The organism is Streptomyces sp. KPB2 (assembly GCF_003950055.1).
Lineage (GTDB): Bacteria > Actinomycetota > Actinomycetes > Streptomycetales > Streptomycetaceae > Streptomyces > Streptomyces salinarius.
This window is the reverse complement of the sequence record NZ_CP034353.1, coordinates 1081953-2004698: the sequence shown is the minus strand read 5'-3', so window position 1 is coordinate 2004698 and position 922746 is coordinate 1081953. Positions and strand designations below refer to the sequence as shown.

Genomic DNA, 922746 nt, shown 5'->3' with positions numbered 1-922746 from the left:
CCGAGTGGCTGCGCCCGGACTTCCAGATCTGGAACCTCAACCACGAGTACACCCACTACCTCGACGGCCGCTTCGACATGTACGGCGACTTCAACGCCAACATCACCACCCCGACCATCTGGTGGGTCGAAGGCTTCGCGGAGTACGTCTCCTACTCCTACCGCGGTGTCCCCTACGCGGAGGCGACGACCGAGGCGGGGCGACGCACGTACGCGCTGAGCACCCTGTTCGACACCACGTACAGCCACGACACCACCCGCATATACCGCTGGGGCTACCTCGCTGTGCGGTACATGCTCGAGAACCACCGCGCCGACATGGACACCGTCCTCGGCTACTACCGGGCGGGGAACTGGAACGCGGCACGTTCCTACCTGACGAGCACCATCGGCACCCGCTACGACAGCGACTGGTACACCTGGCTGGCGGCCTGCGCGGCCGGCAACTGCGGTGGCGGGGGCACCAACCCGCCCGGCAACCAGGCGCCCACCGCCGCGTTCACCACCGCCGTCCAGGGCCTGGACGTCACCTTCACCGACCAGTCCACGGACGCCGACGGCACCATCGCCTCCCGGTCCTGGAGCTTCGGCGACGGCACCACCTCCACGGCCACCAACCCCGTCAAGACGTACGGGTCGGCCGGGTCCTACACGGTGAAGCTGACCGTCACCGACGACAAGGGAGCCACCGCCACCGCCACGAGGACGGTCACCGTCGGCAGCGGCGGAGGCGGCGGCACCGAGTGCACCGGGACCGACACCCGGGAACTGGGCCAGAACTGCCAACGCGGCAACCAGTCGGCCACCACCGGCAACTACGCCTACCTGTACCTGTACGTCCCGGCCGGCACTACCCAGCTGAAGATCACCACCTCCGGCGGGACGGGCGACGCGGACCTGTACTACAGCGCCGGCGGCTGGCCCGGCACCTCCAGCTACACGCAGCGGGCGACGGGAGCCGGCAACAGCCACACCCTGACCATCACCAACCCGCCGGCCGGCGCCAACTACATCAGCCTGCACGCCGTCAGCAGCTTCAGCGGCGTCACCGTGAGTTCCGCCTACTGACGCACGGCACCGCACCAAGGCACGACCCTCACGACGGCCCGGGGCGGCTCTCCCCGCTCCGGGCGGCGTCCGGGGCGGCGGCAGGAGGGGAGACCTCCGTCGCCCCGGACCGAGAACACATCGCCCGCCCGCACACGGGCATCCCTACCTCCCAGGAGGCAGAACGTGAAGGCATTACCCGCACGCAGGCCAGGCCGCGCCATGTGGTCCCTCATCGCGTCCGTCGGTCTCACCTGCGCACTCGCCACACCCGCCGCCGGCAGCGGCGACCAGGACACCCCACGGCTCAGCGCCTCGCAACAGGCCGCGGCCGGCCAACTCGCCGCGGACCAGCACATCTCCACTCAGGAGGCACAGCGACGCGTACTGCGGCAGGAGCGACTCACCGACGTCGCGACGGCGCTGCGCGAGCGCCTGGGTTCCCGCTTCGCAGGAGCCTGGATCGACCAGAAGCACGGCGGCAGGCTGACCGTCGCCGTCACCCGGTCGACGGCCACGGCGCTCGTCGAGGCCCGGTCCGCGCAGGCTCAGGCGCCCGACACGGCCACCGTCGTCGTCGACCGCAGCCTGCGGCAACTCAACCGCATGTCAGCGGAGTTGGCCCACCGTATCGCCGCAGCGAACAAGGACACCGCCCACGGTCTGCAGTCCGCGGTGGTGGTGCAGGACAACAAGGTTCGTCTGGACCTGCCACGGGGCAAGACCCTCACCCCCGCCCAGCGCGCAGTGGTGGAGTGGGCGAAGCGGACCCTCGGCGAGGGCCTCGAGGTCAGCACCTACGCGCACGCTTCCGAACCCTTCTACTGCGGCGGCCAGTACTCGTGCGACCCTCCGCTGCGCTCGGGCCTCGCCATCTACGGCACGAACGTGCGCTGCTCCAGCGCCTTCATGGCGTACAGCGGCAGCAGCTACTACATGATGACCGCCGGTCACTGTGCGGAAGACAGCTCGTACTGGGAGGTCCCCACCTACAGCTACGGCTACCGGGGGGTCGGTCACGTCGCCGACTACACCTTCGGCTACTACGGCGACTCCGCGATCGTCAGGGTCGACGACCCCGGCTTCTGGCAGCCGCGAGGCTGGGTCTACCCCTCGACCCGCATCACCAACTGGGACTACGACTACGTCGGCCAGTACGTGTGCAAGCAGGGCTCCACGACCGGCTACACCTGCGGGCAGATCACCGAGACCAACGCGACGGTGTCCTACCCGGGCCGCACCCTCACCGGCATGACCTGGTCCACCGCATGCGACGCTCCCGGTGACAGCGGCAGCGGCGTCTACGACGGCTCGACGGCCCACGGGATCCTCAGCGGGGGGCCGAACAGCGGATGTGGCATGATCCACGAACCGATCAGCCGAGCGCTGGCGGACCGCGGGGTCACGCTGCTGGCAGGCTAGGCAACCCCGGGCGGACCGCGAGCGTACCGCCCCGGTGCACATCAGGAGGGCGTCGACCGCCGCAGCCGCGGTCGGCGTCCTCCCTCGTACTCCGCTCCGTCCGCCACCCAGCGGACTGGGGGCGGGGGCGTGGCACACCGTGCATGCCGCAGCGCGGTGGAACGCGTCGGCCGGTCAGACCGTACCGGGGAGCGCCTTTCCGGCTCCGTTCGCGGGACGGGCGGGTGCGTATGCGCGCGTCACCCACTTCTGGAAGTGCGGAGCCTGTGACAGCAGTTGCCAGTGGGTGCGTACGGCGTGGTGGTGTACCACCTCGACGGTCGACGCCTCGACCGAGTCCCGCCGCCAGACGAGCAGATGCCGCTGCCACAGCGGATCCCCCGCGAGGGGTTTGACCAGTACTCCGCCCACCGGGCGCATGGTGGGCTGGACGGCGGCCACCCCCAGACCCTTGGCGATCATCGACTGCAGTTGGTCGAGCATGTGGAACTCGTGAGTGACGGCGGGCCTGAATCCCGCGGCCCCACACGCGTCGTAGAAGGCGCCGGGCCAGCCCACCCCGTCGTCCGCGGAGACGAACCACGCGTCCTCCGCCAGGTCGGCCAAGGACACCTCCAGCCGGTGTGCCAGTGGGTGGTCGGCGGGGGTGGCCACGAAGACAGGGACGGTTCTGATCGCTCGGTGGTCCAGTTTCGGAGAGTGGTGAAGCGGAAGCCCGGGGTAGTCGCATCCCAGGGCGATGTCGAGTTCGCCGGCCTCCAGGAGACCGACGAGTTCTCCGGTGGCGTACACACTGCTGACCGAGACGGTTATGTCGGGGCAGGCTTCGCGGAGGACGTCGAGCAAGGTGGGCACCACCGGTGTGTTGATGGCGCCGAGGCGAAGCCGACGTGTCGTCCCGGAGGAGCGGGGAGGCCGCAGACGCGTGAGATCGTCGGAGAGCGCCAGGATCTCCCGGGCCCGGCCGACGACCTGGGCGCCGTAGGCGGTCAGTTCCACACCCGCGCTGCTGCGCAGGAAGACGCCCTCGCCGAGCAGCCCCTCGATGCGGCGCAGTTGGGTGCTCATCGCCGGCTGGGTGTACCCGAGTGCCGCGGCGGCCCGGCCGACGCCCCCTGCGTCGGCTATCGCACACAGCACGCGCAAGTGGCGCAGCTCAAGTTCCACGGGGGCACCTCGCCCCGGGCGAACAGGGTTCCATTATGCGCCAGGAGGAAGGCGGTGGGGAATCCGAGACGGCCCGACGCCTTCGGTCGTCCAGTAGCCCGAGGGTTATGGGTGAGCCGGAGCCTCTGGTATGGCCTGGCTGGTTGTTCCCGGGTGACCGCCGTGGAAATCTCGGACCTGCGTGTTGGTCCGCAGAGGCGACTGCGGAAGCCTGAAGCGCACCGCCATCGAGGAGCGACATCATGCCTCACACCTGCATCAGTTTCACCGTCGAAGCGACCGGGGCCGCGGTTCACCGCGCCCGCCACCGCGTCTCCACCGCGCTGAGCTGGTGGGGAGGGCCAGTCGAGGAAGAGCTCCGTTTCAGCGTGGAACTCGTGACCTCCGAGCTCCTCACCAACGGGCTGCGGCACGCGGGCGGGCCCATGACCGTCGAGTTGACGCTGGTGCACGGCATGGTCGTCGTCGCGGTCCTCGACGACAGCCGGGAGCTCCCGCGGCCTCGGCAGACGGAGGCGGACGAGGAGTGCGGGAGGGGACTCACCCTGATCGAGGACCTCAGTCTGATACGGGGAGCCGAGACCACTTCCCGCGGCAAGCGCTGCTGGGCGGTGCTCCCGCTGCGGACGCCCCAGGAGCGGGTCGTCGAGTCGGCGTCCGCCGAGGAGGCGGACCGTGACTTCGCGGCGGGCCGGGAGCGCTGGTCACTGACTCCCCGAGGAAGCGGACTACTGGCGAGTCTGTTTCCGGCGATGTGAGCTCGGATGATGTCGCATGTGGCGTCCGTCGCGATCCTCGAACCGGTCGGCAAGGGGTCCTGACCTGCGCTGACACTGTTGGGGCGGATTGCTCGACCGACCGGACCCGAGCGACGGGGATACCTTCATCGTCGCCGCATGACTCCTTCGTGATCTGCCGCAGACCGGGATCGCACAACCCGGCCTCGGCCTGCGCCGACGTGCGTACCGGCATGCCGAACAGGCGACTGGTCGCCGCCAGGGCCGAGGTGATCGTGCCGACGCTCCAGGCCGTCGGCCGCAAGTGGGAGACCTCGGGGGACAAGTGTGTCGAGGTCGAGCACTTCCTGTTGTGGCACGTCTTCGGTGCCCTGTGGCGAGCAACGCCCCATTCGGTCGCGGACGGTCCGGGCGCCGTCACGGTGCTCGCCTGTGTGCCGGGGAGAATCACACGCTCCCGTTGGAGGTGCTGTCCGCGGCGCTGACGGAGCGAGGGGTTCCGGTGCGGATGTTCGGCGGTGCCCTGCCCGTCGAGTCGCTCGTCGCTGCGGTACGCAGGACCGGGCCGGCCGCGGTGGGGCTGTGGGCGCAGTCCCGCACCACCGCCAGTCGGACGCTGGCCCAGCACGTGACCGCGATGGAGTGGGGAGTGGCGGAGCCCGTCGCAGGCCGGTCGTCCTGACCCTGGGACCCGGCTGGGCGGGGCAGGCGGTGGCCGGTCTCGCGCGTCCGTCGGGACTCGCCGAGGCGGTCGCCGCCCTGGAGTCGTCGGCGTCGTCGTCCTCGTGACGTGTTGTCGTCCGCCGGTACTCGGTCGTGGCGTCCGTGGAGCTCTCGCTCCATGCTCGGCACCGGCCTGTGTCCGCCGGTCACGGGTACTGGACGACACGGAGAGGTTGAGCGGACGGGCTCGGCTTCCGGGTGCCACGGGTACGGCGTCGATCGAGGGGACGTATGAGCGACGGACGTGTGAGCGACGAACACCGCCGGGCACCGGACGCGGTCGTCGTCGGTGCGGGCCTGGCCGGCCTGGCGTGCGCCTTGGACCTGTGCGCTGCCGGATGGCGGGTGGCCCTGCTGGAGGCGTCCGACGGCGTGGGCGGCCGGATGCGCACGGACCGGCGGGACGGCTTCCTGCTGGACCGGGGCTTCCAGGTGTTCAACACCTCGTACCCACAGGTGAAGCGACGCCTGGACCTGCGGAGCCTGCGACTGCGGCCGTTCACAGCGGGCTTTGTCGCCCACACACCGCACGGGCCTGTCCGTCTCGCCGATCCGACCAGGGAGCCCGGCGCGGCGGGGACGCTGCTGCCGGGGCGCGTCCTGTCGGCCCGCGACCTCGCCGCGCTGGCGGCACTCACCGCACGGAACGCCGTGCTGCCCGTGTCCACCATCCGACGGCGCCGCGACCGCACCACCTCGGCAGCCCTGTCCGGGGCGGGCCTGTCGGACGCCGTGATCGCCGAAATCCTGCGGCCGTTCCTGGCGGGTGTGTTCCTGGAGGACCGGCTGGAGACCTCCGCGCGCTTCTTCGACCTGGTCTGGCGGAGCATGGTCCGTGGCTCCCTGTGCCTGCCGGCGGAGGGCATCGGCGCCGTGCCGGCCCAGCTCGCCGACGGCCTGCCCGACGGCGTCCTGCGCCTCGGCACGCCCGTCGCGGAGGTCACCGACGCCGGAGTGCTGCTCGGGGACGGGAGCGAGGTACCGGCCCGGGCCGTCGTGGTCGCGACGGACCCGGCGACCGCCGCCGGCCTGCTGCCGGACCTGACCGTGCCGGACACCCGCACCGTCACCACCTACCACCACGCCACCGACAGCCCGCCGACGGCCGCACCGACCCTGATGGCGGACAGCACCGGCACCGTCCTGAACACCTGCGTGATCAGCGCGGTCGCTCCCACCTACGCTTCCCCCGGCACCGCGCTCATCTCCACCTCCGTCCTGGGAACGGATCCTCCCGGCAGGGGACGGACGGTGCTCCGGCGTCTGGCCGAGCTGTACGGCACGGACACGGGCGGCTGGCATCAGGTCGCCGTCTGCACCGTCGAGGGCGCGCTGCCCGCGATGGTGCCGCCCTGGCCGCTGAGCCGCACCACCCGCCTCGGCCCGGGCAGGTACGTGTGCGGCGACCACCGGGCGACCGGCTCGGTGCAGGGCGCCCTGTCCTCGGGCACGCGCGCCGCACGAGAGGTGTCCGCCGACCTCGGGCCGCAGATGTGACGCCGGCGGTGAGAGGTCGCCAACACCATCCGCTACCTACGTGAGCACCGGTGGCGCGTGCCCTCTGAGGCTGGTCCGGTGTGCGCTGCCGAATCAGCCATCGACGCGATGCTTCCGGACTGGAGACACCACCTCGATCAACAGGCCGAGGAAAACCCGCTGTTTTGGGCTGCCTTCAAGATCACCGGAGTTGTCTGACGCCCACAGTCCGTGCGCGGCAGTGCCCACCTGAACGTCCACGGGACTACTGACGCTGCTCGGTCAGGGTGACGCGGGCTAACCTGATGCTGTTCCCACGCCATGACCGCTTCTGCCCACCAGTTGCCCTCAGATGTTAGGAGCCCTCGGCTGTGCCACCCACTCTGTATCGCGACACTGGCTACACACTCCGGCACCTGATCGAGAACATCGAAGGCGGTCGTATCGGGTTACCAGACATTCAACGCCCCTTCGTCTGGTCCGCGGCAAAGACCCGCGATCTCTTCGACTCGATGTACCGGGGCTACCCGATCGGCACCTTGATGTTCTGGGAGACCGGCGCTGAGGTGGGGACGCGTCAGATCGGGACGGAAGTCGGTGCTCGGGCACCGCAGTTGTTGGTCGTTGACGGGCAGCAGCGGCTCACGGCCCTGTTCGCTGTCCTCACCGGACACAAGATCGTCACCAAGTCCTTCGACGAGATCAACGTCCGTATCGCGTTCCACCCGGAGGACCAGACGTTCGAGGTCACGGATGTGGCGATCGAACGTAACGCCCACTTTATTCCGGACATCACCGCGCTCTGGGCCCAAGGTGGTTACAAGCCCACCGTCCGGCAGTTCTTCCAACGGCTCGAACAGGCCAGCGGCCAACCCCTGTCGGACGCTGCCAAGGATGAGCTCGAAGAACGCGTAGACAGGGTCCGGGACCTACACGAGTTCCGCTTTCAGGTTGTGGAGCTGGGTGCCTCGGCCAGCGAGGAGCAGGTCGCCGACATCTTCGTGCGTATCAACTCCGAAGGAGTGAAGCTCAACCAGTCCGACTTCATCCTCACCCTGATGTCAGTGCATTGGGAGAAGGGCCGCCGCCAGCTCGAAGACTTCTGTCGTGGTGCGGTGGTCGCAGGACCCCCCGGTCCAAGCCCTCGAAACGCCTTCCTGGACCCCAGCCCGGACCAGCTGCTGCGCGTAGCAGTTGCTGTCGCCTTCCGGCGCGCCCGGCTGCAGCACGTCTATAGCGTCCTGCGAGGAAAGGACCTCGAAACCGGCAAGGTCACCGCCGCTCGACGGCAGGAGCAGTTCGACCGGCTCGCCCAAGCACACACAAAGGCCCTGGACCTGGCCAGCTGGCACGAGTTCTTCCAGTGCGTCACGTCGGCCGGCTTCCGCAGTCGCAAAATGATCACCTCCGACAACGCCCTGCTGTACAGCTACGCGATCTGGCTGATCGGGCGCCACGACTTCGGACTGACGGTCGATGAACTCCGTCCCGTGATCGGACGGTGGTTCTTCATGGCGCACACCACCGGTCGGTACTCCAACTCGCCAGAGTCTCAGATGGAGTTCGACCTGGGACGGATCGGTAATCTGCCGCCAGGTGACGGCCGAGCCTTCACCGCGGAACTCGACCGGATCATCGCAGCGAACTTCACCGGCGACTATTGGGACATCTCCCTGCCGAACCGGCTGGACACATCCTCGTCACGTTCACCGGTGCTGTTCGCCTACCAGGCGGCGCTCAACATCCTTGACGCCGAGATGCTCTTCGGCAGCCAGCGAATCCGTGACCTGCTGGACCCTTCAGTCCAACCTGCCAAGGCTGTCGACCGAGACAACCTGTTCCACCGCAAGGTGCTCGCCGGAATGGGCGTCACCGACCGACGCCAAGTCAATGCCATCGGCAACATGGCCTATGTGACGTGGCCGGCAGACAAGCCGTCCAACACCGACGCACCACATGACTACTGGCCGAGAATCACGGACGCTATGGACCCGGTGGTGCTCGAGCGGCAGGTGCGGTGGCACGCACTCCCGGTCGGCTGGCAGCAGCTCGACTATTTCACCTTCCTGGAACGGCGACGCCAGCTCATCGCCAAGGTCGTGCGGGAAGCGTTTGAAACCCTCACAGGGGAACGCCCCGCATACGTCCCAACCGCCCCGGCCGACATGATCGCCGCCGGCGAGTCCCAGGGCACCGAGTTCAAGGCCAGCGCTCGCTGGAACGTGCACACCCAGCAGGCCGACAAGTCCCTTCGGCACAACATCGTCAAGGCCGTCTGCGGCTTTCTCAACGGTGAGGGCGGAAACCTGTTCATCGGTGTCGCCGACGATGGAACCGTCCTCGGTATCGAGAACGACCTCACCACTCTGGAGTCCCAGGCCAGCGTCGACGGGTATGAGCTTTTCGTACGCCAACTGCTCGACAACAGTCTGTCGACCCCGACAGCGACCACCGTCCGCGTACGCTTCCCCGAGATTTCCGGCAATGTCGTCTGCCAGATCAGCGTTGCTGCGGCAGGTAAGCCTGTGTTCGCCAAGCCCGCCAAGGGCGGCAACGGAGCCACCGACTTCTGGGTCCGGGTCGGCAATGCCACCAAGCAACTCCACGGCGATGACCTCCTGCGTTACCAGGAGGAGCACTGGGGATGAGCGTCCCTATGGCCGACCCTCCGACCATAGGGGAATAGCCCGGGCCAATCCCTGATTTGGACCACGGTCCGATCGCTGCCGGGAGCCTTGGGAGTCGCCGCCCGTCCAGCCCTGTCCGATCCGGCCGAGCAGTTCGTATCCGCCCGGCTTGCAAGAGTCGTCGGGGCTGACGGAGCGCGATGTGCACGAAGGGCCTCACAATCGGGCGGTCCGAGTGCTCGGGTAGCTCCGTGGGGATGCGGGGAGCCGGTCGACGAGGCCGGTGACGGTCTTGCGCTTGATCGCGAAGTGTTCGAGGTGTGTCTCGGCCTCACCCGGCCAGACCGGCGTCGCTCTTTGCAACATCAGCAGGTGTGGGAAGGAGAGGCCGGCGCATGCACTGGTCATGACGCTCGTTTGACGCTCTGAGGATCTACCAGCCTCTCGAAGGGCCGAGAGACACCTTCTGACCTGGCTGTCTCCGAATCTCTCTCGTGCAACCTGTTCCCGATGACGCATCACGTGGAGTGCGTGGCGATTCTGGAGCCTGCGGGCAAGGACTCCTGACCTGCGGGTTCGACTCGACCGCGCCAGCGTGATACCGGTCAGGTATCATGCCTGCATGGCGATGACACTGCGACTCCCCGACGACCTCGACGCGAAGCTCACCGAGCGGGCTCGTCGGGAGGGCCGCAGCAAGCAGGAACTTGCCATCGAGGCCATCCGTGACGCGCAGGACCGGGCCGAGCTGAAGGTCGATGACGTCCTGGCCGAGCTGATGGACAGCGATGCGGAGATCCTGGACTACCTGAAGTGACCGGCGTCCGCTACGTCCAGATCGACGAGATCCTGGCCATCGCCCGTACGGTCAATGGCACCGAGCACAGCGTGCGTGACATGGGCCTTCTGGTGTCGGCGATCGAACGGCCCCGGACGAACGTGTTCGGGGCCGAGCTGTACCCCGCGCTGCACGAAAAGGCCGCGGCGCTGCTGCACTCCGTCGCCCGCAATCACGCGCTGATCGACGGCAACAAGCGCACCGCCTGGCTCGCCATGCGTGTCTTCCTGCGGTTCAACGGCCTCAGCGCCGGCACCGCCCCGCCGCCCGTCTCCGTTGCCGGCCCGTTCGTCGAGGACGTCGCGCAGGACAACATCGATGTACCGGCCATCGCCAAGCGCCTCTCGACATGGTTCCCCGTTTCCTGACGTTCGGCGGCGCACGAGGGAAGCGAAACCTGGAGGGCGCCGGTCTCCGCTCGGCGGTCAGCCCTGCTCGTTTCCGCCCCGCAGGGCCTGATCCGTCATGTCGGTCACCTGCTCGGCCGGCGGTGCCTTGGCGTCGACCTCGGTGCCGAAGTCGGAGAACCGCATCACCGTGCTCATCTTGAGCTGCTTGGAGGATGCTGTGCTGTCCGGCTTCGCCGATGCGGAAGCGGGAGCCTTGACGGTCATGTCGATCCGTTGCTGCCGGAGCCGGCCCTCGTCGTCGAGCCAGACCTGCATGGGCAGTGTCGGGCCGAGCTGCCGGCTCATCCGGTCGCCGCCCGGCAGTTCGGAGACGTCCACCGTGACCTTGTAGCGGGTGGTGTCGACTCCGTCGACCTTCTCGGGGCCGACCTTCTCGACGTCCTGGTCGGTGATCGCCTTGGAGTAGGCGGCGGTCTGCGCCGGGTCGCCGATCTGCTGGTTGCTCAGACCCTGCTGCGCGGCCACCTTCTCCATGTCGATCTTGATCCAGGACTTGCCGCCCGGGGCCTTCTGGTCGGGGGACTTCTGGTAGAGCACCTGGTCGACGACACGCTGTTCAACGCTCTTGCCCTGCGCGGTGATCTTCATGACGCTGTCGCCCTCGGCCAGGTCGATGGCACCCTTGCCGTCGGAGGTGATCGTCCTGCCCTCCGCCGAGAGCTTCATTTGGATCGTCATCCGTGCCGACTCGGCCTCTGCCGTCTTGTCGTAGGCCGCCCGCACCTTCGTCGTGCCCTGTTCGCGGGCCCCGTCGCTGCCGCTCGCGCCCTGTGACGCGTCGCTCCCCCTCGCCTCGGACTCGCCGTCTCCTCCGCACCCCGACAGGATGACGGTCCCCATGACGGCGGACACCACGATGGCACCCGTCCTGGTCCCCTTGACACGCATGTGAATCCCCATCTTCCCAGCCCCTCCTCAACGAGTAGCGGCCGTCGTCACGTCATGTCTGCGTGACGTACCGAATGCCCCGGGCGATTCACAACACACTCACAGCGAAGGGACTTTGGGGATGATTCGGGGAAAGTGCGTTCACGACGGGGTACGGCGCCGGTTCAGATGCGGCGGCGCGAGCAGCGGGAGTGCCCCCGTCCGACGGCCGGTCCCGGGCCGCCGCCACGATGGCGGCGACCCGGGACGGTCGGGGCTGTCCCGTCAGGTGAGGGTCCAGCGTTGGTTGCTTCCGTTGGAGCAGGTGTAGAGCTGGATCTGGGTGCCGTTGGCCGTGCCGTTGCCGACGGCGTCGAGGCAGAGGCCGGACTGCACGCCGACGATGGACCCGTCGGAGTTGAGGCGCCACTTCTGGTTGTCGCCGCCCCAGCAGCTGTAGATCTGCACCTTGGAGCCGTTGCCGGTGCCGGCGGCGTCCAGGCACTTGTCGCCGTAGACCCTCAGCTCGCCCCCGTCGGTGGCGGCCCACTGCTGGTTGCTGCCGCTGTGGCAGTCCCACAGCTGGAGCTGGGTGCCGTCGGCGGTGCTCGCGTTGGGCACGTCCAGGCAGCGGCCCGAACCGACGCCCTTGATCTGTCCGCCCTCGGCGGGCGGCGTGGTGGAGTCGCCGCCGTTGAGCGCGTCGAGGACGGCGGTGTACGCGGGCTTCTTGCTGCCGTCGTTGTTGAACAGCAGCGGCGTCTGCTCAGATCGCCACGAGTCGCTGTCGCGCACACCCCAGACGGTGATGCCGAGGCAGCGCTCGACGGCCAGGCAGTCCTTGGTCACGTTGGCGTACGTCGAGGCCGGGGCGCCCTGGATGTCGAGTTCGGTGATGGCCACGTCGACGCCGAGGGCGGCGAAGTTCTGGAGCGTGGTGCGGAAATTGCTGTCGTAGGGGCTGCCGCTGTTGAAGTGCGACTGGAAGCCGACGCAGTCGATCGGCACGCCGCGCTGCTTGAAGTCGCGCACCATGGAGTACATGGCCTGGGTCTTGGCCCAGTTCCAGTTCTCCACGTTGTAGTCGTTGTAGCAGAGCTTGGCGTTCGGGTCCGCGGCGCGGGCGGTGCGGAAGGCGACCTCGATCCAGTCGTTGCCGGTGCGCTGCAGGTTGGAGTCCCGCCGGGCGCCCGAACTGCCGTCGGCGAAGGCCTCGTTCACCACGTCCCACTGCGCGATCTTGCCCTTGTAGTGGGCCATCACGCCGTTGATGTGGTCGATCATCGCCTGGCGCAGGGCGCTGCCGCTGAGGCTCTGCATCCAGCCGGGCTGCTGGGAGTGCCAGGCCAGGGTGTGGCCGCGCACCTGCTTGCCGTTCTGCACGGCCCAGTTGTAGACGCGGTCGGCGGCGGAGAAGTTGAACTGCCCCCGCTGCGGTTCGGTGGCGTCGATCTTCATCTCGTTCTCGGCCGTCACCATGTTGAACTCACGGTTCGCGATCGACGTGTACGTCGAGTCGCCGAGCTTGCCCGAGGCGATGGCGGTGCCGAAGTAGCGGCCGCTCTGCGCTGCCGCGGCACCGAGCGTGCTCTCGGCGGCGTGTGCGGCCGGCGGCGAGACCAGTGCGGTGGCCGTGCCGAGGGCGCCGACGACCAGCGCCAGCAGCAGGCCGCGCGCCTTCCGGCGGATGTCGGGTCTGGGGAGGGCGTATGAGCCCATGGCGGTGCCTCCAAGGTAGTGGTCACGGGAGGGCTGGAGCGCGGGGACGTGCGGTGGCGGCCTGTTCGGGATATCGATCTGCGGCCGGTTTCCCAGACAGGGATGATTGGGGTTTTGACGATGCCCGGTCAATACCTCGGGCGAAGAAAGTTTCCGTTTTTGTGCGAAAGTTTCGCCGGTCGTCGATGGTGGCGCGGCTCGCCCTGTACGTACCTTCGAGTGGCGCCGCGTTCCGGCATTGTGCGGTATCGCGCGTCAAGGCGGCCGGAAATGTTTCGCGGCGCAGGGCGATACATGCGAGAGGTATTGACGGCGCACGACGGCTCTCTAGGATGCGGACCGCTCGACACTCCGACCGCTGTTCGATATCGCGAACATACTGTGTCGCTCCATGGCAAGGGAGATCCCATGCGCAGAGGTAGAAGATCCAGTCGCGGACGTACGTCCGCGGTGCTCGCCGCCGTGGTCGCGGCTCTGGCCGCGTTGGCGGCGACGCTCGTTGCCGCCCCCGCCCAGGCGGCCTCCAGCGGTGCCCTGCGCGGCGTCGGCTCCAACCGGTGTCTCGACGTGGTGGGCGGCAGCCAGACCGACGGCGCGCTCCTGCAGATGTACGACTGCTGGGGCGGGACCAACCAGCAGTGGACCTCGACGGACGCCAACCAGCTGACCGTGTACGGCAACAAGTGCCTGGACGTTCCGGGCCACGCCACCGTGCCCGGTACGCGGGTGCAGATCTGGTCCTGCTCCGGCGGTGCGAACCAGCAGTGGCGGGTGAACTCCGACGGCACGGTCGTCGGGACGGAGTCCGGGCTGTGCCTGGAGGCCGCGGGCGCCGGCACGGCCAACGGCACGGCGGTGCAGATCGGGACGTGCAACGGCGGCAGCAACCAGAAGTGGACCGGACTGACCGGGACGCCGCCGACGGACGGCTCGTGCGCCCTGCCGTCGTCGTACCAGTGGTCGTCGACGGGTGTGCTCGCCCAGCCGGCGAACGGGTGGGCCGCGGTGAAGGACTTCACCACCGTCACGCACAACGGCAAGCACCTGGTCTACGCCTCGAACGTGTCGGGGTCCTCCTACGGTTCGATGATGTTCAGCCCCTTCACGAACTGGTCGGACATGGCATCGGCCGGCCAGACCGGGATGAACCAGGCCGCGGTGGCGCCCACGCTGTTCTACTTCGCGCCCAAGAACATCTGGGTGCTGGCGTACCAGTGGGGTGCGTGGCCCTTCATCTACCGCACGTCCAGCGACCCCACCAACCCCAACGGCTGGTCCGCGCCGCAACCGCTGTTCACCGGGAGCATCTCCGGCTCGGACACCGGACCGATCGACCAGACGCTGATCGCCGACGGCCAGAACATGTACCTGTTCTTCGCCGGTGACAACGGCAAGATCTACCGGGCGAGCATGCCGATCGGGAACTTCCCGGGCAACTTCGGCTCGTCGTACACGACCGTCATGAGCGACACGAAGGCCAATCTCTTCGAGGCCGTACAGGTCTACAAGGTCAAGGGCCAGAACCAGTACCTCATGATCGTCGAGGCGATGGGCGCGAACGGGCGCTACTTCCGCTCCTTCACGGCCTCCAGCCTGAACGGCTCGTGGACCCCGCAGGCCGCGAGCGAGAGCAACCCCTTCGCGGGTAAGGCCAACAGCGGCGCCACCTGGACCAACGACATCAGCCACGGCGACCTGGTCCGCGAAAACCCCGACCAGACCATGACCATCGACCCCTGCAACCTGCAGTTCCTCTACCAGGGCAAGTCCCCGAACGCGGGCGGACCCTACAACCAACTGCCGTGGCGGCCGGGGGTCCTCACCCTGCGGCGCTGACCCTTCCGATGCGCGGCGGGGCCGGTTCCACCGGCTGACCGGCACCGCCGCCTCAGGGGCACGTGGCCGAGCTCCTTCGGGCCGCGTGTTCGACGTGTGTTGAATAAACGACACGTGTTGCATAACTTGGGGGCATGAGGCACATCGAAGTGTGGGCCGACGTGGTCTGCGCCTGGGCGTACATCGGCAAGCGGCGCCTGGCGCGGGCGCTCGAAGGATGGGAGGGCGAGCCCGTCGAGGTGGTGTGGCGGCCGTTCCGGATCGACCCGATGGCACCGGCGCGGGCGCAGTCGCTGGAGGAGGTGTTGCGGGACCCCGTGGTGGACGCGGCGTTGCAGGGGTGCGCGCCCGGGACGAGCGCGGCCGAGAACCGGGTCAGGGTCTCGGAGATCGCGGCCGCCGAGGGACTGGGCCCGCGGTGGGGAGCGGCATGGCGGGCTTCGAGCCATGACGCGCACCGGCTGCTCGCCCTGGCGTACGAGCAGGGCGGGGCGGCCCTTCAGGACGCCGTGCTGGAGGGGGTGTTGCGCGCCCACTTCGTGGAGCGCCGGGACATCAGCCGGACGGAGACACTCCACGAGGTCGCCTCCGCCGCCGGGTTCCGTGAGGGTGCCCGGCTGCTGGACGAGGGCGGGGGCGAGGGGTACGTACGGGAGACCCTGCTGCGCGGCAAGGCGATCGGGGTGACGACGTCGCCGACCCTGGTGATCGGTGGGGAGGCGCTGGCCGGGGCGCACGCGCCCGAGGTGATCGCGGGGTTCGTGGCACGCGCCGTGGCCGAGCCGCGGCGCGAGGTGCCGGCCGAGGTCGAACGGCTGCGGATGGCCGAGGCGCTGCTCGACAAGGGCGATCCGCTGGGCTGTCTGACGCTGCTGGGTCCCTGATGGCGGAGTACCCCGAGGAGCGGGGCGTACGGATGCTCGCCGCACGTGCCCACTACCACTCGGCGCAGCTGTCCCGGGCACAGGGCGGGCTGGAGAAGCTGGTGGCGGAGAACCCGGACGACGCGTACGCCCGGTTGCTGCTGGGCCGCACCCTGGAGCGACGGGGAGAGGTCGAGTCGGCGGCGCGGCATCTGCGGATCGCCGCCGCGATGAACCCCGAGTACGGGAAGGCCGGGTGAACGGCATTCCAGGTGGTGCCGGTGTCCCGGACCGGCCGCTCAGGACCGCTTGGTACGCGCGGCCCGGCGCGGTTCGGGTTCTCGCCGGATGCGCGACGCATGTCGTTTAACAGACAGGTGTTGTACACCTGTCGTGTGTTGTGGAACCGTGGCCCCATGCCCAACACCTCGAACACCCGGGGCGCGTCGCGCGACCCCCGCGCCCGGCGGACCAGGGCGCTGCTGCGCTCCGCGGTCCTGGACCTCTCGATGGAGAAGGACCTGGACGGCATCACCATGGGCGACATCGCCGAGCGCGCGGAGGTGAACCGGGCCACGGTCTACCTGCACTACAAGGACCGTGAGGATCTGCTCCTCGACGCCACCGAGTCGACGATGGACGGCGTGGTCGAGGCGGCGCGCGCCTGCCGGCTGATCTCGGACACGCACACGCTGCCCGACACCGCACCGGTGCACCTGGTGGGTCTCTTCGCCCAGGTCGACAAGCACCGCGCCGTCTACCGCCGGATGCTCGGCGAGGACGGCAGCCCGCGTTTCGCCGCCCGCCTCGAACAGCGCCTGGCGCAGGCGTGGTTCGAGCAGCTGCTGGCCGAGGCATCCCCGGACGCGTGCGACGAGACGGCGCTCCTGGTGCGCGCGCACTTCCTGAGCGGGGCCCTGCTGGCCGTCGTCGGCCGGTGGGTGCGCGGCGAGTTCGAGGGCGAGAACGGCATGAGCATGGCCGAGCTCACTGAGGTGACCTGGGCGCTGATCCGAGGCCGGGGATGAGGCGGGGGACGACCGTGACACCTTCCCCCTCCTCGACGCCGTCCCGCGCGACGCCTCAGGGGGTGCGGAAGCCCCGGAAGGTCACCGGCCGCCGGGTTCGGAAGCCGAGCCGTTCGTAGAGCATGATCGCGCCGGTGTTGGCCTCGGCGACGTGGAGGAAGGGGCGCTCGCCGCGCGCCAGGATGCGGGCGGCGAGTGCGCTGATCAGGCGGGCGGCGTGGCCCTGCCCGCGGGCTTCGGGAGCCGTACAGACGGCGCTGATCTCGGTCCAACCCGGGGGGCGCAGGCGTTCCCCGGCCATCGCCACCAGGGTGCCGTTCACCCGGACGCCCAGGTAGGTGCCCAGTTCGTGGGTGCGTGGCCAGAAGGGCCCCGGTTCGGTCCGCGCGACGAGGTCGAGCATCTCGGGCACGCTGTCCGCGCCCAGCTCGGTCACGCCCCCGCCGGGCTCCGGGCCCGGTCGGCAGCCGGGGCGGGTGGTGCCGGGCCAGATCATCTGGCGGCCTTCGAGGCTGAAGACGGGCTCCCACTCCGGCGGGGGAAGGGCCGGGCAGCCGAACATGTCGGCGAAGGCGCCGGGGCCGAGCAACTTGGCCAGGTCGGCCCAGTCCTCCGCGCCGGGGTCGGTGGACACGCTGGAGAAGGTCGCCACGTCCGGGAGGTAGGTGGCGGCCCGGCCGAGACGGCGTGCGAGAGGCGCGTGCCGGGCGCCGAGCGACTGACCCACCGGGTCGTCGAGCACCGGGGCGCCGTCGTTCGTCATCGGGCTCTCCTATCCCGTCCGCTGGGCCGCTCAGGGCGGGTCGTGGCGACCTTCAGTCCGCATCCGATCAGTACGACGCCGGTGACCCGCCGAGCCGCACCGAGGTCAGCAGGGCGCGGACGAGGCACACCGGACACCGGCCGCGGTCAGGAACCGTACGACCACCCGCCCAGTGTCACATCCGCACCCTCGTTGCGTGGTCGGCGGTCTCATCGGGACCGCGCGGTCGGCGTGTGAAGTCGGCACGCACCCCCTCTGCCGGATCAGTGCTGGAAGGCGAGGACCTTCGCGATGCCGTTGCGCTGGATCTCGGACGTTCCGGTGAGCACGCGGAACATACGGATCTTGCGGAACAGGTACTCGATCTCGTTGCCCTGCGTGAGCCCCTCCTTGCCGTGGATCTGCACGGCCTGGTCGAGGATCCGGAAGGCGGACTCGGCGACGAACAGCTTGCACATGAAGGCCTCGGCGGGGACCTCGCGGCCCTGGTCGAGGGCGGCGAGCGCGGCGTAGGTCATGGAGCGCGCGGCGTACAGCTCGGTGGCCATGTCGGCGACCTTGTGCTGGATCGCCTGGAGCATGAGCAGGGGCTGCCCGGCGACCTGACGGGTGCGGGTCCGGTCCAGGGTGAGCCGGAGGGCACGGCGGGTGGCGCCCAGCACGGTGGGGCAGTGCAGCAGGCGGTTGGTGGTGACGCGGCCGAGGGCGATGCGCATGCCGGCGCCCTCCTCGCCGAGGAGGTTCGCGGCGGGGACGTAGCAGTCCTGAAGGACGACGTCGCTCTCGATGTGCTCGCCGGACATCGGCGTCGCGCCGTCCTCGACGCGGCAGCCGGGGCTGTCGAGGTCCACGAGGAAGGCGGAGAACCGGGGCTTGTCGCCCTCCCGTTCCCCGGTCCCGGCCATCCGGGCCACGACGATCGCGAAGTCCGCGAAGGGGCCCGCGGAGGAGAAGACCTTGTGACCGGTCAGCCGGTAGCCGTCGCGACCGTCGCCGGTGTCGCGTACGGCGACGGTGCGCATGGAACGGACGTCGGATCCCGCGTCGGTCTCGGTGAGGGAGAAGCAGCAGGCCCGCTCGCCGCGGATCAGCGGCAGCAGATAGGTGTTCAACTGCCGCTCCGTGGCGTGCTTGAGGATGTCGCCGGCGCGCAGCGGCCCGCCCATGTCGCCGAGGACGCAGTGCGACAGGACGCGTCCGGAGGCTCCCACCTCCTCCTTGAGGGCGGCCAGTTGGGTGTACGTGAGGTCCTGGCCGCCGTACTCCTCGGGCAGGTGGATGCCGTAGAAGCCCAGTTCGCGGCTGCGCCGCCAGACCGGTTCGAGGTCGGCGCGGGTGAGGCGGGTGGCGTGGGTGATGCCGCGTTCGCGCTCGTAGTCGGCCAGCTCGCCGTCCAGGTAGTCGCGCAGGCGCTCGACCAGTTCGGCGGTGCGCGGGTCGTCGTAGGCGGGGTGGAGGGAGAAGGTCACTGCGTAACTCCTGTGAGAGGTGGATCAGTTGACGCGGCGGGTGGCGTCGGCCCAGTACGGTTCGCGGACGGCCCTGCGGTCGAGCTTGCCGTTGCGGTTGTGGGGGAGTCCGGTCGTGAAGTCGACCGAGCGCGGTTTCTTGAAGCGGTCCAGACGGTCGGCGCAGAAGGCGATCAGCTCCGCCGCGGCGACCTCGCTCCCGGCCCGGCGGACGACGACGGCCTTGACGGCCTCGCCCCACTGCTCGTCCGGGACGCCCACGACGCAGGCCTCCTGGACGGCGGGGTGCTCGTAGAGCGCGGCCTCGACCTCGGTGCAGTAGATGTTGAAGCCGCCCGAGATGATCATGTCCTTCTTGCGGTCGACGAGGAAGAGATAGCCGTCCTCCCGCATCCACGCCAGGTCCCCGGTGTGCACCCAGCCGTCGCGGAACGTCTCGGCCGACAGCTCCGGCTCCCGCCAGTACTCCCGTACGCAGTCGGGTCCGCGCACGATGACCTCGCCGACCTCGCGCGGTGCCAGTTCGCGGCCCGCCTCGTCGACGACGCGCACCTCGGTGTCGTACGTGGCCCGGCCGCAGGACTGGAGCAGCTCCGCGTCCTCCTGCACCGCGCGGGCGATCTCCGCGCCGCTCAGGCCCGCGACCACGCTGGTCGTCTCGCCGAGGCCGTAGCCCTGGGCGACCACGGGCCCGAAGAACTCGACCGCGTCGCGCAGGCGCTGGGGCGAGATGGGCGCGCCGCCGACGCGCACGCTGGTGAGCGAGGAGAGGTCGTGGTCGGCGGCCCCCGGGTGGGCGAGCACCGTGTTCACCATGGCCGGCACGAGGAAGGTGGCCGTGATGCGCTCCCGCTCGACCGTCTCCAGGAAGCTCTTCGGGCTCCAGGCCGGCAGGACGTACGTCGTCGAGCCGCCGAACACGCCGGCCAGCAGGCCCATTCCGGTGGCGTGGGTGATGGGGCCGCAGGCGAGATAGCGGGTGCCGGGGCGGGGGCGGGACTCGTCGGACATCAGCAGTTTGCGCATGTTGGCGAGCCGGTTGCCGACGGTCTGCACCGCGGCCTTCAGCGACCCCGTGGAGCCGGAGGTGAAGTTCAGGACACACGGCTGGTCCTCGCCCACCTCCACCAAGTCCGGTTCCTCGTCGCCCTCTTGGACGAGCGTCGGGTACGGGACCTCGGCGGGGCCCGGTTCCGAGGGGGCGTCCAGCGGGACGGGCAGGCAGCCGGTGTCGGCCGCGGCGATGGCGGCCAGGGCGTCCTCGCGGTGGGCGGCGTCGAAGACCAGGGCGCGGACCGGGGCGTAGCGCAGGATGTGCTCGATCTCGCCGCGGCCGAGGCGTGCGTTGATCGGTGCGCGCGTCAACCCGGCCTTGTACAGAGCGAACTCCACCTCCACCAGCTCGCCGCGGTTCCAGGCGAGCGAGGCCACCGCGTCGCCGGGGCGCAGGCCACGGGCGCGGAGGGCGGAGGCCAGGCGGCCGGTCGAACCGTCCAGTTCCGCGAAGGTCCAGGAGCGGTCGCCGCACACGAGGGCCGGGGCCTTGGGCCAGTAGCGGGCGCTGCGCGTCAGGTAGGTGCCGAGGTTCATGGGGCTGCTTCCGTAGGCGGGGTACAGGGCGGTGGGAGTCGGCAGAAGTCGACAGTCAGATCAATTACAGACAGGTTGTTCATTAACTGGTCGAGTGTCAAGAGTCTCCTACACTGGGCACCGCACCGGGCGGGACGATCGAGGAGGGCCCATGGCCGAGGACAGACGGACGAGGCGGTCGCGCCGTGCCCTGGGGACCGCTCTGGTCGAACTGGTCCTGGAACGCGGTTTCACGGCGCTGACCGTGGAGGACATCACCGAGCGGGCGGACGTGGCCCGCGCGACCTTCTACGCCCACTTCCGGGACAAGGAGGACCTGTTCGCCCGCGTGACGGACGACCTGCTGGCCGGGCTCGCCGAGCGGCTGGCCCCGGCCATGGCCGACAGCGCGGTCGGCTTCACGGGCAAGCCGGTCCTGGAGATGCTGCGGCACGCGCGCGAGGAGCGCGACCTGTACCGGATCGTGCTGCGCGGCGAGGGCGACGGAAAGCCGCTCCAGATGTTCGCCGACGCCTGCGCGCGCGTCACCGCCGAGGAGTTCCGCGCCCGCGCGGAGCGCAACGCCGTGGAGCCGCGCATCGACCCCGAGCTGCTCGCCCGGGTCTGGGTGGGCGAACAGCTCGGCGTACTGCGCTGGTGGGTGGAGCAGGAGACGCCGTCCCTGCCCGCGGAGGAGGTCGTGCGGATGCTGCTCGACCTGGCGATGCGCGGACGCTACTGGGCCAGCGGCTTCGAGCCGTCCGCCTGAGGGGCGTTTGCCCGGGGGCCCTCTGCCGGGACGGCCGGGCCCAGCCGTCGCGCGTCCCGTTCCGGTCGGATGGCGGCCAGCGCGAGAAGCCCGCAGACCAGCATGACGGCGGCGGACAGCAGGAAGGCGTGGGTGTAACCGGTGCCGGCGGAGTCCGCCGAGTCCAGCAGGCGCCCGGTCAGATAGGGGGCGACGAGGCCCGGCAGGGTGCCGGTCGCGGCGACGACGCCGAAGACCGCCCCGCGCTGCAGCGGCGGGACCACGGCGGAAGCGGTCATGTAGTGCAGCGGGAAGACGATGGCGTGGCCGCCGAACGCCAGGGCGAGCAGGACGAGATGGGGCGCCGTCCCGTCGACGAAGGGAAAGGTCGCCATGGCCACGGCCGCCAGGATCACCGCGATCCCCTGCGGGGCGCCGGTCGACCACCGGGCGGAACGGCCGCGGCGGCGGAGCCGGTCCACCAGCGGCGGCACCGACAGCAGCAGCACCAGGCTGAACCCGGAGATCGCGCTGATCAGCCCGGCGGCGGCGCCCGGCGTCAGATCGAGCTGCGTGCGCAGGTAGACGGGCAGCCAGGCGTGGCTCAACGCCAGCGCCCAGGAGGCGCCGAACGCCCCGGCGATGCTGCCGAGGACCGTGCCGTTCAGCAACAGGCGCCGGTACGGCAGCCGCTCCCGCGGCGCGGGGGCGAGGGCGCGGGCGCGCTCGCGGCCCCGGTCGCCGTCGCGGTCCGGGTTGCCGCCGCCGTCCCCGTCGCCACCGCCGTTCCGATCCCGATTCCGATCCCGGTCGCGGTCCCGGTCCCGGTCCCGGTCCCGGTCGCGATCTCGCGAAGCGTCGTCGCGGGCGCCCGGTACGCGGTCCTCGCCGTAGGGGCCGTCGTGCCCCACCCTCCACCAGACCAGGCTCCACACCACGCTCGTCACCGCGAGCACCAGGAAGGCGGAGCGCCAGCCGAAACCGGTGATCAGCCAGGTCACGACCGGCGCCGCGAACAGCGTGCCCAGCGCGGCACCGCTGATCTGCAGCGCTGACGGGAGGCCGCGCAGATTCGCCGGGAACCACTTGTACAGGGCGTGCATCGACATCGAGGCCGCGGGCCCCTCCGCCGCCCCGAGCAGTACCCGCCCGGCCACCAGCGCCGGCACCGACGCCACGATCAGCACGGGCAGTTGGGCGACCGCCCAGACGACGGCCATCGTGAAGAGCAGGACCCGGCTGGAGACGCGCGCCGAGACGAAGCCGACGATCAGCCCGGAGAGGCTGAACAGCAGGGCGAACGAGCTGGAGATCATCCCGTACGTGCTGTTGCTGATCCCCAGCTCGTCCATGATCGGCACGGCCGCCAGGCCCAGGACGGACTTGTCCGCGTAGTTGATCAGCATGAACGCCACGATCAACGCGGTGATCAGCCAGGCACGTCGGCGGTCGAACACCGGCCGCGGTGGTGCCGTGGCGGCGGGCTCGCGGGGTGGCGCGGGTGTGGACGGTTCGACCATGGGGCTCTCCTGCGGCTCTGGCGGAAGGACTCTGTCCCCCGATGTCGAACAGGTTGTACGTTAGCGGCGTCATTGTTCAAGACCCTGGAGTGGGAGAGTTGTCCATGAACGACACGACGCGGCTCGGTGATCTCCGCTGGACCCGCGGCTACACGGACCCCGCCTGGATCCGCCGCTTCACGTCCGCCGGCCGTGAACTGGCCCCCAGCCGCCGCGTGTGGCGCGGCCCGGAGCCCGCCCGTGAGCTGCCCGAGCGCCCCGCCGATCTGCACGCGCTGGACATCGAACTCGGTGGCACCACCACCAAGCTGGAGGACCTGTTCGCCGCCGCCGAGACGGACGCGTTCCTCGTGCTGCACCGGGGCGCGGTCGTCCACGAGACCTACCGGCACGGCACCGAGGCGCACACCCCGCACTTCAACGCCTCCGCTGCCAAGTCCTACCTCGGTCTGATGGCGGCGACCCTGGCCCACCAGGGACTCCTGGACCGGTCGGCCCCCGTCCACGGCTACGTCCCCGAACTCGCGGGGACCGCCTTCGGCGACGCCACCGTCCAGGACCTGCTGCACATGGGCACCGAGGTCGGCTACGCGGGCCGGCCCTTCGACAAGGCGATGGAGGCCCAGCGCTACCACGCCGTCATCGCCCCGCAGTTGCGGCCGTCCGGCTACAACGGGCCCACCACCATCCGCGAACACCTCCTGACCGCCCGTGCCACCGGGCGACCGGGCACCGGCTTCCGCTACGAGAACGGCAACGTCGAGGCGCTGGCCGAGGTGCTGCGCCGGGTCACGGGACTCACCACCGCCGCACTGCTCGGCGAGATGATCTGGTCGAAGATCGGCGCCGAGGAGGACGCCTACTACATCCTCGACGGCGAGGGCGTAGAGGCGGCCTGCGGCGGTTTCAGCGCCACGGCGCGCGACGTCGCCCGCCTCGGCGAGATGCTGCGCTGCGGCGGCGCCGTCGGCGACCGTCAGGTCGTGCCCGAGGAGGTGGCGACGACGATCACCAGCGGTGTCCCCGACGGGTACCCCCGCCGGGTGCGGTTCCCCGCCGCGCCGCCCGACTCACCGGCCACCCTCTCCTACCACGACCTGTGGTGGATTCCGAACGACCCCTACGGCTCCTACCTGGCCAGCGGCATCCACGGCCAGCGGCTGCTCGTCTCGCCCGGCCTCGACATGGTCGCCGTCCACTTCGGCTCCCAGGTCGTCTCCCCGGCCGTACCGGCCGCTCCGCTCCTCCAGGCCTTCCTGCGGATCGGCGCCTGCCTCTGACCGGCGCCTGCCTCTGACCGACCCGGTCGCTGTCCCCACCCCCTACCCCGGTAGTACCTCCACCTTGGCTCCCGGGTATGACGCCCGGCGCGCGGGCGTCACCGCACTCTGCCTCCCGTCGCCCAGGGACCGCCGTACCACCCGCGGACGGCTCCCACACGGACAAGGAGGCAGAGATGACGACCCGACAGCTGGAGCACCTAGAACACCTAGAGCACCTGGAGCAGCAAGCGCAGCAATCGCAGGAAGCGCACGACACCGGTGAGCCGGCCGGTGCGAGCGCGGCCGGTCGCTCATGACCACGACCACCCTCGCGCCACCGGCCCGCATCGGGAAGGCCGCGGTCGGGGCCCTCGGCCTGCTGGCGCTGTCCGCCGGCGCCCTGGAGTCGGTGGTGTCGCCGACGATCCCGCTTCTGGAACGGGAACTGGACATGAGCCAGTCCGAGGGGGCGCTGCTCAGCATCGTCCTGCTCATCACCGGCGCGCTCGTCACCCCGCTCGCGGGCAAGTTCGGCGACCGCTACGGCGGGAAGAAGGTCCTGATCCGCCTGATGGCCGTGGTCTCGGTCGGCGGCACGGTGTCCGCCCTGGCGCCCAACCTGCCCGTGCTGCTGCTCGGTCAGGTGCTGCAGGGCGCGATGATCGGCGCGCTGCCCCTGTCGTTCATCGTGGTCCGCAAACACCTCCCCGCGGGCGAGTCCAAGGTGGCCATCGGCGTGGTCAGCGGCCTGTTCGTCGGGGGCGGCATGGTCGGCATGCTGTCGGCCGGGCCGGTGGCCGAACAGCTCTCCCGGCACTGGATGTTCGCCCTTCCGACCATCGCGGTCGTCGGGGCCACCCTGCTGGTGAACAGGCTGATGCCGGCCGATCCGCCGGGCCGGGCGGACGGCGCGGGGATCGACTGGCCCGGACTGCTGCTCCTGAGCGGGATGCTGGTCACGCTCATGCTCGTCCTCGCGCTGGCCCCCGAAGCGGCCTCCCAGCCGCTCGTGCTCGTCGCCCTCGTGCTGGTCCTGGCCGCGTTCGTCACCGGCTGGGTGCGGGTGGAGCGGCGTGCCGCCTCGCCCGTGATCGACCTGCGCATGCTGGCCCGGCCCGCGATCTGGAAGGCCTGCGTACTGACCTTCGTGATCTGCCTCGGCACCGCGATGGCGGTCTATCTCGTCCCCCAGCTGCTCGACGAGCGCGGCGACGGCTACGGCTTCGGGGCGAGCGCCACCGAGATCGGCTTCTTCCTGCTGCCCGGCGCCGTCGCCGCGACGGTGGCCGGACCGCTCGGCGGCATGGGGGACCGGCGTTTCGGCTCCCGGGCCGTCGTCACCACCGGCGTCGTCATGATGGCCGTCGCCCTGGTCGCCCTGGCGGCCGTGCACAGCGAGGTCTGGCACCTCGTCGTCGGCAAGGCGCTGATCGCGCTGGCCAACGGGCTGTGCGTCACGGCGATGATGACCAGCACCGCCACCGCCGTCGACCGCAACGACACCGGCATCGCCACCAGCCTGATCCTGGTGAGCCGCGTCCTCGGCTACGCCGTGGGCGGCCAGCTCGGCGGCGCGCTCCTCACCGCCGCCACCCCCTCCGGCTCGGAGGTCGCCGCCGAATCGGCCTACGTCACCGGATTCGTCCTCGCCGGCGTCGTCACCTCGCTGGCCCTGTTCGTCACCCGCACCCTGCGCAAGGGAGTCACCGCATGACCCGCACCACGCCTCGCCCCACGCCCCGTAGCAAGCCCGCGCCCACGGCCCTCGTCTCCGGGGCCAGCATCGCCGGACCCACCCTGGCCCACTGGCTCAACCGCCACGGATACGCCGTCACCGTCGTCGAGAAGGCCCGCACGATCCGCAGCGGCGGCTACCCCATCGACGTACGCGGCCCCGCCCTCGACGTGGTGGAGCGGATGGGGCTCCTGCCGCGACTGCGGGACGCGCACATCGACCTGCGCCGCCTCACCTTCCTCGACGCGGACGGCGGCGAGATCACCTCCCTGCACCCGCACGCCGTCACCGGCGGTGCCACGGGGCGGGACCTGGAGGTGCGGCGCGGAGACCTGACCGACGCGCTGTACACGGCGGTCCGGGACGACGTGGAGTTCCTGTTCGACGACTCCGTCGCCACCCTCGACCAGTCCGGGCACGGCGTCGACGTCACCTTCCGCGGCGGCGGCAGCCGTACCTTCGACCTGGTCTTCGGAGCGGACGGCATGCACTCGCGCACCAGGGAGCTGGTGTTCGGCCCCGAGGAGCGGTTCCACCGGTACCTCGGCCACTGCTTCGCCGTGTTCACCATGCCCAACAGCCTGGGCCTCTCCCACGAGACGGTCATGTGGAACACTCCGGGCAGGACCGCCGCGCTCTACGCCGTCGGGGACGACGACGAGGTGCACGCCTTCCTCGACTTCGCCCGCCCCCACCCGCCTTACGACGCCTTTGGCGACCCGCGGGCCCAACGGGAGCTGGTCGCCGAGGTGTTCGCCAACGCCGGATGGAAGGTCCCGGACATCCTGGCGGCCCTGGACGACGCGGACGACCTGTTCTTCGACGCGGTGAGCCAGATCCGCATGCCCCGCTGGTCCAGCGGCCGGGTGGCGCTGGTGGGCGACGCCGCGCACGCGCCCTCGTTCCTCACCGGCCAGGGCACCAGCCTCGCCCTCATCGGCGCGTACCGCCTCGCCGGTGCCCTGGCCGACGCGGACCACACGGCGGGCTTCGCCGCGTACGAGCGCGGGGCGCGCGACCTCGTGACCCGCACTCAGGACCGGGTCGGCGCGGGCGGCGGCACCCTGTTCCCGACCACGGCCGAGGCCCTGGAGCAGCGCAACGAACGGCTGCGCGCGCTCAGCGGTCGATGAGCCGCGCCCGCGGAGGCCGGGCCGGACGGTGGGTGGCGGAGTGCGAGGTTCCTGAGAATGCGGCCGCGCCGGTGACGGCTATGCCCGTTTCCTCCGCGTAGCGGTCCGGGACGGCTCCCCGGGGCTCTCAGAAACCTCCCAGGAACTCTCCGGGTCCGGCCAGGGAGGGCTGACAGCGTCCGGCTCGGATCTTCTGTGAGCCTCGACCCGACTTGGAGCCCTTTCCGTGGCGACACTCCTCTCCCGGCTCGGCCGGTTCTCCTTCCGGCGGCGCCGGCTGGTCGCGCTGTTGTGGCTGGCCCTGCTCGTGGGGGCGGCGGTGCTGGCCGGGCGCGCGCCCGCCGCACCGCCGAACGACTTCTCCATGCCCGGCACCGAGGCACAACAGGCCTACGACCTGCTGGAGAAGAGCTTTCCCGAACTGAACGCCGACGGGGCCGCCGCCCGGGTCGTCTTCCGCGCCGAGGACGGCAAGGTCACCGATGCCGGGACGCGCGGCGCGATCGAGGACACGGTGCGCGCCCTCGGGGAGGGACCGCAGGTCGTACGGGTCACGGACCCCTTCGCCACCCGGTCCGTGAGCGAGGACGGCTCCACCGCCTACGCACAGGTCTCCTACGCGGTGTCCGCCGCCGAGCTGGAGGAGGACTCCCGGACCGCGTTGCAGGAGACCGTCGAGCGGGCCGCGTCCCCCGGGCTTTCCGTCGAGGCGGGCGGCAACGCCGTCGGTGCCATGGCGGTCGGGCACTCGTCGGAGGCCGTCGGGCTCGCGGTGGCCGCCGTGGTGCTCGTCGTCACCTTCGGCTCGCTGCTCGCGGCCGGTCTCCCGCTGCTGACCGCGCTGCTCGGCGTCGGCGTCGGCGCACTCGCCATCAAGGTGCTCGCCGCACCGCTGGGCCTGGGCGCCACGACGACCAGTCTCGCGGTGATGATCGGACTGGCCGTGGGCATCGACTACGCCCTGTTCGTCGTCTCGCGCTACCGGGCCGAACTGGCGCGCGGCCGGGACGGTGCCCGGGCGGCGGGGCACGCCGTGGGTACCGCGGGTTCGGCGGTCGTGTTCGCCGGGCTCACCGTGGTCATCGCACTGGCCGGTCTGTCCGTGGTGGGCATCCCGATGCTGACGCAGATGGGACTCGCCGCGGCCGGCACCGTCGTCCTCGCCGTCCTGATCGCCGTCACCCTCGTCCCCGCGCTGCTCGGTTTCTGCGGCCGGCGGATCGGCCCCGCCCGTCCGCGGCGCCGCGCGCGGCGGACCGACCGCGTCGCGCGCCCGGCCATGGGTGTGCGCTGGGCCCGGTTCGTCGTCCGCCGTCCGCTCGCCGTGCTCCTCGGCGGGGCCGCGCTGCTCGGCGTGATCGCACTGCCCGCCGCGTCCCTGGAGATGGGTTTGCCCGGCGACGACAGCAAGCCCCTCTCCACGACCCAGCGCCGCGCCTACGACCTGATCGCCGACGGTTTCGGGCCGGGCTACAACGGCCCGCTCACCGTGGTCGTCCAGGCCGACGGTGGCGACACGGGTGGCGACAGCGCCGCACGGGCCGCCGAGGAGGTCGCCGGGCGGATCGACGGCCGCGACGACGTCGACGCCGTCGGCCCGCCCCGGCTCAGCGCCTCCGGCGACACCGCCGTACTCAACGTCGTACCGGCCGCGTCGCCCGGCAGCACCGAGACCGCCGGCCTCGTCCACGCGCTGCGCGACCCGGAGCTGGAACGGGCGAGCGAAGCCCGGGTGCTCGTCACCGGCACGACCGCGATGAACGCGGACGTCTCGCAGAAGCTGTCCGACGCGCTCGCGCCGTATCTGGCGCTGGTCGTCGGGCTGGCGTTCCTGCTGCTCATCGCCGTCTTCCGGTCCCTGCTCGTCCCGCTCAAGGCCGCTCTCGGATTCCTGCTGTCGGTGCTGGCCGGGCTCGGCGCGGTGGTCGCGGTCTTCCAGTGGGGCCGGCTGGGCTCCGTGCTCGGGGTGACGGAGCCGGGGCCGATCGTGTCGATCATGCCGATCTTCATGGTCGGCGTCGTCTTCGGCCTGGCCATGGACTACGAGGTGTTCCTGGTGACCCGGATGCGCGAGGCGTACGTCCACGGGCGGTCGCCGAAGGAGTCGGTGGTCAGCGGGTTCGAGCACAGCGCGCGGGTGGTGACCGCCGCCGCCGTGGTCATGGTCTCGGTGTTCGCCGCGTTCCTCGGATCCGAGGAGCAGATCCTCAGGACGATCGGCTTCGGACTCGCCGCCGCCGTCCTCTTCGACGCCTTCGTCGTACGGATGACGCTCGTCCCCGCCGTCCTCGCCCTGCTGGGCCGGAGCGCCTGGCGGCTGCCCCGGTGGCTGGACCGGCTCGTGCCCGACCTCGACAGCGAGGGCGAGCGGCTGGAACGGGGAGCGCACGGGGGCGAGGCCGAGGTCGGCGGTGAAGCCGTCGGGGCCGCCGCGGGCCACTTCTCCGGCAACTGACCTCCCGACCCCACCCCCGTACACAGGAGCCTCCCCATGCCCGCAGCGACTCCCCGGCCCCGTCCGGCCTCCCCGCCGGCCTGGCGGCACGTCCTCGAAGGCGCCCTCGCCGTCGTGGCCGCTCTCGGCACCATGGCCGCCACCGCCTGGGCCGCACTGACCCTCCTGGGTGCCGACGGCGTCGCACCGGTCTCCCGGCTGGTCCCGACACTGGTGAGCACGGCCGTCGGCGGCGGCGTCACCCTGGAGTCGGCCGCCGAGCCCGGCGCCTCCGCGGGCGGCGGAGGAGGGCTCGCCGGGCTGCTCGGCGCGGGCGAGGGCGGTCTGAGCATCGCGTTGGCCGGCCAGGCGGCGCTGACACCCCTGACGCCGACCTTTCTGGGTACGGCCGTGCTGGCGGCCGGGTTCTTCCGGCCGCTGCGCCGCCGGGCCCGGCCCGCCCCGGCGATGCTGTGGGCGCGGTGCGGCGGCGCCCTGGTGACCTCGGCCGTGGCCCTGCCGGTGTGCGCCCTCCTGGCGACGGGCACCGCCCGGCTGCCGCAGAGCGTGAAGGACCGGATGGGCGAACGCGCCGGGTCGGGCGGCGCGGGCGGGTTCGGCGGGTTCGGAGGATTCGGTGGCGGGGGTGGCGGTGGCGGCGGGGGCCTCGCTTCCGGGCTGTCCTCGGTCGGCTTCCGGACCGACGTCGTCGCCACCACCTTCCTCGGCGTCCTGGGAGTGGCCGCCGTCCTCGCGGCCGGCTGCCTCGCCGCCCGCCGGACGACACTGCCGCGGCCCCTCGCGCTGAGCGGGCTCCGGCTGAAGTGGAACGCCGTCCTGTCCGCCCTGACCGGGGCCGGCATCGTCCTGTGCTGCGCCGTCCTGTCCGTCGCGGTCCTCGCCGGTGCCGCCGCGCCGGCCGGCCGGGAGCGGGCCGCCGAGGCCGCCGGTGTGCTGCTGCTCGCCGGCCCCAACCTGATCGCCGCGGTGCTCACCGCCGGAACCGGCACCTCCTGGGAGGCCGCGACGCAGCGGCTGCGGCCCGAGGGCGGCGGGATGCTCGGCATGCTCGGCGGCGGGCAGCAGCAGGGCGGCACGGCGGACGCGGACCGGTCCGTGGACCTCGGCCACTGGGCGGGCGCGGGCGTGCCGCTGTGGGTGATCGGACTGCTGCTCACGCTGCTCCTGCTGCTGCCCGTCGGATACGTCGCCGCCGCCCGCACCCCGGCCCGCACCCCGCGGCAGGACGCCGACTCCCTCCTGGACCGCCACGCCGACACCGCCCTGCGCATGGGCCTCGCGGTCGGCGCCGCGACGTTCGTGCTCCCGTTCCTGGCGCGCGGCTCGCTCCGGATCGGCATCAGCCTCATGGGCCGGGAGATGGGCGGCCTCGGCGCCGGGCTCGACACGAGCCCCCGGCTGTCCGCCCTCACCGCGTTCGTCGTGGCCGCCCTCGCCGGGTACGCCGGAAGCCGCCTGCACGGGCGACGGGCACGGCGCCGCGAAGCCGCGGCGGGGACGGCCGCCGGCCCGCCCGCACCCCGACGTCGCGCCCTCACGTCCGACTCGGCCTCCTGAGCACCGTGTGATCTCCTGGTGCACTCCCGAGAGGACATCCCGGGGACCGGAAGATCCCGAGAAGACATCCCGAGAAGGCGAACCACGACCATGGCGGCACCGACACCCCCCTCGCGCCCCGCAGGCCGCACGGACCACCTGCTGGTCGTGGACGACGAGCCCACCGTCCGGGAACTGCTGCGCACCGCCCTGCGCTACGCCGGGTTCGACGTCGACGCCGCCGCCACCGGCCGGGAGGCCCTCGACCTGGCCGCCCTGCGCACCCCCGATCTCGTGCTGCTCGACGTCATGCTCCCGGACATGGACGGCTTCGAGGTGATCCGCCGCCTGCGCGCCCAGCCCCGTTCCCCGCGCCCGGGCCGGGGCGGCGACGTCCCGGTCCTCTTCGTCACCGCGCGCGAGGACCGCCGGGACCGCCTGCACGGACTGCGCCTGGGCGGCGACGACTACGTCACCAAACCCTTCGACCTGGAGGAACTGATCGCGCGCATCCACGCCGTGCTCCGCCGTACCCGGGGCGAGACACCGGCCCGCCTCACCGTCGGCGACCTGCACCTCGAACCCGACAGCCACCACGTCACCCGGGCCGGCCGGACCGTGCGGCTGTCCCCGACCGAGTTCCGCCTGCTGCACTTCCTGGTCGCCAACGCCGGACGGACCATGACCAAGAGCCAGATCCTGGACAGCGTCTGGGAGTACGACTTCGGCGGCGACCCGAGCATCGTCGACACCTACATCAGCTATCTGCGCCGCAAGGTCGACCCCGCCGACGCCGACGGGCCCAGGCTCATCCACACCGTCCGCGGCGTCGGCTACGTCGTCCGCGAGCCCCGTCCGTGAAGCGGCTCCGTGCGGTGCCGATCACGGCGTGGCCGGGCCGGACGTCGCTGCGCACCCGCCTGCTGTGCCTGTCCGTCGCCCTGGTCGCCGTAGGTCTGCTCGGCACCGGTCTGCTCGTCACCACCGCCCTGCACGGCTACCTCCAGGACCGGGTCGACGACCGGCTCGCCCTGACCGGACAGATCGCCGCCAGACTGAGTCCGCCCGCGTCCGGCACCGAGACCCCGCCGAGCGTGCGTGCCCTCAGCGTGCTCGGCGACACCACGGTGACGTACGTCGACGACGACGGCGGCGCTCGCAGGAGGTTCGACGCCACCACCGAGCCCTCGGGCGGCGGGCCCGACACGCCCCGGCTGGACCGCGCGGCCGTCGTCTCCCACGGCGGCCGGCCCTTCACCGTGCCCGCCCGCGACGGCGAGCACGACTGGCGGGTCGTCGCCCTGACCCAGCCCGCGCAGGTCTTTCCGCCGGAAGCCTCCGGGGCCGGCGGATCCGTGGTCGTGGCCACCTCGATGGAGGAGGTCGACCGCACGATCGCCAAGACCCGGAACCTCTCCCTGACCGCGGGCGTCGCCCTGCTCGTCGTCCTGGGTGTGGCCGGCTGGTTCGCCGTGCGCTCCGGACTGCGGCCCCTCACCCGGATCGAGGAGACCGCGACCGCGATCACCTCCGGCGACTACTCCCACCGCGTCCCGCGACCCGCCGCCGCGCACACCGAGGTGGGACGCCTGACCACCTGCATCAATCAGATGCTCGACCGGATCGACACCGCCTTCCGGGCCCGCACCGAGGCCGAGGCGAGAACCCGGCGCTTCTTCGCCGACGCCAGCCACGAACTGCGTACGCCGCTCGTCGGCATCAAGGGCTACACCGACCTGCACCGCATGGGCGCCACGCCCACCCGCGAGGACGTCGACCGGACCATGACCCGGATCGCGGCCGAGTCCGAACGCCTCACCCGGCTAGTCGAGGAGATGTTCCTCCTCGCCCGCCTCGACGAGGACGCCGTGACCACGGGCAGCGGCCCGGACACCGCCCGGGCACCCGCCCTCGCCCTCGACCTCGCCCCCATGGACCTGCGCACCCTCGCCGCCGACGCCCTGCGCGACGTACGCGCCCTCGACAGCACCCGCCCGGTGACCCTGACCGGACCCGGGGGCGGGAAACCGGTCACCGCCCCCGCCCACGCCGACGAGGCCCGGCTGCGCCAGGTCGTCACCAACCTCATCGGCAACGCCGTCACCCACACCCCTCCCGGCACCCCCCTGCGCATCGGCGTCGGCACCGAGGGCACCGACGCCGTCCTGGAGGTCGCCGACCAGGGCCCCGGCCTCACCGCCACCGAACGCGCCCACGTCTTCGACCGCTTCTACCGCACCGACGACTCCCGTACCCGGGCCACCGGCGGTTCCGGCCTCGGTCTCTCCATCGCGCACGCCCTCGTCACCGCACACGCCGGCCGCATCACCCTCGACACCGCCCCCGGCCAGGGCTGCACGTTCCGCATCCTGCTGCCCCTGCCCGACGATCCGTCCTGTTGACGCATTGGTCCAGACCATCTACGTTATGGGCGCTCAACTCCCTCACGCGCGCAAGGTTCACCTCACCCCTGTACCACCCCACCACCACAGGGAGAGCCATGTACCACAGGCGCAGACCACCACTGACCGGTACGAGATCGCGCATCGTCGCCCTGCTGGCCGCGCTGCTGCTGCCGCTCGGGGCGCTCACCGCGCTCGCGACGCCCGCACAGGCGGCCGGGACGCTGACGGCGACCTTCGGTTCCCAGAGCAACGGGTCCGGGTGGACGGGCAAGTACGTCGTCCACAACAACGGCACGGCCGCCTCCGACGGCTGGACCCTGGAGTTCGACCTGCCGCCCGGCGTGTCCGTGAGCGGGCACCTCTACGGCGAGGCCACCGTCTCCGGCAGCCACGTGACCGTCAAGAACGCCTACTACAACGGCAGGGTCCCGGCCGGCGGCACCACCGAGCCCTACAGCTACCAGTTCTCTGCGACCGGCCCGGTCGGCACCCCGACCGGCTGCACGATCAACGGCGACAAGTGCGACGGCAGCCCCGACATACCGCCGGCCGCTCCCGGCGCGCCGGAGGCGACCGCGGTCACCGCGCACACGGTCGCGCTGAAATGGGCCGCGGCCGAGCCGGGTGACCACCCCGTCACCACCTACGAGGTGCTGGAGGGCACCGAGACGGTCGCCACCACCAGCGGCACCTCAGCGACCGTCACCGGCCTGACCCCCGCGACGAGTTACACCTTCACCGTCCGGGCCACGGACAAGCGCGGCAACGTCGGACCGGCCAGTGCCCCGCTCACCGTCGAGACGGTGGACCCGTCGACCGACCCGACGCCGCCGACCGCGCCGGGCAACGCGCGCTCCACCGGCAAGACCGCCTACAGCGTCGACCTGGCCTGGGACAGGGCCACCGACAACGTGGCCGTTGCCGCGTACGACGTCTACCGCGGCGCCGCCCTCGTGAAGACCGTCGGCGCGGCCACCACGACCGCCACCGTGGACGGCCTCTCCCCGGCCACCGCCTACACCTTCACCGTCAAGGCCCGGGACACCGCCGACAACTCCTCGGCGGCCTCCGCGGCCGTGAAGGTGACCACCGACGACATGGCCGGCGAGGGCAAGCAGCTCAAGGTCGGGTACTTCGTGCAGTGGGGCATCTACGGACGCCAGTACTTCGTGAAGAACCTCGACACCTCCGGCGCCGCCAGGCAGCTCGACGTGATCAACTACGCCTTCGAGAACCTCGACCCGACCAACCTCACCTGCCAGGCGGGCGTCACCAAGGGCACCTCCGGCAATCCGCAGGACCCGGACGAGGGCACCGGCGCCGGTGACGCGGACGCCGACTACGCGCGGCCCATGTCCGCCGCCCAGTCCGTCGACGGGGTCGCCGACGACGGCTGGGGCAAACTGCGTGGCAACCTCAACCAGTTGAAGAAGCTCAAGGCCAAGTACCCGCACCTGAAGGTCGTCGTGTCGCTCGGCGGCTGGACGTACTCGAAGTTCTTCTCGGACGCCGCCGCCACACCGGAGTCCCGGAAGAAGTTCGTCGAGTCCTGCATCGACGTGTGGATCAAGGGCAACCTGCCCGTCTACAACGGCGCCGGCGGTCCCGGCACCGCGGCGGGCATCTTCGACGGCATCGACATCGACTGGGAGTGGCCGGGCTCGGAGGGCCACCCGGGCAACCACTACGGCGCCCAGGACAAGGACAACCTGACCGCCCTGCTCGCCGAGTTCCGGGGGCAGCTCGACGCGCTCGGCGGCGAGCACAAGCTGCTCACCGCCTTCACCCCGGCCGACCCCGCGAAGATCGAGGCAGGCTGGGACCTGACCAAGATCTTCGACTCCCTCGACTACGCCAACGTGCAGGGGTACGACTTCCACGGCTCGGGCAGCGACAACTCCTGGGAGCCCAACCGCACCGGGCACGCCTCCAACCTCTACGCGGACGCGGAGGACCCCTACCCCTTCCACTTCAGCGTCGAGAACGCGATCCAGACGTATCTCGACGCCGGGGTCAACCCGCGCAAGCTGACGGTCGGCTTCCCCTTCTACGGGCGCGGCTGGCAGGGCGTCAGCGAGGGCGGCGTCGCCGGTGAGTGGCAGGACGCGAACGGCGCGGCACCCGGACAGTTCCCCGCGGAGGCCGGGGTCCGCGGCTACAACAACCTGATCAGCAGCTATCCGTCCATGACCGTCCACCACGACGAGGAGTCGGTGTCCACGTTCGGCTACACCGGTCCGGGCGGCCAGTGGTGGTCCTTCGACGACACCTGGTCGATCGGCAAGAAGACCGACTGGGTCAAGTCCAAGGGCCTGCTGGGGGGCTTCGTCTGGGAGATGTCCGGCGACACCCCCGACGGCCGGCTCATGACCGCGCTGGACAACGGACTGGAGTGAGGCGAGGCGCGACCGGCCCTGCCGCCCCTCGCCGGGCGCGACAGGGCCGGTCCGCCCCACAGAACGCCGGGGACGGACGGCCCCACGGGACGCCGGGGCGGTCCGTCGGCCCACGACGCCGGGGCCGGTCCGTCGGCCCGGCCCCGGGCGATGGCGGTGCCGCCCGGTGCGTGCCCGCCGTGCCAGAATAGCCCCCCGCACCCGCGGGCTCTGTCCCCGCCCCGCACCGTCCCGCCCCGAGGTTCCCGTGAGCAAGCCCCTCGCCCGCGAGCCGCAGCGACGCAACGCCCGGTCCAACCGGGCGCGCATCCTGGCCACCGCCCGCCGGGAGCTGGGGCGGAACCCGGACACCACCCTGGAGGAGCTGGCCCGCGCCGCCGGTGTCGTACGGCGTACTCTTTTCGGCCACTTCCCGGGGCGTGCGGCGCTCCTGGAGGCCCTCGCCGAGGAGGCGTCCGAGGCGCTGCGGGACGCGATGGCCGACGCGGTGGGCCCGGACGAACCGGCCGACCGGGCGCTCGCCCACTTCACGCTGCTGATGTGGCCCGTGGGCGACCGCTACCGCATGCTGCTCGCCCTGGCCCGGCACGATCTGGGCGTGGAGCGGGTGTCAGAGATCCTGGCCCCGGCCCGCGCCGAGGTCACCGCCATCCTGGAGCGCGGCCAGCGGGACGAGGTGTTCCCGGCCCACCTGCCGCCCGCCGTACTGAGCGCCGGACTCGAGGCGATGGTCGTCGCGCTCCTCGAACAGGTCAACACCGGCGCCCTGGAGGACGACGGCACCCGGGCCGCCGCCGCCATCCTCATCGCGGCCGGGGTGCCGGAGCGGTCCGCGCGGGCCGTGGTCGAGGACGTGAGCCCGGCGGTGCCCGCGAAGCCCGTTCCGGCCGAGTAGTCCCTCTCGGGCGAGTAGTCCCTCTCGGCCGAGTGGCCCGGCCGAGCAAGTAGCCCGTCCTGGCCGAGCAGGCCACCCTCCCGTTCAGCAGGCGCCTTCCATGCGGTGGGCGCCTTATTTGCACGCCCGTGTGCAACAAACTACTCTGCTCTTGTCTGCACGTCTATGGGCAATTAAGTCGCCCTCGCTCGTTTTCCGGGAGCCCTCATGCCCCTACTGGCCACCACCCCCGTCGAGAAGATGCCCGGGCCCTACGCCCGGCGCTGGTGGGCTCTCCTGGTGCTCTGCCTGAGCCTGCTGATCGTCGTCATGGCCAACACGTCCCTGATCGTGGCCGCCCCGGACATGACCGCCGACCTGGGGCTGAGCAGCAGCGACCTGCAGTGGGTCATCGACGGCTACACCGTCCCCTACGCCGCGCTGATGCTGGTGCTCGGCGCGATCGGCGACAAGTACAGCCGTCGCGGCGCCCTCGTCACCGGTCTGGTGATCTTCGCGGCCGGCTCGGTGATGGGCAGCCTGGTCCACGAGACGGGGCTGGTCGTCGCGGCCCGCGCGATCATGGGCGTCGGTGCCGCCGTCGTCATGCCGGCCACGTTGTCCCTGCTGGTGGCGGTCTTCCCGAAGGGGGAGCGGGCCCGTGCCATCACGGCCTGGACCGCCACCTCCGGACTCGCCATCGCGGTCGGGCCGCTGGTCGCCGGCTGGCTCCTGGAGGACCACGCCTGGGGCTCGACCTTCCTGGTCAACGTCCCCGTCGCGGTCCTCGCCGTCGTCGGCGCGCTGATCCTCGTACCGCCGTCGAAGGCGGCCGGCGCGGGCCGCATCGACTACGTCGGCGGGCTGCTCTCCATCGTCTCCGTCGGCAGCCTGGTCTACGCGACCATCGAGGGCCCGCACTTCGGCTGGGGCGCCGGTCCCGTCGCCGCGGCCGTGGTGGCCGGGGTCGGACTGATCGCCTTCGTGGCCTGGGAGCTGCGCCACCCGCACCCCATGCTGGACGTCCGGCGCTTCCTGCTGCGGCCCTTCAGCGGCTCCATGCTGGCGGTGCTGTTCTTCTTCTTCGGCACCTACGGCGCCATCTACTACGCCACCCAGTTCCTGCAGTTCGTACTCGGCTACGGCGCGCTGGAGACCGGCGTACGGCTGCTGCCGCTGGCCGGTGCCGTGTTCGTCGGCGCGGCGGTGACCGGGCGGCTGACCCCGAAGCTGGGCGTGCGGGCCATGGTCGGCTCCGGCATGGCCATCGGCACCGCCGGTGTCTTCCTGCTCGTCCTGATCGAACAGGGCTCCACCTACGCCGACTTCCTCGCCCCGATGCTGCTGCTCGGTCTCGCCATCGGCCTCAGCGTCTCCCCGGCCACCGACACCATCATGGGCTCCTTCCCGGAGAGCGAACTGGGCGTCGGCGGCGGCGCCAACGACACCGCGCTGGAGCTCGGCGGCTCGCTGGGCATCGCCGTCCTGGGCTCGCTGCTCGGCACCTCCTACCGGGACGAGCTGTCCGGCCTGGTGGGTGACCGGCTCCCGGCCGCCGCCCTCGACACCGCCCAGGACTCGGTGGGCGGGGGACTGGCCGTCGCCGAGCGCCTGGCCACCAACCCGGCCGCCGGACCCGAGCAGGCGCACGCCCTCGCCGACGCCGTGCACAAGGCCTTCGCTCACGGCGTCTCGACGACCAGCCTGGTCGGCGGCATCATCATGGCCGCCGGGACGGCCATCGTCCTCGCCGTCCTGCCCGGCCACCGGCGCGGCGGCCCCGAGGGCGGGGCGGCGGACACGCGGGACGCCGGGACCGCCTCCCGTCCGGAGCCCGCACGGCGCGGGTGAGCACCGCCGGGCGAGGGCGTCAGGCCAGGGCGGCGCAGCCCAGCCAGAACAGGGCGACGACCTTCACGATCTCCAGGGCGACGTAGTACAGATGGGCGCGTGAGCGGTGCTCCGCGGGGTCCTCACCCGCGAGCACCGCGTCGGAGCGGCGGTTCAGCCGCGGGCGTACGACGCCGAGTTGTATCAACAGGACCGCGGCGGCGACGGCGGTGGGCGTCACGACGCCCGCGGACGGGGAGCCGGTGGCGACCGCCGCGATGACGACGACGGCGAGGGCGGCCTCGGCCAGGTTCAGGGCACGGAAGACCCGCCGGCCGATGCCGAGCCCGATCGGGATCGTCACCCCGGGAGCCCGGAACTTCAGCGGTGCCTCCAGGAAGGAGATCGCCAGCACCATGCCGAGCCACAGGAAGGTGCCGGCGCCTGCCACGGCTGCCGAGGTCGAGTCCATCGTCGTCCCGTCTTTCTCCGGACCTGCCGGGTGCGGTGCTGCTTGCGGTGAGTGGAAGGGGTGGGAGAGCCGCCGGTGCCTACGCGGCCCCGGTGGCCGACAGGTGCGCCAGGCAGGCGTCGGGCTCGGCGAACGGCTCCAGCCGGACGGCCGACACGGGGGCCCGCAGCTCGGCCAGGGCGCCCTGCATCAGGCCGAGGTGCAACGGGCAGACGATCGAGCCGTGTTCCTCGGCGAGTTCGAGGAAGGGGCAGTGCCGCAGCCACACCCGGTCGGGCGGGCCGGGGCCGTCGCCCCCGGCCGGCCGGGGATCGAAGCCGAGATCGGCGAGCATGGCGGTCAGCCGGGCGGTCGCCTCCGCGGCCGTCGGCCGCCGCGCGGCCGGCTCCTGCTCGACCAGGTGCTTCCCCCAGTCGCGGCCCGTGTCGACGGCCGCGGCCTCCGCCCCGTCCCCGTCGGCGGCCAGCCGGCTCAGCAGCATCCGGGCCAGCAGCCCGTAGCGCCGCTCCCCGCCGCGGTCCATGCCGCGGTGCGCGACGTAGACCGTACGCGGTCGTCCCCGGCCCGACGGCCGCTCCACCGTCCGTTCGACGTGCCCCTGCGCCATGAGGGCGTCGAGGTGGAAGCGCACGGTGTTGGGGTGCACGTCGAGCGACTCGGCGACCTCGGCGACACCCCGGGGGCCGTCGGCGCCGCGCAGGGCGTCGAGCACCGCCCGGCGGCGCGGGGAGAGGCGCTCCGTTCCCTCGTCCGACGGCATGGTCGCTCCTCCCGGGCCGGTGGCGTCAACGGGTCGATGAGGCGGGATCCCGAATTTCTCCAAAGGGTACATGTAATAATTGCGGGCCAGTGAGCCACCCCGCGGTGCGGGGTGGGAGGGCAGGCCGAGAGGAGCACCCGTCGTGACATCGTCGTCGGAGGTCTACATCGAGGGCACGTCGGACGACCCGGTCGTCCGGGCGCGGGCCGCCGTCCGCGACGCGCACGACCGGCTGCGGGCCGGCCTCGCGACCGCCGTGCGGGGCACCCCGCAGGACGGCGGGCAGCGCGGACCGGTGGAGTTCTGCACCGGCGAGCTGCGCCGCCACCTGGCCGCCACCGAGCAGACGCTCTACGCGGCCGCCTCCGGCGCGGCCGGAACCCGCCTCCTGGTCCGCGCCCTGCGCACCACCGCCGGGGCCCTCGACCGGCGCATCGACGGGCTCGCCGGTGACGGGGACGCCGCGTCGGTCGCGGCGGGCGCACGTGCGGTCGAGGCGATCCTGGACGTCCACCTGACGACCGAGGAGACGGTCCTGCTGCCGGCGCTCGCCGACCTGCCCGGTGCCGACCTGCCCGGTCTCGTCGCGGATCTGACCACCCTGCTCGAAGGGGGCCGGCTGGAGACCCCGTCGGTCGTCGACGTCCGCGAGATCCCCCACGGGCAGCGGCATCCGCGGATCTTCGCCCGGTACGCCCGCCTCGCCCCGGGAGAGGGCTTCGTCCTGGTCAACAACCACGATCCCAAGCCGCTGCGCCGCGAGTTCGAGGCCACCCACCCGGGCACCCACACCTGGGACTACGTCGAATCCGGCCCCGACGTCTGGCGGGTGCGCATCGGCAGGGCCGCCGCCGAGGGCTGACCCCGGGCCTCCGCGCTCCGGTCACTCGGCCAGCGCCGCCAGCTCCTCCGCCGTGCGCGGACCGGTCGCCGAGTCGGGCAACAGCCCCCGCGCCCGCAGCAGTCCGGCCGCCGCGACGCCCCACGGCAACCGCAGCCCGGCCTGGCGCAGCAGATCGGTGCGGGCCAGCGTCGCGGCGGTCGGGCCGGTGCGCACCCCGTCCGGGGTGAGCAGGGCGGCGTCGTCCGACCAGCGCAGGGCGAGGTCGACGTCGTGCGTGGCCATCACCACGGTGGTGCCGCCCGCGCGCAGCCCGTCCAGGGTGGCCAGCAGCCGCTCCTGTCCGTCCGGGTCGAGCCCCGCGGTCGGCTCGTCGAGGATCAGCACCCGGGGCCGCATCGCGACGGCTCCGGCGATCGCGGTCCGCTTGCGCTGCCCGTACGACAGCAGGTGCGTGGGCCGGTCGGCCAGCCCCGCGACGTCCAGCGCGGCGAGCGCCTCCGCCACCCGGGAGCGGACCTCCGCGTCGGGCAGACCGAGGTTCAGCGGCCCGAAGGACACGTCCTGGGCGACCGAGGCCGCGAAGAGCTGGTCGTCCGGGTCCTGCACCACCAACTGCACCGTGGTCCGCAACCGGGTCAGCCCCTTGCGGTCGTACGTCACCGGCTCCCCGCCGACCGTCAACGTCCCCGCACGCGGCCTGAGTCCGCCGCTGAGCAGCCGCATCAGCGTGGTCTTGCCACTGCCGTTGCGGCCGAGCAGCGCCAGCGCCCGTCCCTCCCGCACCGCGAAGTCCAGCCCCGTCAGCACGTCCGGGCCCTCCTCGTACGCGAAGGACGCGCCCCGCAGGGCGACCAAGGCAGGGGCGGGAGCGGCGGCGGGGGCGGAGTCCGGTTCCGGTTCCGGTGACCGCACCGGTTCGTTCACGACAGGGGTCCTTCCAGTACGAGGGTGAGGCAGGCCAGCGCCGCCAGCAGCGCGACGCTCGCCGCCGTGAACGGCACCGAGACCCGCGCCTCGGGCACCAGCACGCGCAGGGTGCCGTCGTAACCGCGCCCGGCGAGCCCCGACTGGAGCCGCGCCGCCCGGTCGAAGGCCCGCACGAACGCGGTGGCGCCCAGCCCGCCGAGCGAACGCCAGGTCGCGGCCCGGGTGGTGTGTCCGAGCCGGGCCGCCTGTGCCTCCCTGATCCGGCGCACGGAGTCCAGCAGCAGGAAACTCATCCGGTACGTCACCAGCGCCACGTCCACGACCGGCGCCGGCACGCCGGCCCGCACCAGCCTCGGCAGCAGGTCGGACATCGGCGTGGTGAACGCGAACAGCAGCACCCCCAGCGAGGCCGCCGAGGTGCGCAGCAGCAGCTCGCCCGCGCGCACCGCACCGCCGTCGGCCGTCGTCAGGAACCCGTCCGGGCCCCCGACCTGCACGAGGAGCGGCAGCGCACCCGTCACGCAGAAGCCCAGCGGCACCCGGTACGCCCGCCACAGCCGGCGCCCCGGCACACCCGCCGGGCCCAGCAGCACCGTCAGCGCCGCCACCAGCACCAGCGCGGCACCCGGCCAGGGCGGCAACGAGATCGCCAGCACGGTCAGGCCGAGACCGAGCACGGCCTTGTCCACGGGATGGCGGCGGCGCCAGCGACTGCCGTGCGCCGCCGCGTCGATCGGCAGCACTCAGTCCCCTTCGGGGGTGTCCCGCGACACCGACGTGGCCTCGGCGGCCGCCATCGCCCGCTGCTCGCCCTGCCGCCGGCCCCGGCGCAGCCCGAAGTAGTACGCCAGCACGCCCGCGCCGAGCGCGGCCTGCAGCGCGAACAGCGCCGACTCGACCTCCCCGGACGGCGGTTCGTACAGCGGGGAGAACCACGGCTCGTAGTCCGGCTCGATCTCCGTGATGGCCGTCTCCGCCTCCGCGTCGGCCCCGGCGAACGGCTCCTCCTTGTGGTCGCCCAGCCCCAGCACCAGCGGCAGCACCGCCAGCGCGGCCACGGCGAGCAGCAGTAGGGTGTTGATCTTCGCGTTGCGGCTCATCGGGCCACCGCCTCCCGCTTCCGCTCGCCGGACCGGGTCAGCAGCACGCCCAGCCGGGTCAGTTCGCCCTTGCTGGACTGCACGAGCAGCCGCATCACGATCACCGTGAGCAGGCCCTCGCTCACCGCCAACGGGATCTGCGTGACGGCGAAGATGGACCCGAACTTGCCGAGCGCGCCCAGGAACCCGCTGCTCGGGTCGGGGAAGGCCAGCGCCAGCTGCACGCTGGTCACGCAGTACGTGGACAGGTCGGCGACGAACGCGCCGAAGAACACGGTGACCATCAGCGGCACGTCCCAGCGGCGCAGCAGCCGGTAGACGCCGTACCCGGCCCAGGGGCCGACGATCGCCATCGAGAAGACGTTGGCGCCGAGCGTGGTCAGCCCGCCGTGGGCGAGCAGCAGTGCCTGGAAGAGCAGGGTGATGGTGCCCAGGACCGCCATGATCGGCGGCCGGAACAGGATCGCGCCCAGACCGGTGCCGGTTGGGTGCGAGCAACTCCCGGTGACGGACGGCAGTTTCAGGGCCGACAGGACGAACGTGAAGGCTCCGGAGGCGCCGAGGAGCAGCGTGCTCTCCGGGTGCTCCCTGACCTCACGGGTGAGTGACCGGACTCCGTGGACGACGAACGGCGCGGACGCGACACCCCAGGCGATCGCGTGCGCCGGTGGCAGAAAGCCCTCGGCTATGTGCATGGCTCAGCAGACCCTCTCCAGCACCTCGTGGATGGACGACGCGCCTTGGCCGGTCTCCTGGCTTACGGGTACCACCGCCCGTGCTCCGCCTTCCCGGATCGCAAGCGATCCAGTGGCTGCCCGCGAGGGCCGGAGCCGGACTTCCCGATTCACAGTGGCGAGGGCCGCACCGGCATCACACCGGATTTCCCGTTCACCAAGGCGTGGCGACAGTAGTGCTCCCACGGGGGTGGGCACAAGCGGGCCTCGGGCCGGACGGACACCCCGCCGATACGCCCCACAGGCCTCAGGGCTGCGGAAACGCCCGGCCCCGCCGCTCGGACATCAGCCGCCTCTCGTCCTCGCCCATCGTGGCGAAGATCTCCGCGCGCCTGTGGTGCAGGGCACGCACCTCCTCCTCGCCGAGCGACTCGGCCCAGCGGCGGCGCGCCTCGCCCAGGCGGGCGACCTCTTCCGGCGTCAGGGGGCGTTCCACGGCGGTCATCTCCTCGATCACGTCCAGATAGGCCTCGGTCGAGCCGTCGGCGGCGGCGTCCAGCGCGCTCAGCGCGCCGAGCAGCCTCAGCCGCAGCCCGGCGGTCTGCCGCAGCCGCTCCTCGACGACGTCGAGCTGGCGCCGGATCAGTTCCGTCGGATCGTGGTCCGGCTCGGCGTCCAGCACCGCGCGGATCTGCGCCAGGGGGAGCCCGAAGCTGCGCAGCGCCAGGACCCGGTGCAGGCGCCGGACGTCGTCGGCGTCGTAGCAGCGGTGGCCGCCCTCACTGCGGGCGGACGGGGTGAGCAGCCCGAGCCGGTCGTAGTAGCGCAGGGCGCGGATACTCAGCCCGGTCTCCCGTGCGAGTTCGCCGATGCGCCGGGTGGCGCCGGTCGTCTGTGTCATGGGGTTCCTCCGGGCTCCTCCCTGCGGGTGCGGCCGAGGCCGAGGCTAGGGGGTGACGCGGCGGCAGCTTCAAGGCCCGCCTCAGCGCGAGCGGCCCCGCTCGGGCCGTCGGACCACCATGTCCCGCATCCGGGTGGTCAGCGCGGTCGCGGCGGCCGTGAGGAAGACGAAGCTGTACGTGATCTGAAGGACGGTCACGACCCGCGCGGCCTGGCCCCGCGGCGTGATGTCGCCGTACCCGACGGTGGCCAGCGTCACCACGGTGAAGTACAGGGCGTCGATCTTGGTGTGCAGCCCGCTGAACTCGCCCGGCGACTTGGCCAGGGCGTAGTACGAGGCCGAGAAGACGTGCACGGACAGGACGATCAGCAGGGAGATGACCACGCCGGGCCGGCTGTCCGGACGGTTGAGGAGCACGTGCCGGATCTGCCGGAGCAGCAGCACGGCCACGACGGTCAGCAGGACGGCGAACAGCACCCAGCTCAGCACGGGGCGCTGCGGGCCCAGGTGGTCGAGGGGGAGCAGGAAGTAGGCGACGACCACGGCGGCCGCGATCCCGACCCGCACGAGCCAGGGCCTCACGGCGTCCCAGCCGGTACGGCGGTGGGCGCCCCGGCCGGCCGTTCCGTCCGCGGGGGCCGCCGGGGCCGTGGGGTCCCTCCGGTCCGCGGGGTCCTTCCGGTCCGCGGGGTCCGTGGGGTCGGGGTCTTCGGGGCCCGTCGCGCCGGTCACCGTTCCGCCGCTCCCGTCGTCGGCGCTCCGCCCGGCGTCCTGCCCGCCCCCGGCCCGTCCCGGCGCACCAGCTGGGCGACGACGAAGGCGACGACCGAGGCCATGACGATCAGCGGCATCTGGTCGTGGGCGTCCCGCCCCATCAGCAGCGCCGCCAGGACCGCGCTGGCCAGCGGCAGCCCCGTCACCGCGGCCGCCGCGGCGGAGATGCCGAGGGCGAGGGCCGGGGTCGCGCCGAAGCCGGGCAGTCCGGAACAGGCCAGGGCGGCCGCCGCGCCCAGCAGCACGGACGGGAAGATCGGGCCGCCGCGCAGGGCGCCCAGCGCGATGCCCCAGGCCAGCCCCTTGCACGCGACCAGCGCCACGAGCGCCCCCACGGACCAGGCGTGCGGGTGCGCGGCGAGCTCGGCGAGGGTGGCCTGCCCGGACAGCGCGGCCTCGGCCGGGGAACGGCCCGTGATCAGCGCGTACGCGGCGACACAGACGCCGACCGCGGTGGCGCAGGCGACGGTGCGGGCCGCCGTGCGCTGCCGGGTCCAGGTGACCGTGCGGTGGCCCAGCCCGCGGGCCAGCGTGACCAGTACGGCGATCAGGGCGGCCGTGGGAAGGCCCCACAGGAAGTCGCCCGCGTCCGGACCGGCCTGCGGCGGCAGCTCGGGCAGGGCCAGCGCGCCGATCTTCAGCCCCGTCCACTGCCCGAAGCCGGTGAAGACCAGGGCGCCCGTCGCGCTGGCCAGCAGACAGGGCAGCAGCAGCGCGACCAGCTGCGTCCCGGCGAGCCCCGCCCCCTCGATGAGCAGGACCGCCGCCGCGATCGGGCCGCCGAGGATGGTGGAGATCGCGGCGGTGGAGCCGGCCGTGGCGAGGATCGCGCTCGCCCGCTGGTCCGCGCCGCCGCCCGCCCGCCGCAGCGCCAGCAGGGCGAGCCCGCTGCCGACCGCCATGAGCGGGGCCTCCGGGCCCAGTACGACGCCGAGCGGCAGCGTGGCCAGCGCGGCGAGCACCGCGCCGGGCAGGGCCCGGGGGCCGACGGGCGCGCCGCCCAGGCCGTTCACCGGCAGATGGCCGCCGCCGCCCGGCATCCGGGTCACGATCGGTGCCAGGATCAGCCCGGCCAGGACCAGCGCGGGCAGCGGCCACCACCAGGGCGGGGTGTCGTAACCGGCCGCCTCGGGCAGCGAGGTCCACACCCAGTGCTGCAACTCGTGCTGGAGCCCGACGAAGAAGAAGCAGGCCAGCGCGATGGGAACGCCGAGCAGCACGCACAGCAGCAACAGCCGCCGGTAGCCGGGGCTGAGCAGGGTCTCCCGCAGCGACTGCTCCGCCCGGTCCGGGACGGCGTTCGCCGGCGCGGTCACGGAACCCGTGCGCGCCGCCCGCGCCCGGACAGCGGGCCCCGCCGGGGCAGCGGCCGACTCGTCACACGCCCTCCTTCTTCCGCCCCGGGTCCTCGCGTCACCCGGGGCAGCGGATGGCTTCAGTCAACGCGAGTCCGCGAACGACCGCACGCGCACACCCGTGGGCGGTTCACCCGTCCGGCGGACCCACGTGGCCGGGGAGCGCGGACGCCCGCAGGCTCTAACAGACCTGTCGGTGCCGTCGGCGCCGGTGGGCAGCTGCCCCGTACGGGGGACACAGAAAGGACTCCGCTCATGAGCCAGCACGCCGAACCCTCTCCCGGCCGGCCGTCCCACGAAGGCGACGCCTCCTGGGCCCAGCGCTCGGGCGACCGCGCCAGCGGCTGGGTGACCGGCGGTGTCGTCTTCGCGGGCGTACTGCTGCTGCTGAACGGCGCCCTCGCCGTCCTGCAGGGCATCGCGGCCATCGCCGAGGACGACGTGTACGCCCGTATCGGCACCTACGTCTACGAGATGAACCTCACCGGCTGGGGGATCGTCCACGTCGTCCTGGGCGCCCTCGTGTTCATCACCGGGTACGGCCTGCTCAAGGACATGGCCTGGGCGCGGATGGCGGGCATCGTCCTGGCCTCGCTGAGCCTGATCGCCCAGTTCCTGTTCCTGCCGTACTCGCCCGTCTGGTCCGTGATCATGATGGCGATCGACGTGTTCGTGATCTGGGCCCTGGCCCGGCGCCAGGAGAGCTCCTCCCGCGTCTGAGCCCCCGCGCCCCCGGCGGTCACCCCGGGCACGCCGACGGCCCCCCGGCACACGGCGGTCACCCCGCGTCCGCGGCGGTGACCGCCCCCGTGTCCGGGGAGTTCGTCCACGCGGGCTCCCGGACACGGGGCCGAACCACCTGGGCAAGTCGCCCCCCCCGTGCCCGCTCAGTGGCGGCGCAGGCTCCGGGCCAGCACCGCCGCCGCCCCCGCGGTGCCCACCGCGGCCGCCGCCGTGCCCGCGAGGGCCAGGACCCGGGCCCGGCGGCTCGGGACCCCCGGACGGGCGCCCGGCGCCGTGCCGTACGCACTGCCCGGGACCTCGGGGTGGGTCGCAGGGCCGCCCGGCAGGGCCGAGGCCAGCAACTCCGCCAGGTGCACGCCCTCGTGGCCGCCGCTGTCGAACTCGTGGATCTGGGTGCGGCAGCTGAACCCGTCCGCGAGGACGACGGTCGACTCGTCCTCCTCCCGCAGCCGGGGCAGCAGCACCCGCTCCGCGCACGCCTCGCTCACGTCCAGATGTCCGCGCTCGAAGCCGAAGTTGCCGGCCAGCCCGCAGCAGCCGGAGTCCAGCCGTTCCGCGTCCACCCCGGCCCGGCGCAGCAGCTCCCGGTCGGCCTCCCAGCCCAGTACCGCGTGCTGGTGGCAGTGCACCTGGGCCAGCGCACGCGCGGACCGCTCGGGCACCCGCGGCGGTTCGTAGCCGGGGGAGTGCTCGGTGAGCAGCTCCGAGAGCGTCACCGTCTGCTCGGCCAGCCGGCGTACGTCCTGGTCGCCGGGGAACAACTCGGCCGCGTCCGCCCGGAAGACGGCCGTGCAGCTCGGCTCCAGCGCCACGACCAGGCCGCCCGACCGGACGTGACCGGCCAGGGCCCGCACGGTGCGGGTGAGGACCTTCTCCGCCGTGCCGAGCTGTCCCGTGGAGATCCAGGTCAGCCCGCAGCACAGCGCCTCGTCCGGCAACCGCACCCGCCAGCCCGCGTGTTCGAGGACCCGTACCGCCGCCCGGCCGATGTGCGGGTGGAAGTGGTTGGTGAACGTGTCCGGCCACAGCAGCACCGAGCCGCGGTGCCCGTCGCCCTCCGGCTCGTGGTCCGCGAACCACTGCTCGAAGGTCCGCTCCGCGAACAGCGGCACCTCCCGGTCCGCCACCCCCGCCACCAGCACCGCGGCCTTCGACAGCAGCGGGGCGTGCGTGAGCGCGTTGACGACCGGCCCCAGCCGGGTGCGGCCCACCACCTGCGCGAGCGCGGGCAGCCAGCCCATCGACCAGTCCGAGCGCGGCCTGCGCCACGGCCGGCCCGCGTAGTGGTGGGACAGGAACTCCGCCTTGTACGTGGCCATGTCCACGTCCGCCGGACAGTCCTTCTTGCAGCCCTTGCAGGCCAGGCACAGATCGAGGGCGTCCTTGACCGCCTCCGAACGCCAGCCGTCCCGGATCGCCGCGTCGCCGTGCCCGTCGAGCATCTCGAACAGCAGCCGGGCCCGCCCCCGCGTCGAGTGCTCCTCCTCCCGGGTCACCTGGTACGACGGGCACATCACCGTGCCGTCGCTGGTGTGCTGCCGGCACTTCCCGACGCCGACGCAGCGGTTGGCGGCCTGCGAGAACGAACCCCCGTCGTGCGGGAACCCGAAGTGCAGGTCGCGCGGCTCGAACGGGGCCCAGCCGCTGCCCAGGCGCAGATTCTCGTCCAGCCCGTACGGTGCGACGATCTTCCCCGGGTTCATCCGGTCCAGCGGGTCGAAGACGGCCTTGAGCCGCCCGAACGCCTCGACGAGCCGGTCCCCGAACATCCGCGACAGCAGCTCGCCCCGGCTCTGTCCGTCCCCGTGCTCACCGGAGAGGGAGCCGCCGAACTCGACGACCAGATCGGCCGCCCGCTCCATGAACCGCCGGTAGGTCGCCACCCCGTCCGCCGTGTAGAGGTCGAACGGGATGCGGGTGTGCACGCACCCCTGCCCGAAGTGGCCGTACAGGCTCGGACCGGTGTCGCTCAGGTACCCGAACTCCTCGAACAGGGCCCGCAGCCGCCGCAGGTAGTCGCCCAGCCGGTCGGGGGAGACCGCCGAGTCCTCCCAGCCCTCGAAGGTGTCGGGCCTGCCCGGGATGTGCGCGGTGGCACCGAGCCCGGCCTCGCGCACCTGCCACAGGTCCTGCTCGTGCCCCGGGTCGTCCAGGAACGCGCAGTCGGCGTCGTGCTCCGAGCGGTGCACCGCCTCCAGCATCCGGTGCGCCCGCGCGTCGGCCTCCTCGACGGTGTCCCCTCCGAACTGCACCATCAGGTAGGCGTTGCCCTCGGGCATCTCGGCCAGCGCCTTCTCGTTCAGGTGCTTGATCCGCTCGTCGCGGACCAGCCGGGCGTCGACGCCCTCCAGCGCGATCGGCTCATGCGGCAGGATCTCGGGCACCGCGTCGGCGGCCTTGTCGATGCTGTCGAACCCCAGCACCAGCAGGGAGCGTTCCTTCACCACCGGCACCAGTTCCAGCTCCGCCCGCAGGACGGTGACCAGCGTCGACTCGCTGCCCACCAGGAGTCCGGCCACGTCGAAGCCGTACTCGGGCAGCAACGAGTCCAGGTTGTAGCCGGAGACCCGGCGCGGGATGTCCGGGAAGCGGCGGCGGACCTCGTCCCCGTAGGTGTCGCGCAGCGCGCGCAGCCGGCGGTACACGGTGGCCCGGAGATCGCCCTGCCGCTCGATCTCGGCGTACTCCTCGTCGTCGGTCTCCCCGCACCAGAAGCGGGTGCCGTCGTACAGCAGCACCTCCAGGCGGGCGATGTTGTCGACGACCTTGCCGTGCGCCTGCGCCGTGGCGCCGCACGAGTTGTTGCCGATCATGCCGCCGATGGTGCAGTTGGGGTGCGTGGCGGGCTCGGGCCCGTACCGCAGGCCGTAGGGCGCGAGCTGCCGGTTCAGGTCGTCGAGCACGATCCCGGGCTGCACGACGCAGGTGCGGGCGTCGGGGTCCACCGACTCCACCCGCGTGCAGTACTTGGACCAGTCGAGGACCACGCCCGCGTTGGTGCATTGACCGGCCAGGCTCGTGCCGCCGCCGCGCGAGAGCACGGGCGCGCCGAACTCCCGTGCCACGGCCACCGCTTCGGCCCCGGCCTCCGGGGTGCGCGGGACGACCACGCCGATGGGGGTCTGGCGGAAGTTCGACGCGTCCGTGGAGTACGCGGCCCGGCTCCCGGCGTCGAAGCGGATCTCACCGTCCACCCGCTCGCGCAGGGCAGCCCGCAGACCGTCGGTGTCGACCGGCGGCGGTGCCCCGTCCCGCGTGACGGGCTCGGGCAGATCCAGCGCACCCATGGGCACTCCTCCGTGTGGCGGTGTACGACCGCCGGCGCGCCGGCGGCACCCGCCCGGACACGACGGCCGTCGCTGAGTACCCCGCCCGGCGCCGGGCAATCACCGGACACGGAGCGTCGCCAACCGTGTCGCTGTTGGGCCGAACGGGTGACTTGGCGTAAGAATTGGCTGGTGCACGCAATGAAGGCGAGTGGAATCGGGGGGAGCCGGTGAGCAGCCACGACGTCACCGATGAACAGTGGGAAGGGCTCGCCCAGGTCGTTCCCTTGCGCGGACGGGACGCCTGGCCGTCGGCGGTCGGTCACCGGGCGATGCCGGAGGCGGAGACGGAGCGGCGCCGCCGGTTCGTCGTGCTGCGGGTCAATGTGTTCGCGGACGCCCGCGAGGTCGCCGAGACCCTGATGGCGGGCATCCCGGTCCTCCTGGACCTGACCAGCGCCGAGGGCGAGGTCGCCAAGCGCGTCCTGGACTTCAGTACCGGCGTCGTCTTCGGCCTGGCCAGCGGGATGCACCGGGTCGACCGCAACGTCTTTCTGCTGACCCCGGCGGGGACCGAGGTGAACGGGCTGATGGAGGGCGCGGTGGGGGTCCCCGGGATGTGACGGCCCCGGGTCCCGGGGGAGTGAGGGGCGCCCCGGTTCCGACCGGCCGGTCCCCCGATCGTAGGAAAGCCGTCCGGGCAAAACGGTTCGCCGTCCGGCGGAGTCCTACGGTCCGCATATGGCAGCGTCAACGTCACCCGCGTCCTCCCCGTCACCGGAATCGCCCGGATTACCCCGGTCCGCCGCGTCGCCGGCGTCCTCCGGCCCACCCGGGGCCTCCCCGGCACCGGCGTCCTCGGGATCACCCGGGTCCGCCGCGTCGCCGGCGTCCGTCGTGGCGCTTCCCGGCAGGCCCCGCGTCACCCAGTTGAGGCTGGCCGCCTTCGCCGGGCACCGGCGCGCCGTGCTGCGGCTCGGGCCGCTCACCCTGCTGGCCGGGCCCAGCGGCAGCGGCAAGACCAGTGCGCTCCGCGCCTACGACGCCCTGGCCCGGCTCGGCGGCGGCGCGGAACTGGGCGCGGTGTTCCCGGACCCCGGTGCCTGCGTGCCCGAGCGGGCCCGGCCCGACGCCCAGCGCCGCCGGGGCTTCCGCATCGGCTGCACGGCCGACGGGGCCGAGGGACCGGTGCACCTGGACGTCGCCGTGCAGGCCGAGCCCGAGCTGCGCATCGTGGGGGAGCGGTTGTCGGCGGACGGCGTCGTGCTCCTCGAGACGGCCCTGCGCGACCCGGGCCGCCGTGCCGTGCAGGCGGCCTGGCACACCGCCGGGTCGGCGCCCGTGACCCGCGCACCCCTGCCGGACGACCGGCTCGGCACCCCGCTGCTGCCGCTGCGGGTGGCCGGCAAGACGGACGGGCAGCGCAGGGTGCTGGCGGCGGCCGAGCAGATGGTGGTCGCGCTGCGCTCCGTCTTCGCCTGCGATCCGCGGCCGGGCCGGATGCGCGAGCCCGTGCCCACCGGCTCGGGGCGCCTGCTCGGCGGCTGCGACAACCTCGCCGACGTCCTGTGGCGCACCCGCGCCGAGTGCGGCCGACGGCACGCGCAGTTCGTCGCGGCGGTACGCACCGGATGCGCGGGCCCCGTCGCCGACGTCCTGGCCGAACCGGACGTCGGCGGCGTGGTCCGCGCGCTGATCGACCGGGGCGACGGCACCCGCACCGGCCTCGCCCGCCTCGGCTACGGCGAACTGCGCTACCTCGCCCTCGCGCTCGTGCTGTTCACCGGCCCCGGTGTACTGGAGGTCGACCCGGCCGGCGAGGTGCCCGCCGCCCTGCAGACGCTCACCGTCCTCGCCGACGGCTTCGACCGCGGGCTGGACGTGGACCAGCGCGCCGAACTGCTGCGGCTGGCCGCCCGGATGTGCGACCGGGGGCACATCCGCTTCGTCGGAGCGGTCGCCGACGCCTCGTGGGCGGCGGGGGCGGTCGGGGCGGTCGGTGGCGCGGGGGCGGCGGGAGGGGACGGCGGGCCGGGCGGCGTCACGGTGGTACACCTGGAGCCGTGACCGATCATCCCCGTGACCTTCCGGCCCTGCGGCGCAGGCTGGCCGAGTTCGCCGCCGCCCGCGACTGGCAGCCGTACCACACCCCCAAGAACCTGGCCGCGGCCCTCAGTGTGGAGGCCTCCGAACTCCTGGAGATCTTCCAGTGGTTGACGCCTGAGCAGTCGGCCCGCGTGATGACCGACCCGGACACCGCCCACCGGGTCCGGGACGAGGTCGCCGACGTCCTCGCGTACCTCCTCCAGTTCTGCGAGGTGCTCGGCGTCGACCCGCTGGCCGCGCTGGAGGCGAAGATCGAGCGGAACGAGTCCCGGTTCCCCGTGCCCGGCGCACCCCCCGAGGCGAGGGAACCGGAAGGCTGAACGGGAGGCTCGGCCGAGAGTCTCAAGCGGGAGTCTCAACCGGGAGGAGCCAACGACTCCGTTATCACTCTCCGCAGTCGGGATCAGGCCAGAAATCAACATGGTGTCCGAAGATTTCCGCCTTCCTCTAGCTTTTCGCCCCACACACCTTCACTCTGGGTAGTGGACAACGGAGTTCGGGCGGACGCGCCGCGCGCGCGTCGGAACAGACGGGGGCAGCGCATGGACGCTGTGCGGCTCATCGTGACGAGTGGGCGTGCCCTGGCCGCCGGCGGCGAGGTGCCGGAGGTCCTGGCGGAGGTGTGGCAGGTGCAGGCCCTCGCCCAGGCGATCGGCAGCCGGCTGGCGGTGTACGGACCACCGGAACTGCGGGGCGAGGCCATCGGACTGACCGAGCTGGCGGGCCGGGGCTGCGGGGTGCTGGGCACTCCGGTGCTGCCCCCGGGTGAGCTGCGCGCCGCCCAGCTCACCGAACTGGGCGACGCCCGGCAGGCCCTGATGCGCCTGGGCACCCTGCTCGGCGAGACCGGTATCGCCCTCGTGGGCGTCGCCTGCGCCGCCGCCGACGAGGCGACGTACTGGCAGTGCATGGAGGCCATCGACGCGGCCGACGAGTCACGGGACCGGGTCCTGGAGATGCTGCGCAAACTGGCGGACCGCGACGCGCACTTACCGCAGCGGGAGGCCGGCTAGCCCCCGGTGTCCCGCGTTCCGCGCGTCGCGACCGGAGCCTGTGCCCGACACCCGCGCCCAGCAGGCAGGATGGACGACATGGATCTCCGTATCTTCACCGAGCCCCAGCAGGGGGCCACCTACGACACCTTGCTCACCGTGGCCAAGGCCACCGAGGACCTCGGCTTCGACGCCTTCTTCCGCAGCGATCACTACCTCCGCATGGGCGCCGTGGACGGCCTCCCCGGCCCCACCGACGCCTGGATCACCCTCGCCGGCCTCGCCCGGGAGACCAGGCGCATCCGCCTCGGCACCCTGATGACCGCGGGCACCTTCCGGCTGCCCGGCGTCCTCGCCATCCAGGTCGCCCAGGTCGACCAGATGTCCGGCGGCCGCGTCGAGCTGGGCCTGGGCGCCGGCTGGTTCGAGGAGGAGCACAAGGCGTACGGCATCCCCTTCCCGAAGGAGAAGATCGGCCGCCTGGAGGAGCAGCTGGCGATCGTCACCGGTCTGTGGGCCACCGAGACCGGCAAGACCTTCGACTTCCACGGGAAGTTCTACGACCTCACCGACTCGCCCGCGCTGCCCAAGCCCGCGCAGGCCAAGGTGCCCGTGCTCATCGGCGGCCACGGCGCCACCCGCACCCCGCGGCTGGCCGGCCAGTACGCCGACGAGTTCAACATGCCGTTCGCCTCCATCGAGGACACCGAGCGCCAGTTCGGCCGGGTACGGGCCGCCGCCGAGGCGGCCGGCCGTGCGGCCGACGCCCTCACCTACTCCAACGCCCTCGTCGCCTGCGTCGGCAAGGACGACGCCGAGGTCGCCCGCCGCGCCGCCGTCATCGGCCGCGAGGTCGAGGAGCTGAAGGCCAACGGCCTCGCGGGCTCCCCGGCCGAGGTCGTCGAGAAGATCGGCCGCTACGCCGAGGCCGGCGCCCAGCGGATCTACCTCCAGATCCTCGACCTCGACGACCTGGACCACCTGGAGCTGATCTCCTCCCAGGTCCAGTCGCAGCTCTCCTGAGCCGTCCCCGCCGCACGGCCGAATAACCGAAGGCGCCGGTCACTCGCTCCGTGCGATCGTATGACCGTCGCTTCGCCGGAGCCCTCGGGGTACCGCCCCGGGGGCTCCCGCGCGTACGGCGTCAGCAGTCGTCCGTCGCACCGTCTACCCGGCCGGAGAGGCCCATGTTCCTGACCGTCACCACCACCGGCACCCCCGAGCACCCCGCGACCGACCTCGGTTTCCTGCTGCACAAGCATCCCGGGAAGGCGCAGGCGTTCTCCACTTCCTTCGGCACGGCCCACGTGCTCTACCCCGAGGCGGAGGAACAGCGCTGCACGGCGGCGCTGCTGCTGGAGGTCGATCCGGTGGCGCTGGTCAGGCGCGGCAAGGGCAAGGGCCGCGGCGGCGCCCCCGACGCCGCCCTCGCGCAGTACGTCAACGACCGCCCGTACGCGGCCTCGTCGCTGCTCGCCGTCGCGCTGAGCAACGTCTTCTCCAGCGCCATGCGCGGCGTGTGCAAGGCCCGCCCCGAGCGCGCCGCCCGGCCGCTCCCGCTGCGCGTCGAGATCCCGGCACTGCCCGCCCGCGGCGGTCCCGACCTGGTACGGCGCCTGTTCGAGCCGCTCGGCTGGGCGGTCGCCGTCGAGGCGGTCCCCCTGGACACCGAGTTCCCCGAGTGGGGCGACTCGCGCTACGTCCGGCTCGTGCTGGAGTCCGAGACCCGCACCCTCTCCGACGCCCTGCGCCACCTGTACGTCCTCCTGCCCGTGCTCGACGACGCCAAGCACTACTGGGTCGCCCCGGACGAGGTCGACAAGCTGCTGCGGGCCGGCGAGGGCTGGCTGCCCGGCCACCCCGAGCAGAAGCTCATCACCAGCCGCTACCTGTCCCGCCGCTGGTCCCTGACCCGCGAGGCCATGGACCGGCTGGAGCTGATCCGGCTGGCCGAGACCGACGACAGCCAGGTCGAGGAGATCGACAACGCCGTCGAGGCGGAGGCCGAGCAGGAGGCCAAGTCCACCCCGCTCGCCGTACAGCGCCGCGAGGCGATCCTCACCGCGCTGCGCGACCACGCCGCCGCCCGCGTCCTCGACCTCGGCTGCGGCGAGGGGCACCTGGTGCGCGAGCTGCTCAAGGAGCCGCGGTTCACCGAGATCGTCGGCGTGGACGTGTCGGTGCGCGCGCTCACCATCGCCTCCCGGCGGCTCAAGCTGGACCGCATGGGCGAGCGGCAGGCCGCACGCGTCAACCTCTTCCAGGGCTCCCTCGCCTACACGGACAAGCGCCTGAAGGGGTACGACGCCGCCGTGCTGAGCGAGGTGATCGAGCACCTCGACCTGCCCAGGCTGCCCGCCCTGGAGTACGCCGTCTTCGGCGCGGCCCGTCCCCGCGCCGTCGTCGTCACCACCCCCAACGTCGAGTACAACGTGCGCTGGGAGACCCTGCCCGCCGGTCACGTCCGCCACCGCGACCACCGCTTCGAGTGGACCCGCGAGGAGTTCCGCACCTGGGCCCGGACGGTCGCCGAACGGCACGGCTACGACGTGGAGTTCCGCCCGGTCGGACCCGACGACCCCGAGGTGGGCCCGCCCACCCAGCTCGCCCTGTTCACCCTCGACACCCCTACCGACACCGCGACCGAGAAGGAGGCGAAGGCCGCATGAGCACCGCGGACACCACCGACGCCACCCCTGTGCGGGCCCGCGCCCTGCCCGTCACCGACCTCTCCCTCGTCGTGCTGATCGGCGCCTCCGGCTCCGGCAAGTCCATCTTCGCCCGGCGCCACTTCAAGCCGACCGAGGTCATCTCCTCCGACTTCTGCCGGGGCCTGGTCGCCGACGACGAGAACGACCAGAGCGCCAGCCGCGACGCCTTCGACGTCCTGCACTACATCGCCGGCAAGCGGCTCGCCGCGGGCCGCCGCACCGTCGTCGACGCCACCAACGTGCAGCAGGACGCCCGGCGTCAGCTGATCGAGCTGGCCAGGAAGCACGACGTGCTGCCCATCGCCATCGTCCTCGACGTGCCCGAGCAGGTCTGCGCCGAGCGCAACGCCGGCCGCACCGACCGCGCCGACATGCCCCGCCGGGTCGTCCAGCGCCACACCCGCGAACTCCGCCGCTCCCTGCGCCACCTGGAGCGCGAGGGCTTCCGCAAGGTGCACGTGCTGCGCGGCGCGGCGGAGGCGGAGCACGCCACCGTCGTCACCGAGAAGCGGTTCAACGACCTCACCCACCTCACCGGCCCCTTCGACATCGTCGGCGACATCCACGGCTGCGCCGCCGAGCTGGAGACCCTGCTCGCCAAGCTCGGCTATGCCGACGGCGTCCACCCCGACGGCCGCACCGCCGTCTTCGTCGGCGACCTCGTCGACCGCGGCCCGGACAGCCCCGGCGTGCTGCGCCGCGTGATGTCCATGGTCAAGTCGGGCAACGCGCTGTGCGTCCCCGGCAACCACGAGAACAAGTACGGCCGCTTCCTGAAGGGCCGCAAGGTCCAGCACACCCACGGACTCGCAGAGACGATCGAGCAGATGGAGGGGGAGAGCGAGGAGTTCCGCACCGAGGTACGGGAGTTCATCGACGGCCTGGTCAGCCACTACGTCCTCGACGGCGGCCGGCTGGTGGTCTGTCACGCCGGTCTGCCCGAGAAGTACCACGGCCGCACCTCCGGCCGGGTCCGCAGCCACGCCCTGTACGGCGACACCACCGGCGAGACCGACGAGTTCGGCCTGCCGGTGCGCTATCCGTGGGCCGAGGACTACCGGGGCCGCGCGGCCGTCGTCTACGGCCACACCCCGGTCCCGGAGGCCACCTGGCTGAACAACACCATCTGCCTGGACACCGGCGCCGTCTTCGGCGGCAGGCTCACCGCGCTGCGCTGGCCGGAGCGGGAGATCGTCGACGTACCGGCCGAGCGGGTCTGGTACGAGCCGGCCAAGCCGCTGCGCACCGAGGCGCCCGGCGGCCACGACGGCCGCCCGCTGGACCTGGCCGACGTCCAGGGCCGCCGGGTGGTGGAGACCCGGCACGCCGGGCGAATCACCGTGCGCGAGGAGAACGGGGCGGCCGCCCTGGAGGTCATGAGCCGCTTCGCCACCGACCCCCGGCTGCTGCCGTACCTCCCGCCGACCATGGCACCGACCGCCACCTCGGGCGTGGACGGCTACCTGGAGCACCCGAAGGAGGCCTTCGCGCAGTACGCGGCGGACGGCGTCGCCCGGGTGGTGTGCGAGGAGAAGCACATGGGCTCCCGGGCGGTGGTCCTGGTCTGCCGCGACGCGGACGCGGCCCGCGCCCGTTTCGGCGTGGAGGGCCCCACCGGGTCCCTCTACACCCGTACCGGCCGTCCCTTCTTCGACGACGCGTCCGTCACCGAGGAGATCCTCGGCCGGCTGCGCGAAGCGATCGGCGAGGCCGGCCTGTGGGACGAACTGGCCACCGACTGGCTGCTGCTGGACACCGAGCTGATGCCGTGGTCGCTCAAGGCCGCCGGGCTGCTGCGCTCCCAGTACGCCGCCGTGGGCGCCGCCTCCGGCGCGGTGTTCCCGGGCGTGCTGGCCGCGCTGGAGGGCGCCGCGGCGCGCGGCGTCGAGGTGAAGGACCTTCTCGGCCGTCAGCGCGACCGGTCCGCCGACGCGGCCGCCTTCACCGACGCCTACCGCCGCTACTGCTGGCCCACCGACGGCCTGGACGGCGTCCGGCTGGCCCCGTTCCAGATCCTCGCCGTCCAGGGCCGCAGCCTGGCCGCCCTGCCGCACGACGAGCAGCTCGCCCTCATCGACCGGATCGTCGAGCACGACGGCAGCGGCCTGCTGCGGACCACCCGGCGGCTGTACGTCGACACCGGCGACCCCGAGTCGGTGGCGGCCGGCGTCGACTGGTGGCTGGAGATGACCGGCCGCGGCGGCGAGGGCATGGTGGTCAAGCCGGTCGGTGCCCTCGTGCGCGACGAGAAGGGCCGCCCGGTGCAGCCCGGCATCAAGTGCCGCGGCCGGGAGTACCTGCGGATCATCTACGGCCCCGAGTACACCCGCCCCGACCACCTCGCCCGCCTCCGGAACCGCTTCCTGAACCACAAGCGGTCCCTGGCGATCCGCGAGTACGCCCTCGGCCTGGAGGCCCTGGACCGCCTCGCGGACGGCGAGCCGCTGTGGCGCGTGCACGAGGCGGTGTTCGGGGTGCTGGCCCTGGAGTCGGAGCCGGTGGACCCGCGGCTGTGACCTCCGTGGTCCGGTGAACCGGCCCCGGCGGTGGGGCGGGCGCCGGCCGGTGTCACCCGGCGTACGGCTTCACCGCCGTGGACCGGGCCGACTCCGGCCGGCGTTCGCGCGTGGCGATCCGGGCGTTCAGCCGCAGGAGCGGCTGGGTCAGGAGCGTCGTGGCGAGGGCCATGAAGACGAGGACCGTGTAGAGCGGGGCGCTCAGCAGGCCCGCGTCCAGGCCCGCGTTGAGGGCGATCAGCTCGGTCAGCCCCCGGGTGTTGAGCAGGATGCCGACCGTCCGCGCGTCGTGCCGGTCGAGTCCGCCCAGGCCGGCCGCCACCGTCCCGCTGCCGACCTTCGTGGTGACCGCGAGCAGCGTCACCACCGACAGGGCGGCCCAGCCCGTGCCGGTCATGTTGTTCAGGGCCACGGACTGGCCCGAGAGCACGAAGAAGAACGGCAGCAGCAGCGAGGCCACGGACAGCAGCGGCCGCAGCAGATCGGGGTCGAGCGTGCCGCCCCTCTCCCGCGGGACGACCACACCGGCGAGCAGCGCGCCGAAGATCACGTGCAGACCCAGCGCGTGCGTGACCCACGCCGAGCCGAGCGCGAAACCGATGAGCAACGCCATCCGCAGCGAGGGCTCCAGGCGGGTCCGCCACAACAGCAGGCGCAGCAGCGGCCGGGCCGCGCACGCCATCAGGACGACGTAGCCGACGGTGAGCCCCACCCGCCACGGCCAGTCGAGTCCTCCTCCGGCGCCGCCGCCCGCGTTCAGCAGGGCGCCCGCCAGCACGGTCCAGCAGAGCGCGTCCAGCACCCCGGCGGCGGAGACGGCCAGCACCCCGGGGACCGTGCGGGACAGCCCGTTCTCGCGCACGATGGCCGTCAGCACCGGTACCGCCGTGGTGGCCAGGGCGACCCCGGCGAAGACCACCATGGCGGGTGAGAGGTCCCGGGGCATGCCCAGGTCGTGCAGCGTGCCCCGGAACAGCAGCGCGCAGCCGCTGCCGACGGCCATCGGCACCGCGAAGGAGGCCAGTGCCACGGTCACCGAGCTGCGCGCCCGGACGCCGAGCACCTTCAGGTCCAGTTCGTAGCCCACCGCGAACAGGAACACCACCAGCGAGACCTGCGCGAGACCGGTCAGCGCCGGGCCGATCGCCGCCGGGAACAGGGCCTCGTAGACCGTCGGGGCCGTGCTGCCGAGCAGCGAGGGGCCGAGCGCGATGCCCGTCGCCAACTGACCCACGATGTACGGCTGTCCGAGCCGCCGGGCCAGCCACCCGCCGCTGTGGGCGGCCACCAGGATCAGCGCCGACGCACCCACGAAATGGGTGATCAACACGTCCGGACTCAACGCGTCGGCACTCAACGCATCCGGACTGGAAGCGATACCGGAGTTCAACGGGTCTCCCCCCTGACGCGCGGCCGGGCGCTCCGGCCGTCGCCAGGCCTTACGCGGCACCGGCGGGGGCACCCCGGCGTCGCACGGGGGCACCCGGAGGGCGCACTGTGGTCACGGGCCCGTGAAAGCGGGGGGTGAACTCGCGTCCGAGTGGTCAGGATGGAGACATGGGATTCCAAGTCGACTCCGAAGCCGGGCGGCTCACCCGCGTCATCCTGCACCGGCCGGATCTCGAGCTCAAAAGGCTCACCCCCAGCAACAAGGACGCCCTTCTCTTCGACGACGTGCTGTGGGTGCGCCGGGCGCGCGCCGAGCACGACGGGTTCGCCGACGTGCTCCGCGACCGCGGGGTGGCGGTGCACCTCTTCGGCGACCTGCTCGCCGAGACCCTGGACGTGCCGGCCGCGCGGCGGCTCGTCCTGGACCGGGTCTTCGACGAGAAGGAGTACGGAGTGCTGGCCACGGACCACCTCCGGGCCGCCTTCGAGACCCTGCCCGCCCACGAACTGGCCGAGTGGCTGGTCGGCGGCATGACCAAGCGGGAGTTCCTGGAGGCGCACCCGGAGCCGACCTCCGTGCGCTTCCACGCCATGGAACTGGACGACTTCCTGCTCGGCCCGCTGCCCAACCACCTCTTCACCCGGGACACCTCGGCCTGGATCTACGACGGCGTGTCGATCAACGCCATGCGCTGGCCCGCCCGGCAGCGCGAGACGGTGCACTTCGAGGCGATCTACCGGCACCACCCGCTCTTCCGCGACGAGACCTTCCACCTCTGGTCCGAGGGGCAGGCCGACTACCCCTCCACCATCGAGGGCGGCGACGTCCTGGTCATCGGCAACGGCGCCGTGCTCATCGGCATGAGCGAGCGCACCACGCCCCAGGCCGTCGAGATGCTCGCCCACAAGCTGTTCGCCGCCGGGTCGGCCCGGACCATCGTGGCCCTCGACATGCCGAAGCGGCGTGCCTTCATGCACCTGGACACGGTGATGACGATGGTCGACGGCGACACCTTCACCCAGTACGCCGGGCTCGGCATGCTCCGCTCGTACACCATCGAGCCGGGCGCCGGGGAGAAGGACCTGAAGGTCACCGACCACCCGCCGGAGCACATGCACCGCGCGATGGCCGCCGCCCTCGGGCTCGGCGAGATCCGGGTCCTCACCGCCACCCAGGACGTCCACGCCGCCGAGCGCGAGCAGTGGGACGACGGCTGCAACGTCCTGGCCGTCGAACCGGGCGTCGTCGTCGCCTACGAACGCAACGCCACCACAAACACCCACCTGCGCAAACAGGGCATCGAGGTGATCGAGATCCCGGGCAGCGAACTGGGCCGGGGCCGGGGCGGGCCGCGCTGCATGAGCTGCCCGGTGGAGCGGGCGGCCGTCTAGAGGGGCGGGAAGGGGGCTTCTGTATATAAATTCAGAACTTCGTATAGACTTCCAGAAGTCAGTCCCCGACCCCGCACCTCTGGAGTGCCCCCATGGCGACAGTCCCGACCGCCCTCGCCGGCCGCCACTTCCTCAAGGAGCTCGATGTCACCGAGGAGGAGTTCCGCGGCCTGGTCGAGCTGGCCGCGGAGCTGAAGGCCGCCAAGCGGGCCGGGACCGAGACGCGGTACCTCACCGGCAAGAACATCGCGCTGATCTTCGAGAAGACCTCGACCCGCACCCGCTGCGCGTTCGAGGTCGCCGCCGCCGACCAGGGTGCCTCGACCACGTACCTGGACCCGGCCGGCTCGCAGATCGGCCACAAGGAGTCCGTGAAGGACACCGCGCGCGTGCTGGGGCGGATGTTCGACGGCATCGAGTACCGCGGCGACAGCCAGGCCAAGGTCGAGGAGCTGGCGGCCTTCGCCGGCGTCCCCGTCTACAACGGCCTGACCGACGACTGGCACCCCACCCAGATGCTCGCCGACGTCCTCACCATGACCGAGCACAGCGACCGCCCCCTGCGGGAGATCACCTTCGCCTACCTCGGCGACGCCCGCTTCAACATGGGCAACTCCTACCTGGTCACCGGCGCCCTGCTCGGCATGGACGTGCGCATCGTCGCCCCGAAGTCCTACTGGCCCGCCCAGGAGGTCGTCGACCGGGCGAACGCGCTCGCCGAGACCAGCGGGGCGCGCATCACCCTCACCGAGACCGTGGCCGACGGGGTGCGCGGCGCCGACTTCGTCGTCACCGACGTCTGGGTCTCCATGGGCGAGCCCAAGGAGGTCTGGGCCGAGCGGATCAAGGCCCTCGCGCCCTACGCCGTGACCATGGACGTCCTGCGCGCCACCGGCAACCCGGACGTCAAATTCCTGCACTGCCTGCCCGCCTTCCACGACCTGGGCACCAAGGTCGGCCAGGAGATCTTCGCGGCCCACGGGCTCGACTCCCTGGAGGTCACCGACGAGGTCTTCGAGTCCGAGCACTCCGTCGTCTTCGACGAGGCGGAGAACCGGCTGCACACCATCAAGGCCGTCCTCGTGGCCACCCTCGCCTGACGTCTTCTTCACAGCCCGCCCGACCAGGACCTATGCTGACCGGCGGTTCCGGAGCCACCCCTTCCGGTGCCGCCGGCCGCGACCACCGTCGCGCCCCCCGCACCACCAGAAACGAGCACCACCCGCAATGCCCGCTTCCCGCGTCAAGTCCCCCCACCTGCTGGTCGCCGAATCCGGCGCCGACCGCGAAGGCCACGGCCTCAAGCGCACGATGGGCCTGTTCCAGCTCGTCTGCTTCGGCGTCGGCGCGATCGTCGGCACCGGCATCTTCGTCGGCCTGTCCGACTCCGTGGCCGAGGCCGGCCCGGCCGTCGTCGTCTCCTTCGTCCTGGCCGCGATCACCTGCGTGTTCACCGCGTTCTCCTTCGCCGAGCTGGGCGGCGCGATCCCGGTCTCCGGCTCCTCGTACTCCTTCGCCTACGCCGGACTCGGCGAGCGCACCGCCTTCCTCGTCGGCTGGTGCCTGCTCCTGGAGTACGGCGTGTCGGTCTCGGCGGTCGCGGTCGGCTGGAGCCAGTACGTCAACGAACTGCTCGACAGCGTCCTCGGCGTCCAGCTCCCGCACGCCCTGTCCGCGGGCCCCGGCGACGGCGGCGCCGTCAACCTGCCGGCGGTGATCGTCATCGCCCTGGCCTGCGTGCTGCTGGTGCGCGGGGTGCGGGAGAGCGCCCGCGCCACGGCCGCCATGGCCGTCCTCAAGCTGGCCGTCCTCGTCGCCTTCTGCGCCATCGGCTTCTACGCCTTCAAGGACGGCAACCTCACCCCGTTCTCCCCGGCCGGCCTCGGCGGCATCGGCGCCGGCACCACGGCCGCCTTCTTCTCGTACATCGGCTTCGACGCGATCACCACGGCCGGCGAGGAGGCCAAGAACCCCCGCCGGGACATCCCCGTCGCGATCCTGGTCTGCATCGGCCTGGTCACGCTGCTGTACTGCGCGGTCGCCGTCGCCGCGATCGGCGCCGTCGGCGGCGACCAGGTCGGCGACCGGCCCGCCGCGCTCTCCTACGTCGTCGACGAGGTCACCGGCTCCGCGATCGGCGGCGGCGTGGTCGCCTTCGGCGCGGTCGTCGCCATCGCCTCGGTGGTGCTCGCCGTGATGTACGGCCAGACCCGCATCCTGATGTCGATGTCCCGGGACGGACTGATCCCCCGGGTCTTCGAGAAGGTCTCCCCGCGCACGTCGACGCCCGTCGCCGGCACCCTGATCGTCGGCGTGGTCTTCGCCCTGCCGGCCGCCTTCGCCCCGCTCGACGCGGTGGTCAACCTGTGCACCATCGGCACCCTCGCCACGATGGCCGCCGTCAACGTCTCGGTGATCACCCTGCGCCGCCGCGAGCCGGGTCTCGCCCGTACCTTCCGGGTCCCGCTGTACCCGGTGACGCCGCTGCTCGGGGTCGGCTTCTGCCTGTACCTGATGTACGAGACGGGCGGCGCCACCTGGCTGCAGTTCGCGGTGTTCCTCGCGGTGGGTCTACTGGTCTACAGCGCCTACGGCCGCCGCCACTCCCGCCTGGCCCGGGCCGCCGTCAGCGCGGACGACGCTGAGCGGGTACCGCAGGAAGCCTGAACCAGACCGCCTTGCCCGCCCCGGTGGGCCGGTGGCCGCAGGACGAGCTGAGGGCGCGGATCAGCAGCAGACCGCGCCCGCCCTCCCGCCACGGGTCGGGCGGCTCCACGTCCGGCCGGGTGAGGTCGGCGGGCGGCGCCGGGTCCGGGTCGTGCACCTCGACCTGGCAGGCGGTCGGCCTCAGCTCCACCACCAGCTCGATCGGGGTCCGGCCCACCGAGGTGTGCTCGACGGCGTTGGCGACCAGCTCCGCCGTGAGCAGCTCCGCGGTGTCCCCGTCGGCCGTGTGCTCCAGCTCGGCCAGGGCGTTGCGCACCAGCGCACGCGCCACCGGCACGGCCGCGGCGGAGTGCGGCAGCGCGATGCGCCAGGAGGCGGGTGCGGGGGAGTGATCGTGCACGGCGGGTCCGTTTCGTGGAGCAGGGGCGTCCTGTCCTGCTTTCAACCTTATGAATGGTACGGCGCCACCCGGCAGAGCCGTTCGACGGGCACCCCTCGGGACCTTCGCCCCTCGACACGGACCCCTCCGACGCCCTTCACGTCGTATCGCGCACTCGTGACGACAGTCACGGATGAGTGATAACTTCGAGTGTCATGAGTCCCTTCACCGGCTCGGCCGCCCCCACCCCCGACTGGCGGCACCTGCGTGTCGAGATCACCGACGGCGTCGCCACCGTCACCCTCGCCCGCCCCGACAAGCTCAACGCGCTCACCTTCGAGGCCTACGCCGACCTGCGCGACCTGCTCGCCGAGCTGTCCCGCCGGCGATCCGTGCGCGCCCTGGTGCTGGCCGGCGAGGGGCGCGGCTTCTGCTCCGGCGGCGACGTGGACGAGATCATCGGCGCCACCCTGTCCATGGACACCGCGACGCTCCTCGACTTCAACCGGATGACGGGCCAGGTGGTGCGGGCGGTACGGGAGTGCCCGTTCCCGGTGATCGCCGCCCTGCACGGCGTCGCCGCGGGCGCGGGCGCCGTCCTCGCCCTGGCCGCCGACTTCCGCGTCGCCGACCCCTCCGCCCGCTTCGCCTTCCTCTTCACCCGCGTCGGCCTCTCCGGCGGCGACATGGGCGCCGCGTACCTGCTGCCCCGCGTGGTCGGCCTCGGTCACGCCACCCGCCTGCTGATGCTCGGCGACGCGGTCCGCGCGCCCGAGGCCGAGCGCATCGGCCTGATCAGCGAACTGACCGAGGAGGGCCGCGCCGACGAGGCCGCCCACGCCCTGGCCCGCCGCCTGGCCGACGGCCCGGCCCTGGCCCACGCCCAGACCAAGGCCCTCCTCACGGCAGAGCTGGACATGCCCCTGGCGGCAGCGATCGAACTGGACGCCTCGACCCAGGCCCTGCTGATGACCGGCGAGGACTACGCAGAGTTCCACGCCGCCTTCACAGAAAAACGCCCCCCGAAATGGCAAGGGAGGTAGGGCAGATGTTGTCAACGCGGGGAAGCACAGCCGACCTAGGGGCGCGGGGCTGTGTCGATCAGCGGCTCCGCCGCGGGGCGCGACCAGCCACAACGAACCCGCAGCCGCCCGCGAAGACAAGCCACCCCCTACGCGCCGCGATCATCGGTGGCGGCCCCGGCGGCCTCTACACCGCCGCCCTCCTCAAACGCCTCGCCCCCGACCGCGAGATCACCGTCTACGAGCGCAACGCCCCCGACGACACCTTCGGCTTCGGCGTGGTCCTCTCCGACGAGACCCTCGGCGGCATCGAACACGCCGACCCCGTCGTCCACGAGGCCCTCAAGGCCCACTTCGTCCGCTGGGACGACATCGACATCGTCCACCGGAACACCCGCCACACCTCCGGAGGACACCGCTTCGCCGCCCTCGGCCGCCGCCGCCTCCTCGAAATCCTGCACGACCGCTGCCGCGACCTCGGCGTGGACCTGCGCTTTCGCACCGAGGCCCCGCCCCCCGACCGGCTCGCCCGGACCCACGACCTCGTCGTCGCCGCCGACGGCGTGCACAGCGCCACCCGCGAGGCGTACCGCGACGTCTTCCGGCCGCGGCTCACGCCCCACCGCTGCCGCTACATCTGGCTCGCCGCCGACTTCGCCTTCGACGCCTTCCGCTTCGAGATCGCCGAGACCGAGCACGGCGTGATGCAGCTCCACGGCTACCCCTACTCACCCGACGCCTCCACCGTCATCGTCGAGATGCGCGAGGAGGTCTGGCGGGCGGCCGGCTTCGACGAACTCGACGAAGCGGAGTCCACCGCCCGCTGCGCCAAGATCTTCACCGAGGCCCTCGGCGGCCGCCCCCTGCGGTCCAACAAGTCCGCGTGGACCACCTTCCGCACGGTCGTCAACGAACGCTGGTCGCACGGCAACGTCGTCCTGCTCGGCGACGCCGCCCACACCGCCCACTTCTCCATCGGCTCCGGCACCAAACTCGCCGTGGAGGACGCCCTCGCGCTCGCCGCCTGTCTGGAGGAGCAGCCCACCCTCCCGCAGGCGCTCGCCGCCTACGAGGAGGAGCGGCGCCCCGTCGTCGCGTCCACGCAGCGGGCGGCCAAGGCCAGCCTGGAGTGGTTCGAGGACCTGGCCCGGTACCTCGGCCAGCCACCGCGCCAGTTCGCCTTCAACCTGCTCACCCGCAGCCGCCGGGTCACCCACGAGAACCTGCGGCTGCGCGACGCCGGCTTCACCGACGCCGTCGAGCGCGAGTTCGGCTGCCCGCCCGGCACGCCGCCGATGTTCACCCCGTTCCGGCTGCGCGGCCTGACCCTGCGCAACCGTGTCGTCGTCTCCGCGATGGACATGTACTCGGCCACCGACGGCGTCCCCGGCGACTTCCACCTGGTCCACTTGGGGGCCAGGGCCCTCGGCGGTGCCGCCCTCGTGATGACCGAAATGGTGTGCGTCAGCCCTGAGGGCCGCATCACCCCCGGCTGCGCGGGCCTCTACACCGGCCGCCAGGGCGAGGCGTGGCGGCGGATCACCGACTTCGTGCACGCCGGCGCACCCGGCACCGCGATCGGCGTGCAGCTCGGCCACAGCGGGCGCAAGGGCTCGACCCGGCTGATGTGGGAGGGCATGGACGAACCGCTGCCCGACGGCAACTGGCCCCTCGTGGCCCCCTCCCCGCTGCCGTACCGGCCGGGCAGCCAGGTCCCGCGCGAGCTGTCGCGGGCCCAACTCGCCGACGTGCGCCAGCAGTTCAGGGCCGCTGCCGAACGGGCCGGCCAGGCCGGTTTCGACCTGCTCGAACTGCACTGCGCCCACGGCTATCTGCTCTCCGGCTTCCTCTCCCCGCTCACCAACCACCGCACCGACGCCTACGGCGGCTCACTGGAGAAGCGGCTGCGTTTCCCGCTGGAGGTCTTCGACGCCGTACGCGAGGTGTGGCCCGGGGAACGGCCCATGACGGTGCGGATCTCCGCCACCGATTGGGCCGAGGGCGGCACGAGCGCCGAGGAGGCGGTGGAGATCGCCCGGGCCTTCGCCGCGCACGGGGCCGACGCCATCGACGTGTCCACGGGCCAGGTCGTGTCCGGTGAACGGCCCGAGTTCGGGCGGTCGTACCAGACGCCGTACGCCGACCGCATCCGGCACGAGGCGGGCGTGCCGGTGATCGCCGTCGGCGCGATCTCCTCCTGGGACGACGTCAACTCGCTGATCCTGGCCGGACGCACCGACCTGTGCGCGCTGGCCCGCCCCCACCTCTACGACCCGCACTGGACGCTGCACGCCGCCGCCGAGCAGGGCTACGACGGGCCGGGCGCCGTCTGGCCGGCGCCGTACCGGGCGGGCAGCCGGCCGCCGCGCACCGGACGCACCGATGCCCCCAAGCCGAGGCTGACGTTGCACGGCCCGCGTCAGGACGTGTAGCCCCAGGCCGCGCACATCGGGCGCAGCCGCTCCGGGACCTCGTCCTCCCGGGGCAGCGCGCGGCCGGGCTGCACGGTGCCGGTGCGGATGTTCTCGCGCCAGTCGCCCAGGCCCCGGACCAGTTCGGCGCTGCTCTTCCTGCCGTAGTTCAGCATGGCCGGCGCGTAGTCGACGTCGAGGTACGCGCACAGGCGGCGCATCTCGCGCTCGGGGTCGTCGGTGATGTCCTCGTAGCGCACGGTGAAGCCGTCGGCGTCGGCCGTGCGGGCCTCCTCGACGGCCGTCATGTAGCGCAGCACGTCCGTGACGGCCGTGTCGTGCGGTCGCTTCACCGGGTCGCTCTCGTGCCAGGAACGGGCGATCGACTCGGGGTGGCGCAGCAGGAAGACGAAGCGCGCGTCGGGCCAGCAGTCCTTGAGGCGCCGGTACATGTACGCGTTGGCCGGGGTCTTCTCGACCACGTGGTCCTTGCCGGACCTGGTGAGTTCGCGGTGCAGGACCCGGTCCCACAGCAGGTGTTCCAGGTCGCCGCGCCGCAGGCCGAGTTCGCTCATCGCTCGCTCGGAGTGCCAGTTGGTGCAGGCGACCTCCAGCCGGCCGATGTGCAGCTCGTGCGGGGCGTGCAGCCGCGGATGGGCGCCCATCATCATGCGCAGCAGGGTGGAACCGGAACGGATGGACGAGATGATGAAGACGGGCCGGCGCAGCAGGCGCTCGGTCGGCAGTTCCCCGGCCGGCGGACATCGGTAGGCGGCGGGCTGCCGCGCCGCGGGCTTGGCAGCGGCGGACTTCTTGCTCTGCTTCCCCTTCGCCGTCTGGGGTGCTCTCCGTACCTGGAGGCCGGTGGTGACGGTGAGGGCCCGGTTCAAGTTGCGCGCGAGACTCATGTCTCCGCACGGTAGGTGGGAAACCTGAGAAGAGGATCTGAGAGGGCTGAGGGTTCGCTGATCCCGTTGAAATGTGACGTGAATCACTGTCCGGAAGGCGGAGTTGGTCCCGTGGCGGGCCCCATGTCCGCATAGCGGGCGCCCGCGTCGCGCAGCCGCTCGTGCAGCGCCCGGAAGACGGCCGCCGAGCGCGTGCCCGGCCAGTCCCCGGGCAGCAGCCGGGCGGGCAGCCCCGGATCCGTGTAGGGCAGGTGCCGCCACGAGTCCAGGGCCAGGAGATAGTCGCGGTAGGCCTCCTCGGGCGGGGTGTCCGCGCGGCGCTCCCAGTCGCGCAGTACGCGCGCGTGCCGGTCGAGGAACGCCTCGTGCTCCTTGGCGATCGCGGCCAGGTCCCACCAGCGGGCCACCGCCTCGGCGGTCGGGGTGAAGCCCAGGTGCTCACCGCGGAAGAAGTCCACGTAGGAGTCCAGGCCCAGGCGGCCCAGGGCGTGCCGGGTCTCCTCGTACAGCCGGGCCGGGGCGATCCACACGCCGGGGGCGGCGGTGCCGAAGCCGAGCCCGGCCAGGCGCGAGCGCAGGACGTGCCGCTTCTGCCGCTCCGACTCGGGCACGGAGAACACGGCGAGCACCCAGCCCTCGTCCTCGCGGGGTGCGGTGGCGTAGACGCGCCGGTCTCCGTCGTCCAGCAGTTCCCGGGCCTCGGCGGAGAGCTCGTAACCGGCCGCGCCCTCGGTCGTACGGGCGGGCAGCAGCAGCCCGCGCCGCTTCAGCCGGGACACGGACGAGCGTACGGAGGGCGCGTCCACCCCGACCGCCGCCAGCAGCCGGATCAGCTCGGCGACGGGCACCGGCCCCGGCGCACAACGGCCGTAGGCGCCGTAGAGCGTGACGATGAGGGACCTCGGGGCGTGCTGCACGTGCTGGTCGGACACGTTGATCATCTTATGTCGTCGGCGTCAGGCCCGGCCGCCCAGGGGATCCGGACGAGCACCGGGAGCGGCGGCGGGACCGGGGCCGGGAGCGTCCAGGAGGCGGTAGCGCTGGAGCTTCCCGGTCGCCGTGCGCGGCAGCGCGTCCAGGAAGACGATCTCCCGCGGACACTTGTACGGCACCAGCTCCGACCGCAGGAAGTCGCGCAACGCGTCCGCGTCCCGCACGGCCCCCTCCCGCAGCACCGCGTGCGCCACGACGACCTGCCCCCGGCGTGGGTCGGGCCGGCCCACCACCGCCGCCTCCACCACGTCCGGATGGCGCAGCAGCGCGTCCTCCACCTCCGGCCCGGCGATGTTGTAGCCGGCGGAGATGATCATGTCGTCGGCGCGGGCCACGTACCGGAAGTACCCGTCGGGTTCGCGGACGTAGGTGTCCCCGGTGACGTTCCAGCCGTCGCGCACGTACTCGCGCTGGCGCGGATCGGCGAGGTAGCGGCACCCGACCGGGCCGCGCACCGCCAGCAGCCCCGGCTCCCCGTCGGGCACCGGCCCGCCCCGCTCGTCCTGCACGCGCGCGTGCCACCCCGGCACCGGAACGCCCGTCGTGCCGGGCCTGATGGCGTCGTCCGCCGCGGACACGAAGATGTGCAGCAGTTCGGTGGCGCCGATGCCGTTGATGATGCGCAGGCCGGTGCGCTCGTGCCAGGCCCGCCAGGTGGCCTCGGGCAGGTTCTCGCCCGCCGAGACGCAGCGCCTGAGGCTGCTCACGTCGTACGCGTCCAGCTCGTCCAGCAGCGTCCGGTACGCCGTCGGCGCGGTGAACAGCACCGACACCCGGTGCTCGGCGATCGCCGGCAACAACTGCTTGGGCCCCGCCTGTTCGAGCAGCAGGGCACTCGCCCCGGCCCGCAGCGGGAAGACCACGAGACCGCCGAGCCCGAAGGTGAAGCCGAGCGGCGGGCTGCCCGCGAAGACGTCGTCCGGGCGCGGCTTCAGCACCTGCGCGGAGAAGGTGTCCGCGATCGCCAGCACATCGCGGTGGAAGTGCATGCAGCCCTTGGGGCGCCCCGTGGTGCCGGAGGTGAACGCGATGAGCGCCACGTCGTCGGCGGCGGTGTCGACGGCCTCGTACGGCGTGCCGGGCACCGCGCCGGACGCCGTACGGGACCGCAGGTCGTCCGGCGCGTCCCCGCCGAAGGCCGTGATGCGCAGGCCGGCGATCTCCGCCTTGGCGAGGTCGTCGACCGCCCGGACGTCGCACAGCGCGTGCCGCACCCGGGCGATGTCGCAGATCGCGCGCAGCTCGTGCGGGCGCTGCTGGGCCAGTACGGTCACCGCCACCGCGCCCGCCTTCAGCACCGCCAGCCAGCAGGCGGCCAGCCAGGGGGTGGTGGGGCCGCGCAGCAGCACCCGGTTGCCCGGGACGACACCGAGGTCGCCGGTCAGCACGTGCGCGATCCGGTCGACGCGCTCCCGCAGCCCGCCGTAGGTCCAGGTGTCCCCGGACGCGGTGCGGAAGGCCGGGCGGTCGCCGGGCGGGCCGGTGAGCAGCTCGGCCGCGCAGTTCAGCCGGGCCGGGTAGCGCAGCTCGGGCAGCTCGAAGAGAAGCTCCGGCCACTGCTCGGGGGGCGGCAGGTGGTCCCGCGCGAAGGTGTCGACGTGGGCGGAGCGGTGCGGGTCCGCGTGGCGCGGATCGGCCATGGCGGTTCGCCCCCTTTGTCGTGGTGGGCTCGCGCAACGAGCGTATCGTGTTGGTGACGACAGTCAACGGGGCGCGATAACCTCGGCCGTGGACCGACGGCACGTCCGGCGGCCCGTCCGGTGGGCCGGAAGCCGGGCGCAGGCAGGGCAGGGGAGCAGGGGAAGGGACGGCCGATGACCGCATTCTCGCTCGAACCGGCACAACTCACCTGGTGCGACGAGCTGCGCGCCCTCGCCGCCGAACGGCTGCGCCCGCTCGCGGAGAAGGGCGAGCCGGGCCGCGTCAACCGCGCCCTGGTCGCCGAGCTCGGCGCCCTCGGCCTGCTGCCCCGCCTGTTCACCTCGGGCGCGCTCGACCTGTGCCTGATGCGCGAGTCCCTCGCCCACGCCTGCACCGAGGCCGAGACCGCCCTCGCCCTCCAGGGCCTCGGCGCCCACCCGGTGCACGCCCACGGCACCGAGGCCCAGCGCGCCCGCTGGCTCCCCCGCGTCAGCGACGGCACCGCGGTGGCCGCCTTCGCCCTCAGCGAGCCCGACGCGGGCTCGGACGCGGCGGCCCTGTCACTGCGGGCGGAACCGGACGCCGGGAGCGGCGCGGGAAGCCCCGGCTGGCGGCTCACCGGCGAGAAGTGCTGGATCTCCAACGCCCCCGAGGCCGACTTCTACACCGTGTTCGCCCGCACCACCCCCGGCGCCGGCGCCCGCGGCGTCACCGCCTTCCTCGTGCCCGCCGACCGCCCCGGCCTCACCGGCACCCCGATCGACATGCTCTCGCCGCACCCCATCGGCGCCCTCGCCTTCGACGCCGTGCCCGTCACCGCGGACGACGTCCTGGGCGAACCGGACCGCGGCTTCCGGGTCGCCATGGACACCCTCAACCTGTTCCGCCCCAGCGTCGGCGCCTTCGCCGTCGGCATGGCCCAGGCCGCCCTGGACGCCGCCCTCGCGCACACCACCGCCCGCGACGCCTTCGGCGGCAAGCTGCGCGACCTGCAGACCGTCTCCCACCAGGTCGCCGAGATGGCCCTGCGCACCGAGGCCGCCCGCCTGATGGTGTACGCGGCGGCGACGGCGTACGACGCGGGCGCGCCGGACGTCCCCCGGCGCGCGGCGATGGCGAAGCTCCTCGCCACCGAGACTGCCCAGTACGTCGTCGACAAGGCAGTCCAGCTGCACGGCGCCCGCGCCCTGCGCCGCGGCCACCTCCTCGAACACCTCTACCGCGAGGTGCGCGCACCCCGCGTCTACGAGGGCGCGAGCGAGGTGCAGCGCGGCATCGTCGCAAAGGAGCTGTACCGGACGTACCGGACGCAGCGGGCTCAGGACACCACCACCGAGGAGGCCGGAGCATGACCGCCGAACGGGTGAACCCGCCCGAACTCTCCCCGCCCACCGGCTTCTCACACGCCGTCGTCGCCACCGGCACCCGCGTCGTCTTCCTGGCCGGCCAGACCGCCCTCGACACCGACGGCAAGGTCACCGGCGACACCCTCTCCGCCCAGTTCGAGCAGGCCCTCACCAATCTCCTCGCCGCCCTGCGCGCCGCCGGCGGCACCCCCGCCGACCTCGCCCGCGTCACCGTCTACGCCACCGACGTCGCCGCCTACCGCACCCACGCCGCCGACCTCGGCCGCACCTGGCGGGAGCTGGCCGGCCGCGACTACCCGGCGATGGCGGTCGTGGAGGTCGTACGACTCTGGGACGAAAGGGCGTTGGTGGAACTCGACGGGTTCGCCGTACTGCCGTAGCGCACCCGCCGCCCCTACCATTCCGGCATGCCGGACATCGAACTGAGCGCGGGAACCATCGAGTACGAGGACACCGGCGGCGACGGCCCGGTCGTCGTCCTCCTCCACGGCCTCGTCCACGACCGGACCGTCTGGCGCAAGGTCATCGCCGACCTGCGCACCGACCACCGGGTGATCGCGCCGACCCTGCCCTACGGCGCCCACCGCCGCCCCATGCGCCGACCGCCCACCCCCGACCTGGTCAACGACCTGATCGCCGAGTTCCTCGACCGCCTCGACCTCACCGACGTCACCCTCGTCGAGAACGACTGCGGACGCACCCAGACGGTGGCCGCCCGGCACCCGCAGCGCCTCGCACGGCTGGCCCTCGTCGCGTGCGAGGCGTTCGACAACTACCCGCCGGGCCTGCCGGGAAAGCTGATCGGAGTCGCCTGCCGGACGCCCGGCGGCGTGTCCGCGCTGGTCCGCACCCTGGGCCTCAAACCGCTGCGCCGCCTGCCCGTCGGCATCGGCGCCCTCACCAAGCGGCCGGTGCCGGACGCGGTCGTCGACGGCTGGCTGCACCCGCTGCGCACCGACCCGGCGATCCGCCGCGACTTCCGCCACTACGGCACACACGTGCGCCGCGACGAACTCCTGGAAGCCGCCCAGGGGTTGCGGAGGTTCGACCGGCCCGCACTCGTCGTCTGGGCGACCGAGGACCTGATGATGCCCCGCGCCCACGGCCGACGCCTGGCCGAACTCCTCCCGCGGGGAAGGCTGGTGGAGGTCGAGGACACCCGGACGCTGATCCCCGAGGACCAGCCCGAGCTGCTCGCCACCCTGCTGCGGGAGTTCGTCGCCGGGAAGCGCTGACCCGCGGAAGCGGTCAGGCGGCCATCGCGAGCGGTCCGCCCGGCAGCCGGTGCGGGGCGACGACCAAGCCGTCGGGCCGCAGTTCGCCGGTGTCGTCGAAGACGAGCGTGCCGTCGCACAGCAGGTTCCACCCCTGCTCCGGGTGGGCGGCGACGACGTGCGCGCGGGCGTCGGTTGCGGGGCAGGAAGGCCGGTGGGTACACATGGCGCACCTCCGTGTCGGGAGACCGTCCCTTCGTCGGGACCGTCGCGTGCACCGACCGTGCGCCCACCGGCGAGTCGCCGCCAAGACCCCGGTGGCAAGCGTGACAACACCCGGACAAGCCGGCGACGGTTCCACGACGGCCGACGCGGACCCGTCACCGAGGAGTGACGCGGACTCGCCACCGAAGGGGTGACGGTCACTCCCGCCCGACCCTCCGCCCGGTACCAGTGGAACCCATCATTCCGACCCACCCGGAGGTTCCCCATGCGCGTACGATCCGCCGCCCTCGCCACGGCCGCCGGCGCCGCCCTGCTCCTGCTCGCCGCCCCCGCCCCCGCGCCCGCCGCCCCGGCCGCCCCCGACGACGCCCGCCTCGTCGCGGAGTCGGTGACCGTCGACCCGATCGGCCGCATCGCCGCCGACGGCAGCGTCACCCTCTCCGGCACCTACCGCTGCACCGGCGGCACCGGCCCGGTCTTCGTCAGCTCCAACGTGAGCCAGGGCGACCAGTCCGTCCGGTACGGCATCGGCGGCACCCGCGCGGTCTGCGACGGACTGGAGCACCGCTGGGTCAACACCGGCACGCCCGACACGGTCGTCCTCGAACCCGGCGCGGCCCACGTCGAAGCCACCCTCATGGAGTTGCGCCCCATGGGCATCGTGCCGCTCCCGAGCTTCCACGCCCGGCAGGCGCGGGACGTGACCCTGACGGCCTCCTGACCTCTCGCGGCGGCCGGTGTCCGAACCTGTCGAAGGAACGTCCCACGACGACAGTCGGATTTCCTTTTCCTTCGCATTCTCCGCGCCCTCCGCGTCCGGTGGAGGGAATGGAATCCTGTTCCGACCGCCTTGTCGCGCTCCGGGTCAGATTCTTTTCCCGGGGCGTGTGCCCGGCCGCGGGGAGCGCACCTGATTCTGCCGTTGCTGCGGAAGGGACACCCCGTCGGAGACCGCCTTGCCCGACGGATCGTCACCCGGTGTGACCGCGGCGCGCTGTCGGTGGCGCGGCACCGCCCGCCGCGGCGGACGGGTGAGCGTGATCTGCCGGATGACCTGCTGGAAGCAGACCAGCGAGGCCAGGCCGGGCAGGGCGGCCGCCGCACCGTCGCTGACGGTCCTGGGCGCCTCGACGATGCACAGGAACATCGCGATGGCCGAGAACAGCAGGACGACGGCCCAGGAGTGCACCGCGCGGCGCTGGTGCAGCGCGGCCCGCAGCACCGCCAGCGACGCCACCAGCCAGGGGCCGTAGACCAGCAGGGGCCACCACGACACGACACTGCCCCGGGTGCGGGTCACGGCGGCCAGACGCAACGGTTCGTAGGCCACCATGCCGCCGAACAGGCTCACGGAGGCCGCGATGACCGCGGCCAGCGCGGCGACGAACAGGCTCGCGGCGCGCAGCCGGCTCACCCTTCTCCCTCTGCGGACCCTGCGGTGACTCGTCGGGGACTCCCTCAACGGGGGCAACTCCGCCGTGATCTCCTGGAGATTGCTCAGCGGTGTGCCCGGGGCGGGTGCGAGCGCCGATGCGTCCGTGGCGGAGGGGGAGGGGACGCCGGTCTGCTGCTCCATCGCGTCCTGGAGCAGGAAGGCGAGCTCCTCGGCGGGGTCCCAGCCGGGTTCGGGCGGGACCAGCGTCTCCTGGAAGGCCTGCTCGGGCGCGCGGTGCCGGCCCCTGCCCGTGACGTGGAACGGGCCTTCGCCGTACGGCATGTGGGGGTGAGTGGGTTCTTCGTACACGAGGTGCGGATCACTCCGCCCGGGTGCACGTCAGGGAGCCCTGCGCACGGCCCCACCGCTCGGCGAGGCCGCTCTCCAACTCGGTCATGACGTCCAGGAAGCGTTGCAGGACCGGCTCGGTCACACGGAGAGGGACGGGGTGCCCGCCTCTGGTCAGAGTTCCGTCGCTCGGTGACGGACAGTGAGCTCTGCCGGGCCTGTAGGTGTACGGGCCAAGCGCCGTCAATTCCCCGTGTTCCTCGGTCATATCCGAAGTAACGTCTGCCTACTCCGTCGGATGCGCGGCAGTCGAGTGAACGATTTCTGCGATACTTACCCAATCCCGAATTCACACCGGTTCTATCGTGGCCCTGTACGAAAAGCGTCAAGGTTCCTCGGAAAGCCGCCGCCGGCGGGTACCGGCCCCTGGGTGGCCGCCCCCCGGCGAGGGTGACCTAGGCTGGCCGTGACCACGGACGGCGTGACGGCGCGGGAGCGGCGATGAAGCGAGCGGCACAGGGGCGGGCGCACGCCCGGTTCCGTGGTGTGCTGGCGCTGCTCGTGGGCGTGGTGGCGCTGCTGTGCGTCTTCGGGCACGCGGAACGTGGCGGACGGGACGCGCTCCCGCCCACCGCGGAGCGGCCGCACGCCGTCGCGAACACAGTCGATGCGGCAGCCGCGGCCGGGGCCGCCCGTGCCGTCGACACCGTCACCGCCATCGACACGGTCGCCGTCGCCGCCGTCGACACCGTCGCCGAACCTTCGGACGATGCGGCGGCCCCGTGCGGCAAGAAGGCCGTCGGCGACCACGGCGTGCAGCGGGCGGAGAATCCGCCGCCGCCGTCCACTTCGGGAGGCCGCGCCGGACTCGCGTCCCCGGACACCGATCCCGCGCCTCTCGTGTCACAGCACTTCGGGGCGTCGGCAGGCGGCCCCGATCCGCCCCCGGCGACCCTCCACTCCGTTCTGCGGATCTAGACCGGCCCGTAGGCCGCGTCCCTGAATCCTCGGAAACGGAGTTCTTCGGCATGTCCTCTTCCCGGCGCTCCTGGCGGCGGGCGGGTGAGGCGCTGCGCGGTTGGCGGTCCCGACAGTGGACCGTGGCGGGCGCAGGCGCCCTGGCCACGGCGATCCTGGTCGGCGCGCCCACCGACGTGGTGCCCAACCCGCTGTTCGGCCGCTCGGTCCCCGTGCAGTGGTGGAACTACCCCACCCTCGCCGTCACGGCCGTACTGGCCGGCATCGTCCTGAGCACCTACGTGCGCGTGCCCGCCGTGCGGGAGCCCTCGTCCACCCCGGAGCCGCGAGCCGCCGACGGCGGCCGGCTCGGGGCGATCGGCGGGGTGCTGTCCTTCTTCGCCGTCGGCTGCCCGGTCTGCAACAAACTCGTCCTTCTCCTCCTCGGAGCCTCCGGCGCCCTGAGCTACTGGGCTCCGCTGCAGCCGCTGCTGGCCGTCCTGTCGGCAGGTCTGCTGGCGGAGGCCGCGCTGCGTCGCCTGTCCTCCCAGACCGAGTGCCCGGTCACGGCTTCCGCCTGACCCGGGCCCGGTCCCACACCCTTCCCCTTTCCCTCCCTCGACGTCTGAGGTGCCCCATGACCGGATCCACCCCGTCCCCGTCCCGCCGCAACCGCGGGCGGACCGTCACGGCCGCCGCGGTTCTCACCGCCGCCGCGGTGACCGCGGCCTTCGCCCTCACGCTCGACGGCTCGGACCGCGAGGAGAAGGCCGGCGAGCCCGCGGTCGTCACCGGCTCCGCCGCCCCCGCGCCCGCCGACGAGAGCCTGCTCGCCCTCGCCCGCCGCGACGCGTCCGACCCGCTGGCCGTCGGACGCGCGGACGCCCCCGTCGTCCTGATCGAGTACTCCGACTTCCAGTGCCCGTTCTGCGGCCGGTTCGCCCGCACGACCAAGCCCGAACTGCTGCGCTCGTACGTCGACGAGGGGATCCTGCGCATCGAGTGGCGCAACTTCCCCATCTTCGGCGAGGAGTCCGAGCAGGCCGCGCTGGCCGGCTGGGCGGCCGGGCGGCAGAAGAAGTTCTGGGAGTTCCACGACGTCGCCTACGGCAAGCCGCGCGAGCGCAACTCCGGCGCGTTCGACGCCGAGAACCTCATCGCCATGGCCCGCGAGGCGGGCGTCGCCGACATCGAGCGCTTCCAGGCCGACATGACCTCCGACCAAGCCCGCAGCGCCGTGCGCGCCGACCAGGAGGAGGGCTACAACCTCGGCGTGACCAGCACCCCGGCGTTCCTGGTCAACGGCAAGCCGATCCTGGGCGCCCAGCCCACGGCCACCTTCGAGGAAGCCGTCGAGACCGCGGCGGACACGGCCGAGGCGGCAGGACGATGAGCGACGTCGGCCTGGCGGTGGCCTTCCTCGGCGGGCTCCTGGCCCTGCTCAGTCCGTGCAGCGCGCTGCTGCTGCCGGCCTTCTTCGCCTACTCCTTCACCAGCCGCACCCGACTGGTGACGCGCACCGGCCTGTTCTACGTCGGCCTGTGCACCACCCTCGTCCCGCTCGGCGTGGCCGGCTCGTTCGCCAGCCGCCTCTTCTACGGCCACCGGGACGCCCTGGTGACGACGGGAGGATGGACGGTCATCGCCCTGGGCGTGGCCCAGATCTTCGGATTGGGCTTCGGCTCCCGCCGGATGGCGCGGGCCGCGGGCGGGCGCCGTTCGGGCTCGGCCCTGTCGGTCCTCGCCCTGGGCGCGGTCTACGGGCTGGCGGGCTTCTGCGCGGGGCCGATCCTGGGCGGCATCCTGACCGTGGCCGCCGTCGACGGCGACCCCCTGCACGGCGGCGTGCTGCTCGCCGTCTACGCGCTCGGCATGGCGGTTCCGATGTTCGTACTCGCCCTGCTGTGGGACCGGTTCGACCTGGGCCGCAGACGCCGGCTGCGGGGCCGGACCTTCCGGGCGGGCCCGCTGACCCTGCACAGCACCGCCCTGATCGGCGGCCTGTTCTTCGTCGCGCTCGGGGTGGCCTTCCTGACCTTCGACGGCACCTCCGCACTGCCGTCGGTGCTCAGCACCGACACCGAGTTCGCCCTGGAGGAACGGCTGTCGGACATCGGCGCGGCGGCGTCCGACCGGGTGGTCCTGCTGAGCCTGGCCGGCGCGGCGGCGCTGACCGCGCTGCTGATGCTGCTCCGGCCCGCCGCGGGCGAAGCGCGACGCAGACGGGACCGGTGACGGGGCCGGTTCCGGTCCTGAGCCGCACAGGCCGACGGACCACTCCGCCGGTGTCGATCCGATCAGAAAAGATAATGTGAGGCCGACTGCCCTGCTTCCGGGGCAAGCACGGCTTGAGGGGGACCGGCGATGCCGTTGGCGGCCGAGCGTCAGGAACGCATCCTTGCCGCGGTACGCAAGCACGGCATGGTGCGGCTGGCGGACCTCGTGAAACAGCTGGGTGTCACCCCCGTGACGGTACGCCGCGACGTGACGCTGCTGGCGGACCGGGGTCTGGTGCAGCGCGTGCACGGCGGCGTCGCCCTGCCGCACAGGGTGCAGACTCCTCAGGCCCGGGAAGGGGTGTCCGGCGCCTACGGGCCGATGGCCACCCGGACCCTGGTGGGCATGGTGGTGCCTTCCGTCGAGTACTACTGGCCGCACGTCATCCAGGGCGCGCACGCCGCCGTGGCCGCCGCCCAGGGCAGACTCGTCATGCGCGCCTCACGCTGGGACGACCCCGCCGAGGACCGACGACAGGTCAACGCCCTCCTCGAGCGGGGTGTGCAGGCACTTCTCATCGCCCCCACCACGACGGGGGACGGCGCCATGGAACTGCTGCGCTGGCTGCGCTCCCTCACCGTGCCCGTCGTCCTCGTCGAGCGCCGCCCGCCCCAGGAACTGGCCACGCTTGCCCTGGACGCCGTGATGACCGCCCACGCGCTGGGCGCCGGCCTGGCCGTGCGGCATCTCGTGACACTGGGGCACCGCCGCGTCGCGCTGATCACCACCCGTCAAAGCCCTACGAGCAACGCGCTGCGCACCGGGTGGCAGGACGCGGTGGACACCCTGCGGCTCGACTCCCACGAAGGGCTCGACATCGAGGTGCCCTCGTACGGGTCCGCGGGCTGGGCCGAAGCGTACACAGACGTGCTGAAGCGCAGTCGGGACCTAGGCGTGCGGGGGCTGCTCGTGCACTCGGACCGTGAAGCCATCGGTCTGATCGAGCAGGGCCGGGAGCTGGGCATCGGCGTCCCGGACGAGCTGGCGATCGTCACCTACGACGACGAGATCGGGGCGGCGTCCGACCCGCCGTTGACCGCGGTGCGGCCGCAGAAGCACCGCCTCGGCGTACTCGCGGCGGAACTGGTGCTGGCGAAGGTGGCCGAGGTCGGCGGGGACTGGCCCGTTCACCGGCTGGAGCTGTGGCCGAACGTGGTGGTCCGCGAATCCTGCGGTACCGCGCCCGAGCCGGAGCAGCTGTAGCCCGAGCCCGAGCCCGCGCTTGAGACGAGCGAGCTCGGTGTCATGGCTGACCGCTGATTGCTGACCGCTGATTGCTGGGTCCGTCCGGGCCAAGTACCGAAGGTGAACGCCGAGTAGCCGCCCCGCAGCGAATGTTCGAACGTGATCGATTTCTTTCGCTTATGGCTGGGGCTCTGGTGGTGCGGTGCGCCCACCCCTTATTCCTTACCCCACGCGTTCCGGCCACTCCGCCTCCACCCAAGTGGCACTTCCCCCTATGAATGGGAGCCCGTACCCCATGCAGACCAAGCCCCCTGCTCTGGTCGTGATGAGCAGGTCGAGCCTCGAGGCGCACTTCGACCGCCCTCGGCTGCAACGCCTGTCCGAAGTGGTGGCGTTGGACGACCCCTTCTGGACGGACGAACTCGACACACCGCAGGCCCGCGCTCACCTTGCACGTGCCGAGGTGCTCATCACCTCGTGGGGAGCGCCGGCGCTGACCCCGTCGCGTCTCGAGGCGGCGCCCCGGCTGCGGGCGGTCATGCACGCCGCGGGCAGTGTGAGAGAGCTGGTGGGAGCGGACGTCTGGCGTCGCGGGATCCGGGTGACGAGTGCCGCGGACGCCAATGCCGTGCCGGTGGCCGAGTACACGCTGGCCGCGATCATCTTCGCCGGCAAGAAGGCCCCCTTCCTCGCGGCCGACCGGGAACGGGCCTACGGCGGCTGGGGTTCGGTGAGCGGCTACGGCGACCTGTCCAACTTCGAACGCACCGTGGGCCTCGTCGGGTTCTCCCGCATCGGCCGGCGTGTGGTCGAGATGCTCAAGGTGATCAGCGGGACGGAGTGCCTGGTCGCCGACCCCTATGCGGATCCGGAGGAGGTGGCCCGGGCCGGCGCCCGGCTGGTGACGCTCGACGAGATGCTGCCGCAGGTCCACGTGCTCTCGCTGCACGCCCCGGAACTCGCCGAGACCCGCCACCTCATCGGCGCGGAGCAACTGCGCCGGCTCCCCGACTTCGCGACCGTCGTCAACACCGCCCGCGGCAGCCTCGTCGACGCCGACGCCCTGGCCGCGGAGTGCCGCTCCGGGCGGCTGTTCGCGATCCTCGACGTCACCGACCCCGAGCCGCTTCCCGTCGACTCCCAGTTGCGGCAGGTGGCGAACGTGATGGTCACCCCGCACATCGCGGGCTCGCTGGGCACCGAGATCGGACGGCTCACCGACCACGTGCTCGACGAGCTGTCCCGCTGGGCCTCCCGCCGGCCCCTCCAAGCAGAGATCACCGAGGAGCACTGGGCCCTCGGCCTCAGCGCATGACCCGCAGCGACTCGACCCCGTGTCGTATCCCACCGCTCGAAGGAGAGCCAACGACATGAAGACCAAGAAGAACCTCACCACCGTCGTGCCCCTGGTCATGGCCGCGGCCCTGGTCGCCGCCGGCTGCGATGCCAGCGGCTCGACCAGCACCTCCGACGGCCGTACCGTCGTCAGGATCGCCCTGTGGAACTACGACACCACGCCGGAGTGGAAGGCGCTGATCGACGGCTTCGAGGCGAAGAACCCCGACATCGACGTGCAGCCCGTCGACATCCTCGCCGAGGACTACCCCGACAAGGTCACCACCATGCTGGCCGGCGGGGACACCACCGACGTACTGACCATGAAGAACGTCACCGACTACGCCCGCTACGCCACGCGCGGCCAACTCGAGCCGCTCACCGACCAGGTGAAGAAGCTGCCCCGGGCGTCCTACTCCGGGCTGGAGAACTTCGACCTGGACGGCCAGTACTACGCCATACCGTACCGGCAGGACTTCTGGGTGCTGTACTACAACCGGGCGCTGATCGGTGACGCCGATCTCTCGCACCTGACCTGGTCCCAATTCGCGGACCTCGCCAAGAAGACCACCAAGGGGTCCGGCTCCTCCAAGGTGTACGGCACCTACCTGCACACCTGGCGCTCCGTGGTGCAGGCGATCGCCTCCGCCCAGACCGGCGGCGACCTGCTGGGCGGCGACTACGGGTTCATGAAGGACCAGTACGCGATGGCCCTGGACCTGCAGAAGGCCAAGGCCACCCTGCCCTTCTCCACCGCCTCCAGCCAGAACATCACCTACGACTCGCAGCTCACTACCAAGAAGGCGGCCATGGTGCCGATGGGCACCTGGTGGGCGGCAGCGCTGCTGGCGGAGAAGAAGCAGGGCAAGAACCCCGTGGACTGGGGCATGGCGCCGATGCCGCAGGTCTCGGCGAACGGCGAGACGGTCACCTTCGGCTCACCGACGGCGTTCGCCGTCAACAAGAAGGCCAAGAACGCCGAGGAGGCCGAGAAGTTCGTGACGTGGGCCTCGGGGCCGGAGGGCGCCGCCGCCATCGCGAGCATCGGAGTCGTGCCCGCCTACTCGGACGACAAGATCATGGACTGGTTCTTCGCGGTCGAGGGCATGCCGAACGACCCGGTCTCGCGGCAGGCCATGCAGCCGTCCAAGGTGCAGCTCGAGATGCCGGTCAGCGACAAGTCCTCCGACGTCGACCAGATCCTCACCGAGGAGCACGAACTCGTCATGAGCGGCGAGAAGTCCGTCGACGAGGGCATCAAGGAGATGAACGACCGGGTGAGGAACGACGTCCAGTGACCACAGTCTCGCCTCCCACCCCGAAGGTCACCGCCCCGAACGTCACCGCGGCGCACGCCGCCGCGGCCAGGCGCCGGCGCCGCCGTGTCACCCTCATCGGCTGGACGTTCATCCTCCCGAACTTCCTGGGCTTCGCCGCCCTCACCCTCGTACCGGTCGTCGGCGCCCTGGCGGTCTCGTTCACCCACTGGGACTCCTACAGCACTCCCGAGTGGGCGGGCCTCGACAACTACCGCCGGATGTGGGACGACGACAACTTCTGGACCGCCTTCGAGAACACCTGCTACTACGCGGCCGGACACATCCCCCTCACCCTCGCGGTGTCGCTGGGACTGGCCGTCCTGCTGAACCAGAAGCTGCGCGGCGTCAGAATCCTCCGGACCGCCTTCTTCTTCCCGTACATCACCTCGCTCGTGGCCGTCGCGGTGGTGTGGAACATGCTGCTGAGCCCCGAAGTGGGCCCCGTCAACCAGTTCCTTCAGTCCATCGGCATCGCCCACCCGCCCGGCTGGACGACCTCCACGGACTGGGCCATGCCGGCGCTCATCGTCACCAGCGTCTGGCGCGACATGGGCTACTACATGGTCCTCTTCCTCGCCGGCCTGCAGACCGTCCCCGCCGAACTCTACGAAGCCGCACGGGTGGACGGCGCCGGCCCGTGGAAGCGCTTCTGGCACGTCACCCTGCCCGGCCTGCGCCCCACCACCTTCTTCGTCATGGTGATGCTCACCATCCAGAGCTTCAAGGTCTTCGACCTGGTGCAGGTCATGACCGAGGGAGGCCCGGGCCGGTCCACCCTCGTCCTGTCCCAGCTGATCTTCCGGGAGGGCATCACCCAGGGGCGCTTCGGCTACTCCTCCGCGGTCTCCCTCGCCCTCTTCGTGGTCTGCCTCGTGATCACGGCCGTCCAGTTCTACTTCCAGCGAAGGAGCGAGCGATGAACACCACCGTGCTGCGGAAGGACAGCACCCGTTCACCGGCCCCGCCGCCCATGACGGCAGGAGAGGAACGCAGGCGTCCCGGCCGCGCGCTGCGCACCGTCGGCCGCGTCGCGCTCTACGTGGCACTGACCGGCGTCGCGCTGCTGATCCTGCTGCCGTTCATCTGGATGCTGATCTCCTCGGTGAAGGCGGACCGGGACGTCTTCACGGTGCCCATCGAGTGGGTGCCCCAGGAGTACCACTGGGACAACTTCAGCCGGATCTGGACCGACATCCCGCTCGCCGCCTACCTGGGCAACTCGCTCTTCCTCTCCGTCGTGATCACCTTCCTCCAGGTGCTCACCGGCAGCTTCGCCGCCTACGGCTTCGCGAAGATGCGCTTTCCCGGGAGGGACCTGCTCTTCGCCGGCTACATCGCCACCATCGCGGTGCCCTGGCAGGCGTACATGATCCCGCAGTACATCATCATGCAGAAGCTCGGACTGGTGAACACACACCTGTCCCTGATCCTGCTCCAGGCCTTCGGCGCCTTCGGTGTCTTCCTGATGCGCCAGTTCTACCTGACCATCCCCGACGAGATCAGCGAGGCCGCCCGCCTGGACGGACTGAGCGAGTACGGCATCTGGGCCCGGATCATCCTCCCCCTGTCCAAACCCGCCCTCGCCAGCCTCGCCCTGCTGACCTTCGTCAACACCTGGAACGACTACATGGGTCCGTTCATCTACCTGACGGACAACAGCCTGTGGACCGTGCAGCTCGGCCTGCGCTCGTTCATCGGCCAGTACGACGCCCAGTACGCGATGATCATGACCGGCTCGGTGCTGTCCATCCTGCCGATCCTCCTGGTCTTCCTCCTCGGCCAGCGCTACTTCGTCCGGGGCATCGCCACCACCGGCGTCAAGGGATAACAAGGTCAAGGGACAACAAGGTCAAGGGACAACAAGGTCAAGGGACAACAAGGGAGGGACCATGGCCGGCCGAGCCACCACCGGCGCACGCCTGCGCCTCAACGTCGCCTACAACTCCTGGGACCACATCTGGTCCCACGTCCACCGCATCCTGGTCATCAACCTCGGAATCGCGACGGCGAACCTGCCGCTGCTGGCCGCGCTGCAACTGCACCACCACCCCTGGCGCCACCCGCTGCTCTTCGGCCCGCTCCTGCTCCTGACCGGCCCCTCCCTCGCCGCGGCCTTCGCCTACCTCGACGAGGCGGGCGGATCGGGGCAACCACCGGTTCGCGCGTACTTCCGGGCCTACGCGCGGCTCTTCCGCCCGGCCCTGCTCACCTCCAGCGCGTACCTGCTGGCGACATGCGTCGCCGTCGCCGACGTCGTCATGCTGCGTACAACTCCGCTCGGCCCGCCCCTCGTTCCCATGGCCGCCGTCGTCGCCGTCCTCGCGCTGCTCTCCCACGTCGTCGCCCTCGCCCACGTCGCCGGGCACGGGACCATCGCACGCAGGGCCTTCGTCCTGGTGCCGTTCGCCGTCGTCCGCCACTGGTTCCTCACCCTCGTGAACCTGGTCCTGCTCAGCGCCGGCCTCCTGCTCGTCAACCAGGCGCCGTTGCTCGGACTGGCCGTCCTGCCCGGCTGCGTGCTCAGCGTGCTCTGGCACAACTGCCGCTCCATGCCGCTCCTGACCCCGCCGCCCGGATAGCCCGGCCGCTCCGACGCCCGGCGCCCGGCCGCGGAACGGTTACTGGGGAAGGTCACCGACGACTTCGACCGCCCCGTCCAGACCACCAACGCCAAGTCCTGGACCACAAAGATGAGCTGGGACGCGGACAACAACGTCACGTGAGGTTGGCTCGACCGCTGGCCTTCGGTGTAGCCGAGCCAACGATGGTCAGGTGTTCGGCCAGGTACATGTGGCCATCGGCGGACCCCTGGTACGGACGAGAACGGCGGTCGCGGCCTGCTCCTCGTCGACGCGCTAGCCGCCGACTGGGGTGTACGCGAGCGCCTGGGCCCCGGCAAGACGGTCTGGGCCGAATGCGGAACAGCTCCCAGGGGCTGAAGGCACCTCAGGACATCAGGTCGGCCTCGAGTCCTTGAGGTCATGCTGACGATCCGCGGCGGCCGCTTCGCACCCGCTTCCTCAAGTCGCCCTTGAGGCATCCACTGCGGCAGTGACGAAGGAGGCGACCATGCTGCGGCAGTCGTCCTGGGACCAGGCGAGGACGAGTTCACTGTTGGGGGCATCGATCACGGGCCGGTGGACGAGGTCGGGGTGCATGGGCTGGGCCAGCGAGCGCGGCAGGATCGCGACTGCGCGTCCCAGCCTGATCATCTCCAGGGCTTCGACCGCGTCCGTGACCTCGGGCCCCGGCCTGGCCTCGGGTGCTCCGGTCCAGTGCACGCCCTTCCAGCGTGGCAGTGTCTCCTGGGCGAGGTCGGCGAGGGTGATCTCCGGGCGAGAGGCGAGCCGGTGGTCCGGCGGCAGGATCGCGACACGTCCTTCGACCGTCAGGGTTTCGTGGTCGAGGCCGGTCATGTCGTCGAAGGGCGCGTACAGCAGGGCGACATCGGCGCGGCCGTCGCGGACGTAGTCGGCTCGGTCGGTGGCTCCGCCGAAGAGGATGTCCACCTGTCGGGCGTCGGGCCGACCGGCGTAAGCGGCCAGGATTCCGGACAGAAGGTTCGCATCACCGCCGGGTTTGATCACCAGGCGCAGATGGGCTTGCTGATCACCGGCCCGGCGTGCCTTCTCGGCAGCCGCGCTGACAGCGTTCAGGGCGCGCCGGCCGTGGTGCAGCAGTGCTTCGCCGGCGGGGGTGAGGGCGACGTGCCTGCTCGAGCGCTCCAGGAGCTTCACTCCGAGCCGGGATTCCAAGCGCCGGATCGCTTTGGACAGGGCCGGCTGCGCGATCGCCAGGCAGGCCGCGGCGCGGCCGAAGTGCAGTTCCTCGGCGACGGCGATGAAGTACTCCAGTTCGCGGGTTTCCAGCTCGGCCATGGCGCAAGACTATCGGCCGTTCCATTCCTGACAGGCATGGAATGCGAACGAATAGATCTTGGACCGACCCGGAAAATTGCTGTTCGGTGGAGGCATGATTCACCACACGATGATCGTCGCGTTCGACCATCCGATTCCCGCGAGCGAGCTGGACCAGTACCTCAAGGAGTTCGAGGGGCTCGCGAAGGGATCCGGTCTGGTCGAGTCGGTCGCTACCCGCCATCACATCCGCGTCCCGGGCGACGACCACGCCCCGGTGGCCACCGCCAGCGCCATCCTGCAACTGCGCGTGCCCGACCTCGACGCCCTGAATGCGACCTTCACCATGCCCGGGGCGGTCGACCTCATCAAGCGCTGGCAGAGTCGCCATCCGTACAAGGTGGTCTGGGTCAACCACGAGCCGCTGACGTGAACGGCTGCGCCGGCAAGGCCGGCCCGGTCACCGGCGCCGGCATGTGATCGGGCGCGCCGCCGCGTTCGAGTTCGCCCGACGCGGGGCCGCGGTCGCTGTGCTCGACCGAGGCCGTCGAGTGAGGGGAACGGCGGCGGTGGGGGTGGACCCGTCCCTCACCGCTGCTGCCGGAGTCCACCCCCCTTACACCGGCCAAGCTGACCCGTGCCCGCCCCCAACCGGTCGGATCAGGGGTTCCAGTACACGTCGGTGTACGTCCGGTCGAAGCGTCCGGCCTCCAGGTCCTTGCGCTGGATCGCCCAGTGGACGCTGGATCCGGCCGCCACGTCACCGAGGGCGGGGCTCCAGCTCGCGAGCAGAACCCAGTCCTCGACGTTCTCGGACACCGGTCCTCCACTGCCCCAGTTGCCCCTCGACGCCTGCTCCACCGCGCAGTGCACCAGACCTTCCAGCGGGTCGAGGTGAACCATCTCCTCGTCGGCGTACCCGCCTATGTGGAGGGGGCCCCGGAGGTCGAGGTAGCGGCACGCCGTCTCCCACTCCTCGGCCAGTTCCTCGGCGTGGGGGAAGCCGGGCAGCGGCTCCAGGTCGCCATCGGGCAGCTCGACCTCGTAGTGGTACGGCAGCGACGGCTCTGTCCTGACTCGCAGCTCGCCCTGGGGGAAGGCGTCGGCCACCTCCCGCGCCTCGGGGATGCCGTCGGGGTCCCACGCGTACTTGTCGTGTTCCTCCGTGGGGGTCCCGAGCGGGACGTGCACGACGGCGCCGTGGTTGGTGAGGTCACCGCGGTCGCGCGGCCAGGCGAAGAGGAGTAGGCGGCCGTTGCTCGGCAGGGGCAGATCGGTCGAGGCCTGCGGCAGCGCCGCGAGGTCGATGGATGCGACGTAGGGGAACGGGGGGTGCGGGGTGCCGACCGGCAGCAGGACGGGGCCGCCGAACCGGGCGGCGACCGGCCCGTCGTCGCGCGTCGACAGGACCGCGCAGGGCCGTACCAAATCCATCCACCGGTCGACCTCGTCGGCCGGGATGTCCAGTTGGACCGCTTCATCGCGGAAACGAGCCAGTCGCTCGCGTAGCGTTTCGTAAGTCACACGGCCAAAGTAGAGCCCGGCACTGACATCGGTTACGCCCTCAGTCCGTCCACGCTCGCGTTGATCGCTGCCAGGGCTGCCGCCCTGTCGAGACCCGCCCTCGACACGAGCGAGAGGCCCTGGACGACATAGAGCAGGAGCTGCGCCTGGGCCTCGGGGGAGTGGGCGTCCGTGACCTCTCCGGCGGCCTGTGCGCGGCGGAGCGCGCCGGACAGGATGTCGGTGAACCGGCGGTACGAGCGGGTGACGATCTCCGTGGCTTCACTGTCCTGGGGAACGAGTTCGGCGGTCGTGTTGCCGACCAGGCAGCCCTGCGGGACACCCATGTCGGAGATCAGTTCGTCCAGCCGCGCGGGATGGCTCAGGATCTCACGCAGGGCGGGCAGGAGCGGGCCGGTGTCGAGCGCGGCGATCAGGTGCCGCTCGTACACCTCCCAGTAGAGCCTGACGGCTTCCAGGTAGAAGCGGCGCTTGTCGCCGAACGCTCCGTAGAGGCTGCCGCGTTCGATCCCCAGTGCGTCGACCAGGTCCTGGATCGACGTCGCCCCGTATCCCCGGGACCAGAACAGTTCGAGTGCGCGCTCCAGCGTCTGTTCCCTGTCGAACTCGCGGGGGCGTCCGGTTCGTGCCACGTGCTCGATACTACGACTTCTTGACTGGGTGTTCAAGAAGTCGTAGCTTCCCTTGGGAGTAGTTCTTGAACGGATGCACAGAAGTCGGCCGCTCGCCGGTCGACACGAAGGGCTGAGCTATGGAATTCGCAGGCAAGACGGCGCTGATCACCGGGTCCGGTGCGATCGGCGGACTTGGGTACGCGACGGCCAGGGCGCTGGCCGCCGGCGGCGCCGACCTGATCCTCACCGGCGCCGATCCGAGGCGCGGCGCCCAGGTGGTGGAAGACCTTCGCGCAGCCGGTGGCGAGCTCGTCGGGACGGTGCGCTTCGTCGCGGCCGACGTGTCCGACGCGGAGGGCGTGCGCCGGCTGGTCGAGGACGCCGGGGCCGTCGACATCCTGATCAACAACGCGAGCGTCATGACGTTGGCCCCGACCGCCGAGCAGGATCTCGCTGATTTCGACGCCGCCTTCGCGGTCAATGTGCGGGCCCCGTTCCTGCTCACCGCCCTGCTCGCGCAGAAGATGGCCGCGAGCGGCGGCGGCAGCATCGTCAATGTCAGCTCCACCGCAGCCGGCCTCGGCATGCCGGGCATGGCCGTCTACGGCGCCACCAAGGCGGCGCTCGAATCGCTGACCCGTACCTGGGCGGCGGAATTCGCCAAGTCGAACGTGCGGGTCAACGCCGTCGCGCCGGGCCCGATGCGCACCTCGAAGGTGGTCGCGGCCATGGGGCCGGACATGGGCGGCATGGGCCTGACCACCGCACTCGGGCGCACCTCCGACCCGGCCGAGGTGGCCCACGTGGTCGCCTTTCTCGCCAGTGACCGGGCCAGTTACATGACCGGGGCGATCGTCGCCGCCGACGGTGGCCGCACCGCGATCTGAAGGGAGGCGGAACAATGGATCGCCTTGCAGGAAAGCACGCACTGATCACCGGGGGGACGAGCGGCATCGGCCTGGAAACGGCCCGCGAGTTCCTCGCCGAGGGAGCGACTGTCGCCATCACCGGCCGCTCGCAGGAAAAGCTGGACGCGGCAGCCCGGCAACTGGACGGCCCTTTGCTCGCCATAGCCAGCGACGCCGGCGACGTACCCGGCCAAGCGGCGCTCGCGGCGCGACTCCGGGAGGAATGGCCGAAGCTCGACATCCTGATGAGCAACGCCGCCGACGTCACTCACCTGCCGATCGAGGCATGGACCGAGGAGGCGTTCGACAGGCTCCTCGCGACCAACCTCAAGTCACCCTTCTTCCTGATCAGGGACCTGCTGCCGCTCTTCTCGCACCAGTCCTCGGTCATCCTCGTCGGCTCGGTCTCCGCGTACATCGGACACGAGAACGCGACGGTCTACGGCGCGGCCAAGGCGGGCCTGCTCTCCTACACGCGCGGACTCACCCACGAGCTGAAGGACCGCGGCATCCGAGTCAACGGACTGAGTCCCGGTCCGACGATCACCAATGCGTTCGCGCCGCTCGGCCCCGAGCGCCAGGCCGCCCTCTACGAGGAACTCCGGCAGACCGTGCCCCTCCATCGTCTGGGAAGCGCCACCGAACTGGCGAAGGCGGCGGTCTATCTCGCCTCGGACGAATCCGCCTACACCGCAGGCACCGTACTGCGGGTCGACGGAGGCATCGGGCAACTCGCCTACTGACAACGGACCATGGAGGCCCTCGCCCCGGGCGGCGAGGCGAGGTGGAGGACGGCGTCCGTCTCGTCAGCCCTGCTCCGTCCCTCCTGACAGGGCCTGGTCGAGCAGGATCTCCGCCGCCGCCCGCGCGTGCCGACCGTAGTGCGCGTCGTTCAGCACCATGGCGCGACTGGCCGCTCCGTCCGCGAGGGTGGCAAGTTGCTCGGCGAGTGACAGGGGTTCGCGGCAGCCCAGCTCCGTCACCACCGCGGCGATCAGCTGCACCATGCGCAGCTTCTGCTCCTTGGCGTAGGAATGCACCGCGCTCTCCGGGTCGGGGAACTCCGCGGCGGCATCGATGAAGGGACACCCGCGCACCAAAGTCGCGTCGACCGCCGGCTGGTCGAACAGCCGGCGGATTCGCTCACGGGGGGCGAGGTCCGCACTGGTCAGTACGGCTTCCAGGGTGGCCCCCGACCGGACGAGATCCCGCAGGTGAGCGATGACGAGGTCGTTCTTGGTGCGGAAGTGCGCGTAGAGCGTTCGCTTGGACACCGGCGCCGCCTCGGCGACCTGCTCCATGCCGGTCGCGCCGATGCCCTGGGTCGCGAACAACCGGGCGGCAGCGGCCAGGACGCGCTCCCGCCCGCCGCGCCCGCGCCGCCCGGACGCCGTGGCCGTCGTACTAGCGGTCGTGTTCATGAAGTAAGTGTACGCCTGCGTTTACTTGCCTCGTCGCATCGCGTTACAGTGGCTCAGGTAAACGGGTCCGTTTACCTGAGCCAAAAGGCCTTTCCCCCCACCACCCCTTGAGGAGTCTCGATGACCAGGTTTGCCACCACCGAGCTGAGCGGCTGTGCGGAGAAGCTGATACGAGGTCGCCACGCGACCCGTGCGTTCCGCCCGGAACCCGTGCCCGAGGACACGATGCGCGGCATCTTCTCGCTCGCCGGCGCCGCACCGTCCAATTCCAACGCCCAACCGTGGCAGGTGGAGGTGGTGAGCGGCGCCGCACGTCAGCGCCTGGCCGACGCTCTGCGGACGGCTCACGCCGAGCGTCGCACTTCGGTGGACTATCCGTACTCCGAAGCGATGTACGCGCCGGTTCACCAGGGACGCCGGGTGGTGTTCGGCGCCGAACTGTACGGTGCGCTGGGCATCGGATCCGGCGATCACGCGGCACGTGCGGCCTACGACTCGGAAAGTCTGGGGTTCTACGGCGCACCCCACGCCGCCTTCCTCTTCGTCCAGGGCGATGGGGAAGCCCGACTGGCCGCGGATGTCGGTGCCTACATGCAGACGCTCCTCCTGGCCATGACGGCGTACGGCGTGGACAGTTGCCCCCAGGGGCTGCTGAGTTTCTACGCCGACACCGTCCGCACCGAACTGGGCGTCACCGGAGGCAGGCTGCTCGTCGGCATCTCCTTCGGGTACGCCGACGAGTCAGCGCCGGTGAACCAGGTCAGGACCGAACGCGCCCCGCTCGAGTCGACCACCACATTTCACGACTAGGGTCCGGCTTCGGAGATCCTCGGGCCGTAGATCGTGGCCGGATGAGGGCGCATGGGCGACAACCGAACTCCTCGAGTTCGGCATTGGTCCCTCCGGGACACTTTTCACGTTCGTGCCTGTTGATGCAGCCGGAAGTCCAGGAAATCCCAGGGGACTGACTCCCCTTGCTCGTGGCCGACCAACAAGCTGGTTGATCCCCTGCTCGTAGACTCGGGGCGTGAGCCACAACCAGGAGACGCCTGGCGACAGCTCTTCCGATCGGCATCGCCGGGAGGAGGCGCAGCATCTGGCCGAGCTCGGATCGGCGGACCTCGTGCGTCGGCTGCTGCCCGCTGGGGACATGCCCCCCGGCGGAAGTAATCGAATGCTGCGTTCCGTGGCTGCGGAGCTGGTCAGGACTCGGCATCCACGCGACATCGAGCCCTTGTTCGCCGAGTTGCCGGACGGGGTTCTGGGTCCGGCAGTCGAGCTACGGGCCTGTCTCCTTGGAGAGCTGGCGCTGATCGGCTCGGGGGGTGGTCGTCGTTCCCTGGAGGCGTACGCCGACAGGCTGCGCGAGCTGGGGCACCCGCTGGCTCGGCTGCCCAGGACGCGGCTGGACATCGAGCACCGGTTCGCCGTCCGCGTCCGGGGACTGGGGTCGGTCAAGAGCGCGAAGCAGCTCCGGTCGCGTTTCCCGGAGGCTCCCTCGACTGACGGCGGGGCGGTCGCCGGCCGCGGTGCCAGGGATGCTCGGGACGACGTTCGGGCGAACGCGGCAGCCCGACCGTTCCGTGCCGGCGGATGGGCCCGTGAGCCCGAGGCGCGGTTCTTCACGCTGCCGAGCCCGCTCAGCCCCGGCGACTTCGGCATCTCCTTCATCAAGGAACTGTCCTTGCGCTGTCTGGCGGGTGAGGGCAGCCGCCGGGGGAGCGCGCTCGCCTGCATGACGACACCCGACGATGTCCTCAACGAGCTCTTCACGGCTTCCTACGTCGGCGGAGTGAACGGCCAGGGACAGGGTGGTGCGTACGCGCGGCTGTATGCCTGGGAGAGCCTCTGTGCGCTCATGGGGTTGCCCATCGGTGTGCCCCTCCTGGAAGCGGTGCGGTGCGCGGCGGATCACCGGTGGTTGCGGTTCATGGCGTTCACGGACTGGTTCCACCACGACACCGCGGACCTGGCTTTCGCCGTGCTCGATCCCACCCGGACTCGGATCGCGGTGCTGGCGGCGACCGATACCGATGCCCACCACGACGCTCTCGGGTAGCGGGAAGTCTTCCTGCCACGACGCGGGCGTCAGCAGCACCATTCTCGATGAACGAACACGTGACGTGCATGTCCCAGAGCAGTCCCAGGGGCAACTGCGAGCCCCTCCTGCCCCGCATCGTGCAGGTCAGGAGGGGTCTCGCGCCGTTCTTCCCCAGAGTCTTCAGATGTCCCGGAAGATCTCGATCTGCGCCCCGATCGAGTTCAGCCGTTCCGCCAGGTCCTCGTAACCGCGGTTGATGACGTACACGTTGCGCAGCACCGACGTGCCCTCGGCGGCCATCATCGCCAGGAGGACGACGACCGCGGGGCGCAGGGCCGGCGGGCACATCATCTCGGCGGCGCGCCAGCGGGTGGGGCCCTCGACCAGGACGCGGTGGGGGTCCAGGAGCTGGAGGCGGCCGCCGAGGCGGTTCAGGTCCGTGAGGTAGATGGCGCGGTTGTCGTAGACCCAGTCGTGGATGAGGGTCTGGCCCTGGGCCGAGGCGGCGATGGCCGCGAAGAAGGGGACGTTGTCGATGTTCAGGCCCGGGAAGGGCATGGGGTGGATCTTGTCGATCGGCGCTTCGAGCTTCGACGGGCGCACCGTCAGGTCCACCAACCGCGTGCGGCCGTTGTCGGCGAAGTACTCCGGGGTGCGGTCGTGGTCGAGGCCCATCTCCTCCAGGACCGCCAGCTCGATCTCCAGGAACTCGATCGGGACCCGACGTACCGTCAGCTCCGACTCCGTGACCACGGCGGCGGCCAGCAGGCTCATCGCCTCGACCGGGTCCTCGGAGGGGGAGTAGTCCACGTCGGCGTCGATGACCGGCATGCCGTGCACGGTGAGGGTGGTGGTGCCGATGCCCTCGACGCGGACGCCCAGGGCTTCGAGGAAGAAGCAGAGGTCCTGGACCATGTAGTTGGAGGAGGCGTTGCGGATGACGGTGACGCCGTCGTGGCGGGCGGCGGCCAGCAGCGCGTTCTCCGTCACCGTGTCGCCCCGCTCGGTCAGGACGATCGGGCGGTCCGGGCGCACCGTGCGGTCGACCACCGCGTGGTAGTGGCCCTCGGTCGCGGCGACGTCCAGGCCGAAGCGGCGCAGCGCGATCATGTGCGGCTCGATGGTGCGGGTGCCGAGGTCGCAGCCGCCGGCGTAGGGGAGGCGGAAGCGGTCCATGCGGTGCAGCAGGGGGCCGAGGAACATGATGATCGAGCGGGTGCGGACGGCCGCCTCCGCGTCGATGGCCTCCATGTCCAGCTCGGCCGGCGGCACGATCTCCAGGTCGGTGCCGTCGTTGACCCAGCGGGTGCGCACGCCGATGGAGTTGAGCACCTCCAGGAGGCGGTAGACCTCCTCGATGCGGGCGACCCGGCGCAGCACCGTGCGCCCCTTGTTGAGCAGCGAGGCGCACAGCAGGGCCACGCAGGCGTTCTTGCTGGTCTTGACGTCGATGGCGCCGGACAGGCGACGGCCGCCGACCACACGCAGGTGCATCGGCCCCGCGTACCCCAGGGAGACGATCTCGCTGTCCAGCGCTTCGCCGATCCGGGCGATCATCTCAAGGCTGATGTTCTGGTTGCCGCGCTCGATGCGGTTGACGGCGCTCTGACTGGTGTTGAGCGCCTCCGCGAGCTGTGACTGCGTCCAGCCGCGGTGCTGCCGGGCGTCACGGATGAGTCGGCCGATGCGTACGAGGTAGTCGTCTGCCATGGGGTTGAGGCTATCTCAGATATGAGATCGCACCTCTCGGGGGGTCCGTTCGGGTGACGTCACGTCAAGAAACCCCCGGTCGCGGCTCAGCGGCGCCTGTCCGTCGTCGTGCGACGCCATCCGAAAGGTCCCGGCAAATCCATTGATGTCGTACGACGTCCGGTACTGCTGCTGGTGTGGCGCGGGCCGTTGCGGCCTCCGGTCGTGATGGACCACGAGCGTTTGTTGATGTTCAGCCGCACTCCGGGGAGGATCCGGAAACTCTTGCGGAACGTGAGCGGCATCGTGCCCCCTTCCGGGTCGTGCCGGGTCGGTCCGGCACGAGTCGGATACCCCCGTACGGCGTAGTGATGGCCGCGCGGGTCACCCGGGGTGGGGCGCACGCCACACGGTGCCCGGACATGACCGGGCCGCCCCTATGTACTAGAGTTATCTCGACATCGAGATATCTGCCGAGGCGTACCGCAGCCACCACCCTGGTAAGGGTTACCTAACTTAGCCCTACCTTAGCGGATCGGCCAGGGGGCGTGGCGGCAGGATGCGGTGGTACGCGCACATGAATGAAGGAGACTGTCGTGTCGGCGAACAGCTTCGACGCCCGCAGCACGCTGCAGGTGGGCGACGAGTCGTACGAGATCTTCCGGCTGGACAAGGTAGAGGGCTCCGCGCGCCTTCCCTACAGCCTGAAGGTGCTGCTGGAGAACCTGCTCCGTACCGAGGACGGCGCGAACATCACCGCCGACCACATCCGCGCCCTCGGCGGCTGGGACTCGCAGGCCCAGCCGTCGCAGGAGATCCAGTTCACGCCGGCCCGCGTGATCATGCAGGACTTCACCGGCGTGCCCTGTGTCGTCGACCTCGCCACCATGCGTGAGGCCGTCAAGGAGCTCGGCGGCGACGCGAACAAGATCAACCCGCTCTCCCCGGCCGAGATGGTCATCGACCACTCCGTCATCGCCGACAAGTTCGGCACCGCCGACGCCTTCAAGCAGAACGTCGACCTGGAGTACGGCCGCAACCGCGAGCGCTACCAGTTCCTGCGCTGGGGCCAGACCGCCTTCGACGACTTCAAGGTCGTCCCGCCGGGCACCGGCATCGTCCACCAGGTGAACATCGAGCACCTGGCCCGCGTCGTCATGACCCGTGACGGCAAGGCCTACCCCGACACCCTGGTCGGCACCGACTCGCACACCACCATGGTCAACGGCCTCGGCGTGCTCGGCTGGGGCGTCGGCGGCATCGAGGCCGAGGCCGCGATGCTCGGCCAGCCGGTCTCCATGCTCATCCCGCGCGTCGTCGGCTTCAAGCTGACCGGCGAGCTCACCCCCGGCACCACCGCCACCGACCTGGTGCTGACCATCACCGAGATGCTGCGCAAGCACGGTGTCGTCGGCAAGTTCGTCGAGTTCTACGGCGAGGGCGTGGCCGCCACCAGCCTCGCCAACCGCGCCACCATCGGCAACATGTCGCCGGAGTTCGGCTCCACCGCCGCGATCTTCCCGGTCGACGGCGAGACGCTGAACTACATGCGCCTGACCGGCCGCAGCGAGCAGCAGGTCGCGCTCGTCGAGGCCTACGCCAAGGAGCAGGGCCTCTGGCTGGACCCGAAGGCCGAGCCGGACTTCTCCGAGAAGCTGGAGCTCGACCTCTCCACGGTCGTCCCCTCCATCGCCGGCCCGAAGCGCCCGCAGGACCGCATCGTCCTCGCGAACGCCGCCCAGCAGTTCAAGACCGACGTCCTCAACTACGTCGACGTCGTGGACGAGGCGGGCAAGGAGTCCTTCCCGGCCTCCGACTCCCCGGCCGTCACCCCGAACGGCACCCCGTCCAACCCGGTCCGCGTGACCGCCCCCGACGGCACCTCGTACGAGCTGGACCACGGCGCGGTGACGGTCGCGGCCATCACCTCCTGCACCAACACCTCCAACCCGTACGTCATGGTCGCCGCCGCCCTGGTGGCCAAGAAGGCGGTCGAGAAGGGCCTGACCCGCAAGCCGTGGGTCAAGACCACCCTCGCCCCGGGCTCCAAGGTCGTCACCGACTACTTCGAGAAGGCGGGCCTGACCCCCTACCTCGACAAGGTCGGCTTCAACCTCGTCGGCTACGGCTGCACCACCTGCATCGGCAACTCCGGCCCGCTGCCGGAGGAGGTCTCCAAGGCCGTCAACGAGCACGACCTCGCCGTCACCTCGGTGCTCTCCGGCAACCGCAACTTCGAGGGCCGGATCAACCCCGACGTCAAGATGAACTACCTGGCGTCCCCGCCGCTGGTCGTCGCCTACGCGCTCGCGGGCTCCATGAAGGTGGACATCACCAAGGAGGCCCTGGGCACCGACCAGGACGGCAACCCGGTCTTCCTCAAGGACATCTGGCCCTCGGAGGCCGAGGTCAACGACGTCGTCGCCAACGCCATCGGCGAGGACATGTTCTCCAAGTCCTACAGCGACGTCTTCGCGGGCGACGCCCAGTGGCAGGCGCTGCCGATCCCGACCGGCGACACCTTCGAGTGGGACGCCGAGTCCACCTACGTGCGCAAGCCCCCGTACTTCGAGGGCATGGGCATGGAGCCGGCCCCGGTCGAGGACATCTCCGGCGCCCGCGTGCTCGCCAAGCTCGGCGACTCGGTGACCACGGACCACATCTCGCCCGCCGGCGCCATCAAGGCCGACACCCCGGCCGGCAAGTACCTGACGGAGCACGGCGTCGAGCGCCGCGACTTCAACAGCTACGGCTCCCGCCGCGGCAACCACGAGATCATGATCCGCGGCACCTTCGCCAACATCCGCCTGCGCAACCAGATCGCGCCGGGCACCGAGGGCGGCTACACCCGCGACTTCACGCAGGACGGCGGTCCGGTGTCGTTCATCTACGACGCCTCCCGCAACTACATCGAGCGGAACATCCCGCTCGTCGTCCTGGCCGGCAAGGAGTACGGCTCCGGCTCGTCCCGCGACTGGGCCGCCAAGGGCACCGCGCTCCTCGGCGTCAAGGCCGTCATCGCCGAGTCGTACGAGCGCATCCACCGCTCGAACCTCATCGGCATGGGCGTGCTGCCGCTGCAGTTCCCGGAGGGCCAGACGGCCGACACCCTCGGTCTGACCGGCGAGGAGTCCTTCTCCGTCTCCGGCGTCACCGAGCTGAACGACGGCACCACCCCGCGCACGGTGAAGGTCACCACCGACACCGGCGTCGAGTTCGACGCGGTCGTCCGCATCGACACCCCGGGTGAGGCCGACTACTACCGCAACGGCGGCATCCTGCAGTACGTGCTGCGCAGCCTGATCCGCAAGTAGGCGGCGGCGCACAACGGTTGAGGGCCGCATCCCCGGTGACGGGGGTGCGGCCCTCGCGCGTGCCCGCCTCACAGAGGCGCGCGTACGGCTTTAGAACAGGATGCGGTACGTGTTCCAGCCGCCGCTGCCGATCTTCACCCGGGACTTGTACGGGGAAGCGGCGTTGCCGGTGCCCTTGTACAGGTACAGCGCGCCGTTCTTGTCGCGCGCGACCAGGTCGGTGATGCCGTCGATGTCGATGTCGCCGACGGAGAGGATGTTGTTGTACGTGTTCCAGCCCCCGCCGATGCGGGTGCGGGACGTGAACGGCGCCTTGTAGTTGCCGGTGCCCTTGTAGAGCCACAGCACGCCGGACGAGTCCTTGGCGACGATGTCGTTCTTGCCGTCACCGGTCAGGTCTCCCTGTCCGGCGATGTGGGTGTAGGCGTTCCACCCGCCGCCGACCCGGTAGCGCTGGGTCAGCTTGCCGTTGCCGTAGCCGAGGTACAGGTACAGCACACCGGACTTGTCCCGGGCCAGCAGGTCGTCGGCGGCGGCGCCGCCGAGGTCGCCGGTCGAGAGGAGCCGGTCGTAGATGTTCCAGCCGTTGCCGACGAAGAGCTGCTGGTCGGTGCCCCACTGGGTGTAGTAGAGCTGGCTGCCGGTGACGTCCCAGATGCCGTCCGAGAAGCCGTCGGCGTCGTGGTCGACCTGGGTGATGAAGCGCGAGTCCTGCCAGCCGTAGCCGTTGTCGATGCGGGACTCCAGGCCGCCCTCGCCGTTGGGCACGTAGGCCCACATGTCGCCGGCCGAGTCCACGCCGTACAGGCCGTTGATCGGGGCGTAGTCCTCCTCGGCGGAGGTGCTGAACTTCGAGGCGTCGGACGCCTTCACGTCGACGGGAGCCTTCGACGCCGAACGTCCAGGTCCGTCCGCGGCGACGGCGCTGCTCGCACCGGTCGCCACCAGTGCGGCGGTGAGCGCCGCAGCCGTGGCACGCGCCAGGGCGCGACGCGTGTTCAGGCCGGAGCTTTTGGCCACGTGGGTCCTCCATATGGTCATACCGAAGGGACCGGGTGCCGGGGTAGGGCACGACATGATCCCGATAACTCCGTGATCCTTACACATGGCTTTTACATGTCAATCGGATTAGAAGAAATTGACACGGGAAGCCACCGCAAACGCGCGGAAAGGGCACCGAAGTTGCCTCAGTCGGACCCTCAGACCCCGGCCAGCCACGCCAGTTGGCGCCGCACATGGACCGCGTCGCCGCCCTCGTGCCCGTTGAAGGGGTAGGCCCGGATCTCCTTGCGGGGCGCCGCCCCCGACAACTCCCCGTACCGGTTGAACGCGGCGTACGCCCCGCTCGGCGGGCACACCGTGTCGCGCAGGCCCACCCCGAAGTGGGCCGGCGCGTGCGCCCGGCGTGCGAAGGAGACGCCCTCCAGGTAGGAAAGGGTGCGATACGCGGCGCCCTCGGCGCCCCGGTGCACCGAGAGGTACGCGGCGATCTCGCCGTAGGGGCCCGTGTCCGTGAGGTCCAGGGCGCGGCGGATCCCGCACAGCAGCGGCGCGGAGACCAGGGCCGCCGCGAGGTCCGGCACCAGGCCCGCGACGGCCAGCGCGAGTCCGCCGCCCTGGCTGTTGCCGACGGCCGCGACCCGCGCGGGGTCCACTCCGGGCAGGGCCCGCACCGCGGCGACCGCGCGGACCGCGTCCGTGACGAGGCGGCGGTAGTGGTGGTCGTGCGGATCGAGCAGCCCCCGGACCGCCGGGCCGGGACCGCCGGGCGCGTCCGCGTGCGGGTCGGGGGTGTCGCCGCCGCAGCCGTACTGGTCGCCCTGGCCCCGGTTGTCCATCAGCAGATGCGCGTACCCGGCGGCCACCCAGGTCAGCCGCTCGTGGGGGAGGCCGCGTCCGCGCCCGTACCCCGCGTACTCGACGACCGCCGGCAGGGGCCGGTCGCCGGCTCCGGCGGGTCTGCTGAACCAGGCACGCACCGGGTCGCCCCCGAAGCCCCGGAAGGTCACGTCCCAGGTCCGGGTCAGCCGCAGCCCGGTCTCCACCGGGTGCGCCGACACGAGGGGTTCGCCGGCCGGTGACCCGGTGAGGGTGGCGCGCCAGAAGGCGTCGAAGTCCTCGGGTTCGTCGAGGTCCGGACGGTGGTGCGCCAGTTCCGTCGGCGGCAGGTCGAAGGCGGGCACGGCGGCACCTCGCAGCGGGCTCGGGGAGGACGGGCGGCGATCGGAGGACCGATCGTTGCGGTGCGGGTCCAGAAAGGTGCGGTCGACGGTAACAGCTCCGCGCGGCTCTTCCCAGGTGTCGATCGGCTGTTCCGCCCAGCCTTCGCCGTGCCCCGCGTGGCCTGAGAATCAGGCATGCACAGGTCATTGACACCGCTTTCTTCGTAGCTCTAGGTTGCCGCGAAGTTACCGGCGGAGGATCGAATGTTTCGGTCCTCCGTATCCCACGGGGAGGCCGACTCATGAGCACCTCCACCACGCCGTCCGGCCGGCGGCGTGCGCTGCGCCGCGACTGGCAGCTGTACTCACTGGCCGTACTGCCGCTGCTGTTCTTCCTGGTCTTCCGCTATCTGCCGATGATCGGCAACGTGATCGCCTTCCGCCGCTTCGAACCCGGCGGGTCGATCCTGGGGGAGCAGTGGGTCGGGCTGCGCTACGTGGAGATGTTCCTCAGCGACCCCACCTTCTGGCAGGTCTTCCGCAACACCCTCTGGATCGGCGGCCTCACGCTCGTCTTCTGCTTCCCCATCCCCATCGTGCTGGCGCTGCTCCTCAACGAGGTGCGCACCCGCGCCCTGAAGCGGTTCGTGCAGTCGGTGTCGTACCTGCCGCACTTCCTGTCCATCGTGATCGTCGCCGGCATCACCCTCCAGATGCTCGCCACCGACGGCCCCGTCAACCACGTGCTCGGCTGGTTCGGACAGGACCCGGTCCGGTTCATCCAGGAACCGGAGTGGTTCCGCGCCATCTACGTGGGCTCGGAGATCTGGCAGACCGCCGGCTGGGGCACCATCCTCTACCTGACCGCGCTCACCACGATCGACGACGACCTCTACGAGGCGGCCCGCATCGACGGCGCGAACCGCTGGCGGCAGATCTGGCACGTCACCCTGCCCGGCATCCGGCCCACCATGATCACGCTGCTGATCCTCAACATCGGCACGTTCCTGGCGGTCGGCTTCGAGAAGATCCTGCTCCTCTACAACCCGCTGACCTACGAGACGGGTGACGTGATCTCCACCTACCTCTACCGCACCGGAGTCGAGTCCAACAGCTTCAGCTACGCCGCCGCCATCGGCCTGTTCGAGGCGGTCATCGGCCTGGTGCTGATCACCTCGGCCAACCTGCTCTCGCGCCGCACGGTGGGGACGAGCCTGTGGTGAACGCCGACCGGCCCACCCGCGGCCACCGCGTCTTCCAGCGTGTCAACGGGCTGATCCTCACCGGCGTCGTGGTCGTCACGCTCTACCCCTTCCTCAACATCGTCGCCCGCTCCTTCAGCGGGGAACAGCAGATCCGGGCGGGCGAGGTGACGCTGTGGCCCAAGGGCTTCAACCTCACCACGTACAAGATCGTGTTCCAGGACGGCACCTTCTGGCGCAACTACGGCAACACCGTCTTCTACACGGTCGTCTCCACCGCCGTCGCCATGGTCCTCACGACCTGCTACGCCTACGTCCTGTCCAAGAAGAACCTGAAGGGGCGCGGAGTCCTCGTCGGCATCGCCGTGTTCACCATGTTCTTCTCCGGCGGGCTCATCCCCACCTACGTGCTCGTCACCAGCCTCGACCTGAAGAACACGGTGTGGGCGCTGGCCCTCCCGAACGCCATCAGCGTCTTCAACCTGCTGGTGATGAAGGCCTTCTTCGAGAGTCTGCCGGACGAACTGGAGGAGGCCGCCCAGATCGACGGCCTGAACACGTACGGCATCCTGTTCCGGATCGTGCTGCCGCTGTCCAAGGCGGTCGTCGCGACCATGGTGCTGTTCTACTCCGTGTCCTTCTGGAACTCCTGGTTCGGCGCCTTCCTCTACATGGACCGCATCGAGCTGATGCCGGTCACCGTCTATCTGCGCAACCTCATCGCGGGCGCCACCGGCGGCACCGGCGCCGGCGCGGGCACCGAGCAGCTCACCCAGGTCGCGGCCAACATCCAGGCCGTCACCATCGTGCTCACCGCCCTGCCCATCCTCTGCGTGTACCCGTTCGTCCAGCGCTACTTCGTGTCGGGCGTGATGCTCGGCGCGGTCAAGGGCTGAGTCCCAGCCACACCGAGGGAGCAACCGTGAAGAACGCAGCACACCTTTCCCGACGGCAGATCCTGGCGGCCGCGGGCTTCGCCGGTCTCGCCGCCCTCACCGGCTGCGGCAGCGGCGACGACGGCGGGGACTCCAAGGACCTGTCGAAGAAGCGGAAGGGAGCGATGGAGGAGTACCGGGCCGGCCAGCGGTTCAAGGCCGCCGGGCCGCTCACCTTCTCGCTCCTGCACCTGAGCAACCCCAACTACCCGCCGAAGGACGACTGGCTGCTCTGGAAGGAGATCACCAAGCGCACAGGCGTCACCTTCAAGCGCACCGACGTCCCCCTCAGCGACTACGAGAAGAAGCGCAGCCTGCTCATCGGCGCGGGCGACGCACCCCTGCTCCTGCCCAAGACCTACCCCGGGCAGGAGACCCCCTTCGTCTCGTCCGGCTCCGTCCTCGCCGTCAGCGAGTACGCGGAGCTGATGCCCAACTTCCGCGACAAGGTCAGCAGATGGAAGCTGCAACCCGAGGTGGACTCCCTGCGCCAGTCCGACGGCAAGTACTACCTGCTGCCCGGCCTGCACGAGCGGGCCAAGGCCAACTACTCCCTCGCCCTGCGCACCGACGTCCTCGACAAGCTGGGCCTGAGCCTGCCCGCCACCCTTGAGGAGACGGCCGACGTCTTCCGGGCCCTCAAGTCCGAGTACCCCGGCAGCCACCCCTTCTCCGACCGCTGGAACCAGCCGGAGCCCGGCGGCGCCCTCCTCGGCTACATCGGCCAGGCGCACGGCGTACGGGCCGGCTGGTCGTACCTGAACACCAGCTGGGACGCCGAGGCCGGGAAGTTCGTCTTCACCGGAGCCACGGACGGCTACCGGCAGATGATCGAGTACCTGCGGGGGCTCGTCGACGAGAAGCTGATCGACCCCGAGGGCTTCACCCAGAGCGACGACGAGGCGGTCAAGAAGCTCCTCTCCGAGAAGTCCTTCGCGATCAGCGCCAACCCGCAGGAACTGGTCCAGAACTACCGCTACAACCTCCAGCGGCAGGTCGAGGGGGCGAAGATCGAGATCGTCCCGGTGCCGCTCGGACCGGCGGGACCGGTGGTGCTCGGCGGCTCCCGCCTGGAGAACGGCATGATGATCTCCGGCGACGCCCTCGACCGCGACGACTTCGTCGCCCTCATCCAGTTCGTGGACTGGCTCTGGTACTCCGACGAGGGCCAGAGGTTCACCAAGTGGGGCGTCGAGGGCGTCACCTACACCGAGTCCGGCGGCACCTACCGGGTCGCCGACGGCATCAGCCTCATGGGCTCCGCCCCGAACGCCCCCAAGGACCTCCAGAAGGACTACGGCTTCTACAACGGCGTCTTCTCCTACGGCGGCAGCTGGGAACTGGTCTCCTCCGCCTTCGGCCCCGACGAGAAGAAGTTCCAGGAGGCCATGTCGCAGCGCGAGGAACTCCCCGTCGACCCGGCCCACCCCCTGCAGTCCGTGGAGCAGGAGCAGGCCACCCTCTGGGACACCCCCCTCAAGGACCACGTCCGGCAGAACACCCTCCAGTTCATCCTCGGCAAGCGTCCCCTGACCGAATGGGACGCCTACCTGAGCGAGCTGAAGGCCAAGAACATGGACCGGCTGGTCGACGTGCACAACAAGGCGTACGAGCGGTTCCGGAAGGAGCAGGGGTGACCGGCACGAGCCGCGTCCACGTCCCCGCCGAGGCGGCCGGAGCCTTCCCGGACGCGTGGCGGCACTGTGTCGGCACCGGCCGCCTCGACCTCGCCCTGCGCCGCGACCACCAGGACTCCCTCGCCCTGCTCCAGCGCGAGATCGGCTTCCGGCACATCCGGGGCCACGGCCTGTTCAGCGACGGCATGGCCGTGCACCGCCCCTACACCGACGGGGGCACCCGCTACGTCCACCACTCCTTCACCCACGTCGACCAGGTCGTCGACGCCTGGCTGGCGGCGGGCGTCCGCCCCTTCCTCGAACTCGGCTTCATGCCCGGCGGGTTGGCCAGCGGCGAGCAGACGGTCTTCTGGTGGCGCGGCAACGTCACCCCGCCCCGCGACCCGGCCGAGTGGACCGCGCTGGTCCAGGCCACCCTCGCCCACCTCGTCGACCGCTACGGCCTCGACGAGGTGCGCACCTGGCCCATCGAGGTCTGGAACGAACCCGACCTGCCCGACTTCTGGCAGCACGCGGACCAGGACGCCTACCACCGCCTCTACGAGGCCACCGCGCACGCCGTGAAGGAGGTGGACGCCGAACTCCGGGTGGGCGGCCCGGCGGTGTCACCCGGGGCCGGCTCCGACTGGCTGGCACGGTTCGCCGAGTTCACCGAGGTCCGGGACGTCCCCGTCGACTTCGTCTCCCGCCATGCCTACAGCTCCGGGCCCGCCCAGCACGTGCCCTTCGGCGTGCACCAGACCCTCGCCCCGGCCGCGACACTGCTCGACCAGTTCGCCGAGCCCCGCCGCACCCTCAAGGGCACCCGGCTCGCGGACGCGCCCGTGCACGTCACCGAGTTCAACTCCTCCTACCGGCCCGACAACCCCGTCCACGACACCGCCTTCCACGCCGCCTACCTCGCCCCGGTCCTCGCGGGCGGCGGCGACCTAGTCGACTCCTTCTCGTACTGGACGTTCAGCGACGTCTTCGAGGAGGCCGGTGTCCCCACCGCCCTCTTCCACGGCGGCTTCGGGCTGCTCACCCACCGGCAGATCAGGAAGCCCACGTTCCACCTGTACGCCTTCCTGGCCCGCATGGGCCCCGACCTGCTGACCCGCGGCGACGACCACCTCGTCACCCGGCACCCCGACGGCCGGGTCACCGTCCTGGCCTGGGCACCCGTCGATCCGACCGGCGCCACCCCCGGGCCGCAGGAGCACGCCCTGCGGCTGTCCGTGCCGGTCGGACGCGCCGCCGGGCGGGGCGCGGCGTTCGTCCGGCGCCTGAGCGTCGACGAGGAGAACGGCAACGCCTACACCGCCTGGCGCCGCATGGGCAGCCCTCGCTCGCCCCGCCCCCAGCAGCTCGACGTCCTCCACGAGGCCGCCGAACCCGCCCGCACCCACCGGAGCCTGCCGATCGAGGAGGGCCGGGTCGACCTGCCCCTCACCCTCGCCCGGCACGAGGTCACGTTCGCCGAGCTGAGCCCGGTCGACGACGAGACCCCGCCCTGGTGGGACGAGCGCCGCCTGCTCGGCCGCGACCCGCGGCGCGGCGGCGCCCCGCGGCGCGGCCGGGACCCGCGGCGCGGCCGGGACTCGCAGTTCGGCCGGGACCCGCAGTTCGGCCGGGAGCCGGAGTGAGCACCGCGCGCACCGCCGACTTCGGCACCGGCGTCCTCTCCCGCGCCGCCGCCCTGATCCACACCCTGCTCACCGTCGAGGCCCTGCTGCTCCTGACCTCGGCACCGGGCCTCGCCGGTCTCCTCCTGCTCGCCCCCGACCCCGCCAACCTCCCCCTCGCCGCGCTCTGCCTGCTGCCCCTGGGCCCCGCCCTGTCCGCCGCCGTCTACGCCCTGCACCACCGCAGCAACGACCTCACCGAACTCCACCCGGCGCGCGTCTACCTGCGCGGCTGGCGGCTGAACGCCCTCCCGGCGCTGGGGCTGTGGGCGCCCCTGCTGGCCTGGCTCACCGTCATCGCCTTCACCCTCACCCACTTCACCGCCACCGGCCTGCCCGGCTGGTGGGCCGCGCTGCTCGCCCTCGTGGGCGCCGGCTCCCTGCTGTGGGGCGCGCACGCCCTCGTCCTCACCTCCCTGTTCACCTTCCGCGCCCGCGACACCGCCCGCCTCGCCGCGTACTTCCTGCCCCGGCACGGCCGCGCCACCCTCGGCGCCGCCTCCCTGCTGCTCCTGGCCGCCGCCCTGACCGCCCTGCTGACCGAGGCCCTGCCCGCGCTGCTGGCCGCACCCCTGCTGCTCTCCCTGCTGCACAGCAGCCGCACGGTGATCGCCGAGACGCGGGAGGAGTTCACGGCGTGACGGCGGGCGAGGTGGGTCCCGCGGCTCAGTGGATCGTCCGCCCCCGCTCGTCCGGCACCCCGGACTTGCGCAGGAAGTAGCTGTTGACCTGGTCGCGCCACTCCCGGGCGGACCGCACCTGCTCCTCGTACCGCTCCGCCACGCGCGCGTGCCGGGCGGGCTCCACCAGGTCGGCGAGGCCCGCCCACACCCGGCGGGCCTCCTCGGCCTCCGCGACGCCCTCGAAGTGCGTGTCGTAGATGTGCTGGATCACGGTCTTCCCGCTGTGCAGCACATGGCCGTAGGGCACGTGGTGGAAGAACAGCAGCAGTTCGTCGGGGCAGGTCTCGGGCGACTCGTACAACTCCGCCCAGGGGTCCGGGTACTGGGCCGCGTACCCCGTACCGGTCGCGGTGCCGCGGTCCACGCCGACGCCGTCGCGGTCGGCGAAGTGGTAGGTGCCCCAGGGGCTGTACTCGTAGCCGTCCACGCTCGGCCCGTAGTGGTGCCCGGGCTGCACCATGAACCCGACGCCGAGCGGGGCGGTGTACTTCTCGTACGTCGCCCAGGAGCCGTCGAGGACGGCGTGCAGGCCCTCGGACAGCCGCCGCCCGGCGCCCGGATGGGTCAGCGCGATCCACTCGTCCAGGACCGCGCCCGGGTCCGCCGCCGGGTCCCAGGCGAGCCGCCCGAAGGTGTACAGATTGGCCTGGGCGAGGGGGTGGCCGGTCCAGAACGGGTCGTCGCCCACGTTGGACACCGCCACCAGGGCGTCCGCCAGCCGCCCCACGCTCACCTCGCCGTCCGGCCGGAAGCGCAGCGCCTCGCTCCACATCGGGCCCAGCCAGCACACGTGCCGCTGCTGCCCGGTGTACTCCTGCGTGGCCTGCACCTCCACCGCGAGCCGGGTGTCCGGCATCGCGCCGATCAGCGGGGACACCGGCTCGCGCACCTGGAAGTCCATCGGGCCGTGTTTGACCTGGAGCACCGCGTTCGCGGCGAACTCGCCGTCCAGCGGCACGAAGTGGTCGTACGCGGCCCGGGCGCGGTCCGTCGACCGGTCCCGCCAGTCCTGCCGGTGGTCGTAGACGAACGCCCGCCAGTGCACGGTGCCCCCGTACGGGGCGAGCGCGCCGGCCAGCAGATTGGCGCCGTCCGCGTGGGTGCGGCCGTACGCGAACGGGCCGGGCTGCCCCTCCGAGTCGGCCTTCACCACGTACCCGCCGAAGTCCGGGATCGTCTCGTACACCCGCTCCGTCACCCCGGCCCACCAGCGGCGCACCCGCTCGTCCAGCGGGTCGGCGGTGGGCAGCGGGCCGAGGACGACCGGGGCGGCGAAGGTGACCGACAGGTGCGTGCGCACGCCGTAGGGCCTGAGCGCGCCCGCGATCGCCGCGACCTCGCCCATCCGGTCGGTGAGCAGGTGCGCCTCCGTCTCGTGGACGTTGACGTTGTTGACGCAGACCGCGTTGATCCCGCAGGCCGCGAGCAGCCTGCCGTACGCCCGCACCCGGTCCAGGCCGTCGCGGGCCCGGCCGTCGGACCAGAACAGCGAACCGCCCGCGTAGCCCCGCTCGACCTGGCCCATCACCGGGTGCACGGCCACGTTGTCCCAGTGGTCCAGCATCCGCAGCGCGAGGGCCGGTCGGTGCTCCTCGCGGACCGGGTCGCCGGCGAACGCCGCCTCGCCGAGCCGTACGACGTGGAACAGGCCGTACAGCAGCCCGCGCCCGCCGGACGCGGTGACGGTGGCCCGGCCGTCCGCACGGGCGTATGCGAAGCCCTCGTCGCCGAACTCCCCGACGCCCTCGGAGCCGCCTTCGGAGCCGCCGTCGGCGGTCAGTTCCAGCACGAGGTCGGCCGGGGCGGCGGTCTCGTCCACGAGAGCGCCCCCGAACCGCTCGCAGGCCGCCGCCACCTCACCGCGCACCGTCCCGGCGAGCGGTCCGCTCCCGCGCACCAGCGTGCGCCGGCTGCCGAGGGCGCGGAAGGCGGCGTCCGGCAGCCAGGCCGGGTCGAGGGCGTCGTCCATGCCGTCAGGCGACCGCCCCGCCGGTGCCGCGCGCCGCGGCGATGTAGTCGGAGCGGCCGGAGCCGTCGTAGACCGTGAGGTCCACGTACGCGCCGTCCGGGATGCTGAAGTCCTTGACCGTCATGTCCACGGTGGCCGAGGTGCCCGGCGCCGAGAACGTACCCAGGTCGTGGTACGAACCGCCCCACGAGTAGCCGATCGCCACGTAGAACCCGTCCCCGTCGTTCTTGGTGTCGTACACCCACAGCTTCTCGCCGTCGGGGTGGAACTCCACCTTGCCGATGAACCAGCCCGCGTCGTTCAGCTCCATCTTGACGGCCGTGCCGCCCGCGTCGTGCGCGAAGTAGGTGCCGTCGAACGGGTCACTGAGAGTGCCGCCGCTGCACGGGCAGTTGCTCGTCTGGCGGTAGTACGTGGAGACGCTGGGGTCCGGGTCGTAGGCCTGGGCCGGCGCGGCGGTCGCGAAGAGCGCCCCCGCCGCCAGCAGTGCGCCCGTGACCAGCCCCGTGACGCGTTTGCCGATGGATGTCCGCATGTGTTCCCCCTGACGATGCGTGACGCGCCCTCGGCGGCCGCCGGCGGCGCCCGCTCATCCTGGTGCATGCACCGGCTCAGGGGAATGGGGCGGCACGGACGGGCGGCGGATTCCGGCCGAAGCCCGAACCCGCCGCCCCCGCGTCACGCGCGGACCGCGCCTACGCCAGCAGCTCCACCTCCGCCAGCGTGTGCTCGCCGTCCAGGACCAGCCGGTACTTCGCGTACGAGCCCGGCGACTTCACCGAGAACGCCCGCGTCTGCCGGTCCCAGGCGAAGGACTCGCCCGAGCGCTCGTCCAGCGTCTTCCAGGTGGTGCCGTCGGCCGAGCCCTGGAGCTTCCAGCCGGTCGGCGCCTGCGCACGGTCGGCCGACGAGGTGAGCGTGTACTGGACCGCCTCGACGCCCTTGCCGGACACGGGCAGGTCCACGGACGTCACGCTCGCCTCCGTCCCCGAGGTGTTGTCGAACAGGGCACCCTCACCCGTGATCGCGTCGGCGCGCGGCGTCGCCACCTCGTCGCCCTTGGTGATCGACGGCGGCGCCGCGTTCTCGCCGGTGCCCCACGAGGAGGGCTTGGCGCCCATGTCGAACTCCAGGACCCCGCCCTTGGCGAGCAGCGAGTGGGGGAGCGAAGTGGAGTTCCAGCGCTTGCCGTTGACCTTCAGGCCCTGCACGTAGACGTTCTTCGTGCTGTTCTTCGGCGCCTTGACGACCAGCTCGCGGCCGTTCTCCAGGTGCACCGTGGCCTTCGTGAACAGCGGGGACCCGACGGCGTACTCGCCGCTGCCCATCACCAGCGGGTAGAAGCCGAGCGAGGAGAAGAGGAACCAGGCCGACTGCTCGCCGTTGTCCTCGTCGCCGTGGTAGCCCTGGCCGATGTCGCTGCCGGTGTACAGCCGCTGGAGCACCTCGCGGATGTTCTTCTGCGTCTTGTACGGCTGCCCGGCCGCGTCGTACATGTACAGGGCGTGGTGGGCGACCTGGTTGGAGTGCCCGTACATGCCCATGCGGACGTCGCGCGCCTCGACCATCTCGTGGATGACCCCGCCGTAGGAGCCCTTCAGCTCCGGGGAGGCCGTCTCCGGGGTCGACAGGTACTCGTCGAGCTTGTCCCCGAGGCCCTTGCGTCCGCCGTACAGGTTGGCGAGGCCCCGGCTGTCCTGCGGGGCGGTGAAGGCGTAGCCCCAGCCGTTGGTCTCCGTGTAGTCGTAGCCCCACACGCGCGGGTCGTACTTCTCGGAGTCCACGCGCCAGTTGCCCTCGGCGTCCTTGCCCTGGAAGAAGCCGGCCTTCGCGTCGAAGAGGTTGACGTAGTCCTGGGCCCGGTTGAGGAAGTAGGCGGACTCCTCCTTGTAGTGCTTCTCGCCGGTCTCCTTGTAGAGCTTCTCGCCCATCTTGGCGATGCCGTAGTCGTTGAGGTAGCCCTCCAGCGCCCACGACAGGCCCTCGTGCGTCTCGGTGCTGGTGTAGCCGAGGAAGGGCGAGGTCTCCATGCCCTTGCGGCCCACGCCGGAGGACGGGGGCACGACGGTGGCGTTCTTCAGGGCCGCGTCGTACGCCGCCTTCGCGTCGAAGTCGACGCCCTTGACGTAGGCGTCGGCGAAGGCCACGTCGGAGGAGGTGCCGGTCATCAGGTCCGCGTAGCCGGGGGAGGACCAGCGCGAGGTCCAGCCGCCGTCCTTGTAGTGCTGCACGAAGCCGTCGACCAGCTCACCGGCCTGGGAGGGGGTGAGGAAGGAGTACGCGGGCCAGGTGGTCCGGTACGTGTCCCAGAAGCCGTTGTTGACGTAGACCTTGCCGTCCACGATCTTCGAGCCGGTCGCGGTCGGCGTGTCCTCCTTGACCGCCTTGGAGAACGGGGAGGCGTACTTGTACTTTCCGTCGACCTTCTCGTGGCCCGCGTTCGGGTACAGGTAGAGGCGGTAGAGGCTGGAGTACAGCGTGGTCAGCTGGTCCCGGGTGGCGCCCTCGACCTCGACCTTGCCGAGGATCCGGTCCCACTGCTTCTGGGCGTTGCGCTTGACCTTGTCGAAGGAGGCGCGCTTCGGGATCTCCTGGCGCAGGTTGTCCTTCGCCTGGTCCACGCCGATCAGCGAGGTCGCGATGCGCAGCGTCACGGTGCGGTCCCGGCCGGCGTCGAAGCGAAGGTGGCCCTTGACGCCGCTGGAGTCGCCGCCGATCACCCTGCTGTCGAACTCGCCGTACACGAAGAGGCGGGTGGCGCCGGTGGAGAGTCCGGACTTGACGTCCGAGTAGCCGGAGAAGGTGCCGTTCTCCTTGTCCAGGGTCAGACCGGCGCTGTTCTCCACGTTGTCGAAGATCACGCTCGCGTCGTCACCGGGGTAGGTGAAGCGCATCATCGCCGCGTGGTCGGTCGGCGTCATCTCGGCCTTGAGGCCGTTCTCGAACCGCACGCCGTAGTAGTACGGCCTGGCGGTCTCGTTCTCGTGCCGGAAGGCCAGCTCGCGGGCGTCCCGGCCGGTGTCCGGGGTGCCGGAGGCGGCCGAGGGCATCACCTGGAAGGTCTGCCGGTCGCCCATCCAGGGGCTCGGCTCGTGGCTCGCGCTGAACGCCTGGAGGGTGGGCAGGTTGGCGTCGTTGTTGCCGCGCGCGTACTCGTAGAGCCAGCTGAGCGAACCGGCGTTGGTCACCGGCGTCCAGAAGTTGAAGCCGTGCGGCACGGCGGTCGCGGGGAAGTTGTTGCCGCGCGAGAAGCTGCCGCTGGAGTTGGTGCCGCGGGTGGTGAGCGCGTAGTCGGACAGGTGGGCCTTGGGACGCTCGGGCTCGGCGCGCTTGATCTCCACGTCGTCCAGCCAGCCCCGGAACTTCGCCGGGCCCTTGGGGGAGTCGTAGGCCACCAGGATCCGGTCGACGGTCTTGCCCGCCGCGACCGTGCCGATGCCCGACTCGACGCTGTTCCACTGGTTCACGTAGAGGATCTTGGCGTCGCCCTGACCGCGCGGCGTCAGCGGGAACCCGTGCTGGTCGGTGGCCTTGAGGTCGCTCAGGTAGGTGCCGTCGGTGAAGGCGAGGTCGACCGAGACGTTCGTGGCGTCGTAGTCGAGGTCGCCGTCCGCCATCGACGGGAAGATCTTGTACGACAGCTCGGTGCGCCGGTCGACCCTGACGTCGACGTCGAAGACCTTGTTGTACGAGTAGGCCCGGCCGTCCGCCGTGTGGCGGCCCGCGTAGCGCAGCGCGTGGGTGCCGGTGAAGCCGGCGTTCGCCTTCGCGGTGGGCGAGCCCGCCGGGCCGTCGTCTACCGAGGAGAGCATGTCCTCGGGGGTGGGGACCTCGGTGTCGCCGGTGGCGAGCTGCACGTCGGCGAGCTGGAGGGCGTCGCCGGCGCCGTTGTTCCTGGTGATCTCCAGCCGGAAGTGCTGGAACTCGGCGGTTTCGGACAGCTCGTACGTCTTCGTCTGGAAGCGCTCGCCGAAGCTCTCCCCGGAGCGGGTGTCCACGGTCTGCCAGTTCTCGCCGTCCGACGAGCCCTTCAGCGTCCAGTCCACCGGGTCGCGTTCGTCGTGGTCGTTGGCCGAGGTGAGCGCGTACTTGGCGATCTTCTGCGGGGCGTCCAGGTCGAACTCGACCCAGCCGGTCGGGGCGAAGGTCAGCCACTTGGTGCCCGGCTCGTTGTCGACGAGGTTCTCCTTGACCTCCCCGCCGCCCGTGTTCTCGGCGCTGGCCCGCACCCCGGTGACGTGCTCCGTGACGTTGCCCGGTATGCCGGTGCTGAACCCGCCGTCCACGCCGGAGGCCCGCTTGCGGCCGTCCGCGCCGGTGTCCACGGTGTCGGTCCAGTCCGGGGCCGGGTCGCCCTTCTCGAAGGACGACGCGAACTCCCGGTCGGCCTTCGCGGGCGCGCCGGGCAGGGCGACCGCGGCCCCCTGAGAACCCACCGCCAAGGCGAAGGCGGTCGCCGTCACGACCGCCGGACCCCATCTGTGCCGAACTCTGTACTGCATGTCCTGGCCACCCTCCCAGCGCTGGGGACAACGTTGTCAATTCAACTGCGCAAGGACCAGTAGGGGTCAAGTGACAAGTGATGTCAAGGGTGTTGGATGTGGCGTTCGGGGGTTATGGCGGGTATTCCTACGTCGTGCGACGCACAGGGCACTCATATTTCCGGGAGGTCTCAACTCGGAAAAGACGTACCGGGAACCTTGCATTCGATCTTGCTCCGCCGGTGTGAAGTGGACTATACCTGTCGGCACTCCGGGGCATCTTCACCGCACCCGACCTTGTACGTCCGCATTTCCTGCACGACCCAGCTTGACCCGAACGCGGTGCCGGGGAGGATCCGGTTCACCGCCTGAGTCCTGGAGAAGGCGAGGACTTGAGCATGGGATCCACCACCGGCGTGGGCCATCGCGATCTGATCAGGCGGAGCGCGACCGCCGCTCCGACACCGGCGACTGTTGTGTCGGCATCACTCAGCTGATCATCGGCGCCGCCCCGCGGCTCCGAGACGACGGCGACAACGCCCCAGGCGCGGCCGGCACAGGACCGGTCCGGCCACGGCGGGCGCACACGCAGCACACCCGTACAGATCCAACCGATCAGTGAGGATGCAGAGATGACCATTCGTGCCCGCTCTCTCGACAGGCGGACGCTCCTGCGCGGGGCCATCGCCACCGCGGCGATGGGCTCGTTCGCGGTCGCGTGCAGCTCTCCCTCCAGCGAGGACGGCGACGGCGACGGCGGCCCGAAGGGCGAGAAGAGCGCCAACAACCCGTTCGGTGTCGCCGCGAACTCCTCGGTCGAAGCGGCCATCTTCGACGGCGGCTACGGCACCGACTACGTCGACTACACCAACCAGGTGCTCGGCAGCCAGATCAAGGGACTCAAGGTCAAGGTCGAGCCGGTCGTCGACATCGCCCCCCAGCTCCAGCCCCGTTTCGTCGGCGGCAACCCGCCGGACCTCATCGACAACTCCGGTGAGGACCAGATCGGCTTCCTCGGCATCCTCGACCAGTTGGAGGAGCTCGACGACCTCTTCGAGGCCAACACCTACGAAGGCAAGAAGATCGCCGACATCGTCTACCCCGGCGTCAAGGACCCCGGAACGTACAACGGCAAGTTCGTCGCGCTCCGGTACGTGATGACGGTGTACGGCGTCTGGTACTCGAAGACGCTCTTCGAGGAGAACAGCTGGACCCCGCCGAAGACCTGGGACGAGGCGCTCGACCTCGGCCAGAAGGCGAAGAAGAAGGGCAAGTACCTCTTCGTCCACGGCAAGGAAGCCGCGACCTACTACCAGACGATGCTGTTCGCCTCAGCGATCAAGGAGGGCGGTGACGAGGTCCGGCTCGCTCTCGGCAATCTCGAGAAGAACGCCTGGTCGCATCCGGCCATCCAGGGCGTCCTCAAGGTCATGGAGACCATGATCAAGCAAAAGATGTTCGTCCCCGGCGGCTCCGGCACCCAGTTCCAGAAGGCACAGGCGATCTGGAGCAACGACCAGAAGGCGCTGCTCTACCCGTCCGGTGGCTGGATCGAGAACGAGATGAAGCAGGCCACCAAGAAGGACTTCCAGATGACCGGCTTCCCGGAGATGACGCTCACGGACAAGCCGAAGCTGCCCTACGAGTCGCTCCACGCCGCGGCGGGCGAGCCGTTCATCGTGCCCAAGCAGGGCAAGAACCCGGCCGGCGGCAAGGAAGTGCTGCGGGCGATGCTGTCCGAGAAGGCGGCCGCCAACTTCTCCAAGACGAAGCTGGCCCCGACGGTGGTCAAGGGCACCGTGCCCGCCGACGGCTTCGGATCGGCCGCCCTCGTCTCCCAGACGACGATGCTCGAGGCCGCGGGCGACAACATCTACGACATGAGGAGGTTCGTCGAAGCCTACGGCATGAACACCGACCAGTTGGTGCCGTGGAACTCGTTCCTCTCCGGCGACCTCGACCGCAAGGGCCTCACCTCGGCCCTGCAGAAGATCTCCGACAAGGTCCGGGACGACGACTCCATCGACAAGATCAAGATCAGCTAGTACAGCGATGAAAGACGACATCACCACCTCCGACGCCGCGAGCCGCCGGCCCGGGCCGGCCGCTCGCGGCGGGCGGCCACGGCGCCGCAGGCTCACGTTCGACCGGGTGACGTTCTTCCTCGCGTTCCTCGGTGTACCGCTGGCCATCTTCGTGATCTTCGTTCTGATCCCGTTCGGCCAGGCGATCTTCTGGGGGATGACCGACTGGCGCGGCTTCAGTCCGGACTACAACTTCGTCGGCTTCGACAACTTCACGAAGATGTTCCAGGACGACATCTTCCTGAAGGCGTTGCGCAACGTCGCACTCCTCGCGGCCTTCGTGCCGCTGGTGACGCTGACGCTGGCCCTCGGGGTCGCCGTGGCCATCACCCTGGGCGGGCCCAGCAAGGGCCCCGTCCGAGGAATCCGGGGAGCGTCGTTCTACCGGATCGTCTCGTTCTTCCCCTATGTCGTGCCGGCGATCATCGTCGGTCTGATCTGGGCGCAGATGTACGACCCGAACGCCGGCCTGCTCAACGGCGTCCTCACCGGCCTCGGCCTCGACCACTTCGACGCGTTCGCGTGGCTGGGCGAGAAGGCGACCGCGATGCCGGCCGTGATGTTCGTGATCATCTGGGGGCTCGTCGGCTTCTACGCGGTGCTCTTCATCGCCGCGATCAAGGGCGTTCCCGGCGAGCTGTACGAGGCGGCGAAGATCGACGGGGCCGGCCGGTTCCGCACCACGATCTCGATCACCCTGCCGGCGATCCGGGACAGCGTGCAGACGGCGTACATCTATCTGGGCATCGCCGCCCTGGACGCGTTCGTCTACGTCCAGGCGATGGTGCCCAACGGCGGCCCGGACAACTCGACCCTGACCATCAGCCAGCGTCTGTTCAACGTCGCTTTCGCCAAGCAGCAGTTCGGGTACGCCACCGCGATGGGCGTCGTCCTCGCCGTCGTCACCCTGGTGTTCGCGGCGCTGGTGTTCCTCGTCAACCGCCTCACGGGCGGCGGCGAGGGCGAGAGCAAGAGGAAAGCACCTGGGTCCACGGCTCGGCGTGCCGCAGCCAAGGGAGGTGCCCGGTGAGCGTCATCGCCGCCGACCGGAAGCCGGCCAGTGACCGGAAACCGGCGAGCGACCGCAAGCTGACGAGGGCCGCCGCGAGCAGCGACCGCAGATTCGCGGCGATCTCGCACGCCCTGCTGATCCTGTGGTCCGTGATCGTGATCGTGCCCATGCTGTGGGTGCTGATGTCGTCGTTCAAATCGACCGGCGAGATCCTTTCGTCGCCGTTCTCGCTGCCGGATCACTGGCGCTTCGAGAACTACGCGAACGCGTGGACCGACGCGAACATCGGAAAGTACTTCCTGAATTCCGTGATCGTCGTGGTCTCGGCACTGATCCTGGTGATGCTGCTCGGCGCGATGTGCGCCTACGTTCTCGCCCGGTTCGAGTTCCCCGGACGCCGGCTGATCTACTACGTGATGCTCGCCGGCCTGACTTTCCCGGTCTTCCTGGCGATCGTTCCGCTCTTCTTCCAGTTGCAGAACTTCGGGCTGCTGAACACGCGACCCGGACTGATCCTCACCTATGTCGCGTTCGCGCTGCCGTTCACGATGTTCTTCCTCTATTCGTTCTTCCGGTCGCTGCCGCACGACGTGTACGAGGCCGCACTGATCGATGGTGCCGGGGACTGGCGGGCGTTCTTCCAGGTGATGCTGCCGATGGCCCGTCCGGGCATGGCGGCGGTGGCGATCTTCAACTTCCTGGGCCTGTGGAACCAGTTCCTGCTGCCGGTGGCGCTCAACACCGACCAGGACAAGTGGGTCCTCACCCAGGGCATGGCCGCCTACGCGTCCTCGCAGGTCTACGACATCGACTACGGCGCGCTGTTCGCGGCGATCGTGGTCACGGTGGTGCCCGTACTGCTCGTGTACTGCCTCTTCCAGCGGCGGATCGCCGGTTCGGTGTCGCAAGGCACCTTCCGCTGACGTCCACCGCCGCTCCACCCGCCGTACGCAGGGGTCCGGTCCCGGAGAGACAGTTCTCCGGGACCGGACCCCTGTGGCGTACCACCGACAGTCGGCCGTGGACACGGGCTGGAACCGATTTCTATCAAGGGCTTGACGTCACTGGGCGATTCAGCGGAGTTTGGGGTTCATAACTTGTACAAGGTCCGCATCACACAGGGTGACGCGGACCCAGGGATGAGGGTGAGAGTCAATGGAGACTCCCGGGTCGCAGTCGTCGCTGCACCGAGCCAACCTGGAACGGGTCGTACGAGCGGTACGGCTCGCTGGTTCGCTCACGCAGGCGGAGATCGCGAGGACGACGGGGCTGTCCGCGGCCACGGTCTCTAACATCGTCCGGGAACTGAAGGAAGGCGGGACGGTCGAGGTCACGCCCACCTCGGCGGGTGGCCGGCGGGCCCGCAGCGTCTCGCTGAGCGGCGACGCCGGCATCGTCATCGGCGTGGATTTCGGCCACACCCACCTGCGGGTCGCCGTCGGCAACCTCGCCCACCAGGTGCTCGCCGAGGAGTCCGAGCCCCTGGACGTCGACGCGTCCGCGGCCCAGGGCTTCGACCGGGCGGAACAGCTGGTCAGCCGGTTGATCGCGGCCACCGGCGTGGACCGCTCCAAGATCGCCGGAGTGGGCCTCGGCGTGCCCGGGCCGATCGACGTCGAGTCCGGCACGCTGGGCTCGACCGCCATCCTGCCCGGCTGGGGCGGCACCCGGCCCGCCGAGGAGCTGCGGGGGCGGCTCGGCGTGCCGGTGCACGTGGACAACGACGCCAACCTCGGCGCCCTGGGCGAGCTCGTCTGGGGCAGCGGGCGGGGCGTGCGGGACCTGGCCTACATCAAGGTCGCCAGCGGCGTCGGCGCCGGTCTGGTGATCAACGGGAAGATCTATCGCGGCCCCGGCGGCACGGCGGGCGAAATCGGGCACATCACCCTCGACGAGGCCGGTCCCGTCTGCCGGTGCGGAAACCGGGGTTGCCTGGAGACCTTCGCGGCAGCACGCTATGTGCTTCCGCTCCTCCAGCCCAGCCACGGCACCGATCTGACGATGGAGGGCGTGGTGCGGCTGGCCCGGGACGGTGACCCGGGTTGCCGTCGGGTGATCGCCGACGTCGGCCGCCACATCGGCAGTGGAGTCGCCAACCTCTGCAACCTGCTCAACCCGAGCCGGGTCGTCCTCGGCGGCGATCTCGCCGAGGCAGGCGAGCTGGTGCTCGGGCCGATAAGGGAGTCCGTCGGGCGCTACGCCATCCCCAGCGCGGCGCGTCAACTCTCCGTACTTCCGGGGGCTCTTGGGGGCCGTGCGGAGGTGCTCGGGGCGCTCGCCCTGGCGCTGAGCGAGATGGGTGATTCGACCCTTTTGGACGGATCTGCGACCGGCGCCCTGCCGACGGCCACGCCTGCCTTCACTTAGAGCACGGATGGCACCGTTGTCATCTCGTTAAGGATTTACTTCTTGACGTCGCACGTGTGGCCGAGTTGACTTCCAGCCACCTCGGCCGCAACGACGCGGCCTCGTCAGGGAGGTTTGTGAAGTGAACACGCGTATGCGTCGTGCCGCCGTTGCCGTTGCCACCACCGCGATGGCCGTCTCGCTCGCCGCCTGTGGCAGCGCCAAGGAGGCCGACGGCGGCAGCGACTCGTCGGACTCGGCGGCCAAGAAGGGCGACGACATCAAGGTCGGGCTCCTCCTTCCGGAGAACCAGACCGCTCGCTACGAGAAGTTCGACAAGCCCATGATCGAGAAGAAGGTCAAGGAGCTCACGAACAACAAGGGCGAGGTCGTCTACGCCAACGCCAAGCAGGACGCGAGCCTGCAGAACCAGCAGGTCGACACGATGGTGACCAACAAGGTCGACGTGCTGATCATCGACGCGGTGGACTACAAGGCCATCGCGGGCTCGGTCAAGAAGGCCCACGACGCCGGCATCAAGGTCGTCGCCTTCGACCGCCTGGCCGAGGGCCCGATCGACGCCTACACCTCGTTCGACAACGTCACCGTCGGCAAGACGCAGGGCGAGGCGCTCCTCAAGGCGCTGGGCGACAAGGCCAAGGACAGCCAGATCGTCATGATGAACGGCTCGTCCACCGACCCGAACGCCGCCCAGTTCAAGGAAGGCGCCCACTCCGTCCTCGACGGCAAGGTCAAGATCGGCCGCGAGTACGACACCAAGGAGTGGAAGCCGGAGAACGCCAACGCCAACATGCAGGCGGCCATCTCCGCGCTCGGCAAGGACAAGATCGACGGCGTCTACTCCGCCAACGACGGCATGGCGGGCGGCTCCATCACCGCCCTCAAGCGCGCCGGCATCAAGAACATCCCGGTCACCGGCCAGGACGCCGAACTCGCGGGCGTGCAGCGCATCGTCACCGGTGAGCAGTACATGAGCGTCTTCAAGTCCTACCCGAAGGAGGCCGAGACCGCGGCCGAGATGGCCGTCGCGCTGGCCAAGGGCGAGTCGCTCGACTCCATCGCCAACGACAAGGTCGACAGCGCCACCACCAAGGGTGTCCCCGCGGTCATCGTCCCGGTCGTCTCGCTGACCAAGGACAACATCAAGGAGACCGTCATCAAGGACGGCTTCTACACGATCGACGAGATCTGCACGGACAAGTACAAGGCCGCCTGCGACAAGATCGGCCTCAAGTAAGCGGACCCGCGTCCCGCGCCGCGTGAGCGGCCCGGACCGCCCGCCCCAGCTCCTCCGGCGCCCCGCACTCATCAGCCCCGCAAGCTACGCGGGGCGCCGGACGGAACAACCCCCCAACTTCTGTACAACCTCCCGCCGGGTCAGGCGGCGAAGGAGATGGTTCACGTGTCCGCTACGCCCGTGCTGGCGTTGCGCGGGGTCTCCAAGCGATTCGGTGCCGTCCAGGCGCTCACCGACGTAGAGCTTGAGGTCCACGCCGGTGAGGTGGTCGCCCTGGTGGGCGACAACGGAGCCGGAAAGTCCACGCTGGTCAAGACGATCGCCGGCGTGCACCCCATCGATGAGGGCGCCATCGAGTGGGACGGCAGGGCCGTCTCGATCAACAAGCCGCACGACGCCCAGAACCTCGGCATCGCGACCGTCTACCAGGACCTCGCGCTGTGCGACAACATCGACGTCGTCGGCAACCTCTACCTGGGCCGGGAGATCCGCAGGCGCGGCGTCCTGGACGAGGTGGAGATGGAGCGCCGCTCCCGCGAGCTCCTCGACACGCTGTCCATCCGCATCCCGAGCGTCCGCATCCCGATCGCCTCGCTCTCCGGCGGTCAGCGCCAGGTGGTGGCGATCGCCCGGTCCATGCTCGGCGAGCCCAAGCTGGTCATCCTCGACGAGCCCACCGCCGCCCTCGGCGTCGAGCAGACCGCCCAGGTCCTCGACCTCGTGGAGCGGCTGCGCGAGCGCGGCCACGCCGTCATCCTCATCAGCCACAACATGGCCGACGTCAAGGCGGTCGCCGACAAGGTCGCCGTCCTGCGCCTCGGGCGCAACAACGGCGTCTTCGAGGTCAAGTCGACCTCGCAGGAAGAGATCATCTCCGCCATCACGGGCGCCACGGAGAACGCCGTGACCCGTCGTGCGGCGCGCACCAATGGGGAGATCAAGAAGTGAGCATCGACAAGACCTCCACTCCCGCCGAGGACCAGGCGGTCGAGAACCCCGCCGCGGCCGCCGGCGCGGCCACCGCGGTCGACCCGCGGCTGCTGGTGCGCGAGCAGGGCTTCGCGGGCTACATCGGCGAGTTCAAGCGGAAGATGAAGGCCGGTGACCTCGGGTCCATCCCGGTGGTCGTCGGACTGCTGATCATCTGGGCCATCTTCACCAGCCTGAACTCCAACTTCCTCACCGCCGGCAACATCTCCGACATGTCGGTCGCCATGGTCGGCACCGGCATGATCGCCGTCGGTATCGTCTTCGTCCTGCTGCTCGGCGAGATCGACCTGTCGGTCGGCTCGGTCAGCGGTGTCGCGGGCGCCACCTTCGCGGTGCTGAGCGTCACGCACGGGATGAACGAGTGGCTCGCGCTGCTGCTGTCCGTCCTCACGGGCACCGTCGCCGGCGCCATCCACGGCTTCGTCTTCGCTCGCATCGGCGTGCCGGCGTTCGCCGTGACGCTGGCCGGACTGCTGTTCTGGCAGGGCTTCATGCTGCAGATCCTGGGCAGCAACGGCACGATCAACCTCGACTCCGAGGGTGTGGTCGTGAAGATGACCAGCTACTTCTTCAGCGACGTGGCCGCCGCCTACGGCCTGGCGGTCGTCGTGACCGCGGGGTACTTCCTCACCGCGTTCTTCGACAACCGTCGCCGCGAGGCCGCCGGGGTGCCGTCCCGGCCGCTGAACGAGATCATCGTGCGCACGGTGCTGCTGGCGATCCTGGCCTTCGTCGTGGCGATCGTCTTCAACCAGTACAAGGGCCTGCCGCTGGCCGTGGTGATCTTCCTGGCGTTCCTGCTGCTCACGGACTTCGTCCTGCGCCGCACCGCCTACGGTCGCAAGATATTCGCGCTCGGCGGCAGCGTCGAGGCGTCCCGCCGTGCGGGTATCAACGTGGAGCTGGTCCGGATCTCGGTCTTCGCGATCGCCGGTGGCTTCGCCGCGCTGGGCGGCCTCTTCGTGGCCTCGAAGATCGCCGCCGCCAACCAGGGCGCCGGCACCGGTGAGTTCCTGATGAACGTCATCGCCGCGGCCGTGATCGGCGGCACGTCCCTCTTCGGCGGCCGCGGCCGCACCTGGGACGCGCTGCTCGGTGTGATGGTCATCGTCTCGATCCAGTACGGCCTCGCCCTGGAGGGCGTCGGCTCGCCGGTCCAGTACATGATCACCGGCGGCGTGCTGCTGGCGACCGTCGTCATCGACGCGATCACCCGCAAGACGCAGAAGACGGCCGGCCGCGCATAGCGTCCCGCACGGCCGACGACGGTCCGCCCGCCCGCCCAGCTGAGCCCTGGGCCGGCGGGCGGACCGCTGTGTCGCGTCAGTGGACCCCGCGCGTCGTCAGCAGGCGCCGAGGTCCTGCCAGACGCCCCACTGGCCGGTGGTCCCGGGCTCCTCGCCGGTCGTCCACCACTTGGCCTTCCAGGTGTGCCCCTCGTGGGAGACCTGCTGTCCGCCGGTGTAGATCGCGCCCGAGTCCCACGGGGCGGCAGTGCACTGGTTTCCGTTGCCGCCGGTGACGGTCAGCGAGTACGTGGTGCTGTGGCTGCCCGACGGACTGGTGCCGGTGACGGTGACGGAGTAGGTCCCCGAGACCGCCCGGTCGGTGGTGGCGAGGGTCAGCGTCGACTGCCCGCCCGCGGTGACCGAGGCCGGGCTGAAGGACGCGGTGACGCCGGCCGGGACCCCGCTCGCGCTGAACCGCACCGCCTCCGCCTCGCCGGACTTCACCGCGGTCTTCACGGTGGTGGTGGCCGAGGCACCCGCGGTCACCGTGCCCGAGGCCGGGGTGGCGGAGAGGGAGAAGTCGTTCTCCGGGGCGGTGCTGCCGCTGGTGAAGGGCGCGAAGATGTGCGAGAAGTCCCAGGTGTTCTGCTGGATGCCCGAGCAGTTGTCGGCCGCGCCGCCGCCCGCGCAGCTGCCGTTGTCCCGTTGCAGCGCCCAGAAGGAGAGCGTGTTGATGCCCTGCTTCAGGGCCCAGTCGTAGACCGTGCGGGCGTTGTCCAGGGTGAAGGTCTCCGCCGGTCCGAAGTCGTCGACGCCGATCATCTCGATGACGCCGATCATGTGCCACAGGTCGGCGGAGGACTTGTCCGGGTGGAGCCGGGCCAGTACGTCGTGCAGGCCCTGGGTGGCGGTCTGGGTGTCCTTGGCCATGTCGTGCGGCTGGTTGTCGTAGTAGTCGAACGTCATGAGGTTCACGACGTCGACCTTGGTGCCGTTCTTGACGGCGTTCTCGAGCAGGGCGACGCCGTTGCTCGCCAGGCCGTGGGTGGTCGTGGGCAGCGTGTAGGAGATCTCGATGTCCCGGCCGTTCGCGGCGGCCCAGTCCTGGACCAGCTTGATCGCCTTGTTGCGGCGGTCGATGCCCGCGGTGTTGTCCAGCGCGTCGATCTCGATGTCCATGTCGAGCCGGGTGACGTCGTAGGTCGTGATGACCTTCTCGTAGGCCGCGGCGATCTGCTGGACGTCGGTGCAGCTGTCGGCGATCTCGGTGCCGGTGGTGTCGGCCGTGTAGCCGCCGAACGAGGGGATGACGTCCCCGCCGTTCGCCTGGATGGTGTCGAAGTCGGCGCCGAAGGTCGACTGGGCGATCGGCATCGAGGTGTCGCCGTTCCAGTACGGCGTGCAGGAGCCCGCGGTCGCCGTCTGGAGGAAGGCCATCGTCAGGTGCTTGGCACCCGACTGGGCGGACAGCGCGGCCGGGCTCTCGCCGGTCCAGGCCTCGAAGTACGGCGCGAAGACCCGGTCCGGCAGCGGGGTCGCCGCCTGGGCCGCGCCGGTGCCGGTCAGCGCGAGGCCCACCGCGGCCACGGTGGTGGCGGCCGCGGTGAGGGCCGCCCGGATGGAACGCATGCGTCTCATGTCAGTCCCGGTGTGTGTGGGGTGGAACGTCGATTCCCGTGCTGTGCTGGGGTGTTGCCGGGTACGGGGATATCGCCGGAGCACCGGGGGCCGCAATGGTCTGGACCAGAATGGGACTAGACCAATTCGCCGGATCGGACGTCACCGGGCCTGGACACCGCGCGCCCGGGGTACTGGACCACCCGGGTAAAGGTGTCCCCAAGCCGGACGGCGACGTGCCCGACGGTGCGGAGGGGGAAGACGCGAGGACACGTCCGGGGACACGCGAGGGCGCGAACGGGGAGGACGCGGACCGGGAAGACGTAGAACGGGCCGCCCCTGGGTAAGGCCGAACGCGTGACGTACGACGCACCGCCCGGACACGTTCCGCCGGAGCGGAACATTAGACTCGACGAGCCCGGCAACAGCTCTACTGCAAGGAGGCACGGGTGCCGCTGCTGACCCGCATCACGGGACCGCGCGATCTGGACCGGCTCAGCCTGGAAGAGCTGACTCGGCTGGCCGAGGAGATCCGTACCTTCCTCGTCGACGCCGTCTCCAAGACCGGCGGCCACCTCGGCCCCAACCTCGGCGTGGTGGAACTCACCCTCGCCCTGCACCGCGTCTTCGAATCGCCGAAGGACAAGGTGCTCTGGGACACCGGCCACCAGTCCTACGTGCACAAGCTGCTCACCGGCCGCCAGGACTTCTCGAAGCTCAAGATGAAGGGCGGCCTGTCCGGCTACCCCTCGCAGGCCGAGTCCGAGCACGACGTGATCGAGAACAGCCACGCCTCCACCGTCCTCGGCTGGGCCGACGGCATCGCCAAGGCCAACCAGGTCCTCGACCGCGACGACCACGTCGTCGCCGTCATCGGCGACGGCGCCCTCACCGGCGGCATGGCCTGGGAGGCGCTGAACAACATCGCCGCCGCCAAGGACCGCCCCCTGGTCATCGTCGTCAACGACAACGAGCGCTCCTACGCCCCCACCATCGGCGGCCTCGCCAACCACCTGGCGACCCTGCGCACCACCGACGGCTACGAGCGGTTCCTGGCCCGCACCAAGGAGGTCCTGGAGCGCACCCCCGTCGTCGGGCGCCCCCTCTACGACACCCTGCACGGCGCCAAGAAGGGCCTGAAGGACTTCATCGCCCCGCAGGGCATGTTCGAGGACCTCGGCCTCAAGTACGTCGGCCCGATCGACGGCCACGACCTGGAGGCCCTGGAGTCCGCCCTCACCCGCGCCAAACGCTTCGGCGGCCCGGTCATCGTGCACTGCCTCACCGAAAAGGGCCGCGGCTACCAGCCCGCCCTCCAGGACGAGGCCGACCGCTTCCACGCCGTCGGCAAGATCCACCCCGACACCGGCCTGCCCATCTCCACCTCCGGCGCCGACTGGACGTCCGTCTTCGGCGACGAGATGCTCGAACTCGGCAAGGAGCGCGAGGACGTGGTCGCCATCACGGCCGCCATGCTCCAGCCGGTCGGCCTCGACAAGTTCGCCAAGGCCTTCCCCGACCGCGTCTACGACGTCGGCATCGCCGAGCAGCACGGCGCGGTCTCCGCGGCCGGCCTCGCCCACGGCGGCGTCCACCCGGTCTTCGCCGTCTACGCCACCTTCCTCAACCGCGCCTTCGACCAGGTCCTCATGGACGTCGCCCTGCACAAGTGCGGCGTGACCTTCGTCCTGGACCGGGCCGGCGTCACCGGCACCGACGGCGCCTCCCACAACGGCATGTGGGACATGTCGATCCTCCAGGTCGTCCCCGGCCTGCGCCTGGCCGCCCCGCGCGACGCCGACCAGGTCCGCGCCCAGCTCCGCGAGGCCGTCGCGGTGGACGACGCGCCGACCGTGGTCCGCTTCTCCAAGGGCGCCGTCGGCCCGGCCGTACCCGCCGTCGGCCGCGTCGGCGGCATGGACGTCCTGCGCGCCCCCGGCACCGACACGCCCGACGTGCTCCTGGTCTCGGTCGGCGCCCTCGCGCCGATGTGCCTGGAGGTCGCCGACCTGCTGGACAAGCAGGGCATCTCCACCACCGTCGTCGACCCCCGCTGGGTCAAGCCCGTCGACGAGGCCATGGCCCCGCTCGCCGAGCGTCACCGCGTGGTCGTCACCGTCGAGGACAACTCCCGCGTCGGCGGCGTCGGCTCCGCCGTCGCCCAGGCCCTGCGCGACGCCGGCGTCGACGTGCCGCTGCGCGACTTCGGCATCCCGCCGCGCTTCCTCGACCACGCCTCCCGCGCCGAGGTGCTGGCCGAGATCGGGCTCACCGCGCCCGACATCGCGCGCCAGGTCACCGGCCTGGTCGCCAAGCTCGACGGCCGGTACGACCGTACGGGCGCCGCCGTGGACCAGGTGGAGGCCGCGCGCGACTGACGCGCTCGCGCAGTTCACGCGGATGGGCCGGTCGCACCACTCGTTGCAGTGGTGCAACCGGCCCATCCGCGTGAAATCGCCCACGCCGGGGCATACGCAGTACGCCCCCTCTCGATCATGTCGAGGACGACAAGCGTGGGAGGTCCCCGTGAGCAACACCCTCTTCAGGACCAAGAAGATCGAGCAGTCCATCCAGGACACGGAGGAACCGGAGCACGCGCTCAAGAAATCCCTGTCGGCGCTGGACCTGACCGTCTTCGGTATCGGCGTCGTCATCGGCACCGGCATCTTCGTACTGACCGGCACCGTCGCCAAGAACAACGCCGGCCCCGCCACGGCCCTGGCGTTCGTCGTCGCCGGCGTCGTCTGCGCGCTCGCCGCGCTGTGCTACGCCGAGTTCGCCTCCACCGTCCCCGTGGCCGGCTCCGCGTACACCTTCTCCTACGCCTCCCTGGGCGAGCTGCCCGCCTGGATCATCGGCTGGGACCTGGTCCTGGAGTTCGCGCTCGGCACGGCGGTGGTGGCCGTCGGCTGGTCGGGCTACATCCGCTCACTGATGGACAACGCGGGCTGGCACATGCCCGCCGAGCTGGGCGGCCGGGACGGCGCCGAGGGCTTCGGCTTCGACATCCTCGCCGCCGCGCTGGTGCTGGTGCTCACCGCCATCCTCGTGCTCGGCATGAAGCTGTCGGCACGCATCACCTCGCTCGTCGTCGCCATCAAGGTGGCCGTCGTCCTCATCGTGATCATCGCCGGGGCCTTCTTCGTCAAGGGCGCCAACTACGACCCCTTCATCCCCGAGTCGCAGCCCGTCGAGGCGGGCGGGGGACTGCACTCGCCCCTCATCCAGCTGATGTTCGGCTGGGCGCCGTCCAACTTCGGCGTGATGGGCATCTTCACGGCCGCCTCGGTCGTCTTCTTCGCCTTCATCGGCTTCGACATCGTCGCCACCGCCGCCGAGGAGACTAGGAACCCGCAGCGCGACATGCCGCGCGGCATCCTCGGCTCCCTGATCATCTGCACCCTCCTGTACGTCGGCGTCTCGATCGTCGTCACCGGCATGCAGCACTACACCGAGCTCTCGGTGGACGCCCCGCTGGCCGACGCCTTCAAGGCCACCGGGCATCCCTTCTTCTCGGGCGTCATCAGCTTCGGCGCCGCGGTCGGCCTGACCACGGTCTGCATGATCCTGCTCCTCGGCCAGAGCCGGGTCTTCTTCGCGATGAGCCGCGACGGACTGCTGCCGCGCTTCTTCTCCCACGTCCACCCGAAGTTCCGCACCCCCTACCGGCCGACCATCCTGCTCGGCGTCGTCATCGCGATCGTCGCCGGCTTCACCAGCCTCAGCGAGCTGGCCGAGCTGGTGAACATCGGCACGCTCTTCGCCTTCGTGGTCGTCGCGATCAGCGTCATCATCCTGCGCAGGACCCGGCCCGACCTGCCCCGCGCCTTCCGCACCCCGCTGGTCCCGCTGCTGCCCATCGTCTCCGTGGCCGCGTCGCTGTGGCTGATGCTGAACCTGCCGGCCGAGACCTGGGTCCGGTTCGGCATCTGGATGGCGATCGGCTTCGTCGTGTACTTCCTCTACGGCCGCACCCACAGCCGCCTGGGCCGCGGCGAGGAGGCCCCGGCGAAGCCGTCCGCCCCGAACGGCCCGTAGCCCGTCGGCTCACCGGTCCGGGGCCACGCACTCACGCGAGTGCGTGGCCCCGGCGCCGTCCGCGGCCGGGTCTCACCCCGGCCGCACCGTCCGCGGCCCCGCCACCTCCGCCCCCAGCTCCGTCACCCGGCGGCGCAGTTCGCGGTCGGCCGTCACGACCAGGACGGCGCGGTCGCCCGCCGCCCGCGCGACCAGCTCGACCATGTGGTCGTCCCCGCTGCCGGGCGCGGACTCGACCCGTACGCCGGGCACGGACTCCACACCGCGGGCCGCGCCCTCCACCACGAGCACGACCTCCACCGGCCCCGCCCGCCCCGGCACCCCGTCCGCCGCCAGCCGGTCCCGCAACCGCTCCGCCGCCCCACGCCGGTCCCGCCACCAGCCGTCGGGCACCGAGCCGACGACGTTCGCGGCGTCGACGATCACGAGCAGAGGCACGTTGTCTTCCATCCCGTCAGGTTCGCACGGCTCCGTCACCGACCCCCGCCGGCACGGTGACGGCCGTACCCGGCCGACGCGGAGCCGACGGCCCCGCTTAGAGTGATCCGGTGAATGGCGACTGGCTTCTTACCGGCCGCGACGGCCGCCTCAGTGTCTACCTCCCGTCGAACGACGCCGCCCTGTGGCGTGCCGAACGCGCCCCGGCCGGGCGCTGGGAGGCCCCGCGCCGCATCGGCGGCGACCAGGAACTGCGCCCGGACGGCGGCCTCGCGGTCGGCCGGGGACCGGACGGCTACACCCATCTGGTCGCCTGGCGCCCCACCGGCGCCGGCCGCTGCACCCTCGTCCACACCACGCACTTCCGGCCGCTGCTCGCGCCCCTGGACTGGCAGCCCGCCGGCCACCCCAACAAGCAGGGCGACCGCACCGGGACCCCCGCCGTCGCGGTCGACGCACAGGGCCGCGCCCACGTCTTCGTCCGCAACGGGGGCGGCGGCCTGAGCATGGTGGCCCAGCAGGAGAAGGGCGGCTGGGAGCCGTGGCGGGACCTGAAGGGCCGCGGCGTCCAGGAGGCGCCGACCGCCGTGACGGCCGACTCCGGCCTGGTCGAGGCGTACGCGCCCGTCGAGGGCGGCATCCTGCACTGGAGCCAGGAGAAGCCGGGCGCGCGACCGGTCCTGGGGGAGCGCCTCGACGCGGCGGTCCAACCGGGCACCCTGCGCGCCCTGGCGACCTCCGCGGAGCACACCACGGTGTTCTACACCGACGCCGGCACCGGTGAGCTGTGCGCCTGGCGCCCCGGCGGGAAGTCCGTGCCCCTGGCACCCGCCGCGGGCCCCGGCCCGGTGTCCGCCGTCCGCACCGTCATAGACGGCCACGACTGCACGCTGCTCGCCCAGCGCGCGACGGGCAGCGGCCGCGTCGTCTTCGCGGCGTACCCCTCGGAACTGGAGGAGATGGGCGCGACCTGGACCGAGTCGGGCCCCGCCCTGCCCCCCGACGCGACCGTCTCCCTGACCCTGGACGCCGACGGCCGCCTGGTGGCGGCGTCCCTGTCCCCGTCGAGCGGACAGCTGCTGCTGAGCCGGCGCAGGGACGAGGCGGGGCTGGCGATGGGGGCGTGGGAGGGGGTCTGACGCGGCAGCGGGCGGGGCCCACACCGCGAGGACGGGGACACCGTGCGCCCGGACCGTCCGTCGCACGCTCTCCATGCTTCGTTCACTACATGGTCATCCTATGATGAGCCCGCTCGGTCTCCCGTACGCAGGTTCGGGAGAGGCGGACCGGCCGCGCCGAGAGTACGGAAGGGGCAGGTCTCGTCATGCGTACCAGATCCGGGCGCGGCGCAGCCCGGGGCAGAGCACTCTCCGGGGCCGAACAGCCGCCGGCCGAGCGGTACGGTGCACGGCGCACCATGAACGGCCGGTGGCTCGTACTCGGCAAGGACGGCCGGCTGACCGCCTACGCGCGCACCGACGACGGTCTGCTGCGGTGGACCGAGACGAGGCCGGGCGGGCCCGCGTGGGCGGGTCCGGACTTCTTCCCCGTGCCGCACCTGACACACCTATCGGTGACTCAGGGCGCCGACACGTACGTGCATTTCCTCGGCCGGCGCGAGATCCGTCAACCGGACGGGCCGCCCGCCACCGACCTCGTACACGCCATCCAGTACCAGAGCGGACGTCCGGTCACCGAGTGGCGATCGCTGGGCAATCCGCACACGGACCCGCAGAAGGCGGCCCGTCTCGGGGTGCCTACGGCCGCTGTCAGCGCCTCGGGCCGGGTGTACGTCCTGGTGCGCAACGCGGGCGGCGGGGTGATGCTGCGCAGGGAGGCGCCGGGCGGGAAGTGGGAGCGGTGGCACGACCTCAGGGGCAGCGGGGTGCATGACGGGCTCGCCGCCCTCGCCCACACGTCCGGACGGGTCGAGCTGCTGGCCGGCGGCGAGAACAGCGTCATGTGGTGGCGTCAGCACGAACCCGACGGCGAGCTTCGTCGGGAGCTGACGATGCCCGTCCGGACGGCGCCCGGAACCGCCTCGGTGATCGAGACCGCGCCGGACCGCGCGACGTACTACTGGATCGATCCGGGAGCGGGCGGCGTCGTCGCGCATCGCCTCGGGGGCTGGCCGATACCGCTCGGCGGTGCGCCGGCCGCGGAGCCCGTCGCCGTGGTGCGTGTGGTGCTCGACGGTTACGACTGCACGGTGTTGGCCCACCGCGACGTCGCCGGAGAGGTCATGCTGGCCGCTTGCGGTACGGAGAACGAACAGTCCGGTGTGTGGTGGTCGCAGACCGGCGAGCACAGCGAGACCGCCCCGGCACTGGCCGTCGACGCGCTCGGTCGCGTCGTGCTCGCGGTGCTCGGCCGGGACGGTTCGCTGCGCGTCGCCCGGCAGAGCGGCGAGCCGGGCCTGTCGATGACGCCGTCCGTGCCCGTCTGACACCGCGGCGGGGCCACTGTCCGGTTCAGTTCTTCGTGCCTCCCGTGGCGGGGGACTTCTTGGCCGACTCGGGGATCTCCGAGTCGCTGCGGATCGCCTTCCACAGGGTCGACGCCTGCGGTTCGGCGGCCACCACCCGGTTCGGGTCGATCTTGTCGTACGCCACCGGAAGCATGATCGTCTCCATGGTGGCCGGGTCGACTCCGTTGAGGCTGCGGCCGAAGTCCGCGAGTTTGGTGAGCGAGGCGAGTTCGGAGTCGGTGGTGAGGGCGGAGGTGAGCTCGTCGGCGATCTTGTAGGTCTTGGTGGGGCTGCCGAGCAGATCCTGCTTCTTGATCTCGGACAGCAGATCGATCATGAACTGCTGCTGAAGGCCGATGCGCCCGAGGTCGCTGCCGTCACCGATGCCGTGCCGGGTACGGACGAACTGCAGGGACTGGGTGCCGTCGAGCCGGTGGGTGCCGGCGGTCAGGTCGAGGCCGCTGGAGGAGTCCTTGATGTCCTGGTCGACGGTGACGGTCACCCCGCCGATCGCGTCCACCAGGCCCTTGAAGCCGGCGAAGTCGATCTCCATGTAGTGGTCCATGCGGACGCCGGACATCTGCTCCACCGTCTTGACCACACAGGCCGGACCGACCTGCGAGTAGATGGAGTTGAACATCACGCGCTTCGCCGAGGCCACCTCGCTGCCGTCGGACTTGCTGCAGGCGGGCCGGGTGACCAGGGTGTCGCGAGGGATGCTGATGGCGACGGCCCGGGTGCGGCCCTCGGGTATGTGCATCACCAGAGCGGTGTCGGAGCGGGCGCCGGCGACCTTGCCGGTATTCAGCTCCGCGTTGGCCCCGGCTCGTGAGTCCGAGCCCAGAATCAGTATGTTCTGCCCGGACGTGGGGAGCTTCTGCGGCCGGTCGTCGCCGATCGCCTTGTCGAGGTCGACGCCCTCGATGTTTCCGTTCAGGCTGCTGTACAGCCAGTAGGCCGTGCCGCCCGCGGCGAGCAGCAGAACTATGAAGGTACCGAGGAGGATGCGGACGACCCGTGAACGACGGGTGCGCTGTCGGCGGCCGCTGCGGGAGGCTCTTCGGCGGCCGGCGCGGATGCTGGAGTCGGGAGTGGGGTCACTCATGACGGAGCACTATATGCAGGCCGACCAGGCATTGGGGCACCGTCCCCGCGCCATCGCGGTCAGTACCGGAAGGCCGCAAAAGGTTGTACGCGGGCGGCGTGGGATTGTTCACGTACACCATCACGTTGCGCGATATTTCACGCCTGGACTTTTAGGGGCCATTTATGTGAAGGTTCTGTGACTCGGTCAACCCGTGCGCATGTTCGATGCGTCCACGGGTTGTGTCGTGAGTCGAACAGAACGGATAAATAGGCAGCGTACGGTCTGTCTTCGCTCGACGATCGGAAGGCGGCGCTGCCTCTCCGTGGCGTCGGCGCGGGACCGGTAGCGGCATGGATGGTGAGTGCCTCGTGGTCGGTTCCGGCAATCCGGAGTCTGGATCTCTCGTGTCCGCGTACCGGGCGATCGTGCCGACGACTGCCCGGCGCGGCATCGCCCGCAAGGTCCCCACCCCGCTGCGCTCCGCCGTCAAGCAGTCGCTGTCCAGCGTCGACGCGGTCCGCTCCGCCGCGGTCGTCTGGGCCATGGGCGGTCGTCGCAACCCACCGCGCCACGGTGACGGTCACAGCGTCCGGGTCGTCAAGGTCGGCAACCGGCACGTGCGCGCCCAGCTCGTGGACGGTGCCACCGCCTGGGCGGCTCGTGCCCGTAACCTCCACCTCCTCGTCACCGCGCTGGAAGCCGGGGGCATCGACCACTTCAGCATCCGCAGCGCCGGACGCGACCTGCCCGCCGTCGCCGTGCCGGCCGCTCTGCGCGACGAGGCGGAGGCGGTGCTGCGGGCCGTGTTCGAGGCGGCGCCCGGCTACGCGGGACCCGTCGCGGGCGGCGACGGAGCCATGCAGGCCGGCGACGAGCAGCGCAGCTGGAACCGGCTGCGCCGGCACGACGTGCTCCGTGTCGCCTGGTACGTCACCGACCGCACCCAGGCGTTGGTCTTCGGGGCCGACTTCGGCTGTGACCTCGAGTTCTGGAAGGAAGTCGGCGGGCGTCTCACCGCCCCCCGCCCCAACAGTGTGGTCTCGAACTTCGTCGACGTCGGAGAGCGGGTCGAGGCACCGCAGGCCCTGTTCAGTCTCATACCCGGCGCCTACGCCACGGGACTCACCCGCACGCTGCCCGAGTTCACCCAGCCGCTGCCCGAGGACCACCTCTTCCCCATCGACGTCGTCTACACCTGGGTCGACGACTCCGACCCCGTCTGGGCAGCCGAACGAGACGCCGCCCGGTCGGGGCGGCTGGGCGTCCCCGCGCCGCGGCTGCACTCCCAGGCCGCCAACGACGCCCGCTTCACCAGCCGTGACGAGCTGCGCTACTCCCTGCGCTCCCTGCACCAGTACGCGCCCTGGGTGCGCACCATCCACCTGGTCACAGCCGGACAGGTTCCCGCCTGGCTCGACACCGAGGTCCCGGGCCTGAAGGTGGTCGACCACCGGGAGATCTTCACCGACCCCGCTGCCCTGCCGACCTTCAACTCGCACGCCATCGAAAGCCAGCTGCACCACATCGAAGGCCTGTCGGAGCATTTCCTCTACCTCAACGACGACGTGTTCTTCGGCCGTCCGCTCACCGCGGGCCACTTCTTCCACGCCAACGGGCTGAGCAAGTTCTTCCAGTCCAAGGCGCTCGTACCGAGTGGTCCGACGAGCCCCGACGACCTGCCGGTGGACGCCGCCGGCAAGAACAGCCGGGCGCTGATCGAGCGGTCCTTCGGTACTCGTGTCGCGCAGAAGATGAAGCACACCCCGCACCCGCTGCGGCGCAGCGTCCTCGCGGACATCGAGCTGGTGTACGCGGCCGAGCACCGCCGCACCCAGCACTCCCGCTTCAGATCACCCGACGACGTCCCCATCACCTCGTCCCTGCACCACTACTACGGCTTCCACACCGGCCGCGCGACCACCGGCAAACTGCGCTACGTCTACATCGACCTCGCCGCGGAACTCGCCCAGCGACGTCTGGACACCCTGCTCGCGCGCCGGAACTTCGACACCTTCTGCCTGAACGACACGGTGGTGCACCCGGACCCCGACGCGCAGGAGCGCATGGTCAGGACGTTCCTCGATGCGTACTTCCCCGTTCCCAGCCGCTTCGAGCGGGTGGGCTCGGACGCGTACCGCCACGTGACCCGTTCGAGCGGGTCGCGGAAGGCCGAGATCAAACGGTGAGTGAAACGTTCCTCCTGTCGCAGCACCCATCCCGTAACGAAAGTGAACCGCGTGTTTGACACCTCCAGCCGAGAAAGGGGTGGCGAGGCCTTCATGGGCGCCGGCTCTCGCCCGGAGCCCACGTCGACGCAACCGCGCAGGAGCCGTACGGAGCGCCAGGTCGTCGTGGACATGCACAAGCGGGTGGCGTTGGTGCACGACCGTCTCACGCCGCTTGCCGCACGTGAGCTGAACAACGTGGAAGTCCGTCGCGCCCTGGAAGCCGCGCACGTCGACTGGTTCGCGGTGCCGGGCCTCGACGACACCGCCTCCGCGGTCGGGGTCGACGCGCGTCAGCGCCCGCAGGCCCTGGCGGCGCTGCGCGCCGGCCTGTCCGGCAGCAGGGGCTACATCGCCCGCCCCAAGGCCGGGATGGCCCCCGGCGACGGAGCATGGGACGGATCGTCGGCAAAGACCTGGGAGCGGGCGAACGGCCTGTCCGTCGTGCGCGCCTTCTGGTTCCGCACCACGCAGGAAGGACGTCTGACATACGGTGCCGACGCGGGCTGCGACGTCGAGTTCTGGGAGCCCGCGGAGAGTGCGCCCGGCCACGGAGTCGACCGCCTCGTCGCACCCCGCCGCAACCGCGCCAGCGAGCACGTCTTCCTCGGCCACCAGCAGCTCCTCGTTCCCGGGGAGCAGATGACCAGGCTCGTGGGGCGGGCCCACGGGGCCGGGGTGCCGCAACTGCGCCCGACACGTACCCGTCCCGAACTGGACATCCCGTTCCCCGACGAGCACCCCTTCCCCATCGACGTCGTGTACACCTGGGTGGACGGCGACGACCCGGCCTGGCAACGGCGCCGCGCCGAGAGCCGTGGTGAGGTCTTCCACGCGGAGGCGGCAAGCCTGGCCCGCTATGTCTCCCGTGACGAGCTGAAGTACAGCCTCCGCTCCGTGCGCATGTTCATGCCCTGGGTGCGGAACATCTACATCGTCACCGACCAGCAGACCCCGCACTGGTGGGCCGCCGGCGACGGCAGGGCCCGCGTGGTGGACCACCGGGAGATCTTCGACGACCCCTCCCACCTGCCGACCTTCAACAGCCACGCGATCGAGTCCAGGCTGCACCACATCCCGGGACTGTCGCGCCACTTCGTCTACTTCAACGACGACATGTTCATCGGCCGGCCCCTCACGCCCTCGGCGTTCTTCCACCCGAACGGCATCGCCAAGTTCTTCCCGTCCCCGGCACAGGTCCCCTACGGCGAGCCGGAGCCCGACGAGGTGCCCACCTCGGTCGCCGCGAAGAACAACCGCCGGCTCATCCAGCAGCGGTTCGGCCGGACGCTCGTGCAGAAGATGAAGCACGTGCCGTACGCGCTCAACCGGGACATCCTCGCGGCCATCGAACGGGACTTCCCCGAAGAGCACCGGCGCACCTCCGCCAGCCCCGTGCGGAGCATCTCGGACCTGTCCATCGCGTCCTCGCTGCACCACTACTACAGCTACTACTCCGGGTGCAGCCTGCCCGGCGACCTCCGCTACGGCTACTTCGCGCTGGACGACCCCGAGCTGGAGCACAAGCTGGAACTGCTGCTGCTGCGCCGGGACCGGGACACCTTCTGCCTGAACGACTCCGCGAGCGACCCCGCCGAGATCGAGCACCAGAGCCAGGTGCTCCACCGGTTCCTGGAGGCCTTCTACCCGGTGCCGAGCCCGTACGAGAAGACGGCGGCCTGAACCATGAACATCGAGATACTGGTTCACACCCTGGCCACCGATTCCATCGGCGCGCGGGCGGCCGCCCGGCTCGCCCAGTCCTTGGTCGCCAGGCACCAGGTGACCGTCGTCACCGTGCGGGGCGCCGCGGAACCGCACCCGGCGCTGCGGCTCCCGGCCGAGGTCGACGTCCTGGCCCTGGCTCCCTCCGTCGCGGCCGGCGACCGGGACGACGACGAGACCTCCCAGCTCGTCATCGCCGGCGACCCCGAGTTCCGGCGGTACAATCGCGCCGACGACGAGAGGCTCCGCACGCACTTGTCCGCGAGCGGCGCCGACGTGGTGGTCGCCCTGAGCTCCGCGCTCGGCGCGGCCCTGGCCCAGTGCCGCGTTCCCCACGCGCGGCGCATCGCCCGCCAGCCGGCACCCGTCGAGCGGCTCCCGGAATCGGTGCGCGCCCGCTGGGCGGAGCTCTACAGCGAACTGGACGCGGTCGTCCCGCTCACCCGGGCCGACGCCGCCGCCCCCGAGTACGAAGCGCTGCGTGCCGCCGGTGTCGAGGTGCGCCAGATCCCCGAGCCGATGCTGCTCGCCGAGAGCCCGGACAAACCGACGACGGGTGTGGTGATCAGCGCCGGCCGGCTGGTCTCGCACCGGCGCGTCGAAGTGGCGCTGCACGCGTTCGCCCAGACCCGGGCGACTCAACCGGGCTGGCAGCTGAGGGTGGTCGGCACCGGGCCGCTGCGCCGCGAGACCCGCGACCTCGTCACCGCGCTGGGACTCCACGACCATGTGCTGCTGTTCGACCGGGAAGTCGGCGAAGAGGACTACTACGACGCCGATGTCGCCCTGGTGACCGCGGAGCGCCAGGACAGTGCCCGCCCGGTGGTCGAGGCGCTGGCCCAGGCCACCCCCGTGGTCGCCACGGAGGCGCCCTTCGGAGCCCCGGAGGTGTTGTCCGAGGGCCAGGGCGGGCTGCTGGTGCCGGTCGGTGACGTCCATGCCACGGCCCGCGCCCTGGAGCGCTACATGGCGGACGGGAGCCTGCGTTCCGCGCACCGGGCCCAGGCCCTGCGGATCGCACAGTCCGCGGGCACGGAGCAGGTGGGCGACGCGTACGAGGAACTGTTCGGAGCGGTGAAGGCCGGGGTGCGCGGCCGCTGGGGCCGCGGACGGCGGCGCACCGGCGGCGACGCGCCCGCCGAAGCCCGTACCGTCCCCACCGCTGACTGCCGAGTGCTGCCGGACGGGGCATGGGAGATCGCCCTGAGCGGTGTGTCCGGTGCCCGGAGCGTTCGCGTCAAGGAGGCGGGCAAAGGCCGCACGGGAGTCGTCGACTTCGCCGTCGAGGGCGGCGGGAGCCGGGCCCGGATCGATGCTCGCGCGCTCGCCGTACTGGGCGAGGGCCGCGCCGATGTCTACGTGGTGGACGGCAGGGACAAGGAGAGGCGCCTGCGCTACGGGCGGTGCACGCTCGGCGGGGCACGCGACATCGGACACCTGAGCGACCTCAACCACTTCCACTGGGTGCTGCCGTACGCGACCGAGGGCGGCTATTTCCGGCTGCGTGTCTGGTCCCGTCCGAGCCACGCGGAGCTGGTGACCGTCGACTACAGCGACACGAGCCTGTGGTTGACGGGCTGGCTGCACGGGGAGTGGCAGCTCGGCGGCGAGCTGATGCTGCTGCTGCGCCGGCGTCAGGAGCCCGCCCGCACCCTGGCAGCCGGCCGGGTGCGCTTCGAAAGCGGCTGGTTCGGCGCGGAGCTGAACATGGACGAGGCCATGAGGGCCCGGCTGCTCATGCGCGAGAACTGGGACGTGCTGCTCGCCGACAGCGGCGGCGGCGAGCCGGTCAGGGTGGCGCGCATCGCCGACGACCAGGTGGTGAGGCGCGACGTCCAACGCTTCCCGGAGCTGGTGCGGGAGGAGCCGACCGGGCTGTTCGGCCCCGACGTCGACCGTGCCGTCGTCGGACTGCGCCCCTACTTCACGGCGGACAACGAACTCTCGCTCGTGGTGACCGAGCATCCCTGACAGCGGCTCCTCACGGACCCAGAGAATCCCAAAGGACACTCGTGCGGATCTCCTTCCTGCTTCATACGATCGACAACTTCGGCGGGGTGCCGCGGGCGACCAGCAGCCTGGCCTCCGCGCTGGCGGACCACCACGAGGTGGAGGTCGTCTCGGTCTTCCGCACGGCGGACCGGCCGTCCTTCCCGCCGTCCAGCGGCGTGACCCTGCGCTACCTGGCCGACCGGCGGAAAGGAGCGGCGGAGGCCAAGCGCGGCAAACCGTCCCGGATCATGCCGCGCGAGGACAGCTGGGTCGACGAATACACCCAGGAGGTCGACGACCTGATCATCGGTCACCTCGGCAGTTGCGGTGCCGATGTCGTGATCGCTGCCCGGCCGACGTTCGCCGCCTACTTCATGGCCCATGGACGGCACGGCTACGGGCGCGTGGTCATCGACCACGAGGGCTCGATGGTGCCCTCTCAGGAGTTGCGCGAGCGCACCCTGGAGCTCTACCGCGAGATGGACGGCGTCGTCTGCCTCACTCAGGCCGACGCGAACAACTACCAGCGCCAGCTGGGCGACCAGGCACCCCCACTCGCCGCCATCGGCAACATCGTGCCACCGCCGGCCCGGCACAGCCCGGTGCGTGGCCTGCCGCTGATCGCCGCCGCGGGACAGCTCGTGCCACGCAAGGGCTTTGGCACGCTGATCAAGGCGTTCGCCCAGGTCGTGCCGCACCACCCGCAGTGGCGGCTGCGCATTTTCGGCCGCGGGCCCGAGCGCGCACGGCTGCAGGACCTCGTGCACGCGCATGGGCTCAGCGACGCCGTCCGCCTCATGGGCGCGCTGCCCGACCTCACGGCCGAGTGGGACAAGGCCGCGTTCGCGGTGAGCGCGGCCCGCCGCGAGTCCTTCGGCCTGACCCTGGTGGAGGCCATGCACCACGGGCTCCCGGTTCTCGCTGCCGACGCGCCCTTCGGCCCGGGCGAGATCGTCGTGCCGGGCACCAACGGCATTCTGGTGCCGATCGACGACGAGGACGCCATGGCCCAGGCGATGCGCTACCTCATCGAGCAGCCGGCAGTGCGGGAGACCCTGTCCCAGGGCGCCTACGCCACGGCCCCGCTCTACAGCGCCGAGCGCATCGCCTCCCGGTACGACGCGTTCCTGCGGGACGTGGCCGCCTCCGTACCGAAGGAGCACGCCGCCTCCGCCCCGTCCGTCGCCCCGGGCGGTGTCCCGGCGGAAGTACTGGTGCGCGGCGACGGCGCCATCGAGGTTCGTGCGGCGCTGAGCCCCGGCACCGAGCCGCCCGTGCTGTGCGTCACCCCGCGCAGGGGCGAGACCCTGTTCAGGCTGCCCGCCCTCGGGACGTCGGTGGACGAGGCGACGGGCACGCTGCGGTCGGTGTACGCGGTCCCCGCCGACCCACCGGCCCTCGCCGAGGGGCGCTATGACATCGACTTGGAACTGCACGACGGCCGGCGTCTGCCGCTCGCCGTGGAGGGCGTCCACACGGGTGGTCTGCTGATCCGCCGGATTCCGGCGGGAGGCCCAGCGTACTGGCCCGTGCCCTACCGCACCGCCGACGGCCATCTGTCCGTCTTCGTGCGTCACCGCGTGGAGCATGCCGAGGTGCATGCCGTGCTGGTGGGGCAGGACGGCTGGCTCGTGCGCGGCGGCCTGGTCGTCCCGCCGGGCACCAGCCTCTCCGGGCTCCGGCTGGGGGCCGTGCCCCGCAAGGGGAGTGCGGCGTCCACCGTGTCGGGCTCGGTGTCCGTGGGGCACGACGGCACCTTCGAGGCGCATCTGCCGTTCGCCGGGGTGGTCGCCGCCTCGTCGGGCGGCCACGACGACTGGGATCTGTGGCTGGAGCGTGAACCCGGTCTGCCGCGCATCCGGCTGGCGCGCTTCTTCGACGACATCCTGGAGCGCAAGCACATCGACGTCTACCCCACGCAGCACTGGCACCACCCGACCCAGGGCCCGGCGCGCGGAAGGGTCTTCTTCACGCCCGGCAACGAGCTGTCCTTCACCGTCAGCCCCGACAAGGACTGACACCCCTTGCCGAAGCCCCGGGCCCCGGCCCGGGCTCCATCACATCCACCGCCCGCCATGGAGCACACGTTCATGCCCACGCACCACCGCCGCACCCGCAAGGCCGTCATCCCGGCCGCGGGTCTTGGCACCCGATTCCTGCCCGCGACCAAGGCCACTCCCAAGGAGATGCTCCCGGTCGTGGATCGACCCGCCATCGAGTACGTGGTGGCGGAGGCCGTGCGTAGTGGTATCGACGACGTGCTCATGGTCACCGGCCGCAACAAGCGGGCGCTGGAGGACCACTTCGACCGTGCCTACGAACTGGAGCATCTGCTGGAGCTGAAGGGCGACTTCGGCAAGCTGCGCCAGGTGCGTGAGTCGAGCGAACTGGCCGATGTCCACTACGTGCGCCAGGGCGACCCGCTTGGCCTGGGCCACGCCGTCCTCTGCGCCGAACCGCATGTGGGTGACGCCCCGTTCGCGGTGTTGCTCGGCGACGACCTCATCGACGAGCGCGACGCGCTGCTCGCCCGGATGCTGGAGGTCCAGGAGCAGCGCGGCGGTAGCGTCGTGGCGCTCATGGAGGTCGAGGAGGACCGGACGCACCTGTACGGATGCGCGGCCGTGGCTCCCCTGGGCGACGAGGCGGATGACGTATTGGCCGTCACCGATCTCGTGGAGAAGCCCGAACCGGGCACCGCGCCCAGCAATCTCGCCGTGATCGGGCGGTACGTTCTCGCTCCGCAGATCTTCGAGATCCTGCGCAAGACTCCGCCGGGCCGCGGCGGTGAGATACAGCTGACCGACGCCCTGCGGCAGTTGGCCCTCGATCCGACTCTCGGTGGTCCCGTGCACGCGGTGGTCTTCCGCGGCCGCCGCTACGACACCGGGGATCGCGGCGACTATTTGCGTGCCGTCGTTCGGCTGGCCTGCGAGCGTGAGGACCTCGGTCCGGACTTCCGCGCCTGGCTGCGCGAGTTCGTGCGGGGCGAGGAGGGGCCGCGACCGGAGTGACGCCAGCCGGGCGGAGGCGGAAGCGACGAGGGCCGTACGGCAACATCCCGTACGGCCCTCGCCTCGTTCGGCGCGGTGGTCCTACGCCGGAACGCTGGCCACGCCCTGCGCCAGGAACCGCTTCCCGTTCACCCGCTCGGCGACGCCCTCGCGGTCCAGGTACGGCGTGATGCCGCCCAGGTGGAAGGGCCAGCCGGCGCCGGTGATCAGGCAGAGGTCGATGTCCTGGGCCTCGGCGACGACGCCCTCGTCGAGCATCAGGCCGATCTCCTGGGCCACCGCGTCCAGGACGCGGTCGCGGACCTGGTCCTCGGTCAGGACGGTGTCGCCCTGCTTGAGGAGCGCGGCGACCTCCGGGTCCAGCTCAGGCTTGCCGCTGTCGTAGACGTAGAAGCCGCGCTTGCCGGCCTCGACGACCGCCTTCAGGTTCGGGGAGACCGTGAAGCGCTCGGGGAAGGCCCGGTTGAGGGTCTCCGAGACGTGCAGGCCGATGGCCGGGCCGACCAGCTCCAGGAGGACCAGCGGGGACATCGGCAGGCCGAGGGGCTCCACCGCCTTCTCCGCCACCGCGACCGGCGTGCCCTCGTCGATGACGTTCTGGATCTCGCCCATGAAGCGGGTCAGGATGCGGTTCACGACGAACGCCGGGGCGTCCTTGACCAGGACCGCGGTCTTCTTCAGTTTCTTGGCGACGCCGAACGCCGTGGCCAGCGAGGCCTCGTCGGTCTGCTCGCCGCGGACGATCTCCAGCAGGGGGAGGATCGCGACCGGGTTGAAGAAGTGGAAGCCGACGACCCGCTCGGGGTGCTTCAGCTTCGACGCCATCTCCGAGACGGAGAGGGAGGAGGTGTTCGTGGCCAGGATCGCGTGCGCCGGGGCGACCGCCTCGACCTCCGCGAACACCTTCTGCTTGACGCCCATCTCCTCGAACACGGCCTCGATGACGAAGTCCGCGTCCGCGAAGCCCTCGGCCTTGTCCAGGACACCGGTGACCAGGGCCTTGAGGCGGTTCGCCTTGTCCTGGTTGATACGGCCCTTGCCGAGCAGCTTGTCGATCTCGGCGTGGACGTAGCCCACACCCTTGTCGACGCGCTCCTGGTCGATGTCCGTGAGGACGACGGGGACCTCCAGGCGGCGGAGGAAGAGCAGGGCCAGCTGGCTGGCCATCAGGCCGGCGCCGACCACGCCCACCTTGGTGACCGGGCGGGCCAGCGACTTGTCGGGGGCGCCCGCCGGGCGCTTGCCGCGCTTCTGGACCAGGTTGAAGGCGTAGATGCCGGAGCGCAGTTCGCCGCCCATGATGAGGTCGGCGAGGGCCTGGTCCTCGGCGTCGTAGCCCCGCTGGAGGTCGCCGTTCTTGGCGGTGGCGATGATGTCCAGGGCGCGGTAGGCGGCCGGGGCGGCGCCGTGCACCTTGCCGTCGGCGATGAAGCGGCCCTTGGCGACGGCCTGGTCCCAGGCCTCGCCGCGGTCGATCAGCGGACGCTCGACGGTGATCTCGCCCTTGAGGACGGACGCCGTCCACAGCAGCGACTGCTCCAGGAAGTCGGCGCCTTCGAAGATCGCGTCGGCGATGCCGAGCTCGAAGACCTGCTTGCCCTTGAGCTGCTTGTTCTGGTTGAGGCTGTTCTCGATGATGACCGAGACGGCCTTCTCGGCGCCGATCAGGTTCGGCAGCAGCGTGCAGCCGCCCCAGCCGGGGACCAGGCCGAGGAAGACCTCGGGGAGGGAGAAGGCCGGGAGGGCCGCCGACACCGTGCGGTAGGTGCAGTGCAGGCCGATCTCCACGCCGCCGCCCATGGCCGCGCCGTTGTAGTACGCGAAGGACGGCACCGCGAGGTTCGCCAGGCGCTTGAGGACGTCGTGGCCGCCCTTGCCGATGGCCAGCGCGTCCTCGTGCCGCTTCAGCAGCTCGACGCCCTTGAGGTCGGCGCCGACCGCGAAGATGAACGGCTTGCCGGTGACGCCGACGCCGACGATGTCGCCGTCCGCGGCCTCCTTCTCGACCTGGTCGAGGGCGGCGTCGATGTTGGCCAGCGACTGCGGGCCGAGCGTGGTCGGCTTGGTGTGGTCGTGGCCGTTGTCCAGGGTGATGAGCGCGAAGCGCCCGGCTCCCAGGGGGAGGTCGAAGTGGCGCACGTGGGCGCTGGTGACGACCTCGCCGGGGAACAGCTCGGCCGCACCCTTCAGCAGCTCTGCGGTGGTGCTCACTTGTCCCCCTCGAAGTGCGGGTTCTCCCAGATGACCGTCGCGCCCATGCCGAAGCCGACGCACATGGTGGTCAGGCCGTAGCGGACGTTCGGCTGCTCCTCGAACTGGCGGGCCAGCTGCGTCATCAGGCGGACGCCGGAGGAGGCCAGCGGGTGGCCGAAGGCGATGGCGCCGCCGTACTGGTTGACGCGCGCGTCGTCGTCGGCGATGCCGTAGTGCTCCAGGAACGCGAGGACCTGGACGGCGAAGGCCTCGTTGATCTCGAACAGGCCGATGTCGGAGATCGACAGGCCCGCCTGCGCGAGCGCCTTCTCCGTGGCCGGGATCGGGCCGTAGCCCATGACCTCCGGCTCGACGCCCGCGAAGGAGTACGAGACGAGGCGCATCTTGACCGGCAGGTCGTTCTCGCGGGCGAAGTCCTCGCTCGCGATGAGGGAGGCGGTCGCACCGTCGTTCAGACCGGCCGCGTTGCCCGCGGTGACCCGGCCGTGCACGCGGAACGGCGTCTTCAGGCCCGCCAGGTTCTCCAGCGTGGTGCCCGGACGCATCGGCTCGTCGGCGGTGACCAGGCCCCAGCCCGTCTCACCGGCCTCCTCGTTGGTGCGGCGCACCGAGATCGGCACCAGGTCGGCCTGGATCTGGCCGTTGGCGTACGCCTTGGCGGCCTTCTCCTGCGAGCGCACCGCGTACTCGTCGGCGCGCTGCTTGGTGATGCTCGGGTAGCGGTCGTGCAGGTTCTCCGCGGTCATGCCCATGAACAGGGCGGACTCGTCGACCAGCTTCTCGCTGACGAACCGCGGGTTCGGGTCGACGCCCTCGCCCATCGGGTGGCGGCCCATGTGCTCGACACCGCCCGCGATCGCGACGTCGTACGCGCCGAAGGCGACGGAGCCGGCCACCGTGGTGACGGCGGTCAGGGCGCCGGCGCACATGCGGTCGATGGAGTAGCCAGGGACCGAGGTGGGCAGGCCCGCCAGGATGCCGGCGGTGCGGCCGATGGTGAGGCCCTGGTCGCCGATCTGCGTGGTGGCGGCGACGGCGACCTCGTCGATCTTCTTCGGGTCGAGACCGGGGTTGCGGCGCAGCAGCTCCCGGATCGCCTTCACGACCAGGTCGTCGGCGCGGGTCTCGTGATAGATGCCCTTCGGGCCCGCCTTGCCGAACGGGGTGCGGACGCCGTCGACGAAGACGACGTCCCTGACGGTACGAGGCACGATGGCTCTCCTCCAGGGTGCGGGATGGCACTGCTGCGGCACGCATGCACTGAGCGCGCGCTCAGCCCCATGCTACTTGTGGGTAACGTAGCTGCCCAGTCCCCCCGGCGGGAGCGGCGAAGGTCACACCGTCCGTCACACCACCGGAGCACCACTCAGGCGGACGTCCGGTAGGGCGTCCGCCCTGGTGTCCGGTTCGGGATCCGTCCGGACGTCCGCTTCGGGATCCGGCCGGAATCCGCCGTCGCGCCGTCTACGAGGCCTCCCCGCTCAGCGCCGCCACCAGCACCGGTGTCACCTGCTCCACCTGCCAGGGACGGGCCCCGTGTCCGGCGAGGGCCGCGCTCACCGACTCGGCGTCGATCGTCGCGGGCGGCTGCCAGCAGACCCGGCGCACGGTGTCCGGCGTGATCAGGTTCTCCTGGGGCATGTTCAGCACCTCGGCCAGCGCCGTCACGCCGGCCCGTGCCGCGGTCAGCCGGGCCGCGGCCGCCGGGTCCTTGTCGGCCCAGGCCCGCGGCGGCGGGGGACCGGTCACCGGCTGGCCGGGCTGCGGCAGCTGCGACTCGGACAGCGCCCTGGCCCGGTCGACCGACGACTGCCACTGTTCCAGCTGCCGGCGGTTGACCCGCCCGAACCCGTTCAGCGCGGCCAGCGCGTGTGCGTTGGGCGGCAGGGCGAGCGCGGCCTCGACGATGGCCGCGTCGCCGAGCACCTTGCCGGGGGAGACGTCCCGGCGCTGCGCGATCCGGTCCCGGGCCTGCCACAGCTCACGCACCACGGCGAGCTGCCGGCGCCTGCGCACCTTGTGCATGCCGGACGTACGGCGCCACGGATCCTTGCGCGGCTCGGGCGGCGGGGCCGACGCGATCGCGTCGAACTCCTGCCGGGCCCACTCCAGCTTGCCCTGGCGGTCCAGCTCCTTCTCCAGGGCGTCCCGCAGGTCGACCAGCAGCTCCACGTCGAGCGCGGCGTAGCGCAGCCAGGGCTCGGGCAGCGGGCGCGTCGACCAGTCGACGGCCGAGTGGCCCTTCTCCAGGACGAAGCCCAGGACGTTCTCCACCATCGCGCCCAGGCCGACGCGCGGGAATCCGGCCAGCCGCCCGGCCAGCTCGGTGTCGAAGAGGCGGGTGGGCACCATCCCTATTTCGCGCAGGCACGGCAGGTCCTGGGTGGCCGCGTGCAGCACCCACTCCGCGTCGGCGATCGCCGCGCCGAGGCCGGACAGGTCGGGGCAGGCCACCGGGTCGATCAGCGCCGTCCCCGCGCCCTCGCGGCGCAGCTGCACCAGGTACGCGCGCTGCCCGTAGCGGTACCCGGAGGCGCGCTCGGCGTCGACGGCGACGGGGCCGCTCCCGGCGGCGAAGGCGGCGGTCACCTCGGCGAGGGTCTCCGCGTCGGCGATCACCGGCGGAATGCCCTCGCGTGGTTCGAGCAAGGGGATCGGCGCCCGGCTCACAGAAGATCCGGCGTCGTCCGGAGGGGCGCCTCCGGTGGTTCGCAGTGGACGGTCTGCTGCGGTTTCGTGGGCGTCGGTCACCTGTCAAGGGTATCGGTGCATCGACGGCGCCCGCCGACGGAACGTTCCGTCGGCGGGCGCCGGGGGGTCGTAAACCAGTCAGGTCAGTGAAAGATCGGCTTCACGGGGGCGTCGTCGGGGGAGTGGGGGCGGCGAGTGGGGAGCGGAAGATCGGGAGATCGGGGCGGTCAGTGGATGATTCCCGTGCGCAGGGCCACCGCGACCATCCCGGCGCGGTCGCCGGTGCCGAGCTTGCGGGCGATGCGGGCCAGGTGGCTCTTGACGGTGAGGGCGGACAGGCCCATCGAGACGCCGATCGCCTTGTTCGACTGGCCCTCGGCGACGAGGCGCAGCACCTCCACCTCGCGGCCGGAGAGCTCGCGGTAGCCGCCCGGGTGGCTCGGGGCGCCCGGGGGGCGGCGGTGCAGGCGGGCGGCGGCGGCGCCGATGGGGGCGGCGCCCGGCCGGGTGGGGAGCCCGACGTTGGTACGGGTGCCGGTGACGACGTAGCCCTTGACGCCGCCGGCGAGTGCGTTGCGCACGGCGCCGATGTCGTCGGCGGCGGACAGGGCGAGCCCGTTGGGCCAGCCCGCGGCGCGGGTCTCCGACAGCAGGGTCAGGCCGGAGCCGTCGGGGAGGTGGACGTCGGCGACGCAGATGTCGCGGGGGTTGCCGATGCGGGGACGAGCCTCCGCGACGGACGAGGCCTCGATGACGTCGCGCACACCGAGCGCCCACAGGTGGCGGGTGACGGTGGAACGGACGCGCGGGTCGGCCACGACCACCATGGCGGTCGGCTTGTTCGGGCGGTAGGCGACCAGGCTTGCAGGCTGCTCGAGGAGAACGGACACCAGGCCTCCTGGGGTGCGGGGACGGGGCCGGCTCATGGGGGAAGCCGGGACGAACCGTGCTTTCAAGGTCACAGTCGTCTTCGGCACCGAAGGCGTCCGCCTTTAGAGAATGATCACGATCTGGTGAGTAACAATCCGAGCAATTCGGACACGCTGTCGATCATTCGAAGATCGAACGGTTTCGCACTTTGTCGATACGAGCCCGAAAGTGGTCGTGTCGACAAAGTGACGGAACCCCCTCCGGGCATGCGGGTCCCACGCCCGGAAACAAAGAACGCGGCTGGGATCAGCGCGACTGCGGGCCGCGCCGCTGAGGCAGCGTCACGACCGAGGCGTCGCCCGGCGCGGCCGGCGGCAGGCCCGCGACCTGGGCCAGCAGGTCGCACCACGAGGAGAGGTGCGCCGCGGTGTCCGGGACGCCGCCCAGGGACTCGCGCGGCGTCCAGGACGCCCGGATCTCGATCTGCGAGGCGGACGGCCGGGCCGAGAGCCCTCCGAAGTAGTGGGAACTCGCACGGGTGACCGTGCCGCTGGGCTCGCCGTACGTCAGCCCGCGTGCCTGGAGCGCGCCGGTCAGCCAGGACCAGCACACGTCCGGCAGCAGCGGGTCCGCCGCCATCTCCGGTTCCAGCTCGGCCCGCACGAGCGTCACCAGTCGGAAGGTCCCGTGCCAGGCCTCGTGTCCGGCCGGTTCGTGCAGCAGCACCAGCCGCCCGTCCGCCAGCTCCTCGTCGCCGTCGACGACCGCGGCCTCCAGCGCGTAGGCGTGCGGGGCGAGCCGCTGCGGGGCGCGGGTGGCCTCCACCTCGATCTGCGGCCGCAGCCGCGCGGCCCTCAGCGCCTCCACGGCGGCCGTGAAGGCCGGCGGCACCGTACTCCCGCCGCCCGCGCCACTGCCGGTGCTTCCGTTGCTCCCGCTGCTTCCGTTGCTTCCGTTGTGATTCCCTTTGTGCCGGGCCTCTTCCTCGGTCCCCTTCGCGTCGTCCATTCCGCCAGCGCCGTCCGACAGTCGTCCCTGAGCCGCAGCCATGCGGGGAACATTAAGCGGAACGGCGGCCCGGTGCAGGGAGGGACACCCGCGTGCGGGCGCGATGTCCGGATCACGCGGTCCCGCGGGGGCGCGCGGGAGCCGCCCCACCCGTGGTCCGGTGCCCTTCCGGGGGCATGCGAGACTTGCCGGTGTGAGTGCCAACCAGAGCCCCGCGGGCCAGCCGCCGACCGCCACGTACGACTCCGCGTTCCTCAAGGCGTGCAGGCGTGAGCCGGTGCCGCACACGCCCGTGTGGTTCATGCGGCAGGCCGGGCGCTCGCTGCCGGAGTACCTGAAGGTGCGCGAGGGCATCCCGATGCTGGAGTCCTGCATGCGGCCGGAACTGGTCGCCGAGATCACCCTCCAGCCGGTGCGCCGGCACGGCGTGGACGCGGCGATCTACTTCAGCGACATCGTGGTCCCGCTCAAGGCCATCGGCATCGACCTCGACATCAAGCCCGGCGTCGGCCCGGTCATCGCCGAGCCGATCCGCACCCGCGCGGACCTGGCGCGGCTGCGCGACCTCACCCCCGAGGACGTCGCCTACGTCACCGAGGCCTTCGGTCTGCTCACCCGGGAGCTCGGCTCGACCCCGCTGATCGGCTTCGCCGGCGCGCCGTTCACCCTCGCCAGCTATCTCGTGGAGGGCGGCCCGTCCCGCAACCACGAGCACACCAAGGCCCTGATGTACGGCGACCCGCAGCTGTGGGCCGACCTCCTGGACCGGCTCGCCGGCATCACGGCGGCCTTCCTCAAGGTGCAGATCGAGGCGGGCGCGAGCGCGGTCCAGCTCTTCGACTCCTGGGTCGGCGCGCTGTCCCCGGCGGACTACCGCCGCTCGGTGCTGCCCGCCTCCCGCAAGGTCTTCGACGCCGTCTCCGGTTACGGCGTGCCGCGCATCCACTTCGGTGTCGGCACCGGCGAGCTGCTCGGCCAGCTCGGCGAGGCGGGCGCGGACGTCGTCGGCGTCGACTGGCGCGTCCCGCTGGACGAGGCGGCCCGCCGCGTCGGCCCCGGCAAGGCGCTCCAGGGCAACCTGGACCCGGCCGTCCTCTTCGCCGGGCGGGAGGCGGTCGAGACCAAGACCCGCGAGATCCTGGACGCGGCGGCGGACCTGGAGGGCCACGTCTTCAACCTGGGCCACGGCGTCCTGCCGACCACCGACCCGGACGCGCTGACCCGCCTCGTGGAGTACGTCCACACCCAGACCGCCCGCTGACGGCCGCCCCGCACAGCGGGCTGAGCCCCCGACCGCCCGCGCGCGCCGAGCCCGTCGCGGCCGAGGGCGTGGCCCACGGCCCTGGGGCGGCGCCGACCGCGCGTCGCGTCCGCGGGCGGTACTCCACCGCGGTGGACCGTGCGCACGGTGGACGGTGAGTACGGAGGGCGGAGGAGCGACCAAGGGGTGTCATGGCGCCCTGCGCCTCTTCGCCTCGCAGGATGTCCGTGCCGCGACACGCTTCCGGGCGGCGACGGATTTCCGGGCCGCCCCGGGCTCCTGGGCGCGGCCGCCCGCTCAGCCCGCCGACGTCGTTGTCAGGATCTCCGCCGCGGCCACCCCCGAGGCCGCGCTCGCGCCGTGGGTGAAGATCTGGGCGGCCGCGGTGGTGGTGGTGCCCGGCAGGCCCATCTCCACGACGATCGCGTCCGGGCGGGCGGCGGTCAGGCCGGTCACGGCACGGCTCATCCAGGCGTGCCGGGCCACGTCGCGGGCGACGATCACCAGCGGGCGCCCCGCCGCCGGTTCGAGCGCGCAGCGCTCCAGCGCCACCGTCCCCTCCTCCAGCTCCTGCCCGCGCACCCGCACGGAGGTCGTACCGGGCAGCCGTTCCCGCAGCGGGCCGGCCACGCCCCACGGGGTCTCCTTGCCGATGGCCATGTTGGTCACCGGTGCCAGCTCGACCACGTGCGGGGCCGCGGTCAGCGGCAGGGCGGCCCGCGCGGCGCCGGTGAGGCGCACGGCCCGGCGCGCGGCGATGTGCCCGATACCGTCCCCGACCCCGGCCGTCGTCCCGGCGTCCCCGGCCGCCGAGCGCAGCCCGGCCGACCAGCGGGCGAACTCCCGTACCCGGTCCGCCGCTTCGGCCAGCCGCTCCTCGGGCAGCTCCCCGCCCGTCACCGCGGTGGTCAGCGCCTTGACCAGCAGCGCGACGGTGGCCTCCTCGGCGCTCTCGCCGCCCACACAGACGGCGTCCACCCCGGCGGCGACGGCCTTCACCGTGGCACCGTCGATGCCGTGGCGCCGTGTGACCGCTCCCATCTCGATGGCGTCGCTGACGACCAGGCCGTCGAATCCCAACTCCTCGCGCAGCAGGCCGTGCAGGATCCGGCGGCTCAGCGTGGCCGGGAGGTCGGGGTCGTAGGCCGGGACCAGCAGGTGTCCGCTCATGACCGCGCGCACGCCGGCCGCGACGGCGGCCCGGAACGGGGGCAGCGCCTGGGCGGCGATCTCCTCCCGCCCGGCGGGGTAGGAGGGCAGGTCGTGGTGGGAGTCGACGGCCACGTCCCCGTGGCCGGGGAAGTGCTTGGCACAGGCGGCGACGCCGGACGACTGGAGCCCGCGGATCCATGCGGAGGTGTGGCGGGAGACCACGTCGGGGTCCGAGCCGAAGGAGCGCACCCCGATGATCGGGTTGTCCGGGTTGGAGTTGACGTCCGCGCTCGGCGCGTAGTCGAGGCTCACCCCGGCGGTGCGCAGCTGCCGGCCGAGGTCGGCGGCGACCGCCTCGGTCAGCTCCGCGTCGTCGACGGTGCCGAGGGCGAAGTTGCCCGGCCGGGACGAGCCGGTGGCGGACTCGATGCGGGTGACATCGCCCGCCTCCTCGTCGATGGCGACGATCAAATCGGGGTTTTCGGCGCGCAGTTGGCCGGTCAGCCGGGCCACCTGCTCGGTGGAGACGATGTTGCGGGAGAAGAGCACGACGGAGGCCAGTCCGTCGCCGATGTCGCGCAGGATCCAGTCGGGGGCCTCGGTGCCCACGAAACCCGGCTGCAGGACGGAGAGCGCGAGCCGACGCAACGCGCTGCTGTGCTTGCTTGAGGACATCGGCCGCGCCTTTCGGGTGGTTTCTTGGTATAGACCAAGACGGTGCGCGTTCAGGTTAACCAGACGTGTCAAGGGCGCCTGGAAGCGAACTCGGAAGTAACAACTTGCCTAGTCCGGAGGGGTGTTGACACCCTCCCTTGGTCTAGTCCATTGTGAGGCGCAAGTTCGGCGAGGGGCTGCTGCGACTCCTGTTTCCGCGCCGGACACCAGCCGCGGCCGGACTGCGCAGACCGCTGCCGTGGCGACGACTTCCGTGACGACCACCCCGGACGAGACGACCATTCCGGACGGGTGCGCGGGCCGGGGCACCACCCCGTCCGAGCCGCCCCGTCGCCCCGCTCCCGCCCCGTGCCGCGAGCGGGCTCCCGCTGCCACCACCGACCTCATGTGCGACGGCCGACCACCGTCGCACGCACCGCCGTTGCCCGCACGGGGCGACGGCGAGGATCTGGAGCACCACATGGCAACGCCCGATTCCTACCTCCACCGAGCCCCGTCGGACCTGCCCTACTTCAGCGCGGACGCCGACACCTACCTGGCCCGCACCCAGTTGCGCGACCTCCGCAAGACCCGCCCGTTGCGGGTGCTGTCCGAGGAGGACTTCGCCCACTGGCAGACGTACGGCTACGTCGTCGTCAAGGAGGCCATACCCGCCGACTCCGCGCGCCGGCTGCTCGACTTCGCCTGGGAGTTCCAGGGGCTCGACCCCGAACGCCCCGACACCTGGTACCAGGACCGCGAGTACCGCTCCGACCTCGACCGCGAGCTGCACATCTACGGCTTCGTCGAGGCCTACCACCACCAGCTCATCTGGGACAGCCGCCAGACACGGCGCGTCTACGACGCCTTCGTCGACGTGTGGGACTGCGAGGAGCTGTGGGTCACCCTGGACCGGCTCAACCTCAACCCGCCCAACGTCGGCAACCGCGACCGCGCGCTCATCGACAAGCCCGACCGCGGCTTCGACATCGAACTGCACTGGGACGTCGACACCTCCCAGGGCGTCCTACCGCAGCGCGTCCAGGGCATCATCGCGCTCAACGACACCAAGCCCGACCACGGCGGCTTCCAGTGCTGCCCCGAGCTGTTCCGCCGCTTCGACCGCTGGAAGGCCCTCCAGCCCGACGACCGGGACCCCATCCGGCCCGCGATCGACCGCGAGGACATGCCCGTCGTACGGCCCGACCTGGAGGCCGGCGACCTGCTCATCTGGAACGGCCTGCTGGCCCACGGCGTCGCACCCAACGTCTCCGGCGAGGGCGTCCGCGCGGTCCAGTACCTGTCGATGATGCCCGCCCTGGAGACCCACCGCAGGCTGCGCGACTCCCGCGTCGACTCCTGGCGCACCCTCGCCACCCCCGACTGGAACGCCACCCTCCTGGGCGACGCCCACCGGCACGAGTCGGAACGCTACGGCCCCGCCGAACTGACCGATCTCGGCGCCAAGTTGCTGGGCCTCACGTCCTGGCACGCGGACGCCGCACCCGACGGCGGCGACATGAACGAGGCGACCGACGAGGCCACCGGGGACGCCGCATGCGCCGTATCTGCCTGACCCTCCCCACCAACCGGCGCTGCCCGGAGACGATCACGGCCCTCGGCGAGGAAGCCGCCTACGCCGCCGGCCACTTCGACATCGATGTCCATCTCCTCGTCCTCGACTCCTGTCCGGCCGAGGACCGCACCGCCCACGCCGACGCCCTGCGGCGTCTGCCGGAGCACCCCCGGGTCACCGCCCACCACCTCGACGAGGCCGCCCAGCGCGACTTCCTCACCCGGGTGACGGCGCGCTCCGGCAGCGCCAAGCCCGAACTGCTGCTCGACCTGATGCTCCCCGACGGGCTCTCCTACGGCGCCTGCACCAACCGCGCCTTCCTGATCGCGGCCGCGCTCGGCTGCGACTCCGTCCACCGCAGGGACTCCGACAGCCGCTACCAGAGCGTGGACGGCCGTACGGTCTTCCCCGTCCACCACGAGCTGCTGTCCCTCGGCGCACGCGCCGCCGACGCCGTGGCCGGTGTCACGGAGTCGACGCTGCCCGAGCACCTGATGGAGCGGCGGGTCGCCATGGTCGGCAGTTCCTTCGTGGGCGAACTCTCCGTCGACATCGCCCGGATACGGGACACCGACCCCGACGTCTACCGCGACGTCGTCTCCCTCTGGGCGCCCGAGCACTGGTCCGCCGAACGGAAGCGCGAGCTGGTCGAGGAGTCGTTCACCGGTGCCGGCACCGAACCCTTCACGGCCGACCACGCGACGCTGACGGTGGTCGACCCGATGCGCGTGGACATGTGCAACATCGCCTTCCACGCCGCGACGGTCACCGAACGCGTGCCGCTGCCGCCCGCCCGCGACACCATCGGCAGCGACTACTTCCTCATCCACCTCGTGCACGACGCCCGGCTGCCCGGCGTGCTGCACAACCGCAACATCGTCAACTACTACACCGGCGAACGCCGAACGGGACCCGGCTTCCTGGCCTACCAGACCCGCTTCGCCAAGTTCCTGCTGTCGATGCTCTACTTCCACCACGTCTACGACCGCATGGCCGAGGCGGGCGACTCCCTGCTGGACGAGCACGGCCGGGCCCGCCCCGGCGCCGTCGCCGCCCTGGCCCGCGAGAGCACCGGCCTCGACCCCGCCGAGAACGTCCGCAGACTCGACGCCCTCGACACCGCCTACCGACGGCTCGGCGGCCCGTACGCCGACGTCGCCGACCACCTGGCCGGCCGCCGCGCCCGCCTCCTCGACGAGGCACGCGACGACATGGCGGACTTCGCCCTGCTCACCGAGGCGTGGGAGGGGATGGTGGCCGCCGCCGCTGCCACCTCGCCCACTCCGCCCGCGGGACAGCCGCGGTGAGCGCGGTGAGCGCGGAGAGCGCGGAGAGCACGGTGACGGGCGCGGGCCTCAGCGAGCCCCTGGCCGCCGCCCTCGCCGCCGCCACCGAGGACCGGCTCGTGTACGACCTCGCCGGCATCGCAGCGCGGCACGACGCCCTGCGCCGCGAACTCCCCGGCGTACAGGTGCGGTTCGCGATGAAGGCCTGCCCGCTCGACGAGGTCCTGACCGCCCTGGCCCGCCGGGGCGCCGGCGCGGACGCGGCCAGTCCCGGCGAGGTCGAGCAGGCGCTGCGGGCCGGGATACCGGTCGGCCGCGTGCACTACGGCAACACCGTCAAGTCCGACCGGAACATCGCCGAGGCGTACCGGCTCGGCGTGCGCACCTTCGCCACCGACAGCGTCCAGGACGTGGCAGCCCTCGCCGAACACGCCCCCGGCGCCCGCGTGTTCTGCCGGGTGGCGACCGGCGGCACGGGCGCCGTGTGGGGGCTGAGCAACAAGTTCGGCTGCCCGCCCGGCGACGCGGTCCGGGTGCTGGAAGCGGCCCGCGACGCCGGTCTCGTGCCCGCGGGCCTGTCCGTGCACGTCGGCTCCCAGCAGATGACGGGGGAGGCCTGGCACGCCGCCGCCGAGGACCTGGGCGACGTACTGCGCGCCCTCGCCCGGCGCGGCCTCCGCGTCGACCACGTCAACCTCGGCGGCGGCCTGCCCGCCCTCGGCTACCGCGACCGGCGCGGCACCCCTCTCGACCCGCCACTGGACAAGATCTTCGCGGTGATCCGGGAGAGCATGGACGAGCTGCGCCGGATCCACGGCGGCCCCCTGGACTTCGTCGTCGAACCCGGCCGGCACCTCGTCGCCGACCACGGCGCCATCCGCGCCCACGTCACCCGCCTCACCGAACGCCGGACGGCGGGCGGCGAACGGCAGCACTGGCTGTACCTGAGCTGCGGCAAGTTCAACGGCCTGTACGAGATGGACGCCCTGCAGTACCGGCTGGTCTTCCCGGGCCACCACCCCGACGGCCCGTACGTCCCCGCCGTCGTCGCCGGACCCACCTGCGACAGCGACGACGCCTACTCCCACGAGGAGGGACTGGTCCCGGTGCCCGCGACGCTGGCCTCCGGCGACCCGGTCTGGGTGCTGTCCTGCGGCGCCTACGCGACCAGCTACACGACCCTGGGCTTCAACGGCTTCGCCCCGCTCCCGCACGCCTGGGCGGACCGTCCGGAGGGGACCGGCGCCGATGACTGACCCCGTGCGCGTACGCCCCCTCGCCGACGGCGACTGGGACGCGGTCGTGACGCTGGAGCGGGACGCCTACACCGGCCTCGGCCTGTCGGAGGGCCGCGCCGCGCTGCAGTCCAGGGCGGCGGTGTCGCCGGACACCTGCTTCGTCGTGGACGTCGGCGCCCGTACGGCCGGCTACGTGCTCGCGCTGCCGTATCCGCCGCACCGCTACCCGGACCTGGCGCGGCCGGAGGAACCGCCGGAGGGGCCGCCCGGAGAGCCGTCCGTCGTCCCGCCGGGCAACCTCCACCTCCACGACATCGTCGTCGCCCCGGGCCTGCGCCGCCAAGGACTCGCCCGGCACCTCCTGCACCACCTCACCGGCACCGCCCGGGCCCGCGGGGACCAGCGGATCTCCCTGGTCGCCGTGGGCGGCACCGAGCCGTTCTGGTCGGCGCGCGGCTTCGTGCCCGAGCCGGGGGTGGTGCCCGGCGACGCGTACGGCGGCGACGCCGTCTACATGTCCAAACCGGTGGCGGCCGCCCGGCAGACCCGTGCCCGCCCGTTCCTCTCCCCGCCCGCACCCACCCTGCGCGAAGTGAGCTGATTGCGCGTGTCCCGACTCCACGACCCCTTCCTGCGCGGCCAGTTGGCGACCGCCGCGCTGTTCCTGTCCCTCGGCTTCCAGTACGCCACCTGGGCCGCGCGCATCCCGGCCGTCAAGGCCGACCTGGACCTGAGCGCGGCCCAGGTGGGGGTGCTCCTGATGGCCGCGGGGGTCGGCGCGGCGGTGTCCTTCCCGGCGGTCGCCTGGCTGATGCGCCGCATGGGCTCGCGCCGGCTCGCCCTGCTGTCCCAACTGGGCCTGGCCCTGCTGCTGCTCGCCCTGGCGGCGGCCCCCGACTACCCCGTGGCCCTGCTGGTGATGTGCGCGGACGGTGTCCTCGTCGGCTGCCTGAACGTGGCCATGAACGCGCAGGGAGCGGCCCTGGAGGCACGGTACGAACGCAACACGATGGCGAGGCTGCACGCCGTCTTCAGCGCCGGCTCCCTGCTGGCGGCCCTGCTCGCCTCCGGCATGACCGCCGCCACCGAATCGGTCACGGCGCACTTCGCGGTCGCCGTCGCCCTGCTCGTCGTACTGGGCGCCACGGCACGCACCGGACTCCTCGACGAGGAGACCGCGCCCGACGGGACGGACCCGGCCCCCGCGCAGACCCCCGCCGAGCCGAAGCCCGAACGGCGCCGCTGGAGCATCCCCTCCCGCCTGACCCTGTGGATGTGCTGCGCCATGGTCTTCGGCACGGTGGCCGAGGGCGCCATGAACGACTGGTCCGCCCTCTACCTCAAGGACATCGCCAAGGCGTCGGCGGAACTCGCCCCGCTCGGCATCGCCGTGGTGTCCGGGATGATGGTCGTCGCCCGCCTCTTCGCCGACGGCTGGCGCAGCCGCTGGGGCGACGGACGGGTCGTCCTCCTGGGCAGCGCCGTGGCCGGCACCGGGCTCGCCGTCGCGCTGGTCAGCGGCGGCGTCGCACCGGCCCTGGCCGGCTTCGCCTGCATGGGCCTGGGCATCGCCGCCGTGACCCCCTGCGTCTACGCCGCCGCCGCCCGGCAGGGCTCGGACGCGCTGACGCTGGTCGCCGCCATGGGCACCACGGGACTGCTGGCCGGCCCGCCCCTCATCGGCTTCATCGCCGGCGCAAGCGACCTGGCCTGGGGCATGGGCGCCGTGGCCGCCTCGGCGGGCGCCGTCGCGCTGTGCAGCACCCGCATCCGCTGGACCGCCCCGGCCCCCGTCGCGCCGAGCGAGGCGACCCCGGCCTGACCGCACGGGGCCCGCCGTGGCCGCCGCTCACCACCCGGGCCGCGCCCGTCTGCCGAACAGCAGCCCGCGCGGCTCCGGCGGAGGCGGCGTGCCCCGCCTCAGCGGCCAGGCGATCAGCATGCCGACGACGAAGCCGACGACGTGGGCCACGTACGCCACGGTGCCCGCGTCGGACACGGCCCCGCCGGAGGAGTAGACCGCCTGGAGCCCGAACCAGAAGCCGAGCACCAGCCAGGCCGGCAGGCGCAGCGGCAGGAAGATCAGGAAGGGGACCAGGACCCAGACGCGGGCCCTCGGATACAGCACCAGATAGGCGCCGAGCACCCCGGCGATCGCGCCCGACGCGCCGATCAGCGGGGCGCCCGAGTCGGCGTTGAGCAGGGCGAAGCCGTAGGTGGCCGCGTAGCCGCAGACGCCGTAGAAGAGCAGGAAGGGGAGGTGGCCCATCCGGTCCTCGACGTTGTTGCCGAAGATCCACAGGAACAGCATGTTGCCCAGCAGGTGCAGCCAGCCGCCGTGCAGGAACATCGCCGTCAGGACGCTCAGCTCCGGCGACTTGTCGTAGCCCGGCGGCGCGACCACGCAGCCCGGCCCCTGCGGGCCGACCCCGACGGCGCCGGTGGGCACCAGGCGCGGCATCCGGTGCTGGAGCAGTTCCTGCGGCACCGCCGCCCAGTGGTCCAGGAACGCCTGGAGGTCGCACATCTGCGCCAGGCTGCCGTCGCCCGTCGCCGACCCGGTCATGCCGGGGGTGAACAGGAACACCAGGACGTTCGCGAGGATCAGGGCGTACGTCACCCACGGGGTGCGGCGCGCCGGGTTCACGTCATGGACGGGGATGACCACGAGTCACTACTGCCCGCCCCGCGGACGGTGAATCGGTTCGCCGCGTTGAACGCCCCCGTCCGTGTGTACGTATGCCCTCTCAACCGCCCGCGACCCGGGGAAGGCGGGGCGCGGGGACGACGTGAGGATCAGGCGATGAACGAACGGGTCACACCGGCTCCGGCGCTGCACGCCCTGCCCGACGGCGAGGCCGAGGTCGCCCTCGTGCTGCGGCTGCCCTGGGAGGACGTCGCCCGGCTCGGCCAGGAGGCGGGACGGCTGGCGGCGCAGACGCAGCGGCCGGTGACACTGGACGAGGCGGTGAGCCACCGGCTGCGCTCCGCGCGGGCCGCGTCCCACGCCAGGCCGGCCGGTGAGCAGCCGCCCGCGGTGAGCGCCCCGGTGCCGGCGACCGGCCCGGCCTCGGTGTCCTCCCTGCCGTCCCGGCCCCCGGCCGAGCAGGCGCGGCAGGCCATCGACCGCATCAACGGAACGGCGTAGGGCCCCGCGCCCCGCTCGTCCTGGCTCAGCGCTGCTGCTCGACCGCCCGCACCGCCTTGCGGGCGGCCACCAGCACCGGGTCCCACACCGGGGAGAAGGGCGGCGCGTAGCCCAGGTCCAGGGCGGTCATCTGCTCGACCGTCATCCCGGCCGTGAGGGCCACCGCGGCGATGTCGACCCGCTTGCCCGCGCCCTCGCGGCCGACGATCTGCACGCCCAGCAGCCGCCCGGTGCGCCGCTCCGCCAGCATCTTCACCGTCATGGGGGAGGCGTTCGGGTAGTAGCCCGCGCGGCTGGTGGACTCGATGGTCGCCGTCACGAACCGCAGCCCCGCCCGCAGCGCGTCCTTCTCCCGCAGACCGGTCCGCGCGATCTCCAGATCGCACACCTTGCTGACCGCCGTGCCGACCACGCCCGGGAAGGTGGCGTAGCCGCCGCCCACGTTGGTGCCGATGACCTGCCCGTGCTTGTTGGCGTGGGTGCCCAGCGGAATGTGCCGCTCCTGCCCGGAGACCAGGTCGAGCACCTCCACGCAGTCGCCGCCGGCCCAGATGTTCTCGTGGCCGCGCACCCGCATCGCCAGGTCGGTCAGCAACCCGCCGTGCGCGCCGAGCGGCAGCCCCGCGGCCCGGGCGAGCCCCGTCTCCGGGCGCACGCCGATGCCGAGCACCACCACGTCCGCCGGGAACTCGGCGTCCTCCGTGGCCACCGCACGGACCCGGCCGTCGTCCCCGGTCAGCACCTTGGTGACCTCGGCGCCGTTCACCATCGTGATGCCGAGGCCCTCCATCGCCGTGTGCACCATGCGGCCCATGTCGGGGTCGAGCGTCGCCATCGGCTCCCGGCCCCGGTTGACGACCGTCACCTCGTAACCGCGGTTGATCAGCGCCTCGGCCATCTCCACGCCGATGTACCCGGCGCCGACGACCACCGCGCGACGGCCACGCGTGCGTGCGAGCGTGTCGAGCAGCGCCTGCCCGTCGTCCAGCGTCTGCACCCCGTGCACACCGGGCGCGTCGACGCCCGGCAGCTCCGGCCGGATCGGGCGTGCCCCCGTCCCGATCACCAGCTTGTCGTACGACGTCCAGGACTCGGCGCCGGAATCGACGTCACGCGCGCGTACCCGCCCGCCGGCCACGTCGATCTCCGTGACCTCGGTGCGCATCCTGAGGTCGATGTCCCGGGCGCGGTGCTCCTCGGGGGTGCGCGCGATCAGCGCGTCCCGTTCGGCCACGTCGCCGCCGACCCAGTACGGGATGCCGCACGCCGAGAACGAGCTGAAGTGCCCGCGCTCGAACGCCACGATCTCCAGCTCGTCCGGCCCCTTCATCCGACGCGCCTGCGACGCCGCGGACATCCCTGCGGCGTCGCCGCCGATGACGACCAGTCGTTCCCTCGTACCGCCCGCGCAGCCCGTGCTCGGGCCCGTGTTCATGCTCATGCTCATGCGAACACGCTACGGCGGCGGGGGATTTCAGTCCCGCTCGCCGGGCTCCTCGCCGTGCGGCGCCTCCGCACGCGGCGCCACGGGTGCCGGGACCGTCATCGGACGGCGCGGCAGCCGGGGGCGTACGACCCGCAGCCACAGCAGCGCGAGCAGCGCCGCCACCGCCGCGAACGGCAGTACCGCGCCGAGCACCACCGCCAGCCAGCGCAGCATCGTCACGAAGGCGTCCCAGCCGCCGGCCAGCGCGTCCACGAACCCGGGGTCCTCGTCCTCCTTCTTCTCCACATGCCTCACCGGCGTCTCCGACAGGGAGAGGGCGATGGTGGCCAGGCTCGTGCGGTCCTTCAGCGCCGCCTGCCGGGCGAGCAGCGCCTCCAGCTCGGCCTGACGCGTACTCAGCTCGCCCTCCAGGGTCACCACGTCGTCCAGCTCCGTCGCCCGGTCCATCAGCTCGCGGACGCGGGCCACGCTGGCGCGCTGCGACTTCACGCGGCTGTCCACGTCCACCACCTGGTCGGTGACGTCCTCGGCCTTCGCCTTGCGGCTGAGCAGCTTCCCGGCGCCCTCCAGTTCGTCCAGCACGTCCTCGTAACGCTCCACGGGCACGCGCAGCGTCACCTCGGTCCGCTCGTGGCCCTCCGCGTCCCGGGTGGTGCTCTCGTCACCGACGTAACCGCCCGCGTTCTCGGTCGCGGTGCGGGCCGCGTCGAGCGCCTTGGGCGTGTCCTCGACCTGCACGCTCAGCGAGACGGTGCGGATGATGTGGGTCGGCGCGAGCTTCGGCGGCGCGCTCGCCCCGGCGTTGTCGCCCCCGGCCTCACCGGCGGCGCCCGCCCGGCCGTCGGCCTGGGACCCGGCCCCCTGCGAGCCCTGCTGCGGCGCGGCCGCCTCGGCCTTGCCTCCCGCGTCGGAGCCGGCGTCCGAGGCGCTGCAGCCGGTGAGGGCGAGCGCCGTGACCAGCAGCAGTCCGGCCAGGGCACGCGCGGGTGGGGCAGCCCTCCGGGCCACCGCTCGTCGTGTCGTCGCTCGTTGTGCCTGCATCGTGGGTCCCCCCAGGGCTGAGTCGGGCTTGATGCCTCTACGACGCGCACAGGCCCGCGCACGACGGCGCGGAACGGTTCCGAAGAGATCACGGTCCGGACTCGCGGGGTGGGGGCGGAGGGCGTACGCATACCCGGACGCGGGGACGCGGGGACGCGGGGACGCGGTGCGGGTGCGGGTCCGGGCACGGGGTCGGGGTCGGGGTCGGGGTCGGGTGAAGGCACGCGCCCCGGGCCGGTGTGGGGCTGGACGACGGGGCCGTCGCCGGGGCGGATGGCGGGGCGCGCGCCGGGGTGGGACGTCGGCGGCGGGCGGGTGCACGGGAGGGGCGGGGCGTGCGGGTCCGGTGCCGCGGGCGTCCGGTCCTCTCGTGGCCTGGGTGGGGCGGGGGGGCTGGATGCGCGGGCGGATGGCGGGGCGCAGGCCGGGTCCGTTCCGGGCGGGCGTGGGGTCGGGTGCCGGGGCGGATGGCTGGGTGCGCGCCGGGGCGGATGTCGGCGGACGGCGGGGGCGTGGGGTGGGCGGGACCTGTGGGCCCGGGGCGGGGTCGTTCGGCCCCGGGGTGGTGTCGGTGGGGTCTGAGACGCTGGGGGCATGAGCGCAAGTGAGACCCCGGCGGGTGAGTTCCCCCCGGAACAGGGGCCCGGACACGTAGTCGTCGTAGGAGCCGGCATCGCCGGACTGGCCGCCGCCCACCGCCTTCTGGAGGGCGGCGCCCGAGTGACCGTCCTGGAGGCGTCCGACCGCGTCGGCGGCAAGCTGCTGCCCGGCGAGATCGCCGGCGTACGCGTCGACCTCGGCGCCGAGTCGATGCTGGCCCGTCGCCCCGAGGCCGTCGGCCTGGCCCGCGCCGCCGGACTCGCCGACCGCCTCCAGCCGCCGTCCACCGCGACGGCCTCCCTGTGGACGCGCGGCGCCCTGCGCCCCATGCCCAAGGGCCACGTCATGGGCGTCCCCGGCACCGCCGCCGCCCTGTCCGGGGTGCTCTCCGAGGAGGGCCTCGCCCGTATCGAGCGCGACGCCGAGCTGCCCCGCACCGAGGTCGGCGACGACGTGGCGGTGGGGGAGTACGTCGCCGCGCGCCTGGGCCGCGAGGTCGTCGACCGCCTCGTCGAGCCCCTGCTGGGCGGCGTCTACGCGGGCGACGCCTACCGCATCTCGCTCCGCTCGGCCGTGCCGCAGCTCTTCGAGGCCGCCCGCACCCACACCTCCCTCACCGAGGCGGTCCGCGCCCTCCAGGGCCGCACGGCCACCTCACCGCCCAGCGGCCCGGTGTTCATGGGCATCGAGGGCGGCATCGGCACCCTCCCGCCCGCCGTCGCCGACTCCGTCCGCGCGCGCGGCGGCGAGATCGTCACGCAGGCGCCCGTCACCGAGCTGCGCCGCACCGCGTCCGCCGGCTGGCGGATCGTCGCCGGCGGCCGGGAGCTGCACGCCGACGCGGTCGTCGTCGCCGTCCCGGCCCGCCCCGCCGCCGAGCTGCTGCGCGCCGAGGCGCCCGCCGCCGCGGCCGAGCTGTCCGCGGTGGAGTACGCCTCGATGGCCCTGATCACCCTCGCCTACCGCCGTTCCGACGCCGCCGCGCTCCCCGAGGGCAGCGGCTTCCTCGTACCGCCGGTCGACGGGCACACCATCAAGGCGTCCACCTTCGCCTCCCGCAAGTGGGGCTGGATCGCCGACGAGGACCCGGACCTGGTCGTCCTGCGCACCTCGGTGGGCCGGTACGGCGACACGGAGATCCTCGGCCGCGACGACGCGGGCCTCGTCGCCGTCTCCCGGCACGACCTCGCGGAGGCCACCGGCCTGACCGCCGAGCCCGTCGCCACCCGCGTCACCCGTTGGCAGGACGGCCTGCCGCAGTACCCCGTCGGCCACCACGCGCGCGTGGCCCGCGTCCGCGAGCACGTCGCGAAGCTGCCCGGCCTCGCGGTGTGCGGCGCGGCCTACGACGGCGTCGGCATCCCGGCGAGCATCGCGAGCGCGTACGCCGCCGTCGACCAGATCCGGGGCGACCTGCGCGGTGTGGAGGAGCTCACGGCCCACCCGGTGCAGAGTCTGCACGGCGGAGCGGGAGAATAGGGCCATGAGTGACGACGCCTCCACCCCCGCCGCCGAGCGGATCCCGAACAAGGGCAAGCTGGCCAAGGACCTCAACGAGGTCATCCGCTACACCCTCTGGTCCGTCTTCAAGCTCAAGGACACCCTCCCCGAGGACCGCGCCGGGTACGCCGACGAGGTCCAGGAGCTGTTCGACCAGCTCGCCGCGAAGGACGTGACGATCCGCGGCACCTACGACCTGTCCGGGCTGCGCGCGGACGCCGACCTGATGATCTGGTGGCACGCCGAGACCGCCGACCAGCTCCAGGAGGCGTACAACCTCTTCCGCCGCACCAGGCTCGGCCGTGCGCTGGAGCCGGTCTGGTCGAACATGGCGCTGCACCGCCCCGCCGAGTTCAACCGCTCGCACATCCCGGCCTTCCTGGCCGACGAGACGCCGCGCAACTACATCAGCGTCTACCCGTTCGTGCGCTCCTACGACTGGTACCTGCTGCCCGACGAGGACCGCCGCCGCATGCTCGCCGACCACGGCAAGATGGCCCGCGGCTACCCGGACGTGCGCGCCAACACGGTCGCCTCCTTCTCGCTGGGCGACTACGAGTGGATCCTCGCCTTCGAGGCCGACGAACTGCACCGCATCGTCGACCTCATGCGCCACCTGCGCGGCTCCGAGGCCCGCCGCCACGTCCGCGAGGAAATCCCGTTCTTCACGGGTCGTCGCAAGGACATCGGCGACCTGGTCGCCGGGCTCGCCTAGTCAGGCCTTCGGCGCCGCGGCCCGCCTCGGCTCCGGTTCCGGGCGCGGGGCGCACGACGTGTCCCGCGCCGGGAGGCGGCCCTCCAGCAGGTACGCCTCCAGGTGGCCGTTGACGCAGGCGTTCGGGCCGGCGGCGATGCCGTGCGTCCCGGCGTCCCGCTCGGTCACCAGCACCGAGCCCGACAGCCGCCGCCGCAGCTCCAGCGCACCCTCGTACGGCGTCGCCGCGTCCCGTTCGGCGGCCAGGATCAGCGTCGGCGGCAGCTCACCCGGCGCGGTGCGCACGTCGAGCGGCTGCTGCCGGGGCCCCTGCCAGTAGGCACACGGCAGGTTCGTCCACACGTTGTCCCAGGTCTCGAACGGCGCCCGGCGGGCCAGCCGCGTGTTGTCCCGGTCCCAGACCTCGAAGTCGGCCGGCCAGGGCGCGTCGTTGCACTCGACGGCCGTGTACACGGCGTTGGAGTTCTCCGCCGCGACGGCGCCCTCCTCGGTCCGCGTCCCCGCCTGGTCGATCAGCGGCTGAGGATCGCCCTTCAGGTACGCCGACAGCGCCTCGGCGCGGTGCGGCCAGTAGTCGTCGTAGTACCCCGCCTTCAGCATCGCGCCCTGCAACTGCGCGGGCCCCACCGTCCCGCCCGCGGGTTCCGCCGCCAGCCGCGCGCTCGCCTCCTCGTAACCGTCCTGCACCTGCCGCGCCGTGTCGCCGAGCCCGTACACGGCGTCGTGCTCGGCGACCCACTCCTTGAAGTCGTCCCAGCGGTCCTCGAACGCCTCCGACTGATCGAGGTTGTTGCGGTACCAGATCTGCTCCGGGTCCGGGTCGACCACCGCGTCGAACACCATCCGGCGTACGTGCGAGGGGAACAGCTCGGCGTACAGGGCCCCGAGGTAGGTGCCGTACGACGCGCCCATGAAGGTGAGCCGCCGCTCGCCCAGCGCGGCGCGGACGACCTCCAGGTCCCGGGCGTTGTTGAGCGAGTGGTAGTGCCGCACCGCCTCCCCGCCCCGTTTCGCGCAGTCGCGCGCGTACGCCTCGGCCTCGGCGGCGCGCTGCCTCTTGTACGCGTCCGAGGGCTGCGTCGGGGCGGGCCGCGGCCCTTTGAAGAAGTCCCCGGGGTCCCGGCAGGACAGCGGCGCCGAGGGCGCGACGCCGCGCGGGGCGTAGCCGACGAGGTCGTAGGCGGCGGCGACGCGCTTCCACTCGGGCACCATGCCCACGAGGGGGAAGTAGAGCCCGGAGGCGCCGGGACCGCCCGGGTTGTAGAGGAGGGCACCCTGGCCGGGCACCTCCCGACCGCCGTCGTCCGGATCCTTGTGGGTGGCCCGCACCCTGCTCACGGTCAGCTCGATCCGCTTCCCGTCGGGGTGCGCGTAGTCCAGGGGCACGGTGACCGTGCCGCAGCGCATGCTGTCCGGCAGTTCCTCCGCCCTCGGGCACGCCCCGAACTCGATCCCGGCCGCCGCCGCGCGCCGGGCGGCCACGGCGGTGCCGTGCGCCTCGGCGGACCCGGGCCCGGCCGCGGGCTCCGTCCGGGCCGGAGCGGCGGCGAGAGCGGTGAGCAGCAAGGACCCGGCGGCCGAGTAGAGGGCGGCAGCTCGCATCGCGTATCCCTTCGGTGCACGGTGTGACACAAGGGATGTTTGGTGCGGCGGCCGGGCAGGGCAAGCACCGCCCGCGGGTGTCGGCGCCGAGTGCCCCCGTACGCCCCCGGCGGGTCAGGCTTGGCGCTCCCAGTGGTCCCCGGCGTACTTCTCGCGGTGGGCGAAGGCCGCGCGCAGGTCCGGTTCGCCGACCGCGTGGACACCCCGTACAGCGACCGAGGTGAGGAAGGTCCGGTCGTCCCCCCTGCCGTCGGCCTGCCGGACGAGGGCGCCGACCAGCCGTTGCCCGGCGGGGGAGGCCCAGCGGGCGTACGGGTGGATCTCCACGCGCGTGATGGCCAGGCACCCGAGCGTCAGGGTGAGCGGCAGCGCGAACCAGAGGGCGATGAGCAGGCGCGGCTCGGTGGTGGGCAGCGGCAGTGCCAGGGCGACCAGGCCGAGCCCGCACACGGTCGCCGCGGCGATCCGCACCCGCCGCACCCCGGCCGCGACGCCACCGGCGCCGCCGTCGGGCACGGCGAGGCCCGCCCCGACCAGCCGGTCGGCCAGAGTCCGTACCGCGTCGGCGGCGGCCGCGGCGGCCCGCACCGGCGCTATCCGGGACTGCCCCCCGGGCCCTATCGCCCCTATGACCGACCGCTCCATGTCGTCCCGGCCGCACGGGTCCACGACCGTCGCCCAGCCGGTGTGCGCGAGCAGCAGCCGCCGCTGGCGCGCCATGGAGACCAGCGTCAGGTCGGCCACCCGTCGCGGGCCGCCGGACAGGAACGCCGCCTCGTACAGCGTCAGCGTGTGCTCACGGACGGCGGCGTGCGGGTCGACGGCCGCCGCGCGCACGGCGGCCAGGCACAGCCGCAGACACGCGAGGCCGGCGACGGCCCAGGCCGACAGGAGGAAAAGGACCCAGAACATGCCGTACTTCTATGCCAAAGGCTTTCGCCGGCGCCATGCCCTGTTCACATTCCGGGACACGGTGTTGTGGGTATGTGACGTTCCGTTTGGTGATGTCCCGCCCGGGGCCGCCCCGGGCTCAGCGGCGCAGCAGAACGCGCCTGGTCGCACGGGCCAGCCGCACACCGGGACGCGTCGACCGCGGCACCGGCCCCGACCGCTCCAGCCACCACTCCCGCAACTCCCGCCGTACCCCCGGGTCCTCGATCTCCCCCGGCACCGTCCGCAGCAGGTGCGCCACGAAGTCGAGGGCGTCCCTGCGGTAGCCGCCGGTCATCGGGCACCCCTGCGCGTACGCGAGGAAGGCCGGCCGGTACCGCGCGCCCAGGATCACCGGCAGCTCGGGCGCGACCCTGCCGACCACGTCGGCCCGCTTCCCGGCGAGCGCCCGCGCCTGCACGCCCATCCGCACCCGGTCGAACCCCTCGGGCACCGGTGTCCCCGCGACCAGCGCCGACAGCAGCGCGGCCTGCGCGAGCCCGAGCCGCTGCCGTACGGCGTCGGCGGCGGCGGCGCCGGAGCCGGAACCCGAGGGGTGGGGCGCCCGGTCCGGGGTGGCCGCCGTACGGGACGCCCGGCCTCCGGTGGCCGCCGGACGCGACGCCCGCCCTCCGGTGGCCGCCGGACGCGACGCCCGCCCCTTCTCCACCGCGACGCGGATCGCCTCCACCTCACCGCGCAACTCGTCGCCGTCGGGGAAGTTCTCGTCCCGCTCCAGCAGGACGCCCGGCGGTGCGACGCGCGAGGCCAGGTCGGTCAGGATGTCCAGCACCGGCCGCGGAACGGGGTGGGCGTGGCTGTCGTGCCAGACGCCGTCCCGCTCGAAGCCGCCCGCGACATGGACGTAGGCGATGGCCTCCAGCGGCAACTCGGCGAGCGCGTCGGCCGGGTCCGCGCCGAGGTTGACGTGGTTGGTGTGCAGGTTCGCCACGTCGATCAGCAGCCGCACCCCGGTCCGGTCCGCCAGCTCGTACAGGAACTGCCCCTCCGTCAGCTCCTCGTCCGGCCAGGAGACGAGCGCGGCGATGTTCTCCACGGCGAGCGGCACGGGCAGCGCGTCCTGCGCGATGCGCACGTTCTCGCACAGTACGTCGAGGGCGTCCCGGGTGCGCGGCACGGGCAGCAGGTGCCCCGCCTCGAGCGGCGGCGAGGCGGTCAGCGCGCCGCCCGCCCGCACGAAGGCGATGTGCTCGGTGACCAGCGGCGACCCGAGCAGCAGAGCCCGCTCGGCCAGCGCCGCCAGCCGCCCCGCGTCCGGCCGTTCCGCGCCGCCGAGCCCGAGCGAGACCCCGTGCGGCACGACGGTCACCCCGCGCTCGCGCAGCCGCAGCAGCGAGTCGGGCAGATGCCCGGGACACAGGTTCTCCGACACGGCCTCGACCCACTCGATGCCGGGCATCCCCTCGACCACGTCCGCGATCTCCGGCCGCCATCCGATGCCGGTGCCCAGTCGCGCCATGCGCTCCATGGTCGCCTCCCCTCCTGCGAACATGTCGGGGGTATCGCCCACCCGGCCCGGGCCGAACCCCGGGCGGGGCCGGTTCAGAGCAACATCTGAGGTTCCTACCGCCGCAGCGCCGGATGGTCCGCGACCACCGTGCACGAACCCGGCGCGATCTCCGTGAAGCCGGCGTCGCGCACCACGGGCAGGCCGCCGGTGGTGAGGCCGGCCCAGCGGGCCGGGTCCGCGGTGCGTACCGACAGCGGGTAGCCCGCGTCGCGCCACGCCGCCCGCTCGCCGTCCGACAGCTCCCACCAGGCGAGCTGCGCACCGTGGCCGGCCTGGGCCATCGCCTTGCCCGCCGACATGTCCAGGTCGGGGTTCAGCCAGAGCACCGGTGCGGTGGGGTCGGCGTCGGCGGGCGGCTCCGGGTCGTCGAGGTCGGTGCCGGAGACCTGGAGGCGGGCCAGGTCCTTCGGCCAGCCGTCCAGCGGGACCGGCGGGAAGACCCGCACCTCGGCATCCTTGCCGGTGACCGTGATGCCGGGCAGCGCCTCGGCCCGCCGCCACTCCGCGCCCCGGGCCCGCCTGACGACCTTGCGGATGCGGGCGTCCTGCCAGTCCCGCATCGCCCGGGCCCACTCGCCGTCACCGGTCGACCGCGCGTCGCCGAGCATCACCAGCACCGCCCGGGCCGAGGTCTCCAGCGCGTCGGTACGGGCCGGCGGCGCCGCCCGCTCGATGCGCACGACGAGCGGCAGCACGAACTGCGGCGCGAGGTCCCGGTCGCCGGGCTCGGGACGGAAGGGACTGTCGGGAACGGAAACGGGCGCGGGGACGGGTGCCGTCGGGTCATTGCTCACGCCCTACAGTCTGCCAAGCCACCCGCCGGGGGCTGCCGGGCCGCCCTCCTGGGCGTGGGGGCTGTTCGCGCGCAGGTCGTCAGCCCGAGCAGGCGGTGCGCTGCGCTTCCTGCCACTCGCAGACCGGGCAGAGCGTGATGCCCCTGTACGACTCCGGGTACTCGGTCGGCTCCCGGCACAGGACGCAGTCCGCGTACGGCGGGCCGTCCGCCCTGGGCGGCCGGGGTGCCGTGTCGATCAGGCAGTAGCCGCCGGGCTCGCAGCCGGGGCCGGAGTCGTCCGGGCCTTGGTCGTGGTCGCTGCTCATGTCTCCAGCGTAGGACGTCGGCGCAGGACGTCAGGCGCGCCCGTTCGCGGCGCCGATCAGCTGCGAGACCTTCACGAAGCGGTAGCCCTGGCGGCGCAGCTCGGGCACGACCGCCCGCACCACCTCCTCGGTCACCGGGGCGGCGCTGCGCGTGCAGTGCATGACGACGACCGAACCCGGCCGCACCCCGTCGAGGACCTGCCGGGTCACCGCGTCGGCGTCCGTGGCGAAGGCGTCCCCGCTCACCACGTCCCACTGCACGGCGGTGACCCCGGTGGCCGACAGCTCCTTGAGAGCCGTGTCGTCGTAACAGCCGCCGGGGAAGCGGAAGTACGGCATCGGGTTCGGCACCCCGGCCTTCTCGAACGCGGCGTACGCGCGCTCCAGGTCCGAGCGCATGTCGGCCTTGGCGACCGTCGGCAGGCCGTAGCAGTCGTCGGTGTAGGCGTAGTGGCTGTAGGAGTGGTTGGCGATCTCGAACTGCGGGTCCCGGCCGATGGAACGGGCCTCCTCGGGGTACTCCTCGGCCCAGCGGCCGGTCATGAAGACCGTGGCCGGCACCTTCAGCCTCCGCAGCGTCGCGATCAGTGGCGGGTTGTCGAAGCGTTCACCCGCGGCCGCCCGCGGCCCCTGGTCGGCGGTCATGTCGGCGTCGAAGGTGAGGGCGACCGTCTTGCCGTCCTTCGTACCGTCCTTCGTGCCGTCCGTGCGGGGGCCGTGTTCGAAGACGGGGGTCAGGCCCGCGGGGCCGGGGGCGAGGGTGGGCGTCCGGGAGGGGGACGGAGACGGGGCGGGAGCCGAGGGCGCGGGGCGGGGGGTCTGCCCGGCCCCGCTCGTTCCGCAGGCGGTGAGGGCGGCGCCCAGGGCACAGAGCGCGGTCGCACGTCGTACGAGAGAGATCACCGTACGAACGTATGGGTGGGATGTTCTGTTTGTATGACTACATGGGCCGACGTGCCGGTCCGGTCACCCTCCCGGCTCATGCCCCGGCGTCAGATGTCCCGCCGCTCCAGCGGCTTCGTCGCCGGGCCCTCGATCACCTTGCCGTCCGTGTCGAAGCGGGAACCGTGGCACGGGCACTCCCAGGCGCGCTCGGCGGCGTTGAAACCGACCAGGCAGCCCAGGTGGGTGCAGCGCGCCGAGACGGCGTGCAGCGTGCCCGCCTCGTCCCGGTAGACCGCGAGCCGGTCGCCGCCCGCCCGGACCACCGCGCCCTCGCCCGGCGGCAGCGCGTCCACCGGGGGCACCGGCCGCAGCCGGTCGCCCACGAAGTGCCGGGCCACCTCCGCCTGCGTCCTGAGCAGCGCCGGCGCCTCGCGCACCGCCGTGCGCAGCCGGCGCGGGTCGTACAGCCCGCTCCACGCGCACTCCTCGCCGCGGATCTGCGCCGTCAGCAGCCGGCCCGCCATCATGCCGCCGCTCAGCCCCCAGCCGCCGAAGCCCGTGGCCACGTACGTGTGGTGCGCGCCCGGGTGCAGCGGGCCCACCATCGGCACGGTGTCGGTGGGGTCGATGTCCTGGGTGGCCCAGGCGTACGTGCGCTCGACGCCGGGGAAGTGCTCGTCCGCCCAGGCGGCCAGGGTCCCGAAGCGCTCCCGGGTGTCGCCCGTGCCCGGCGTGAAGTGCTCCCCGGTGACGACGAGCAGGCGGCGGCCCGCGTCGTCCAGGGGCGCCGTACGCACCGAGCGGGTGTTCTCCTCCGGCGTGATGTACATGCCGTCCACGTCGCGGTCCGCCTCGACGGTCCCGGCGACGACCAGCTCGCGGCGCGGGGAGAGGCGGGCGAAGAGCAGGGCACGGTCGAAGATCGGGTAGTGCGTGGCGACCACGACGTCCCGGGCGGTGACCGTCGCTCCCGCCTCCGTCCGCACCCGGCACGACTCGCCCTCGTCCAGGCCCTGGACGGTGGTGTCCTCGAAGATCCGCCCGCCGTGCGCCTCCAGGTCCGCGGCGAGCGCCCGCAGGTACTTCAGGGGATGGAACTGGGCCTGTCCGGTCACCTTCACGGCGCCCGCCACCGGGAACGGCAGCCCGGTCTCCGTCACGAACGACGCCGGGAGCCCCGCCTCCTTCGCGGCGGCCGCCTCCGCCCGCACCTCGTCGACGCGGCCCGGATCGCGGACGTAGGTGTACGCGTCGCGCGTCTCCCACTCGCAGTCGATGCCCAGCTCCGCGACGATCCCGGCGGCGCGCTCGATCGCCTCGGACTGCGAGCGGGCGTACAGCCGGGCGCCCTCGGGGCCGCGGGTGCGGCGCAGCTTGTCGTAGACCAGGGTGTGCTGGACGGTCAGCTTGGCGCTGGTGTACCCGGTGACACCGGCGGCGACCCGCCCGGCCTCCAGGACCGCCACGCTCCGCCCGGCCCGCGCCAGCTCCCAGGCCGTGCTGAGACCCGCGACGCCGGCGCCGATCACGGCGACGTCGACGTCGAGATCCTCCGCGAGCGCGGGGCGGGGCGCGCCGCCCGGTGCCGTCTGAAGCCAGTACGAGCCGTTGACCTGCACGTTCCGAGTCATGCGGCCCGGGTACCCCGAGGTCGCGGCTTCAGTGACCGGACGGTTCGCGCCCCGCCCGCGCCGCTACCTGCGCCAGGGCCCCGTCACCGCGAAGGTGGTGCCGGGCGTGTAGCAGTTGACGTACATCGTGTCGCCGTCGGGGGAGAAGGTGACACCGGCGAACTCACCCCACTCGGGCTCCTCCTCCGTCCCGATGTTCTGGGCGCCGCGGGCCATCGCGTACACCTCCCCCCGCCGGGTGACGCCGAAGACGTGCTGCGCGCCGTTGCCGTCCTCGCAGACCATCAGGCCGCCGCTGGGGGCGAGGCAGATGTTGTCCGGGGACTCGCCGGGCAGCTGCACGTCGGTGTCCGGGCCGAAGACGATCACCAGGGTGAGCCGGCGCCGCTCGGGGTCGTAGCGCCAGATCTGGCCGAAGTGGTCGGCGGCCGAGCCCTCGTCGCTGTGGGCGAAGGACGACACGAAGTACACACTCCGCCCGCCCCAGTAGCAGCCCTCCAGCTTCTGCGCGTGGGTGATGCCGCCCCGGCCGAAGTCCTGGAAACGGATCGGCGTCTCGACCGCCAGCGGGTCGGGTACGTCCACCCACTCGATGCGGTCGAAGGTCGCGCCCGTCTCCTGGATCGAGGAGAGGTCGGGCACGCCGGGCACCCGCATCGCCTGGAGCCGGCCGCCCGCCCGCAGCGAGCCCCGCCCGCCGAGCGGCTTCTGGGGCAGGAACCGGTAGAAGAGGCCGAACGGCCGCTCGAAGGCGTCCTCCGTCTCGTAGACGACGCCGCTTCGCGGGTCCACGGCGATCGCCTCGTGCTGGAAGCGGCCCATCGCGGTCAGCGGTACGGCGCCGGTGCGGTGCGGGTCGACCGGGTCGACCTCGAAGATGAAGCCGTGGTCCTTGGTGTAGCCGTTGGTGCCGGCCCGGTCCTCGGTCTCCTCGCAGGTCAGCCAGGTGTTCCAGGGTGTGTGCCCGCCCGCGCAGTTGACGGCCGTACCGGCGATCGCGACCCGCTCGGACAGGACGTGGTTGCGGGAGTCCAGCGCCAGCGCCGTACAGCCGCCCTTGCCCTCCGGGTCGTACGTCAGACCCTCGACGGTGGGGACCGGGACGCGACCGTTGGCGCGGTTCTCGTGGTTGCGGACCAGGTAGGTGTGGGCGTTCCCGTGACCGTGGCCGTCTCTGCCGGAGGAACGCCCGGGGAAGGCCGACATGCCGTCGTGGTTGGACGGCACCGGGCCCTCGCCGGAGCGCAGCTCGTCGCCCTCGCGGGACAGCACGCGGTAGCGGAAGCCCCTGGGCAGGTCGAGCAGGCCGTCGGGGTCGGGGACCAGGGGACCGTAGCCGCTGTGGCCCCCGGGCTGGGCGGCGGCGGTGCCGGCGAAGAGTTCGGAGAGGGCGCCGGTGAAGGCGATGCCTGCGCCCAGTGCTCCGGTACGGGCGAGCACCTGGCGTCGAGTTGCGGACATGGGGTGACCTTCCTGCTGGCGGACAGGACTGTGACCCCGCTGTGTCTATCACCTGCCAGGAGCCCCGGGAACCACGCGTGTAGCTCGTGTCACCGCTAGACCGGGTGCTTGAGGTGCTCCACGGGCTCCACAGGCTCCACGTGCTCCGGGCGCTCCACGGGCTCCGGGCGCTCCGGATGCTCCGGGTGGTCCTGTGCGTGCTCCGGGCGCTCCTGTGCCTTCTCCAGGAACCGCAGCAGCTCCACCGGGAACGGCAGCACCAGCGTGGAGTTCTTCTCGGCGGCCACGGCCACCATGGTCTGCAGCAGCCTCAGTTGCAGGGCCGCGGGCGTCTCGGACATCTGCCGGGCCGCGTCCGCCAGCACCTTCGACGCCTGGAGCTCGGCGTCCGCGTTGATGATCCGGGCGCGCCGCTCCCGGTCGGCCTCGGCCTGGCGGGCCATCGAGCGCTTCATGGTGTCCGGCAGGGACACGTCCTTGATCTCGACCCGGTCGATCTGCACGCCCCAGCCGACCGCCGGAGAGTCGATCATCAACTCCAGTCCCTGGTTGAGCTTCTCCCGGTCGGACAGCAGGTCGTCCAGGTCGCTCTTGCCGATGATCGACCGGAGTGAGGTCTGGGCCATCTGCGAGACGGCGAACCGGTAGTCCTCGACCCTGACCACCGCGTTGGCCGCGTCGACGACCTTGAAGTACACGACGGCGTCCACCCGCACGGTGACGTTGTCCCGGGTGATGCCCTCCTGGGCGGGCACGGGCAGCGTGACGATCTGCAGGTTCACCTTGTGGAGCCGGTCCACGAACGGCACGATCATCGTGAAGCCCGGACCTCGCGGCTCCCCCGCGAGCCGTCCGAGCCGGAAGACGACCCCGCGTTCGTACTGCCTGACGACCCGGGCCGCCGCGAGGACGTAGAGGACGCCCACGCAGACGACGGCGACGATCGCGGTCAGGAACTCCTGGACCATGACGACCTCCTCGGCGGGAGGGCCGATTTCGCCCTTACCGTCACGATAGGCCCGGTACGGGGCCCGTGTCAGGCCTGGGCAGGCGTGAACCGGACCGCTGTCGTCCGGTCCTCAGGGGGTCTCGACGAGACGGGCCGCGTCCCGGGCCAGCGCGGTGAGCCGGGAGATCGCCCGGAAGTACTTCTTGCGGTACCCGCCCTTCAGCATCTCCTCGCTGAACAGCCGGTCGAAGGGCAGCCCGGACGCCAGGACGGGCACCTCGCGGTCGTAGAGCCGGTCCGCGAGCACCACGAGCCGCAGCGCCGTCGACTGGTCCGGCACCGGGCGCACCCCGGTGAGGCACACGGCCGTGAGACCGTCGGTCAGGGCGCCGTAACGGCTGGGGTGGACGCGGGCGAGGTGGTCGAGGAGGGCGGGGAAGTCGTCCAGGGACGCGCCCCCGGTGGCCTGTGCGGTACGGGTCACCTGGTCGTCGGAGTACGGCGCCGGGGCCTCGGGCAGGCCGCGGTGGCGGTAGTCCTCGCCGTCGATGCGCAGGGCGCGGAAGTGGGCGGACAGGCCCTGGATCTCGCGCAGGAAGTCGGCCGCCGCGAAGCGGCCCTCGCCGAGCTTGCCGGGCAGCGTGTTGGAGGTGGCGGCGAGCGCCACGCCGGACTCCACGAGCCGGGCGAGCAGGCTGGAGACGAGGACGGTGTCGCCCGGGTCGTCGAGCTCGAACTCGTCGATGCACAGGAGGCGGTGCCCGGAGAGGGTCCGCACGGTCTGCTGGAAGCCGAGGGCGCCGACGAGGTTGGTCAGCTCCACGAAGGTGCCGAAGGCCTTGCGGGAGGGCTCGGCGGGGGTGGCGTGCCACAGGGAGGCCAGCAGGTGCGTCTTGCCGACGCCGTAGCCGCCGTCGAGGTACACGCCACGGGGGCCGGCCGGGGCCTTCGGCGCCCTGCCGCGGCCGAACCCGAGGAACCCGCGCCTGCCGCCGGTCGCGCCGGGAGCCTCGCCCAGCCCGCTCGCGAAGCCCTCCAGGACCCGTACGGCCTCGCTCTGGCTGGGCTGGTTCGGGTCCGGGATGTACGTGCTGAAGCGGACCGAGTCGAAACGCGGCGGGGGCACCATCTCGGCGACCAGACGGTCCGCGGGGACGTGGGGCTCGCGGGCGCACAGGGAGACCGTGGCCGGAGCCGTCCCGGTTATCGGGGCGGGAACGGAGGCGGAGGAGGACGACACGGTACTCAATGGTAGGGCCTGCCCGGGAAGCCTCGTTGCCGCCCGGACGGTGGGGCCGGAGCGTGGACACGGCCGGGCGGCACGGGTGGCGTGGCGCGGCAGGAGCCCGCCGGGGGCGATGGGCGGGCCGGTGGTCGAGGGGCCGGGGGTCGGCGGCCAGGCAGCGGGGCGACCCGGGACTGGTGGGCAGGCGGCGGCCGACCGGCGGCCAGGAGGGCGTGCCGTCCCGGGCCGCCCCGGGCGAGGCCACCGGGGCGCCGGCCTGCGGCGTCACGGGCGTCGGCACGCGCGGTTGGGGTGGCGGGGGCGTGGAACACTGCACCCCATGCGACGCCTGTTCCCCCTGCCCCCTGTGACCGATCAGACAGCCGGCCCGGGCTTCGACGGAGCCGACCGGGAGTGGAGCCTGGCCGAGCTGGCGACCGCCTACGCCTATCCCGAGCCGGACGGACGGCGCGAGACGTGGCTGCGGGCCAACATGGTCTCCACCCTCGACGGCGCCGCCCAGCACGACGGCCGCTCCCAGCCCATCTCCAGCGCGGCCGACATGCGCGTCTTCGGCACCCTGCGCGCGCTGGCGGACGTCGTGATCGCCGGGGCCGAGACCGTACGGCAGGAGGGGTACCGCCCCGCCCGCGCGCGGGCGGACTTCGCCGAGGCCCGGCGGGCCGCCGGCCAGGCACCCGTGCCGGCGGTCGCCGTGGTCAGCGCGAGCCTGGAGCTGGACTTCTCGCTGCCGCTGTTCACCTCCCCGGCCGTACCCACCCTGATCCTGACCGGAGCCGCCGCGGCCCCGGACCGGATCGCGGCCGCCGAGAGGGCCGGGGCGCGGGTGGTGACCGCGGGGGAGGGCGTCGGCGTGGACCCGGCCCGTGCCCTCACGGCGCTCGCGGAGCTGGGGCACACCCGGCTGCTGACCGAGGGCGGTCCGCGGCTGCTGGGGCAGTTCGTCACGGCCGGGGTGCTCGACGAGCTGTGCCTGACCGTCTCCCCGATGCTGACGGCGGGGAGCGCGCAGCGGATCGCGGGCGGACCGGCGGTCGAGGTCCCGCGGCGGTTCGCACTGGTGTCCCTACTGGAGGAGGAAGGTTTCCTCTTCAGTCGTTACCGGCGTGACTAGGGCGATCCCGGGCACGAGTGGGCGGCGACGACCGGACAGCAGTTCGGTCGTTACCGCACATCCGGGAATCGGCGGAATCTTCCGTTCCGTTTAGCCTCCGCCGGGCACACTGATTCCGGCAGTACCCGTGCGCTCACGGGGCAGGATGGTTTCCGCAGGGTCCGTTTCCGGCCTACGGAGGGTGGGCCCACGGGCCCTCGAAGGAGAAGGGGCGCCTGGTGTTCACAAGCGTTTTGATGATCGAGAAGGCCCTGACGTCCGCCGACGTGGAGTTCGTCACCACCTTGCACGGGGACGAGCAGGTCGCCTTCCACGTGCTGCTCCAGCCGCGCGGCGATCAGGCGGACCGCCTGCTGCGGGCCATCGACGACGTCGCGCTCGGCGAGCTCGACGACGCCGTGCGGGAGGGGGAGACGCCGGAGGGCCGGGAGGCGCAGAGCGTGGGCGAGCGGGCCCTGGAGGTGTCCCTCACCGCCCTGCGCGCGTCCGGCGCCCGGGCCGAGGGCCGGCTGATCGAGAACCACCCGCTGGACGAGCTCAAGGCCCTGGTCATGGAGATCGCGGCCGACGAGGTGATCGTCCTGACCGATCCGCACTACGTGGAGGAGTTCTTCCACCGGGACTGGGCCTCCAGGGCCCGGCACAAGGTCGGCGTACCGGTCCTGAAACTCTTCTCGCACAGCAAGGCATAGGCTGGTGCCGCGCCCCCGCCGAGGGGGCGCGCCCGTCAACGGATCACGCACGGATCACCCTGGGAGAACAGCGCATGGCACCCGGCCTTCCTACCGCCATGGACCGACCGCACTTCATCGGCATCGGCGGCGCCGGAATGTCGGGCATCGCCAAGATCCTCGCCCAGCGCGGCGCCGCCGTGGCGGGCAGCGACGCCAAGGAGTCCGCGACCGCCGAGGCGCTGCGCGCGCTCGGCGCCACCGTGCACATCGGGCACGCGGCGGACCACCTCGCCGACGACGCGAGCTGCGTGGTCGTCTCCTCGGCCATCCGGGAGGACAACCCGGAGCTGGCCCGCGCCGCCGAGCTGGGCATCCCGGTCGTGCACCGCTCCGACGCCCTCGCCGCCCTGATGAACGGCCTGCGCCCGATCGCGGTCGCCGGTACGCACGGCAAGACCACCACCACCTCGATGCTGGCGGTCTCCCTGTCCGAGCTGGGCCTGAACCCGTCGTACGCGATCGGCGGCGACCTGGACGCCCCCGGCTCCAACGCCCTGCACGGCGACGGCGAGATCTTCGTCGCCGAGGCGGACGAAAGCGACCGCAGCTTCCACAAGTACGCCCCCGAGGTCGCCATCGTCCTCAACGTCGAGCTGGACCACCACGCCAACTACGCCTCGATGGACGAGATCTACGAGTCCTTCGAGACCTTCGCCGACCGGATCGTCCCCGGCGGCACCCTGGTGATCGCCGCCGACCACGAGGGCGCCCGGGAGCTGACCCGGCGACTGGCCGGCAAGGTGCGCACCGTGACGTACGGGGAGTCCGAGGACGCCGACGTGCGCATCCTGTCGGTCGTCCCGCAGGGCCTGAAGAGCGAGGTCACCGTCGTCCTCGACGGGGCCGAGCTGACCTTCGCCGTCTCCGTCCCCGGCCGCCACTACGCCCACAACGCCGTCGCCGCCCTGGCCGCGGGCGCCGCCCTCGGTGTCCCCGCCGCCGAGCTGGCCGCGGCGCTGGCGGCCTACACCGGCGTCAAGCGGCGCCTCCAGCTCAAGGGCGAGGCGGCCGGCGTCCAGGTCGTCGACTCCTACGCGCACCACCCCACCGAGATGACCGCCGACCTGGAGGCCATGCGCGCCGCGGTCGGCGACGCCCGCATCCTGGTCCTCTTCCAGCCGCACCTGTTCTCCCGCACCCAGGAGCTGGGCAAGGAGATGGGCCAGGCGCTGGCCCTCGCCGACGCCTCGGTCGTCCTCGACATCTACCCGGCCCGCGAGGACCCGATCCCGGGAGTCACCAGCGAGCTGATCATCGAGGCGGCCCGCGCGGCGGGCGCGGACGTCACCCCGGTCCACGACAAGGACGCGGCGCCCGCGCTGGTCGCGGGAATGGCGAAGGCCGGTGATCTCGTTCTCACCATGGGCGCGGGCGACGTCACCGACCTCGGACCGCGCATCCTGGACGAACTGCCGAAGTAAGGGGCTGAGGACTCATGTCGTACGACGTCGAGAAGCCGGACGAGCAGTGGCGGGCGGAGCTGGCCCCGGCCGAGTACGCCGTGCTGCGCGAGGCCGCCACGGAGCCGGCCTTCACCGGTGAGTACACCGACACCAAGACCGAGGGCGTCTACTCCTGCCGTGCCTGCGGCGCCGAGCTGTTCACCTCCACGACCAAGTTCGAGTCGCACTGCGGCTGGCCGTCCTTCTACGACCCGAAGGACACCGACGCGGTCGAGCTGATCGAGGACCGCTCCCACGGGATGGTCCGCACGGAGGTGCGCTGTGCCCGGTGCGGTTCGCACCTCGGGCACGTCTTCAAGGGCGAGGGCTACCCGACCCCGACCGACCAGCGGTACTGCATCAACTCGATCTCCTTGAGGCTGGCCCCGGCCGAGGGCTGAGGCGGTCCGGGGGAGGCGGCGTGCAGCGGAGGGCCAGCCGGGCGGCCGTCGGCGCCTCCATGAGGTCCACCATGGTGAGTTCCGCACCGAGTTCCTCCACGGCCTTGCGGACGAGCAGGGCGGCGCTCAGCGAGCTGCCGCCCAGCTCGAAGAAGTGGTCGTCGGCACCGACGTCGCCCTGGCCCAGGACCTGTGCGAACAGCTCCACCAGCCTGCGCTCCGTCTCCGACGCGGGGGCCCGGTGCCGGTGACCCGCTCGGGGGCGTTCGCGCAGGGCGGCCCGGTCGATCTTGCCGTTGCGGTTCACCGGGAGCGGGCCGAACGTCAGGACGGACGGGACCATGTACGCGGGCAGAAGCCGCTCCAGCTCCTTGCGGACACGGGAGGAGTCCAGGGCGGAGCCCACCGGGCCGGGGGCCCGCTCCACGAAGCCGACCAGCCGGGACTCCCCGGAGTCGGGCTGCTCCGCGATCACCGCGCAGGCGGCGACACCCGGGAGGGTGGACAGCTCCCGTTCCACGGCGCCCGGGTGGACGCGGTAGCCGCGGATCTTCACCTCGTCGTCCATCCGGCCCACCACGTCGACCAGGCCGTCGCCGTCCATCCGCGCCAGGTCCCCGCTGCGGTAGAGGACCGGGAACTCCTCCCCGGGCAGCGGATTGGGCAGGAACCGCTGGGCGTTCGCCGCCTCGTGGTTGAGGTAGCCGCGCGAGAGGCTGCGGCCCGAGATGCACAGCTCGCCCACCGCGTGGCGGGGCAGGGGACGCAGCTCCTCGTCGAGGATGTGCAGGGCGACGTTGCGTACCGGACGGCCGATCGGCGGGGCGAGGCCGGCCTGCCCGGCGCCCTCGCGCACCAACTCCGTCAGGTCGCAGACGGCCACGACGTTCGCCTCGGTGGAGCCGTAGACGTTGAGCACCTGGAAGGGACAGTCCGCGGGGGGCCACAGCCGCTGCCGTTCGCCGGCGACCCGCATGGAGACCAGGGCCGGCTTCGCGGGCCAGGCCATCTTGAGCAGGTGCTCGGCGACGACGGTGGTCTGCAGGGTGTGCGAGATCCGGTGGTCCAGCAGCCACTCCTGGACGGCCACCGGGTCGGTGCCGACCGACACCGGGGCCACGACCACCGTGCCGCCGGCCGCCAGGACCGGGAACATGTCGACCTCGACCATGCCCACGCCCGGAGGGCAGAACCAGGAGCCGCGGGTGGCGGCCGACAGTCCGCAGGCCTCCGCCAGGGCCGTCGCGGTGTTGCGCATGGGGCCGTGCCGCAGCTGCACCGCCTTGGGCTCGCCGGTCGAACCGGACGTGTAGGCGATGTGGCTGACCGCGTGCTCCGGAAGCTCGGGCAGCGCCGCCGCACTCCCGCGCGGCTCCGGCTCCGGTGGGTGGGCCTGCGCCGGGTCCGTGTCGGGCACGAGCGTGGCGAGGCCCAGGGAAGCGGCGAGCCGGGCCACCTCGTGGTCCGGGGAGGCCACCGCCACCAGGGCGGCCCGCGAGTCCCGCAGCATGTACCGGACGCGGGCCGCCGGGAGGGTCGGGTCGACCAGGACGACGCGGCATTCGGCGGCGAACGCGGCGAGCTGCGCCACCGCGCTGCCGGCCCCGCGGTCCATCGCGACGGCCACCGCGTCGTGGGCGGTCACTCCGGCCGCGCGCATCCGGTCCCGGGTGGCCAGCATGGCGCCGGCCAGCCGCCGGTAGGTGAGGACGACGTCCCCGTCCTCGACGGCGGGACGGTCCGGGGCCTCGACGGCCAGCCGGGCGACCGTGCGGTGGACCTGCTCACCGGCCGGCGGCAGCACGGGCCCCCGCCCGACGGCGGCGTCGCGGCCGGCGTCCAGGATGCCGACGGATGCCACCGTCATCTGCGCCAGGGACGGCCCGTCGGCCTCCGCGAACACCTCCAGGAAGGTGCGCACGGCATCCGCGAACTGCCCTACCGCGACGGGACCGTGCCGGCGTGCCGGTGACGCCACCACGAACTCCTCGGCACCCTCACCGGCCCACTGCACGCAGAGCGTGGCGTCCACCACCGGAGCCCTGCCGACGGGCAGCAGCGCGACGGACGCCTCCGCGGCCCGGGGCCGGGGGACACCGTCGGTGGCGGCCAGTTCCAGCAGCTCACCGAGGGGGGAGTCGAGGTCGACGTCGTACGACCGCACCTCCCGGTGGTCGGCCACGTCGACCCGGCCGCCGCGGCAGTACCGGACCATGGTGGCCAGCACGGCCGCCCTGAGGGCGGTGCCGGACCCGTCCGGGTCGGGCCTTCGCCGCACCACGTGGCTGACGGCGGCGTGCGGAGCGCGGTGGTCTCCCGCCACGTGCAGGCCGGGACGCGTGGACGGCTTCTCGTGTTCCGCCGTGCTCTCCGGGTTCACCGCGCCCCCTTGCGGTCGTCCACGATGCGTGCGGCCTTCCAGCTGATCAGGGCGCCCTGATGGGCCCGTGCGTCGAGGTCGTCGACGACCTCCACGCGCACCTCGGCACCGGTCAGTGCGGTCAGCCGCCCGACGGCCGCCGCGGTCCGCTCCGGTGCGGGCGCCGCATCGGCGAACTGCACGCGCAGCACCACCCGGTCCCCCGGCGCCCCCGAAGCCTCCGCGGCGTCCTCCAGGACGATCTGGTAGCCGAGACAGCGCTCCAGCCCGGTCAGGGCCGCCTCCTCCAGGTCGTACGCCGTGACCGGGCCGCCGACGGCGAACACCACGTTGTCCTTCGCCCGGCCCAGCACGGTCAGCGCGCGCCCCGGCAGATCTCCCGGTGCCCAGGGGTCGATCCGGACCAGATCGCCGGTGCGGTAGCGGATCAGCGGCTTCACGCCCGGGGTGAGCATGGTGACGACCAGCTCACCGGTGTCGCCCGGCGACGGCGTGCCCGTCTCCGGGTCGACCAGCTCCACGGCGTAGTTGGGTTCGGACAGCCGCAGCCGGCCGTCGGGCCAGCCGCCGGCGATGCACATCGCCTCCTGCGAGCCGTACATGCCGGGACCGACCCGCGAACCCGGCCACAGCGTCCCGGCGTTGCGGAGGAACTCGGGAGTGCTCACCTCCCCCAGCACGAGGAACTGCCGGATACCCAGGTCGGCGGGGTCCTGGCCGGTGCGCAGCAGCTCCCGCGCCAGCTCCAGCACCATGGACGGCGCGCACGCCACCACCGAGACGGACAGCTCCCGCAGCAGCCGCAGTGCCCTGGCGAACCCGACGCGCGGGGAGTCGGGCCACAGCTTCACATGGCCGAGGCCGCAGGACCGCGCGACGTCGCCGAAGACGTCGCCGAAGGCGTAGAGCTCCGAGGGGCCCATCACCGCGACGAAGGGACGCTCGCCCGGGAAGTGCCGGGACAGCATCTCCCGCCAGGCGCGGAGGATCCCCCGGTTGCTGACGGCGACCTCGAGCGGCGAGCGGGGGCACGGCGTCGGCGGGCCGGTGGTGCCGGTCGTCTCGTAGTAGACCTGCGCGTCCTCGACCGACCCGCTGAGGACGGAGAGGCCTGCCGCCGCGAGGTCCGCCTTGGTGGTGAAGAAGTCCTGCTTCTCCCCCTGCCAGTCGTCGCCCAGCCGCTCCGCGTAGAAGGGCGACTCGGCCCTCACCCAGTCGACCACCTCGGCCGTGCGCCGCTCGCGCCAGGCGGCGAGTTCCTCCGAGGACGGATCACCGTCCCAGCGCCGCTCGAGGTCCAGCAGCGACTCGTAGTACGCGGCCTGCCGTTCGCCGTGCAGGGACGGGGCCGCCGGTACACCGTCTTCCATACTGAGCGTCATGCAAGGAACGTAAGGCCCCCCGGTTCGTGCCGGGTTATGCGCGGACTCGCCGGTGATGTTGGGTGAAGTTTGAAAGTGTTCCTCGCTGAACACCACTTTCCGGCTTCTGGCTGTTCTGAAATGGATCATTTAGGCTGACGACTGCCGTCCGGGAACCAGCGGTCGCGGTGCGAACGTCACGAGATGCGTCGCTCCTTGTATCCGCGGGACGGCACAGCTTCGCCGACAACGGGGTGAGATCACACATGTGTTGGGGGATACGTGATCTGTGGCGAATTACAAGTCAGGCTGCTGGGAGACTTCGAGGTCCTGGCCGACGGAGTCCCGGTGGCGCGCTGGCGCGCCGGCAAGGCCAGGAACCTCCTGCAGTATCTGATCACTCGGCGGGACACGGTCGTGTCCCGCGACGTCCTGAGCGAGGTGCTGTGGCCGGGCGAGGACAAGTCGCCCGGCAACAGCTCGCTCAAGGTCGCCGTCCACGCGCTGCGCAAGGCCCTCGCGGACGGGCCTCTGACGAGCGGTGTCCGGGTGGAGTACCAGGACTTCGGGTACGTGCTGCGGGCGTCCGGAATCTGGGTGGACTGCGAGGCGTTCCGCGGGCACGCTACACGCGGGTTCACCCTGGAACAGCGGGGCGACCGGGCGGCCGCGGTACGCGAGTACAAGGCGGCCGCCGCGCTGTACCGCGGCCCTTTCCTGCCGAGCGAGGAGGCGCGTTGGGCGGAAACGGAAAGGGCCTGGCACCAGTCGACGGGCCTGAAGGTGGTGCAGCGGCTGGCCGCCCTGGCGATCAAGGGCGGAGACGACTTCGGTGCGATTGAGTGGTGCCGGCGCGCCAGTGAAATCGACCCCTACAACGAACGCACCTACCGCCTGATGATGGAACTCCACGGAAAGCGGGGTGATCTCGGAATGGCGCTGAAATGGTACAGCGTTTGTGAAAGCCGGCTCCATGACGAACTCGGCGTCCCGGTCAGCGGTGAGACGCGGTCGGTACTGTCGTCGGTCATGAAGCGTTGCGACGTGGCGGCTCCGTAGGACGGTGCGGAAGCCGCCGCGATTTCCGGCACACCGGGACACCGGGACCTCGGATTCCGTGGTTTTCGCGGGAAGGGGCCGGGCGGCGCGCACTCCGGTGCGTGCCGCCCGCTCCGGCTCACGGGCTCAGCAGTGGCCCTCGAAGAACGCCACCGCGCCGCGCGTGCGCACCGAGTACCGGGTGAACCGCGCCGCGAGCTGGGCCTCCAGTTCCTCCACGCCGTCCTCGGTGTTGCGGAAGGAGCCGGCCTGGTTGTACTTCTCCATCATCCACCGGCCGTGGGCCGGCAACGGGGGCTCCTTGCCGAGCACGGTGCAGCCGAAGACGACACCGCCGTCGGCGACGTACGGGCGGACGTTGTCGAACACCACGCCCTTCTGCTTCATCGTCCCGGGCAGACAGTGCAGCACGTTCTGCAGGGCGACCGACTCGAACTTCCGCTCGCCCAGGTCGAGATCACCGAGCACGTCCCGGACGACGGTCGTCGGGCGGTACCGCGCGATGCGCCCGGCCGCGGTGCGCAGCACCAACTCGTTGAGGTCGAGCAGGGTGATGCGCGGAGTCCTGGTGGGGAAGCGGCACTTGTCGAGGAAGAAGCCGGAGCCCGGACCGATGTCCAGGTGGTCGCCCCTGACGCTGTCGTTGTAGAAGGACAGCATCGTCCGGCGGGAACAGCGCCAGGCGACGGGGCAGACCATTCCCAGCGCGATCGGGTCGTAGATCATCAGCACCGGTTTGGTGTACATGTCGGCGTCGCCGCGCAGCTCGGCCGGTTCGCCGGTCGTCGAGGTCATCCGCTCCTCCTGTGGTCGGGTGTGGTCACGGCGCCAGCGCCGCGTCGTGCAGCCGGTACTCCTCGGGAGTCAGGACGCCCGCGACCGCCGCGCCGTACCGGGCGCACAGCTCCGGGGAAGCGGCGATGCGCCGCAGTTCCGCCAGCCGTTCGGCCTCCACGTCCAGCCGCGCCACCGCGAGCGTGGAGCGGTAGAACGGCATCATGCGGCGGTCGCGCTCGCGGGCGTACGCGGCGAGCTGGGCGTCGAGGCGCGCCGGCCGCAGGGAGCCCGCCTCCGCCACGGCCCGGGCCAGCAGGTCCGCCTGGACGAAGGCGTCCGTGATGCCGCGCGCCGTCAGCGAGTCCTTGTGGTGTCCCGCGTCCCCGACCAGCGCCCAACCGGGGCCGCTCGCGGTCCGGAAGTAGTTCTGCTGGTCGCCCATGCCGATCAGCCGCCCGATCCGTTCCGCGCCGGCGAGCCGCTCGGCCACCGAAGGGGCCGCGGCGCGCAGGCACCGGTCGTGGGCGCCCGCCACGTCGACGCGCACCCGCGCGAACTCGGACTGGCGGAAGTAGCAGGCGACGACGTGCGCGCCCGCGGTGGGGATGACGCCGACCCAGAGGCCGTCCCCCTGGTGCTGCTCGAACCCCGCGTCCAGACCGGCCCAGTAGCCGTACACACAGCAGCTCAGCTTCGGATGCACGGCATAGGACTCCGCCGGGACCAGCCCCGCCACCGTCGAGCGCAGCCCGTCGGCGCCCACGACCAGGTCCGCCCGGACCTCGTGCCAGCGACCCGCCTTGCGGTAGCGCAGGCCGACCGGGCGCCCCCGCTCGTGGACCAGCTCGGTGACGGAGGCCTCGTGCACGACGTCCACTCCCGCCGCCTCGGCGGCCCGGCCCAGGATGGCGTCGAGGTCTCCCCGGCGCGGAGCGTACGCCTCGTTGCCGCCGCCCACCTCGGGCCCCGGAGCGCGCAGCACCACGTCCCGCACCCGGTAGGTGAGTCCGGTGATGGGCGGCGCGCCCGTCGCACGGACCTCGTCCAGTACTCCCCACGCGCGCAGGAACGCCACGCCCGGCTGATGGACGTACAGGGTCGACAGCTTGTCGGAACCCCGTGCTCCCCGGTCGAGGAGCAGCACCCGCAGGCCCTGCCCGGCGAGCAGCCGGGCCGCCGGAGCCCCGCCGCACCGCGCGCCCACCACCACAACGTCGTACGTCTCCATGGCTCCACCTCGCACGGCATCGTCGTCCGCGGCGGTTAGGGAGGAGTTACGCACCGGGGGGCGCCGCACGGAAGCTCATAACCCCCCGCTCCTAGCTTGGCGCGCAAAGCCACGGTGGGAGGCCCATGTGACACACGTCGACGATCAGTTGCCGCAGCTGTCCGCGGCACAGCGCCGCCTGTTGGAGTCGATGACCGGGGGCCGGCGGCCCGGCCCCGGCACCGAGCCGGACGCGCCGCCGACGGACCGGGCACCGGCCGGCCACGCCCAGCGGCGGATGTGGCTCGTGCACAAGCTGGCGCCGGGCCCGGCGTTCACGGTGCCGATCCTGTACCGCATCGCCGGACCGCTGGACGTGCCGGCGCTGACCGACGCCCTGACGACCCTGCTGGAGCGCCACGAGATCCTGCGGACCACGTACCACGAGGCCGACGGCGAGCTGCGCCAGCGCGTCGAGCCCGTGCCGTCCGACGTGCTGTCCCGGCACTCGGTCACCGGCCTGGCCGACCACCTCCGCGACGACGCGGCCCAGCGGCTGGTCCACGCGGAGGCGGCCAGGCCCTTCGACCTCGCACGCGGCCCGGTGTTCCGCGCCGCGCTCGTCCGGACCGACAGCGAGCGGTGGCTCCTGCTGCTGACCATCCACCACATAGCCTGCGACCAGTGGTCCATGGGCGTCTTCGTCCGCGAACTCGCCGCCGTGTACGAGGCGAACACGTCCCAGACGCCCGTCCGGTTGCCCGCCCCCGGCCGCACCTACGCCGAGTACGCCCGCGAGCAGGCCGCCCGCGAGCGCGACGGCGGCTTCCAGGCCGGGCTGGCCTACTGGCGCGAGACGCTGAAGGACCTGCGCCCCCTGACGCTCCCCACCGACCGGCCGCGCCCCGCCGAACCGGCGCAGCTCGGCGGCGAGGTGGCCCGCTGGGTGGAGCCCGAGGTGGCGCGCCGGGTGCGGGCCTGCGCGGCGCGGTGCGCGGCCTCGCCCTTCATGGTCGTACTCGCCGCCTTCCTCGTGGTGATGCGCGCCTACCAGCGCCACGACGACCTCGCCGTCGGCACGACGGCGGCCGGGCGCGAGTCGGAGGACCTGGCCGGGGTGATCGGCTTCTTCGTCAACACCAACGTGCTGCGGACCGAGGTGCGCGCCGACGACACCTTCGCCGACGTCGTCGCCTCCGTGAAGGCCGCGGTGCTCGGCGCCCGGCCGCACGCGGACATCCCCTTCGAGCTGGTGGTCGACGCCCTCGAAGGCACCCGCGACGGGACCGGCCGGTCGGTCACCCCCGTGCTGTTCCAGCAGGACAACACCCCCGACAGCGCACTGCGCCTGACCGGCCTGGACGTCGCGCTCGACGACGACTTCCTCTCCGGCACCGCCAAGTACGACCTCCTCGTCAGCGTCCGCAACCGGCCCGACGGCACCCGGCTCCACTTCCAGTACGACGCGGAGCTGTTCGACCGCTCCACCGCCGCCCGCATGCTCGACGCCTACGAAACCTGCCTGGCCGCCGCCGTGCGGGAACCCGAGCGCACGGTGCGGGAGTTGCCGGTCATGTCGGACGCCGAGGCGGCCGAACTGGCCCGGCACAACGACACCGACAGGCAGTTCGACCTGCCCGGCAGCCTGCACGGGCTGTTCGCACGCGCGACCCGGGCCACGCCCGACGCGCTCGCCCTCGTCGACGTCACGGGCGCGCGCCGGTCCTTCCGCGAGGTGTCCGAGCAGGCGGACCGGGTCGCCCGGGCACTGGTGCGGCGCGGCGTCGGACGCGGCGACACGGTCGGCGTACGCCTGCAGCCCGGCGCGCACTACCTGGCCGCCGTCCTCGGCACCATGGCGGCCGGAGCCGCGTTCGTGCCGATCGACCCGCACTACCCCGCCGAACGGGTCGCCCTCATCTCCTCGGAGGCGGACCTCGCGCTGCTCGTCGACGACACCGGACTCGACGTGCCCACGCTGACGGCCGAGGGACGGGACGCCGACGTCACCCTGCCGGAGGTGGGCCCGGACGACCCGGCGTACGTCATCTTCACGTCCGGCTCGACCGGCCGGCCCAAGGGCGTCGTCATCCGCCACGGCGGCATCCTCAACAACCTCGCGGACCTGGCCGAGCGGCTGGGCCTGGGACCGGACGACCGAGTCCTGACGGTGTCGTCGCCGAGCTTCGACATGTCGGTCTTCGAACTGCTCGGCGTACCCTGCTTCGGCGGCGCCGCCGTCGTCGTCGACCACGAACTGGCCCGCGACCCGGCGCACTGGGAGGAGATGGCCACGCGCCACGCGGTGACCGTGTGGAACTCGGCGCCCGCGCTGCTGGAGCTGTTCCTGGGCCACCTGGAGAGCGGCTCGACGCAGGAGGCACCGCCGCTGCGCGTCGCCGTGCTCGGCGGCGACTGGGTACCGCTCGGCGCGCCCGCCCGCTGGTACTCCCTGTTCCCCGACAGCGAGTTCACCGTGCTGGGCGGCGCCACGGAGGCGTCCATCCACTCCACGTTCTACTCCTGCGCGAGCGTGGACCCGGGCTGGAAGTCCATCCCCTACGGCAGGCCGATGGCGAACCAGACGGCGGTCGTGGTCGACGACGACGGCCGGCCGAGCCCCATCGGCGTGCCCGGCCACCTGCTGCTCGGCGGCGCCGGGCTCGCGGCCGGATACCACCGCAAGCCCGAACTGACCGCCGAGCGGTTCGTGCACGTCCTGGGCGAACGGCGCTACCGCACCGGCGACATCGCCAAGTGGCGGCCCGACGGCCAGCTCGAACTCCTGGGCCGCGACGACGACATGATCAAGATCCACGGGCTGCGCATCGAGCCCGGCGACGTCGAGTCCGCGCTGCACGGGACCGGCGACCTCACCGGCGTCGCCGTGGTGGCCGCCGCGGCCCCCGGCGGCGGCAAGGAACTCGTCGCCTGGGTGACGAGCGACCGCGAAGTGGACACCGCGGCGCTGCGCGACGGCCTGAAGAAGGTACTGCCGGCGTTCATGGTGCCCGCGAGGATCCAGGTGCTGGACGCGTTCCCGCTGTCACCGAACGGCAAGGTCGACCGCAGGGCCCTGGCCGCGCGGGAAGCGGCCCCCACCGACACCGGACCCCGCTCCGAGCCGCCCGCCACGCCCACCGAGCGCCGGGTCGCCGAGGCCTGGGCCCAGGTGCTCGGGGCCACCGCCCTCGGCCGGAACGACGACTTCTTCGAACTGGGCGGCGACTCCTTCAAGGCGGTGCGCGCGGCACGGCTCGTGGCGGGCGACCTGCCCGCGTCGGCGGTCTTCAGGCACCCGACGGTGGCCGCCCTCGCGGACCACATCGACCGCGGAGGGGAGGCCGGCAGCGGGACCGGACTGCTGCTGCACCTGTCGGCATCCGCCGAGCACCCGCCGAGCCGGGACGAGCAGCCGGTCCCCGTCGTCTGCCTGCCGCACGGAGGCGGGAACGCCGTGGTCTACCAGGCACTCGCCGACACGCTGGGCGCCGGCTTCGACGTCTGGGCCGTCAACCTGCCCGGCCACGACCTCGCCGACCGCGAGGACCCCCAGAGCATCCGGGAGGTGGCCCGGCGCTGCGCGGACGAGATCGCCGAGCGGTTCACCGGCCCCGTGGTCGTCTACGGACAGTGCGCGGGCTGCGCGGCGGCCGTCCGGCTGGCGCGCGCCTGCGAGGCCCGGGGCGTCGAGGTCCGGGCGCTCTTCGTCGGCGCCGCCCTGCCCGACCAGGACCCCGCGGAATCGATGCGGCTGGTGCGCGAGGCGGACGACGACCTGCTCCTCGGCCACATCCGGGGACTCGGCGGTCTGAGCGGCGTGCTCGACGACAGCGACCTGATGAGGATGCTCCGGGTGGTGCGGCACGACCTGGCCGAGATGATCACGATGTACAGCGAGGAGCACGGCACCGGGATCGAGCCGGTCCGGGCGCCCGTGCACTGCGTCGTCGGCAGCGAGGATCCCGCCACCCCCGGCTACGAACAGCGCTACACCGACTGGGGCAGGTACGGCACCGGGGTGACCCTCTCGGTCATCGAGGGCGGGGAGCACTACTTCTGCAAGCACCGCCCGGACGACTTGGCCGGGGTGATACGGGAGCGGCTCGCCGCCGACGTCTCCCGGGAAGGACGGGCCCGATGAGCCTGGACCGGTGGGCGGCGCTGAGCCGCGAAGAGCGCGGACGACGCGTCGGCACCGTCGCCGGACCGCCCGCCGAGGACCTCCGCGACCCGGGGGGACCCGTACCGGCCTCGGTGGGGCAGAGCGCCCAGTTCTACGTCGACCAGACCGTCGGCGACGGGCCCAGCCCCTACGCCGTGCCCTTCGCACTGGAACTGCTGGGCGACTACGACGAGTCGGCGCTGGCCGCGGCGGTGGAGGCGGTGGCCGGACGGCTGCCGGTGCTGCGCAGCCGCTTCGAGGCCGACGGCCGGGGCGCCCTGCGGTCCGTGGTGGCCGGGACGCCGCCGGTGCGGGTGCGGGTGGAGCACACCGCCCGGGTGTGGGAACGCGCGCGAGAACTGGCCCGTGAGCCGCTGCGGCTGGAGCGCGGCGGCCTGTTCACCGCGGCCCTGCTGCGGTCCGCGGGGTCCGAGGCCGACCTGCTGGTGCTGATCGGGCATCACGCGGTCGTCGACGGCATGTCGATGGCGGCGATCGTCGGCATGGTCGCGGCCGCCTACCGCGAGCGCTCGGTGCCCGAAGGCCCGCACACGCCCGCGTTCCGCGCGCTGGCCGCCCGGGCCGCCGACGGCGAGGTCGGCGAAGAGGCCCGCGCCTGGTGGCGCGGCCACCTCGACGGCCGGCCACCGGCCCGGCTGCCCGCCGACCGGCGGCCGCGAACGGCGTCCGACCGCCACCGGGGCGACCACGTCACCGTCGATCTGCCGGCAGCCGGGTGGGAGCGGCTGCGGGCCGTCGCGCAGGCCGAGGGGGCGGGGGAGGCCGCCGCGGTCCTGGCCTGCCTCGCCGCGGTCGTGGCACGGCACTCCGGCCCGGCCGACGCCGTGTACGGCCTCTCGGTGACCGGGCGGTCCACCGTCTCGCAGCTGGAGTGCGTGGGCCCGTTCGCCGACTCGGTACCCGTCCGCGTCCGCGCCGAGCCGAACCGCACGGTGCGCGAGGTGGTGCGGTCACTGGTCGACGGACCCGCCTGCGGACGCGCCCCGTACGAGGTGCCCTTCGCCTCGCTCGTCCGCGCCCTCGACGTGCCGCGCTCACCCGGCCGCAATCCCCTGTACGACGTGCTGGTCACCATGGACCCCTTCGTCACCGACGAGGTCACCGCGGTCGACGACCGGCTCGGCTGGCGGGTCCACGGGCTGCACAACGGCACGGCCAGGGTCGGCCTCCAGGTGACGGTGTCGCCCTGGGGCCCCTCCGTCCGGGCCCGGTTCGACTTCGCCACGGCCGAACGGTCCCGCCCCGGCGTCGAGCGGCTGGCCCGCGCGTTCGCCGAGCTGGTCGGCGCCGTGACGGACGGCGAGGAGCCGATCGGTTCCCCCGCCGTGCCGTACGACGGCGCCTCCGTGTCGGTCGCACCGGGCAGGCGGCGGCCGCCGGCCGTGCTCGCGGGCTTCGACGCGGCCGTGGCCGCCGGGCCGGACCGGGTGGCGCTGCGGGCCCCGGACGGACAACTCGACTACCGGACCGTCGACGCCCGTTCGGACGTGCTGGCGGCCTACCTGGCCGCCCGCACCCGACCCGGGGACGTCGTGGCCTGTCTGCTGGAGCACTCCGCGCTCGTGCCGGTCGCGATGCTCGCCGCCTTCAAGGCGGGCTGCGTCTACCTCCCGGTCGACCCCGGGCTGCCTGCCGAGCGCCTGGCCATGATCCTCGGCGACGCCGACGCCCGCCTCACGGTGCGCGACGCCCCCGGGCGGGACGCGGTGCTCCTGGGCGATCCCGCGGACCCCGGCGGGCCCCCCGGACCGGACGGCGACGGCCCGGTGCCGCTCCACGGCGGGACGGACCCGGCCGCACCGTTCGTACGACGTGCCTGCGAGAGCGCGTACCTGATGTTCACCTCCGGCTCCACGGGCCGGCCCAAGGGCGTGCGGGTGAGCCACCGTGCCCTGGCCACGTTCGTCGCGGCCATGACCGACGAGGATCTCGTCCGCCCGGCGGACCGGGTCCTCGCCATGACGGCCACCACCTTCGACATCTCGCTGTACGAACTGCTGCTGCCCCTGACCGCCGGGGCCACCGTCGTCCTGGCCGGCGGGTCCGGTGTCCGCGGTGTCGGCCGCGCGGTGCGGCTGATCCGGGAGGGAGCCGTGGACGTGGTGCACGGCACGCCGTCCACCATGAAGGTCCTCATGGCGGCCGGCTGGAGCCGTCGGGACCGGGTGCCGCGCGTGCTGTGCGGCGGTGAACGGCTGCCCGCCGACCTGGCGGGCGAACTGGCGGACCGCGGTGGCGAGCTGGTCAACCTCTACGGACCCACCGAGGCGACGGTCTGGGCGCTGCGCGAGAGGGTGCGCGCCGAGGACACCGCGGCCGGCGGGGAGCCGCTGATCGGAGCACCGCTGCCCGGCTACGCCGCCTGGGTCGCCGACCCGGAGACCCTGCGCCCGCTGGAGCCGGGCGTCGTCGGGGAGCTGTGCCTGGGCGGACCGGCGCTCGCGGACGGGTACGTGGGGCGGCCCGAGGCCACGGCGAAGAGCTTCTTCGCGTCCCAGGCCGGGCCCGCCTACCGCACCGGCGACCTCGCGCGCCGGCGCCCCGACGGCAGGTTCGAGTTCCTCGGGCGGACCGACGACCAGGTCAAGGTGCGCGGGCACCGGGTCGAACTCGGCGACGTCGAGGCGGCCGCACGCCGGGCGCCGGGCGTCACGGACGCCGTGGCGGCCGTCGCGGACGGTGCCCTCCGGCTCCTGGTGGTGGGCGGCGAGGAAGCGGTCGCGGCGGTGCGCGAACTGCTTCCCGGGCTGCTGCCCGAGCACATGGTTCCCTCGCTCGTCGGACGGGCCGACGCCGTGCCGCTGACCACGAGCGGCAAGACCGACCGGCGACGCGTCGCCGAACTGGTGGGCGGCGCGGCCGGGGGAGAGCGGGAGGCGGGTGCCACGGCGCCCGGCGGCTCCGGGGTGTCCCGGCACGAGGAGTGGGTCCGCTCGGTGTGGTCCCGCATGACGGGCCGGCAACCGGTCGGGGTGACGGACAACCTGTTCGAGATCGGCGGGCACTCCCTGACGGCCGCCCGGACCGTGGCACTGGCCAGGGACGAACTCGGGCTGGAGATCGACATGGACGAGCTGTTCGCGGACGCCACCCCGCGCGGGGTGGGCCGGCTGCTGGAGACCGCGGCCGCCGAACGCGACGCGCTCGTGCGGCTCGTCGCCTCGCTCAGCGACACGGAGGCGGAACGGATGCTCGGCGAACGCCGGGTGCCCGGCGAACGCTGAACGGGCGGAGCCCCGGCGGCTGTTCGGGCCACCGGGGTGTCCGCGTGTTCGTCGCTCGTGCGGCGTGGGCCGGATGGGGCCGTGCCTGTGCGGCTGGTCGTTTCGCTGAGGGACGGGGAGGCGGGACGGATGCTCGGCGGGCGCTGAACGGGCGGTGCCCCGGGGGCTGTTCGGGTCGCCGGGGTGTCCGCGTGTTCGTCGCTCGTGCGGCGTGGGCCGGACGGGGCGCGCCTGTGCGGCTGGTCGTTTCGCTGTGCGACGGGGAGGCGGAACGGGTGCCCGGCGGGCGTTGAACGGGCGGTGCCCCGGCGGCCGTTCGGGGCGCCGGGGCATCGGGGTGTTCGCCGCTCGTGCGGTGTCGTGGCGGTCAGAGCCGCCGGCCCACCCCCGCCACGGCGCGCTTGAAGGCGACGAGTTCCGGGGCGACCGGCTCGTCGGGCCGCCAGGCGGGTGTCGAGACGACGCCGGGCTCCAGGAGGTCGTAGCCCTCGAAGAAGCGCAGGACCTCCCGCTCCGGACGCGGGTACATCGGCTGGATCTCCTCCCGGTACAGCCGCAGCACCTCTTCGGCGCCCTGCGGCCAGTCCTCGGAGGTCAGCGCATGGGACAGCACCAGGTAGCTGCCCGGGCAGGTGGCGTCCCGGAACCGGCCGAGCAGCGCCCACGGGTCGTCCGCGTCGGAGACGAAGGGGAACACCCCGGTCAGGACCAGGGCGACGGGCCGCGTGAAGTCCAGGACGGCACGCACCCGGGGGTCCCCGAGGACCCCCTCCGGGTCCTGCACGGCACCCCGTACGGCCGCCACGTCCTTCTCGCCGTCCAGACGGTCCCGCCAGGCGGCCACGGCCTCGTCCTCCACGTCGACGTAGACGACCCGGGCGCCGGGCTGCTCGGCCCTCACCACCTCGTGCAGGTTGGGCGAGTCCTCGGTGGGGAACGCGCACCCCAGGTCGAGGAACTGCTCCACCCCGTACCGCGCGGCGAGCGTCCGCGCGGCGCGCAGCATGAACTGGCGGTTCTCGCGGGCCACCGTCGGCGTACCCGGATTGATCGTGAGCAGACGGGCCAACGCGCCCTGATCGACGTCCAGGACGGTGTCACCGCCGATCAGACTGCCGTAGATGCGGCACGCGCTGGGCCGGTCGCCGGCCGTCTCGTCGAGGAGCTGTTCCTTCTCATCCGTGGCCATCTGGTGAACCCCTGCCCTCAGTCACCCGTCGCCGGGCTCGTCGTCGTGGACGGCCGAGGCTGGCACCGGCGGGTTCAGCCGTGGTTATGCGCGCGGCCGCGGCCGAGGAGGCGGGATAACCGCCCGCCCGCACAGTGGGCGTCCCGGCGAGCGAAGGAGCTGAGAGCGCATGACCGTCAGCGAGGCCGTACCCCTCACCATCGAGGACTTCAGCGACGTCGACGCCCTGGAAAGCAAGGTCGGCCGGCGCCACGGCTGCGTGCCGATCCTGCTGCCCGACGGGATGCCGGCCTGGCTGGTGCTGGGAAACGCCGAGATGCGCCAGGCCCTCTCGCACCCGGGACTGGTGCGCAGCGCGTCGGCCGCCAACGAGGCCCTGACGCCCTACCTCACCCTCGCCAACAGCGACTTCCCGCTGAGCCGGCATCTGCTCTTCGCCGACCAGCCCGACCACGGCAGGATGAAGGAGAGCGTCAAGGACGCCTTCAACCGCGGCCGGGTGGAGAAGCTGCGGCCGTGGATGACGGACCTCGCCCACGGTCTCGTCGATGCCTTCGTCGAGGCCGGCGAGGCGGACTTCGTCCCGGCCTTCGCGCTGCCCTTCCCGATCGCCGTCATCAGCGAGGTACTGGGCGTGGAGGAGGACAGGCGCGCCGACTTCGAGGCCCGGGCCGCCGTCATCACCGGGGTGAACACCTCGGCCAACGGCAGCGACATCGCCGCGGCCGGGGCCTGGTTCGACACGTTCGCCGGCGAGCTGCTCGCGAGCCGGCGGGCCGAGCCGCGCGACGACGTCATGACGACGATGGCCCAGGCCGTGGACGCGGGCCGGATGACCGAGCGGGAGGCCCGCTCCAACGCCTTCCTCTTCCTGTCCGCGGGCTTCGAGACCACCGTCAACCTCCTCGCCAACGGGCTCCTGGCACTGCTGCGCCACCCCGAACAGCTGCGGATCTTCCGCGAGGACGGATCGCGGGACGGGACGCTGCGCGCGCTGGAGGAGATGCTGCGCTACGACAGCGCGGTCTCGGGCATCACCTACCGCTTCGCCGCCGAGGACCTCACCCTGGCCGGCGTGCGCATCCCCAAGGGCGACCACGTCGCGATCTGCCTGCCCTCGGCCAACCACGACGAGCGCGTGGTCGAGTGCCCGGCCCACTTCGACGTCCGCCGGACCGTCAACCCGCACCTCAGCTTCGGGCACTCCACCCACTTCTGTCTGGGGGCGCCCCTGGCCCGGCTGGAGGGCGAGATCGCCCTGCGGGTCACCGTCGACCGGCTGGCCGACCTCGAACTGGCCGTTCCGGAGAAGGAACTGACCTGGGAGCCCAGCTTCACCGTGCACCGGCTGAGCAGGCTTCCCGTCCGGTTCCGGCCCGCCTCCCGCCGCGACGGGCGGGCGGCCCGATGACGTACACCACGCAGCCCGGCACCGGCACCGGCACCGGCCCGGGCCGGCTCAAGTTCCTCGCCCTGAACGGCTCCGAACGCCCCGACGGCAACATCGTGCACGCACTGCGCCGGGTCGAGGAGATCCTGGCCGGACAGCAGGCGGACCTGGAGGTCGTACGCCTGTGGGACCTGCGGCTGTCGCCGTGCGGACCGTGCGGCGACTGCAACTTCCGCACCCGGCCCTGCGCCCTCGACGACGGCCTGCGGCCGCTGATCGACCGCATGGCCGCCGCGGACGCCCTCATCTACGCCACCTCGGTGCACGGATTCGGGTCCGCGCCCACGATGCCCACCTTCATCGAGCGCTCCGGCACCGGCCATCTGCGCTTCGACCGCGTGCTGACCAACAAGGTGGGCGGGGTCCTGGTGACCGGACGCCGCTACTCCCACGTCGAGACGCACAACCACCTGCTGAACAACGTGCTGCTCAACCGCATGATCGTGCCCGGCCACGGCTTCCCGAGCGTGCTGTTCGGCAACGAGAAGGGCGAGGTCCTCGGCGACGAGGAGGGCATGGAGATGCTGCGCCGCATGGTGATCCGGATGGCACGCCTGGCCCGGGTGCTCCGAGAGCACCGGGAACTCACCGGGGCGGACCTGCTGGCCGACGAGTACGCCGGCGAGCGCGACCGCCGGCCGGTCGCGCTCCCGGCACCCCGGTCCGCATGAACGAGTCGGAACCCTCCGCACCACCCGTCACGACAGAAAGGGAAGCGAACGTGGCGCACCTGAAGGAACAGTGGCCGGGGCTCGACGCGATCCCCCACCCGGCGGGACGCAAGCCCGACACCCTGGACATGGAGAACTCCGACTTCGTACGGCCGATGCAGCGGATGTTCCAGTGGTCGAGGGAACTGGGCCCGATCTTCGAGACCCAGGCCCCCGGCTTCGGCATGGTGGTCGTCACCGGCGCCGACCTCGCCAAAGACCTCTTCGACGACACCCGCTTCGAGAAGTACACCGGCTTCGGCATCGAGGCGTTCCGGCCGGTCACCGGGGACGGACTGTTCACCGCCTACAACGACGAGGAGAACTGGGCGCTGGCCCACCGCATCCTCCTGCCGGCGTTCAGCCGTGAGGCGCTCATGCGCTACCACCCGAAGATGGCGGGCTCCGTCGGCAGGCTCGTCGACCACTGGACCAAGACCGCGGGCGACGGGCCGGTCGACCTCGGCGAGAGTTCCGTCTCCCTGGCGCTGGACATGATCGGGCAGGCGGGCTTCGGCTTCGACTTCGGCTCCTTCGAGGGCGGCGGGAAGAACCACCCCTACGTCAGCTCCATGGTGAACGCGCTCGCCTACTCGGTGCTGCCGCCCCAGCTCCAGCAGGAACGCGAGGCGGAATTCCGCTCCTGGGTGACGACCATGAACGGCACCGTCGACGACGTCATCGACACCCGCCGCCGGTCCGGCACGAGCACGGACACCGACCTGCTCGGCATGATGATGCACGCCCGCGACGAGGTCACCGGCAAACGGCTGCCCGACGAGAACATGCGCTACCAGGTGACGACGTTCATGGTCGCCGGATACGGCACCACGGCGTCGCTGATCACCTTCTGCCTGTACTTCCTGTCCCGCAACCCGGGTGTCCTGAGCGCGGTGCGGGCGGAGATCGAGCAGACCGTCGGGGACGCCGAGATCGACTTCGAGAGCGTCTACCGGCTGCGCACCCTGCGCCGGGCCGTGGACGAGACGCTGCGGCTCTGGTCACCCACCCCCGCGTTCCTGCGGGTCGCCAAGGAGGACACCGTCATCGGCGGGCGGTACGAGGTCAGGCGCGGCGGCTGGGCCGCGCTGCTCACCGGCGGCCTGCACCGGGACCCGGCCTGGGGCGAGGACGTGGACGCCTTCGACCCGGACAGGTTCCTGCCCGAACGCGTCCGGGCCCGGGAGCCCCACCTGTACAAGCCCTTCGGCACGGGACCCCGTGCCTGCATCGGCCGTCAGTTCGCCCTGCACGCCGCCACCCTGGCGCTGGCCGAGACCGTGCGCTCGTTCGACGTGGAGGTGCCGCCGGACTACGTCCTGTCGGTCGCCGAGGGGGGCTTCTTCATGCCCGAGAACCTCGAGGTGTCCGTCCGGCGGCGGACCTGAGCCCACACCGTCGGGGCGGTGCGGAAGGGGGAGCCGTGGGCCGGCTGGACGAGAGGAAGCCGGGCGGGCCGCTGGGCCGCCTGTACGACGGTGGGCCGTTCGCACTGGTCCACCGGCCGGGCATGACGGCGCCCGGCGTACTGGAGCTGTTCCGCGGGCCGGTGGCCGAGCTGTCGCGCCTCGCGGAACTGCCGGTGGACCACGCCGGGGCCCCGGCCGCCGGCCCCGCCGTGCTGGCCCTCGTGCCGTTCCGGCAGGTCGCCGAGCGGGGCTACGCCTGCGTCGACGACGGGGCACCGCTGCTGGCCATGCGGATCGAGCAGCGGTCGGTCCTGGGGCTCGACGCCTTCCTGCGGGCGACCCGGGACACCGACGTGCCGTTCGAAGCGGCCGGGTTCGACCTCGGCGACGACCGCTACGCCGAGATCGTGCGCGACGTCCTGGCACGCGAGATCGGTACCGGGGCCGGGTCGAACTTCGTCATCGCACGCAGCTGGTCCGCCCGGCTGCGGGACCCCTCGGTGACGGCCGAGTTGACCCTGTTCCGCCGGCTGCTGACGGGCGAGACCGGAGCACACTGGACGTTCCTCGTGCACACCGGGCGGCGGACCTTCGTCGGGGCGACCCCGGAGCGGCACGTCGGCCTCGGCGCCGGCGAGGCCGTGATGAACCCGATCAGCGGCACCTACCGCTATCCGGCGGGCGGGCCCACCGTGGACGGCCTCCTCGGGTTCCTCGCGGACCGCAAGGAGGTCGAGGAGCTGTACATGGTGGTCGACGAGGAACTGAAGATGATGGCGGGCATCTGCCACGAGCGGCCGCACGTGGACGGGCCGTACCTGCGGCGGATGCGCCACCTCGCGCACACCGAGTACTTCGTCCGGGGCCGCACCGCGCTGCCCGCGCACGAAATCCTCCGCCGGACGCTGCTGGCACCGACCGTCACCGGCAGCCCGGTCCAGAACGCCTGCACCGTGCTGACCCGGCACGAGACGGTGGGCCGGGGCTACTACAGCGGAGTGGCCGCGCTCATCGGCCGCGACTGTGCCGGCGCGGTGACGATGGACTCGACGATCCTGATCCGTACGGCGGAACTGACACCGGACGCCCGGCTGCGGCTCGGCGTCGGCGCCACGCTCGTCCGGCACTCCGACCCCGTGAGCGAGGTGGCCGAGACCCACGCCAAGGCCGCCGGGTTCCTCTCCGCCCTGCGCGGTGGGCAGCGCACGGCCGCCGTCCGCACCGGTGCCGGGCCCGACCCGGCCCGGGACCCGCGGGTACGGCGCCTGCTGCGCGCACGCAACGAGGGCCTGGCGCGGTTCTGGCTCTCGCCGTCGCCCCGCACGCACTGGGCGGTGCCCGAGCTCACCGGCCTGCGGGCGCTGGTGGTCGACGGTGAGGACACCTTCACCGCGATGCTCGCCCACCAGCTGCGGGCGCTCGGCCTGACGGTCACGGTGACCTCCTGGCGGGACGTTCCCGACCACGGCGGTCACGACCTCGTCGTCGCCGGCCCGGGCCCGGGCGACCCGGGGCGACTGGAGGAACCGAGGATCGCCCGGCTGCACACGCTGGTCGGCGAGCTGCTCGCCCTGCGCAAGCCCCTGCTGGCGGTCTGCCTGTCCCACCAGGTGCTCTGCCGGCTCATCGGCCTCGACGTGCGGTGCCGGCCGGAGCCCAACCAAGGGGTCAGGCGCCGTATCGACCTGTTCGGCGAGCCGGCCGACGTCGGCTTCTACAACACCTTCTCCGCCTGGTCCCCGGTCTCGCGCACGACCGCGGGGCCGGGCACCGGACCGGTCGAGATCGGCCGGGACGAGGCGACCGGTGAGGTGCACGCCCTGCGCGGACCCGCCTTCGCCTCGGTGCAGTTCCACCCGGAATCGGTGCTCACCGAGCACGGGCCACGCCTCATCCGCGGCCTGCTCGCCGCGGCCCTGCGGACCGGCGCCCCTGCGGTGGACCGAGTCCCCGACGCCTAGGACCCCTTCATGAGCCTTGTCCGCAGTGACTTCACCGCCCCGGGGCCCCCGGCCACGGACGCCGTGATCCGCGCCGTGCGCGCCCGGCCGGCCCGGCAGCAGCCCGACTGGCCGGATCCGGGCGCGGTGGCGGCCGTGACCGGTGAACTGGCCGGTGCGCCGGGCCTGGTGAGCGGCTCCGACGCGACGGCCCTGCGCGCCCTGCTCGCCGGGGCGGCCGCGGGCCGGCTGCGGGTGCTGCAGGGCGGCGACTGCGCGGAGATCCCCGACCGGGCGACGGCCGAACGCACGGCCCGCACCGGCGAACTGCTGCACTCGCTCGGCGACGCTTTCGCCGCCCGGGCCGGGCGCCCGGTCGTCACGGTCGGCCGCATCGGTGGCCAGTACGCCAAGCCCCGTTCGGAGCCCGTCGAGGTCCGCGACGGACGCGAACTGCCCGTCTTCCGCGGCCACCTGGTCAACGACCCGGCCTTCGAGGCCGGGGCCCGGCGGCCGGACCCGTACCGCATGCTCGTCGGCTACCGGGCGGCGGCCACCGTGGCCGACGTGCTCGCGGGGGTGCGCCCACGGGTGTGGACCAGCCACGAGGCACTCGTCCTCGACTACGAGATGCCGCTGCTGCGGCGGGAGCCCGAGGGGCTCGTCCTCACCTCCACGCACTGGCCGTGGATCGGCGAGCGCACCCGGCAACTCGACGGCGCGCACGTGGAACTGCTGTCCCGGGTGGTCAACCCCGTCGCCGTCAAGGTCGGTCCGGCCATGACCGCGGCCGAACTCGCCGGTCTGTGCGAGCGGCTGGACCCCGACCGCGAACCCGGCCGGCTCACCCTTATCGCGCGGCTGGGAGCCGGGCGCGTCGACAGTCTGCTGCCGGGCCTGGTCGCGGCGGTGCGCCGGGCCGGCCACCCCGTCGTCTGGCTGTGCGACCCGATGCACGGCAACACCCTGCGCGGCCCGGGCGGCCGGAAGATCCGGGTGGTCGGCTCACTGATGAGCGAGGTGCGCGGCTTCCACGCGGCGGTCACCGCCGAGCGGGGCACGCCCGGCGGACTGCACCTGGAGGTCACCGCGGACCCGGTGGCCGAGTGCGTGTCGCACGCGGCCGAGTCGCCCTGGCCCGCCGGCGCCCCGGAGCCGCTGTGCGACCCGCGGCTGCACCCGGGCCAGGCCCGGCAGGTGGTGGACGCCTGGCCGGACGCGGCCTAGGACGCCCCGTCGCACGCGCCCGGTCCGAACGTCAGCCCCGGCCCGCGGCCTTCACCAGCCGCTCGATCGTGCCCAGCGTGCGGGTGGTGGCCGGTACGCCGAACATGCGCTCGATCTCCGCGGTCGGGCTGCCCGCGTTCGACTTCTCCTTGCGGATGAGGCTCAGCGCCAGGCCCTCGCGCAGTTCGACGATGTCGACGTCGTCCTTGGTGTTCGTCCACGGCAGCTTCAGCTCGACGGGCCGCCCGCCGTCGAAGAACGTGAAGGTCTTGCGGTACGTGCGGCCGTCCTCGTGGCCGTCGAACGGGTCGCCGGCGAGCACGTCGACCAGCAGGTCGAGGCCCCGGACCAGCGCGGGCTCGGTGTAACCGGCCGCCGATTCCAGGGTCTTGGCGGCCTCGGCGACCACGCCCAGCGGGTCGTCCGCGTCGAACAGCACCGTGCCGTTCGTCTGGAACGACTTGACCCCGCGGGCCCCCGCGGCGGACAGCGCGCCCTCGAGCGTCGCCCGGTCCGGGCTGCCGGCGTGGCCGAGGTTCATGCTCCGGTAGAACACCACATGGGGAGAATTCATGATGTGAGACCTTACCGATGAGGTTCCCCGCGCGGGCGGGGAAACGCTGGCAACCCCGAGCCCCGCCGCGCGTGTTGGCGGGGCGGGGCGCTACGTCCGGGCCAGCTTGGCGACGTCGCGGTTCGCCCTGCCGAACGTGGCCGCGGCCAGCAGCGCGCCCGCCAGGAGGACGACCGCCGCGATCCCCAGGCCCACACCGAACCCGTCCACGACGGCCTCGTCGCCGGACGCGCCCGAGTCCGCCGTGACCGCCAGGGAGACGGTGACCAGGGCGGTGAGGCCCACGACCTGGCCCAGCTGGCCGAGGGTGGCGATGATCCCGGACCCGAGCCCGGCGTCCTGCATGGACAGCCCCGAGAGCGCCGCGGTCTGCGTGGCGGGGAAGGTGTACCCCCCGCCGAACCCGAGGACGAGCATGCCGGGCAGCAGCGACGACCAGAAACTGCCGTCGGCCGGGATGAGGGCGAGCCACCCCATGCCCAGCGCGGCGGTCGTCAGCCCGATGGTGATGACCGCCCGCGCACCCACCTTCGGCATGGTCGCGAGGGCCACCTGAAGACCGAGCAGGAACGTCAGGCAGTACGGAACCCAGGCCAGGCCGTTGGCGAGCGGGCTGTAGTCCAGCACGTTCTGCATGTAGAGCACCAGCAGGAAGAACATCGCCGCCGTCGCCGCGTTCAGGAAGGTCAGGCCCACATACCCCGCGGCCCGCACCCGGTTGCGCAGAAAGGCCAGCGGCAGCAGCGGATGCGCGGACTTCGCCTGCACGGCCACGAAGACCGCCAGGGCGATCAGCCCGCCGCACAGCGGCAGGAGCACCTCGGCGCTGCCCACCGGATGCGTGACGATCTGCAGCATCCCGTGGACCGCCGCCACCATGCCGCCGGTCACCAGGATCGCGCTCACGGGGCCGAGCGCCCGCCTGCCCTCCATCCGGCTCTCCTTGCCGAAGACGAAGACCAGGACCAGCGGAACGAGGGCCAGCGGCACGTTGATCCAGAAGATCCACCGCCAGCTGATCAGGTCGGTGAGGACACCGGAGAGCACCACACCGAGGGTCGCCCCGAGCCCGGAGAGTCCGCCCCAGATCGCGAACGCCTTCTGGGACTCCCGCGGATCGGTGAAGGTCAGCGCGATCATGCCGAGCGCGGCCGGCGCGGCACAGGCCTCGGCCGTGCCCTGCACGAAGCGGGCCACCAGCAGGGTCTCCGCGTTGGCCGACACCGCGGCCAGGACCGACGCCGCCGCGAACAGGGCCGCACCGACGGCGAACATCCTGCGCCGCCCGAGCATGTCGCCCAGCCTGCCGCCGACGAGGAGCAGGCCGCCAGCCGTGAGCAGATAGCCGTTCACCACCCAGGTCAGTTGCTGTTCACTGAAGTGAAGGCTGTCGCGGATGGAGGGCAGTGCGACGTTCACGATGGTCGCGTCGAGGAAGATGATGAACTGCACGGTCGCGAGGACCGCCAGTAACTTCCAGCGCCGGGGGTCCGGTGGGGGCCCGCCGGGCTCCGCGGTACTTGCTTCCGCCCCGACGTCCTGCTCAGGCCCAGTCACGGCTCACTCGCCTCTCCGGATACGTGATGAATGAGGAGCCCGCCCAAGCTTAGGAGCGCCGGTTACGAATCGGTTCAGTGCGTTCCGGTCCCCTTCCCCCGGCGCTGACCGGCGGTTTTTACGGTCGTGGCCACCTGCGGGGGAGGCGATGACGTGGACTGGGAAACCGATGCCGGCCGGATGCGGCCGGCCTTCGAGGACGACGCGGTGTTCGCGCTGCTGGCGGAGGAGGAACGGCGCCAGCGGGACACGCTGCAGATGGTCGCCGCGGCGTCGACGGCGCCGTGGCAGGTCCTGTGGTGCAACGGCTCGGTGCTCACCAACGTGACCGGGGAGGGATACCCGGGCCGGCGCTACCACTCGGGCTGCGGGGTCTTCGACCGGCTGGAGGAACTCGCCTGCCGACGGGCCCGCGACGTCTTCGGCGCCTCGTTCGCCAATGTGCAACCGCACTCCGGCACCAACGCCAACCTGGCCGCGCTCCGCGCCCTGCTGCCGCGCGGAGGGAAGGTGCTGTCGATGTCGCTCAAGGCGGGCGGGCACCTCTCCCACGGCGCGCGCGCCTCGGTCACCTCCACTCTCTACGGCGTGCACCACTACGGCGTGACCCGCGACGGCCTCATCGACCTGGAGGAGGTCCGGACGCTGGCCCTCGGCCTGCGCCCGGACGTCGTCATCTGCGGGGGCAGCGCGTACCCGCGCGAGCTCGACTTCGCCGCCTTCCGCAAGATCGCCGACGAGGCGGGTGCCGCCCTGCTCGCCGACGTCTCCCACATCGCGGGCCTGGTGGCCGCCGGCCTGCACCCCTCACCCGTGCCGTACGCCCACCTGGTGACCACGAGTACCTACAAGCAACTGGCCGGCCCGCGCGGCGGACTGGTGCTCGGCGGCACGAACGTGCCCGACCCCGGGGAACTGGAGCGACGCGTGGGCGCCGCCGTCTTTCCCGGCGTCCAGGGCACTCCGGCACCGCACTCGATCGCGGCGAAGGCATGGGCGTTCGGCCACGTCGCGACACCGGACTTCCACGCCATGTGCCGCCGGATCGTCACCGCGGCCCGGGCCGTCGCCGAGGTGTTCGCGGACCACGGGTACGCCCTCGTCGGCTCCGGCACCGACACCCACATGGTCCTCGCCGACCTGCGCGGCACGGGGACGACCGGCTGGGTCGCCGAGAAGGCGCTGGAGAGCTGCGGCGTCCTGGTCAACCGGAACGTCGTGCCCGAGGACACGCTGCCGGCCGCCGTGGCGGGCGGTCTGCGGATCGGGACCAACACACTCGCCGCCCGCGGCGGGGACGCCGAGCACGCGCGCCGGGCGGCCGAACTGATCGTCGGGGTGCTGGACAGCGTCGAGTCCCACGGCCCCACCTCCTACACGCTGCCGCCCGCGGCCCGCGCCCTGGCCCGCCGCCGGGTCGCCGAGATCTGCGGCGAACTGGAGGACGTACCGGCCGGACCCCTTTCCCCGACCACGACGAACGTTCAGGAGGTGATGCAGCCGTGATCCAGCAGTCCGCGTCCGAGGAGAGGCACGACACGGGCGGCGTCCACGACCCGTTTCCGCTGACGGCGACGCAGGAGGCCTATCTGGTCGGCCGCGACACGGCCATGCGGTACGGCTCGGTCGGCTGCCACGGCTACTGGGAGTGGGAGTCGACGACGGCGGACCCGACGGCGCTCGCCACCGCCTGGCGCGCGCTGGTGGCCCGGCACCCGGCGCTGCGCACGGTGATGTGCGCCGAGGGCGGCCAACGCGTCCTCGCCGACCCGCCGGAGTGGGAGGTCACGGTCAACGACTGGGCGGAGCTGGACCCGCAGGAGGCCGAACGCCGCCTCACCCGGCTGCGCGCCGACCGGTCCCGGCACGTCTTCGACCCCCTCGCCTTCCCGCTCTGGGACGTGCAGGTGTCGCTCCTGCCCGGCGGGCGCCGGCGCGTCCACTTCAGTCTCGACCTGCTGGTGGCCGACGCGTGGAGCTACTTCCACGTGCTGGTACCGGAGTTGACGGCCCTCTACCGGGGCGAGTCGCCGGGGCCGGCGCCCCGCCGGACGTTCCGCGACTTCGTCCTGGAACGCCACCACCGGGAAGCGACCGGCCCCGAGTGGCGCCGCGCCGAGGAGTACTGGACGAAACGGCTCGACACGCTGCCCCCGGCCCCGACGCTGCCCCAGCCCCCTTCCGCGGCGGGCGACGACACCAGGTTCGTACGCCTGGAGGACGCCCTGGACACGGTGACGTGGGAACGGCTCCAGAAGAGCGCCGCACGCCGGTCCGTCACCCCGACCGCCCTGCTGGCAGCCGTCTTCGCCGAGGTGCTCCGCGCCTGGGGAGGCGGTGACGACTTCGTCGTCAACGTCCCCGTGTTCCCCGCCATCCGGGCCGGGGACGCGTACGCGGGAGTGGTGGGCGACTTCACCAGCACCGTGCTTTTGGAGATGCGCGGCGAGGGCGCCACGTTCACCGACCGGGCCCGGCAGGCCCAGCGGCAGATGTGGGAGGACCTTCCGCACAGCGACTTCAGCGGTATCCACGTGGCCCGGGCGCTGGCCCGCCGCCGGGGCCGGACGGAGGTCGGATTCCCCGTCGTGCTGACGAGCCTGCTGGGGCAGCCCGGGCGCGAGACCCGCACGGATCTCGGGGAGTCCGTGTACACCAGCACCCAGACCCCGCAGGTCAGCCTCGACTTCCAGGTCGCGGAGACCGGCGGCGAACTGCGCTGGAGCTGGGACCACCGCGCCGCCGCCTTCCCGCCCGGCATGGTCCGCGCCATGTTCGGCGCCTTCGGCCGACTGCTGCGCCGACTGGCCGGCGACGCCCCGGCATGGGAGGAGCAGCGGTTCGACCTGATCCCGCCCGACCAGGCCGAACGGCGTCGCGCCGGCAACGCCACCGACGCTCCGGTACCCCGGGAGCCGCTCACCCGGGCCCTGCTCGACGGCGCGCGCCGGCATCCGCACCGGCCCGCCGTCGTATCCGCCGACGGCGAGGTGCTGAGCCGGGGCGAACTGGCCGAACGGGCCCTCGGGCTGGCCGCGGTGCTGGCCGAACCGGGCCGCCCCGGCGTGCCGGTGGCCGTACTCCTGCCCAAGGGCCGTGACCAGATCGTCGCCGCCCACGGGGTGACCAACGCGGGACTCGCCTATCTGCCGCTCGACGTCGACCAGCCCGACGGACGGCTGAGCGCCGTGCTGCGCGAGGCCGGGGTGACACACGTCGTCACCGACCGGGACCGCGAACGCCGCGCACGCGGGCTCGGCGCCGTCACGGTCGTGCGCGTCGACGAACCGTACGGCCGCGAGCCGCTGCCGGACGGCCTGGCGACGGCCACCGGCGACGCGTACGTCATCCTGACCTCCGGCTCGACGGGGACGCCCAAGGGAGTGGTGGTCCCGCACCGGGGTGCGGCCAACGCGTTCGGCCACATGAACGAGCTGCTGCGGGTCTCGGCCGACGACCGGGTGCTCGCGGTGTCGGGCTTCCACTTCGACCTCTCGGTGTACGACGTGTTCGGCATCCTCATGGCGGGCGGCGCCGCCGTGGTGCCCGACGGCGACCGGGGGGTGGACCCCGGCCACTGGCTCGAACTGATCCGGTCGCGCGGGGTGACGGTGTGGAACTCCGCACCGGCGCTCTTCGAACTGGTCGTGCACCACGCGGAGCAGCACCGGATACGGCTCGACGGCCTGCGCGCCGTGGTGCTGGCCGGCGACTGGATACCCGTCGACCTGCCGGCGCGGGCCGAGCGGGTGTTCCCGAACGTCTCGGTCGTGGCGTCCGGCGGTCCCGCCGAGACCTGCGTGTGGTCGATCGTCAATCCGCTGCCGCGCGGGTACGTCTGCGACGGCGCGTCCATCCCGTACGGCGTGCCGATGCGCAACCAGCGCTACTTCGTCCTGGACGGCGAGGGCCGCGAGGTCCCGGACTGGGTGACCGGCGAGATGTGCGTGGAGTCCCGGGTCGGCCTGGCCCGCGGCTACCTCGGCGCGGAGTCGAGCCCCGCCTTCCGGCCGCGCCCCGGGTCGCGGACACCCGCGTACTGGACCGGTGACCTCGGGCGGTGGCGGCCCGACGGCAGCATCGAGTTCATGGGGCGGCGCGACCACCAGGTCAAGATCGACGGCGTCCGGGTGGAGCCGGCGGAGACCGAGGCCGTGCTGCGCCGGCATCCGGCGACCCGGGACGCCGTGGTGAGCGCCCGCGAGGTGGCGGGAGGCAAACGCCTGGTCGCCCACGTCGTCCCGGAGCCGGGCCGGCCCGTCTCCACGCGGGAACTGCTGGACCACGCCGCCGCGCACCTCCCGCGCGCGGCGGTCCCCGCGGCGGTCGAGCTTCTCGACGTGCTGCCCCTCAACGCCAACGGCAAGGTGGACCGGCTCGCCCTGTCCCGCCGGGACCTGCCCGCCGAGCCGGTCCGAGCGGGGGCCGGCCGGGTGTCCGGTCCCGTGGAGTCCGTGCTGGCGCTGGTCTGGGCGGAGGCGCTCGACCTCGCCGGAGAGGCCGACCCGGAGGCGAGCTTCTTCCACCTGGGCGGTACGTCGTTGCAGGCGGCGCGGATGACCACGCGGATCGGGGCGGTGCTCGACCTGGACGTGGACGCCAGGCTCGTGTTCACCCACCCGACCCTTCGGGAGCAGGCCGCGGCCCTGGCCGAGGGCGAGCACGGACCCCGGGTGCTGGCGACCTGCCGGGCCGTCCTCGACACGCTCGCGGACGACTCGGTGTCGTGACGGACCGGTGCGGGGGGTGTGGGGTTCGGCGGGGCACGGTCGCTGTCGGGGCGCGGGTGCCGGTGGTGTGCCGGGGCGTTCTCGATGTGCTCGGGGGCGACTTGGTGTCGTGAGGGGCCGGTGCGGGGGGCGTGGGGTTCGGTCTGGCACGGTCGCTGCCGGGGCGTGGCGTCCGGCGGCGGGCGGCGCGCGGGCCGGGCTCGTGGCCGGACCGGTTGGCGGTACGCACGGCGGGTCCGGCCGGTCCGGCGGGAGCGGGGCACCGGAACCTCACCGGTCCGCGGCTCCCGCCGGGCCCGTCGGCAGAGTGAGCGTGAACACCGTCGTGCCCGGCTCGCCGGCCAGCCCGATCGTCCCGCCGTGCGCCCGCACCAGCGACCCGGCGACGGCGAGACCGAGCCCGCTGCCGCCCCGGTCGCGGCTGCGGGCCTTGTCGACGCGGTAGAAACGGTCGAAGATCCGGTCCCGGTCGGCCACCGGGACGCCGGGGCCCGTGTCGGCGACCGACACCCGGGCCGCCCCGGACGCGGCGGAGACCGTGACCGACACCTCGGTGCCGGGCGGGGTGTGCACGGCCGCGTTGGTGAGCAGGTTGTCCAGCACCTGCCGGATCCGCTGCGGGTCCATGCGCAGCCGCACGGGCTCCGTCCCGGACGTCACCGTCAGCGGATGGTCGGGGCGGGCGGCGCGGAAGGCCTCGGCCGCCTGCCGCACCAGCTCCGCCAGGTCCGCCTCCTCCCACCGCAGCGGCGCCTCCACCTCGTCCGCGTCCAGCCGGGCGAGCAGCAGCAGGTCGTCCAGGAGCGCCCCCATCCGGGCCGCCTCGGCCCGCAGCCGGGCCAGGTGCCGCTCGCGCTCCCCGGGGGCGTTGGCCGCCGCGTACTGGAAGAGGTCGGCGTAACCGCGTACGGACATCAGCGGGGTGCGCAGTTCGTGGGAGGCGTCCGCGACGAACCGGCGCAGCCGCTGCTCGGCCTCCGCACGGACCGCCAGCGACGCGTCGATGTGCTCCAGCATCGTGTTGAACGCGGTCCGCAGCTCCGCCACCTCCTTGCCGCCGTCCCGCCCGTCGGCCCGCAGCGGCAGCCGCGCCGCCGACTCGGTCAGATCGTGCGAGGCGATACCGTGCGCCGTGCTCGCCATGTCGCTCAGCGGCTTCAGACCGCGTCGCAGCATCCGCCGGCCGAACACCACCAGGGCCGCCAGCGCCAGCCCGAAGACGACGACCTGCACCGTGATCAGCTGCTCCACGGTGTCCTCGACGTCGCCCAGCGGCGCCGCGCTCACCAGCACCACGCCGGGCTCGACCTCGCAGGCCCGCAGCAGATAGGGGCCGTGCCCGCCGATGCGCACCGTGCGGGTGAGGTCCTCGTCCGAGCGGGCCATGGTCCGCGCCAGGGCGGTCAGCGCCTGGCTGTCCGCCGGCACCTCGGCGGGCGTGCGCAGGTCCGCCGAGGTGCCGGACACGTCGTAGACGGCGGTGTACCAGCCGTAGTACGGCTTGCGCTCGACCGTGCCGTGCGCCGCCGCGTCCTTGGACTGCACCACCTGCACCAGCTTCATCTGGTCGGCGAGCTGACGTTCCAGATACTCCCGCATGTACGTCGTCAGCACCGTGCCGACGACGGCGAACACCACCAGCGACAGCACCCCGAGCCCCAGCGCCAGCCGGGTGCCGAGTCGCAGGCCGCGGTAGGCACGCCACCACCTGCCTGTCACCCGGCCGCCTGCCGGATCACGTAGCCGAACCCCCGCACCGTCTCGATCAGCGGCCCGCCCGCGCCGTCCGCCGCCTCCAGCTTGCGGCGCAGCCGGCTGACCACCAGCTCCACGACGTTGGACCGGCCGCCGAAGCCGTACTCCCACACGTGGTCGAGGATCTGGGCCTTGGTCAGCACGGCCGGCGACTTGCGCATCAGGTAGCGCAGCACCTCGTACTCGGTCGGCGTCAGCGACAGCCGCCGTTCGCCGCGGCGCACCTCGCGGGCGTCCTCGTCCATCACCAAGTCCGCGACCTTCAGCACCGACCGCTGGAAACCCGGCCCGGTGCTGCGCCGCAGCACGGTGCGCAGCCGGGCCATCAACTCCTCCACCGCGAACGGCTTGACCAGGTAGTCGTCCCCGCCCCGGGTCAGCCCCGCCACCCGGTCGGCCACCCGGTCGCGGGCGGTGAGGAACACCACCGGCACCATCGTGCCCGCCCCGCGCAGCCGGTCCAGGACCCCGAAGCCGTCGACGTCGGGCAGCATCAGGTCGAGCACCACGATGTCCGGGCGGAACGCGGCGGCCAGGCGCAGCGCCTGCGCACCGGAGTTGGCCGTGACCGCCTCCCAGCCCTCGTAGCGGGCGACGGTGGCCACGAGGTCGGCGATGGGCGGGTCGTCGTCCACCACGAGCAGGCGTACTTTCTCCACCCGCTCATACTGCGCCACCGGCCGCCCGCACCCCAGGGCGCGGAGGCCGTCGTTGCCCGATCGACAGCGGACCGACAGGTGACCGACAGGTCGGGAAAGTTTCCGGTGTGAACCCCCGAGCAGCGGGAAGGAGTCGCCCCGGAGCAACGGGGGCCCCGCGCAGCAGCCGTCTACACTCGACCGGCGACGGCCCCACCGACCGCGGCCGGAGCGGGCAGCTTCTGCCAGTCCCGAAGGGTATTCGGCGTTTTGATACGGATGGACTCAGTCACCAAGCGGTACCCGGACGGCACCGTGGCGGTGGACCGGCTGTCACTGGAGATACCCGACCGCTCGATCACGGTCCTCGTCGGTCCCTCGGGCTGCGGCAAGACCACGACCCTGCGGATGATCAACAGAATGGTCGAGCCGAGCGAGGGAACGATCCTGCTCGACGGCGAGGACGTGCAGCGGCAACCCGTCACCACGCTGCGCCGGTCGATGGGTTACGTCATCCAGAACGCCGGGCTCTTCCAGCACCGGACGATCCTCGACAACATCGCCACCGTGCCCCGCATGCTCGGCCGGGGCAGGCAGAAGTCCCGCGAGCGGGCGGCGGAACTGATGGACCGGGTGGGGCTGGACGCCTCCCTCGCCAAGCGGTACCCGTACCAGCTCTCCGGTGGCCAGCAGCAGCGGGTCGGAGTGGCGCGGGCGCTCGCCGCCGATCCGCCGGTGCTCCTCATGGACGAGCCGTTCTCCGCCGTCGACCCCGTGGTCCGCAAGGGACTGCAGGACGAACTCCTGCGCATCCAGGACGAACTGGGCAAGACCATCGTCTTCGTCACCCACGACATCGACGAGGCGATCAAACTGGGCACCATGGTCGCGGTGATGCGCACCGGCGGCCGGCTCGCCCAGTTCGCACCGCCCGCCGAGCTGCTGTCCGACCCCGCGGACGCGTTCGTCGAGGACTTCCTCGGCGCCGACCGCGGCATCCGGCGGCTCTCCTTCTTCCCGTCCGCCGCCCTGGAGCTGACCCGCGGCCCGGTCGTACGCGCCGACGCCGGCGCCGAGCAGCTCGCCGCCGCCGACGGCGCCCCGCAGCTGCTGGTGACCGATGCGGACGACCGGCCGCTGGGCTGGGCCGAGCCGGGCGACCTGAGCGCCGGGGACCTGGCGGCCGGGCCTCTGCTGTCCTACGGGCGGCCCTTCGTGCCCGGCACCGACTCGCTGCGGGCCGCCCTGGACTGCGCGGTGCTCTCGCCCACCGGCTGGGCCGTCGCCGTGGACGCCGACGGGCGGGTCACCGGTGTCGTCTCCCAGCAGACCATCGGCGAGGCGATCCGCAGCGCCCACGGCACGGCGAGCCCCGGCGGCGAGCGCGCGACCGAGCAGCCCGCCGACGTCACGAAGGTCGCCCCGTGAACGGCTTCTTCGACATCCCGAGCGACCTCGACAACACCTACTTCGGCCTGATCGGCCTGCACCTGCGCGAGGCACTGCTGCCGGTGCTGGCCGGCCTGCTCGCCGCGCTGCCCCTCGCCCAGCTCTGTGTGCGCTTCCGCTGGCTGTACCCGCCGGTGCTCGGCGTGACGACCGTCTTCTACGCCATCCCGTCGCTGGCCGTCTTCGTGGTCCTCATCGACTACACCGGCCAGACCGAACTGACGGTGATGATCCCGCTGGCCGTGTACAGCCTGGTGGTGCTCGTCCCGGCCATCGTCGACGGCGTCCGGTCGGTGCCCGAGGAGACGCTGGCCGCGTCCACGGCCATGGGCTTCGGACCGGTGCGGCGCTATCTCCAGGTGCAGTTGCCGATCGCGGTGCCCGCCATCCTGGCCGGGCTGCGGGTCGCCGTCGCCTCCAGCATCTCGCTGGTCAGCGTCGGCGCCCTCATCGGCAACCAGGGCGCCCTCGGCAACCTGCTCGCGGACGCCCAGAAGTACGGCCGGCCCGAACTGGCGGTCAACTCCGTCCTCACCACCGCCGTACTGGCCATCCTGTGCGACGCCGTCCTCGTCCTGGTCCGCAACCTGCTGACCCCGTGGATGCCGCGGGGCAGGCGGCAACGCCCCAAGGAGGCCGCCGCGCGGCCCGAGCCCCGGGAGGCGGCCGCCAAGTGAACGTCCTGAACTTCGTCAACGCCTTCTTCAGCGACAGCGCCCATTGGCACGGCTACGACGGCATCCCGACCCGTCTCGTGGAGCACGTCCAGTACACGCTGATGGCCCTCGGCCTCGCCGCCGCGATCGGGCTGCCCGTCGGGCTGCTGACCGGGCACACCGGGCGCGGCGGCAACGCCGTCGCCTTCGTCGCCACCGCCGCCCGCGCCCTGCCCAGCTTCGGACTGCTGGTGCTGATCGCCGTCGTCGTCGGCATCGGCCTGCTGCCGGTGATGATCCCGCTGGTGGTGCTCGCGATCCCGCCGATCCTGGTGACCACCTACGAGGCCGTCCGCTCCGTCGACCCCGCTCCGGTGGACGCCGCGCGGGGCATGGGCATGACCGAGACCGGCATCCTCTTCCGGGTCGAACTGCCCGTCGCCCTCCCGCTGGTCCTCAGCGGACTGCGCTCGGCCGCCATCCAGGTCGTGTCCACGGCGACCATCGCCGCCTACGTCAGTCTCGGCGGGCTCGGCCGGTACATCATCGACGGGCTCTACCAGCGCGACTACGAGAAGGTGGTCGGCGGCGCCACCCTGGTCGCCCTGCTGGCGCTCGTCACCCTCGCGGTGTTCTGGGCGGCCGGACGGCTCGCCGTGTCGCCGGGAGTACGCAGGCGTTGAGCCCGCGCGCCGGGGAGGAAACCGTAACCAGGCCGGTCTTGACTGACCGGCAAACGGCTCGTTTGGATCGACGGATGACTTTCACCGCCAAGAGCAGCAGGTCCAGGACGAGGCACACCGGCGCGGCCGCCGTCGCGCTCACCGCCGCGGCGGCGCTGCTCGCGGGCTGTTCCTCCGGCTCCGACGACACGTCCGACAATCCACTGGCGGGCGAGAAGGCGGAGGCCGGCACCGTCATCGTCGGCTCGAACAACTTCGCCGAGAGCACCCTGCTCGCCGACATCTACGGGGAGGCCCTCAGGGCCAAGGGCCTCAAGGTCACCTACAAGCACAACATAGGCAGCCGCGAGACCACCTACGGCCTGATGAAGAACGGGTCCGTCACGGTGCTGCCGGAGTACAACGGCTCACTGCTGGCCTACCTCGACCCGAAGGCCGAGCAGAAGTCCACCGAGGCGGTCAACGAGGCGGCCAAGGCCAAGCTCGACCAGAAGCTGACGCTCCTCCAGTCGTCGCCGGCCGAGAACAAGGACTCGGTGAGCGTCAACGCCGAGACGGCGAAGAAGCACGGCCTCACCGCCGAGTCGACCCTCGCCGACCTCAAGGACGTCGCGCCGGAGTTGGTGATCGGCGGCTCGCCAGAGTTCCAGACCCGGCAGCAGGGGCTCAAGGGCCTGGAGTCGGTGTACGGGCTGAAGTTCAAGTCGTTCAAGGCGCTCGACGCGGGCGGGCCGCTGACCCAGTCGGCGCTGACCAAGAACACGGTGCAGGCGGCGGACGTCTTCACCACCGACCCGACCATCATCAAGGAGAAGTTCGTAGTCCTGAAGGACCCGGAGAACCTCTTCGGCTACGCGAACGTCACCCCGCTGGTCAACAAGGAGGGGCTGTCGAAGGAGGGCGTGGCCACGCTCAACGCGGTCTCCGCCAAGCTCGACACCAAGACGCTCCTCGACCTCGACGCCCAGGTCCAGCTGGACAAGAAGGACCCGCTGGACGTCGCCAAGGCATGGCTCAAGTCCGCCGGCCTCGGCTGACCGGGGCCGGCGCCGGAGCCGTCGCCGGTGCCGCCGCCGTCACGACGCCGCGGCTCCGGTCGCGGCGTCGATCAACTGGTCGATCAGGGCGATGAGGACGTCCCGGCTGGAGGTCCGCTCCCGCGCGTCGCACAGCAGCACCTGCACGTGCTCCGGCAGCGCGAGGGCCTCGCGGATCTCCGCCGCCGGGTACGGGTGCCGGCCGTGGAAGCCGTTGACCGCGACGACGAACGGAATGCCCCGCCGCTCGAAGAAGTCGATCGCGGCGAAGCTCGACTCGGGCCTGCGCACGTCCACCAGGACCACCGCGCCGAGCGCCCCGATCGCCAGGTCGTTCCACATGAACCAGAACCGCTGCTGACCGGGCGTGCCGAAGAGGTACAGCACCAGGTCCCGGCCGATGGAGATCCGGCCGAAGTCCAGCGCCACGGTCGTGGCCCGCTTCTCCTCGATCCCGGCGAGGTCGTCGACGCCCAGGCCCGCCGCGGTCAGCGGCTCCTCGGTGCGCAGCGGGGCGATCTCGCTGACCGACCCGACCATGGTGGTCTTGCCGACGCCGAAACCGCCCGCGATCAGGATCTTCACCGCGTCGGGCGCGGTGGAGCGTGCGGATGCCGTGGGCGCCGTGTCGGCGACGCGCTCAGAGCCGGCCAAGGCCGTCCCTCACTTTCTGCAGCAGGTCCAGGTCGGGAGTGGCGCGGGAGACGAGGTGCGGCGGCCGTGCGGTGATCCGGCCGGCCTCCAGCAGGTCCGAGAGCAGGATGACGACCACGCTCACCGGCAGGTCGAGACGGGCCGCGATCTCCGCCACGGCGACCGGCTCGGCGCACAGGCGCAGGATCCGCAGGTGCTCGGGCTGCGGCCGGGCCGCCCGCGTGGGCTGCGGCTCGACCGCGGTCACCGTCGTGATGAGGGTGAAGTCGGCGCGGCTGGGCCGGGTCCGGCCGCCGGTCAGGGTGAACGGCCGCACGAGCCGGCCGGCCGCGTCGCCTCCGGTCACGTCACTCGCCGGGGCCGGCGGTGGCCCGCGGGGCCGCGCTCAGGTGCTCGCCGATCTTCTTCACCAGCATGTTCATCTGGTACGCCACCACACCGACGTCGGCGTTCGGCCCGGTGAGCACGACCAGATGCGCGCCGGGGCCGGCCGAGGTGAGTATCAGGTAGCCGTTGGCCATCTCGATGAGCGCTTGGCGCACCGGTCCGCCCCGGAAGTCCATGCTGACGCCCTTGCTGAGGCTCATCAGACCGGACGCGGTCGCCGCCAGCCGCTCGGCGTCGTCGCGCAGGAACCCGGTGGACTTGCTGACGACCAGTCCGTCCTCGGAGAGCACCACGGCCTGGTTCACGTCGGCGACCCGCTCCACGAGTCCGGTGAGCAACTGGTCCAGCTCGGTGTGCGTGGCGGGGGAGGGTCGGGTCATCGGGTGTCCTTCGTCGGCGGTCGGCGGTCGGCGGGGGGAGTCGAGGGGGTGGAGGCGGCGGAGGCGGCGGAGGGCACGGGTCCGTCGGTGCCGGTGCCGGTGCCGGTGCCCGTGTCCGCGTCCGTGTCGGTGGCGTCCGTGTCGTCGTCGGTCTGGGCCCGCAGCGTGCCGCGCTGGAACCCCGCGAGGGACGAGGCGGCGCGCTCGGCCGTGAAGTCGGCGTAGTCGTCGCCGGACGCGCCCTCCGCGCCGTCCCGACGGACGCCGGGGTCCTCGTCGCGCAGCTCGGCGGCGAGGCTGGTCTGCGGCACCCGGCGGGGCAGCGGAGCCAGGCCGCCGTGCTCGTCGCCGGGGGACGAACCGTCGCGGGAGCCGCCCGGGGCGCCCGCCGCGACCGCGGACCGGCTCGGGGGCGCGGGCCGCGACGACCGCACGGGCCGCGCGCCGTGGGCCGGGTCCGCTCCCGGATCCGGAGAGGCGCCGGAGGCGGCGGACGCGGCGGCCACGCCGACCGGTTCGGGCGCGAGGGATTCCGGTGCCCCGGCGGCCCGGGGGACCCGGGAGGCCATGGCGCCGTCCGCCGTGATGCCGGTGCCGTTCGCCCGGCCGGCCGGCTCGCGCACCACGATGTCGTGCGGGATCAGCACGATCGCCGTGGTCCCGCCGTACGGGGAGGGGCGCAGCGTGACGGTGATGCCGTGCCGGTGCGCGAGCCGGGCCACGACGAACATGCCGAGCCGCAGGTCGTCGGCGAGCGCCACCACGTCGAACTGCGGAGCCACCGCCAACTGGGCGTTGAACGAGGCGTAGTCCTCCTCCGACAGCCCGAGCCCGCGGTCCTCGATCTCGACCGCCAGACCCTTGGCCACCAGCGCCGCGCGCACCCCGACCGGGTTGGGGGCGGGGGAGTAGGAGGTGGCGTTGTCGATCAGCTCGGCCAGCAGGTGGATCACGTCGGCCACCGCGGGCGGGGCGAGGGCCACCTCCTCGTCGGCGTGCAGCTCCACCCGCTGGTACTCGGCGACCTCGCCGACGGCGCTGCGCAGGATGTCCACCACCGATACGGGCTCGCGCCAGGTGCGCCGGGGCTGCTCACCGCTGATGATGACGAGGTTCTCCTCGTAGCGCCGCAACTGGCTGGCCGTGGAGTCCAGTTCGTACAGGCCCTTGAGGATCTCGGGGTCCGTGTGCTCGCGCTCCAGGGCGTCCAGCTTGCCGAGCTGCATGTTGACGAGGTTCTGGCTCTGCCGGGCGATGCCCAGGATCACCTTCTGGAACCCGCGCCGGGTGTCGGCCAGTTCGACGGCGGTGTGCACGGCGGTGCGCTGCGCGGTGTTGAACGCCTGGGCGACCTGGCCGAGTTCGTCCCGCCCGTAGTCGAGCGGCGGCGTCGCCGACTCCACGTCGACCTTCTCGCCGCGCTCCAGCCTCGCCACCACGTCGGGCAGCCGTTCCTCCGCCAGCCCGAGGGTGGCCAGCCGCAGCCCGCGCAACCGCCGGGACAGCGAGCGGGTGATGCGCCAGGACATGACGACGCAGAGCACCAGGGCGATCAGCCCGCCCGCGCTGAGGATCCCGGCCTTGATCAGCAGACCCCGGGCCTCCTCCGCGCTCCGGTCGAGGAGGCCGTCCGTCTGCTGCCTCACGAGCTGGGCGTACTGCGCGGAGATCGACTCGAAGGCCGTGTTCCAGCGCTGCCGCGCGTCCGGCAGGTCGATCCGCTCGTCGTCCCCGGCCGACCGGGCCTCCAGCACCTGGTCCTCGACGTCCTGCAGGGACTTCCACTCGGAGCTCGCGAGAATCCGTTCGGTCTGCGTCTTCGCACTGCCGGTCAGCGAGGGCACGATCTGGTCCTGCACCAGCCAGCGGCGGGTGTGCACCAGCTGGGCGAAGCCGTTCCACTGCTCCTCGTCCATCCGGTCGGACGGCCAGGCCAGGGTGAGCCGGGCGTCCTCCTGGGAGACCAGCTCGGCGGCGTGCTCCAGGGCGACCAGCGGACCCGCCTGGGAGGTGAGGTCACCGTCGTCGACCTGGGAGAGCTCCTGGAAGGCGTGGATCTGCTCGTCGACGATCGAGGTGTACTGGTCGAGCGCCTGCTCGGCGGTGATGTCGCTGGGGTCGTCCACCTGGTTGCGGTAGTACTCCAGGCTGCCCACCGAACCGAGCACCGAGTACAGCCGGTCCGAGATCCGGTCGGGAGCGCTCTCGATCGCGTCCGACTGGCCCACGAGCTGGGCGACCGCCTCGTCCGTCTTCTTGCGCTGCGCGTCCAGTGCCGCCCGGTCGCCGTCCGGCGCGGCCAGCCAGGCGGCCGACAGACTGCGTTCCTTCTGCAGCGCCAGGGTGGCCTCGGTGCCCATGGCCCCGGTGTCGCGGCTCAACTCGGTCTGCGCGCGCAGCCGCAGTCCCTCCGAGAAGATCTGGACCGTCGTGACGCCCCACACGGCCGCCAGGGTGACGCCGGGCACCAGGGCCAGGAGGATCAGGGAGAGACGTATGGAGCCGAGGCGGCGCCGGAGACCCTTCCCGCGTGCTCGTGGCGCCTCCTGAGTCCCCCGCGCCTCCGGCGTCTCCCGTGTCTCCTGCGTCTTCCGTGTCTTGCGTGCAGACATCGTCGTCCTAGGCGATCAGGTGGGGAAGGGAAGCGGGCGCGGGCGGGCGCCGCCGGCAGCGGGGCCCGGTCACCGAGTGCCGCCCGCGGCGAACTCGGCGACCGAGTCGGCGTTCGTCTTGGTCACGAACGCCGGGCCGGTCAGCACGGGGGCCACCCCGCCGCCGCTGACGTTGCCGTTGGTGCGGTACAGCCAGAGCGCGTCCACGGCGAGATAGCCCTGGAGATACGGCTGCTGGTCCACCGCGAACTGGACGTCCCCGCGTTTGACGGCGGCGACCAGGTCCTTGTCGAGGTCGAAGGTGGCGACGTGCGCCTTGCTGCCCGCCTCGTCCACGGACTCGACCGCGGTGAGGGCGAACGCCGCGCCGTTCATGACGACTTCGTCGATGCTCGTGTCCTGCCGCAGCCGGGCGGTGACCGCCGCGCCGACCGCCTTCATGTCGGTGCCCTCGACGTAGAGCATCTCGGTCTCGCCCTCGAAGGTCTTCTTCACCCCCGCGCAGCGGGCCTCCAGCGCGACGTTGCCGCGCTCGTGGATGACGCACAGGGCGTGCTTGGCCCCGAGGTCGTTCAACTTGTCGCCGACGGCCCGGCCCGCGACGCTCTCGTCCTGCCCGAAGTACTCCAGGAGCCCGGTGGAACGCCAGGCGGCGATGCCGGAGTTGAGGCCGACCACGGGAATCCCGGCCGCCTTGGCCTCGGCGACCGGCGCTTTCATCGCCTGCGGTTTGGCCAGCGTCACGGCGATGCCGTCGACCTTGTCGCGGACGGCGTCCCGCACCAGGTCGGCCTGGTCGGCGGTGTCCGCGTCACCGGCGTAGGTCAGGTCGACGCCGTCCTTGGCGGCCGCCGCCTCGGCCCCCTTGCGCACCCGGTCCCAGAACGCGTCGCCCTCACCGCCGTGGGTGACCATCACGATCTTCATCCGGTCACCGCCCGGCCCGCCCGCGGCGTCCGCCGCCGAGCCGTCCTCGTCCCCGCCGAGGGCGGAGCAGCCGGCCCCCAGTAGACAGACGGCGACCGCGAGGGCCGCGGTGCGCAGGGGCGCGGAGAAGCGGATGGGCGGGGGAGCTGTACTCATGGGGGCGGGGGCACCTCGCTGTGCGGCCGAGCAGGAGGAACGGAGCGAGGTGGCCCGGATCAGCGGGTCGGTGCGTCAACCGGGTGAAACTCGCCTGGCCGGAGCAAACCGTGTGTGACCGCTGGTAGTCAAGTGACCAGCGAACCGTTGTCAGTTGTCGGTGCCGCATCGTGATGATCGGGACGGCGAAAGCGGGCCGAAGCGGAATGCCGAGCGGTATGCCCGGCGGTGCGGGCAGAGGGTGCCCGGCGGTGGCCACGGTGCGCGGCGGTTCCTCCGAGGCTGATCTGATGGACAGTTAGTAAGTGAGTTATCGTGTACAGGGGGTTAAGACAGGCGGCACGGTCTGTTGAGTTCCAGCCCAGGAGAGTTCAGCCGATGGCGAGGCAGCTACGCGCCGAGCAGACCCGCGCGACGATCATCGGTGCCGCGGCCGACCTGTTCGACCGTCACGGCTACGAGTCGACGAGCCTGAGCGAGATCGTGGCCCACGCCGGGGTCACCAAGGGCGCCCTGTACTTCCACTTCGCGGCGAAGGACGATCTCGCCCACGCCATCATGGAGATGCAGTCCCGCGCCTCCCGCCGGCTGGCGAAGGACCTGGAGGGGCGGGGCTACTCCTCGCTGGAGGCGCTGATGCGCCTCACCTTCGGCATGGCCCGGCTCTGCGAGGAGGGGCCGGTGCTGCGGGCGGGGCTGCGGCTCGCCACCGCGGGGGTGCCGGTGCGGCCTCCGCTGCCGCACCCGTTCACCGAGTGGCGGGAGATCGCCACCCACCGGCTGACCAAAGCCGTGCGGCAGTCCGACGTGCACCCGGACATCGACGTCGACTCCGCCGCCCACACCCTCGTCTGCTCCATCGTCGGCACCCGCGTCGTGAGCAGCACGCTCGAACCGGCCGAGCGCTGGACCCGCCGCCTCGCCGGGATGTGGTATGTCCTCATCCGGGGCATGGTCCCAGTGACCCGGCGCGCCCGCTACGTGACCCTCGCGTCCCGCCTGGAACGGGAGCCGGGCGTGGCCTGAGAGGGTACGCAGCCGGGCGCGGCCTGACCGGGTACGGAGGCGGGCGTGGTCGACCGGTACGGAGCCGGGCGCGGTCCGACGGGTACGGTGACGTGCATGCCCGACACCCCGTCCGTGCCCGCCCCCGTCATCCTCGGCAACGAACCCGGGTCCTTCCCGCACGGCGTGCTCGCCGAGCGGCACCCCGCCATCGTGCGGCAGGTGCGGGACGCCTTCCCCCTCGATCCCGGACGGCGGGAGGCGCTCGACGCGCTGCTCGCGAGCTGTGCCGACGGCGTGGTCGAACCGCTGCCCGCCGCGGCCGACCCCACCGGACGCGACCGGGACCGCTGGTCCCGCTGGGGCATGGACGAGTACGCCGGCCGCTCCTGGTACGACGTGCCCTGGCTGTGGGCCGAGAGCCACTTCTACCGCCGGCTCCTCGACGCCGTCGGCTACTTCGGCCCCGGCCCCTGGCAGGGCGTCGACCCGTTCCGGCCCGCCAAACTCGCCGAACTCGACGCGCCGGAAACGGACGAGGAACTCGCCGCGCTCGACGGCCTCGGCGAACTGCCCGCCGACGAGCGCGCCCGGGCCATGCTGCACGGCTCGCTCTGGGGCAACCGCGCCGACCTCGGCTTCCGCCTCTCCGACCGGGGCGCCGGCCCCAGGGGCGAGGCGGAACCCCTCGTCGCCGACGACAGCGACACCCTGTGGTCCCTGCTCCCGGCCCGGGGGACGGGCGCCGCACGGCAGGACCCGGCCACCCTGTGCCTGGTCGCCGACAACGCCGGCCGCGAACTCGTCCCCGACCTGCTCCTCGTCTCGCACCTGCTCGCCGAGGGCCGCGTCGACCGGGTCGTCCTGCACGTCAAGCCGTACCCCTACTACGTCTCCGACGCCACGCCCACCGACGTGCTCGACGCCGTGCGGCGGCTCGTCGCCGCGGGGGGTACGGCGGCCGGGCACGGCGAGCGGCTGTGGACCGCGCTCACCGACGGCCGGGTCGTTGTCCGCGCCCACCCCTTCTCCTGCGCCCCGCTGCCGTACGCGGACATGCCGGGGGACCTGCGCGAGGACTTCGCCGCGGCCACCGTGACCGTCCTCAAGGGAGATTTGAACTACCGGCGTCTGGTGGGCGACCGGTGGTGGCCGCCGACCACCCCCTTCGCGGACGTCACCGCGTACTTCCCCGGCCCGGTCGCCGCGCTGCGCACCCTCAAGTCCGACGTGGTGACCGGACTCGACGCGAAGACCGAGGCCGCGCTGGAGGCGAGCGGCGAGCGGCACTGGCGGACCAGCGGGACGCACGCGCTGATCCAGGCCAGAGTCTGAGGGGGCCGAGGAAGTGCCGAGGAAGCACCGAGGGAGTGCTGAACGTACTGAGGGAGCACCGGGGGAGAAGTTCCCGCATTCCGGGCCGATTCACGCGATGGTGTGATCATGTGTCGCCCGGTGGATGCCTCCCGAGGGCCCTGGGTAGTGCCCGGCCATGACGCAACAGCCCTTCCGACTCCCGCACTTCTACCTGCCGCATCCCGCGCGGCTCAACCCGCATCTCGACGAGGCCCGCGCCCACTCGACGACGTGGGCGCGCGAGATGGGCATGCTGGAGGGCTCCGGGGTCTGGGAGCAGTCCGACCTCGACGCCCACGACTACGGCCTGCTGTGCGCCTACACCCACCCCGACTGCGACGGGCCGGCGCTCTCCCTCATCACCGACTGGTACGTGTGGGTCTTCTTCTTCGACGACCACTTCCTGGAGAAGTTCAAACGCAGCCAGGACCGTCTCGCCGGCAAGGCCCACCTGGACCGGCTCCCCCTGTTCATGCCGCTCGACGACGCCGCCGAGATGCCCGAGCCGGAGAACCCGGTCGAGGCCGGCCTCGCCGACCTGTGGACCCGCACCGTGCCCGCGATGTCGGCCGACTGGCGCCGCCGCTTCGCCGTCGCCACCGAGCACCTGCTCAACGAGTCCATGTGGGAGCTGTCCAACATCAACGAGGGGCGCGTCGCCAACCCCGTCGAGTACATCGAGATGCGCCGCAAGGTGGGCGGCGCCCCCTGGTCGGCCGGGCTCGTCGAGTACGCGACCGCCGAAGTGCCCGCAGCCGTCGCCGGGTCCAGGCCGCTCAGGGTGCTCATGGAGACGTTCTCCGACGCCGTGCACCTGCGCAACGACCTCTTCTCCTACCAGCGGGAGGTCGAGGACGAGGGGGAGCTGAGCAACGGGGTGCTGGTCCTGGAGACCTTCTTCGGCTGCACCACCCAGGAGGCCGCCGAGCTGGTCAACGACGTCCTCACCTCCCGGCTGCACCAGTTCGAGCACACGGCGTTCACCGAGGTGCCCGCCGTCGCCCTGGAGAACGGCCTGACCCCGCCGGAACTCGCCGCCGTCGCCGCGTACACGAAGGGCCTGCAGGACTGGCAGTCCGGCGGCCACGAATGGCACATGCGCTCCAGCCGCTACATGAACAAGGGCGAGCGTCCGGCGGCGGGTTGGGAGGCGCTGACCGGACCCGGCACCTCCGCCGCCGACGTCGGCGCGCTGCTCGCCGCGACGGTCGCCCAGCGGGCCCGCCCCTACACCAACGTGCCCTTCCGGAGGGTCGGCCCGTCGATCATCCCCGACATCCGCATGCCCTACCCGCTGGAGCTGAGCCCCGCCCTGGAGGGCGCCCGGCGGCATCTGTCCGAGTGGTGCCTGCGGATGGGCATCCTCAGCGAGGGCGTCTGGGACCAGGACAAGCTGGAGAGCTGCGACCTCCCCCTGTGCGCCGCCGGCCTCGACCCGGACGCCACCCAGGACCAACTCGACCTCGCCTCCGGCTGGCTGGCCTTCGGCACCTACGGCGACGACTACTACCCGCTGGTCTACGGCCACCGCCGTGACCTCGCCGCCGCCCGGCTGACCACCGCCCGCCTGTCGGCCTGCATGCCGCTCGACGGCGAGCCGGTCCCGCCGCCCGTCAACGCCATGGAACGCTCCCTGATCGACCTGTGGGTGCGCACGACGGCCGGCATGACGCCCGAGGAGCGGCGCCCGCTGAAGACGGCCGTCGACACGATGACCGAGTCCTGGGTGTGGGAGCTGTCCAACCAGATCCAGAACCGCGTCCCCGACCCGGTCGACTATCTGGAGATGCGCCGCGCCACCTTCGGCTCCGACCTCACCCTGGGCCTGTGCCGCGCCGGACACGGCCCGGCGGTGCCGCCCGAGGTCTACCGCAGCGGCCCCGTCCGCTCCCTGGAGAACGCGGCGATCGACTACGCCTGCCTGCTCAACGACGTCTTCTCCTACCAGAAGGAGATCGAGTACGAGGGCGAGATCCACAACGCGGTCCTCGTCGTGCAGAACTTCTTCGGCGTCGACTACCCGGCCGCCCTGGGCGTCGTGCAGGACCTGATGAACCAGCGCATGCGTCAGTTCGAGCACGTCGTCGCGCACGAACTGCCGGTCGTCTACGACGACTTCCAGCTCTCGGAAGAGGCGCGGACCGTCATGCACGGCTACGTCACCGACCTGCAGAACTGGATGGCCGGCATCCTCAACTGGCACCGGAACGTCCCGCGCTACAAGGCCGAGTACCTGGCGAGCCGCACCCACGGCTTCCTGCCGGACCGGATTCCGGCCGCGCCCGTGCCGGCCGTGCCGGTCCCGGTGCCGAGGAGCAGTCCCGTCCCGACGCCCTGACCGACGTTCAGTCTCACTCTTTCGTGGCTCGTCACGCGCCGATGCGCCGGGTAGAGCACCTGCCGGAGGCGATCCATGGAACAGACAGCGTTGCGTCCCAAGCCGATGCCCGGCCGGGACCCGGGGCCCGGCACCGAGCCCGACACCGGCCCGCGGCCCCAGGCCGGGCGCCGGCGCCGCCGGCGGCTCCTCACCCTGCTGCTCGGCGTGCTCACCGCCATCGTTCTCGTCCTCGCGGGCGTGGGGCTCGGCACGGTGGGCACCACGGTGATCGGCATGAGCAAGCTGGCCGAGCTGCAGCGGCAGGCGGGGGCACCGGGACCCGGCGCAGCGGCCGCGGACGGGCACGGACAGGGAGGAGGAGCCGGGGCGGGCACGGACACGCGGGCCGCCCCTGCGGACCCGGAGGGCGACGCGTCCCCCTCGGTGGCGCCGGCCGGCGCGACCCTCGGCGTGGAGGCCGTGGACGACGAGCGGCCCGGGGCCCGGGTCGTGGGGGTCCACGTGCCCGGCCCCGGGTACGCGGCGGGTCTGGTGCGGGGCGACGTCCTGCTGACGGTCGGGACGACCCGCGTCGACTCGGCCGCCGACCTCGCCCGCGCCGTGGCCCGCGCCGAGCCCGGCAAGGAGGTCAAGCTCACCGTGCGCCACAGGAGCGGCGGCTACCAGCAGCTGACGGCCGTACCGGGCGTCGTCACGTGACCGTGCGGAAGTGGCTCGTGAGCCGGTCGGCGTCGTCCAGCACGTGGTAGGCCAGCCCGACCGGCGCGTCCCGGTCCGCGACCTGGTCGCCCTCCCAGGGCAGCCGCAGCGTCCACGTCACCCCGGGGCCCACCACCAGCGGCCGTCCGGCGAACACGGTGGCGGCGGGCGTGTGGGCATGACCCGTGATCAGCCCGGCGATCCCCGGCCTCCGTGCCAGCAGCGCGGCCAGGCGCCCGGGCCGGCGCAGCCGGTAGGAGTCGGGCAGCGGGTGGTGCAGCGCCGCCGGCGGGTGGTGGAAGGCGAGCAGGGCCGGCATGTCGCCGTCGAGCCCGTCGAGCGACGCCTCGATCCAGCCGTACGTCTCCTCGTCCAGCTCCCCCTCGTCGCTGCCCGGGATGCTGGAGTCGCACATCAGGACCGCGCCGCCGTCGAAGACGTGCATGTCGTTGACGGGGCCGTCGGCGGCGGGACGGCCGAGCAGGGCCTTGCGGTAGGGGGCGCGGCTGTCGTGGTTGCCCGGGCAGGTGAGCACGGGGAACGGCGCGGAGCCGTCGCGCAGTCCCAGGACGCGGGCGGCCTCCTCGTACTCCGACTCCGTGCCGTGGTCCGCGATGTCCCCGGTCACCAGGAGCGCGTCCACCCGCCCCGGCAGCCGCCACAGCCGGTCGCGCACCCGCTCGGCGCGCTCCGTGGCCCGCGGGGTTCCGTCCAGGTGCAGATCACTGATGTGCGCGAGTACGAGCACGATGCCGGCCTCCTCCGGGCGCCCGAACCGCCACACGGCCGCGACGCCCCCGATGTTAATGCCTGCCCGTCATCCAACCATTAGCCGTGAGGGTCGATCAACGCCAATCGGCTCGCGTCGCCCCCGTCCTGAGGGCAGGATGCTGCCCGTGGTCCCTTCACTCTTCCGCCCCGGGAGGCGCGCATGACCGGCAGCAGGCCCGCCGTCCCCTTCACCGCCGACGACTACCGGGCCCGCATGGAGCGCGCCGCGCGTGCGGCCGCCGACGCGGGGCTGGCCGGGCTCCTGGTGGCCCCGGGCCCCGACCTGGTCTGGCTCACCGGTTACGCGCCGACGGCGGACACCGAACGCCTCACCCTGCTCGTCCTCGCCCCCGGTCGCGACCCGGTGCTCGTCGTCCCGACGCTGGAGGCCCCCGACGCCGCGAAGGCGGCCGGCGCGCCCGCTCTGACCCTGCGCGACTGGACCGACGGCAAGGACCCCTACGCGGCCACCGCCGCCCTCCTCGACGGGGCCGGACGGTTCGGCATCAGCGACAACGCCTGGGCCATGCACCTGCTGGCCCTCCAGCGCACCCTGCCCGGTACGTCCTACGCCTCCCTCACCGAGGCGCTGCCGATGCTCCGCGCCGTCAAGGACAGGGCGGAGCTGGAACTGCTGGCGGCGGCGGGCGCGGCCGCGGACGCCGCCTTCGAGGAGATCCGGAAGGTCCGCTTCGGCGGGCGCCGGGAGTCCGAGGTGGCCGCCGACCTCGCCGACCTGCTGCGCCGGTTCGGGCACTCCCAGGTCGATTTCACCATCGTCGCCTCGGGACCCAACGGCGCCAACCCGCACCACGAGGTCGGCGACCGCGTCATCGAGGACGGCGACATGATCGTCCTCGACTTCGGCGGCCTCAAGGACGGCTACGGCTCCGACACCTCCCGCACCGTCCACGTGGGCGGGCCCACGGACGAGGAGCGCCGGGTGCACGACCTGGTCCGCGAGGCGCAGGAGGCCGGTTTCCGTGCGGTGCGGCCGGGCGCCGCCTGCCAGGACGTCGACCGGGCCGCCCGCGCCGTCATCGCCGACGCCGGCTACGGCGAGTACTTCATCCACCGCACCGGGCACGGCATCGGCGTCACCACCCACGAGCCGCCGTACATGATCGAGGGGGAGGAGCAGCCCCTCGTGCCCGGCATGTGCTTCTCCGTGGAGCCGGGCATCTATCTGCCCGGCCGTTTCGGGGTACGCATCGAGGACATCGTCACCGTCACCGAGGACGGTGGCAGGCGGTTCAACGACACCACGCGGGATCTGGTCCTGGTCGAGTGACCGGTGCCGGACGGACCCCGCAGACCCCGGCAGACCCGGAAGACGACGGCGCGACATGACCCAGGCACCGACACCCACCGCGGACACCGTCCGCCGACTGGTCCGCTCCCTGCTGGGCGGGAACACGGAACCCGACGTCCGGCCGGTCACCGAGGGCGGCGAACCCGACACGTGGTGGGTCGGCACCCGCCACGTCCTGCGGCTCGCCCCCGACCGGGAGACCGCGGTACGCAGACGCCGCGAACTGCGCCTGCGCGAACTGGTCCGGCCGTACGTCCCGGCCGCGCTGCCGGCCAGCGTGGCGCACGGCGAGTGGGCGCCGGGCCTCACCTACACGCTGGACGCCAAGGTGGCCGGCGGGTCGGGTGAGGACCACGCCGTCTCCGCCCTGGGCGAGGCGGACCTCGCGGCGCTGCTCACCGGCCTGCGCGAGGTACCCCTGCGGCAGGCCGAGACGCTCGGCGTGCCGAGGGCGGCCCCGCGCGCCCTGGAGACCCTGCGGCAGTCCGCCGAGCGCGCCGCCCGCCGCCTCGCCGCGGCCGACGAGTTCGACACCGCGCGGCCGGAGCGGCTCACCCGGGAGGCGGCGGCCCAGCTCGGCGTCCAGCCGGGCGCGGTCGTCCTCGTGCACCACGGGCTGAGCGGCGACCACCTCGTCGTCAGCGCCGACGGCCGGGTACGCGGCGTCCTCGGCTGGAGCGAGGCGGTCCTCGGCGACCCGGCCGAGGACATCGCCGGCCTCGCCCTGTCCGTCGGCTCACCGGCCGCCGTCCGCGCCGCCACCCTCGCCGGCTACGGAGCCCGGCCCTGCCTGCGCGGCCTGTGGCTGGCCCGTTGCGACGCCGTCGTCCGGCTCGCCCGGGCGCTGGACGACCGCCCCGGCGCGCTGCCCCTGCTCAGAACCCGGCTGCGACGGGCCTGGGAGCCGATCCTCCTGGAACGCGTGACGGAGCTGCGCGACGACGGCCCCGAGGACACCGCCTGACGGCACCGGGCCGCCCGCTCACCCGGCGCTCATTCCTGTACCAGCACCACGCTCGACTCACCCGGCACGCGCAGTATTCCGTTCTCGCCGGGGCCCTCCACCGGCTCCCACGCCGCCAGCACGCGCGCGGGGCGGTTGCCCAGCGGGATCGCCGCCGGTTCGGTGCCCAGGTTCACGGCCACCCGGATGTCGCCGCGCCGGAAGGCCAGCCAGCGCGCCGTGCCGTCGTACGCCACCCGGGTGTCGGCCAGGTCCGGGTCGGTCAGGTCCGGCTGCTCGGCGCGCAGGGCGATCAGCCGCCGGTACCAGTCCAGTACACGCGCGTGCGGCTCGCGCTCCGGCTCCGACCAGTCGAGACAGGAGCGCTCGCGCGTCGCCGGGTCCTGCGGGTCGGGCACGTCCTCCTCGCGCCAGCCGTGCGCGGCGAACTCCCGCCGCCTGCCGCTGCGCACCGCCTCGGCGAGCCGCGGGTCGGTGTGGTCGGTGAAGAACTGCCAGGGCGTGCCCGCCGCCCACTCCTCGCCCATGAACAGCATCGGCGTGAACGGCGCGGTCAGCGTCAGCGTGGCCGCGCAGGCGGCGAGCCCCGGGGACACCAGGGACGCCAGACGGTCTCCCTGGGCGCGGTTGCCGACCTGGTCGTGGGTCTGGCTGTAGCCGGTCAGCCGGTGCGCGGCCGTGCGGGCGCGGTCCAGCGCACGGCCGTGCGAACGGCCCCGGAAGGAGGAGTAGGTGCCGTCGTGGAAGTACCCCCGGGTCAGCGTCTTGGCGAGCGCGGCCAGCGGCTCGCGGGCGAAGTCGGCGTAGTAGCCCTGCGATTCCCCGGTCAGCGCGGCGTGCAGCGCGTGGTGGAAGTCGTCGTTCCACTGCGCGTGCACCCCCAGACCGCCCTCCGCGCGCGGGGTGACGATCCGCGGGTCGTTGAGGTCGGACTCGGCGATCAGGAACAGCGGCCGGTCCAGGTCGGCCGCCAGGCCGTCCACGGCGGTCGACAACTGCTCCAGGAAGTGGCACGCGCGCGTGTCGACCAGGGCGTGCACCGCGTCCAGGCGCAGCCCGTCGATCCGGTAGTCCCGCAGCCACGCCAGCGCGCTGTCCACCAGATACGCCCGCACCTCGTCGGAGCCGGGCGCGTCCAGGTTCACGGCGGCACCCCAGGGCGTGTGGTGGGTGTCGGTGAAGTACGGGCCGAAGGCGGGCAGGTAGTTGCCGGACGGGCCCAGGTGGTTGTGCACCACGTCCAGCACCACGCCGAGCCCGAGCTCGTGGGCCCGGTCGACGAACCGTTTCAGCGCCTCGGGCCCGCCGTACGGTTCGTGCACCGCCCACGGCGAGACCCCCTCGTACCCCCAGCCGTGCCGTCCGGGGAAGGGGCACAGGGGCATCAACTCGACGTGCGTGACGCCCAGTCGCACCAGGTGCTCGAGCCGTTCGGCGGCGGCGTCGAGGGTGCCCTCGGGGGTGTACGTCCCCACGTGCAGCTCGTACAGGACGCCGCCCGGCAGCGGACGCCCGGCCCAGTTGGCCCGCCACGCGTACCGGCCGTGGTCGACGACCGCGCTCAGCCCGTCGGGGCCGTCCGGCTGACGGCGCGAGCGCGGGTCCGGCAGCACCGGCCCGCCGTCCACCGCGAAGCCGTACCGCGAGCCGTCCTGCGCCTGAGCCTCACCGCACCACCACCCCGGCCGCTCCGGATCGCGCTCCAGCGCGCGTGTGGTGCCGTCGCACTGCAACGTCACCCGGCCGGCCTGCGGTGCCCACACCTCGAACTGCACGGACGGTTCCCCTTCGTCTGCGGCCCTGACCCGTCCATGGTCCTCCACCGTGGATCATTCCGCTGGGGATTCCTCCCGCGGCGGGTGTCGCGCCGCGGTACCCGGCCCCGCCGTCCGTTCACCGGAGGCACGGGACCGGGCACCTGGGCCGGCGTCAGGCCGGCCGGAGCAGCGGGGTGCCGATGCCCAGGACGGTGCGGAGGGCGGGGATGTCCACCCAGGTGAGGCCGAGGGTGCGCACGGCGAACCGGAGGGTGACGTGGTCGGCGCCGTCGGCCGCCTCGCGCAGGACCTTCCTGGCCGTGTCCCCGTCGAGGGAAGCGGCCCCCGCGACGGGCGGGTGCCGGTCCCGGCGGGACGGCGCGGTGGGCTCGCTCGCCAGCCCGTGGATCCCGGTGAGCCGGTGGGAGACGGCCGCCGCCGCCCGCAGGGTCGCCGGGCGTTCCTCGACGAGGGCCCGCGCGACCGGGTTGTGGTCGAGGGCCCGCGCGAGCGGCAGCGGGTACAGCCCCGGGGAGGCGTCGGTGAGCCGGACGGTGCCCTCGCGGACGGTGCGGACCGTGCCGCGGGCGCCCTGGAGGGACGCCGCCCACAGCGCGGAGGCCTCGGAAGGATGCCAGGCCAGTGCCCGGGAGGCGGCCGCCGCCGCGTCCCGGTCGGGGACGAGGGGTTCGCTTCCGGTGAGGCGTTCGAGGAGGGTCCGCTCCTCGATCTCGCCGTCGAGGCCGGGCCCCGCGACGTGGACGGTGGTGGGAATGCCGGTGAGGTGGCAGGCGGCGAGGGTGAGGGCATCCGTGAACGGGCTGCACAGGCCGGGCTCGTCGCCGTGGGTCAGGATGTCGCCGCCGATGTCCACGACGCGGATCCGGCCGCCCGCTGCCGCCGCCATGGCACCCAGCTGCCGCGCCAGGGCGGAGAGCCCCGCCGCCGGGTCGAGCAGCAGCAGCCGGGCGGGCAGGTCGCGGGCGAGCCCGGGCAGGGTGGATCCGGCCGGCGGACGTACGCGCGTGGCCGCGGTGAAGGCCGCGAAGCCGTCCCCGGCGCCCGCTCGGTGGACGAGCCCCTCGAAGTCCCCGCCCCCGAGAGCGGCGGCGGTGGGATCGACCTCGGGGCGCTCCCACGCGTAGGTGGCGACCAGCGGCGGACCGGACGCGTCGCCGCCGAGGGCGCGGGCCGCGATCAGGGTCCCCACGGGATCACCTCCGCCGCCCGCCGCGACGTACAGGTCGCTCACGTGGCGCCCTCGCGCAGGTCGACACCGGTGATCCGGACCGGCGCCGCCCCCATGTTCCGGCGGGCGCGCCCGTTCGCCGCGTGGAGCCTCTCGTAGTACTCGCGGTCGAGGTCCTTGACCGGGCCGGAGTAGAACATCCACGACAGGATGTCGCGGTACTTGAAGCCCTTGGGCGTCAGCTGGACCCGGTCGCCGAGGCGGTGCACGAGCCCGTTGGACTCCGCGGCGTCCAGGACGGGCTCGAACTCGGCGGCATGCCGCTGGTAGCCGAAGCGCTCCAGTTCCGACAGGTCGAGGTCGAACGTGTCGAGGACGAGCCGCTTGCGGAGGTTCTCCTCGGCGGTCAGTTCGAAGCCCGTGACGGGGGTCAGCTCGTGGTCGCGGGCCTTCCTGATGTAGTCGGCGACCTCGGCCGTCGAGGGCTTCACACTGCCGCACATGTAGTCGAGCACGCTGGTGTAGGAACGGGCGCCGACGCCCAGGCCGAGCAGCGGGACGCCGTGGAAGGTGAGCACCTTCTGCGCGTAGCCGCCCCGGCCGGGCTTCTTGTAGCGGACGGAGCCCTCCTGGACGTACCCGTGCTCCAGGAACACCTGGCGGGCGTAGTCGTAGCGCTCGTACAACTCGGGCTGCCACATGTACTGGTAGGCGCCGGTCTTGGAGAACCAGGCGTCCGGCCGCACGGTGAGGAAGTAGGTGCTGACGGTGGTGGGCCGGAGCGCGGCCAGTTCGTCCACGCTCTGGCGCCAGGTCTCGGGGGTCTGCCCGGCGAAGCCCATGATCAGGTCGGTGGACAGGTCCGGCAGGCCGAGTTCGTGCGCGGTGTGGACGGCGCGCCGGATGACGTCCTCGTCCTCGCCGCCGCGGCCCGCCTCGCGGATCTCGCGCGGCACGAGGGACTGGATGCCGACGTTGGCCCGGGTCAGGCCCATGTCGATGAGGGCCTTGAACTCGTCGGGTGCGTCGGCGATCGAGGACGGGGTCGCTTCGACGGCCACCTCCTCGGCCGTGGAGCGCCAGTTCGGGTAGACCTCGCCGAGGGTGGTGAAGATCTGCTCGAAGTGGCGGGGCCGTAGCAGCGCGGGAGTGCCGCCCCCGATGTAGACGGTGCGCAACCGCCGGGCCCGGATGATCTCCGCGTGATCACGGATCTGGGTGCACAGGGCCTCGGTGTAGGCGTCGTAGACGTCCTCGTCGGTGCTGATGACGGTGTACAGGTTGCAGAACCCGCATTTGCGGTCGCAGAAGGGTACGTGGAGATAGAGATTGAGTTCCGGGACCTGGTGGTTGGCCAGGTCCGCCGCCCACACGCCGGGGACGGTCCACCTGCCCTCGGGAAGGGGGCGGTACGCGGAGCGGGGCGGGTAGGAGTACTGGTAGGGCGGGATCACTCCCTGGTCGATGTGGTCGGCGAGTTGGCGGTGCAGACTGCTGGTCACCTGTTGCCTTTCCCGGGTGGAGGAGTGTGGTTCCTGCCGCCCGGCGATCCGACCACGGGGCGCGTGCCCGGTTCCATCAGGTGGGCGCACCAAATACCCCGGCCCTACTTGCCAGTTCCTTGGCACTTGCTCCAAAAGCCCACGTCGGAAAGCCAGTTGGTTTCGTCCATCGGGCCCATAGCCGCTGTGGCCGCCCCGCCGCTTTGCTGGTGGAATGACATTCTCGACGGGCCCGCGCGGGCCGGGCGTGCTGGTGATCGAGCCGATGGGGAACGCGGGACGCTTCCTCGTCGAGGCGGCCGACCGGCTGGGGGTGCGGTTGTACGCGGCCACCCACAAGGACGTCCACGACGGCTACCCGGACTGGTTGCGTACCGCCCTGGCCGGGGTGTGCGCGACGGACCTGACGGACGTCCCGAGGGCCCTGGGGGACATGGCGGCCTTCTGCCGGGAGCATGCCGTCGCGGGGATCGCGGCCTGCTTCGAGTTGTTCACTCCGCTCGCCGCGCTCCTCGCCCGGCGGGTCGGCCTGCCCGGCAACGACCCCCGGCTCGCGCACGCGGCCCGGAACAAGATCCGCATGGGGGAGGCGTTCGCCGCCGACGCGATCCCCGCCCCCCGCTGGGCGGTCGTGCACGACGCGGCCGAAGCCCACCGGGTGGCGCGGGAACGGCGGGACGGTCTCGGATGGCCGCTGGTGGTGAAGCCCGCGGAGCAGGGCGGCTCCTGGGGCGTGTCCGTGGTCGACGGCCCGGACCGGCTCGGCGACGCCGTCGACGCGGCCCGGCGGTACACCCGCGCCCTGCCCCACGGCCTGGAACTCGACCCGAGGGTGCTGCTGCAGGAGTACGTCGCGGGGGAGGAGTACTCCTGCGACACGGTGGTCGCGTCCGGGGTGGCCTACCCGCTGCCGGTCGTCAGGAAGGACACCACCGGGGGCCGGTACCGCGTCGAGACCGGACACACCTGCCCCTCCGGCCTGCCCGCGCCGGTGGCCGCGCAGGTGCGGCACACGGCGGCTCGGGCGGCGCTCGCCGTCGGCGTGCGCAACGGGATCGCGCACACGGAGGTGAAGATCCCCCCGGGCACCGGGACGCCGTACGTCATCGAGACCGGCGCCCGGCTTCCGGGCGACAACCTGTGCGAGGTCGTCGAGGCCGCGACGGGCGTGAGCGAGGCCGTGGCCCATCTCCGGGCCGTGCTCGGCCTCGTCCCCGACACCGTCCCCCGGCGTGCGGACGCGGCGGCGATCAGGTTCCTGCTGCCCGAACACGGCGGGGTGCTGCGGCGGGTGGACATCCCCGACCTGCCCGGCACCCACAGCGAGGTGCATCTCCGGCCCGGGGACGCGGTGCCCGAGCCGGCCGACTCGACGTGCCGGATCGGGCACGTGGTGGCCCGGGCGGAGACCCCGGACCGGGCCGGCGCGCTGGCCGACCGGGTGGTCGCCCGGTCCCGAGTGGAAGTGGGCTGACACGGATGCGGAAGATCGCGTTCATGCGTTCCGCGCACATCCGGCGGGCCGACCCCTACATCCAGCGCGCCGTGCGCGAACTCGCGGCCGAGGGGATCGAGGCCGGGCTGTTCCACACCGGCGGCCCCGCGGCCGACGACGACTTCCCCGGCCACCGGGAACGACTCGGCCGGGAGGTGACGCCGAGGGAGCTGGCGGACGCGGTCGCCGCCTGGGGGGCGGACGCCGCGGTGTCGATCTCGCTGCCGTGCGAGAACGCCGTCCGCGACGCCGCGGCCAAGGCGTTCCTGGACGCGGCCGGCATCCCGACGGTCATGACCCCGCTCGCGGCCACCCTGCTGCTGGTGGACAAGTGGGAGACCAAACGGCTCTGCGCACGGGCGGGGCTGCACGTGCCCGACGGGTTCCGCGTCGACTCCGACCTCCTCGGGGGACGGGGGCTCCCCGTGCCCGGCTACCGCGACGCGCTGCGCGTGCAGGCCGGACGCATCGGCTACCCGCTGATGTCGAAGCCTGTCTGGGACTCGACCAGCATGGGCATCCGCACCCTGCGCTCACCCGCCGACCTCGACACCCACCTCGCCCCGGACCCGGACAGGGTGTCCACGGTGGTGGAACAGGTGATCGAGGGCGATCTGTGCAGCGTGGACATCGTGGGCCGCCCCGGCTCCTACCGGGTCCTGCCCCTGTGCTGGACCGGACGCGCCGGGGCTAAACCGGTGTTCACCTTCGCGGACCTGCGGTGGTGCGGTCCCCGCGAGACGCCGGACGCCGCGTTCGCCGAAGTCGCCCGCACCCTGGTCGGTCTCTGCGGGGACCTCGGCGTCCACGGGTCGGTCAACGTCGACATGATCTGGACCGGTGACCGGTTCGTCGTCCTGGAGGTCAACCCGCGCATCGGCGGCGCCACCACCCTGTCGTGCGCCGCGTCCGGCACCAACACCTTCACCTCCCTCGCCCGCATGGCCCGCGGCCTTCCCGTCCCCGGTGGCACGGCACCGCGGACCGGCTGGGCGATCGAGTTCCTGGCCGCCGACGGTACCCCGCCCGGGGCACTGGCCGAACTCCGGCGGCGCGTGCCGGTGGTGACCGCGCACGAGCTGGTCATCGACGGCGCCTCCCACGGCGACATCGTCGTGTTCCGCCTCGCCGAGGGCGACGAGGAGCCGACCGTCGAGGCCCTGGCGGAGCTGCACGAGACGTCCGGATTCCCCGCGGCCGGTGTCATGGCCAAGATCGGCTCCCTGCTGGACGTGCGCCGGTGACCGCGCCCGCGGACGCCCGCCGCCCCCGTACCGCGCGGCGCCTCGGCCTGCCCGAGCTGCGCGGCCAGGGCCTGTTCGTCACCGGCAACCTGATCGACTCCGTCGGCAACGGCATGCTGCTGCCCCTGGGACTCCTCTACTGCACCGAGGTCCTGAACCTGCCCCTGGCCCGGGTGGGCGTGGCCATGACGGCCGGTCAGGCGCTGGCCCTGCCCGTCACGTTCCTCGCCGGACGCCTCATGGACCGTGTCGGACCGGGGCGCGTCGTCGTGTGGGCGAACATCCTCTCCGCCGCCGGGTTCGCCCTGTTCCTGTGCGCCCGCCAGCCGTGGCACATTGCCTGCGTCCACCTGCTCGTACAGGCCGGCATCAACATGTACTTCACCGCGCAGCGCACCCTGATCATCCACGTCGCCCCGGCCGAGCATCGCGCCTGGTTCGCGTTCACCGGCTCGCTGCGCAACATCGGGCTCGCCGCCGGAGCCGGCGCGGCGGCCGGAGCGCTGAGCCTGTTCGGCACCGGATCGCTGCGCTGGCTGATCGCCGTGGACGCCGCGACCTACCTGCTGGCGGCCGCCTGTTTCGCCACCCTCACCCTCACCCCGCCGAAACCGGACGGCGCACCGCCGGACGACCCCGTGACCAGGTCGGGCCACACCCGCCGCTACCTCGTGCTCGTGGCCGTCAACATCCCCTACGTCCTCGCCCAGGCCCTCCTCTCCGTGCTCGTCGCCGTCTACACCACCCGCGCCCTGGACCTCCCCGCCTCGGCCGCCAGCCTGCTGTTCGCCGTCAACACCCTCATCGTCTCCGCGTGCTCGACCGTCGTCACCGCGCACCTGGCCCCCAAGGTGCCCCGGCGCGCCGTGTCCACCGGCTACCTGATCATGACGGCGGGCATGGGGGCGTTCGCGCTGCCCGCCCTCCCCGGCGCCACCGCCGCCGCCTGGGCGGCCCTGGTCGCCGCGATCGTCCTCTTCAGCGTGGCGGAGATCCTGCTCGGCCCCGCGCTGAGCGAACTGTCGGTGACCCTCACGCCCCAGGCGGCCGGCGGCTTCACCCAGGGCCTCTACCAGTTCTCCTGGGCCGTCGGCATGGTCGCCGCCCCCGCCCTGTTCACCCTGCTGCTGGAGACCGACCCTCTCCTGCCGTGGGGCTTCGAGGCCGCCGCCTGCCTGATCGCCCTGTTCGCCGCCCCGGCCCTCACCACCGCCGACCGCCCCGGCCGAAGGAGCCCCAGTTGATCACGAGCGTCGTCGACTCCCTCCACGACCTGCCCGCCGCGGAGTGGGAGCACCTCGCCCGGCCGGCCGGGCTCTACCTCTCCCACCGGTGGCTGGTCGGTGAGGAGTCGGACGCCACCGCCACCGCCGCGTACGCCCTCGTACGGGACCGCGGCGGCACCCTGCTCGCCGCCGCACCCCTCTATCTGGTGCGGGACGAGCCGAACGACCGCTACCGGCCCGAGACCGTACTGCCCCCTCACCTGCGGCCCCGCGTGATCGCCGGCGCCCGTCGCGGCTACCACAACACCCCGCTCACCCGTCCCGGACTCGCCCCCGCGGACCGCGACGCCTGCCTCGTCCTCCTCCGGGACACCGCACGCCGCTTCGCGGCCGGCCACGGCACCACCCACTGGTGGCCCTACCTCACCGCCCGGGCCGCGACCCGACTCGCGCCGCTCTACCCCGGCCCGCCCCTCCACCTGGAGGACGACGCCCTCATCCCCCTGCCCGGCACGGACTTCGACGACTACGTCGCCGCACTGCCCGCACGGCGCCGGGCCGGCGTCCGCCGCGAACGACGCGACTTCGCCGCCGCCCTCCCCGTACGCCGGCACCTGCTCGCGGACTGCTTCGAGGAGGCGGGAGCGCTCCTCGCCGGACACCAGCAGGGCCACGGACACGACCGTGACGGCGTCGACGCGATGACCACCCTGCTCGAACGCCAGGCCGCGACCATGGGCACCGAGGCCCGGGTGGTCGCCGCCCACGAGCGGGACCGCATGATCGCCTTCTGCCTCTACTACCACTACGGAGCCACCACATGGATCCGCGCGGTCGCCCACGACCGCGAACACCCCGCGCCCCACCTCTACTTCAACCTCATGTACTACCTCCCCATCGAGGACGCCTACGCCCACGGCACCACGGCCCTGCACGCGGGCATGACCACGATCGAGGCCAAGCGGCGCCGCGGCGCCCGCGTGTCCGCGCTGTACGCCGTGGCCGACGAGCCGTCGTCTGGACACCCCGGCCCCCGCTGACCGACAATCAGCTGCGTGACGTCGTCCTTCGAGTTCCACACGTACCCCGCGCGGCTGTCCGACGCGGAGCGCGACAAGGCGCTGAGCGTGCTGCGGGACGGCGTCGCCATGGGGCGCCTGTCGCACGACACCTTCGTCCGCCGGATGGAACTGGCGCTCGCCGCCCGCCGCGTGGAGGAGCTGGCCGTGCTCACCGCCGACCTGCGCACCGAGAGCCGGCTGTCGCGGATGGTGTTCGGCACCGTGGAGGCGGTGTCCGGTTTCGGCGTACGGCTCGGCCGGGCGTGGCGGGCCGAGCGGCTGCCCAAGCTGCTGCTGCCCCACCCCGGCGCCGGCCATCCGCTGCGCATAGGGCGCGACCCGGCGAGCGGGCTGCGGCTGAGCCACGAGACGGTCTCCCGGGTGCACGCGGAGCTGAGCCGCCAGGGCGGCATGTGGGTCCTGCGCGACCTGGGCTCCACCAACGGCACCACGGTCAACGGGCGGCGGGTCATCGGCGCGGCCGTCGTCCGCGAGGGCGACCAGATCGGCTTCGGCCGCATGGCCTTCCGCCTGGCCGCGAACTGACCGGGCCCGAATCCTCTTTGCTTTTCGCGGTGTTGACGTACCCTCCAACTCGTGACTGACTGTGCGTACACCGCGCACACCAGGTGAACCGACGGCCCGCTTCGTGGAGGTGTGCCCTGCCGCCCCTCCTGCGCTACCCGACCGTGGACGAGCTGGGGGCCCGGGCCGCCGCAATCGTCGCCCGGCATCCCCGGCACGCCCGGCTGCGCCGCGTCGGCACCTCCCGCGCGGGCCATCCGCTGCTGCTGCTCTCCGTCGGCCACGGCAGCCGTCAGGTCCTCGTCGTCGCCGGACCGCACGCCAACGAACCCGTGGGCGGCGCCACCGCCCTGCGGCTGGCCGAGCGGGCCGTGGCCGACCCCCGGCTCGCCGACGGCGCGGACGCCACCTGGAACCTGCTGCTGTGCGCCGACCCCGACGGGCTGCGCCGCAACGAGGGCTGGCTGACCGGCCCCTACACCCTGGGCCGCTACGCCCGGAACTTCTTCCGGCCCGGCTTCCTGGAACAGCCCGAGTGGCTGCCCGACGGCCCGGACCGCGCAACGCTCCCCGAGACCCGCACCCTGCTCGACCTCCAGGCGGAGCTGCGGCCCTTCCTGCAGTGCTCCCTGCACGGTGTGGACGTCGGCGGCGGATTCGTCGAGCTGACCCACGACCTGCCGGGCCTCTCCCAGCGCATCTCCCACATCGCCGCCCGGCTCGCCGTACCCCGCGAGCTCGGCGCCTACGACACCCTGTACTGGCCCGACCTCGGACCCGCCGTCTACCGCATCCCCCCGCCCCGCCGCGGCGACTTCACCGCCGCCATCACCGAGGCCGCCGTCGACTCGACCTGGTGCCACCCGGGCCGCTACGGCACCGTCACCGCGGTCGTCGAGGCACCCATGTGGGGCGTGGCGGCCGTGGCGGACGGCTCGCCCCCGGCCGACCGCGACACCGTGCTGCGCACCGTGAGCCGCACCCTGCGCCAGGACACCCGGCGTCTGCACCGCGTCCTGGCCCGCCTCAGGCCCCACCTCGCCACCGTGCCGGAGGCGGCGCACCTGCTCGCACCGGTCGACGACTACCTGCTGGTCTGCCCCCGGCTCGCCGACGCCTGGGACCCGGACACCGACGACGGAACGGGCCGTTCACTGCCGCCGATGAACACGTCCCACCTCGTCGCCCTGCGGCTGGCCGGACGGCGCCTGTCCCTGCGGACCGCGGGACTGCTGCACCAGCTGGTCACCCGTACCGGCGGCGATCCGGCGGGCGTGCTGCCCGAACTGGACCGGCTCGTCGACGAGGGCTGCGCCGACTACCGCGACGGCTGCGCCGCGCACTGGATACCGGTCGGGCGCCAGGTGGAGTACCAGACCCGGGTCGTACTCGCCGCGTTCGAACTGGCCGGGCGGCGTCCCGGCGCGGGCTCCCGCGCGGCCGGTCCCGGCCGGGGGACCGAGGCCACGGTGCCCATGCACCGGGACTGACACGGTCCACCCGGACGCGCGGGCCCGCGTTCTCGCGGCCCCCACTCAGCCGCCGCCCCTCACACCTCGGCCGCCCCGCTACGCCTCCGGCGCGTCGACCCGCTCCAGCAGCGCCACCGGCATGTCCGCGAAGAGGTCCGCCACGCGCGCGTGCCCCGCGAATTCCCGCTCCGGCGCCAGCGCGTCTGCCCACCGGCCGGGCGGCAGCGGCAGCGTCGTGCCGCGCCAGCCCCCCGCCTCCGCCAGCCGCAGCGACAGCCGGGTCACCGCCGTCACGGCCCGGCCGGAGCGGGCGAACGCCACGCAGTGCGCCGCCGCCGGGCCCTCGGCGGGCAGCGGTTCGTACGTCGCCGCGTCACCGAACGTGCCCGGCCGCCGTGCCCGCAGCGCCAGCGCCGCCCGGGTCACCGCCGCCTTCTCCCCCCTCTCGCCGATGCCCACGCCCGCGCCGCCGGCCCCGGCGGAGGGGAAGTCCACCGGGCGGCGGTTGTCCGGGTCCACCAGTGCCCGGTACTCGTGCTCGGTGCCCTGGTAGAGGTCCGGCACGCCCGGCATTGTCAGATGGACCAGGGCCGCACCGAGGACGTTGGCCCTCACGTGCGGTTCGAGCGCCTTGCGCAGGGCGGCGATCCGTTCCCCCGGCGCGCCGCACGGCCCCGAGGCCACGAACCGGGCCACCGACTCCTCGTACGCGGGGTCCTGCTCCGTCCAGCTGGTGTGCAGGCCCGCCTCGCGCACGTGCTTGAGCAGCGCTTCCTGCACCCGCTCCTCGTCCGCCGGCCCCAGACCGAACACCGTCTGCCAGGCCGCCCAGGCCACCTGTCCGTCCGGCGGTTCCCCGCCCGTCCGGGCGAGTTCCGCAGCCTGAGCCAGGACGTCCGCCCACCGCTCGGGGCACTGGGTGAGCACCGCCAGCGCGGCGCGCACGTCGGCGCTGCGCTTGGTGTCGTGTGTCGAGACCACCGTGCCCGTCGCGGGCCAGTCGCGCTGCACGCGCGCGCAGTAGGCGTGGAACTCCTCGGCCGACACGGCCGGTCTGCCGGGGTCGCCGCCCACCTCGGTCGCCGACAGCAGCGGCAGGTAGCGGTAGAAGGCCGTGTCCTCGACCGACTTCGCGCGCAGCGCCGACGCGGTCTGCGCGAACCGCGTCCGGAACTCCACGTGCTCGGGACCGTCCCCGTACCGCCCCAGCACCAGATTCCGTACGACGTCCACCGCGCCGGCCTCCTCGGGCACCGCGAAGACGCGCCGTGCCTCGGCCGCCGCCTCCTCGGTGACGACAGCCGCCGCGTCCACCGACGTGTAGGGCCGGTACACCTTCATGCGCACCAGCAGCTCCCGCAGCGCCGTACGCAGTGCCCAGGGCGCCCGGTCGCGCAGCGCGAGGTCGGGGGCCGTGGCGCACAGGCGGTGCGCGACCCGGGTCAGCCGGTCCAGCTCGGTGGCCAGCTCGTGTGCGAGCACCTCGTACGCCGCGCGCCGCACCGTCGCCGCCCAGTCCCCGCCCCGGTCCGCCTCGGGGCCGGAGAACCGGCGGTACGCGTCCAGCAGTTGCATGGACCCGGCCGGGTCCGCGAACAGCCCGTCGACGTGCCGCAGGGCGTCGTACCCCGTGGTGCCGGCGACCGGCCAGGCCGCGGGCAGCCGCTCCCCGTCCGCGAGGATCTTCTCCACCACCGTCCACCGGCCGCCACTGGCCTCGTGCAGCCGCTCCAGGTAGCCGTCGGGGTCGGCCAGGCCGTCGGGGTGGTCGACGCGCAGGCCGTCGACCACGCCCTCGCGCAGCAGCCGCAGGATCGTCGCGTGGGTGGCCTCGAACACCTCCGGGTCCTCCACGCGGACGCCGATCAGCTCCGAGATGCTGAAGAAGCGCCGGTAGTTCAGCTCGGTGCGGGCCAGCCGCCACCACACCGGGCGGTACCACTGCGCGTCCAGGAGCCGCGGCAGCGGCAGGTCCGCGGTGCCGTCCCGCAGCGGGAAGGCGTGTTCGTGGTAGCGCAGCACGTCGCCGTCGACCCGGAGGTCGCCCAGCACCTCGCCGACCGGGCCGCCCAGCACCGGCAGCAGCAGCCGGCCGCCCTGCGCCCGCCAGTCGATGTCGAACCACCGCGTGTACGGCGACTCGGGTCCCTCGCGCAGCACCTCCCACAGGGCGCGGTTGTGGCGCGGCGACATCGCCATGTGGTTGGGCACGATGTCCACCACCAGGCCCAGACCGTGCTCCCGCGCGGTGCGCGACAGCGCCCGCAGCCCCTCCTCGCCGCCCAGTTCGGCGCGCACGCGCGCGTGGTCGACGACGTCGTAGCCGTGCGGCGAGCCCGGGACCGCCTCCAGGACGGGGGACAGGTGCAGGTGCGACACGCCGAGCGAGGCCAGGTACGGCACGGCCGCCGCCGCGGCCCCGAAGGGGAAGTCCGGCTGGAGCTGGAGCCGGTAGGTGGCCGAGGGGACGCGGGCGGGGGTAGGGGTCGCGGAGGCGGGGGAGGCCGGGGACGGCACCGGGTCGGGTCGCTCAGGTGTCATGGAAAGCTGTGTACCCGCCCCGCCGCCTTTCCTGTCACCGGCCCCCTGCACGGGTGCAGGGGGCCGGCCCCGTCCCGGGCCCTACACGGGCCGCTGGAGCACCGTCAGACTCCGGTCCAGCAGGGTCAGCCGGTCCCCGGCCTGCACCTTCGGGCCCGTGCCCGCGGGCACCCCCTCCGTCAGCGCGGTGTCGACGACCACCTCCCACTGCCGGCCGTGGTCGACCGGCACCACGAAGTCGAGCGGCTTCGGCGAGGCGTTGAACATCAGCAGGAACGAATCGTCGGCGATGCGCTCCCCGCGGGTGCCGGGCTCGGAGATCGCGTTGCCGTTCAGGAAGACCGTGAGCGCCGAGGCCCGCGCCGAGTTCCAGTCCCGCTGGGTCATCTCCGCGCCCTCCGGGGTGAACCAGGCGATGTCCGAGAGCTCGTCGTGGGTGCCCTGCACGGGGCGCCCGTGGAAGAAGCGGCGCCTGCGGAAGACCGGGTGGTCCTTGCGCAGCCACACCATCGCACGGGTGAACCGCAGCAGGTCGGGGTCCTCGTCGGGCCACGCCACCCAGGCCAGCTCGTTGTCCTGGCAGTAGGCGTTGTTGTTGCCCCGCTGGGTGCGGGCGAACTCGTCGCCGTGGCTGATCATCGGGACGCCCTGGGAGAGCAGCAGGGTGGCCATGAAGTTGCGCATCTGCCGCGCCCGCAGCTCCAGCACCGCCGGGTCGTCCGTGTCGCCCTCGACGCCGCAGTTCCAGGAGCGGTTGTGGCTCTCGCCGTCCCGGTTGTCCTCGCCGTTGGCGTGGTTGTGCTTGTCGTTGTAGGCCACCATGTCGTGCAGGGTGAAGCCGTCGTGGCAGGTCACGAAGTTGATCGAGGCCAGCGGGCGGCGCCCGTCGTCCTGGTAGAGGTCGGACGACCCGGTCAGCCGGGAGGCGAACTCCGCCAGTGTGCGCGGCTCGCCCCGCCACAGGTCCCGCACCGTGTCCCGGTACTTGCCGTTCCACTCGGTCCACAGCGGCGGGAAGTTGCCCACCTGGTAGCCGCCCTCGCCCACGTCCCAGGGCTCGGCGATCAGCTTCACCTGGGAGACCACGGGGTCCTGCTGTACCAGGTCGAAGAACGACGACAGCCGGTCCACCTCGTGGAACTGCCGGGCCAGGGTCGCCGCCAGGTCGAAGCGGAACCCGTCCACGTGCATCTCGGTGACCCAGTACCGCAGCGAGTCCATGATCATCTGAAGGACGTGCGGGGACCGCATGAGCAGCGAGTTCCCGGTCCCCGTGGTGTCCGTGTAGTAGCGGGGGTCGTCGGCCAGCCGGTAGTACGAGGGGTTGTCCAGGCCCTTGAAGGACAGCGTCGGGCCCAGGTGGTTGCCCTCGGCGGTGTGGTTGTAGACAACGTCCAGGATCACCTCGATCCCGGCCTCGTGCAGCGCCTTGACCGCCGACTTGAACTCCAGCACCTGCTGGCCGCGGTCGCCCCAGGAGGCGTAGGCGTTGTGCGGGGCGAAGAAGCCGACCGTGTTGTAGCCCCAGTAGTTGTTCAGACCCATGTCCACCAGGCGGTGGTCGTTGACGAACTGATGGACCGGCATCAGCTCCAGCGCGGTCACCCCCAGCCCGGTGAGGTGCTCGATGAGCGCCGGGTGCGCGAGGGCCGCGTAGGTGCCGCGCAGCTCCTCCGGCAGGCCCGGGTGGCGCATCGTCAGGCCCTTCACATGGGCCTCGTAGATCACCGTGTGGTGGTACTCCGTCCGGGGGCGCCGGTCGTCGCCCCAGTCGAAGTACGGGTTGACCACGACCGACGTCATCGTGTGCGGGGCCGAGTCGAGGTCGTTGCGCCGTTCGGGTTGGCCGAAGTGGTAGCCGTACACCTCCTCCCCCCACTGGACCGCCCCGCTGATCGCACGCGCGTACGGATCGAGGAGCAGCTTGGCGCTGTTGCAGCGCAGCCCGCGCTCCGGGGCGTACGGGCCGTGCACGCGGTACCCGTACCGCTGTCCCGGCATCACGCCCGGCACGTACGCGTGCCGGACGAACGCGTCGCTCTCCCGCAGCTCGATCGCCGTCTCCGAGCCGTCGTCGTGCAGCAGACACAGCTCTACTCGGTCGGCGGCCTCCGTGAAGACCGCGAAGTTGGTGCCGGCGCCGTCGTACGTGGCACCCAGTGGATACGCCTCTCCAGGCCAGACCTGCATGAACACGACTCTTTCAGGTGTGGGGCGCCGGTGCGGACGCCTTGGCTCCGAGTCCCCCGGAAGTCTCCCCGAAAGTGAGGCGACCACCTAGCACGTACGTCCTCCTACCCATCCTCCGGCGTTCTGCTCCGGCCGGGCCCCGGACAGGCACCCGGCCTCCTGCGTCGTACCCCTCCCACGTCACCGCTATGAATCCGCTCACTCCCCGGTGTGAGTGCCGGCGGAACACGCCCGTGGATCAAGGAGGTTGGTGAAAACCGGCCCGTGCATCGGGCTGCACCTCGGACCGTCGGCGGAGTACCCTTCCTTGATCGTTGGGACGGGGTGTCCCCGGCAGTGTCCGGGGGAGCGGAAGGCGGTACTCGGGTGGGCTCGGGAGGGCTGGAGCTGCCTCCTGGTGACGAGGGTCATCAGGGGAACTCCACGGACGTCCCGCCCGGTGCGGTGTCCCTGGCGCGGCCGATGAACGCGGGCGCGATCGGTCCGGAGCTGGACTGGGACTCCGACGCCTGGCACGAGGTGCGCACCCGCGCGCAGCGGGCGGGCCGGGCCTACATCTGGCTGAACCTCGTCGAGCAGCGGCTGCGCGCGGTGGTGGCCGCCGTCCTGCGGCCGGTCTACGAACCGGTCCACGGCGACGACTGGGTGGTCGCCGCCGCCGGACCCGCCGGACAGGAGTGGGTGCAGCGCGCGGTCGCGGTCCGCGAGGTCAGCCGCCGCAAGGGCTACCTGCTCGACCCGGCCGACGACAACGTCCTCAGCTTCCTCACCCTGCCCCAGCTGCGCGAGCTGATGGTGCAGCACTGGCCCTGCTTCGAGCCCTACGTGGACGAGCGCCGCGACGTCGAGCTGGCCCTGGACGAGCTGGAGGTCACCCGCAACGTCGTCTCCCGCAACCGGGCGCTGTCCGAGGCGGTCCTGAACCAGGCCGAACGGGCCTCGGCGCGGCTGCTCGAGGTCCTGGGCGCGGGCAGCGACGTGCCGTCCGCGCGCCGGCTCCCGGTGGACGCGGTGGAGGATCTGGTCGGGGACCGTTACGCCGACGTGGTCGCCGTGCACTCGGACCGGGTGCGGCTGCTGCGCCAGTTCCCCGCCGAGGACCTGTTCGGCAGCGCCCGCCGGGTGGACGCCCTCGGCATCGGCCTCAATCTGCTCGTGCAGAACTTCTCCGGCCGCCGCCTGCTGCGGATGGCCGAGGCCGGCGGCCGGGTGCGGCTGCTCTTCCTGAACCCGGCCTCCAGCGCGATCAAGCGCCGCGAGCGGGAACTGGGCATCAAGCGGGGCGAGCTGAGCCGCGCGGTGGAGATGAACATCCTGCACATGCGCCGGGTGCGCGCCCGGCTGCGGGACCCGGGCGCCTTCGAGATCCAGGTCTTCGACGAGACGCCTCGCTTCACCGCCTACCTCGTCGACGGGGACGGCGCCGACGGCATCGCGGTCGTGCAGTCCTATCTGCGCCGCACGCGCGGGATGGAGGCGCCGGTGCTCGTCCTGCGCAACGGGCGCAACGGCGCAAAGGTGGTGAAGTCGGACCGGCTCGACGAAGGCGGACTCTTCCCCACCTACCGTGAGGAGTTCGAGCTGATGTGGGCGGATTCGCGGCCGGTGTCCTGAACGTCGCCCCGGGGGCGTAAGCGGAATGCGGTCCTCTGATTGTCAGTGGCCCGTGCGAAGGTGGAGACCACTGGGGGAACGCACCACCAAGAAGGGGGACCGCCCATGGGCTGGCACCGGGAGCTGCTGATCGGCTTCGACCTGGAGACGACGGGCACCGATCCGCGCGAGGCGCGCATCGTCACGGGGGCCGTGATCGAGGTCAGGGGCTCACAGCCGCTCGGCCGGCGGGAGTGGCTGGCCGACCCCGGCGTCGAGATCCCGGCGGACGCGGTGGCGGTCCACGGCATCAGCAACGAACGCGCGGCCAGTGAGGGCAGCCCCGCCGACCGGGTCGCGGACGCCATCGCCGACGTCCTCGCGGACCACTGGAAGGCCGGCGTCCCGGTCGTCGCCTACAACGCGGCCTTCGACCTCACCCTGCTCTCCGCCGAACTGCGGCGGCACGGGCTGCCGTCCCTGCGCGAGCGCCTCGGCGGCCTGGACCCCGCCCCGGTCATCGACCCGTACACCATCGACCGTGCCGTCGACCGCTACCGCAGGGGCAAGCGGAACCTGGAGGCCGTCTGCCGGGAGTACGGAGTCCCGCTCGACGCCGCCCACGACGCCACGGCCGACGCCCTCGCCGCGGCCCGGCTGGCCTGCGCGATAGCCGGCCGCCACCCCAAGGTCGCGGCCCTCGGCCCGGCGGACCTGCACCGCCGCCAGGTCGAGTGGTACGCCGAGTGGGCGGCGGACTTCCAGGGCTTCCTGCGCCGCAAGGGCGACGCCACGGCCGTCGTCGACGGGACCTGGCCGCTGCGCGAGCCCGCCGGGGAACCGGCCGACGAGCGGGTCTGAGCCACCCCGCCCGGGGCCGGAAGGGGCCTCACGTCAGAAGGGATACCACCGCACGGTCGGGTCCCCGTCCCGCAGCGACGCCACCCTGCGCTCGAACTCGGCCAGCGCCTTCGGGTTGCTCGGCGCGTGCTGCGCCACCCAGGCGCAGCTCGCCGTCTCCCGGGCGCCGCGCAGCACCGCGCAGCCGTCCCACTCGCGCACGTCCCAGCCGTAGGTCGCGGTGAAGGCGTCGTGGGCCTCGGCGGGCAGCCCGTAGCGGTCCCGGCTCAGCGCCATCACCACGAGGTCGTGCTCGCGCAGGTCGGCGGAGAAGGTCTCCAGGTCGATCAGGACCGGCCCGTCGGGACCGACGTGCACATTGCGGGGCAGCGCGTCCCCGTGGATGGGACCCGGCGTCAGGTGCGGGGTGAGCGCGGCGGCGGCCGACGCGAAGCCGTCCCGGCGCTCGCGCAGATAGGCCGCGTCCGCGGGGTCGATGACATCGCCCGCGAGGCGCAGCCAGCGCTCCACACCGCCCAGCAGCTCGCGGGGCGGCAGTTCGAAGGAGGAGGGGAGGGGGAGTTCGTGGACGAGCCGGAGCAGCGCGGCCACGTCCCTGGGCTCGGTGGGCCGCACCGGATCGGGCAGCCGGTGCCACACGGTGACCGGGTGCCCGTCGACGATCAGCGCCGCCGGCTCGGCCGCCCGCACGGCCGGTACGCCCGCCTCCGCCAGCCAGAGCGCGACGGCCAGTTCCCGGCGCGCCCGGTCGAGGAGTTCGGCGTCGCGGCCCACCTTGACCGCCAGGTCGCCGGCGGCGAACACCGCGTTCTCGCCGAGGGCCAGCAGCCGCGCCTCCCGCGCCGCCGCCCCGGGCAGCCCCGCCGCGGCCAGCACCTCCCGCGCCCGTGCCTCGTCCATCGCCTCGCGCCTCCGTGTCCGTACCCGTTCCGGTCGTGCCGGGGGTCAGTGTCGCATTCGCACAGGTGGGAGCGTGTACGCGGGCTCTTGACGGGACGCGGTCACTTCACGACCATGACCAGGCCCGTTCGAGCCGTGCAAAGGGGTTGATTGCGTGACATTGGTGACCGAGTCGAGGAGACCGGCGCGCCGTGCGCCCGGACCGGACGCCCCACGGGGCGGACCGGACCACGGCGCCTGGTTCCTGGTGCTGCCCGCGCTGATCCCGATCCTGGTCCTCAGCGTGGGTCCGCTGGTCTACGGCATCCTGCTGGCGTTCACCGACGCCCAGTCGGGCCGCACGGAGCCCACCGAGTGGATCGGCGCCCTGAACTTCCAGGACCTGCTGCACGACACGCTGTTCTGGGAGTCGTTCCGCATCGGCCTGGTGTGGGCCGTCGGGGTGACGGTCCCGCAGTTCCTGCTCGCACTCGGCCTCGCCCTGCTGCTCAACCAGAACCTCAAGCTGCGCTGGGCGGCCCGCGCCCTCGCGATCGTCCCCTGGGCGATGCCCGAGGTCGTCGTCGGCATCATGTGGCGGCTGGTCTACAACACGGACGCCGGCATCCTCAACGAGACCCTGCGCGACCTCGGCCTCGGCAACGGCCACGACTGGCTCAGCGGCCTCGGCACCGCCCTGCCCGCCGTCATCGTCGTCGGCGTCTGGGCCGGGATGCCGCAGACCACCGTCGCCCTGCTCGCCGGGCTCCAGAACACCCCGCGCGAGCTGCACGAGGCGGCCGCGGTGGACGGCGCGGGCGCCTGGCGCCGCTTCCGCACGGTCACCTGGCCCGCCCTCAGGCCGGTCGCCCTCGCAATCACCGCGCTCAACCTCATCTGGAACTTCAACTCCTTCGCCCTGGTCTACGTGCTCACCAACGGCGGACCGGGCGGACGCACCCGGCTGCCCATGCTCTTCGCCTACGAGGAGGCCTTCCGTTACGGCCAGTTCGGCTACGCGGCGGCGATGGGCTGCGTCATGGTCGCGGTCGTCTCGCTGCTGCTGGCCGTCTTCCTCGTCGGCCGGCTCCGCGGCTCGGACAAGGGAGGTGACGAGGCGTGAAGACCTCGACCGGGGCCCGTGCGGGCCAGTACGCCGCGCTGCTCGCGTATCTGGTCTTCCTGGCCCTCCCGTTCCTCTGGCTGATCTCCATCGCCTTCAAACCACCGCGCGAGCTGGCCAGTCTGCATCCCACCTGGATCCCGGAGCACCCCACCCTCGACAACTTCCGGCAGGCCTTCGACGAGCAGCCACTGCTGCGCGCCGGGCTCAACTCCCTGGTCGCCGCCCTCGGCGCCGCCGTGATCGCGGTGCTGATCGCGACCCCGATGGCGTACGTCATGGCCCGCCGTCGCGGCCGGCTCACCAAGGCGGCCACCGGGTGGGTCGTGGTCAGCCAGGCCTTCCCCTTCGTCCTGCTGGTCATCCCGCTGTTCCTGGTCCTCAAGAACCTCGGGCTGATCAACTCGGTGGCCGGGCTGGTGATGGTGTACGTCGTGTGGTCGCTGCCGTTCGCGCTGTGGATGCTCGCCGGATACGTCCGCGCCGTGCCGCGCGAGCTGGAGGAGGCGGCCGCGGTCGACGGCGCCGGGCGGCTGCGGACCCTGGTCTCGGTGACCGCGCCGCTGCTCGCGCCCGGGATCGTGGCGACGGCCCTGTTCGCGTTCATCACCGCGTGGAACGAGTTCTTCTTCGCGCTGGTCCTGCTCAAAACCCCGGAGAAACAGACGCTGCCCGTGATCCTCACCCACTTCATCGGCGCCGAGGGCGTCGCCGACCTCGGACCGCTCGCCGCGGCGGCCTTCCTCGCCACGCTGCCCTCGCTGGTGGTCTTCGCCCTCATCCAGCGGCGGATCACGGGCGGCATGCTCGCCGGGGCGGTGAAGAGCTGATGCGCGCCAGGACCACCACCCTGCTCCTCGCCCTCGTCCTGCTCGTCTCCGGCTGCGCGGGAGGGGGCGGCGACGGCGACGACGGCCGGATCACCCTGCGCTTCCAGTCCCTGGCCTGGCAGGACGAGTCGGTCCGCGCCAACAGGGAACTGGTGCGGGAGTGGAACGCCGCCCACCCGGACGTGCGCGTCGAGTACGTCCAGGGCAGCTGGGACAGCGTCCACGACCAGCTCCTCACCTCCTTCGAGGGCGGCGAGGCGCCCGACATCATCCACGACGCCTCCGACGACCTCGCCGACTTCGCCTACGGCGGCTACCTCGCCGACCTCACGGAACTGCTCCCCGCGCGGCTGAAGTCGGACATCCCGCGGCACAGCTGGGAGACGGTCACCTTCGGCGACGGCGTCTACGGCGTGCCGTTCCTCCAGGAACCGCGGGTGCTGATCGCCAACGCCACCCTGCTGGAGAAGTCGGGCGTGCGGATACCGACACCGGAACACCCCTGGAGCTGGGCCGAGTTCCGGCAGGTGACGAAGGAGCTGAGCGGCGACGGCACATACGGAGTGGCCTGGCCGCTGAAGGAGCCCGTCTCCGCCACCCTCAACCTCTCCCTGTCCGCCGGCGGCAAGTTGTTCCACCGGGGTGCCGACGGCAAGGTGACGGTCCGCTTCGAGACGGGCGACGAGGTGGTGCCCCGCACCGTCCACGACCAGGTCGAGACCGACCACAGTGCCTCGCCCACCACCCTGGGCAGCGGCGGCTCCGACACGCTGCCCGGCTTCTTCGCGGGCAAGTACGCCATGGTGCCGCTGGGCTTCTCCTACCGTCAGCAGATCGAGCAGCAGGCACCCGAGGGCTTCGACTGGCAGGTGCTGCCCGCCCCGGCCGGCGCCGACGGGCTCGTCCAGGGCGTCAGCCCGCAGACCCTGTCGATCGCCGAGGACAGCCCGCACAAGAAGGAGGCGGCGGCCTTCGTCGACTTTCTGCTCCAGCCGGACAACATGGTGCGCCTCGCCCTCGGCGACTGGATGCTCCCCACCGGCGAGCAGGCCCTGAAGGACCCCGCCCTGCACACCTCCGAACGCGGCTGGGCCACCGGCACCGCCCTCGCCGCCCACCTGCGCCCGGCGCCCGCGCAGTCCGTGCGGGGCTACGCCGAGTGGAAGGACAAGGTGGCGACACCGGCGCTCCAGGAGTACTACAGCGGGGCGATCGACATGGCCGAACTGCGCCACAGACTGGAGGAGGACGGAAACCTCGTACTCGCCCGCTACCAGCGCTGACCGCTGCCCACCCTGCGTCCGGCCGCGCGAAAACCGGTTGCCCGCCGGGTGCCCGCCCGCCTAACGTCGCGTCCGTGGCAGCTTTCAACGCGATCTTCGACTCCGGTCTCGGCCGGGGCTGCACGTACGCCATCAGGATGCGTCGTGGCCCCGGAGCCCTGACCGGCCCGGGGTCCCCCCGCCGCTGACGCAACGGACGCGTTCGACGCGTCCAGGATGCGCGCGGCGGGGCTGAGCCTCCGCATTCCCTTTTGCCTTCGTCTTCCGGTCAGGGCCTTCGGCTGCCCTTTTCCCCTCCTGTCACGGAAGACAAGGACCGCAGGCCATGGCCCGCCCCACCCAGCGTGCCCGCACGCTCTCGCAGAACTTCCTCGCCGACCGCGCCACCGCACACCACGTGGCCCGGCTCGCCGCCCCCGACCGCGCCTCCCCTCCGCTCGTGCTCGAAGTGGGCGCGGGCAAGGGGGCCCTCACCGGGCCGCTCGCCCGCCGCAGCCGCGAACTGCACGCCTACGAGATCGACCCCCGGCTCGTCCCCGGACTCCGCGCCCGTTTCGCGCGCAGCCCGCACGTCCGCGTCGTCCCCGGTGACTTCCTCGCCGCGCGGCCCCCGCGCACGCCGTTCTCGGTCGCCGGGAACGTGCCCTTCTCGCGCACGGCCGACATCGTCGACTGGTGCCTGCGCGCACCCGCCCTCACCGACGCCACCCTCATCACCCAGCTCGAGTACGCCCGCAAACGCACCGGCGACTACGGCCGCTGGACCCTGCTCACGGTCCTGACCTGGCCGCACCACGCATGGCGGCTGGTGGGCCGGGTGGACCGGCTCCGCTTCCGCCCGGCGCCGCGCGTCGACGCCGGCATCCTCCGCATCGAGCGCCGCCCGGCTCCGCTGCTCACCGGCCCCGCCGCTCTTCGCAGCTGGGCGGACCTGGTCGAACTCGGCTTCTCGGGCGTCGGCGGCTCGCTGCACGCGTCCCTGCGCCGCGCCCATCCGAGGCGCCGGGTGGACGCGGCGTTCCGTGCCGCCCGGCTCGACCCCGCCCTGCTCGTCGGCGAGGTCGCGCCCGGCGGCTGGCTCCGGCTGCACGAGGAGCTGACGGCGTGAACCGAAAGGAGCCCCAGGAGATGAACCGGAAGGAGCCCCAGGAGATGAACCGAAAAGAGTTGCACGAGACGTCTCGTCTCGCATACGGTCGTCGCATGACCAGTCGACCCGCCCACATCGCCATGTTCTCCATCGCCGCGCACGGCCACGTGAACCCCAGCCTGGAGGTGATCCGCGAGCTCGTCGCGCGAGGGCACCGGGTGACGTACGCGATCCCGCCGCTCCTCGCGGACAAGGTCGCCGCGACGGGCGCGGAACCCAAGCTCTGGAACAGCACGCTGCCCGGCCCCGACGCCGACCCGGAGGCGTGGGGGAGCACCCTGCTGGACAACGTCGAGCCCTTCCTCGACGACGCCATTCAGGCACTCCCGCAGCTCGCCGAGGCGTACGAGGGCGACGAGCCCGACCTGATCCTGCACGACATCGGCTCCTACACCGCCCGCGTCCTCGGCCGCCGCTGGAACGTGCCGGTGATCTCCCTGTCGCCCTGCATGGTGGCCTGGGAGGGGTACGAACAGGAGGTGGGCGAGCCGATGTGGGAGGAGCCGCTGAAGACCGAGCGCGGGCAGGCGTACTACGCCCGCTTCCACGCCTGGCTGGAGGAGAACGGGATCACCGACCACCCCGACCCGTTCGTCGGCCGCCCCGACCGCTCCCTGGTGCTGATCCCCAAGGCGCTCCAGCCCAACGCCGACCGGGTCGACGAGAAGGCGTACACCTTCGTCGGCGCCTGCCAGGGGGACCGCACCGCCGAGGGCGACTGGTCCCGTCCCGAGGGCGCGGAGAAGGTCGTCCTCGTCTCCCTCGGGTCCGCCTTCACCAAGCAGCCGGCGTTCTACCGGGAGTGCGTCAAGGCCTTCGGCGACCTGCCCGGCTGGCACACCGTGCTCCAGGTCGGCCGGCACATCGACACCGCCGAGCTGGGCGACGTACCCGACAGCGTGGAAGTGCGCACGTGGGTGCCGCAGTTGGCGATCCTCCAGGAGGCCGACCTGTTCGTCACCCACGCGGGTGCCGGCGGCAGCCAGGAAGGACTGGCGACCGCCACGCCGATGATCGCCGTACCGCAGGCCGCGGACCAGTTCGGCAACGCCGACATGCTCCAGGGCCTCGGTGTCGCCCGCACGCTCCCGACCGAGGAGGCCACCGCCGAGGCGCTGCGCACCGCCGCCCTCGCCCTGGTCGACGACCCGGAGGTGGCGGGGCGCCTCGAGGAGATCCGGACCCGGATGGCCCAGGAGGGCGGCACCCGGCGGGCCGCCGACCTCATCGAGGCCGAACTGGCCGCGGCGCGCGGCTGATCCGGCACAACACGGCGCAGGGCCCGTCGGTTCCCCCGGAACCGGCGGGCCCTGCGGCCGTTGACGTGGCGGCCGGAACCGGTCAGACGCCGACCGGCTCGCCCCGCTCCCCGCGCTCGCCGTCCCGCACCGTCGGCGCGATCGCCTCGGGCGACTCGTCGTGGGTCAGGTCCGGCAGCCGGTGCAGCCACTTCGGCAGGTACCAGTTGCGCTCCCCGAGCAGGGACATCACGGCCGGCAGCAGGACGCCCCGGATGATCGTGGCGTCGATCAGCACCGCCGCCGCCAGGCCCACGCCCATCTGCTTCATCGACTGCATGGACAGCGTCCCGAAGATGGCGAACACGGCGACCATGATGACGGCTGCGCTGGTGACGACCCCCGCCGTGGTGACCACGCCGTGCTGGATCGCGTCCCGGGTGCTCCGCCCGCGCAGCCGGGCCTCGCGGATCCGGGAGACCACGAACACGTGGTAGTCCATCGACAGACCGAACAGGATCACGAAGAGGAACAGCGGCAGCCACGTGATGATGGCGCCCACGCCCTCCGCGCCGACCAGCGAGGCACCCCAGCCGTGCTGGAAGACGGCGACCAGGATGCCGTACGCGGCGCCCACCGACAGCAGGTTGAGCACGATCGAGGTGATCGCGACCGTCAGCGAGCGGAAGGACAGCAGCATCAGCAGGAAGGCGAAGACCACGACGAACGCGAAGACCGGCAGGACCGACCCGACGAGCTGGTCGTTGAAGTCCTTGTTGCCGGCCACCTGACCGGTGATCGGGGCCTCGACGCCGTCGACCCTGCCCAGCGTCGCGGGCCGCACGTCGTCGCGCAGCTTGTCCAGGCTCTCGCCCGCCTTGTCCTGGTCGGAGCCGCCGACCAGCGGGACGTACACCAGCGCGACGTTCTGCTCGTCGTGCGTCGTGATCTCCACGGGACCGCGCGAGGCGCCCGAACTGATCGCCCGCTCCCGGAAGTCGGCGAGCGCGGCCCGCACCTCGGGCGCGTTGATGTCGTCGGCCTTCACGACCACCTCGGCCGGGTCCGAACCGCCGGGGAAGGCCTCGTTGACCCGGTTGTACGTCTGCACGATGGGCAGCGAGTCGCCGAACTCCTGGTCCAGCGTGAGGTTCTGCGTCTTCATGCCCAGAGCGGGCGCGGCGACGGCCAGTAGCGCGCCGACGGCGACCACGGCGGCGAGCAGCGGCCTGGCCAGTACGCGCTTCAGCACGGCCGTCCAGAACCGGCTGCCCTCACCCGTCGAGCCGCTCGGCCGGCGCCGGCGCAGGAACGGCACGCGGCCCTTCTCCACCCGCTCGCCCAGCAGGGACAGCAGCGCCGGCAGCACCGTCACCGAGCCGACCATGGCGACCGCGACCACCATCAGCGAGGCCAGGCCCATCGCCTCGAACTCGGCGATGCCGGTGAACAGCATGCCCGCCATCGCCACGCACACCGTGACGCCGGAGACGACGATCGCCCGGCCGCTGGTGGCGGCGGCGATCCTGAGCGCCGTCTGCGCGTCCCGTCCCGCGGCCCGCTCCTCGCGCTCGCGGCGCAGATAGAACAGGCAGTAGTCGACACCGACGGCCAGACCGACCAGCAGCATCACGGAGTTGGCGGTCTCGCTCATCGGCTGGAAGTGGCTGACCAGGCCCATCAGGCCCATCGTCGCGATGATCGCGGTGATCGCCAGCGCCACCGGGACCAGCGCCGCCACCAGCGCGCCGAACGCGACGAGCAGGATGCCGAGGGCCACCGGCACCGCCGAGTACTCGGCCTTCTTGAAGTCGTCGCCGAACGCGTCGTCGAACGTCTTCATCATGCTGGCGCCGCCGATCTCCTCGATCCGCAGCGACGCGTGCTCCTTCTGCACGCCCTCGACCGCCTTCAGCACCGGCTCGACCCGGTCGCCCGCGGTGTCCGCCTCGCCGCGCATGTCGAACTGGACCAGCGCGCTGCGGCCGTCCTTCGAGATGGTCTTCGCGTCGTACGGAGAGGTGACGCCCGTGACCTTCCCGGTCTTCTCCACCGCCGTGACGACCGCGCCGACGGCGGCCCGGAACTCGGCGTCCGTGGCCTTCAGCCCGTCCGACTTCGCCTGGACCAGGACCGACTCACTGGCCGGCTCGTCGATCCCCGCCTCCTCGACGATCCTGGCGGCGGTGTGCGTCTCGCCGCCCATCTGGTCGCTGTCCTTGACGTCGACCCGGCCGGCCGCCGAACCGAGGCCCATCGCCAGGACGACGAACAGCACCCAGATCCCGACGGCGGCCCATCGGTGCCGGGCGCTCCAGCCGCCCGCCCGGGCCGCTATGCCCCGCACCCGTGTCTCCTGGTTCCGCATGACCGGCCTGCCCCCTCCTGAGCGGTGCCGGCCCCCTGCCGCCACCTTGCGATTCGAAGGTATGGGCCGCATAAGGCCGTCGCGTCGTGCTCTCCGGTGACGTGCGACGGCGTCGCCCTCATCCCTCCGTACCGCCGCACTCACCGCTGAGGAGGATCCCGGCCCCTTACATCTACCGGGGGCTTCCAGGGGCGGTGATCAGGGTTCGGTGGCGCGCCGGAGCCTTTTGGAAGAGTTGTTGATTAAGTCACAGGCGTGTGTAGTGGTTGAACCCCGCGCACCGCATCGGCGAGAGTGACGCGCACGTGCGCCCGGCGCGCGGACCCGGCCGTCGTGCCCGCCCCCACGGGGCACGACGGCCGTTCTATGGTGTGCGGATGACGACGATGTACGCGGCGCTGCTGCGCGGGGTCAACGTGGGCGGCAGCCGCAAGGTCCCGATGGCCGACCTGCGCGCGCTGCTCACCTCCCTCGGTCACGACGCCGTCCGCACCCATCTGCAGAGCGGGCAGGCCGTCTTCGCCTCCGACCACGGTGACGAGGAGTCCCTGGCCGCGGAGGTGGCGGAGGCGATCGAGAAGCGGTTCGGCTTCCCGGTCGACGTGATCGTGCGCGACCACGCCTACCTGAAGGGGGTCGTCGAGGCGTGCCCGTTCCCGGCCGCCGAGCTGGAGGCCAAGCAGCTGCACGTCACCTACTTCTCCGCGCCGGTCGACGCGGACCGCTTCGCGGCGATCGACGCACCGGCCTTCCACCCGGAGGAGTTCCGCCTCGGCGACCGCGCCCTGTACCTCTACGCACCGGACGGGCTCGGCCGCTCCAAGCTCGCCGAGGCCCTGGGCAGACCCCGCGTCAACAAGGGGCTGATCGCCACCAGCCGCAACTGGAACACGGTCACCAAACTCGTGGAGCTGACCGGCGCCTGACGGGCCCCGGGCCTCAGGCCCCGACCGCCAGCGCCACCGGCACCCGTGCCGCGTCGTAGCGTTCCAGCACGACCCGCGCCACCTCCGGTGCGGGACCCAGGACGTCCGCCAGCACGTCCGCCCCGGCCGCGCCCCGGGCGATACGGTCCGGCAGGAAACCGGGCGCCAGGACGTACGGGGCGACGGCGACGCGGGCACAGCCCAGCGCGCGCAACCGCCGTACCGCGTCCTCGGTGCGCGGAAGGGATGCGGAGGCGAACGCAGGCCGCACGGCGCACCAACCGGTGTGCCGCCACTCCCGCGCGATTTCAGCGATCACTGCGATCGCCTCCGGGTCGGAGGACCCCGCCGCGGCCAGCACGACCCCGGTCGAGGACTTGTCGGCGGGCGTCAGGCCCGCCTCGTACAGCCGCCGTTCCAGCGCCGACAGCAGCAGCGGCGAGGGGCCGAGCACCTCGGCCTGCCGGATCCTCAGGCGCGGCGGCGCCGCCGCGAGGACCGCGGGGATGTCCGCCTTGGCGTGGAAGGCGCGGGTCAGCAGCAGCGGGAGGGCCACCACGTCCCGCACGCCCTCGGTCTCCAGGGACTCCAGCACCCCCTGCACGGAGGGGACGTTGAAGTCCAGGAAGCCGGTCTCCACCCGCACGTTGGGACGCAGTGCCCGCACCCGGCGGACCAGGGCGTGCACGGTCGCGGCGTGCCGCGGGTCGCGGCTGCCGTGGGCGACGACGAGAAGCACCGGCGCGGACATGGTGTACCTCAGCCCTTCACCAGCAGACCGCGGCTGCGCAGCACCCAGCGCTCCAGCGGGCTGAAGATCAGCAGGTCGATGGCGATTCCGACGATCAGGATCAGCAGGATGGCCTCGAAGACCATGGCCATGTCGCTGGCGTTGCGGCCGTTCTCCAGCAACTGCCCGAGGCCCACGCCCAGATCCGGGAACGAGGCGATGATCTCGGCGGCCATCAGCGAGCGCCAGGAGAACGCCCAGCCCTGCTTGAGCCCCGCCACATAGCCGGGAAGCGCGGCCGGCAGCACGATGTGCCAGGTGCCCTTCAGCCCCGTCGCACCCAGGGTGCGGCCCGCCCGCAGGAAGATCGGGGAGACCTGGTCGACGCCGGACACCAGGCCGTTGGCGATGGAGGGCACCGCGCCGAGCAGGATGACGGCGTACATCATCGAGTTGTTCAGGCCCAGCCAGATCACGGCCGGCGGCACCCAGGCCACCGACGGCAGCGACTGGAGGCCGGACAGGATCGGGCCGATCGCGGCGCGCACGAACTTCACCCGCGCCACCAGCAGTCCCAGCGGGGTGCCGATGAGCAGCGCGAAGCAGAAGCCGAGCAGGCCGCGCGAGACGCTGGTCCAGATGTAGCCGAGCAGCTCGCCCTGGAGCCAGGCCCGGTGGACCACGTCCCACACGTCGGAGGGGGCCGGCAGCTTGGTCGGGTCGTCGACGATCCCGAAGGAGACCAGGCCCTGCCAGACCGCCAGTACCAGGAGCACGGCGACGGCCGGGGGCAGGATCTTCTCCACGAAGGTCTGCCGGAAGGGCTTGCGGCCCTGCTGCACCGACTCCAGGGCGTCCAGGCCCGCCTCCAGACCGGCGAGATCGCCGCTCTCCTTCGCGGGACGCGTCGTGTCAGTGCTGGCCATGGCGGCGGATCTCCCCACGCAGTTCTTCGGTGATCTCGACGGACAGCTCCGCCACGGCGGTGTCCTCGATACGGCGCGGGTGCTCGATGCCGACCGTCCACTCGCGCGCCACCCGGCCGGGCCGCGAGGACAGCAGGACGACCCGCTCGGCCAGCCGCACGGCCTCGCGCACGTTGTGCGTCACGAACAGCACGGACAGCCGCGTCTCGCGCCAGATGCGGGTCAGCTCGTCGTGCAGCACGTCCCGTGTGATGGCGTCGAGGGCCGCGAACGGCTCGTCCATCAGCAGCAGCTTGCTCTCCTGCGCGAGCGCCCGGGCCATCGCGACCCGCTGGCGCATACCGCCCGACAGTTCGTGCACCCGCTTGCCGTACGCGCCCTTGAGGCGGACGAGTTCGAGCAGCTCCTCCGCCTTGTCGCGGCGCTCGGACTTGGGCACGCCCCGCAGCCTGAGGGCGAGTTCGATGTTCTTGCCCGCGGTCAGCCACGGGAACAGGGCGTGCTCCTGGAACATCAGGGCCGGCCGCCCGTCCGTGGTGATGGAGCCCGCGCTGGGCCGGTCCAGGCCGGCCACCAGGTTCAGCAGCGTGGACTTGCCGCAGCCGGAGGCGCCCAGGAGGGTGACGAACTCGCCGGGCGCGACATCGAGGGTGATGTCGTCCAGGACGAGCTGCTGCCCGGCGGGGCCCGCGAAGGACTTCGAGACGTGCTCGATCCGGGCGGCGTACGCGGCCGGCTCGGTGCCGTGGGCGGCCTTGGCGAGGGTCGTGGTCGTGGCCATGGTCGTCACCTCCTGGGTGGTCGGATCCGGGCTTTACTCGACGCCGAGCCCGGCGTCGTCGACCGCGGGCTTGCCCTTGGCCTTGAGGACCTTGTTCAGCAGGGTGAGGTCGTAGATGCCGCTCAGGTCGGGCTGCTCCAGCAGTCCGGCCTTCACGGCGTGCTCCGCCTCGGCGTCGAGGGTGGCGGCCAGCGGGTCGTCGGTGAGCCTGATCGACTCCCAGGCCGGGTCCAGCACGTCGGCGGGCAGCGCCTTGCCGGAGTCCTTCTCCAACTGGGTGTTCGCCGCGGCCTTCGCCTCGTCCGGGTGGGTGGTGATCCACTCGTTGGTGTCGACCGATGCCCCGAGGACCGCCTCCACGGCCTCCGGGTGCTCCTTGAGGAACTTCTGCGACACGATGATGTTCGTGATCACGAACTTCTCGTCCGGCCACAGCGTCGACTCGTCGAGCAGTACCTTGCCGCCCTCGGCGACCAGCCGGGACGCGGTCGGCTCCGGTACCCACGCGCCGTCGACGGAACCGGACTTGTAGGCGTTCGGGGTCACCTTGTTGTCGCTGCGGACGACCGTCACGTCGCCCTTGCCGCTCTGCGCGTCGACCTTCCAGCCCTGCTCGGCGATCCAGTTGAGGAACGCCACGTCCTGCGTGTTGCCCAGCTGCGGGGTGGCGATGCGCTTGCCCTTGACGTCCTTCAGGGACTTGATCCGGTCCGGGTTCACCACCAGCTTGACGCCGCCCGAGGCCGAACCGCCGACGATGCGCAGGTTCTTGCCGCCGGACTTGGTGTAGCCGTTGATCGCCGGGGACGGGCCGATCCAGCCGATGTCGATGGAACCGGAGTTCAGTGCCTCGATCTCGGACGGACCCGCGTTGAAGACCGCGTACTTGGCCTCGGTGCCGCCCAGTGCCTTCTGGAAGAAGCCCTTCTGGTTGGCGACCAGCGGCGTGGCGTGCGTGATGTTGCCGAAGTACCCGATCCGGACGGAGTCGAGACCGTCGATCTTCTCGGCGCCCGCGGCGATCTTCGCGGTGTCGTCGTCCTTCGCCTGCGAGCCGTAGCCGCAGGCGGCCAGCGTCAGCAGGGGAAGGGCGGCTATGACCGCCAGCGTGTGGCGCAGGGCGGAGGTGGCAGGCACGGGAGGGGTTCCTCTCGTTGGTCCGGCACGCACGCCTGTCGGTTCGTCCGAGGTGTCAGGTCGTGGCCGGGAGGTCGGCAGGTCTTCGGCTGTGGGGGGTGAGGGCGCGCGAGCGGTGCGCGTACGTCACCGCGCACATCGCGCCACTCCGCCCTGCCCGCTGCCGAGGGCGCCGCTGCCGATACGGCCGCCCTCCTTGGCGAACGTGGAGTAGAAGTCGGGGGAGCCCATGCTCAGAAGTCCCACCCGTCGTCGTCCGCCGTGCCCTTCACGGGCTCCGGCGCGGCGAAGGACTCGCCGGCCATGCCGGCCGTGAGCGTGGTGCCGTCGGACGGGTCGATCAGGATGAACGAGCCCGTGCGCCGCGAGTCGGCGTAGGAGTCGGCGGGCAGCGGCTCGGCCGTGCGGATCTTCACCCGGCCGATGTCGTTGGCGACGAGCTGCCCGGGGTGCGGGTGCAGGGACAGGTCGTCCAGCGTGAGCCGGGCCGGGATGTCCTTGACGATCGCCTTGACGGTGCGGGTGCCGTGCTTGAGCAGCACCCGGTGGCCCACGGTGAGCGGCGCGTCGGCCACGTGGCAGACGGTGGCCTCGACGTCCTGGCTGGTGGCCGGGGCGTCCTCGCTGGGCACGATCAGGTCGCCGCGGGAGATGTCGATGTCGTCCTCGAGGAGCAGCGTCACCGACTGCGGCGTCCAGGCGGCCTCGACGGGCCGGCCGAGCAGGTCGATGCCGGACACCTTCGAGGTGCGGCCCGAGGGCAGCACGGTGACCTCGTCGCCCACGCGGAAGGTGCCGGCGGCGATCTGGCCCGCGTAGCCGCGGTAGTCGGGGTGCTCGGCGGTGCGCGGGCGGATCACGTACTGCACGGGCAGCCGGGCGTGGCAGTGCGCCAGGTCGTGGCTGACCGGGACGGTCTCCAGGTGTTCGAGCACCGTCGGGCCGCCGTACCAGTCCATGACCGCGGAGGCCTCCACCACGTTGTCGCCCTCGAGCGCCGAGATGGGGATCGCGGTGACCTCGGGGACGCCCAGTTCGGTGGCGTACGCCGTGAACTCCTCGGCGATGGCCGCGAACACGGACTCCTTGTAGTCGACCAGGTCCATCTTGTTGACGGCGAGGACGACGTGCGGGACGCGCAGCAGGGCGGCGATCGCGGCGTGCCGGCGGGTCTGCTCGACGACGCCGTTGCGGGCGTCGACGAGGATGACCGTCAGCTCGGCCGTGGAGGCGCCGGTGACCATGTTCCGCGTGTACTGCACGTGACCCGGCGTGTCGGCCAGGATGAACCGGCGGCGCGGGGTGGCGAAGTAGCGGTAGGCCACGTCGATGGTGATGCCCTGCTCGCGCTCGGCCCTGAGGCCGTCGGTGAGCAGCGCGAGGTCCGGGGCGTCCTGGCCGCGGCTCGCGGAGGCCCGCTCGACGGCCTCCAGCTGGTCGGTGAGGACCGACTTGGAGTCGTGCAGCAGCCGGCCGACCAGCGTGGACTTGCCGTCGTCGACCGAGCCGGCGGTGGCGAACCGCAGCAGGGTCGTCTCCGACAACTGCCAGACCGACAGCGGCTCGACGGGTTCAGTGGTGCTGGTCATGTCTAGAAGTACCCCTCGCGCTTGCGGTCTTCCATCGCGGCCTCGGACATCTTGTCGTCGGCACGGGTGGCGCCGCGTTCGGTGAGCCGGGTGACGGCGATCTCGGCGATGACCTTCTCGATGGTGTCGGCGTCGGAGTCGACGGCGCCGGTGCAGGACATGTCGCCGACGGTGCGGTAGCGGACCCGCCGCTTCTCGGTCGTCTCGCCGTCCTTCGGTCCGCCCCACTCACCGGCCGTCAGCCACATGCCGGAACGGGCGAAGACCTCGCGCTCGTGGGCGTAGTAGATCTGCGGCAGCTCGATGCCCTCGCGGGCGATGTACTGCCACACGTCCAGCTCGGTCCAGTTGGACAGCGGGAAGACGCGGACGTGCTCGCCCGGGGCGTGCCGGCCGTTGTACAGGTTCCACAGCTCGGGGCGCTGGCGGCGCGGGTCCCACTGGGAGAACTCGTCGCGCAGCGAGAACACCCGCTCCTTGGCCCGCGCCTTCTCCTCGTCGCGGCGTCCGCCGCCGAAGACGGCGTCGAACTTCTCCGCCTGGATCTTCTCGGTCAGCGGCAGCGTCTGGAGGGGGTTGCGGGTGCCGTCCGGGCGCTCCTTGAGCACCCCGCGGTCGATGTAGTCCTGCACGGAGGCGACGTGCAGCCGCAGCCCGTGCCTGTCCACCGTACGGTCCCGGTACTCCAGGACCTCGGGGAAGTTGTGCCCGGTGTCCACGTGCAGCAGGGAGAACGGCACGGCCGCCGGGGCGAACGCCTTCAGCGCCAGGTGCAGCATCAGGATCGAGTCCTTGCCGCCGGAGAAGAGGATCACCGGCCGCTCGAACTCGCCCGCCACCTCGCGGAAGATGTGCACGGCTTCCGATTCGAGCGCGTCGAGGTGGGAGAGGGCGTACGGGCCGGCCGTACCCTCCCGCGCCGCTTCGGCGGTCGTCGTCATGCCAGTCCCCTTTCGGTGAGCAGGGCGTGGACCGCCGCGGCGGACTCCTGGACGGTCTGGTCCTGCGACTCGATGCGCAGGTCGGGCTTGACGGGCTCCTCGTAGGGGTCGTCCACCCCGGTGAGGCCGGTCAGCTCACCCGCGGCCTGCTTGGCGTACAGGCCCTTCACGTCGCGCACCGAGCACACCTCGACGGGGGTGGCCACGTGCACCTCGACGTACGCCGTGCCGTTCGCCTCGTGACGCTCGCGGACCGCGTCGCGGCTGTCCGCGTACGGCGCGATCACCGGGACCAGGGCCGTCACGCCGTTGCGGGCGAGCAGTTCGGCGACGAAGCCGATGCGCTGCACGTTGGTGTGCCGGTCCGCGCGGTCGAAGCCGAGGCCCGCGGAGAGGAACTCGCGGATCTCGTCGCCGTCGAGCAGCTCGACGCGCCGGCCCTCCTCACGCAGGCGGTCGGCCAGCTCGCGGGCGATGGTGGTCTTGCCGGCGCTGGGCAGCCCCGTGAGCCAGACGGTGGCTCCGGTCGTCACGTGGTTCTCCCTGGATCTCGATGGTCCGGTGGTCGTCGGCCCGGTGGCCGTCGGTCCCTTGGTGGTCGTCATGTCAGCCGTGCAGCCCGCACTCGGTCTTGGAGCGGCCCGCCCAGCGTCCGGCGCGGGCGTCCTCGCCCTCCAGCACACGACGGGTGCAGGGCGCGCAGCCCACGGAGGCATAGCCGTCCATCAGCAGCGGGTTGGTGAGGACGCCGTGCTCGGTGACGTACGTTTGCACATCTTCCTGTGACCACTTCGCGATGGGCGAGATCTTCACCTTGCCCCGCTTCTCGTCCCAGCCGACGACCGGCGTGTTCGCCCGGGTCTCCGACTCGTCGCGGCGCAGCCCGGTCGCCCAGGCCTGGTAGCCCTTCAGGCCCTCCTCCAGCGGCTTGACCTTGCGCAGCGCGCAGCACAGGTCGGGGTCGCGGTCGTGCAGCTTCGGGCCGTACTCGGCGTCCTGCTCGGCGACCGTCTGGCGCGGGGTGAGCGTGATGACGTTCACGTCCATCACGGCCTCGACCGCGTCGCGGGTGCCGATGGTCTCCGGGAAGTGGTAGCCGGTGTCCAGGAACACCACGTCCACGCCGGGCAGGGCGCGGGAGGCGAGGTGGGCGACGACCGCGTCCTCCATGGAGGAGGTCACGCAGAACCGGTTGCCGAAGGTCTCGGCCGCCCACTGGAGGATCTCCAGCGCCGTGGCGTCCTCCAGCTCACGGCCCGCCCGCTCGGCCAGCGCCTTGAGGTCCTCGGTCGTACGTTCTTCCTGAACCGCGGTCATGTCGGTTCCCCTCCCGTGGAGTTGGGGCGAAGGCCCCGGGCCAGCAGCCCGAGGAACTTCAGCTGGAATGCGCGGTTGCACGCCCCACATTCCCAGGCGCCGTGGCCCTGCTCGCCGGGACGCAGGTCCTCGTCGCCGCAGTAGGGGCAGTAGAAGGGCGCGGCGCGCTCGCTCACGACAGGGCCTCCTCGGAGGCCCGGGCCGCCCAGGCGGCGAAGCGCTCGCCGTCCTCCCGCTCGGCCTGGAAGCGGGTGAGGACGCGCTCGATGTAGTCCGGCAGCTCGTCCGAGGTCACCTTCAGGCCGCGGACCTTGCGGCCGAAGCTCGGCTCGAGGCCGAGGGCGCCGCCCAGGTGCACCTGGTAGCCGTCGACCTGACGGCCCTCGGCGTCGGCCATCAGCTGGCCCTTGAGACCGATGTCCGCGGTCTGGATGCGGGCACAGGCGTTCGGGCAGCCGTTGATGTTGATGGTGAGGGGCTCGTCGAAGTCCGGCATCCGGCGCTCCAGCTCGTCCATCAGGTCGCTGCCGCGCTCCTTGGTCTCGACGATGGCGATCTTGCAGAACTCGATGCCGGTGCAGGCCATCGTGCCGCGCCGGAACGGCGACGGCTTGACCCGCAGGTCGAGCGCCTCCAGGGACTCCACGAGCGAGTCGACCCGGTCGCCGGGCACGTCGAGGACGATCATCTTCTGCTCGACGGTGGTGGAGACCCGGCCCGAGCCGTGGTTCTCGGCCAGCTCGGCGACCTTGGTGAGCAGCGAGCCGTCCATGCGTCCCACGCGCGGGGCGAAGCCGACGTAGAAGCGGCCGTCCTTCTGGCGGTGCACACCGATGTGGTCGCGCCACTGCTGGGCCGGCATCTCGGGCGCCGGGCCGTCGATCAGCTTGCGGCCCAGGTAGTCGTCCTCCAGGACCTGGCGGAACTTCTCCGCGCCCCAGTCGGCGACCAGGAACTTCAGGCGGGCGCGGTTGCGCAGCCGCCGGTAGCCGTGGTCGCGGAAGATCGAAGTGACGCCCTCCCACACGTCCGGGACCTCGGCCTCGGGCACCCAGGCGCCCAGCCGCACACCGAACTTGGGATTGGTGGACAGACCGCCGCCGACCCACAGGTCGAAGCCGGGGCCGTGCTCGGGGTGGACCACGCCGACGAAGGAGATGTCGTTGATCTCGTGGGCGACGTCCAGCAGCGGGGACCCGGAGACCGCCGTCTTGTACTTGCGCGGCAGGTTGGAGAAGCGCGGGTCGCCGAGGTAGCGGCGGGCGATCTCGTCCAGGGCGGCCGTGCCGTCGATGATCTCGTCCTCGGCGACGCCGGCCACCGGGGAGCCGAGCATGCCGCGCGGGCAGTCGCCGCAGGCCTCGGTGGTGGACAGACCGACGGCCTCCAGCCGCTCCCAGATGCTGGGCACGTCCTCGATGCGGACCCAGTGGAACTGGATGTTCTGCCGGTCGGTGATGTCGGCGGTGCCGCGTGCGTAGGTCTCGGAGAGCTCGCCGATGGTCCGCAGCTGCTCGGTGGTGAGCCGGCCGCCGGTGATGCGGACGCGCATCATGAAGTACTTGTCCTCGAGCTCCTCCGGCTCCAGCAGACCGGTGCGGCCGCCGTCGATGCCGGGGCGGCGCTGGGTGTACAGGCCCCACCAGCGGAAGCGTCCGCGCAGGTCGTTGGGGTCGATGGAGTCGAAGCCGCGCTTGGAGTAGATCGTCTCAATACGTGTCCGAACGTTGAGACCGTCGTCGTCCTTCTTGAACTGCTCGGTGCCGTTGAGCGGGGTGAAGTGCCCGGCCCCCCACTGGCCCTCGCCGCGGTGACGGCTCACCTTGCGGCGGGGGCTCGCGGCAGCAGGCTTCGGCGGAGTGGCGGCCATGGGTGACACGTCCTTTGGAGACAGGCGGAAAGCGGCTCTGACCTGCGCGCATGGCGCATGGCACTACGTGGGCGTACGTGAGACACGCGTGCGCGTCATTGCGCGGGAGCGGGGTGAATGCGGGGGTTCCGGAGGTGCTGGAGGGTGCTCTCAGCGGGCCGGACAGATGGCGCTGGACATGCGGCCGAGGTCGACGTGGCGCCGACTCACCAAGGCAATTCCAGTTCCAGGCATGTCGGAAGACTGGCACGGCGATCTGGACCAGGTCCAGCTTAATCCAAAATGTGGACACCCTTGTCTCTCTGGACGAGACAAGGGTGTCGTGGGTCACATGCGCGGTGCCGCGCGGGCACACGGCCGAAAACAGACGTGTCGGCGCAGGTCAGGCGGGGAAGGCCCCGGGCCACGGCCCCGGAGTGGCCACGTCCGCCTCCTCCTCCACCTTCGTGTCGAACAGCCGGAAGCCGCGGCGCTGGTAGTTGTCCATTGCGTACTCGCCGTCCTTGCTGCAGGTGTGCAGCCAGACCCGCTTGGTGGTGGCCAGCCCCGGCCAGCGCTCGGCCAGGTCCCAGGCGCGCGCGGTGCCGTACGAGAGGAGGTGGCCGCCGATGCGCCGGCCGCGGAAGGCCGGGATCAGGCCGAAGTACTCGATCTCCACGACGCCGTCGTCCCCGGGTGTCAGCTCCACGTATCCGGCGGGCGTGCCGCGGTCGAGGGCGACCCAGGTCTCCACGCCCGGCCGCTCCAGGTGCTCCCGCCAGCGGGCGTAGCTCCAGCCGAGCCGGTCCGTCCAGCGGATGTCGCCGCCGACCGAGGCGTACAGGAAGCGGCTGAACTCGGGGGAGGGCACCTCGGAGCGGACGATCCGGACGTCCCCCTCCGGGGCGGCGGCCGGCAGCAGATCGGTCGGCGCCGTCTGCTCCAGGGACCACGTGGTCACGGCGATGTTGGTCATGCCGGTCAGGGAATCATCCGCTCCGCGGGTCTGTCGATCCCCGCCCGCGCGGGCCGGTGCGACGCCCGCGACGGCGACGCGCGTCAGTCGAGGGCGTCCTCGATCGACGCCATCGGCAGCGCGAACAGCATCCGGCCGGACTGGGACCAGACCTCGCCGGTCGGCGCCGAGTACGACAGCGAACCCGCAGGTCCGCTCCAGCACTGCTGCGACCGGTCCGCGCCGCACTCCGACGCCCGCGCGCCCCGCGTGTCCTGGCGCCACAGGGTGCCGCGTCCGTCCTGCCCGCCGGCCGCGCGTCCCAGGTACCAGTCCGTCCGTGTCGCGCTGGGCGGGCGGTACGACAGTACGCCGCCGACCTCGGCCGCACCGGTCTCGTACGCCTCCACCGCGTTGACGTGCCCGGTGGAGTCCGTGACCGGCAGTCCGCCGCGCTCGGGGTCGGTGCCGGCGCGCAGGGCGTAGCGCCACAGCCGGGTGGGCCGGTCGCCGTCCGCGTCCACGCGCTCGCTCGCCACCAGGCTGTCGGGGGTCGTGCCGCGGTCCAGGGAGATCGCGCCGGGGCGGGCGGCGCCGTCGAGGTCGGGGAGCCGGTAGGAGGCGATGGCGGGCAGCACGTACCGGTGGCCGCCCGCCGCCCAGCCGCCGGGCACCCGGCCGACGGCGTCCGCCGCGGTGGTGGCGCGCTGGACCCGCTGCACGTCGTACACGTACAGCGCGTCGCGGTCCCCGGCGGCGGCGGTGACCAGCAGCTTGTCGCGGTACCAGACCATGCCGGTGACGGGGGAGGCCAGGCCCCGGTAGTCGTGACCGCCGTCGACCGGCACGGCGAGGAGCGCCGAGGCGTAGCCGAGCCGGCCGGGGTCGTCGGCGTTGACGAAGGAGACCCGGGCGAGACCGCCCTGGGGCGTGCCGTCGTCGCGGGACCAGGCGGAGAGGATGACGCGGTGGCCGCCCCAGCGGCCGTCCTGCTCCGCCTCCCCCGAGGTGGTGACGGCGCCGGGACGCCAGCCGTCGGTGTCGGCCTCGTCCCAGCAGTAGGCGCGGGTGGCGGCGGGGGAGACCGGCAGCGCCTCGCGCTCCCCGGTCGCGCAGTCGTCGGCGTCGCGCAGGGTGCGGTCGGCGGAGTCGAGGACGGTGTCGACGCCCACCGGGTCGCCCATCGCGGCGGAGAGCCGGTCCAGCCAGGCCGTCGGCACCCGGTGCTCGGTCAGCCGCAGCGCCTCGGTGTCGGCGGCGGAGGTGAGGGGCTTGAGGGTGCCGGGGTCGTCGGCGACCGTGGCCTGCGAGGCGCTGATCAGCGTGGCCGCGCCGGTCAGTGCGAGCGCGGCGCCGGTCAGGGCCGCGCGCAGCGCCCTGCCCCGTCTGCGCCGGCGGTGTCTGCCGCGCTGCTTCATAGAACCTCCACGGACACCGGACCAACTGTGCTCGACGGTGGACGCGTTGACCGAGGAGCGGATGAGGCGGTCCGTAGAGGATGCTACGACAGACGGACGGCCCGGCGGACGCAGACGATGCAAATATGCGGAATCAACCCGCCTTTACGGCCATCCGGGTCCTCCTCGTCGAGGGCGGTACGAGGCCGGGCCCACCGTCCCGCCGTACTGCGGCGTCGCGGGCCCCGGTCACGGCACCGTCGCCGATGCTCGTGCCTCCGTCACCGCCGGTGCCGTGGAGTGGGGGAGCAGGTCGCGGGGGTCGGCCGGGAGCAGGACCTCGACCTCCGCGTCCTCGCAGAAACGATACGGCCGGTGTTCCAGGTAGGCCCCGAGGTACCTCCGTACCCGCGACATCTCCGCCCGTACCGTCACCGTGCGGGCCCGGTCGCCGAACATGTCCTCGGCCAGCCCGGCGGCGCTGCGCCCGCCCCGGTGCACCGCCAGCAGGTACAGCAACTCCGCGTGCCGCGGGCTCAGTTCCCGCGCCCAGTCCTCCGCGCCGCCCAGCACCCGCACCGACCACCGGCGCGGCTGACCGAGGTCGAGGACGATCCGGACGGCGCCCTGGGGCACCGGCCCCGCCGCGGCCCGCACCAGCCAGCCCTCCGCCAGCGGCTCCACCGTGCCCGCCCCGAACCCCGGCAGCCACCGCGCCCCCGCCTCCGGCGACTTGGGCAGCACCACCCGCTCCACGTACGGCATCCCCGTCACCGCCGCCGTCCAGCCGTCCCGGTCCGCCACCAGCGCCCGCCCCTCCAGCCGGGCCAGCACCGGCGCGGCCACCGCCCGCAACCGCTCCAGCGACTGCGTGTGCAGCTCCCGCAGCCGGGCCTCCGCCAGCTTGGCCACCGAGTCGACCCAGGCCAGCGTCGCCGGATGCATCGTCTCCAGCGGCCCGCTCACGTCGACCACCCCGAGCAGCCGTCCGCTGCGCGGGTCGGTGATCGGCGCCCCGGCACAGGTCCAGGTGGCCTGGGACCGTACGAAGTGCTCTGAGGCGAAGACCTGTACGGGCCGCCGGGTCACCGCCGGTGTCCCCAGGCCGTTGGTGCCGACCACCTCCTCCCGCCAGTCCGCCCCGAGTTCGAACCCGAGCCCGTCGGCCCGGCGCAGCACCCGCGCGCTGCCCTCCCGCCACAGCACCCGGCCGTCCTCGTCCGCGACCACCATGATGTGGTGGGCCACGTCGGCGACCGACAGCAGCGCCTCCCGCAGCACCGGCAGGACGTGCCGCAGCGGGGAGGACTCGCGCCGCCGCCGGATCTCCTCCGGGCCCAGCAGCCCGGAGCGGACGTCGTGCTCCGGATCGACGCCGCTGCGCAGCATCCGGTCCCAGGACTGCTCGATCACCGGCCGCGGTGCCACCGGAGCCCGCCCGCCCGAGAGTCTCGCGGAGCGGACCTCGCTGAGCATCCGCGCCGCACGCGCCGTGTCGGCGGCGGCGAACTGCGTCACGTCCATGGGCGAGAGCGCCACGGGACCTCGTCCTTCCGGAAGTCGATTGCTCGTCTCATACTGACCGGTTGCCCATGTCGGACGGGCACAGTCCGCACACAGCCGACCGCAAGTTGCAACCCCCTGCAACCCTGGTGGACGGCCCCGCGGGTGTCCAAACTTGAACCACGCCGTCCCGAGCGGCGTACGCGGCCCGAACAGGCCCGTGTGGCGGGGGTGGTGCCGTGTCGGCGCAGCACCACCCCCGCGCCACGCGGCCGGAATCAGACCACGGGCCGCGCCCGCTCCACGACCGCCGCCAGGTCCAGCGTCGGCGGCAGCGTGCCGAACGCCGCACCCCCGTCGCCGCCCAGCCGCGAGGCGCAGAACGCGTCGGCCACCTCCGGCGGCGCGAACCGCACCAGCAGCGCGCCCTGCAACACAAGCGCCAGCCGCTCCGCCAGCAGCCGCGCCCGCCCCTCGGCGGCCGCCAGGTCGGCCAGCTCCGTCAGCAGGTCCCGGATCGCCGCGTCCAGCCGGTGATCGGCCCCGCGCGCCGCGCCCACCTCCGTCAGATACGCGTCCAGCGCCGCCGGGTCCCGCCCCAGCGCCCGCAGCACGTCCAGCGCCTGCACGTTCCCGGCGCCCTCCCAGACCGAGTTCAGCGGCGACTCGCGCACCAGCCGGGGCAGCCCGGACTCCTCGACGTACCCGTTGCCGCCCAGGCACTCGGCCGCCTCCACCGCCACCGGCGCGCAGCGCTTGGTCACCCAGTACTTGGCCGCCGGCACCGCGAGCCGCAGCAGCGCCCGCTCCCGCTCGTCCCCGGCCCCGGCGGCGTCGTGGGCGGCCGCCAGCCGCATCCCGAGGACGGTCGCCGCCTCCGACTCGATCGCGAGGTCCGCGAGCACGTTGCGCATCAGCGGCTTGTCGGCCAGCTTCCCACCGAACGCCTCGCGGTACCCGCAGTGGTGCACTGCCTGCGCCACCGCCTGCCGCATCAGCCCCGCCGAGCCCAGTACACAGTCCAGCCGGGTCGCCGCCACCATCTCGATGACGGTGGCCACACCGCGCCCCTCCTCGCCGACCCGGCGCGCCCACGTCCCGGCGAACTCGACCTCCGCCGAGGCGTTGGACCGGTTGCCCAGCTTGTCCTTGAGCCGCTGGATCAGGAACACGTTGCGGGTGCCGTCCGCCAGGACGCGCGGCACCAGGAAGCAGGTCAGCCCCCCGGGCGCCCGGGCCAGCACCAGGAAGCCGTCCGACATGGGCGCCGAGCAGAACCACTTGTGCCCGGTCAGCGCGTACGTCCCGGCCTCGGCCAGCGGCCGCGCCGACGTGGTGTTCGCCCGTACGTCGCTGCCGCCCTGCTTCTCCGTCATGCCCATCCCGAACAGCACCCCGGCCTTCAGGCGGGCCGGCCGCAGCTCCCGGTCGTAGACCCGGGAGGTCAGCCGCGGCACCCACTCGGCGGCCAGGTCGGGGTCGGCGCGCAGGGCGGGCACCGCCGCGTGGGTCATCGACAGCGGACAGCAGTTCCCCGCCTCCACCTGGGTCCACATCAGGAACCCGGCCGCACGCCGCACGTGCCCGCCCGGACGCGACCACGCGTCGGTCAGGCCCGCCGAGACACCCTTGCCGAGCAGCCGGTGCCAGGCGGGGTGGAAGTCGACCTCGTCGACACGGTGCCCGTACCGGTCGTGGGTGCGCAGCACCGGAGGACTCGCGTTGGCCTGCGCCCCCCACTCCTGGGTCTGGAGCGCCCCGCAGCCGCGGCCCGTCCCCGACAGCTCGGCCAGCGCCTCCTCGCGCAGCTCCGTCGGCAGATGCCGCTCGACCGCCTCCGTCAGGGCACGGTCGGCGGTGAAGACGTCGTAGCCGGTCAGCGGCGGCGCCTGATTCGTCACGGTGTGGGTACTGCCTGCCATGGACGTGAACCTACCGCGCGCGCGACCCCGGCGGGCCCGCTACGGGATCACCGGGCGTCCGCGGATGAGTGCCGGCCCCCGCGCCGGATACCTTTAGGGCGTGCAGCCAGCAAGTGACTCCCCCGAACGGCCCTCGGGCCGGCTCCACCGCGCCCGGGTTCTGTACCGGAACGTCTCCAAACGCAGGACCGCCTGGCTGCTGCTCAAGGACACGGTCAACTCGTGCATGGAGTACCGCATCCTCGGTCTCGCCGCCGAGGCCGCGTTCTTCACCCTGCTGTCGGTGCCGCCCCTGCTGCTGAGCCTGCTCGGGCTGCTCGGCTACGTCGACTCCTGGATCGGCGCCGACACCACCGAGAGCCTGCGGAACAACATCCTGGACGCCTCCCGCGCGGTGCTCTCCGAGAAGGGCGTCAAGCAGATCACCGAACCGATCCTGGACGACGTGATGAAGGGCGGCCGGCCCGACGTCATCTCCATCGGCTTCCTGTTCGCCCTGTGGTCGGGCTCCCGCGCGGTGAACGTCTTCATCGACACGATCACCGTGATGTACGGCCTCGACGGCGTCCGGGGCATCGTCCGCACCCGCCTGATGGCCTTCCTCCTCTTCATCGTGGCCCTGCTGATCGGGTCGGTCGCGCTGCCGCTGATGGTGGCGGGGCCGGACGCCGTGGTGCGGATCGTGCCGTGGTCGACGACGGTCGTCCAGGTCCTGTACTGGCCCGTCGTCATCATCCTGTCCGTGGCCTTCCTGACCACGCTGTACCACGTCTCCGTACCCGTGCGCTCCCCGTGGATCGAGGACGTCCCCGGCGCGCTGGTGGCCCTCGCCATGTGGGTGCTGGGCAGCTTCCTGCTGCGCATCTACCTCACCAGCACCGTCGAGGGCCCCACCATCTACGGTTCCCTGGCCGCGCCCGTCGCCGTGCTGCTGTGGATCGGCGTGTCCGCGTTCGCGGTGCTCGTCGGCGCGGCGGTCAACGCGGCCATCGACCGGGTGTGGCCGGCCGCCGCCACCGCCGCCGCCCGCGAGGCCAACGAACGGTTGCGCCAGGCCCAGGTCGCCGAGTACGTGGCCCGCACCTCCGCGAACGGCGAGGGCGACCCGGACATGCCCTCCGAGTTCCCGGAGCGCTGGTCCCGCTTCCTGCCGCCCGAGGACGTCACGGCCCGCCTGCGCACCCACGGGAAGAACCCGCCGCCCGCGCACCACAACCACACCCACCCTCACCACGACCAGCACGACGACGGCCACGGCCACGACAAGCCGGAAGCCTCCTAGCCCGCCGGCCCGCCGGGCCCGGCGGGCGGTCAGCGGCCGGTCAGCTCGTACCGTGCCCGCGCCGCCGCGCCCAGCGGTACGGCGTCGGACCCCAGGGCCGCCCGCAGCAGTTTGACGGGGTGGCCGCTGATCGGCGGTTCGGCGGCGAGCCGCTCCTGGATCAGCGGTTCGAGCAGGGTCCAGGCGCCGCTGACACCGCCCCCGATCACGACCGTGCCGATGTCGACGAGACCCGCGGTCATCACGATCGCCCGGGCGATGCCGGCGCCCGCCGCCGCGTACACGGCACGGGCGTCGGCGTCCCCGTCCCGGGCGGCGTCGGCCACCTCGCGGGCGGTCAGCTCCCGCCCGGTGCGCTCGCCGTAGCGGGCCCGGACGGACCGGGCCGAGGCCAGCGTCTCCAGGTGGCCGCGGCCGCCGCAGGTGCACGGCAGGTCGCCGAAGCCGGGGATGTGGCCGATCTCGCCGGCCGCCCCGTGGGCTCCGGTACGCAGCTCGCCGCCGGTCCACAGCGCCCCGCCGACACCTGTGCCCAGGGTCATGCCGAGGACGTCCGCCTCGCCCGCCGCCGCACCGCACGCGATCTCGCCGCGCAGGAACGCGTTGACGTCGTTGTCGAGGAAGGCGGGGACGCCCAGCGCGGTGCGCAGGGCGGCGGCCACGGGGAAGCCGGCCCAGTCGGTGAACGAGTCGCTCGCCACCAGGACGTGCCCGGAGACGGCATCGACCACCCCGGCCGCGCCCACCCCGACGGCGGCCGTCCGGCCGGGCGTGCGCGCCCGCACGACCGCGAGCGCGTCGAGTACCGCGTCGATCATCGCCCGGCCGCCGGAACGGGCCGGAGTGGCCACCTCCGCGCGGTCGAGCACCTTCAGTTCCGTGTCGCAGAGCACCACCTGCGTGGTGGTGCCCCCGATGTCGACCCCGGCGAAGACCGGGGCGTCGGCACCGCTCACGCCGGCTCCTCCGTCCGCCCGGCGGCGAGGGTCGCCAGCCGCTCCGCCCTGCGGCCGCGCTGGACGACGGGGTCGGGCACGGGCACCGCCGCCAGCAGGCGCCGGGTGTAGTCGGTCTCCGGGTGCCGCAGGGTGGCCGACGTGAGCCCCTGCTCCTCGGCCCGCCCCGCCCGCATCACGACCACCCGGCGCGCGAACTGCTGGACGACGGCCAGGTCGTGGGAGACGAAGAGGCAGGCGAAGCCCAGCTCCCCCTGCAGCTCGCGGATCACTTCGAGGACCGCCTCCTGCACGCTCACGTCCAGGGCGCTGGTGGGCTCGTCCGCCACGAGCAGCCGCGGTTCGAGGACCAGGGCACGCGCGAGGCTCACCCGCTGGCGCTGGCCGCCGGACAGTTCGCGCGGCGCCCGCCGGGCCACCTCCCGCGGCAGCCGGACCCGGTCGAGAACGCCGGCGACCAGGGCCTCCCGTTCCCTGCCGGACAGTTTCCGGCGGTGCACCCGCAGCGGTTCGGCGACGCATTCGCCGACCGTCATCCGGGGGTCGAGCGAGGCGACCGGGTCCTGGAGGACGACGCCGACGCCGGCCCGCAGCGCCCGCCGGGCCCGCGCCCGGGTGCGGGCCAGGTCGGCGCCGAACAGGGTGACGGAGCCGGCCGTCGGGGCGATCAGACCGAGCGCCACCCGGGAGGCGGTGGACTTGCCGGAGCCCGACTCGCCCACCAGGCCGAGCGTCTCTCCCGGGTGCACGGCGAAGGAGACGCCTCTCAGGGCGTGCACCGCGTGCTTCCCGCGGCCGAAGACCACCGAGACGTCCGTCAGCTCCACCGCCGGTTCCCCGGCGGACGCGTCCCCGGGTTCCTCCGCCGCCCGCTCGCCCGCCCCGGCGGCCTCGCCGGCCTCCGCGACCGACAGCCGCGGCACGGCGGACAGCAGCCGCTTGGTGTAGTCGTGCGAGGGGCGCAGCAGTACGTCCTCGACGGGCCCGGTCTCCACGACGGCGCCCTGGTACATCACCGCGACCCGGTCGGCGAAGTCCGCGACGACGCCCATGTTGTGGGTGACCAGCAGGACACCCGTGCCGGTCTCGGCCGCCAGCCGCCGCAGCAGGTCGAGGATCTCGGCCTGCACGGTCACGTCCAGCGCCGTGGTGGGCTCGTCGGCGATCAGCAGCGCCGGGTCGTTGGCGATGGCCATGGCGATGACCACGCGCTGGCGCTGGCCGCCGGAGAGCTGGAACGGATAGGAGCGGGCCCGCTGCTCGGGCTCGGGGATACCGACCCGGCGCAGCAGCTCGACGGCCCGGGCGGCGGCGTCCGCCGCGGAGACCTCGCGGTGGTGGTTGCGGATCACCTCGGCTATCTGCCTGCCGACCCGGGTGAGCGGGTCGAGGGCGGTGGCCGGCTCCTGGAACACCATGGAGACGGTCGAACCGCGCAGCCGGGACAGCCGCTCCTCGTCGGCGCCGACGACGTCGGTGCCGTCGACGACGGCCCGTCCGGTGGCCCGGGCGTTGCCGGACAGCAGTCCCATGGCCGCCAGCGCGACGGTGGACTTGCCCGAGCCCGACTCGCCGACCAGGGCGAGCGTCTCGCCGGGCGCGACGTGCAGGGACACGCCGCGCACGGCCTGCACCGTGCCGGTCTCCGTGGTGAAGACGACGCCCAGGTCGTCGAGGTCGAGGATGTGGTCCCCGGCGGCGGGAGCGGCCGGGCGTCGAACGGCGCTCATGCGCGCCCCCTCACGTCGAATGCGTCCCGGAGTCCGTCTCCGATCGCGTTGAACGCCCACACCACCAGGATGATGGCGAGGCCGGGCGGCACGATCAGCCACCAGTGACCCGAGTAGGCGGCGGTCATCCCGGTGGAGAGCATGCCGCCCCAGTCGGTGGCCGGGGGCTGCACGCCCAGGCCGAGGTAGGAGACGTACGCCACCAGCAGGATCGCGTCGGCGATCTGGAAGGTGGCCGCCACAATGACGGTCGACACCGAGTTCGGCAGGATGTGCCGGACGATGGCCCGCCCGTGCGAGCCGCCTATCGCGCGGAGGGTGAGGACGAAGTCCCGGTTCTTCAGGGTCAGGGTCTCGGCCCGCACCAGGCGCGAGGGCACCAGCCAGGAGATGAGACCGAGGATGAGGACGAGGCCGGTCAGGTCGGGGGTGGTGATCGCGGAGACCACCAGCAGGATGAACAGGGCGGGGATGGCGATGCCCGCGTCCACCACGCGCATCATGACCGCGTCGATCCAGCCGCCCGCGTAGCCGGCCGCGGCGCCCCACAGGGTGCCGATGACCGTGGCGAGGACGCCGGCCGACAGGCCGACGATCAGCGAGACCTTGCCGCCGTACATCAGTCTGCCCAGCTCGTCGTGGCCGACCGCGTCGGTGCCGAGCCAATGGGCGCCGCTCGGCGACTGGTTCACCTGCTGGAGAAGGGTGTGGGTCTGGTCGGTCTCGTGGACCAGGGGGCCCACGAAGCAGAACAGCACGAAGAAGACCACGACCCCGAGTCCCACCACGGCGAGGCGGTTGCGCAGGAAGCGGCGGACCGCGAGCCGGGTGCCGGAGGCGGCGCGCGGGGGAGTCGCCGCGAGCCCGTCCAGGGAGGTGAGGGAACTCATGACCGACCTGCCTTCACTCGGGGGTCGATGACGCGCTGCGCGATGTCGGCCAGGAGGGTGCCGGTCACCGTGGCGATCGAGATGACCAGGACGCAGCCCAGCAGCACGGGATAGTCGGAGGACTGGGCGGCGGTCCAGAACAGCAGTCCCATCCCGGGGTAGTTGAAGAGCTGCTCCACCACCAGGGCGCCGCCGAAGAGGACCGGTATGTAGTAGCCGAGCATGGCCACCACGGGGGTCAGCGAGTTGCGGAAGACGTGCCGCGTCAGGACGGCCCGGGTCCGGGAGCCGCCGGCCCGCGCCGTGCGCACGTAGTCCTCGGTGAGGTTCTCCAGCGTGGCCGAGCGCATGTAGCGGCTGAAGACGGCGACCATCGTGGCCGCGCCGGCCACCACCGGCAGCACCAGGCCCTGGGGCTGGGCGAGGATGTCGGCGACATCGTTGCCCTGCGGCGCCTGGGCCGGGAACCAGGGCAGGACCTGGCTGAAGACGAGGACCAGGATCAGCCCGAGGAAGTACACCGGGGTGGAGTAGGCGACGAAGCTGAGCGTGGTGATGACGTAGTCGACCGGCTTGTTGCGGCGGACGGCCTGCCACACGCCGAGCGGCACCGCGAACAGCAGGCCGATGACGGCCGACAGGACGGTCAGCAGCAGCGTCTTCGGCAGCCGCTCGGTGATCAGCTGGGAGACGGGTTCGTTGAGGGTGTAGGACATGCCGAGATCGCCGTGGACCAGCTGGTTCAGGAAGTACAGGTACTGGACCGGCAGCGGCTTGTCGAGCCCCTGTTCGTGGTTGAAGGCGGCGATCTGCGAGGCGGTGGCCTGCGGGCCGAGGATGCCGCGTGCGGGACCCCCGGGGAGGGCGTGCAGCAGGCAGAACACCACGACGGTCACGAGGAGGACCACCGCCAGCGCCTGCAGGACGCGCCTGATCAGGAAGGAGTATGTGCTCATGGGTTTCCGGGTGACTGGGTGGGGAGGACGGGGCGGCTGCGGGTGAACGGGGCCGGGCCCGGGCTCACTCGGTCCACGCCCACATGGCGGGGTGGAAGTTGGCGAGGGAGTCCTGGGCGAATCCGCCGAGTCCGTCCCTGATCACGGAGACCTGGTAGTCGGGCTCGGGGAGCCAGATCACCGGCAGGTCCTCGGCGAGGGCCTTGCTGTAGGCGAGCATGGCGTCGGAGGACGAGGAGGTGGTGGTCCGGTCGATCAGCTCGTCCACTTCGGGGTTGGAGTAGTTGCCGAAGTTGGAGCCGCCGCCGCTCGCGAAGAGCGCGTCGCCGCTGGGGTAGGCGGGGAAGTACCAGCTGCCCGCGCTGCCGAAGAAGGAGAGCTGCCACTTGCAGGCGGGGTCGTCCTCCTCGCACTGCCCGGTCTGCGAGAGGACCGAGTTGACCGGGGCGGTCTTGATCTCGAAGTCGATGCCGGTCTTCTCGAAGGAGGACTGAAGGGCGCTCATCATGTTGTCCGTCTCCGTGGAGCCGGACTGGGAGAGCACTCGCATCCTGAACTCGGTGCCCTTCTCGACGCCTTCGCCGCAGTGCCCCTCGCCGGTGCCCGGTGAGGTGCACACCATGGTGCCGTCCTGCTCGCTCCAGCCGTGGTCCGTCAGCAGCCCGCGCGCCTCGGAGTTGGAGAACGGGTACGGCTCCGCCCTCTGCTCGTCCGACAGGAAGGCCGACGGCTGGCCCTGCGGGACGGGGCCGTGGGTGGGCACCGCGGTGCCGTTGTAGAGCACCTCGGACAGGGTCTTCTGGTCGACGGACATCTGGATGGCCTGCCGGGCGTACAACTGCCGGAAGACCGCGCCCATCTCGGGGTTGTTGAAGTTGTACGGCATGTACGTGACGGCCCAGCCGGACCACCGCTCGACGTGGTAGCCGAGGTCCGTGAAGGACTTCTTGATCCCGAGGTCGGAGGCCCTGATGTAGCCGTAGTCGACGGTGCCGGCCCGCAGCGCGTTCTCCTCGGCGGCCACGGTGGTGAAGGACAGCAGGTTGATCTGCTTCACGTGGGCCGCGCCCCCGCCGTCGTACTTCTCGTTCTCGATCAGCTCGACCCGGCCGGAGGTGGCGAACGACTTGAGCCGGTACGGTCCGCTGACCGTCTTCCACAGCGGGTCGCTCGCGTAGCGGGAGATCTTCTTGCCGGCGTCGATCAGGTACGTCCAGACCTTCCTGGCGCCGGCCGGCGTGCGGTCGAGGTCGGAGACCGTGCCCGAGTCGCCGGTCTTGTCCCACACGTGCTGGGGCATCGGGCGGATCATGCTCAGCTCGTTGGCGAGCATCCACTGCCGGTTGTAGGCCCGGTCGAAGTCGAGCGTGAAGTGCCGGTCGTCCAGGGTCTTGAAGGAGGTCCAGACGTCCGGGGCCTTGCCCGGGCTGTAGCTGGCCCACGACTTCTTGTTCGCCCGGACCAGGTTGAACCAGAACTCGACGTCCCGGGAGGTGACGGGCTCGCCGTCGCTCCAGTGGCGGTCGCCGAGGGTGATGGTGACGCTTTTGTTGTCCGCGGCGAACTTCGCCTGTGTCGCCAGGGAGTTGTCCTTGTTCCAGCCGATCTCGCCGCTGGAGCCGTCGTAGGCGATCAGGGGCTCCCACATCACCTGGGATATCGAGGAGTTGTTGGTGTTGAGATGGCCCGGCGTTCCGATCGGAACGATCCAATTGGGTGTGAAGTTCGCCGGAAGCGCGTAATTGATCTCGTTCTTCGAGCCCGAGGGGGCGGAGACACCGCCCGTGCAGCCGCTGAGCAGCACACCCACGGCCGCGCATGCGCCGGCGACGAGCGCCCGGCGTCGGCGTGACGCTGTGCGAGCAGGGGACATGTATCTCCTCCAGGTGAATGGCGTGGAGGTCAGCTAACGCCTGCCCCGGCGCGGGCACAAACAAAGTTGGGTAACAACTAAGTATCTCCGTTTCTGAAAAAAGTCCGGACGCCGCGACCGTCCCGATTTACTGGGCGAATCCCCATTCACGGGAAGGCGTTTCAGGCGTACTGTCTGCATCGGACCGACCATGGGGAAGTAAGCACGTACATGAATGAAATAAGTACGCGGGGCCGGCGCACGGCGGGCACTTCGGCGCTGGCGGCGCGCGCCCTCGAACTCGTCGCCTCCGGCCGGGCGACCTCCCGGGCCCAGCTCGCCGAGCTGCTCGGCGCCGCGGCCTCCAGCGTCTCGGTGGCCGTGGCCCAGCTCGTCGAGCACGGTCTCGTCGCCGAGGAAGGAACCCAGTCCTCCACCGGTGGGCGCCCGCGCAAGGTGCTCAGACTCGGTGGCCAGGACGAGTTCGCCGTCGCCGCCGACCTCGGCGGCCGGCACGCCCGCGTCGGCGTGGTCCTGCCGGGCGGCGAGCTGAGCGACGTCTCCACCGTGCCGCTGGTGATCGCGGACGGCCCGCAGGCGGCCCTCTCCGGGCTCGCCGCCACCCTGGACGAGCTGGTCGAACGCCACGGCAGGTCACGGCTGCGCGGCGTCGGCCTCTCCCTCCCCGGCCCGGTCGACACCGCCTCCGGACGCGTCGTGCAGCCCTCCCGCATGCCGGGCTGGAACCGCTTCCCCGTCGAGTCCTGGCTCCGGGAGCGCTTCGCCGTCCCCGCGGTCGCCGACAACGACGCCAACTGCATGGCCGTCGGCGAGCACACCGCCCGCAAGGGACGCCACCAGCAGGTGATCATGGTGAAGATGGGCACCGCGATCGGCGCCGCCGCCCTCGTCGACGGCCGGCTCTACCGCGGCGGCACCGGAGCGGCCGGGGAGATCACCCACATCCGCATCGCCCACGGCGACCGCATGCCCTGTTCCTGCGGCAACACCGACTGCCTGGAGACGGTCGCCTCCGGCGCCGCCCTGGTCCGGGTGCTGCGCGACGAGGGCGTCGACGTCAGCACGGCCGAGGACGTGGTGCGGCTGGCCACCGACGCGCACCCGGAGGCAAACCGGGCGGTGCGCAGGGCCGGGGACTACCTCGGCCAGGTGCTCGCCGCGAACGTCAACTTCTTCAACCCGGACGCCGTCTACCTGGGCGGCATCCTCTCCACCGTCGAACCCTTCGTCGCCGCCGTCCGCAGCCAGCTCTACGAGAGCTGTCACCCGCTGGTCACCGAACACCTCGCCATCGAACGCGCCGTCCTCGGCGCCGACGCGGGCCTCCTGGGCGCCGGACAGTTCGCCCTCCAACGGGCGCTCGCCCTGGCCCTGCGCGAGGTCGGCGGAGCCCAGCTCGACCCGGACCGGTTCCGGACACCCACCACTGCCTGAGCAAGCCCGCACCACCCGCACCACCCGCACGAACGAGGAGCCATGTCGCACCCCAGCACCCCCACCCCCACCCCCACTCCCACCTCCGCCCCCTCCCGCCGCCCGGTCGTCGCCGTCGCCGGACTCGGCATCGAGTCGTCCACCTTCTCGCCCGCCCGCACCCAGGCCCCCGCCTTCCACCCCTCCCGCGGCCAGGAGGTACTGGACCGCTACCCCTTCCTCGCCGTCGGCGAGGAACTGCGCGAGGCGGCCGACTGGCACGGCGCCCTGGTCGGCAAGTCACTGCCCGGCGGCACCGTCACCGCCGCCGCCTGGGAGGAACTCACCGGGGAACTCCTCACCCGGCTCGCCGCACTGCCCGCGCTGGACGGCCTCTGGTTCGACATCCACGGCGCCATGACCGTCGAGGGCCTCGACGACGCCGAGGCGCTGCTCCTGGAGAAGGTGCGCGCCGTCGTCGGCGACGACGTGATCGTCTCCACCTCCATGGACCTGCACGGCAACGTCTCCCGCGCCCTCGTCCACCGCAGCGACCTGATCACCTGCTACCGGATGGCCCCGCACGAGGACCACATGGAGACCAAGGAACGCGCCGTCCGCAACCTCCTGACCCACCTCGCCTCCGGCGCCCCCCGCCCGCTGAAGGCATGGGTGCCCGTCCCCGTCCTGCTGGCCGGTGAGCAGACCTCCACCCGGATCGAGCCCGCGAAGAGCGTGTACGGCGCCGTTCCCCAGGTGGAGGCGGAGCAAGGCGTGATCGACGCGGCGATCTGGGTCGGCTACGCCTGGGCCGACGAACCCCGCAACCGGGCCGCGGTCGTCGTCACCGGCCACGACGAGCAGGCGGTTTCGGCGGGCGCCGAGAAGCTGGCCCGCGGCTTCTGGGAGGCCCGCCACGACTTCGACTTCGTCGCCCCCACCGGCACCTTCGACGACATCCTCGACGAGGCCCTGGCCGGCGAACGACGCCCGTACTACGTCAGCGACACCGGCGACAACCCGACCGCGGGCGGCGCCGGCGACGTGACGTGGGGGCTGACGCGGCTGCTGGCCCGCCCCGAGTTCCAGAAGGAGGACGGGCCGACCGTCCTGTATGCCTCGGTGCCGGGCCCCGAGGCCGTCCGGCACGCCGCCGCGGCGGGCGTCGGGGCGACGGTGACGGTGACGGCGGGCGCCGAGGTCGACGACCGGCACGCCGGCCCGGTCACCCTCACCGGCGTCGTGCACGCCGTCCGGCTCGGGGACCGCGACGCCCGCACCGAGGTGGTGATACGGGTCGGCAGCGCGTACGTGATCCTCACCGAGCTGCGCAAGCCCTACCACCACGAGCACGACTTCACCGACCTGGACCTCGACCCGCGCGGCGCCGACGTCGTCGTCGTGAAGATCGGCTACCTGGAACCCGAGCTGTTCGCGATGGCCGCCGACTGGAAGATGGCCCTCACCCCGGGCGGCGTCGACCAGGACCTCGTCCGCCTCGGCCACCACCGCATCCGCCGGCCCATGTTCCCCTTCGACCCGGCCATGGCCGACCCGGACCTGTCCGCGCGCATGGTCCCCGCCGCCGACCAGCCGCTGACCGGGGCCGACGAATGAGTACCCGCCCCAGCCTGGAGATCGCCGTCGTGTCCCCGGCCGGTGCCCGCACCGCCCGCGAGCACGGCGCGGACCGCGTCGAACTGTGCACCGGACTCGAACTCGGCGGCCTGACGCCCTCGACCGCGGCCGTCGAGGCGGCCGTCGAGTCCGGTCCGCCCGTCCACGTCCTCGTCCGCTGCCGCCCCGGCGATTTCGTGTACGACGGTGAGGAGGTGGCCCTGATGGCCGCGGAGGTGCGCGCCGCCCTGCGCGCCGGTGCCCGCGGCGTCGTCGTCGGCGCGCTGACCCCGGACGGCGCCCTCGACACGAACGCCCTCGCGACGCTCGCCGACGCCGCCCGGGACACCGATCCCGCCGCGCAGGTCACGCTGCACCGGGCGGTGGACCAGGCGAGCGACCCGGTGGCCGCCGTCGCGGCGCTGCCGGGGCTCGGCATCACCCGTGTCCTGACCTCCGGCGGCGCGCGCACCGCGATCGAGGGAAGCGCCGCGCTCACCGCGATGGCCGCCGCGGTCCCCGGGGTCGACGTGGCCGCAGGGGGCGGGGTACGGCCGGGCGACATCGCCGGTCTGCTCACGGCGGGCGCCGGCTCGGTGCACCTCTCCGCCAAGACCCGGGCGACGCCCCGGCGCGCGGCCGGCTGGGTGCCCCTCGGCGCGGGCGGCACCTCCGCCGAGGACGACACCCACTTCGTCACCGACGGTGCCGTCGTCGCGGCGGCGCGGCGGGCGCTGGACGCGGCGGCCGGAGGAGAGGGCCACGCCCCTGGGTGAACGGCCCGGGGGCCGAACCGGGACACTGGCACCGTGGACGCACTCGCCGGACTGCTGGAGGGCCCCCGGGCCCGTGGCGCCTTCATGATCCGCGCCTGTTTCGACCCGCCCTGGGCCGTGCGCGTCGAGGATCAGGCGCCGCTGACCGTCATGCTCATGGTCCGCGGCGACGCCTGGATCGTGCCGGACACGGGGGAGCGGCTGCGGCTGCGCGCCGGGGACCTCGCCATCGCGCGCGGTCCCGACCCGTACGTCTGCGCCGACGACCCCGGCACCGCCCCTCAGGCGGTGATCCTCCCGGGCGGCGCGTGCAGTTACCCCGACGGCCGCCCCCTCAACGGTTCGATGGATCTCGGCGTACGCACCTGGGGCGACCGCCCCGACGGCCGGGCGGTCCTGCTCATCGGCACCTACCTGGTCCGCGGCGAGATCGGCGGCCGGCTCCTCGACGCGCTGCCGCCGCTGCTGTCGCTCACCTCCGAGGCGTGGGACAACCCCCTCACGCCCCTGCTGATGAGCGAGGTCGCGCGGGACGAGCCCGGTCAGGAGGTGGTCCTGGACCGGCTGCTGGATCTGCTGGTCATCGCCGCGCTCCGGGCCTGGTTCGCCGGTCCGTCGGCCGATGCGCCCGCCTGGTACCGGGCCCTGGGGGACCCGGTCGTCGGCCGGGCGCTGCGGCTGCTCCAGGACGACCCGGCGCACCCGTGGACGGTCGCGTCGCTCGCCGCCAAGACCGGCGTCTCGCGCGCCGCGCTCGCCCGCCGTTTCACCGACCTGGTCGGCGAACCGCCCATGGCGTACCTCACCGGCTGGCGCCTCGCGCTGGCCGCCGACCGGCTGCGCGACGGCGAGGACACGCTCGGTGCGATCGCCCGCCGGGTCGGCTACGGCAGCGCGTTCGCGCTGTCCGCGGCGTTCAAGCGGGTGTACGGCGTCAGTCCGCAGGAGTACCGGACCGGGGTCCCGGGGTGACGTGGCAGGAGGGTGAGCGGGACGGGGGTCCGGCTGACCGGCGCGGTGGCGCGGGCGGGGGGCGGGGTGACGCGGCCCGGCGCTGCGGGGTGCCGCTGCGCCCACCCGTGCCGCCCCAGCGGCACGACTGCCCGCAGCGGCGGTCGGCGGGGGAGCGGGGCGACTGTCCGTAGCGGCGGCGGGGGAGCGGCACGATTGACCGTGGCGGGGGCGGGGAGCGGCACGACTGCCCGCGGCGGCGGTCGGTGGGGGAGTGGGGCGACTGTCCGTGGCGGCGGTCGGTGGGGGAGCGGCACGACTGTCCGTGGCGGCGGTCGGTGGGGGAGTGGGGCGACTGTCCGTGGCGGCGGTGGGGGAGCGGCACGGTTGGCCGTGGCTGGGGCTGTACCTGTGCTGGCGGCGTAATCTGGCGTGTGTGTATGCGGAGTGGGGGTCTCGGCTGGCCGGTGTGGTGGTGTGGACCAGCAGCCCCACCGGGGCCGGCCCCGGCCGCATCCTGCCCGACGGCTGCATGGACCTGCTCTGGCACGACGGACGGCTGCTGGTAGCAGGCCCCGACACCCATGCCTACGTCACCGAGGGCGCCCCGGGCCCCTGGGCCGGTGTCCGCTTCTACCCCGGCACCGCCCCCGCCCTCCTCGGCGTTCCCGCCGACGCACTGCGCGACCGGCGCGTGGACCTCACCGACCTCTGGCCCGCCGCCCGCGCACGGCACCTCACCGCCCGGGTGAACGCGGCCCCCGACCCGGCGACCGGCCTGGAGGACGCCGCGCTGTTCCGCGCCGCCGAGACCGGGCCGCCCGACCCCCTGCTGGTCCGGGTCGTCGCCGCCCTCGACGCGGGCCGCCCGGTCGCCGCCACCGCCGACGCCTTCGGCATCGGAGCCCGCACGCTGCACCGCCGCTCGCTGGCCGCCTTCGGCTACGGCCCCAAGACGCTGGCCCGCGTACGGCGACTGCAACGCGCCCTCGCCCTGGCGAGGGACGGCACACCCCTCGCCGAGACGGCCGCCCGCACCGGCTACGCGGACCAGGCCCATTTGGCGCGGGACGTACGGGAGTTGGCGGGCACGACGCTGGTGCGGCTACTGCGCGGCTAGCGGTGCGAACAGGTCGACGCCGTGGCCGTCGGGGTCGTTGACGACGGCGTACCGCTGCCCCCATGGCGCGTCCCAGGGCTCGCGCTCGCCCTTGCACCCGGCGCCGGTCAACTCGGCGTAGAAGGTGTCCACTTCGGCCGGCGTGTCGCACAGCAGGGCGAGGGAGTGCCGCCCGCCCCCGGCCGGCGGCTGCCAGCCGGGGGTGAAGGAGCGGACGGAGTCCTCGGTGTCCAGGAGCAGCCGGATGCCGCCCGGCAGTCCGGCCTCGGCGTGCGGCTGTTCTTCGGAGCCCTCGGGGAAGGCGAATCCGAGCCGGCGGTAGAAGGTCACGGAGGCGGCCATGTCGGAGACGATGAGGCCGATGGCGTCGAATCGTGCGGTCATGGGCTCACCGTAGGCGGGGCGTGCGAGCCCGGTCTTGAAGAAAACGGACACCCGGCGGCCACGCGCCTCAGATGCTCCTCAAGTCCGTTGTACGGCACGGGGCGTCCCGTCGATCATGGCTGCATGTTCGGACGACTCGCCCCACCGGAACTCAACGTCCTCGTCCTGCGCGACACGGACGTCGTCGCCCACCGCATCCGTCAGGCGCTTGCCGAGGCGACGCCGGAGGAGCGGCCCGGGCTGGAGCGGGCCGCCGCCCTGGTCGAGCAGGCCGCCGCGGAGCCCGACGCGGCACTGCTCGCCCGCTGGGTCCACGAACGCCTCGCCGCGGCCGGGCACGAGGGCCCCGTCGACTCCGTCCGCGCGGTCAAGACCCTGCGCGAGGCGGCCCCCGGGCTCAGCCTGCGCCAGGCCGTCAAACTGACGAAGGACGCCGCGGCCCACCGCCCCTAGGCGGCCCCGTCCACCTCGTCACGCGTGGGCTTCGCCCATTCCTCGCGGAGCATCCCGAAGAGCACGCTGTCGTAGCGCTTCCCGGCCAGCAGTACGGCTGACCTGCGGCGGCCCTCCTCGCGGAAGCCCAGCCCGGTGAAGGCGCGCACGGCGCGCTCGTTGCCGCTCCAGGTGTCCAGCTCCAGCCGGTGGAGGGGGTAGGTGCCGAACAGGTGGTCCACGAGCAGCCGCAGCGCGTCGCTGCCGTGGCCGAGGCCCCAGAACTCCCGCTCGCCGATGGTGACTCCGAGCGTGGCCACGCCGGCGTACGGGTCCAGGTCCCGGTAGTCCGCCATGCCGATCACCGTCCCGCCCGCCAGGTCCTCGACCGTGAACACGGCCGACTCCCGGGGGTTCAGGCGCAGCATGGTGTCGAAGCCGAGGGCGACCGCCTCCGCGGTGACCGGGCCGAAGCACGGATCGCCGGCCGTGGCCCAGTGCGTCACTTCGGGGTCGTTGCGCCACCGCAGATGGTGCTCCGCGTCCTCGGGGCGCAGCGCACGCAGTCTGACCAGCTTCCCCTCGAACCTGTCGAACTTTTCTTCGAGCATCGCGCCACTCTAATCGATCACCAAACCACCTGAGCGTGAACACCTGTGCGGCAGGATGAGCGTATGAATCGTCCCGCGCGCGTGCTGCCCGTGCTGCTGCTGGCCCCGCTGCTGCTCACCGCCTGCGGCTCCGAGAAGGCCTCCGAGGAGGTCTCCGAGAAGGCCTCCTCCACGGCGGAGGCCGGCCGCCCCTCCGGTTCCCCGGGCGCGGCGGCCCCCGCCACCGACGCGGGGGAACTAGCGGCCCGCGCCCAGGCGATGGGCGTGGCGCCCGAACTGGTCTACGTCACCGAGGCCCCCGGCTTCACCCTCGCCCAGCAGTCCGTCGGCGTCCTCGGCGACGACGGCTTCTCCGCCACCTGGGTCGACGGCGACACCAACGCGCTGCTGCGCCTCGCCGTCGACCGGGGCACCATCACCGCCGACACCTGCCCCGAGCAGCCGGTCGGCGACATGTCCGGCGAGCACACCACCTGCGAGCGCGACGGTGACGCCTGGTACCGCACCGGCGCCGGACGGCACGAGTACGCGCTGCCCGAGAAGGGCCACGTCGTCCGCGTCTCCGCCGAGACGGACGCCGTACCGCGCGACGTCCTGCGCGCCGCCGCCCTGGCCGCCCACCGCCCCGACGCCGCCGAGACCGACCGCCTCCTGCCCTCCGCCGACCCCGCGCCCGCCTCTCCGGTCGAGCGCGGCGACCTGCCCCGGTACGGTGACGGGGCGCCCGACAACCACGTGGACGTGGGTGGCTGACCCGGCCACCCGCTCACGCCGTGAAGGCCGCCACCGTGTCCAGCCCCGCCTGCCGCAGCGTCCGGTGGACGGCGGGGCGGGCGCCCTGGACGGTGAGGGCGACCGGCTCCGGCGTCCGCGTCACCGTCCGCAGCAGCGCGTAGGCACAGGCCAGGTCGATGTGGTCCAGGTCGCTCATGTCCAGGGTCCACGATCCCGGCTCCCGCAGCCGCGGGTCGAGGAGCAGTTCCTCCAGCACGCCCAGCGCGGGCGCGTCCAGGGCCCCGGAGAAGGCCAGCACCGCGTGCCGCCCGTCGGCCTCGGCGATCCTTACGGGTGCGTCCGTCACGACAGCCTCCTCGGTCGCTCGTCGCGTGCGTGGCGTCCGTGGCCTCCATTGTCCCCCCGTTCGGGACGACAGGGGCGGCCCGGAATAGATCAGGCCCGTGCGGCGCTGTGTCTTGAGCGGTACGAGAGTGCGGTGAAGGGCTGGTGGGCGTATGCGGTCGGGCCAGACGAACCCCGTGGTCAGAACGGTGCACGGGGCGGTACGCGGCAGGTACGAGCACGGAGTCGCCGTGTTCCGGGGCATCCCCTACGCGGCGCCCCCCTTCGGCCCCGGCCGGTTCCGTCCGCCCGTGGCCCCCGAGCCCTGGGACGGCGTCCGTGACGCGGGCTCCTTCGGCCCCACGGCCCCGAAGCCGCCGTACTCCGAGGCCTTCGCCCGGTACCTCTCCGATCCGTCGATCCCCGGCGACGACTGCCTCAACCTCAACGTCTGGACCCCCGAGCCGGGTCCCGGCGCCCGCCTGCCGGTCCTGGTCTGGCTGCACGGCGGCGCCCTGACCAGGGGCTCCTCCGCCGTACCGGTCTACGACGGCCACACCTTCGCCCGCGACGGCGTCGTCTGCGTCTCGATCAACTACCGACTGGGGGTGGAGGGCTACGGACTGTTCCCGGACGCCCCCGCCAACGCCGGCCTGCGCGACCAGATCGCCGCCCTCCAGTGGGTGCGCGACTCCATCACCGCCTTCGGCGGCGACCCCGGCCGGGTCACCGTCGCCGGGCAGTCCGCGGGTGCCATCAGCACCGGCGCGCTCCTCGCCGCCCCCGCGGCCCAGGGGCTGTTCCGGCGGGCCGTGCTCCAGAGCGGCGCACCCGAGGCGACCGACCGCGACAAGGTGCGGCGCATGGTCCGTCGCATGGCCTCCCGCCTCAAGATCCCCGCCACCGCCGAGGCCTTCGCCGCAGCCGACCGCGACCAGCTGCTGCGGGCCCAGGCCGAGGTGGGCCGGTTCAGCAGCCCCGTGCTCGGCGGCCCCGGCTTCGGCCTCGTCGTCGACGGCGACGTCCTCCCCCACGACCCCCTGGAGGCGCTCGTCGACGGCGCTGCGGCACCGGGCGTCGATCTCATGATGGGCTGGACCCGCGACGAGTACCGGCTCTGGCTCGTCCCCGGCGGCCTCGTCGAACGCGTCGACCGGCTCGGCGCCGTGGCCCTCGCGGGCGCCCGGGCCCGCTGCCACTGCGGCAACGAGGTCGTCCGCGGCTACCGTACGGCGCGCCCCGACGCGGGGACCGCCGAAATCGTGGGCCAACTGGTCACCGACCACCTGCTCCGCATCCCGATGCACCGCCTGGCCGACGCGCGGCCCGGCTCCTCGTACGTCTACGAGTTCGCCTGGCCGTCCAACCTGCCCGACCTCGGCGCCTGTCACGCTTTGGAGCTGGGCTTCGTCTTCGACTCCGGCGACGGCCCGGACGCGCGCAGGCTCGCGGGCGAGGGAGCGCCGCAGGAGCTGGCCGACGCGATGCACGGGGCGTGGGTGCGGTTCGTGGAGTCCGGCGACCCCGGGTGGGAGGCGTGGGACGCCACCCACCCCGTGCGGGTCTTCGGCGACGGCGACCCGCGCACGGCCTACGGCCCGCTCGACGCCGAGTACGACCTGTGGAAGGCCGACGTCATCACGCGTCGAGCGCCCCGAGGAACGCGGCCCAGGCGTCTGGTGCGACGGTGACGTGTCCCTGCGGGGCTTTGGAGTCGCGGATGTGGATGGCGGTGGGTTCTTGGGCGACCTCGATGCAGTTGCCGCCCTCGTCGCCGCTGTAGCTGGACTTGCGCCATTCGTAGGCGACTTCGATGCAGTTGCCGCCCTCGCTGCCGCTGTAGCTCGACTTGAACCACCGAAGTGCGGTGCTGCTCATTGCTCTCCCAGGAGACGGTCCAGCAGATCCCTCGTGTCCTCGGGGGTGAGGGCCTGAGACCGCAGCATCGCACATTTCTGCGTAAGGATCGCCACCTCATCCGGGTCGGCGATGAGTTGGCTGCCGCGCTGGTTCTCCGTGTAGGCGAGCCGCTGGTGTTCGGGCGTCTCCAGCAGCACGAACGGGCCGTTCAGCCCCGCGTGACTCGTCCGGTCCTGAGGCAGGACCTGCAACATGAGCCCTGGCAGCTCCGAGCACGCGCGCAGATGCCGTAGCTGGTCGCGCCAGACGGTTTGCCCACCGATCGGTGCTCGAACGACCGGCTCCCAGACCACGAAGCAAGTGATCGGCGGCTCCTTGCCCTGAAGGATTCCCTGCCGGTCGATGCGTGCTGCCGCCAGCCTGGCAATCGTGTCCTCGTCGTAGAAGGGCACGCGGCTGCGGAACACCGCCCACGCGTACGCCTCCGTCTGGAGCAGACCCGGCAGCACCTGGTTCTCGTACGACGAGATGGCGATGGCCTCCCGCTCCCGGTCCAGGAACTCCTCCGCCCACAACGGAACCAGGTCCACCTCCGGCATCTTGCTCAGCGCGATCGACAACGCCCCCTTGGTCTGGAGGAGTTCGTCGAGCTGCTCGGCGAGATCCGGCTTCAGCGGGCGTCGGCCCTGTTCGATCGAGGCGATCTGCTGCTCGCCGATGACGAAGCGCTCGCCCAGGGAGCGTTGGGTGTGCCCCGCCGCCTGCCGGTAGAGCGCGAGCAGCGCGCCCACCATCTTCATCGCGGAGGCGTTCCTCCGTGTCGTCGTGCCCATGAGGTCGAACTCCCCACCCGCGCGCGTACGTTCACCAACGCGCACCCGTACAGCCCGGCTGTACGGCCATGCGCACTGTCCCATCATGACCACGGAGCGTGACCCTCGTCACGTGAACAACGAAACTCCACCCCCGTCCCCACGTGAGCGCCTCTACCGCCGTGAGCGCCGGTCCGTCCCCGCCGCGCGGGCGTTCGCGCGGGAGACGCTCGCGGACTGGGGCGTGCGCGGGCGCGCGGACGATGTGGTGCTGTGCGTCAGCGAACTGGCGACCAACGCCCTGCTGCACGGCGTACCGCCCGGCCGGGGCTTCCTGCTGCGGCTGTGGCTGCTCCCCTGCGGGGACGGCGTACGCGTCGAGGTCCACGACAGCGGGGACGGTGTGCCGGCGGTGCCCCTGGACTCCGGTGGGTCGGACGAGGGCGGGCGCGGGCTGCTGCTGGTGTCGGAGCTGGCAGACAAATGGGGGGTGGCGCAACGGGACCCCGGCAAGGTCGTGTGGTGCGAAATGAGAGATGCAACTACCGTAAAGACAGGGTGAGTTGCACCCATTGGTGGTTGACGGTGCCTTTCGGTACTGGTCTAATCGGTGGCCGCTTCGACGGAGTGACGGCGAACCTACAGACAGTGAGGCAGGGCATGATGTGAACGGGGGCGAGGAGGCGGAGCCGCTGCTCGCCGCCGCCGTCGTCCGCGTCACCGCTGAGGGCCGCCGGGGCGGAGGGGGCTCCGGCTTTCTGATTTCGCCCGTGCTGGTCCTCACCTGTGCCCACGTGGTGTCCGACGCGCTGGGCAAGCCGCGAGATGGCGTCGTGGAGCCCGGTGAGTCGGTCACCGTGGAACTGCTGCTGGCGGCGGACGCCGACGGTGCGGTACCCACAGCGTCGGCGTCGGTCGTGCACTGGGCGCCGATCGCGGCGGATCGCTCCGGGGACGTGGCGCTGCTGGAACTGCGTGATCCACTGCCCCGGGCCCGGCCGCTGCCGATGGCGGACGCCGAGAGTGTGTGGGACCACGGCGCCCGAGCCGTGGGGTTCACCAGGGCTCACCCTGACGGCATCTGGCACCGGGGCCGCTTCAGCGGTGTCACGGGCGGCGGCTGGGTGCAGTTGGCCCGGGAGAGCGGGCAGGCCGCCCACGTCGAAGGGGGCTTCAGCGGCAGTCCCGTGTGGGACGACGATCTGGGCGCCGCGGTCGGCATGGTGGTGGCGGCCGAGCCGGTGCGCGAGGCCCAGCAGGCGTTCGTGCTGCGCACCAGAGCGGTGATCCGGGCGCTGCCCGCGCTCGAGCCCGTGCTGTGCCCCGCCCCGCCCTTCCGGGGACTCGACCCCTTCCGGGAGACGGACACCGACCTGTTCTTCGGCCGTGCGGCGGAGGTGGAGAAGGCCGTCGCGGCGGTGCGCGGCCAACCGGTCGTCACCGTCTACGGGCCCTCCGGCTGCGGCAAGTCCTCCCTCGCCCTGGCCGGTGTGGTACCGAGAATGCGTCAGGAGGGCTACGACGTCCTGGTCGTCGGCGCGGGGCACGCCGGGTCCCCAAAAGCCGCCCTGGCGACCCAACTGCTGGAGGCGGCGCGCGCGGCGGGCCACGGCTCGCCCCGGGTCGCGGACGCCCAGCAGGTGGATTCCCTGCTGGCCGAGTTGGGAGTCGCCGACACCTACCATCGAGTCACCGGCCGGCCCGCTCGGCGCCTCCTGGTCGTCCTCGACCAGGCCGAGGCCCTCCTGAGCCGCCCGGAGCCGGAGATCGCCGAGACGATCGGACTGCTGCTGCCGCGGGAGCCGCCGAAGGGCCTGCGGGTGCTGGTGACGCTGCGCGCGGACTTCATGGGCGCGGCGCTCAGCCACCCCCGCCTCGGCCGGGCGCTCAAGAGCGGCGAAACCCTGCCCCTCACCCCCATGACCCCGGACCAACTGAGCGAGGTGATCACAGAACCGATCCGCAGGACGCCGGCCTGGGAGTACGACCCCGGCCTGGCGCAGCGCATCCTGGACGACGCCGGCGCCGCACCTGGCGTCCTGCCGCTGCTCGGGTTCGTGCTGGAGACACTGTGGGAGCAGCGTGCGGCGGGGCGGCTGCGCACGGAGACCTACGACAGCATCGGGCGGGTGGCCGGCGCACTGCGCCACCGTGCCGACGAGGTCTGGGACTCATGTGTCAAACCCGGCACCGAGAAGGACACCAAGCGCCTGCTGACGGGCCTCATCAGGGTCCTGCCCGGCGGCGGAGCCCCGCTGGGCCGCCCCCTGACCCGGCAGGAGGCCGGTGAGGAAGGCTGGCGACTGGCCCAGGCCCTGGCCGAGCAGCGCCTGCTGGTCCTGCGCGGCGGCGACGAGCCCGGAGAGGGCAAGCAGAGCGTAGAGCTGGCCCACGAGGCGCTGATCACCGCGTGGCCGGTGCTGGCCGAGGCCGCGCGGGAGGACGCCGCGTTCCTGGCGGCGAGAGCCGAACTGCGGCAGGACATGGACACGGAGCGCTCGCGGAACAGGAACGGCACAGTGGGACTGCCGTCGGGCGAGGCGCGCCTCAAGGGGCGCGAGGATGAACTCACCGAGGACGAAAGGGCGTTTCTCGAAAGGGTGCGTCACCGCCTGCGGACCCGCAGTCGTCTCAGGGGAGCCGCCTTCGTCGCGATCGCCGTCGTGCTGGCATTGGTCGCGGCCCTCGGTACCTTCCTCGTGCAGCAGTCACGGGTGAGCGCGCAGCGGCAGGCCGAGGGGCGTTCACGTGCCCTGGCCATCCGTTCAGACGACATGAAGGACAGCGACCCTGGCCAGGCGGCCCTGGCGGCACTCGCCGCGTACGAGGTCGCGCCGACGCAGGAGGCCCGCAGCGCTCTGCTCCGCCGTTACCTGGAGCAGCGGCGCACGGCCTGGCTGCTGTCCGGTGCCGAAGGGGAACTGCACGGCACGGCGATGAGCGCGGACGGCTCGGTCACCCTGGTGACCACCACGACGGGCCGGGCGACACTCTTCGTACGCGATGTCGAGGGCCGGGTGCGCAGGTGGCAGCTGGATCTCGCCGAGAACGTGACTCTGCCGGTGGTCAGCCGCGACGGAAGCCGCATAGCCTACGTGCGGGACGCCGACGGGGTGGTGGTGTGGCACGAGGTGACTCCCGGCGCCCGCCGGCCCCTGGGCCCGGCCCACCGGCTCCAAGGGACCTTCGAGAGCATCTCGTTGGGGGCCCTCATGGGCATGGACGACTTCAACGTCCTCGACTTCTCCCCGGACGCCCGGCGACTGGTGGGCGTACCGGCCGTAGCCTCCGACCGTCCCGTGCAGGTGTGGGACCTGGCCACCGGCGAGCCACGGGCCCTGCCCGCGAGCATCCCGCGGCTCAGCCAGGTCTGGTTCGGGCCGGACGAGGACACCCTGGTCGCCACCGAGGAGCCGGTGGACGGCGGCGGTTCGCTGCTGACGGTCGACCTCACCTCCGACACCGCGCGAGTGCGGGCCCGGGCGATCCACAGTGAGGGCACGAGTCTGTCGAGTGACGGCAAGGTGGCCGTCGTCTGCCGGGAGCCCGACCACGACGACGGGGAAGAACCCACGGCCGAGTACCAGACCGTACGCGTGTCCGACGGAACCGTCCTGCGCAGCCTGCGCGAGGACGGCAGCTGGTGCTCCGACACCGTCGTCGACGAGACCGGCTCGCACGCGGCGGTGTACCCCGCGACGTCGGACGTGGACGGCTGGCACGTCTTCGCCACGACGGGCAAAGCCAAGCCGGTGCTCTTCCAGGGGCCGAACCAGGCGGACGCGAAAGGCGAACTGCCCCTGCTCGGCACCCCGGACCATCCGGTGATGGTCACCGCGGACGGCGGCACGGTCCGGGCGTGGGCACTGACCAGGCTCGACCCCGCCACCGCTTTCAGCCCGCCGAAGCTGCTGGGTGACGGCGGCACCATGGTCGTCCGCACGGACGCCGACGCCGGGCGGCTGCGCGTCGTGAGGACGGAGGGCGACGGCGAGGTCGTCTCCGAAGTGCGCACGCACGCCAAGACTCCGCCGGAGGCGACCCAGTACCTTGCCGTCAACGACGCCGAGTCCCTCGTCGCCGACGTCTCCGACCTCAACCACATCACCGTCCGCGCCCTGCCCTCCCTGCGCCAGGTGGCCGACTTCGAGACGGCGCCCCCGCCATCGGGGCAGGACGGCAAGCCCGACCTGCGCTTCCGTTTCCTGGACGAGAACCGGATGCTGACCCGTTCCGGCCCGCTCGTCGAGTACTGGGACGCGGCATCCGGCCGCCGTCTGGCGCCTCCGGTGGACCTGCGGGACGCCCACCTCACCGACGAGCGCGACCCCGCGTTCACCGTGGGACCGGGGCCGTGGGCGGACCCGGAACAGGTGGCGGTCACCGTCGACGGCGAACCGTACGTCCACGCCGTCGACCTGCGCGACGGAAAGGAGGACCGGGACCTCCGGCTGCGCCTCGGCGACGACCTCCTCACCGCGCTGCCCATGAAGGACACGAGCTACATGGCCCTGTTCACCACCGGGAGCATGGTGGAGCTGTGGTCGGTGGAGCCCGGCGGGACCGCGCACAAAACGGTCGGTCCCATCGGTCCTGTGCGAGCGAACCGGTTCACCGTCGGCGGGCCGGGGGGCTCCAGATTCTTCATCGCGGACAAAACCTCCGTACGGTTCCTAGACGCGGCCGACCCCGCCTTCGAGCAGCGGTACGACTTCGGAACCGACCAGGCGTTCCTCGCCGCGACGGACGACGGCAAGGCGTTCCTGCTGGTTCCGCCGGACGGCGGCGTCATGACGCTGCTGCGTCTCGATCCGGCCTTGTGGAAACGGCAGTTGTGCGCGGTCGTCGGACGGAACCTCAGCGACAGCGAGCGCAACGCGCTGCCACCGGGGTTGCCGTCGCACCAGTGCCCGGCCTGAACCGTCCTCGGGACGTCGGGCCGCGCTGCCCCGAAGGCCCCGTACGTCTGCCTCGGCGGCCTTCACCGAATCTCCTCGCGCGGTCGTCCGCGCGCCGCCCCCGGCGACGCGCGGACACACCGTCACGCACGGGCCAACGGTCAGGCCCAGCAGCCGTTCACGGTCGCGGCGAGGCCGTCCATCGCGTCCTTGATGTCGCTCGGGTCGGCCGTCGAGTTGTTCTCGATGAAGGAGAAGATCCGCCAGTCGCCGTCGTCGGTCCGCGTGACGCCGCTCAGGGCGATGGCGCCCGTCAGCGTGCCGGTCTTGGCGTGCACCTTGCCGACGGCGCACTCGGAATTCGGGTCGTCGAAGCGTCCCCACTCCGGGCCGAGGCTGGCACCGGCCTCGCCGGAGATCGGCAGGCCCTCCAGGATCGAGCCCAGGGCCGGGGACTCCGTGATCGCGTCGAGGAGCTGGGCGAGGGTCGCGGCCGGGATGCGGTCGGCGCGTGAGAGGCCGCTGCCGTCGTGCATCTCGAAGTTGTCGAGGGAGATGCCGTACGAGCTGAGCACCTGGCGGACCAGCGCGGTGCCGGCCTCGAAGGTGCCCGGCTTGCCCAGCTCCACGGCGGTCATGCGGAGCAGGGTCTCGGCGATGTTGTTGTCGCTGGTCTTGAGCATCTGCTTGACGATGTCCGACAGCGGCGCCGACTTGTGCTGGGCCACCGGTACGTCGGACTGCTTCGCCGTCGTGCGGGACACCTCGCCGTCGACCGTGATGCCCTGCGCGGCGAGCTTTTTCGCGAAGACCTTGCCCGCGTCGATCGAGGTGTCCTGGACGGCGGCACGGTCGACGACGAGTGAGCGGACCGGCGCCACCTCGGTGGGGTAGTAGCCCTCGTTCCAGCCCTCGGCCAGGCTCGGGGCGGCGAACAGGCTGTCGTCCACCCGGACCTGGACGTCGGTGCGGCCGGCTGCCTTGAGGCCGTCGGCGGCGGTCCTGGCCAGCTCGGCCACGTCCTCGCTCGTGAGGGTGCGGTCGCCGCCGCCGACGAGGGTGAGGGTGCCCTCGCCGTATACGACCTTGGTGGTGAACTCGTGGTTCGCGCCCAGCAGCGTCAGGGCCGTGGTGGCCGTGGCGAGCTTGGCGTTGGAGGCCGGCATGAGGGCGGTGGAGCCGTTGTGGTCCCACAGGGCGGTGTCCGAGTCGGCGTCGAGCACGACACCGCTGACATCGTTGCCCAGACGCTCGTCGGCGAGGCGCTCGTTGAGGTTCTTGACCAGCTGCGCGTCGTCGGCGGCGAGGTCGTCGACCGAGATGCCCTGCGGTCGCGGGGAGTTGTCGTCGGCGGCGAAGGCGGAGGTTCCGGCCAGCGTGGCGGAGGCCACGGGCACGGCCATCGCGAGCACGAGGGCCCGGCGTGCGCCGACGCGGCTCACTCTTGCCTTGCGGTGCCTGCGCCGTCCGCCGGGGGCGAATGTGGTCGTGGGGGTCTCGTCTGGCGTACCAGTCATGAAGTGAAATCCAAAGATCGGTTACTTCGTTCTGTGGGGGTGAAGCGCTGGGCACGCTACCAGCCGCCATATGACGGGCCGGGACGGAAATTGACGGGGTGTGAAGGTCCTGCGACCGAATCGCGGAACGGCTGGCTGGGGGATCGGGTGGAGGGGGATCTTCCGGTGCCGAACGGGCAATGCCCTGCCCTTCAGGGCGCCGGGACACCGGATTCCGGGGCATCGCCGCGCCACCGCGCCCGCACCGCCCAGCCACCGGCCACCGCGAGGGCCACCACCGCCCCGGCGGCGAGCACCCGCCCGAGCCCGGAGCCGGTCCCGCTCACCGGGACCGCGGCGGCGGCCGCCACGACGCCCGCCCCCGCGCAGGCCGCCAGCGCCTCGGCCCACACACGTGCGGTCCCGCGCCCCCACCGCCACGGCCAGGTCTCACTGGTCACCAGATAGGCGACCAGCAGGACGACCACGCAGCCGGCCTCCCACCAGGCCGGGTCGCCGAACGCCGCGATCACCACCACCCCCGCCGCGAGCAGCGTCGTCCGGTGGCGCAGCAGCCGGGCGGACCAGCCGGCCGCCACCGACGGCCGCCGGTCCAGTGAGGGCGCCGCCCACGCCGCAAAGGCGATCGCGCCGACGAGGGGCACCGCCTGACCCGCCGTGGTCACCGTCGCCCACGGCCGCCACGCCAGCACGACGGCCGCCACCGCGATCACCCGCACCGGCACGGTGCCGATCCAGTACCTCAGGTACTCCCGAAGGCCCACCCGGGACTCCAGCGCCGTCATCCCGCGCGCCCCCTTCCGCCGACCCGCCCCGACAGCAGCGGCGCCAGCGCCGGATCCAACGACTCGCCCGGCGTGTGGCGGAGCACCGGCACCCCGCTGTCCCGCAGGGCGAACCGCATCGCGTCGCGCTCCGCCCGCCACAGCCGCAGGCCCAGCTCGCCCGCCTCGTCCCCGGGCTCCACCCGAGGGTCGCCGCTCGGGATCTCCACGACGACCGGGCGCCGCCCGCGCGCCTGGACGTCCCGCAGCACCGACAGGATCCGTGCGTCGCTGAGCGGGGTGAACACGTACACCAGGGCACCCTCCGGCAGCGCGGGCGGCGGGACCCGCTCCAGCCCGTCGCCGCCGAAGGTGCGGTCCTTGCGGACGTCGAGGACGCTCTCGACGATGCGGTAGAACGCCGCGTCCCCGGTGCCCGGCGTCAGCCAGCGGGTGGTGCCGCCGGTCGAGACGACCCCCACCCGGTCGTGGGTGCGCAGATAGGCCCGGGTGAGCCCGGCGGCGGCACGTACCGTCTCGTCCAGGGAGGACAGCCCGGTCACCGGGTCGACGACGTCCCCGAACGCGTCGAGCAGCATCACGGTGTCGGCGGCCCGCTCGGCCGCGAACCGGTGCAGCTGCACGGCGTCGCGCCGGGTCGTCGACGGCCAGTGGATGCGCCGCTGCCGCTCCCCGGGAACCCAGGGCCCCACCCCGACGACCTCGACGCCCTCCCCGGGCTGCGGCGAGGCGTGCTCGCCGAGCCGCTGCGGCAGCCGTACCGGGATCGGGGTGAACCTCGCCTGCGCCGCGTGCGGGAACACCGAGACCTCGGGGACCTCGACCCGCACGGTGCGGCGCACGGTGCCGCCCGAGTCGTACACGTCCAGGTCCACCGGGCCGAGCGACCAGCGGCCCCAGGCCAACGCCGTATGACGCAGCGTCACCGAGGAGCGGCCGACGGCCACCTCGTCGAGGCGCAGGCCGGGGCCGAGCGTGACACCCGGGTCGAGGCGTACGGCGTCGCCGTCGTGGGCCACCTCGACGCGGACGGTGACCGTGTCGCCCTCGAAGCAGCGCCCCGGCTCGACGGTCACCGACGTCTCGACGCGGCGGGCGGGGGTGCGGGGCAGCGCCAGCGCGAGCAGGACCAGCGGCGCCGCCGCGAGCGCGAGCAGCCAGCCCCGGCCGGTGAGCAGGGCGGCGGCCGACGCCACGGCGGCCACGGTCAGCAGGCGCAGCGTCCGCTCGCCCGGACGCGGACCCCCGGGCGGCCGGGACGGCGGGGGCGCCGGCGCGGTGCGGCCCTCCAGGGCGCGGTCCACCAGCGCGTCCGGCCGGGGCTCCGGTGCCGGTACCGCCTCCGGTGCGGACGGGGTCACGACGGCACTGCGGCCGTACGCCGCGTCGTCGGCGTGCGCACGCCGTCGACCAGCTCGCGCAGCACGTCGTCCGTGGACAGCTCGCGCACCCACAACTCCGGCCGCAGGGACACCCGGTGGGCCAGCGCGGGCACCGCGAGATCCTTGATGTCCTCGGGGACGACGTAGTCGCGGCCGTCCAGCACGGCGCGGGCGCGGGCGAGCTGGACCAGGGCGAGGCCGCCGCGCGGCGAGGAGCCGATGCTGATCTGGGGGTGGCCGCGGGTCGCGCCGACGAGCGCGACCGCGTACTCCAGCAGATCGTCGTCGATCTCCACCCGCTCGACGACGGCCCGCCACGCCAGCACGTCCTGTGGCCCCGCGAGCCTTTCGAGCACGGCCTCGGGCGCGGCCCGGTCGATGCGGGCCCGCAGCATCGCCAGCTCCTCCGAGGCGGTCAGGTACCCCATCCGCACCCGCAGCTGGAACCGGTCGAGCTGGGCCTCGGGCAGCGAGTAGGTTCCCTCGTACTCCACCGGGTTGGCGGTCGCGATGACGAGGAACGGGTCGGCGAGCGGCCGGGTCTCGCCGTCCACGGTCACCTGCGACTCGGCCATCGCCTCCAGCAGCGCGGCCTGCGTCTTGGGCGGCGTACGGTTGATCTCGTCGGCGAGCAGGAGGTGCGTGAAGACCGGGCCCGGGTGGAACACCATCTCGCCGGTGCGCTGGTCGTACAGCGGCGTTCCGGTGACGTCGGAGGGCAGCAGGTCGGGCGTGAACTGGATGCGGCGGAAGTCCAGACCGAGCGTGGTGGCGAAGGAGCGGGCGAGGAGCGTCTTGCCGAGACCGGGCAGGTCCTCGACGAGGACGTGGCCGCCCGCCAGCACGGCCAGCATCACCTGTTCGAGCGCGTCCTGCTTGCCGACGACGGCCCGGCCGATCTCGCGCAGTACGGCACCGGCCTGCTCGCCGACCTGCTCGGCGGTGCGGAGCGGGGGCGTGGAGGTAGAGGTCACTTCGCTTGGTCCTTACCGGTACGGGAGGTGCGGGTGCGGGTGCCGGCCGGCGCGTGGTCGCGGTCGTGGTCGCGGGGTGCGCCGAGGGCTTCGAGGCGGTCGACCAGGCGGCGCAGTACCTCGACGGGTACCGCGCCCCCGGGGCCGGTGTCCGGCGGCACGGGCCCCAGCCACGGCCACAGCTCGGGGCCGACCAACTCGGCGGCCCGCTCGGGCTGGTGCTCCAGGGACACGTGGTGGTGCTCGGCGAGCGCGGCGGCGTACAGGCGGCGCAGTTCGATCCGGAGCACCGCGCGGTAGTACTGGGCGCCGTCGGGTCCGGTGGAGGTCTTCACGTTGCGCCGCCACTCGCCCATGCCCGGAGCCCGTGTCCGCAACAGCCGTACCTCGTCCCGGTACGCGGAGTCGACCGCGCCCGCCCCGGTGACGTACCGGGCGACCAGCACGGCCACGGCCGCGAGCAGCGCCACCAGCGCGCCGGCGGCCCCGGGGCCGTCGAGGAGCAGGACGAGCAGCAGGCCCGAGCCGGCGACCGCGCCGCCCAGCAGCCCGAGCCGGGGCAGCGACAGCATGTCCTGCCCCGGGCCGTCCTCCAGGGACCGGTTCACCGCTCGACCTCCCCGTCCGTGGCCGGGGCGGGTTCCGGGTCCCCGAGCAGGGACGCGATCTCCTCCAGGGCGGCGGCCGCGGCCGCCCGGTGCGAGCCGTCCATCGGGTGCGAGGAGTAACGGGCCTCGCGGAAGAGGGCGGTGAGACGCGGCCCGGCCGGGCCCGGGGCGAAGCCCGCGGCGGCGGCGCGGGTGAGCAGGTCGGCCGGACTGTCGGAGGCCTGCCGCCGTACACCGGACGCGGCGAGGGCGTCCTCCATCGCGGCGTAACAGGCGATGACGGCGGCCCGGGCGTCGTCGTCGGTGCCGGCCAGGGCGCGGCGGCCCGAGTGCACGGCGGACAGCAGCAGTCGCGCGTCGTCGTCCTGCGGTGCGGTGCTCCCCGACGGACCCGGACGGTACGGCAGGCTCAGCCGGAACCGGCGCAGCCGCCGTACGACGGCCACCACGACGAGCACGGCGACGACCGCGGCCAGCGCCAGGAGCACGAGATGCAGCGGCAGGGCGGAATGGTCCCCCGAACCGCGCGGGCGCTCCTGGGGCGGGGGAGTGGCGAACGTCGGTTCGGGAGCCGGTTCGGTGGCGAGGGGCGGCGGCGGGCCGGGCGTGCCGTCGCCGGTGGAGAACCGGTGCAGGACCAGGGCCAGTACGCCGATGACGGCCGTCGCGGAGAGCAGCAGGGGCGCGGCGATCTCCCGCAGCCGCTCCTCGACCGGCGGCACGTCCATGCGGTTGGCGCCGAAACGCGGGCGAAGACGCCGGACGGCCGTCCAGGCCCCGATCGTCCAGGCGGCGGACGCCCCGATCACCACGATGCCCCACTGGCCGAGCGGCCCCCGGCCGGAGTGCAGCAGCCCCTCCGCGGGCCGCAGCGCGAGCGCGGCGAGCGCCAGGGCGCCGACGACTCCGACGGCGACCACCGCCCCCGGCACCGCGCGGTGTCCGGTCCGCCCGCCCCGATCCATGCCGTTCGCCCCCCGTCGAACCCGTCGCCCCCGAACGCCTGTTCAGCGCCATCTTGGCACATGCCCCACCGGCGCCCCGGGGCCGCGCCTCGGCGCCCGGGGCGGCCCGGGGCGGTCCGGTGCGGGCGCTCCCGGCGGCGGCCCGTGCCGGTCAGCCCCGGTAGCGGGCGCGGCCCACGGCGGCGGCCACCGTCAGCGGGACGGTGAGCACCGCCGCGGTGAGGAACAGGCCGTGGTAGGCGTGGCGTTCCGCGGGACCGGCGGCGACGGTGCTGGCCAGGGCGCTGCCGACGTAGAGGGCCACCCCGAACATCGCGACCCCGGTCGCACGGGCCGCCGGGGACAGCGCGGTGGCCCAGGACTGGATCGTGGAGTGCATGAACGACCAGCCGCCGCCGAGCAGCAGGGCGCACACCACCAGCGCGGGCACCGACCGGTCGGCCGCGGCACAGCCGAACGCCACCGTCATCTGCACCCCGCCGGCCACGATCAGCCGGACCGGCGTCCACCGCCCGACCAGCCGCTTGACCAGCTGCGCCGCGGCCATCGAGCCCACGCCGTACAGCGCGGTCACCGCACCGGCCAGGGCGGCCGAGGCACCCTGGGCCTCCAGCGCCGGCGCGATGTACGTGAGGAAGCCCAGCAGCACGGCGCCCTCGAACAGGGCGACGGCCATGACGTACCACTGCCAGCGGGAGCGCAGGACGACGGCGAAGGGGGCGAGCAGCGCGCCGGGTTCCGCGCGCGGCGGTTCCGGCAGCCGGCGCAGGGCGACGACCAGGTAGGCGGCGATCAGGCCCGGCAGGGCGAACACCACGCGCCAGCTCGCGTAGTGGGCCAGCACCCCGGCGACGACGGTGGCCACGGCGGTGCCCAGCGCGAAGGCGGTCATCAGCTCGCTGAGCGGCCGCTGGCGTACCGCGGCGGGCACCGTGTCGCCGACGTAGGTGATGGACGCGGCGATGGACGCGGCGAAGCACGCCCCGGCCACGACGCGCGCCACGATCAGCACCGTCGCGCCGGGCGCGAGCACCGAGGCGAGCGCCGCGACGGCGGCCCCGGCCAGGGAGATCCGCATGACCCGCACCCGGCCCAGCCGGTCGCTCGCCAGTCCCCAGACCGGCTGCATCAGGCCGTAGGCGAGGAAGTAGCCGCTGGCGGCGAGCATGACCGTGGTCAGCGGGACGCCGAGCCGGGTGCCGATGACCAGCAGCATGGGGGTGATGCAGAACCGGTCGAAGTTGCTGACGAATCCGGCCGTGCGCAGCAGTCGCAGGGTGGCCGCGGGCATGGGGGTTGCCAGGCGCGCGGAGGCCGGGTCGGCCGGGCCGGCGGGACCGGCCGGAGGCGGTGCGGAGGTGGTCGGTGACGAGTCGGCCGGGTCCATGGAAGTGCTCCTCGATCGGTGGTCGCCGGACGGTCCGACCGGCCTGTCCAGCTCATCACCGCGGCCGGCCCGCCCGGCCCCGCAGCCGATTACCCTTGCTCACAGCCTGGGGCGCGGTGCGTCGCGCCGGCCCGGGCCGGTGGCGCGGGGAGAACCGAGGAGGACCGAGGACGTGAACGGCGGGGGAGCCGGCGACCCGCGGCGCGAGCTGGGAGCCTTCCTGCGCTCCCGCCGGGAGCGGCTCCGGCCGGCCGACGTGGGGCTGCCCGGCTCACCGCGACGGCGCACCCCCGGCCTGCGGCGCGAGGAGGTCGCCGAGCTGGCCGGCGTCAGCGCGTCCTGGTACGCCTGGCTGGAGCAGGGCCGGGTCCGTACGTCGGAGCAGGTGCTGCGGTCGTTGGCGCGGGCCCTGCGACTGAACGCCGACGAAACCGCGCACGTGCTGTCCTTCGTCGAACGGGCCGAGCCGGCCGGACCGCCGCCGGGATGGGTCTCGCCGAACCTGCTGTCGCTGGTGGAGTCGCTGGCACCGCATCCGGCCGCGGTGCTCGACCCGCACTGGGACCTGCTGGCCTGGAACGCGGGCTACTCGGGACTGCTGACCGACCTGGCGCGGCTGGCGCCCAAGCAGCGCAACCTGCTGTGGCTGGTGTTCCGCTGGCCGCCCGCCCGTACGCTGCTGGCCAGTTGGGAGTCCGAGGCGCGGAGTCTGCTCGGCCAGTTCCGGGCGAAGGCGGCCCGGCACCCGCAGGACGGCCGGTACGCCGAGATCACCGGGGAGCTGCTGCACGACCCGGACGCCGCCCGCTGGTACGGCCGCCGGGAGACGGCGGCGTTCCACCCCGCCGTCCGTCATTTCCGGCACCCGGTGGCCGGTGATCTCCGCCTGCGGTACGTCAAACTCGCCGCCGTGGACGAGCCCGGCCACCACCTGCTGGCCTACCTGCCCGACGACCGGGCGACGGCACAGGGGCTGGAGCTGCTCGCCGGGCAGCGGTGACGGCCCGGCCGCGCGGGGGGCGGCTGCCGGGCCGTCGGGTGCACCGGGACGGGCGGCGTCAGGACGTGAGGACGGCTTTGATCACCGACCCGTCGGCGACCGCGTCGAGCGCGTCGGCATGCCGTTCCAGCGGGAACGGCGTCACCAGGCCCGCCAGTCCGAACCGGCCGGTGAGGGCGGGCAGCAGCCGCACGTACTCGACGAGATGGGCACCGGTGAAGGCCCAGGAACCGACCACGTCGAGTTGCCGGTGGACGATCTGGTGCGGGTTGAGCGTGGTGTCCCCGGCGTCGGTGTACTGGCCGATGACGAGGTAACTGCCGCCCCGGCGTGCCAGGCCCAGGCCCTGGCCGACGGCGGCCGGCACACCGGCGCACTCGATCACCAGGTCGGCGCCGTCCCCGCCGACCGCGGCCCGCGCCTCCCGCAGGACCTCCGTGGGATCGTCGGCACCCGCGATGTCCAGGTGGACGTCACCGATACCGGCGTCGGCGGCCCGCTCCAGCCGGCCGGCCGGGCCGCCGACGATCACCACCTTGGCGGCCCCGGCCAGCTGCGCGAAGGCGGCGGCCGCCAGCCCCACCGGACCGCTGCCCTGCACCACCACGGTCTCGCCGAGCCGCACCGGCCGCCTCTCGTGCAGCGCGTGCGCCACGGTGGGCCCGGCGCAGGCCAGCGACATGGCGGCGAGCGGGTCCGTGCCGTCGGGCACCTTGATCACGGCGGTGCCCGGCTGGAGCACGATGTGGTCGGCCCAGGCCCCGGACAGCTCCGGCCCGTCGGCGAGGGCCCGGTTGACGCCGTAGGTGCGGCGCCGCTCGCACAGGGTCGGCTCGCGGTGCAGCCGGCAGGGCGGGCAGACCCCGCAGGAGATGGAGGACGCCCACATCACCGTGTCACCGGCCGCCAGTGGTGTCCCGGCGGCGTCCCGGTGGGTGCCGGCACCCAGCTCCCGTACGACGCCCAGCCCCTCGTGGCCCAGGACGAGAGGGACCGGGATGTCCAGGTGGCCCTGGCACAGGTGCAGGTCGGTCCCGCAGACACCGCCGTAGCCGCAGGCCACGACCATGCCGCCGGCGGGCGGCCCGGGCAGCGGGAACGTCCGCAGCGACAGCGGCTTGCCGAACTCCTCCAGGACGACGGCGCGTCCGGTGGCGGCGGCCGTCGCGGCGCGGGCGGTCACGACGCCACCGCGCACGGCACCTGGGAGAACGGGGCCGCCAGCGGGCGCAGCGGCGCGGTGTCCCGGCACACCACGTACTCCGGACGGGGCTCGCCCTCCGGCCGCGGAAGGTTCGCGGTGTCGTTGTAGGTGGCGATCAGCAGCCGGCGCGCGAACGGCGACATGTTGGGGGACGAGCCGTGCACGATCTCCGGGGAGAACAGCACGACGGAGCCGGCCGGCCCCTTGGGGCTGGTCATGCCGTGGCGGTCCACGTACTCCGCGAGCTGCCCCGGCGACAGCGATATGTCGTCCGGGTCGAGGTGCTGCTCGGACCTGGCGGACGCCGACCGGCCCTCGCGGACCAGTCCGCGCCGGTGCGAGCCGGGCAGGAAGATGACCGGGCCGTTGAACTCGGTGACGTCGTCCAGGAAGACGCCGATGTTGACCTGGCGCGGGGCGGGCAGGCCGTCGGCGATGCGCCACGCCAGGAAGTCCTGGTGCCAGGCCCACTTGTCGCCGCCGAACGGCGGTTTGGCATTGATCTTGAACTGGTAGACGTAGACGTCCTCGCAGAGCAGTTGCCGCACCGGTGCCAGGATCCGCGGGTCGCGGACCAGTCCGGCGTACTCCTGCTGCCGTTGGTGCGAGGAGTAGACGGCGCGGACCTCCGTACCGCCGTCCTCGGTCACCACCTGCGGCCCGGGGACCTTCGCGTCGCGTTCGAAGGCGGCGCGCAGTGTCTCCACCTCCTGGGCGTCGAGGAGGGATTCGAGCATGAGGAAGCCGCGCTCGTGGTACTCGTCGGCCTGTTGCTGGGTCAGTCGCATGCGCTTGTTCTCCTGATCGGTCGGGGGACGGGACGATGCGGAGGTCATCCCATGAAGTGGCCGCCGTCGACGACGAGTTGCTGTCCGCTGACGTAGCCGCTGCGCGCGCCCACCAGGAACTCCAGGGCGTCGGCCATGTCCTCGGCCGTGCCGAGCCGGCCGCGCGGAATGGTGTCCAGGACGGCGCCGAGCCGTTCCGGGTCGTCCAGGCGGTAGCGCTCGGTCACCTCCTCGGTGTCGGTGAACCCGGGCAGCAGGGCGTTGACCCGGACGTGCGGGGCGAGTTCGAGGGCCAGGCACTTGGTGAGCTGGAGCAGGCCCGCCTTGCTCGCGCAGTAGTTGGCGCCGTCGGCGCGGGGACGGATCGCCGTGGTGGAGGCGACGTTGACGATGCTGCCCCCGCCGGCCTGCACCATCGCGGGGGCCAGGGCGCGGGTCAGGTGGAAGGGGCCGGAGAGGTTGGTGGCCAGGACCGTGTCCCAGTCCCGGTCGGTCATCGACAGGAACGGCCGGTCGCGGTTGACACCGGCGTTGTTGACGAGCACGGAGGGTGCCCCGTGGCGGGCGGTGAGCGACGCGCAGACCGCCCGGACCTCCTGCGGCCGGGCGAGGTCGCAGCGCAGCGCCTCGATCCGGCCGTCACCGGCCTTCTCGGTCCGCCGCGCGGCGTCGTCGTCACCGCGGTAGAGGGCGACCACCCGGTGGCCGAGGGCGGCGAGCCGGAGGCTCAGGGCCCGTCCGATGCCGCGGGTGCCGCCGCTGACCACGGCGAGGGTCATGACACCTCGGCGACGAGGTCGCCGCGCTTGAGGCCCGAGCCCGCGGGCACCTCGGCCGGGTCCGAGCCCAGGCCCGCGACGGCGTTGTGCTCGTCGACGAACACGACGTCGGGGACGAAGGAGGCGGCCTCCTCGTCGGTCATGGCGGCGTAGGCGATGAGGATGACGAGGTCGCCGGGGCTGATGAGCCGGGCCGCGGCTCCGTTGATGCCGAGGACGCCGGTGCCGGCCGGGCCCTCGATGACGTACGTGGACAGCCGGGCGCCGTTGTCGATGTCGACGATGTCGACCTTCTCGCCGGGGAGCAGGCCGGCGGCGTGCATGAGGTCGGAGTCGACGGTGACCGATCCGACGTAGTGCAGGTCGGCCTGGGTGACGGTGGCGCGGTGGATCTTCGACTTCATCAGGGTGCGGTACATGAGGGCTCCTTCACGGGGCGGGGAGATGGACGGGACGGTGCGGCCGGGTCAGACCGGCCAGGACGCGTAGCGGCGCATGCCGTACAGCAGGGGCGCGGCCTCGGCGGCCGGGACGTGGGTCTCGGTGTGCAGGACCTCGCCGATCACGATGGTGTGGTCGCCGGCCGGGACCGTCCGCGCGACGCGGCACTCGGCGGTGGCGTGGGAATCCTGCGGCAGTACCGGCAGCCCGGTGAGGTGCCCGGGCCGCCAGGGGACGGTGGTGAACCGCTCGGCGGCCGGACCGGCGAACGCCTGGGCGGCGCGTCGCCCGCTGCCGTGCAGCAGGTTCACGGCGAAGGCCCCGCGGGCCGCGAGGACGGGCAGGGTGCTTCCGCCGGCTGCCGCGCACACCAGCAACTGCGGCGGATCGAGGGAGACGGAGCACAGCGCGGTGCAGGTGAAGCCGTACGGTGTGCCCCGCGCGTCGGCCGTGGTGACGACGGCGACACCGCTGGGGTGCGAGCCCATCAGGGCCCGGAAGGCGTCGTGCGGCACGGCGTGTTCGTCCCCGGCACGGGGCGCGGCGGGCATCGAGGCGGTGGTGCTCGCGGGGGTCACCACGAGAAGGTCCGGGCGTCGTAGAGGTTGACGCCGGTCGCGGCCTTGCCGAGGTACTCCAGGCACTCGTGCGGCTTGGCCGGCATCACGTGCGCGAACTGGACCTCGCGGATCAGCCGTTCCAGCGTGTGACCGCGGCTGACGGCGGCCGAGCCGCACAGCCGCAGCGCGTCCCGGGCGAGTAGCGGTCCGGTCTCGCCCACGACGTACTTGGCGGCGTGCACCATGGCGTTGGCCTCCAGGCTGCCGCGTTCCGCGGTGACCAGGTCGCCGGCCTCGTGGACCAGGGCGCGGGCGGCCCGCAGACGGGCGGACATCCGGCCCAGTTCCTGCTGCACGACGGGGGAGTCGGCGCGGCCGGGGGCGGCGGTGACACGGTCCACGGTGTGCCGGTAGAGGGCCTGAGCCATGCCCAGGTAGGCGCCGGTGTAGCCGGCGAACATCCAGTGCGGCTCGCGCACCACCTTGAACAGGGACATGCCCTCGACGCCGAGGTAGAGGCGGGAGCGGGGCACCACCACCTCGTCCAGCGTCATCGGCGCGGTGCTGGTGCCGTACATCGCCGACATGTGCCGCACGGGGCCGAAGCCGACGCCCGGGTCGTCGGCGGCGACGACGAAGTGCGAGACCTCGGCGCTCTCCTCGTCGTCCCCGTCGGCGGCGGCCACGACGTAGTAGTCGGCGGCGCCGGCCAGGGACACGAAGTCCTTCCTGCCGTTCAGGACGTAGTGCGTGCCGTCGCCGGAGCGGCGGTAGCGGGTCCGCATGCCGCGGAGCTTCGCGCCGCGGCCCGCCTCGGAGGTGGCGGAGGCGAACATCTTGTGCCCGTCCACCACCTCGCCCAGCATCCAGGTCCGGAAGGCGTCGGCGGCCGGGGACAGCCGGGTCCCGGCGGCTTCGGCGAGCGCGCCGATCACGACGTGGTGCATGTTGAAGCCGAGGGCCGCGGCGCCGTGGTGCGCGCCGAGTTCGGCCAGCACCCGCCAGTAGTCGCCGAAGCCGAGACCGGCGCCGCCGGCCTCCCGGGGCACGAGCAGGGCGAGCAGCCCGGACTCGCGCAGGACGCGGTAGGCCTCGTGGCCGTCGTCGTCCGCGGCGTCGGTGGCGGCGGCGAGCGGGGCGATCGCGGAGCCGGTGTCGGCGGCGAGTTTGAGGAGGTCGTCGAAGTGGGTCGGCAGCGTCATCGGTGTCCTTGGGGGTCGGTGCCGGGCCGGTGGGTGGGTCGTCGGCCGGCCGGGTCTCGATCGGTCGGTTTCCGGCCGGTCGGAGGCCGGCCGTTGTCGGGGTGTCGATCGGCCGGTTGACGGGTGAGGGGCCGTCGGCCGTCGTCCCGTCAGTTCTCGACGGGCAGGCCGAGTTGCCGTGCCACGGCCACCCGCAGCAGGTCGTTCGGACCGGCGTAGGTGAGGGCCGCCATGGGGCTCGACAGGTCCGCGGCGAGGTCGAAGCCGGGCAGGAAGGCCCGGACTCCGGACAACGCGGTGGCGTGCTCGGTCATCCGCACGTAGTCCTCCGACACGGAGATCTTGGTGAGGGCGGCCTCGGCGGCCAGCTGCCGGGCGGGTGTGCCGGCGTCGAGCCGGGCGGCCATCGCGTAGAGCTGGACGCGGGAGCGGTGCAGCGCCAGGGCCATGTCACTGACGCGTGCGGCGACCTGGTGACTGGCGCCCATGCGCCGGCCGAAGTGGTCCCGTCCGGCCGCCCACTCGACGGTGCGCGTCAGCAGACGGTGCATCGGACCGAGGGCGTACCCGAGGACGACGGAGCGCTCCCAGGCGGTGGTCGAGGCCATCACCGCCAGCCCGGAGCCCTCCTCGCCGAGCAGCGCGTCCGCGGGCAGCCGGGCGCCCTCGAAGATCAGCTCCCCCATCGGCACGGTCGGCAGCGCGGTCTTGGCGAAGGTCTCGCCGTGCCGGACCCCCGGGAGGTCGAGGGGGATGAGGAACGCGGACAGCGCGAACGGTGAGCGCCCCGGGGCGGTACGGGCGAAGACGATCGCCCGGTCGGCCACCGGCGCCGCGGTGATGAACGTCTTCGCGCCGTCGAGCACGAAGCCGTCGGCGTCGCGCACGGCCCGGGTCTCCATGGAGAACGGGTCACTGCCGCCCCCGCGTTCGGTCAGCGCGTGGCAGAGCAGGGTCCGGCCGTCCTGGACGTCGGCGACCGCGTCCCAGGCCGCTGCCGGGAGCGTGGCCCGCAGCGGGAACTGCATCCCGAAGACCTGGGAGGCCAGCGCGTAGCACACGCCGGGGTCGACGCCCGCCAGCCCGATGCCCTCGATCATGGCGAGGGCGCGGGTGACCGGCCCGGGCGTCGTGGCCCCGGGCGGGGCGAGGCGGAGCACACCGAGGTCGGCCATCGCCCGCCACCGGGCGGTGAAGTCGGCGTCCTCGGCCCGCTCCGTCACCGGCGCGGCCAGGTCCCGGTAGGCGTCGACGATCTCTTCGGTCTCCGGTGCGCACGAGCGCAGCGCCGCGGTGGTCGTCGCGCTCATGGGCGGCCCTCGACGGCGAGGCTCTCGATCGCGGCCCACAACGCCTTGGGGCTGCGGAAGTTGGCGGCGACGATCTCGGTGTCGGGCAGGGTGACGCCGGCCTCCTTGTCGAGCGCCGCGACGATCTCCATGATCGCCAGCGAGTCGACCAGGCCCATTTCGAGGAGCGGGGTGTCGGCGGTCAGGGAGCTCGCGTCCTCGCCGGGGCCCCAGGTGATGCGGCTGCCGATCAGGGCGCAGAGTTCTTCGACGCTGTTCATACGGTGACGTCCTCCGGGTGCGCGGGGCCGGCCGTGCCGCTCAGGGCGCGGCGGTCGACCTTTCCGCTGGTGGTGGTGGGCAGGGTGGTGAGCGGTACGACGCGGTCGGGCAGCATCCGCTTGGGCAGTACGGCGCGCAGCGCGGCCAGGACCTCGTGCTCGGTGGCGTCCGTCTGCGCGTAGGCCCAGATCTCGACGGTGCGGGAGCCGTCCGGGCCGCGGGGGCCCTCCCGGGCGACGACGGCGGCGGTGCCCACCTGCGCAAGCTCCAGGACGGCGTGTTCCACGTCCATCAGATCGATGCGGTGGCCGCGCCGCTTGACCTGGTGGTCGCGCCGGCCGCGCAGCAGCACCTGTCCGTCGGGCCGCATCCGGCCGAGGTCACCGCTGGCGTAGGCGCGGCGGGCGACGCCGTCGCGGAAGACGGCGGTGACGGTGGGGTCCTCGGGCGCCCCGCCGCGCAGGTAGCCCTGGAAGACGACGGGTCCCGCGATGTGGATCTCGCCCTCACCGTCCGTGGGCCGGCCCTCGTCGTCGAGCACGTCGACGTGGACGCCGCCGATACCCCGGCCGATGGGCAGTTCCCGGCCGGCCGTCCAGTCGGCCGGCACCCGGTAGTAGGTGCAGGCGTTGGTCTCGGTGGGCCCGTACAGGTTGTAGAACGGCACCCCGGCGAACAACCTCAGGTACCGCTCGAGCAGTTCGGGGGCGAACGGCTCCCCGCCGAAGGCCGCGATCCGCAGGGTGGCCGGCGGGGCGTCCGCGACACCGCCCTGCTGGAGCATGGCGTGGTAGAGGGACGGCACGGCCATGAAGGCGGTGACGCGCTGTTCGGTCAGCCACGCGACGACGTCGCGCGGGAAGACCCGCAGCGGGTCCGGCATCAGGACCGTACAGGCTCCCGCGGCGGCGGCGCTGAACAGGTCGAAGGTGGTCAGGTCGAAGGTGAGGGCGGCCTGCGAGCCGATCCGGTCCTCCGGGGTGAGCCCGAACTCCCGCGCGGCCCACAGCGCGTAGTGCGCGACGTTCTCGTGCGAGAGCAGGACGCCCTTGGGCCAGCCGGTGCTGCCGGAGGTGAACAGGATGTAGCCGCCCCGGTCGGCCGGCGGTGGCAGTGGCGCGGGCCGCTCGTCGGGGCCGAGGCAACGCAGCAGGTGCAGGCCGTGGTCGAGGGCCTCCGCGGTGGCCGGCGCGTCGTCGCGGGGGCGGCCGTCGCGGGCGCGGGCGACGGCCCGGCGGGCCCCGGTCAGGGTGCGGTCGACGGTCAGCAGCGCCGACAGACCCGCGTTGCGGATCATCCGGGCGGTCCGCTCCGGCGGGTCCGCGGTGTCCAGCGGTGCGGCCACCGCCCCGGCCCGCAGCACCGCGTACAGGGCGACGACGGTGGCGGGGGACTTGGGCGCGTGGACGCCGATCCGGTCGCCGGGGGCGACGCCGCTGGCGGACAGCCGGGCGGCCAGCGCGTCGACGGCCCGCTCCAGCCGGGCGTACGTCCAGCTCTCGCCGGCGCCCTCCAGGGCGGTGCGCCCGGGGTGGTCGCGCGCGGCGCGGGTCAGCAGGGCGTCGAGGCGGGGGGCGGTCGTCGCGGTCACCGGCCGGCTCCCGCGGACGGTATCCGGTCGGTGTGCGCGGTGTGCGCCGAGGGGGCGGCTGGGTCGGCGAGGAACGCGCGGACGGCGTCGACGACGAGTCCGGGCCGGACCAGATGGGGGTAGTGGTCGCAGCCTTCGGGGACCAGGCGCGCGAACGGGCCGTCCACCGCGCGTTCGACCGCGTCGACCTGGGCCAGCGTGCCGTACTCGTCCGCGTCGCCCTGGATCGCCAGCACCGGTGCGGTGACGTCGAGTTCGTCCTCGATGGACCAGTCGCGGAAGGCGGGCGAGAGCCAGACCCCGCTCCAGCGGTCGAACACCCCTCGGGGGTCGTCGTGCACCATGGCCAGCTTCCGCGCGAGCGGACCCGCCGCGTAGGAGGCGCGGGCGTTCTCGATGCCCCGGCGGTTCTCCTCCTCGAAGTACAGGTGCGGGCCCATCCCGACGACCGCCCGGACCGGGTGCGCCGACGCGTGCAGCAGCGCCATGGAGGCGCCGTCGCTGTGGCCGACCAGGACGGGGCGGCGCATGCCCAGCGCGTCGAGCAGTTCCGGCAGCACCTCGTGGGCGTGCTCGTGCATGTAGCGGACGGTGCGGGGGAGCGGGTCGGGTCCGCTGCCGCCGTGGCCGTGGCGGGAGTAGACGAGGGCGCGCCGTCCGGTGGCGGCGGCGAGCCGGGCGGGGAATCGTCCCCAGGCCGCGAGGCAGCCGAGTCCGCCGTGCAGAAAGACCAGGGGGGAGAGGTCGGGATCGCCGTCGATGACGACGTGTTCCAAGGGACCGTTGCGCATGGTGATGACCGGCACAGCACAATCCTTCTCAGTGTTTACGGTGGCGGATCGGGCATTCGGGCAGGGGGAACGGACGGGGCGCCGTGCCGGAACCCGGTGGCGCGGCCGAGGCCCCGGCAATGCGCCGGGAAGCCGAACGGAAATAGTTGAGGGAATAACCATCGGGGGTGGCGGACATCGCGTCCGCGGGACAGCCGGAAGCCGGCGCCTTTGCTCGCCCTTTGGTCGATCTTTGCGCCAAGCCGATTGACGGTGCGCGTCAATATCGCTGCACAGTAACCCCGTTGCCGTCGGGAGCACGGTCCGCCCGGCGGCACCACGAAGACTAGACGCCGCGCAAGGTGTGGGAGAAATGACGTTACCGAACCACCTATACGCTCAACGAATGAATGTCGAACTGCGTCACCTCCGTTGCTTCCTGGCCGTTGCCGAGGAGGGGGGTTTCACGGCCGCCGCACACCGGTTGCATCTCGCCCAGCCGACCCTGACACGCAATATCAGGACACTTGAGGAGTCTTTGGGCGTGCGGCTTTTCGAGCGCACCACCCGCAGAACGGAACTCACCGGCAAAGGAGAGGCTTTGCGGGAAGCCGTCGTCCCGCTCCTGCGCCAACTCGACTCCGCGCTGACCGACCTGCGCAACGGGGACAGACTGCGCGTCGGCTTCAGCTGGGGACTGCCCGAGGGCCTGTCGCGGCTGGCCGCCCGGTTCACGGAAGCGACCGGCACCGGGGTCGAGTTCATCCGCTGCGACACCCCCCGGGCCGGACTCGACACCGGCCGGGCGGACGTGGCCCTGCTGCGCAGCACGCCCCTGCCGAAGGGGCTGCGGGGTGTCCTCCTCTACGAGGAGCCGCGCAGCGCGGCCGTCCCGGCCGGCTGGAAGCTGGCCGAGCGCAGCGAACTCGACTGGGCGGAGCTGGCCGGGCTGCCGCTGATCGTCAACATCGTCAGCGGCACCACCTTCCCCGACATGTGGCCCGCCGGCAGCCGGCCCGTGGTCGGCTCCGAGTGCCGCAACTTCGACGAATGGCTGGAGCAGGTCGCCGTGGGCCTGGGCGTGGGCACCGCACCCGTCTCCGCCGCCCGCCGCTACACGCACCCCTCCGTGCGCATCATGCCGCTGACCGGCGCACCCACCGTGCCCGCCTACCTCACCTATCCCTCGCACGGCGCCCACCCCCAGGCCGCCCGCTTCGCCGACCACGCCTGGCGCGCCGCCGAGGAGCTGCAGCCGGCCTGACCGTCGGCCGGAACACGGGGCCGCGTCCGCCGGTCCCGGAGCGGCGTCTCATCACGATTCGTGATCGTGGCCAGAGCGGACTGCGTCTTGGACGGCCCCGCGCCCGGTGCTGGACTGGGAATACAGCGACTCCCCGGCCCACGGCGCCGGGGCGTACGCCGTTGTGTCCGCAGTCCAGAACGAGCCCCGGAGCACGTCATGCCCCTGATCCACGTGCAGCAGACCCCCGGCAGGACCCCCGAGCAGAAGAGCGAGCTGGTGCGCGCCCTGACCGACGCCTATGTGGGCGCCACCGGCAGCAAGCCGGAGAGCGTGTGGGTGACGGTGCAGGAGATCGCCACCGACAGCTGGTCGATCGGCGGGGAGACCCTCGCCGCCCGCGCCGCCAGGAGCTGACGGTCCGCAGCCGCCGTTCCCGCCGGGAACCGTCCCCCTCGTTCCCGGCCGGGAACGGCATCCTCATTCGCAGAGAGTCGCCATGAGAACCGCATCGACACCGGTACCGAGACCCGCGCGGACGTCCTACGCCCTGCTGCTGGCCGTGCTGTGCTCGCTGAACGCCGGTGGTCTGTTCGCCTCCGACATCAACCTGCCCGGCGTGCCCGACACCGCGCAGGCCTTCGACGCCCCGGTCGCGTCCGTGCAGTGGACGTTCAGCGCGTTCATGATCGGCATCGCCGTCTCGCAGGCGGTCTACGGCCCGATCTCGGACGCGTACGGGCGCAAACCGGTCATCGTCTTCGGGCTCGGCCTGTTCGTCGCCGCCTCCCTGCTCTGCGCGGCGGCCCCCACCATCGAGGTCTTCGGTGCGGGACGACTGCTCCAGGCGCTCGGCGCCGGGGCCGGCATGGTGCTCGGACGGGCCGTGATCAGCGACCTGTACGAGGAGAAGGAGGCCGCCAGGACCTTCGCCACCGTCATGCCGATCGTGGGCGTCTCCCCGTCCGTCGCGCCGTTGATCGGCGGCTATCTGACCTCGTACGTCTCCTGGCGGGCGCCGTTCGCGGCGACCGCGCTGATCGGGCTGACGACGCTGGTCGTGATGGTCGCGCGCATCCCGGAGAGCCTGCCGCCGCAGCGGCGCAGCAAGCACCTTGGGGCCACGCTCAAGGGCTATCCCGGCCTGCTGACCCGCCCGCGGTTCTGGGCCTACACCGTCAACCTCGCCGTCGCCTACGGCGGTTACTTCGGCTACCTGGCCGCCTCGCCGCTGGTCTTCCAGAAGATGGGCCTGGCGACCGAGACGACCAGTTACTGCTACATCACCGTCTCCGTCGCCTACGTGGCGGGGAACCTGACCTCGCGCTCCCTGGTCCGCAGGCGGCGCATCGACGAACTGCTGTGGGTCGGCCACGGGTTCTTCCTGGCCGGCGCGCTGTTGATGCTCGGGCTGGGACTGAGCGGCGCGGGCGGGCGCTGGGGCCTGCTGGTGCTGGTCTTCATGCCGGTGATGACCTTCGGCAACGGCTTCCTGCTGCCGCTGTCGATGAGCGCCGGGGTGACGGCCTTCCGTACGACGGCCGGCTCGGCGTCCGGGCTGATGGGCGCGCTGCAACTGCTCGGCGCCTCGCTCGGCATCTACCTGACCAGCAGGCTGCCCGCCGGTGACCTCCTCGCGCTGGGCTGGTTCGTGCTGGCCGCGTCGGCGGTGGGCGTCGTCCTGTTCGCCCTCTTCCTGTGGCTCGCGGCCCGGCGACGCGCGACCGGGAGCCCCGGGTCCGACGACGCCGCGCCCGTCGCGGCCGCCGAGACCGCCGAGACCGCCGAGACCGCCGAGACCGCCGCGACCGTGGCGACCGACGCGGGCGGGCGTCCCAAGGAGGTTCAGGAGGCCGTCGCCGAGTAAAAGGACCGGACCGGTTCCGTCGCGGCCTCGGCGAAATCCTCACCGAACCGTCACCGAAGAACCCGTCGTGTCGCGCTCCGCCGTGAGCGGCCCTCCTGGGGGAGGTGCCGCTCCGCGGTATGCGAGGATTTCCCTCGCGGCGCCCCCACCCGCCTGTGTTCGGCATATTCCGTAAAGGGGTCGCCGGCCGCCGAGGGGGACACCGTGGAACTGCGTCAGATTCAATACTTCGTGGCGGTCGCCGAAGACCTGCATTTCGGCCGCGCGGCCGAACGTCTGCATATCGGCCAGCCGGCGGTCAGCCAGCAGGTCCGCCGCCTGGAGCGCGAGCTGAGCGCCGAGCTCTTCGACCGTTCCGGCCGCACCGTCACCCTCACCCCCGCCGGCCGGGCGCTGCTGCCCGAGGGCCGTGAGGTGCTCAGGGCGATGGACTCCTTCGCGGCGACGGCCCGACGCCTGGCCGCCCAGGGCGACGCCACCTTCCGCGTCGGCATCAGCTCCGCCCTCGGGCAGCGGCTCGACGACTTCCTGGACGCGCTGCCCGACCGGGGCGCCGGGACCCGTTTCGAGTTCCAGACCCTGGACGCCCACACCCGGCTGGAAGAGGTGCGTGCCGGACGCCTCGACGCGGCCTTCGTCCGCGGCCTCGAAAGCGCCCCTGGCCTGCTGCTTCTCAGCCTCTGGCAGGACCCGCTCGTGGTGGCGCTGCCGGCCGCGCACGAGTTGGCCGGCCGCGACCGGCTGCGCCTGGCCGACCTGGCCCGCCTGCCGCTGCGCATCGCCCCCCGGGCCGAGAACCCCGTGCTCTTCGACACGGTGGTCCTCGCCTGCCGCAAGGCGGGTTTCGAGCCCGCCCTTGGTCCGCCCTCGACCGGTCTTCAGGAGAGCCTCGCCGAGATCGGCGCGGGGGCGGCCGGCTGGATTCCGATGTACCCGGCGGCGGCCGGCACCGTCTCCTCGCGCCGCGTGGCGGTGCTGCCCATCGACGGCGAGCCCGTCGCCATTCGCATGTCCCTGGCCCTGCGGGCGGACGCGGATCCCGAACGGCTGAGACTGCTGACCGAAACCAGTGCACGCGTGCGTGAGAAGTCCGCGGGTAAAGAACCCTCCGTCTGATTCTTTACCTGTGCATTAAAGTCCTGCTCGCATCGTGGGATAGCGTGTCCCGTGTCGAAGAACTTCCTTCAGTACGAAGCTGGTTGAATGCCGAAGTTCTTCGCGGTTTATCAACGGGGTGATGCGGAGCGGGTCCATCGGGAGCCCCCGCAACAGAATGAACAGTTTCCCAATTCTTTGTCGGTCCGCGCGGAAAGCCGCGCGGACCGTCGCCCCGCCTGCCTGCATGCACCATTCATGGAGGGGTAGAAATGGTCATCAATCTTGATGTGACGTTGCGCGACGGCGGCTACCGCAACAACTTCGACTTCCCGCTCGACTACGCACGCCACCACGTCCGGGAGAGCGTCGCGGCCGGCATGGAGTGGATCGAGATCGGCTACCGCAACGGCTCGTTCAAGCCGCGGCCGGACATCGGCCGGACCGGACTGGGCGCGGACGACTACATACGCGCCCTCGCCGAGGTCGTCCCGCCGGAGCACCTGTGCATGATCGTGCACCCGAAGAACATCACCGAGGACGACCTGCCGCGCATGTACGAGGCGGGCGCGCGCATGGTGCGCTTCTGCCTGCCCTCCGGCGCGCCCGAGGCCGGACTCGCCCTGCTCGCCCGGGCCGTGGACCTCGGGTTCACCACCACCGTCAACATCACCCGCGTCAGCCAGCTCGACGGCCGCCGCCTGGCCGAACTGGCGGCCATGTCGGGCGACTCGGGCGCCGACGTCGTCTACCTGGCCGACTCCAACGGCAGCATGCTGCCGCGCGAGGTCTCCCGGCTGGTCACCCTGGTCCGCTCCGTGACCGACGCTGCCATCGGCCTGCACGCCCACAACAATCTCGGACTGGCCCTGGCCAACGCCATCGCCGCCGTGGAAGCGGGGGCGACGTGGATCGACTCCTCCGTCCTGGGCATGGGCAAGGGGCCGGGCAACCTCGTCACCGAACAGTGGCTGGCCTACCTCGGCCGGCACGGGAGCACCGAGGGCCTCGACCTGGGCCGGATCCTCGCCCTCGCCCACCGCATGGAGGGCGAGTTCGCGGAAGCCGCACCCTCCCTGCCCCTGCCCGACCTGGTCCTGGGCCACTTCGACCTGTCCGTCGAGGAGCGGGCCAAGCTCCCCCAGGGCCATATCTCGGACGCCTTCTCGGCGGCCCGCGAACTCACCGCCACAGGCGCCCGGTGACCCCGCCCGGCCCACCGTCCGAGCCCACGCACGACACGGCGCCGGTCCCGGCCCACGCCGTGCTGGGCCCGGCCTGCGCCCCGCGCCACGCGATCGTCCTCGCCCCCGTCCTCGCCCGGTGGGACCACGGCGCGTTCTTCCGGCGGATCGCCGGCCCGTTCCTCGACTCGGGCCACCGGGTCACGATCCACGACACCCTGTCCCTGCTGCGCGACGGCGACGACCTGGGGAGCCTCGTGCACCGCTGGGCCCGGTACCTCGCACCGCGCAAGGACCCGGGCCCGGCACCCGGCGCGCACGGTCCGTCGCGGCACGCGCCCCCGGACGTCCTGGTCGGCAACGCCCTGGGCGGCGCCGTCGTCCAGGGCATGCTCGGCGAGGAGTGGACCCACCGGGCCAAAGTGCTGCTGCTCTCCGGGCCCACGGTCGCCGACCACCGGCTGAACACCACACTCGAACGCATCGCCGCGACGGCCGACGCCGAGGGCCTGCCGGCGGCCACCCGCCTGCTGGAGGACGTGGTGCGCGGACCCGACGGGCCGGCCGGCGCCGCACACCGGCGCCCCACCGCGCCGGACGCCCCCGCCCCGACGGCCTCCGCCCGCCCCACCGCGGCCGGCGAACCGGCGGCCCGCCGGCTGGCCGCCGGACTGCGCCTGCTGCACGACGCCGACGCCCGGCACCCGGTACGGGACTTCCCCGGGCCGCTGCTGCACGTGTACGGCGAACGGTCCCGGCTCGTCGGACGCGAACACCTGGCGACGGGACCGCTGCCGCACCACCGTCTCGTCGCCGTACCGCGGGCCGGGATGCGCCCGCACGCCGACCGGCCGGACCTCGTCCGGCACACCCTCACCCGCTTCCTGGGAGCTGAACTCACATGAACCGCAAGACCGTCGCCGTCCTCCCCGGCGACGGAATCGGACCGGAGGTGCTGGACGCCGCGTTGCCGGTGATCGACGCCCTCGACCTCCCCCTCGACCTCGAATTCGGCGACATCGGCTGGGAGTGCTGGCGCGCCGAGGGCAACCCCGTCCCGGACCGCACCTGGGACCTGATCGACCGCAGCGACGCCGTACTGCTCGGCGCCACCACCACCAAACCGCGCGGCGAGGCACTGGCGGAACTCGCCCCCGAACTGCGCGCGAGCGCCCCGCGGTACATCTCGCCGATCATCCAACTCCGCCGCTGCCTGGACCTGTTCGCCAACCTGCGCCCGGTGGAGAACTACCTCGGCGGCACCACCCCGTACCGCTACTGCGTGGTGCGGGAGAACACCGAGGGCCTGTACGCGGGACTGGACTTCAGCCCCGTGCCCGACGCGCTGTGGCCGCTGGTCGCCGACCACCCCAACGTCCGCCGCTCCACCCGCGCCGGGGCGGCCGCCTCCGTCCGCCTCCAGACCGCGCACGGCCTGGACCGCATCCTGCGGTTCGCCTTCGAGACCGCCCGGACCCACGGCTACGAGCGGGTCACCCTCGCCGACAAGCCCAACGTCCTGCGCGACTCCAGCGCGTACGTCCTGGACCGCCTCGAACGCGTCGCCGGCGACTACCCGGAGATCCCGTACGAGGTGCTCAACGTGGACGCGGTCGCCCTGTGGATGACCCGGCGCCCGGAGCGGTTCGGCGTGATCGTCGCCGAGAACATGTTCGGCGACATCCTCTCCGACCTCGGCGGCGGCGTCATGGGCGGACTCGGTCTGGCGCCCAGCGCCAACATCGGCGAGAGCGGCAACTACTTCGAACCGGTGCACGGCAGCGCCCCCGCCCTGGCGGGCCGGCAGCGCGCCAACCCCACGGCCGCGTTCCTCACCATCGGGCTGATGCTCGACCACCTCGGGTTCACCGAGGAGGCGGGCGCGGTCAAGGACGCCGTACGGCACGTCACCCGCAGGCGCGACCGGGTCACCTACGACCTGGGCGGCTCGGCCACCACCGCCGAGGCGGCCGAGGCGGTCGTCGACGCCTGCCGCGCCCTCCCGCAGGCCCCCACCGCAGCCGTCGTCACCGTCGGCGACGAACTGCTGCGCGGCGACCTGGAGGACTCCAACGCGGGCCACGCCTCCCGCATGCTGGCCGAACGCGGCATCCCGGTCCGCGCCCGGCACACCGTGGGCGACGACGAGGCCGGCATCGCCGACGCGGTCCGCTTCTGCCTGGGCCGGGACGACGTCGTCGTGGTCATGGGCGGACTCGGCCCCACCTCCGACGACGTGACCCGCGGCGCCGTGGCCCGGGCGCTCGGCCGGCCGCTGGAACACCGGGAGGAGGCCTGGCAGGCCGTCGTGGCCCGCCTGACCCGCTTCGGCGTCGCCGTGCACGACGACAACCGCCGCCAGGCGCTGTTCGCCGAGGGCGCCGAACTGCTGCCCAATTCCGGCGGCACCGCGTGGGGCTGCCGCGCCGAGTCCCGGGGCAGCACCGTCCTCATGCTCCCCGGCCCGCCGCGCGAATGCCTGCCCATGCTGGAGGAGTCGCTGCGCGACGGCCTGCCCCACATCCCCCGTCCGCCCGAGACCACCACCCTCTTCCGCCGCACCCTCGGCGTCATCGAGGCGGACGCGGCCGCCCTGGTCGACGCCCTGGTCAAGGAGTACGGCGGCCCGGCCAGGACCGCCTACCGCTGGCACTACCCCTACGTCGACATCCGCGTCACCTGCCCGCCCGAGGACGCCGCGGACCTCGCGCGGCGCCTCGACGCCACCCTGGCCCGTCACGTCGTCACCGACCGCGACCGCACCGCCGTCCAAGAGCTGGCGGCCGTGCTGGACGAGCACGGCGTCGCCCTGGACGTGGACGACCGGCTCACCGACGGCCTCTTCGCCGCCGAACTGGCCCGCGCCCGCGGCACCGGCGACTGCTCGCGCTCCCTGCGGGTCACCCTGTCCGGCCGGTGGGAGGGCGGGGACCGGACCACCTACACCGGCACCGTCGCCCTGAACTGCGCGGTGCGCGAGGGGACGGACGAGCGGACGCACACCCTGACCGTCCCCAACCGGGGCGCCGAAGTCACCGCCTACGCCGCCCAGTACGCCGCCTGGACCCTCACCCGGCACCTCACCGGCCACCCCCACCCGGAGGACCCCGCATGACCACCGCCACCGCCCCTTCCGGCGACACCGGCGAGCTGCGCCGGAGGCTGGCGCGGCTGGACACCGCCGCCCTCTCCGACGCCATGGACAGCCTGCGCACCCCGCCGTGCGTCCTGCCGGGCATCCGCCCGCGCACGCCGGGCACCCTCGCCTGCGGTCCGGCCTTCACCGTCCGCTACCGCCCCCTGGACCCCGACGCCCGGGGCTTTCGCAACGCGGCCGACTACATCGACGAGGTGCCGGCCGGCTCCGTCGTCGTCGTGGACAACGGCGGCAGCCTCACCTGCACCAACTGGGGCTCCCTGCTCAGCTCCGTCGCCCTGCACCGCGGCGTCTCGGGCACCGTCGTCCACGGCTCGGTGCGCGACGTGGCGGAGAGCCGCGCCGCCGGCTACCCCCTGTTCAGCACCGGCGTCACCATGGTCAGCGGCAAGAACCGGGTCGTCCTGGACCGGACCGGGGTGAGCGTGGACATCGGGGGCACCACGGTCGACCCCGGGGACTGGATCGTCGCCGACGACAACGGCGCGCTGCGCGTGCCCGCCGCGCTAGCCGCGGAAGTCCTGCGTCGCGCCGAGGCGGTCGACCGCACCGAGGCACGCATCCGCGCCGCCGTGCTCGACGGCGGCCGGCTCGACGGGGCACGCGCCCGCTTCGGCTACGCGCGCCCGTGGGAGGACGAGGACGGGGGCCGCCGTGACGGCCGCTGACGGCGGCGCGCGGACCGCCCGCTTCATCGACGTCCACTACCACTGCGGCCCCGACGCGTATGTGCGCCGCCGCACCGCGACGACCGCGGCCGCGGCCTACGCCGAGCACGGCGGCTGGGTGGTCCTCAAGAACCACCTGGGCTCCACCGCCGCTCAGGCGTGGGAGGCCCGGCAGCAGGGTCTGCCGGTCTCGGGTTCGATCGTCCTCAACGACCTGGCCGGCGGCTTCGACCCGCGGGCGGTGGAACAGGCCGTCGTCCAGCACGGCGAGGACAGCGGCCTGCGGCTGATCGTCCACCTGCCCACCGTCACCGGCCGGTCGCACCGCAGCCGCCTGACCCGCACGCCCTCCCACCCCCTGCTCGCCGACGGCCAGCGTCCGCTCACCGTCACCGACGACAGCGGCAGGCTCCGCCCCGACGTCCGTGAACTCCTGCGCGCCGCCCGGGACCTCCCCGTGGTCGTCTCCACCGGACACGCCGACGGCCACGAGGTGCGGTTGCTGATCGAGGAGGCGGTGAGGCTCGACCTGCCCCGCCTGATGCTCAACCAGCCCGCCAACCCCATGACCGGGCTGACGTGCAAGGACCTCGCCGACCTCGTCGGCGCGGAACAGGTCTTCACCGAACAGACCGCCCTGACCCACCTCCTCGGCTACCAGCCCTGGAGCGATCTCGCCGACGTCCTGACCCTGCTGCCGAGGGTCGTCTACAGCTCCGACCTGGGCCAGCCGTCCCAGCCGGACATCACCGACTGGCTGACCCGGAGCGCCGAGTGGTTCGAACGGGCCGGCCTGACCCCGCGACGCGTCCGGGAGGTCACCCGGGACGCGCCCCTGGCGATGCTCTCGCTGTGAGTCAGGACGACGAGGGGCCCGACGCGATCGACCTGATCGCGTCGGGCCCCACCCGGCAGCACCCCCCGACCAGCCGGGCACCGGCCGCCCGCCACTCCCGCACCAGCCGGGGCGCGAACAGCGAACGCCCCCGCCAGGCCCGCGCCCGCGCGTCCCAGACCTCCCCGCTGTTGGGGTAGGCGACGACCGGTTTCCCGGTGACCCGGGCGGCGGTCCGGACCGCGCCGGACACGTCCCCGGGGGCGCAGCAGTTGACGCCGACCGCGACCACCTCCTCCGCCTCGGCGGCCAGGGCGAAGGCCTCCTCCAGCGGCTGACCCGCACGCGTCCGGTCCCCGTCGACGGTGTACGACAGCCAGGCGGGCACGCCCAGACCGCGCACCGCCCGCAGCAGCGCGACCGCCTCGTCGGTGTCCGGGACCGTCTCCAGCGCGAGGACGTCCGGCCGTGCGGCGGCCAGCACCTCCAGACGGGGCCGGTGGAAGCGCTCCAGCTCGGCCACGTCGAGGCCGTACCGCCCCCGGTACTCGGAACCGTCCGCGAGCATCGCCCCGTACGGGCCCGCCGACGCCGCCACCCACAGTGGACGGGAGGCGTGCGCCCGGCGGGCCGCCTCCCTCGCCGACTCCACGCTGAGCGCGAGCAGTTCGCCGGCCCGCTCCCGCCCGATGCCGTGCCGGGCGAAGCCCTCGAAGGTGGCCTGGTAGCTGGACGTGATCACCACGTCCGCGCCGGCCTCGAAGTAGGCGAGATGGGCCCGCGTGATCGCCTCGGGGTCGTCGGCGAGCAGCCGGGCCGACCACAGGGCGTCGCCCAGGTCGTGCCCGGCCGCCTCCAACTGGTTGGACAGGCCGCCGTCTAGCACGAGCGGGCCCGCGGCGAGGGCGTCGGCGAAGGAGCGGACGCAAGCGCCGTCGGGGGAGTCGTCGGCGAAGTCGCTGGTCATGTGTCCGAGGCTACGACGTGCCCGCCCGGGCTCCGGGGCCTTGTCCCCCGTGCGAGCTACGGCCAGGTGTCCACCGTGAGGTGACGATCTCCGGCCGCCGGATCCGTAGCGTCCCTGTCACAGCCCGAGGCGCGGAAGTCACGGGCCCGACCAAGGAGTTCCCGTGAGGTTTGTCTGGCAGTTCCTGGCCGTACTGGCGGCCTACGCCATCGGCGGCGCCGCCATCCAGGCGGTGAAGGACAACGACTGGCTCACCCTGGTCGTCGGACTCACGGCGGCCGCGCTGGTGCTGTTCGTGTACGGGTGGGTGGTGCGGCGGACCGAGCGCCGGCAGGCCCTGGACGTGGCCCTGGAGGGCGCCGGCGCCAAGTTCGGCTGGGGGACGCTGATCGGTGCCGGGATGTTCTCGGCGGTCATCGTGAACCTCTTCACCTCCGGGCACTACGAGGTCGACGGACTGGGCTCGGTGCAGGGCGCGGTCGGCCTGGTCGGCTTCATGGCCGGAGCCGCCGCGACGGAGGAGGTCGTCTACCGCGGGGTGCTGTTCCGGATCATCGAGGAGCACATCGGCACCTATCTCGCGCTGGGCCTGACCGGGCTCGTGTTCGGGCTCTCGCACCTGCTCAACGAGGACGCCACCCTGTGGGGCGCCGTCGCCATCGCCATCGAGGCCGGGTTCATGCTCGCCGCCGCCTACGCCGCCACCCGCAACCTGTGGCTGACGATCGGCGTGCACTTCGGCTGGAACTTCGCCGCGGGCGGCGTCTTCAGCACCGTCGTCTCCGGCAACGGCGACAGCAAGGGCCTGCTGGACGCCACGATGTCGGGTCCCAAGCTGCTCACCGGCGGCGACTTCGGCCCGGAGGGCAGCGTGTACTCGGTGGGCTTCGGGGTGCTGCTCACGCTGGTGTTCCTGTGGCTGGCGCACCGGCGCGGGAACGTCGTGCCGTTCGGTGCCCGGCGCCGTGCCGCGGGTGCCGACTCCGCCGTTACACTTCCCCGGTGATCGATCGCCGACGGGTCCTGGAGCTGTGGCGCCGGCTGGACGTCACGGTCCGGGACCTCCCGCTCGGGGTGCTGCTCCTCGTCGCCTCGCTCCTGCCCCAGCTGCGCGGTCAGGGCACGGAGATCGGCGGCCTGCCGACCCGTCCCGCGGACGCGCTGGCCGGGGTGGCGGCCGTCCTGCAGTCCATCCCGCTGGCCGTGCGCCGGCGGTGGACCCTCGTCTGCCTCGCCCTGGTCTCGCTCGGCTTCGCCCTCGACCAACTGCGCGGCTACCACCTGTTCGCGGGCGCCGCGCTCCCCATCGTGCTGATCAGCGCGGGGTCCCACCAGGAGAAGTACCGGCGTGCCACGCAGGTCGCGGCCACCCTGGCGTACGTGGCCATGGCCGTCGGGCTGAAGGCGCGCGGCGGCGACGAAACGCTGGTCGAGTACGTGACGTTCTACCTGGTCCTCGCCCTTGCCTGGGGCATCGGCGCCTGGATGCGCTCCGGGCGCGCCGCGGAGGCCGAACGCCGCGCCCGGGTCGCCGAGGACGCCCGCAACGCCGAACGCACCCGTATCGCCCGCGAGTTGCACGACGTCGTGACCCATCACGTGACGGCGATGGTCGTCCAGTCCGAGGCGGCCCGTTACCTGACCGCCGCGCCGGACCGGCTCGACGAGACACTGGCCGCCGTCAGCGACACCGGCCGCCGCGCCATCACCGACCTGCGGCACCTGCTCGACCTCCTCAATCCCGACCACGGCACCGCTGAGCCCAGGACACCGCCCGTCGGCCGGGTGCTCACCCTGGTCGAGCAGACGCGCCGGGCCGGGCAGCCGGTGGAGTTCACCGAGGAGGGCACCCCGGCGGCGGCCACCGGCAGCTCCGACCTCGTGGCCTACCGCGTCGTGCAGGAGGCCCTGACCAACGCCCTCAAGTACGACCACGGTGCCAGGACCTCCGTCCTGGTGCGGCACGGAGAAAGAGAGATCACGGTGGAAGTGGGCACGGACGGCTCCGGCACGGGGGCCGCGTCCCCCGGCGGCAGCGGGCGGGGCCTGGCCGGCCTGCGGGAACGCGTCGACGTCCTGGGCGGCGAGTTCAGCACGGACCGCCCGGCGGACGGCGGCTTCGTCGTCCGGGCCCGGATACCCGGGGGGAGCACGGCATGAGCGCGCCGGTCCGGGTCGTGATCTGCGACGACCAGGCACTGATCCGCACCGGTCTGACGACCATCGTCGACGCCCAGCCCGACCTGGAGGTGGTCGGCGAGTGCGGGGACGGGCGGACCGGGGTCGACCTGGCCCGCGAACTGCGGCCGGACGTCGTGGTGATGGACATCCGCATGCCGGTGCTCGACGGCCTCGAAGCCACCCGCCTGCTGGCCGGCGCCGGGGTGGAGCACCCCGTCAAGGTGCTCGTGGTGACGACGTTCAACCTCGACGAGTACGTCTACGAGGCGCTGCGCGCGGGCGCGAGCGGCTTCCTGCTCAAGGACGCGCCCCCGGACCGGCTGCTGCACGGCATCCGCACCGTGGCCATGGGCGCGGCGCTGCTCGACCCCGACGTGACCCGCCGCCTCGTGGGCCGGTACGCGGCCCGGATCCGCCCCGCCGAGGGCACCACCCGGGACATACCGCTCACCCCCCGGGAGATGGAGGTCCTGCGCCTGATCGCGGACGGGCTCTCCAACAGCGAGATCGCCGCCACCCTCGTGATCAGCCCCGAGACCGTCAAGACCTTCGTCTCCCGCATCCTCACCAAGCTCGACCTCCGCGACCGCGTCCAGGCGGTCGTCTTCGCCTACCGCCACGGCCTGGTGACCTGACGCCGCGCACGGGTGGCGGCGTCGGACCCGTTGACCTCTCCACGGCACACCCTTACCTTTTCGACGTTCGTAATCACAGATGGCGTTCGACATCACGAACGAGTCGTGTCGTGCGCCCTGTCGAGAGGCAGCCCGCATGAGCCGCGCCGACGATCAGCCCGTCCCGCCCGCCCCGCCCGCGAGCCCCGGCCGACGCCTGCTGTTGAAGGGCGCCGCGGCCGCGGGAGCCCTGGCGGCCGTGCCCACCGTGGCGTCCGCCGTACCCGCCGCCGCGCCCGCGAAGGCGGCTCCCTACGCGAACCCGCTCGTGCGCAACCGCGCCGACCCGCACATCCGCCGCCACACCGACGGCTTCTACTACTTCACCGCCACCGTCCCCGAGTACGACCGCATCGTCCTGCGGCGTTCCCGCACCCTGGGCGGCCTCGCGACCGCCGATGAGTCGGTCGTCTGGCGCAAGCACGCCACCGGCGACATGGGCGCGCACATCTGGGCGCCGGAGATGCACCGCCTCGACGGCAAGTGGTACATCTACTTCGCCGCCGCGCCCGCCGAGCGCGTCTGGGACATCCGCATCTGGGTCCTGGAGAACGCGCACGCCGACCCCTTCCGGGGCACCTGGGTGGAGCGGGGGCAGGTGCGGACGGCCTGGGAGACCTTCTCCCTCGACGCCACCACCTTCACCCACCGCGGCACCCGCTACCTCGCCTGGGCCCAGCACGAGCCCGGCATGGACAACAACACCGCCCTCTGGCTGTCCGAGATGGCGAACCCCTGGACGCTGACGGGCCCCCAGGTGCGCCTCTCCACGCCCGAGTACGACTGGGAGTGCGTCGGCTTCAAGGTCAACGAGGGCGCGTCGGTCATCGCCCGGAACGGCCGCCTGTTCATGACGTACTCGGCCGCCGCCACCGACGCCAACTACTGCATGGGCCTGCTGACCGTGGACGCGGACGCCGACCTCATGAACCCCGCGAACTGGTCGAAGTCGCCCACCCCGGTCTTCACCAGCAACGACACCACCGGTCAGTACGGCCCCGGCCACAACTGCTTCACCGTCGCCCAGGACGGCCGCACCGACGTCCTCGTCTACCACGCCCGCCAGTACAAGGAGATCCAGGGAGACCCCCTCGACGACCCCAACCGGCACACCCGCGTCCAGAAGCTCGGCTGGAAGGCGGACGGCACCCCGGACTTCGGCGTCCCGGTCCCGGACTCGGCGAGAGGGCGCAACTGAGCCGGGCCGGGGAGAGGCCCGACCGGTGGGCACAGTTCGGCCGGCGCCGAAGCGAGTGGCCCGTAGCGTGCGGGACATGAGCCACACGCACACGGCGCCCGCCGTGACCCCCGCCGCCGCCGTCACCGGCATGGTCGACCACGTCCTCGCCCTGGCCGCCACCTGGACCCGCTGGGACGGACGGCCCGCACACGTCGACGGCCGCGTCTACACCCCGCACAAGGCGATCCGCCGGGTGGCCGACCACATGGTCGACCACCTCGCGGAGCTGGAGGCCCGGTTGGCGGGGGAGGCGACGCAGCCCGACCACTGGCACGCCTCCACGGTCACCACGGACGCCGACCGCGCCCGCTTCACCGACGAGGATCTCGACGAGGCCCGCAGCCGCCTCACCCGGCTCGCCCGGATCTGGGCCAACCGCCTCGACGCCCTCACCGGCGAACAGCTCGACCACTCGCCCGGCGAGGGCTGGAGCTTTCGCGAACTCGCCGTCCACCTGACGGAATCCGTGTACTACGCGGACGCGGTGGGTGACCTGTCGTGACCGCGTTCGCCGCCCTGCACCGCGCCGGCGAGCCCCTGCTCCTGCCGTGCGCCTGGGACCACGCCTCGGCGCTCGCCCTCGCCGGGCACGGCTTCCGCGCCGTCGGCACGACCAGCCTCGGCGTCGCGGCGTCGGCCGGGCTGCCCGACGGAGCCTCGGCGACCCGCGACGAGACCCTGCGGCTGGCTCTCACCCTCGGATCGGCACCCTTCCTGCTCTCGGTCGACGCCGAGGGCGGGTACAGCGACGACCCGGACGAGGTGGGGGAGCTGGCGCGGCAGCTCGCGGCGGTCGGCGCCGTCGGCATCAACCTGGAGGACGCCCTGGGACCGGCCGACCGGCACGCCGCGAAGATCGCCGCGGTCCGCGGGGCCGCCCCCGGCCTCTTCGTCAACGCCCGTACGGACACGTACTGGTCGGGCGACGGCGACTGGTCCGACACCCTGCGGCGCCTGGAGGCCTACCGCGAGGCCGGTGCCGACGGCGTCTTCGTCCCCGGCCTCACCGACCCGGCCCGCATCGCGTCCCTCACCGCCCGCTTCGACGTCCCCCTCAACGTCCTATACACGCCCGCCGGACCCGACCTCGCGCACCTCGCCGACCTCGGTGTCGGCCGTGTCAGCCTCGGCTCGCTGCTCTACCGGCGCGCACTGGGCGCCGCCCTGGAGGCGGCCGCGGACCTCCGGGCCGGCCGTGAGCCGGGCGGTCCGACGCCGACCTACGACGAGGTGCGGGAACTGACCGGCTAGCCGGCGGTGCCCTGCCGCTCCTCGTCGTCGTCCGCGTCGCCGTCCTCTTCCCCCGCTCCTTCCGCCCGCGGCCAGTTCTCCAGCGCCACGTGCAGGGCGTCGACCGCCTTGTCCCAGGACGCCCGTACGTCGCGCGGGGCGCCGAAGCCCCCGGAGGCCTCCAGCGCGCAGTACCCGTGGAAGGTGGCGCGCAGCAGGCGTACGGCGTCGGTGAGGTCGGGTTCGGCCAGGCCGTAGGCGCGCAGCATGCCGTAGGTGATCTCGGCGGTGCGGCGCAGGGCGGGGGAGTCGGCCACCAGGGCCTGGTCGACACGGATCTGGGTGGCGGCGTAACGGCCGGGGTGGCGCAGGGCGTACGCCCGGTAGGCGCCGGCGAAGGCGGCCAGCGCCTCCTTCCCGGCCCGGCCTGCCACCGCCTGCGCGATCTCCTCGATCAGCTCGCTGCCGGCCAGCAACGCGACCCGGAACCGCAGGTCCTGGAGGTTCCTGACGTGCGTGTACAGGCTGGCGTCCCGCACTCCCAAGCGCCGGGCGAGGGCGGAGACGGTGACCGCCCCGAACCCGGTCTCGTCGGCGAGGTCGGCGGCTGCGGCGACGACGCGGTCCGTGGTGAGACCCGCTCGGGGCATGGGCCACCTTCCTGCAGCCTGGGAATCCTGGGTTTCATGCTAGGTCAGGACGGGCGGCAGACACGGATCACCCATAAGTCGTTCAACGTTCACCTTCCGCGTCGATTCTCCTCCAAGTCGCGCACGGCGGCGGTATTCAGGAGGAAGACTCATGGGGCACGGACACGGGCACGGACACGCGCACGGCCACCACCACGGACACCCGCACGGCCACGAGCACGACGCCCCGTCGGCCCTGCCCGCCGCCTTCGACACCGGCGTCCCCGACGAGGCCCTGAGCCCCGAACAGCAGTCGCGGCGCGGGCTGCTGCGCCGCGCGGGCCTGCTCGGCGCCGGACTGGCCGCCGGTACCGTCCTCGCCCAGACCGGGACCGCTGCCGCCGCCCCCGCGCCGGCGAGCAACGGTCGCCGCAGGAAGGGCTTCCTCTGGCTGGCCGGCGACCACCACATCCACACCCAGTACAGCAGCGACGGCAAGTACCGCGTCGTCGACCAGGTCCGCCAGGGCGCCCGGCACGGCATGGACTGGCTGGTCATCACCGACCACGGCAGCGCCACCCACGCCAGGATCGGGGTGGAGAAGGTCAACCCGGACATCCGCGAGGCCCGCGAAGCCCACGACGACACCCTCGTCTTCCAGGGCCTGGAGTGGAACATCCCGGCCGCCGAACACGGCACCGTCTTCGTCCACCCCGGCAAGCACGAGGTCTCCGTCCTCAAGCAGTTCGAGACCGACTACGACGGCGGCGTCAAGGGCGCCACCGACTCCACGCCCGCCAACGAGGCCCTCGCCATCGCCGGACTCTCCTTCCTCGCCGACCAGGTGAAGCGGCGCAAGGTCAAGGACGCCCTGATGCTCGCCAACCACCCGGCGCGCAAGGGCATCGACTCCCCGCACGAGATCCGCGCCTGGCGCGACGCCACCTCCCGCGGGCACCAGATCGCCGTCGGCTTCGAGGGCGCCCCGGGCCACCAGGCGGGCGGCCTGCCGAAACCCCTCGGCCCGGGCGGCGCCCGCGGCATCTACGACGGCAGCCCGAGCGCCAACTCCTTCGCCGGCTACCCGCTGGAGAGCTACCGCACCTGGGGCGGCTTCGACTGGATGACCGCCACCGTCGGCGGCCTGTGGGACAGCCTCATCGCCGAGGGCCGCCCCTGGTGGATCACCGCCAACTCCGACTCCCACCAGGTCTACGCCGACACCGGCGCCCGCGGCGGCGGCGACTTCAACGCCAACGGCCGCTACGACGACCCGGTCTATGCCGGACAGATCGACATCACCCAGAACGACTTCTGGCCCGGCCAGTACAGCCGCACCCACGTCGGCTCCGACGGCTTCTCCTACGCCGCCGTCATGGACGGCATCCGGGCCGGCCGTATCTGGGTCGACCACGGGCAGCTCATCAGCGGCCTCGACGTCCGCGTCTCGGGCGGCGGCCGCTGGGCCACGCTCGGCGGCGCCCTGCACGTCCGCAAGGGCACCCGGGTCACCCTTTCCGTGGACGTGGCCCTGGCCGGCGGACCCAACTGGGCGGGCTTCGTCCCCGAGCTGGCCCGCGTGGACGTCATCCAGGGCGACGTGACCGGCCCGGCCGCCGACAAGGACACGTTCACCGAGCCGACCGCCCGGGTCGTCAAGTCGTACGAGGTGACCGAGGCGAACACGGACAGCGGCACCGTCCGTCTCACCCACGACCTCGGCCGCGTCGACCGTCCCGTCTACCTCCGCATCCGCGGCACCGACGGCAACCGCTCCGCCGTCGGCGCGCGCGGCGCGAAGGTCGACCCGGCCGGTCCCGCGATCGACGTCGTGGGCGACGCCGACCCGTGGCGCGACCTGTGGTTCTACTCCAACCCGGTGTGGATCCTCCCGTCGTGACACACACCGCCCCCGTGCCGTACGTCCTCGGTGTCGACACGGACACGACGACGCTGCGCGAGGCCGACCACCTGCTCCGGGCGCTCGCGTCCGAACTCGCCCTACCCGAGGGCGCCTTCGGCTGCACGCACCTGGTGCGGGACGGCCGCCCGCGGGTCGCCCTGTCCCTCGCCGTCGCGTCAGAGCCGGTCCTGCGCACCGTCCGGGAGCGGCTCACCGAGCAGGGCTACGAGGTGAGCGACGGCGCTCCCGACGAAGCCGGCCGTGCCGTCCTCTTCCCGGGCGCCGACGCCCTCACCGGCACGCTCACGCTCGCCGAACTGCTGGCGCGCTCCGCGATCGACCGGGTGACGGTGCTGGGCACGCCGGGCGAACCGGACCCCCGGACCCCGCTGGTGACCCGGGAGCACGTCCGGCCGCACTGGCAGGACGGCCGCCTCGTCCTGGCCGCCATGCCCGCCGCGGGCGGCACCCTCGTGCCCTTCGAGGACCCGGACCCGACACCGTGCTGCGCGGACCACTGACCGGCCCGTGACCGCGGCGCGCGGAGCGCCGGCGGCTCCGCACGGCGGTCGCGGACCTGACAGCGGGCGACGGGGAGACGCCAGGTCCGCAGGGCGGGGCGTCTCCCCGCCGCCCGCCGGTGCCGTTCAGCCGCCCAGCACTCCGCGCACGAACGCGTTGGTGAACTTCCCGGACGGGTCGAGCGTCCCGGCCAGCGCCCGGAAGTCGCCCAGCCGCGGGTACAGCGCGCGCAGCCGGTCCGCCGGGGTCGTGAACACCTTCCCCCAGTGCGGGCGGGCCGCGAAGGGCGCGAGCGCCTCCTCCAGCCGCCGCACCACCGGCAGCACCGCCGCCGTGTCCTCGACCCAGGTGAAGTGCGCCGCCACGGTGCCGCGGCCGTACGCCGGGCTCAGCCACTGCTCGTCGGCGGCGACCGTACGGATCTCGCAGGTCTGGAGCACCGGCGCGAGCACGTCGCGTATCGCGTCCATCGCGTGCAGGGCGGCCACGGCGTGCTCCCGGGGCAGCAGGTACTCCGACTGCAGCTCGGCCCCGCTGCTGGGCGTGAACTCGGCGCGGAAGTGCGGCAACCGCTCGTGCCAGGGCCCCGGCACCCCGAACTGCTCGGTGCAGTTGACCGCGGGCATGCCCGGCACCGGATGCATCTTCTCGGCGGCCGGAGCGGCGTACGGGAAGTCGGGCAGCGGCTGGTCGGTGCGGCGCTTCAGCCACACCTGGCGGAACCCGGGGGCCCGCCAGTCCGTGAACAGGCTCACGCTGTACGCCGCCGCCATCACCGTCTCGAACGTCGCCGGGTCCAGGCCGGCCAGCGGCAGCTCGGTGAAGACGTGCTGCTCCACCTCGTAGGCCGGTTCCAGGTCGAGCGTGAGCGAGGTCACCACACCCAGCGCGCCCAGCGAGGTCACCGCGCCGCCGAAGCGCTCGTCGCCCCGCGCGAGCACCACGGTCGAACCGTCCGCCGTGACCAGCTCCACCTCGCGCACCACCGAGGCCAGCGGACCGTTGCCCACCCCCGAGCCGTGCGTGCCGGTCGCCACGGACCCGGCGACCGAGATGTGCGGCAGCGAGGCCATGTTCGGCAGGGCGAGTCCCCGCGCGTGCACCAGCCGGGCCAGCTCCGCGTACCGCACGCCGCCGCCGACCCGCACCGTACGGGCGGTCGTGTCCACGTCCACCTCGGAGGGCAGGTCCGCCAGCGACAGCAGGGCGCCCCCCTCGCCCGGCTCGGCGATCTCGTTGAAGGAGTGCCCACTGCCCAGCACCCGCACCTTGGCGCTGTCCGCCACCAGGGCCCGCAGCGCGTCCAGGGAGTGCGGCCGGAGCAGTTCCTTGGCCGTGTACGTGATGTTGCCGGCCCAGTTGGTCACCGTGATGTCGCTCATACCGTGGAAACCTACCCGGCGCGCCCGGGAGGGGACCCGGGAGGGAAGCCGCTCCCGCGGGGGCATACCGTGAGAAGTCGAACGCCGGAGCTGGGAGGAGACACGGGATGGACAGCCGTACCGCGCTGGTCGAGGATCTGATGGAGCGGTTCCCGAACGTACCGCGCGAGGCCGTCTTCAAGGAGGACCTCCTGCGGGGCGGCGTCGCCTTCGACCCCTCGGCGCTGAGCGACAACGAGAGCGGCGAGGTGAAGCCGAAGTCGTACTTCATCTTCTCCTTCGACCACGGCACCCTGCCCGAGCTGGGCGAGGCCGCCCTGCGCCGCCCGCCCGAGGAGATCATCCTCACCGGCGGCCCCTACGACCTGCGCCGCACCGTCGTCTCGGTCCGGGTGAACCCGGCCTCGCCCTACCGGGTCGCCGCGAACGAGGACGGGGTCCTCGGCCTCTACCTCGACGGCAAGCGGATCGCCGACGTCGGTGTGCCGCCCATGCCGGAGTACTACCGGCACAAGCTCTCCAACGGGAAGTCGGTCATGGAGGTGGCCCCGACCATCCAGTGGGGCTACCTGATCTACCTGACCGCGTTCCGCGTCTGCCAGTACTTCGGCGCCAAGGAGGAGTGCCAGTACTGCGACATCAATCACAACTGGCGCCAGCACAAGGCGGCCGGGCGGCCCTACACGGGCGTGAAGGACGTCGACGAGGTCCTCGAGGCGCTGGACATCATCAACAGGTACGACACCGGCAGGATCTCCACCGCGTACACGCTCACCGGCGGCGCGATCACGTCGAAGGTCCAGGGTCTGGACGAGGCCGACTTCTACGGCCGGTACGCCAAGGCCATCGAGGAGCACTTCCCCGGCCGCTGGATCGGGAAGGTCGTCGCCCAGGCCCTGCCCAAGCCGGACGTCCAGCGCTTCAAGGACTACGGCGTGCAGATCTACCACCCCAACTTCGAGGTGTGGGACGAGTACCTGTTCAAGATGTACTGCCCCGGCAAGGAGCGCTACGTCGGCCGTGACGAGTGGCACCGGCGCATCCTCGACTCCACCGAGGTCTTCGGTCCCCGCAACGTCATCCCCAACTTCGTCGCGGGCGTGGAGATGGCCGAGCCCTTCGGCTTCAAGACCGTCGACGAGGCCATCGCGTCCACCACCGAGGGCCTGCGCTTCTTCATGTCGCACGGCATCACGCCCCGCTTCACCACCTGGTGCCCCGAGCCCACCACCCCGCTCGGCAAGACCAACCCCGACGGCGCCCCGCTGGAGTACCACATCCGCCTGCTCCAGGCCTACCGCCAGACCATGGAGGACTTCGGCCTCTCCTCGCCCCCCGGCTACGGCCCGCCCGGCGCCGGCAACGCGGTCTTCTCGGTCAGCTCCTTCATGGACAGCCTGCCGGCGGACGCGCCCGTGGAGGTGTGACACGTTCGTCAACGGGCGGTTGCCCAAGGTCTCGGCGGACGCCTGACCAAAGTAGGGGTGAACGCCTTCCTTTGGGCTGATGTGATCGTGCCTGGTCAGGCCCTAGTTTCTCGGTGAGACAGAGAAGCTGGAACGGCTGGGAGTATTCATCCATGATCACCCTGCAGGGGCTGACGAAGAGGTACGGCGATCAGACCGCCGTGGGCGACCTGTCCCTCACCATCGGGGCGGGCAAGGTCACCGGGTTCCTCGGGCCCAACGGTGCGGGCAAGTCCACCACCATGCGGATGATCATGGGTCTGGACCGTCCCACCTCCGGTCAGGCGCTCGTCGGCGGCCGGCCGTACGCCGAACTGGCCTACCCGCTGCGCGAGATCGGCGCCCTGCTGGACGCCAAGGCCGTGCACCCCGGCCGCAGCGCGCGCGCCCATCTGCGGGCCCTCGCCCGTACCAACGGCATTCCCGCCCGCAGGGTCGACGAGGTCCTGGAAACCGTGGGCCTCACCTCGGTGGCGGGCCGCCGCGCCGGCTCGTTCTCGCTCGGCATGGGCCAGCGCCTGGGCATCGCCGGCGCCCTGCTGGGCAACCCCGGCGTCGTCATGTTCGACGAGCCGGTCAACGGCCTCGACCCCGACGGCGTGCGCTGGATCCGCGGTCTGATGCGCGGACTCGCCGCCGAGGGCCGTACCGTCTTCGTCTCCAGTCACCTCATGAGCGAGATGCAGCTCACCGCCGACCACCTGGTGATCATCGGCAAGGGCCGGCTGATCACCGAGACGACCGTCCAGGCGCTCATCGAGAGCAGCTCGGTCAACGCCGTGCGGGCGCGCGGCCCGGAGCAGGAAGGGCTGCAGAAGCTCATGGCCCGGCTGCACGAATGGTCGGTGCCCGCCCGCTGGGAGAGCCACAACGAGCTGTACATCACGGGACTCACCGTCGACCGGGTCTCCGACATGGCCTACGAGATGGGCGTCCGGCTGCACGAGGTCCGCAGCGTCGAGGCCTCCCTCGAACAGGCGTACATGGAACTCACCGCGGACAGTGTCGAGTTCGGCGCCGCGTCCGGCCACCAGCAGTACCCGGGAACGGGGGCGTGATGTCTGACACGACCGCGACCGTGCACCTCGCGAAGGCCGGCCCCGAGTACGGCGTCGGCGTCTACCGGGACATCACCGAGTGGGCGGCCACCACGCCGGACTGGATGCAGTCCGCCGGCGAGATCGGCACCGAACTCGGCATCCTCGTCTTCGTCGCCCTCTTCGCCGTCCAGTGGTGGAGGGCCCGCACCCGCGACGACCGCTCGATGGCCCAGGCACTGCTCGCACCGGCCGCCGTGATGGTGGTGTACGGACTGAGCGAGATCATCAAGATCTGGCTGCACGAGGAGCGGCCCTGCCGCGACATCCCGAACGTCCGGACCATCGCCGAATGCCCGGCACCGGGCGACTGGGCCTTCCCGAGCAACCACTCCGTGATCGCCGCGGCCTCCGCCGCGACGCTCCTCGTCACCTGGCGCCTCGTGGCCGCCTTCGCCCTCCCCCTCGCCGTGCTCGTCGCACTCTCCCGGGTCTACGTCGGCGTGCACTACCTGCACGACGTGGCCGCCGGTGCCCTGCTCGGCCTGGTGCTGGCCCCCCTGCTCCTGCTGGCCGTGCGGGCCCCCGGCACCTGGGCCGTCGCCCGGCTGCGGCAACGCCCGGTACTGAAACCGGTGTTGGGCGCCGCGCCCGCAGCAGCATCCCGCCCTCAAACGGCGGCAGAACTCCACGCGACCGCGTCGCACCGTTGACACAGCACAAGGAATGGTCATGACGACATCAATGCCCGCCGCGACCGCCGGCCCGGCCGTACGCGGCTCCGGGGGCGGACTGCCCGGCGCCGTGGCAGCGGAATGGATCAAACTCTGGTCCGTCAGGTCCACCTGGTGGTGCCTGCTCGGTGGCGCGGGGCTGATGCTGCTCACCACCCCGATCCTCGGCGCCACCATGGCGAACAACAACAAGAAGGGCGCCCTGGTGCCGGTCGGTGAAGTCGCCGTCGCCACCGTGTACGTCGCCCAGTTCGCGCTGATCGCCCTGGCGATGCTGATGATCACCGCCGAGTACGCCTCCGGCAGCATCCGCACCACCCTGCAGGCCGTGCCGATGCGCGGCCGGCTGCTGGTGGCCAAGACCGCGGTGGCCGGCGCGGTGAGCCTGCTCGCCGGCATCGTGTTCGGCCTGATCGGCGTCGGCGTCTCCTCGATGTCCCTGGGCGACGAGGCGGACACGGCCGGCGGCGACGCCCTGGGCAGCGCCCTGCGGATCGGGGTCTACCTCGCCCTCGTCGCCGTACTCACCATCGCCGTCGCCGTGGCCGTACGCAGCGCCGCCGGCACGCTCACCCTGGTCTTCGTCGGACTCACCGTCCTGCCGGTGATCCTCCAGGCCTCCGACATCGGCCCGCTGGTCTCGCTCGCGGAGCGGATGCCCAACTCCGCCGGCACCGTCTTCATGAACGCGGACAGCACGCCCTACGGACCCGGCATGGGGCTCCGTAAGTTGTTGGGCGGCCTGGGAGGGCCGGGTGTGGCTGATGGGTTCTTGTCTTCAGTGGCTCAGCAGGAGTGGCCGCCCGGCTCTCCGGGGCGCCCTGGCTGCTGATTGAGATGTGCGCGCCTTGTGCGGTCGCTGATTACGGAGATGACAGCGGGGTGTTCCTCGGGCCGACGGCATGCCGGATGGTTTGAGGAGGGGCGAGTGAACGAGCGGAAGACCCAGGTCTGGGCCGGTGTCGATGCCGGCAAGGGCCACCACTGGACGGCGGTGGTCGACGAGACCGGCGCGACCCTGTGGTCGAAGAAGGTCGACAACGACGAGTCGGCGATCCTGACAGCGCTCGGCGAGATCCTGGACCTGGCCGACGAGGTCCACTGGGCGGTCGACATCTCCGGCACGTCCTCCGCGCTGCTGCTGGCCCTGCTCGCGGCCCATGGCCAGCAGGCCGTCTACGTGCCTGGCCGCACGGTCAACCGCATGTCGGGCGCATACCGGGGCGAGGCCAAGACCGACGCCCGTGACGCCTACGTCATCGCCGAGACCGCCCGCCACCGCAACGACTTCACCGCCATCGACGTGCCCGCCCAGCTGGCCGTCGACCTCGCGCTGATGACCGCCCACCGCACCGACTTGGTGGCCGACCGCGTGCGGATGATCAACCGCCTGCGCGACGTGCTGACTGGCGTCTTCCCCGCACTGGAGCGGGCTTTCGACTACTCGGCCCACAAAGGCGCGCTCGTCCTGCTGACGGGCTACCAGACCCCGGTCGCGATCCGCCGCCGCGGCCGGGCGAGGCTGACGGCCTGGCTGGCCAACCGCGGCGTGCGTGGGGCCGACGCGGTCGCCGAGACCGCACTGGCAGCAGCCCAAGCCCAGCAGACCGCGCTGCCCGGTGAGGACGTCGCCGCACAGATCGTGGCCGAACTGGCCGGGCAGCTCCTGGCCCTGGACGACCGGATGAAGCGCATCGACAAGCAGATCCGCGAGACGTTCCGCAGTCATCCGCAGGCGGAGATCATCGAGTCGCTGCCCGGTATGGGCCCGATACTCGGAGCCGAGTTCGTTGTGGCCGCCGGCGACCTGTCGGCCTACGCCGACGCCGGCCACCTGGCATCGGCGGCCGGGCTGGTGCCCGTCCCGCGTGACTCCGGTCGCCGGACCGGCAACCTCCACCGGCCCAAGCGCTACAGCCGACGCCTGCGCAGGGTGTTCTACATGTCCGCGCAGACGAGCATGACCCGCGAAGGACCGAACCGGGACTTCTACCTGAAGAAGCGCGGCGAGGGCTGCAAACACATCCAGGCCGTCATCGCCCTGGCCCGCCGACGAGCCAGCGTGTTGTGGGCCCTGCTGCGTGACAACCGGGTATTCACTCCCGCCCCGCCGGTCACGCAAGCGGCTTGACTTCGTCATTGAGACTCCTGCTCCTCGCCCTGTGGGCCTTCGGGGCGCTGGGCCTGGGCTTCTACGCCTTCCGAAAGCGTGACGCGTGACCCCGCGTCACCCCCGACCGTCGTACTCCGGGCGCCCAAGTGCCCGGGGTACGACGTGTGTCAGGCCTCGCGGTCGGTGACGAGCCCGGCCTCGTAGGCGATGATCGCGGCCTGCACCCGGTTGCGCACGCCCAGCGCGGTGAAGATGGCGCTGACGTAGCTCTTGACGGTGCCCTCCACGACATGGAGCCGCCTGCCGATGTCGGCGTTGGACAGGCCGCCGCCCACCAGCGCGAGCACCTCCTTCTCCCGCTCGGTCAGCGCACTCACCCGCTGCTGCGCGGCGGCACCGCGCGACTCGGCCTGCCGCCCGGAGCCGCGGTTGAGCTCGGCGATGACCCGCTCGGCGACCTTCGCCGACAGATAGGACGCACCGGCCGCCGCCGCGTGCACGCCGGTCAACAGCTCCCGCGGATCACCGGACTTGAGCATGAAGCCACTGGCGCCGTCGCCCAGCGCGCGGGCCACGTACGAGTCCTCGGAGAACGTGGTCAGCACCAGCACCGAGGTCTGCGGCACCTGCCGCTTGATCTCGGCGGTGGCGGCCAGCCCGTCCATGACGGGCATCCGGATGTCCATGAGCACCACGTCGGGCCGGTGCTCCAGCGTCAGGGCGATGGCCTCGTGCCCGTCGGCCGCCTCGGCGACCACGTTGATCTCGGGATCGGTGGCCAGGATGGCCTTCACCCCCGCGCGGATCATCGCTTCGTCGTCGGCCAGTACCAGGGTGATGGGAGTGATGGTCTTCTCCTCTTCGAGATGGAGCGCAGGTGGGGGAGCCGGTCAGCCGTTGTCGACGGGAGCCCGGGACTCGGCGGTGATGACGTCCTTGGCCACGAGGTGCCCCTGGGCGAAACAGAGCCGGTAGACGTCGACCCGGACGAAGAGCGCATCACTGGAACGGTAGTAGCTGCAGGACGCGCCGGGTGGAACGGGCAGCTCCTCGGACGGCGGATCGTTCATGTCGTTGTCCGGAAGCACCTGGTTGACGTCGGCGGTGGGCTGCCCGACCCGGAGCCCGTCGAAGTCCTCCTCCGAGAGGGTGGAGGACGCCGACAGATACGCGTAGTAGCCGATCATCCCCACGACGAGCAGGACGAACAGCGCGCACGGCAGCGCCACCGCGGTGATGAAGCGCCTGCGCACATGCGTGGTCGCGTCCGCGAGACCGTCCTCCGTCGCCCCGGTCTCCGCCGGCGGCCACGAGGGGTCCTCGTCGGGCCTGATCGCCTCGGGCACCCGGGGCAGCCGGGCCGTCACCTGGAAACCGCCGTCCGGCAGCGGGGCGGCGTGCACCCGTCCGCCGGCCAGCCGTGCCCGCTCCCGGAGCCCGATCAGCCCGCGCCCGCCGCTCGGCCGGTCGTCCGCCGGCGGCTCCTGCGGCGCGGCGTTGCGCACGGTCACCATGACCCCGCCGCGCCCGTACTCCACCCGCACGGTCACGGGGGCGCCCGGGGCGTGCTTGATCGCGTTGGTCAGGGACTCCTGCACCACCCGGTACAGCGCCTTGTCCGTCATGGCGGGCAACTGCTCCGGCTCGCCCACCTGTTCCAGGTCCACCCGCACGCCGGACGCCCGGGTCCGGTCGACCAGCGCGCCGATGCCGGACTGCGAGGGATCCAGCGGCGAGTCCGAGTCGTCCTCGCGCAGCACGCCGATGATCTCGCGCAGGTGCTCCATCGCCCGCGCGGTGCTCTCCCGCAGTTCGCCGGCGCCGCTGCGGAAACTCTCCGCCACGCCGGGCGCGACCTGGAGCGCCCCGGCGCGCAGGGCGATCAGGCTGAGTTCGTGGCCCAGCGAGTCGTGCATGTCCTCGGCGATCCGGGTCCGCTCCCGCAGCCGGGCCTGGTCGATCAGGATGCGCTGCTGCAACTCCATCTGATGGGCGTGCTCCCAGCCCGCGAGCTGCAGTTCGTGCCGCTGCTGCCAGTAGCGGCCCGTCAGCCAGGGCAGCAGACAGGCGAAGATCAGCACCGTCAGCAGCAGGAACCAGACCGGCAGCGACAGATGGACCACGACCGCGAGCACCGAACCGACGACGATCGTGCCGCCGACGGCCGGCAGCACCGCCGTGGCGGGCACCGGGAGCCGCCCCAGGGTGAAGCTGATGACGAAGACGGCGGGCAGGTACGGCGAGAGGACCGCCGACCCCAGGTCGTTGTCCAGCGTGCCGAGGGTCCACCACAGGGCGAGGCACAGCACGAACGAGACCAGGGGCAGGTCACGGTGCAGCGCGACCGCGACACCGGTGACCACGGCCCCGATCAGGATCTGCCACCACGTGTTCAGGCCGTCCGGGAACCCCGAGGACAGCAGCAGGGCCGGGACGTTGAGCGCGGCCCACACGAGCAGTGCCGGGACCAGCGAGCGCCTCATGGGCCGCTTCTGCTCGACGGGCGCGGTGCCGGGCCGGACAGGGGTGGGGAAGGCGACTGATCCTTTCACGTCGGCAAGGCTAATTACTTCCGGCAGCCGTCGGTACTGACAAAGGTCATGAGGCCGCCGGTCCGGCAGCGGGCCGCGCCGAGGCCGCTTCCCCGAAAAACCGCTGGTGCGTCGTCGGGGCGGCGGCTAAGGTCGTGTTCGTTCCCGCGGCTGCTCCGTAGCCGCCGTCTGCCGCGCATGACCTGGAGGTGTTGACCGATGACTGTCGCCGCGCCGGGCGTTGCCCGATTCCGGATCATCAAGTCCACCTCCGTGGCCTCCGGCTGACACCACTTCCTTCCGCGCGTCCGTGCACGCGCCGCCGGGGCCGCCCTTGTGAAGGGTCACCCTTGACTTCCCACTCCGCTTCCTCCGCCCTGCCCTCCTCCACCCTGACGTCCTACGGCTGGGACGACGACTGGGCCGACGCGTTCGCGCCGCACGCCGCCGAAGGGCTGCTGCCCGGCCGGGTCCTGCGCGTCGACCGGGGGCAGTGCGACGTCGTCACCGCGGACGGCGTCCTGCGGGCCGACACCGCGTTCGTCACCCCCAACGACCCCCTGCGCGTCGTCTGCACCGGCGACTGGGTCGCCGTCGACCCCGAGGGCGGCACCCCGCGCTACGTACGCACGTATCTGCCGCGCCGTACCGCCTTCGTGCGCTCCACCTCCTCCAAGCGGTCCGAGGGGCAGATCCTCGCGGCCAACGTCGACCACGCCATCGTCGCCGTGTCGCTCGCGGCCGAGCTGGACCTCGCCCGGATCGAGCGGTTCCTCGCCCTCGCCTGGGAGTCCGGGGCACAGCCCCTGGTCGTCCTCACCAAGGCCGACCTCGTGCCCGACCCGGTGACCCTGGCGCACCTCGTCCAGGACGTGGAGACGGCCGCGCCCGGCGTGCCGGTGCTGTCCGTCAGCGCCGAGCAGGGCGAGGGGCTCGACGTCCTCGCCGCCGTCGTCTCCGGCGGCACGGCCGTGCTGCTCGGGCAGTCCGGCGCCGGCAAGTCCACCCTCGCCAACGCGCTGATCGGCGAGGACGTCATGGGGGTGCAGGCCATCCGCGACGTCGACGGCAAGGGCCGGCACACCACCACCACGCGCAACCTCCTCGCCCTGCCCGGCGGGGGAGTGCTGATCGACACCCCCGGTCTGCGGGGCGTCGGGCTCTTCGACGCGGGCGGCGGGGTCGGGCAGGTGTTCGCCGAGATCGAGGAGCTGGCCGAGGGCTGCCGGTTCCACGACTGCGCCCACGAGTCCGAGCCTGGCTGCGCCGTCCTCGCCGCCATCGACAGCGGGGAACTGCCCGTGCGACGGCTGGAGAGCTACCGCAAGCTCGTGCGGGAGAACCAGCGCATCGTCGCCAAGAGCGACGCCCGGCTGCGGGCCGAGATGCGCAAGGAGTGGAAGCGCCGCGACGCCATCGGCAAGGCCGCAATGGAGGCCAAGCGGGGCAACCTGCGGTAGCTCCCGCGGCCGCTCCGACGCGATGTCCGATTTCCGCCAGCCCGGTCCGCCGGTCCGGCGGAGACTGGACTGCGTGACACGGACAGCGGAGTACGAGAAGACGCACGAGGACGGCAGGTACGAGGCCGTGCGGAGCCGGGACGCCCGGTTCGACGGCGCGTTCTTCTTCGCCGTCGAGACGACCGGCATCTACTGCCGCCCGAGCTGCCCCGCGGTCACGCCGAAGCGGCACAACGTGCGGTTCTTCCCCACGGCCGCCGCCGCGCAGGGCTCGGGCTTCCGGGCCTGCCGGCGGTGCCGTCCCGACGCCGTGCCGGGCTCCGCCGACTGGAACGTCCGCGCCGACGTCGTGGGCCGGGCCATGCGGCTGATCGGCGACGGCGTCGTCGACCGCGAGGGCGTCGCCGGACTCGCCGTCCGGCTCGGCTACAGCGCCCGCCAGGTGCAGCGCCAGCTCACCGCCGAGGTCGGCGCGGGACCCGTCGCGCTCGCCCGCGCCCAGCGGGCGCACACCGCGCGTGTCCTGCTGCAGACCACCGCCCTCCCGGTCACCGAGATCGCCTTCGCGTCCGGGTTCGCCAGCGTGCGCCAGTTCAACGACACGATCCGGGCCGTGTACGCGGCCACCCCGAGCGAGCTGCGCGCCGCCGCCCCGGCCCGCGACCGCGCCGCCCGGCGCACGGCCACCCCCACCGCCGGCGTCCCGCTGCGCCTCGCCCACCGCGGGCCCTACCGGTCCGGCCCCGTCTTCGACCTGCTTCAGCGGGAGGCCGTCGCCGGGATCGAGGAGGTGAGCGGCGCACCCGGCCACCGCGTCTACCGGCGCACCCTGCGCCTGCCGTACGGCACCGGGATCGTCGCCGTCCAGGAACGGCCGGGGCGCCCGGGCGGGCCGGACCGGGCGGGCCGGACCGGCAGCGGCGGCTGGCTGGAGGCCCGCCTCCACCTCACCGACCTGCGCGACCTCACCACCTCCGTACAGCGGCTGCGGCGGCTGTTCGACCTCGACGCCGACCCGTACGCCGTCGACGAGCGCCTCGGCGCCGACCCCCGGCTCGCCCCGCTGGTCGCCGCCCGCCCCGGGCTGCGCTCACCGGGCACCGCCGACCCCGACGAACTCGCGGTACGGGCCCTGGTGGGGCGCGCGGAGGCCGAGCGGCTCGTCCAGCGGTACGGCAAGGCACTCGACGCGCCCTGCGGCACCCTCACCCACCTCTTCCCCGAACCGGCCGTCCTCGCCGAGGCCGCGCCCGACGGCGCCCCGGGCGCGCTCGCCGCCGCCCTCGCCGACGGCGCCGTACGCCTTGACCCGGGCGCCGACCGGGACGACGCCGAGCGCGCCCTGCTCGCCGTGCCCGGCCTCGACGCCCGTACCGTCGCCGTCGTGCGCACCCGCGCCCTCGGCGACCCGGACGTCGCCCCGCCCGGCCCCGCCGTCCCCGACACCTGGCGCCCCTGGCGCTCCTACGCACTGAACCACCTGCGCGCAGCAGGAGAGTGGGAGAACGACCGATGACCACCCCCGCCACCACCTACTGGCACGAGATCGACAGTCCCGTCGGACGGCTGCTGCTGACCGCCGGACCCGACGGGGCGATCACCTCCCTGTCCGTGCCCGGGCAGAAGGGCGGCCGCAGCGTCCAGGACGGCTGGCGGCACGACCCCGGGCCGTTCCGGGCGGCCGAGGAGCAGCTCGGCGCCTACTTCGCCGGGGAGTCGACCGGATTCCGGCTGCCGCTGCGCGCCGAGGGCACCGCCTTCCGGGAGCGCGTCTGGGCGGCCCTGGACGACGTGCCCTACGGGGCGACGACCACGTACGGCGAGATCGCCGCGCGCATCGGGGCCTCGCGGCCCGCGGTACGCGCCGTCGGGGGCGCGATCGGCGCCAACCCGCTGCTGATCCTGCGCCCCTGCCACCGGGTGATCGGCGCCGACGGCTCCCTGACCGGGTACGCGGGCGGCCTGGAACGCAAGACGCGGCTGCTGACGCTGGAGGGCGCCCCGGTCAGCCGGCCAGCACCGCTCCCAGCCACGCCCCGGTGATCAGCAGGCACGCGAACAGCTCCGTCAGCAGGTCGGTGCCGCCGTGGCGCATCGCCGTCCGCAGTGACGCCATCGCCTCGCCGTGCCGCCCGAGCCGCAGCCGCTCGGCGAGGTAGACGCCGCCCAGGAAGCCGGGGATCGCGCCCAGTACGGGGACGACCACGAAACCGAGGACGGCGCCCGCGCCCCCGTAGGCCGTCAGCCGGCGCATGGCCTCGTCCCGGCGTCTCCTGCGGCGCGGCAGCGCCCAGCGCACCGCCCGGGACAGCAGCAGGACGACGGTGGCGCCGACGAGGACGGCCCACGCGAGCGGCCGCGGGTCCTTCAGCGCCCACCACAGGACCCCGGCCCACACCAGCCACGACCCGGGCACGCCGGGGAGCAGGACGCCGCACAGCCCGAGCAGGATGACCAGGCCGGCCAGCAGGAGGTCCCACGCTCCCATCTGTCCAGGGTGCCGGAGTCCGGCCCGGTCCGCAGAAGTCCGGGGGGCGGGGGAGGGGCCTCTCAGGGCTTGCGGGCCACCCAGTCCCGTTCGTAGGCGTGCCAGCCCAGCTGAAGCCGGGTGGTGACACCGGTCAGCTCCATCAGGCGCTTCACCCGCCGCTGTACGGTCCGCAGGCCCAGGTCGAGCTGCTTGGCGACGCTCGCGTCGGTCAGACCGGCGAGCAGCAGGGAGAGGATCTCCAGATCGGTGCCGTCGGGCCCGTCCGGGCCGTGCTCGGTCACCCCGGAGGCGCCCAGCCGCAGCGGCAGGGCGTCCTGCCACACCGCCTCGAAGAGGCCCGACAGGAGTTCGAGCAGGCCACTGGCGTGCACGACCAGCGCGGTGGGCTCCGAGGAGTGCGCGGTGAGCGGCACCAGGGCGAGGGAGCGGTCGGCTACGACCAGCTTGGTCGGTACCCGGTCCACGACCCGGACCTGTTCGTCGCGGCCCAGCGCGGCGGTCAGCTCGGTGATGCCGTGCGGCAGGTCGAGCACCGACCGCTCGACCACCACGCGGTAACGCACACCGCGTCCGGTGGCCTGCTCCTCCGCGTCGTTCTCCATGCCGGTCACGGCGACCGGCCGGTCGGTGACCAGCGCGCAGACCTCGTCGCTCGCGCCGAGCTGCAGCTGGAGGAAGCGCCGGGCGACGGCCCCGGCGCCGGTCACCACCTCCACCAGGTCGTGCACGGCCGGCTCGGCCGCCGCCGCCCGGTACTCCTCCGCCAGCAGCGCCGCCGCCAGCTCCGCCCGGTCCAGCTCGTGCCGCTGCTGGGTGAGCAGGGCGCCCAGCGCGACGCCCGGCGGGGCCGCGACCCAGCGTCCCGGGCGGGCCGAGGACTGGGCGGCGAGCCCGTGCTGCTCCAGCCGGCGCAGCGCGCGCTCGGTGTCCTGCTCGCCGAGCGTCAGCCGCCGCGCCAGATCGGGCACGTCGGCGGCGCCCACCGACACCAGCGCCCGGTACGCCGCCTCCTGCGTGTCCTCCAGCCCCAGCACTCCCAGCATCAGGCGTCGCCCCTCCCCGGACCCATGATCATCGCCAGCCGCGGGGACGTCCGTGGCGGAAAACGGCCACGGCGTAAACCCGCCCGCGGACATCATCGCCGTACCGCCGGTCACTCTGCCAAGGTGGCGTCGCCGGGCGGTCCTCCCGTGGGGGGTGGGGCCGCCCGGCCACCCCACCTCGGAGAAGTGTTCGACGCGTCCCCCGACACGCCGCCCGGCGGGCGCCGGTCCGGCCCGAATTTCCCGATGCCCCGTTTTCATCCGGCTCCCTCGGTGGACAATCGGGAGCATGAGTCAGCAGGGGGGAAGGCCCACCGGTCCCACCGGTCCCACCGGTCCTGAGGACGACTGGTGGGGTCAGCTGTACGACGACTCCACCGACGACACCGGCCCCACGGCCGCACCCGATTCCCTGGACGACCGCTTCGCCTCGGCGTCCGGCACGGTGGCCCGCCGTCCGGCCGCCGGCACCGAGGACGCGGCGGCCCCGCCCCCGCAGGACCCCGTCCCGCCCGGACCCCGGTCTCCGTGGTGGGCGTCCCCGGCGAACACCCCGGACATCCCCGGCCCCCGCGGCGCGGGCCCGGCGGACGCCGACGGGTCACTGCGGTCCGGCACCGTGCCTTCGCCGGGGAACGACAGGCCCGGCGCCGTGCCGCCGGAGAACGGAGTGCCCGGCGCCGTGCCGCCCGCAGCGGCCCCGCAGGGGCCCGGCGCCGCGGAGTCCGCGCCCCCGGTACCGCCGGCCCCGGCATCCGGCGGCCGGGGGCGAGGGGGCGGACCGCGCGGGCTCACCACCTCGGGCACCGGAGCCGCCGACCTCACGGAGCCCCCGGCCGACGTTCCGCCGCCCCGGACCGCGTCCGGCCTGCCCCCGCTCCCGCCCGCGTTCCTGCCCTCGCCGCCGACCGAAGCGGACGGCGCCGACCCCGACTACGTCGGCAGCGGACCGCCCACCTACGACGCCGAGCCCACCGCGTTGCCGCCCGCCGATCCCGACGGTCTCGACGGGCTGGTCCCCGACACCGTGCTGGAAGGCGCCCGGTACGGGACGTGCACGCTGCGGGCCGTCTCCGTGCGCGGGGACTCCGCGCGGTACCGGGGCGAGCCGCGGCGCGACGCGCTGCTCGTCGCCCGGTTCGGCGCCGCCGAGCAGGCGCTGGTCCTGGTGGCGATGGCGACCGGCGCCCGCGCCACCGCCGGGGCGCACCGGGCGGCGGCCGAGGTGTGCCGGTGGATCGGGCGGGCGGTCGGGCGCAGTCACGCGCGGCTCGCCGAGGACCTGCGGGCCGCCCGGCGCGGCGACCTCAAGTCCGGCCTCCACCGCCTCACCGACCGCAGCCTCGGCCGGCTCCGCGCCGGCGCCGCCGAACAGGGCCTGGAGCCGCACGAGTACGCGGCCACCCTGCGCTGCCTGCTGCTGCCCGCCGACCCCGAGTGCCGCACCCGGGTGTTCTTCGGCGTCGGCGCTGGCGGACTGCTCCGGCTGCGCGACGGCGCGTGGCAGGACATGGAACCGGACGTCGGCGACGTCACCGGTGAACCCGTCCTCGGCTTCGGTTCCGCGCCCCGGGGAACGCCCGGAAGCGCCCCCGGCGGCATGCCCGCCGACGCGCCCGCCGAGACGCCCGAGGGCGACCGGCTCACCATGGACCTCGGCATCACCACGGCCCCGGGGCCCCGCGACGGCCCGCCCGCCGAACCGCCCCGCGAGCCCTTCCGCTTCCGGGCCTCCGTAGCCCGCCCGGGTGACGTGCTCCTGATGTGCACCGCGGGCCTCGCCGAGCCGCTGCTGAACGAGCCCGGACTGGGCGAACTCCTCGCCCGTAGATGGACGGGCCGCCCGGCGCCCGGACTCGGGGAGTTCCTCGCCGACGGCCGCGTCCGGGTCAAGGGATACGCGGACGACCGTACGGCCGCCGCCGTTTGGGAGGCGTGAGACCGCTCGCTGTGGCATAGCTGGACCCATGGCCAAACAGAACGTCGCGGAACAGTTCGTCGACATCCTCGCCCGCGCCGGGGTGGAGCGCCTCTACGGAGTCGTCGGGGACAGCCTGAACCCGATCGTGGACGCCGTGCGCCGTCACTCCGGCATCGAATGGGTGCACGTCCGGCACGAGGAGACCGCCGCCTTCGCCGCCGGCGCGGAGGCGCAGATCACCGGGAAGCTGGCCGCGTGCGCGGGCTCCTGCGGCCCCGGCAACCTCCACCTCATCAACGGGCTCTACGACGCCCACCGCTCCATGGCCCCCGTCCTCGCCCTCGCCTCGCAGATCCCCTCCAGCGAGATCGGCCTGGGCTTCTTCCAGGAGACCCACCCCGACCAGCTGTTCCGCGAGTGCAGCCACTACAGCGAGCTGATCTCCAGCCCGAAGCAGATGCCCCGGCTGCTGCAGACCGCCATCCAGCACGCCGTGGGCCAGGGCGGCGTCAGCGTCGTCTCGCTGCCCGGCGACATCGCGGACGAGCCCGCCCCGGAGCGGGCCGCGGAGACGGCACTGGTCACCTCCCGGCCCACCGTCCGGCCCGGCGACGAGGAGATCGACCGGCTGGTGCGGATGATCGACGACGCCGAGCGGGTCACCCTGTTCTGCGGCAGCGGCACCGCGGGCGCGCACGCCGAGGTCATGGAGTTCGCCGGGAAGCTCAAGGCCCCGGTGGGGCACGCCCTGCGGGGCAAGGAGTTCATCCAGTACGACAACCCGTACGACGTCGGCATGAGCGGACTGCTCGGCTACGGCGCCGCCTACGAGGCCACCCACGAGTGCGACCTGCTGCTCCTGATCGGCACCGACTTCCCGTACAACGCCTTCCTGCCGAACGACGTGAAGATCGCCCAGATCGACGTCCGGCCCGAGCACCTGGGCCGGCGCTCCAAGCTGGACCTCGCGGTGTGGGGCGACGCCCGGGAGACGCTGCGCTGTCTGATCCCGCGGGTGAAGGAGAAGAAGAGCCGCCGCTTCCTCGACCGGATGCTGAAGAAGCACGCGGACGCGCTGGAGGGCGTCGTCAAGGCCTACACCCGCAAGGTCGACAAGCACGTTCCGATCCACCCCGAGTACGTCGCCGCCGTGCTCGACGAAATGGCCGACGACGACGCCGTGTTCACCGTCGACACCGGGATGTGCAACGTCTGGGCGGCGCGCTACATCTCGCCCAACGGACGGCGCCGCATCATCGGTTCCTTCTCCCACGGCTCGATGGCGAACGCGCTGCCGATGGCGATCGGCGCCCAGTTCACCGACCGGCGCCGGCAGGTCGTGTCGATGTCCGGCGACGGCGGGTTCACCATGCTGATGGGCGACTTCCTCACGCTCGTCCAGCACGACCTGCCGGTGAAGGTCGTCCTCTTCAACAACTCCTCGCTGGGCATGGTCGAGTTGGAGATGCTCGTCGCCGGCCTGCCCTCGCACGGCGTGGCCAACAAGAACCCCGACTTCGCCGCCGTCGCCGAGGCCTGCGGCGTCTTCGGCGTACGGGTGGAGAAGCCCAAGGACCTGGCGGGGGCGCTGAAGGCGGCGTTCAAGCACAAGGGTCCCGCCCTCGTCGACGTCGTCACCGACCCCAACGCCCTGTCCATCCCGCCGAAGATCAGCGCCGACATGGTCACCGGCTTCGCCCTGTCCGCCTCGAAGATCGTCCTGGACGGCGGCGTCGGCCGCATGCTCCAGATGGCCCGCTCCAACCTGCGCAACGTTCCCCGGCCGTGACCGCTCGGGCCGCCCGCCCGAAACTCGATGACTGCCGGGGGCCCGAACGGGCAAGGCTTTCCCCGTGAAGATGTTCGACCCGGACGGGACGGACGGGACAGACAGGGGGAAGCGACATCAGCGCGCCGACGGGGGACATGAAGGAGGAGGCGGTGTCACAGCTCAGGCGGCGGCTCGGCCGGGCCGATCTGCGGGCGGTGCCGGAGGCCCGGCGGGCCCTGCGTGAGCTGCTGCGGCACTGGGGCGGGCCCGGACAGTCGGAGGTCGCCGAGCTGCTCACCAGCGAGCTGGTCACCAACGCGCTCGTCCACACCGACGACGGCGCCGTGCTGACCGCGACGGTCGGGCCGCGTGCCCTGCGGGTCGAGGTGCGGGACTTCACCGGCCGCGGCCGGCAGCCCGGACCGCGCGCCCCGCAGGAGGGGAGCACCAACGGCAGAGGCCTGTTCCTGGTCGAGTCGCTCGCCGACGACTGGGGCGTACGGCCCTTCGAGGCGGGCAAGTCGGTCTGGTTCGAGCTGGGCGCGGAACCGGGCGGGGAAGCAGGCGCGGAAGCGGCCTGAGGCGCCGGGATGCCCCGACGCCCCAGGCCGTCGCCACGCTGCCGCTCGGACCGGCCCTAACCGAACTGCTGCTCCAGGTCCTTGAGCTTGCGCTCCAGGGAGTCCAGGCGGGGCAGGGCCTGCGTGTCGTCCTCCGCGGTGAGGTCCACGGTCTCCACGGTCTCCACCCTCATCTGCTCAGACCCGCTCCGCACGGGCTGGAGGGAGGGACGCCGGCTTGCCGCGGGCAGCTGCTCCGGGGTCGATATGGCAGGCTCCGCGGTGGCGCGTTCCGAGCCGCGCTCGACCTGCTGCACCTCGACCTCGACCTGGCGGCCGCCGCGGCCCGGGAAGCCGCGGTGGCCGTGGCCCCGGCTGATCGCCTTGAGCTGCGCCCGCTCCAGCCGCTCCTGCTCGCGCCGCCGCAGCTTCTTCTCCTCCTTCTGGCGCCGGTCGTCGCGCACCTCCTCGACCGCCTCGTCCAGGCTGCGCACGCCCTCCAGGAGCATCAGCGACCAGGCGCGGTACGTCTCCCGGGGCGCGCGCAGCCAGCGGACCATGCGGATCTGCGGCAGCGGACGCGGCACCAGACCCTGCTCGCGCAGGGCGGCCCGGCGGGTCTGCTTCAGCGCCCGGTCGAACAGCACCGCCGCCGACAGGGACATGCCCGCGAAGAAGTGCGGGGCACCCGCGTGCCCCAGGCCGCGCGGCGCGTGCACCCAGTTGAACCAGGCCGCGGCGAAGGCGAAGGCCCACACGAGTATCCGCGAGCCGAGCGCCGCGTCACCGTGGCTGGCCTCGCGCACCGCGAGGACGGAGCAGAACATCGCCGCGCCGTCGAGCCCGAACGGGACCAGGTACTGCCAGCCGCCGCTCAGACCGAGGTTCTGCTCGCCGAAGCCGACCAGACCGTGGAAGGAGAGCGCCGCGGCGACCGCGGCACAGCAGAAGAGCAGGACGTAGGAGAAGGTGCCGTAGAGCGCCTCCTTGCGCCGGCGGCGCTCCTCCATCCGCTCCCACGAGTCGTCCGCGCCCGCGTCCTTCCCCGAGGAACGCTTGCCGCGCGCGAGCACCGCCACCGCCGCCAGCATGCCCAGGAGCAGCACGGCGCCCGGAAGCAGCCAGTTCAGCGATATGTCGGTCAATCTCATCTGGGGTCCCTTGCAGTGGGATAGGGCGTAACGCCCGCCATGGTGGCCCAAACCCAGCGGCCCTCAGGGGGTTTCGGGGCAAGAGGCCGCCAAGGAAGTGCAGAGGGGGTGCCCAGGGCGGCGTTCTGCTCGAACTGCCGCGTGAGGGGCGGGAGTTGAGTTCGAATAAGACTACCCGTACGGGTGGTTCCACGGAAAGTTCCCGTGACGGGTGGGGGAGTTGTGAAACAACGCCGATGATCTTAGCCGACGGTGGGTCAGCCGGCTGCCGCGAGCAGCTTCTCGACGCGGTCCGCGTCGCAGGTGCGCGGGCAGGTGGCGCAGGTGTCCTCCGGGCGCAGGGTGTAGAACATGCAGCAGCTCGCCCGGTCCCGTGTGTGCAGCGGGGTGCCGTCCGGCCCCTTCAGCTCGCGGAACGCCGCGTCGCCGACGTACGGCTTGGTGGCGCCCGGCAGCAGCAGCTCCAGCTCGTGGCGCGCCCGCTCCTGCTCGCCGAGCAGGTGGGCGACGTACCACAGGCCCTCGACGACCTCGTCGGTCGCCATGCCCCACAGGGCGCGTCCGCGCCGCCGCATCCGGGGGCCGAATCCGGCCAGGACCGGTTCGATGTGCTCGGCGACCGCCGCCCGCACCTCGGCGCGCAGCGCCTCCTCGTCGGCGACCACCCGGGCGCCCGGCAGGGCGGCGGCCGGATCGCCCGGCAGACAGGCGAACGAGGTGGCGCGCACCGCCATCCGGCCCAGGGGGAGCCCGGCGGCCGTGCGGTCGTAGGCCACGTGGGCCGCGGGAAGGCGGGGCACCCGGCGGTGCAGGAACCACGGCACGGTGATCAGCAGGCAGGCCGGCCACGCGTACCGGTGCAGGCCGAAGCTCGCGATCACGTCCGGCCGGGCCCGCTGCCCGTAGTCCCGCAGCACCTGCGCCTCGTCCTGGGCGAGGAACGCCGCCAGCTCCGCCCCGTCCGAGGCGAGCGCGGCGGCCGTGAACCAGCCGTCGCCGCTCGGCACCCCGTCGGCCGCGCCCAGTTCGGTGACGCCCAGCCCGGGGAGGACCTCGGACAGGCGCGCGTAGGCGTCCGTGAAGGCCGTACGGGCGACAGGCATGCGGGACCACCGATCCACGTCGGGACAACGGGTTGCTTAGAGGTAAGCCTTACCTTACCCAAGGTGCCGGGGATTTGAACTGGCCGCCCCTGCGCCTATCGTGCTTGACGGACAGGTGACAACCCGCCGTAATGACCTCAAGTACCGACACGTCCCGCAGGAGGACCCGTGAAGCACAGCGCGCAGGGCGCCGCAGGGCCCGGTGCGGGTACGGCGGCAGCGGTGCGGATTCCGGTGCAGCCCTCGGCGGCGGACGTGGCCCGGGACCGGGACGAAGACCAGAGCCGGGCCCGGGGCCGGATGCGCGGCGCCGGGGAGCCGGACGGGGCGGCGCGGGGCGAGCACACCCACGGCGAACCGCCCGCACCGGGACCGTCCGTGCCCGGGCCGTCCGCACCCGGCCACTCCACGCCCCGCCCGCGCACCCCCGTCCAGCGTTCCTCCGTGCGCGGGCAGGTCCTCGACGCCCTGCGCGCCGCGCTGGTCACCGGCGAGCTGCGGCCCGGCGAGGTCTACTCGGCGCCCGTGCTCGGCGAGCGGTTCGGCGTCTCGGCCACACCCGTGCGGGAGGCCATGCAGCAGCTCGCCCTGGAGGGCGCCGTCGAGGTCATCCCCAACCGCGGCTTCCGCGTCGTCGAACGCGGCGACCGGGAACTGGCCGAGCTGGCCGAGGTCCGGGCCCTGATCGAGGTCCCGGTGTGGCTCCGGCTGGCCCGTACGGTGCCCGCCGAGCGCTGGGCGGAGCTGCGCCCCCTCGCCGAGGCCACCGCCCGCGCCGCCTCCTCCGGCTGCCCGGCCACCTACGCCGAGGCCGACCGCGCCTTCCACCGCGCGGTGCTCGCCCTGGCCGGCAACGAGGAGCTGGTCCGGATCGCCGGTGACGTGCACCGCCGCGCCCAGTGGCCGCCGGCCGGCTCGCCCACCGCGCGCGGGCGGGCCGACCTGGTCGCCGACGCGCACGAGCACACCGCGCTCCTCGACGCGCTGATCGCCGGCGACCCGGACGCGGTGCGGGCCCTGGTCGGGCAGCACTTCACGGGCGCGCGCCAGGACTCCGGGGTCCTCGGGCTCTGAGCGGGGCGCCCCCGAGCGGGGACGCCCCCGTCCAGAGCGGGGCCGCCCCCGTCCAGAGCGTGGCCGCCCCCGTCCAGAGCGTGGCCGCCCCCGTCCAGAGTGGGGGCGGCCACGCGTTCCCTGCGGGCAGTCGGTCCCTAGAGGGCCTCCTGCCGTTCCGTGCGGCTCGCGGGGACCTGCTTGTCGGTCTTCCCGGTCCTGCGGGCTCCCTGCCCCTTGCCGCCCTTGCGGCGCGTGGAGCGGGACCCGGTGCCGCGCTCGTGCAGCTCGATGGCCAGGGGAGAGGCGGTGAAGACCGACGAGTACGTCCCGACCCCCACGCCGATCAGCAGCGCGAGCGCGAAGTCGGTGAGCGAGTCGTCGGCCAGGATCGCCAGCGAGGCCAGGATGAGCACGGCGCCCATGCCGGTGTTGACCGTACGCGGCAGGGTCTGCAGGATCGCGTCGTTGGTGAGCCGGGCGAACGGCGCCTTCCGCTCCTTGCCCAGCAACTCCCGGACGCGGTCGAAGAGGACCACCGAGTCGTTCACCGAGTAGCCGATCACGGTCAGCAGCGCGGCCAGGAACACCCCGTCGATCGGCTTGCCCAGCCAGGCGAACACACCGACCAGGATGACCACGTCGTGGGCGAGCGCACTGACCGCCGCCGTGCCGAACAGCAGGCGGAAGCGGACCGCGAGGTAGGCCAGCTGGGCGGCCAGCGCGAGGCCGAGGGCGATCAGGGCGTCCCGGCGCAGCTCCTCGCCGAGGCTCGGGCCGATCAGCTCGTCGCGGACCTTCTCCGTCTCGCCGCCCAGTTCGGCGACGGCCTTGGTGACGGTCGCCGCCTCGTCGTCGGTCAGCTCCTCCGTGCGCACCGTGAGGTCGCCGTCCCCGGAGGACTGGACGACGGCGCGCGGGAAGCCCGCGTCGGCGAGGGCGTCCCGGGCCCGGTCGGGATCGACCTGGTCGGCGGTGGAGTACTCGATGAGCCGGCCGCCGGTGAACTCGATGCCGAAGTTCAGGCCGCGCACCAGGATGCCGGAGCCCGCCACCACCATGACGATCAGGGACGCCGCCAGCCAGCGGCGCGGCCGGGCCATCAGGAACGGGTTGCGGCGCAGCAGGGCGTCCCGGACCGGCCCGGTGGTCGAGATGCCGGTGATGCCGGGGCGGCGGAAGACCGCCGGGCGGCTCGCGGCGAACTCGGCCAGCACCCGGGTGATCACCAGGGCGCTGACCATCGAGGCCAGCACACCGATGCCGAGCGTGACACCGAAGCCCTTGACCGGGCCGGAGGCCAGGAAGAACAGCAGGGCGGCGGCGATCAGCGTGGTGATGTTGGAGTCGGCGATCGCGCTGAAGGCGCTGCGGAAACCGGCGGTCAGCGCGGACCGGGTACTGGGACGGGTCCGGACCGCCTGCTCCTCGCGGGCCCGTTCGAAGACCAGGACGTTGGCGTCCACCGCCATGCCGATCGCCAGGACGAAGCCGGCCAGTCCCGGCAGGGTCAGGGTCGCGCCGACCGCGGCCAGGGCGGCGTAGGAGATCAGGCCGTAGCAGAGCAGGGCCACGGTCGCCAGGGCGCCCATCAGGCGGTAGACGACGATGATGAACAGCGCGGTCAGCGCGGTGCCGATGACGGCGGCCCAGGCGCCGGCGTTGATGGCCTCGTCGCCCAGGGTGGCGCCGATGGTGCGCTGCTCGATGGTCTCGACCGGCACGGGCAGGGCGCCGCCCTTGATGAGCAGGGCCAGTTCGCGCGCCTCGGCGTCGTCGAAGGAGCCGGTGATCTGCGTGGAGCCGCCGGTGATGCCCGCCCCGCAGGACACGGAGGGGTCGACCTGCGGCGAGGAGATGATCTTGTCGTCGAGCACGATGGCGACCCGGCGCTTGGGGTCACCGGCCGGGTTGCAGGCCGCCTCGCCGGTCACCTGCGCCCAGCGGTCGCTGCCGGAGTCCTTGAAGTCGACGGTGACGGTCCAGCCGGCGCCGTTCTGCTGGTCGAAGCGGGCGTCGGCGCCCTTGACGTCCTGCCCGGTCAGCGTGGCGGCCTTCAGCCGCAGGGACTGCCCGGACTCGTCCGGCAGCACCCGCTCGCCGTCCTTGGCTGCCTCGGTCCTGCCCTCGCCGGCGTCGGCGGGGTTCTCCGCCGGGCCGAGCACCGAGTGGACGGTGAGCTGCGCGGTGCGGCCGAGCACGTCGGCGGCCTTCTTCGGGTCCTGTACGCCCGGCAGCTCGACGACGACCCGGTTCTCGCCGGAGCGGACGATGGTCGGCTCGGCGACACCGAGGGCGTCGATGCGGCCCCGCAGCACCTCCACGGTGCGGTCGGTGGCCTCGCGGTCGGCCTTGGTGGTCTCGGTGGACTTGGTCTCCAGCACGATCTGGGTGCCGCCGCGCAGGTCGAGCCCGAGGCGGACCGGCATGGTCAGCGCGATGGCGACGGACGCGGCCATGACGGCGAGCGCGAGGAGCGCGCGGACGTTCAGGGAGCGGGAACGCGAGCGCGAACGGGTGCGGGAAGGGGGACGGGAGCGTTTCAACACGGGCCTCCGGCGGGCACACCGCGGCGGCGGCCGTGCGCGGCCGCGGCGGAAGAAGGTGAAAGGAAGGAGTGGTGTCTCAGGTGCCGGAGGAGACGGGTGGCGCCCGGCCGCTGTCGTGGCTCGCGCGGCCGGGGGAGACCGGCACCGGGCCGGGCGCGAACGACGTCCGTGCGTGGCCGCCCGGGGCGACGCCGCCCCCGAGGTACGCGGTGGTCGCCGGGTGCTGGTCCGGTGCCGTGGGACGACCGGCCGGCTGGTCGTGCCGGGCCCGGGGCTGGGCGGCGCAGACCGGCGTGCAGCCGTCGTCGGCGTGGAGGTCGAGGGCCGGGTGCGGCACGGCCGTGGCGGCGGCCGCCGCGAGGGGACCGCTCGGACCGACGTGCGCACCGGCCGCGGGCCAGGCCGGGACCAGGGGCAGCAGGACGGTCAGCAGGACGGTGAGCACGCTCGCGAGCCGTCGTCGCATGCACCGTCCCCTTTCGTGGTGGATGAGCGGGCCTGGCGGGTGGGGGAGCCCGGGGCTCCGGCCGGGGAGTGGGCGGCCAGAGCCACGGGCGGTTCGTGGGAGCGTCAGGGCTCGATGAGCCCGGCTCGAATGGCGTACCGGGTCAGCTCCAGGCGGTCGCGCAGGCCGAGCTTCTGCAACAGGTTCGCCCGGTGCCGCTGGACGGTCTTGATGCTGATGAAGAGCATCTCGGCGATCTCCTTCGAGGAGTGACCCTCGGCGACCAGCTTGAGGACCTCCTCCTCGCGCGGGGTGAGGATGTGGTCGGAGGTCTCCTCGCCGTGCCGTACCCGGTCGAGGTAGTTGCGGATGAGCGCCGTCACCGCACCCGGGTACAGGAAGGGCTCGTCGCGCATCGCGGCCCGGCAGGCGGCGACGAGATCCCGGTCGGCGACCGACTTGAGCACGTATCCGCAGGCACCCGACTTCAGCGCCTGGAACAGGTATTGCTCGTTGTCGTGCATCGTCAGCATCAGGATGCGCAGCCCCGGCTTGAGCGCCGCCAGCTCGCGGGCCGCCTGGAGACCGGTGAGGCGGGGCATCGCGATGTCGAGGACCGCGAGGTCGGCCTCGTGGGCCCGCGCCATGTCGATGGCCTCCGCGCCGTCCCCGGCCTCGGCGACCACCTCGAGGTCCGGCTCGCGGTCGAGGATGAGGCGCACACCGCGGCGTACCAGCGCGTGGTCGTCGGCGAGCAGGATGCGGATCTTCGCCGGGGCGGACGCCTGGGACGGGCCGTACGCGGAGGCCTGGGACGGGCCGTCCGCGGACGTCGCGAACGCGGCGGTGCGGTCGGACGCGGACGGCTCGGGCAGGGACGGGTCGGACATGGTCGGAGCTACTTCCTGGGAAGGGGTGCGGTGAGCCGGATACGGGTGCCGGCGCCGGGCGCCGATGTGATGTCGAGGGCGGCCCCGATGAGCAGGGCCCGTTCACGCATGCCGCGGATGCCGGCGCCCTCGTGCGCCGCCTCGATGCCGCGGCCGTCGTCGGCGACGGTCAGGGTCACCGCACCGTCGACGCGGGCCAGGCCCACCTCCAGCCGTTCGGCGTCCGCGTGGCGGGCGGCGTTGGTCAGGCTCTCCTGCGCCACCCGGTAGAGGACCAGTTCGGTCTCGTGGTCCAGGACCGGCAGGTCCGCGTCGAAACGGCGCACCACCCGCAGGCCGGTGTGGGTGGCGAAGTCGTGCGTGAGCGAGGACAGCGCGCTGATCAGACCGAGGTCGTCCAGGACGCCGGGCCGCAGCCGGCGCACCAGACGGCGGACCTCGTCCAGGCTCTCCCGGGTGATCTCCTGCGCCTGGTGCAGCTCGTCGCGCAGCGGCTCGTCGGCGTCGTCCGCGGCACGCCCCAGGACCAGCAGGATCGCCGTCATGCTCTGCCCGACCTCGTCGTGCAGCTCCTGGGCGATACGGCGCCGCTCCGCCTCCTGGGCGAGCAGGACGCGGGCACTGCTCGTGGCCCGCTCGTTCTCCAGGCGGTCCAGCATGGCGTTGAACGTGCGGATCAGCTCGGGGATCTCACCGCCCCCGGAGACCGGCAGCCGCTGCCCGGGGCGCAGCAGGTCGACGGTGGTCATCAGCCTGGTGAGCCGCTCCAGCGGCGCCAGGCCCCAGCGCAGCAGCGCGCCGTTGGCCACCAGCATGACGCCCATGCCGAGCACGAGGACGACGGCCTCGGTCAGCAGGATCGGCACGGAGACGGTCACCGGAGCCCACAACAGCAGCGCCGTGGCGAAGCCCAGCACCACCGCGTTGAGCCCGAAGATCCGCCAGAACAGGGACACCGGGGGTACGCCTCCTTCAGCGACGTGTCGACTGGTACGCCTCTACTGTCGGTCATCGCGCACCCTCGGTGGGAGCTGCGGCCCAGGTAGCGACCGAGCAAGCGACCAGCGTGCGCCTCGCGGACCCGTCCGGTCGATGGGCTCCGACCCCCATTTCCGGCTCGCCGCGCACCCATACGGCCGCCCCGGCGCACCGGCGTGTGGATCCCGCGCCCCCGTGCAAATGGGTCCTGCGCCCGATGGGTTTCCCGGGGCCGCCCGGCCAAGGTTGAGGATGACCGGGTCCGATCGGCCCGGCACTCGGCATACCCGCAGAACCTTCGCGACTCTCCAGAACCGTCGCGAATGCGCAGAACCTTCCGAGAACCCGCAGAACCTTCCGAGAAAAGGACCCTTCACCGTGTCGCTCGACGCCTCCCGCATCGAACCCCGCCCCGAGCGGCTGACCGCTCACGAGGCGCGTCAGCGTCTCGAACACGCCCGCAACACCCGGATGACCCAGCTTCAGGCCCTCGGCGAGAGCGGCCAGGCGGACGACCAGCTCATGTCCGCGCAGCAGGCCGCGATCGAGCGCGTGCTCAAGGAGATCGACGAGGCCTTCGCCCGGGTCGAGGACGGCACCTACGGCACCTGCCTGGGCTGCGGCAAGCCCGTACCGGGGGAGCGGCTGGAGATCCTTCCCTACACGCGGTACTGCGTCGCCTGCCAGCGCCGCGCCGCCGCCTGACCGCGCCCTTCCGTCCCGTACTCGTCCCTCCCGCCCTGCCCAAGGGGTGAAGTGGTGAACAACCAGATCATCGACGACCGCGACACGCGTCCGTCGCCCCTGTCGCCCGAGGACCTCGCCGCGCTCCGGGAGAACCTCCAGGAGCAGCGGCTGTTCCGCGAGGACCAGCTGCGGCAGATGGCGGCGGTCCCGTCCCGTACCGACGAGCCGATCCAGCGGCGGTCCGCCGCGCAGGCCGAGGTCCGGGTCAAGCTGGCGGCCTCCGCGCGCATGGTCCTCGCCGACGTCGAGGCGGCCCTCGACCGCATGGCCGAGGGCCGGTACGGCCGATGCCATCTGTGCCGGCGCACCATCGACCGCGACCGGCTGATGATCGTGCCGCAGGCCCGCTACTGCGCCCGCTGCCAGCAGGTGCGGGAGGCCGGACGATGACCGTGCTCCGGCGGCCCCGCGCCGCGCTGTCCCGGCACCGGCCCTGGCCGCTGTGCCGGCAGTGCAGCGGCGTCGCCCTCGACATGGGCAGCGCCCGTACCCGCGCCTGGGTCGCCGGGCGCGGCATGATCCTCGACGTGCCGACGGTGACCTTCCCCGGTGCGGGCGCGGTGTACCCCATCCAGCGGGGCTCCATCGTCGACACCCAGGGCACGGCCCGGATGCTCGACCGGCTGCTGGGCCACCGGCTGCCCCGCTTCGCCCGTCCGGTGGTCGTGGTGACCGCGCCGGTCCTCGACGGGCTGGCCTACCGCACCGAGGCCCGTACGGCCGTGGAGGTGCTGCGCCCGCGCAGTGTGCTGACCGTTCCCAGCGCGCGGGCGGTGGCCCTCGCGGCGGGCGCCGACCTGACCCGGCCGCTGCTCGTCATGGACATCGGTGCCCATCTCACGGAGGTGGTGCTCCTGGTCGACGGTGCCGTCTTCGACGCGCGCCGCACGGCGCTGGGCACGGGGGACATCGACGACGCGACTCCGCCCTCGCGGATCGGGGAGGCGCTGGCCGACATGACGACCTCGATGCTGCGGCAGGACGGTACGTCCCTCACCGTCGACGCGCTGGGCCGGGGGCCGCTGCTGGCGGGCGGGGGAGCGCTGCGCCCCGAGATCACCTGCCGGCTCGCCGACCGGCTGCACGTACCGCTGCGCGCGGTGCCGGCCCCGCACACGGCCGCGGTGCGCGGCGCCGCGAAGCTCCTGGACGCGGCGCACACCCACCCGTCCACGACGGGCACGGACCCACCGGAGGGCCACCCGCACTGATCCGGCACCCACCCCGGCCCGTTGCCGGCCCCCCGGAGCCGCCCGCCCCGGCACACGACCCCGGCCACCGCCGCGCGTCGTCCCCGTCCCGGCCGCCGTCATACGGTGCCGACGCCCGAGAGCCCGGCACCGACGCGGGGTGTCCGGCCGGTCGGGGCGGTGCCGGCGCTGGGCTCCCGGTGTCGGCCACCCGGGCGGGCGGGCGCCGTTCGCCGGCGTCGCCCGCGCGGCATCCGGTGCCGGACGGGTCGGCGTGGTCCCACCGCCGGTACGCCGGAGCAGGGGGCCGGGTTCCCGATGTCGCCCAGCTCGGCGGGCGCCGCTCGTTTCGGCCGCCGCACGGTGTCGGGCGTCCGGCCCCGGTTGCAGAGCCGGTCGGGGCCGGTCCGGCTACCAGTGCACCGGAGCGGGAGTCCGGCGACCGGCGTCGGCCACCCCGGCGGGCGGGCATCCGACCGGTGCCCGGCACCGGACGCCCGGCCCGTCGGCCGCGACGCCGGGGCTCCGGCGGCCGTCAACGGATCGACGGCCCCGGCACCGCCGGTCCCGACCGCCGCCGCACCGGAAGCACCGCACCGCCCGAACCTCCGTTCCGCCCCGTCCCCTCACCCGCACCCCTGTCGGCCCCCCGTCCCCTCGTCCGCACCGCCGTCCCCCGTTCCCTAGTCCGCACCCCCGCCCGCCCCCCGTTCCGCCCCCGTCCCCTCGTCCGCACCGCCGTCCCCCGTTCCGCCCCGTTCCCTCGTCCGCACCCCCGCCCACCCCCCGGTCCGCCCCCGTCCCCTCGTCCGCACCCGGCTCACCCTCGACCGCCCCCCGACCGCACCCCCCGTCCCTCCGCTCGTACGCTCCTGCCCCCGCCCGTACGCTCCCGCCCCCGCCCGTACGGCCGGCGCCCGCCCCGGCGTCGGCCGTGCACCGCCCCCCGTAGCTCATGCGCGCGATTCCGACACGATCCCGGCGCGCCCCCGCCCGACAGTCCGCCCCGTCCCAGGAAGGAGACACACCGTGGCCGGAGAGATTCCTCCCGCCCAGCCGCCGCCCGCCGTTCCCGAACCCGAGCCCGAGCCCGTGCGGCACCCGTACCTCCTGTTCTGGCGGTGGCGGCGCAACCCGCTGCGCAGGCCGAGTGACCGGCTGCGGGCCTGGGTCTCGCTCGGGCTCGTGCTCGCCGTGCTGGTGGCCGCCCCGGCGGCGATGTTCGGCGTCGGCGACAGCGCCTACCGGCACTACCGAAGCACCGCCGAGCACGAGGAGCGGACCCGGGACCACCGCCCCGCCGTCCTGACCCACGACGCCCCGCGCCACCCCGAGCCGGGATCGGACGAGGCGAGGGAGACCCGCTACCCGGTCCCGGTCCGCTACACCGGCCCCGACGGGTTGAGCAGGACCGGGACGACCGAGGTCGAGCCGGGGCTGCCGGCGGACAGCACCGTCCTGGTCTGGGTCGACGACGAGGGCCGTATCACCGAGCCGCCGCTGACCGCGGAGCAGATCCGCAGCCGGACCATGGGCTGGGCGATCCTCGCCTTCCTCGGCGTCGTCGTCACCGGCCTCGCGGCCCACGCCGCCACGGGTCTCGTGCTGCACCGGCGCAACCTCGCCCAGTGGGACGCGGCCTGGGCCAACACGGCCCCGCGCTGGAGCGGATTCCCGTGACGGCCGCCCCCCCGCGGCCCCCTCAGGCCGTCGCCGCGCCCGCCGCCGGCGGCGCCAACTGCCGGGCCAGCCACGTCGGCACCCCGCCGAGCAGCCGGAACAGCCGCCGCGCCTCCTCCCGCAACCGGGACGCCTCCGGCTCCGACTCCGCGTCGGCGAGCGAGGCCAGCGCGGGCGCCGTACCGACGAGGTACCCCAGTTCCTCCCGGATGCGCAGCGACTCGGCGAACCCGTGCCGCGCCTCGGTCAACTCCCCCTCGCGCAGGGCGAGACCGGCCAGATGCCGCCAGGTGAAGGACAGCAGCAGTGGCTCGGCGTGCGCCGTGGCGCCGGCGTGCGCGCGCCGGTACGCCGCGCGGGCGGCCTGCGGGGACCTGGTCAGGTTCTCCGCGAGCAGTCCGCGCCGGAAGTCGAGCAGCGCCCGCCCCTTCGCCCCCGGCGCGATCAGCGCCGCCGCCCGGCCCAGCGCGGCCCGCGCCTCGTCGGCCCGGTCGCGCACCCCGTGCACCGTCGCGGCGTACGCGAGCTGCCCCCGTTCGCAGGCGGCGGCCCCGCGTTCGTCGTCGCTGTGGGCGAGCGCCTCCGCGGTGCGCAGCGCGTCCTCGGCCTCGGCCCAGCCCTGCTCCGTGTACAGGCACCGCTCCACCAGCAGCGCGGTCCGCTGCAAGGCGGTGTCCGCGGTGACCGGCTCCAGCAGGGACGCCGCGTCGGCCCAGCAGCCGCGCGAGCGCAACCGCCATACCGCGGTCTGGAGCGGATCGTCACCCTCGGTCGTTCCCCAGCCAGAACCAGCCATGGCGGAATGCGCCACGTCGCCCTCCCCTTAGCACGCCATCGAGCTCTCGAGTGGTGGCCGCATCTCAGCACGGATACGGCGGCCCGGCCAAGGGGATGGGTGAAACTTTTCACAAAGTCGTGGACTTCGTGCCGTCGAGGTTTGGGAGCGCGCCGGGCCCTTCCGCGGGCTCCGCGCGCCCCGGGCCTCAGCTCATCCGCAGCGCCAGGAAGAAGTCGAGTTTGTCCTCCAGCCGCGACAGGTCGCGCCCCGTCAACTGCTCGATCCGCCCGACGCGGTAGCGCAGCGTGTTGACGTGCAGGTGCAGCCGGTTCGCGCAACGCGTCCAGGAACCGTCGCTGTCGAGGAACGCCTCCAGCGTCGGGATCAGCTCCGCGCGGTGGCGGCGGTCGTAGTCCCGCAGCGGGTCGAGCAGCCGGGCGGTGAAGGCGCGCCGCACGTCGTCGGGGACGAAGGGGAGCAGCAGCACGTGCGAGGCCAGCTCCTGGTGGCCGGCCGCGCAGACCCGGCCGGGGCGCGCCGCGGCGACCCGGCGCGCGTGCCGGGCCTCCTCCAGCGCCCCGCGCAACCCCTCCGCCGAGTGCACGGCCGCGCTGACGCCGAGCGTGACCCGCCCGTCCCCGTCGAGACCGGCCGACAGCGGTTCCCGCACGGACTCGAGGAGCGCTTCCGCGAGGACCCCGGCCTCGGAGCCGTCGTGCTCGGTGGAGACCGCCGGCAGAGGTACGAGGGCGACCGCCTCCTCGCCGGTGTGCGCGACGGCGATGCGGTCCGACTGCTCGGGCCCGGTGGCGTGCGGGTCGACGAGGATCTCCTCCAGCAGGGTCTGCGCGACCCGGCCGGTCTGCGCGTCGCCGTCCGCCCACTCCACCCGGGCCACCACGACCTGCCAGTGCGGTGCCGCGCCGAGGCCCGGCAGCAGCACCGGCGCCGCCACCCGGAGCCGGGCCGCGATCTCGGCGGGTGCCGCGCCCGTCTGCACCAGCTCCAGCACCTCCTGGGCGAGCCGCCGCCGCACCGTGCGCGCCGCGTCCCGCCGGTCCCGCTCGACCGCGATCAGCTGGGTGACGCCGTACAGCAGGTCGAGGCGCTCCTCGGCCCAGTCCCCGGCGTCCGCCTCCACCACGAGGAGCCAGTCGGACAGCACCGTCTCGCGCACCTCCCGGCCCGAGGCCGCACCCGGCGCCACCCGCGTCCCCGCGGCCGTCGCCGGGAGCTGTCCCCGGCCCCGCACCGGGAAGAGGCTGTACGTCGTGGAGCCCACCGACACCCGGTGCGGCGCCCGCCGGCCCGTACGGGTGGCCGCGAGGTGCTCGGCCGCCAGCTTGGCGCACACCTCGGTGGAGAGCGCGGGCTCCGCGTCCTTGGGACCGGCGACCTGCCGGCCGGTGGGGGAGAGGACCCAGGCGCGCAGGTCGAGGTCGGAGCCGAGCAGGTCCAGGACCACGTCGGGGCCGCCGCCCGCCGGTCCCGAGGTCATCATCCGGCGGTGCCGGTCCACCACGGCGGCCAGGTCCCCGGCCCGCTCGCCCGACACCTGGCGCACGACGTGCTCGGTGATCGTCGCGAACGCCACCGACTCGTGCACCGCGAACAGCGGCAGCCGGTGCCGCGCGCAGGCCACCACCAGGTCCTCCGGCACGCTCCCCAGCTCCGCCTCACCGGCGGCCAGCGCGGCCACCTGGGCCTGCACCAGGAGGCGGACGAACGGCTCGGAGTCGGCGGGGCCCCGGCGCCAGGCGAGGCCGGTGAGCACCAGCTCGCCGCCCGAGAGATAGCGGCTGGGGTCCCGCAGGTCGGTGGTCATCACACCGCGGACCGTGCGGTCCAGCTCGTCCTCGCCGCCGAGCAGCTTGAGGCCCAGCGCGTCGGTGTCCAGCAGTGCGCGCAGCCGCATTCTCGTCGCCGCCGTTCTTTGTCTCGAAGTGTTCCAGGTCACGCGGCTGTGTCGCCCGATTCCGGAGGAGAACAGGGAGGCTTCTGAGCACCTCCGTTCATACGAATCTACAAGATGCCCGCCCTGGCCAGCCAACTCCTTCATGGTTTCTGCGACTGACCCTGGTGGAGCACGCGACGGTGTACTGAGTCCATTCCAGGTGAACAGCACATGAACGAGCCGGGCCTCCCGCACCGGCATGTGGCTCGATCCGTACGCCCCCGATCACCCGAACGCCCCGATCAGACGAGGAGGAGAGCCGGTCATGGACTTCCTTCGCCCCGCCATCTGGGAGGAGGCGCTCGCCGCGAAGGCGGAGCACCCCACCGCTGTGCCGATCGCGGGCGGTACCGACGTGATGGTCGAGATCAACTTCGATCACCGCAGGCCCGAGTACCTCATGGACCTGAACCGCGTCGCCGACCTGACCGAGTGGGAGGTCGGCGAGGACTCCGTACGGCTCGGTGCCTGTGTGCCCTACACGGGGATCATGGAGAACCTGAGCACCGAGCTGCCGGGTCTCGCCCTCGCCTCGCACACGGTCGCCTCCCCGCAGATCCGCAACCGCGGCGGCGTGGGCGGGAACCTCGGCACCGCCTCCCCGGCCGGCGACGCCCACCCGGCGCTGCTCGCCGCCGGCGCCGAGGTCGAGGCCGAGTCGGTGCGCGGCAGGCGCCTGATCCCGATCGACGCGTTCTACACCGGCGTGAAGCGCAACGCGCTGGAGCCCGACGAGCTGATCCGCGCCGTGCACATCAGGAGGGCCGGCGGACCGCAGCAGTTCTCCAAGGTCGGCACCCGCAACGCCATGGTCATCGCCGTGTGCGCCTTCGGCCTCGCCCTCCACCCGGACACGCGTACCGTCCGCACCGGCATCGGCTCGGCCGCGCCCACCCCGATCCGCGCCGCGGCCGCCGAGGAGTTCTTGAACGCGGCGCTCGAAGAGGGCGGCCTCTGGGACAACGGGAAGATCATCACGCCGTCGGCCGTCAAGCGGTTCGCGGAGCTGTGCGCCGCCGCCTGCAACCCGATCGACGACGTCCGCGGCACCGCCGCCTACCGCCGCCACGCGGTCGGCGTCATGGCGCGCCGGACCCTCACCTGGACCTGGGAGTCGTACCGCGGCGCCCGCCGCACCACGGAAGGAGCCGCGTGATGCGCGTCAACTTCACCGTCAACGGACGTCCGCAGGAGGCCGACGACGTGTGGGAGGGCGAGTCCCTGCTGTACGTCCTGCGCGAGCGGATGGGCCTGCCCGGCTCCAAGAACGCCTGCGAACAGGGCGAGTGCGGCTCCTGCACGGTCCGCCTGGACGGCGTGCCGGTCTGCTCCTGCCTGGTCGCGGCCGGACAGGCCGAGGGCCGCGAGGTCGTCACCGTCGAGGGCCTGGCCGAGTACGCCCGGCAGCGCGCCGGGGGCGGCACCACGACGGGGGGCCGCGCCGGCGAGAGCGCCTCGCTCGACGAGGCCCGGCGGTGGCAGGCCCGGGGCACCGACTCGCAGACCGGCGAGAACATCGAACTGGCACCGATCCAGCAGGCCTTCCTCGACGCCGGCGCCGTCCAGTGCGGCTTCTGCACGCCCGGACTGCTGGTCGCCGCCGACGAGATGCTGGAGCGCCACCCGGACCCGAGCGACGAGGACATCCGCGAGGCGCTGTCCGGCAACCTGTGCCGCTGCACCGGCTACGAGAAGATCATGGACGCGGTCCGCCTCGCCGCGGCCCGCCGATCCGAGGGGGCCCGGTCATGACCGCCGTCGGCGCACCCACCGGTCTCACCCAGGGCTCCCGGACCAAGGGCGGCATCGGCGAGTCCACGCTCCGCCCGGACGGCGTCCTCAAGGTCACCGGCGAGTTCGCGTACTCGTCCGACATGTGGCACGAGGACATGCTCTGGGGGCAGATCCTGCGCTCCACCGTCGCGCACGCCGAGATCGTCTCCATCGACACGGGCGAGGCGCTCGCCACCCCCGGCGTGTACGCCGTCATGACGTACGACGACCTGCCCACCGACGTGCGCCACTACGGACTGGAGATCCGCGACACCCCGGTCCTCGCCCACGGCAAGGTCCGCCACCACGGCGAGCCGGTCGCGATCGTCGCCGCCGACCACCCGGAGACCGCGCGCCGCGCCGCCGCCAAGATCAAGGTGGAGTACCGGGAACTGCCCCTCGTCACCGACGAGGCCTCCGCGACCGCCCCCGGCGCGGTCCTCGTCCACGAGCACCGCACCGACCACCACGCCGGCCACGTCCCGCACCCCAACATCGTGCACCGCCAGCCGATCGTGCGCGGCGACGCCGACGAGGCCGCGAGGCGCGCCGACGTGATCGTCGAGGGCGACTACCACTTCGGCATGCAGGACCAGGCCTTCCTCGGCCCCGAGTCGGGTCTCGCCGTGCCCGGCGAGGACGGCGGCGTCGACCTCTACGTCGCCACCCAGTGGCTCCACTCCGACCTGCGCCAGATCGCCCCCGTGCTCGGCCTGCCCGAGGACAAGGTGCGGATGACGCTCTCCGGCGTCGGCGGCGCCTTCGGCGGGCGCGAGGACCTGTCGATGCAGATCCACGCCTGCCTCCTCGCGCTGCGCACCGGCAAACCCGTCAAGATCGTCTACAACCGGTTCGAGTCCTTCTTCGGCCACGTCCACCGCCACCCGGCCCGGCTCCACTACGAGCACGGCGCCACCCGGGACGGCCGGCTCACCCATGTGAAGTGCCGCATCGTTCTCGACGGCGGCGCCTACGCCTCCGCCTCCCCGGCGGTCGTCGGCAACGCCGCCTCGCTCTCGGTCGGACCGTACGCGGTGGACGACGTGGACATCGAGGCCCTCGCCCTCTACTCCAACAACCCGCCCTGCGGCGCCATGCGCGGTTTCGGCGCGGTCCAGGCGTGCTTCGCCTACGAGGCGCAGATGGACAAGGTGGCCGCGGAACTCGGCCTGGACCCGGTGGAGTTCCGCCGGATCAACGCCATGGAGCAGGGCACGCTCATGCCCACCGGCCAGCCCGTCGACTCCCCGGCGCCGGTCGCCGAACTCCTGCGCCGCGTCAAGGCGATGCCGATGCCGCCGGAGCGCCAGTGGGAGTCCAGCGAGGGCGCCGACGTACGGCAGCTGCCCGGCGGCCTGTCCAACACCACCCACGGCGAGGGCGTCGTACGGGGCGTCGGCTACGCGGTCGGCATCAAGAACGTCGGCTTCTCCGAGGGCTTCGACGACTACTCCACCGCCCGGGTCCGCCTGGAGGTCGCCGGCGGCCGGCCCGTCGTCACCGTGCACACCGCGATGGCGGAGGTCGGCCAGGGCGGCGTCACCGTCCACGCGCAGATCGCCCGCACCGAACTGGGCGTCGCCGAGGTCACCATCCGGCCCGCCGACACCCGGGTGGGCTCGGCCGGCTCCACCTCGGCCTCCCGGCAGACCTACGTCACCGGCGGCGCCGTCAAGCACGCCTGCGAGCTGGTGCGCGAGCGGGTCCTGGAGACCGGCCGCCGCAAGCTCGGCTCCCACCACCCCGCCTGGGCCACCGCCGAACTCCTCCTGGAGGGCGGCAAGGTCGTCACCGACGGCGGCGAGGTCCTCGCCGACCTCGCGGACGTGCTGGAGGACGAGGTGGTCGAGGTCGAGGAGGAGTGGCGGCACCGGCCGACCGAACCCTTCGACCTGCGCACCGGCCAGGGCAACGGCCACGTCCAGTACTCCTTCGCCGCGCACCGCGCGGTCGTCGAGGTCGACACCGAACTGGGCCTGGTCAAGGTGATCGAGCTGGCCTGCGCCCAGGACGTCGGCAAGGCGCTGAACCCGCTCTCCGTGGTCGGCCAGATCCAGGGCGGCACCGTCCAGGGTCTGGGCATCGCGGTGATGGAGGAGATCGTCGTCGATCCCGTGACCGCGAAGGTCAGGAACCCGTCCTTCACGGACTATCTCCTCCCCACGATTCTCGACACGCCGGCCCTACCGGTCGACGTGCTCGAACTCGCCGACGACCACGCGCCCTACGGGCTGCGCGGGGTCGGCGAGGCACCCACCCTGTCGTCCACCCCGGCGGTCCTCGCGGCCATCAGGGACGCGACCGGGCTGGCGCTCGACCGCACGCCGGTACGACCGGAACACCTCACCGGCACGGCGTCCCAGGACCCTCCGGGCGGCGCACGGAACGTCACACCCTCCGCGCCGCCCGGAGCACCGAGCAAGTCCCGCTCCGCTCGCGGTACTTGAAGCACCACCAGTGTCACCAGTACTGCCGCGGCACCAGTACCACCACACATGCGTTCGTCTCGGGCCGTCCCCCGGGTCGTGCATATCCCAAATCCCGCGGCCGCCCCAGCGGCCGGCCGGGTGCACCTATGAACCTTGGGAGACGGCCCCATGACCCAGCAGTCAGTGGAGCCCAAGATCACCGCCGAAGACGCGGGCGCGGGTTCCCGCGTCCCCGGCGGACGGTCTTGGCTCGACCGGTACTTTCACATATCCCACCGGGGATCGACGGTCGCGCGTGAGGTGCGCGGCGGCATCACCACCTTCATGGCGATGGCGTACATCGTCCTGCTCAACCCCGTGATCCTGTCCGGCAAGGACGCGGCGGGGGACACCCTGGGCCAGAAGGCCCTGATCACCGCGACGGCGCTCGCCGCGGCGGTCACCACCCTCCTGATGGGCTTCGTCGGCAAGGTGCCGCTGGCCCTGGCCGCCGGGCTCTCGGTGTCCGGGGTGATCGCGGGGCAGGTCGTCCCGCAGATGACCTGGCCGCAGGCCATGGGCATGTGTGTGATGTACGGCGTGGTGATCATGCTCCTCGTGGTCACCGGGCTCCGCGAGATGATCATGAACGCGATCCCGCTCGCCCTCAAGCACGGCATCACCATGGGCATCGGCCTGTTCATCGCCATCATCGGCCTGGTCAAGGGCGGCTTCGTGCACGCCGGCGAGGCGACCCCGCTCACCCTCGGCCCGGCCGGGGAACTCGCCGGCTGGCCGGTCCTGCTCTTCGCCGGCACCCTGCTGCTGATCTTCATGCTCCAGGCCCGCAACATGCCCGGCGCCATCCTGATCGGCATCGTCACCGGCACGATCGTCGCCGCGATTCTGAACGCCACCGGGGTCATCGACCCCAAGCAGTGGGCCAACGGCGCCCCCGAGCTGCACGGCAGCGCGGTCTCCATGCCGGACTTCTCGCTCTTCGGCAGCCTGGAGTTCGGCGGCTGGGGCGACGTCGGCGTGATGACCGTCGGCATGATCGTCTTCACGCTGGTGCTCGCCGGGTTCTTCGACGCGATGGCCACCATCATCGGCGTCGGCACCGAGGCGAAGCTCGCCGACGACAAGGGCCGGATGCCGGGTCTGTCGAAGGCGCTGTTCATCGACGGCGCCGGCGGTGCCATCGGCGGAGTGGCGGGCGGCTCCGGCCAGACCGTCTTCGTCGAGTCCGCGACCGGCGTCGGCGAGGGCGCCCGCACCGGGCTCGCCTCGGTCGTCACCGGTCTGTTCTTCGCGGCCTGTCTCTTCTTCACGCCGATCACCGCGATCGTGCCCCAGGAGGTCGCCTCTGCCGCCCTGGTCGTCATCGGCGCGATGATGATGATGAACGCCCGGCACGTGGACTGGGCCGACCGGGCCACCGCGATCCCGGTCTTCCTGACCGTCGTCCTGATGCCGTTCACCTACTCCATCACCGCTGGTGTCGCCGCCGGTGTCATCTCCTACGTCGCCATCAAGGTCGCGCAGGGCAGGGCGCGGGAGATCGGCGCGTTCATGTGGGGCCTGACGGTGATCTTCATCGTCTACTTCGCCCTCAACCCGATCGAGAGCTGGATGGGCGTGCACTAGCCGCCACGACGGGAACCCTTCACGTACCCGTTGTCCGAGGAGACCGGAAGGTCCGGGAGGACGAGAGGACCGGAAGGTTCGAGGAGGACCGAGAGATGCTGGACATCGCCGAGGAGCTGCACCGGTGGGTCGAGCAGGGACGCGACTTCGCCGTGGCCACCGTGGTGGGCGTCGGCGGCAGCGCCCCCCGGCCGACCGGCGCCGCCCTCGCGGTGGACGCCGACGGCACGGTGGTCGGCTCGGTCTCCGGCGGGTGCGTGGAGGGAGCCGTGTACGAGCTGTGCCGGCAGGCCCTCCAGGACGGCGACACCGTCGTGGAGCGCTTCGGGTACAGCGACGAGGACGCCTTCGCCGTGGGCCTGACCTGCGGCGGGGTCATCGACGTCCTCGTCGCCCCGGTACGGACGGCCGACCCCGCCCGTCCGGCCCTGGCCACTGCCCTCGCCGCCGCGGCACACGGGGAGACGGCGGCCGTGGCACGCGTCGTGAGCGGCCCGGCCGAGCTGCTGGGCCGCGCGCTGGTCGTCCGGGCGGACGGCTCCCGCACCGGCGGCCTCGGCGGCCACCCCGAGCTGGACCGCACGGCCGCCGCCGAGGCCGGCGCCTTCCTGGACGCCGGGCGCACCGGCACCCTGGAGATCGGTGAGCAGGGCTCGCGCTGCGGAGCACCGCTCACCCTGCTGATCGAGTCCTCCGTTCCCCCACCCCGCATGATCGTCTTCGGCGCGATCGACTTCGCCTCGGCGCTGGCGCGGGTCGGCAGGTTCCTCGGCTACCGCGTGACGGTGTGCGACGCCCGCCCCGTCTTCGCCACCCCGGCCCGCTTCCCTGACGCGGACGAGGTCGTCGCCGAGTGGCCCCACGAGTACCTGGCGCGCACCGAGGTCGACGCGCGCACGGTGCTGTGCGTCCTGACCCACGACGCCAAGTTCGACATCCCGCTGCTCCGGCTGGCGCTGCGCCTGCCGGTGGCGTACGTCGGCGCGATGGGCTCCCGCCGCACCCACCTGGACCGCGAGGCCCGGCTGCGCGAGGCCGGCGTGAGCGACCTGGAGCTGGCCCGCCTCAGGTCGCCGATCGGCCTCGACCTCGGCGCCCGCACCCCCGAGGAGACGGCCCTGTCCATCGCCGCCGAGATCGTCGCGTCCCGCCACGGCGGCACGGGCGCCGCGCTGACCGGCGCCCACACCCCCATCCACCACGACGGCCCGGCGGCCCCGGCGGGGCGCGTCGGCTCGGTGGCGTAGTCGCCGTACCCGGCACCGGCCGGGGGCCCCGCGGAGCCGCCGGACTCAGTCCCGGCCCGGTCCCTTCCGCGCCAGGGACACCTCCGCCACCACCGGCCGGTGGTCCGAGGCCGTGGGCTCCCGCGGTACGGCGACGTCGCGCACCCGTACCCCCTCGCCCACGGCCACGTAGTCGATCCGCTTCACCGGCGCCTCGGCCGGATACGTGTCCGGGGTCCCCGCTCCCGCGTCGCGCAGCTCCTTCCACAGCGGCGCCAGTTCGGGGGCCGAGGGCTCGGCGTTGAAGTCGCCGAGCAGGAACTGGCGGGCGCCCGGCAGCTCCGCCCGCTCCCGGGCCATGATCCGCCGGGTGTCGGCGACCTGGGCCTCGCGCACCGCCGGGTCCGCGCGGTAGTCCAGGTGGGTCACGAACACCTGCACCGGCACGCCGCGCACCTTGAGCGTCACCTCGCCGAACCCGGGCGCGGGGGCCGGCACCGGGTTCTCGTCCTGCGTGGACAGACGGGTGATCTCGTGGTTCGTCGCGGAGCGGATCGGGAAGCGGGACAGCACCGCCACGCCGTACTCGCGCCGGGGTTCCCCGGCGGTCACCGGGTCGAGGCTGTAGATCGGCGCGAACGACACCCGCATGCCGAGCCGCCCGGCCAGCTCCCCGGCCACGTCGAGCCCCCGGCTGCGGGCTCCCCAGTGCACGTCGACCTCCTGGAGGCCGATCACGTCCGCGTCCAGGGCGCGCAGTGCGGCGGCCTGCCGGTCGAGGTCGAAGACGCCGTCCGAGCCGGCCCCGGCGTGGATGTTGTAGGTGGCGACGCGCAACGGGACCGAGTGGCCCCGGTCGGCGGCGGAGGCGGGCGGGGCCGCCACGGCCAGCGTCAACAAAGCACCTGCGAGGGACAGTTGGGTGAAGGTGCGCGCTCTGAGAGACATGCCGGCACGGTACGCGGGAAACGGCGTCCACGAGGCGTGTGGCGCGATCTCGCCCGGGTCCCGTAGCCGGCCCGCAACCGCCCGTTCACGGGTGCCGCAGCAGGTGGTCGACCGTGCGGCCGAAGACGAGCCGCCCCGAGCGGACCAGGACGCCGTCGAGGAGGGAGGGGAGGAGCCGGACGTCCAGCTCCTCGCGCCACACCACCCGCGCCCGCCCGCCGGGCTCCGCCGACACCTCGATCTCAGCCCAGCCCCGGACCACCCCGCCGCGCTTCTCCATCCGGCACCGGCCGGGGACGTTCTCGCCCGGCGGCTGCCAGACCGTCACCTCCATCGGGTCGTCGAAGGCCAGCGGCCCGGCACCCGTGCGGGCCACGACCAGCGTGCCCCGGCGGGTGGGGCCGGGCGGGCGGGCGGTGACCCGGGTCAGCGGCACGGTGTCGCCGTGCCGCTCCCACCGGGTGAGCCGGCGCCAGGCCTCGTCCGGGGTGAGCGGGACGGCACGTTCGAGCGAGAAGGTGGCCACCGGACGATCGTGGCACGTCCGTCAGCGGTAGACCTTGCCCGGCTCGGCCTTCCCGGGGGCCATCAGCTGGGGGACCGTCACGAAGACGTAGCCGCGCTTCTTGAGCGCGTCGATGATGCCGGGCACGGCGGGCACGGTGCCGTCGTAGATGTCGTGCAGCAGGATGATGCCGTCCCGGGAGGACTGGTCCAGGACCCGTTCGGTGATCAGGTGAGAGTCGTTCGTCTTGTAGTCCTTGGCAGTCACGGTCCACAGCACCTCTGCGAGGCCCAGCTCGCGGCAGATGTCGTGCACCGTGTCGTCCGTGCGGCCCTGCGGCGGGCGCATCAGCGTGGGGCGCTTGCCCGTCAGGCGCTCTATCTCCTTGTTCGGGCGTTTCAGCTCCTCGCGTATCTCGTCCGGCTTCGCATCGGTGAGGATCTTGTGCGTCCAGGTGTGGCTGGCCACCTCGTGGCCCTCGGCGGCCATGCGCCTGACAAGTTCGGGATAGGTGTCGATGTGACGCTTGCCGAGCAGGAAGAACGTCGCCGGAACCTGCTTCTCCTTGAGTATGTCGAGCAGTCGGGCGGAGTTCTCGCTCGGTCCGGCGTCGAAGGTCAGCGCGATGCACTTGGCGTGCGCGCAGTCGACGGTGCCGAGCTCGGTCGCGCGGGCCTGGCCGCCCGCCGCACCGGCCTGGGTGTCGGCGGCGTTGCGGACGGAGCTCGGAGAGACGGTCTCCAGCTTCGTGCAGCCGCTGAGCGCGAGGGTCAGTGAGGCAGCCGCGGCGAAGGTCGCCAGCACACGCAACCTGGTCCCCGTTTTCGTCATCTTCCTGGTCAGAGAAGGCATGCGAGGACTATACGCTGCGAGTATATACGCGGTTTATAGTACCCCCTCGAATGCTCGTTCGGGGTAGTGGTCGTCTCCATCGGGTTACTCAGCCGACACGCACGTGACGGTGAGAGTGAGGAGGACCCCGTGAGCGAGACCCCCGTGAGCGTGAGCCCCGTGAGCGGACGCGTCTGGCGCCGGGCCCTGGTGACCGGCGGAGCCGGGTTCGTGGGGTCGCACCTGTGCGGCCGCCTGCTCGACGCCGGTACCGACGTCGTCTGCCTCGACAACCTGGCCACCGGGTCCCGCGCCAACGTGGCCGACCTGGAGCGGCGGCGCGGATTCCGGTTCGTCCGGGCCGACGCCACCGACCCGACGGCCCTGCGCGGCCTGCCCGGCCGCTTCGACCTGGTCCTGCACTTCGCCTGCCCCGCCTCGCCCGCCGACTATCTCCGGCTGCCCCTTCAGACCCTCGACGTCGGCAGCACCGGCACCCGCAACGCCCTGGAGCGGGCCCACGCCGACGGCGCCCGCTTCCTGCTCGCCTCCACCTCCGAGGTCTACGGCGACCCGTTGGAGCACCCGCAGCGCGAGACGTACTGGGGCAACGTCAACCCCGTCGGCCCGCGCAGCGTCTACGACGAGTCCAAGCGCTTCGCCGAGGCCCTGGTCACCGCCCACCGCCAGGTGCACGCCACCGACACCGCCATCGTGCGCATCTTCAACACGTACGGCCCCCGCATGCGCACCGGCGACGGCCGGGCCGTGCCGACCTTCATCGCGCAGGCCCTGGACGGCATGCCGCTCACCGTCGCCGGCGACGGCGGTCAGACCCGCTCCCTGTGCTACGTCGACGACACCGTGACCGGCGTCCTGGCCCTCGCCGCGTCCCGGGAGACCGGGCCGATGAACATCGGCGGCGCCGACGAGATCACCATGCTGGAACTGGCCCGCCGGGTCGTCGAACTCACCGGCTCCGGCTCCCGCATCCGCTTCGTCGAACGCCCCGTCGACGACCCCGGCCGGCGCCGGCCGGACACCACCCTGGCCCGGGAACGGCTGGGCTGGCGGCCGGTCGTGGGCTGGAGTGAGGGGCTGGAGCGGACCATCGGCTGGTTCGCGCACGCCGTCGCCGCCTGACGCAGGTCCGAGACGGTCACTTAAGGTGATACGTCCGCTTTTCTCCGGAAGTGACCTGTCTCCAAGTGTTTGACGCAACCGTCCCGCGGCACCCGCGACGCCGAGAGAGGAGCCCGCCCCATGCGCATCCTTGGTATCAACGCCCTGTTCCACGACCCGGCCGCCGCGCTCGTCGTCGACGGCCGGACCGTCGCGGCCGCGGAGGAGGAGCGGTTCAGCCGGCGCAAGCACGGCAAGCGCCCGGTGCCCTTCTCCGCCTGGGAGGTCCCGGAGCTGTCGGCGCGGTGGTGCCTGGAGCACGCCGGGGTGCGGCCGGGGGAGCTGGACGCGGTGGCGTACTCCTTCGACCCCAAGCTCGCCCGGCCCGCCCGCGACCTGGGCCTGGACGACCCCTGGGACCCGCTGCGGCTCGAATACGCCCGCCGCGCCCCCGAGTTCCTCGCCGAGGCGCTGCCCGGGCTCGACCCCGACCGGGTCGTCTTCGTCCCGCACCACGTGGCGCACGCCGCCTCCGCCGGACCGGCCTCGCCCCACCCCGACAACGACGTCCTCGTCCTCGACGGGCGCGGCGAGTCCGCCTCCCACCTGGCGGGCCGCTACCGCGACGGCAAGCTCGACATCCTCGCCACCCAGGCACTGCCGCACTCGCTCGGCCTGGTCTACGAGGAACTGACCGAGCACCTCGGCTTCCTGCGCAGCAGCGACGAGTACAAGGTGATGGCCCTCGCCTCCTACGGCACCCCCCGCCACCTCGACCGGCTCCGTGAGCACATCCACGCCACCGGCGACGGCGGCTTCCGCGCCCACGGCGTCGACTGGGCGGCCCTCGCCCCGCCGCGCGCCAGGGGCGAGGACTGGACGAGGGACCACGCCGACCTCGCCGCGAGCACCCAGGCCGTCCTCGAGGAACTCCTCCTCGAACTCGTCCACTGGCTGCACGGCGAGGCCGGCGGCGAGGCCCTGACGATGGCCGGCGGCGTCGCGCTGAACTGCGTCGCCAACTCGAAGATCGCCGCCCGCGGCCCGTACCGGCACGTGTGGGTGCAGCCCGCCGCCGGCGACGCCGGCACCGCCCTCGGCGGCGCCCTGCACGTGGCCGCCGCCCAGGAGGGCGCCGCGCCCGAACCGATGCCCGGCGCCGACCTCGGGCGCGGCTGGAGCGACGACGAGATCCGCGCCTGGCTGGAGACCGCCGCGATCCCCTACGAGGAGCCGGACGACATCGCCGAGACCGTCGCCGAGGAACTGGCCCGGGACGGGATCGTCGCCTGGTTCCAGGGCCGCAGCGAGTTCGGGCCGCGCGCCCTCGGCCACCGCTCCCTGATGGCCCACCCCGGACGCGCGGAGAACCTCGAACGCCTCAACCACGTCAAGGGCCGCGAGGAGTTCCGCCCCGTCGCGCCCATGGTGCTCGCCGACCGCGCCGACGACATCTTCACCGGGCCGATGCCCAGCCCGTACATGCTCTTCGTGCACGACGTCGCCCCCGCCTGGCGCGACCGCATCCCGGCCGTCGTGCACGTCGACGGCACCGCCCGCATCCAGACCGTCGAGCAACGCCGCGAGCCGCTCGTCGCGCGCATGCTGGCCGCCTTCGAACGCCGCACCGGGCTGCCCGTCGTCGTCAACACCAGCCTCAACACCGCCGGGCGACCCATGGTCGACGACCCGCGCGACGCCCTGGAGTGCTTCGGCTCGGCGCCCGTGGACCTGCTCGCCATCGGCCCCTTCGCGGTGCGCCGGGGACGGGCGTTCCGATGAGCGCCGCCCTTGGAACCGGCGGCCCGCGCACCGGATACGCCGTCGTCGTCCCCACCCTCGTGCGCGACACGCTGGCCGACTGCCTGGCCGCGCTGGTCGCCGCGCACGGACCCGACCCCGACGAGATCGTCCTCGTCGACGACCGGCCCTACCCCGACGCCGACCCGGACGCGCTGGAACACGCCCTGACCGTCCTCGGCGACCTGCGCGAACGCACGGTGGTGCTGCGCAGCGGGGGACGCGGTCCCGCCGCCGCCCGCAACACCGGCGCCCGCGCGGTCACTTCGCCCTGGACCGCCTTCCTCGACGACGACGTCCAGGTCGGCCCGCACTGGTGCGGCCAGCTGATCCAGGACCTCGCCGAGGCGGCCCCCGACACCGGCGCCGTGCAGGGCGTGATCGCCGTGCCGCTGCCCGGCGAGCGCCGCCCCACCGACTGGGAGCGCGGCACCGCGGGCCTCGCGCAGGCGCGGTGGATCACCGCCGACATGGCCTACCGCACCGACGTGCTCAAACAGGTCGGCGGCTTCGACGAACGCTTCACCCGCGCCTTCCGAGAGGACGCCGACCTCGCGCTGCGCGTCCTCGACGCGGGCTGGCGCATCCGGCGCGGCCGCCGCACCACCCGCCACCCCGTACGCCCCGCCGCACGCTGGGTGTCCCTGAAGCAGCAGCGTGGCAACGCCGACGACGCCCTGATGCGGCGGCTGCACGGCCCCGACTGGTGGGCCAAGGCGGTCGCGCCCCGGGGCCGGATCCGGCGCCACGCGGCGATCACCGCCGCCGGCGCCGCCGCCCTCGTCCTCGCGGCGGCCGGACGCCCCCGGGCCGCCGCCCTCGCCGGGGCCGGCTGGGCCGCGGGCACCGCCGAGTTCGCCTGGGCCCGCATCGCGCCCGGACCGCGCACCCGGCACGAGGTCACCACCATGCTGGTCACCAGCGCGCTCATCCCGCCCGCCGCGACCTGGCACCGGCTCAGCGGGCTGTGGCGCCACCGCGCCGCCCCCGCCTGGCGGGAGGTGGCCGCGTGAGCGCCGCGAGCACCCCCGTGAAGGCCGTCCTCTTCGACCGCGACGGCACCCTCGTCCACGACGTCCCCTACAACGGCGACCCCGACCGGGTCCGGCCCGTCGAGGGCGCCCGCGAGGCGGTGGCCCTGCTGCGCGAACACGGCGTCCGCGTCGGCGTCGTCACCAACCAGTCCGGCGTGGCCCGCGGCCTGATCAGCGACGGCGACGTCCGGCGCGTCAACCGCCGCATCGACGACCTGATCGGCCCCTTCGACGTCTGGGCGGTCTGCCCGCACGGCCCCGACGACGGCTGCCACTGCCGCAAGCCTGAGCCCGGCATGATCCTGTGGGCCGCCGGACGCGTCTGCGCCGGCCCCGCCGACTGCGTCGTCGTCGGCGACATCGGCGCGGACATGGAGGCCGCCGAACGCGCCGGCGCCCACGGCATCCTCGTCCCCAACGACCGCACCCGGCCGGAGGAGACGGCCGCCGCGGCCCATGTCGCCCCAGACCTCCTCACCGCCGTACGGGCTGTCCTCGACGGCCCGCCCACCGGCCGGATCCTCGTGAACGAGCGGCCCATCGAGGCGGCGTACGGTCCGGGCGCCGAGAACGGCCCGCGGACCGCCGCCCCCGCCGACGGCGACCGGTCCGATCCCGTGGAGACCGCGTCCCCCACGTCTCCGGGGCAAGGCGTCTTCGCCCCGGAGACGCCTCGCCCGGCCCCCGAGGCGCCCGGCGAGGCCGACACGGACGAGCGCCGTGGCGGACCGGCCGTCGCCCCCGACGGGGTCCGGACAGCGGCTCCGGACACGGGCCGTCGCCCCGGCCGGGGCGAGGACGCCCCCGCGGTGGCCCGCTCGCGCACCGCACCCGCCGACGGGGCGGCACGTGCGCGTGGCGTCCGTGACAGCCGTGGGAGGCCGGCATGAAGGCGCTCGTCACCCGGCTCGACAGTTTCGGCGACGTCCTGCTCGCCGGGCCCGCCGTACGGGCCGTCGCCGCGCGGGCCGACCACGTCACCCTGCTGTGCGGGTCGCGCGGCGCGCCCGCCGCCCGGCTGCTGCCCGGCGTCGACGAGGTGCTGGTGTGGGAGGCGCCCTGGGGCGGATTCGCGCCACCCGACGTCAACCGCGAGGACATCGACGCGCTGGCCGACCGGATCGACGCCGACACGGCCCTCGTCCTCACCTCCTTCCACCAGTCCCCGCTGCCCACCGCCCTGGTGCTGCGCCTGGCCGGCGTCCGGTACATCGCCGCGGACAGCGTGGACTACCCCGGCTCGCTCCTCGACCTGCGACACCAACGCGCCCCGCACGCCCACGAGGCCGAGGCCGCGCTCGACCTCGCCGAGGCGGCCGGGTTCCCCCGCCCCGACGACGGGCGGCTGCGCGTGCACACCCCGCCGCCCGCCGACGCCCTCACCGGCCCCGGCCCCTACGTCGTCCTGCACCCCGGCGCCAGTGTCCCCGCCCGCGCCTGGAGCCCCGAGCGCGCCGCCGAGGCGGTACGCGAACTCGCCGCCGCCGGGCACCGCGTCCTGGTCACCGGCGGCCCCGGCGAGCGGGACCTCACCGCACACGTCGCGGGCCGGCACGGCACCGACCTCGGCGGCCGCACCGACGCCCCCGAACTGGCCGCCGTCCTCGCGGGCGCCTGCGTCGTCGTCACCGGCAACACGGCGCCCGCCCACCTCGCCGCGGCCGTCGGCACCCCCGTCGTCTGCCTGTTCGCCCCCGTCGTACCCGCCGAACGCTGGCGGCCCTACGGCGTCCCCTACGTGCTGCTGGGCGACCAGGACGCGCCCTGCGCCGGCAGCAGGGCCCGGGACTGCCCCGTCCCCGGACACCCCTGCCTGAACACCGTCACCGCCACCGACGTGGCCGCCGCCGTCGAAAAGCTGATGGCCGCCGAGAAACCGATGGGGGAGACATGAGGATCCTGATCTGGCACGTGCACGGGTCGTGGACCACGGCCTTCGTGCAGGGCCCGCACACCTACCTCGTCCCCGTCACACCCGACCGGGGACCCGACGGCCTCGGCCGCGCCCGCACCTGGGACTGGCCCGACTCCGTCGTCGAAGTACCGCCGGAGCGGCTGCGGGACGAGCACATCGACCTCGTGATCCTCCAGCGCCCGCACGAACTCGACCTCGTCGACCGCTGGCTGGGCCGCCGCCCGCCGCTGGTCTACCTGGAGCACAACGCCCCCGACGGCGACGTGCCGCACACCCGCCACCCGGCCGCGGACGTCCCGGGCGTCACCCTCGTCCACGTCACCCACTTCAACCGGCTGATGTGGGACGCGGGCCCGACGGAGACCGCCGTCATCGAGCACGGCATCGTCGACCCCGGCCACCGCTGGACCGGCGAACTGGAGCGCGCCGCCGTCGTCGTCAACGAGCCGATCCGGCGCGGCCGTACGACCGGCACCGACCTGCTCCCCGTCTTCTCCCGGGCCGCGCCGCTGGACGTGTTCGGCATGCGCACCGAAGGGCTCGCCGAGCACCTCGGCGTCGACCCCGGGCGCTGCCGCACCCGGGACGTCCCGCAGGGCGACCTGCACACCGAGCTGGCCCGCCGCCGCGTCTACGTCCACCCCGTCCGCTGGACCTCGCTCGGCCTGTCCCTGCTGGAGGCCATGCACCTGGGCATGCCCGTGGTCGCCCTGGCCACCACCGAGGTCGCCGAGGCCGTGCCACCGGGCGCCGGAGTGGTCTCCAACCGCATCGACGTACTGACCGACGCCGTACGCGACTTCCTCGCCGATCCGCTGCACGCGCGGACGGTCGGCGACGGGGCCCGTGCGGCGGCCCTCGCCCACTACGGGCTGTCCCGCTTCCTGGACGACTGGGAGCGGCTGCTCAAGGAGGTGACCCGATGAGGATCGCCATGGTGTCCGAGCACGCGAGCCCGCTCGCCGCGCTCGGCGGTGTGGACGCCGGTGGACAGAACGTCTACGTGGCCCGGCTCGCGGAGGAGCTGGCGGGACGCGGCCACGACGTCACGGTCTACACCCGCCGGGACGCCACCGACCTGCCCGACCGGGTGCCCCTGCCCGGCGGCGCGGTCGTCGAGCACGTGCCGGCCGGGCCACCCGTGTCCGTCCCCAAGGACGAACTGTTCCCGCACATGCCCGCCTTCGGCGCCCACCTGGCCCGCGCCTGGGCCCGGGAGCGGCCCGACGTCGTGCACGCCCACTTCTGGATGTCCGGCATGGCGTCGCAGCTCGGCGCGGCCCCGCACGGCATCCCCCTCGTCCAGACCTTCCACGCCCTCGGCACCGTCAAGCGCCGCCACCAGGGCATGCGGGACACCAGCCCCTACGAGCGCATCGGCATCGAACGGCAGCTCGGCCGAGGCTGCGCACGGGTCCTGGCCACCTGCACCGACGAGGTCGTCGAACTCGGCGACATGGGCGTCCCGCCCCGGCAGGTCTCCGTCGTGCCCTGCGGGGTGGACGCCGAGCACTTCCACCCCGCCGCCGACACCGGCCGCACCCCCGAACGACGCCTGCCGTACCGCCTGCTCGCCTGCGGCCGGCTCGTCCCCCGCAAGGGCTACGACCTGGCCATCCGCGCCCTGGCCCACATCCCCGACACCGAACTCCTCATCGCCGGGGGCCCGCCCGCCGGTGCCGTGGAGGCCGAACCCGAGGCGCGGCGCCTGACCGGCATCGCCCGCCGCGCCGGCGTGGCCGACCGGGTCCGGCTGCTCGGCGCGGTCGACCCGGACGACATGCCCGCCCTGCTCCGCAGCTCCGACCTGGTGCTGTGCACCCCGGTGTACGAGCCGTTCGGCATCGTGCCGCTGGAGGCCATGGCGTGCGGCGTGCCCGTCCTCGCCACCGACGTCGGCGGCCACCGCGACTCCGTCGCCGACGGCGTCACCGGCCGGCTGGTCGCCCCGCAGGACCCCGAGGCGGTGGCCGAGGCCGCCCGTGAACTCCTGGCCGACGAGCGGCTGCGCCGCCAGTACGGCAGGAACGGCCGCGAACGCGTCCTGCGGCACTACACCTGGGCGCGGGTCGCCGACGGCGCGGAGCAGGTGTACCGCCTGACCCGCTCCGAACACGCCGTGTCCACGGAGGTGGCGTCATGACGCTGCACCCGCCCGTCGTCGGGCACTGCGACGAACTCCTGGAAGCACTGGGCGCGTTCCGCGCCTCCGCGCACGTCACCCAGCGCTGGGGCGACCGCCTCGCGGACGTGCTGAGCGGCGGCGGCCGGCTGCTCGCCGCGGGCAACGGCGGCAGCGCCGCCCAGGCCCAGCACCTGACCGCCGAACTCGTCGGCCGCTACCGCGACGACCGCCCGCCGTTCTCCGCGATCGCCCTGCACGCCGACACCTCCTCCACCACCGCCATCGCCAACGACTACGGCGTCGACGAGGTGTTCGCCCGTCAGGTCCGCGCCCACGGCCGCGAGGGCGACGTGCTGATGCTGCTGTCCACCTCCGGCGCCAGCGCCAACCTGCTCTCCGCCGCCGACGCGGCCCGCGCGGCCGGCGTACGGGTGTGGGCGCTCACCGGCTGCGCCCCCAACCCGCTCATGGCGGGCAGCGACGAGTCCCTGTGCGTCGAGGCACCGTCGACGGCCACCGTCCAGGAGATCCACCTGGTCGCCGTCCACATGATCTGCGCGGCCTTCGACGCCGCCCTGGAGCGCGGGGCACGGGGTGCGCGCAGTGCGCGCGGTGCCGGGCGCGCGGCCCAGCGGAAGCGGAGGTGACGGGAGACATGGCCGCCAAGGCTCACAGGGGGACCCCGCTGGTCGTGGTCGGCGACGCGCTGCTCGACCGGGACCTGACCGGTTCCGCCGACCGGCTCGCCCCGGACGCGCCCGTCCCGGTCGTCTCCGAGTGCGCCGAACGGATCCGCCCCGGCGGCGCCGCCCTCGCCGCGTACCTCGCCGCCCGCGACGGCCGCGAGGTCACGCTCGTCGCGGGCGTCGGCGACGACCCGGCCGGCCGGGCCCTGCGCGAACTGCTCGAACCGTGGCTGAACCTGGTCCAGTTGCCGCTGACCGGCACGGTGCCGGAGAAGACCCGCGTCCTCGCCCAGGACCGTCCGGTGGTCCGCCTGGACCGGGGCGGCGGCCGGGTCCGCGAGGCCACGGACGAGGCCCGCGACGCGCTGCGCTCCGCCCGCGCCGTCCTGGTTTCCGACTACGGCCGGGGCGCGGCCGACGCCCTGCGCGACGTGCTCGCCGCGCGCCCGCCGCTGGTCTGGGACCCCCACCCCCGCGGGGGCCCGCCGGTCCCCGGCACCCGCCTCGTGACCCCGGCCGAGAAGGAGGCCCGCGGTTTCGCACCGTCCGAGGCCCACCCGGGCGGCGGTCTGCGCGCCGCCGCGCTCCATGCCGCCGCCCTCGTACGGGACTGGCGGGTGCCCGCAGTGACGGTGACCCTCGGCTCGCGCGGCGCCCTCCTGTCGTACGGCGAACACCCCCTCCTCGTCCCCGCGCCCGCCGCCCACCACGGCGACTCCTGCGGGGCGGGGGACCGGTTCGCGGCCACCGCGGCCGGGCTCCTCGCCGACGGGGCGCTGGTGGGGGAGGCCGTCGAGGGCGCGGTGAGCGCCGCCACGGCCTTCGTCGCGGCGGGCGGCGCGGCCGCCGTACCGCCGGCCGGCTCCGACCGGGCGCTCGCCGCGCTCCCCGACACCGACGACCCCGGAGCCCTGGCCGCCCGGATCCGCGCCGAACACGGCACGGTCGTCGCGGCCGGCGGCTGCTTCGACCTCCTGCACGCCGGGCACGTCGGCCTCCTCCAGGCCGCCCGCCGGCTCGGCGACTGCCTGGTGGTCTGCGTCAACTCCGACGCCTCCGTCCGGCGCCGCAAGGGCGGCGGCCGCCCCGTCAACCCGCTCGCCGACCGCGTCCGCGTCCTGCGCGCCCTCGCCTGCGTCGACGCGGTCGCCGTCTTCGACGAGGACACCCCCGAACGCCTCCTGGGCGACCTGCGCCCCGACGTCTGGGTCAAGGGCGGCGACTACGCCGGCGCCGACCTCCCCGAGGCCAAGCTCCTCCAGGAGTGGGGCGGCCAGGCGGTCCTCCTGCCCTACCTCGACGGCCGCTCCTCCACGGCCCTGCTGGCCCGCGCGGCGGAGGGAGCCCGATGAGGCGCGGTGCCCCGGCCCGCGTAGGCGTCGCGCCGGTGGCCGCATCGCACCCGGCCCCGGCGCTCCCCTCACCGGGGGCGGAGCAGGCCGGCCGCGGAACACGGCCCGCGCCGACCACCGCGCACGACCGGCCACCGGCCGGCCCGGGCAGGCCCGCCACGGCGACGCCGGTGACCGGCCGGGAGTCCGGCGACGGGCCGCCCGCCGACACGGGAGGGCGCGCGAGCTGCGGGGCACCGGCGGCGTCACCGACGGGACCGGTCCGTGGAGGACCGGAGGCCGTGGCCGGCCCGTTCGGCCCGGTCGGGGTGGAGGGCGTCGGGATGGTCGGTGTCGGGAGGCCGGGCGGGGATCGGGCCGGAGCCGGCCGGGATCCCGCCGCCCGCGCCGCCGTCCTCCGCGCCGCCGCCCGCGGCGGTGCGGTGACCCCGGTCCTGCCGGTGGGCGGTCCTGCCGTGCCCCCGGGTGGCCGGCCGGCCGACACAGGCGTCGCGGCGGCGGCCGCCCGGCTCGGACCGGGGCCCGGGGAGGGCGGCTTCGCGTCCGCCGGGTCGGCCGGTGGGCCGGTGACCGGGGACCCCGTGCATCCGCCGGTCGCCGGAGCGGGGAGCCCAGGCGCCGCCGGGGCGCCGCGGGGCGGGCCGGAACCGGTGCGGGGCGAGGGCGGGGACCGGCCCCGCGTACTCGTCCTGCGTGCCCTCGGGCTCGGGGATCTGCTGGCCGGGGTGCCCGCGCTGCGGGCGTTGCGGCGGGCGTACCCCGGGCACGAGCTGGTGCTGGCCGGCCCCGCCGAGCTGGCCCCCGTGGCCGCCGCGTCCGGTGCCGTGGACCGGGTGCTGCCCGCCGCCGCACCCGGGCGGGCCGTCCCGCGCACCCTCGACTGGACCGGGCCGCCCCCCGACGTCGCCGTCGACCTGCACGGCAACGGGCCGCCCAGTCACCGCCTCCTGGCCGGCCTGCGCCCGGGCAGGCTGCTGGCGTTCGCGCACCCCGAGACCCCCGAGGTGGAGGGCCCGGTCTGGTACGCCGAGGAGCACGAGCGGGAGCGGTGGTGCCGACTGCTGCGCGCGTACGGCATCGACGCCGACCCCGCCGACCTGCGGCTGCCGCGCCCGGACGCACCCTCTCCCGCCCCCGGTGCCGTCGTCCTGCACCCCGGCGCCGGCGCCCCCTCCCGCTGCTGGCCCGTGGAGCGGTACGCGGCCGTCGCCGAGGCGCTGCGGGCACGCGGGCGTCGGGTCGTGGTCACCGGGGGAGCGGGCGAGGCGGACCTGGTGGCCCGGCTGGCCAAGCTCGCCGACCTGCCCGACACCGACGTGTTCGGCGGCGGCCTGCCCTACGACCGGCTCTCCGCCCTCGTCGCCGGCGCCCGCGCCGTCGTCAGCGGTGACACCGGCATCGCCCACCTGGCCGTCGCCCACGCCACACCCTCCGTCACCCTCTTCGGACCGGTCCCGCCCAGCCGCTGGGGCCCGCCGCCCCACCCCCGGCACCGCGCCCTGTGGCACCCGGGCCCGGACGGCGACCCGCACGGCCGCGAGACCGACCCGGCGCTGCTGCGGATCACCCCCGACGCCGTGCTCGAAGCCCTGCACGCGCTGGACACCCCCGATGCCCACGACACCCCCGACGCCCAGGACACCCCGCACTCCCCGGACGCCCCGGGCACTTCGGAAGAGGCACCATGAACCACGCCGCGCACCACGGACCGACGGCCACCCGGGAACGGCCCCACCCCGACGACCCCGCGCGGCCCGCCCCCGTCGGGATCGTCATCGCCACCCGCAACCGCCGCGCCAGCCTCGCCGTCACCGTGCGGAACCTGCTCGCGCTGCCCGAGCGGCCCGAGATCCTCGTCGTCGACAACGCCTCCACCGACGGCACCCGCGCCATGCTGGCCCGCGACCACCCCCAGGTCCGCGTCCTCACCATGCCGGTCAACCGCGGCGCCCTCGCCCGCACCCACGGGGTCCGCGCCCTGGACACCCCCTACGTCGCGTTCAGCGACGACGACTCCTGGTGGGCCCCCGGCTCCCTGAGCGCCGCCGCCCGGCACTTCGACGAGCACCCCAGGCTCGGCCTGCTCTCCGCCCGCACCCTCGTCGGTGCCGCCGACGCCGCCGACCCCCTCAACGACCTGCTCGCCGGCTCCCCGCTCGGCACGGCCACCGACCTCCCCGGCACCCAGGTGCTCGGCTTCCTCGCCTGCGCCGCCGTCGCCCGCCGCACCGCCTACCTAGACGCGGGCGGCTACCACCCGCTGCTCTTCTTCGGCGCCGAGGAGACCCTCCTCGCCTACGACCTCGCGGCCCGAGGCTGGGGCGTCACGCACTGCCCCGACGTCGTCGCCCACCACCACCCGGACCCGCGCCCCCGCACCGACCGCCCGGCCGTCGTACGCCGCAACGAACTCCTCACCGCCTGGCTGCGCCGCCCCCTCCCGTACGCCCTGGCCCGCACCCGCGCGCTCGCCGCCGACGCCCGCCGCGACCCGGACGCCCGGCACGCCCTGCGCGAAACGCTCACCCGCCTGCCCGCCGCCCTGCGCGCCCGCAGGCCCCTGCCCCCGCACGTGGAACGGGCGGCCCGCCTCCTCGACGGAGCGGCCTCATGACGGACACCCGCACCACCGTCGTCGTCATCACCCACAACCGGTGCCCCGAACTCCTGCGCACCCTGGACCGGCTCGCCGAACTCCCCGAGCGGCCCGCGGTGATCGTCACCGACAACGGCTCCACCGACGGCACGGCCGCCGCCGTCGCCCGCCACCACCCCGGCGTACGGCTCCTCCTGCCCGGCCGCAACCTCGGCGCCGTCGGCCGCAATCTGGCGATCCGCCAGGTCGACACCCCCTACGTCGCCTTCTGCGACGACGACTCCTGGTGGGCGCCCGGCTCCCTGGCCGGAGCCGCGGACCTGCTCGACCGGTACCCGGCGGTCGGCACGGTCACCGCGCGCATCCTGGTGGAACCGGACGGCACCGAGGACCCGATCGTCAAGGAACTGCGCGACTCGCCCGTACCCCGCCCCGACTGGCTGCCCGGACCGGCGCTCGGCTCCTTCCTGGCCGCCGCGACCGTCCTGCGCACCGACGCCTTCCGCGCCGCGGGCGGCTTCCACCCACGGCTGTGGCTGGGCGGCGAGGAAGAACTGCTCGCCGCCGACCTGGCCGCCGACGGCTGGTGGCTGACGTACGCCGATCACCTGACGATCCACCACCACCCGTCCCGGGTACGGGACTCGACGGTGCGCCGGGCCCAGGGCATCCGCAACACCCTGTGGTTCACCTGGCTGCGCCGCCCGGTCGGCCCCGCCCTGCGCCGCACCCTGCACCTGGCCCGCACCGTCCCCCGCGACACCGCGTCCCTGCGCGCCTTCGCGGAGGCGACGGCCGCGCTGCCGTGGGTGCTGCGCGAACGCCGGGTGCTGCCGCCGCAGGTCGAGGCCCGCCTCCGTGCCCTGGAACCCGCCCAACGCGACTCGACGGCCCGCAGTTACACCGGCTGAGCCGCCGGGGGAGCGCGTAACGGCGGACCGGCTAGCCCCTGGTCCAGCGGCACAGCAGCCGGAACACCGCGAACAGGGCCACCGGCCACACACCGGCGAACGCCCAGATCACGCCGGGCGCGGACGTGACGATGCCGACGACCATCAGCGTCACCGCCACGGCGAGCAGCACGAGCACGGTCGGGACGCGCGGGCGGTAGGCCGCCAGACGGGTGAGGTCGGGGAAACGGCGGTACCGCAGCGTGCGCAGGCGCCGGTCGAGCCGGCGATCGCGGCGCAGGGCCCGTTCGACCTCGTCGAGTATGCGTTGCTCGTGATCGGGGAGCCGGCCGATGGACACGATGTTTCCTCCTGGGGACGGACCGACCGTCGTCGAGTTCCCGCGCAGCCCGCGACCAACCGCCCGCCCGGACCCTCGTCGCCCGTCCGCCCGGACCGTCATCGCCCCGCCTCGGCCTCCGCCGCCTCCCGCAACGCCGCCACCAACCCGTCCGCGGCGTCCGGCACCCCGTCCGGCACCGACTCCGCCGCGCGGAACCCCGCGCCGATGCGTGCCGCCTCCGCCCGCCCGTCGGCCAGGCACCAGTCCCACCAGCGCTCCAGCGTCTCCTCCGCCGAGCCCTCCGCGGAGAGTTCCGCCGAACCCCCCGCCGGACCCCCGGCCGAGCCCTCCGCCGACGCCTTCGTGAGCCGCTCGGCGGGCACCAGCGCCGGCCAGCCGCAGGCCCGGGCCTGCGCCGTCACCTTCGCACCGCCCTCCACCGGATCCACCGCCAGCGCCGGGACACCGGCCCGCAGCGCCAGGACCAGCCCGTGCAGCCGGTCGGTGACGACCAGATCGAGCCGGGACAGCACGGCCTCCAGCTGGGCCGGCGTGCCGCACAGCCGCCAGTCGTGCGCGTCCAGCCGCGTCTCCAGCTCGAGCCGGGCACAGTCCCGGCCGGCCAGCCAGCGCGTCAGCACGGCGGCGACCTCCTCGTGCCGGCGCCGTCCCCCGTACTCGTGCTGCCCGTGGGTGAGCACCACCCCGACGACGGGCACCGCCGGGAGCGCCGGAGCCCGGGCCGCGAGATCCAGCCCGGGACCATCCCCGGCGCCGTCCCGGGCCATCACCCGGTGGAAGCCGGTGACGGCCGGGGAGCCCGCGTCGACCACGGAGACGCCGACGGCGACCCGCACACAGTGCGCGAACCGCCGGTGCAACTCCTCGACCTGCACCCCGTGCACCGGCCCGCACACGAACACCAGCCGCGAGTACGCCGCCGGGTCCACGTCCGCGAAGTGCGTGCCGTCGGCGCGGAACCCGGGGCTCCACACGACGTCGTACGCCGACCCCGCGTCCCGCAGCACCCGCTCCACCCGCGCCAGCGCCAGCACGTCCCCGGCCGTCGCCTCCCCGTGCAGGAAGCTGAACCAGCCGGTCACCAGGGTTCTGTCCCGTTCGTACACAGTGCCCCCGGGTGCCCCGCCGGCGCCCCGGCAACCACCGGGGCGACGGTCACCGGCGTCCGGTCAGCGCCCGACCACCGGCCCGAAGGCGTCGCGCACGTCCGCGTCCGAGGGGGTGACGGCCATCCGGGACGGCAGCGCGCCGAAGTATCCGAGGGTGCCGGGGCAGCTCTCGCCGCCGATCTGCACGGTGCGGTCGGTCACGAGCTTCCCGGTCCGCAGCGCGTAGGTCTTCACCCGGACCGCCAGTTTGTTGAACCGGACACTGCCGATGCGGCCCTCGTGGTCCCGGTACCGGCAGGTCTCGACGACGTCCCCCGCCTCCGTCTCGTCCGCGCACACCACCAGCGCGGCCTCGGGCGTGTCGGCCCGCCACTCCTCCGGCAGCTTGTCCGTGTACTCGGTGTCACCCACGAACACGGCACCGCTCCTGCCCTTGCGGTAGGCGGGGGCCGCCGAGTACTTCGCCGGATTCCGGCAGTATCCGGAGTCCATGCCGTCCGCCTCGTCGAGCAGATTCCCGACCTGGATCAGTTCGAGCGCCAGATCCGCCTTCCTGATCCCCTCGCGGGCGTCGTCCGCCCGGCTGTCACCCGGATGCTCGTCGAGCAGCCGCCGGTAGACGTCCCGCGCGTCGGCCCACTCCTCGTCGGTCAGCAGTGCGTCGCCGCACGCCGCGAGCGCCCCCGGGCCGATCCGGGCCGCGGTGGCCGAGGCGGGTCCGGTCAGGTCCTTCGGACCGGTCCTCCGGTCCCGGAGCCAGTCCGCGATGCGTACGTTCCGGCAGCCGTCGTCGGTGGGCAGCCGCCCCAGATAGCGGTCCAGGGTCGCCTCGACCGTCCGCTCGTTGCCGGGCTCGCCGAGCACCGCACCGAGCCGCTCGAAGGCGGCCTCCAGCATGTCCAGGTCGCCGGTCAGTCCGCCGCTCAGATAGCCCGCCGCCGCGTCCAGGCGCTCGCACGCCTCCACCACCGTGTCGCCCCGGGCGGCCACCGGCGCGGCGACGAGCCGGTGCCGCAGCCCCACCTCCTCCTGGGCGTCCACCGCGGCCCGGCAACTCCCGTCCGCGCGGGCGTCGGTGACACGGTCCTCGATCCCGTACGCGTCGAACCGCACCCACCCGGCGGCCGCGAGCACCGGCACGGCGAGGGCGAGGGCGAGCACCCGCTGTCCGCGCCGCGGCCCCGCCGCCGGGTGCCGCCGCGCCAGCCACCAGCCGTGCGCGACGACCGCCGCCCACCACAGCACCACCAGCAGTTCGCACCACGTCCCGGCGACGGCGTACGTCAGCCACAGCAGCGCGGCCGTGACCACCGCGGCGGCCCAGAACAGGGCCCGGCGACCCAGCAGCAGGTACCCCGCCCCCAGCAGCGAGGCGTTGCCCAGGGCCACGGCGAGCGGATCGGGCTCGCGCGGCCCGGTCATACCGCGGACTCCTCGTCGATCTCCTCCCCGCCGCGGGCCCGCACGTACGCCTCGGCGGCCGGCCGGTACAGCAGGACCACGCCCGGGACGGCCAGCAGCGCGGCCAGGAGCAGCGTGGTGCCGCCGTACAGCGGATCGTCGAGGGCGAACGGCGTGGCGACGACGAAGAGCACCGCGGTCAGACCGCTCGTCGCGGTCCGGGCGGTGCGCCGGCCGCGGCCCGCGCGGACGGCGAACCAGAAGCAGACCGCCAGCAGCAGAAGCACCAGGGTGGCCGCCCCCTGCGGGCCGCTCGCCGTGGTGGCCGCGACCAGGGTCCCCAGCATCACCAGCACCACCGCCAGCGTCACGCTCCGCGGCCGACGGGTCGCCTCGGTGGTCATCGGATCACTTCCTTCATGTCTCGTCATGTGCCTTGAGCCGCCCTCGGCCGTCCTCGGCGGACGGGGGAGGGCAAAGGGGGCACGGGTGCGGGGTGGCGCGACCGTGACCGAGCCGGTCGTGCCGCCCCGCACTCCCCCGGACCCGAATTCCACCGCGCCGCACCGTTGTTCAGCAGCCCGCGCCCGGCACTGAACAATGCGGAATCCGCCGCGGAGCGAGCCGGAAGCTGCGGACCTCGCGTGAAGGCACCGTGAACTCCCCGTGCGCCCCGCCCCGGCGACCGGCCCCGAGCTTGCCGCCCGCTCCCGCGCCTCCCTACCGTGGGCGTCCGGACGGGGACCGAGAGCGACGGCGGGGCGGGGCACACGTGGGCGGAAACGGAGCGGGGCGCCGGGAGCGACGGCTCGACCCCGCGGCCGGACCGGTGCAGCGGTTCGCCGCCGAACTCCGTGCCCTGCGCGAGTCGGTGGGGCGTCCGACGTACCGGACGATGGCGGACAAGGTCCCGTTCTCGGTGACCGCGCTGTCGCAGGCGGCGGCCGGACGGCAGCTGCCCACCCTCGCGGTGACCCTGGCCTACGTCGACGTCTGCGGCGGCGACCCGGGGGAGTGGGAGCGGCGCTGGCGGGCGGCGAGCGCGGAGGCCGCCGCACTCGCCGCCGCCGACGAGGACACCCGCCCGCCCTACCGGGGCCTGACCCGCTACGAACCGGACGACGCCGCCCTGTTCTTCGGCCGCGACCGGCTGGTCGGCCGACTGGAGTCACTGACCCGCGGGCACCGTTTCGCCGCCGTCTTCGGCCCCTCGGGCAGCGGCAAGTCCTCCCTGCTGCGGGCCGGCCTGATCCCGCGCCTGCGCACGCCCGCCCCGGACGCGGGCGCCGACGCTCCCGCCGCGCCGGCGGCCGTGCGCATCCTCACCCCCGGCGCCGCACCGATGACCACCCACGCGGACCGCCTGGACCCCGTGCCGGACACGGACGCGGACACCTGGCTGCTCGTCGACCAGTTCGAGGAGCTGTACACCCTCTGCGCCGATTCGGCCGAACGGAACGCCTTCGTCGACCGCCTCCTCGGCGCCACCGCCGCCGACAGCCGGCTGCGCGTGGTGGTCGCCGTACGCGCCGACTTCCTCGGGCGCTGCGCCGAACATCCCGGCCTCACCGCCGCGTTGCAGGACGCGACCCTGCTGGCCGGCCCGATGAGCCGGGAGGAGCTGCGCGAGGCCGTCGTCCGCCCCGCCGCCGCGGCCTCACTGGTCGTCGAACGCGCCCTGACCGCACGCCTGATCGACGAGGTCGAGGACGCGCCCGGCGGACTGCCGCTGATGTCGCACGCGTTGCTGGAGACCTGGCGGCACCGCACCGGCCGCACCCTGACCGTCACCGGCTACGAGGCCGCCGGGGGACTGCGCGGCGCCGTCGTCCGCACCGCCGAGGAGGTGTACGGCGAACTGACCGCGCCCCAGGCCGACCTGGCCCGGCGGATCCTGCTGCGGCTGGTCGCCCCGGGCGACGGCACCCCCGACACCCGGCGCCCGGCCGAGCACGCGGAACTCGACCTCGGCGACCCCGACGGCACCCGCGCCGTGCTCGACCGGCTGGTCGCCGCCCGGCTGCTCACCCTCGACGACGGCACCGTCGAACTCGCCCACGAGGCCCTCATCACCGCGTGGCCGCGACTGCGCGGCTGGATCGACGCCGAACGCGACCGGCTCCGCGTCCACCGCGCGCTCTCCGAGGCCGCCCGCACCTGGCTCGCCCTCGGCCGGGAGAACGCCGCGCTCTACGCGGGCTCACGGCTGGCCGCCGCCCGGGAGGCCTTCGGCCGCGACGTCGGCCACGACCACCGGAGCGGGGAACCGGCGCCGGGGGAACTGACCCCGCCGGAGCGCGAGTTCCTGGCCGCGTCGATCCACCGGCGGCGGCGCGCGGTGTGGCTGCGCCGCGGGCTGTCGGCCGTCCTCGCCCTGCTGGTCGTCCTCGCCTCGGGCACCGCCGTCGTCGCGCTCCGGGCACGGGCCGCCGCCCAGGCCGAGCGGGACGACGCCGTCTTCGGCCGGATCACCGCCGAGGCCGACCGGCTGCGGGAGACCAACGCCGCCCTCTCCGCCCGGCTCGACGTCGCCGCGCTCGGCATGCGCACCACCCCCGAACTGCGCACCGCGCTCACCACGGACGCGGGCCGGGTGCTGTCCACCCGGCTGCCCGGACACGACGACATCGGCAGCGCCGTGGCCTTCGCCCCGGACGGCCGCACCCTCGTCAGCGGCGGCCACGACGGCACCGTACGGCTGTGGGACACGGCCGGATCCGGCCGGCAGCTCGGGGAGCCGCTGCGGATCACCGGCGCCCCGGTGGGCGCGGTGGCGTACTCCCCGGACGGCACCGTGCTGGTGGCGGCCGGGCACGGCGGGGGCATCCGGCTGTGGGACACCCGGGACCGCGACCGGCCCCGGCCCCTGGGCGAGCCCCTGGTCAGCCACGCGGGCGAGTCCGTCACCTCCGTCGCCTTCGCCCCCGACGGCCGCACGCTCGCCACCGTCGGCGACGACGGCACCCTGCGCCTGTGGGACCTGGGCGACCCGGCCCGGCCCGCACCGATCGGCGCACCGGCCCGCGCCGACGCCCGCAGCGTCCGCGACGTCGCCTTCTCCCCGGACGGCCGCACCCTGGCCACGGCCGGGCACACCGGGACCGTACGGCTGTGGCGCCCGGACGGCGCCGACGGGCCCGCCCCGCTCGGCGAACCCCGGCACGCCCACGACGCGGCGGTCTGGTCGGTGGCGTTCTCCCCGGACGGCGACACCCTCGCCACCGCCGGCTACGACGACAAGGTGCGCCTGTGGGAGGTGCGGGGGACCGACGGGCCGCGCCCGCTGGGCGAACCGCTGACCGCGCACACCGCCGCCGTGTGGTCCGTGGAGTTCGGCCCGGACGGCCACACACTGGCCAGTGCCGCGCAGGACGACACGGTCATCCTGTGGAACGTGGCCGACCCCGCCCGCCCGCACCGCATCGGCGAACCCCTGACCGGGCACACCGAGGGCCTGTGGGACCTGGCCTACGGCCCGGACGGCCGCACCCTCGCCACCACCGGCGCCGACCACAGCGTCCGCCTGTGGCACCTGCCGGACGGTGTCCTGACCGACTTCACCAACCCGCTCACCGCCGTTGCCTACGACCCCCGAGGCCGACTACTCGCCGCCGCGAGCACCGACGACGCCCTGGTCCGGCTCTGGGACGTCCGCCGGCCGGGGCCGCCCCGCCCGCTGCCGCGGCCCCTCGCCGGCCACGAGGCCCCCGTCCTGACCACGGCCTTCGCACCCGACGGCCACACCGTCGCCTCCGGCGCCGAGGACGGCACCCTGCGGCTGTGGGACGTCTCCGACCCGGCCCGGCCCGTCCCCGCGGCCACCGTCCCGGACGCCCACCCGGGCGGCGTCCTCACCGTCGCCTTCGCCCCGGACGGCCGCACCCTCGCCACCGGTGGCGTCGACGAGCGGGTCCGCCTGTGGGACGTGCGCGACCCGGACCACGTACGCGCCGTGGGCACGCCCCTGACCGGCCACACCGACTGGGTCGGCTCCGTGGCCTTCTCGCCGGACGGGCAGACCCTCGCCACCGGCAGCCAGGACAAGACGGCCCGGCTGTGGGACGTACGCGACCGCCACCGGCCCCGGCCCGTCGGCGAGCCCATCACCGCCCACGGGGACTGGGTCAACGCGGTGGCCTTCGCCCCCCGGGGCCACGTCCTCGCCACCGGCGGCCGGGACCGCACGGTACGGCTCTGGGACGTCTCCGACCCCGGCCGGGCCCGCCCCCTGGGCGGCGAACTGACCGGCCATCGCGGCGGCGTCACCTCCGTCGCCTTCGCGCCGGACGGCCGCACCCTCGCCAGCGGCGGCGAGGACCACGCGGTACGGCTGTGGAACGTGGCCGACCCCGCCCGTGCCGAGGCCTTCGGCACCGCGCTCACCGGACACCTGGACACCGTCACGTCGGTCGCCTTCGCGCCGGACGGCGACACCCTGGCCTCGGTGGGCAACGACCTCACCGCCAGGATCTGGACCCTGGACACGGACCGTGCGCTCAGCCGCGTCTGCACCCGCACCGGCGGCGACCTCACCCCCACCCGCTGGACCGAACTGCTGCCCAACCTGCCCTACCGCCCCACCTGCTGACCCCACCGGGTCGGAGCCGGCCGACGACCCGCGCGCGGCGCGGGCCACCGGTACACCGCGCCGGCACGACGGCCCGTCGGCCCGCCGGTCCGTCCGTGCACCGCGTCGGCACGACGGGCCCGATCGCGGACAGGATCAGTTTGCGATCCCCGCTACCGTCCTCCCATGACGACCAAGGCAGCGACGACCGCCCCCGTCCTCGGCCTCCGCGCCCTCAACCGGGCCACCCTGGCCCGGCAGTTGCTGCTGCGCCGCGCGGCGATGGATGCCGAGGCCGCCGTCGGGCACCTCGTCGGGCTGCAGGCCCAGAACGTGAAGCCCCCGTACTACGCGCTCGCCGCCCGCCTCGACGGCTTCGCACCCGAGGACCTGTCCGCGCCGATGGCCGAGCGCCGCGTCGCCCGGCTCGTCACGATGCGCTCGACCATCCACACCCACACCGCCGAGGACTGCCTCACCCTGCGACCCCTGGTCCAGGCCGCCAGGGACCGGGAGTTGCACGCCTTCCGCCACGGGCTCACCGGCGTCGACCTGGACCGGCTCGCGGTCCTCGCCCGGGAGCTGGTCGAGGCCGAGCCGCGCACCATGGGCCAGTTGCGCGAGGCCCTCCTCGCCGAGTGGCCCGACGCCGACCCGCAGGCCCTCGCCGTCGCCGCCCGCTGCCGGCTCCCGCTCGTCCAGGTGACGCCGCGCGGACTGTGGGGCCGCAGCGGCGGGGTCGCGCTCACCACCGCCGAGCACTGGCTCGGGCGCCCCGCGCGGCCCGCGCCGGCACCGGACGACACCGTGCTGCGCTACCTCGCCGCGTTCGGGCCGGCCTCGGTGAAGGACATGCAGACCTGGGCGGGCCTGACCCGGCTCCGGGACGCCTTCGAACGACTCCGCCCCCGCCTCGCCACCTTCCGGGACCCGAACGGCACCGAACTCTTCGACCTCCCCGACGCACCGCGCCCCGACCCGGACACCCCGGCCCCGCCGCGCTTCCTGCCCGAGTTCGACAACCTGCTCCTCTCCCACGCCGACCGCACCCGCCTCGTTGCGCCCGCGCACAAGGGCCGCACCTGGCGCAAGAACCAGGCCTACCGCGTCCTCCTCGTCGACGGCTTCGTGGCCGGACTGTGGAAGCTCGCGGACGACGCCCTCGTCGTCGAGCCCTTCGACGCGCTCACGCGCGAGCAGCGGAACGAGGTCGTGGATGAGGGCGGGCGGATGCTCGCGACGATGCACGCCGACACCGCGTACGACATCCGCTTCGGGACCGTACGCGACTGAACCGTCACTCGGGCGCCACGGATGCGGCACGCGGCGGAGCGGGCGGGGGAGAGGGCGGCGGACATGGAGAGGGAGCGTTGCGGGCCGCTCGTGGAGGCCCGCAACGCCCCCTGGTCTGCACCCGAGGGTTGCTCAGGAGATCGGTGAACCTGCCAGGGCGCCCCCGACAAGCAGGGGTCCGCCGCTCTCGCCCTGGCAGGTGTTCATGGCGCCGGCGACGGCCGTGGCGGCGGTCGGTCTGGAGCGGGTGAGCCCGGACATGAGTCTCCTCGGGTGGTCGCCGGTGGGGGGTCGCCCGGGCGTGGGGGGTGGGACGGGGGTCTCGGGACAGACCCCCGTATGCCCGGGCGAGCGGCACGTGTTCACGCTAGAACCGGCGGTCCGGACCACCCAATGAGGGAACCCCCTAGGTGCGGCGGGCAGGGAAAACCCTCGGTTCACCCACGGTAAACCCGACGGTCGCCGGGACGGCTCGGCTCAGTCGGCGCGTCGGCCCGCCGCCAGCCGGACGATGTCGACGCGGGAGCGGATCCCGAGTTTGCGGTAGACCCGGGTCAGCGTCGCCTCGACGGTCTTGACGCTGACGAACAGCCGCGCCGCGATCTCCCGGTTGGTCGCGCCCTCCATGACCAGGGCGGCCACCTGGCGTTCCATCGAGGCGAGCCCCGCCAGACCGTCCGGCTCGGCGGCCGGCACCGGCGCCGGTCCGGCCGCCCGCGCCGCGACGGCCGCCTCCACCCGCCGCAGCCAGGGCAGCGCCCGGCACCGCCGGAACAGCCGCGCCGCCTCGTCGTACGACGCCGACTCCGGGGCCCGCCCCGGCCGTTCGGCGTGCAGCTCGGCCAGCGCGAACACCGCCCGGGCCTCTTCCAGGCCGAACCCCAGCCCGGCCAGCCGCTCCCGCGTCGACGTCAACCTGGCCTCGGCCGCCCGGTGTTCGCCCCGCGCCGCCCGCACCAGCGCCTCGGAGCGGTCGAGGACGGCGAGCACGCTCCCGCGCCCGAGCCGCAGCGCGTGCGCCCGGGTGACCTCGATGACCTCCATCGCCTCGGCCGGCTGCCCGGTGCGCACCAACGCCTCCGCGAGGTCGCCCTGCCAGCGGCCGCGCGCCGGGTCGGTGATGCCCGCCCCGGCCTCCAGCTCCCGCACCCGGCGCAGCGCCCGTACGGCCGCCGCCGCGTCGCCCGCCACCAGGTGCGCGTGCCCGAGCGCGGCCAGCGCCCGCGACAGGTACACGGCGTCGCCGTCCTCCTCCGTCCGCCGCACCGCCTCCCGCGCCAGCTCCAGCGCCCGGTCCGGGTCGCCGCCCGCGGCCTCGGCCAGCGCGGCCTGCATCACGCCCGCGCCCTCCCCGATGCCCGCGTCGCGCGCCAGGGTCAGGCTCTCCCGGGACAGTTCGAGGGCGCGACCGCAGTGGCCCGAATGCAGTTCGGTCTCCGCGAGGAAACGCAGATAGTGCACCTCGCTCTCGGCCATGCCGCGCCGGCGCACCTCGCGCAGCAGCGCGGTGACGGCGGTCCGCGCCTCGGCCAGCCGGTCGTTGATCACCAGCCACCGGAACCGGGAGGAGCCCGCCCCGTTGTGATGGCACGCCACCCGCGGGTCCTGCGGCTCCTCCAGCGCCCGCCGGATGGTCGCCGCGGCGTCCGGGTGGCCCATCAGCGTCTCCGACTGCGCCTGGAACGCGAGGGCCAGCAGCTCGGTGCGCCGGTCCCCGCCCCGCGCCGCCAGCCGGGCCGCGTGCGCGGCGTCCTCCCGGCCCTGGGCGAAGTCGCCCTGCACCACCAGGGAGCGCCAGGCCAGCTGGTAGTGGACCAGGGCGAGCAGCCTCGGGTCGTCGCCCGCGTCGGCCAGGGCCTGCGGGAAGACGGCGTCGACCTCGCCGATGGCCTGCCCGGCCGCCTCGATCACCACCATCCACGCCCGCACCCGCTCGCCGGGCGCGGTGGCCCGGGTCAGCACCTCGCGGGCGATGTCCCGGGCGAGGTCCGGCTCACCGGCGGTGATGGCGTCCTCGGCCGCCGTGAGCCGCCGCTCGTCCGGACCCGGGTCGCCCTCGGCCGGGGTGTGGCGGGCGGCGAGCAGCCCCAGCGAGGCGGCCACCGACGGCGCCCCGCGGTCCCGGGCCAGCGCGGCGGCCTCCGCCAGCCGGGCCGCCACCCGCGGGTCGGTGCCGGTGGTGGCCAGCGCCAGGTGCCGGGCCCGCTCGATCGGGTCGGAGGCCGCCGTGGACAGCGCCGCGTGCGCCGCCCGCCGTTCCGGCGCCGGGGCCTCGGCGTACAGCGCGGCCGAGATCAGCGGATGCGCGAACCGCACGGTCGGGCCCTCGGGGTCGGGCGCCAGCAGTCCCAGCGCCGCCGCCTGCGCGGTCTCCGCGTCGGCGTTCTCCCGGCCGGCCGCGTGCAGCAGGGCCGGGGTGGGGCGGGCGCCGGCGCTGGCCACCAGGAGGGTGCGGCGGGCCTCGTCCGAGAGCATCTCCAGGCGGGACAGGACCAGGGCGCGCAGCGAGGTCGGCACCGGCAGCGGCTCGCCCGGGCGCGGTGCGGCGGGGCTCTCGGCCAGGGCCCGGCCCAGTTCCAGGGCGAACAGCGGATTGCCGCCGCTGGTGCGGTGGATGTCGCGGACGGTGGACCGGTGCAGACCCGTGTAGCCGCGTTCGTCGAGCAGCGCCGACACCTGGGCGCGGGTCAGCGGCCCCAGGCGCACGGCCCGGGTGTCCGGCGGGGAGGCGCGCAGGTGGCGGTCGTACTCCGCGTCCCCGGTCTCCGGTCCCTCGGTGCGCACCGCGCACAGCAGCCGTACCGGTGTGTCGCCCAGCCGGCGGGCGGCGAAGCCGAGGAGTTCGGCGCTGGCCGGATCCAGCCACTGGAGGTCGTCGGCGACGACGAGAACCGGCCCCGCGGCGGCGAGGGCGCGCAGCGCGGACAGGACGGCCAGACGCAGCGCGAGGCCGTCGCGCTGGAGGGTGGACTCGCCGCGGCCGGTGAGCGCCGACTCCAGTGCGGTGCGCTGCGCGGCGGGCAGGGCGCAGGAGACCTCGTCGAGGACCGTGCCGAGCAGGTCGGCGAGGGCGAGGAAGGGGAGGTGGGATTCGGACTCGGTGGCCGAGCAGCGCAACACGGTGTGCGCCGTGCGGGCATATTCCGCGGCCAGGGTGCGCAGGACCGTCGACTTTCCAATTCCGGCGGGACCGTACAGCAACACACTGCCGCCCCGGGTGAGTTGCTCACGCGCCGCGCCGAACGAGTCCTCCCGCCCGATGACCAGGTCGGAGCGGCGACCTGCAGCCTCCGCGAAGTCCCGTGGCACGGTGACCGCTCCCCTCCGTGTGTCGTGTCCGGGCCAATATTAGGCACCGGGGCATTGCATTACGGAGGGACGACCAGGTGAGGCGAATAACAAAATCCCAAAGCGCCGAAAGCAATCACCGCGGGAAATCCCCGGCCGGCCCGGACGCGCGGGGCCCGTGCCCCGGCCCGCGCCCCACGCCGGCCCGCGCCTGAGCCGGCACCCCGTCCAGCGTCGGCCCCGTCCTGCGTGGGCACCTGGTCCTGTCGGCCCCCGTCCTGCGTCGGCCCGCGCCCTGAGCCGGGCACCCCGTCCAGCGTCGGGCACCCCGTCCAGCGTCGGGCACCCGGTCCTGCGTGGGCCCGCGTCCCGCGTCGGGCGCCCCGCCCCACGCCCGCCACGTCCTTCTACGGAAGCCACCCCGTCCGGCGGGCCGCCGCGACGGCCTCCGTGCGGGTGCGGGCGCCCAGCTTGCGCATCGCCGAGCGCAGATAGCTCTTGACGGTCTCCGGACCCACCCCGAGCCGCTCGGCCGCCGCCCCGTTCGTCGCGCCCGCGGCCACGCAGGCCAGCACGTCCACCTCGCGCGGCGCCAGCCGGGGCCCGGGGGCGGGCCCGTCGTCCCCGGCCGCCAGCAGGCCGCACGCGCGCAGCAACTCGTCCCGCAGCGCGGGGTCCGCGATCCTCGGCGCCAGGGCCCGCAGCGCCGCGTGCGCCTCCCGCACCTGCTCCCAGGCCGCGCCGCCCGCCGGATCGGGCGCGGCGGGAGTCCGCGCCGACGGGGGCGAGGCCGCCGCCAGCAGCTCGTCCGCCTCGTCCCGCAGCACCAGCGCCTGCTCCGCGTCCCGCGCCGCCGCGACGGCCGCGCCCAGCGTGCGGTCGCCCAGCGGCTGGGCCGAGCGCAGCGCGCCGTACAGCACGCCGCGCACCCGGCGCCGGACGACCACCGGCACCGCGAGCACCGAGCGCAGGCCCTCGGCGGCGACGGGCAGGTCGTACTCGTGGCTGATCTGCCGGGAGACGGAGTAGTCCGTCACGGCGCACGGCCGCGACAGCGCCACCGCCCGGCCGCCGAGCCCGTTGCCGGCCGTCACCGCCAGCGCGCTGAGCGCGGTGGTGGCCGTGCCGCTCAGCTCACTGATGCGCACCTGGCGCCGCCCGGACTCCACCAGACCGCCGAAGGCGACGGGCAGCCCCGTCGTGCGCCGCAGCCGCACCAGGGCGCTGCGGATCTGAGCCGCCTCGGCCGCGTCCACCGCCACTCGTCCCGTCCTCCCTCGTGACCGCCGTCCTGGGACGCACGCGCCCCGTTCAGGGTCGCCGTCCTGGGACGCACACCCCCGTTCGGGGGTAGTGAGACCCACATCACGGATTAGACGATGGCACGGAGCCGCCCGGCAAGGTCCGGCACCGAGGAGGACAGATGACGACGGCCACGGAGCAGTTCCGCAGCGCACGGGACTTCCTGCTGGAACACCGCGAGGACTACACCGCCGCCTACGAGGGGTTCCGGTGGCCCCGGCCCGAGCACTTCAACTGGGCGCTGGACTGGTTCGACGTCATCGCCGAGGGCAACGACCGTCCCGCGCTGCACATCGTCGAGGAGGACGGCCGCGAGGTCCGGGTCTCCTTCGCCGAGATGTCGGCCCGCTCCAACCGGGTGGCGAACCGCCTGCGCGAGTGGGGCGTCGGCCCGGAGGACCGCATCCTCGTGATGCTCGGCAACCAGGTGGAGCTGTGGGAGACCGCGCTCGCCGCGATGAAGCTGCGCGCGGTCGTCATCCCGGCCACGACCCTGCTCGGCCCCGCCGACCTGCGCGACCGCGTCGACCGCGGCCGGGTGAAGCACGTGATCGTGCGCGCCGAGGACACCGGAAAGTTCGACGACGTGCCCGGCGACTACACGCGCGTCGCGGTCGGCGACGGCACGACGGGACCCGGCTGGCGGCCCTACGAGGAGGTGTACGGGGCGCCGGACGCCTTCACCCCGGACGGCCCGACCGCCGCCGACGACCCGCTGATGCTGTACTTCACCTCCGGCACCACCGCCCGCCCCAAGCTGGTTGAGCACACCCACGTGTCGTACCCCGTCGGCCACCTGGCGACCATGTACTGGATCGGGCTGACCCCGGGCGACGTGCACCTGAACATCTCCTCGCCCGGCTGGGCCAAGCACGCCTGGTCCAACCTGTTCGCGCCGTGGAACGCCGAGGCGACGGTCTTCCTGTACAACTACACGCGGTTCGACGCGACCCGGCTGATGTCCGAGATGGACCGGGCCGGGGTCACCACCTTCTGCGCCCCGCCGACCGTGTGGCGCATGCTCATCCAGGCCGACCTCACCCGCCTCGCCACCCCGCCGCGCGAGGTCGTCGCCGCCGGTGAGCCGCTCAACCCCGAGGTGATCGAGCAGGTCCGCCGCCTGTGGGGGCGGACCATCCGGGACGGTTTCGGGCAGACCGAGACCGCCGTCCAGGTCTCCAACAGCCCCGGCCAGGTCCTCAAGACCGGCTCGATGGGCCGCCCCAGCCCCGGCTACCGCGTCGAGCTGATCGACCCGGTGACCGGCGCGCCCGGCGCCGACGAGGGCGAGATCGCCCTGAACCTCGCCGACCGCCCCGTCGGCCTGATGACCGGCTACCACGGCGACCCCGACCGCACGGCCGAGGCGATGGCCGGCGGCTACTACCGCACCGGCGACATCGGCGCCCGGGACGAGGACGGCTACCTCACCTACGTGGGCCGGGCCGACGACGTGTTCAAGGCCTCCGACTACAAGATCAGCCCCTTCGAGCTGGAGAGCGCGCTGCTGGAGCACGAGGCGGTCGCCGAGGCCGCCGTGGTGCCCGCCCCGGACGAGCTGCGCCTCGCCGTGCCGAAGGCGTACATCGTGCTGGCGGCCGGGTGGGAGCCCGGCCCGGACACCGCGAAGGTGCTCTTCGAGCACTCCCGCCAAACCCTCGCCCCCTACAAGCGGCTGCGCCGCCTGGAGTTCGGCGACCTGCCCAAGACCGTCTCGGGCAAGATCCGCCGCATCGAACTGCGCGAGGCCACCGCGGCCGGCTCCGCCGACGAGTACCGCGAGGAGGACTTCCGGTGACCACCACCCTCTCCTACGCCCACGGCACCAGCACCACCCCGCTCCTCGGCGACACCATCGGCGCCAACCTCGACCGCGCGATCGCCGCCCACCCGGACCGCGAGGCCCTCGTCGACGTCCCGTCCGGACGGCGCTGGACCTACGCCGAGTTCGGCGCCGCCGTCGACGAGGTGGCCCGGGGCCTGCTCGCCAAGGGCGTCACCAAGGGCGACCGGGTCGGCATCTGGGCGGTCAACTGCCCCGAGTGGGTCCTCGTCCAGTACGCCACCGCCCGCATCGGCGTCATCATGGTCAACGTCAACCCGGCCTACCGGGCGCACGAGCTGGAGTACGTCCTCCAGCAGTCCGGCATCACCGTGCTGGTCGCCTCGCTCGCCCACAAGAGCAGCGACTACCGGGCGATCGTGGAGCAGGTCCGCGGCCGGTGCCCCGCGCTGCGCGAGACCGTCTACATCGGCGACCCGTCCTGGGACGCGCTCACCGCGGGCGCCGCGTCCGTGCCGCAGGAGCGGGTCGACGCCCTCGCCGCCGAGCTGAGCTGCGACGACCCGGTCAACATCCAGTACACCTCCGGCACCACCGGCTTCCCCAAGGGCGCCACCCTCTCCCACCACAACATCCTCAACAACGGCTACTGGGTGGGCCGCACGGTCGGCTACACCGAGCAGGACCGGGTCTGTCTGCCGGTGCCCTTCTACCACTGCTTCGGCATGGTCATGGGCAACCTGGGCGCCACCTCCCACGGCGCCTGCATCGTCATCCCCGCTCCGTCCTTCGAGCCGGCGGCCACGCTGGAGGCGGTGCAGCGGGAGCGGTGCACGTCCCTGTACGGCGTCCCGACCATGTTCATCGCCGAGCTGAACCTGCCCGGCTTCGCCTCCTACGACCTCACCTCCCTGCGCACCGGCATCATGGCGGGCTCCCCGTGCCCGGTGGAGGTGATGAAGCGGGTGGTCGCCGAGATGCACATGGAGCAGGTCTCCATCTGCTACGGCATGACCGAGACCTCCCCGGTCTCCTTGCAGACCCGCATGGACGACGACCTCGAACACCGCACCGGCACCGTCGGCCGCGTCCTGCCCCACATCGAGGTCAAGGTCGTCGACCCGGTCACCGGAGTGACCCTGCCGCGCGGCGACGCGGGCGAACTGCGCACCCGCGGCTACAGCGTGATGCTCGGCTACTGGGAGGAGCCCGGAAAGACCGCCGAGGCCATCGACCCCGGCCGCTGGATGCACACCGGGGACCTCGCGGTGATGCGCGAGGACGGCTACGTGGAGATCGTCGGCCGCATCAAGGACATGATCATCCGGGGCGGCGAGAACATCTACCCGCGCGAGGTCGAGGAGTTCCTGTACGCGCACCCGAAGATCGCGGACGTCCAGGTCGTCGGCGTACCGCACGAGCGCTACGGCGAGGAGGTGCTGGCCTGCGTCGTCCCGCGCGACGCCGCCGACCCGCTCACCCTGGAGGAACTGCGCGCGTACTGCGACGGGCAGCTGGCCCACTACAAGGTGCCCAGCCGCCTCCAGCTCCTGGACTCCTTCCCGATGACCGTCTCGGGGAAGGTGCGCAAGGTGGAGCTGCGGGAGCGGTACGCCCGCCCGTAGCGGGCGCGGTACGTCAGCCGGCCGTGGCGTCCAGCGCCACGGCCGGTGCGTTGACCGGTCGCGGCACGCCCGACGGGTCCAGCACGAAGAGCGGGACGTCCAGCAGATCCGCGCGGGCGCGGGCGTCCTCGGCGTATCCGGCGAGCGAGAAGTAGACGCCCCGCGCGGACTCCGCCATGGCCGTCAGCCACAGGCACTCCACGTCCCGCACCGAGGCCGGGCCCACCGTCGGATCCACCTGGACGACGATGCCGGGCGCGGCCAGCCCGATGCCGGACAGCGGCCGCTGGTCGGCGCGGCGCACGTCCCGGTGGCCCAGGCCGCGCAGATAGAGCACCGCGGCGGTGACCGCGTCGCGCGCGGTGCGGATCGGGACGGCCCGGTGCGCCGGGATCCGTGAACCGGGGGTGCGTCCGGTCCGGCCGGTCGCCGCCCGGTCCACCGGCACGCTCAGCACCGTCCCGCACGGACAGCCCAGCTCCGGCCGCGGCCACCGGCTCTGTGCCCCGCAGGCCGCGCAGCGCACCGCGACCCACTCCTCGTCCCAGGTCCGGTGGGTGACCGCGGTCGCGGCCCCGCGCGGGTCCAGCTCCGGGGCGACGGGCGCCCCGCAGACACAGGGGTACGACGGTGCCGTGTAGCGGTGCCGGCGCCCGCAGGCGGTGCAGCACACCGAGATGGTCTCGGACATGACCCCCATCGTCCTCTCTTGACGGCCCCCGGCTGCCCACTTACATTACTTCCAGATCGTAGAAAACAAATTTCGCTATACGGAAGTTGCTACGGAAGAAGCTCACCGCGGGGCGCGACGGGAGTGTGAATCCGACAGCCGGAGCAGGAGTACTCGATGGCTCGTATGACCGCTGCCCGAGCGGCAGTTGAGATTCTGAAGCGCGAGGGCGTCACCGACGCGTTCGGTGTGCCGGGCGCGGCGATCAACCCCTTCTACGCGGCGCTCAAGGCGTCCGGCGGTGTCCAGCACACCCTCGCCCGGCACGTCGAGGGTGCCTCGCACATGGCCGAGGGCTACACCCGCACCCACCCCGGCAACATCGGCGTCTGCATCGGCACCTCGGGCCCGGCCGGCACCGACATGATCACCGGTCTGTACTCGGCGATCGGCGACTCGATCCCGATCCTGTGCATCACCGGCCAGGCGCCGACCGCGGTGATCCACAAGGAGGACTTCCAGGCCGTCGACATCGCCTCCATCGCCAAGCCGGTGACCAAGATGGCCGTCACCGTCCTGGAGGCCGCGCAGGTCCCCGGCGTCTTCCAGCAGGCGTTCCACCTGATGCGCTCCGGCCGCCCCGGCCCGGTCCTCATCGACCTGCCGATCGACGTCCAGACCACCGAGATCGAGTTCGACCCGGAGACCTACGAGCCGCTCCCGGTCTACCGGCCCACCGCCACCCGCGCCCAGATCGAGAAGGCGATCGGCCTGCTCAACGCGTCCGAGCGCCCGCTGATCGTGGCCGGCGGCGGTGTCATCAACGCCGACGCGGCCGACCTGCTGGTGGAGTTCGCCGAGCTGACCGGCACCCCCGTCGTGCCGACCCTGATGGGCTGGGGCATCGTCCCCGACGACCACGAGCTGAACGCCGGCATGGTCGGCCTGCAGACCTCGCACCGCTACGGCAACGCGACCTTCCTCGAGTCGGACTTCGTCCTCGGCATCGGCAACCGCTGGGCCAACCGTCACACCGGCAAGCTGGACGTCTACACGGCCGGCCGGAAGTTCGTCCACGTCGACGTCGAGCCGACCCAGATCGGCAAGATCTTCGCCCCGGACTACGGCATCGCCTCCGACGCGAAGGCCGCCCTGGAGCTGTTCGTCGAGGTCGCGCGCGAGCTGAAGGCGGCCGGCAAGCTGCCCGACCGCTCCGCGTGGGCCGCCTCCGCGCAGGAGCGCAAGGCCACCCTCCAGCGCCGTACGCACTTCGACGACATCCCGATCAAGCCGCAGCGCGTCTACGAGGAGATGAACAAGGCCTTCGGCCCGGAGACCCGGTACGTCTCCACCATCGGCCTCTCCCAGATCGCCGGCGCCCAGATGCTGCACGTCTACCGCCCGCGGCACTGGATCAACTGCGGCCAGGCCGGCCCGCTCGGCTGGACCGTCCCGGCCGCCCTCGGCGTCGCCAAGGCCGACCCGGACGCCCAGGTCGTGGCGCTCTCCGGCGACTACGACTTCCAGTTCATGCTGGAGGAGCTGGCCGTCGGCGCGCAGCACAGGATCCCCTACGTCCACGTCCTGGTGAACAACTCCTACCTGGGCCTGATCCGCCAGGCGCAGCGGGCGTTCGAGATCGACTTCCAGGTCAACCTGGAGTTCGAGAACATCAACTCTCCCGAGCTGGGCGTCTACGGCGTCGACCACGTCAAGGTCGCCGAGGGCCTGGGCTGCAAGGCGATCCGGGTGACCGACCCGAACGAGCTGGGCACGGCCCTGGAACAGGCCAAGAAGCTGGCCGCCGAGCACCGGGTGCCGGTCGTCGTCGAGGCGATCCTGGAGCGCGTCACCAACATCTCCATGTCGGGCACGAACGACATCGGCAACGTCATGGAGTTCGAGGAGCTCGCGACCGAGCCGGGCCACGCCCCGACCGCGATCAAGCCGCTGAAGGCCTGACCCCTTCGGGCACCGGAGAACCGAGAGCGGCCCGTCCCCCCGAGGGGCGGGCCGCTCTCGCGTGCGCGCACTCAGTCCGGGCCGCCACCGCCGCCCCCCGAGCCCCAGCCGCCCGTGTGGTCCCCGTGGCCCGCACCGCCCCAGTCGCCCGAGACCGAGTCCTCGTACGCGTCGCGCCACCTCAGGAACCCGCCGCGACCCAGGGAGAAGCGGACCCCGTCGGCCGGTGCGCCCGGGTCCGTCAGCCCGGTCCGCAGGGCGAAGCGCGGCAGGAGCAGACGCAGGGCGGCGTCGCCGTGCAGGGCGACCGCGAGCAGCGTGTCCTCGTCCGTCAGCCCGTGTCGGACCGCCGGCAGCGGGTGCCGCTCCCGCCAGAACTCCACGCGCCGGCGTGCGCCGCGGGTCGGCCGCAGCCACGGGCGGCCCAGCAGCCCGTCCTCCGCGAGCGGGATGCGCGTCAGGGCCAGGGCCAGGCGCACCTCCGGGTGGCGGACCAGTTCGCGGGCGGTGAGCGGCTCGTGCAGACAGTCGAGCACGGTCCCCTCGAACGGCCCCAGGTCCTCCGGCTCGGGTCCCGCCGCGCACAGCGTCCTGCGCGGCCCGTTCTCGACGGCGCCCAGCAGGTGCAGGGCGACCAGCGCCACCGTGACGGCGGCCGGCGGTCCGCCGCCCAGGAGCGCTATCTGGTGCGGCTCCCACCCGATCTCCGTGCCACCGTCCACGACCCCACCCCCGTGCGCCCCGTGCCGTGCCGGGGTTGTGCCCGCTGCGGGGGACTCCTACGCGCGTTCAGCCGCCGGGGTGCTCGTGCAGCCCCGGCCAGTCCTCCGGGCCGCCGCCCTGCCACTCGACCAGGTCGCTGTCCTCTACGTCGGTGACGTAGAGGTCGGCGAGGCGCAGCAGTTCGGCGACGTCGTCGACGTGCGAGGCGACGCCCAGGGTCTCGTCGCCGGAGGTGACCCGGCGGGAGCCGTCCAGGGCGGGGGAGTGGACGACGATGTGCGGATGCTCGGGTGGGTGTGCCGTAGCCATGTCTCCAGGCTGCTGCGCGGGCGGTGAATCCGCACCCGGTGAACGCGAACGCCGGAAAGCGCCGGATGCGGGACCGTCCGCATCCGGCGCTTCCCGGCCGGTGAAGGTTCTTGGTGGGCGGGTCCGGTGAGGGATTCCCCGCCGAGGGTGTCTTCACGTGGAACCCGTCCGGCGGCGCGAGGCTGGGCGCGACAGGTCGTTCGCGCCGCCGGACGGAGCATGGGGGCCTCTCGGTCACGAGAGGCGGGGTTGGCCGGGACCGCGGCGGTGCGACGGGCCGGAACGGCTCCTCCCCTCAGGTCGTAGGAGGAACGTCCCGCCCTTCACCACCGCACTGGCTCGCTGGCCGCCGCGGTCCTCGCCCTGCCCGCGCCGGCACCGGGCGGTCACCCCTCATCCGGGCCGCTTCGGTGCCTGCGCGGGCCGCGCACACGGCCCCGGCCTCCCCGCCGGGTTCCGTGCGCGAGCCGGTGGATCAGTCCTCGCGCAGGGCGCGGACCGCCTCCTCGACGCGCCTGCCGTAGTCGGGGTCGGCCGCGTGGAAGTGCGCGAGGTTCTTCTCTACGACGTCGTTGCGGGAGACCTGGGACAGGCCGCCGGCGATGTTCGCCACCAGGCGCTGCTTCTCGTCCTCGCTCATCAGCCGGTACAGCGCGCCGGCCTGCACGAAGTGGTCGTCCTTGGTGTGCAGCGGCGCCTCGTGCGTGCCGGTGTGGCCGGACACGGGGAGCGGGGCGGCCAGCGGGGTGCCGGTCTCGGCCGGGCCGTCGTAGGAGTTCGGCTCGTAGTTCTTGGCGTACCGGCCCTGCGGGTTGGACGCCATCAGGCCGTCGCGGCCGTAGTTGGCGGCGCCGCCGGGCACGGCCTTCGGGGCGTTCACCGCGAGCTGGGTGTGGTTGACGCCCAGGCGGTAGCGGTGCGCGTCCGCGTAGGCGAACAGGCGGCCCTGGAGCATCTTGTCGGGGGAGGGGCCGATGCCCGGGACGAAGTTGTTCGGGGAGAACGCGGCCTGCTCGACCTCCGCGAAGACGTTGTCCGGGTTGCGGTCGAGCACCAGCCGGCCCACCCGCTTGAGCGGGTAGTCGGCGTGCGGCCACACCTTGGTCACGTCGAACGGGTTGAAGCGGTAGTTCGCCGCCTCGGCCACCGGCATCAGCTGCACGTGCAGCGTCCAGGACGGGTACACGCCCCGCTCGATCGCCTGCACCAGGTCCGTCTGGTGCGAGGTCGGGTCCTCGCCCGCGAGCTTCGCGGCCTCGTCGGCGGTCAGGCAGCGGATGCCCTGATCGGTCTTGACGTGGTACTTGACGAAGAAGGACTCGCCCTTGGCGTTCGTCCACTGGTAGGTGTGCGAGCCGAAGCCGTCCATGTGGCGGTACGAGGCCGGGATGCCGCGGTCGCCCATCAGCCAGGTGATCTGGTGCGTCGCCTCGGGGGAGTGCGCCCAGAAGTCGAAGACGTTGTCCGGCTCCTGACGGCCCGTGAACGGGTCGCGCTTCTGCGAGTGGATGAAGTCCGGGAACTTGATCGGGTCCTTGATGAAGAACACCGGGGTGTTGTTGCCGACGAGGTCGTAGTTGCCCTCCTCGGTGTAGAACTTCAGCGCGAAGCCGCGCGGGTCGCGGACCGCGTCCGCGCCGCCGAGGGAGTCGGCCACGGTGGAGAAGCGCAGGAAGACCTCGGTGCGCTTGCCGACCGTGTTCAGGAAGTCGGCGTGCGTGTAGCCGGTGACGTCGTCGGTCACCTCGAAGTGGCCGTACGCGCCGGAGCCGCGGGCGTGCACCACGCGCTCCGGGATGCGCTCGCGGTTGAAGCGGGCGAGCTTCTCGATGAGGTGCTGGTCCTGGATCAGGAGGGGACCGCCGATGCCGGCGGAAGCGGAGTTCTGGTTGTCGGCGACCGGGGCGCCGGACTCGGTGGTGAGCACGCGCTGCGACATCGTGGACCTTCCGTGGCCTTGCAGACGAGGGTTCAGCGGAACCGTTCAGTGGACTGTTCAGTGGAACTGCTTCTGGAAACAGGTTTCCGCTTCGTGGAGCCTAGATTTGGGACAGTGGCACGTCAACAGTTTGTTGAAGTGGGTTCCGGGCGGCGCCGCCGCTCGGGCGCGACAGGACAGGTGTCAGCGGCGGCGCCACCCGGAGGTCATGAGGGTGCCGCGCGGGTCAGACCTGGGCGCCGGAGAGGCGCTCCACGGCCCGCAGCAGGGCCGAGTGGTCCAGGCCGCCGTCGCCCTGGGCGCGCAGCGACGCGACCAGCTGGGCCACCACGGCGCCCACCGGCAGCGCGGCGCCGACGTTGCGGGCGGCGTCGGTGACGATGCCCATGTCCTTGTGGTGCAGGTCGATGCGGAAGCCCGGCTTGAAGTCGCGGCCGAGGAAGTTGTCCTTCTTCCGCGTCAGCACCGTCGAGCCGGCCAGACCGCCGTTGAGGACGTCCAGGGCGGCCTTCAGGTCCACGCCGGACTTCTCCAGGAAGACCACGGCCTCGGCGCACGCCTGGATGTTCACGGCGACGATCAGCTGGTTGGCGGCCTTCACGGTCTGGCCCGAGCCGTGCGGACCGCACAGCACGATGGTCTTGCCGAGCGCCTCCAGGAGCGGCTTGGCCTCGTCGAAGTCGGCCTGCTCACCGCCGACCATGATGGACAGCACGGCCTCGATCGCGCCGGCCTCGCCACCGGAGACGGGGGCGTCCAGGACGCGGATGCCCTTGTCCTTGGCGGCCTTCGCGAGGTCGACGGAGGTCTGCGGGGTGATCGAGGACATGTCGACCAGGAGCGCGCCGGACTTCGCGTTCTCCAGGATGCCGTCGGGGCCGTAGGCGATGGCCTCGACCTGCGGGGACGCGGGCACCATGGTGACGATCACGTCGGCGTCGCGCACGGCGTCGGCGATCGAGCCGGCCGCGGTGCCGCCGGCGGCGGACAGCCGGTCCAGCTTCTCCTGCTCCAGCGTGAAGCCGGTGACCTGGTAACCCGCCTTGATCAGGTTCTCGGACATGGGGGAGCCCATGATGCCGAGACCGACCCAGGCGACCTTGGGGAGCGTGCTCATGATGGGTACCTCTCTGAAAATCTGTGGAGAATTCCTGCGGGGTGGCGCTCAGCGGGCCGCGCGGGCCCCGGCCGGCAGCCAGGAGAAGGACTGGGCGCTGGGGGCGTCGCCGGGCTTGTACTCCAGGCCGACCCAGCCGTCGTATCCGGCCTTCGCGAGGCGGTCGAGCAGGTCCTCCAGCGGGAGGGAGCCCGTGCCGGGGGCGCCGCGGCCCGGGTTGTCGGCGATCTGCACGTGGCCGGTCTTCGCGGCGTACGCGTCGATCACCTGCGGCAGGTCCTCGCCGTTCATGGACAGGTGGTAGAGGTCCATGAGGAACTTGGCGTTGCCCAGTCCGGTGGCCTCGTTGACCTTGTCCACGACCTCGATCGCGGCCGGTGCCGACACCAGCGGGTACAGCGGCGACTCGGGCTTGTTGAGCGCCTCGACGAGCAGGATCGCGCCGATCCGGTCGGCCGCGCGGGCGGCGAGGACCAGGTTCTCCAGCGCGAGCCGGTCCTGCTCGGCCGGGTCCACGCCCTCGACGCGGTTGCCGTACAGCGCGTTGAGCGCCGTGCAGCCCAGCGACTGGGCGAAGTCGGCGGCCACGTCGATGTTGGCGCGGAAGCGGTCCGACTCCGCACCGGGGATCGACAGCGCGCCCCGGTCGGGTCCGGGCAGCTGCCCCGCGTAGAAGTTCAGGCCGGTGAGCCGGACGCCGGCGTCCTCGATGGCCGCCCTGAGGGCGTCGAGCTCGGACTGCTCGGGGGTGGGCGAGTCGATCCAGGGCCACCACAGCTCGACCGCGGTGAAGCCGGCCGCGGCGGCGGCCGCGGGGCGCTCCAGGAGCGGGAGTTCCGTGAAGAGGATCGACAGGTTGACGTTGAAGCGCTGATCTGCGAAGCCCATCGGGTGCCGCGCTCCCTTCCGTTTCGATCGATGTTCCGCATTACGGAAGTTCGTTTCTGCTTGATGGAAGGTTGCCCGGGGAGTGCGGTCCTTGTCAAGAGGGGGCGGCGCAAAGCGGTCACTCCGCGTTAGGTTGACCGCGTGCGATTGAGAGTGGAGTTCACGACCGAACCCTTCGACCTGGACGAGGCGCCCGCCCACGCGGTGGTCGCCCGCGAGGTCGTCGAGGCCGCCGAGCTGGACGCGGTCGACGTCGGCCCGTTCGGCAACACCGCCGAGGGCGGTGCCGACCGGGTGCTGACCGCGGTGGACGCGCTGCTGCGCCGCTCCCTGGAGGCCGGTGCCACCCGGATCTCGCTCCAGGTCAACGTGGTCGACGAGCCCGGCGCCGGGGAGGGCGAGCGGTGACCGGCCCGGCCGAGGAGCCGTTCATCGCGGCCGTCAAGCCCCTGGTCGACGCCATGGGCGGCGAGATGCTGCCGCCGGACGAAGCGGGCCGGGAGGACGTGGTGCTCTCCTGGGAGGGTGCCGACGTCGTCGCCGTGCGCCTGCCCCAGCTCGCCGACTCCCTGGACCACATCCTGGCCGCCATGGAGCGCCGGCAGGGCCGCCCCCTGGCCGACCTCGACCGCCGGGCCAAACAGGAGGTCGTACGGGCCCTGGAGGCGCGCGGCGCCTTCGCCGTACGGCACGGCGTGGAGACCGTCGCGGGCGCCCTCGGCGTCAGCCGGTTCACCGTGTACAACTACCTCAACCGTGAGAAGGGCGCCTGACCTGCACGGTTCCTCCGCATCCCACGCCGCCGCCCGGTCACCGGGCGGCGGCTTTTTTGACCCCGAATTTTCAACAAAGTGTTGACGGCTTGTTTCCGAGGGCGTTAGCTATCGGCACGCCCGCTCAGCACAAGGCCACGGAGGCTCCCGTGACGTCCACTTCCGCGTCGGGCCTGGCCCGTTTCAACGCTCTCGAGGAGTCCTCGGCACGCGCCGAACTCCACGAGGCGTGCGCCTCCACGGCGTGGGCCCGGCACCTGCTCGCCGCCCGCCCCTTCGCCACCGCCGAGGACCTGTACGCCGCCAGCGACGCCGCCATGGCCGGGCTGAGCGCCGAGGACCTCGCCGAGGCGATGGCCGGGCATCCGCCGATCGGCCGCCCCAAGCCGGGTGATCCGACCTCGTCCCGCGAACAGGCGGGCATGGCCGGCGCCGGCGAGGACCTCAAGGCGGAGATGCTCGAACTGAACCTGGCCTACCAGGAGAAGTTCGGCCACGTCTTCCTCATCTGCGCCACCGGCCGGACCGGCGAGCAGATGCGGGACGCGGTCAAGGAGCGGATCGGCAACTCGCCCGAGCAGGAGCGGGAGATCGTCCGCACCGAACTGGGGAAGATCAACCGCATCCGCCTGAACCGACTCGTCGAACAGGACGCCTGACCATGAGCACCAGCACCACCGCCTCCGTGTCCACGCACATCCTGGACACCAGCGTCGGCCGCCCCGCCGAGGGTGTCGCCGTCCAACTCGCCGCCCGCTCGGGCAGCGGCGCGGACTGGCAGGCGCTCGGCGGCTCCGCGACCGACGCCGACGGCCGGTGCAAGGACCTCCCGGCCCTGCCGGAGGGCACCACCCACGTACGGCTCGACTTCGACACCGAGACGTACTTCGCCAAGAAACAAGCCGCGGCCCAGCAGGACGCCCCCGCGCTCCGGGACAGCGAGAACGGCCGGCCCGTGTTCTTCCCCGAGGTCACCATCACCTTTGCGGTGGTACCCGGCGAGCACTACCACGTTCCGCTGCTGCTCAACCCGTTCGGCTACTCCGTTTACCGAGGGAGCTGACCGAATCATGACCCGTTTCGTCCTGGGACAGAACCAGTACGGCAAGGCAGAGAACCGCGTCGTCAAGATCACGCGTGACGGCGACACGCACCACATCAAGGACCTGAACGTCTCCGTCGCCCTGTCCGGCGACATGGAGGAGGTCCACCGCAGCGGTTCCAACGCCAACGTCCTGCCGACCGACACCACCAAGAACACGGTGTTCGCCTTCGCCAAGGAGCACGGCATCGAGAGCGCCGAGGACCTCGGCGTCGCCCTCGCCCGGCACTTCGTGGACAACAACGAGCCGATCCACCGGGCCCGCATCCGCATCGAGGAGTACGGCTGGGAGCGGATCGAGACCTCCAAGGGCGGCGCCCGCTTCGTCGGCTCGGAGGAGATCGCGCACTCCTTCGTCCGCACCGGCCAGGAGACCCGCGTCGCGCAGATCACCTACGACGGCCACGGCATCCAGGTGCTCTCCGGGTTCAAGGACCTGACCGTCCTGAACTCGACCAACTCGGAGTTCTTCGGCTTCCTCAAGGACAAGTACACGACCCTCCAGGAGGACCACGACCGCATCCTCGCCACCACCGTCTCCACCTGGTGGCGGCACAACTGGGACGGCATCGACTCGCACGCCCCCGACTGGGACCGTTCCTACAGCGGGGTGCGCAAGCACGCGCTCCAGGCGTTCGCGGAGACCTACTCGTACTCGCTCCAGCAGACCCTGTTCGAGATGGGTGTGCGGGTGCTCAACTCCCGCGACGAGGTCGACGAGATCCGCTTCTCGATGCCCAACAAGCACCACTTCCGCTCGGACCTGTCGCCCTTCGGGATCGACAACGAGGCCAAGGACGGCGCCGTGTACTACGCCGCCGACCGCCCGTACGGCCTGATCGAGGCCACCATCCTGCGCGACGGCGCCGAGCAACTCATCCCGGTCGACATGACCAACCTCTGACGCGGGACGCGCACCGCCGGCCCCGCCCCCCCCCGGGGCCGGCGGTGCGCCACACCGGAGGAAACACCATGGCACTGCCTGCGAAAGGGCCCGCCACAGGCCCGGGTCCGACCGCGGCCACCGGCCCGGACTCCACCCCGGCCACCGGCCCCGGCACCACTCCGCCGGTGCACACCGAGGACGCCGTCACGTCCGTGCACCCGGTGGACGAGAAGCTCCACCCCTCGCGGCTCGTCCCCGCCGCGCTCCAGCACATCGCCGCCATGTACGCGGGCGTCGTCACTCCTCCGCTCATCATCGGCCAGGCCTGCGGACTCGACCTGGAGGGCCGCACCCGGCTGATCGCCGCCTCGCTGCTCATCGCGGGCGTCGCCACCCTGCTCCAGACCCTCGGCGTCAAGGGCTTCGTCGGCAACCGCCTGCCGTTCGTGAACGCCGCCTCCTCGGCCGGCATCGCGCCCATCCTCGCCATCGTCGAGACCAACGCCGAGGGCAGCCAACTCCCTGCCGTCTACGGCGCGGTGATGGTCGCCGGTGTCTTCTGCCTCGCCGTCGGCCCCTTCTTCGGCCGGCTCCTGCGCTTCTTCCCGCCGCTGGTCACGGGCGTCGTCATCACCCTCATCGGCGTCACGCTGATGCCGGTCCCGGTCGGCTGGGCCCAGGGCGGCGACAAGACCGCCGCCGACTTCGGCTCGATGCGCAACCTCGCGCTCGCCGCCTTCACCCTCGGCGTCATCCTGGTCATCCAGCGGTTCGGCAAGGGCTTCGTCAAGCAAGTGGCGCTGCTCTTCGGGCTGTTGATCGGCACCCTGGTCGCCATCCCCTTCGGCATGGCCGACTTCGGCGCCCTCGACTCCGCGCCCGTCGCCGCCCTGCCCACCCCCTTCGCCTTCGGCGCCCCCGAGTTCCAGCCCGCCGCCATCCTCTCGCTGTGCATCGTGATGCTGGTCCTGATGACGGAGTCGTCCGCCGGCATGCTCGCCCTCGGCGAGATCTGCGACCGCCGCGCCGACGCCAGGGTCATCACCCGCGGCCTGCGCACCGACGGCCTCGCCACCCTGATCGGCCCCGTCTTCGGCGGCTTCCCCACCTCCGCCTTCGCGCAGAACGTCGGCGTCGTCTCCCTCACCCGGGTGCGCAGCCGCTACGTCGTCGCCGTCGCCGGCGCCACCCTGCTGGTCCTCGGCGCCTTCCCGGTCCTCGGCGCGGTCGTCTCCCTGGTCCCGATGCCGGTCCTCGGCGGCGCGGGCATCGTGCTCTTCGGCTCGATCGCGGTCAGCGGCATCCGTACCCTGTCCGAGGCCGGCCTCGACGACAGCTCCAACATCATCCTGGTCGCCGTGGCGCTCGGCGCGGGCATCATCCCGCTGGCCGCGCCGACCTTCTACGCCGAGTTCCCCGCCTGGGCCCAGACCGTACTGGGCTCCGGCATCAGCGCCGGGGCGATCGTCGCGGTCGCCCTCAACCTGTTCTTCGACCACCTCGGCACCCGGAGCCGTACCGCGGCCCCGGCACTCAAATCCTCCTAGGGTCCTGCCGTGCCCTCCCCGTGGGTACTCGACTCCCCGCCCACGGGCCGCACCGAAAGAGAAGGAAGCAGCATGGCAGCATCAGCGGCAGCCGATCGCGTCGCCGTCCCCACGGCACCCGAGCGCATCGTCATCGAGAACTGCGCCATCGCGACCGTCGACGCGGACGGCACCGAGTACGCCTCGGGCCACGTCGTCCTCGCCGGCAACCGGATCGAGGCGGTCGGCGCGGGGCGGGCACCCGAGGACCCGGAGAACGTCGTACGCCGGATCGACGCGACCGGACACCTGGTCACGCCCGGCCTGGTCAACACCCACCACCACTTCTACCAGTGGCTCACCCGGGGCCTGGCCACCGACCACAACCTCTTCGGCTGGCTGGTCGCCCTCTACCCGACCTGGGCGCGCCTCGACGAGCCGATGGCCCACGCCGCCGCCCAGGGCTCGCTCGCGATGATGGCCCGCGGCGGCGTCACCACCGCCGCGGACCACCACTACATCCACCCGCGCGGCGCCGGCGACCTGTCCGGCGCGATCATCCGCGCCGCCCGGGACATGGGCGTCCGCCTCACCCTCGCCCGCGGCTCCATGGACCGCGGCGAGTCCGACGGCGGGCTGCCGCCGGACTTCGCGGTCGAGAGCCTGGACGACGCGCTCGCCGCCACCGAGGCCACCGTCCGGGAGCACCACGACCCCTCCTTCGACGCGATGACCCAAGTGGCCGTCGCCCCCTGCTCGCCCTTCTCCGTCTCCACCGAACTGATGCGCCAGGGCGCCGAACTGGCCCGCCGGCTCGGCGTGCGGCTGCACACCCACGGCTCGGAGACCGTGGAGGAGGAGAAGTTCTGCCACGAACTGTTCGGCATGGGCCCCACCGACTACTTCGAGTCCACCGGCTGGCTCGGCGAGGACGTGTGGATGGCGCACTGCGTCCACATGAACGACTCCGACATCGCCGCCTTCGCCCGCACCGGCACCGGCGTCGCCCACTGCCCCTCCTCCAACGCCCGTCTGGCCGCGGGCATCGCCCGGGTCCCCGACCTGCTCGCCGCCGGCGTCCCGGTCGGCCTCGGCGTCGACGGCACCGCCTCCAACGAGTCCGGCGAGCTTCACACCGAGCTGCGCAACGCCCTGCTGATCAACCGCCTCGGCGCCCACCGGGAGGCCGCGCTCAACGCGCGCAAGGCACTGCGCCTGGGCACGTACGGCGGCGCCCGGGTCCTCGGCCGGGCCGCCGAGACCGGCTCCCTGGAAGCGGGCAAGCTCGCCGACCTGGTGCTGTGGCGGATGGACACCCTCGCCCACTCCTCCATCGCCGACCCGGTGACCGCCCTGGTCCTCGGCGCCCCCGCGCCGGTCACGGCGTCGTTCGTGAACGGCCGGCAGATCGTCGAGGACGGCAGGCTGCTCACGGTCGACGAGGACGCCGTGGCCCGCTCCACCCGGGACGAGGCACGACGCCTGGCACGGATCACCGCCGACCGGCGCTGAACCCCGCACAACAGAACACCACTTGATCTCCGGCCGGGAGGGACGGCTCCCGGCCGGTAACCGCGGACCCGAGCGGGGTCCGCGGTGACCGACTCCGGGGCGTGCGCCCCTGCGCGCACGCCCCGGATAGGTCTCCCGTTTCCCCGAACGGCCCGTCCGGGTCCCGCACGACCACCACCCGCACCACCTCCCTGACACCCACGTCAGAGCCGACGTGTAACCGACCGGAGGAACGCCGCCGTGGCCGACCACCCTGTTGACGAGAAACTCCCGCCACTGAAAATGGCGACGACCGGCCTGCAACACGTGGCCGCCATGTACGCCGGGGTCGTCGCCCCGCCCCTGATCGTCGGCGCGGCCATCGGCCTGAGCGCCACCGAGCTGACCTTCCTCACCGGCGCCTGCCTGTTCACCGCGGGCCTGGCGACCTTCCTCCAAACCCTGGGCATCTGGAAGATCGGTGCCCGGCTGCCCTTCGTCAACGGCGTCACCTTCGCCGGCGTCGCCCCCATGACCGCCGTCGTCGCCTCCACCGACGACAAGTCCGACGCGCTGCCGATCATCTTCGGCGCGGTCATCGTCGCCGGACTCCTGGGCTTCCTCGCCGCCCCCGTCTTCTGCAAGGCGATCCGCTTCTTCCCGCCGGTCGTCACCGGCACCGTGATCACGCTGATCGGCATATCCCTGCTGCCGGTCGCCTTCGGCTGGGCGCAGGGCCCGAGTCCCACGGCCGACGACTTCGGCTCGGCGACCAACCTCGGCCTGGCCGCGATCACCCTCGTCATCGTGCTGGTGCTGCGCCGCTTCACCCGCGGTTTCGTCAAGCAGATCGCCGTACTGCTCGGCCTGATCGCGGGTACGGTCATCGCCGTCCCGTTCGGCGTCACGGACTTCGGCCCGGTCGCGGACGCGGACGTGGTCGGCTTCCCCACCCCCTTCCACTTCGGCGCCCCGCAGTTCCAGATCGCCGCGATCCTGTCCATGTGCGTGGTGATGGTGGTCTCGATGACCGAGTCCACCGCCGACATGCTCGCCCTCGGTGAGATCGTGGAGCGCCCGGCGGACGAGAAGACCATCGCGGCCGGCCTGCGCGCCGACACCCTGGGCTCGGCCCTCAGCCCGGTCTTCAACGGCTTCATGTGCAGCGCCTTCGCCCAGAACATCGGTCTGGTGGCGATGACGAAGATCCGCAGCCGCTACGTCGTCGCGGCCGGCGGCGGTTTCCTGGTCCTGATGGGCCTGTGCCCGATGGCCGCCTCGCTCATCGCCGTCGTCCCGCGTCCGGTCCTGGGCGGCGCCGGCGTGGTCCTCTTCGGCTCGGTCGCGGCCAGCGGCATCCAGACCCTGGTCCGGGCGAGCCTGGACAAGGACAACAACGTCCTGATCGTCGCGGTCTCCCTGGCCGTCGGCATCATCCCGATCGCGGCGCCGGCGTTCTACCACTCGTTCCCGGAGAACGCGCGGATCATCCTCGACTCCGGCATCTCGACCGGCTGTGTGGCCGCCGTCCTGCTCAACCTGGTCTTCAACCACATCGGCGGCCGGGAACGCGAGGCGGAGGACGTCACCCACCCGATGGAGGCGGGCGACGAGATCACCGAGTCCTCCCGGGCGGCGGCGATGCCGTAGCACCGGCGTCCGGTGCGGTTCGATCGTCGGACACGTCCCGGGCGGCACGCCACACACGGCGTGCCGCCCGGGACGAAGACTGTCCGGAGCCGGTGGACGCCTGACGTGCGCCCGCCCGTCTACAGGCCGAACAACTCCGGTCGCGCCGCCAGTTCCTTGAAGCGCTGCCGCGGGTCCGCCACCAGCCTGCGCTCGCTCAGGTCCATCAGCCCGCCCACGGCGTCGATCTCGGCGGCGACGGTGCCGTCGGCCTTGGTGACGAGCTGCCGGATCCGGAACGTCTTGCCCTCGCCCCACTCGAACGCGCAGCTCACCGACACCTCGTCACCGGCGAGCAGCTCACGCCGGAACCGGATGGTCGTCTCCAGGGCCACCGGGCCGACCCCGCTCGCGACCAGCTCGGCCTGCCGGATCCCCGCCGCCTGGAGCAGCGACCAGCGGGCGTGCTCCGCGTAGTTCAGATACACGGACTGGTTCAGATGGCCCTGGGTGTCGGTCTCGTACCCGCGGACGGTCACCGGGACGGAAAACGGCTCGCTCACCGCTGCTGCCTCTCTTCGCACCTGTACGGACGGACCGATCCTGACATGCGGGCGTCACACCTTCCGCGGGGAGGCCAGCAGATAACGGGCCCGCGTGCGCGGCTCGGTGTGCTCCCCGACCTGCCAGCCGGCCCGCTCCAGCGTCGCCGCGCAGGCCCGCAGCGCGGTGCCGTCCGGCTCGTACACGGCGACGGCCTCCGGCTGGGGCGTGGCCCGCACCCGGTACCCGTCCCCGCCGTCCGGGCCCGCCGGGCGATGTCCCGCCGCCTCCAGGGCGAGCGCGGCGGCCCGCACCAGGTGCGAGCGCTCCCACCCGCACGGCCGGTCGGTGCTCCCGTCGGGGTGCGTCATCCGGCGCAGCTCCAGCAGCCCCTGCCAGGCACCGCGCACCTCCCGCAGGCGCGCGGGCCCCGAGTCGCCGGGCGCGGGCTCCTCCCCGCCGACCCGCGCGGCGAACACACCCCCGGCGTCCGGTGCGGCGGGCGTCCCGGGCGCCCCGGAGTCTCCGGACGCGTCGGCCGCCTCCCGTATCCGGTGCCCGGCCGGCGTCAGGAAGTGGTCGTGCGGCGGCCGCGGGTGCCGGAAGGCGAGCCCGCGCTTCACCAGCGCCGCGAGCTGGGCCGGGGCCCCCTTCAGGCGCCCGGTGACGGGATCGGCGGCGGCGATGACACGCCGCTGCGCGGCGGTGGGCGACAGCGCCACGGCGTCCCTCCTTCCGGCCCGTCGGCCGAGTCTTCGCGGACTTCGAAGACTACGACGGAGGTCTGACATTCCAGGCGGCGATCACCGGCCGCCCGTGCTCGGTACCCAGCCGGCACAGGGTGCCCGTGCCCAGCTGGAACAGGGCGCCGTGCGACGCGGGAAGGCCCAGGTGCCGGGCGGTGAGCACGCGCAGGAAGTGCCCGTGCGCCACCAGCACCACGCACCCCTCGGTGTTGGCGAAGGCGGCCTCCACCCGGGCCAGCATCCGGTCGGCCCGCTCGCCCACCTGCTCGGGCGTCTCCCCGGGGTGGTCCGGCGGCCCGGGCGCGACCCCGTCGGTGAACAGGAACCAGTCCGGCCGGCTCCGGTGGATCTCGACGGTCGTGATCCCCTCGTAGCCGCCGTAGTCCCACTCGTGCAGGTCCGGGTCGACGCGCACCTCGTGCAGCCCGATCAGCTCGGCCGTCTCCCGGGCCCGCTGGAAGGGGCTGACGAAGGCCGCCCCGATCCGGTGCGACCGGATCAACGGCACCAGGCTCCGCGCCTGCTCCCGCCCCTTCTCGGTCAGCGGGACGTCCGTCAGCCCGGTGTGCCGCCCGGACCGCGACCACTCGGTCTCACCGTGCCGGACCAGAAAAAGATCACCCATGCGTCCAGGCTACGGCGGGTCCGTCGTCCCGGCCGCTTCCCGGGTGGTGTCCGCCGCCTACTGCCGGTACCCGCTCAGGAACCGCCCGATCCGGCCGATGGCGGCCTCCAGGTCCTCCGCGTGGGGGAGGGTCAGGATGCGGAAGTGGTCGGGGGAGGGCCAGTTGAAGCCCGTGCCCTGCACCACCTGGATCTTCTCGCGGAGCAGCAGGTCCAGGACGAAGCGTTCGTCGTCGTGGATCTTGTGGACGGCCGGGTCGATGCGCGGGAAGGCGTACAGGGCGCCCTTGGGCCGGACGCAGGAGACGCCGGGGATCTCGTTGAGCTTCTCCCAGGCCACGTCCCGCTGTTCGCGCAGCCGCCCGCCGGGTGCGGTCAGCTCGCGGATGGACTGGCGGCCGCCGAGCGCGGCCTGGATGGCGTACTGGGCGGGGGCGTTGGCGCACAGGCGCATGGAGGCCAGCATGGTCAGGCCCTCCAGGTAGTCCTTCGCGTGCTGCTTGGGCCCCGTCACCACCAGCCAGCCGGAGCGGAAGCCCGCCACCCGGTACGTCTTGGACAGCCCGCAGAAGGTGAGCACCACCAGGTCGGGGGCGAGGGATGCGGCCGAGTGGTGCACGGCGTCGTCGTACAGGATCTGATCGTAGATCTCGTCGGCGAGGACCATCAGGCCGTGCCGGCGGGCGAGGTCGAGGATGCCCTCGACGATCTCCTTGGGGTAGACGGCGCCGGTGGGGTTGTTGGGGTTGATGATGACCACCGCCTTGGTGCGGTCGGTGATCTTCGACTCCATGTCGGCCAGATCGGGGTACCACTCCGCCTGCTCGTCGCAGAGGTAGTGCACCGCCCTGCCGCCCGCGAGGGTGGTCACCGCCGTCCAGAGGGGGAAGTCGGGGGCGGGGATCAGCACCTCGTCGCCGTCCTCCAGGAGGGCCTGTACGGCCATGGAGATCAGCTCGGAGACGCCGTTGCCCAGGTAGACGTCGTCCACGTCGACCTCCAGGCCGAGGGCCTGGTAGCGCTGGGCGACGGCCCGGCGGGCGGAGAGGATGCCGCGCGAGTCCGTGTAGCCGTGCGCCTGCGGCAGCATCCGGATCATGTCCTGGACGATCTCCTCCGGCGCCTCGAAGCCGAAGAGGGCCGGGTTGCCGGTGTTCAGGCGCAGGACGCTGTGGCCCGCCTCCTCCAGCGCGTTGGCGTGCTCGATGACCGGGCCGCGGATCTCGTAACAGACCTCGCTGAGCTTGTTCGACTGCCGGAACTCCATGCGCGGCTTCCCCTCCGGAATCTGGTGTTGCTTGGTTTTACCAAGTAGCAGCTTGGAAAGTCCAACAACTTGTCTACACTGCGTCGCATGTCACCACGCGCTCGCCGTAGCTACGACCAGTACTGTTCCGCCGCACGCGCCCTCGACGCCGTCGGCGACCGCTGGACCCTGCTGATCGTCCGGGAGCTGCTCGCCGGCCCGCGGCGCTACACCGACCTGCACGCCGACCTCCCCGGCGTCAGCACGGACGTACTCGCCTCGCGGCTCAGGGACATGGAGCGCGACGGGCTCACGACACGGCGCCGGCTGCCCCCGCCCGGCGCGGCCTACGTCTACGAACTCACCGCGCGGGGGCGGGCCCTGCTGCCGGTGCTGGAGGCGCTCGGCGCCTGGGGCGCGGGCGAGCTGGGGGAGCGGCGGCCCACGGACGCCGTACGGGCGCACTGGTTCGCACTGCCCCTGCTGCGGGCCCTGCGGGAGGCCGGGGCGGCGGAGGGAGTCGTCGAAGTGCGCCTGGAGGAGGGGGACTTCCACCTGTACGCCGACGGCGTGGCCGAGGAGGCCGAGGAAGGGGACGGTCGCGTGTACGGCGACGGGCCCGCGCCCGGCGAGCCCGACGCCCGGCTCGTGCTGGACGCCGGGACCTGCGCGGCCCTCGGCCGCGGGGAGACCGGACTGCTGGACGCGGTGCGCGACGGCCGCGTCGAGGTCACCGGCGACGGCCCGGCGGCCAAGGCCCTGCGGGAGGGGTGAAACGGCAGGAGGCCCGCCGGGGGCGGGCCTCCTGACAACCGGTCAAGCCCCGGGCGGCACCCGGGACGGCCGTCCCGAACCCCGGGTCAGCGCATAACCGCCGATGCCCGCGAGCGCGGCCAGCACGGCCCCGATCCCGCTCCACACCCAGCGGTCCGACCACCAGCCCGACGACCAGCCGTCCTCCGGCTCGATGGCGGACAGTACGGCGCTCTTCTCGTCCTCGTCGCCCCGGTCGGCACCGGACGTCACCGCGATGCCCGGCACCAGCGGCTCGGCCAGCGAACCGTCCACCGCCGCGGCGCCGCCGATGTCCTTGGAGTCCACCCGGACCTCGGCGGAGACCGGCACGCCGAGATCGGAGGTCGGCACGTTCACCGCCGTCAGCCGGAGGTAGTACGTGCCCGGCAGCGGGTCGTTGGCCCACGGCTCGGACCAGGCGCGCACGGTGCGCAGGACGCAGGCCAGCTCCAGGGAGGAGGTGCCCGCGTCCGCGGTGCGGGTCTGGGCGCCCCACTGGCAGGCCTGGCGGCGGCGCAGACCGTCGTACACGTCGATGCGCCAGGTCTGCGCGGCGTGCGTCTCGGGCAGCTTCACCGTGGCCTTCACGGTGGGGCGCTGCCCGGCGTCGGCCGGGAACGACCAGTACAGGTAGTCGCCCGCGGCACCGCTCGCCGTGGCGACCTGCCCCTGCTCGAACTCGGCCGCCGTACGGAAGGAGGTGCCGGCCGTGGTCGGCGCGTCAGCGTCCCCCGAAGGGCTCGCCGAGGGCGAGGAGTCGGCCGCCGCGGGAGCCGCGGCGAGGCCGAGCAGCAGTACGGCCGCGCTCAACGCTCGGGTGAATCGCATCAGTTGGTCCTCCAGATCGCGAACCGCCAGCGCGAGAGCCAGCCCCACAGCAGACCGGCGAGGAAGCCGACCAGCACCAGCAGGCCGAGCAGCCACCAGCCGCGCCCGAGGCCGAAGGCGGCCACGTCGGCGGAGTCGCCCGGGCCGTCCACGACGTCGACGGTCAGTTCCAGCGGCAGACCGGGCGTGGTCTTCACACCGGAGGCGACGGAGAAGGAGTTGGTGACCTGGAGGCACACGGCCTCGGCCGGGGCGTCCTCCTCGTCGCTCTCCTGCTTCGGGTAGCGCAGCCCCGTCGAGAGCACGTCGGTGCGGCCGTTGCCCGCCGCCTCCCCGCGCACGATCTCCCGGCCGTGCACGGTCACCGCCCGCAGCAGCACCCCGTAGGACGGGTTCACGGCCCGGTCGGCGCCCACGCTCACGGAGGCGCGCAGCTCCTGGCCCGGCTCCACGTCCACCCGGTACCAGCGCTGCTGCCCGAACTCCTCGCGGTCGGTGTACAGCCCCGACTTGAGCGTCGGAGCCTTCGCGCACGCGTCCGCGCCCTCGGTGGCCACCGGCGTCACCACCGGGTCCGCCGCCCGGTCCACCAACTGGTTGACCTTGTCGGTCAGTTCCTCGGTGTGCTCCACCGACGTGTACGTGCCGCCGGTCGCCTCGGCGATGCAGCTGAGCTGCTGCCGCATCTTGGTGTTGGGGACCAGACCCAGCGTGTCGATGGTCAGCCCGATGCCCTTGGCGGCGATCTCGCGGGCCACCTCGCACGGGTCGAGCGGGGCGCAGGTGTCCTCGCCGTCGCTGATCAGCACGATCCGCTTGGAGCCGTCGCCGCCGTCGAGATCGTCGGCCGCCTTCAGCAGCGCGGGGCCGATCGGCGTCCAGCCGGTGGGCGAGAGGGTCGCCACCGCCGTCTTCGCCTCGGTGCGGTCCAGCGGGCCGACCGGGTAGAGCTGCGCGGTGTCCTTGCAGCCGGTCTTGCGGTCGTCGCCCGGGTAGTCGGCGCCCAGCGTGCGGATGCCGAGCTGCACCTCCTCCGGCGTCGCGTCGAGCACCTCGTTGAACGCCTGCTTCGCCGCGGCCATGCGCGTACCGCCGTCGATGTCCCGGGTCCGCATCGAACCGCTGACGTCGAGCACGAGGTCGACCTTCGGCGCGTCCTCACCCGTGGGTTCACCGGCGACCGCCCCGGCCGGGAACGCCATCCCGGCCGCCAGCGCGGCGAGCAGGGCACAGGCACCCGCCGCCAGCCGTGTTCTTGTGATCATCGGCGGATCCTATTGATCAGGAGTGCTGCGCTCCAAAACGAGACCGCGCCGATGCCCCGGCGTCACCCGCACCGCAGGGGATTGGGCAGCTCCGTCCACAGATCCCCCGTCCCTTCCGGTGAAGTCCGCATCGACGTCAGCGCCTTCACCGGCAGGGGCCTCTCACGCAGGGCCACGAGGTCCTCGGTACCGGGCAGTTCGGGCACCGCCGCCTCCAGGGCCTTGCGCAGCGCCTCGCCCGAGCCGGCCGTCGCCGCCAGCGCGCCGCCCACCAGGGAGCCGAACAACTTCCGGCGCAGCACGGCCGGTTCGTCGGTGCGTATGCGCGCGGGCAGGCCGGCGGCGTCGATGCCGTGCCGGGCCAGGCGGGCCGGCGAGACCCGGATGTCGCCCAGGTCGCGGTAGACCAGGCGCAGGGGAGCGCCCGTCGCGGACAGCACGACCAGCAGGTTCTGACCGTGCGCCTCCAGGGCCACGCCCAGCTCCAGCGCCCGCAGCCCGACGGCGAGGGCGAGACGGGCGAAGGCCGCCAACCACGCCGGGGAGCCGGGCAGTTCGGTGGTCGCCAGCGCGGCCACCGGGACGACGTGCTCACCCGGGCCGCCGTACCCCTGCGGCGACTCGCGCAGCACGGCGGCCAGGTCGGGGGAGTGGGCGGTGGCCGCGCCCAGCGTGCGGGTCACGTGGAGCAGGCCGTCCGTGCGCGCCGCCAGCTCCTCCCCGAGCGACGACAGGGCCGCCGAGGCGGCGACCGAGGCGACCGAGATGTCCCGCACCGAGGACGTCAGCCGGGCGCTCAGCGCGGTCTTGACGTGCGGGCCGCCGGGCACGGCGAGGGTCCGCAGGGACATCAGCGGATGCCCGTCGAGCCCCGGCTCGCAGGGCACCTTGAGCACGTGTGCCGCCTGCCACGGATGCACCGGGACCAGCACCCGCGCCCCGTCCCGCAGCTCCCGCGGCCACACCCCCGTCACCAGGGCCTCCGCCGCCGCCACCGGCACCAGGCCGAGCCCCACCACCGGCCCGTGCTCCGGCCCGTAGGCCAGCTGCTCCGCCACCGAGAAGCCCGGCCGCGCACGGCAGCCCGGGTGGTACGGATGCCCGTCGACCACCTTCCGCTCCCACTCCCGGTCGCTGTCCGGCCACTCGTCCGGGTGATTCTCCCGCGCCGCCCCGCCCGCTGCCCGGTGCTGCGCCGCGCGGGACAACGCCAACGACGCCGCGCTGTGCCCGAGTTCGGCGGCGAACCCGGAGGAGCGGGGTACGGCGAGGTCGGTCATCAGCCGCTCCGGATCGTCGTACCCGACCTCGTCCAGCCGTACGAGTGCGACGTACGCGTCCGTGCGGTACGGATCGGCGGCCGGACCGGTCAGCCGGCGGCCGTCCCGCAACCGCAGGACGAGCCCGTCCCCGGCCCGCTCCCGGCCTTCGACCCACGGCAGCGGTTCGAAGGCGAGGGCGCGCCACAGCCGGGACAGCACGGCCGCGCGGGCGCCGGGCAGCTCGGCCGTGAACCGGGCGACCAGATCGGGACGGACGGCCGCCAGCTCCTCGGCGACCTCGGTCGCCGCACTGGGGGGACGATGCACGGGCTGGCTCCTCGGGTGCGGGTGGGGGCACGGTGGAACGTCTCGGCGGAAGGCGGGCGGGGGTCATGACGAGCGACACGACCGGAGGCACGACGAGAGACATACTGATCGTCCTGATCGTCTCCGTCCTCCTCTCCGCCATCGATCTTTCCGCCATCGACCGACCGTAGGGAACGAGTGGAACGCGTGGATCTCCTGCCCCCGCCCACCGGCGCCGACTCCCGGCACGACGTGGCGCGACGCGCCGACGCCCACGCGGCCGTACCGCTGCTCAACTGCCTGCTGCGCGAGGTGGCGGTACCGCTGCCGCTTTCCGGCCCCCGCCCCGTCTACCGGCTGCCCGGCGGCAGACTGCTGCGGGTGCGGCAAGGGCGTCGCCCCGCCGAACCGGAGGTCCGCACGGCGGACGGCTGGCACCGCGTCGACCACGCCGAACTGGTGAAGCTCGTCGCCGAGGCACTGCGCCGGCACACCGGGGTGCCCAATCACGAACTGCCCACCGAGATGACCGACAGCCGCGACGCGGTGGCCGCGCTGCTGACGGCACGCGCGCGTGCCACCCCGCCCGCGGACCCCTACCTCCGCTCCGAGCAGTCCCTGCTCACCGGTCACACCCACCACCCCGCCCCCAAGGCGCGCGGCGGCGGTCCGCACGCCGGCTGGCTGCCGTACGCGCCCGAGGCCTACGCCCGCTTCCCCCTGCCGCTGCTCGCCGCACGCGAGGACACCGTCGTGGACCAGGGCGACACCGCCGCCCTGGACGCCCTCGGCAAGGCCCCGCCCGGCTACCGCCTGCTGCCCGCCCACCCCTGGCAACTGGAGCTGGCGGCACCGGCCCTGGCCCCCGCCCTCGCCGACGGCCGCCTGGTCAAGGTGGGCACGACCGGCTTCTTCGTCTGGCCGACGGCCGCGATCCGCACCGTGTACGCACCCGAGTACACGGGGGGACGGGACCTGTTCCTGAAGTTCAGCCTGGACGTGCGCATCACCAACGACATCCGCCGCCTGTGGCGCCACGACCTGATGCGGCTGCGCCGCACCGACACGGCGGTCACCGAGGCCTTCGCCTCCCTCGGGCCGCCCGCCGCCTGGCTCGGCGACCGCGGCCACCGCACCGTGGACTTCGCCTTCGAGGAGCTGGCGGTGGTCGTCCGTGACGGAGTGCGCGACCACCTCCTGCCCGGCGCGACCCCGCTCCTGGCCGCCGCGCTCGTGGAGGGCTTCCCCGGCAGCCCGCTGGCGGCAACCGCGGACCCGGCGGCCTGGTGGGAGGCGTACCTCGCCGCCGTCGTCCCGCCCGTCCTGACCGCCTTCGCCGACGACGGCGTCGTACTGGAGGCGCACCTCCAGAACACCCTGGTGGCGGTGGACGCCGCGGGCACTCCCGTACAGGCCCTCTTCCGGGACGCGGAGGGCGTCAAACTGCTGCCGGACACGCCCAGGGCGGCCGGCTGGGAGCGCCTGGTCTACTGCCTGGTCGTCAACCACCTGTACGAGATCGCCGCCGCCCTCACCGAACACCACCCCGGCCTCGACCCCTGGCCCGCCGTCCGCCGCGCCCTGGCCCGCCACGACCTCCCCGAGATCCCGGCCCTGCTCGCCGCCCCGTCCCTCCCCGCCAAGACCAACCTCCTGCTGCGCTGGACCGGCGCGGACGGCGCCGACGCCCGCTACCGGCCGCTGCCCAACCCGCTGTGCGAGGCGCCGGGGTGACGGCCCCGGCCCGCGAGGCGGCACCCGAGGCAACCCGTGTGCCCCTCGCGCGCGGAGACGTCCCGCACCCCGATGCCCCGTCGCCCCGGGCCGCGTACGCCCGGGGCCTTCCCCCACCCGGCGAGGTGCAGACCCCAAGTGGCGAGCACCGCCGGCACGACCGGGCCCGGGCCCACCCACAGTCCGGGGCGCCGGCCGATGACACCGAGACCCGCGACGACCGTTCCGATCGTTCCGAGCGGAACCCGGGCCTGAGCCTCACCGACCTCGTCTGGTGACCGGCATCCTCAACCGCGCGGTCGAGTTGACCCGTAGGTACGTCGAGGAATCCTGCTGAGGAGGAGACTTCCCCCATGACCGATACGGAACCGACCACCGAACGCGGCCGGGGTGCCGGAGTCTGGCCCTCGATCCGCACCCAGCGGGCGGCGCTGGCGGCCGACCTCGGGGAGTTGACCGACGAGCAGTGGGCAACGCCGTCGCTGTGCGCGGGCCTGACGGTGCGTGAGGTCCTGGCGCACCTCACGGCGGGCGCGAGCCTCAACACCGTCCGCTGGCTGGCCGGGGTGATCCGCTGCCGGTTCGACTTCGACAAGCAGGTGGCCGTACGGCTGGCGGAGCAGCTCGGCGCGGATCCGGCCGAAACGCTCGCGCGGTTCCGGCACATCGTCCCGAGCACGACCAAGCCGCCGCTGCCCGCCATCGCCATGCTGGGCGAGACGCTCGTCCACGGCGAGGACATACGACGTCCGCTGGGCATCCGGCACGCCCACCCGATCGACGTCGTCACGCGGGTGGCCGAGTACTACCAGGGCTCGGACATGGTGGTCGTCGCCAAGAAGCGCGTCGCGGGGCTGCGACTCGCCGCCAACGACGGCACGTTCACGACCGGCTCGGGCCCCGTGGTGTCCGGCCCCACCCTGGCCCTGGTGATGGCCATGACCGGACGCGCGGCGTACTGCGACGACCTGGAAGGCGACGGGGTGGACATCCTGCGCGGGCGCTGCGGGACGGCCTGAGCCCGGGGCACCGTGCTGCGGCTGCCCGAGATCACCCGGGCGGCGACGAAATGACGACAACTCCCGAACATTCGAACTGGGAAGGACGCGACATGAAAGTCACAGAGACCGGCGGACGGCAGGAGATCACCGCCTCCGCGGAGCGGTTCGACAACTACGTCGACAGCCCCGTCCGGCGGGCTGCCCCGGAGGTAGCGGCATGATCGACCCCACCGTCCCGGTCCGGGTGGCCCGGCCGTCGCGGGACCTCGCCGCCGCCGAACGCTTCTACGTGGACGGCCTCGGCCTGGCCGTCCTGTGGCGCACGACCGAGCGCGTGCCGGGCGAGCACGACCTGCTGATGGTCGGCCCGCCCGGTGCCGCCTGGCATTTCGAGCTGACGCACGATCCGGAGCGTCCGCTGGAGCCGACCCCGACGGTGGACGACCTGTTCGTCGTCTACCTCGGCGAGCCGGCGGACGAGTCCCTGATCGACCGCCTGGTCGCGGTCGGCGGTACCCGCGTTCCGGCCCACAACCCGTACTGGGACGAGCACGGTGTGACGATCGCCGACCCGGACGGCTACCGCCTGGTGCTGTGCTCCCGCACCTGGTCCTGAGGTGCGTCCGGGCGGGGCGAGTCAGGCGTTGGCCGTGTACGTGAGGAAGCGGGTCCAGGCCGCGGGGGAGACGGCGAGCTGCTCCCCGTCCCGCACCTTGGAGTCGCGGACGTGCACGGTGCCGGGTCAGGAGGCGACCTCGACGCAGTCGCCGCCGCCGACCTGCCGACGCGGCGCCGGTCATATGCTCACCCCATGCCCGAGGCGAAGTTGAAAGAGGTCGTGGCCACCCGCTACGTCGAACCCCTGCGTTCCGGCGGCTCCGTGCCCGCCGTCGTCGAGTCCGACGACCTCGGGACGTACGTCCTGAAGTTCACCGGCTCCGCCCAGGGCCGCAAGGCGCTGGTCGCCGAGGTGGTCGTGGGGGAGCTGGCCCGGGAGCTGGGGCTGCGGGTGCCGGAGCTGGTGCGCGCGCACTTCGACCCGGCGATCGCCGACGCCGAGCCGCACCAGGAGGTGCGGGACCTGCTGCACGCCAGCGCGGGGCTCAACCTCGGCATGGACTACCTCTCGGGCGGCGCCGACTTCACGCCCGAGCTGGCCGAGGTGTTCCCGGTGGACCCGCGGGAGGCGGGACGCGTCGTCTGGCTGGACGCGCTCACCGTGAACGTCGACCGGACCGTGCACAGCTCCAACCTGATGGTCTGGCCCACCCTCGGCACCGTGCCGCCGCGGCTGTGGCTCATCGACCACGGCGCTGCGCTCGTCTTCCACCACCGCTGGGGCGCCTCACCGCCCGAGAAGGCGTACGACTTCCGCCACCACGCCCTCGGCCACTACGCTCCCGACCTCCCGGCCGCCGACGCCGAGCTGGCGCCGAAGGTGACGCGGGAGCTGTTGCGCGAGGTGGTGGACCGGGTGCCGGAGGCCTGGCTGACCTGCGAGGGCGACCTGGACACGCCGGACGCTGTGCGCGTCGCCTACGTGGACTACCTGCACGCGCGCGTGCGGGCCTCCCATCAGTGGCTGCCCACCGGTTTCCCGAGCCGCGAGGAGCTCGCCGCCGAGAACGCCGCCCGCGCGGCGCGGACCCGACGGGGTCGGCCCGACTGGCTCAAGCGCGTCCCCGACCTGCACGGCAAGCCGCCCGCCGAGCAGGACTGGTCCGTCCACCTGGGCTGACACGCGTCCGCGCCCCCGGTGCCGTGCTGCGGCATCGGGGGCGCGGCTCACCGGGCCCGTAGGACGTCAGCCCTTGAGCTGCTCGTACGCCGGCAGCGTCAGGAAGTCGGCGTAGTCCTCGTCGAGCGACACGGTGAGCAGCAGGTCGTGGGCCTGCTGCCAGTTGCCGGCCGCGAAGGCCTCGTCGCCGATCTCGGCGCGGATGCCCGCCAGTTCCTCGGCGGCGACCTTGCGGGCCAGGTCCGCGGTGACCTGCTCGCCGTTGTCGAGGACGACCTCCGCGTTGATCCACTGCCAGATCTGCGAGCGGGAGATCTCGGCGGTGGCCGCGTCCTCCATCAGGTTGAAGATGGCGACCGCGCCGAGGCCGCGCAGCCAGGCCTCGATGTAACGGATGCCGACCTGGACGGCGTTGACCAGACCGGCGTAGGTCGGCTTGGCGTCCAGGGAGTCGATCGCGATCAGGTCGGCGGCCTTGACGTCGACGTCCTCGCGCAGGCGGTCCTTCTGGTTGGGCTTGTCGCCGAGCACCTTGTCGAAGGACTCCATGGCGATCGGGACCAGGTCGGGGTGGGCGACCCAGGAGCCGTCGAAGCCGTCGCCGGCCTCGCGGTCCTTGTCGGCGCGGACCTTCTCGAAGGCCACCTTGTTGACCTCCGCGTCGCGGCGGGACGGGATGAACGCCGCCATGCCGCCGATCGCGTGCGCGCCCCGCTTGTGGCAGGTGCGGACGAGGAGTTCGGTGTACGCCCGCATGAACGGCGCGGTCATCGTGACCGCGTTGCGGTCCGGCAGGACGAACTTGGCGCCGCCGTCACGGAAGTTCTTGACGATGGAGAACAGGTAGTCCCAGCGGCCGGCGTTCAGCCCGGAGGCGTGGTCGCGCAGTTCGTAGAGGATCTCCTCCATCTCGTACGCGGCCGTGATCGTCTCGATCAGGACGGTGGCGCGGACGGTGCCCTGCGGAATGCCGACGTAGTCCTGCGCGAAGACGAACACCTCGTTCCAGAGGCGGGCCTCCAGGTGGGACTCCGTCTTCGGGAGGTAGAAGTACGGGCCCTTGCCGAGGTCCAGCAGACGCTGCGCGTTGTGGAAGAAGTACAGGCCGAAGTCGACCAGGGCGCCGGGGACCGGGCGGCCGTCGACCTGGAGGTGGCGCTCGTCGAGGTGCCAGCCGCGCGGGCGCATGACGACCGTCGCCAGCTCGGCGTCCGGGCGCAGGGCGTACGACTTGCCGGTGCGCTCGTCGGTGAAGTCGATGGTGCGGGTGTAGGCCGAGCTCAGGTTGAGCTGGCCGAGGACCACGTTCTCCCAGGTCGGCGCGGAGGCGTCCTCGAAGTCCGCGAGCCAGACCTTCGCGCCCGAGTTGAGGGCGTTGATGGTCATCTTGCGGTCGGTGGGGCCGGTGATCTCGACGCGGCGGTCCTGCAGCGCGGCCGGAGCGGGGGCCACCTTCCAGGAGTCGTCCGCGCGGACGGCGGCGGTCTCCGGGAGGAAGTCGAGCGTGGAGGTGCGGGCGATCTCGGCGCGGCGCTCCGCTCGGCGGGCGAGGAGCTCGTCACGCCGGGGCGTGAACCGCCGGTGCAGCTCGGCCACGAAGGCGAGCGCCGCATCGGTGAGGACCTCCTCCTGCCCGGGCAGGGGCTCGGCGTCGACGATGGCCAGCGTGGACGGCGCTGGTGCGGACATGAGCTGTCACTTCCTTCAGCGGTGGCACCGGGTGCCAGAGGGTGCGTATGGGGCATTACGCACTCGCCGTGCAGCGGAGTGCTTCTGGTCAGTGGATAGTAGTTTCCTCATCGTGGAATTTCAATGGTTTGTTGATGTCGAGATTCTCCGGGTCGAGGAAAGGTGGCGCTGGGTGCCACCTCACTCACTCAAGGTGGCCCAGGTCCGCCTCGGTGTCGATGTCGTACGGCCGGGCCACGTCCCCGCACTCGACGAGGGCGATCTCCGCCTCGTGTTCCCTGAGATAGGCGCGCGCACCCCGGTCACCGGTGGCGGTCGCCGCGATCCCCGCCCAGTGCGCGGCGCCGAGCAGTACGGGATGGCCGCGCACGCCCGCGTACGCCGCCGAGACCAGCGACGTCTCGTCCCGGTACCCGGCGCCCACCCGGGCCATCGCCTCCGCGCCGATGCCGGGCTGGTCCACCAGGGCGACCAGTGCCGCCCGCGCCCCGGTTCCCGTCAGTGAGCGGAGCCCGGCCCGCAGCGACGAGCCCATGCCCTGTTCCCAGTCGGGGTTGTCCACGAGAACGCAGCCGTCCAGCGCCGCCCGCGCGCGTACGTCCTCGGCGCGCGCTCCGAGGACGACGTGCACGCGGGCGCAGCCGGCCGCGCGCAGCATGTCGGTCGCATGTTCGACGAGTAGGTGTCCACGGTGTTGCAGCAGTGCCTTGGGCCGGCCGCCGAGCCGCCGGCCGCCCCCGGCGGCCAGCAGCAGCCCCGCCACCGGGCCGCCCACCTGGTCCTCTGCCCGCACCTCGTTGTCGGTCATGCGTCCTGCATACCTGACGGCCCGCCAAACGCTCCGGCGTGCGCGGGGTTTCCGGAGAATTCCCGGAGACTGAATTTCGGTCCGCGTGGTGGCGCGCCCGGCGCGGGGTGGCGTTTACTGGCCCGCGCACAACGGGGTGCGAGGGGGAGGGTGGGGAGGGCTGTGTTGCGGAGCTTGGGGCAGAGGCACGTGACCGTCGGCGACGAGGATGTCAGGGTGGTGGCGCTGCGGACCGCCGTGTCGCGGTTGCGCCGCCAACTCGCCCTGCTGCCCGCCGACTTCCCGGACCGCGGGATCGCGGAGGACGAACTGGCCGACCTCGCCGCGATGGCGGGGCACGGCGTCCCCGAGGCGCCGCGACTGCGCCGCTCCCTGCTGCTGGTGGCCGGCGCGATCGGCTCCGTCAGCGCCCTCAAGCCGGGGCTGACGGAGGTCCGGCACGCCGTGGAGCTGTTCGGGGACCCGCCGCGGCGCTGAGCCCCGTGAAGGGAAGGGCGCCTCAGGCGGCGGGGGTGCCGTTCGAGCCGTTCGGTGAACCGTTCGAGGCCAGCAGGGCCTCCGACAGCTCCGCCGCCACCTGCTGGAGCAGGGGCACGATCCGGTCGGTCGCGGCCTCGGTGACCCGGCCCGCCGGGCCGGAGATCGAGATGGCCGCGGCGGTGGGGGAGTCCGGCACGGAGACGGCCAGGCAGCGCACGCCGATCTCCTGCTCGTTGTCGTCGATCGCGTAGCCCTGGCGCCGCACGTCCTCCAACGCCGCGATGAAGCCGTCCGGCGTGGTGATCGTCTTGTCGGTCGCGGCCGGCATGCCGGTGCGGCCCAGCAGGGCCCGCACCTCGTCCGCCGGGAAGTCCGCGAGCAGCGCCTTGCCGACGCCCGTGGAGTGCGGCAGCACGCGCCGGCCCACCTCGGTGAACATGCGCATCGAGTGCTTGGACGGCACCTGGGCGACGTACACGATCTCGTCGCCGTCGAGCAGGGCCATGTTCGCCGTCTCGCCGGTCTCCTCGACCAGGCGGGCCAGGTGCGGGCGGGCCCAGGTGCCGAGCAGCCGGGAGGCGGACTCGCCGAGGCGGATCAGGCGGGGGCCGAGCGCGTATCGGCGGTTGGGCTGCTGACGTACGTAACCGCAGGCCACGAGGGTGCGCATCAGGCGGTGGATGGTCGGCAGCGGCAGCCCGCTGCTCGCCGAGAGCTCGCTCAGGCCGACCTCGCCCCCCGCATCCGCCATCCGTTCGAGCAGGTCGAAGGCGCGCTCCAGGGACTGGACGCCACCGGTGGCGGACCTGGCGGAGTCGGTGGTGCTGGCGCTGGACGTCGGCACGGCACGTTCCTTTCGGGGCTGGCGGGAGGAAAGAAGCGTACCCGGCACCCGGTTGACTACCGGCTTGTACGTAGCTACGTTCTGCTTGCTGGAATTCTAATTCCGCTTTGTGGAAACGTCCAGAGCGGGGTCATTGGGCATGCCATCACAAAGGGTGCCTCTTGACGGCCTCGAAGTGGGAGTGAAGACTCCTTCAACAGAACGTTGAAATTCGACGGCAGAGGCAGACAAGCACAGGCAGAGAAGGGGATCCGGGTGTCCGAAGCTGAACTGGTGCTGCGCTCGACGCGCGTCATCACTCCCGAGGGGACCCGCGCCGCGTCCGTCGCGGTCACCGGGGAGAAGATCACGGCCGTGCTGCCGTACGACGCCCCCGTCCCGGCGGGCGCCAGGCTGGAGGACGTCGGCGACCACGTCGTCCTGCCCGGCCTGGTCGACACCCACGTGCACGTGAACGACCCGGGCCGCACCGAGTGGGAGGGCTTCTGGACCGCCACCCGCGCCGCGGCGGCCGGCGGCATCACCACCCTCGTCGACATGCCGCTCAACTCCATCCCGCCGACCACCACGGTCGACAACCTGCGCACCAAGCGCGAGGTCGCCGCCGACAAGGCCCACATCGACGTCGGCTTCTGGGGCGGCGCCCTGCCGGACAACGTCAAGGACCTGCGTCCGCTGCACGAGGCCGGGGTCTTCGGCTTCAAGGCCTTCCTGTCGCCGTCGGGCGTGGACGAGTTCCCGCACCTCGACCAGGAGCAGCTCGCCCGGTCCCTGGCGGAGATCGCCGCCTTCGACGGCCTGCTGATCGTGCACGCCGAGGACCCGCACCACCTGGCCGCCGCCCCGCAGCAGGGCGGCCCCAAGTACACCCACTTCCTCGCCAGCCGCCCGCGCGACGCCGAGGACACCGCGATCGCCACCCTGCTCGCGCAGGCCAAGCGGTTCAACGCGCGCGTGCACGTCCTCCACCTGTCCTCCAGCGACGCCCTGCCGCTGATCGCCGAGGCCCGTGCCGACGGCGTGAAGGTGACGGTCGAGACCTGCCCGCACTACCTCACCCTCACCGCCGAGGAAGTGCCGGACGGCGCCAGCGAGTTCAAGTGCTGCCCGCCCATCCGCGAGGCCGCCAACCAGGACCTGCTCTGGCAGGCGCTCGTCGACGGCACCATCGACTGCGTCGTCACCGACCACTCGCCGTCCACGGCCGACCTCAAGACCGACGACTTCGCCACCGCCTGGGGCGGCATCGCCGGCCTCCAGCTCAGCCTGCCGGCCATGTGGACCGCGGCCCGTGAGCGCGGCCACGGCCTGGAGGACATCGTCCGCTGGATGTCGACGCGGACGGCCGCCCTGGTGGGGCTCGACGCCCGCAAGGGTGCCATCGCGCCGGGCCACGACGCGGACTTCGCCGTCCTCGCCCCCGACGAGACCTTCACCGTCGACCCGGCCGCCCTCCAGCACCGCAACCGCGTCACCGCGTACGCGGGCAAGACCCTGTACGGCGTCGTGAAGTCCACCTGGCTGCGCGGCACGCGCGTCCTGGCGGACGGCGCGTTCACCGACCCGAAGGGACACCTGCTCGACCGGGCCTGACGTGCCCGGCCATCCCCTGAACCAAGTACCTCCGGAACAGCCCCGAAAGGAACACCTGATCACCGTGACGGCCCAGCAGAACACCTCGTTGGCCAGCTTCACCGGCGACGCCCAGCCCTACGGAGGCGGCGACCCGTACGCGGACTACCGCACCGCCGACCTTCCCTTCACCCAGTACGCCAACCTTGCCGACCGGCAGCTCGGCGCGGGTGTCGTCGCCGCCAACGACGAGTTCTTCGCCCAGCGCGAGAACCTGCTGGTGCCCGAGCCCGCCGAGTTCGACCCCGAGCACTTCGGGCACAAGGGCAAGGTCATGGACGGCTGGGAGACCCGCCGGCGCCGCGGTGTCTCCGCCGAGCACCCCTGGCCCACCGAGGAGGACCACGACTGGGCGCTGATCCGCCTCGGCGCCCCCGGCGTGATCCGCGGCATCGTCGTCGACACCGCCCACTTCCGCGGCAACTACCCGCAGGCCGTCTCCGTCGAGGGCGCCTCGGTCGCCGGCTCCCCCTCCCCGGAGGAACTGCTCGCCGACGACGTGAAGTGGACGACCCTCGTCCCGCGCACCCCGGTCGGCGGCCACGCCGCCAACGGCTTCGCCGTCTCCACCGAGCAGCGCTTCACCCACCTGCGCCTCAAGCAGCACCCCGACGGCGGCATCGCCCGCCTGCGCGTGTACGGCGAGGTCGTGCCCGACCCGGCGTGGCTCGCCGCCCTCGGCACCTTCGACGTCGTCGCCCTGGAGAACGGCGGCCGGGTCGAGGACGCCTCCAACCTCTTCTACTCGCCGGCCACCAACACCATCCAGCCGGGCCGCTCCCGCAAGATGGACGACGGCTGGGAGACCCGCCGTCGCCGCGACCGGGGCAACGACTGGATCCAGTACCGCCTGGTGGACCGCTCCCAGATCCGCGCGATCGAGATCGACACGGCGTACCTGAAGGGCAACAGCGCCGGCTGGGCGTCGGTGTCGGTGAAGGACGGCGAGGACGGCGAGTGGCGCGAGGTGCTCCCGCGCACCCGGATGCAGCCCGACACCAACCACCGCTTCGTCCTGCCGGAGGCGGCCGTCGGCACGCACGCGCGCGTGGACATCTTCCCCGACGGCGGCATCTCCCGCCTGCGCCTGTTCGGCACCCTGACGCAGGACGGCGCGGCCCACCTCGCCGCCCGCCACCAGGAACTGGGCGGCTGACCCGCCGCCACGAAGACCCGCGGGGCGCACCGGCAGGACAGCACCGGTGCGCCCCGCGCGTACGTTCCGGGGCGGCTGTCGCCCGTCCCCGGGCATCCGTCGTGCGGGTCCTGGGGCGGTTACGCCGCGTGGCCGCCGTCCACCGCGTACTCCGCGCCCGTGACGTACGAGGCGGTCGCCAGGTACGCGACCGTCGAGGCCACCTCGTCCGCCGTGCCGAAGCGGCCCAGCGCCGTCATGGCCGCCTGCCCCTGCGCGTACGGGCCGTCCGCCGGGTTCATGTCGGTGTCGATCGGCCCCGGGTGCACGATGTTCGCCGTGATCCCGCGCGGGCCCAGCTCCCTCGCCAGGGCCTTGGTCAGACCGATCAGCGCCGACTTGCTCATCGCGTAGAGCGTGCCGCCGGGCCCCGGCACCCGCTGGGACATGCAGGTGCCGACGGTGATGATCCGCCCGCCCTCGCCCATGCGGGCCGCGGCCGCCTGCGAGGCCAGGAAGACGCCGCGGACGTTCACGGCCAGCAGCCGGTCGACGTCGGCGAGGGCCAGGCTCTCCAGCGGGCCGAGCAGGCCGAGCCCCACGTTGTTGACCAGTACGTCGAGGCCGCCGCCGAGTGCCGTGGCGGCCCGCTCGACCGCCCCCGCCGCTTCCTCGGCATCGGCGGAGTCGGCCCGCAGGGCCACCGCACGGCGCCCCAGCGCCTCGACGGCCCGTACGACGTCCTCCGCCGCGTCCTTGCCGTTCACGTAGGTGAGGGCCACGTCCGCGCCCTCCCGTGCGAGCCGAAGGGCGGTCGCCGCGCCGATGCCCCGGCTGCCACCGGTCACCAGGGCGGTACGACCGGCCAGGGGAGACGGGGCGGGGGCCAGTGGGTTGGTGTGCGTGTTCGTGTTCATGGGTCCATCCCAGCCGGGCCGCCGCGCCCGTGCTGGCGGCGAACGGACGTCGACCTGACCGGCGGCCGGGCGCCCACCAAGCACCAGGTCGATGTCGTGAACACGCGGAAAACACATATGACGTCCCGGGAAACTCCACGCCCTTGTCATTGACATGCCAGTGTCTACGCGCGTCATCATGAGTCATGCGATTCCCCCCACGCGCCGCTCGGCTCGGCGCAGCAGCCGCAGTCCTGTCCGCCCTCCTCGTGGGCGGAACCGTCTCCGCGACCACGGCCGGCGCCGCCCCCGCGGCGGTCGGCGAGATCTGCTACAGCGCCCTCCCGTCCCAGGCCCACGACACGCTCGACCTGATCGAGCAGGGCGGCCCCTTCCCCTTCGAACAGGACGGGACCGTCTTCCAGAACCGGGAGGGCATCCTCCCCGACCGGTCCTCCGGGTACTACCACGAGTACACGGTGATCACCCCGGGCTCGGACACGCGCGGAGCCCGCCGGATCGTCACCGGCGAGGAGTACCAGGAGGACTACTACACGGCCGACCACTACGCGTCGTTCGACCTCGTCGACCACGGCTGCTGAGGCGGCCCGTTCACGCGGACCCGCGGCTCTCGGCGGCGGCGAACAGCGCGCCGCCGAGGGCCAGCAGGGCCACGCTCGCGTAGACCTCGTAGCCGTCGAGGAAACCGATCCGCCGCACCAGACCCACGTTCCAGTCGGTGAACTCGTGCACCAGGCCCATCACGCCCTGAAGCACGGTGACGAAGCCCAGGAACTCCAGCAGTTTCTTCATGATCCCGACTCTCGCCCCGCGGTCCCCCCACACACATCGGCCGCGGGGCGAGCCCCGTCCGGCGAAAGGCGGCGTCGCACGGGCCCCGGCGCGCCGAAAGTCGCCGGTCGCGCGACTTTGGTCGACGCCCGCGCCCGACCGGCCGCCCCGGCCACCGATCCCGCATAGATTCGTCGACTGTGAACAGTGACAAGCAGGCCACGGTGCCCCCGGCGTTCACCAAGCGGCGCTGGGTACTGCCGGCGGCGCTGGTCGAGGACCTGTACCCGCAGCCCCGGCGGCCCGGCGGCCGGCCCCGGCGCACCGCACGCGACTGGGCCGTCGACTTCGCCTGCTTCCTGCTCGCGGTCGGTATCGGCCTGATGTCCGCCGACGTGCTGGACCAGGAGCCGGACCTCTCACCGGCGATGGCCGTCGCGGACCAGGTGACGGGGGCCCTGGCCTGCGCCGCCGTCTGGCTCCGGCGCCGGTGGCCGGTCGGGCTGGCCGTCGCGATGCTGCCCGTCTCCCTGGTCTCCGCCACCGCGGGCGGCGCCGTCCTCGTCTCCCTGTTCACGCTCGCCGTGCACCGGCCCTTCCGGTACGTGGCCTGGATCGGCGGCGCGAGCCTCGCCGTGACGCCCCTGTACTACTGGATGCGCCCGGAACCGGGGCTGCCCTTCCTCGCCTCCCTCGTCATCGCCCTGCTGCTCGGCGTCACGGTGCTCGGCTGGGGCCTGCTCGTCCGCTCCAAGCGCCAGCTCCTGCTCAGCCTGCGCGACCGCGCCCGGCACGCCGAGGCCGAGGCACGGCTGCGGGCCGAACAGGCGCAGCGGCTGGCCAGGGAGGCCATCGCCCGCGAGATGCACGACGTCCTGGCCCACCGGCTGACACTGCTCAGCGTGCACGCCGGCGCCCTGGAGTTCCGGCCCGACGCGCCCCGGGAGGAGGTCGCGCGGGCGGCGGGCGTCATCCGGGAGAGCGCGCACGAGGCCCTCCAGGACCTGCGGCAGATCATCGGCGTCCTGCGGGCGGCGGACGCCGACGACGCGGGCCGCCCCCAGCCGACGCTGGCCGCGCTCGCCGCGCTGGTCGCCGAGTCCCGCGAGGCCGGCATGAAGGTCACCCTCGCGGACCGCGTCCCCGACCCCGCGGGGGTCCCCGCCTCCGTCGGCCGCACCGCGTACCGCATCGCCCAGGAGGCGCTGACCAACGCCCGCAAGCACGCCCCCGGCACCGAGGTCACCGTCTCGGTCACCGGAGCGCCGGGCGACGGTCTAGCCCTGTCGGTGCGCAACGCCCCGCCGCGCGGCGAGGTGCCCCACGTGCCCGGCTCCGGACAGGGCCTGATCGGGCTGACCGAGCGGGCCACCCTCGCCGGCGGCACCCTGGAGCACGGGCCGACGCCCGGGGGAGGCTTCGAAGTCCGGGCCCGGCTGCCGTGGGACTGAGACGTCCGCAAGACGTCGGCGAGACCCCGGCACTGGGCCGGGGCGACCGTGATTACGTATGCGGCATGACTGCGATCAGACTGCTCCTCGTCGACGACGACCCGCTCGTGCGGGCCGGGCTGGCCCTCATGCTGGGCGGCGCCGAGGACGTGGAGATCGTCGGCGAGGCCGCCGACGGCCACGAGGTCGGGGCACTCGTCGACCGCACCCGCCCCGACGTCGTGCTCATGGACATCCGGATGCCGGTGGTCGACGGTCTCACGGCGACCGAGCGGCTGCGCGCCCGCGCGGACGCGCCCCACGTCGTCGTGCTCACCACCTTCCACGCGGACGAACAGGTGCTGCGCGCCCTGCGGGCCGGCGCCGCCGGGTTCGTCCTCAAGGACACCCCGCCCGCGGAGATCCTCGACGCGGTGCGCAGGGTCGCGGCCGGAGACCCCGTCCTGTCGCCCGCCGTCACCCGGCGGCTGATGGAGCAGGCGGCCGGCACCGCCCCCGACACGCGCCGTGCCCGGCACGCACGCGCGCGTGCACGCCTGGACGCGCTCAACGACCGCGAGCGCGAGGTCGCCGTGGCCGTCGGCCGCGGCATGGCCAACGCCGACATCGCGACCCACCTCTTCATGAGCGTCGCCACGGTCAAGGCCCACGTCTCCCGGGTCCTGGCCAAGCTCGACCTCGACAACCGGGTGCAGATCGCCCTGCTGACGTACGAGGCGGGCCTCCTGGACGACTTCCTGGACGACACCCCTTAGGACGTGAGCGCCTCGGGGATCTCCGCCAGCCGTACGGGTCTGCGCTCGCGGCGGGAGACGTCGCAGGCCTCCGCGATCCGCAGGGCCTGCAGCGCCTCGCGCCCGTCGCAGGGGTTGGCCCGCTCACCCCGCACCACCTGCACGAAGGTGGTCAGCTCGGCCTCGTAGGCGGGGCCGAACCGCTCCACGAAGCCCGTCCACGGCTTGTCCGCGGCCGGCGGCCCGGTCGGCTCGGTGGACGCGATCGGCGTACGGTCGTCCAGACCCACGACGATCTGGTCCAGTTCCCCGGCCAGCTCCATGCGGACGTCGTAGCCCGCACCGTTCAGCCGCGTCGCCGTCGCCGTGGCCAGCGTCCCGTCGTCCAGAGTGAGCAGCGCGGCGCCGGTGTCCACGTCGTCCGCCGAGCGGAACATCGGCGGACCGGCGTCGGACCCGGCGGCGTACACGTCGGCGACCTCCCGCCCGGTCACCCAGCGCAGCACGTCGAAGTCGTGGATGAGCGTGTCCCGGTAGAGCCCGCCGGACTGCGGCAGGTACTCGGCGGGCGGCGGCGCCTGGTCGCTGGTCACCGCCCGCACGGTGTGCAGCCGGCCGAGCCGGCCCGAGCGCACCGCCTCCCGGGCCCCCGCGTAACCGGTGTCGAAGCGGCGCTGGAAGCCCATCTGGAGGATCGTCCCGGCGGCCTCCACCTCCGCGATCGCCTGTAACGTCCCCGGCAGGTCCAGCGCGATGGGCTTCTCGCAGAACACCGGGAGACCCGAACGGGCCGCCCGGCCGATCAGTTCCGCGTGGGCCGGCGTCGCCGTGGTGATCACCACCGCGTCCACGCCCCACTGGAAGATCTCGTCCACTCCCGGTGCCGCCGTCTCGCCCAGCCGGTGGGCCAGCTCCTGGGCCCGCGCGATGGCGGCGTCCGTGAGGATCAGGGACCCGACGTCGCGGTGGCGGCTGAGCGTGTTGGCGTGAACGGTGCCGATACGGCCCGTACCGATGACCCCGATGCGCATGGAATCAAAGTGGGCTCACAGCCCGCACCCTGTCAATGCGTATGTCAGGACAATCGGACCGCACAACTTCCCGTCACCTGCGCACAGAGCTACGCTCGGCCCGTGCCGAAACCAGAAGTGGACCCCACCGTGGCGCTGGACCTCAGCGTGGATCGCAGCAGCCCCGTGCCGCTGTACTTCCAGCTGTCGCAGCAGCTGGAGGCGTCGATCGAGCACGGTGCGCTGACCCCCGGCAGTCTGCTCGGCAACGAGATCGAGCTGGCCGCCCGGCTCGGTCTGTCCCGGCCCACCGTCCGCCAGGCCATCCAGTCGCTCGTCGACAAGGGCCTGCTCGTGCGCCGCCGGGGAGTCGGCACCCAGGTCGTGCACAGCAAGGTCCGGCGCCCGCTGGAGCTCAGCAGCCTCTTCGACGACCTGGAGGCGGCGGGACAGCGTCCGGCCACGAAGGTCCTGGTCAACACCGTCGTCCCCGCGACCGCAGAGGTCGCCGCCGCGCTCGGCGTGGCCGAGGAGAGCGACGTGCACCGCGTCGAACGGCTCCGGCTGACGCACGGGGAGCCGATGGCGTACATGTGCAACTACCTGCCGCCCGGCCTCCTCGACCTGGACACCGGGCAGCTGGAGGCCACCGGCCTCTACCGGCTGATGCGCGCCGCCGGGATCACCCTGCACAGCGCCCGGCAGACCATCGGCGCCCGCGCCGCCACCGACGGCGAGGCCGAGCGGCTCGGCGAGGACGCGGGCGCGCCGCTGCTCACCATGGAGCGCACGACGTTCGACGACACGGGACGGGCGGTCGAGTTCGGCACCCACACCTACCGGCCGTCCCGCTACTCCTTCGAGTTCCAGCTGCTCGTGCGGTCCTGAGCGGCCACCTTCGCGGACGGCTCCCGTCGTGCGGGTTCGTCGCAATGTCCGGACAATGTGACCGCCGGCCGATCCCCGGAGGCACGTGCTCCGCTTGTGTGTCGGACAATGGGGCGTTTGGGGTTTCCAGAACCCGGGCGGCCGGGGCCTGGAAGGCCTCGCACGCACAGCACGGCACAGCAAGAAGGGCACGGCCTCGTGGCACGGTTTCGGACATGGGTGGGCATCGCGCTGGCCGGGGCACTGACGGTGTCCCTGGCCGGCTGCAGCAGCACCGGCGGCAAGCGCGCCGAGGACGCCCGCAAGGCCGCGTCGGCCGAGGGCAGGGCGGCGGTGAACACCCCCCGCTGGACCTTCGCGATGATCACCCACTCGGGCGACGGCGACACCTTCTGGGACATCGTCCAGAGCGGCGCCGAGCAGGCCGCGGTCAAGGACAACATCAACTTCCTGTACTCCCACGACGACGAGGCGCAGCAGCAGGCCCAGCTCGTGAACGCGGCCATCGACAAGAAGGTCGACGGCATCGTCGTCACCCTCGCCAAGCCCGACGCGATGAAGTCCGCCCTCGCCCGCGCGCACAAGGCGGGCATCCCCGTGATCACGGTGAACTCCGGCTCCGAGGAGTCCAAGGAGTTCGGCGCCCTCACCCACGTCGGCCAGGACGAGACCATCGCCGGCGAGGCCGTGGGCGAGGAGCTGAACGAGCGGGGCCGCAAGCAGGCGATCTGCGTGCTCCACGAGCAGGGCAACGTCGGCCACGAGCAGCGCTGCGACGGCGTCGAGAAGACCTTCGACGGCAAGGTCCAGCGGCTCTACGTCAACGGCACAAGCATGCCCGACGTGCAGTCCGCCATCGAGGCCAAGCTCCAGACCGACAAGTCCGTCGACGCCGTGGTCACCCTCGGCGCCCCGTACGCCGACACCGCCGTCAAGGCCAAGCAGGGCGCCGGCAGCAAGGCCGAGATCGACACCTTCGACCTCAACGCCAAGGTGGCCGCCGGACTCGAGGACGGCACCCTCGGCTTCGCCGTCGACCAGCAGCCCTACCTCCAGGGCTACGAGGCCGTCGACCTGCTGTGGCTGTACAAGTACAACGCCGACGTCCTCGGCGGCGGCCGGCCGGTGCTCACCGGGCCGCAGATCATCACCAAGGACGACGCCGCCGCCCTGGCCGACTACACGAAGCGGGGCACGCGATGAACGCCACACAGGTGAAGGAGGCCGACGAACGGCTCCTGCACACATCGGCGCTGCGCAAGCTCATGGGCCGCCCCGAGCTGGGCTCCGTCGTCGGCGCGATCGCCGTCTTCGTCTTCTTCGCGTTCTTCGCCGACAGCTTCCTGCACGCCGCCAGCCTCAGCACGGTGCTCTACGCCGCCTCCACGATCGGCATCATGGCCGTCCCGGTGGCCCTGCTGATGATCGGCGGCGAGTTCGACCTGTCCGCGGGCGTCATGGTCACCTCCTCGGCGCTGGTGTCGTCGATGTTCAGCTACCAGATGACCGCCAACGTCTGGGTCGGCGTCGGCGTGTCGCTGCTGGTCACCCTGGCGATCGGCGCCTTCAACGGCTTCATGCTCACCCGCACCAGACTCCCCAGCTTCATCATCACGCTCGGCACGTTCCTCATGCTGACCGGCCTGAACCTGGGCTTCACCAAGCTCATCGACGGCACCGTCTCCACCAAGTCGATCGCCGACATGGAGGGCTTCCCCTCCGCGCGCGACGTCTTCGCCTCCACGATCACGATCGGCGGCGTCGGCTTCAAGGTGACCATCCTGTGGTGGCTCGCCCTGGTCGCCGTCGCCAGCTGGATCCTGCTGCGCACCCGCGCGGGCAACTGGATCTTCGCGGTCGGCGGCAACAAGGACGCCGCCCGCGCGGTGGGCGTCCCGGTCACGAAGACCAAGATCGGCCTCTACATGGGCGTCGGCCTCGGCGCCTGGATCTCCGGCCAGCACCTGCTCTTCTCCTACGACGTCGTCCAGTCCGGCGAGGGCGTCGGCAACGAGCTGATCTACATCATCGCGGCCGTCATCGGCGGCTGCCTCATCACCGGCGGCTACGGCAGCGCCGTCGGCTCGGCGGTCGGCGCGTTCATCTTCGGCATGACCAGCAAGGGCATCGTCTTCGCCGAGTGGAACCCCGACTGGTTCAAGTTCTTCCTCGGAGCGATGCTGCTCCTCGCGACCCTGCTCAACGCCTGGGTCCGCAAGCGCGCGGAGGCCACCAAGTGACGCAGACCGAAAGCCGTACGGCGCTCGTCGAGCTGTCCGGCGTCAGCAAGAACTACGGCAACGTCCGCGCCCTCGAAGGCGTGTCCCTGGAGGTCCACGCCGGGGAGATCACCTGCGTCCTGGGCGACAACGGCGCGGGCAAGTCCACCCTCATCAAGATCATCGCCGGGTTGCACCAGCACGACGGCGGCACGCTGAGCCTGGACGGCGAGGAGACCCGCCTCGCCTCCCCGCGCGAAGCCCTGGACCGCGGCATCGCCACCGTCTACCAGGACCTCGCCGTCGTCCCGCTCATGCCGGTCTGGCGCAACTTCTTCCTCGGCTCCGAGCCGCGCAAGGGCGTCGCCCCGTTCAAGCGCATGGACGTCGACCACATGCGCCGCACCACCCACGCCGAACTGCTGCGCATGGGCATCGACCTCCGCGACGTCGACCAGCCCATCGGCACCCTCTCCGGCGGCGAACGCCAGTGCGTGGCCATCGCCCGCGCGGTGTACTTCGGCGCGAAGGTCCTCGTCCTGGACGAGCCGACGGCGGCGCTCGGCGTCAAGCAGTCCGGCGTCGTCCTGAAGTACGTGGCGGCGGCCCGTGACCAGGGCCTCGGTGTCGTCCTCATCACCCACAACCCGCACCACGCGTACCTGGTGGGCGACCGCTTCGTCCTCCTGAAGCGCGGCACGATGGTCGGCAACCACGAGCGGGACGCCATCACACTGGACGAGCTGACGCGCCAGATGGCGGGCGGAAACGAGCTGGACGATCTACGCCATGAGCTGCAACGGAACCAGGGGCGCGGGGAACGGCGCGAGTAACCACGACGCACCCGCACCCGGCAACGAACCGATCACGCCACCCCCTGTCCCATTCGGCACCCGGCACACCCGTGCGGCACAATCGCACCCGATGAGCACCTACCGCGACTTCACCGCCCCCATCGGATCCCGCCGCGCCCCGGTCCTGCGCACCGTGGGCACGAGGGAACGCCGCTCGCACCTCACGGCACCCCGCGTGCCCACGGTCGGCATCGACATCGGCGGCACGAAGGTCATGGCGGGCGTCGTCGACGCCGACGGCAACATCCTGGAGAAGCTCCGCACGGAGACCCCGGACAAGTCCAAGAGCCCGAAGGTCGTCGAGGACACGATCGTCGAGCTGGTCCTGGACCTCTCCGACCGGCACGACGTGCACGCCGTGGGCATCGGCGCGGCCGGCTGGGTCGACGCCGACCGCAACCGCGTCCTGTTCGCCCCCCACCTGTCCTGGCGCAACGAACCGCTGCGCGACCGCCTCGCCGGCCGCCTGGCCGTCCCCGTCCTGGTGGACAACGACGCCAACTCCGCCGCCTGGGCCGAGTGGCGCTTCGGCGCCGGCCGCGGCGAGGACCACCTGGTCATGATCACGCTCGGCACCGGCATCGGCGGCGCGATCCTGGAGGACGGCCAGGTCAAGCGCGGCAAGTACGGCGTCGCCGGCGAGTTCGGGCACATGCAGGTCGTCCCCGGCGGCCACCGCTGCCCGTGCGGCAACCGCGGCTGCTGGGAGCAGTACAGCTCGGGGAACGCCCTGGTGAGGGAGGCCCGCGAGCTGGCCGCCGCCGACTCGCCGGTGGCGTACGGGATCATCGAGCACGTCAAGGGCAGCATCGGCGACATCACCGGCCCGATGATCACCGAGCTGGCCCGCGAGGGCGACGCGATGTGCGTCGAGCTGCTCCAGGACATCGGGCAGTGGCTCGGCGTCGGCATCGCCAACCTCGCCGCGGCCCTCGACCCGTCCTGCTTCGTGATCGGCGGCGGGGTCAGCGCCGCCGACGACCTGCTGATCGGCCCCGCGCGCGACGCCTTCAAGCGTCAGCTCACCGGTCGCGGCTACCGCCCCGAGGCCCGCATCGTCCGCGCCCAGCTCGGCCCCGAGGCCGGCATGGTGGGCGCCGCCGACCTGGCCCGGCTGGTCGCCCGCAGGTTCCGCCGGGCCAAGCGGCGCCGGGTGGAGCGGTACGAGCGCTACGAACGGTACGCCGAGGCCCGCCGCTCGTCCCGGGAGTCGCTGTGACGGAGACCCTGCCGCAGCAGGCGGCGTCCCCGAGGGAGCCCGGACCGCCGCCCGAGGACCGCCGGCACATGATCCGCCGCCGTGCGCTCACGCTGCTCATCATCGTGCTGCTCATCGGCGTCCCGGCCGGCTACCTCGCGATCTCCGCCGGCCAGAGCCGGGACAGCGGCCGGGACAAGGAGGCGAAGTACGCGGCGACCGGCATGACCGACGGCTGGCCGTCCAAGCTGCAGCGCCGCATCTACGAGGTGCCCGTCCCGGTCCCGTCCGACGAGGTCGCCTACTACGAGACGAACAACTGGAAGACCAGCCGGCTCTACGTCCAGTTCGAGACCACGAACGCGGGTCTCGACGTCTTCCTCGCGGGGCTGGGCGTCGACCGGGACGCGCTGAAGAAGGACAGGATCGCGATCAGCGACCGCGCCCAGCGGGTCACCGGCTGGGAGTTCGGCGGGTCCGGTTCCTGGTGGGGCGTCGTCAACGAGCAGGAGAACCCGGCGCCGACCCAGGACGTCGTCGTGAACATGGAAAACCCGGACTACCCCATGGTCTACGTCGTCTCGCACACCGTTCCGTAGGGTCCCCGGGCCCGGCGGCGGCCGCCGGAGCCGATTGTCAGACCCCGCCCGTAGAGTCGAAGACATCTGATCGGGCCGACGGGCGGGAGGTGACAGGACGTATGGGCGACACGGCCGTGACGGACACGACGGCTCCCGGACGAGCGGGGGAGCGGACGGCGGAGCCGGGGGAGGCGATGCGGCACGCGGCGGCGTCCGTCCCCGCCCGGCTCGCGGCCGTCTTCCTGCCCGCACCCCTCCCGCGCGAGGGCCGGATCGCCTTCTGGGACCCCGACGGCGGCCCCGTCACCGGCCCGGTCCCCGCCTACGACGCCGACGGCGGCGTCGCCCCGGGGCCCGGGGCAGGTGCCGCCGGGGCGCGTCCCGGGAGCGGTCCGGCCGGGGACACGGAGGCGGGGCACGGCGCGGAGGCCGCGGCGGTCACCGGCGACGGAGCGCGGCCGGGCGGCCGGGTCGCGGAGCTGACCGTCGTACGGCCGCACGGCGCCGGGGTGCGCCGCCGGACCACCCCCGCGGTGTCCCTGCCGCTCGCCGAGGCGCTGCCCCTCCTGGTGCGCGCCCGGCACGACCCGGCCGCCCACCCCGCCACCGCCTGCTGGGGCGCGGCGGCCCTGCACGCCCTGCGGCTCACCGCGCGCGGACGGCTGCTGCCCGGCCTGACCGCGACCGGGCACGACGCCTGGCGGGCCGGCCCGCTCGACCCCGATGACATCGCGCACCTGCGGGCCGTGGCCGCCGCCCTGCCCCCCGAGGGCCACGCGGTCCCCCTCGACGGCCCGGGACCCATCCGGCTCCCGGAGCCGGAAGCGCTGACCCGCGCCTTCCTCGACGCGGTCGCCGACATCCTCCCGCGCACGCCGGCCGCGTCCCACGCCTCCGGCCGTCCGTTCGCCGCCCGCGCGGCCCAGCACCTGCCCGACGCCCACGACTGGGCCGCCGAGGTCGCCGCGGGCATGGACGCGGGCGTGCGGATCTCGCTCCGCCTCGACCTGTCGGCGTACGACCTGTTCGACCGCGACGCGGACGGGGGCGCGGGCACGGAAGGCGGCGGCAGCGTCGGCGTGCGCAACGCGGGCGCGGCGATCGTCCAGGTGCACAGCCTCGCCGACCCCACGCTCGTCGCCGACGCCGCGGACCTGTGGGCGGGGGCGGCCGACGCGTCGTTCGGCGCCCGCGCGCGCGTGGACGCCGCCCTCGCGGTGCGCCGCGCGGCGCGGGTCTGGCCGCCGCTGGACCGGCTCACCGAACAGGACGTCCCCGACGTCCTCGCCCTGTCCGAGGAGGAGGTCACCGACCTGCTGGGCGTGGCGGCCGGCCGGCTCGCCGCCGCGGGCGTCGCCGTGCACTGGCCCCGCGACTTGGCCCAGGACCTCACCGCGACCGCCGTGGTCCGGACCGCGCCCGGTTCGGCGACGGACGGCACGGGCTTCTTCGAGAGCGAGGACCTGCTCCAGTTCCGCTGGCAGCTCGCGATCGGCGGCGATCCGCTCACCGAGGCCGAGATGGACACCCTGGCGGAGGCACACCGCCCGGTCGTCCGGCTCCGCGACCGGTGGGTGCTGGTCGACCCCTCGCTCGTCCGCCGCGCCCGTAAACGCGACCTGGGCCTGCTCGACCCCGTCGACGCCCTCTCCGTCGCCCTCACCGGCAGCGCCGAGGCCGACGGCGAAACGGTCGACGTGGTGCCCGTCGGCGCCCTGGCCGCCCTGCGCGACCGGCTCACCGCCGGTGTGCGCCCCGCCGCACCCCCTCCCGGCCTGCACGCCACCCTCCGCGACTACCAACTGCGCGGTCTGGGCTGGCTCGACCTCATGACCTCGCTCGGCCTCGGCGGCTGCCTCGCCGACGACATGGGCCTCGGCAAGACCGTCACCGTCATCGCCCTGCATCTGAAGCGGGCCCGCACCGAACCGACCCTCGTCGTCTGCCCGGCCTCCCTCCTGGGCAACTGGCAGCGGGAGATCGAGCGCTTCGCCCCCGGCGTCCCCGTCCGCCGCTTCCACGGCCCCGACCGCACCCTCGACGACCTGACCGGCGGCTTCGTCCTCACCACCTACGGCACGATGCGATCCGCCGCCACGACCCTCGCCGAGCACCCCTGGGGCATGGTCGTCGCGGACGAGGCCCAGCACGTGAAGAACCCGTACTCGGCGACGGCGAAGGCCCTGCGCACGATTCCGTCCCCGGCGCGGGTGGCGCTGACCGGCACGCCTGTGGAGAACAACCTCTCCGAGCTGTGGGCGCTGCTCGACTGGACCACCCCCGGACTGCTCGGCCCCCTGAAGTCCTTCCGCGCCCGGCACGCGCGCGCGGTGGAGAACGGCGAGGACGACCAGGCGGTGGAGCGCCTCGCCCGCCTCATCCGCCCCTTCCTGCTGCGCCGCAGGAAGTCCGACCCGGGCATCGTCCCCGAGCTGCCGCCGAAGACCGAGACGGACCACCCCGTCCCGCTCACCCGCGAGCAGGCCGCGCTCTACGAGGCGGTGGTGCGCGAGTCGATGCTCGCCATCGAGGAGGCCGAGGGCATGGGCCGCCGCGGCCTCGTCCTCAAGCTGCTGACCTCGCTGAAGCAGATCTGCGACCACCCCGCGCTGTTCCTGAAGGAGGCACACCCGCCGGGCGGGGCCGACCGGATGACCGCCCGATCCGGCAAGCTCGCCCTGCTGGACGAGCTGCTGGACACGGTGCTCGCCGAGGACGGCTCGGCACTGGTCTTCACGCAGTACGTCGGCATGGCCCGCCTCATCACCTCACACCTGGGCGCCCGCGCGGTCCCGGTCGACCTCCTGCACGGCGGTACGCCGGTGCCGGAGCGCGAGCGGATGGTGGACCGCTTCCAGAGCGGGGCGACCCCCGTCCTCGTCCTGTCCCTGAAGGCCGCCGGCACCGGCCTGAACCTCACCCGCGCCGGTCATGTCGTGCACTTCGACCGCTGGTGGAACCCGGCCGTGGAGGAACAGGCGACCGACCGCGCCTACCGCATCGGCCAGACCCAGCCGGTCCAGGTCCACCGGCTCATCACCGAGGGCACCGTCGAGGACCGCATCGCCGAGATGCTCCAGTCCAAGCGGGCCCTGGCCGACGCGATCCTCGGCTCCGGCGAGTCGGCCCTCACCGAGCTGACGGCACGTGAACTGTCCGACCTCGTCTCCCTGCGGAGGCCGTCATGACCCCCGGTCCCGCCGACGAGGCCCGCCGCGCCCTGCGGGAGGCACGCGAGCGCGGCGAGGGAACGGGCGCGGGCCGGGAGCACGGGCCGGCGTCACCGGCGCCGGCACCGTCCGCACCGTCGGCGCAGGCGCAGGGCCAGGAGGGCGCCCCGGGCGGGAAGCCCACTGAGCCCACCGAGCCACGCGCCGGGGACGCCGCCCGCGCCGCCCTGCGCAGGGCACGGCATGCGGAGGCGCACGACCCCGGGCACGCCTCCGACACGCCGTCACATCGGTCGAATCCGGCAGAAGGGGTGGAGTCGGGAGGGCCGACACAGCGGGGCGAAGGAGGGGACCGGTCGGGCGACCGGCCCCCGTCGACGGCCCCCGTCGAAGAGTCCCGCTCCGGTGCCGCGGACGGAGGCGACAGCCGTCCCGCGGACGTGGCGCGGGAGGCACTGCGGGCGGCGCGTCGGCAGGCGAAGGCCGCCGCGGCGTCCGGGGGCGCCGCGCATGCACGGCGGGCGCCGCGTCCGGCCGGCCGTCAGCGGCGGGCGGGCGGCACGGGCACCGCCGACGCCCGCGCACGTGCCGTACGGGACTTCGTCGCGGACGCCTTCCGACTCCCCTCGGAGGCGGACCCGCCCGAGGAGACCTCGCCGGCCGGGCGGACCGGAGAAAGCCTGCCCGCCGACAAGCACGCCGACCGGACCTCCCGCGAAGTACGGGCGACGCTCTCGTCTCCAGAGGCGGTCTCGGCGTCCGGCGTGGGTCCTGCCGTGGGCTCTGGTCCTGTGGGGTCCGGGGAGGAAGGGGCGGCGCTCTCGTCCCCAGCGGCGGCCTCCTCGTCCGGCGTGGGTCCTGCCGTCGGCTCCGGTCCTGCGGGCTCGGGGGAGGATCGGGTGGCGGCCTCGTCCCCCGGGCCTCCTCCGTCCCCCGGGCCTGCTCCGTCCCCGGAGTCCGCTCCGGCCCCCGGCCCGGCTCGGTCCCCGGAGTCCGCTCCGGCCCGCCACCCGGCTCCGGCCCCCGAGCCCACCCCGCCCCCCGAGCCCACCCCGCCCCCCGGCGTCGGTCCGGTCACCGGGGCCGGTGTCGAGCCCGCCGCCGTCTCTCCGCGTGCCGGGCACGCGCCGCGCCCCGAAGGCTCGGCATCCGACCGCGAGCGGCCGGAAGGGCCGAGGCGTCCCGAGCAGCCGTCGGCCGTGCGTGACCGGGACGCCGACGCCGCCCACTCCGCACCGCCCGCGCGACCCCGTGCACCCCGCTCGATGGGGGCCCCGGGCCGCGACGGCGAACTCCGGCGCACCTTCCCCGCGCTCCCGCCCCGGAATGCCGCCGACGAGGGCCTCGCCGGGACCTGGTGGGGGAACGCGTGGGTGACCGCGCTGGAAGAGGGCGCCCTGGACCCCGCGCGGCTGGAGCGCGGGCGCGGATACGCCGAGCGGGGGCGCGTGGACGCCATCACCGTGACCCCCGGGCTGGTCCTCGCCTACGTACAGGGCAGCCGGGCCCGGCCGTACCGCGCGCAGGTGCGGCTGCGGACGCTCGGCGACGCCGACTGGGACCGGTTCCTGGACGCCGCCGTCGAACGGCCCGGGCACATCGCCGCCCTCCTCGACAAGGAACTGCCCCACTCCCTGGCCGACCTGGCGGACCGCGGCGTCCCGCTGCTCCCCGGCCCCGGTGACCTCACCCCGCAGTGCAGCTGCCCCGACTCCGGGCACCCCTGCAAACACGCCGCCGCCCTCTGTTACCAGACGGCGCGTCTGCTCGACGCCGACCCCTTCGTGCTCCTCCTGCTGCGCGGCCGGGGCGAACGCACGCTGCTCGACGCCCTGTCCCGGCGCAACGCCGCCCGCGCGGCCCGCGCCGCCCAGGAGCGCGGACCGGCGCCCCTGCCCGGCGTCCGCGCCGGGGAAGCCCTTGCCCGGCGCCTCCTGCCGCCCCTCCCCGCACCGCTGCCCGCGCCCCCGCACCCGGAGCAGCCGCCGGCCTACCCGGCCGCCCCGGGCGGCCCCGACCCGTTCGCGCTGGACCAGCTCGCCACCGACGCAGCCGCCCGCGCCCACGCCCTGCTCACGACCGGGCGCGATCCGGTCGGCGGGCTGACGCTGTGGCAGGACGCCGTCCGACTGGCGGCGGCACGCCCGGGCTCCGGCCTCACCGCGGGCACCCGCGCGCTCTACGCCTCCCTCGCCTCGGCCGCCGGACGCGACACGGCGGAGCTGGCGCGAGCCGTCGCCGCCTGGCGGCAGGGCGGACCCGAGGGCCTCGACGTCCTGGAGGAGCCCTGGGACCCGCCGGCCGGCCGTTTCGACCGCGCCCGCCCCCTGCTGCTCGCCGCCGACCTCCCCGCCTTCCGCCCCTGGCGCAACCGCCTCACCCACCCCCGGGGCCATGTCCAGCTCAGACTCGGCCGGGCAGGCCTCTGGTACGCCTACGAGTCCGAGCCCGACCGCGAGGACTGGTGGCCGCGCGGCACCCCCGACCTCGACCCGGTCGGCGCCCTGACCGGCCTGGGCACCCGAGTCGACCTCTGACTCCCGGGCACGAAGAGGGCGTTGTCTTCCACCGGCCGGATGTATAGCCTCACTCATGGCATGTGACATTGCACAGCGCGGGTGCTGGTGATCGACGCTGTTGGCTCGTGGCGCTCGGAGGAGGGCCGTTGACCCTGAAGATCGTCGTCGTGGGCGCGGGAGTCGTCGGAGCCGCCTGCGCCTTCCACGCCGCCTCGGCGGGCATGGACGTCACGGTCGTCGACCGCGGTCCGGTGGGCGCCGGGACGACGAGCCGCGGCGAGGGCAACGTCCTCCTCTCCGACAAGGAACCCGGCCCCGAGCTGGCCCTGGCCCAGTTGAGCCGCACCCTGTGGGACGAGGCGGGCAGGGAGCTCGGTCCCGACTCCCTCGAACTCGAGGCCAAGGGCGGCCTGGTCGTCGCGAGCACCGCCGAAGGCCTCGCCGCGCTCGGCGAGTTCGCCGCCCGGCAGGAGGCGGCCGGAGTCCGCGTCCAGCCGGTCGACCGGGTGCGGGACCTCGAACCCCACCTCGCGCCCGGGATCCCCGGCGGCGTCCACTACCCGCAGGACGCCCAGGTGCAGCCGGTGCTGGCGGCGGCCGCGCTGCTGCGAGCCGCCGTACGGCACGGCGCCCGCTTCCGCACCGGCGAGGTCGCGTCCGCCGTAACCGCCCGGGACGGCGGCCGAACCCCCGCGGACCGGTCCACCGGCGGCCGGATCACCGGGGTCCGGACGACCGCCGGTGACCTGCTGCCCGCCGACGCCGTCGTCAACGCCGCCGGGACCTGGGGCGGCGAGGTCGGACGGCGGCTCGGAGCGCCCGTCGAGGTGCTGCCGCGCCGCGGCTTCGTCCTGGTGACCGAACCGTTGCCCCCGATGGTCCGGCACAAGGTCTACTCCGCGGACTACGTCGCCAACGTCGCTTCGTCCGACGCCGGACTGGAGACCTCGTGCGTCGTCGAGGGCACGCGCGGCGGCACGATCCTCATCGGCGCCAGCAGGGAACGCGTCGGCTTCGACACCACGATGAACCCCGCCGTGGTCGCGCGGCTCGCCGCGCAGGCGTGCCGGCTCTTCCCCTTCCTGCGCGGAGTCCACCTGATGCGCGCCTACCGCGGCTTCCGGCCGTACTGCCCCGATCACCTGCCGGTCGTCGGCCCCGACCCGCGCGTGCCGGGCGTCGTCCACGCCTGCGGTCACGAGGGCGCGGGCATCGGCCTCGCCCCCGCGACCGGCGCCCTGGTGACGGCCCATCTGCTCGGCCGCCCCTGGCGCGGCGCCGACCCGGCCGCGCACACCGCTCTTCTCCCCGACCGCTTCCTCAACGCCGGAGGTGCGCCCCAGTGAGCGAGATCGTCGTCGACGGCGACCCGCTGCCGTTCACCGAGGGACAGACCGTGGCCGCGGCCCTCGTCGCGGCGGGCCGGGTCGCCTGGCGCACCACTCGCGTCGGACGCCGCCCACGGGGCGTCTTCTGCGGCATCGGCGTCTGCTTCGACTGCCTCGTCACGGTCGACGGTACCGGCGGGCAGCGCGCCTGCCTGGTGCCGGCCCGGCCCGGCATGACCGTCACGACGCGGGAGGACGACGATGAGTGAGCCGGCGGACCTCGTCGTCGTGGGCGCGGGCCCGGCGGGCATGGCCGCGACCGCCACCGCACTGGCCGGCGGACTGCGCGTCGTACTGGTCGACTCCGGGACCGCCCTCGGCGGACAGTACTGGCGGCACCCGCCGGAGCACGCGCGAGCGGCCGTACCGACCGACGACCTGCACCACGGGCTGCGCGCATACCGTGCCCTGTGCCGGGCGTTGACGGCGCACCGGGCGGCGGGCCGGCTCGACCTGCGCCTGGAACACCACGCCTGGTCCGCCGTCCGCGAGGGCGACGGATTCGCGGTCCACGTGGTCGACCGCCGGGCAGCGCCACGGGAGACCCCGGGCGTCGTGCGCGCGCCGAGGCTCCTCGTGGCCACCGGCGCCTACGACCGTCAACTGCCCTTCCCCGGCTGGGACCTGCCCGGTGTCCTGACCGCCGGCGGCCTGCAGGCGCTGCTCAAGGGCGGCGGCGTGGCGGCCGGGAGCAGGGTGGCGCTGGGCGGCACCGGACCGTTCCTGCTGCCGGTCGCCGCCGGTCTCGCCGCGCGCGGCGTCGAGGTCGTCGCGGTGTGCGAGGCGGCCCACCCGAGGGCCTGGCTGCGCCGTCCCGGTCCGCTGCTGCGCAACCCCGCCAAGTGGGCCGAGGGAGCCGGATACGCCGCCGTGCTCGCCCGCCACCGTGTCCCGGTGCGCCCGCGCACGGCGATCGTCGCCGCGGAGGGCGGCGAACGCGTGACGTCGGTGCGGATCGCCTCGCTCACGCCGGACGGCAGCCCCCGCCCGGGAACCGAACGACGCGTCGAGGTCGACGCCGTCGGCGTCGGCTGGGGCTTCACACCCCAGCTCGACCTGCTCGTCCCGCTCGGCTGCGCCCTCACGGACTCGGCGGACGGGAACGCGGTGGCCGTGGTCGACGCGGGGCAGCGCACCACCGTACCCGGTCTCTACACCGCGGGGGAGACCTGCGGTGTGGGCGGGGCGGCGCTCGCGGTGAACGAGGGCCGCCTGGCCGCTCAGTCGGTCCTCACCGACTCCGGTGCACCCCACGTAGGGGCGAACAGGCGCCTGGCGGCGGTCCGTTCGGCGGTGGACCGGCAACGCGCCTTCGCCCGGGCGATGGCGCTGGCCCATCCGGTCCCTCCCGCATGGTCCTCGTGGCTCACCGACGAGACCGTCGTGTGCCGCTGCGAGGAGGTGAACGCCGCAGCGGTCCGGACCGCCCGCGCGGCCGGCGCCCAGGACCACCGGCAGGTCAAGCAGCTGACCCGGGCCGGCATGGGCTGGTGCCAGGGCCGGATGTGCCAACCCGCCGTGCACTGCCTGACGGCACGGGAGCGGGCCTACGAGCCCGCGGAACGGCTCGTCGCGACGCCCGTCACCCTCGGAGCCCTCGCCGACCTCGACGAAGGACCCCCACCCCAGACCCCCGCGACACCCCAGACCCCCGCGACACCCCAGACCCCCGCGACACCCCAGACCCCCGCGACACCCCAGACCCCCGCGACACCCCAGGCCCCCGCGGCACCGCCCGCACCGTCGGGACCGGCGGCCAACGGCGCAACCGACAAGGAGTGTTCATGAGCGAGACCCGCAAGCCCTGGCACGGCGTCATCGTCGCGACCAGCCTGCCGTTCCACGACGACCTCTCGGTCGACTTCAGTGCCTACGGCGAGAGCGTCGCCCACCTCGCCGAGCAGGGGATGCACGGCGTCGCGCCCAACGGATCGCTCGGCGAGTACCAGACCCTCACGTACGAGGAGCGAGACCGCGTCGTCGAGACCGCCGTCGCGAACGCGCCCGCCGGGTTCACCGTCATGCCGGGCGTCGGCGCCTACGGCGGCGGGGAGGCCAGGCGGCACGCACAGTTCGCCAAGGACGCGGGCTGCCAGGCGGTGATGTGCCTGCCGCCCAACACCTACCGCGCCGACGACCGCGCCGTGCTGGAACACTTCGAGACGGTGGCCTCGGTGGGACTGCCCGTCACCGCGTACAACAACCCCATCGACACCAAGGTGGACCTGCGCCCCGACCTGCTGGCCAAGCTGCACGCCGAAGGGTTCATCGTGGGCGTCAAGGAGTTCTCCGGCGACGTCCGGCGCTGCTACGAGATCTCCGAACTGGCCCCCGGCCTCGACCTCATGATCGGCACCGACGACACCGTGCTGGAGGTCGCACTGGCCGGCGCCAAGGGCTGGGTCGCCGGGTACCCACAGGTCTTCCCCCGGGCCTGCCTCGCCCTGTACGAGGCGTCGGTCGCGGGCGACCTGGAGACGGCACTGCCGCTCTACCGCCGGCTGCACCCGGTGCTGCGGTGGGACAGCAGGACGGAGTTCGTCCAGGCCGTCAAGCTCGGCCAGGAGCTGACCGGCCGCCGCGGCGGTGTGTGCCGCCCGCCGCGGCAGCCGCTGGCCCCGGAGACGGAGGCCGTCGTACGCGCCGCCACCCAGGCCCTGATCGACGCGGGGGTGAACTGACGATGCGCTCGACGGTCTGCTACCACGCCGTCGACTCGCACACCGAGGGCATGCCCACCCGCGTGATCACCGGCGGGGTGGGCGTCCTCCCCGGCGCGACGATGTTCGAGCGACGGCAGCGGTTCGTCGCGGAACGCGACGACCTGCGCACCCTGCTCATGTGCGAACCACGCGGGCACGCCTCGATGTCCGGGGCGATCCTGCAGCCGCCCACCCGTCCGGACGCCGACTACGGCGTGCTCTTCATCGAGGTCTCCGGCTGTCTGCCGATGTGCGGGCACGGCACCATCGGGGTCGCCACGGTCCTCGTCGAGACCGGCATGGTGGAGGTGGCCGAACCGGAGACCCTGGTCCGGCTCGACACACCGGCCGGACTCGTCACGGCCCGGGTACGGGTGCGCGACGGCCACGCCGAGTCGGTCACCCTGGAGAACGTGGCGTCGTACTGCCACGCACTCGACCAGGTCGTCGACGTCCCCGGCCACGGCCGGGTGCGCTACGACATCGCCTACGGCGGCAACTTCTACGCCTTCGTCCGCACCGACGACCTCGGCATCCCCTTCGAACGGGCGCACAAGCAGCGGCTGCTCGACGCGGGACTGGCCGTCATGGACGCGATCAACAAGCAGAACCCGGTGTCCCACCCGGAGAATCCGGAGATCGACGTGTGCCACCACGTCTACCTGGAGGCCCCCGGATCCACCGCGGAGCACTCACGGCACGCCATGGCGATCCACCCGGGGTGGTTCGACAGATCGCCCTGCGGCACCGGCACCAGCGCCCGGATGGCGCAGTTGCACGCCCGCGGCCTGCTGCCGGCCGGCCGGGACTTCGTCAACGAGTCGTTCATCGGCTCCCGGTTCGTCGGCCGGATCCTCGGCGAGACGACCGTCGGCGACCGCCCGGCCGTCCTTCCGTCCGTCACCGGCCGTGCCTGGATCACCGGCACCGCGCAGTACCTGCTCGACCCCGCGGACCCCTACCCGGCCGGGTTCACCCTCTGACGGACGGGGCGGTGCCGTCCGCCCACAGCGTGCGGACGTGCGCGAGATGGCGGCGCATGCACTCCTCGGCCTCGGCACCGCGGCCCGCCACCATCAGATCCAGCAGGTCGACGTGCTCCTGGGCCGAAGCGACCAGCCGCCCCGCCTCGTTGAGGCTCCCCAGCCCGAACAGGCGGGAACGCTTGCGCAGGTCGGCGACCACCTCCACGAGATGCCGGTTGCCGGCCAGGCCCAGCAGCGCGAGATGGAAGCGGTGGTCGGCTTCGAGGTACTCGAGGACGTCGTGCTCCCGGGCCGCGGTGACGATCCGCAGCGCCAGCGGCCGGAGGGCCTCCAGTTGCTCGGCGGTCGCGGTCGCGGCGACGCGGCCCACGGTGGGAACCTCGATCAGGGTCCGCAGCTCGGTGAACTCGTCCAGGTCCCGCTCGGTCATCTCCGTGATGCGAAACCCCTTGTTGCGCACCGCCTCGACCAGCCCTTCCCTGGCCAGGTCCAGCATGGCCTCGCGCACCGGAGTGGCGGAGACGCCGAGTTCGGCGGCCAGGGAGGGCGCGGAGTAGACGACACCGGGACGCAGATCACCGGCGATGAGGGCGGCCCGGAGCGCGTCGGCGACCTGGTCGCGCAGATGGGTCTGGACGGAGATCGCCCGGGACTTGAGATGCGGCATCCGTGCTCCTGCGTCCGGCCGGCCAATGGCGCCTCACCATACAATGTCACGTTGCGCCCACGACGGGCCGCGCGATGTCCGGTTCTCGACGCTCCGCGGTAAATGCCTGGACTGCGTACCTGGTCCGACGGGAGACTTCCGACTTCCGAACCACCGGGAGTGTGATGGGGACCACAGGCACGCGAGGGCCGGCACCGGGCAGGAGCGCGGTCGTCCTGGCGCTGCGCCACTACGGCCGGGAACTGCTGCGACAACGACGACTCGCCCTGCCCGCCCTGCTGCTGCCGGCCGTCGGCAACATCGGCATCCGCTACGTCGCGCCGCTGCTGATCGCCAAGTTGGCCGGGCAGGCGGCCGACGGCGGCGGACTCGCCCTCGGCCCGGCACTGCCGTACGTGCTGGGCTTCGGCGTGACGCTGCTGCTCGCCGAGGGCGTCTGGCGGATCGGGCAGCACTGCCTGAACCGCGTGGACGCGCTCGGCATGGAGCACCTCTACGTGAGTGGCATGGACGAACTCCTCGCCAAGGACGCCGCGTTCTTCCACGACAACTTCGCCGGCTCCCTGACCAAACGGGTGCTCAGCTACGGCAAGCGCTTCGAGGACTTCGTCGACACACTGACGTACCGCATCGTGGGCAGTCTCGTCCCGCTGGTGTTCGGGGCCGTGGTGCTGTGGAGCTACGAACCGATGCTGGTCGTCGGCCTGTTCGCGATGATCGCGCTGACCGTGGCGGCCGCGACCCCGCTGATCCGGCGCAGGCAACGGCTCGTCAACGACCGGGAAGCGGCGATCGCCCGGGTCTCCGGCCATGTCGCCGACAGCCTCATGAACATGGAGACCGTCCGCGCCTTCGCGGCCGAGCGCCGGGAGGGGGCCGAACACCGCAGCCGCGTCGCGGAGTCCCGGCGCCTCACGCTGAAGTCGTGGGACTACGGCAACCTGCGCGTCGACACCCTGATCGCCCCCCTGTCCGTCCTGACCAACGTGCTGGGCCTGGTGGTCGCCCTCGCCCTCGGCGGCCCGGGCCAGGGCGTGGAGGAGGTCGTCGTCGCCTTCACGTACTACTCCAACGCCACCCAGATCATGTTCGAGTTCAACCAGATCTACCGGCGGCTGGAGAGCTCGATGACCGAGGCGGCGCAGTTCACGGAGCTGCTCCTCGACCCGCCCACCGTGCTGGACGCCGACGAGCCCGAACCGCTCGCGCCCAAGGACACCGGCGTCCGCTTCGAGGCGGTCACCTTCGCCCACACGGGCGCCGAGCCGATCTTCCGGGGACTCGACCTGGACGTGCCCGCGGGCGCGCGGATCGGCCTCGTCGGCAGGTCCGGCGGCGGCAAGACCACGCTCACCCGGCTCCTGCTGCGGATGTCGGACATCGACCAGGGCCGCATTCTGATCGGCGGCCAGGACATCAGCCGGCTGCGCCAGACCGACCTGCGCTCACTGATCGCCTACGTGCCGCAGGAACCCGCCATGTTCCACCGCAGCCTGCGGGACAACATCGCCTTCGCCCGGCCCGGCGCCACCGACGAGGAGATCCACGCGGCCGCCGCGGCCGCCCACGTCACCGAGTTCGCCCACCAGCTGCCCGACGGCTTCGCCACCCTGGTGGGGGAGCGGGGCGTGAAACTGTCGGGCGGCCAGCGCCAGCGCGTCGCCCTCGCCCGGGCCATCCTGCGCGACGCCCCGATCCTCCTGCTCGACGAGGCGACCAGCGCGCTGGACTCGGAGAGCGAGATCCTCGTCCAGGACGCCCTGTGGCGGCTGATGGACGGACGCACGGCCCTCGTGGTCGCCCACCGGCTGAGCACCGTCGCCGGCATGGACCGCCTCGTCGTCCTGGACCGCGGACGCGTCGTCGAGCAGGGCAGCCACGAGAAGCTGCTCGCGACGGACGGTGCCTACGCCCGGCTGTGGCAGCACCAGTCGGGCGGCTTCCTCGGCGAGAGCACCGACTCGTCCGCCGGACATCCTGCCCCGGAGGCCGGCCCCGGCGAGCCGCCCGGACCGGCCGACCCGGTACCGGTGGCGTGAGCGTGGCGCTCGCCGCGCCGGCCGGCGGCTGCGGCGCGGCCGGCGCGGTGCCCGACTCGCCCCAATGAGTGACCGTCGTCCGGTTTACCGGCGTTCAGGGAAGGCACTCCATGAGTGTTCTTCCCGCCTGCCCAGGAGAGCCGCATGACCCAAGTCGCCGACTTCGTCCTCCAGCGCCTGACCGAGCGGGGCGTCGCGCAGGCGTACGGCTGTCCGGGTGACGGCCTCGACGAACTCCCCGGACGCCACTGATGCGCAGCGGCTCGACAGCGCCGGACGAGAGGGGCACCTCGCCGTTGGAGGCGTGCACGGTCGACGCGGTCGACGTGCACGCCTTCGAGGTGCCCACCGACGGCCCCGACGGCAAGGAGCAGGACGGCACCCTGGAGTGGGACTCCACGACGCTCGTCCTCGTCCGGGTGCACGCGGGCGGCCGGACCGGGCTCGGCTACACCTACGGCGACGTCTCGGCCGCCGTGTTCGCGCAGTCGAAGCTGGCCCCGGTGATCGAGGGCGCGAGCACGGCCTCGCCGGCGGCGCTGAACCGGCGGATGGCCGCGCAGACGCGCAACGCGGGCCGTCCCGGCGTCGGGGCCATGGCCCTGTCGGCCGTCGACGTGGCGCTGTGGGACCTCAAGGCACGGCTGCTGGACCTGCCCCTGGTCCACCTGCTGCCCGCCCACCACGACCGGGTGCCCGTCTACGGCAGCGGCGGCTTCACCAACTACTCCCTGGACCGGCTCACCGACCAGCTCGCCGGCTGGGTCGCTCAGGGCATCCCCCGCGTGAAGCTGAAGACCTCGCGCCGGCCCGAGCACGACGCCGAACGCCTCACCGCCGTACGCGAGGCGATCGGCACCGCACCGGAACTGTTCGCCGACGCCAACGGCGCGCTCGGCCGCAAGGACGCCCTGTACTGGGCGCGGCGCTTCCACGACGAGTGGGACGTGCGCTGGTTCGAGGAACCCGTCAGCTCCGCGGACCTGGAAGGGCTGCGGATGCTGCGCGAGCGGGGACCGGCGCGGCTGGAGATCGCCGCGGGGGAGTACGCCTTCACCGCGCAGGACTTCGCCAACCTCACCGAGGGCCCCGCCGGCCCGGCCGTCGACTGCCTCCAGGCCGACGTCACCCGCTGCGGCGGCATCACCGGCGTACTGGAGATCGCCGGACTGTCCGCCGTCCGGCACCTCGACCTGTCCGCGCACTGCGCCCCGGCACTCTCCGCCCACGCCTTCTGCGCCGTGCGCCGGCTGCGGCACCTGGAGTACTTCCACGACCACCTGCGCGTCGAGCACCTGCTGTTCGACGGCACCCTGTCGCCCGAGGGCGGCGCCCTGCGCCCCGACACCGGCCGGCCGGGACTCGGTCTCGACGTCAAGTGGGCCGACGCGGAGCCCTACCGCGTCCACGGCACGCGGCCGTCCTGACCAGCCCCCGTACCACGAGGAGATCCGACACCCGATGGCGAAGGCAACACGCGACGTACCCACCAGGACCGACCCCGGGATCGCGGGACCGCCGCGTGCCCGGCAGACCATCGACGTCGGAAAACTGGAACGCGCCCTGCGCAAGGCGGTCGACGGCGAGGTCCGCTTCGACACCGGCTCACTCGGCCTGTACGCGCAGGACGCGTCGAACTTCCGGCAGGTACCGATCGGTGTCGTCGTCCCGCGCACCCTGGACGACGTCGTCGCGGTGCACAAGATCTGCCACCGCTTCGACGCCCCGGTCCTCAACCGCGGCGGCGGCACCAGCCTGTCCGGCGAGACCGTCAACGAGGCCGTCGTCATCGACCACTCCAAGTACCTGACGGCCATCGGCGAACTCGACGTGGACCGCCGCCTGGTGACGTGCGAGACCGGCGTCATCAACGAGGTCCTCAACCGGCACACCGGCAAGCAGGGCCTGATCTTCGGACCCGACCCGTCCACCCACTCCCGGTGCGCCATCGGCGGCAACCTCGGCAACAACTCCTGCGGCATCCACTCGGTCCAGTCACAGCTGTACGGCCCCGGCCCGCGCACCAGCGACAACGTCGAGGCCCTGGAGGTCGTCACCTACGACGGCGCCCGCTTCTGGATCGGTGTGAACGAGGAGGAACACCTCGACGAGATCATCGCCGCGGGCGGCCGCAAGGGCGAGATCTACGCGGGACTGCGCGACCTGCGCGACAAGTACGCCGACACCATCCGGGCCCGCTTCCACTCCGAGAAGCAGGTCCCGCGCCGCGTCTCCGGCTACAACCTCGACGAACTGCTGCCGGAGCGCGGCTTCAACGTCGCACGCGCCCTGGTGGGCACCGAGAGCACCTGCGCCACGGTCCTCAGGGCCGTCCTCAAACTCACCCCCGCGCTGCTGGAGCGCACCACCGTGGTGGTCGAGTACGACGACCTCGCCGACGCCGCCGAACACTGCGAGGAGATCGTCGAACGCTGGCGCCCGATCGGCCTGGAGGCCCTGGACGACGAACTCATCCGGGACCAGCAGGAACAGAACATGCACGTGGAGGACATCAAGGAACTGCCCCTCCTGGGCGGCGGCGCCTGGCTCGTCGTCCAGTTCGGCGCGGACACCCAGGAGGAGTCCGTCGGCCGGGCCGAGGCGTTCATCGAGTGGCTCACCGGCGACAAGGGCTACGCCCGCGACCGCATCCGCCTGGCCAGGAGCACCCAGGAGGGCGGCACCAGCGAACACCTGTGGGCGATCCGGGAGGGCGGCCTCGGCTCCACCGCGTTCCCGCCCGACGGCAAGGACCACTGGCCCGGCTGGGAGGACTCCGCCGTTCCGCCGGACCGCATCGGCGAATACGTGCGCAAGCTGCGCCGGGTCATGGACCGGCACGACATCAGGGGCGCCATGTACGGCCACTTCGGCCAGGGCTGCATCCACTCCCGGCTCAGCTTCGACCTGCGCACCGCCGACGGCCTCGCCACCTACCGGGCGTTCATGGAGGACGCCGCCGACCTGGTCGTCTCGCTCGGCGGGTCGGTGTCCGGCGAGCACGGCGACGGACAGCAGCGCGGCGAACTCCTGGAGAAGCAGTACGGCTCCGAACTGCTCCAGGCCATGCGCGAGTTCAAGGCCGTGTGGGACCCGCGGGCCAAGATGAACCCCGGGAAGGTCGTCGACCCCTACCGGATGGACGAGAACCTCAAGCTCGGCACCGACTACAACCCGCCGCGCATCCCGCTGAAGTTCGCCTACCCGGAGGACGGCGGCGACTTCGCGCACGCCACCCTGCGCTGCGTCGGCATCGGCAAGTGCCGCGTCCCGCAGGCCGAGACGACGATGTGCCCCAGCTTCCAGGTGACCCGCGAGGAGAAGCACACCACCCGAGGCCGCGCCCGCATGCTGTACGAAATGCTCAAGGGCGACGTCGTCACCGACGGCTGGCAGTCCAACGAGGTCAAGGACGCCCTCGACCTCTGCCTGGCCTGCAAGGGCTGCACCAACGACTGCCCCGTCAACGTCGACATGCCCACCTACAAGGCGGAGTTCCTGCACCACCACTACAAGTCGGCCAAGCGGTGGCGCCCCCGGCACGCCTACGCCTTCGGCTACATCGACCAGGCCGCCCGCCTCGCCTCCCACATCCCCGAACTGGCCAACACCGCCACCCGGACACCCGGCCTGTCACAGCTCACCAAGCTGGTCGCGGGCATCGACCGCAAACGCCCGCTGCCCAGCTTCGCCCCGATGACCCTCCAGGAGTGGTTCGCCCGGCGCGGCGGCACCACCAACCCGACCGGACGGCCCGTCGTCCTCTTCCCCGACACCTTCAACAACTACTTCCACACCCAGGTCGGCGTGGCCTGCGTCGAAGCCATCGAGGCGGCCGGCTGGCGCGTCGTCATGCCCGAACAGCACATCTGCTGCGGACGCCCCCTGTACGACTACGGCTTCCTTGACGAGGCCGAACGCTACCTCCACCGGGTCCTGGACGTCCTGCGGCCCGAACTGCGCGCCGGCACGCCCGTCGTCGGCATGGAACCCAGCTGCCTCGCCGTCTTCAAGGACGAGCTGCCCAAGCTGCTCCCGCACGACGACGACGCCAAGCGACTGACCCGCAACGCCTGCCACTTCGCCGAGTTCTTCCAGACGTACGGGATCAAGCCGCCCGCCCTGGAGGGCAGGGCACTCCTGTGGGGCCACTGCCACCAGCGGGCCACCGGCGGCATGAGCCCCGACCGGCAACTCCTGGAGGGCATGGGCCTCGAAGTGGAGGACTTGCGGGGAGGCTGCTGCGGCCTGGCCGGGTCCTGGGGCTTCGAGTCCGGCAAGTACGACATCTCCATGGACTGCGGTGAACAGGCACTCCTGCCCGCGGTCCGCGACGCCGGGGACGACCGCGTCGTCGTCGCCGACGGCTTCTCCTGCAAGACACAGATCAAGGACGCCGGCACCGGCCGCGAGGCCCTGCACATCGCCGAGATCATGAAGCTGGCCCGCGAACACGGCGCACGCGCCACGGCCGACGGTGCCGTGAGCACCGACCCGGCCCGTCCGGCTCCGCCGTGGCGCACCCGCGCCCTGCGCGTCTCGGCCGCCGTGGCCCTGGCAGCGGCGGCCACCGCGGTCGGCGTCCGAGTCGCGGCACGCTCCCGCTGCTGAACCTGCCGGCGCGCGTCAGACCACGGCGGCGATGGAGCGGCCGGCCCATTCCGGGGCCGGCTCGGTCAGCTCCGTGAAGCGGCGCCGTACCGGCTCCGGGAACTCGGCCGCCCGGCCCGCCTGCTGGTCGACGTGGACCGCGAGCAGTTCGGTCGTCGCCACCGGGGCCGCGTCGCGCGCCGGATCCGACCCCGGTCCGGGCACCACGTACATCTCGTGCACGAAGCGCGCCTTGCGGGCCGCCGCTCCCAACACGCGTGTGCGGACGGCGAGATGGGCGCCCTCGGGGACGTCCCGGAGATAGCGGATGTGGGACTCCACGGTGTAGAGGGAGCAGCCCGTGGACTCGCGGTAGCCGGAGTCCAGGCCCGCCTCGATCATCAGCGCGTCCGTGGCGTGGCCGAAGACGAGGACGTAGAAGGCCTCGCTCATGTGGCCGTTGTAGTCGATCCACTCCGGGCGGACGGTGCTGCGGAACAGCGGGAGTGTCGTCGTCGAAAGATCCGTCATCGGGCACCCTCCCCGCGGTCCAGGCGGCCGGTGGCGCGCAGCACGTCGATGACGCCCCGGTCGCGTTCGGCCACCAGGTCCGCGATGGAGCGGCCGTCCGCCGCCTCGTCGCACCCCGCCACCACGGCGTCGTACAACTCCTTGTCCAGTTCTGGCGCTTCCAGGCGCGTCCACGGCGACTTCAGGGACGGGCCGAAGTGGTCCAGCATGTGCGCCATGCCGCCCTCGCCGCCCGCGAGCGCGAACGTCAGCATCGGCCCCATCACCGCCCAGCGCAGCCCGGGACCCTCGGTGATCGACAGGTCGATGTCCCGGACCGTCGCCTCGCCGGACGCGACCATGTGCAGCGCCTCGCGCCACAGGGCCTCCTGGAGGCGGTTCGCGATGAAGCCCGGCACCTCGTGGTCCATCGTGATGACGGACTTGCCCGCCACCTCGTAGAAGCGGGCGGCCCAGGCGACCGCCGGCGCGTCGGTGCGCTCGCCGCCGACCACCTCGACGAGCGGGATGAGGTAGGGCGGGTTGAACGGGTGGCCGACGACCAGGCGCGAGGGGTCCGCCGCCGACGTCTGCATGTCGGTCATCGGATAGCCGGAGGTGGAGGAGGCGATGACCACGCCGGGCGGTGTCGCCGCGTCCAGGCGGGCCAGCAGGTCGCGCTTGAGGTCGAGCTTCTCGGGCGCGCTCTCCTGCACGAACTCGGCGTCGGCCACGGCCTGTTCGAGGGTGTCGGTCACGGTCAGCCGGTCGGCCGAGGCGTCCTCGGCGAGACCGAGCGAGGTGAGCGCCGGCCAGGCCGCGTCCACCAGGCGGCGCAGCTTGCGCTCGGCGTCGGGCGCGGGGTCCCAGGCGGTCACGTCGTAGCCGCGCGCCAGGAAGTGGGCGACCCAGCCGCCGCCGATGACCCCGGCGCCGACACAGGCGACGCGACGGACGCTCTCGGGTGCGGTACGCATGCTCAGACCGCCTTCCTGAGGCCGAGCAGCTCGCGGGCCTCGTCGGGAGTCGCGACGCGTGCGCCGATCGACTCGGTGATGCTCACCGCCCGCTCGACGAGCTGGGCGTTGGTCGCCTTGTTGCCCTTGCCGAGGTAGAGGTTGTCCTCCAGACCCACCCGGACGTGCCCGCCGAGCAGAATCGACTGCGCGACCCACGGCATCTGCATCCGGCCGAGCGCGAAGCTCGCCCAACGGGCTCCGTCCGGCAGCATGTTGACCATCGACTGGAGCACCCCGGGATCCGCCGGCGCGCCCCACGGGATGCCCATGCACAGCTGGAACACGGTCGGGTCGTCGAGCAGGCCCTCGGCCAGCAACTGCTTGGCGAACCAGAGCTGACCCGTGTCGAAGATCTCCAACTCCGGCCGTACGCCCAGCTCCTGGATGCGCCGGGCGCCCGCGCGCAGCATGTCGGGCGTCGAGACGTAGAGGTTCGAGCCGTCGCCGAAGTTGAGCGAGCCGCAGTCCAGCGTGCAGATGTCGGGCAGCAGGTCCTCGACGTGCGGAAGACGGTCCAGGCCGCCGACGAGGTCGGTGCCGGGGAGGTGGGTGAGCGGGTCGTCCGGGTCGACGACCAGGTCGCCGCCCATGCCGGCGGTGAGGTTGATGACGACGTCGGTGCCGGTCTCCTTGACCCGTTCGACGACCTCCCGGTACAGCTTCGGGTCGCGGGACGGGTCGCCGGTCTCCGGGTCGCGTACGTGGATGTGGACGACGGCCGCTCCGGCGGCGGCCGCCTCCACGGCGTTCCGCGCTATCTGCTCCGGGGTGACGGGGACGTGGGGGCTCTTGCGGACGGTGTCGCCGGCGCCGGTGAGCGCACAGGTGATGATGACGTTCTCGGTCATGGGCATGCGGGGCCTCCGGAAGTCTTGCCGCTCAGGGCTGTGGAGCCAGGAGCGTGTGGGTGACGTGGGCGGTCAGTGCCGCGTGCATCGCGTCCGCGGCACCGTCGGCCGACGGCCCGCCCACCGAGAGGACGTGCGTCGCCAGGCCGTCGATCAGCGCGGTCAGCGTCAGCGCCGCCGCCTGCGGATCGACGCCCGCGCGGAACACGCCCTGGGCGACACCCCGGCGTACGACGTCGGCGACGGTCTCCCGCCACTGGCGGTAGTACTCGGAGTGCAGTCGGCCCACCGCCGTGGAGCGCGCGGCCTCGGCCCACAGGTCGAGCCACACCGCCCACTGGCGGCGCTGCTGTGCGGTGCGCGGGGTCTGCAGGGCGATGAGCTGGCGCAACTCCGCCGCCGCGTCGTCCGCCTCGGCGAGGAGGGCGGCGCGGCGCGCGGTGTCCTCGTCCATGCACCAGCGCACGGCCGCCTCGAGGAGGTCGGCGCGGCCGGGGAAGTGGTAGTGGATCGCGGCGCTGCTGGTGGCGCAGGCACGGGCGATGTCGGCCACCCGCACCGCGTGGAAACCGTGCTCCGCGATCAGCCGGACCGTCTCGCGGACGATCTGCAGCGGTCGCCCGCCCTCGACACCGGCGCCCGGCGCCGTGGCCTTCTCGCGCGGCCGGGTGCCGAGCAACCAGCCCGCGTCGACCCGGCCCTCGTCGGCGATCCGCGCCAGCTCCGCGGCCGTGAAGCGGCGGGTGCCGCTCAGCGAACGCGACAGCTTGGACGGATCCATCACGACACGGCGCGCGAACTCGCGCTGGCTGACGCCCGCGGCGGCGATGACCTCGCGGACACGGGTGGCGGTGCCGGCGCCGGGTGCGCCGTCGGAGACGTCGTCGGTTTCCACGGGCCACGACCCTAGGCACCCGTTGCGGAAAACTCAACCGCGGTCCGCCACAAATGCGGCTCCACCCTGCATATTGCGACTCTGACTGGCGTGTCAGTCAGGCGCGCAACACCTCGCGGCTCCGCTGCGGCGGTGGTCGTGAGCCTGTTTCATCACGGTTGAGTACCAGGCCGGAATTGTGGCTTCCATCACGGCTGACGTGATCTTGCCCTGGTGAGATCGCCGCATGCTCGGTTTCCTCGTCCGTCTCCTGCCCTTCTGGGTCCGCGAACCCCTGCTCATCGTGGTCGGGTCGGTGTTCGGCGTACGCCTCCTGTATCTCGCCGTCGTCGAGAAGGACTGGGCCCTGGCCGGGGTCGGCGCGGTGTTCCTGGTGGTCACCGCGGTGCGCGTCCACGTGGTGGTCCGGGCCCTGCGCGCCCGCCGTGACAACCCCGCCCCGACCCAGCCGCAACCTCCGACGGCGGCGCAGCAGCGTCCGGCGCCGGTCGTCCCTGCCGCCCCGGCCGCTCCGGCCGTCCGGGAGAAGGAACCCAACGCGTGGGGTCAGGCGTTCGCGGCCGTCGGCGTGTTCGCGGCCCTCGGGGCCGCTGCGTGGCTGGGGCCCAAGCTGCTGCCCTCCGAGGCCCACGGCACGCCGCACGCCGTCTCGTGTCCGGGCGGGCAGGAGACGGAGCCGCCGAGCGCCTACCGGAAGACGTCCGGGGCGGTGACCGGTGCCGAGCTGTGCAAGGCGCTCAACACACCCGATCTGGCCCGGCTCCTCGGAACGCCGGCGGAGACCGCGACCGGGGCGTCCGCCTCCAACGGCACCGCCGCGCTGACCGACGGGAAGGTCGCCCAGCCGGAGGCTCAGATCGAGTTCGACACCTACACCGTGAACGTCACGGTCACCTACAACGACCTGTCGATCGCCCAGTACGTGAAACTGATGGAGTACGGGAACGAGATCGACGTCAGGAAACTCAAGGTCCTCGGCCGGCCCGCGGTCCTGTCCTCGGACCACACCATGAAGATCGAGATCAACCCGGGCGGGGGCTCCGGCGGACCGGTCGAGCAGGGCCCCCTGGCCAGAACGCTGGCCGTGGCCCTCGACGCCAAGGACGGCGGCGGCTACTACGAGATCACCGTGTGGAGCACGTCCGGAGCCTTCCCGGACGACGACGCCCTCCTCGACGTCACCGAGAAGGTCCTCCCGGCGATCCCCGAGCGGGCCGTGTGACGTGACGTCACCCCCCGGCCGGTAGGCCCGCGCCTCCGTTCGGCGTGTCCCGGACCCCGTAAGGGGCACTGGGGGAACGATGCATGTTCCCGGACAGTGCGGGAGCCGGGCCGGAGCGGAGGACACACGTGGAACAGCGGGGCGCGGCCGAGCGGTGCGGCGAGAGCGTGGCGGCGGATCCGGGCGGCGCCGCCGGGCCCGCCGGACCGGCGCACGCGGTGCCGGACGTACGGCGGCGGATTCCCCGCACCGACGCCCTGCTGCGCGACCCCCGCCTCCTGGACGCGACCGGCCGGCTCGGTCCGGAGCGGGTCAAGTCGGCGGTGCGCCGCGCACAGCAGCAGGCGAGAGAGGGTGCCGTGCCCCCGGACGCGGTGGCCGAGGCGGCGGTCGCCCTCCTGCCGCGGGCGGCGTGCGGCCTCCGCCCGGTGATCAACGCGACCGGGGTGCTGCTCCACACCAACCTCGGCCGGGCGCCGCTGTCCGCAGCCGCCCGGCAGGCGGTCCAGGACGCCGCAGGCCCCACCGACGTCGAATTGGACCTGACGACCGGTGTACGGGCCCGCCGCGGCCGTACCGCGCTGGCCGCCCTGCGGGCCCGCGTGCCGTCCGCCGAAGCGGTGCACGTCGTCAACAACGGCGCCGCCGCACTGGTCCTCGCCGCCGCCGCACTGGCCGCCGGCAAGGAAATCGTGGTCAGCCGCGGGGAGATGGTGGAGATCGGGGACGGCTTCCGGCTGCCGGACCTCCTGGTCTCCACCGGCGCCCGGCTGCGCGAGGTCGGCACGACCAACCGCACGACCGTCCAGGACTACGCCGGGGCCATCGGCCCCGAGACGGGCTTCGTCCTCAAGGTGCATCCCTCCAACTTCCGCATCACCGGCTTCACCCGCGCCGCCGAGGTCGGCGAACTGGCGCCGCTCGGCGTCCCGGTGGTCGCCGACATCGGGTCGGGTCTGCCGGCCCCCCATCCGCGCCTGCCGGACGAACCGGACGCCCGGAGCCAACTGGAGGCCGGAGCCTCCCTCGTCACCGCCAGCGGGGACAAACTGCTCGGCGGGCCCCAGTGCGGACTCGTCCTCGGCCGGGAGGACCTGGTCCGCGCCATGTCACGGCATCCGCTCGCCCGGGCGCTGCGGGTCGACAAACTGACCCTGGCCGCGCTGGAGGCCACGTTGACCGGCCCGAAGACGCCGACCGAACAGGCGCTGGACGCCGACCCCGAACAACTGTCCCGGCGGGCCGAGCTGCTGGCCACCGCGCTGCGGGCCGACGGCGTCGACGCCCGGGCGGTCGGCAGTCGGGCCACCGTGGGCGGCGGCGGGGCGCCCGGCGTGACGCTGCCGAGCGCCGCGCTGTCCCTGCCCGAGCCGTACGCCACCGCGCTGCGCGAAGGGCCCGTTCCCGTGGTCGGACGGCTGGACGGCGGACGGTGCCTGCTGGACCTGGGGTCGGTGCCGGCCGAGGACGACCGGCGGCTGGCCGAGGCAGTGCGCCGTGTACGGGCGGGCGAGAGGTAGGGAACATGCGGGTACTGGCCACCGCCGGGCACGTCGACCACGGCAAGTCCGCCCTCGTACGGGCGCTGACGGGCATGGAGCCCGATCGCCACGAGGAGGAGCGGCGCCGCGGCCTGACGCTCGACCTCGGCTTCGTCTGGACCCGGCTGGAGCCGGACGCACCGGGCGGTGTGGGCGGCGCCGGTGGCGAACACCTCGCCTTCGTCGACGTACCCGGCCACGAGCGGTTCGTCGCCACCATGCTGGCGGGCGTCGGCCCGGTGCCCGGCGTGCTCTTCGTGGTCGCCGCCGACCAGGGATGGCAGCAGCAGTCCCAGGAGCACCTGGAGATCCTGCACGCGCTCGGCGTCCGGCACGCCGTGCTCGCCGTGACCCGCAGCGACCTGGCCGACCCGGCACCCGTACGGGCGGACGCCGTCGAACGGCTGGCCGCCACCTCGCTCGGCACCGTACCGTCCGTCGCGGTCAGCGCGGTGACGGGCACGGGACTGGACCAACTGCGCGGCGAACTGGCCCGGCTGAGCGCTGCCTTGCCCGACCCGCCGGCCGACGCCGACGTACGGCTGTGGCTGGACCGCGCCTTCACCGTGCGCGGCCACGGCACCGTCGTCACCGGCACCCTGGGGGCGGGCACCCTGCGCGTCGGCGACCGGCTGGTCACCGGAGACGGCACGGGCGCGCTGCGCGTGCGCGGACTGCAGTGCCTGCACGAGGAGCGGACGTCCGTCAGCGGCGTGGCGCGGGTGGCCGTCAACGTCCACGGCGGCGCCGACGCCGCGCTCGGCCGGGGCGAGGTGCTGCTCACCCCGGACCGCTGGCCGGACACCACCGTGACCGACGTCCGGGTGCACGGAACGCCGGTCGCGGAGCTGCCCCGCACGGTCACCCTGCACATCGGCACCGCCGCCGTGCCGGTGACCGTGCGGCCGCTGGGCGAGGACACCGCCAGGCTGACCCTCACCCGTGGGCTCCCGCTGCGGGTCGGCGACCGCGCCGTCCTGCGGGAACCCGGCGGACGGCGCGCCCCGTGCGGACTGACCGTGCTGGACGTGTCCCCGCCGCGGCTGACGCGGCGCGGTGCGGCCCGGACCAGGGCGCGGGAGCTGACGGCCATGACCGGGCGGCCGGACGGTGCGGCGGAACTGCGCCGGCGACGGCTCGTGCGCCGGCCCGACCTGGAGGCCATGGGAATCACCCCGCCGGGCCCGCCCGTCACCGGCGACTGGCTGGCCGACCCCGCCCACTGGGCCCGGCTGCGCGACCGCCTGACCGCGGAGGTGGCGCGACACGCCGAGGAGCATCCGCTGGACCCGGGGCTGCCCACCGAGGCGGCCAGGCGCCTGCTCGGCCTGCCGAACCGCGCCCTCGTCCAGGCCCTCGTCGACACGCCGGGCGAGGGCGTACTGAGCCACCGTCAAGGGCGACTCCACGGACCCGGCGACCCCCGGCCGTCGCTGCCGCCGTCGGTCCGACGGGCCGTCGACGCCTTGGGGGAGGAGCTGCGCCGGTCACCGTTCCGTGCCCCCGAGGCCGGCCGGCTGGCCGAGCTGGGGCTGGTCCACAAGGCCCTGGCCGCCGCCGTGGCGGCCGGCGCACTGCTCCGGGTCGCCGACGGCGTCGTGCTGCTGCCCGGCGCGGACGCCGGTGCCGCCGCCGTACTGCGGTCGCTGCCCCAGCCGTTCACGCTGAGCGAGGCGCGCCGGGCCCTCGACACCACGCGCCGGGTGGCCGTGCCGCTGCTGGAGCTGCTGGACCGGCAGGGACACACCGAGCGCGTGGACGACCGGCGCCGGCGCTGCCGGGAGACCGCGGGGAGCGGAGGCGGACGGGAATCGAACCCGCCTGCCCGAGATCCTCGGACACCTCGGTTTTGAAGACCGGGAGGGCCACCAGGCACCCACACGCCTCCACCGCCCGCTCAGGCTACAGGAGCGCCCTGATCGACCGGCGATCCAACCGAACCACCCGGAGGGACCAGGCATGACGACCACCCGCGAGACACCCGTACGGCTCACGCAGTTCGCGCACGGCGGCGGCTGCGCCTGCAAGATTCCGCCGGGTGAACTGGAGGACGTGCTCGGCGGTCTCGCGCGCCCCGGCGTGTCCCCGGCGAACGCCTCCCTGCTGGTCGGGCTCGCCACGGGCGACGACGCCGCGGTGGTCACCCTGCCCGCGCCGGACGGCGCTCCGGGCCAGGCGGTGGTGTCCACGGCGGACTTCTTCACACCGGTCGTCGACGACGCCTACGACTGGGGCCGCATCGCCGCGGCCAACGCCCTCTCCGACGTCTACGCGATGGGCGGCCGGCCGCTCGTCGCCGTCAACCTGCTGGCCTGGCCCCGCGACGTGCTGCCGTTCGACCTCGCGCGCGAGGTGCTGCGCGGCGGACTGGACGTCGCCACCGAGGCCGGCTGCCACGTGGGCGGCGGCCACAGCGTCGACGACCCGGAACCCAAGTACGGCATGGCCGTCACCGGCGTCGCGGACCCCGAGCGGCTGCTGCGCAACGACACGGGCCGCCCCGGACTGCCGCTGTCGCTCACCAAGCCCCTCGGCCTCGGTGTCCTCAACAACCGGCACAAGGCCACCGGCGAGCGTTTCGAGCAGGCCGTGGCGACGATGGTGGCGCTGAACCGGGACGCGTCAGCGGCGGCCCTGGACGCGGGAGCCACCTGCGCCACCGACGTCACCGGCTTCGGTCTCCTCGGCCACCTGCACAAACTCGCCCGCGCCTCCGGGGTCACCGCCGTCGTCGACACCGCCGCCGTGCCCTACCTGGACGGCGCCCGGGAGGCCGTCCGGGACGGGTACGTCAGCGGCGGCACCCGGCGCAACCTGGACTGGGTGGCCCCGTTCACCGACTTCGGCGACGCCGACGCCGACACCCGGCTGCTCCTCGCCGACGCGCAGACCTCCGGCGGGCTGCTGGTGGCGGGCGAGGTGCCGGGCGCCCCCGTCATCGGGGAACTGGTGCCGAAGGGCGCCCACTCCGTCGTCCTCGGGTGATGACCCGGAGGCCTACGGCTCGGTTCCGGTGTCCTCGTCGATGCCGGCCCTGGCCCGGTACTCCCGCACCAGCTCCGGCGCGGCCGTCCCCCTGGGGCGGCGACCCGCCCTGATGTCCACCGCGAACGCCTTGGCCTCCTGGATGTGGCTGTTGGGGTCCAGCGACAGGTGCAGCAGCTCGTTGGCGGCGTCACCGGTCGCGTAGCCGTTGGGGCCCCAGTGGTAGGGCAGACCCACCTGGTGCAGCCGCCGGCCCTGCACGGTGAGGGGCGCCATGCGGTCGGTGACCAGGACCCGGGCCTCGACCACGCCGCGGGCGCTGACGATCGTCGCCCAGCCGGTGTGCTCCAGCCCGCGCGAGGCGGCCAGTTCCGGGGAGACCTCGCAGAAGAACTCCGGCTGCAGCTCCGCGAGGTAGGGCTGCCAGCGGGACATGCCGCCCGCGGTGTGGTGCTCGGTGAGCCGGTACGTGGTGGCGACGTACGGGAAGACCTCCGAGCCGGGCTCGGTGCCGCTGGGCTGGTAGCGGTTGTCCGGGTGCGGCGGCAGCAAGTGGCGTACGGGGTTGCGCTGTTGCGTGTACAGCAGGTTCGGGAACGGCGAGTCCTGCGGCTCGTAGTGCGTGGGCAGCGGGCCGTCGGTGAGGCCGGACGGCACGTACAGCCACGCCTTGCCGTCCGCCTGCATGATGAACGGGTCCTTGCCGGAGAGCGCCGCGGGGCCCTCCGCGTCCGGGGGCGGCTCGTGGTCGGGGGCCTTGTCGGGCTTGAAGTCGGGGACGTCGTGTCCGGTCCACGAACCCTCGTCCGCGTCCCACCACACCAGTGCCTTGCGCTCGCTCCACGGCCGACCCTCCGGGTCCGCCGAGGCACGGTTGTAGAGGATGCGGCGGTTGGCGGGCCAGGCCCAGCCCCACTCCTTCGCGACCCAGTCCTGCTCCCGCCCCGGCTTGCGGCGGGCCGCCTGGTTGACCCCGTCCGCGCGGACCCCGCAGTAGATCCAGCAGCCGCAGACCGTCGACCCGTCGTCCTTCAACTCCTCGTACGACGACAGCGGGTCGCCGTCGGCGTCATGGCCGTTGATCTCGGCGAGGACGGCCTCCGCGTCCGGCTCGGCGTGCTCGCCCTTCGTGGGGTAGCCCCAGGTCAGGTCGAGGAGCGGCCGGTCCATCTCGTCCGTGGACGCGGCGAGCTTCTCCCGGATGATCCGTCCGAGGTGGAAGGTGAACCAGAGGTCGCTGCGGGCCTCGCCGGGCGGCGGGACGGCCTGGTGGTGCCACTGGAGCAGGCGCTGGGTGTTGGTGAAACTGCCGTCCTTCTCGGTGTGCGCGGCGGCCGGCAGGAAGAACACCTCCGTGCCGATGTCCTCGGTGCGCAGCTCGCCCGTCTCGATCTCCGGGCCGTCCTGCCACCAGGTGGCCGACTCGATCAGGGAGAAGTCCCGCACCACCAGCCAGTCGAGGTTGGCCATGCCCAGGCGCTGCAGTTTGGCGTTGGCGGAGCCCACGGCGGGGTTCTCGCCCATGAGGAAGTAGCCCTTGCAGACGCCGTCCAGCTGGGCCATGACCGTCTCGTAGGTGGAGTGCGAGCCGGTCAGCCGCGGGAGGTAGTCGAAGCAGAAGTCGTTGCCGTCGGTGGCCGCGTCACCCCAGTACGCCTTGAGGAGGCTGACGAGGTAGGCGCGCATGTTGCCCCAGTAGCCCTTGCGGGCCGCCTCCGCCTCGACGAAGGTGTCGAGGTCCTGCTGCTGGTGGGCGTGCGGCATGGGGATGTAGCCCGGCAGCAGGTTGAACAGCGTCGGGATGTCCGTGGAGCCCTGGATGGAGGCGTGGCCGCGCAGGGCGAGGATGCCGCCGCCCGGCCGGCCGATGTTGCCCAGCAGACTCTGCAGGACGGAGGCGGCCCGGATGTACTGCACGCCCACCGTGTGCTGGGTCCAGCCGACCGCGTACGCGAACGCCGTCGTCCTCTCCCGACCCGAGTTCTGCGTCACCAGGTCGCACACCTGGCGGAAGAGGTCCTGCGGCACGCCGCAGACCTGCTCGACCACCTCGGGCGTGTAGCGGGCGTAGTGCCGCTTGAGGACCTGGAAGACGCAGCGCGGGTGGGACATGGTCTCGTCCCGCTCCGGCTCCCCCTCACCGATGTCGGCACCGCCCGAGCCGTGCGCCTCGCCGCGGGCGGCCTCCGTCACGCTGCTGCCGCCCCCGGTCCGCCTGTCGTACTCCAGGTCGCGCTCGCCCGAGGCCGCCTGCATCTCCGTGCCCTCGTACTGCCAGCTGCTGTTGTCGTAGCTGCGGTTGTCGGCGTCGAGACCGGAGAAGACGCCGTCCAGGTCCTCCGTGTCGCGGAAGTCCTCCCGCAGGACGACCGGCCCGTTGGTGTAGGCGACCACGTAGTCGCGGAAGTAGCTCCCGGTCCGCAGGACGTGATTGATGATCCCGCCGAGGAAGGCGATGTCCGAACCCGCGCGCAGGGGCACGTGGACGTCGGCCAGGGCGCTGGTGCGGGTGAAACGCGGGTCGACGTGGATCACCTTCGCGCCGCGGGCCTTGGCCTCCATCACCCACTGGAACCCGACCGGATGACACTCGGCCATGTTCGAGCCCTGGATGACGATGCAGTCGGAGTGCTGCAGGTCCTGCTGGAAGGTGGTCGCGCCGCCGCGGCCGAACGAGGTTCCCAGACTGGGAACGGTGGAGGAGTGTCAAACACGCGCCTGATTCTCGATCTGCACCGCGCCCAGGGCGGTGAACAGCTTCTTGATCAGGTAGTTCTCCTCGTTGTCCAGCGTCGCCCCGCCGAGGCTCGCGACCCCGAGGGTGCGCCGGGTACGGGTCTCGTCGACCTCCCACTGCCAGCCGGAGCGCCGTGCCTCGATCACCCGGTCGGCGATCATGTCCATCGCCGTGTCCAGGTCCAGCCGCTCCCACTCGGTGCCGTGCGGCCGGCGGTACAGGACGTGGTGCTCGCGGGCACCGCCCGTGGTGAGCTGCAGACTGGCCGAGCCCTTGGGGCACAGACGGCCGCGGGAGATGGGGGAGTCGGGGTCGCCCTCGATCTGGGTGACGCGGCCGTCCTCGACGTAGACGTTCTGTCCACAGCCGACCGCGCAGTAGGGACAGATCGACTTGACGACCCGGTCGGCGGAGGCGACGCGCGGCGTGAGACGCGCACTGGCCCCGCTCTTGGCGGCGGCCCCGCGGCCCAGGGGGTCGGTCCCCTTCAGCTGGCGGTAGACCGGCCAGGAGTCGATCCAGGTGCGTACGCCCATCACCCCTGCCTTCCCGTCGTGTCCCGTCGTGGCCCGCTGCGAGTGCCCCGCGCGGACCCGGTCAATCATCCGTGGTCGTCAGGAGTCTTCGACCGCTCGCCCGTGGTGAGGCTGCTCAGCACCTCGGCCGTCACCGCGTCGACCTCGTACACCCGCTCCCGGAGCGGCTCGACGAGGGCGACGGTGACCGACCAGACGGGCTGCCCGCCCGACCCCTCGTGCAGCGCCATGCCGCTGACCTTGCCGAAGTCCGGCCGCTTCACCTTGTCGACCGCTTCCTTCGGCAGTACCCGGGCGGCGGCGACCAGCTCGGCCGTGCGCTTCTTCGTCCCGGCGGACTGCCCGGCCGGGACGGACGTGCCCTGGAGCCGGCCGTCCGTGGCCGAGACGCGGACCAGACGCTCCGACCCGGTGTCGTCGGCGACCCGGACCAGCCAGGTGGGCCGGACGTCCGACGGCCGCAGGCTCAGGGAGACGAACTCGCTGCGGGGCACCTCGTCGAGCGCCTTGCCGATGGCCAGGTCGTAGGGGGCTTCCACCTGGGGCAGCACCTCGGGCGCCCGGGCCGGCGGAGGCTGGGAGCACGCCGAGCCCGTGACGAGCAGCAGCCCGCCGGTCAGAAGGGCGGACAGGACCAGCCCGGTCCGGCTGCGGACCTGGCCCTTCCCGGCCGAGTGCGTCATGGTCGCCTGCCTCTCCCGCGGCGCTTCACCGACCTGTCGGAAGGAGTGCGCCGGGGCGCGCTTCCCAAACCTGCCCGGGCGCCGGAACCGGAGCACCGCGTCCCGCGGTGTGTCCGCGCGCGGGCCGTCCGGCCGGTCCGTAGAGTCCGCCCGACACGTTCCCGAGAGGAGACTGCCGTGCTCGGACCCGAGGTCCTGGTCTTCGACGTCAACGAGACCCTCACCGACATGTCCGTGCTCGCGCCCCGCCTCGCGGACGTCGGGCTGCCCGGCCGGCTGGTGCCGGAGTGGTTCGCCGGCGTCCTGCGGGACGGCATCGCGCTCACGCTGGCGGGCGGCCCGGCCGACTTCGCCACCGTGGCACGGGACGCCCTGCTCACCCACCTGGCCCGGGAAGGCGTCCCGCCGGCCGACCACGAGGCCGCGACGGACCACGTCCTGGGCGCCCTGCCGGAGCTCCCCGTCCACCCGGACGTCCCCGAGGGGGTACGGGCCCTGCACGCGGCCGGACACCGCCTGGTCACCCTGACGAACGGATCGGCGGACACCAGCCGTGCCGTCCTGGGGCGGGCCGGACTGGCCGAGTGTTTCGAGGCCCACCTCGACGTCGCAGGAGCCGGCGGGCGCTGGAAGCCGGCACCGGAGGCCTACGCGTACGCCCTGCGCGAGGCCGGTGTCCCGGCGGACGCCGCGACGCTGGTCGCGGTGCACCCCTGGGACATCGACGGCGCGGCACGCGCGGGCCTCGGCACGGCGTGGCTGCGGCGCACACCCGTCCCGTACCCGTCGGCAGCACGGCCCGCCGACCGCACCGCCGACTCGATGGCCGACCTGGCGCGACGGCTGGGCGCGGGCGGCTGACTCAGGACGCCGGGGGCGCGCCGCCGGGCTCCCGCGCCCCGGCCGCCAGCCGCTCCCGTTGGGGCAGCACCGTGTACTTGGGATCCTCCGCCGAGGCGACTCCCGCGTGGAAGACGGCGAACCGCAGGGCGGCCGAACCGGCCAGGAGGGCCGCGCCCGCGCCCGCGGCGACCGCCCGGCTGCGCCCGCCGAAACACGCCCCGAGCGTCGCGCCCGCGAAGGTGAGCGTCTCGGCCGCCCGGAGCAGCGTCCGGGCCCTGCCGTGCTCGAACGGCTCGGCGGCCAGCCCCATGCGCCGCTTCATCACCCGGAACGACCCGAGTTCGAGCACGGCGCCCAGCGCGGCCGTGCGCCGCGCGGGGCCCGTCTCACCGATCGGCGCGCACACCAGGGCGAGCCCGGCGGCGGCGGTGGCCCCGGACCCGGCGAAGACGTACGGCAGCTCGCGGTGCCCCTCGTGCCAGGACGGCACGGCCGTGTCGGAGACCAGTACGGCGGTGTAGGTGGCGACCGCGGGACCCAGCACGGCGGCGGACGCGGTGGCCGCCGCGCCCACGAGGCGATACCTGCCGGCGACGTCGGCGGCGGCCGCGGCGACGGTCAGCGGCGCGTAACCGGCCAGCAGCCACGAGCCCACGCTCATCGGGGAGGTGGGCTTGAAGACGCGGAGCATGTTCAGGAAGCGTTCGGGGCGGCCCAGGTCGTGCACCAGGGCGGCCAGCGACAGGGAGACGGCGCCCGCCGCGCCCAGCTTGGCCGTCCGGGCCAGCGCGGGCCGGCCGGTGGCGTGCGCTCCCGCCGCCAGCAGCGAGGAGGCGCCCGCCAGCCCGCCGAGGTACAGGTAGCCCGCGATGTCCAGGGCCTTCCACGTCGGCCTGTTCAGGATCGGCCTGCCGTAGTACGAGGAGAACTCGGCGTCGGGCACCATCGCCCGCTCGCCCCGGCCCCTGCCCCGCCGACGGCGTCCGGTGCGGGACCCGGTGAGGGCGTTCCGTCCGGGTCGGGCGCCCTCCACGCCGTCCCGGGTCACGTCGGAACCGCTCATCGCGGCCTCCTGGCGAAGGCGGCGGCGGTGAGCGCGACCAGCGAGACGGCGGCCGTCGCCGCGTGCCGCCACATGGCGGGCAGGTCGCGGGTGGTGACGACCGGGTCGGGCGGCAGGCCGTACACCTCCGGTTCGTCCAGCAGCAGGAAGAAGGCGCCGTCGCCGCCGACCCCGTCGCCGGGGTCCGCGCCGTAGAGGCGGGCGTCCGTGACCCCGGCGGAGTGCAGCTGGGCGACCCGGTTCGCGGCCCGCTCGCGCAGTTCGTCCAGCGGGCCGAACTGGATGGAGTCGGTCGGGCAGGCCTTGGCACAGGCGGGTTCCATGCCGACGCCGAGCCGGTCGTAGCACAGGGTGCACTTCCAGACCCGGCCGTCGTCGGGACGCTGGTCGATGACGCCGTACGGACAGGCGGGCACGCAGTAGCCGCAGCCGTTGCAGATGTCCTCCTGGACCACGACCGTGCCGAACTCGGTGCGGAACAGGGAGCCCGTGGGACAGACGTCCAGGCAGGCGGCGTGGGTGCAGTGCTTGCACACGTCGGAGGACATCAGCCAGCGCAGCTCGGTGCGGCCCTCCGGCGCCAGGGGGGAGATCTCCCCGGCGGGTGCCGCGGCCGGCGGCCCGTCACCGGGCGCGTCGCCGGGTGCGGGTGCGGTCGAGCCCGGGCCCGGTGAGGACGGCGAGGTGCCCAGCGCGCCGGCCGCCGCGAAGACGTCGACGGCTTCGTGGCCGACGCCGGGTTCCTGTCCGCCCAGCGGCTTGCGCTGTTCGATGAAGGCCACGTGCCGCCAGGTGTCCGCGCCGAGCCCCTGGGTGTTGTCGTAGGACATGCCGGTCAGTTCCAGGCCGTCCTCCGGGATCGCGTTCCACTCCTTGCACGCCACCTCGCACGCCTTGCAGCCGATGCACACGGAGGTGTCCGTGAAGAAGCCCACGCGGGGCGGGGCGTCCGGATGGCCGGCGGCACGCGCCGGATCCGGCTGCGGCCCGGACAGCAGGTTTCCGCCCGCTCCGGGGACCGGAGTCTCGGTGTCGTCCGTCATGTCCGGGCCTCCTCGCCCATGCGCCGCCTTCGGACCGGCCGGGGCCTGAGTGCCCCGACGGCGCCCGGCCAAACGGCGGCGGGGGACACGCGGGCCCTCGGCCCGTCAGTCGGCGGCGCGACGCGCGGGTGCGCCCTGGGCGTCGCCGCGGGTGTGCACGTACAGCTTGCGGCGGTCGCCGACGTCGAGCCGCTTGGGCAGGGGCAGCTCGTAGCGGACCGGACGGGCGTGGTCGGCCAGTTGCCGGCGCGGATTGTAGACCTGGTTGAATTTCCACAGCATCCGGGCGAAGTTGGTCTGCCCGTGCAGCAGGTTCCGGCCCAGGATGCGGGCCGCGCCGAAGGCGGTGCGCAGGCCCAGGTGCTTGCGGTTGATCACGGCCTGGGTGCGCACCAGTTCCTCGTAGAACCGCTCCAGGGGCAGCGTGGTGGGGACCACGGCGTGCTGGATGTCGAAGAGCCGGTAGTCGCGGGTGGTGAGCCGGCGGGACTCGGTGTGCCAGATCTCCGTGCCGGGGTAGGGCGTCATCACCGTGAAGTGGACGATCTCCGGCACCGAGAGGGCGAACTCCCGCATCACCCGGAACCGCTCCTCGTCCCAGGCGGGGTCGACGATCAGGTTGATGGCGACCTGGATGCCCATGCGGCGGGCCGCCTCCAGGGCGCGGATGTTCTCGTCCGGGCTGATCCGCTTGCGGTACAGGTCGAGGCCCTCGGCGTCGATGGCCTCCATGCCCAGGAACATGTAGCGCAGGCCCAGCCGCGCCCACCGCTCGAACACCTCGGGGTGGCGCAGCAGCACGTCGCTGCGCGTCTCCAGGTAGTACTCCTTGCGGATGCCGCGCCGCTCCACCTCGTCGGCGATCGCGTTGCCGTGCTCGGGCCGGATGAAGGCCACGTCGTCCACGATGAACACGTTGGGCTCGCGGATCCGCGCGAGGTCCTCGGCCGCCGCTTCGGGAGAGGCCTTGCGGTAGCTGCGGCCGTAGAAGGTCCACGCGGAGCAGAACGAGCAGTCCCAGGGGCAGCCGCGCGTGAACTCCACGGACGCGCACGGGTCCAATTCGCCGATGAAGTAGCGGCGGCGGTTGCGCATCAGGTCGCGGGCCGGCAGCGGCGTGTCGATGCCGTGCAGCATCAGCGGCGCGGGCCCCCGCCCGGCGGCGGTGATGATGCCGGGGACGCCGTCCACGCCGCCGTCGCGGACCGCCTCCAGCAGCGGCGCCACGGCCGGTTCGCCCTCGCCCCGGACCACCGCGTCCACCGCGCCCGCCGCCTGCTCCAGCACCTCCTCGGCGACGAAGGAGACACTGTGCCCGCCGAAGAAGACGAAGCAGCCGGGAACCTCCCGCTTCACCTTCTGGGCCAGATCGATCGCCTCCGGGATGTTCGCCAGGTAATTCAGGGAGAAGCCGACGGCCTCGGGCCGGAACGACCGCACCTCGTCGCGCAGCCGCGTCACCGGCAGCACCTGGAGATCCACGACCCGCACCTCGTGGCCCGCCGCCAGGGCGGCACCGGCCACCCGTTCCAGGCCGAGGGGCTCCAGCCGCAGGAAGATCTCGGAGTACATCAGAGCGCTGGGATGGACGAGCAGCAGGCGCATGGGTCACCTCGTCGAGCGGAGCCGGAGGGAGGCGGGCTCCGCGGAAGCGGGAAGGAAGAGTCTCCCCACTGGCCTCCCGCCGGACGGGCGCCCCGTACCCGGCATACCGCCGCTTGGTCGCAGGAGAGGGCCCGCAGGGGTGGCCCCGGCGCGGTCACCTGCCCTGGAGCGTGCACGTGAAGCGCAGCGAGGTGGTCCCCGCCGGGACGGTGAAGCGCACCCGAAGCCGGTGGACCGTGTCCGGTGCGCCGTCGTGATCGGTCGTGTGCAGGGTCTCCACGTCCCGCGCGACGCACTGCCGCGGGACGGCGAGCCTCGCCCGCGCCGTTTTCCCCTCCCAGACGGCGTGGGACCCCTCCCATCGGGGCTCGATGCGGCTGACGAACACCTCGTCCACGGTCAGCTCGTGCTCGGCCCGCACCTCGTCGGTCAGGAGCAGTTCGCCCGGGGTGCGCCGCCACGAGAAGCGGCGCCGCAGCGACCGCAGCCCGTCCGCCTCGTACGCGGCGGTGAGGTCCAGCTCGTAGTCGACCCCGTCCGGGCCGGGCTCGCAGCGCAGCACACGGGCCGCACGCCTCCTCCCGGCGCTCTGCCCCCGGGAGGCGATGACGGGGACGGAGTGCCCCTCCGAGGAGTTGTGCAGGAAGGTGTAGCGCGTGTCGTCGTCGAAGTAGCCCTTGCGGTACTCGCCGGCTCCCAGGTCGGTGAGGAGGACCTCGCCGCCCGCCGCGAGGAGGAAGTGGCCGAGGTCGTTGTGGTTGTGCGGTTCGTCGTTGTGCCCGCCCTTGGCCGCGAACGCCGACGACTCGCCACGATCGACGACCCATGCCAGGTCGGGCAGCCAACTGGTGCCGGTACGTGAGCGGTTCGCCCCGTGGGTGGCCGGCAGCGTCCCCCACCGCAGGGTCCGGGTGACGTCCGCCCAGTCCCCCGGCATCTCCGTGACAGGCGCGAGGCCGGGGACCTCCACACCCAGTCTCGTGGTCAGGAAGCACCCGAGACCGGCGGGCAGGTCAGGGCGCTCCTGGCCGTCGGAGAAGGCGGGGAACAGCCCCTCGCCCAGATGCACCACGGCGGGGAAGGACGCGATGGCCCGCACCTTGGGGTCGTCCAGGAGGTCTTCCCCGGTGAGCCGGCGCAGTTCCTCGGCGAAGTAGACGAAGTGGGCGAAGCCGAAGGCCCAGTAGCCGACTCCCTCAGGACACCCTCCGTCGTCACCGAAGCCGGACAGATAGGTGCGCATGGCGCGCCGGCAGCGGTCGAGCAGACGGTCCAGACGCGGTCCCCTCTCCCACAGGGCGATCCCCGCCATACCCGCCGCTCCGCCGCAGACCGCGGCCCAGTTGTGGGGCCACGACTCCCACGGCAGCGGGCGTTCGTCGTCCGCGAGCAGGGTCAGTACCCGGTGCTCCACCTCGGCCCGGACCCGGGCGGTCACGCGGGCGTCGATCCGCCCACCGCACTGCTGGACCGTCTCGGCGAGCAGACAGGCGGTGAGGGCGGCGAAGAGGTCGAGACACTGGTCCATGCCCCTGCCCATGTCGACGGCCTGCTTCTCGTGGGCGGGCAGGGCCCAGGAGTACTCGTCGCACACGGACCACAGGGCGTCCTGGAGGGCGGCCGGGTCGGCCCCGGGATCGATCAGCGCCTCGGCCGCCAGCGCCGTCACGTGCCGGCGCCGGCGGAAGTACAGCTCCTCGTAGCCGAGCCGGTCGCCCTCGTCGGCGTAGCGGCGGTACTGGGAGAACACCGGCGTGGGCATGGCGGACGCACGTGCCTCCCCGGCGGCCGTCCGGATCAGTGAAGCCATCCGGTCGGCGTGGCTCACGACACTCACCTTCGAACCGCCCTTCCTCGCACGGCTCCACGGGGCTCTCCCGGCACGGCCGCTGCCGGGGCAGCGTAGGCAGCGGTCCTCGACAGGCGCAACGAAGCGAACAGAAGCGAAAGCAAACGATGTTCGCGCTGTTCGGAGCGGGTGAGACTCCGGCTGACGGACGACTCCGCTCCGCCGGAACGGGCCCGTGCCCACCAAGGCGCGAGGTGGGCACGGGCCCTCCCCCCGGCCTTCGGCCGGGGGTGCCACCAGGAGCCGGGCCGTGTGAGCGGTCAGACGGTGGTCTTCACCGGCTTCTGGTCGTCGTCGCCGTTCCCGGTGTCCTCTCCCGCGTTGCGGGCGCGGACGAACTCCAGGAAGGAGGCCAGTTCGCGCTTGACGACGGGGGCGAGGAGGTAGAGGCCGATGATGTTGATGACGGCGAGGGTGAAGAGGAACGCGTCGGCCATGTCGATCAGGGTCTGCAGGGTCAGCAGCGAGCCGGCGACGGCGAAGACGGTGTAGACGACCTTGTAGGTCACTTCGCTGGCCCGGCTGCGGCCGAAGAGGTACGTCCAGGACTTGAGGCCGTAGTAGCCCCAGGTCAGCACCGTGGAGACGGCGAACAGCAGCACGGCGACGGTGAGGATGTACGGGAACCAGGGCAGGACCGTCTCGAAGGCGTCGGAGGTGATCGTGACGCCGCCGATGTCCTCGCCCGCGCGGGCCTCGCCCCAGCTGGCGGGGTTGGCGATGACGATGGTCAGCGCCGTCATCGTGCACACGACGACGGTGTCGATGAACGGTTCGAGCAGCGCGACCAGGCCCTCACTGGCAGGGTGCTTGGTCTTGACCGCGGAGTGGGCGATCGGGGCGGAGCCCAGGCCGGCCTCGTTGGAGAAGGCGGCCCGCTTGAAGCCGATGATCAGTGCGCCGAGGACACCGCCGGCGACGCCTTCGGGGTTGAACGCGCCCTCGACGATGGAGGCGACGGCGTCGGGGACGGCGGTGATGTTGACCAGGATCACGATCAGGCACGCGACGACGTAGATGCCGGCCATGGCGGGCACGAGCCTGCTGGTGACGTTGGCGATCGAGCGGATGCCGCCGAGAAGGACGATGCCGACGAGAGCGGCGATCAGGATGCCGAAGAACAGGGCGCCGGCGGAGGAGCCGAGCGCGCCGTCCTCGCCGCCGGTGACGGAGACCAGCTGCGCGTAGGACTGGTTGACCTGGAAGAGGTTGCCGCCGAAGAGGCCGAAGAACAGGATCAGGAAGGAGGCGAGGACCGCGAGGACCTTGCCGAGGGTCTTGCCGTTCTTGCCGAAGCGTTCCGTCAGGCCCTTGGGGAGGTAGTGCATCGGGCCGCCGGAGACGGTGCCGTCGGGGTGCACTTCGCGGTACTTCACGCCGAGGGTGACCTCGACGAACTTGGTGGCCATGCCGAGCAGGCCGCACAGGATCATCCAGAAGGTGGCGCCCGGGCCGCCGATGGAGACGGCGACGGCCACACCGGCGATGTTGCCGAGGCCGACCGTGCCGGAGACGGCCGCGGTCAGTGCCTGGAAGTGGTTGACCTCGCCGGTCGATCCCTTCTCGTCGTACCTGCCCCGCACCACGTCGACGGCGAGTTTGAACTTGCGGAGCTGGACGAAGCCGAACCAGCCGGTGAAGACGAGGCCCGCGACGACGAGCCAGGCGACGATGAGCGGCAGATCGGTCCCGCCGACGGGGACGGTGTAGAAGACGACTTCGCCCAGCCACTTGGCTATGGGCTCGAAGAATCCGCTGACTGCTTCGTCGACGGACTGGGTGACGGAGTCGAGTGACACGGTGGTTACCTCGGTGACGCTGGTCGGGCGGGGTGGGGTGTCTCGCCTGGTTGAGCGGTCTCTGGGCGAACGTCGTTGTCCGGTGAACGGACCCGGGGTGCACGGAGCGGTGTCGGACCGTGACCGGGCCGGGCTGGAGTGGTGAACGGGTCGACGACAGGTCGGCACTTCGCGGACGGCCGGCCGGCCGGGCCACCTGCGAAGTTGCGCAGTTGTACCACGACTTTGCCGAACTTTTAGTGACCTATCTCACGTTACGGTTCGTGACCAGGGAACGTCCCAGCAGACGAGACCCGACCGTTATCCGGAGACGGGAAACGTGTCGTGTGCACCTATGCGGTCACGGTCGGCCGTGCTCCGTCGGGTGTGAGACGAAGCCTCACCGGAGCGCTCCGGTGAGGCATCGCCGTGCCGCTGCTTCACGGGGTGACCCGCCTGCTCGAACTCAGAGCAGGTCACGCTCCATCAGGTCATCCGCTTCGTCCCAGGTGATGAAGGAGCACGCTCCGGTGTTCAGGTCGACGGCCACGGGCAGGTTCCCGCCGAGTTGCATGTCCTGACGTCCGTGATCGAGGTACTCGACATGGTCGTAGGGAGCGATGAACCGTCCCTTGTCCGTGAAGCAGTACTCGGGAATGATCCTCACGTTGGAGGACATCCCCCATGCTCTGCTTTCCTCGGTGAGGAACTCCGCGGCCCTGCGCTCGGCTTCTTCCGGGTCGAGCATGTCAGTTGGTCCTCATCACGTAGTAGTCGCGGTACCTCTTGTGCGCCGGATTGGCCTTGCCCGACTGGAAGTCGAGGAAGACCACCTTTCCATCGATGTTCGCGACATTGAAATAGTGGCCCACGCCCTTCCTCGGCCACGCTCCTATGATCGCCCGAGCACCGGGTCCCCAGCGCAGCATGTCACTCACGATGACGTTGAGGCCGCCGACCTTCCGGAACGGCAGCCCGGTCATCGCCGACACCTCGGCCCGCGTCAGCGGGCGGTCCGCTCCGGACACCCCGTTCGGATTCCGGCCGGCCATGAGGTCGTCGCCGGCGGTCGCACACAGTCCGCAGTTCCTCCGGCCGCCCTCCGGGTTGATGCGGCTCATGGACGACGGGGTTTCCGGTGTGTAGTAGGGGAGTCCGAACCGCGTCGAACTCGGGTCCCCGTAGTAGCGTCCCCCGCCCGGCTCGACCGCGGCTCTGCGCCATCCCGTCAGTCCGCCGACACCCACGAGGACGATCTGCTGGGTGAGTTCTTCGGCGGCTTCGGCGTACAGGTCGGCGAGGGCGTCGCAGCCCTGCTGGCGGAGCAGGTACTCGGCGCGGTAGAGGCGGTAGGCGGGGCGGACGGGCAGGTACTTGTCGACGAAGGCGCCGGCACCGCCGTTCCGGCCGGTGAACGCGTCGTAGGCGTCTCCGAGGAAGACGAAGGGGGACTTCAAGCCCTCGACGAACCCGTCGCCGAAGATGCGCGCCGCCTCACCGAGGCTGTCGACGCGGCCGTTGTCGGGGTCGTCGGGGGTCAGACCGCTGGGGTCGGTCAGGAGGGTGGGGGTGTTGTCGGCGTAGGCGTAGGGGGAGATGTACGGGGTCGTTCTGGCGCGGGTGGCCGGATCGGGCCGGGTGAAGCGGCCAGTGGTGGTGTCGTACTGGCGGGCGTGGAGGTCGAGATTGCCAGTGGTGGTCTCGTGGCGGGCGCCGGTGTACGACGGGGTGCTCGCGGGTGCGCCACCGGTGGTGGTGTTCAGCACACGGGTGCCGAACGGGTCGTAGGCCCAGCGCTGGTGGAGGGTGCCGGTGCTGCCGGTGACGTCGACCGGTGAGCCCTGGGTGTCGTGGTGGTAGTAGAAGAGCGCCCCGGAGCCCGTCTTGGTGGCGGTGGGTTGACCGAGGGGGTCGTAGCGGTAGGACTGCTTGACCGTCCAGTCGCTGTCGTACTCGGTGGCCAGGATCGGCAGCGGGGCATTGGGATCCCACTGGGTACGACTGGTGACCGTGCCGTCCTTGGCGGCGACGACCTGGTTGCCGGCGGCGTCGTGGTCGTAGGTGTAGCTGTTGCCGCCGACGGTGGCGGCGGAGATCCGGCCGGCCAGGTCGTAGGTGTAGGTGTCGGCGCCCTTCTTGGTCTGGTTGCCTTCGGCGTCGTAGTCGTAGGCGGTGGTCGTGGTGCCGGTGGTGGTGGAGGTGAGCTGGTCGGCCGCGTCGTAGACGTAGCCGGTGGAGGTGGTGCCGAGGGTGGAGGTGAGGCGGTTGCCGACCTTGTCGTAGGTGTAGGAGGTGGTGCGGCCGGCGGCGCAGCCGGTGACCCAGGGCTGCGGGAAGCAGCCGGAGGCGAGGCGGCCGGCCGTGTCGTAGGTCAGGTCGTAGCCGCCGGCGCCGACACTCGCGCGGGTGACGTCGACGTGGGTGGGCAGGCCCGCGGGGGAGAGGGTGAGGGCGGTCTTGGTGACCGTGGTGCTGGCCTTGGCGGAGGTGACGGCGGTGAGGCGGCCGGCCCGGTCGTAGGAGCGGTCCTCGGTCTCGGTGTTGGGGAGCGCGGACTTGGTGAGGCGGCCGGCCGGGTCCCAGGTGTACGCGGTGGTCCTGCCGTCGGCCAGCATGGTGGCGGTGCGGCCGTCGTCGTCGTAGGTGTAGGCGATCGTGTTGCCGTCGGAGTACTTGCGGGTCAGCATCTGCCCGGCGGCGTCGTAGGTGTAGGCGAAGCCGCGGGTCTTGGTGAGGTTGCCGACCGCGTCGTAGACGAAGTCCTCGGAGATCTTCGAATTGGCGCGGGCGGTCAGCTGTCCGGCGTCGTCGTAACCGAACGTCGCGTCGGGGGTGGAGTCGGAGTAGTCGACCTCGGTGAGCAGGCCGCGCGGGTCGTAGGTGTAGCGGGTGGATCCGCGGGGCGTGGTCTTCCCGGTGAGGTTGCCGGCGGCGTCGAACGCGTAGGTGGTCTCCCGCTTCAGCGGGTCGGTGACCGAGGTGAGGCGGCGGGCACCGTCGTAGCCGTACGTGGTGACGTGCCCGTTGGCGTCGGTGCGCTCGGTGACGTTGCCTGACTTGTCGTAGCCGTAGGTGGTGACCGCGCCGTCGGATGCGGTGACTTCGGTCAGCCGGTCCAGCTCGTCGTAGCCGTAGGCGGTGGCGCGCCGGTCGGCGTCCGTCTGTTCGACGACGTTGTTCACGGCGTCGTAGGCGGTGGTGGTCACGCCGCCGAGCGGATCGGTGACCGTGGTCGGATTGCCTGCCGGGTCGTAGCCGTAGGTGGTCGTGTACCGGGCCGGGTCCGCGCCGCCGGCGTTGCCGCGCGGGTCGACCGAGGCGACCTGGCGGCCGTCGGCGTCGTAGGCCCAGCTCTCCTCGTGGCCGAGCGGGGAGGTGCGGCTGAGCAGGTTGCCGTCGGCGTCGTAGGCGTAGGAGGTGGTCTTGCCCAGCTGATCGGTGCTGCTGGTCAGCCGGTTGTTCTTGTCGTAGCCGGAGGTGACCGTCTCGCCTGCGGCGTCGGTGACCTTGGTGACGTTGTCGTCGGCGTCGTAGGTGTAGCTGGTGGTGCGGCCCAGCGGGTCGGTGACCGTGAGGGGCCGGTTGACGGCGTCGTAGGTCGTGGTGGTGGTCGCGCCGGTCGGGCCGGTGACCGCGACGGCGTTGCCGGCCGCGTCGTAGGTGTAACTCGTGGTGTGGGCGGCCGGGTCGGCGCCGGAGACGTTGCCGCGCGGCGAGACGCTGCTCAGCAGGCGGCCCACCTTGTCGTAGGTGTAGGTGGTCCTGCCGCCGGCCGCGTCGGTCTGCGAGGCCAGGCGTCCGCTCGCGTCGTAGGTGCGGGTGACGAAGTCGCCGGACGGGTCGGTGGTCCGGGTCGGGTGCCCGGCGTCGTCGTAGGCGAACGTGGTGGTGTCGCCCGCCGGGTTCCTGGCCGACGTCAGTTGCTCGGCGCCGTTGTACGTGTAGGTCGTGGTGCGGTCCAGCGGATCGGTGGCCGAGCTGAGCAGGCCGCGGCCGTCGTAGGCGTACGTCGTGGTGAAGTCGGCCGGGTCGGCGCCGGTGACGTTGCCGCGCGGGTCGGTCTTCGTGAGGATCCGGCCGGCCCTGTCGTAGGTGAACGTCGTCCTCTCACCCAGCGGCGTGGTGACCGAGGTCCGGTTGCCGGCCGTGTCGTAGCCGTAGGTGGTGACCTTGCCGCGTGGCGTCGTCACGGTCTCCAGCGAGCCGAGCGCGGTGTACGTGTAGCCGGTCCTGCCGCCCAGCGGGTCCGTGACCGACGTCAGCTGGTTCGACGTGTTGTAGGTGTACGTCGTCCTGTTCTTGCGACCGTCGGTGTGACCGGTGATGTTGCCCGCGCCGTCGTAGGTCCAGGTCTCCGTGTAGCCGAGGGCCGAGGGGGCGCTGCGGGTGAGCATCCGTCCGGCGCTGTCGTACGTCATCTCCGTGGTGTTGCCGCGCTGGTCGGTGATGGCGACGGGACGCAGGTGACGGTCGTAGTCGTAGGTGATGCTCTTGCCGTACGGGTCGATCGTCTCCATCAGGACGTTGCCGGCGTACACATCGGTCCACACGCCGCCGTCCGGCGCCGTGGTGTGCGCCTCGCTCCTGCCGTCCCAGGTGAACGTGGTGGTCTTGCCGTTCTGGTCGGTCTGGGACTTGATGCGGCCCGCGGTGTCGTAGACGTTGGAGACCTTGCCGCCCGCCGGGTCGGTGTAGGAGGACAGCTGCTTGTTCGCGTCGTACTCGTACGACGACGCCTTCCCGGCCGGGTCGGTCACCGAGGTCAGCAGACCGCCGGTGTAGCCGTACGACACCGACGTACCGTCCGGCAGGCCCACCTTGGACAGCAGCCCGTCGGCACCGGGCGTGAACGTGGTGGTGCGGCCGGCGGCGTCCTTGACGGAGGCGAGCGTGTCGGACGCGTACGTCAGGCTCAGCCCCTTGCCGGCTCGGTCGACCACGGAGGTGAGCCGGCCGCCGCTGTTGAATGTCCGCTCGGTGTGGTCCGGCGTGGTGATCGTGTAGCCGCTCGCGCCCTTGACCAGCTCGGCCGCGGAACCGGCCGGGGCCGTGTACGTGCCGTCACTGTTCTGTGTGAAGACGAACGACGCCCCGTCGTCCGTCCGGTAGGTCGCCTTCCCCGTCGCCACGGTCAACTTGGCGTCGAACGGCGTCGCCCAACCGCGCCCCAACAGGCCGACGGCGCTCGAGTCGGAGCGGTAGGTGCGCTCCAGGGTCAGAGGCACGCCGGGGCTCACCAGGGAGGCGTCGGTGAGTTGTTCGAAGAACATGCCGGTGGCCGTGTTGACCGGGTCGGCGCGGTGCGCCTGGGCGTAGCAGGTGCAGATGCCCGCCTGCGCTCCCGGGATCACCGGGGTGTAGAACGCCTCCACCAGCGGCGAGGTGGTTCCGCCGGGACTCGACGTCCCGTCGGCGCTGTTGAGGAAGACCCAGGCGTAGTACTCCTTGCCGTCCTCGAGGATTCCGCCCAGCGCGCTGCCGGCCCACCAGAAACACTGGTCGGTGGGGTAGGAGTTGCTCGCCCACCAGTCGTAGCACCAGGCCCCGGTGTCCGGGGTGTCGCCGCCGGGATCGTCCGTGGACTTCTTGATCTCCTGCTGCACGACGGGGGAGCCGTCCTCGTCCAGGACGTACAGCCACATCCCCGTATAGGAGTCTCCCCGCTTGGGCAACTTCACCTGTCCGCCGATCGACAGCATGCCCGGGTACGCGGTGGCCCAGGACGACACCCAGGTCGGGTTCTCGGCCGCCGCGGCGAGAGGCTGCGAAGCCACCTTCGACTCGGTGGCGGGGCCGCGTTCGACGCGGTTCTCCTCCGGCCGGCTGTGGGGCTTCCCCTTGGGTGCCCGCTCCGGCGCGGTCATGTAGTCGCGCATCGGCGATCGTTCGTGCCGGTCCTCGTCGACCTGTTTGCGCCGCTCGGCCAGGGTCATGGCCTTGGGAGGCTTGGGCAGGTCGGCGGCTGTCCGGGCCCGCGCGTGTGTGATGGCCGCGGTGACCGTGGAGTGGGGCCGGTCCCCGGACGACGCCCAGGAGGGGGCGACCCCCGCTGTTGCCAGCAGGGCCAGGGCCAGAACGACCGTGACAAGTCTTCGCGCTTGTGTGCGCACAGTGCATCACCTGTGGGTCAGGAGTGAAAGGAGGTCGCGGTGATGCATGATCAGAAAAATCTCGAACTAACGTGCCGTGGGAACCGGGGCCGAAACGCGATGGGCCTCCACTGGCCCTGTTCAGGAGTGCGCAGGCCGAGTGGATGACGGATCCTGTTCAGCCGCGCGATTTGGCGCGAAAGGGGTCCAGAGCGCGAGCTGGTGTGGGTGAACGGACGCCGGACGGTGAGCCAAGGGAAGGGTCGGGGCGATGGTGGTGGCCAGAACCTCGATGGCTTCACGGGAAGCCGCCACCACCGTGTCCCGATGTCCCGTCGCCTGGCCGTTGGTTGCTCTCTGGTCAGGCGTCCCTTGGCGTGCTTCGTCGGGCGAGCTTACGGGCCTGCCCGTCGTGAATGCCGCTTGTCCACTCCCAGCCGGGTTTGGGCGATACGACCCGTGGGTCGCTGGACACCCGGGCGTCACGCAGGTCCTCCACGTACGCTCGATCCAGTTTGATCCTTGCGCGTACCTCCCCATCCCTGGCGACGGATCCATGTCCGGGGATGAGGACATCGACATCGTCCGCAACGCCCTCGGGATGCCTCGAGAATCCTGCCGCCACGGGCCGGCCCAGCTCTCGAAGGTCGTTCGCCAGGCAGGTCATTTCGGCACCGGTGATCCCGGCGTCCACGAGTAGCACGCCGTCCCTGCCCTGCACTACAACGCTGTTGTTCTCGAGCAACTCACTCTGGTGGATCAGCACACCCTCGGCGACTTGCTTCAACATGGGTCCCTCCCCGTTTGATGTCCGCACCCTGTCAGAGGGTCTGGGGCACAGCGACACAACCGGACGGCGGTGTGTGATGCCGACTCCCTGCCCTGGGAGCGGCCACGCTCGGCATCGCCAACACCCGGACGCCTGGGTGCGCGCTGAACGGTCGGCAGCTTCGCGCGGGCCTGCAAAATAATGGACGCAAACGGCCTTCGCAGGGTCCGTCTGTACGATGCTCGGGCGTCTTGCCTCACGTACTTCGCCAGCAACGAGGTGCCGGATCACCTGCTCGCCAGGTGGGCCGGACACACGAACGTGAAGATGACGAAGAAGTGGTACGTGAAGCGGCGTGAAACAGATCGTGACAGATGAAGGTGTGAACCCGTGACAGAAGGCAAGACCGAGACGCTGCAATACCGCTTCGACGGGCCAGAAGACGCTCCGGTCCTGATCCTCGGTCCCTCACTGGGTACCACCTGGCACAGGTTGTAGAGACCGTCTAGGGGCGTCCACACCAGTCTTTGGCGTGTGAGTTGTAGCAGGTCAGGGCTTTGCGGTCTGGCGGCGTCGGCGTAGTTGGCGACAGACGCGTGACAGGGCCGGTGATAGACGAGGCCCTGCCGGGCAGCATCCTTGGCGGGCCTCTGCCTGGAGCCATGAGATGAAGCCACACCGGAGCGCTCCGGTGGGGGCATCACCGTGAAGTTGACTGTGCGTGCATGCGTGACGCGTTCGGCTCGTCATGCAGTTTGTCTTCCAGTGCTGCTCTCGGCGACGCTGAATTTGCGATCGCAGCCATGACGGACGACGTGGCCCGCCAGACAACTGGGCGGGCTCTGTCGGCTGGAGGGACGGCGCGCTCTGCCCTGCTTGGGCAGGCCAAGCGGTATATAGGATGCCCGTGGATGAGTCACGTAGTGGCCGCCGTCGATGCTGAACCCCCTTCGCCTCGCGTGGTGACCTTCCGTGAGGCTGGGTGGGGCCCAACCTGTGTCAGGGGCCATAGGGACTCCAGTGCCCGAGGAAGGGCTGCAGTTCGGCGGCTCGTGGTTCGGGGATTCGACTGGGCATGCACCACTCCACCGTGCAAGCCCGCCACGAGGCGCTGACGCAGACCCTGGGCTACGACCCGCGCACCAACGTCGGCCAGATGCGGTACATCGCCGCGGCACTGCTGCTGCGCCTCACCGACCCGATCACCCCGGCGCACTCCAAGCCGGCGTAGCCGGTCCCGCGACGGAAACACCGACAGAACGCGCGCCGGACTCCAACGGCCCGACGACCTGATTGTGTCTCAGAACTGCTCGTCCAGGTCTTCGGCGAGGGCGCGCACTGCAGCCTCCAGCGTGGCGACCAGCGACTGCAAAAGCTTCGGGTCGTAGCGCACGCTGGGCATCGACACCGACAGCCCGGCCAGCGCGGTGCCGTCTCGACCACGCACCGGCACCTTGATCATGAGGTCGGTGCCGATGTTGCCCGAACCGATGATCGCGAGATTGGTGCGTGACGCGCCGTCAGCGCGCGTCGTCATGCCGTTCCTTCCCCGATGGAGGTAATGACCGTGCCCAGCTCGCCGATCGCTGCGGTGACCTGTGCGCCCGGTGCGAGCGGGCTCATCGGCCCGAGCGCCCCGGAGAGCACCACATGACCGGCCCGCAGCGGATCGTCCAGATCGCGTGCGGTGCGCGCCAGCCAGAGCACCGCGGCGAGCGGGTCACCCAGACAGTCCGCGCCGGTGCCCTCGGACACGGTCCGGCCGTCGACGGACATCTTCATCACGGCCGTCCGCGGCTCGGACTCGGTGAGGCCGCGACGTTCCTGGCTGAGTACGAAGGCACCTGCGGAGGCGTTGTCGGCGACAGTGTGGGACAGGGTGATGTCCCAGCCCGCGATACGGCTGCCGCAGACCTCCAGGGCGGCCACGGCAGCTACGGCGGCCCGCACCCGGGCCAGGTCCAGCGGACCCTCGGCAAGGTCCTCGCCGAGAACGAACGCCATCTCGGCCTCGACGCGGAGCTGGAGCACGGACGCGTACGGCACGGTGTCGACGTCCGGGTATCCCATGTCGTCCGGCAGCACTCCGAAGTCTGGCTGATCGACGCCGAGTTGGCGTTGCGCTGCAGACGAGGTCAGGCCGATCTTGTGACCCACGACGCGTGCGCCGCGTTCCAGGCGCGGCGCCGTGACCCGCTGCTGCACGGCGTAGGCGGCACCGGTGTCGCATACGCCGATCAGATCCCGCACCGGTGCGCACGGAATGCGGGTGGCGGGCTTTGGCGCGACTTCGCTGTGGCCGGCTCGGCGACGGCCTGCGGGTCGCGTTCCCGGGCGATGAGGGCTTCGAGCATGGCCCGGCCGGAGACGCCCATGATGGCGGAGGCGACTGCGGCGAAATGCGCGATGAGTTCCACCACGGGCGACGGCAGCAAGGTGCCGCCGCGGTCGTGGCGGGATGTGTACGTCATCCACAGGCACGGCACCGCCGCCGACCCGTCGTGCCCCGTGACCCTGAGACCAGGTCCGGGAAGGGGGGCGTGGTCGGCCGAAAGCCGTCCTGTCGAGGTCCGAGCGGTCTTAGCGTGGTGCCGTGACCACTGCAGACAACATCGCTTACCGGTACCGCAGCGCCGTCCCCGAGGACGCCGAGGCCATCAAGGCCCTGGACGGCTCCTTCACCACCGACACGGTCTTCAAGGTGACCGTCACGGACGACGGGTTCGCCCTGCGGGAGATTGCGGTGCACCCGCCCCTGACCAAGGTGTTCCCCGAGGACGAGGACGACGGGGACGACGGGGACGACGGGGATGCCGTGGAGTCGCGTACCTTCGTCGCCCACGGGGCCGCCGGCGACCTGGCCGGGTTCGTCGCCGTCTCGTATTCCGGCTGGAACCGCCGGCTGACCATCGATGACATCGAGATCGCCCCGGAGCACCGGGGCCGAGGGGTCGGCCGCGCACTGATGGGGCTCGCGGTGGAGTTCGCCCGCGAGCGAGGTGCCGGGCACCTCTGGCTGGAGGTCACCAACATCAACGCGCCGGCGATCCACGCATACCGGCGGATGGGCTTCGCCTTCTGCGGGCTGGACACCCACCTTTACCACGACACCCCCTCCGAGGGTGAGCAAGCGCTTTACATGAGCATGCCCTGCCCCTGAGCAGACAGCAGGCGGTGCACGGACGGGACGGCCCCGTCGACCGGCGCGACTATGATGGTCAGCAGCCAGGCAGGCTCTCCGTCCGGGGCCGCGGCCTGCTCGTACCACTCCAGGCGCGCGTCAAGCAGCCGACAACCCGCAGACCGGAGGGTGGCGTACCACCTCTGGAAGCGCTCGGACCGCCACACCACGAGTGGGACGGCCCGCTCGCCGCCGGTGCGGCGGGAGCCGCGGCCCACCGCGCGCAGGGCCGCTCCCGCCGCCTCCTGAAGGGTGCGTTCCACCGGCACCCCGAACGCCTCGGCGAAGTGCAGGAGGTACGCCATGCGCTCGGCCTCCGGCGGAGCACCGAGCACCGCCCGGCCCGAGTCGTACCACACCCCCCACTTGATGTTGGAGACCAGCCCGGGGAGCCGGTTCATCTCCCGGGGGATCCAGAACAGGACCACGTCCGAGCGGCGCATTGCCTCCTCCTCCCAGGCGATCTGGTCTGCGTAGGGCGGGTAGGACCCGTCCGCGGTGGGCTCCGGCAGGAAGACCGCCAGTCGCCCCGCGCCGTCCCAGGCGGCGCGCAGGGCGGCGACCGCGGACGGACGCCAGGACGGCTCCTCGGGGTCGGTGGGCGTGGGTCCGCACAGGTACACGGCCGCGTCCCAGGACTCGGGCTGCTCCTGGCCGACGTACACCACCTCGACCGAGGCGGGGGCTTCAGTGAGGGACTCAGTGGACACGGGACGCTCCGGGGTCGGTCGTGGTGAGGGTGGCGAGGAAGTCCAGCAGGACGCTGTTGAAGGCGTCGGGCCGTTCCAGGAAACCGAGGTGGCCGGTGTCCGCCAGCTCCGTGTAGCGGGCGCCTGGAATCGCCGCGGCCACCTCACGGCTCAGGTGGGCGGGAGCCAGCATGTCGTCGGCGAAGCCCACCACCAGCAGGGGCGTGGTGATCCGCGCGTACGCGGCCAGCCGGTCGCGGGCATGCGGGCGCGGGCGGTGCACGCCGGCGGAGGTACCGCTGAGCGCGGCGATCTCGAACAAGTCCAGCCAGTCTGCGACCGCACCCTCGTCCGCCAGGGTCCTGGGGGAGAGGTTCTGCACCATCCGTACGAACGCCTCGTACTCCGGCGGCAGTCGGCTGCCCGCTTCGGCGTACGCGGCCTCGGCGCGGGCCAGCGCGTCGCCGACCGCGTCGGGCCGTCCCCGTGTCGCGGCCAGCACGCCGCCGCTCGCCAGGTGCGGATCGGTGAGGAGCAGCTCCTGTATCGCCAGGGCCCCCAGGGAGTGGCCGACCAGCGGGCAGGGCGGCAGCCCCAGCGCGGTGAGGAGTTGCCGTACCACAGCGGCCACTTCGCCGACGCAGGAGCCGGCGATGCCGTGGTCGAAGGTGATCACCTGGTGGCCCGCCGCGGTGAGCGCGGGCACCTGGTGGTGCTCCCAGATCCGGCCGGTGCTTCCTGAGCCGGCGACCAGGACCACTGGCCGCCCGGAGCCGTGGACCGTGTACACCGTCCCACCGCTCACCGGCCCATCCTCCGCAGCGCGATCTCCGTCCACGCCGAGCGGCCGGTGTCCAGCCCGCGCAGCGCCACATGGACCCAGAGGAAGGACGCGCGCGCCATGATGTGCGACCGCATGCCGTCGGGGACCTCGCCGCCCGCCGCCCGGTAGGCGTCCATGAGGCGGTCGAGGACGTTTGGGCCGCCGGCGTAGAGCATGTCGACGAAGTCCACCGCTGGATCGCCGATACCGGCGTTCGCCCAGTCCAGCAGCGCCGACAGTGCCGGGGGGCTGGATGGGCGGCGCTCCACCAGGGTGTGACCCGGGTGCACGTCCCCGTGGACGAGCACCAGGCGGTCGGGCCACAGGCGGTCGTCGTCCAGCCACTCCTGCCAGCGCCGGACCCCGGCGGCGGGCAGCTCCAGTTCGGCCCGTGCGCGCGCCAGCTTGCCCGCGATCCCGGAGCGCATGGCCTGGGGGCCGGCCGGGTGCCGTCCCGGCAACTCCCAGGTGCCGTCCAGGGGCGTGGAGTGCACGGCGACCAGGCAGCGGGCGAGCGGCTCCAGGTAGCGGTCGGGACGGGCCAGCGGGTCCATCGACCAGCCGTAGGCGAGGGTGACCGGGTCCTCGCTCCCCGCAGCCTCTCCGGACAGGCGGGGATAGGCGACCAGATTCGGGGTGTGCAGCCGCCAGTCGGGCACAGGCACCGGGACCCGGTCGCGCACGGCGCCGAGCACGGCGCCCTCGACGGCCAGTTGGTCGGAGGCCTCCGGCCGCCGCGGCTGCCGCAATATCCAGTGCGTGCCGTCCGCGGCGCGGATGTGGGTGACGCGGAAGTCCCAGCCACTGTCGTCGCCGCGCGCGGACTCCGGTACAAGCGCCACGCCGAGCCTGCGCGAGACGTACGCGGCCAGTTCGGCGGCCTCCGCCCCCGGGGCCATGGGGGCGGCGCTCATCGGGCGGCCTCCACGGTGCCCAGGTGGCGGTCGCGGGTCGCGTTCCGATCCACCTTGCCGGTGTGGGTCTGCTCCAGCGCGTCCACCGGGACGACCAGGCTCGGCACGAGGTGCGGCGGCGCCGTCCGCGTCAGCCGGTCGCGGATGCCCGCAGCGACCACGCCCGGCTCGACGGCCGGCAGCGGCACGAAGAACGCGGCCAGCGAGGAGTGGCCGGCCCGTTCCACCCTGGCGGCCGCGACCGACGACACCCCTTCACACCGTCCGATCAGTGCCTCGACGTCGAGCAGGTCCACCCGGAAACCGCGGATCTTGACCTGGTGGTCGGAGCGCCCTCGGAACACCAGGACACCGCCGGCCGCCTCACCGACCAAGTCCCCCGTGCGGTACCAGCGGACGCCGGCGCGTTCGGTGAACCGGGCCGCCGTCGCCTCCGGGTTGTCGTGGTAGCCAAGGGCCAGGCCGGGCCCGGAGACGTACAACTCGCCCGTATCGTCGATCCGCTGGCCTACGTGCGGCAGGGGGAGCCCTATGGGCAGGTCCCCGCCGGTCTCGGGCAGCGTGGGGGCGCCCGGCCCGGCGAGCTGCACCGCGTGCGTGACCAGGGCAGTCTCCGTGGAGCCGTAGGTATTGACCAGCCGGACGTCCTCGGCGCCGCCGAGCCGGCGCCAGCGCTCCAGCATGTCGGCGCGCACCGCCTCCCCGCCGATCACCACGGTCCGCAGGGACGCGGGCAGCCGGGCGCCCTGGTGCAGCAGATCACCCGTCAGGCTGTCCCAGAACCCGGTGGGCAGCACCGCGACCGAGAGCTGCTGCTCCTCCGCCACCCGCGCGAACCCCTCCCGCACCCCGTCGTCGATGACCAGGGTGGCGCCCCCCGTCAGGGCCGGGAGGATCTCCTCCAGGCTCGTGTCACCACCCGCGCCGTGGAAGTGCAGCACGAACTCGCCCTCGCCGACGCCGTACAGGCTGCGCAGTGGCGGCACCACGGCCGCCGGGGCCCGGTGGGGGACCACCACGCCCTTCGGCTCGCCGGTGGAGCCGGAGGTGAACAGCACGTACGCTGGGTCCTCCGGCCGCGGGCCCGGCCGCGGCGGGGCGGGGGGTGCCGCGGACGCCGCGGGGGCGGGCGCCCAGCGCAGCGTGATCACCTTCTCGACGGCGGGCTGCCAGCCGTTTTCCGCGGTCGTCACCGCCTCCCGGCAGCCCACCCGCCGAAGGATCTCCTCCAGCCGGGCCTCGGGGTGGTGGGCCTCCAGCGGCACATACGCCCGTCCCGCCGCCAGCACGCCGAGGATCGCCGCCACGTCACGGGCCGAGTGGTGCACCACGACGCCCACGGGAGGCTGGGGCTCCGCCGTGCGCGGCTCCACGGCGGCTGCCACCGCCAGCACCCAGGCGGCGAAGGCGCCATAGGTGAGGACGAGACCGTTGTCGACCACGGCCGGCCGGTCCGGATCGTCGCGCGCCGTGTCGAAAAACGGTTCCAGAAATGAGGTTGCAGAGGACTCCATTGTGAATTCCCGTGATGTGTTGGAATATTGGCGGGTGCGTATTGTTGTGGAACACGATGTGAAGATACCCATGCGGGACGGTGTGTTATTGAGCGCCGACCTCTACCGCCCGGAGACGGCCGGGGCGGTGCCGGTGCTCATCCGGCGGACGCCCTACGGGAAAGCGGGAAGCCCCGGCGGGGCCTCCGTCGACGGCCTGCGACTGGTCCGCTCCGGATACGCCCTGCTGGTGCAGGACGTGCGCGGCCGGTTCGCCTCCGGCGGCGCCTTCGAGCCCTACTGGAACGAGGCCGCGGACGGCGCCGACACCGTCGCCTGGGCGGTGCGGCAGCCGTGGTGCGACGGCTCGGCGGGCCTGTTCGGCCGGTCGTACGAGGGCATGGCCGCGCTGCTCGCGGCGAGCGAGCGGCCGCCGGGCCTGGGCGCCGTCGCGCCGCACGTGGCCGGTTCGGGGTTCGACGAGGGCTGGACGCGGCAGGGCGGCGCCTTCCAACTGGGCTTCCTCCTCTACTGGGTGCTGTACGACCTGCTGCTCAGCGGGGCAGGGCTGGCCGGGCCGGAGCTGGCCGAGGTGGCCGGCGCAGTCGACCGGATCGACGCGCTGTACACGGATCCGGACGCCGCCGGGGACCTCCTGGACCGGCTTGCGCCCTATTACCGGCAATGGCTCGAGCACCCTTCCGGCCACCCGTACTGGAAGCGTGCCGCACCGCGCGAGGCGTATTCGTCGATAAAAGTTCCGGTGTTGAATCTGACGGGCTGGTACGACATATTCCTCGCCGGTTCCCTGGAGAATTACCGGGGAATTCGGGAACAGGGCGTGGAGACGCGTCTGGTGGTCGGCCCCTGGTCCCATTGCGTCACCGGCGGCATCTTCCCGCAGCGCCGTTACGGGCTCGCCGCCGATGAGCGGGAGCTCGACGTCACCGGCCTGCACCTGGACCACTTCGACCGTCATCTGCGCGGGCGGCGGACCGGCGCGGCGGCCCCCGAGCCGGTACGGCTCTTCCTCACCGGCACCGACGAGTGGCGCACCTTCCTCGACTGGCCAGCCCCCGGCACGGAGGAGTACGTGCTCTACCTGGACGGCCGGCAGCTCACGCCCGGACCCACACCGCGGGCGGCCGGCAGCGACGCGATCCGCCACGACCCGGCCGACCCGGTGCCCACCACGGGTGGCGCCACCGCCCTGCCCGGCCAGTTCACCGGCGGCGACTGTGGCCCGCTCGACCAGCGCGAGGTGGAGCAGCGCGGCGACGTCCTGTGCTTCACCGGCGCACCGCTCACCGCCCCGCTGACCGTGGTCGGTGACACCGTCCTGACGGTGTACGTCACTCCGGACGCGGCGGGCGCCGACATGACCGGCAAGCTCGTCGACGTCTGGCCCGACGGCCGGGCGGAGTTGCTGTGCGACGGCATCCACCGGCTGGAGCCGGCGACGGCGCCGGGGGCGGGCGCCCCGCCGGCCCTCGATCGGCCGGTCGAGGTCACCGTCCGCCTCGGCGCGATCGGCCACGTGTTCCGCACCGGGCACCGCGTCCGTCTGGAAGTCGCGGCCAGCAACGCACCGCGCTTCGACGTCCATCCCCGGGTGGTCGCGCACCACACCGTCCACCGCGGCGGTGACCATCCCTCACGCCTGCTGCTGCCGCGTATCGTCGGCGGCTGACGCGCCGGCCGGGCCGGCGGCGTCCTGATGGAAGACCGACAGGTCGGTCACCTTCTCGATCCGCCGGCCTGCCTCCCAGTGCGCCCGACGCAGCCGCCGCAGCTGTGCCTTGGTCAGGCGGGTGCTGTGCTGTGGGATCGACCGCACCATACGCGCCCGCTTGGCCGAGGCCGGGTAGCGGTCCCGGACCCGGTAGGGGTCGTTGAGTAGGTGGTGCACGGTCCCCGTGTGGAAGGCGACCTTCAGCAGCGCGTAGTACGCCGCGGCCCCAGCGCCCTTGTCGCGGGCGCAGTGCACCAGCGTCCTGCTCGCCTCGTACAGCCGCCACAGCGCCGGCACGGCCGGCGTGGTGAACACCCCCGTTTCCTGGGCGATGCCCTCGCCGACGCCGTAGCGGAAGTAGCTGCGCATGTTCGCGAAGCCGTGCTGGGCGTCGTGGAAGATGCGGGCCTCGGGCAGGTACACCACCGGGATGCCGGCCAGCTGGAGCCGGAAGTCGAACTCCCGGTCCTCACACCAGTGGATGAGCTCGTCGAAGTGATAACCGCCGATACGGTCGACGATCGCCCGGTTGTAGATGAGCGGCGGGGACAGGGCGCTGACGTAGTCGCCCTCGTCGAACTCCCGCACCCGGGCGGTCAGTTTGCTGAACAATCCGTCCGACTCGCCGTACACCACCTGTCCCTTGACCACCGGGGCGGTCAGCACCGCGCGGACCATGGCCCGCACCACGCCGGGGGCGAAGGTGCAGTCGGAGTCCATGAGCAGCAGGTACTGCCGGTCGGTGGCGGCAGCGCCCGCGTTATAGGCCGCGCCCAGGTTGCCGACGTCGTCGATCTCGGTGACCGTCAGCGGCCGCGGATGCTCGGCGATCAGCTTCAGCACCGCGTCGCTGGGGCCGTTGAGCGCAAGCACGATCTCGACGTCCTCGTCGATCGACGCGATGCAGTCGGCGATCCGCAGGTCGTCGCGCAGGGCGATGACCACGGCGGTGCGGGCGATCCCCTTCTCGACTGCGGCCTCGCCCACCGGGTCGGTGGCCATCCCGTTCTCCCTCGTCTCGTTGGTGTGCGTGCCCGTGTGCACGCGGGTGTCCGTGCCGGTGCGCAGCAGTCCGCGCGGTCGTCGCCGGTGTCGTGGTCATTGCACCGGAGCCTTGAACCGCAGGGGCAGCGCGCGCAGCGTGCGCTCGGCGATCGCCTCGGCCTCGGCCGGCTCGTCGGCGTACGCGATCACCCCCGCCAGGACGTCGGCCCCGCCGCGGTAGGGCGGCACCACGGTGCCGGGCTCCATCTCGATGCCCCAGAAGACGTCGTGCACCCCCGCCCGGCGGGCGACGTCGCGCGGGTTGCCGACCCACTCCACCACCCCGCCGTCCGCCGGCAGGAACCGCTGTACCACCGCCCTGCCGCGCGTCGGACGCAGCTCGGAGAGCTCCAGTGGCCGGCCCAGCGCCAGACGCACCAGGTTGGGCAGCGGGTCCACCCCGGTGGCCAGCCGCATCACCTCGGTGGCGATGCGCGCACCGGTGAGCCGGCAGGTGATCTCCAGCAGCACCACCCGGCCGTCACGGGTGCGCAGGATGTCGGTGTTGATCACCGCCGGGTCCAGGCGCAGGGCCCGCGCGCCACGCCGCACGGTGTCGGTGACCTCCTCGATCTGTTCGGGGGTGAGCCGACTGGGGAGCGTGTCGCCGCCCTCGAAGAAGTACGGGGCGAACTCCTCCTTGCGCCCGTACTCCCGGTCGGCGAAACCGAACCGGTGCAGCTCGCCGTCGAGCATGAAGGCGGCCAGCGTGTGCTCGGTCCCCTCCAGGAACTCCTCGACGACGATCCGGCCGACGGGGCTGAGCCGCAGCGACTCGGCCGCCGTCTCCAGTACCGTCTCGGGCGACTCCACCTTCAGCACACCCAGCGAACCGGTCTGGTCGCTCGGCTTGATCACGGCTGGCAGGCCGACCTCGGCGACCACCCGCAGCGCCTCATCCACGCTCTCGGCGGTCCCGAACCGGGGGAGGTCCAGGCCCGCCTCGCGCAGGATCGCCAGCCGCCGGTCCTTGAGCGTGCAGCTGAGCGCCGTCTCCAGAGGCAGGCCGGGGCAGCCGAACCTGTGGGCCAGCACGCTGATCACCGGCGGGTTGTCGGCGCCGAGTGAGAACACGCCGTCCAAACGGTCGACGCCGGCCGCCGACAGCTCCACGAGGACCGCCGTGCTGTCGGTCGGGTCGCAGACCAGCAGCACGTCCGCCGCCGCTCGCGCCCGGTCGGTGGGCGTGTCGGTGACCACCACCAACTCCCGCTGGGGCGAACGTAGTTCGGCCAGCGAGTGATCCATCCCCGAACCGAGCCCGCATACCAGGAGCCGCTCAGTCACGGCCGCCTCCCGGCTTCTCGCCCCGCGACCCCGCCGCCCCGACGGCCGCGGGCGGGGTGTGCAGGCTCAGCACCTGGAACACCTCCGCGTGGCCCGAGCCCGCGGAGACGGCGCCCCGGTAGCGGGCCAGCCCCCGGATGCCCTCGTCCCAGGCGGCGTGGCGCAGCTGCGACACGTACGCGCGCATCGCCTCGACCTTGGTCTCGATCTGGCCGTCGATGTCCTCCGCGTACTGGAACCGGGCCATCGGTGCCCACACCTCGTACCCGAGCACCAGGTGCGGCGTCGGCATCGGCCGCTCGCGCGCCTCCTGGAAGAACTCCGACTGCGCCATCCAGAGCGCCTCGGTGGTCAGCTGGTGCACCATTCGGTGCTCGACGTCGTCGTCGTTGTCATGGGGCAGGTAAACCACCTGCGGCCGCACCTCCCGCATCACCCGCACCAGGTCCAGGTGCACGCGGCGGGAGAGCGCGAAGTCCCGTGACGGCTCGTCGAAGCGGATGCAGCGGTGCACGCCCAGCGTCTTCGCGGCGGTCTCCGTCTCGGCGGCGAACTCCGCGTCGGTGACCTCGTCGTCCAGGGCACTGCGCTCGCGCCCGATGACAATGACGACCGTCACTCGGGCGCCGTCCCGCACGTGTTTGGCGATGGAACCGCCGCAGCCGATGACGTCGTCGTCGGGGTGCGGCGCGACCACCAGCACATCGGTGACCCCGGTCACGACCGCACCTCCGGCACCTGCCGGGTCCAGGCCGCCCACTGCCCGGTCAGCTCGACGCCCTCGGCGAAGGGGGTGCGCGCGGCGAAGCCGAGCATGCGCTTGGCCTTGTCGTACCGGGCCCGCGCGGTCGAGCGGTACAGGTCCAGCTCCCAGTCCGGCACCGGGTCTCCGGCGCACTGTCCGGCCGGCTCGCCCAAGCCCCGCAGGGAGCGGATCGCGTCGAAGAACCGGCCCCAGCCGAGCGCTTCGTCGTTGCCGATGAGGAAGCGCTGACCGGCGGCCGCGTCCTCGCCGGCGGCCAGGAGCACCGCGTCCACCAGGTCGTCGACGTACACGGCGTTGCACATGCCGCTGTCCTCGCCCGTCGGCAGCGCGGCGAAGTCACCCTCCGCGCGCTGTAGCTGCGCGGTGGTCCACTGGCCGCCCCACGGCCCGAAGACCACGCCGGGCTGGAGCACGACGGTCTCCAGGTCGGGTCCGTGGGCGTTGAGGACAAGCCGCTCCGCGGCGAGCTTCTGCTGCTCGTACTCGCGGTCGGCAGGATCGGCCGGGCGAGCTGGCGACTCCTCGGTCAGCTCACCGGTGGTGCCGGGGTCGTAGACGTCGATGGTGCTCAGGTGCACCACCCGCCGGACGCCGGCGGCGCGGGCGGCGGCCAGGACGTTGGCGGTGCCCTCGACGGAGGCCGCCCAGCGGTCCGCCTCGTCACCGGCGCTGCCGAATGCGCAGTGCACGACGGTGTCGCACCCCTCGAAGGCGGCCCGCAGCCCGTCGGTGCCCAGCAGGTCGGCCTGGCGGAACTCCAGCCGATCCTGCGGCAGGACGGACAGCCGCGCGGCCCGGCCGAAGCCACGTACCACCGGCCGGACGCGGGCCTGCGTGCCCAGGGTCAGCCGCTCGACGACGCGGCCGCCGATGAAGCCGCTCGCGCCGGTGACCGCCACCGTGCGGCCGTCGAGCGCTGCGCCGTCGGCGTCGGGCGCGGCGCCGCGGGTGGTCCAGGGCTGGGTGGCGTCCTCGTGGGCGCCGCCGTAGCACTCCTGGATCAACTCGACGACGCGCAGACCGTCCTCGGGGCCGGAGTGCACGGCGGCGGTGCCGCGCACGGCCGCGGCGAAGTTGGCGAGCTGCTCGGTGAACAGCAGCTCCCACTCGCCCTGGGCGGGGGCCACCGCCTCCACGTCGCCCCGGTGCAGTTCCACGCCGTCCGAGGCGACCAGGGTGCACTCGCCGGCTGGGAAATCCGTACCGATGGTCACGGTCGCCTTGGTGCCCGTCACCCTGCAGGAGATGCCGAGGTCGCGCAGCCGGCTGAACTCGCAGTGCACGTCGACGGTGCCGAACCGCAGGTGGGCGCTCGCGTCGGTCTCCACGCCGCCGAGGGAGTTGTCCTCGTAGCGGACGACCTCCACGTCGGGGCCGAGCCACCACAGCAGCGCGTCGAAAACGTGGGAGGCGGTGTCGGTGAGCACCCCGCCGCCCGCGAGCCGCCGGTCGAACATCGACCAGGAGACCGGCTCCCAGGCGTACGGGTGGCCCTCCGCCCAGTCAACGCGCACCACGTCGCCCAGATCGCCGCCCTCGACGAGTCGCTTGACCCAGGCGTACGCGGGGAGGAGCCGCCGCGGATGGGCCATCGCGAGCAGCGGGGCCGAGGCGTCGGCGGCGAGGGCGACCAGGTGCCGTGCGTCCTCGACCGAGGTGGTCATCGGCTTTTCCAGCAGCACGTGCTTGCCGGCGGCGAGCAGCGACTCCACGGTCCGGGCGTGGACGGTGTGCGGGACGACGACCACGGCGGCGTCGAAGGCGTCCGCGGCCTCGGCCGGGTCGGTGGCGATCACCACCTTGTCGGCACCAGTCCCGCCGAGTTCGCGGTAGAGCTCGAGCGCGGCTTGCGCCTGGCGCGGGTCCCGGTCGATGAGTGCGGTCAGCTGCACGTCGCCCTTCAGCGGTGGCAGGGCGGGCACATGGCAGCCGCGGGCGGCGGCACCGCACCCGACGATGGCGAGGCGTACGGGAGGCATGGGTTCTCCAGGGTGTCGGAAGGGGGACGGTTCGGGAGGGGGTACGCCGCGGCACGGGGTCGCGCGGCGCGGGTCACGGCGCGTCGGCCGGGTGGTGCACCCAGACGTTGGGTTCGGCGTACGTTCCGTGACCGTCGTCGGCGACTCGCAGCGGCACCAGGCCGCCGGGCAGCGGGTAGTCGCCCGGACCCGGCAGCGGGTGTCCGAGGAACTCCTCCCAGCGGGAGACCGGCTGACGGATCACCAGGGACTGGTGGGCGATCCCCATCCGCCGGGCGCCGAGCTCCAGGTGCGTGCGCAGCCACGGGTCGAAGCAGCGGCCGTCGGGGTGGCGCCAGGCGGCGTACTCCTCGATCGGGATCAGCGGGTAGCGCGGCTTGCGCGTGGGCCGGACCGGGATGATCACCCCGCGCGGGCTCTGCTCGGCGGCCCTGGTGCGGACCTCGGTCAGCAGCCGCTCGGCGTGGCCGGCCGCCCGGTGCGCGGGGTCGACGGACACCGACAGCATGCAGACGGCGTCCGGGTGGTCCGGCGGGCCGTGGTCGACGGCCCGCACCAGGACCTCGTCACTGCCGGAAGGCAGTGACGAGGCAGTGCCGGCCCACCGCACCGGCAGCCCGTTGGCCGCCGCCACCAGCGTCCCGTCGCCGTCCACCAGGCAGAACTGGTGGGCGGGGTAGCGCTCGTACATCCCGTGCCAGCGCCAGTTGCCGGGGGACTCCCAGCTCATGAACGCGGGCATGTTGGCGCCGATCAGGGCGTCCACCTCGGGCAGCAACCACGAGTCGCGGGACAGGTCGGTGAGGATGAGTGCCACCGGTGCGCTCAGCCCAGCAGCCGGGTCTTGGCCGTGGCCCGCATCGGGCGGGAGCGCCGCAGGTCGGCGGTGACGCACACCCGCTTGAGCCAGCGGTCGGTGCCGTCGTAGCGGGCCTGGAACGGCAGGCGGCCGTGCACGGCCCGGTGGTTGTCGATGATGAGCACGTCGCCCTGGTCCGCGACCACCTCCCCCATCCCGGCGTCCACCACCTTGAACAGCGCGTCATAGGCACGACGGGCGTCGGCGTCGTCCGCCGGTACGGAGGTGAAGTACGGGTCCAGACGCATGTACGGCTCCTGCCGCGAGCCGTACAGCAGCGGGCCGAGCGGCCGCTCGTCAATCATCTTCTGGATCGTGGCGAACCGGATGGCCTCCTCCTCGGAGGTGATGGTGTTGTTCTTCGGCAGATGCGACTCGTCCGGCGCAATGTAGAAGCGCGGCTCGAAGAGGATGTCGATGTCGTCGTCGGACAGCGAGGACAGGTCCAGCTCGCCGACCGTGGTGGGCACGTGGTCGGGGTTGCGCAGCGCACCCAGGATCAGGTAGTCGCTGCGGTACGGGTGGAATGCGTCCTCGGTGTGCCAGGTCAGCAACTCCTTGCTGCCCATGCCGAGCTGGTCGTTCTCGTGCTGGCGGATCGGGAAGATGTCGTGCACGAGGTGGCCGTCCTGCTGCGTGGCCCAGCCGAAGGGCTCGCCCAGCAGCGCCGAGTACAGCATCAGCAGCAGCTCCTCGGGGAACTCCGGGCCGGGCCGCCGGCGGCCGCGCCAGTGCTCCGGCGTGGGCCCGATACGCTGCTGGTCGAACTCGTGCCCATGGACGACCACGTGGCCGTGGCGGTCGCCCAGCTTGAAGTCGCGCAGGAAGTGCTGCACGCCCAGCGGCAGCCGGGCCGCGAGCCGCGGCAGGTCGCGCAGCAGGACGGCGTCGCCGAAGGACGGGTAGGTGGCGGCCAATTCGAGGGTGAGCTGCGCGGTCGCGGCGGCCTCGTCGGGAGTGAGGGTGTAGCTGCGTGTGGACTGGTCGGTGAGGTTCGACATGGCCAACTCTCGCTGAGTGTCGGGGATGGATTTCTACTGCCTGCGGGCGGCTCCGGAGCCGGGCCGCGGGCCCTCGGGTGGTGCTGGGTGACGCGATGGTCCGTGAGGCGCGCGACAGCGGTCGTGCCGCGGCCGCTCAGGGCCGGGTGGTCTCGGCGACCGGGAGCGCCCCAGCCAGCAGCCGGGGAGTCGGACACCGGAGCAGGGCGCTCGCCCGCAGCCCGTCCGCCGCGGGGAAGGACTCGCGCAGCCCCGCGAGCAGACGCATGGCGAGCAGGGACTGCCCGCCATGCTCGAAGAAGTCGTCGTCGGGGCCGATCGCCGGCGCGTCCAGGACCTCGCGGAAGAGTTCCACGACGGTGGACAGCGGTTCGGCGCGGGCCTCCGGCTCGGCGGCCGTGCCCGGCTCCGGCACGCCGGGGCCGGTCGGCGCCTCGCATCCGGCCGGTGCAGCGAAGGCCACGCGTCCGGCGGGCACCGTGTCCGGGCCCTGGGCCCTCGCCGGACCTTCGGCCGTGTCCGGGAGTTTCCCCGGAACGCCGGCCCCCGCCGCGGTCGCCCAGTTGGTCAGCCGACGCTTGTCGACCTTGCCGTGCGGGTTCTTCGGCAGGACGGACACCCGGTACAGCACCCTGGGCACGGCCCAGTCGGGCAGATGCGCCGTCAGCTGCGCCACCAGCGCGTCCCTTTCCGCCCCTGTCAGGCGGACTGCCTCGCCGGGCAGCGGGGCGAGCCGCAGGTCGGCCGGGACGGTGAAGGCCCACAGCGCGGTTCCGGTTCGCGGGTCGGGGAACACCACGGCCTGGTCCACGGCCGGGTTCTCGCACAGGGTGCGCTCAACCCGGGCCGGCTCCAGCCGGTGGCCGCGGATCTTCACCTGGTCGTCGAGCCGGCCGAGGAAGACCAGGTTCCCGTCGGCGTCGATCCGGCCCAGGTCGCCCGTCGTGTACACGCGCGCCCCGGGGGCGGCGGACAGCGGGTCGGGTACGAACCGGCGGGCTGTGGCGGCCTCGTCGCCGAGGAAGCCGCGGGCCAGTAGCGGTCCGCCGATGTGGATCTCGCCGGACTCGCCCCGCGGCACCAGCCGCCCGTCGCGCCGGACGCTGATCTCCACGTCCCGCAGCGGCGTGCCGAGTGGAACCTCCTCGGCGTCGGCTGGGAGCAGGCCGGTGTAGAAGGTGGAGCTGACGGTGCACTCGGTCAGCCCGTACACGTGGGCCAACCGGGCCGGTTGCCGGGCCTGCCAATCCCGATAGGGCCGCGGGTCCATCCGCTCGCCGCCGACCACCACCAGGCGCAGTTTCGCCGGGGTGGTCAGGCCGCGCCCGTCGAGCCAGCGGGCGTACTCCAGCCAGTACTGGGTGGACAGCTCCACCACGGTGGTCCCCGTGCGGGCCATGGTGGTGTGCAGCTCCTCCGCGTCCAGGGCCTGGGTATCGGCCCGACACACCACGGCGGCGCCGGAGACGAGCGCCGGGAAGACCTCCTCGATCAGCACGTCGAAGCCCAGCGAGCAGACCTGGAGCCAGCGGTCCTCGACCGCCAGCTTTAGCCGCTCGGCGACCGCGACCGCGAATCGGCGCAGCGAGTCGCGTTCGATGACCGTGCCCTTGGGCTGCCCGGTGGACCCGGAGGTGAACACTACGTACGCGACGTCGCTGCCGGCCGCCAGCCGCGGGAGCGTGGAGCCGTCCGCCGTCCCGCCGCCGGTGTCGGCGGGCCCGGCCGGCACGTACGCCGCCGCCGGTGCGTGGGCGCCGTCGCCGAGCCACACGGCCGCCTGCGTACGGCGCACCAGCAAGTCCCGTGCGGCGGCGGGCAGCCGGTCGTCCAGGACGGTGAACCCGGCCCCGGCCTTCAACGCCGCGACCATGCCCAGCACCGTGCGGCCGGGGTCGGGGAACGCGAGGCCCACCAGCCGCCCGGGGCCGGCGCCCTGCGCGGCCAAGGAACCGGCCCAGGCGTTGGTCAGCCGGTCCACCGACCGGTAGGTCATAACCTGATCAGGTGTCACCAAGGCGACGGCCTCAGCGCGTTCCCGTACACAGAGGTACCACAGGTCCAGCACGTCGGGTTCTTCCACGGTGGTCACCGGGCGGCTCCGTGGGTGCGCAGGAACTCGGACAGCTTCGAGAGCCCGGCCCGAAAGCCCTCCTCCGGCCCGCCGAAGCCGAGGCGGGCGCCGTGCGGCTCGCCGAAGGCCGTACCCGGCACCAGGAGCGTGCGGTGGCGGGAGAGCAGCTCCAGGCAGAACCGTTCCACCGCCGCCGGTCCGGCCGCGGCCTCCTCCAGCTCGCGGAAGACGGGCGACGCGCACACCCCGCCCTCCGGCGGCGTCCAGTGCACGAGGTCCTCGTGCTGGGCCATCCACTCCGTGAGGTACACCAGGTTGCGCCGCGCCTCGGCCGCCCGTGTGCCGATCAGCACGTCGGCGTGGCGCATCGCCCGCTCGGCGACCAGCTCGACCAGTGGGGACAGGAAGAGCGTGGTCCGGTCGCGCAACGGGAAGACGGAGGTGATCAGCTCCGGCGGCGCGATGGCCCAGCCGACCCGCAGCCCCGGCAGACCGAAGGTCTTCGAGAAGGTGCCGTAGGACACCGTGTCGCCGCGGGTGGCGGCGGGGTCCGGGAGGACGTCCCAGCGGTGCGCGATCTCGCCGGTGGCGGCGTCCCACACCAGGGTCGCGCCGACGGCGGCGGTCCGCTCGGTCAGCGCCTTCAGGCCTTGCGGCGAGAGCGTGGCCCCGGAGGGGTTGTGCGGGAAGTTGACGATGACGGCCGTGGTCCCCGGCGTCACCAGGCCCTCCAGCACGTCCTCGTCGATCTCGCCGTCGCGCACGGCCGCGGCCGGCAACTCGACGAGATCGCAGCCCGCCGCCCGTGGGTAGTGGCCCAGCGAGTGGTAGATGCCCTGCTGGACGACGACCCGGTCACCGGGCCGCAGCATGGTGCCCAGCGTGAGCGCGATGGCCTCGCTGGAGCCGTGGGTGACGAGCACCCGGTCGGCGTCCCCGCCCGCGTACCGGTCGGCGATCGCCTGCCGGATGCCCGCGCCCCCCTGGGAGACACTGTCGTCCATGACGACGGCGTCCAGGTCCTCGGCCGGGATGCGGCACAGTTCACGTATCTCGGCGAAGGTGTACGGGTGGACGCCGCTGGAGCTGATGTCGTGGATGCCGGGGCCCAGGTGCCGGCGGTACCACTCCTCCAGCACCGGGGGGGCCTCACGCAGCGGACGTAGGCTGCTCATGGTTGTTCAACTGTCCCTTCTGCCCCTGACGGGTGTCCTGATGGGTGTCCCGCCACCAGCGCTGCCCGGCGAGCGGAAGCGTGTCGATGGGGTCGTAGTAGTGGTACGAGCCGCTGCGTGCCACGGGGTCCGCCGCTTCCAGCGGGGTCAGGTAGCTCTTGCTCCAGTGGGATATGCCGAGCTCACGGTCGTAGGAGTCGGCCTGCTCCACCCAGCGCTTGCCGGCCATCGGCACGTCGCACACGATGCGGGGCGTGGCGAAGCCGGGCAGGTAGCCCATGATCTGACGCTGAATCAACTGGGCGCGGTGCAGTGGCACCCGCCAGTGCTCGGCGTTGGGGATCATGTCGCACATGTAGAAGTAGTACGGCGTGATCCCCGCGTGGTCGCTGAGTGCGAAGCACAGGTCCAGCAGGTCGTGTGCGCTGTCGTTGACCCCGCGCATCAGCACCCCCTGGTTGCGCACCTCGTGCAGCCCCGCGCCCAGCAGCGCCCAGGCCGCCTCCGCCACCGAGGGCGTGATCTGCTGGGCGGCGTTGGCGTGGGTATGCAGCGCGATGCGCACCCCGCGGGACCGGGCCGTCCGTGCCACCCGCGCGACGCCCTCCAGCGCCGGACCGGACCGCCAGTGCTGGGGCAGTCCGACCAGTCCCTTGCTCGCCAGCCGGATGTCCCGGATCGACTCAATCTCCAGCAGGCCGCTGATGAAGCGCTCCAGGCGCGGCCAGGGCATGTTGGCCAGGTCGCCGCCGGAGACCACCACGTCCCGGATGCCGGGGGAGGCGCGCAGGTGCTCCAGGATGCGGTCGGCCCGGTCGGCCGGCTTCAGCTGGAGCTTGTTCTTGGCCACCTGGGGCGTGGAGTTGCCCACCAGGTCCATCCGTGTGCAGTGGCCGCAGTACTGCGGGCACGTCGACAGCAGCTCGGCCAGCACCTTGGTGGGGTAGCGGTGGGTCAGCCCCTCCACCACCCACATGTCCTGCTCGTGCAGCGAGTCCCGGCTGGCCATCGGATGCGAGGGCCACTGCGGGTGCCGGTCGGAGAAGACCGGCAGCATGTAACGGCGCACCGGGTCGTCGTAGAACGCCTTGGTGAGCTCGCCCGGACGGGCGGCGACCGCCTCCGGCGCCATGGTGTTGATCATCTGGGGCGGCAGCAGCACCGACATGGTGGCGCGGTGCAGCCGGTCCTGCTCCCAGTCCTCGTAGAAACGCTCGTCCAACAAGTCGCCCATGACCTCGCGCAGGCCCTTCGCGTCCTTCACGCAGTGTGCGCGCTGCCACTGGGGATCCGCCCACTCGGCCGCGGTGACGCCGCGCCACCCGGGCAAGCGCCGCCAGTCCGGCTCCACGAGTGGACGGCTGCGGTATTCGTAGGCGCCTTCCAGTGCTGCTGATTCCGTCTGGCTGCGTGCTGTGTCCACCGACCCGCCACCCAATCCCATCGGTTTCGGCCGTATCGCCTGCCGTCGATCTTGCAGAGGGCGAGGGGTTGTACACGACGGGTATTTGTACGGGGCGCAAGTGCCGAGTGCCCCTGTACAACTCGGGACCGCTCGGCAGGAAGCGGAAGCGTCCGGCCGGTGTTGAGAGGCGAGGGGACGGCCCTTCCGAACCCGTGCGAACGGCTCCGGGGCTGGCCGGAATTATCAGTTGATGAGTTGATGTGTATGTCGGTGGCATGTACCAATAGCCGCAGATCCGGTACGGAGGCCTCCCTGTTGGGATTCCAGCAGCCTCCGGCTGATCGTGCCGTCGGGGCCGGACACCGCTGACCACGGATGTACGGCCCGACGGGGACTGCGCGCTGTGCCGAGACAACTGATTACCAGGGGGAAATGTGCCCAGGCCAGAGCGTTTGCTGGACCCTTCCGCAGGACCACTGGAGGCATTCGCCCATGACTTGCGCACTTTACGGAGGCGGGCCGGGAACCCCTCGTACCGCACCATGGCGAAACGGGCGCACTACTCCGTAGCCACGCTCGCCGAGGCCGCCCGGGGACTGCACAAACCCTCCTTGAAGGTGACCCTCGCCTATGTGGCCGCGTGCGGCGGAGACCTGGAGTCGTGGTCGCGCCGCTGGAACAGCGTCAGCAGCGAACTGGAAGCATGCGACGCATCCGGACACGGGCGGCTGGGCGGCCCGGAGCGGAAACCTCCCGGCTCCGGCCGGCGCGGGGCCGGGTCGGGTGCCCGGGAGCGCGGCGCGGACGGGGACGCCGGGTGGGGCGCCGCCCTCGCAGCGGACCGCGCCCGCAACCAGGCCCGGGATAGGGACCGGAACCGCGTCCCGGTCCGCGGTCCCGACCGGAACCGGGTGCCGGACGATGTGGCGGCCCAGCACCGGGAGCCGGACAACGGACCGCCCCCGGACTGGGAACCGGACCGCGGCCCCGACCGGCTACCCGATCACGGCCGGGGGCGCCCCGGCACCTTCGCGCCCACCACCTCCGCGCACGGCCGCGGCACGGACGAACTGACCCTCGACGAACGGGCCGAGCTGCGCCGACTCCGCAGTGAGGTCGAGGAGCTGCGGCGCGCGAACGAGGTGCTGAAGGCGGCGTTCGCGATCTTCGCCGCGGATCTCCGCACAACGTCGAAGGTGGTGTACAACTCGGCAGGTCGACAAGATCGGTTGGCGTGACCGGTGCACCCCGCGCCCACTGAGCCAGGGTGCCTCGGACGATCCCGACCGACCTTTGGGGACTGACCATGCGTGTGCTCGGAGTCAACGGCTGGCCCGGGGCCAGCCACGACGGTGCTGCCTGCCTCGTCGTGGACGGCGAAGTGATCGCCCTGGCCGAGGAGGAACGCTTCACCCGGAACAAGCACGCCTACGGAGAGGCGCCCCTCAACGCCGCCGCCCACTGTCTCGCGGAGGGCGGTCTCACCCTGGACGACATCGACGTCGTCGCCCACGGGTGGGACCTGCCCAAGCTTTTCCGCGACCGGGACCTGGACTGGTTCGCCGACGACGCCGCCGCGCTGGAACACTTGCTGCCCAAGGCGCTGTTCCCGCGCACCCGCGACCCGCGGCTGACGTTCGTCAACCACCACATCGCCCACGCCGCCAGCGCCTACCACCTCTCCGGGCGGGACCGCGGCGCCGTGCTGGTACTCGACGGCCAGGGCGAGGACGTGAGCACCACCCTCGCCGTCGGCATCGACGGCGAGATCAAGACCTTGCGCACCTACACGCCCGGCTGGTCACTGGGCTACTTCTACGCCGCGGTCTGCGAGTACGCCGGCCTCGGTTCCGACGCGGCCGGCAAGATGATGGGCCTGGCCTCGTACGGCACCCCCCAGGACCTCACCTTCGGAGGGGCCTTCGGTTTCACGGACGAGGATTTCACCATCGGCGTCGTCCCACCGGACCTGCGCTCCACCGGCAGCACCGACGAGGAGACGGCCACCATACGGCACTGGCTGAGGCACCTGGAGAAGGTGCTGCCGGACGCCCCCAACCGCTCCGCCCGCTGCTTCGACCCCCGCGTGGGCCGCTACACCAAGGTCACCGACCGGGACCCGTTCGAGTACCGGGACATCGCGGCCACGGCCCAGGCAGCGCTGGAGCGCGCGGTCATGGCCCTCGTGCGCACCCTGCTCCGGGAGAGCGGCGAGACCACGTTGCTGATCGCGGGCGGTGTCGGTTTCAACGCCACTCTCAACGGCAAGCTCATGCGCATGCCCGAGGTCCGGGACCTCTTCGTCCAGCCCCTCGCCGGCGACCAGGGCGTCTCGCTCGGCGCGGCGGTCTGGGTCGCGGCCCAGGAGGGCGACCGGATCCAGCCCATGAAGGGCTCGGTGGCCTGGGGCCCGCAGTGGAGCCCGGACGAGATCCGCCGGGTCCTGGAGGCCTCCGGCGCCGCCTACACCGAACCCGCGGACATCGCCGCCGCGACCGCGGACGTCCTGGCCGCCGGCGGAGTCGCCGGCTGGTTCCAGGGCCGGGCCGAGGGCGGTCCCCGCGCCCTCGGCCACCGCAGCATGGTCGCCGTGCCGAACCCCGAGCAGACCCGCGACCGGGTCAACGTCCGCATCAAGGACCGTGAGGCGTGGCGGCCGTTCGCCCCGAGCATGCAGGAGGAGGCGGCCGAGGCACTGATCGGCACCACCACCCCGCTGCCGTACATGATCGTCACCACCCCGGTTACCGAGGCCGGAGCCGCCGTCATGCCCGCCGTGGTCCACAGCGACCGCACCACCCGGCCGCAGACGGTCGCCGCCGACGTCGACCCCCTCTATCACCGGCTCATCGGCAAGGTCGGCGAGCGCACCGGCACCGCCGTCATACTGAACACCTCCTTCAACGGCCGCGACGAACCGGTCGTCTGTAGCCCGCGCGACGCCCTCGCCACCTTCCACCGGCTGCCGATGGACGCCCTGGCCCTCGGGCCGTTCCTGGTGCGCCGCCCCGACGGCGCCCTGGGCGAGGCCGGCGCATGACCGCCCCGGCCCGCCCGCACCTCGGTACCGCCGCGGACGCAGGCGCCCCCGCGCGGGCCGGCGCCGCGACCCCGGGGGCCGACCACAACGGCCAGAACGGTGTGGCGGAGGGGAACGCCCGCCAGGCCGACTCCACCGGCCCGGCCGGCCCCAGCGCCGAGGAGATCCACGCCCGGCTCGACGCCTGGCTCGCCGACACCGTACTCGCGCCGGAGGCCGATCTGTCGGTCCCGCTGTTCGACCTCGGCGTCGACTCCCTCGACCTCATCCGCACCGCCCGCCGCATCGAGGCCGCCTTCGGCGTCCGCGTGCAGCTACGGGAGCTGGCCGCCCCGGAGATGACCACGGCCCAGCTGGCCGCGCTGGTCGCCGAACGCGCCGCCCGCCGCCGTACCGCCGACGCCGCGCCACCCGGCGTCGGCCACGGCCCGGTCCTGCTCACCCCTCCGCAGGAACAGGCCTGGGAGGAGCAGACCGGCGACCGGGGCCACTGGAACCAGGCGCTGCTCCTCACTACCCGGGCGGGTCTTGACGCCGAGCTGTTCGCCGAGGCCGTCCGCCGCCTGGTCGTCGGGCACGCCTCGCTGCGCCTGGCCGTCGAGGCGCCCCCGGCCCGGCGGCCCCAGCAGGTCGTGGCGGCCATCGCCGCCGACGGCCCGCCCGCCGAGGCCCTGGGCCCGGTGCTGGACACGATGGACGTCTCCGAACTCGTCGACACTGAACTGCCGGCCGCGATCACCCTGCGCTGCGCGGTCGAACAAGAGGCCCTTAACCCGCGGACCGGACCTGTGGCCCGGTTCGTCCGCTTCGACGCGGGCCCGACCCGTCCGGGGCGGCTGCTGATCGTCATCCACCAGATCGCGTTCGACATGGTCTCGTGGTCCGTCCTCCTGGAAGACCTCGAGGAGCTGTACACGGCGCTCGAAGCCGGCCGAGACGACGCCTGGTGCGCCGAGGGCACCTCGTACCCCGAGTGGGCTCAGGCGCTCGCCGCCCACGCACGCACCCCCGAGGCCGAGGCGGAGGCCGAGTGGTGGACCGACGTGGTCAGCACCCCCGCGACCATCCCGCTGGACCACGCCGTCACCGACCCGAGGGCCGCCAACACCGCTCACACCGCCGCGACCTACCGCGAGGAGTTCCCCCGGGGGCTCACCGCCCGCCTCCACACGGCGGCCCGCGCCCACCGCGCCCACCCCGGCGACCTTGTCCTGCACGCCCTGGGCGAGACGCTGGCCGACTGGCTCGACGAGACGGCGGTCCGGGTGGACATCCTGCGGCACGGGCGCGAGGAGGCCGTCGGCGACACCCATCTGGCCCGTACCACCGGTTGGTTCACCACCACCGTGCCCGTCCGCATGGACCTGGCCCCCGGCAGCGCGGCCGAACGGCTCGCGCTGACGGTCGGCCACCTCGCGGCTCTGCCCGGCGGCGGAGTGGGGTACGGCGCGCTCAGCCGCCATGGCCGACCGCGCATCGCGGCCGCCCTGCGCGCCGCCCCGCTCAGCGATGTCTCCTTCGACTTCGAGGGCGACGACGCGGACGCCCTGCCGCTGCGCACCGTGCTGCCGGACATGGCACCGGAACCCGTCGGCGACATCACCGCCCCACACTGGACCCGGCCCCACCTCATCGAGGTGATCGCCACGACGGACGACGAGGTACTGCGCGTCGAGTGGTGGTACTCCACCGCCCTGCACGACGAGGCGACGGTACGCGACCTCGCCGCCCGCCACCGGACCGCCCTCACGGCCCTCCTCGACACGGCGGGAGCCGACGCGGCCGGCACACGCGGCAGCTGAACACCCCACGGACGAACAAGAGAAGACACCCTGCCATGACCTTGCCCAGCGTGCTCGACCCCTTCTTCGCCATCGCCCGCTCCGACCCCGCCCGGCCGGCGGTCACCGACAACGGAATGACGGTCGGATACGGCCAACTGGCCGGCTGGGCCGGAGCGGTGGCCGACCTGGTCGCCATGCGTACACCCGGTCCGCACCCGCCCGTGGCCATCACCCTGCACCACAGCGTCCGCGACATCGCCGCCGTCCTCGGCACGCTCGCGGCCGGACGCGGCTACGCGGCGGTGCCCGACGACCCCGCCGGCTACACCGACGAGGCCCTGCGCGCCCTCGGCGTCCGGGAGCTGGTCGCCACCGCCGAGACCGACCGGTTGCCCGCCGTCGACCGCGTTCTGCGCCCCCACTGGGGCGCCTCCCGCGCCCCGGTCCGGGACCGCGGCGAGCCGGTCGGCGCCGACGATCCCGCCTACGTGCTGTTCACCTCCGGCTCGACCGGTGCTCCCAAGGCCGTCGCGGTCCCGTACCGCGCGCTGCACGCCGTGCTCCCGCACCTGCGAAAACTGTACGCAGTCGGCCCGGACACCATCTCCCTCAATTTCACCCGCGCTGACGGCGACACCAGCCTGGAAGAGATCCTGCCGCCCCTCTTGGCCGGCGGGCTCGTCGTCCTGGACGGCGACGCCGAGGCGAACCTCGACCGCGTCCTCACCGACAACGAGGTCACCCTGATCAACCTGCCCGTCGACTACTGGCACATCTACACCGGCCACCTGCTGGAGACCGGCCGGAAACTCCCCGGCACTCTGGAGACCGTCGTCATCGGCGGCGAGGCCGTCCGCCCCGACATGCTGGAGCGCTGGCACCGCCTCGGCGCCGACCACGTCCGTCTCCTCAACACCTACGGATCCACCGAGACCGCGCTCGTCACCCACAGCGCCGTCCTCGCCGGCCCCGGTGCCGAACGCCCGGCCGCCGACGACCCGTTCGCCGACGGCGTCCCGATCGGCCGTCCGCTGCCGTCCGTACGGCAGGCCGTGGTGCCCCGCCCGGAGGCGCCCGACGTTCCCGGCGAGCTGCTCGTGGCAGGGCCCCAGCTCGCCCTCGGCTACCTCGACGACCCCGACCGCACGGCCGCCCGCTTCGTCGAGGCCGACTTCGGCGACGGCATTACCCGCTGGTACCGCACCGGCGACCTCGTCCACGAGACCGCTGACGGCACCCTCGTCTTCCACGGCCGCATCGACCAACAGGTCAAGATCCGCAGCCACCGGGTGGACCTGCTGGACGTCGAGGAGGCCATCGGCCGACTCCCCGGCGTGACCGCCGTCGCAGCCGCCTCCCACGCCAAGGGCGAGCACACCGTGCTCGTCGCCTTCGTGGTCGTCGCCCCCGACGGCACCGCGCCGGAGGATGGCGGCGTCCCGGCCGAACCCGCCGCGCTGCGCGCGCACCTGCGTGCCACGCTCCCTCCGTACCTCGTCCCCGACCGGATCGTTGCGGTCCCCGAACTGGCGCACACCCGCACCGGCAAGGTCGACCGCGCGGCCACCCGGGACCGGTACCTGTGACCAACCGGTGCTTCGACGCCTCGGTGGCCCCCGCCTCCTTGCCCGAGGCGGACGTGCGGGGCCCCTGGGCCTACCTGTGGTGGTTGGTGCGAATCCGGCCCTGGCCGTTGATGCTCAGCGGCGTGCTCGGTGCCGTCTGGATGGTCCCCCTCGCGCTGATCCCGCTCGTCATCGGAAGGGCCATTGACGAGGCCGGCCAGGGCAGTGGCCAGGCCGGCCTGTACCTGTGGTCCGTGCTCGCGCTGGTCCTCGGCATCGTCCAGGCCCTCGCCGGCGCCGGCCTGATCCAGGCGGCCGTGGGCGCCGAGGCGCACGCCCTGTCGCACACCCACCGCGTACTGATGCGGCACGTGGTCCGGCTGGGCGCCACTCTGCGCGGCAAGGCCCGCTCCGGCGACGTGGCCGCCTCGGCCGCCGCCGACGTCGAAAGCATCGGCAACGCCTTCGAGGTGGTCGGCCGCACCATCGGCGCGATGTTCGCCGCCGTGCTCGTGGCCGTGGCCCTCACCGCCACTTCGCCAGTGCTTGGGCTGGCCGTGCTCATCGGCGTTCCGGCTGCCGTCCTGGGCATCGGACCGCTGCTGCGGCCGCTCCAGGAGCGCGACGAGGCCCAGCGCGAGCAGATGGGCATCGCCACCTCCCAGGCCGGCGACATCGTTGCGGGCCTGCGGATCCTGCGCGGCATCGGCGGCGAGGCCGGTTTCGCCGAGCGCTTCCGCCGCACCAGCCAGGAGGTGCGGCGTGCCGGCGAGTCGGCCGGCCGGATGGAGGCCTGGCTCCAGGCGGCGGGGGTCTTCCTGCCAGGCCTCGTCACCGTCGGCATCGTCTGGCTTGGTGCCCGCCTCGCCGTGCAGGGCACCATCACCGCTGGCGAACTGGTCGCCTTCTACGGCGCGTCGGCCTTCCTCACCCTGCCGGTGAGCACCGCGACCGAGGCCGCCGAAACGCTCAGCCTGGCCAAGGTCGCCGCCGGCCGGGTCTGCACCCTGCTGCGCCTCACCCCCGAGACCACCCAGCCCGCGCACCCCGAGCCGCTGCCGCCGGGACCGCTCTCGCTGGCGGACGCCCACACCGGCATCGCCGCCGAGGCCGGACAGCTCACCGTGGTCGTCGGCCCCGCCGACCGCACCGGGAACCTCGCTGACCGGCTCACCCGCCCCGGCGGGTCCGGCGACGGCACCCCGGCCGTGCTGCTCGGCGGCATCCCACTCGACCGGGTGGACCTCGCCGAACTGCGCTCCCGGGTGCTCCGGTCAGGGCCGGCCGACACCCTGTTCAGCGGCACCGTACGGGAGGAGCTGACCGGGGCGGCCGTCCGCTCCCCACAGGACTTGGACCACGTGCTTTTCACCGCAGACGCCGACGACGTGGTCGAGGCGCTCCCTGCCGGCCTGGACACCCGCCTCGACGAGGGCGGCCGGGCCCTGTCCGGCGGTCAGCGCCAGCGCCTCGTCCTCGCGCGGGCCCTGCTCGCGGCCCCCAACGTCCTGGTGCTGGAGGACCCGACCTCCTCCGTCGACGCCCACACCGAGGCGCGGGTGGTCGAACGGGTGGCCGCCGCCCGCGCGGGTCGCACCACCATCGTGTTCAGCGACAGCCCGCTGTGGCGCGGAGTCGCCGACCGAGAGGTCCGCCTCGATGCGGACCACGTCCCCGGCAGCCCCGACCGCTCTGCAGGAGTGCCCTCGTGACGACGACCCCAACCCAGGCTTCCGCCGGCGCCGCCCCGGCCCCGCCTCCCTGCCCCGCGCCCGACGGGCCGCCGGGCCGCGCCGAGGCGGGTCGGCTGCCGCTGGCCGACCGGGCCGACGTCCGCGTCTGGATCGTTGCCTTCCTCCGTGGCGAGGCAGCCCGGCTGCTCCTCACCTTCACGCTGTTCGCCGCCGCTCTCGTGGCGGGCCTCGTCGGCCCCCGGCTTCTCGGCCACCTGGTCGAGTCCGTCAAGGTCGGCACCACCACCGGCCGAGTCGACCTGCTCGCCCTGGCCTTCGTCGCCATCCTCGGCGCCCACGCGCTGCTCGCCCGGGCGGCCCGCACCCAGGCCACTCTGCTCGGCGAGCGCGTCCTGGCCCGAACTCGCGAGAACTTCGTCCGCAGAGTCCTCGGGCTGCCGCTGGCGGAGGTGGAGAGCGTCGGCACCGGCGATCTCCTCAGCCGCGCCACCACCGATGCAGACCGCCTCAACGAGAGCATCCGGCAGGCCGCCCCGCGCATCGCGTTGGCCGCCGTCACCCTGGTGTTCACCGTCGCGGCGATCCTGCTGACCTCGCCCCTGCTCGCGCTCGGGCTGCTGGCCGGGATACCGTTCGCCGCCCTGTCGACCTGGTGGTACCGGCCGCGCGCCACCCGCGCGTACGGGCGGCTGCTCGCCCAGGAGGCCGACGTGCTGGCCGTCACGCACGAGACCGCCCGTGGTGCCGCCACCGTCGAGACTTTAGGGCTCGGACCCCGCCAGGTGAAGCGCCACGGCGCGGCCGTCGACCAGGTGGTACGCACCCGACAGCGCACCACCTGGCTACAGACGATCTGGTTCCCCAGCCTGGACCTCGCCACCATGGTGCCGATGGCGCTGACCCTGCTGATCGGTGGGCTCGCCTACCAGCGGGGTGCCGTGGGGCTCGGCGAGCTGACCGCCGTGGTGCTGTACGTACAGGCGCTCGGCGAGCCCCTCAACGACCTGCTGACCTGGACCGACGAACTCCAGATCGGGAACGCCGCGCTGCGCCGGATCCTGGGCGTGGACCGGCTGCCGCCCGAGGATCCGCGGCCGCCGGCGGTCACTGAGGGGCACGCCATCCGGCTGGAAGGGGTCGGCTTCGGCTACGGCCCCGGCCGCGAGGTCCTGTCCGGCATCGACCTCGACATCGGCCCCGGCGAGCGCCTGGCTGTGGTCGGCGCCTCGGGTGCGGGCAAGACCACCTTCGGCAAACTGCTCGCCGGCGTGCACCATCCCACCCGGGGGACCGTACGCATCGGCGGCGCCGAGATCAGCACCATGCCGGTGGACCAACTACGGCGTGAGATCGTGCTCGTCACGCAGGAGCAGCACGTGTTCACCGGCACGGTACGGGACAACCTCACCCTGGCCCGTGAGGAGGCTCCGCCGGACGAGCGGCTGTGGGAGGCGCTGGAGACCGTCCTGCTGACGGACTGGGCGCGCGCGCTCCCCGACGGCCTCGACAGCGAGATCGGCCCGGGCGCCGCTCCGGTGTCCCCGTCGGCTGCCCAGCAGCTGGCACTGGCCCGGCTGCTGCTGTCCGACCCGCACGCGCTGGTCCTGGACGAGGCCACGGCGCTACTGGACTCCACCGCATCCCGCCGGGTCGAGCGTTCGCTCGCGGCGCTGATCGAAGGCCGCACAGTGATCTCCATCGTGCATCGCCTGGACTCGGTGCGGTACGCCGACCGCATCGCGGTCATGGACCGTGGCCGGATCGTCGAGCTGGGCAGCCACGAGGAACTCCTGGCGGCGGACGGTGCCTACGCGTCTCTGTGGCGCTCTTGGCAGGCGGCCCGGCACTCGGACCCGGCGGCGGTGCAGCAACCACGGGAACGGCGCTGACCGGACACCGCAGCGGCCGGTGGCCCGCCGGGCACTGATCGCCGGAGCGCTCGTGCGGCGGCGTCCTGTACCGCCCGCCGAAGGGCGTGGGCGGGGAGGGAGGCCGGGCACCGGCCTGGGGGCAACCCCGGTCGAGATGTCGCTGGCTCGGCTGAAGGAGGCGCTTGACCGGGCAGTGACACGGGGCCTGGTCCGGGTGAACGTTGCTCGTGAGGTGACCGTTCCCCGTAAGGCGCGCAAGGCAGAGCGCAGGGCCAGGGCCGCAGTGCCGCAGTGCCGCAGTGCCGCCGTGGAGCGTCCCGGAAGTGCGCGCCCTTGTTCGTGCGATCGCAGGTGACCGCCTGCAGGCACCGTTCCTCCTGGCCTTGATGGGCCTTCGGCCGGGGGAGAGCTGTGGCTTGCGCTGGGCGGACGTCGACCTGGACGAAGCCACGGTGTCCATCACCAACACCCGGACGGTGATGGGGAACGACATCGTGGTGGAGAAGGACGCCAAGTCGCTCGCTGGTGAGCGGCAGCTTCCTCTACCAGATCCGGTTGCGGCTGCCTTGACCGCGTTCCGGGCTGCTCAGGCAGACGAGAAGACGGCGGCGGGTCAGGTGTACGAAGACAGCGGCTGCGTTCTCGTGGATGCTCGGGGCAGGGCGCTCAACGGGCGGCAGCTGCGTGAGCGGGCCTACAAGGTCATGGACCGCGGCGGGCTGCGCCGGGTCCGTCTGTACGACGCACGTGCGAGCTGCCTGACGTACCTGGCGAACCACGGGGTCCCGGACCACCTGCTAGCCCGCTGGGCCGGCCACGCCGACGTCCGGACCACGAAGCGCTGGTACGTGAAGCCGGATGTGGAGGACCTGCGGCCGACGGCGGACACGTGGGGAGGTCTGGCGAGTGGCTCCGCCCCCGTTCACGAAGAGAATGTGAGATGTGGGAGCGTGAACGGGTGAGTGAGAAGAACGTCGACAGCATGCAATACCGCTTTGACGGGCCGGAACAGGCCCCGGTCCTCGTCATGGGGCCGTCCCTCGGTGCTACATGGCACAGGTTGTAGAGACCGTCTGCAGGCGTCCAGGTAAGTTCAAGGTGACCGTGTAAGGCCAGCTCAGAGCGTTTTGATCTAGGGGCGTCGACTCAGTTGGTGATCGGCTTGTGATAGCGGCGTTCGACGAGAAGCTCCGCAGGTGCGGTCCGGCAGGGCTCTTGAGCGGGTGGGTTTGTGCGTCTGTATTGGGTGTCCTTTCACTTGGGTCTCCTCCTCTCCGAGTACGGAGGCGGGGACGCGGTGACAGCAAGCCTCCAGGCTCGAGCCGCAGCGTGCGGCCCAATAACTGTGCGCGGTCGACTGCTGCGCATACTGTCCGCTGCTGCAAAGTTCACGCTCGGTGTCCCGGCTCTGGCTGTCCTTTCGAGGCGCGCGGATGGTTGACCGTGCACGCGACCATCCAGCCACCATCGGACGCGGGAGGGTGAGAGTCGCCGGTGGCTCGGGGAGCAGCCTGGTCCATGGCTGGTGCGGTCTACAGGGGGCGTGGGGAAGGGTGCTCGGAAATTCGTGCGCGACCTGTTCATAGCCGGTCGGGCCTGTCAACATCTCACTGACAGGTGACGTTGGGGGCTTGCGTGGTGTCGGTGCAGAGCAATGATCAGCGGTTGTTGGAACGCATCCTGGAGGACCAGCATCGCAAGCTGGCGCCGGACAAGAATCGGGATGACTTCTTCACGTTCTTCGCCGCGGACAAGGCTCTGCAGGACTGGGACCTGGACAACGACGAGATTACGGACGGCATCGTCGACGGCGCGCATGATTGCGGCATCGACGGCATCTGGACGTTCGTGGACGAGCGCTACATCACCGCTGATGCTCACCAGTTTCTCCCGTCGCGTGCCGGCAAGATCGAGTTGGTCATCTTGCAGGCGAAGAACTCCTCGGGGTACCAGGAGTCGGTGATCGAGAAGCTGCACTTTCATCTGCCCGCTCTGTTGGACATGGGCCGGGACGAGGAAGACCTGGTCGCCCACACCAACGCCAAGCTGCTCGAACGCACGCGCCGTTTTCTGCATATCCTCGAAGAACTGGCATCGTCCTTCCCGCAAGTTCGCATCAAGGTCATCTATGCGAACAAGTCGGCGGAGACGCCGCACCCCAACGTCAAGGCCAAGGGCGACAGGCTCAGACGCCAGCTGGCGAAGATCACTTCCGACACGCGGGCCGACCTTGAATACCTCAGCGCCGCTGACCTGCGCGAGCGGACTGCCCGCGGAGCCAAAGCTGTCGCACAGCTAGTGTTCACCGAAACGCCGATGAGCACATCGCTCGGCGAGGGCTATGTCTGTCTGGCGCGGCTGGACGAGTACTACCGCTTCATCACGTCCGACAACGAGGCGTTGCGCTTGGAGCTGTTCGAGTCCAACGTGCGTGACTACGCGGGGTCTACGGCCGTGAACAACGCCATCGGCGAAACTCTGAAGTCCGGGACTGGCGAGGACTTCTGGTGGTTCAACAACGGTGTCACCGTCGTCGCGGACGCTGCCCAGATCGCCGGCAAGAGGATCGTGGTCAAAGAGCCTCAGATCGTCAACGGGCTCCAGACCAGCCACGAGATATACAGCTACATTCAGAACGGTGGTCAGCACCGCGACCGGTCCCTCCTCGTCAAGATCGTCGTCGCGCCTGAGTCCGGCACGGCTCGCGACCGCATCATCCGAGCGACCAACAGCCAGACCCAGCTGCCCGCCGGCGCATTGCGGGCCACCGAGTCCATTCAGAAAGACATCGAAGAGAGCCTCGGCCAGGCGGGCGGCTACTACTACGAGCGCCGAGCCAGCTACTACCGCAACCTCGGCTTCCCCCTCGATCGGGTCGTCAGCATGGCCAGGCTTGCCCGCGAGTTCACCGCCTTCGTTCTGCGCGAGCCACATACCGCGCTGCGACACTCGGACGCGCTACTACTCGACGACCAGCACTACGCGCAGATCTTCTCCCCTCGGCACGACCTGGACATCTACCCCTTGTGCCTCGATGTGCACACCAGGCTGCGCGCGTTTCTCACCCGGTATGCCGAAGACCGGCCCTTGCTGGGTGACTCGCTGGAGAACTGGCTCTACCCGCTGGCAGCCATGTCCGCCTACACACTCACTCGGCTGCGGCAGCCTACGCCGCGAGACCTGCTCAACATCGACCCCGGGCACCTCAGTGACGACTTGATGTTCCGCATGACAGGCACTCTGGAACAAAGCTTCAAAAGCGTCCTCCGCCGCAACAAGGCCGGCGGCGTAGACCGGATCGCCCGCACCCCCGACTTCACCACCAAGATCCGCCAAGCCGTCGTGTCCCAGAGCCGTTACCACATCGAAGGCTGAGCGCTACCCAGGAAATACGGCCGGGTCTGTCCACGGCCGATGATGGGGTCGGCGGGCGTGGCCCGGCCGGGTGCTATTTCGCGGCGGCGATAAGCGCGGACGGCGCACGGCCCAAGGGTCGAAGCCGTCGCTGCCTGGACTCGAAGAAGTCCAGCCCAAAGGTCGACGACGCAACATCGCGGACGCAAGAGCCGGAGCCCTCAGCCTGCATCGGTACATCAGGAACCGCTCTGTGGAAACTGTCCCGACGTCGGCCGACACCGTCGCGTCCGGTCGGGCGTCCTGACGCTGTCGTCGGCCGGTGCGGCCTGCGATGTCCCTGTCGTCCGGGCGACGTTGACGACCCCGGCCAGGGGTGGGACCGGGGTCATGTCAGGACTCCTGCCGTCACTGGTGCGGCAGGTCGCGGCAGGAGTGTTCGTGCCTGGCCGGCAGTTCGTCATGCCCGATCCCCAGGACCCGGACAGGGAGAATATATTCGCCGTCGTGTGGCGACTCGCGGGCCCATGGGCAAGGCTGCGGAGGAAGTGGCCCGGACGTACTGCGGATTCCGGTCTTGGCCGTTCGGCCCAGGTCAGGCAGGCCGAGTACGGAGCGGGAGCCATGCTCGAGACCTGTGGATCGAGCCCGGGGAGCACGCGAAGGGCGTACCTTCCCGAGTGATCGACTGGTGGTCATCGAGTAGGCCGGTGTTCGCAGCACCGGTCGGGAAGGCACGCCCGTGCTCAGCGTAGTCAACGACGACGGCACCGTCGCCAACAGCTCCTCCCTGATCGATGAGATCGTCCGCGAGGGTGCACGACGGATGCTTGCTGCCGCGTTGGAAGCAGAAGTCAACGCCTATATAGCCGAGTTGATCGATCATAGAGGTGAGACCGGCCGACGACTGGTGGTCCGCAACGGTTACCACCAGCCCCGCAAGGTGACTACCGCGGCCGGCGTGGTGGAGGTGAAGGCACCGCGGGTCAACGACAAGCGCGTCGACGCGGAGACCGGCGAGCGCAAGCGGTTCTCCTCGGCGATCCTGCCGCCCTGGTGCCGCAAGAGCCCGAAGATCAGCGAGGTGCTGCCGCTGCTCTACCTGCACGGCCTGTCCTCCAGCGACTTCGTGCCCGCGCTGGAGCAGTTCCTGGGCAGCGCGGCCGGGCTCTCCCCGGCGACGGTCACCCGGCTCACACAGCGGTGGCAGGCCGACCACGCCGCGTTCATGGAGCGCGACCTGTCCGAGGTCGACTACGTGTACGTGTGGGCCGACGGTATCCACCTCAACGTCCGCCTGGAGGAAGCCAGAGCCTGCGTCCTGGTGCTGGTCGGGGTGCGCGCCGACGCTCGAAGGAACTGGTCGCACTCAAGGACGGCTACCGCGAATCATCCGAGTCCTGGGCCGACTTGATGCGCGACTGCGCACGCCGGAGCATGCGCGCCCCCGTCCTCGCGGTCGGTGACGGCGCCCTGGGATTCTGGAAAGCACTCGCGGAGGTCTTTCCGGAAACCCGCGAGCAAAGGTGCTGGGTTCACAAAACGGCCAACGTCCTCGACGCTCTTCCAAAGTCCGCGCAGCCGGGCGCGAAGAAGGCGATCCAGGACATCTACAACGCCGAAGACCGCGAGCACGCGGTCAAGGCGATCAAGACGTTCGCCCAGCTCTACGGCGCGAAGTTCCCCAAAGCCGTCAAGAAGATCACCGACGACCAGGACCAGCTGCTGGCGTTCTTCGACTTTCCCGCAGAGCACTGTATCCACCTGCGGACCACGAACCCGATCGAGTCCACGTTCTCCACCGTCCGCCTGCGCACCAAGGTCACCCGCGGGGCCGGCTCCCGTACCGCTGCCCTGGCCATGGTATTCAAGCTCATCGAGTCCGCCCAGGCCCGGTGGCGGGCCGTGAATCACCTCACCTCGTCGCCCTTGTCCGCGCCGGAGCCCGCTTCGAACGCGGTCACCTCGTCGAACGCGAAGAGGTGACTGCCGCGTGAGCCGACCGACGCCCATCGAAACACCCTGGATGGTCCTCGTCGGTCCGGCCGGCACCGGAAAGACCACCCTCGGCCAAGAGATCGCGGCAAGGACGCAGAGACCGTTCGTCGACCTGGACGCTGCCGCGGACGGGTACTACGCGGAGGCGGGATGGAGCATCGACAAACTCCGCGAGCGCATCACCGCGGTCGGACGCCTTGCAGCCGAAGCGGAGTGGGAACTAGGGGCTGTGTGATGTCGTGATCACACGGTGTACTTGAGCGAGTCGTCGATCCAGATTATGGAGGCTCGGAGGTGGAGGCCGGCAAGGTAGCTTTCGGGTGACTTGTCGTAGCGGGTGGCGACGCCCCGCCAGGCTTTCAGCTTGTTGATCAGGCGTTCGACAGTGTTCCGTTCCTTGTAGAGGTCGGCGTCGTGGCTGATGGACCGGCCGCCGCGTGAGCCCTTTTTCTTGCGATTTGCGGCCTGGTCCTTCTTCTCCGGGATGACTGCTTTGATGTTGCGTTTTCGCAGGTAGCGGCGGTTTCCGCGCGATGAGTAGGCCTTGTCACCGGCGACTGCGCCAGGTTTGGTGCGGGGACGGCCGACCGGCAGACGGACTCGCACTTTCTCGAGCACGGGGATGAACTGCGGACTGTCCGCGGCCTGCCCGGCGGTCAAGACGAAGGCGAGCGGACGGCATCTGCGGTCCGCCGCGAGATGAATCTTGCTGGTGAGGCCGCCCCGGGACCGGCCGAGCAGGGCTTGCTTCAGACGGAGCTTGTGTCGGCGCCGGATACGCCGGCGCTCGTCCTGTCCGTTCTGTTCCTCCGTACCACCCCTTTTTGCCGGGCTGTCTCCTGCTTGTGCGCAGCCTCCTCCAGGGCCGACATGAGGTGCTTGCTGACGCGGAGCCCCGCGGCGTCATGGTGGGCACGGACCGTAGTGGAGTCCACGCTGACCAGCGATAAATCTGTTTGCTCCGCGCGGGCTGCCTGAGCGATCAGGCCTTCCAGCAGGGCGGTGAACACACCGGCGTCTCGCCAGATGCGGAAACGTCCGTAGACGGTGGCCCATGGGCCGAACTCGGCAGGCATCTCCCGCCACTGACCGCTGGAGCGGAACCGCCAGATCACCCCCTCGAACTGTTCCCGCAAACGCTCCGGATACGGGCCGTACTTACCGATCGGCAGATACGGCTCGATGAACTTCCACTGAGCATCGGTGAGTTGCCTACGCGTCACGACCACAGTCCTACCGGCTTCCACCTCGCGAAGAGCTCAGAACCCGGCAACTAATCACGACAACACACAGGCCCCAGGAGTCGCCGGCGCCGCGCCACCCTCAGGCCGACGATGGTCCGAGGGTGACGCGGCGTGTGGACAGCCTTAGGGGCACCGGCAGTTGGCGACGAGGGCGTTGTCGGAGGGGTGCTCTACCGTGTTGATCAGCATCGGGCTCCGCCCGCACGGTGCCGGTCACCGATCCCTCGTCAGAAAGCGAACTCGTGAGCAACTGGGACAGCACAGTCGGCCCCTCCGGCGATCCCGTGGGGCAGACGTCCCGCAGCAGTGCCTTCCGGGCCTTCGCCCGGCGGCACGGGGTGTCCGACGACGCCATCACCCGCCTGCTGTGGAGCATGGAGCCGGCCGTGTACTTCAAGCAGAAGACGCCGGAGAGCGTCCGGCCCGGCGACCGGGTGATCGGTCACATCGGAGGGGCGCCGGCGCTGCCCCTGGACATGGAGTGGAAGGTGGGCGACATCTTCGTCGCATCCTTCGACCTCGCCGCGGTGCCCCGCACGCTGTTCGACGACGGGCTGCCCCGGGAGGGGCACCTCCTGCTGTTCACCTGGTCGGACGCTGGCGGCGGCAAGGCGCTCTACATACCGCCCGGGACCAAGACGACCGTGCGCCCGGCCCCCGTCCCGAGCGAACTGGACCTGCAGTTCGGGTCCTCCCACATGATGCTGGACCGCTGGACCATGGTCGCCTCCCACAACGACGCATGGGACGCCCACGCCTGGCTCATCGGCGAGGACCACGGGGGCATCTGGGGTGAGCCGGAAGGGGAGGAAGCCGAGTGGCACGCTCGGCTGGAGGCCGCCGTCGAGGAGTACGCCGCCAAGGTCGGCGTCAGACCGGCCATGGACAACAGCACCGACAAGCTGCGGGGAGTGCAGGGGAACATCCACCACAGCTGGGACAAGAGCACAGAGGCGTTCCAGCGCCTGCGGGAGGAGGCGGTCCGCGAACTCAGGGACGCCCCGGAGCGGTTCGACGAGGTCTACGACCGGGCATGGCGGGAGCTGCCCGGACAACCGCTGTTGCACCTCGCGACCTTCAACATGGAGTCGCTCCAGTACGACTGGATGGACGGCGACATCAGCTGGTTGATCAGCCGCGACGACCTTCACGCCAGACGGTTCGACAAGGTCGAGCACTACTGGTTGGGCTGATTTCTGCGGTTCGGCCTGTCCCGGAGGCCTCGTGACCACCGCGTGATCACGACATCACACACCCCCTAGCCCGGGCACACGCCATGGCCCGCGCCGTCGCCGATCATCTCGACGCCGTTGTGGCACTGGGCGCAGGCCACACCAGCTACACCGACCACCAGCACCTGGTCACGGTCCGCACCGCTCTGAGCCGTTGCCGAGACGTGGTCCGACTCCTGCCCTCCCCAAACCGCGACGTCTCACTGACCGTCCTACGGCGACGCTGCACGGCGAGCAAGGGCCGATCCTGGATCATCGACGGGCACGACTTCCTCGCCCACTGGCTCGACGACCCCGGCACCGAACAGGTCGCGACACAGACGATCTACACCCGTGACGAGACACCCGCCCAGATCACAGCACGGCTGCTCGCAAGCAGTTGACCGGCGAAGGACGAACGAACACCCCGAATCCACAGGTATTGACAATGACTCATCCGCCCAGCCCGACCTCTTCTGACTAACTGTGGCCGCACCTCTGCTGTGATGCATGAGGGCCGGGCCGGTGGGCGGGGCAACGCCTCGCGCATCCACCGGCTCGGCAATGCCACGTGCCTACGGAGAGCCGACCCGAACCGAGGGCCGTACACATGAGGGCGGCCCATTGCTGCAGCGCGTCCCAGGGGCTTTCCGATGGGTCGTGTGAGCTCCTTGCCTGCGACGCCTCTGTTGGAATCAGTTACGTTGCGCTGCGCCGCATCGGGTCTACCCGGCTGCGCCACGACTCACGTACCCACGCGGCAAGAGCCGATGGAGGGCATCCGATGCCTCAAGCGATACGCCGCCCGCGAGGTCTTCAACCTGATCAGACCGGATTCCCATACCCTCCTCTTGATAGCGCGTCCGGGAGGCTGGGCGGGGCCCAGACAGGTCTTGCGTCAACGGTCCTAGGGAACTGTGACGGGCGACCCGGCCCTGGCCCAGCGTTGTTCCCGGCCAGTGGGCGTCGTCCTAGCGGCGTTACGCGGCGGACGTGCTCATGAGCGGAGCGGGAAAGTCGACGGGCCCGCGGGTGCATTAGTGCCAGAGGGCGGACCCGGAACTGGGCCTGAGGTGCACAGCATGAGCGTGGTGTCGTCACAGTGTTCGCCCAGGCTTGCCCCCGACAGTGGCAGGACCGTCCGTGTTGAGACACAACCAGGGAGACACACATGGTACGAGTGCCCGAGCCCGAACATACGCCCGAGGGGCCCCAGTACGAGGGCCGTCCGCTCGACCGTCCGGACGACGAAGTGGTGGACCAGGGTGCCGCCTTCGACGCCAGGACGCTGATCGGCCGCAGGCGAGTGCTGAGCCTGTTCGGGATCGGGGCCAGTACGGTCGTGCTCGCCGCCTGTTCCTCGAACAGCTCCGGGCCGAGTGCCACGTCCACGGCTGCGGCGTCGGGCTCCGCGGGCACAGAGGGCGAGATCCCGGAGGAGACGAACGGCCCGTACCCGGCGGACGGCACCAACGACGTCAACGTGCTGGAGCGGTCGGGCATCGTGCGCAGCGACATCACGACAAGCCTCGACGGCGGAACGGCCGTCGAGGGCGTGCCGCTCACTCTCACGCTCACGGTCACCGACATGGCCAGTGGCGACATCCCGTTCGAGGGCGCCGCAGTCTACGTGTGGCAGTGTGACGCGCAGGGCCGGTACTCGATGTACTCCCAGGGGGTGGAGGAGGAGACCTACCTCCGCGGTGTGCAGTTCGCCGACGCCGACGGCGTGGTGACCTTCAAAACCATCGTGCCGGGCTGCTACACGGGTCGCTGGCCGCACATCCACTTCGAGGTCTACCCCGATGCCGACTCCGCGACGGACGTCGCCAACGTCGTCGCCACCTCTCAGCTCGCCTTTCCGGCCGACATGCTGGGCAAGGTCTACGCCCTCGACGGCTACTCCGGGTCCAGCGACAACATGGCCGGCGTCGGCACTCGTGTGTCCGACGACGACATCTTCGGCGAGGGGGACTGGAAGCTGCAGGCGCCCACCGTGTCCGGCGAAGCGGGCTCCGGCTATGTCGCGAAGCTGGACGTCGGTGTCGACACCGACACTGAGCCCACCCGCGGCGGCGCCGGTCAGCCGCCCGGCGGAGGGGGGTCGCAGCCCCCCGGGTACCCGCCGGGCGGTGCGCCGTCGGGCAGCACGCGCGGCTGACCGGCGTTTCGCCGCGAGGCCGCCAACCTGCCGGAGCGACGCAGTCGAAAAGGCATCACGCGGTGCCGCTTCGCGAGGCGGGCACGGCCAGCGCCACAGGTTCCGGTCGCACTCGAACCCATGCGACAGCAAGGGCGCCACTCCCTAGCCTCGTCGGAAGACCGTGACGTCGTTTCTGCGGGGCATGTCCCTTCCGGTCATTGCTCCGTTCCCGTGTGAGCGGGCCTGGCGGACTCCGGAGAGAGCCTTGCGCGACCAGGCTTGGACGGCGAGGTCGCTACCGGCCGGTCCGGGCTCGTTCCGGCGGCGGTCCGACTGCGTTTCCGTCTTCGAAGCGCGGTTCGGCTCCGGGGTACACGAGTGTCCGGTGGTGCCCCCTGGTGGTGTCATGAGCGGCCGGGCCTTCACCCAGCGGACGAACTTGAGTTCGGCGAGGTCCCCGACCATCGTGACCAGGGACCTCAGCGCCGGGACGGTGGCCACCGATGAGGGGGGGGAGGGGAGGAGGCGGCGCGCTCCGGCAGGCCGCCGAGCCGTCCCCGGCGGTCGTCAGCGCCTCGCGTCCCCGGTGCTCAGGCGGTGGGGGAGGGCGAGACGCCCGGCGGAGTGCCTCCCCCCGGCATGCCTCCGCCGTCGTTCTCGGCCTCCGGGTCCACCGCCATCGTGATGTGGCCGACCACGCCCCGTGCCAAGTGGCGGCGGTCGTAGACGAGCCGCAGCAGTCCACCCGGTGTCCCGGTGCCCGGGTAGATCGTGTCCTGGTCCAGGGTGACGCGGGTGACGGAGTTTGCCGCGTAAGGGTCGAGCCCGACGGTGGCCTCCACCGCGCCTTCCGGGAAGTAAAACTGCCCTGTGTGACAGGTGCGTCCCCCGGTGTAGCCGTCCGAAGTGCGCTCGCCTCCCGTGTGCACCTTGGTGTGGATGTGGACGGCTCGTCCGCTGTACCAGCCGGGGAAGATCGTGCGGAAAGTGACGAAACCCTGGTGATCGGTCATCTGGATGCCCCGCAACCAGGTCAGGTCGTCCGTCGGAGTGGCATGGCCCCCGCCGCCCCCGCCGGGCGGCGGATCCGTCGGCGTGCCGGAGGGCTGCGGCGTTGGGGGCTCTCCGGGCGGGGTGCCCCCGCCGTTGCCGCCGGCGGTGTATCCCGAGTAGACGCCGGAGGCGTCGCAGTGCCAGATCTCGATCGCCGTGTTCCGCAGGGGTCGGCAGGTCGTGGCGTCCACCGCGCGGAGCAGCAGGATGAGCGGCACGCCGGTTCGGTCCTCGACGACGTTGCGGCGAAAGAGCTCATAGTCGATGTAGTAGGGGCCCTCGATCTGCTCGGTCGTCAGCTGCATGCACGTGTCGGTGGCCAGCGCGGCGGTCCGTGCCGAGTCGAGGGCGTCCGTCGCGCCGACGCCCCCGCGGGCGGAGGCGTGGGCGGCCGCACCCATTCCGGCGAGGGTGACGGCGCCGGCCCCGCCCAGTGCGAGGACACGGCGACGTGACAGGGCCCGCGAGACGAACGCGTTGTCGGCCTCGTCGTAGAACTGGTGTGGGTTTGTCATGTACGGGAAGCTAGGTCGGTGCGCTGTGAGAGGCGTGTGAAACAACGGCCATTTCCAGCCGATCCCGGCCGGCTCCGCCCGCCGTCCAACCGCTGCCTGTCCGAGGTACCGCCGTATTTTGGCCGGATCGGTTCCCCTCGGAACTGGAACCGATCACTTGCCATGCACGAGTGCCTGGTCTGCGACCGGTCAGGGGCAACGGTCGCAGACCAGGTCCCGTTGAGACGGCTGGTCTGTACAGCCGACGACTTCATGCCACGGCCGTCCCCTGCGGGAGCCGGCTGCGCCTGTTCGAAGGTTTCTGGTCGCCTTGCGGCGCGGGGCGGCTCCGACGTCGCCTTCAGTACGCCCGAACGCCTCGTCCGGCAGATACGACGCGGCGGGGGGTTCGCTATTTTGTGGCCCCTTGAGCAAAGCCGTTGTAGATGTAGCGCTGGAGGAACAGGAAGACCACCAGCGTCGGCACGATGACGAGAACGGCTCCCGCGGAGATGTTCTCCCAGTGCGCCCCGAACGGTCCTTTGAACCGGAACAGGGCCGTCGACATGGTTCCGAGGTCCTCGGCGGGCATGTAGAGGAAGGGGATGTAGAAGTCGTTGTACGTGGTGATGCCCTTGATGATGACCACGGTCGCGATGGCCGGCTTGAGCAGCGGGAAGATGATTTTCCGGTAGATGGTGAAGGAGTTGGCGCCGTCGAGCCGCGCGGCCTCGTCGAGGGACTTCGGGATTCCGCGGATGAACTGCAGGAAAATGTAGATGGCCACGATGTCCGTGCCCATGTACAGCAGGATCGGGGCCCAGCGGGTGTTGAACAGCCCGAAGCTGTTGACCACCTGGAAGGTGGCCACCTGCGTCGTCACGGCCGGCACCAGCGTGGCGATCAGGAACAGCGCCATGACGAGCTTCTTGAAGCGAAAGTCGAAGCGGTCGATCGCGTACGCCGTCATCGAGCCGATGATCACGGTGCCGGTGATGGAGAACAGCAGGATGAAGGCCGTGTTGCCGAATGCCTGCAGCAGGTGGCCGTCGTTGAAGGCCGTGGCGTAGTTGGAGAAGTTGAGCCAGTCGTCCGGCAGGGCCAGGGCGCCCTGGCCGTCGGAGATCTCCCCGTAGGACTTCAGCGAGGTCAGGAAGACCACGGCGAGCGGCAGCAGCACCACGAGCGAGGCGACGACCAGCGACAGGTACGTCAGGGCGGTGCTGACGCGCGGGCGGCGGCGCGCCCGATCCTGCGCGCGGCGGGCTGGGGCAGTGAGGGTCATACGAGGTCCACCTTCTCGTCGGGTACGAGGCGGCGCTGGATCCAGGTGATCACCAGGATGATCGCCAGCAGTACCACCGCGCAGGCCGAGGCCAGGCCGGTCTTGTTGAACTGGAAGGCGAACTTCACCGTCTGGATGACGAACGTCGAGGTCTCCGTCGCGCCGCCGGTCATGATGTACGGGATCTCGAAGACGGAGAGCGAGCCGGAGATCGCCAGGATGACGCTCAGGCTCAGCACCGGCCGGATGCTCGGTGCGATGATGTGCCGGAACTGCTTCCAGCGGCCGGCGCCGTCCAGTTGGGCGGCCTCGTAGAGTTCGCCGGGGATGGACTGGATCGCGCCGAGGAACAGGACGAAGTTCAGGCCGGTGAAGCGCCACACCGACACGCCGGCCATGGAGGTGTTGGCCGACTCGGGCGTGCCCAGCCAGGCGTGGTCGGTGCCGACGCCGAACCAGGACAGGACCGAGTCGAGCGTGCCGCCGTCCTGGAAGAAGTAGAGGAAGACGAAGCCGATGGCGACGCCGTTGATCAGGTACGGGAAGAACAGGATGCCCTTGAACAGGTTCCTGAAGCGCAGGTCGAAGCTGAGGACGGCGGCGAAGTACAGGGCGATGACGATCTGTACGACGGACGCCGCGAGGTAGTAGAAGCTCACCGCGAACACCCGGAACAGCTCGGGGCGGGTGAAGATCTCGGTGTAGTTGTCCGCCCCGACGTAGTTGCGGTCGGGGCTGATGCCGTCCCAGTCGGTGAAGCTGTAGTAGATCATGTTGCCCACCGGCACGTACGTGAACGTGACCAGCAGGGCGAGGGGGGCCAGCAGGAACAGCCACGGCGTGATCTTGCGCATCGGCCGGTCGCGCCACGAGGCGCCGGCCCGTGCCCGATGCCGGGTGCGTTGCTTGCCGGTCGGGCCCCTCGTCCCGGCGGCCGGGGTGGGCGGTGAAGCGGTGGAGGCAGTTCGGGTCATTGCGGAGCCAGGGCCTTTCGTCGTCCGCTGAGGGCGCTGGGCGCCGGGTCCCCCGTTCTCCGGGGAGGCGGGGAGGGGACCCGGCGGGTGCGGGGCCAGACGGGTGCTGGGGTCAGGAGCCGACGGTCTGCCTTGCCTCGGACCAGCGCTTGTTCAGGTCGTCCAAGTAGCCATCGAGGCTTCCGTCCGTGGCACCGCGGGCGATGTCGATGAGCTTCTTGCGGTAGTCGGGCTTGTTGAGCCCGATCTCGGAGGCGTTGTCGATGGCGTCGACCTCGGCCGTCCGTGCCGCGGAACGCTCGATCGTCTTGACATCGTTGTCAACGTAGTCCTTGAGAGTCTCCGGCATGCCCTCGGACTTCAGGGCCGAGACAGCGCCCTCCTTGGCCGCGTACCCGGACTTCTCCGTGAACCAGTCGATCCACGCCCGCGCGGCCTCCTTGTGGTCGGAGTGGATGTTGACGGCCTGCTGGTAGTCGGAGACCAGGGTGGAGCAGAACTTGCCGTCCTTCTGGTACGGGAGGGGCATGAAGCCGATGTCGTCAGGGTTCTGGCCGGCCTTCTCGGCCGCGTCCCGCATCTGGTTGATGGCCCAGGAGCCGAGCACCATGCTGCCCACCTTGCCCTTGGCCAGGAGGGTCTTGGAGCTCTCCCAGTTGGTGGTGGCCGGGTCCTTCTCCGACAGCTTCTCGTGGACGATGTCGTAGAGCAGGGTGTCGAGGGCGTTGAGGTCGTTGCCCTCGGCCCACGGCTTGTCCATGTCGGCGAGCTTGTCGTGGCCCTGGGTGTCGCAGCTGACGGAGCCGACACTGTTGGTCCAGGGGCTCTCCAGCGGCCAGCCGTCCTTGAAGTTGGTGTAGTACGGGGTCGCGCCGGTCTTGTCCTTGACGGTCTTGAGGTCGTCGAGGAACTGCTCGGGTGTCGTCGGCCAGTCGGTGATCCCGGCCTTCTTGAACAGCGCCTTGTTGTAGACCAGACCGTTGGCGGTGCCGAAGGTGGCGATGCCGTAGGTCTTGCCACCGACGTCGGTCTTGTCCGTGAAGCGGTAGGTGGGCTTCATCGACGAGGTCTCGCCGAGCGGCGCGAAGAACTTGGGGTAGTCGCCCTTGGCGACTGCCGACGGGATGAGCAGGACGTCGCCGTAGTCCTCCGTATTCATGCGGATCTTCACCTCCCCCTCGTAGTCGGTGAGGCCCTCGAACTCGACCTTCACGTCGGGGTAGGTCTTGTTGAACTCGGCGGCGTACTTCTTCATCGTCCCGTCCTCGACGAGGTCGGTGCGATTGGTGAGCACGGTAATGTCCCCCGAGACGCCGTCCGGGTTCACCGGCGCGGCGGCGGTCTCGCCGGCGTCCGCGCTGCCCCCTCCGCTGCACCCCGCAACGGTCAGCATCGCGGTGGCAAGCAGTGCGACGCTCAGCGTCCTCTTCCCCATGTGCCCAGCTCCTTTCCAAGGATTACGGCTCGGGCTCCGGTGGTGGTTGACGGCGACTATGTCAGCCACTCGTGAACCGGTAAAGCTTCCCAAACCTTCGCGATACTCAATCGTTACCTGAGGTGAGAGGCTGAGTCGGCCCATTCATGTGCCAACTGTGCTTCCGAATGGCCTCCTGTCAAGGACGGAGGGCTAGACCGGTTCACTTCTGTGGGGTTAGGTTGAGTCGCGTTCATACGACACCGGGCCCGTCCCGCCGAAGGAGCCGTACATGAAGGAAGTCCTCCCGCTCGCCGAGGGCTGGAGCCTGAGCCACAGCGACAACCTGCTGCCCGCCCAGGTCCCCGGCTGCGTCCACACCGATCTGCTCGCGGCCGGCCTGATCCCGGACCCCTTCCTCGGCGTCAACGAACCCGCCGTCGCCTGGGTCGGACAGCGGGCCTGGACCTACGTCCGCGACCTGCCGGGCTCCGACACCGCAGGGGAGGGGCACGAGCGGACCGACCTGGTCTTCGACGGACTCGACACGGCCGCGACCATCACGCTGGACGGCCGGGAGGTGGGCCGCACCCGGAACATGCACCGGCGTTACCGCTTCGACGTCACCGGCCGCCACGGGCGCCTGGAGGTGGACTTCGCCTCCGCCTACGACGAGGCGGCCTCGGTGCGGGCGCTGACGGGGGAGCGACCGAACGTCTACCCGGAGCCGTTCCAGTACATCCGCAAGATGGCCAGCAGCTTCGGCTGGGACTGGGGCCCGACCCTGGTGACCGCGGGCATCTGGCGCCCGGTCCGGCTGGAACGCTGGTCGACGGCCCGGCTGGCCGACGTACGCCCGCTGGTGACGGTCGAGGGCGGCACGGGCCGCGTCGAGATACGCGTCGAGATCGAGCGGACCGCGCAGGGGACGGCCCGCCCGCTCATCGTACGTGCCACCGTCGGGGACGGCCTGGCCGAGGCGCGCGGCGTGGTGGAGGGGACACACGCCGTACTGATGATGGAGGTGCCCGACGCCGCCCTTTGGTGGCCTCGCGGATACGGTGACCAGCCCCTGTACGACCTGGAACTCGAGCTCACCGAGGAAGCCGCGGGTCCGGGCGCCGAAGAGCGGCCCCTCGACTCCTGGCACCGGCGCATAGGCTTCCGGACCGTGGAACTGGACCGCTCGGCCGACGAGCACGGCACCGGCTTCACTCTCGTCGTCAACGGCGAACGGATCTTCGCGCGCGGGGTCAACTGGATCCCCGACGACGTGTTCCCGTCCCGGATCACTCCCGAGCGCTACCGCACCCGGCTGCGCCAGACGGCCGACGCGGGCGTGGACCTGGTGCGGATCTGGGGCGGCGGCATCTACGAGGACGACGCCTTCTACGACGCCTGCGACGAGCTGGGGCTCATGGTCTGGCAGGACTTCCTCTTCGCCTGCGCCGCCTACCCCGAGGAGCAGCCGCTGCGCGGCGAGGTCGAGGCCGAGGCGCGCGACAACGTTGTCCGGCTGATGCCGCACCCCTCGCTCGTCCTGTGGAACGGCAACAACGAGAACCTCTGGGGCTTCCGCGACTGGGACTGGGAGCCCGAGCTGCGCGGCGACTCCTGGGGCGGCGGCTACTACCTGGACCTGCTCCCGCGGATCGTCGCCGAACTCGACCCCACCCGTCCCTACACGGCGGGCAGCCCGTGGTCCGGCTCCTGGGACCACCACCCCAACGACCCGGCCCACGGTACCCACCACTCGTGGGAGGTCTGGAACCGCCGGGACTACGCCGAGTACCGTGACTCGGTGCCGCGCTTCGTCTCGGAGTTCGGCTGGCAGGCGCCGCCCGCGATGGCGACCCTGCGGCGCGCGCTGCCCGGCGAACGGCTCGCGCCCGACTCGCCCGGCATGCTGCACCACCAGAAGGCCGAGGACGGCAACGGCAAGCTGAACCGGGGCGTGGAGCGCCACTTCGCGCCGCCCGAGGGCGACTTCGACCGCTGGCACTACCTCACCCAGGTCGTGCAGGCCCGCGCGATCGCCACCGGGATAGAGCACTGGCGCTCGCACTGGCCCGTGTGCGCCGGAACCATCGTCTGGCAGATCAATGACTGCTGGCCGGTCAGCTCCTGGGCGGCCATCGACGGCGACGGCCGGCTCAAGCCGCTCTACCATGAGCTGCGCCGGGTCTACGCGGACCGCCTCCTCACGCTCCAGCCGGGCGACGGCGACGACGGCCTCCCCGTACTAGCCGCCGTCAACCAGTCCGCCGAGCCCTGGCAGGCACGCATCACACTGCGACGCCTGCGGGCGGACGGCACCGAGGTGGCCGAGCACGTGCTCGACGTGACCGTCGCCGCCCGCGCGGTACACCGCCGGACCGTGCCGCAGGACCTGGCCCCCGCCCAGGGGTCCGCCAAGGAGTTCCTCGTCGCGGACAGCGAGGACCTGCGCAGCGTGCACCTGCCCGTGACGGACCGCGAGTTCGCCTACCCGGCCCCGCACTACGACGTGGCCGTGGAGTCCCCGATGGGCGCCGGGACGGGTAATGTCGAGGTCGTGGTAACCGCACACACCCTCGTACGCGACCTCCTCCTGCAGGCCGACCGGCTCGGACCGGACGCGGTCTGCGACACCGGACTGCGCACCCTCCTCCCCGGCGAACAACTCCGCCTGCGGGTCACGGGCGCTACCGACACCGGGGCCAATGCCGTCCGCGCGGCGCTGTTCTGCGTGGAACCGGCGTGAGCGCACCGTCCGTACGCGTCACCATCAAGGACGTCGCCGCGGCCGCCGGCGTGTCCAAGGGCGCCGTGTCCCTGGCCTTCAACGACAAGCCGGGGGTGTCCGACGCCACCCGGGAGCGGATCTTCGCGGCGGCCCGGCAACTGGGCTGGGCCCCGAACTCCTCGGCCCGCAGTCTGTCGCGCCAGTCCGTCGACACCGTCGGCCTGGCGATCTGCCGGCCCGCCAGGCTGCTCGGCCTGGAGCCGTTCTACATGGAGTTCGTCTCCGGCATCGAGAGCGTGCTGGCCGAGCGGGACTGCTCACTGCTGCTGCGCCTGGTCGGCTCGCTGGACGAGGAGATCGGGCTGCAGGAACGCTGGTGGCGGGAGCGGCAGATAGGAGGCTCGATCCTGGTCGACTTCCACCACGAGGATCCACGGATCGCCCCGCTGCGGCGCATCGGCCTCCCTGCTGTGGCGGTCGGTCACCCGTCCCTCACGGGCGGATTCCCGTCGGTGTGGACCGACGACGACGCGGCCGTCGCCGAGGCGGTGCGCTACCTGGCGGTGCTGGGGCACCGGCGCATCGCGCACGTGGGCGGTCCCCGAGGGCTCGGGCACAGCGCCATCCGGACGACCGCGTTCGAACGGACCATGAGTGAACTCGGCCTCGACGGCGGTCCGCACGTCGAGACGGCCTTCTCGGGCGAGGACGGCGCGCGGGCCACCCGCTCCCTGCTGCTGTCCGCCGAGCGCCCCACGGCGATCCTCTACGACAACGACATCATGGCGGTCGCCGGACTCGGTGTCGCCGCCGAGATGGGCGTCTCCGTGCCGGACGACCTGTCACTGCTGGCGTGGGACGACTCCCAGCTGTGCCGGCTCACCCATCCGACGCTCTCGGCGATGAGCCACGACGTGCACGGGTTCGGTGCGCAGGTCGCGCGAGTGCTGTTCGAGGTACTGGCGGGCCACGACGTGACCTCCGGGCCTGTCGCGACGCCCTCGCTGGTACCGCGGGCGTCGACCGCGCCGCCCCCGTCGTAGAGCGGCGGGCAGGGACGGTCCAGGGGCGCGGCGCCATGCCGCGCCCCTTCGCGTGTCACCGAGAGCTTCGCTGTGAAATGCCAGCCGGACCGCGGTAGTTCCACAGGAAATTTCACCCAAGGGCACTGCAAGTGGGTACTGCAAATGAGAGCGAAGAGCTGCCCCGTGAGCCGCACTGCTCCAACAGTGTCACGAAACCGGTTAAGCGCTGGTTTCGTGAACGACGGGCGATGTCGCCCCGCTCCGTTCTGCGAACTGTTGCCGGGCCGCCGCCGCCGCGCCGATGAGCCCGGCGTCCCGTGCCAGAGCGGCGGGACGCACCTTGAGATCACGCACGAAGTCGAGGACCGCGAATGCGCGCAGATGGCGGCGCAGGGGCGTGAACAGCGTCTCGCCCGCCTGTGCGACACCGCCCCCGATGACCGCGACCTCGATCTCCAGCAGCGCCGCGCTGCCCGCGATCGCGGCGGCCAGCGCCCGGGCCGAACGGTCGTAGGCAGTCAGGGCACGCTCGTCGCCCTCGCGTGCGGACGCGGCGACCGCGGCGGCCGAGGGCTGCGAACCCGGCCCCGGCGACCAGCCCGTCTGCACGGCGTAACGGGTGATGGCGGTCCCACTGGCGTACCCCTCGACACATCCCCGCGCCCCGCAGGCGCAGGGCGGTCCGTCGATGCCGACGGAGATGTGGCCTATGTGCCCGGCGTTGCCCGAAGGGCCGGGATGCAGTCGGCCGCCCAGGACGTATCCGCCTCCGACGCCGGTCGAGACGACCATGCACAGGGCGTTGTCCACGCCCCGAGCAGCCCCCAGCCAGTGTTCGGCGGCGGCCATGGCCACGGCGTCCCCGAGCAGGACTGGTTCGAGGCCGGTGAGGAGCAGTGGATGGGCGCGCACGCTCTCGACGAGGGGGAAGTCCCGCCAGGCGGGAATGTTCACGGGGCTGACCGTGCCGGCCGCTGTGTCGACGGGGCCTGCGCTGGCGATGCCCACACCACGCACGGTGCCCCAGGCGGGGGCGGCCGACAGGGTGTCGATCACGGCGTCGATCGTCCGTGCCATGCGTTGGGCGGACTCCCTCGCGGGTGTGGGGAGTTCGGCTCGGTGGACGACGGACCCCCCTTCGTCCACCAGCGCTCCCGCGATTTTGGTCCCTCCGATGTCCAGGGCGGCGTACACCGATGTGGTCCTTTCTCCAGTCGATCCCCCGGGAAACCTCGAAGCAGGATGTGGACGCGACGAGGAAACCGGTGATGCGACAACGTTGTCATTGCAGAGAAGCAAACGAATTCTGGGCGATCGCGCTGTGCTCTGGCGGGAGCAGGCCCACGGTGGCCACGAACAGCGTTCCTTCGCCCTCGACCAGGACTTCCTGGTCCGAGGCGGGAAGAAAGCAGGAGGCGCCGGGGCCGAGGCGCAGCGGCTCGGAGTTCCCGGTCCTCGTGCTCAGTCGGGCCGATCCGCCCGCACAGAAGGCGATGCGAGGGCCGGACGCGGGTACGAGGGGCCCGTCGGAGCCGTCGAGCTCGGTCCTGTAGAGCGCGAACTCCGCCACCGGGCAGTCGTACAGCCAGGTTGAACCCGGCCCCGGGACGCTCCTCGGCACGACCACCGGCACGCGCACCGCCGGGTCGGTGATCCGTAGCAGCTCCGGCACGTTCACCTCCTTGGTCGTCAGTCCCGCGCGGAGCACGTTGTCCGAGTTGGCGAGCAGCTCCAGGCCGACCCCGTGCACGTAGGCGTGCAGCCCGCCCGCCGGCATGAACAGGGCGGTGCCCGGCTCCAGAACCCGGTGGTCCAGCAACAGGGAAGCCACCAGGCCGAGGTCTTCGGGATGATGTCCTGACATGCGTTCCACCACCGCGTACGCGGCTGCATAGGGGTGCGCGGACCGCGCCAGGCGGCGGCTCGACGCCACGACGGCGGAAGTCAGCGGCGCGCGATCGTCCGGCGCGCGTTCGAGCAGCGCGCGCAGGGCCTCGCAGAGGGCTTGCTCACCGGTGCCGGCTCGCAGCAGTCCGATCACCGGGCGAAGGCCGTCGACCTCGAGGTTCTCCAGGAGGTGCGCGGCCTCCTCGCGGTCGCGGAATCCGGCCAGGACCTCGAAGCGGCTGAGCGCGTAGAGCAGCTCGGGCTTGGGCCAGTCGTCCGCGTAGGGGCCGTGACCGCCGCGGGCCTGCTGGGCGGCGAAGGCCGAGCGGGCCTGGTCCCGGTCCGGATGCACCTGGATGGACAGCGGCTGCTCGGCGGCCAGCACCTTCAGCAGGAACGGCAGCCTGCCTCCGAACGTCTGGGCGCAGGCGCCCCCCAGCTCCCCGTCCGGATCGCCGGCCACGGCGTCCAGGAGCGTCGTGGCCCGTCCGTCGCGGGTCAGCCCCGCGGGACCGGACGGATGCGCGCCCATCCACAACTCCGCCTCCGGCCCGGCCGACGGGGTGTCCCTCCCCTGCAGCCGGGCCAGTGCGTCGCGTGAACCCCATGCGTATGGCTTGATGATCGGTTGAAGTAGATCCACGGTCGTACGTTAACCGTGTCTGAACAGATTCCATGAGCTGCCCGGGCCCCGTTATTGAACCGGTATAGTTGATGCGGTCGGCTTTCCGTCACACTGACGAGCAGGCTGTTCCATTCAGCGTGAAGGAGCCGGGAACGCCGTTCGTGCCGGCTTGCGAGGCGCCGCTGAACCCGAAGTTCACGGTCGCTCCGGGTGCGATGGACGTGTTGTAGCCCGAGGGGTGGGTCACGGTTACGCTGCGACCGTCCTGGACGCGGGTGGCGTTCCAGATCTGCGTGACGGACTGGCCACCGGGGAAGGTGAACGACAGCTCCCACCCGTCGACCGCCGTGCTGCCGGTGTTGTGGATCGTGACGTCCGCGTTGAAGGTGGTTCCCCAGTCCGACAGCCGGTAGTCGACCCGGCACGGTGTGCCGGCCGTGGGCGACGCGGTGGGTGTGCCGGTCGGGTCCGGCGTGGTGGTCGGCTCGGGGGTCGTCGTCGGCTCTCCGGTGGAGGGCGAGGAGGACGGGGTGCCGGTCGGGGAGGTGCGACCGCTCTTGGCGGCCATGCGGGCGGAGTGGGCACGGAACACGTCGAGTTCCGGATCGCCCTGGGTGACGCCGAACTTCCCGTCGATCTCGCGGTCCTGGTACCACCAGAAGGCGCTGCCGTCACCGCCGGCCGCCTCGAAGTCGGCGTAGATCTCGCTCCACCAGGCCGCCCGGTCGACGTTGTGGACGTTGAACTCGCCCATGAAGAAGGGCTTGCCGACCTTCTCGTGCGAATCGGTAATCCAGGCCCGGACCAGCTCCTTCGTCTCGTCCAGGGTCAGGTCGGCCCAGTACTCGGTCGGGTAGGGATGCGCCGAGGTGAAGTCCAGGTACGGTGACTGCTGGAGGTGGACGAAGGGGTTGCCCTCGTCGCCGCCGAAGCCGTACTGCGTGCCGTGTCCCTCGATGCCGGCGCCGAGCAGGTGGTTGGGGTCGATCTCCTTGACGAAGGCCCCCATCTCGTCGACCCAGGCACGCAGCGTGGTCCCCTCGACGTTCTCCTCGTCGCTCTGGCCCTCGTAGCGCGGCTCGTTCATCAGGTCCCAGGCGAAGATGGTCGGGTCGTCCTTGTACTTGACGCCGCTGTAGTGGTTCGTCCGGTTGAGGGCGTGGCTCACGTAGTTCTTGTAGGACGTGAAGCACCCGGGGCAGCGGTCCTTGTCGAAGAACGCGGCACGGGCGGGCTGCCCACCGGACAGTCCCTCCCAGCCCAGGCGCGTGTCGATGCCGCCGTATGCCTCCCAGTAGTTCTCGAAGACCGGCATGAGGCGCAGCCCGTGCGTCCTGGCGGACTCGATGACGTAGTCGAAGAGCGCGAACTGCTGCTCGTCGTAGACGCCTTCGGACCTCTCGAAGCCGTGCCAGCTCTCGTGGCTGAACATCCACAGCCTCACGACGTCGACACCGTCGTCGCGCATGCGTGCCATGTGGGCGTCGATGCGTTCCTTGTCCATGTACTGCGTCTCGGTGTCGCCGGAGCCCGAGCCGAAGGTGAACAGGTCATAGGCGTTGGCGCCGGCGACGTAGTACTCCTCGCCGTCGAGGCAGAAGCGGATCCCGCAGCGCGTGACGAAGGAGTCCTCGGCGGCGGCCGAGGCCGGGGGCGGGCGCATGAGCGACAGACACGCGCCCGCCAACGCGGCCACGAGCAGGAGCACCAGAGGCGTCACATACCGTCTGGATGAGGGGAGGGGGTGAGCATGCATAGCGGCTCTCTCGTTCGGAGGTGACTTGCATGTACCGGTTAATCGGGGAGGAACGTAGGGGCGTCTACTTCGACTGTCAATCAATCGCGCAGAGTGTGTTCATGCTGGTAACTGCCCCCTCTTGAACGTCTCTTGGTGCTGGGCAGCGTGTTTAGCGGTTTAGTACGCCAGGGCTTCTCGACTTGCTGAGGCGAATCTTGAACCGTCTATTGACATGGATGGAACATCCGGTGCCTCATGGTGTGGCGCTGGGCGGTCCGCAGCCCCTCCGGCTGCCTCGTCGTCCCCGTCGCACCGCTTGTGCGGCGCCTGCTCCGCAACCCCCGACGCCTGTGAGGGCCTGTGTCGGGCGGCACCTCCCGCCGTCTGACATCGTTGTCATCCATATGCGCCGGCACCGCGCGTCCAGCGCACCCGGTCAGGTGCCGTCACCCCGTCCCACTCACCCCCGAGGAGACACATGCGAAAGCCAGGAAGCACACTCATCACGACGGCGGGGATGGCGTTCGCCGCCGTCCTTGGCCTGCTGCTCTCACTCGCCGGGCCGTCAACCGGCAAGGCGGAGGCGGCGGACGGCGGTATCCACGTCAGCGACGGACGCGTCGTCGAGGGCAACGGCAACGCATTCGTCATGCGCGGGGTCAACCACGCCTACACCTGGTACCCCGAGCAGACCAGCTCCATCGCCGACATCGCGGCCAAGGGTGCCAACACCGTCCGCGTCGTGCTCGGCAGTGGCGGCCGCTGGACGAAGACGAACGCGTCCCAAGTCTCCACGCTCATCGAGCAGTGCAAGGAGAACAAGGTCATCTGCGTCCTGGAGGTGCACGACACGACCGGGTACGGCGAGGACGGTGCCGCGACCAGCCTGGACCAGGCGGCCGACTACTGGATCAGCGTGAAGAGCGCCCTTGAGGGCCAGGAGGACTACGTCGTCGTCAACATCGGCAACGAACCCTTCGGCAACACGAACTACACCGCGTGGACCGACGCCACCAAGGCGGCCATCACCAAACTCCGCGGCGCCGGCATCGACCACGCCCTCATGGTGGACGCACCCAACTGGGGCCAGGACTGGTCCGGCACGATGCGGTCCAACGCGGCCTCGGTCTTCGCCTCCGATCCCGACCGCAACACCATCTTCTCCATCCACATGTACGGGGTCTACGACACCGCCGCCGAGGTACAGGACTACCTCAACGCCTTCGTCGACAACGGACTCCCCATCGTCGTCGGCGAGTTCGGCGACCAGCACAGCGACGGCAACCCCGACGAGGACGCCATCATGGCGACGGCCCAGTCCCTCGGTATCGGCTACATCGGCTGGTCCTGGAGCGGCAACGGCAGCGGGGTCGAGTACCTCGACATGGTCAACGGCTTCGACCCGAACTCGCTGACCAGCTGGGGTGACCGCTTCTTCAACGGCAGCAACGGCATCGCCGCCACGTCCAAGACGGCCACTGTCTACGGTGGCGGTGACGACGGCAGCACGGGCGGCACCGCTCCCAACGGCTACCCGTACTGCGTGAACGGCAGCGCCTCCGACCCGGACGGCGACGGGTGGGGCTGGGAGAACAGCCGCTCGTGCGTGGTCCCGGGCGGGCTCGCCCCCAACGGGTACTCGTACTGCGCCAACGGCAGCGCCTCGGATCCCGACGGTGACGGGTGGGGCTGGGAGAACAGCCGGTCCTGTGTCGTCCGGGGCGGCGCGGCGGATCGCTGACTGGCGGATGCGGTAGTGCCCCGCCCAGGGGAAGTCCCAGGGGGCGGGGCATTCGGCCGTACGGTGACGCCAGGCGTTGGCCACGGACGTGAGATTCCGAATTCGGGCCGCCTGGGTGCCGCTTCGTCCAGCGCGACCAGGAGCCTCGGCATCCCTTGAGTCAGGTGACGACTCCGGCAGTGATCTCGTCGTCTACCTTCACTCAGCGCAGAGCGTCGGGGATGGTGCGCGATGCGCGGGCCGACACCCTCCGGCGCGTGAACATCTTGCTCAGACATCTCCGCCTGCATGGGGGCGCCGCACGGTTTCAACCAGTCCTCGCGGTCCGACGTGAGCACCCGAACCGGGCTCGGGCGAGCGGAGCGCCTTCGCGGCGACGGGTGCATGGACGGCGCATGTGGGGCCGTGCGGTCCGCCGGCGCCTCTTAGTCACTGCACCACGGCCAGGCTGTCCGCCTCAGACGCCATTCAGTTGGAACGCCTCGGAGGGTGCCTTCGATGCTGCGATGAAGGGCGACCGCCTGTTCGCGCTGCTGCTGTCCGTGATGGGGCTCCGTCCGGCGGGGGTCTGCTGCCTGCGGTGGTCGGACATCGACCTGGACGCTGCCACGCTCAGCATCGCCAACACCCGGACCGTGATGGGGCGCCGCACGGTGGTGGACAAGGACACGAAGAGCATGGCGGGGGAGCTGGACGCAAACGGCCTTCGCGGGTCCGTTTGTACGATGCTCGGCCGGCTGGCCTCACGTAGCTCGCCAACAACGGGGTGCCGGATCACCTGGTGTGGGAGCGGACACGGCCGGACCGGCCTGGTCACTGGCAGATGACCCTTCACCGCGGCCCCACCGACCGGCTGCCCGGTCAGTGCTTCGGCTTTTCGCGGTCCTGGCTTTCGAGCGCTGCCAGATGCTTCAGCGCGCCGGAAAGGCCGCCACTAGCACCTCCACCTCGTCGCCGGTGAGTTTGCCGATCAACCGCTCGAACGCGCGGACGTCAGCCCGGCGTCGTGTCTGGACATAGGAGGCGCCGGCCACGGTCAGGCACGCCAGCGTGTCCTGCCCCGCTTGTCGGACGTGTCGTCCTGCCGCTCGTCCAGGCCGGACTCGGACTCCTCCATCACCCGGACCAGGGCCGTCATCGCGGGCTGGGTGACGCCCTCGACCGCGGCCAAATCGGAGATGCGCCGCGGGCCGGTCTGGTCCAGGTCGTGTTGAGTTCAGCTGAGACCGATCCAGTCCACCACGGTCGCGGCGAACTCCTGGGGCACCTGCTCTGGTGCTGCCATGTGCCCGTCGGACAGCACTCTCGTCGGGCAGCCGAGCGCTGCTGCGAACTTGGCCAGGGACGGGAGGGAACAGTGGTCGTGGGGTGCGCACACCGCGAACGTGCGTGCGGTAATCCGTGGCAGGCGGGGCTCCATGACATAGCGGCGTACCGCCTCATGGCCCTCCTCGACGCGGTCGAGGACGGTCAGCGCGTCCCCGACGTACCGCCCCAGAGCCGCCTCCTCGCCGGGACGGTAGAAGGCGCGGCGCTTGTCCCACAACTCCCGCAGATGCATGCCGTCCGGCGCGGGGTCGACATGGTCGATGCGTCCGTGGGTGACCGCGCCGGCGCGCTTCTCGTCGTCGACGAACGATGCCGCGGACAGTATGAGGCTGGCCACGCGGTTCTGGAGGCGGGCTGCCAGCTCGACGGCGATCACCCCGCCCGTGTGGTGCCCGACCAGGTGGACCGTCCAGGCCGAGTGCTTCGACCAGTTCCTCCGCCGGGTCCGCGAAGCGCCGTGCCTCAATCGCGTCTGTCACCGCCGCCCTGCACGACGTGGCCGACCTCGGCGGCTTCCTCGCCCTGCAGGTCGGCGGCCGGGGCGACGGCTGACGTCAGATCGCCCACTCCTACGCGGCAGGTTTCACCGACCTCTCCGAAGCAGTCGCACGCCGCCACCGCACTCCGGAACCGCGCGTCGACGTCTCCGCAAGCCCAACTCGGTCACGCGGCCCGCCTCTGGTCACCGGCCCTGGTCTGCGTCCTGCTGCACGGGATCGTCCCAGACCTGGTGAGGCTGCAGCGGGCCGACGACGGACCGGACCTCCGGATGCCCCGCCCGGTCGGCCGGTACGCCGACGGGCTCGACGGCGGCGGCGCCCGCGCCCTGTACCAGCAGGTGACGGGTCACCTGTTGGCCCTGGCCGAAGGACTGCGCGTCAGGGTTGCCCCACGTCTGCTGGACGGCAACTCGGCTTCGGCGCTCGCCGGGGCGGCCCACGCCCTGCTCGCGCTCCGTCCTGCCGTCCGGGGGCCGCTCACCGACCTCACGACCGCGCTGCTGGACACCGGACGCCTGGCGGGCACCGGAGTGCTCACCGGCCCCGGCCTCGCGTTCCGCCGCCGGAGTTGCTGTCTCTACTACCGCGCACCGGACGGCTCTAGTGCTGTGACCGGAAACGATCACCGGGCTGGTGTTGACTGACCGTGCGCCGGTTGGATGTGACGACACGTCCAATCGGTGTGGGAGGCGGGATGGCAGAGCCGGTCAGAGTTCGCAGGCTGACCGAGCAGGAGGGGCAGAAGCTGCAGCGGATGGTGCGCCGGGGCAGCACCAGCACGGTGCGGTTCCGCAGGGCGATGATGCTGCTGGCTTCCGCGGGCGGGAACACCGTCCAGGTGATCGCGAACCTGGTGCAGGCGGACGAGGACACCGCCCGCGATGTGATCCACCGATTCAACGAGATCGGGTTGGCTTGCTTGGACCCTCAGTGGGCGGGAGGCCGTCCCCGCCCACTGAGCGTTGACGACGAGGAGTTCGTCATCGAGACGGCCATCACCGGCCCCACCAAGCTCGGCCAGCCCTTTACCCGCTGGTCGATCCGCAAGCTCGCCGAGCATCTGCGGCGCAACGTCGCCCGTCCGATACGCATCGGCCGCGAGGCCCCGCGCTGCCTGCTCCGCCGTCGCGGCGTGACGTTCCAGCGGACCAAGACCTGGAAGGAATCCAGCGACCCGGACTTCGACGCCAAGCTGGGCCGGATCGAGTACGCGCTGACCGAGCGCCCCGACCGCACCTTCGCCTTCGACGAGTTCGGGCCGCTCGGCATCCGTCCCACCGCTGGGTCGTGCTGGGCGAAGGAGGGCAAGCCCGACCGGTTGCCGGCGACCTTCCACCGCACCCACGGCGTCACCTACTTCCATGGCTGCTATTCGGTCGGCGACGACACCCTCTGGGGTGTCAACCGTCGCCGCAAGGGCGCCGTTCCATCGCTGGCCGCGCTGCAGTCGATCCGGGCCGCCCGGCCGGACGGCGCCCCGATCTACGTGATCCTGGACAATCTGTCCGCCCATAAGGGCAGCAAGATCCGCCGGTGGGCCCGGAAGAACAAGGTCGAGCTGTGCTTCACGCCGACCAACGCCTCCTGGGCGAACCCGATCGAGGCGCACTTCGGTCCGCTGCGGCAGTTCACGCTCGCCAACTCGCATCACCCCAACCACACAGTTCAGACGAGGGAGTTGCAGCGATACCTGCGCTGGCGAAACGCCAACTCCCGGCACCCCGATGTTCTGGCCGCTCAGCGTCGTGAACGAGCCCGTGTTCGCAGCGAGAAGGGAACCCGCTGGGGCGGCCGGCCTCTCGCCACCGCGGCCTGAAGATCTCGATGCTGCTCACTGGGGCAGAGGACTATCCAGCGTAGGGGTTGCCGCCGAGCCAGGTGGTGCCATCGATCAGTTCGCGTGCCGCGTCCAAGTGACCGCTGTGGCAGGCGACCTCGGTGAGCACGTGGATGAGGATGCGGCGCACGTCGGGCAGCCGCCAGGTCGGCCAGATGTCCACGGGCCACGCGGCAGGCTCCTGGTCCAGGTTTGCGGCGGCGAGCACGACGTCTGCGCGTGCGATGGCCGCCCGGTAGTCGGCGAAGACCTCCCTGGTGCTCATCCCCTCGGGGACGTACCAGTGCGCCTCCGCGCCTGCCGCGAGCTGTCCGACCACATCCGGTTCGCCCGCGATCACTCCGGGGAACCAGAAGCGTTCGACATCCACCGTGAGGTGGCGCAGCAACGCCAGGCAGCTCCAACCGCTGGGCAGCACCGACCGCCGCAGATCCTCCTCCGAGACCCCTTCGAGGATCCCAACGACGTGCGCGCGCTGGCTGTCCAGGGCACCCTTGAGCGCGGCGAGTTCAGCGTTCACCGAACGGCGCCCTGCGCCTGGATCTTGCTTAGCTGGGACGCCGCCCACCGTGGCCTCACCCGTCGTACTTGTCATCCGCGCGCCTCCGTCAACCACAGAACATGATCTGACTCCGGCCCGGACGCTACACCGGGGGTACGACAACCCCCAGCCGATCGGCGCCACGTCATTCTGCACCGCCTACCCGGCAAACCTTCCCGGTCACGGCACTAGGTGGAGTGACTGCGGGCTGGCCGATGGTGTGCCCCGCCGAGCCATGAGATGAGGTACATCCGTTTCGGGCTGTGCCGCTCACCGGGCCGGAAGCGGTGCCTTCGGTCCGGTGAGCCGGGGGTCAGGAGCGGGACAGTTCGTCACGGACGGTGCGGGCGGCTGCCACCAGGTGTTCGAGCGAGGCCCGGGTCTCGGGCCAGGCGCGGGTCTTCAGACCGCAGTCGGGGTTGACCCAGAGCCGTTCGGCGGGGATGGCCCTGAGGCCGGTGCGCAGGAGTTCCGCGGCCTCGTCGGTGCTCGGGACGCGCGGGGAGTGGATGTCGTACACGCCGGGTCCGGCCTCGCGGGGGTAGCCGTGGGCGGCGAGTTCGCGGGCGACCTGCATGTGGGAGCGGGCGGCCTCCAGACTGATGACGTCGGCGTCGAGGTCGTCGATGGCTTGGACGATGTCGCCGAACTCGGCGTAGCACATGTGGGTGTGGATCTGGGTCTGCGGGCGGACGCCGGACGTGGTGAGCCGGAAGGCTTCGGTGGCCCAGTCCAGGTACCCGGCCCGGTCGGCGCCGCGCAGCGGCAGCGTCTCGCGCAGGGCGGGTTCGTCCACCTGGATGACGGACGTGCCCGCGGCCTCCAGGTCGTTCACCTCGTCGCGCAGGGCGAGGGCGACCTGGCGGGCGGTGTCGGCGAGGGGCTGGTCGTCACGGACGAAGGACCAGGCGAGCATGGTGACCGGGCCGGTGAGCATGCCCTTGACGGGGCGGGAGGTGAGGGACTGGGCGTACGTGGTCCAGCGCACTGTCATGGGCTCGGGGCGGGAGATGTCGCCGGCCAGGATCGGCGGGCGGACGTAGCGGGTGCCGTAGGACTGGACCCAGCCGTGCCGGGTGGTGAGGTAGCCGGTGAGTTGTTCGGCGAAGTACTGGACCATGTCGTTGCGTTCGGGTTCGCCGTGCACGAGGACGTCGATGCCGGTCTTCTCCTGGAAGGAGATGACCTCCTGGATCTCCGCCCTGATCCGCTCCTCGTAGCCGGCCGTGTCGATCCGCCCGGCGCGCAGGTCGGCGCGGGCGGTGCGCAGGTCGCCGGTCTGCGGGAAGGAGCCGATGGTAGTGGTCGGCAGCAGCGGCAGCCGGAGGTGGGCGCGCTGGGCGGCGGCACGTTCCGCGTAGGACTGGGAACGGCGCCCGTCGGCCCCGGTGACCGCGGAGGCGCGGGCGCGGACGGCCTGATCGCGGGTGATGGGGGAGTGGGCACGAGAGGCGAGGTCGGCACGGTTCGCCGCCAGGTCGGCGGCGATGGCGTCGGTGCCCCGGGCGAGCCCCCTGGCGAGGGTGACGACCTCGGCGGTCTTCTGCTCGGCGAAGGCGAGCCAGCGTAGGATCTGCGGTTCGATGTCCCGCTCGGCGGCGGTGTCCAGGGGGACGTGCAGCAGGGAGCAGGACGCGGACACGTCGACGCGGTCGGCCAGGCCCAGCAGTGTGCCGAGCGTGGACAAGGAGGCGGCGAGGTCGTTGACCCAGACGTTGCGGCCGTTGACGACACCGGTTACCAGCCGTTTGCCGGGCAGCCCGCCGACGGAGGCCAGCGCGTCCAGGTTGGCGGCCGCCGCCCCGGTGAAGTCCAGGGCGAGACCGTCGACCGGGGCCTTGGCCAGCATCGGCAGCGCATCGCCGAGCCGGTCGAAGTAGGAGGCGACCAAGAGCTTCGGACGGTCGGCAAGACCGCCGAGGTCACGGTAGGCACGCTCGGCGGCGTTCAGCTCGGCCGGGGTGCGGTCCTGGACGAGGGCGGGCTCGTCCAGCTGGACCCACTCCGCTCCCGCCGCCCGCAGATCGGCCAGAACCTCGGCGTAGACGGGCAGCAGCCGGTCCACCAGGGTGAGCGGGTCGAAGTCCGCCGGCACGCCCGGGGCGGGCTTGCCGAGCAGAACGTAGGTGACCGGCCCCACGAGGACGGGCCGGGCGGTCAGGCCGAGCGCGAGGGCCTCCTTCAGCTCACCGACCTGCTTGGCGGAGTCGGCGGTGAACGCGGTGTCGGGGCCCAGTTCCGGGACGAGGTAGTGGTAGTTGGTGTCGAACCACTTGGTCATCTCCAGCGGCGCCACCTCCTGGGTACCGCGCGCCATGGCGAAGTAGCCGTCCAGCGCGTCGCGGGTCACGGCGGAGCGGTGGCGCTGGGGGATCGCCCCGACCATGACCGTGGTGTCCAGGACGTGGTCGTAGTACGAGAAGTCGCCGGTCGGTACCTCGCCAATGCCCGCGTCGGCCAACTGCAGCCAGTTCGTACGGCGCAGTTCGGCGGCCGTGGCGCGGAGGGCGTCTGCGGTTACGTGGCCCTTCCAGTAGCCCTCGACGGCTTTCTTCAGTTCACGGTTCCGACCCTGGCGGGGGTAGCCGTACACGGTGGCCCGTGCTGCCGCGGCTGCGGACTTCGTGGTCACGGAGATCTCCTTCGCGAGATGAATCCCTGAGATCCCGGGGCCGGGACGAGAACGCGAAGGGGTGACACACCGGGCGTGGCCGACGCTGCGCGACAAGGCAGGTCCGTCCGCCTGGTATGTACGCCGACCCGCCCTCGAGGTCACCGGGATGTCCGCGCACGAACGGTTCGAGCGCGGGCAGTTGGCAGGTCTTCGGACTCGCGGGCACGTCCTCACCGTTCGAGGACCCCTACTGGCCGTCGCTTCCCGGGACCGGTACCTCGGACCCAGTGCGTATGACGGCGGTCGTTCCCGCTCACCGCTGCGGGGCAGTCCCGGATTCCCACCGGGTTCCCTCTTGCGACGCCCCCTCTGGCTGACGGGGCGAACCAGCTGCTGCGGGCAGCCTACGGGCAGTCGGCCCGTCGGGAACGCGGACGTCCGCGATCCGGGCGGTGACCCACATCACGCGTCTGGAACGGCGCTGAGATCGTGGTCCCCGGTCAGGCGACGGTGAGCACCATCGACATGTCCCCGCTCACCAGCGATGTGACCGTCCCAGCCACGACACGCTGGGAGGCCGGAGACCTCGTGCCCTTCACCTTTCACTTCGAGCACAGCGGACGGGCGGAAGCCCCGGCCGTGGTCGTCCAGCGGGGAACGGGATACAAGGGCACGCGATGAGGGGAACCACGAGGTCTGACAAGCGCCTGAGCATGCGGGCCACCGGCTGCCCCGACGCCGCGTCGGCTCGGAGGCGGAGCACCGGGAGCTAAGCCAGAGGCGGCGGGCGGGCTACGCAGGATCCGCCGGGAGGACCCGCACCTGCACAGCATATCGAGGGGGTACCCACTCTCATGGGGGTACTGACGCCCGGTCCTGGTTGATGACGAGCGGAACATAGACCGTGATCGCCGGTTGGCCAAACCGGCGATCACGGCAATCCTTGAAGCAGCTCGTCAGCCCTCGGTCTTGGCTTTCGACATGCGCACAGAAGGCTGTGCAGAAGGGCTCCCACACTCCAAGGAAAGCGAGTAGCCCTGTCTTATCCGATCAAGAAGCTCGCCCCGAACGCCAGGGGAAAGGTCCGGTACCGGTTCGTGGTCGACGCAGGCCCCGACCCGGTCACGGGGAAGCGTAAGCAGCTGACGCGTACCTTTGGGACGCTGAGGGAGGCGAAGGCGGAGTACGCGAGCATCGTGCATCGTCGCTACGAGGCGGCACGTGCGCCGCTCAGTCAGGTCACGGTGGACGAGTGGCTGGATCAGTGGCTGTCCATGAAAGCCGAGGACCTGGAAGAGAGCACTGCCTACAGCTACACCATGACCTTGGCCCGCGTCCGCGGAAGGCTCGGGCGCATCCGGCTCCAGGACCTCACCGAGGACCATGTCGGGACATGGATGCAATGGGCGCTCCGGGAGGGGCGTGGGCGGGGAGGGAAGCCGGGCACCGGCCTGGGGGCGACCTCGGTCCAGATGTCGCTGGCCCGGCTGAAGGAGGCGCTTGACCGGGCAGTGACACAAGGCTTGCTCCAGGTGAACGTCGCTCGTGAGGTGACCATTCCCCGTAGGGCACGGAAGGCAGAGCGCAGGGCCAGGGAGGCTGTGCCGCCGTGGAGCGTCGCGGAGGTACGCGCCTTTGTCCGCGCGATCGCAGGTGACCGCCTGCAGGCACCGTTCCTCCTGGCTCTGATGGGTCTTCGGCCGGCGGAAATCTGTGGCATGCGCTGGGCGGACGTCGATCTGGGCGAAGCCACGGTGTCCATCACCAACACCCGGACGGTCATGGGGAACGACATCGTGGTGGAGAAGGACGCCAAGTCGCTCGCCGGTGAGCGGCAGCTTCCGCTACCGGCTCCTGTTGCGGCTGCTTTGACCGCGTTCCGGGCTGCTCAGGCAGCCGAAAAGACGGCGGCGGGGCAGGGGTACGAAGACAGCGGCTACGTTCTCGTGGACGCTCGGGGAAGAGCGCTCAACGGGCGGCAACTGCGTGAGCGAGCCTACAAGGTCATGGATCGCAGCGGGCTGCGTCGGGTTCGTCTGTACGACGCACGTGCGAGCTGCCTGACGTACCTGGCGAACCACGGGGTCCCGGACCATCTCCTCGCCCGGTGGGCCGGTCACGCCGACGTCCGGACCACGAAACGCTGGTACGTGAAGCCGGATGTGGAGGATCTGCGGCCGGCGGCGGACACGTGGGGAGGTCTGGCGAGTGGCTCCGCCCCCGTTCACGAAGAGAATGTGAGATGTGGGAGCGTGAACGGGTGAGTGAGAAGAACGTCGACAGCATGCAATACCGCTTTGACGGGCCGGAACAGGCCCCGGTCCTCGTCATGGGGCCGTCCCTCGGTGCTACATGGCACATGTGGGACCGGCAGGTGCCCGAACTGTCCCAGCAGTGGCGGGTCTTCCGTTTCGACCTGCCCGGACACGGAGGTGCCCCGGCCCACCCGGCCGGGTCCGTCGCCGAACTCACCACGCGCCTGCTGGCCACCCTCGACGGACTCGGCGTGCAGCGCTTCGGCTACGCGGGCTGCGCGTTCGGCGGTGCCGTCGGGATCGAACTGGCGCTGCGCCACCCCGAGCGGCTCGCCTCCCTCGCGCTGATCGCCGCCTCGCCCCGGTTCGGCACGGCCGACGAGTTCCGCCAGCGCGGCGTGATCGTGCGCACCAACGGGCTCGACCCCATCGCCCGCAGCTCTCCCGAGCGCTGGTTCACCGGCGGGTACGCGGCCGCACAGCCCGCGATCACCGAGTGGGCGGTCCAGATGGTGCGGACCACCGACCCGGGCTGCTACATCTCCGCCTGCGAGGCCCTCGCCGCGTTCGACGTGCGCGGGGAACTGGGCAGGGTCGGCGTCCCGACCCTGGTCCTCGTCGGCTCCGACGACCAGGTCACCGGCCCCGCCGAGGCCCGCACCCTGGTCGCCGGCATCCCCGACGCCCGCCTCGCCGTCGTCCCGGGCGCCTCCCACCTCGTCCCGGTCGAGCAGCCCGCGGCCGTCACCGACCTGCTGGTGCGGCACTTCAGTACCGCGTGGCAGGCCGTCCACGAGGCCACCTCCACCGGTCAGGTCCCCGTACCGGCGCCGGTCCACCCCACCGCACACCCGGCCCCGGCCGCCCCGGTTCCGGCCGTGCCGGTCGCGGGAGCGGCCACCGCGCCCCTCCAGCCGGTGCCTCCGCCGCCGCAGGCCGCGCCCATCGCCGAGATCGCCCCGGCCCCCGTCGTGCCCCCGCAGGCGCAGGGCAGGCCCGACCCGTACGACGCCGGCCTCAAGGTGCGCCGCGAAGTCCTCGGCGACGGACACGTCGACCAGGAGCTCGCGCAGGCGGACGAGTTCTCGGGGGACTTCCAGGAGTTCCTCACCCGGTACGCGTGGGGCGAGATCTGGGACCGGCCCGGCCTGGACCGCCGCTCGCGCAGCTGTGTCACCCTCACCGCCCTCGTCGCCGGCGGCCACCTGGACGAGCTGGCGCCCCACCTCAGGGCCGCCCTGCGCAACGGCCTCACCCCGGGCGAGATCAAGGAAGTACTGCTCCAGGCGGCCGTCTACTGCGGTCTGCCGGCCGCGAACGGCGCGTTCCGGGTGGCCCAGCAGGTCATCCGCGAGGAGACGACACCACCGGAGTGATCCCTGCGGGCCGGTGGCGGGCGCGCGGAGGCAGGATGGGGACATGAAGCTCACCAAGAAGTCGCACGCCTGTGTCCGCCTGGAAAAGGACGGGCGGACGCTCGTCCTGGACCCGGGCGGGTTCAGCGAGGAGGACGCCGCCCTCGGCGCGGACGCGATCCTCGTCACCCACGAGCACCCGGACCACTTCGACGAGCTGCGGCTGCGCGCCGCGATGGAGGACAACCCGGCGGCCGGGATCTGGACGCTGAAGTCGGTCGCGGAGAAGATCTCGGCGGCGTTCCCCGGCCGCGTCCACACCGTCGGCCACGGCGACACCTTCACCGCCGCCGGTTTCGACGTGCAGGTCCACGGGGAGTTGCACGCGGTGATCCACCCGGACATCCCGCGCGTGACCAACGTCGGCTTCCTCGTGGACGGCGGCAAGGTCTTCCACCCCGGCGACGCCCTCACCGTCCCCGACCACCCGGTCGAGACGCTGATGCTGCCGGTCGCCGCCCCCTGGAACAAGATCTCCGAGGTCATCGACTACGTCCGCGAGGTCCGGCCGCAGCGGGCCTACGACATCCACGACGCGATCCTCACGGACCTGGCCCGGCCGATCTACGACCGCCAGATCGGCGAGCTGGGCGGCGCCGAGCACCTGCGGCTGGCCCCGGGCGGCTCGGCGCGGCTCTGAGGCCCCACGGGGCGGGACCGCGTTGTCAGTCCCGCCCGGTAGGTTGTGGGACATGCGCATCGCGACCTGGAACGTGAACTCGATCACCGCCCGCCTGCCGAGGCTGCTGGCCTGGCTGGAGAGCAGCGGCACCGACGTGCTCTGTCTCCAGGAGGCCAAGATCGCCGAGGCGCAGTTCCCCTTCGACGAGCTGCGCGAGGCGGGTTACGAGGCGGCGGTCCACGCCACCGGCCGGTGGAACGGAGTGGCGGTGCTCTCCCGCGTGGGCCTGCAGGACGTCGTCAAGGGCCTCCCCGGCGACCCGGGCTACGAGGGCGTCCAGGAGCCGCGCGCCGTCTCCGCCACCTGCGGTCCGGTCCGCGTCTGGTCGGTGTACGTGCCCAACGGCCGCGAGGTGGAGCACCCGCACTACGCCTACAAGCTCCAGTGGTTCGAGGCCCTGCGCGCCGCCGTCGAGAGCGACGCCTCCGGCGACCGCCCCTTCGCCGTGATGGGCGACTACAACGTCGCACCGACCGACGACGACGTCTACGACCGCGCCGCCTTCGAGGGCGCCACCCACGTCACCCCCGCCGAGCGCGCCGCCCTCGCCTCCCTGCGCGGCACCGGCCTCTCCGACGTGGTCCCGCGCCCGCTGAAGTACGACCACCCCTACACCTACTGGGACTACCGCCAGCTCTGCTTCCCCAAGAACCGCGGCATGCGCATCGACCTGGTGTACGGAAACGAGCCCTTCGCCAAGGCGGTCACCGACTCCTACGTCGACCGCGAGGAGCGCAAGGGCAAGGGAGCCTCGGACCACGCGCCGGTCGTGGTGGACCTGGAGCTGTAGGCCGCCCCTCCCGCACCCACGGCTTTCGCGTGCCCTGTGGTGCACATGGCGGTACGAATGACAGTCTGGAGGTATGAACTTCCCCTTCCTGGGCAAGCGGCGCGAGCATCCGCGGGTGCACGACGCGGAGGGCATCGGCGAGCTGCTCGCCGACTGTGATCTGCTGCGCTCGCAGGCGCTGCGGGAGGGGGTGCGGCTCGACGACTCCGCGCGCTCCCTGGAGCAGCTGGACCAGGTGCTGCCGCGCTGGCGCGCCGACGAGGAGATCCTGACCTGGCTCGGCAACGACGCCGGTCTCTACCTCGGCACCGTGATCGTGCGCACCGTGCCCGGCGCCGTCTGGGCCATCCGGCCCGACGGACAGCCGGTCGTCCGGCTCGCCTCCGGCCGTGAGTTCGACGTGGTGGCGAACGGGCACGCGTGGGCGGAGGACGGCGTTCCCGAACTCTCGCAGTTGTACGGCGAAGTCGCCGAGGCGTGAGTCGCGACCCCGTCCACCGTAAATAGGGGTAATGCCCGGAAGGTGCGTGTCGGCGTCGTTCACGGCGTTCGTCTGGATACGTTGCGGTGGTCGGAGCGAACACGAACGCACGGGGGACGTACGCAGGGTGCAGCCGGAGATCACTGCTCGCGGGCGAGGAGAAGGTCAGCTGCGGACCGGCGGGCGGCCCCGTCGAGGTACCGCTCGACGAGTTGCCGCCCGCCGGTCGGCTCAGTGGGAGGTGATGGACGGCGTCGTGGGCAGGTACCCGGGCGCCCGCCAGGCGTCCAGCCGGTGCTCCACCGCCGCCCCCAGGGACAGCAGTTCGGCGTCCTGCCGGTCACCGGCCATGAGGAGCAGCCCGACCGGCAGTTCGCCGACGAACCCGGCGGGTACGGACAGCGAGGGATACCCGGCGACGGCGGCGGGGGTGGACGACGGGATCACGTCGTTGTCGCCCCGTGCGCAGTCGGTGGTCCACGCCGGCGGGTTCGCCGGGGAGGCGATGGCGTCCAGGTCGTGCTCGGCCATGACCTCGTCGATGGACCGCCGGGACAGATCGGTCAACTCCGCGCGCATCGCCCGGTACTCCGGATCGGTGGTGGGCGGTGCGGCCAGCGCCTGCTCGAACAGTTCCTGGCCGGCGAAGCAGGCCTGTTCCCGCGGGTGCGTGCGGTTGAACTCGATCAGCTCGGCCAGGTTCCGCGGCCCGCCACGGGTGGCGAGGTAGGCGTCGATGTCCCGGTGGAACTCGCTCAGCAGTGCCGGGAACTCGAGCTCGGCCAGCCGCTCCTGGTACGGCAGGCTCACCTCGACGACCTCGGCCCCCGCCGCCCGCAGCTGCTCGGCCGTACGGGTCATGAGGGCGTCCACCTCGGCGCCCAGTGACGGCAGGCGCCACAGGCCGATCCGCTTGCCGCGCAGGGTGCCGGGACGGCCGGCCGTGTCCGTGAGGCTCGGCGCGTCGCCGTCCCGCACGGTGTCGCGGCCGCTGAGCACCGAGAGGGTGAGCGCGGTGTCGATCACGTTGCGGGCCATGGGGCCGGCCGTGTCCTGCTCGGCGGAGATCGGTACGACGCCCGACTGGCTGACGACTCCGAGGCTGGGCTTGAGGCCGACCACGCCGTTCATTCCGGCGGGGCAGACGATGGAGCCGTCCGTCTCGGTCCCGATCGCCACCTGCGCCAGCGACGCGGCGAGAGCGGCGGCCGAACCGGAGGACGATCCGCAGGGGTTGCGGTCCAGGACGTACGGGTTGTTCGTCTGACCGCCGACCGCCGACCGCCGACCACCCCGACGTCGGCTTGGCCGCGCGGAAGTTGGCCCACTCGGACAGGTTGGCCTTGCCGAGGATCACCGCACCGGCCGCCCGCAGCTTCTTCACCAGGTCGGCGTCGGAGGCCGGCGGGCTTCCGGCCAGGGCCAGGGACCCGGCGGTCGTCGGCATGTCGCGGGTGTTCACGTTGTCCTTGAGCAGGACGGGTATGCCGTCCAGCGGTCCGCGGGACTTGCCGAGACGGTGCCTGAGGTCGCTGGCGACCGCCTGGCCCAGGGCCGTCGGGCTGGTGCGCAGCACCGCGTTGATCCTCGGGTCGACGGCCTTGATCCGCCGCAGATAGGCGAGGGTCAGCCGGAGCGAGGACAGGGTCCCGCGGTCCATGCGTTCCTGCAGTTCGGGGATGGTCACCGTGTCGAGGTTCACTCCCTGGACGAGCGTCGACTCGACGGATCGCGCCGCGTCGCCGGGTCCGGGTTCGGCGGCTCGGGCCCGTTGACCGGGGGCCGCCGCCACGAGGGGGGCCACGACCAGGATCGCGGTCAGGGCCGCCATGCTTCTCTTCTTCATGCCGGACAGCCCACTACACCGGACCGTGGGGCACAAGGGCCTTTTCCCACGCCGAAGTTGGCCGTCTCCCGCCCTCTTGACGGTCTCCGCTGCTCCGCTAAGGTCTAGACCTGCATGTCGTAGGTCTAGACCTGCGACGCGGTGTTGCCTCGTCGGCAACGTCGTACATACGCCGGGGCAGGCTGGTTCGACGTGGACCGAAGGGAAACGTGATGTCATGCGCATGAAAAGGCGAGTAGCCGCCGCTGTGGGGGCGCTGGTCGCCCCCGTGGTGGCCCTGAGTCTGCCGGCACCCACGGCGAGCGCCCACGGCTGGGTGGTCTCGCCGGGCAGCCGCCAGGACCAGTGCGCCAACCGCGTGGTGCAGTGCGGTCAGATCAAGTGGGAACCGGCGAGTGTCGAGGGTCCGAAGGGGCTGCGCAACTGCAGTGGCGGGGACGCCCGGTGGGCCGACCTGGACGACGACTCCAAGGGCTGGCGGGTCACTCCGATCGGCACCACCCACACCTTCACCTGGACCATCGAGGCGCGGCACGCCACCAGTAACTGGCAGTACTTCATCGGCGACCGGAAGATCGCCCAGTTCGACGGCCACGGCGCCCTGCCTCCGGCCTCGGTCAGCCACCAGCTGGACTTCAGCGGGTTCACCGGGCAGCAGAAGGTGCTCGCGGTCTGGAACATCGCCGACACCGCCAACGCCTTCTACGCCTGTATCGACGTCAACATCGGCGGCGGCGACGGTGGTGGCGACGACGGGGGCGGTGGCGACGACGGTGGTGGTGACGGGGACGGCGGCGGTGATCAGCCGGGCGACTGCACCGCGGGAGCCTGGAGCGCCGGCGACGTCTACACCGGCGGAGAGACCGTCTCCCACGCCGGTCACACCTGGCGCGCCAAGTGGTGGGTGACCGGCGAGGAGCCCGGCACCACCGGCGAATGGGGCGTCTGGGAGGACCTCGGCGCCTGCTGAACCGGTGAGCCGCCCGAGCCCAACCGGTCGGCGCACGCCGCGCGAGGGGCGTGCGCCGACCTGGTGGCAGCGGCCATCCGGCCCTAGTAGTGGCCGTGGACGCGCTTCACCACTGCTTGCCCCTCCCGGGCTGCCATGCCGTAGAAGCGCTTCAGCTGCTGGTGAGCAGGACGTTGACCTCTTGCCAGTCCTCGCCCAGGCTGCAGAGCGCACCTGCTTCCTGCTCGGCGTCGAAGACGTCGTTGTCGCGTGTGGCGGTGAACCCCTCCTCCAGATGTGCCGCACCTTTTTCCGAATCAGTCGGAGATGCGCGGCGCATTCGCAACGAGGAAGCCATTTCGTTGGTCCGTTCTGCTTCGTTCGGTGGAGCAAGTCATGAAAACGTGCGCCGCCCGCTCAGGCCCGGTGGGAGTTGCGGGACGTGGGTGCCGGGGCCGGGAGGGGGCTGGTCGCCGCCCGGGTGACGTCGCCGACCAGTTCGACCACGTCCGGGCCGTACGCCTGGGAGTTGACGACCTTGAGGAGGAGCACGAAGGAGTTGTTGCCGTGCTTGCGGGCCAGCTTCTCGTGGTGCCGGGCGAGATAGCGGGTGGCGGCCTGGTTGGTGATCGCGCGCTGGCCGCAGAACAGGAACGCGGGGCGGGCCTCGCGCCGGTCGCCGGCGGTGAGGCGGGCCAGCAGGACGTACTCGGTGACGCCCGCGTCCAGGCGGTAGCGCTCGCCGCCGATCTGGAAGGCGCCCCGGTCCGGGCCGGGTTCCGGGTCGATGTTCACCCGTACCCCGGGCAGCATCGCCGCCATGTGGGCGACCATGCGCCGGTTCGAACCGGGCCCGCCCACACAGAACTCCGTACGCTCGCCGAAGCCCTGGCCGACCATGTCCTGGGTGACCACCTGGGCGTGCGCGCCGCAGTCCTTGATCAACGCGGACAGTTCGAGGAGCGCGAAGACGTCGAAGCGGTGGACCGCCGGCTCGGAGGCGGCCGGGTCCCGGTTGACGACGAGCAGCGACTCGGAACTGTCCGGCAGCCCGAAGAACGCCTGCTTCCGCCGGAGCTTGCGCTTCCACAGGTAGGTACGGGCGAGCCAGCCCAGCGTGGCGCTGATACCCGCCGCGACCACACCCAGGACGATGTTGCGTACGTCGTCAGTCATGGGCGCGCATGCTAGCGGGCGTCGGCGTACCTGTGTTCGACGGGGCGCGGCACCCCGGGCGCACCCGGGTGCGTCGTGTGCTCCTGACGCGGCCATGACGATCAACTAAGCTGCCCGAACGGCCTTTCCCTGGAGGTGCGGATGCGTCGCCCTGTCGCACGGAATCTGACGGTCCTGGCGGTCTCGGCCGCCGTGGTGGTGTCGGTGGGAGCGGCCGCCCCGCCCACGGCCCGGCACCGGCCCGCTCCGAAGACGCCGGTCGCCGTCGGGTACGGCGGCGCGGTCTCCAGCGTCGACCGGGACGCCTCCGCCGCCGGCATCGAGGTGCTGCGCAAGGGCGGCAACGCCGTCGACGCGGCCGTGGCCACCGCCGCGGCGCTGGGCGTCACCGAGCCCTACTCCGCCGGGGTCGGGGGCGGCGGCTACTTCGTCTACTACGACGCCAAGTCCCGTACCGTGCGCACCATCGACGGCCGCGAGACCGCGCCGCTCACCGCCGACGAGAAGCTCTTTACGGAGGACGGCAAGCCGCTCGCCTTCGCCGACGCCGTCACCAGCGGCCTGTCCGTGGGCACGCCGGGCACCCCGGCCACCTGGCAGACCGCCCTCGACCGGTGGGGCAGCCGGACGCTCTCGTCCGTGCTGAAGCCCGCCGAGCGGCTGGCCCGGCACGGCTTCACCGTCGACGAGACCTTCCGCTCCCAGACCGCCTCCAACGAGCAGCGGTTCCGCTACTTCCCGGACACCGCCGAGCTGTTCCTGCCGGGCGGCGAACTCCCGGTCGTGGGATCGACGTTCAAGAACCCCGACCTGGCCCGCACCTACAAGGAGCTGGGCCGCGAGGGCGTCGGCGCCATCTACCACGGCGAACTCGGCGAGGACATCGTCGACACCGTCAACGAGCCGCCCGTCGACCCGGACTCCGGCTGGAACGCCCGTCCCGGCGACCTGTCCGCCAAGGATCTCGCCGCCTACGAGGCCAAGCTCCAGGCGCCCACGAAGACCTCGTACCGCGGCCTGGACGTCTACTCCATCGCCCCCTCGTCCTCCGGCGGCACCACGGTCGGCGAGGCCCTCAACATCCTGGAGCGCACCGACCTCTCCGCCGCGGACAAGGCCGGCTATCTGCACCGCTACATCGAGGCCAGCCGCATCGCGTTCGCCGACCGCGGGCGCTGGGTAGGCGACCCCGCCTTCGAGGACGTACCGGCGAAGGAGCTGCTGTCGCAGCGGTACGCCGACTCCCGTGAGTGCCTGATCAAGGACGACGCGGTGCTCACCAGCCCGCTCGCGCCCGGCGACCCGAGGCACCCGGCCCACTGCGCGGGCGACGGGACGGCGGCGCCGACGACGTACGAGGGCGAGAACACCACGCACCTCACGGTGGCCGACAAGTGGGGCAACGTCGTCGCCTACACGCTCACCATCGAGCAGACCGGCGGCAGCGGCATCACCGTGCCCGGCCGGGGCTTCCTGCTCAACAACGAGCTGACGGACTTCTCCTTCGCCCCGGCCAACCCGGCCGTCCACGACCCGAACCTGCCCGGGCCCGGCAAGCGCCCGCGCTCCTCGATCGCGCCGACGATCGTCCTCGACCGCCACCACCAGCCGGTCGTGGCCCTGGGCTCGCCCGGCGGCGCCACCATCATCACCACCGTGCTCCAGACCCTCACCGGCTTCCTCGACCGGGGACTCCCGCTCGTCGACGCGATCGCAGCCCCGCGCGCCAGCCAGCGCAACGCCGCGCAGACCGAACTCGAACCCGGCCTCTACGACAGCGGCGTGCGGGCCGAGCTGGAGGCCCTCGGGCACTCCTTCAAACCCAACCCCGAGATCGGCGCCGCGACCGCCGTGCAGCGGCTGCCGCACGGCAAGTGGCTGGCCGCCGCGGAGAAGGTACGGCGCGGCGGCGGCTCGGCGATGGTGGTCGAACCGGTGCGGCGGAGGTAGTCACAGTTCGGGGACGGGCCGCTCGGGCGTGCGGAACGCCAGCCGCCCGTCCTCGACGTCGACCGTCACCCGGCCGCCCTCCGCGACCCGGCCGTCGAGCAGCAGCCGGGACAGCTCGTTGTCGACCTCGCGCTGGATGGTGCGGCGCAGCGGACGCGCGCCGTACTCGGGCTGGTAGCCGCGCTCGGCGAGCCAGTCCACGGCCGCGTCGGTGAAGTCGACGGTGATGCCCTGCGCGCGCACCAGGCGGCGGGTCTCGTCGAGGAGCAGGCTGGTGATCTGCCGCAGCTGCTCGCCGCTGAGCTGGCGGAAGACCACGATCTCGTCGACGCGGTTGAGGAACTCGGGCCGGAAGTGCTCGCGCAGCGGGCGCAGCACCTGCTCGCGCCGGGCCTCCTCGTCCGCCTCCGCGCCGCCCGAGCCGAAGCCGATCCCGGCGCCGCGCCGGGTGATCACGTCGGAGCCCAGGTTGCTGGTCATCACGACGACGGCGTTGGAGAAGTCCACCGTCCGGCCCTGCGAGTCGGTCAGGCGCCCGTCGTCCAGCACCTGGAGCAGGATGTTGAAGACGTCCGGGTGCGCCTTCTCCACCTCGTCGAGCAGCAGCAGCGAGTACGGGTGGCGGCGCACCACCTCGGTCAGCTGGCCGGCCTCCTCGTGGCCGACGTAGCCGGGCGGGGCGCCGACCAGGCGGCTGACGGTGTGGCGCTCCTGGTACTCGCTCATGTCCAGGCGCACCATCCGGTCCTCGCTGCCGAACAGCGCCTCGGCCAGTGCCCGGGCCAGCTCGGTCTTGCCGACGCCGGTCGGGCCGAGGAAGAGGAAGCTGCCGATGGGCCGGTTCGGACTGGACAGCCCGGCGCGCGAGCGCAGCACGGCGTCGGAGACGACCCGTACGGCCTCGTCCTGGCCGACCACCCGCTCGTGCAGGTGGGACTCCAGGCCCAGCAGGCGGTCCTTCTCCTCCTGGGTGAGGCTGCTGACCGGGATGCCGGTCTGCCGGGAGACCACCTCGGCGATGGACTCGGTGCCGACGACCAGGTTCAGCCCCTCGTCGGCCTCGCCGTCCCCCGTGGCCTCGGTGATCCGCTGCTTCAGCTCCACGATCCGGTCCCGCAGCTGCGTCGCCCGCTCGTACTGCTCGTCCGCGACCGCCTGGTCCTTGTCCCGGACCAGCTGGTCGACCTCGCGCTCCAGGGCCCGCACGTCGGTGCCCTTCGTGCGGGACTGGAGCCGTACCCGGGCGCCCGCCTGGTCGATCAGGTCGATGGCCTTGTCGGGCAGCCGCCGGTCGGTGAGATAGCGGTCGGACATCTCCACGGCGGCGACCAGCGCCTCGTCGGTGTAGCGGACCTGGTGGTGGGCCTCGTAGCGGTCGCGCAGGCCGCGCAGGATCTCGATGGCGTCGGCCGTGCTGGGCTCGGGGACCAGGATGGGCTGGAAGCGGCGGGCGAGGGCCGCGTCCTTCTCGATCCTGCGGTACTCCTCCAGCGTGGTGGCGCCCACGATGTGCAGCTCGCCGCGGGCCAGGGCCGGCTTGAGGATGTTCCCGGCGTCCATCGACCCGCCCTCGCCGCCCCCGCCGGCGCCGACGACCGTGTGCAGCTCGTCGATGAAGATGATCAGCTGGTCGGAGTGGGCGCGGATCTCGCCCACGATGTTGTTCATCCGCTCCTCGAAGTCGCCCCGGTAGCGGGTGCCGGCGACCACACCGGTCAGGTCCAGGGCGACCACGCGGCGTCCGAGCAGCACGTCGGGCACGTCGCCGTCGGTGATGCGCTGCGCCAGCCCCTCCACGACGGCGGTCTTGCCGACGCCGGCGTCACCGATCAGCACCGGGTTGTTCTTGCCGCGCCGGGAGAGCACCTCGACGGTCTGCTCGATCTCGTCCTCGCGGCCGATCACCGGGTCGATCCGGCCCTGCTGGGCCAGATCGGTGAGGTCGCGGCCGTACTTGTCGAGGGTCGGCGTGTTCGTGGCCCGGGCGCTCTCGGTGCGGGCCTTCGCGGCCTCCGGGGATTCCGTGGGCACGTTGGAGGGCGCGAACCGGGCCGCGTTCAGGATGTGCCCGGCGGCCGAGTCCGGGTTGGCGGCCAGGGCGCTGAGCACGTGCTCCGGGCCGATGTAGCCGGTGCCGGTGGAGCGGGCCATCTCGTGCGCGTCCAGCAGGGCGCGCTTGACGGCCGGGGTGAGCGAGAGCGACGTGGGCGGCGGGACCTCGCCCGGCGGGTGCTGCACCGGGCCGGTCCGCTCGTCGATCTGCGAGGCCAGCGAGTCGGGGTCGGCGCCGGCCCGGCTGAGCAGCCCCCGGGTCGGCTCGGTGGAGAGCGCGGCCCGCAGCAGGTGCTCGGTGTCCAGGTCCCGGCTGCCGTGCTCGGCGGCGTACTGGGCGGCGCCGCGCACCAGCTCCCGCGCGGGCTGGCTGAGCAGTCGGCCGATGTCGATCTGCCTCGGCCTGGGCCCGCCGAAGAAGCGTGCCAGGAACTCCGCGAACGGGTCGCCCTCCGGGCCCATGTAGCCGCTGGTCATCGTGTACGGACCTCCGCTGCATCGCTGATCGACGTGCCGGGGCCGGGTAACCCGGACGGGGCGCGGTCATGCCCAACATGACACGTTCTGTTCCGGCGGGCATGCCGGGGACCCGGGACCGCGCAGGGCCGCGCGAACGGGTGCGCCCAGCGGCTCAGGACCCGTCCGGCGACGTCAGGGCCCGTCCTCCTGGGACGCCGTGACCCGTCCCGGACGTCCCACAGCCGGTCCCGGACGTCCCACAGCCGGCCCGGGACTTCTCACAGCCCGGCCCGGGACGTCTCACAACCCGTCCCGCGACGTCAGGACGCGCGGACCGCTCTCGGTGATCGCCACGGTGTGCTCCACGTGCGCCGCGCGGGAGCCGTCGTTGGTGCGCAGGGTCCAGCCGTCGGGGGCCGCGTGGTAGTCGTCCCGGCCGCCCGCGATCAGCATGGGCTCGATGGCGATGACCATGCCGTGCCGCAGCGGGAGCCCGCGCCCCGGGCGGCCCTCGTTGGGCACCCCCGGGTCCTCGTGCATGTGGCGGCCGATGCCGTGGCCGCCGAAGTCGTCCATGATCCCGTAGCCGCCCGCCCGGCACACGGTGCCGATGGCGTGCGCGATGTCGCCGATGCGGTTGCCGACGACGGCCGCCCCGATGCCGGCCTCCAGGGCCCGCTCCGCGGTCTCGATCAGCCTCACGTCGGCCGGGCGCGGCGTGCCCGCCACGAAGCTGAGCGCCGAGTCCCCCGCCCAGCCGTCCAGGAGGGCGCCGCAGTCGATGGAGACGAGGTCCCCGTCGCGCAGCCGGTAGCCGTCCGGGATGCCGTGCACGATCGCGTCGTTCACCGACGCGCAGATGACGCCGGGGAAGGGCGTCGGCGCGAAGGAGGGCCGGTACCCGAGGAACGGCGAGCCCGCGCCCGCCTCCCGCAGCACCTCGTGCGCCACCGCGTCCAGCTCCAGCAGCGACACGCCCACGTCCGCCGCCTCCCGTACGGCCGTCAGGGCCCGCGCGACGACCTGTCCGGCCGCGTGCATGGCGTCGATCGATGAGTCCGTCTTCAGTTCCACCATGCCAATTACTATACCGGTATTTGAATTGGCTCCCGCTGTCGGGGGCGGTATTAGAATGACGGCATGGTGCGCACACCCCTGACCCCCGAAGAGCGTGAGCGCGGCGAGCAGCTCGGCCGGCTGCTCCGCGCGGCCCGCGGCGAGCGGAGCATGACGGCGGTCGCCGCCGAGGCCGGCATCTCCGCCGAGACCCTGCGCAAGATCGAGACCGGCCGGGCCCCCACCCCCGCCTTCTTCACGGTGGCCGCGCTGGCCGGCGCACTGGGGCTGTCCATGGACGAGCTGGTGGGCAGGTGCGTCCCCCTGCCTGCCTGAGGCGCCCGCACTCACCCACAGGAGTGCGAAACGTGATCGACACCGCGCCTTGACGACGATGGTCTTGGCAAGCCCGTCCGGCCAGGCTTACGTTCGTCCCTCTACGGCCCGCTCTACGGGCGTAGAGGCTCTGACGTCGTGTCGAAGGAGCAGCTCATGGCCAACGTCGTACGTGCCGCTCTCGTCCAGGCCACCTGGACCGGCGACACCGAGTCCATGGTGGCGAAGCACGAGGAGCACGCCCGCGCGGCCGCCCGGCAGGGCGCGCGGGTCATCGGGTTCCAGGAGGTCTTCAACGCCCCCTACTTCTGCCAGGTCCAGGACCCCGAGCACTACCGCTGGGCCGAGCCCGTGCCCGACGGCCCCACCGTCCGCCGCATGCAGGCCCTCGCCCGCGAAACCGGCATGGTGATCGTCGTCCCCGTCTTCGAGGTCGAGCAGTCCGGCTTCTACTACAACACCGCGGCCGTGATCGACGCCGACGGCACCGTCCTCGGCACCTACCGCAAGCATCACATTCCGCAGGTCAAGGGCTTCTGGGAGAAGTTCTACTTCCGCCCCGGGAACCTGGGCTGGCCGGTCTTCGACACCGCCGTGGGCAAGGTCGGCGTGTACATCTGCTACGACCGCCACTTCCCCGAGGGCTGGCGCCAACTCGGCCTCGGCGGCGCCCAGCTCGTCTACAACCCGTCCGCCACCCACCGCGGTCTCTCCGCCCACCTGTGGCAGCTGGAACAGCCCGCCGCGGCCGTCGCCAACGAGTACTTCGTGGCCGCCATCAACCGCGTCGGCGTCGAGGAGTACGGGGACAACGACTTCTACGGCACCTCGTACTTCGTGGACCCGCGCGGACAGTTCGTCGGGGAGCCGGCCAGCGACACCAAGGAGGAACTCGTCGTCCGCGACCTGGACTTCGACCTCATCGAGGAGGTCCGGCAGCAGTGGGCCTTCTACCGAGACCGCCGTCCCGACGCCTACGAGGGGCTGGTGCGGCCGTGACCCGTGACCTCTACGCCCGCCACCGCGCCGTCCTGCCCGACTGGCTCGCCCTCTACTACGAGGACCCGCTGGAGATCACCCACGGCGAGGGCCGCCACGTGTGGGACACGGCCGGCAACAAGTACCTCGACTTCTTCGGCGGCATCCTCACCACGATGACCGCGCACGCGCTGCCCGAGGTGACCAAGGCCGTCGCCGAACAGGCCGGGCGGATCATCCACTCCTCGACCCTCTACCTCAACCGCCCGATGGTGGAACTCGCCGAACGCGTCGCCCAGCTCTCCGGCATCCCCGACGCCCGCGTCTTCTTCACCACCTCCGGCACCGAGGCCAACGACACCGCCCTGCTGCTCGCCACCGCCCACCGGCGCAGCAACGCGATCCTGGCGATGCGCAACAGCTACCACGGCCGCTCCTTCAGCGCCGTCGGCATCACCGGCAACCGCGGCTGGTCCCCGACCTCCCTCTCCCCGCTCCAGACCCTCTACGTCCACGGCGGCGTCCGCACCCGCGGGCCCTACGCGGACCTGGACGACCGGGACTTCATCGACGCCTGCGTCGCCGACCTGAAGGACCTGCTCGGCCACACCCGCGCCCCCGCCGCCCTGATCGCCGAACCCGTCCAGGGCGTCGGCGGCTTCACCTCCCCGCCGGACGGCCTGTACGCCGCCTTCCGCGAGGTGCTGCACGAGCGGGGCATCCTGTGGATCTCCGACGAGGTGCAGACCGGCTGGGGCCGCACCGGCGAGCACTTCTGGGGCTGGCAGGCACACGCAAGGAGCGGTCCGCCCGACATCGTCACCTTCGCCAAGGGCATCGGCAACGGCATGTCGATCGGCGGTGTCGTCGCCCGCGCCGAGATCATGAACTGCCTGGACGCCAACAGCATCTCCACCTTCGGCGGCACCCAGGTCACCATGGCCGCGGGCCTCGCCAACCTCTCCTACCTCCTGGAACACGACCTCCAGGGCAACGCCCGGCGCGTCGGCGGCCTGCTCATCGAACGGCTGCGGTCCGTCGCCGCCCAGGTGCCGCACGTACGGGAGGTGCGCGGACGCGGCCTGATGATCGGCGTCGAGCTGACCCGGCCCGGCACCGACGAGGCCGCCCCCGACGCCGCGTCCACCGTCCTGGAGGAGGCCCGCGCCGGCGGACTGCTCGTCGGCAAGGGCGGCGGCCACAGCACCAGCGTCCTGCGCATCGCCCCGCCGATGTCCCTCACCGTCGCGGAGGCCGAGGAGGGCGCCGCGATCCTCGAACGCGCCCTGCGAAGCATCTGACCGCCGCGTGGCCGAGCCCCAGGAGGCGCCGCCATGACCACCACCTCGCGGGTCCCCGCCCAGCAGCCCCGGGAGCCCTGGGAGCCGGCCCTGTCGGTCCGCCAGGTCCTCGACCTGGAACGGGTGCGGGCAGGACGGCCCGAGGTGGTGGCCGGCGCCCACCGGCTCGACCGGCCGGTGCGCTGGGTGCACGTCGCCGAGGCCGCCGACGTCGGTGTGATGCTCAGCGGCGGCGAGATGGTCCTCACCACGGGGGTGCTCCTCGCCGGGGACGAGGACAGGCAGGGCGAGTACATCCGCTCACTGGACCGGGCCGAGGCCGCGGCCGTCGTGCTCGGCCTCGGCCGGGCCTTCCCCGCGCCGCCCGACGTGATGCGCAGGGCGGCCGAACGCTGCGGACTGCCCCTGATCGTCCTGCACCGGCCCTTCCCCTTCGCCGAACTGACCGAGGAGGTGCAGTCCCGGCTGCTGCGGCGCAAGTTCGCCGCCGTCAGCCTCTCCGAGGCCGTACGCACCGAACTGACCGGTCTGATCACCGCCGGCGCCCCGGTGCAGCGCCTGCTCGACGAGGTGGCCCGGCACGCCGGCTGCCCGGTCGTCGTCACCAACCTCGCCCACCGCGTGCTCGCCACGGCGGGGGAGCGGGCGGCCGTCGACGACGTACTGCGGGACTGGGAGCGCATCGCCCGCCAGGCCGGTGCCGCGTCGGCCGACGGCTGGATCCGCGCCGAACTGAGCTGCCGCGGGGAGCGCTGGGGACGCCTGGTGCTGTGCGGCTACCGGGGCGAGCGGGCCGCCGGACGCCTGCTCGCCGACCGCGCGGCCGAGGCCCTCGTCCTGCACCGCATGCTCGCCGGTGACGGCGGCCGCGGGGTCGGTTCCCCGGGCACCCGGGACGCGTGGGACTCCTGGGAGGAGCAGTCCGCGCGGAGCCTGCTCACCGACCTGGTCACCGGCGCCGTACCGGCGCGACAACTGCTGCCCCGGGCACGCGCGGCCGGCCTGCCCGTCAACCGGCGCGTCTTCGTCCCCCTCGTCGTCCGCGAGCGGGAACCCGCCCGGCCCGCCCGGGTGCTGCGGCGGCTCGGCCTGCCCGGCATCGCCGCCCGGCTCGCCGACGACCACGTCGCCGTCCTGCTCAGCCTCGCCCCCGACCAGGACGCCCGGGCGCTCACTGCCCACTTCGCGACCAGGCTGCGTGCGGAACCGGACGCCGCCCACACCGTGGTCGCTGCCGCCGACGCACGCGCCGACTGGACCGACGTCCCGGCGGGCCTGCGCGAGGCCCAGCACGTCGCCGACGCCGTCGCCGACTCCGCGACCGCCCTGGACCTGCCGCCCGTCGTGCGGCTGCGCGACATCCATCTGCGCGGCCTGGTGCGGCTGCTGCGCGACGACCCGCACGTGCAGTCCTTCGCCGAACGCGAGCTGGACGGACTGCTGCGCGGCCCCGACCAGGACCTGCTGCCCGTCCTGCGCACCTACCTCGCCACCGGCCGCAACAAGTCCCGCACCGCCCAGCTCCACCACGTCTCCCGGCCCGCGCTCTACCGCCGCCTCGAAGCCATACAGGGCCTCCTCGGCGTCGACCTCGACGACTTCGAGCAGGCCGCCTCCGTCCACATCGCGCTCCTCGCCCACGACGCCCAACAGGGGTGACACCGTGCAATGCCCGACCCCCGCAGACGTGACACCGTGCCACTCAATCCGGCCGGCCGCCGTCCCTAGTCTCGCCGTACACCGAGCGAGTGGAGGCCGAAGATGAGCCGAGTGATCCGTGCCGCGCTCTTCCAGACCGCCTGGACGGGCGACAAGGAATCGATGATCCAGGTCCACGAGCAGGCGGTGCGCGACGCCGCCGCCCAGGGCGCACAGGTCATGTGCTTCCAGGAGCTGTTCTACGGGCCGTACTTCTGCCAGGTCCAGGACCCGGAGTTCTACGCCTACGCCGAGAGCATCCCGGACGGGCCGATCGTCGAGCGCTTCCAGCGGCTCGCCCGCGAGCACGGCATCGTCCTGGTGCTCCCCATGTACGAGGAGGAGCAGCCCGGCGTCCTCTACAACACCGCCGCCGTCATCGACGCCGACGGCTCCTACCTCGGCAAGTACCGCAAGACCCACATCCCCCAGGTGCGCGGCTTCTGGGAGAAGTTCTACTTCCGCCCCGGGAACAGCGGCTGGCCGGTCTTCGACACCGCCGTCGGCAAGGTCGGCGTCTACATCTGCTACGACCGGCACTTCCCCGAGGGCTGGCGGGCGCTGGGACTCGAAGGCGCCGAGATCGTCTTCAACCCGTCGGCCACCTCGCGCGGGCTGTCCGGCTACCTGTGGCAGCTGGAGCAGCCGGCCGCGGCCGTCGCCAATGAGTACTTCGTCGGCGCCATCAACCGCGTCGGCGTCGAGGAGTACGGCGACAACGACTTCTACGGCACCTCGTACTTCGTCGACCCCGAGGCCCAGTTCGTCGGCGAGGTCGCGAGCGACAAGGAGACCGAACTCGTCGTCCGCGACCTCGACATGGCCAAGCTGCGCGAGGTCCGCGACCGCTGGCAGTTCTACCGCGACCGCGCGCCGGGCGCCTACTCCCCGCTGACCGCGCCCTGATCCGCCGGCGCCCCCGACAGGAGGGAACAGCAGCATGAGCAGCCGTACCGTCATCCGCGGCGGCCTCGTCGTCACCGCGTCCGACGAGATCCACGCCGACGTCCTGATCGAGGACGGCCGCGTCGCCGCCCTCGCCGCGACCGGCACCCCGGCGGCCGAGGCGTTCACCGCCGAGCGGGTGATAGACGCGAGCGGCAAGTACGTCATCCCGGGCGGCGTCGACGGGCACACCCACATGGAGATGCCCTTCGGCGGCACCTACGCCGCCGACACCTTCGAGACCGGCACCCGCGCCGCCGCCTGGGGCGGTACGACCACCATCGTCGACTTCGCCATCCAGAGCGTCGGGCACTCCCTGCGCTCGGGCCTGGACGCCTGGCACGCCAAGGCCGAGGGCAACTGCGCGATCGACTACGCCTTCCACATGATCGTCTCCGACGTCAACGAGAAGACGCTCAAGGAGATGGACCTGCTGGTGGAGGAGGGCGTGACCTCCTTCAAGCAGTTCATGGCCTACCCCGGCGTCTTCTACTCCGACGACGGCCAGATCCTGCGCGCCATGCAGCGCGCCGCCGAGAACGGCGGCCTGATCATGATGCACGCCGAGAACGGCATCGCCATCGACGTCCTGGTCGAACAGGCCCTCGCCCGCGGGGAGACCGACCCCCGCTTCCACGGCGAGGTCCGCAAGGCGCTCCTGGAGGCCGAGGCCACCCACCGTGCCATCCGGCTCGCCCAGGTCGCCGGCGCGCCGCTGTACGTCGTGCACGTCTCCGCGACGGAGGCGGTCGCCGAGCTGACCCGGGCCCGCGACGAGGGCCTGCCCGTCTTCGGCGAGACCTGCCCCCAGTACCTGTTCCTGTCCACCGACAACCTCGCCGAGCCCGACTTCGAGGGCGCAAAGTACGTGTGCAGCACCCCGCTCAGGCCCAAGGAGCACCAGGCCTCCCTCTGGCGCGGCCTGCGCACCAACGACCTCCAGGTGGTCTCCACCGACCACTGCCCCTTCTGCTTCAGCGGGCAGAAGGAGCTGGGCCGCGGCGACTTCTCCAAGATCCCCAACGGGATGCCGGGCGTCGAGAACCGCATGGACCTGCTCCACCAGGCCGTCGTCGACGGACACATCAGCCGCCGCCGCTGGATCGAGATCGCCTGCGCCACCCCGGCCCGGATGTTCGGCCTGTACCCGAAGAAGGGCACCATCGCGCCCGGCGCGGACGCCGACATCGTCGTCTACGACCCGGACGCCGAGCAGGTGATCTCCGCCGAGACCCACCACATGAACGTCGACTACTCGGCCTACGAGGGCAGGCGGATCACCGGCCGCGTGGAGACCGTGCTCTCGCGCGGCGAACCGGTCGTCACCGAGCGGGAGTACACCGGGCGCAAGGGCCACGGCGTCTACACCCCGCGCGCCACCTGTCAGTACCTGAACTAGGAGCGGTGCCCATGGACTTCGGACTCGTCCTGCAGACCGACCCGCCGGCCTCCCGCGTCGTGGAGCTGATGCAACGCGCCGAGCGCAACGGCTTCAGCCACGGCTGGACCTTCGACTCCGCCGTGCTCTGGCAGGAACCGTTCGTGATCTACAGCCAGGTCCTGTCCCACACCAGCACGCTGAAGATCGGACCGATGGTCACCAACCCGGGCACCCGCACCTGGGAGGTGACCGCCTCCACCTTCGCCACCCTCAACGACATGTTCGGCAACCGCACCGTCTGCGGCATCGGCCGCGGCGACTCCGCGATGCGCGTCGCGGGACGCAGGCCCAACACCCTCGCCCGCATAAGCGAAGCCATCAAGGTCATCCGCGCGCTCGGCAGGGGAGAGGAGGCCGACCTCGGCAGCGGCACCGTCGTCCGGTTCCCCTGGATCAAGCCCGGCGCCGAAGTCCCCGTGTGGATGGCCGCGTACGGCCCCAAGGCCCTGAAGATGACCGGCGAGGAGGCCGACGGCTTCATCCTCCAGCTCGCCGACCTCTACCTCACCGAGTACATGGTCAAGGCCGTCCGGGACGCCGCCGAGGCCGCCGGACGCGACCCCTCCGATGTGACGGTCTGCGTCGCCGCCCCCGCCTACGTCACCGCCGACGACTCGCCCGAGGCCCTCGCCCACGCACGCGAGCAGTGCCGCTGGTTCGGCGGCATGGTCGGCAACCACGTCGCCGACCTGGTCGCCAAGTACGGCGCCCACACCGGCGCCGTCCCCGACGAACTCACCGACTACATCAAGGCCCGCGAGGGCTACGACTACGCCCACCACGGGCGCAGCGGCAACCCGGACACGCAGTTCGTGCCGGACGAGATCGTCGACCGGTTCTGCCTGATCGGCCCGGTCGAGAAGCACATCGAGAAGCTGACCGCCCTGCGCGCCCTCGGCGTCGACCAGTTCGCGCTGTACGACATGCACGACGCGCAGGAAGCCGTGATCGACACCTACGGCACGAAGGTCATCCCGGCCGTCAACGCGTGACCCGTCCCCGCCCGCCCCGCACGACGGGGCGGGCACCAGGGCGCACCCGCGCACCCCCTCGGCACCGCCCGCACGGCCTCTCCCGGCCCACCGCATGATTGGCCTGCCCATGACCGACACCGCGCCCACGGCCATATCGCCGTCCGCCCAAGTCACCCTCCCCGACGGGCGTGTGGAGCTCGCCCCGGGCTCCCCGCCGCCGAGCGGTCCCTACGCCAACGAGGACCTGCTGCCCGTCCCCGTCGAGGGGCGCACCTGGACCACGTACAACTTCTCCGCCCTGTGGGTCGGCATGGCCCACAACACGGCCTCCTGGACCCTCGCGTCCGGTCTCATCGCGGTCGGCATGGACTGGAAACAGGCGGTGTTCACCATCGCCCTGGCCAACCTGATCGTGCTCGCGCCGATGCTGCTCACCGGGCACGCCGGACCCAAGTACGGCATCCCGTTCCCGGTGTTCGCCCGCGCCTCCTTCGGTATCCGGGGCGCCAACCTGCCCGCCGTCGTGCGGGCGTTGGTGGCGTGCGGCTGGTTCGGCATCCAGACCTGGATCGGCGGCGAGGCGATCTACTTCCTGGCCGGCAAGCTGATCGGCGACGGCTGGACCGGCGCCGCGACGGTCGGCGGCTACGCCTGGACCATGTGGCTGTCCTTCGCGATCTTCTGGGCGCTCCAGGTCGCCATCATCTACCGGGGCATGGAGACCATCCGCCGCTTCGAGAACTGGGCGGCGCCCTTCGTCCTCGTCGGTGCCTTCGTGATGCTGTGGTGGATGGCCGACAAGGCGGGCGGCTTCGGACCGCTCTTCGACCAGCCCTCCAAGCTGGGCTGGGGCGGCGACTTCTGGAAGCTGTTCTGGCCCTCCCTGATGGGCATGATCGGCTTCTGGTCCACGCTGTCCCTCAACATCCCCGACTTCACCCGCTACGGGAAGAGCCAGAAGGCACAGACCCGCGGCCAGGCCCTCGGCCTGCCGACGACGATGACCCTGTTCGCCTTCCTCTCCGTCATGGTCACCTCCGGCAGCCAGGCCGTGTACGGCGAACCGATCTGGGACCCGGTACAACTCGCCGCGAAGACGGACAACGTGGTGGGCCTGCTCTTCGCCCTCGTCACCGTCCTGGTGGCCACCCTGTCCGTGAACATCGCCGCCAACCTGGTCTCCCCGGCCTTCGACTTCTCCAACGTCGCACCGCGCAAGGTCAGTTTCCGGGCCGGCGCCCTCATCACGTCCGTGCTCGCCGTGCTGATCTTCCCCTGGAAGCTGTACTCCGACCCGCAGGGCTATATCTTCACCTGGCTCGGCCTGGTCGGCGGGCTGCTCGGCACCGTGGCCGGCATCCTCATCGCCGACTACTGGATCCTGCGCCGCGCCCGCCTCCACCTCGTCGACCTGTACCGCAGGGGCGGCCGCTACTGGTACGGCGGAGGCTGGAACTGGCGCGCGGTGCTCGCCTTCGCCGTCGGCGGCGTCCTGGCCATCGGCGGCGCCGACTTCCACCCGCTGGTCGACGGCCGCCCCGTGCCCTTCCTCGAACCGCTGGCCGACTACGGCTGGGCGGTGGGCCTGGGCACGTCCCTCGTCCTCTACCTGGCGCTGATGCTGCTGCCCGCGACCCGGCCCGGTACGGTCGCCGCAGCGCGGCCGGCACCCTCCCGGGACCCGTCCTAGCCGCCCTGCAAGGCGGCCACGGCCTCTTTGGCCGCCTTGATGGCACCCTTGTTGATCTCGGTGGTGCCGGGCGCCTTCTTCGACTCGAAGTCGCTGCCGTTGTACGTGATCATCACCAGGGCGTTGGCCGCGCGGACCAGCACGGTGCCCTCACGGGTCTGCTGCTTGTCCTCGGTGGTGAGGTTCACGACGGAGTAGGCGCTGTCGCCGAGCCCCGGCACGTCACCACCGCCGCTGCGGTCGGCGACCCGCTCCTTGTACGACTTCTGCGCGGCCTCTTCCGTCTCCATCACCTCGAAGGAGACGTCGAGCCAGCGGTAGTCGTACCCCTTGAGCGCGTTCCACGAACAGGTGCGGCGCACCTTGGTGTCCGTGGACGGGATCTCCTTGCCGGCCGCCTTGGCTCCCGGCACCAGCGAGGTGACCGTCTTGCCGGCCAGGCTCTCGCACGGTGCCGGCGCGGTGGCGTACTTCTTCGTCGCCGACGGGCTCGCCGGTGCGGACGCCGATCTTTCGGTGGTGCCGGGCGACGGCGTTCTCTCCTTGGCGGCCGGTGACGTGTCCGGCCCGGACGACATCGCCCAGCCCGCGGTGGCGAGCACGGCGACCGGCGCCAGACGGGCGGTCAGGGCGAGCGGCAGAGGAAGAGAACGCAAGGCGCACTTCTCGTGGGGGACGGTGCGGAGGGTGCCCGCACGGCGGACGGGACGCCAGTGTCACACGACTCCCCGTGGGGCGGAAGGGCGAACTCGGTGCGTGGCCGCGCGGTGACGCAGACGCACGGCCACGCGCGTCCGAGCGCGGTCGGTCACGGGGTCTCCCGAGCGGTGGGACGGGCGCCGGGGGCGGTCAGGGAGGTCTCGATGCGGTCCACGGCGGCGAACGCGCCGTACGCGACGAGGTGCACCAGGCAGTGGTCGGTGTGCTCGGGCCGGCGCCACGCCGCGACGTCCGCGTCCGTGATCCGGTACGGCGCGAGCGCGACCAGCAGCGCCAGCCGGGCGCCGGGACGTTCGCTCCGGTCGGGGAACGGGTCCGGGGTGAGAGGCGGGTGCGAGCCGTCCCAGTCACGCAGGGTGGTGCGGACGAGGTCCTGGTCGTCGGCGTCGAGGAGCCCGGCGCCCATGGGGGCGGTGGCGCTCAGCGCCGCGTACGCCGGGCCGACCGGCGTGCCCGCCGCCCAGGCCGGGCCCCGGCCGGGGTCGTCCAGCAGGGGCAGGGCGGCGCCGGGGGCGACGGCTCGCCGCACGGTGCGGGACAGCGACCGGCCCGCCAGGCTCCGTACCGGGCGCAGCCGTTGCGCGTCGGCCGGGAGCAGTCTCTCGGTCACCAGCGACGACACGACGCGGTTGATGAAGTGGAAGGCCAGCACGGTGCCGAGGTAGCCGGGAGCCTCCTCGGGCGGGAACGGGTACGGCTCCCGCGCGGCGCCCGGGACCCGGGTGCGCCGCGCCCAGTCGAGCACGCGCGCGTGCCGCTCGTCGGCGGGCTCCTGCCCCCGGGCCAGCCGCTCGGCCAGGGCGTGGTCGCCGGTGGCGTGCAGCAGCATGGTGTGCGCGTCCACGCAGAACCGGCACTTGTTGGCCTCGGACACCCCGAAGGCGGCGACCTCCTTGCAGGTCCGGTCGCCGGGCCCGGCGAGCAGGGACTCGCGCATCAGCGCCCAGGCCGGGGCGACGAGCGCGGGCGCCGACGACAGGGCCACGAACGGGGCGGGCTCGGGGATGCCGAAGTCCCGCGCGGCCTGCGCGTAGACCTCGGCGACGCGGCCGGTGGCCGCCTTCGGCGGCAGGGGTTCGGTGTGACGGAAAGGTGTGGGCATGGACAGCAGCCTGCGCCGTCCGGGTGCCCGGGGTCGTCGTACGGCCGGATGCGGTTGGCGCTGCGCCGCCGGGACCCGGTCGGGCGGCGGACTACTTCGCCGGGAGTAGTCGCGAAGCCGTCCACAGGGCCGACGCGACTGTCGGCCGGGCCGTCTATGGTGCGGACATGAGTGGGCGTCAGGTCGATCGCGGGCGACTCGCCGACGTGGTCCTCGCGGCCGTGGTCGGCGCCCTCGGCACGGCGGTCGCCGCCTTCGACGACGGCACCACGGCTCTCGATCACGCGCTCGTCGCCCTCGCCTCGGCGGCGCTCGCCTTCCACCGCGCCGCCCCGCGCGCGGTGCTGGCCGTCGCCACCGCCCTCGGCACGGCGTACGTCGTGCACGCGCACCCCGGCCCGCTGTCCGCACTGCCCGTCCTCGGCGCCGTGCACACAGCGGCCCGGGTCGGCCACCGGGGCGTCGCGGCGGCCGGCGGTGCCGTGTTCCTGGCCGGGTACGTGGCCACGGGGCCCGGCACGCAGCACGTGGCCGAGCGGGCCGGGCTGCTCGCCGGCTGGTTCCTGTGCGCCGTGGTGACCGGGCTCGCCGACCGGAACTGGCAGGCGTACCTGCGCCAGACCGAACAGCGGGCCCTGGAGGCCGAGCGCACCAGGGAGGAGGCGGCCCTGCGCCGGGCCGGGGAGGAACGGCTGCGCATCGCCCGCGAGTTGCACGACTCGCTGACCCACAGCATCTCCATCGTCAAGCTCCAGGCCGGTGTCGCCGTGCACCTCGCGCGCAAGCGCGGTGACGAGGTGCCTCCCGCACTGCTGGCCATCCAGGAGGCCAGTGGCGAGGCGATGCGCGAACTGCGCTCCGCCCTCCAGGTGCTGCGGGCCGACGAACCCACCGGCACCCCGGCACTGCTCGTCGAGCGGGCCCGCGCGGCGGGGCTCACCGTCGACCTGACCGTCACCGGGGACGAGCGACCGCTGCCCCGGGCCGTCGACCTGGCCGCCTACCGCATCGTGCAGGAGGCCCTCACCAACGCGGCACGACACGCCGGACCCGCGAAGGTACGGGTCCGCATCGACTACGGCACAGGGAACACCGGGGCACCCGCGGGGGAGCTGGCGATAGACGTGGACGACGACGGGGCCGCCGACCCGGACCGCCCGCCGGTGCCCGGCACCGGCCTGACCGGCATGCGCGAACGGGTGAGCGCGCTCGGTGGCACCCTGAGTGCCGCCCCTCGCGCGGAGGGCGGCTTCGCGGTACGGGCACGGCTCCCGCTGATGGAGGCGGTATGAACGCCGGGAGCGGGGTCCTGAGGGTCGCGCTCGTCGACGACCAGGCCCTGATGCGGGCCGGCTTCCGGGCGCTGCTCGACGCCGAGGACGGCATCGAGGTGGTGGGCGAGGCCGCGGACGGGGAACAGGGGGTGGCGCTGGTGCGGGCCCAGGTTCCCGACGTGGCGCTGGTCGACGTACAGATGCCGGTGATGTCGGGCATCGAGGCGACCCGCCGCATCGCCAACGACCCCGACCTCGCCGCCGTACGCGTCGTCATCCTGACCAACTACGGCCTCGACGAGTACGTCTTCGACGCGCTGCGGGCGGGAGCCAGCGGCTTCCTCCTCAAGGACACCGAGCCCGCCGACCTGCTCCAGGCCATCGACGTGGTCGCACGCGGCGAGGCCCTGCTCTCCCCGTCGGTCACCCGCACTCTCATCGGCGAGTTCGTCGCCCGGCCCCCGGACCGGGCCACCGCACCCGGCCTGGACACCCTCACCCGCCGGGAACGCGAGGTCACCGCACTCGTCGCGCGCGGCCTGAGCAACGAGGAGATCGCCGCCCACATGGTGATCAGCCCGCTGACCGCCAAGACGCACGTCAGCCGTGCGATGACCAAGCTGGGCGCCCGCGACCGGGCACAACTCGTGGTGTTCGCCTACGAGTCGGGCCTGGTCGCGGTGCGCGGCGGGTGAGCCCGCCGGTGAACCCGGCCGTCAGGGCACCCGGGCGGTCCACTCGGGGGAGGAGAACTTCGTGTGTGCCAACTCCTGGGCGCGGGCCAGCTCTTCGTCCGTCACCTTGCCCCGGGTCAGGCCGTACCGGTCGCCGAAGGAGGAGACCATCCGCTCGATCACGGCCTCGCGCGCCAGGCCGGTCTGCCGGCGCAGCGGATCCACGCGCTTCTTGGCGCTCCTGGTGCCCTTGTCGGACATCTTCTCCTTGCCGATGCGCAGGACGTCGAGCATCTTCTCCGCGTCGATGTCGTACGACATGGTCACGTGGTGCAGTACGGCGCCGGGACCGCCGCCGGGGCCCACCACGCGCTTCTGGGCGGCGCCCGCGATCTTGCCCTGGTCGGTGGCGATGTCGTTCAGCGGCTGGTACCAGGCGCGGATGCCCATCTCGCCGAGCGCGCCGAGCACCCAGTCGTCGAGGTAGGCGTAGCTGTCCTGGAAGGAGAGGCCCTGCACCAGCGCCTCCGGCACCGACAGGGAGTAGGTGATCGTGTTGCCGGGCTCCACGAACATGGCGCCGCCGCCGGAGATGCGGCGGACCACCTCGATGCCGTGGCGCGCGGCGCCCTCGGGGTCCACCTCGTTGCGCAGCGACTGGAAACTGCCGATGATCACCGCCGGGGCGCCCCACTCCCACACCCGCAGCGTCGGCGGACGCCGGCCCGCGGCGACCTCGGCGGTCAGCACCTCGTCCAGGGCCATGTGCAGCGCGGGGGACTCGGGCCCCTCGTGGATCAGCTGCCAGTCGTAGTCCGTCCAGTCCGTGGCGTGGGCCAGGGCGCGGCGCACGGCGATGCCGACGCCCTCCGAGGTCAGCCCGTACATCACGGTGCCCTCGGGCACTGCGGCGTCGATCCGCGCGGCGAGTCCCGCCGCGTCGGTGTCCGCCGGGGCGCCCTCCAGCGCGCGGTTCACGGCGTCCAGCGCCTCGTCCGGTTCCAGGAAGAAGTCGCCCGCCACGCGCACGTGCCGCAGCACGCCGTTCTCGGCCTCCACGTCCACGACGACCAGCTTGCCGCCGGGGATCTTGTATTCACCGTGCACCGTTCCGCCTCCGTTTCGCAGTAGAGGACAACGGTGCGCCCGGCCGGTGTGTTCCCGCCCCGCGCCCCCGGGGCGGTCGGCCGGCGGTCAGCCGACGCGGTCGGCCACCCGGTCGCCCACGGGCACCGTCAGCCGCACCTCCGTGCCGCCCCCGCGCGCCGGGCCGACGGAGAGGTCCGCGCCGATCAGCAGGGCGCGTTCCCGCATGCCGCGGATTCCGGCTCCCTCGGAGGCGTCCCCGGAGCCGTCGAAGCCCCGGCCGTCGTCGCGGACCCGGAGCTCGACGGCGTCACCGGCCCGTTCCAGGGTGAGCGTCACCAGGCGGGCCCCGGAGTGCCTGGCCGCGTTGGTGAGGCCCTCCTGGGCGACCCGGTACAGGACCAGGTCGGCGTTGTCCCCGAGCGCGGGCAGGCCGGAGGCGAGGTCGTGGCGCACGGTCAGCGAGGGGCCGGTGAACTCGTCCGACAGCGACCTCAGGGCGCTGCACAGACCCAGCTCCTCCAGGACCCCCGGGAGCAGCCGGCGGGCGATGCGGCGGATCTCGTCGAGGCTGGACCGGGTGGTCTCCTGCACCTGCGACAGCTGCTCACGCACCTCGTCGGGCGCCTGGTCGGCGACCCGCTTGAGGTCCAGCAGCACGGCGGCGAGGGTCTGCCCCACCTCGTCGTACAGCTCCTGGGCCACGCGGTGACGTTCCGACTCCTGCGCGCTCAGGGTGCGGGCGGCGCTCAGCGCCCGCTCGGCCTCCAGCCGGTCGAGCATCGTGTTGAACGTCGTGATCAGCTCGGCGATCTCGCCGTCGCCGTCGACCTTCGGACGCACCCGCGGCCGCAGCAGATCGGTGGTGGTCATGGCGCGGGCCAGCTGCCGCAGCGGCCCGAGACCGATGCGCAGCAGTACGACGTTGGCGATCAGGATCACCACCAGCCCCGCCGTGAGGATGGCGGCCTCGGTGAGCAGGACGGGCGTCGATACGGTGACCGGTCCCAGCAGCAACGCGGTCGCGACGATCAGCACCACCGAGTTGAACAGCGAGATTCTCCAGAACAAGGGCACCGCAGCAGCGTCGGCGACGCACGGCGCACAGTCCATCGGTTCCGGCACCCATTTCGCCCTCCGCCGGACACCACCCCCTCTCTCCCTCGGCGCCGCCGCGCGGCCGGGTCCGCACGGCGGCGCCACTACACGGGGATCGGTCAGTGGGAGTCCGGCACCGTCACCTCACCCCGCGCGCCCCGGGCGTGCCCCGCGTCGCCTCCCATTCCCGGGCCGGAGACCACAGGCCGCCGGCGCCCGCGCCGACGTCACCGCCCACGGCACCCCGACCGTCGGACGCGGTCCACCAGTGGGGGCAGTGGTCCGTCGTCCGCCGGACGGCGACCGTGTACGTCCGGGTGTACTCACCGTTGGCAGAGGTCACCGTGATCGTGCGGGTGGTCAGACGGGAGCGGGACGACGAGACCGTGTCACTGCCGTCGGTGACCTTCACCCCGGCCCCCGACTCGGCGGCCACCGCCCCGACGGCCGGGATCCTCCCGTGCCCGGGCCAGTCCACGACGTACGTGCTCACGTCCGGTTCGAACCCCTTGAGCGCGACACCCCCCACAGTGATCGCGGAGGCGTCGGCCACACTGGCCTTCGTGGCGTCCGGGAAGTCGGTCACCGTGACCGACCCGTCGGCGTTCACCACCACGTCCGCCGCCATCGCCGCCGCGAGGTTGATCCGCTGCCAGCCCGGCCCGCCGGACGCGGTGAGGTCGAGCGGGTACCCGGAGTCCGTGGCGGTCTGCTCCAGGACCTGGGTGCGCTGCTCGGCGGTGAGGTCCGGGAAGGCCGTGATCAGCAGCGCCGCCGCGTCGGCCGGCGCGTCGAGGGTCCGCCCGGCCTCGCCGGTCCGGGAGAACCCGTACGTCAGGCGCCGCGTGTACAGGTCCACGGCCTGTCCGGTGCTCAGCCCGGCGTACCGGTCGCCCGCACAGGCCGTGAGGGTGTCGCCGTAGCCCTCCTCCTCGCACCGTGCGAGCAGCACGTTCTCGATCTCGGTGTGGGCCTGCCGCAGCAGCTCCGCGAAGGCGGGGTCCGCCCAGCGGTGCGCCACAGTGGCCTGCGCGGTGATGCGGCCGCCCATGACGTCGAGCGGGTAGTGGAACCCGAGGACGACGCGGTTGTCCCCGTACTCCGAGGTGCGGGCGAGGATCGACGGCGCCAGGTCGGGCAGCAGCGTGGCGAGGATCGTCCCGGCCTCGTAGCCGCCGTAGGTGTGGCCGCTCGGGTACGAGCCCTGGCCGGCGAGCCCGCTGTACGAGCTGTCCTGCGACTCGTGGATCGCGCCGCCGTCCCCGGCGAAGCCGAGCCGCACGTAGGGGCGCAGGTACTGGTAGTGGTTCTTCGCCGCGTCGTGGGTGTCGAGGTTCTCGGCGACGCGGGAGAACAGTGCGCTGGTCTTGGGCAGTTGCCCTTCCTTCAGGGCCTCGCTGTACAGCGGGCCGAGCCGGGAGCCGAGGCCGTCGGCCATCGTGACGGTGGCGCTGTGGGACGCGTCCACCTCGGCCCGGTCGACCTGTTCCCGCGTCGCCGCGTTGTTGACGGTGACGGTGATCGTGTCGTTCTCGGCCGTGAGCGAAGTGCCTCCGGTCCACTTCTCGTTGGCGCCGAGGGTGCCGGAGTCCAGGTCGTCGAAGCCGCCGAGGAGCCGGGTGAAGTAGTCGCTCCCGTCGTCGGTCGCGGGCCACGAGTCCGACGCGTAGGCGGCCTCGAGCACGTCGTCCGGGAAGGGGGAGGGCTCGTAGTCCGCCGGGTCCGGGGAGGCGGCTGCCGTGGTCGCGGTCGCCTTGCCGGGGTCGTCGGAGCTGCCGGCCGGGGTCACCGCGGTGACGGTGGCGGTGTGGGTCTTCGCCCGGCCCGTCGTGGTGAGCAGCGCGGTGTCCGCGGTGCCGGACACGTGCGTGGTCGTCCCGTCGTCGAGCGCCACCGTGTAGCCGACGACCGGGAAGCCGCCGTCCCCGGCGGACCGCCAGCTCACCCGGACCCGCTCGCCGTCGGTGACCACGCCCGTGACGGTCGGTGTCTGGGGCGTGTTGTCACCCGTGACGGCGGGCTGCGTCGAGGCGCTCCAGGGGGAGTCGCCCAGGGCGTTCACCGCGCGGACCCGCGCCGTGTACGACGTGCCGTCCTTCAGCCGGGTGAACACCGCGCTCCGGCTGTCCGGATCGGCGATCTCGACCTGGTGGCCGTCGCCGAGCGTGATCTCGTAGCCGGTGACCGGCGAACCGCCGTCGTCCCCGGGCGCGGACCAGGCGACCTTCACACTGCTGCCGGACGAGGTCGCGGACACCGCGTCGGGCGCGGCCGGCACCGTCCTGCGCTTCGTGGTGAGCGCGGTCCTGGCACGGTCGAGGGCCGCGTACCGTTCGCCGAGCGCGCGGTCCGTGGCCGAGTCGTCCGCCAGCGCCGTCTTCGCCGCGGTGAGCGCCGTGGTGAACGCACGCCACGAGGCCTCCGTGTACCGCTCGTCGGCGAGGGCGGACGCGGTGGCGACCAGGTTCTCCAGCTTCAGCCGGGGGAGGGGCACCAGCTGGTTCGCGGCCAGGGTGAGGCTCCGGGTCCGCAGGTCGACCTCCAGCTGCGTCGCGTCCCCGGCGCCGAGGAGGGCGCGGCCGGCGGCGAGTTCGCGGCGGAACACCGCGAAGTCGATCGTGCCGTACCGGTCCGCGTCCTCGGACAGCCCCTCGTACCGCTCGACCGCCTTCCGCAGGGCGGACAGGTCCGTCTCCGCGGGCGCCTCGACGTGGCCGAAGGTGATGCGGCCGAGGTTGGCGACGTACGGGTGCGAGGAGTCCGCGTTCGTTGTCAGCCGCAGGTGCACGGCGTGCGTGCCGGTGACCGGCTTCGGCAGGGTCAGGCCGGTCGTCCCTCCCGACGACCACGAACTGCCGGTGACCGGCAGGGGAACGGTCGCGTACGGCGTGCCGGGGGCGTCCGCGTCGAAGGAGTCCAGGTAGAGCTGGACGGCGGAACCGGTGCCGCAGCGGGCGGAGTTGTTGACGTAGGTGAAGGTGACGGTGTTCTTGGGCGAGTCGCCGAAGTCGATGGTGCCGTAGTCGAGCCAGGCGCCGTCGTAGGTGCCGCCGAGGCTGGTGGCCGAACCCGCGTCGCTCCAGGTGGCCGGCTCGCTCTTGAGCCCGCCCCCGCTGCTGCCCGTGAACGCCGTGGCGTCGAGGACCACCGGGGCGTCCGCCTGCCGGGTGAAGGTGAGCGAGTGGATGTTGGCCACGTACGGCTGCGCGTCGGTCTGGGTGCTGGAGACGAAGACGGCGAACACGTCCCGGGTGCCGTCGAAGACGTCCGGGTCGAGCCGTACGCTCGTGGTGGCCACGGTGCCCCAGCCCGAACCCGTGTAGTCGAGGGGGATCTCGACCGCCGCCGGGCCGTCCTTCGCGCCCAGGCGCAGTTCGATGCGCGAGTCCGAGGCCGCGCGGGAGCGGGGCTTGTCATAGCCGACGGCGACGGTGTCGGCGCCGTCACCGAGGTCGGTGTCCCGCCACTCGGCCCAGGCACCGTTCGTCACGTTCTCGAAGACGCCGTTCGAGAGCTTCAACGGGAGCGAACCGTCGCCGGTCCCGGTGGCGTCGGCCGCGGTGAGCGTGGCGAGCGTGGTGACCGGGGAGGACGACGGGGCCTCCCCGGGCGAGAACCGGTACCAGTCGAAGTTCGACACCCACTGCTGTCCCGACGGGGCGTGGAACACGAACGTCGCGCTCGACGCGTCCAGCAGGGCGTCCGGGTCGGTGACGGCCGCCTGGACGGTCGTGTAGTACTGCCAGCCGCCGGTCCCCGGCAGGGAGACGGTGGCGACGACCGGGCCGTCGGCGTCCCCGGCGTGGATGTCCACGCTGCTCGGATCCGCTGTCGGTGCCTGTGCGTTGGCGTAGCGCACGGAGACGCTGCGCGGGGCGATCCCGCCGAAGTCGAGGCCGGTGTACTGCTCCCAGGCGCCCTCGGTGACGCCGCCGAGGTCGCCGTCCGAGTGGTAGGCCTCCTTCACCAGGCTCGGGCCCTCCATCCGGTCCGGGTCCTCGGCCTGGAGGACGGCGTAGCCGCCCTCGTCCAGGGTGAGCGCGTCGGTCGCGGACCGCAGCGCGTCGTGGGCCGCCATGAGCGTGCCGGTCGGCGAGGCGGGGTCCGCGAGGACGGTCCGCGCGCGTTCCAGGGCCGCCCGGAAGACGCCGTAGGAGCCGTCGGAGTAGTTGCCCTCGCGCACCAGGGACGCCTCGTCGACGAGGGCGTCCAGGGTCGCCCGGTGCACCGCCGCCGCCGAGACGACCAGCGGGTCGGTCACGGACACGCCGGTGCCGGTCACCGTCGAGGCCGGGATGCCGCGCGGGAAGGCCCGGTCGGCGAAGACGATGCCGAGCCGCGCGTCGGTCCTCGTGGTGCCGGTGAGCTTCAGGGACGCCGTGCGCCGGCCGGTGACCCGGAGATCCGCCTCGACCCCCTCCGGAAGGCCGGTGACACTCGCCGCGCCGGTCCCGGTGAGGCTGGTCCCCTTGCGCGCGGCGAACGACGCCCGGCCGGACAGCCGAAGCCCGATGCTGTCCTCGACGGTGCCGTCGGCGGCGGTGCCGACGGTCTCGGGGCGGGCGGAGACGACGGTCGTGCCCCTGCCGGGGCCGGAGTCGTCACCGTCGTCGCCCGTGTCGCCGCTCAGCGAGTACGCGGGCTCGGTGCGGGAGCCCCAGGACGACGGCTCGGAGCCCATGTCGAACGTCAGGGTGCCGCCGGCGACGATCTGCGCGTAGTCGAGCCATGTGTTGGAGAACCGCTTGCCGTTGAGCGTCGCGCGCTGCACGTAGTAGTCGCCCGGCGATACTCCGTCGGCCTCGACGGTGAACTCGGCGCCGTTCTCGTAGCGGATCGTCGTCGAGTCGAAGAACGGACTGCCGATCTGGAACTGGCTGGACCCCGCGGTCACCGGGAAGAGCCCGACGGCGGCGGCGACGAACATCGTCGACATGGTGCCGGCGTCGTTGTCCATGGTCGGCAGGAAGCCGTCCGGGGCCAGTTCGTAGACCTTGGTCTTCACCGGCGGCCTGAACTCGCCGCCCGAGCTGGGCGCTTCGTTCGTGGAACCGGTCGCGATGTACCGGTTCCAGGTCTCGCCGGTGTAGATGGCGCGCACCCACTTCTGCGTCAGGCTGGGCTCACCGACGTAGTTGAAGAGATAGGGGGCTTGCAGATCGATCTCGTTCGCGTTGGAGTGCAGCATGGTCGAGCCGTCGTCGGCGTCGGAGTCCTCGCCGAACATGTGCCGGATCGCCGCCCGGCCGGCCTTCTCGCCGCCCATGGCCTCGACGAGGCCGGCCATGTCGTAGGCGTCGTACCAGTGGTACTGCCAGAGGGTGCCCTGGTAGAGCTTCGCCTCCTCGAACTTCTCGTAGTCGGCCCTCTGCCAGTCGCCCTCGCCGTCGCGCGGCGTGAGCAGACCGACCTCGGTGCCGTCGGCGGCGGTCCAGGCGCCGGGCTTGACCAGGTTGTCGATCGCCATGCTCGCCTGCTCGCGCAGCTTCTTCGCGTCCGCGTCCTCACCGAGCGCGTCGGCGACGACGGACAGCGCCCACTGGTCGTAGCCGCGCTGCACCGTCGTACCGGGGTCGCCGGCGATGTACCCCTGCCGCAGCTGGGTTCCGGTGTAGTAGCCGGTGTACGACTTCAGCGCCGGGTACGCCTCGTCGAGGCGGTCGAAGTCCTTGAACCCCTTCGACAGCGCGTCGGCGATCACCACCGCCGAACGCTCCCAGCGCACGGTCGGCACCGAGTGGGTGAGGCTGCCCGGGCCCTTGCCCGAGGCGTGCGCGTCGGCGAACAGGACGACCGCGGACTGCACCATGTCCCGGTAGGTCGCCGGGTCGATGTACGCCTCGACGGAGTACTTGCGGAAGTCGTCCCAGGTGGACCAGCCGTCGTAGTACGTGAAGCCGTTCGCCCGGTGCACCGCCCCGTCCACGCCGCGGTAGGTGCCGCTGGTGCTGGTGGCGTTCACCGGGAGGGCGTACATGCGGTAGAGGTGCGTGTAGAACAGCTTGGTCAGCGTCGAGTCCGGGTCGGCCTTCTTCGAGGCCTTCACCGCGACGGCGCCGAGCGTGCGGTTCCAGTCCGCCTTCGTCCGCGCGCGCACCTCCTCGAAGCCGCGGCCCGCGACCTCGTGGTGCTGGTCGGTCGCGGCCTGTTCGGCGCTGATCGGCGACAGTGTGATGCGCAGTTCGACGTCGTCGCCGTCGGCCGGGTCGAACCCGAGGACGGCACCGGTGTCCCTGCCGTCCCGCGCGGTCGCGTCGTCCAGCGCGCCGTCGTCGCCCCAGGTGCGCAGCGAGGTCACGGGGACGTTCGTGGTGGCGTAGTAGTACAGGCGGTACGAGGCGCCGTTGAAGGACCCGGCGACGAGTCCGCTGATCGCGGTGGTGCCGTCCTTCAGCTTCGTCGCTTCCAGGGTCGAACGGGTGCGGCTGGTGAAGTTGTTGGCGAGGTCGAGGACGAGCTGGGGCCGCGCTCCGTCGGGGAAGCCGTACCGTTCGAGGGCCGTACGGGTCGTCGCGGCCATCTCGGCGTCGATGGTCCCGGCGGGGGAGCCGAGCCCCACCCGGTAGGAACCGGGCGTCGCGGACTCGTCCTCGTGGCTGTAGGGGTGCGCGTAGCTGCTCGTGGCCGGGCGGCTGTCGTACTGCGCCGAGGTCGGGACGACCAGCAGGTCGCCGCCGCCGCCCGAACCGCCCACGCCGTCCAGGTTCGTGGCGGTGAACCCGGCGATGTGGTCCTCGTCGTAGTCGTACCCCGAGTGACTGCGTCCCGGGGTCGTCATCGGGTTGACCTTGGCCAGGCCGTGCGGGGCCTGGGCGCCGGGGAGGTCGTTGCCGTCGTCGCCGGCGGTGGACACGAACGGGTCGACGAGCTTCGTGTAGTCGGTCCCGCCGGATGTCTCAGCGGCAGCGGAGGACGGCTTCGCGAGGGGCACGGCCACGGCGGTGCCGCCGCCCGTCAGCGCGGCGAGGCCGAGCGTCCCGGCGAGCACGGCGGCGACCGTGGACCGCAGGGGCCGTGACCGGGCCGACCGTCTCGACGGCCTCTTGGATCTGTCGGGCATGACGAGCACGGACCCCTCCCTGGTGGACAACGTTGTCAAGCGGCACTCGAAGCAAGCGCTCCGAGGTGAACGCCTCCGCCATCACATAGGGAGAAGTCATACAACGGGGAAACGGAGTTCGTACAGTGCCCGCGCGTCCGCGCCGCACGCGCGCGTGCGGTCCGGCGCGGACGGCGCGTTGTGCGGGGCGCGAGCTCCCGGTGGCTGTGATCCGTGTGGCACTCCGCGCGCCCTGCCGGGGCGCGACCCCCCGGGAAATGATGTGCGGACCGCGTGCGAGCCAGGCGAATCCGCGTATCCGCTCCATGAGCGGACGGGTGTGCGGGGGAAAGGACTCACCTTGTTGCTGCTCATCTCTCCGGACGGTGTCGACGAGGCCCTCGATTGCGCGAAGGCGGCCGAGCACCTGGACATCGTCGACGTCAAGAAGCCCGACGAGGGCTCGCTCGGCGCCAACTACCCGTGGGTCATCCGGGAGATCCGCGCAGCGGTTCCGGCGGACAAACCGGTCTCCGCCACCGTGGGGGACGTGCCGTACAAGCCCGGCACGGTGGCCCAGGCGGCACTCGGCGCCGCCGTGTCCGGGGCCACCTACATCAAGGTCGGTCTCTACGGATGCGGCACGCCCGAGCAGGCCGTCGAGGTCATGCGCGGGGTCGTCCGTGCGGTGAAGGACCACCGGCCGGACGCCTTCGTCGTCGCCTCGGGATACGCCGACGCCCACCGCATCGGCTGTGTCAACCCGCTCGCGCTGCCCGACATCGCGCGCCGTTCGGGTTCCGACGCCGCCATGCTCGACACCGCGATCAAGGACGGGACGCGGCTGTTCGACCACGTTCCGCCCGACGTGTGCGCCGAGTTCGTACGGCGTGCCCACGACGCCGGCCTGCTCGCCGCGCTGGCGGGCAGCGTCGGGAGCGGCGACCTGGGCGAACTGGCCCGCATCCAGGCGGACATCGTCGGGGTGCGCGGAGCGGTCTGCGAGGGAGGGGACCGCAATGCGGGCCGGATCCAGCCGCACCTGGTGGCAGCCTTCCGGGCGGAGATGGACCGGCACGTCCGCGAGCGCGCGGCCGCCGCGGTACAGAGCTGATCATGACCTCGGCAACCAGGTGTCCATCCCTCACCCCTGGAGACCGGAGCGGGTACTTCACCGTCGTCGACCCGTCGACCGGCGAAGCGTTCGACGAAGCTCCCGACGGGCGACCGGAGGAACTGGACGCGGTAGTCGACCGGGCCCATGCGGCCTGGCACGACTGGCGGGCAGACCCGGTCGCCCGCAAAGCGGCGTTGCTCGCGGCGGCGGACGCCGTCGACGCGGCCGCCGCCGCTCTCGCCCCGCTCCTCACCCGTGAACAGGGCAAACCGCTGACCGAGTCGCACGCGGAGGTGGCCCGCGCGGCCGCCCGGCTGCGCTACTTCGCCGAACTGGACACCGGGACGCAACCGATCGCGGACGGTCGCCCCGTGCACAGCCGGCTGCGGTGGCGGCCGATCGGGCCCGTCGCCGCGATCGTCCCGTGGAACTTCCCCCTGCAGCTGGCGTCGGCGAAGTTCGCACCGGCGCTCGCGGCGGGCAACACGATCGTGCTCAAACCCTCACCGTTCACCCCCCTCGCCACACGGATGCTCGGGTCCGTCCTCGCCGGTGCCCTGCCCGAGGGCGTGCTGACGATCGTCACCGGAAGGGAACCCCTCGGCGCCCGTCTCGCGTCGCACCCGGGGATCCGCCACGTGAGCTTCACCGGGTCGGCGGCCACGGGACGGGCGGTCGCCGCGGGCGCGGCGGCCACACTCGCCCGCGTCACCCTGGAACTGGGAGGCAATGACGCCGCTCTCCTGCTCGACGACGTCGACGTGGAGGAGATCGCGGACCGGCTGTTCTGGGCGGCGTTCCGCAACTGCGGCCAGGTCTGCATGGCGGTCAAACGCGTTTACGCCCCCGCCCGGCTCTACGCCCGGGTGGTGGAGGCCCTCGCCCACCGGGCGAACACGACCGCCGTCGGATCCGGACTCGACCCGGCCTCCCGCATCGGACCGGTCAACAACGCCCCGCAACTCGCTCGCGTCGAGCACCACACGGCCCGCGCCCTGGCCGACGGCGGCCGGGCCGTGGCCGGCGGACACCGCCTGGACCGGCCGGGGTACTTCTTCGCCCCGACGATCCTGGCCGACGTACCGGCCGACAGCCCGGTGGTGACCGAGGAGCAGTTCGGCCCGGTCCTGCCGGTCCTGCCGTACGACAGCCTCGACGACGCCGTCCGGGCGGCCAACGACACCGGCTTCGGCCTGGGCGGCTCGGTGTGGGGCACCGACCTCGACCGGGCCGCGGCCGTCGCCGACCGCCTGGAGTGCGGAACGGCCTGGATCAACCACCACGGCGAACTCTCCCTCGCGCAGCCCTTCGCGGGTGCCAAGGACAGCGGTGTCGGCGTCGCGGGCGGACCGTGGGGGCTCTACGGAAACCTCAGACCGTTCGTCGTGCACCGCCCTCAGGAGGCGTGAAGTGAGGTTCGGCGCTGCCGTACTGCGTGCGTACGAGGATCCGTTCACCGTCGAGGAAGTGGTGCTGGCGGACGGGCCGGCCGAAGGGGAGGTCCTGGTCCGGATCGCGGGCTGCGGGATGTGCCGGACCGACCTGGCGGTGCGGCGCTCGGCCGACCGCTCACCCCTGCCGGCGGTCCTCGGCCACGAGGGGGCCGGCGTCGTGGTGGAGACGGGAGGCACGGGCACCGGCCTGAGCCCCGGCGACCATGTGGTGCTGAGCTTCGACTCCTGCGGGCACTGCCGCAACTGTTTGGGCGCGGCGCCCGCCTACTGTGACTCCTTCGCCTCGCTGAACCTGTTCGGCGGGCGCGAGGACGGTGCCGCACGCTTCACCGACCCGACCGGGACGCCCCTGGCCCCCCGCTGGTTCGGCCAGTCCTCGTTCGCCGAGTACGCGCTCGTCCCGGCCCGCAACGCCGTCCGGGTCGATCCCGCGCTGCCCCTGGAACTGCTCGGACCGCTCGGTTGCGGCTTCCTCACCGGCGCCGGTGCGGTCCTCAACTCCTTCGGTGCGGGCCCCGGCGACACCCTCGTCGTCCTCGGCGCGGGCGCGGTGGGCCTGGCCGCGGTGATGGCGGCTCACGCCGCCGGCGCGGTGAGCGTGGCGGTGGACCGGCATCCCGGGCGGCTGGCCCTCGCCGAGCGGTTCCACGCCCTTCCGCTCCGGGCCACTCCGACCGGCCTGTCCGACCGTGTTCTGGGGCTGACCGGCGGGGGAGCGATGTACGCGCTGGACACCACGGGGGCCGCCGGGCTGATCAACGAGGCGCTCCGGTCGCTGCGTCCGACCGGCCGGCTCGGCCTCGTGGCACGGCTCCACGACACCCTGCCGCTCGAGGTGGGGACCCTGGACCGGGGGCGCACGATCTCCCACATCTGCGAAGGTGACGCCGTCCCCGGAGTGCTGATCCCCCGCCTCACCGCGCTCTGGCAGGCCGGGCGATTCCCCTTCGACGAGCTGATCCGCACCTATCCGCTCGCCGACATCAACGAGGCCGAACACGACTGCGAGACGGGCCGCGTCGTCAAACCCGTCCTGATCCCGGACGGCCGACGGCACTGAACCCGCCGTGCACCGCCGCCCACCCCGGCCGGCGCCTGAGACGGACGCCCGACCCACACGACCCCACCAGGGAGAAGGCATGGCCGACACGGCATCGCTCAGCACCACTACGGACGGCGTGGAGGGAGGAGTGGGGCTGACCGCCCTCCTGGTCGCCGCGGCCCGGGCGATCGAGACCCACCGTCCCGACAGCCTGGCCCAGGACGGCTACGCGGAGCACTTCGTGCTGGGCGCCGAGGCGTCCGCGCACTGGCCGGTCCGCCTGGAGCAGGCCCCGGGAGGGGACACGAGCCCGCTCTGGGGACGCTTCGCCCGCTACTTCGGCCTGCGCACCCGGGTGCTCGACGACTTCCTGCTCCGGTCGGTCCGGTCCGCCGGCATCCGACAGGCGGTGCTGCTGGGAGCCGGGCTGGACACGCGGGCCTTCCGGCTCGACCGGCCCTCCGGCTGCGTGATCTACGAGATCGACAGGGACGGAGTCCTCGCGTTCAAGCACAAGGTCCTCGACGCTCTGTCGGCCGAACCCCGGGCGGCGCGCGTGCCGGTCGGGATCGACCTGCGCGCCGACTGGGCCGGCGCGCTGACGGCCGCCGGCTTCGACCCCACGATCCCCACCGTGTGGCTGGTCGAAGGTCTGCTGTTCTACCTGCCCCGCGCCGCCGAGACCGCGCTCATCGACACGGTCGACCGGCTGAGTGCGCCCGGCAGCACCCTCGCGTACGAGGTCAAGCTCGAGAAGGATCTGATGGCGTACCGCGACAGTCCGCTGTACACGTCCACGCGCCGACAACTCGGCATCGACCTGCTCGACCTGTTCAGCCGGGAGCCGCGGCCCGACTCCGCGGCCCGTCTGACCGGCAGGGGCTGGACCGTGTCGGTCCACACCCCCTTCGACTTCACCCGCCTGCACGGACGCGGCCCGCTGCCCGAGGAGAACGACGCCCTGGGCGGCAACCGCTGGGTGTTCGCGGACAGAGCGCGGGCGGCGTGAGTGGCCCGGCACGTTTCATGCGTGAATTCACCGTTTCCCCCCGTTCGTGTGTGAAGAGTCGCTGTTTCCCGTGGGAGCGGTCGCGACGACTGGATAGTGGGGTCGGCCGCCGGGGCAGCTCCCCGGCGCATTCCGACGGCAAGGCCCCACCAAGAAAGGCAGGGTGCACCATGGTGCCCACCACCGAGGCGACCGACCGCATCGAGCTGGTCTTCTCCCTCTTCGACGCCGATGGCAACGGCTACCTGGAACGCGCCGACTTCGACCTGATGGGCAACCGCGTGGTGGCCGCGGTACCGACCGCGCAAGAGGCCGTCAAGGAAAGGATGGCCGGTGCCTTCCGCCGCTACGGTGAGACGCTCCTGACCGAGCTGGACGCCAACGGCGACGGCCGGGTCAGCCCCGAGGAGTTCACCTCCGTCGTCCTCAACCCGCAGCGGTTCGACGCGGCCGTGGACGAGTTCGCCGAAGCCCTCGCGGCGATGGGCGACCCGGACGGCGACGGCTTCGTCGCCCGCCCCGAGTTCGTCGCGCTGATGATCGCGATCGGCTTCGCACGGCCCAACATCGAGGCCCTCTTCGAGGCCTTCGGCCCGGACGGGCAGGACCGTGTGCGGGTGTCCACCTGGGCCGATGCCATCAGGGACTACTACCGCCCCGAGAAGTCCGGCATCGCCGGCGACCACCTGGTCCCACGGACCTGACGAGCCGGGCGGGACGGGTTCCGCCGGCTGCCTGATCGGGCGTTCGGCCCGATGGGGATGTGGCGTCGGTCGGTGGCGCGGATCTACGCTGCCTGCGGCAGCGGCCGAGGCCGACAGCCCGACCCGCCCGTCAACGAATCCGAACACCGAGGTCAGGCATGCAGTTCACGACTCGCCCCACCCTGAGCGGCACTTTCGGCATGGTGTCCTCCACCCACTGGCTGGCCTCGCAGTCGGCCATGGCGGTGCTGGAGGACGGAGGCAACGCCTACGACGCCGCCGTGGCCGGAGCCTTCGTGCTGCACGTCGTCGAGCCGCACCTCAACGGGCCCGCCGGAGAGGTGCCGATCCTGCTCGCCCCGGCGGACGGCGAGGTGCGGGTGCTGTGCGGGCAGGGCGTGGCGCCCGCCGGAGCGACAGTCGCGCACTACAAGGGGCTCGGACTCGACCTCGTCCCCGGCACCGGACCGCTCGCCGCCGCCGTGCCCGGTGCCTTCGACGCCTGGCTGCTCCTGCTGCGCGACCACGGCACCAAGTCACTGGCCGACGTGCTCAAGTACGCCATCGGTTACGCCGAGCACGGGCACGCGCCCGTGGAACGGGTCGGGGAGACGGTGGAGACCGTCCGGGAGCTGTTCGAGACGGAGTGGACCTCCTCCGCCGAGATCTACCTGCCGGACGGTCACCCGCCCCGCCCCGGCGAGTTGCTGCGCAACCCCGCCCTCGCCGCCACCTGGCAGCGGCTGCTCGCCGAGACGGCGGGAGCCGGGGACCGGGAGGCGGAGATCGACGCGGCCCGCGAGGTCTGGCGCTCCGGATTCATAGCCGAGGCGCTCGTACGGCAGGCCGGGCGGCCCACCCTGGACACCAGCGGCGAACGCCACACCGGCACCCTGACCGCGGCCGACCTGGCCGGCTGGTCGGCCCACTACGAAGCCCCGGCGACCTACGACTGGAACGGCTGGACCCTGTGCAAGGCCGGCCCGTGGAGCCAGGGACCCGTCCTGCTCCAGCAGTTGGCGCTGCTCCCGCCCGAACTCCCCGCCCAAGGCTCCGCCGACTACGTCCACCTGCTGGTCGAGGGCTGCAAGCTCGCCATGGCCGACCGGGAGGCCTGGTACGGCGACGCGGACGGCGCGGACCGGGTGCCGCTGGACGACCTGCTGTCGCCGGAGTACAACGCGCAGCGGCGCCGACTCGTGGGCGACAAGGCGTCCTTCGAACTGCGGCCCGGCGCACCCGGCGGGCGCACCCCGCGGCTCAGCGCGCACGCCCTCGTCGCCGCCGTGGAGGGGGAGGGCCTCGACGCCCTGGGGGTGGGCGAGCCGACGGTCGCCAAGAGCCCGACGTCCCTGGTGCCGGGGGAGCCGGACGTGGCGGCCGACGGGGGCACCCGCGGCGACACCTGCCACCTCGACATCGTGGACCGCTGGGGCAACATGGTCTCGGCCACGCCCAGCGGCGGCTGGCTCCAGTCCAACCCCGTCGTGCCCGAGCTCGGTTTCCCGCTCGGCACCCGGCTCCAGATGACCTGGCTGGAGGAGGGCCTGCCCAACTCGCTCACGCCGGGCCGCCGCCCCCGCACCACGCTCACACCGTCCGTCGCCCTGCGCGACGGGGTGCCGGTCATGGCCTTCGGCACCCCCGGCGGCGACCAGCAGGACCAGTGGCAGACGCACTTCTTCCTCGCCGTCGCGCTGCGCCCCCGGGTGCGCGGCGGACTCGACCTCCAGGGCGCGATCGACGCCCCGAACTGGCACAACGACGGCTTCCCCGGCTCCTTCTTCCCGCGCGGCATGCGGGCGGGCTCCGTCACCGTGGAGTCCCGGATGCCGGCGCGGGTGGTCGAGGAGCTGCGGCGGCGCGGGCACGACGTGACGGTGGGGGAGGCGTGGTCGGAGGGCCGGCTGTGCGCCGTCGCACGGGACCCGGAGACGGGCGTGCTGTCGGCGGCGGCGAACCCGCGCGGCATGCAGGGGTACGCGGTGGGCCGCTGACCGGCACACGCGCCTGCTGACCGGAACACGCGCCCGGGTGACCGGCACGCGTGCCCCTGCACCCGATGTTCGTGCCGATTCCACCCGGAGTACACCACCCGGGTGGGGACTGTCAGTGGCGCGTGCTCTCATGGAGTCATGATCGAGAACAACGAAACCATCGACGAGTTTCTCGCCCGGCACACCGACGAGGTCGAGGCGGCCGTGCGCAAGGCGGCCGCCCAGGAGATCATGCCGCGCTGGCGCCGGCTCGCGGCGGACGAGGTCGACCAGAAGACCGGCCCGCACGACCTGGTCACGGACGCCGACCGCCGGGCCGAGGTCTGCCTGACGGAGGTCCTGGCCGGCCTGCTGCCGGGCTCGGTGGTGGTCGGCGAGGAGGCCGTGCACGCGAACCCCGCGTCGTACGAGGCGATACGCGGCGAAGCCCCGGTGTGGATCATCGACCCGGTCGACGGGACCCGGCAGTTCGTGCGCGGCGAGGAGGGCTTCTGCACGCTGGTGGCGCTCGCCCGGCACGGCGTCGTGCACGCCTCCTGGACCTACGCCCCCGTCGACGACCGGCTCGCGACGGCCGTCCGCGGACGGGGCGCCTTCCTGGACGGTGAGCGGCTGTACGCGGGACCGCCCGAGCCCGGCCGCGAGCTGCGGGTCGCCACCTCCCACCCGGACTACACGACGGACGAGCAGAAGCGCGCCCTGCTCGCCCTGCGCACCCCGGGCGTGGCCCCCCGCCCCTGCGGTTCGGCGGGCCTGGAGTACCTGGCGGTCGCCCGGGGTGAGGCCGATGCCACCGCCTTCTCCTGGGAGGCGGCGTGGGACCACGCGGCCGGTCTCCTCCTGGTCGAGGAGGCGGGCGGCGCCCACCTGACCCGCACGGGCGAACCCTTCCGCATCACCGGGGGCAACGACCTGCCGTTCACGGCCGCCCGCGACGCGGCCACGGCACGCCGGGTGGCGGCGCTGCTGTCGGGCGAGGCGTGATGCCCGACGGCCGCCGCGGGCGGGGCACCGCGACCGCGCGCCGCCGGACCCCGGGCATATCCTGATCCCCAGTGGCCATCGGCTGACGAAGGGGTCCGAAGGTGCCGTCGATGCTCGATGCGGTCGTAGTGGGTGCGGGGCCGAACGGACTGACGGCTGCCGTGGAGCTCGCCCGGCGCGGCTTCTCGGTCGCCGTGTTCGAGGCCCGGGGCACCGTCGGCGGCGGAGCGCGCACCGAGGAGCTGACCCTGCCCGGCTTCCGGCACGACCCGTGCTCGGCCGCGCACCCGCTCGGCATCAATTCCCCCGCCTTCCGCGGCCTCCCCCTGGAGCGGTACGGCCTCGAGTGGCTGCACCCCGCGCTGCCCATGGCGCACCCCTTCCCCGACGGCTCGGCCGCCGTCCTGTCCCGGTCGGTGGGCGAGACCGCCGCCTCCTTCGGAGCGCGCGACGCGGGCACCTACCGCAGGCTCGTCGAGCGCTTCCTGCCCCGGTGGGACACGCTCGCCCGGGACTTCATGTCCCTGCCGCTGACCGCGCTGCCCCGCGACCCCGTGACCCTCGCCAGGTTCGGACTGGCCGGCCTGCCCCCGTCGACCTGGCTGATGCGCCGCTTCCGCGACGAGAAGGCCAAGACCCTGTTCGCCGGGCTCGTCGCGCATGTCATGGCCCCGCTCGGCGGCTTCGCCACCGGCGCCATAGGCCTGGTCTTCGCCCTCGCCGCGCACGCCCGGGGCTGGCCCGTGGCCCGTGGCGGCTCCCAGTCGATCTCCGACGCCCTCGCCGGGTACCTCCGCGACCTCGGCGGCACCGTCCACACCGACTACGAGGTCAAGCGCCTCGACGACCTGCCGCCCGCGCGGGCGTACGTCTTCGACACCTCGCCCACGGCCCTGGCCCGTATCGCGGGTCTCGGCCACCACTACGCGAACTACCGGTACGGCCCCGGCGTCTTCAAGATCGACTACGCGCTGGACGGCCCCGTCCCGTGGACGGCCGAGGAGCCCCGCGGCGCGGGCACCGTCCAGATCGGCGCCGACAGCGCGGAGATCGGCGCCGCCCTGGACGCGGCCTCCGGAACCGACCGCGCGCCCGAGCGGCCGTTCCTCATCACCGTGCAGCCCAGCGTCGCCGACCCCACCCGCGCCCCGGCCGGCCGGCACGTCTTCTGGGCGTACGGCCACGTCCCCAACGGCTGGACCGGCGACCTCACCGACGCGATCGAACGCCAACTGGAGCGCTTCGCCCCCGGCTTCCGCGACCGCGTCCTCGCCCGCGCCACCGCCGGCCCGCCCGAGATCGCCGCCCGCAACGCCAACTACGTCGGCGGCGACATCGCCTCCGGCGCGGTCAACGGCCTGCAACTCCTCCTTCGCCCCAAGCTCTCCCTCTTCCCGTACGCGACTCCGCACCCGGCCGTCTTCATCTGCTCGTCGGCCACGCCTCCCGGCCCCGGCGTGCACGGCATGTCGGGCCACAACGCGGCGAAGGCCGTCTGGCGCAGACTCCGCCAGACCTGACCCCGGACACCCCCGGCCGAGCGAGGACCCCTATGCCCACCATCACCCTCGTCCAGGGCGACATCACCCGCGAGCACGCCGACGCGATCGTCAACGCCGCCAACTCCTCGCTCCTCGGCGGGGGCGGCGTCGACGGCGCCATCCACCGGCGCGGCGGCCCCGCGATCCTCGCCGAGTGCCGCAGGCTCCGCGCGGGCCACCTCGGCAAGGGCCTGCCCACCGGACGCGCGGTCGCCACCACCGCGGGCGACCTGGACGCGCGCTGGGTGATCCACACCGTCGGCCCCGTGCACAGCGCCGCCGAGGACCGCTCGGACCTCCTCGCCTCCTGCTACCGCGAATCCCTGCGCGTCGCGGACGAGTTGGGCGCCCGCACGGTGGCCTTCCCCGCCATCTCCACCGGCGTCTACCGCTGGCCGCTGGACGACGCGGCCCGCATCGCCGTCGAGACGGTCGGGACCGCCGAGACGTCGGTCACGGAGGTCCGCTTCGTCCTCTTCGACGACCGCGCCTACCAGGCCTTCGCGGCGCGGGTGGGCTGACCGCCGCGCGCACGTCTTCGGTCGCCGGCCGGCCAACGCGCCACCGCGCGCCGTCACTGAGTCCGCGAGCCGTCGCCGCGGCATGCTCTCCCACCTGGCTTGACGCTTTATTGCGACTGATGTGCAATAGCCACGCAACGACAACAAGCGTGGGGGAGACATGACAGCCCGTCGGACCCGTTGGACCCGTCGGACCGATCGGAGCCTTCCGATACGAAGCGCCGCCGCCGCGGTGGTGTTCGCCGCCGGCGCGGCCGCCTGCTCCGCACCCTCGGACGGAGGGAAGGACGACGGCGCCGGGGCCGCCGAGTCCGTCGTGATCGCAGTGGCCTCGGAACCGGACACCCTCAGCCCGCTGCTGGGTTACGGCAAGGACGGCAACTCCAAGATCTTCGACGGGCTGCTCGCCCGCGACACCGACCTGAAACTGAAGCCCGCGCTCGCCACCGCGCTGCCGAAGATCACCGACGGCGGCCGGACGTACACGTACACCCTGCGCGACGGAGTGAAGTTCAGCGACGGCGAACCACTGACCGCCGAGGACGTGGTCTACACGTACCGCACCGTCCTCGACGAGAAGACCAACAACACCGCCCGCAGCGAACTCGACGCGATCGAGGCCGTCCGCGCGAGCGGGGACGACACCGTCGTCTTCACGCTCAAGTACCCGTACGCGCCCTTCGCCGCCCGCACCGTCCTGCCCATCGTCCCCGAGCACGTCGCGGGCGGACAGGACCCCAACACCGGCGACTTCAACACCGAACCGGTCGGCACCGGACCGTACGTGCTCACCGACTGGAGCAAGGGCGAGAAGCTCTCCTTCAAGGCCAACCCGCACTACTGGGGCGGCCGGCCCGCGGTGAAGTCGTTCACCATGGCCATCGTCCCCGACGACAACGTGCGCGCCACCCGGCTGCGCTCCGGCGACCTCGACGGCGCCGTCCTGCCGCCCAACCTCGCCGCCACCTTCGACAAGGACGACGGCCGGCGCACCTACCGGGCCAGGTCCTACGACTTCCGGGCCGTCACCCTGCCCACCTCGGGCAGGGTCACCGGCGACCGCGCGATCCGCCGGGCCCTGGACGCCGCCGTGGACCGGCAGGCCATGGTCGACAAGATCCTCAGCGGCGCGGGCCGGCCGGCGTACGGACCGCTGCCCGTCGACGACCCCTGGTACGAGCGCGGCATCGAGCGCCCGCACGACCTCGAGAAGGCGCGGCGCATCCTGGACGAGGCCGGCTGGAAGCCCGGCTCCGGCGGCGTCCGCGCCAAGGACGGACAGCGCGCCTCGTTCACCCTCTACTACCCCTCCGGCGACAAAGTCCGCCAGGACCACGCGCTCGCCTACGCCTCCGACGCCAAGAAGGCCGGCATCGAGGTGAAGGTCGAGGGCGCCACCTGGGAGGTCATCGAACCGCGGATGAAGACCGACGCGGTCCTCGCGGGCCTCGGCAGCGTCGGCGACCCCGACTTCGGCCTCTACACCCTGCTGCACTCCACCCTCGCCGGCGACGGCTTCAACAACATGGCCCACTACGACAACCCGGCCGTCGACGAGGCGCTCGACACCGGGCGCCGCAGCCGGGATCCGGAGAAGCGGGCGGCCGCCTACGACCGGATCCAGCAGGCCCTCGTCGACGACCCCGGCTACACCTTCCTCACCCACATCGACCACCTCTACGTCCTCGCCGACCGCTGGGACGGGCTGACCACCCAACTGGAGCCGCACGAGCACGGCTTCGCCAGTGGGCCCTGGTGGAACATCGAGGACTGGCAGCCCAAGAAGTGACCGGAACCCTCCGGCGGCTGCCCTGGGGCGCGATGGCACGCCTCGTGGGGCGGCGGGCGCTGTTCGCCGTGCCCGTCATCCTCGTCGTCACCTTCGGCGTGTTCGCGATCGCCGCCGCCTCACCCTTCGACCCCGTCAAGGCGTACGCCGGCACCGCCGCGCTCGGCGCCGACCAGGAGACCCTGGACCGGCTGCGCGAGAACCTCGGTGTGGACCAGTCCTTCGTCGTCCGCTGGTGGCACTGGCTGACCGACGCCCTCACCGGCGACCTCGGCCACTCCAGCGTGCTGCGGCAGCCCGTGACCCAGGTCATCGGCGAACGCCTCGTCTGGTCCGCACTGTTGTGCGCCGTCGCCTTCGCCGTCGCGGTCACCCTCGGCACGCTCCTCGGCGTGCTGGCCGCCCGGCGGCCCGGCTCGGTGCTCGACCGTGCGGTCACCTCCCTCGCGTACACCCTGGAGGCGGCCCCGGTCTTCTGGATCGCGCTGCTCGCCGTGTGGTTGTTCGCCCTCCAGTGGGACGCGCTGCCCGCCGGCGGTCTCACCGACACGGCCAGCGAACAGGTCACCGCGGGGCAGGTCGCGGGCCACCTCGTGCTGCCCGCCGGAGTCCTCGCCGTCTCCCAACTGCCCTGGTTCACCCTCTACGTGCGCCAGGGCGTCGCCGACGCGCTCGCCGAGGACCCGGTGCGCGGCGCGCGGGCCCGCGGTCTGCGGGAGAGCACGGTACTCCTCGGGCACGCCCTGCGCTCCGGACTGCTGCCCGTGCTCACCCTGATCGGCTCTCGCGTGCCCGAACTCATCACCGGCGCCCTGCTGGTGGAGAGCGTCTTCAGCTGGCCGGGCATCGCCGCCGCCACCGTCGAGGCGGCCACCGCCGTCGACTTCCCGCTGCTCGCCGCCCTGACCACGCTCGCCACCGCCGCCGTACTGGCCGGCAACCTGCTGGCCGACCTGCTCTACGGACTCTTCGACCCGAGGGTGAAGCTCAGTGAGATGTGATGTCCATGGCTGACGTCGCCGCCGAGAAGACCGGCACCGGGTGGCGCTCCCGGAGCGGCGACCGCCGCTCCACCCGCACCCTGCGCCTGCGCACCTCCGCCGCGCTGCTGACCGTCACCGTGCTCGCCGTGCTGCTCGTGCCGCCGCTGGTGCAGCTCGACCAGCAGGCCGTCGACCTGGCCGCCAAGCTCCGGGCCCCGAGCCCGGCGCACCCGTTCGGCACCGACGACGTCGGCCGCGACCTGCTGCTGCGCTGCGTCTACGGCCTGCGCGTCTCCCTGCTCGTCGGCGTGGCGGCCGCGCTGACGGCGACGGTCGTGGGCACCGCCGTGGGCGCCACCGCCGGTGCGCTCGGCGGCTGGGTCGACCGGGGCGTCATGCGGGTCGTCGACGCCCTGTCCTCCGTGCCGCACCTGCTGATGGGCATCTTCATCGTCGCGATGTTCCGGCCGGGCGTCTGGCCCGTCGTGGCCTCCGTCGCGCTCACCCACTGGCTGTCCACCGCGCGTATCGTCCGCGCCGAGGTGCTGTCCCTGCGCGCCCGTCCCCACATCGACGCGGCCGTCTCCGGCGGCGCCTCCCGGTGGCGGGTGACGGTACGGCACCTGCTGCCCGGCGTGCTGCCGCAGGCCGCGCTGGCCGCCGTGCTCATGGTGCCGCACGCCATGTGGCACGAGTCGGCGCTGTCCTTCCTCGGCCTCGGCCTGCCCACCCACACCGCGAGCCTCGGCAACCTCGTCCAGGAGGCGCGGGGTTCGCTGCTGGCCGGGCAGTGGTGGCCCACCCTCTTCCCCGGCCTGTTCATCATCGTGCCGACCCTCGCCGTCGCCGGACTCGCGGGCGCCTGGCGGGAGCGGATCAACCCCCGCAGCCGATCGGAGCTGATGCTGTGACCGGGCGAGCCCCCGTGCCGTCGGTGCCCCCCGCACCGTCGGTGCCCCCCGTACCGTCGGTGCCACCCGTGCTGTCGGTGCGCGGTCTGTCGGTGCGCTTCCGCATGCCGGGCGGGCGCCGCGTCGCCGCCGTGACCGACGCGCGCTTCGACGTGGCGGCCGGCCAGTGCCTGGCCCTGATCGGCGAGAGCGGCTGCGGCAAGTCCGTCCTCGCCTCCGCCCTGCTCGGGCTGCTGCCCGGCAACGCGCAGACCGCGGGCCGCGCCCTCCTCGGCGACCTCGACCTGCTCGCCGCCGACGAACGGACCTTCGCCCGCACCGTACGGGGCCGGCTGATCGGCCTCGTCCCGCAGAGCCCGGCCGCCCACCTCACCCCGGTCCGCACCATCCGCTCGCAACTGGCGGAGACGGTCGCCGAACTCACCGGGGTCCGCGGCCGCACCGCGCTGCGCGAGGCCGCCGAGGCCGCCGCCGAACGCGCCGCGTTCCCGGTGGACCACCTCGACCGCCATCCGCACGAACTCTCCGGCGGCCTCGCCCAGCGTGCCGCCACCGCCCTCGCCCTCGTCGGCGACGCCCCGCTGCTGCTCGCCGACGAGCCGACCACCGGGCTCGACCGGGACCTGGTGGACCACACGGTCGACGAACTGAGACGACATGTCGACAAGGGTGGTGGCCGTGCCCTGCTGATGATCACCCACGACCTGGCCGCCGCCGAGCGCATCGCCGACCGCGTCGCCGTCATGTACGCCGGCCGTATCGTCGAACTCGCCGACGCCTCCGCCTTCTTCGGCACCCCCGGCCCACGCCACCCCTACAGCCGCGGCCTGCTCGACGCGCTGCCCGACCGCGCCTTCGCCCCCATCCCCGGCCTGCCGCCCGAACTCGGCGCCCTCCCCGACGGCTGCGCCTTCGCCGCCCGCTGCGACCGGGCGAGCGACGCCTGCGCCACCCTGCCCCTACTGCGCGGCGAGGTCGCCTGCCACCACCCGCACGCCGCACTCACGGAGGCCGCCGACCGTGCTTGAACTGCGCACCGTCACCGCCGGATACGACAGGAAGGCGCCCGTGTTCCGGGACGTGTCCCTGTCCGTGGCACCGGGGGAGGCCGTCGGGCTGCTCGGCCCCAGCGGCTGCGGCAAGTCCACCCTCGCCCGCGTCGCGGCGCTGCTGCACCGCCCCGACGCCGGCGCGCTGCTCCTCGACGGCACCCCGGTACGGCGCTGGCGGCATGGCGCCCCGCGTGCCCTGCGCACCGCCTTCGGCGTCGTCTTCCAGCAGGCCCGCCTCTCCGCGGACCCCCGGCTGACACTCGCCGACCTCGTCGCCGAGCCGCTGCGTGCCACCGGCCGGCGGGCACAGGCCGCCGACCGGGTCGCCGAACTGGCCGCCACCGTGGGGCTGACCACCGACCTGCTCGGCAGGCGCCCGCACGAGGTCAGCGACGGCCAGTTGCAGCGCGCGTGCCTTGCCCGGGCGCTGGTGCTGCGCCCGCGCTGGCTGGTGTGCGACGAGATGACCGCGATGCTGGACGCCTCGACCACGGCCGCCCTGGTCCGGGTGGTGGAGGACTACCGGGCCGGCACGGGAGCGGGGCTGCTGGCCGTCGGCCACGACCGCGTCCTGCTGGACCGCTGGTGCGACCGCACCGTCGAGTGGGCCTCCGTGGCCTCCACGCCGAAGAGCTGACCCCCTGCCCCGGCCCCGGACGGGGTCAGCGGGTGCTCCACTTCTGGTTGTCCTGGCCGTTGCACTCCCAGAGCTGGAGCCTGGCGCCGTTGCCGGTCTTCTCGTCGACCACGTCCACGCACTTGTTGGCCTGCACGTTGACCAGGTCCTTGGGCCCGGCCAGGATGAACTGCTGGGCCGGGTTGCCGCTGCACACCGCCACCTGGACCACCGTGCCGTTGGCCGTACCGCCCCAGGTCGCGTCCATGCACAGGCCGAGCGACCGGATCGTGCCGTCGGGCCGGAAGTCCCACTTCTGCCAGGCCTTGCCGGTGCAGTCCGCGATCTGCAGCGGCGCACCGTCCCGCCACTTGTGTCCCGCCACCTCGATGCAGCGGTTCGAGGCGTGGCCGTAGATGGTCGTGCCGGGGGCGACGGGCTCCGGGGCCGCGGTGTCCGGCTTCTCCTCGCCGCCCCCGCCCGAGGTCTCCTTCTCGGACTTCTCGGGCGCCGGCGCCTTCTCCTCCCCGCCCCCACCCCCGCCGCCGTCGTCCTTCGGCTCCTGCGCGGCCGGTTCCCGCACCTTCGGCTGCTCGGCGGGCGCGGACTCGGCGGTGCTGGGAAGCGTCTGAGGGGTGGCGCTGGGGCTGGGGGCGAGCGCGGCGCCCGCCTGCTGGGCCTGTTCGGTGGCGCTCGTGCGCACCTGTGGCTTGTACGCGATCCAGATCATCACGAAGGCGAGCGCGAGGGCCATGAAGATGCCGAGGAAGGTGGCCAGCCAGCGGGGCAGGAAGCCGCGTTGGACGTAGGTGCCCTCGACGTCGGTGGGATCGACGCCGGAGCGGCGTACCGCGAGCTTGTAGGGCCGTTCCTCCTTCGAGCCGAACCAGATGATCTGCTTGGGCTTCAGCGTGGTTTCCACGAACGCCGCACGGCCCGGCTCGATCTGGACGTTCGAGGGCCGGATCTCGTACGAGAGGTGGTCGCCGGTGTCGCTGCCCGCGACCGAGGCGGTCACCTTCGTGTTGCCGAGGTTGTCCACCGCCAGCCTGGGCCGGCCCCGGAACCGCCCCTTCACCGTCGGCGGCACCAGCTCGGCCCGCACCTCGGTGAACGCCGTGATCGTGAGGTTCCCCTCCGGCACCGTCACCGCGTCCGGATGCTCGGTCGGCGTGATCCGCACCGCGTACGGGTTCGGCCCCGCCACCGCGTCCGGCGTACGCGGCGGAGCGAAGGTCAGCTCCACGGTGCCGGTCGTGCCCGGGTACAGGCGCAGGGTCGGCGGCTCGACGGTCGTCCAGGGGGCCACGTCCCCGACGGGTTCGAACCGGTACTCGTCCACCACGTCACCGGTGTTGCGCACCCGCAGCCGTACGCGCGTACTGCTGCCGGGGTCGACGGTGGCGGACGCGGGCTCCAGGGAAGTCCACAAGTTCACGCAAGGACGTTACGTGGTGATCGATTCCGGGTCAGGGGACCTCGGGGCAGACCTGGGTGCCCCAAGGGTCCACGTCCCGTGACCGGTCGCCCTGGAGGCACGACCGTCCATCAGGAACAAACAAACTCCGACGGGATAATTGATTCGGTTCTGTTCGAGTTCTAGGGTGAGCCTGATCCAGTAGTCACCGCGTCACCGGCAGTTGAGCACCGCCCCACTCTCAACTGCGTTCGAAGCACCGTGTGTTGAGCCGCCCCCGAAGCCCACGGAAGGCCACGGTCATGCCGCACTCTCCCGCGTCCCCCGCCCAGTTCCCGGCCCGTCCGGCCCGCTCGGTCGTCAGCCGCCGCCGTCTCCTGGAGGGCGGGGCCGCCGTCCTCGGCGCGCTCGCCCTCTCCGCGTCGCCCGTCGCCGCGCACGCCGCCGGACGGAGAGCGGCGGCCGACGAACCCCCGGAGTGGAACGACTTCGGCGTCTTCCGGCTCGGCACCCAACCGCCGCACGCCACGCTCACCCCGTACGCGGACGTCGAGCAGGCGCTCGCCGGGGACCGGGCCCGCTCGCCCTACCGGCTGAGCCTGGACGGCACCTGGAAGTTCGCCTACGCCGACCGCCCCGAGGACCGGGACGCCGACTTCCACCGCACCGACGTGGACGACGGCGACTGGGAGACCATCCCGGTCCCCTCCGTGTGGCAGCTGCACGGCCACGACTTCCCCATCTACCTGAACATCACCTACCCGTACTGGGGCCCCAACGGCCTGGGCGAGGAACCGCAGCCGCCCGCCGCGCCGACCCGCTACAACCCGGTCGGCCAGTACCGGCGCACCTTCACCGTCCCCCGCGACTGGGAGGGCCGCCGCACCTTCCTCCATTTCGAGGGCGTCAAGTCCGCGCACTACGTGTGGATCAACGGCGAACTGGTCGGCTACGACGAGGACTCCTACACCCCCTCCGAGTACGACGTCACCGACCACCTCAAGCCCGGCACCAACCAGATCGCCGTCGAGGTCTACCGCTACTCCGACGGCGACTGGATGGAGGACCAGGACATGATCCGGGTGAGCGGCATCTTCCGCTCGGTCCACCTCTACTCCACCCCGGCCGTGCACCTGCGCGACTTCAAGCTGGACACCCCGCTCGACGCCGCCTACACCGACGCCGAACTGGCCGTCACCGCGAGCGTGCGGGCGTACGGCGAGGGCGGCACCGGCCGCTACACCGTCGAGACCCAGCTCTACGACGCGCGCGGCCACGCCGTCTGGTCCCGGCCGTTGCAGCAGCCCGTCGACCTGGGCGGGGCCCGCGCCGGCGAGGACGTCACCGTCCGGGCCGCCAAGGCCGTGCCGAAGCCCCGGCTCTGGTCCGCCGAACACCCCGACCTCTACACGGCCGTCCTGCGCCTGCGCGACCCCTCGGGCAAGGTGACGGAGACCCTGTCGCACCGGGTGGGCTTCCGCGAGTTCGCGCTCAAGGACGGGCTGATGCGGATCAACGGCGAGCCGGTGTCCATCCGCGGCACCAACCGCCACGAGATGCACCCCTCCCGCGGCACCGCGCTCACCCGCGAGGACATGGTCGAGGACATCAAGATCATCAAGCGGATGAACATGAACAGCGTCCGCACCTCGCACTACCCCAATAACCCGTACTGGCTGGAACTCGCCGACGAATACGGCCTGTACCTCGTCGACGAGACCAACCTGGAGACCCACGGCATCCGCGGCGAGTACCCCGGCGACCACCCGGACTGGACCGCCGCGTGCGTCGCCCGCGCCCAGAACATGGTGCACCGCGACAAGAACCACGCCTCGGTCGTCATCTGGTCGCTGGGCAACGAGGCGGGCGGCGGCTCCACCTTCACCGCCATGCACGACTGGATCCGCTCCTACGACGACACCCGCGTCATCCAGTACGAGGGCGACGACCGCCCCGGCGTCAGCGACATCCGCTCGGAAATGTACGACAGCCCGCAGCGCGTCGAGCAGCGCGCGAAGGACACCTCCGACACCCGGCCGTACGTCATGATCGAGTACGCCCACTCGATGGGGAACTCGACCGGCAACTTCAAGAAGTACTGGGACATCGTCCGCCGGTACGACGTCCTCCAGGGCGGCTGGATCTGGGACTTCGTGGACCAGTCCCTCTACACGCCCGTTCCCGCCCGCACCCTGCTCACCGAGGCCGGACCCGCCGGGCTGCGCGGCGAGATCCTCGCCACCCGCGGCGCACTCGACCGCGACAAGGGCCTGTCCGGCATCACCGTCTTCGAACGCGACGACAGCCTAGACCTCACCGGCTCCCTGACCCTGGAGGCCTGGGTCACCCCGCACGTGACGGGCTACCACCAGCCGATCATCGCCAAGGGCGACACCCAGTACGCGCTGAAGCAGAACGGCCGGACCCTGGAGTTCTTCATCCACTCCGCGGGCCAGTGGATCACCGCGAACTGGACCGTGCCGGACGACTGGACCGGTCGCGAGCACCACCTCGCGGGCGTCTTCGACGCCGACGCCGGGACCCTGACCCTCTACGTCGACGGCACGGTACGGGCCACCCGCACCACCGACCGGCGCCCCAGCAGCAACACCGCGCCCCTCGCGCTCGCCTCCGACGCCGACAACCAGGTACGGGAGTTCAGCGGCACCATCCGCCGCGCCCGCGTCTACGCCCGCGCCCTGGAGGCGGGCGAGCTGGCCTCCGAGAGCCGCGGCCCCGGTGACGACGGTGTGCGGTTCTGGTTCGACGCCGCCACCGTGAAGAGCGATCAAAAGCGGCCCGAGGACAAGACGTTCCTCGCCTACGGCGGCGACTGGGGCGACAACCCGAACGACGGCGCCTTCGTCGCCGACGGCATCGTCACCGCCGACCGCCGCCACACCGGCAAGGCCGCCGAGGTCAAGCGCGTCTACCAAGCCGTCAACGCGGCCAACACCCCGGGCGGCGGCCCCGGCGCGGTCACCCTCGTCAACGAGTATCTCTTCACCCACCTCCGCGAGTTCGACGGCCGCTGGGAACTCGTCGCCGACGGCGAGGTCGTACGGCGCGGAAGGCTGACCCGCGACCAACTGGACGTGGCACCGCGGTCGGAGAAGGACATCACCGTCCCCGTACGCCTGCCCCACGACCCGGACCCGGGCACCGAGTACTTCCTGCACCTCTCCTTCACCACCAAGGAGTCCACCCCCTGGGCGAAGGCGGGCTTCGAGGTGGCCCGGCAGCAGCTCCCCGTCGAGACCGACGCCCCCGCCCCCACCCCGGCACGCCTGGAAAGCGTCCCGGCCCTGCGCCACCAGGACCGCGACAAGGACGTGAGGATCACCGGCAAGGACTTCTCGGTCACCGTCGACAAGGCCACCGGCACCCTCACCTCCTACGAGGCGAAGGGCCGCGCCCTGATCACCTCCGGACCCGTGCCCAACTTCTGGCGCGCACCCACCGACAACGACAAGGGCAACGGCCAGCACACCCGCAACCAGACCTGGCGCGACGCCGGCGCCCGCCGCGAGGTCACCGACGTCGCCGTGCGCGCGCTCGGCGACCGGGCCGTCGAGATCAAGGTCACCGGCACCCTGCCCACCTCGGTGGAGTCCGCCTACAGCACCACCTACACGGTGTTCGGCAACGGCGAGATCAAGGTCGACAACACCCTGCACCCGGGGGCGGCGAACCTGCCGTACATCCCCGAGGTCGGCACCGTGCTCTTCCTGCCGCGCCGCCTGGACCGCGTGCACTGGTACGGCCGCGGCCCCGAGGAGAACCACTGGGACCGCAACGACGGCACGGACGTCGGCCTCTACTCCGGGACCGTCGCCGAGCAGTGGACCCCGTACATCCGCCCGCAGGAGAACGGCAACAAGACCGACGTCCGCTGGATCGCCCTCACCGACCGGCACGGCGTGGGCCTGCTGGCCTCCGGCGAACCCCTGCTGGAGGCCAACGCCTCCTACTTCACGCCGGAGGACCTGTCGGCCGGCGTGCGGCACGACTACCAGCTCACCCCGAGGGACGAGGTCGTCCTGCGCCTGAACCACCGGCAGATGGGTGTCGGCGGCGACAACAGCTGGGGCGCGCACACCCACGACGAGTTCAAGCTCTTCGCCGACCGGGACTACGCGTACACCTACCGCCTGCGCCCGCTCACCGACGTCCGCGACGCGACGCGCGCCTCGCGGCGGCCGACGGCGACGGAGTAGCGGAAGGCGGCGGACAGGGGAGCGGCGCCGTCAGCCGGCGGCGTCGCTGATCCCCAGCCGCAGGTGCTCCACGTGGAACACGGCCTGGTCGAGCAGCTCGGCGACGTGGTGGTCGTGCAGCGCGTACACCACCGAACGGCCCCGGCGCTCGCCGACCACCAGGCCCAGATTGCGCAGCAGTCGCAGCTGGTGCGAGCAGGCCGACTGCTCCATGCCGACCTCCGCCGCCAACTCGGTGGCGGGCAGCGGCCCTTCGCGCAGCCGGGCGAGGATCAGCAGCCGGGACGGGGTGGACAGGGCCTGGAGGGTCGTGGCCACCTTCGCGACGTTGTCCGCGTCCAGGCGCACCCGCTCGGCGGCGTTCTGCGTGGTGGTGGCGGCTCCGTGACCCATGCGGTCATCCTACGCACCCGCGCGCGATCCTCCAGAGACACATGAACAGACGCATGAACAGACACATGAAACAGGCGCATGAACGGATGAACGAATGAATGGGTCTTCATGTGTTCCTGTATGGTGTGCCGCGTGTCCACCACTCTCGCCCCCGCTCCCGAGGCCGCGCCCTCCGCCCCCGCGCCGCCCCGCCGCCGCACCCGCGTCCTCGCCCTGCCCGAGGCTCGCTGGGCGCTCGCGTCCCTCGTCGCCTTCCTCCTGGCGCTGCCCCTCGACCTCGGCGGCGCACCCGCCTGGACGTACGGCCCGCTGTACGCCGTCGCCTACGCCGCCGGCGGCTGGGAGCCCGCGCTCGAAGGGCTGCGGGCGCTGCGCGAGAAGACCCTCGACGTCGACCTGCTGATGATCGTCGCGGCGCTCGGCGCGGCCGCCATCGGCCAGGTCCTCGACGGCGCCCTGCTCATCGTCATCTTCGCCACCTCCGGCGCCTTGGAGGCCCTGGCCACCGCCCGTACCGCCGACTCCGTGCGCGGCCTGCTCGACCTCGCGCCCACCACCGCGACCCGTGTGCGCGACGGCAACGAGGAGACCGTCCCGACCGCCGACCTCGCCGTCGGCGACCTGGTCCTGGTCCGGCCGGGGGAGCGGATCGGCGCGGACGGCACTGTCGTCGAGGGCGCCGGAGAGGTCGACCAGGCCACCATCACCGGCGAGTCCCTGCCCGTCCTCAAACGCTCCGGCGACGACGTCTTCGCCGGCACCCTCAACGGCACCGGCGCCCTGCGCGTCCGCGTCGGACGCGACCCGGCCGACTCGGTCATCGCCCGGATCGTCACCCTGGTCGAGGAGGCGTCCCGCACCAAGGCGCCGACCCAGCTGTTCATCGAGAAGATCGAGCAGCGCTACTCGGTCGGCGTGGTCGTCGCCACCCTCGCCGTCTTCGGCATCCCCCTCGCCTTCGGCGCCGACCTCACCGACGCCCTGCTGCGTGCCATGACCTTCATGATCGTCGCCTCGCCGTGCGCCGTCGTCCTCGCCACGATGCCGCCGCTGCTCTCCGCCATCGCCAACGCCGGCCGACACGGCGTGCTGGTCAAGTCGGCGGTCGCCATGGAACGCCTCGGCGAGATCGACACCGCCGCCCTCGACAAGACCGGCACCCTCACCGAGGGCACCCCCGAGGTGACCGCCGTACACCCGCTGGCCGGCTCCGGCGTGGACGAGGACGCCCTCCTCGCCCTCGCCGCCGCGGCCGAGCACCCCAGCGAGCACCCGCTGGCCCGCGCGATCGTGGCCGCAGCCCGCGCCCGGGGACTGCGGATCGCGCCCGTGGAGGACTTCACGGCGGCTCCCGGCCGCGGCGTGACGGCCGTGGTCGACGGCCGCACGGTGCACGTCGGCCGCGCGGACAGCCCCGAGGGCGCCGAGACCACCGTCCGCGTCACCCGCGACGGCACCCTTCTGGGCACCCTCGCCCTCACCGACCGCCTCCGCACCGACGCGGCCCCGGCCACCGCCGCACTCACCGCCCTCACCGGTACCGCCCCCACCCTGCTGACCGGCGACCACGCGGCCGCCGCCGCCCGCGTGGCCGAGGCGACCGGCATCACCGACGTCCGCGCCGGACTGCTGCCCGAGGACAAGGTCGAGGCCGTACGGGAGCGGGAGCGGGCCGGTCGCAAGGTGCTCTTCGTCGGCGACGGCGTCAACGACGCCCCCGCGCTGGCCGCCGCGCACGCCGGCGTCGCCATGGGCGGGGCCGGCTCCGACCTGGCCCTGGAGACCGCCGACGCGGTCGTCGTGCGCGACGAGCTGACCGCCGTCCCCGCCGTCGTACGGCTCTCCCGGCGCGCACGCCGGCTGGTCGTCCAGAACCTGGCCGTCGCCGGGGTCTTCATCACCGTCCTCGTCCTGTGGGACCTGATCGGCCACCTCCCGCTGCCACTCGGCGTCGCGGGCCACGAGGGCTCCACCGTGCTGGTCGGCCTGAACGGCCTGCGGCTGCTGCGCGAGTCGACGTGGCGCTCGGAGTGATCCGCGGAAGCGCAGCACCGCGGATGTCGATGTCGGATTCCCGCCAGTCCGCACCCGTCCCAGGGGCCATCCTGGAGGCATGCAGACGGGAATGCACACCGACACCGAGCGCTGCGTGCGCGCCGTGCGGTCGAAGGACGCGCGCTTCGACGGCTGGTTCTTCACGGCCGTCCTGACGACCCGCATCTACTGCCGGCCCAGCTGCCCGGTGGTGCCGCCCAAGCCCGCCAACATGACCTTCTACCCGAGCGCGGCGGCCTGCCAGCAGGCCGGGTTCCGGGCGTGCAAACGCTGCCGCCCGGACACCAGCCCCGGCTCGCCCGAGTGGAACCTGCGCGCCGACCTCACGGCCCGCGCCATGCGCCTGATCGCCGACGGAGTCGTGGACCGCGAGGGCGTGCCCGGCCTCGCCGCCCGCCTCGGCTACAGCACCCGGCAGATCGAGCGCCAGCTCCTCGCCGAACTGGGCGCCGGGCCCCTCGCCCTCGCCCGCGCGCAGCGCGCCCAGACCGCCCGGCTGCTGATCGAGACCACCCCGCTGCCCATGGCGGACATCGCGTTCGCGGCCGGCTTCGCCTCCATCCGCTCCTTCAACGACACGGTCCGCGAGGTCTACGCCCTCTCCCCGAGCGAACTGCGCACCCGCGCCCCCAGGAACCGCCTCGCCCGCACCACTCCCGGCACCCTGTCCCTCCGCCTCCCCTTCCGCGCCCCGCTCAACCCCGACAACCTCTTCGGCCACCTCGCCGCCACCGCCGTACCCGGCGTGGAGGAGTGGCTCCCCCACAGCCTTAAGGGCGTGGGAGGTACCCCCATCGGCGCGTACCGGCGCACCCTGCGCCTCCCGTACGGTCACGGCATCGTGTCCCTCACCCCGCACCCCGACCACATCGCCTGCCGCCTCACCCTCGGCGACCCGCGCGACCTGACCGTCGCCATCAGCCGCTGCCGGCGCCTGCTCGACCTGGACGCCGACCCGGTGGCCGTCGACGACCAGCTGCGCGCCGACCCGCTGCTCGCACCGCTCGTCGACAAGGCGCCCGGCCGGCGGGTGCCCCGCACGGTGGACGAGGCGGAGTTCGCCGTACGGGCCGTGCTCGGCCAGCAGGTCTCCACCGCCGCCGCCCGCACCCACGCCGCCCGCCTGGTCACCGCCCACGGCGATCCGGTGGACGACCCCGAGGGCGGCCTGACCCACCTCTTCCCGTCCACCGAGGCCCTGGCGGCCGTGGATCCGGAGACCCTGGCGATGCCGCGCACCCGCCGCACCACCTTCACCACCCTGGTCGCCCACCTGGCCGACGGCTCGCTCAACCTGGGCGTCGAGTCCGACTGGGCCGAGACCCGCGCCCGGCTCCTGGCCCTCCCCGGTTTCGGTCCCTGGACCGCCGACGTCATCGCCATGCGCGCCCTCGGCGACCCCGACGCCTTCCTCCCCACCGACCTCGGCATCCGCCGCGCCGCCGGGGAACTGGGCCTGCCCTCCACCCCGGCCGCGCTCACCGCCCGCGCGGCGGCCTGGCGGCCCTGGCGGGCGTACGCCGTCCAGTACCTGTGGGCCACCGACGACCACCCGATCAACTTCCTGCCCGTATGAACCCGTTGGATCCGGTTCGAGGAGCCCGCGTGAACCCCGTGAAACAGCACACCGTGATCGACAGCCCCTACGGCGCGCTCACCCTCGTCGCCGAGGACGGCACCCTGTGCGGCCTCTACATGACCGACCAGCGCCACCGCCCGCCGGAGGAGAGCTTCGGCGCCCGCGACCCACGCCCCTTCGCCGAGACCGAGGAACAACTGGAGGCCTACTTCACCGGTGAGCTGAAGGACTTCACCCTCGACCTGCGCCTGAACGGCACCCCGTTCCAGCGCACGGTCTGGGACCAGCTCCGCAAGATCCCGTACGGCGAGACCCGCACCTACGGCGACCTCGCCGCCGCTCTCGGCAACCCGGCCGCCTCCCGCGCCGTGGGCCTGGCCAACGGCCGCAACCCGATCGGCATCGTCGTCCCCTGCCACCGTGTCATCGGCGCGAGCGGCGGCCTCACCGGCTACGGCGGCGGCCTGGAGCGCAAGCGGCGCCTGCTGGACTTCGAACGGGGCGAGACGGGACCGGAGGCGTTGTTCTAGCCGTTCCGGCCGGGCGAAAACGCGTTGCCCGAGCGTCGCGGCGCCCGCTACGCTCGCCGCACTTCGAAGACCACGCTCTCCAGAACGATGCCGCAGACGGGGAGCAGGCCCGCGCACAGCAGCCCGGAGCCACGGAGGGGCGGCGCCCTGATCCGTCATGCCCTCCGGAGGACTGCTCCCATGCATCCCACGCACCGCCCGCACATCGGCCTCGGCCTTCCCGTCGACGACCCCGCCCTGCTGCCGACCTGGGCCCGGCGCGCCGACGCGCTCCCCTTCAGCACGCTCGGCCTGCTCGACCGGCTCGTCTTCGACAACCCCGAACCCCTGATCACCCTCGCGACCCTCGCGGGCGCCACCTCCCGCATCCGCCTGCAGACCGAGGTGCTGATCGCCCCCGTCCACAACACCGCGCTGCTCGCCAAGCAGACCGCGACCCTCGACCGGCTGTCCGGCGGCCGTTTCACGCTCGGCGTCGGGGTCGGCGGTCGCGCCGACGACTGCCTCGCCGCCGGCATCGACCTCCGCCGCCGGGGCCGCCGCCTCGACGAGCAGATGACCCTCCTGCGCCGGACCTGGGCGGGCGAGCCCTACGCCCGGGACGTCGGCCCCATCGGGCCCCGCCCCGCGACGCCCGGCGGGCCCCGGGTGCTGTTCGGCGGCTTCGCCCCGGCCGCGCTGGAACGGGTCGGCCGCTTCGGCGACGGCTTCCTCGGCGCGGCGCTGCCCGCCGCCCACATGTCCGGCCTGTTCCGCCAGGTCGAGGCGGTCTGGCGGAAGTACGACCGCCCGGGCCGGCCGCACCTGGTCGCCCAGGCGAGCGTCGCCCTCGGCCCCGACGCCACGGTCGAGCGGGCCCGGCGGAACCTCCGCGACTACTACGCCTTCACCGGGCGCGCCGAGTACATGACCAAGGGCCTGCTCACCACGGCACGGGACATCCGCGCGGCCGTCGACGCCTTCCGCGGCATCGGCGCCGACGAGGTCGTGCTGTACTGCTGGGCTTCGGACATCGACCAGGTCGACCGCCTCGCGGACGCCCTGTTCTGACCGGACGCCCTGTTCCGACCGGACGCCTTGTTCCGACCGGACGGCCCGCCCGACCGGCGCCCGCTCAGCCCAGGCCGCGCAGCAGCCCGGGCAGGGCGGTGCCGATCGGCTCCCGGACGACCTCGTCGGCCAGCGCGTCGTACGGCGTCGGCTCGGCGTTGACGACGATCAGCCGGGCCCCGTGCTCGACGGCCACGCCGGCCAGTGCGGCGGCGGGTTCCACCCGGAGGCTGGTGCCGACGGCGACGAAGACCTGGCACGCCTTGCTGATCGCGGCCGCCTCGCCCAGCACCACCGGGTCGAGGCGCTCGCCGAACATCACCGTCGCCGACTTCAGGATGCCGCCGCACTCCAGGCACGGCGGGTCGTCCTCACCGGCGTCGATCCGCGCGAAGGCGTCCGCCATCGGCCCCCGGACCCGGCAGCCCGTGCACACATAGGCGCGCGCGGTGCCGTGCAGTTCGAGGACCTTGCGGGCGGAGACCCCGGCGAGCTGGTGCAGGCCGTCCACGTTCTGGGTGATCACGCGGACCGGCACCCCGCGCCGCTCCAGCTCGGCCACCGCGCGGTGCGCCGCGTTCGGCTCGGCGTGCAGCGCCGCGGTGTCGCGCCGCATCCGCCAGGAGCGCCGCCTGATCTCCGGATCGCCCATGTAGTACTCGTAGGTGACGAGCTTCTCCGCCTCCGGGTCGCGCCGCCCCAGCCCGTTCGGGCCGCGGTAGTCGGGGATGCCGGAGTCGGTCGAGACGCCTGCACCGCTGAGGATGGCGACGAGGGGCTTGCCGGTCATGCGGTCGAGGGTAGGGCGCGGGCGGGCGGCCGGCGAACGGTTATCGGTCGACGCGGACGCCGTTGACCAGCTCGGCCGTGCCGGAGCCGTCCGCCAGCACGTCCAGTGCCGTCAGCACTCGGCCGTGCAGCGTGTCGAGCAGGTGGTCGCCCAGGTCCTCGCGCGCCACCAGCCGCCAGGACAGCAACTCCTCCTCCTGCAGCCGGATCGCCTTGAAGTCCTCCTCGGACAGCACCCCGCCGTCGTACACGTACGCCACGATCGGCGGCCTGCCCGGACCGTGCACCCAGTCCACCGCGAGCAGGCGTCCGATCCGCACGTCGAGGCCGATCTCCTCGAGGGTCTCCCGCCACGCGCCCTGCCGCGGCGTCTCCCCGTCCTCGGACTCGATCGTCCCGCCCGGCAGCCCCCACCCCTCGCGGTAGCCGGGCTCGACGAGCAGCACCCGCCCTGTGGCGTCCCTGAAGACCGTGGCGGCACCGGCCAGGACGCGGGGCAGACCGGCGATGTAGGTGGCGTAGTCAGGAGTGGTCATTCCGGAAGAGTAACGAGCCCGCACCCGGCCCCGGGGGGAGCCGCGGGGCGGGCGCACGGCCGGTTCCACGGTGTGGGCAGGGCATGACGGCACGGGTGTCCTCCGGTTAGGGTCGCAGCGGCGCGACTGCCTTGACGTGCGCAAGGCTCGGAGAGCAAGGGGAGATCAAGGTGGCTGACGCTGCTGTGGACGGGGCCCGCCGGGTCCTCGTCGCCGCGGACAAGTTCAAGGGCTCGCTGACGGCCGTCGAGGTCGCCGAGCGCGTCACGGCCGGACTGCGCCGCGTCGTGCCGGACGTCCGGGTCGAGGCGCTGCCCGTCGCCGACGGCGGTGACGGCACGGTGGCCGCCGCGGTCGCGGCCGGGTTCGAGCGCCGGGAGGTGCGGGTCGCCGGGCCCCTCGGCGACGAGGTGACGGCGGCGTACGCGCTGCGCGAGGGCACCGCGGTGGTGGAGATGGCCGAGGCCAGCGGCCTCCAGCGGCTCCCCGAAGGCGTCCTCGCGCCGCTGACGTCGTCCACCCACGGCTCCGGCGAGGTGCTGCGGGCCGCGCTGGACGCGGGGGCGCGGACCATCGTGTTCGGGGTCGGCGGCAGCGCCACCACGGACGGCGGCGCCGGAATGCTGGCCGCACTGGGCGCGCGGTTCCTGGACGCCGACGGGGAGCCCGTCGCGCCGGGCGGGGGCGGGCTCGCCGCTCTGGCCTCGGCCGACCTGACCGGTCTCGACCCGAGGCTGGCGGACGTGGAGCTGGTGCTCGCCAGCGACGTGGACAATCCCCTGACGGGCCCGAAGGGCGCCCCGGCGGTCTACGGCCCCCAGAAGGGCGCCTCGCCGGACGACGTGACGGCCCTGGACGCCGCGCTCGCGCACTTCGCGAAGGTGCTGGAGCAGACGGAGGGCGTGGGCGCGCGTGTCGCCGAGTACGCCGCGTCGCCGGGCGCGGGCGCGGCGGGCGGCATCGGGTTCGGCGCGATGCTGCTGGGGGCGCGGTTCCGGCCGGGCATCGAGGTGATGCTGGACGTGCTGGGCTTCGCGCCGGCGCTGGAGCGGGCGGACCTCGTGATCACCGGCGAGGGCTCGCTGGACGAGCAGACCCTGCACGGGAAGGCACCGGCGGGGGTCGCGGCGGCGGCGCGGGCCGCGGGCAAGGAGGTCGTCGCGGTGTGCGGGCGCCTCGCGCTGCCGGCGGAGACGCTGGGGCGGGCGGGGATCCGGCGGGCGTATCCGCTGACGGATGTGGAGCCGGACGTCGCGAAGTGCATCGCGGATGCCGGGCCGATCCTGGAGCGGGTGGCCGAGTCCATCGCGCGGGACTTCATCGGGTAGGGGAGTCTCGCCCCCGCCGCCCCTTCCCGTCCCCGACCCCGGGGGCTGCCGCCCCCGGACCCCCGCTGTCGGCCCTGAACGGGCCTCGTCCTCAAACGCCGGACGGGCTGGTTGGGCCGACCACGGCCACTTATGTCCCCACCGAGTCGGGCGGCGGGTGGGCATAGGCCCGGGGGTCTGGGGGCGGAGCCCCCAGGGACGCCGACACCGACGCCGGGCACGCGCAAACGGAAGGGCCCCGAACCCAGCCCGGGGTTCGGGGCCCTTCCCAGCGGAGCGTTACGGCAACTGCGCGGCCCGCGCCTCCCGCCGATTGTCACGGAAATTGTTCACCCTGCGAGCCGTGGCGAACAGGGGGATCACCGCCCCCATCACCAACTGCAACGCACACCCCGTCTGCAGCAGCAGCTGCCCGCTCGGCGCGTCGAAGGCCCAGCCGGCCAGCAGCCCCATCGACAGGACGATCCACGACAGCATCGCTACCGCGAGGCGCCCCCGCGGCTTCGGGTACTCGACCCGGCTCACCATCAGCCAGGCCGTGCCGAGAATCGCCAGCAGCGTCGCCACGAACGGCAGCTCGAGCAGCACGATCGACACGACCGTCAGCGCCCCGAACGGCGACGGCATGCCCTGGAACGTGCCGTCCTTGACGGTGACGCAGGAGAACCGCGCGAGCCGCAGCACCACCGCCAGCAGCACCACGATCGCCCCCACCGCCGCCACCCGCTGGTAGGCGTCGTCCGCGACCATGCCGTAGACGAGGACGAAGTACGCCGGCGCGAGGCCGAAGCTGATGAGGTCGGAGAGGTTGTCCAGCTCCGCGCCCATCGGCGAGGACCGCAGCTTGCGGGCGACCAGACCGTCGAACAGGTCGAAGATCGCCGCGCACAGCATCAGGATCACCGCGGTGGCCGCGCTGTGCCGGGCCATGCCCGACTCGTCGCTGCCCATGAGGTGCGGGATCAGGATGCCGGTGGTGGTGAAGTACACCGCCATGAAGCCGCACGTGGCGTTGCCGAGCGTGAGCGTGTCCGCTATCGACAGGCGGAGCGAGAGCGGCATCTCCTCCTCGTCGTCCACCTCGTCGGCCTCCGGCACCCATCCGGCCTGGGTCTGTGGATCAATCACGGTCAATTCGAGTCACCCCAGCCACCGTCTTCTGACCCACCTCGACATCCACCTCGACGCCCTCCGGCAGGTACAGGTCGACGCGGGAGCCGAAGCGGATCAGGCCGACCCGCTCGCCCTGCTCGACCTTGGTGCCCTGCGGCAGGTACGGGACGATGCGGCGGGCCACCGCGCCGGCGATCTGGATCATCTCGATGTCGCCGAGCTCGGTGTCGAAGTGCCACACCACGCGCTCGTTGTTCTCGCTCTCCTTGTTGAAAGCGGGAACGAAGCCGCCCGGCACGTGCTCGACCGAGGTCACCGTGCCCGCCAGCGGGGCTCGGTTGACGTGGACGTTGAGCGGGCTCATGAAGATCGCGACGCGGGTGCGGCCGTCCTTCCACGGCATGATGCTCTGCACCACACCGTCGGCGGGCGAGACGACCCGACCCTGCGTGATCTCGCGCTCGGGGTCGCGGAAGAACCACAGCATCCCCGCCGCGAGCGCGGTGGCGGGGACGGCGACGGCCTTGGCGGCGCCGGAACGACGGGCCCGCAGGAGGCTGACGGCTGCGGTGGCGACGGTCGGCAGGAGCCACGGCGAGGCTCCGCGCGCGAGGCGTACGCCGGCGAGGCTGTCGCGAGGTGCAGAGGTTTGGCTGTGGGGCATGGATGACCTTCGTAGCGGATGATGCCGCGCTCTGACGGGGGACGGCGGCTTTCCGGCGATCGTAGCGGCTTCCTGCCGCAACTGGGTAAGCCAGGAAGCCGAGTCGGCGGCCGAACAGTGCCTACGGGGTGTGACCTTCTTCTCCAAGAAAACACCCCGTATCCGGACATCTAACCCTGGAATCGATACTCTTCGAGCAGTCGGCGGCCGATGATCATTTTCTGGATCTCGGCGGTGCCTTCACCGATGAGCAGCATCGGCGCCTCGCGGTAGAGGCGCTCGATCTCGTACTCCTTGGAGAAGCCGTACCCGCCGTGGATCCGGAAGGCGTCCTCCACGACCTCCTTGCAGTACTCGGAGGCGAGGTACTTGGCCATCCCCGCTTCCAGGTCGTTTCGTTCGCCCGAGTCCTTTTTGCGTGCAGCGTTGACCATCATCGCATGGGCCGCCTCCACCTTGGTAGCCATCTCCGCGAGCTTGAACTGGACGGCCTGGTGCTGGGCGATCTGCTTGCCGAAAGTGTGACGCTGCTGGGCGTACCGGACACCGAGCTCGAAGGCACGCTGAGCGACGCCGCAGCCACGCGCCGCCACATTCACGCGTCCCACCTCGACGCCGTCCATCATTTGGTAAAAACCTCGGCCGGTGACGCCGCCGAGGACCCGATTGGCCGGAATGCGCAGGCCGTCCATGATGAGCTCGGTGGTGTCGACGCCCTTGTAGCCCATCTTGTCGATCTTGCCGGGGATGGTGAGACCCGGGCGGACCTCGCCGAAGCCGGGCTCCTTCTCCACCAGGAAGGTCGTCATGGACTTGTGGGGAGCCGTCCCCTCGGGGTGACCCTCGTCACTCCTTACCAGGACGGCCACCAGCGAGGACGTACCGCCGTTGGTCAGCCACATCTTCTGGCCGTTCAGGACGTACTCCTCGCCGTCCTTCACCGCCTTCGAGGAGATCGCCGACACGTCGGAGCCCAGCGCCGGCTCGGACATCGAGAAGGCACCCCGGATGTCCCCGGCGGCCATCCGGGGCAGGAAGTGGTCCTTCTGCTCCTGCGTGCCGTGCTGCTTGAGCATGTACGCCACGATGAAGTGCGTGTTGATGATGCCGGACACCGACATCCAGCCGCGGGCGATCTCCTCCACGCACAGGGCGTAGGTCAGGAGCGACTCGCCCAGGCCCCCGTACTCCTCGGGGATCATCAGGCCGAACAGGCCGAGTTCCTTCAGCCCGTCGACGATGTCCTGCGGGTACTCGTCCCGGTGCTCCAGCTCGGTGGCGACCGGGAGGATCTCCTTGTCCACGAAGTCCCGGACGGTGGAGAGGATCTCCTGCTGGACGTCCGTGAGGCCGTGGGTCTGGGCGAGGCGGCTCATCTCTACTTCCCCTGTTCCTTCAGCTCGGGCCGGCCGGGCTGTTCGCCGCCGCGCTCCTTGGTGTACGTCTCGGTCGGCACCATCACCTTGCGGCGGAAGACGCAGACCAGGGTGCCGTCCTGCTTGTAGCCCTTGGTCTCGACGTGGACGATGCCGCGGTCGCTCTTCGACTTCGACGGCCACTTGTCGAGCACCGTCGTCTGGCCGTAGATCGTGTCGCCGTGGAAGGTCGGCGCCACGTGCTTGAGCGACTCGATCTCCAGGTTGGCGATCGCCTTGCCGGAGATGTCCGGCACGGACATGCCGAGCAGGAGCGAGTAGATGTAGTTGCCGACCACCACGTTCTTGCCGAAGTCCGTCGTCTTCTCGGCGTAGTTGGTGTCCATGTGGAGCGGATGGTGGTTCATGGTGAGCAGACAGAACAGGTGGTCGTCGTACTCCGTGACCGTCTTCCCCGGCCAGTGCTTGTACGTCGCCCCGACCTCGAACTCCTCGTAGGTGCGTCCGAACTGCATGGCGCTCAGCCCTCCGGGATCTCGAACTTGCTGGTGCGCCGCATGCCGGCCGCACGCCCCTTGCCGGAGATGACCAGCGCCATCTTGCGGCTGGCCTCGTCGATCATCTCGTCGCCGAGCATCGCCGAGCCCTTCTTGCCGCCGGCCTCGGAGGTGTAGTAGTCGTACGCGTCCAGGATCAGCTCGGCGTGGTCGTAGTCCTCCTGGGAGGGCGAGAAGATCTCGTTGGACGCCTCGACCTGGCCCGGGTGCAGGACCCACTTGCCGTCGAAGCCGAGGGCGGCGGCGCGCTGCGCGACCTCGCGGTAGCCGTCCACATTGCGGATCTGCAGGTAGGGGCCGTCGATGGCCTGGAGGTTGTTGGCACGGGCGGCCATCAGGATCTTCATCAGGATGAAGTGGTAGGCGTCCGCCGGGTAGCCGGGCGGCTGCTCGCCCACGACGAGGGACTTCATGTTGATGGACGCCATGAAGTCGGCCGGGCCGAAGATGATGGTCTCCACGCGCGGGCTGGCCTGGGCGATCTCGTTGACGTTGTTCAGGCCCTGCGCGTTCTCGATCTGCGCCTCGATGCCGATCCGGCCGACCTCGAAGCCCATCGTCTTCTCGATCTGGGTGAGGAGGAGGTCGAGCGCGACGATCTGCTGGGCGTCCTGGACCTTAGGGAGCATGATGCAGTCCAGGTTCGGGCCCGCGCCCTCCACCACCGTCACGACGTCGCGGTACGTCCACTCGGTCGTCCAGTCGTTGACGCGCACGACGCGGGTCTTGCCGGTCCAGTCGCCCTCGTTGAGGAACTTGACGATGGTGTGCCGCGCCTCCGGCTTGGCGAGCGGCGCGCAGGCGTCCTCCAGGTCGAGGAAGACCTGGTCCGCCGGGAGACCCTGGGCCTTCTCCAGGAAGCGCGGGTTCGAGCCCGGTACGGCCAGGCAGGAACGCCGGGGGCGGAGACGGTTGACCGTGGTCATGCGGGGACCTCCAGGGGGTCGAGCTTGTTCGCTTTCCGGATCTCGTCGACGATCCGGCCGATGATGCCGGTGATGTCGAAGTCCTTCGGGGTGAAGACCGCGGCCACTCCCGCGGCCCGCAGTTCCTCGGCGTCACCGTTCGGGATGATGCCACCGGCGATCACCGGTATATCTGTGGCACCGGCCACACGGAGCCGTTCGAGCACGTCCGGCACCAGTTGGGCGTGCGAGCCGGACAGGATGGACAGGCCCACCGCGTGCACGTCCTCGGCGAGGGCGGCGTCCACGATCTGCTCCGGGGTGAGCCGGATGCCCTGGTAGACCACCTCGAACCCGGCGTCGCGGGCGCGCACGGCGATCTGCTCGGCGCCGTTGGAGTGGCCGTCCAGGCCGGGCTTGCCGACCAGGAAGCGGAGCTTGCCGACGCCCATCTCCTTGGCCGTCAGCTCCACCGTGCGGCGCACCTCGGAGAGGGCCGAACCCTCCTCGGCGGTGACCGCGACGGGCGCCGAGGACACCCCGGTCGGTGCGCGGAACTCACCGAAGACCTCGCGCAGTGCCCCGGCCCACTCGCCGGTCGTGGCGCCGGCGCGGGCGCACTCCAGGGTGGCCTCCATGAGGTTGCCGGTGCCGCGCGCGGCCTCCTTCAGCTTCTCCAGCGCCTTGCAGGGGCGCGGGTGGTTGAAGGGGGGCTGGTAGCGGCTGTCGCGCCAGTTCCGCAGCGAGGCGATGACGCGGGCCTCCACCGCCGGGTCGACCGTCTGGATCGCGGTGTCCAGGTCGGCGGTCAGCGGGTTGGGCTCGGTGCCCTCGAAGGCGTTGACACCGATGATCTTCTCCTCGCCGGACTCGATCCGGGCCCGGCGCTCGGCGTGCGAGGCGACCAGTTGCGACTTGAGGTAGCCGGACTCCACGGCGGCCATCGCGCCGCCCATCTCCTGGATGCGGTCGATCTCCGCGAAGGCCGCCTCGACCAGCTCGTCGACCTTCGCCTCGACCACCTTCGAACCCTCGAAGAGGTCCTCGTACTCCAGCAGGTCGCTCTCGTGCGCCAGCACCTGCTGGATGCGCAGCGACCACTGCTGGTCCCAGGGGCGCGGCAGGCCCAGCGCCTCGTTCCAGGCCGGCAACTGCACGGCACGCGCGCGTGCGTCCTTGGAGAGGGTGACCGCCAGCATCTCGAGGACGATCCGCTGGACGTTGTTCTCCGGCTGCGCCTCGGTCAGGCCCAGGGAGTTGACCTGGACGCCGTAGCGGAAGCGGCGGTGCTTGGGGTTCTCGATGCCGTACCGCTCGCGTGTGATGCGGTCCCAGATGCGGCCGAAGGCGCGCATCTTGCACATCTCCTCGACGAAGCGCACGCCCGCGTTCACGAAGAAGGAGATGCGGCCGACCACGTCGCCCATGCGCTCCTGCGGCACCTGACCGCTGTCGCGCACCGCGTCGAGCACGGCGATCGCGGTGGACATCGCGTACGCGATCTCCTGCACCGGCGTGGCGCCCGCCTCCTGCAGGTGGTAGCTGCAGATGTTGATCGGGTTCCACTTGGGCAGGTGGGAGACCGTGTACGCGATCATGTCGGTCGTCAGACGGAGCGACGGCCCCGGCGGGAAGACGTGCGTCCCCCGGGACAGGTACTCCTTGACGATGTCGTTCTGGGTCGTGCCCTGGAGCTTGGTGATGTCCGCGCCCTGCTCCTCCGCGACGACCTGGTAGAGCGCCAGCAGCCACATGGCCGTGGCGTTGATGGTCATCGAGGTGTTCATCTGCTCCAGCGGGATGTCCTGGAACAGCCGGCGCATGTCACCGAGGTGCGCGACCGGCACGCCGACCCGGCCGACCTCACCGCGGGCGAGGACGTGGTCCGAGTCGTACCCGGTCTGGGTCGGCAGGTCGAAGGCGACCGACAGACCCGTCTGGCCCTTGGCGAGGTTGCGCCGGTACAGCTCGTTGGACGCCTCGGCCGTGGAGTGACCGGCGTAGGTGCGCATGAGCCACGGCCGGTCCTTCTGACGCTCAGTCACGTGGCGCTCCTCAGATGTTCCGGAAGCGGTTGATGGCGTCGAGGTGCTTCGCGCGCTTCTCGTGGTCGCGCACGCCCAGGCCCTCCTCGGGGGCCAGGCACAGCACGCCGACCTTGCCCTGGTGGAGGTTGCGGTGGACGTCGTAGGCGGCCTGGCCGGTGTCCGCCAGCGAGTACACCTTGGAGAGCGTGGGGTGGATCTTGCCCTTGGCGATGAGGCGGTTGGCCTCCCAGGCCTCGCGGTAGTTGGCGAAGTGGGAGCCGATGATGCGCTTCAGGGACATCCACAGGTAGCGGTTGTCGTACTCGTGCATGTAGCCCGAGGTCGAGGCGCAGGTGGTGATGGTGCCGCCCTTGCGGGTGACGAAGACGGACGCGCCGAAGGTCTCGCGGCCGGGGTGCTCGAAGACGATGTCGATGTCCTCGCCGCCGGTGAGTTCGCGGATGCGCTTGCCGAAGCGCTTCCACTCCTTGGGGTCCTGGGTGTTCTCGTCCTTCCAGAACCGGTAGCCCTCGGCGTTGCGGTCGATGATCGCCTCGGCACCCATCGAGCGGCAGATCTCCGCCTTCTGCGGCGAGGAGACGACACAGATGGGGTTGGCGCCGCCGGCGAGGGCGAACTGGGTGGCGTAGGAGCCGAGTCCACCGCTGGCGCCCCAGATGAGGACGTTGTCGCCCTGCTTCATGCCGGCACCGTTGCGGGAGACGAGCTGGCGGTACGCGGTGGAGTTGACCAGGCCGGGAGCGGCGGCCTCCTCCCAGCTCAGGTGGTCCGGCTTCGGCATCAGCTGGTTGGACTTGACCAGCGCGATCTCCGCCAGGCCGCCGAAGTTGGTCTCGAAGCCCCAGATCCGCTGCTCGGGGTCGAGCATCGTGTCGTTGTGGCCGTCGGACGACTCCAGCTCGACGGAGAGGCAGTGCGCGACCACCTCGTCGCCCGCCTGCCAGGCGTTGACGCCCGGGCCGGTGCGCAGGACGACGCCGGCGAGGTCGGAGCCGATGATGTGGTACGGCAGGTCGTGGCGCTTGGTGAGCTCGCTGACCCGGCCGTAGCGCTCCAGGAACCCGAAGGTGGACAGCGGCTCGAAGATCGAGGTCCACACCGAGTTGTAGTTGACCGAGGAGGCCATGACGGCCACCAGGGCCTCGCCCGGGCCCAGCTCGGGCAGCGGCACCTCGTCCAGGTGGATCGACTTGCGGGGGTCCTTGTCGCGGGTCTCGAGGCCCGCGAACATCTCCGTCTCGTCCTTGTGCACGGTGATCGCGCGGTACGACTCGGGGAGCGGCAGAGCGGCGATGTCGGCCTTCGTGGCGTCGGTCGACTGGATCGCGTCCAGGATGTCCTTCACGGTCACGGTGTTGCCTCCGGCGGTGAGCGCCCTGAGGGAGGGGCGCTGAGGGGTACGTCGGTGCTGCTGAGGTGAGGGTGTGTGCCTGTGACGCAGGCGTTCGGGCGCGCAGGGGATGAGGTGCGGGGACAGCCCGAACACCTTCAACGTATGACACCGCGTGTCACCCCGCAAGGCACTGAGTGCCAGAAACTCATCTCAGATGAAATCTTTACGCGACAGATGAGCGATGATCGATCGAATCATCTCCCGCCACGGGTGAAAAAGGGGCACCGACATGCAAAAACGGCCACCCGGTGGGTGGCCGTCGTCACAGCGCGGAACAGTGCGGAAAGGGCGGTCAGCGCTCCTTGAGCGCCTGCTCGATGGTGCGCATGACCTCGTGCAGCGGCGCGTCGGTGCGCGCCACCGTCACGAGCACCTCGCCCTGCACGGAGGAGGACGCCGCGGCGGCCGGCGGCCGTGTGCCGGAGGTGGTGCCGCGGCCCGCCCCGATGCCCGTGCCGAAGGTCCTCCGCACGATCGCGAAGGCGTGGTCCAGCTCGGCCTCCACGTCGCCCTGCCCGTCGGCCCGCAGCCAGCGCCGCAGCACGTGGTTGTGCGCGGTGACCACGGCGGACGCGGCGACCTCCGCCAGCAGCGGGTCGTCGTTGGCGTCGTCGTCGTGCGCGTGCTCGTCGAAGTGACCCAGCAGGTAGCGGGTGAACAGGCGCTCGTAACGGGCCACCGACGCGATCTCCGCCTCGCGCAGCGTGGGCACCTCGCGCGTCAGCTTGTAGCGGGCGACCGAGATCTCCGGCCGGGCCGCGTACATCTTCATGACTTCCTTGATGCCGCGGCACACCGTGTCGAGCGGATGCTCGTGCGCGGGCGCCGCGTTGAGGACTGCCTCGGCGCGCACCAGAGTGTCGTCGTGGTCGGGGAAGATCGCCTCTTCCTTGGAGCGGAAGTGGCGGAAGAAGGTGCGGCGGGCGACCCCGGCCTGGGCCGCGATCTCGTCGACGGTGGTCGCCTCGTACCCCTTGGTCGCGAACAGCTCCATGGCCGCCGCCGCCAGTTCCCGGCGCATTTTGAGCCGCTGGGCGGCGGCCCGGCTGCCGGCCGTGCTCTCCGGAGCGTCGGACGTGGCTGAGGTACGTGAGGACTTGGCGGGCTGGGACATGACCCGAACGTACTGCATGTGGGCGCAATCATGCGCGTGACCGGGGATTCCCCCGCCCGCCCGGGGCGGGGGAGACCCGGCCGGATCCAGCAGCCCGCCCCAGTCCTCCTCGGGTCCGAACCCGTCGCCCGCCCGCTCAGCGGCGGGCATGCTCGCGGAAACCGCGGCCCGTCTTGCGGCCGAGGCAGCCCGCGGCCACCAGATGCTCGAGCAGCGGTGCCGGCGCCAGCCCGGGGTCGCGGAACTCGCGGTGCAGGACCTTCTCGATGGCCAGGGACACGTCCAGCCCCACCACGTCGAGCAGCTCGAAGGGGCCCATCGGGTAGCCGCCGCCCAGCTTCATCGCCGCGTCGATGTCGTCGAGGGTCGCGTAGTGCTCCTGCACCATCTTGACCGCGTTGTTGAGGTACGGGAACAGCAGCGCGTTCACGATGAAACCGGCCCGGTCGCCGCAGTCCACGGCGTGCTTGCGCACCGTGGCGCACACCTCGTGCACGGTGGCGTGCACGTCGTCGGCGGTCAGCACCGTGCGGACCACCTCGACCAGCTTCATCGCCGGGGCCGGGTTGAAGAAGTGCATGCCGATCACGTCCTGCGGACGCGAGGTGGCCCGGGCGCAGGCGACGACCGGCAGCGAGGACGTGGTGGTGGCCAGCACCGCGCCGGGCTTGCAGACCTTGTCCAGCGCGGCGAACAGCTGCCGCTTCACCTCCAGGTCCTCGGCGACGGCCTCCACGGCCAGGTCGACGTCGGCGAAGTCGTCGTACGTGCCCGTCGGCGTGATCAGCTCCAGCGTCCGCGCGGCCGCCTCCGCGGTCATGCGCCCCTTGTCGACCGACCGGGACAGGGACTTCCCGATCCGGGCCTTGGCCGTCTGCGCCTTCTCCGCGCTGCGGGCCGCCAGCACCACCTCGTACCCGGCCTTGGCGAACACCTCCGCGATGCCGGACGCCATGGTCCCCGAACCGGCCACGCCCACCGCACGCACCGGCCGCCCGGCGACCCCGGTGCCGCCCTCCGCCGGGGTGAGCGTGTCCGGCACCACGACCGCGCTGCCGGGCGACTCGTAGGTGTAGAAGCCCCGGCCCGCCTTGCGCCCCGTCAGGCCCGCCTCGCTGAGCTGCCTGAGGATTGGCGCGGGGGCGTGCAGCCGGTCGCGGGAGGCGGCGTACATGGCCTCCAGGACCGTGCGCGCGGTGTCCACGCCCACCAGGTCCAGCAGGGCCAGCGGCCCCATCGGCAGACCGCAGCCGAGCCGCATCGCCGCGTCGATGTCCTCGCGGGAGGCGTAGTTGGCCTCGTACATCGCGGCGGCCTGGTTGAGGTAGCCGAACAGCAGCCCGTCCGCGACGAAGCCGGGCCGGTCCCCGACCGCGACGGGCTCCTTGCCGAGGTCCAGGGCGAGGTCGGTGACCGCCGTGACGGCGGCGGGCGCGGTCAGCACCGAGGAGACGACCTCGACCAGCTTCATGGCCGGCGCCGGGTTGAAGAAGTGCAGGCCGAGCATCCGCTCCGGGCGGGCCGAGTCCGCGGCGAGCCGCGTGACGGACAGCGCGTTGGTGCCGGTCGCCAGGATCGCCTCCGGGCGCACGATCCCGTCCAGCTCCCGGAAGACCCGCTGCTTGATCTCGTACGACTCCGGGACCACCTCGATCACCAGGTCGGCGTCGGCGGCCGCCCGCAGGTCGGCGGAGGTGCGGACGCGGCCCAGGGCGGCGGCGCGCTCCTGCTCGGTCAGGCGCCCGCGCTCGACGGCCCGGGCGGTGGAGGACTCCAGCGCGGCGACGGCCTTGACGGCCTGGGCCTCGCTGACGTCGATGCCGACGACGTCGCGGCCGGCCACGGCCAGGACCTCGGCGATACCGGTGCCCATGGTGCCGAGGCCGACCACGGCGACGGTCCGGAGCGGGGACAGAGGGGTGTCGGACAGGGGAGTGGCCATCGCGGGACTCCAGGAATGAGGGGTGACGACGGGAGCACGCCCGGGTGCGCCGTCGCGGCGCACCGGGTGCGTGGAAAAGGAAGGAAAGGAGTGCGGGTGTTGCCGGGCTCGAACGGCGCACACGCCCGGTGCCGTCGTGGAGGGCGCGCACACGCCCGCCCGGCGGCCTGTGACCGGCCCTGTCCCGAGGCCGAGTCCTGATGCGGTACCCGAGGTACCGGACCGACTGCTCTCCCGGTGGTTGCGTCACCAGACCACCGTGAGGAGTTGCTGCGGGTGGGTGACCCGCTCGTCTGAGGTTAACCCGCGGGTAACGAGCGCGCCAGCCCTCCGTGTTCGTGATGTACGTCCCACGGGTCGGGTGACGCGCCTAACCTCGGTGTCATGGACGAAGAGTTGCGCGTGCTCACGGAGCGCTTACGGGCCGAGTCGGCCGCATCCGGCGCCCCGGGCACCACGGCGGAGTACGACCGGCTGGTGGCGACCGGGGACCACGACGAGCTGGCCGCGGTGCTCACCGAGCCGGGACACCCGCTGTGGGCCCGGGAACTGGCCGCCTTCCGGCTGGGCGTGGCGGGGGACCGGCGGGCCTTCGAATCGCTCGTGCTGCTGCTCAATCACCGCGACCCACCGCGCTGCGCCTCGGCCGCCCACGCCCTCGCCCGCCTCGGCGACCCGCGCACCGCCCGCGCGGCCGCCGCGCTCGCCACCAACGAACTCCGGGTCGCCTATGCCCTGCACCCGGTACGGCTGCTGGTCGCACTGCGCGCCCCCGAGGCGGTGCCCGCGCTGATCACCACGCTGCGCCGGCGGCTGCGCCCGCACGACCCGTACCGGCGCGTCGCGCTGGCCTGCGTCGACGGCCTCGGCACCCTCGGCGACGAGCGCGCCGCCCCCGTCCTGAACGACGCGCTCGCCCACCCGGCACTGGCGGAGGCCGCGGTACGAGCGCTGGCGCGCATCCCGGGCCGGCGGTGAGCGGCGTCCGGCCGGTGCGGGCGGACGGCGGTACGGGTACGGAACGGCCGAACGGCGCGCGGGCCGCCCGAAGCCCGGCCGGCCGCGGTCGAGGCGTCGGCGGGGCGTCGGCGGGGCGTGCGGCGCCCAGGGGGACGTGGCGTGGCCGGTCGCGGGACCGGTCGGGGCGGTGACGTGCCGTCAGCTGCCCAACGGCCGCGCGTACCGCACCTCCGGTACCGCGACCCCCTCCACCACGAAGGGCTCCTCGGCGCCGTCGGGGCGGAACCCCGCCCGCTCGTAGAAGCGCCGGGCGCGGGCGTTGCCCTCGAGCACCCACAGGAGCATGCGCGCGTGCCCGGCGGCCTCGCACCGGTGTACCGACTCCCGAAGCAGGGCCTGCCCGATGCCCGTGCCGAACCGTCCCGCGTCGACGTAGAGCGCGTACAACTCGGCGTCCGCGGTGCGTGCCTCGGCGTCCCGGTAGCGGCCGGTGCAGGCCCAGCCGACGACCTCGCCGGCGTCGTCCTCGGCGACCAGGTTCACCACGTCCCCCGAGGCGCCGGTGAACATGGTCCGGCGCCGCTCGGCGTCGGCGGCCGGGTCCATCGCGTCGAGGTACGGCTGCGGCACCAGCCCCCGGTAGGCGGTCCGCCAGCCCCGGACGCGAATCCGGGACACGCGGTCGCAGTCCGCGAGAGCCATCTCCCGCACCCGCATCCGCACGGGCACCGGCCGCGGACTCACGGCGCCACGACCGCGAACGCCTCGATCTCCATGAGGAACTCCGGCCGCACCAGCGCGCCCACCTGCACCGCCGAGGCGGCCGGCAGCCGGTCGTCCGGTATGTGCGCGGCGCGCGCCGTCCGGATCGCCGCCATGTGCGCCATGTCCGTGACGAAGAAGGTCAGCTTCACGACGTCGTCGAAGGTCGCTCCGGCCGAGACCAGGCACCGGCGCAGGTTCTCGAACACCTGGCGGGCCTGGGCCACCGGGTCGCCCTCGCCGACCACCTTGCCGTCCTCGTCCAGGGCGAGCTGCCCCGAGACGGCCACGAACCGCCCGGTGCCGAGGACGACATGGGTGTACTGCGCTGCGGGCGCGACACCCTCGGGGGCGGGGATCCTCGTCAGTTCGCTCATGCGTCCATCGTGGACCACGGCACTGACAACGCCGCCCGGGGGGTCAGCCGCGGAAGCCGAGCAGCCCGTGCAGGGTGGACCCCCGTGAGGACGTCGAAGCCGCCTTGGACTCCAGGGGCTTCGGCTCCGGCAGCGCCGCACACACCGCGTCCACGCCGCCGTCGCCGCGCGGCACGGTGCCGTCGGTCAGATAGGCGGCCAGGTGCTCGTCCAGGCAGTCGTTCCCGCTCAGCGTGATGCCGTGGTTCCCGCCGCCCTCCTCGACGACGAGGCTGGAGCCGCGCAGCAGACGGTGCGCGGTGACGCCGCCCTCGTACGGCGTGGCCGCGTCGCCCGTCGCCTGGAACAGCAGTACCGGGGGCAGTTCGTCGTTGGCCACGTCCACCGGCTCCCGGGACTCCGTGGGCCAGAAGGCGCACGGTGCGTTGTACCAGGCGTTGTTCCACACCATGAAGGGCGCCTTCTCGTACAGGCCCCAGCTGTCGTCGCGCCACTCGTCCCAGTCGCGCGGCCAGCTCGCGTCGCGGCACTCGACGGCGGTGTAGACGCTGTACCCGTTGTCCCCGGAGGCGTCCAGGGCGCCGAAGTTGTCGTACGCCTCGACGAGCGGGCCGGTGTCCCCGTCGTTGACGTACGCGGCGAACGCCTCGGCCAGGTAGGGCCAGTAGCCGTTGTAGTACCCGCCGGGCATGTAGGTGTCCTCCAGTTCGGAGGCGCCGACCTTCCCGCCCGCCGGCTTCTTCGCCAGCGCCGCCCGCATGGCGTACCACGCGGTCTCGACCCGCTCGGGGTCGGTGCCCAGCCCGTACGCCGCGTCGTGCTCGGCGATCCAGGCCAGGAACGCCCGGTGGCGGTCGTTGAAGGCGAGGTCCTGGTTGAGGTTGGCGTCGTACCAGACGTCGTCCGGACCGACGACCGAGTCCAGGACCAGCCTCCGTACCCGGTCCGGGTAGAGCTTGGCGTAGACGGCGCCGAGGTAGGTGCCGTACGAGTAGCCGAAGTAGTTGAGCTTCTCGGAGCCGAGCGCCGCGCGGATCGCGTCCAGGTCCCGCGCGGCGCTGACCGTGTCGATGTGGGGCAGCACGTCCGCGTACTTGTCGCCGCAGGCGTCGGCGAAGGACTTCGCGCGCGTGAGGTTGGCCTGCTCGACGTCCGGCGTGTCCGGCAGCGAGTCGGGGCGCACCGGGTCGAAGTGGCCCGGCCGGCAGTCCAGTGCGGGACTGCTCCTGCCCACCCCGCGCGGGTCGAAGCCGATGACGTCGTACTGGGCGGCCACCTTCGCGGGCAGCGAGGAGGCCACGAACCCGGCGAGCGTCAGCCCGCTGCCGCCGGGGCCGCCGGGGTTCACCAGCAGGGGTCCCTGGTATGTCTCGGCGGTGTGCGGGACGCGGGACAACGCCAGCGTGATCTGCCTCCCGCGCGGACGCGCGTGGTCGAGCGGCACCTTCAGGGACGCGCACTGGAGCGTGGGGTAGTCCTCCGTGGCGCATTTCTTCCAGTGCGGTCCCGCGGCGGGTGCCGATTGCGCGGGCCGTGGGGCGCTCGCCCCGGCGGGGACGGCCGTGACGGTCCCGGCGGCGATGACGGCGGCGCCGCACAGCACGGCTGCGCGTTGTCTCATGGCGTTCTCCCAGGACTCCCGGAACGGCGGGGCAAGGGTCCGCGTGGGTCGCGGTCCTCGCCGGATCGTCCCGGGGAGCGCGTGCGGAAGAACGAGACCTGTCCATACTTGACCCGATTGGGTCGGAAGATGCCCTCCAATGCTCTTACTCGGCCGCTCCGGGCGGGCTCACGGTGCCGTCAGAGCCCGAGCCCGCCGGCAACCGACATCTCCTGCTTGGTGAACTCCCCCGTCAGCATGGGCATGGCCCGGCCGATCGCGTCCTTCGCCTCGGGCAGTTCCAGCGAGGCGTCGTGATGTTCCCGGGTGCGCCACACCTCGGTCACCCAGATCGTCGTCTCGTCGTCGTCGGACCGGCCGACCAGATAGAGGTCGCAGCCGGCTGACCGGAGGCCGTCGGCGCCGCTCAGGAGAAGGGAGACCACCTCCTCGCGGCAGCCGGGCCGGGTCTTCATCGAAGCGATGCAGCCGTAGGACATGGAGATCCCTTTCACCCTTGGCGAGGCCGCCTTCTTCGGCCGGAGCGCGTACCCGAAGGCTGTCAGATGAGCGAGAGCTGCACCGGCTCGGTGGGCGGGGCCTCGGCGGGGCGGGAGTGCTCCGGTTCGGCGATCCGGCGCGGCATCCCCGCGCGCGTGGGGCCGATGCCGTACTCGCGGGCCAGGTCGTGCACCTGGCGGGTGATCCGGCGCTGGTACCACTTCGGGGCGTAGGCGCCGTCCGCGTACAGCCGCTCGTAGCGGCGGACCAGGTGCGGGTGGTGCCGGCCGAGCCAGGCCATGAACCACTCCCGGGCGCCCGGGCGCAGATGCAGCACCAGGGGCGTCACCGAGGTGGCGCCCGCGGCGGCGATGGCGCGCACGGTGGCCCTCAGCTGGGCCGGCCGGTCGCCGAGGAAGGGGATGACCGGGGCCATCAGCACTCCGCAGCCGATGCCGCGCTCGCCGAGGGCTCGTACGACCTCCAGCCGGCGCTCCGGTGCGGGAGTGCCCGGCTCCACGGTGCGCCACAGCTCCGGGTCGGTGAAGCCGACCGAGACGGAGATGCCCACGTCCGTCACCCGGGCCGCGCGGGTCAGCAGGTCCAGGTCGCGCAGGATCAGCGTGCCCTTGGTCAGGATCGAGAAGGGGTTCGCCCGGTCGGTGAGGGCCTCGACGATGCCCGGCATCAGCCGGTAGCGGCCCTCCGCGCGCTGGTAGCAGTCGACGTTGGTGCCCATCGCGACGTGCTCGCCCTGCCAGCGCCGCGAGGCCAGCTGGCGGCGCAGCAGCTCGGGCGCGTTCACCTTGACGACGATCTGGGAGTCGAAATCGAGCCCCGTGTCGAGGTCCAGGTAGCTGTGCGTCTTGCGCGCGAAACAGTAGACGCACGCGTGCGTGCAGCCCCGGTAGGGGTTCACCGTCCACTCGAACGGCATGCGCGAGGCCCCCGGCACTCGGTTGAGGATCGAGCGGGCGCGCACCTCGTGGAAGGTGACGCCTGCGAACTCGGGCGTGTCGAACGTGCGCGTGACGACGGCGTCCGCGCCGAACAGCCCGGCGTCCGCGGCCCGGGCGTGGTCGGAGTCCGTGAGGTTCTCCCAGCGCATTTCGGCCTCCTCGGTAGCACTGGTCGACACAATAGAACACTTGTTCCCTTGATCGTGCGGGTGAGTCGCGCGGGGCCGCTTCACGCCCCCCGATTTGGTGGCCGCGCGGCGGGGTGGTTGGCTTGCCCCGAACCCGAGAACCAGGCCCTGGAGGGACCCGATGGCGCAGGTCGAGGCGACGACGGAGCGGATCGTCGCAGCGGACGCGGAGACGGTGTTCGACACCCTCGCCGACTACAGCGGCACCCGCGAGAAGCTGCTCCCCGAGCACTTCAGCGAGTACGAGGTCCGCGAGGGCGGCGACGGTGAGGGCACCCTCGTGCACTGGAAGCTGCAGGCCACCAGCAAGCGCGTTCGCGACTGCCTGCTGGAGGTCACCGAGCCCACCGACGGCGAGCTGGTCGAGAAGGACCGCAACTCCTCCATGGTCACCACCTGGCGGGTCACCCCGGCGGGCGAGGGCAGGTCCCGGGTCGTCGTGGTCACCACCTGGCAGGGTGCCGGCGGCGTCGGCGGCTTCTTCGAGAAGACGTTCGCACCCAAGGGCCTCGGCCGGATCTACGACGCCATGCTCGCCAAGCTCGCCGCCGAGGTCGAGAAGTAGCCAAACGGCAAGCAGGGGGCGCCTGTTGGGCGCCTCACCGGTTCGAGTGATCTCCGCGCGAACCCGTCGCACGTCCGTAACTCGTCGCACTTGTTCGCAGTTGTCGCCTCAGGTGGCAAATGTGAGCAGGTGTGACGAGGGGAGCGGTACGTGGGCGGGATCACTCTGGTGCAGGATCCGGTGGAGGACGGACCGGTCGTCGCGGCCCCGGCGCCACCCGGGCCCCCCGCCGCCGGAACGGGAGGGGAGCCGGAGCGGGAGGACCGGGAGCCGGACGCCGGGCTGAGTCCGCGCCGGGTGCGGCTGGTCTTCGTCGGGCTGATGCTGGCCCTGCTGCTCGCCGCCCTCGAGCAGATGATCGTCGCCACGGCCCTGCCGAAGATCGTCGGCGAGCTGCACGGCCTGGACCGGATGTCCTGGGCGATCACCGCGTACCTGCTCACCTCGACCATCGGGCTGCCGATCTACGGCAAGCTCGGCGACCTCCTCGGACGCAAGGGCGTCTTCCAGTTCGCCATCCTGGTCTTCGTCGTCGGCTCCGCGCTCGCCGGACGTGCGCAGAGCATGGACCAGCTGATCGCCTTCCGCGCGGTGCAGGGTGTCGGCGCCGGCGGCCTGATGATCGGCGTGCAGGCGATCATCGCGGACATCGTGCCGCCCCGCGAGCGCGGCCGCTTCATGGGCCTGATCGGCGCCGCCTTCGGACTCGCCTCCGTCGCGGGCCCGTTGCTCGGCGGCTACTTCACCGACCACCTCTCCTGGCGCTGGTGCTTCTACATCAACGTGCCCTTCGGCCTGGTCACCATGGCCGTCGTCGCCGTCGTCCTCAAGCTGCCCAGGCCGCGGGTCAAGCCCCGCCTCGACATCCTCGGCACCCTGATGCTCGCCGCCGCCTCCACCTGCCTGGTGCTGCTCACCAGCTGGGGCGGCACCGAGTACGCGTGGGGGTCGAGGACGATCCTCGGTCTCGCCGCCGGAGCGGTCGGCTCCACCCTGCTCTTCCTGGTTGCCGAGCGCTTCGCACCCGAACCGCTGATCCCGCTGCGCCTGTTCCGGGACTCCATCTTCAACGTCACCGCCCTGGTCGGCCTCGTCATCGGCGTCGCCCTGTTCGGCGCCGCGAGCTACCTGCCGACCTTCCTCCAGATGGTGGACGGCGCCAGCGCCACCGAATCCGGACTGCTGATGCTGCCGATGATGGGCGGCGTCGTCGGCGCCTCGATCATCTCCGGACAGCTCATCAGCCGTACCGGTCACTACCGGATCCACCCGATCCTCGGCAGCGCGCTGTCCGTCGTCGGCATGTGGCTGCTCTCCCGCCTCGACACCGACACGCCCCGGCTGCACTACAGCATCTGGATGGCGGTCCTCGGCGCCGGTATCGGCATGGTGATGCCCGTCCTCGTCCTCGCCGTGCAGAACTCCGTGCGCCCCACCGACCTGGGCACCGCCACCAGCGCCAACAACTACTTCCGGCAGATCGGCGGCAGCGTCGGCGCGGCCGTCTTCGGCACGCTCTTCGCGGGCCGGCTCACCGACGCCCTGGCCGACCGGATCCCCGCCGACGCGGGAGCCGGGCTCCCCGACGCCGAGGCCATCACCCCCCAGCTCGTCCACTCCCTGCCGCCGGCGCTGCGCGACGCCTACATCGGGGCGTACGCCGAAGCCATGCCGCGGATCTTCCTCTACCTGGTGCCGGTGCTCGTCCTCGGGCTCCTCATCGCCCTCTTCCTCAAGGAGAAACCCCTGGTGTCCCACAACGCCCCCGTCACCGAGCCGGAGACCGCGCGGCAGCCGCAGTACGCACAGCACGCACCGCAGGAACAGCCCGCCGCCCAGGTACCGCCGGCCCGGTCGCCCTACGCCGGCGGCATCCCCGTCTGCGGCACGGTGCAGCACCCCGACGGCACCGTCGTGCCCCGCGCGGCGCTCACCCTCATCGACGTCGGCGGACAGCAGATCGGCCGGGGCGCCAGCGGCGACGACGGACGGTACGCGCTGGCCACGCCCGGGTCCGGCGCGTACGTCCTGATCGCCGCGGCCGGTGGCCACCAGCCGCAGGCGGTCTCCGTGACGGTCGGCGAACGCCCGGTGGAACTGGACGTGGTCCTCGGCGGCGCCGGACGGCTGGCCGGCAGCGTCGTGACCGCCGACGGCAGCCCCGTGCGCGACGCGGCCGTCACCCTCACCAACGTGCACGGCGAGGTCGTCGCCACCACCCGCAGCGGCCGCGAGGGCGGCTACGTCATCACCGAGCTGGTGGCGGGCGAGTACACCCTCGCCGCCAGCGCCCCCGCCTTCCGCCCGGCCGCCCTGCCGGTCAGCGTCCAGGCCGCCCGGGAGACCCGCCAGGACGTCGAACTGGCCGGCGGGGCCGTGCTGCGCGGCACCGTACGGGCCAGTGGTGGACGGGCCGTGGAGGACGCGCGGGTGACGCTGCTCGACGCGGCGGGCAACGTGGTGGACACCCTGACCACCGGACCCGACGGCACGTTCCGGTTCGTCGACCTGTCGTCCGGCGAATACACCGTCATCGCGGCCGGATACCCGCCCGTCGCCACCGTGCTCCAGGTGGCCGGCGGCGGCCGCACCGAGCGCGACCTGCAGCTCGGACACGAGGACTGAGACCGGCACACCGGCGCGCGGGCGTGCGCCGGTGTGTTCGCGCGCCACCAATTCCCCCGTTGCCGCACATGGTCACCGGCCGCCACCGTACGGTGGTGACGGCGACACAGATCTTGCGGAGCCGTGGGCAGAGAGGGCCTGACGCCATGGACCATGGCACCGAGCGGGACGCACCTCCCGGCCGCCCGGCCGGACCCGGCACCGTGCCGGCCGACCCCGTGACGGGCCGTGTCCCGCTGGCCGTCGTCGTGGTGGACCGCGACGGGCTGGTCTCCCACTGGAGCCGAGGCGCACGAAGGCTGTTCGGCCTGCCGAAGGAAGAGGCGATCGGCCGCCCCGCCCCCGACCTGCTGCCCGTCTCGGGCGTGCTCGGGGACGTCGGCGGGACCGGGGACGACGACCCGGCCCACGGCCCTCACCCGGAGCACGACGGTCTCGGACCCGGCCTGGAGTCCTCCCTCGACGGGCGGCTGTCCTACCCGGCCGCCGGTCGCGCCCGGCTGACCGTGCCGGCCGATGCCCGGGTCGACGTGCTCTGGTGGGCGTACCCTCTGGTGGGCCCCGGTCCGGAACGGCTGCTCGTGCTGGCCGCCGACGCGGACGGGCTGCGCCGGGACTACGGCGGCGGGGGCGCCGAGGACAGCACGGAGGCGACCGTCGTCGAGCGGATCGCGCCCGGATTCGCCCTGCACACCGACTTCCCCGGCGCCGACGAACTCGCCCGCCGCCTCCCCGAGATCCTGCCCAGCATGAGCGTCGGCGAGAGTGCCCGCATCGTCGCGCAGGTCCTCGAACTGGGCTACCCCATCCTCGAGTTCAGCCAGAACGACCGGGTGCCCGTCACCCCCGACTGGGGTGTGCCCCGGCGGGCCGAGCGCCGGGCGCGCCGCGAGCGGGCCGCGCGGGCCCTGGCGGCGGGCGAACCGGTGCCCGACGAGTTGCGGGACGAGGCCGAGGACCTGGAGTACGCGGCGGTCCGCGAACGCCTGGAGTTCCTCAACGAGGTCAGCGGCGCGATCGGCACCTCGCTGGACCTCTCGCGGACCATCGTCGAGGTCAGCCGGGCGGTCGTCCCCCGCTTCACCGACGTCGCCGGCACCTATCTGCGCGAACAGGTCGTCGCCGGCGAGGGCTTCCCCGACGGCGTGCCCGACACGACGACGATGTGGCACCGGGTCGCCCTGGAGCACACCGACGAACCCGGCCGCTGGGACGACGTCGTCCCCGTCGGCGAGGCGATGCCCTTCCCGGCGCACACCCCCTTCTTCCAGTGCATGACCAGCGGAGAGCCGGTCCTGGTGCCCCGCATCACCGACGAGATGGGGCACGCCATCGCCTCCCAGTTCGAGAAGCGGGACATCCGGCCGCTCATCACGGGCCGCTCGATGCTGCTGGTGCCCCTGAAGGCACGCCAGGTCGTGCTCGGCTTCATGATCCTGCTCCGGCACCCGGAGCGGCCCGTCTTCAACGACATGGACCGCGTCACCGGCGCCGAACTCGCCGCCCGCGCGGGCCTGGTCCTCGACAACGCGCGCATGTACACCCACCAGGAGAACGTCGCCGAGACGCTCCAGGACAGCATGCTGCCGCACATCCCCGCGCGCATGGCCGGCTGCGACATCGCCACCCGCTATCTGCCGGGCACGCTGCTCGGCCGGGTCGGCGGCGACTGGTTCGACTCGGTCAAGCTGCCCGGCGCCCGCACCGCCCTCGTCGTCGGCGACGTCATGGGCCACGGCCTGGGATCGGCCGCGATGATGGGGCAACTGCGCACCGCCGTGCAGACCATGGCCGGTCTCGACCTGCCGCCCGCCCAGCTCCTGCGCAACCTCGACGACCTCGCCCAGCGCCTCGGCGACACCCACCTCGCGACCTGCCTGTACGCCGTGTACGACCCCATCGCCGGTGAACTGCACCTCGCCAACGCCGGCCACATCCCGCCCGTCCTGGTCCGCGCCGAGGACGGCGCCAGCGAGCTGATCGACCTGCCGACGGGGGCGCCGATCGGCGTCGGCGGGGTGCCCTTCGAGTCGGTGCGCGTGCCGGTGGGGCCCGGCGACCGGCTGGTGATGTGCACCGACGGCCTGGTGGAGGTGCGCGGCGAGGACATCGGCGTCGGCCTCGCCACCCTGTGCGAGTCCGCGGCGCACCCGGCCGCGTCCATGGACGACGCCTGCGACACCATCATCCGCGCCCTGGGCATCCGCGGCGGACGCAAGGACGACGTCGCGCTGCTGATGGCCCGGCTGACCGGCATCGAACCCGACGACGTCGCGGAGTGGCGCCTGGCCCGCGACCCGGCCGAGGTGGGCCGTGCCCGCGCGGCGGTCCGCGAGCAACTCCACGACTGGGAGCTGCCCGGCCTGGCCGCCCCGGCGGAACTCATGGTCAGCGAACTCGTCACCAACGCCGTCCGCCACGCGCACGCCCGCCCCGTCGAACTGCGCCTGGTGCGCGCCGACACGCTGCTGTGCGAGGTGGACGACGACGACCACGACCTGCCGGCCCTGAAGAGCGCGGGTCCCGACGACGAGACCGGGCGCGGCCTGCGCGTGGTCAGCACCCTGGCCCGCGAATGGGGCGCCAGTCGCACCAACGCGGGCAAGACCGTGTGGTTCGAACTGACCCTGCCCGCCCGGCACCGTCGGCCCCGTCAGACCCCCGCGCCGGCGTCCTAGGCGTCGTCGCGGCGCCGTGCCGCCCTGCGTTGCAGGGACTCGCGCCGGGCACGCAGCTCCTGCTGCCGACGGCGGCTCTTCTTGCCCCGCTCGGCCCGCGCCCGCGCGCCGGGGTCCCTGAGCTTCGTGTGGTCGAGCCTGGTCAGGTACCAGATGAGGCCGCAGAACAGGCCCAGGAGCAGCACCCCGAGGACACCGGCGAGCACCGGTGGCATGTCCGCGACCTCGATGTCCCGGTACCGTCCGACACTCACGCGTTCCCCCGTTCCCGTGGCCGCCCCCGTCGCCCCGTCCCCGGCCGACCGCCGCAATCTACCCGACCCGTCCGCGGTCCGAATCCGCCCGGCGCGAACGACCGGTGAAGGAACGCGCCGGGCGCTTGTGGCCGTGCGCCGGGCGCGGTACACCGTACGGACCCGTCGTCGTCGACGGGCTCGTACGTCGTCGCACCTGGGGAGCGGGCATGAGCGTGACGCGTCGGTACCGGGACGCCTGGGAGGGTTTCTGGAGCGAGGCCTCCGAGGACCGCGGGGCGGTGTTCTGGGACGCGGAACCGGCCCTGACCGCCGGTCGCCACCTGGCCCACTTCGAGCCGCACCTGACCGACGCGGGCCTGCCCCTGATCGACCTGGGCTGCGGCAACGGCACCCAGACCCGCTACCTCGCCGAGCGCTTCCCGCACGTCGTCGGCGCCGACCTCTCCGAGGCGGCCCTCGAACACGCCCGCCGCGCGGACCCGGCCGGGTCGGCCGCGTACCGGCGGCTGGACGCCGCCGACAAGGCCGAGGCGGAGACCCTGCACGCGGAGCTGGGCGACGCCAACGTCTACGTCCGCGGTGTCCTGCACCAGTGCGAGCCCGACGACCGTCAGCCTCTGGCCGACGTCGTCGCCGCGCTCCTGGGCGACCGCGGCCGCGCCTTCCTGGTGGAGCCCTCCCAGGCGGCCAAGACCGTCCTGATGGGCCTGGCCCGGGGCCCCGCCGGGCCGCCCGCCAAACTCGCCCCGGTCCTCCGTCACGGGCTGACCCCCGGCGCCGTTCCCGACGAGGCGGTGCCCGAGTACCTCCGCGCGGCCGGCCTCGCCGTCCTGGCGAGCGGCGAACTCCCGTTGCTCACCACGGAGTACACGCCGGACGGCACCCGCATCGAGCTGCCGTCGACGTGGGTGGTGGCGGGCCGGCCTGCGTGAGATGCGCTGTTCCTCGCGTTTGTATGACCGCACCGATTCCGGAGAAAGCGCTGATCGTAGGCCGTACGAGGTCAGTTTGACGGTCTAGACCACCGGTGGTTGTCCACAGCCCTGGCCGAGGCGGCCGGGCAGCGCGTACGGTTTCGAGCCATGAAGATCCTCATCAGCGCCGACATGGAAGGCGCCACCGGTGTCACCTGGCCGGCCGACGTGCTGCCGGGCACGCCGCAGTGGGAGCGGTGCCGGTCGATGTTCACCTCCGACGTGAACGCGGCCGTGCTGGGCTTCTTCGACGGCGGCGCCGACGAGGTGCTGGTCAACGAGGCGCACTGGTCCATGCGCAATCTGCTCCTGGAGCGGCTCGACGAGCGCACGGAGATGCTCACCGGGCGGCACAAGGCGCTGTCCATGGTGGAGGGCGTCCAGCACGGGGACGTGGACGGCATCGCGTTCGTCGGGTACCACGCGGGCGCCGGCATGGAGGGCGTCCTCGCGCACACCTACCTCGCCAACCAGCTCACCGGCGTCTGGCTGAACGACATACGCGCCAGCGAGGGTCTGCTCAACGCACACGTGGTCGCCGAGTACGGCGTGCCGGTGGTGCTGGTCACCGGGGACGACGTGGCCTGCGAGGACGCGCTCGGGTACGCGCCGGAGGCGCGGAAGGTCGCGGTCAAGGACCACGTGTCGCGGTACGCGGCCGTCTGCCGCACGCCGGCCAGGACCGCCGCCGACATCCGAGCCGCGGCGAAGGACGCGGCGACGCTCGCGGTGCGCCACGCACCGGTGACCGGCGGGCCGTTCACCCTCGCCATGGAGTTCGACGCCGAGCACCTCGCGGCGGCCGCGACCGTCGTGCCCGGGGTGGCGCAGGTCGGGGAGCGCAAGGTGGCGTACACCCACGACACGATGTTCGAGGCGATCCGGACGTTCAAGGCGGTCACCACGATCGTCTCGGCGGCGGTGGAGGAGCAGTATGGCTGAGCACACGGGCCCCGACCCGGCCACGGAAACGGGCGAACAGGCACTGGACGAGGTCGTCCGGTTCACCTCCGAACTGATCCGCATCGACACCACCAACCGGGGCGGCGGCGACTGCCGGGAGCGGCCGGCCGCCGAGTACGCCGCCGCACGGCTCGCCGAGGCCGGGATCGAGCCCACGCTCCTGGAGCGCACCGAGGGCCGCACCAACGTCGTGGCCCGCATCGAGGGCACCGACCCGTCGGCCGACGCGCTGCTGGTCCACGGTCATCTGGACGTGGTGCCGGCCGAGGCCGCCGACTGGAGCGTGCACCCCTTCTCCGGGGAGATCCGCGACGGCGTGGTGTGGGGGCGCGGCGCGGTCGACATGAAGAACATGGACGCGATGATCCTCGCGGTCGTCCGCGACTGGGCCCGGCAGGGAGTGCGGCCCCGGCGGGACGTGGTGATCGCGTTCACCGCGGACGAGGAGGCCAGCGCCGAGGACGGCTCCGGCTTCCTCGCCGACCGCCACGCCCCGTTGTTCGAGGGCTGCACCGAAGGCGTCAGCGAGTCCGGCGCGTTCACCTTCCACGACGGGGCCGGACGGCAGTTCTACCCCATCGCCGCCGGTGAGCGCGGCACCGGCTGGCTCAAGCTCACCGCCCGCGGACGCGCCGGTCACGGTTCGAAGGTGAACCGGGAGAACGCGGTCACCCGGCTCGCCGCCGCCATCACCCGCATCGGCGAACACGAGTGGCCGCTGCGCCTGACCCCCACCGTGCGCGCCGCCCTGACCGAGATCGCCGCCGTCTACGGCATCGAGACCGACCTGAGCGACGTCGACGCGCTGCTGGACAAGCTCGGCCCGGCCGCCAAGCTGGTCGAGGCCACCGTCCGCAACAGCGCCAACCCGACCATGCTGGACGCCGGTTACAAGGTCAACGTCATCCCCGGAGAAGCCGTCGCCCACGTCGACGGACGGTTCCTGTACGGGGGCGAGGACGAGTTCCGCGGCACCCTCGACCGGCTCACCGGGCCGGACGTGGACTGGGAGTTCGCCCACCGCGAGGTGGCGCTCCAGGCGCCGGTCGACTCGCCGACGTACGCCCGGATGCGCGCGGCGGTGCAGGAGTTCGCACCCGAGGGGCACGTCGTGCCCTACTGCATGTCCGGGGGCACGGACGCCAAGCAGTTCTCGCGGCTCGGCATCACCGGCTACGGCTTCGCGCCGCTCAGGCTGCCCGAGGGCTTCGACTACCAGGCCCTCTTCCACGGCGTGGACGAACGGGTCCCCGTCGAGGCGCTGCACTTCGGAGTCCGCGTCCTGGACCGTTTTCTGCGCACGGCCTAGAGACAGCCCCGGGGCCCGGCGCCCGAACGAACGAGCAGTTGTTGGAGGAGAAGTGGGGGAGTCAGTGTCGACTCTTTCGTACGGATCGTGGCCCTCGCCCGTCGACGCGGCGCTCGCCGCCGCGCACGACGGACGGCCCGACGACGTCGCCTTCGTCGGCGACGAGGTGTGGTGGACCGCGCCCCGGCCCACCGAGGGCGGACGGCGCACCCTGGTGCGGCGGCACGCCGACGGCACCGAGGAACCGGTCCTGCCGGCGCCGTGGAACGTGCGCAGCCGCGTCATCGAGTACGGCGGCCGGCCATGGGGTGCGGTCACGACCGACTCCGGCCCGCTCGTCGTCTTCGTGAACTTCGCCGACCAGCGGCTGTACGCCTTCACCCCGGGCGGCGACGAACCGCGCCCCCTCACACCGCTGTCCACGGTGGGCGGCGGACTGCGCTGGATCGAACCGGACCCGCACCCCGAGCGCGGTGAAGTGTGGTGCGTGCTGGAGGAGTTCACCGGCGAGGGCCCCACCGATCTGCGCCGCGTGCCCGTGGCGGTGCCGCTGGACGGCTCGGCGGCCGACGACCGCGCCGCGGTCCGCGAACTCGCCCCCGAGCGGCACCGCTTCGTCACCGGGCCCCGCCTCTCGCCCGACGGGCGCCGCGCCGCCTGGCTCGCCTGGGACCACCCGCGCATGCCCTGGGACGGCACCGAGCTGATCGTCGCCGAGGTCGGTCCCGAGGGCACCTTCCAGGACGCCCGGACGGTCGCGGGCGGACCCGAGGAGTCGATCGCCCAGGCCGACTGGGCACCGGACGGCACCCTGCTCCACGTCTCCGACCGCACCGGCTGGTGGAACCTCTACCGCGACGGGCGGCCCCTGTGCGCCCGCGAGGAGGAGTTCGGCGGGCCGCTGTGGAAGCTCGGGCAGCGCTGGTTCGCGCCCCTGGACAGCGGCCTGATCGCGGTCCTGCACGGCCGGGGCGCCGCCGTCCTCGGCATACTCGACCCCGAGACCGGCGAGGTCGTCGACGCGGCGGGCCCCTGGACGGAATTCGCACCCGCCCTCGCCGCGCACGGCGAACGGGTCGTCGGCGTCGGCGCCAGTGCCCACAGCGGCTTCGAGGTCGTCGAACTGGACGCCCGCACCGGCCGCGCCCGCGTGATCGGCGCACCCCACGAGGACGCCACCGACCCCGCCTACTACCCGCAGCCGCGGATCCGCACCTTCCAGGGCCCTGGCGGACGCGAGATCCACGCCCACCTCTACCCGCCGCACAACCCCGGCTGCCGGGCCCCGGAGGGCGAACTTCCGCCGTACGTCATCTGGGCGCACGGCGGCCCCACCAGTCGCGCCCCGCTCGTTCTCGACCTGGAGATCGCCTACTTCACCTCCCGGGGCATCGGCGTCGCCGAGGTCAACTACGGAGGCTCCAGCGGACACGGCCGGGAGTACCGCAACCGGCTGCGCGAGCAGTGGGGAGTCGTCGACGTCGAGGACTGCGCGGCCGTCGCCCTCGCCCTTGCCGAGGAAGGCGCCGCGGACCCGGAGCGGCTCGCCGTGCGCGGCGGCAGCGCGGGCGGCTGGACCTCCGCCGCGTCGCTGGCCGGCACCGACGTCTACGCCTGCGGCACGATCCTCTACCCGATCCTCGACCTCACCGGCTGGGGCACCGGGGAGACCCACGACTTCGAGTCGCAGTACCTGGAGAGCCTGATCGGCCCGTACGCCGAGGTCCCCGACCGCTACACCGAGCGGTCGCCCGCCGAGCACGCCGAGAGCGTCACCGCGCCGTTCCTGCTGCTCCAGGGGCTCGACGACGTGATCTGCCCGCCGGTGCAGTGCGAGCGGTTCCTGGCACGCATGGCGGGCCGAGGAGTGCCGCACGCCTACCTCACCTTCGAGGGAGAGGGACACGGATTCCGCCGGGCGGAGACCATGGTGCGCGCCCTGGAGGCCGAACTCTCCCTGTACGCCCAGACCTTCGGTCTGACCCCGCCCGGCGTCCCGACCCTGGAGCTGTCCCGATGAGCCGGGTGAGGGAACTGGTCCGGCCGCCGCGGCTCGCCCCCGGAGCCCGGGTGGCGGTCGTCGCACCCAGCGGACCCGTGCCCGAGGAGCGGATCCAGGCGGGCCTGGACGTGCTCCGCGGCTGGGACCTCGACCCGGTCGTTGCGCCGCACGTCCAGGACCGGCACGGCACCTTCGACTACCTCGCCGGCACCGACGCCGACCGGGCCGCCGACCTCCAGGCCGCCTGGTGCGACCCGTCCGTGGACGCGGTGCTCTGCGCCCGCGGCGGGTACGGCGCACAGCGCATGGTCGACCTGCTCGACTGGGAGGCGATGCGCGCGGCCGGTCCGAAGGTGCTCGTCGGATTCAGCGACATCACCGTGCTGCACGAGGCGTTCGCCACCCGCCTCGGCCTGGCCACCCTGCACGGACCGATGGCGGCGGCAGCCGACTTCATCAAGAACGCGCGGGCACAGGAACACCTGAGAGCCACCCTGTTCGCCCCGGAGACGGTCCGCGTGATCGCCTCCGACGGCACACCCCTGGTGCCGGGCCGGGCCCGCGGCGTCACCCTGGGCGGCTGCCTCGCCCTGCTCGCCGCCGAACTGGGCACCCCGCACGCCCGTTCCTGCGCGCGCGGCGGGCTGCTGTGTCTGGAGGACGTGGGGGAGGAGACCTACCGCGTCGACCGCTACCTCACGCAGTTGCTGCGGGCCGGCTGGCTCGACGGGGTCGCCGGCGTGCTGCTCGGCTCCTGGGAGGGGTGCGACCCCTACGAGCGGCTGCGGCCCCTGCTGGCCGACCGGCTCGGCGGCCTCGGCGTGCCGGTCGTCGAGGGCTTCGGTTTCGGGCACTGCGAGGGCGCGCTGACCGTCCCGTTCGGCATACCGGCGGAACTCGACGCGGACGCGGGCACCTTGACCCTGGACCGGCCGGCGCTGTGCTGACCGTCGTAGGCTGACCCCATGCCGCACATCCCGTCCCGTCACCTCGCCGAGGGCCCGCGCGTGGGCATCCGGCACTTCACCTACGAGGACGGTGCCGAGTTCACCGCCCGGGCCCGGGAGAGCAAGGACCTGCACCACCCCTGGCTCTTCCCGCCGGACAGCGCCCAGGCGTACGAGGCCTACGCGGGCCGGCTGATCGAGGACCGCACCAAGGCCGGGTTCCTGGTCTGCGAGAAGGACCCGGACCCGGCCTCCGGGGACGCCCCCGGCAGTTCCATCGCCGGGTTCGTGAACATCAACAACATCGTCGAGGGAGGATTCCTCAGCGGCGCGCTCGGCTACGGCGCCTTCGCGCACGCGGCGGGCCGCGGGCTGATGCGCGAAGGGCTGGACCTGGTGGTGCGGTACGCGTTCGGGCCGATGCGGCTGCACCGACTGGAGATCAACGTCCAGCCGGGCAACGCCGCCTCGATCGCACTGGCCCGCTCCTGCGGCTTCCACCTGGAGGGCTTCTCGCCGAGGATGCTCTACCTCGACGGCGCCTGGCGCGACCACCAGCGCTGGGCGATCACCGCCGAGACCGTGACTTCCGGTTGACCTTCATCGTGTCCAGGTCCGTCACCGTGGACCGCAGGTCGCGGAACCCGTAGCCGAGACCGCGCAGCGCGCCCTCCGCCCGGTCCTCCGCGATCGCCCCCGCCATCTCCTCACCGTCGGCCGCGTCCGACACCACCACGTAACGCATCGAGAAGTGCTTCAGCGGAGCGGGCTCGTACGACAGCGACCCCTCCTCGGTGAACCGCATGCTCGCCATCCCGTGCTCGCCCGCCTCGGCGAGCAACCGGGCCCGGGCGTCCTCGGTCAGACCGTCCCAGGTGCCCCGGACGATCACCCGGTAGGTGTGCTGCTCACTCACGCGCTGCTCTCTTCCCTCGTCCCGGCCCCGGCCCTCGTGGGCGCGCCGACCGCCCGACCCTATGTTCCCGCCCCCACCGCGCCCCAGCGGATTAAACGTGAGCCACATCGCCCCGGCCCGGCCGGCGGAGCCCCTGTTCACCGGGGCGGTGAGCGGCTTCCATGGGGAAGCGTGACGACGATCCGACGTGAGGTACTGACCCTGCCCGCCGCGCCGCTGGGCCCGGACAACCCCCTGCCGCCGCTGCGCCCCCTGGACGAGGCCCACCGCATCGACGACCGGGACCGGGCGGACCTGCCGCGCGACATGGCCCGCCAGGTCGACTACGAGCCACTGCGCAGCCTGCTGCCCGTCCAGGTCCGCGACGGCTACGGACGCGGACGCGCACCGAGCGGGCTGGACGCCCTCGTCATCGAGAACGACCGGCTGCGGGCCACCGTCCTGCCGGCCCTCGGCGGCCGCATCGCCTCCCTCCGCCACAAGCCGACCGACCGCGAGCTCCTCTACGTCAACCCCGTCCTCCAGCCCGCCAACTTCGCCCTCAACGGCGCCTGGTTCTCCGGCGGCATCGAGTGGAACATCGGCGCCACCGGCCACACCACGCTGTCCTGCTCACCCGTGCACGCAGCCCGCGTCCCCGCTCCGGACGGCGGGGAGATGCTGCGCCTGTGGGAGTGGGAGCGGCTGCGCGACCTGCCCTTCCAGGTCGACCTGTGGCTGCCGGACGGCTCGGACTTCCTCTACGTCGGCGCCCGGATCCGCAACCCGCACGAGCACCCGGTGCCCACCTACTGGTGGTCCAACATCGCCGTCCCCGAGGACCGCCGTGTCCTCGCCCCCGCCGACGAGGCCTGGCACTTCGGCTACGAGCGCAGACTGCGCCGTGTCCCGGTCCCGGAGTACGACGGGATCGACCGGACCCACCCGCTGAACAGCACCTACGCCGCCGACTACTTCTACGAGGTGCCGGAGGACCGGCGCCGCTGGATCGCCGCCCTCGACGAGCACGGCCACGGGCTGGTGCAGACCTCGACCGACGTGCTGCGCGGCCGCAAGCTGTTCGTGTGGGGCACCGGACCCGGCGGACGGCGCTGGCAGGAGTGGCTCACCGAACCCGGCACCGGCGGCTACTGCGAGATCCAGGCCGGGCTCGTCCGCACCCAGCTCGAACACGTCAGGCTGGAGGCGGAGAGCGAGGTCTCCTGGCTGGAGGCATACGGACCGCTCGACGCCCCGCCCGAGGGCGACTGGCACAGCGTCCTGCGCGGGGCCGAGGACCGGCTGGAGGCCGCCCTGCCGCGGGCCGACGTCGACGGCGCGTACGACGCCTGGCTGCCGTACGCCGACGCCGAGCCCGGCGAGCGCCTGGCCACCGGATCGGGCTGGGGCGCCCTCGAAGTACTGCGGGCCGGCTGGAAACTGCCCGGCACGCCCTTCGACGAGGACACCCTCGGTGAGCAGCAGCGGCCCTGGCTGCACCTGCTGCGCGCCGGGTCGCTGCCCGAGCCGGAGCACCACGAACCGCCCGGCGGGACGCTGGTCGCCCGGCCCTGGCGGGACATGATGGAGACGACGGCCGCCACGCCCCTGGCCGAGTACCACCTAGGTGTCGCGCAGTGGCACGGCGGCGACCGCGCACAGGCGGTACGCAGCTGGGAACGCGGCCTCCAGAGCCTCCAGGGTCTCGAAAGCGCCCAGAGCCCCCGGAGCCCCCAGGACCCGGGGGCCGCGGCCGACCGCTGGCCGTTGCTGCGCTGCCTCGCCGTCGCCGACCGGGAGGACGGCCACCACGAGCGCGCCGCCGACCGCTACGCGGAGGCCTTCGCCGACCTCTGCGCACGCCGGCCGGACGGGCTGCGGGACGCGGGCGGGGACAGTCGGTGGACGGCCGTCGCCGCCGCGCTCGGCGGCGAGGCGATCGGGGCGCTGCTCGCGGCCGGGCGCACCGCCGACGCCCGGGCCGTGTGGGAGCGGCTGGAACCGGCGACGCGGGCCCGGGGCCGCTTCCGCCTCACCGAGGCGGAGTTGCTGGCCGCCGAGGGCCGGCGGGAGGAGGCGCGCGCCGTCTTCGACGAGGGCTTCGAGGTCGCCGACCTGAGAGAGGGCGCCGAGAGCATAGGCCTGCTGTGGGCCCGCCTCGACGACGCGCCGCTCCCGGCCCGCTACGACTTCCGGATGCGGCCGGACCGGGAGTGATCCGAACCGCCCGCCCTGCCCGTCCCGCTCTGCCGGGGACCCGGGACCCGGGGCTATTTCTGCTGCCGGTCCACGTACTCGTAGATCGCCCCGTCCGGATGACGGGCGATCAGGTTGCGGCCGGCGGGCGTGGCGACCGGGCCGGCGATGATGTCCGCGCCCAGTGAGCCGAGTACGCGGTGCGTCTCCTCGACGTCCGTCACGGCGATCGTCGCGGCCACCTTGCGCAGCACTTCGAGTTGGGACTCGGGCCCGCTCATCAGCAGGAAGCAGCCGACCGCGGCGACATGCACCCCGCCGCGTTCGAAACGGAGGGCCTCGCCGCCGGCCAGTCCCTCGTAGAAGGGGATCGCCTTGTCCAGGTCGTCGACGTAGATGCGCAGTGTGGCTCCCAGAATGTCCATACGGAGGAGCCTAGTTGCGTCCGCCGGTCGGCCACCGCCGGTCCGGCCATGGAAGCCGGGTCCGCGGGTACCCGCAACACATGGACCGCATGGATCACTTGGAACACCTGGACAGGCAACTGGTCGACGAGCTGGCGCAGGTGGCACGCGAGACCGTGCGCGACGAACTGCGCGAACAGACTCGCAGGCAGCGCCGCAAGGCCGCGCTGTACGCCGCGTCCGGCACCGCAGCCCTGTACGCGGGCGCCGCCGTCTCGCTGGCCGTGGGACTGGCGCTCGCCGTCGTACTGCCGGGCTGGGCCGCGGCGTTGATCACGGCCGTCCTCCTGGGCGTCGTGGCGTACTTGCTGCGCGGCGCGGCCCGGCCGCACGCCTCCGGACCGGGCTCCGCCCACGGCGCCGGTCACGACCACGTCGTCGGCGGCGGCGCGCCCGGCGGGCCCCCGAGCGGCCTCGGCGGTGTGCCGTACCCGCCGATGCCACCCGTCGCACCCGGCGGCGCGGGCGCGGCGACCGGTGCCCCGGGCGCGGGCACGCCCGCACCGGGCGGCACCGGACCGGCGGCCCCGCGCCAGGACGACATCGACCCCGAGGCCGGGCGCGAGCGCGGCTGACCGGCCGCCGCGGACAGGCGTGCGCCCCGCACGGATGCCACTCTTCCGTGCGGGGCGCCTTCTTGTGCCGTGCCGGGCCGGTGAGGTGCCCGCCGGGTCGCGCGTCAGGTGCTCTGCTGGAGCTGCGGCAGCACCTTGGTGCGGTACAGGTCGAAGAAGCCGCGCAGGTCCGGGCCGATCTGGTTGACGTACACCCGGTCGAAGCCGGCGTCGGCGAACCGCTTCAGCTCCGCCACGTGCTCGTCGACATCGGCGCCGCACACCCGGTTGTCGCGGACCATGTCCTCGGTGACCAGGGTCTGCGCCTGCTCGAAGTGTTTCGGCGAGGGCAGCACCTGGCCCAGCTCGCCGGGCAGCTGCTCGTTGGCCCACAGTCGGTGCACCGTGCGCACGGCCGCGTCCTTGTCGGTGTCGTAGCAGACCTTGGTGCCGCCGCTGACCAGGTGGCCGCCGCCCCCGCCCTTGCGGTACTGCTCCACCATCGAGGCGTCCGGCATCATCGTGATGTAGCCGTCGCCGACCCGGGCCGCCAGCTTGGTCGCCGCAGGGCCGAAGCCCGAGATGTCGATCGGGACCGGCTCGTCGGGCACCGTGTACAGGCGGGCGTTCTCCACCGTGTAGTGGGCGCCGTGGTGGTTGACCTCCTCGCCGGTGAGCAGCCGGCGGATGATCAGGATGGCCTCCTCCAGCATCTCCAGGCGTACGTGCGCGGCCGGCCAGGCGTCGCCGAAGATGTGCTCGTTCAGCGCCTCGCCGGTGCCGACGCCCAGCCGGAACCGGCCGTCGGTCATCACCGCGCTGGTCGCCGCGGCCTGCGCCACCACCGCCGGGTGGATGCGCACCGTCGGGCAGGTCACCGCCGTCTCGATCGGCAGGGACACGGCGTCGGACAGCGCGCCGATGACCGACCACACGAACGGACTCTGGCCCTGTTCGCCGTTCCAGGGGTGGTAGTGGTCGGAGATCCACAGCGCCTGGAAACCGGCCTGCTCGGCCATCCGGGCCTGCTCGATGAGCTCAGCGGGACCGTACTGCTCGCACGAGAGGAAGTAGCCGTACTCGGGCATGAGGGGGTGCCTCCGGACAGGGAGCGGGTGGGTCCGGGACCGGGTACCCGGGCACCGGGCCGGAAACCGGCGGCACGGCGGCCTCCTCGCCGGTGGTGCGCGGCCGCCCCGGAGACGTTTGGGCGCCCTGGTCAAGGGGACGCGGAAGGCTCACGAGGTACGCGACAGCCCGGAGGCGAACCGTGAGCCGACCCCGCATCGTGATCGTCGGTGCCGGCTTCGCCGGGTACCGGACGGCCCGCACCCTGTCCCGGCTCACCCGGCACCAGGCCGACATCACCCTGCTCAACCCGACCGACTACTTCCTCTACCTGCCCCTGCTGCCCCAGGTCGCCGCCGGCATCCTGGAACCGCGCCGGGTCAGCGTGTCCCTGTCGGGCACGCTGCCGCACGTACGGCTCGTCCTCGGCGAGGCCGACGGCATCGACCTCGACGGGCGCACCGTGCACTACACCGGCCCGGAGGGCGAGGAGGGCACCCTGCCCTACGACCGGCTGGTGCTCGCCGCGGGCAGCGTCAACAAGCTGCTGCCCATCCCCGGCGTCGCCGAGCACGCCCACGGTTTCCGCGGGCTGCCGGAGGCGCTCTACCTGCGCGACCACGTGACCCGGCAGGTGGAGCTGGCCGCGGCGGCGGACGACCGGGCGGAGTGCGCCGCGCGGTGCACGTTCGTCGTGGTCGGCGCGGGCTACACCGGCACCGAGGTCGCCGCGCACGGCGCGATGTACACCGACGCGCAGGTCCGCAAGCACCCGATGCGCACCGGCATGCGGCCGCGCTGGATGCTGCTCGACGTGGCGCCCCGGGTCATGCCGGAGATGGACGAACGGCTCTCCCGCACCGCCGAGCGGGTCCTGCGGCAGCGCGGCGTCGACGTGCGGATGGGGACCTCCGTGAAGGAGGCCACGCACGACGGGGTGGTGCTGACCGACGGAACGAGCGTCGACACCCGCACGCTGGTGTGGTGCGTGGGCGTGCGGCCCGACCCGCTGGTGGAGTCCCTGGGCCTGCCCATGGAACGCGGCCGGCTGCTCGTCGACCCCCACCTCCAGGTGCCGGGCCGGCCGGAGCTGTTCGCCTGCGGTGACGTGGCCGCCGTGCCCGACCTCAACCAGCCGGGCCAGTACACGCCGATGACCGCCCAGCACGCATGGCGGCACGGCAAGGTCTGCGCCCACAACGTCGTCGCGTCGCTCGGCCGGGGGCAGCGGCGGGCCTACCGCCACCGTGACCTGGGGTTCGTCGTGGACCTCGGCGGCGCGAAGGCAGCCGCCAACCCGCTCGGCGTGCCGATGTCCGGCCCGGCGGCGGGCGCGGTCACCCGCGGCTACCACCTCGCGGCGATGCCGGGCAACCGCGTCCGGGTCGCCGCGGACTGGCTGCTCGACGCGGTGCTGCCGCGCCAGGCCGTACAGCTCGGCCTCGTACGGTCCTGGTCCGTGCCGCTGGAGTCGTCGTCGCCCGAGGTCGCGCGGGTGCCGGGGCGACCGGAGGTGCCGGGGCGACCGGAGGGGGCCGGGAGGCCCGCGACGCCCACGACGCCCGACAGGCAGCGGTCGGACACCGAGCCGGCGGGCGAGCAGGTCGGCGGCACGACGAACGACGCGGCGGCGAAGACTCAGCCGGACAGCGAGCCCGCGCGCTCCCGCCCGGGCGGCGAACCGGCCGGGAACCAGCCCGGCGGCGAGCCCGCCAAGGCACGGCCGGGCAGCGAGCCTGCCAAGGCACAACCCGGCGGCCAGCCCGCCAAGAACCAGCCCGGCGGCGAGCCCGCCAAGAACCAGCCGGGCAGCGAGCCTGCCAAGGCACAGCCGGGCGGCGAGCCCGCCAAGAACCAACCGCACGGTGAGCGTGCGAAGAAGGGGCCGTCCGGTTCGCCCCGCGCGTCCGGCAAGCCGCGCCGGGCCGTGGAAGCCGCCGGACCGCGCCCCGCCCGGGGAGGCTCCGGCAGGCCGGGGAAGGCGCCGCGCGCGTCCGGTGCGGGCTCCGCCGGCAAACACCCCGCCGCCCCGTCCGGACCGAGCCGGTCCGCGGGCCCGCCCACCGACCCCGGTCCCGAACCGCCGGCGAACCAGCCGCCCCCGGGACCCGACATCGCCCCCGGCCCGGTCAAGCGCACCGACGGCCGCGCCGCGGAAGGAGACTCATGAACACCGGTGAACTCGTCGACCTCGGACAGCAGTTGCGTGTCGACAGCGTACGGGCGTCCGCCGCCGCGGGCTCCGGGCACCCGACGTCGTCGATGTCCGCCGCGGACCTGATGGCCGTACTGCTGGCCAACCACCTCCGCTACGACTTCGGGCGCCCCGCCCACCCCGGCAACGACCGCTTCGTGCTCTCCAAGGGACACGCCTCGCCCCTGCTCTACTCCGCCTTCAAGGCGGCCGGCGCCATCGACGACGAGGAACTGCTCACCTTCCGCAAGCTGGGCAGCCGCCTGGAGGGGCACCCCACGCCGCAGCGGCTGCCGTGGGTCGAGACGGCCACCGGGTCGCTCGGACAGGGACTGCCCGTGGGCGTCGGCATCGCCCTGTCCGGCAAGCGCCTCGACCACACCGACTACCGGGTGTGGGTGCTGTGCGGCGACAGCGAGCTGGCCGAAGGGTCGATCTGGGAGGCCGCCGAGCACGCCGGGCACGAGCACCTCGACAACCTCACCGTGATCGTCGACGTCAACCGGCTCGGCCAGCGCGGCCCCACCCGGCACGGCCACGATCTCGACGCGTACGCGCGCCGCTTCCGGGCCTTCGAGTGGCACACCATCGAGATCGACGGCCACGACGTCGACGCCATCGACCGCGCCTACGGCGAGGCCCTGTCCACCAAGGGACAGCCCACCGCGATCATCGCCCGCACCCTCAAGGGCAAGGGCGTCAAGGCCGTGGAGGACCGCGAGGGCCAGCACGGCAAGCCGCTGCCAGAGGCCGAGGAGGCCGTCGCCGAACTCGGCGGCCCCCGTGACCTCACGGTGCGGGTGCACGCGCCCGAGGACTCGCGGGCCCTGCACTCGACGGGCACCGGACAGACCGAGCTGCCCCGCTACGACAAGGGCGACGAGATCGCCACCCGCAACGCCTTCGGCGAGGCGCTCGCGGCCGTGGGCACCGCGCGCGGCGACGTCGTCGCCCTCGACGGCGAGGTCGGCGACTCCACCCGGGCCGAGTTCTTCGCCAAGGAACACCCCGAGCGCTACTTCGAGTGCTACATCGCCGAGCAGCAGATGGTCGCCGCCGCCGTGGGGATGGCGGCGCGCGGCTGGGTGCCGTTCGCCACCACCTTCGCCGCCTTCCTGACCCGCGCCCACGACTTCGTGCGGATGGCCTCGATCAGCGGCTCCGGCATCAACCTCGTCGGCTCCCACGCCGGCGTCGCCATCGGCCAGGACGGGCCCAGCCAGATGGGCCTGGAGGACCTCGCGATGATGCGGGCCGTCCACGGCTCGACCGTGCTGTACCCGTGCGACGCCAACCAGGCCGCGCGCCTGGTCGCCGAGATGGCAGGGCTGGAGGGCATCCGGTACCTGCGCACCTCGCGCGGCGGGAGCAAGGTGATCTACGGCCCGGACGAGGAGTTCCCCGTCGGCGGCAGCAAGGTGCTGCGCTCCTCCGACGCCGACCGGCTCACCCTCGTCGCGGCCGGCGTCACCCTGCACGAGGCGCTCGCCGCGGCCGACGCGCTCGGAGCGGACGGCATCCCGGTCCGCGTGATCGATCTGTACTCCGTCAAGCCCGTCGACCGGGCCACCCTGCGCGCGGCCGCCGAGGAGACCGACTGCCTGGTGACCGTGGAGGACCACCGCCCGGAGGGCGGCATCGGCGACGCCGTCCTGGACGCGTTCACGGACGGACGGCCCGTGCCCCGGCTGGTGCGGCTCGCGGTCACGACGATGCCGGGCTCCGCGACCCCCGCCGAGGAGCTGCACGCCGCGGGGATCGACGCCGAGTCCATCGAGGCGGCCGCACGGATGCTCGTGGAGCAGGCGATCGTGCCGTGAGCGGGCGCGGGGGCCGGAACGGCGACAGCGGCGGTGACGGCGCCCGGACCGTGCGGGCCGGGCGTCGCACCGTGCAGGTCCACCGGCCGGACAAGGTGCTGTTCCCGGCCGGTGCGGGCGGCGCCGGGGAGCCGAAGGAGTACACCAAGGGCGATCTCGTCGACTACCACCGAGCCGTCGCCCCGTTCATGCTGCCGCACCTGCGGGGCCGCCCCCTGATGCTGGAGCGGCACCCGGACGGGATCGACGGGCCGCGGTTCATGCAGAAGAACACCCCGGAGCACTACCCGGAGTGGATCGAACGCGTCGAGGTCGGCAAGGAGGGCGGCACGGTCTGCCACACCGTCTGCGACGACTCCGCCACCCTCGTCTACCTCGCCGACCAGGCCGCGCTCACCCTGCACCGCTGGCTGTCCCGGACCGGACGGATCGACCTGCCCGACCGCATGGTCTTCGACCTCGACCCGGCCGGAGACGACTTCGAGGCGGTCCGGGAGGCGGCCCGGCTGCTGGGCGACCTGCTCGACGAGCTGAAGCTGCCCTCGGCGCCGATGACCACCGGCTCCCGGGGGCTGCACGTCGTCGTGCCGCTGGACGGCCGCCAGGACTTCGACGACGTACGCGACTTCGCGCGGGCCGTCGCCGACGTCCTGGCCGCCGCCCACCCCGACCGGCTCACCACCGCCGCCCGCAAGAAGGACCGCGGCGACCGGCTCTACCTCGACATCCAGCGCAACGCCTACGCCCAGACCGCGGTCGCCCCCTTCACCGTGCGCGCCCGCCCCGGCGCACCCGTGGCCACGCCCATCTCCTGGGACCAACTGGACGACCCCGGCCTGCACGCCCGCCGCTGGACCGTCGCGGACGCCGTGGAACAGGCCCGCACCAGGCCCTGGGCCGGGCTCGCGGACCGCGCCCGGGCCCTGGGCCCCGCCCGGCGCCGGCTGAACGCCATGCACGACTGAGCGAGCCGCGCAACTCGGCGAGGTTTGGCGAACACACATGCGGCCACACGGAGGGGGAGGTGGCCATGTCGAACACGAACAGCACATCCGACTCACAAGACGCACCACAGAGTTCACGAAAGCCACATACATCACAGAAGACTCAGAAGTCTCAAGCGTCACAGTCGCCACAGGAGTCGCGCCGTCCCAAGCCGATGGAGGTTCTGCGCGAGGCGCGGGCCCAGCTGGCGGAGCTCACCGGGATGACCGCCGAGTCCGTGTCGTCGTTCGAGCAGACGGACGAGGGCTGGGCGCTGGAGGTCGAGGTCCTGGAACTGGAGCGGGTGCCCGACACCATGAGCCTGATGGCGAGCTACCAGGTGGAGCTGGACGCAGAGGGGCAGCTCACGGGCTACCGGCGGGTACGGCGCTACGAGCGCGGCCGGGCCGACGCCCGCGGCAGCCGCTAGGCCGGCGCACGGCGCCCGCTCCCGTACCGGCGCACACCATTCACACCGACAAGATGGAGGAATAACAGGCATGACTGTCGTACCGGCACAACAAACCGGCGGCGGAGGCGGCAGCAGCGGCCTCTACGACGTGCTTGAGCTTGTTCTGGACAGGGGGCTCGTCATCGACGCCTTCGTGCGTGTCTCCCTGGTCGGCATCGAGATCCTGAAGATCGACGTCCGTGTCGTCGTCGCCAGCGTGGACACGTATCTGCGCTTCGCCGAGGCGTGCAACCGGCTCGACCTGGAGGCCGGGCCGCGCAAGGACCCGGGACTGCCCGACCTGGTCGGCGAGATGACCGAGTCCGGCGCCCGCGGCAAGTCCAAGGGGGCGCTGTCCGGCGCTGCCGAGACCATCTCCGACGCGTTCAAGCAGGCCCGTGACGAGGGCGGCTCCGAGCGCGAGACCTCGTCGCGACCGCGCGCCCGCAAGGCCGCGCCCTCGCGCCGGAAGGAGGAGCAGGAGTGAGTACGTACGTCTACGGCATCACCGCCGCCACGCATCCCTCGCTCCCCGAGGGCACCGGCGGCGTCGGTGACCCGCCGCGCGAGGTGCGGATCCTCAAGGAGGGCGACCTGGCGGCCGTCGTCAGCGACGCACCCGAGGGACTGCGCCCCAAGCGCAGGGAGCTGCTCGCCCACCAGAACGTGCTCAGCGAGGTCGGTGCGGACGGCTGCGTGCTGCCCATGCGCTTCGGCAGCATCGCCCCGGACGACAAGGCGGTCACCGGGGTGCTCGCCGAGCGCGCCGAACACTACGCGGAGCGCCTGGACGCGCTGGACGGCCGGGTCGAGTACAACGTCAAGGCCACCCACGTCGAAGAGGCCGTGCTGCACCACGTGATGGCCCAGAACCCCGAGATCCGCGCCCTCGCGGAGTCCAACCGGCAGGCGGGCGGCGGAACGTACGAGACGAAGATCCGGCTCGGCGAGATGGTCGCGGCCGCGGTCAAGGGCAAGGAGGCCGAGGACGCCACGACGCTGGAGCGCGCCCTGGAACCGGCCGCCGACGCCGTGAGCGTGGGTCCCGAGTCCACCGGCTGGCTGGCCAACGTCTCGTTCCTGGTCAAGCGGGAGGCGGCCGACGACTTCCTGGAGGCCGTCGAGCGGGCCCGCGGCGACATGCCGCACCTGGAGGTCCGCCTGAACGGTCCGCTCCCGCCGTACAGCTTCGTCGAGCCGGGCCCTGCCGAGCCCGCGGGCACCGCGGCCGGCGGGGCGGACGCCGGAGCGGGGTGACGACATGGGGCTGATCTCGGAAGTCCTGCTGCTGCCGCTCGCGCCGGTGCGCGGCAGCGGCTGGGCCATCAGACAGGTACTGAGCGAGGCGGAGCGCATCTACTACGACCCCGCCACCGTACGAGCCGAACTTGCCCGCCTGGAGGAGCAGTTGGAGGCCGGTGAGATCACCGAGGAGGAGTTCGACCGACAGGAGGACGAGCTTCTGGACCGGCTGGAGATCGCTACGCGCACGAGCGCGGGATTGGGCAACGGGACGGCACCATGAACCGAACGGGACTGGGCCTCGCGATAGGGGCCGGTTATCTGCTGGGACGCACCAAGAAGCTGAAACTCGCGGTCGCCGTGGGCACGATGGTCGCCGGCAAGAAGATGAACCTGACCCCGAAGGGCATCGCCGAACTGGTCTCCGGACAGCTGCAGAACAACCCCCAGTTCAAGGAGATCGGGGACCAGCTGCGCACGGATCTGCGGGGTGTGGGCAAGGCGGCCTCGGGCGCCATGGTCGAGCGGCAGCTGGACGCGCTGGCCGACCGGCTGCACGGGCGCACCGCCGAGGTGCGCGACCAGCTCTCCGGCGCGGCGTCCCAGGCGGCAGGCGTCGGATCGGACGACTCCCGCGACTCCGAGGACTCGGAGGACTCGGAGCCCGAGGAGCGCGAGGAGCCCGAGGGACGCGAGGAGCCCGAGGGACGCGACGAGCGCGACGAGAGCGACGAGCGCGGGGAACGGCGCGCGCCGCGGCGTGAGCGGCCGGCCAGGAAGGCTCCGCCCGAAGCGCGGAAGACGGCCAAGAAGACGCCCGCGAAGAAGGCCGCGGCCAAGGCGCCCGCGAGGAAGGCGGCGGCGAAGCGGGCCCAGCCCGCGAAGAAGACGGCCGCCAAGAAGACGGCTGCCAAGAAGACGTCCGGTGCCCGTCAGTCGAAGGGCGGTGGTGAGCGATGAGCGACACCCTCGGATCCGCGGCCTCCGGGGCGGGAGACGCCGCGAAGAAGAACCCGCTGGCCGACGTCGCGCAGAGCGAGGCGGCCGACCGCCTGAAGGCGGAGGTGCAGGACTACCTCGCCGCCCAGGCCACCCGGCTGCTGACCGGCCTCGGCACCAAGCTGGGCGAGACCACCGGCAAGCTCAACGACATCGCCGAGGGCAACAGCCCGGGATTCGCCAAGCTCGCCCTCGACGGCGGACGCAAGCTCGCCGAGGGCAAGGGCCCCATGCGGGCGGCCTTCGAGGTCGGCGCCGGCAAGGTGAAGGACAACGTGGTCGGCGCCTTCAAGAACCTCACCGGCGGCAAGGGCGGGAAGAAGGGCGGCGGCGGTCAGAAGCCGACCGTCATCATCGAGTACGTCGACGTCGGCGTACCGCTGCGCACCGCCTACGACCAGTGGACCCAGTACCAGGACTTCAGCACCTTCGCCAAGGGCGTCAAGAGCGCGAACCGCGCCGACGACACGACCTCGGACTGGCAGCTGAAGGTCTTCTGGTCCAACCGCAGCTGGAAGGCGACGACCACCGAGCAGGTGCCCGACGACCGGATCTCCTGGACGTCCGAGGGTGCCAAGGGCTCCACCAAGGGCGTCGTCAGCTTCCACGAGCTGGCCCCCAGCCTGACCCGCGTGGTCCTGGTCATCGAGTACTACCCGAGCGGTCTGTTCGAGAAGACCGGCAACATCTGGCGCGCCCAGGGCCGCCGGGCCCGGCTCGACCTGAAGAACTACGTCCGTCACATCACCTTCAAGGGAGAGGCCGACGACGGCTGGCGCGGCGAGATCCGCGACGGCGAGGTCGTCCGAAGCCACGAGGACGCGGTCGCGGAGGAGGAAGAGCAGCAGGACCGGGACCAGGAACCGGAGCAGGAGTCCGAGGGCGGGGCGGAGGCCGAGTACGACGAGGAGCCCGAGGGCGAGTACGAGGAAGAGCCCGAGGGCGAGTACGAGGAGGAACCGGAGGAAGAGGCCGACGCCGAGTACGAGGACGAACCGGAGGGCGAGTACGAGGAGCCCCCGGCGGAGAAGGAAGCCGGGGAGGACGAGTACGCGTCCCGTGACGAGTACGAGGACGCCGAGGGCGGGAGCCGTCGATGACCACCCCCAGCCGGCTGCCCGATCCCTACGGCCAGGGACAGAGCGCCAACCTCGCCGACATCCTGGAGCGGGTGCTCGACAAGGGAGTCGTGATCGCGGGCGACATCAAGATCAATCTGCTCGACATCGAGTTGCTGACCATCAAGCTGCGGCTCGTCGTCGCCTCCGTGGACAAGGCCAAGGAGATGGGCATCGACTGGTGGGAGAGCGATCCCGCCCTGTCCTCGCGCGCCCGGCACGACGAGCTCACCCGGGAGAACGCGGCGCTGCGTGAACGCCTGCGTGAGCTGGACCCGGGCCGGGTCCCGAGGGAGGCGCCGTGACCGGACTGCGCTACGTCTACGCCGTCTGCCGTCCCTTCGACGCGGCCCTGCAGACCCAGCTCACGGGGGTCGCGGGCGACCCGCCCCGGCTGCTGCCGCACGGCGACCTGGTCGCCGTCGTCAGCCACGTGCCCGAGGCCGACTTCAGCGAGGAGGAACTCCGCGCCCACCTGGAGGACCTGGACTGGCTGACCGCCACCGCCCGCGCCCACCAGCAGGTCGTCGACGCGCTCACCGCCGTCACCACCCCGCTGCCGCTCCGGCTGGCCACCGTCTTCCGGGACGACAGCGGCGTACGCGTGATGCTGGAGAAGCGCGAGGCGGCCTTCCGGCGCACGCTCGACCGGCTGGACGGGCGGGTGGAGTGGGGCGTGAAGGTGTACGTCGAGACGGAGAAGACCGAGCAGTCGGAGCAGGCGGGGGCCGGGCGGTCGGCCGCATCGGCCCCGCCCGCGCCGAAGCCCGTCTCGGGCCGGGACTACCTGCGGCAGCGGCGCCGGCAGTCCCGGGCGAGCGACGACCTGTGGAGCAGGGCCGAGGAGTTCGCCACGGGGCTGCACGCGACGCTGTCCGGCCGGGCCGACGACGCCCGGCTGCACGCCCCGCAGAATCCGCGCCTTTCCGGGGCGGCCGGACGGAACGTGCTCAATGCCGCCTATCTGGTGCGCCGCGACGCATCCGAGGAATTCGTGGAAATGGTGGACCGTACGAAGGACGACGTGCCCGGAATTCGCGCGGAACTCACCGGGCCCTGGGCCGCCTATTCCTTCGCCGGGGAGAATGCGGGGGAGGGGTCGTGACCGTTGTGGAGCGCCGCGAGATCGCCCTCGTGGACCTGCTCGACCGGCTGCTGGCCGGCGGGGTCGTCATCACCGGCGACGTCACGCTGCGTATCGCGGACGTCGACCTGGTCCGCATCGACCTGAACGCGTTGATCAGCTCGGTCAACCGCAACGTCCCCTCACCGTTCGGGGACTGACATGACCGAACACCCCGGGCATCCGGAACCGGCCGAGCCCCGCGCGCGCCGCCTCGACCTCGACCCCGACACGGTCGAGCGCGATCTGATGAAGCTGGTGCTGACGGTCGTCGAGCTGCTGCGCCAGCTCATGGAACGCCAGGCGCTGCGCCGCGTCGACGAGGGCGACCTGAGCGAGGACCAGGAGGAGCGGATCGGGCTCACCCTGATGCTCCTCGACGACCGCATGACCGAACTGCGCGACCGCTACGGACTGCGGCCCGAGGACCTGAACCTGGACCTCGGGCCGCTGGGACCGCTGCTGCCCCGGGAGTGAGCGTCACTCCCGGGGCAGCAGCCTCGTCACCGGTCGTTCCTCGCCGGCCGGTGCGTCACCGGCCAGGCGTCACCGGTCGTTCACCACCGGTACCAGCGGCCCCTGCCGCCACCGGTCTTCGTCCCGCGGGCCAGGAAACCGATCAGCCACAGGACCAGAACCGCCAGAGCGATCCACCAGAGAACCTTCACCGCGAACCCGACACCGAAAAGAACGATCGCGAGAAGCAGTACGAGCAGAAGCGGAACCATAGTGTGTAACCTCCTGCCGTACTGGTTTCCCGAAATTCACCGAACAGGCGTCGGTCGGGCTTCCTTTCGGCACAGAATTTCTCCGTGCAGGACGCTGAACCAGCTTTCCGGCTGCTTTCCCCACTCCCGCCAGGCCGCCGAGACGGCCCGCAGTTGCTCCGGCGTGGCGTGACCGCCCTCGGTGGCGCGTTCCGCGTACGCCGACGCGAGGGTGCGGTCCGCCCACAGGCCGCTCCACCACTCCCGCTCCTCGGGCGCGGCGAAGGTCCAGGTGGCCGAGGTCGCCGTGATGTCGGTGAACCCCGCCTCCAGCGCCCAGGCCTTCAGCCGGCGCCCGGCGTCCGGCTCGCCCCCGTTGGCGCGGGCCACCCGGCGGTACAGGTCCAGCCAGTCGTCCATGCCCGGGGACGCGGGGTACCAGGTCATGGCGCCGTAGTCGGAGTCGCGGACGGCGATGATCCCGTTCGGCTTCGCGACCCTCTTCATCTCCCGCAGCGCCCGCACCGGGTCGCCCACGTGCTGGAGCACCTGGTGGGCGTGGACCACGCAGAAGGTGTCGTCCGGGTAGTCCAGCGCGTGCACGTCGGCGACCGCGAAGTCGGTGTTGGCCAGCCCGCGCCCGGCGGCCGTGGCCCGGGCCCTCGCCACGATCTCCGGAGCCCGGTCCACACCGGTGACGTGGCCGTCCGGAACCAGTTCCGCCAGGTCGGCGGTGATGGTGCCGGGTCCGCAGCCGACGTCCAGGATCCGCATGTGCGGCCGCAGCGATCCCAGCAGGTAGGCGGCGGAGTTCTCGGCGGTGCGCCAGGTGTGCGAGCGGAGCACGGACTCGTGGTGTCCGTGCGTGTAGACGGCGGTCTCATGCGGCTTCGGCATGGTGGATCCCCTCTCCGGCAGTGCGCTCACGGTACGCCGGACGGCCGCATGATGAGATACCCGTATTGCGATATGGACTGACGGTTCGTCAGGAGAGCAGTCCGCCGCCGGGCAGGGGCCGGTACACCGTGAGCGCCTCGGGCAGCTTCTCCAGCGTCAGGTCGCCCTCGGTCTCGGTCAGCTCGCCGTCGTACGCCATCAGCGTGCCCGGCGCGACCCCCGACAGGCGCAGTCGGGGCACCTGCACCGCGGCGTGGGCGGGGGAGCGGGTCAGCGGTCCCGCGAGGGCCGCGGAGAGCAGCCGCAGGGCGGGCCGGCGGCCCCCGTGCACCACCCGCACGTCCAACTGGCCGTCCGCCAGGTCGAGCCGGCGCCCCGAGGCCAGTCCCCGGCGGTGGTACGTGCCGTTGCCCGCGAACAGCATCCACAGCGGACGCCTGCGGCCGCGCACCTCGGCCTCCAGCGGGTGCCGGTCGGCGCGCAGCACCCGCACGGCCGCAAGCACCCCGGCCGGCCAGCCGCCGATCCGGGACGACCAGCGCTCCCGCTCGTTCACCAGCTCCGGGTACACACCGAGGCTGAAGGTGTTCAGGAAGACGCCGCGCCGCCCGCCGGAGGCGAACCGGCCCACGTCCACCCGCACCCCCTCGCCCCGCTCCAGCGCGCCGCACAGATCCCGTACGTCCTCGACGCCCAGGTCGTAGGCGAAGTGGTTGAGCGTGCCGCCGGGCAGGACCGCGAGCGGCAGCCCGTGCCGGAGCGCGATCTCGGCCGCGGCGTTCACGGTGCCGTCGCCGCCGCACACACCGAGCACCCGGGCATGCCCGGCCGCCTTCTCCAGCTCGGCCCGGACGTCCCCCGGCTCGCACTCCACGACCTCGGCGTCGGGCAGCGCGTCGCACAGCGCCCGCACCCGGTCCGAGGTGCCCGAGCCGACGTTGGCGACCATGACGAGCCCCTCGCCGCCGGGCAGCGCGGGCACCTCGGCACGCGGCCGGGCCGGCGGGACGTGCTGCGCCCGCGTCGGCACCATCCCCCGCACGGCGAACGCGGCCCCGGCCCCGAGCGCCGCGCCGGCCAGGACGTCGCTCGGGAAGTGGACGCCGGTGTAGACCCGGGACAGGACGACCGCGGCCGCCACCGGGGCCACCGCCGCACCCCACGCCGGGGACTCCAGCGCGACGCCGGTCGCGAAGGCGGCGGCCGACGCGGCGTGCCCGGACGGGAACGACGTCGTGATCGGCTGCCGCTTCAACTGCCGCACCAGCGGGACCGGGTCGAGGACCGGCCGGGGCCGGCGCACCGAGCGCTTGCCGAGGGTGTTGATCGTCAGCGAGGCGAGACCCAGCGAGGCCAGGCCCCGGGCGGCGGCCCGCCGGGCCCTCGGCGTACGGGTCGCGGCCAGCGCGGCGCCCGCCGCGAACCACAGCACTCCGTGGTTGGCGCTCCGGCTCAACCGGGGCAGCAGGGGGTCCGCGCCGAGCCAGGTACGGGCGGCGACGGCCTCGAACAGCCGCTGGTCCAGCCGCAGGAAACCGGTGCGCAGGGGGTGCGGGCCGGGCGTCGGGGCGGTGAGGTCTACGTCGGGACTCATGGCTCCCACCTACCCTGCGGACGGCATTTCCTGCCGTGGCGCTCCCCACGTGCCGCGCCTCCCCGTCCCGCCGCCGAAAACGGTTTGCCGGGAGCCCGGCCGGAGCCGCAGAATCCGGTCCCATGGGTCACCTCGAAGCCGCGCATCTGGAGTACTACCTTCCCGACGGGAGGGCGCTGCTCGGCGACGTCTCCTTCCGGGTGGGGGAGGGGGCCGTCGTGGCCCTCGTCGGACCCAACGGCGCGGGCAAGACCACCCTGCTGCGCCTGCTGGCCGGCGAGCTGAAGCCGCACGGCGGCTCCGTCACCGTCACCGGCGGCCTCGGCGTCATGCGCCAGTTCGTCGGCTCCGTACGGGACGAGACGACCGTGCGCGACCTGCTGGTGTCCGTGGCGCAGCCCCGGATCCGCGAGGCCGCCCGTGCCGTCGACGCCGCCGAGCACGCGATCATGACGGTCGACGACGAGGCCGCCCAACTGGCGTACGCGCAGGCACTCGCCGACTGGGCCGAGGCACGCGGGTACGAGGCCGAGACCCTGTGGGACATCTGCACCACCGCCGCGCTCGGGGTGCCCTACGAGAAGGCCCAGTGGCGACAGGTGAGCACGCTCTCCGGCGGCGAGCAGAAGCGCCTCGTCCTGGAGGCGCTGATGCGCGGCACCGACGAGGTGCTCCTGCTCGACGAGCCGGACAACTACCTCGACGTGCCCGGCAAGCGCTGGCTGGAGGAGCGGCTCGCCGAGACCCGCAAGACCGTGCTCTTCGTCTCCCACGACCGGGAACTGCTCGCCCGCGCCGCGCAGAAGATCGTCTCCGTCGAACCCGGCCCCGCCGGCGCCGACGCCTGGGTGCACGGCGGCGGCTTCGCCACCTTCCACGAGGCCCGCCGGGAACGCTTCGCCCGCTTCGAGGAACTGCGCCGCCGCTGGGACGAGAAGCACGCCCAGCTGAAGAAGCTCGTCCTGACGCTCCGCCAGGCCGCCGAGAACAGCCCGGACATGGCGTCCCGCTACCGTGCGGCCCAGACCAGGCTGCGCAAGTTCGAGGAGGCCGGACCGCCGCCCGAGCCGCCGCGCGAGCAGGACATCAGGATGCGCCTGAAGGGCGGCCGCACCGGCGTGCGCGCCGTCACCTGCGGGCAACTGGAACTCACCGGCCTGATGAAACCCTTCGACCTGGAGGTCTTCTACGGCGAACGGGTCGCCGTCCTCGGCTCCAACGGCTCCGGCAAGTCGCACTTCCTGCGACTGCTGGCCGGCGACGAGGTGGCGCACACCGGGGACTGGAAGCTCGGGGCGCGCGTGGTGCCCGGCCACTTCGCGCAGACCCACGCCCACCCCGAACTGCTGGGCCGCACCCTCCTGGACATCCTGTGGACCGACCACGCCCAGGACCGGGGCGCCGCCATGTCCCGGCTGCGCCGCTACGAGCTGACCCAGCAGGCCGAGCGGGCCTTCGACCGGCTCTCCGGCGGCCAGCAGGCCCGCTTCCAGATCCTGCTCCTCGAACTCCAAGGCGTCACCGCCCTGCTCCTGGACGAGCCCACCGACAACCTCGACCTGGAGTCGGCCGAAGCCCTCCAGGAGGGCCTGGAGGGCTTCGAGGGCACGGTCCTCGCGGTCACCCACGACCGCTGGTTCGCCCGCTCCTTCGACCGGTACCTGGTCTTCGGCAGCGACGGACGCGTGCGCGAGACGCCGGAGCCGGTCTGGGACGAACGGCGGGTCGAGCGGGCGCGCTGAGCCACCCCGGTCAGGTACGGGTCCGGGTCACCTCCAGCGCAGCAGCGCCCCCAGGCCGCCCACCGGCGCCTTCTCCGCGGTCTCCGGCGGCAGCACCGGCGTCACCGAGATCGCCGGGGCGCCGGTCATCACCGCGGAGCGCAGCAGGGCGTCGTCCGCCCGGGCCGACCAGGAGTTCTGCTCGCCGAGCGTCTTCAGCTCGGTACGGCGCACCGCCACCTGGTCGGCGTCCTCGCCGATCCACACCTCCCGGTGGGTGTCGGGGGCGTCCGGGATGACCAGCAGCTCGTCGATGCGGTGCTCCCGGGCGGCCTCGACCAGCGCGGGCACGCCCTCGGCCGCGCCGGACCGGCCCTCGTCGTCCCGCGACCTGGCGGCCAGGAACCGGTCCAGGTCCTCCCGGGCACGGCTGCGGACATGGTCCTCGCGCAGCCCCTCCACCTCGTCGTCCAGCAGCCTGCTGCCGGCGCCGCGCGAGGCCTCGGCGACGCGCTCCTGCAGACGGTTCGGCAGCCGCTCGTGCACGGAACGCCGCTCCCGGTCGTCGCCCACCAGGATCAGCAGGTCGGCACCCGTCTCCTCCTGGCACACGGCGAGCGCGTCCGCGATCTCCGCCGCGTTGTGCTCCCAGGTGTTCTCCACCCGGAGCTGGAAGTGCCGCTCCGACCAGTCCACGCTGCTCGTCCGGTGCACCGGCCACTGCCGCCCGGTCACGCCGCCCGCGTCGGAGCTGCCCAGCGCACTGCGCAGCTCGAAGTCGGCGCCCTTGCGGTCGACGTACGCCACCACGCACACCGGGTCCTCGCCGGCCAGGTCGAGCAGCGGCGTGACGTGCGGCAACGGGGCCCAGTCGGCGGTGGTCCCGCCGTACGGGGGCCGGGCCAGCGGCGGATCGAGGACCACCCGGCCGGCGCAGGCGAACAGGGCCCGCCCGTGCGGATCGGTGGCGTGCCGCAGCTCGTCCACCGCCTCCCGCACCGCCCGGCAGGTGGCGTCGTCGGCCCCCTGCTCCGCCAGCTCCCGGGCCACCGCGGCGGCCGTCAGCTCCCGCTCGTGGGCGGTGTCCTCCGCGTTCCGGGAGAGGTCGACGTAGACGGAGGCCCAGGGTCCCTGGTGTTCGTAGAGGGGGTGGAGAAACGCGAGGTCCATGTGGCTGCCCTCCCGGGTGCCGCTCGGGGGTGGTAGTGCTCCGGGGCGGGTACCCGGGTCGCATGAACGAACACGACACGCGGGACGACACCATGACCGGAGTGGACCCGGGCCGCCTGGACGACCAGCAGCTGATGAAAGAGCTGGAGACCATCCACCGCACCCGCCACGACACCCTCCTGTACGGGTCGAACGACGCGCTGCGGGCGCACAACGACCGGATGGCCCGGCTCGAGGGCGAATGGCTGCGCCGCAACCCCCGGCGCCCGGTGGCCGCGGGCCGCACCCGCGAGGGCGCCCGGGAGCGCGGCTGCGGCCAGACCGCCGCGCCCGGTGGCTGAGCGCGGCGGCGGGCCACCGCGATCCCTCGCCGGTGGCCCGCCGCCGTGATTCCGTGTGCCCGCCTCAGCCGGCCGCCTTGGCGAACTCCGCGAGGTAGGTCTCGCAGAACGCCCCGAGGTCGTCCGGCTTGCGGCTGGTGATCAAGGTGTTGCTGCCCGCGTCGCAGACCTTGACCTGTTCGTCGACCCAGGTGGCGCCCGCGTTGCGCAGGTCGGTCCGCAGACTGGGCCACGAGGTCATGGTGCGGCCGCGCACGACGTCCGCCTCGACCAGCGTCCACGGCGCGTGACAGATGGCGGCCACCGGGCGGCCCTGCGTGAAGAAGTCCTTGACGAAGGCCACGGCCTTCTCGTCCGTCCGCAGGAAGTCCGGGTTGGCCACCCCGCCGGGCAGCACCAGGCCGCCGAAGGAGTCGGCGGACGTGTCGCCCACCACCTCGTCGACCGGGAAGGTGTCCGCCTTGTCGAGGTGATCGAAGCCCTGGACCTTCCCGGACTGCGTGGAGACCAGCACGGGTTCGTGCCCCGCGTCCTTCGCCGCCTTCCACGGCTCGGTCAGTTCGACCTGCTCCACGCCCTCGGGCGCGGTGAGAAATGCGATCCGCATGGAGTTCGGACTCCCTTCCTTCAGGTACCGGACGGACCGGACCGGCCGCTCTCGGTGAGGGCCACCGCCAGGTCCTGGACGTTGTCGTAGCGCGCCTTGTGCGGCAGCCGGTCCAGCCCTTCGACGAGGGCGTCCGACGCGTTGCCGCGGCGCAGCGCGCGGGTCAGTTCCCGCGGTCCCGCGGGGAAGCTGCCCCGGGTCAGGTTCCGGGCCAGCTCCAGCCGCAGCGCCTCCAGGTACGTCGGTCCGCGGCCCGGTGTCACCGGTCCGTACATGACGTCCGGATCGTCCTCGGCGGCCGGCTCCGGGTCGTTCCACTCCTCGCTGCGGGTGGGGTGCCCGGACCTGAGCAGACCCTGCAGTTCGTGCTTCATCTCGTCGTCGCGGTGGACGCTCATCCGGTCGCTGCCTCGCTGCATGTCTCCCTCCACATCCTCAGGGGGTGCGGACCGCGTACCCGGACACCGCGGGCCGACACGGAATCACCCGGACGGGTCCATTCCGATTTCATCCGGGCCGGTGCGCGGATCAGGTGCGCGGATCGACGGACGGGAGACGAATCAGTAATCGAGAAGCGCGGGCCGTCGTGGCCGCTCTAGCGTGTGACCACCGAGGCACTGAGGGCGTCACCCTTCACCGAGCCCCCGACAGATGGAGACACGATGAGCAGCGCCAGGAGGCCGGGCCCGCAGGGGACCGGATCGCACGTCGCCGACAGCCACGACCTGATCCGTGTGCACGGCGCCCGCGAGAACAACCTCAAGGACGTCAGCGTCGACCTGCCCAAGCGCCGGTTGACCGTGTTCACCGGAGTCTCCGGCTCGGGCAAGAGCTCGCTGGTCTTCAACACCATCGCCGCCGAGTCCCAGCGGCTGATCAACGAGACCTACAGCGCGTTCGTCCAGGGTTTCATGCCCACGCTCGCCCGGCCGGAGGTGGACGTCCTGGACGGCCTCACCACCGCGATCATCGTGGACCAGCAGCGGATGGGCGCCGACCCGCGCTCCACCGTCGGCACCGCCACCGACGTCAACGCGATGCTGCGCATCCTCTTCAGCCGCCTCGGCGAGCCGCACATCGGCCCGCCCAGCGCCTACTCCTTCAACACCGCCTCGGTCCGGGCCAGCGGCGCGATCACCGTCGAGCGCGGCAGCAAGAAGGCGGTGAAGGCGACCTTCCAGCGCACCGGCGGCATGTGCACGCACTGCGAGGGCCGCGGCACCGTCTCCGACATCGACCTGACCCAGCTCTACGACGACTCCAAGTCGCTCGCCGAGGGCGCCTTCACCATCCCCGGCTGGAAGTCGGACAGCCAGTGGACCGTGCAGGTGTACGCCCAGTCCGGCTTCGTCGACCCGGACAAGCCGATCCGCGAGTACACCGACAAGGAACTGCGGGACTTCCTGTACGGCGAGCCGGTCAAGGTGAAGGTCAACGGCGTCAACCTCACCTACGAAGGGCTCATCCCGAAGATCCAGAAGTCGTTCCTGTCCAAGGACAAGGAGGCGATGCAGCCGCACATCAGGGCCTTCGTGGAGCGCGCCGTCACCTTCACCACCTGCCCCGAGTGCGAGGGCACCCGGCTCAGCGAGGGCGCCCGCTCGTCGAAGATCGGGAAGATCTCCATCGCCGACGCCTGCGCGATGGAGATCCGGGACCTGGCCGAGTGGGTCCGCGAGCTCGACGAGCCGTCGGTCGCCCCGCTGCTCACCGCCCTGCGGGACACCCTCGACTCCTTCACGGAGATCGGCCTCGGCTACCTCTCCCTCGACCGGCCCGCGGGCACCCTGTCCGGCGGCGAGGCACAGCGCGTCAAGATGATCCGCCACCTCGGCTCCTCCCTCACCGACACCACGTACGTCTTCGACGAGCCCACCGTCGGACTGCACCCGCACGACATCCAGCGGATGAACGACCTGCTGCTGCGCCTGCGCGACAAGGGCAACACGGTCCTCGTCGTCGAGCACAAGCCGGAGGCCATCGCGATCGCCGACCACGTCGTCGACCTCGGCCCCGGCGCCGGCACCGCGGGCGGCACCGTCTGCTTCGAGGGCACCGTCGAGGAGCTGAGGGCAGCCGACACCGTCACCGGCCGCCACCTCGACGACCGCGCCACCCTCAAGGAGTCGGTCCGCAAGCCCACCGGGGCCCTGGAGATCCGCGGCGCGAACACGCACAACCTCCAGGACGTCGACGTCGACGTCCCGCTCGGCGTCCTCTGCGTGGTCACCGGCGTGGCGGGCTCCGGCAAGAGCTCCCTGATCCACGGCTCCGTCCCGGCCGGCGCCGACGTCGTCTCCGTCGACCAGAGCCCCATCAAGGGCTCGCGGCGCAGCAACCCCGCGACGTACACCGGACTGCTCGACCCCATCCGCAAGGCCTTCGCCAAGGCCAACGGAGTGAAGCCGGCCCTCTTCAGCGCCAACTCCGAGGGCGCCTGCCCCACCTGCAACGGCGCCGGTGTCGTCTACACCGACCTGGCGATGATGGCCGGCGTCGCGACCCCCTGCGAGGACTGCGAGGGCAAGCGGTTCCAGCCCTCGGTGCTGGAGTACCGCTTCGGCGGCCGGGACATCAGCGAGGTGCTCGCGATGTCCGTGGACCGGGCCGAGGAGTTCTTCGGCGCGGGGGAGGCGCGCACCCCGGCCGCGCACAAGATCCTCCAGCGGCTCTCCGACGTCGGCCTCGGCTACCTCACCCTCGGCCAGCCGCTCACCACCCTCTCCGGCGGCGAGCGGCAGCGGCTCAAGCTGGCCACGCACATGGGCGAGAAGGGCGGCGTGTACGTCCTCGACGAGCCCACCACCGGACTGCACCTCGCCGACGTCGAGCAGCTGCTCGGCCTGCTGGACCGCCTCGTCGACGCCGGCAAGTCGGTCATCGTCATCGAGCACCACCAGGCCGTCATGGCGCACGCCGACTGGATCATCGACCTCGGACCCGGTGCCGGACACGACGGCGGCCGGATCGTCTTCGAGGGCACCCCCGCCGACCTGGTCGCCGACCGCTCCACCCTCACCGGCGAGCACCTCGCCGCCTACGTCGGCGCCTGACCCGGGCAGCGGCCCACGGCGCCGGAAACGCGCTACCGGCGGTGCCCGGTGCCGTGGGATCGTGGTCGGGTGACGACGCTTGAGGACCTGGCCCGGCTGCGCCGGGCCCGCGACCTGATGGACCGCGAGTACGCCGAACCGCTCGACGTGCCGGCGCTGGCCCGCGTCGCCCTCATGTCGGCGGGCCACTTCTCCCGCAGCTTCCGTGCCGCCTACGGGGAGACGCCGTACAGCTACCTGATGACGCGCCGCATCGAGCGCGCCATGGCGCTGCTCAGGCGCGGCGACATGAGCGTCACCGAGGTCTGCTTCGCGGTCGGCTGTACCTCGCTCGGGTCGTTCAGCACGCGCTTCACCGAACTGGTCGGCGAGAGCCCGAGCACCTACCGCGAGCGCGACCACTCCGACGGCGCCGCGATCCCGGCCTGCGTCGCCAAGGTGTACACCCGGCCGGTCCGGGGCGGCTAGGGGGTGTCGTTCGGATCAGGCCGGCTCCAGGCAACGGTGCCTTGTGGCCGAGCGACCCCGGCCTGATCCGAACGACACCCCCTGGTCCGTCAGGAACGGAGAAGCGACGCCCGCGCCACCGCTCGTAGCGTGACGCGCATGGACATCAACCTCTCGCAGTGCTTCATAGCCGTCGACGACCACGACAAGGCGCTCGCCTTCTACCGGGACGTGCTCGGCATGGAAGTCCGGGGCGACGTCGGTTTCGAAGGGATGCGCTGGGTGACCGTCGGTTCCCCGGCCCAGCCCGACGTGGACATCGTCCTCGAACCCCCGCTCGCGGACCCCAACGCCTCGGCCGCAGACAAGGCAGCCATGGCCGAACTCCTGGCCAAGGGCCACCTGCGCGGCGTCATCCTCACCACCGACGACGTCGACGCCACCTTCGAGCACATCCGTGCCGCGGGCGCCGAGGTCCTCCAGGAGCCGGTCGACCAGCCCTACGGCGTCCGCGACTGCGCCTTCCGCGACCCGGCCGGCAACATGCTGCGCTTCAAGCAGCCGCGCAAGGGCTGAGAAGTCGGGTGTTTGCCGTGGGAGGCAGGGGGCAGGCGCAAAGTCAGTGCTTCGGACAGGAGGCACGTCCGTGGGAGCGGCGCGACGCCGCCACGGATGCGTCCGAGCGGAGCCGGATGTCCTCCCACGGTGACCGCCCGACCCCAGGGCCGCGTCGTCGTACCGGTGCCGTCCGCCGCACGCGCCGGAGGCCGTCCGCATGACGGTCGCCTCCCCCGCGGGCCGCACCGACCGGACCCTCGTCCGGCGCGACGACGGGACCCCGCGCTCCGAGGGAGTTGCGACGCACCATGCCGATCCACGCCAGTGTGAAGCACCCGCACGACGACGCCCCCGACACCGCCGACGCCTTCCGCAGGCTCGGCACCCTTCCCGACGGTCCCGAGCGTGACGCGGTCCGCGACCGGATCGTCGAGGCATGGCTGCCCATGGCCGAACGGCTGGCGGGACGGTTCCGCAGCCGCGGCGAGAGCTACGAGGACCTGCGCCAGGTCGCGGCCCTAGGCCTCGTCAAGGCCGTCGACCGGTACGATCCCGAGCTCGGCAACGCCTTCGAGAGCTACGCCGTGCCGACCATCACCGGCGAGATCAAGCGCCACTTCCGCGACCACATGTGGACCCTGCACGTACCCCGCCGGGTCCAGGAACTGCGCAACCGGGTGCGCTTCGCCCGCCAGGACCTGTCCCAGACCATCTCCGGCCGCGGGCCCACCGTCACCGAGATCGCCGAACGCGCCGACCTCAGCGAGGAGGACGTCCGCACCGGCCTCGAAGCGCTGGAGAGCTTCACGGCCCTGTCCCTGGACGCCGAACTCCCCGGCAGCGAGGACGGCTACTCGCTGGGCGACGCGCTCGGCGCCCCCGACCCGGCGCTCGACACGGTCGTCGACCGCGAGGCCGTCAAGGACCGGCTGGCCGCGCTGCCCCCGCGCGAGCGGGCCATCCTCTACATGCGCTTCTTCGACGACATGACCCAGAGCCGCATCGCCGAACAGCTCGGCATCTCCCAGATGCACGTCTCCCGGCTGATCAGCCGCTGCTGCGACCGGGTGCGGGAGCAGGTCATGCGGGAACCGGGACCCGAGAAGGGGGCGTGAAACCTCGGGCTCACCCGCCCGGACCCTCCGTTCGCGCGAACGGCGCACGGTGACGGGCGGCGCCGGGCCGGCCGGGCTGTGATGGCCGAGGGGCGCGAGTGCAGTGCCCCGCAAGCCGTCGCTCGAAGGAGCCCGTCCCATGCGCCGCACCGCCCGCGCCCTGTCCGCCGCCGTCCTGGCCAGTGCCGCCCTCGGTGTCGGCGCGGGGGTCGGTGCGGCCGACCCGGGCGTCCCACCGCCTCCCGCCGACGCCGGGGAACCCCTGGCCCCGCCGTCCGCCGACGACTCGGCCGCCCTACCTCCGCCGTCCGCCGGGGAGGCCGTCGCGCCGCCCTCCGGTCAGGCCGCCGCGCGGGTCAGTCCGGCGGCCGCCGCGCCGGGCGACACGGTCACCGTCTCGGTCTCGTGCGGTCCGACCGGCGGGTCCGCGCCCGCGACTCTCGACGCCACCTCGGCGGCCTTCGAGGAGGGCACCGTCGCGCTGCGCAAGGTGGCGGACGACGGGGGCACGACGTCCGGGCCGACCTACCGCGGCACCGCACGCATAGCCGCCGCGGACCCCACGTCCGAGCGCCCCGAAACGAACTCGGCAGACCCGAAGGAGGCCGCGCCCCCGGAGGACACCGCGGGCACCGGCGGCGCGGCGGGTGCCGGAGACGCGGCGGGTGCCGGAGACGCGGCGAGGGCCGGGGACGCGGCGGAGACGGAGGACACGGCGGGCACCGGGGACGTGGCGGAGACCGGGGACGCGGCGGGCATCGGGGACGCGGCGGGGGCCGAAGACTGGGCGGAGACGGAGGACCCGGCCGGGGTCGCCGACGACTGGACCGTCGACGGCGCCTGCCCGGACTCCTCGGGCGGCGAGGCCGGCGATCCCTGGAGCGCGACGATGAGTGTGCCGGAGGAGAGCGGCGCCGGTGCCGGTACCGGTGCGGGTGCGGGTGCCACCAAGCCGGGGTGCCAGGAATCCGCCGCTCCCCGCGCGGGGACCTCCACGCACGGCACGCCCTGCACCCCCACCAAGCCCGCGTGCCCCGAACCCACGGCCCCGCGCGGTGAGTCCGCCACCCAGGGCACGCCCTGCGGCGGCGCGTCGGCGGAGCACGGGGTGCGGGCCGGTGCCGGCGGCACCTTCGGCGACTCCGTCCCCGCCCTGGTCGCCGGGGGCGTCCTGATCGCGGGCGCGGCCGGTGCGGCGGCACACCGGCTGCGGCTGCACCTGCGCGGGGAGGCCGGGAAGCGCTGACCCTGCGCACCTGTGACACACGCGACCGCAGCCGGAGCCATGGCGGGGCGGCACGCTGGGTACGGGGATCAGCGAGCGCGAGCGAGCAACGGGGCCCGCCGGAAACGGGCCCGACGGAGACTGGCCACGGCACGAAGAGACGGCACGGACCGCGCGGAGGTACGCATGCGGCGCACGGACCCCGAAGGCTCGCCCACGGGTACGACCGACCCGGCCACGCGGTCCGGCGGCGCGCTCCGAAGCGCCGGTGGCTTGGCCACGGGGTTCAACAGCTCGGGCGAGGCTCCGGCTGGCCCGGCCAGGGGATCGGGTGGTCGGGACGGGGGAGTTGGTCGTTCCCCGACGGGTCCTGGTGCCTTCGCCTCGGGTGTCGGCGTTCCGGCGACGAACCCTGTGGGTACGGCCACAGGGGCAAGCAGCCTGGCTACGGGTCCCGCCGGTTTGGGCGAGGGCCCGGTCGGTTCGGCCAGGGGACCGGGTGGTCTGGGCGAGGGGGTTGGTTGTTCCCCCACGGGTCCCGGTGGCTCCGCCACGGGGGCGAGCACCTTGGCCACGGATCCCGCCGGTTTGGGCGAGGTTTCGGCCGGCCCGGCCAGGGGATCTGGCGATCTGGACGGGGGAATTGGTCGTTCCCCCACCGGTCCCGGCGGCTTCGCCACGGGGGCGAGCAGCTTGGCGACGGGTCCCGCCGGTTTGGGCGAGGGTCCGGTCGGTTCGGCCAGGGGACCGGGTGGTCTGGGCGAGGGGGTTGGTTGTTCCCCCACCGGTCCCGGTGGCTTCGCCCAGGGTGTCGGGGGTCCGGTGACGGACCCAATGGGTACGGCCACGGGGTCGAGCAGCTTGGTCGGAGGGTTTGGGGGGTCGGGTGGGGAGTCCGGAGGCTTGGCAGCGGGGGGCAAGGGTTCGGCGAGAGGTCGTGGTGGCTCGGGCAGGGGTTCTTGCCGTGGGGACGGGGAGCCCGGTGGCTCGGTCGCGGGCGCCGGCGACTCCGTGACAGAGTCCGGCGGCGCTCCCGATCGGCGTGGTGGCCCGGCGCTTCGGGGTGGTGTCGGGGCGGGGGCCTCCGGTGGGGCGGTCGGCGGACACGGTGGGTCGGGCAGCGGATCCGAGGGGCGCCACACCGGGGGGCGTTCCGGTGGTACTTCCGGCGTGGGCCGACCCGGCGCCGTGGGGCACGGGCCCGTTCGTTACGGGCCGCACTTTCCCGGTGACGGGCTCCCGGTGCTGCCCGAGCTGGCCGCCGTGCTCGCCGCCGCCGCGGGCCGCCCGCACGGTGAACCGGCCGGCGGCGCCCCCGCCCTCCTGGAGGCCGCCAGCGGCTACTGGGACCGGCGCGGTCTGACCACCGACCCGGGACACCTCGCCGCCGCCCCCGGCGCGGGCGCCCTGCTGCTGGCGCTGACCGCCGCGCTGGGCGGCGACGTCCTGGTGCCCCGCCCCTGCGCCGCCTGGTGGGCACCGTACGCACGCCTGCTGCGCCGGCCCGTGTTCCACGTACCGACGCCGGCCGAGTCCGGGGGCGTACCCGACCCGTACGCCCTCCTGGAGACGGTGCGCCGGGTCCGCGCCGAGGGCGGCGATCCCCGCCTGCTCGTGCTGTCCGTCGCGGACGACCCCACCGGCACCGTCGCCCCGCCCGAGCTGCTGCACGAGACCGTCGAGGCCGCCGCCGGCGAGGGACTGCACCTGGTCAGCGACGAGACCTGGCGCGACACCCTGCACGACCCGCACGCCACCGTTGTCCTCAGTCCCGCCGAGATGCTGCCCGACCGGGTCACCGTCGTCACCGACCTGGCCGGCGCGCTGCTCCCGGCCGCCTGGCCTGCCGCCGTCGCCCGCTTCCCCGCGTCCGCCGCCGGCAACGGCCTGCACGCGCGCGTGCTCGACGTGCTCACCGCGCTCGGCGCCCGCGTCGCGGCCCCCGTCGCCGCCGCGGCCGGGTACGCGCTCGACGAACCCGAACCGGTCACCACCCGCCGTGCGGCCTCCGTACGTCTGCACGCGCGCGTGGCCGCCGCCGTGCACGCGGCCGTCGTCTCCGCGGGCGCCACCGCCCGGCCCCCGCAGGCCGGCCGCCACCTCTACGCCGACCTCGGTCCGCTGCGCGACGCGCTCGGCGCCGAGGGCGTCGGCGACGCCCAGGAACTGGAGGACTTCCTCACCGCCCGGCTCGGCGTCCCCGCCCCCGGCGGCCACCGCTTCGGCGACGACCTGCCCGCCCTGCGCGTCCGGCTCGCCACCGGCCCCCTGCTCGACGCGGGCACCGACGAGCGGCGGGCGGAATGCCTCCGGTCCCCGGACCCGTTGGAACTGCCACACGTGCAACGCGCGTTGACCGGTCTGAAGACGGTCTTCGACGGTCTCCGCGACGCTCAGCGATGGGAGACCCCTCGATGACGCAGCAGCCCCGGTCGACCACGAGCACCCCCACGTCCGCCGAGAACACTCCCAGGGCCGCCGACGAGACCCACGCGGCCCCCGGCCATCCGCCGCTCGCCGCACCCCGGCCGCCGGCCGAGCACCGGGTGTGGCCGCGGACCTTCCACGACCGGCTGACCGCGCCACTGCCCGGCCTGAAGGCCCTCGCCAGATTCGCCCGTGAGGGGGCGGTGAGACCCGGCCCCGCCGGACTCGCCGACGTCCCGCGGCTGCCCTGCGCCCCCGGGCCGCTGCCCCGCGTGGACGCCCGCACCGTCGCCGTCACCTGGGCCGGACACGCCAGCTGGGTGGTGCGGATCGGCGGCCTCACCGTGCTCACCGACCCGGTCTGGTCCCGCCGGATCCTCGGCACCCCGGCGCGGATCACCCCCGTCGGCGTCCCCTGGAGCGCCCTGCCCCGAGTCGACGCCGTCGTCATCAGCCACAACCACTACGACCACCTGGACGCCCCCACCCTGCGCAGGCTCCCGCGCGACACCCCCGTGCTCGTGCCCGCCGGTCTCGGCCGCTGGTTCCACCGCCGCCGCTTCACCCGCGTCACCGAGCTGGACTGGTGGGAGGCGACCGAGCTGAACGGGGTCAGGTTCGACTTCGTCCCGGCCCACCACTGGTCCAAGCGCAGCCTCACCGACACCTGCCGCACCCTGTGGGGCGGCTGGGTGCTCACCGACCCCGACGGCCGGCGCGTCTACTTCGCCGGCGACACGGGATACGGCCACTGGTTCGGTCGCATCGGCCGCCGCTACCCCGGCATCGACCTCGCCCTGCTCCCCATCGGCGCCTACGACCCCCGCTGGTGGCTCAGCGACGTGCACTGCGACCCGGAGGAGGCGGTACGGGCCGCCCAGGACGTCGGCGCGCGCCACATGGCGCCGATGCACTGGGGCACGTTCGTGCTCTCCGCGGAACCGGTGCTGGAGCCCCTCACCCGGGTACGCGCCGCCTGGCAGCGGGCCGGCCTGCCCCGCGAACGACTGTGGGACCTGCCGGTCGGCGCCTCCCGGGTGCTGGAATAGCGCACCCGGCCCGCCCCCGTCGGGCCACCTCCACCGGCCTACGCCTTCGCCGGCCCCCGAAACCGCCGCCACAGCCCCGGCGCCACGCTGACCAGCACGGTGAGCGCGATCGCCGCGGCCACGCCCTCCCACGGCTTGCTGAACAGGGCGCCGCTGAGGACGCCGATCAGCTGGTACGTCGCCGCCCAGGCCAGGCAGGCCGGCAGATTGCCCCGGGCGAAGCGGCGCAGCGGCCATTTCGCCAGCAGACAGGCCAGCATCACCGGAATCCGGCCGGCCGGCACCAGCCGGGAGAGCACCAGCACCGCCACGTCGTGCTCGGCCAGCTTCTCCTGCGCCTGCTCGAGGCGGTCCTCCGGTGCCCGGGACCGGATCGCCTCCAGCCACCGCGAGCCGTTCTTCGAGCCGACCCCGCGCCGGCCCAGCCAGTACAGCGCCATGTCCCCGCAGAACGCGGCCAGCGACGCCGTCGCGAAGACCATCAGCATGGCGAACGGCAGCGTCTGGTGCATCGCCACCACCGCCGCCGAACTGACCAGCGCGCCCGTCGGCACCACCGGCACCAGCGCCCCGATCAGCACCAGCAGGAACAGCGACGGATAGCCGAGCGCCTGCTGCGTCGGCTCCGTAGGTATGTTCAGCGTCGCGGCCCCCAGCCAGCTCACCGCGCGACCTCCACCCGCACACTCTCGCCGTGCCCCAGCCGGTGCACCGCCACTCCCGGCGCGCGCAGCGCCGACAGGCGCACGAACTCCTGGCCCGGCGTGTGGAACTCGTGGGGGCGCACGGCGTCCATCCCGATCGGCCAGTACGTGCCGTAGTGCACCGGCACCGCCGTGCGCGGCGCCAGCCGGGCCAGCGCCTCGGCCGCCCGCCCCGCGTCCAGGTGCTCCGCACCCAGGTACGGGCCCCAGCCGCCGACCGGCAGCAGCGCCGCGTCGATGGGCCCGACCTCCTTCTCCATGCCGTCGAACAGACCGGTGTCCCCGGCGAAGTACGTCCGTGCCTCGCCCTCGACGACATACCCGAGCGCGGGGGCGCGGTGCCGTCCGACCGGCAGCCGCCGCCCGTCGTGCCGCGCGGGCACCGCCCGTATCCGCAGGTCGCCGACGGTCGTCTCGTCGCCCGGCGCCACCTCGGTCAGCTCCAGGTGCCCGAGCCGGCGCAGCCCCGGCACCGCCCGTCGTGCGCCCCGGGGCACGAGCAGGCGCGTGCCCGGCGCAAGCCGCGCGAGCGACGGCACGTGCAGGTGGTCGGCGTGCAGGTGGGACACGAGCGCCACGTCGGCACGCCAGGCCTCCGGCGGCGGCACCGCGCCCCGCCTGCGGCGCAGGTGGGCGAGCCGGCGTACGAACAAGGGGTCGGTGAGCACGCGGATGTCCGAGTCCTCGACCGTGCAGGTGGCGTGACCCCACCACGTGAGCTCCACCGGCACCTCTTTGCCTCCTTCGCGCGACTCCCCGAAGCCTACGTCCAGGAGTAGGGTCGGCGGCGAAAACGGGAGGTGACGGGAGGTGAGGGGGGACACCATGGGGCCGGTGCGGGTGACGGCGATCGCGAGTCTGACGCCACTGGAACAGCTGGACGACGATCCCTTCCTGGTCGACTCCCGCAGCCAGCACGCCATGTGCGCCCGCTGGGCCGCCGAGCACGGCTACGTCGTCGCCCGGCAGCTGCTGGTGCGCCGGCTGCGGCACGACCACGACGCCCTGTGGGACGGAGTGCGTCCCGGGCAGGACCTGTTCGTGGCGCCCAGTCGCCGGGTGCTGGAGAGCGCGCTGTCCTCCGTCGACGACTTCACCGCTGAGTGCGCGCGGCGCGGCGTCCGCGTGGAGACCGTGGGCCACGCCGAACCGTCGTACGACGCCCGGATGAAGGCGTGCGTGCACCGCCGGCTGTCGATGCCGACGGCCGGGTACGACGGCCGCTGACCACCACCCCGGGGTGTGAACCGGACCCGGGGGGACAAACGGACACTCCGGAGCGTTGTGGCAGGGTGGGGAAGGCCCGCACGGACGACGGGCCGGGGACGTGAGGTGTGCGGGACGTGAGCGGAGGCCGTTGGCGCCGGGTCGCCAGCCAGATCGGGCGCAGTGTCGCGGTGTGGGCCGTGTCCACCCTCACCATGCTCGTGCTCGCCGGGATCCTGCCGGACTTCCGGCTCCAGTCGCCCGACGGCGACAGCGCGACCGACATCGCCATGACCGCCGCCGTCGGCGCCGGCGCCTTCGGTCTGCTCTCCGCCCTGGTCTGGCCGCTCATGGTCCGCCTGCTGCTCCTGGTGCCGGCCCTGGTCCTCGGCCTGCTGGTCTTCTTCCTCAACGGCGGGCTGCTGCTCCTCGCGATCGACGTCAACCCGGCCGGACGCGGCGGCGTCGCCCCCGAGACGGCGGTCGTGGTGGCCGCCGTCATGTCCGCCGTCGCCTCCGCCACCGGCGGCGCCCTGGCCGTGCGCGACGACGACGCCTACCGGCGCCGCCTCTACCGCCTCGCCGACCGCCGCCGCAGATTCGGGCCGCCCTGCCCGGCCGGACCCGGCACCGTCTTCCTGCAACTGGACGGCGTCGGCCACGAGGTCCTGCTGGACGCCGTCGACCGCGGCGTCATGCCCACCGTCGCCCGCTGGCTCGGCCGCGACGGCACCTCCGCCACCCACCGGCTCGACCCCTGGCGCACCGACTGGTCCAGCCAGACCGGCGCCAGCCAGCTCGGCATCCTGCACGGCAGCAACCACGACGTCCCCGCGTTCCGCTGGTACGAGAAGGACACCGGCGAGGTCATGGTCAGCAACCGCCCGACCAGCGCCGCCGAACTCCAGTACCGCGCCGTCGAGCGCACCGGCGACGGCGGTCTGCTCAGCCTCGACGGCGCCAGCCGCGGCAACCTGTTCGGCGGCGGCGCCGACGAACAGGCCCTCGTGCTGTCCATAGCCGCCCGCCGCCGCAGCCGCGAGACCCGCTCCCGGGCCGGCTACTTCGCCTACTTCTCCGACCCGGCCAACGCCGTGCGCACCGCGATGTCCTTCGTCGCCGAGGTGTGCCGGGAGATCGGCCAGTCCACCCGCGCCCGCCTCCACAAGGTCCGCCCGCGCGTCTCCCGCGGCGGCCTCTACCCCCTCGTCCGCGCCTTCGCGACCGTCGTCGAGCGCGACGTCGTCGTCGCCGCTGTGATGGGCGACATGCTCGCCGGCCGCACCTCCGTCTACGCCGACCTGGTGGCCTACGACGAGGTCGCCCACCACTCCGGGCCGGGCAGCCGGGACGCCGCCAAGGTCCTCCAGCGGCTCGACCGGGCCCTCGCCCTGATCGAGAACGTCGCCGAGCACGCCCCCCGCTCCTACCGGATCGTGGTCCTCTCCGACCACGGCCAGAGCCCCGGCGAGACCTTCCGCGCCCGCTACGGCCTGACCCTCGCCGACCTGGTGCGGGCCGGCTGCGGACTGCCCGTGCCGCGCAGCGCCCGGCGCACCCGCAGCGGCGCCGAGGCGCGCAACACCGTACGGGCCGCCCTGCACCGCCCCGTCGAGGAGGGTGCCGAACAGCAGCGGCCCGCCGACACCCCCACCGGACGCCGCTCCGAACCGATCGTGCTGGCCTCCGGCAACCTGGGCCTGGTCTCCTTCCCGGACGTCCCGCACCGGATGTCCCGGGAGGAGATCGACGCCCGGCACCCCGCCCTGCTCCCGACCCTCGCCAACCATCCCGGCATCGGCTTCCTGCTGGTGCGCAGCGAGGAACACGGCGGTGTCGTGCTCGGCGCCCGCGGTGCGGAGGTGCCCCTGGACCGGCTCGGCGAGGACCCCGGCCCGCTCGCCCCCTTCGGCCCCGGCGCCGCCGACGCCGTACGCCGCACCCATACCTTCCCGCACACCGCGGACATCATGGTCAACTCCTTCCACGACCCGGCCGACGGCGAGGTCCTCGCCTTCGAGGAGCAGATCGGCTCCCACGGCGGGCTCGGCGGCGCCCAGTCGCACGCCTTCCTGCTCTCCCCGACCGTGCTGTCCGCGCCGGCCGGCCAGGGCGAGGAACTCGTCGGCGCCGAGCGCATCCACCGGGTGCTGCGCCACTGGCTGCGCGAGTCGAACGGCCCCCAGGTGCCGGTGCAGGCGGAGGATCCACGGCCCAACGTCGTCGAAGGCGCACCTTTTCCGGTCACGGACGGGTTCGTACAGGACAAAAGCGCCTGATTTGGAACAAGGCAGGACCGTGCCCGACCATGGGCGGGTCCGGCGATCCCGGACCCGTTCCATGAGAGGCGCACCACCCCATGCACGTCACCGGGACCGTCCCCCCACCGGCTCCGGAACCGCGGGAGACCCCCGCGGCCCCCGTATCCGAGAGCACCCGGCACGCCCGCCGCTTCGGGCTCCCCGTCGCCACCGCCCTGGTCATGGGCAACATCATCGGCGGCGGCATCTTCCTGCTCCCGGCCTCCGTCGCCCCGTTCGGCACCATCAGCCTGCTCGCCTTCGGCGTCCTGACCGTCGGCGCCATCGCGCTCGCCCTGGTCTTCGGCCGTCTCGCCGCCCGCGACCCGCGCACCGGCGGCCCCTACGTCTACGCCCGCGGCGCCTTCGGTGACTTCGCCGGGTTCCTCGCCGCGTGGGCGTACTGGATCACCACGTGGGTGTCCAACGCCGCGCTCGCCGTCGCCGCCGTGGGCTACCTCGACGTCCTGATCCCGGTGAACGGCCACCGCTGGACCGCCTGCCTGGCCGCCCTCGTCATCCAGTGGCTGCCCGCCCTCGCCAACTTCGCCGGCACCCGCTGGGTCGGCGCCGTCCAGCTCGTCTCCACCGTGCTGAAGTTCGCGCCGCTGCTGCTCGTCGCCGTCGGCGGACTGTTCTTCTTCGACCCGGACAACCTCGGCCCCTTCAACGCCAGCGGCTCCAGCGGCATCGGCGCGGTCTCCGCCGCCGCCGCGATCCTGCTCTTCTCCTACCTGGGCGTGGAGTCCGCAGCCGTCAGCGCCGGCGAGGTCAAGGACCCGCGCCGCACCGTCGGACGGGCCACCGTCATCGGCACCGCGGGCGCCGCCCTCGTCTACCTGCTCGGCACCCTCTCCGTCTTCGGCACCGTCGCCCACGACCGTCTGGTCACCTCGGACGCTCCCTTCTCGGACGCCGTGAACGCCATGTTCGGCGGCGCCTGGGGCGGCTGGGCCGTCGCGCTGGCCGCCCTGGTCTCGATGACCGGCTGCCTCAACGGCTGGACCCTGCTCAGCGCCCAGACCCCGTACGCGGCAGCCAAGGACGGCCTCTTCCCGGCCGTCTTCGCCCGCAAGCGGCGCGGGGTGCCCACCGTCGGCGTCGGCGTCACCGTGGTCCTCGCCTCGCTGCTCACCGTCTACAACTACACGTCCGGCTCGGCGAAGGTCTTCGAGGTCCTCGTCCTCGTCACCACCTTCACCGCCACCGTGCCGTACCTGCTGGCCACGGCCGCCCAGCTGTTCCACCTGCTCTCCGGGCAGGGCGAGAAGGTCGACCGGGCGCGCCTGGTCCGGGACGGCGTGATCGCGTCGGTCGCGGCGGCCTTCTCCCTGTGGCTCGTCGCGGGCGCGGGCTACGCGGCGGTCTACCAGGGCGTGCTGTTCCTGTTCGCGGGCGTGCTCGTGTACGCGGTGATGGCGGCCCGCAGGCGGCGCGCGGAAACGTCCGGCGCCCCGTAATTCGGCTGCGCGGCACCCCGGCGGGCACGCACACTGGGCCGGTCACCTCCCGACCCCCTCTCCCGCCAGGAGCCCCTGCGTGCAGGCAGCCGTCACCGTCACTCCCGCCCGCCTCCCGGAACTGCTGCTCGGCCTCGCCACCGTGCGGCCGGTCTTCCTGTGGGGCGCACCCGGCATCGGCAAGTCCTCCCTGGTGAGGAACTTCGCCGACTCGCTGGGCCTGGAGTGCGTGAGCCTGCTCGGCACCCAGCTCGCGCCGGAGGACCTGATCGGCGTCCCGCAGATCCGGGACGGCCGGTCGGTGTTCTGTCCGCCCGAGGCCATCGCCCGCGACGAGCCGTACTGCCTCTTCCTGGACGAGCTGAACGCGGCCACCCCGGACGTGCAGAAGGCGTTCTACTCGCTGATCCTCGACCGCCGCATCGGGAACTACGAACTCCCCAAGGGCTCCATCGTCATCGGCGCCGGCAACCGCGCCACCGACAACGCGCTGGCCCGCCCCATCGCCTCCGCGCTGGTCAACCGGCTCACCCACGTCCACCTGGACGCCTCCGCCAAGGACTGGCTGGTGTGGGCCGGCGAGAACGGCATCCACCCGTGGATCACCGACCACCTCACCGACCGCCCCGACCACCTGTGGTCCAAGCCGCCCAAGACCGAGGAGCCGTTCTCCACCCCGCGCTCCTGGCACATGCTCTCCGACGCCCTGCACTCCTTCGGCCGGGACCTCGACGAGGAGACCCTGAAGGTCCTCGCGCACGGCACCCTGACCCCGGCCCACGCGACCGCCTTCTGCGGCTACGTCAAGATCGTCCGCAGCCGCTTCGGCATCGAGGCGATCCTGAGGGGCGAGGCCCGCTGGCCCCACCGCCTCGAGGACCGCGACCTGCTCTACTACCTCGCCGAGTCCTTCCGGGGCCGCCTGGTCAAGGAACTGCCCGCGAGCAAGGAGCACATGTCGGCCAACGGCCGCCAGACCGCCTACCGCGCCAAGTCGCTGCTCGTGCAGCTCGCCGAGATCTCCGTCGAGGTCGCCCAGAGCGTCATCGCCTCCGACGCCGACGGCAACCCGCTGCTGCCCGCCTGGTTCCTCGTCGAGGCCGCCCGCGACATGCCCCGGCTGGTGGAGGCCCGCCGGTGAGCCGCACCCGCAGGCAGAAGCAGCAGCAGAAGAAGAAGGACCCGGCCGCCGAGGACTGCGCCAAGGGCGTGCAGCTGGTGTGGGCCAACCCGGCGCTCGCGGCCATGGAGGTCAAGCTCTGCCGGGAAGAGGAGTGCGAGGTCGCGCCCCGCCACGGACTCGCCCGCGTCAGCTCCAACGGCCGGGTCCACCTGAACCCCACCCGCCACGCCGAACCCGCCGACTGGGCATGGGCCATCGCCCACGCCCTGATCCACCTCGGCTTCGGTCACGTGCCCGCCGCCAACGGCGAGCGCGTCCAGCCCGACCGCTACGACCTCGCCGCCCGCTGCACCGTCGTCAACCGCTTCCTGCAGACCTTCCCGGTCGGCCGCACCCCGGACCACCTGCCGCCGACGTACCCCGACGGCGACGAGGAGCGCATCGCCGCAGCCTGGCGCCGCGAGGGCGGCATCCCCGCCGCCTACGAGCACTGCGGCACCGCGGGCGGCGACCCCGACCAACTGCTCGTCACCTGGGACGGCTGGAACCTCCAGGTCCCCGACTGGCAACTGGCCTTCGCCCACGCCCTGACCCGCACCATGTCCACCGCCCTCGACCTCGCGGGCGGCCGCCGCGACGCCATGCTCGGCGGCCCCACCCGGCTTCAGCCCTGGCAGCGGGCCCTGAGCTGGTTCGTCTCCTCCTACCCGCTGCTCGGCGGCATCGCGGCGGGCATCACCCTCGTCGCCGACGCCGAACTCGCCCGCACCCACGGCATCTCCGTCGCGGCCGTCAACGCCGAGGCGGGGGAGATCTACGTCAACCCCCTGCGCCAGTACGACGACGAGGAATGGCGTTTCGTCCTGGCCCACGAGATGCTGCACGCCGCCCTGCGCCACGGCGACCGCTGCGGCACCCGCGACCCCTACCTCTTCAACGTCGCCTGCGACTACGTCATCAACGGCTGGCTCGTCGAGATGCAGGTCGGCACCATGCCCGAAGGCCTGCTGCACGACCCGGAGCTGGCCGGGCTCTCCGCCGAGGAGGTCTACGACCGCATCGCCGACGACCTGCGCCGCATGCGCCGCCTGTCCACCCTGCGCGGCAAGGGTGTCGGCGACATCCTCGGCGGAGAGCCCGGCTCTCCCCGCGACCACGTCGACCTCGACGGCTTCTACCGCCGGGGCCTGGCCCAGGGCTTCGACCTGCACCAGCAGCAGGGGCGCGGCTTCCTGCCCGGCGGCCTGGTCGAGGAGATCCGCGCCCTCAGCCATCCGCCGCTGCCCTGGGACGCCCGACTCGCCCGCTGGTTCGACGAGTACGTGCCCCGCCCCGAGCCGGTCCGGTCGTACGCCCGCCCTTCCCGGCGTCAGGCCGCCACCCCCGACATCCCGCGCGCCGGACGGTACTTCCCCCCGGAGGAGATCGCCCGCTGCACCTTCGGCGTCGTCCTGGACACCTCCGGCTCCATGGACCGCACCCTGCTGGGCAAGGCGCTCGGTGCCATCGCCTCCTACGCCGGGGCCCGCGACGTGCCCGCCGCCCGGGTCGTGTTCTGCGACGCCGCGCCCCACGACGCCGGATACCTGCCCGTCACGGACATCGCCGGGAGGGTGCGGGTGCACGGCCGCGGCGGCACCGTCCTGCAGCCAGGCGTGGATCTGCTGCTGCGCGCCGACGACTTCCCGCCCACCGCGCCGGTCCTCGTCATCACCGACGGCTGGTGCGACGCGCTGCGGGTGCGGCGCGAGCACGCCTACCTGATTCCGCAGGGCGCGCGGCTGCCGTTCACCGCCCGAGGGCCGGTCTTCCGGGTGAGCTGAGCCGGAGTGTGATCGGATGGGGGTGGGAACCCGGCCGCCGGGCTCCCACCGCCCAGCTACAGCAAGAGAATTCGAGAGGAACCGCCGTGGCAACCACGCGCTCCGCACACACCGTCTGGGAAGGCAACCTGTTCGAGGGCAAGGGTGTCGTCACCTTCGACTCGTCCGGCATCGGCGAGCAGCCGGTGTCGTGGCCGTCGCGCGCCGAGCAGGCGAACGGCAGGACCAGCCCCGAGGAGCTGATCGCCGCCGCCCACTCCAGCTGCTTCTCCATGGCGCTGTCGAACGGCCTGGCCGGCGCCGGCACCCCGCCCACCAAGCTCACCACCTCCGCCGACGTCACCTTCCAGCCCGGTGAGGGCATCACGGGCATCCACCTCACCGTGGAGGGCACCGTCCCCGGCCTCGACAACGACGCGTTCGTCGCCGCCGCCGAGGACGCCAAGAAGAACTGCCCGGTCAGCCAGGCCCTGACCGGCACGACCATCACCCTGTCGGCCAAGCTGGCCTGACCCCGTCGCCCCGCGCCCTCCAGCACGTGCACGTCCCGTGCCGGAGGGCGCGGGCGGTCCGGCGCGGCCGGGACTCAGCGCCCGCCGGTCAGCAGCATCGGGCTGGGAAGGCCCGTCGCCCCCTCCTCGTAGCCGACGGCGGTGACGCCCCGCGGGGTCCAGGCCACCGAGGTCAGGTACCGGCCGCCGTCCGTACCGCCCGGCGGCACGGACGGCCGGGACCACCGGCCGTGGCGCAGCCGCATCACGTACGGGGTGCCGTCCGGCTGTTCCCCGGCGACCGCCACACCGGCGGGTGCGAGGGTCAGGTCGTTCACGCGACCGGCGTCGGCGGGCGTCGGCACCTGCTTCCAGGAGCGGCCGTCTCAGTGCGCGAGCAGCGCGTGCCCCGGGTCCTCGTCGTCGACCAGCTTCCGGCCCGCCGCCCAGACGTCGTTCGGCCCGCGGGCCTCCAGGTCCGTCAGTTCGCCGTTGACCCCGTCGTAGGGGACCGGTACGCGGGACCAGGAAGAGCCGTCGTAGTGCAGCATCGCGGGCCGGTCGTCCATGGTGTAGCCGGAGACCCACACGTCGTCGTCGGCGAGGGCGGTGACGGAGTACGTCCACAGCGAGGTGGCGTCCGGTACGGGCACGAGGTGCCACGCCTCGCCGTCCCAGTGCTGGAGCATCGCCTCCGCGTGCGTCTCCTGGATCGTCCCCCCGGGCTTGTTGGGGTTGGGCACCTCGCTGTCGACGACGATGAGCCAGCCGACCGCCCACACGTCGTCGGCAGTCCGTGCCGACACGTCCAGCAGTCCCGCACCGGCGAGCCGGATCCCCTCCGGCGCCGGCGCGTCGACCACCCGCCACTCGGTGCCGTCCCAGTGCTGGGTGAGGAAGGCCCCGCGCGACTCCTCGTACAGACCGACCGCCCAGGCGTCCTCCTGGGACACGGCGTCGATCGAGCTGATCTGGTTGGCGCGGTCGGCGAACGCCGGCATCGGGATCTCCCGCCAGGACCTCTCGTCGTCGTCGCGGGCCAGCAGCAGCGGCGTCCTGGGCTGGACCTTGCCCTCCTGGCGGGCCTTGACCCCGTAGGCCCAGGTGGTGTCGCCGTCGACCCGGGTGACGCCGGTCAGCGCCGCGTGGCCCACGTCCGTCAGGTCCGCGGCGGACCACCGGGCACCGGCGTGCGCCGTGGCGGCCGGTACGGTGACCGCGGCCAGGGCCAGGACCGCGACGGCGGTTCTCGTTCGTAGGCGTATTCCACTCATGGTGGGCTCTCCCGCTGTGTTCTCGTGCCGTACGTCCGTACTCCTTCTCAATGCGGTGGCCCGGGCAGGCTGTTGCGGCGTCCGCCACTTTTTCCGGCCCCGGATTCGGCCGGCCGGGCGGGTCAGGAGCCCGCGCGTTCCCAGCCCCGCCGGTCCGGGCGCGGCCCCAGCTGCCTGGGGTCGCGCGACCGGTAGACCACGTACGGGCGGGTCAGGTACTGCAGGGGCGCGCTGAACATGTGCACCAGACGCGTGTAGGGCACCAGGGCGATCAGCACCATCCCGACCACCGCGTGCACGTGGTACAGCACCGGCACGCCCTCCATCAGCTCCGTCTTCGGATTCAGGGTGAACAGGCTGCGCGACCAGGGGGCGATGGTGCTCCGGTAGTCGTAGCCGTTGCCGGAGGTGTCGGAGAGTTTGGCGATCATGCCCAGGAGCAGGGCGCCGAGCAGGAAGACGTACATGAGCTTGTCGTTGGCCGTGGTGGCGCGGAAGACCGGCGCGTTGGTGCGGCGCCGGTAGATCAGGATGCCGATCCCGGCGACCGCGAGGACCCCGGCGAAGGTGCCGCCGTACAGGGAGAACAGGTGGTACGCGTGCTCGTCGATGCCGATGGCCCGTGTCCAGGACGCCGGAATGAACAGACCGATCAGATGGCCGGCCAGCACGAAGAGGATGCCGTAGTGGAAGACCGGTGAGGCGATGTTGAGCAGTTTGGACTCGTAGACCTGCGAGGAGCGCGTCGTCCAGCCGAACCGGTCGTAGCGGTGCCGCCAGACCAGGCCCGCGATCAGCAGCGCGAAGGCGGCGTAGGGCAGGACGCCCCACAGGAAGACGTTCATCGGCGGGCTCCGGTGGGTGCGGGCGGCAGGGTGGCGCACACGGCGTCCAGGACGCACGCGTAGGGCGTGCCGAAGGCGGTGAGCCGGGAGCGCAGCTCGTCGAGGGCGTCGCGGTGCTCGGTGAGCATGGTCATGTCCCCGGTGCGGGAGACGAACTCCAGGACCGCCGGCAGGAAGTCCGGCAGTTCCTCCCCGGTGAACTCCAGGCCGTGCGCGCGGTACAGCTCCTTGAAGCGGACCAGGGACATCCCACGGTTGCGGGTGTCGCCGTCGGTCCACCAGCTCAGGTACAGGCTGTGCCGGTTCTTGAAGTCGAAGACCTCGACGTAGTGCGCCTGGAGTGCGCCCTGCTCCGTCGCCGCCGCGTGGTCGGTGAAACCGCGCAGTTGCGGTGCGGCCTCCCGCAGCAGGGGAAGCCGGGCGCGGAAGTCGTCGTCGGGATACGTCAGACAGAGCGCCGCCGCCTGGTACAGCACCTCGAAGCCGGGCATCGGATCAGACCTCCCTCTCGTCGTCGGCGGTCTGCCGCCTGCGCAGGATGTGGAAGTTCTCCACCGGTACCAGCGGCAGCCGCTTGCGCCCCGAGTCCTGGCCGAAGGGCCCGTCGCCGCCCATGCCGGGCCCGCCGTCGGTGTCCAGGCTGCACGTGTCCGGCAGCGCGGACGCCTCCAGCCGGTGCGCGTCCCCGACGGCCGCCGTCGGGATCACGTACCGCTCCTCGTACTTGGCGAGCGCCAGCAGCCGGTACATCTCCTCGATCTCCGCCGCTCGCATGCCGACGCCCTCGCACACGGCCGGATCGGGTTCCTCCCCGAGGTTGACCGACCGCATGTGGGCGCGCATCGCGGCCAGCTTCTCCAGCGAGGCCCGCACCGGTCCGGTGTCACCGGCCGTGAACAGCTCGGCCAGGTACTCCAGCGGGATGCGCAGCGTGTCGATCGCGCCGAACAGGTTGTCCGCGTCCTCGCCGTCGTGCCCCGTCTCCGTCAGCGCGTCGACTACCGGCGACAGCGGCGGGATGTACCAGACCATCGGCATCGTGCGGTACTCCGGGTGCAGGGGCAGCGCCACCTTGTACTTGCCGACCAGCGCGTGCACGGGGGAGCGGCGGGCCGCCTCGATCCAGTCGAACGGGATCCCGGCCTCCTCGGCGGCCCGCCGCACCTCCGGGTCCTCCGGGTCCAGGAAGACACCCAACTGCGCTTCGTAAAGGTCGCGTTCGTTCGGGGTCTCGGCGGCCTCGGTCACCTTGTCGGCGTCGTACAGGACCACGCCCAGGTACCTGAGGCGGCCCACGCAGGTCTCGGAGCAGACGGTGGGCTGACCGACCTCGATGCGCGGATAGCAGAAGGTGCACTTCTCCGCCTTGCCGGTGCGGTGGTTGAAGTACACCTTCTTGTACGGGCAGCCGGTCACGCACATCCGCCAGCCCCGGCAGCGGTCCTGGTCGACCAGGACGATGCCGTCCTCCGAGCGCTTGTACATCGCCCCGGACGGGCACGACGCCACGCACGACGGGTTCAGGCAGTGCTCGCAGATGCGCGGCAGGTAGAACATGAACGTCTCTTCGTAGGCGAACCGCACCTTCTCGGAAGCCTGTTGGCGGGTGCGCTCCACCATCGGGTCCAGGTCGCCGTAGGCGGGGGCGCCGCCCAGGCTGTCGTCCCAGTTCGAGGACCAGCCGATCTTCATCGGCTTGCCGTCGAGCTGCGAGACGGGCCGGGCGACCGGGTAGTCGGTGCCGAGCGGGGCGTCGGTGAGGTTCTTGTAGTCGTACGTCCAGGGCTCGTAGTAGTCCTTGATCTCCGGGAGCCTCGGGTTGGAGAAGATCCCGGCGAGTTTCCTGAACCGGCCGCCCGCCTTCAGCTTCAACGCGCCGCGCCGGTTCAGCTCCCAGCCGCCCCGCCACTTCTCCTGGTCCTCGTAGCGGCGCGGGTAGCCCTGTCCGGGGCGGGTCTCGACGTTGTTGAACCAGACGTACTCCATGCCCCGCCGGTTGGTCCACGCCTGTTTGCAGGTGACCGAACAGGTGTGGCAGCCGATGCACTTGTCGAGGTTCATGACCATCGCGACCTGGGCCATCGGGCGCATCAGTACTCGACCTCCTGGGAGCGGCGCCGGATCACGGTCACCTCGTCGCGCTGGTTGCCCGTCGGGCCCAGGTAGTTGAACGCCCAGGACAACTGGGCGTAGCCGCCGATGAGATGGGTCGGTTTGAGGAGGAGGCGGGTGAGCGAGTTGTGGACGCCGCCGCGTTTCCCGGTCGTCTCCGTGAGCGGGACGTTGACCGTGCGTTCCTGGGCGTGGTGCATGTAGACCGTGCCCGGTGGCATGCGGTGCGAGACGATCGCGCGGGCCACGACGACGCCGTTGCGGTTGACCGCCTCGATCCAGTCGTCGTCGGCGACCCCGATGGCGGCCGCGTCCTCGGCGGACATCCAGATGGTCTGACCGCCGCGGGACAGCGCCAGCATGAACAGGTTGTCCTGGTACTCGGAGTGGATGGACCACTTGTTGTGCGGGGTGAGGTACCGGACCGTCACCTCGCGGTGCCCGTCGGGGCCGAGCCGCGGTTCGCCGAACAGCCGGTGCATGTCCAGCGGCGGCCGGTACACGGGCAGCGCCTCGCCCAACTCGTGCATCCAGTCGTGGTCGACGAAGAAGTGCTGGCGCCCGGTGAGGGTGTGCCAGGGCTTGAGGTGCTCGGTGTTGAGCGTGAACGCCGTGTAGCGCCGCCCGCCGGCCTCGCTGCCCGACCACTCCGGCGAGGTGATCACCGGCACGGGCGCCGCCTGGGTGTCGGCGTAGGTGATCCGCTTGCCCTCGTGCTCGGCGGCCAGGTGGGCCATCTCCTGCCCGGTCCTCGCCTCCAGGGTGTGGAAACCCTGGGTGGCCAGACGGCCGTTGGTGGTGCCGGACAGGGAGAGGATGGTGTTGGCCGCCTTCACCGCCGTGTCCAGCGCCGGACGTCCGTCGGCCGGGCCGCCGCGCACCGTGCCGTTCAGGTCCCGCAGCCGCGCCACCTCCTCGTCCGGCCGCAGGGTGATGCCCTTGGCGGGCAGCCCCTTGACCTCCACCAGCGGGCCCAGCGCCGCGAACTTCGCCCCGATCGCCGTGTAGTCGCGCTCCATGACGACGAGGTTCGGCATGGTCTTGCCCGGCTCCGGCTCGCACTCCCCACGCCGCCAGTCCCGTACGACACCGCCCGGCTGGGCGATCTCGCCAGGGGTGTCGTGCTGGAGCGGGGCCGCCACCAGGTCCTTGCGGACCCCGAGGTGGTCCTCGGCCAGCTCGCTCAGCTTCTCGGCGAGGAGCTTGAAGGTGTCGAAGTCGGTGCGCGCCTGCCAGGGCGGGTTCACCGCCGGGGAGAAGGCGTGCACGTAGGGGTGCATGTCCGTGCTGGACAGGTCGTGCTTCTCGTACCAGGTCGCGGCGGGCAGCACCACGTCCGACAGCAGCGTGGACGAGGTGTGCCGGAAGTCCAGCGACAGCAGCAGGTCGAGCTTCCCCTCCGGTGCCTCCTCGTGCCAGACCACGTCACGGGGCCGCTCGCCGGGCGCCGCCTGCTCGGCGCGCAGCGAGGACTGGGTGCCCAGCAGGTGCTTGGTGAAGTACTCGGCGCCCTTGCCGGAGGAGCCGAGCAGGTTGGCCCGCCACAGGGTCACGATCCGCGGCCAGTTCTCCGGCGCGTCCGGGTCCTCGCCCGCGAACCTCAGCGTCCCCGCCTGCAGTTCGGCCACCGCGTTGGCCACCGGATCGCCGAAGGTCTCGCCCAGCTCCAGCGGGTTGCGGTCGAAGGTCGGGTACGAGGGCATCCAGCCGGTGCGCGCCGACAGGGCGAGGCAGTCCGCCCCAGCCATCCCGGCCAGCCGCCCCTCGCCCAGCGGGGAGGCGAGGACGTCGGCGCGGAAGCGGTCGTAGCGCCACTGGTCGGTGTGCAGGTACCAGTACCCGGTGCCGATCGCCTGGCGCGGCGGGCGCGACCAGTCGGAGGCGGCGGCCAGCGACGCCCAGCCGGTCACCGGACGGCACTTCTCCTGGCCCACGTAGTGCGCCCAGCCGCCGCCGTTGCGGCCCTGGCAGCCGGTCAGCTGGAGCAGGGCCAAAAAGCCCCGGTAGATCGTCTCGGAGTGGAACCAGTGGTTGGTGCCCGCGCCCATCAGGATCATGCAGCGGCCCTTGGACCGCTCCGCCGTCCGCGCGAACTCCCGGGCGATGCGCACACAGGCCGCCGCCGGGACCGAGGTGTGCGTCTCCTGCCAGGCGGGGGTCGCGGGCGTCTCGGCGTCCTCGTACGACGCCGGCCACTCGCCCGGCACGTCCGGCCGCGCCACGCCGTACTGGGCCAGCATCAGGTCGAACACCGTGGTCACCAGCGGCCCGGTCGCCCCGCCGAGCCGCGTGGCCGGGACGCCCCGGCGCAGCACGTCCCCGCGCCCCTGCCCGTGTGTGCCGCCCTCGGTGTCGAAGCGGGGGAGGAGTACCTCCACGCCGGACGCCATCTCGTGGCCGTGCAGGCTCAGCCGGGGCCGTATGTCGCCCAGGTCCAGGTTCCATTTCCCCCGGTCGGCCTCGTTCCAGCGGAAGCCCAGCGAGCCGTTCGGGACCACCGCGCGGCCCGTCGCCTCGTCCAGGACCACCGTCTTCCAGCGGGCGTCGTCACCGCCCTGCCCCAGGTCGGCGGCGCGCAGGAACTTGTCCGGGACGAACGCCCCGTCCCGTTCGGTCAGCGTCACCAGGAACGGCAGGTCGGTGAAGCGGCGCACGTAGTCGTCGAAGAACGGGGTCGTCCGGTCGACGAAGAACTCCTTGAGCACCACGTGCCCCATCGCCATCGCCAGCGCCGCGTCCGTCCCGGGATGCGGGTGCAGCCACTGGTCGGCGAACTTGGTGTTGTCGGCGTAGTCGGGCGAAACCACGACCACCTTCTGGCCCCGGTAGCGGGCCTCCGCCATCCAGTGCGCGTCCGGCGTGCGGGTCACCGGCACGTTCGTGCCCCACATGATCAGGTACGCCGCGTCCCACCAGTCGCCGGACTCCGGCACGTCCGTCTGGTCGCCGAAGACCTGCGGGGACGCCACGGGCAGGTCGGCGTACCAGTCGTAGAACGACAGCATCGGCGCGCCGATCAGCGAGTGGAAGCGGGCGCCCGCCGCGTGCGACACCATCGACATCGCGGGGATCGGCGAGAACCCCGCGATGCGGTCGGGACCGTGGGTGCGGATCGTGTGCACGTGCGCGGCGGCGATCATCTCGACCGCCTCGTCCCAGCTCGCCCGGACCAGGCCGCCCTTGCCGCGCGCCCGCTGGTAGCGCCCGCGGCGCTCCGGGTCGCCCTGGATGTAGGCCCAGGCCAGCACCGGGTCCGTCAGCCGCGCCTTCGCCTCCCGGTACATCTCCAGGAGCACCCCGCGCACGTACGGGTAGCGCACCCGGGTCGGCGAGTACGTGTACCAGGAGAACGCCGCTCCCCGGGGGCAGCCGCGCGGCTCGTACTCGGGGCGGTCCGGGCCCACCGACGGATAGTCCGTGGCCTGGGTCTCCCAGGTGATGATGCCGTCCTTGACGAACACGTTCCACCGGCACGAACCCGTGCAGTTCACGCCGTGCGTCGACGTCACGACCTTGTCGTGGCTCCAGCGGTCCCGGTAGAAGGCGTCCGACTCCCGCCCGCCGACCAGCCCGATGCTGTGCAGGTCGGGTGCGGCGGTGCCCGGCCGGAAGAACCGTCCCGCGCGCAGCAGCGCCGCGCCCGGCTCGGTGGGCGGTGTCCGCGTCTCGGTCACGTGCGCTCCCTTGCTCGCCCTGGTTCCCGAACCTAGGGGCGGGCGCGGGAGCGCACCCGTTCGCGGCGCCCGTACGGGTCAGCACGGGGCCCTGGACGTCCGGGTCAGGGCTTGCGGGCCACCCCCGCGTACACCGGCACGATGCCCTCGGTCTGGGCCGCCACGTCCTCCGGGTCCGGCCGCCAGCCGGTGACCGGGATGATGCCGGGGCCCAGCAGCTCCAGGCCGTCGAAGAAGCGCGCGAAGTCGGGGAGGGAGCGCGGGTGGAACGGCGTGCCGCCCCGGGCGAACAGCTCCGCGGCCTTGCCCACCGCCTCCGGGTTCAGGTCGGGCGTGACCTGGGAGAGGACCAGGAAGCTGCCCGGTGCGAGCATGTCGGTGTACCTCTTGAGCAGGCCGTACACGTCGTCGCCGTCGGCCGCGTCGCCGAGGTAGTGGGTCAGGGCCACCAGGGACAGGGCGAGGGGCCGGTCGAAGTCCAGGGACTCGCCCGCCAGCCGCAGGATCGTCTCCGGGTCCCGGACGTCCGCGTGGACGTAGTCGGTGGCGCCCTGCGCCGAGCCGTGCAGCAGCGCCTCGGCGTGCCGGAGGACGATCGGGTCGTTGTCGGCGTAGACGATCCGTGCCTCCGGGGCCACCGCCTGGGCCACCTGGTGCAGGTTCGGCTCGGTGGGGATGCCGGTGCCTATGTCCAGGAACTGGCGGATCCCGGCCTCGGCGAGGGTACGCACCGCCCGGTGCATGAACCGGCGGTTCGCGCGCGCCCCGCGCACCGCCGTGCTGTCCGCCGCGAGGATCTTCCGCGCCAGTTCCTCGTCCACCGGGTAGTTGTCCTTGCCGCCCAGCCACCAGTCGTAGACCCGGGCCGGGTGCGGCCGGCTGGTGTCGAGGGGCGCGGGCACGGGCTCGGATCCGGTCATGCGGTGTCGTCTCCTCGGGGCTGCGTTCGCTGCGTGCGGGTCGTCGCCGGTCAGAAGTTCTCGCGGTAGGCGCGCAGGATCTTCTCGGTGCGCTGGGTCGAGGCGGCGCGCGCCGTCATGTGGTCCAGGACCTCCAGGTGCGCCGAGACCTCGGCGCGCGAGTCCAGGTACAGGGCGCCCGTCAGGTACTCGGTGAAGACCATGTCGGGCAGCTCCGGCTCCGCGAACCGGAACAGCGTGAAGGGGGCGTACGTGCCGGGGTGCGGCCCGTCCTCGAACTCGGCTACCTGGAGCGTCACGCGGTCCCGGGTGGCGAACTCCAGCAGCTTGTCGAGCTGCTCGCGCATCACCCGGCCGTGGATGCTCACCGGGCGCCTCAGCACCGTCTCGTCCATCACCACCCACAGGTGGGGCGGGTCCGGGCGCTCGAGGAGGCGCTGCCGCTCCATGCGCAGGGACACGTGCCGCTCCACCGCGTCCCCGCCCGCGTTGCCGATCGTCCCGGCCTCCAGGACCGAGCGCGCGTAGTCCTCGGTCTGCAGCAGGCCCGGGACGAAGTGCGGCTCGTACGAACGGACGATCCGTGCGGCACCCTCCAGGCTCACGTACAGGCTGAACCAGTCCGGCAGCACGTCGTGGTAACGCTGCCACCAGCCCGGCTGGTTCGCCTCCTCGGCGAGCGCGACGAACGCCGCGACCTCGTCGGCGCCGACTCCGTACGCCGTCAGCAGTATCTGGACGTACGGTATTTTCAGCGCGACCTCGGCCATTTCCATGCGCCGCACCGTCGCCGGGGCCACGCGGAGCACCTTGGCGGCCTCCTCGCGCTTGAGGCCCGCCGTCTCCCGCAGTTCCTGCAGCCGTCTGCCGAGGACCACCTGGCCCACGGTGGGTGCGGCCCGCCGCTCGCTCACGCCACGCCTCCCCAACGCGCCCAAGTCTCATCGCAGTCTGTCATGTTCCTCTGTCAGTCTCACAGGGGTGTTCGTGGATCTTTCCCGGACCGGGCGGACCGGCCGGCCGGTACCGGGGGCATTACCCGGCGGGTAATCGACCCCGCCCGCCCGGGGCGGGATCGTGGAGCCACCGGGTTCCGGTCCGGCGCACTCCGGTCCGGGGCCCGGCCCGCTCCCCAGCATGTCCGACCCGACGGAGGCCGACTCGTCATGTCCACACACCAGCTTGCCGCACTCGCCCGTACGGCCGAGCCGCGGCTGATGCTCCGCCGCTTCCTCGCCCTCGACGCGGCGGTGACCGGCGCCAACGCGCTCGCCTACCTCGCGCTCTCCGGCCCGCTCGGCCGCTGGTTCGGCGCCGACTCCGGGCTGCTTCTCGCCCTCGGCGCCTTCTTCGCGGTGTACGCCGGGTGCGTGGGCCTGCTGGCCGCCCGTCTCCGGCCGCCCGCGCTCGCGGTCCGGGCCGTCGTCGAGGCCAACCTGGCCTGGACGGCCGTCAGCCTCGTCGCGCTCGCGCTCTGGCTCACGCCCACCACGGCCGGAGCGGTGTGGACGGTGCTCCAGGCCGTCGTCGTGGCCGGGTTCGCGCTGCTCCAGTACGCGGCCCTGAGACAGGGTCAGGGAAGCAGCGTGTGAAGGTACTTGACCGTCGCCGGGTCGGCCGGGAGCAGCGTCTCGATGGCCAGCTCGGCGACCGTCACGTCCATCGGGGTGTTGAAGGTGGAGATGGACGAGATGAACGACAGGACGTGTCCCCGGTGCTCGATCTGCATCGGCAGCGCGAAGTACGGCACCGGTTCCTCCGGCTCGCCGCCCGGCGCGGTCTCCGGCACCGGGTACGCCGCCACCTCGTCGTACAGCTCCCGCAGCGGCTGCGAGCGGTGCAGGGCGATCTGCCGTCCCATCTGCTCCAGCAGGTGGCCGCGCCACTCGCGCAGGTTGCGGATGCGCGGCGCCAGTCCCTCCGGGTGCAGCGTCAGCCGGATGGCGTTCAGCGGCGGTGCGAGCAGGTGCTCCGCGACGCCCTCCATCAGCATCGTGATCCCCCGGTTGGCCGCCAGCACCCGGTACGTCCCGTCGACGACCAGCGCCGGATACGGCTCGTAGCCCCGGATCAGCCGTTCCATGCCCTCGCGCAGGGCGCCGAGCGCGGGGTCGTCCAGCGGGGTCTCCGGGTAGCGCGGGGCGTAACCGGCCGCGAGCAGCAGCGCGTTGCGCTCGCGCACGGGGACGTCCAGGTGTTCGGCCAGGCGCAGCACCATCTCCTCGCTCGGCCGGGAGCGGCCGGTCTCGACGAAGCTGATGTGGCGGGCGGAGGAGTCGGCGCGCAGCGCCAGCTCCAGCTGGCTGACCCGGCGCCGCTCCCGCCAGGCCCGCAGCAGGGGGCCCACGCCCCGGTCGGTGGCGGGGGCGGTACCGGACATGAGTGCGGTCATGCCCAGCACGGTAGTCGACGCCGGGCCGCGCCGGAGCGGCCGCGCTGTGGCACGCTGGAGCCGATCCGCCCGTCGAGCAGCACCAGCGAAGGAGCGCAGCACATGCCCGTCGAACCGCTGTCGTCGCAGGAGGTCGAGGAGCGCCTGGCCGGGCTGCCCGGCTGGTCGCTCGACGCCGGCCGCCTCACCCGTTCCTACCGGCTCGGCTCCCACTTCGCGGCGACCGCGATGGTCGTCCACGTCGCGCAGGTGCAGGAGGAGCTGGACCACCACTCCGACCTGACCCTCGGCTACAACACAGTCGCCCTCGCCGTGCGCACCCACAGTGCCGGTGGCGCCATCACCGAGAAGGACATCGAGCTCGCCCGCAGGGTGGAGGACCTGGCCGCCGGTCACGGGGCACACTGACGGTGTGCTCGACTACGACAAGGAAGCGGAGCGGTACGACGAGTCCCGCGGCGGCGAGCCCCGGGCCGCGGCGGCCGCGCGGGCCGTACTGAGCCTGGTGCCGCGGCAGGCCCGCCGTCTGCTCGACGTGGGCTGCGGCACCGGCATCGTCACCCGGCGGATCGCGGCCGGACACGACGGCCTCCGAGTGTCCGGCGTCGACCTCGTCCCTGCCATGGTCCGCCGTGCCGACGCCCGGCTGCCCGGGGCCGTCGCGCTGGCCGACAGCCGCCGACTGCCGTTCGCGGGCGGGGAGTTCGACGCCGTCACCAGCGTCTGGCTGCTGCACCTCGCGGGCGGCGCCCTCAACGCGCGGGCGATCGTCGGGGAGTGCGCCCGCGTGCTGCGGCCCGGCGGTGTGTACGTGACCACGGTGGACAAGGGCGCCTCGCACAACGTGGGCAGCGACATCGACGCCGTGCTCGCCGCCCGCCCGCCCAGCACCGCGCACGACGCCGCCCACCTGGTCGAGGAGTACGCCCGCGAGTACGGCCTGATCCCCGTGGGCAGGGCCCGCTTCACCGGCCACGGCCAGGGCCGCAGCCCTCGCCGGACGGTGGCGGACCTGCGGCGCGGCTGGTTCGTCACGCTGCCGCCGGGCGAGCCGCTCGCGGAGGAGTTCGCCGCGCGGCTGGCCGCCCTGCCGGACCAGGACCGGCCCCGGCCCGACCCGGTCTTCACACTCGCGGCGTTCCGAAAGCCGTAGGCGAGGGCGGCAACCCGGCGGCCCCGGGCGGCGACTGGGAGACGGAATCCATCCGCCCTCCAGGAGGTTCGTCCCGTGAGGCACCCCCACACCCGCCCCCACGCCCCCCACCCGCACCGCAGACCCCGTCTCGCCCTGGCCGCGGCCCTCACCGCCGCCGGGCTCCTCGGCGCCGGCCTGACCACCCTGGCCCCCGACACCGCCGAGGCGGCCACCGCGCGCCAGGTGGAGGCCCTGGACCGGGGCGTCGTCAGCGTCCACACCGGCGACGGCAACCTGGTCAGCTGGCGCTGGCTGGGCACCGACCCGGACAACGTCGCGTTCAACGTCTACCGGGCCGGCACGAAGGTCAACTCCAGTCCCGTCACCGGCTCCACCACCTACTTCCACTCCGGCGCCCCTTCCCACGCCGACTACACCGTCCGCGCGGTCGTGAACGGCACCGAGCAGGGCGACTCCGTCCACGCCATCCAGTTCCGCGCCGGCTACAAGGACGTACCGATCAGCCCGCCCTCCGGCGGCACCACCCCCGACGGCGTCTCCTACACCTACGAGGCCAACGACGCCTCCGTCGGCGACCTCGACGGCGACGGCGCCCTCGACATCGTCCTCAAGTGGCAGCCGACCAACGCCAAGGACAACTCCCAGTCCGGCTACACCGGCAACACGATCGTCGACGGCATAAGCCTCGACGGCACCCGCCTGTGGCGCGTCGACCTGGGCCGCAACATCCGCTCCGGCGCCCACTACACCCAGTTCCAGGTGTACGACTACGACGGCGACGGCCAGGCAGAGGTCGCCATGAAGACAGCGGACGGCACCAGGGACGGCACCGGCGCGGTCATCGGCAGCTCGTCCGCCGACCACCGCAACTCCGGCGGCTACGTCCTGTCGGGCCCCGAATACCTCACCATGTTCAACGGCCGGACCGGCGGGGCCATGGGCACCGTCGACTACGTCCCCGCCCGCGGCTCGGTCTCCTCCTGGGGCGACTCCTACGGCAACCGCGTCGACCGCTTCCTGGCCGGCACGGCGTACCTGGACGGCTCCCGCCCCTCCGTGATCATGGCGCGCGGCTATTACACGCGCACGGTGATCGCGGCCTGGGACTGGCGCGACGGCCGGTTCACCCGCCGCTGGACCTTCGACACCAACTCCTCCACCAACAGCGGCAAGGGCTACGACGGCCAGGGCAACCACCAGCTCTCCGTCGCGGACGTCGACGGCGACGGCAGGGACGAGATCGTCTACGGCGCGATGGCCGTCGACGACAACGGCTACGCCCTGTGGACCACGAGGAACGGCCACGGCGACGCCATGCACGTCGGCGACCTCGACCCGTCCCGGGCGGGGCTGGAGGAGTTCAAGGTCGACGAGGACGGCTCGAAGCCCTCCTCCTGGATGGCCGACGCCCGCACGGGCCAGATCCTCTGGTCCACCGGCGCGAGCGGCGACAACGGGCGCGGTGTCTCCGGCGACATCTGGGCGGGCAGCGCGGGCGCCGAGTCCTGGTCGTCCGCCGAGAGCGGCATCCGCAACCCCAAGGGCACGGTGGTGAACGGCCGCAAGCCCTCCAGCACCAACTTCCTGTCCTGGTGGGACGGCGACACCGTCCGCGAACTCCTCGACGGCACCCGCATCGACAAGTACGGCACGTCCGGCGACACCCGCCTGCTCACCGGCTCCGGCGTCGCGTCGAACAACGGCACCAAGGCCACCCCGGTCCTCGCCGGAGACATCCTCGGCGACTGGCGCGAGGAGGTCGTCTGGCGCACGTCGAACAACACGGCGCTGCGCATCTACTCCACCCCCTACGACACGGACACCCGCATCACGACCCTCCTCCACGACACCCAATACCGCACCGCCCTGGCCTGGCAGAACACGGCCTACAACCAGCCCCCGCACCCGAGCTTCTTCATCGGCGCCGGCATGCCGACGGCTCCGCGCCCGTCGGTCTTCACGCCCTGACCCTCACGCGGCCTCGTCCACCGGCGGGGGCTTCCCGCCGGTGACCACCGTCCTGACCCACCTCTGCGTCAGCCGCGTCCGGGAGGCGAGCACCTCCACCGGTACGCCCCGCCGGTACGCGGCCCGCAGAGCGGCGTCCCGGCAGTGCTGGAGCCGCCTCTTCGCGGCCTTGCCCGTGACCGTCCGGTCCAGCAGCACCGCCAGCCCGAGCAGCAGCCGCCCTGCCGGACCCTCCCACCTTCGCGCCATACGACGCCCCCTGTCCTCGCCGACCACTCCCACTGACACAACGGTCGAAGAAGCGCAGCAGGGCCACAAGGGCGCGAAACGGGCGCACTGGTCACGGCGCCGGGAGGGCGCGCCACCGGACGCGCCCTCCCGGACGTTCATGTCCGTCCGCAGACCCGGTCGCCCAGCGCGAACGAGGACGGTTCCGCGTTGGTTCCCGACCAGCTCCCCGTGAATCCGAAGCTCACCGAGGCGCCGGGCGCCACGCCGGCGTTCCAGGCGACGTTCTTCGCCGTCACCGTCGTGCCGGTCCGGGTGTGTTCGGCGTTCCACATCTGGGTCACCCTCTGGTCGCCGGGGAACGTCCAGTCGAGGGACCAGCCGTTCCAGGCCGACGTGCCGGTGTTGGTGAGCCGGACGTCCGCCTGGAAGCCGCCCGACCACTGGTTGGTGACCGTGTACTCCACCTCGCAGGCTCCGGTGGGCGTCGGGTCGGGGCCCGGCCCCGGATCGGTGCCGCCGTCTCCTCCTGCCGTGTCGCCGTAGACGACACCCCGGCCGTTGGTCGCCACGTACACCCGGCCGTAGACCCGCGGGTCGCCGGTGATGGCGGCGCCGGTCCAGCCCCACTGGTGGGCGTCGTCGTTGACGCGGGTCCAGGTCGCGCCCTCGTCCGTGGAGCGGAAGATGCCGCGCACGCCGCCGATCTCCGCGCTGGTGAACAGGGTCTGGTAGGAGGCGTCCGGGGCCGCCTTGCCGAAGCCGACGGTGTCCGCCGCGTCGACACCGGGCAGCTTGGCGAAGGTCTCGCCGCCGTCCGTCGAGTGCCACAGACCGTACGGACCGTCCGCCGCACCGCCGGCCAGCCAGACGTCGCCCTCCCCGCCCGGCAGCGCCTTGAAGCGGACGCTGTCGCCGGCGGGCAGACCGGTCGCCGTCGAGGCGGTGAAGGTCGCGCCGCCGTCCGTACTGACGTAGAACTTCCCGGACTTGAAGCCGTAGAAGGTCTCGGGGTCCACCCGGTCGGACTCGACGATCGCGCCCGCCGGGATGCCGGCCGACGCCTGCCACGCGGTGCCGAAGCCCGTCGTGTACTGGACCCCCGTGCCCTCCGGACTCCACACGAAGCGGCTGCCGTCCGCGCCCGCCGCGACCGTGCCGCCGCCGCTGACACCCGACGGGTCGGTGCCCCCGAACCAGTTGGCGCCGTTGTCCGTGGAGAACGCGATGTGGGGCCCCGCGTCGAGGTTGCCCGACCGGACGACGACGTCCGGGTTCTCCTCCGCGAAGTCGATGCTCGTCGTGGTGGTGAAGTTCGGCGAGGTGTACATCATCGACGGGACCTCGGTCAGGCTGGTGTGCCGGAAGCCGCCGACGTCACCCAGCGCGCTGAGGAGCGGCGCACCGGACGGCGGCGAGACCAGGTCGTTGACCGCGGTCTCCTCCAGGCCGCGCACCATCGGTTCGATGGCGAACTTGCTGCCGGAGTCCCAGTTCGTGAGGTTCTCCGTGCCGTAGATCGTCGCTCCCGTGCCGTACATCATCCGGTCCGAGTCGAACGGGTCGATCTCCAGCGCCTCCGTCATCCAGCCCAGCTTCGGCGTCTGCTCGGGCGGCGCCGGGTTCGCACCCCAGGTGAGCCACGGGGACGAGGACACGTCCATCGTGTAGCGGTTCTCGCGGTCCGGGTACGAGGTGTAGCTCCAGGCCTGCGTCCACGTGCCGCCGCTGTCCGTCGAGCGGAAGATCTGCGTGTCCGGCCACCAGGAGCTGTACGCCGTCGCCATCACCGTGCCCGGGTGCTGCCGGTCGAGGGTCAGGCCGCTGAAGCCGAAGTAGGTGTCCGCCTCCGCGACCGGGCTGATGTCCGTCCAGGTGCCGGTCGCCGTCGCGTACCGGTACAGCCGGCCCTTGCCACCGTCGTACGGACCGCCCGTGTCGCTGTACGCGAGGTACAGGTAGCCGTTCTCCGCGTCCAGCACGCCCTTGTGCGCCAGGTGGCCCGTGGGCTGACCGGCGAGCCGCTCCCACGTCGCGCCCGCGTCGGTCGAGCGGTAGACCGCGTTCTCCTTGTCGGCCACCCCGACGTACACCGTCTTGGTGGCCGTACCCGCGCTGCCCGTCGACTCGTCGAAGGTGACCCAGGTGATGCCCTGGTTGTCGGAGGCGTAGCCGGACGTGTCGCCCGGGTCCTGCGCGTAGTTCCCGGGGTTCGGGAACGCCGTCACCTCGGACCAGGTGACGCCCGCGTCGGTGGACCGCCACAGGCCGTGGCCGCTGGGGGCGCCCAGGTACAGCACGTCGTTGTCGTGCGGGTCGACGGCCAGGCGCTCGCCCATCCCGCGGCCGGGCATGTTGCCGCCCAGCTTGAACGGCAGGTCCGTCTTCTGCCAGGTCGCGCCCCGGTCCCCGGAGCGCAGCACCGCGCCGTTCGTCGGGTCCCAGTCGTTGGTGTACGTGCCGACCGCCGCGTACACCCGGTCCGGGTCCACGGAGTCGGAGGCGACACTGACCACGCCCGTGTGACCCCAGTCGTCCCAGCCGACGTGGTCGAGCAGCGGCGTCCAGGTGTGGGAGGACTCCTGCCAGCGGTAGGCGCCGCCGATGTCGGTGCGGGCGTAGGCCAGGTCCTTCTCGGCCCGGTTGAAGACGATGCCGGGGACGAAGCCGCCGCCGTCGATGCGGGCGTTCTGCCAGGTGTAGCTGTCGGCGGCGCTGGCCGCCCGCGGCGCCGGCTCGGCGGCCAGTGCCGTGGGCGGGCTGCCCGCCAGCAGACCGGCCGCGAGGGCCAGCAGCACGGTGAGTGTCCGGGTTCTTCGCACGGTGGGGAACCGTCCTTCCGTCAGGAACAGAACACATGCGAGGACCGGGCGGCCCCGGCGTGGTCGGGGCCGCCCGGTCAGGTGGTCTCGTCGTCCGGTGACAAGACCGTGCACACGGAGCCGTCAAGCGCTACCGGGAAAGCGACGGTGCCCACAGCGCCCCGTCAGGGGCGCGGGGAACTGCGCGACCAGCCACACACGGCCCGCAGCCGAAATCGAACCGCCCAACCCGCGGAGCGCTTCGCGGGGGCTATTCCAGTAGCTCCGCGTACGAACCCATGGCGAGGGCTATGTCCGCCTGGGCCCAGAACCGGTGGTACGTGAACGTGGGCGCGGCACCGCCCTGGAGGTAGCTCTCGATCTTCGACCAGGCAGGGTCGTCCTGGTAGAAGGAGCGGATCGAGGCGAAGGTCGACGAGGCGTCGATCGTGTCGCCGTTCGGCATGGTGCCGCTCCAGCCGCTCGGGACGTAGACGCCGTCGTCGAAGCGGTTGTAGTCGGCGCGGGTCTCCGGGACGGCGATGCCGAGCGCGTCCTGGTTGTTCTCCCACATGCCGTCGAGCAGCGCCTTGGCGGTCGAGGCCGCCTCGGTGTCGCCCGAGCGGTCGGCGTAGTACGTCAGGGTCTTGGCGTACGCCGCCGCCACACCGACGTCGTTGGTGTAGTCCGCGACCGTGACGTGCAGGTCGCCGTTGTCACCCGGGGACGCGGCGTTCCAGGTGTCGGGCTGCCCCGACCACTCCAGCGTCGACGGGATCCGGAAGGTGCCGTCCGGGTTGACCGTCGTCTCCGACAGCGCCCAGTCGACCCACTTGTCCAGGACCGCCTTGGCGTCGGCGTCGCCGCTCTGCTGGTAGTACTCGGCGACCCGCTCCATGGACCACGCCTGGAAGCCGAACCACTGGTTGGACGGCGGGTCGTGGTACACCGGCGCCTCGTCGTAGTACATGCCGTAGAACGTCGGCGTCCCGGCCGGCGGGGTCGCGTAGCGGCCCTTCCAGCTGTTGGTCGCGCCGCCCGCGATGGCACCCTCGTCGGACTGCAGCCAGCGGTAGAACTCCAGCTGCCGGTCGAGGGACTTGGCCCAGTCGGCCACGCCGGTCGCCGACTTCGGCTTCAGGTCGGCGTCGGTGCTCAGCGCGTAGGCCGCCAGCGGGTTCTGGTAGCCGCCGTGGGTGTGGCTGGAGCCGATGCGCCAGGCCCAGCCGGCCGAGGTGTCCACCGCGCCGCCCCAGGCGTAGTACCAGGACAGCAGGTAGTGCGAGGAGTCCTTGCCGGAGCCGGCCGGGCAGCTCGTCGGCCCCACGCAGTTGCCGATCTTCTTGAAGTACTTGTCGTACATGGCGTAGCGCAGGTAGTCGCCCATCTTCGCGGCCTTGTCGAGGGTCGCGGAGATCTCGTCGCTCCGGCCCTGCTCACCGGCCCAGATGTCCGCCCAGTACGCGGCCTGCACGGCGCGCGCGTCGGCGTCCGGGGCGTTGGTGAACTTCCACTGCTTCGCGTAGGAGGAGTCACCGGTGAACAGGTCCAGGTAGCCGTTCTTCCCGCCGTACTTGAAGGCGTCGCAGGTCGGCTGCGGCACCGTCTCCCACACCGACTCCTGCACCCCGCGCTGGAAGGTGTTGATGTAGGACGGGCCGGTGTCGGAGGGCCCCGCCTCGCACTTGCCGGGCGAGTTGCCGTAGCCGTAGGTGTTGTCGACGTCCTGGAGCCAGTGCATGCCGTAGACGTCGTCCGTGCCGTACGCCGACTTCAGCTCACCGGCGATCGGGTCCGAACCCACCGACACGGTGCCGTCCAGCGGCGCCGGGTACTCGTTCGGTGTGTCCAGCTCGGGCGCGTAGGTCGCCGGCTTCGAGGCGTTGTAGGACGAGTTGGTCGGCTGGTCGGCGTGGGTGGGGATCATGTACGTCTCCATGATCTCCCAGGCGTTGTTGAACTTCTCCCAGTCGCCGGTCACCTTGCCGTACATGGCCTGGAGCCACAGCAGATAGCTGTACGCCTCGGACGTGGTCTCGTGCCCGTGGTCCGGGGCCTCGACGATCAGCGTCTCGACCGAGTGGTACGGGATGCCCTCCGGCGAGAAGTAGCCGTTCGCCGGGTCGGTGATCTTGCCGTACAGCTCCAGGAAGCGGGCGTCGTAGTCCTTCGCCGCCGCCAGCTGGGTCACGGTGACCGCGGCCTTGCCGTGGCCGGGGGCCGTCGACTCGAAGACCGCCGAGCCGCTGCCGGAGGCGTCCGCCGAGACGGTCACCTCCTGGGCGGTGTCCCAGTTCGACGGGGTGAAGGTGAGGCTCGCGCCGCCGGTGAGCGTCAGGCCCGTGTTGCCGCTCGCGCGGGAGGTCGTGACGGTCACGTTCGCGGTCGGCTGCTCCGACAGCTTGACCTCGTACGATCCAGACTCGCCCTGCTGGACGCCCAGTTGGCTCGGCGAGGCGACCACGGTCGGTCCCGAGGCGACCGTGATGCCGACCGGTGTCGAGTCCGCGGAGGCGCCCATGCTGTCGTAGGCCTTCGCCACCAGGGAATGACTGCCCACGGTCAAGCCGGAGGCCGAGTACGTGTAGGGCGAAGTCGTGTCGGTGCCCAGCAGGGTGGTGTCGTCGTAGAACTCCACCTTGCTGATCGTGGCGCCGTCGGCCGCGGCCGACGTGGCGCCCAGCGGGACCGCCTCGCCCTGCGAGTACACCGCGCCCGCCTCCGGGCTGGTCAGCACCGTGATCGGCGGCTGGTGGGCGCCCACGCAGGAGGTGCCGTTGACCGCGAAGTCCGTCGGCGCGGCGTTGCTGCCGCTGTACGTGAACTGTCCGCCGGTGGAGACGGCGGCCCCGGCGGCGATCCGCGCGTTGTACGACGCGTTCTTCACGGTGACGTTCCGCCCGGACTGGGACCAGGTGCCGTTCCAGCCGTTGGTGAGCTTCTGGTCGCCCGCGTACGAGTACGTCAGGGTCCAGCCGTCGATGGCGTCGGAGCCCCGGTTGGTCAGCGTCAGCTCGGCGGTGAAGCCGGAGCCCCAGTCGTTGGTCTCGTAGTCCACGCTGCACTGGAGCGCGGCAGCCTGGGCGGGAGTCGAGCCCGTGCCCAGCATGGTGAGGGGGAGTGCGAGGGCCGCCAGCGCGGCGGTCCACCAGCGCCGCGCGGTGCGGCGTCTGTGTCTGTGTCCGGGATGCATGGTGCTGGTTCCTCCTTGCGGCTCGGGGAGGGGTGGGGGAGGAGCAACAAGCCTTGAACCAGTGGGAGCGCTCCCATAGTGGGGAGGGCGCCCGGTGCGGTCAAGATGTGTGAACAGTCGAAAAGATTCGACGGGGTCCGCCGGCAGAAAGTCGGTAACTCCTCTGTTCTTTGCCGTCACTTGGCGCTACCTTCGCTGCACCAGTGGGAGCGGTTCCACCAGTCGACGCGTCCGTCACGGCGCGTCCGAACTGCAAGGAGTCGCTCATGCGCCACCCCCCGCTCCACCCTCCGCGTTCAGGACTTTTAGCCGCTGCCGCAGTCGTGGCCGCCATGTGTCCGACGCTTCGCCGGCCCGTGTGCCGGATCGCTCACCCCCCGGGCTGTTCCACCGTGCCCGCGGGCCGTTCCTGACGACCGATCACGACGGCACCCCCAGGCCGATCGGCAGCGGGCCGCGCCGAGCAGCGCGCGGCCCCGGACGACAGCAGCACCCCCACGAAAGAAGGAACCCGCACTCATGACCCGTACCAGAACCGCGATGCTCGCCGCCCTGACACTGGTCGCCGGCGCCTCCGGCACGGCACTGGCCGCCCAGTCCGCGAGCGCCGGAGCAGCGGCCGCCGCCTGCACCGTCGACTACCAGGTGCAGAACGACTGGGGAAGCGGATTCACCGCTGCCGTGACCGTCACCAACAACGGTGCCGCCACGTCCAGTTGGTCGCTGGGATGGACGTACGCCGGCAGCCAGAAGGTGACCAACAGCTGGAACGCGAAGGTCAGCCAGAGCGGCGCCGCCGTCACCGCGACCAACGAGTCCTACAACGGCACGCTCTCCACGGGCGGCTCGGCGAGCTTCGGCTTCCAGGGCACCTACAGCGGCAGCAACGCGATCCCGGCCACCTTCACCCTCAACGGCGTGACCTGCAACGTCGACGGCGGGACCGACCCCACGGACCCGACCGACCCGCCGACCGATCCGACCGACCCGCCCACCGACCCGTCCGGCCGGGTGGACAACCCCTACGAGGGTGCCGAGGTCTACGTGAACCCCGAGTGGTCGGCGAACGCCGCCGCCGAGCCCGGTGGCGACCGGATCGCCGACGAGCCGACGGGCGTGTGGCTCGACCGGATCGCCGCCATCGAGGGCGCCAACGGCGGCATGGGCCTGCGCGACCACCTGGACGCCGCGCTGGAGCAGAAGGGCTCCGGCGAGATGGTCGTCCAGCTCGTCATCTACAACCTGCCGGGACGCGACTGCTCCGCCCTCGCCTCCAACGGCGAGCTGGGCCCGACCGAGATCGACCGGTACAAGACCGAGTACATCGACCCGATCGCCGAGATCCTCGGCGACTCGAAGTACGCGGACCTCCGGATCGTCACCACGGTCGAGATCGACTCGCTGCCCAACCTGATCACCAACGTCTCCGGGCGGGACACCGCCACGGAGAACTGCGACGTGATGAAGGCCAACGGCAACTACCAGAAGGGCGTCGGCTACGCCCTGAACAAGCTCGGCGACATCGGCAACGTCTACAACTACATCGACGCCGGCCACCACGGCTGGCTCGGCTGGGACAGCAACTTCGGCCCCTCCGCCGAGATCTTCAAGACCGCCGCCACCACCGAGGGGGCGACCCTCGACGACGTGCACGGCTTCATCGTCAACACCGCCAACTACAGCGCCCTGAAGGAGGAGAACTTCAAGATCACGGACTCGGTGAACGGGACCTCCGTGCGCCAGTCCGACTGGGTCGACTGGAACCAGTACACCGACGAACTGTCCTACGCCCAGGCCATGCGCGACAAGCTGGTCTCGCTCGGCTTCGACCAGAACCTCGGCATGCTGATCGACACCTCCCGCAACGGCTGGGGCGGCGCCGACCGGCCCACCGGACCGGGCGCGACGACCGACGTGAACACCTACGTGGACGGCGGCCGCTACGACCGCCGCATCCACCTCGGCAACTGGTGCAACCAGTCCGGGGCGGGCCTCGGCGAACGGCCGCAGGCCAACCCCGAGCCGGGCATCGACGCCTACGTGTGGATGAAGCCGCCGGGTGAGTCGGACGGCGCGAGCAAGGAGATCCCGAACGACGAGGGCAAGGGATTCGACCGGATGTGCGACCCGACGTACACCGGCAACGCCCGCAACGGAAACAGCATGTCCGGTGCCCTCCCGGACGCCCCGCTCTCCGGGAAGTGGTTCTCCGCGCAGTTCCAGGAGCTCATGAAGAACGCCTACCCGCCCCTGTCGTGAGCGGGTTCCCGCGCACCCCGCGCGGGTGAGCCGTCGGGGCCCGGTCCTTGCGCGCCGGGCCCCGACGGGCCTCCCTCTGTTGCGAAACCGGCAACATCGATTGCCTCCGGGCGGCGAGTCGTCGCACCCTGGCGGCACCGCGAACGGGAGGCTGACCAGCATGGCGCACGACCACCACCAGGACACGCACGGCTCCGCCCACGAGCAGGGCCACGGACACGCGCACGACCACGGCGACATCGACTGGGCCGAGATGGCCCCGCATCTCGAGGCGCAGGCCGAGCTGTACACGCCGCTGTACCGGCAGGCCCTGGCCTGGCTCGCCCGGGAGGTGACCGATCCGGGTCTGGTCGTCGACGTCGGTAGCGGACCCGGCGTCGTCTCCTGCCTGTTCGCCGACACCTTCCCGGGCGCCCGTGTCGTCGCCGCCGACGGCGCCGCACCGCTGCTCGAACGGGCCCGCGCCCGCGCCGGGCGGCTGGGTTTCGCCGACCGCTTCGGCACCCTCGCCGGCGATCTGCCCGGCGCCCTGGCCGAACTGGACTACCCGGCCGACCTGATGTGGGCCAGCCAGAGCCTGCACCACCTCCCCGACCAGCGTGCGGCCCTCGCCGCCCTCGGCGGACACCTCGCACCCGGCGGCACGCTGGCGATCCTGGAGGGCGGACTGCCCGCCCGCTTCCTGCCCCGCGACATCGGGATCGGGCGCCCCGGACTCCAGGCCAGGCTCCGCGCCGTGGAGGAGGACGCGTTCGCCGAGATGCGTGCCGACCTGCCGGACTCCGTGGCCGAGGCCGAGGACTGGCCCGCGATGCTCACCGGCGCCGGACTGAAGCACACCGGCACCCGCAGCTTCCTGCTCGACCTGCCCGCGCCCGTCTCCGACGCGGCCCGCGACTACGTCACCACGTCCCTGTCCCGGCTGCGCGAGCGGATCGGCGACCGACTGGACGCCGGCGACCTCGCCACCCTGGACCGGCTGCTCGACCCCGCCGACGAGGCGGGCGTGCACCGCCGCCAGGACCTGTTCGTACTGGTGGCGCACACCGTGTACACGGCGGTGCGACCGGCCTGAGGACAGGTCCGACACGGAGGGCTTGACTTCGAGAGCGCTCCAAGTGATGGACTCCCGGCGTCCGTGGGAAACAGGCGCAGACAAGGGGGAACCATGACCGACACACCGGTCACGCTGATCACCGGTGGCGGCAGCGGCATCGGAGCCGCTGTCGCCCGGCGGCTGCTGGACGCCGGGCAACGGGTGGCCGTCACGGGACGCGGGGAGGCGAGGCTGCGGGCGTTCGCCGAGGAACTCGGCGACCCGGAGAATCTGCTGACGATCCGGGGCAGCGCCGCCGAGCACACCCAGGTGGCCGCCGCCGTCGAGGCCACGCTGAAGGAGTTCGGCCGCCTCGACACGGTCGTCGCCAACGCCGGCTTCGCCACCCACGACTCGGTCGCCGAGGGCGACCCGGCGGGCTGGACGGAGATGGTGCTGACCAACGTGCTGGGCCCGGCCCTGCTCATCAGGGCGTCCATCGACGCGCTCAAGGAGACCCGCGGGCGGATCGTGCTCGTGGGCAGTGTCGCCGGCTTCGTGAACACGCCGGGCAACCTCTACGGCGCCACCAAGTGGGCGGTGACCGGCCTCGCCGAGAACACCCGGCGGGAGGTGACGCAGTGGGGCGTGGGCGTGACCCTGATCGCGCCGGGCCGGGTGGAGACCCCGTTCTGGGACGGCACCGGGGGCCTGCCGCCCGGCGAGCTGCTCACCGCCGAGCAGATCGCCGACTCGGTCGTCTGGGCCATGACCCAGCCCGCCGGGGTCGACGTCAACACCGTGGTCGTACGGCCGGTCGGGCAGCCCAACTGACATGTGGAAGAGGGGTCCGTCCGCCGCGCAGACGGTCGGGCCCCTCTTCCGTGCGGGTACCGCTCAGGAGTTGAAGTGCGCCGGGTCGGGACCGAGCCGGCGGTCCTCGTTCAGCGCGCTGATCGCCGCGAGGTCCTCGGTGTCCAGGGTGAAGCCGAAGACGTCGATGTTCTCCTTGATCCGGGACGGCGTCACGGACTTCGGGATCACCACGTTGCCGAGCTGGAGGTGCCAGCGCAGCACGACCTGGGCCGGGGTGCGCCCGTGCTTCTGGGCGATCGCGACGATCGCGGGGATGTCCAGGATGCCCTTGCCGGAACCGAGCGGGGACCAGGCCTCGGTGGCGATGCCCTGCTCGGCGTGCACCTCGCGCGCGGCGTGCTGCTGGAGGTGGGGGTGCAGCTCGATCTGGTTGACGGCCGGGATCACCGACGTCTCGGCGGTCAGCCGGGCCAGGTGCTCCGGCAGGAAGTTGGACACGCCGACGGCGCGGACCCGGCCGTCGGCGAGCAGCTTCTCGAACGCCTTGTAGGTGTCGACGTACGTGTCCTTGGCCGGGGTGGGCCAGTGGATCAGGTAGAGGTCGAGGTAGTCCAGGCCGAGCTTCGCCAGCGAGGTGTCGAAGGCGCGGAGCGTGGCGTCGTACCCCTGGTCGCTGTTCCAGAGCTTGGTGGTGACGAAGAGGTCCTCGCGAGCCAGACCGGAGGCGGCGATCGCCCGGCCGGTGCCCTCTTCATTGCCGTAGATCGCCGCTGTGTCGATGCTGCGGTACCCGGCCTCCAGCGCCTGGGCGACGGCCGTCTCGGCCTCGTCGTCCGGCACCTGCCAGACGCCGAAGCCCAGCTGGGGCATCTCGACGCCGTTGTTCAGGATGATCGGGGGGACCTTGCTGCTCACGAGCTCTTGATCCTTCGGTTGTGGTCAGGTGGTACTCATATCGTCAACGATCACGAGCCCCGACGCATTCCTGACCGTGGAAGTCACGCTCGGTAAAGTGCCTCGACCTCGGTGCCGTAGGCGTTCTCGATGGCCTTGCGCTTCAGCTTCAGCGAGGGCGTGAGCAGCCCGTGCTCCTCGGTGAACGGCTGGGCGAGGATGCGGAAGGTGCGGATGGACTCGGCCTGGGACACCAGCGTGTTCGCCGCGACGACCGCGCGCCGCACCTCCGTCTCCAGATCGGCGTCGTGCACCAGCTCGGCCGGGGACATCTGGGGCTTGTTGCGCATCGTCAGCCAGTGCTCGACCGCTTCCTGGTCGAGGGTGATGAGGGCGGCGACGTAGGGACGGTCGTTGCCGACGACGATGCACTGGTTGACCAGCGGGTGGTCGCGCACCCGCTCCTCCAGCAGACCGGGCGAGACGCTCTTGCCGCCGGAGGTCACCAGGATCTCCTTCTTGCGGCCGGTGATGGTGAGGTAGCCGTCCTCGTCCAGGGCGCCCAGGTCGCCGGTGGCCAGCCAGCCGTCGTGCAGGGTCTCGTCCGTGGCCTTGGGGTTGTTCAGGTAGCCCTGGAAGACGTTGTCTCCGTTGAGCCAGATCTCGCCGTCGTCCGCGATGTGCACGGTCATGCCCGGTATCGGCTGCCCGACGGTGCCGTAGCGGGTGCGCTCGGGCGGGTTGGCGGTGGCGGCCGCCGTGGACTCGGTCAGGCCGTAGCCCTCGTAGATCTGCACGCCCGCGCCCGCGAAGAACAGCCCGAGCCGCCGGTCCATGGCCGAACCGCCCGACATGGCGTTGCGGATGCGGCCGCCCATCGCGGCCCGGACCTTGGAGTAGACGAGCTTGTCGAAGAACTGGTGCTGCATGCGCAGTCCCGCCGACGGGCCGGGGCCGTAGCCCCAGGCCTTCGCCTCCACCGCCTCCGCGTACTTCACGGCCACGTCGACGGCCTTCTCGAAGGGCCCGGCCTTCCCCTCCTTCTCGGCCTTGCGCCGCGCCGCGTTGAACACCTTCTCGAAGATGTACGGCACGGCGAGGATGAAGGTCGGCCGGAAGGCGGCCAGGTCGGGCAGCAGGGCCGCGGCGTTGAGCTGGGGCTGGTGGCCGAAGCGGACCCGGCCGCGGATCGCCGCGACCTCCACCATCCGCCCGAAGACGTGCGCGAGCGGCAGGAACAGCAGCGTCGCCGCCTCGTCGCCCCGCCTGGAGTGGAACACCGGCTCCCAGCGCTCGATGACGGTGTCCGCCTCGTACATGAAGTTGCCGTGGGTCAGCACGCAGCCCTTGGGCCGGCCGGTGGTGCCCGAGGTGTAGATGACGGTGGCCACCGACTCCGGCGTGACCGCCCTGCGGTGCCGGTGGACCACCTCGTCGTCGAGGTGCGCGCCCGCGTCGTACAGCTCCTGGACGGCGCCGGAGTCCAGCTGCCACAGCCCGCGCAGGTGCGGCAGCCGGTCGATGACCGTGGCGATCGTCATCGCGTGGTCCTCGTGCTCCACGACCGCCGCCGTCACCTCGGCGTCGTACAGCATCCACATGCACTGCTCGGCCGAGGAGGTCGGGTAGACGGGCACCACCTGCGCGCCGATCGTCCACAGGGCGAAGTCGAAGAGGGTCCACTCGTAGCGGGTGCGGGACATGATGGCGACCCGGTCGCCGAAGCGGATGCCCTGGGCGAGGAGCCCCTTGGCGAGGGCCAGTACCTCGTCGCGGAAGGCGCCGGCGGTGACGTCCCGCCACTGCCCGCCCTCGTCCTTGCGGCCGAGCGCGATGTGCCGGGGGTCCTCCTGGGCATGCTCGAAGACGACGTCGGCCAGACCGCCCACCGGTGGTGCCAACGTCGACGGAGGACTGGTGAACTCGCGCAAACCCCGCTCCCCGCTTTTCGATCCCCGCTTCGATGACACCCCCGCACAGCGCGGTGAAAGCTACCCCACCCGGCGCGGGGACGGGAGGGGCGCCAAAATCGAACAGGGCTCATGTTCGCGCTGGTCAACAGGAGGAAATGCGCTCACATGGGGAAGGGTCGGACAGATTCCCGACGGTTGGGCAAGTTTCGGTGGCGTAATCTCCACCGAATCTGTACGACCCGCTTACCGCCGGTACGGGGCCGCCGGAACGGCTTCCTCCTCTTTCAGCGCGGGCGCCGCGGAATCCGTCACACCGGCACCCCGGCCGCCGCGATCGGCCCTCACCAGGACGAGCACCAGCACCCCGGCGACCGCCGCGACCGCGCCCGCGGCCACCGCCGCCGCGTTCAGTCCCGAGGCGAACGCGGCCCGGAGCACGTGCTCGCCGAACGCGCCCCGCAGGGCTCCCGCCGCACCGCCCGCCAGACCGTGCGCCGCGTCGTGCGGCAGGGTGTCCGCCATCCGCGAGGTCAGCACCGTGCCGAACACGGCGATGCCGAGCGCGTACCCGAGCTGCCGGAACGTGTTGACCGCACCCCCGGCCATGCCGGCCCGCTCCGGCGGGACCGCCGCCAGCGCCGCACCCGCGATGCCGGGCGACACCAGCCCCGTCCCGACGCCCACCAGGAGCAGCCCCGGCACCAGGGCGGACGCCGTGGAGCCCGCGTCCAGGAACGCCATGCAGAACTGCCCCGCCGCGATCAGCAGCAGCCCGCCCCCGATGGTCAGCCGGGCCGGCACCCCGTGCAGCAGCCGGCCGCCCACCGCGGCCACCAGGAACGACGCCAGCGACAGCCACACGAACACGAGGCCGCCCCGCACCGGGCTCATCCCGAGCAGCGTCTGCAGCCATATCGAGGTGTACGCCATCACTCCGAACGCCGCCGCGTTGAAGGCCAGCCCGCCCAGCATCACGCCCGAGAAGGCGGGCCGCAGGAACAGCCGCGGGTCGAGCAGCGGATCGGCGACCCGGCGCTCCACGGCGACGAACGCGCCCAGCGCCACCGCCGCGAGCACGAAGGAGGCGAGCGTGCCGCCCTCCGTCCAGCCGTGCGACCCGGCCCGCACCGCCCCGTACGTCAGCGCCCCGGCGAACGCCGCGAAGCCCGCCGTACCCGCCCAGTCCACACGGCGCCCGGCCGCCCCGCGGGACTCCGGCACCACGCGCAGCGTCAGCCAGACCGCCGCCACGCTCACCGGCAGGTTCACCCAGAAGATCCACCGCCAGCCCGGACCGTCGGTGAGCAGTCCGCCCAGCACGGGCCCCACGGCCGCCGCCGCGCCGCTGACCGCGCCCCACACACCGAGCGCCATCGACCGCCGGCGCCCCTGGTAGACCGAGCCGAGCAGCGGCAGCGTGGTCGCGAACATCGCCGCCGCGCCCACGCCCTGCAGCCCGCGCGCGGCGACCAGCATCCCCGGCCCGGTGGCCAGCCCGCACAGCAGCGACGCCACCGCGAACAGCACCACACCCGCCACGTGCACCCGGCGCCGTCCCAGGACGTCGGCCGCGGCCCCCAGCCCCAGCATCAGCGCGGCCAGCGCCAGCGCGTAGCCGTCCATCACCCACTGCAGATCGCTCAGCGAGGCGTGCAGTCCCCTGGCCATGTCCGGCAGCGCGACGACCGCGATCGTCACGTCCAGCAACAGCATGAACGTCCCCAGACACACCGCCGTGAGCGGCCCCCATGTACGCATGATCCGTCTTGTCTCCCGTGTCGTACGTGATTCCGTGCCTCCGTACGATGGGCAGCGCCCGGCCGATCGCACCGGTCCCGGGCGGTGATACGACGGAATCCGACGGGAGCGACCTCGATGCGGATGGAATCCGACACCTTCGACGAACTCGACCTGCGTCTGCTGGACGCCCTGGAGGTGAACGGCCGCGCTTCCTTCAGCCGCATCGGTGCGGTCCTCGGCGTCTCCGACCAGACCGTCGCCCGGCGCTACCGCAGGCTGTGCGCCGAGGGCGGGCTGCGCGTGGTCGCCGTCCGGGACGCGGCGGCGCTCGGCCAGGACCACTGGACGCTGCGGCTGCGCTGCGTCCCCGACAGCGCCCTGGCCATCGCCGACGCCCTCGCCAAGCGGTCCGACACCAACTGGATCGGGCTGGCGGCCGGCGGCACCGAGGTCATCTTCGGCACCCGGCCGCGCAGCCCCGGCGACCGGGACGACCTGCTCCTCGGCAAGCTGCCGCGCACCCCGCGCGTCCTGGAGATCCACGCCCACCAGATCCTGCACCGCTTCTACGGCGGACCCAGCGGCTGGCTCCGCAAGTTCCGGGTGCTCAGCGACGACCAGGTCGCGGCGCTGCGGCCCGACCACGGTCCGGCCGCACCCGGACCGGCCCGCATCGACCCCGAGGACGAGCCGCTGCTCGCCGTGCTGGAGCGCGACGGGCGGGCCGGCCATCCCGAGCTCCAACACGCCACCGGCCGCTCCGAGTCCGCGGTCAAACGCCGGCTGTCCGCGCTGCTCGCCTCGGGGGCCATGTACATCGACGTGGAGTACCACTCCGAGATCCTGGGCTACCCCACAGCCGCCGTCCTGTGGCTCACCACCGGCCCGGCCGCCCTGCACCGGGTCGGCGAGGCCCTTGCCGCGCACGACGAGATCGCCCACGCCGCCGCCACCGCGGGCCCGTCCAACATCGTCGCCACCGCCGTCGTGCGCAGCACCGCCGACCTCTACGCCTACCTCAGCGGTCCGCTCGGCCGTCTGGAGGGCGTCCAGCACGTGGAGGCGTCGCCGTTCCTGCGCCGGGTGAAGCAGCTCACCTATCCGAGGCCCGCGCGCTGAGGCCGGTGCAAGCGGCCGCCTATCCGAGGCCCGCGCGCTGAGGCCGGTGCAAGCGGCCGCCTATCCGAGGCCCGCGCGCTGAGGCCGGTGCAGCCGGTCGCCGCCCGCCAGGATCGCCGCCGCCAGCGCGTCCGCCGCTCCCTGGGCCGAGGGGCTGCGCCGGCCGTGCACCAGCACGAAGTCGACACCGCCCAGCTCGGGCAGGCCGGCCCGGTCCGGCACCCGGACGAGGCCGGGCGGGACGAGACCGCGCGAGTGCGCCATCACGCCCAGGCCCGCACGGGCGGCCGCGATCAGGCCGTTGAGGCTGCCGCTGGTGCACGCGATGCGCCAGTCGCGCCCCTCCCGCTGCAACGCGTCCAGGGCCAGCGCACGCGTGATACCGGGTGGCGGGTAGACGATGAGCGGCACCGGGCGGTCCGGTTCCAGGCGCAGCCGCTCCGCGCCGATCCACACCAGCCGGTCGCTCCACACCGGCTCGCCCCGCGGGTCCTCGGGCCGCCGCTTGGCCAGCACCAGGTCCAGCTTCCCGGCCGCCAGCTGCTCGTGCAGCGTGCCCGACAGCTCCACCGTCAGCTCCAGGTCCACCTCGGGGTGGTCGTGCCGGAAGCCCTCCAGGATCTCCGGCAGCCGGGTCAGCACGAAGTCCTCGGACGCCCCGAAGCGCAGCCGCCCGCGCAGCCGGGTGCCCGTGAAGAACGCCGTCGCCTGCTCGTGCACCTCCAGGATCCGGCGCGCGAACCCGAGCATCGCCTCCCCGTCCTCCGTCAGCTCCACGGAGTGCGTGTCCCGGCTGAACAGCTGCCGTCCGGTGGCGTCCTCGAGCCGCCGCACATGCTGGCTCACCGTCGACTGGCGCAGGCCGAGCCGCCGGGCGGCCTGCGTGAAGCTCAGGGTCTGGGCCACCGACAGGAACGTGCGCAGGTGCGAGGGGTCGTACATGACGCCAGGCTAGCGCTGCTCATCGGCGATCGTGATGACAGTCAGAGCGGTATGCCGGATTCCCGATCGCCGGGCGGCGGAGCACGATGGAGCGGGGACCCGTGACCCCATCGCAACGAGCGAGAACGAGTAAGCAGCGAGCAAGTGGAGCACCGTGAAACGCCTGCGTTGGCCGAGTTGGATGCCGATCGACCCGTACATCCTGCTGCTGCTCGGCACGGTGGGCCTCGCGGCGCTGCTGCCGGCCCGCGGCACGGGCGCGGACGTCGCCTCCGGCGCCTCCACCGGAGCGATCGCGTTCCTCTTCTTCCTCTACGGAGCCCGGCTCTCCACCCGTGAGGCGATGGACGGCGTACGGCACTGGCGGCTCCACGTCACCGTGCTGGCCTGCACCTTCGTCGTCTTCCCGCTGCTCGGCCTCGCGTCGCGCGGTCTGGTCCCGGTGTTCCTGACCGACCCCCTCTACCAGGGCCTGCTCTTCGTCACCCTGGTCCCGTCGACCATCCAGTCGTCGATCGCCTTCACCTCCATCGCCCGCGGCAACGTGCCCGCCGCGATCTGCGCCGGGTCCTTCTCCTCGCTGGTCGGCATCGTCGTCACACCGCTGCTGGCCGCGGCCCTGCTGGGCGGCAGCGGGGGCGGGTTCTCCGCCGACTCGGTGGTGAAGATCGTGCTGCAGCTCCTGGTGCCGTTCGTGGCCGGGCAACTGCTGCGCCGGTGGATCGGGGGCTTCGTCGCCCGGCACAAGAAGGTGCTCGGGCTCGTCGACCGGGGCTCGATCCTCCTGGTCGTCTACACGGCGTTCAGCGAGGGCATGGTGCAGGGCATCTGGCACCAGGTGAGCCCGGTGCGGCTGGCCGGGCTGCTGGCCGTCGAGGCGGTGCTGCTGGCGGTGGTGCTGGTCCTGACCTGGTACGGGGCGAAGGGGCTCGGCTTCGGCCGGGAGGACCGGATCGCGATCCAGTTCGCCGGGTCCAAGAAGTCGCTCGCCGCCGGACTGCCGATGGCCGGCGTCCTGTTCGGCGCCCAGGCCTCGCTCGCGGTACTGCCGCTGATGCTCTTCCACCAGATGCAGCTGATGGTGTGCGCGGTGATCGCCAAGCGGCGGTCGCACGACCCCGAGGCGCTCCCGTCCCAGGAGCGGCCGGCCGCCCCGGAGCGCACCGAGGTCGGCACCGGCGGCCGGTCCGCGTGACGCGTCCGTACCGAGGAGCCCGCCCCCCGAACCCGGGTGTCCCGGGCCCGCGGGGAGCGCGCCGCTTCCCGGGCGTCGGGGGCAGGGGCCCGGACCGGTCTCAGGGGACGAGTACGACCTTCCCGAGGTTGCCGCGCGAGGTGACGGCCTCGTGCGCCTTCGCCGCGTCCTCCAACGCGTAGGGCCCGTGCACGGCGGGCCGGAGCCCTTCCTCCGCGTACAGCCGCCACAGCTCCCGCCGCCACCCCTCGTACACGTCCGGCGTCTCCCGGGCGATCCGTGCGATCTGGAACCCCGTCACCGTCCTGGCCCCGACCAGCAGGTCGTACGCCCGCACGGTCCCGCCGCCCGAGCCGTACGCCACCAGCCGGCCGCCCGGGGCGAGGGCGCCGACCGCCGGGGTGAGGAGGTCGCCGCCCACACCGTCGAGGACGTAGTCGACGGGCTCGCCCCAGCCGTCGTCGCCGTAGACCACCACCTCGTCGGCACCGAGCGAACGCACGAAGTCCACCTTCCCGGGGTCGGAGACGGCGCCCACGACCCGCGCGGCGCCCCGGGCACGGGCGAGGCGGACGGCCAGGTGACCGACCCCGCTCGCCGCGGCCGTCACGAGTGCCGCCTCGCCGGGCCGGGGGCGGGCGGCCGACAGGGCGCCGAGGGCCACCAGACTGCTGCGCACCAGCGCGACCGCCTCGACCGCGCCGGCCCCGCCGGGAACCGGCGAGGTCATCTCCCGGCGCAGGACCGCGAAGTCGGCGTACCCGTGCCCGAAGCACAGCCCCGTGACGCGGTCGCCCACCGCGAGGCCGGTGACGTCGGCTCCGAGCGCGACGACCTCACCGGCGACCTCCCCGCCGAGCGGCACGGGCCCGGCGGCCTCGGTGACCTTGCGGACGACGGGCAGGGTCACGCCGACCGCCTCGCAGCGCACCAGGACCTCACCGGCGTCCGGCCGGGGCACGGGGACCTCTTCGAGGAACAGCGGGCCGCCGGGGGACGCGTAACGGACACGGCGCATGGAAGCGCACCTCCGGGAAGTCGGGGAACCGTTGGTGCTCCCAACGGTAAGCCGAGAATCGTGGGGAAGTCCAACGATTACCGGTAGGCTTTCGCCATGACCGCCGCACCGCTGCCCGAGATCCGCTCCCTCCCCAGCTGGCTGCTGGGCCGCGCCGCCGCCCGCGGGCGGGCCCTGGTGGCCGACGCGCTGGCGGCCGAGGGCCTGAAGATGTGGCACCACGTGGTGCTCTCGGCCGTCCGCGACCTCGCCCCGGTCGCGCAGGCGGACCTGGGGCGCGGCATCGGGCTCGATCCGAAGGACCTGGTGGGCGTCCTCAACGACCTGCAGTCCGCGGGTCTCGTCGTCCGGGTGCCGGACCCCGGCGACCGCCGCAAGAACGCGGTGTCGCTCACGGAGGAGGGCGGCCGGGTACTGGCCCGCTGCGAGGAGGCGGCCCGCGCGGCCAACGACGAGCTGCTGGCCCCGCTCACCGAGGACGAGCGGGCACGGCTCATGGACCTGGTCCGGCGGGTCGCCGGTACGGAGGCGGACGGCTGAGGGCGACGGCCGGCGCCGTCGGCCGGCGGCGCGGTCGGCGGGCGCGGTCGAGGCGGGGCCCCAGGGGCGCAGGGGGCGCTCCCCGCCCGGCAGGGGCCCCGCCGCCGTGTCGCGGGGAGGGGTGAGGTCAGCCCTGGGCGGCCGCGGCCCGCAGGGCGACGCGGTCCTCGCCCGCGTACACGTTCATGGAGCTGCCGCGCAGGAAGCCCACCAGCGTCAGGCCGGTCTCGGCGGCGAGGTCCACCGCGAGCGAGGACGGCGCGGACACCGCGGCCAGCACCGGGACGCCCGCCATCACGGCCTTCTGCGCCAGCTCGAAGGAGGCCCGGCCCGACACCAGCAGCACGGAGCGCGACAACGGCAGATCGCCGTTCTGCAGGGCGCGGCCGACGAGTTTGTCGACCGCGTTGTGCCGGCCCACGTCCTCCCGCACGTCCACCAGCTCGCCGTCCTCGGTGAACAGCGCCGCCGCGTGCAGCCCGCCGGTCCGGTCGAAGACCCGCTGGGACGCGCGCAGCCGGTCGGGCAGGTCCGCCAGCAGCTCCGGCGCGACGCGCACCGGGGGAGTGTCGGCGATGGGCCAGCGGGCCGTCGTGCGCACCGCGTCCAGGCTCGCCTTGCCGCACAGCCCGCAGGACGAGGTGGTGTAGACGTTCCGCTCCAGGGTGATGTCCGGGACGCGCACACCCGGGGCGGTCCGCACGTCGACCACGTTGTAGGTGTTGGAACCGTCGACCGTGGCGCCCGCGCAGTACACGATGTTCTGCAGGTCGCCCTGCTCGGCGAGCACGCCCTCGCTGACCAGGAACCCCGCGGCGAGGGCGAAGTCGTCGCCCGGGGTGCGCATCGTGATCGCGAGGGGTTTGCCGTTCAGCCGGATCTCCAGCGGCTCCTCGGCGACGAGCGTGTCCGGCCGGGTGGAGACCGCGCCGTCCCGTACGCGGATCACCTTGCGTCGTTCCGTGACTCGTCCCATGTTCGTGCCCCTTGCGCCGGTCGGTGTGCCGGTCAGTCCCGGTTCTGTACGTGCTGGTAGCCGAAGCGGCCCTTGATGCACAGGTTGCCGTGGGTCACCGGGTTGTCGTGCGGAGAGGTGACCTTGACGATCTCATTGTCCTGCACATGGAGCGTGAGGTTGCAGCCCACACCGCAGTAGGCGCACACCGTCGTCGTCTCCGTCTGCCGCTCCTCGTCCCAGGTGCCCGCCGCCCGCATGTCGTACTCCGACTTGAAGGACAGGGCGCCCGTGGGGCACACCTCGACGCAGTTGCCGCAGTACACGCACGCCGAGTCGGTCAGCGGGCCGTCGTGCTCGACCGAGATCCGGGCGTCGAAGCCGCGGCCGGAGACGGAGATGGCGAAGCTGTTCTGCCACTGGTCGCCGCAGGCGTCCACGCACTTGTAGCAGAGGATGCACTTGCCGTAGTCGCGCACGTAGAGGTCGTTGTCGACGCGCGGTTCCTCGTCGACGCGGGCCGCGTCCGGGCCGAAGCGGTCGGGTTTCGCCTCGTACTCCTTGAGCCACTGGGCGACCGAAGGGGTCGTGGAGAGGTCGACCGAGGAGGCGAGGAGTTCGAGGACGATCTTGCGGCTGTGCCGGGCGCGCTCGGTGTCCGTGCGCACCACCATGCCGGGCTCCGCCCTGCGCGAGCAGGCCGGCGCGAGGGTCCTGGCGCCCTCCACGTCCACCACGCAGACCCGGCAGGCGTTCTTCGGGGTGAGCGTGTCGCCCTCGCACAGGGTCGGGACGTCCTTCCCGGCGGCCCGGCAGGCGTCGAGGATCGTGGACCCTTCGGGGACCCGGGCCTCCTGCCCGTCGAGGGTGAACTCCACCAGACGGCGCGGCACTCCGAGCGGTATCGCGGTCATTCGTACGCCCCCAGACGGTCGATGGCGGATTCCACGGCGTTCCACGCGGTCTGCCCGAGACCGCAGATCGAGGCGTCCCGCATCGCGCGGCCGACCTCGCGGAGCAGGGCGATGTCGTCGGCCGCCGCGGCGCCCGTGCGATCGGCGATCCGGTGCAGCGCCTCCTCCTGGCGCACGGTCCCGACCCGGCACGGCACGCACTGCCCGCACGACTCGTCGCGGAAGAACTCGGCGATGCGCAGGAGGAGGCGGGGGAGCGGGACCGTGTCGTCGAAGGCCATGACGACGCCGGAGCCCAGGGTCGTGCCCGCCTCGCGGGTGCCTTCGAAGGTGAGCGGGATGTCCAGCTCGTCGGGGCGGACGAAACCGCCGGCGGCGCCGCCGAGCAGCGCCGCGCGCAGGTTGTCGCGGACGCCGGCGAGGGTGAGCAGCTCGCCGAGCGTCGCGCCGAAGGGGAGTTCGTAGACGCCGGGGCGGGCCACGGTGCCGGACACGCAGAACAGCTTGGGGCCGGTGGACGTCGGGGTGCCGATCGCGGCGTACGCCTCGGCGCCCATCGTCAGGATGGGGAGGACGTTGACGAGGGTCTCCACGTTGTTCTCGACCGTGGGTTTGCCGAACAGGCCCTTCTCGACGGGGAACGGCGGCTTGGAGCGGGGCTCGCCGCGGTGGCCCTCGATGGAGTTGAACAGGGCCGTCTCCTCGCCGCAGATGTACGCGCCCGCGCCGCGCCGGATCTCGATGTCGAAGGCGTAGCCCTGGCCGAGGACGTCGTCGCCGAGCAGGCCGCGGGTGCGGGCCTGCTCGATGGCGTGGGTGAGGCGGGCCAGCGCGCGGGGGTACTCGCCGCGGAGGTAGAGGTGGCCCTGGTGGGCGCCGGTCGCGTAGGCCGCGATCGTCATGGCCTCGACCAGGGCGTACGGGTCGCCCTCCATGAGGACGCGGTCCTTGAAGGTGCCCGGTTCGGATTCGTCGGCGTTGCAGACGAGGTAGTGCGGGTGGTCGGGCTGGGCGGCCGTCGCCTGCCACTTGCGGCCGGTGGGGAAGGCGGCGCCGCCGCGGCCGACCAGGCCGGCGTCGGTGACCTCGCGGATGACGGCGGCGGGGCCGAGGGCGAAGGCGCGGCGCAGGGCGGTGTAGCCGCCGTGGGCGCGGTAGTCGTCGAGGGAGGTGGGGTCTGTGGTGCCGATGCGGTGGAGGAGGGTGAGGGTGGGGTCGCCGGACTGGGGGACGGCGGTTTCGGGGGCGGGTTCGGTGGGGGCGGTTTCGGGGGCGGTGGCCGCCGCAATCGCTTGGGCGGGGGTTGCGGGGGCGCATACCGCCGTCGCGCGGAGGGTGTTTCGCCCCCGCCGCCCCTTCCCTTTCCCGTCCCCGGGGGCTGCGCCCCCGGACCCCCCTTCGGCCTGGACGGCCTCGTCCTCAAACGCCGGACGGGCTGGAGTGCCCGCCCGGATCGTCAGAGTTGCCGGGGCCCGTTCGCACAGGCCCAGGCACGGGCTTCGCTCGACCTTCACGCCGCTCTGGGGGCCCAGCCGTGACTCCACGGCCGCGCACAGCTCGCTCGCCCCCGCCGTCGTGCACGCCAGGTCCGTGCAGACGTGCAGGACCGTGGCCGGGCGGGGGCGGACCGAGAACATGGCGTAGAAGGTGGCCACCCCGTACGCCTCGGCCGGAGGGACGGTCAGGCGGCGGCACACGTAGTCCAGGGCGCCCTCGCTGATCCAGCCGACCCGGTCGTTGAGCGCGTGCAGGGCCGGCAGGAGCTGGTCGCGGCGGTCCCGGGCCTCGCGGCCCCCGCGCGCCCATCTGAGGTCGGCGTGGGAGCGGTCCGCGCCCTCCCAGGAGGACTCGGGCGGGCCCAGCAGGGCGTCGACGGCGGCGCGTTCCTCGTCCGTCGGTTTGCTGTCACCGAAGCGCAGGTCCACTGGCGCTCACCTTCTCGATCCGGATCGCCGAGGCCTTGAACTCCGCCGTCCCGGCGATCGGGCAGTTGGCCTCGATGGTCAGCTGGTTGGTGTCCACCTCGTCGGGAAAGTGGAAGCTCATGAAGGCCAGGCCGGGGCGCAGGGCCGTGTCGACCCAGACCGGCGCGAGCAGTGAACCGCGCCGGGAGGTGACCCGGACCTCCTCGCCGACCACGACGCCGTAGCGTTCGGCGTCCTCCGGGCAGAGTTCGACGGACTCCCCGCGGCGCAGGGGAGAGGAGTAACCGCCGCTCTGCACACCGGTGTTGTAGGAGTCGAGACGGCGTCCCGTGGTCAGCCGGATCGGGTACTGCTCGTCGGTCAGGTCCACGGGCGGGTCGTGCCGGACGAGGCCGAAGGGGGCGAGGCGGCCGCGGGCGGCAGGGTCCGCGGACCACAACCTGCCGTGCAGGTACGTCGGTTCCAGGTCCTCCGTGCTCGGACACGGCCACTGGATGCCCTGGTGCTCCTCCAGACGGGCGTACGTCATGCCGTGGTGGTCGGGGGAGAGGGAGCGCAGCTCGTTCCAGACCGCCTCCGCGTCGGCGTACTTCCAGTCGTGGCCCAGGCGGGCCGCGAGGTCGCAGAGGATGTCGATGTCCTCGCGGGCCTCACCCGGCGGGGTGACCGCCCTGCGGACGCGTTGTACGCGCCGTTCGCTGTTGGTGGTGGTGCCCTCGGTCTCCGCCCAGCCGGCCGTCGCCGGGAGGACCACGTCGGCCAGTTCGGCGGTTTTGGTGAGGAAGATGTCCTGGACCACCAGGAAGTCCAGAGCGCGCAGGCGGCGTACCGCCCGGTCCGCGTCCGCCTCCGACTGGGCCGGGTTCTCGCCGATGCAGTAGACGGCGCGGAGGGTGCCGTCGTCCATGGCCTCGAACATCTCCGTCAGGGTGAGACCGTGGTGCGGCTCGACCACCGTGTCCCACGCCGTCTCGAACTTCCGGCGGACCTCCGGGTCGAGGACGTCCTGGAAGCCGGGGAGGCGGTTGGGGATGGCGCCCATGTCGCCGCCGCCCTGCACGTTGTTCTGGCCGCGCAGCGGCTGCAGGCCGGAGCCGTAGCGGCCGACGTGGCCGGTGAGCAGGGAGAGGTTGATCAGGGCGCGGACGTTGTCCGTGCCGTTGTGGTGCTCGGTGATGCCGAGGGTCCAGCACAGCTGGGCGCGCTCGGCGCGGGCGTAGGCGTGCGCCAGTTCGCGGATGGCGGCGGCCGGTACGCCCGTCACCTTCTCGGCGAGGGAGAGGGTCCAGGGTTCGACCAGGGCCTTGTAGTCCTCGTAGCCCGTCGTCGCGCGGGCGATGAACGCCTCGTTGGCCAGGCCCGAGTGGATGATCTCGCGGCCGACCGCGTGCGCCAGCGGGATGTCGGTGCCGACGTTCGGGCCGAGCCAGCTCTCCGCCCACTCGGCGGTCGAGGTGCGGCGCGGGTCCACCGCGTACATGCGGGCGCCGCCCCGGATGCCCTTCAGGACGTGCTGGAAGAAGATCGGGTGCGCGAAGCGGGCGTTGGAGCCCCACATCACGATGACGTCGGTGTGCTCGATCTCCTCGTAGGAGGAGGTGCCGCCGCCCGAGCCGAAGGCGGCCGACAGGCCCGCGACGCTGGGCGCGTGGCAGGTGCGGTTGCAGGAGTCGACGTTGTGGGTGCCCATGACCACCCGGGCGAACTTCTGCGCCACGTAGTTCATCTCGTTGGTCGCCCGCGCGCAGGAGAACATCCCGAACGCGCCGCGCGCCGCCGCCAGGCCCCGCGCCGTGCGGTCCAGGGCCTCCTCCCAGGTCGCCCGGCGGAAGGGCTCGTCGCGCGAGTCCCGGACCAGGGGGTGGGTGAGGCGGGTGTAGGTCTTGGGGGTTCGGTCGCGTTTCCTCATGCGGCGCTCCTCAGTGCGAGCAGGTCCGACAGGGCGTGCACGGTGCGCAGGGTGGGCACCGGGACCCCGGTGATCTCCGCCAGTTCGACGACGGCCGCGAGCAGGACGTCGAGTTCGAGCGGCTTGCCGCGCTCCAGGTCCTGGAGCGTGGAGGTGCGGTGGTCGCCGACCTTCTCGGCGCCCGCGAGCCGGCGCTCGATGGAGACGCCCACCTCGCAGCCGAGGGCCGCGGCGACCGCCAGCGTCTCGGTCATCATGGTCTCGATGACCTCGCGGGTGCCGCCGTGCCGGCACATCTGGCGCATGGTGGCCCGGACCAGGGCACTGATCGGGTTGAAGGAGATGTTGCCCAGCAGCTTCAGCCAGATGTCGCCCCGCAGGTCCGGTTCGACCGGGCACTTCAAACCGCCCGCGCGCATCGCCTCGCTGAACGCCAGGCACCGCGCCGAGACCTCCCGGCCGGGCTCGCCGATCGAGAACCGGGTGCCTTCCACGTGCCGTACGACGCCCGGCTGTTCCAGTTCGGTGGCCGCGTACACGACGCAGCCGACGGCCCGTTCGGGCGCGAGCACCGCACTGACCGCGCCGGCCGGGTCCACGCTTTCGAGGCGGCGCCCGTCCCAGGGGCCGCCGTGCCGGTGGAAGTACCACCAGGGGATGCCGTTCTGGGCGGCCACTACCGCCGTGGAGTCGTGCAGGAGCGGCTCGATCAGCGGCCCGCACGCCGCGTACGAGTTCGCCTTCAGACCCAGGAACACGTAGTCGACCGGGCCGACTTCGGCCGGGTCGTCGGTGGCGCGCGGGTGCGCGGTGAAGTCGCCGCGCGGGCTGCGCACCCGAACTCCGTACTGCCTCATGGCCGCCAGATGCGGTCCACGGGCGATGAGATGCACGTCGGCGCCCGCACGGTGGAGCGCGGCGCCCACGTAGGCGCCGATCGCCCCGGCGCCGAGGACTGCGACTTTCATGGCGGGGGAGCTCCGTTCGGTCGAGGGATACCGAGGAGGAACCGAAAAGTGTCTGTCGACGAAATATTGTCTACAGTATGGAGGTTGGGGCGGCAAGGCCCTGTGCAGCAGTGGTGGTGGTCCGTGGCCGCGTGTTCGGCTTCTGTAGTTGTCGGCTCAACAGTCTTCTCAAGCGCTTTCCGGATGCCTACGGTTGGGGACCCATGAGTCCCCCCGTCGCACCCCCGGGCTGGAGCCGCTGGCTCGTCCCCCCGGCCGCTCTCTCGGTCCACCTCTCCATCGGGCAGGCCTACGCCTGGTCCGTGTTCAAACCGCCCCTGGAGTCCGCGCTCGGCCTCAGCGGCACGCAGAGCGCGCTGCCCTTCCAGCTCGGCATCGTCATGCTCGGTCTGTCCGCCGCTTTCGGCGGCACGCTCGTGGAACGGCACGGGCCGCGCTGGGCGATGACCGTCGCCCTGGTCTGCTTCTCGTCCGGCTTCCTGCTCTCCGCGCTCGGCGCGGCGGTGGAGCAGTACTGGCTGATCGTCCTCGGCTACGGCTTCGTCGGCGGGATCGGCCTCGGCATCGGCTACATCTCGCCCGTCTCCACGCTGATCAAGTGGTTCCCGGACCGGCCCGGCATGGCCACCGGCATCGCCATCATGGGCTTCGGCGGCGGCGCGCTCATCGCCTCGCCCTGGTCGGCGCAGATGCTGAAGTCCTTCGGCACCGACAACTCGGGGATCGCCCTCGCCTTCCTCGTCCACGGACTGACGTACGCCGTCTTCATGCTGCTCGGCGTGCTGCTGGTGCGGGTGCCCCGGCCCAGGGAACGGGCGGACGGGCGGCCCGCGCCGCTCGAAGGCGTCCAGGTCTCGGCGCGCTCGGCCATGCGCACCCCGCAGTTCTGGCTGCTGTGGATCGTGCTCTGCATGAACGTCACGGCCGGCATCGGCATCCTGGAGAAGGCCGCGCCGATGATCCGGGACTTCTTCGCCGACACCTCCACACCGGTGTCGGCCACCGCGGCGGCAGGTTTCGTGGCGCTGCTGTCGGCGGCCAACATGGCGGGCCGACTCGGCTGGTCCTCCGCCTCCGACCTGATCGGACGCAAGAACATCTACCGCGTGTACCTCGGCGTCGGTGCGCTGATGTACACCCTGATCGCACTGTTCGGCGACTCCTCCAAGCCGCTGTTCGTCCTGTGCGCACTGGTCGTCCTGTCCTTCTACGGCGGTGGCTTCTCCACCGCCCCCGCCTACCTCAAGGACCTCTTCGGCACCTACCAGGTCGGCGCGATCCACGGACGGCTGCTCACCGCCTGGTCGCTGGCCGGCGTCCTCGGGCCGCTCATCGTGAACTGGATCGCCGACCACCAGGAGGAGGCCGGACGGCACGGCTCGGCGCTGTACGGCACGTCCTTCCTCATCATGATCGGGCTGCTGGTCGTCGGCTTCGTCGCCAACGAACTGATCCGGCCCGTGCACGCCCGGCACCACGAACCCGCCGCCACCGTCCCCGCGCAGCCCGCGCAGAAGGAGGGCAACGATGTCAGCCGACAGCAGCCAGAGTCCGCCTGACGCGGCCGGACCGGCCGACCGGCGGCCGCTGATCGCCTTCACCTGGCTCTGGGTGGGCGCGCCGCTCGCCTACGGGCTGTACGAACTCGTCCGGAAGGCGACCCAGCTCTTCACCGGATGAGGGTGGGGCAGGGGAGCCGCGACGGCCGACGGCGGCGGAGGATGCTGACCGAAGCCGACAAGCCGGGCGCCGGATTCCTGTCGTAACACCTGCCGTCGTACCCGTCGGTCACTGATCACACTGGTGGATCCCGTACCCCGAGGCAGCGAGGACTCCACCCATGCACCACGGCTCCCGCATCACCGCCGTCGGCCACTACCAGCCCGCCAGGATCCTCACCAACGAGGACCTGGCGGGCACGGTCGACACCAGCGACGAGTGGATCAGGAGCCGGGTGGGCATCCGTACGCGCCGGATCGCCGGACCCGACGAGCCGGTCGACGAGCTGGCCGGCCACGCCGCCGCGAAGGCGCTCGCGGCGGCCGGGCTGACCCCCGCCGACGTGGACCTGGTGGTGGTCGCCACCTCCACCGCGATCGACCGCTCCCCGAACACCGCCGCCCGCGTCGCGGCCCGCCTCGGCATCCCCGGGCCCGCCGCGCTGGACCTCAACGTGGTGTGCGCCGGCTTCACCCACGCCCTGGCCACCGCCGACCACGCCGTACGGGCCGGATCCTCGAGCCGGGCCCTGGTCGTCGGGGCGGACAAGATGTCCGAGGTCGTCGACTGGACCGACCGCAGCACCTGTGTGCTGGTCGGCGACGGGGCGGGGGCCGCCGTCGTCGAGGCGTGCGCGCCGGGCGAGGAGGCCGGGATCGGGCCGGTGCTGTGGGGGTCGGTGCCCGAGATGGGCAACGCGGTCCGCATCGAGGGGACACCGCCCCGGTTCGCGCAGGAGGGGCAGAGCGTCTACCGCTGGGCGACCACCCGGCTGCCCGCCATCGCGCGCCAGGCCTGCGAGCGCTCCGGTCTCGCGCCGGCCGATCTCGCCGCGGTCGTCCTGCACCAGGCCAACCTGCGCATCATCGAACCCCTCGCCGCGAAGATCGGCGCCGTGAACGCCGTCGTCGCCCGCGACGTCGTGGACTCCGGCAACACGTCGGCGGCGAGCATCCCCCTCGCCCTCTCCAAGCTGGTCGAGCGGGGCGAGATCACCAGCGGGGACCCGGTGCTGCTGTTCGGCTTCGGCGGCAACCTCTCCTACGCGGGACAGGTCGTCCGCTGCCCCTGACCACCCCGCCCCCCCCGCGATGTGACGTGGTCTACACACCGGCGCGCCGGGAGTGCGCCGTAGACTGTAGACGAAAGACAATCAATACTGCGCGTACGAGTGGTGCGCGTACTGGTTGTGTGCCGGCCGTCGAGGGGGGACCGATGTTGTCCGCAGGACTGCCGCAGGGCGCGGTGCCCAAGCTGGAGCGACCCGGCCCGTTGCGGGACCGTGTCTACGAGGCGCTGCTCGAACTCATCACCACGCGGGCCCTCCAGCCGGGCCAGCACCTCGTGGAGAGCGAACTCGCCGGTCACCTCGGGGTGTCGAGGCAGCCGGTGCGCGAGGCGCTGCAGCGGCTCAACACCGAGGGCTGGGTCGATCTGCGCCCCGCGCAGGGCGCCTTCGTGCACGAGCCCACCGAGGCGGAGGCCGACCAGCTCCTGACCGTGCGTACGCTCCTGGAGGCCGAGGCGGCGCGGCTGGCCGCGGCCAACGCCTCCAGTGCCGGCATCGCCGCACTGGAGGAGCTGTGCGCGGAGGGGGAGCGGGCCGTCGCCGCCGAGGACGTGGACGCCGCGGTCGCCTTCAACGCCCGCTTCCACCGCAAGGTCATGGAGCTGGCGGGCAACACCGTCCTCGCCGAACTCGCCGCACAGGTCGACCGCCGGGTCCGGTGGTACTACACCCCGGTCGCCCGGCAGCGCGGCCGGCAGTCCTGGATCGAGCACCGCAAGCTGATCGCCGCCATCACCGAGCGGGACGAGCAGGCGGCGACCCGGCTGATGCGCGAGCACACGGAACACACCCGGCGTTCGTACCACGCCCGCGGGGAATCCTGAGGTCAAAGCCCGTTCAGGGCCCGTTCGGAGCAGTGCGCAGGCCGCCCGGCAGGTTCGCCGGGCGGCCTTGTCGTGTGCGGGCCCGTCCGGCGCCGCACCCTTCTTTGTCCACTCAGTGGAGAAAGCTTGCGGCAATTCCTGCGTAACTTCTTCCCACACCCGGCGCCCACTGCTACGTTCCCTCCGAAAGCAAGCCACTGGACGAGGCCGGAAGACCGGCACACTCACAGCCGATTGAGGCGGGGAGGGGCTCGTGAGACGCATGACCGCACGACCCGCGAACGCCCACCAAGCGCGACTGCTCCAGCTGTTGCGCGACGGTGGGCCCAACTCCCGCGCCCAGCTGGGCGACCAGGTCGACCTCTCGCGGTCGAAACTGGCCGTCGAGGTGGACCGGCTGCTGGAGACCGGACTCGTCGTCGCCGACGGACTCGCCGCCTCGCGCGGCGGGCGCCGCAGCCACAACGTCCGGCTCAATCCCGAACTGCGGTTCCTCGGCGTCGACATCGGCGCGACCTCGGTCGACGTCGCCGTCACCAACGCCGAGCTGGAGATCCTCGGGCACATCAACCAGCCCCTGGACGTGCGCGAGGGTCCGGTCGCGGTCTTCGAGCAGGTGCTGTCGATGGCCGCCAAGCTGCGGGCCTCCGGGCTCGCGGAGGGCTTCGACGGCGCCGGCATCGGCGTCCCGGGACCGGTCCGCTTCCCCGAGGGCGTGCCGGTGGCGCCGCCGATCATGCCGGGCTGGGACGGCTTCCCCGTGCGGGAGGCACTCAGCCAGGAACTCGGCTGCCCCGTCATGGTCGACAACGACGTGAACCTGATGGCGCTGGGCGAGCAGCACGCGGGCGTCGCCCGCACCCAGCAGGACTTCCTCGTCGTCAAGATCGGTACCGGCATCGGCTGCGGCATCGTCGTCGGCGGGGACGTGTACCGCGGGACGACGGGCAGCGCGGGCGACATCGGGCACATCCAGGCCGTGCCCGACGGACGCCAGTGCGCCTGCGGCAACCGCGGCTGCCTGGAGGCCCACTTCAGCGGCGCGGCCCTGGCCCGCGACGCCACGGAGGCCGCCCAGCAGGGGCAGTCGGCCGAACTCGCGAACCGGCTGGAGGCGAACGGCGGCCTCAGCGCCGCCGACGTCGCCGCCGCGGCAGCCGCGGGCGACGCCACCGCGCTGGAGCTGATCAGGGAGGGCGGCCGCAGCACCGGCCAGGTCATCGCCGGCCTGGTCAGCTTCTTCAACCCCGGCCTGGTGGTGATCGGCGGCGGGGTGACCGGCCTCGGCCACAACCTGCTCGCCGCGATCCGCACCCAGGTCTACCGCCAGTCGCTGCCCCTGGCGACCGGCAACCTGCCCATCGTCCTTGGGGAGTTGGGTCCCACCGCCGGAGTCATCGGCGCGGCCCGGCTGATCAGCGACCACCTGTTCTCACCCGCGTAGCACCCGTCTTCGTACTCGCGCAGCACTCGTTTTCCCACCCGCGCAGCACTTCTTCGGTTCCGCAGATCCACCAGCACGGCGCTCCACCCCGTCATGCCCTGTTCCGCATCACCGTCACCCGCTTCGCCACGCCCTGCTCCGCTCTGCCCTGACACCGGCCCGCAAGCCCGCCGAGGGGACCTCACATGGCACCAGAACCACCGCTGCTCAGCATGTCCGGCATCACCAAGTCGTTCCCCGGAGTCCGGGCCCTCGACGGCGTCGACCTCGACGTCCAGGCCGGCGAGGTGCACTGCCTCCTCGGCCAGAACGGCGCCGGGAAGTCCACCCTCATCAAGGTGCTGGCCGGCGCCCACCAGCCCGACACCGGCACCATCCGCTGGCGCGGCGAGGACGTCACCCTGCGCTCGCCGATCGCCGCCATGCGCCTGGGCATCGCCACCATCTACCAGGAACTCGACCTGGTCGAGCACCTGTCGGTCGCCGAGAACGTCCACCTCGGCCACGAACCGACCGCCGCCGGCTTCGTCGTACGGGGAAGGGCGGCCAAGGCGTCGACGGCCGCGCTGCTCAAGCGGCTCGGGCATCCCGAGGTCGACCCCGGGCGGCTGGTCGGGGACCTGTCGGCGGCGCAGCAGCAGATCGTCTCCATGGCGCGGGCGCTGTCGCACGACGTACGGCTGATCGTGATGGACGAGCCGTCCGCCGCGCTCGACCCGGACGAGGTCGACAACCTCTTCCGCATCGTCGCCGACCTCACCGCCGACGGAGTCGCCGTCGTCTACATCTCGCACCGTCTGGAGGAGATCCGCCGCATCGGCGACCGGGTCACCGTCCTCAAGGACGGCCGGGCCGTCGCCGGCGGGCTGCCCGCCGAGTCCACGCCCACCCGCGAGGTGGTGGCGCTGATGACCGGACGCAACGTCGAGTACGTCTTCCCGGAGCGGCCGGCCGCACCACCCGCGGCCGAACCCGTGCTGAAGGTCGAAGGGCTGTCCCGCGAGGGCGAGTTCGCGCCGCTCGACCTCGAAGTGCGGCCCGGTGAGATCGTCGGCCTCGCGGGGCTCGTGGGCTCCGGCCGCTCCGAGATCCTGGAGACGGTCTACGGCGCGCGCAGGGCGACCACCGGCCGGGTCCTCGTCGGCGGGCAGCCGCTCAGGCCCGGCAGCGTCCGCGCCGCCGTGCGGGCCGGGCTCGGGCTCGCCCCCGAGGAACGCAAGGCCCAGGCCCTGCTGATGCTCGAGTCCGTCACCCGCAACGTGTCGGTCTCCGCCATGTCCCGCTTCTCGCGCGGCGGCTGGATCGACCGCGGCGCCGAACTCGGCGCGGCCCGCGAGGCCACCCGGGAGCTGTCGCTGCGGCCCGACAACCCGTCCGTGCCCGTGCGCACCCTGTCCGGCGGCAACCAGCAGAAGGCGGTGCTCGCCCGCTGGCTGCTCCGCGGCTGCCGGGTCCTGCTGCTCGACGAACCCACCCGCGGCGTCGACGTGGGCGCCCGCGCCGAGCTGTACGCCGTCATCCGGCGCCTCGCCGACGAGGGCCTCGCCGTGCTGCTGGTCTCCAGCGAGGTGCCCGAGGTGCTGGGCCTGGCCGACCGCGTACTGGTGCTGCGGGAGGGCCGCGTCGTGCACGAGGCCCCCGCCCGTGAACTCGACGAACCCCGCGTACTCGACCTCGTGATGGAAGGAAGCCCGGCGTCATGACGCAGCACGTGTCCCCGCCACGGGGCGGCACCGACAAGGCGGCACCGGTGGAAGGGCCGCCCGCCTGGCGGGTCCGGTTGGGCCGCGCCGACGTCCGCACCCTCACCCTGCTCGGCGTGCTCGCCGTCCTGGTCCTCATCGGCGGCATCACCCAGCCCGACTCGTTCCTCGACACCCGCAACCTCCAGCTGGTGCTCACCCAGGCGTCCGTGATCGGCGTCGTCACCGTCGGCATGACCTTCGTCATCGTCTCCGGCGGCATCGACCTGTCCGTCGGCGCCATCGTCGCCCTCTCCTCGGTGTGGGCGACCACGGTCGCCACCCAGGAGTACGGGTTCTTCGGCATCCTCTTCACGGCGGTCGTGGTGGGCGTGGGCTGCGGACTGGTCAACGGGGTGCTGATCGCCTTCGGCCAGATGGTCCCGTTCATCGCCACCCTCGCCATGCTCGCCTCGGCGCGCGGCCTCGCCCTGCAGATCACCGACGGCCGCACCCAGGTCGTCACGGTGCCGGGCGTCCTCGACCTCGCCGAGCGCGACTCCTACGTGCTCGGCATACCTCCGCTGGTCATGGTCTTCGCGGCCGTCACCGTCATCGGCTGGCTGGTGCTCAACCGCACCACCTTCGGCCGGCGCACCGTCGCCGTCGGCGGCAACGCCGAGGCCGCCCGGCTGGCCGGCATCGACGTCCGCCGCCAGCGCCTCTACCTCTACCTGCTGTCCGGGCTGTGCTGCGGCATCGCCGCCTTCCTGCTGATCGCCCTCGCCGGCTCCGGCCAGAACACCAACGGCAACCTCTACGAACTCGACGCCATCGCCGCCGCGATCATCGGCGGCACCCTGCTGACCGGCGGCCGGGGCCACATCCTCGGCTCCGTGCTCGGCGTCCTGATCTTCACCACGATCACCAACATCTTCGCCCTGAACAACCTGCAGACCGACGTGCAGCAGATCGCCAAGGGCGCGATCATCGTCGCCGCCGTGCTGGTCCAGCGCCGTACCGCAAGCACGCATTGAGGAAAGGGTTCACCGTCATGACGAAGCTCACGAGTCGCAGAGGGCTGCTCTTCGGAGCCGCCGCCGTGTCCGCCGGTGCCGTCCTCACGGGGTGCACCAGCAACGATCCCGACGGCGGCGACGACAAGGCCGCCGCGGACACCCAGCCGGCCGCCGACGACAAGCCCGGCAAGCCCGTCACCATCGGCTACGCCGGTCCGCAGGCCGACCACGGCTGGCTCAACGCCGTCAACGACCAGGCCAAGAAGCGCGCCGAGAAGTACTCCGAGGTCACCCTGGAGGTCACCGAGGGCTCCAACGACACCGCGCAGCAGATCGGCCAGATCGAGACCCTCATCAACAAGAAGGTCGACGTCCTGGTCATCCTGCCGGCCGACGGCAAGGCCCTCACCCAGATCGGTCTGAAGGCGATGCGGGCGGGCATCCCCGTCATCAACCTCGACCGGATCTTCAACAGCCCCCAGGCCTACCGCTGCTGGGTCGGCGGCGACAACTACGGCATGGGTCTCAACGCCGCCCACTACATCGGCGAGAAGCTCAAGGACAAGTCGGACGCCAAGGTCATCGAGCTGGCCGGCATCGACAACCTGGAACTGACCCAGCAGCGCACCCAGGGCTTCGACGACGGCCTGAAGAACTACCCGAACATCAAGAAGGTGGCCCGCCAGGCCGCCGAGTTCACCGTTGAGTCCGGCCAGGCCAAGATGGCCCAGCTGCTGCAGGCCCAGTCGGACTTCGACGCCCTGTGGAACCACGACGACGACCAGGGTGTGGGCGCCCTGCGCGCCATCGAGCAGGCCGGCCGCGACGACTTCCTGATGGTCGGCGGCGCGGGCGCGCTCTCCGCCTTCCAGGCCATCAAGGCGGACAGTGGCGTCCTGAAGGCGACGGTGCTCTACCCGCCGACCATGGCCGCCTCCGCGATCGACCTGGCCCGCGCCCTCGGCCAGGGCAAGGGCGTCAGCGGCCTCGCCGAGTTCGAGATCCCCTCGACCGTCACCTGCTACTCGGCCGTCGTCGACAAGGAGAACGTCGACCAGTACATGTCCACGGGCTTCAAGTGAGGGCCGCCGTCCCGGTGGCGGCCCGACCAGCCGCCGCCGGGACGGGGCCCACCCCCCACCGCGCCACCACGACGAGGAGGACATCCGCATGGGACAGCCGCAGCAGCCCGAGGGGGCCGGCAGCGAGGAGGCAGCCGCCGGGACCGGCAGCGGGACCGATACCGGGACCGCTGCCGGGACCGGGGCGGCGACGGGGGCGTCCGCGACCAGACCGCCCCTGCGCGTCGGCATGGTCGGCTACGCCTTCATGGGTGCCGCCCACTCCCAGGGCTGGCGCACCGCGGGCCGGGTCTTCGACCTGCCGCTGAACCCCGTACTGGCCGCGATCTGCGGGCGGGACGCCGACGCCGTCCGCCTCGCGGCCGACCGGCACGGCTGGGCGAGCACCGAGACCGACTGGCGGACCCTGGTCGAACGGGACGACATCGACCTCGTCGATATCTGCACCCCGGGCGACAGCCACGCCGAGATCGCCCTGGCCGCACTCGCCGCCGGCAAGCACGTCCTGTGCGAGAAGCCGCTGGCCAACACCGTCGAGGAGGCGCAGGAGATGACCCGCGCCGCCGAGCGGGCCGGGGCACGCGGACAGCTGGCCATGGTCGGCTTCAACTACCGCCGGGTGCCGGCCACCGCGCTGGCCCGGCGGATGGTCGACGAGGGCCGCGTCGGCCGGCTGCGGCACTTGCGGGTGACCTACCTCCAGGACTGGCTGGTCGACCCGAAGGCCCCGCTCACCTGGCGGCTGCGCAAGGAACTGGCCGGTTCGGGCGCGCTCGGCGACCTGGGCGCCCACATCGTCGACCTCGCCCAGTACCTGTCGGGGGAGCGGATCGCGGGCGTCTCCGCCCTCACCGAGACCTTCGTACGGGAACGCCCGCTGCCCGCCGGCGCCCCCCGGGGCCTGTCCGCGGGCTCGGCGGACGGAGTGACGGGCCAGGTGACGGTGGACGACGCCGCCGTCTTCACCGGCCGTCTCACCTCCGGCGCCCTGGTCTCCTTCGAGGCCACCCGGTACGCCACCGGCCGCAAGAACGCCCTGCGCATCGAACTCAACGGGGAGCGCGGCTCGCTCGCCTTCGACCTGGAACGGCTCAACGAGCTGGAGTACCACGACGGCACCGAGCCCGCGGAACACGCCGGTTTCCGGCGGATCCTCGTCACCGAACCGGAACACCCCTACCTGAACGCCTGGTGGCCGCCCGGCCACGGGCTCGGCTACGAGCACACCTTCGTGCACCAGGCGCGCGACCTCGTCCACGCCGTCGCCGAGGGCCGCGGGCCGGAACCCTCCTTCGCCGACGGGCTGCAGGTGCAGCGCGTGCTCGCGGCCGTGGAGGAGAGCGCCGAGAAGAACTCCGTCTACACCCCGATCGCCCCCATCGCACTCTGAGGAGGCCGGCAGCGACATGCCACGCAACTTCACGCTCTTCACCGGACAGTGGGCGGACCTGCCGTTGGAGGAGGTCTGCCGCCTCGCCCGCGACTTCGGCTACGACGGCCTGGAACTCGCCTGCTGGGGCGACCACTTCGAGGTCGACAAGGCCCTCGCCGACCCCTCCTACGTGGACTCCCGCCACCAGCTGCTCGACAAGTACGGCCTCAAGTGCTGGGCGATCTCCAACCACCTGGTCGGCCAGGCCGTGTGCGACGCCATCATCGACGAGCGCCACCAGGCCATCCTGCCCGCCCGCATCTGGGGCGACGGCGACGCGGAGGGCGTACGGCAGCGCGCCGCGGCCGAGATCAAGGACACCGCACGGGCCGCCGCCCGCTTCGGCGTCGACACCGTCATCGGCTTCACCGGCTCGTCGATCTGGCACCTGGTCGCCATGTTCCCGCCCGCCCCCGAGTCGATGATCGAGCGCGGCTACCAGGACTTCGCCGACCGCTGGAACCCGATCCTGGACGTCTTCGACGCCGAGGGCGTGCGGTTCGCCCACGAGGTGCACCCCAGCGAGATCGCCTACGACTACTGGACCACGCACCGCGCCCTGGAGGCGGTCGGCCACCGGCCGGCCTTCGGCCTCAACTTCGATCCCTCGCACTTCGTGTGGCAGGACCTCGACCCCGTCGGCTTCCTGTGGGACTTCCGCGACCGCATCTACCACGTCGACTGCAAGGAGGCCCGCAAACGCCTCGACGGCCGCAACGGACGGCTCGGCTCCCACCTGCCGTGGGGCGACCCGCGGCGCGGCTGGGACTTCGTGTCGGCCGGACACGGCGACGTCCCCTGGGAGGACGTGTTCCGCATGCTGCGCTCCATCGACTACCAGGGACCCGTCTCCGTCGAGTGGGAGGACGCCGGCATGGACCGGCTGCAAGGGGCACCGGAAGCCCTCACCCGGCTGAAAGCCTTCGACTTCGAGCCGCCCAGCGCGTCCTTCGACGCGGCCTTCAACAGCTGATCCTGAGGCTCGACCGCAGGTCAGGACCGGGGACCGGCCGCCACGCCGGTGCCCGGTCCGGGCTGCCCGAATCCCGCTTTGTCCTGAGTTGGGAAAAAGTTGAACCAGCCACGGTCCAAGGGGTGTTGGCCCCGGAAGAACGCGGTTACCGTCCCTGAAGTGTCCAGGACACTCACGCCTCCGGGGTGACGGCGCACCCCGGCGCCCGCATCGCACGTCTTCGCACCCATCCCAGTACGGCCCACCCCGTTCCCGGAGGGACTTCGTGCACAGAACCAGACTCAAAGGCACCGGCACCACCAGGCGCCCCGGACTTCGCACCACCCTCGCCCTGTTCACCGGCCTGCTGCTGGCCGTGGGCACCCCGGCCACCGTCGCCGGCGCCCACCCGGGCCACCCGGAGCACGACGAGACGGCAGCCGCCGCCGAGGGGCAGTTCCAGCAGGTACCGCTCGCCAAGGGCGAGCCCGAGATGGGCGAGCCGATGTCGCTCGCCGTACTCCCCGACCGCAGCGTCCTGCACACCGCCCGCGACGGCACACTGCGCCTGACCGACCAGGGCGGCGTCACCAAGGTCGCCGGCAAGATCCCCGTCTACAACCACGACGAGGAGGGCCTGCAGGGCGTCGGCATCGACCCGGACTTCGAGAACAACCGGGCGATCTACCTCTACTACGCCCCGCCGCTCGACACCCCCGCGGGCGACGCCCCGGAGAACGGCACCGCCGAGGACTTCAAGCCCTTCGACGGCGTCAACCGCCTCTCCCGCTTCGTCCTCAACCCCAACGGCACGCTGGACATGTCCAGCGAGAAGAAGGTCCTGGACGTCGCGGCCTCCCGCGGCACCTGCTGCCACGTCGGCGGCGACATCGCCTTCGACGCCGAGGGCAACCTCTACCTCTCCACCGGCGACGACACCAACCCGTTCGCCTCCGACGGCTACACGCCGATCGACGAGCGCGCCGACCGCAACCCGGCCTTCGACGCCCGCCGCAGCGCCGGCAACACCAACGACCTGCGCGGCAAGCTCCTGCGCATCAAGGTCGCCGAGGACGGCTCGTACACCATCCCGGAGGGCAACCTCTTCGAGCCCGGCACCGAGAAGACCCGCCCCGAGATCTACGCGATGGGCTTCCGCAACCCGTTCCGGATCAGCGTCGACAAGAAGACCGGCACGGTCTACGTCGGCGACTACGGCCCCGACGCGGGTGCTGCCGACCCGAAGCGCGGCCCGGCCGGACAGGTCGAGTTCGCCAAGGTCACCAAGGCCGCCAACTTCGGCTGGCCCTTCTGCACCGGCGACAACGACCCGTACGTCGACTACGACTTCGCCACCAAGACCTCCGGCGAGACCTTCGACTGCGCCGCCCCGACGAACACCTCGCCGCACAACACCGGTCTCACCGACCTGCCGCCCGCACAGGCCGCGTGGATCCCCTACGACGACGACTCCGTGCCCGAGTTCGGCAGCGGCTCCGAGTCCCCGATGGGCGGCCCGGTCTACCGCTACGACCCGGAGCTCGACTCCAGCGTCAAGTTCCCCGAGGAGTACGACGGGGACTTCTTCGCCGGTGAGTTCGGCCGCCGGTGGATCAAGCGCATCGAGCAGAACGAGGACGGCTCGGTCGCGAAGATCAACGACTTCCCGTGGACCGGCACCCAGATCATGGACATGGAGTTCGGCCCCGACGGCGCCCTCTACGTCCTCGACTACGGCCTGTCCTGGTTCCAGGGCGACAAGGACTCCGCCCTCTACCGGATCGAGAACGCCGCGGACGGCTTCTCCCCGATCGCCGAGGTCAGCGCCAACAAGACCTCCGGCGCGGCCGGCCTGAAGGTCGCCTTCACCGCCACCGCCAAGGACGCCGACTCCCCGGACCTCACCTACAGCTGGGACTTCGGCGACGGCACCAAGGGCGAGGGGCTGACGCCCGCCCACAAGTACAAGAAGGTCGGCACCTACACCGCGACCTTCACCGCCAAGGACCCCGAGGGGAACACCGGCAACGCCAGTGTCCGCATCGTGGTCGGCAACACCGAGCCCACGGTGGTCATCGAGACCCCCGGCAACGGCACGCTGCTGCCCATGGGCGAGCCCATCCCCTTCAAGGTGAAGGTCACCGACCCCGAGGAGACGATCGACTGCTCCAAGGTCAAGGTCGCCTACAGCCTCGGCCACGACTCCCACGCCCACGAGCTGACCAGCGAGATGGGCTGTGAGGGCACCCTCAACCCGCCGCCGGGCGACGGCGGCCACGACCCCAACGCCAACATCTACGGCGTCGTCGGCGCCAGCTACACCGACGGCGGGGCGAACGGCCAGGAGGCCCTGACCGGCACCGCCCGCACCGTCATCCAGCCCCCGCACCGCCAGGCCGAGCACTTCTCCGCCCAGCAGGGGGTGTCGCCGATCGACAAGACCGGCGCCAACGGCGGCAAGACCGTCGGCGACATCAACGACGGCGACTGGATCTCCTTCAGCCCCTACAAGTTCGACGGGCAGAAGAAGCTGACCGTACGGGCCTCCTCCGGCGGCGCCGGGGGCTACATCGAGGTCCGCACCGGCTCGCCCACCGGCAAGCTGCACGGCTCGGCGTACATCCCGCCGACCGGCAGCTGGGAGACCTTCCAGAACGTCGACGTGCCGCTGCGGTCCCTGCCCAAGAAGACCACGGACGTCTACCTGGTCTTCAAGGGCGGCGAGGGCGCGCTGTTCGACGTCGACGACTTCGAGTTCTCCACGGAGCCGTTCAAGGCCGGCAAGAAGGTCCTGGTCTTCTCCAAGACCGCGGGCTTCCGCCACGACTCCATCCCGGCGGGCATCGCCGCCCTGAAGGAGCTGGGCACCCCGGCCGGCATCTCGGTCACCGCGACCGAGGAGGCCGGACAGTTCACCACGGCCAACCTCGCCAAGTACGACGCGGTCGCCTTCCTGTCCACCACCGGTGACGTCCTCAACGCCGACCAGCAGAAGGCGTTCGAGAACTACGTCAAGAACGGCGGCGGCTACATGGGCATCCACGCCGCCGCCGACACCGAGTACGACTGGGAGTTCTACGGCGGCCTCGTCGGCGCCTACTTCGACTCGCACCCGGCCATCCAGAAGGCCACCGTCCGCGTCGAGGACCACGACCACCCGGCCACCGCGCACCTGGACGACGCCTGGGAGCGCACCGACGAGTGGTACAACTACCGCACCAACCCGCGTGAGCAGGCCAAGGTCCTCGCCACCCTGGACGAGACCACCTACCAGGGCGGGAACATGAAGGGCGACCACCCGATCGCCTGGTGCCAGAACTACGGCGGCGGCCGCTCCTTCTACACCGGCATGGGCCACACCAAGGAGTCCTACGCGGACGAGGCCTTCCGCGGCCACCTGCTCGGCGGCATGCAGTACGCCACCGGCCAGGCCAAGGCCGACTGCAAGCCGGCCAAGGGCTACCGGGACATCTTCAACGGCCAGACCCTGGAGGGCTGGAAGCAGGCCGGCCCCGGCAAGTTCAACGTCAAGGACGGCGTCCTGGAGTCCGAGGGCGGCATGGGCCTGCTCTGGTACCAGGCCAAGGAGCTGAAGTCGTACTCCCTCAAGCTCGACTGGAAGATGCGGGGCGACGACAACTCCGGTGTCTTCGTGGGCTTCCCGGCCTCCGACGACCCCTGGTCCGCCGTGAACAAGGGCTACGAGATCCAGATCGACGCCACGGACGCCGTGGACCGCACCACCGGTGCGATCTACACCTTCAAGGCGGCGAACATCAAGGCCCGTGACCAGGTTCTGCGGCCGCCCGGGCAGTGGAACTCCTACGAGATCAAGGTCCAGGGCGAACGCCTCCAGGTGTTCCTCAACGGAGTCAAGATCAACGACTTCACCAACAAGGACCCCGAGCGGAGCCTGACCGACGGCTACATCGGCCTGCAGAACCACGGCGCCGACGACCAGGTCTCCTTCCGCAACATCCAGCTCAAGGAACTGCCCTCCTAGGGCGAACCGCCCCCGAGGGGTGACCTCTTCCAGGGGCGCCCCACCCCTCGGGGGCAACCGGAACGGCGGCGGGCGGAGGACGCCGGACCTCCGCCCGCCGTCCCCCGGCACGGCCCGTCGCTCCCGGCCCAACCCCCCTCCGGCCGTACCACCGCTCGTGTGTGCTCGACGCGCTCGACAAGGAGGCTGCCCATGTCCGCGTCCCCCTCTGCTTCCTCCCACGGCTCCCGTACCGGTGTCTGGCTGATCGGAGCCCGCGGCTCCGTCGCCACCACGGTGGTGGCGGGCTGCGCCGCCGTGACCGCGGGGCTGCACCCCGCGACCGGCATGGTCACCGAGACCCCCGACTTCGCCGACGCGGGGCTCCCCGCGCTCCCCTCCCTCGTCTTCGGCGGTCACGACACCGTGGACTGCCCCCTGCCGAAGCGGGCGGAGGCACTGGCCGCGGGGGGTGTGCTGCCGCACGGGCTGCCCTCGGCCGTGGGCGCCGAACTGGCCGCGGCCGACCGCGAGATACGCCCCGGCGGCCCGCTGCCGGGCGACACCCGGGACGACGAGGAACTGATCGCCGCGTTCGCCGCGGACATCACCGACTTCGCGCTGCGCTGCGGCGTGGACCGGACGGTGGTCGTGAACGTGGCCTCCACCGAGCCCGCGCCCACCGGGGGCGGCCTGCCCGCCAGCTCCCTCTACGCCGCGGCCGCCCTGCGCGCCGGCTGCCCGTACGTCAACTTCACCCCGTCGACCGGCCTGCACCACCCGGCGCTGGCCGCGCTCGCCGAGTCCTCGGGGGTGCCGTACGCCGGCCGGGACGGGAAGACCGGCCAGACCCTGCTGCGCTCGGTGCTGGGCCCGATGTTCGCGCAGCGGGCGCTGGCGGTGCGCGCCTGGTCGGGCACGAACCTGCTGGGCGGCGGCGACGGTGCCGCGCTGGCCGACCCGGCCGCCGCCGCGGCGAAGAACGCCGGCAAGGAGCGGGTGCTGGCCGACACCCTCGGCGCCCCCGTGGAGGGCGAGGTCCACATCGACGACGTGCCCGCGCTCGGGGACTGGAAGACCGCCTGGGACCACATCGCCTTCGACGGCTTCCTCGGTGCCCGCATGATCCTCCAGACCACCTGGCAGGGCTGCGACTCGTCCCTCGCCGCGCCGCTCGTCCTCGACCTGGCCCGCCTGGTCGCCCGCGCCCAGCAGAAGGGGCTGTCCGGCCCGCTGGGGGCACTGGGCTTCTACTTCAAGGACCCGGTGGGGGAGGGGCCGTCCTCCCTGGCCGAGCAGTACGGGGAGCTGAAACGCTTCGCCGGGCGACTGCGGGACGCCGAGGACTCCGGTCGGGACGGGGACGGCGAGGACGGCGGGACCTCAGGGACCGTGGGAACCGGCGGCGGCGCCGACGAGCGCGGGGCGGGGCGATGAGCCGCATCTCCGCCACCGCGCGGAACAGCACACGCGGCGCGTCGGCGACACGCGCGTCGGGTGGGGAGCCGACCGGTGCGTCGGCCCGTGCATCGGGTGGGGTGCCGGCCCGTGCGTCGGGCGGTGCGGTGGAGACGACCGGGCCGGCTTCCGCCGCCGCCGGACCGTCTTCCGCTGGGGCGGCAGCACTGCCCGCCCCCTCCTCCCGCGCCGGTGCCTGGGCCGAACTCCTCCGTCTGCCCGCCCTGTTCACCGTCCCCGGCGACGCCCTGGCCGGCGCGGCAGCGGCCGGTGCGCGCCCCGGCCCCCGCACCCTGCTGGCCATCGGCTCCTCCCTGTGCCTGTACGAGGCCGGCATGGCCCTCAACGACTGGGCCGACCGCGCGGAGGACGCCGTCGAGCGCCCGCACCGCCCCCTCCCGTCCGGCCGTATCCGCCCCGGCGCCGCACTCGCGGCCGCGGGCGCCCTCACCGGTGCCGGGCTCGCCCTGGCGGCCGGAGCGGGACGACCCGCCCTCACGATCGCCGTGCCGCTCGCGGCCACCGTGTGGGCCTACGACCTCACCCTGAAGCACACGCCGGCCGGTCCCGCGGCCATGGCGGCGGCCCGCGGACTCGACCTGCTCCTGGGCGCAGCCGCCACCGGGGCCGGCGCCCGGGCCGCGCTGCCCTCGGCCGCGCTGCTCGGCAGCCACACCCTCGCGGTCACGGCCGTCTCCCGCCGGGAGACCACCGGCGGTTCGGCCCTGGCCCCGCTGGCCGCCCTCGCGACGACGGGGGCGCTGACCGGCCTGGTCGCCCGCCGCCGCACCCGACTCCCGGCAGGCCGGCGGGCAGCAGCCGCCCCCGGCCTGTCGGGCTCCATTCCGGCACCCGGTGTCGCCGACGCGCTCAGGACCGGGCTGAGCGCCGTCTACGCCGCGACGGCCGCCCGTCCCTACTTCCACGCCGTGCTCAACCCCTCACCCCCGCTCACCCAGCGCGCCGTGGGCGGGGGCATCCGGGCCACGATCCCGCTCCAGGCCGCGCTCGCCGCCCGCTCGGGTGCCGGCGCCACGTCCCTCCTGGTCGCGGCCCTCGCCCCGGCCGGCCGGTGGTTCGCGAAACGGACCGCGATGAGGAAGGTGAGCATCACATGACCCGTGACGCGAACCGGGGACCGAACGAGACCCGGGCCGGTGGTGGCACCGGGGACACAGCGGCGCAGGAGGCCGCCGCGCACCCGCTGCGCTTCGGATACGGCACCAACGGCCTCGCCGACCTCCGGCTCGACGACGCCCTCGCCCTCCTCGCCGACCTGGGATACGACGGCGTCGGCCTGACCCTCGACCACATGCACCTCGATCCGCTCGCCGACGACCTCGCCGCCCGCACCCGCCGGGTCGCGCGGCGACTGGACGCGCTCGGTCTGGGCGTGACCGTGGAGACGGGCGCCCGGTATGTGCTCGACCCGCGTCGCAAGCACGGCCCCTCCCTGCTCGACCCGGACCCGGAGGACCGCGCCCGCCGCAGCGACCTGCTCCTGCGCGCCGTCGACGTGGCCGCCGACCTCGGTGCCCACGCCGTGCACTGCTTCAGCGGCGTCACCCCGGCGGGCACCGACGAGGACACGGCCTGGAAGCGGCTGGCCGAGTCCCTCGCCCCGGTCCTGGACGCCGCCGCCGGCGCGGGCGTCCCCCTCGCCGTGGAACCCGAACCCGGGCACCTCCTCTCCACCCTCGCCGACTTCCACACCCTGCGCCGCATCCTCGGCGACCCCGAACCGCTCGGCCTCACCCTGGACATCGGCCACTGCCAGTGCCTCGAACCGCTCCCTCCCGCCGACTGCGTGCGCGCCGCCGCCCCCTGGCTGCGTCACGTGCAGATCGAGGACATGCGCCGCGGCGTCCACGAACACCTCCCCTTCGGCGACGGCGAGATCGACTTCCCGCCCGTCCTCGACGCCCTCGCCGCCACCGGCTACGAGGGCCTGACCGTCGTCGAACTGCCCCGCCACTCCCACGCGGGCCCCCACTTCGCCGAACGCTCCCTCCCGTTCCTGCGGCGCGCCGCACCGGCGACACCGCCCCGCACCAACCGCTCGGGCGAGCCCTCCGCCACCCACTGAAGGGAGCCACACCATGACGCAGCCACACGCCGCCCACGTCACCCCCGACACCCAGGACGCGGACGGCGCCCCCGCCGGGCCCGAGGGACAGGCCGGACAGGCCGGAACGGACCAGGGCACCACCCCCGCCCACGTCCCGCCCGCCGAACTGCGCGCGGCCCTCACCACCCGCCTCGACGGAGCCGCCCGCGCCTGGCTGGACCAGGCCCTCGACGAGGCCACCGCCCACCCCGGCACCCACGGCCCCATCTCGGTGTGGGAGCTGCGCCTCGCCGAGGCCGGCCGCCGCTGCGGGCCTGCCCACGCCGACGCCGCCCGCGTCCTCGTCCTGCACGCCGCCCGGGCCGACCCGGACGCCCTGACCCGGGTCTACACCCAGGGCACCGCCGACGAACGCCGCGCCGTCCTGCATGCCCTGCCCCACCTGGTGCCGGGTCCGGACGCGCTGCCGCTCGTCGAGGACGCCCTGCGCACCAACGACACCCGGCTCGTCGCCGCCGCCCTCGGCCCCTACGCGGCTCGGCACCTCGACCCGCACCAGTGGCGGCACGCCGTACTGAAGTGCCTGTTCACCGGTGTCCCCGTCGACAGCGTGGCGGACCTCGCCCGTCGGGCCCGAGGGGACGACGAACTCGCCCGGATGCTCGCCGACTACGCCGCCGAACGCACCGCCGCGGACCGCACCGTCCCCGAAGACCTGCACCGCGTCCTGGCCCTGACCGAGTCCGGACGCCCCGCGCCCGGCACGGCCGACCCCCACGGCAAGGAGTCCTGATGCGCATCTTCGACCCCCACATCCACATGACGTCCCGGACCACCGACGACTACGAGGCCATGCACGCCGCCGGCGTCCGCGCCGTCGTCGAACCCTCCTTCTGGCTGGGCCAGCCGCGCACCTCTCCCGACTCCTTCCGCGACTACTTCGACGCGCTGCTCGGCTGGGAGCCCTTCCGTGCCGCCCAGTACGGCATCGCCCACCACTGCACCATCGCGCTCAACCCCAAGGAGGCCAACGACCCCCGCTGCCTGCCCGTCCTCGACGAACTGCCCCGCTATCTCGTCAAGGACCGGGTGGTCGCGGTCGGCGAGATCGGCTACGACTCGATGACGCCCGCCGAGGACACCGCCCTCGCCACCCAGCTCCAGCTCGCCGCCGACCACGGCCTGCCCGCCCTCGTGCACACCCCGCACCGCGACAAGCTCGCCGGCCTGCGCCGCACCCTGGACGCGGTCCGCGGGTCCGCCCTGCCGACCGAACGGGTCCTGGTCGACCACCTCAACGAGACCACCGTCAAGGTGGCCAAGGACAGCGGCGCCTGGCTCGGCTTCTCCGTCTATCCCGACACCAAGATGGACGAGGCCCGGATGGTCGCCCTGCTGCGGGAGTACGGCCCGGAGCGGGTGCTGGTGAACTCCGCCGCCGACTGGGGCCGGAGCGACCCGCTCAAGACCCGCAAGGTCGGCGACCTGATGCTCGCCGAGGGCTTCACCGAGGACGACGTGGACCGGGTGCTGTGGCGCAACCCCGTCGCCTTCTACGGGCTCAGCGGACGCCTGGAACTCGACGTGACCTCGGGCGAGGCCACCCACGAGGGCAACTCCATCCTGCGCGGCGGGGAGTGAGCCATGCGCTTCCGGCACCCCGACGGCTCCACCGTCCACCTCGCCTACTGCACCAACGTCCACCCCGCCGAAACCCTCGACGGCGTCCTCGCCCAGCTCCGCGACCACTGCGAGCCGGTCCGCAAACGCCTCGGCCGGGACCGGCTCGGCATCGGACTGTGGCTCGCCCGCGACGCCGCCCACGCCCTGGTCACCGACCCCGCCGCCCTGCGCGGCCTGCGCGCCGAACTCGACCGGCGCGGCCTGGAGGTCGTCACCCTCAACGGCTTCCCCTACGAGGGCTTCGGCGCCGAGGAGGTCAAGTACCGGGTCTACAAGCCGGACTGGGCCGACCCCGAACGCCTCGACCACACCACGTCCCTGGCCCGGCTGCTCGCCGGACTGCTGCCCGACGACGTCACGGACGGCACCATCTCCACCCTTCCCCTCGCCTGGCGCACCGCCTACGACGAGACCCGCGCCGACAAGGCCCGCGCCGCCCTGGTCACTCTCGCCGAACGCCTCGACGCCCTCCGCGAACTGACCGGCCGCTCCATCCGCATCGGCCTGGAACCGGAACCCGGCTGCGTCGTCGAGACCACCCACGACGCCATCGCACCGCTGACCGCGATCGCCCACGAACGCATCGGCGTCTGCGTCGACACCTGCCACCTCGCCACCTCCTTCGAAGATCCGGACACCGCCCTGGACGCCCTCGCGGCCGCCCGCGTATCCGTCGTCAAGTCCCAGCTGTCCGCCGCACTGCACGCCGAACACCCCGCCGACCCCGCGGTCCGCGAAGCCCTCGCCGCCTTCGCCGAACCGCGCTTCCTGCACCAGACCCGCACCACCACACCGTCGGGCGGCCGGCAGGGCACCGACGACCTCGACGAGGCCCTCGCGGACGGCGGCCCGCTGCCCGCCACCACGCCCTGGCGCGCCCACTTCCACGTCCCCCTGCACGCGGCCCCCGCCGCACCCCTCACCTCCACTCTTCCCGTGCTCAAGTCCGCGCTGACCCGCCTCGTCGGCGGCCCGCACCCCCTCACCCGCCACCTGGAGGTCGAGACCTACACCTGGCAGGCCCTCCCGCCCGAGCTGCGGCCCCGCGCCCGCGCCCAGCTCACCGACGGCATCGCCGCCGAGCTGACCCTCGCCCGCGACCTGTTGACGGACCTCGGCCTGAAGGAACTGCCATGACCGGACCCACCCCCCTCCTCGTCCTGGACGTCGTCGGTCTCACCCCCCGTCTCCTCGACCACATGCCCCACCTCAAGCAGCTCGGCCAGTCCGGCTCCCGCGCGCCGCTCGGCACCGTGCTGCCCGCCGTCACCTGCGCCGCCCAGTCCACCTTCCTCACCGGCACCCATCCCAGCGAGCACGGCATCGTCGGCAACGGCTGGTACTTCCGGGAACTCGGCGACGTCCTGCTGTGGCGCCAGCACAACGGCCTCGTCTCCGGCGACAAACTCTGGGACGCCGCCCGCCGCGCCCACCCCGGCTACACCGTCGCCAACATCTGCTGGTGGTACGCCATGGGCGCCGACACCGACATCACCGTCACCCCCCGTCCCGTCTACTACGCCGACGGCCGCAAGGAACCCGACTGCTACACCAGGCCCCCGGCCCTGCACGACGAACTCACCGACAAGCTCGGCACCTTCCCCCTCTTCCACTTCTGGGGACCCGGCGCGGACCTGGTCTCCAGCCAGTGGATCATCGACGCCACCCGGCACATCATGGCCACCCGGCACCCGGACCTGACGCTCTGCTACCTCCCTCACCTGGACTACGACCTGCAGCGCTTCGGCCCCGACGACCCGCGCTCCCTGCAGGCCGCCGCCGACCTGGACACCGCCCTGGCCCCGCTGCTCGACGACGCCCGCGCCGAGGGCCGCACCGTCGTCGGGCTCTCCGAGTACGGCATCACCCCGGTCAGCCGGCCCGTGGACATCAACCGCGCCCTGCGCCGCGCCGGACTCCTCGAGGTGCACACCCAGGACGGCATGGAATACCTCGACCCGATGGCCTCCCGCGCCTTCGCGGTCGCCGACCACCAGATCGCCCACGTCTACGTCCGCCGCCCCGAGGACCTCGACGCGACCCGTGCGGCCCTGGACGGACTGCCGGGCATCGCCGAACTCCTCGACGACGAGGGCAAGAAGGCCCAGCACCTCGACCATCCGCGCGCCGGCGAACTCGTCGCCGTGGCGGAGCCGGACGCCTGGTTCACGTACTACTACTGGCTCGACGACGACCGCGCGCCCGACTTCGCGCAGCTCGTCGAGATCCACCGCAAACCCGGCTACGACCCGGTCGAGCTGTTCATGGACCCGCTCGACCCCTACGTCAAGGTCAAGGCGGCCGGCGCCCTGGCCCGCAAGAAGCTCGGCATGCGCTACCGCATGGCGGTCGTGCCCCTGGACCCCTCACCTATTCGAGGCAGCCACGGCCGCCTCCCCGCGAGCGACGACGACGGTCCGCTCCTCATCTGCTCCACCCCCCGCGCTGTCGGAGACCGCGTCGCGGCCACCGACGTGAAACAACTCCTGCTCCGGCTGGCCGGACTCGGCTGACGCACCACCCGGTACGCCACCGAAATCCGACTACCGAGAGTGAAACACACGGCACTGACAACGGCCCGCCCGAGCCGCATCGGCGCAGGCCACGACCCAGAAGGCAGGCATCAGTGACCCCGTTCACCGACCCCTCCCGCACCGACGCCGGCACCGACCCGTCCACCGACGGGCCCGGCGAGAGCCTGCGCCGCACCCTCGGCGTGAACCGGCGCCGCTTCCTCAGCACCTGCACCGCCGTGGCGGCCGGTGCCGTCGCCGCCCCCGTCTTCGGAGCCTCCCCGGCCCTCGCCCACGGCCGGGACAGAGACCACGACCACGGCCATGGGCACGGCCACGGGCAGATCCTCGTCCCGGCGGACAAGCGCGGCATCATCCTCTACACCGTCCGTGACGCCACCGCCCGCGACCCCCTCGCCTCCGACCTGCCCTCCGGCTTCCGCGAGGTCTTCAAGCAGCTGGCCCGCCACGGCTACCGCCAGGTCGAGTTCGCCGGCTACCGCCAGCACGCCAACGCGCCGGGCGGTGCCGACCTGGAGTCCGTCGAAGGTGCCCGGCTGCTGCGCTCCTGGCTCGACGACTACGGTCTGCGCGCGCAGGGCAACCACGGCTTCATCCCGTCCTCCTGGCCGCTGACCGCGGCGGACAAGGACACCTTCAAGAAGCACCTGGAGATCGCCAACATCCTCGGCATGGACCACATGGGCACCGGCGGCGACCCCACCGGCAGCTCCTACCGTGCCGACTGGGACGTGGCCGCCGACAAGTGGAACGCCCTCGGCGCGATCGCCCACCGCGAGGGCATCAAGCTCTACACCCACAACCACGACAGCGCCTACGGCTTCCTGCTCGACGGCGGCCCGCTGGACGACCAGGGCCGGCCGACCCGCAGCTCGGGCATCCGGAAGCTGGAGTACTTCCTGAAGATCACCGACCCGAGGGTCGTCTGGCTGGAGATGGACATCTTCTGGGCGCACGTCGCCCAGTACAAGTTCCACGAGTACACCGCCCACGACGGCACCACCAGGAAGAACGTCTTCGACCCGGCCGGCCTGGTGGTCCGCCACAACCGGCGCTACCCGCTGTTCCACGCCAAGGACGGCGTCGTCAGCACCACCAACGGCATGGGCTACGACATGGTGCCCTTCGGGACGGGCGTCATCGACTACACGACGTTCTTCTCCAGGGTCGGCCTGCGGAACTACCACAACCCGATGGTCGAGGACGACAACTCCCCGAGCGCCACCGACCCCGCGCAGTCCCTGCGGGAGGCCAAGATCAGCTACGACAACATGGCGGCCCTGCGCAAGCGGCGCCACTGACCGCGACACGGACCGGGCGGCCCCTCCCGCAGCATGCGGAAGGGGCCGCCCGGTCCGTGCGAGGGAGGCTGCCGCGCCCCCGTCACCCCTCGCCCAGCGGCTGGGGGTTGGGCGTGATGCGCTTGTCCTTCGGGCGCCCCGGCGGTCGCAGGGACAGCGCCACGAATCCGGCGAAGAACGAGATGCACCCCGCCAGGGTGTAGGCGCCGTTGTAGCCCCAGACGCCGACGACCACGGACCCCATGCCGGCACCCAGGCCGGAGACGAGCTTGGAGCTGTAGACCATCCCGTAGTTCGTGGCGTTGTTGTTCTCGCCGAAGTAGTCCGCCGTCAGTGCCGCGAACATCGGGAAGATGGCCCCGCCGCCGAAACCGGAGACGGCGGAGAAGACCAGGAACAGCGGCAGGTTCTTGATCTCGGCCGACAGGATGATGCCGAACTGGGCGAGGCCCAGGATCGCGCACACGTAGAGCAGGCACTGCTTGCGGCCGTACAGGTCGGAGAGCCAGCCGATGACGCCCCGTCCGGTGCCGTTGACGATCGCCTTGAGCGACATGGCGGTGGCGACGACACCGGCCGCGAAGCCCGCCTCCTCGCCGATGTCGACCTGGAAGGCGATTCCGAAGATGTTCACGCCGGAGGTGCAGGCGAGACAGAACCACATCAGCGCCACCCGGCCGGTCTTCCAGGCCTCCATCGGGGAGTACTGCTTGACGGCCGGCGGGTTCTTCGCCAGCGAACGCCGGGCCCGCGGGTCTTCCGGCGGGTTCAGCGGGTCCACCGCGGACGGCCACCAGTTCTTCGGCGGATCCCGGAAGAAGAAGCCGGCGATCGCCACCGTCGCGGCGAGGAAGAGGCCGCACGTGACCAGCACCCAGCGGAAGTTGGAGCCGTCCATGTAGCCGTGGAAGATGAAGACGAACGGCACCGAGCCGTAGGCGAAACCGCCGTTGACGAACCCGGTCTTCCCGCCCCGGCGCTCCGGGTACCACTTGCCGACCATGTTGACGCAGGTCGCGTACACCATGCCGGCGCCCATGCCGCTGAACACGCCGAAGCCGATGAAGGCGAGCGCGACGTGCGGTGCGAACGCCAGCGACAGATAGCCCAGCAGTGTGCCGGCCGAGCCCAGCATCATCGCCCAGCGCGCGGGCAGTCTGCCGCTCTCGCGCAGCCGCCCCGCCGGAAAGGCGACCGCAGCCTGGCAGAACACCCAGGCGGTCATCATCCAGTAGATGCTGCCGCTGGACCACTGGTGGGCCTCGTGCAGCGTGTCCTCGGCGGACGCGAACGCGTACTCGGCGGAGGAGATGCCCATCATGCCGATCCAGGGCAGGATCACCATCCACTTGCGTTTGCGCCCCATGATGTCGATGTCGGACTCGCCCACGCGGTAGACGCGCCCGTTCCTGTCGGTCACCTCCCGATAGGCGGCGACCCGTGTGACATCGGTGGTTGTCATGTCGTTTGCACCCCTAGCGTCGAAAGTTCTGGCCAGCGCCCCCTGTCCAATGCCTTTCGTGCGCGCGCGGGTCCCCGGGGCCGGCCGACGCGCACCCGTCGGCCGGCCCCTCGCCGTCTCACGTCATGAACCGCCCCCCAACAACCCCGCCGCCCGCGCCCACCGGTACTTGGCGCCGAGCACGGCCACCGGCTTCTCGGTCGTGTACGGGTACGCCACGACGCCGCGCTCGAAGAGGTACTGGCACGCCTCCTCCACCTCGACGTCACCCGCCAGGGAGGCCACCACGGGCTTCTCGACGCCGCGCTCGCGGAACTCGGCCACCACGCGCGCGGTGAGTTCGGCGAACACCATGGGAGGCGTGACGATGGTGTGCCAGTAGCCGAGGACCAGCGCGTGGATGCGCGGGTCCTCCAGGCCGAGCCGGATCGTCGCCTCGTACGTCGACGGCGGCTCGCCCCCGGTGATGTCCACCGGGTTGCCGGCCGCGCCGAACGGCGGGATGAAGGCGCGGAACGCCGTGTCCAGGTCGGGCGGTATCTCCATCAGCGACAGCCCGTTGTCCGTCACCGCGTCCGAGAGCAGCACCCCGCTGCCGCCGGCACCGGTGATGATCACCACGTTGTCGCCCTCGGGGGCGGGAAGCACCGGCAACGCGCGCGCGTACTCCAGCATCTCGTTCAGCCCCGGAGCCCGGATGACGCCCGCCTGCTTCAGCACGTCGTCGTAGACGGCGTCGTCCCCGGCGAGCGCCCCGGTGTGCGATCCGGCGGCCTTCGCACCCGCCGCCGTACGCCCCGCCTTGAGCACGACGACCGGCTTCTTCGGCACGGTCGCCCGCGCGGCCTCGACGAAGGCGCGGCCGTCCTTGAGGTCCTCCAGGTGCATCGCGATGCACTCGGTGTGCGGGTCCTCGCCGAACCAGGTCAGCAGGTCGTCCTCGTCCAGGTCCGACTTGTTGCCGAGGCCCACGATCGCCGACACGCCGGTCTTCGTCGTCCGGGCGAAGCCCAGGATGGCCATCCCGATGCCGCCCGACTGCGAGGTCAGCGCGACGCCGCCCTTGACGTCGTACGGCGTGCAGAACGTGGCGCACAGGTCCTGCCAGGTCGAGTAGTAGCCGTAGATGTTCGGACCCAGCAGCCGGATGCCGTGCCGTTCGGCGACCGCCACGATCTCGTCCTGGAGCGCCTGCTCACCGGTCTCGGCGAAGCCGGAGGGGATGAGGACGGCGTTGGGGATCCGCTTGCGCCCCACCTCTTCCAGGGCCGCCGCCACGAACCGCGCGGGGATCGCGAAGACCGCCACATCCACCTCACCGGGAACGTCGGTGACACTCTTGTACGCCTTGCGGCCCAAGATGTCATCGGCCTTGGGGTTCACCGGGTGGATCTCGCCCGCGAATCCTCCGTCGACGAGGTTGCGCATCACCGAGTTGCCGATCTTCCCCGGCTCGCCCGACGCGCCGATCACCGCCACCGAAGAGGGCTGCATCAGGCGGCGCATCGAGGTCAGGATCTCCTCGCGCGTGTACCGGCGGCGTTCCTTCGGCGCGTCGGTCGCCAGGATCACCCGGATGTCGGCCGCCACCGCCCCCTCGGGCGTGGCGATCACCGGGTTCAGGTCCACCTCGGCGATCTCCGGGAAGTCGGCGACGAGTTCGGAGACCCGGCGGATTTGCTCCGCCACCGCCCACCGGTCCACCCCGGCCTGCCCGCGCACCCCGCGCAGCACCTCCGCCGCCCGGATCGAGTCCAGCATCGACAGCGCCTCGTCGGCGTCCACGGGCGCCAGCCGGAAAGTGACGTCCTTCAGCACCTCGACCAGCACCCCGCCGAGCCCGAACGCCACCACCTTCCCGAACGTCGGGTCGGTGACCGCACCGACGATGACCTCCTGCCCCCGCGGCAGCAGCTCCTGCACCTGCACGCCCTCGATCCGCGCGGAGGCGTCGTACGCACGCGCGTTGTCGACGATCCGGCAGAACGCCGCCCGCACGTCCGCCGCGCCCTCCACCCCGACGACCACACCGCCGGCGTCGGTCTTGTGCAGGATGTCCGGCGAGACGATCTTCATCACCACGGGCCCGCCGAACCGCGCCGCGCACGCCACGGCCTCGTCCACGTCCCGCGCCAGCTCCTCGCCCGGTACGGCGATCCCGTAGGCGTCGGCGAGCACCTTGCCCTCCGGCGCGGTGAGCGCCGTGCGCCCCTCGCCCCGGACGGCGTCCAGGAGCCCGCGCACCCGCGCCCGGCGGTCCTCGGCCATCACGTCAGATCACCCCGTTCGACTTGAGCAGCCGCAGTTCCTCGTCGCCGAGGCCCAGCTCGCCGACGTAGACCTCCTCGTTGTGCTCGCCCAGCAGCGGAGAACTGGTCACCTGCACGGGGGAGTCGGAGAGCTTGAGCGGGCTGCCCACGGTCACGAAGTCGCCGCGCTCCGGGTGCGGGACGGTGACGACCATCTCGTTGGCGACCAGCGACTCGTCCTCGATGATCTCCTTCGTGGACAGGATCGGCCCGCACGGGATGTTGTGGGCGTTCAGCCGCTCCAGCACCTCCCACTTGGGCAGGGTGGACGACCACTCCTCGATCAGCTGGAACATCTTGTTCAGCTTGGGCAGCCGGGCCTGCGGCGTCGCCCACTCGGGGTCGTCCGCCAGCTCCGGCCGGCCGATCAGCTCGCTCAGCGGCCGCCAGCCGACCGGCTGGACGATGACGTACACGTAGTCGTTGGGGCCGCCCGGCGCGCACTTGACCGCCCAGCCCGGCTGCCCGCCGCCGGACGCGTTGCCGGAGCGGGGAACCTCGTCGCCGAAGTCCTCGTTGGGATATTCGGCGAGTGGACCATGGGTCAGGCGCTGCTGGTCGCGCAGCTTCACCCGGCAGAGGTTGAGCACCGCGTGCTGCATGGCCACGTTCACCCGCTGACCGCGTCCGGTGTGCTCCCGCTGGTAGAGGGCGGCGAGGATGCCCGCCACGACGTGGACGCCCGTGCCCGAGTCCCCGATCTGGGCCCCCGTCGCGAGCGGCGGCCCGTCCTCGAAACCGGTGGTGGACATCGATCCGCCCATGGCCTGCGCGACGACCTCGTACGCCTTGAACGCGGTGTACGGGCCCTCGCCGAACCCCTTGATGGAGGCATAGACGATCCGTGGATTGATCTCCTTGATGCGGTCCCAGGTGAACCCCATCCGGTCCACCGCGCCGGGGCCGAAGTTCTCGACCATGACGTCCGAGCGGCGGATCAGCTCGGTGAGGATCTCCTTGCCGCGCTCCGTCTTGGTGTTGAGGGTGATGCTCCGCTTGTTGCAGTTGAGCATCGTGAAGTAGAGGGAGTCGACGTCCGGCAGATCGCGCAGCTGCCCCCGTGTGATGTCGCCGTGCGGCGCCTCCAGCTTCAGGACGTCCGCGCCGAGCCAGGCGAGCAGCTGGGTCGCCGAGGGCCCGGACTGCACATGCGTCATGTCCAGGACGCGGATGCCCTCAAGAGCCTTCGCTGTCATGAGTGTTCACCTCACTTGTACATCGTCTGGTTCATGGTTCCGGGGGCGTACGCGTCCGGGTCCACCCATACGTTGATCAGGGACGGCTTGCCGGACTCGCGGGCCCGGCGCAGCGCGGGGCCGATGTCGGCGGGGTCGCGGACCTCCTCGCCGTGGCCGCCCAGCATCCGGGCGAACCGGTCGTAGGGCACGTCGCCGAGCGTGTTGCCGACCCGCTCGCGCTCCTTGCCGTACTTCACGGCCTGGCCGTAGCGGATCTGGTTCATCGAGGAGTTGTTGCCGACGATGCCGACGAACGGGAGGTCGTAGCGGACCAGGGTCTCGAAGTCCCAGCCGGTGAGCGAGAAGGCGCCGTCGCCGAAGAGGGCGACGACCTCCTTGTCGGGCCGCGCCTGCTTGGCGGCCAGCACGAAGGGGACGCCGACGCCGAGCGTGCCCAGCGGCCCCGGGTCCATCCAGTGGCCCGGCGACTTGGGCTGCACGACCTGCCCGGAAAAGGTGACGATGTCGCCGCCGTCGCCGATGTAGATCGAGTCCTCGGTGAGGAAGTCGTTGATCTCGCTGACCAGCCGGTACGGGTGGATGGGAGAGGCGTCCGACCTGAGCTGCGGCAGCCGCTTGTCCAGCGCCGTCCGTTCGGCCGCGCGCAGCTCGTCCAGCCACTCCTTGCGCTTCGCCGCGCCGCCGTTGATCCGTCCGGACGCCGCCTCGGTCACCGACTTCAGCACCAGCCCCGCGTCGCCGACGATGCCGAGGTCGATGTCGCGGTTCTTGCCGACGGTGCGGTAGTCGAGGTCGATCTGTACGACGGTCGCGTCGGGGGAGAGCCGCTTGCCGTAGCCCATGCGGAAGTCGAAGGGCGTGCCGACGATCACGATGACGTCGGCGTTGGAGAAGGCGTAGCGGCGCGAGAGCTGGAAGTGGTGCGGGTCGCCGGGCGGCAGGGTCCCGCGGCCCGCGCCGTTCATGTAGGCGGGGACGTTGAGTGTGCGGACCAGGTCGACGGCGGCCTCGGTGGCCCGGGTCGTCCACACCTGGCTGCCGAGCAGGATGGCCGGCTTCTCGGCGTGCACCAGCAGGTCGGCGAGCTTCTCGACGGCCTCCGGGTCACCGGCCGAGCGGGTGGAGGCACGGTAGGCCCCGGCCTTCGGCACCCGCGCCTTCTCCGCCGGCACCTTGGCGTCCAGCACGTCACGCGGGATCTCCAGGAAGGACGGCCCGGGGGCGCCGTGGTAGCACTCGCGGAACGCCATCGACACCATGTCCGCCGCCCGCGCCGTGTCCGGCACGGTCGCCGCGAACTTGGTGATCGGGGTCATCATGTCGACGTGCGGCAGGTCCTGCAGGGACCCCATCTTGTGCTGGGTGTGGGCGCCCTGGCCGCCGATCAGCAGCATGGGCGACTCGGCGCGGAAGGCGTTGGCCACGCCGGTGACGGCGTCGGTGGTGCCCGGGCCGGCGGTGACCACCGCGCAGCCGGGCCTGCCGGTGATACGGGCGTATCCGTCGGCGGCGTGCGCGGCGACCTGCTCGTGGCGTACGTCGACGACCTCGATGCCCTCGTCGACGCAGCCGTCGTAGATGTCGATGATGTGGCCGCCGCACAGCGTGTAGATGCGGTCGACCCCCTCGGCCTTGAGTGCCTTGGCAACGAGGTGGCCGCCGGAGATGACGTCCTGGGTGTCGTCGGGCATGGCGAAGTCCTGTCCCTTCACGAGGGGTTGGGGCGCTCTCGCGGTACATTGCATACAGTCGACGAATACTGTATGAAGCTTGTTATCCCGCATCCGGTGGGTGGTGTCCAGGGGGCGTGCGGCACTTTCAGTCAGGAGCCGAGATGGACCTGTACGAACACCAGGCAAGGGAACTCTTCAAGGAACACGGGATCGTGGTGCCGAGGGCGGAGGTCACCGACTCGCCCGAACGGGCCCGGGAGATCGCCCGCGCCCTCGGCGGACGCGCCGTCGTCAAGGCGCAGGTGAAGACCGGCGGGCGCGGCAAGGCGGGCGGTGTGCGCCTCGCCGCCGACCCCGCCGAGGCCGAACAGGCCGCACGGCGCATCCTCGGCATGGACATCAAGGGGCACACGGTCGACACCGTCATGCTCGCCGAACCCTGCGCCATCGAGCGGGAGTTCTACGTCTCCTACGTACTCGACCGCGCGTCCGGTGGCTTCCTCGCCGTCGCCTCCGCGGAGGGCGGCACGGAGATCGAGGAGGTCGCCGCCCGGCGGCCCGAGGCCGTGGCACGCATCCCCGTCGACCCCGTCGCGGGCGTGCACACGGCCACCGCGGTGCGCATCGCCGACGCCGCGGGGCTGCCCCCGCAGACCGTCGACACGCTGGTGCGGCTGTGGAAGGTGCTGGTCCGCGAGGACGCCCTCCTGGTCGAGGTCAACCCGCTGGTCAGGACGGTCGAGGGGCGGATCGTGGCCCTCGACGGCAAGGTCACCCTCGACGACAACGCCCGCTTCCGTCAGTCCCGTTGGGGCGACGAGAAGCCGGCGCCCGACGACTCCCTGGAGGCGCGGGCCGGTGCCAAGGGCCTCAACTACGTCAAGCTCGACGGGGAGGTCGGCGTCATCGGCAACGGCGCCGGACTGGTCATGTCAACGCTCGACGTGGTCGCCGGCTGCGGCGCCCGCCCCGCCAACTTCCTCGACATCGGCGGCGGCGCCTCCGCCCGGGTCATGGCCGACGGACTGTCCGTCGTCCTCTCCGACCCCGACGTGAGGTCCGTCCTCGTCAACGTCTTCGGCGGCATCACCGCCTGCGACGCGGTCGCCGACGGCATCGTCCGGGCCCTGGACGAGGTCCGGCCGACCAAGCCGCTCGTCGTACGCCTCGACGGCAACAACGCCGCCCGCGGCCGGGCCCTCCTCGACGCACGCGCGCACCCGCTGGTCGAACAGGCCACCACCATGGACGGCGCCGCCCGCCGTGCCGCCCGACTCGCCACCGCGGCACCCACCGCCGGATAAGGAGACAGGACGACATGGCGATCTACCTCACCAAGGAGAGCAAGGTCCTCGTCCAGGGCATGACGGGTGCCGAGGGCATGAAGCACACCCGCCGCATGCTGGCCGCCGGCACCGACGTCGTCGGCGGCGTCAACCCGCGCAAGGCGGGCCGCACCGTCGACTTCGACGACCGTGCCGTCCCCGTCTTCGGCTCGGTCCGCGAGGGCGTCGAGCGCACGGGCGCCGACGTCACCGTGGTCTTCGTGCCGCCCGCCTTCGCCAAGGCCGCGGTGGTCGAGGCCTGCGACGCCGGCATAGGCCTCGCGGTCGTCATCACCGAGGGCATCCCGGTCCACGACTCCGTCGCCTTCACCGCCCATGCCAGGACCAAGGGCACCCGCGTCATCGGGCCCAACTGCCCAGGCCTGATCACCCCCGGCCAGTCCAACGCGGGCATCATCCCGCCGGACATCACCAAGCCCGGCCGCATCGGCCTGGTCTCCAAGTCGGGCACGCTCACCTATCAACTCATGTACGAACTGCGCGACATCGGCTTCTCCACCTGCGTCGGCATCGGCGGCGACCCCGTCGTCGGCACCAGCCACATAGACTGCCTCGCCGCCTTCCAGGACGACCCCGACACCGAACTGATCGTCCTCATCGGCGAGATCGGCGGCGACGCGGAAGAACGCGCGGCCGCCTACATCCGCGAGCACGTCACCAAGCCCGTCGTCGGCTACATCGCCGGTTTCACCGCGCCCGAGGGCCGCACCATGGGCCACGCCGGCGCGATCGTGTCCGGCTCCTCGGGCACGGCACGGGCCAAGCAGGAGGCGCTGGAGGAGGCCGGCGTACGGGTGGGGAGCACACCGACCGAGACGGCACGGCACGTACTCGCCGTACTCGACGGCACCGCCCATGACGGTGCCGGGCATGACGGCACCGCCCGCGACTGCGCCGCCCACGACGGCACCGCCCGTGACGGAGCCCGCGCATGACGGCGGCCGGCGCGCGGGACACCGCAGCCCTCACCCTCAAGTCCGGCACTGCGTGGGCCGACGCCTGGCGCCGCTGCCGCGCCGTCGCGCCCGAGGCGTTCCGCGACGACCGCGTCCTCAACCTCTGGGACGCCGGCTGGCGGGCGGACGGCCGGGTCCTGCCGGCCACCAGCCCGGTCGACGGCACCCCGGTCGCCGGCCCGCCCCGGCTCGACGCCGCGACGGCCCGGCACGCCGTACGCGCCTCGCTCGACCAGCACCGGGCCTGGCGCCACGTCCCCCTGCCCGAACGCCGCGCCCGCGTCGCGGCCACCCTCGACGCCCTGGCCCAGCACCGTGAACTGCTCGCCCTGCTGCTGGTCTGGGAGATCGGCAAACCCTGGCGGTCGGCACAGGCAGACGTCGACCGGGCCGTCGACGGCGTGCGCTGGTACGTCGACGGCATCGACGACATGCTCGACGGGCGTGCCCCGCTGGACGGCCCGGTGTCCAACATCGCGAGCTGGAACTACCCGATGAGCGTGCTCGTTCACGCCATGCTGGTCCAGGCACTGGCGGGCAACGCGGTCGTCGCCAAGACCCCGACCGACGGCGGCGTCGCCTGCCTGACGCTCGCCTGCGCGCTGGCCACCCGCGAGGGGCTGCCCGTCACCCTCCTCAGCGGCAGCGGCGGCGAGCTGTCCCAGGCGCTGGTGCGGGCGCCCGAGATCGGCTGCGTTTCCTTCGTCGGCGGCCGGGACACGGGCGCCGCCGTCGCCACCGCCGTCGCCGACCTCGGCAAGCGGCACATCCTCGAACAGGAAGGACTCAACACCTGGGGCATCTGGAACTTCACGGACTGGGACGCGCTCGCGCGAGTGATCCCGAAGCTCTTCGACTACGGCAAGCAGCGCTGCACCGCCTACCCGCGCTTCGTCGTCCAGCGGCAGCTGTTCGACGCGTTCCTCGCGGCGTACCTCCCGGCGGTCCGCACCCTGCGCGTCGGCCACCCGCTCGCCGTCGCGGCCCCGGACGATCCGTACCCGGCGCTCGACTTCGGGCCGGTGATCAACGCCGCCAAGGCCAAGGAGCTCCAGGACCAGGTCGCCGAGGCCGTCGACCGCGGCGCCGTCCCGCTGCACCGCGGCAGCGCGGTCGACGCCCGGTTCCTCCCCGGCCAGGACACCTCGGCCTACGTCCAGCCGGTCACGCTGCTCAACCCGCCCCGGTCCTCACCGCTGCACCACGCGGAACCCTTCGGCCCGGTCGACACCATCGTCCTGGCCGACACCGAGGCCGAGCTGCTCGCCGCGATGAACGCCTCCAACGGCGCGCTCGTGGCCACCCTGTCCACGGACGACCCGGCGACCTACGAGAGGCTGGCGCCGCAGATCCGGGCGTTCAAGGTCGGCCACGGCATGCCCCGCTCCCGCGGCGACCGCGAGGAGCTGTTCGGCGGGCACGGCGGATCCTGGCGCGGTGCCTTCGTGGGCGGTGAGCTGCTGGTGCGCGCCGTCACCCGCGGCCCGGCGGGGGAGCGGCTGCCGGGGAACTTCCCGGACCACCACCTCATGCCACAGCGGACCTGAGGCGGGCCGGGCGGACGCCTCGGGTCAGCCGATGCCCTGCCGGTCCGGCCGCAGGGCGAAGGCCCGGTCCGCCGGGGTCGGCGCGGTCCGCTCGACGGCCTGCCGCAGCAGCTCGCGGTGGCGCAGCAGCGGGGCGCGCCGCTCCGGCGGCACGAGCAGCAGCAGGTCGTCGAGCCCGGCCAGCAGCCGCCGCGTGACCTGCGGCGACCCGACGGCGCAGGCACGCACCTCGGCGAACCCGAGGTCCACCAGATCCGTCCAGCCGGGCACGGGCTGCACCAGCCGGACGGTGCCGCGCCGGTCCCGGTGCGGCACGGCGTCCAGCGGCCGCCGGGACAGCGTGGCCAGGATCTGCACGACCCGGTCCAGTGCCTGCACGGCGGTCGTCGGATCGTTCACCGCGGGGGACAGGGCGCGCAGGCCGATGTCCGACAGCTGGCGCAGCCCGAACGCCAGGTCCTGGTGGAAGGTGCGCTCCACCCCCACGGACAGCGCGTACCGCAGCGCCCGGCGCGAGGGAGCCGCCCCGCCGTGCACCGCCAGGACCGGTGTGCCCGGCACCAGGAAGTCACCGATCCGCGGGACCAGCCGCAGCACCACCCCGTGCTTGCGGGCCACCCGCACCAGCCGGGCGACGTGCACGTCCCGCAGCACGCCCGCCTGCCCGTCGTGGGCGACCCACGCCGTCGCCGGCCCGAGGCCGGGAACCTCGCCGCCGTCCGCCGGTACCGGCATCAGCGCCGCCACCCGGAAGGACTCGGCGGCGATCCGGGCGATCACGTGGCTGACCCGCATCAGCCGCAGCGTGGCGTTCACGTACATCACGAAGAGCAGCAGGCTCAGCGCGACCATGACCAGGGTCAGCACCGACTGCACCAGCGGCACGGACACGGCGGTGCGTGGGTCGGCGTTGCTGTCGTAGCTGGTCAGGACGAGCAGCGTCAGCACGAAGGTGGCGAGGAACACGGCGAAGGTCGCCTTGGTGATCCGGCTGCGGACGAAGAGCCGCACCACCCGCGGGGTGAACTGCCCGCTCGCCATCTGCACGGCGACCAGCGAGATGCTGAACACCACGCCGATGAACGTCATCATCGCCGAGCCGACCGCCGACACCACCGTCTTCGCGTCGTCCGCGAAGCGCAGCAGCTCGGCGAGCGTGTCGTAGTCGCCGTCGTCCTGGAGTGAACGCACGAGGGCGGCGTCGAGCTCCTGGGCCGCCAGCCAGACCACGAAGACACCCACCATGGCCGCCGTGGGCGCGAACCAGAACGTGTCCCGCAGATGCTCCCTGAGCGGCGACAGCGCCCGCGGCCGACGACGCGGAATCGGCCCCTGCGTAACCATCCAGTCACTCATGGTGCGACCCTAGGGGCAGCGGAGCCGCCGGTCCCGGACCGCCGCTCAGGCAGAGAGCGGGGGAAGGAAACGCAGGTGAAAGGCACCGCGAAACCTTGGTATGGTTGTCCATGTCGCCGCGGGGAACACCCCCGCGCCGCGACAGACACCTGGTCCGGGTGGCGGAATGGCAGACGCGCTAGCTTGAGGTGCTAGTGCCCTTTATCGGGCGTGGGGGTTCAAGTCCCCCCTCGGACACAAGACAGGCAGAGCAAGATGCCGGTCGGGAGAGATCCCGGCCGGCATTTCGCGTTCCCGGACGAAAAAACCCGGTGCGGCGCCGGCCCCGGCCTCCCTACACTCACCACACCGAGATCGAGACCGAGTGAGGGGAGCAGGGCCGTGCGTATCCGCACCGCTGCCGTCGTTCCCCCGTCCCGGTACGAGGTGATCCTGGTGTCTTCGGCCGTCCGGTGTCCGCTGCGCGGCCGGCACCGGATGCCCGCGACCGGCATCTGACACGACGCCACTCCCGCCCCGCCCTCGTGGGGCCCCTGGCCCTGTCCCCGCACGTCCGGTCCCGGGAATCGCGCCGCCCTGTTCACAGATGAGCTCGACCGAGCAGCGAAAGGCCACAGGCCGTGCGCACCCACGTCAACACCCGCACCAGCACCGACCCGCTCGCCGGAGTCCGCAACCTGGGCATCCTCGCCCACGTCGACGCCGGCAAGACCACCGTCACCGAGCGGATCCTCTTCGCCACCGGCACCACCCACAAGCGCGGCGAGGTCCACGACGGCACCACCGTCACCGACTTCGACCCGCAGGAACGCGACCGCGGCATCACCATCTTCGCCGCGGCGGTCACCTGCTCGTGGGACGGCCACCGGATCAACCTCATCGACACCCCGGGGCACGTCGACTTCGCCGACGAGGTCGAGCGCTCGCTGCGCGTACTCGACGGCGCGGTCGCCGTGTTCGACGCGGTCGCGGGAGTGGAGCCGCAGAGCGAGTCGGTGTGGCGGCAGGCCGACCGGCACGGTGTTCCCAGGATCGCGTTCGTCAACAAGATGGACCGGGCGGGCGCCGACCTCGACACCGCCGTCGCCTCCATCCGCGAACGGCTGCACCCCGTGCCGCTGGCCGTGCAGCTGCCCATCGGCACGGAGGACGGCTTCACCGGCGTCGTCGACCTGGTGCGCATGCGCTCCCTCGTCTGGGCCGCCGGCGCGGACGCGGCCGAGGAGGGGCCGGTGCCCGACGCCCTGCGCGAGGAGGCGGCACACAGGCGCCGGCTGCTGGAGGAGGCGGTGGCGGAACGGCACCCGGCCGCACTGGAGGAGTTCTGCGACCGGCAGACGCTCACCGCGGCCACCCTCGCCACCGCCCTGCGCGACCTGACGCGCACCGGCGACGGCGTGGTCGTGCTGTGCGGCTCGGCCTACCGCAACCGCGGTGTCGAACCGCTGCTCGACGCCGTGGTGACGTACCTGCCCTCGCCGCTCGACGTACGGCCGGTGCGCGGCACGCACGACGGCACGGAGCAGGAACGGCCCGCCGATCCGGCGGCGCCGATGGCGGCACTGGCGTTCAAGGTGAACGCCACCCCGACCGGACGGCTGACCTATGTCCGGGTCTACTCGGGCACGATCGAGAAGGGGGACACCGTGTGGGACGCGGGAACGCGCCGCACCGAGCGCATCGGCCGCATCCTGCGGGTACGGGCCGACCGGCACGACCCGCTGGACCGCGCGGTCGCCGGGGACATCGTCGCCGTCGTCGGACTGAAGTCGGCCCGCGCCGGCTCGACCCTGTGCGCACCGGGTGCTCCGCTGCTCCTGGAACCGCCCGGCGTGGCCGAACCGGTCGTGCACGTGGCCGTGGAGGCCCGGCGCTCCACCGACACCGAACGGCTGGCCGCCGCGCTCGCCCGGCTGACCGAGGAGGACCCCTCGCTGGCCGTGCGGACCGACCCGGAGACCGGACAGACCGTGCTGTCGGGCATGGGCGAACTGCATCTGGAGGTAGCGATGGAGCGCGTCCGGCGCGAGCACGGACTCGACGTCGCCGTCGGCCGTCCCGGCGTGGCCCACCGCGAGACGGTCGGCTCGGGTGTGACCGGCTTCGTCCACCGGCACGTCAAACAGGACGGCGGCGCCGGGCAGTTCGCGCACATCGTGCTCGACGTCGAGCCGTGGACTGAGGACGAGGACGGCACGGAAGGCGCTGGCGGGTTCGTGTTCCGTTCGACGGTCGTCGGCGGACGCGTGCCGCAGGAGTACGTCCGGGCCGTCGAGGCGGGCTGCCGGGACGCCCTCGCCGAGGGCCCGCTCGGCGGGCACCCGGTGACCGGCCTGAGGGTCACGCTCACCGACGGCCGGACCCATGTGAAGGACTCCTCGGACACGGCCTTCCGCACCGCCGGCCGGTTCGGTCTCCGTGACGCCCTGCGCGCCTCGGAGATGGTCCTGCTGGAACCGGTCGTGGAGGTCACGGTCACCGTGCCCGAGGACGCGGTCGGCGGCGTGCTCGGTGACCTCGCCGCGCGCCGCGGCCGGGTCACCGGCTCCGCCACGCGCGGCGGCGCGGCGGTGGTCACCGCCACCGTGCCGCTGGCCGAGCTGTTCGGGTACGCGACCCGGCTGCGCAGCCGCACCCAGGGCCGCGGCACCTTCACCGCCCGGCCCACCGGCTACGCACCGGCGCCGGTCGTGACGACCGTCACGACCACGCGGTAGGCGCGGCGCGGCACCCTCACGCCCCGGGCACGAGGGTGCCGAACCGTGGGCTCCCGTGCGGCGGTCTTCGAGACCCGGCCCCTTCCTCTCCGGCTACCCGCGCTCCGGAGACACCGCGCGGGGCGGCGCCGTGGAGGCGCGTACCACGAGTTCGGTGGCGAGCTCGATGTGGTGGGAATCGACCCGCTCACCGTTGGCGAGCCGGAGGGCGGTGCGCAGGGCGGCACCGCCCATCTCGCGCAAGGGCTGGCGGACGGTGGTGAGGGGCGGCGACGCCATCCGGGCGAGGCTCGTGTCGTCGAAGCCGACCACACTCAGGTCCTCCGGGACGCGCAGGCCTCGGGCACGGGCGGCCTCGACGACACCGACGGCGATCTCGTCGTTGCCCGCGAAGACCGCGGTGGGCGGCTCGTCCAGGTCCAGCAGCGCCGCGGCTCCGAGCAGTCCGGTCTCGTAGGTGAACTCTCCCGGCCGGGTGTAGGCATCGGGTACGGGGACGCCGCCCGCCTCCATGGCGGCGCGGTAGCCGTGCAGGCGTGCCTGGTTGCACACGGCCATGGCGGGTCCGCCGAGATAGGCGACTCGGCGGTGGCCGAGGGAGAGCAGGTGCCGGGTCGCGGCCAGGCCGCCCGCGAAGTTGGTGGCCCCGACACTGTGGATCCGGCTGTCCGGCAGGTGCAACGGGTCCAGTACCACCAGGGGCAGCCCGGACCGGGCCAGTTCGTTCAGGTGCGCCGTGGTGTACACGCTGGTGACCGCGATGACGGCACGACGCCCGGCCGAGACCAGGTCCCGGGCCCAGTGCGGGGCACCGGACGCCTTGCTGATCACCACCGAGGCCCCGGACTCGGAGGCCGAATCGATGATCCCTTCCAGGGTCTCGGCCACGTACGACTTCAGTCCACCCCTGAACTGCACCTCGATGGTGGGGCTTTCCACCGCCTCCGTGTGCCGGAACACGGGGGCGAGGTAGTGGTGCTGGTGCAGCAGTTCCTGCACCCGGGTGCGGGTCTGCGGAGCCACGTCACCACGGCCGTTGACCACCTTGGACACCGTCGCCACGGACACCCCGGCCGCTCGTGCGATGTCCGCCAACGTGGTGCGCCTCGCGTCCGGTCGCATCGGTTCCCTCCCACGGGTACGTCCACCGTGTGGTGAGTCGCCGCTCGGGCCGGCAACGCGGGTGGAACCGGTCAACAGTACGGCAACGCGACTCGTGTCACCTCATCTTCTCTGCCCCGCAGTCATGCTTTTCGAAACAGTTTCGGAGCTGTCGGGACTCCTTGCCGGTCATCAAACTCCAGTCGTGGCAAGGATTTCTGAAGCGGGAGAACGCTCACGCACATGCCTTGACACCTTGTCAGTGTGCTCCCTAACTTGCATGACCAGAGCTCGGAGAAGGCGATTTCGAAAACCTTTCACCACGAGTCACGAGAAGCCGACGGCTCTCGGGTGCGGAGAAAAGACATGGCGCTCTCCCGACGTACTCTCCTAGGCATGGCCGCCGGTGTGCCGGTCTCCGCGGCGCTGGCGGCCTGTGGCTCGTCCGGACCCGGCAAGAGCGGTGGCGGAGCCACGTACTGGTACCTGAACGGCCAGCCGCAGGAAGGCGTCCGAGCCGGTGCGGTGGACGCCTTCAACAAGGCCCACCCGGACAGCCGGATCAAGGACACGACGTTCCAGAACGACGCCTACAAGACCAAGATCAAGACGGCCATCGGTGCGGGGCAGGCGCCCACCATCATCTGGGGCTGGGGCGGCGGGACGCTGCGCACCTACGCGGAAGCCGGCCAGGTAGACGACCTCACCTCGTGGTTCGACCAGCATCCCGAGGTCAAGAAGTCGCGGTTTCCGTCGTCCTTCGGCGCGGCGACCGTGGACGGCAGGATCTACGCGGTCCCGTGCGACGCCGTGCAGCCGATCGTCCTCTACTACAACAAGAGGGTCTTCGAGAAGGTCGGCGCGCAGCCACCGGAGTCCTGGGAAGACATCATGGCGCTGGTGCCCCGGTTCAACGCGAAGGGCATAGCGCCGTTCTCCCTCGGTGGGCAGTCCCGGTGGACGAACATGATGTGGCTGGAGTTCCTGTTCGACCGCATCGGCGGTCCAGAGGTGTTCCAGGCCGTCATCGACGGCCAGAAGGACGCCTGGTCGCACCCGGACGCCATCACCGCGCTGACCAGGGTGCAGGAGCTGGTCGAGGCCGACGGGTTCATCAAGGGCTTCTCGTCCATCACCGCGGACTCCAACGCGGACCAGGCGCTGCTCTACACCGACAAGGCCGCGATGATGCTGCACGGCGCATGGTCGTACGGCATCCAGCAGGCCGACGGCGGTGACTTCGTCCCCAGTGGCGGCCTCGGCTACATGAACTTCCCGCCCGTCGACGGCGGCAAGGGCGATCCGAGCAACGCGGTCGGCAATCCCGCCCAGTACCTCTCCCTCTCCGCCAAGGCCACCGGGGAGGAGAAGAAGATCGCCAAGGAGTTCTTCGCGACCGGTGTCCTCCAGGACGCCGAGGTGAAGGCGTGGATCGACAACGGGTCCGTTCCGGTCCGGGTCGGCACGGAGAAGCTCCTGGCCGCCTCCAAGAGCGCCGACTTCCTCCAGGTGAACTACGGCATCGCCAGCAAGGCCAAGACCTTCGTGCAGTCCTGGGACCAGGCCCTCAGCCCGACGGCCGCCGAGACGCTGCTGGACAACGTCGCCAAGCTGTTCCAGCTGTCCGTCTCGCCGCAGCAGTTCGCCGCCAACCTCAACGCGGTCATCGGCACATGAGCCCGCACACGGGCCACTCGCCCGCTCGCCCACCGCGCAGCATCCTGCCGTGGCTGGCCACGCCGGCGCTGGTGGTCTACGTCGGCTTCGCGGTGGTTCCGCTCGTCGGTGTCTTCGCGCTGAGCTTCACCACCTGGGACGGAATCGGCACCATCCACGGCTCGGGGCTGGACAGTTGGCGCGCGGTGCTCACCGACCCCGGGCTGCCGCACGCCCTGTGGGTGACGTTCCTGGTGATGGCCGTGTCCTGGGCCGTGCAGACACCGCTGAGCATTCTGCTCGGCACGTTCCTGGCGGGCCGCCAGCGGTACCGCGCGGTGCTGGGCGTGGTCTACTTCGTCCCCCTGATGCTCAGCTCCGCCGCCATCGCGATCGCGTACAAGGCGCTGCTGGATCCCAACTTCGGCCTCGGGGCGGGACTGAAGCTGCCGTTACTGGTCCAGGACTGGCTGGGGCGGCCGGGGCTCGCGTTCGGTGTCGTCGTCTTCGTCGTCTCCTGGCAGTTCGTCCCGTTCCACACCCTGATCTACCAGGGCGGCGTCCAGCAGATTCCCAAGTCCCTCTACGAGGCGGCACAGTTGGACGGGGCCGGACGCGTCCGGCAGTTCTTCAGCATCACCCTGCCCCAGCTGAAGTACACCGTCATCACCTCGTCCACGCTGATGGTGGTGGGGTCGCTGACCTTCTTCGATCTCATCTTCGTGCTGACCGAGGGCGGCCCCGGGGACGCCACCCGGGTGCTCGCACTGGACATGTACAAGCGGGGATTCCAGGCCAGTCTGATGGGACCGGCCAGCGTCATCGCGGTCATCCTGGTCCTGGTGGGTCTGGCCCTCGCGCTGCTGCTGCGCCGGCTCGGCGGCCGGGACGCCGGCGCGAGCCAACTCGAGGGAGTCTGAGGTGACCACCACACTGTCCGAGGCACGCCGGCCGCCCGAGGCCGCCGGCCGCGACCGGCCACAGCGCTCCTCCCGGGTGACCGGCCGGCGCAACTGGGCCGGCGGCCTGGCGGGATGGCTCTGGCTGGTCGTCGTCGCCGTGCCCCTGTACTGGACCCTCATCACCAGCCTCAAGGCCCAGAGCCGCTATTACGCGGAGAACCCGCTGGTACCTCCGGCCGACCCGACGCTGGACAACTACCGGCTGGTCATCGAGTCCGACTTCCTCCGCTACTTCGCGAACAGCGTCGTGGTCACGGTCGGCGCCGTGGTGCCGGCGGTCGTGTTCTCCTTCATGGCGGCCTACGCGATCGTCCGAGGCCGGCGCATGCGGGTACTGCGCGCGATGAACGGCCTGTTCCTCATGGGCCTGGCCATCCCGCTGCAGGCGACCGTGATCCCCGTCTACCTCATCATCATCAAACTCCAGCTGTACGACAGCCTGCTGGCGTTGATCCTGCCGTCCGTCGCGTTCGCCATCCCGCTGTCGGTGCTGGTGCTGGCCAACTTCGTCCGGGACGTGCCCAACGAACTGTTCGACTCGATGCGGGTCGACGGCGCCGGCGAATGGACGACGATGTGGCGGCTGGCCGCACCGCTCACCCGACCGGCCATCCTCACCGTGACCATCTTCAACGCACTGACCATCTGGAACGGATTCCTGCTGCCACTGGTGCTCACCCAGAGCCCGCAGCGCCGGACCCTGCCGCTCGCACTGTGGACCTTCCAGGGCCAGTACGGGGTCAACGTCCCCGCCGTTCTGGCCGCGGTCGTCCTCACCACCCTGCCCGTCCTGATCCTGTACGCCTTCGGCCGCCGGCAGTTGCTGAGCGGTCTGACCGCCGGATTCAGTCGCTGACCGACGCCGACGTGGGAGGAAAGTGAACGCCAACGTGGCCGAAGAGAACGAGAACACCACCACCGCCCCGCTCTGGAACGACACCACCGCCTCCGTCACCGCGCGCGTCGACGCGCTCGTCGCCGCGATGACGCTCGCCGAGAAGACCGCCCAGCTGTACGGAGTCTGGGTGGGCGCCTCCGACGAAGGGGACGAAGTGGCCCCGCACCAGCACGACATGGAGGAGGCCGTCGATCTCGACGCGCTCCTGCCCACCGGGCTGGGCCAGCTGACCCGGCCCTTCGGGACGGTCCCGGTCGACCCGGCGCTGGGGGCGCTCTCCCTGGCCCGTACGCAGACCCGGATCGCCTCCGGCAACCGCTTCGGCATTCCCGCGCTCGCCCACGACGAGTGCCTGGCCGGCTTCTCCGCCTGGGGCGCGACCGCCTACCCGGTCCCGCTGTCCTGGGGCGCCACGTTCGACCCGGACCTGGTCGAGCGCATGGCCGCCACCATCGGACGCGACATGCGCGCCGTCGGCGTCCACCAGGGACTCGCTCCCGTCCTGGACGTGGTGCGGGACGCCCGCTGGGGACGGGTCGAGGAGACCATCGGGGAGGACCCGTACCTCGTCGGCACCGTCGGAACGGCCTACGTGCGCGGGCTGGAGTCGGCCGGGATCGTCGCCACCCTCAAGCACTTCGCCGGCTACTCGGCCTCACGCGCCGGCCGCAACCTCGCGCCCTCCTCCGTGGGCCCCCGCGAGCGGGCGGACGTCCTGCTGCCCCCGTTCGAGATGGCGATACGCGAAGGCGGCGCCCGGTCGGTGATGAACGCGTACACGGACACCGACGGCGTCCCCTCCGCGGCCGACGAGGACCTGCTCACCGGGCTGCTGCGCGACACCTGGGGCTTCGACGGCACCGTCGTCGCCGACTACTTCGCCATCGCCTTCCTCAAGACGCTGCACGGCGTGGCGGCCGACTGGGCCGGCGCCGCCGGACTGGCGCTGGAGGCGGGCGTCGACGTCGAGCTGCCCAACGTCAAGACGTACGGCGCTCCCCTGGCCGAGGCCGTCGCAGCAGGGCATGTCGCGGAGGCGCTGGTGGACCGCGCCGTTCGCCGGACCCTCACGCAGAAGGCGCGGCTCGGCATGCTCGATCCGGACTGGAACCCGGTGCCGGCCGCACTGGAGGGGGCGGATCTCGACCGTCCGGAAGCCCTGAGGGGCCGGATCGACCTGGACGGGCCGCAGAACCGGCAACTGGCCCGCACGATCGCTCAGGAGGCGGTGGTGCTGCTGAGCAATGACGGCACCCTGCCGCTGGACCGGCCTCGCCGCATCGCCCTGCTCGGTCCCAACGCCGACGAGCCCACCGCCGTACTCGGCTGCTACTCCTTCCCCCAGCACATCGGCGTCCGCCACCCCGGGACCCCGCACGGCATCGAGTTGCCGACGCTGCGCGACACCCTCGCCGCGGAGTTCCCCGAGGCCGAGATCACGCTCTCCCGGGGCACCGGGATCGACGACGGGGAGCTCACCGGCATCCCGGAGGCCGCACGCGTGGCACGCGAGGCCGACATCGCCGTCGTGGTGCTCGGGGACCGCGCCGGGCTCTTCGGGAGGGGCACCAGCGGTGAGGGGTGCGACGCCGAGACGCTGGCACTGCCGGGGGCGCAGCAACAGCTGCTCGACGCCCTGCTCGACCAGGAGACCCCCGTGGTGGCCGTGCTGCTCGCGGGGCGGCCGTACGCCGTCGGGCGTGGCGTGGGGGAGGGCGCCGCGATCGTGCAGTCCTTCTTCCCGGGGGAGGAGGGCACGCACGCGATCGCCGGTGTGCTCAGTGGCCGGGTCAATCCCTCCGGGCGGCTTCCGGTCAGTGTGCCGAGCGGGCCGGGCTCGCAGCCGGCCACCTACCTCGGCGCGCGGCTCGCCCACGCCGGAGCAGTGTCGAACGTCGACCCGACGCCCGCGTTCGCCTTCGGCCACGGCCTGTCCTATACACGCTTCGACTGGACGGACCTGGCGGTCGAGGTGCGGGAGGCGCCGACGGACGGCGAGTTCCGTCTCGCCTTCACCGTCCGCAACACGGGCGAACGGTCCGGAACCGAGGTCGTCCAGCTGTATCTGCACGACCCCGTCGCCTCCGTCGTCCAGCCGGTGCAGCGTCTCGTCGGCCATGCCCGGGTCGACCTGGAGCCGGGCGAGGCCGTACGTCTGCGTGCCACGGTCCCGGCCGACCTCGCTTCCTTCACCGGACGCGACGGCCGGCGTGTGGTCGAACCGGGCGAGCTGGAACTGCGGTTGGCCGCCTCCAGCGCGGATCACCGCCTCGTCGCCGGGGTCACGCTGACCGGGACCGCACGGTACCCGGACCACACGCGACGCCTGCGGTCGGTGATCGTCCGGGAGCGGGACCGTCCGCCGGGAGCCGCTTGAGACTCCGGTGGCTCACAGCACGCCGCGCCGGGCGAGACTGCGCGTCAGCGCACGTATGCCGTACGTCCACGGCGCGGCCTGCTCGCTGGTGACGACGGTGTTGACCAGGGTGCCGAGTCGCGGGCTGGAAATGCGTACGACGTCGCCGTGCTCGTGGGTGAAACCCGACCCCGGTGCCCGTCGGTCCTCGGTGGGGGCGAACAGCGTCCCGGTGAACAGCACGAAGCCGTCGGGGTACTGGTGGTGCGGACCGTGCGTGGCGGCCACCAGGTCCAGGACGTCGCGGCTGATCTCGCGCATGGAGCTGCTGCCGTGCAGTGCGTAGCCCTCCGGGCCGTCGACCCGCAGGCCGACGTCGAGCCCGCGGACGGTGTCGAGGTCGAAGCCGGCGTCGAAGAGGCGGATGAACGGGCCGATCGCGCACGAGGCGTTGTTGTCCTTGGCGCGGCCCAGCAGCAGCGCGCTGCGTCCTTCGACGTCACGGAGGTTGACGTCGTTGCCGAGCGTCGCGCCGCGTACGCGGCCGCGCGAGTCCACGACGAGGACGACCTCGGGCTCGGGGTTGTTCCACACCGAGGCGCCGAGCACTCCGATGTCGGCGCCGACGCCGACCGCGGACAGGACCGGTGCCTTGGTGAACACCTCCGGGTCCGGACCGATGCCGACCTCCAGGTACGGCGACCACAGACCCTCGGCGACGAGCAGTTCCTTCACCCGGTCCGCCTCGGGCGATCCGGGACGGACACCGTCGAGCGCGCCGCCCACCGCCCGCTCGACACGGACCCGTACCCGGGCGGCCTGCGCCGGGTCGCCGCCCGTGCGCTCCTCGATGACGCGTTCCAGCAGGCTCCCGGCGAAGGTGACGCCGGCGGCTTTGATCACCTGGAGGTCGACGGGCGCGAGCAGATGGGGAACGTCACGACGGCCGTGGGGTGCTGCGAGCAGCTCGTCCAGGTGCCAGACGCGTCCTCCGTCGGCCTCGCGGACGACGGCCGCCGCGTCGTCGCGTTCCATGAGGTCGGAGACGGTGGGAACGACGGCCGTCAGGTCGACGACACGCTCCCCGCGCACCGCGGCCACACACGGCCCGTCCCATTCCGGGGCGTGGACGCGCGCCACGAGGGCCGCGCGGTCGGCGTCCTCCGGCAGGACGCAGGAGCCGGTGAGGACCGGACGAGGGTGTACTGCTGCCGCTTCCACGATCGATGCTCTCCTGGATTCGGGGGAGTGCGGTGGCCCGGGACCGTGCTCAGTGGGAGTCGCGGGGGACGTCGTGTCCACGGCGTCCGCGCAGGAAACCGAAGTCGGCTCCCCGGTCGGCCTGTTCCACGTGCTGCGTGTAGAGCCAGGTGTAACCACCGGCGTACTGTTCGGCGGGGGCACTCCACAGCTGCCGGCGCCGAGCGAGCTCGGCGTCGTCCACGTCCAGGTGCAGGGTGCGGTTCGGAACGTCGAGGACGACGGGGTCGCCGTCGCGCACCAGGGCGAGGGGTCCGCCGACGGCGGCCTCGGGCGCCACGTGCAGGACCACCGTCCCGTACCCCGTGCCGCTCATCCGGCCGTCGCAGACCCGCACCAGGTCCTTGACGCCGGCCTTCAGCAGCTTGGCGGGGAGCGGGACGTTGGAGACCTCGGGCATCCCCGGGTACCCCTTGGGGCCGGCGTTGCGGATGACGACGACGGTGTTCTCGTCGACGTCGAGTTCCGGGTCGTCGACGACCTCGTGGTAGGCCTCCGGGGAGTCGAAGACGCGCGCGGGGCCGCGGTGGGTGAGCAGGTGGGGCGACGCGGCGGACTGCTTGATCACCGCCCCGTCGGGGCACAGGTTGCCGCGGAGCACGGCGATGCCGGTGCCGGCCGGCTGGAAGGGGGCGTCGAGAGGGGTGATGACGTCGGAGCCGACGCGTTCGGCGTGCTCGGTGTTGTCGGCGACGGTGCGTCCGGTGACCGTGATCTGGTCGCCGTGCAGCAACTCGCCCTTGAGCAGCTCGGCCAGGACGGCCGGCAGGCCGCCCGCGTAGCAGAAGTCCTCCATGAGGTACGTGCCGCTGGGCATCAGATTGACCAGGGTCGGCACCTCGCGGACCAGGTCGTCGAAGTCCGCCAGGCTCAACTCGACGCCGACGCGCCCGGCGAGGGCGGTGAGGTGGATGACGGCGTTCGTGGAGCCTCCGACGGCCGCGTTGACCCGGACGGCGTTCTCGAACGCCTCCCGGGTCAGGATCCGCGAGGGACGCAGCTCCTCCTCCACCATCCCCACGATGCGCCGCCCGGCCGCCTGCGCGGTCTCCATCCGGCGGGAGTCGACCGCGGGCCAGGCCGCGGAGCCGGGCAGCTGCATGCCGAGCGCCTCCGCCACGCAGGCCATCGTCGAGGCGGTCCCCATCGTCATGCAGTGCCCGTTCGAGCGGGCCATGCAGCCCTCCGCGAAGAAGCACTCCTCCTGGGTCATCCGGCCGGCCTTGAGGTCCTCCTCGAACTTCCACACGTGGGTGCCCGACCCCACGTCCTGACCCCGGTACTTGCCGTTGAGCATCGGCCCGCCGGTCACCATCACGGCGGGCAGGTCGACGCTGGCGGCGCCCATGAGCATGGCGGGGGTCGTCTTGTCACAGCCGGACAGCAGCACGACCCCGTCGAGCGGATTGGCCCGGATCAGCTCCTCGACCTCCATCGCCATCAGGTTGCGGTACAGCATGGCGGTGGGGCGCATCAGGGTCTCGCCGGTGGCCATGGTGGGGAACTGCAGCGGCAGCCCGCCCGCCTGCCACACGCCGCGTTTGACGGCTTCGGCGACGTGGGTCAGATGGGCGTTGCACGGGGCGAGTTCGGAGGCACTGGTCGCGATGCCGATGACGGGGCGCCCGTCGAACACCTCGTGCCCGAGCCCCTGGTTGCGCATCCAGGAGCGGTAGATCATTCCGCCGCGGCCCTGTGCGCCGAACCATGCCTGGCTGCGTCGGCTCGTCCTCTGCCCGTCGGTCATGCGGTCACTCCCGTCGGCTGTGGCGTCGTCCGTCTCACGAAGGGGCGTTCTCGGGTGAGGGTCCGCGGGGCCATACCCTGTGCCACAATCATTAAATGATTCGATGAATGGCGTCCAGGGGGCGGGCAGAGATCGTGGAACACTTCCCCACCACGCACCAGCGGGTGGTCGACGAGCTGGGTCGGCGCGTCGTGGGCGGCGTCTGGAACCCGGGGGACCCGCTGCCCGTCGAGGACGCGCTCGCGGCCGAACTCGGCGTCAGCCGCGGGGTGGTGCGAGAAGCGGTCAAGGCACTGATGGCCAAGGGGATGCTGCGGGTACGACCGCGCACCGGCACCCGGGTGCTGCCTCCGGAGCACTGGAACCATCTCGACCGGGACGTCCTGCGCTGGAAGCAGGACGGGGACGCCGCGTCCCTGCTGCGCGACACGGGCGAACTGCGCCTGATCGTCGAGCCGAAGGCGGCCCGGCTCGCCGCCCACCGGGCCGGAGCCGACGACCTGCGAGTCCTGCGCGAGTCGCTGGCCGCCATGGAGGCCGCGGCGGCGGCACCGGGCCGCAGTGGCTATGTCGAGGCCGACCTCGCCTTCCACCGGGCCCTGCTCGCCGCCAGCGGCAACCGTCTCCTCGGCTCACTCGGCCGGGCCGTCGAGATCGCCCTGGAGCACAGCTTTCTCATCATTACGCAGACCCCGGGAGCCGTGGAAGCCTCGTTGCCGGGGCACCGGGCCATCGTCCGGGCCGTCGAAGCGCGCGACCCCGAGGCCGCGGCCGAGGCCGCTCTGACCCTGATCGAGGCCGCCGAACGGGAGATCGCCCAGTCACCGGGCCTGCCGAACGCGACCCCGGGCGACGCCGGATGACCTGCCGCCGCCGAGACCCGCGAGCGCCGCGGGAGACGGCCGCCCCCGCCTGCCCCGGGCACCCCCGCTCAGGGGCGCCCGGGGCAGCACGGCTCAGGGGTACTGCACCACCTTCGACGGCACGGTGTCCGTGCCCGACGTGGGTGAACCCGTGTCGTTGATGACGCACTCGTACTGTCCCTGGCCGCCCAGCGACACCACGAGCAGCCCGTGGAAACGCACCCCGGACCGGGTCGGCGCGGCGAAGCCGTGGTGCTGCACGATGGACGGGTTCACGTTGTAGTAGCAGTAGCTGCCCATGCCCCAGCCCTCGTGCTCGGTGACGTCGTCCCCGACCTTGTAGGCGGCGTACCCCTTGACCGAGCCGTTCTGGATCGCGGCCTGGTCGGGGGCGTCGTAGGCCTTCTCGTTCTGGAAGAAGACCGTGCGGCCCCGCTCGCCGTTCCACTGCACGTCGTACTTGTTGAAGTGCTCGACGAACAGGCCGGTGATCAGTACGTCGTCGCCGTTGACGACCACGCCGTAGTCGGCGCGGTTGGTCTCCCAGCCGACGCCGTCGCCGTGGTCGGCGCGCCACACCCAGGTGTGGTCGACGATCGTGTGCCGGCTGTTGACGACCAGGCTGGTGGTCGCCTTGCCGGGGCCCGCGCCGCCGATCCGGACGAACACGTCCTGCACGGTGGTGGGGTTGGCCGCATGGTCCGCGGACGCGCCCTCGGGCCCGATCTCCAGCAGCGTGTCGGAGTTGACCGGACCGGCGTCCACGAGGAACCCGGCCAGCCGTACGCCGTCCACGTCGGCGACCCTCAGCGCGGTGACACCGTTGTCGGGGATGAGCGTGGCGTAGCCGAGGCCCAGGACGACCGTGCCCGCGCGCTTGACCTCGACGGTCCGGTCGACGTGGTAGATCCCCGGGGTCAGCAGCAGGTGCAGGCCCTGCTCCAGCGCCTGGTTGAGGGTGGCCGCCGAGTCGCCGGGCCTGGCGACGTAGAAGCCGGACAGGGGCAGCGAGGTGCCGCGCGGGGTGCCGTTGCCCCAGGAGACGCCGCGGGCGTCGGTGCGCTTCTCCGGCAGGAAGACGCGGTACTCGTCGCCGTCGAGGTACAGGAACGGCTTCTCCCGGGAGACGGGCGTCGTTTGCAGCGTGGTGTACGGCGGTTCCGGGAAGCTCTGCGCGGGCGCGCCCTCCACGCCGGAGAACACCATGTTCCACACGGCGTTGAGCCAGCCGCCGACCGAGCTGTCCCGGGTGTACCACTGCTGCTGCGAGTACGGGCCGACCGTGCCGTCGATCCGGCTGTCGGCGATGTAGCCGCCGCTGGCCCAGCCGTAGCCGTCGGGGGCGAGGTTGAGGCCGCCGCGCACATGCATGCGCCGGAAGGGCGCCGCCTGCGAGACCGCCCAGCGGTTGGTGCCGCTGACCGGGACCAGGGCGAGGTTCTCCGCCGAACGCCAGAAGTTCTGCGTGGCGTTGCCGTCGAACCAGCCGGCGTCGACCGTGACGTCGCCGTTGATGGTGGTGTCGTCGGGGGAGAGGCCGAGGCCCGCGATCGAGGTGTAGAAGCCGAGCTGGGCGTTGAGCCCGTGGTAGGTGCCGGGTTTGAACAGCAGCGCGTAGCGGCCGGTACCGAACTGGGCCGACTCCTGCTGCTTGAAGATCTCGTCCAGCCGGCCCTGGATGTTCGCCGTGGACGGGTCGAAGACGATGACGTTGGGCCCGAGATCACCGCCGCCGGGCAGTGCGCGGGGGCCGTCGGGGGAGTCGACGGCGGAGTTGACGGCGGAGGCGGCTCCCGCGCCGGTGAGTGAGGCCAGCACAGGTGCCGCGGCGGCCGCCGCGAGGAGGCTGCGGCGGCGCGGTCCGGAGGGTTCGGGCAGGGGGGAGTGCGTGGGGGAAGAGGGCATGTGGGGCGGCTCTCCTTGTTCGGGAAGTGAACGCAGTGGAGGTGGGGGAGCGCTCTCTGCGAGTGCACTCTTCATCCGTCGGTACGGACACGTCAAGAGTTGCGACCGCTTCTTGTGCTCTGTGTTCAACAAGTAGGAGCACGGCGGGCGTTGCCGTGACCGGCGCCCGGCCCGTCGAAACCCTTGACACCCTCCCTCGCGCCCCCAACACTCCGAGTCGGGAGAGCGCTCTCCGAGATTTTCCCCGACCTTCTCAGGAGGTCTCCATGCCACGGAGATCGAAAGTTCTGTCCGGCACCCTCGTCGCGAGCGCGTTACTGCTGACCTCGATCGGCATCGGCACGGTCGCCGCCAACGCGGACACCCCCGCGCCGGCCCCGGTCGCCGCCCCGGCGACGCCCGCCGGGCACACCATGGCGGTCTCTACGGCCGCCTCGCCCGAGGACCCGGACGGCGACGGCTACATCCCCGCGAACCCGCCGGTCACCGGCGTAACCCCGTCCACCGAGGAGCCCCCGCACCGCTACTTCCACGAGTTCCAGGCCAACTGCTCGGTCACCCACACCGCACCCGACGACCCGATCGTCTTCCCGCAGCAGCCCGGCAAGTCGCACGACCACACGTTCATGGGCAATACGACGACCGACGCCAACAGCACCACGGCCTCGCTCGACGCCGGGTCCACCACCTGCCTGGCGCCCGGCGACCGCTCGGCCTACTGGATGCCGACCATGTACGACGGCGACCGCCCCGTGCTCCCGGTCGGCCCGCAGACCATCTACTACAAGGCCGGCGTCACCGACTACACCAGCGTGCGGCCCTTCCCGAAGGGACTGCGCTACGTCGTCGCGAGCCCCATGCAGAGCGCCCAGGAGTTCCGCGACCACCCCGGCTTCGTCGAGGGCTGGGAGTGCGGCGACAGCTTCTTCAACGTCGACTTCCCGACCGACTGCCCGGAGCGGCCGGACGTCCAGGTCAACATCCGTTTCCAGGCGCCCAGTTGCTGGGACGGAAAGAACCTGGACACGCCCGACCACAAGAGCCACATGGCGTATCCGGTCGTCAACCCCGGGACCAACAACAACATCTGCCCGGCCGACCACCCCGTCGCCCTGCCGATGATCGAGTTCAAGATGGCCTTCCCGGTCAACGGCGACCTCTCCCAGGTCCGACTGGCCAGTGGCGCGAGCTACTCGTTCCACTACGACTTCTTCAACGCCTGGGACGAGGCGACCCTCGACGCCATGGTCGACCATTGCATCGTCGGCGGGCTCCAGTGCAACGCGCGCGGTTACGACCAGACCCACCCGGAGGCAGGCGCCGCGCTGAACGAGGACTACGAACTGCCCTGACCCGGCGCGCCCCCTCGACCGGCCCGGCCGTCCACGTCCGTCCCGCTACGGCCGGGCCGCCCCCCCCGTATCCCGCAGACCGGAGAGAGACCCCCATGAGCCGACCCCCCACCCCCACCCGCAGACTCCCCTCAGCCCGCAGACTCACCGCCCCCCTCACCGCCGGCCTGCTCACCGTCGGCGCACTCACCGCCCTGCCCGCGACGCAGGCGCACGCCGCCGGGAGCGTCGTGAAGGTCACCGGAAGCCAGGGCGACTGGCAACTGACCGTGGACGGCAGCCCGTACACCGTCAAGGGGCTGACCTGGGGCCCGTCCCCCGCCGACGCCGACCGGTACATGCCCGACCTGGCCTCCATGGGCGTCAACACCATCCGCACCTGGGGCACCGACGCGAGCAGCCGCCCCCTGCTCGACTCGGCCGCCGCCCACGGCGTCAAGGTCATCGCGGGCTTCTGGCTCCAGCCCGGCGGCGGTCCGGGCAGCGGCGGGTGCGTCGACTACCTCACCGACACCGCGTACAAGGACCGGATGCTCGCCGAGTTCCCGCGCTGGGTGCAGGAGTACAAGGACCACCCCGGCGTCCTGATGTGGAACGTCGGCAACGAGTCGGTGCTCGGCCTGCAGAACTGCTACGGCGGCGACGAGCTGGAGCGCCAGCGCGACGCCTACACCACCTTCGTCAACGACGTCGCCGAGAAGATCCACGCCGTCGACCCGAACCACCCGGTGACCTCCACCGACGCCTGGGTCGGCGCCTGGCCCTACTACAAGAAGAACGCCCCCGACCTGGACCTCTACGCCGTCAACTCCTACGACGCCGTGTGCGACGTGCGCTCCGCGTGGGAACAGGGCGGCTACACCAAGCCGTACATCGTCACCGAGTCCGGACCGGCCGGCGAGTGGGAGGTGCCGGACGACGCCAACGGCGTGCCGCAGGAACCCACCGACCGGGCCAAGGCACAGGGTTACACCGACGCCTGGAACTGCGTCACCGGTCACCGGGGCGTCGCCCTGGGCACGACCCTGTTCCACTACGGCACCGAGTACGACTTCGGCGGCATCTGGTTCAACCTGCTCCCGGCCGGGCAGAAACGGCTGTCGTACTACGCCGTGAAGCGGGTCTACGGCGGCGACACCTCGCGCGACAACACCCCGCCCGTCGTCTCCGGCTTCGGCGTCGAGGGCGACGCGGGCCGGGTGCAGGCCGGCAAGGAGCTGGTCCTGACCGTGCGCGCCTCCGACCCCGACGGCGACCCGATCGCGTACGAGGTGCTGGCCAACAGCAACTACATCGACCAGAGCAAGCAGCTGACCCCGATGCCCTTCACCGACCTCGGCGGCGGACGCCTCAAGGTGACCGCCCCCGACCGGCCCGGCGTCTGGAAGCTGTACGTCAAGGCCACCGACGGCAGGGGCAACGTCGGCGTCGAGACCCTCTCGGCGCGGGTCGTGCCGCCCGCCGTGGACGGCACCAACGTCGCCCTCGGCAGGCCGGCCACCGCCTCCTCCTTCCAGCCGAGCTACGGCGACTGCCCCTGCACCGCCGCCAACGCCGTGGACGGCGACCCGGACACACGGTGGGCCAGCGACTGGAGCGACCCGCAGTGGCTCCAGGTGGACCTGGGCACGCGCACCACCTTCCGGCACGTCCAGCTGTACTGGGAGACCTCGTACGCCAAGGCCTACACCGTCCAGACCTCCGACGACGGTCAGAACTGGCGGACCGTGTCCACGGTGACCGACGGCAACGGCGGCATCGACACCCTCGACGTGACCGGCACCGGCCGCTACGTACGCGTCAACGGCACCGCACGCGGTACGGGTTACGGCTACTCGCTGTACGAGTTCGGCGTCTACAGCTGACGCCGCGGGACGAGACGGAGGGGGACAAACCCAGGTGGGCACGAGTGACGAAGAGATCGACCGGCTGCTCGGCAAACTGACACCGCGCGCCCGCGCGCTGCTGCTGACCGGCGCCACGACCTGGCGCACGAAGGCGGAACCAGCCGTGAGTCTGCGGGAGTTGGTGATGTCGGACGGTCCGGCGGGCGTACGGGGCGAGGCCTGGGACGAGCGGATCACGTCCGTCCTGCTGCCCTCGGCCTCGGCGCTCGCCGCCACCTGGGACGAGGCCCTCGTCGAACGCCTCGGCGGTCTGCTCGCCGCCGAGGCCCGGCGCAAGGGCGTGGACGTCCTCCTCGCCCCGACCCTGAACCTGCACCGCAGCCCACTGGGCGGCCGGCACTTCGAGTGCCTCTCCGAGGACCCCGAACTGACCGGCCGCATCGGCGCCGCGCTGATCCGCGGTGTCCAAGCCCACGGCGTGGCGGCCACCGCCAAGCACTACGTGGCCAACGACTCCGAGACCGACCGCCTCACCGTCGACGTGCGGGTGGGCGAGCGGGCGCTGCGGGAGGTCTACCTCGCGCCCTTCGAAGCGGCGGTGGCGGCCGGGGTGCGCCTCGTCATGGCGGGGTACAACGCGGTCAACGGCACCACCATGACCGCGAGCGCCCTGCTCACCGACCCGCTGAAGAGCGAGTGGGGCTTCGACGGCGTCGTCGTCTCCGACTGGGGAGCCGTGCGCGGCACCGTGGACACGGCCCGCGCCGGTCTCGACCTCGCCATGCCGGGGCCCGAGGGCCCGTGGGGCGAGGCGCTGGCACGGGCGGTGGCCGACGGCGACGTGCCCGGGGCGACCGTCGACGACAAGGCACGCCGCCTGCTGCGCCTCGCGGCCCGGCTGGACGCGCTGGACGGGCCCGACTCGCACCGGCCGCCGCCGACGGGGGAGTCGCGTGGCGGGGAGCGTCCGGCGGCGGTGCGTGCGTCGTCAGCCGCGCGCCGTGACACGTGCCTGCCGGTGTCGGTGGACGACCCGCATGGTGCGGAGCACCTGTCGGAGCGCGTGCCCTCGTCCAGCCGTGGCTCCTCCCGGCGGGTGCCGACGGAGGAGTCGAGTGGTGGGCAGCGCTCGGCGGTCCCGGCGTCGTCAGCCGCCCGTGGTACGCCCCGACGGCCGGTGCCGACGGACAACGCGCGCGGCACGGAGCGCCCTTCGACCTCCGCGCCGTCGCCCACCCGTGACGACCGGACCAGCGCCCGCGTCCGGACCCTGGCCCGCCGGGCCGTCGCCGCCGGGGCCGTTCTGCTGGCCAACAGGGACGTGCTCCCCCTGGACCCCGAGCGCCTCGCCACGGTCGCCGTGATCGGCGCGCACGCCGCGCGGACCCGTACCCAGGGCGGTGGCAGCGCGGGTGTCTTCCCGGGGGAAGAGGTGTCCGTACTCGACGGCATCCGGGCCGAACTCCGCGACCGGGCAGCCCGCGTCGTCCACGTTCCCGGGCCCCGCCCGGACGGCCCCGCGCCGCCACTGGCCCCGGACGACTGCACCGACCCGCGCTCCGGCCTGCCCGGCGTCCTGCTGCGGATGCTCGACGCGGAGGGCCGCGAGCTGTACGCCGAGCGGCGGCTGGGCGGGCGGCTGCTCGAACCACGCCTGGTGCCGGGCGCGCACACCGTCGAGATCGGTGCCCGGCTGCGTCCCCGCACCGCCGGCCGCTGGACCCTGGGCGTGGCCGGATTCGGCCGGATGACCCTGACCCTGGACGGGCGCACCCTCCTGGCGGGCGACTTCCCGCCCCGCACCGACGACCCGGCGGTGGTGCACGTCAACCCGCCCGCCCAATACGCCACCGCGGACCTCGCGGTGGGCCGGGACGCCCTGCTGGTGGCTCGCCGCGAAATGGCGCCCGGCACCGGCCGGGCGACGGTCCTCGTCGCGGCCCCGCCGGCTCCGGACGTCGCCGCCGCGCTCTCCGAGGCCGCCCGCGCGGCTGCCGGGGCGGACGCGGCGATCGTGGTCGTCGGCACCACGGAGCACGGGGAGTCGGAGGGCCACGACCGCACGGACCTGACGCTCGGCGCCACCCAGGACGCGCTGGTCCGCGCCGTCACGGCCGTCAACCCGCGCACCGTCGCCGTCGTCAACAGCGGCGGGCCGGTCGAACTGCCCTGGCGGGAGCGGGCGGGCGCGGTCCTGCTGGCCTGGTTCCCCGGCCAGGAGGGCGGCGCCGGACTCGCCGACGTGATCTTCGGGCGCGCCGAGCCCGGCGGACGGCTGCCCACCACCTGGCCGGCCGCCCTCGCCGACGCCCCGGTCACCCGCACCCGCCCGGACGGCGCGGGCCGCCTCGCCTACGACGAGGGCCTGCACGTCGGCCACCGGGGCTGGCTGCGCCACCACCGCACGCCCGCCTACTGGTTCGGCCACGGGCTCGGCTACACCACCTGGTCCTACGACGAGCTGACCGTCCCCACGGCGGCCCGGGCGGGCGACGACCTCACCGTGCGCGTACGGGTGCGCAACACCGGTGTGCGGGAGGGCCGGGAGGTCGTACAGGTGTACCTCGCGCGGCCCGCGTCGGCGCTCGACCGTCCCGTACGGTGGCTCGCCGGGTACGCGGCGGTGCGGGCGCGCCCGGGGGAGACGGCGACGGCGACGGTGCGGGTCCCGGCGCGGGCGCTGCGCCACTGGTCGGTGGCGGAGCACGCCTGGCGCACGGAGACGGGGACCTGGCGGGTGCTGGCCGGAAGATCGGCGGGGGACGTGCCGCTGGCCGCGAACCTGGAGGTCGTACCCGCGCCCGGCGAGTGAGTCGGGGGAGCGCACGTGGGGAGAGCGCTCTACCACGCGCCGGACCCCGCCGGTTAGGGTGCGGGCATGAGCAGACAGGCCCCGACCCTCGAGGACGTGGCCCGGGAGGCCGGCGTCTCCCGGGCCACCGTCTCCCGGGTGGTCAACGGCGTCCGCAACGTCGACCCGGCCATCCAGGACCTGGTCCGCCGGGCCATCGAACGCACCGGGTACGCACCCAACCAGGCCGCCAGGCAACTGGTCACCCGGCGCACCACGACCGTCGCCCTGGTCGTCTCGGGCGCGGGCGACGCCTCGGACACGGAGCAGAACGCGTTCGCCGCACGGGTGTTCGCCGACCCGTTCTTCGGCCGCGTCGTCGGCGGCGTGGTCGGTCACCTCCGGCCGCGCGGGATGCACCCGGTGCTGATGTTCGCCGAGACGCCCGAAGCCCGGCAGGAGGTCGTGGCCTATCTCAGGCAGGGCGGCGCGGACGGTGCCCTGGTGGTGTCCACCCACCCCGACGACCCGCTGCCCGCGCTGCTCGCCGGTGCCGGACTGCCGGCGGTGCTGTTCGCCCGTCCGGGCCGCCCGGTGCCGCTCAGCTACGTCGACCTCGCCCACCGCGACGGCGGCCGGCTCGCCGCCGAGCACCTGCTGGAACGGGGTTGCCGCCGGATAGCCACCGTCACGGGGCCGCTGGCGGTCGCGGCCAGCCAGGAGCGCCTGGCCGGGTTCCGGGACACCCTGGCCCGGCACGGGCACCCCTACGTACCGGTGGCCGAGGGCGGCTTCACGGTGGACAGCGGCATGGCCGCGACGGCCGCGCTGCTCGCCGAACACCCCGACACCGACGGTGTGTTCACCGCCAACGACCTGATGGCCCAGGGCGCCGTCCAGGTGCTGCGCGACCACGGACGCCGGGTGCCGCAGGACGTCGCGGTCGTCGGCTTCGACGACTCCAGCGTGGCCGTCACCTGCCGGCCCCGGCTGACCACGGTCCGCCAGCCGGTCGAGGAGATGGCGGCCACGATGGCCCGCCTCCTCGACGACCACATCAGGGGCGCGCGCACCGAACCGACGTCGGTGATCTTCGACCCGGAGCTGGTGGTCCGGGACTCGGCGTAGCGGTCCGGGGCCCGCCTCAGGGCCGGGGTCGGGGGACCGCGGCCTCGATGTGGGCCAGGTGGGCCGCGAGGATCTCCTCGAAGGCGGCGCGGCGGTCCGCACCCAGGGGGCGGATCTCACGGGCGAAGTGGGCCAGGGTGGGGAAGCGGTCCGGATCGGCGCCCAGCACCGCGACGCGGAACTGCTCCATGCCCTGCTCGTGTTCCTCGGCGCCGACGGCACCGAACCCGCCCTCGGCGGTGATCAGCGAGGCGATCAGGACGACGAGCCGGTGGTAGCACGCCGGGATCTCCTCGTCGGGCAGGCCCGAGGCGCGCAGGGCCCGCAGCACCTCCTCCATCACCAGCCGGGAACCGGCACCGCCCGAGCCGTGACGCCCCCAGACGGCGGCGAGCTGGGGCTGCTGCCCGAAGGCCGCGCGCAGCCGCAGGGACAGGGAGGTGAGGCGCTGCTTCCAGTCGCCCTCGGGCCGGTAGCCGTCCATGGCGGACAGCAGGATCCGGTCGGCGACCGCGCGCAGCAGCTCGGTCTTGTTGCGGAAGTGCCGGTAGAGGCTGGAGGAGTCGGTCCCCAGTGCCGCCGCGAGCCTGCGCACGCTGAACGTCTCGGCATCGCCCGTCAGCAGCAGTTCCGCCGCCGCGTCCAGGATCTGCTCGGTCGACCAACGCCTTCGGCCCGCCATCTCGTCGTTCTCCCTCTCGCTCCCGGCCGCCCCGTCCCGCTCCGCCGACCTGTTCCACTCGGGGCTTGCTCGGCCCGGCCCCATCCTCGCACCTGTCGCCGCACGCGCCGCGCACACGCCGTCATGCTCCCGCCCGACGCCCGACGCCCGACGCCCGATGCCCGATGCCCGATGCCCGATGCCCGATGCCCGATGCCCGATGCCCGACGCGCGACGCGCGACGCGCGACGCCCGATGTCTGAACCCGTCTGACGCCTGACGCCCCACGCCCCTTCCACCTCCCCCCGGGTCACCCCCCACCCCGTTGCCCCGCCAGCCGCCCCCCGAGCGCCGCCCGCCAGGCCGGCACCGGCGCGGGCGAGTCGACCGGAACCCGCCGGCCGCCGCGGGCGAAGAACGCGGCCAGGGGCAGGATCGCGGCGCCCACCGTCACCGCGTCGGGACCGAGCCGGCCCATGGCGATGCCCACCCGTCCGGCGGGGTGGCGCAGGGCGTGGGCCAGGGTGTGGTCCCGCACGGACTCCAGGAAGGCCGGGCCGAGCTGGAGCCCGGCCCAGCCGCCCACCAGGATCCGCTCGGGCTGGAAGAGGTTGACGAGGTCGGCCAGCCCCGCGCCCAGGTACTCGGCGGTCTCCGCGAGGACCCGCGCCGCCACCGGATCGGCCTCGCCCCCGTCGCCGGGCCGGGCGGCGGACAGCAGGGCGGTGAGCGCCGCCTCCTCGTCGGCGCCGGGCGGCGGCTCACCGCCCGCCTCCCGCCACCGCGCCAGCAGCGCCTCCGCACCGGCGTACGCCTCCAGGCATCCCCGTGCCCCGCACCGGCACCGGCGCCCCCGCACCCGCACGGTCAGGTGGCCCCACTCCACCGCGCGCCCCTGCTCCACCTCGTCGGTGACGACGCACGCGCCGACGCCGGAGCCGAAGAGCACGACCACCGCGTTGCGGGCGCCGCGTCCGCCGCCGAACCACATCTCGGCCTGCCCCAGCGTTCTGGCACCGTTCTCGATGAACAGCGGCATGTGCGCGGGCAGTCGGCCCGAGCCGCGCAGCAGGGCCTCCAGCGGTACCGCGTCCCAGCCGACGGTCTGCCCGTGCACCACGGTGCCCGCGGCGGTGCGCTCGACGATGCCGGGCACACCGATGCCGACGCCCAGCAGCTCACCGGGGTCCCGTGCGCCGCCGTCGGCGCCGAGCACCTCCGCGACGCCGTCGAGGATGTGCCCGGCGACCGACTCGACGTCGTACGAACGCGACCCGTGCCCGGGCAGCACGCGCTCCGTCCGGGCCAGTTCGGACATCGACAGGTCGAACAGCTCGACCCGTACACGGGTCTCGCCGACGTCGACGCCGACGAGGCGCCCCCGGCCGGCCGCGACGCGGACGAGGGTGCGCGGACGCCCGCCGTCCGTGCCGAGGCTGCCCGCCTCCTCCACGAGCCCGTCGGCCATCAGCTCGGCGACCACGTTGCTGACGGATCCCGAACTCAGGCCCGCCGCCGAGCCCAGTGCGAGCCGGCTCATCGGCCCGTCGAAATACAACCGTTGCAGAACGGCGCTGCGGCTCTCCCGTCGCAGGTCACGGACCGTGCGCTTGCCCTGCGTGGCCATCGGGCCCCTCCCTTTCCCGCCCCCGCGCGCCCCTCGAACGTGCGCGAGACCTTGACGATTCGTTCTCTCGGAGATTAACTCACGCCCTAAATTAAGCCATGAGGGGCTTCGGGAAGGAAACAACCGAGGCCGCCGTCGGGAAACGTCCCGACCGACTCCCGGAAGGAACCCAGGAGCCATGCGCAGCATCCGAGCCGCGGCCGTAGGCGCCGTCACCCTGTCTCTCGCACTCGCCGCCACGGCCTGCGGAGGAGGCTCCTCCTCGGGCGGCGGATCCAACGACTCGCCGAAGGAACTCACCTACTGGGCCTCCAACCAGGGCGCCAGCGTCGAGGTGGACAAGAAGGTCCTCCAGCCCGAACTCGACAAGTTCGAGAAGGAGACCGGCATCAAGGTGAAGCTGGAGGTCGTGCCCTGGTCCGACCTGCTGAACCGCATCCTGACCGCCACCACCTCCGGACAGGGCCCCGACGTCCTGAACATCGGCAACACCTGGAGCGCCTCGCTCCAGGCAACCGGCGCCCTGCTGCCCTGGGACGCGAAGAACTTCGAGAAGATCGGCGGCAAGGACCGCTTCGTCGACTCCGCGCTCGGCTCCACGGGTGTCCAGGGCCAGGACCCGGCCGCCGTCCCGCTGTACTCGATGGCCTACGCGCTCTACTACAACAAGCAGATGTTCGCCGACGCCGGCATCACCAAGCCCCCGGCCACCTGGGACGAGCTGGTGGAGGTGGGCAAGAAGATCTCCAAGGACGGCAAGTGGGGCCTGGGAGCCGAGGGGTCCAACCTGTCCAACAACATCCACCAGGTCTTCGTCCTCGCCAAGCAGCACGGCGCCGACTTCTTCACCGCCGACGGCAAGCCCGACTTCACCTCCGACGGCGCCGTCGCCGCCGTCAAGCAGTACGTCGACCTGATGGCGAAGGACAAGGTCGTCGCGCCCGGCAACGCCGAGTACGCGCAGAACCAGTCCCTCAGCGACTTCGCCAAGGGCAAGACCGCGATGGTGCTCTGGCAGACCGCCTCCGCCACCTTCAAGACCATGGGCATGAAGGACGACGAGTGGGGCGTCGCCCCCGCCCCCGTCCCGTCCGGCACCCCCGGCCCGGGCAAGGCCACCAACTCCATGGTCGCCGGCATCAACATGGCCGTCTTCAAGAACAGCGACAACCTCGACGGCGCCACGAAGTTCGTGAAGTTCATGACCAGCGACGCCGAGCAGAAGCTCCTCAACAAGGCCTACGGCTCCATCCCGCCGGTCAAGGCCGCGCAGTCCGACCCGGCGTTCAACACCCAGGCCACCGCCGTCCTGCGCGAGACCCTCGCCACCAGCGCCGCGGCCCTGCCCCAGGTGCCCGACGAGTCGCAGTTCGAGACCGCGGTCGGCACCGCCGTCAAGGAACTGTTCGCGGACGCTGCGAACGGACGCGAGGTGACCACCGAGTCCGTCAGGGAGAAGCTCGCCAAGGCACAGCAGCAGATGCCGAACAAGTGAGCATCCCGACCCGGAACCCAGCCCCACCGACACGGACACGGACCTCGCCATGACCACCACGACCGCCTCGGCGCAGCCCGGCGAGCGGACGGTCGGCAAGAGCTCCCCCGGGACGGCGCGCGGACCACGCCGCCGTCCCGGGCGGATCCGCCGCATCGGCCTGCCCTACCTGCTGCTCCTGCCGGCCCTGCTCCTCGAACTCCTCGTCCATCTGGTGCCGATGGTCTTCGGCATCGTGATGAGCTTCAAGGAACTCACCCAGTTCTACATCCGCGACTGGACCACCGCCCCGTGGACCGGCCTCGACAACTTCACCATGTCGGTGGACTTCGACGCCCCCGTCGGCGAGGCGCTGCTCCACTCCTTCCTCGTCACCTGCGCCTTCACGATCCTCTCCGTCGGCCTGTGCTGGCTGATCGGCACCGCCGCCGCGATCTGCATGCAGGACGCCTTCCGCGGCCGCGGCCTGCTCCGCGCGATCTTCCTGGTGCCGTACGCCCTGCCGGTCTACGCGGCCGTCATCACCTGGGCGTTCATGTTCCAGCACGACAACGGCCTGGTGAACCACGTCCTGCACGACCAGCTCGGCCTCACCGACAAGCCCTCCTTCTGGCTGATCGGCGACAACAGCTTCGTCGCGCTGCTCGTCGTCTCGGTGTGGAAGGGCTGGCCGTTCGCCTTCCTCATCGTCATGGCGGGCCTGCAGAACATCCCCAGGGAGCTGTACGAGGCCGCCGCCCTCGACGGTGCCGGCGTCTGGCAGCAGATCCGCCGCATCACCCTGCCGTCGCTGCGTCCCGTCAACCAGGTCCTCGTCCTGGTGCTGTTCCTGTGGACGTTCAACGACTTCAACACGCCGTTCGTCCTGTTCGGCAAGGCGGCGCCGGAGGCCGCCGACCTCATCTCCATCCACATCTACCAATCGTCGTTCGTCACCTGGAACTTCGGCACCGGCTCCGCGATGTCGGTCCTGCTGCTGCTCTTCCTGCTGCTGGTGACGGGCGTGTACCTGTTCCTGACCTCCAGGACCGCGCGGACCCCCCGCAACTCCCGGGAGAGGAAGACGGCCGATGTCTAGGTCCCCGATGGCTGCGCCGCGCTCCTTCACCTGGACCCGCCGCGTCTTCCTCACCCTGCTCACCGGCTTCGTCCTGCTGCCGGTGTACGTCATGGTCTCCAGCTCGCTCAAGCCGCTCGAGGACGTCGCCGGCCAGTTCCACTGGCTGCCGGGCAACCTGACCGTCCGTCCGTACATCGACATCTGGTCGACGGTCCCGCTGGCGAAGTACTTCATGAACTCGCTGATCGTGGCCGGCGCGGCGACCGTCTGCTCCGTGGTCATCGCCGTGTTCGCCGCCTACGCCGTCAGCCGCTACGAGTTCCGCGGCAAGCGCGTCTTCTCGGTGACCGTCCTGTCCACGCAGATGTTCCCGGGCATCCTCTTCCTGCTGCCCCTGTTCCTCATCTACGTGAACATCGGCAACGCCACCGGCATCGCCCTGTTCGGCTCCCGCGGCGGTCTCATCCTCACCTACCTGACCTTCTCCCTGCCCTTCTCGATCTGGATGCTGATCGGGTACTTCGACTCGGTCCCCCGCGACCTGGACGAGGCGGCCCTCGTGGACGGCTGCGGGCCGCTGCGCGCCCTGTTCAAGGTCGTGGTGCCCGCCGCGATCCCGGGCATCGTCGCGGTCGCCGTCTACGCCTTCATGACCGCCTGGGGCGAGGTCCTGTTCGCCTCCGTCATGACCAACGACGCCACCCGCACCCTCGCCGTCGGGCTCCAGGGCTACTCCACGCAGAACGACGTGTACTGGAACCAGATCATGGCCGCCTCACTGGTGGTGAGCGTGCCCGTGGTCGCGGGCTTCCTGCTCCTCCAGCGCTACCTGGTGGCGGGCCTGACGGCCGGAGCCGTCAAGTGACCGGCACGCCCCAGCGCTCCCACTCCCGACCCGAAAGGACCTTCGTGACCATCGACTTCGCCGCACTCCCGGACGACTTCCTGTGGGGCACGGCCACATCGGCGTACCAGATCGAGGGAGCCGTGGCGGAGGACGGACGTGCGCCGTCGATCTGGGACACCTTCTCGCACACCCCCGGGAAGATCGACAACAACGACCACGGCGACGTCGCCTGCGACCACTACCACCGCACGCACGAGGACATCGAGCTGATGCGGCGCCTCGGCACCAACGCCTACCGCCTCTCCGTCGCCTGGCCGCGCGTCGTGCCCGGCGGCGACGGCCCGGTCAACGCCAAGGGCCTGGCCTTCTACGACCGGCTCGTCGACGACCTGCTGGCCGCCGGCATCACCCCGTCCGTCACCCTCTACCACTGGGACCTGCCCCAGGCGCTCCAGGACCGCGGCGGCTGGCCGGAGCGCGCCACCGCCGAGCACTTCGCGTCGTACGCCTCCGTGGTCGCCGAACGCCTCGGTGACCGCGTGGGCCACTGGGCCACCCTCAACGAGCCGCTGTGCTCGGCCTGGATCGGTCACCTGGAGGGCAAGATGGCCCCCGGGTGGACCGACCTGACCGCGGCGGTCCGCGCCTCCTACCACCTGCTCCTCGGCCACGGACTGGCGATGCGGGCCATCCGCGCGGCGGCCCCGGACGCCCAGGTGGGCATCGTCAACAACCTCTCCACCATCCACGCGGCCACCGACCGCGACGAGGACCTCGCCGCCGCCCGCCGCATGGACGGCCACACCAACCGCTGGTGGCTGGACCCCGTCCACGGCCGCGGCTTCCCCGAGGACATGCGCGAGCTCTACGGCGTCGAACTCCCCGAACTCCCCGGCGACACGCAGCTCATCGGTGCCCCACTCGACTGGCTGGGCCTGAACTACTACTTCCCCCAGACCGTCGCCGACGACCCCACCGGGCCCGCCCCGCACGTGCGCACCGTCCGCCGCGTCGGCGTCCCGCGCACCGGCATGGACTGGGAGATCGACGCCGGGGGCATCGAGGACCTGCTGCTGCGCCTGACCGAGGAGTACGGGGCACGCAAGCTGTACGTCACCGAGAACGGCTCCGCCTTCCCGGACGTGATCCGCCCCGACGGCACGATCGACGACCCCGAGCGCCAGGAGTACCTGACGGCCCACCTCGCGGCCTGCGCCTCCGCCGCCCGCAGGGGAGCCCCGCTGGCCGGCTACTTCGCCTGGTCGCTGCTGGACAACTTCGAGTGGGCGTACGGCTACGACAAGCGCTTCGGCCTGGTCCACGTCGACTACGCCACCCAGGTCCGCACCATCAAGGGCAGCGGACACCACTACGCGGACCTCATCGGCCGGGCGCGGGGGAGGGAGCGCAAGGCCGCCTGAGAACCGGCCACGGACCCCGTGGTGGGTGCGGATGCGGGAGTCCGCGCCCACCACGGCGCACGGTTCACCCGCACGAACGATTCTGTCAGGTTCACGACATCCCCGAATCGTCCCAAGGAGAAGAAGCCGCATGCCGTCCCGTACCCCCCGCACTCTCCTCACCGCCCTGACCGCGCTCGCCCTGCTGGCCGCGGTCCCGTCCCTCACCGCCGCCGCCCCGGCCGCCGCCGAACCGTCGGCCGCCGCCGCAGCGGCCTGGGACACCGACCGCGCGGCCTCCGCCTACGCCGCCGACCCGGCCGCGGTCACCGCCTCGGCCGCCGAGAACGCCGGCACCGCGCCCGGCCTCGCCTTCGACGGCGACGGCGGCACCCGCTGGTCCAGCGACTTCACCGACGACGCCTGGATCCGCGTCGACCTCGGCACGACGATCCGCGTCGACCGGGTGACGCTGGACTGGGAGGCGGCCCACGGCAAGAGGTACGTCCTGGAGGCGTCCACGAACGGCACCGACTGGACGCCCTTCTACACCGAGACCGCAGGCACCGGAGGCTCGGTCACCGCGCACACCTACCCGCAGGAGGTGCGGGCCCGCTACGTCCGCATGCGCGGCATCGAACGCGCCACCCCCTACGGCTACTCCCTCTACTCCTTCAAGGTCTACGGCGGCGAACCGGTCCCCGCCTCCACCACCCGCACCAACCTCGCCCTCAACCACCCCGCGTACTCGAACGTCTACCAGCACGCGGGCACCTCACCGGCGTTCGTCACCGACGGCGGCCGCCCCGCCGACCTCAAGGGCGACGCCACCCGCTGGTCCAGCGACTGGAACGCCGACCGCTGGGTCTCCGTCGACCTCGGCGCCACGTCCACGATCGACACGGTCGACCTGTACTGGGAGGCGGCCTACGCCGTCGACTACGCGCTCCAGGTCTCCGACGACAACCGCACCTGGCGCACCGTGTACCGCCCCTCCGCCGACGAGGTCGCCGCCCGCCGGGCCGACGTCAAGTCCCCGGGAGAGGCCACCGGCCGCCACGACACCGTGCGCCTGCCCCAGCCCGTCACCGGCCGCTACGTCCGCATGCTCGGCAAGGAACGCCGCTCCTTCTACAACCCGGCCCCGGCCACCGCACAGTTCGGCTACTCACTCTACGAGTTCGAGGTCTGGGGCACCGGAGGCAGCGCGGCCGCCGCCTACCCGGTGCTGCCCGGCGAACAGTCCGGCACCTACCGGACCACGTTCTTCGACGACTTCTCCTCGGCCGCGCTGGACCGCGGCAAGTGGCGCGTCGTCCGCACCGGCACCGAGATGGGCTCGGTCAACGGCGAGGCGCAGGCCTACGTCGACTCGGCCGACAACATCCGCCTGGAGAACGGCGCCCTGGTCCTGCGCGCCGAGCACTGCAAGGGCTGCACCAAGGCGGGCGGCGGCACCTACGACTTCACCTCCGGCCGCATCGACACCAACACCAAGTTCGACTTCACCTACGGCCGGGTCAGCGCCCGCATGAAACTCCCCGTCGGCGACGGCTTCTGGCCCGCCTTCTGGCTGCTCGGCAGCAACGTCGACGACCCCTCCGTGTCCTGGCCCGCCTCCGGCGAGACCGACATCATGGAGAACATCGGCTACGGCGACTGGACCAGCAGCGCCCTGCACGGCCCCGGCTACTCGGCCGACGGCAACATCGGCGCCCGCCAGGTGTACCCGGGCGGCGGCCGGGCCGACCAGTGGCACACCTACGCGGTGGAGTGGACGCCGACCGGCATGAAGTTCTCCGTCGACGACCGCGTGGTCCAGGAGACGACCCGCAACAAACTGGAGTCGACGCGCGGCGCCTGGGTCTTCGACCACGACCAGTACGTCATCCTGAACCTCGCCCTCGGCGGCGCCTACCCGGCGGGCTGGAACCAGGTCACCAGTCCCTACTGGGGGCTGCCGCAGTCCAGCGTGGACCGGATCGCGGCCGGGGGAGTGCGGGCCGAGGTGGACTGGGTGCGGGTGGAGCAGAAGGGGTAGCCGGCCCTGCCGGGCGGGGCCGGGCCGCCGCCGTGCGTCAGGCCCCTTTTCGTGCCACTCCGCCGTAGATGCCGATCGGCGGGGCGTCGGGACGCCGTGCCTCCTCGGGGCGCCAGTCGGTGACGCGGACCAGCCCCGGCTCCACCATCGCGAAGTCCCCGAAGAAATCGAGGACCTGCGTGTGCGAACGCAGGTTGAGGGACGCGGTGGCCTTGTTGTAGACGGCCGCCGCGTCCTCGCGCCGGTCCTCGTGGACGTCACCCGTCGCGTGCGAGAGAACGAGGTAGGAACCGGCGGGCAGCGCGTCGCGCAGGGTGGCGACGATGCCCGCCGGGTCCTGCGCGTCGGCCACGAAGTGCACGACGGCGACCAGCAGCAGCGCCACCGGCTGGTCGAAGTCGATGACCGCGCGCACCTCGGGGTGGTCGAGGATCGCGCGGGGGTCGCGCAGGTCGGCCAGGACCACGGCGGTGTCCGGGTCGTCCGACAGGGCCCTCGAATGGGTGGCGACGATGGGGTCGTTGTCGACGTACGCGACCCGGGTCCCGGGCGCGACGGACCGCGCGATCTGATGCACGTTGGGTTCGGTGGGCAGGCCGGTGCCCACGTCGAGTATCTGGCGGACGCCGCCCTCGGCCACCACGTGCCGCACCGCCCGGTGCATGAAGTGCCGGTTGGCGAGCACTCCCTCACGCACCTCGGGGGCCGCCTTCATGAACTGCTCGGCGGCCCTCTGGTCGACCTCGTAGTTGTCCTTCCCGCCGAGGAAGTAGTCGTACATCCGCGCGGGATGGGGCCTGCTCGTGTCGATCCGGTCGGGGTGGGCGGCGCTCTCGCCACTGCTCAGGGAGGTCATGCGGCCTGACTCCGTCCTCAACTCGTGGGCCACCCAAGGCGCCGGAGTGACGAGCAGCTGGGTGAGCGCCGGTCGGAACATCATCTTAGGCTGGCGAGCCGACGATGCCGTTCCGCGTACGGAGGAGTGTCCTGTGACCGCCGGTACACCCAGACCCCACATCGACACCAGCAAGCCCCACCCGGCCCGTGTCTACGACTGGCTGCTGGGCGGGAAGGACAACTACCCCGTCGACCAGCGGGTCGGCGAGACGCTCCCCGCCGAGGCACGCGGCAACGCGGCCCGGAACCGGGCGTTCATGCACCGCGCGGCGGCCTGGCTGGCGAAGAACGGCGTCGACCAGTTCCTGGACATCGGCACCGGCATCCCCACCGAACCCAACCTGCACCAGATCGTGCAGGCGATCAGGCCGGACGCCCGGATCGTCTACGCGGACAACGACCCGATCGTCCTCCGGCACGCCGAGGCGCTGCTGACCAGCACCCCGGAGGGGGTCACGGACTTCCTCCACGCGGACGTACGACAGCCCGCGACGATCCTCGAACGCGCCCGCGAGGTACTGGACTTCGACCGCCCGATCGCCCTCTCCCTGATCGCGCTCCTGCACTTCCTGCCCGACGAAGAGGACCCGTACCGTGTCGTGAGCACCCTCGTGGACACCCTTCCCTCCGGCAGCTACCTGCTCCTCTCGCACGGCACCGCGGACCAGCACCCGGAGCTGCGGCAGGAGACCGAGTCCGCCTACAAGAAGGGGGCCATCCCGCTGCGGATGCGCACCCGGAGCGAGGTCGAGCCCTTCTTCTCCGGCCTCGAACTCGTCGAGCCCGGCCTGGTGTTCGCGACCGAGTGGTACCAGGAGGAACCGGCACCGGTGTGGGAACGCAGCGGCTTCTACGCGGGCGTGGCGCGCATCCCCTGACCGGGCCGAGGGCGAACCCGTCGAACCTCCCCTCCTCCGGGGCCTCCTTGACGCCGACGGGAACCGGCCGATACTTGTGCGCAGCATGGGTCGGTCGGTGTCCGTGGTCGGCGTGAGACGGGACGACAGATGAATCAGAGGAAGCGGCGGCTGTGGGCCGCCACGGGCGTCCTTCTCGGCGCCCTCACCGCACCGGCCGCGTTTCCGCCGGCCGCCATGGCGTCCCCGCACCCCGGCGGGCACCCGCCGACGGCACGGCACGCCCTCCCCCTGGGCCCCGCCGACCTCCCCGAGCGCCGCACCACGACCACCCTCCAGCCGGGCGTCACCCTCACCCGCATCGTGCGCGGGAACGCCGACGACCCGGCCCTGCACTGGACCGTCGAGGCGTCCATCCCCGGCGGCGACACGTCCCCGGACCCCGACGCGCCGCCGACGGCCCTCAAGGACCGGGCGAGCGCCGACGAACTGGCCGCCGAACTGCGGCGGGACGGGTTCGACGCGAGGGTGGAGGTGGTGACGACACCCGCGACGGCCGACTACCGGGGCGGCACCCTCGGCCGGCGGGTCCGTATCGGCACCTTCGACTCGCAGAGCGCCGCGACGGCCGAACGCACCCGCCTGAGAGCGGCCGGGTACTCGGGCTCGGCCGTCTACACCGGCTGGGACGGCGGGACGACGGACCGGGGCCCGTGGCGCGTCGACGTACTCACCATCGACCCGCGCACGTTCCGCGGCACCCTCGACGCGTCGTACGGCCCCGACCTGGAGGACCGCGAGACGACCAGCGCGCTGTCGGCGTCGGCAGCCGCGACGGCCGCGGTCAACGCCGGCTTCTTCGTCCTCGACCCCAAGGCCGGCGCACCGGGCGACCCCGCCGGAGTGGGCGTGTACGACGGCCGCCTGCTGAGCGAACCGGTGGCGGGACGCCCGGCCCTCGTCGTTCACGACGACGGCCGCCGCACCGAGATCGCCCGTCTCACCTGGCAAGGCCGGGTCGCCGCCCGGGCCGCCTCCCTCCCCTTGAACGGCGTCAACCGCGTACCCGGCCTGATCAGGAACTGCGGCGGCAGCGCGGGCGACACCCCGACGTCGCTCCCGCTGCACGACGTCACCTGCACCAACCCCGACGAGCTGGTCACCTTCACCCCGGAGTACGGCGACCGCACGCCCGGGGGCGAAGGTCTGGAGGCCGTGCTGGACGCCCACGAGCGGGTCGTGGAGCTGCGCTCACCCCGCGGCGGAACGATCCCCAGGGGCGGCAGCTCGGTCCAGGCGACGGGCGAACGCGTCGCCGACCTGACGGCCCTGGCCCACGTGGGCGACCGCCTGCGCGTGAGCACGACCCTGCTGGACGACCGAGGCCGCCGGATGTCCCCCTCGCCCCGTACCGACATCGTGAACGCGGGTCCCGAGCTGGTCCGCGACGGCCGTATCCACGTCACCCCCGCCACCGACGGCATGGTGCACCCGGGCGACCCGAGCTGGTACTACGGCTGGGTCCACAAGCGCAACCCGCGCACCCTGGCCGGGGTGGACGGCGCGGGCCGCACCGTCCTCGTCACCGCCGACGGCCGCAGCACGGACTCGCTCGGACTCAGCATCGGCGAGAGCGCGGCGGTCGCGAGGTCGCTCGGTCTGCGCGACGCCGTCAACCTGGACGGGGGAGGTTCGACGACCATGGTGGCCGAGGGCGCCGTACTCAACTCCCCCTCGGACGCGGCGGGCGAACGCCCGGTCGGCGACGCGCTGTTGATCCTGCCGCACCGGCACGACACCTGACCGGGTCCGCCACGACCGCCCTTCGGACGCACCACGCGCCACGTACAACGCTCCACGTACAAAGCACTACGCACTACGCACTACGGACTACGCACGATGCACTACGCACGATGCACAGCAACCCACCCAGGGAGCCGCCGTGTTCGCGAACGTGCCCGCCGTCCTCACCCCGCTGCGAGCCAGACTCCTCCTGGTCCTCGCCGTCCTGCTGGCCGTCCTGACGCCGACCGCCCCAGGGGCCCTGGCCGCCGGTAAGCCGGAGACCGGGGCCGACCGCCCCGGCGCCGAGGTCGTCGCCGTCACCCGGGTCGCCGACCGGCAGGTCGACCTGTCGGTGCGGTCGACGGCCCTGGGCGGCCGCACGGTCGAAGTCCGGCTCCTCACCCCCGACGGCTGGAACCCGTACGACCGACGCCATCGGCAGCACTGGCCCACCCTCTGGCTCCTGCACGGCTGCTGCGGCGACTACACGTCGTGGACGAGCATGACGGACGTGGCGGAGACCGACAGCCTGCGCGACGTCCTGGTCGTGATGCCCGAGGCGGGCTGGAACGGCTGGTACAGCGACTGGTGGAATTACGGCCGGGGCGGCGACCCGGCATGGGAGACGTTCCACACGAAGGAACTGCGCCACCTCCTGGAGCGCGACTGGGGTGCGAGCAGCAACCGCGTGGTCGCCGGCCTGTCCATGGGCGGCCAGGGCGCCCTGCTGTACGCGGCCCGGCATCCCGGAATGTTCAAGGCAACGGCGGCGTACTCCGGTTCGGCCCACCCCCTCCTCAACGACGAGTCGGTCGACCGCATCATGGGCTTCTTCGCCGGCCAGGACACCGACCCGCTCCGCGTCTGGGGCGACCCGGTCGCCCAACGCGGCATCTGGCAGGCCCACGACCCCTTCCACCTCGCCAAGCGCCTGCGGTCGATCCCCGTCTACCTGTCCTGCGGCGACGGCACCACCGGCCCCCTGGACCCACCGGGTGCCACGAGCGCCCTGGAGGCCGACTTCAACCGCCAGAACCACGCGCTCGCGGCCGAGCTGAAGCGCGTGGGCGCGAGGCACGTGACGACCCACTTCTACGGCCCGGGGACCCACGGCTGGGCCTACTGGGAGCGCGAGCTGCACGCGTCCCTGCCGATGCTGCTGGGGGCATTGGGCACCGACGGCGGCTGATTCCGTACTCGCCCGAGCCGGGCCCCGCCCCCTGGCGGCGGACTGCCGTTCCTCAGAACGACCACCGCGTATGGCTGTAGACCCCTTCGTCCCGGCCGAACCCATACGCGGTGACAGGAGAGACGGCGAACAGCACCGCGTCCCCGCTCCGCATGGCGTCGCCGATCCCGTGGAAGGTGCCCTCCGCTGACGTGATGTGCGCCCCGTACTTGGCCTCGTACGCCGCGATCACCTGCTCCAGCACCGCCGGATCACCGACCGGCGCCGCTTCCCCCTCGACCACCAGGTCGAACCCGTCGGTGAGCGAGTTCGTACCCGTGAGCAGAGCGCAGTGCGCGTCACGGGCCAGGTTCCGGGCCTTCTGCTCACCCGGTCCGGTGGAGAAATACAGCACATCGTCGTGCCAGGCGGCGATCACCGGCGTGACGTGCGGCCCGCCGCCGGGTCGCACCGTGACCACCCAGAAGATCTCGGCGGCCGCCACGCGCCGTCGGGCCTCGGCCCACTCGGTGGCCGTGACCTCCGCGGTGCCCGGACGGGGATTGAGTGCGGAGCTGTAACGGGCGTCGAGCTCGGTCGTGGGTCGCCGTACGGCCGGTTGTTCCATGGACATGGCAGATCTCCTCGCTCTCGTCCCCGTAACGACTGCCGGCCGGCCCGGACATCATCGGTACGCCCGGCGGGGGACACCGATCCGATCAGCGCCGCGAGGAACGCGTGCCCGGCTGCGGCTGCCTCTGCTCGCACCCCTCGCGACGTATCCGCTCCGTGCCCCACGCGCCGAGCGGTCCGAGGGCCTGATTGAGTGTGCGTCCGTGCTCGGTCAGGGAGTACTCCACGCGCGGCGGCACCTCGGCGTACACCTCCCGGTGGACGAGCCCGTCCGCCTCCATCTCCCGCAGGTGCTGGGTGAGCATCTTCTCGCTCACGCCCGGCAGCCCCCGGCGGAGCTCGGCGAAACGGCGTACTCCGTGTGCGTCGAGCTCCCAGAGGATCAGGCCCTTCCACTTGCCGCTGACCACGTCGAGCGCGGCGTCGATGCCGCAGACGTACGGCCCGGACCTCGACCCCTTGGCCATCATTCAGCCCCTTACCAAATGGTTGGTATCGCAGAAAAAAGTGGGTACTTCCGAGGCTACCCGTGCCCGTCGAGGATGAAGGGGTGAACGCACACAAGGACCGCTCCACCAGCCCCGCCACTCCCGTTTCCGTGATCGGACTCGGCCCGATGGGCCGGGCCATCGCCCACACCCTCCTGACCGCGGGCCACCCGGTCACCGTCTGGAACCGCACGGCTAGTCGAGCCGCCGGCGTCGTCGGCGCCGGCGCGACGCACGCTCCGACACCCCGCGAGGCGGTCGAGGCGAGCGAACTGGTACTGCTCAGCCTCACCGACTACCAGGCGATGTACGACATCCTCGACGACGTCACCGAAGCGCTGGCCGGGCGCACCCTGGTCAACCTCAGCTCCGACACCCCCGACCGCACACGCGAGGCAGCGGCGTGGGCCGCCCGTCACGGCGCCGCCTTCCTCACCGGAGGCGTCATGGCCCCCGCACCCATGGTCGGCACGAACGCGGCCCACATCTACTACAGCGGCCCCGGGGAACTGCTGGAGAAGCACCGGGACGTGCTGACCCTGCTGGGCACCCCGAAACACCTGGGCGAGGAACCGGGCCTCGCCCAGCTGATGTACCAGGCCCAACTCGCCGTCTTCCTCACCACCCTGTCCGGCCTGATGCACGCCACCGCGATGCTGGGAACCGCGGGACTGAAGGCCCGGGAGGCGCTGCCGGAGCTGCTGTCCTCCGCCGACTCCATCGGCGACATGCTGCGCGCGGGCGAGGAACACCCCGGCGCCGCCCTCGACGCCGGTGAACACCCCGGCCACCTCAGCACGGTCACCATGATGGGCGCGACCTCCGACCACATCGTCGACACCAGCACGGCACTCGGCCTCGACCTCGCCCTCCCGACGGCCGTCCAGGGCCACTACCGCCGAGCGATCGAGAACGGCCACGGCAGCGACAACTGGACGCGCATCATCGACAGCATCCGCGCCCCGCACTGACGGACCGCACCGGGTGGCGGACGGCGGCGGTGCGCACACACCGATCGGAGTCGAAACGGCAGGCCGGCACCGTGGGTTCGCCCGTCGGCACCGTTCCCGGAGCGCCGTCGAACGGCAGGAGCGCGTGTACCCCGGCCAGCAGGGCCAGGACGTTCACCAGCAAGGCCGGCACCAGGGGCGGCAGCTGTTCCACCAAGGGCACATAGGCGGACAGCAACGCGGCGGACCACCGAGCCGCAAGAGCGATCCAACGCCTGGCGCGGCCCTGCCCGCCCCGCCCGGAATTCGTCTTTCCGTTCTTTCGCACGATCTTCTCCCTCCTGGGAAACCGGGTTGTGTTTCATCAGGAGATCAGCCCCCGGGAAGCCTCTGCAGGGCTCATGAGGGGGCTCATGAATCGCGGTCGACGCTCATGCCAACTGGACGCCCCTATAGTGGCGTTAACGCGTAGTCGGCCCTCGGAGGAGGTGGGCACACGTGACTGACGTGGCCGCGGAGAAGCAATCCCGACCGAAGCGGAATCTCCGGCTGGAGAGTCTGATCGAGGAATCCGGAATCAGTCATAAAAGACTTGCCCACCGCCTCAATCAGATCTGCCTCTCGCACGGAATCACCAGCGAATACACGCACACCTCCGTGGCCAACTGGTGCCGGCGAGGCGTGCGCCCGCGCTGGCCCGTACCGCAGCACATCTGCGCCGTGCTGGCCGAGGGACTGGGCAGACCGGTCGGCCTGGGAGAGATCGGCATGGAGCGGCCGGGGCATCTCGACCGCGACGCCGGTCTCGAGTTCCCCAGGGGCCAACGCGACGCGATCAGCGAAGCATCGTCGTATTGGAGCACAGTGAACCGGCGGACCTTCCTCGCCAGCTCTCCCTTCGTGGTCTCGGTCTTCTCGGAACCGGTGACCCGGTGGCTCGTCAACCCGACCGAACCCCTGTCACCCCCCTCCGGCCGCATCACGGTCGACCGAACACACATCCAGGAACTGCGGGAAGCGGCCGACTCCGCCCGGCTGTGGGACTCCCGGTTCGGCGGCGCGACCTGGAAGTCCCGCTCGCTCACCGCCTATCTGTACGAACGGGTCACTCCGCTCCTGGACGGCCGGTACACCGAGCAGGACGGACGCGACCTGTTCTCGGTGACCGCCGAAATGGCCAGGCTCGCCGGATGGACCGCCTTCGACGCCGGCCAGCACCAGGTGGCCCAGCGCCACTTCGTCCAGGCGCTGCGGCTGGCCAAGGCGGGCAGCGACGTGCATCTGGGTTCGTACGTGCTCAGCACCATGGCGATGCAGGCGCTGATGCGCGGCTTCACCTCCCAGGCCATCGACATGGCCCAGGGCGCCTACGAGCGGGTCCCCACCGCCGACCCGCGCGTGCTGGGATTCGCCAAGCTCATCGAGGCACGCGCCCACGCCCGGCAGCGCGACGCCCGGGCAGCCGCCTCCTGTCTGGCGACCGCCGAGCGGCTCCAGGAACGGGGAGCGGCGGAGGGCGTCGGCGAGCGGCCCTGGATCGAGTTCTTCTCCCGGCAGCGGATCGTCACCGACGCCACGGAGATCTTCCGCGACCTCGGGCATCCCCGGGCCACCTTCTCCTGGCACGCCCTGGGCTCGATGCCCGGAGACGCCTACGCGCGCTCCCGCGGCATCCGGCTGTCCGTCCTGGCCACCGCCCACGCCCAGTCGGGCGAACTGGAGCACTCGCTGCGGCTGGGAGGCGAGTCCCTGCGGCTGTTCGCCCGGCTCCAGAGCATCCGAGGACTCGACTATCTGAAGATCTACACCGAGTCGCTCGCCCCCTGGCGCCGCGAACCCGCCGTGGTCGCCTACCTGAAAGACGTACGGGACCTGGCCGGGCAGCTCGCGACAGCAGCCTGAGCCGACACCAGCCTGAGCCGACAGCAGCCTGAGTAGACAGCCGACCGACGGGAGGCGTCCTGTGAACCGACCGAACCGTCCCAACGGCCTCAACCTTTTCCCCCACCTCAGCCGTTCTTCTCACCTCAACCGTCGTCCCAACCGTCGAATACTCCTTTCCGCGGCGTCCGGCGGCGCCCTTGCCGCCGCCCTGCCCCTCCACGGCCGGCTTCCGGAGCGGCCGGCCGGACCGTCGGACCGCCACGGCGTCCGACGGGAGGAGATCGCGGCCCTGCACCGCGCCGCCGCGGCCGTCCGGCACGGTGACTCCCGCTACGGCGGCGGCAGCGCGCAGGCCCAGGCCGCGGGTCATCTGCTCGACCAGTGGGCCCTGCCCCTGTTCGGCCGGCCCCTCCCGCCCACTCGCGAGCACGAGCTGTGCGCCATCTGCGCCGAACTGGCCCGGCTGGCCGGCTGGGCGGCGCTCGACACCGGGCGGCACGCCGCCGCACGCCGGCACTTCGACCGTGCCCTGTACTGGGCACGCGCGGCGGAGGACCCGGACGCGATCACGTATGTCCTGGCCACCATGGCGCTGCACGCCGCCCTCTACGGCCGTCCCGCCACGGCCCTCGACATGATCCAGGGCGCACTCGGCCCGGCCACGCACCACGCGAGCACCCGGGCCCTCGCGTTCACCCGGCTCGTCGAAGCCCGCGCGCACGCCCGCGCGAGCGACGGCAGGTCGGCCGGTATCGCCCTCGCGTCCGCCGAACGTCTCCTCGACGCGGCACGCCCCGGCGGCGGACCGGAGTGGCTCGACTTCCTCACCCACCCCCGTCTCGCCGCCGACGCCGCCGAGATCCACCGCGACCTCGGCGATTCCCGGGCGTGTCTGGCCTGGCACGCGCAGGCGGAGGCGATGGCGCCGAACGCCTTCACCCGATCCGTGGGCATGCGTCTCGCGGTCGTCGCCACCGCCCACCTCAAGGCAGGAGACCTGGAACAGAGCCTGGCCGTCGGACACCGCTCGGTGGACATCCTGCGCCAGGTCGACTCCCGCCGCGCCCGCGACTACGTGCTCCGGCTCGTCCACGGCCTGACCCCGCACCGGGGCCTGCGCGCGGTGGACACCTTCCTCTCGCGGGTCCGGCACGAACTGAACACCCCCGTGGCGTAGGCAGGGCAGCGTCCCCTCAGCCCCTGGGAGGCAAGCCCCGAGGGCCCGGGGCGAGGAACGGCTCGACAAGGCGGAGCAGCACTTCCGGACGATGCAGCGGGATGATGTGCCCGCAGTCCTCGATCACGTGGCCGACCAGATCATCGGCGACCGGCCGCAGCTGCCGTTCCAGGGCCCGGCCCACCGGACGGGCACCGACGGCCATCGTGGGGACGGTCAACCGCCCACCGTCGACGGACGCCGCGATCTGCTCGCCGCTCGTGGGCAGGGCCCGGTAGTACGAGAAGGCGCAGCGCAAGGCGTCGGCCCCGGTGTACGCCCGCACGAAGGCGTCCCGGACGGCGGGATCGACCCCCGCTCCGAGGGAACCGGTGTCCAGGAACCAGTCGACGTACTGGGCCTCGTGCCCGCTCAGCACCGTCTCCGCGAGACCCGGCACCGCGTGGAAGCCGAACCACCAGGGCGCGCCCTGCGCGAGAAACTCCTCGGCTCCCGGCAGCCCGCCCAGCAGTGACTCCATGACCACGAGTCGCCGGACGAGGTCGGGTCGGAGCATGGCGAGCAGAAACGCCGGCGGCGTGCCGGCGTCGATGCCCACGACGGCCGCCGAGCGCACGTCGAGAGCGTCCAGCAGAGCTTCGGCGTCGGACGCGAGCGTGCCGGCGTCGTAGCCGCCCGCCGCACGCGTACTCGCCCCCGCTCCGCGCATGTCCGGTGCGATCACGCGATGGCGTTCGGCAAGGGGGCCCATGACGGCGGTCCACAGCTGCCAGGTGTGCGGGAAGCCGTGCAGCAGCAGCACGGCGGGGCCTTCGCCGAGGAGGGCCACGTTGAGTTCGACGCCGTTGACCGCGACACGCCGAAGTTCGACGCCTCGGGGCTGGAGACCGGAGGGGCGGGGTGAGGCGATGGGCACAGGTACTCCCGAGGCGGTTACCAATGGTGACGTGGGAACGATAGGTAACTAGGCTGAGAGATCCCAGACCGCACTTCTCCCACAGGTGGTGAGCCACAGGTGACCCCTTCCTCGACGTCACGGGCGTCGCACTCCCCGAACGACGACATCGACAGCGTCCGGGGAGACCTGTTCGACCCGCAGTGCCCCACCCGCCGCCTCCTCGACCGGATCGGCACCAAGTGGACGTCCATGGCCGTCAAGGTGCTGGCGGAAGCATCCCCGGAGGAGGTGCGCTTCGCGGAACTGCAGCGCAGGATGGCCGGCATCTCGCAGAAGATGCTCTCGGTCACCCTCCAGGGCCTCGCCCGCGACGGTCTGGTCGGCCGCCGGGTCGAGGCGACCGTCCCGCCACGCGTGTACTACCGGCTCACCCCGCTCGGCCTGACCCTGGAAGAACCGCTGGCCGCACTCCGTGAATGGGCCGAGGAGCACATGGCCGAGGTGGACCGCGCCCACCGGCGAAGCAGGGAGGACGCCGCCTCCTCCGACTGACCCCCGCCCGTCCCCGCGGCGCCGGGACCGGCCGGCCTACGCTGCTCGGGTCTCCTTGCGCAGCAGCCGGGTGAGGCGTTCACCGAGCCCCGGGTCGTCCACGCCCGCGCTCTCGACGCCCAGGGCGGTCGCCAAGTCGCGTACGTGGAGGTCGGCCAGGGCCTCGGTGAGTTCGGCGAAGGCCTCCGCGGCCGCGCGGCCTCGCCGCACGCCCGAGGCGACGGCAACGACCCCGGCCAGTCCCGCGGGCCACCACCACAGCGCCAGCACCAGATACCCCGCTCCCCAGGCGCACAGGCGCGCCGCCGCGGTCAACCGGAGGCGGGCAGCCTGCAGTTCGGCACGCGTGCCGTCGGAGGCCAGGAGCCACAGATGGGGCCAGGCGGCCGCCAGGTCCAACTGCTTCGCGCGCCACAGCCGTTGCGCGGGCGCGGCCAGGCGGTCGCCGGTCCAGAAGGGATGGCGCGGCGGTGCCGAGGCGATGCGCTCCCGGTCGGCGTGACGGCGTTCGGCGACATCGGCGAGCCGGTCCGCGTCGTCCGCCCCTGTGATGCGGGCCCGGCCGGCCGTCACCAGCGCCGTACGGAAGGCGGCGTCGGCCGCGCGCCAGCGGCGCGACCGGCGGTCGGCGAGGCGCCGCAGCACCGGCCCGTGCGGCTCCGCGCACCACAGAAGCTCCACGCCCGTGCCCAGGGACTGCGCGGCCGCGCCGGTCACCGCGGCACCGGCCAACACGCCCGCCGCCACCAGGACGACGCTGCCCGCGCTGTGGGACGCGGGGGAGTCGGCGAGGGTGTCGAGCCAGTCCCGCAACCGTCCGAGGTCCGACCAGTGTCCGTGACCGAGGACCACGGCCGTGGTGGCGGCGGAGAGGAAGAGCAGCCCCGGCAGGGCCAGCGCGGCCAGCCACCGTTCGGCGATCCGGCCGCCCAGCGCGCTGAGGAAGCCGCTGGTCACCGTAGGGGCACCGGACGCAGCGGCTGGTCGAAGATCCGGCAGCCGGGGGGCGGGGAATCGGCGTCCGGCGCCTCCACCCGCTCGCAGTGACCCTGCGGGCAGGCCAGCACGTGCAGGGCCGCGTGCCGGTGCCCGGCGCCCGGGAGCGGCTGGAAGCCGGGTGTGGGCGGCGTCGGCGTGGTGCGGTAGGAGCCCAGACCGGCGCTGTGCCCGGCCGCGAGCAACTCCTCCTCCAACTCATCGAAGACATCGTCGAGTTCGTCGGGGTGCCGGCCGGTACGCAGTTCCGAGGTGATGAACTCGACGAGCCGCAGGCCCCGCTCACCGAGCAGCAGCGATCCCGACGGGTCCGTCAGCCGCAGGCAGAGCTCACCCAGCCGGGCGTGTCCGCCGCGCGGCGCGCTTCGCCCGTCAGTCCCCATCTCCACCGTTCCCCCTCGGACGCAGGATGCCGGTCGGCCGCGATTGTACGTTGGCTGTTGGCTGTTGGCCGTCGAGTGTCGAGTGTTGCGTGCTGGGTGTCAGGCGTTGGCTGTCGGCCGGACCCCGTCGAACGAGCGGTTCGACGGACGACGCGTCCCTCCGTACGCCGTTCTTCGTTCTCCGTACGCCGTCGCGCGCACGGCCGGTTCGCTATCGTGAGAACGGGCGGCCGCGGAGGGCCCAGAGAACTCGGTCCGGCGGTGTGACACGGGGGTGGGCGTGTTCAACGGGGATCGCGCTCCGGCAGCGGACGGACGGGACGAGGAATCGCGCGCCGACGGGCTGCTGTCCCACCACTTCACCACGGGCGACCGGCCTGCCCTCGACCAGGCGATCGCGCTCTACCAGCAGTTACTCGGCTCGGCGGCGCCGGACACCGGGCGGGCCGTCGCCCGGCCCGCCGCCAACCTCATGGTCGCCCTCCAGACCCGCTACACCCTGCTGGGGCGCCCGGACGACCTGGACGCGCTGGTCGACCTGGCCCGTGAACGGGCGGAGTGCGAACCGGTGCGACCGCAGGACGTACGGCTCCTGGGTCTCGCGTACCAGCAGAGGTTCGAGCTGTACCGGCGGTCCGAGGACCTGGACCGGGCGGTGGACGCGTTCGACCGGGCCTCCCGCCTCCCTCAGGAGGCCGAGACCGCGGCGCAGTCGCTCGGTGGCCTCGCGCAGACGCTGCAGACGCGGCAGCGGATCGCCGTCGACCGCGGCACGGCCCCGGAGGGTGGCCAGGCCACGCAACCCGCGCCCCCCGACTCCGCCGCACCCACCACCCCTGACGCACCCACCGCCCCCGCCACCCCGGCCGGCACGGATCCTCTGCCGGATCTTCTGCGCGCGACGGACGCCCAACGGCGCGCCCTCCACGTCCTGCCGGACGGAGCGGAGGACCGACCCGACTACCTGGGCAACCTGGCCTCGCTGCGTCACGACGCATATCTGTTCGAGGGGGGTGTCGCAGCCCTGCGCGAGGCCATCGACCTGTGGACCATCGCACTGCCGGCCGTCCCACGGGGCGGGGCGGCCCGCCTGCTCGTCCTGCGCGGCCTCTCCCAGGCCCACCGCGAGTTGCACGAGCACGCCCCCGACGAGGCCCACCGGGTGGAGATGCTGCGCATTCACCGCACCGCCCTCGCCGAATGCCCGCCCGGTCACCCGGACCGTGCCGAGCTGCTCGCCGGTCTCGGAGTCGCCCTCCGCCTGGCCGCCGAGGACACCGACGAGCTGGCGTGGCTCGAGGAGTCCGCGGCGTTGCTGCGGGAGGCCCTGCCATTCTTCCGCCCCGGCACCCCGGAACACGCCAAAAGGCTGAACAGCCTGGGGAACACCCTGCACGCGCTGGCACAGCGGACCGGTGACACGGCGCTCCTGGACGAGGCCGTCACCACCCTGCGCACCGCCCTCGCCGAGGAGCGGCCCGGCACGGACTCCTACGCCGGAACCCTCGCGAACCTCGCCGTCACCCTGCGGGAACGCGCCATCCAGACCGACGACGTGACCTCCCTGCGGGAAGCTTCCCGACTGGCCCGGGAGGCGCTCTACGCGACCCGGAACACGCCGTCCCGTCACGCCGCCCGGCTCGCCAATCTGGGAGTGGTCCTGCAGAGCTGGCACGACGTGACCGGCGACACCACGGCCGCCGACGAGGCGATCGACGTCGCGCGTCAGGCACTGGCGCTGGCGCCCGCGGACGGTCAGCTGCGCGCCGACCGGATGAACCACCTCGCCAACGCCCTGCGGGCACGGTTCGCGTCCACCGCGGACGTGGCAGACCTCGACGAGGCCTGTGGACTGCTGGAGGAGGCCGCCCGGCAGGTCCCCTACGGAGATCCGTCCCTCGCGGTGATCCTCTCCAACCTCGGCTCCGCCCGCCTCACCAAGCACCACGCCACCGAAGAACCCGGCGAGTTGGAGCAGGCCGTCAGCGAACTGGGCCGCGCCGTATGGGCCGTCACCGAGGGCACGGCGACCCAGGGCGGCTATCTGAAGTCGTACGGCGACGCGCTGCGCGCCCTGCATCACCGGGACGGTGACCCGGCAGTGCTCCGCGCCGCCCAGGACGCCTACCGGCAGGCCGCCGGGACCAGGGCCCTGCCCGCCTACGAACGGGTCCTCGCGGCCTGGGAGTGGGGCGCCGCAGCCGGAGCGGACGGCCGCTGGGACGACGCCCTGCCGGGCTACGAACTGGCCCTGCGGCTCCTGCCGTTCACCACCTCCGGCCGACTGGTCCGCGGCGATCAGGAACGCGGCCTGTCGCGCGTACGGGGCCTGGCCGCCGAAGCCGCCGCCTGCGCGGTCAACGCCGGCCGGCCGGAGCACGCCGTACTGCTGCTGGAACAGGGCCGGGGCGTCCTGCTGGGCCGGGCCATGGCCACCCGCGACGGGCTGGGACGACTGCGCGTCGCCCACCCGGACCTCGCCGACCTCTTCTCCCGCCTCCGGCAACGGCTCGACGCGCTGGAGGCCACCGACACCGCGGAAGCCGTCAGGGGCGGGCTCTCGACCGACACCACCGATCTGCGGCACACCGTCGCGGTCGCGCTGGAACACCTGGTCGCCGAGATCCGCACCCGTCCCGGCTTCGCCGACTTCCTCGGCCTGCCGGACCTGCGGGCGCTGCTGGCCTGCGCCGACCACGGCCCGGTGGTACTCGCCTACTGCAGCGAGTTCCGCAGTGACGCCCTCGTGCTGAAGGACGGCGAAGTCCTCCTCGTCCCCCTGCCGTACGCCACCCCGCAGGCCGTCGGCGAACAGGCGGACCGGCTCGAGCGGGCGCTCGCCGACGCGACCGATCCCGCCCGCGACCGGGCGGCCCAGCAGACCGTCGGCGAGGTGCTGGCCTGGACGTGGGACCACGTCACCGGACCCGTGCTCGACCGGCTCGGCCTGCACGGGCCCACACCCGACGGCGAGTGGCAGCGGGTGTGGTGGTCACCGGGAGGCGCGCTGGCCTCGCTGCCCCTGCACGCGGCCGGCCACCACGACACCGCCCCGCGCGCGGAACCGGACGGCCGACCGGCGGCGCCGGAGCCGGCTCCCGCTCCGGGTCCTGCTCGGGCGGCGACTCGGGTGACGGCTCAGGTGACGCCGCGGGTGGCGGCCCGGTCGGCGGCCGAACCGGGGCCGCTGACGGTCATGGACCGGGTGGTCTCGTCGTACACGCCGACCGTCGGTGCTCTCCAATACGCCCGGGCCCGCGCCGCCGCCCCCCGCCCGCACGGCCCGGTGCTCGCCGTGGCGCTGCCCGACACGCCCGGTGCCCGGCCGCTCGGCGGCGCACGGCGCGAGGTCGAGATCCTGCGCGGGCTCCTCCCCACCGAGGTGCTGTCCGAGGAACGTGCCACCTTCGAACGGGTGATGGACGCTCTGCCCCGGCACCCGTGCGTGCACTTCGCCTGCCACGGCGTCAGCGAGCCCGCCGACCCCTCCAACGGCCGTCTCCTGGTGCACGACCACGCGACCCGGCCCCTGACGGTCAGCGCGATCTCCCGACTGGAACTGCCGGCGGCACGGCTCGCGGTGATGTCGGCCTGCGAGACGGCGCGGGGCGGCGGGGAACTGGCCGACGAGTCCATCCACATCACGTCCGCCTTCCAGCTCGCGGGATACCCCAACGCCGTCGGCACCCTCTGGCCGGTGCACGACGCGGTGGCCGTCCGCGTCACACGCCTCCTCTACCGGGAGCTGTGCGCCGAAGGAGCCGACGGCGGTCCTGAGCTGGACGACACGAGGACGGCCCACGCCCTGCACCAGGCCGTCCGCGGGTGCCGTGCCGCCTTCGCGGCCAGTCCCAGCCTGTGGGCGGCACACGTGCACGCGGGCGCCTGACGACACCGGTAACGACAAGAGGAGGCGGTCACGATGGTCCGATGGCGGCGACGACGAGCCACGGAGGACGGCAAGGCCGCCGACGCTCAGCCGCAGGGGCCCCGGCAGGAACAAGCAGGCGGGCAGGTACACGAAGCCGGGCAGGGACATCGGGGCCGCCTCGCCGAGGGCGCCGGACAGCCGCAACCGGGCCCGAACGCGCAGGAGCAGCCCCCGGGAGGTTCCGGGACCGGGCGACGGCTGGGCGGGGGACACCTCACCGTCACGGAGGTCACGGAGGGCCGGCCGGAGCGGGAGATCGCCCGCGTGCGGCTCTCCGCCGAGGAGATCCACACCATGCGGGCCCGGTCCGCCCTGGACACCCTGGGCCCCGAGCACCCGGACGCCCTCACCGCCCTGCGCGAACTCGCCCACGTCCTGCTGCCCATCCCCGGACGCGGCGAGGAGGCCGTCGAACTCTTCCAGCACGTGGCCCGCACCCGGTGGACCACGCTCGGCGACCGCCACGAGGACACCCTGCGCGCCTCCGTCGAGTTGGCCGACGCCCTCCACACCACCGGTCAACTGCGCCTCGCGGAAACGGCGTGGCGTGACACCTTCCGCGCCCAGGCGGAGACGCTCGGCCGCGACCACCCGGACGTGCTGCGCAGCGCCACCCGACTGGCGGCGGTTCTGGAGGACCTCGGCCGCGCTCCCGAGGCCGAGCCGCTCGTGCGGGACGTCCTCGAACGCCGCATCCGGCAGCTCGGCCATGACCACCCCGACGTCCTGTCCTCCACCAACGCGCACGCCGCGTCCCTGATCAAGTGCGGCCGTCACCAGGAGGCCGAGCGCACTCTGCGCGCCCTCGTGCCCCGACTGGTGGACCGGTACGGGCCCGACCACGAGAAGACGGTCGCGGCCCGGAGCAACCTCGGCGCCGTCCTGGTCCGACTGGACCGCCATTCCGAGGCTGGTGAGCAGATCCGTGCCGTCGTGCGGTCGACGGAGGCCACCTTGGGACCGGACCACGAAACCACTCTCACCGCGCGCAACAACCTCGCGGCCGTCCTCCACGCCCAGGAACGCTACGACGACGCAGTGCCGATCCTGCGCGCGATCCTGGCCGGGCGTGCCGCACTCCACGGAGACGACCATCCGATCACGGTCGCCACCCGGGACAACCTCGCCAACGTGCTGATCGACGCCGGCCACCATGCGGAGGCCACCGAACTGCTCGACCGCTGCGTACGCGACTACCGCCGATTGCACGGCCCGGGACACCCCCGGCTCCGGGCAGCCGAGGAGCGCCTGGACTGGCTGCGCTCTCCTTGACCGAGGAGGTACACCCCGTGACCATCGCCCCGAAACCCCGTCTGGCCCTCCTCGGAGGAGGCTTCTCCGACGACGAGGACGGCCTGCTGGACGACTGGCTGCTCGATCAGGTGCCGGTTCCCAGGCCCAAGGTGTGCTTCGTTCCGACCGCGAGCGGCGACGCCCCCGCCTACGTGGAGCGATTCCTCGCCGCCTTCCAGCCACGTTCGTGCGAGCCCGCTGTCCTGCCCCTGTTTCGCCGCGAACTCGACGACGACGCCCTGCGCACGTTCCTGCTCAGCCAGGACGTGATCTACGTGGGCGGCGGCAATACGGTGAACCTGCTCGCCGTCTGGCGCGCGCACGGAGTCGACCGGCTCCTGCGCGAGGCCTTCGCCCGCGGGACCCTGCTCTGCGGCATCAGCGCGGGCGCCAACTGCTGGGCCGAGGGCTCGCACACAGACTCCTTCGGGCCGCTGACCCACCTCCCCGACGGGCTGGGTCTGCTGCCCGGCTCGGTCTGTCCGCACTATGACAGTGAGCAGGGGAGGCGTGCGTCCTATCGCGGGGCGGTCGCGAGCCGAGAACTTCCCTCCGGTTGGGCCCTGGAGGACGGCGTCGGCGCCCTCTTCACCGAGGGCCGGCTGACGGATTCCGTGACGCGCCTGCCTCGGGCCCGGGTGTACCGGGTGGAGCCGGACGGTCAGGGCGGTGCCGAGGAACGAGCCGTGCCGTGTCGTCTGCTCCTCCCACCACACCAGGCGCGAAGCCTCTCGTAGTTGGGCACTACGGCATGGCGCTCTTGCGCTCCGCGTCGGTGAGGGGCGGGCCTTGCAGATGTGGCCTTCGCGGACCGATGAGCATGGGAATGAGCATGTCGGGTGAGAACAGCCGAGTGGCAGGTCGCTCCAGGCTCATGACGTCCAGCAGGGCCCCCATGGCGCGCGGATTGCGTGCGCCGGTCTCCACGGCCTTGTCGACGAAGCGGGCGAGGAGGCGTTCGACGGCGTTGGGCCGGGTGTCGGTCGCTCCCGGATACAGGGCGTCCTGGCCGACCGCCAGATCCCAGGCGCCGGCCACCGGCCGTGCGGCGACTCGCTGAAGCCGGCGTGCGAGGCCCGGCTGCCCCAGCCCGGTGGCGCTGAGCGTGTCGCGGACGGCGAGCGCGCACTGGGCGGCGACGGTCAGGCCATGGCCGTAGACGGGGTTGTAGCCGGCGACGGCGTCGCCGAGGACGAGGAAACCGTCCGGCCAGCGCTTGACCTGCTCGTAGTAGCGACGACGGTTGGCCGTGGCACGGGTGGTCATGACGTCCCCGAGCGGCTTGAGGCCCTTGACGAGTTCGCCGATGACGGGATCGCCGAGGCTGAGTGCGAAATCGACGAACGCGTCGGGATCGTCGGTGGGTTCCCCGCCGCGGGTGCCGGAGAGCGTGACGATCCAGCGGTCGCCCTCGATGGGCAGGACGATGCCTCCCCGCCCCGGCGGTCTGGCCGGGTTGGCCTGCACGTTGACGAGGGGAAAGCCGAGGTCGCGGGTCGCCTCGGGGGCGCGGTAGAGGCGAGTGGCGTAGGCGACACCGGCGTTGACCTCGCGCTCCGTGACGCTCGGCGCTCCCAGCCCGGTGAGCCACTGCGGGGCCCGCGAGCCCCGGCCCGAGGCATCGACGATCAGGTCCGCGCGCAGGGTGCTTTCCTCGCCGTCGGTGCCCACGCGGACACCGGTGACCGCCGTGGCGTCGCCTTCGAGGCCGAGCACGGTGGTCTCCGCGCGCAGGGTGATGCGCTCGTCGGCCAGGACGCGTTGTCGCAGGACGAAGTCGAGGAGGTCGCGGGAGCAGACCAGGTTGCGATGATGGGTGGAGGTGAAGCGGCGGAACCACACTTCGTTGGGCGCCCGGGAGACCATGTCGCCCATGATGTGAACCAGGCGCCCGCCGCGTGCCACGATGTCGCCGGTGAGGCCGGGGACGAGAGCGTCGAAGGCCTTGACCCCTCCACTCCACACCAGGTGCGCGTGGCGGGCCTGGGGCACGCCCCTGCGCGGTTCGGGTCCGTCGGGGAGACGGTCGCGTTCGACGACCGTGACGTCGGCGAAGTCCGCGAGGGCCGCCGCCGCGAAGAGGCCGGAGGCGCCGGCGCCGATGACCACGGCGGTGGGCCGTTGGGTGACGATTGCTTCAGCCATGGTGATGAGCGCTTCCTGTGCTGGTCATGCGTCGGCGGACGTCTTCGAGGATGCGGGGCCGGTGCAGGGCGGAGGCGATGCTTTCGATACGACCGCTCACGACCACCCCTGCCTGCGGCTCCCGCGGGCCCGCGACGGGAGGCCCGCCCTGCCGGTAGGCACCGACGGCGGCACTGATCGCGAGCGCCCCGGCGACACCGTCCGCGTCCGGGACCCCGTCCTCGCACCGCGCGGCTTCGTGGGCCCGCCGGTAGAGCGCCGGGTCGACATAGGGCCCGAGCAGACGCAGGGCGTCGTGAATGCGCTGCCGGCGTTGCAGCAGACGCAGGTCGAGTGGGGTCCAGGGCCCGAAGCGCGCCTCGGCCGCCGCCGGGGCGAGGTTGCGGAGCGCGTGCCACAGCGGGCCGAGCCGACGGTACTCGCGCTGGTCCCGGACCCACTTCTGCAGGGCGGGCCCGACCTGGGGCACGATGAAGCCGAGTGCGACCAGGGCGGCCTCCAGCAGCGCGAACGGGGGCGCGGCCCGGGTGCTCAGTACGTCCCAGTCGTGTCCCGACCACCGGGCGCCGATGGCAGCCGCCTTCGCGACATCGAAGACGAGCCCCGACGCGAAGCCCAGTTGCAGGAACACCACCCCTGCCTTCAGCCAGCGGTTGGCCACTTCGGGGAACCACTTCCACAGCATGGAGACCGCCACGAGGGACGACACCGTGTGCGCGGCGATGTAGAGCAGGATGTGCTCGCGCATCCAGGGGGTGCCGGCGTAGTAGGTGTCCAGGTCGTAGACGCGTGCCGTGGGGACGTCGGCCAGGACGAACGTCAGCCACAGGACGGCGACGACCCCCGCGTAGATCCAGTAGATGCGGCGGATCCTGCGCCGCCGTCCCACCGACGGGGCCTCGCGCCAACGCATGATCATGGTCAGGCCGGTGGCGCAGAAGGCGGTCAGGAAGGAGTAGGCCCAGGGGGAGGCGATGTTCGGTACACCCGTGAGGTCGTTGAGCCGCTCTATGTTGACCGGCGTGATCACGACCAGGACCGCGGTGGCCCAGATCAGCAGGAGAGTGGTCGCCCTGACGTCCGGGTCGCGCGAGGCCCGCAGGAACGTGGGCAGCTTCAGCACGAGGGCCAGCGCCAGCAGCGCGGTGGGCAGGAGGTAGGGAATGTGGAAGGACGGACTCATGACAGCAGGTGCCCGCCGCGGTTGCTCAGGGACAAATTGATGCGGCCTTCCACGGTGTCCGCGCTGACCGGGCCCTGCGCGTAACGGCCTTTCATCCAGGTGCGGGCCTCTCGGCCGAAGAGGAGCCCGAACGTCTCGGCGTCCGCCTCGTGGTCGTCGCGGGACTCGGCTCGGGCCGCGACGGCAAGGAGCGCGTCCGGGGGCACCTCGTGCGCTGCGAGGATCTGTTCGACGGCCCGCTCGATCACTTCCCCGGCCTGCTCGGTGGGCAGCGCACGGGCGGCGGCCGGCATCCCCGCCACGTGGTGTCCGCAGTCCCCCTGCTCCTCGTGCCACAGCTCATGGCCGAGAATGACCAACTGCGCCTCGGGAACGGTGTGTTCCTCCACCACGATGATGGAGTGGTCCCCGCAGTCCAGGCGCATGCCGGAGACGGGAATGTCCGGCGGGAACCCCCGGAACACGAGGCGGATCGGCCGACCGGTGCGGGCGCCCATGGCCTCGCAGAAGGCTGCCATGACCTCCCGGGGTTCGGCCGGCCGCCGAATGGCCCGCGCCGCGTTCCGGCCCAGGACGGAGAGTAAGGACTTCATGGCCTTGGTGCTCACCGCTCACGACCTCCGTCCGGGGGTACGACGGACCGCAGGACGCCTTCAAGAAGTCGCTCCAACTGCTCACGGGTCAGGGAGCCGTGTGCGCGCAGGTCGGCGGACCTCACCCCGTACCGGTCCATCAGGGCGAGCACGGGATCGTTCTCGGGTTCTTCCAGTCCGTGCAGGACGGGGAGCAGGACGCGGTTGAGCGCGTCGGCGGCCGGCGCGGTGAAGAACGCCTCTCCCTCCTCGACCCCGAAGTACTCGACGAGCCCGTGCAGAAGCTCGACGCTGGGCACCTTCTTGCCGTCGCAGACCTGCCGGGCCCAGTACCCGGAGACACCGAGCCGCTCGGAGATGTCCGAGGCCAGGTCGGACATGCGCTTGCCGGTCGCGGCCATCTCGGCCTCGGCGAGCGCGGCGATCCGCGTCCGAACCCGGTCGTTGACGGAGTCGTCCGGAGGCGTGCCGCCCTGGAGGAGGCTGCGGACGGTGGACACCGGCAGAGCCGTCCGGCGGGCGAGCTCCACCGCGTCCAGCAGCTTCGTACGGACTTCCTTCTCCTGGACAACCCGGTCGAGACGCCGCAGGGTTTCGTTGAGGGGAGAGGGTGATGCCACCGTTGCACTCCCGGTTCGGGGGCTGACGCCTGGTGTCGCTGACGGGACACTATGTGATGAACGCGCGTGCGGGCAACGGTCGTTGAGTCCGGATCATCGATGCTTGCCCGGGGCGAGCGTGCGGCGGCGTCGCTGGAGCGAGACACGTGGTCCCAGGTGGGTGGCGAAGACCTACAGGGGCTGCACGCTGATGGACCACGGCCCGTCCGAGCGGGCGTAGATGAGGCACGGTCCGGTCAACGGCGCCTCGCCCCGCCAGGGGCCGACGTGGTTGGCCAGCTCGTCGAGGAAGCCGTGCCCATCCCGCTCGAAGGTGTCGACGAGGAAATAGCCGCCGTCCTCGGCCCGCGGATCGCCTTCGTGACAGAGCGAAGCAATCCCCGGACCGCCGTCGTAGCGCAGCACGTTCGAGGCGGGGCACCGTGCAGCTCCGCTCAAGACCGAGGCGCTCGACACCGCGGTCGCATCGATCACCCACGGCCCGTCCGCCTGGACTCTGAGTGCCCGCACGGTCCTGTCGTCGGCGTTGACCAGAGCCCGGCAGGCGAAAGGTCCGTCCGTGTAAACGAGTTGGCTCAGCGAACGCAGACCGGCGTCCAGGGCGTCCACGACGAAGTGACCACGTCCCTGATGGGTGATGTCCAGGACGACCGGCCCCGCAAGCGCCGTCATCCCTGCGACCTGGTCACTGTCGCCACCGATCCGCTGCAGCACCGGTCCACCCGGGCCGAGCGGTGGAGGTGCCTGTCCGGGCACGCTCTCACTCTTGACGACCCCGGGCAGCGGCACCACACCAGCAGGCCGCTCCCCCCGATCCCGCTGGAACCACTTCATGACCCGCCCCCTGTTCACCCCTGCTTCTTCGCGCAGTATGCCACCCAGGTTCATCACTGCCCCGGGACGGCGGCGGGGTCGCGATCGCTGACGTCGCGGAACCCCAGTCGGCGGTTGAGGGCGCCCGTGACACGCGTGACCGCGGTGCGAGGCAGCACCCGTGACGCCCAGACCCCGACGCGCTGGGACGCCCGCCCGGGGAAGGAGACGGCCCGGCCCCGGGCGAAGTCGTCGAGCGTCCTGACGGCCACGTCGGCGGGGGCATCCGTGAACCTGGGGTTCATGGAGGCGGTCGTCCGTTCGAAGAACCCCGTGGCGGTGGCTCCCGGGTGGGCCGCCATCACACGTACGCCGGTGCCGCGGACCTCCTCGGCGACCGCCTCGGTGAACGAGAGCACGAACGCCTTGGTCGCGGCGTAGCTCGCCTGGTACGGCATGGGCTGGAAGGCGGCGGTGGAGGCGATGTTGACAATGCCGCCGTGGCCGCGTGCGACCATGCGGGCACCCAGGAGGTGGACCAGTCCGACCAGGGCGGTGACGTTCACGTCGACGGACTGGAGGTTGGGCGCGAGGGGCCGACCGAGGAAGGGCCCCACGGCCCCCATCCCGGCGTTGTTGACCAGGAGATCCACGTCCAGACCGAGCCCGTCGACGGCATCGAGAACCCGCTGCGGCGACCGCCGGTCCGCCAGGTCCGCGGCGATCACGTCGACGCGGACAGCGTGGGTGGCCCGGATCTCGTCGGCAAGGGCATGCAGTGCGTCGGCCGAGCGAGCGACGAGGACCAAGTGCGCGCCCCGTGAGGCGAGTTCCCGTGCGTAGGCCTCGCCCAGCCCTTTGGAGGCGCCGGTGACCAGGACGGTGGTGTTCGTGTAGTCGTGCATACGTGAGTGCTTTCTGTGCGGTTGGAAGGAGGGTGGTTGGAGGAAGTGCGGTTGGAGGTAGTGCGACCGGAAGAAGGCACGGCGCGGCCCGCGAGCAGGTACTTCGAGCCTCGAAGTAATCTCGTGACCCCCAACATACACTTCGAGTCTCGAAGTAAATAGGCGTACGATGGGCCCATGACGCGAAGCACCCTTGAGGCGGTGGTGGCTGCGAACCACGAGCTCTTCATGCGGACCGGCGACCGGATCGAGGCCGTCCTGGCTGAGCACGGCCTGACCCCCGCGACCGCTCAGGCCCTCTGGGCCATCGACCCGGACCAGGCACCGCCCTCGATGAAGACACTGGCCGGCCGCCTGTACTGCAACGCGCCCAACCTCAGCTTCGTCATGAACCAGCTCACCGACCGCGGCCTGGTCGAACGCACCGCCGACCCCGCCGACCGCCGCTCACGCGTCGTGGCCCTGACGGACGACGGGCGCCGCGTGCGGGAGGCTGTCATCGAGGCGACGCTGGCACTGACGCCCTTCGCGCAGCTTGGGGACGAGGAGCTGCGCAAGCTGGTGGACCTCCTGGGAAAGGCCCTCGCGTCGGAGGAGGAGCAGGCCCAAGACCCGGCGGGACGGCCGCCGACGGCACCGTCGTGAGGCGTGTGAGGTGCGTGAGGTGAATCCGGGACGAGTTGTCTCGATTGCTTCACGGTGCTGTCGCGGTTGCGATCTGGCGGTGTGGGCGGCGCGGGAGCGCGGCTAACGTTCCTGGTCGCGGAGGCGCACGTTCGTATGTTCGGTATGGCGTGGGCCTTCCGGTTCGGGTTTCCTGCACTGACGCATCACGGGGGGTACGGCACATGGCCGGGCGAGACAACACGTCGGACGACAGAACACCGGGGACGTTCCCTCCTCCTTCCCGGCGGCGCGTACTGCGGTTGGCCGGCGGCGGTCTCGCGCTGGCGGCGCTGACCGTCGGCACGGTCGGCTGCGAGGAGGACGCCGTGGACGTCGAGGAGCCGGGAAGCGCCGGCGGTGACGCGACGAAGGGCGGCGGCGAGGGCTCCGGCGACGGTGGCGGCGAGAAGGGGCAAGCTCCGAAACCGTTGTGGTCGAAGTCGACGTCGGCCGAGACCTACGGGGACAACGACGAGCTGGTGGCCGCGGGCGGCGTCGTGATCGCCAGCGGCAGCCCGCTGGCCGCCCTCGACGCCGCGACCGGCGAGCAGAAGTGGTCCCTGCCGGGCGGTGCGGTCCCCGGCGCACCCCTGCTGCTCGGCAAGGACACCCTGTACCTGGCCAGCAGCGACTACGACGGCTCCGTCATCGGATACGCCCCGGCCTCCGGCAAGGAGACCTGGCGCAGCCGCCTGGGCAAGGAGTACCGGCAGCCGCAACCGATCGCGGTGGACGAGGAGCAGGTGTACGTCGTCGCCGAGATCCTCGAGAAGGACGGCTCGTCCAGGACCAACGTCATCGCCGCCCTCAACAGCACCACGGGCAGGATCGCCTGGAAGGAACAGCGCGACGTCGGCACCGAGCAGAACGGCATCCACGCCGCCGTCCGGGGCCGCCACCTCGTCTACACCGACTTCAAGAAGAACCTCACCGTGCGCGACACCGCGAGCGGCGGGCAGGTGTGGACGCACAAGACGACCAAGACGAACTACGGCTTCTTCACGGTCCACCAGGACCTGGTCATCGTCCCCCAAGGGAACGTGCTCCAGGCCTTCAACCTGGCCGACGGCAAGGAGAAGTGGTCCCTGGAAGCGTCGGACGGGGCCCTCTTCCGGGAACCGGCCGCACCGGAGGACGTGCTCTACGTCGCCGACAGCGCCAGGACCATGTGGGCCGTGGACCCGCGCACCGGCAAACAGCTCTGGAAGTCCGAAGCCCTCGCGGACGCGGGTCTCCAGGTGCCGCGGCAGTACGTCAAGGCGGGCGACACCCTCTACGGCGCCACGGACCTGGACAAGCAGGGCGGCATCATCGCCATGGACGCGAGGACCGGCGCCGTGCGCTGGACGTTCAACGACAAGACGGGCGACTACCACGCCTGGCTGGTGGCAACGGACGGCAAACGCGTCTTCGCCCTGCACGGCAAGAAACTGCACGCGCTGCCGGTGTAGCTACCCGTAGGGCGGACCGCTGGGGTGATCAGGAACACTAGTTGCAGACCACCCGTCGCGGGCAACCCGGGCAGCGCGGACACAAAGCGGTCGCGCTGCCCGGCGGTGGTGCCCACCACGGATCACAGAGGCGTGAATCAGGGCGGGTCCAGAACTTCGGCGAACAGTGAAGTCCGTCGTGCCTACGCCGACGCGGGAAGCGCAGGGAACACGATTACCGAACCGTTCTCTTCGCGTGCGATTTCGATCGCCACGTCTGCCGGGCGACTGTTGACCACGACGCCGTCGCCCAACTGGCGAACCCGGTGTGCCGCGCGCATCAGACGATCGACTTCCGCGTTCGTGAAGACGGGCCGCAGCCCGTGCGGGCGGGCAAGCTCCAGCGTCGACAGGCGGACCAGGACGGCGGCAAGGTCCGACTCCAATGCGTCAAGGCGCTCCTGGTCGCGCCTGAGGACGCGGGTGAAGCTTTGGAACGGGTTGCTGGGGTCCCCCTGGGCGTGTTCGACGGCTTGCAGGACGACGACTCGTCGCTTCAATGCGATGGCGAGGGTGGCGAGTTCCAGGTGGGCGCGGAAGATGCCGCCATGGTCGTCGATGCCGGGGAACGACTTGGTCAGCGTGCCGAGGTCGACAGGCTGGCCCTCGGGCAGCTTGTCGAGTGCGCTCTGCCACTTGGCAAGGCGGCGATCGACGGCGCCCAGCGCCGAATTGATGGCGTGTACCGCCGAGTCCAGCCCCAGCGAGACTCCTGGCCTGCCCTGGTCGAGCAGGATGGCGGTGGCCTTGTCGATGGCGTCGCGGCAGCCGTCGAGCGTGCTGTGCTCTCGTCCGAGTTCCTGTTCCTGCAGTTGCTCCAGCATTTCCGTGATGTGCTCGATGGCTTGCTGACGCTTGCCGTCGGCGTGCGCGCTCACCCCGACCGCCACGGCCATGAGCACGAGCGGCGCGGCCACGGTGAGCATCGCACTGCCGCCGACCGCCACGCCCGCCGTCGCACCGGCTCCACCGACCGCGCCCGCCGTTGCCGCTTGACTGACCGGCACGAATGTCGCGCCGCCGGCGATTTTTCCAGAAGAGTCCACGATCGCACCACGGATGGCGCCGACCGTGCCCTTCGCCCTCATCGGGCGAAGACAGCCCTGACCGACCTGGGCTGCGAGCTTCGCCGGAATCACCATGCGGTACAGGCCTTCGCCGGAAGCTGTCGCCGTAGCCGACGAGGAACTCCGCGCTGATTGCGTGATGAGCTGCGACAGGTGCTGAGCCAAAGGGCTCGCGGCATCGAGCGGGATGCCCCGGCCGCGGTCCAGCTTGTCGGGCAACGGATGTGCCTCGAGCGTGGCGATCGGCTCGTCGGCCAGAGCGGCCAGTGCCCCGCGCAGTTCATCCAGGCGCTCAGCCGTCATAGGCCCGTCCCCGGTCAATGCGGGCACCCGGACATCACCGGTCGCCAGCGTCCACACCGGAACGATCCCCTTGCGGTCGTCAGTCATCGTCTCCCCTTTTTCTCCAGCGACAGCCTACGGTCGGAGGCCGACCGGAAGGGCATGAACCTTGTGCGTACGTGCTGGGCGTGAGGCGTCGGCGGTCCCGTCATGGCCCTCACGTTCTCCATCAGTTCGTGCAACAACTTCGGCTCACCGTCGGCGGTGCGTGCGGCCTCCGCGTACGTCGGCCCGTGCTTGCCGTCCACGTAGCCCTCGCCCCGCGCGATCAGTTCAAGGCGGCGGGCGTTCCAGGCGGGCCAGTCGTCCTTGAGGTAGCTGTCGAGGTCGTCCTCGAAGACGGTGTGCGTCGCCTCACTCGCGCTCGCGGGGCTGGCTTCGCCCGTGACCCGCAAATAGCTGAGGATCTTCGCGTTCTTCGCGATGTTGTCCCGAAGACTCGCCGTCTTCTTCTCGGTGTCCGCGTCGGCCACCTTCCTCGGCCCGGTGTCCGCGTCGAAGACGAGGTGGCAGCGCACGCCGAACCCGGTGAGGATGGCGTGGCAGAGGATCATGTTGTCCTTGCCCTCGGCGTTCACCACACAGATGCCTTCGGCGCCGAGGCTCAAGCCCTGGCGCTCGGCGAAGGCCAGGAGGACGCTCTCGTCCGTGGCGCCCTCGACCAGGACGGCGACGTCGGCGAACAGCGCCTCGGCAAGTTCCTTGACGTACCGCGTGGCGCCTCGACGTGCGATGGCCTTCTCCGACACGTGGTCCTCAAGGGACTGCCGAAGCTCCGTTTCGGTGAGGGCGCGCAGGCTCACCTCCGGATGCTCGCCACCACTGACCCGATACAGCCTGCGGACCTGCTGGTAGTCGCTCGGGTCGATGAACACCGGGCTGTGCGTCGCGTACATCACCTGTGTCTGGTCCTCGGCGGACGCGACCAGACTGCGCAGTACCTGCGCGAAGACGCGGGTCTGCGCCGGGTGCTGGAACAGTTCGGGCTCCTCGATCGCCAGGCACAGCGAGCGCGTGCCGTTCTCGGGGCGGCGGCACTCCGAGAGGTACCTAAGTGCCGCGATGATCAGCGCACGCTGGAATCCGTGCCCCTGACGACGGACCGGTGTCAGAGCCGCCCCGTCACGGATGTTGACCGCGAACGCGGTCTTGACCCGCTTGGGCACCTGGGCCGTCGGGGTGACGACGACGTCCCGACCGGTGGTGAACCGGCCGACCTCCATGGACAGGGCGCCGGACAGCCTCGCGAGCACCGGCTCGTAGATCTCCCTGTGCACCTTTTCGCGGGCTGCCTGGGCGTCCTCGTCGATGGCCGTGAACTGGGCTTCCGCCTCCGAGCGGTCGACCGCGTGCTCGAGGATCCGCCCCACCACGGTCGTCTTGTTGTCGTCGGTTTCCTCGTACGCTCGCAGATCGGCCGAGATGAAGACGAAGTCGATGAGCTTGCCGAGCAGTCCCTGGCCGGCGAAGCCGAAGAAGTGCGTGCCCTCCACCTCGGCCTCGGCGAGACGGTCGCGGTTCCTCGTCTCCCAGGACCGCATCTCCGTCTCGGCAGCGTCCCAGCTACGGACGGCGGGCAGGCCGAGTGCCGGGTCCTGGTCGCGTAACGCCTTGTACGCGGCCGTCTTCTCCCGGCTGCCGCCGCCGTCCCGGATCCGCTCGAAGGGCGGATAGGCCAGGGCCTTGCCCGTGATCCGGTCCTCTCCGTTCTCCCAGGTGCGCCAGATGCTCAGCGTGTCCAGCCCGTCGGGCGCGTAGTGGCCGAGCATGGAACGGTCGGAAGCGGTGAGTCCGTCGAACTCGACCTCCACACGGATCCGCTTCGTCTCCGCCGCGGAGTGCACGTCCTCCTCGCTGAGGACGCCGCCCTTCTCACCATTGAAGAACCAGTCCAGCGCACGCAGCACGGTGGACTTGCCGACACCCGTCGGCCCGATGAGCGAGGTGATGGAGTCGAAGGAGACGTCGAGGCTGCGCAGACAGCAGAAGTTCTCGATACGAACGCGCTTGATCTTCATGGTCATCCTGAAGTGTGACGGTGCGGAGCAACCGGGGCGGCGAGGCGCCGACCGGCCTCCGGGCATGGGGGCCAGGTGCTTCCGGCGGTGTCCCCCCAGGCATCACCGGAAGCATGAGTACTCAACCATGCCGATGAAAGCAGTGTCAATCAATTCATCGTGACCTTGCGGCGATTCCAGGCGGATGCTCCCGAGGTTCGAGGGGTCAGACAGTGGTGACCCCGGCTTCGATGAGGAAGAGGCTCGGCGCACCTGACCAGGAAACGAAGAGACTGTCCCGCGCACGCGTGCAGGCCACGAACAGCAGGCAACGTTCGGACATCATGTCCGTCTCGTGCTGCTTGGGGTCCACGTCGGGTGGCGTGACCGCCTTCGCGAACGGCAGCGCCTCGTCGTTGACACCGATGACCGCGACGCAGCGGAACTCCAGCCCCTTGAACGAGTGCATGGTCCCGACCCGCACAGCCGCCCCCTCGCCCGCCGCGGAGCCGCCGGAAGCGCTGCGCAAGGACACTGCGGGGACACCCGCCTCCTTCAGGTGCGCCACGGCCTTCGCGCACGTCTTGTTGAACCGGGCGCTCACCCCGATCTCCCCGGCACCCACACCCGCGTCCATCCACGCCCGCACCTGGTCGACCAGAGCGTCCAGTTCAGCCTCTTCGCTCTCCGAGCCCCGTACGGCGGGCCCGTCGCCGTGGAGAGCGGAGCGGTAGCCGAGCAAGGTCTCGTTGCGGCCCTCGTCCTCGAGCTGGGCGATCGGCCGGCCGATCAGCAGGGCCGTGGACCAGCGCAGGATCTCCTGCGTACTGCGGTAGTTCTTCCGCAGCTTCACCGACCGCCCAGCCACCCTGATGCCGAGGGACTTGAGCGACACCTTCGAGTCGTAGATGCGCTGATGAGGGTCGCCCGCGATGAACAAGTCGTCAGGGCGGGCCGGAACGGCCGCGCGCAGCAGCCGCCACTGCGCCGGATGCAGGTCCTGCGCCTCGTCCACCACCACATGCCGGTACGGTGGGCCCTTCACCTCCAACAGTCCCGCCGCCTCCACGCACGTCTGCAGCCAGGTCCGGCACCCGTCCGCCGCGAGACCGGCCGTGAACCGTTCCACCGTCTCCCACACCAACGGCCGTTCGGCCGCCGTCAGCCTGCTGCCCCGGCCCCGCCGGTCAGCCGCCTCGTACTCGGCCAGGCTGCTGATGCCCTGGGCCAGGACGACATGCCGGTACTCCTGGGCCAGGAACTGTGCGCTGCCCGTGAAGCCCGTCGCCTTGGCGGCCTTGCCCCAGCGGCTGACCTCCTCGTTGCTCATCAGCGGCCGCAGCGTCACCGCGCCCGGAGCCTCCGCGACGACCCGGCCCGCGAAGCCGTCCACGGTCGAGATGTCGACCCGCTCACGCAGCTCCGGATCCTCCACCAGGGACTCCAGACCCGAACGGAGCGCGTTGACCAGCGCGTTGGTGTACGTCGTGAGCAGGATGCGGTCGCCGTCCCGCAGATACCCGAGCAGGTGCTTGACCCGGTGCAGTGCGACCACGGTCTTGCCTGTGCCCGGCCCACCCGTGACCTGCGCGGGGCCGGAGTAGGACGCCCGATAGGCCACCTTCCGCTGCGAAGGGTGCAAGAAGACCCGCCAGGCGGCGAAGGGCTTCTCCAGGATGTCCCGCAGTTCCTCGGGAGCCGTCACCAGGGCGATCCGTGCCCGGGTGTGCTGGATCGCGGTCTCGTAGTCCCGCGTGTCCACCGGCTGCGTGGACGCGTGGAGCGCCGGCGCCACGATGTCCTGCCAGACCTCCTCCACCGTGCAGCCCGAGGCGAGATACTGCAGCACCTCCCGCTGGTCCTGCGGCAGCAGCGGCGCGAAGACGTCCAGCTGTTCCTGGTCGACGAGTGACCGCGCCTGCCGGAGCGTCTCGTCGTCGATGCCGAGAGCCTTCAGGTCCCCGTCGGAGAACTTCGCGAAGAGTCGTACCTTCGACGAGTGGTCCGCGACCCGTTCGTAGGCGGGCGTGATTTCGTCGAGGGTCGCCGCGTCCCGGATCTCGACGGCCCGCGTCACCTCGTTGATGCTGGACTTCTGCTTCATCGCCCAGGCGATGGCCTTGTCGTGCTGCATCACCCGCAGCAGGACGAACGTGTCCCCGGTGGGCGGCGCGAGCACCACACCGCGCCAGAACTGGTCGATGCGGATCGTCCGGATCTGCTTGTCCTTCGCCTTCACGAGGCTCTCCAGCTTCAGCCCCTGATCCTTGAAGAGCTGGTCGAGAGTGAGCCGGCTGAACTTCTCCCAGGCGTCGAGGACGCCCTTCCTGACCGGAGGCTGGAGCTTGGGAAGCTCGGCGAAGAAACCGATGTCGAAGGCGAGCTGCGGCATGCGGAGATCCTAGTGCCCCGGCCGACCGCGGCGCGGGCAAAGGCCAGGTCAGGCCGACGGACCGGTGTCGTCGCCGTGGTCCTCGTCGAGATCGAGACGGATCACCGCCAGGGTCTCGGCCACCTCGGCGGTCAGTTCGTGGTTGGGGCCGAACACCACGCACAGATCCTGGTGCAGGGGCTCCAGGACGCCGAAGGCCTCGGCAGCACGCTGCTGCGCGAGGAGCAGCATGCCGATGTCGTGGCGAAGCTCCACCGCGTTCTCGCTGACGTCTCCGTCGATGGCGCGGACGGTCTCGAGGACGCCGTTCAGCCCGTCCAGCGCCTCGGTCACCTGGCCGAGTTTGCCGCGACAGCGCGCCGCCTGAGCCCGGCACCACAGTGCCTCTTCGCTGTTCGTCCCACTCACCCGTCCGTAGGCGTCGGCCAGCGCCTCGAACTCCGGCAGCGCGGCGCGATGGTCGCCGGCCAACTGCCGGCTGACCGCCCGCCACGAACGCAGCCGCAGCACCGCCCTGCTCTCCGAGCCGAGGGACCGTGCGGCCGGCTCGATCAGCTCACCCACCACGTCGGCGGCCTGTGCGTACCGTTCCTCCTCCATCAGCGCCACGTAGTGCGCGTGGACCTCGCGGATCTGCTCCCGCAACGCCTCCCGCTCGGCCGCGGGCACGACGGGCGGTGCGTCCGGGCCGACGACGGGGGCGGCGGCCTGCGCGCCGCCCGCGGCACCGGTGCGCGAGCGGGGCGCGTACGGCCGACGGAAGATCCCCGTCGGGTCGGGCGCCCCGGCGGGCCCTGCCTCCTGCGGCGCGGACTCATCGCCAGGCCCCGGCAGGAAGGGCCGCAGCCGCTCGTACACCTCCTGCACGTCCGCCGGACGCGCCTCGGGTGCCTTCAGGAGCAGATGCAGGACGAGCTCCTCCAGACCCGCCGGTACGTCGTCGCGCAGTTGCCGCAGCGGGGTCGGGGTCGCGTTGACGTGCTGGGTCATCAGCTGCCACTCGCTGTCCCCACTGAACAACGTTCGTCCGCAGAGCAGTTCGTGCAGCACGCACCCCAGGGCGTACAGGTCGGTGCGCGGCGTGACCCGCGCGCCGCGCACCTGCTCCGGCGCCATGTACTGGTGCGTGCCGATCGGACTGCCCGTCGCGGTCAGCTTGGTGACGTCCGTCTGGAGGATCGCCGCGATGCCGAAGTCCAGCACCTTCACCGTGCCGTCCCGGGCGACGAGGATGTTGCCCGGCTTCAGGTCACGGTGGACGACGGGCACGTCGTGCGCGTACGAGAGGACGGTCGCCACCTGCGCCGCCACGGCCACCGCCCAGCTGACGGGGAGCGGGTGGTCCGGGTGCACGTACGCGGTGAGCGGGACGCCGTCGACCAGCTCCATCACCAGGAACAGCTGCTCGTACGACTCGTCCAGCACCGCGTCGTACACCTGCGGTACGCCCGGGTGCTGGATCCGGGCGGTGACCCGCGCCTCGCGCCGGAACCGCTTCTCGAACTCCTCCGCCAGGTGCGGTGACGTCACGGCCTGCGGGCGGATCAGCTTCACGGCGACCGGCCGGTCCAGTACGGCGTCGTAACCGCGCCAGACGTCCCCCATGCCCCCGTTGTCGAACTGCTCCAGCAGCTCGTAACGCCCCGCGACCCGTCGTACGTCCGGCACCTGGTCCCCGCTCCCGCCCCGTCGAGTGTCCGAAGAGATCAGTCTCGCGGGCGTGCCTGCGGGCGTCCAGCCAGGTCGCCGGGGAGCTACACGATCAGGTCAGGCGGGGCGCGGCGCACTCCGCCCACACGGTCTTGCCGGGGCCGCCCTCGGCACGGGGCGAGCATCCCCAGCGGTCGGCCAGCGCCTCGACGAGGAGCAGTCCCCGCCCGCCGTCGTCGTCCTCGGGTGCGGTAGCGGGAAGGCGGGGGAGACGCTCCCCCCGCGTGTCGGTCACCTCGATGCGTACGGTGCCGGTGGCCGGGTCGGCAGTGAGCGAGAGGTGGAAGTCCCGGCCGGCGACGTGCCCGTGCCGTACGGCGTTCGCGCACAGCTCCGACGCGATGAGCGTGACGACGTCGTGCGCGTCGGTGCCGTACGGAATCCCCCAGGCGTCCAGACGGTGCGCGCACAGGCGCCGGGCCAGGCGGGCGCCCCGCGGGGTGGAGCTGAAGCACATCGCGAACCTGTGCACCGTCAGGGGTGGTTGTGTTGCGGTCATGCACTCACGGTGGCGCTTCGTGGCCTAGCGTGACCAGAGGTGACGCGCTGACGTCGGGTCGTCGTACGGAGCGGACGCGGGCGCTGTACGTGGTGGTACGCGCGGAGAGGACAGGAGGCGGGGCGGTGACCGTGAGGGACGAGGAGCCGGCGGCGCAGCGGCAGCAGCGGCCGGAGGACGAGCCGGGGACGGGCGTGGTGACCGCGTTCGGGCGGCAGCTGAAGCTGCTGCGCGTGCGGGCGGGACTGGAGCGGGCGGAGTTCGGCAAGAGGCTCGGTTACTCGGCGGACACGGTGGCGTCCATCGAGCAGGGGCGGCGGATTCCGCAGGCTCGGTTCATCGAGAAGGCGGATGAGGTGTTGGGGGCGGGGGGTGTGCTCACGGCGCTGAAGGAGGAGGTGGGGCGGGCTCAGTATCCGGCCTACTTCCGAGATGCGGCTCGCCTTGAGGCCAGGGCGACAGCGCTGAATCTCTACGCGGTCTACGCGGTACCCGGTCTGTTGCAGACCGAGGACTATGCGCGGGCGGTCTTCCAGATGCAGCGCCCCTTGCTGCCCGACGAGGTCATCGAGCAACGCCTGGAAGCCCGCTTGGCTCGACAGGAGGTCCTCAGCCGACGCCCCGCGCCGCTGATGAGTTTCGTGATCGAGGAGGCGGTTCTGCGGAGGCCGCTGGGTGGCCGCAAGGTCATGCGGGAAACGTTGGAACAAATCCTGCTGACAGCCCAGTTGAGGCATGTTGAGGTGCAAGTCATGCCGACCGACCGTCAGGACAACGCTGCGTTGGGTGGTCCGTTCACGTTGATCGACACGGACAAGGGTCAGCGCATCGCATACGCGGAGGTTCAGGACGACAGTCGGCTGTACACCGAGGCGGCCAGGGTGCGGGAGTTGGAGGCTCGGTATGGCATCCTCCGATCACAGGCCTTGACGCCGAGCGAGTCATTCGCCTTCATCGAGAAACTGATGGGAGAGTCATGAGCGTTCGCATAGCGCACGCCGTGCCAGAAGCCGCCTGGCGCAAGAGCAGCTACAGCACCGGTGGCGGCGGGGAGTGCCTAGAAGTCGCTGCCTGGCTTGAGACTGTCATGGTCAGGGACTCCAAGCAGCCCGCAGCGGCCCAGCTCGCCTTCGGCTCTGAGGCTTGGGACGGGTTCGTGCGGATGACCGCAGGGCGCTGAACTGATCGAAGACCGGCGGGGCGCGATGCGCGAGGTGCGCACCGCGCCCCGATCGCGTCAGATGTCGTCCAGCCCCTCCTCCCGGCGGATCATCCGCCAGGCCGCGCGGCGGGCGCTGCGGTCGAGGTTGGACTTGAAGTCCCGGTCGGTACCGAAGTACCGCTTTCCGAGCGTGTCGATCGTGGAGACATGATCCATCATGTTCTCCTCGAACTTCTTGTCGAAGACGATGCCGAAGTTCTCTTCGTCGTTGACGACGGCGGCGGCGCGGACCTTCGGGTCGTCCTTCGTCGCGTTGAAGGCCGGGAGGACGTCCTCCTCGGTGAACTCCGTGCCGAACTTGGCGTTGAACTTCTCGATCAGCGCCGACAGCAGTGACTTCTCGGCGTCCGTGGCACCACCGACGCCGTCGCCGAAGCCCTTGAGCTCGGCGGCACCCTCGGGGTTGAGGGACACATCGTGCTCGCCGGTCTTCTCGACGCGCAGATGGCTGAGGTCGACCTCGCCTATGTCGACTCCGCCGTCGGCGATGCGGGGAAGACGGTTGAGCAGGTAACGCCCGTAGAGGTACAGGCGCTCCAACTCGGCGTCGCGGTACGGCACGATCTGCGCGAGGAAGCCGTACTTGCGGACGTAGTCGTTGAGGTTGGCCCGGAACTCCTCGGCCGTCTCGACGTCGTCCTCCTCCTCGCTCTCCAGGAGGGCGGTGAAGCGAGTGACGGCGGGGGAGAGGAGCCGGTACAGCTCGGCGTGCAGCTTCTCCCACTTGGACTGGGAGCCCCCCGCCTTCTCCTGCGCCTCGAAGTACGCGGCGACGAACTCGTCCATGTCCTGCTCCGAGATGATCGGCGCGGACATGACGCGGCTCTGAGCCGTGTAGAGGAGGTTCGGGTCGGAGGGCAGGGTGTGCGCCTCCTCGAAGTACGGGCGGAAGGCGTCCTGGATGTCTTCCGCCTCGTTGACGAAGTCCAGGACGGCCAGGTCGGCCTGGGTCTTGCGCTGGGCGGTGCGGTTGAGGCGGGAGAGGGTCTGCACCGCGGCGATGCCGGTCAGCGTCTTGTTGACGTACATCGTCGTGAGGAGCGGCTGGTCGAAGCCGGTCTGGTACTTCTCGGCGACGACCAGGATCCGGTACTCCTGCTGTCCCTTGCCGCCGGCCTTCACAGCCTTGTCGTCGGCGCGCGTGTAGGCGAAGGCCTTGGGCAGTGCGCTCTCGGACAGGCCGCCGTTCTCCTTCACCTCGGTGGTCTCTTCACCGTCGATGGTGAGGGAGCCGGAGATCGCGACCAGGACACCGAGATCCGGGTACTTGGTGTCGTAGTCGCGGTCGGCGATGTAGCTCTTGATGGCACGGGCCATCTGCACGGCGGAGTGGCGGGAAGCCGTGACCACCATGGCCTTGGCCCGGCCGCCGAGCCGGCCGCGGGTGTGGGCGACGAAGTGCTCGACGATCACCTGGGCGTGCTGGGACACCGTGTGCTCGTGCATGAGCGCGAACCGGGCGAGCAGGCTGTTCGCCTTGGAGGGGTCGACCTCCTTCTCGTCGCGGTTGAGGTTCGCGAGCTTCCAATACGTGTTGTACGTGACGTAGTTGCGCAGTGGGTCGAGGATGAAGCCTTCCTCGATGGCCTGGCGCATGGAGTAGGTGTGGAAGGGCCGGTAGACGGTCTTGCCATTCTCCACGCCTTCCGTGCCGAAGAGTTCAAGGGTTTTGGATTTGGGCGTGGCGGTGAAGGCGAAGTAGGAGAGGTTGGCGGCGTGCGAGCGCTCGACAGCCTTCGCCTTCAGCTTGTCGTCCACGGTGACCGTGGTGGCGCCCTCGTCGTCCGAGTCGGAGTCCAGGCCGAGGTCGCGCAGGGCGGACTTCACGGCGGTGGCGGCGTCGCCGGACTGGGAGGAGTGCGCCTCGTCCACGATGATCGCGAAGCGGGTGCCCTTGATCTCGGTGGGATTGCGCTTGATGTAGTCCAGCAGGGCCGGGAAGGAGTGCAGGGTGACGGTGACGATCTTCCCGGAGTCGCGGGAGAGGGCGCGGGCGAGCTGTTCGCTCTTCGCGCCGTGCTTCTCGTCGACCTTGACGACCAGGCCGTCGGTCTGGCTGAAGCTGCCGACGGTCTCCCGGAGCTGGGCGTCCAGGTTGCGTCGGTCCGTGATGACGATGACCTTGTCGAAGACGGGTTCGCCGGGCTTGATGCGGCCCTCGGCCAGCGCGTCGGGTGGGAGAACAGCCGGGTCCATGCGTGCGTGCAGGTCGCTGAGGCGGTGGGCCAGCCAACCGATGGTGTTCGACTTGCCGGACCCGGCGGAGGCCATGACCAGGTAGTTCTGGCCGGCGCCGTGGACGGAGGCGTGCGCGGTGAGCTTCCGGACCACGTCCCACTGGTGGAACCGGGGGAAGATCGTCTTCTTGGTGACACCGCCGCCGGGCGTCTTCTCCTTCTGCTGGTGCACGAAGCGCTGGAGGAGGTCGAGCCAGTTGTCCCGCTGCCAGACCTCTTCCCAGAGGTAGGAGGAGGCGTACTTGCCGTGCTCCGTGGGCGCCGGGTTGCCGGCGCCGCCGGGCTGGCCGGGGCCGTTCGAGCCGGTGTTGAACGGCAGGAACTGAGTGCTCTTGCCGCGCAGCTGCGTGGTGACGAAGACCAGGTCCGGGTCGACGGCGAAGTTCGCGATGACACGCCGCGTGAAGATCAGCTCGGTCGGGTCACGGTCCGTCCGGTACTGCTCCTTGGCTTGCTCGACGCCCTGCCCGGTGAGCGGGTTCTTCAGCTCGGCCGTGGCGACGGGGATGCCGTTGAGGAACAGGGCGAGGTCGAGGCGGTGGCCCCAGTCAGCCTGCTTGGTGGCGTAGGGGAGCTCGCGGACGACGGTGAGGCGGTTAGCGCGGTAGCCGTTGAGCACGGATTCGGCGGAGATGAGGTTGGGCTTGAAGTAGGCGACACGGAGGCGGACCCCGCGGTCCTTCACACCGTTCCGGAGGACGTGGAGCAGCCCGTCCTCAGCGATGGCCCGGTCGAGCCGCTGAGCGAAACCACGCTGGGCCTCGTTGGTATCGCGGCCGTAGACGGTGAGCAGTTCCTCCCACTCGTCAGCCTGCGTGGCGCCGATGAAGGTGAACAGCTCGTTGGTGTCGAGGCCGAGATCCGCTTGGTAGTCCTCAGGGTTCGCCTCCCGCCAACCTTGTTTGCACAGGGTCGAGACGATGGCGGAACCGAAGGAGGACTCGTCGTGCACGGGACTCATGCGGAGACTCCTTCGGTTACGCTGCGTCCGCTGGCCGTGGAGATGTCGAACTGGCCGGTTACGGCGGCAGTGATCAGTGTCTGGCGGCGCTCGTCCAGCAGCTTCACCTGACGCTGCATCGTTGATCGAAGCTTACGGATGGATGCTGAATGATTAGAGAGACGGTGTGAAATGTCGCGCTGTGTCGAAACTGGCGGGAGAGGGAATGTAAACCCTCCGATCTGGTCACCGCTGAGATGCGGAACCGAGACACCGGTGAGTTCGCCCTCCACAGCTTGGCGAAACATCGAAGACCGAAGGCTCCAGTAGACATACTTCATGTCCACCTCAGTCGATTTGGGTCGAAGGCATGCAACCCGTTGGAGTAGGAGCGCAGGCAGGTCTCTCTCCGAGATGAAAGTCATGCGCATGCCGCTGGAGATCCAGGGGCGGTCCATCCCCACGATCAGATCCCCATCGCGCAAGTGGAATCGTGGAGGTGTTGGCATTTTTTCTTCGTCCCATGAAACGGTATCCTTCCATGACGTCTCATCCACTGAGACGTTGATGCCGCGAAGGAGTCGTGTCCCGCCGTTGTGTAGAAACTCTTCGCTGGGGAAGGCGTAACCTGGAACAACTTGGCACAGGCGGCTGATTCTTCCGAGCCCCCAGTCCGCACGATTTGAGTCGACCCCAAGTCTTTTTAGGGTTTCGGAATCGCCAGCGGTGGCTCCGTCGACGAGTTGATCCAACATGAGGTTCAGCAGCTCGCCTTGGGCTTCTCGTGATTTCCTGACACGGTCGATGCGACCAATCTCGATGTCGAGGAAGTCGGCGATGCGGCGCTGCTCATCTTTTGCAGGGTAGGTCCAGCGTGAAGCGAAGAAGGCCCCGGTATCGAGGTTCTGGATTCCGGTCGTCTGCTTGACTGCGGCCTGAGTGAGACCTTGCCCATATGCTGCGGCAAACACGTACGTCAGGAACCGGTGATCGACACCGACGGCCGGTCTTACTCGCGCGCAGAAGTTGGAGCAGACCGCTTTGGTGCTGCCAGTAAACAGAACAGCCATTCCTACAGGTTGTTTCTCTCCGCCCCCGCTTTTCTCCAGGATGAGGTCGCCAGCCTTCAGGAGATGTTGACGAAATGATGAGGGCTCGACATGGCGCAGTGGTGCGGTGGAGAGGTCCACGCGTCGACTCGCGCGATCGAAATCCGCGGCGCGGACGCAGCGGACGTCGTAGCCGTTCTCGACCGGATCACTACCCCACGTTCCATTGGTCACCGAGGAAATTAGATTCTTGAGCCGTCCACGAGTCCAGTGAGTGGGCGCCGTGTTAAGCCACTTGTCGGTGATGGTCACTCTGTAACCTCTCCAAGAAGGCCCTGGATTTCCGCCTCCAGCGCCTTCAACTCTGCGTCGATCTCCGAAAGCTGCCTCAGCGGCTGATACACATGGAAGTGCCGCGTGAACGGAATCTCGTACCCGACCTTCGTCTTGCCGTCGTCGATCCACGCGTCCGGCACATGCGGGTGGACCTCCCGCGCCAGGTACTCCTCCACGTCCTCACCCAGCGGCACGTTCTCGTAGTCCCGCAACTCCGAGTCCGGTTCCGGCTCGCCCTTGACGAGCTGCACCTCGCCCTCCGGATCCCGTACCCCAACAACCTCACGCAGCGCCTTGTTGAACGGTGCCCCCGTCGGCCACGTCCCGCCGGCCTGCACCACCGCGTCCTTCAGGGCGAGCCAAGCCTCCTGCTTCGTGCCCCAGCTCGCGCCCATCAGGGACTTGAAGGCGTCCGCGAGAGCCGCGGCCTGCGGCAGCTTCTGGATCGGCTTGGACGCCTCCAGTGCCGTCAGCGTCTCCTCCGTCACCTCGAAGCGCAGCTTCAGCGGGCGTTCAACCGTGATGCGCTGGTAGCCGAAGTCCTCGTTGCGGAAGACCTTCACCTTGCTGTGCAGCGGGTGCTCCGTGTTGTCCGCCACGGCCAGCGCTTCGCCGTACAGCTTGACCACCGTCGCAATGTGGTCCGAGCCCAGCTGCTTGCGCTTGTCGCCCAGCGACTTCCGCATCTTCTGCCACTGGTCGCGCGCGTCCAGCAGCACGACCTTGCCCTTGTGGTCCGGGCTCTTGCGGTTGGTCAGGATCCAGAAGTACGTCGAGATGCCGGTGTTGTAGAAGAGCTGGTCCGGCAGGGCGACGATGCCCTCAAGCCAGTCGTTCTCCAGGATCCAGCGGCGGATCTCCGACTCGCCCGAGCCGGCTGCACCCGTGAACAGCGGCGAGCCGTTGAAGACGATCGCCAGGCGCGAGCCGCCCCCGCCGTTCACGTCCACCGGCTTCATCTTGGAGATCATGTGCTGGAGGAACAGCAGCGAGCCGTCGTTGATGCGCGGGAGACCCGCACCGAAACGGCCGGCATCACCCAGCGCTTTGTGCTCGTGCTCGACCTCGTCCTTGACCTTCTTCCATTCCACCCCGAACGGCGGGTTGGCCAGCATGTAGTCGAAGGTCTTGCGGGCGTGGCCGTCGTCGGAGAAGGAGTTACCAAAGGCGATGTTCTCCGGGTCCTGGCCCTTGATCATGAGGTCGGACCGGCAGATCGCCCACGACTCGGGGTTCAGCTCCTGCCCGTAGACCTCCACCGTGGCGTCCTTGTTGAACTCGGTGATCAGGTCGTCCATCGCCGAGAGCATGCCGCCCGTGCCACAGGCCGGGTCGAGGACCGTACGCACCGCGCCCGGAAGCTGGAGCGCGTCGCCGTCCGGGGCGACCAGCAGCCGCACCATGAGCTGAATGACCTCACGCGGCGTGAAGTGCTCACCGGCCGTCTCGTTCGACTGCTCGGCGAAGCGGCGGATCAGCTCCTCGAAGATGTAGCCCATGTTGTGGTTGGGCACGATCTCGGGACGCAGGTCCAGGTCCGTGAACTTGCCGATGACCTTGTAGAGCAGTCCGGCACTGTCCAGCCGCTTGATCTGCTGGGCGAACTCGAAGCGCTCCAGCACGCCCTGCGCGTTGTCCGAGAAGGCCCCCACGTACACCTGGAGGTTCATCGCAGCGCTCTGCGGGTCCTCCGCGATCTTCTTCAACGTCAGGCGGGACCTGTTGTAGAAGGAGTGGCCCGAGGCCCGCCGCAGGAAGCGGTCCGGGTCGATGCCGCTGTCCTTGTGCTGTTCCGCGATCTCCGCGACCTTCTCGCGGGTCGGCGCCAGCACGCACTCCAGTCGCCGCAGCACCGTGAACGGCAGGATGACCTTGCCGTAGTCGGACTGCTTGTAGTCCCCCCGCAGGAGGTCGGCGACGGACCACGCGTGGTTCGCCAACTCCGTGTGCTTACTGCTGTTCAACTGGATCCCCGGATTCCTTCCGAAATGTCCCAACCCCACCGCCCGAGCCGAGCCGCCTTGAGCGGTCGCCGGAGCGGTCTGCCAATTGTGGTCTATGTGTGAAGGCATGCGTGCCGAATGGGGTGAATCGCCACCCGGCCGCGTACCTCCGGTCAACTGACTCAGTCGTCTCCCGGCGACGGCAGCAACTGTCCGCCCGTGAGCCCGCTTACCAGCAACCGTGCCGTCTCCTCCGCCAGCCGCGTCGCCCGCTGAGCCTCCGCCCGGAGTCCGTGCACGTGTCGGAACGCCTCCCCGTACCGCCGCTGCTCCTCTAGTGGCAGCAGGGGCACGCGCAGTCGGCCCGGGTTGACGGTAAGGGTCGTGCTGCCCGTCGACGCGCCCGCGATGTTCTCCTCCGCCCCCAGGAACCCGGCGAGGAACCAGGCGTCCAAGCGCGCCGGGTCCGGGCGGAAGAGGTGGACGTGCGGGCCGGGCAGAGCGCCGGTGTCTCCCTCGCCCGCGACCCGGGCCATGGCGCCGTCCGTGCTCGCGACCGCACGTACGAGGACGTCTCCGACGGCGATCACGGGCGACGTGTCGTCGTACAGCTCCGTCGGCTCTCCCGTGGGCCCCGACCCGGTCGCGATGTCCGAGCCGGTGAGTACCGCCCGTGCCCCCTGGAGCCCGCTCTCACCGCTTACGGGGTGTGCCCGTGTGCGCGCGCTGTCCGGTACCGGGCGGAGCAGGGTGAGTGCTCCACCCCGCGATAGGTCGGAGGCCGTCGCCGTCCGCCACTCCCGGGCGTCGGCACCCGCGGCGCTCCATCCTTCGCGACCAGCCGTCCGCGCGAGGGCCTTCGCGGCCTTTACGAGGTCCTGGCGCGTGGCGTCCACCTCGGCCGACAGCTTCGCCGGATCGACCTCCGCCCGTGACGCCCGCACGAGCCGCGCGGGGGTCAGGTCCACCACCTCGTCCAACAGGTCCACCACGCCGACCGCGTGAGCGACCCCCGGCTCGCCTTCGAAGGCGTCCGGGTCCGCCGTGAACGCCTCCCACGCCTCCAGCGCCCGCGCTGTTACCGCCGCCCAGTCCACGGACGTCGACCGGCCGGCACCCCGCGTCCGCGACAGCGCTGTCGCCGCACCGCGCCCGGTCGCCGTCGTCGGCGTCTCCGCCGCTGTGTCCACGAACAGCACGGACTTGCGCGCCGCACCCCCCGGCTCGGGGCGCTGCAACACCCACACCTGAAGGCCCACGTGCAGCGGCACCGACGCGCCGACCGGCAACGCGATCACCGCGCGCAGGGCTCCGCTGCGTACGAGTTCCGCGCGTACGCGCCGCCCTGACGCTCGCCCGGCCGTGGCCGGGGGCAGCAGCAGGACCGCGTAGCCGCCCGGCACCAGGTGGGCGAGCGCGTGCTGTACCCAGGCCAGTTCCGACTCCGCGCGGGCCGGGACGCCGTACGCCCAGCGCGGGTCGTAGGCCAGTTCGTCGTGTCCCCAGTCCCGGATGCCGTAGGGCGGGTTGGACAGTACGGCGTCGGCGAGCAGGTCCGGGAAGGCGTCCGCGCGGAGGCTGTCCCCGGCTCGGACGGTGACCGTGACATCCGGTGCGGTCAGCATCAGGCTGACGGCGCTGCGGCGGGCCTGTACGGGCAACACGTCCTGGCCGTACAACGCGCGAGCGCCGTGCCGGGAGGCCGCCGCGAGGAGGGAACCGCTGCCGCAGGTCGGGTCGAGGACGCTGGACGGAGTCCCGGGGAGCAGTTGGGCGATGAGGTCCGCGAGCGGCCCGGGGGTTCGGTAGGCGCCACTCGCCGCACTGTCCTCCAGCTCCCACTCCGCTAGGACGCCCAGTGTGGCCTGGCCGCCTGACTCGCGTACACACGCGTACAGCGCGCGGAGAACCGGGGCGTCCTTGGCCGTGAAGCGGACGGCCCCGTCACCCGATCCCGGGACGGCCTCGGCGACGGCCGCTCTGTCGCGCTCGGCCTCGGAAGCGAGGTCCGCGTCGGACAGGCCGGCGGCCGCCGCCAGCTCGGCGGGGGAGCGGCGGGCTGCTGCGAGAACGAGGAGCAGTAGCTCGGCGGAGTCGCCCGTGGCGCCGCTGCCGGTACGTCCGTGCAGGCGGAGCATCGTCCGGAGTTCCTCCGCCGGACTCGCGGCGGAGGCGTGGCCGCGCGCGGCCAGCCACGCGCGCACCGCCTCCAGGTCGTACAGCGGGCTGCTCTCCGTACCTCCGGAGGGATCGGGGAAGTCGTCGTGCCGGCGGCGCCAGTTGCTGACGGTGGCGCGCGTGACTCCAGCGATGCGGGAAATCTCGGCTGCCGTCACCTGCGCGGTGGGCTGCTGGGGCATGGCGGGTCCTGGACCTCTCGGTAGTTGACAGTCAACAACCTACAGCACGCGTCAAGCCCACATGAACGATTGACAACGCTTTCGCTGTCCTGCTTACCTGGTCATGCTTCCGGTGCGGACGGTGTCGACACCGCCGCGCCTACCAGACCGCTCGACCGCTCCAGATGCCGTGCAGGCATCGCTTCAGGGGGAGACCCATGCGCCTGACCATGCCGACCGCCGTCGTTGAGGGCACCCAGCTCACCGTCATGCCGTTCCGCGACGACGCCGTCGTGGGGACGATGGCGGTGCCCGCACTCGTCCAGCTGGTGCCCTCGCCCCGCGCCGAGGAGGATCCGCGCAAGCTGAAGGCGGCGTCGGGCCTGGTGCGTCGGCACGCCGAGCTGCGCGCCACCGTGCAGCGCACGCTGAAGTCCTCGCAGAAGGGCAAGAACGTCCGTCCGTACGCCGAGTACATCGCCGCCGGTATCAAGGGCGAGCTCGGAGCCGCCTGGTCGACGCCGCCGATCACCCTGTGGCACGCCGGACCGCTCGCCGCGCTCAGCGAGGAACTCGTTTTCGGTACCGGTCTGCGTACCTTGACCGTCGCCCCGGGCACGATGGTCGTCGCCATCGACGGCGAGACCCAGACCACGGCCTGGCACGACCTCTACGACGACCCGGAGGCGTACGGACTGACGTATTCGCAGCTCTCGCGTGTGCGCATTTCCTTCGAGCTCTACGTCGACCTGGCCCCGGCGGACGCGCGGCAGATCTTCTACGACCGCAACGTGCAGGGTGTCGCCGTGGCGAAGAACCTCGCCATGTCCATGGACCAGCGGGACTTCGGTACCCGCCTCGCCCATCTGGTCGCCGACTCCGTACGGATCGACGTCGACGGCCAGCGGGTGCCGTTCGCCCGGCTCGTGAATGTCAGCAAGCGGCAGCTGTCCGCCGGTGACCGCGAGGTCGTCACCCTCTCCGCGTTGCGCGCACTCGTCGTCACCACCCTCTACGGGCGGGGCGGGCTTACACGTTCCGCCGAGTCCGTGCACGAGGACGAGTTGCCGGCGGGCGCCCGTCCCGAGCAGGTGGAGGCCGCAGTCGTACCCATCCTCGGCGACTTGATCGTCCGTCACGCCCGCGAGTTCGCGGACCGCGGCGCCATCACCGCGCCCGCAGTCCTCGCGGGGCTCGGCATCGCCGTGCACCCCACCATGCCCTGGAGCGAGTCGGGGGCCGTGTTCCGCATGGACGACCTGCTCCGGCTCCTCGACGGCATCCGCTGGGAGCGCGAGGCGAAGTACTGGGACGGCGTCGCCGCCAAGACCGGGACCTCCGGCCGCCTCAACTTCAGCGGCGGGGTCAAGGACTCCGGCGGTCGCGTCGCCGACGCGATCCTCTACCCGGCGACCGAGGCGGGGCGCCAGATCCGCGGCCTCTGAGCCGCATCGACCGTCCACCTCGCCCCCTGCCTGCGAGTGGAACCGACAGTACGAATCCCAGAGCGCCGGTGCGGAACGACCCGCCTGTGCGCAGAGGAAACGGAGCGCAACATGACCGACCACAAGCCCAACCCGGGCCTTGGTTCCGACAACGGTCACACGACTCAGCCGACCACCGGACCGTACGGCGGCGGACGGCCGCCCTTCCCGCCGCCGATGCCACCGCACACCCCGCCCGTGCAGCCCAATTCCCGCAACCGGGCGTGGCTGAAGTACGGCGCTGTGGCCCTCGTCTCCCTGCTCGTCGGAGTCGGCATGGGCGCGAGCGGCGACACGGGCAGCGAGGCCGAGGCGGCCGCAGACGCGAAGGCCGGCCCCCGCCCGACGGCCACCGTCACGGAGACGGCACCGGCCGCCGAGGCCGAACCCGCGCCCACGGTGACCGAGACCGTGACGGAGACGGTGACCGCCAAGCCGAAGAAGACGAAGGAGCCGGGGCCGGCGACCACCTTCTCGGGAGACGGCGAGTACCTCGTTGGCGAGGACATCAAGGCCGGCACGTACAAGACGGCCGGGCCCCAGGACGAGTGGGGCTGCTACTGGGAGCGGGCCAAGGATGCCAGCGGCGAGTTCGGCTCGATCATCGCCAACAACAACCTTGAGGGCACCGGCCGGGTGACCCTCAACAAGGGCGAGTACTTCAAGACCAATAGGTGCCAGGAGTGGAAGCGGGTCGGCTGAAGGGGCCGTTGAGGGGGCGGGCCCGGCAACCCGCATTGTGACCCATTCGTGTACAACCACACCGACCTCGGCGGAGTCGAAGAAGCGGTGCCGTTCCCCGTACGGACGTGCACTCTGTACGCACGGCAAGGAGACGGCCGCCGATGATGCCAGTCGGACGCGAAGAGGACACCCGTAAGGTTCAGACGGCCGTGCTGGGCGGGCCCGACGGTCATCTTCCTCTCTTCCTTCCCTATGAGAAGCAAGCCGCGGATCAGCTACGACAGAAGCACGGCTCCAACGCCTTTTCCTGTGGGACCCTTCTCGGCGGATGCGGGAAGCTCCTGACCCTGCGGGCCTGCGACGACAAGAAGTCGCACTTCGCCCACCGTCCGCCAGTCCGGTGCACGCGTACCGCGCTCGGCGCAGACAGTGCGGATCACCTCTACATCGGTGAGGCCGTCGCCAAATGGCTGCGCAAACAGGGACAGTCGGCCGTCCAGGTGCAGTACGTCAAGCAGAAGGGCGCGCGGAGTGACGCGATAGAGATCCGCTTCGGGTCCAAGAAGAAGCGTCGCCTGATTCATGTGCAGATGGCCCGCCGATCCTTCACGGACTGGCAGGCCGACGGGAAGCGGCTGGGCGCGCCGGTCGGCAAGCCAACCACCATTCGCATGTACGGACCCGAGAGCCAACTCGCTCCCTTCGAGGTCGATGCCGCGGGATATGCCCTCCGCTTCAAGTGCGTGACCGAGAACGGCACCCGTGTCGTGTACGTCGGAACTCACCCACCCGGCCATCTGGTCGAGTGGACGACGCTCGACAAGTGCAAACTCGTGCATGCCGGGATCGTCACTCCGTGGGTGGAGGAGACGCCGTACGGGATTCGGCCGAAGGGGAGGGTCCCCGCCGTCGGCCAGGAGGGTCACACGGTTGGTGAGCGGAAGAGAGATGCCGTTCGGCCGCCGGAGATCGAGAGCCGTTCCGACGTCGAACCAGTGCTACCGCTCATGACGGGGTGCGTGGCCTTCACACGCGCGGCCTTTGTGTCCGAGGAGGGTCACCGCAGACTCTACGATGTGGACGCCCAGCCCATCGGGTCGACGAGGTTTCCCGCCCGGCTGTCCCTGCCCGCTTCGGCGACGGCTCCAAAAAGTCACCACGTGTACGTACTGACCGACAGAGCGGCTGTACTGAACGGACCTCGCACAGCCGATGCCGACTCACGATGGACGCTTCGCGCGGAAGGTTTCGTCCGCTTGTCGTCGGCAAAGGCGGCGGAATGGAAGTTGCTCCAGCCGGCCGCGCGCGAGGGGGACGCGAGCGCGACGATGACACGTGCCCCGCAGGAGAAGCCCGTAGGGTCCGCCGGTGCGGACACGAAGAAGCCGTCGAGCGCGCTTGCCCCCCTGCCCGCGCAGCATGTTCTCACGTCGGACGACCGCCTAGTCGTCGAACTCACCCGAGTCTTGGTGAAGACCGCCCGCGCGGGCACGAGCATCACCTGGCAGGACTTGCTCGGGCAGATCGGTGTCCGTTCGGAGGCCGTCAGTCCGGCGCGGCAGGTGCGACTACTCGCGGCTGTCGACGCGCCGCATGCCAAAGCAAACCGCCCCTTCCTCTCCAGCCTGATCACGTTCTCTCGGCAAGCACAGCCGAAGGATGCTCTACCTCCCTTCTTCCGACATGTGCTACTGGCCCTCGGACACCCCCACTGGACCGATGACGCACGCGCTGCCGACATCTGGAAAACCCACCGGGCGCGCATCCAACGAGCGCGTCGCGGCAGCACATCAGCGGCGGCACAGGGCGCGGCGCCCTCCGGGCTGAAGCCCGCGCAAACCGGGCAGGACCCGCTCGGGCGACTGCACACGGTTCTCCGTCACCTTGACGAAACGGGCGCAAGGCTTCCGGTATCGGATCTCGAGCAGGCTCTGAAGGAGGCCGACCGTCTGGCATCTTTGGTAGGGGACCCCTTCCTGACGGACCCTGTAAAGAGCCGCCTGGGACATTGGCGCACGGTCCTCCGTAGACGTCTCGAACAATCCGTCACGACCGATTCGGAGGCGCGTGAGCTGTTCGACCGGATGGCCGATGAATTCCGTGCGGCCAGGGACGCGGGGGACCTCGCGCTGGCGAAGCGCATCCGCAACGGGATGGGCCCCGTCTACGCTCTGCGCCTCTCACCGCAGGACCGTGAGGCGGTGACCGGGCTGATGAGAGAATTCAAACAGTGGGTGCTCGATCAAAAACCGAGATCTCCGGCCGACGTTTCCCTCCGATCCCTCCGAGTCCTGATTGATGATCTCGGAAAGCACAGGACCACACTGACCACAGCAGAACTCGAATCAGCTCTCGCGGAGGCAGACCGACTCCGCAGTGACATTCCCGGCCCGTTGCCGGAGGCACAGAAGAAGGCGTTGATCAGGTGGCGTGGGAACCTCCGACGCCGTCTGCGGGACGAGCGAGGACACACCGACTTCCGCCTCGGCAAGAGCGCGGTCGGGGCCGCCTCGGACGGAGGAGAGGAAGCTGCGCGGTTGGACAGGGCCGTCCTCGTGGCCCTCGCCGACCGGGTGCACACCCTCCTCCAGGACTCGGCACGCGCCGGAACGACCGTCACGTGGGGAGACCTGCGCCGTCGACTGGGTGGGGCGCTGCCCTTCCTCCACCCGGACGACCAGGGCGAAATCCTCATGGTGGTTGACCAGGACACCCCTGCGGACGAACCACTGCTGTCAGCACTCGTCGCCGGCTCGGATCTGTCACCGCACGGGCTGTACCGACACATCCGGTTCAGCCACGGCCGCGAGCGCGTACCGGACGAGTCCCTCGAGATGCATTGGCGTATGGAGGTGTTCGCGCTCTTCCAGCTTTGGCGTCATCGATAACCCGCGGGGCCGCGGGCCGACTGTGCTGCCGGGGGCGTGGACCAGCACTTCTCCTTAATGCGTACGATGTGCAAGTGCGCACCACCGACTACACCATCCGAACCGCCACCCCCGCCGACGTGGCCCCCGCCCGGGCCGTCATGCTCGACACCGTCTACCGGGACTTCCGTACCGGCTACGTCCCCCGCTGGCACGGTGATGTCATCGACCCGGCCGGGGCCTATCTGACCCCCGCCCGGCACGCGCTGCTCGTCGCCGTGGACGCGGGCGGTGAGGTTGTCGCCACCGGGGCTCTCGACTCGCGGGGGCCCGCGCACCCCCCGAACCCCGCGCACGTTGCCGAGCGGTATCCCTCCGGTGTGACCGCGCAGTTGCGGCGGGTGTATGTGCGGCCCGAGCATCGGCGGCGAGGGCTCGCGCGGCGGCTCGTCGACGAGTTGCTGGCGTTCGCCGCCCGTGATGGGGGATATCGGGCCGTGTATCTGCACACCGACCCCGCCGTTGAAGGGGCCGAGCCGTTCTGGCGGTCGTTGGCCAAGGTCGTGCACGACGAGCGGGAGGACGCGGGCGGTGGGCAGGGGATCGTGCACTTCGATGTTCCCCTGGTCGTCTCCCGTGTGGCCGGCTCGCGCGATTGAGTAGGCGTGAAAATCATTTCCATGTAGGGTCTCGGTGCGCCGCCGCACACCCGTCTGCCCGCCCCGCCTGAACCGATCGATCCGAGGACCATGCGCTCCCACCGCCGCCCCCGGCTGCTCGCCCCCCTCCTGCTCGCCCCGCTCATGGCCGGCTGCTTCGCCTCTGGTGGCGACGACTCCGCGTCCGGTGACGGTGGCGACGGCGACGGTGCCCGTCTCCGCGTCGCCCTCGCCTTCCCGCCCGCCGAGAACCTGTCCCCGTACGGCGCCGACGCCACTCTGCTCAGCCGGCTCGGGGTCACCGAAGGGCTCACCGCCCTCGACGCCAACGGCTCCGCCGCCCCCGCGCTCGCCGAGTCCTGGCGGCGGGACGGGGACAAGGCCTGGGAGTTCACCCTCCGCGACGCCACCTTCCAGGACGGGGGCGAAGTGACCCCCGCCGCCGTGGCCGAGTCCCTCACGCACGCCACCGACGCCAAGCCCGCGCCCGCCGCCCTCGCCGGTGTCACCCTCCATGCCGAGGCGAGCGGGGAACGGGTCGTACGCGTCACCACGGCCGAGCCCGACCCCGTGCTGCCGCTCCGGCTCTCCAGCCCCAGCCTCGCGATCCTGTCCAAGGACGCCTACGCGAAGGCCAGTCGGGTCGACCCCGTCGGCCACGCCACCGGCCCCTTCGAGCTGACCGAGGTCAACGGCGCCACCTCCGCCTCCCTCGACCGGTTCGACGACTACTGGGGCGGCCGTGCCCAGGCCTCCGGCATCGACGCACGCTTCATCGCCGACGGCACCGCACGCGCCAACGCCCTGCGGACCGGCGAACTCGACATCGCCGAGGCCGTTCCCGTCGCCCAGGCCGCCTCGCTCGACGAGAAGACCCGGCGCGACACCGCCACCACCCGGACCACCAGCCTGCTCCTCAACGCCTCGTCGGGGACCTTCGAAGACGCCGGGCTGCGGGCTGCCGCCCGCGCCGCCCTCGACACCTCCGTGTTCGCCAAGGACGTCTACGAGGGGTACGCCGATCCCGGTGCCGGAATCTACGGGCCCGCCGTCACCTGGGCGGAAGGGAAGCGGAGCGCGCCCGTCGGACGTGCGGCGGTCAAGAAGCCCGGCAGCGGTGACACCATCACCCTAGCCACCTACGACAACCGGCCCGAGCTGCCCGAGGTCGCCCAGGTCGTCAAGCAGCAGCTGGAGAAGGCCGGGTTCACCGTCAAGCTCACCGTGCGGGAGTACTCGCGGCTCGAAGGGGACGCGCTGGACGGGAAGTTCGACGCCTTCGTGCTGGCCCGGAACACCCTCCTCGACACCGGAGACCCCGTCGCCGTGCTCGCCAGCGACTACACCTGCGACGGCGGGTTCAACATCGCCCAGCTCTGCGACAAGGGCGTCGACCGTGCCGTCGCCGACGCCGAGAAGTTCGCCGACACCGCGAAGCGACAGGACGCCGCCATGGCCGCCGAGGCGCGCATCCTCGGCAGCGACGCCGTCGTACCGCTCGTGCACCAGCGGATCATCACCGGTGTCGCCGACTCCGTCCAGGGCGTCGTCCTCGACCCGTACGAGCGCACCCTCGTCGGCACCGGCACCCGGCGCTGAACCGTGTGGCAGCGGGTGGCAGGCGCGGGGTGGCGGACCCTCCTCGCCCTCGGGCTGGTGTGCGGAATCGGGCTGCTGCCCTGGCTGACCCACACCGACCCCGCGTACACCGTCCTCAAGGCGCGGTCCGCCGAACGTGAGCCCACGCCCGAGGTGCTCGCCGACATCCGGCAGCAGCTCGGGATCGACGGCGGGCCCCTGCACGTACTCGCCGGCTGGCTGGGCGGGCTCGTGCGCGGGGACGCCGGGCAGTCGTGGATCTCCGGCGCGGACGTCCTTCCCGAGGTGACACGGGCGCTCGGTGCCTCGTTGCTGCTCATGGGCGTCGCGCTGCTCGTCGCCGTTCTCACGGCCGGGGTCATCTGCCTCCGCACCCTGCGACTCGGGGCCCGGCGGCGGCTCGGCGGGCGGCGCGCCGGCGGGAGCGGGTCCGCCGTACTCGCCTCGCTGCCCGAGTTCCTCGTCGCCTCCGTGCTCGCCACCGTCGTCGGCGTGCAGCTGGGGTGGTTGCCCGCGCTGGGATGGTACGGGCCCCAGTGGACCGTGCTGCCCGCGCTCGCCCTGGGGCTCCCCGCGGGGGCCGTGCTGGGGCGGCTGCTCGACGATCTGCTGCCCGGCGCCTTCGGCGAACCGTGGGCGCTGGCCGCCGCGGCCCGGGGGCTGACCGGGAGGTCCATCGCCCGTCAGGCCGTACGGCGGTGCGTGCCCGCGCTGCTGCCGAACCTCGGGCTGTTCGTCGTCGGGCTGACCGGCGGAGCCGTCGCCGTCGAGCAGGTCTTCGACATCCCAGGGCTCGGGCGCACCACCCTCCAGGCCGCCCTCGCCCAGGACCTGCCCGTGCTCCAGGCCGGCACCCTCGCCCTCGTCCTCCTGGCCGCGCTCGCGACCGGCGCCACCCGCGTCGCCGCCCGGCTGCTGACCGGGCCCGCGCTGCGGGACGGCGCCCTGTCCTCGCTGCACCGGCCCGCACCGCCCGCCGGAAGGCTGTTGCCGCTCGTCTACGGTGCCCTGCTGGTCGCCGTCGTGGCGTTCGGGCTGGCCCGCGACCCGCTCGCCCTCGACACCGGGCAGCGACTGCGGGCACCCTCCCCCGAGCATCCCTTCGGCACCGACGCCCTCGGACGCGACCTGCTCGCCCGCGTCGGCCACGGGGCGCTGGACACGCTGCTCCTCGCCGCCGCCATCAGCGCGGCCGCCCTGCTCGTGGGCGTGCTGCTCGGGCTCGTGCCCCGCGTCTCCGCGCCGCTCGTCGACACCCTCAACGCCGTGCCGCCCGTGCTCGTCGCCCTCCTCGTCACCGCCGTCGCGGGCAGTGGTGCGGCCACGCCCGCGCTCGCCGTGGGAGCCGTCGCCTGGGCGCCGCTCGCCGCGCACACCTCCGCCCTGTTGCGGCAGGAGCGCGCCACCCTGCACATCACCGCCAGCAAGGGGCTGGGCGCGGGGCCGGTCCATCTGCTGCGGCACGAGCTGTTGCCCGCCGTGGTGCCGCCGGTCCTGCGGCACGCCCTGCTGCGGCTGCCCGGTGTCGCCCTCGCGCTCGCCTCACTCGGCTTCCTCGGCCTCGGCGCCCAGCCGCCGTCCCCCGAGTGGGGACTGCTCCTCGCCGAGAACCAGCCCTACGCCGAGCGCGCCCCCTGGGCCGTCCTCGCCCCCGCCGCCGTACTCGCCCTGCTCGGCGCGCTGGCCGTCAGCGTGGCGGGCGGGCTGCGCCGACCGGTCCGCCGACGCCCCTCACCGGTCGTCGACGGGGGCGACGGGGCCGAGCGCCGGTCCGTGACGGCGACGGAGAAGGAGCCGGCCGGAGTCCGATGACATGACCTCCGCATCCTCCGCATCCTCCGCATCCTCTTCATCTCCCTCGTCTCCCTCGTCTCCCTCGTCCCCCTCCTCGCCCTCCACCGAGCGGTCCGTGCCGGCGTCCCGACGCCGTCGCAGCGCACGGCTCACGGCGTTCACCACGATCTCCGCCCTCTCCCCGCTGCTTCGGCTGCTCGTCCTGACCCAACTCGCCTTCAACATCGGCTTCTTCGCCGTCCTGCCCTTCCTGTCCGAGCACCTGGGGCAGTCCGTCGGCATGGCGGGGTGGCTGGTCGGGTTCGTGCTCGGGCTGCGGACCTTCAGCCAGCAGGGGCTCTTCGTGGTCGGCGGTGCGCTCGCCGACCGGTACGGCATCCGGCCCGTCGTGCTCGCCGGGTGCGTCCTGCGGATCGCCGGGTTCGCCTGGCTCGGGTTCGCCGAGCAGACCTGGGCCGTCGTCGGTGCCGTACTGCTCATCGGGTTCGCCGCCGCCCTCTTCTCGCCCGCAGTCGAGTCCGAGGTGGCCCGGCAGGCGGTCGTGTGGGAGGAAGCAGGGGGTGGCGACCGGACCCGGGTGCTCGCGCTGTTCACCGTCGCCGGGCAGGCCGGTGCCTTCGTCGGGCCGCTGCTGGGTGCGCTGTTGCTCGCCGTCGACTTCCGTACGGCCTGCCTCGCCGGCGCCGGTGTCTTCGTGCTGGTCCTCGCCGGGCATGCCCGGCTGCTGCCGCAGCGCATCCCCGGGCGGGTCCAGGTCCGGGTCAAGGGCGGAGCGCGGCTGGTGCTGCGCAACCGGCGGTTCATCGCGCTGTGTTGTGCCTACGGTGCCTACCTGCTCGCCTACAACCAGCTCTACCTCGCCCTGCCCGCCGAGGTGGAGCGGGCGGCCGGTTCGCAGGCGCCGCTGGCCTGGCTGTTCGCCCTGTCGTCGCTGCTGGTGGTGACCGCGCAGCTGCCGGTGACCCGGTGGGCGGGGGAGCGGCTGGCGCGGCGCCGGTCGATGGTGGCCGGGCTGGTGCTGATCGCCGTCGGGTTCGCCGTCGTCGGCCTTGCCCGGCCCGCGGGGTGGACGGGGACGGGTGGGCTGGTGCCCGCCGCCGGGTTCGTCGTCCTGCTCACCCTCGGGCAGATGCTCGTCGCGCCCGTCGCCCGCGCCTGGGTCCCGGACCTCGCGGAGGAGGGGCGGCTCGGGCTGTACACGGGGGCGCTGTCCTCGGTCTCCGGGCTCGTCGTGCTGGCCGGCAGCTCCGCGACCGGGCTGCTGCTGGACGCCGGGTTGCCGGTCGCCGTGCCGTGGCTGGTGCTGGCGGCCGTACCGCTGGTGGCGGTGGGGGTGCTGCCCCGGGGGGCGCGGCCGGTTCCACCGGATTCCTCGACGCCGGCCGCCCCCTCCCCGCCCGTGCCGCCGTCCTCGTCGAGCTCTTCCTAGCCTCGTGGCGTCGTCGGCGTCTCCGTCGGGCTGTTGCCGACCTTCACGGGTCAGTACGGGTCAATACACCGGGGCGTCCACCGGACCGGCCGCTCACCGGGCTCACAGGGCGCACAGGGCGCACAGGGCCCAGCAGGCTCACCGGGCGACGAGCTCCGGCACCGTCCCGGCCGGGGCGGCAGGCACCCGGCTCCGCCGCCACAGCCACCGCACGTCCCGTCCGAACGACCACACCAGCAGGCCCAGCGCCACGGCCACCACTCCGGCGTTCGCGATGCGCGGCAGCAGGTCCGCGCCCGCCAGGAGCAGCAGTACGCCCTGCAACGCGGCCACCGTCTTGCGGGCCGTGCTCGGCGGCAGCGGAGCGGTCAGCCACGGCCACACCCGGGCCGCCGCCACGAACACGTACCGCATGCCGCCGATCAGCAGCACCCACGGGCCCAGGTCCATGGCGACGTACACACTGAGCACCAGGATCAGGAAGGCGTCGACCTCCATGTCGAAGCGCGCGCCGAGCGGTGTGGACGTGCCGGTGCGACGGGCGACCCTGCCGTCCACGCCGTCCAGGATCAGGGCCACGGCCGTCAGTCCGACGAGCAGGGAGACCGGCGGCGCACTGCGGAAGGAGTCCGCGACCAGGGCGGTGACCCCGCCGACGAGAGCGGCCCGGCCGAGGGTGACCCGGTTGGCCGGACCGAACGACGGCAGGCGGGAGCGGTGCAGGGCCCGGGAGAGCACGGCCCAGCTCGCGAACGCGAACGCGAGGCCGGTCAGCCAGCCCGCCGTGCCCATGCCGATCGCGGTGCCGAGCAGCACCAGCAGCAGGAGCATCGCGCCCGCGCCCACCGCGGTCTCCTGCTGAACGGGCCTCGCGTCGTAGGCGTCGTACGGGTCGTACGTGTTGTTCAGGGCCACCGAACACCCTCCGGCCGTGTGACAGAGTCGATCAACGCCGCTACCTTGTGCGCGGCTTGTGCATCCCTCGGTACGTGAGTGGCTTCCCGATCGTTCAGGAGGACTTTCCATGACCCGCACGGCACGTTCGTTCTGGCTCGAAGCGCCCGGCCGGGGTGCCCTCCGCGAGGTGACGCTGCCGGTACCGGGCCCGGACGACGTGCTCGTGCGTACGCTCTTCAGCGGAGTGAGCCGGGGCACCGAGACCCTCGTCTTCGGCGGCCGGGTGCCCGAGAACCAGTACGCGGCGATGCGCGCGCCGTTCCAGGAGGGCGACTTCCCCGGGCCGGTGAAGTACGGCTACCTCAACGTCGGTGTGGTGGAGGAGGGCCCGGAGCGTCTTGCCGGGCGCACCGTGTTCTGTCTCCACCCGCACCAGACCCGGTACGTCGTCCCGGCCGCCGCAGTCACCCCGGTGCCGCCCTCCGTCCCCGCCGGGCGGGCCGTGCTCGCCGGCACCGTCGAGACCGCCGTCAACGCGCTGTGGGACGCGGCACCGCTGGTCGGCGACCGGATCACCGTGGTCGGCGGCGGGATGATCGGCTGCTCGGTGGCCGCCCTGCTGGCCCGCTTCCCGGGCGTCCGGGTCGAGTTGGTCGACGCCGATCCCGGCCGGGCGGAGGTCGCCGCCGCGCTCGGTGTCGGCTTCGCGTCCCCCGCCGACGCCCTCGGCGACCGCGATCTCGTCGTGCACGCCAGCGCGACGGAGGCCGGGCTCGCACGGTCGCTGGAGCTGCTGCGGACCGAGGGCACCGTCGTCGAACTGAGCTGGTACGGCGACCGGCGCGTCGCCCTGCCCCTCGGCGAGGCCTTCCACTCCCGCCGACTGACCCTGCGCGGCAGCCAGGTCGGCACCGTCTCCCCGGCCCGCGCCGCCAGCCGCACCTACGCCGACCGGCTGGCCCTCGCCCTCGACCTGCTCGCCGACCCGGCGCTGGACACGCTCGTCACCGGCGAGTCCGCGTTCGCCGAACTGCCCGAGCTGATGCCCCGGTTGGCCTCCGGCGAGATCCCCGCACTGTGCCACCGGATCCGGTACGACGGGGAGGACACCGAGGCGGACGCCCGCGGCGGCGCCTGACCTTGAGAAAAGACGTACGACGCACTGAACAGGGGAAGGCACTCGGCCGTAATAGACGGCACCCCGCGCAGCGACAGGCGGGGGACCAGACGTGCCACACCTGGAGGGTCGTCCGTTGTTCAGCATCACCGTCCGCGATCACATCATGATCGCCCACAGCTTCCGCGGCGACGTCTTCGGGCCCGCGCAGCGCCTGCACGGAGCGACGTTCCTGGTGGACGCCACCTTCCGGCGCGAGCAGCTGGACGAGGACAACATCGTCGTCGACATCGGACTGGCCACCCAGGAGCTGGGCGCCGTCGTCAGCGAGCTGAACTACCGCAACCTCGACAACGAACCGGACTTCGCCGGCGTCAACACCTCGACCGAGTTCCTCGCCAAGGTCATCGCCGACCGGCTGGCCGAGCGCGTGCACAAGGGCGCGCTCGGCGAGGGCGCCAGGGGCCTGGCCGGCCTCACCGTCACCCTGCACGAGTCGCACGTCGCCTGGGCGAGTTACGAGCGTGCGCTGTGACCGACACGTCCACCGAACCGGTGATTCCCACGACGACGGCGCGCTCCCGTCTCGCCTACGTGCCCGCACAGACGCCGGCCGCCCCGAGGAACGGCGGAATCGTCCCCATGTCCCTGCGCTCCGTGCACTTCGTCATGCCGGGCGGCGTCGACGACCCGGCCGCCCCCAGCGGCGGCAACGCCTACGACCGCCGCGTGCGGCTGGACCTGCCCGGCTTCGGCTGGCGGGTGCGCGGGCTGCCCGTCGACGGGGCCTGGCCCCGGCCGGACGACGCCGCCCGCGCCGAACTCGCCCGTCTCCTGCGCCGGTTGCCGGACGGTGCCGTGGTCCTCCTCGACGGACTGGTCGCCTGCGGGGTGCCCGAGGTCGTCGTCCCGGAGGCGGAGCGGCTGCGCATGGCCGTGCTGGTCCACCTCCCGCTCGGCGACGAGACCGGCCTCGACCCCGCCGTCGCCGCCGACCTCGACGCGCGCGAGCGTGCGGTGCTGCGTGCCGTACCGGCGGTCGTCGCCACCAGCGACTGGGCCGTGCGCCGGCTGGTCGCCCACCACGGGCTCGACCCGGCCCGCGTCCACGTCGCCGCGCCCGGCGCCGACATCTCGCCCCTCGCGCCCGGCACCGACGGCGTCTCCCGGCTGGTGTGCGTCGCCGCCGTCACCCCGCGCAAGGGCCAGCACCGGCTCGTGGAGGCGCTGGCGGCGGTCGCCGACCTGCCGTGGAGCTGCGTGTGCGTCGGCGGGCTCGGGCACGACCCGCAGTACGTCGGGCAGTTGCGGTCGCTGATCGCGCGGCACGGTCTGGAGGAGCGGCTGGTACTCGCGGGGCCGAGGTCGGGCACGGAACTCGACGCCACCTACGCCACCGCCGACCTCATGGTCCTCACCTCGTACGCCGAGACGTACGGCATGGCGGTGACCGAGGCACTCGCGCGCGGCATCCCCGTACTGGCCACGGACGTCGGCGGCCTCCCGGAGGCGGTGGGGCGGGCGCCCGACGGCGGGGTGCCCGGCATCCTCGTTCCGCCGGAGGATCCCGTCGCGCTCGCCGCCGAACTGCGCGGCTGGTTCGGCGAGGCGGACGTACGGCGCCGGCTCAAGGCGGCGGCGAGAGGCCGTCGCGCGGCCCTGAACGGCTGGGCGGCCACCGCGCGGAGCCTTGCCGCCGTACTGCACCGACTGCCGGACGAACCGAGGGAGGCGGCATGAGGAAGACGACGGCACCGGTCGCGGGAGCCATTCCGGCCCAGCCCGGGCCTCAGGACGCCGCCGAGTCGAGGAACGGCGTGATCCCCGGCGCCGGACCGACCGGCGAAGGGCTCACGCCGCGCCCGAGGCCACGTCCGACGCCGCGCCCGGCGTCAGGACCGACGGAGCCGTCCGCGGGGCGACCGCGGGAACAGCATCCGGACCTGCCCACGGGGCCCGCCGCGGCCACCGGGCGGCCGGAAGCCCGGGGCGCAGGCCAGGCCGCCGAGCACACCGACCCGGTCGGCACGCGGGGCGGGGACGGTTCGGGCGGGCCGGGCGGAGGGATCGCCGAGCCAGGCACCGAGCGACTCGTCGACGGCCCGGACCACCCCGCCGCCGAGCGAGCCACCCTCCGCCTGCGCGGCCGTGCCCCGGCCGACCCCGGGCGCCCCGACGTCCCGTCGCGCCACGCGCCCGAGCGGGTGCGACTCCGCGAGTCCGCCGACCCGGTGGGCACGCGGGGCGGGGACGGTTCGGGCGGGCCGGGCGGAGGGATCGCCGGGCGCGGTCCTGCCGGCCGAGCCGGAGCAGTCGACGAGGACCCCACCGCGCAGGCCGCCCGGACTGGCACCGTATGTCCCACCGACGGCCACGACGGCCCCAGCCCGTCCGCTGTCGAGCGAGCCACCCTCCGTCTCCGCGAAGCCGTCCCGACCGAAGCCGTCCCGGTCGACGCCGACCCGGGCGGCCCAGGGCGCCCCGGCGGCCCGCCGCGATACGCGCCCGCGTGGCTGCGGCTCCGTGAGCCCGCCGATGCCGCCGCGCGGGCGCACGATCTGCTCGATCCGCTCCGCATCCGGCTCGCCAACCTGCCGAGCCGGGCGGACGGGCTGGTCGTGCACGACCTGGGCTGCGGCACCGGTTCGATGGGACGCTGGCTCGCCCCGCTCCTCGACGGTGCCCAGCACTGGGTGCTCCACGACCGAGACCCCTACCTCCTGCACTTCGCCGCCGTCGGCGCCCCGCGTTCGGCGGCGGACGGGAGCCGTGTCACCGTCGAGACCCGGCGCGGTGATCTCGCCCGTCTCACGCCGGACGCGCTGGCCGGCGCCGGACTGGTCACGGCGTCCGCGCTGCTGGACGTGCTCACCGCCGAGGAGGTGGGCACCCTCGCCGCCGCCTGCGCCGCCGCCGGCTGCCCGGCCCTGCTGACGCTCTCCGTCGCCGGACGGGTCGAACTCGCCCCCGCCCACCCCTTGGACGCCGAGATCACCGAGGCGTTCAACGACCACCAGCGGCGCACCGGCCTGCTCGGTCCCGACGCGGTGACCTCGGCGGCGGAGGCCTTCGCCGCGCACGGTGCCACCGTACGGGCGCACCCCAGCCCCTGGCGGCTGGGACCGGGCGAGGCCGCGCTCGCCGAGCAGTGGCTGCGGGGCTGGGTCGGCGCGGCCGTGGAACAGCGACCCGAACTGCGCGAGCCGGCCGGCCGGTACCTGGAGGAGCGCCTCGCCGCCTGCGCGGCGGGGGAGTTGCGCGTCGTCGTCCATCACACCGACCTACTGGCGCTGTGCCGGCCGACGGGCGGGTCCTCGTGAGCACACCGACGACGGTGGCGGCGGACGCCGGCCCCGTGCCGACGGCCGCGCGCCGGGACACCACGACGACCGGCGGCAACGGCGACGCACCTCCCCGGCGCCGGGCCCTGCGCTCTCACCTGCGCACCCACCTGGGGACTCTCGCCGGCGTCGCCATCCTCGGCGTACTCCTGTGGCGGACCGGGGCCGGTCCCCTCCTGGGCGGGCTGCGCGGGATCGACGCGCCCACGCTCCTGGCGGCGCTCGGCATCGGGCTCGTCACCACCGTGTGCAGCGCCTGGCGTTGGGCCCTGGTGGCCCGCGGGCTGCGCATCCGGCTGCCGCTCGTCCCGGCCGTTGCCGACTACTACCGCGCGCTGTTCCTCAACGCCGCCCTCCCCGGCGGCGTCCTCGGCGACGTGCACCGCGCGGTGCGGCACGGGCGCAGCACCGGAGACCTGGGGCGCGGAGTGCGGTCCGTCGTCCTCGAACGCGTCGCCGGACAGATCGCGTTGACCCTCCTCGCGGTCGTGGTGCTGCTCACCATGCCGTCCCCGGTGCGGGCCGGCGCCCGGCACACGGCGCCGCTCGTGGGGATGGCCCTGGTCGGGGCGCTCGCCGTCCTCCTCGCCCTGCGCATGAACCGGGTGCCCTCGGGGCCCACTCGCAAGGGGCGGGCCCCGCGGGCGATGCTCGCCGAAGCGCGTGAAGCGCTGCTGTCCCGGCGGAACCTGCCGCGGGTCGCGCTGTCGTCGGCCGTCGTCCTGGCCGGCTACCTGGCGATGTTCCTGCTCGCCGCGCGGGCGGCCGGCAGCGCCGCCTCCGCCTCCGTACTGACCCCACTGGCCGTGCTCGCGCTGCTCGCCATGACGCTGCCGCTGAACGTCGGCGGCTGGGGCCCTCGGGAGGGCGTCACCGCCTGGGCGTTCGGCGCGGCCGGGCTCGGCGCCGGCACCGGGCTGGGCGTGGCCGCCGTGTACGGGGTGCTCAGCCTGGTGGCGAGCCTGCCCGGCGCCGTCGTGCTCGTCGCGCGCTGGTACGGCGGGACGCGTACCGGGCCGGCAGCCGCAGCCACGGCCGCAGGTACGGCCGCAGGTACGGCGGACGGGACAACCGCCCGCCCAGCCGACGCGACAATCGCACGCTCGGCCGACGGGGCAACCGCCCGCCCGGCGACGCCCCCGCCCATCCCGCCGACGACGCCCTCGCCCCCCGCGCCGCGCCGGACGGCCTCCCGCCGAGGCACGCTCCGGACCCCGACGGGCCCTACCCGCGCTCGCCCCCCTGCCGGGGCACGTCCGCCGCCGTCAGGACCGAGAAATACGCCCCGAAGGAATCCGCCAGACTCGCCAGCAGTTCCTTCCCCTTTTCCGCCGAACCCAGCGACGGCCGCCCGATGACACCGGAATCGGTATAGGCGGACATACCGAGGGAGAGCAGATGACGCCGGTCGTCCGCGACGAAATCGGCGGCCTCGTAACCGGGCCGGACCAATTCGGGATGTGTGTGCAGAAGAATGGAGGTCTCGATTTCTCCCGCGTGCATGTCGGTGAGCAGCGAGGTGGTCACCCCCGCCCGCTCCCGCGCCTCCTCCCAGTCCTCCGCGGCCGGGAACAGCGCCATCCGCTCGCCGCGCGCGGTGGCCTCCTGGACGACGTTGCCCAGGACGTAATTGCCACCGTGGCCGTTCACCACCACCAGGGCGTCGACACCCGAGCGGCGCAGCGAGTCGGCCGTGTCGCGCACCACGGCGTGCAGGGTCGTCGAGGAGATGCTGACCGTGCCCGGCCAGTCCGCGTGCTCGTGCGAGCAGCCGATCGTCACCGGCGGGAGCGGGTGCACCGGGTACGCGGCGGCGATCTCGCGGACGATGGCGCACGCGACGAGCGTGTCCGTCGCCAGCGGGAGGTACGGCCCGTGCTGCTCGTAACTCCCCACCGGCAGCACCGCCACCTGACGCGGCGCTCGGGCGCCCCGCCCGCGCACGTCCTCGGTCGTGTCCGCCGGCACCAGTGAGACATCCATTTCCGCACGGCCTTTCGTCTCGGTCGACAAAAACTGTTGAGCCATTAGAGCATCTGTTGATCTGTTGAGGAACGCGAGAATCATGACGGAAAAAATTGGTGTACTCGGCAAGAAGACGTCGCAGCGGACGGACGTGGAACGGGTGGTCGTGACGCCGTTGCCCACCGTGTACGGGGAATTCCGCGCGTACGGCTATTTCGACCACGAGCGCGGTGACGAGCAAGTGGCCCTCGTCCACGGCGAGCCGGGCACCGACGGTGTGCTCACCCGGCTGCACTCCGAGTGCCTCACGGGCGACGCCTTCGGCTCCCAGCACTGCGAGTGCGGCGCGCAACTCGCCGCCGCGCTGCGGGAGGTGGCCGCCTCGGGAAGCGGGGTGGTCGTCTATCTGCGCGGGCACGAGGGGCGCGGCATCGGACTGCTCGCCAAGCTGCGCGCGATGGCGTTGCAGGCGGAGGGCCTGGACACGGTGGAGGCGAACCTCGCGCTCGGCCTGCCGGTGGACGCCCGCGACTACGGTGTGGCCGCCCGCATCCTGGGTGACCTGGGGGTGCGTTCCGTGCGCCTGATGTCCAACAACCCGCGCAAGCGGGAGGCGTTGGTACGGCACGGCATCGAGGTCAGCGAGCAGGTGCCGCTGCTGATACCGCCGTGCGAGAGCAACATCACCTATCTGCGCACCAAGCGGGAACGGCTCGACCACCACCTGCCCCACCTCGACGCGGTGGCGCACCTGTCGTCCTGAGCGGGGGAGCGGCGGGTGGTCAGTCCGTCACGGCGGCGGCCACCAGCCGCTTGAGGTCCGGGTAGACCGTGTGCGAGGACTTCGGGCGCACCTGGGTCAGGAACTGCACCGTCAGGTCACGGCCCGGGTCGACCCAGAACGTCGTCGTCGCCACCCCGCTCCAGCCGTACGTGCCGAGCCCGGAGGGCGCCTGGGTGCGGTCCGGGTCGATCACCACGGAGACGCCGAGGCCGAAGCCGACCCCGTCGTTGCCGGGCCGGTCGTGCGCCGGGCGGCTGCCGAAGGCGCGCAGGTCGGCGTTGCCGGGCAGGTGGTTGCGGGTCATCAGGTCCACCGTCGCGGGGGAGAGCAGGCGGACGCCGTCGAGTTCGCCCCGGCGCCGCAGCAGTTCCGCGAAGCGGTGCACGTCGTACGCCGAGGAGGCCAGGCCGCCGCTGCCCGACAGGAACCGTGGCCGGCCGCCCCGCAGCGGCAGGCCGGGGACCGGCTCGATGCCGCCGTCGTCCGTCTCGCCGTACAGCTCGGCCAGTCGGCCGGCCTGTTCGTCGGTGACGTGGAAGCCGGTGTCCGTCATGCCGAGCGGGCCGAAGATCCGCTCGGCGCAGAACGCGTCGAACGGCTGCCCGGAGACCACCTCCACCAGGCGTCCCAGGACATTGCTGGCCACCGAGTAGTTCCACTGCGTGCCCGGCTCGAACTGGAGCGGCAGGGAGGCGTACAGATCGACGGTCTCCGCGAGGCCCGCGCCCGGCCGCACCGACGACTCCACACCGGCCGCCCGGTACAGCGCGTCGACGGGGTGGGCGTGGTAGAAGCCGAACGTCAGCCCCGCCGTGTGGGTCATCAGGTGCCGGACGCGCACCGGTCCGGCGGCCGGCCGGGTGACGACGTCCGCCCCGCCTCCCTCGACGTACACGCGCGGCTCGGCGAAGGCCGGCAGATACCGGTCCACGGGGTCGTCCAGCGAGAGCCGGCCCTCCTCCACCAGGGTCAGCACGGCCACCGCGGTGACCGGCTTGGTCATGGAGTAGATCCGCCACAGCGTGTCGGCCGTCACCGGGAGTCCGGCCGCGACGTCCCGCAGCCCGTGCACGGTCAGATGGGCGACACGGCCGCCGCGCGCGACGGCGACCAGGAACCCGGGCAGTCGTCCCTCGTCGACCTGCCGGGCGAAGTGCCGGTCGAGCCGGTCCAGTGCCTCGGGGTCCAGCCCGGCCGCACCCGCGTCGACCTCCTGCCGCAGGGGTGGCATCGCCATCGCTCTCCTTGATCGTTCTTCGGGGTGGGTCTGGCATACCCCGCACTCGCGCACCCGGAACGCGCGCACCCGGAACCCGAGACGCTTCGGCTCGCGACCGGCGCTCGGGTGCCGACTTCACTGGCGGCTGACGGTGCGGGTCACACCGGCGACGACGGTGGTGGCCAGGATCCAGCCCATGAGGATCAGGACGTACGACAGGGTCTGGTACCCGCCCTCGGGCGCGAAGGCGCTCTCCTGACCGAAGGAGATCACCGGCAGCAGCAGGTCCAGCGTGTAGAACACCGGGTTGAAGTCCGGGGCCTCGGCCGGTTTGAGCGGCGGTGGGTGGTGCAGGCCGTACGCGACCGAGCCGACCGCGAGCAGCGACAGCAGCCAGCCGCCCGCGCGCAGCGGACGGAAGCCGTAGCCGACGGCGACGTCCTGCAGGTGCCCCCACAGGCGCCCGTACCAGGGCAGGGTGCGCCGCCGTCGGCGCTGCTTGGCCAGTTGCACCAGGCGCGCCGCGTCGTCGTCGCCGATCCGCCGGTAGGAGGCGGTCAACTGCTCATAGGCATACGGTACGAAACCGTCGCCGTCGCGCTCCAGCATGGGCAGCCGTCGCTCGGCGGGTTCGTGCGGGGCGAGGGCGGTGTAGGTGAGGTCGCCGAGATACACCTCGGACGGCAGTTTCCCGGTGTCGAGGGTGAGCAGGTCGATCTGGGAGCGCCGAAGGTTGAGGGCGCCCTCGATCCGGTCGCCGCGCCGCAGCCACAGCTCGCCGATGACGCAGCTGCTCGCGCGCAGCGCGGTGCCGCCCGTCGATGACAGGCTCGCGTGCAGCAGGTCGAGGGTCCCCGGGACGCGGGCGCCGCGGAAGTCGACCCGGCCGCGGGCGCGCAGGCACGCGGCGCCGACGCCGGAGCCGACGACGAGGCTCTGCGCATCCAGGGCGGTGCCGCCGGCGGCGTCGAGTCGGGCGTCCCGGAGGTTCACCGTGCCCGTGACGGAGGCGCCGGTGAGCCGCACCGGCCCGCGGGTGCTGAGCCCCGGCGCCCACAGGTCGGCGCCCAACACGGCCTGGTTGAGCTGGAGCACCGGGCCCTCGGCGTCCGGTGCCTCGATGCGGGTGCCCTCCAGGTACAGGCTGCCCGTGATCTCCGCCCCCGCGAGCCGCACCATGCCGTCGAACCGGGCCCGGGTCAGCCGCAGTACGCCCTCCACCCGCACCGCGTGCGAGATCAGCCCGGGCAGCACGGACTCGCTCAGGTTCAGCTCACGCAGCCGGGCCCCGTAGAACCTGGGTGCCTCGTCGAAGTGGCAGTGCCGCAGGCGCACGGGGTGGTCGACCGTCGCGTACTGAAGGTCCAGCCGCCCGGTGACGCGCGCCCCGGCGAGACTGAGCGCGGCGACCCGGCCCTCCTCCCGCGGCCCGTCCAGGAGCAGGGAGCGCAGCACGCTCGCGCGCACGGTCCGTTCGGGCCCCCAGGTGCCGCCGCCGGCGGGGTCGTCGGAGTCCGCCGCGGTGGGGCCGTCGGCACGGAAGTCCACGTCGGTGCCCGAGGCGAACGCCCGCCAAAGACGCGACTCGGCCGGTGTCAGGTCGTTGATCTCCATCAGGGAGGGACTCTGACCCGAACCGGCCGATCACGTCAACGCGTCCTGGGCGTCGCCTACTTCTTGGCCGACTCCACGGCATGCCCGCCGAACTGGTTGCGCAGCGCGGCGATCATCTTCATCTGCGGCGAGTCGTCCTGGCGGGACGCGAACCGGGCGAAGAGGGAGGCCGTGATCGCGGGCAGCGGCACCGCGTTGTCGATCGCCGCCTCGACCGTCCAGCGGCCCTCGCCGGAGTCGTCCGCGTACCCGCGCAGCTTCTCCAGGTGGTGGTCCTCGTCCAGGGCGTTGACCGCCAGGTCGAGCAGCCAGGACCGGATGACCGTGCCCTCCTGCCAGGAGCGGAAGACCTCGCGGACATTGTCCACGGAGTCGACCTTCTCCAGCAGTTCCCAGCCCTCGGCGTAGGCCTGCATCATGGCGTACTCGATGCCGTTGTGGACCATCTTGGAGAAGTGCCCGGCGCCGACCTTGCCCGCGTGGACGTAGCCGTAGGGGCCGTCGGGCTTGAGGGCGTCGAAGATCGGCTTGAGGTCGTCGACGGTCTCCTTGTCGCCGCCGACCATCAGGGCGTAGCCGTTCTTCAGTCCCCACACGCCGCCCGAGACGCCCGCGTCGACGAAGTTGATGCCGCGCTTGCCCAGCTCCTCGGCGTGCTTCTCGTCGTCCGTCCAGCGGGAGTTGCCGCCGTCGATGACGGTGTCCCCGGGCTTGAGCAGCGTGGCCAGCTGGTCGATGACGTGCTGGGTGGCGCCGCCGGCCGGGACCATCACCCAGACCGCGCGCGGCCGCTCCAGCCGGTCGACGAGCTCGACCAGGCTGTCCACGTCGGCCCGTTCGGGATTGGTGTCGTATCCGACGACGGTGTGGCCGGCGTTGCGCAGACGCTCGCGCATGTTGCCGCCCATCTTGCCGAGACCAACGAGACCGATCTCCATGTCAGTGCACTTCCTTCAGTTCACGGTAGGCGGCGACCAGTGTCTTGGTGGAGGCGTCCAGGCCGGGGACTTCCGTCCCCTGGGTGAGGGCGGGTTCGACGCGCTTGGCGAGGACCTTGCCGAGTTCGACGCCCCACTGGTCGAAGGAGTCGATGTTCCAGATCGCGCCCTGGACGAAGACCTTGTGCTCGTAGAGTGCGATGAGCTGGCCGAGGACGGACGGGGTCAGTTCGGCGGCCAGGATCGTCGTGGTGGGGTGGTTGCCGCGGAAGGTCTTGTGCGGGACCAGTTCCTCGGGCACGCCCTCGGCGCGGACCTCGTCGGGGGTCTTGCCGAAGGCGAGGGCCTGGGTCTGGGCGAAGAAGTTGGCCATCAGCAGGTCGTGCTGGGCCTTGAGTTCGTCGCTCAGCTCGGCCACCGGGCGGGCGAAGCCGATGAAGTCCGCCGGGATCAGCTTCGTGCCCTGGTGGATCAGCTGGTAGTAGGCGTGCTGCCCGTTGGTGCCGGGCGTGCCCCATACCACCGGCCCGGTCTGCCACTGCACCGGGTTCCCGTCCCGGTCCACGGACTTGCCGTTGGACTCCATGTCCAGCTGCTGGAGGTAGGCGGTGAACTTCGACAGGTAGTGCGAGTACGGCAGCACCGCGTGCGACTGCGCGTCCAGGAAGTCGCCGTACCAGACGCCCAGCAGGCCCAGGATCAGGGGTGCGTTGGCCCGGGGCTCGGCGTTGCGGAAGTGTTCGTCGACGATGCGGAACCCGTCGAGCATCTCCCGGAAGCGGTCCGGGCCGACGGCGATCATCAGGGACAGGCCGATGGCCGAGTCGAAGGAGTAGCGGCCGCCGACCCAGTCCCAGAACTCGAACATGTTGGCCGTGTCGATGCCGAAGTCCGCGACCTTGTCGGCGTTCGTCGACAGCGCCACGAAGTGCTTCGCGACCGCCTTCTCCTCGCCCCCGAGGCCGTCCAGCAGCCAGGAACGGGCCGAGGTGGCGTTGGTGATCGTCTCGATGGTGGTGAAGGTCTTGGAGGCGATGACGAACAGGGTCTCGGCCGGGTCCAGGTCCCGGACCGCCTCGTGCAGGTCGGCGCCGTCCACGTTGGACACGAAGCGCAGGGTCAGCGAGCGGTCGGTGAAGGCCCGCAGCGCCTCGTAGGCCATCGCGGGGCCCAGGTCGGAGCCGCCGATGCCGATGTTGACGACGTTCTTGATGCGCCTGCCGGTGTGGCCGGTCCACTCGCCGGAGCGGACCCGGTCGGCGAAGCCGGCCATCTTGTCCAGCACGGCGTGGACCTTGGGGACGACGTTCTCGCCGTCGACCTCGATCACCGCGTCCCGCGGCGCCCGCAGCGCGGTGTGCAGGACCGCCCGGTCCTCGGTGAGGTTGATGCGCTCACCGCGGAACATCGCGTCGCGCAGCCCGAACACATCGGTCGCGGCGGCCAGTTCCTGCAACAGGCCCAGCGTCTCGTCGGTGACCAGATGCTTCGAGTAGTCGATGCGCAGGTCACCGACGCGCACGACGTACCGCTCGGCCCGCCCGGGGTCCCGGTCGAACAGCTCGCGCAGGTCCGGGTGGGGCAGCGCGCCCTTGGCGTGGTCCGCGAGCGCGGTCCACTGGGGGCGCTGGTTGAGCTTGGGGGTGTCAGACATGAACGGGGGTCTCCTTGCCGGCCTCGCCGCGCAGGGCGACGGCGTACATCTCGTCGGCGTCGAGGCGCCTGAGCTCCTCGGCGATCAGTTCGGAGGTGGGGCGCACCTTCAGGGCGACGGAGCGCGGGGGCTGCCCGGGGAGGGTCATCGTGGCGAGCGGGCCCTCCGGGCGGTCGACGACGATCTCGCCGTTCGCCGTGCCCAGGCGGACGGCCGTGACGACCGGCCCGTCGGTGATCACGCGGTCCACGCGGACGCCCAGGCGGGCCTCCAGCCAGCGGGCCAGCAGCTCGGCGGCCGGGTTGTCCGCCTCGGCCTCCACGACCGCGGAGGTCACCGGCACCCGGGCCTGGTCCAGGGCCGCGGCCAGCATCGAGCGCCACAGCGTCAGCCGGGTCCAGGCGAGGTCGGTGTCGCCGGGCGCGTAGGCGCGCACCCGGCGCTCCAGCACCTCCATCGGCCGCTCCACCGTGTACAGGTCGGTGATCCGGCGCTGGGCGAGCGCGCCCAGCGGGTCCTTCGCCGGGTTGTCCGGCGCCTCCACCGGCCACCACACGACCACCGGCGCGTCCGGCAGCAGCAGCGGCAGCACCACCGAGTCGGCGTGCTCGGACACCTCGCCGTACATGCGCAGGACGACGGTCTCGCCGGTGCCGGCCTCGGAGCCGACCCGGACCTCGGCGTCGAGGTGGGAGCGGGTGCGGTCGCGCAGGTTGCGGGGGTGGCGCTTGATGACGACCAGGGTGCGCGAGGGGTGCTCGTGCGAGGCCTCCTCGGCGGCCTTGATCGCGTCGTAGGCGTTCTCCTCGTCCGTGACGATGACCAGCGTGAGCACCATGCCCACGGCCGGGGTGCCGATGGCCCGGCGGCCCTGCACCAACGCCTTGTTGATCTTGCTTGCCGTGGTGTCGGTCAGGTCGATCCTCATGGCCTGCGCCAGCTCCGTCCGTCTCGTGCGAGCATCTCGTCCGCCTCCCGGGGCCCCCAGCCGCCCGACGCGTACTGCGCGGGCTTGTCGTGCGAGGCCCAGTACTCCTCGATCGGGTCGAGGATCCGCCAGGACTCTTCCACCTCCTGGTGGCGCGGGAACAGGTTGGCGTCACCCAGAAGGACGTCCAGGATCAGCCGTTCGTACGCCTCCGGGCTGGACTCCGTGAAGGACTCGCCGTAGGCGAAGTCCATCGACACGTCCCGGATCTCCATCGACGTGCCCGGCACCTTGGAACCGAAGCGCACCGTCATGCCCTCGTCGGGCTGGACGCGGATGACGATCGCGTTCTCGCCCAGCTCCTCCGTGGCGGTGGAGTCGAAGGGGGAGTGCGGGGCCCGCTGGAAGACGACCGCGATCTCCGTGACCCGGCGGCCCAGGCGCTTGCCGGTGCGCAGGTAGAAGGGGACGCCCGCCCAGCGGCGGTTGTCGATGCCCAGCTTGATCGCCGCGTAGGTGTCGGTGGTGGAGGCCGGGTCGATGCCCTCCTCCTCCAGATAGCCGGGCACCTGCGCGCCGCCCTGCCAGCCGCCCGCGTACTGCCCGCGCACCGTGTGCTCGCCCAGATCGTCGGGCAGCCGCACGGCGCGCAGCACCTTCAGCTTCTCGGTGAGCAGCGAACGCGCGTCGAAGGCGGCGGGCTCCTCCATGGCGGTCAGCGCCATCAGCTGGAGCAGGTGGTTCTGGATGACGTCGCGGGCGGCGCCGATGCCGTCGTAGTAGCCGGCCCGGCCGCCGATGCCGATGTCCTCGGCCATCGTGATCTGCACGTGGTCCACGTAGGACCGGTTCCAGATCGGCTCGTACATCTGGTTGGCGAAGCGCAGCGCCAGGATGTTCTGGACGGTCTCCTTGCCCAGGTAGTGGTCGATGCGGAAGACCTGTTCCGGATCGAACACCTCGTGGACCAGCGCGTTCAGGTCGCGGGCGCTGTCCAGGTCGTGGCCGAACGGCTTCTCGATCACCGCGCGGCGCCAGGAGCCGTCCGGCGCGTCGGTCAGGCCGTGCTTCTTGAGCTGCTGGACGACCTTCGGGAAGAACTTCGGCGGCACGGAGAGGTAGAAGGCGTAGTTGCCGCTGGTGCCGCGGGAGGCGTCCAGCTCCTCGACGGCCTTGCGCAGCTGTTCGAACGCGTTGTCGTCGTCGAAGTCGCCGGGGATGAACCGCATGCCCTCGGAGAGCTGCTGCCAGACCTCCTCGCGGAACGGCGTGCGCGCGTGCTCCTTGACCGCGTCGTGCACCACCTGGGCGAAGTCCTGGTCCTCCCAGTCCCGGCGGGCGAAGCCGACCAGCGAGAAGCCCGGCGGCAGCAGGCCGCGGTTGGCCAGGTCGTACACGGCCGGCATCAGCTTGCGGCGGGACAGGTCGCCCGTGACGCCGAAGATGACCAGCCCGGAGGGGCCCGCGATCCGGGGCAGACGGCGGTCCTGGGGATCACGCAGCGGGTTGCTCCAGTCGAGCGGTGCCACCGGCTCGACGCCCTCCCCCTTGCCCTTCGCCCCCTTGGCGGCGCGGTCCGTCGCGGACTTCTTCGCGCCCCGGGGAGCCTTCGCCCGCCCGGACGCCTTCGCCGTCCCGGCGGCGCGCGCCTCCTCGGCCTCCTCGGCGTGCAGCGGGCCCGCCGCCTCCTGGGCCGTCCGGGTCTCCTTGGCTTCCTTCGTCGCCTTGGTCTCCTGGGGCGCCCCAGCGGGAAGCTCCTCGCTCATTCCCCGTCAACTCCCTTGCTGTCGAGGGACTTCGTCACGGCGGCGAGCAGGTCGTCCCAGGCCGCCTCGAACTTCGCCACGCCCTCTCGCTCCAACTGCTCCACCACCTCGTCGTACGACACGCCGAGCCGCTCCACCGCCGCGAGGTCGGCCCGGGCCTGGGCGTACCCGCCGGTGACCGTGTCGCCCCGGACCTCGCCGTGATCGGCGGTGGCGTCCAGGGTGGCCTCCGGCATCGTGTTCACGGTGCCGGGAGCGACCAGCTCCTCCACGTACAGGGTGTCCCGGAATGCCGGGTCCTTCACCCCGGTCGACGCCCACAGGGGACGCTGGGGGTTGGCGCGGGCCCCCGCGAGGGCGGTGAAACGGTCGCCCGCGAAGACGTTCTCGTACGCCTCGTAGGCCAGCCGCGCGTTCGCCAGCGCGGCCTTTCCGCGCAGGCCGAGCGCCTCGTCCGTGCCCAGCAGCGACAGACGCTTGTCGATCTCGCTGTCGACGCGGGAGACGAAGAAGGACGCGACCGAGTGGATGCCGGCCAGGTCGATCCCGGCCGCCTGCGCCCGCTCCAGGCCGGCGAGGTAGGCGTCCATGACCTCGCGGTACCGCTCCAGGGAGAAGATCAGCGTGACGTTGACGCTGATGCCGGCGCCGACGACCTCGGTGATCGCCGGGAGACCGGCCTTGGTCGCCGGGATCTTGATCATCACGTTGGGGCGGTCGACCAGCCAGGCCAGCTGCTTGGCCTCGGCGACCGTGGCCCGGGTGTCGTGGGCGAGGCGCGGGTCGACCTCGATGGAGACCCGGCCGTCCCGGCCGCCGGTGGCGTCGTACACCTCGCGCAGCACGTCGGCGGCGGCGCGGACGTCGGCGGTGGTCATCATGCGGACCGCCTCGTCGACGGTGACGCCCCGGGTGGCGAGGTCGGCGAGCTGCTCCTCGTAGCCTTCGCCGGAGCCTATGGCGGCCTGGAAGATCGACGGGTTGGTGGTGACGCCGACGACGTGCTTCGTCCGGATCAGCTCGGCGAGGTTGCCGGACTCGATCCGCCGCCGCGACAGGTCGTCCAGCCACACGGACACCCCCTGGTCGGCCAGGCGCTGCAGTGCTCCCGCGGGGGCGGTTGCTTCGGTCACAGTGATCATCTTCTCTTTCTGCGATCGGATCGGGGAGGGAATCCGGTGTGATCAGCCGCGGGCGGCGGCCAGGGATTCCCTGGCGGCGGCGGCCACGTGGTCGGCGGTGAAGCCGAACTCGGTGAACAGGGTCTTCGCGTCGGCGGAGGCGCCGAAGTGCTCCAGGGAGACGATGCGGCCCGCGTCCCCGACGTACTTGTGCCAGGTCAGGCCGATCCCGGCCTCCACGGCCACCCGGGCCCGCACGGACGGCGGCAGCACGCTCTCGCGGTAGGCGCGGGGCTGCTCCTCGAACCACTCCACGGACGGCATCGACACCACCCGGGTGGCGGTGCCCTCGGCCTCCAGCGCCTCCCGGGCCGCCATCGCGAGCTGCACCTCGGAGCCGGTGGCGATCAGTACGACGTCCGGGGTGCCGGAGGCGGCGTCGGCGAGGACGTAGCCGCCGCGCGCCGCGTCCGGGTTCGGCGCGTAGGTCGGCACGCCCTGGCGGGTGAGGGCGAGGCCGTGCGGCGCCGGGTGGGTGGAGTGGCGGCGGAGGATCTCCGCCCACACGGTCGCGGTCTCGTTGGCGTCGGCCGGGCGGACGACATTGAGGCCGGGGATGGCGCGCAGGGCGGCCAGGTGCTCGACGGGCTGGTGGGTCGGGCCGTCCTCGCCGAGACCGATGGAGTCGTGCGTCCACACGTAGGTCACCGGCAGATGCATCAGCGCGGACATGCGGACCGCGTTGCGCATGTAGTCGGAGAAGACCAGGAAGGTGCCGCCGTAGATCCGGGTGTTGCCGTGCAGGGCGATGCCGTTCATCTCGGCGGCCATGGAGAACTCGCGGATGCCGAAGTGGACGGTGCGGCCGTACGGGTCGGCCTCGGGGAGCGGGTTGCCGGCCGGGAGGAAGGACGACGTCTTGTCGATGGTGGTGTTGTTCGAACCGGCCAGGTCCGCGGAGCCGCCCCACAGTTCGGGCAGCACCGGGCCGAGCGCCTGGAGGACCTTGCCGGACGCGGCCCGGGTCGCGACCGCCCTGCCGGTCTCGAACACCGGCAGGGTGTCCTCCCAGCCCTCGGGCAGCCGGCCGGCGACCACGCGGTCGAAGAGCGCGGCGCGCTCGGGGGCGGCGTCGCGCCAGGCGGCGATCCGCTTGTCCCAGGCCGCGTGCGCCTCGGCGCCCCGGTCCAGGGCCCGGCGGGTGTGGGCGAGGACCTCGTCGGCGACCTCGAAGGACTTCTCCGGGTCGAAGCCGAGGACGCGCTTGGTCGCGGCGACCTCCTCCGCGCCGAGGGCGGAGCCGTGGGAGGCCTCGGTGTTCCGGGCGTTCGGGGCGGGCCAGGCGATGATCGTGCGCATCGCGATGATGGACGGGCGCCCGGTCTCGGCCCTCGCCGCCGTCAGCGCCGCGTGCAGCGCGTGCACGTCCACGTCGCCGTTCTCGGCGGGCTCGATGCGCTGCGTGTGCCAGCCGTACGCCTCGTAGCGCTTCAGCACGTCCTCGGAGAACGCGGTCACGGTGTCGCCCTCGATCGAGATGTGGTTGTCGTCGTAGAGGAAGACCAGATTGCCGAGCTTTTGGTGACCGGCGAGCGAGGACGCCTCGGCGGAGACGCCCTCCTGGAGGTCGCCGTCGCTGACGATCGCCCAGATCGTGTGGTCGAAGGGCGACTCGCCCTCCGGCGCCTGCGGGTCGAACAGGCCGCGCTCGTAGCGGGCGGCCATCGCCATGCCCACCGCGTTGGCCACACCCTGGCCCAGCGGACCGGTCGTGGTCTCCACGCCGGCCGTGTGCCCGTACTCGGGGTGGCCCGGCGTCTTCGAGCCGTGCGTGCGGAAGGCCTTGAGGTCGTCCAGCTCCACCTCGTACCCGGCGAGGAAGAGCTGGGTGTAGAGGGTCAGCGAGGTGTGGCCGGGGGAGAGGACGAAGCGGTCACGGCCGGTCCACTCGGGATCGGCGGGGTCGTGCCGCATCATCTTCTGAAAGATCGTGTACGCGGCCGGGGCGAGCGCCATCGCCGTGCCCGGGTGGCCGTTGCCCACCTTCTGCACGGCGTCGGCCGCGAGGACCCGGGCGGTGTCGACGGCACGCCGGTCGAGTTCGGTCCATTCGAAGCGGTCCGCGCCGTCCGTTGTCTGCGTGCTCATCTTCAAGAAATCCTCTGTCGGAGCGAAGTGGCTGGTCTGACGCGTTCAAACTTAAAAGTCTGACTTTTGAGAGTGAAGGTCGTGGTGTGTCAGCCTGTGGTGAAACTGGGACACGCCCCGATCGCGGGGCGTACGGGTGGGACGGCACGAGACGGACATGGCGGACGAAAACATCCAAGACGGTGGCGACGGCCGAGGCGCCGACGGCGGTGACGGGATCAGGACGTTCCCCTTCCCGGTCGATCTCAGCCTCCTCGGTGTCGGTATGCAGGTCGGGCCCATGGGGGACGGTCGCACCTGGCACGCGCACGCCCCGCTGCACCGCGTCCACCGCATCGACTTCCACATCGTCATGCTCTTCACGGGCGGCCCGGTCCGTCACATGATCGACTTCGCCGAGTACGAGGCGTCGGCCGGCGATCTGCTGTGGATCCGTCCCGGCCAGGTCCACCGCTTCGCGCCGGAGAGCGAGTACCGCGGAACGGTGCTCACCATGCAGCCCGGCTTCCTGCCCCGCGCCACCGTCGAGGCCACCGGCCTCTACCGCTACGACCTGCCGCCCCTGCTCCACCCGGACGAGGCGCGCCTCGCCGGACTGACGGCGGCGCTCGACCAGTTGCGGCGCGAGTACGAGGACGCGACCACGCTCCCGCTGAGCCTGCACACCGCCGTGCTGCGCCACACGCTCTCCGCGTTCCTGCTTCGCCTCGCGCACCTCGCGGCCAGCTCCGCGAGTGCCGCGCGGCAGGGGCGGGCGGACCCGCCGGGGGACAGCACCTTCACCCTCTTCCGGGACGCCGTGGAGCGGGGCTTCGCCATCAATCACAGTGTCAGCGCCTACGCCGACGCGCTCGGTTACTCCCGCCGCACCCTCGTGCGCGCGGTGCGCGCCGCCACCGGCGAGACACCCAAGGGGTTCATCGACAAGCGCGTCGTCCTGGAGGCCAAGCGGCTCCTCGCCCACACCGAGATGCCGATCGGCCGGGTCGGCGCGGCGGTCGGCTTCCCGGACGCGGCGAACTTCTCCAAGTTCTTCCAGCAGCACACGGAGCAGACCCCGGCGGCCTTCCGGGCGGAACTGCGCTGAGGAACGCCGCACGGCACGACGAAGGGGCCCCACGGTGCGTGGAGCCCCTTCGCCTCTCCTGCGGGGGGTCGGTCGCGGCTCAGTGGCCGAAGGCGAACCAGTTCACGTTCACGAAGTCGGCGGGCTGGCCGCTGGTGAACGTGAGGTACACGTCGTGGGTGCCCGTCACCGAGGCGATGTTCGCCGGGATCGTGCGCCAGGACTGCCAGCCGCCCGTATTGCCCACCGCGAAGCTGCCGATCGGCGTGCTGCTGCGGCTGTCCAGGCGCACCTCGACCAGACCGCTGACCCCGGCGCCCGCACCGCTCGCCACCCGGGCCTTGAACTGGGTCGCCGCGCTCGAACCGAACTTCACGCCCTTGTACTGCGCCCAGTCGCCGTTCGCGAGGGCGCCGAGGTTGCTCCCGCCGCCCGAGTCGGAGGTGCCCTCGGTCATGGTGCCGGACTGGGCGTCGTACGACTCCGCCTCGATGGCGCTGTACGCGTCGCGGTCACCGCCGGTCGGCGGCGGCGTGGTACCGCTCCCACCGGCCGACAGCACCTGGACGTAGTCCACGAGCATCGAGTGGCCGGGCTGGGTGCCGCCGTCCGGGCCGCCGCCGAAGGCGTCCGGGAAGCCGCCGCCCATCGCGACGTTCAGGATGATGAAGTAGCCGTGGTCGGTGGCGTTCGCCCACGTCGTCGCGTCGACCTGGTTCTCGCGGACGGTGTGGAAGTTGTTGCCGTCGACGTAGAAGCGGATCTCGTCGACGCTCGTCGAGCGGTCCCACTCCATCCGGTAGGTGTGGAAGCCCGCCTGGCAGGTGGCGCCGGGACACGGGGTGTTGCCGCCGATGCCGCTGGTCTCGTTGCAGGGGCCGCCGGGAGAGGTGCCGCAGTGCAGCGTGGACCAGACCGTGTTGAGGCCCTGGGTGTTCTCCATGATGTCGATCTCGCCGACGCCGGGCCAGTTCCAGTAGTTGCCCCGATAGGGCGAGCCGAGCATCCAGAACGCCGGCCAGTAGCCCTTGGCCGCCGCCCCGGTGACGTTCGGGACCTGGATGCGGGCCTCCACGCGCAGCTTGCCGCCGGCCGGGGGCTCGAAGTCGGCGCGCCTGGTCTCGATGCGGCCCGAGGTCCAGTTGCCGGCGCCGTCGCGCTGCGGGGTGATGCGCAGGTTGCCGTTGCCGTCCAGCGAGACGTTGCTCGGGGAGGAGGTCATCGTCTCGATCTCGCCGGTGCCCCAGTTGGCGGGCCCGCCGGGATACGACGTGCCGGTGTCGTACTGCCAGTTCGCGGTGTTCACGCCGGAGCCCGCCGCGCCGTCGAAGTCGTCGGCGAAGACCTGCGTCCAGCCGGACGGGGGCGGAGGCACGGCCGCGCCCGCCGACGGACCCGTCACGGCCGTCGCCGCCGCGGCGAGACCGAGCGTGCCGACGACGGCCACCAGCGCCCGGCGCAGCGGCCGGCGTCTGGGCGGGTTGCCGGATGTCTGACTCATGTGGGGGTCGCCTCTCGATGCGGGAGTGGGAAGCGGTGCGCCCCGAGTGCGCTCCGAGGGGAGGAGGTGCTGATTCTGAGAGCGCTCTCAGAGTGCGGCCAATGTGCTCCCGGTCGCCGCCGTCGTCAAGAGGTGAAGCCGAGAAAGTCCTTACCGGGCCGCGGAGTTCAGCCCGTGAACGTCGTGAACGTCACGAAAGTGCCGGGCGTGGGTGTGCCTCCCGCCCGCGCGCCTCGGCCGTGGTCCTCCCCACCCCCGTCGGGGAGGACCACGGCCGGCCCGGGTGCCCGGTGCCTCAGCGCGCCACGGGCCGCGGCGGAGCCGGGACGGCGGTCTCCTCGCGCACCCCGAACCGGTCGTGCACCCGGCGCAGCGGCTTCGGCGCCCACCAGGCGCGGCGGCCGAGCAGCGCCATCGTGGCCGGTACCAGCAGCATCCGGACGACGGTGGCGTCGATCAGCACCGCCAGGGTGAGGCCGAGCCCGATCTGCAGGATCGGGGAGAAGCCGCCCGTCATGAAGGCGCCGAACACCACCGCGAGGAGCAGCGCCGCGCAGGTCACCACCCGGCCGGAACGGCGCAGGCCGCTCACCACGGCCTCCCGGTCGTCCCCGGTCCGCTCCCGGGCCTCCCGCATCCGGGCCAGGATGAACAGCTCGTAGTCCATGGCCAGTCCGAAGGCGATGGCGATGATCAGCGGAGGCGCCGTCAGGCTCAGCGCGCCCAGCCCCTCCGCGCCGATCAGCCCGGCGAGATGGCCGTCCTGGAACACCCACACCACCGCGCCCAGCGCGGCCCCGAGGCTGAGCAGCGTGGTCGCGACGGTGCGCAGCGGCAGCAGCACCGACCCGGTGAACGCGAACAGCAGCACGAAGATCCCCGCCAGGACGGTCAGCGCCGCCCAGGGCGCGCGGTCGGCGAGCATCTGCCGGAAGTCGACGAGCTGGGCCGCGCCGCCCGTGACTTGCACGGGCGCGTCGCCCCGCAGGTCCCGTACCCGCTCGACGAGTTCGGTGGCCGCGGGGCCGTCGGCCGGCCCTCCCGCGGGCAGTTCGAGCACCCGCGTGCCACCGGCCAGGTCCCGGTCGACGGTGCCCGGGGCGAGGGCGCGGATGCGGTCGGCCGTAGCGGCGTCGGTGCCGGGCCGCAGGACCACCGTGACCGGTGAGACGCCGGTGCCCGGCGGGAAGTGCGCCTCGACGGCGTCGTACAACTGCCGGGCCTCGGTGCTCTTCGGGAGCTGCCGCGCGTCCCCGAGGTTGATGGTCAGGCCGGTGACGGGCAGCGCCACCACCAGTAGCGCCGGGACGGCCACCGCGAGGACGGCCACCCGCCGCCGGGCGGCGAAGCGGGCGAGGCGGGCGAAGATCCGGCCCTCCTCCTCCGGCCGCGCCTTCGCCGGGGGGATACGGCCGCCGAACCGGGCCAGCAGCGCCGGCAGCAGCGTCAGCGCGGCCAGCATGTCGACGACGACCACCGCGGCCACCGCGAGCCCCATGCTGCGCAGGAACGTGCTCGGGAAGACCAGCAGCCCGGCCAGGCTCACGGCCACGGTCAGCCCCGAGAACAGCACGGTCCGCCCGGCCGCCGCGACCGTGCGGTGCACGGCCTCGACCACGTCCGGGGTGTGCCGCCGCTCCTCCCGGAAGCGGACCAGCATCAGTAGCGCGTAGTCCACCGCAAGACCGAGCCCCAGCATCGTGGTGACCTGGATCGCGTACACGGAGATGTCCGTGAACCGGCTGAAGCCGAACAGCGCGAGGAACGCGCCCGCGATCCCGGCGACCGCCACCAGCAGCGGCAGCCCGGCCGCGCGCAGCCCCCCGAACACGACGAGCAGCAGCACCAGCACCACCGGCAGTGAGATCAACTCCGCGTTCTTCACGTCCTCCTGGGCCCGCTCGCCGAGCTGCTGCCCCAGCAGCGGTCCGCCGCTGACATGGACCCCGGACACCTCGCTCGCGGCGATCCCGTGCAGCCGGGCGGACGCGTCGTCCACCGCCGACTCCTCGGCGTCGTCGTCGAGTCCGCCCTCCAGGGTGACGGAGACGATCAGCGCCCGTCCGTCCTCGGCGACCAGCCCGGGCGTGGCATAGGGGTCGGGCACCTCGGCGACGCCCGCGACGTCCCGCAGGTCGGCCACGGCCCGCCGCACCTCGGCGCGCACGGCGGGGTCCGCGACGGCGGTGGCCTCGACCACGCCGGTGATCGAGTCGCCCGCCGGGTCCAGGCCGTCCAGGTGTTCGGCGGCGACCTGCGACTCGGTGCCCGGGACGTCGGGCACGTCGTCGGAGAGCTTCCCGAAGACGCCCGTGCCGAGGCCGAAGCCGAGCAGCAGGAAGAGGCCCCACAGGAGCATCACGGTCAAGGGGCGGCGGGTCGCCGCCCGGGCGAGTGTGGACAGCACGGTCCCTCCCGGCGGTCGGGCTTCGAACTTGCGTCGTCGCCACCAGAGTCGGGCCGCGGGCGGTCCGCCGGATCGCCGACAGGAGCGGTTCGCGGACTCGCCCGTGCGGGGGAGAACGCCCGCCGCCTCACCCGTCAGGGGGAGCCGGGAGCCACCAGACCGGTCTCGTACGCGCAGATGACCGCCTGCACCCGGTCCCTGAGACCGAGCTTGCTCAGCACGTTGCTGACATGCGTCTTGACCGTGTGCTCGCTCACGAACAGCGTCGTGGCGATCTCGGAGTTGGACAGCCCCCGCGCCAGCAGCCGCAGCGTCTCGACCTCGCGCGCGGTCAGCACCTCCAGGCGCCGCGGGGTGACGTCGGCCGCGGCCTCCTCGTGCCGGCGCCGCACGATGTCCGCGACCAGCCGGCGCGTCACCGCCGGGGCGAGCAGCGAGTCGCCGGCCGCGACCACCCGTACCGCGTGCACCAGGTCGTCCCGGCGCACGTCCTTGAGCAGGAAGCCGCTGGCGCCCGCGTACAGGGCCTCGTACACGTACTCGTCCAGGTCGAACGTGGTCAGCATGACGACCTTGCAGGCGGAGCCCGCGCACACCCGCCGGGCCGCGTCGAGACCGTCCATGACCGGCATGCGGATGTCCAGGAGCAGTACGTCCGGCGCGTGCCGTTCGACCGCGGCGACCGCCTCCGCTCCGTCCCCGGCCTCGGCGACCACCTCGATGTCGGGCTGCGCCTGAAGGATCATGGTGAACCCGCTGCGCACCAGCTCCTGGTCGTCGGCCACGACCACCCGGATGCTCACCCGAGCGCCGCCGGCCGGCCCGCCGCGACGACGGGCAGGCGTACGACGACCCGGAAGCCGCCGTCCGGTCCGCCGCTGGCGACGGCCTGGCCCCCGCAGGCGGCGGCCCGCTCCCGGATGCCGATCAGCCCGTGCCCGCCCACGCCGGGTGCGTCGCCCGGTGCCGACGGCCCCCGTCCGTCGTCCGTCACCGTCAGGGTCACCGCGTCCTCCGCCCAGTCGAGTGCGACCGCCGCGCAGGAAGCGTACGCGTGTTTCACCGTGTTGGTGAGGGCCTCCTGCACGATGCGGTAGGCGGCCACCTCGGTGTCCGGGGGAAGTGGGCGCGGCTCGCCCGACATCTTCAACTCCGCCCGCAGACCGGTCGATTCGCCGACCAGGCGGACCAGCCCCGGCAGCGCGGCCAGGCCCGGCTGGGGCAGCCGCCGCGGCCCCGACTCCCGCTCCTCCTCCTTCAGCACCCCGAGGATGCGCCGAAGCTGGGTCATCGCGTCCCGCCCCGCGGTCGCGATGGCGTCGAACGCGGCCTCCGCGCGCGCCGGATCACTGCGCACGACGACCGGCCCGGCCTCCGCCTGCACCACCATCAGGCTGACCGCGTGCGCCAGGATGTCGTGCATGTCGCGGGCGATACGGGCGCGTTCGCGCGCCGTGGCCCGCGCGGTGTCGGCGGCCCGCTCCCGCTCCAGCCGCCGCGCCCGGTCCTCCAGTTCGGCGGTGTAGGCGCGCCGGCTGCGGCTGAGCGAGCCGAACGCGTACGCGCACACGATGCTCAGCAACTGGAAGGCGTACTCGAACGGCTCGGCGTCCTCCCGGTGACTGATGGTGGTGGCGACCCCGATCAGCCAGCCCGCCAGCATCACCCGCCGCTGCCAGGGACGCGCGAGCGCGGCCAGCGTGTAGAGGACGACGAAGCCGCCGTACATCAGGTCGGGGGGCGGCGCGTGGTACAGCGCCTGGGCCGGGGTGGCCACCGACACGGCACAGGCGGTCGCGAAGGGCGCCGCACGCCGCCACACCAGGGGCACGGCGGTCGCCGCGCCGAGCAGCCAGCCCCGCCAGGACAGGGGGTCGTCCCCCTCGTCCGGGAACAGCCACTGCAACGAGACGGCGAACAGTGCCAGCGCCGCGACGGTGGCGTCCACGGCGTACGGGTTGGTCGTGCGCAGCCGTGCGACGACGGGGGCGAGCGGGGACCGGTCGGGCATGGCGGCTCCTGGGGGAAGGGCCGTCCCAGTATCAACAGCCGTGCGGGTGCCCGTCCTCACCGGCGAGAGGGATTTCGGGGCGCCAGCCCAGCGCCCGGGAGATGCCGCGCGCGGCCAGCCGTACCGCCGGGACCAGCGTCGGCACCCGGGCTCCCGCGTACGGCACGACGACCGACACGGCCGCCGTCACCGTGCCGTCCCTGCCGTGCACCGGGGCGGCCACCGACAGGGCGTCGTCGGTGACCTGACGGTCGCTCACTGCCGCGCCGGTGCGCCGGACTTCGGCCAGTACCCGGCGCAGCCGTCCGGGGTCGGTGATCGTGTGCGGGGTGAAGGAGGCGAGCGGGCCGGTGCGGTACGCCTCCTGGAACTCCGGTGCGCCGTGCGCGAGCAGCGCGAGTCCCACCCCGGTGGCGTGCAGCGGCCAGCGGGCGCCGACGCGGATGTGCACGCCGACGGACGACCGCGCCGCCAGCCACTCGATGTAGACGACCTCGCTGCCGTCCCGTACCGCGAGCTGCACGTTCTCGTGGGTCGCCTCGTACAGGTCCTCCAGGAAGGGCAGGGCGACCTGCCGCAGCGCGAGACCGCGCGGGGCGAGTGCGGCGACCTCCCACAGCCGCAGGCCGACGTGGTAGACGCCGGACGCGTCCCGCTCCAGGGCGCCCCACCGGGTCAGGGCGCCCACCAGCCGGTGCGCGGTGGTCAGGCTCAGCCCGGCCCGGCGGCTGATGTCCGTCAGGGACAGGGCCGGGTGCGCGTGGTCGAACGCGGCGAGCACGGAGAGCAGCCGGTCGGGGGCGGTGGGGGAGGTGGGCGCCGTCACCGGGCCGAGGGTAGGGCGCCCGTCCGGCCCTGGACAGAGGGAGGCGCGGGTGCACGCGGGCAGCCGCCCGGCCGTGCCATGATCGGCGCCAGGCGGAAAGGCGCGGCTCGGTGACGGAAGGGTGCGGACGACGTGAGGCTGACGATGCTGGGCGGCGGCGGGTTCCGGGTGCCGCTCGTGTACGGGGCGCTGCTTGGGGACCGTGCCGAGGGGCGCGTGCGCGACGTCGTGCTGTACGACACGGACGCGGCGCGGCTGACGGCGATGACCCGGGTGCTGGCCGAGCAGGCGGCCGGGGTGCCCGACGCGCCGGCGGTGACCGCCACGAGCGACCTCGACGAGGCGCTGCGCGGTGCCGACTTCGTGTTCTCGGCGATCCGCGTCGGCGGCCTCCAGGGGCGTGCCGACGACGAACGGGTGGCGCTCGCCGAGGGCGTCCTCGGGCAGGAGACGGTCGGCGCGGGCGGCATCGCGTACGGGCTGCGGACCGTCCCGGTCGCCGTCGACATCGCCCGCCGGGTTGCCCGGCTGGCGCCCGACGCCTGGGTCATCAACTTCACCAACCCGGCGGGACTGGTCACCGAGGCCATGTCCCGGCACCTGGGCGACCGGGTCATCGGCATCTGCGACTCGCCGGTCGGACTCGGCCGCCGCGTCGCCCGCGTGCTGGGCGCCGACCCGGACCGCGCGTTCGTCGACTACGCCGGCCTCAACCACCTCGGCTGGCTGCGCGGACTGCGCGTCGCCGGACGCGACGAACTCCCGCGGCTGCTCGCCGACCCGGAGCTGCTCGGCTCCTTCGAGGAGGGCCGGCTCTTCGGCCCCGAGTGGCTGCGCTCCCTCGGCGCGATCCCCAACGAGTACCTGCACTACTACTACTTCAACCGGGAGACCGTACGCGCCTACCAGGAGGCCGAGCGCACCCGCGGCGCGTTCCTGCGCGACCAGCAGGCCCGCTTCTACGACGAGATGCGCCGCCCCGACGCCCCGGCCCTGGCCACCTGGGACCGCACCCGCGCCGAACGCGAGGCCACCTACATGGCCGAGAACCGCGAGACGGCGGGTGCGGGGGAGCGCGAGGCCGAGGACCTGTCGGGCGGTTACGAGAAGGTCGCGCTGGCGCTGATGCGGGCCGTCGCCCGCGACGAACGCGCCACCCTGATCCTCAACGTACGCAACCGCGGCACGCTCGCCGCCCTCGACCGCGACGCGGTGGTCGAGGTCCCCTGCCTGGTCGACGCCAACGGCGCCCACCCGATGGCGGTCTCCGCGCTGCCCGGCCACGCCACCGGCCTGGTCTGCGCGGTCAAGGCCGTCGAGCGCGACGTCCTGACCGCCGCCGAGACGGGCTCCCGCGCGGCGGCGGTACGCGCCTTCGCCCTGCACCCCCTCGTCGACTCGGTCGACGTCGCCCGCCGCCTGGTCGACGGCTACCGGGCGGTGCACCCGGGGCTGGCCTACCTCAGGTGAGCCCCGCCGGCGCGGACGTCGCCGGTGCCTGCGCGGGTGCCGCCGGGTGGGCCGGCCCCGGTCCCGGTGCCGTCGTCGGAGTCGGAACGGCGGGGAGGTCCGGGCGCTGCTGGGGCAGGGACACCGGGCGCAGCGGGCGCGGTCCGGAGACCACCGCGTAGTCCTGGCCCAGGAACGGCGGCTCCAGCTCGCCCGGGTCGTCGCCGAGGGCCAGCCGGACCGCCGCCCACGGGACGTTGACGCCGCACAGCGCCAGTTGGTGCAGCCCACCGGCCGGGCGGGTGTTGACGTCCATCAGCACCGGCCGGTCGCCGTACATCCGGAACTGCACGTTGGACAGGTGGTGCAGCCCGAACGCCTCGGCGATCCGCCGGGCCGGTGCCAGCCACTGCTCGTGCAGGGTGAACCCCCGGCGGCGGCCGTTCTTCGTGCGGCCCACGGCCAGCCGGACCCGGTTGTCGGGCCCCGTGAGAAGGTCCACCGAGACCTCCGGCTGCTCCAGGCGCGGCATCACCAGCCAGTCCACGGGCTCCTCGGCCGCCCGCAGCGCCTCGACGACCAGGGGCAGCGGTACGGACGGGCTCGGGAACCCGTTCAGGTGCGCCAGCGAGAAGGGGTCCCGGGTGACCATCCGGAAGCCCACACCGCCCGCGCCGGACGCCGGCTTGAAGCACGCCCGGTGGCCGCCGGCCTCCAGCTCCTCCACCGCGAGGACCAGCTCCTCGGCCGTGCGCACCCGCCACCAGGGCGGCACCGGCACGCCGACCGCCCGGACCGCCTCGTAGGCGATCACCTTGTCGGCGAACAGGGCCACTGCCTGGGGCGACGGCGCGAGCAACGCCGTACCCAGCGCCTCGAACTCGGCGCGGTGCGCCACGATCGCCGACTGGTGCAGCCGGGGCACGAACACGTCGATGCCGCGCCGCGCGCACTGGGCCAGGGCGTACTCGACGTAACCCGCCGGGGAGAGCCCCTCGGGTTCCAGGTCGGCGGTGTCCGCGGCGGCCAGCACGGGGGAGTCCGGGTCGCCGTGCGTGGCATGGATCTCGACGGCCCGGTCGGCGGGATTTCTCCGCAGCTGATCCATGAAGAAGACGTTCTCCGCGTACGTGCGGTTGAGCCAGACGCGTACGGGAGAAGCCATGCAAGCCGCCTTCCAGGGTTCGCGGGCAGGGCGAAGCAGGCCGTGCCCGGCCAGGGGTTCGGAGGGACACCGAGCCGCTCTGCGCGAGGAATGAGGCGTGGCGGTGGTGTTGGGGCGATCATAGGGGTACGCGCGGCCCCGAGTGCAACGCGCGTCACACGGATGCGCCGGGCCCGCAGCGCACCGGCCTTCCGACCGGCCCGGAAAGGGCGTCGCGGGGCCGCCTTGTGACGGCGGTGGTGATGTGATCTCGTGACGTCGAAGGGTTGTCTGCGGAGGGGTGGGGGATGACGTCGAGGACCGGCGCTCCGGGGACGCTGTGGGCCATCAGCGACCTGCACATCGGTTACCAGGAGAACCGGGCCCTGGTCGAGCGGATGCATCCCGAGTCCGCCGACGACTGGCTCCTGGTGGCCGGCGACGTCGCGGAGACCGTCGCCGACGTCCGCTGGGCGCTGAAGACCCTCGCGGACCGCTTCGGCCGGGTCGTCTGGGCCCCCGGCAACCACGAACTGTGGACGCACCCCAAGGACCCCGTCGCCCTGCGCGGCGCCGCCCGCTACGAACACCTCGTCGAGACGTGCCGCGAACTGGGCGTCACCACACCCGAGGACCCCTACCCCCGGTGGGAGGGCGCGGGCGGGCCGGCGGTCGTCGCCCCGCTCTTCCTGCTCTACGACTACTCGTTCCTGCCGCCGGGATGCGCGACCAAGGCCGAGGGCCTGGAGTACGCCCAAGGCACCGGCGTCGTGTGCACCGACGAGTACCTGCTGCACCCCGACCCCTATCCCAGCCGCGAGGCCTGGTGCCGGGCGCGGGTCGAGGAGACCGGGCGCAGGCTCGCCGAGATCCCCGCCGGCCTGCCGGTGATCCCCGTCAACCACTACCCGCTGGACCGGCACCCCACCGATGTCCTGTGGTACCCCGAGTTCGCCATGTGGTGCGGCACCTCGCTGACCGCGGACTGGCACCGCAGGTTCCGGGTCGCGGCCATGGTCTACGGGCATCTGCACATACCGCGCACCACCTGGCACGAGGGGGTCCGCTTCGAGGAGGTCTCGGTGGGCTATCCCCGCGAGTGGCGCAAGCGGCCCGGGCCGCCGGGGCAACTGCGCCGTATCCTGCCCGCTCCGTCGGCGTCCGTGGCGCCGTCGCGCCCGGAGGTGACCCGTTGATCGAGGAACTGCTGCCCGACACCGTCGTGGCCGTGGAGGCGTTCGGCCACGACGAGGCCGGACACCTGTCCCTCTACCCGGAGGAGGAGGCGATCGTCGCACGGGCCGTCGCCAAGCGGCGCCGGGAGTTCACCGCCGTACGGTCCTGCGCGCGCCGGGCCATGGAGAAGCTCGGTGTGCCCCCGCAGGCCGTGCCGACCGGCGAACGCGGGGCGCCGAGCTGGCCGGCCGGCCTCACCGGCAGCATGACCCACTGCGACGGCTACTGCGCGGCCGCCCTGGTCCGCCGCACCGACCTGGCCTCCCTCGGCATCGACGCCGAACCGGACGGGCCGCTTCCGGACGGCGTCCTCGGGACCATCGCCCTGCCCGCCGAGGCGGCCCGCCTGCGGCGACTCGACCAGGCGCGGCCCGGCGTCCACTGGGAGCGGCTGCTGTTCAGCGCCAAGGAGTCGGTCTACAAGGCGTGGTTCCCCCTCACCGGGCAGTGGCTGGACTTCGCGGAGGCGGACGTCGAGATCGGCGTCGACCCGGCCGACCCGCGCCGCGGCACCCTGCACGCCGCCCTCCTGGTGCCGGGACCGACCGTGGGCGGCAGGCGCCTGGCCCGCTTCGACGGCCGCTGGACCGCCCGCAACGGCCTGGTCGCCACCGCGATCACGGTCCCGCACATCTGAACGGCGACGGGCCGCCCGCCCCTCGCCGTCAGGTGGGCGGGCACCAGTCCCGCAGCAGCCGGAAGAACGCCTCCTCGTTCCCCGCCAGCCCCGCCGCCTCGAGGGCCTGCTCCGCCTCCGCCAGCACGGAGGGCGGGACGACGGGCGGACGCTTCGGGGCGTCCGGATCCGACCCGGTGTCCACACCGGCCCGCACGGTGTGCAGGAGTCGCAGGTAGGCCTGGACGGCCGTGCGTTCGTGGTCGGTCAGTACGGCGGCGGTCATCGGTCGGCTCTCCCCACAACGACGTCAGCGGTCACGCGCCCCCGCACGGCGGCGGCACCCTCCCAGCTTGCCGCCCACCACTGACAATCGCCTCCAGCCGCGCCCGAACTCCCGCTGCGCCCGCACCGATCGGGCCACCGCCCCGGTCAGGCGCGCGACGGGCGTACTACTGATCCGAGACCGGCGCACGACGGCTCACGAGAAGGGCACGGCTCACCGAGGGTGCGCGACGGCTCACGACTCGGGCCGCTGCACGCTCTCCAGCAGCATGTCCAGCCACTCGGCGACCTTGTCCCGGTGCTGGTCGGTGGGGAGTTGCGCGGCCCGCCAGGCGATGCCGCGCACGCCGTGGTCCTGGAGCAGCCGCTCCAGCGGGTCGTCGGCGGCGGCCGCCGCCTCCCGCTCCCGGTCGGCGAGTTGCTGGAGCAGCTCCTGCTCGGTGCGCTGGAGGGCACCGGAGAGCGCCTCGGGGTCCTCGGCGGTGAGGAATCCGGCGTGCACCCGGAAGAAGCGCTGGATGGCGTCGCAGTGCTCCATGGTGGGGCGCCGGTCGCCGTTGATGAGCGCGCCGGCCTGCTGCCGCGACATTCCCGCGCCGTCGGCGATCTCCTGCTGGGTGTACTTGCGGCCGTTCGGTTTCAGCCGGGTGCGGCGCAGCAGGTCCAGGCGCTGGACGAACCGGGTCCGGACATCGGGTTCACCCGCCGGCCGGCCGCCGAGCAGGGCTCCCACCACGGGCTCGGGGACGCCGGAGGCCGCGGAGAGCCGGCCGACGTCGAACACCTCGGTGTGCGGCACGCCGAGCCGGTCCGCGAGTGCGCCGACCCGGGCGACGACGGCGGTCAGCGTGGTCATCGGCATGGTGCCCGGACCCTCGAAGCCACCCGTCACCGACAGCTCTCCTACGTCTCTCACAGGCCTCACAGGCTTCTCACAAGCAGTTGCCGTGAACTTCCCGGAGAGTAGCCTGCCGCTCGAACTCACATCCAGGCATCGCCACAACTGTGGCCTATTTCAGCCGTCAACAGGCACGAAATGCCACGATAGTTGACACACCTCGCGTCGGGGCGCCAGGATGCGGGACGCCGCGAGAAGGCCGCATAGGCAAGAGGGGTGACCTCCCGATGGCATTTCAGGCAGGAGGGCAGCGGTCGGCGCCGCGGCCCACCCCCGCGACCCCCGAGGCCCAGGCCTATCTCCAGGACTACACCGCGCTCCTGGAGGCCGTCCCCTTCCCCTCTCTCGTCGTCGACCACCGCTGGGACGTGGTGCTGGCCAACGGCGCCTTCAGGACACTCTTCCGGGGAGCCGGACCGCACCCGACGGCCATGCCGGACGACAACTTCCTCCGGTTCGTCCTCTTCCACCCGGACGCCGCCACCGTCCTCGGCGAGCACGAGTCGAGCTGGTGCCTGCCCATGCTGGCGCACTTCGCCGCCACCCTGGAGCGGGACGGCCACGACCCCGGCCTGCAGGCCGTCCGCCGGGACATCGCCCAGGACCCGATCATGGAGGCCGCCTACCGGCAGGGCCTGCCGCACTGGATCCGCGCCGTCGGAGACCGGGCCGTCGAACACGACGGCGCCGTACGGCCGCTGCACCACCCCGACCCGCGCCGGGGCACCACCGAGTGCCGCGTCGTGGTGGAGACGCCCAGGGCGCTCCAGGAGCTCGGCTACACCAGGCTGACGCTGGTCCTGCGGGAACCGCGCCGCACCGAGCACCGGTCGCCGCGCGCCCGCCGTGCCCCCTCCCACCTGAGGGTCGTCCCCGCCGCCGAGTGACCGGTGGTCACGGGCGGGCGGAGCGTCCGTCGCGCAGCACGATCACCCGTTCCCCCAGGTGGACGGCCCTCGCGGAGCCGCCGCGCGGTCACAGGTCCAGCACGAGCCGCCGGCCACGGCACCGGGAGACGCAGACGAGCATCGTCTCCCCGGCGGCCCGCTCCTCCTCGGTGAGGACCGAGTCCCGGTGGTCCGGTTCCCCCTCGACGACCTCGGTCTCACAGGTTCCGCAGGTGCCCTCCGTGCAGGAGTAGAGCACCTCGACGCCGGCTTCGCGGACCGCGTCCAGGACCGAGACACCGGGCGGGACGGCGACCGTACGGCCGCTGCGCGCGAGCACGACCTCGAACTCCGCCTCCGCCGGGGCAACGACGGCGGCCTCCTTCGGGCGGAACCGCTCCAGGCGCAGGCGCCCGGCGGGACAGCGCGCCTCGACGGCGTCCAGCAGCGGGCCCGGGCCGCAGCAGTACACGAGGGTGTCCGGGGGCAGGTCGTCGAGCACGGGCGCGAGGTCGAGCAGCCCCGACTCGTCCTCCGGGACGATCGTCACCCGGTCGCCGTACCGCCCCAACTCCCGCGTGAACGCCAGGCCGGCGCGGGTCCGACCGCCGTACAGCAGGCTCCAGTCGGCGCCCGCCTCCTCGGCGGCGGCCAGCATCGGCAGGATCGGGGTGATGCCGATGCCTCCGGCGACGAAACGGTAGCGGGGCGCGGGCTCCAGCCGGAAGTTGTTGCGCGGGCCGCGCACCCGGAGCTTGTCGCCGGTCCGCACCTCCTCGTGGACGTGGGCCGACCCGCCCCTCCCGTCGGTCTCGCGCAGCACCGCGATGCGCCACTGCGCGCGGTCGGCCGGGTCGCCGCAGAGCGAGTACTGCCGTTCCAGCCCCGGGCCGAGGACGACGTCGACGTGGGCGCCGGGCTCCCAGGCCGGGAGCGGTTCGCCCAAGGGGTGGCGCAGGGTGAGGGCGAGCACGCCGTCGGCCGCCGTCTCCCGGCGGCCGACGACGAGTTCGGTCTCGTACGCGGTCATGAACCGTCCCCGGGCAGGTCGTGCCCTTGCGGGTGGGCGAGCATCCAGTCCCACATGGCGACGGGGTCCTCGGCGGTGTGCTCGGCGCCGCAGTGGCAGATGCCGTGCAGGACGTCGGTGCCGGGCAGCCAGTCGACGCGATAGACCTCGCCGGTACGCCCGCTCACCGGGCCACCCGCGGCTTTGCCCCGGCACCCTCCTCGACCAGCCGGGCCAGGATGCGGCGGGCGGCGAGGCCCCCGGTGTCGATGTTGATGCTCAGCTCCTGGTAGCCGGTGCGCTCACCGCCCAGCGTGCGCTGGAGCAGGTTGAGCGCGTCGACGTCCTGCATGACGACCGTGCGGTTGTTCTTGTGCAGGAACTCGGTGACCTCGGCGTCGTTCGTCGCCCAGTCCCGGGAGACCGCCCAGAAGTCGTACACCTTCCCGTCGCCGGACGGTGTGATGGCGTACGTGATCTCGGTGTGGAAGCCGTCCGGATCGCTGCCGTCGGGCGCGGGCACGGTGCCCGTCGGCGCGACCCTGCTGTGCAGCACGTACAGACAGGGCGCGTGGTACTCGATGTCCTGCCAGCGGTCGATGCGTCCGCTGATGCCCGTCGACCTGGCGTAGAACGGCGGGCACTCGGCGTCGTCCATGTGCCGGCTCACCCGGACGATCCCCGCGGCCTCGTCGACCTCGGTGGTGATCGGCGTCTCGGCGACCTCGGGCGTGCCGATGTAACCGCCGTGCAGGTACGTCTCGTGGGACAGGTCGAGGAGGTTGTCGACCAGCAGCCCGTAGTCCGCGTCGATCGGCTCCATGCCCCGGACCGTCACCCAGCCCGGCGCGTCCAGGTGCCGGGCGCGGGGCACCGCCTCCGGGTCGGCCAGCGCGGGGTCGCCGATCCACACCCACACCAGGGAGTCCCGTTCGGCCACCGGGTAGGAGGCGACGCGGGCGGTGCGCGGGACGCGCTTCTGCCCCGGCACGTACACACAGGTGCCGGTCGTGTCGTACGTGAACCCGTGGTACCCGCACACGATCCGGTCGCCGTCCAGCCGGGTCGGCGCCTCGGACAGCGGGTAACGCCGGTGCACGCAACGGTCGTGCAGCACGACCGGGCTCCCGTCCTCCTCGGTGCGGTAGAGCACGAGCGGCTCGCCGAGGACCGTACGGCCCAGCAGCTCCCGCCCCACCTCGTGGCTGTAGGCGGCGACGTACCACTGGTTCCTGGCGAAGGCGGTCATGTGCGGCATGCGCGGCTCCCGTCGTCGTTGACGTCGTGTGGTGACACCATCGCCACCCCGTCCGACCCCGGCAACAGGACTTCCGCCCGGCGGAATTGTGCCGCTTCGCCGGCCTGCTCCCACGAAGTTACCCGTGCGTTCCGCACGTCGGAGTGATGACAGCGGCAACTGTGCGCGGCCGTACGCCGCGTGACAGCGTCGTCTCCGTCAGCGACCGGGTGGGAAGGAGCAGGCGTGAACAAGGGCTACGCCGTGTACTGCGACGCGGACCCGTACTTCTACGACGCCCCGCACCGCACGGCTTCGGGCACCTCGCGGTCCCGTTACGCCGCGGCCTCCTCGCCGGTGCCGGAGGGATGGCGGCGCAACGAGAGCGGGGACTGGCTCGCGCTGCGCCCGGCCGACGCGGACCTGCCCGACCAGGGGTGGAAGATCCACGTCTCCGCCTGCCTCGACAACGCCGAGTCCGTGCTCGACCGCGTGTGGCGGCACTGCGTCGCCGGGGGCACGGCCTTCAAGTTCGTGCCCAGCCGCTACCTGCTGCACCAGCGCAACGCCAAGTACGCGGACCGGGCCGGCAGCGGCAAGTTCGTCACCGTGTACCCGGCGGACGAGGCGGAGTTCGAACGGCTGGTGCGCGAGCTGTCCGACCTGCTGGCCGGTGAGCCCGGCCCGCACATCCTGAGCGACCTGCGCATCGGCGCCGGCCCCGTGCACGTCCGCTACGGCGGCTTCACCCGCCGCAACTGCTACGACGCGGACGGGGAACCGCGGCCTGCCGTGGCCCGCCCCGACGGTGTGCTGGTCCCGGACCTGCGCGGCCCGGTCTTCCGCGTCCCGGACTGGGTGACCTTGCCCGCCTTCCTGCGCCCCCACCTCGACGCCCGTTCCGCGGTCACCGTGACCGGCCTGCCCTACGCCGTCGAGTCGGCGCTGCACTTCTCCAACGGCGGCGGCGTGTACCTCGCCCGGGACACCCGCACCGGCGAGCGGGTCGTCCTGAAGGAGGCCCGTCCGCACGCCGGACTCGCGGCCGACGGCGCCGACGCCGTGACCCGGCTGCACCGCGAACGCCGGGCGCTGGAGCGGCTGTCGGGCCTCGACTGCACGCCCGGGGTGCTCGACCACGTCACGGTCGGGGAGCACCACTTCCTCGTCCTGGAGTACATCGACGGCAAGCCGCTCAACACGTTCTTCGCCCGCCGCCATCCGCTCATCGAGGCCGATCCGGGGGAGCGGAGACTCGCCGAGTACACCGACTGGGCCCTCGACGTCCACGCGCGGGTGGAACGTGCCGTCGAGGACGTCCACGCCCGGGGCGTGGTCTTCAACGACCTGCATCTGTTCAACATCATGATCCGGGACGACGGCAGCGTCGCCCTCCTGGACTTCGAGGCCGCCCACCACGTGGACGAAGCCGGCCGGCAGACCGTGGCGAACCCCGGGTTCGTGGCGCCGTCCGACCGCCGGGGCGTGGCGGTGGACCGGTACGCGCTGGCGTGTCTGCGGCTCGCGCTGTTCCTCCCCCTCACCAGTCTGCTCGCCGTCGACCGGAACAAGGCGGCGCATCTCGCGGACGTGGTGGCGCAGCAGTTCCCCGTGGACCGGGCCTTCCTGGACGCGGCGGTCGACGAGATCACCCGCGTGGACGGCGCCCCCGAGGCACGACGGCCCGCCGGGCCGGTGGCGCGACCGCTCACGGGGCAGACGACTTCACCGTCCGCCGGGCCGACGGCGCGAACGTCCGACGTGCCCGCCGCGCCACTGCCCGCCGGGCCGCGGACGCCACCGCCCGCCGGGCCGGTGACCCGATCGCACCCCGGGGCAGCGGCGCGACCGTCCGCCCGGCCGGTGGCTTCGGTCCGGCCGGACGACTGGCCGCACAGCCGGGACTCCATGGCCGCGGCGATCCGGGCCTCCGCGACGCCGTCCCGCACGGACCGCCTCTTCCCGGGCGACATCGCGCAGTTCGCCACCGCAGGCGGCGGCCTGGCCTTCGCCCACGGTGCGGCTGGTGTCCTGTACGCCCTCGCCGAGAGCGGCGCGGGACGGGACGAGACGGGCGAGCAGTGGCTGCTGGAGCGGACCAAGGAGCCGCCCTCCGGCATGCCCCTCGGCCTCCACGACGGGCTCGCCGGCGTCGCCTGGACCCTGGAGCACCTCGGTCACCGCGACCGCGCCCTCGACCTCACCGAACTCCTCCTCGACCAGTCCCTCGACCACCTGGGCCCCGACCTGCACGGCGGCACCGCCGGCGTCGGCCTGGCCCTGGACTCGCTGGCCGTCACCACCGGGGAGAGCGCACCGCACGCGGCGGCCCTGCGCTGCGCCGAGCTGGCCGCCGACGCCGCGCCCGCCGGGGGCGGGAGCCGGGGACGGGCCCGTGCGGGGCTCCTGTACGGCGGCGCGGGACGCGCACTGCTCTTCCTGCGGCTGTTCGAACGCACCCGGGACTCCGCCCTCCTCGACCTCACCCGGGACGCGCTGCGCCAGGACCTCGCCCGCTGTGTCCGCGGCGCGGGCGGCGCGCTGCAGGTCGACGAGGGATGGCGCACCATGCCCTACCTGGGCGCCGGCAGTGTGGGCATCGGCATGGTGCTCGACGACTACCTGGCGCACCGGGCCGACGAGGAGTTCGCCCGGGCCGGGGACGAGATCGTCGCCGCGGCCCAGGCGATGTTCTACGCCCAGCCGGGCCTCTTCCGGGGCGTGGCCGGCATGGTGCTGTACCTCGGCCGCACCACGGTCACGGCGCCCGGCACGGGCCCGGAGGCCGTACGGCGCCAGCTCGACGCGCTGTCCTGGCACGCCATGTCCTACCGCGGCCGGCTCGCCTTCCCCGGCGAGCAGATGATGCGCCTGTCCATGGACCTCTCCACCGGAACGGCCGGATGCCTGCTGGCCGTCGCCTCCGTCCTCGGCGACGTGCCCACCGGGCTGCCGTTCCTGCCACCGCTGCGCCCGAGCGGCGCCCCCTGACTCGGCCCCGTCCGGGGTCGTGAGAAAAGCACACCCGTTGCCGAACGAAAGGAAGTCGTCATGAACCTGTTCGACCTGCAGTCGATGGAGACCCCCAAGGAAGAGGCCATGGGGGACGTCGAGACCGGTAGCCGCGCGAGCCTCCTGCTCTGCGGCGACAGCAGCCTGAGCGTCACCACCTGCAACTGACGCCGGACTCGACGGCCACGGCGGCGTGCTGAGCCATGCCGTCGGGCGCGGGCGCCCCGGGCTGCGGCCCGGGGCGCCGACGCCTGCCCGCGCGTGACGTACGGAGGTTTCGCAGGTGCGAACGAGAAGGGTCACGGTACGCCGGACGCCCGGGGAGCGCGACGGGGCCGACGGCTCGGCACCCGGGCGCACGCCGGAAGCCCTGGTGCTGCTGTGCTCGGTCGGGGCGGCCCTGGCGGCCGTGGTCCAGCCCCTCGTTCTCGGCCGCACCCTGGATCTGCTGCTGCGCGACGGCGACGCGGGCCGGTGGCTCCCGCTGAGCGCCGGGCTGCTCCTGGGCGAACTGCTGCTGGACAGCGCCACCGCACTGTTCACCGGCCGCTGCAACGCCACGTGGACGCAGTCCGTCCGCTCCCGCGCCCTGCACGGACTGCTGCGTGCCGTACCCGAGCACGCCCGGCCGCACCCGCCCGGCGACGTCGGCACCCGGCTGACCCTCAACGCCGCGGACGCGGGCGGCGCCCCGGCGGCCCGTGCGGCGCTGGCCGCCTCGCTGATCACCCCGCTGGGCGCGCTCGCGGCGCTGGCCCTCGTCGACCTGTGGGTGGCGCTCTGCGTGCTGACCGGTCTGCCCGCCCTGGCGCTGGTGCTGCGGTCCTTCGCCCGCGACACGGGCGCCACGGTCGCCGCCTACCAGCGCACCCAGTCCCTGATCGCGTCCCGGCTGCTCGAAACCCTGGAGGGCACGGCCACGATCGGTGCCGCGGGCACCGCGGACCGGGAACGCGCCCGCGTCCTGGCCCCGTTGACGGAACTGGCCGCCCAGGGCCGGCACATGTGGGCCCTGCACGGACGGGCCCTCGGCAGGAGCGCCGTCCTGGTCCCGGCGCTGACGCTGACCGCCACCGCCGTCGGCGGACTGCGCCTGGCGGCCGGTGAACTGAGCGTGGGCGACCTGCTCGCCGTCGGCCGGTACGCGCAGCTGACCGCCGGCGTCGGCGGTGCCGCGACGCTGCTCGGGGCGATCGTACGAGCCCGTCAGGCACGGCAGCGGACCCTGGAGCTGGAACGGATGCCCGCGCAGGCGTACGGCACACGGTCGTTGCCCCCGGACGGCCCGGGGGAGCTCGAACTGCGCGGAGTGCGCGTGGTGCGCGACGGCAGGCGGGTCCTGCGTGTGGACCGTCTACGGGTGCCGGGCGGCAGCACCGTCGCCGTGGTCGGCCGCGGCGGATCGGGCAAGTCCGTCCTCGCCGCCGTGGCGGGTCGGCTGATCGACCCGGACGAGGGGCACGTGCTCCTGGACGGTGTCCGGCTCGACCGGCTGACGCGCGAGGCGCTGCGCGGCGAGGTGACCTACGCCTTCGAGCGCCCGGTGCTGGGCGAGGGCACGGTCGCCGAAGCGGTCGCCACCGGGGCGCGGCGGCCGACGGGGGAGCAGGTGCGGCGAGCGGCCCGCGCGGCGGGCGCCGACGGCTTCGTACGGCGGCTGCCGCTCGGCTACGACACCCCGTTGCCGCAGGCGCCGCTGTCGGGCGGGGAACACCAGCGTCTCGGACTGGCGAGGGCGTTCGCGCACGCCGGGCGTCTGCTGGTGATGGACGACGCGACGTCCAGTCTGGACACCGCCACGGAGCACGAGGTGAACCTGGCACTGCGCCACTCGGTACGCCCCGGGACCAGGCTCGTGGTGGCGCACCGCCCGTCGGTGGCGGACCGGGCGGACCTGGTGGTCTGGCTGGAGCAGGGGAGCGTGCGCGCCGTCGGCACGCACCGGGACCTGTGGCACACGGCCGACTACCGCGCGGTCTTCGGCGCGGGTGCCGACGCGGGCACCGGCGGCACCGGGGCCGGGGCGCCGGGCGTGTCGGCCGCACCCCGACCCGAGCCCGAAGAGGTACGTCCGTGACGTCCACCGGCCACCCCCCTGCACAGGCCGCCGACCACGATTCCCCTGACACCGGGGCCGGTGCGCTGCGCCGCCTCGCGCCGCCCGCGGGTCGCTTCCTCGCCCGCCGCAAGGGCGTGCTGGTGCGGCTCGCGCTCTGGTCGCTGGCCGAGTCCGGGCAGGCGTTCCTGGTGGGCCACGCGGTCGCCCGGGCCGTCGACGGCGGATTCCTCGCAGGTGACCCGCGCCGGGGGCTGCTGTGGCTCGCGGTCGCCCTGCTCGCCGTAGTGTCCGGCGCCCCGGTCGTCCGGGGCGTGTTCGCGCAGCTCTCCGGGCTGACGGAGCCGCTGCGCGACGCGCTGGTGCGGCACGCGGTCGACCGTTCCATGGCCCGGGCGCTCCGGGGCGGGCCCGGCGGGACGGACCGGGCGGCCGTCTCGCGGCTCACGAACCAGGCCGAGATCGCCCGGGACAGCTTCGCCGGACTCGTCCTCACCCTGCGTTCCTTCGTCTTCACCGCCGCCGGCGCCCTGCTCGGCCTGCTGTCCCTGCACCCGGCCCTGCTGGTGGTGGTCCTGCCCCCGCTGGCGGCCGGTCTCGCGCTGTTCCTCGTCACGCTGCGGCCCATGGCGGCGGCCCAACGCCGCGCGCTGGCGGCCGACGAGGCACTGGGCGACCACGCGGCGCGCTCGCGTGCGGCATTGCGGGACCTCGCCGCCTGCGGGACCGGACCGGCGGCGGAGCGGCGCGGCGCGGACCTGGTCGCCGACGCGGCGGCCCGGGCCCGGACACTGGCCGGATGGGCGGCGGTGCGCACGGCGGCGCTCGGCGTCGCGGGCCACCTGCCCGTGCTCGCGCTGCTGGTCGCCGTGCCGTGGCTGCGCGGCCGAGGGGTGAGCGCGGGCGCGCTGCTGGGCGCCTTCACCTACCTCGTCCAGTCCCTCCTGCCCGCCCTGCACACGCTGATGACCGCGCTGGGCGCGGCCGGTGCCCGGCTCCTGGTCGTCCTCGACCGGATCCTGGGCCCGGGGCCGGACACCACGAGCCCACCGGCGCATGCTTGCGAAGCGGACACCGCCGGGAACAACGGCCCGGTCCAGGATCACGGCACCGGCGTCCGCACAGCGGGCGACGCCGGGCACCCGGTGCGACGGGCAGCGGTCCCGGCGGTGGACCTCAGGTCCGTCACCCTGTCCTACGGTGTCCGGGCCGAGCCCGTACTCGACTCGCTCGACCTGCGCGTCGCCCCCGGTGAACACCTCGCCGTCGTCGGGCCGAGCGGCATCGGCAAGTCGACGCTCACCCGTCTCGTCGCGGGGACGCTCGCGCCGAGCCGCGGCGAGGTGCGCGTGGCCGGACGGGTGGTGACGGGGCGCCCCGCCGTGGAGTTGGCCGCCCTGCGGGTGCTCGTCCCCCAGGAGGCCTACGTGTTCTCCGGCACCGTCGCCGACAACCTCGCGTACCTGAACACGGACGTGCGCCGGGCGGAACTCGAGGCGGCGGTCCAGGCGTTCGGCCTGGGCCCACTGGTCGAGCGCCTGGGCGGACCGGACGGCCCGGTGCGGCCCGCCGAACTCTCGCCGGGGGAGCGGCAGTTGGTCGCGCTGGTCCGCGCGTACCTCTCGCCCGCCCCCCTGCTGCTGCTCGACGAGGCCACGTGCCATCTCGACCCGGCCTCCGAGGCCCGGGCGGAGGAGGTTCTCGCGAGACGGCCCGGCACACTGGTCGTGGTGGCGCACCGCCTGTCCTCGGCCGTCCGCGCCGACCGCACCCTGGTGCTGGACGGCGAGCGGGCGGAGTGCGGCACGCACGACGAACTGCTGGCCCTCTCGCCCCTCTACCGGGACCTGACGGGCCACTGGCACGCGTGACCGTGCCAGGCCCCGGCACGGGTGCCGGTCACGGGTCCCGGCACGCGTGACGGGGACGGCCACCGGCACGCCTGACCGCCGAGCCGGCCGTGAGCGCGGGCCGATGTCGCGTGCGCCGACGTCCCGTGTGCCGAGGACGCGTGTGGCGAGGGCGGGGACGTGGCCGCGTCAGGTCCAGCCCGCGCTCTGCACGATGCGGATCGCGTCGACCCGGTTGCGGGCGCCCACCTTCCGGACCGCCGTGGCCAGGTAGTTGCGGACCGTGCCCCGGGACAGGTGCAGTCGCGCCGCGATCTCGGCGATCGGCGCCCCCTGGGAGGCGAGGGCCAGCACGCCCAGCTCCCTCGTCGTCAACGGCATCTCCGCGCCCTTGAGCAGAGCCACGGTGAGCGTCTCGTCGAGGAAGCGCTCGCCCTTGGCGACCGTGTGCACCGCCGTGATCAGCCGCTCGGCCGGGGCGTTCTTGTCGACCAGCCCGAGGGCGCCCCCGTCGAACGCCCGGCGCAGCACTCCGGGCCGCTTGGCGGTGGCCAGGACGACCAGCCGGTCGCCGTACCGGTCGCGCAGGAGCGCGGCGCGTCCGTCGTCCGGTCCCGTCAGGCACTCTCCGTCCACGACACAGGCGTCGGCCGGCAACGCCTCACCCTCCGGCTCCCGGGCGTCGGCGCACTGCGGGGACACCTCCAGCGTGGCGTCCGATCTGAGCAGTTGCACCAGCGCCGACCGCAGCAGCTTCTCGTCGTGCACCACGACAATGCGAACCATCTCCCCCACCCCTTGTCAGCGGCGGTCCGTTCGGACCGCCGGGCTCTCCGCGCCCCCGCGCCACCGGCCATGTGCCCCCATCCGGGTCGGTGGAACACGACGCGTACGCGCGTGCGAACCCCATCGGAGTCAATTCGCCGTCGTCAGGGCCCTGTCGGAGGACGGACGTGACCCGGAACCGAGGGAAGAAGGGCGGATAACACACCAATCCACGTACGGCGCCGGTCCGCGCGGACGCCGGTGACGAGCGGCCGTCCGGCGCCCCGTGCCCTGGCGCCCTGACCAGGGCGGGTGCCGTCCCCCGCGACCGGGGGCGCCCGCCGGCCCGGTCCGGACGGACCGGAGTGCGGCCGCCGCCGAGCCCGGCCGAAAAACGCCGTCGCCCAATCTGGCGCGAAAGGCACCGCGCCGGTCGGCGCCCGACGCTGTCGGTGGGGGCCCCTAGTCTTGGCCAACGCACAGCACAGCGTGTCGATTCAGGGTCGTTCCGCATGCCGTGCCGTAGGTCCTAGTGGTGGGGAGAGGCGAGACGCGGATGGGTTGGCTGGCAGCGGGCGACACCTACGAAGTCGCTCTGGTGGAGGGCCGGGTGGTGGCGCGGACGGCGTCGCCGGCGTCCCCGGCGGGGGGCAGGACGGAGCGGACCCTGCCCGAGGAGATACGGGACCGTCCCGAGGTGATCGAACTCCAGCGCTTCGCCGAGTGGCTGGACCGGCACGCCGCCGACTGCGTGGCACGGGTGACCAACTGGATGGTGTCCTCACGGCCGGTGCCGGCGGGGCTGCTCGTGCGGGTCTGGCCCGACGAGGCCTGGCAGGCGGCACTGCGTGACATCGTCGTGGTCGGTGCGGCCCCCGACGAGGTCGGCTTCCTGCGCGCCGCCGACGAGAGGGACGGGCTGCGGGTGGTGACCCCGGACGGCGAGACCGTCCGCCTGACCGCCCCCACGGTGACCATGCCGCATCCGGTCCTCCTGCCCGGCCTGGAGGAACTGCGCGCCTTCGCCGCCGAGTCGGGGGTGGTCCAGGGCGTGGCGCAGATCCACCGCGCCACCTGGACGAAGCCCGCCGGCATCGACGGCAGCGCCGACGCGGTCACCGAGTTCGCGGGCGCCGAGTACCGCTCGTGGTTCCACCTCTCCGCCCGGGCCACCTCCCTCGGCTACCGCGTCTCCGGCAGCAGCGTCGTCGACACCGTCCGGGACGGCGGACGCATCGTCACCGCCTCCGTCGGCATGAGCGACCCCTACACCGAGGAGAAGGCGTGGACCGGCCGCCTGGCCTGGCGCCACGAGGACCGGCACCGCAGCCTCCCGCTGAGCGAGGTCGGTCCCGTCGCCTGGTCCGAGGGCATGCGCATGGCCGCGGCCCTGCACGCCGGCCGCACCGTGCCCACGGACGACGCCCGGTGAACGCACCGGCGACCGGAACACCCATGAAAGGCACGCGATCATGAACGACGGCACGACCCGGGATGGGGCGGACGCGCAGGTGGAGGATCTGCTGCGCGCCGGTGCGGTACTGCCGCCGGGCACCACCGGGGGAGGCGACCGCGCCGTGCCCGTGTACACCCGCGCCTACCGGCATCCGGGGCTGGACGGTCGGATCGTCGTACGCCTGGCACCACGGGACCCGGAGGGAGACGGCGACGGCGGGTTCCTCGGACTCGTTCCCGCGGGCGAACCCGTCGAGGTCGGCGTGGGACAGCACCGGGCCATGGGTTTCCCCGAATGGGTGCTGGTGCGCCACCCCTCCGACGGCCATCTCGCGATGTCCCTGGTCGAGGAGATGAACAGGGTCGCGCGGACGGTGCGCTCCAGGGCCAAGAAGGCCCGCGCCACCTACGAGTCCATCGGTCGGCGTCTGGCGGGCTCCGTGCCGCACTTCCTGCCCACCTTCTACGAGGAGGCCGGCCGGGTGTTCCTGGCCGCCGGTGAGAAGGCGTACGCCTCGCAGATGTTCGTCAACGCGCGCAAGGCCGAGACGGCCCACGCCCTGCCGTTCGACGAGGCCCGCATGGACGCCGTGTTCCTGGAGTTCGCCCTCGCCGACGCCATGCCGACCAAGGTGCTGTCCGGTTACGCCAAGGGCCTGTCGTCCCGGGTGCCGGCCGCCACCGCCTTCCGGCACCTGCGCGGGCTCTTCGTCCGGCTCGCCGCGAACGGCGTGGCACCTTCGAGTCCGGGCGCGGGTGATCTGCGCAGGCTGGCGAAGGCCGTCGCGGGCAGGAACGCCCTCGCCGAGGAGATGGCCCACCTGCGCGAGATGCTGCCGCTGCCCGGCACCCGCAAGGCGCCGCCCGGCTGGTGGAAGGCCCACCGGGCCGCCCTGCTCGAGCTGACCCGGCGCGAACCCGCCGTCCGCGGCACGCTGTTGGGGCTGCTGCCCTCGGGATGGGAGCAGGAAGAGCTGGGACAGTGGCTCGACCTGCTGGAGCAGACCGGCGCGGCCGAGGGGCTGTGCGACGTCGGGCTGCCGGTCGAGGCGCGGTCCCCCGACGGCACGGCCGGCTGGACCCGCCGGTTCCTGGCCCTGTGCCGCACCGACGAACGGCGCCTCGCCCCGCCCGAGTTGTACCCGCTGGTCGATCGCATGGCCGGTGCCCTGCGCGCCGAACTCGGCACCGGGGGCGGCGCCCTGCGCGCGCCCGTCGGCGACGTCGACCTCCTCGACCAGCTCCTCGCCCTGCGCGTCCCGGTCGAGGATCCCGAGGACCAGGCGTGGCTCAACCTCCACGACTGGGCGGCCCGGCCGGTGCGACGCGACCTCGTCGCCCTCGCCGCCGACACCCGCTTCCACGCGGCCTTCCGCAGGGACTGCCCCACCTACGAGCGCGAGGGCATCGACAGGCGCACCGTGACCCGGCTCGCCGAGTCGCCGGGCGGCCGCCCGATGCTCGCCGAGTGGGTGGCCGGCATCAGCCGCGGATACCTCACCAGCGGGCTGGGCGAATTCGCCCTCAGCAGCGGCCCGTTCCAGGCGCTGAACTGGCTGCCGGGCGAGATCCTGGCGACCGCCGAGCAGCAGGTGCGGGACGCGCTGAGCACCGGCATGGCGCCCGTGCTCGCCCGCGCCCTGCGCGACGGGATCGTCGACGAACTGGGCTGGCCCGCCTGGGACGAGGCGATCGGGTCGGCCGCCTCCCCGGAGGAGGCCCGCGCGACACGGGTGGCCGAGGCCTGGCCCCACCTCATCGTCCTTCATGGCACGCACGTCCGGGTGCTCGGTGCGCAGGGCACGGTCCTCAGTCACGAGCTGCGCCTCCCGGACGAGGGGCGCCTGGGCGGCCCCGACGTCAGGTACGTGGACGGCGGACTGCTCGTCTCCTGGTACGCCTCCCCCACGTCCGCCGCGTACGGCTACTGGTACCACCCCGACACGGGCGTCTCGCCGCCGGTGGAACTCGACGGCGACGTCCGCACCTCCTACGTCTGTCACGCGGACGGCAGCGGCGGGACGAACGGCATGCCGCCCGCCTCCCTCCCGCTCCCCGGGGGCGGCAGGACCACCGGCCGCGGCGTGCTGCGGCCCGGGGGACACGCACGTGCCGTGGCGACAGCGGGTGATCGGCGACGGCACCTCGTACTGGGTCTGGGTCGACGACTGGTCCCGCGAGAAGAACAGCACCTGGCACGCCTACGACCCGGCCGGCAACGTGGTGGGGGAGCGCGGCGGACCGGACTGGTTCGCCCAGGGGCTGCGCGCCGCACCGGAGGGCAGCACCCTCGGCACCGCCTGGCTGCTGCCCGCCCCGTCCGCCGAACCGGGCCCGATGTGCGCACCGGTGGACGGTCTGCTCGGCTGGCGGGTGATCGTCCGGCCCGACGGCTCGCGGCACGGAGAGGACCTGGCCGGCCACTCGGTCGTCGTGCCCCGGCGCGTGGGCGGCAGCCCGGAGAACGTGCTGCTCTTCCCGGGCACCGACCGGCCCGTCACCGTGATGCGCTGGTCGGGCAGCCTCCAACTGCGGGACTCCGACAGCGCGGTGCTCGCCCACCTCGCGCGTGATCAGACAGCCGGCCCCTTCTCCGCGGGCACCCCGCTGCTGCCGCCCCTGCGCTACTGGCACCTGCTCCGGCCCCGCGACCCGCGGGGCTCCGCGGCGCTCCGCCGGGCCGGCGACGACGTCGCGGCGGCACTGCTGGCGGCGGCCGTGGCCGAGACCACCGGGGACGAGGCGGGGGAGACCGGGGCGGCGGACCTGGACGCGGTGCTCGCACCCGTGCGCACCCTGTTCCCGGAGGTCGGCCACGAGGCGCTGCTCCGGGGCATCACCGGCGTGGCGCGCTACGCCGCCGAGCAGCAGCGCGTCCTGGACGGGCTGCTCGCCCGGCTGGACTCGGCGGTCCGGGGCGTCACCCCGGAGGAACCGCAGCCCGCGCTCGGGGACCGCCTGCTCGCCTCCGCACTGAACGGCGCCGGCCTGACCGAACGCGACGCACGCTGGTACTACGACTTCCAGCACAGCCTCTTCGAACTGCCGCAGCTCCTCGCCCGGTCGATGAAGGGCCTGGCCGAACCGGCTCCGGCGGGCATCTTCCACCTGTCGCTCGCCAAGCAGGAGCCGTTGGAGCACCTCAACGGGCTGGCGCTGCCCGAACTGCCCGCCGTACTGGCGCTCCGGGCGGCCTCGGAAGCCACCGTGGAGGAGCACCGGCGAGCCCTGGACACCTTCCTCGGTGAACTGGACGCGCACGGGCTGACGGAACTCGACCCCGGCCACTGGCGCCGGGTGCACCTGGCCTTCGACCCCGACACCTTCGACGGACCGGGCGACACGTACGGGTACAGCAGAGGGACCGTGCTCGACCTGGAGGGCGGCGCGTTCCTCCTCTTCCCCGACGACTGGTACCAGTTCGTCCGCGAGTACGAACCCCACGAGGTCAAGGGCAAGCACTACGGCGCGGCCTACCACGACCCCTCCGGCCGCTTCCAGGTGCCGGCCCCCTACACCCTGGTGTCCGAGGAGCCGTTCGTGCCGGAGCCGACACGGGCACCCGGCTGGGTCGCCGCCTTCCGCGCCGAGCTGGCCGAGCGCGGCCCCGTGCCCTGGCGCCCCGAGGCCGCCGAGGAGTTCGCCCGTCTCACCGGCGTCACCCCGACCACGGCCCGCCTGGTGCTCGCCGGAATGCCGCAGATCGACGACAGACGCGTCAACGTACCCTCCGCGACCCTGAAGGTCATCGGCGTGAAGTCGGCCGACGCCCGCGTCGCGAAGGACGAACTGAGGTCCCTCGACAGCGGTGCCCTGCGCGCCGTGCTGGCCGCCCTGCTGCCCACCGAACCGTCCCGGCTGTGGACCCAGGGCCCGGATGTCGCCCGCGCTGCCGAGGTCTGGAACGAGAGACTCGGCCGGCGCACCCCGCTGCCCGAGGACGTGCTGCACGACGCCGTCCGCACGGTCGAGCCGGTGGGCTGGGCCCCCGCCGACGCCCTCCGGGGCTTCGCGGACCTGGCCACCGAGCCCCGGCTGACGAAGGACCTGACCTGGAGCTTCGGCCGCTACCACTTGGAGACCGCGGAGAGCACGCCCCGCTTCGACAGCTCGGTCCTCAAGGGATCGGTGGCCCTGGCCGCGTGGCTGGCCCACCGGCTCCCCTCCGGCGACCCGCTCCGGGCCAGGCTGCCCGGTGTCCTGACCGCGCTGCGCGAACGCCTGGCCCATCCCGGCCTGCTGCTCGCCCTCGACCGGCGGGGCATCGACTGGGCGGCGTTCCGTCGGACGGCCAAAGACCCCACCGAGACCGGCGACGGCTTCGAACGGTACGGCGCCGTCGTCCTGGGCAACGGGCCTACCGACCCGATCCCCGCCGTCCGGCCCGCCCTGCTGGACGCCTCCGGCAACGACCCGCACCTTGCGGCGCTCCGCACCGGTGAACGGCCGAACGCCCAGGAGACGGCGCTGCGCCTGGTCCACGACCGGCCGTTCGCCGAGCTGCTCGCCGACCCGGGCAACCCCTTGGCCGGGGAACGCGACGCCGACGGGCTGTGGTGGCCCCAGGACCCCGCGCGCTCCGTGCCCGACCTGGTCGGCGAGGTGGCCGAGCGGTACGGCATCGGCGAGGACGCCGCCGTGCTGTACCTGATGCTGGTCGCCCTGCCCGACCCCACCGACCGCAACACCGCCCGCTGGACCGGCTGGGGCGGCCGGCGGGGCGGAACGGCCAGGCTGCGGGCCGCCCGCGCCGAACTCGCCGCCACCGACCTCGTGGTCGAGGGCAGCCGCTCCAAGGCCGGCCGCACGTTGTTCCTGCCCGGCGGCTGGAGCCGGCCGCCGAACCCGCACCTCCCGCTGGAGCGGTGGAAGCTGCCGCTGTACGGCCTGCTGGAGGGCGAGTCACCCGTCCTGGGAGTGGTCGTGCCCACCCGGCCCGTCGCCGGGCTGTACCGCGAGGCCTGGCGGCGCGTCCAGGAGGGTGACGGGCCGCGCCTGGAGGAACCGGAGGTGCCGCGACCGCGCAGGCGCCGCCGCTGACGTGCGCGCGGAGGGGACGGCCGACACCCACGGCCGTCCCCGGCCGTCAGCGCTCCAGTTCCTTGTGCGCCGTCTCCGGCAGCCTCAGGTACACCAGTGAGGACAGCAGGCACAGCACGGCGACGTACCAGGGGAAGAGCCCCGCATGCCCCAGGTCCTTGAAGAGCGTGCCCACGTACGGTGCCGTGCCGCCGAACAGCGCCACCGTGAGCGAGTAGGGGAAGCCGATCCCGGCCGCCCGCACCCGGGGCGGGAACACCTCGGCGTTCACGGCGGCGCTGATGGAGGTGAAGCCGGTCAGCAGGACCATCCCGGCGCACTGCACGAGCAGCAGCACGGCGAAGGAGTCGCGCAGGGAGTGCAGCAGCGGCACGCTCAGCAGCGCGAACCCCACGCCGAAGAAGAGCAGCGGGGGACGGCGCCCGAACCGGTCGGAGAGCATGCCGCCGAGCGGCTGGAGCAGTCCGAAGAAGGCCAGCGAGATCGTCCCCGCGAGCAGCGCGTCCGACTTGGCGACTCCCGCGTTGAGTTCGGCGTACGTCGGCAGGTACGACGTCCAGGTGTAGTAGGCGATGGTGCCGCCCGCGGTGATGCCGGAGATCAGCAGGGACTCGCGCGGATGGCGGCGCAGCGCCTCGAACAGGGCCGGGCGCGGTGCCCGTTGCTGCTCGGTGCTGCGGGTCTCCTGCGCGCCCTGCCGGATCCAGAAGCCGACCAGGCTCAGGACGGCGCCGAACACGAAGGGGATCCGCCATCCCCAGCCGTTCATCCGGTCCTCGCTCAGCGTGTCCACCAGCAGTGTGGCGATCCCGGAGGCCACCAGCTGCCCCGCCGTGGTCGAGACGTACTGGAAGCTGGAGAACAGCCCGCGCCGGCCCGGCCCCGCCGACTCCACCAGGAAGGTTGTCGAGGCCGCGAACTCGCCGCCCACCGACAGCCCCTGGAGCAGCCGCGCGACCACGAGGACCACCGGGGCCAGCACACCGGCCGCCGTGTACGTCGGGGTCAGCCCGACCAGCAGACTGCTGCCGCCCATCAGCAGGATGGTGACGGTCAGCGCGGCGCGCCGCCCCCGCCGGTCCGCGATCGCGCCCATCAGCAGCCCGCCGACCGGCCGCATGAAGAAGCCCACCGCGAACACGGCGAACGTCGACAGCAGCGGCACCAGCGAGTTGTCCGCGCTGTCGGGGAAGACCTGGTCCGCGATGTAGGTGGCGAGGAAGGTGTAGGCGTACCAGTCGTACCACTCCACGGCGTTGCCCACCGAGGCGGCGAGGAGCTGGCGTACGGGCCGGCGGGTCGGGGTTGGCGGTGCGTCCGTGTCCATGCCTGTCATGATCGCGACCATCCCCGTACGGCGGGCCCGGCACACCTCGCGTACCGGTGACTTTCACACCAGCGCCACCGGACCCTTCCCTGACGTTTGCTGCTCCTGGAACACTCCTTTCGCGCGCATTCCGTCATCACCCGGCACCGTCCGGCCGGTTGAACCCCCCAAGGCGAGAGGTCCCTCACCCCCATGGCCGAAGTGAACCGGCGCAGATTTCTCCAACTCGCGGGCGCCACCACGGCGTTCAGCGCCCTGTCCGCGAGCATCGACCGGGCCGCCGCGCTCCCGGCGAACCACCGCTCGGGGTCGATCGAGGACGTCGAGCACATCGTCGTCCTGATGCAGGAGAACCGTTCGTTCGACCACTACTTCGGCAGGCTGCGCGGCGTCCGCGGCTTCGGCGACCCGCACCCGGTGCGGCTGGACGACGGCCGGTCCGTGTGGCACCAGCGCAAGGGCGACGGCACCGAGGTGCTGCCCTTCCACCCGGAGGCCGACGACCTCGGCATGCAGTTCCTCGAAGGGCTCCCGCACGGCTGGTCCGACGGCCAGGACGCCTACCACGACGCCAAGTACGACCGCTGGCTGCCCGCCAAGGGCACCACCACCATGGCGTACCTGACCCGCGAGGACATCCCCTTCCACTACGCGCTCGCCGACACCTTCACCGTCTGCGACGCCTACCACTGCTCGTTCATCGGCTCCACCGACCCCAACCGCTACTACCTGTGGTCCGGTCACACCGGCAACGACGGCGCGGGCGGCGGCCCGGTCCTCGGCAACGACGAACTCGGCTACGACTGGACGACTTACCCCGAGCGCCTGGAGGCGGCCGGGGTCTCCTGGAAGATCTACCAGGACATCGGCGACGGCCTCGACGCGGCCGGCCACTGGGGCTGGATCGACGACGCCTACCGCGGCAACTACGGCGACAACTCCCTGCTGTACTTCAACAAGTACCGCAACGCCAAGCCCGGCGACCCCCTGTACGACAAGGCCCGCACCGGCACCGACGCGAAGAGCGGCGAGGGCTACTTCGACCGGCTGCGCGCCGACGTCGGGGCGGGCAGGCTGCCGAAGATCTCCTGGATAGCCGCCCCGGAGGCCTTCTCCGAGCACTCCAACTGGCCCTCGAACTACGGCGCCTGGTACATCTCCCAGGTGCTGGACGCGCTCACCTCCAACCCGGCGGTGTGGGCGAAGACGGCCCTGTTCATCACGTACGACGAGAACGACGGCTTCTTCGACCACGTGGTGCCGCCGCTGCCGCCGAAGTCCGCCGCGCAGGGCCGCTCCACCGTCGACGTCTCCCTGGACGTCTTCGAGGGCAGCGCCAAGCACCGCGAGGGCTTCTACGGGCTGGGTCCGCGCGTGCCCATGCTGGTCGTCTCGCCGTGGAGCAAGGGCGGCTTCGTCTGCTCCGAGACCTTCGACCACACCTCGGTGATCCGCTTCATGGAACGCCGCTTCGGCGTCCACGAGCCGAACATCTCACCCTGGCGCCGTGCCGTGTGCGGCGACCTGACCTCCGCCTTCGACTTCTCCCGCACGGACAGCCGCCCGGCCCGGCTGCCGGACACCGACGCCTACGAGCCGCCGGACCGCGAACGCCACCCGGACTACCGTCCGACGCCGCCCGCGGAGCCCGGCATGCCCCGGCAGGAGCGCGGGACGCGCCCCACCCGCCCGCTGCGGTACGACCCGTACGTGGACGGTGCCGTCGACACGGAGGCCGGGAAGTTCACGCTGGCCTTCGCCTCCGGGGCCCGGGCCGGGGCCGCCTTCCTCGTCACCTCCGGCAACCGCACCGACGGCCCCTGGACGTACACCACCGAGGCCGGCAAGACCCTCGCGGACACCTGGAACTCGGCCTACTCCGGCGGCTCCTACGATCTGACCGTGCACGGTCCGGCAGGCTTCCTGCGGGTCTTCCGGGGCCCGAACGAGCCCGCCGGACCCGCGGGGCCCGAGGCCACCGCCCGGCACCGCGGCGACGACCTACGGCTCACCCTCACCAACACCGGTACCGGCACGGTCCGGCTCCGGATCGCTGGCGCCCACGACGGTCGCTCCCGGACCGTCACCGTCCGCCCCGGTGCCACCGTGCACCACACCGTCGACCTCGCGCGCAGCCGCCGCTGGTACGACGTGACGGTGACCTCCGAGGCCGACCCCGCCTTCCTGCGCCGCTTCGCCGGCCATGTGGAGAACGGCCGGCCGGGGGTCAGCGACCCGGCGATCGTCACGGACTGAGGCGAGGACTCCGAGAACGGGGACTAGAGCCGTGTGAGGCGCCCCGGCCCCGGTCGCCGGGGCGCCGGCACGGCACCCACCTGTCCGGCCCTCTCCGGCTCCGGTTCGGGTGCCGGTACGGGTACGCCGGGCACCGGGCTGGCGGGCCCCGGCCCGGGGGCCACCGACCCGGCGGGTCCGGTCCGTGCGCCGGCCGGCTCCGGCTGCCCCGGGACCGGGGTCGCCCGGCTGAGCTGGAGGACTCCCCAGGCGGCCAGCGCCGCACCGGTCAGCGCGAGGAGCACGCCGCCCGCGCCGCCCCTGAACCGTTCACCGAGCAGGGAGAGGCCGATCACCGCGGCGGCCACGGGATTGGCCAGGGTCACCACCGCGAGCGGGGCGCCCAGACCGCCCCGGTACGCCGTCTGGGACAGCAGCAGCCCGCCCGCGGCGAAGGCGGCCACCAGCACGGCCACGCCGATCACCTGGACGCTCAGCAGCGGGCCCGAGCGGTCGGTGACGGCGACCGTCACGGTCTGGGTGAGCGCCGAGGCGACGCCGGACGCGATGCCGGACGCCGTCGCGTGACGCAGCCCCGGCCGGGTGCCGGGCCACGACAGCATGCCGATCAGCGCCGCCGTAGCGCCGGACACCGTCAGCGCCTCCGGCACGCTCAGGACGTCCTCCGGAGCGGGCCCGGACGCGGTGAGCAGCAGTGCGCCGAGCCCCAGCAGCGTGAGTCCGGTGCCCCGCCACTCGATCGCGGTCACCCGCCGGCCCGCCAGCCGCGCCCCCAGGGGCACCGCCGCGACCAGCGTGAGGGCGCCGAGCGGCTGGACGACGGTGAGGGGGCCGTACTTGAGCGCCACGACGTGCAGCAGCGCGGCCGAGGCGTTCAGCGCGACCGCCCACCACCAGGCACTGGAGGCCAGCATCCGCAGCGGGCCGACGTCCGAGGCGCGCGAGGCCAGCCGTTCCTGGGCGACGGCCGCTGCGGCGTAGGCGCAGGCGGAGACGAGCGAGAGCAGTACGGCGACGAGCGCGGCGTTCACCGGCCCGCCCCGACCAGCTCCGGCCGCTCGGCCGAGGACCGGCGCCGGACCTCGGGCCGGCGGCGGGGCAGGGCGCACCCCGGGCGCCGCGGCACCCGCGGCACCGCGAGCGCGAGGCCGAGCAGGGCCGCGGCCACGATCACGTCGAGCCAGTAGTGGTTCGCGGTTCCCACGATCACCAGCAGCGTCACCAGGGGATGCAGCAGCCACAGCCACCGCCACCGCGTGCGGGTCGCCACGATCAGACCGATCGCCAGCATCAGGGCCCAGCCGAAGTGCAGGGAGGGCATCGCCGCGAACTGGTTCGACAACGAGTCCGTGCGCGGCGGGCCGTACACCGAGGGCCCGAAGACCCTGGCCGTGTCGAGCAGGCCGGTGGCGCCCAGCATGCGCGGCGGGGCCAGCGGGAAGAGCAGGTGCAGCACCAGCGCCGCGCCGGTCACGGCGGCCAGGACCCGGCGGGCCCAGACGTAGTGCGCGGGCCGGCGCAGGTAGAGCCAGACCAGGAAGGCCAGGGTGGCCGGGAAGTGGACGGCCGCGTAGTACGTGTTCGCCACGTGGATCAGCGTGTCGCCGTGCAGGAGCAGGTCCTGCACCGTGCCCTCGTCGGGCAGCCGGAGCACCCGCTCCCAGTCCCACACGTGGTGGGCGTTGCGGAAGGCCTCGGCGGTGTGTCCCGTCGCCAGTCGGCGGCCGAACTTGTACACGAGGAAGAGCCCGGCCACGAGCAGGAGCTCACGGACGAGCGGTGGGCGCGCGGGCGCGTCCGGCCCCGCTTCTGCAGGCTCGCTGCGGGCATTCATCCCCCGGCCCCTTCGCTGACGGTGGTGCGTGTGGCTCATCGGGTACGGGGCGTGTGACGGTTCTCATCGATACGACCTCGTTCCGATACGCCAGTGTACCGATACGGTGGTGTACCGGTACACTGGCGTATCGATAGACAAACGACACACCGGAAGCGGGAAGGAGTGGAGTCGATGACGTCGCAGGACGCGGACCGGCCGGAAACGGTCGGCACCTCGCGCCGCTCCAAGATCACGCCGGAGCGTGAGCAGGAGTTCTTCGACGCCGTGCTCGACCAGCTCCGCTCCTGCGGTTACGACGCCGTGACCATGGAGGGCATCGCCGCCAGCACCCGGTGCAGCAAGTCCACGCTCTACCGGCAGTGGAAGACCAAGCCCCAGTTCGTGGCCGCCGCCCTGCGCTCCAACAGCCGGGTGCGCTTCGCCGGCATCGACACCGGGTCGCTCGCCGAGGACCTGCGCCGGGCGGCCGCCGCCGCGGGCGAGGGTGCGGGCAAGGACACCGGGCTGCTCCAGGCGCTCGGCCACGCGGTCATGGAGGACCCGGAGCTCAAGTGCGCGCTGCGCGAGGCGCTCGTCGAGCCGGAGATCGCCGCGCTCAGGGCGATCCTCGCGCGCGGCGTGGCCCGGGGAGAGGTCCCGGCCGGCCATCCGGCGCTGGAGTACGTGCCCGCGCAGCTCTTCGGCATGCTGCGGATGCGTCCCGTCCTGGAGGGCAAGCAGGCCGACGCGGCGTACCTCGTCCGGTTCGTGGAGGCCGTCGTGCTGCCGGCGCTCGGCCTCCCCTGAAGACCCAGGTCGCCGTCCACGGGATGACTGGACGGTGACCTGCCCGCGCCGCACCGTGGGGACGGGGGCGGCGCGCACCCCCGGCCGGGCGGGGCACCCTTTGAGCGGAAGGGCGCCCCGCCCGGCCGACAGCTTTGCGGCCCGCGGCCCCGGACGGGACCGCGGGCCGACGTCTCAGACGTCCTGGCCGCTGCCGCCCCCGCCGCCGGAGGTGTCCACCTCGATGCCCTTGGTGATCTCGTCGATGACCGTCTCCTTCTGGTCGACGTCGACACCGAAACGCACGAGGACGATCTGCGAGGGCTTGGCGGGCGACGGGAACGCCAGCGACTCGACGAATCCGTCGGAGCCCTTGGCGGTGACCACCTTCCAGCGGACCAGGTAGCCCTTCTGCCCGGCGACCGTGACCGCCTTGGAGGCCAGCTCGTCGTGCGAAGTGATCTTGCCGTAGGAGTCCTGGCCGTAGGACTGCTCGGCGTTCGCCGCGATGTCGGCCTTCGCGACCTCCTCGGCGGTGTCGCCCTCGGACTGCAGCAGACTCGCCGGAGCCGAGTAGGCGCCGCCCTTGGTGCAGGTGTTGGAGGTGTCGCCCGGGCACTTGTAGGAGTCGTCCGACGTGATCTGCGCGCCGATCTTCAGCTCCTGCCCGTACCAGCCGTCCGGAATGGGCAGGCTGATCCCGCTGAGCGGATCCGTCACCGAGCCGCTGTCGACCTGGGGCGGCTCCGAGGAGTCCGGGGACGAGGGCGAGGGCCACGGGCTGTCCTCGCCGCCGTCCTTGTCGCCGTTGCCGCCGCCCGAGTCGCCGAAGGGGTCGTTCCGGTCGCCGGAACCCGGCCGGTCCCGCTGCGCGCCGGCCGCGCTGTCGCCGCCCGAACCGTCGTCGGTCAGCACGTACACGCCGACCCCGATACCGGCCAGCACCGCCACGGCCGCCGCGACGGCTATGCCGGTACGCAGCCGCCGCCGTCGCGCCGACGGCGGCGGCTGGACCGGAAAGCCCGCGTACCCCGGGTGCACGGGGTACGGCCCGGGCGCGGCGTTCTGCACCGGTGGCTGGAACGGCGGTTGCCCCGGCGGCTGGGCGGGCGGAGCCCATGCGGCGGCCGCTCCCGCCGGGCGCACCTGGTCGGTCCACGCCGTGCCGTCCCACCAGCGCTCGGTGGCGGGACCGTCATTCTTCTGTCCGGGGTCGGGGTACCACCCGGGAGGAGTCGCCTGCGTCATGTGTCCACCGTATGAGGCGTCGGTGAAAGCCGGATGAGAGGCCCGCCCGTACCACCGGACCGGCCGGTACGGCACCCCGTGCCGCGAGGGGTTGACGGGCACCCAACCGCGCCGCCGCAGATGGCGGGCCCGCCGCGTCGTTCACGCTTTACCGCATGTCACCCGTCACGGCAACTGGTCGGCGGAGCGCCCACCACTTGCGCGATCCGGGGGCTAGGCTCAGGCTCTGTACGTCATTCGGGCGACTCGGGGAGGTAGCGGGATGACGGAGGTACGGCGGGCGGGCACCGCCTCGGCCTCCCTCTGGGAGCGCGACGAGGAGATCGCCACCATCACGCGCGCGGTGGACACCCTGTGCGCGGACCGCTCGTCCCCCGGCACCCTGCTGGAGGCCCGCGGCGAGGCCGGGGTGGGCAAGACGGCGCTGCTCGCGGAGACCCGCCGCATCGCCGAGGCCCGGGGCTGCACCGTCTGGTCGGCGCGCGGCGGCGAGACCCTCAGGTCCGTCCCCTTCAACGTGGTGCGCCAACTCCTCCAGCCCGCCCTGGTGTCCATGCTCCCCGAGGAGGCCCGCGAGTACCTCGGCGACTGGTACGACATCGCCGGCCCCGCCCTCGGCATAGCGGACCCCGGTGAGCGGCAGGCCGACCCGCAGGGCGTGTGCGACGGCCTCGTCGCCGCCGTACGCCGGCTCGCCCGCCGTGAGTGGCCGCTGGTGCTGATGATCGACGACGCCCACTGGGCCGACCAGGAGACCCTGCGCTGGCTCGCCGCGCTCGCCGAACGGCTCGACGAGACCTCCGTCCTGGTCGTCGTCGCCCGCCGCCCCGGCGATGTCAGCGGTGACAACGCCCGCCACCTGGAGGCGGCCGGTGCCATGGGCCGGCCCCTCGGCCCGCTCAACGCCCTCACCCCGGACGCGACGGCCGGACTCACCCGCGCCACCCTGGGCGAGCACGCCGAGGCCGCGTTCTGCCGCGAGGTGTGGGCCGTCACCGGCGGCAACCCCTACGAGACCGTCGAACTCCTCGCCAAGGTCCAGGACAGCGAACTGCAACCCGTCGAGGCGGAAGCCGCCGAACTGCGTGATCTGAACCGCTCGGCCCGCGGCGGCGGCCTCGTCGCCCGCCTGGAGCAACTCGGCGTCGACTCCACCCGGTTCGCCTGGGCCGCGGCCATCCTCGGCGGCGGCATCACCGTCGACATGGTGGCCAGGCTCGCCACCCTCGACCGCGCCGACGCCGCCCGCTGCGCCGAACTGCTCCGCGGCGCCCGGATCCTGTCCGTACCGGACGCCGCCGGACAACCGGGCGTGGACGAGCTGGAGTTCGTCCACCCGCTGATCGCCACCGCCGTCTACAACTCCATCCCCGACGCCCTGCGCACCGCGATGCACGGCATAGCGGCCCAGCTGGTCACCGACTCCGGACTCGGCGCCGCGGCCGCCTCCCGCCATCTGCTCAAGGTGCACCCCGACGACGACCAGGAGGTCGTGGCCCAGCTGCGCGAGGCCGCCCGCGAACACCTCGCCGTCGGCGCCCCCGACGCGGCCCGCCGCTGCCTGGAACGCGCCCTGCAGGAACCGCCGTTGCCCGCGTCCCACGCACGCGTGCTGTTCGAACTGGGCTGCGCCACGCTCCTCACCGCGCCCGCCACCACCATCGGCCACCTGCGCACCGCGCTCGCCATGCCGGGGCTCGACGGCGAGCAGCGCGTCGACGCCGTCTTCCGGCTCTCCCAGGCCCTGCTCCACAACGACCAGCTGGAGGAGGCCGTCCGTACCGTGGAGGCGGAGGCCGCCCGCAACCCCGACCCCTCCGCGCGGCTGCGGCTCCAGGCCGCCCAGTACATGTGGGAGGGCATCCACGCGGGCGAGACCTCCTCGCCCCACCGCTCCGCCCGCCTGGCCGAACTCGCCGCCGGCTGCACCGGCCGCGACAACGCCGAGCGGGCCCTGCTGATCCTGCGCGGCTTCGACGCCATGACCCACGGCGAGAGCGCCGAAGAGGTCGTCGAGCTGTGCGACCGCGCCCTGGTCAACGGCCGCCTCGCCCCGGGACTCGGCTGGACCGACACCGAGTGGGGCCTGGAACTGCCCATGATGCTGGCCAGTTCCTACGCCTACACCGACCGGCTCGACCGCGCCGAGGCCCTGTTCACGGAGGCCCTGCGCGCCTACGAGAGCGCCGGCTGGAGCGGTGGCCACCTCGCCCTCGCGCACGCCTACGTCGGTCTCGGCCACCGCAGGAGGGGCCGCCTCAGGGAGGCCGAGCAGTCCCTGCGCGCCTCCCTGCGCATCGCCGAACGCGTGGGCCGGGGGCTGCCGCTGTACTGGTCGGCGACCTGCAACCTGGTCGACACCCTGCTCGCCCGCGGCCATGTCGAGGAGGCCCGGACCGTCGCCGACCAGTACGGCTTCGCACCGCCGTACCCGTCGACGATCGTGCTGCCCGACCCGCGCCCGGTACGCGCCCGTCTGCTGTTCGCCACCGGCCGCACCGAGGAGGGCGTCAACGAACTGGAGGCCGCCGAGAAGGCGGCGGCCGCCCGTGGCCGGCACAACCCGGTGGTCGTCCCCTGGGCGACCGAACTCGCCCGGGCGCTGGCCGGAGAGGACCCCGGCCGCGCCGCCCGGCTGGCCACCGACGCCCGCCGCCAGGCCGAGCGCTTCGGCACGGACACGGCGATAGGAGAGGCCCTGCGCTGCGCCGCCGCCCTGGAGACCGGCCAGCGCGCGGTCCGGCTGGCCGCCCAGGCCGTCACCTACCTGGAGGCCTCGCCCTGCCAGTACGAGCACGCCGCCGCCCGCGTGGAGTACGGCATCGCCGCCCGCTCCGCCGCCGAGCTGAACCGGGGCCTGGCGCTGGCCGACTCGTGCGGCGCCGACGGGCTCGTGGCCCGCGCCCGCGAGGCCCTGGCGATGGGACACGCGGGCTGAGGCCTCGTCAGGACTCGTGCCGGGACGTCACTCCCCGGCGCCCTCGGCCTCTTCCGCCAGCACCCGCTGGGCCGTCGCGAACGCCGAGTTCGCGGCGGGGACGCCGCAGTACACCGCCGTCTGGAGCAGCACCGCACCGATCTCGTCCGCCGTCAGCCCATTGCGCCGCGCCGCCCGCACGTGCATGGCCAGCTCCTCGTAGTGGCCGTGCGCGACCAGCGCCGTCAGCGTGACCATGCTGCGCTCACGGCGCGACAGCGTCTCGTCGGTCCAGATCTCGCCCCACGCGTAGCGGGAGATGAAGTCCTGGAAACGGGCGGTGAACGGCGTCTGCCGTCCCTGCGCCCGGTCCACGTGCGAGTCGCCCAGCACCTCGCGCCGCACCGCCATGCCCCGCCTGGCCCCGCCGCCGAAGTGGGCCCGCAGTGCGGTGAGCACCGCCTCCGGCCGCTCGGCCGGCGCCAGATGCGACGCACCCGGGATCTCGGTCAGCGTCGAGCCGGGGACCGCGTCGGCCAGCTCCCGCAGGTGCGCGGGCGGCGTGGCCGGATCCTCGCGCCCGGCGATCAGCAGCGTCGGCGTGGATATCTCCGCGACCCGGTCCCGCAGGTCGAAGGCGGCCAGCGCGTCGCAACAGGCGGCATACGCGCCCGGGTCGGCCTCCCGGTGGTCCCGGACCAGCCGCGGCACCGTGAACCCCGGGGTGAACCACCGCGCGTCCGCGCTGTCCGCGAGCCGTGCCAGCCCCTCCTCGCGCACCCGCGCGGCCCGCTCCCGCCACGCCCTGGCGCCGCCGAAGTGCGCCGACGAGCAGACGACCGCCAGCGACGGCACCCGCTCCGGGTGGTGTACGGCCAGGTGCAGGCCCACCGCGCCGCCCAGGGACACCCCGGCGTGGGAGAACCGCTCCAATCCGAGCGAGTCGGCGAGCGCGAGCACCAGCTCGGCCAGGTCCCCCACGGTTGCGCCGGGCCCGATCAGGTCGGCCGGCGAACCCCCGTGGCCCGGCAGGTCCCAGCGGATCACCCGGTGCCCGACGGACAGCTCGGGCGCCACCGCGTCCCACAGCGCGTACGAGGTGCCCAGCGACGGCCCGAGCAGCAGCGGGGGAGCGGAGGCGGGGCCTTCGGACAGGTGGTTGAGCAGGGTCGTCAACGTCGCTCCAGTGCACGATCGGTGAGGGCGCCGGCGGCACCCGTGTAACGGGCGGGGTCGGTCGGGGAGGCCAGCTCGACGCCCCGCAACTCCGGTACTTCGGCGAGCAGTTCGCCCAGGGTCCGGTCCTCGGCGTAGGTACGCGCGGCCAGCTCGGTGAGCAGCTCCTTGGCGCGGGCCCGCCCGAGCACCGGCGCCAGCTCGGCCGAGAGCCGCTCCGACACGATCAGCCCGTGGGTGAGACCGAGGTGGGCGCGCATCACGTCCGGGCGCACCCGCAGCCCCTCGGTCAGCTCGGCGGCGTCACGGGCGGCGCCGCCGGTCAGCCGCAGCAGGTCCCGCAGCGGCTCCCACTCGGCGTGCCAGGCCCCGGCCGGACGCTCGTCCTCCGCGGCCAGCGAGCCGTACAGCGTGGCCGCGAGCTGCGGCGCGCGCCGGGCGGCCGCCGCGATCAGTGTGGAGCGCACCGGATTGGCCTTGTGCGGCATCGCGGACGAGCCGCCTCCGTTGCCCTCGGCGACCTCGCCGATCTCGGTGCGGGACAGGGTGAGCACGTCCACGGCGACCTTCCCGAGCGCTCCGGCGGTGAACGCGAGGGCGCCGGCCAGGTCGGCGACCGGAGTGCGCAGCGTGTGCCAGGGCAACAGCGGTTCCCGCAGGCCCAGTTCCCGCGCGTACGCCGCCGGGAGCCCGACCGGGTCCGTCGCGCCGTACGCCTCGAAGGCGGCCAGGGTGCCCGCCGCACCGCCGAGTTGGGCGGGCAGCGCGTCGCGCACCGCCGTGATCCGGTCCCGTGCGTCCAGCACCAGCGCACGCCATCCGGCCGCCTTCAGCCCGAAGGACGTCGGCACGGCGTGCTGGGTGAGGGTCCGGCCCGGCATCGGAGTGTCCCGGTGCTCGGCGGCCAGCCGGGCCAGCGCGCGTTCCGTACGGGCGAGGTCGGGCAGCAGCAGGTCCAGGGTGCGGGCGGCGACCAGCATCGTGGCCGTGTCCAGGATGTCCTGGCTGGTCGCGCCCCGGTGCACATACGGTCCGTACCGCTCGCCGACCGCCTTCGTCAGGTCGGCCACCAGGGGGATGACCGGGTTCCCGCCCGCCCTCGCCCGCTCGGCCAGCAAGCGCGTGTCGAAGGCGCCGGGGTCGGCCGCGGCCGCGCTCACCGCGTCCGCGGCCTCGGCCGGGACCAGCCCGAGGGCGGCCTGGGCGCGGGACAGCGCCGCCTCCGCGTCGAGCAGGGCCCGCAGATACGCACCCTCCCCGGTCGCGGACGCGGCCGGCGAGCCGGCCCACCCGGGGGCGAGCAGGCTCGTGCCGGCGTCGGTGTCGGCGGGTTCGGCAGGTGGTGTCACTGGAACTCCAGGAAGACCGTCTCGCCCTCGCCCTGAAGGCGGATGTCGAAACGGTACGTCCCGTGGCCCTCGTCCGCCGCGATCAGCGTGTCGCGGCGCCCGGCCGGCACCCGGGTCAGCAGCGGGTCGGCGGCGAGCGCCGTCTCGTCGCCCGGCAGGTAGATCCGGGTGAACAGGTGCACGAGCAGCCCGCGCGCGAACACGCACACGCTCAGGTACGGCGCGCTCCGCCCACGCGCCCCCGGCCGCAGCGTCCGCGCGTACCAGTGGCCGTTCGCGTCGGTCTGTATGCGCCCGAACCCGGTGAACTCCACGCCGTTGCGGCCCAGGAAGCCGCCGGAGGCCGGGTCGCGCCGCATCGAGCCGTCGGCGGTCGGCACGTTGCCCTCGCTGTCCGGCCCCCACAGCTCCAGCAGGGCGTCCGGCAGCGGGTTGCCCTCGCCGTCGTAGACGTACCCGTGCACCGTGACCGTGTCCGGGTGCCCGGCGGGTGCGATGTCCTCGCCGCCGCGGAAGGGCAGCGCGTACCCGTAGAAGGGGCCGACCGTGTGCGACGGCGTGGGCAGCACCTGCTCCGGGCTGCTGGTGTCGATCTTCGTCATGGCGGGTCAGCGTCCTTCTTCGATCCAGGTGGCGTTCGGGCCGTCGAGCACGATGTCCCAGTGGTAGCCGAGCGAGAACTCCGGCACCGACAGACTGTGGTCGTACGTCGCGATCAGCCGCTGCCGCGCCGCGTCGTCCGTCACCGACTGAAGGATCGGGTCGTACGGGAACAGCGGGTCGTTCGGGAAGTACATCTGCGTGACCAGGCGCTGGGTGAACGCCGAACCGAACACGGAGAAGTGGATGTGCGCGGGGCGCCAGGCGTTGACGTGGTTGCGCCACGGGTAGGGGCCGGGCTGCACCGTGGTGAAGCGGTAGAAGCCGTCGTCGTCGGAGAGGGTGCGGCCGACGCCGGTGAAGTTCGGGTCCAGCGGCGCGTCGTGCTGCTCGCGCTGGTGGGCGTAGCGCCCGGCCGAGTTGGCCTGCCAGATCTCCACGAGCTGCCCGCGCACCGGTCTGCCGTGCCGGTCGAGGAGGCGGCCGGAGACGGTGATGCGCTCGCCGACCGGCTCCCCGGTGTGCTGCCGGGTCAGGTCGTTGTCGATCTCGGTGATGTCCCGCTCGCCGAAGGCGGGGGAGGCCAGCTCCACCAGCTCCGGGTCCTTGGTGACGTCGATGGCGATCGGCGGCTGCTTCGGGTGGCGCAGCACCGAGGAGCGGTACGGGGCGTAGTCGCGGCGCGGGTGGTGCTCGACGGGCGCGCCGTCGGCGACCCGCTTCTCGTAGGCGGCGTGCTCGGCCGCGATCTCCGCGTCGATGTCGTGCTGGGTGAGAGTCATAGGGGATCCCGTGGGTGACTAGCGGTCGAGGACCAGCGCGAGGCCCTGGCCGACGCCGATGCAGAGGGTGGCGATGCCGGTGCCGCTCCCCTTGCGGGCGAGCTGGTGGGCGACGGTGCCGGCGAGGCGGGCGCCCGAGGCGCCGAGCGGGTGGCCGAGGGCGATGGCGCCGCCCTGCGGGTTGAGGACCGCGGGGTCGAACTCGGGCCACTCGGCGACACAGCCGAGCACCTGGGCGGCGAACGCCTCGTTGAGTTCGAGCACGTCCAGGTCGGCGAAGCTCCGGCCGGCCTTGGCCAGCGCGCGGTTCACGGCCTCGACGGGGGCGAGTCCGAAGTACTGCGGGTCGGTCGCCGAGACGCCGGTCGCCGAGACACGGGCCAGTGGCTCCCGCCCGGTGGCCCGCAGGCCCTCCTCGTCGACCAGGAGCAGCGCCGCGGCACCGTCGTTGAGCGGCGAGGCGTTCCCGGCGGTCACCGTGCCTCCCCCAGCCTCCGGCCGGGGGGACCCCCATCTCGCTTCGCTCGTCTTGCGGAAGGACGGCCTGAGCCTGGCCATTGCCTCCATGGAGGCGTCCGGGCGTACGCACTCGTCGGCGGCGAAGTCCACCGGGTCGCCCTTGCGGCGCGGTACCGGGACGGGTGCCAGCTCGGCGTCGAAGAGGCCGTCGGCCTGGGCGCGGGCGGCCTTGTGGTGGGAGGCGAGGGCGTACTCGTCCTGCTGCTCGCGGGTGATCCCGTGCTTGTCGGCGATCAGCTCCGCCGACTCGCCGAGCGGGATCGTCCACTGCGGGTCCATCGCCGGGTTGACCATGCGCCAGCCGAGGGTGGTGGAGTACATCTCGGTGTGCCCGGCGGGGAAGGGCCGGTCCGACTTGGGCAGCACGTACGGCGCCCGGGTCATCGACTCGACACCGCCCGCGAGCGCGACCGAGGCGTCACCGACGGCGATGGCGCGGGCGGCCTGGATCACCGCCTCCAGGCCGGACGCGCACAGCCGGTTCACGGTGACGCCGGGGACGGTGGTGGGCAGGCCGGCCAGGAGGGCGGCCATGCGGGCGACGTTGCGGTTCTCCTCGCCGGCGCCGTTGGCGTTGCCGAAGTACACGTCGTCGATCCGGGACGGGTCCAGGTCAGGGGTGCGGCCGAGGAGTTCACGGACCGCGTGCGCGGCCAGGTCGTCCGGGCGTACGCCCGCCAGGCCGCCGTTGTACTTGCCGAACGGGGTGCGCACCGCGTCGACGATGTAGACGTCCTTCACTTCAGGCCCTCCGCTACGACGAGCTTGGCGTCCGTCTTGGCGACGACCTCGTCGACGTCCACGCCCGGCGCGGTCTCCACCAGGACCAGACCGTCGTCGGTGACGTCCAGGACGCCGAGGTCGGTGATGACACGGTTCACACAGGCCTTGCCGGTGAGCGGCAGCGAGCACTCCTCCAGGATCTTGGGGGAGCCGTCCTTGGCGGTGTGCGTCATGACCACGATGACCGTACGGGCGCCGTGGACGAGGTCCATCGCGCCGCCGATCCCGGTGATCATCTTCCCCGGGATCGCCCAGTTCGCGAGGTCGCCGGTCGCGGAGACCTGCATCGCGCCGAGCACCGCCACGTCGATGTGCCCGCCCCGGATCATGCCGAAGGAGAGGGCCGAGTCGAAGAAGGCGGCGCCCGGGCGGACCGTGACCGTCTCCTTGCCCGCGTTGATCAGGTCGGGGTCCACCTCGGCCTCGGTCGGGTACCGGCCGGTGCCCAGGATGCCGTTCTCCGACTCCAGGGTGACCTCGACGCCCTCGGGGAGGTAGTTCGGGATCAGGGTGGGCAGGCCGATGCCGAGGTTGACGTACTGGCCGTCCGCCAGCTCCAGCGCGGCCCGCGCGGCCATC

The 922746-nt window shown here is 72.5% G+C and carries 742 protein-coding genes, 2 tRNA genes, 12 pseudogenes and 2 riboswitches (2 of these 758 running past the window's edge); of the genes and pseudogenes, 421 read left to right on the top strand and 335 right to left on the bottom strand.

All coding sequences use genetic code 11. The features are described 5' to 3' along the window. On the top strand, nucleotides 1–1067 hold the 3' end of the coding sequence (locus D1J63_RS08620; RefSeq protein ID WP_125628451.1) for a collagenase. The gene continues 1531 nt to the left of window position 1, outside the view; the window shows 1067 of its 2598 coding nt (coding positions 1532–2598); its start codon lies beyond the left edge, outside the window; the stop codon is at nucleotides 1065–1067. A 165-nt stretch (nucleotides 1068–1232) separates the two neighbouring features. Beyond that, nucleotides 1233–2468 (top strand): protease, encoded by a 1236-nt coding sequence (locus D1J63_RS08615; protein ID WP_125628450.1) that lies wholly within the window; start codon nucleotides 1233–1235, stop codon nucleotides 2466–2468. A 174-nt stretch (nucleotides 2469–2642) separates the two neighbouring features. Here the strand turns inward: D1J63_RS08615 and D1J63_RS08610 are convergent, their stop codons facing one another. Next, nucleotides 2643–3635 (bottom strand): LysR family transcriptional regulator, encoded by a 993-nt coding sequence (locus D1J63_RS08610; RefSeq protein WP_125628449.1) that lies wholly within the window; start codon nucleotides 3633–3635, stop codon nucleotides 2643–2645. Nucleotides 3636–3877: 242 nt separating this feature from the next. Between D1J63_RS08610 and D1J63_RS08605 the strand changes: the two genes are divergently transcribed. From D1J63_RS08605 to D1J63_RS08575, 6 genes and pseudogenes are all read left to right on the top strand, one after another. Beyond that, on the top strand, nucleotides 3878–4393 hold the full coding sequence (locus D1J63_RS08605) for an ATP-binding protein (RefSeq protein ID WP_125628448.1): 516 nt from the start codon (nucleotides 3878–3880) through the stop codon (nucleotides 4391–4393). A 227-nt stretch (nucleotides 4394–4620) separates the two neighbouring features. Continuing rightward, nucleotides 4621–5161: pseudogene (locus tag D1J63_RS08600) on the top strand (transcriptional regulator); the annotation flags it as partial. Between the two features lie 180 nt (nucleotides 5162–5341). After that, the gene (locus D1J63_RS08595) at nucleotides 5342–6592 is read left to right on the top strand and encodes an NAD(P)/FAD-dependent oxidoreductase (RefSeq protein WP_125635330.1); all 1251 of its coding nucleotides are present in this window, start codon (nucleotides 5342–5344) and stop codon (nucleotides 6590–6592) included. A gap of 350 nt (nucleotides 6593–6942) precedes the next feature. Next, nucleotides 6943–9219: a DUF262 domain-containing protein gene (locus tag D1J63_RS08590; protein ID WP_125628447.1), complete on the top strand. Its 2277-nt coding sequence runs from the start codon at nucleotides 6943–6945 to the stop codon at nucleotides 9217–9219. 601 nt (nucleotides 9220–9820) lie between these two features. Further along, nucleotides 9821–10015, top strand: a complete 195-nt coding sequence (locus D1J63_RS08580) for a ribbon-helix-helix protein, CopG family (protein WP_007445201.1) — start codon at nucleotides 9821–9823, stop codon at nucleotides 10013–10015. Then, the gene (locus D1J63_RS08575) at nucleotides 10012–10404 is read left to right on the top strand and encodes a type II toxin-antitoxin system death-on-curing family toxin (protein WP_125628445.1); all 393 of its coding nucleotides are present in this window, start codon (nucleotides 10012–10014) and stop codon (nucleotides 10402–10404) included. Before D1J63_RS08580 ends, D1J63_RS08575 begins: the two co-directional genes overlap by 4 nt. Before the next feature lie 57 nt (nucleotides 10405–10461). On the opposite strand, the gene D1J63_RS08570 is transcribed toward D1J63_RS08575, so the two are convergent. Both D1J63_RS08570 and D1J63_RS08565 read right to left on the bottom strand, forming a co-directional pair. Beyond that, nucleotides 10462–11334, bottom strand: coding sequence for a hypothetical protein (locus tag D1J63_RS08570; protein WP_125628444.1), 873 nt, complete (start codon nucleotides 11332–11334; stop codon nucleotides 10462–10464). A 264-nt stretch (nucleotides 11335–11598) separates the two neighbouring features. Next, nucleotides 11599–13032 carry an endo-1,4-beta-xylanase gene (locus tag D1J63_RS08565; RefSeq protein WP_125628443.1) on the bottom strand — a complete coding sequence of 478 codons (1434 nt, stop codon included), beginning with the start codon at nucleotides 13030–13032 and terminating at the stop codon, nucleotides 11599–11601. A 408-nt stretch (nucleotides 13033–13440) separates the two neighbouring features. Here D1J63_RS08565 and D1J63_RS08560 point away from each other — a divergent pair, with 408 nt between their 5' ends. From D1J63_RS08560 to D1J63_RS08550, 4 genes are all read left to right on the top strand, one after another. Then, a complete protein-coding gene (locus tag D1J63_RS08560; RefSeq protein WP_125628442.1) occupies nucleotides 13441–14868 on the top strand; it encodes a non-reducing end alpha-L-arabinofuranosidase family hydrolase in 1428 nt (475 codons plus the stop codon). A gap of 134 nt (nucleotides 14869–15002) precedes the next feature. Next, on the top strand, nucleotides 15003–15752 hold the full coding sequence (locus D1J63_RS08555) for a DsbA family protein (RefSeq protein ID WP_241235536.1): 750 nt from the start codon (nucleotides 15003–15005) through the stop codon (nucleotides 15750–15752). Continuing rightward, nucleotides 15752–15991, top strand: coding sequence for a tetratricopeptide repeat protein (locus D1J63_RS37080; RefSeq protein WP_241235535.1), 240 nt, complete (start codon nucleotides 15752–15754; stop codon nucleotides 15989–15991). Before D1J63_RS08555 ends, D1J63_RS37080 begins: the two co-directional genes overlap by 1 nt. 156 nt (nucleotides 15992–16147) lie before the next feature. Continuing rightward, nucleotides 16148–16759, top strand: a complete 612-nt coding sequence (locus tag D1J63_RS08550; protein ID WP_164712770.1) for a TetR/AcrR family transcriptional regulator — start codon at nucleotides 16148–16150, stop codon at nucleotides 16757–16759. Between the two features lie 55 nt (nucleotides 16760–16814). Here D1J63_RS08550 and D1J63_RS08545 read toward each other — a convergent pair whose 3' ends face one another. From D1J63_RS08545 to D1J63_RS08535, 3 genes are all read right to left on the bottom strand, one after another. Further along, complete coding sequence (locus tag D1J63_RS08545; RefSeq protein WP_125628440.1) at nucleotides 16815–17522, bottom strand: GNAT family N-acetyltransferase; 708 nt, start codon at nucleotides 17520–17522, stop codon at nucleotides 16815–16817. Nucleotides 17523–17785: 263 nt separating this feature from the next. Beyond that, nucleotides 17786–18991: an acyl-CoA dehydrogenase gene (locus D1J63_RS08540; RefSeq protein WP_125628439.1), complete on the bottom strand. Its 1206-nt coding sequence runs from the start codon at nucleotides 18989–18991 to the stop codon at nucleotides 17786–17788. A gap of 24 nt (nucleotides 18992–19015) precedes the next feature. After that, on the bottom strand, nucleotides 19016–20581 hold the full coding sequence (locus tag D1J63_RS08535; protein WP_125628438.1) for an AMP-binding protein: 1566 nt from the start codon (nucleotides 20579–20581) through the stop codon (nucleotides 19016–19018). 151 nt (nucleotides 20582–20732) lie between these two features. On the opposite strand from D1J63_RS08535, the gene D1J63_RS08530 reads away from it, so the two are divergent. Next, nucleotides 20733–21329 carry a TetR/AcrR family transcriptional regulator gene (locus D1J63_RS08530; protein ID WP_125628437.1) on the top strand — a complete coding sequence of 199 codons (597 nt, stop codon included), beginning with the start codon at nucleotides 20733–20735 and terminating at the stop codon, nucleotides 21327–21329. Here the strand turns inward: D1J63_RS08530 and D1J63_RS08525 are convergent. Continuing rightward, on the bottom strand, nucleotides 21296–22828 hold the full coding sequence (locus D1J63_RS08525) for an MFS transporter (protein WP_125628436.1): 1533 nt from the start codon (nucleotides 22826–22828) through the stop codon (nucleotides 21296–21298). The two genes, D1J63_RS08530 and D1J63_RS08525, sit on opposite strands and share 34 nt — an antisense overlap. A gap of 104 nt (nucleotides 22829–22932) precedes the next feature. On the opposite strand from D1J63_RS08525, the gene D1J63_RS08520 reads away from it, so the two are divergent. The 10 genes from D1J63_RS08520 (at nucleotide 22933) to D1J63_RS08475 (ending at nucleotide 38475) form a co-directional block, all read left to right on the top strand. Continuing rightward, the gene (locus D1J63_RS08520; protein ID WP_125628435.1) at nucleotides 22933–24108 is read left to right on the top strand and encodes a serine hydrolase; all 1176 of its coding nucleotides are present in this window, start codon (nucleotides 22933–22935) and stop codon (nucleotides 24106–24108) included. Between the two features lie 295 nt (nucleotides 24109–24403). After that, entirely contained in the window at nucleotides 24404–25804 is a 1401-nt protein-coding gene (locus D1J63_RS08515) for an MFS transporter (protein ID WP_125628434.1), read from the top strand. Further along, nucleotides 25801–26958: an FAD-dependent monooxygenase gene (locus tag D1J63_RS08510; protein ID WP_125628433.1), complete on the top strand. Its 1158-nt coding sequence runs from the start codon at nucleotides 25801–25803 to the stop codon at nucleotides 26956–26958. The genes D1J63_RS08515 and D1J63_RS08510 overlap by 4 nt, the downstream gene beginning before the upstream one ends. Before the next feature lie 226 nt (nucleotides 26959–27184). Continuing rightward, nucleotides 27185–29413, top strand: coding sequence for an MMPL family transporter (locus D1J63_RS08505; protein WP_125628432.1), 2229 nt, complete (start codon nucleotides 27185–27187; stop codon nucleotides 29411–29413). 36 nt (nucleotides 29414–29449) lie between these two features. Beyond that, entirely contained in the window at nucleotides 29450–30970 is a 1521-nt protein-coding gene (locus D1J63_RS36690) for a streptophobe family protein (protein WP_164712769.1), read from the top strand. Nucleotides 30971–31060: 90 nt separating this feature from the next. Then, nucleotides 31061–31810 carry a response regulator transcription factor gene (locus D1J63_RS08495; RefSeq protein WP_125628431.1) on the top strand — a complete coding sequence of 250 codons (750 nt, stop codon included), beginning with the start codon at nucleotides 31061–31063 and terminating at the stop codon, nucleotides 31808–31810. Next, nucleotides 31807–33351 carry a HAMP domain-containing sensor histidine kinase gene (locus D1J63_RS08490; protein ID WP_125628430.1) on the top strand — a complete coding sequence of 515 codons (1545 nt, stop codon included), beginning with the start codon at nucleotides 31807–31809 and terminating at the stop codon, nucleotides 33349–33351. Before D1J63_RS08495 ends, D1J63_RS08490 begins: the two co-directional genes overlap by 4 nt. 98 nt (nucleotides 33352–33449) lie before the next feature. After that, nucleotides 33450–35750, top strand: a complete 2301-nt coding sequence (locus D1J63_RS08485; RefSeq protein WP_125628429.1) for a glycosyl hydrolase family 18 protein — start codon at nucleotides 33450–33452, stop codon at nucleotides 35748–35750. Between the two features lie 247 nt (nucleotides 35751–35997). Further along, nucleotides 35998–36645 carry a TetR/AcrR family transcriptional regulator gene (locus tag D1J63_RS08480; RefSeq protein WP_125628428.1) on the top strand — a complete coding sequence of 216 codons (648 nt, stop codon included), beginning with the start codon at nucleotides 35998–36000 and terminating at the stop codon, nucleotides 36643–36645. Nucleotides 36646–36852: 207 nt separating this feature from the next. Next, entirely contained in the window at nucleotides 36853–38475 is a 1623-nt protein-coding gene (locus D1J63_RS08475; RefSeq protein WP_125628427.1) for an MFS transporter, read from the top strand. A 19-nt stretch (nucleotides 38476–38494) separates the two neighbouring features. Here the strand turns inward: D1J63_RS08475 and D1J63_RS08470 are convergent, their stop codons facing one another. Continuing rightward, complete coding sequence (locus D1J63_RS08470; RefSeq protein WP_125628426.1) at nucleotides 38495–38926, bottom strand: hypothetical protein; 432 nt, start codon at nucleotides 38924–38926, stop codon at nucleotides 38495–38497. A gap of 79 nt (nucleotides 38927–39005) precedes the next feature. Continuing rightward, complete coding sequence (locus D1J63_RS08465) at nucleotides 39006–39686, bottom strand: helix-turn-helix domain-containing protein (RefSeq protein WP_125628425.1); 681 nt, start codon at nucleotides 39684–39686, stop codon at nucleotides 39006–39008. 142 nt (nucleotides 39687–39828) lie between these two features. On the opposite strand from D1J63_RS08465, the gene D1J63_RS08460 reads away from it, so the two are divergent. Continuing rightward, on the top strand, nucleotides 39829–40548 hold the full coding sequence (locus D1J63_RS08460; RefSeq protein WP_125628424.1) for a DUF2249 domain-containing protein: 720 nt from the start codon (nucleotides 39829–39831) through the stop codon (nucleotides 40546–40548). Nucleotides 40549–40569: 21 nt separating this feature from the next. On the opposite strand, the gene D1J63_RS08455 is transcribed toward D1J63_RS08460, so the two are convergent. From D1J63_RS08455 to D1J63_RS08425, 7 genes are all read right to left on the bottom strand, one after another. Further along, nucleotides 40570–41442, bottom strand: coding sequence for an ATP-binding cassette domain-containing protein (locus tag D1J63_RS08455; RefSeq protein ID WP_125635328.1), 873 nt, complete (start codon nucleotides 41440–41442; stop codon nucleotides 40570–40572). Nucleotides 41443–41450: 8 nt separating this feature from the next. Next, entirely contained in the window at nucleotides 41451–42200 is a 750-nt protein-coding gene (gene cbiQ, locus D1J63_RS08450; protein WP_125628423.1) for a cobalt ECF transporter T component CbiQ, read from the bottom strand. Beyond that, nucleotides 42201–42557 (bottom strand): energy-coupling factor ABC transporter substrate-binding protein, encoded by a 357-nt coding sequence (locus tag D1J63_RS08445; RefSeq protein WP_125628422.1) that lies wholly within the window; start codon nucleotides 42555–42557, stop codon nucleotides 42201–42203. Continuing rightward, on the bottom strand, nucleotides 42554–43252 hold the full coding sequence (locus D1J63_RS08440; RefSeq protein WP_125628421.1) for an energy-coupling factor ABC transporter permease: 699 nt from the start codon (nucleotides 43250–43252) through the stop codon (nucleotides 42554–42556). The genes D1J63_RS08445 and D1J63_RS08440 overlap by 4 nt, the downstream gene beginning before the upstream one ends. Nucleotides 43253–43281: 29 nt before the next feature. Further along, nucleotides 43282–43468, bottom strand: a riboswitch (cobalamin riboswitch). Nucleotides 43469–43538: 70 nt separating this feature from the next. After that, entirely contained in the window at nucleotides 43539–44132 is a 594-nt protein-coding gene (locus D1J63_RS08435; RefSeq protein WP_125628420.1) for a MerR family transcriptional regulator, read from the bottom strand. 81 nt (nucleotides 44133–44213) lie between these two features. Further along, entirely contained in the window at nucleotides 44214–44714 is a 501-nt protein-coding gene (locus D1J63_RS08430) for a potassium channel family protein (protein WP_241235688.1), read from the bottom strand. A 146-nt stretch (nucleotides 44715–44860) separates the two neighbouring features. Continuing rightward, nucleotides 44861–46222 carry a chloride channel protein gene (locus D1J63_RS08425; RefSeq protein WP_125628419.1) on the bottom strand — a complete coding sequence of 454 codons (1362 nt, stop codon included), beginning with the start codon at nucleotides 46220–46222 and terminating at the stop codon, nucleotides 44861–44863. Nucleotides 46223–46516: 294 nt separating this feature from the next. On the opposite strand from D1J63_RS08425, the gene D1J63_RS08420 reads away from it, so the two are divergent. Next, nucleotides 46517–46981 carry a hypothetical protein gene (locus tag D1J63_RS08420; protein ID WP_125628418.1) on the top strand — a complete coding sequence of 155 codons (465 nt, stop codon included), beginning with the start codon at nucleotides 46517–46519 and terminating at the stop codon, nucleotides 46979–46981. Between the two features lie 167 nt (nucleotides 46982–47148). Here the strand turns inward: D1J63_RS08420 and D1J63_RS08415 are convergent, their stop codons facing one another. Continuing rightward, complete coding sequence (locus D1J63_RS08415) at nucleotides 47149–50292, bottom strand: FAD-binding and (Fe-S)-binding domain-containing protein (RefSeq protein ID WP_125628417.1); 3144 nt, start codon at nucleotides 50290–50292, stop codon at nucleotides 47149–47151. A 209-nt stretch (nucleotides 50293–50501) separates the two neighbouring features. Here D1J63_RS08415 and D1J63_RS08410 point away from each other — a divergent pair, with 209 nt between their 5' ends. The 7 genes from D1J63_RS08410 to D1J63_RS08380 all read left to right on the top strand — a co-directional run bounded on the left by D1J63_RS08410 (nucleotide 50502) and on the right by D1J63_RS08380 (nucleotide 58596). Further along, nucleotides 50502–50894, top strand: coding sequence for a cell division protein SepF (locus D1J63_RS08410; protein ID WP_164712768.1), 393 nt, complete (start codon nucleotides 50502–50504; stop codon nucleotides 50892–50894). A 274-nt stretch (nucleotides 50895–51168) separates the two neighbouring features. Next, nucleotides 51169–52338, top strand: coding sequence for an ATP-binding protein (locus D1J63_RS08405; protein ID WP_125628415.1), 1170 nt, complete (start codon nucleotides 51169–51171; stop codon nucleotides 52336–52338). Next, complete coding sequence (locus tag D1J63_RS08400) at nucleotides 52335–52697, top strand: nucleotide pyrophosphohydrolase (RefSeq protein ID WP_125628414.1); 363 nt, start codon at nucleotides 52335–52337, stop codon at nucleotides 52695–52697. Before D1J63_RS08405 ends, D1J63_RS08400 begins: the two co-directional genes overlap by 4 nt. A gap of 222 nt (nucleotides 52698–52919) precedes the next feature. After that, nucleotides 52920–53390 (top strand): DUF6099 family protein, encoded by a 471-nt coding sequence (locus tag D1J63_RS08395; RefSeq protein WP_102931012.1) that lies wholly within the window; start codon nucleotides 52920–52922, stop codon nucleotides 53388–53390. 78 nt (nucleotides 53391–53468) lie between these two features. Beyond that, on the top strand, nucleotides 53469–54392 hold the full coding sequence (locus D1J63_RS08390) for an LLM class F420-dependent oxidoreductase (RefSeq protein ID WP_125628413.1): 924 nt from the start codon (nucleotides 53469–53471) through the stop codon (nucleotides 54390–54392). A gap of 164 nt (nucleotides 54393–54556) precedes the next feature. After that, nucleotides 54557–56038 (top strand): 3' terminal RNA ribose 2'-O-methyltransferase Hen1, encoded by a 1482-nt coding sequence (locus D1J63_RS08385; protein ID WP_125628412.1) that lies wholly within the window; start codon nucleotides 54557–54559, stop codon nucleotides 56036–56038. Then, a complete protein-coding gene (locus D1J63_RS08380; RefSeq protein WP_164712767.1) occupies nucleotides 56035–58596 on the top strand; it encodes a polynucleotide kinase-phosphatase in 2562 nt (853 codons plus the stop codon). Before D1J63_RS08385 ends, D1J63_RS08380 begins: the two co-directional genes overlap by 4 nt. A gap of 52 nt (nucleotides 58597–58648) precedes the next feature. On the opposite strand, the gene D1J63_RS08375 is transcribed toward D1J63_RS08380, so the two are convergent. Then, complete coding sequence (locus D1J63_RS08375) at nucleotides 58649–59938, bottom strand: cation:proton antiporter (protein WP_125628411.1); 1290 nt, start codon at nucleotides 59936–59938, stop codon at nucleotides 58649–58651. A gap of 215 nt (nucleotides 59939–60153) precedes the next feature. Between D1J63_RS08375 and D1J63_RS08370 the strand changes: the two genes are divergently transcribed. From D1J63_RS08370 to D1J63_RS08360, 3 genes are all read left to right on the top strand, one after another. Then, complete coding sequence (locus D1J63_RS08370) at nucleotides 60154–61377, top strand: arginine deiminase (protein ID WP_164712766.1); 1224 nt, start codon at nucleotides 60154–60156, stop codon at nucleotides 61375–61377. A gap of 92 nt (nucleotides 61378–61469) precedes the next feature. Then, entirely contained in the window at nucleotides 61470–62477 is a 1008-nt protein-coding gene (gene argF, locus D1J63_RS08365) for an ornithine carbamoyltransferase (RefSeq protein WP_125628409.1), read from the top strand. A 127-nt stretch (nucleotides 62478–62604) separates the two neighbouring features. After that, entirely contained in the window at nucleotides 62605–64044 is a 1440-nt protein-coding gene (locus tag D1J63_RS08360; protein WP_125628408.1) for an amino acid permease, read from the top strand. Here the strand turns inward: D1J63_RS08360 and D1J63_RS08355 are convergent. Continuing rightward, the gene (locus tag D1J63_RS08355; RefSeq protein ID WP_164712765.1) at nucleotides 64004–64444 is read right to left on the bottom strand and encodes an ATP-binding protein; all 441 of its coding nucleotides are present in this window, start codon (nucleotides 64442–64444) and stop codon (nucleotides 64004–64006) included. The genes D1J63_RS08360 and D1J63_RS08355 overlap by 41 nt on opposite strands. Nucleotides 64445–64638: 194 nt before the next feature. On the opposite strand from D1J63_RS08355, the gene D1J63_RS08350 reads away from it, so the two are divergent. Together D1J63_RS08350 and D1J63_RS08345 are read left to right on the top strand one after the other, a co-directional pair. Beyond that, a complete protein-coding gene (locus D1J63_RS08350; RefSeq protein WP_102931005.1) occupies nucleotides 64639–65466 on the top strand; it encodes an enoyl-CoA hydratase family protein in 828 nt (275 codons plus the stop codon). Nucleotides 65467–65471: 5 nt separating this feature from the next. Further along, nucleotides 65472–67877: a bifunctional salicylyl-CoA 5-hydroxylase/oxidoreductase gene (locus D1J63_RS08345; RefSeq protein WP_125628406.1), complete on the top strand. Its 2406-nt coding sequence runs from the start codon at nucleotides 65472–65474 to the stop codon at nucleotides 67875–67877. On the opposite strand, the gene D1J63_RS08340 is transcribed toward D1J63_RS08345, so the two are convergent. The 3 genes from D1J63_RS08340 to D1J63_RS08330 all read right to left on the bottom strand — a co-directional run bounded on the left by D1J63_RS08340 (nucleotide 67865) and on the right by D1J63_RS08330 (nucleotide 71397). Continuing rightward, nucleotides 67865–68764, bottom strand: coding sequence for a sulfotransferase (locus D1J63_RS08340; RefSeq protein ID WP_125628405.1), 900 nt, complete (start codon nucleotides 68762–68764; stop codon nucleotides 67865–67867). The two genes, D1J63_RS08345 and D1J63_RS08340, sit on opposite strands and share 13 nt — an antisense overlap. Nucleotides 68765–68847: 83 nt before the next feature. After that, nucleotides 68848–69705: a PaaX family transcriptional regulator C-terminal domain-containing protein gene (locus tag D1J63_RS08335; protein ID WP_125628404.1), complete on the bottom strand. Its 858-nt coding sequence runs from the start codon at nucleotides 69703–69705 to the stop codon at nucleotides 68848–68850. Nucleotides 69706–69720: 15 nt separating this feature from the next. Continuing rightward, entirely contained in the window at nucleotides 69721–71397 is a 1677-nt protein-coding gene (locus D1J63_RS08330) for an AMP-binding protein (protein ID WP_125628403.1), read from the bottom strand. A gap of 174 nt (nucleotides 71398–71571) precedes the next feature. Between D1J63_RS08330 and D1J63_RS08325 the strand changes: the two genes are divergently transcribed. The 3 genes from D1J63_RS08325 to D1J63_RS08315 are packed head-to-tail and all read left to right on the top strand — an operon-like array spanning nucleotide 71572 to nucleotide 74000. Beyond that, nucleotides 71572–72750: an acyl-CoA dehydrogenase family protein gene (locus D1J63_RS08325; protein WP_125628402.1), complete on the top strand. Its 1179-nt coding sequence runs from the start codon at nucleotides 71572–71574 to the stop codon at nucleotides 72748–72750. Then, nucleotides 72747–73145, top strand: coding sequence for a RidA family protein (locus D1J63_RS08320; protein WP_125628401.1), 399 nt, complete (start codon nucleotides 72747–72749; stop codon nucleotides 73143–73145). Before D1J63_RS08325 ends, D1J63_RS08320 begins: the two co-directional genes overlap by 4 nt. Before the next feature lie 27 nt (nucleotides 73146–73172). Next, nucleotides 73173–74000 (top strand): alpha/beta hydrolase, encoded by an 828-nt coding sequence (locus tag D1J63_RS08315; protein WP_125628400.1) that lies wholly within the window; start codon nucleotides 73173–73175, stop codon nucleotides 73998–74000. A gap of 13 nt (nucleotides 74001–74013) precedes the next feature. Here the strand turns inward: D1J63_RS08315 and D1J63_RS08310 are convergent, their stop codons facing one another. Beyond that, the gene (locus D1J63_RS08310) at nucleotides 74014–74205 is read right to left on the bottom strand and encodes a DUF5999 family protein (protein ID WP_102930997.1); all 192 of its coding nucleotides are present in this window, start codon (nucleotides 74203–74205) and stop codon (nucleotides 74014–74016) included. A gap of 264 nt (nucleotides 74206–74469) precedes the next feature. On the opposite strand from D1J63_RS08310, the gene D1J63_RS08305 reads away from it, so the two are divergent. Further along, entirely contained in the window at nucleotides 74470–74925 is a 456-nt protein-coding gene (locus D1J63_RS08305; RefSeq protein WP_125628399.1) for a DUF6299 family protein, read from the top strand. Nucleotides 74926–75069: 144 nt separating this feature from the next. Here the strand turns inward: D1J63_RS08305 and D1J63_RS08300 are convergent, their stop codons facing one another. Next, nucleotides 75070–75921, bottom strand: coding sequence for a DUF2637 domain-containing protein (locus tag D1J63_RS08300; protein WP_125628398.1), 852 nt, complete (start codon nucleotides 75919–75921; stop codon nucleotides 75070–75072). A gap of 507 nt (nucleotides 75922–76428) precedes the next feature. On the opposite strand from D1J63_RS08300, the gene D1J63_RS08290 reads away from it, so the two are divergent. The 11 genes and pseudogenes from D1J63_RS08290 to D1J63_RS37075 all read left to right on the top strand — a co-directional run. Further along, the gene (locus tag D1J63_RS08290) at nucleotides 76429–76905 is read left to right on the top strand and encodes a hypothetical protein (RefSeq protein ID WP_125628397.1); all 477 of its coding nucleotides are present in this window, start codon (nucleotides 76429–76431) and stop codon (nucleotides 76903–76905) included. 50 nt (nucleotides 76906–76955) lie between these two features. Further along, on the top strand, nucleotides 76956–77465 hold the full coding sequence (locus D1J63_RS08285; RefSeq protein ID WP_125628396.1) for a hypothetical protein: 510 nt from the start codon (nucleotides 76956–76958) through the stop codon (nucleotides 77463–77465). A gap of 56 nt (nucleotides 77466–77521) precedes the next feature. Beyond that, nucleotides 77522–78277, top strand: coding sequence for a thioredoxin domain-containing protein (locus D1J63_RS08280; protein WP_125628395.1), 756 nt, complete (start codon nucleotides 77522–77524; stop codon nucleotides 78275–78277). After that, nucleotides 78274–79119 carry a cytochrome c biogenesis CcdA family protein gene (locus D1J63_RS08275; RefSeq protein WP_125628394.1) on the top strand — a complete coding sequence of 282 codons (846 nt, stop codon included), beginning with the start codon at nucleotides 78274–78276 and terminating at the stop codon, nucleotides 79117–79119. Before D1J63_RS08280 ends, D1J63_RS08275 begins: the two co-directional genes overlap by 4 nt. Nucleotides 79120–79248: 129 nt before the next feature. Beyond that, on the top strand, nucleotides 79249–80364 hold the full coding sequence (locus D1J63_RS08270) for a substrate-binding domain-containing protein (RefSeq protein WP_125628393.1): 1116 nt from the start codon (nucleotides 79249–79251) through the stop codon (nucleotides 80362–80364). Nucleotides 80365–80641: 277 nt separating this feature from the next. Next, complete coding sequence (locus D1J63_RS08265; RefSeq protein ID WP_125628392.1) at nucleotides 80642–81661, top strand: hydroxyacid dehydrogenase; 1020 nt, start codon at nucleotides 80642–80644, stop codon at nucleotides 81659–81661. 55 nt (nucleotides 81662–81716) lie between these two features. Continuing rightward, a complete protein-coding gene (locus tag D1J63_RS08260) occupies nucleotides 81717–82979 on the top strand; it encodes an extracellular solute-binding protein (protein WP_125628391.1) in 1263 nt (420 codons plus the stop codon). Next, nucleotides 82976–83920: a sugar ABC transporter permease gene (locus D1J63_RS08255; protein ID WP_125628390.1), complete on the top strand. Its 945-nt coding sequence runs from the start codon at nucleotides 82976–82978 to the stop codon at nucleotides 83918–83920. Before D1J63_RS08260 ends, D1J63_RS08255 begins: the two co-directional genes overlap by 4 nt. Further along, the gene (locus D1J63_RS08250) at nucleotides 83917–84828 is read left to right on the top strand and encodes a carbohydrate ABC transporter permease (protein ID WP_125628389.1); all 912 of its coding nucleotides are present in this window, start codon (nucleotides 83917–83919) and stop codon (nucleotides 84826–84828) included. Before D1J63_RS08255 ends, D1J63_RS08250 begins: the two co-directional genes overlap by 4 nt. 61 nt (nucleotides 84829–84889) lie before the next feature. Continuing rightward, nucleotides 84890–85579 carry a hypothetical protein gene (locus tag D1J63_RS08245; RefSeq protein ID WP_125628388.1) on the top strand — a complete coding sequence of 230 codons (690 nt, stop codon included), beginning with the start codon at nucleotides 84890–84892 and terminating at the stop codon, nucleotides 85577–85579. Between the two features lie 246 nt (nucleotides 85580–85825). After that, nucleotides 85826–85939, top strand: a pseudogene (locus D1J63_RS37075) (ATP-binding protein); the annotation flags it as partial. A gap of 81 nt (nucleotides 85940–86020) precedes the next feature. Here D1J63_RS37075 and D1J63_RS08230 read toward each other — a convergent pair. Continuing rightward, nucleotides 86021–86878, bottom strand: coding sequence for a LysR substrate-binding domain-containing protein (locus D1J63_RS08230; RefSeq protein WP_125628387.1), 858 nt, complete (start codon nucleotides 86876–86878; stop codon nucleotides 86021–86023). A 94-nt stretch (nucleotides 86879–86972) separates the two neighbouring features. Here D1J63_RS08230 and D1J63_RS08225 point away from each other — a divergent pair, with 94 nt between their 5' ends. Continuing rightward, on the top strand, nucleotides 86973–87290 hold the full coding sequence (locus D1J63_RS08225; RefSeq protein ID WP_125628386.1) for a hypothetical protein: 318 nt from the start codon (nucleotides 86973–86975) through the stop codon (nucleotides 87288–87290). Nucleotides 87291–87517: 227 nt separating this feature from the next. On the opposite strand, the gene D1J63_RS08220 is transcribed toward D1J63_RS08225, so the two are convergent. Next, the gene (locus D1J63_RS08220; protein ID WP_125628385.1) at nucleotides 87518–88381 is read right to left on the bottom strand and encodes a DUF1963 domain-containing protein; all 864 of its coding nucleotides are present in this window, start codon (nucleotides 88379–88381) and stop codon (nucleotides 87518–87520) included. A gap of 32 nt (nucleotides 88382–88413) precedes the next feature. After that, nucleotides 88414–89013 (bottom strand): TetR/AcrR family transcriptional regulator, encoded by a 600-nt coding sequence (locus D1J63_RS08215; protein ID WP_125628384.1) that lies wholly within the window; start codon nucleotides 89011–89013, stop codon nucleotides 88414–88416. Nucleotides 89014–89132: 119 nt separating this feature from the next. Between D1J63_RS08215 and D1J63_RS08210 the strand changes: the two genes are divergently transcribed. Further along, a complete protein-coding gene (locus D1J63_RS08210) occupies nucleotides 89133–89882 on the top strand; it encodes an SDR family oxidoreductase (RefSeq protein WP_125628383.1) in 750 nt (249 codons plus the stop codon). A gap of 14 nt (nucleotides 89883–89896) precedes the next feature. Continuing rightward, nucleotides 89897–90646, top strand: a complete 750-nt coding sequence (locus D1J63_RS08205; RefSeq protein ID WP_125628382.1) for an SDR family oxidoreductase — start codon at nucleotides 89897–89899, stop codon at nucleotides 90644–90646. Between the two features lie 63 nt (nucleotides 90647–90709). On the opposite strand, the gene D1J63_RS08200 is transcribed toward D1J63_RS08205, so the two are convergent. Next, nucleotides 90710–91324: a TetR/AcrR family transcriptional regulator gene (locus D1J63_RS08200; protein ID WP_125628381.1), complete on the bottom strand. Its 615-nt coding sequence runs from the start codon at nucleotides 91322–91324 to the stop codon at nucleotides 90710–90712. Nucleotides 91325–91444: 120 nt separating this feature from the next. Here D1J63_RS08200 and D1J63_RS08195 point away from each other — a divergent pair, with 120 nt between their 5' ends. Beyond that, complete coding sequence (locus tag D1J63_RS08195) at nucleotides 91445–92134, top strand: nitroreductase (protein WP_125628380.1); 690 nt, start codon at nucleotides 91445–91447, stop codon at nucleotides 92132–92134. A gap of 217 nt (nucleotides 92135–92351) precedes the next feature. Then, nucleotides 92352–93383, top strand: a complete 1032-nt coding sequence (locus D1J63_RS08190) for a DUF6183 family protein (protein ID WP_125628379.1) — start codon at nucleotides 92352–92354, stop codon at nucleotides 93381–93383. A gap of 162 nt (nucleotides 93384–93545) precedes the next feature. Here D1J63_RS08190 and D1J63_RS08185 read toward each other — a convergent pair whose 3' ends face one another. Continuing rightward, the gene (locus D1J63_RS08185; RefSeq protein ID WP_061442025.1) at nucleotides 93546–95075 is read right to left on the bottom strand and encodes a UDP-N-acetylglucosamine 1-carboxyvinyltransferase; all 1530 of its coding nucleotides are present in this window, start codon (nucleotides 95073–95075) and stop codon (nucleotides 93546–93548) included. 86 nt (nucleotides 95076–95161) lie between these two features. Continuing rightward, the gene (locus D1J63_RS08180) at nucleotides 95162–95359 is read right to left on the bottom strand and encodes a DUF4236 domain-containing protein (protein ID WP_125628378.1); all 198 of its coding nucleotides are present in this window, start codon (nucleotides 95357–95359) and stop codon (nucleotides 95162–95164) included. A gap of 291 nt (nucleotides 95360–95650) precedes the next feature. On the opposite strand from D1J63_RS08180, the gene acnA reads away from it, so the two are divergent. Beyond that, nucleotides 95651–98368 (top strand): aconitate hydratase AcnA, encoded by a 2718-nt coding sequence (gene acnA, locus D1J63_RS08175; RefSeq protein WP_125628377.1) that lies wholly within the window; start codon nucleotides 95651–95653, stop codon nucleotides 98366–98368. 90 nt (nucleotides 98369–98458) lie between these two features. On the opposite strand, the gene D1J63_RS08170 is transcribed toward acnA, so the two are convergent. Both D1J63_RS08170 and D1J63_RS08165 read right to left on the bottom strand, forming a co-directional pair. Next, a complete protein-coding gene (locus D1J63_RS08170) occupies nucleotides 98459–99388 on the bottom strand; it encodes a VCBS repeat-containing protein (protein ID WP_233645438.1) in 930 nt (309 codons plus the stop codon). 179 nt (nucleotides 99389–99567) lie between these two features. Continuing rightward, nucleotides 99568–100551: an acetylxylan esterase gene (locus D1J63_RS08165; protein WP_125628375.1), complete on the bottom strand. Its 984-nt coding sequence runs from the start codon at nucleotides 100549–100551 to the stop codon at nucleotides 99568–99570. Nucleotides 100552–100832: 281 nt separating this feature from the next. On the opposite strand from D1J63_RS08165, the gene D1J63_RS08160 reads away from it, so the two are divergent. The 5 genes from D1J63_RS08160 to D1J63_RS08140 are packed head-to-tail and all read left to right on the top strand — an operon-like array spanning nucleotide 100833 to nucleotide 106609. Then, on the top strand, nucleotides 100833–101753 hold the full coding sequence (locus D1J63_RS08160) for an ABC transporter permease subunit (protein ID WP_125628374.1): 921 nt from the start codon (nucleotides 100833–100835) through the stop codon (nucleotides 101751–101753). Then, the gene (locus D1J63_RS08155) at nucleotides 101747–102628 is read left to right on the top strand and encodes a carbohydrate ABC transporter permease (RefSeq protein ID WP_125628373.1); all 882 of its coding nucleotides are present in this window, start codon (nucleotides 101747–101749) and stop codon (nucleotides 102626–102628) included. Before D1J63_RS08160 ends, D1J63_RS08155 begins: the two co-directional genes overlap by 7 nt. 26 nt (nucleotides 102629–102654) lie before the next feature. After that, the gene (locus D1J63_RS08150; protein WP_125628372.1) at nucleotides 102655–104304 is read left to right on the top strand and encodes an extracellular solute-binding protein; all 1650 of its coding nucleotides are present in this window, start codon (nucleotides 102655–102657) and stop codon (nucleotides 104302–104304) included. After that, nucleotides 104301–105929 (top strand): xylan 1,4-beta-xylosidase, encoded by a 1629-nt coding sequence (locus D1J63_RS08145; RefSeq protein WP_241235532.1) that lies wholly within the window; start codon nucleotides 104301–104303, stop codon nucleotides 105927–105929. The genes D1J63_RS08150 and D1J63_RS08145 overlap by 4 nt, the downstream gene beginning before the upstream one ends. Further along, on the top strand, nucleotides 105926–106609 hold the full coding sequence (locus D1J63_RS08140) for a hypothetical protein (RefSeq protein WP_125628370.1): 684 nt from the start codon (nucleotides 105926–105928) through the stop codon (nucleotides 106607–106609). Before D1J63_RS08145 ends, D1J63_RS08140 begins: the two co-directional genes overlap by 4 nt. A 25-nt stretch (nucleotides 106610–106634) precedes the next feature. On the opposite strand, the gene D1J63_RS08135 is transcribed toward D1J63_RS08140, so the two are convergent. The 3 genes from D1J63_RS08135 to D1J63_RS08125 all read right to left on the bottom strand — a co-directional run bounded on the left by D1J63_RS08135 (nucleotide 106635) and on the right by D1J63_RS08125 (nucleotide 113122). After that, on the bottom strand, nucleotides 106635–108620 hold the full coding sequence (locus D1J63_RS08135) for an alpha-glucuronidase (protein WP_125628369.1): 1986 nt from the start codon (nucleotides 108618–108620) through the stop codon (nucleotides 106635–106637). A gap of 4 nt (nucleotides 108621–108624) precedes the next feature. After that, a complete protein-coding gene (locus D1J63_RS08130; protein ID WP_125628368.1) occupies nucleotides 108625–109155 on the bottom strand; it encodes a hypothetical protein in 531 nt (176 codons plus the stop codon). A 160-nt stretch (nucleotides 109156–109315) separates the two neighbouring features. After that, nucleotides 109316–113122 (bottom strand): GH92 family glycosyl hydrolase, encoded by a 3807-nt coding sequence (locus tag D1J63_RS08125; RefSeq protein ID WP_125628367.1) that lies wholly within the window; start codon nucleotides 113120–113122, stop codon nucleotides 109316–109318. A gap of 611 nt (nucleotides 113123–113733) precedes the next feature. On the opposite strand from D1J63_RS08125, the gene ngcE reads away from it, so the two are divergent. The 7 genes from ngcE to D1J63_RS08090 all read left to right on the top strand — a co-directional run bounded on the left by ngcE (nucleotide 113734) and on the right by D1J63_RS08090 (nucleotide 122038). After that, complete coding sequence (gene ngcE, locus D1J63_RS08120) at nucleotides 113734–115146, top strand: N-acetylglucosamine/diacetylchitobiose ABC transporter substrate-binding protein (RefSeq protein WP_125628366.1); 1413 nt, start codon at nucleotides 113734–113736, stop codon at nucleotides 115144–115146. 7 nt (nucleotides 115147–115153) lie between these two features. Beyond that, complete coding sequence (locus tag D1J63_RS08115; protein ID WP_125628365.1) at nucleotides 115154–116215, top strand: sugar ABC transporter permease; 1062 nt, start codon at nucleotides 115154–115156, stop codon at nucleotides 116213–116215. Continuing rightward, entirely contained in the window at nucleotides 116212–117120 is a 909-nt protein-coding gene (locus D1J63_RS08110; protein ID WP_102930283.1) for a carbohydrate ABC transporter permease, read from the top strand. Before D1J63_RS08115 ends, D1J63_RS08110 begins: the two co-directional genes overlap by 4 nt. Before the next feature lie 232 nt (nucleotides 117121–117352). Next, a complete protein-coding gene (locus D1J63_RS08105) occupies nucleotides 117353–118564 on the top strand; it encodes an ROK family transcriptional regulator (RefSeq protein WP_102930282.1) in 1212 nt (403 codons plus the stop codon). 133 nt (nucleotides 118565–118697) lie between these two features. Then, the gene (locus D1J63_RS08100) at nucleotides 118698–119801 is read left to right on the top strand and encodes a sugar ABC transporter substrate-binding protein (protein WP_164713160.1); all 1104 of its coding nucleotides are present in this window, start codon (nucleotides 118698–118700) and stop codon (nucleotides 119799–119801) included. A 156-nt stretch (nucleotides 119802–119957) separates the two neighbouring features. Continuing rightward, nucleotides 119958–120749, top strand: coding sequence for an ATP-binding cassette domain-containing protein (locus tag D1J63_RS08095; RefSeq protein ID WP_164712763.1), 792 nt, complete (start codon nucleotides 119958–119960; stop codon nucleotides 120747–120749). Further along, a complete protein-coding gene (locus D1J63_RS08090) occupies nucleotides 120746–122038 on the top strand; it encodes an ABC transporter permease (protein WP_102930279.1) in 1293 nt (430 codons plus the stop codon). Before D1J63_RS08095 ends, D1J63_RS08090 begins: the two co-directional genes overlap by 4 nt. 96 nt (nucleotides 122039–122134) lie before the next feature. Here the strand turns inward: D1J63_RS08090 and D1J63_RS08085 are convergent, their stop codons facing one another. Next, nucleotides 122135–123658, bottom strand: a complete 1524-nt coding sequence (locus D1J63_RS08085) for a glycosyl hydrolase family 18 protein (protein ID WP_125628364.1) — start codon at nucleotides 123656–123658, stop codon at nucleotides 122135–122137. 428 nt (nucleotides 123659–124086) lie between these two features. Here D1J63_RS08085 and dxs point away from each other — a divergent pair, with 428 nt between their 5' ends. Then, a complete protein-coding gene (gene dxs / locus D1J63_RS08075) occupies nucleotides 124087–126015 on the top strand; it encodes a 1-deoxy-D-xylulose-5-phosphate synthase (RefSeq protein WP_125628363.1) in 1929 nt (642 codons plus the stop codon). 148 nt (nucleotides 126016–126163) lie between these two features. After that, the gene (locus D1J63_RS08070) at nucleotides 126164–127675 is read left to right on the top strand and encodes an amino acid permease (RefSeq protein ID WP_125628362.1); all 1512 of its coding nucleotides are present in this window, start codon (nucleotides 126164–126166) and stop codon (nucleotides 127673–127675) included. A 72-nt stretch (nucleotides 127676–127747) separates the two neighbouring features. On the opposite strand, the gene D1J63_RS08065 is transcribed toward D1J63_RS08070, so the two are convergent. Next, a complete protein-coding gene (locus D1J63_RS08065) occupies nucleotides 127748–128125 on the bottom strand; it encodes an NTP pyrophosphohydrolase (protein WP_125628361.1) in 378 nt (125 codons plus the stop codon). Nucleotides 128126–128223: 98 nt separating this feature from the next. Between D1J63_RS08065 and D1J63_RS08060 the strand changes: the two genes are divergently transcribed. Together D1J63_RS08060 and D1J63_RS08055 are read left to right on the top strand one after the other, a co-directional pair. After that, nucleotides 128224–129252 (top strand): hypothetical protein, encoded by a 1029-nt coding sequence (locus D1J63_RS08060; RefSeq protein ID WP_125628360.1) that lies wholly within the window; start codon nucleotides 128224–128226, stop codon nucleotides 129250–129252. Between the two features lie 185 nt (nucleotides 129253–129437). Continuing rightward, nucleotides 129438–130559, top strand: a complete 1122-nt coding sequence (locus tag D1J63_RS08055; RefSeq protein ID WP_125628359.1) for a hypothetical protein — start codon at nucleotides 129438–129440, stop codon at nucleotides 130557–130559. Nucleotides 130560–130584: 25 nt separating this feature from the next. Here the strand turns inward: D1J63_RS08055 and D1J63_RS08050 are convergent, their stop codons facing one another. Further along, nucleotides 130585–131685 (bottom strand): LCP family protein, encoded by a 1101-nt coding sequence (locus D1J63_RS08050; protein WP_125628358.1) that lies wholly within the window; start codon nucleotides 131683–131685, stop codon nucleotides 130585–130587. Between the two features lie 350 nt (nucleotides 131686–132035). On the opposite strand from D1J63_RS08050, the gene D1J63_RS08045 reads away from it, so the two are divergent. The 5 genes from D1J63_RS08045 (at nucleotide 132036) to galU (ending at nucleotide 140623) form a co-directional block, all read left to right on the top strand. Beyond that, nucleotides 132036–133853 carry a stealth family protein gene (locus D1J63_RS08045; RefSeq protein ID WP_241235687.1) on the top strand — a complete coding sequence of 606 codons (1818 nt, stop codon included), beginning with the start codon at nucleotides 132036–132038 and terminating at the stop codon, nucleotides 133851–133853. A 51-nt stretch (nucleotides 133854–133904) separates the two neighbouring features. Further along, a complete protein-coding gene (locus D1J63_RS08040) occupies nucleotides 133905–135575 on the top strand; it encodes a stealth family protein (RefSeq protein ID WP_125628357.1) in 1671 nt (556 codons plus the stop codon). Nucleotides 135576–135578: 3 nt separating this feature from the next. Next, a complete protein-coding gene (locus D1J63_RS08035; protein WP_125628356.1) occupies nucleotides 135579–137588 on the top strand; it encodes a glycosyltransferase in 2010 nt (669 codons plus the stop codon). Between the two features lie 41 nt (nucleotides 137589–137629). After that, the gene (locus D1J63_RS08030; protein WP_125628355.1) at nucleotides 137630–139627 is read left to right on the top strand and encodes a glycosyltransferase; all 1998 of its coding nucleotides are present in this window, start codon (nucleotides 137630–137632) and stop codon (nucleotides 139625–139627) included. Nucleotides 139628–139699: 72 nt separating this feature from the next. Then, on the top strand, nucleotides 139700–140623 hold the full coding sequence (gene galU, locus D1J63_RS08025) for a UTP--glucose-1-phosphate uridylyltransferase GalU (RefSeq protein WP_125628354.1): 924 nt from the start codon (nucleotides 139700–139702) through the stop codon (nucleotides 140621–140623). Nucleotides 140624–140704: 81 nt separating this feature from the next. On the opposite strand, the gene D1J63_RS08020 is transcribed toward galU, so the two are convergent. The 5 genes from D1J63_RS08020 to D1J63_RS08000 all read right to left on the bottom strand — a co-directional run bounded on the left by D1J63_RS08020 (nucleotide 140705) and on the right by D1J63_RS08000 (nucleotide 147448). Continuing rightward, nucleotides 140705–142834, bottom strand: coding sequence for a 3-hydroxyacyl-CoA dehydrogenase NAD-binding domain-containing protein (locus D1J63_RS08020; RefSeq protein ID WP_125628353.1), 2130 nt, complete (start codon nucleotides 142832–142834; stop codon nucleotides 140705–140707). Next, nucleotides 142831–144048: an acetyl-CoA C-acyltransferase gene (locus D1J63_RS08015; RefSeq protein ID WP_125628352.1), complete on the bottom strand. Its 1218-nt coding sequence runs from the start codon at nucleotides 144046–144048 to the stop codon at nucleotides 142831–142833. The genes D1J63_RS08020 and D1J63_RS08015 overlap by 4 nt, the downstream gene beginning before the upstream one ends. A 253-nt stretch (nucleotides 144049–144301) precedes the next feature. Next, the gene (locus D1J63_RS08010; RefSeq protein WP_164712762.1) at nucleotides 144302–145588 is read right to left on the bottom strand and encodes a ribonuclease D; all 1287 of its coding nucleotides are present in this window, start codon (nucleotides 145586–145588) and stop codon (nucleotides 144302–144304) included. Between the two features lie 167 nt (nucleotides 145589–145755). Beyond that, on the bottom strand, nucleotides 145756–146418 hold the full coding sequence (locus D1J63_RS08005; RefSeq protein ID WP_003972894.1) for a response regulator transcription factor: 663 nt from the start codon (nucleotides 146416–146418) through the stop codon (nucleotides 145756–145758). 286 nt (nucleotides 146419–146704) lie between these two features. Continuing rightward, nucleotides 146705–147448 carry a DUF3000 domain-containing protein gene (locus D1J63_RS08000; protein WP_125628351.1) on the bottom strand — a complete coding sequence of 248 codons (744 nt, stop codon included), beginning with the start codon at nucleotides 147446–147448 and terminating at the stop codon, nucleotides 146705–146707. Between the two features lie 151 nt (nucleotides 147449–147599). Here D1J63_RS08000 and hemE point away from each other — a divergent pair, with 151 nt between their 5' ends. Next, complete coding sequence (hemE, locus tag D1J63_RS07995; protein ID WP_125628350.1) at nucleotides 147600–148667, top strand: uroporphyrinogen decarboxylase; 1068 nt, start codon at nucleotides 147600–147602, stop codon at nucleotides 148665–148667. Nucleotides 148668–148964: 297 nt separating this feature from the next. Here hemE and D1J63_RS07990 read toward each other — a convergent pair whose 3' ends face one another. Beyond that, entirely contained in the window at nucleotides 148965–150494 is a 1530-nt protein-coding gene (locus D1J63_RS07990) for a glycoside hydrolase family 3 protein (protein WP_125628349.1), read from the bottom strand. 460 nt (nucleotides 150495–150954) lie between these two features. Here D1J63_RS07990 and D1J63_RS07985 point away from each other — a divergent pair, with 460 nt between their 5' ends. The 5 genes from D1J63_RS07985 to D1J63_RS07965 are packed head-to-tail and all read left to right on the top strand — an operon-like array spanning nucleotide 150955 to nucleotide 156395. Next, on the top strand, nucleotides 150955–152049 hold the full coding sequence (locus D1J63_RS07985; protein WP_125628348.1) for a YbiU family protein: 1095 nt from the start codon (nucleotides 150955–150957) through the stop codon (nucleotides 152047–152049). Beyond that, nucleotides 152031–153356 (top strand): DUF6271 family protein, encoded by a 1326-nt coding sequence (locus D1J63_RS07980; RefSeq protein ID WP_125628347.1) that lies wholly within the window; start codon nucleotides 152031–152033, stop codon nucleotides 153354–153356. The genes D1J63_RS07985 and D1J63_RS07980 overlap by 19 nt, the downstream gene beginning before the upstream one ends. Nucleotides 153357–153361: 5 nt before the next feature. Continuing rightward, on the top strand, nucleotides 153362–154591 hold the full coding sequence (locus tag D1J63_RS07975; protein WP_241235686.1) for a type III PLP-dependent enzyme: 1230 nt from the start codon (nucleotides 153362–153364) through the stop codon (nucleotides 154589–154591). Beyond that, the gene (locus D1J63_RS07970; protein ID WP_125628346.1) at nucleotides 154584–155174 is read left to right on the top strand and encodes a GNAT family N-acetyltransferase; all 591 of its coding nucleotides are present in this window, start codon (nucleotides 154584–154586) and stop codon (nucleotides 155172–155174) included. The genes D1J63_RS07975 and D1J63_RS07970 overlap by 8 nt, the downstream gene beginning before the upstream one ends. 6 nt (nucleotides 155175–155180) lie before the next feature. After that, nucleotides 155181–156395: an MFS transporter gene (locus D1J63_RS07965; RefSeq protein WP_125628345.1), complete on the top strand. Its 1215-nt coding sequence runs from the start codon at nucleotides 155181–155183 to the stop codon at nucleotides 156393–156395. A gap of 27 nt (nucleotides 156396–156422) precedes the next feature. Here the strand turns inward: D1J63_RS07965 and D1J63_RS07960 are convergent, their stop codons facing one another. After that, nucleotides 156423–157241, bottom strand: coding sequence for a rhomboid family intramembrane serine protease (locus D1J63_RS07960; RefSeq protein ID WP_102932879.1), 819 nt, complete (start codon nucleotides 157239–157241; stop codon nucleotides 156423–156425). Between the two features lie 135 nt (nucleotides 157242–157376). On the opposite strand from D1J63_RS07960, the gene D1J63_RS07955 reads away from it, so the two are divergent. Further along, on the top strand, nucleotides 157377–157721 hold the full coding sequence (locus D1J63_RS07955; RefSeq protein WP_061441992.1) for a hypothetical protein: 345 nt from the start codon (nucleotides 157377–157379) through the stop codon (nucleotides 157719–157721). A gap of 25 nt (nucleotides 157722–157746) precedes the next feature. Here D1J63_RS07955 and D1J63_RS07950 read toward each other — a convergent pair whose 3' ends face one another. Together D1J63_RS07950 and D1J63_RS07945 are read right to left on the bottom strand one after the other, a co-directional pair. Further along, on the bottom strand, nucleotides 157747–159162 hold the full coding sequence (locus tag D1J63_RS07950) for an FAD-dependent oxidoreductase (RefSeq protein WP_206436806.1): 1416 nt from the start codon (nucleotides 159160–159162) through the stop codon (nucleotides 157747–157749). A gap of 33 nt (nucleotides 159163–159195) precedes the next feature. Then, complete coding sequence (locus D1J63_RS07945) at nucleotides 159196–160209, bottom strand: DUF4349 domain-containing protein (RefSeq protein WP_125628344.1); 1014 nt, start codon at nucleotides 160207–160209, stop codon at nucleotides 159196–159198. A 594-nt stretch (nucleotides 160210–160803) separates the two neighbouring features. Between D1J63_RS07945 and hemG the strand changes: the two genes are divergently transcribed. After that, the gene (hemG, locus tag D1J63_RS07940) at nucleotides 160804–162288 is read left to right on the top strand and encodes a protoporphyrinogen oxidase (RefSeq protein ID WP_125628343.1); all 1485 of its coding nucleotides are present in this window, start codon (nucleotides 160804–160806) and stop codon (nucleotides 162286–162288) included. A gap of 4 nt (nucleotides 162289–162292) precedes the next feature. Further along, nucleotides 162293–163024 (top strand): hydrogen peroxide-dependent heme synthase, encoded by a 732-nt coding sequence (gene hemQ, locus D1J63_RS07935; RefSeq protein ID WP_125628342.1) that lies wholly within the window; start codon nucleotides 162293–162295, stop codon nucleotides 163022–163024. Here hemQ and D1J63_RS07930 read toward each other — a convergent pair whose 3' ends face one another. The 10 genes from D1J63_RS07930 to zapE all read right to left on the bottom strand — a co-directional run bounded on the left by D1J63_RS07930 (nucleotide 163025) and on the right by zapE (nucleotide 174354). Next, nucleotides 163025–164626, bottom strand: coding sequence for an alpha/beta hydrolase (locus D1J63_RS07930; RefSeq protein WP_164712761.1), 1602 nt, complete (start codon nucleotides 164624–164626; stop codon nucleotides 163025–163027). It lies immediately after the preceding gene. 114 nt (nucleotides 164627–164740) lie between these two features. Beyond that, nucleotides 164741–165538, bottom strand: coding sequence for a TIGR04222 domain-containing membrane protein (locus D1J63_RS07925; RefSeq protein WP_125628340.1), 798 nt, complete (start codon nucleotides 165536–165538; stop codon nucleotides 164741–164743). A gap of 118 nt (nucleotides 165539–165656) precedes the next feature. Further along, nucleotides 165657–167036, bottom strand: coding sequence for a DUF692 domain-containing protein (locus tag D1J63_RS07920; RefSeq protein ID WP_125635311.1), 1380 nt, complete (start codon nucleotides 167034–167036; stop codon nucleotides 165657–165659). A gap of 104 nt (nucleotides 167037–167140) precedes the next feature. Next, nucleotides 167141–167881, bottom strand: a complete 741-nt coding sequence (locus D1J63_RS07915) for a peptidyl-tRNA hydrolase (protein WP_125628339.1) — start codon at nucleotides 167879–167881, stop codon at nucleotides 167141–167143. A gap of 79 nt (nucleotides 167882–167960) precedes the next feature. After that, nucleotides 167961–168188 carry a hypothetical protein gene (locus D1J63_RS07910; protein ID WP_125628338.1) on the bottom strand — a complete coding sequence of 76 codons (228 nt, stop codon included), beginning with the start codon at nucleotides 168186–168188 and terminating at the stop codon, nucleotides 167961–167963. 30 nt (nucleotides 168189–168218) lie between these two features. Further along, a complete protein-coding gene (locus D1J63_RS07905; RefSeq protein WP_125628337.1) occupies nucleotides 168219–169091 on the bottom strand; it encodes a polysaccharide deacetylase family protein in 873 nt (290 codons plus the stop codon). A gap of 89 nt (nucleotides 169092–169180) precedes the next feature. Beyond that, nucleotides 169181–170704 (bottom strand): FAD-dependent oxidoreductase, encoded by a 1524-nt coding sequence (locus D1J63_RS07900; RefSeq protein WP_125628336.1) that lies wholly within the window; start codon nucleotides 170702–170704, stop codon nucleotides 169181–169183. Nucleotides 170705–170767: 63 nt separating this feature from the next. Next, nucleotides 170768–172165 carry a PhoX family protein gene (locus tag D1J63_RS07895; RefSeq protein ID WP_125628335.1) on the bottom strand — a complete coding sequence of 466 codons (1398 nt, stop codon included), beginning with the start codon at nucleotides 172163–172165 and terminating at the stop codon, nucleotides 170768–170770. Nucleotides 172166–172260: 95 nt separating this feature from the next. Beyond that, on the bottom strand, nucleotides 172261–173133 hold the full coding sequence (locus D1J63_RS07890) for a slipin family protein (RefSeq protein WP_241235531.1): 873 nt from the start codon (nucleotides 173131–173133) through the stop codon (nucleotides 172261–172263). A gap of 111 nt (nucleotides 173134–173244) precedes the next feature. Further along, on the bottom strand, nucleotides 173245–174354 hold the full coding sequence (gene zapE / locus D1J63_RS07885; protein WP_206436759.1) for a cell division protein ZapE: 1110 nt from the start codon (nucleotides 174352–174354) through the stop codon (nucleotides 173245–173247). Between the two features lie 325 nt (nucleotides 174355–174679). On the opposite strand from zapE, the gene D1J63_RS07880 reads away from it, so the two are divergent. The 4 genes from D1J63_RS07880 (at nucleotide 174680) to msrB (ending at nucleotide 178051) form a co-directional block, all read left to right on the top strand. Continuing rightward, on the top strand, nucleotides 174680–175474 hold the full coding sequence (locus tag D1J63_RS07880) for a pyrimidine reductase family protein (RefSeq protein ID WP_125628334.1): 795 nt from the start codon (nucleotides 174680–174682) through the stop codon (nucleotides 175472–175474). A gap of 218 nt (nucleotides 175475–175692) precedes the next feature. Continuing rightward, a complete protein-coding gene (locus D1J63_RS07875) occupies nucleotides 175693–176166 on the top strand; it encodes an indole-3-glycerol phosphate synthase (protein WP_176153370.1) in 474 nt (157 codons plus the stop codon). A gap of 74 nt (nucleotides 176167–176240) precedes the next feature. Beyond that, nucleotides 176241–177629 (top strand): UDP-N-acetylmuramate--L-alanine ligase, encoded by a 1389-nt coding sequence (murC, locus tag D1J63_RS07870; RefSeq protein WP_125628333.1) that lies wholly within the window; start codon nucleotides 176241–176243, stop codon nucleotides 177627–177629. Nucleotides 177630–177643: 14 nt separating this feature from the next. Beyond that, nucleotides 177644–178051: a peptide-methionine (R)-S-oxide reductase MsrB gene (gene msrB / locus D1J63_RS07865; protein ID WP_102929196.1), complete on the top strand. Its 408-nt coding sequence runs from the start codon at nucleotides 177644–177646 to the stop codon at nucleotides 178049–178051. Here msrB and D1J63_RS07860 read toward each other — a convergent pair. Both D1J63_RS07860 and D1J63_RS07855 read right to left on the bottom strand, forming a co-directional pair. Further along, a complete protein-coding gene (locus tag D1J63_RS07860) occupies nucleotides 178011–180431 on the bottom strand; it encodes a non-ribosomal peptide synthetase (protein WP_125628332.1) in 2421 nt (806 codons plus the stop codon). The two genes, msrB and D1J63_RS07860, sit on opposite strands and share 41 nt — an antisense overlap. Further along, nucleotides 180428–181813 carry an AMP-binding protein gene (locus D1J63_RS07855; protein ID WP_125628331.1) on the bottom strand — a complete coding sequence of 462 codons (1386 nt, stop codon included), beginning with the start codon at nucleotides 181811–181813 and terminating at the stop codon, nucleotides 180428–180430. Before D1J63_RS07855 ends, D1J63_RS07860 begins: the two co-directional genes overlap by 4 nt. 261 nt (nucleotides 181814–182074) lie before the next feature. Here D1J63_RS07855 and D1J63_RS07850 point away from each other — a divergent pair, with 261 nt between their 5' ends. Beyond that, complete coding sequence (locus tag D1J63_RS07850; protein WP_125628330.1) at nucleotides 182075–182851, top strand: BTAD domain-containing putative transcriptional regulator; 777 nt, start codon at nucleotides 182075–182077, stop codon at nucleotides 182849–182851. 126 nt (nucleotides 182852–182977) lie between these two features. On the opposite strand, the gene D1J63_RS07845 is transcribed toward D1J63_RS07850, so the two are convergent. Together D1J63_RS07845 and D1J63_RS07840 are read right to left on the bottom strand one after the other, a co-directional pair. After that, on the bottom strand, nucleotides 182978–183646 hold the full coding sequence (locus D1J63_RS07845) for a class I SAM-dependent methyltransferase (protein ID WP_125628329.1): 669 nt from the start codon (nucleotides 183644–183646) through the stop codon (nucleotides 182978–182980). Between the two features lie 25 nt (nucleotides 183647–183671). Then, the gene (locus tag D1J63_RS07840) at nucleotides 183672–184856 is read right to left on the bottom strand and encodes an NAD(P)/FAD-dependent oxidoreductase (protein WP_125628328.1); all 1185 of its coding nucleotides are present in this window, start codon (nucleotides 184854–184856) and stop codon (nucleotides 183672–183674) included. 127 nt (nucleotides 184857–184983) lie between these two features. On the opposite strand from D1J63_RS07840, the gene D1J63_RS07835 reads away from it, so the two are divergent. Together D1J63_RS07835 and D1J63_RS07830 are read left to right on the top strand one after the other, a co-directional pair. Continuing rightward, entirely contained in the window at nucleotides 184984–188979 is a 3996-nt protein-coding gene (locus tag D1J63_RS07835) for a non-ribosomal peptide synthetase (protein ID WP_164712760.1), read from the top strand. Continuing rightward, the gene (locus D1J63_RS07830) at nucleotides 188976–192245 is read left to right on the top strand and encodes a non-ribosomal peptide synthetase (RefSeq protein WP_125628326.1); all 3270 of its coding nucleotides are present in this window, start codon (nucleotides 188976–188978) and stop codon (nucleotides 192243–192245) included. The genes D1J63_RS07835 and D1J63_RS07830 overlap by 4 nt, the downstream gene beginning before the upstream one ends. 367 nt (nucleotides 192246–192612) lie before the next feature. Here the strand turns inward: D1J63_RS07830 and D1J63_RS07825 are convergent, their stop codons facing one another. Continuing rightward, nucleotides 192613–193434: an SAM-dependent methyltransferase gene (locus tag D1J63_RS07825; protein WP_125628325.1), complete on the bottom strand. Its 822-nt coding sequence runs from the start codon at nucleotides 193432–193434 to the stop codon at nucleotides 192613–192615. Nucleotides 193435–193603: 169 nt separating this feature from the next. Between D1J63_RS07825 and D1J63_RS07820 the strand changes: the two genes are divergently transcribed. The 5 genes from D1J63_RS07820 to D1J63_RS07800 are packed head-to-tail and all read left to right on the top strand — an operon-like array spanning nucleotide 193604 to nucleotide 200170. Then, complete coding sequence (locus tag D1J63_RS07820) at nucleotides 193604–194845, top strand: cytochrome P450 (RefSeq protein WP_125628324.1); 1242 nt, start codon at nucleotides 193604–193606, stop codon at nucleotides 194843–194845. Further along, nucleotides 194842–195555, top strand: coding sequence for a flavodoxin family protein (locus D1J63_RS07815; RefSeq protein ID WP_125628323.1), 714 nt, complete (start codon nucleotides 194842–194844; stop codon nucleotides 195553–195555). Before D1J63_RS07820 ends, D1J63_RS07815 begins: the two co-directional genes overlap by 4 nt. 50 nt (nucleotides 195556–195605) lie before the next feature. Beyond that, nucleotides 195606–196982, top strand: coding sequence for a cytochrome P450 (locus D1J63_RS07810; RefSeq protein ID WP_164712759.1), 1377 nt, complete (start codon nucleotides 195606–195608; stop codon nucleotides 196980–196982). Between the two features lie 35 nt (nucleotides 196983–197017). After that, nucleotides 197018–198964 (top strand): anthranilate synthase family protein, encoded by a 1947-nt coding sequence (locus D1J63_RS07805; protein ID WP_276323105.1) that lies wholly within the window; start codon nucleotides 197018–197020, stop codon nucleotides 198962–198964. 9 nt (nucleotides 198965–198973) lie between these two features. Continuing rightward, complete coding sequence (locus D1J63_RS07800; RefSeq protein WP_125628321.1) at nucleotides 198974–200170, top strand: 3-deoxy-7-phosphoheptulonate synthase; 1197 nt, start codon at nucleotides 198974–198976, stop codon at nucleotides 200168–200170. Between the two features lie 31 nt (nucleotides 200171–200201). On the opposite strand, the gene D1J63_RS07795 is transcribed toward D1J63_RS07800, so the two are convergent. Continuing rightward, nucleotides 200202–200744 carry a DUF1697 domain-containing protein gene (locus tag D1J63_RS07795; RefSeq protein WP_125628320.1) on the bottom strand — a complete coding sequence of 181 codons (543 nt, stop codon included), beginning with the start codon at nucleotides 200742–200744 and terminating at the stop codon, nucleotides 200202–200204. A 90-nt stretch (nucleotides 200745–200834) separates the two neighbouring features. After that, nucleotides 200835–202301: an MFS transporter gene (locus D1J63_RS07790; protein ID WP_125628319.1), complete on the bottom strand. Its 1467-nt coding sequence runs from the start codon at nucleotides 202299–202301 to the stop codon at nucleotides 200835–200837. Nucleotides 202302–202454: 153 nt separating this feature from the next. On the opposite strand from D1J63_RS07790, the gene D1J63_RS07785 reads away from it, so the two are divergent. Beyond that, nucleotides 202455–203807 (top strand): serine hydroxymethyltransferase, encoded by a 1353-nt coding sequence (locus D1J63_RS07785; protein ID WP_125628318.1) that lies wholly within the window; start codon nucleotides 202455–202457, stop codon nucleotides 203805–203807. After that, entirely contained in the window at nucleotides 203804–207031 is a 3228-nt protein-coding gene (locus tag D1J63_RS07780) for a non-ribosomal peptide synthetase (RefSeq protein WP_125628317.1), read from the top strand. The genes D1J63_RS07785 and D1J63_RS07780 overlap by 4 nt, the downstream gene beginning before the upstream one ends. 270 nt (nucleotides 207032–207301) lie before the next feature. On the opposite strand, the gene D1J63_RS07775 is transcribed toward D1J63_RS07780, so the two are convergent. After that, the gene (locus D1J63_RS07775; protein ID WP_125628316.1) at nucleotides 207302–208750 is read right to left on the bottom strand and encodes a HAMP domain-containing sensor histidine kinase; all 1449 of its coding nucleotides are present in this window, start codon (nucleotides 208748–208750) and stop codon (nucleotides 207302–207304) included. Then, nucleotides 208747–209445: a response regulator transcription factor gene (locus D1J63_RS07770; RefSeq protein ID WP_240798576.1), complete on the bottom strand. Its 699-nt coding sequence runs from the start codon at nucleotides 209443–209445 to the stop codon at nucleotides 208747–208749. Before D1J63_RS07770 ends, D1J63_RS07775 begins: the two co-directional genes overlap by 4 nt. Nucleotides 209446–209694: 249 nt before the next feature. Here D1J63_RS07770 and D1J63_RS07765 point away from each other — a divergent pair, with 249 nt between their 5' ends. From D1J63_RS07765 to D1J63_RS07750, 4 genes are all read left to right on the top strand, one after another. Further along, entirely contained in the window at nucleotides 209695–210852 is a 1158-nt protein-coding gene (locus D1J63_RS07765; protein WP_232249542.1) for an ABC transporter ATP-binding protein, read from the top strand. Next, nucleotides 210849–211550 carry an ABC transporter permease subunit gene (locus D1J63_RS07760; protein WP_125628313.1) on the top strand — a complete coding sequence of 234 codons (702 nt, stop codon included), beginning with the start codon at nucleotides 210849–210851 and terminating at the stop codon, nucleotides 211548–211550. The genes D1J63_RS07765 and D1J63_RS07760 overlap by 4 nt, the downstream gene beginning before the upstream one ends. Further along, nucleotides 211547–212212 carry an ABC transporter permease gene (locus D1J63_RS07755; RefSeq protein WP_125628312.1) on the top strand — a complete coding sequence of 222 codons (666 nt, stop codon included), beginning with the start codon at nucleotides 211547–211549 and terminating at the stop codon, nucleotides 212210–212212. Before D1J63_RS07760 ends, D1J63_RS07755 begins: the two co-directional genes overlap by 4 nt. Nucleotides 212213–212286: 74 nt before the next feature. Beyond that, the gene (locus D1J63_RS07750; RefSeq protein WP_125628311.1) at nucleotides 212287–213249 is read left to right on the top strand and encodes an ABC transporter substrate-binding protein; all 963 of its coding nucleotides are present in this window, start codon (nucleotides 212287–212289) and stop codon (nucleotides 213247–213249) included. Nucleotides 213250–213288: 39 nt separating this feature from the next. On the opposite strand, the gene D1J63_RS07745 is transcribed toward D1J63_RS07750, so the two are convergent. The 5 genes from D1J63_RS07745 to D1J63_RS07725 all read right to left on the bottom strand — a co-directional run bounded on the left by D1J63_RS07745 (nucleotide 213289) and on the right by D1J63_RS07725 (nucleotide 218365). Then, nucleotides 213289–213903 carry an ATP/GTP-binding protein gene (locus tag D1J63_RS07745; protein ID WP_176153351.1) on the bottom strand — a complete coding sequence of 205 codons (615 nt, stop codon included), beginning with the start codon at nucleotides 213901–213903 and terminating at the stop codon, nucleotides 213289–213291. After that, on the bottom strand, nucleotides 213890–214249 hold the full coding sequence (locus tag D1J63_RS07740) for a DUF742 domain-containing protein (protein WP_061441965.1): 360 nt from the start codon (nucleotides 214247–214249) through the stop codon (nucleotides 213890–213892). The genes D1J63_RS07745 and D1J63_RS07740 overlap by 14 nt, the downstream gene beginning before the upstream one ends. Before the next feature lies 1 nt (nucleotide 214250). Continuing rightward, nucleotides 214251–214670 carry a roadblock/LC7 domain-containing protein gene (locus D1J63_RS07735; protein WP_007445343.1) on the bottom strand — a complete coding sequence of 140 codons (420 nt, stop codon included), beginning with the start codon at nucleotides 214668–214670 and terminating at the stop codon, nucleotides 214251–214253. Further along, the gene (locus D1J63_RS07730; protein WP_125628310.1) at nucleotides 214667–217282 is read right to left on the bottom strand and encodes a nitrate- and nitrite sensing domain-containing protein; all 2616 of its coding nucleotides are present in this window, start codon (nucleotides 217280–217282) and stop codon (nucleotides 214667–214669) included. The genes D1J63_RS07735 and D1J63_RS07730 overlap by 4 nt, the downstream gene beginning before the upstream one ends. 69 nt (nucleotides 217283–217351) lie before the next feature. Next, nucleotides 217352–218365, bottom strand: coding sequence for a substrate-binding domain-containing protein (locus D1J63_RS07725; RefSeq protein WP_125628309.1), 1014 nt, complete (start codon nucleotides 218363–218365; stop codon nucleotides 217352–217354). 378 nt (nucleotides 218366–218743) lie between these two features. Here D1J63_RS07725 and D1J63_RS07720 point away from each other — a divergent pair, with 378 nt between their 5' ends. From D1J63_RS07720 to D1J63_RS07705, 4 genes are all read left to right on the top strand, one after another. Beyond that, nucleotides 218744–219391 carry a ScbR family autoregulator-binding transcription factor gene (locus D1J63_RS07720; protein WP_125628308.1) on the top strand — a complete coding sequence of 216 codons (648 nt, stop codon included), beginning with the start codon at nucleotides 218744–218746 and terminating at the stop codon, nucleotides 219389–219391. A 96-nt stretch (nucleotides 219392–219487) separates the two neighbouring features. Continuing rightward, entirely contained in the window at nucleotides 219488–220705 is a 1218-nt protein-coding gene (locus D1J63_RS07715) for a damage-control phosphatase ARMT1 family protein (protein WP_125628307.1), read from the top strand. A 157-nt stretch (nucleotides 220706–220862) separates the two neighbouring features. After that, complete coding sequence (gene cyc2, locus D1J63_RS07710) at nucleotides 220863–223064, top strand: germacradienol/geosmin synthase Cyc2 (protein ID WP_125628306.1); 2202 nt, start codon at nucleotides 220863–220865, stop codon at nucleotides 223062–223064. Between the two features lie 75 nt (nucleotides 223065–223139). Then, nucleotides 223140–223766 carry a PDZ domain-containing protein gene (locus D1J63_RS07705; protein ID WP_164712758.1) on the top strand — a complete coding sequence of 209 codons (627 nt, stop codon included), beginning with the start codon at nucleotides 223140–223142 and terminating at the stop codon, nucleotides 223764–223766. Here the strand turns inward: D1J63_RS07705 and D1J63_RS07700 are convergent. Next, complete coding sequence (locus D1J63_RS07700) at nucleotides 223759–224514, bottom strand: phosphodiesterase (protein ID WP_206436758.1); 756 nt, start codon at nucleotides 224512–224514, stop codon at nucleotides 223759–223761. The two genes, D1J63_RS07705 and D1J63_RS07700, sit on opposite strands and share 8 nt — an antisense overlap. Nucleotides 224515–224697: 183 nt before the next feature. On the opposite strand from D1J63_RS07700, the gene D1J63_RS07695 reads away from it, so the two are divergent. Next, entirely contained in the window at nucleotides 224698–225828 is a 1131-nt protein-coding gene (locus tag D1J63_RS07695) for an aminopeptidase P family protein (RefSeq protein WP_125628304.1), read from the top strand. Nucleotides 225829–225883: 55 nt separating this feature from the next. Beyond that, complete coding sequence (locus tag D1J63_RS07690; RefSeq protein ID WP_125628303.1) at nucleotides 225884–226813, top strand: aminoglycoside phosphotransferase family protein; 930 nt, start codon at nucleotides 225884–225886, stop codon at nucleotides 226811–226813. A 29-nt stretch (nucleotides 226814–226842) separates the two neighbouring features. Here D1J63_RS07690 and treZ read toward each other — a convergent pair whose 3' ends face one another. The 3 genes from treZ to D1J63_RS07675 all read right to left on the bottom strand — a co-directional run bounded on the left by treZ (nucleotide 226843) and on the right by D1J63_RS07675 (nucleotide 231261). Further along, complete coding sequence (treZ, locus tag D1J63_RS07685) at nucleotides 226843–228588, bottom strand: malto-oligosyltrehalose trehalohydrolase (protein WP_125628302.1); 1746 nt, start codon at nucleotides 228586–228588, stop codon at nucleotides 226843–226845. Between the two features lie 154 nt (nucleotides 228589–228742). Beyond that, the gene (locus D1J63_RS07680) at nucleotides 228743–229822 is read right to left on the bottom strand and encodes a DUF1152 domain-containing protein (RefSeq protein WP_164712757.1); all 1080 of its coding nucleotides are present in this window, start codon (nucleotides 229820–229822) and stop codon (nucleotides 228743–228745) included. After that, entirely contained in the window at nucleotides 229819–231261 is a 1443-nt protein-coding gene (locus D1J63_RS07675) for a radical SAM protein (RefSeq protein WP_125628300.1), read from the bottom strand. The genes D1J63_RS07680 and D1J63_RS07675 overlap by 4 nt, the downstream gene beginning before the upstream one ends. Before the next feature lie 214 nt (nucleotides 231262–231475). On the opposite strand from D1J63_RS07675, the gene D1J63_RS07670 reads away from it, so the two are divergent. The 6 genes from D1J63_RS07670 to D1J63_RS07645 all read left to right on the top strand — a co-directional run bounded on the left by D1J63_RS07670 (nucleotide 231476) and on the right by D1J63_RS07645 (nucleotide 238302). Further along, nucleotides 231476–232735: an ATP-grasp domain-containing protein gene (locus D1J63_RS07670; protein WP_125628299.1), complete on the top strand. Its 1260-nt coding sequence runs from the start codon at nucleotides 231476–231478 to the stop codon at nucleotides 232733–232735. A gap of 23 nt (nucleotides 232736–232758) precedes the next feature. Beyond that, nucleotides 232759–234000, top strand: coding sequence for an ATP-grasp domain-containing protein (locus D1J63_RS07665; RefSeq protein ID WP_125628298.1), 1242 nt, complete (start codon nucleotides 232759–232761; stop codon nucleotides 233998–234000). After that, nucleotides 233997–235244: an MFS transporter gene (locus D1J63_RS07660; RefSeq protein WP_125628297.1), complete on the top strand. Its 1248-nt coding sequence runs from the start codon at nucleotides 233997–233999 to the stop codon at nucleotides 235242–235244. Before D1J63_RS07665 ends, D1J63_RS07660 begins: the two co-directional genes overlap by 4 nt. Then, a complete protein-coding gene (locus D1J63_RS07655) occupies nucleotides 235241–236266 on the top strand; it encodes a GNAT family N-acetyltransferase (protein ID WP_125628296.1) in 1026 nt (341 codons plus the stop codon). The genes D1J63_RS07660 and D1J63_RS07655 overlap by 4 nt, the downstream gene beginning before the upstream one ends. Before the next feature lie 15 nt (nucleotides 236267–236281). Further along, nucleotides 236282–236833, top strand: a complete 552-nt coding sequence (locus D1J63_RS07650; RefSeq protein WP_102932020.1) for a DUF1707 and FHA domain-containing protein — start codon at nucleotides 236282–236284, stop codon at nucleotides 236831–236833. 143 nt (nucleotides 236834–236976) lie between these two features. Further along, nucleotides 236977–238302, top strand: a complete 1326-nt coding sequence (locus D1J63_RS07645; protein ID WP_125628295.1) for a M14 family zinc carboxypeptidase — start codon at nucleotides 236977–236979, stop codon at nucleotides 238300–238302. Nucleotides 238303–238380: 78 nt separating this feature from the next. On the opposite strand, the gene treY is transcribed toward D1J63_RS07645, so the two are convergent. Then, entirely contained in the window at nucleotides 238381–240825 is a 2445-nt protein-coding gene (gene treY / locus D1J63_RS07640; protein WP_125628294.1) for a malto-oligosyltrehalose synthase, read from the bottom strand. Between the two features lie 81 nt (nucleotides 240826–240906). After that, nucleotides 240907–243015, bottom strand: coding sequence for a glycogen debranching protein GlgX (glgX, locus tag D1J63_RS07635; RefSeq protein WP_125628293.1), 2109 nt, complete (start codon nucleotides 243013–243015; stop codon nucleotides 240907–240909). Between the two features lie 366 nt (nucleotides 243016–243381). Between glgX and D1J63_RS07630 the strand changes: the two genes are divergently transcribed. Both D1J63_RS07630 and D1J63_RS07625 read left to right on the top strand, forming a co-directional pair. After that, nucleotides 243382–244629 (top strand): SAV2148 family HEPN domain-containing protein, encoded by a 1248-nt coding sequence (locus D1J63_RS07630; protein ID WP_102930981.1) that lies wholly within the window; start codon nucleotides 243382–243384, stop codon nucleotides 244627–244629. Nucleotides 244630–244734: 105 nt separating this feature from the next. Further along, nucleotides 244735–245469 carry a 3'-5' exonuclease gene (locus tag D1J63_RS07625; protein WP_125628292.1) on the top strand — a complete coding sequence of 245 codons (735 nt, stop codon included), beginning with the start codon at nucleotides 244735–244737 and terminating at the stop codon, nucleotides 245467–245469. 33 nt (nucleotides 245470–245502) lie between these two features. On the opposite strand, the gene D1J63_RS07620 is transcribed toward D1J63_RS07625, so the two are convergent. After that, the gene (locus D1J63_RS07620; RefSeq protein WP_125628291.1) at nucleotides 245503–246369 is read right to left on the bottom strand and encodes an aminoglycoside phosphotransferase family protein; all 867 of its coding nucleotides are present in this window, start codon (nucleotides 246367–246369) and stop codon (nucleotides 245503–245505) included. A gap of 154 nt (nucleotides 246370–246523) precedes the next feature. Here D1J63_RS07620 and D1J63_RS07615 point away from each other — a divergent pair, with 154 nt between their 5' ends. The 5 genes from D1J63_RS07615 (at nucleotide 246524) to D1J63_RS07595 (ending at nucleotide 251993) form a co-directional block, all read left to right on the top strand. Then, complete coding sequence (locus tag D1J63_RS07615) at nucleotides 246524–247471, top strand: sugar ABC transporter permease (RefSeq protein ID WP_125628290.1); 948 nt, start codon at nucleotides 246524–246526, stop codon at nucleotides 247469–247471. Next, complete coding sequence (locus D1J63_RS07610) at nucleotides 247468–248301, top strand: carbohydrate ABC transporter permease (RefSeq protein WP_125628289.1); 834 nt, start codon at nucleotides 247468–247470, stop codon at nucleotides 248299–248301. Before D1J63_RS07615 ends, D1J63_RS07610 begins: the two co-directional genes overlap by 4 nt. Beyond that, nucleotides 248301–249584: a sugar ABC transporter substrate-binding protein gene (locus tag D1J63_RS07605; RefSeq protein WP_125628288.1), complete on the top strand. Its 1284-nt coding sequence runs from the start codon at nucleotides 248301–248303 to the stop codon at nucleotides 249582–249584. The genes D1J63_RS07610 and D1J63_RS07605 overlap by 1 nt, the downstream gene beginning before the upstream one ends. Before the next feature lie 325 nt (nucleotides 249585–249909). After that, nucleotides 249910–250692: a 23S rRNA (adenine(2058)-N(6))-methyltransferase Erm(O) gene (gene erm(O) / locus D1J63_RS07600; protein ID WP_125628287.1), complete on the top strand. Its 783-nt coding sequence runs from the start codon at nucleotides 249910–249912 to the stop codon at nucleotides 250690–250692. A 44-nt stretch (nucleotides 250693–250736) separates the two neighbouring features. After that, on the top strand, nucleotides 250737–251993 hold the full coding sequence (locus D1J63_RS07595) for a glycosyltransferase (RefSeq protein ID WP_125635301.1): 1257 nt from the start codon (nucleotides 250737–250739) through the stop codon (nucleotides 251991–251993). A gap of 82 nt (nucleotides 251994–252075) precedes the next feature. On the opposite strand, the gene D1J63_RS07590 is transcribed toward D1J63_RS07595, so the two are convergent. Then, nucleotides 252076–254340 (bottom strand): MMPL family transporter, encoded by a 2265-nt coding sequence (locus tag D1J63_RS07590; RefSeq protein ID WP_125628286.1) that lies wholly within the window; start codon nucleotides 254338–254340, stop codon nucleotides 252076–252078. 377 nt (nucleotides 254341–254717) lie between these two features. On the opposite strand from D1J63_RS07590, the gene D1J63_RS07585 reads away from it, so the two are divergent. Next, nucleotides 254718–255266, top strand: a complete 549-nt coding sequence (locus tag D1J63_RS07585; RefSeq protein WP_125628285.1) for a DUF1697 domain-containing protein — start codon at nucleotides 254718–254720, stop codon at nucleotides 255264–255266. Between the two features lie 13 nt (nucleotides 255267–255279). Here D1J63_RS07585 and D1J63_RS07580 read toward each other — a convergent pair whose 3' ends face one another. The 15 genes from D1J63_RS07580 to D1J63_RS07510 all read right to left on the bottom strand — a co-directional run bounded on the left by D1J63_RS07580 (nucleotide 255280) and on the right by D1J63_RS07510 (nucleotide 270313). Then, nucleotides 255280–256017: a sirohydrochlorin chelatase gene (locus D1J63_RS07580; protein ID WP_125628284.1), complete on the bottom strand. Its 738-nt coding sequence runs from the start codon at nucleotides 256015–256017 to the stop codon at nucleotides 255280–255282. Between the two features lie 8 nt (nucleotides 256018–256025). After that, complete coding sequence (locus D1J63_RS07575; protein ID WP_125628283.1) at nucleotides 256026–256922, bottom strand: ABC transporter permease; 897 nt, start codon at nucleotides 256920–256922, stop codon at nucleotides 256026–256028. Beyond that, nucleotides 256909–257703: an ABC transporter ATP-binding protein gene (locus tag D1J63_RS07570; RefSeq protein ID WP_102931755.1), complete on the bottom strand. Its 795-nt coding sequence runs from the start codon at nucleotides 257701–257703 to the stop codon at nucleotides 256909–256911. The genes D1J63_RS07575 and D1J63_RS07570 overlap by 14 nt, the downstream gene beginning before the upstream one ends. A gap of 33 nt (nucleotides 257704–257736) precedes the next feature. Beyond that, nucleotides 257737–258840 (bottom strand): aliphatic sulfonate ABC transporter substrate-binding protein, encoded by a 1104-nt coding sequence (locus D1J63_RS07565; protein WP_125628282.1) that lies wholly within the window; start codon nucleotides 258838–258840, stop codon nucleotides 257737–257739. A 233-nt stretch (nucleotides 258841–259073) separates the two neighbouring features. Then, entirely contained in the window at nucleotides 259074–260429 is a 1356-nt protein-coding gene (locus D1J63_RS07555) for a GTP-binding protein (protein WP_125628281.1), read from the bottom strand. 2 nt (nucleotides 260430–260431) lie between these two features. Next, on the bottom strand, nucleotides 260432–261370 hold the full coding sequence (gene cysD / locus D1J63_RS07550; protein WP_125628280.1) for a sulfate adenylyltransferase subunit CysD: 939 nt from the start codon (nucleotides 261368–261370) through the stop codon (nucleotides 260432–260434). Beyond that, nucleotides 261367–261975, bottom strand: a complete 609-nt coding sequence (gene cysC, locus D1J63_RS07545; RefSeq protein WP_164412275.1) for an adenylyl-sulfate kinase — start codon at nucleotides 261973–261975, stop codon at nucleotides 261367–261369. The genes cysD and cysC overlap by 4 nt, the downstream gene beginning before the upstream one ends. 1 nt (nucleotide 261976) lies before the next feature. Continuing rightward, complete coding sequence (locus tag D1J63_RS07540) at nucleotides 261977–262687, bottom strand: phosphoadenylyl-sulfate reductase (protein WP_125628279.1); 711 nt, start codon at nucleotides 262685–262687, stop codon at nucleotides 261977–261979. Beyond that, nucleotides 262684–262863 (bottom strand): hypothetical protein, encoded by a 180-nt coding sequence (locus tag D1J63_RS07535; protein WP_102931761.1) that lies wholly within the window; start codon nucleotides 262861–262863, stop codon nucleotides 262684–262686. Before D1J63_RS07535 ends, D1J63_RS07540 begins: the two co-directional genes overlap by 4 nt. Continuing rightward, nucleotides 262860–264557, bottom strand: coding sequence for a nitrite/sulfite reductase (locus D1J63_RS07530; protein ID WP_102931762.1), 1698 nt, complete (start codon nucleotides 264555–264557; stop codon nucleotides 262860–262862). Before D1J63_RS07530 ends, D1J63_RS07535 begins: the two co-directional genes overlap by 4 nt. A gap of 150 nt (nucleotides 264558–264707) precedes the next feature. Next, nucleotides 264708–264791 carry a putative leader peptide gene (locus D1J63_RS37645; protein WP_310887545.1) on the bottom strand — a complete coding sequence of 28 codons (84 nt, stop codon included), beginning with the start codon at nucleotides 264789–264791 and terminating at the stop codon, nucleotides 264708–264710. A 148-nt stretch (nucleotides 264792–264939) separates the two neighbouring features. Further along, nucleotides 264940–265512, bottom strand: coding sequence for a GNAT family N-acetyltransferase (locus tag D1J63_RS07525; protein WP_125628278.1), 573 nt, complete (start codon nucleotides 265510–265512; stop codon nucleotides 264940–264942). Between the two features lie 83 nt (nucleotides 265513–265595). Next, entirely contained in the window at nucleotides 265596–266909 is a 1314-nt protein-coding gene (locus D1J63_RS07520; RefSeq protein ID WP_125628277.1) for a hypothetical protein, read from the bottom strand. Between the two features lie 228 nt (nucleotides 266910–267137). Further along, nucleotides 267138–268427, bottom strand: a complete 1290-nt coding sequence (locus D1J63_RS07515) for a GAF domain-containing protein (RefSeq protein ID WP_125628276.1) — start codon at nucleotides 268425–268427, stop codon at nucleotides 267138–267140. Nucleotides 268428–268669: 242 nt separating this feature from the next. Next, nucleotides 268670–270313 carry an acyl-CoA dehydrogenase family protein gene (locus D1J63_RS07510; RefSeq protein WP_125628275.1) on the bottom strand — a complete coding sequence of 548 codons (1644 nt, stop codon included), beginning with the start codon at nucleotides 270311–270313 and terminating at the stop codon, nucleotides 268670–268672. 100 nt (nucleotides 270314–270413) lie between these two features. Between D1J63_RS07510 and D1J63_RS07505 the strand changes: the two genes are divergently transcribed. Next, entirely contained in the window at nucleotides 270414–271595 is a 1182-nt protein-coding gene (locus D1J63_RS07505) for a YihY/virulence factor BrkB family protein (RefSeq protein ID WP_176153322.1), read from the top strand. A 29-nt stretch (nucleotides 271596–271624) separates the two neighbouring features. On the opposite strand, the gene D1J63_RS07500 is transcribed toward D1J63_RS07505, so the two are convergent. The 5 genes from D1J63_RS07500 to D1J63_RS07480 all read right to left on the bottom strand — a co-directional run bounded on the left by D1J63_RS07500 (nucleotide 271625) and on the right by D1J63_RS07480 (nucleotide 278000). Beyond that, on the bottom strand, nucleotides 271625–272551 hold the full coding sequence (locus tag D1J63_RS07500) for an ROK family protein (RefSeq protein WP_125628274.1): 927 nt from the start codon (nucleotides 272549–272551) through the stop codon (nucleotides 271625–271627). After that, nucleotides 272548–274281: an ABC transporter ATP-binding protein gene (locus D1J63_RS07495; protein ID WP_125628273.1), complete on the bottom strand. Its 1734-nt coding sequence runs from the start codon at nucleotides 274279–274281 to the stop codon at nucleotides 272548–272550. The genes D1J63_RS07500 and D1J63_RS07495 overlap by 4 nt, the downstream gene beginning before the upstream one ends. Beyond that, nucleotides 274278–275171, bottom strand: a complete 894-nt coding sequence (locus D1J63_RS07490; protein WP_102927234.1) for an ABC transporter permease — start codon at nucleotides 275169–275171, stop codon at nucleotides 274278–274280. The genes D1J63_RS07495 and D1J63_RS07490 overlap by 4 nt, the downstream gene beginning before the upstream one ends. Further along, nucleotides 275168–276127 (bottom strand): ABC transporter permease, encoded by a 960-nt coding sequence (locus tag D1J63_RS07485; RefSeq protein ID WP_125628272.1) that lies wholly within the window; start codon nucleotides 276125–276127, stop codon nucleotides 275168–275170. Before D1J63_RS07485 ends, D1J63_RS07490 begins: the two co-directional genes overlap by 4 nt. Before the next feature lie 64 nt (nucleotides 276128–276191). Then, nucleotides 276192–278000 (bottom strand): peptide ABC transporter substrate-binding protein, encoded by a 1809-nt coding sequence (locus tag D1J63_RS07480; protein WP_125628271.1) that lies wholly within the window; start codon nucleotides 277998–278000, stop codon nucleotides 276192–276194. Between the two features lie 210 nt (nucleotides 278001–278210). On the opposite strand from D1J63_RS07480, the gene D1J63_RS07475 reads away from it, so the two are divergent. The 5 genes from D1J63_RS07475 (at nucleotide 278211) to D1J63_RS07455 (ending at nucleotide 283877) form a co-directional block, all read left to right on the top strand. Next, nucleotides 278211–279434 (top strand): ROK family protein, encoded by a 1224-nt coding sequence (locus D1J63_RS07475; RefSeq protein ID WP_125628270.1) that lies wholly within the window; start codon nucleotides 278211–278213, stop codon nucleotides 279432–279434. A gap of 42 nt (nucleotides 279435–279476) precedes the next feature. After that, nucleotides 279477–281030, top strand: a complete 1554-nt coding sequence (locus tag D1J63_RS07470; RefSeq protein WP_125628269.1) for a M81 family metallopeptidase — start codon at nucleotides 279477–279479, stop codon at nucleotides 281028–281030. Continuing rightward, nucleotides 281027–281806, top strand: a complete 780-nt coding sequence (locus D1J63_RS07465) for a copper homeostasis protein CutC (RefSeq protein ID WP_125628268.1) — start codon at nucleotides 281027–281029, stop codon at nucleotides 281804–281806. Before D1J63_RS07470 ends, D1J63_RS07465 begins: the two co-directional genes overlap by 4 nt. Before the next feature lie 33 nt (nucleotides 281807–281839). After that, nucleotides 281840–282778 carry an AraC family transcriptional regulator gene (locus D1J63_RS07460; protein WP_125628267.1) on the top strand — a complete coding sequence of 313 codons (939 nt, stop codon included), beginning with the start codon at nucleotides 281840–281842 and terminating at the stop codon, nucleotides 282776–282778. A 415-nt stretch (nucleotides 282779–283193) separates the two neighbouring features. After that, a complete protein-coding gene (locus D1J63_RS07455; RefSeq protein ID WP_125628266.1) occupies nucleotides 283194–283877 on the top strand; it encodes a helix-turn-helix transcriptional regulator in 684 nt (227 codons plus the stop codon). Here the strand turns inward: D1J63_RS07455 and D1J63_RS07450 are convergent. Beyond that, nucleotides 283863–284261 (bottom strand): VOC family protein, encoded by a 399-nt coding sequence (locus tag D1J63_RS07450; RefSeq protein ID WP_125628265.1) that lies wholly within the window; start codon nucleotides 284259–284261, stop codon nucleotides 283863–283865. The genes D1J63_RS07455 and D1J63_RS07450 overlap by 15 nt on opposite strands. Nucleotides 284262–284384: 123 nt before the next feature. Here D1J63_RS07450 and D1J63_RS07445 point away from each other — a divergent pair, with 123 nt between their 5' ends. Then, nucleotides 284385–284714, top strand: a complete 330-nt coding sequence (locus D1J63_RS07445; protein ID WP_125628264.1) for a hypothetical protein — start codon at nucleotides 284385–284387, stop codon at nucleotides 284712–284714. Here D1J63_RS07445 and D1J63_RS07440 read toward each other — a convergent pair. Then, on the bottom strand, nucleotides 284711–285304 hold the full coding sequence (locus tag D1J63_RS07440; protein WP_125628263.1) for a GNAT family protein: 594 nt from the start codon (nucleotides 285302–285304) through the stop codon (nucleotides 284711–284713). The genes D1J63_RS07445 and D1J63_RS07440 overlap by 4 nt on opposite strands. 63 nt (nucleotides 285305–285367) lie before the next feature. On the opposite strand from D1J63_RS07440, the gene D1J63_RS07435 reads away from it, so the two are divergent. Further along, nucleotides 285368–286057 carry a hypothetical protein gene (locus D1J63_RS07435; protein ID WP_125628262.1) on the top strand — a complete coding sequence of 230 codons (690 nt, stop codon included), beginning with the start codon at nucleotides 285368–285370 and terminating at the stop codon, nucleotides 286055–286057. Nucleotides 286058–286070: 13 nt separating this feature from the next. On the opposite strand, the gene D1J63_RS07430 is transcribed toward D1J63_RS07435, so the two are convergent. Beyond that, nucleotides 286071–286385, bottom strand: coding sequence for an STAS domain-containing protein (locus D1J63_RS07430; RefSeq protein WP_102932317.1), 315 nt, complete (start codon nucleotides 286383–286385; stop codon nucleotides 286071–286073). Between the two features lie 151 nt (nucleotides 286386–286536). Between D1J63_RS07430 and D1J63_RS07425 the strand changes: the two genes are divergently transcribed. Beyond that, nucleotides 286537–288054: a carboxylesterase family protein gene (locus D1J63_RS07425; RefSeq protein ID WP_125628261.1), complete on the top strand. Its 1518-nt coding sequence runs from the start codon at nucleotides 286537–286539 to the stop codon at nucleotides 288052–288054. Here the strand turns inward: D1J63_RS07425 and D1J63_RS07420 are convergent. Further along, on the bottom strand, nucleotides 288002–288241 hold the full coding sequence (locus D1J63_RS07420; protein WP_125628260.1) for a DUF397 domain-containing protein: 240 nt from the start codon (nucleotides 288239–288241) through the stop codon (nucleotides 288002–288004). The genes D1J63_RS07425 and D1J63_RS07420 overlap by 53 nt on opposite strands. Next, the gene (locus D1J63_RS07415; RefSeq protein ID WP_164712756.1) at nucleotides 288238–289056 is read right to left on the bottom strand and encodes a helix-turn-helix transcriptional regulator; all 819 of its coding nucleotides are present in this window, start codon (nucleotides 289054–289056) and stop codon (nucleotides 288238–288240) included. Before D1J63_RS07415 ends, D1J63_RS07420 begins: the two co-directional genes overlap by 4 nt. A gap of 112 nt (nucleotides 289057–289168) precedes the next feature. On the opposite strand from D1J63_RS07415, the gene D1J63_RS07410 reads away from it, so the two are divergent. After that, entirely contained in the window at nucleotides 289169–289597 is a 429-nt protein-coding gene (locus D1J63_RS07410) for an ATP-binding protein (protein WP_125628258.1), read from the top strand. 103 nt (nucleotides 289598–289700) lie between these two features. Beyond that, nucleotides 289701–293954, top strand: a complete 4254-nt coding sequence (locus D1J63_RS07405) for a trypsin-like peptidase domain-containing protein (RefSeq protein WP_125628257.1) — start codon at nucleotides 289701–289703, stop codon at nucleotides 293952–293954. 140 nt (nucleotides 293955–294094) lie between these two features. Here the strand turns inward: D1J63_RS07405 and dacB are convergent, their stop codons facing one another. The 7 genes from dacB to D1J63_RS07370 all read right to left on the bottom strand — a co-directional run bounded on the left by dacB (nucleotide 294095) and on the right by D1J63_RS07370 (nucleotide 301551). Next, the gene (dacB, locus tag D1J63_RS07400; RefSeq protein WP_125628256.1) at nucleotides 294095–295450 is read right to left on the bottom strand and encodes a D-alanyl-D-alanine carboxypeptidase/D-alanyl-D-alanine-endopeptidase; all 1356 of its coding nucleotides are present in this window, start codon (nucleotides 295448–295450) and stop codon (nucleotides 294095–294097) included. 191 nt (nucleotides 295451–295641) lie between these two features. Further along, nucleotides 295642–296235 carry a hypothetical protein gene (locus D1J63_RS07395; protein ID WP_125628255.1) on the bottom strand — a complete coding sequence of 198 codons (594 nt, stop codon included), beginning with the start codon at nucleotides 296233–296235 and terminating at the stop codon, nucleotides 295642–295644. Next, nucleotides 296232–297596 carry a DUF58 domain-containing protein gene (locus tag D1J63_RS07390; protein WP_125628254.1) on the bottom strand — a complete coding sequence of 455 codons (1365 nt, stop codon included), beginning with the start codon at nucleotides 297594–297596 and terminating at the stop codon, nucleotides 296232–296234. The genes D1J63_RS07395 and D1J63_RS07390 overlap by 4 nt, the downstream gene beginning before the upstream one ends. Continuing rightward, nucleotides 297593–298591, bottom strand: coding sequence for a MoxR family ATPase (locus tag D1J63_RS07385; protein WP_125628253.1), 999 nt, complete (start codon nucleotides 298589–298591; stop codon nucleotides 297593–297595). The genes D1J63_RS07390 and D1J63_RS07385 overlap by 4 nt, the downstream gene beginning before the upstream one ends. Beyond that, nucleotides 298588–299199, bottom strand: coding sequence for a hypothetical protein (locus D1J63_RS07380; RefSeq protein ID WP_125628252.1), 612 nt, complete (start codon nucleotides 299197–299199; stop codon nucleotides 298588–298590). The genes D1J63_RS07385 and D1J63_RS07380 overlap by 4 nt, the downstream gene beginning before the upstream one ends. Next, nucleotides 299196–300164, bottom strand: coding sequence for a DUF4129 domain-containing protein (locus tag D1J63_RS07375; RefSeq protein WP_164712755.1), 969 nt, complete (start codon nucleotides 300162–300164; stop codon nucleotides 299196–299198). Before D1J63_RS07375 ends, D1J63_RS07380 begins: the two co-directional genes overlap by 4 nt. A 151-nt stretch (nucleotides 300165–300315) precedes the next feature. Then, nucleotides 300316–301551: an MFS transporter gene (locus D1J63_RS07370; RefSeq protein WP_125628251.1), complete on the bottom strand. Its 1236-nt coding sequence runs from the start codon at nucleotides 301549–301551 to the stop codon at nucleotides 300316–300318. 172 nt (nucleotides 301552–301723) lie between these two features. On the opposite strand from D1J63_RS07370, the gene D1J63_RS07365 reads away from it, so the two are divergent. Continuing rightward, a complete protein-coding gene (locus D1J63_RS07365) occupies nucleotides 301724–302551 on the top strand; it encodes a helix-turn-helix transcriptional regulator (protein WP_164712754.1) in 828 nt (275 codons plus the stop codon). 58 nt (nucleotides 302552–302609) lie between these two features. Here the strand turns inward: D1J63_RS07365 and D1J63_RS07360 are convergent, their stop codons facing one another. From D1J63_RS07360 to D1J63_RS07315, 10 genes are all read right to left on the bottom strand, one after another. After that, the gene (locus D1J63_RS07360; RefSeq protein ID WP_197924788.1) at nucleotides 302610–303734 is read right to left on the bottom strand and encodes a zinc-binding dehydrogenase; all 1125 of its coding nucleotides are present in this window, start codon (nucleotides 303732–303734) and stop codon (nucleotides 302610–302612) included. Continuing rightward, nucleotides 303731–304543, bottom strand: a complete 813-nt coding sequence (locus tag D1J63_RS07355; protein ID WP_164712753.1) for a phytanoyl-CoA dioxygenase family protein — start codon at nucleotides 304541–304543, stop codon at nucleotides 303731–303733. The genes D1J63_RS07360 and D1J63_RS07355 overlap by 4 nt, the downstream gene beginning before the upstream one ends. Nucleotides 304544–304587: 44 nt before the next feature. Next, complete coding sequence (locus D1J63_RS07350) at nucleotides 304588–305322, bottom strand: SDR family oxidoreductase (RefSeq protein WP_125628248.1); 735 nt, start codon at nucleotides 305320–305322, stop codon at nucleotides 304588–304590. Next, the gene (gene panD / locus D1J63_RS07345; protein ID WP_087789120.1) at nucleotides 305319–305741 is read right to left on the bottom strand and encodes an aspartate 1-decarboxylase; all 423 of its coding nucleotides are present in this window, start codon (nucleotides 305739–305741) and stop codon (nucleotides 305319–305321) included. The genes D1J63_RS07350 and panD overlap by 4 nt, the downstream gene beginning before the upstream one ends. Before the next feature lie 48 nt (nucleotides 305742–305789). Next, a complete protein-coding gene (locus D1J63_RS07340; protein WP_125628247.1) occupies nucleotides 305790–306341 on the bottom strand; it encodes a flavin reductase family protein in 552 nt (183 codons plus the stop codon). Then, nucleotides 306338–307525, bottom strand: coding sequence for an acyl-CoA dehydrogenase family protein (locus D1J63_RS07335; protein ID WP_125628246.1), 1188 nt, complete (start codon nucleotides 307523–307525; stop codon nucleotides 306338–306340). The genes D1J63_RS07340 and D1J63_RS07335 overlap by 4 nt, the downstream gene beginning before the upstream one ends. 149 nt (nucleotides 307526–307674) lie before the next feature. Then, entirely contained in the window at nucleotides 307675–308835 is a 1161-nt protein-coding gene (locus tag D1J63_RS07330; protein ID WP_125628245.1) for an acyl-CoA dehydrogenase, read from the bottom strand. Next, entirely contained in the window at nucleotides 308832–309095 is a 264-nt protein-coding gene (locus tag D1J63_RS07325) for an acyl carrier protein (protein ID WP_087789116.1), read from the bottom strand. The genes D1J63_RS07330 and D1J63_RS07325 overlap by 4 nt, the downstream gene beginning before the upstream one ends. Then, nucleotides 309092–310687, bottom strand: coding sequence for an amino acid adenylation domain-containing protein (locus tag D1J63_RS07320; protein WP_164712752.1), 1596 nt, complete (start codon nucleotides 310685–310687; stop codon nucleotides 309092–309094). The genes D1J63_RS07325 and D1J63_RS07320 overlap by 4 nt, the downstream gene beginning before the upstream one ends. Continuing rightward, on the bottom strand, nucleotides 310684–311493 hold the full coding sequence (locus D1J63_RS07315) for an alpha/beta hydrolase (protein ID WP_164712751.1): 810 nt from the start codon (nucleotides 311491–311493) through the stop codon (nucleotides 310684–310686). The genes D1J63_RS07320 and D1J63_RS07315 overlap by 4 nt, the downstream gene beginning before the upstream one ends. Nucleotides 311494–311830: 337 nt before the next feature. Between D1J63_RS07315 and D1J63_RS07310 the strand changes: the two genes are divergently transcribed. The 9 genes from D1J63_RS07310 to D1J63_RS07270 all read left to right on the top strand — a co-directional run bounded on the left by D1J63_RS07310 (nucleotide 311831) and on the right by D1J63_RS07270 (nucleotide 321527). Then, nucleotides 311831–312721 (top strand): LysR family transcriptional regulator, encoded by an 891-nt coding sequence (locus D1J63_RS07310; protein WP_125628243.1) that lies wholly within the window; start codon nucleotides 311831–311833, stop codon nucleotides 312719–312721. 198 nt (nucleotides 312722–312919) lie between these two features. After that, nucleotides 312920–313117 carry a 4-oxalocrotonate tautomerase family protein gene (locus tag D1J63_RS07305; RefSeq protein WP_125628242.1) on the top strand — a complete coding sequence of 66 codons (198 nt, stop codon included), beginning with the start codon at nucleotides 312920–312922 and terminating at the stop codon, nucleotides 313115–313117. A gap of 82 nt (nucleotides 313118–313199) precedes the next feature. Further along, nucleotides 313200–314567 carry a multidrug effflux MFS transporter gene (locus D1J63_RS07300; protein ID WP_125628241.1) on the top strand — a complete coding sequence of 456 codons (1368 nt, stop codon included), beginning with the start codon at nucleotides 313200–313202 and terminating at the stop codon, nucleotides 314565–314567. 204 nt (nucleotides 314568–314771) lie between these two features. Next, the gene (locus D1J63_RS07295) at nucleotides 314772–315683 is read left to right on the top strand and encodes a LysR family transcriptional regulator (protein WP_125628240.1); all 912 of its coding nucleotides are present in this window, start codon (nucleotides 314772–314774) and stop codon (nucleotides 315681–315683) included. A gap of 251 nt (nucleotides 315684–315934) precedes the next feature. After that, entirely contained in the window at nucleotides 315935–316867 is a 933-nt protein-coding gene (locus tag D1J63_RS07290) for a 3-hydroxy-3-methylglutaryl-CoA lyase (RefSeq protein ID WP_125628239.1), read from the top strand. Then, nucleotides 316864–317751, top strand: a complete 888-nt coding sequence (locus D1J63_RS07285) for an alpha/beta hydrolase (RefSeq protein ID WP_125628238.1) — start codon at nucleotides 316864–316866, stop codon at nucleotides 317749–317751. Before D1J63_RS07290 ends, D1J63_RS07285 begins: the two co-directional genes overlap by 4 nt. After that, nucleotides 317748–319961 carry an isocitrate/isopropylmalate family dehydrogenase gene (locus tag D1J63_RS07280; protein ID WP_125628237.1) on the top strand — a complete coding sequence of 738 codons (2214 nt, stop codon included), beginning with the start codon at nucleotides 317748–317750 and terminating at the stop codon, nucleotides 319959–319961. The genes D1J63_RS07285 and D1J63_RS07280 overlap by 4 nt, the downstream gene beginning before the upstream one ends. Further along, on the top strand, nucleotides 319958–320671 hold the full coding sequence (locus tag D1J63_RS07275) for an RraA family protein (protein ID WP_125628236.1): 714 nt from the start codon (nucleotides 319958–319960) through the stop codon (nucleotides 320669–320671). Before D1J63_RS07280 ends, D1J63_RS07275 begins: the two co-directional genes overlap by 4 nt. Beyond that, the gene (locus D1J63_RS07270; RefSeq protein ID WP_125628235.1) at nucleotides 320658–321527 is read left to right on the top strand and encodes a DUF6282 family protein; all 870 of its coding nucleotides are present in this window, start codon (nucleotides 320658–320660) and stop codon (nucleotides 321525–321527) included. Before D1J63_RS07275 ends, D1J63_RS07270 begins: the two co-directional genes overlap by 14 nt. Nucleotide 321528: 1 nt before the next feature. Here the strand turns inward: D1J63_RS07270 and mmuM are convergent, their stop codons facing one another. Continuing rightward, nucleotides 321529–322473 carry a homocysteine S-methyltransferase gene (gene mmuM / locus D1J63_RS07265; RefSeq protein ID WP_125628234.1) on the bottom strand — a complete coding sequence of 315 codons (945 nt, stop codon included), beginning with the start codon at nucleotides 322471–322473 and terminating at the stop codon, nucleotides 321529–321531. Between the two features lie 163 nt (nucleotides 322474–322636). On the opposite strand from mmuM, the gene D1J63_RS07260 reads away from it, so the two are divergent. The 6 genes from D1J63_RS07260 (at nucleotide 322637) to D1J63_RS07235 (ending at nucleotide 327819) form a co-directional block, all read left to right on the top strand. Next, nucleotides 322637–323479 carry a type II CAAX endopeptidase family protein gene (locus tag D1J63_RS07260; protein ID WP_125628233.1) on the top strand — a complete coding sequence of 281 codons (843 nt, stop codon included), beginning with the start codon at nucleotides 322637–322639 and terminating at the stop codon, nucleotides 323477–323479. Next, nucleotides 323476–324633 carry a histidine kinase gene (locus tag D1J63_RS07255; protein ID WP_102932067.1) on the top strand — a complete coding sequence of 386 codons (1158 nt, stop codon included), beginning with the start codon at nucleotides 323476–323478 and terminating at the stop codon, nucleotides 324631–324633. The genes D1J63_RS07260 and D1J63_RS07255 overlap by 4 nt, the downstream gene beginning before the upstream one ends. Continuing rightward, on the top strand, nucleotides 324630–325289 hold the full coding sequence (locus D1J63_RS07250; protein WP_102932068.1) for a response regulator transcription factor: 660 nt from the start codon (nucleotides 324630–324632) through the stop codon (nucleotides 325287–325289). The genes D1J63_RS07255 and D1J63_RS07250 overlap by 4 nt, the downstream gene beginning before the upstream one ends. Nucleotides 325290–325425: 136 nt before the next feature. Beyond that, nucleotides 325426–326526 (top strand): glycoside hydrolase family 43 protein, encoded by a 1101-nt coding sequence (locus D1J63_RS07245; protein WP_125628232.1) that lies wholly within the window; start codon nucleotides 325426–325428, stop codon nucleotides 326524–326526. A gap of 76 nt (nucleotides 326527–326602) precedes the next feature. Then, entirely contained in the window at nucleotides 326603–327070 is a 468-nt protein-coding gene (locus D1J63_RS07240; protein ID WP_125628231.1) for a hypothetical protein, read from the top strand. Next, nucleotides 327067–327819 carry an isocitrate lyase/phosphoenolpyruvate mutase family protein gene (locus D1J63_RS07235; RefSeq protein ID WP_125628230.1) on the top strand — a complete coding sequence of 251 codons (753 nt, stop codon included), beginning with the start codon at nucleotides 327067–327069 and terminating at the stop codon, nucleotides 327817–327819. The genes D1J63_RS07240 and D1J63_RS07235 overlap by 4 nt, the downstream gene beginning before the upstream one ends. On the opposite strand, the gene D1J63_RS07230 is transcribed toward D1J63_RS07235, so the two are convergent. Next, nucleotides 327816–328448, bottom strand: coding sequence for a TetR-like C-terminal domain-containing protein (locus D1J63_RS07230; RefSeq protein WP_125628229.1), 633 nt, complete (start codon nucleotides 328446–328448; stop codon nucleotides 327816–327818). The genes D1J63_RS07235 and D1J63_RS07230 overlap by 4 nt on opposite strands. Before the next feature lie 151 nt (nucleotides 328449–328599). Between D1J63_RS07230 and D1J63_RS07225 the strand changes: the two genes are divergently transcribed. Beyond that, on the top strand, nucleotides 328600–330327 hold the full coding sequence (locus D1J63_RS07225) for a PHP domain-containing protein (RefSeq protein WP_125628228.1): 1728 nt from the start codon (nucleotides 328600–328602) through the stop codon (nucleotides 330325–330327). Next, a complete protein-coding gene (locus D1J63_RS07220; protein WP_164712750.1) occupies nucleotides 330324–330851 on the top strand; it encodes a hypothetical protein in 528 nt (175 codons plus the stop codon). Before D1J63_RS07225 ends, D1J63_RS07220 begins: the two co-directional genes overlap by 4 nt. 126 nt (nucleotides 330852–330977) lie before the next feature. Here the strand turns inward: D1J63_RS07220 and D1J63_RS07215 are convergent, their stop codons facing one another. Continuing rightward, nucleotides 330978–332234: an FAD-binding protein gene (locus D1J63_RS07215; protein WP_125628227.1), complete on the bottom strand. Its 1257-nt coding sequence runs from the start codon at nucleotides 332232–332234 to the stop codon at nucleotides 330978–330980. Nucleotides 332235–332341: 107 nt separating this feature from the next. Here D1J63_RS07215 and D1J63_RS07210 point away from each other — a divergent pair, with 107 nt between their 5' ends. From D1J63_RS07210 to D1J63_RS07190, 5 genes are all read left to right on the top strand, one after another. Further along, entirely contained in the window at nucleotides 332342–333661 is a 1320-nt protein-coding gene (locus tag D1J63_RS07210; RefSeq protein WP_125628226.1) for a radical SAM protein, read from the top strand. Nucleotides 333662–333813: 152 nt separating this feature from the next. Next, on the top strand, nucleotides 333814–334758 hold the full coding sequence (locus D1J63_RS07205; RefSeq protein ID WP_125628225.1) for an ABC transporter ATP-binding protein: 945 nt from the start codon (nucleotides 333814–333816) through the stop codon (nucleotides 334756–334758). Next, the gene (locus tag D1J63_RS07200; protein WP_125628224.1) at nucleotides 334758–335450 is read left to right on the top strand and encodes a phosphatase PAP2 family protein; all 693 of its coding nucleotides are present in this window, start codon (nucleotides 334758–334760) and stop codon (nucleotides 335448–335450) included. The genes D1J63_RS07205 and D1J63_RS07200 overlap by 1 nt, the downstream gene beginning before the upstream one ends. 19 nt (nucleotides 335451–335469) lie before the next feature. Next, entirely contained in the window at nucleotides 335470–336303 is an 834-nt protein-coding gene (locus D1J63_RS07195; protein WP_164712749.1) for an ABC transporter permease, read from the top strand. 96 nt (nucleotides 336304–336399) lie between these two features. Next, nucleotides 336400–337602 (top strand): IS110 family transposase, encoded by a 1203-nt coding sequence (locus D1J63_RS07190; protein ID WP_125628222.1) that lies wholly within the window; start codon nucleotides 336400–336402, stop codon nucleotides 337600–337602. 149 nt (nucleotides 337603–337751) lie between these two features. Here the strand turns inward: D1J63_RS07190 and D1J63_RS07185 are convergent, their stop codons facing one another. Both D1J63_RS07185 and D1J63_RS07180 read right to left on the bottom strand, forming a co-directional pair. Next, nucleotides 337752–338417, bottom strand: a complete 666-nt coding sequence (locus D1J63_RS07185) for a response regulator transcription factor (RefSeq protein WP_269671259.1) — start codon at nucleotides 338415–338417, stop codon at nucleotides 337752–337754. Nucleotides 338418–338474: 57 nt separating this feature from the next. Further along, nucleotides 338475–340136: a sensor histidine kinase gene (locus tag D1J63_RS07180; protein WP_125628221.1), complete on the bottom strand. Its 1662-nt coding sequence runs from the start codon at nucleotides 340134–340136 to the stop codon at nucleotides 338475–338477. Nucleotides 340137–340465: 329 nt separating this feature from the next. On the opposite strand from D1J63_RS07180, the gene rsgA reads away from it, so the two are divergent. The 3 genes from rsgA to D1J63_RS07165 are packed head-to-tail and all read left to right on the top strand — an operon-like array spanning nucleotide 340466 to nucleotide 343618. Continuing rightward, entirely contained in the window at nucleotides 340466–341575 is a 1110-nt protein-coding gene (gene rsgA / locus D1J63_RS07175) for a ribosome small subunit-dependent GTPase A (protein WP_197924458.1), read from the top strand. 22 nt (nucleotides 341576–341597) lie between these two features. Next, complete coding sequence (locus tag D1J63_RS07170) at nucleotides 341598–343091, top strand: AlkA N-terminal domain-containing protein (protein WP_241235528.1); 1494 nt, start codon at nucleotides 341598–341600, stop codon at nucleotides 343089–343091. Continuing rightward, nucleotides 343088–343618 carry a methylated-DNA--[protein]-cysteine S-methyltransferase gene (locus D1J63_RS07165; protein WP_125628220.1) on the top strand — a complete coding sequence of 177 codons (531 nt, stop codon included), beginning with the start codon at nucleotides 343088–343090 and terminating at the stop codon, nucleotides 343616–343618. Before D1J63_RS07170 ends, D1J63_RS07165 begins: the two co-directional genes overlap by 4 nt. On the opposite strand, the gene D1J63_RS07160 is transcribed toward D1J63_RS07165, so the two are convergent. Then, on the bottom strand, nucleotides 343581–344063 hold the full coding sequence (locus tag D1J63_RS07160; protein ID WP_102930129.1) for a DUF456 domain-containing protein: 483 nt from the start codon (nucleotides 344061–344063) through the stop codon (nucleotides 343581–343583). The genes D1J63_RS07165 and D1J63_RS07160 overlap by 38 nt on opposite strands. 62 nt (nucleotides 344064–344125) lie before the next feature. Further along, nucleotides 344126–345109 (bottom strand): LuxR family transcriptional regulator, encoded by a 984-nt coding sequence (locus D1J63_RS07155; RefSeq protein ID WP_102930130.1) that lies wholly within the window; start codon nucleotides 345107–345109, stop codon nucleotides 344126–344128. Between the two features lie 289 nt (nucleotides 345110–345398). On the opposite strand from D1J63_RS07155, the gene D1J63_RS07150 reads away from it, so the two are divergent. The 3 genes from D1J63_RS07150 to D1J63_RS07140 all read left to right on the top strand — a co-directional run bounded on the left by D1J63_RS07150 (nucleotide 345399) and on the right by D1J63_RS07140 (nucleotide 349382). Next, the gene (locus D1J63_RS07150; protein WP_125628219.1) at nucleotides 345399–347048 is read left to right on the top strand and encodes a protein phosphatase 2C domain-containing protein; all 1650 of its coding nucleotides are present in this window, start codon (nucleotides 345399–345401) and stop codon (nucleotides 347046–347048) included. A gap of 28 nt (nucleotides 347049–347076) precedes the next feature. Next, entirely contained in the window at nucleotides 347077–348819 is a 1743-nt protein-coding gene (locus D1J63_RS07145; protein ID WP_125628218.1) for a pyruvate dehydrogenase, read from the top strand. A gap of 137 nt (nucleotides 348820–348956) precedes the next feature. Beyond that, on the top strand, nucleotides 348957–349382 hold the full coding sequence (locus D1J63_RS07140) for an ATP-binding protein (RefSeq protein WP_164712748.1): 426 nt from the start codon (nucleotides 348957–348959) through the stop codon (nucleotides 349380–349382). 56 nt (nucleotides 349383–349438) lie between these two features. Here the strand turns inward: D1J63_RS07140 and D1J63_RS07135 are convergent, their stop codons facing one another. Both D1J63_RS07135 and D1J63_RS07130 read right to left on the bottom strand, forming a co-directional pair. Next, nucleotides 349439–350512: a DUF2637 domain-containing protein gene (locus D1J63_RS07135; protein WP_125628216.1), complete on the bottom strand. Its 1074-nt coding sequence runs from the start codon at nucleotides 350510–350512 to the stop codon at nucleotides 349439–349441. A gap of 257 nt (nucleotides 350513–350769) precedes the next feature. Continuing rightward, nucleotides 350770–351615, bottom strand: a complete 846-nt coding sequence (locus tag D1J63_RS07130) for a (2Fe-2S)-binding protein (RefSeq protein WP_125628215.1) — start codon at nucleotides 351613–351615, stop codon at nucleotides 350770–350772. A 168-nt stretch (nucleotides 351616–351783) separates the two neighbouring features. Here D1J63_RS07130 and D1J63_RS07125 point away from each other — a divergent pair, with 168 nt between their 5' ends. Beyond that, a complete protein-coding gene (locus D1J63_RS07125) occupies nucleotides 351784–352689 on the top strand; it encodes a GntR family transcriptional regulator (RefSeq protein WP_125628214.1) in 906 nt (301 codons plus the stop codon). A gap of 137 nt (nucleotides 352690–352826) precedes the next feature. Here the strand turns inward: D1J63_RS07125 and secD are convergent, their stop codons facing one another. The 4 genes from secD to D1J63_RS07105 all read right to left on the bottom strand — a co-directional run bounded on the left by secD (nucleotide 352827) and on the right by D1J63_RS07105 (nucleotide 357508). Beyond that, nucleotides 352827–355214, bottom strand: coding sequence for a protein translocase subunit SecD (secD, locus tag D1J63_RS07120; protein WP_125628213.1), 2388 nt, complete (start codon nucleotides 355212–355214; stop codon nucleotides 352827–352829). 79 nt (nucleotides 355215–355293) lie between these two features. After that, entirely contained in the window at nucleotides 355294–355683 is a 390-nt protein-coding gene (locus D1J63_RS07115) for a hypothetical protein (RefSeq protein ID WP_125628212.1), read from the bottom strand. Nucleotides 355684–355787: 104 nt separating this feature from the next. Next, nucleotides 355788–356552: a response regulator transcription factor gene (locus tag D1J63_RS07110; protein ID WP_125628211.1), complete on the bottom strand. Its 765-nt coding sequence runs from the start codon at nucleotides 356550–356552 to the stop codon at nucleotides 355788–355790. A gap of 8 nt (nucleotides 356553–356560) precedes the next feature. Further along, nucleotides 356561–357508: a HAMP domain-containing sensor histidine kinase gene (locus tag D1J63_RS07105; protein WP_164712747.1), complete on the bottom strand. Its 948-nt coding sequence runs from the start codon at nucleotides 357506–357508 to the stop codon at nucleotides 356561–356563. A gap of 400 nt (nucleotides 357509–357908) precedes the next feature. Here D1J63_RS07105 and D1J63_RS07100 point away from each other — a divergent pair, with 400 nt between their 5' ends. The 4 genes from D1J63_RS07100 to D1J63_RS07085 all read left to right on the top strand — a co-directional run bounded on the left by D1J63_RS07100 (nucleotide 357909) and on the right by D1J63_RS07085 (nucleotide 361147). After that, nucleotides 357909–358235: a TraR/DksA C4-type zinc finger protein gene (locus D1J63_RS07100; RefSeq protein WP_102927618.1), complete on the top strand. Its 327-nt coding sequence runs from the start codon at nucleotides 357909–357911 to the stop codon at nucleotides 358233–358235. Between the two features lie 51 nt (nucleotides 358236–358286). Then, nucleotides 358287–358667 (top strand): TraR/DksA C4-type zinc finger protein, encoded by a 381-nt coding sequence (locus D1J63_RS07095; RefSeq protein WP_125628210.1) that lies wholly within the window; start codon nucleotides 358287–358289, stop codon nucleotides 358665–358667. Continuing rightward, nucleotides 358664–359488: a rod shape-determining protein gene (locus D1J63_RS07090; RefSeq protein ID WP_164712746.1), complete on the top strand. Its 825-nt coding sequence runs from the start codon at nucleotides 358664–358666 to the stop codon at nucleotides 359486–359488. Before D1J63_RS07095 ends, D1J63_RS07090 begins: the two co-directional genes overlap by 4 nt. A 1008-nt stretch (nucleotides 359489–360496) precedes the next feature. Beyond that, complete coding sequence (locus D1J63_RS07085) at nucleotides 360497–361147, top strand: hypothetical protein (RefSeq protein WP_125628209.1); 651 nt, start codon at nucleotides 360497–360499, stop codon at nucleotides 361145–361147. Between the two features lie 22 nt (nucleotides 361148–361169). On the opposite strand, the gene D1J63_RS07080 is transcribed toward D1J63_RS07085, so the two are convergent. Further along, the gene (locus D1J63_RS07080; protein ID WP_125628208.1) at nucleotides 361170–361958 is read right to left on the bottom strand and encodes a hypothetical protein; all 789 of its coding nucleotides are present in this window, start codon (nucleotides 361956–361958) and stop codon (nucleotides 361170–361172) included. A 172-nt stretch (nucleotides 361959–362130) separates the two neighbouring features. Further along, nucleotides 362131–363840 carry a PucR family transcriptional regulator gene (locus tag D1J63_RS07075; protein WP_102931921.1) on the bottom strand — a complete coding sequence of 570 codons (1710 nt, stop codon included), beginning with the start codon at nucleotides 363838–363840 and terminating at the stop codon, nucleotides 362131–362133. Between the two features lie 304 nt (nucleotides 363841–364144). Between D1J63_RS07075 and D1J63_RS07065 the strand changes: the two genes are divergently transcribed. The 5 genes from D1J63_RS07065 to D1J63_RS07045 all read left to right on the top strand — a co-directional run bounded on the left by D1J63_RS07065 (nucleotide 364145) and on the right by D1J63_RS07045 (nucleotide 370954). Continuing rightward, entirely contained in the window at nucleotides 364145–365035 is an 891-nt protein-coding gene (locus D1J63_RS07065; RefSeq protein WP_125628207.1) for an FAD binding domain-containing protein, read from the top strand. Next, entirely contained in the window at nucleotides 365035–365631 is a 597-nt protein-coding gene (locus D1J63_RS07060; RefSeq protein WP_125628206.1) for a (2Fe-2S)-binding protein, read from the top strand. The genes D1J63_RS07065 and D1J63_RS07060 overlap by 1 nt, the downstream gene beginning before the upstream one ends. After that, the gene (locus D1J63_RS07055; protein WP_125628205.1) at nucleotides 365628–368099 is read left to right on the top strand and encodes a molybdopterin cofactor-binding domain-containing protein; all 2472 of its coding nucleotides are present in this window, start codon (nucleotides 365628–365630) and stop codon (nucleotides 368097–368099) included. Before D1J63_RS07060 ends, D1J63_RS07055 begins: the two co-directional genes overlap by 4 nt. Before the next feature lie 150 nt (nucleotides 368100–368249). Further along, nucleotides 368250–369707 (top strand): NCS2 family permease, encoded by a 1458-nt coding sequence (locus D1J63_RS07050; RefSeq protein ID WP_125628204.1) that lies wholly within the window; start codon nucleotides 368250–368252, stop codon nucleotides 369705–369707. Between the two features lie 95 nt (nucleotides 369708–369802). Next, on the top strand, nucleotides 369803–370954 hold the full coding sequence (locus D1J63_RS07045; RefSeq protein ID WP_125628203.1) for an XdhC/CoxI family protein: 1152 nt from the start codon (nucleotides 369803–369805) through the stop codon (nucleotides 370952–370954). A 45-nt stretch (nucleotides 370955–370999) separates the two neighbouring features. Here D1J63_RS07045 and D1J63_RS07040 read toward each other — a convergent pair whose 3' ends face one another. The 3 genes from D1J63_RS07040 to D1J63_RS07030 form a co-directional block, all read right to left on the bottom strand. Continuing rightward, nucleotides 371000–371881 (bottom strand): endonuclease/exonuclease/phosphatase family protein, encoded by an 882-nt coding sequence (locus D1J63_RS07040; RefSeq protein ID WP_197923801.1) that lies wholly within the window; start codon nucleotides 371879–371881, stop codon nucleotides 371000–371002. An 85-nt stretch (nucleotides 371882–371966) separates the two neighbouring features. Beyond that, nucleotides 371967–372407, bottom strand: a complete 441-nt coding sequence (locus D1J63_RS07035; RefSeq protein ID WP_125628202.1) for an SRPBCC family protein — start codon at nucleotides 372405–372407, stop codon at nucleotides 371967–371969. A gap of 21 nt (nucleotides 372408–372428) precedes the next feature. Further along, nucleotides 372429–373238, bottom strand: a complete 810-nt coding sequence (locus D1J63_RS07030) for a polysaccharide deacetylase family protein (protein WP_164712745.1) — start codon at nucleotides 373236–373238, stop codon at nucleotides 372429–372431. 129 nt (nucleotides 373239–373367) lie between these two features. Here D1J63_RS07030 and D1J63_RS07025 point away from each other — a divergent pair, with 129 nt between their 5' ends. The 12 genes and pseudogenes from D1J63_RS07025 to D1J63_RS06970 all read left to right on the top strand — a co-directional run bounded on the left by D1J63_RS07025 (nucleotide 373368) and on the right by D1J63_RS06970 (nucleotide 386758). After that, the gene (locus tag D1J63_RS07025) at nucleotides 373368–374360 is read left to right on the top strand and encodes an NAD-dependent epimerase/dehydratase family protein (RefSeq protein ID WP_125628201.1); all 993 of its coding nucleotides are present in this window, start codon (nucleotides 373368–373370) and stop codon (nucleotides 374358–374360) included. Nucleotides 374361–374480: 120 nt separating this feature from the next. After that, entirely contained in the window at nucleotides 374481–376121 is a 1641-nt protein-coding gene (locus D1J63_RS07020; RefSeq protein ID WP_125628200.1) for a carbamoyltransferase C-terminal domain-containing protein, read from the top strand. Further along, entirely contained in the window at nucleotides 376118–377152 is a 1035-nt protein-coding gene (locus D1J63_RS07015) for a glycosyltransferase (RefSeq protein ID WP_125628199.1), read from the top strand. Before D1J63_RS07020 ends, D1J63_RS07015 begins: the two co-directional genes overlap by 4 nt. Beyond that, nucleotides 377149–377727: pseudogene (locus tag D1J63_RS07010) on the top strand (HAD family hydrolase); the annotation flags it as partial. The gene D1J63_RS07015 and the pseudogene D1J63_RS07010, both read left to right, overlap by 4 nt. Before the next feature lie 332 nt (nucleotides 377728–378059). Beyond that, complete coding sequence (locus D1J63_RS07005; protein WP_125628198.1) at nucleotides 378060–379067, top strand: glycosyltransferase family 9 protein; 1008 nt, start codon at nucleotides 378060–378062, stop codon at nucleotides 379065–379067. Beyond that, complete coding sequence (locus D1J63_RS07000; RefSeq protein ID WP_125628197.1) at nucleotides 379064–380014, top strand: glycosyltransferase; 951 nt, start codon at nucleotides 379064–379066, stop codon at nucleotides 380012–380014. The genes D1J63_RS07005 and D1J63_RS07000 overlap by 4 nt, the downstream gene beginning before the upstream one ends. Further along, a complete protein-coding gene (locus tag D1J63_RS06995; protein WP_125628196.1) occupies nucleotides 380011–381231 on the top strand; it encodes a glycosyltransferase family 1 protein in 1221 nt (406 codons plus the stop codon). Before D1J63_RS07000 ends, D1J63_RS06995 begins: the two co-directional genes overlap by 4 nt. Next, nucleotides 381228–381860, top strand: coding sequence for an SIS domain-containing protein (locus D1J63_RS06990; RefSeq protein ID WP_125628195.1), 633 nt, complete (start codon nucleotides 381228–381230; stop codon nucleotides 381858–381860). Before D1J63_RS06995 ends, D1J63_RS06990 begins: the two co-directional genes overlap by 4 nt. 8 nt (nucleotides 381861–381868) lie before the next feature. Then, complete coding sequence (gene rfaE2 / locus D1J63_RS06985) at nucleotides 381869–383251, top strand: D-glycero-beta-D-manno-heptose 1-phosphate adenylyltransferase (protein ID WP_164712744.1); 1383 nt, start codon at nucleotides 381869–381871, stop codon at nucleotides 383249–383251. Nucleotides 383252–383901: 650 nt separating this feature from the next. Beyond that, a complete protein-coding gene (locus D1J63_RS36685; protein ID WP_241235685.1) occupies nucleotides 383902–384939 on the top strand; it encodes a glycosyltransferase family 9 protein in 1038 nt (345 codons plus the stop codon). Beyond that, nucleotides 384936–385865 (top strand): glycosyltransferase, encoded by a 930-nt coding sequence (locus D1J63_RS06975; RefSeq protein WP_125628193.1) that lies wholly within the window; start codon nucleotides 384936–384938, stop codon nucleotides 385863–385865. The genes D1J63_RS36685 and D1J63_RS06975 overlap by 4 nt, the downstream gene beginning before the upstream one ends. Then, nucleotides 385862–386758 (top strand): glycosyltransferase, encoded by an 897-nt coding sequence (locus D1J63_RS06970; protein WP_125628192.1) that lies wholly within the window; start codon nucleotides 385862–385864, stop codon nucleotides 386756–386758. The genes D1J63_RS06975 and D1J63_RS06970 overlap by 4 nt, the downstream gene beginning before the upstream one ends. Before the next feature lie 31 nt (nucleotides 386759–386789). On the opposite strand, the gene D1J63_RS06965 is transcribed toward D1J63_RS06970, so the two are convergent. From D1J63_RS06965 to D1J63_RS06950, 4 genes are all read right to left on the bottom strand, one after another. Further along, on the bottom strand, nucleotides 386790–387098 hold the full coding sequence (locus D1J63_RS06965) for a DUF3040 domain-containing protein (RefSeq protein WP_125628191.1): 309 nt from the start codon (nucleotides 387096–387098) through the stop codon (nucleotides 386790–386792). 98 nt (nucleotides 387099–387196) lie between these two features. Continuing rightward, entirely contained in the window at nucleotides 387197–388183 is a 987-nt protein-coding gene (locus tag D1J63_RS06960; protein WP_125628190.1) for a polysaccharide pyruvyl transferase family protein, read from the bottom strand. Nucleotides 388184–388270: 87 nt separating this feature from the next. Beyond that, a complete protein-coding gene (locus D1J63_RS06955) occupies nucleotides 388271–389632 on the bottom strand; it encodes a hypothetical protein (RefSeq protein ID WP_125628189.1) in 1362 nt (453 codons plus the stop codon). Beyond that, nucleotides 389629–390015, bottom strand: a complete 387-nt coding sequence (locus D1J63_RS06950; protein WP_125628188.1) for a hypothetical protein — start codon at nucleotides 390013–390015, stop codon at nucleotides 389629–389631. The genes D1J63_RS06955 and D1J63_RS06950 overlap by 4 nt, the downstream gene beginning before the upstream one ends. A 368-nt stretch (nucleotides 390016–390383) precedes the next feature. Between D1J63_RS06950 and D1J63_RS06945 the strand changes: the two genes are divergently transcribed. Together D1J63_RS06945 and D1J63_RS06940 are read left to right on the top strand one after the other, a co-directional pair. Next, nucleotides 390384–394199, top strand: a complete 3816-nt coding sequence (locus D1J63_RS06945; protein WP_125628187.1) for a WD40 repeat domain-containing protein — start codon at nucleotides 390384–390386, stop codon at nucleotides 394197–394199. A gap of 165 nt (nucleotides 394200–394364) precedes the next feature. After that, nucleotides 394365–395471 (top strand): winged helix DNA-binding domain-containing protein, encoded by a 1107-nt coding sequence (locus tag D1J63_RS06940; protein ID WP_125628186.1) that lies wholly within the window; start codon nucleotides 394365–394367, stop codon nucleotides 395469–395471. A 477-nt stretch (nucleotides 395472–395948) separates the two neighbouring features. Here the strand turns inward: D1J63_RS06940 and D1J63_RS06935 are convergent, their stop codons facing one another. Both D1J63_RS06935 and D1J63_RS06930 read right to left on the bottom strand, forming a co-directional pair. Next, nucleotides 395949–398780, bottom strand: a complete 2832-nt coding sequence (locus D1J63_RS06935; RefSeq protein WP_125628185.1) for a LuxR family transcriptional regulator — start codon at nucleotides 398778–398780, stop codon at nucleotides 395949–395951. A 386-nt stretch (nucleotides 398781–399166) separates the two neighbouring features. Next, nucleotides 399167–400021, bottom strand: coding sequence for a helix-turn-helix transcriptional regulator (locus D1J63_RS06930; RefSeq protein ID WP_125628184.1), 855 nt, complete (start codon nucleotides 400019–400021; stop codon nucleotides 399167–399169). 161 nt (nucleotides 400022–400182) lie between these two features. Here D1J63_RS06930 and ibuL point away from each other — a divergent pair, with 161 nt between their 5' ends. Further along, nucleotides 400183–401859: an isobutyrate:CoA ligase IbuL gene (gene ibuL, locus D1J63_RS06925; protein ID WP_125628183.1), complete on the top strand. Its 1677-nt coding sequence runs from the start codon at nucleotides 400183–400185 to the stop codon at nucleotides 401857–401859. Further along, nucleotides 401856–403469, top strand: a complete 1614-nt coding sequence (gene lbuL / locus D1J63_RS06920; RefSeq protein ID WP_125628182.1) for a linear/branched/unsaturated fatty acid:CoA ligase LbuL — start codon at nucleotides 401856–401858, stop codon at nucleotides 403467–403469. Before ibuL ends, lbuL begins: the two co-directional genes overlap by 4 nt. 13 nt (nucleotides 403470–403482) lie before the next feature. On the opposite strand, the gene D1J63_RS06915 is transcribed toward lbuL, so the two are convergent. Continuing rightward, on the bottom strand, nucleotides 403483–404169 hold the full coding sequence (locus D1J63_RS06915; RefSeq protein ID WP_125628181.1) for a hypothetical protein: 687 nt from the start codon (nucleotides 404167–404169) through the stop codon (nucleotides 403483–403485). Between the two features lie 147 nt (nucleotides 404170–404316). Here D1J63_RS06915 and gcl point away from each other — a divergent pair, with 147 nt between their 5' ends. Then, nucleotides 404317–406101, top strand: a complete 1785-nt coding sequence (gcl, locus tag D1J63_RS06910) for a glyoxylate carboligase (protein WP_125628180.1) — start codon at nucleotides 404317–404319, stop codon at nucleotides 406099–406101. 71 nt (nucleotides 406102–406172) lie between these two features. Here the strand turns inward: gcl and D1J63_RS06905 are convergent, their stop codons facing one another. From D1J63_RS06905 to D1J63_RS06885, 5 genes are all read right to left on the bottom strand, one after another. Beyond that, a complete protein-coding gene (locus tag D1J63_RS06905) occupies nucleotides 406173–406823 on the bottom strand; it encodes a TIGR04222 domain-containing membrane protein (RefSeq protein ID WP_125628179.1) in 651 nt (216 codons plus the stop codon). A gap of 67 nt (nucleotides 406824–406890) precedes the next feature. Then, nucleotides 406891–407133 (bottom strand): hypothetical protein, encoded by a 243-nt coding sequence (locus D1J63_RS06900; RefSeq protein ID WP_007445511.1) that lies wholly within the window; start codon nucleotides 407131–407133, stop codon nucleotides 406891–406893. A 475-nt stretch (nucleotides 407134–407608) separates the two neighbouring features. Next, on the bottom strand, nucleotides 407609–409072 hold the full coding sequence (locus D1J63_RS06895; RefSeq protein WP_125628178.1) for a catalase: 1464 nt from the start codon (nucleotides 409070–409072) through the stop codon (nucleotides 407609–407611). A gap of 226 nt (nucleotides 409073–409298) precedes the next feature. Further along, nucleotides 409299–410189, bottom strand: coding sequence for a 2-hydroxy-3-oxopropionate reductase (locus D1J63_RS06890; RefSeq protein WP_125628177.1), 891 nt, complete (start codon nucleotides 410187–410189; stop codon nucleotides 409299–409301). 48 nt (nucleotides 410190–410237) lie between these two features. Further along, nucleotides 410238–411077, bottom strand: a complete 840-nt coding sequence (locus D1J63_RS06885) for a TIM barrel protein (RefSeq protein ID WP_125628176.1) — start codon at nucleotides 411075–411077, stop codon at nucleotides 410238–410240. A gap of 141 nt (nucleotides 411078–411218) precedes the next feature. On the opposite strand from D1J63_RS06885, the gene D1J63_RS06880 reads away from it, so the two are divergent. The 8 genes from D1J63_RS06880 (at nucleotide 411219) to D1J63_RS06845 (ending at nucleotide 418505) form a co-directional block, all read left to right on the top strand. Continuing rightward, on the top strand, nucleotides 411219–411485 hold the full coding sequence (locus tag D1J63_RS06880; RefSeq protein WP_164420217.1) for a hypothetical protein: 267 nt from the start codon (nucleotides 411219–411221) through the stop codon (nucleotides 411483–411485). Beyond that, a complete protein-coding gene (locus D1J63_RS06875; RefSeq protein ID WP_125628175.1) occupies nucleotides 411482–411850 on the top strand; it encodes a helix-turn-helix domain-containing protein in 369 nt (122 codons plus the stop codon). Before D1J63_RS06880 ends, D1J63_RS06875 begins: the two co-directional genes overlap by 4 nt. Before the next feature lie 149 nt (nucleotides 411851–411999). Next, complete coding sequence (gene uraD, locus D1J63_RS06870; RefSeq protein WP_164712742.1) at nucleotides 412000–412509, top strand: 2-oxo-4-hydroxy-4-carboxy-5-ureidoimidazoline decarboxylase; 510 nt, start codon at nucleotides 412000–412002, stop codon at nucleotides 412507–412509. A 2-nt stretch (nucleotides 412510–412511) separates the two neighbouring features. Further along, nucleotides 412512–412913 carry a hydroxyisourate hydrolase gene (gene uraH / locus D1J63_RS06865; protein WP_125628173.1) on the top strand — a complete coding sequence of 134 codons (402 nt, stop codon included), beginning with the start codon at nucleotides 412512–412514 and terminating at the stop codon, nucleotides 412911–412913. A gap of 7 nt (nucleotides 412914–412920) precedes the next feature. Further along, entirely contained in the window at nucleotides 412921–413856 is a 936-nt protein-coding gene (gene pucL, locus D1J63_RS06860; protein ID WP_125628172.1) for a factor-independent urate hydroxylase, read from the top strand. 68 nt (nucleotides 413857–413924) lie between these two features. Then, nucleotides 413925–415385, top strand: coding sequence for a nucleobase:cation symporter-2 family protein (locus D1J63_RS06855; protein WP_164712741.1), 1461 nt, complete (start codon nucleotides 413925–413927; stop codon nucleotides 415383–415385). A 72-nt stretch (nucleotides 415386–415457) separates the two neighbouring features. Next, entirely contained in the window at nucleotides 415458–416876 is a 1419-nt protein-coding gene (locus D1J63_RS06850; RefSeq protein WP_125628171.1) for an 8-oxoguanine deaminase, read from the top strand. Between the two features lie 240 nt (nucleotides 416877–417116). Next, entirely contained in the window at nucleotides 417117–418505 is a 1389-nt protein-coding gene (locus tag D1J63_RS06845) for a nucleobase:cation symporter-2 family protein (protein WP_125628170.1), read from the top strand. A 119-nt stretch (nucleotides 418506–418624) separates the two neighbouring features. On the opposite strand, the gene D1J63_RS06840 is transcribed toward D1J63_RS06845, so the two are convergent. From D1J63_RS06840 to D1J63_RS06825, 4 genes are read right to left on the bottom strand one after another with little or no spacing between them, the layout of a single operon-like run. Further along, nucleotides 418625–419047, bottom strand: coding sequence for an acyl-CoA thioesterase (locus D1J63_RS06840; protein WP_125628169.1), 423 nt, complete (start codon nucleotides 419045–419047; stop codon nucleotides 418625–418627). A 54-nt stretch (nucleotides 419048–419101) separates the two neighbouring features. Then, on the bottom strand, nucleotides 419102–419749 hold the full coding sequence (locus tag D1J63_RS06835; protein ID WP_125628168.1) for a hypothetical protein: 648 nt from the start codon (nucleotides 419747–419749) through the stop codon (nucleotides 419102–419104). A 49-nt stretch (nucleotides 419750–419798) separates the two neighbouring features. Next, entirely contained in the window at nucleotides 419799–420398 is a 600-nt protein-coding gene (locus D1J63_RS06830) for a histidine phosphatase family protein (RefSeq protein ID WP_102929922.1), read from the bottom strand. A 57-nt stretch (nucleotides 420399–420455) separates the two neighbouring features. Then, nucleotides 420456–421664 carry a pyridoxal phosphate-dependent aminotransferase gene (locus D1J63_RS06825; RefSeq protein WP_125628167.1) on the bottom strand — a complete coding sequence of 403 codons (1209 nt, stop codon included), beginning with the start codon at nucleotides 421662–421664 and terminating at the stop codon, nucleotides 420456–420458. 87 nt (nucleotides 421665–421751) lie between these two features. Here D1J63_RS06825 and D1J63_RS06820 point away from each other — a divergent pair, with 87 nt between their 5' ends. Continuing rightward, nucleotides 421752–422417 (top strand): winged helix-turn-helix transcriptional regulator, encoded by a 666-nt coding sequence (locus D1J63_RS06820; RefSeq protein ID WP_125628166.1) that lies wholly within the window; start codon nucleotides 421752–421754, stop codon nucleotides 422415–422417. A 42-nt stretch (nucleotides 422418–422459) separates the two neighbouring features. Here D1J63_RS06820 and D1J63_RS06815 read toward each other — a convergent pair whose 3' ends face one another. From D1J63_RS06815 to D1J63_RS06805, 3 genes are all read right to left on the bottom strand, one after another. Then, entirely contained in the window at nucleotides 422460–423266 is an 807-nt protein-coding gene (locus D1J63_RS06815) for a hypothetical protein (protein WP_125628165.1), read from the bottom strand. Further along, nucleotides 423266–424531 carry a VWA domain-containing protein gene (locus D1J63_RS06810; protein ID WP_125628164.1) on the bottom strand — a complete coding sequence of 422 codons (1266 nt, stop codon included), beginning with the start codon at nucleotides 424529–424531 and terminating at the stop codon, nucleotides 423266–423268. Before D1J63_RS06810 ends, D1J63_RS06815 begins: the two co-directional genes overlap by 1 nt. A 62-nt stretch (nucleotides 424532–424593) precedes the next feature. Continuing rightward, a complete protein-coding gene (locus tag D1J63_RS06805) occupies nucleotides 424594–426120 on the bottom strand; it encodes an IucA/IucC family siderophore biosynthesis protein (RefSeq protein ID WP_125628163.1) in 1527 nt (508 codons plus the stop codon). Between the two features lie 177 nt (nucleotides 426121–426297). Here D1J63_RS06805 and D1J63_RS06800 point away from each other — a divergent pair, with 177 nt between their 5' ends. The 3 genes from D1J63_RS06800 (at nucleotide 426298) to D1J63_RS06785 (ending at nucleotide 429450) form a co-directional block, all read left to right on the top strand. Beyond that, nucleotides 426298–427833, top strand: a complete 1536-nt coding sequence (locus tag D1J63_RS06800; RefSeq protein ID WP_125628162.1) for an IucA/IucC family protein — start codon at nucleotides 426298–426300, stop codon at nucleotides 427831–427833. Between the two features lie 353 nt (nucleotides 427834–428186). Further along, a complete protein-coding gene (locus D1J63_RS06790; RefSeq protein WP_125628161.1) occupies nucleotides 428187–428852 on the top strand; it encodes a maleylpyruvate isomerase family mycothiol-dependent enzyme in 666 nt (221 codons plus the stop codon). Nucleotides 428853–429051: 199 nt separating this feature from the next. After that, nucleotides 429052–429450, top strand: coding sequence for a VOC family protein (locus tag D1J63_RS06785; RefSeq protein WP_125628160.1), 399 nt, complete (start codon nucleotides 429052–429054; stop codon nucleotides 429448–429450). Between the two features lie 21 nt (nucleotides 429451–429471). Here the strand turns inward: D1J63_RS06785 and D1J63_RS06780 are convergent, their stop codons facing one another. Continuing rightward, nucleotides 429472–429567: a DUF397 domain-containing protein gene (locus D1J63_RS06780; RefSeq protein WP_125628159.1), complete on the bottom strand. Its 96-nt coding sequence runs from the start codon at nucleotides 429565–429567 to the stop codon at nucleotides 429472–429474. A 78-nt stretch (nucleotides 429568–429645) separates the two neighbouring features. On the opposite strand from D1J63_RS06780, the gene D1J63_RS06775 reads away from it, so the two are divergent. Beyond that, nucleotides 429646–430572: a HipA family kinase gene (locus D1J63_RS06775; protein WP_125628158.1), complete on the top strand. Its 927-nt coding sequence runs from the start codon at nucleotides 429646–429648 to the stop codon at nucleotides 430570–430572. Between the two features lie 66 nt (nucleotides 430573–430638). Here the strand turns inward: D1J63_RS06775 and aceB are convergent, their stop codons facing one another. Both aceB and D1J63_RS06765 read right to left on the bottom strand, forming a co-directional pair. Beyond that, on the bottom strand, nucleotides 430639–432261 hold the full coding sequence (gene aceB, locus D1J63_RS06770) for a malate synthase A (RefSeq protein WP_125628157.1): 1623 nt from the start codon (nucleotides 432259–432261) through the stop codon (nucleotides 430639–430641). A gap of 184 nt (nucleotides 432262–432445) precedes the next feature. After that, the gene (locus tag D1J63_RS06765) at nucleotides 432446–433069 is read right to left on the bottom strand and encodes a nucleotidyltransferase family protein (RefSeq protein WP_125628156.1); all 624 of its coding nucleotides are present in this window, start codon (nucleotides 433067–433069) and stop codon (nucleotides 432446–432448) included. Between the two features lie 162 nt (nucleotides 433070–433231). Between D1J63_RS06765 and D1J63_RS06760 the strand changes: the two genes are divergently transcribed. Next, a complete protein-coding gene (locus D1J63_RS06760) occupies nucleotides 433232–433546 on the top strand; it encodes a DUF5955 family protein (protein ID WP_102929229.1) in 315 nt (104 codons plus the stop codon). A 22-nt stretch (nucleotides 433547–433568) separates the two neighbouring features. Here the strand turns inward: D1J63_RS06760 and allR are convergent, their stop codons facing one another. Next, entirely contained in the window at nucleotides 433569–434393 is an 825-nt protein-coding gene (allR, locus tag D1J63_RS06755) for an allantoin degradation transcriptional regulator AllR (protein ID WP_102929230.1), read from the bottom strand. A 255-nt stretch (nucleotides 434394–434648) separates the two neighbouring features. Between allR and allB the strand changes: the two genes are divergently transcribed. Continuing rightward, nucleotides 434649–435986 carry an allantoinase AllB gene (gene allB / locus D1J63_RS06750; protein WP_125628155.1) on the top strand — a complete coding sequence of 446 codons (1338 nt, stop codon included), beginning with the start codon at nucleotides 434649–434651 and terminating at the stop codon, nucleotides 435984–435986. A 64-nt stretch (nucleotides 435987–436050) separates the two neighbouring features. Further along, nucleotides 436051–437181: an allantoicase gene (gene alc / locus D1J63_RS06745; RefSeq protein WP_125628154.1), complete on the top strand. Its 1131-nt coding sequence runs from the start codon at nucleotides 436051–436053 to the stop codon at nucleotides 437179–437181. A gap of 119 nt (nucleotides 437182–437300) precedes the next feature. Here alc and D1J63_RS06740 read toward each other — a convergent pair whose 3' ends face one another. Next, nucleotides 437301–438077 (bottom strand): SDR family oxidoreductase, encoded by a 777-nt coding sequence (locus tag D1J63_RS06740; RefSeq protein ID WP_125628153.1) that lies wholly within the window; start codon nucleotides 438075–438077, stop codon nucleotides 437301–437303. 185 nt (nucleotides 438078–438262) lie between these two features. Here D1J63_RS06740 and D1J63_RS06735 point away from each other — a divergent pair, with 185 nt between their 5' ends. Further along, the gene (locus D1J63_RS06735; RefSeq protein WP_125628152.1) at nucleotides 438263–438658 is read left to right on the top strand and encodes a ribonuclease domain-containing protein; all 396 of its coding nucleotides are present in this window, start codon (nucleotides 438263–438265) and stop codon (nucleotides 438656–438658) included. 10 nt (nucleotides 438659–438668) lie between these two features. Here D1J63_RS06735 and D1J63_RS06730 read toward each other — a convergent pair whose 3' ends face one another. Continuing rightward, nucleotides 438669–438869, bottom strand: a complete 201-nt coding sequence (locus D1J63_RS06730; protein WP_125628151.1) for a hypothetical protein — start codon at nucleotides 438867–438869, stop codon at nucleotides 438669–438671. A 179-nt stretch (nucleotides 438870–439048) separates the two neighbouring features. Here D1J63_RS06730 and D1J63_RS06725 point away from each other — a divergent pair, with 179 nt between their 5' ends. Beyond that, entirely contained in the window at nucleotides 439049–440299 is a 1251-nt protein-coding gene (locus D1J63_RS06725) for a histidine kinase (RefSeq protein WP_125628150.1), read from the top strand. A 65-nt stretch (nucleotides 440300–440364) separates the two neighbouring features. Beyond that, nucleotides 440365–441054: a response regulator transcription factor gene (locus tag D1J63_RS06720; protein WP_125628149.1), complete on the top strand. Its 690-nt coding sequence runs from the start codon at nucleotides 440365–440367 to the stop codon at nucleotides 441052–441054. Here D1J63_RS06720 and D1J63_RS06715 read toward each other — a convergent pair. Continuing rightward, nucleotides 441051–442064: a Gfo/Idh/MocA family oxidoreductase gene (locus D1J63_RS06715; RefSeq protein WP_125628148.1), complete on the bottom strand. Its 1014-nt coding sequence runs from the start codon at nucleotides 442062–442064 to the stop codon at nucleotides 441051–441053. The genes D1J63_RS06720 and D1J63_RS06715 overlap by 4 nt on opposite strands. Nucleotides 442065–442193: 129 nt before the next feature. Between D1J63_RS06715 and D1J63_RS06710 the strand changes: the two genes are divergently transcribed. The 13 genes from D1J63_RS06710 (at nucleotide 442194) to D1J63_RS06650 (ending at nucleotide 458545) form a co-directional block, all read left to right on the top strand. Beyond that, nucleotides 442194–442931 (top strand): myo-inositol degradation transcriptional regulator, encoded by a 738-nt coding sequence (locus D1J63_RS06710; protein WP_125635275.1) that lies wholly within the window; start codon nucleotides 442194–442196, stop codon nucleotides 442929–442931. Between the two features lie 198 nt (nucleotides 442932–443129). Next, complete coding sequence (locus tag D1J63_RS06705; protein ID WP_102927280.1) at nucleotides 443130–444134, top strand: sugar ABC transporter substrate-binding protein; 1005 nt, start codon at nucleotides 443130–443132, stop codon at nucleotides 444132–444134. Then, the gene (locus D1J63_RS06700; RefSeq protein ID WP_125628147.1) at nucleotides 444131–445171 is read left to right on the top strand and encodes an ABC transporter permease; all 1041 of its coding nucleotides are present in this window, start codon (nucleotides 444131–444133) and stop codon (nucleotides 445169–445171) included. The genes D1J63_RS06705 and D1J63_RS06700 overlap by 4 nt, the downstream gene beginning before the upstream one ends. After that, the gene (locus D1J63_RS06695; protein ID WP_125628146.1) at nucleotides 445168–445983 is read left to right on the top strand and encodes an ATP-binding cassette domain-containing protein; all 816 of its coding nucleotides are present in this window, start codon (nucleotides 445168–445170) and stop codon (nucleotides 445981–445983) included. Before D1J63_RS06700 ends, D1J63_RS06695 begins: the two co-directional genes overlap by 4 nt. A gap of 91 nt (nucleotides 445984–446074) precedes the next feature. Beyond that, nucleotides 446075–447223, top strand: a complete 1149-nt coding sequence (locus tag D1J63_RS06690) for an ROK family glucokinase (RefSeq protein WP_061441779.1) — start codon at nucleotides 446075–446077, stop codon at nucleotides 447221–447223. Beyond that, complete coding sequence (locus D1J63_RS06685) at nucleotides 447220–447801, top strand: sugar kinase (RefSeq protein ID WP_102927277.1); 582 nt, start codon at nucleotides 447220–447222, stop codon at nucleotides 447799–447801. The genes D1J63_RS06690 and D1J63_RS06685 overlap by 4 nt, the downstream gene beginning before the upstream one ends. A 101-nt stretch (nucleotides 447802–447902) precedes the next feature. Next, complete coding sequence (locus D1J63_RS06680) at nucleotides 447903–450971, top strand: DEAD/DEAH box helicase (RefSeq protein WP_125628145.1); 3069 nt, start codon at nucleotides 447903–447905, stop codon at nucleotides 450969–450971. Nucleotides 450972–451393: 422 nt separating this feature from the next. Next, a complete protein-coding gene (locus D1J63_RS37070; protein WP_347141335.1) occupies nucleotides 451394–453490 on the top strand; it encodes an SWIM zinc finger family protein in 2097 nt (698 codons plus the stop codon). 128 nt (nucleotides 453491–453618) lie between these two features. Then, nucleotides 453619–454818 carry an FAD-dependent oxidoreductase gene (locus D1J63_RS06670; RefSeq protein ID WP_125628143.1) on the top strand — a complete coding sequence of 400 codons (1200 nt, stop codon included), beginning with the start codon at nucleotides 453619–453621 and terminating at the stop codon, nucleotides 454816–454818. Continuing rightward, the gene (locus tag D1J63_RS06665) at nucleotides 454815–455069 is read left to right on the top strand and encodes a (2Fe-2S)-binding protein (RefSeq protein WP_125628142.1); all 255 of its coding nucleotides are present in this window, start codon (nucleotides 454815–454817) and stop codon (nucleotides 455067–455069) included. The genes D1J63_RS06670 and D1J63_RS06665 overlap by 4 nt, the downstream gene beginning before the upstream one ends. After that, nucleotides 455062–456648 (top strand): FAD/NAD(P)-binding oxidoreductase, encoded by a 1587-nt coding sequence (locus tag D1J63_RS06660; RefSeq protein WP_125628141.1) that lies wholly within the window; start codon nucleotides 455062–455064, stop codon nucleotides 456646–456648. The genes D1J63_RS06665 and D1J63_RS06660 overlap by 8 nt, the downstream gene beginning before the upstream one ends. Beyond that, nucleotides 456645–457541 (top strand): dihydrodipicolinate synthase family protein, encoded by an 897-nt coding sequence (locus tag D1J63_RS06655; protein ID WP_125628140.1) that lies wholly within the window; start codon nucleotides 456645–456647, stop codon nucleotides 457539–457541. The genes D1J63_RS06660 and D1J63_RS06655 overlap by 4 nt, the downstream gene beginning before the upstream one ends. Before the next feature lie 2 nt (nucleotides 457542–457543). Continuing rightward, complete coding sequence (locus D1J63_RS06650; protein WP_125628139.1) at nucleotides 457544–458545, top strand: proline racemase family protein; 1002 nt, start codon at nucleotides 457544–457546, stop codon at nucleotides 458543–458545. Here D1J63_RS06650 and D1J63_RS06645 read toward each other — a convergent pair. Next, a complete protein-coding gene (locus tag D1J63_RS06645) occupies nucleotides 458535–459215 on the bottom strand; it encodes a GntR family transcriptional regulator (RefSeq protein WP_125628138.1) in 681 nt (226 codons plus the stop codon). The two genes, D1J63_RS06650 and D1J63_RS06645, sit on opposite strands and share 11 nt — an antisense overlap. A gap of 164 nt (nucleotides 459216–459379) precedes the next feature. On the opposite strand from D1J63_RS06645, the gene D1J63_RS06640 reads away from it, so the two are divergent. From D1J63_RS06640 to D1J63_RS06630, 3 genes are all read left to right on the top strand, one after another. Then, nucleotides 459380–461254, top strand: coding sequence for an ABC transporter ATP-binding protein (locus D1J63_RS06640; RefSeq protein WP_125628137.1), 1875 nt, complete (start codon nucleotides 459380–459382; stop codon nucleotides 461252–461254). A gap of 251 nt (nucleotides 461255–461505) precedes the next feature. Beyond that, nucleotides 461506–462681: an enolase C-terminal domain-like protein gene (locus D1J63_RS06635; protein ID WP_125628136.1), complete on the top strand. Its 1176-nt coding sequence runs from the start codon at nucleotides 461506–461508 to the stop codon at nucleotides 462679–462681. A 34-nt stretch (nucleotides 462682–462715) separates the two neighbouring features. After that, nucleotides 462716–465865: an FAD-binding and (Fe-S)-binding domain-containing protein gene (locus D1J63_RS06630; protein WP_125628135.1), complete on the top strand. Its 3150-nt coding sequence runs from the start codon at nucleotides 462716–462718 to the stop codon at nucleotides 465863–465865. A gap of 15 nt (nucleotides 465866–465880) precedes the next feature. Here D1J63_RS06630 and D1J63_RS06625 read toward each other — a convergent pair whose 3' ends face one another. From D1J63_RS06625 to D1J63_RS06610, 4 genes are read right to left on the bottom strand one after another with little or no spacing between them, the layout of a single operon-like run. Next, nucleotides 465881–466375 carry a thioesterase family protein gene (locus D1J63_RS06625; protein WP_125628134.1) on the bottom strand — a complete coding sequence of 165 codons (495 nt, stop codon included), beginning with the start codon at nucleotides 466373–466375 and terminating at the stop codon, nucleotides 465881–465883. Continuing rightward, the gene (locus D1J63_RS06620; RefSeq protein WP_125628133.1) at nucleotides 466372–467331 is read right to left on the bottom strand and encodes a 3-hydroxyacyl-CoA dehydrogenase NAD-binding domain-containing protein; all 960 of its coding nucleotides are present in this window, start codon (nucleotides 467329–467331) and stop codon (nucleotides 466372–466374) included. Before D1J63_RS06620 ends, D1J63_RS06625 begins: the two co-directional genes overlap by 4 nt. Nucleotides 467332–467333: 2 nt before the next feature. After that, nucleotides 467334–468227, bottom strand: a complete 894-nt coding sequence (locus D1J63_RS06615; RefSeq protein ID WP_102928423.1) for a 3-keto-5-aminohexanoate cleavage protein — start codon at nucleotides 468225–468227, stop codon at nucleotides 467334–467336. Nucleotides 468228–468252: 25 nt separating this feature from the next. Continuing rightward, nucleotides 468253–469116, bottom strand: coding sequence for a TetR/AcrR family transcriptional regulator (locus D1J63_RS06610; protein ID WP_125628132.1), 864 nt, complete (start codon nucleotides 469114–469116; stop codon nucleotides 468253–468255). A 226-nt stretch (nucleotides 469117–469342) separates the two neighbouring features. On the opposite strand from D1J63_RS06610, the gene D1J63_RS36680 reads away from it, so the two are divergent. The 3 genes and pseudogenes from D1J63_RS36680 to D1J63_RS06595 form a co-directional block, all read left to right on the top strand. Then, the gene (locus D1J63_RS36680; protein WP_164712740.1) at nucleotides 469343–470338 is read left to right on the top strand and encodes a DUF6215 domain-containing protein; all 996 of its coding nucleotides are present in this window, start codon (nucleotides 469343–469345) and stop codon (nucleotides 470336–470338) included. Between the two features lie 167 nt (nucleotides 470339–470505). Beyond that, nucleotides 470506–471858, top strand: coding sequence for an L-seryl-tRNA(Sec) selenium transferase (gene selA, locus D1J63_RS06600; RefSeq protein ID WP_241235684.1), 1353 nt, complete (start codon nucleotides 470506–470508; stop codon nucleotides 471856–471858). Nucleotides 471859–471863: 5 nt separating this feature from the next. Continuing rightward, a pseudogene (locus D1J63_RS06595) lies at nucleotides 471864–473591 on the top strand (GTP-binding protein); the annotation flags it as partial. Nucleotides 473592–473674: 83 nt separating this feature from the next. Here D1J63_RS06595 and D1J63_RS36675 read toward each other — a convergent pair. Then, nucleotides 473675–473767, bottom strand: a tRNA-Sec gene (locus D1J63_RS36675). Nucleotides 473768–473838: 71 nt separating this feature from the next. Here D1J63_RS36675 and selD point away from each other — a divergent pair. After that, the gene (gene selD, locus D1J63_RS06590; protein WP_125628129.1) at nucleotides 473839–474864 is read left to right on the top strand and encodes a selenide, water dikinase SelD; all 1026 of its coding nucleotides are present in this window, start codon (nucleotides 473839–473841) and stop codon (nucleotides 474862–474864) included. A gap of 12 nt (nucleotides 474865–474876) precedes the next feature. On the opposite strand, the gene fdh is transcribed toward selD, so the two are convergent. Together fdh and D1J63_RS06575 are read right to left on the bottom strand one after the other, a co-directional pair. Beyond that, complete coding sequence (fdh, locus tag D1J63_RS06585) at nucleotides 474877–478137, bottom strand: formate dehydrogenase (RefSeq protein WP_241235526.1); 3261 nt, start codon at nucleotides 478135–478137, stop codon at nucleotides 474877–474879. Between the two features lie 65 nt (nucleotides 478138–478202). Further along, nucleotides 478203–478820, bottom strand: a complete 618-nt coding sequence (locus D1J63_RS06575; RefSeq protein ID WP_125628126.1) for a hypothetical protein — start codon at nucleotides 478818–478820, stop codon at nucleotides 478203–478205. A 177-nt stretch (nucleotides 478821–478997) separates the two neighbouring features. On the opposite strand from D1J63_RS06575, the gene D1J63_RS06570 reads away from it, so the two are divergent. Beyond that, nucleotides 478998–479681 (top strand): haloacid dehalogenase type II, encoded by a 684-nt coding sequence (locus D1J63_RS06570; RefSeq protein WP_125628125.1) that lies wholly within the window; start codon nucleotides 478998–479000, stop codon nucleotides 479679–479681. A gap of 1 nt (nucleotide 479682) precedes the next feature. Here the strand turns inward: D1J63_RS06570 and nrfD are convergent, their stop codons facing one another. From nrfD to D1J63_RS06530, 8 genes are all read right to left on the bottom strand, one after another. Next, the gene (gene nrfD, locus D1J63_RS06565) at nucleotides 479683–480726 is read right to left on the bottom strand and encodes an NrfD/PsrC family molybdoenzyme membrane anchor subunit (RefSeq protein WP_176153215.1); all 1044 of its coding nucleotides are present in this window, start codon (nucleotides 480724–480726) and stop codon (nucleotides 479683–479685) included. After that, nucleotides 480723–481769 carry a 4Fe-4S dicluster domain-containing protein gene (locus D1J63_RS06560; protein ID WP_125628124.1) on the bottom strand — a complete coding sequence of 349 codons (1047 nt, stop codon included), beginning with the start codon at nucleotides 481767–481769 and terminating at the stop codon, nucleotides 480723–480725. Before D1J63_RS06560 ends, nrfD begins: the two co-directional genes overlap by 4 nt. Before the next feature lie 105 nt (nucleotides 481770–481874). Next, nucleotides 481875–483374: a hopanoid C-3 methylase HpnR gene (gene hpnR / locus D1J63_RS06555; RefSeq protein ID WP_125628123.1), complete on the bottom strand. Its 1500-nt coding sequence runs from the start codon at nucleotides 483372–483374 to the stop codon at nucleotides 481875–481877. A 154-nt stretch (nucleotides 483375–483528) separates the two neighbouring features. Then, the gene (locus D1J63_RS06550) at nucleotides 483529–485202 is read right to left on the bottom strand and encodes a heparinase II/III family protein (protein WP_125628122.1); all 1674 of its coding nucleotides are present in this window, start codon (nucleotides 485200–485202) and stop codon (nucleotides 483529–483531) included. A gap of 281 nt (nucleotides 485203–485483) precedes the next feature. After that, the gene (locus D1J63_RS06545) at nucleotides 485484–487022 is read right to left on the bottom strand and encodes an alanine/glycine:cation symporter family protein (RefSeq protein WP_125628121.1); all 1539 of its coding nucleotides are present in this window, start codon (nucleotides 487020–487022) and stop codon (nucleotides 485484–485486) included. A gap of 445 nt (nucleotides 487023–487467) precedes the next feature. Continuing rightward, nucleotides 487468–487749 carry a hypothetical protein gene (locus D1J63_RS06540; protein ID WP_125628120.1) on the bottom strand — a complete coding sequence of 94 codons (282 nt, stop codon included), beginning with the start codon at nucleotides 487747–487749 and terminating at the stop codon, nucleotides 487468–487470. A gap of 1 nt (nucleotide 487750) precedes the next feature. Then, nucleotides 487751–492934 carry a DUF6531 domain-containing protein gene (locus tag D1J63_RS06535; RefSeq protein WP_125635268.1) on the bottom strand — a complete coding sequence of 1728 codons (5184 nt, stop codon included), beginning with the start codon at nucleotides 492932–492934 and terminating at the stop codon, nucleotides 487751–487753. Between the two features lie 517 nt (nucleotides 492935–493451). Next, nucleotides 493452–493880, bottom strand: coding sequence for a hypothetical protein (locus D1J63_RS06530; RefSeq protein WP_125628119.1), 429 nt, complete (start codon nucleotides 493878–493880; stop codon nucleotides 493452–493454). A 1054-nt stretch (nucleotides 493881–494934) separates the two neighbouring features. On the opposite strand from D1J63_RS06530, the gene D1J63_RS36670 reads away from it, so the two are divergent. After that, nucleotides 494935–495090 carry a hypothetical protein gene (locus tag D1J63_RS36670; RefSeq protein WP_164712739.1) on the top strand — a complete coding sequence of 52 codons (156 nt, stop codon included), beginning with the start codon at nucleotides 494935–494937 and terminating at the stop codon, nucleotides 495088–495090. A gap of 69 nt (nucleotides 495091–495159) precedes the next feature. Here D1J63_RS36670 and D1J63_RS37065 read toward each other — a convergent pair whose 3' ends face one another. Genes D1J63_RS37065 through D1J63_RS36665 form a run of 3 tightly spaced genes read right to left on the bottom strand, consistent with a single transcriptional unit; the run spans nucleotide 495160 to nucleotide 496330 of the window. Beyond that, the gene (locus D1J63_RS37065) at nucleotides 495160–495396 is read right to left on the bottom strand and encodes an IclR family transcriptional regulator C-terminal domain-containing protein (RefSeq protein WP_232249829.1); all 237 of its coding nucleotides are present in this window, start codon (nucleotides 495394–495396) and stop codon (nucleotides 495160–495162) included. Next, nucleotides 495393–496124 (bottom strand): fumarylacetoacetate hydrolase family protein, encoded by a 732-nt coding sequence (locus D1J63_RS06520; RefSeq protein WP_125635266.1) that lies wholly within the window; start codon nucleotides 496122–496124, stop codon nucleotides 495393–495395. The genes D1J63_RS37065 and D1J63_RS06520 overlap by 4 nt, the downstream gene beginning before the upstream one ends. After that, entirely contained in the window at nucleotides 496097–496330 is a 234-nt protein-coding gene (locus tag D1J63_RS36665; RefSeq protein WP_164712656.1) for a hypothetical protein, read from the bottom strand. The genes D1J63_RS06520 and D1J63_RS36665 overlap by 28 nt, the downstream gene beginning before the upstream one ends. Before the next feature lie 122 nt (nucleotides 496331–496452). Between D1J63_RS36665 and D1J63_RS06515 the strand changes: the two genes are divergently transcribed. Next, the gene (locus D1J63_RS06515) at nucleotides 496453–497019 is read left to right on the top strand and encodes a GNAT family N-acetyltransferase (protein WP_125628118.1); all 567 of its coding nucleotides are present in this window, start codon (nucleotides 496453–496455) and stop codon (nucleotides 497017–497019) included. Here D1J63_RS06515 and D1J63_RS06510 read toward each other — a convergent pair. From D1J63_RS06510 to D1J63_RS06495, 4 genes are read right to left on the bottom strand one after another with little or no spacing between them, the layout of a single operon-like run. Continuing rightward, nucleotides 496995–497750 (bottom strand): nucleoside 2-deoxyribosyltransferase domain-containing protein, encoded by a 756-nt coding sequence (locus tag D1J63_RS06510; protein ID WP_125628117.1) that lies wholly within the window; start codon nucleotides 497748–497750, stop codon nucleotides 496995–496997. The genes D1J63_RS06515 and D1J63_RS06510 overlap by 25 nt on opposite strands. Continuing rightward, complete coding sequence (locus D1J63_RS06505; protein ID WP_164712738.1) at nucleotides 497740–498534, bottom strand: alpha/beta hydrolase; 795 nt, start codon at nucleotides 498532–498534, stop codon at nucleotides 497740–497742. Before D1J63_RS06505 ends, D1J63_RS06510 begins: the two co-directional genes overlap by 11 nt. Continuing rightward, on the bottom strand, nucleotides 498531–499466 hold the full coding sequence (locus tag D1J63_RS06500) for a macrolide 2'-phosphotransferase (protein WP_232249830.1): 936 nt from the start codon (nucleotides 499464–499466) through the stop codon (nucleotides 498531–498533). The genes D1J63_RS06505 and D1J63_RS06500 overlap by 4 nt, the downstream gene beginning before the upstream one ends. Continuing rightward, nucleotides 499463–500980 carry an amino acid adenylation domain-containing protein gene (locus D1J63_RS06495; protein WP_125628115.1) on the bottom strand — a complete coding sequence of 506 codons (1518 nt, stop codon included), beginning with the start codon at nucleotides 500978–500980 and terminating at the stop codon, nucleotides 499463–499465. The genes D1J63_RS06500 and D1J63_RS06495 overlap by 4 nt, the downstream gene beginning before the upstream one ends. 58 nt (nucleotides 500981–501038) lie before the next feature. Between D1J63_RS06495 and D1J63_RS06490 the strand changes: the two genes are divergently transcribed. Next, nucleotides 501039–502649 (top strand): CocE/NonD family hydrolase, encoded by a 1611-nt coding sequence (locus tag D1J63_RS06490; protein WP_241235525.1) that lies wholly within the window; start codon nucleotides 501039–501041, stop codon nucleotides 502647–502649. Here the strand turns inward: D1J63_RS06490 and D1J63_RS06485 are convergent. The 9 genes from D1J63_RS06485 to D1J63_RS06445 form a co-directional block, all read right to left on the bottom strand. Next, complete coding sequence (locus D1J63_RS06485; protein ID WP_241235524.1) at nucleotides 502614–503735, bottom strand: glycosyltransferase; 1122 nt, start codon at nucleotides 503733–503735, stop codon at nucleotides 502614–502616. The two genes, D1J63_RS06490 and D1J63_RS06485, sit on opposite strands and share 36 nt — an antisense overlap. Before the next feature lie 54 nt (nucleotides 503736–503789). Continuing rightward, entirely contained in the window at nucleotides 503790–504983 is a 1194-nt protein-coding gene (locus D1J63_RS06480) for an ATP-grasp domain-containing protein (protein ID WP_232249213.1), read from the bottom strand. A gap of 31 nt (nucleotides 504984–505014) precedes the next feature. Further along, nucleotides 505015–505743, bottom strand: coding sequence for a PIG-L deacetylase family protein (locus D1J63_RS06475; protein WP_240798580.1), 729 nt, complete (start codon nucleotides 505741–505743; stop codon nucleotides 505015–505017). Further along, on the bottom strand, nucleotides 505740–507767 hold the full coding sequence (locus D1J63_RS06470) for an NAD-dependent epimerase/dehydratase family protein (RefSeq protein ID WP_125628112.1): 2028 nt from the start codon (nucleotides 507765–507767) through the stop codon (nucleotides 505740–505742). Before D1J63_RS06470 ends, D1J63_RS06475 begins: the two co-directional genes overlap by 4 nt. A gap of 73 nt (nucleotides 507768–507840) precedes the next feature. Continuing rightward, entirely contained in the window at nucleotides 507841–508584 is a 744-nt protein-coding gene (locus D1J63_RS06465) for a hypothetical protein (protein ID WP_125628111.1), read from the bottom strand. Nucleotides 508585–508592: 8 nt separating this feature from the next. Then, a complete protein-coding gene (vioC, locus tag D1J63_RS06460) occupies nucleotides 508593–509627 on the bottom strand; it encodes an arginine beta-hydroxylase, Fe(II)/alpha-ketoglutarate-dependent (protein WP_125628110.1) in 1035 nt (344 codons plus the stop codon). A 136-nt stretch (nucleotides 509628–509763) separates the two neighbouring features. After that, on the bottom strand, nucleotides 509764–511719 hold the full coding sequence (locus D1J63_RS06455; protein WP_125628109.1) for a non-ribosomal peptide synthetase: 1956 nt from the start codon (nucleotides 511717–511719) through the stop codon (nucleotides 509764–509766). Next, complete coding sequence (gene vioD, locus D1J63_RS06450; protein WP_232249211.1) at nucleotides 511716–512876, bottom strand: capreomycidine synthase; 1161 nt, start codon at nucleotides 512874–512876, stop codon at nucleotides 511716–511718. Before vioD ends, D1J63_RS06455 begins: the two co-directional genes overlap by 4 nt. Next, nucleotides 512851–514299, bottom strand: coding sequence for a lysine 2,3-aminomutase (locus tag D1J63_RS06445; RefSeq protein ID WP_240798581.1), 1449 nt, complete (start codon nucleotides 514297–514299; stop codon nucleotides 512851–512853). Before D1J63_RS06445 ends, vioD begins: the two co-directional genes overlap by 26 nt. A 524-nt stretch (nucleotides 514300–514823) precedes the next feature. Between D1J63_RS06445 and D1J63_RS37060 the strand changes: the two genes are divergently transcribed. The 10 genes and pseudogenes from D1J63_RS37060 (at nucleotide 514824) to D1J63_RS06390 (ending at nucleotide 529822) form a co-directional block, all read left to right on the top strand. Further along, nucleotides 514824–515519: an XRE family transcriptional regulator gene (locus D1J63_RS37060; RefSeq protein ID WP_241235523.1), complete on the top strand. Its 696-nt coding sequence runs from the start codon at nucleotides 514824–514826 to the stop codon at nucleotides 515517–515519. 68 nt (nucleotides 515520–515587) lie between these two features. Then, entirely contained in the window at nucleotides 515588–517321 is a 1734-nt protein-coding gene (locus D1J63_RS06430) for a carbamoyltransferase C-terminal domain-containing protein (RefSeq protein ID WP_125628108.1), read from the top strand. Further along, on the top strand, nucleotides 517318–519123 hold the full coding sequence (locus tag D1J63_RS06425; protein ID WP_125628107.1) for a condensation domain-containing protein: 1806 nt from the start codon (nucleotides 517318–517320) through the stop codon (nucleotides 519121–519123). Before D1J63_RS06430 ends, D1J63_RS06425 begins: the two co-directional genes overlap by 4 nt. A gap of 35 nt (nucleotides 519124–519158) precedes the next feature. Then, nucleotides 519159–520691, top strand: coding sequence for an AMP-binding protein (locus D1J63_RS06420; protein WP_125628106.1), 1533 nt, complete (start codon nucleotides 519159–519161; stop codon nucleotides 520689–520691). Next, entirely contained in the window at nucleotides 520688–522382 is a 1695-nt protein-coding gene (locus tag D1J63_RS06415) for an ABC transporter ATP-binding protein (RefSeq protein WP_125628105.1), read from the top strand. The genes D1J63_RS06420 and D1J63_RS06415 overlap by 4 nt, the downstream gene beginning before the upstream one ends. Next, the gene (locus D1J63_RS06410) at nucleotides 522379–524253 is read left to right on the top strand and encodes an ABC transporter ATP-binding protein (protein ID WP_240798582.1); all 1875 of its coding nucleotides are present in this window, start codon (nucleotides 522379–522381) and stop codon (nucleotides 524251–524253) included. Before D1J63_RS06415 ends, D1J63_RS06410 begins: the two co-directional genes overlap by 4 nt. A 305-nt stretch (nucleotides 524254–524558) precedes the next feature. Then, nucleotides 524559–525197, top strand: a complete 639-nt coding sequence (locus D1J63_RS06405; RefSeq protein WP_241235522.1) for a site-specific integrase — start codon at nucleotides 524559–524561, stop codon at nucleotides 525195–525197. Between the two features lie 706 nt (nucleotides 525198–525903). Beyond that, nucleotides 525904–527610, top strand: a complete 1707-nt coding sequence (locus D1J63_RS06400; protein ID WP_241235521.1) for an AIPR family protein — start codon at nucleotides 525904–525906, stop codon at nucleotides 527608–527610. Nucleotides 527611–528331: 721 nt separating this feature from the next. Then, a pseudogene (locus D1J63_RS06395) lies at nucleotides 528332–529586 on the top strand (IS256 family transposase). Continuing rightward, a complete protein-coding gene (locus tag D1J63_RS06390; protein ID WP_197923489.1) occupies nucleotides 529583–529822 on the top strand; it encodes an AAA family ATPase in 240 nt (79 codons plus the stop codon). Before D1J63_RS06395 ends, D1J63_RS06390 begins: the two are co-directional and overlap by 4 nt. A gap of 8 nt (nucleotides 529823–529830) precedes the next feature. Here D1J63_RS06390 and D1J63_RS06385 read toward each other — a convergent pair. Beyond that, nucleotides 529831–530810 (bottom strand): annotated as a pseudogene (locus tag D1J63_RS06385) (IS5 family transposase). A 263-nt stretch (nucleotides 530811–531073) separates the two neighbouring features. Here D1J63_RS06385 and D1J63_RS06380 point away from each other — a divergent pair. The 3 genes from D1J63_RS06380 to D1J63_RS06370 all read left to right on the top strand — a co-directional run bounded on the left by D1J63_RS06380 (nucleotide 531074) and on the right by D1J63_RS06370 (nucleotide 534203). Beyond that, nucleotides 531074–532024: a DUF1963 domain-containing protein gene (locus D1J63_RS06380; RefSeq protein WP_125628102.1), complete on the top strand. Its 951-nt coding sequence runs from the start codon at nucleotides 531074–531076 to the stop codon at nucleotides 532022–532024. An 83-nt stretch (nucleotides 532025–532107) separates the two neighbouring features. Next, on the top strand, nucleotides 532108–532446 hold the full coding sequence (locus tag D1J63_RS06375) for a hypothetical protein (protein WP_125628101.1): 339 nt from the start codon (nucleotides 532108–532110) through the stop codon (nucleotides 532444–532446). A gap of 767 nt (nucleotides 532447–533213) precedes the next feature. Beyond that, nucleotides 533214–534203, top strand: a complete 990-nt coding sequence (locus D1J63_RS06370; protein ID WP_125628100.1) for an intradiol ring-cleavage dioxygenase — start codon at nucleotides 533214–533216, stop codon at nucleotides 534201–534203. 572 nt (nucleotides 534204–534775) lie between these two features. Here the strand turns inward: D1J63_RS06370 and D1J63_RS06365 are convergent. From D1J63_RS06365 to D1J63_RS06350, 4 genes are all read right to left on the bottom strand, one after another. Next, nucleotides 534776–535753: an intradiol ring-cleavage dioxygenase gene (locus tag D1J63_RS06365; RefSeq protein WP_125628099.1), complete on the bottom strand. Its 978-nt coding sequence runs from the start codon at nucleotides 535751–535753 to the stop codon at nucleotides 534776–534778. 391 nt (nucleotides 535754–536144) lie between these two features. Further along, nucleotides 536145–537017: a carbohydrate ABC transporter permease gene (locus D1J63_RS06360; RefSeq protein ID WP_125628098.1), complete on the bottom strand. Its 873-nt coding sequence runs from the start codon at nucleotides 537015–537017 to the stop codon at nucleotides 536145–536147. Continuing rightward, on the bottom strand, nucleotides 537014–537991 hold the full coding sequence (locus D1J63_RS06355) for a sugar ABC transporter permease (protein WP_125628097.1): 978 nt from the start codon (nucleotides 537989–537991) through the stop codon (nucleotides 537014–537016). Before D1J63_RS06355 ends, D1J63_RS06360 begins: the two co-directional genes overlap by 4 nt. A 112-nt stretch (nucleotides 537992–538103) precedes the next feature. Further along, nucleotides 538104–539426, bottom strand: a complete 1323-nt coding sequence (locus D1J63_RS06350; RefSeq protein ID WP_125628096.1) for an extracellular solute-binding protein — start codon at nucleotides 539424–539426, stop codon at nucleotides 538104–538106. 271 nt (nucleotides 539427–539697) lie between these two features. On the opposite strand from D1J63_RS06350, the gene D1J63_RS06345 reads away from it, so the two are divergent. Together D1J63_RS06345 and D1J63_RS06340 are read left to right on the top strand one after the other, a co-directional pair. Further along, on the top strand, nucleotides 539698–542148 hold the full coding sequence (locus D1J63_RS06345) for a glycoside hydrolase family 2 protein (RefSeq protein ID WP_125628095.1): 2451 nt from the start codon (nucleotides 539698–539700) through the stop codon (nucleotides 542146–542148). Then, nucleotides 542145–543173, top strand: a complete 1029-nt coding sequence (locus D1J63_RS06340) for a LacI family DNA-binding transcriptional regulator (RefSeq protein ID WP_055469152.1) — start codon at nucleotides 542145–542147, stop codon at nucleotides 543171–543173. The genes D1J63_RS06345 and D1J63_RS06340 overlap by 4 nt, the downstream gene beginning before the upstream one ends. A 201-nt stretch (nucleotides 543174–543374) precedes the next feature. Here the strand turns inward: D1J63_RS06340 and D1J63_RS06335 are convergent, their stop codons facing one another. From D1J63_RS06335 to D1J63_RS06325, 3 genes are all read right to left on the bottom strand, one after another. Further along, on the bottom strand, nucleotides 543375–544349 hold the full coding sequence (locus D1J63_RS06335) for an ROK family protein (RefSeq protein WP_125628094.1): 975 nt from the start codon (nucleotides 544347–544349) through the stop codon (nucleotides 543375–543377). 88 nt (nucleotides 544350–544437) lie between these two features. Further along, the gene (gene manA / locus D1J63_RS06330; RefSeq protein ID WP_125628093.1) at nucleotides 544438–545685 is read right to left on the bottom strand and encodes a mannose-6-phosphate isomerase, class I; all 1248 of its coding nucleotides are present in this window, start codon (nucleotides 545683–545685) and stop codon (nucleotides 544438–544440) included. Nucleotides 545686–545773: 88 nt separating this feature from the next. Further along, a complete protein-coding gene (locus D1J63_RS06325) occupies nucleotides 545774–547387 on the bottom strand; it encodes a cellulose binding domain-containing protein (RefSeq protein WP_164712736.1) in 1614 nt (537 codons plus the stop codon). A gap of 496 nt (nucleotides 547388–547883) precedes the next feature. Between D1J63_RS06325 and D1J63_RS06320 the strand changes: the two genes are divergently transcribed. Both D1J63_RS06320 and D1J63_RS06315 read left to right on the top strand, forming a co-directional pair. Continuing rightward, a complete protein-coding gene (locus D1J63_RS06320; protein WP_073730444.1) occupies nucleotides 547884–549146 on the top strand; it encodes a cellulase family glycosylhydrolase in 1263 nt (420 codons plus the stop codon). A gap of 506 nt (nucleotides 549147–549652) precedes the next feature. Then, entirely contained in the window at nucleotides 549653–549973 is a 321-nt protein-coding gene (locus D1J63_RS06315; protein ID WP_125628091.1) for a hypothetical protein, read from the top strand. A 34-nt stretch (nucleotides 549974–550007) separates the two neighbouring features. Here the strand turns inward: D1J63_RS06315 and D1J63_RS06310 are convergent. Together D1J63_RS06310 and D1J63_RS06305 are read right to left on the bottom strand one after the other, a co-directional pair. After that, nucleotides 550008–550350, bottom strand: a pseudogene (locus D1J63_RS06310) (MarR family transcriptional regulator). Nucleotides 550351–550362: 12 nt separating this feature from the next. After that, nucleotides 550363–550812 (bottom strand): hypothetical protein, encoded by a 450-nt coding sequence (locus D1J63_RS06305; RefSeq protein ID WP_232249206.1) that lies wholly within the window; start codon nucleotides 550810–550812, stop codon nucleotides 550363–550365. Nucleotides 550813–550940: 128 nt separating this feature from the next. Here D1J63_RS06305 and D1J63_RS37640 point away from each other — a divergent pair. Beyond that, a pseudogene (locus tag D1J63_RS37640) lies at nucleotides 550941–551619 on the top strand ((2Fe-2S)-binding protein). 50 nt (nucleotides 551620–551669) lie between these two features. Next, entirely contained in the window at nucleotides 551670–552791 is a 1122-nt protein-coding gene (locus D1J63_RS06295; RefSeq protein WP_125628090.1) for an IS630 family transposase, read from the top strand. A 31-nt stretch (nucleotides 552792–552822) separates the two neighbouring features. Here the strand turns inward: D1J63_RS06295 and D1J63_RS06290 are convergent, their stop codons facing one another. Continuing rightward, nucleotides 552823–553332 (bottom strand): DinB family protein, encoded by a 510-nt coding sequence (locus tag D1J63_RS06290; protein WP_164712735.1) that lies wholly within the window; start codon nucleotides 553330–553332, stop codon nucleotides 552823–552825. Between the two features lie 334 nt (nucleotides 553333–553666). After that, nucleotides 553667–555985 carry a 5-methyltetrahydropteroyltriglutamate--homocysteine S-methyltransferase gene (metE, locus tag D1J63_RS06285; protein WP_125628088.1) on the bottom strand — a complete coding sequence of 773 codons (2319 nt, stop codon included), beginning with the start codon at nucleotides 555983–555985 and terminating at the stop codon, nucleotides 553667–553669. Nucleotides 555986–556150: 165 nt separating this feature from the next. Beyond that, a riboswitch (cobalamin riboswitch) is annotated at nucleotides 556151–556373 on the bottom strand. A gap of 691 nt (nucleotides 556374–557064) precedes the next feature. Between metE and D1J63_RS06275 the strand changes: the two genes are divergently transcribed. From D1J63_RS06275 to D1J63_RS06255, 5 genes are all read left to right on the top strand, one after another. Further along, the gene (locus tag D1J63_RS06275) at nucleotides 557065–558231 is read left to right on the top strand and encodes a tyrosine-type recombinase/integrase (protein ID WP_125628087.1); all 1167 of its coding nucleotides are present in this window, start codon (nucleotides 557065–557067) and stop codon (nucleotides 558229–558231) included. Beyond that, nucleotides 558228–559598 carry an alpha/beta fold hydrolase gene (locus D1J63_RS06270; RefSeq protein WP_125628086.1) on the top strand — a complete coding sequence of 457 codons (1371 nt, stop codon included), beginning with the start codon at nucleotides 558228–558230 and terminating at the stop codon, nucleotides 559596–559598. The genes D1J63_RS06275 and D1J63_RS06270 overlap by 4 nt, the downstream gene beginning before the upstream one ends. Before the next feature lie 43 nt (nucleotides 559599–559641). After that, nucleotides 559642–560277, top strand: coding sequence for an MBL fold metallo-hydrolase (locus D1J63_RS06265; RefSeq protein WP_102932512.1), 636 nt, complete (start codon nucleotides 559642–559644; stop codon nucleotides 560275–560277). Nucleotides 560278–560329: 52 nt separating this feature from the next. Then, nucleotides 560330–561109, top strand: a complete 780-nt coding sequence (locus D1J63_RS06260) for an exodeoxyribonuclease III (RefSeq protein ID WP_125628085.1) — start codon at nucleotides 560330–560332, stop codon at nucleotides 561107–561109. A gap of 73 nt (nucleotides 561110–561182) precedes the next feature. Then, complete coding sequence (locus tag D1J63_RS06255; RefSeq protein WP_102932514.1) at nucleotides 561183–561590, top strand: DUF6278 family protein; 408 nt, start codon at nucleotides 561183–561185, stop codon at nucleotides 561588–561590. A 231-nt stretch (nucleotides 561591–561821) separates the two neighbouring features. On the opposite strand, the pseudogene D1J63_RS06250 reads toward D1J63_RS06255, so the two are convergent. After that, nucleotides 561822–563436: pseudogene (locus D1J63_RS06250) on the bottom strand (amidase family protein). A gap of 217 nt (nucleotides 563437–563653) precedes the next feature. Here D1J63_RS06250 and D1J63_RS06245 point away from each other — a divergent pair. After that, nucleotides 563654–564406: a lytic polysaccharide monooxygenase gene (locus tag D1J63_RS06245; RefSeq protein WP_125628084.1), complete on the top strand. Its 753-nt coding sequence runs from the start codon at nucleotides 563654–563656 to the stop codon at nucleotides 564404–564406. A 151-nt stretch (nucleotides 564407–564557) separates the two neighbouring features. Here the strand turns inward: D1J63_RS06245 and D1J63_RS06240 are convergent, their stop codons facing one another. Beyond that, nucleotides 564558–564743, bottom strand: coding sequence for a hypothetical protein (locus D1J63_RS06240; protein WP_125628083.1), 186 nt, complete (start codon nucleotides 564741–564743; stop codon nucleotides 564558–564560). Nucleotides 564744–564802: 59 nt separating this feature from the next. Beyond that, nucleotides 564803–565561: a hypothetical protein gene (locus D1J63_RS06235; RefSeq protein WP_125628082.1), complete on the bottom strand. Its 759-nt coding sequence runs from the start codon at nucleotides 565559–565561 to the stop codon at nucleotides 564803–564805. Between the two features lie 141 nt (nucleotides 565562–565702). Here D1J63_RS06235 and ggt point away from each other — a divergent pair, with 141 nt between their 5' ends. Further along, the gene (gene ggt / locus D1J63_RS06230) at nucleotides 565703–567511 is read left to right on the top strand and encodes a gamma-glutamyltransferase (protein ID WP_125628081.1); all 1809 of its coding nucleotides are present in this window, start codon (nucleotides 565703–565705) and stop codon (nucleotides 567509–567511) included. Here ggt and D1J63_RS06225 read toward each other — a convergent pair whose 3' ends face one another. Further along, complete coding sequence (locus D1J63_RS06225) at nucleotides 567512–570040, bottom strand: ATP-dependent Clp protease ATP-binding subunit (protein WP_102927200.1); 2529 nt, start codon at nucleotides 570038–570040, stop codon at nucleotides 567512–567514. Nucleotides 570041–570322: 282 nt separating this feature from the next. Continuing rightward, nucleotides 570323–571099 carry a type I methionyl aminopeptidase gene (map, locus tag D1J63_RS06220; RefSeq protein ID WP_125628080.1) on the bottom strand — a complete coding sequence of 259 codons (777 nt, stop codon included), beginning with the start codon at nucleotides 571097–571099 and terminating at the stop codon, nucleotides 570323–570325. A gap of 63 nt (nucleotides 571100–571162) precedes the next feature. Here map and D1J63_RS06215 point away from each other — a divergent pair, with 63 nt between their 5' ends. From D1J63_RS06215 to D1J63_RS06180, 8 genes are all read left to right on the top strand, one after another. Then, a complete protein-coding gene (locus D1J63_RS06215) occupies nucleotides 571163–571414 on the top strand; it encodes a helix-turn-helix transcriptional regulator (protein WP_061441507.1) in 252 nt (83 codons plus the stop codon). Between the two features lie 156 nt (nucleotides 571415–571570). Next, nucleotides 571571–572413 carry a nitrilase-related carbon-nitrogen hydrolase gene (locus D1J63_RS06210; RefSeq protein WP_125628079.1) on the top strand — a complete coding sequence of 281 codons (843 nt, stop codon included), beginning with the start codon at nucleotides 571571–571573 and terminating at the stop codon, nucleotides 572411–572413. Beyond that, on the top strand, nucleotides 572410–573693 hold the full coding sequence (locus tag D1J63_RS06205; protein WP_125628078.1) for an aspartate aminotransferase family protein: 1284 nt from the start codon (nucleotides 572410–572412) through the stop codon (nucleotides 573691–573693). Before D1J63_RS06210 ends, D1J63_RS06205 begins: the two co-directional genes overlap by 4 nt. Before the next feature lie 33 nt (nucleotides 573694–573726). Continuing rightward, on the top strand, nucleotides 573727–575352 hold the full coding sequence (locus D1J63_RS06200) for a PucR family transcriptional regulator (RefSeq protein WP_125628077.1): 1626 nt from the start codon (nucleotides 573727–573729) through the stop codon (nucleotides 575350–575352). Nucleotides 575353–575454: 102 nt separating this feature from the next. Further along, nucleotides 575455–576297 carry a nitrilase-related carbon-nitrogen hydrolase gene (locus D1J63_RS06195; protein WP_125628076.1) on the top strand — a complete coding sequence of 281 codons (843 nt, stop codon included), beginning with the start codon at nucleotides 575455–575457 and terminating at the stop codon, nucleotides 576295–576297. 34 nt (nucleotides 576298–576331) lie between these two features. Further along, the gene (gene hydA, locus D1J63_RS06190; RefSeq protein ID WP_125628075.1) at nucleotides 576332–577735 is read left to right on the top strand and encodes a dihydropyrimidinase; all 1404 of its coding nucleotides are present in this window, start codon (nucleotides 576332–576334) and stop codon (nucleotides 577733–577735) included. An 11-nt stretch (nucleotides 577736–577746) separates the two neighbouring features. Continuing rightward, complete coding sequence (locus D1J63_RS06185) at nucleotides 577747–578769, top strand: TIGR03842 family LLM class F420-dependent oxidoreductase (RefSeq protein ID WP_125628074.1); 1023 nt, start codon at nucleotides 577747–577749, stop codon at nucleotides 578767–578769. A 109-nt stretch (nucleotides 578770–578878) separates the two neighbouring features. Then, the gene (locus D1J63_RS06180; RefSeq protein WP_164712733.1) at nucleotides 578879–580441 is read left to right on the top strand and encodes an NCS1 family nucleobase:cation symporter-1; all 1563 of its coding nucleotides are present in this window, start codon (nucleotides 578879–578881) and stop codon (nucleotides 580439–580441) included. Here the strand turns inward: D1J63_RS06180 and D1J63_RS06175 are convergent. Both D1J63_RS06175 and D1J63_RS06170 read right to left on the bottom strand, forming a co-directional pair. Then, nucleotides 580438–581097 carry a hypothetical protein gene (locus tag D1J63_RS06175; RefSeq protein ID WP_125628072.1) on the bottom strand — a complete coding sequence of 220 codons (660 nt, stop codon included), beginning with the start codon at nucleotides 581095–581097 and terminating at the stop codon, nucleotides 580438–580440. The two genes, D1J63_RS06180 and D1J63_RS06175, sit on opposite strands and share 4 nt — an antisense overlap. 152 nt (nucleotides 581098–581249) lie before the next feature. Beyond that, nucleotides 581250–582263 (bottom strand): carboxymuconolactone decarboxylase family protein, encoded by a 1014-nt coding sequence (locus tag D1J63_RS06170; RefSeq protein ID WP_125628071.1) that lies wholly within the window; start codon nucleotides 582261–582263, stop codon nucleotides 581250–581252. Nucleotides 582264–582430: 167 nt separating this feature from the next. Here D1J63_RS06170 and D1J63_RS06165 point away from each other — a divergent pair, with 167 nt between their 5' ends. Both D1J63_RS06165 and D1J63_RS06160 read left to right on the top strand, forming a co-directional pair. Further along, nucleotides 582431–583555: a sensor histidine kinase gene (locus tag D1J63_RS06165; RefSeq protein ID WP_125628070.1), complete on the top strand. Its 1125-nt coding sequence runs from the start codon at nucleotides 582431–582433 to the stop codon at nucleotides 583553–583555. After that, nucleotides 583552–584232 (top strand): response regulator transcription factor, encoded by a 681-nt coding sequence (locus D1J63_RS06160; protein ID WP_125628069.1) that lies wholly within the window; start codon nucleotides 583552–583554, stop codon nucleotides 584230–584232. Before D1J63_RS06165 ends, D1J63_RS06160 begins: the two co-directional genes overlap by 4 nt. A 21-nt stretch (nucleotides 584233–584253) precedes the next feature. On the opposite strand, the gene D1J63_RS06155 is transcribed toward D1J63_RS06160, so the two are convergent. The 3 genes from D1J63_RS06155 to D1J63_RS06145 form a co-directional block, all read right to left on the bottom strand. Further along, nucleotides 584254–585318, bottom strand: coding sequence for a biotin/lipoate A/B protein ligase family protein (locus D1J63_RS06155; RefSeq protein WP_125628068.1), 1065 nt, complete (start codon nucleotides 585316–585318; stop codon nucleotides 584254–584256). 87 nt (nucleotides 585319–585405) lie between these two features. Further along, nucleotides 585406–586374, bottom strand: coding sequence for a sensor histidine kinase (locus D1J63_RS06150; protein ID WP_164712732.1), 969 nt, complete (start codon nucleotides 586372–586374; stop codon nucleotides 585406–585408). Nucleotides 586375–586534: 160 nt separating this feature from the next. Beyond that, a complete protein-coding gene (locus D1J63_RS06145) occupies nucleotides 586535–593455 on the bottom strand; it encodes a glycoside hydrolase domain-containing protein (protein WP_125628066.1) in 6921 nt (2306 codons plus the stop codon). Nucleotides 593456–593795: 340 nt separating this feature from the next. On the opposite strand from D1J63_RS06145, the gene D1J63_RS06140 reads away from it, so the two are divergent. The 14 genes from D1J63_RS06140 to D1J63_RS06075 all read left to right on the top strand — a co-directional run bounded on the left by D1J63_RS06140 (nucleotide 593796) and on the right by D1J63_RS06075 (nucleotide 609175). After that, complete coding sequence (locus tag D1J63_RS06140) at nucleotides 593796–594548, top strand: (5-formylfuran-3-yl)methyl phosphate synthase (RefSeq protein WP_125628065.1); 753 nt, start codon at nucleotides 593796–593798, stop codon at nucleotides 594546–594548. A 2-nt stretch (nucleotides 594549–594550) separates the two neighbouring features. Beyond that, nucleotides 594551–595960, top strand: coding sequence for an aldehyde dehydrogenase family protein (locus tag D1J63_RS06135; protein ID WP_125628064.1), 1410 nt, complete (start codon nucleotides 594551–594553; stop codon nucleotides 595958–595960). 1 nt (nucleotide 595961) lies between these two features. Then, nucleotides 595962–597065, top strand: a complete 1104-nt coding sequence (locus D1J63_RS06130) for an NAD(P)-dependent alcohol dehydrogenase (protein WP_125628063.1) — start codon at nucleotides 595962–595964, stop codon at nucleotides 597063–597065. 79 nt (nucleotides 597066–597144) lie between these two features. Then, nucleotides 597145–598056: a class I SAM-dependent methyltransferase gene (locus D1J63_RS06125; protein WP_125628062.1), complete on the top strand. Its 912-nt coding sequence runs from the start codon at nucleotides 597145–597147 to the stop codon at nucleotides 598054–598056. A 170-nt stretch (nucleotides 598057–598226) separates the two neighbouring features. Then, the gene (locus tag D1J63_RS06120; protein WP_125628061.1) at nucleotides 598227–598760 is read left to right on the top strand and encodes an EF-hand domain-containing protein; all 534 of its coding nucleotides are present in this window, start codon (nucleotides 598227–598229) and stop codon (nucleotides 598758–598760) included. Nucleotides 598761–598918: 158 nt separating this feature from the next. Further along, nucleotides 598919–600757: a gamma-glutamyltransferase gene (locus tag D1J63_RS06115; protein ID WP_125628060.1), complete on the top strand. Its 1839-nt coding sequence runs from the start codon at nucleotides 598919–598921 to the stop codon at nucleotides 600755–600757. A gap of 138 nt (nucleotides 600758–600895) precedes the next feature. Further along, the gene (locus tag D1J63_RS06110) at nucleotides 600896–601741 is read left to right on the top strand and encodes an inositol monophosphatase family protein (protein ID WP_102932474.1); all 846 of its coding nucleotides are present in this window, start codon (nucleotides 600896–600898) and stop codon (nucleotides 601739–601741) included. A 110-nt stretch (nucleotides 601742–601851) separates the two neighbouring features. Then, nucleotides 601852–603261, top strand: coding sequence for an NAD(P)/FAD-dependent oxidoreductase (locus D1J63_RS06105; RefSeq protein WP_125628059.1), 1410 nt, complete (start codon nucleotides 601852–601854; stop codon nucleotides 603259–603261). 32 nt (nucleotides 603262–603293) lie between these two features. Beyond that, the gene (locus D1J63_RS06100) at nucleotides 603294–603803 is read left to right on the top strand and encodes an O-acetyl-ADP-ribose deacetylase (protein ID WP_125628058.1); all 510 of its coding nucleotides are present in this window, start codon (nucleotides 603294–603296) and stop codon (nucleotides 603801–603803) included. A gap of 160 nt (nucleotides 603804–603963) precedes the next feature. Next, a complete protein-coding gene (locus tag D1J63_RS06095; protein WP_125628057.1) occupies nucleotides 603964–605592 on the top strand; it encodes an ABC transporter substrate-binding protein in 1629 nt (542 codons plus the stop codon). Nucleotides 605593–605624: 32 nt separating this feature from the next. Next, nucleotides 605625–606593 (top strand): ABC transporter permease, encoded by a 969-nt coding sequence (locus tag D1J63_RS06090; protein ID WP_125635250.1) that lies wholly within the window; start codon nucleotides 605625–605627, stop codon nucleotides 606591–606593. Between the two features lie 5 nt (nucleotides 606594–606598). Continuing rightward, complete coding sequence (locus D1J63_RS06085; RefSeq protein ID WP_125628056.1) at nucleotides 606599–607486, top strand: ABC transporter permease; 888 nt, start codon at nucleotides 606599–606601, stop codon at nucleotides 607484–607486. A gap of 104 nt (nucleotides 607487–607590) precedes the next feature. Then, on the top strand, nucleotides 607591–608514 hold the full coding sequence (locus D1J63_RS06080) for an ABC transporter ATP-binding protein (protein WP_125635248.1): 924 nt from the start codon (nucleotides 607591–607593) through the stop codon (nucleotides 608512–608514). Next, nucleotides 608507–609175: an ATP-binding cassette domain-containing protein gene (locus tag D1J63_RS06075; protein ID WP_125628055.1), complete on the top strand. Its 669-nt coding sequence runs from the start codon at nucleotides 608507–608509 to the stop codon at nucleotides 609173–609175. The genes D1J63_RS06080 and D1J63_RS06075 overlap by 8 nt, the downstream gene beginning before the upstream one ends. 25 nt (nucleotides 609176–609200) lie before the next feature. Here the strand turns inward: D1J63_RS06075 and D1J63_RS06070 are convergent, their stop codons facing one another. After that, entirely contained in the window at nucleotides 609201–610592 is a 1392-nt protein-coding gene (locus D1J63_RS06070; RefSeq protein WP_125628054.1) for an RICIN domain-containing protein, read from the bottom strand. 281 nt (nucleotides 610593–610873) lie between these two features. Here D1J63_RS06070 and D1J63_RS06065 point away from each other — a divergent pair, with 281 nt between their 5' ends. Beyond that, nucleotides 610874–614788: a glycoside hydrolase family 2 TIM barrel-domain containing protein gene (locus D1J63_RS06065; protein WP_125628053.1), complete on the top strand. Its 3915-nt coding sequence runs from the start codon at nucleotides 610874–610876 to the stop codon at nucleotides 614786–614788. Nucleotides 614789–614818: 30 nt separating this feature from the next. Here D1J63_RS06065 and D1J63_RS06060 read toward each other — a convergent pair whose 3' ends face one another. Beyond that, complete coding sequence (locus tag D1J63_RS06060; protein WP_125628052.1) at nucleotides 614819–615181, bottom strand: metalloregulator ArsR/SmtB family transcription factor; 363 nt, start codon at nucleotides 615179–615181, stop codon at nucleotides 614819–614821. A gap of 120 nt (nucleotides 615182–615301) precedes the next feature. On the opposite strand from D1J63_RS06060, the gene D1J63_RS06055 reads away from it, so the two are divergent. The 4 genes from D1J63_RS06055 (at nucleotide 615302) to D1J63_RS06040 (ending at nucleotide 620395) form a co-directional block, all read left to right on the top strand. Further along, nucleotides 615302–617215 carry a heavy metal translocating P-type ATPase gene (locus D1J63_RS06055; RefSeq protein ID WP_176156145.1) on the top strand — a complete coding sequence of 638 codons (1914 nt, stop codon included), beginning with the start codon at nucleotides 615302–615304 and terminating at the stop codon, nucleotides 617213–617215. Between the two features lie 79 nt (nucleotides 617216–617294). Continuing rightward, complete coding sequence (locus tag D1J63_RS06050) at nucleotides 617295–618812, top strand: AlkA N-terminal domain-containing protein (protein ID WP_276323113.1); 1518 nt, start codon at nucleotides 617295–617297, stop codon at nucleotides 618810–618812. 38 nt (nucleotides 618813–618850) lie between these two features. Next, nucleotides 618851–619345 (top strand): methylated-DNA--[protein]-cysteine S-methyltransferase, encoded by a 495-nt coding sequence (locus D1J63_RS06045; protein ID WP_125635244.1) that lies wholly within the window; start codon nucleotides 618851–618853, stop codon nucleotides 619343–619345. Nucleotides 619346–619525: 180 nt separating this feature from the next. After that, nucleotides 619526–620395 carry an LLM class flavin-dependent oxidoreductase gene (locus D1J63_RS06040; RefSeq protein ID WP_125628050.1) on the top strand — a complete coding sequence of 290 codons (870 nt, stop codon included), beginning with the start codon at nucleotides 619526–619528 and terminating at the stop codon, nucleotides 620393–620395. Between the two features lie 64 nt (nucleotides 620396–620459). Here D1J63_RS06040 and D1J63_RS06035 read toward each other — a convergent pair whose 3' ends face one another. After that, a complete protein-coding gene (locus D1J63_RS06035) occupies nucleotides 620460–621185 on the bottom strand; it encodes a Sir2 family NAD-dependent protein deacetylase (RefSeq protein ID WP_125628049.1) in 726 nt (241 codons plus the stop codon). A 40-nt stretch (nucleotides 621186–621225) separates the two neighbouring features. Further along, nucleotides 621226–621720, bottom strand: a complete 495-nt coding sequence (locus D1J63_RS06030; protein ID WP_125628048.1) for an NUDIX hydrolase — start codon at nucleotides 621718–621720, stop codon at nucleotides 621226–621228. 185 nt (nucleotides 621721–621905) lie between these two features. Here D1J63_RS06030 and D1J63_RS06025 point away from each other — a divergent pair, with 185 nt between their 5' ends. After that, nucleotides 621906–623048 carry a glycerate kinase gene (locus D1J63_RS06025; protein WP_125635242.1) on the top strand — a complete coding sequence of 381 codons (1143 nt, stop codon included), beginning with the start codon at nucleotides 621906–621908 and terminating at the stop codon, nucleotides 623046–623048. A gap of 279 nt (nucleotides 623049–623327) precedes the next feature. On the opposite strand, the gene pssA is transcribed toward D1J63_RS06025, so the two are convergent. The 9 genes from pssA to D1J63_RS05980 form a co-directional block, all read right to left on the bottom strand. After that, the gene (pssA, locus tag D1J63_RS06020) at nucleotides 623328–624146 is read right to left on the bottom strand and encodes a CDP-diacylglycerol--serine O-phosphatidyltransferase (RefSeq protein WP_030178550.1); all 819 of its coding nucleotides are present in this window, start codon (nucleotides 624144–624146) and stop codon (nucleotides 623328–623330) included. 22 nt (nucleotides 624147–624168) lie between these two features. After that, nucleotides 624169–624825 (bottom strand): phosphatidylserine decarboxylase, encoded by a 657-nt coding sequence (locus tag D1J63_RS06015; RefSeq protein WP_102928557.1) that lies wholly within the window; start codon nucleotides 624823–624825, stop codon nucleotides 624169–624171. Nucleotides 624826–624995: 170 nt separating this feature from the next. Next, nucleotides 624996–626201, bottom strand: a complete 1206-nt coding sequence (locus tag D1J63_RS06010; RefSeq protein ID WP_061441474.1) for an acyl-CoA dehydrogenase family protein — start codon at nucleotides 626199–626201, stop codon at nucleotides 624996–624998. A gap of 2 nt (nucleotides 626202–626203) precedes the next feature. Next, nucleotides 626204–626716: a MaoC family dehydratase gene (locus D1J63_RS06005; protein ID WP_125628047.1), complete on the bottom strand. Its 513-nt coding sequence runs from the start codon at nucleotides 626714–626716 to the stop codon at nucleotides 626204–626206. Between the two features lie 5 nt (nucleotides 626717–626721). After that, nucleotides 626722–627684, bottom strand: a complete 963-nt coding sequence (locus D1J63_RS06000) for a CoA ester lyase (protein WP_102928560.1) — start codon at nucleotides 627682–627684, stop codon at nucleotides 626722–626724. After that, nucleotides 627681–629708 carry a protein meaA gene (locus D1J63_RS05995; protein WP_125628046.1) on the bottom strand — a complete coding sequence of 676 codons (2028 nt, stop codon included), beginning with the start codon at nucleotides 629706–629708 and terminating at the stop codon, nucleotides 627681–627683. The genes D1J63_RS06000 and D1J63_RS05995 overlap by 4 nt, the downstream gene beginning before the upstream one ends. Before the next feature lie 10 nt (nucleotides 629709–629718). Continuing rightward, nucleotides 629719–631056 (bottom strand): crotonyl-CoA carboxylase/reductase, encoded by a 1338-nt coding sequence (ccrA, locus tag D1J63_RS05990; RefSeq protein ID WP_176156143.1) that lies wholly within the window; start codon nucleotides 631054–631056, stop codon nucleotides 629719–629721. 340 nt (nucleotides 631057–631396) lie between these two features. Then, nucleotides 631397–632218: a TetR family transcriptional regulator gene (locus tag D1J63_RS05985; protein WP_125628044.1), complete on the bottom strand. Its 822-nt coding sequence runs from the start codon at nucleotides 632216–632218 to the stop codon at nucleotides 631397–631399. 136 nt (nucleotides 632219–632354) lie between these two features. Continuing rightward, nucleotides 632355–634160 (bottom strand): 3-hydroxyacyl-CoA dehydrogenase, encoded by a 1806-nt coding sequence (locus tag D1J63_RS05980; protein WP_125628043.1) that lies wholly within the window; start codon nucleotides 634158–634160, stop codon nucleotides 632355–632357. A gap of 384 nt (nucleotides 634161–634544) precedes the next feature. Here D1J63_RS05980 and D1J63_RS05975 point away from each other — a divergent pair, with 384 nt between their 5' ends. Further along, nucleotides 634545–635138: an adenylosuccinate lyase gene (locus D1J63_RS05975; protein ID WP_125628042.1), complete on the top strand. Its 594-nt coding sequence runs from the start codon at nucleotides 634545–634547 to the stop codon at nucleotides 635136–635138. Between the two features lie 180 nt (nucleotides 635139–635318). Here D1J63_RS05975 and D1J63_RS05970 read toward each other — a convergent pair whose 3' ends face one another. The 5 genes from D1J63_RS05970 to D1J63_RS05950 all read right to left on the bottom strand — a co-directional run bounded on the left by D1J63_RS05970 (nucleotide 635319) and on the right by D1J63_RS05950 (nucleotide 639468). After that, on the bottom strand, nucleotides 635319–635822 hold the full coding sequence (locus tag D1J63_RS05970) for a GNAT family N-acetyltransferase (protein WP_241235520.1): 504 nt from the start codon (nucleotides 635820–635822) through the stop codon (nucleotides 635319–635321). A 38-nt stretch (nucleotides 635823–635860) separates the two neighbouring features. After that, the gene (locus D1J63_RS05965) at nucleotides 635861–636259 is read right to left on the bottom strand and encodes a RidA family protein (RefSeq protein WP_125628041.1); all 399 of its coding nucleotides are present in this window, start codon (nucleotides 636257–636259) and stop codon (nucleotides 635861–635863) included. A gap of 43 nt (nucleotides 636260–636302) precedes the next feature. After that, entirely contained in the window at nucleotides 636303–637880 is a 1578-nt protein-coding gene (locus D1J63_RS05960) for an alpha/beta hydrolase (protein WP_125628040.1), read from the bottom strand. Nucleotides 637881–638059: 179 nt separating this feature from the next. Beyond that, complete coding sequence (locus tag D1J63_RS05955; RefSeq protein WP_125628039.1) at nucleotides 638060–638359, bottom strand: antibiotic biosynthesis monooxygenase family protein; 300 nt, start codon at nucleotides 638357–638359, stop codon at nucleotides 638060–638062. Nucleotides 638360–638421: 62 nt separating this feature from the next. Further along, entirely contained in the window at nucleotides 638422–639468 is a 1047-nt protein-coding gene (locus D1J63_RS05950; protein WP_125628038.1) for an Rv2578c family radical SAM protein, read from the bottom strand. Nucleotides 639469–639628: 160 nt separating this feature from the next. Between D1J63_RS05950 and D1J63_RS05945 the strand changes: the two genes are divergently transcribed. The 3 genes from D1J63_RS05945 (at nucleotide 639629) to D1J63_RS05935 (ending at nucleotide 645375) form a co-directional block, all read left to right on the top strand. Further along, nucleotides 639629–640072 (top strand): SRPBCC family protein, encoded by a 444-nt coding sequence (locus D1J63_RS05945; RefSeq protein WP_102927867.1) that lies wholly within the window; start codon nucleotides 639629–639631, stop codon nucleotides 640070–640072. Nucleotides 640073–640222: 150 nt separating this feature from the next. Next, entirely contained in the window at nucleotides 640223–642697 is a 2475-nt protein-coding gene (locus D1J63_RS05940; protein ID WP_125628037.1) for an MFS transporter, read from the top strand. A gap of 146 nt (nucleotides 642698–642843) precedes the next feature. Beyond that, nucleotides 642844–645375: a SpoIIE family protein phosphatase gene (locus D1J63_RS05935; RefSeq protein WP_164712731.1), complete on the top strand. Its 2532-nt coding sequence runs from the start codon at nucleotides 642844–642846 to the stop codon at nucleotides 645373–645375. Here the strand turns inward: D1J63_RS05935 and D1J63_RS05930 are convergent. Continuing rightward, nucleotides 645372–645629: a hypothetical protein gene (locus D1J63_RS05930; RefSeq protein WP_125628036.1), complete on the bottom strand. Its 258-nt coding sequence runs from the start codon at nucleotides 645627–645629 to the stop codon at nucleotides 645372–645374. The two genes, D1J63_RS05935 and D1J63_RS05930, sit on opposite strands and share 4 nt — an antisense overlap. 209 nt (nucleotides 645630–645838) lie before the next feature. Here D1J63_RS05930 and D1J63_RS05925 point away from each other — a divergent pair, with 209 nt between their 5' ends. The 6 genes from D1J63_RS05925 to D1J63_RS05900 all read left to right on the top strand — a co-directional run bounded on the left by D1J63_RS05925 (nucleotide 645839) and on the right by D1J63_RS05900 (nucleotide 652424). Then, on the top strand, nucleotides 645839–646564 hold the full coding sequence (locus D1J63_RS05925; protein ID WP_125628035.1) for a class I SAM-dependent methyltransferase: 726 nt from the start codon (nucleotides 645839–645841) through the stop codon (nucleotides 646562–646564). A gap of 150 nt (nucleotides 646565–646714) precedes the next feature. Further along, nucleotides 646715–647548: a M55 family metallopeptidase gene (locus D1J63_RS05920; RefSeq protein WP_125628034.1), complete on the top strand. Its 834-nt coding sequence runs from the start codon at nucleotides 646715–646717 to the stop codon at nucleotides 647546–647548. Beyond that, nucleotides 647541–648878: a M20/M25/M40 family metallo-hydrolase gene (locus D1J63_RS05915; RefSeq protein WP_125628033.1), complete on the top strand. Its 1338-nt coding sequence runs from the start codon at nucleotides 647541–647543 to the stop codon at nucleotides 648876–648878. Before D1J63_RS05920 ends, D1J63_RS05915 begins: the two co-directional genes overlap by 8 nt. Nucleotides 648879–648930: 52 nt before the next feature. Continuing rightward, nucleotides 648931–650898, top strand: coding sequence for a prolyl oligopeptidase family serine peptidase (locus tag D1J63_RS05910; protein WP_125628032.1), 1968 nt, complete (start codon nucleotides 648931–648933; stop codon nucleotides 650896–650898). After that, nucleotides 650895–651827, top strand: a complete 933-nt coding sequence (locus tag D1J63_RS05905; RefSeq protein ID WP_241235519.1) for an LD-carboxypeptidase — start codon at nucleotides 650895–650897, stop codon at nucleotides 651825–651827. The genes D1J63_RS05910 and D1J63_RS05905 overlap by 4 nt, the downstream gene beginning before the upstream one ends. Nucleotides 651828–651845: 18 nt before the next feature. Next, nucleotides 651846–652424, top strand: coding sequence for a GNAT family protein (locus D1J63_RS05900; protein WP_125628031.1), 579 nt, complete (start codon nucleotides 651846–651848; stop codon nucleotides 652422–652424). Here the strand turns inward: D1J63_RS05900 and D1J63_RS05895 are convergent. Then, entirely contained in the window at nucleotides 652396–652743 is a 348-nt protein-coding gene (locus D1J63_RS05895) for a DUF6204 family protein (protein ID WP_102927858.1), read from the bottom strand. The genes D1J63_RS05900 and D1J63_RS05895 overlap by 29 nt on opposite strands. Before the next feature lie 171 nt (nucleotides 652744–652914). Between D1J63_RS05895 and D1J63_RS05890 the strand changes: the two genes are divergently transcribed. After that, on the top strand, nucleotides 652915–654939 hold the full coding sequence (locus tag D1J63_RS05890; protein WP_125628030.1) for a DUF5107 domain-containing protein: 2025 nt from the start codon (nucleotides 652915–652917) through the stop codon (nucleotides 654937–654939). 53 nt (nucleotides 654940–654992) lie between these two features. On the opposite strand, the gene D1J63_RS05885 is transcribed toward D1J63_RS05890, so the two are convergent. Continuing rightward, complete coding sequence (locus tag D1J63_RS05885) at nucleotides 654993–655343, bottom strand: VOC family protein (protein WP_102931879.1); 351 nt, start codon at nucleotides 655341–655343, stop codon at nucleotides 654993–654995. Between the two features lie 80 nt (nucleotides 655344–655423). Between D1J63_RS05885 and D1J63_RS05880 the strand changes: the two genes are divergently transcribed. Continuing rightward, on the top strand, nucleotides 655424–655957 hold the full coding sequence (locus D1J63_RS05880) for a phage holin family protein (protein ID WP_164712730.1): 534 nt from the start codon (nucleotides 655424–655426) through the stop codon (nucleotides 655955–655957). A gap of 104 nt (nucleotides 655958–656061) precedes the next feature. Here the strand turns inward: D1J63_RS05880 and D1J63_RS05875 are convergent, their stop codons facing one another. After that, on the bottom strand, nucleotides 656062–657024 hold the full coding sequence (locus D1J63_RS05875) for an LLM class F420-dependent oxidoreductase (protein ID WP_125628028.1): 963 nt from the start codon (nucleotides 657022–657024) through the stop codon (nucleotides 656062–656064). A 182-nt stretch (nucleotides 657025–657206) separates the two neighbouring features. Between D1J63_RS05875 and D1J63_RS05870 the strand changes: the two genes are divergently transcribed. From D1J63_RS05870 to D1J63_RS05810, 13 genes are all read left to right on the top strand, one after another. After that, a complete protein-coding gene (locus D1J63_RS05870; RefSeq protein WP_125628027.1) occupies nucleotides 657207–659174 on the top strand; it encodes an FAD-dependent oxidoreductase in 1968 nt (655 codons plus the stop codon). After that, nucleotides 659171–661018 carry a transketolase gene (locus D1J63_RS05865; protein WP_125628026.1) on the top strand — a complete coding sequence of 616 codons (1848 nt, stop codon included), beginning with the start codon at nucleotides 659171–659173 and terminating at the stop codon, nucleotides 661016–661018. Before D1J63_RS05870 ends, D1J63_RS05865 begins: the two co-directional genes overlap by 4 nt. A 50-nt stretch (nucleotides 661019–661068) precedes the next feature. Then, nucleotides 661069–661983: a non-homologous end-joining DNA ligase gene (ligD, locus tag D1J63_RS05860; RefSeq protein ID WP_164713154.1), complete on the top strand. Its 915-nt coding sequence runs from the start codon at nucleotides 661069–661071 to the stop codon at nucleotides 661981–661983. 65 nt (nucleotides 661984–662048) lie between these two features. Continuing rightward, nucleotides 662049–662432 (top strand): gas vesicle protein, encoded by a 384-nt coding sequence (locus D1J63_RS05855; RefSeq protein ID WP_125628024.1) that lies wholly within the window; start codon nucleotides 662049–662051, stop codon nucleotides 662430–662432. 70 nt (nucleotides 662433–662502) lie between these two features. Further along, the gene (locus tag D1J63_RS05850; protein WP_030178468.1) at nucleotides 662503–662940 is read left to right on the top strand and encodes a gas vesicle structural protein GvpA; all 438 of its coding nucleotides are present in this window, start codon (nucleotides 662503–662505) and stop codon (nucleotides 662938–662940) included. Further along, complete coding sequence (locus tag D1J63_RS05845) at nucleotides 662937–663710, top strand: GvpL/GvpF family gas vesicle protein (RefSeq protein WP_125628023.1); 774 nt, start codon at nucleotides 662937–662939, stop codon at nucleotides 663708–663710. Before D1J63_RS05850 ends, D1J63_RS05845 begins: the two co-directional genes overlap by 4 nt. 4 nt (nucleotides 663711–663714) lie before the next feature. After that, nucleotides 663715–663978, top strand: coding sequence for a gas vesicle protein GvpG (locus tag D1J63_RS05840; RefSeq protein ID WP_102928925.1), 264 nt, complete (start codon nucleotides 663715–663717; stop codon nucleotides 663976–663978). Further along, nucleotides 663975–664655, top strand: a complete 681-nt coding sequence (locus tag D1J63_RS05835; protein ID WP_125628022.1) for a DNA primase — start codon at nucleotides 663975–663977, stop codon at nucleotides 664653–664655. Before D1J63_RS05840 ends, D1J63_RS05835 begins: the two co-directional genes overlap by 4 nt. Then, nucleotides 664652–665794 carry an SRPBCC family protein gene (locus tag D1J63_RS05830; RefSeq protein WP_125628021.1) on the top strand — a complete coding sequence of 381 codons (1143 nt, stop codon included), beginning with the start codon at nucleotides 664652–664654 and terminating at the stop codon, nucleotides 665792–665794. Before D1J63_RS05835 ends, D1J63_RS05830 begins: the two co-directional genes overlap by 4 nt. Then, nucleotides 665791–666117 (top strand): gas vesicle protein, encoded by a 327-nt coding sequence (locus D1J63_RS05825; RefSeq protein ID WP_073730590.1) that lies wholly within the window; start codon nucleotides 665791–665793, stop codon nucleotides 666115–666117. Before D1J63_RS05830 ends, D1J63_RS05825 begins: the two co-directional genes overlap by 4 nt. After that, nucleotides 666114–666917: a GvpL/GvpF family gas vesicle protein gene (locus D1J63_RS05820; RefSeq protein WP_125628020.1), complete on the top strand. Its 804-nt coding sequence runs from the start codon at nucleotides 666114–666116 to the stop codon at nucleotides 666915–666917. The genes D1J63_RS05825 and D1J63_RS05820 overlap by 4 nt, the downstream gene beginning before the upstream one ends. Beyond that, nucleotides 666914–667096, top strand: coding sequence for a gas vesicle protein (locus D1J63_RS05815; protein WP_003972471.1), 183 nt, complete (start codon nucleotides 666914–666916; stop codon nucleotides 667094–667096). The genes D1J63_RS05820 and D1J63_RS05815 overlap by 4 nt, the downstream gene beginning before the upstream one ends. A gap of 1 nt (nucleotide 667097) precedes the next feature. Further along, nucleotides 667098–667412, top strand: coding sequence for a gas vesicle protein K (locus tag D1J63_RS05810; RefSeq protein WP_125628019.1), 315 nt, complete (start codon nucleotides 667098–667100; stop codon nucleotides 667410–667412). Nucleotides 667413–667492: 80 nt separating this feature from the next. Here the strand turns inward: D1J63_RS05810 and D1J63_RS05805 are convergent, their stop codons facing one another. The 3 genes from D1J63_RS05805 to D1J63_RS05795 form a co-directional block, all read right to left on the bottom strand. Then, on the bottom strand, nucleotides 667493–667663 hold the full coding sequence (locus D1J63_RS05805; RefSeq protein ID WP_031042041.1) for a hypothetical protein: 171 nt from the start codon (nucleotides 667661–667663) through the stop codon (nucleotides 667493–667495). 36 nt (nucleotides 667664–667699) lie between these two features. After that, nucleotides 667700–668539: a methyltransferase domain-containing protein gene (locus D1J63_RS05800; RefSeq protein ID WP_102928930.1), complete on the bottom strand. Its 840-nt coding sequence runs from the start codon at nucleotides 668537–668539 to the stop codon at nucleotides 667700–667702. 88 nt (nucleotides 668540–668627) lie between these two features. Then, nucleotides 668628–670133, bottom strand: a complete 1506-nt coding sequence (locus D1J63_RS05795; protein ID WP_125628018.1) for a bifunctional phosphatase PAP2/diacylglycerol kinase family protein — start codon at nucleotides 670131–670133, stop codon at nucleotides 668628–668630. A gap of 122 nt (nucleotides 670134–670255) precedes the next feature. Here D1J63_RS05795 and D1J63_RS05790 point away from each other — a divergent pair, with 122 nt between their 5' ends. Further along, nucleotides 670256–671875, top strand: a complete 1620-nt coding sequence (locus tag D1J63_RS05790; protein WP_125628017.1) for an ATP-binding cassette domain-containing protein — start codon at nucleotides 670256–670258, stop codon at nucleotides 671873–671875. Nucleotides 671876–671902: 27 nt separating this feature from the next. On the opposite strand, the gene D1J63_RS05785 is transcribed toward D1J63_RS05790, so the two are convergent. Continuing rightward, nucleotides 671903–673024 (bottom strand): Vms1/Ankzf1 family peptidyl-tRNA hydrolase, encoded by a 1122-nt coding sequence (locus tag D1J63_RS05785; protein ID WP_102930003.1) that lies wholly within the window; start codon nucleotides 673022–673024, stop codon nucleotides 671903–671905. 62 nt (nucleotides 673025–673086) lie between these two features. On the opposite strand from D1J63_RS05785, the gene D1J63_RS05780 reads away from it, so the two are divergent. Continuing rightward, nucleotides 673087–673365: a DUF6158 family protein gene (locus D1J63_RS05780; protein ID WP_061441432.1), complete on the top strand. Its 279-nt coding sequence runs from the start codon at nucleotides 673087–673089 to the stop codon at nucleotides 673363–673365. Nucleotides 673366–673429: 64 nt separating this feature from the next. Here D1J63_RS05780 and D1J63_RS05775 read toward each other — a convergent pair whose 3' ends face one another. Continuing rightward, the gene (locus D1J63_RS05775) at nucleotides 673430–673972 is read right to left on the bottom strand and encodes a type 1 glutamine amidotransferase domain-containing protein (RefSeq protein ID WP_125628016.1); all 543 of its coding nucleotides are present in this window, start codon (nucleotides 673970–673972) and stop codon (nucleotides 673430–673432) included. Between the two features lie 20 nt (nucleotides 673973–673992). Beyond that, nucleotides 673993–674391: a DUF2795 domain-containing protein gene (locus tag D1J63_RS05770; RefSeq protein WP_125628015.1), complete on the bottom strand. Its 399-nt coding sequence runs from the start codon at nucleotides 674389–674391 to the stop codon at nucleotides 673993–673995. Between the two features lie 243 nt (nucleotides 674392–674634). Between D1J63_RS05770 and D1J63_RS05765 the strand changes: the two genes are divergently transcribed. The 7 genes from D1J63_RS05765 to D1J63_RS05735 all read left to right on the top strand — a co-directional run bounded on the left by D1J63_RS05765 (nucleotide 674635) and on the right by D1J63_RS05735 (nucleotide 683846). Continuing rightward, nucleotides 674635–677025, top strand: coding sequence for an excinuclease ABC subunit UvrA (locus tag D1J63_RS05765; protein ID WP_125628014.1), 2391 nt, complete (start codon nucleotides 674635–674637; stop codon nucleotides 677023–677025). Between the two features lie 69 nt (nucleotides 677026–677094). After that, complete coding sequence (locus D1J63_RS05760; RefSeq protein WP_102929259.1) at nucleotides 677095–677493, top strand: helix-turn-helix transcriptional regulator; 399 nt, start codon at nucleotides 677095–677097, stop codon at nucleotides 677491–677493. Nucleotides 677494–677631: 138 nt separating this feature from the next. Beyond that, the gene (locus D1J63_RS05755; RefSeq protein WP_102929260.1) at nucleotides 677632–678048 is read left to right on the top strand and encodes a VOC family protein; all 417 of its coding nucleotides are present in this window, start codon (nucleotides 677632–677634) and stop codon (nucleotides 678046–678048) included. A 290-nt stretch (nucleotides 678049–678338) separates the two neighbouring features. Next, nucleotides 678339–679145: an RNA polymerase sigma factor SigF gene (locus tag D1J63_RS05750; RefSeq protein ID WP_125628013.1), complete on the top strand. Its 807-nt coding sequence runs from the start codon at nucleotides 678339–678341 to the stop codon at nucleotides 679143–679145. Nucleotides 679146–679284: 139 nt separating this feature from the next. Beyond that, nucleotides 679285–680391 (top strand): hypothetical protein, encoded by a 1107-nt coding sequence (locus D1J63_RS36880; RefSeq protein ID WP_125628012.1) that lies wholly within the window; start codon nucleotides 679285–679287, stop codon nucleotides 680389–680391. A 1149-nt stretch (nucleotides 680392–681540) separates the two neighbouring features. Beyond that, nucleotides 681541–682788, top strand: coding sequence for an aminotransferase class I/II-fold pyridoxal phosphate-dependent enzyme (locus D1J63_RS05740; RefSeq protein WP_125628011.1), 1248 nt, complete (start codon nucleotides 681541–681543; stop codon nucleotides 682786–682788). Further along, a complete protein-coding gene (locus D1J63_RS05735) occupies nucleotides 682785–683846 on the top strand; it encodes an MBL fold metallo-hydrolase (RefSeq protein ID WP_125628010.1) in 1062 nt (353 codons plus the stop codon). The genes D1J63_RS05740 and D1J63_RS05735 overlap by 4 nt, the downstream gene beginning before the upstream one ends. Before the next feature lie 38 nt (nucleotides 683847–683884). On the opposite strand, the gene D1J63_RS05730 is transcribed toward D1J63_RS05735, so the two are convergent. Both D1J63_RS05730 and D1J63_RS05725 read right to left on the bottom strand, forming a co-directional pair. Further along, nucleotides 683885–684511 (bottom strand): VTT domain-containing protein, encoded by a 627-nt coding sequence (locus tag D1J63_RS05730; protein ID WP_125628009.1) that lies wholly within the window; start codon nucleotides 684509–684511, stop codon nucleotides 683885–683887. Further along, a complete protein-coding gene (locus D1J63_RS05725; protein WP_164712729.1) occupies nucleotides 684508–685281 on the bottom strand; it encodes an MBL fold metallo-hydrolase in 774 nt (257 codons plus the stop codon). Before D1J63_RS05725 ends, D1J63_RS05730 begins: the two co-directional genes overlap by 4 nt. A 94-nt stretch (nucleotides 685282–685375) precedes the next feature. Between D1J63_RS05725 and D1J63_RS05720 the strand changes: the two genes are divergently transcribed. The 6 genes from D1J63_RS05720 to D1J63_RS05695 all read left to right on the top strand — a co-directional run bounded on the left by D1J63_RS05720 (nucleotide 685376) and on the right by D1J63_RS05695 (nucleotide 692974). Beyond that, entirely contained in the window at nucleotides 685376–685777 is a 402-nt protein-coding gene (locus D1J63_RS05720) for a hypothetical protein (protein WP_102932455.1), read from the top strand. A 116-nt stretch (nucleotides 685778–685893) separates the two neighbouring features. Then, a complete protein-coding gene (locus tag D1J63_RS05715; RefSeq protein ID WP_241235518.1) occupies nucleotides 685894–688035 on the top strand; it encodes a phage holin family protein in 2142 nt (713 codons plus the stop codon). Between the two features lie 80 nt (nucleotides 688036–688115). Further along, complete coding sequence (locus D1J63_RS05710) at nucleotides 688116–689516, top strand: amino acid permease (protein WP_125628007.1); 1401 nt, start codon at nucleotides 688116–688118, stop codon at nucleotides 689514–689516. A 79-nt stretch (nucleotides 689517–689595) separates the two neighbouring features. After that, entirely contained in the window at nucleotides 689596–690657 is a 1062-nt protein-coding gene (locus D1J63_RS05705; RefSeq protein WP_125628006.1) for a MoxR family ATPase, read from the top strand. Further along, nucleotides 690654–692462: a hypothetical protein gene (locus tag D1J63_RS05700; RefSeq protein ID WP_125628005.1), complete on the top strand. Its 1809-nt coding sequence runs from the start codon at nucleotides 690654–690656 to the stop codon at nucleotides 692460–692462. The genes D1J63_RS05705 and D1J63_RS05700 overlap by 4 nt, the downstream gene beginning before the upstream one ends. Before the next feature lie 86 nt (nucleotides 692463–692548). Further along, a complete protein-coding gene (locus D1J63_RS05695) occupies nucleotides 692549–692974 on the top strand; it encodes an OsmC family protein (protein ID WP_125628004.1) in 426 nt (141 codons plus the stop codon). A gap of 74 nt (nucleotides 692975–693048) precedes the next feature. Here D1J63_RS05695 and D1J63_RS05690 read toward each other — a convergent pair whose 3' ends face one another. From D1J63_RS05690 to D1J63_RS05655, 8 genes are all read right to left on the bottom strand, one after another. After that, entirely contained in the window at nucleotides 693049–693291 is a 243-nt protein-coding gene (locus tag D1J63_RS05690) for a hypothetical protein (protein ID WP_125628003.1), read from the bottom strand. A 48-nt stretch (nucleotides 693292–693339) separates the two neighbouring features. Beyond that, nucleotides 693340–694227, bottom strand: coding sequence for a hypothetical protein (locus D1J63_RS05685; protein ID WP_125628002.1), 888 nt, complete (start codon nucleotides 694225–694227; stop codon nucleotides 693340–693342). A 122-nt stretch (nucleotides 694228–694349) separates the two neighbouring features. Then, complete coding sequence (gene narI / locus D1J63_RS05680; RefSeq protein WP_125628001.1) at nucleotides 694350–695072, bottom strand: respiratory nitrate reductase subunit gamma; 723 nt, start codon at nucleotides 695070–695072, stop codon at nucleotides 694350–694352. Then, on the bottom strand, nucleotides 695069–695563 hold the full coding sequence (gene narJ / locus D1J63_RS05675) for a nitrate reductase molybdenum cofactor assembly chaperone (protein ID WP_102932275.1): 495 nt from the start codon (nucleotides 695561–695563) through the stop codon (nucleotides 695069–695071). Before narJ ends, narI begins: the two co-directional genes overlap by 4 nt. Nucleotides 695564–695567: 4 nt before the next feature. Continuing rightward, complete coding sequence (narH, locus tag D1J63_RS05670; RefSeq protein WP_125628000.1) at nucleotides 695568–697163, bottom strand: nitrate reductase subunit beta; 1596 nt, start codon at nucleotides 697161–697163, stop codon at nucleotides 695568–695570. After that, the gene (locus D1J63_RS05665; RefSeq protein WP_125627999.1) at nucleotides 697163–700858 is read right to left on the bottom strand and encodes a nitrate reductase subunit alpha; all 3696 of its coding nucleotides are present in this window, start codon (nucleotides 700856–700858) and stop codon (nucleotides 697163–697165) included. Before D1J63_RS05665 ends, narH begins: the two co-directional genes overlap by 1 nt. 104 nt (nucleotides 700859–700962) lie before the next feature. Further along, nucleotides 700963–701778 (bottom strand): SAM-dependent methyltransferase, encoded by an 816-nt coding sequence (locus D1J63_RS05660; RefSeq protein ID WP_125627998.1) that lies wholly within the window; start codon nucleotides 701776–701778, stop codon nucleotides 700963–700965. Nucleotides 701779–701828: 50 nt separating this feature from the next. Beyond that, nucleotides 701829–702692 carry a helix-turn-helix transcriptional regulator gene (locus D1J63_RS05655; RefSeq protein ID WP_102932279.1) on the bottom strand — a complete coding sequence of 288 codons (864 nt, stop codon included), beginning with the start codon at nucleotides 702690–702692 and terminating at the stop codon, nucleotides 701829–701831. Nucleotides 702693–702944: 252 nt separating this feature from the next. Between D1J63_RS05655 and D1J63_RS05650 the strand changes: the two genes are divergently transcribed. Continuing rightward, nucleotides 702945–703370, top strand: coding sequence for a hypothetical protein (locus D1J63_RS05650; protein WP_125627997.1), 426 nt, complete (start codon nucleotides 702945–702947; stop codon nucleotides 703368–703370). On the opposite strand, the gene D1J63_RS05645 is transcribed toward D1J63_RS05650, so the two are convergent. Beyond that, nucleotides 703352–704170 (bottom strand): helix-turn-helix transcriptional regulator, encoded by an 819-nt coding sequence (locus D1J63_RS05645; RefSeq protein WP_125627996.1) that lies wholly within the window; start codon nucleotides 704168–704170, stop codon nucleotides 703352–703354. The genes D1J63_RS05650 and D1J63_RS05645 overlap by 19 nt on opposite strands. A gap of 102 nt (nucleotides 704171–704272) precedes the next feature. On the opposite strand from D1J63_RS05645, the gene D1J63_RS05640 reads away from it, so the two are divergent. The 3 genes from D1J63_RS05640 (at nucleotide 704273) to D1J63_RS05630 (ending at nucleotide 707294) form a co-directional block, all read left to right on the top strand. Next, the gene (locus D1J63_RS05640) at nucleotides 704273–704578 is read left to right on the top strand and encodes a 4a-hydroxytetrahydrobiopterin dehydratase (protein ID WP_125627995.1); all 306 of its coding nucleotides are present in this window, start codon (nucleotides 704273–704275) and stop codon (nucleotides 704576–704578) included. A gap of 4 nt (nucleotides 704579–704582) precedes the next feature. Then, a complete protein-coding gene (locus tag D1J63_RS05635; protein WP_125627994.1) occupies nucleotides 704583–705323 on the top strand; it encodes a class I SAM-dependent methyltransferase in 741 nt (246 codons plus the stop codon). A 75-nt stretch (nucleotides 705324–705398) separates the two neighbouring features. Next, nucleotides 705399–707294, top strand: coding sequence for a rhamnogalacturonan lyase (locus D1J63_RS05630; protein ID WP_125627993.1), 1896 nt, complete (start codon nucleotides 705399–705401; stop codon nucleotides 707292–707294). Nucleotides 707295–707297: 3 nt separating this feature from the next. Here the strand turns inward: D1J63_RS05630 and D1J63_RS05625 are convergent, their stop codons facing one another. From D1J63_RS05625 to D1J63_RS05615, 3 genes are all read right to left on the bottom strand, one after another. Continuing rightward, on the bottom strand, nucleotides 707298–707543 hold the full coding sequence (locus tag D1J63_RS05625; RefSeq protein WP_102931508.1) for a hypothetical protein: 246 nt from the start codon (nucleotides 707541–707543) through the stop codon (nucleotides 707298–707300). Between the two features lie 137 nt (nucleotides 707544–707680). Further along, nucleotides 707681–710344 (bottom strand): cellulose binding domain-containing protein, encoded by a 2664-nt coding sequence (locus D1J63_RS05620; protein WP_125627992.1) that lies wholly within the window; start codon nucleotides 710342–710344, stop codon nucleotides 707681–707683. A 250-nt stretch (nucleotides 710345–710594) separates the two neighbouring features. Next, nucleotides 710595–713516, bottom strand: coding sequence for a glycoside hydrolase family 48 protein (locus D1J63_RS05615; RefSeq protein WP_125627991.1), 2922 nt, complete (start codon nucleotides 713514–713516; stop codon nucleotides 710595–710597). A gap of 519 nt (nucleotides 713517–714035) precedes the next feature. Here D1J63_RS05615 and D1J63_RS05605 point away from each other — a divergent pair. The 3 genes from D1J63_RS05605 (at nucleotide 714036) to D1J63_RS05595 (ending at nucleotide 717645) form a co-directional block, all read left to right on the top strand. Then, nucleotides 714036–715775, top strand: a complete 1740-nt coding sequence (locus D1J63_RS05605) for a cellulose 1,4-beta-cellobiosidase (protein ID WP_125627990.1) — start codon at nucleotides 714036–714038, stop codon at nucleotides 715773–715775. Between the two features lie 160 nt (nucleotides 715776–715935). After that, nucleotides 715936–716850: a class I SAM-dependent methyltransferase gene (locus D1J63_RS05600; RefSeq protein ID WP_125627989.1), complete on the top strand. Its 915-nt coding sequence runs from the start codon at nucleotides 715936–715938 to the stop codon at nucleotides 716848–716850. Between the two features lie 93 nt (nucleotides 716851–716943). Further along, nucleotides 716944–717645: an SDR family oxidoreductase gene (locus D1J63_RS05595; RefSeq protein ID WP_125627988.1), complete on the top strand. Its 702-nt coding sequence runs from the start codon at nucleotides 716944–716946 to the stop codon at nucleotides 717643–717645. Between the two features lie 63 nt (nucleotides 717646–717708). On the opposite strand, the gene D1J63_RS05590 is transcribed toward D1J63_RS05595, so the two are convergent. The 3 genes from D1J63_RS05590 to D1J63_RS05580 form a co-directional block, all read right to left on the bottom strand. Next, nucleotides 717709–718542: an aldo/keto reductase gene (locus D1J63_RS05590; protein ID WP_125627987.1), complete on the bottom strand. Its 834-nt coding sequence runs from the start codon at nucleotides 718540–718542 to the stop codon at nucleotides 717709–717711. 83 nt (nucleotides 718543–718625) lie between these two features. Then, nucleotides 718626–720452: an AMP-dependent synthetase/ligase gene (locus D1J63_RS05585; RefSeq protein WP_125627986.1), complete on the bottom strand. Its 1827-nt coding sequence runs from the start codon at nucleotides 720450–720452 to the stop codon at nucleotides 718626–718628. Nucleotides 720453–720677: 225 nt separating this feature from the next. Then, on the bottom strand, nucleotides 720678–722192 hold the full coding sequence (locus D1J63_RS05580) for an MFS transporter (protein WP_125627985.1): 1515 nt from the start codon (nucleotides 722190–722192) through the stop codon (nucleotides 720678–720680). A 117-nt stretch (nucleotides 722193–722309) separates the two neighbouring features. On the opposite strand from D1J63_RS05580, the gene D1J63_RS05575 reads away from it, so the two are divergent. Next, nucleotides 722310–723293, top strand: coding sequence for an Lrp/AsnC family transcriptional regulator (locus tag D1J63_RS05575; RefSeq protein WP_125627984.1), 984 nt, complete (start codon nucleotides 722310–722312; stop codon nucleotides 723291–723293). A gap of 60 nt (nucleotides 723294–723353) precedes the next feature. On the opposite strand, the gene D1J63_RS05570 is transcribed toward D1J63_RS05575, so the two are convergent. Next, nucleotides 723354–724235 carry a LysR substrate-binding domain-containing protein gene (locus D1J63_RS05570; protein ID WP_102929515.1) on the bottom strand — a complete coding sequence of 294 codons (882 nt, stop codon included), beginning with the start codon at nucleotides 724233–724235 and terminating at the stop codon, nucleotides 723354–723356. A gap of 181 nt (nucleotides 724236–724416) precedes the next feature. Here D1J63_RS05570 and D1J63_RS05565 point away from each other — a divergent pair, with 181 nt between their 5' ends. Beyond that, nucleotides 724417–725430: a bile acid:sodium symporter family protein gene (locus tag D1J63_RS05565; RefSeq protein WP_164713153.1), complete on the top strand. Its 1014-nt coding sequence runs from the start codon at nucleotides 724417–724419 to the stop codon at nucleotides 725428–725430. Nucleotides 725431–725530: 100 nt separating this feature from the next. On the opposite strand, the gene D1J63_RS05560 is transcribed toward D1J63_RS05565, so the two are convergent. Then, a complete protein-coding gene (locus D1J63_RS05560) occupies nucleotides 725531–726448 on the bottom strand; it encodes a zinc-binding dehydrogenase (RefSeq protein ID WP_125627982.1) in 918 nt (305 codons plus the stop codon). Between the two features lie 96 nt (nucleotides 726449–726544). Between D1J63_RS05560 and D1J63_RS05555 the strand changes: the two genes are divergently transcribed. Next, nucleotides 726545–726988: a MarR family winged helix-turn-helix transcriptional regulator gene (locus D1J63_RS05555; RefSeq protein WP_102929412.1), complete on the top strand. Its 444-nt coding sequence runs from the start codon at nucleotides 726545–726547 to the stop codon at nucleotides 726986–726988. Nucleotides 726989–727115: 127 nt separating this feature from the next. Here D1J63_RS05555 and fdhD read toward each other — a convergent pair whose 3' ends face one another. The 5 genes from fdhD to D1J63_RS05530 are packed head-to-tail and all read right to left on the bottom strand — an operon-like array spanning nucleotide 727116 to nucleotide 733659. After that, on the bottom strand, nucleotides 727116–727964 hold the full coding sequence (gene fdhD / locus D1J63_RS05550) for a formate dehydrogenase accessory sulfurtransferase FdhD (RefSeq protein ID WP_125627981.1): 849 nt from the start codon (nucleotides 727962–727964) through the stop codon (nucleotides 727116–727118). 32 nt (nucleotides 727965–727996) lie between these two features. Then, entirely contained in the window at nucleotides 727997–728857 is an 861-nt protein-coding gene (locus tag D1J63_RS05545) for a 2Fe-2S iron-sulfur cluster-binding protein (protein ID WP_125627980.1), read from the bottom strand. After that, complete coding sequence (locus D1J63_RS05540) at nucleotides 728854–730782, bottom strand: NAD(P)H-dependent oxidoreductase subunit E (protein WP_125627979.1); 1929 nt, start codon at nucleotides 730780–730782, stop codon at nucleotides 728854–728856. Before D1J63_RS05540 ends, D1J63_RS05545 begins: the two co-directional genes overlap by 4 nt. Further along, nucleotides 730763–732691: a molybdopterin-dependent oxidoreductase gene (locus D1J63_RS05535; RefSeq protein ID WP_125627978.1), complete on the bottom strand. Its 1929-nt coding sequence runs from the start codon at nucleotides 732689–732691 to the stop codon at nucleotides 730763–730765. Before D1J63_RS05535 ends, D1J63_RS05540 begins: the two co-directional genes overlap by 20 nt. Next, nucleotides 732688–733659 carry a 2-dehydropantoate 2-reductase gene (locus tag D1J63_RS05530; RefSeq protein WP_125627977.1) on the bottom strand — a complete coding sequence of 324 codons (972 nt, stop codon included), beginning with the start codon at nucleotides 733657–733659 and terminating at the stop codon, nucleotides 732688–732690. Before D1J63_RS05530 ends, D1J63_RS05535 begins: the two co-directional genes overlap by 4 nt. Nucleotides 733660–733862: 203 nt before the next feature. Between D1J63_RS05530 and D1J63_RS05525 the strand changes: the two genes are divergently transcribed. From D1J63_RS05525 to D1J63_RS05440, 19 genes are all read left to right on the top strand, one after another. After that, nucleotides 733863–735218, top strand: a complete 1356-nt coding sequence (locus D1J63_RS05525; protein ID WP_061441387.1) for an OFA family MFS transporter — start codon at nucleotides 733863–733865, stop codon at nucleotides 735216–735218. Next, complete coding sequence (locus tag D1J63_RS36655; protein ID WP_164712728.1) at nucleotides 735187–735339, top strand: hypothetical protein; 153 nt, start codon at nucleotides 735187–735189, stop codon at nucleotides 735337–735339. The genes D1J63_RS05525 and D1J63_RS36655 overlap by 32 nt, the downstream gene beginning before the upstream one ends. Nucleotides 735340–735499: 160 nt before the next feature. Continuing rightward, complete coding sequence (locus D1J63_RS05520) at nucleotides 735500–736450, top strand: beta-ketoacyl-ACP synthase III (protein ID WP_102929664.1); 951 nt, start codon at nucleotides 735500–735502, stop codon at nucleotides 736448–736450. A 143-nt stretch (nucleotides 736451–736593) separates the two neighbouring features. After that, on the top strand, nucleotides 736594–737271 hold the full coding sequence (locus D1J63_RS05515; protein ID WP_102929663.1) for a GntR family transcriptional regulator: 678 nt from the start codon (nucleotides 736594–736596) through the stop codon (nucleotides 737269–737271). Nucleotides 737272–737533: 262 nt separating this feature from the next. Then, nucleotides 737534–738715 (top strand): ROK family transcriptional regulator, encoded by a 1182-nt coding sequence (locus D1J63_RS05510; RefSeq protein WP_125627976.1) that lies wholly within the window; start codon nucleotides 737534–737536, stop codon nucleotides 738713–738715. A gap of 185 nt (nucleotides 738716–738900) precedes the next feature. Further along, entirely contained in the window at nucleotides 738901–740418 is a 1518-nt protein-coding gene (locus D1J63_RS05505; protein ID WP_102929661.1) for a sugar ABC transporter ATP-binding protein, read from the top strand. Continuing rightward, nucleotides 740415–741434, top strand: a complete 1020-nt coding sequence (locus D1J63_RS05500) for an ABC transporter permease (RefSeq protein ID WP_061441382.1) — start codon at nucleotides 740415–740417, stop codon at nucleotides 741432–741434. Before D1J63_RS05505 ends, D1J63_RS05500 begins: the two co-directional genes overlap by 4 nt. Nucleotides 741435–741451: 17 nt before the next feature. Continuing rightward, nucleotides 741452–742498 (top strand): substrate-binding domain-containing protein, encoded by a 1047-nt coding sequence (locus D1J63_RS05495; RefSeq protein ID WP_125627975.1) that lies wholly within the window; start codon nucleotides 741452–741454, stop codon nucleotides 742496–742498. Between the two features lie 88 nt (nucleotides 742499–742586). Then, entirely contained in the window at nucleotides 742587–743888 is a 1302-nt protein-coding gene (locus D1J63_RS05490) for a Gfo/Idh/MocA family oxidoreductase (RefSeq protein ID WP_125627974.1), read from the top strand. A gap of 16 nt (nucleotides 743889–743904) precedes the next feature. Then, on the top strand, nucleotides 743905–744903 hold the full coding sequence (locus D1J63_RS05485) for a sugar phosphate isomerase/epimerase family protein (protein ID WP_125627973.1): 999 nt from the start codon (nucleotides 743905–743907) through the stop codon (nucleotides 744901–744903). A 265-nt stretch (nucleotides 744904–745168) separates the two neighbouring features. Continuing rightward, a complete protein-coding gene (locus tag D1J63_RS05480) occupies nucleotides 745169–748885 on the top strand; it encodes a ThuA domain-containing protein (RefSeq protein ID WP_125627972.1) in 3717 nt (1238 codons plus the stop codon). Nucleotides 748886–749077: 192 nt separating this feature from the next. Next, nucleotides 749078–750301, top strand: coding sequence for an inositol-3-phosphate synthase (locus D1J63_RS05475; protein ID WP_125627971.1), 1224 nt, complete (start codon nucleotides 749078–749080; stop codon nucleotides 750299–750301). Further along, nucleotides 750298–751440: an SCO3242 family prenyltransferase gene (locus D1J63_RS05470; protein ID WP_125627970.1), complete on the top strand. Its 1143-nt coding sequence runs from the start codon at nucleotides 750298–750300 to the stop codon at nucleotides 751438–751440. Before D1J63_RS05475 ends, D1J63_RS05470 begins: the two co-directional genes overlap by 4 nt. Beyond that, nucleotides 751437–752408 (top strand): sugar phosphate isomerase/epimerase family protein, encoded by a 972-nt coding sequence (locus D1J63_RS05465; RefSeq protein ID WP_241235517.1) that lies wholly within the window; start codon nucleotides 751437–751439, stop codon nucleotides 752406–752408. The genes D1J63_RS05470 and D1J63_RS05465 overlap by 4 nt, the downstream gene beginning before the upstream one ends. Before the next feature lie 13 nt (nucleotides 752409–752421). Further along, a complete protein-coding gene (locus D1J63_RS05460; RefSeq protein WP_125627969.1) occupies nucleotides 752422–753183 on the top strand; it encodes an EboA domain-containing protein in 762 nt (253 codons plus the stop codon). After that, entirely contained in the window at nucleotides 753183–754031 is an 849-nt protein-coding gene (locus D1J63_RS05455) for a TatD family hydrolase (RefSeq protein ID WP_125627968.1), read from the top strand. Before D1J63_RS05460 ends, D1J63_RS05455 begins: the two co-directional genes overlap by 1 nt. A 3-nt stretch (nucleotides 754032–754034) precedes the next feature. Next, entirely contained in the window at nucleotides 754035–755210 is a 1176-nt protein-coding gene (eboE, locus tag D1J63_RS05450; RefSeq protein ID WP_125627967.1) for a metabolite traffic protein EboE, read from the top strand. Beyond that, nucleotides 755207–756586, top strand: a complete 1380-nt coding sequence (locus D1J63_RS05445) for a nucleotide pyrophosphatase/phosphodiesterase family protein (protein WP_125627966.1) — start codon at nucleotides 755207–755209, stop codon at nucleotides 756584–756586. Before eboE ends, D1J63_RS05445 begins: the two co-directional genes overlap by 4 nt. 113 nt (nucleotides 756587–756699) lie before the next feature. Next, entirely contained in the window at nucleotides 756700–757908 is a 1209-nt protein-coding gene (locus D1J63_RS05440; protein ID WP_102928315.1) for a sugar phosphate isomerase/epimerase family protein, read from the top strand. A gap of 82 nt (nucleotides 757909–757990) precedes the next feature. On the opposite strand, the gene D1J63_RS05435 is transcribed toward D1J63_RS05440, so the two are convergent. The 4 genes from D1J63_RS05435 to D1J63_RS05420 form a co-directional block, all read right to left on the bottom strand. Beyond that, nucleotides 757991–759370, bottom strand: a complete 1380-nt coding sequence (locus D1J63_RS05435) for an OFA family MFS transporter (RefSeq protein WP_164712726.1) — start codon at nucleotides 759368–759370, stop codon at nucleotides 757991–757993. A gap of 123 nt (nucleotides 759371–759493) precedes the next feature. Then, on the bottom strand, nucleotides 759494–761638 hold the full coding sequence (locus tag D1J63_RS05430) for an acetate--CoA ligase family protein (protein WP_125627964.1): 2145 nt from the start codon (nucleotides 761636–761638) through the stop codon (nucleotides 759494–759496). 4 nt (nucleotides 761639–761642) lie between these two features. Beyond that, nucleotides 761643–762875 carry a formyl-CoA transferase gene (frc, locus tag D1J63_RS05425; protein WP_125627963.1) on the bottom strand — a complete coding sequence of 411 codons (1233 nt, stop codon included), beginning with the start codon at nucleotides 762873–762875 and terminating at the stop codon, nucleotides 761643–761645. An 11-nt stretch (nucleotides 762876–762886) separates the two neighbouring features. Further along, entirely contained in the window at nucleotides 762887–764569 is a 1683-nt protein-coding gene (locus D1J63_RS05420; protein ID WP_125627962.1) for a thiamine pyrophosphate-binding protein, read from the bottom strand. A gap of 143 nt (nucleotides 764570–764712) precedes the next feature. Between D1J63_RS05420 and sucC the strand changes: the two genes are divergently transcribed. From sucC to D1J63_RS05405, 3 genes are read left to right on the top strand one after another with little or no spacing between them, the layout of a single operon-like run. Further along, the gene (gene sucC, locus D1J63_RS05415) at nucleotides 764713–765855 is read left to right on the top strand and encodes an ADP-forming succinate--CoA ligase subunit beta (protein WP_125627961.1); all 1143 of its coding nucleotides are present in this window, start codon (nucleotides 764713–764715) and stop codon (nucleotides 765853–765855) included. A gap of 14 nt (nucleotides 765856–765869) precedes the next feature. After that, on the top strand, nucleotides 765870–766832 hold the full coding sequence (gene sucD, locus D1J63_RS05410; RefSeq protein ID WP_125627960.1) for a succinate--CoA ligase subunit alpha: 963 nt from the start codon (nucleotides 765870–765872) through the stop codon (nucleotides 766830–766832). Then, the gene (locus tag D1J63_RS05405; protein WP_125627959.1) at nucleotides 766829–768400 is read left to right on the top strand and encodes an aldehyde dehydrogenase family protein; all 1572 of its coding nucleotides are present in this window, start codon (nucleotides 766829–766831) and stop codon (nucleotides 768398–768400) included. The genes sucD and D1J63_RS05405 overlap by 4 nt, the downstream gene beginning before the upstream one ends. A 24-nt stretch (nucleotides 768401–768424) precedes the next feature. Here D1J63_RS05405 and D1J63_RS05400 read toward each other — a convergent pair whose 3' ends face one another. Further along, a complete protein-coding gene (locus D1J63_RS05400; RefSeq protein WP_125627958.1) occupies nucleotides 768425–769756 on the bottom strand; it encodes a DUF2254 domain-containing protein in 1332 nt (443 codons plus the stop codon). 152 nt (nucleotides 769757–769908) lie between these two features. Here D1J63_RS05400 and D1J63_RS05395 point away from each other — a divergent pair. Both D1J63_RS05395 and fusA read left to right on the top strand, forming a co-directional pair. Next, nucleotides 769909–769993 (top strand) — tRNA-Leu (locus D1J63_RS05395). A gap of 383 nt (nucleotides 769994–770376) precedes the next feature. Continuing rightward, nucleotides 770377–772473 carry an elongation factor G gene (gene fusA, locus D1J63_RS05390; protein WP_125627957.1) on the top strand — a complete coding sequence of 699 codons (2097 nt, stop codon included), beginning with the start codon at nucleotides 770377–770379 and terminating at the stop codon, nucleotides 772471–772473. Between the two features lie 93 nt (nucleotides 772474–772566). Here fusA and D1J63_RS05380 read toward each other — a convergent pair whose 3' ends face one another. Continuing rightward, the gene (locus tag D1J63_RS05380) at nucleotides 772567–773595 is read right to left on the bottom strand and encodes a substrate-binding domain-containing protein (protein ID WP_125627956.1); all 1029 of its coding nucleotides are present in this window, start codon (nucleotides 773593–773595) and stop codon (nucleotides 772567–772569) included. Between the two features lie 345 nt (nucleotides 773596–773940). Between D1J63_RS05380 and D1J63_RS05375 the strand changes: the two genes are divergently transcribed. Genes D1J63_RS05375 through D1J63_RS05360 form a run of 4 tightly spaced genes read left to right on the top strand, consistent with a single transcriptional unit; the run spans nucleotide 773941 to nucleotide 779467 of the window. Next, nucleotides 773941–775251 (top strand): extracellular solute-binding protein, encoded by a 1311-nt coding sequence (locus tag D1J63_RS05375; protein ID WP_125627955.1) that lies wholly within the window; start codon nucleotides 773941–773943, stop codon nucleotides 775249–775251. Next, nucleotides 775248–776150 (top strand): sugar ABC transporter permease, encoded by a 903-nt coding sequence (locus tag D1J63_RS05370; protein ID WP_125627954.1) that lies wholly within the window; start codon nucleotides 775248–775250, stop codon nucleotides 776148–776150. Before D1J63_RS05375 ends, D1J63_RS05370 begins: the two co-directional genes overlap by 4 nt. 1 nt (nucleotide 776151) lies before the next feature. Further along, on the top strand, nucleotides 776152–777048 hold the full coding sequence (locus D1J63_RS05365; protein ID WP_125627953.1) for a carbohydrate ABC transporter permease: 897 nt from the start codon (nucleotides 776152–776154) through the stop codon (nucleotides 777046–777048). A 22-nt stretch (nucleotides 777049–777070) separates the two neighbouring features. After that, nucleotides 777071–779467 (top strand): glycoside hydrolase family 3 N-terminal domain-containing protein, encoded by a 2397-nt coding sequence (locus D1J63_RS05360; protein WP_164712725.1) that lies wholly within the window; start codon nucleotides 777071–777073, stop codon nucleotides 779465–779467. Between the two features lie 12 nt (nucleotides 779468–779479). On the opposite strand, the gene D1J63_RS05355 is transcribed toward D1J63_RS05360, so the two are convergent. Together D1J63_RS05355 and D1J63_RS05350 are read right to left on the bottom strand one after the other, a co-directional pair. After that, entirely contained in the window at nucleotides 779480–780667 is a 1188-nt protein-coding gene (locus D1J63_RS05355; RefSeq protein WP_125627951.1) for a fumarylacetoacetate hydrolase family protein, read from the bottom strand. Between the two features lie 49 nt (nucleotides 780668–780716). Continuing rightward, nucleotides 780717–782453 (bottom strand): IlvD/Edd family dehydratase, encoded by a 1737-nt coding sequence (locus tag D1J63_RS05350; RefSeq protein ID WP_125627950.1) that lies wholly within the window; start codon nucleotides 782451–782453, stop codon nucleotides 780717–780719. A 107-nt stretch (nucleotides 782454–782560) separates the two neighbouring features. On the opposite strand from D1J63_RS05350, the gene D1J63_RS05345 reads away from it, so the two are divergent. Then, on the top strand, nucleotides 782561–783316 hold the full coding sequence (locus tag D1J63_RS05345; RefSeq protein WP_125627949.1) for a FadR/GntR family transcriptional regulator: 756 nt from the start codon (nucleotides 782561–782563) through the stop codon (nucleotides 783314–783316). 93 nt (nucleotides 783317–783409) lie between these two features. Here D1J63_RS05345 and D1J63_RS05340 read toward each other — a convergent pair whose 3' ends face one another. Next, nucleotides 783410–785221, bottom strand: coding sequence for a coagulation factor 5/8 type domain-containing protein (locus D1J63_RS05340; RefSeq protein ID WP_125627948.1), 1812 nt, complete (start codon nucleotides 785219–785221; stop codon nucleotides 783410–783412). A 266-nt stretch (nucleotides 785222–785487) separates the two neighbouring features. On the opposite strand from D1J63_RS05340, the gene D1J63_RS05335 reads away from it, so the two are divergent. From D1J63_RS05335 to D1J63_RS05320, 4 genes are all read left to right on the top strand, one after another. Continuing rightward, nucleotides 785488–786573 carry a DUF1996 domain-containing protein gene (locus tag D1J63_RS05335; protein ID WP_125627947.1) on the top strand — a complete coding sequence of 362 codons (1086 nt, stop codon included), beginning with the start codon at nucleotides 785488–785490 and terminating at the stop codon, nucleotides 786571–786573. 95 nt (nucleotides 786574–786668) lie between these two features. Further along, on the top strand, nucleotides 786669–788438 hold the full coding sequence (locus D1J63_RS05330) for a discoidin domain-containing protein (RefSeq protein WP_125627946.1): 1770 nt from the start codon (nucleotides 786669–786671) through the stop codon (nucleotides 788436–788438). Nucleotides 788439–788472: 34 nt separating this feature from the next. After that, complete coding sequence (locus D1J63_RS05325) at nucleotides 788473–791232, top strand: glycoside hydrolase family 3 C-terminal domain-containing protein (protein WP_125627945.1); 2760 nt, start codon at nucleotides 788473–788475, stop codon at nucleotides 791230–791232. 66 nt (nucleotides 791233–791298) lie between these two features. Then, on the top strand, nucleotides 791299–792339 hold the full coding sequence (locus D1J63_RS05320; RefSeq protein WP_102931836.1) for a LacI family DNA-binding transcriptional regulator: 1041 nt from the start codon (nucleotides 791299–791301) through the stop codon (nucleotides 792337–792339). A gap of 16 nt (nucleotides 792340–792355) precedes the next feature. Here the strand turns inward: D1J63_RS05320 and D1J63_RS05315 are convergent, their stop codons facing one another. Together D1J63_RS05315 and D1J63_RS05310 are read right to left on the bottom strand one after the other, a co-directional pair. Continuing rightward, entirely contained in the window at nucleotides 792356–793021 is a 666-nt protein-coding gene (locus tag D1J63_RS05315; protein ID WP_125635230.1) for a TetR/AcrR family transcriptional regulator, read from the bottom strand. Nucleotides 793022–793310: 289 nt separating this feature from the next. Beyond that, a complete protein-coding gene (locus D1J63_RS05310) occupies nucleotides 793311–794627 on the bottom strand; it encodes an ROK family protein (RefSeq protein WP_125627944.1) in 1317 nt (438 codons plus the stop codon). 178 nt (nucleotides 794628–794805) lie between these two features. On the opposite strand from D1J63_RS05310, the gene D1J63_RS05305 reads away from it, so the two are divergent. The 5 genes from D1J63_RS05305 to D1J63_RS05285 all read left to right on the top strand — a co-directional run bounded on the left by D1J63_RS05305 (nucleotide 794806) and on the right by D1J63_RS05285 (nucleotide 801470). Then, entirely contained in the window at nucleotides 794806–796122 is a 1317-nt protein-coding gene (locus tag D1J63_RS05305) for a sugar ABC transporter substrate-binding protein (protein ID WP_125627943.1), read from the top strand. 49 nt (nucleotides 796123–796171) lie between these two features. Continuing rightward, nucleotides 796172–797200, top strand: a complete 1029-nt coding sequence (locus D1J63_RS05300) for a sugar ABC transporter permease (RefSeq protein ID WP_125627942.1) — start codon at nucleotides 796172–796174, stop codon at nucleotides 797198–797200. A gap of 7 nt (nucleotides 797201–797207) precedes the next feature. Next, the gene (locus D1J63_RS05295) at nucleotides 797208–798047 is read left to right on the top strand and encodes a carbohydrate ABC transporter permease (RefSeq protein WP_125635228.1); all 840 of its coding nucleotides are present in this window, start codon (nucleotides 797208–797210) and stop codon (nucleotides 798045–798047) included. Between the two features lie 44 nt (nucleotides 798048–798091). Beyond that, nucleotides 798092–799450 (top strand): GH1 family beta-glucosidase, encoded by a 1359-nt coding sequence (locus D1J63_RS05290; RefSeq protein ID WP_125627941.1) that lies wholly within the window; start codon nucleotides 798092–798094, stop codon nucleotides 799448–799450. Nucleotides 799451–799580: 130 nt separating this feature from the next. After that, complete coding sequence (locus tag D1J63_RS05285) at nucleotides 799581–801470, top strand: discoidin domain-containing protein (protein ID WP_125627940.1); 1890 nt, start codon at nucleotides 799581–799583, stop codon at nucleotides 801468–801470. A 37-nt stretch (nucleotides 801471–801507) separates the two neighbouring features. On the opposite strand, the gene D1J63_RS05280 is transcribed toward D1J63_RS05285, so the two are convergent. Next, nucleotides 801508–802326, bottom strand: coding sequence for an SAM-dependent methyltransferase (locus D1J63_RS05280; protein ID WP_164712724.1), 819 nt, complete (start codon nucleotides 802324–802326; stop codon nucleotides 801508–801510). A 133-nt stretch (nucleotides 802327–802459) separates the two neighbouring features. Between D1J63_RS05280 and D1J63_RS05275 the strand changes: the two genes are divergently transcribed. From D1J63_RS05275 to D1J63_RS05265, 3 genes are all read left to right on the top strand, one after another. Then, nucleotides 802460–803245: an SAM-dependent methyltransferase gene (locus tag D1J63_RS05275; RefSeq protein ID WP_125627938.1), complete on the top strand. Its 786-nt coding sequence runs from the start codon at nucleotides 802460–802462 to the stop codon at nucleotides 803243–803245. Between the two features lie 129 nt (nucleotides 803246–803374). After that, the gene (locus D1J63_RS05270; protein ID WP_125627937.1) at nucleotides 803375–805027 is read left to right on the top strand and encodes a phosphodiester glycosidase family protein; all 1653 of its coding nucleotides are present in this window, start codon (nucleotides 803375–803377) and stop codon (nucleotides 805025–805027) included. Between the two features lie 139 nt (nucleotides 805028–805166). Next, a complete protein-coding gene (locus D1J63_RS05265; RefSeq protein WP_125627936.1) occupies nucleotides 805167–806198 on the top strand; it encodes an alpha/beta hydrolase family protein in 1032 nt (343 codons plus the stop codon). 52 nt (nucleotides 806199–806250) lie between these two features. Here the strand turns inward: D1J63_RS05265 and D1J63_RS05260 are convergent, their stop codons facing one another. Together D1J63_RS05260 and D1J63_RS05255 are read right to left on the bottom strand one after the other, a co-directional pair. Beyond that, entirely contained in the window at nucleotides 806251–806811 is a 561-nt protein-coding gene (locus tag D1J63_RS05260; RefSeq protein ID WP_125627935.1) for a pyridoxamine 5'-phosphate oxidase family protein, read from the bottom strand. Between the two features lie 85 nt (nucleotides 806812–806896). After that, nucleotides 806897–807277, bottom strand: a complete 381-nt coding sequence (locus D1J63_RS05255; RefSeq protein ID WP_125635226.1) for a helix-turn-helix domain-containing protein — start codon at nucleotides 807275–807277, stop codon at nucleotides 806897–806899. 83 nt (nucleotides 807278–807360) lie between these two features. Here D1J63_RS05255 and D1J63_RS05250 point away from each other — a divergent pair, with 83 nt between their 5' ends. From D1J63_RS05250 to D1J63_RS05240, 3 genes are all read left to right on the top strand, one after another. After that, on the top strand, nucleotides 807361–808269 hold the full coding sequence (locus D1J63_RS05250) for an NAD(P)-binding domain-containing protein (RefSeq protein WP_125627934.1): 909 nt from the start codon (nucleotides 807361–807363) through the stop codon (nucleotides 808267–808269). Between the two features lie 660 nt (nucleotides 808270–808929). Further along, on the top strand, nucleotides 808930–810150 hold the full coding sequence (locus D1J63_RS05245) for a sporulation protein (protein ID WP_241235516.1): 1221 nt from the start codon (nucleotides 808930–808932) through the stop codon (nucleotides 810148–810150). A 61-nt stretch (nucleotides 810151–810211) separates the two neighbouring features. Next, nucleotides 810212–811309 (top strand): sporulation protein, encoded by a 1098-nt coding sequence (locus D1J63_RS05240; protein ID WP_125627932.1) that lies wholly within the window; start codon nucleotides 810212–810214, stop codon nucleotides 811307–811309. 16 nt (nucleotides 811310–811325) lie between these two features. Here the strand turns inward: D1J63_RS05240 and D1J63_RS05235 are convergent, their stop codons facing one another. After that, the gene (locus D1J63_RS05235; protein ID WP_125627931.1) at nucleotides 811326–812225 is read right to left on the bottom strand and encodes an alpha/beta hydrolase; all 900 of its coding nucleotides are present in this window, start codon (nucleotides 812223–812225) and stop codon (nucleotides 811326–811328) included. A gap of 99 nt (nucleotides 812226–812324) precedes the next feature. Here D1J63_RS05235 and D1J63_RS05230 point away from each other — a divergent pair, with 99 nt between their 5' ends. Continuing rightward, on the top strand, nucleotides 812325–812759 hold the full coding sequence (locus tag D1J63_RS05230; protein ID WP_206436756.1) for a helix-turn-helix domain-containing protein: 435 nt from the start codon (nucleotides 812325–812327) through the stop codon (nucleotides 812757–812759). Nucleotides 812760–812795: 36 nt separating this feature from the next. Here the strand turns inward: D1J63_RS05230 and D1J63_RS05225 are convergent, their stop codons facing one another. Both D1J63_RS05225 and D1J63_RS05220 read right to left on the bottom strand, forming a co-directional pair. Next, on the bottom strand, nucleotides 812796–813716 hold the full coding sequence (locus tag D1J63_RS05225) for a hypothetical protein (RefSeq protein ID WP_125627930.1): 921 nt from the start codon (nucleotides 813714–813716) through the stop codon (nucleotides 812796–812798). Further along, a complete protein-coding gene (locus D1J63_RS05220; protein WP_125627929.1) occupies nucleotides 813713–814138 on the bottom strand; it encodes a hypothetical protein in 426 nt (141 codons plus the stop codon). Before D1J63_RS05220 ends, D1J63_RS05225 begins: the two co-directional genes overlap by 4 nt. Before the next feature lie 280 nt (nucleotides 814139–814418). On the opposite strand from D1J63_RS05220, the gene D1J63_RS05215 reads away from it, so the two are divergent. From D1J63_RS05215 to D1J63_RS05205, 3 genes are read left to right on the top strand one after another with little or no spacing between them, the layout of a single operon-like run. After that, entirely contained in the window at nucleotides 814419–818027 is a 3609-nt protein-coding gene (locus D1J63_RS05215) for a CHAT domain-containing protein (protein WP_241235515.1), read from the top strand. Nucleotides 818028–818060: 33 nt separating this feature from the next. Further along, nucleotides 818061–819341, top strand: a complete 1281-nt coding sequence (locus D1J63_RS05210; RefSeq protein ID WP_125627928.1) for a tetratricopeptide repeat protein — start codon at nucleotides 818061–818063, stop codon at nucleotides 819339–819341. A gap of 17 nt (nucleotides 819342–819358) precedes the next feature. Beyond that, nucleotides 819359–820099, top strand: coding sequence for a peptidase E (locus tag D1J63_RS05205; protein ID WP_241235514.1), 741 nt, complete (start codon nucleotides 819359–819361; stop codon nucleotides 820097–820099). 7 nt (nucleotides 820100–820106) lie between these two features. Here the strand turns inward: D1J63_RS05205 and D1J63_RS05200 are convergent, their stop codons facing one another. The 6 genes from D1J63_RS05200 to D1J63_RS05175 form a co-directional block, all read right to left on the bottom strand. Then, entirely contained in the window at nucleotides 820107–821507 is a 1401-nt protein-coding gene (locus D1J63_RS05200; RefSeq protein ID WP_125627927.1) for an FAD-dependent monooxygenase, read from the bottom strand. Then, complete coding sequence (locus D1J63_RS05195; RefSeq protein WP_125627926.1) at nucleotides 821500–822690, bottom strand: MAB_1171c family putative transporter; 1191 nt, start codon at nucleotides 822688–822690, stop codon at nucleotides 821500–821502. Before D1J63_RS05195 ends, D1J63_RS05200 begins: the two co-directional genes overlap by 8 nt. Continuing rightward, complete coding sequence (locus D1J63_RS05190; RefSeq protein WP_125627925.1) at nucleotides 822687–823298, bottom strand: toxin; 612 nt, start codon at nucleotides 823296–823298, stop codon at nucleotides 822687–822689. The genes D1J63_RS05195 and D1J63_RS05190 overlap by 4 nt, the downstream gene beginning before the upstream one ends. Next, nucleotides 823295–823903 carry a hypothetical protein gene (locus D1J63_RS05185; RefSeq protein WP_125627924.1) on the bottom strand — a complete coding sequence of 203 codons (609 nt, stop codon included), beginning with the start codon at nucleotides 823901–823903 and terminating at the stop codon, nucleotides 823295–823297. Before D1J63_RS05185 ends, D1J63_RS05190 begins: the two co-directional genes overlap by 4 nt. Nucleotides 823904–824074: 171 nt before the next feature. Further along, on the bottom strand, nucleotides 824075–824737 hold the full coding sequence (locus D1J63_RS05180; RefSeq protein WP_164712723.1) for a hypothetical protein: 663 nt from the start codon (nucleotides 824735–824737) through the stop codon (nucleotides 824075–824077). A gap of 53 nt (nucleotides 824738–824790) precedes the next feature. Continuing rightward, nucleotides 824791–825621, bottom strand: a complete 831-nt coding sequence (locus tag D1J63_RS05175) for an SDR family oxidoreductase (RefSeq protein ID WP_125627923.1) — start codon at nucleotides 825619–825621, stop codon at nucleotides 824791–824793. 177 nt (nucleotides 825622–825798) lie between these two features. On the opposite strand from D1J63_RS05175, the gene D1J63_RS05170 reads away from it, so the two are divergent. After that, nucleotides 825799–826266 (top strand): MarR family winged helix-turn-helix transcriptional regulator, encoded by a 468-nt coding sequence (locus tag D1J63_RS05170; protein WP_125627922.1) that lies wholly within the window; start codon nucleotides 825799–825801, stop codon nucleotides 826264–826266. Nucleotides 826267–826469: 203 nt separating this feature from the next. Further along, nucleotides 826470–827738 (top strand): PQQ-binding-like beta-propeller repeat protein, encoded by a 1269-nt coding sequence (locus tag D1J63_RS05165; RefSeq protein ID WP_125627921.1) that lies wholly within the window; start codon nucleotides 826470–826472, stop codon nucleotides 827736–827738. Nucleotides 827739–827920: 182 nt separating this feature from the next. Here D1J63_RS05165 and D1J63_RS05160 read toward each other — a convergent pair whose 3' ends face one another. From D1J63_RS05160 to D1J63_RS05140, 5 genes are all read right to left on the bottom strand, one after another. After that, complete coding sequence (locus D1J63_RS05160) at nucleotides 827921–829234, bottom strand: hypothetical protein (protein ID WP_125627920.1); 1314 nt, start codon at nucleotides 829232–829234, stop codon at nucleotides 827921–827923. Beyond that, nucleotides 829231–831204 (bottom strand): AAA family ATPase, encoded by a 1974-nt coding sequence (locus D1J63_RS05155; protein ID WP_125627919.1) that lies wholly within the window; start codon nucleotides 831202–831204, stop codon nucleotides 829231–829233. The genes D1J63_RS05160 and D1J63_RS05155 overlap by 4 nt, the downstream gene beginning before the upstream one ends. A 205-nt stretch (nucleotides 831205–831409) precedes the next feature. Then, nucleotides 831410–833575 carry a DEAD/DEAH box helicase gene (locus D1J63_RS05150; protein ID WP_125627918.1) on the bottom strand — a complete coding sequence of 722 codons (2166 nt, stop codon included), beginning with the start codon at nucleotides 833573–833575 and terminating at the stop codon, nucleotides 831410–831412. Between the two features lie 48 nt (nucleotides 833576–833623). Further along, complete coding sequence (locus D1J63_RS05145; RefSeq protein WP_125627917.1) at nucleotides 833624–835243, bottom strand: serine/threonine-protein kinase; 1620 nt, start codon at nucleotides 835241–835243, stop codon at nucleotides 833624–833626. A 94-nt stretch (nucleotides 835244–835337) separates the two neighbouring features. Then, nucleotides 835338–835784: an ATP-binding protein gene (locus D1J63_RS05140; protein WP_241235513.1), complete on the bottom strand. Its 447-nt coding sequence runs from the start codon at nucleotides 835782–835784 to the stop codon at nucleotides 835338–835340. A gap of 125 nt (nucleotides 835785–835909) precedes the next feature. Here D1J63_RS05140 and D1J63_RS05135 point away from each other — a divergent pair, with 125 nt between their 5' ends. Continuing rightward, complete coding sequence (locus D1J63_RS05135) at nucleotides 835910–836764, top strand: helix-turn-helix transcriptional regulator (protein ID WP_125627916.1); 855 nt, start codon at nucleotides 835910–835912, stop codon at nucleotides 836762–836764. Next, nucleotides 836761–836964, top strand: a complete 204-nt coding sequence (locus D1J63_RS05130) for a DUF397 domain-containing protein (RefSeq protein ID WP_087788775.1) — start codon at nucleotides 836761–836763, stop codon at nucleotides 836962–836964. The genes D1J63_RS05135 and D1J63_RS05130 overlap by 4 nt, the downstream gene beginning before the upstream one ends. Nucleotides 836965–837021: 57 nt before the next feature. Here D1J63_RS05130 and D1J63_RS05125 read toward each other — a convergent pair whose 3' ends face one another. From D1J63_RS05125 to D1J63_RS05110, 4 genes are all read right to left on the bottom strand, one after another. Beyond that, a complete protein-coding gene (locus tag D1J63_RS05125; RefSeq protein WP_125627915.1) occupies nucleotides 837022–840204 on the bottom strand; it encodes a type I restriction endonuclease in 3183 nt (1060 codons plus the stop codon). Next, on the bottom strand, nucleotides 840201–841544 hold the full coding sequence (locus D1J63_RS05120; RefSeq protein WP_125627914.1) for a restriction endonuclease subunit S: 1344 nt from the start codon (nucleotides 841542–841544) through the stop codon (nucleotides 840201–840203). The genes D1J63_RS05125 and D1J63_RS05120 overlap by 4 nt, the downstream gene beginning before the upstream one ends. Further along, a complete protein-coding gene (locus tag D1J63_RS05115) occupies nucleotides 841541–843532 on the bottom strand; it encodes a class I SAM-dependent DNA methyltransferase (RefSeq protein ID WP_125627913.1) in 1992 nt (663 codons plus the stop codon). The genes D1J63_RS05120 and D1J63_RS05115 overlap by 4 nt, the downstream gene beginning before the upstream one ends. A 161-nt stretch (nucleotides 843533–843693) precedes the next feature. Beyond that, nucleotides 843694–845871, bottom strand: coding sequence for an N-6 DNA methylase (locus D1J63_RS05110; RefSeq protein ID WP_206436755.1), 2178 nt, complete (start codon nucleotides 845869–845871; stop codon nucleotides 843694–843696). Between the two features lie 197 nt (nucleotides 845872–846068). Here D1J63_RS05110 and D1J63_RS05105 point away from each other — a divergent pair, with 197 nt between their 5' ends. The 7 genes from D1J63_RS05105 (at nucleotide 846069) to D1J63_RS05075 (ending at nucleotide 856366) form a co-directional block, all read left to right on the top strand. Continuing rightward, nucleotides 846069–847295: a hypothetical protein gene (locus tag D1J63_RS05105; protein WP_125627912.1), complete on the top strand. Its 1227-nt coding sequence runs from the start codon at nucleotides 846069–846071 to the stop codon at nucleotides 847293–847295. A gap of 111 nt (nucleotides 847296–847406) precedes the next feature. Next, on the top strand, nucleotides 847407–848036 hold the full coding sequence (locus tag D1J63_RS05100; RefSeq protein WP_241235512.1) for a hypothetical protein: 630 nt from the start codon (nucleotides 847407–847409) through the stop codon (nucleotides 848034–848036). 143 nt (nucleotides 848037–848179) lie between these two features. Beyond that, nucleotides 848180–850906 (top strand): hypothetical protein, encoded by a 2727-nt coding sequence (locus D1J63_RS05095; protein WP_125627911.1) that lies wholly within the window; start codon nucleotides 848180–848182, stop codon nucleotides 850904–850906. Nucleotides 850907–850980: 74 nt separating this feature from the next. Continuing rightward, nucleotides 850981–851544 (top strand): GNAT family N-acetyltransferase, encoded by a 564-nt coding sequence (locus tag D1J63_RS05090; protein ID WP_125627910.1) that lies wholly within the window; start codon nucleotides 850981–850983, stop codon nucleotides 851542–851544. Between the two features lie 90 nt (nucleotides 851545–851634). Next, on the top strand, nucleotides 851635–853143 hold the full coding sequence (locus D1J63_RS05085; protein WP_125627909.1) for an ABC transporter substrate-binding protein: 1509 nt from the start codon (nucleotides 851635–851637) through the stop codon (nucleotides 853141–853143). Nucleotides 853144–853158: 15 nt separating this feature from the next. Further along, the gene (locus D1J63_RS05080; protein WP_241235511.1) at nucleotides 853159–854955 is read left to right on the top strand and encodes an ABC transporter permease subunit; all 1797 of its coding nucleotides are present in this window, start codon (nucleotides 853159–853161) and stop codon (nucleotides 854953–854955) included. A gap of 148 nt (nucleotides 854956–855103) precedes the next feature. Beyond that, entirely contained in the window at nucleotides 855104–856366 is a 1263-nt protein-coding gene (locus D1J63_RS05075; protein ID WP_241235681.1) for an MFS transporter, read from the top strand. A gap of 138 nt (nucleotides 856367–856504) precedes the next feature. Here the strand turns inward: D1J63_RS05075 and D1J63_RS05070 are convergent, their stop codons facing one another. After that, complete coding sequence (locus tag D1J63_RS05070) at nucleotides 856505–857281, bottom strand: CDP-alcohol phosphatidyltransferase family protein (protein ID WP_125627907.1); 777 nt, start codon at nucleotides 857279–857281, stop codon at nucleotides 856505–856507. Nucleotides 857282–857390: 109 nt separating this feature from the next. Between D1J63_RS05070 and D1J63_RS36650 the strand changes: the two genes are divergently transcribed. The 5 genes and pseudogenes from D1J63_RS36650 to D1J63_RS05040 form a co-directional block, all read left to right on the top strand. After that, nucleotides 857391–858401, top strand: a complete 1011-nt coding sequence (locus tag D1J63_RS36650; protein WP_164712722.1) for a zinc-binding alcohol dehydrogenase — start codon at nucleotides 857391–857393, stop codon at nucleotides 858399–858401. Between the two features lie 115 nt (nucleotides 858402–858516). After that, nucleotides 858517–858915, top strand: a complete 399-nt coding sequence (locus D1J63_RS05055) for a 6-carboxytetrahydropterin synthase (RefSeq protein ID WP_125627905.1) — start codon at nucleotides 858517–858519, stop codon at nucleotides 858913–858915. Continuing rightward, complete coding sequence (locus D1J63_RS05050) at nucleotides 858912–860120, top strand: glycosyltransferase family 4 protein (RefSeq protein WP_241235510.1); 1209 nt, start codon at nucleotides 858912–858914, stop codon at nucleotides 860118–860120. Before D1J63_RS05055 ends, D1J63_RS05050 begins: the two co-directional genes overlap by 4 nt. 749 nt (nucleotides 860121–860869) lie before the next feature. After that, nucleotides 860870–861700: pseudogene (locus tag D1J63_RS05045) on the top strand (class I SAM-dependent methyltransferase); the annotation flags it as partial. Further along, nucleotides 861697–862731: pseudogene (locus D1J63_RS05040) on the top strand (lysylphosphatidylglycerol synthase transmembrane domain-containing protein); the annotation flags it as partial. The pseudogenes D1J63_RS05045 and D1J63_RS05040, both read left to right, overlap by 4 nt. Nucleotides 862732–862945: 214 nt before the next feature. Here D1J63_RS05040 and D1J63_RS05035 read toward each other — a convergent pair. After that, the gene (locus tag D1J63_RS05035; protein WP_164713152.1) at nucleotides 862946–863704 is read right to left on the bottom strand and encodes a creatininase family protein; all 759 of its coding nucleotides are present in this window, start codon (nucleotides 863702–863704) and stop codon (nucleotides 862946–862948) included. Nucleotides 863705–863786: 82 nt separating this feature from the next. On the opposite strand from D1J63_RS05035, the gene ribA reads away from it, so the two are divergent. Next, complete coding sequence (gene ribA / locus D1J63_RS05030) at nucleotides 863787–864449, top strand: GTP cyclohydrolase II (RefSeq protein ID WP_125627904.1); 663 nt, start codon at nucleotides 863787–863789, stop codon at nucleotides 864447–864449. A 19-nt stretch (nucleotides 864450–864468) separates the two neighbouring features. Here ribA and D1J63_RS05025 read toward each other — a convergent pair whose 3' ends face one another. The 8 genes from D1J63_RS05025 to tkt all read right to left on the bottom strand — a co-directional run bounded on the left by D1J63_RS05025 (nucleotide 864469) and on the right by tkt (nucleotide 875858). Next, nucleotides 864469–865701 (bottom strand): serine hydrolase domain-containing protein, encoded by a 1233-nt coding sequence (locus tag D1J63_RS05025; protein ID WP_125635205.1) that lies wholly within the window; start codon nucleotides 865699–865701, stop codon nucleotides 864469–864471. A gap of 123 nt (nucleotides 865702–865824) precedes the next feature. Next, complete coding sequence (locus tag D1J63_RS05020; RefSeq protein WP_125627903.1) at nucleotides 865825–867303, bottom strand: membrane-associated oxidoreductase; 1479 nt, start codon at nucleotides 867301–867303, stop codon at nucleotides 865825–865827. Nucleotides 867304–867359: 56 nt separating this feature from the next. Further along, nucleotides 867360–868241: a phosphogluconate dehydrogenase (NAD(+)-dependent, decarboxylating) gene (gene gnd, locus D1J63_RS05015; RefSeq protein WP_102929518.1), complete on the bottom strand. Its 882-nt coding sequence runs from the start codon at nucleotides 868239–868241 to the stop codon at nucleotides 867360–867362. Nucleotide 868242: 1 nt separating this feature from the next. Beyond that, nucleotides 868243–869895: a glucose-6-phosphate isomerase gene (gene pgi / locus D1J63_RS05010; protein ID WP_125627902.1), complete on the bottom strand. Its 1653-nt coding sequence runs from the start codon at nucleotides 869893–869895 to the stop codon at nucleotides 868243–868245. Continuing rightward, nucleotides 869888–870823 carry a glucose-6-phosphate dehydrogenase assembly protein OpcA gene (gene opcA / locus D1J63_RS05005; protein WP_054101838.1) on the bottom strand — a complete coding sequence of 312 codons (936 nt, stop codon included), beginning with the start codon at nucleotides 870821–870823 and terminating at the stop codon, nucleotides 869888–869890. Before opcA ends, pgi begins: the two co-directional genes overlap by 8 nt. Further along, entirely contained in the window at nucleotides 870820–872589 is a 1770-nt protein-coding gene (gene zwf / locus D1J63_RS05000; protein ID WP_125627901.1) for a glucose-6-phosphate dehydrogenase, read from the bottom strand. The genes opcA and zwf overlap by 4 nt, the downstream gene beginning before the upstream one ends. After that, a complete protein-coding gene (gene tal / locus D1J63_RS04995) occupies nucleotides 872586–873731 on the bottom strand; it encodes a transaldolase (RefSeq protein WP_125627900.1) in 1146 nt (381 codons plus the stop codon). The genes zwf and tal overlap by 4 nt, the downstream gene beginning before the upstream one ends. Nucleotides 873732–873773: 42 nt before the next feature. Further along, nucleotides 873774–875858, bottom strand: a complete 2085-nt coding sequence (tkt, locus tag D1J63_RS04990) for a transketolase (protein ID WP_125627899.1) — start codon at nucleotides 875856–875858, stop codon at nucleotides 873774–873776. A gap of 157 nt (nucleotides 875859–876015) precedes the next feature. On the opposite strand from tkt, the gene D1J63_RS04985 reads away from it, so the two are divergent. Further along, nucleotides 876016–876945, top strand: coding sequence for an AraC family transcriptional regulator (locus D1J63_RS04985; protein ID WP_125627898.1), 930 nt, complete (start codon nucleotides 876016–876018; stop codon nucleotides 876943–876945). A 79-nt stretch (nucleotides 876946–877024) separates the two neighbouring features. Here D1J63_RS04985 and D1J63_RS04980 read toward each other — a convergent pair whose 3' ends face one another. The 5 genes from D1J63_RS04980 to D1J63_RS04960 all read right to left on the bottom strand — a co-directional run bounded on the left by D1J63_RS04980 (nucleotide 877025) and on the right by D1J63_RS04960 (nucleotide 883669). Beyond that, complete coding sequence (locus D1J63_RS04980) at nucleotides 877025–878425, bottom strand: glycoside hydrolase family 16 protein (RefSeq protein WP_125627897.1); 1401 nt, start codon at nucleotides 878423–878425, stop codon at nucleotides 877025–877027. 295 nt (nucleotides 878426–878720) lie between these two features. Next, nucleotides 878721–880832, bottom strand: coding sequence for an MMPL family transporter (locus D1J63_RS04975; RefSeq protein WP_125627896.1), 2112 nt, complete (start codon nucleotides 880830–880832; stop codon nucleotides 878721–878723). Nucleotides 880833–880966: 134 nt separating this feature from the next. Next, nucleotides 880967–881635, bottom strand: a complete 669-nt coding sequence (locus D1J63_RS04970) for a response regulator transcription factor (RefSeq protein ID WP_102928800.1) — start codon at nucleotides 881633–881635, stop codon at nucleotides 880967–880969. Beyond that, nucleotides 881632–882843, bottom strand: a complete 1212-nt coding sequence (locus D1J63_RS04965; protein WP_125627895.1) for a histidine kinase — start codon at nucleotides 882841–882843, stop codon at nucleotides 881632–881634. Before D1J63_RS04965 ends, D1J63_RS04970 begins: the two co-directional genes overlap by 4 nt. Nucleotides 882844–882874: 31 nt before the next feature. Next, entirely contained in the window at nucleotides 882875–883669 is a 795-nt protein-coding gene (locus tag D1J63_RS04960; protein ID WP_125627894.1) for an IclR family transcriptional regulator, read from the bottom strand. 132 nt (nucleotides 883670–883801) lie between these two features. Here D1J63_RS04960 and D1J63_RS04955 point away from each other — a divergent pair, with 132 nt between their 5' ends. Next, the gene (locus D1J63_RS04955) at nucleotides 883802–885139 is read left to right on the top strand and encodes a 6-phospho-beta-glucosidase (protein WP_164712721.1); all 1338 of its coding nucleotides are present in this window, start codon (nucleotides 883802–883804) and stop codon (nucleotides 885137–885139) included. On the opposite strand, the gene D1J63_RS04950 is transcribed toward D1J63_RS04955, so the two are convergent. After that, entirely contained in the window at nucleotides 885132–886283 is a 1152-nt protein-coding gene (locus D1J63_RS04950) for an ATP-grasp domain-containing protein (protein ID WP_125627893.1), read from the bottom strand. The genes D1J63_RS04955 and D1J63_RS04950 overlap by 8 nt on opposite strands. 287 nt (nucleotides 886284–886570) lie before the next feature. On the opposite strand from D1J63_RS04950, the gene D1J63_RS04945 reads away from it, so the two are divergent. Together D1J63_RS04945 and D1J63_RS04940 are read left to right on the top strand one after the other, a co-directional pair. Further along, a complete protein-coding gene (locus D1J63_RS04945; protein WP_125627892.1) occupies nucleotides 886571–887458 on the top strand; it encodes a metallophosphoesterase in 888 nt (295 codons plus the stop codon). Further along, nucleotides 887455–888135 (top strand): 4'-phosphopantetheinyl transferase superfamily protein, encoded by a 681-nt coding sequence (locus tag D1J63_RS04940; protein WP_125627891.1) that lies wholly within the window; start codon nucleotides 887455–887457, stop codon nucleotides 888133–888135. The genes D1J63_RS04945 and D1J63_RS04940 overlap by 4 nt, the downstream gene beginning before the upstream one ends. A 28-nt stretch (nucleotides 888136–888163) precedes the next feature. Here D1J63_RS04940 and D1J63_RS04935 read toward each other — a convergent pair whose 3' ends face one another. Then, complete coding sequence (locus D1J63_RS04935) at nucleotides 888164–888400, bottom strand: hypothetical protein (RefSeq protein WP_125627890.1); 237 nt, start codon at nucleotides 888398–888400, stop codon at nucleotides 888164–888166. Nucleotides 888401–888634: 234 nt separating this feature from the next. Continuing rightward, nucleotides 888635–889291, bottom strand: coding sequence for a helix-turn-helix transcriptional regulator (locus D1J63_RS04930; RefSeq protein ID WP_125635201.1), 657 nt, complete (start codon nucleotides 889289–889291; stop codon nucleotides 888635–888637). 233 nt (nucleotides 889292–889524) lie between these two features. Between D1J63_RS04930 and D1J63_RS04925 the strand changes: the two genes are divergently transcribed. Then, complete coding sequence (locus tag D1J63_RS04925) at nucleotides 889525–890184, top strand: hypothetical protein (protein WP_102928808.1); 660 nt, start codon at nucleotides 889525–889527, stop codon at nucleotides 890182–890184. Nucleotides 890185–890272: 88 nt separating this feature from the next. Here the strand turns inward: D1J63_RS04925 and D1J63_RS04920 are convergent, their stop codons facing one another. The 3 genes from D1J63_RS04920 to D1J63_RS04910 are packed head-to-tail and all read right to left on the bottom strand — an operon-like array spanning nucleotide 890273 to nucleotide 892451. Next, entirely contained in the window at nucleotides 890273–891214 is a 942-nt protein-coding gene (locus D1J63_RS04920) for a PDR/VanB family oxidoreductase (protein WP_125627889.1), read from the bottom strand. Continuing rightward, entirely contained in the window at nucleotides 891211–891381 is a 171-nt protein-coding gene (locus D1J63_RS04915; RefSeq protein ID WP_125627888.1) for a hypothetical protein, read from the bottom strand. Before D1J63_RS04915 ends, D1J63_RS04920 begins: the two co-directional genes overlap by 4 nt. Then, nucleotides 891378–892451 (bottom strand): aromatic ring-hydroxylating dioxygenase subunit alpha, encoded by a 1074-nt coding sequence (locus tag D1J63_RS04910; RefSeq protein WP_125627887.1) that lies wholly within the window; start codon nucleotides 892449–892451, stop codon nucleotides 891378–891380. Before D1J63_RS04910 ends, D1J63_RS04915 begins: the two co-directional genes overlap by 4 nt. A 225-nt stretch (nucleotides 892452–892676) precedes the next feature. Here D1J63_RS04910 and lanKC point away from each other — a divergent pair, with 225 nt between their 5' ends. The 4 genes from lanKC (at nucleotide 892677) to D1J63_RS04890 (ending at nucleotide 899369) form a co-directional block, all read left to right on the top strand. Continuing rightward, nucleotides 892677–895421: a class III lanthionine synthetase LanKC gene (lanKC, locus tag D1J63_RS04905; RefSeq protein WP_125627886.1), complete on the top strand. Its 2745-nt coding sequence runs from the start codon at nucleotides 892677–892679 to the stop codon at nucleotides 895419–895421. Nucleotides 895422–895481: 60 nt separating this feature from the next. Continuing rightward, the gene (locus D1J63_RS04900) at nucleotides 895482–895610 is read left to right on the top strand and encodes a SapB/AmfS family lanthipeptide (RefSeq protein ID WP_006130296.1); all 129 of its coding nucleotides are present in this window, start codon (nucleotides 895482–895484) and stop codon (nucleotides 895608–895610) included. Nucleotides 895611–895725: 115 nt separating this feature from the next. Continuing rightward, nucleotides 895726–897519, top strand: a complete 1794-nt coding sequence (locus tag D1J63_RS04895; RefSeq protein ID WP_125627885.1) for an ABC transporter ATP-binding protein — start codon at nucleotides 895726–895728, stop codon at nucleotides 897517–897519. Then, a complete protein-coding gene (locus tag D1J63_RS04890) occupies nucleotides 897516–899369 on the top strand; it encodes an ABC transporter ATP-binding protein (protein WP_125627884.1) in 1854 nt (617 codons plus the stop codon). The genes D1J63_RS04895 and D1J63_RS04890 overlap by 4 nt, the downstream gene beginning before the upstream one ends. A gap of 168 nt (nucleotides 899370–899537) precedes the next feature. Here D1J63_RS04890 and D1J63_RS04885 read toward each other — a convergent pair whose 3' ends face one another. After that, a complete protein-coding gene (locus D1J63_RS04885) occupies nucleotides 899538–900143 on the bottom strand; it encodes a response regulator transcription factor (protein ID WP_164712720.1) in 606 nt (201 codons plus the stop codon). Between the two features lie 526 nt (nucleotides 900144–900669). Here D1J63_RS04885 and D1J63_RS04880 point away from each other — a divergent pair. Further along, the gene (locus D1J63_RS04880) at nucleotides 900670–901545 is read left to right on the top strand and encodes a DUF4132 domain-containing protein (protein WP_125627882.1); all 876 of its coding nucleotides are present in this window, start codon (nucleotides 900670–900672) and stop codon (nucleotides 901543–901545) included. A 40-nt stretch (nucleotides 901546–901585) separates the two neighbouring features. After that, nucleotides 901586–906608 (top strand): annotated as a pseudogene (locus D1J63_RS04875) (DNA-binding protein). Between the two features lie 46 nt (nucleotides 906609–906654). Here the strand turns inward: D1J63_RS04875 and D1J63_RS04870 are convergent. After that, entirely contained in the window at nucleotides 906655–907956 is a 1302-nt protein-coding gene (locus tag D1J63_RS04870) for an MFS transporter (RefSeq protein ID WP_164712719.1), read from the bottom strand. Nucleotides 907957–908127: 171 nt separating this feature from the next. Here D1J63_RS04870 and D1J63_RS04865 point away from each other — a divergent pair, with 171 nt between their 5' ends. Continuing rightward, complete coding sequence (locus tag D1J63_RS04865; protein ID WP_125627880.1) at nucleotides 908128–910191, top strand: phospholipase C, phosphocholine-specific; 2064 nt, start codon at nucleotides 908128–908130, stop codon at nucleotides 910189–910191. 23 nt (nucleotides 910192–910214) lie between these two features. Here D1J63_RS04865 and D1J63_RS04860 read toward each other — a convergent pair whose 3' ends face one another. Both D1J63_RS04860 and D1J63_RS04855 read right to left on the bottom strand, forming a co-directional pair. Continuing rightward, entirely contained in the window at nucleotides 910215–911222 is a 1008-nt protein-coding gene (locus tag D1J63_RS04860; protein ID WP_125627879.1) for a hypothetical protein, read from the bottom strand. Beyond that, a complete protein-coding gene (locus D1J63_RS04855) occupies nucleotides 911219–912025 on the bottom strand; it encodes a phosphatase PAP2 family protein (RefSeq protein ID WP_125627878.1) in 807 nt (268 codons plus the stop codon). Before D1J63_RS04855 ends, D1J63_RS04860 begins: the two co-directional genes overlap by 4 nt. Before the next feature lie 174 nt (nucleotides 912026–912199). Here D1J63_RS04855 and D1J63_RS04850 point away from each other — a divergent pair, with 174 nt between their 5' ends. Continuing rightward, entirely contained in the window at nucleotides 912200–912814 is a 615-nt protein-coding gene (locus tag D1J63_RS04850) for a TetR/AcrR family transcriptional regulator (protein WP_125627877.1), read from the top strand. Between the two features lie 174 nt (nucleotides 912815–912988). Here D1J63_RS04850 and D1J63_RS04845 read toward each other — a convergent pair whose 3' ends face one another. After that, nucleotides 912989–914041, bottom strand: coding sequence for a DUF2510 domain-containing protein (locus D1J63_RS04845; protein WP_125627876.1), 1053 nt, complete (start codon nucleotides 914039–914041; stop codon nucleotides 912989–912991). Between the two features lie 262 nt (nucleotides 914042–914303). On the opposite strand from D1J63_RS04845, the gene D1J63_RS04840 reads away from it, so the two are divergent. Further along, nucleotides 914304–916979 carry an AAA family ATPase gene (locus D1J63_RS04840; RefSeq protein ID WP_125627875.1) on the top strand — a complete coding sequence of 892 codons (2676 nt, stop codon included), beginning with the start codon at nucleotides 914304–914306 and terminating at the stop codon, nucleotides 916977–916979. A gap of 27 nt (nucleotides 916980–917006) precedes the next feature. On the opposite strand, the gene pcaD is transcribed toward D1J63_RS04840, so the two are convergent. The 6 genes in view from pcaD to D1J63_RS04810 are tightly spaced (at most 18 nt apart) and all read right to left on the bottom strand, a layout consistent with a single transcriptional unit that may run on beyond the window. Continuing rightward, complete coding sequence (gene pcaD / locus D1J63_RS04835; protein ID WP_125627874.1) at nucleotides 917007–918134, bottom strand: 3-oxoadipate enol-lactonase; 1128 nt, start codon at nucleotides 918132–918134, stop codon at nucleotides 917007–917009. After that, the gene (gene pcaB / locus D1J63_RS04830) at nucleotides 918131–919483 is read right to left on the bottom strand and encodes a 3-carboxy-cis,cis-muconate cycloisomerase (RefSeq protein ID WP_125627873.1); all 1353 of its coding nucleotides are present in this window, start codon (nucleotides 919481–919483) and stop codon (nucleotides 918131–918133) included. The genes pcaD and pcaB overlap by 4 nt, the downstream gene beginning before the upstream one ends. Beyond that, a complete protein-coding gene (gene pcaG / locus D1J63_RS04825; RefSeq protein ID WP_125627872.1) occupies nucleotides 919480–920085 on the bottom strand; it encodes a protocatechuate 3,4-dioxygenase subunit alpha in 606 nt (201 codons plus the stop codon). Before pcaG ends, pcaB begins: the two co-directional genes overlap by 4 nt. A gap of 6 nt (nucleotides 920086–920091) precedes the next feature. Then, complete coding sequence (pcaH, locus tag D1J63_RS04820) at nucleotides 920092–920865, bottom strand: protocatechuate 3,4-dioxygenase subunit beta (protein WP_102928939.1); 774 nt, start codon at nucleotides 920863–920865, stop codon at nucleotides 920092–920094. Between the two features lie 18 nt (nucleotides 920866–920883). Beyond that, entirely contained in the window at nucleotides 920884–922125 is a 1242-nt protein-coding gene (locus D1J63_RS04815; RefSeq protein ID WP_125627871.1) for a thiolase family protein, read from the bottom strand. Beyond that, on the bottom strand, nucleotides 922122–922746 hold the 3' portion of the coding sequence (locus D1J63_RS04810) for a CoA transferase subunit B (protein ID WP_125627870.1). Its footprint extends 20 nt past the window's final position; 625 of the gene's 645 nt are visible here — the last part of the coding sequence; the start codon falls outside the window, past its right edge — the gene reads right to left on this strand; its stop codon occupies nucleotides 922122–922124. Before D1J63_RS04810 ends, D1J63_RS04815 begins: the two co-directional genes overlap by 4 nt.

Coding starts and splice junctions, on each gene's coding strand:
- D1J63_RS08605 (WP_125628448.1), top strand. CDS start 3,878: ATGCCTCACACCTGCATCAGTTTCACCGTCGAAGCGACCGGGGCCGCG.
- D1J63_RS08580 (WP_007445201.1), top strand. CDS start 9,821: ATGGCGATGACACTGCGACTCCCCGACGACCTCGACGCGAAGCTCACC.
- D1J63_RS08570 (WP_125628444.1), bottom strand. CDS start 11,334: ATGCGTGTCAAGGGGACCAGGACGGGTGCCATCGTGGTGTCCGCCGTC.
- D1J63_RS08565 (WP_125628443.1), bottom strand. CDS start 13,032: ATGGGCTCATACGCCCTCCCCAGACCCGACATCCGCCGGAAGGCGCGC.
- D1J63_RS08560 (WP_125628442.1), top strand. CDS start 13,441: ATGCGCAGAGGTAGAAGATCCAGTCGCGGACGTACGTCCGCGGTGCTC.
- D1J63_RS08555 (WP_241235536.1), top strand. CDS start 15,003: ATGAGGCACATCGAAGTGTGGGCCGACGTGGTCTGCGCCTGGGCGTAC.
- D1J63_RS37080 (WP_241235535.1), top strand. CDS start 15,752: ATGGCGGAGTACCCCGAGGAGCGGGGCGTACGGATGCTCGCCGCACGT.
- D1J63_RS08550 (WP_164712770.1), top strand. CDS start 16,148: ATGCCCAACACCTCGAACACCCGGGGCGCGTCGCGCGACCCCCGCGCC.
- D1J63_RS08545 (WP_125628440.1), bottom strand. CDS start 17,522: ATGACGAACGACGGCGCCCCGGTGCTCGACGACCCGGTGGGTCAGTCG.
- D1J63_RS08535 (WP_125628438.1), bottom strand. CDS start 20,581: ATGAACCTCGGCACCTACCTGACGCGCAGCGCCCGCTACTGGCCCAAG.
- D1J63_RS08530 (WP_125628437.1), top strand. CDS start 20,733: ATGGCCGAGGACAGACGGACGAGGCGGTCGCGCCGTGCCCTGGGGACC.
- D1J63_RS08525 (WP_125628436.1), bottom strand. CDS start 22,828: ATGGTCGAACCGTCCACACCCGCGCCACCCCGCGAGCCCGCCGCCACG.
- D1J63_RS08520 (WP_125628435.1), top strand. CDS start 22,933: ATGAACGACACGACGCGGCTCGGTGATCTCCGCTGGACCCGCGGCTAC.
- D1J63_RS08515 (WP_125628434.1), top strand. CDS start 24,404: ATGACCACGACCACCCTCGCGCCACCGGCCCGCATCGGGAAGGCCGCG.
- D1J63_RS08510 (WP_125628433.1), top strand. CDS start 25,801: ATGACCCGCACCACGCCTCGCCCCACGCCCCGTAGCAAGCCCGCGCCC.
- D1J63_RS36690 (WP_164712769.1), top strand. CDS start 29,450: ATGCCCGCAGCGACTCCCCGGCCCCGTCCGGCCTCCCCGCCGGCCTGG.
- D1J63_RS08495 (WP_125628431.1), top strand. CDS start 31,061: ATGGCGGCACCGACACCCCCCTCGCGCCCCGCAGGCCGCACGGACCAC.
- D1J63_RS08485 (WP_125628429.1), top strand. CDS start 33,450: ATGTACCACAGGCGCAGACCACCACTGACCGGTACGAGATCGCGCATC.
- D1J63_RS08475 (WP_125628427.1), top strand. CDS start 36,853: ATGCCCCTACTGGCCACCACCCCCGTCGAGAAGATGCCCGGGCCCTAC.
- D1J63_RS08470 (WP_125628426.1), bottom strand. CDS start 38,926: ATGGACTCGACCTCGGCAGCCGTGGCAGGCGCCGGCACCTTCCTGTGG.
- D1J63_RS08465 (WP_125628425.1), bottom strand. CDS start 39,686: ATGCCGTCGGACGAGGGAACGGAGCGCCTCTCCCCGCGCCGCCGGGCG.
- D1J63_RS08445 (WP_125628422.1), bottom strand. CDS start 42,557: ATGAGCCGCAACGCGAAGATCAACACCCTACTGCTGCTCGCCGTGGCC.
- D1J63_RS08440 (WP_125628421.1), bottom strand. CDS start 43,252: ATGCACATAGCCGAGGGCTTTCTGCCACCGGCGCACGCGATCGCCTGG.
- D1J63_RS08435 (WP_125628420.1), bottom strand. CDS start 44,132: ATGACACAGACGACCGGCGCCACCCGGCGCATCGGCGAACTCGCACGG.
- D1J63_RS08420 (WP_125628418.1), top strand. CDS start 46,517: ATGAGCCAGCACGCCGAACCCTCTCCCGGCCGGCCGTCCCACGAAGGC.
- D1J63_RS08415 (WP_125628417.1), bottom strand. CDS start 50,292: ATGGGTGCGCTGGATCTGCCCGAGCCCGTCACGCGGGACGGGGCACCG.
- D1J63_RS08395 (WP_102931012.1), top strand. CDS start 52,920: ATGGACGCTGTGCGGCTCATCGTGACGAGTGGGCGTGCCCTGGCCGCC.
- D1J63_RS08390 (WP_125628413.1), top strand. CDS start 53,469: ATGGATCTCCGTATCTTCACCGAGCCCCAGCAGGGGGCCACCTACGAC.
- D1J63_RS08385 (WP_125628412.1), top strand. CDS start 54,557: ATGTTCCTGACCGTCACCACCACCGGCACCCCCGAGCACCCCGCGACC.
- D1J63_RS08380 (WP_164712767.1), top strand. CDS start 56,035: ATGAGCACCGCGGACACCACCGACGCCACCCCTGTGCGGGCCCGCGCC.
- D1J63_RS08370 (WP_164712766.1), top strand. CDS start 60,154: ATGGGATTCCAAGTCGACTCCGAAGCCGGGCGGCTCACCCGCGTCATC.
- argF (WP_125628409.1), top strand. CDS start 61,470: ATGGCGACAGTCCCGACCGCCCTCGCCGGCCGCCACTTCCTCAAGGAG.
- D1J63_RS08360 (WP_125628408.1), top strand. CDS start 62,605: ATGCCCGCTTCCCGCGTCAAGTCCCCCCACCTGCTGGTCGCCGAATCC.
- D1J63_RS08350 (WP_102931005.1), top strand. CDS start 64,639: ATGAGTCCCTTCACCGGCTCGGCCGCCCCCACCCCCGACTGGCGGCAC.
- D1J63_RS08345 (WP_125628406.1), top strand. CDS start 65,472: ATGTTGTCAACGCGGGGAAGCACAGCCGACCTAGGGGCGCGGGGCTGT.
- D1J63_RS08340 (WP_125628405.1), bottom strand. CDS start 68,764: ATGAGTCTCGCGCGCAACTTGAACCGGGCCCTCACCGTCACCACCGGC.
- D1J63_RS08335 (WP_125628404.1), bottom strand. CDS start 69,705: ATGATCAACGTGTCCGACCAGCACGTGCAGCACGCCCCGAGGTCCCTC.
- D1J63_RS08330 (WP_125628403.1), bottom strand. CDS start 71,397: ATGGCCGATCCGCGCCACGCGGACCCGCACCGCTCCGCCCACGTCGAC.
- D1J63_RS08325 (WP_125628402.1), top strand. CDS start 71,572: ATGACCGCATTCTCGCTCGAACCGGCACAACTCACCTGGTGCGACGAG.
- D1J63_RS08320 (WP_125628401.1), top strand. CDS start 72,747: ATGACCGCCGAACGGGTGAACCCGCCCGAACTCTCCCCGCCCACCGGC.
- D1J63_RS08315 (WP_125628400.1), top strand. CDS start 73,173: ATGCCGGACATCGAACTGAGCGCGGGAACCATCGAGTACGAGGACACC.
- D1J63_RS08310 (WP_102930997.1), bottom strand. CDS start 74,205: ATGTGTACCCACCGGCCTTCCTGCCCCGCAACCGACGCCCGCGCGCAC.
- D1J63_RS08305 (WP_125628399.1), top strand. CDS start 74,470: ATGCGCGTACGATCCGCCGCCCTCGCCACGGCCGCCGGCGCCGCCCTG.
- D1J63_RS08300 (WP_125628398.1), bottom strand. CDS start 75,921: ATGCCGTACGGCGAAGGCCCGTTCCACGTCACGGGCAGGGGCCGGCAC.
- D1J63_RS08290 (WP_125628397.1), top strand. CDS start 76,429: ATGAAGCGAGCGGCACAGGGGCGGGCGCACGCCCGGTTCCGTGGTGTG.
- D1J63_RS08285 (WP_125628396.1), top strand. CDS start 76,956: ATGTCCTCTTCCCGGCGCTCCTGGCGGCGGGCGGGTGAGGCGCTGCGC.
- D1J63_RS08280 (WP_125628395.1), top strand. CDS start 77,522: ATGACCGGATCCACCCCGTCCCCGTCCCGCCGCAACCGCGGGCGGACC.
- D1J63_RS08275 (WP_125628394.1), top strand. CDS start 78,274: ATGAGCGACGTCGGCCTGGCGGTGGCCTTCCTCGGCGGGCTCCTGGCC.
- D1J63_RS08270 (WP_125628393.1), top strand. CDS start 79,249: ATGCCGTTGGCGGCCGAGCGTCAGGAACGCATCCTTGCCGCGGTACGC.
- D1J63_RS08265 (WP_125628392.1), top strand. CDS start 80,642: ATGCAGACCAAGCCCCCTGCTCTGGTCGTGATGAGCAGGTCGAGCCTC.
- D1J63_RS08260 (WP_125628391.1), top strand. CDS start 81,717: ATGAAGACCAAGAAGAACCTCACCACCGTCGTGCCCCTGGTCATGGCC.
- D1J63_RS08250 (WP_125628389.1), top strand. CDS start 83,917: ATGAACACCACCGTGCTGCGGAAGGACAGCACCCGTTCACCGGCCCCG.
- D1J63_RS08245 (WP_125628388.1), top strand. CDS start 84,890: ATGGCCGGCCGAGCCACCACCGGCGCACGCCTGCGCCTCAACGTCGCC.
- D1J63_RS08230 (WP_125628387.1), bottom strand. CDS start 86,878: ATGGCCGAGCTGGAAACCCGCGAACTGGAGTACTTCATCGCCGTCGCC.
- D1J63_RS08225 (WP_125628386.1), top strand. CDS start 86,973: ATGATTCACCACACGATGATCGTCGCGTTCGACCATCCGATTCCCGCG.
- D1J63_RS08210 (WP_125628383.1), top strand. CDS start 89,133: ATGGAATTCGCAGGCAAGACGGCGCTGATCACCGGGTCCGGTGCGATC.
- D1J63_RS08205 (WP_125628382.1), top strand. CDS start 89,897: ATGGATCGCCTTGCAGGAAAGCACGCACTGATCACCGGGGGGACGAGC.
- D1J63_RS08200 (WP_125628381.1), bottom strand. CDS start 91,324: ATGAACACGACCGCTAGTACGACGGCCACGGCGTCCGGGCGGCGCGGG.
- D1J63_RS08195 (WP_125628380.1), top strand. CDS start 91,445: ATGACCAGGTTTGCCACCACCGAGCTGAGCGGCTGTGCGGAGAAGCTG.
- D1J63_RS08185 (WP_061442025.1), bottom strand. CDS start 95,075: ATGGCAGACGACTACCTCGTACGCATCGGCCGACTCATCCGTGACGCC.
- D1J63_RS08180 (WP_125628378.1), bottom strand. CDS start 95,359: ATGCCGCTCACGTTCCGCAAGAGTTTCCGGATCCTCCCCGGAGTGCGG.
- D1J63_RS08160 (WP_125628374.1), top strand. CDS start 100,833: ATGAGCACCTCCACCACGCCGTCCGGCCGGCGGCGTGCGCTGCGCCGC.
- D1J63_RS08135 (WP_125628369.1), bottom strand. CDS start 108,620: ATGGACGACGCCCTCGACCCGGCCTGGCTGCCGGACGCCGCCTTCCGC.
- D1J63_RS08130 (WP_125628368.1), bottom strand. CDS start 109,155: ATGCGGACATCCATCGGCAAACGCGTCACGGGGCTGGTCACGGGCGCA.
- D1J63_RS08125 (WP_125628367.1), bottom strand. CDS start 113,122: ATGCAGTACAGAGTTCGGCACAGATGGGGTCCGGCGGTCGTGACGGCG.
- ngcE (WP_125628366.1), top strand. CDS start 113,734: ATGACCATTCGTGCCCGCTCTCTCGACAGGCGGACGCTCCTGCGCGGG.
- D1J63_RS08115 (WP_125628365.1), top strand. CDS start 115,154: ATGAAAGACGACATCACCACCTCCGACGCCGCGAGCCGCCGGCCCGGG.
- D1J63_RS08105 (WP_102930282.1), top strand. CDS start 117,353: ATGGAGACTCCCGGGTCGCAGTCGTCGCTGCACCGAGCCAACCTGGAA.
- D1J63_RS08100 (WP_164713160.1), top strand. CDS start 118,698: ATGCGTCGTGCCGCCGTTGCCGTTGCCACCACCGCGATGGCCGTCTCG.
- D1J63_RS08095 (WP_164712763.1), top strand. CDS start 119,958: ATGGTTCACGTGTCCGCTACGCCCGTGCTGGCGTTGCGCGGGGTCTCC.
- D1J63_RS08085 (WP_125628364.1), bottom strand. CDS start 123,658: ATGAGACGCATGCGTTCCATCCGGGCGGCCCTCACCGCGGCCGCCACC.
- D1J63_RS08065 (WP_125628361.1), bottom strand. CDS start 128,125: ATGGAAGACAACGTGCCTCTGCTCGTGATCGTCGACGCCGCGAACGTC.
- D1J63_RS08055 (WP_125628359.1), top strand. CDS start 129,438: ATGCGTACCAGATCCGGGCGCGGCGCAGCCCGGGGCAGAGCACTCTCC.
- D1J63_RS08050 (WP_125628358.1), bottom strand. CDS start 131,685: ATGAGTGACCCCACTCCCGACTCCAGCATCCGCGCCGGCCGCCGAAGA.
- D1J63_RS08035 (WP_125628356.1), top strand. CDS start 135,579: ATGAACATCGAGATACTGGTTCACACCCTGGCCACCGATTCCATCGGC.
- galU (WP_125628354.1), top strand. CDS start 139,700: ATGCCCACGCACCACCGCCGCACCCGCAAGGCCGTCATCCCGGCCGCG.
- D1J63_RS08000 (WP_125628351.1), bottom strand. CDS start 147,448: ATGGCTGCGGCTCAGGGACGACTGTCGGACGGCGCTGGCGGAATGGAC.
- D1J63_RS07990 (WP_125628349.1), bottom strand. CDS start 150,494: ATGTCCTCAAGCAAGCACAGCAGCGCGTTGCGTCGGCTCGCGCTCTCC.
- D1J63_RS07985 (WP_125628348.1), top strand. CDS start 150,955: ATGGCAACGCCCGATTCCTACCTCCACCGAGCCCCGTCGGACCTGCCC.
- D1J63_RS07980 (WP_125628347.1), top strand. CDS start 152,031: ATGCGCCGTATCTGCCTGACCCTCCCCACCAACCGGCGCTGCCCGGAG.
- D1J63_RS07970 (WP_125628346.1), top strand. CDS start 154,584: ATGACTGACCCCGTGCGCGTACGCCCCCTCGCCGACGGCGACTGGGAC.
- D1J63_RS07955 (WP_061441992.1), top strand. CDS start 157,377: ATGAACGAACGGGTCACACCGGCTCCGGCGCTGCACGCCCTGCCCGAC.
- D1J63_RS07950 (WP_206436806.1), bottom strand. CDS start 159,162: ATGAGCATGAACACGGGCCCGAGCACGGGCTGCGCGGGCGGTACGAGG.
- D1J63_RS07945 (WP_125628344.1), bottom strand. CDS start 160,209: ATGCAGGCACAACGAGCGACGACACGACGAGCGGTGGCCCGGAGGGCT.
- hemG (WP_125628343.1), top strand. CDS start 160,804: ATGAGCGCAAGTGAGACCCCGGCGGGTGAGTTCCCCCCGGAACAGGGG.
- hemQ (WP_125628342.1), top strand. CDS start 162,293: ATGAGTGACGACGCCTCCACCCCCGCCGCCGAGCGGATCCCGAACAAG.
- D1J63_RS07930 (WP_164712761.1), bottom strand. CDS start 164,626: ATGCGAGCTGCCGCCCTCTACTCGGCCGCCGGGTCCTTGCTGCTCACC.
- D1J63_RS07925 (WP_125628340.1), bottom strand. CDS start 165,538: ATGTTCTGGGTCCTTTTCCTCCTGTCGGCCTGGGCCGTCGCCGGCCTC.
- D1J63_RS07920 (WP_125635311.1), bottom strand. CDS start 167,036: ATGGCGCGACTGGGCACCGGCATCGGATGGCGGCCGGAGATCGCGGAC.
- D1J63_RS07910 (WP_125628338.1), bottom strand. CDS start 168,188: ATGAGCAGCGACCACGACCAAGGCCCGGACGACTCCGGCCCCGGCTGC.
- D1J63_RS07900 (WP_125628336.1), bottom strand. CDS start 170,704: ATGACTCGGAACGTGCAGGTCAACGGCTCGTACTGGCTTCAGACGGCA.
- D1J63_RS07895 (WP_125628335.1), bottom strand. CDS start 172,165: ATGTCCGCAACTCGACGCCAGGTGCTCGCCCGTACCGGAGCACTGGGC.
- D1J63_RS07890 (WP_241235531.1), bottom strand. CDS start 173,133: ATGGTCCAGGAGTTCCTGACCGCGATCGTCGCCGTCGTCTGCGTGGGC.
- D1J63_RS07880 (WP_125628334.1), top strand. CDS start 174,680: ATGCGACGCCTGTTCCCCCTGCCCCCTGTGACCGATCAGACAGCCGGC.
- murC (WP_125628333.1), top strand. CDS start 176,241: ATGGCACCCGGCCTTCCTACCGCCATGGACCGACCGCACTTCATCGGC.
- msrB (WP_102929196.1), top strand. CDS start 177,644: ATGTCGTACGACGTCGAGAAGCCGGACGAGCAGTGGCGGGCGGAGCTG.
- D1J63_RS07855 (WP_125628331.1), bottom strand. CDS start 181,813: ATGACGCTCAGTATGGAAGACGGTGTACCGGCGGCCCCGTCCCTGCAC.
- D1J63_RS07845 (WP_125628329.1), bottom strand. CDS start 183,646: ATGACCTCGACGACCGGCGAACCGGCCGAGCTGCGCGGCGACGCCGAC.
- D1J63_RS07840 (WP_125628328.1), bottom strand. CDS start 184,856: ATGGAGACGTACGACGTTGTGGTGGTGGGCGCGCGGTGCGGCGGGGCT.
- D1J63_RS07830 (WP_125628326.1), top strand. CDS start 188,976: ATGAGCCTGGACCGGTGGGCGGCGCTGAGCCGCGAAGAGCGCGGACGA.
- D1J63_RS07825 (WP_125628325.1), bottom strand. CDS start 193,434: ATGGCCACGGATGAGAAGGAACAGCTCCTCGACGAGACGGCCGGCGAC.
- D1J63_RS07820 (WP_125628324.1), top strand. CDS start 193,604: ATGACCGTCAGCGAGGCCGTACCCCTCACCATCGAGGACTTCAGCGAC.
- D1J63_RS07815 (WP_125628323.1), top strand. CDS start 194,842: ATGACGTACACCACGCAGCCCGGCACCGGCACCGGCACCGGCCCGGGC.
- D1J63_RS07800 (WP_125628321.1), top strand. CDS start 198,974: ATGAGCCTTGTCCGCAGTGACTTCACCGCCCCGGGGCCCCCGGCCACG.
- D1J63_RS07795 (WP_125628320.1), bottom strand. CDS start 200,744: ATGAATTCTCCCCATGTGGTGTTCTACCGGAGCATGAACCTCGGCCAC.
- D1J63_RS07750 (WP_125628311.1), top strand. CDS start 212,287: ATGACTTTCACCGCCAAGAGCAGCAGGTCCAGGACGAGGCACACCGGC.
- D1J63_RS07735 (WP_007445343.1), bottom strand. CDS start 214,670: ATGACCCGACCCTCCCCCGCCACGCACACCGAGCTGGACCAGTTGCTC.
- D1J63_RS07730 (WP_125628310.1), bottom strand. CDS start 217,282: ATGTCTGCACGCAAGACACGGAAGACGCAGGAGACACGGGAGACGCCG.
- D1J63_RS07725 (WP_125628309.1), bottom strand. CDS start 218,365: ATGAGTACAGCTCCCCCGCCCATCCGCTTCTCCGCGCCCCTGCGCACC.
- D1J63_RS07720 (WP_125628308.1), top strand. CDS start 218,744: ATGGCGAGGCAGCTACGCGCCGAGCAGACCCGCGCGACGATCATCGGT.
- D1J63_RS07715 (WP_125628307.1), top strand. CDS start 219,488: ATGCCCGACACCCCGTCCGTGCCCGCCCCCGTCATCCTCGGCAACGAA.
- cyc2 (WP_125628306.1), top strand. CDS start 220,863: ATGACGCAACAGCCCTTCCGACTCCCGCACTTCTACCTGCCGCATCCC.
- D1J63_RS07705 (WP_164712758.1), top strand. CDS start 223,140: ATGGAACAGACAGCGTTGCGTCCCAAGCCGATGCCCGGCCGGGACCCG.
- D1J63_RS07695 (WP_125628304.1), top strand. CDS start 224,698: ATGACCGGCAGCAGGCCCGCCGTCCCCTTCACCGCCGACGACTACCGG.
- D1J63_RS07690 (WP_125628303.1), top strand. CDS start 225,884: ATGACCCAGGCACCGACACCCACCGCGGACACCGTCCGCCGACTGGTC.
- D1J63_RS07670 (WP_125628299.1), top strand. CDS start 231,476: ATGACATTCTCGACGGGCCCGCGCGGGCCGGGCGTGCTGGTGATCGAG.
- D1J63_RS07665 (WP_125628298.1), top strand. CDS start 232,759: ATGCGTTCCGCGCACATCCGGCGGGCCGACCCCTACATCCAGCGCGCC.
- treY (WP_125628294.1), bottom strand. CDS start 240,825: ATGACACCTGAGCGACCCGACCCGGTGCCGTCCCCGGCCTCCCCCGCC.
- glgX (WP_125628293.1), bottom strand. CDS start 243,015: ATGCAGGTCTGGCCTGGAGAGGCGTATCCACTGGGTGCCACGTACGAC.
- D1J63_RS07625 (WP_125628292.1), top strand. CDS start 244,735: ATGGGCTGGCACCGGGAGCTGCTGATCGGCTTCGACCTGGAGACGACG.
- D1J63_RS07620 (WP_125628291.1), bottom strand. CDS start 246,369: ATGGACGAGGCACGGGCGCGGGAGGTGCTGGCCGCGGCGGGGCTGCCC.
- D1J63_RS07605 (WP_125628288.1), top strand. CDS start 248,301: ATGCGCGCCAGGACCACCACCCTGCTCCTCGCCCTCGTCCTGCTCGTC.
- D1J63_RS07595 (WP_125635301.1), top strand. CDS start 250,737: ATGAACCGAAAAGAGTTGCACGAGACGTCTCGTCTCGCATACGGTCGT.
- D1J63_RS07590 (WP_125628286.1), bottom strand. CDS start 254,340: ATGCGGAACCAGGAGACACGGGTGCGGGGCATAGCGGCCCGGGCGGGC.
- D1J63_RS07585 (WP_125628285.1), top strand. CDS start 254,718: ATGACGACGATGTACGCGGCGCTGCTGCGCGGGGTCAACGTGGGCGGC.
- D1J63_RS07580 (WP_125628284.1), bottom strand. CDS start 256,017: ATGTCCGCGCCGGTGCTTCTCGTCGTCGCCCACGGCAGCCGCGACCCG.
- D1J63_RS07575 (WP_125628283.1), bottom strand. CDS start 256,922: ATGGCCAGCACTGACACGACGCGTCCCGCGAAGGAGAGCGGCGATCTC.
- D1J63_RS07570 (WP_102931755.1), bottom strand. CDS start 257,703: ATGGCCACGACCACGACCCTCGCCAAGGCCGCCCACGGCACCGAGCCG.
- D1J63_RS07555 (WP_125628281.1), bottom strand. CDS start 260,429: ATGACCAGCACCACTGAACCCGTCGAGCCGCTGTCGGTCTGGCAGTTG.
- cysD (WP_125628280.1), bottom strand. CDS start 261,370: ATGACGACGACCGCCGAAGCGGCGCGGGAGGGTACGGCCGGCCCGTAC.
- cysC (WP_164412275.1), bottom strand. CDS start 261,975: ATGACGACCACCAAGGGACCGACGGCCACCGGGCCGACGACCACCGGA.
- D1J63_RS07540 (WP_125628279.1), bottom strand. CDS start 262,687: ATGACCGCGGTTCAGGAAGAACGTACGACCGAGGACCTCAAGGCGCTG.
- D1J63_RS07530 (WP_102931762.1), bottom strand. CDS start 264,557: ATGGCCGCCACTCCGCCGAAGCCTGCTGCCGCGAGCCCCCGCCGCAAG.
- D1J63_RS37645 (WP_310887545.1), bottom strand. CDS start 264,791: ATGCCTGGAACTGGAATTGCCTTGGTGAGTCGGCGCCACGTCGACCTC.
- D1J63_RS07525 (WP_125628278.1), bottom strand. CDS start 265,512: ATGACCAACATCGCCGTGACCACGTGGTCCCTGGAGCAGACGGCGCCG.
- D1J63_RS07520 (WP_125628277.1), bottom strand. CDS start 266,909: ATGAAGCAGCGCGGCAGACACCGCCGGCGCAGACGGGGCAGGGCGCTG.
- D1J63_RS07510 (WP_125628275.1), bottom strand. CDS start 270,313: ATGGCAGGCAGTACCCACACCGTGACGAATCAGGCGCCGCCGCTGACC.
- D1J63_RS07495 (WP_125628273.1), bottom strand. CDS start 274,281: ATGAGCGCCGTTCGACGCCCGGCCGCTCCCGCCGCCGGGGACCACATC.
- D1J63_RS07490 (WP_102927234.1), bottom strand. CDS start 275,171: ATGAGTTCCCTCACCTCCCTGGACGGGCTCGCGGCGACTCCCCCGCGC.
- D1J63_RS07485 (WP_125628272.1), bottom strand. CDS start 276,127: ATGAGCACATACTCCTTCCTGATCAGGCGCGTCCTGCAGGCGCTGGCG.
- D1J63_RS07480 (WP_125628271.1), bottom strand. CDS start 278,000: ATGTCCCCTGCTCGCACAGCGTCACGCCGACGCCGGGCGCTCGTCGCC.
- D1J63_RS07475 (WP_125628270.1), top strand. CDS start 278,211: ATGAATGAAATAAGTACGCGGGGCCGGCGCACGGCGGGCACTTCGGCG.
- D1J63_RS07470 (WP_125628269.1), top strand. CDS start 279,477: ATGTCGCACCCCAGCACCCCCACCCCCACCCCCACTCCCACCTCCGCC.
- D1J63_RS07465 (WP_125628268.1), top strand. CDS start 281,027: ATGAGTACCCGCCCCAGCCTGGAGATCGCCGTCGTGTCCCCGGCCGGT.
- D1J63_RS07450 (WP_125628265.1), bottom strand. CDS start 284,261: ATGACCGCACGATTCGACGCCATCGGCCTCATCGTCTCCGACATGGCC.
- D1J63_RS07445 (WP_125628264.1), top strand. CDS start 284,385: ATGTTCGGACGACTCGCCCCACCGGAACTCAACGTCCTCGTCCTGCGC.
- D1J63_RS07440 (WP_125628263.1), bottom strand. CDS start 285,304: ATGCTCGAAGAAAAGTTCGACAGGTTCGAGGGGAAGCTGGTCAGACTG.
- D1J63_RS07435 (WP_125628262.1), top strand. CDS start 285,368: ATGAATCGTCCCGCGCGCGTGCTGCCCGTGCTGCTGCTGGCCCCGCTG.
- D1J63_RS07425 (WP_125628261.1), top strand. CDS start 286,537: ATGCGGTCGGGCCAGACGAACCCCGTGGTCAGAACGGTGCACGGGGCG.
- D1J63_RS07420 (WP_125628260.1), bottom strand. CDS start 288,241: ATGAGCAGCACCGCACTTCGGTGGTTCAAGTCGAGCTACAGCGGCAGC.
- D1J63_RS07415 (WP_164712756.1), bottom strand. CDS start 289,056: ATGGGCACGACGACACGGAGGAACGCCTCCGCGATGAAGATGGTGGGC.
- dacB (WP_125628256.1), bottom strand. CDS start 295,450: ATGACTGGTACGCCAGACGAGACCCCCACGACCACATTCGCCCCCGGC.
- D1J63_RS07395 (WP_125628255.1), bottom strand. CDS start 296,235: ATGACGGCGCTGGAGTCCCGGGTGGGCCTTCGGGAGTACCTGAGGTAC.
- D1J63_RS07375 (WP_164712755.1), bottom strand. CDS start 300,164: ATGGATCGGGGCGGGCGGACCGGACACCGCGCGGTGCCGGGGGCGGTG.
- D1J63_RS07370 (WP_125628251.1), bottom strand. CDS start 301,551: ATGGACCCGGCCGACTCGTCACCGACCACCTCCGCACCGCCTCCGGCC.
- D1J63_RS07355 (WP_164712753.1), bottom strand. CDS start 304,543: ATGCGACTGACCCAGCAACAGGCCGACGAGTACCACGAGCGCGGCTTC.
- D1J63_RS07350 (WP_125628248.1), bottom strand. CDS start 305,322: ATGACCCTCGCCGTGGTCAGCGGCGGCACCCGCGGCATCGGACGGGCC.
- panD (WP_087789120.1), bottom strand. CDS start 305,741: ATGTACCGCACCCTGATGAAGTCGAAGATCCACCGCGCCACCGTCACC.
- D1J63_RS07335 (WP_125628246.1), bottom strand. CDS start 307,525: ATGACGCTGCCGACCCACTTCGACGACCTCCTCAAACTCGCCGCCGAC.
- D1J63_RS07330 (WP_125628245.1), bottom strand. CDS start 308,835: ATGAGCGCGACGACCACCGCGGCGCTGCGCTCGTGCGCACCGGAGACC.
- D1J63_RS07325 (WP_087789116.1), bottom strand. CDS start 309,095: ATGAACAGCGTCGAAGAACTCTGCGCCCTGATCGGCAGCCGCATCACC.
- D1J63_RS07310 (WP_125628243.1), top strand. CDS start 311,831: ATGACGTTACCGAACCACCTATACGCTCAACGAATGAATGTCGAACTG.
- D1J63_RS07305 (WP_125628242.1), top strand. CDS start 312,920: ATGCCCCTGATCCACGTGCAGCAGACCCCCGGCAGGACCCCCGAGCAG.
- D1J63_RS07300 (WP_125628241.1), top strand. CDS start 313,200: ATGAGAACCGCATCGACACCGGTACCGAGACCCGCGCGGACGTCCTAC.
- D1J63_RS07290 (WP_125628239.1), top strand. CDS start 315,935: ATGGTCATCAATCTTGATGTGACGTTGCGCGACGGCGGCTACCGCAAC.
- D1J63_RS07280 (WP_125628237.1), top strand. CDS start 317,748: ATGAACCGCAAGACCGTCGCCGTCCTCCCCGGCGACGGAATCGGACCG.
- D1J63_RS07275 (WP_125628236.1), top strand. CDS start 319,958: ATGACCACCGCCACCGCCCCTTCCGGCGACACCGGCGAGCTGCGCCGG.
- mmuM (WP_125628234.1), bottom strand. CDS start 322,473: ATGACCAGCGACTTCGCCGACGACTCCCCCGACGGCGCTTGCGTCCGC.
- D1J63_RS07250 (WP_102932068.1), top strand. CDS start 324,630: ATGAGCGCGCCGGTCCGGGTCGTGATCTGCGACGACCAGGCACTGATC.
- D1J63_RS07245 (WP_125628232.1), top strand. CDS start 325,426: ATGAGCCGCGCCGACGATCAGCCCGTCCCGCCCGCCCCGCCCGCGAGC.
- D1J63_RS07240 (WP_125628231.1), top strand. CDS start 326,603: ATGAGCCACACGCACACGGCGCCCGCCGTGACCCCCGCCGCCGCCGTC.
- D1J63_RS07230 (WP_125628229.1), bottom strand. CDS start 328,448: ATGCCCCGAGCGGGTCTCACCACGGACCGCGTCGTCGCCGCAGCCGCC.
- D1J63_RS07225 (WP_125628228.1), top strand. CDS start 328,600: ATGGGGCACGGACACGGGCACGGACACGCGCACGGCCACCACCACGGA.
- D1J63_RS07215 (WP_125628227.1), bottom strand. CDS start 332,234: ATGAGCGACATCACGGTGACCAACTGGGCCGGCAACATCACGTACACG.
- D1J63_RS07210 (WP_125628226.1), top strand. CDS start 332,342: ATGGACAGCCGTACCGCGCTGGTCGAGGATCTGATGGAGCGGTTCCCG.
- D1J63_RS07205 (WP_125628225.1), top strand. CDS start 333,814: ATGATCACCCTGCAGGGGCTGACGAAGAGGTACGGCGATCAGACCGCC.
- D1J63_RS07200 (WP_125628224.1), top strand. CDS start 334,758: ATGTCTGACACGACCGCGACCGTGCACCTCGCGAAGGCCGGCCCCGAG.
- D1J63_RS07195 (WP_164712749.1), top strand. CDS start 335,470: ATGACGACATCAATGCCCGCCGCGACCGCCGGCCCGGCCGTACGCGGC.
- D1J63_RS07170 (WP_241235528.1), top strand. CDS start 341,598: ATGTCCGATTTCCGCCAGCCCGGTCCGCCGGTCCGGCGGAGACTGGAC.
- D1J63_RS07165 (WP_125628220.1), top strand. CDS start 343,088: ATGACCACCCCCGCCACCACCTACTGGCACGAGATCGACAGTCCCGTC.
- D1J63_RS07160 (WP_102930129.1), bottom strand. CDS start 344,063: ATGGGAGCGTGGGACCTCCTGCTGGCCGGCCTGGTCATCCTGCTCGGG.
- D1J63_RS07155 (WP_102930130.1), bottom strand. CDS start 345,109: ATGCTGGGAGTGCTGGGGCTGGAGGACACGCAGGAGGCGGCGTACCGG.
- D1J63_RS07150 (WP_125628219.1), top strand. CDS start 345,399: ATGAGTCAGCAGGGGGGAAGGCCCACCGGTCCCACCGGTCCCACCGGT.
- D1J63_RS07145 (WP_125628218.1), top strand. CDS start 347,077: ATGGCCAAACAGAACGTCGCGGAACAGTTCGTCGACATCCTCGCCCGC.
- D1J63_RS07140 (WP_164712748.1), top strand. CDS start 348,957: ATGAAGGAGGAGGCGGTGTCACAGCTCAGGCGGCGGCTCGGCCGGGCC.
- D1J63_RS07135 (WP_125628216.1), bottom strand. CDS start 350,512: ATGAGATTGACCGACATATCGCTGAACTGGCTGCTTCCGGGCGCCGTG.
- D1J63_RS07130 (WP_125628215.1), bottom strand. CDS start 351,615: ATGCCTGTCGCCCGTACGGCCTTCACGGACGCCTACGCGCGCCTGTCC.
- D1J63_RS07115 (WP_125628212.1), bottom strand. CDS start 355,683: ATGCGACGACGGCTCGCGAGCGTGCTCACCGTCCTGCTGACCGTCCTG.
- D1J63_RS07110 (WP_125628211.1), bottom strand. CDS start 356,552: ATGTCCGACCCGTCCCTGCCCGAGCCGTCCGCGTCCGACCGCACCGCC.
- D1J63_RS07090 (WP_164712746.1), top strand. CDS start 358,664: ATGACCGTGCTCCGGCGGCCCCGCGCCGCGCTGTCCCGGCACCGGCCC.
- D1J63_RS07075 (WP_102931921.1), bottom strand. CDS start 363,840: ATGCGGCTGCGCGCACTGCTGGACACCGACGCGCTGGGCCTCAAGCTG.
- D1J63_RS07065 (WP_125628207.1), top strand. CDS start 364,145: ATGGACTTCCTTCGCCCCGCCATCTGGGAGGAGGCGCTCGCCGCGAAG.
- D1J63_RS07060 (WP_125628206.1), top strand. CDS start 365,035: ATGCGCGTCAACTTCACCGTCAACGGACGTCCGCAGGAGGCCGACGAC.
- D1J63_RS07055 (WP_125628205.1), top strand. CDS start 365,628: ATGACCGCCGTCGGCGCACCCACCGGTCTCACCCAGGGCTCCCGGACC.
- D1J63_RS07050 (WP_125628204.1), top strand. CDS start 368,250: ATGACCCAGCAGTCAGTGGAGCCCAAGATCACCGCCGAAGACGCGGGC.
- D1J63_RS07045 (WP_125628203.1), top strand. CDS start 369,803: ATGCTGGACATCGCCGAGGAGCTGCACCGGTGGGTCGAGCAGGGACGC.
- D1J63_RS07040 (WP_197923801.1), bottom strand. CDS start 371,881: ATGTCTCTCAGAGCGCGCACCTTCACCCAACTGTCCCTCGCAGGTGCT.
- D1J63_RS07030 (WP_164712745.1), bottom strand. CDS start 373,238: ATGCCTTCTCTGACCAGGAAGATGACGAAAACGGGGACCAGGTTGCGT.
- D1J63_RS07020 (WP_125628200.1), top strand. CDS start 374,481: ATGCGCATCCTTGGTATCAACGCCCTGTTCCACGACCCGGCCGCCGCG.
- D1J63_RS07015 (WP_125628199.1), top strand. CDS start 376,118: ATGAGCGCCGCCCTTGGAACCGGCGGCCCGCGCACCGGATACGCCGTC.
- D1J63_RS07005 (WP_125628198.1), top strand. CDS start 378,060: ATGAAGGCGCTCGTCACCCGGCTCGACAGTTTCGGCGACGTCCTGCTC.
- D1J63_RS07000 (WP_125628197.1), top strand. CDS start 379,064: ATGAGGATCCTGATCTGGCACGTGCACGGGTCGTGGACCACGGCCTTC.
- D1J63_RS06995 (WP_125628196.1), top strand. CDS start 380,011: ATGAGGATCGCCATGGTGTCCGAGCACGCGAGCCCGCTCGCCGCGCTC.
- D1J63_RS06990 (WP_125628195.1), top strand. CDS start 381,228: ATGACGCTGCACCCGCCCGTCGTCGGGCACTGCGACGAACTCCTGGAA.
- rfaE2 (WP_164712744.1), top strand. CDS start 381,869: ATGGCCGCCAAGGCTCACAGGGGGACCCCGCTGGTCGTGGTCGGCGAC.
- D1J63_RS06975 (WP_125628193.1), top strand. CDS start 384,936: ATGAACCACGCCGCGCACCACGGACCGACGGCCACCCGGGAACGGCCC.
- D1J63_RS06970 (WP_125628192.1), top strand. CDS start 385,862: ATGACGGACACCCGCACCACCGTCGTCGTCATCACCCACAACCGGTGC.
- D1J63_RS06955 (WP_125628189.1), bottom strand. CDS start 389,632: ATGACCGGGCCGCGCGAGCCCGATCCGCTCGCCGTGGCCCTGGGCAAC.
- D1J63_RS06950 (WP_125628188.1), bottom strand. CDS start 390,015: ATGACCACCGAGGCGACCCGTCGGCCGCGGAGCGTGACGCTGGCGGTG.
- D1J63_RS06940 (WP_125628186.1), top strand. CDS start 394,365: ATGACGACCAAGGCAGCGACGACCGCCCCCGTCCTCGGCCTCCGCGCC.
- ibuL (WP_125628183.1), top strand. CDS start 400,183: ATGACGACGGCCACGGAGCAGTTCCGCAGCGCACGGGACTTCCTGCTG.
- D1J63_RS06915 (WP_125628181.1), bottom strand. CDS start 404,169: ATGGGGGTCATGTCCGAGACCATCTCGGTGTGCTGCACCGCCTGCGGG.
- gcl (WP_125628180.1), top strand. CDS start 404,317: ATGGCTCGTATGACCGCTGCCCGAGCGGCAGTTGAGATTCTGAAGCGC.
- D1J63_RS06900 (WP_007445511.1), bottom strand. CDS start 407,133: ATGGCTACGGCACACCCACCCGAGCATCCGCACATCGTCGTCCACTCC.
- D1J63_RS06895 (WP_125628178.1), bottom strand. CDS start 409,072: ATGTCGCAGCGCGTGCTCACCACCGAGTCCGGCGCCCCGGTCGCCGAC.
- D1J63_RS06890 (WP_125628177.1), bottom strand. CDS start 410,189: ATGAGCACGCTCCCCAAGGTCGCCTGGGTCGGTCTCGGCATCATGGGC.
- D1J63_RS06885 (WP_125628176.1), bottom strand. CDS start 411,077: ATGGGCTTCGCAGATCAGCGCTTCAACGTCAACCTGTCGATCCTCTTC.
- uraH (WP_125628173.1), top strand. CDS start 412,512: ATGAGCACCAGCACCACCGCCTCCGTGTCCACGCACATCCTGGACACC.
- pucL (WP_125628172.1), top strand. CDS start 412,921: ATGACCCGTTTCGTCCTGGGACAGAACCAGTACGGCAAGGCAGAGAAC.
- D1J63_RS06855 (WP_164712741.1), top strand. CDS start 413,925: ATGGCACTGCCTGCGAAAGGGCCCGCCACAGGCCCGGGTCCGACCGCG.
- D1J63_RS06850 (WP_125628171.1), top strand. CDS start 415,458: ATGGCAGCATCAGCGGCAGCCGATCGCGTCGCCGTCCCCACGGCACCC.
- D1J63_RS06830 (WP_102929922.1), bottom strand. CDS start 420,398: ATGGGTGATCTTTTTCTGGTCCGGCACGGTGAGACCGAGTGGTCGCGG.
- D1J63_RS06825 (WP_125628167.1), bottom strand. CDS start 421,664: ATGGAGTTCCGGCAGTCGAACAAGCTCAGCGAGGTCTGTTACGAGATC.
- D1J63_RS06820 (WP_125628166.1), top strand. CDS start 421,752: ATGTCACCACGCGCTCGCCGTAGCTACGACCAGTACTGTTCCGCCGCA.
- D1J63_RS06815 (WP_125628165.1), bottom strand. CDS start 423,266: ATGCGATTCACCCGAGCGTTGAGCGCGGCCGTACTGCTGCTCGGCCTC.
- D1J63_RS06810 (WP_125628164.1), bottom strand. CDS start 424,531: ATGATCACAAGAACACGGCTGGCGGCGGGTGCCTGTGCCCTGCTCGCC.
- D1J63_RS06790 (WP_125628161.1), top strand. CDS start 428,187: ATGACCGATACGGAACCGACCACCGAACGCGGCCGGGGTGCCGGAGTC.
- D1J63_RS06785 (WP_125628160.1), top strand. CDS start 429,052: ATGATCGACCCCACCGTCCCGGTCCGGGTGGCCCGGCCGTCGCGGGAC.
- D1J63_RS06775 (WP_125628158.1), top strand. CDS start 429,646: ATGCCCGAGGCGAAGTTGAAAGAGGTCGTGGCCACCCGCTACGTCGAA.
- aceB (WP_125628157.1), bottom strand. CDS start 432,261: ATGTCCGCACCAGCGCCGTCCACGCTGGCCATCGTCGACGCCGAGCCC.
- D1J63_RS06765 (WP_125628156.1), bottom strand. CDS start 433,069: ATGACCGACAACGAGGTGCGGGCAGAGGACCAGGTGGGCGGCCCGGTG.
- D1J63_RS06740 (WP_125628153.1), bottom strand. CDS start 438,077: ATGAACACGAACACGCACACCAACCCACTGGCCCCCGCCCCGTCTCCC.
- D1J63_RS06735 (WP_125628152.1), top strand. CDS start 438,263: ATGCGATTCCCCCCACGCGCCGCTCGGCTCGGCGCAGCAGCCGCAGTC.
- D1J63_RS06730 (WP_125628151.1), bottom strand. CDS start 438,869: ATGAAGAAACTGCTGGAGTTCCTGGGCTTCGTCACCGTGCTTCAGGGC.
- D1J63_RS06720 (WP_125628149.1), top strand. CDS start 440,365: ATGACTGCGATCAGACTGCTCCTCGTCGACGACGACCCGCTCGTGCGG.
- D1J63_RS06715 (WP_125628148.1), bottom strand. CDS start 442,064: ATGCGCATCGGGGTCATCGGTACGGGCCGTATCGGCACCGTTCACGCC.
- D1J63_RS06700 (WP_125628147.1), top strand. CDS start 444,131: ATGAACGCCACACAGGTGAAGGAGGCCGACGAACGGCTCCTGCACACA.
- D1J63_RS06690 (WP_061441779.1), top strand. CDS start 446,075: ATGAGCACCTACCGCGACTTCACCGCCCCCATCGGATCCCGCCGCGCC.
- D1J63_RS06680 (WP_125628145.1), top strand. CDS start 447,903: ATGGGCGACACGGCCGTGACGGACACGACGGCTCCCGGACGAGCGGGG.
- D1J63_RS06660 (WP_125628141.1), top strand. CDS start 455,062: ATGAGTGAGCCGGCGGACCTCGTCGTCGTGGGCGCGGGCCCGGCGGGC.
- D1J63_RS06655 (WP_125628140.1), top strand. CDS start 456,645: ATGAGCGAGACCCGCAAGCCCTGGCACGGCGTCATCGTCGCGACCAGC.
- D1J63_RS06650 (WP_125628139.1), top strand. CDS start 457,544: ATGCGCTCGACGGTCTGCTACCACGCCGTCGACTCGCACACCGAGGGC.
- D1J63_RS06645 (WP_125628138.1), bottom strand. CDS start 459,215: ATGCCGCATCTCAAGTCCCGGGCGATCTCCGTCCAGACCCATCTGCGC.
- D1J63_RS06640 (WP_125628137.1), top strand. CDS start 459,380: ATGGGGACCACAGGCACGCGAGGGCCGGCACCGGGCAGGAGCGCGGTC.
- D1J63_RS06635 (WP_125628136.1), top strand. CDS start 461,506: ATGCGCAGCGGCTCGACAGCGCCGGACGAGAGGGGCACCTCGCCGTTG.
- D1J63_RS06630 (WP_125628135.1), top strand. CDS start 462,716: ATGGCGAAGGCAACACGCGACGTACCCACCAGGACCGACCCCGGGATC.
- D1J63_RS06625 (WP_125628134.1), bottom strand. CDS start 466,375: ATGACGGATCTTTCGACGACGACACTCCCGCTGTTCCGCAGCACCGTC.
- D1J63_RS06620 (WP_125628133.1), bottom strand. CDS start 467,331: ATGCGTACCGCACCCGAGAGCGTCCGTCGCGTCGCCTGTGTCGGCGCC.
- D1J63_RS06615 (WP_102928423.1), bottom strand. CDS start 468,227: ATGCCCATGACCGAGAACGTCATCATCACCTGTGCGCTCACCGGCGCC.
- D1J63_RS36680 (WP_164712740.1), top strand. CDS start 469,343: ATGCTCGGTTTCCTCGTCCGTCTCCTGCCCTTCTGGGTCCGCGAACCC.
- selD (WP_125628129.1), top strand. CDS start 473,839: ATGACGACCACCCGCGAGACACCCGTACGGCTCACGCAGTTCGCGCAC.
- D1J63_RS06575 (WP_125628126.1), bottom strand. CDS start 478,820: ATGACGCACTCGGCCGGGAAGGGCCAGGTCCGCAGCCGGACCGGGCTG.
- nrfD (WP_176153215.1), bottom strand. CDS start 480,726: ATGAGCGGTTCCGACGTGACCCGGGACGGCGTGGAGGGCGCCCGACCC.
- D1J63_RS06560 (WP_125628124.1), bottom strand. CDS start 481,769: ATGACGGACGACACCGAGACTCCGGTCCCCGGAGCGGGCGGAAACCTG.
- hpnR (WP_125628123.1), bottom strand. CDS start 483,374: ATGCGCCTGCTGCTCGTCCATCCCAGCGCTCTGATGTACTCCGAGATC.
- D1J63_RS06540 (WP_125628120.1), bottom strand. CDS start 487,749: ATGCTCGACCCGGAAGAAGCCGAGCGCAGGGCCGCGGAGTTCCTCACC.
- D1J63_RS06535 (WP_125635268.1), bottom strand. CDS start 492,934: ATGACCCTGGCCGAGCGGCGCAAACAGGTCGACGAGGACCGGCACGAA.
- D1J63_RS06530 (WP_125628119.1), bottom strand. CDS start 493,880: ATGTTGAAGCAAGTCGCCGAGGGTGTGCTGATCCACCAGAGTGAGTTG.
- D1J63_RS36670 (WP_164712739.1), top strand. CDS start 494,935: ATGCACCACTCCACCGTGCAAGCCCGCCACGAGGCGCTGACGCAGACC.
- D1J63_RS37065 (WP_232249829.1), bottom strand. CDS start 495,396: ATGACGACGCGCGCTGACGGCGCGTCACGCACCAATCTCGCGATCATC.
- D1J63_RS36665 (WP_164712656.1), bottom strand. CDS start 496,330: ATGACGTACACATCCCGCCACGACCGCGGCGGCACCTTGCTGCCGTCG.
- D1J63_RS06500 (WP_232249830.1), bottom strand. CDS start 499,466: ATGAGCGCCGCCCCCATGGCCCCGGGGGCGGAGGCCGCCGAACTGGCC.
- D1J63_RS06495 (WP_125628115.1), bottom strand. CDS start 500,980: ATGGAGTCCTCTGCAACCTCATTTCTGGAACCGTTTTTCGACACGGCG.
- D1J63_RS06480 (WP_232249213.1), bottom strand. CDS start 504,983: ATGGATCACTCGCTGGCCGAACTACGTTCGCCCCAGCGGGAGTTGGTG.
- D1J63_RS06470 (WP_125628112.1), bottom strand. CDS start 507,767: ATGCCTCCCGTACGCCTCGCCATCGTCGGGTGCGGTGCCGCCGCCCGC.
- vioC (WP_125628110.1), bottom strand. CDS start 509,627: ATGTCGAACCTCACCGACCAGTCCACACGCAGCTACACCCTCACTCCC.
- vioD (WP_232249211.1), bottom strand. CDS start 512,876: ATGAGCAGCCTACGTCCGCTGCGTGAGGCCCCCCCGGTGCTGGAGGAG.
- D1J63_RS37060 (WP_241235523.1), top strand. CDS start 514,824: ATGGCGAAACGGGCGCACTACTCCGTAGCCACGCTCGCCGAGGCCGCC.
- D1J63_RS06430 (WP_125628108.1), top strand. CDS start 515,588: ATGCGTGTGCTCGGAGTCAACGGCTGGCCCGGGGCCAGCCACGACGGT.
- D1J63_RS06425 (WP_125628107.1), top strand. CDS start 517,318: ATGACCGCCCCGGCCCGCCCGCACCTCGGTACCGCCGCGGACGCAGGC.
- D1J63_RS06420 (WP_125628106.1), top strand. CDS start 519,159: ATGACCTTGCCCAGCGTGCTCGACCCCTTCTTCGCCATCGCCCGCTCC.
- D1J63_RS06375 (WP_125628101.1), top strand. CDS start 532,108: ATGGCCCGCGCCGTCGCCGATCATCTCGACGCCGTTGTGGCACTGGGC.
- D1J63_RS06370 (WP_125628100.1), top strand. CDS start 533,214: ATGGTACGAGTGCCCGAGCCCGAACATACGCCCGAGGGGCCCCAGTAC.
- D1J63_RS06365 (WP_125628099.1), bottom strand. CDS start 535,753: ATGACAAACCCACACCAGTTCTACGACGAGGCCGACAACGCGTTCGTC.
- D1J63_RS06360 (WP_125628098.1), bottom strand. CDS start 537,017: ATGACCCTCACTGCCCCAGCCCGCCGCGCGCAGGATCGGGCGCGCCGC.
- D1J63_RS06355 (WP_125628097.1), bottom strand. CDS start 537,991: ATGACCCGAACTGCCTCCACCGCTTCACCGCCCACCCCGGCCGCCGGG.
- D1J63_RS06350 (WP_125628096.1), bottom strand. CDS start 539,426: ATGGGGAAGAGGACGCTGAGCGTCGCACTGCTTGCCACCGCGATGCTG.
- D1J63_RS06345 (WP_125628095.1), top strand. CDS start 539,698: ATGAAGGAAGTCCTCCCGCTCGCCGAGGGCTGGAGCCTGAGCCACAGC.
- D1J63_RS06320 (WP_073730444.1), top strand. CDS start 547,884: ATGCGAAAGCCAGGAAGCACACTCATCACGACGGCGGGGATGGCGTTC.
- D1J63_RS06315 (WP_125628091.1), top strand. CDS start 549,653: ATGAAGGGCGACCGCCTGTTCGCGCTGCTGCTGTCCGTGATGGGGCTC.
- D1J63_RS06295 (WP_125628090.1), top strand. CDS start 551,670: ATGGCAGAGCCGGTCAGAGTTCGCAGGCTGACCGAGCAGGAGGGGCAG.
- D1J63_RS06265 (WP_102932512.1), top strand. CDS start 559,642: ATGAAGCTCACCAAGAAGTCGCACGCCTGTGTCCGCCTGGAAAAGGAC.
- D1J63_RS06260 (WP_125628085.1), top strand. CDS start 560,330: ATGCGCATCGCGACCTGGAACGTGAACTCGATCACCGCCCGCCTGCCG.
- D1J63_RS06255 (WP_102932514.1), top strand. CDS start 561,183: ATGAACTTCCCCTTCCTGGGCAAGCGGCGCGAGCATCCGCGGGTGCAC.
- D1J63_RS06245 (WP_125628084.1), top strand. CDS start 563,654: ATGCGCATGAAAAGGCGAGTAGCCGCCGCTGTGGGGGCGCTGGTCGCC.
- D1J63_RS06240 (WP_125628083.1), bottom strand. CDS start 564,743: ATGGCTTCCTCGTTGCGAATGCGCCGCGCATCTCCGACTGATTCGGAA.
- D1J63_RS06235 (WP_125628082.1), bottom strand. CDS start 565,561: ATGACTGACGACGTACGCAACATCGTCCTGGGTGTGGTCGCGGCGGGT.
- ggt (WP_125628081.1), top strand. CDS start 565,703: ATGCGTCGCCCTGTCGCACGGAATCTGACGGTCCTGGCGGTCTCGGCC.
- D1J63_RS06225 (WP_102927200.1), bottom strand. CDS start 570,040: ATGACCAGCGGCTACATGGGCCCGGAGGGCGACCCGTTCGCGGAGTTC.
- map (WP_125628080.1), bottom strand. CDS start 571,099: ATGGTGGAACTGAAGACGGACTCATCGATCGACGCCATGCACGCGGCC.
- D1J63_RS06215 (WP_061441507.1), top strand. CDS start 571,163: ATGGTGCGCACACCCCTGACCCCCGAAGAGCGTGAGCGCGGCGAGCAG.
- D1J63_RS06210 (WP_125628079.1), top strand. CDS start 571,571: ATGGCCAACGTCGTACGTGCCGCTCTCGTCCAGGCCACCTGGACCGGC.
- D1J63_RS06200 (WP_125628077.1), top strand. CDS start 573,727: ATGACCACCACCTCGCGGGTCCCCGCCCAGCAGCCCCGGGAGCCCTGG.
- D1J63_RS06195 (WP_125628076.1), top strand. CDS start 575,455: ATGAGCCGAGTGATCCGTGCCGCGCTCTTCCAGACCGCCTGGACGGGC.
- hydA (WP_125628075.1), top strand. CDS start 576,332: ATGAGCAGCCGTACCGTCATCCGCGGCGGCCTCGTCGTCACCGCGTCC.
- D1J63_RS06185 (WP_125628074.1), top strand. CDS start 577,747: ATGGACTTCGGACTCGTCCTGCAGACCGACCCGCCGGCCTCCCGCGTC.
- D1J63_RS06180 (WP_164712733.1), top strand. CDS start 578,879: ATGACCGACACCGCGCCCACGGCCATATCGCCGTCCGCCCAAGTCACC.
- D1J63_RS06170 (WP_125628071.1), bottom strand. CDS start 582,263: ATGCCCACACCTTTCCGTCACACCGAACCCCTGCCGCCGAAGGCGGCC.
- D1J63_RS06165 (WP_125628070.1), top strand. CDS start 582,431: ATGAGTGGGCGTCAGGTCGATCGCGGGCGACTCGCCGACGTGGTCCTC.
- D1J63_RS06160 (WP_125628069.1), top strand. CDS start 583,552: ATGAACGCCGGGAGCGGGGTCCTGAGGGTCGCGCTCGTCGACGACCAG.
- D1J63_RS06145 (WP_125628066.1), bottom strand. CDS start 593,455: ATGCCCGACAGATCCAAGAGGCCGTCGAGACGGTCGGCCCGGTCACGG.
- D1J63_RS06135 (WP_125628064.1), top strand. CDS start 594,551: ATGACCTCGGCAACCAGGTGTCCATCCCTCACCCCTGGAGACCGGAGC.
- D1J63_RS06125 (WP_125628062.1), top strand. CDS start 597,145: ATGGCCGACACGGCATCGCTCAGCACCACTACGGACGGCGTGGAGGGA.
- D1J63_RS06120 (WP_125628061.1), top strand. CDS start 598,227: ATGGTGCCCACCACCGAGGCGACCGACCGCATCGAGCTGGTCTTCTCC.
- D1J63_RS06115 (WP_125628060.1), top strand. CDS start 598,919: ATGCAGTTCACGACTCGCCCCACCCTGAGCGGCACTTTCGGCATGGTG.
- D1J63_RS06110 (WP_102932474.1), top strand. CDS start 600,896: ATGATCGAGAACAACGAAACCATCGACGAGTTTCTCGCCCGGCACACC.
- D1J63_RS06105 (WP_125628059.1), top strand. CDS start 601,852: ATGCTCGATGCGGTCGTAGTGGGTGCGGGGCCGAACGGACTGACGGCT.
- D1J63_RS06100 (WP_125628058.1), top strand. CDS start 603,294: ATGCCCACCATCACCCTCGTCCAGGGCGACATCACCCGCGAGCACGCC.
- D1J63_RS06095 (WP_125628057.1), top strand. CDS start 603,964: ATGACAGCCCGTCGGACCCGTTGGACCCGTCGGACCGATCGGAGCCTT.
- D1J63_RS06090 (WP_125635250.1), top strand. CDS start 605,625: ATGGCACGCCTCGTGGGGCGGCGGGCGCTGTTCGCCGTGCCCGTCATC.
- D1J63_RS06085 (WP_125628056.1), top strand. CDS start 606,599: ATGGCTGACGTCGCCGCCGAGAAGACCGGCACCGGGTGGCGCTCCCGG.
- D1J63_RS06080 (WP_125635248.1), top strand. CDS start 607,591: ATGCCGGGCGGGCGCCGCGTCGCCGCCGTGACCGACGCGCGCTTCGAC.
- D1J63_RS06065 (WP_125628053.1), top strand. CDS start 610,874: ATGCCGCACTCTCCCGCGTCCCCCGCCCAGTTCCCGGCCCGTCCGGCC.
- D1J63_RS06060 (WP_125628052.1), bottom strand. CDS start 615,181: ATGGGTCACGGAGCCGCCACCACCACGCAGAACGCCGCCGAGCGGGTG.
- D1J63_RS06055 (WP_176156145.1), top strand. CDS start 615,302: ATGGTGTGCCGCGTGTCCACCACTCTCGCCCCCGCTCCCGAGGCCGCG.
- D1J63_RS06050 (WP_276323113.1), top strand. CDS start 617,295: ATGCAGACGGGAATGCACACCGACACCGAGCGCTGCGTGCGCGCCGTG.
- D1J63_RS06040 (WP_125628050.1), top strand. CDS start 619,526: ATGCATCCCACGCACCGCCCGCACATCGGCCTCGGCCTTCCCGTCGAC.
- D1J63_RS06035 (WP_125628049.1), bottom strand. CDS start 621,185: ATGACCGGCAAGCCCCTCGTCGCCATCCTCAGCGGTGCAGGCGTCTCG.
- D1J63_RS06030 (WP_125628048.1), bottom strand. CDS start 621,720: ATGACCACTCCTGACTACGCCACCTACATCGCCGGTCTGCCCCGCGTC.
- D1J63_RS06015 (WP_102928557.1), bottom strand. CDS start 624,825: ATGCCCCACAGCCAAACCTCTGCACCTCGCGACAGCCTCGCCGGCGTA.
- D1J63_RS06010 (WP_061441474.1), bottom strand. CDS start 626,201: ATGAGCCGCCTCGCCCAGACCCACGGCCTCACGGACGTCCAGCAGGAG.
- D1J63_RS06005 (WP_125628047.1), bottom strand. CDS start 626,716: ATGCAGTTCGGACGCACCTACGAGGAGTTCGAGGTCGGGGCGACGTAC.
- D1J63_RS06000 (WP_102928560.1), bottom strand. CDS start 627,684: ATGACCACGGTCAACCGTCTCCGCCCCCGGCGTTCCTGCCTGGCCGTA.
- D1J63_RS05985 (WP_125628044.1), bottom strand. CDS start 632,218: ATGTCCCAGCCCGCCAAGTCCTCACGTACCTCAGCCACGTCCGACGCT.
- D1J63_RS05980 (WP_125628043.1), bottom strand. CDS start 634,160: ATGGCCACTCCCCTGTCCGACACCCCTCTGTCCCCGCTCCGGACCGTC.
- D1J63_RS05975 (WP_125628042.1), top strand. CDS start 634,545: ATGGACGAAGAGTTGCGCGTGCTCACGGAGCGCTTACGGGCCGAGTCG.
- D1J63_RS05970 (WP_241235520.1), bottom strand. CDS start 635,822: ATGGCTCTCGCGGACTGCGACCGCGTGTCCCGGATTCGCGTCCGGGGC.
- D1J63_RS05965 (WP_125628041.1), bottom strand. CDS start 636,259: ATGAGCGAACTGACGAGGATCCCCGCCCCCGAGGGTGTCGCGCCCGCA.
- D1J63_RS05960 (WP_125628040.1), bottom strand. CDS start 637,880: ATGAGACAACGCGCAGCCGTGCTGTGCGGCGCCGCCGTCATCGCCGCC.
- D1J63_RS05955 (WP_125628039.1), bottom strand. CDS start 638,359: ATGTCCTACGGCTGCATCGCTTCGATGAAGACCCGGCCCGGCTGCCGC.
- D1J63_RS05950 (WP_125628038.1), bottom strand. CDS start 639,468: ATGCGCTGGGAGAACCTCACGGACTCCGACCACGCCCGGGCCGCGGAC.
- D1J63_RS05945 (WP_102927867.1), top strand. CDS start 639,629: ATGGCGCAGGTCGAGGCGACGACGGAGCGGATCGTCGCAGCGGACGCG.
- D1J63_RS05935 (WP_164712731.1), top strand. CDS start 642,844: ATGGACCATGGCACCGAGCGGGACGCACCTCCCGGCCGCCCGGCCGGA.
- D1J63_RS05925 (WP_125628035.1), top strand. CDS start 645,839: ATGAGCGTGACGCGTCGGTACCGGGACGCCTGGGAGGGTTTCTGGAGC.
- D1J63_RS05920 (WP_125628034.1), top strand. CDS start 646,715: ATGAAGATCCTCATCAGCGCCGACATGGAAGGCGCCACCGGTGTCACC.
- D1J63_RS05915 (WP_125628033.1), top strand. CDS start 647,541: ATGGCTGAGCACACGGGCCCCGACCCGGCCACGGAAACGGGCGAACAG.
- D1J63_RS05905 (WP_241235519.1), top strand. CDS start 650,895: ATGAGCCGGGTGAGGGAACTGGTCCGGCCGCCGCGGCTCGCCCCCGGA.
- D1J63_RS05900 (WP_125628031.1), top strand. CDS start 651,846: ATGCCGCACATCCCGTCCCGTCACCTCGCCGAGGGCCCGCGCGTGGGC.
- D1J63_RS05885 (WP_102931879.1), bottom strand. CDS start 655,343: ATGGACATTCTGGGAGCCACACTGCGCATCTACGTCGACGACCTGGAC.
- D1J63_RS05880 (WP_164712730.1), top strand. CDS start 655,424: ATGGACCGCATGGATCACTTGGAACACCTGGACAGGCAACTGGTCGAC.
- D1J63_RS05875 (WP_125628028.1), bottom strand. CDS start 657,024: ATGCCCGAGTACGGCTACTTCCTCTCGTGCGAGCAGTACGGTCCCGCT.
- D1J63_RS05865 (WP_125628026.1), top strand. CDS start 659,171: ATGAACACCGGTGAACTCGTCGACCTCGGACAGCAGTTGCGTGTCGAC.
- D1J63_RS05855 (WP_125628024.1), top strand. CDS start 662,049: ATGTCGAACACGAACAGCACATCCGACTCACAAGACGCACCACAGAGT.
- D1J63_RS05850 (WP_030178468.1), top strand. CDS start 662,503: ATGACTGTCGTACCGGCACAACAAACCGGCGGCGGAGGCGGCAGCAGC.
- D1J63_RS05840 (WP_102928925.1), top strand. CDS start 663,715: ATGGGGCTGATCTCGGAAGTCCTGCTGCTGCCGCTCGCGCCGGTGCGC.
- D1J63_RS05835 (WP_125628022.1), top strand. CDS start 663,975: ATGAACCGAACGGGACTGGGCCTCGCGATAGGGGCCGGTTATCTGCTG.
- D1J63_RS05830 (WP_125628021.1), top strand. CDS start 664,652: ATGAGCGACACCCTCGGATCCGCGGCCTCCGGGGCGGGAGACGCCGCG.
- D1J63_RS05825 (WP_073730590.1), top strand. CDS start 665,791: ATGACCACCCCCAGCCGGCTGCCCGATCCCTACGGCCAGGGACAGAGC.
- D1J63_RS05810 (WP_125628019.1), top strand. CDS start 667,098: ATGACCGAACACCCCGGGCATCCGGAACCGGCCGAGCCCCGCGCGCGC.
- D1J63_RS05805 (WP_031042041.1), bottom strand. CDS start 667,663: ATGGTTCCGCTTCTGCTCGTACTGCTTCTCGCGATCGTTCTTTTCGGT.
- D1J63_RS05800 (WP_102928930.1), bottom strand. CDS start 668,539: ATGCCGAAGCCGCATGAGACCGCCGTCTACACGCACGGACACCACGAG.
- D1J63_RS05795 (WP_125628018.1), bottom strand. CDS start 670,133: ATGAGTCCCGACGTAGACCTCACCGCCCCGACGCCCGGCCCGCACCCC.
- D1J63_RS05790 (WP_125628017.1), top strand. CDS start 670,256: ATGGGTCACCTCGAAGCCGCGCATCTGGAGTACTACCTTCCCGACGGG.
- D1J63_RS05785 (WP_102930003.1), bottom strand. CDS start 673,024: ATGGACCTCGCGTTTCTCCACCCCCTCTACGAACACCAGGGACCCTGG.
- D1J63_RS05780 (WP_061441432.1), top strand. CDS start 673,087: ATGAACGAACACGACACGCGGGACGACACCATGACCGGAGTGGACCCG.
- D1J63_RS05775 (WP_125628016.1), bottom strand. CDS start 673,972: ATGCGGATCGCATTTCTCACCGCGCCCGAGGGCGTGGAGCAGGTCGAA.
- D1J63_RS05770 (WP_125628015.1), bottom strand. CDS start 674,391: ATGCAGCGAGGCAGCGACCGGATGAGCGTCCACCGCGACGACGAGATG.
- D1J63_RS05765 (WP_125628014.1), top strand. CDS start 674,635: ATGAGCAGCGCCAGGAGGCCGGGCCCGCAGGGGACCGGATCGCACGTC.
- D1J63_RS05755 (WP_102929260.1), top strand. CDS start 677,632: ATGGACATCAACCTCTCGCAGTGCTTCATAGCCGTCGACGACCACGAC.
- D1J63_RS05750 (WP_125628013.1), top strand. CDS start 678,339: ATGCCGATCCACGCCAGTGTGAAGCACCCGCACGACGACGCCCCCGAC.
- D1J63_RS36880 (WP_125628012.1), top strand. CDS start 679,285: ATGCGCCGCACCGCCCGCGCCCTGTCCGCCGCCGTCCTGGCCAGTGCC.
- D1J63_RS05735 (WP_125628010.1), top strand. CDS start 682,785: ATGACGCAGCAGCCCCGGTCGACCACGAGCACCCCCACGTCCGCCGAG.
- D1J63_RS05720 (WP_102932455.1), top strand. CDS start 685,376: ATGGGGCCGGTGCGGGTGACGGCGATCGCGAGTCTGACGCCACTGGAA.
- D1J63_RS05710 (WP_125628007.1), top strand. CDS start 688,116: ATGCACGTCACCGGGACCGTCCCCCCACCGGCTCCGGAACCGCGGGAG.
- D1J63_RS05685 (WP_125628002.1), bottom strand. CDS start 694,227: ATGAGTGGAATACGCCTACGAACGAGAACCGCCGTCGCGGTCCTGGCC.
- narI (WP_125628001.1), bottom strand. CDS start 695,072: ATGAACGTCTTCCTGTGGGGCGTCCTGCCCTACGCCGCCTTCGCGCTG.
- narJ (WP_102932275.1), bottom strand. CDS start 695,563: ATGCCCGGCTTCGAGGTGCTGTACCAGGCGGCGGCGCTCTGTCTGACG.
- narH (WP_125628000.1), bottom strand. CDS start 697,163: ATGCGCCCGATGGCCCAGGTCGCGATGGTCATGAACCTCGACAAGTGC.
- D1J63_RS05660 (WP_125627998.1), bottom strand. CDS start 701,778: ATGACCGGATCCGAGCCCGTGCCCGCGCCCCTCGACACCAGCCGGCCG.
- D1J63_RS05650 (WP_125627997.1), top strand. CDS start 702,945: ATGTCCACACACCAGCTTGCCGCACTCGCCCGTACGGCCGAGCCGCGG.
- D1J63_RS05645 (WP_125627996.1), bottom strand. CDS start 704,170: ATGACCGCACTCATGTCCGGTACCGCCCCCGCCACCGACCGGGGCGTG.
- D1J63_RS05640 (WP_125627995.1), top strand. CDS start 704,273: ATGCCCGTCGAACCGCTGTCGTCGCAGGAGGTCGAGGAGCGCCTGGCC.
- D1J63_RS05625 (WP_102931508.1), bottom strand. CDS start 707,543: ATGGCGCGAAGGTGGGAGGGTCCGGCAGGGCGGCTGCTGCTCGGGCTG.
- D1J63_RS05615 (WP_125627991.1), bottom strand. CDS start 713,516: ATGCATCCCGGACACAGACACAGACGCCGCACCGCGCGGCGCTGGTGG.
- D1J63_RS05605 (WP_125627990.1), top strand. CDS start 714,036: ATGACCCGTACCAGAACCGCGATGCTCGCCGCCCTGACACTGGTCGCC.
- D1J63_RS05600 (WP_125627989.1), top strand. CDS start 715,936: ATGGCGCACGACCACCACCAGGACACGCACGGCTCCGCCCACGAGCAG.
- D1J63_RS05595 (WP_125627988.1), top strand. CDS start 716,944: ATGACCGACACACCGGTCACGCTGATCACCGGTGGCGGCAGCGGCATC.
- D1J63_RS05580 (WP_125627985.1), bottom strand. CDS start 722,192: ATGCGTACATGGGGGCCGCTCACGGCGGTGTGTCTGGGGACGTTCATG.
- D1J63_RS05575 (WP_125627984.1), top strand. CDS start 722,310: ATGCGGATGGAATCCGACACCTTCGACGAACTCGACCTGCGTCTGCTG.
- D1J63_RS05570 (WP_102929515.1), bottom strand. CDS start 724,235: ATGTACGACCCCTCGCACCTGCGCACGTTCCTGTCGGTGGCCCAGACC.
- D1J63_RS05565 (WP_164713153.1), top strand. CDS start 724,417: ATGCCGATCGACCCGTACATCCTGCTGCTGCTCGGCACGGTGGGCCTC.
- D1J63_RS05560 (WP_125627982.1), bottom strand. CDS start 726,448: ATGCGCCGTGTCCGTTACGCGTCCCCCGGCGGCCCGCTGTTCCTCGAA.
- D1J63_RS05555 (WP_102929412.1), top strand. CDS start 726,545: ATGACCGCCGCACCGCTGCCCGAGATCCGCTCCCTCCCCAGCTGGCTG.
- fdhD (WP_125627981.1), bottom strand. CDS start 727,964: ATGGGACGAGTCACGGAACGACGCAAGGTGATCCGCGTACGGGACGGC.
- D1J63_RS05545 (WP_125627980.1), bottom strand. CDS start 728,857: ATGACCGCGATACCGCTCGGAGTGCCGCGCCGTCTGGTGGAGTTCACC.
- D1J63_RS05535 (WP_125627978.1), bottom strand. CDS start 732,691: ATGAGGAAACGCGACCGAACCCCCAAGACCTACACCCGCCTCACCCAC.
- D1J63_RS05530 (WP_125627977.1), bottom strand. CDS start 733,659: ATGAAAGTCGCAGTCCTCGGCGCCGGGGCGATCGGCGCCTACGTGGGC.
- D1J63_RS05525 (WP_061441387.1), top strand. CDS start 733,863: ATGAGTCCCCCCGTCGCACCCCCGGGCTGGAGCCGCTGGCTCGTCCCC.
- D1J63_RS36655 (WP_164712728.1), top strand. CDS start 735,187: ATGTCAGCCGACAGCAGCCAGAGTCCGCCTGACGCGGCCGGACCGGCC.
- D1J63_RS05520 (WP_102929664.1), top strand. CDS start 735,500: ATGCACCACGGCTCCCGCATCACCGCCGTCGGCCACTACCAGCCCGCC.
- D1J63_RS05515 (WP_102929663.1), top strand. CDS start 736,594: ATGTTGTCCGCAGGACTGCCGCAGGGCGCGGTGCCCAAGCTGGAGCGA.
- D1J63_RS05510 (WP_125627976.1), top strand. CDS start 737,534: ATGACCGCACGACCCGCGAACGCCCACCAAGCGCGACTGCTCCAGCTG.
- D1J63_RS05505 (WP_102929661.1), top strand. CDS start 738,901: ATGGCACCAGAACCACCGCTGCTCAGCATGTCCGGCATCACCAAGTCG.
- D1J63_RS05500 (WP_061441382.1), top strand. CDS start 740,415: ATGACGCAGCACGTGTCCCCGCCACGGGGCGGCACCGACAAGGCGGCA.
- D1J63_RS05495 (WP_125627975.1), top strand. CDS start 741,452: ATGACGAAGCTCACGAGTCGCAGAGGGCTGCTCTTCGGAGCCGCCGCC.
- D1J63_RS05490 (WP_125627974.1), top strand. CDS start 742,587: ATGGGACAGCCGCAGCAGCCCGAGGGGGCCGGCAGCGAGGAGGCAGCC.
- D1J63_RS05485 (WP_125627973.1), top strand. CDS start 743,905: ATGCCACGCAACTTCACGCTCTTCACCGGACAGTGGGCGGACCTGCCG.
- D1J63_RS05475 (WP_125627971.1), top strand. CDS start 749,078: ATGTCCGCGTCCCCCTCTGCTTCCTCCCACGGCTCCCGTACCGGTGTC.
- D1J63_RS05470 (WP_125627970.1), top strand. CDS start 750,298: ATGAGCCGCATCTCCGCCACCGCGCGGAACAGCACACGCGGCGCGTCG.
- D1J63_RS05465 (WP_241235517.1), top strand. CDS start 751,437: ATGACCCGTGACGCGAACCGGGGACCGAACGAGACCCGGGCCGGTGGT.
- D1J63_RS05460 (WP_125627969.1), top strand. CDS start 752,422: ATGACGCAGCCACACGCCGCCCACGTCACCCCCGACACCCAGGACGCG.
- D1J63_RS05455 (WP_125627968.1), top strand. CDS start 753,183: ATGCGCATCTTCGACCCCCACATCCACATGACGTCCCGGACCACCGAC.
- eboE (WP_125627967.1), top strand. CDS start 754,035: ATGCGCTTCCGGCACCCCGACGGCTCCACCGTCCACCTCGCCTACTGC.
- D1J63_RS05445 (WP_125627966.1), top strand. CDS start 755,207: ATGACCGGACCCACCCCCCTCCTCGTCCTGGACGTCGTCGGTCTCACC.
- D1J63_RS05435 (WP_164712726.1), bottom strand. CDS start 759,370: ATGACAACCACCGATGTCACACGGGTCGCCGCCTATCGGGAGGTGACC.
- D1J63_RS05430 (WP_125627964.1), bottom strand. CDS start 761,638: ATGGCCGAGGACCGCCGGGCGCGGGTGCGCGGGCTCCTGGACGCCGTC.
- frc (WP_125627963.1), bottom strand. CDS start 762,875: ATGACAGCGAAGGCTCTTGAGGGCATCCGCGTCCTGGACATGACGCAT.
- D1J63_RS05420 (WP_125627962.1), bottom strand. CDS start 764,569: ATGCCCGACGACACCCAGGACGTCATCTCCGGCGGCCACCTCGTTGCC.
- sucC (WP_125627961.1), top strand. CDS start 764,713: ATGGACCTGTACGAACACCAGGCAAGGGAACTCTTCAAGGAACACGGG.
- sucD (WP_125627960.1), top strand. CDS start 765,870: ATGGCGATCTACCTCACCAAGGAGAGCAAGGTCCTCGTCCAGGGCATG.
- D1J63_RS05405 (WP_125627959.1), top strand. CDS start 766,829: ATGACGGCGGCCGGCGCGCGGGACACCGCAGCCCTCACCCTCAAGTCC.
- D1J63_RS05400 (WP_125627958.1), bottom strand. CDS start 769,756: ATGAGTGACTGGATGGTTACGCAGGGGCCGATTCCGCGTCGTCGGCCG.
- D1J63_RS05380 (WP_125627956.1), bottom strand. CDS start 773,595: ATGCGACCGGACGCGAGGCGCACCACGTTGGCGGACATCGCACGAGCG.
- D1J63_RS05375 (WP_125627955.1), top strand. CDS start 773,941: ATGGCGCTCTCCCGACGTACTCTCCTAGGCATGGCCGCCGGTGTGCCG.
- D1J63_RS05370 (WP_125627954.1), top strand. CDS start 775,248: ATGAGCCCGCACACGGGCCACTCGCCCGCTCGCCCACCGCGCAGCATC.
- D1J63_RS05350 (WP_125627950.1), bottom strand. CDS start 782,453: ATGACCGACGGGCAGAGGACGAGCCGACGCAGCCAGGCATGGTTCGGC.
- D1J63_RS05345 (WP_125627949.1), top strand. CDS start 782,561: ATGGCGTCCAGGGGGCGGGCAGAGATCGTGGAACACTTCCCCACCACG.
- D1J63_RS05340 (WP_125627948.1), bottom strand. CDS start 785,221: ATGCCCTCTTCCCCCACGCACTCCCCCCTGCCCGAACCCTCCGGACCG.
- D1J63_RS05335 (WP_125627947.1), top strand. CDS start 785,488: ATGCCACGGAGATCGAAAGTTCTGTCCGGCACCCTCGTCGCGAGCGCG.
- D1J63_RS05330 (WP_125627946.1), top strand. CDS start 786,669: ATGAGCCGACCCCCCACCCCCACCCGCAGACTCCCCTCAGCCCGCAGA.
- D1J63_RS05320 (WP_102931836.1), top strand. CDS start 791,299: ATGAGCAGACAGGCCCCGACCCTCGAGGACGTGGCCCGGGAGGCCGGC.
- D1J63_RS05315 (WP_125635230.1), bottom strand. CDS start 793,021: ATGGCGGGCCGAAGGCGTTGGTCGACCGAGCAGATCCTGGACGCGGCG.
- D1J63_RS05310 (WP_125627944.1), bottom strand. CDS start 794,627: ATGGCCACGCAGGGCAAGCGCACGGTCCGTGACCTGCGACGGGAGAGC.
- D1J63_RS05305 (WP_125627943.1), top strand. CDS start 794,806: ATGCGCAGCATCCGAGCCGCGGCCGTAGGCGCCGTCACCCTGTCTCTC.
- D1J63_RS05300 (WP_125627942.1), top strand. CDS start 796,172: ATGACCACCACGACCGCCTCGGCGCAGCCCGGCGAGCGGACGGTCGGC.
- D1J63_RS05295 (WP_125635228.1), top strand. CDS start 797,208: ATGGCTGCGCCGCGCTCCTTCACCTGGACCCGCCGCGTCTTCCTCACC.
- D1J63_RS05285 (WP_125627940.1), top strand. CDS start 799,581: ATGCCGTCCCGTACCCCCCGCACTCTCCTCACCGCCCTGACCGCGCTC.
- D1J63_RS05280 (WP_164712724.1), bottom strand. CDS start 802,326: ATGACCTCCCTGAGCAGTGGCGAGAGCGCCGCCCACCCCGACCGGATC.
- D1J63_RS05270 (WP_125627937.1), top strand. CDS start 803,375: ATGAATCAGAGGAAGCGGCGGCTGTGGGCCGCCACGGGCGTCCTTCTC.
- D1J63_RS05260 (WP_125627935.1), bottom strand. CDS start 806,811: ATGTCCATGGAACAACCGGCCGTACGGCGACCCACGACCGAGCTCGAC.
- D1J63_RS05255 (WP_125635226.1), bottom strand. CDS start 807,277: ATGGCCAAGGGGTCGAGGTCCGGGCCGTACGTCTGCGGCATCGACGCC.
- D1J63_RS05220 (WP_125627929.1), bottom strand. CDS start 814,138: ATGGGGACTGACGGGCGAAGCGCGCCGCGCGGCGGACACGCCCGGCTG.
- D1J63_RS05210 (WP_125627928.1), top strand. CDS start 818,061: ATGGTCCGATGGCGGCGACGACGAGCCACGGAGGACGGCAAGGCCGCC.
- D1J63_RS05200 (WP_125627927.1), bottom strand. CDS start 821,507: ATGGCTGAAGCAATCGTCACCCAACGGCCCACCGCCGTGGTCATCGGC.
- D1J63_RS05195 (WP_125627926.1), bottom strand. CDS start 822,690: ATGAGTCCGTCCTTCCACATTCCCTACCTCCTGCCCACCGCGCTGCTG.
- D1J63_RS05180 (WP_164712723.1), bottom strand. CDS start 824,737: ATGAAGTGGTTCCAGCGGGATCGGGGGGAGCGGCCTGCTGGTGTGGTG.
- D1J63_RS05175 (WP_125627923.1), bottom strand. CDS start 825,621: ATGCACGACTACACGAACACCACCGTCCTGGTCACCGGCGCCTCCAAA.
- D1J63_RS05170 (WP_125627922.1), top strand. CDS start 825,799: ATGACGCGAAGCACCCTTGAGGCGGTGGTGGCTGCGAACCACGAGCTC.
- D1J63_RS05165 (WP_125627921.1), top strand. CDS start 826,470: ATGGCCGGGCGAGACAACACGTCGGACGACAGAACACCGGGGACGTTC.
- D1J63_RS05160 (WP_125627920.1), bottom strand. CDS start 829,234: ATGACTGACGACCGCAAGGGGATCGTTCCGGTGTGGACGCTGGCGACC.
- D1J63_RS05155 (WP_125627919.1), bottom strand. CDS start 831,204: ATGAAGATCAAGCGCGTTCGTATCGAGAACTTCTGCTGTCTGCGCAGC.
- D1J63_RS05150 (WP_125627918.1), bottom strand. CDS start 833,575: ATGCCGCAGCTCGCCTTCGACATCGGTTTCTTCGCCGAGCTTCCCAAG.
- D1J63_RS05140 (WP_241235513.1), bottom strand. CDS start 835,784: ATGACCGCAACACAACCACCCCTGACGGTGCACAGGTTCGCGATGTGC.
- D1J63_RS05130 (WP_087788775.1), top strand. CDS start 836,761: ATGAGCGTTCGCATAGCGCACGCCGTGCCAGAAGCCGCCTGGCGCAAG.
- D1J63_RS05125 (WP_125627915.1), bottom strand. CDS start 840,204: ATGAGTCCCGTGCACGACGAGTCCTCCTTCGGTTCCGCCATCGTCTCG.
- D1J63_RS05110 (WP_206436755.1), bottom strand. CDS start 845,871: ATGCCCCAGCAGCCCACCGCGCAGGTGACGGCAGCCGAGATTTCCCGC.
- D1J63_RS05105 (WP_125627912.1), top strand. CDS start 846,069: ATGCGCCTGACCATGCCGACCGCCGTCGTTGAGGGCACCCAGCTCACC.
- D1J63_RS05100 (WP_241235512.1), top strand. CDS start 847,407: ATGACCGACCACAAGCCCAACCCGGGCCTTGGTTCCGACAACGGTCAC.
- D1J63_RS05095 (WP_125627911.1), top strand. CDS start 848,180: ATGATGCCAGTCGGACGCGAAGAGGACACCCGTAAGGTTCAGACGGCC.
- D1J63_RS05085 (WP_125627909.1), top strand. CDS start 851,635: ATGCGCTCCCACCGCCGCCCCCGGCTGCTCGCCCCCCTCCTGCTCGCC.
- D1J63_RS36650 (WP_164712722.1), top strand. CDS start 857,391: ATGACCCGCACGGCACGTTCGTTCTGGCTCGAAGCGCCCGGCCGGGGT.
- D1J63_RS05035 (WP_164713152.1), bottom strand. CDS start 863,704: ATGGATGTCTCACTGGTGCCGGCGGACACGACCGAGGACGTGCGCGGG.
- ribA (WP_125627904.1), top strand. CDS start 863,787: ATGACGGAAAAAATTGGTGTACTCGGCAAGAAGACGTCGCAGCGGACG.
- D1J63_RS05025 (WP_125635205.1), bottom strand. CDS start 865,701: ATGCCACCCCTGCGGCAGGAGGTCGACGCGGGTGCGGCCGGGCTGGAC.
- D1J63_RS05020 (WP_125627903.1), bottom strand. CDS start 867,303: ATGGAGATCAACGACCTGACACCGGCCGAGTCGCGTCTTTGGCGGGCG.
- gnd (WP_102929518.1), bottom strand. CDS start 868,241: ATGGAGATCGGTCTCGTTGGTCTCGGCAAGATGGGCGGCAACATGCGC.
- pgi (WP_125627902.1), bottom strand. CDS start 869,895: ATGTCTGACACCCCCAAGCTCAACCAGCGCCCCCAGTGGACCGCGCTC.
- opcA (WP_054101838.1), bottom strand. CDS start 870,823: ATGAGGATCGACCTGACCGACACCACGGCAAGCAAGATCAACAAGGCG.
- zwf (WP_125627901.1), bottom strand. CDS start 872,589: ATGAGCGAGGAGCTTCCCGCTGGGGCGCCCCAGGAGACCAAGGCGACG.
- tal (WP_125627900.1), bottom strand. CDS start 873,731: ATGATCACTGTGACCGAAGCAACCGCCCCCGCGGGAGCACTGCAGCGC.
- tkt (WP_125627899.1), bottom strand. CDS start 875,858: ATGAGCACGCAGACAACGGACGGCGCGGACCGCTTCGAATGGACCGAA.
- D1J63_RS04985 (WP_125627898.1), top strand. CDS start 876,016: ATGGCGGACGAAAACATCCAAGACGGTGGCGACGGCCGAGGCGCCGAC.
- D1J63_RS04980 (WP_125627897.1), bottom strand. CDS start 878,425: ATGAGTCAGACATCCGGCAACCCGCCCAGACGCCGGCCGCTGCGCCGG.
- D1J63_RS04965 (WP_125627895.1), bottom strand. CDS start 882,843: ATGCCCGACCGGTCCCCGCTCGCCCCCGTCGTCGCACGGCTGCGCACG.
- D1J63_RS04950 (WP_125627893.1), bottom strand. CDS start 886,283: ATGGCTTCTCCCGTACGCGTCTGGCTCAACCGCACGTACGCGGAGAAC.
- D1J63_RS04945 (WP_125627892.1), top strand. CDS start 886,571: ATGACGTCGAGGACCGGCGCTCCGGGGACGCTGTGGGCCATCAGCGAC.
- D1J63_RS04935 (WP_125627890.1), bottom strand. CDS start 888,400: ATGACCGCCGCCGTACTGACCGACCACGAACGCACGGCCGTCCAGGCC.
- D1J63_RS04925 (WP_102928808.1), top strand. CDS start 889,525: ATGGCATTTCAGGCAGGAGGGCAGCGGTCGGCGCCGCGGCCCACCCCC.
- D1J63_RS04920 (WP_125627889.1), bottom strand. CDS start 891,214: ATGACCGCGTACGAGACCGAACTCGTCGTCGGCCGCCGGGAGACGGCG.
- D1J63_RS04910 (WP_125627887.1), bottom strand. CDS start 892,451: ATGCCGCACATGACCGCCTTCGCCAGGAACCAGTGGTACGTCGCCGCC.
- D1J63_RS04900 (WP_006130296.1), top strand. CDS start 895,482: ATGAACCTGTTCGACCTGCAGTCGATGGAGACCCCCAAGGAAGAGGCC.
- D1J63_RS04880 (WP_125627882.1), top strand. CDS start 900,670: ATGGGTTGGCTGGCAGCGGGCGACACCTACGAAGTCGCTCTGGTGGAG.
- D1J63_RS04870 (WP_164712719.1), bottom strand. CDS start 907,956: ATGGTCGCGATCATGACAGGCATGGACACGGACGCACCGCCAACCCCG.
- D1J63_RS04865 (WP_125627880.1), top strand. CDS start 908,128: ATGGCCGAAGTGAACCGGCGCAGATTTCTCCAACTCGCGGGCGCCACC.
- D1J63_RS04855 (WP_125627878.1), bottom strand. CDS start 912,025: ATGAATGCCCGCAGCGAGCCTGCAGAAGCGGGGCCGGACGCGCCCGCG.
- D1J63_RS04850 (WP_125627877.1), top strand. CDS start 912,200: ATGACGTCGCAGGACGCGGACCGGCCGGAAACGGTCGGCACCTCGCGC.
- D1J63_RS04845 (WP_125627876.1), bottom strand. CDS start 914,041: ATGACGCAGGCGACTCCTCCCGGGTGGTACCCCGACCCCGGACAGAAG.
- D1J63_RS04840 (WP_125627875.1), top strand. CDS start 914,304: ATGACGGAGGTACGGCGGGCGGGCACCGCCTCGGCCTCCCTCTGGGAG.
- pcaG (WP_125627872.1), bottom strand. CDS start 920,085: ATGACGAAGATCGACACCAGCAGCCCGGAGCAGGTGCTGCCCACGCCG.
- pcaH (WP_102928939.1), bottom strand. CDS start 920,865: ATGACTCTCACCCAGCACGACATCGACGCGGAGATCGCGGCCGAGCAC.